The 916,586-nt window shown below is 55.6% G+C and carries 856 protein-coding genes, 8 tRNA genes, 1 other RNA gene, 9 pseudogenes and 6 riboswitches (2 of these 880 cut by a window edge); of the genes and pseudogenes, 377 read left to right on the forward strand and 497 right to left on the reverse strand.

Translation table 11 applies throughout. The features are described 5' to 3' along the window. Positions 1 to 652: the end of an MFS transporter gene (locus NIZ92_RS08710; protein WP_060185882.1), read on the forward strand. It extends 665 nt beyond the left edge of the window; the window shows 652 of its 1,317 coding nt (coding positions 666-1,317); its start codon lies off the left edge, out of view; it ends in the stop codon at positions 650 to 652. Between the two features lie 141 nt (positions 653 to 793). On the opposite strand, the gene NIZ92_RS08715 is transcribed toward NIZ92_RS08710, so the two are convergent. Further along, positions 794 to 1,063 (reverse strand): hypothetical protein, encoded by a 270-nt coding sequence (locus NIZ92_RS08715; RefSeq protein ID WP_035267915.1) that lies wholly within the window; start codon positions 1,061 to 1,063, stop codon positions 794 to 796. After that, the gene (locus tag NIZ92_RS08720; protein WP_254003109.1) at positions 1,060 to 1,863 is read right to left on the reverse strand and encodes a YggS family pyridoxal phosphate-dependent enzyme; all 804 of its coding nucleotides are present in this window, start codon (positions 1,861 to 1,863) and stop codon (positions 1,060 to 1,062) included. Before NIZ92_RS08720 ends, NIZ92_RS08715 begins: the two co-directional genes overlap by 4 nt. 77 nt (positions 1,864 to 1,940) lie before the next feature. Between NIZ92_RS08720 and NIZ92_RS08725 the strand changes: the two genes are divergently transcribed. After that, entirely contained in the window at positions 1,941 to 3,248 is a 1,308-nt protein-coding gene (locus NIZ92_RS08725; RefSeq protein ID WP_254003110.1) for an aminotransferase class I/II-fold pyridoxal phosphate-dependent enzyme, read from the forward strand. A 101-nt stretch (positions 3,249 to 3,349) separates the two neighbouring features. Here NIZ92_RS08725 and NIZ92_RS08730 read toward each other — a convergent pair whose 3' ends face one another. Further along, positions 3,350 to 4,219 carry an EamA family transporter gene (locus NIZ92_RS08730; protein WP_247965483.1) on the reverse strand — a complete coding sequence of 290 codons (870 nt, stop codon included), beginning with the start codon at positions 4,217 to 4,219 and terminating at the stop codon, positions 3,350 to 3,352. Between the two features lie 85 nt (positions 4,220 to 4,304). Between NIZ92_RS08730 and NIZ92_RS08735 the strand changes: the two genes are divergently transcribed. The 3 genes and pseudogenes from NIZ92_RS08735 to NIZ92_RS08745 form a co-directional block, all read left to right on the forward strand. Next, on the forward strand, positions 4,305 to 4,814 hold the full coding sequence (locus NIZ92_RS08735) for a MarR family winged helix-turn-helix transcriptional regulator (RefSeq protein ID WP_026482726.1): 510 nt from the start codon (positions 4,305 to 4,307) through the stop codon (positions 4,812 to 4,814). 39 nt (positions 4,815 to 4,853) lie between these two features. Then, positions 4,854 to 6,521, forward strand: a complete 1,668-nt coding sequence (locus NIZ92_RS08740) for a VRR-NUC domain-containing protein (protein WP_254003111.1) — start codon at positions 4,854 to 4,856, stop codon at positions 6,519 to 6,521. A gap of 797 nt (positions 6,522 to 7,318) precedes the next feature. Continuing rightward, positions 7,319 to 8,695 (forward strand): annotated as a pseudogene (locus tag NIZ92_RS08745) (ATP-dependent DNA helicase); the annotation flags it as partial. Here the strand turns inward: NIZ92_RS08745 and NIZ92_RS08750 are convergent. The 11 genes from NIZ92_RS08750 to NIZ92_RS08800 all read right to left on the reverse strand — a co-directional run bounded on the left by NIZ92_RS08750 (position 8,640) and on the right by NIZ92_RS08800 (position 24,386). Then, positions 8,640 to 10,001 (reverse strand): D-amino acid dehydrogenase, encoded by a 1,362-nt coding sequence (locus NIZ92_RS08750; protein ID WP_031232121.1) that lies wholly within the window; start codon positions 9,999 to 10,001, stop codon positions 8,640 to 8,642. The pseudogene NIZ92_RS08745 and the gene NIZ92_RS08750 overlap by 56 nt on opposite strands. 133 nt (positions 10,002 to 10,134) lie before the next feature. Then, a riboswitch (glycine riboswitch) is annotated at positions 10,135 to 10,222 on the reverse strand. A gap of 91 nt (positions 10,223 to 10,313) precedes the next feature. Next, positions 10,314 to 11,384, reverse strand: a complete 1,071-nt coding sequence (locus tag NIZ92_RS08755) for an ABC transporter ATP-binding protein (protein ID WP_083053668.1) — start codon at positions 11,382 to 11,384, stop codon at positions 10,314 to 10,316. Then, a complete protein-coding gene (locus NIZ92_RS08760; RefSeq protein WP_035267900.1) occupies positions 11,381 to 13,147 on the reverse strand; it encodes an iron ABC transporter permease in 1,767 nt (588 codons plus the stop codon). The genes NIZ92_RS08755 and NIZ92_RS08760 overlap by 4 nt, the downstream gene beginning before the upstream one ends. A gap of 71 nt (positions 13,148 to 13,218) precedes the next feature. Beyond that, positions 13,219 to 14,244: an ABC transporter substrate-binding protein gene (locus NIZ92_RS08765; RefSeq protein ID WP_226348896.1), complete on the reverse strand. Its 1,026-nt coding sequence runs from the start codon at positions 14,242 to 14,244 to the stop codon at positions 13,219 to 13,221. A gap of 153 nt (positions 14,245 to 14,397) precedes the next feature. Further along, positions 14,398 to 16,935 (reverse strand): extracellular solute-binding protein, encoded by a 2,538-nt coding sequence (locus NIZ92_RS08770; protein ID WP_035267898.1) that lies wholly within the window; start codon positions 16,933 to 16,935, stop codon positions 14,398 to 14,400. After that, positions 16,935 to 17,609, reverse strand: coding sequence for a response regulator transcription factor (locus NIZ92_RS08775; protein WP_035267896.1), 675 nt, complete (start codon positions 17,607 to 17,609; stop codon positions 16,935 to 16,937). The genes NIZ92_RS08770 and NIZ92_RS08775 overlap by 1 nt, the downstream gene beginning before the upstream one ends. A gap of 82 nt (positions 17,610 to 17,691) precedes the next feature. Further along, positions 17,692 to 19,470, reverse strand: a complete 1,779-nt coding sequence (gene nadB, locus NIZ92_RS08780) for an L-aspartate oxidase (RefSeq protein ID WP_254003112.1) — start codon at positions 19,468 to 19,470, stop codon at positions 17,692 to 17,694. Then, positions 19,470 to 20,609, reverse strand: coding sequence for a quinolinate synthase NadA (gene nadA / locus NIZ92_RS08785; RefSeq protein ID WP_254003113.1), 1,140 nt, complete (start codon positions 20,607 to 20,609; stop codon positions 19,470 to 19,472). Before nadA ends, nadB begins: the two co-directional genes overlap by 1 nt. Positions 20,610 to 20,813: 204 nt before the next feature. After that, positions 20,814 to 21,860 (reverse strand): NADP(H)-dependent aldo-keto reductase, encoded by a 1,047-nt coding sequence (locus NIZ92_RS08790; protein WP_254003114.1) that lies wholly within the window; start codon positions 21,858 to 21,860, stop codon positions 20,814 to 20,816. A gap of 82 nt (positions 21,861 to 21,942) precedes the next feature. Continuing rightward, entirely contained in the window at positions 21,943 to 23,601 is a 1,659-nt protein-coding gene (locus tag NIZ92_RS08795; protein WP_254003115.1) for an amidohydrolase, read from the reverse strand. A gap of 368 nt (positions 23,602 to 23,969) precedes the next feature. Then, positions 23,970 to 24,386 (reverse strand): YkgJ family cysteine cluster protein, encoded by a 417-nt coding sequence (locus NIZ92_RS08800; protein WP_035267876.1) that lies wholly within the window; start codon positions 24,384 to 24,386, stop codon positions 23,970 to 23,972. Between the two features lie 459 nt (positions 24,387 to 24,845). Between NIZ92_RS08800 and NIZ92_RS08805 the strand changes: the two genes are divergently transcribed. Continuing rightward, positions 24,846 to 24,922 (forward strand) — tRNA-Val (locus NIZ92_RS08805). A gap of 536 nt (positions 24,923 to 25,458) precedes the next feature. Here NIZ92_RS08805 and NIZ92_RS08810 read toward each other — a convergent pair. Beyond that, positions 25,459 to 26,079, reverse strand: coding sequence for a hemolysin III family protein (locus tag NIZ92_RS08810; protein WP_254003116.1), 621 nt, complete (start codon positions 26,077 to 26,079; stop codon positions 25,459 to 25,461). Between the two features lie 360 nt (positions 26,080 to 26,439). Between NIZ92_RS08810 and NIZ92_RS08815 the strand changes: the two genes are divergently transcribed. Next, positions 26,440 to 26,613, forward strand: coding sequence for a DUF1508 domain-containing protein (locus tag NIZ92_RS08815; protein WP_021446666.1), 174 nt, complete (start codon positions 26,440 to 26,442; stop codon positions 26,611 to 26,613). 145 nt (positions 26,614 to 26,758) lie between these two features. Here the strand turns inward: NIZ92_RS08815 and NIZ92_RS08820 are convergent, their stop codons facing one another. Continuing rightward, positions 26,759 to 27,163 (reverse strand): RidA family protein, encoded by a 405-nt coding sequence (locus NIZ92_RS08820; protein WP_254003117.1) that lies wholly within the window; start codon positions 27,161 to 27,163, stop codon positions 26,759 to 26,761. A gap of 333 nt (positions 27,164 to 27,496) precedes the next feature. Between NIZ92_RS08820 and NIZ92_RS08825 the strand changes: the two genes are divergently transcribed. The 7 genes from NIZ92_RS08825 to NIZ92_RS08855 all read left to right on the forward strand — a co-directional run bounded on the left by NIZ92_RS08825 (position 27,497) and on the right by NIZ92_RS08855 (position 32,434). Next, the gene (locus NIZ92_RS08825; protein WP_203144732.1) at positions 27,497 to 27,925 is read left to right on the forward strand and encodes a hypothetical protein; all 429 of its coding nucleotides are present in this window, start codon (positions 27,497 to 27,499) and stop codon (positions 27,923 to 27,925) included. Positions 27,926 to 28,101: 176 nt separating this feature from the next. Further along, positions 28,102 to 28,521 (forward strand): GFA family protein, encoded by a 420-nt coding sequence (locus NIZ92_RS08830; RefSeq protein ID WP_060185813.1) that lies wholly within the window; start codon positions 28,102 to 28,104, stop codon positions 28,519 to 28,521. A gap of 124 nt (positions 28,522 to 28,645) precedes the next feature. After that, complete coding sequence (locus NIZ92_RS08835; RefSeq protein ID WP_254003118.1) at positions 28,646 to 29,188, forward strand: lipocalin family protein; 543 nt, start codon at positions 28,646 to 28,648, stop codon at positions 29,186 to 29,188. Positions 29,189 to 29,358: 170 nt separating this feature from the next. Continuing rightward, positions 29,359 to 30,168: an ABC transporter substrate-binding protein gene (locus NIZ92_RS08840; protein ID WP_026482714.1), complete on the forward strand. Its 810-nt coding sequence runs from the start codon at positions 29,359 to 29,361 to the stop codon at positions 30,166 to 30,168. A gap of 102 nt (positions 30,169 to 30,270) precedes the next feature. Next, the gene (locus NIZ92_RS08845; protein WP_035268691.1) at positions 30,271 to 31,005 is read left to right on the forward strand and encodes an amino acid ABC transporter permease; all 735 of its coding nucleotides are present in this window, start codon (positions 30,271 to 30,273) and stop codon (positions 31,003 to 31,005) included. Next, complete coding sequence (locus NIZ92_RS08850; RefSeq protein ID WP_035267749.1) at positions 31,005 to 31,703, forward strand: amino acid ABC transporter permease; 699 nt, start codon at positions 31,005 to 31,007, stop codon at positions 31,701 to 31,703. Before NIZ92_RS08845 ends, NIZ92_RS08850 begins: the two co-directional genes overlap by 1 nt. Further along, entirely contained in the window at positions 31,700 to 32,434 is a 735-nt protein-coding gene (locus NIZ92_RS08855) for an amino acid ABC transporter ATP-binding protein (protein ID WP_254003119.1), read from the forward strand. Before NIZ92_RS08850 ends, NIZ92_RS08855 begins: the two co-directional genes overlap by 4 nt. A gap of 152 nt (positions 32,435 to 32,586) precedes the next feature. On the opposite strand, the gene NIZ92_RS08860 is transcribed toward NIZ92_RS08855, so the two are convergent. The 5 genes from NIZ92_RS08860 to NIZ92_RS08880 all read right to left on the reverse strand — a co-directional run bounded on the left by NIZ92_RS08860 (position 32,587) and on the right by NIZ92_RS08880 (position 35,953). After that, positions 32,587 to 32,859 carry a hypothetical protein gene (locus NIZ92_RS08860; protein ID WP_035267745.1) on the reverse strand — a complete coding sequence of 91 codons (273 nt, stop codon included), beginning with the start codon at positions 32,857 to 32,859 and terminating at the stop codon, positions 32,587 to 32,589. 103 nt (positions 32,860 to 32,962) lie between these two features. Then, complete coding sequence (locus NIZ92_RS08865; RefSeq protein ID WP_035267742.1) at positions 32,963 to 33,499, reverse strand: hypothetical protein; 537 nt, start codon at positions 33,497 to 33,499, stop codon at positions 32,963 to 32,965. A gap of 57 nt (positions 33,500 to 33,556) precedes the next feature. Next, complete coding sequence (locus NIZ92_RS08870) at positions 33,557 to 33,877, reverse strand: TM2 domain-containing protein (protein WP_254003120.1); 321 nt, start codon at positions 33,875 to 33,877, stop codon at positions 33,557 to 33,559. A gap of 8 nt (positions 33,878 to 33,885) precedes the next feature. Further along, a complete protein-coding gene (locus tag NIZ92_RS08875; protein ID WP_254003121.1) occupies positions 33,886 to 34,203 on the reverse strand; it encodes a hypothetical protein in 318 nt (105 codons plus the stop codon). A 46-nt stretch (positions 34,204 to 34,249) separates the two neighbouring features. After that, positions 34,250 to 35,953 (reverse strand): sigma-54-dependent Fis family transcriptional regulator, encoded by a 1,704-nt coding sequence (locus NIZ92_RS08880; RefSeq protein WP_035267740.1) that lies wholly within the window; start codon positions 35,951 to 35,953, stop codon positions 34,250 to 34,252. 351 nt (positions 35,954 to 36,304) lie between these two features. Between NIZ92_RS08880 and NIZ92_RS08885 the strand changes: the two genes are divergently transcribed. The 6 genes from NIZ92_RS08885 (at position 36,305) to NIZ92_RS08910 (ending at position 40,909) form a co-directional block, all read left to right on the forward strand. Beyond that, positions 36,305 to 36,577, forward strand: coding sequence for a phenol hydroxylase subunit (locus NIZ92_RS08885; protein ID WP_009454452.1), 273 nt, complete (start codon positions 36,305 to 36,307; stop codon positions 36,575 to 36,577). A 23-nt stretch (positions 36,578 to 36,600) separates the two neighbouring features. After that, positions 36,601 to 37,608, forward strand: coding sequence for an aromatic/alkene monooxygenase hydroxylase subunit beta (locus tag NIZ92_RS08890; RefSeq protein ID WP_009454450.1), 1,008 nt, complete (start codon positions 36,601 to 36,603; stop codon positions 37,606 to 37,608). Continuing rightward, entirely contained in the window at positions 37,608 to 37,880 is a 273-nt protein-coding gene (locus tag NIZ92_RS08895; RefSeq protein ID WP_003800437.1) for an MmoB/DmpM family protein, read from the forward strand. Before NIZ92_RS08890 ends, NIZ92_RS08895 begins: the two co-directional genes overlap by 1 nt. An 18-nt stretch (positions 37,881 to 37,898) precedes the next feature. Then, complete coding sequence (locus NIZ92_RS08900; protein WP_021446663.1) at positions 37,899 to 39,404, forward strand: aromatic/alkene/methane monooxygenase hydroxylase/oxygenase subunit alpha; 1,506 nt, start codon at positions 37,899 to 37,901, stop codon at positions 39,402 to 39,404. 65 nt (positions 39,405 to 39,469) lie between these two features. Continuing rightward, on the forward strand, positions 39,470 to 39,832 hold the full coding sequence (locus NIZ92_RS08905; RefSeq protein WP_035267737.1) for a phenol hydroxylase subunit P4: 363 nt from the start codon (positions 39,470 to 39,472) through the stop codon (positions 39,830 to 39,832). Between the two features lie 15 nt (positions 39,833 to 39,847). Then, positions 39,848 to 40,909 carry an NADH:ubiquinone reductase (Na(+)-transporting) subunit F gene (locus NIZ92_RS08910; protein ID WP_083053607.1) on the forward strand — a complete coding sequence of 354 codons (1,062 nt, stop codon included), beginning with the start codon at positions 39,848 to 39,850 and terminating at the stop codon, positions 40,907 to 40,909. 230 nt (positions 40,910 to 41,139) lie between these two features. Here the strand turns inward: NIZ92_RS08910 and NIZ92_RS08915 are convergent, their stop codons facing one another. After that, positions 41,140 to 42,078: a LysR family transcriptional regulator gene (locus NIZ92_RS08915; RefSeq protein WP_026482703.1), complete on the reverse strand. Its 939-nt coding sequence runs from the start codon at positions 42,076 to 42,078 to the stop codon at positions 41,140 to 41,142. Positions 42,079 to 42,531: 453 nt separating this feature from the next. Here NIZ92_RS08915 and NIZ92_RS08920 point away from each other — a divergent pair, with 453 nt between their 5' ends. From NIZ92_RS08920 to NIZ92_RS08950, 7 genes are all read left to right on the forward strand, one after another. Next, positions 42,532 to 43,884 (forward strand): Rieske 2Fe-2S domain-containing protein, encoded by a 1,353-nt coding sequence (locus NIZ92_RS08920; RefSeq protein ID WP_115633580.1) that lies wholly within the window; start codon positions 42,532 to 42,534, stop codon positions 43,882 to 43,884. A 3-nt stretch (positions 43,885 to 43,887) separates the two neighbouring features. Continuing rightward, complete coding sequence (gene benB, locus NIZ92_RS08925) at positions 43,888 to 44,376, forward strand: benzoate 1,2-dioxygenase small subunit (RefSeq protein WP_009454444.1); 489 nt, start codon at positions 43,888 to 43,890, stop codon at positions 44,374 to 44,376. 15 nt (positions 44,377 to 44,391) lie between these two features. Further along, positions 44,392 to 45,399: a benzoate 1,2-dioxygenase electron transfer component BenC gene (benC, locus tag NIZ92_RS08930; protein ID WP_115633581.1), complete on the forward strand. Its 1,008-nt coding sequence runs from the start codon at positions 44,392 to 44,394 to the stop codon at positions 45,397 to 45,399. A 64-nt stretch (positions 45,400 to 45,463) separates the two neighbouring features. Continuing rightward, positions 45,464 to 46,234, forward strand: coding sequence for a 1,6-dihydroxycyclohexa-2,4-diene-1-carboxylate dehydrogenase (locus NIZ92_RS08935; protein WP_035267721.1), 771 nt, complete (start codon positions 45,464 to 45,466; stop codon positions 46,232 to 46,234). Between the two features lie 70 nt (positions 46,235 to 46,304). After that, the gene (locus NIZ92_RS08940; protein ID WP_254003122.1) at positions 46,305 to 47,639 is read left to right on the forward strand and encodes an MFS transporter; all 1,335 of its coding nucleotides are present in this window, start codon (positions 46,305 to 46,307) and stop codon (positions 47,637 to 47,639) included. A gap of 114 nt (positions 47,640 to 47,753) precedes the next feature. Further along, a complete protein-coding gene (locus tag NIZ92_RS08945; RefSeq protein WP_031232112.1) occupies positions 47,754 to 48,374 on the forward strand; it encodes a LysE family translocator in 621 nt (206 codons plus the stop codon). Positions 48,375 to 49,215: 841 nt separating this feature from the next. Further along, entirely contained in the window at positions 49,216 to 50,253 is a 1,038-nt protein-coding gene (locus tag NIZ92_RS08950) for a LacI family DNA-binding transcriptional regulator (RefSeq protein ID WP_254003123.1), read from the forward strand. On the opposite strand, the gene NIZ92_RS08955 is transcribed toward NIZ92_RS08950, so the two are convergent. The 4 genes from NIZ92_RS08955 to NIZ92_RS08970 form a co-directional block, all read right to left on the reverse strand. Further along, entirely contained in the window at positions 50,250 to 50,954 is a 705-nt protein-coding gene (locus NIZ92_RS08955; protein ID WP_247965469.1) for a sulfite exporter TauE/SafE family protein, read from the reverse strand. The genes NIZ92_RS08950 and NIZ92_RS08955 overlap by 4 nt on opposite strands. Next, positions 50,951 to 52,369 carry an amidohydrolase family protein gene (locus NIZ92_RS08960; RefSeq protein ID WP_254003124.1) on the reverse strand — a complete coding sequence of 473 codons (1,419 nt, stop codon included), beginning with the start codon at positions 52,367 to 52,369 and terminating at the stop codon, positions 50,951 to 50,953. Before NIZ92_RS08960 ends, NIZ92_RS08955 begins: the two co-directional genes overlap by 4 nt. 11 nt (positions 52,370 to 52,380) lie before the next feature. Further along, entirely contained in the window at positions 52,381 to 53,718 is a 1,338-nt protein-coding gene (locus tag NIZ92_RS08965; RefSeq protein WP_254003125.1) for a uracil-xanthine permease family protein, read from the reverse strand. A gap of 478 nt (positions 53,719 to 54,196) precedes the next feature. After that, entirely contained in the window at positions 54,197 to 54,526 is a 330-nt protein-coding gene (locus NIZ92_RS08970) for a DHCW motif cupin fold protein (protein ID WP_026482692.1), read from the reverse strand. A gap of 196 nt (positions 54,527 to 54,722) precedes the next feature. Between NIZ92_RS08970 and NIZ92_RS08975 the strand changes: the two genes are divergently transcribed. The 7 genes from NIZ92_RS08975 to NIZ92_RS09005 all read left to right on the forward strand — a co-directional run bounded on the left by NIZ92_RS08975 (position 54,723) and on the right by NIZ92_RS09005 (position 59,557). Beyond that, the gene (locus NIZ92_RS08975; protein WP_254003126.1) at positions 54,723 to 55,517 is read left to right on the forward strand and encodes a hypothetical protein; all 795 of its coding nucleotides are present in this window, start codon (positions 54,723 to 54,725) and stop codon (positions 55,515 to 55,517) included. A 146-nt stretch (positions 55,518 to 55,663) separates the two neighbouring features. Beyond that, a complete protein-coding gene (locus tag NIZ92_RS08980; RefSeq protein ID WP_052159134.1) occupies positions 55,664 to 56,269 on the forward strand; it encodes a hypothetical protein in 606 nt (201 codons plus the stop codon). Positions 56,270 to 56,492: 223 nt separating this feature from the next. Further along, entirely contained in the window at positions 56,493 to 57,419 is a 927-nt protein-coding gene (locus tag NIZ92_RS08985; RefSeq protein WP_009454414.1) for an SPFH domain-containing protein, read from the forward strand. A 14-nt stretch (positions 57,420 to 57,433) separates the two neighbouring features. Further along, positions 57,434 to 57,886: an NfeD family protein gene (locus NIZ92_RS08990; protein ID WP_254003127.1), complete on the forward strand. Its 453-nt coding sequence runs from the start codon at positions 57,434 to 57,436 to the stop codon at positions 57,884 to 57,886. A 23-nt stretch (positions 57,887 to 57,909) separates the two neighbouring features. After that, positions 57,910 to 58,668 (forward strand): class I SAM-dependent methyltransferase, encoded by a 759-nt coding sequence (locus NIZ92_RS08995; protein ID WP_083053597.1) that lies wholly within the window; start codon positions 57,910 to 57,912, stop codon positions 58,666 to 58,668. Between the two features lie 103 nt (positions 58,669 to 58,771). After that, on the forward strand, positions 58,772 to 59,272 hold the full coding sequence (locus tag NIZ92_RS09000; protein ID WP_254003128.1) for a WG repeat-containing protein: 501 nt from the start codon (positions 58,772 to 58,774) through the stop codon (positions 59,270 to 59,272). Between the two features lie 45 nt (positions 59,273 to 59,317). After that, positions 59,318 to 59,557: a DUF333 domain-containing protein gene (locus NIZ92_RS09005; protein ID WP_026482686.1), complete on the forward strand. Its 240-nt coding sequence runs from the start codon at positions 59,318 to 59,320 to the stop codon at positions 59,555 to 59,557. A 39-nt stretch (positions 59,558 to 59,596) separates the two neighbouring features. On the opposite strand, the gene NIZ92_RS09010 is transcribed toward NIZ92_RS09005, so the two are convergent. Next, on the reverse strand, positions 59,597 to 59,890 hold the full coding sequence (locus NIZ92_RS09010; RefSeq protein WP_003800394.1) for a hypothetical protein: 294 nt from the start codon (positions 59,888 to 59,890) through the stop codon (positions 59,597 to 59,599). 259 nt (positions 59,891 to 60,149) lie between these two features. Here NIZ92_RS09010 and NIZ92_RS09015 point away from each other — a divergent pair, with 259 nt between their 5' ends. The 21 genes from NIZ92_RS09015 to NIZ92_RS09115 all read left to right on the forward strand — a co-directional run bounded on the left by NIZ92_RS09015 (position 60,150) and on the right by NIZ92_RS09115 (position 79,662). Next, positions 60,150 to 61,088 (forward strand): carbohydrate kinase family protein, encoded by a 939-nt coding sequence (locus NIZ92_RS09015; RefSeq protein ID WP_254003129.1) that lies wholly within the window; start codon positions 60,150 to 60,152, stop codon positions 61,086 to 61,088. Positions 61,089 to 61,130: 42 nt separating this feature from the next. Next, positions 61,131 to 61,301, forward strand: coding sequence for a hypothetical protein (locus tag NIZ92_RS09020; RefSeq protein ID WP_021446650.1), 171 nt, complete (start codon positions 61,131 to 61,133; stop codon positions 61,299 to 61,301). Positions 61,302 to 61,892: 591 nt separating this feature from the next. Continuing rightward, entirely contained in the window at positions 61,893 to 62,138 is a 246-nt protein-coding gene (locus NIZ92_RS09025) for a DUF333 domain-containing protein (RefSeq protein ID WP_026482683.1), read from the forward strand. A gap of 231 nt (positions 62,139 to 62,369) precedes the next feature. Continuing rightward, complete coding sequence (thrS, locus tag NIZ92_RS09030) at positions 62,370 to 64,292, forward strand: threonine--tRNA ligase (protein WP_009454405.1); 1,923 nt, start codon at positions 62,370 to 62,372, stop codon at positions 64,290 to 64,292. A 46-nt stretch (positions 64,293 to 64,338) separates the two neighbouring features. Next, a complete protein-coding gene (infC, locus tag NIZ92_RS09035) occupies positions 64,339 to 64,863 on the forward strand; it encodes a translation initiation factor IF-3 (protein WP_080584954.1) in 525 nt (174 codons plus the stop codon). Positions 64,864 to 64,991: 128 nt separating this feature from the next. Next, on the forward strand, positions 64,992 to 65,954 hold the full coding sequence (gene gshB, locus NIZ92_RS09040; RefSeq protein WP_060185793.1) for a glutathione synthase: 963 nt from the start codon (positions 64,992 to 64,994) through the stop codon (positions 65,952 to 65,954). Beyond that, positions 65,951 to 66,358 carry a PTS sugar transporter subunit IIA gene (locus NIZ92_RS09045; RefSeq protein WP_009454402.1) on the forward strand — a complete coding sequence of 136 codons (408 nt, stop codon included), beginning with the start codon at positions 65,951 to 65,953 and terminating at the stop codon, positions 66,356 to 66,358. The genes gshB and NIZ92_RS09045 overlap by 4 nt, the downstream gene beginning before the upstream one ends. Positions 66,359 to 66,393: 35 nt before the next feature. Beyond that, complete coding sequence (locus NIZ92_RS09050; RefSeq protein WP_003800381.1) at positions 66,394 to 66,663, forward strand: HPr family phosphocarrier protein; 270 nt, start codon at positions 66,394 to 66,396, stop codon at positions 66,661 to 66,663. A gap of 60 nt (positions 66,664 to 66,723) precedes the next feature. Further along, positions 66,724 to 68,436, forward strand: a complete 1,713-nt coding sequence (gene ptsP, locus NIZ92_RS09055) for a phosphoenolpyruvate--protein phosphotransferase (protein ID WP_170978612.1) — start codon at positions 66,724 to 66,726, stop codon at positions 68,434 to 68,436. A gap of 318 nt (positions 68,437 to 68,754) precedes the next feature. Next, on the forward strand, positions 68,755 to 69,240 hold the full coding sequence (locus NIZ92_RS09060; RefSeq protein ID WP_254003130.1) for a hypothetical protein: 486 nt from the start codon (positions 68,755 to 68,757) through the stop codon (positions 69,238 to 69,240). Between the two features lie 106 nt (positions 69,241 to 69,346). Then, positions 69,347 to 69,634 (forward strand): accessory factor UbiK family protein, encoded by a 288-nt coding sequence (locus NIZ92_RS09065; RefSeq protein WP_254003131.1) that lies wholly within the window; start codon positions 69,347 to 69,349, stop codon positions 69,632 to 69,634. An 87-nt stretch (positions 69,635 to 69,721) separates the two neighbouring features. Then, a complete protein-coding gene (locus NIZ92_RS09070; protein WP_266108686.1) occupies positions 69,722 to 70,876 on the forward strand; it encodes a CynX/NimT family MFS transporter in 1,155 nt (384 codons plus the stop codon). Positions 70,877 to 70,969: 93 nt separating this feature from the next. Then, positions 70,970 to 71,647 carry a pentapeptide repeat-containing protein gene (locus tag NIZ92_RS09075; protein ID WP_254003132.1) on the forward strand — a complete coding sequence of 226 codons (678 nt, stop codon included), beginning with the start codon at positions 70,970 to 70,972 and terminating at the stop codon, positions 71,645 to 71,647. Positions 71,648 to 71,754: 107 nt separating this feature from the next. Next, a complete protein-coding gene (locus NIZ92_RS09080; protein WP_254003133.1) occupies positions 71,755 to 73,278 on the forward strand; it encodes a YifB family Mg chelatase-like AAA ATPase in 1,524 nt (507 codons plus the stop codon). 538 nt (positions 73,279 to 73,816) lie between these two features. After that, entirely contained in the window at positions 73,817 to 74,014 is a 198-nt protein-coding gene (gene rpmI, locus NIZ92_RS09085; RefSeq protein ID WP_003800367.1) for a 50S ribosomal protein L35, read from the forward strand. Positions 74,015 to 74,030: 16 nt separating this feature from the next. After that, positions 74,031 to 74,390 carry a 50S ribosomal protein L20 gene (rplT, locus tag NIZ92_RS09090; RefSeq protein ID WP_009454390.1) on the forward strand — a complete coding sequence of 120 codons (360 nt, stop codon included), beginning with the start codon at positions 74,031 to 74,033 and terminating at the stop codon, positions 74,388 to 74,390. Positions 74,391 to 74,460: 70 nt separating this feature from the next. Continuing rightward, complete coding sequence (gene pheS / locus NIZ92_RS09095) at positions 74,461 to 75,483, forward strand: phenylalanine--tRNA ligase subunit alpha (RefSeq protein WP_009454388.1); 1,023 nt, start codon at positions 74,461 to 74,463, stop codon at positions 75,481 to 75,483. A 77-nt stretch (positions 75,484 to 75,560) separates the two neighbouring features. Then, positions 75,561 to 77,966, forward strand: coding sequence for a phenylalanine--tRNA ligase subunit beta (pheT, locus tag NIZ92_RS09100; RefSeq protein WP_254003134.1), 2,406 nt, complete (start codon positions 75,561 to 75,563; stop codon positions 77,964 to 77,966). A gap of 9 nt (positions 77,967 to 77,975) precedes the next feature. Beyond that, a complete protein-coding gene (locus NIZ92_RS09105; RefSeq protein ID WP_009454385.1) occupies positions 77,976 to 78,299 on the forward strand; it encodes an integration host factor subunit alpha in 324 nt (107 codons plus the stop codon). A gap of 77 nt (positions 78,300 to 78,376) precedes the next feature. Continuing rightward, the gene (locus NIZ92_RS09110; RefSeq protein ID WP_003800357.1) at positions 78,377 to 78,781 is read left to right on the forward strand and encodes a MerR family transcriptional regulator; all 405 of its coding nucleotides are present in this window, start codon (positions 78,377 to 78,379) and stop codon (positions 78,779 to 78,781) included. 68 nt (positions 78,782 to 78,849) lie between these two features. Beyond that, entirely contained in the window at positions 78,850 to 79,662 is an 813-nt protein-coding gene (locus tag NIZ92_RS09115; protein ID WP_137430476.1) for a ferritin-like domain-containing protein, read from the forward strand. On the opposite strand, the gene NIZ92_RS09120 is transcribed toward NIZ92_RS09115, so the two are convergent. After that, a complete protein-coding gene (locus NIZ92_RS09120; RefSeq protein WP_254003135.1) occupies positions 79,637 to 81,349 on the reverse strand; it encodes an anti-sigma factor in 1,713 nt (570 codons plus the stop codon). The two genes, NIZ92_RS09115 and NIZ92_RS09120, sit on opposite strands and share 26 nt — an antisense overlap. Positions 81,350 to 81,418: 69 nt before the next feature. Here NIZ92_RS09120 and NIZ92_RS09125 point away from each other — a divergent pair, with 69 nt between their 5' ends. The 9 genes from NIZ92_RS09125 (at position 81,419) to sufT (ending at position 89,985) form a co-directional block, all read left to right on the forward strand. Further along, on the forward strand, positions 81,419 to 81,661 hold the full coding sequence (locus tag NIZ92_RS09125) for a hypothetical protein (protein ID WP_035267655.1): 243 nt from the start codon (positions 81,419 to 81,421) through the stop codon (positions 81,659 to 81,661). A gap of 172 nt (positions 81,662 to 81,833) precedes the next feature. Next, the gene (locus NIZ92_RS09130) at positions 81,834 to 83,615 is read left to right on the forward strand and encodes an ABC transporter ATP-binding protein/permease (protein WP_052159216.1); all 1,782 of its coding nucleotides are present in this window, start codon (positions 81,834 to 81,836) and stop codon (positions 83,613 to 83,615) included. Positions 83,616 to 83,675: 60 nt separating this feature from the next. After that, positions 83,676 to 84,170: an SUF system Fe-S cluster assembly regulator gene (locus NIZ92_RS09135; protein ID WP_003800349.1), complete on the forward strand. Its 495-nt coding sequence runs from the start codon at positions 83,676 to 83,678 to the stop codon at positions 84,168 to 84,170. After that, positions 84,167 to 85,615, forward strand: a complete 1,449-nt coding sequence (sufB, locus tag NIZ92_RS09140) for a Fe-S cluster assembly protein SufB (protein WP_009454374.1) — start codon at positions 84,167 to 84,169, stop codon at positions 85,613 to 85,615. The genes NIZ92_RS09135 and sufB overlap by 4 nt, the downstream gene beginning before the upstream one ends. Positions 85,616 to 85,628: 13 nt before the next feature. Next, a complete protein-coding gene (gene sufC / locus NIZ92_RS09145; RefSeq protein WP_009454372.1) occupies positions 85,629 to 86,408 on the forward strand; it encodes a Fe-S cluster assembly ATPase SufC in 780 nt (259 codons plus the stop codon). Continuing rightward, on the forward strand, positions 86,405 to 87,712 hold the full coding sequence (gene sufD, locus NIZ92_RS09150; RefSeq protein WP_254003136.1) for a Fe-S cluster assembly protein SufD: 1,308 nt from the start codon (positions 86,405 to 86,407) through the stop codon (positions 87,710 to 87,712). Before sufC ends, sufD begins: the two co-directional genes overlap by 4 nt. Next, positions 87,709 to 88,956 (forward strand): cysteine desulfurase, encoded by a 1,248-nt coding sequence (locus NIZ92_RS09155; RefSeq protein ID WP_035267652.1) that lies wholly within the window; start codon positions 87,709 to 87,711, stop codon positions 88,954 to 88,956. The genes sufD and NIZ92_RS09155 overlap by 4 nt, the downstream gene beginning before the upstream one ends. Next, positions 88,957 to 89,409, forward strand: a complete 453-nt coding sequence (gene sufU / locus NIZ92_RS09160) for a Fe-S cluster assembly sulfur transfer protein SufU (protein WP_009454366.1) — start codon at positions 88,957 to 88,959, stop codon at positions 89,407 to 89,409. It begins immediately after the preceding gene. A 15-nt stretch (positions 89,410 to 89,424) separates the two neighbouring features. Then, the gene (gene sufT / locus NIZ92_RS09165) at positions 89,425 to 89,985 is read left to right on the forward strand and encodes a putative Fe-S cluster assembly protein SufT (protein ID WP_060185785.1); all 561 of its coding nucleotides are present in this window, start codon (positions 89,425 to 89,427) and stop codon (positions 89,983 to 89,985) included. A 663-nt stretch (positions 89,986 to 90,648) separates the two neighbouring features. Here sufT and NIZ92_RS09170 read toward each other — a convergent pair. Continuing rightward, entirely contained in the window at positions 90,649 to 91,140 is a 492-nt protein-coding gene (locus NIZ92_RS09170; protein WP_035267648.1) for a helix-turn-helix transcriptional regulator, read from the reverse strand. Between the two features lie 450 nt (positions 91,141 to 91,590). Here NIZ92_RS09170 and NIZ92_RS09175 point away from each other — a divergent pair, with 450 nt between their 5' ends. Next, entirely contained in the window at positions 91,591 to 92,322 is a 732-nt protein-coding gene (locus tag NIZ92_RS09175) for a winged helix-turn-helix domain-containing protein (protein WP_035267647.1), read from the forward strand. Positions 92,323 to 92,493: 171 nt separating this feature from the next. On the opposite strand, the gene NIZ92_RS09180 is transcribed toward NIZ92_RS09175, so the two are convergent. Then, positions 92,494 to 92,925: a helix-turn-helix domain-containing protein gene (locus tag NIZ92_RS09180; protein WP_080747924.1), complete on the reverse strand. Its 432-nt coding sequence runs from the start codon at positions 92,923 to 92,925 to the stop codon at positions 92,494 to 92,496. Between the two features lie 547 nt (positions 92,926 to 93,472). On the opposite strand from NIZ92_RS09180, the gene NIZ92_RS09185 reads away from it, so the two are divergent. The 26 genes and pseudogenes from NIZ92_RS09185 (at position 93,473) to NIZ92_RS09310 (ending at position 130,807) form a co-directional block, all read left to right on the forward strand. Continuing rightward, the gene (locus NIZ92_RS09185; RefSeq protein ID WP_170978542.1) at positions 93,473 to 94,741 is read left to right on the forward strand and encodes a TolC family protein; all 1,269 of its coding nucleotides are present in this window, start codon (positions 93,473 to 93,475) and stop codon (positions 94,739 to 94,741) included. 61 nt (positions 94,742 to 94,802) lie between these two features. Continuing rightward, positions 94,803 to 94,937: pseudogene (locus tag NIZ92_RS19685) on the forward strand (hypothetical protein); the annotation flags it as partial. A gap of 340 nt (positions 94,938 to 95,277) precedes the next feature. Beyond that, on the forward strand, positions 95,278 to 99,183 hold the full coding sequence (locus NIZ92_RS09195; RefSeq protein WP_254003137.1) for a hypothetical protein: 3,906 nt from the start codon (positions 95,278 to 95,280) through the stop codon (positions 99,181 to 99,183). Beyond that, entirely contained in the window at positions 99,135 to 100,877 is a 1,743-nt protein-coding gene (locus NIZ92_RS09200; RefSeq protein WP_254003138.1) for an Ig-like domain-containing protein, read from the forward strand. The genes NIZ92_RS09195 and NIZ92_RS09200 overlap by 49 nt, the downstream gene beginning before the upstream one ends. A 151-nt stretch (positions 100,878 to 101,028) precedes the next feature. Further along, entirely contained in the window at positions 101,029 to 103,218 is a 2,190-nt protein-coding gene (locus NIZ92_RS09205; protein WP_254003139.1) for a type I secretion system permease/ATPase, read from the forward strand. Next, entirely contained in the window at positions 103,208 to 104,467 is a 1,260-nt protein-coding gene (locus NIZ92_RS09210; protein WP_254003140.1) for an HlyD family type I secretion periplasmic adaptor subunit, read from the forward strand. Before NIZ92_RS09205 ends, NIZ92_RS09210 begins: the two co-directional genes overlap by 11 nt. Before the next feature lie 119 nt (positions 104,468 to 104,586). Further along, entirely contained in the window at positions 104,587 to 106,296 is a 1,710-nt protein-coding gene (locus tag NIZ92_RS09215; protein WP_254003141.1) for a Mur ligase, read from the forward strand. Between the two features lie 2 nt (positions 106,297 to 106,298). Then, on the forward strand, positions 106,299 to 107,186 hold the full coding sequence (locus NIZ92_RS09220; protein ID WP_254003142.1) for a S9 family peptidase: 888 nt from the start codon (positions 106,299 to 106,301) through the stop codon (positions 107,184 to 107,186). Continuing rightward, positions 107,183 to 109,006, forward strand: coding sequence for a hypothetical protein (locus NIZ92_RS09225; protein ID WP_254003143.1), 1,824 nt, complete (start codon positions 107,183 to 107,185; stop codon positions 109,004 to 109,006). The genes NIZ92_RS09220 and NIZ92_RS09225 overlap by 4 nt, the downstream gene beginning before the upstream one ends. After that, positions 109,003 to 112,074, forward strand: coding sequence for a CapA family protein (locus NIZ92_RS09230; protein WP_254003144.1), 3,072 nt, complete (start codon positions 109,003 to 109,005; stop codon positions 112,072 to 112,074). The genes NIZ92_RS09225 and NIZ92_RS09230 overlap by 4 nt, the downstream gene beginning before the upstream one ends. An 86-nt stretch (positions 112,075 to 112,160) precedes the next feature. Next, positions 112,161 to 114,203 carry a Mur ligase family protein gene (locus tag NIZ92_RS09235; protein ID WP_254003145.1) on the forward strand — a complete coding sequence of 681 codons (2,043 nt, stop codon included), beginning with the start codon at positions 112,161 to 112,163 and terminating at the stop codon, positions 114,201 to 114,203. A 4-nt stretch (positions 114,204 to 114,207) separates the two neighbouring features. Continuing rightward, positions 114,208 to 115,104, forward strand: coding sequence for a D-alanine--D-alanine ligase (locus tag NIZ92_RS09240; RefSeq protein WP_088452807.1), 897 nt, complete (start codon positions 114,208 to 114,210; stop codon positions 115,102 to 115,104). 123 nt (positions 115,105 to 115,227) lie between these two features. Continuing rightward, entirely contained in the window at positions 115,228 to 115,392 is a 165-nt protein-coding gene (locus NIZ92_RS09245; RefSeq protein WP_170978541.1) for a hypothetical protein, read from the forward strand. A 326-nt stretch (positions 115,393 to 115,718) separates the two neighbouring features. Continuing rightward, positions 115,719 to 116,564: a MurR/RpiR family transcriptional regulator gene (locus tag NIZ92_RS09250; RefSeq protein WP_254003146.1), complete on the forward strand. Its 846-nt coding sequence runs from the start codon at positions 115,719 to 115,721 to the stop codon at positions 116,562 to 116,564. Between the two features lie 21 nt (positions 116,565 to 116,585). Continuing rightward, complete coding sequence (locus tag NIZ92_RS09255) at positions 116,586 to 117,833, forward strand: diaminopropionate ammonia-lyase (RefSeq protein WP_254003147.1); 1,248 nt, start codon at positions 116,586 to 116,588, stop codon at positions 117,831 to 117,833. Then, positions 117,830 to 119,074: a Zn-dependent hydrolase gene (locus tag NIZ92_RS09260; RefSeq protein WP_254003148.1), complete on the forward strand. Its 1,245-nt coding sequence runs from the start codon at positions 117,830 to 117,832 to the stop codon at positions 119,072 to 119,074. The genes NIZ92_RS09255 and NIZ92_RS09260 overlap by 4 nt, the downstream gene beginning before the upstream one ends. 77 nt (positions 119,075 to 119,151) lie before the next feature. Next, a complete protein-coding gene (locus NIZ92_RS09265; RefSeq protein ID WP_254003149.1) occupies positions 119,152 to 120,750 on the forward strand; it encodes an ABC transporter substrate-binding protein in 1,599 nt (532 codons plus the stop codon). Then, positions 120,747 to 121,688, forward strand: coding sequence for an ABC transporter permease (locus tag NIZ92_RS09270; RefSeq protein ID WP_026482654.1), 942 nt, complete (start codon positions 120,747 to 120,749; stop codon positions 121,686 to 121,688). The genes NIZ92_RS09265 and NIZ92_RS09270 overlap by 4 nt, the downstream gene beginning before the upstream one ends. Positions 121,689 to 121,715: 27 nt before the next feature. After that, positions 121,716 to 122,555: an ABC transporter permease gene (locus NIZ92_RS09275; protein WP_009454332.1), complete on the forward strand. Its 840-nt coding sequence runs from the start codon at positions 121,716 to 121,718 to the stop codon at positions 122,553 to 122,555. 24 nt (positions 122,556 to 122,579) lie between these two features. Beyond that, positions 122,580 to 124,223, forward strand: coding sequence for an ABC transporter ATP-binding protein (locus NIZ92_RS09280; RefSeq protein ID WP_254003150.1), 1,644 nt, complete (start codon positions 122,580 to 122,582; stop codon positions 124,221 to 124,223). A gap of 150 nt (positions 124,224 to 124,373) precedes the next feature. After that, a complete protein-coding gene (locus NIZ92_RS09285) occupies positions 124,374 to 125,309 on the forward strand; it encodes an N-carbamoyl-D-amino-acid hydrolase (protein ID WP_009454329.1) in 936 nt (311 codons plus the stop codon). After that, the gene (locus tag NIZ92_RS09290) at positions 125,300 to 126,481 is read left to right on the forward strand and encodes a YgeY family selenium metabolism-linked hydrolase (RefSeq protein ID WP_254003151.1); all 1,182 of its coding nucleotides are present in this window, start codon (positions 125,300 to 125,302) and stop codon (positions 126,479 to 126,481) included. The genes NIZ92_RS09285 and NIZ92_RS09290 overlap by 10 nt, the downstream gene beginning before the upstream one ends. A gap of 19 nt (positions 126,482 to 126,500) precedes the next feature. Then, positions 126,501 to 128,033 carry a M81 family metallopeptidase gene (locus tag NIZ92_RS09295; RefSeq protein ID WP_254003152.1) on the forward strand — a complete coding sequence of 511 codons (1,533 nt, stop codon included), beginning with the start codon at positions 126,501 to 126,503 and terminating at the stop codon, positions 128,031 to 128,033. Between the two features lie 213 nt (positions 128,034 to 128,246). Then, positions 128,247 to 128,323: transfer RNA gene (locus NIZ92_RS09300), tRNA-Pro, on the forward strand. A gap of 220 nt (positions 128,324 to 128,543) precedes the next feature. Further along, positions 128,544 to 129,746, forward strand: a complete 1,203-nt coding sequence (locus tag NIZ92_RS09305) for a site-specific integrase (protein ID WP_254003153.1) — start codon at positions 128,544 to 128,546, stop codon at positions 129,744 to 129,746. Continuing rightward, entirely contained in the window at positions 129,743 to 130,807 is a 1,065-nt protein-coding gene (locus NIZ92_RS09310) for a YhcG family protein (RefSeq protein WP_254003154.1), read from the forward strand. The genes NIZ92_RS09305 and NIZ92_RS09310 overlap by 4 nt, the downstream gene beginning before the upstream one ends. Before the next feature lie 255 nt (positions 130,808 to 131,062). On the opposite strand, the gene NIZ92_RS09315 is transcribed toward NIZ92_RS09310, so the two are convergent. The 3 genes from NIZ92_RS09315 to NIZ92_RS09325 are packed head-to-tail and all read right to left on the reverse strand — an operon-like array spanning position 131,063 to position 134,248. Then, positions 131,063 to 132,133: a serine/threonine-protein kinase gene (locus NIZ92_RS09315; RefSeq protein WP_254003155.1), complete on the reverse strand. Its 1,071-nt coding sequence runs from the start codon at positions 132,131 to 132,133 to the stop codon at positions 131,063 to 131,065. Then, positions 132,130 to 133,125: a serine/threonine-protein kinase gene (locus NIZ92_RS09320; protein ID WP_254003156.1), complete on the reverse strand. Its 996-nt coding sequence runs from the start codon at positions 133,123 to 133,125 to the stop codon at positions 132,130 to 132,132. The genes NIZ92_RS09315 and NIZ92_RS09320 overlap by 4 nt, the downstream gene beginning before the upstream one ends. 34 nt (positions 133,126 to 133,159) lie before the next feature. Then, complete coding sequence (locus NIZ92_RS09325; RefSeq protein ID WP_254003157.1) at positions 133,160 to 134,248, reverse strand: PP2C family serine/threonine-protein phosphatase; 1,089 nt, start codon at positions 134,246 to 134,248, stop codon at positions 133,160 to 133,162. 536 nt (positions 134,249 to 134,784) lie between these two features. On the opposite strand from NIZ92_RS09325, the gene radC reads away from it, so the two are divergent. Continuing rightward, a complete protein-coding gene (gene radC, locus NIZ92_RS09330) occupies positions 134,785 to 135,294 on the forward strand; it encodes a DNA repair protein RadC (RefSeq protein ID WP_254003158.1) in 510 nt (169 codons plus the stop codon). Between the two features lie 64 nt (positions 135,295 to 135,358). Here the strand turns inward: radC and NIZ92_RS09335 are convergent, their stop codons facing one another. Further along, a complete protein-coding gene (locus NIZ92_RS09335) occupies positions 135,359 to 136,609 on the reverse strand; it encodes a hypothetical protein (RefSeq protein WP_254003159.1) in 1,251 nt (416 codons plus the stop codon). 123 nt (positions 136,610 to 136,732) lie between these two features. Continuing rightward, positions 136,733 to 137,853, reverse strand: a pseudogene (locus tag NIZ92_RS09340) (IS3 family transposase). 60 nt (positions 137,854 to 137,913) lie between these two features. Here NIZ92_RS09340 and NIZ92_RS09345 point away from each other — a divergent pair. From NIZ92_RS09345 to NIZ92_RS09355, 3 genes and pseudogenes are all read left to right on the forward strand, one after another. Next, positions 137,914 to 138,018: pseudogene (locus tag NIZ92_RS09345) on the forward strand (P-type conjugative transfer protein TrbG); the annotation flags it as partial. Positions 138,019 to 138,020: 2 nt separating this feature from the next. Next, positions 138,021 to 139,301: a TrbI/VirB10 family protein gene (locus NIZ92_RS09350; protein ID WP_254003160.1), complete on the forward strand. Its 1,281-nt coding sequence runs from the start codon at positions 138,021 to 138,023 to the stop codon at positions 139,299 to 139,301. Continuing rightward, a complete protein-coding gene (locus NIZ92_RS09355) occupies positions 139,298 to 139,543 on the forward strand; it encodes a DUF2274 domain-containing protein (RefSeq protein ID WP_254003161.1) in 246 nt (81 codons plus the stop codon). Before NIZ92_RS09350 ends, NIZ92_RS09355 begins: the two co-directional genes overlap by 4 nt. A gap of 345 nt (positions 139,544 to 139,888) precedes the next feature. On the opposite strand, the gene NIZ92_RS09360 is transcribed toward NIZ92_RS09355, so the two are convergent. From NIZ92_RS09360 to NIZ92_RS09375, 4 genes are all read right to left on the reverse strand, one after another. Further along, on the reverse strand, positions 139,889 to 140,611 hold the full coding sequence (locus NIZ92_RS09360; protein ID WP_009454248.1) for a zinc ribbon domain-containing protein: 723 nt from the start codon (positions 140,609 to 140,611) through the stop codon (positions 139,889 to 139,891). 36 nt (positions 140,612 to 140,647) lie between these two features. Then, entirely contained in the window at positions 140,648 to 140,845 is a 198-nt protein-coding gene (locus tag NIZ92_RS09365; RefSeq protein WP_009454246.1) for a hypothetical protein, read from the reverse strand. 296 nt (positions 140,846 to 141,141) lie between these two features. Continuing rightward, positions 141,142 to 141,699, reverse strand: a complete 558-nt coding sequence (locus NIZ92_RS09370; protein ID WP_031232077.1) for a hypothetical protein — start codon at positions 141,697 to 141,699, stop codon at positions 141,142 to 141,144. Between the two features lie 478 nt (positions 141,700 to 142,177). Next, complete coding sequence (locus NIZ92_RS09375; protein ID WP_254003162.1) at positions 142,178 to 143,488, reverse strand: ParB/Srx family N-terminal domain-containing protein; 1,311 nt, start codon at positions 143,486 to 143,488, stop codon at positions 142,178 to 142,180. Between the two features lie 241 nt (positions 143,489 to 143,729). Between NIZ92_RS09375 and NIZ92_RS09380 the strand changes: the two genes are divergently transcribed. Further along, a complete protein-coding gene (locus NIZ92_RS09380) occupies positions 143,730 to 144,014 on the forward strand; it encodes a hypothetical protein (protein ID WP_009454242.1) in 285 nt (94 codons plus the stop codon). 91 nt (positions 144,015 to 144,105) lie between these two features. Here NIZ92_RS09380 and NIZ92_RS09385 read toward each other — a convergent pair whose 3' ends face one another. From NIZ92_RS09385 to NIZ92_RS09400, 4 genes are all read right to left on the reverse strand, one after another. After that, a complete protein-coding gene (locus tag NIZ92_RS09385) occupies positions 144,106 to 144,582 on the reverse strand; it encodes a copper uptake system-associated protein (protein ID WP_254003163.1) in 477 nt (158 codons plus the stop codon). A 170-nt stretch (positions 144,583 to 144,752) separates the two neighbouring features. Beyond that, positions 144,753 to 146,864: a TonB-dependent receptor gene (locus NIZ92_RS09390; RefSeq protein WP_254003164.1), complete on the reverse strand. Its 2,112-nt coding sequence runs from the start codon at positions 146,862 to 146,864 to the stop codon at positions 144,753 to 144,755. 98 nt (positions 146,865 to 146,962) lie between these two features. Continuing rightward, entirely contained in the window at positions 146,963 to 147,391 is a 429-nt protein-coding gene (locus NIZ92_RS09395) for a DUF2946 family protein (protein ID WP_367881692.1), read from the reverse strand. A 64-nt stretch (positions 147,392 to 147,455) separates the two neighbouring features. Next, positions 147,456 to 148,451: an NAD(P)-dependent alcohol dehydrogenase gene (locus NIZ92_RS09400; protein ID WP_254003166.1), complete on the reverse strand. Its 996-nt coding sequence runs from the start codon at positions 148,449 to 148,451 to the stop codon at positions 147,456 to 147,458. 99 nt (positions 148,452 to 148,550) lie between these two features. On the opposite strand from NIZ92_RS09400, the gene NIZ92_RS09405 reads away from it, so the two are divergent. Beyond that, positions 148,551 to 149,468 carry an AraC family transcriptional regulator gene (locus tag NIZ92_RS09405; RefSeq protein WP_254003167.1) on the forward strand — a complete coding sequence of 306 codons (918 nt, stop codon included), beginning with the start codon at positions 148,551 to 148,553 and terminating at the stop codon, positions 149,466 to 149,468. Between the two features lie 69 nt (positions 149,469 to 149,537). On the opposite strand, the gene NIZ92_RS09410 is transcribed toward NIZ92_RS09405, so the two are convergent. From NIZ92_RS09410 to NIZ92_RS09420, 3 genes are all read right to left on the reverse strand, one after another. After that, the gene (locus tag NIZ92_RS09410) at positions 149,538 to 150,875 is read right to left on the reverse strand and encodes a D-serine ammonia-lyase (RefSeq protein WP_254003168.1); all 1,338 of its coding nucleotides are present in this window, start codon (positions 150,873 to 150,875) and stop codon (positions 149,538 to 149,540) included. Positions 150,876 to 151,216: 341 nt separating this feature from the next. Next, on the reverse strand, positions 151,217 to 152,131 hold the full coding sequence (locus NIZ92_RS09415; protein WP_035273223.1) for a c-type cytochrome: 915 nt from the start codon (positions 152,129 to 152,131) through the stop codon (positions 151,217 to 151,219). Beyond that, complete coding sequence (locus NIZ92_RS09420; protein ID WP_035273221.1) at positions 152,124 to 153,482, reverse strand: cytochrome c; 1,359 nt, start codon at positions 153,480 to 153,482, stop codon at positions 152,124 to 152,126. The genes NIZ92_RS09415 and NIZ92_RS09420 overlap by 8 nt, the downstream gene beginning before the upstream one ends. Before the next feature lie 446 nt (positions 153,483 to 153,928). On the opposite strand from NIZ92_RS09420, the gene NIZ92_RS09425 reads away from it, so the two are divergent. The 4 genes from NIZ92_RS09425 (at position 153,929) to NIZ92_RS09440 (ending at position 159,072) form a co-directional block, all read left to right on the forward strand. After that, on the forward strand, positions 153,929 to 156,004 hold the full coding sequence (locus NIZ92_RS09425; RefSeq protein WP_254003169.1) for a serine hydrolase: 2,076 nt from the start codon (positions 153,929 to 153,931) through the stop codon (positions 156,002 to 156,004). A gap of 224 nt (positions 156,005 to 156,228) precedes the next feature. After that, on the forward strand, positions 156,229 to 157,359 hold the full coding sequence (locus tag NIZ92_RS09430; protein WP_254003170.1) for an FAD-binding oxidoreductase: 1,131 nt from the start codon (positions 156,229 to 156,231) through the stop codon (positions 157,357 to 157,359). Between the two features lie 35 nt (positions 157,360 to 157,394). After that, entirely contained in the window at positions 157,395 to 158,468 is a 1,074-nt protein-coding gene (locus tag NIZ92_RS09435; protein WP_035273217.1) for a membrane protein, read from the forward strand. Beyond that, positions 158,458 to 159,072 (forward strand): helix-turn-helix domain-containing protein, encoded by a 615-nt coding sequence (locus NIZ92_RS09440; RefSeq protein WP_035273216.1) that lies wholly within the window; start codon positions 158,458 to 158,460, stop codon positions 159,070 to 159,072. Before NIZ92_RS09435 ends, NIZ92_RS09440 begins: the two co-directional genes overlap by 11 nt. Here the strand turns inward: NIZ92_RS09440 and NIZ92_RS09445 are convergent. The 5 genes from NIZ92_RS09445 to NIZ92_RS09465 all read right to left on the reverse strand — a co-directional run bounded on the left by NIZ92_RS09445 (position 159,069) and on the right by NIZ92_RS09465 (position 163,209). Continuing rightward, positions 159,069 to 160,010: an SUMF1/EgtB/PvdO family nonheme iron enzyme gene (locus NIZ92_RS09445; protein WP_254003171.1), complete on the reverse strand. Its 942-nt coding sequence runs from the start codon at positions 160,008 to 160,010 to the stop codon at positions 159,069 to 159,071. The genes NIZ92_RS09440 and NIZ92_RS09445 overlap by 4 nt on opposite strands. 154 nt (positions 160,011 to 160,164) lie before the next feature. Further along, on the reverse strand, positions 160,165 to 160,839 hold the full coding sequence (locus NIZ92_RS09450; RefSeq protein WP_035273213.1) for a hypothetical protein: 675 nt from the start codon (positions 160,837 to 160,839) through the stop codon (positions 160,165 to 160,167). A gap of 12 nt (positions 160,840 to 160,851) precedes the next feature. Further along, positions 160,852 to 161,052, reverse strand: coding sequence for a hypothetical protein (locus tag NIZ92_RS09455; RefSeq protein WP_223254031.1), 201 nt, complete (start codon positions 161,050 to 161,052; stop codon positions 160,852 to 160,854). A 132-nt stretch (positions 161,053 to 161,184) separates the two neighbouring features. Continuing rightward, the gene (locus NIZ92_RS09460) at positions 161,185 to 162,552 is read right to left on the reverse strand and encodes a TrkH family potassium uptake protein (protein ID WP_009454213.1); all 1,368 of its coding nucleotides are present in this window, start codon (positions 162,550 to 162,552) and stop codon (positions 161,185 to 161,187) included. Positions 162,553 to 162,555: 3 nt separating this feature from the next. Continuing rightward, positions 162,556 to 163,209 carry a TrkA family potassium uptake protein gene (locus NIZ92_RS09465; RefSeq protein ID WP_009454211.1) on the reverse strand — a complete coding sequence of 218 codons (654 nt, stop codon included), beginning with the start codon at positions 163,207 to 163,209 and terminating at the stop codon, positions 162,556 to 162,558. Between the two features lie 156 nt (positions 163,210 to 163,365). Here NIZ92_RS09465 and NIZ92_RS09470 point away from each other — a divergent pair, with 156 nt between their 5' ends. Then, on the forward strand, positions 163,366 to 164,466 hold the full coding sequence (locus tag NIZ92_RS09470) for an alkene reductase (protein ID WP_009454209.1): 1,101 nt from the start codon (positions 163,366 to 163,368) through the stop codon (positions 164,464 to 164,466). Between the two features lie 129 nt (positions 164,467 to 164,595). Here the strand turns inward: NIZ92_RS09470 and NIZ92_RS09475 are convergent, their stop codons facing one another. From NIZ92_RS09475 to imuA, 5 genes are all read right to left on the reverse strand, one after another. After that, complete coding sequence (locus NIZ92_RS09475) at positions 164,596 to 165,015, reverse strand: PaaI family thioesterase (RefSeq protein ID WP_009454207.1); 420 nt, start codon at positions 165,013 to 165,015, stop codon at positions 164,596 to 164,598. Beyond that, the gene (locus NIZ92_RS09480) at positions 165,012 to 165,473 is read right to left on the reverse strand and encodes a GatB/YqeY domain-containing protein (protein ID WP_009454206.1); all 462 of its coding nucleotides are present in this window, start codon (positions 165,471 to 165,473) and stop codon (positions 165,012 to 165,014) included. The genes NIZ92_RS09475 and NIZ92_RS09480 overlap by 4 nt, the downstream gene beginning before the upstream one ends. 65 nt (positions 165,474 to 165,538) lie before the next feature. Next, positions 165,539 to 168,736: an error-prone DNA polymerase gene (locus tag NIZ92_RS09485; protein ID WP_254003172.1), complete on the reverse strand. Its 3,198-nt coding sequence runs from the start codon at positions 168,734 to 168,736 to the stop codon at positions 165,539 to 165,541. Continuing rightward, positions 168,733 to 170,016 carry a DNA polymerase Y family protein gene (locus NIZ92_RS09490; RefSeq protein ID WP_254003173.1) on the reverse strand — a complete coding sequence of 428 codons (1,284 nt, stop codon included), beginning with the start codon at positions 170,014 to 170,016 and terminating at the stop codon, positions 168,733 to 168,735. The genes NIZ92_RS09485 and NIZ92_RS09490 overlap by 4 nt, the downstream gene beginning before the upstream one ends. After that, positions 169,973 to 170,710, reverse strand: coding sequence for a translesion DNA synthesis-associated protein ImuA (gene imuA / locus NIZ92_RS09495; RefSeq protein ID WP_254003174.1), 738 nt, complete (start codon positions 170,708 to 170,710; stop codon positions 169,973 to 169,975). Before imuA ends, NIZ92_RS09490 begins: the two co-directional genes overlap by 44 nt. 114 nt (positions 170,711 to 170,824) lie before the next feature. On the opposite strand from imuA, the gene NIZ92_RS09500 reads away from it, so the two are divergent. Then, positions 170,825 to 171,439: a tRNA-uridine aminocarboxypropyltransferase gene (locus tag NIZ92_RS09500; protein WP_247966833.1), complete on the forward strand. Its 615-nt coding sequence runs from the start codon at positions 170,825 to 170,827 to the stop codon at positions 171,437 to 171,439. On the opposite strand, the gene NIZ92_RS09505 is transcribed toward NIZ92_RS09500, so the two are convergent. The 6 genes from NIZ92_RS09505 to pbpG form a co-directional block, all read right to left on the reverse strand. Next, positions 171,426 to 171,845 carry a carboxypeptidase-like regulatory domain-containing protein gene (locus NIZ92_RS09505; RefSeq protein WP_009454198.1) on the reverse strand — a complete coding sequence of 140 codons (420 nt, stop codon included), beginning with the start codon at positions 171,843 to 171,845 and terminating at the stop codon, positions 171,426 to 171,428. The genes NIZ92_RS09500 and NIZ92_RS09505 overlap by 14 nt on opposite strands. Next, positions 171,842 to 172,735, reverse strand: coding sequence for an NRDE family protein (locus NIZ92_RS09510; RefSeq protein WP_254003175.1), 894 nt, complete (start codon positions 172,733 to 172,735; stop codon positions 171,842 to 171,844). Before NIZ92_RS09510 ends, NIZ92_RS09505 begins: the two co-directional genes overlap by 4 nt. Positions 172,736 to 172,854: 119 nt before the next feature. After that, positions 172,855 to 173,814 (reverse strand): succinylglutamate desuccinylase/aspartoacylase family protein, encoded by a 960-nt coding sequence (locus NIZ92_RS09515; RefSeq protein ID WP_254003176.1) that lies wholly within the window; start codon positions 173,812 to 173,814, stop codon positions 172,855 to 172,857. Positions 173,815 to 173,858: 44 nt separating this feature from the next. Next, a complete protein-coding gene (locus NIZ92_RS09520; RefSeq protein WP_021446611.1) occupies positions 173,859 to 174,848 on the reverse strand; it encodes a tripartite tricarboxylate transporter substrate binding protein in 990 nt (329 codons plus the stop codon). A gap of 158 nt (positions 174,849 to 175,006) precedes the next feature. Further along, the gene (locus NIZ92_RS09525) at positions 175,007 to 175,921 is read right to left on the reverse strand and encodes a LysR family transcriptional regulator (RefSeq protein WP_035273204.1); all 915 of its coding nucleotides are present in this window, start codon (positions 175,919 to 175,921) and stop codon (positions 175,007 to 175,009) included. A gap of 10 nt (positions 175,922 to 175,931) precedes the next feature. Beyond that, entirely contained in the window at positions 175,932 to 176,936 is a 1,005-nt protein-coding gene (pbpG, locus tag NIZ92_RS09530; RefSeq protein ID WP_088452837.1) for a D-alanyl-D-alanine endopeptidase, read from the reverse strand. 247 nt (positions 176,937 to 177,183) lie between these two features. On the opposite strand from pbpG, the gene NIZ92_RS09535 reads away from it, so the two are divergent. The 3 genes from NIZ92_RS09535 (at position 177,184) to NIZ92_RS09545 (ending at position 179,368) form a co-directional block, all read left to right on the forward strand. Next, positions 177,184 to 177,564, forward strand: coding sequence for a flagellar protein FlhE (locus NIZ92_RS09535; RefSeq protein ID WP_009454187.1), 381 nt, complete (start codon positions 177,184 to 177,186; stop codon positions 177,562 to 177,564). Positions 177,565 to 177,702: 138 nt separating this feature from the next. Further along, positions 177,703 to 178,518, forward strand: coding sequence for a motility protein A (locus NIZ92_RS09540; RefSeq protein ID WP_009454185.1), 816 nt, complete (start codon positions 177,703 to 177,705; stop codon positions 178,516 to 178,518). 4 nt (positions 178,519 to 178,522) lie between these two features. Next, on the forward strand, positions 178,523 to 179,368 hold the full coding sequence (locus NIZ92_RS09545; protein ID WP_115633629.1) for an OmpA family protein: 846 nt from the start codon (positions 178,523 to 178,525) through the stop codon (positions 179,366 to 179,368). A 76-nt stretch (positions 179,369 to 179,444) separates the two neighbouring features. Here the strand turns inward: NIZ92_RS09545 and NIZ92_RS09550 are convergent, their stop codons facing one another. Beyond that, positions 179,445 to 180,884 carry a sodium:solute symporter family protein gene (locus NIZ92_RS09550; protein ID WP_083053547.1) on the reverse strand — a complete coding sequence of 480 codons (1,440 nt, stop codon included), beginning with the start codon at positions 180,882 to 180,884 and terminating at the stop codon, positions 179,445 to 179,447. Between the two features lie 141 nt (positions 180,885 to 181,025). Continuing rightward, positions 181,026 to 181,133, reverse strand: a riboswitch (TPP riboswitch). 66 nt (positions 181,134 to 181,199) lie between these two features. Then, positions 181,200 to 181,297: riboswitch (TPP riboswitch) on the forward strand. A gap of 50 nt (positions 181,298 to 181,347) precedes the next feature. On the opposite strand from NIZ92_RS09550, the gene NIZ92_RS09555 reads away from it, so the two are divergent. The 5 genes from NIZ92_RS09555 (at position 181,348) to NIZ92_RS09575 (ending at position 185,310) form a co-directional block, all read left to right on the forward strand. Next, positions 181,348 to 182,130 carry a 3-oxoacyl-ACP reductase gene (locus NIZ92_RS09555; RefSeq protein WP_254003177.1) on the forward strand — a complete coding sequence of 261 codons (783 nt, stop codon included), beginning with the start codon at positions 181,348 to 181,350 and terminating at the stop codon, positions 182,128 to 182,130. Next, positions 182,127 to 183,419 (forward strand): LLM class flavin-dependent oxidoreductase, encoded by a 1,293-nt coding sequence (locus NIZ92_RS09560; RefSeq protein ID WP_035273191.1) that lies wholly within the window; start codon positions 182,127 to 182,129, stop codon positions 183,417 to 183,419. Before NIZ92_RS09555 ends, NIZ92_RS09560 begins: the two co-directional genes overlap by 4 nt. A gap of 152 nt (positions 183,420 to 183,571) precedes the next feature. Beyond that, positions 183,572 to 184,321, forward strand: a complete 750-nt coding sequence (locus tag NIZ92_RS09565) for an SDR family NAD(P)-dependent oxidoreductase (RefSeq protein ID WP_254003178.1) — start codon at positions 183,572 to 183,574, stop codon at positions 184,319 to 184,321. 57 nt (positions 184,322 to 184,378) lie between these two features. Continuing rightward, a riboswitch (FMN riboswitch) is annotated at positions 184,379 to 184,523 on the forward strand. Continuing rightward, on the forward strand, positions 184,508 to 184,675 hold the full coding sequence (locus NIZ92_RS09570) for a hypothetical protein (RefSeq protein WP_157664295.1): 168 nt from the start codon (positions 184,508 to 184,510) through the stop codon (positions 184,673 to 184,675). It overlaps the preceding riboswitch by 16 nt. Beyond that, the gene (locus NIZ92_RS09575) at positions 184,675 to 185,310 is read left to right on the forward strand and encodes a riboflavin synthase (RefSeq protein ID WP_035273187.1); all 636 of its coding nucleotides are present in this window, start codon (positions 184,675 to 184,677) and stop codon (positions 185,308 to 185,310) included. Before NIZ92_RS09570 ends, NIZ92_RS09575 begins: the two co-directional genes overlap by 1 nt. Before the next feature lie 206 nt (positions 185,311 to 185,516). Here the strand turns inward: NIZ92_RS09575 and NIZ92_RS09580 are convergent, their stop codons facing one another. The 7 genes from NIZ92_RS09580 to fmdA all read right to left on the reverse strand — a co-directional run bounded on the left by NIZ92_RS09580 (position 185,517) and on the right by fmdA (position 195,752). Beyond that, entirely contained in the window at positions 185,517 to 186,050 is a 534-nt protein-coding gene (locus NIZ92_RS09580) for an AAA family ATPase (protein WP_254003179.1), read from the reverse strand. Positions 186,051 to 186,547: 497 nt separating this feature from the next. Next, positions 186,548 to 189,673 (reverse strand): tetrathionate reductase subunit A, encoded by a 3,126-nt coding sequence (locus NIZ92_RS09585; RefSeq protein WP_254003180.1) that lies wholly within the window; start codon positions 189,671 to 189,673, stop codon positions 186,548 to 186,550. A gap of 37 nt (positions 189,674 to 189,710) precedes the next feature. Further along, a complete protein-coding gene (nrfD, locus tag NIZ92_RS09590) occupies positions 189,711 to 190,742 on the reverse strand; it encodes an NrfD/PsrC family molybdoenzyme membrane anchor subunit (RefSeq protein ID WP_060185042.1) in 1,032 nt (343 codons plus the stop codon). Between the two features lie 9 nt (positions 190,743 to 190,751). Continuing rightward, entirely contained in the window at positions 190,752 to 191,510 is a 759-nt protein-coding gene (gene dsrO / locus NIZ92_RS09595; RefSeq protein WP_035273177.1) for a sulfate reduction electron transfer complex DsrMKJOP subunit DsrO, read from the reverse strand. Between the two features lie 209 nt (positions 191,511 to 191,719). Next, positions 191,720 to 193,966: a TonB-dependent siderophore receptor gene (locus NIZ92_RS09600; protein ID WP_277614408.1), complete on the reverse strand. Its 2,247-nt coding sequence runs from the start codon at positions 193,964 to 193,966 to the stop codon at positions 191,720 to 191,722. A 241-nt stretch (positions 193,967 to 194,207) separates the two neighbouring features. Beyond that, complete coding sequence (locus NIZ92_RS09605; protein ID WP_009453884.1) at positions 194,208 to 194,495, reverse strand: FmdB family zinc ribbon protein; 288 nt, start codon at positions 194,493 to 194,495, stop codon at positions 194,208 to 194,210. 57 nt (positions 194,496 to 194,552) lie between these two features. Further along, complete coding sequence (fmdA, locus tag NIZ92_RS09610; RefSeq protein WP_021446607.1) at positions 194,553 to 195,752, reverse strand: formamidase; 1,200 nt, start codon at positions 195,750 to 195,752, stop codon at positions 194,553 to 194,555. 453 nt (positions 195,753 to 196,205) lie between these two features. Here fmdA and NIZ92_RS09615 point away from each other — a divergent pair, with 453 nt between their 5' ends. The 3 genes from NIZ92_RS09615 (at position 196,206) to NIZ92_RS09625 (ending at position 199,811) form a co-directional block, all read left to right on the forward strand. After that, positions 196,206 to 197,582, forward strand: coding sequence for an 8-oxoguanine deaminase (locus NIZ92_RS09615; protein WP_060185046.1), 1,377 nt, complete (start codon positions 196,206 to 196,208; stop codon positions 197,580 to 197,582). Positions 197,583 to 197,637: 55 nt separating this feature from the next. Continuing rightward, a complete protein-coding gene (locus NIZ92_RS09620; protein WP_254003182.1) occupies positions 197,638 to 199,170 on the forward strand; it encodes a nucleobase:cation symporter-2 family protein in 1,533 nt (510 codons plus the stop codon). A 191-nt stretch (positions 199,171 to 199,361) separates the two neighbouring features. Continuing rightward, a complete protein-coding gene (locus NIZ92_RS09625) occupies positions 199,362 to 199,811 on the forward strand; it encodes an Hsp20/alpha crystallin family protein (RefSeq protein WP_035273170.1) in 450 nt (149 codons plus the stop codon). A gap of 58 nt (positions 199,812 to 199,869) precedes the next feature. Here the strand turns inward: NIZ92_RS09625 and NIZ92_RS09630 are convergent, their stop codons facing one another. The 4 genes from NIZ92_RS09630 to NIZ92_RS09645 all read right to left on the reverse strand — a co-directional run bounded on the left by NIZ92_RS09630 (position 199,870) and on the right by NIZ92_RS09645 (position 204,857). Continuing rightward, on the reverse strand, positions 199,870 to 200,910 hold the full coding sequence (locus tag NIZ92_RS09630; RefSeq protein WP_254003183.1) for a methyltransferase: 1,041 nt from the start codon (positions 200,908 to 200,910) through the stop codon (positions 199,870 to 199,872). Positions 200,911 to 201,033: 123 nt separating this feature from the next. Continuing rightward, positions 201,034 to 202,359, reverse strand: coding sequence for a M20 family metallopeptidase (locus NIZ92_RS09635; RefSeq protein WP_035273168.1), 1,326 nt, complete (start codon positions 202,357 to 202,359; stop codon positions 201,034 to 201,036). A 330-nt stretch (positions 202,360 to 202,689) separates the two neighbouring features. After that, positions 202,690 to 204,006 carry a M20 family metallopeptidase gene (locus NIZ92_RS09640; RefSeq protein WP_254003184.1) on the reverse strand — a complete coding sequence of 439 codons (1,317 nt, stop codon included), beginning with the start codon at positions 204,004 to 204,006 and terminating at the stop codon, positions 202,690 to 202,692. A gap of 83 nt (positions 204,007 to 204,089) precedes the next feature. Beyond that, complete coding sequence (locus NIZ92_RS09645) at positions 204,090 to 204,857, reverse strand: helix-turn-helix transcriptional regulator (RefSeq protein WP_035273725.1); 768 nt, start codon at positions 204,855 to 204,857, stop codon at positions 204,090 to 204,092. A gap of 98 nt (positions 204,858 to 204,955) precedes the next feature. On the opposite strand from NIZ92_RS09645, the gene NIZ92_RS09650 reads away from it, so the two are divergent. From NIZ92_RS09650 to NIZ92_RS09675, 6 genes are all read left to right on the forward strand, one after another. Next, entirely contained in the window at positions 204,956 to 206,080 is a 1,125-nt protein-coding gene (locus NIZ92_RS09650) for an MFS transporter (RefSeq protein ID WP_254003185.1), read from the forward strand. Between the two features lie 170 nt (positions 206,081 to 206,250). Then, the gene (locus NIZ92_RS09655) at positions 206,251 to 207,489 is read left to right on the forward strand and encodes a nitrate/nitrite transporter (protein ID WP_254003186.1); all 1,239 of its coding nucleotides are present in this window, start codon (positions 206,251 to 206,253) and stop codon (positions 207,487 to 207,489) included. 4 nt (positions 207,490 to 207,493) lie between these two features. Then, a complete protein-coding gene (locus NIZ92_RS09660; protein ID WP_254003187.1) occupies positions 207,494 to 208,357 on the forward strand; it encodes an alpha/beta hydrolase in 864 nt (287 codons plus the stop codon). Then, positions 208,354 to 209,346 (forward strand): VOC family protein, encoded by a 993-nt coding sequence (locus NIZ92_RS09665; RefSeq protein ID WP_254003188.1) that lies wholly within the window; start codon positions 208,354 to 208,356, stop codon positions 209,344 to 209,346. Before NIZ92_RS09660 ends, NIZ92_RS09665 begins: the two co-directional genes overlap by 4 nt. A gap of 10 nt (positions 209,347 to 209,356) precedes the next feature. Next, positions 209,357 to 210,514 carry an NAD(P)/FAD-dependent oxidoreductase gene (locus tag NIZ92_RS09670; protein ID WP_254003189.1) on the forward strand — a complete coding sequence of 386 codons (1,158 nt, stop codon included), beginning with the start codon at positions 209,357 to 209,359 and terminating at the stop codon, positions 210,512 to 210,514. Positions 210,515 to 210,585: 71 nt separating this feature from the next. Then, positions 210,586 to 211,041, forward strand: a complete 456-nt coding sequence (locus tag NIZ92_RS09675; RefSeq protein ID WP_035273713.1) for a MarR family winged helix-turn-helix transcriptional regulator — start codon at positions 210,586 to 210,588, stop codon at positions 211,039 to 211,041. 8 nt (positions 211,042 to 211,049) lie between these two features. On the opposite strand, the gene nudC is transcribed toward NIZ92_RS09675, so the two are convergent. Beyond that, positions 211,050 to 211,811, reverse strand: coding sequence for an NAD(+) diphosphatase (nudC, locus tag NIZ92_RS09680; protein ID WP_254003190.1), 762 nt, complete (start codon positions 211,809 to 211,811; stop codon positions 211,050 to 211,052). 608 nt (positions 211,812 to 212,419) lie between these two features. Next, on the reverse strand, positions 212,420 to 213,352 hold the full coding sequence (locus tag NIZ92_RS09685; RefSeq protein ID WP_060185055.1) for a YicC/YloC family endoribonuclease: 933 nt from the start codon (positions 213,350 to 213,352) through the stop codon (positions 212,420 to 212,422). Between the two features lie 147 nt (positions 213,353 to 213,499). Between NIZ92_RS09685 and NIZ92_RS09690 the strand changes: the two genes are divergently transcribed. The 7 genes from NIZ92_RS09690 (at position 213,500) to NIZ92_RS09720 (ending at position 222,202) form a co-directional block, all read left to right on the forward strand. Continuing rightward, positions 213,500 to 214,618 (forward strand): DNA repair exonuclease, encoded by a 1,119-nt coding sequence (locus tag NIZ92_RS09690; protein ID WP_247966818.1) that lies wholly within the window; start codon positions 213,500 to 213,502, stop codon positions 214,616 to 214,618. Continuing rightward, on the forward strand, positions 214,608 to 217,229 hold the full coding sequence (locus tag NIZ92_RS09695) for an AAA family ATPase (protein ID WP_254003191.1): 2,622 nt from the start codon (positions 214,608 to 214,610) through the stop codon (positions 217,227 to 217,229). Before NIZ92_RS09690 ends, NIZ92_RS09695 begins: the two co-directional genes overlap by 11 nt. 29 nt (positions 217,230 to 217,258) lie before the next feature. After that, on the forward strand, positions 217,259 to 217,996 hold the full coding sequence (gene rph, locus NIZ92_RS09700; protein WP_026482596.1) for a ribonuclease PH: 738 nt from the start codon (positions 217,259 to 217,261) through the stop codon (positions 217,994 to 217,996). A 153-nt stretch (positions 217,997 to 218,149) separates the two neighbouring features. Next, on the forward strand, positions 218,150 to 218,761 hold the full coding sequence (gene rdgB / locus NIZ92_RS09705) for an RdgB/HAM1 family non-canonical purine NTP pyrophosphatase (RefSeq protein WP_254003192.1): 612 nt from the start codon (positions 218,150 to 218,152) through the stop codon (positions 218,759 to 218,761). Positions 218,762 to 218,765: 4 nt separating this feature from the next. Beyond that, on the forward strand, positions 218,766 to 219,980 hold the full coding sequence (gene hemW, locus NIZ92_RS09710) for a radical SAM family heme chaperone HemW (protein ID WP_170978537.1): 1,215 nt from the start codon (positions 218,766 to 218,768) through the stop codon (positions 219,978 to 219,980). Positions 219,981 to 220,207: 227 nt separating this feature from the next. Continuing rightward, on the forward strand, positions 220,208 to 221,620 hold the full coding sequence (gene glnA, locus NIZ92_RS09715; protein WP_021446603.1) for a type I glutamate--ammonia ligase: 1,413 nt from the start codon (positions 220,208 to 220,210) through the stop codon (positions 221,618 to 221,620). A gap of 123 nt (positions 221,621 to 221,743) precedes the next feature. Beyond that, positions 221,744 to 222,202 (forward strand): GNAT family N-acetyltransferase, encoded by a 459-nt coding sequence (locus tag NIZ92_RS09720; RefSeq protein ID WP_247966815.1) that lies wholly within the window; start codon positions 221,744 to 221,746, stop codon positions 222,200 to 222,202. A gap of 56 nt (positions 222,203 to 222,258) precedes the next feature. On the opposite strand, the gene NIZ92_RS09725 is transcribed toward NIZ92_RS09720, so the two are convergent. After that, positions 222,259 to 223,188: a LysR family transcriptional regulator gene (locus NIZ92_RS09725; RefSeq protein ID WP_254003193.1), complete on the reverse strand. Its 930-nt coding sequence runs from the start codon at positions 223,186 to 223,188 to the stop codon at positions 222,259 to 222,261. Positions 223,189 to 223,290: 102 nt separating this feature from the next. Here NIZ92_RS09725 and NIZ92_RS09730 point away from each other — a divergent pair, with 102 nt between their 5' ends. Next, complete coding sequence (locus NIZ92_RS09730; RefSeq protein ID WP_254003194.1) at positions 223,291 to 224,484, forward strand: MFS transporter; 1,194 nt, start codon at positions 223,291 to 223,293, stop codon at positions 224,482 to 224,484. A 126-nt stretch (positions 224,485 to 224,610) separates the two neighbouring features. Then, the gene (locus NIZ92_RS09735) at positions 224,611 to 225,372 is read left to right on the forward strand and encodes a MauE/DoxX family redox-associated membrane protein (protein WP_254003195.1); all 762 of its coding nucleotides are present in this window, start codon (positions 224,611 to 224,613) and stop codon (positions 225,370 to 225,372) included. Between the two features lie 95 nt (positions 225,373 to 225,467). Here the strand turns inward: NIZ92_RS09735 and NIZ92_RS09740 are convergent, their stop codons facing one another. The 3 genes from NIZ92_RS09740 to NIZ92_RS09750 all read right to left on the reverse strand — a co-directional run bounded on the left by NIZ92_RS09740 (position 225,468) and on the right by NIZ92_RS09750 (position 229,049). After that, positions 225,468 to 226,250: an ABC transporter ATP-binding protein gene (locus NIZ92_RS09740; protein WP_254003196.1), complete on the reverse strand. Its 783-nt coding sequence runs from the start codon at positions 226,248 to 226,250 to the stop codon at positions 225,468 to 225,470. Continuing rightward, positions 226,247 to 227,911, reverse strand: coding sequence for an iron ABC transporter permease (locus tag NIZ92_RS09745; RefSeq protein ID WP_009453931.1), 1,665 nt, complete (start codon positions 227,909 to 227,911; stop codon positions 226,247 to 226,249). Before NIZ92_RS09745 ends, NIZ92_RS09740 begins: the two co-directional genes overlap by 4 nt. Before the next feature lie 94 nt (positions 227,912 to 228,005). Beyond that, a complete protein-coding gene (locus tag NIZ92_RS09750) occupies positions 228,006 to 229,049 on the reverse strand; it encodes a Fe(3+) ABC transporter substrate-binding protein (protein ID WP_026482587.1) in 1,044 nt (347 codons plus the stop codon). A gap of 308 nt (positions 229,050 to 229,357) precedes the next feature. Here NIZ92_RS09750 and NIZ92_RS09755 point away from each other — a divergent pair, with 308 nt between their 5' ends. From NIZ92_RS09755 to NIZ92_RS09780, 6 genes are all read left to right on the forward strand, one after another. Then, positions 229,358 to 230,134 carry a ferredoxin--NADP reductase gene (locus NIZ92_RS09755; RefSeq protein WP_009453939.1) on the forward strand — a complete coding sequence of 259 codons (777 nt, stop codon included), beginning with the start codon at positions 229,358 to 229,360 and terminating at the stop codon, positions 230,132 to 230,134. Positions 230,135 to 230,207: 73 nt separating this feature from the next. Further along, positions 230,208 to 230,594, forward strand: coding sequence for a Rid family detoxifying hydrolase (locus NIZ92_RS09760; protein ID WP_026482586.1), 387 nt, complete (start codon positions 230,208 to 230,210; stop codon positions 230,592 to 230,594). Between the two features lie 12 nt (positions 230,595 to 230,606). Beyond that, positions 230,607 to 232,688: an ATP-dependent DNA helicase RecG gene (gene recG, locus NIZ92_RS09765; protein ID WP_060185065.1), complete on the forward strand. Its 2,082-nt coding sequence runs from the start codon at positions 230,607 to 230,609 to the stop codon at positions 232,686 to 232,688. Positions 232,689 to 232,725: 37 nt separating this feature from the next. Continuing rightward, positions 232,726 to 233,691 carry a LysR substrate-binding domain-containing protein gene (locus NIZ92_RS09770; protein ID WP_009453943.1) on the forward strand — a complete coding sequence of 322 codons (966 nt, stop codon included), beginning with the start codon at positions 232,726 to 232,728 and terminating at the stop codon, positions 233,689 to 233,691. A gap of 392 nt (positions 233,692 to 234,083) precedes the next feature. After that, positions 234,084 to 234,551 (forward strand): Dps family protein, encoded by a 468-nt coding sequence (locus tag NIZ92_RS09775; protein ID WP_026482584.1) that lies wholly within the window; start codon positions 234,084 to 234,086, stop codon positions 234,549 to 234,551. Between the two features lie 156 nt (positions 234,552 to 234,707). Continuing rightward, positions 234,708 to 235,832, forward strand: a complete 1,125-nt coding sequence (locus NIZ92_RS09780) for a branched-chain amino acid ABC transporter substrate-binding protein (protein ID WP_026482583.1) — start codon at positions 234,708 to 234,710, stop codon at positions 235,830 to 235,832. An 88-nt stretch (positions 235,833 to 235,920) separates the two neighbouring features. On the opposite strand, the gene NIZ92_RS09785 is transcribed toward NIZ92_RS09780, so the two are convergent. From NIZ92_RS09785 to ugpB, 4 genes are all read right to left on the reverse strand, one after another. Further along, positions 235,921 to 237,006, reverse strand: coding sequence for a sn-glycerol-3-phosphate import ATP-binding protein UgpC (locus tag NIZ92_RS09785; RefSeq protein ID WP_021446598.1), 1,086 nt, complete (start codon positions 237,004 to 237,006; stop codon positions 235,921 to 235,923). Positions 237,007 to 237,026: 20 nt separating this feature from the next. Beyond that, positions 237,027 to 237,869, reverse strand: coding sequence for a sn-glycerol-3-phosphate ABC transporter permease UgpE (gene ugpE, locus NIZ92_RS09790; protein WP_254003197.1), 843 nt, complete (start codon positions 237,867 to 237,869; stop codon positions 237,027 to 237,029). Between the two features lie 21 nt (positions 237,870 to 237,890). Beyond that, on the reverse strand, positions 237,891 to 238,775 hold the full coding sequence (gene ugpA, locus NIZ92_RS09795; protein WP_009453951.1) for a sn-glycerol-3-phosphate ABC transporter permease UgpA: 885 nt from the start codon (positions 238,773 to 238,775) through the stop codon (positions 237,891 to 237,893). Between the two features lie 181 nt (positions 238,776 to 238,956). After that, entirely contained in the window at positions 238,957 to 240,264 is a 1,308-nt protein-coding gene (gene ugpB / locus NIZ92_RS09800) for a sn-glycerol-3-phosphate ABC transporter substrate-binding protein UgpB (protein WP_009453953.1), read from the reverse strand. Positions 240,265 to 240,430: 166 nt separating this feature from the next. On the opposite strand from ugpB, the gene proC reads away from it, so the two are divergent. The 6 genes from proC to NIZ92_RS09830 all read left to right on the forward strand — a co-directional run bounded on the left by proC (position 240,431) and on the right by NIZ92_RS09830 (position 246,459). Beyond that, a complete protein-coding gene (gene proC / locus NIZ92_RS09805; protein ID WP_115633650.1) occupies positions 240,431 to 241,282 on the forward strand; it encodes a pyrroline-5-carboxylate reductase in 852 nt (283 codons plus the stop codon). Between the two features lie 335 nt (positions 241,283 to 241,617). After that, positions 241,618 to 242,739: a high-affinity branched-chain amino acid ABC transporter substrate-binding protein gene (locus NIZ92_RS09810; protein ID WP_285804233.1), complete on the forward strand. Its 1,122-nt coding sequence runs from the start codon at positions 241,618 to 241,620 to the stop codon at positions 242,737 to 242,739. Positions 242,740 to 242,843: 104 nt separating this feature from the next. Further along, positions 242,844 to 243,773: a high-affinity branched-chain amino acid ABC transporter permease LivH gene (gene livH / locus NIZ92_RS09815; protein ID WP_009453959.1), complete on the forward strand. Its 930-nt coding sequence runs from the start codon at positions 242,844 to 242,846 to the stop codon at positions 243,771 to 243,773. Next, a complete protein-coding gene (locus NIZ92_RS09820) occupies positions 243,773 to 244,996 on the forward strand; it encodes a high-affinity branched-chain amino acid ABC transporter permease LivM (RefSeq protein WP_021446595.1) in 1,224 nt (407 codons plus the stop codon). Before livH ends, NIZ92_RS09820 begins: the two co-directional genes overlap by 1 nt. Continuing rightward, a complete protein-coding gene (livG, locus tag NIZ92_RS09825; protein ID WP_254001833.1) occupies positions 244,993 to 245,757 on the forward strand; it encodes a high-affinity branched-chain amino acid ABC transporter ATP-binding protein LivG in 765 nt (254 codons plus the stop codon). The genes NIZ92_RS09820 and livG overlap by 4 nt, the downstream gene beginning before the upstream one ends. Further along, on the forward strand, positions 245,758 to 246,459 hold the full coding sequence (locus NIZ92_RS09830) for an ABC transporter ATP-binding protein (protein ID WP_009453966.1): 702 nt from the start codon (positions 245,758 to 245,760) through the stop codon (positions 246,457 to 246,459). Positions 246,460 to 246,704: 245 nt separating this feature from the next. Here NIZ92_RS09830 and NIZ92_RS09835 read toward each other — a convergent pair whose 3' ends face one another. Beyond that, entirely contained in the window at positions 246,705 to 247,319 is a 615-nt protein-coding gene (locus NIZ92_RS09835) for a glutathione S-transferase family protein (RefSeq protein ID WP_060185070.1), read from the reverse strand. A 60-nt stretch (positions 247,320 to 247,379) separates the two neighbouring features. Then, on the reverse strand, positions 247,380 to 249,290 hold the full coding sequence (locus NIZ92_RS09840; protein ID WP_254001834.1) for a S9 family peptidase: 1,911 nt from the start codon (positions 249,288 to 249,290) through the stop codon (positions 247,380 to 247,382). A 154-nt stretch (positions 249,291 to 249,444) separates the two neighbouring features. Between NIZ92_RS09840 and NIZ92_RS09845 the strand changes: the two genes are divergently transcribed. The 5 genes from NIZ92_RS09845 to NIZ92_RS09865 all read left to right on the forward strand — a co-directional run bounded on the left by NIZ92_RS09845 (position 249,445) and on the right by NIZ92_RS09865 (position 255,022). Next, positions 249,445 to 250,416: a D-2-hydroxyacid dehydrogenase gene (locus NIZ92_RS09845; protein ID WP_247966809.1), complete on the forward strand. Its 972-nt coding sequence runs from the start codon at positions 249,445 to 249,447 to the stop codon at positions 250,414 to 250,416. A gap of 3 nt (positions 250,417 to 250,419) precedes the next feature. Continuing rightward, positions 250,420 to 251,208 (forward strand): SDR family oxidoreductase, encoded by a 789-nt coding sequence (locus tag NIZ92_RS09850; RefSeq protein ID WP_063690253.1) that lies wholly within the window; start codon positions 250,420 to 250,422, stop codon positions 251,206 to 251,208. A 12-nt stretch (positions 251,209 to 251,220) separates the two neighbouring features. After that, on the forward strand, positions 251,221 to 252,264 hold the full coding sequence (locus NIZ92_RS09855) for a type I glyceraldehyde-3-phosphate dehydrogenase (protein WP_035271566.1): 1,044 nt from the start codon (positions 251,221 to 251,223) through the stop codon (positions 252,262 to 252,264). A 50-nt stretch (positions 252,265 to 252,314) separates the two neighbouring features. Beyond that, entirely contained in the window at positions 252,315 to 253,712 is a 1,398-nt protein-coding gene (gene fumC / locus NIZ92_RS09860) for a class II fumarate hydratase (protein ID WP_026482570.1), read from the forward strand. A gap of 128 nt (positions 253,713 to 253,840) precedes the next feature. Then, the gene (locus tag NIZ92_RS09865; protein WP_254001835.1) at positions 253,841 to 255,022 is read left to right on the forward strand and encodes a PQQ-dependent sugar dehydrogenase; all 1,182 of its coding nucleotides are present in this window, start codon (positions 253,841 to 253,843) and stop codon (positions 255,020 to 255,022) included. Between the two features lie 4 nt (positions 255,023 to 255,026). On the opposite strand, the gene NIZ92_RS09870 is transcribed toward NIZ92_RS09865, so the two are convergent. Both NIZ92_RS09870 and NIZ92_RS09875 read right to left on the reverse strand, forming a co-directional pair. Then, positions 255,027 to 255,815, reverse strand: a complete 789-nt coding sequence (locus tag NIZ92_RS09870; RefSeq protein WP_254001836.1) for a class I SAM-dependent methyltransferase — start codon at positions 255,813 to 255,815, stop codon at positions 255,027 to 255,029. Between the two features lie 175 nt (positions 255,816 to 255,990). After that, positions 255,991 to 256,416, reverse strand: coding sequence for a universal stress protein (locus NIZ92_RS09875; RefSeq protein ID WP_026482567.1), 426 nt, complete (start codon positions 256,414 to 256,416; stop codon positions 255,991 to 255,993). A gap of 250 nt (positions 256,417 to 256,666) precedes the next feature. Between NIZ92_RS09875 and NIZ92_RS09880 the strand changes: the two genes are divergently transcribed. Next, positions 256,667 to 257,005 carry a c-type cytochrome gene (locus tag NIZ92_RS09880; protein ID WP_254001837.1) on the forward strand — a complete coding sequence of 113 codons (339 nt, stop codon included), beginning with the start codon at positions 256,667 to 256,669 and terminating at the stop codon, positions 257,003 to 257,005. Between the two features lie 47 nt (positions 257,006 to 257,052). On the opposite strand, the gene NIZ92_RS09885 is transcribed toward NIZ92_RS09880, so the two are convergent. The 8 genes from NIZ92_RS09885 to NIZ92_RS09920 form a co-directional block, all read right to left on the reverse strand. Next, entirely contained in the window at positions 257,053 to 257,940 is an 888-nt protein-coding gene (locus NIZ92_RS09885) for a helix-turn-helix domain-containing protein (protein WP_254001838.1), read from the reverse strand. A gap of 147 nt (positions 257,941 to 258,087) precedes the next feature. Continuing rightward, positions 258,088 to 258,861: an aldolase gene (locus tag NIZ92_RS09890; protein WP_035271570.1), complete on the reverse strand. Its 774-nt coding sequence runs from the start codon at positions 258,859 to 258,861 to the stop codon at positions 258,088 to 258,090. Between the two features lie 74 nt (positions 258,862 to 258,935). Next, complete coding sequence (locus tag NIZ92_RS09895; RefSeq protein ID WP_035271572.1) at positions 258,936 to 259,337, reverse strand: RidA family protein; 402 nt, start codon at positions 259,335 to 259,337, stop codon at positions 258,936 to 258,938. Beyond that, positions 259,315 to 260,793, reverse strand: coding sequence for an aldehyde dehydrogenase family protein (locus tag NIZ92_RS09900; RefSeq protein WP_254001839.1), 1,479 nt, complete (start codon positions 260,791 to 260,793; stop codon positions 259,315 to 259,317). Before NIZ92_RS09900 ends, NIZ92_RS09895 begins: the two co-directional genes overlap by 23 nt. After that, positions 260,786 to 262,309 carry an FAD-dependent monooxygenase gene (locus tag NIZ92_RS09905; protein ID WP_254001840.1) on the reverse strand — a complete coding sequence of 508 codons (1,524 nt, stop codon included), beginning with the start codon at positions 262,307 to 262,309 and terminating at the stop codon, positions 260,786 to 260,788. Before NIZ92_RS09905 ends, NIZ92_RS09900 begins: the two co-directional genes overlap by 8 nt. Positions 262,310 to 262,466: 157 nt before the next feature. Then, positions 262,467 to 263,684, reverse strand: coding sequence for a cyanate transporter (locus NIZ92_RS09910; RefSeq protein ID WP_254001841.1), 1,218 nt, complete (start codon positions 263,682 to 263,684; stop codon positions 262,467 to 262,469). 54 nt (positions 263,685 to 263,738) lie between these two features. Next, positions 263,739 to 264,413 (reverse strand): ankyrin repeat domain-containing protein, encoded by a 675-nt coding sequence (locus NIZ92_RS09915; protein ID WP_081055306.1) that lies wholly within the window; start codon positions 264,411 to 264,413, stop codon positions 263,739 to 263,741. A gap of 103 nt (positions 264,414 to 264,516) precedes the next feature. Next, a complete protein-coding gene (locus NIZ92_RS09920) occupies positions 264,517 to 265,470 on the reverse strand; it encodes a LysR family transcriptional regulator (RefSeq protein WP_026482563.1) in 954 nt (317 codons plus the stop codon). A gap of 139 nt (positions 265,471 to 265,609) precedes the next feature. Here NIZ92_RS09920 and NIZ92_RS09925 point away from each other — a divergent pair, with 139 nt between their 5' ends. Further along, positions 265,610 to 265,927 (forward strand): DUF4148 domain-containing protein, encoded by a 318-nt coding sequence (locus tag NIZ92_RS09925; RefSeq protein WP_026482562.1) that lies wholly within the window; start codon positions 265,610 to 265,612, stop codon positions 265,925 to 265,927. A gap of 15 nt (positions 265,928 to 265,942) precedes the next feature. Here the strand turns inward: NIZ92_RS09925 and NIZ92_RS09930 are convergent, their stop codons facing one another. Then, on the reverse strand, positions 265,943 to 266,122 hold the full coding sequence (locus NIZ92_RS09930) for a hypothetical protein (protein ID WP_021446589.1): 180 nt from the start codon (positions 266,120 to 266,122) through the stop codon (positions 265,943 to 265,945). On the opposite strand from NIZ92_RS09930, the gene NIZ92_RS09935 reads away from it, so the two are divergent. Next, positions 266,067 to 268,529, forward strand: coding sequence for a heavy metal translocating P-type ATPase (locus NIZ92_RS09935; protein ID WP_254001842.1), 2,463 nt, complete (start codon positions 266,067 to 266,069; stop codon positions 268,527 to 268,529). The two genes, NIZ92_RS09930 and NIZ92_RS09935, sit on opposite strands and share 56 nt — an antisense overlap. A gap of 148 nt (positions 268,530 to 268,677) precedes the next feature. Here the strand turns inward: NIZ92_RS09935 and NIZ92_RS09940 are convergent, their stop codons facing one another. The 5 genes from NIZ92_RS09940 to NIZ92_RS09960 all read right to left on the reverse strand — a co-directional run bounded on the left by NIZ92_RS09940 (position 268,678) and on the right by NIZ92_RS09960 (position 273,414). Further along, entirely contained in the window at positions 268,678 to 269,118 is a 441-nt protein-coding gene (locus tag NIZ92_RS09940; RefSeq protein WP_254001843.1) for a YtoQ family protein, read from the reverse strand. A gap of 170 nt (positions 269,119 to 269,288) precedes the next feature. Then, positions 269,289 to 270,314 carry a cyclase family protein gene (locus NIZ92_RS09945; protein ID WP_254001844.1) on the reverse strand — a complete coding sequence of 342 codons (1,026 nt, stop codon included), beginning with the start codon at positions 270,312 to 270,314 and terminating at the stop codon, positions 269,289 to 269,291. Between the two features lie 45 nt (positions 270,315 to 270,359). Then, positions 270,360 to 271,031 carry a DsbA family protein gene (locus tag NIZ92_RS09950; protein ID WP_254001845.1) on the reverse strand — a complete coding sequence of 224 codons (672 nt, stop codon included), beginning with the start codon at positions 271,029 to 271,031 and terminating at the stop codon, positions 270,360 to 270,362. Positions 271,032 to 271,134: 103 nt separating this feature from the next. After that, positions 271,135 to 272,067, reverse strand: coding sequence for a LysR family transcriptional regulator (locus tag NIZ92_RS09955; protein WP_254001846.1), 933 nt, complete (start codon positions 272,065 to 272,067; stop codon positions 271,135 to 271,137). Positions 272,068 to 272,214: 147 nt separating this feature from the next. Next, positions 272,215 to 273,414, reverse strand: coding sequence for a tyrosine-type recombinase/integrase (locus NIZ92_RS09960; protein ID WP_247966798.1), 1,200 nt, complete (start codon positions 273,412 to 273,414; stop codon positions 272,215 to 272,217). A 189-nt stretch (positions 273,415 to 273,603) separates the two neighbouring features. Here NIZ92_RS09960 and NIZ92_RS09965 point away from each other — a divergent pair, with 189 nt between their 5' ends. The 4 genes from NIZ92_RS09965 (at position 273,604) to NIZ92_RS09980 (ending at position 278,673) form a co-directional block, all read left to right on the forward strand. Then, positions 273,604 to 274,671, forward strand: a complete 1,068-nt coding sequence (locus NIZ92_RS09965) for a DNA-binding protein (RefSeq protein WP_254001847.1) — start codon at positions 273,604 to 273,606, stop codon at positions 274,669 to 274,671. A gap of 582 nt (positions 274,672 to 275,253) precedes the next feature. Continuing rightward, positions 275,254 to 276,843, forward strand: coding sequence for a multicopper oxidase family protein (locus tag NIZ92_RS09970; RefSeq protein ID WP_254001848.1), 1,590 nt, complete (start codon positions 275,254 to 275,256; stop codon positions 276,841 to 276,843). A 150-nt stretch (positions 276,844 to 276,993) separates the two neighbouring features. After that, on the forward strand, positions 276,994 to 278,196 hold the full coding sequence (purT, locus tag NIZ92_RS09975; protein WP_060185305.1) for a formate-dependent phosphoribosylglycinamide formyltransferase: 1,203 nt from the start codon (positions 276,994 to 276,996) through the stop codon (positions 278,194 to 278,196). Between the two features lie 18 nt (positions 278,197 to 278,214). Further along, complete coding sequence (locus NIZ92_RS09980; protein WP_035271590.1) at positions 278,215 to 278,673, forward strand: hypothetical protein; 459 nt, start codon at positions 278,215 to 278,217, stop codon at positions 278,671 to 278,673. Between the two features lie 74 nt (positions 278,674 to 278,747). Here the strand turns inward: NIZ92_RS09980 and pap are convergent, their stop codons facing one another. Beyond that, positions 278,748 to 280,277 (reverse strand): polyphosphate:AMP phosphotransferase, encoded by a 1,530-nt coding sequence (gene pap / locus NIZ92_RS09985; protein WP_060185086.1) that lies wholly within the window; start codon positions 280,275 to 280,277, stop codon positions 278,748 to 278,750. Positions 280,278 to 280,464: 187 nt separating this feature from the next. Here pap and NIZ92_RS09990 point away from each other — a divergent pair, with 187 nt between their 5' ends. The 6 genes from NIZ92_RS09990 (at position 280,465) to NIZ92_RS10015 (ending at position 285,324) form a co-directional block, all read left to right on the forward strand. Next, on the forward strand, positions 280,465 to 280,728 hold the full coding sequence (locus NIZ92_RS09990; protein WP_254001849.1) for a TraU family protein: 264 nt from the start codon (positions 280,465 to 280,467) through the stop codon (positions 280,726 to 280,728). A gap of 19 nt (positions 280,729 to 280,747) precedes the next feature. After that, positions 280,748 to 282,139, forward strand: a complete 1,392-nt coding sequence (locus NIZ92_RS09995) for an integrating conjugative element protein (protein WP_003799934.1) — start codon at positions 280,748 to 280,750, stop codon at positions 282,137 to 282,139. Continuing rightward, the gene (locus NIZ92_RS10000) at positions 282,136 to 282,537 is read left to right on the forward strand and encodes a hypothetical protein (RefSeq protein ID WP_254001850.1); all 402 of its coding nucleotides are present in this window, start codon (positions 282,136 to 282,138) and stop codon (positions 282,535 to 282,537) included. The genes NIZ92_RS09995 and NIZ92_RS10000 overlap by 4 nt, the downstream gene beginning before the upstream one ends. A gap of 14 nt (positions 282,538 to 282,551) precedes the next feature. Beyond that, positions 282,552 to 284,180, forward strand: a complete 1,629-nt coding sequence (locus tag NIZ92_RS10005) for a conjugal transfer protein TraG N-terminal domain-containing protein (RefSeq protein WP_254001851.1) — start codon at positions 282,552 to 282,554, stop codon at positions 284,178 to 284,180. A 215-nt stretch (positions 284,181 to 284,395) separates the two neighbouring features. Beyond that, a complete protein-coding gene (locus NIZ92_RS10010; protein ID WP_254001852.1) occupies positions 284,396 to 284,698 on the forward strand; it encodes a hypothetical protein in 303 nt (100 codons plus the stop codon). Then, positions 284,695 to 285,324, forward strand: a complete 630-nt coding sequence (locus NIZ92_RS10015; protein ID WP_254001853.1) for a hypothetical protein — start codon at positions 284,695 to 284,697, stop codon at positions 285,322 to 285,324. The genes NIZ92_RS10010 and NIZ92_RS10015 overlap by 4 nt, the downstream gene beginning before the upstream one ends. A gap of 219 nt (positions 285,325 to 285,543) precedes the next feature. Here NIZ92_RS10015 and NIZ92_RS10020 read toward each other — a convergent pair whose 3' ends face one another. The 9 genes and pseudogenes from NIZ92_RS10020 to NIZ92_RS10060 all read right to left on the reverse strand — a co-directional run bounded on the left by NIZ92_RS10020 (position 285,544) and on the right by NIZ92_RS10060 (position 294,362). After that, complete coding sequence (locus NIZ92_RS10020) at positions 285,544 to 286,152, reverse strand: hypothetical protein (RefSeq protein WP_254001854.1); 609 nt, start codon at positions 286,150 to 286,152, stop codon at positions 285,544 to 285,546. A 291-nt stretch (positions 286,153 to 286,443) separates the two neighbouring features. Then, positions 286,444 to 289,068 (reverse strand): AAA family ATPase, encoded by a 2,625-nt coding sequence (locus NIZ92_RS10025; protein WP_254001855.1) that lies wholly within the window; start codon positions 289,066 to 289,068, stop codon positions 286,444 to 286,446. A 101-nt stretch (positions 289,069 to 289,169) separates the two neighbouring features. Then, positions 289,170 to 290,222 carry a DUF3800 domain-containing protein gene (locus NIZ92_RS10030; protein ID WP_254001856.1) on the reverse strand — a complete coding sequence of 351 codons (1,053 nt, stop codon included), beginning with the start codon at positions 290,220 to 290,222 and terminating at the stop codon, positions 289,170 to 289,172. A gap of 127 nt (positions 290,223 to 290,349) precedes the next feature. Next, positions 290,350 to 290,890: pseudogene (locus NIZ92_RS10035) on the reverse strand (tyrosine-type recombinase/integrase). Between the two features lie 295 nt (positions 290,891 to 291,185). Then, a complete protein-coding gene (locus NIZ92_RS10040) occupies positions 291,186 to 291,794 on the reverse strand; it encodes a hypothetical protein (RefSeq protein WP_254001857.1) in 609 nt (202 codons plus the stop codon). Continuing rightward, complete coding sequence (locus tag NIZ92_RS10045; RefSeq protein WP_254001858.1) at positions 291,791 to 292,561, reverse strand: GTPase domain-containing protein; 771 nt, start codon at positions 292,559 to 292,561, stop codon at positions 291,791 to 291,793. The genes NIZ92_RS10040 and NIZ92_RS10045 overlap by 4 nt, the downstream gene beginning before the upstream one ends. Positions 292,562 to 293,283: 722 nt before the next feature. Then, a complete protein-coding gene (locus tag NIZ92_RS10050) occupies positions 293,284 to 293,610 on the reverse strand; it encodes a type II toxin-antitoxin system PemK/MazF family toxin (protein ID WP_254001859.1) in 327 nt (108 codons plus the stop codon). Then, positions 293,607 to 293,759: an antitoxin MazE-like protein gene (locus NIZ92_RS10055; protein ID WP_234354429.1), complete on the reverse strand. Its 153-nt coding sequence runs from the start codon at positions 293,757 to 293,759 to the stop codon at positions 293,607 to 293,609. Before NIZ92_RS10055 ends, NIZ92_RS10050 begins: the two co-directional genes overlap by 4 nt. A gap of 231 nt (positions 293,760 to 293,990) precedes the next feature. Beyond that, complete coding sequence (locus tag NIZ92_RS10060; protein ID WP_254001860.1) at positions 293,991 to 294,362, reverse strand: hypothetical protein; 372 nt, start codon at positions 294,360 to 294,362, stop codon at positions 293,991 to 293,993. 152 nt (positions 294,363 to 294,514) lie between these two features. On the opposite strand from NIZ92_RS10060, the gene NIZ92_RS10065 reads away from it, so the two are divergent. The 7 genes from NIZ92_RS10065 to NIZ92_RS10095 all read left to right on the forward strand — a co-directional run bounded on the left by NIZ92_RS10065 (position 294,515) and on the right by NIZ92_RS10095 (position 300,303). Beyond that, positions 294,515 to 295,321, forward strand: a complete 807-nt coding sequence (locus tag NIZ92_RS10065; protein WP_254003214.1) for a SprT-like domain-containing protein — start codon at positions 294,515 to 294,517, stop codon at positions 295,319 to 295,321. A gap of 92 nt (positions 295,322 to 295,413) precedes the next feature. Beyond that, complete coding sequence (locus NIZ92_RS10070; protein WP_254001861.1) at positions 295,414 to 295,899, forward strand: PH domain-containing protein; 486 nt, start codon at positions 295,414 to 295,416, stop codon at positions 295,897 to 295,899. Continuing rightward, the gene (locus NIZ92_RS10075) at positions 295,863 to 296,606 is read left to right on the forward strand and encodes a DsbC family protein (RefSeq protein ID WP_254001862.1); all 744 of its coding nucleotides are present in this window, start codon (positions 295,863 to 295,865) and stop codon (positions 296,604 to 296,606) included. The genes NIZ92_RS10070 and NIZ92_RS10075 overlap by 37 nt, the downstream gene beginning before the upstream one ends. Positions 296,607 to 296,629: 23 nt before the next feature. After that, the gene (locus NIZ92_RS10080) at positions 296,630 to 297,229 is read left to right on the forward strand and encodes a hypothetical protein (RefSeq protein WP_254001863.1); all 600 of its coding nucleotides are present in this window, start codon (positions 296,630 to 296,632) and stop codon (positions 297,227 to 297,229) included. A 6-nt stretch (positions 297,230 to 297,235) separates the two neighbouring features. Continuing rightward, positions 297,236 to 298,144, forward strand: coding sequence for a hypothetical protein (locus NIZ92_RS10085; protein WP_254001864.1), 909 nt, complete (start codon positions 297,236 to 297,238; stop codon positions 298,142 to 298,144). 104 nt (positions 298,145 to 298,248) lie between these two features. After that, the gene (locus tag NIZ92_RS10090; protein WP_254001865.1) at positions 298,249 to 298,569 is read left to right on the forward strand and encodes an H-NS family nucleoid-associated regulatory protein; all 321 of its coding nucleotides are present in this window, start codon (positions 298,249 to 298,251) and stop codon (positions 298,567 to 298,569) included. Positions 298,570 to 299,190: 621 nt separating this feature from the next. Continuing rightward, on the forward strand, positions 299,191 to 300,303 hold the full coding sequence (locus NIZ92_RS10095; protein ID WP_254001866.1) for a DUF4268 domain-containing protein: 1,113 nt from the start codon (positions 299,191 to 299,193) through the stop codon (positions 300,301 to 300,303). A gap of 420 nt (positions 300,304 to 300,723) precedes the next feature. Here the strand turns inward: NIZ92_RS10095 and NIZ92_RS10100 are convergent, their stop codons facing one another. From NIZ92_RS10100 to NIZ92_RS10110, 3 genes are all read right to left on the reverse strand, one after another. Next, entirely contained in the window at positions 300,724 to 301,911 is a 1,188-nt protein-coding gene (locus NIZ92_RS10100; protein WP_254001867.1) for an SH3 domain-containing protein, read from the reverse strand. 98 nt (positions 301,912 to 302,009) lie between these two features. Next, a complete protein-coding gene (locus NIZ92_RS10105) occupies positions 302,010 to 302,252 on the reverse strand; it encodes a hypothetical protein (RefSeq protein ID WP_254001868.1) in 243 nt (80 codons plus the stop codon). Positions 302,253 to 302,304: 52 nt separating this feature from the next. Next, complete coding sequence (locus tag NIZ92_RS10110; RefSeq protein ID WP_254001869.1) at positions 302,305 to 302,652, reverse strand: hypothetical protein; 348 nt, start codon at positions 302,650 to 302,652, stop codon at positions 302,305 to 302,307. Positions 302,653 to 303,202: 550 nt separating this feature from the next. On the opposite strand from NIZ92_RS10110, the gene NIZ92_RS10115 reads away from it, so the two are divergent. Beyond that, positions 303,203 to 303,877 carry a hypothetical protein gene (locus NIZ92_RS10115; protein WP_254001870.1) on the forward strand — a complete coding sequence of 225 codons (675 nt, stop codon included), beginning with the start codon at positions 303,203 to 303,205 and terminating at the stop codon, positions 303,875 to 303,877. Positions 303,878 to 304,147: 270 nt separating this feature from the next. Here the strand turns inward: NIZ92_RS10115 and NIZ92_RS10120 are convergent, their stop codons facing one another. Together NIZ92_RS10120 and NIZ92_RS10125 are read right to left on the reverse strand one after the other, a co-directional pair. After that, the gene (locus NIZ92_RS10120) at positions 304,148 to 305,188 is read right to left on the reverse strand and encodes a hypothetical protein (protein ID WP_254001871.1); all 1,041 of its coding nucleotides are present in this window, start codon (positions 305,186 to 305,188) and stop codon (positions 304,148 to 304,150) included. A gap of 335 nt (positions 305,189 to 305,523) precedes the next feature. After that, positions 305,524 to 307,242, reverse strand: coding sequence for an AAA family ATPase (locus NIZ92_RS10125; RefSeq protein ID WP_254001872.1), 1,719 nt, complete (start codon positions 307,240 to 307,242; stop codon positions 305,524 to 305,526). 274 nt (positions 307,243 to 307,516) lie between these two features. Here NIZ92_RS10125 and NIZ92_RS10130 point away from each other — a divergent pair, with 274 nt between their 5' ends. Beyond that, positions 307,517 to 307,957, forward strand: a complete 441-nt coding sequence (locus NIZ92_RS10130; RefSeq protein WP_052159390.1) for an aegerolysin family protein — start codon at positions 307,517 to 307,519, stop codon at positions 307,955 to 307,957. Between the two features lie 11 nt (positions 307,958 to 307,968). Next, complete coding sequence (locus NIZ92_RS10135) at positions 307,969 to 310,080, forward strand: hypothetical protein (protein WP_137430341.1); 2,112 nt, start codon at positions 307,969 to 307,971, stop codon at positions 310,078 to 310,080. Between the two features lie 154 nt (positions 310,081 to 310,234). Here NIZ92_RS10135 and NIZ92_RS10140 read toward each other — a convergent pair whose 3' ends face one another. Together NIZ92_RS10140 and NIZ92_RS10145 are read right to left on the reverse strand one after the other, a co-directional pair. Next, positions 310,235 to 310,696 (reverse strand): GNAT family N-acetyltransferase, encoded by a 462-nt coding sequence (locus NIZ92_RS10140; RefSeq protein ID WP_251196550.1) that lies wholly within the window; start codon positions 310,694 to 310,696, stop codon positions 310,235 to 310,237. Between the two features lie 73 nt (positions 310,697 to 310,769). Then, positions 310,770 to 311,894, reverse strand: a complete 1,125-nt coding sequence (locus tag NIZ92_RS10145) for a tyrosine recombinase XerC (RefSeq protein ID WP_254001873.1) — start codon at positions 311,892 to 311,894, stop codon at positions 310,770 to 310,772. Between the two features lie 180 nt (positions 311,895 to 312,074). Here NIZ92_RS10145 and NIZ92_RS19630 point away from each other — a divergent pair, with 180 nt between their 5' ends. Next, positions 312,075 to 312,440: an SH3 domain-containing protein gene (locus tag NIZ92_RS19630; RefSeq protein ID WP_301555086.1), complete on the forward strand. Its 366-nt coding sequence runs from the start codon at positions 312,075 to 312,077 to the stop codon at positions 312,438 to 312,440. 158 nt (positions 312,441 to 312,598) lie between these two features. Here NIZ92_RS19630 and NIZ92_RS10160 read toward each other — a convergent pair whose 3' ends face one another. Further along, a complete protein-coding gene (locus NIZ92_RS10160) occupies positions 312,599 to 313,183 on the reverse strand; it encodes a hypothetical protein (RefSeq protein ID WP_254001874.1) in 585 nt (194 codons plus the stop codon). A 215-nt stretch (positions 313,184 to 313,398) separates the two neighbouring features. Between NIZ92_RS10160 and NIZ92_RS10165 the strand changes: the two genes are divergently transcribed. Genes NIZ92_RS10165 through NIZ92_RS10175 form a run of 3 tightly spaced genes read left to right on the forward strand, consistent with a single transcriptional unit; the run spans position 313,399 to position 315,154 of the window. Further along, positions 313,399 to 313,968, forward strand: coding sequence for a cytochrome b (locus NIZ92_RS10165; protein WP_035271685.1), 570 nt, complete (start codon positions 313,399 to 313,401; stop codon positions 313,966 to 313,968). Next, entirely contained in the window at positions 313,965 to 314,528 is a 564-nt protein-coding gene (locus NIZ92_RS10170) for a YceI family protein (RefSeq protein WP_035271687.1), read from the forward strand. The genes NIZ92_RS10165 and NIZ92_RS10170 overlap by 4 nt, the downstream gene beginning before the upstream one ends. Before the next feature lie 53 nt (positions 314,529 to 314,581). Next, a complete protein-coding gene (locus NIZ92_RS10175) occupies positions 314,582 to 315,154 on the forward strand; it encodes a YceI family protein (protein WP_009454094.1) in 573 nt (190 codons plus the stop codon). A 31-nt stretch (positions 315,155 to 315,185) separates the two neighbouring features. Here the strand turns inward: NIZ92_RS10175 and arsC are convergent, their stop codons facing one another. After that, positions 315,186 to 315,530 (reverse strand): arsenate reductase (glutaredoxin), encoded by a 345-nt coding sequence (gene arsC / locus NIZ92_RS10180; RefSeq protein WP_035271689.1) that lies wholly within the window; start codon positions 315,528 to 315,530, stop codon positions 315,186 to 315,188. A 122-nt stretch (positions 315,531 to 315,652) separates the two neighbouring features. Here arsC and NIZ92_RS10185 point away from each other — a divergent pair, with 122 nt between their 5' ends. The 3 genes from NIZ92_RS10185 to NIZ92_RS10200 all read left to right on the forward strand — a co-directional run bounded on the left by NIZ92_RS10185 (position 315,653) and on the right by NIZ92_RS10200 (position 318,161). After that, positions 315,653 to 316,351 carry a glutathione binding-like protein gene (locus NIZ92_RS10185; RefSeq protein ID WP_035271693.1) on the forward strand — a complete coding sequence of 233 codons (699 nt, stop codon included), beginning with the start codon at positions 315,653 to 315,655 and terminating at the stop codon, positions 316,349 to 316,351. A gap of 12 nt (positions 316,352 to 316,363) precedes the next feature. Further along, positions 316,364 to 317,155 (forward strand): RsiV family protein, encoded by a 792-nt coding sequence (locus NIZ92_RS10190; RefSeq protein ID WP_035271694.1) that lies wholly within the window; start codon positions 316,364 to 316,366, stop codon positions 317,153 to 317,155. Positions 317,156 to 317,321: 166 nt separating this feature from the next. Beyond that, a complete protein-coding gene (locus NIZ92_RS10200) occupies positions 317,322 to 318,161 on the forward strand; it encodes a DUF2789 family protein (RefSeq protein ID WP_080748047.1) in 840 nt (279 codons plus the stop codon). A 163-nt stretch (positions 318,162 to 318,324) separates the two neighbouring features. Here the strand turns inward: NIZ92_RS10200 and NIZ92_RS10205 are convergent, their stop codons facing one another. The 3 genes from NIZ92_RS10205 to holB form a co-directional block, all read right to left on the reverse strand. After that, a complete protein-coding gene (locus tag NIZ92_RS10205) occupies positions 318,325 to 319,221 on the reverse strand; it encodes an ankyrin repeat domain-containing protein (RefSeq protein ID WP_254001875.1) in 897 nt (298 codons plus the stop codon). 348 nt (positions 319,222 to 319,569) lie between these two features. Continuing rightward, positions 319,570 to 320,340, reverse strand: a complete 771-nt coding sequence (locus NIZ92_RS10210) for a TatD family hydrolase (protein ID WP_035271697.1) — start codon at positions 320,338 to 320,340, stop codon at positions 319,570 to 319,572. 17 nt (positions 320,341 to 320,357) lie between these two features. After that, entirely contained in the window at positions 320,358 to 321,407 is a 1,050-nt protein-coding gene (holB, locus tag NIZ92_RS10215; RefSeq protein WP_060185098.1) for a DNA polymerase III subunit delta', read from the reverse strand. Positions 321,408 to 321,543: 136 nt separating this feature from the next. Between holB and NIZ92_RS10220 the strand changes: the two genes are divergently transcribed. Beyond that, entirely contained in the window at positions 321,544 to 322,353 is an 810-nt protein-coding gene (locus tag NIZ92_RS10220) for a deoxynucleotide monophosphate kinase (protein ID WP_254001876.1), read from the forward strand. Positions 322,354 to 322,441: 88 nt separating this feature from the next. Here NIZ92_RS10220 and mltG read toward each other — a convergent pair whose 3' ends face one another. Beyond that, the gene (mltG, locus tag NIZ92_RS10225; protein ID WP_060185099.1) at positions 322,442 to 323,449 is read right to left on the reverse strand and encodes an endolytic transglycosylase MltG; all 1,008 of its coding nucleotides are present in this window, start codon (positions 323,447 to 323,449) and stop codon (positions 322,442 to 322,444) included. 269 nt (positions 323,450 to 323,718) lie between these two features. Here mltG and NIZ92_RS10230 point away from each other — a divergent pair, with 269 nt between their 5' ends. Then, positions 323,719 to 324,570 (forward strand): folate-binding protein YgfZ, encoded by an 852-nt coding sequence (locus tag NIZ92_RS10230; RefSeq protein WP_254001877.1) that lies wholly within the window; start codon positions 323,719 to 323,721, stop codon positions 324,568 to 324,570. On the opposite strand, the gene mmsB is transcribed toward NIZ92_RS10230, so the two are convergent. The 5 genes from mmsB to NIZ92_RS10255 all read right to left on the reverse strand — a co-directional run bounded on the left by mmsB (position 324,545) and on the right by NIZ92_RS10255 (position 328,702). Further along, positions 324,545 to 325,441, reverse strand: a complete 897-nt coding sequence (gene mmsB / locus NIZ92_RS10235) for a 3-hydroxyisobutyrate dehydrogenase (protein WP_026483274.1) — start codon at positions 325,439 to 325,441, stop codon at positions 324,545 to 324,547. The two genes, NIZ92_RS10230 and mmsB, sit on opposite strands and share 26 nt — an antisense overlap. A 58-nt stretch (positions 325,442 to 325,499) precedes the next feature. Further along, positions 325,500 to 326,627, reverse strand: coding sequence for an enoyl-CoA hydratase/isomerase family protein (locus NIZ92_RS10240; RefSeq protein ID WP_035271706.1), 1,128 nt, complete (start codon positions 326,625 to 326,627; stop codon positions 325,500 to 325,502). After that, positions 326,624 to 327,772, reverse strand: coding sequence for an acyl-CoA dehydrogenase family protein (locus NIZ92_RS10245; protein ID WP_254001878.1), 1,149 nt, complete (start codon positions 327,770 to 327,772; stop codon positions 326,624 to 326,626). The genes NIZ92_RS10240 and NIZ92_RS10245 overlap by 4 nt, the downstream gene beginning before the upstream one ends. A gap of 149 nt (positions 327,773 to 327,921) precedes the next feature. Beyond that, complete coding sequence (locus NIZ92_RS10250; protein ID WP_035271708.1) at positions 327,922 to 328,275, reverse strand: RnfH family protein; 354 nt, start codon at positions 328,273 to 328,275, stop codon at positions 327,922 to 327,924. Next, positions 328,268 to 328,702 (reverse strand): type II toxin-antitoxin system RatA family toxin, encoded by a 435-nt coding sequence (locus NIZ92_RS10255; RefSeq protein ID WP_009454121.1) that lies wholly within the window; start codon positions 328,700 to 328,702, stop codon positions 328,268 to 328,270. The genes NIZ92_RS10250 and NIZ92_RS10255 overlap by 8 nt, the downstream gene beginning before the upstream one ends. A 59-nt stretch (positions 328,703 to 328,761) precedes the next feature. Here NIZ92_RS10255 and smpB point away from each other — a divergent pair, with 59 nt between their 5' ends. After that, positions 328,762 to 329,226 carry an SsrA-binding protein SmpB gene (gene smpB, locus NIZ92_RS10260; RefSeq protein WP_003799781.1) on the forward strand — a complete coding sequence of 155 codons (465 nt, stop codon included), beginning with the start codon at positions 328,762 to 328,764 and terminating at the stop codon, positions 329,224 to 329,226. Between the two features lie 32 nt (positions 329,227 to 329,258). On the opposite strand, the gene NIZ92_RS10265 is transcribed toward smpB, so the two are convergent. Beyond that, positions 329,259 to 330,569 (reverse strand): NAD(P)/FAD-dependent oxidoreductase, encoded by a 1,311-nt coding sequence (locus NIZ92_RS10265; protein WP_009454122.1) that lies wholly within the window; start codon positions 330,567 to 330,569, stop codon positions 329,259 to 329,261. Between the two features lie 341 nt (positions 330,570 to 330,910). On the opposite strand from NIZ92_RS10265, the gene NIZ92_RS10270 reads away from it, so the two are divergent. Next, positions 330,911 to 331,552, forward strand: coding sequence for a TetR/AcrR family transcriptional regulator (locus NIZ92_RS10270; protein ID WP_226349376.1), 642 nt, complete (start codon positions 330,911 to 330,913; stop codon positions 331,550 to 331,552). A 490-nt stretch (positions 331,553 to 332,042) separates the two neighbouring features. Here NIZ92_RS10270 and ppsA read toward each other — a convergent pair whose 3' ends face one another. Further along, positions 332,043 to 334,409, reverse strand: coding sequence for a phosphoenolpyruvate synthase (gene ppsA / locus NIZ92_RS10275; protein ID WP_021446560.1), 2,367 nt, complete (start codon positions 334,407 to 334,409; stop codon positions 332,043 to 332,045). A gap of 169 nt (positions 334,410 to 334,578) precedes the next feature. Here ppsA and NIZ92_RS10280 point away from each other — a divergent pair, with 169 nt between their 5' ends. Next, positions 334,579 to 335,412, forward strand: coding sequence for a pyruvate, water dikinase regulatory protein (locus NIZ92_RS10280; protein ID WP_035271714.1), 834 nt, complete (start codon positions 334,579 to 334,581; stop codon positions 335,410 to 335,412). Between the two features lie 200 nt (positions 335,413 to 335,612). Here NIZ92_RS10280 and NIZ92_RS10285 read toward each other — a convergent pair whose 3' ends face one another. The 17 genes from NIZ92_RS10285 to rpsB all read right to left on the reverse strand — a co-directional run bounded on the left by NIZ92_RS10285 (position 335,613) and on the right by rpsB (position 352,749). Continuing rightward, entirely contained in the window at positions 335,613 to 337,061 is a 1,449-nt protein-coding gene (locus tag NIZ92_RS10285) for an amidase (RefSeq protein ID WP_254001879.1), read from the reverse strand. A gap of 258 nt (positions 337,062 to 337,319) precedes the next feature. Beyond that, a complete protein-coding gene (locus NIZ92_RS10290) occupies positions 337,320 to 338,102 on the reverse strand; it encodes an RNA methyltransferase (RefSeq protein ID WP_035271718.1) in 783 nt (260 codons plus the stop codon). A gap of 10 nt (positions 338,103 to 338,112) precedes the next feature. Beyond that, positions 338,113 to 338,718, reverse strand: coding sequence for a ribonuclease HII (gene rnhB / locus NIZ92_RS10295; RefSeq protein ID WP_060185107.1), 606 nt, complete (start codon positions 338,716 to 338,718; stop codon positions 338,113 to 338,115). Continuing rightward, on the reverse strand, positions 338,715 to 339,896 hold the full coding sequence (gene lpxB, locus NIZ92_RS10300) for a lipid-A-disaccharide synthase (RefSeq protein WP_226349383.1): 1,182 nt from the start codon (positions 339,894 to 339,896) through the stop codon (positions 338,715 to 338,717). The genes rnhB and lpxB overlap by 4 nt, the downstream gene beginning before the upstream one ends. Positions 339,897 to 339,973: 77 nt before the next feature. After that, complete coding sequence (lpxA, locus tag NIZ92_RS10305; protein ID WP_021446558.1) at positions 339,974 to 340,762, reverse strand: acyl-ACP--UDP-N-acetylglucosamine O-acyltransferase; 789 nt, start codon at positions 340,760 to 340,762, stop codon at positions 339,974 to 339,976. A 3-nt stretch (positions 340,763 to 340,765) separates the two neighbouring features. Then, a complete protein-coding gene (gene fabZ, locus NIZ92_RS10310) occupies positions 340,766 to 341,221 on the reverse strand; it encodes a 3-hydroxyacyl-ACP dehydratase FabZ (protein WP_003799758.1) in 456 nt (151 codons plus the stop codon). A 12-nt stretch (positions 341,222 to 341,233) separates the two neighbouring features. Continuing rightward, entirely contained in the window at positions 341,234 to 342,367 is a 1,134-nt protein-coding gene (lpxD, locus tag NIZ92_RS10315; protein WP_035271721.1) for a UDP-3-O-(3-hydroxymyristoyl)glucosamine N-acyltransferase, read from the reverse strand. A 6-nt stretch (positions 342,368 to 342,373) separates the two neighbouring features. Then, the gene (locus NIZ92_RS10320) at positions 342,374 to 342,928 is read right to left on the reverse strand and encodes an OmpH family outer membrane protein (protein WP_003799754.1); all 555 of its coding nucleotides are present in this window, start codon (positions 342,926 to 342,928) and stop codon (positions 342,374 to 342,376) included. A 61-nt stretch (positions 342,929 to 342,989) separates the two neighbouring features. Next, positions 342,990 to 345,332, reverse strand: coding sequence for an outer membrane protein assembly factor BamA (gene bamA / locus NIZ92_RS10325; protein WP_254001880.1), 2,343 nt, complete (start codon positions 345,330 to 345,332; stop codon positions 342,990 to 342,992). A gap of 52 nt (positions 345,333 to 345,384) precedes the next feature. Beyond that, on the reverse strand, positions 345,385 to 346,707 hold the full coding sequence (gene rseP / locus NIZ92_RS10330) for an RIP metalloprotease RseP (RefSeq protein ID WP_254001881.1): 1,323 nt from the start codon (positions 346,705 to 346,707) through the stop codon (positions 345,385 to 345,387). An 11-nt stretch (positions 346,708 to 346,718) separates the two neighbouring features. Further along, positions 346,719 to 347,921, reverse strand: a complete 1,203-nt coding sequence (locus NIZ92_RS10335; RefSeq protein ID WP_083053483.1) for a 1-deoxy-D-xylulose-5-phosphate reductoisomerase — start codon at positions 347,919 to 347,921, stop codon at positions 346,719 to 346,721. Between the two features lie 40 nt (positions 347,922 to 347,961). Beyond that, positions 347,962 to 348,816 (reverse strand): phosphatidate cytidylyltransferase, encoded by an 855-nt coding sequence (locus NIZ92_RS10340; RefSeq protein WP_254001882.1) that lies wholly within the window; start codon positions 348,814 to 348,816, stop codon positions 347,962 to 347,964. Positions 348,817 to 348,829: 13 nt separating this feature from the next. Then, a complete protein-coding gene (gene uppS / locus NIZ92_RS10345; RefSeq protein WP_035271876.1) occupies positions 348,830 to 349,594 on the reverse strand; it encodes a polyprenyl diphosphate synthase in 765 nt (254 codons plus the stop codon). A 25-nt stretch (positions 349,595 to 349,619) separates the two neighbouring features. Continuing rightward, on the reverse strand, positions 349,620 to 350,180 hold the full coding sequence (gene frr / locus NIZ92_RS10350; RefSeq protein WP_009457015.1) for a ribosome recycling factor: 561 nt from the start codon (positions 350,178 to 350,180) through the stop codon (positions 349,620 to 349,622). A gap of 19 nt (positions 350,181 to 350,199) precedes the next feature. Next, the gene (pyrH, locus tag NIZ92_RS10355; protein WP_003799741.1) at positions 350,200 to 350,916 is read right to left on the reverse strand and encodes a UMP kinase; all 717 of its coding nucleotides are present in this window, start codon (positions 350,914 to 350,916) and stop codon (positions 350,200 to 350,202) included. Positions 350,917 to 351,009: 93 nt separating this feature from the next. Then, a complete protein-coding gene (tsf, locus tag NIZ92_RS10360) occupies positions 351,010 to 351,888 on the reverse strand; it encodes a translation elongation factor Ts (RefSeq protein ID WP_009457016.1) in 879 nt (292 codons plus the stop codon). Positions 351,889 to 351,999: 111 nt separating this feature from the next. Further along, positions 352,000 to 352,749, reverse strand: coding sequence for a 30S ribosomal protein S2 (gene rpsB / locus NIZ92_RS10365; protein WP_021446553.1), 750 nt, complete (start codon positions 352,747 to 352,749; stop codon positions 352,000 to 352,002). 645 nt (positions 352,750 to 353,394) lie between these two features. On the opposite strand from rpsB, the gene map reads away from it, so the two are divergent. Genes map through NIZ92_RS10385 form a run of 4 tightly spaced genes read left to right on the forward strand, consistent with a single transcriptional unit; the run spans position 353,395 to position 357,999 of the window. Continuing rightward, on the forward strand, positions 353,395 to 354,198 hold the full coding sequence (gene map / locus NIZ92_RS10370) for a type I methionyl aminopeptidase (protein ID WP_009457018.1): 804 nt from the start codon (positions 353,395 to 353,397) through the stop codon (positions 354,196 to 354,198). A gap of 3 nt (positions 354,199 to 354,201) precedes the next feature. Further along, on the forward strand, positions 354,202 to 356,781 hold the full coding sequence (locus NIZ92_RS10375; protein ID WP_251196540.1) for a [protein-PII] uridylyltransferase: 2,580 nt from the start codon (positions 354,202 to 354,204) through the stop codon (positions 356,779 to 356,781). Next, the gene (locus NIZ92_RS10380) at positions 356,781 to 357,494 is read left to right on the forward strand and encodes a MarC family protein (protein WP_035271732.1); all 714 of its coding nucleotides are present in this window, start codon (positions 356,781 to 356,783) and stop codon (positions 357,492 to 357,494) included. The genes NIZ92_RS10375 and NIZ92_RS10380 overlap by 1 nt, the downstream gene beginning before the upstream one ends. Positions 357,495 to 357,498: 4 nt before the next feature. Then, complete coding sequence (locus NIZ92_RS10385) at positions 357,499 to 357,999, forward strand: disulfide bond formation protein B (protein WP_052159392.1); 501 nt, start codon at positions 357,499 to 357,501, stop codon at positions 357,997 to 357,999. A gap of 66 nt (positions 358,000 to 358,065) precedes the next feature. Here the strand turns inward: NIZ92_RS10385 and NIZ92_RS10390 are convergent, their stop codons facing one another. The 8 genes from NIZ92_RS10390 to aceE form a co-directional block, all read right to left on the reverse strand. After that, complete coding sequence (locus tag NIZ92_RS10390; RefSeq protein WP_060185114.1) at positions 358,066 to 359,283, reverse strand: serine hydrolase; 1,218 nt, start codon at positions 359,281 to 359,283, stop codon at positions 358,066 to 358,068. Positions 359,284 to 359,545: 262 nt separating this feature from the next. Beyond that, positions 359,546 to 361,030: an amidophosphoribosyltransferase gene (gene purF / locus NIZ92_RS10395; protein ID WP_009457026.1), complete on the reverse strand. Its 1,485-nt coding sequence runs from the start codon at positions 361,028 to 361,030 to the stop codon at positions 359,546 to 359,548. 23 nt (positions 361,031 to 361,053) lie between these two features. Beyond that, the gene (locus tag NIZ92_RS10400) at positions 361,054 to 361,542 is read right to left on the reverse strand and encodes a CvpA family protein (protein WP_009457028.1); all 489 of its coding nucleotides are present in this window, start codon (positions 361,540 to 361,542) and stop codon (positions 361,054 to 361,056) included. Continuing rightward, positions 361,539 to 362,384 carry an SPOR domain-containing protein gene (locus NIZ92_RS10405; protein ID WP_035271734.1) on the reverse strand — a complete coding sequence of 282 codons (846 nt, stop codon included), beginning with the start codon at positions 362,382 to 362,384 and terminating at the stop codon, positions 361,539 to 361,541. Before NIZ92_RS10405 ends, NIZ92_RS10400 begins: the two co-directional genes overlap by 4 nt. 38 nt (positions 362,385 to 362,422) lie before the next feature. After that, positions 362,423 to 363,814, reverse strand: coding sequence for a bifunctional tetrahydrofolate synthase/dihydrofolate synthase (gene folC, locus NIZ92_RS10410; RefSeq protein ID WP_254001883.1), 1,392 nt, complete (start codon positions 363,812 to 363,814; stop codon positions 362,423 to 362,425). Positions 363,815 to 363,906: 92 nt separating this feature from the next. After that, the gene (gene lpdA / locus NIZ92_RS10415) at positions 363,907 to 365,685 is read right to left on the reverse strand and encodes a dihydrolipoyl dehydrogenase (RefSeq protein WP_239054288.1); all 1,779 of its coding nucleotides are present in this window, start codon (positions 365,683 to 365,685) and stop codon (positions 363,907 to 363,909) included. 9 nt (positions 365,686 to 365,694) lie between these two features. Then, a complete protein-coding gene (aceF, locus tag NIZ92_RS10420) occupies positions 365,695 to 367,395 on the reverse strand; it encodes a dihydrolipoyllysine-residue acetyltransferase (protein WP_254001884.1) in 1,701 nt (566 codons plus the stop codon). 11 nt (positions 367,396 to 367,406) lie between these two features. Beyond that, positions 367,407 to 370,115: a pyruvate dehydrogenase (acetyl-transferring), homodimeric type gene (aceE, locus tag NIZ92_RS10425; RefSeq protein WP_035271739.1), complete on the reverse strand. Its 2,709-nt coding sequence runs from the start codon at positions 370,113 to 370,115 to the stop codon at positions 367,407 to 367,409. A gap of 267 nt (positions 370,116 to 370,382) precedes the next feature. Between aceE and NIZ92_RS10430 the strand changes: the two genes are divergently transcribed. The 5 genes from NIZ92_RS10430 to NIZ92_RS10450 are packed head-to-tail and all read left to right on the forward strand — an operon-like array spanning position 370,383 to position 376,339. Next, a complete protein-coding gene (locus tag NIZ92_RS10430) occupies positions 370,383 to 372,140 on the forward strand; it encodes a PAS domain-containing sensor histidine kinase (protein ID WP_035271741.1) in 1,758 nt (585 codons plus the stop codon). Then, a complete protein-coding gene (locus NIZ92_RS10435) occupies positions 372,137 to 372,760 on the forward strand; it encodes a response regulator transcription factor (RefSeq protein ID WP_009457051.1) in 624 nt (207 codons plus the stop codon). Before NIZ92_RS10430 ends, NIZ92_RS10435 begins: the two co-directional genes overlap by 4 nt. Beyond that, on the forward strand, positions 372,761 to 373,624 hold the full coding sequence (gene folD / locus NIZ92_RS10440) for a bifunctional methylenetetrahydrofolate dehydrogenase/methenyltetrahydrofolate cyclohydrolase FolD (protein ID WP_254001885.1): 864 nt from the start codon (positions 372,761 to 372,763) through the stop codon (positions 373,622 to 373,624). Between the two features lie 15 nt (positions 373,625 to 373,639). Beyond that, the gene (locus NIZ92_RS10445; RefSeq protein WP_254001886.1) at positions 373,640 to 375,712 is read left to right on the forward strand and encodes a M3 family metallopeptidase; all 2,073 of its coding nucleotides are present in this window, start codon (positions 373,640 to 373,642) and stop codon (positions 375,710 to 375,712) included. Between the two features lie 15 nt (positions 375,713 to 375,727). Next, positions 375,728 to 376,339 (forward strand): SCO family protein, encoded by a 612-nt coding sequence (locus NIZ92_RS10450; protein ID WP_083053476.1) that lies wholly within the window; start codon positions 375,728 to 375,730, stop codon positions 376,337 to 376,339. A gap of 129 nt (positions 376,340 to 376,468) precedes the next feature. Here NIZ92_RS10450 and fusA read toward each other — a convergent pair whose 3' ends face one another. Then, on the reverse strand, positions 376,469 to 378,586 hold the full coding sequence (fusA, locus tag NIZ92_RS10455) for an elongation factor G (RefSeq protein ID WP_254001887.1): 2,118 nt from the start codon (positions 378,584 to 378,586) through the stop codon (positions 376,469 to 376,471). Positions 378,587 to 378,790: 204 nt separating this feature from the next. Between fusA and NIZ92_RS10460 the strand changes: the two genes are divergently transcribed. After that, complete coding sequence (locus NIZ92_RS10460) at positions 378,791 to 379,144, forward strand: helix-turn-helix transcriptional regulator (protein ID WP_035271750.1); 354 nt, start codon at positions 378,791 to 378,793, stop codon at positions 379,142 to 379,144. A 133-nt stretch (positions 379,145 to 379,277) separates the two neighbouring features. Here the strand turns inward: NIZ92_RS10460 and NIZ92_RS10465 are convergent, their stop codons facing one another. Next, entirely contained in the window at positions 379,278 to 380,663 is a 1,386-nt protein-coding gene (locus NIZ92_RS10465) for a dihydrolipoyl dehydrogenase (protein WP_115633741.1), read from the reverse strand. 128 nt (positions 380,664 to 380,791) lie between these two features. Between NIZ92_RS10465 and NIZ92_RS10470 the strand changes: the two genes are divergently transcribed. Then, positions 380,792 to 381,208 (forward strand): MerR family transcriptional regulator, encoded by a 417-nt coding sequence (locus NIZ92_RS10470; RefSeq protein WP_254001888.1) that lies wholly within the window; start codon positions 380,792 to 380,794, stop codon positions 381,206 to 381,208. 138 nt (positions 381,209 to 381,346) lie between these two features. Here NIZ92_RS10470 and NIZ92_RS10475 read toward each other — a convergent pair whose 3' ends face one another. The 23 genes from NIZ92_RS10475 to NIZ92_RS10585 form a co-directional block, all read right to left on the reverse strand. Next, a complete protein-coding gene (locus NIZ92_RS10475; RefSeq protein WP_088450107.1) occupies positions 381,347 to 382,633 on the reverse strand; it encodes a TRAP transporter large permease in 1,287 nt (428 codons plus the stop codon). An 18-nt stretch (positions 382,634 to 382,651) separates the two neighbouring features. Continuing rightward, on the reverse strand, positions 382,652 to 383,182 hold the full coding sequence (locus NIZ92_RS10480) for a TRAP transporter small permease (RefSeq protein WP_045929918.1): 531 nt from the start codon (positions 383,180 to 383,182) through the stop codon (positions 382,652 to 382,654). A 54-nt stretch (positions 383,183 to 383,236) separates the two neighbouring features. Continuing rightward, on the reverse strand, positions 383,237 to 384,214 hold the full coding sequence (locus tag NIZ92_RS10485; protein ID WP_045929919.1) for a TRAP transporter substrate-binding protein: 978 nt from the start codon (positions 384,212 to 384,214) through the stop codon (positions 383,237 to 383,239). Between the two features lie 39 nt (positions 384,215 to 384,253). Next, on the reverse strand, positions 384,254 to 384,787 hold the full coding sequence (locus tag NIZ92_RS10490; RefSeq protein ID WP_254001889.1) for a type II 3-dehydroquinate dehydratase: 534 nt from the start codon (positions 384,785 to 384,787) through the stop codon (positions 384,254 to 384,256). Positions 384,788 to 384,813: 26 nt separating this feature from the next. After that, the gene (locus NIZ92_RS10495) at positions 384,814 to 385,569 is read right to left on the reverse strand and encodes an SDR family NAD(P)-dependent oxidoreductase (protein ID WP_042480846.1); all 756 of its coding nucleotides are present in this window, start codon (positions 385,567 to 385,569) and stop codon (positions 384,814 to 384,816) included. A 38-nt stretch (positions 385,570 to 385,607) separates the two neighbouring features. Then, positions 385,608 to 386,354 carry an SDR family NAD(P)-dependent oxidoreductase gene (locus NIZ92_RS10500; protein WP_125304422.1) on the reverse strand — a complete coding sequence of 249 codons (747 nt, stop codon included), beginning with the start codon at positions 386,352 to 386,354 and terminating at the stop codon, positions 385,608 to 385,610. Between the two features lie 8 nt (positions 386,355 to 386,362). Beyond that, positions 386,363 to 387,196, reverse strand: coding sequence for an alpha/beta fold hydrolase (locus NIZ92_RS10505; protein WP_254001890.1), 834 nt, complete (start codon positions 387,194 to 387,196; stop codon positions 386,363 to 386,365). Then, positions 387,193 to 388,419 (reverse strand): CaiB/BaiF CoA-transferase family protein, encoded by a 1,227-nt coding sequence (locus NIZ92_RS10510; RefSeq protein ID WP_254001891.1) that lies wholly within the window; start codon positions 388,417 to 388,419, stop codon positions 387,193 to 387,195. The genes NIZ92_RS10505 and NIZ92_RS10510 overlap by 4 nt, the downstream gene beginning before the upstream one ends. Then, positions 388,416 to 389,222: an IclR family transcriptional regulator gene (locus tag NIZ92_RS10515; protein WP_254001892.1), complete on the reverse strand. Its 807-nt coding sequence runs from the start codon at positions 389,220 to 389,222 to the stop codon at positions 388,416 to 388,418. The genes NIZ92_RS10510 and NIZ92_RS10515 overlap by 4 nt, the downstream gene beginning before the upstream one ends. Further along, positions 389,219 to 390,364 carry a thiolase family protein gene (locus NIZ92_RS10520; RefSeq protein ID WP_254001893.1) on the reverse strand — a complete coding sequence of 382 codons (1,146 nt, stop codon included), beginning with the start codon at positions 390,362 to 390,364 and terminating at the stop codon, positions 389,219 to 389,221. Before NIZ92_RS10520 ends, NIZ92_RS10515 begins: the two co-directional genes overlap by 4 nt. Before the next feature lies 1 nt (position 390,365). Continuing rightward, a complete protein-coding gene (locus tag NIZ92_RS10525) occupies positions 390,366 to 390,803 on the reverse strand; it encodes a Zn-ribbon domain-containing OB-fold protein (RefSeq protein WP_060185129.1) in 438 nt (145 codons plus the stop codon). Positions 390,804 to 390,821: 18 nt separating this feature from the next. Continuing rightward, positions 390,822 to 391,652 (reverse strand): alpha/beta fold hydrolase, encoded by an 831-nt coding sequence (locus NIZ92_RS10530; protein ID WP_088450113.1) that lies wholly within the window; start codon positions 391,650 to 391,652, stop codon positions 390,822 to 390,824. Between the two features lie 219 nt (positions 391,653 to 391,871). Beyond that, complete coding sequence (locus tag NIZ92_RS10535; RefSeq protein ID WP_042480868.1) at positions 391,872 to 392,441, reverse strand: nitroreductase; 570 nt, start codon at positions 392,439 to 392,441, stop codon at positions 391,872 to 391,874. 50 nt (positions 392,442 to 392,491) lie between these two features. After that, positions 392,492 to 393,229, reverse strand: a complete 738-nt coding sequence (gene pdxJ / locus NIZ92_RS10540; RefSeq protein WP_009457072.1) for a pyridoxine 5'-phosphate synthase — start codon at positions 393,227 to 393,229, stop codon at positions 392,492 to 392,494. A gap of 55 nt (positions 393,230 to 393,284) precedes the next feature. Next, on the reverse strand, positions 393,285 to 394,748 hold the full coding sequence (locus NIZ92_RS10545) for an efflux transporter outer membrane subunit (RefSeq protein WP_060185131.1): 1,464 nt from the start codon (positions 394,746 to 394,748) through the stop codon (positions 393,285 to 393,287). Continuing rightward, positions 394,748 to 397,942 carry an efflux RND transporter permease subunit gene (locus NIZ92_RS10550; protein ID WP_035271761.1) on the reverse strand — a complete coding sequence of 1,065 codons (3,195 nt, stop codon included), beginning with the start codon at positions 397,940 to 397,942 and terminating at the stop codon, positions 394,748 to 394,750. Before NIZ92_RS10550 ends, NIZ92_RS10545 begins: the two co-directional genes overlap by 1 nt. 5 nt (positions 397,943 to 397,947) lie before the next feature. Further along, positions 397,948 to 399,186, reverse strand: coding sequence for an efflux RND transporter periplasmic adaptor subunit (locus NIZ92_RS10555; protein WP_035271764.1), 1,239 nt, complete (start codon positions 399,184 to 399,186; stop codon positions 397,948 to 397,950). Between the two features lie 307 nt (positions 399,187 to 399,493). Then, on the reverse strand, positions 399,494 to 400,288 hold the full coding sequence (locus NIZ92_RS10560; RefSeq protein ID WP_009457077.1) for an ABC transporter ATP-binding protein: 795 nt from the start codon (positions 400,286 to 400,288) through the stop codon (positions 399,494 to 399,496). Then, positions 400,288 to 401,184, reverse strand: a complete 897-nt coding sequence (locus NIZ92_RS10565; protein ID WP_009457079.1) for an ABC transporter permease — start codon at positions 401,182 to 401,184, stop codon at positions 400,288 to 400,290. Before NIZ92_RS10565 ends, NIZ92_RS10560 begins: the two co-directional genes overlap by 1 nt. Positions 401,185 to 401,263: 79 nt before the next feature. Continuing rightward, positions 401,264 to 402,175 carry an ABC transporter substrate-binding protein gene (locus NIZ92_RS10570; protein ID WP_223254123.1) on the reverse strand — a complete coding sequence of 304 codons (912 nt, stop codon included), beginning with the start codon at positions 402,173 to 402,175 and terminating at the stop codon, positions 401,264 to 401,266. Positions 402,176 to 402,330: 155 nt separating this feature from the next. Then, positions 402,331 to 403,092 (reverse strand): spermidine synthase, encoded by a 762-nt coding sequence (locus tag NIZ92_RS10575; protein WP_035271766.1) that lies wholly within the window; start codon positions 403,090 to 403,092, stop codon positions 402,331 to 402,333. Positions 403,093 to 403,278: 186 nt separating this feature from the next. Further along, positions 403,279 to 404,451 carry a beta-ketothiolase BktB gene (bktB, locus tag NIZ92_RS10580; protein ID WP_254001894.1) on the reverse strand — a complete coding sequence of 391 codons (1,173 nt, stop codon included), beginning with the start codon at positions 404,449 to 404,451 and terminating at the stop codon, positions 403,279 to 403,281. 258 nt (positions 404,452 to 404,709) lie between these two features. After that, the gene (locus tag NIZ92_RS10585) at positions 404,710 to 405,891 is read right to left on the reverse strand and encodes an acetyl-CoA C-acyltransferase family protein (RefSeq protein ID WP_060185136.1); all 1,182 of its coding nucleotides are present in this window, start codon (positions 405,889 to 405,891) and stop codon (positions 404,710 to 404,712) included. 193 nt (positions 405,892 to 406,084) lie between these two features. Here NIZ92_RS10585 and NIZ92_RS10590 point away from each other — a divergent pair, with 193 nt between their 5' ends. Beyond that, on the forward strand, positions 406,085 to 406,546 hold the full coding sequence (locus tag NIZ92_RS10590) for a universal stress protein (RefSeq protein WP_009457090.1): 462 nt from the start codon (positions 406,085 to 406,087) through the stop codon (positions 406,544 to 406,546). Between the two features lie 61 nt (positions 406,547 to 406,607). Beyond that, positions 406,608 to 407,393: an isocitrate lyase/phosphoenolpyruvate mutase family protein gene (locus tag NIZ92_RS10595; protein ID WP_254001895.1), complete on the forward strand. Its 786-nt coding sequence runs from the start codon at positions 406,608 to 406,610 to the stop codon at positions 407,391 to 407,393. Between the two features lie 69 nt (positions 407,394 to 407,462). Here the strand turns inward: NIZ92_RS10595 and NIZ92_RS10600 are convergent, their stop codons facing one another. After that, complete coding sequence (locus tag NIZ92_RS10600) at positions 407,463 to 407,603, reverse strand: hypothetical protein (protein WP_021446543.1); 141 nt, start codon at positions 407,601 to 407,603, stop codon at positions 407,463 to 407,465. A gap of 286 nt (positions 407,604 to 407,889) precedes the next feature. On the opposite strand from NIZ92_RS10600, the gene NIZ92_RS10605 reads away from it, so the two are divergent. Continuing rightward, positions 407,890 to 408,783: a LysR family transcriptional regulator gene (locus tag NIZ92_RS10605; RefSeq protein ID WP_254001896.1), complete on the forward strand. Its 894-nt coding sequence runs from the start codon at positions 407,890 to 407,892 to the stop codon at positions 408,781 to 408,783. 190 nt (positions 408,784 to 408,973) lie between these two features. Here NIZ92_RS10605 and NIZ92_RS10610 read toward each other — a convergent pair whose 3' ends face one another. Continuing rightward, on the reverse strand, positions 408,974 to 411,241 hold the full coding sequence (locus NIZ92_RS10610; RefSeq protein ID WP_021446542.1) for an arginine/lysine/ornithine decarboxylase: 2,268 nt from the start codon (positions 411,239 to 411,241) through the stop codon (positions 408,974 to 408,976). A 165-nt stretch (positions 411,242 to 411,406) separates the two neighbouring features. Between NIZ92_RS10610 and NIZ92_RS10615 the strand changes: the two genes are divergently transcribed. The 6 genes from NIZ92_RS10615 (at position 411,407) to NIZ92_RS10640 (ending at position 416,394) form a co-directional block, all read left to right on the forward strand. After that, a tRNA-Cys gene (locus NIZ92_RS10615) sits at positions 411,407 to 411,480 on the forward strand. 564 nt (positions 411,481 to 412,044) lie between these two features. After that, a complete protein-coding gene (gene xth, locus NIZ92_RS10620) occupies positions 412,045 to 412,827 on the forward strand; it encodes an exodeoxyribonuclease III (protein ID WP_203145797.1) in 783 nt (260 codons plus the stop codon). Positions 412,828 to 412,842: 15 nt separating this feature from the next. Continuing rightward, positions 412,843 to 413,172, forward strand: coding sequence for a hypothetical protein (locus tag NIZ92_RS10625; RefSeq protein ID WP_009457104.1), 330 nt, complete (start codon positions 412,843 to 412,845; stop codon positions 413,170 to 413,172). 37 nt (positions 413,173 to 413,209) lie between these two features. Further along, positions 413,210 to 413,854: a guanylate kinase gene (gene gmk, locus NIZ92_RS10630; RefSeq protein ID WP_021446541.1), complete on the forward strand. Its 645-nt coding sequence runs from the start codon at positions 413,210 to 413,212 to the stop codon at positions 413,852 to 413,854. A 35-nt stretch (positions 413,855 to 413,889) separates the two neighbouring features. Continuing rightward, positions 413,890 to 414,093, forward strand: coding sequence for a DNA-directed RNA polymerase subunit omega (gene rpoZ / locus NIZ92_RS10635; RefSeq protein WP_003799665.1), 204 nt, complete (start codon positions 413,890 to 413,892; stop codon positions 414,091 to 414,093). Positions 414,094 to 414,114: 21 nt separating this feature from the next. Then, positions 414,115 to 416,394: a bifunctional (p)ppGpp synthetase/guanosine-3',5'-bis(diphosphate) 3'-pyrophosphohydrolase gene (locus NIZ92_RS10640; protein ID WP_009457108.1), complete on the forward strand. Its 2,280-nt coding sequence runs from the start codon at positions 414,115 to 414,117 to the stop codon at positions 416,392 to 416,394. A gap of 90 nt (positions 416,395 to 416,484) precedes the next feature. On the opposite strand, the gene NIZ92_RS10645 is transcribed toward NIZ92_RS10640, so the two are convergent. Beyond that, the gene (locus NIZ92_RS10645; RefSeq protein WP_254001897.1) at positions 416,485 to 417,438 is read right to left on the reverse strand and encodes a LysR substrate-binding domain-containing protein; all 954 of its coding nucleotides are present in this window, start codon (positions 417,436 to 417,438) and stop codon (positions 416,485 to 416,487) included. Positions 417,439 to 417,442: 4 nt separating this feature from the next. Further along, entirely contained in the window at positions 417,443 to 418,450 is a 1,008-nt protein-coding gene (locus tag NIZ92_RS10650) for a LysR family transcriptional regulator (protein ID WP_254001898.1), read from the reverse strand. A gap of 39 nt (positions 418,451 to 418,489) precedes the next feature. On the opposite strand from NIZ92_RS10650, the gene NIZ92_RS10655 reads away from it, so the two are divergent. The 3 genes from NIZ92_RS10655 to NIZ92_RS10665 are packed head-to-tail and all read left to right on the forward strand — an operon-like array spanning position 418,490 to position 420,776. Continuing rightward, positions 418,490 to 419,386: a fumarylacetoacetate hydrolase family protein gene (locus NIZ92_RS10655; RefSeq protein WP_254001899.1), complete on the forward strand. Its 897-nt coding sequence runs from the start codon at positions 418,490 to 418,492 to the stop codon at positions 419,384 to 419,386. Between the two features lie 29 nt (positions 419,387 to 419,415). Then, a complete protein-coding gene (locus NIZ92_RS10660; RefSeq protein ID WP_203145792.1) occupies positions 419,416 to 419,763 on the forward strand; it encodes a RidA family protein in 348 nt (115 codons plus the stop codon). A gap of 32 nt (positions 419,764 to 419,795) precedes the next feature. Beyond that, a complete protein-coding gene (locus NIZ92_RS10665) occupies positions 419,796 to 420,776 on the forward strand; it encodes a tripartite tricarboxylate transporter substrate-binding protein (RefSeq protein WP_060185140.1) in 981 nt (326 codons plus the stop codon). A 112-nt stretch (positions 420,777 to 420,888) separates the two neighbouring features. Here the strand turns inward: NIZ92_RS10665 and NIZ92_RS10670 are convergent, their stop codons facing one another. From NIZ92_RS10670 to NIZ92_RS10685, 4 genes are all read right to left on the reverse strand, one after another. Further along, positions 420,889 to 421,233: an AzlD domain-containing protein gene (locus tag NIZ92_RS10670; protein ID WP_009457110.1), complete on the reverse strand. Its 345-nt coding sequence runs from the start codon at positions 421,231 to 421,233 to the stop codon at positions 420,889 to 420,891. Positions 421,234 to 421,242: 9 nt separating this feature from the next. Beyond that, a complete protein-coding gene (locus NIZ92_RS10675) occupies positions 421,243 to 421,926 on the reverse strand; it encodes an AzlC family ABC transporter permease (RefSeq protein ID WP_009457111.1) in 684 nt (227 codons plus the stop codon). Between the two features lie 21 nt (positions 421,927 to 421,947). Continuing rightward, on the reverse strand, positions 421,948 to 422,820 hold the full coding sequence (locus NIZ92_RS10680) for a M23 family metallopeptidase (protein WP_254001900.1): 873 nt from the start codon (positions 422,818 to 422,820) through the stop codon (positions 421,948 to 421,950). Between the two features lie 70 nt (positions 422,821 to 422,890). Beyond that, the gene (locus NIZ92_RS10685) at positions 422,891 to 424,849 is read right to left on the reverse strand and encodes a SurA N-terminal domain-containing protein (protein WP_254001901.1); all 1,959 of its coding nucleotides are present in this window, start codon (positions 424,847 to 424,849) and stop codon (positions 422,891 to 422,893) included. Positions 424,850 to 425,019: 170 nt separating this feature from the next. Here NIZ92_RS10685 and ugpQ point away from each other — a divergent pair, with 170 nt between their 5' ends. Continuing rightward, positions 425,020 to 425,766, forward strand: a complete 747-nt coding sequence (ugpQ, locus tag NIZ92_RS10690) for a glycerophosphodiester phosphodiesterase (RefSeq protein ID WP_247966871.1) — start codon at positions 425,020 to 425,022, stop codon at positions 425,764 to 425,766. 25 nt (positions 425,767 to 425,791) lie between these two features. Continuing rightward, positions 425,792 to 426,646, forward strand: coding sequence for a 23S rRNA (adenine(2030)-N(6))-methyltransferase RlmJ (locus NIZ92_RS10695; RefSeq protein ID WP_254001902.1), 855 nt, complete (start codon positions 425,792 to 425,794; stop codon positions 426,644 to 426,646). Positions 426,647 to 426,661: 15 nt separating this feature from the next. On the opposite strand, the gene NIZ92_RS10700 is transcribed toward NIZ92_RS10695, so the two are convergent. After that, positions 426,662 to 427,396, reverse strand: a complete 735-nt coding sequence (locus NIZ92_RS10700; RefSeq protein WP_009457119.1) for a pseudouridine synthase — start codon at positions 427,394 to 427,396, stop codon at positions 426,662 to 426,664. Positions 427,397 to 427,432: 36 nt separating this feature from the next. Here NIZ92_RS10700 and NIZ92_RS10705 point away from each other — a divergent pair, with 36 nt between their 5' ends. Both NIZ92_RS10705 and NIZ92_RS10710 read left to right on the forward strand, forming a co-directional pair. Continuing rightward, positions 427,433 to 428,008, forward strand: coding sequence for a chorismate lyase (locus tag NIZ92_RS10705; RefSeq protein ID WP_060185146.1), 576 nt, complete (start codon positions 427,433 to 427,435; stop codon positions 428,006 to 428,008). 50 nt (positions 428,009 to 428,058) lie between these two features. Continuing rightward, positions 428,059 to 429,267: an MFS transporter gene (locus tag NIZ92_RS10710; protein ID WP_035271794.1), complete on the forward strand. Its 1,209-nt coding sequence runs from the start codon at positions 428,059 to 428,061 to the stop codon at positions 429,265 to 429,267. An 89-nt stretch (positions 429,268 to 429,356) separates the two neighbouring features. On the opposite strand, the gene NIZ92_RS10715 is transcribed toward NIZ92_RS10710, so the two are convergent. Genes NIZ92_RS10715 through NIZ92_RS10725 form a run of 3 tightly spaced genes read right to left on the reverse strand, consistent with a single transcriptional unit; the run spans position 429,357 to position 431,917 of the window. Further along, positions 429,357 to 430,199 (reverse strand): aldo/keto reductase, encoded by an 843-nt coding sequence (locus NIZ92_RS10715; RefSeq protein WP_254001903.1) that lies wholly within the window; start codon positions 430,197 to 430,199, stop codon positions 429,357 to 429,359. Between the two features lie 49 nt (positions 430,200 to 430,248). Continuing rightward, positions 430,249 to 430,587: a P-II family nitrogen regulator gene (locus NIZ92_RS10720; RefSeq protein WP_003799650.1), complete on the reverse strand. Its 339-nt coding sequence runs from the start codon at positions 430,585 to 430,587 to the stop codon at positions 430,249 to 430,251. Between the two features lie 19 nt (positions 430,588 to 430,606). Next, complete coding sequence (locus NIZ92_RS10725) at positions 430,607 to 431,917, reverse strand: mechanosensitive ion channel family protein (protein WP_060185150.1); 1,311 nt, start codon at positions 431,915 to 431,917, stop codon at positions 430,607 to 430,609. Between the two features lie 145 nt (positions 431,918 to 432,062). On the opposite strand from NIZ92_RS10725, the gene argH reads away from it, so the two are divergent. The 4 genes from argH (at position 432,063) to NIZ92_RS10745 (ending at position 436,825) form a co-directional block, all read left to right on the forward strand. Beyond that, a complete protein-coding gene (gene argH, locus NIZ92_RS10730; protein ID WP_083053454.1) occupies positions 432,063 to 433,484 on the forward strand; it encodes an argininosuccinate lyase in 1,422 nt (473 codons plus the stop codon). Between the two features lie 767 nt (positions 433,485 to 434,251). Further along, positions 434,252 to 435,250, forward strand: a complete 999-nt coding sequence (locus NIZ92_RS10735) for a MerR family transcriptional regulator (protein WP_035271801.1) — start codon at positions 434,252 to 434,254, stop codon at positions 435,248 to 435,250. 62 nt (positions 435,251 to 435,312) lie between these two features. Continuing rightward, positions 435,313 to 436,173: an SAM-dependent methyltransferase gene (locus NIZ92_RS10740; protein WP_035271803.1), complete on the forward strand. Its 861-nt coding sequence runs from the start codon at positions 435,313 to 435,315 to the stop codon at positions 436,171 to 436,173. A gap of 133 nt (positions 436,174 to 436,306) precedes the next feature. Next, positions 436,307 to 436,825: a GNAT family N-acetyltransferase gene (locus NIZ92_RS10745; protein ID WP_035271806.1), complete on the forward strand. Its 519-nt coding sequence runs from the start codon at positions 436,307 to 436,309 to the stop codon at positions 436,823 to 436,825. A 631-nt stretch (positions 436,826 to 437,456) separates the two neighbouring features. On the opposite strand, the gene NIZ92_RS10750 is transcribed toward NIZ92_RS10745, so the two are convergent. Together NIZ92_RS10750 and NIZ92_RS10755 are read right to left on the reverse strand one after the other, a co-directional pair. Next, a complete protein-coding gene (locus NIZ92_RS10750; RefSeq protein ID WP_254001904.1) occupies positions 437,457 to 439,907 on the reverse strand; it encodes a penicillin G acylase in 2,451 nt (816 codons plus the stop codon). Between the two features lie 155 nt (positions 439,908 to 440,062). Beyond that, positions 440,063 to 441,475 carry an FAD-binding oxidoreductase gene (locus tag NIZ92_RS10755; protein ID WP_254001905.1) on the reverse strand — a complete coding sequence of 471 codons (1,413 nt, stop codon included), beginning with the start codon at positions 441,473 to 441,475 and terminating at the stop codon, positions 440,063 to 440,065. A gap of 218 nt (positions 441,476 to 441,693) precedes the next feature. Here NIZ92_RS10755 and NIZ92_RS10760 point away from each other — a divergent pair, with 218 nt between their 5' ends. Then, a complete protein-coding gene (locus NIZ92_RS10760) occupies positions 441,694 to 442,362 on the forward strand; it encodes a TetR/AcrR family transcriptional regulator (protein WP_254001906.1) in 669 nt (222 codons plus the stop codon). Positions 442,363 to 442,683: 321 nt separating this feature from the next. Here NIZ92_RS10760 and rlmD read toward each other — a convergent pair whose 3' ends face one another. The 4 genes from rlmD to surE form a co-directional block, all read right to left on the reverse strand. Beyond that, complete coding sequence (gene rlmD / locus NIZ92_RS10765) at positions 442,684 to 443,994, reverse strand: 23S rRNA (uracil(1939)-C(5))-methyltransferase RlmD (RefSeq protein WP_254001907.1); 1,311 nt, start codon at positions 443,992 to 443,994, stop codon at positions 442,684 to 442,686. A gap of 297 nt (positions 443,995 to 444,291) precedes the next feature. Next, a complete protein-coding gene (locus NIZ92_RS10770; protein WP_009462088.1) occupies positions 444,292 to 445,116 on the reverse strand; it encodes a peptidoglycan DD-metalloendopeptidase family protein in 825 nt (274 codons plus the stop codon). A 23-nt stretch (positions 445,117 to 445,139) separates the two neighbouring features. Beyond that, positions 445,140 to 445,964, reverse strand: a complete 825-nt coding sequence (locus NIZ92_RS10775) for a protein-L-isoaspartate(D-aspartate) O-methyltransferase (RefSeq protein WP_009462090.1) — start codon at positions 445,962 to 445,964, stop codon at positions 445,140 to 445,142. After that, positions 445,961 to 446,701 carry a 5'/3'-nucleotidase SurE gene (surE, locus tag NIZ92_RS10780; protein WP_060185157.1) on the reverse strand — a complete coding sequence of 247 codons (741 nt, stop codon included), beginning with the start codon at positions 446,699 to 446,701 and terminating at the stop codon, positions 445,961 to 445,963. Before surE ends, NIZ92_RS10775 begins: the two co-directional genes overlap by 4 nt. A gap of 115 nt (positions 446,702 to 446,816) precedes the next feature. Here surE and plsY point away from each other — a divergent pair, with 115 nt between their 5' ends. Beyond that, entirely contained in the window at positions 446,817 to 447,458 is a 642-nt protein-coding gene (gene plsY / locus NIZ92_RS10785; RefSeq protein WP_026483344.1) for a glycerol-3-phosphate 1-O-acyltransferase PlsY, read from the forward strand. Positions 447,459 to 447,461: 3 nt separating this feature from the next. Here plsY and tsaD read toward each other — a convergent pair whose 3' ends face one another. Then, positions 447,462 to 448,520 carry a tRNA (adenosine(37)-N6)-threonylcarbamoyltransferase complex transferase subunit TsaD gene (tsaD, locus tag NIZ92_RS10790; protein WP_009462097.1) on the reverse strand — a complete coding sequence of 353 codons (1,059 nt, stop codon included), beginning with the start codon at positions 448,518 to 448,520 and terminating at the stop codon, positions 447,462 to 447,464. 188 nt (positions 448,521 to 448,708) lie between these two features. Between tsaD and NIZ92_RS10795 the strand changes: the two genes are divergently transcribed. Further along, positions 448,709 to 450,001 carry an NCS2 family permease gene (locus NIZ92_RS10795; protein ID WP_021446536.1) on the forward strand — a complete coding sequence of 431 codons (1,293 nt, stop codon included), beginning with the start codon at positions 448,709 to 448,711 and terminating at the stop codon, positions 449,999 to 450,001. Between the two features lie 120 nt (positions 450,002 to 450,121). Continuing rightward, complete coding sequence (gene trxA, locus NIZ92_RS10800) at positions 450,122 to 450,502, forward strand: thioredoxin (RefSeq protein ID WP_009462103.1); 381 nt, start codon at positions 450,122 to 450,124, stop codon at positions 450,500 to 450,502. A gap of 63 nt (positions 450,503 to 450,565) precedes the next feature. On the opposite strand, the gene NIZ92_RS10805 is transcribed toward trxA (NIZ92_RS10800), so the two are convergent. The 6 genes from NIZ92_RS10805 to tadA form a co-directional block, all read right to left on the reverse strand. Then, entirely contained in the window at positions 450,566 to 450,829 is a 264-nt protein-coding gene (locus tag NIZ92_RS10805; protein WP_009462104.1) for a DUF2024 family protein, read from the reverse strand. Between the two features lie 24 nt (positions 450,830 to 450,853). Next, positions 450,854 to 451,384: a peroxiredoxin gene (locus NIZ92_RS10810; RefSeq protein WP_252605075.1), complete on the reverse strand. Its 531-nt coding sequence runs from the start codon at positions 451,382 to 451,384 to the stop codon at positions 450,854 to 450,856. 208 nt (positions 451,385 to 451,592) lie between these two features. Continuing rightward, positions 451,593 to 452,189, reverse strand: a complete 597-nt coding sequence (locus NIZ92_RS10815; RefSeq protein ID WP_254001908.1) for a YigZ family protein — start codon at positions 452,187 to 452,189, stop codon at positions 451,593 to 451,595. Between the two features lie 8 nt (positions 452,190 to 452,197). Continuing rightward, positions 452,198 to 453,796: an ABC-F family ATPase gene (locus tag NIZ92_RS10820; protein ID WP_035271819.1), complete on the reverse strand. Its 1,599-nt coding sequence runs from the start codon at positions 453,794 to 453,796 to the stop codon at positions 452,198 to 452,200. A gap of 63 nt (positions 453,797 to 453,859) precedes the next feature. After that, positions 453,860 to 454,822, reverse strand: coding sequence for an LD-carboxypeptidase (locus NIZ92_RS10825; protein WP_060185160.1), 963 nt, complete (start codon positions 454,820 to 454,822; stop codon positions 453,860 to 453,862). Between the two features lie 39 nt (positions 454,823 to 454,861). Next, complete coding sequence (tadA, locus tag NIZ92_RS10830; RefSeq protein ID WP_051359103.1) at positions 454,862 to 455,410, reverse strand: tRNA adenosine(34) deaminase TadA; 549 nt, start codon at positions 455,408 to 455,410, stop codon at positions 454,862 to 454,864. 61 nt (positions 455,411 to 455,471) lie between these two features. Here tadA and NIZ92_RS10835 point away from each other — a divergent pair, with 61 nt between their 5' ends. Together NIZ92_RS10835 and NIZ92_RS10840 are read left to right on the forward strand one after the other, a co-directional pair. Then, a complete protein-coding gene (locus tag NIZ92_RS10835) occupies positions 455,472 to 456,416 on the forward strand; it encodes an ABC transporter ATP-binding protein (RefSeq protein WP_009462116.1) in 945 nt (314 codons plus the stop codon). Next, positions 456,413 to 457,174: an ABC transporter permease gene (locus NIZ92_RS10840; RefSeq protein WP_009462119.1), complete on the forward strand. Its 762-nt coding sequence runs from the start codon at positions 456,413 to 456,415 to the stop codon at positions 457,172 to 457,174. The genes NIZ92_RS10835 and NIZ92_RS10840 overlap by 4 nt, the downstream gene beginning before the upstream one ends. A 91-nt stretch (positions 457,175 to 457,265) precedes the next feature. On the opposite strand, the gene NIZ92_RS10845 is transcribed toward NIZ92_RS10840, so the two are convergent. The 3 genes from NIZ92_RS10845 to NIZ92_RS10855 form a co-directional block, all read right to left on the reverse strand. Beyond that, positions 457,266 to 457,763: a GNAT family N-acetyltransferase gene (locus NIZ92_RS10845; protein ID WP_254003215.1), complete on the reverse strand. Its 498-nt coding sequence runs from the start codon at positions 457,761 to 457,763 to the stop codon at positions 457,266 to 457,268. Positions 457,764 to 457,832: 69 nt separating this feature from the next. Next, complete coding sequence (locus NIZ92_RS10850) at positions 457,833 to 458,318, reverse strand: YajQ family cyclic di-GMP-binding protein (RefSeq protein ID WP_026483353.1); 486 nt, start codon at positions 458,316 to 458,318, stop codon at positions 457,833 to 457,835. A gap of 74 nt (positions 458,319 to 458,392) precedes the next feature. After that, positions 458,393 to 460,045 (reverse strand): acyl-CoA synthetase, encoded by a 1,653-nt coding sequence (locus NIZ92_RS10855; RefSeq protein WP_009462125.1) that lies wholly within the window; start codon positions 460,043 to 460,045, stop codon positions 458,393 to 458,395. Positions 460,046 to 460,244: 199 nt separating this feature from the next. Between NIZ92_RS10855 and crcB the strand changes: the two genes are divergently transcribed. Further along, on the forward strand, positions 460,245 to 460,631 hold the full coding sequence (crcB, locus tag NIZ92_RS10860; RefSeq protein ID WP_009462127.1) for a fluoride efflux transporter CrcB: 387 nt from the start codon (positions 460,245 to 460,247) through the stop codon (positions 460,629 to 460,631). Further along, a complete protein-coding gene (locus tag NIZ92_RS10865; protein WP_254001909.1) occupies positions 460,628 to 461,380 on the forward strand; it encodes a glutamine amidotransferase in 753 nt (250 codons plus the stop codon). The genes crcB and NIZ92_RS10865 overlap by 4 nt, the downstream gene beginning before the upstream one ends. Here NIZ92_RS10865 and NIZ92_RS10870 read toward each other — a convergent pair. Next, positions 461,329 to 462,156 carry a helix-turn-helix domain-containing protein gene (locus tag NIZ92_RS10870; protein ID WP_035271826.1) on the reverse strand — a complete coding sequence of 276 codons (828 nt, stop codon included), beginning with the start codon at positions 462,154 to 462,156 and terminating at the stop codon, positions 461,329 to 461,331. The two genes, NIZ92_RS10865 and NIZ92_RS10870, sit on opposite strands and share 52 nt — an antisense overlap. Positions 462,157 to 462,241: 85 nt before the next feature. Between NIZ92_RS10870 and NIZ92_RS10875 the strand changes: the two genes are divergently transcribed. Beyond that, positions 462,242 to 463,246, forward strand: coding sequence for a bile acid:sodium symporter family protein (locus tag NIZ92_RS10875; RefSeq protein WP_060185163.1), 1,005 nt, complete (start codon positions 462,242 to 462,244; stop codon positions 463,244 to 463,246). Positions 463,247 to 463,337: 91 nt separating this feature from the next. Here NIZ92_RS10875 and NIZ92_RS10880 read toward each other — a convergent pair whose 3' ends face one another. The 12 genes from NIZ92_RS10880 to NIZ92_RS10935 all read right to left on the reverse strand — a co-directional run bounded on the left by NIZ92_RS10880 (position 463,338) and on the right by NIZ92_RS10935 (position 476,486). Continuing rightward, positions 463,338 to 463,820: a hypothetical protein gene (locus NIZ92_RS10880; protein WP_022983149.1), complete on the reverse strand. Its 483-nt coding sequence runs from the start codon at positions 463,818 to 463,820 to the stop codon at positions 463,338 to 463,340. A gap of 224 nt (positions 463,821 to 464,044) precedes the next feature. Next, positions 464,045 to 464,860 (reverse strand): TlpA disulfide reductase family protein, encoded by an 816-nt coding sequence (locus NIZ92_RS10885; RefSeq protein ID WP_254001910.1) that lies wholly within the window; start codon positions 464,858 to 464,860, stop codon positions 464,045 to 464,047. Positions 464,861 to 464,957: 97 nt separating this feature from the next. After that, positions 464,958 to 465,620 (reverse strand): phosphoribosylanthranilate isomerase, encoded by a 663-nt coding sequence (locus NIZ92_RS10890; RefSeq protein WP_035272792.1) that lies wholly within the window; start codon positions 465,618 to 465,620, stop codon positions 464,958 to 464,960. 59 nt (positions 465,621 to 465,679) lie between these two features. Next, positions 465,680 to 467,353, reverse strand: a complete 1,674-nt coding sequence (locus NIZ92_RS10895; protein ID WP_083053440.1) for a TRAP transporter large permease subunit — start codon at positions 467,351 to 467,353, stop codon at positions 465,680 to 465,682. A 2-nt stretch (positions 467,354 to 467,355) separates the two neighbouring features. After that, positions 467,356 to 467,973, reverse strand: a complete 618-nt coding sequence (locus NIZ92_RS10900) for a TRAP transporter small permease subunit (RefSeq protein ID WP_035272797.1) — start codon at positions 467,971 to 467,973, stop codon at positions 467,356 to 467,358. Between the two features lie 185 nt (positions 467,974 to 468,158). Beyond that, on the reverse strand, positions 468,159 to 468,974 hold the full coding sequence (gene truA, locus NIZ92_RS10905) for a tRNA pseudouridine(38-40) synthase TruA (RefSeq protein ID WP_137430292.1): 816 nt from the start codon (positions 468,972 to 468,974) through the stop codon (positions 468,159 to 468,161). Positions 468,975 to 468,986: 12 nt separating this feature from the next. Beyond that, positions 468,987 to 470,393, reverse strand: a complete 1,407-nt coding sequence (locus NIZ92_RS10910) for a FimV family protein (protein WP_254001911.1) — start codon at positions 470,391 to 470,393, stop codon at positions 468,987 to 468,989. 2 nt (positions 470,394 to 470,395) lie between these two features. Further along, positions 470,396 to 471,520, reverse strand: coding sequence for an aspartate-semialdehyde dehydrogenase (asd, locus tag NIZ92_RS10915; protein ID WP_026483365.1), 1,125 nt, complete (start codon positions 471,518 to 471,520; stop codon positions 470,396 to 470,398). 45 nt (positions 471,521 to 471,565) lie between these two features. Next, positions 471,566 to 472,642, reverse strand: coding sequence for a 3-isopropylmalate dehydrogenase (gene leuB, locus NIZ92_RS10920; RefSeq protein ID WP_009462147.1), 1,077 nt, complete (start codon positions 472,640 to 472,642; stop codon positions 471,566 to 471,568). A gap of 120 nt (positions 472,643 to 472,762) precedes the next feature. Continuing rightward, positions 472,763 to 473,407, reverse strand: coding sequence for a 3-isopropylmalate dehydratase small subunit (gene leuD, locus NIZ92_RS10925; protein ID WP_009462149.1), 645 nt, complete (start codon positions 473,405 to 473,407; stop codon positions 472,763 to 472,765). A gap of 13 nt (positions 473,408 to 473,420) precedes the next feature. Next, the gene (leuC, locus tag NIZ92_RS10930) at positions 473,421 to 474,824 is read right to left on the reverse strand and encodes a 3-isopropylmalate dehydratase large subunit (RefSeq protein WP_009462151.1); all 1,404 of its coding nucleotides are present in this window, start codon (positions 474,822 to 474,824) and stop codon (positions 473,421 to 473,423) included. A 234-nt stretch (positions 474,825 to 475,058) separates the two neighbouring features. Beyond that, complete coding sequence (locus tag NIZ92_RS10935; RefSeq protein WP_254001912.1) at positions 475,059 to 476,486, reverse strand: PLP-dependent aminotransferase family protein; 1,428 nt, start codon at positions 476,484 to 476,486, stop codon at positions 475,059 to 475,061. Positions 476,487 to 476,664: 178 nt separating this feature from the next. Between NIZ92_RS10935 and NIZ92_RS10940 the strand changes: the two genes are divergently transcribed. Continuing rightward, positions 476,665 to 477,096, forward strand: coding sequence for a carboxymuconolactone decarboxylase family protein (locus NIZ92_RS10940; RefSeq protein ID WP_115633773.1), 432 nt, complete (start codon positions 476,665 to 476,667; stop codon positions 477,094 to 477,096). 76 nt (positions 477,097 to 477,172) lie between these two features. On the opposite strand, the gene NIZ92_RS10945 is transcribed toward NIZ92_RS10940, so the two are convergent. Continuing rightward, on the reverse strand, positions 477,173 to 477,817 hold the full coding sequence (locus tag NIZ92_RS10945) for a glutathione S-transferase family protein (protein ID WP_254001913.1): 645 nt from the start codon (positions 477,815 to 477,817) through the stop codon (positions 477,173 to 477,175). 103 nt (positions 477,818 to 477,920) lie between these two features. On the opposite strand from NIZ92_RS10945, the gene NIZ92_RS10950 reads away from it, so the two are divergent. Together NIZ92_RS10950 and NIZ92_RS10955 are read left to right on the forward strand one after the other, a co-directional pair. Beyond that, positions 477,921 to 479,033, forward strand: coding sequence for a pyruvate dehydrogenase (locus NIZ92_RS10950; protein WP_254001914.1), 1,113 nt, complete (start codon positions 477,921 to 477,923; stop codon positions 479,031 to 479,033). Between the two features lie 89 nt (positions 479,034 to 479,122). After that, positions 479,123 to 479,770, forward strand: coding sequence for an SGNH/GDSL hydrolase family protein (locus NIZ92_RS10955; RefSeq protein WP_254001915.1), 648 nt, complete (start codon positions 479,123 to 479,125; stop codon positions 479,768 to 479,770). 61 nt (positions 479,771 to 479,831) lie between these two features. On the opposite strand, the gene NIZ92_RS10960 is transcribed toward NIZ92_RS10955, so the two are convergent. Continuing rightward, the gene (locus tag NIZ92_RS10960) at positions 479,832 to 481,367 is read right to left on the reverse strand and encodes an MFS transporter (RefSeq protein WP_254001916.1); all 1,536 of its coding nucleotides are present in this window, start codon (positions 481,365 to 481,367) and stop codon (positions 479,832 to 479,834) included. A gap of 173 nt (positions 481,368 to 481,540) precedes the next feature. Here NIZ92_RS10960 and NIZ92_RS10965 point away from each other — a divergent pair, with 173 nt between their 5' ends. Further along, the gene (locus NIZ92_RS10965; protein WP_254001917.1) at positions 481,541 to 482,440 is read left to right on the forward strand and encodes a LysR family transcriptional regulator; all 900 of its coding nucleotides are present in this window, start codon (positions 481,541 to 481,543) and stop codon (positions 482,438 to 482,440) included. A 165-nt stretch (positions 482,441 to 482,605) separates the two neighbouring features. On the opposite strand, the gene NIZ92_RS10970 is transcribed toward NIZ92_RS10965, so the two are convergent. The 4 genes from NIZ92_RS10970 to NIZ92_RS10985 form a co-directional block, all read right to left on the reverse strand. Further along, positions 482,606 to 483,433, reverse strand: a complete 828-nt coding sequence (locus NIZ92_RS10970; RefSeq protein WP_115633778.1) for a M48 family metallopeptidase — start codon at positions 483,431 to 483,433, stop codon at positions 482,606 to 482,608. A 66-nt stretch (positions 483,434 to 483,499) separates the two neighbouring features. Then, positions 483,500 to 484,561 carry a chorismate synthase gene (gene aroC, locus NIZ92_RS10975; protein WP_035272817.1) on the reverse strand — a complete coding sequence of 354 codons (1,062 nt, stop codon included), beginning with the start codon at positions 484,559 to 484,561 and terminating at the stop codon, positions 483,500 to 483,502. A 93-nt stretch (positions 484,562 to 484,654) separates the two neighbouring features. Beyond that, on the reverse strand, positions 484,655 to 486,121 hold the full coding sequence (locus NIZ92_RS10980) for a YdiU family protein (protein ID WP_254001918.1): 1,467 nt from the start codon (positions 486,119 to 486,121) through the stop codon (positions 484,655 to 484,657). 10 nt (positions 486,122 to 486,131) lie between these two features. Continuing rightward, positions 486,132 to 486,542, reverse strand: a complete 411-nt coding sequence (locus NIZ92_RS10985; RefSeq protein WP_009462169.1) for a DUF2069 domain-containing protein — start codon at positions 486,540 to 486,542, stop codon at positions 486,132 to 486,134. Between the two features lie 80 nt (positions 486,543 to 486,622). On the opposite strand from NIZ92_RS10985, the gene NIZ92_RS10990 reads away from it, so the two are divergent. After that, positions 486,623 to 487,978 carry a YihY family inner membrane protein gene (locus NIZ92_RS10990; RefSeq protein ID WP_254001919.1) on the forward strand — a complete coding sequence of 452 codons (1,356 nt, stop codon included), beginning with the start codon at positions 486,623 to 486,625 and terminating at the stop codon, positions 487,976 to 487,978. Continuing rightward, complete coding sequence (locus NIZ92_RS10995; protein ID WP_009462173.1) at positions 487,962 to 488,423, forward strand: CBS domain-containing protein; 462 nt, start codon at positions 487,962 to 487,964, stop codon at positions 488,421 to 488,423. The genes NIZ92_RS10990 and NIZ92_RS10995 overlap by 17 nt, the downstream gene beginning before the upstream one ends. A 20-nt stretch (positions 488,424 to 488,443) precedes the next feature. Here NIZ92_RS10995 and dusA read toward each other — a convergent pair whose 3' ends face one another. Continuing rightward, positions 488,444 to 489,436 (reverse strand): tRNA dihydrouridine(20/20a) synthase DusA, encoded by a 993-nt coding sequence (gene dusA / locus NIZ92_RS11000; RefSeq protein WP_254001920.1) that lies wholly within the window; start codon positions 489,434 to 489,436, stop codon positions 488,444 to 488,446. 203 nt (positions 489,437 to 489,639) lie between these two features. Here dusA and NIZ92_RS11005 point away from each other — a divergent pair, with 203 nt between their 5' ends. Together NIZ92_RS11005 and NIZ92_RS11010 are read left to right on the forward strand one after the other, a co-directional pair. Continuing rightward, on the forward strand, positions 489,640 to 490,611 hold the full coding sequence (locus tag NIZ92_RS11005; protein WP_250755792.1) for a homoserine kinase: 972 nt from the start codon (positions 489,640 to 489,642) through the stop codon (positions 490,609 to 490,611). 14 nt (positions 490,612 to 490,625) lie between these two features. Continuing rightward, positions 490,626 to 491,402, forward strand: a complete 777-nt coding sequence (locus tag NIZ92_RS11010) for a BPSS1780 family membrane protein (RefSeq protein WP_254001921.1) — start codon at positions 490,626 to 490,628, stop codon at positions 491,400 to 491,402. On the opposite strand, the gene NIZ92_RS11015 is transcribed toward NIZ92_RS11010, so the two are convergent. The 29 genes from NIZ92_RS11015 to metE all read right to left on the reverse strand — a co-directional run bounded on the left by NIZ92_RS11015 (position 491,399) and on the right by metE (position 522,579). Further along, positions 491,399 to 491,797 (reverse strand): hypothetical protein, encoded by a 399-nt coding sequence (locus NIZ92_RS11015; protein WP_254001922.1) that lies wholly within the window; start codon positions 491,795 to 491,797, stop codon positions 491,399 to 491,401. The two genes, NIZ92_RS11010 and NIZ92_RS11015, sit on opposite strands and share 4 nt — an antisense overlap. 4 nt (positions 491,798 to 491,801) lie before the next feature. Continuing rightward, positions 491,802 to 492,662: a type II secretion system F family protein gene (locus NIZ92_RS11020; RefSeq protein WP_254001923.1), complete on the reverse strand. Its 861-nt coding sequence runs from the start codon at positions 492,660 to 492,662 to the stop codon at positions 491,802 to 491,804. A gap of 2 nt (positions 492,663 to 492,664) precedes the next feature. Then, positions 492,665 to 493,510 carry a type II secretion system F family protein gene (locus NIZ92_RS11025; RefSeq protein ID WP_254001924.1) on the reverse strand — a complete coding sequence of 282 codons (846 nt, stop codon included), beginning with the start codon at positions 493,508 to 493,510 and terminating at the stop codon, positions 492,665 to 492,667. Continuing rightward, complete coding sequence (locus NIZ92_RS11030; protein ID WP_254001925.1) at positions 493,507 to 495,159, reverse strand: ATPase, T2SS/T4P/T4SS family; 1,653 nt, start codon at positions 495,157 to 495,159, stop codon at positions 493,507 to 493,509. Before NIZ92_RS11030 ends, NIZ92_RS11025 begins: the two co-directional genes overlap by 4 nt. Beyond that, a complete protein-coding gene (locus NIZ92_RS11035) occupies positions 495,146 to 496,516 on the reverse strand; it encodes a type II and III secretion system protein family protein (RefSeq protein ID WP_254001926.1) in 1,371 nt (456 codons plus the stop codon). The genes NIZ92_RS11030 and NIZ92_RS11035 overlap by 14 nt, the downstream gene beginning before the upstream one ends. Continuing rightward, complete coding sequence (gene cpaB / locus NIZ92_RS11040) at positions 496,513 to 497,394, reverse strand: Flp pilus assembly protein CpaB (protein ID WP_254001927.1); 882 nt, start codon at positions 497,392 to 497,394, stop codon at positions 496,513 to 496,515. Before cpaB ends, NIZ92_RS11035 begins: the two co-directional genes overlap by 4 nt. Continuing rightward, positions 497,391 to 498,011 (reverse strand): hypothetical protein, encoded by a 621-nt coding sequence (locus NIZ92_RS11045; protein WP_254001928.1) that lies wholly within the window; start codon positions 498,009 to 498,011, stop codon positions 497,391 to 497,393. Before NIZ92_RS11045 ends, cpaB begins: the two co-directional genes overlap by 4 nt. Continuing rightward, on the reverse strand, positions 498,008 to 498,610 hold the full coding sequence (locus NIZ92_RS11050; protein WP_115633792.1) for a pilus assembly protein TadE: 603 nt from the start codon (positions 498,608 to 498,610) through the stop codon (positions 498,008 to 498,010). Before NIZ92_RS11050 ends, NIZ92_RS11045 begins: the two co-directional genes overlap by 4 nt. Then, positions 498,607 to 499,869, reverse strand: coding sequence for a hypothetical protein (locus tag NIZ92_RS11055; RefSeq protein WP_254001929.1), 1,263 nt, complete (start codon positions 499,867 to 499,869; stop codon positions 498,607 to 498,609). The genes NIZ92_RS11050 and NIZ92_RS11055 overlap by 4 nt, the downstream gene beginning before the upstream one ends. After that, complete coding sequence (locus NIZ92_RS11060; RefSeq protein ID WP_009462197.1) at positions 499,866 to 500,123, reverse strand: hypothetical protein; 258 nt, start codon at positions 500,121 to 500,123, stop codon at positions 499,866 to 499,868. The genes NIZ92_RS11055 and NIZ92_RS11060 overlap by 4 nt, the downstream gene beginning before the upstream one ends. A gap of 104 nt (positions 500,124 to 500,227) precedes the next feature. Further along, on the reverse strand, positions 500,228 to 502,591 hold the full coding sequence (locus tag NIZ92_RS11065) for a TonB-dependent siderophore receptor (RefSeq protein ID WP_254001930.1): 2,364 nt from the start codon (positions 502,589 to 502,591) through the stop codon (positions 500,228 to 500,230). A gap of 257 nt (positions 502,592 to 502,848) precedes the next feature. Beyond that, positions 502,849 to 503,838: a FecR family protein gene (locus NIZ92_RS11070; RefSeq protein WP_035272833.1), complete on the reverse strand. Its 990-nt coding sequence runs from the start codon at positions 503,836 to 503,838 to the stop codon at positions 502,849 to 502,851. A gap of 81 nt (positions 503,839 to 503,919) precedes the next feature. Further along, positions 503,920 to 504,423 (reverse strand): sigma-70 family RNA polymerase sigma factor, encoded by a 504-nt coding sequence (locus tag NIZ92_RS11075; protein WP_035272834.1) that lies wholly within the window; start codon positions 504,421 to 504,423, stop codon positions 503,920 to 503,922. A gap of 240 nt (positions 504,424 to 504,663) precedes the next feature. Next, positions 504,664 to 505,818: a YncE family protein gene (locus NIZ92_RS11080; RefSeq protein ID WP_254001931.1), complete on the reverse strand. Its 1,155-nt coding sequence runs from the start codon at positions 505,816 to 505,818 to the stop codon at positions 504,664 to 504,666. A 40-nt stretch (positions 505,819 to 505,858) separates the two neighbouring features. Continuing rightward, complete coding sequence (locus tag NIZ92_RS11085; RefSeq protein WP_254001932.1) at positions 505,859 to 508,231, reverse strand: TonB-dependent receptor; 2,373 nt, start codon at positions 508,229 to 508,231, stop codon at positions 505,859 to 505,861. Between the two features lie 289 nt (positions 508,232 to 508,520). After that, positions 508,521 to 509,489 carry a FecR domain-containing protein gene (locus tag NIZ92_RS11090; RefSeq protein WP_254001933.1) on the reverse strand — a complete coding sequence of 323 codons (969 nt, stop codon included), beginning with the start codon at positions 509,487 to 509,489 and terminating at the stop codon, positions 508,521 to 508,523. 7 nt (positions 509,490 to 509,496) lie between these two features. Continuing rightward, positions 509,497 to 510,000, reverse strand: coding sequence for a sigma-70 family RNA polymerase sigma factor (locus NIZ92_RS11095; RefSeq protein ID WP_226348329.1), 504 nt, complete (start codon positions 509,998 to 510,000; stop codon positions 509,497 to 509,499). Positions 510,001 to 510,234: 234 nt separating this feature from the next. Continuing rightward, positions 510,235 to 510,930, reverse strand: coding sequence for a fumarylacetoacetate hydrolase family protein (locus tag NIZ92_RS11100; RefSeq protein ID WP_009462199.1), 696 nt, complete (start codon positions 510,928 to 510,930; stop codon positions 510,235 to 510,237). After that, the gene (ppa, locus tag NIZ92_RS11105; protein WP_009462201.1) at positions 510,927 to 511,463 is read right to left on the reverse strand and encodes an inorganic diphosphatase; all 537 of its coding nucleotides are present in this window, start codon (positions 511,461 to 511,463) and stop codon (positions 510,927 to 510,929) included. The genes NIZ92_RS11100 and ppa overlap by 4 nt, the downstream gene beginning before the upstream one ends. A gap of 28 nt (positions 511,464 to 511,491) precedes the next feature. Further along, entirely contained in the window at positions 511,492 to 512,997 is a 1,506-nt protein-coding gene (locus NIZ92_RS11110; protein WP_035272839.1) for a heme biosynthesis HemY N-terminal domain-containing protein, read from the reverse strand. Positions 512,998 to 513,000: 3 nt separating this feature from the next. After that, the gene (locus NIZ92_RS11115; protein ID WP_035272840.1) at positions 513,001 to 514,359 is read right to left on the reverse strand and encodes a uroporphyrinogen-III C-methyltransferase; all 1,359 of its coding nucleotides are present in this window, start codon (positions 514,357 to 514,359) and stop codon (positions 513,001 to 513,003) included. 24 nt (positions 514,360 to 514,383) lie between these two features. Beyond that, positions 514,384 to 515,184 (reverse strand): uroporphyrinogen-III synthase, encoded by an 801-nt coding sequence (locus tag NIZ92_RS11120; RefSeq protein ID WP_009461792.1) that lies wholly within the window; start codon positions 515,182 to 515,184, stop codon positions 514,384 to 514,386. A 6-nt stretch (positions 515,185 to 515,190) separates the two neighbouring features. Next, complete coding sequence (gene hemC, locus NIZ92_RS11125) at positions 515,191 to 516,153, reverse strand: hydroxymethylbilane synthase (RefSeq protein WP_026483395.1); 963 nt, start codon at positions 516,151 to 516,153, stop codon at positions 515,191 to 515,193. Continuing rightward, complete coding sequence (locus NIZ92_RS19635) at positions 516,150 to 516,275, reverse strand: hypothetical protein (RefSeq protein WP_003799533.1); 126 nt, start codon at positions 516,273 to 516,275, stop codon at positions 516,150 to 516,152. The genes hemC and NIZ92_RS19635 overlap by 4 nt, the downstream gene beginning before the upstream one ends. 4 nt (positions 516,276 to 516,279) lie before the next feature. Next, positions 516,280 to 516,984 carry a TerC family protein gene (locus tag NIZ92_RS11130; RefSeq protein WP_035272842.1) on the reverse strand — a complete coding sequence of 235 codons (705 nt, stop codon included), beginning with the start codon at positions 516,982 to 516,984 and terminating at the stop codon, positions 516,280 to 516,282. Between the two features lie 301 nt (positions 516,985 to 517,285). Continuing rightward, positions 517,286 to 518,167, reverse strand: a complete 882-nt coding sequence (sucD, locus tag NIZ92_RS11135; protein WP_009461784.1) for a succinate--CoA ligase subunit alpha — start codon at positions 518,165 to 518,167, stop codon at positions 517,286 to 517,288. Between the two features lie 21 nt (positions 518,168 to 518,188). Next, complete coding sequence (sucC, locus tag NIZ92_RS11140; protein ID WP_009461782.1) at positions 518,189 to 519,349, reverse strand: ADP-forming succinate--CoA ligase subunit beta; 1,161 nt, start codon at positions 519,347 to 519,349, stop codon at positions 518,189 to 518,191. Positions 519,350 to 519,433: 84 nt separating this feature from the next. Next, positions 519,434 to 520,012, reverse strand: coding sequence for a DUF2889 domain-containing protein (locus NIZ92_RS11145; RefSeq protein ID WP_035272843.1), 579 nt, complete (start codon positions 520,010 to 520,012; stop codon positions 519,434 to 519,436). A gap of 272 nt (positions 520,013 to 520,284) precedes the next feature. After that, on the reverse strand, positions 520,285 to 522,579 hold the full coding sequence (metE, locus tag NIZ92_RS11150) for a 5-methyltetrahydropteroyltriglutamate--homocysteine S-methyltransferase (protein ID WP_254001934.1): 2,295 nt from the start codon (positions 522,577 to 522,579) through the stop codon (positions 520,285 to 520,287). A 117-nt stretch (positions 522,580 to 522,696) separates the two neighbouring features. On the opposite strand from metE, the gene NIZ92_RS11155 reads away from it, so the two are divergent. After that, positions 522,697 to 523,617 carry a LysR family transcriptional regulator gene (locus NIZ92_RS11155; RefSeq protein WP_254001935.1) on the forward strand — a complete coding sequence of 307 codons (921 nt, stop codon included), beginning with the start codon at positions 522,697 to 522,699 and terminating at the stop codon, positions 523,615 to 523,617. Between the two features lie 163 nt (positions 523,618 to 523,780). Here NIZ92_RS11155 and recX read toward each other — a convergent pair whose 3' ends face one another. Together recX and recA are read right to left on the reverse strand one after the other, a co-directional pair. Then, positions 523,781 to 524,416: a recombination regulator RecX gene (recX, locus tag NIZ92_RS11160; RefSeq protein WP_306459879.1), complete on the reverse strand. Its 636-nt coding sequence runs from the start codon at positions 524,414 to 524,416 to the stop codon at positions 523,781 to 523,783. Continuing rightward, positions 524,413 to 525,495 carry a recombinase RecA gene (gene recA, locus NIZ92_RS11165; protein WP_021446515.1) on the reverse strand — a complete coding sequence of 361 codons (1,083 nt, stop codon included), beginning with the start codon at positions 525,493 to 525,495 and terminating at the stop codon, positions 524,413 to 524,415. Before recA ends, recX begins: the two co-directional genes overlap by 4 nt. Before the next feature lie 206 nt (positions 525,496 to 525,701). On the opposite strand from recA, the gene NIZ92_RS11170 reads away from it, so the two are divergent. The 4 genes from NIZ92_RS11170 to NIZ92_RS11185 all read left to right on the forward strand — a co-directional run bounded on the left by NIZ92_RS11170 (position 525,702) and on the right by NIZ92_RS11185 (position 530,601). Then, complete coding sequence (locus NIZ92_RS11170; RefSeq protein ID WP_003799515.1) at positions 525,702 to 526,391, forward strand: response regulator transcription factor; 690 nt, start codon at positions 525,702 to 525,704, stop codon at positions 526,389 to 526,391. A gap of 10 nt (positions 526,392 to 526,401) precedes the next feature. Beyond that, positions 526,402 to 527,859: a sensor histidine kinase gene (locus NIZ92_RS11175; RefSeq protein ID WP_035272846.1), complete on the forward strand. Its 1,458-nt coding sequence runs from the start codon at positions 526,402 to 526,404 to the stop codon at positions 527,857 to 527,859. Between the two features lie 100 nt (positions 527,860 to 527,959). Then, a complete protein-coding gene (locus NIZ92_RS11180; RefSeq protein WP_230940555.1) occupies positions 527,960 to 529,537 on the forward strand; it encodes an MFS transporter in 1,578 nt (525 codons plus the stop codon). 167 nt (positions 529,538 to 529,704) lie between these two features. After that, positions 529,705 to 530,601, forward strand: a complete 897-nt coding sequence (locus tag NIZ92_RS11185) for a recombination-associated protein RdgC (protein WP_009461768.1) — start codon at positions 529,705 to 529,707, stop codon at positions 530,599 to 530,601. A 36-nt stretch (positions 530,602 to 530,637) separates the two neighbouring features. Here NIZ92_RS11185 and NIZ92_RS11190 read toward each other — a convergent pair whose 3' ends face one another. Beyond that, positions 530,638 to 531,690 carry an AraC family transcriptional regulator gene (locus tag NIZ92_RS11190; RefSeq protein ID WP_080748095.1) on the reverse strand — a complete coding sequence of 351 codons (1,053 nt, stop codon included), beginning with the start codon at positions 531,688 to 531,690 and terminating at the stop codon, positions 530,638 to 530,640. A gap of 114 nt (positions 531,691 to 531,804) precedes the next feature. On the opposite strand from NIZ92_RS11190, the gene NIZ92_RS11195 reads away from it, so the two are divergent. The 5 genes from NIZ92_RS11195 to NIZ92_RS11215 all read left to right on the forward strand — a co-directional run bounded on the left by NIZ92_RS11195 (position 531,805) and on the right by NIZ92_RS11215 (position 537,784). Then, positions 531,805 to 533,412: a long-chain-fatty-acid--CoA ligase gene (locus tag NIZ92_RS11195; protein WP_035272849.1), complete on the forward strand. Its 1,608-nt coding sequence runs from the start codon at positions 531,805 to 531,807 to the stop codon at positions 533,410 to 533,412. A gap of 43 nt (positions 533,413 to 533,455) precedes the next feature. Continuing rightward, positions 533,456 to 534,250 carry a crotonase/enoyl-CoA hydratase family protein gene (locus tag NIZ92_RS11200; protein ID WP_009461766.1) on the forward strand — a complete coding sequence of 265 codons (795 nt, stop codon included), beginning with the start codon at positions 533,456 to 533,458 and terminating at the stop codon, positions 534,248 to 534,250. Positions 534,251 to 534,301: 51 nt separating this feature from the next. Continuing rightward, positions 534,302 to 534,619, forward strand: a complete 318-nt coding sequence (locus NIZ92_RS11205; RefSeq protein WP_026483405.1) for a DUF485 domain-containing protein — start codon at positions 534,302 to 534,304, stop codon at positions 534,617 to 534,619. After that, entirely contained in the window at positions 534,616 to 536,184 is a 1,569-nt protein-coding gene (gene actP, locus NIZ92_RS11210) for a cation/acetate symporter ActP (protein ID WP_009461764.1), read from the forward strand. The genes NIZ92_RS11205 and actP overlap by 4 nt, the downstream gene beginning before the upstream one ends. A 79-nt stretch (positions 536,185 to 536,263) precedes the next feature. Further along, on the forward strand, positions 536,264 to 537,784 hold the full coding sequence (locus NIZ92_RS11215) for a CoA-acylating methylmalonate-semialdehyde dehydrogenase (RefSeq protein ID WP_254001936.1): 1,521 nt from the start codon (positions 536,264 to 536,266) through the stop codon (positions 537,782 to 537,784). Between the two features lie 182 nt (positions 537,785 to 537,966). Here the strand turns inward: NIZ92_RS11215 and NIZ92_RS11220 are convergent, their stop codons facing one another. The 5 genes from NIZ92_RS11220 to NIZ92_RS11240 form a co-directional block, all read right to left on the reverse strand. Continuing rightward, entirely contained in the window at positions 537,967 to 539,262 is a 1,296-nt protein-coding gene (locus NIZ92_RS11220; RefSeq protein WP_026483408.1) for an aspartate carbamoyltransferase, read from the reverse strand. Positions 539,263 to 539,423: 161 nt separating this feature from the next. Beyond that, positions 539,424 to 539,879 carry a hypothetical protein gene (locus NIZ92_RS11225; protein WP_181900162.1) on the reverse strand — a complete coding sequence of 152 codons (456 nt, stop codon included), beginning with the start codon at positions 539,877 to 539,879 and terminating at the stop codon, positions 539,424 to 539,426. Between the two features lie 113 nt (positions 539,880 to 539,992). Then, complete coding sequence (locus NIZ92_RS11230) at positions 539,993 to 540,580, reverse strand: hypothetical protein (RefSeq protein WP_009461761.1); 588 nt, start codon at positions 540,578 to 540,580, stop codon at positions 539,993 to 539,995. Between the two features lie 74 nt (positions 540,581 to 540,654). Further along, positions 540,655 to 542,817 (reverse strand): penicillin-binding protein 1C, encoded by a 2,163-nt coding sequence (gene pbpC, locus NIZ92_RS11235; protein WP_254001937.1) that lies wholly within the window; start codon positions 542,815 to 542,817, stop codon positions 540,655 to 540,657. After that, complete coding sequence (locus NIZ92_RS11240; RefSeq protein ID WP_254001938.1) at positions 542,801 to 548,710, reverse strand: alpha-2-macroglobulin; 5,910 nt, start codon at positions 548,708 to 548,710, stop codon at positions 542,801 to 542,803. Before NIZ92_RS11240 ends, pbpC begins: the two co-directional genes overlap by 17 nt. A 343-nt stretch (positions 548,711 to 549,053) precedes the next feature. Between NIZ92_RS11240 and NIZ92_RS11245 the strand changes: the two genes are divergently transcribed. Beyond that, positions 549,054 to 549,590 carry a hypothetical protein gene (locus tag NIZ92_RS11245; RefSeq protein ID WP_009461759.1) on the forward strand — a complete coding sequence of 179 codons (537 nt, stop codon included), beginning with the start codon at positions 549,054 to 549,056 and terminating at the stop codon, positions 549,588 to 549,590. Positions 549,591 to 549,604: 14 nt separating this feature from the next. Here NIZ92_RS11245 and NIZ92_RS11250 read toward each other — a convergent pair whose 3' ends face one another. Both NIZ92_RS11250 and hemN read right to left on the reverse strand, forming a co-directional pair. Then, entirely contained in the window at positions 549,605 to 550,753 is a 1,149-nt protein-coding gene (locus NIZ92_RS11250) for a nitronate monooxygenase family protein (RefSeq protein WP_021446508.1), read from the reverse strand. 122 nt (positions 550,754 to 550,875) lie between these two features. Then, complete coding sequence (hemN, locus tag NIZ92_RS11255) at positions 550,876 to 552,297, reverse strand: oxygen-independent coproporphyrinogen III oxidase (protein WP_021446507.1); 1,422 nt, start codon at positions 552,295 to 552,297, stop codon at positions 550,876 to 550,878. A 196-nt stretch (positions 552,298 to 552,493) separates the two neighbouring features. Here hemN and NIZ92_RS11260 point away from each other — a divergent pair, with 196 nt between their 5' ends. The 7 genes from NIZ92_RS11260 (at position 552,494) to NIZ92_RS11290 (ending at position 559,144) form a co-directional block, all read left to right on the forward strand. Beyond that, a complete protein-coding gene (locus NIZ92_RS11260; RefSeq protein ID WP_254001939.1) occupies positions 552,494 to 555,421 on the forward strand; it encodes a monovalent cation/H+ antiporter subunit A in 2,928 nt (975 codons plus the stop codon). After that, positions 555,421 to 555,762: a Na+/H+ antiporter subunit C gene (locus NIZ92_RS11265; RefSeq protein ID WP_035272858.1), complete on the forward strand. Its 342-nt coding sequence runs from the start codon at positions 555,421 to 555,423 to the stop codon at positions 555,760 to 555,762. The genes NIZ92_RS11260 and NIZ92_RS11265 overlap by 1 nt, the downstream gene beginning before the upstream one ends. 44 nt (positions 555,763 to 555,806) lie before the next feature. Continuing rightward, positions 555,807 to 557,387 carry a monovalent cation/H+ antiporter subunit D gene (locus tag NIZ92_RS11270; protein WP_235332520.1) on the forward strand — a complete coding sequence of 527 codons (1,581 nt, stop codon included), beginning with the start codon at positions 555,807 to 555,809 and terminating at the stop codon, positions 557,385 to 557,387. 5 nt (positions 557,388 to 557,392) lie between these two features. Further along, entirely contained in the window at positions 557,393 to 557,878 is a 486-nt protein-coding gene (locus NIZ92_RS11275; RefSeq protein ID WP_052159474.1) for a Na+/H+ antiporter subunit E, read from the forward strand. Further along, positions 557,875 to 558,156, forward strand: coding sequence for a K+/H+ antiporter subunit F (locus NIZ92_RS11280; RefSeq protein ID WP_009461751.1), 282 nt, complete (start codon positions 557,875 to 557,877; stop codon positions 558,154 to 558,156). The genes NIZ92_RS11275 and NIZ92_RS11280 overlap by 4 nt, the downstream gene beginning before the upstream one ends. Next, complete coding sequence (mnhG, locus tag NIZ92_RS11285; protein WP_254001940.1) at positions 558,153 to 558,569, forward strand: monovalent cation/H(+) antiporter subunit G; 417 nt, start codon at positions 558,153 to 558,155, stop codon at positions 558,567 to 558,569. Before NIZ92_RS11280 ends, mnhG begins: the two co-directional genes overlap by 4 nt. Positions 558,570 to 558,766: 197 nt before the next feature. Further along, on the forward strand, positions 558,767 to 559,144 hold the full coding sequence (locus tag NIZ92_RS11290; RefSeq protein WP_035272861.1) for a hypothetical protein: 378 nt from the start codon (positions 558,767 to 558,769) through the stop codon (positions 559,142 to 559,144). Between the two features lie 68 nt (positions 559,145 to 559,212). On the opposite strand, the gene NIZ92_RS11295 is transcribed toward NIZ92_RS11290, so the two are convergent. Together NIZ92_RS11295 and NIZ92_RS19640 are read right to left on the reverse strand one after the other, a co-directional pair. Then, complete coding sequence (locus NIZ92_RS11295) at positions 559,213 to 560,442, reverse strand: MFS transporter (protein WP_367881667.1); 1,230 nt, start codon at positions 560,440 to 560,442, stop codon at positions 559,213 to 559,215. Positions 560,443 to 560,451: 9 nt separating this feature from the next. Then, positions 560,452 to 560,577, reverse strand: a complete 126-nt coding sequence (locus NIZ92_RS19640; protein WP_301555087.1) for a hypothetical protein — start codon at positions 560,575 to 560,577, stop codon at positions 560,452 to 560,454. A gap of 224 nt (positions 560,578 to 560,801) precedes the next feature. Between NIZ92_RS19640 and NIZ92_RS11300 the strand changes: the two genes are divergently transcribed. From NIZ92_RS11300 to NIZ92_RS11315, 4 genes are all read left to right on the forward strand, one after another. Further along, positions 560,802 to 561,233: a cupin domain-containing protein gene (locus NIZ92_RS11300; protein WP_083053413.1), complete on the forward strand. Its 432-nt coding sequence runs from the start codon at positions 560,802 to 560,804 to the stop codon at positions 561,231 to 561,233. A gap of 52 nt (positions 561,234 to 561,285) precedes the next feature. Continuing rightward, positions 561,286 to 561,609: a ferredoxin family protein gene (locus tag NIZ92_RS11305; RefSeq protein ID WP_247966719.1), complete on the forward strand. Its 324-nt coding sequence runs from the start codon at positions 561,286 to 561,288 to the stop codon at positions 561,607 to 561,609. 157 nt (positions 561,610 to 561,766) lie between these two features. Next, positions 561,767 to 562,417 carry a helix-turn-helix domain-containing protein gene (locus NIZ92_RS11310; protein ID WP_247966718.1) on the forward strand — a complete coding sequence of 217 codons (651 nt, stop codon included), beginning with the start codon at positions 561,767 to 561,769 and terminating at the stop codon, positions 562,415 to 562,417. A 77-nt stretch (positions 562,418 to 562,494) separates the two neighbouring features. Beyond that, the gene (locus tag NIZ92_RS11315; RefSeq protein ID WP_083053411.1) at positions 562,495 to 563,130 is read left to right on the forward strand and encodes a DJ-1/PfpI family protein; all 636 of its coding nucleotides are present in this window, start codon (positions 562,495 to 562,497) and stop codon (positions 563,128 to 563,130) included. A gap of 49 nt (positions 563,131 to 563,179) precedes the next feature. On the opposite strand, the gene NIZ92_RS11320 is transcribed toward NIZ92_RS11315, so the two are convergent. From NIZ92_RS11320 to NIZ92_RS11385, 14 genes are all read right to left on the reverse strand, one after another. Continuing rightward, a complete protein-coding gene (locus NIZ92_RS11320; protein WP_254003216.1) occupies positions 563,180 to 565,015 on the reverse strand; it encodes a potassium transporter Kup in 1,836 nt (611 codons plus the stop codon). A 54-nt stretch (positions 565,016 to 565,069) separates the two neighbouring features. Continuing rightward, positions 565,070 to 566,209: a HAMP domain-containing sensor histidine kinase gene (locus tag NIZ92_RS11325; protein ID WP_035272863.1), complete on the reverse strand. Its 1,140-nt coding sequence runs from the start codon at positions 566,207 to 566,209 to the stop codon at positions 565,070 to 565,072. A 39-nt stretch (positions 566,210 to 566,248) separates the two neighbouring features. Then, positions 566,249 to 566,929, reverse strand: a complete 681-nt coding sequence (locus NIZ92_RS11330; RefSeq protein ID WP_009461744.1) for a response regulator transcription factor — start codon at positions 566,927 to 566,929, stop codon at positions 566,249 to 566,251. An 87-nt stretch (positions 566,930 to 567,016) separates the two neighbouring features. Further along, positions 567,017 to 567,517, reverse strand: coding sequence for a biopolymer transporter ExbD (locus NIZ92_RS11335; protein ID WP_035272865.1), 501 nt, complete (start codon positions 567,515 to 567,517; stop codon positions 567,017 to 567,019). Positions 567,518 to 567,519: 2 nt separating this feature from the next. After that, complete coding sequence (locus NIZ92_RS11340; RefSeq protein WP_009461741.1) at positions 567,520 to 568,377, reverse strand: MotA/TolQ/ExbB proton channel family protein; 858 nt, start codon at positions 568,375 to 568,377, stop codon at positions 567,520 to 567,522. Positions 568,378 to 568,386: 9 nt separating this feature from the next. Next, entirely contained in the window at positions 568,387 to 569,199 is an 813-nt protein-coding gene (locus tag NIZ92_RS11345) for an energy transducer TonB (protein WP_021446500.1), read from the reverse strand. Positions 569,200 to 569,411: 212 nt separating this feature from the next. Further along, positions 569,412 to 570,509, reverse strand: coding sequence for a sulfate/molybdate ABC transporter ATP-binding protein (locus NIZ92_RS11350; protein WP_026483423.1), 1,098 nt, complete (start codon positions 570,507 to 570,509; stop codon positions 569,412 to 569,414). Between the two features lie 18 nt (positions 570,510 to 570,527). Further along, entirely contained in the window at positions 570,528 to 571,415 is an 888-nt protein-coding gene (gene cysW, locus NIZ92_RS11355; protein WP_254001942.1) for a sulfate ABC transporter permease subunit CysW, read from the reverse strand. Next, complete coding sequence (gene cysT / locus NIZ92_RS11360; RefSeq protein WP_035274669.1) at positions 571,412 to 572,326, reverse strand: sulfate ABC transporter permease subunit CysT; 915 nt, start codon at positions 572,324 to 572,326, stop codon at positions 571,412 to 571,414. Before cysT ends, cysW begins: the two co-directional genes overlap by 4 nt. Before the next feature lie 25 nt (positions 572,327 to 572,351). Further along, positions 572,352 to 573,371, reverse strand: a complete 1,020-nt coding sequence (locus NIZ92_RS11365) for a sulfate ABC transporter substrate-binding protein (protein ID WP_060185199.1) — start codon at positions 573,369 to 573,371, stop codon at positions 572,352 to 572,354. A 151-nt stretch (positions 573,372 to 573,522) separates the two neighbouring features. Then, positions 573,523 to 574,110, reverse strand: coding sequence for a class I SAM-dependent methyltransferase (locus NIZ92_RS11370; RefSeq protein WP_254001943.1), 588 nt, complete (start codon positions 574,108 to 574,110; stop codon positions 573,523 to 573,525). 31 nt (positions 574,111 to 574,141) lie between these two features. Continuing rightward, positions 574,142 to 574,414, reverse strand: a complete 273-nt coding sequence (locus NIZ92_RS11375; protein WP_247966716.1) for a hypothetical protein — start codon at positions 574,412 to 574,414, stop codon at positions 574,142 to 574,144. Between the two features lie 214 nt (positions 574,415 to 574,628). Further along, the gene (locus NIZ92_RS11380) at positions 574,629 to 575,612 is read right to left on the reverse strand and encodes an MBL fold metallo-hydrolase (protein ID WP_254001944.1); all 984 of its coding nucleotides are present in this window, start codon (positions 575,610 to 575,612) and stop codon (positions 574,629 to 574,631) included. A gap of 237 nt (positions 575,613 to 575,849) precedes the next feature. Then, positions 575,850 to 576,059, reverse strand: coding sequence for a cold-shock protein (locus NIZ92_RS11385; protein WP_009461560.1), 210 nt, complete (start codon positions 576,057 to 576,059; stop codon positions 575,850 to 575,852). A gap of 992 nt (positions 576,060 to 577,051) precedes the next feature. Between NIZ92_RS11385 and NIZ92_RS11390 the strand changes: the two genes are divergently transcribed. From NIZ92_RS11390 to NIZ92_RS11410, 5 genes are all read left to right on the forward strand, one after another. After that, a complete protein-coding gene (locus NIZ92_RS11390) occupies positions 577,052 to 577,234 on the forward strand; it encodes a YodC family protein (RefSeq protein WP_254001945.1) in 183 nt (60 codons plus the stop codon). Positions 577,235 to 577,721: 487 nt separating this feature from the next. Beyond that, positions 577,722 to 578,054, forward strand: a complete 333-nt coding sequence (locus NIZ92_RS11395; RefSeq protein WP_254001946.1) for a hypothetical protein — start codon at positions 577,722 to 577,724, stop codon at positions 578,052 to 578,054. 11 nt (positions 578,055 to 578,065) lie between these two features. Beyond that, positions 578,066 to 578,737 carry an SOS response-associated peptidase gene (locus tag NIZ92_RS11400; RefSeq protein WP_254001947.1) on the forward strand — a complete coding sequence of 224 codons (672 nt, stop codon included), beginning with the start codon at positions 578,066 to 578,068 and terminating at the stop codon, positions 578,735 to 578,737. A gap of 49 nt (positions 578,738 to 578,786) precedes the next feature. Then, positions 578,787 to 579,242 carry a hypothetical protein gene (locus NIZ92_RS11405; RefSeq protein ID WP_254001948.1) on the forward strand — a complete coding sequence of 152 codons (456 nt, stop codon included), beginning with the start codon at positions 578,787 to 578,789 and terminating at the stop codon, positions 579,240 to 579,242. A gap of 198 nt (positions 579,243 to 579,440) precedes the next feature. Then, positions 579,441 to 579,920: a hypothetical protein gene (locus NIZ92_RS11410; protein ID WP_254001949.1), complete on the forward strand. Its 480-nt coding sequence runs from the start codon at positions 579,441 to 579,443 to the stop codon at positions 579,918 to 579,920. A 127-nt stretch (positions 579,921 to 580,047) separates the two neighbouring features. Here the strand turns inward: NIZ92_RS11410 and NIZ92_RS11415 are convergent, their stop codons facing one another. The 29 genes from NIZ92_RS11415 to NIZ92_RS19690 form a co-directional block, all read right to left on the reverse strand. Next, the gene (locus tag NIZ92_RS11415) at positions 580,048 to 580,296 is read right to left on the reverse strand and encodes a hypothetical protein (RefSeq protein ID WP_254001950.1); all 249 of its coding nucleotides are present in this window, start codon (positions 580,294 to 580,296) and stop codon (positions 580,048 to 580,050) included. Next, the gene (locus NIZ92_RS11420) at positions 580,293 to 580,868 is read right to left on the reverse strand and encodes a lysozyme (RefSeq protein ID WP_254001951.1); all 576 of its coding nucleotides are present in this window, start codon (positions 580,866 to 580,868) and stop codon (positions 580,293 to 580,295) included. The genes NIZ92_RS11415 and NIZ92_RS11420 overlap by 4 nt, the downstream gene beginning before the upstream one ends. Next, entirely contained in the window at positions 580,865 to 581,290 is a 426-nt protein-coding gene (locus NIZ92_RS11425; RefSeq protein ID WP_200914588.1) for a hypothetical protein, read from the reverse strand. The genes NIZ92_RS11420 and NIZ92_RS11425 overlap by 4 nt, the downstream gene beginning before the upstream one ends. Before the next feature lie 50 nt (positions 581,291 to 581,340). Then, positions 581,341 to 581,775 carry a hypothetical protein gene (locus NIZ92_RS11430; RefSeq protein ID WP_254001952.1) on the reverse strand — a complete coding sequence of 145 codons (435 nt, stop codon included), beginning with the start codon at positions 581,773 to 581,775 and terminating at the stop codon, positions 581,341 to 581,343. After that, the gene (locus tag NIZ92_RS11435) at positions 581,759 to 582,160 is read right to left on the reverse strand and encodes a hypothetical protein (protein WP_254001953.1); all 402 of its coding nucleotides are present in this window, start codon (positions 582,158 to 582,160) and stop codon (positions 581,759 to 581,761) included. The genes NIZ92_RS11430 and NIZ92_RS11435 overlap by 17 nt, the downstream gene beginning before the upstream one ends. After that, positions 582,157 to 583,674 carry a hypothetical protein gene (locus NIZ92_RS11440; protein WP_254001954.1) on the reverse strand — a complete coding sequence of 506 codons (1,518 nt, stop codon included), beginning with the start codon at positions 583,672 to 583,674 and terminating at the stop codon, positions 582,157 to 582,159. Before NIZ92_RS11440 ends, NIZ92_RS11435 begins: the two co-directional genes overlap by 4 nt. Next, complete coding sequence (locus tag NIZ92_RS11445) at positions 583,661 to 583,849, reverse strand: hypothetical protein (RefSeq protein ID WP_254001955.1); 189 nt, start codon at positions 583,847 to 583,849, stop codon at positions 583,661 to 583,663. Before NIZ92_RS11445 ends, NIZ92_RS11440 begins: the two co-directional genes overlap by 14 nt. Before the next feature lie 33 nt (positions 583,850 to 583,882). Then, positions 583,883 to 584,518 (reverse strand): hypothetical protein, encoded by a 636-nt coding sequence (locus NIZ92_RS11450; RefSeq protein WP_254001956.1) that lies wholly within the window; start codon positions 584,516 to 584,518, stop codon positions 583,883 to 583,885. Positions 584,519 to 584,860: 342 nt separating this feature from the next. Next, positions 584,861 to 589,750, reverse strand: a complete 4,890-nt coding sequence (locus NIZ92_RS11455; RefSeq protein WP_254001957.1) for a phage tail protein — start codon at positions 589,748 to 589,750, stop codon at positions 584,861 to 584,863. After that, entirely contained in the window at positions 589,750 to 590,409 is a 660-nt protein-coding gene (locus tag NIZ92_RS11460) for a tail assembly protein (protein ID WP_254001958.1), read from the reverse strand. Before NIZ92_RS11460 ends, NIZ92_RS11455 begins: the two co-directional genes overlap by 1 nt. Continuing rightward, positions 590,406 to 591,179 carry a C40 family peptidase gene (locus NIZ92_RS11465; protein WP_254001959.1) on the reverse strand — a complete coding sequence of 258 codons (774 nt, stop codon included), beginning with the start codon at positions 591,177 to 591,179 and terminating at the stop codon, positions 590,406 to 590,408. The genes NIZ92_RS11460 and NIZ92_RS11465 overlap by 4 nt, the downstream gene beginning before the upstream one ends. Beyond that, complete coding sequence (locus NIZ92_RS11470; protein ID WP_254001960.1) at positions 591,176 to 591,907, reverse strand: phage minor tail protein L; 732 nt, start codon at positions 591,905 to 591,907, stop codon at positions 591,176 to 591,178. The genes NIZ92_RS11465 and NIZ92_RS11470 overlap by 4 nt, the downstream gene beginning before the upstream one ends. A gap of 151 nt (positions 591,908 to 592,058) precedes the next feature. Next, positions 592,059 to 592,400 carry a phage tail protein gene (locus NIZ92_RS11475; RefSeq protein WP_254001961.1) on the reverse strand — a complete coding sequence of 114 codons (342 nt, stop codon included), beginning with the start codon at positions 592,398 to 592,400 and terminating at the stop codon, positions 592,059 to 592,061. Further along, positions 592,400 to 595,066: a phage tail tape measure protein gene (locus NIZ92_RS11480; RefSeq protein ID WP_254001962.1), complete on the reverse strand. Its 2,667-nt coding sequence runs from the start codon at positions 595,064 to 595,066 to the stop codon at positions 592,400 to 592,402. Before NIZ92_RS11480 ends, NIZ92_RS11475 begins: the two co-directional genes overlap by 1 nt. A gap of 63 nt (positions 595,067 to 595,129) precedes the next feature. Next, entirely contained in the window at positions 595,130 to 595,510 is a 381-nt protein-coding gene (locus tag NIZ92_RS11485) for an SHOCT domain-containing protein (RefSeq protein ID WP_254001963.1), read from the reverse strand. A gap of 37 nt (positions 595,511 to 595,547) precedes the next feature. Then, entirely contained in the window at positions 595,548 to 595,835 is a 288-nt protein-coding gene (locus NIZ92_RS11490; RefSeq protein WP_254003217.1) for a DUF1799 domain-containing protein, read from the reverse strand. A 20-nt stretch (positions 595,836 to 595,855) separates the two neighbouring features. Further along, positions 595,856 to 596,173, reverse strand: a complete 318-nt coding sequence (locus NIZ92_RS11495; protein WP_254001964.1) for a hypothetical protein — start codon at positions 596,171 to 596,173, stop codon at positions 595,856 to 595,858. Positions 596,174 to 596,181: 8 nt separating this feature from the next. After that, complete coding sequence (locus NIZ92_RS11500; RefSeq protein WP_254001965.1) at positions 596,182 to 596,838, reverse strand: phage tail protein; 657 nt, start codon at positions 596,836 to 596,838, stop codon at positions 596,182 to 596,184. A 45-nt stretch (positions 596,839 to 596,883) separates the two neighbouring features. Then, complete coding sequence (locus NIZ92_RS11505) at positions 596,884 to 597,249, reverse strand: DUF3168 domain-containing protein (RefSeq protein ID WP_254001966.1); 366 nt, start codon at positions 597,247 to 597,249, stop codon at positions 596,884 to 596,886. Then, a complete protein-coding gene (locus NIZ92_RS11510) occupies positions 597,246 to 597,785 on the reverse strand; it encodes an HK97 gp10 family phage protein (RefSeq protein WP_254001967.1) in 540 nt (179 codons plus the stop codon). Before NIZ92_RS11510 ends, NIZ92_RS11505 begins: the two co-directional genes overlap by 4 nt. Further along, entirely contained in the window at positions 597,778 to 598,137 is a 360-nt protein-coding gene (locus tag NIZ92_RS11515) for a phage head closure protein (protein WP_254001968.1), read from the reverse strand. Before NIZ92_RS11515 ends, NIZ92_RS11510 begins: the two co-directional genes overlap by 8 nt. A gap of 5 nt (positions 598,138 to 598,142) precedes the next feature. Beyond that, entirely contained in the window at positions 598,143 to 598,652 is a 510-nt protein-coding gene (locus NIZ92_RS11520) for a hypothetical protein (protein WP_254001969.1), read from the reverse strand. Continuing rightward, positions 598,636 to 598,809 (reverse strand): hypothetical protein, encoded by a 174-nt coding sequence (locus tag NIZ92_RS11525; protein WP_254001970.1) that lies wholly within the window; start codon positions 598,807 to 598,809, stop codon positions 598,636 to 598,638. Before NIZ92_RS11525 ends, NIZ92_RS11520 begins: the two co-directional genes overlap by 17 nt. Before the next feature lie 50 nt (positions 598,810 to 598,859). Continuing rightward, positions 598,860 to 600,164 carry a phage major capsid protein gene (locus tag NIZ92_RS11530; protein ID WP_254001971.1) on the reverse strand — a complete coding sequence of 435 codons (1,305 nt, stop codon included), beginning with the start codon at positions 600,162 to 600,164 and terminating at the stop codon, positions 598,860 to 598,862. A gap of 61 nt (positions 600,165 to 600,225) precedes the next feature. Then, the gene (locus NIZ92_RS11535; RefSeq protein WP_254001972.1) at positions 600,226 to 601,167 is read right to left on the reverse strand and encodes a S49 family peptidase; all 942 of its coding nucleotides are present in this window, start codon (positions 601,165 to 601,167) and stop codon (positions 600,226 to 600,228) included. Further along, a complete protein-coding gene (locus NIZ92_RS11540; RefSeq protein ID WP_254001973.1) occupies positions 601,164 to 602,399 on the reverse strand; it encodes a phage portal protein in 1,236 nt (411 codons plus the stop codon). Before NIZ92_RS11540 ends, NIZ92_RS11535 begins: the two co-directional genes overlap by 4 nt. 141 nt (positions 602,400 to 602,540) lie before the next feature. Beyond that, on the reverse strand, positions 602,541 to 604,262 hold the full coding sequence (locus NIZ92_RS11545; protein WP_254001974.1) for a terminase large subunit: 1,722 nt from the start codon (positions 604,260 to 604,262) through the stop codon (positions 602,541 to 602,543). 1 nt (position 604,263) lies between these two features. Further along, entirely contained in the window at positions 604,264 to 604,743 is a 480-nt protein-coding gene (locus tag NIZ92_RS11550; RefSeq protein WP_254001975.1) for a phage terminase small subunit P27 family, read from the reverse strand. 84 nt (positions 604,744 to 604,827) lie between these two features. Further along, positions 604,828 to 605,199: an HNH endonuclease gene (locus NIZ92_RS19690; RefSeq protein WP_367881668.1), complete on the reverse strand. Its 372-nt coding sequence runs from the start codon at positions 605,197 to 605,199 to the stop codon at positions 604,828 to 604,830. A 309-nt stretch (positions 605,200 to 605,508) separates the two neighbouring features. Between NIZ92_RS19690 and NIZ92_RS11560 the strand changes: the two genes are divergently transcribed. Continuing rightward, positions 605,509 to 605,829 carry a hypothetical protein gene (locus NIZ92_RS11560; protein WP_254001976.1) on the forward strand — a complete coding sequence of 107 codons (321 nt, stop codon included), beginning with the start codon at positions 605,509 to 605,511 and terminating at the stop codon, positions 605,827 to 605,829. Positions 605,830 to 605,905: 76 nt separating this feature from the next. On the opposite strand, the gene NIZ92_RS11565 is transcribed toward NIZ92_RS11560, so the two are convergent. From NIZ92_RS11565 to NIZ92_RS11595, 7 genes are all read right to left on the reverse strand, one after another. After that, positions 605,906 to 606,292 (reverse strand): hypothetical protein, encoded by a 387-nt coding sequence (locus NIZ92_RS11565; RefSeq protein WP_254001977.1) that lies wholly within the window; start codon positions 606,290 to 606,292, stop codon positions 605,906 to 605,908. Positions 606,293 to 607,025: 733 nt separating this feature from the next. After that, on the reverse strand, positions 607,026 to 607,406 hold the full coding sequence (locus NIZ92_RS11570; RefSeq protein ID WP_254001978.1) for a hypothetical protein: 381 nt from the start codon (positions 607,404 to 607,406) through the stop codon (positions 607,026 to 607,028). 169 nt (positions 607,407 to 607,575) lie between these two features. Beyond that, positions 607,576 to 608,250, reverse strand: coding sequence for an ATP-binding protein (locus NIZ92_RS11575; RefSeq protein WP_254001979.1), 675 nt, complete (start codon positions 608,248 to 608,250; stop codon positions 607,576 to 607,578). A gap of 37 nt (positions 608,251 to 608,287) precedes the next feature. Beyond that, positions 608,288 to 609,034: a helix-turn-helix domain-containing protein gene (locus tag NIZ92_RS11580; RefSeq protein ID WP_254001980.1), complete on the reverse strand. Its 747-nt coding sequence runs from the start codon at positions 609,032 to 609,034 to the stop codon at positions 608,288 to 608,290. Then, complete coding sequence (locus tag NIZ92_RS11585) at positions 609,031 to 609,552, reverse strand: hypothetical protein (RefSeq protein ID WP_254001981.1); 522 nt, start codon at positions 609,550 to 609,552, stop codon at positions 609,031 to 609,033. Before NIZ92_RS11585 ends, NIZ92_RS11580 begins: the two co-directional genes overlap by 4 nt. Then, positions 609,549 to 609,809: a hypothetical protein gene (locus tag NIZ92_RS11590; protein ID WP_254001982.1), complete on the reverse strand. Its 261-nt coding sequence runs from the start codon at positions 609,807 to 609,809 to the stop codon at positions 609,549 to 609,551. Before NIZ92_RS11590 ends, NIZ92_RS11585 begins: the two co-directional genes overlap by 4 nt. Continuing rightward, positions 609,806 to 610,327: a hypothetical protein gene (locus NIZ92_RS11595; protein ID WP_254001983.1), complete on the reverse strand. Its 522-nt coding sequence runs from the start codon at positions 610,325 to 610,327 to the stop codon at positions 609,806 to 609,808. The genes NIZ92_RS11590 and NIZ92_RS11595 overlap by 4 nt, the downstream gene beginning before the upstream one ends. A gap of 103 nt (positions 610,328 to 610,430) precedes the next feature. Between NIZ92_RS11595 and NIZ92_RS11600 the strand changes: the two genes are divergently transcribed. The 3 genes from NIZ92_RS11600 to NIZ92_RS11610 all read left to right on the forward strand — a co-directional run bounded on the left by NIZ92_RS11600 (position 610,431) and on the right by NIZ92_RS11610 (position 611,882). Next, positions 610,431 to 610,634, forward strand: a complete 204-nt coding sequence (locus NIZ92_RS11600; RefSeq protein WP_254001984.1) for a hypothetical protein — start codon at positions 610,431 to 610,433, stop codon at positions 610,632 to 610,634. A 67-nt stretch (positions 610,635 to 610,701) separates the two neighbouring features. After that, on the forward strand, positions 610,702 to 611,070 hold the full coding sequence (locus NIZ92_RS11605) for a DUF2513 domain-containing protein (protein ID WP_254001985.1): 369 nt from the start codon (positions 610,702 to 610,704) through the stop codon (positions 611,068 to 611,070). A 299-nt stretch (positions 611,071 to 611,369) separates the two neighbouring features. Next, positions 611,370 to 611,882 (forward strand): hypothetical protein, encoded by a 513-nt coding sequence (locus NIZ92_RS11610; RefSeq protein WP_254001986.1) that lies wholly within the window; start codon positions 611,370 to 611,372, stop codon positions 611,880 to 611,882. Between the two features lie 27 nt (positions 611,883 to 611,909). On the opposite strand, the gene NIZ92_RS19695 is transcribed toward NIZ92_RS11610, so the two are convergent. Next, positions 611,910 to 612,170 (reverse strand): transcriptional regulator, encoded by a 261-nt coding sequence (locus tag NIZ92_RS19695; protein WP_367881669.1) that lies wholly within the window; start codon positions 612,168 to 612,170, stop codon positions 611,910 to 611,912. Between the two features lie 48 nt (positions 612,171 to 612,218). Here NIZ92_RS19695 and NIZ92_RS11615 point away from each other — a divergent pair, with 48 nt between their 5' ends. The 3 genes from NIZ92_RS11615 to NIZ92_RS11625 all read left to right on the forward strand — a co-directional run bounded on the left by NIZ92_RS11615 (position 612,219) and on the right by NIZ92_RS11625 (position 614,453). Further along, the gene (locus NIZ92_RS11615; RefSeq protein ID WP_254001987.1) at positions 612,219 to 612,599 is read left to right on the forward strand and encodes a helix-turn-helix transcriptional regulator; all 381 of its coding nucleotides are present in this window, start codon (positions 612,219 to 612,221) and stop codon (positions 612,597 to 612,599) included. 160 nt (positions 612,600 to 612,759) lie between these two features. Then, positions 612,760 to 613,362 carry a hypothetical protein gene (locus NIZ92_RS11620; protein WP_236780125.1) on the forward strand — a complete coding sequence of 201 codons (603 nt, stop codon included), beginning with the start codon at positions 612,760 to 612,762 and terminating at the stop codon, positions 613,360 to 613,362. A 5-nt stretch (positions 613,363 to 613,367) separates the two neighbouring features. Then, positions 613,368 to 614,453, forward strand: a complete 1,086-nt coding sequence (locus tag NIZ92_RS11625; protein WP_254001988.1) for an ImmA/IrrE family metallo-endopeptidase — start codon at positions 613,368 to 613,370, stop codon at positions 614,451 to 614,453. Positions 614,454 to 614,969: 516 nt separating this feature from the next. Here NIZ92_RS11625 and NIZ92_RS11630 read toward each other — a convergent pair. Next, on the reverse strand, positions 614,970 to 615,617 hold the full coding sequence (locus NIZ92_RS11630; protein ID WP_254001989.1) for a hypothetical protein: 648 nt from the start codon (positions 615,615 to 615,617) through the stop codon (positions 614,970 to 614,972). A 956-nt stretch (positions 615,618 to 616,573) separates the two neighbouring features. Between NIZ92_RS11630 and NIZ92_RS11635 the strand changes: the two genes are divergently transcribed. Together NIZ92_RS11635 and NIZ92_RS11640 are read left to right on the forward strand one after the other, a co-directional pair. Continuing rightward, positions 616,574 to 616,801 (forward strand): hypothetical protein, encoded by a 228-nt coding sequence (locus NIZ92_RS11635; protein ID WP_254001990.1) that lies wholly within the window; start codon positions 616,574 to 616,576, stop codon positions 616,799 to 616,801. A 25-nt stretch (positions 616,802 to 616,826) separates the two neighbouring features. Further along, the gene (locus tag NIZ92_RS11640) at positions 616,827 to 617,156 is read left to right on the forward strand and encodes a hypothetical protein (protein ID WP_254001991.1); all 330 of its coding nucleotides are present in this window, start codon (positions 616,827 to 616,829) and stop codon (positions 617,154 to 617,156) included. 8 nt (positions 617,157 to 617,164) lie between these two features. Here the strand turns inward: NIZ92_RS11640 and NIZ92_RS11645 are convergent, their stop codons facing one another. Then, positions 617,165 to 618,064, reverse strand: coding sequence for an AbiJ-NTD4 domain-containing protein (locus NIZ92_RS11645; protein ID WP_254001992.1), 900 nt, complete (start codon positions 618,062 to 618,064; stop codon positions 617,165 to 617,167). A 117-nt stretch (positions 618,065 to 618,181) separates the two neighbouring features. Between NIZ92_RS11645 and NIZ92_RS11650 the strand changes: the two genes are divergently transcribed. Both NIZ92_RS11650 and NIZ92_RS11655 read left to right on the forward strand, forming a co-directional pair. Next, positions 618,182 to 618,409, forward strand: coding sequence for a hypothetical protein (locus NIZ92_RS11650; RefSeq protein WP_254001993.1), 228 nt, complete (start codon positions 618,182 to 618,184; stop codon positions 618,407 to 618,409). A 2-nt stretch (positions 618,410 to 618,411) separates the two neighbouring features. Continuing rightward, positions 618,412 to 618,744 (forward strand): annotated as a pseudogene (locus NIZ92_RS11655) (single-stranded DNA-binding protein); the annotation flags it as partial. A gap of 32 nt (positions 618,745 to 618,776) precedes the next feature. Here the strand turns inward: NIZ92_RS11655 and NIZ92_RS11660 are convergent. Further along, positions 618,777 to 619,451 (reverse strand): hypothetical protein, encoded by a 675-nt coding sequence (locus NIZ92_RS11660; RefSeq protein ID WP_254001994.1) that lies wholly within the window; start codon positions 619,449 to 619,451, stop codon positions 618,777 to 618,779. A gap of 64 nt (positions 619,452 to 619,515) precedes the next feature. On the opposite strand from NIZ92_RS11660, the gene NIZ92_RS11665 reads away from it, so the two are divergent. Beyond that, on the forward strand, positions 619,516 to 620,445 hold the full coding sequence (locus tag NIZ92_RS11665) for a recombination-associated protein RdgC (protein ID WP_254001995.1): 930 nt from the start codon (positions 619,516 to 619,518) through the stop codon (positions 620,443 to 620,445). A gap of 2 nt (positions 620,446 to 620,447) precedes the next feature. On the opposite strand, the gene NIZ92_RS11670 is transcribed toward NIZ92_RS11665, so the two are convergent. Next, the gene (locus tag NIZ92_RS11670) at positions 620,448 to 621,137 is read right to left on the reverse strand and encodes a hypothetical protein (protein WP_254001996.1); all 690 of its coding nucleotides are present in this window, start codon (positions 621,135 to 621,137) and stop codon (positions 620,448 to 620,450) included. A gap of 168 nt (positions 621,138 to 621,305) precedes the next feature. Between NIZ92_RS11670 and NIZ92_RS11675 the strand changes: the two genes are divergently transcribed. Beyond that, positions 621,306 to 622,028, forward strand: a complete 723-nt coding sequence (locus tag NIZ92_RS11675; protein ID WP_254001997.1) for a DUF2786 domain-containing protein — start codon at positions 621,306 to 621,308, stop codon at positions 622,026 to 622,028. A 335-nt stretch (positions 622,029 to 622,363) separates the two neighbouring features. Here the strand turns inward: NIZ92_RS11675 and NIZ92_RS11680 are convergent, their stop codons facing one another. Next, entirely contained in the window at positions 622,364 to 622,972 is a 609-nt protein-coding gene (locus NIZ92_RS11680) for a hypothetical protein (protein ID WP_254001998.1), read from the reverse strand. A gap of 158 nt (positions 622,973 to 623,130) precedes the next feature. Between NIZ92_RS11680 and NIZ92_RS11685 the strand changes: the two genes are divergently transcribed. The 7 genes from NIZ92_RS11685 to NIZ92_RS19700 all read left to right on the forward strand — a co-directional run bounded on the left by NIZ92_RS11685 (position 623,131) and on the right by NIZ92_RS19700 (position 626,446). Then, positions 623,131 to 623,289 (forward strand): hypothetical protein, encoded by a 159-nt coding sequence (locus NIZ92_RS11685; RefSeq protein WP_172401140.1) that lies wholly within the window; start codon positions 623,131 to 623,133, stop codon positions 623,287 to 623,289. Beyond that, entirely contained in the window at positions 623,286 to 624,374 is a 1,089-nt protein-coding gene (locus NIZ92_RS11690; RefSeq protein ID WP_254001999.1) for a hypothetical protein, read from the forward strand. Before NIZ92_RS11685 ends, NIZ92_RS11690 begins: the two co-directional genes overlap by 4 nt. Then, a complete protein-coding gene (locus NIZ92_RS11695; RefSeq protein WP_254002000.1) occupies positions 624,371 to 624,727 on the forward strand; it encodes a hypothetical protein in 357 nt (118 codons plus the stop codon). Before NIZ92_RS11690 ends, NIZ92_RS11695 begins: the two co-directional genes overlap by 4 nt. After that, complete coding sequence (locus NIZ92_RS11700; protein WP_254002001.1) at positions 624,724 to 625,011, forward strand: hypothetical protein; 288 nt, start codon at positions 624,724 to 624,726, stop codon at positions 625,009 to 625,011. Before NIZ92_RS11695 ends, NIZ92_RS11700 begins: the two co-directional genes overlap by 4 nt. Further along, complete coding sequence (locus NIZ92_RS11705) at positions 625,008 to 625,877, forward strand: hypothetical protein (protein WP_254002002.1); 870 nt, start codon at positions 625,008 to 625,010, stop codon at positions 625,875 to 625,877. Before NIZ92_RS11700 ends, NIZ92_RS11705 begins: the two co-directional genes overlap by 4 nt. Continuing rightward, complete coding sequence (locus tag NIZ92_RS11710; protein ID WP_254002003.1) at positions 625,874 to 626,104, forward strand: hypothetical protein; 231 nt, start codon at positions 625,874 to 625,876, stop codon at positions 626,102 to 626,104. Before NIZ92_RS11705 ends, NIZ92_RS11710 begins: the two co-directional genes overlap by 4 nt. An 87-nt stretch (positions 626,105 to 626,191) precedes the next feature. Then, a complete protein-coding gene (locus tag NIZ92_RS19700) occupies positions 626,192 to 626,446 on the forward strand; it encodes a helix-turn-helix domain-containing protein (RefSeq protein ID WP_367881670.1) in 255 nt (84 codons plus the stop codon). Here the strand turns inward: NIZ92_RS19700 and NIZ92_RS11715 are convergent. From NIZ92_RS11715 to NIZ92_RS11725, 3 genes are all read right to left on the reverse strand, one after another. Continuing rightward, the gene (locus tag NIZ92_RS11715) at positions 626,394 to 627,512 is read right to left on the reverse strand and encodes a site-specific integrase (RefSeq protein ID WP_254002004.1); all 1,119 of its coding nucleotides are present in this window, start codon (positions 627,510 to 627,512) and stop codon (positions 626,394 to 626,396) included. The two genes, NIZ92_RS19700 and NIZ92_RS11715, sit on opposite strands and share 53 nt — an antisense overlap. 179 nt (positions 627,513 to 627,691) lie before the next feature. Beyond that, a tRNA-Val gene (locus tag NIZ92_RS11720) sits at positions 627,692 to 627,767 on the reverse strand. A 91-nt stretch (positions 627,768 to 627,858) separates the two neighbouring features. Beyond that, entirely contained in the window at positions 627,859 to 628,131 is a 273-nt protein-coding gene (locus NIZ92_RS11725; RefSeq protein ID WP_003799450.1) for an HU family DNA-binding protein, read from the reverse strand. Between the two features lie 574 nt (positions 628,132 to 628,705). On the opposite strand from NIZ92_RS11725, the gene cobA reads away from it, so the two are divergent. From cobA to nirJ, 7 genes are read left to right on the forward strand one after another with little or no spacing between them, the layout of a single operon-like run. Continuing rightward, the gene (gene cobA / locus NIZ92_RS11730; protein WP_254002005.1) at positions 628,706 to 629,488 is read left to right on the forward strand and encodes a uroporphyrinogen-III C-methyltransferase; all 783 of its coding nucleotides are present in this window, start codon (positions 628,706 to 628,708) and stop codon (positions 629,486 to 629,488) included. A 50-nt stretch (positions 629,489 to 629,538) separates the two neighbouring features. After that, on the forward strand, positions 629,539 to 629,862 hold the full coding sequence (locus tag NIZ92_RS11735; RefSeq protein ID WP_035272739.1) for a c-type cytochrome: 324 nt from the start codon (positions 629,539 to 629,541) through the stop codon (positions 629,860 to 629,862). Further along, a complete protein-coding gene (locus tag NIZ92_RS11740; RefSeq protein WP_254002006.1) occupies positions 629,859 to 631,019 on the forward strand; it encodes a cytochrome D1 domain-containing protein in 1,161 nt (386 codons plus the stop codon). The genes NIZ92_RS11735 and NIZ92_RS11740 overlap by 4 nt, the downstream gene beginning before the upstream one ends. Beyond that, positions 631,000 to 631,995, forward strand: coding sequence for an Lrp/AsnC family transcriptional regulator (locus NIZ92_RS11745; protein WP_254002007.1), 996 nt, complete (start codon positions 631,000 to 631,002; stop codon positions 631,993 to 631,995). Before NIZ92_RS11740 ends, NIZ92_RS11745 begins: the two co-directional genes overlap by 20 nt. Then, positions 631,988 to 632,473, forward strand: a complete 486-nt coding sequence (locus NIZ92_RS11750; protein WP_137430252.1) for an Lrp/AsnC family transcriptional regulator — start codon at positions 631,988 to 631,990, stop codon at positions 632,471 to 632,473. Before NIZ92_RS11745 ends, NIZ92_RS11750 begins: the two co-directional genes overlap by 8 nt. A 1-nt stretch (position 632,474) precedes the next feature. Further along, on the forward strand, positions 632,475 to 632,972 hold the full coding sequence (locus NIZ92_RS11755) for an Lrp/AsnC family transcriptional regulator (protein WP_254002008.1): 498 nt from the start codon (positions 632,475 to 632,477) through the stop codon (positions 632,970 to 632,972). A gap of 2 nt (positions 632,973 to 632,974) precedes the next feature. Further along, complete coding sequence (nirJ, locus tag NIZ92_RS11760; protein WP_254002009.1) at positions 632,975 to 634,108, forward strand: heme d1 biosynthesis radical SAM protein NirJ; 1,134 nt, start codon at positions 632,975 to 632,977, stop codon at positions 634,106 to 634,108. Positions 634,109 to 634,400: 292 nt separating this feature from the next. Here nirJ and NIZ92_RS11765 read toward each other — a convergent pair whose 3' ends face one another. Genes NIZ92_RS11765 through NIZ92_RS11775 form a run of 3 tightly spaced genes read right to left on the reverse strand, consistent with a single transcriptional unit; the run spans position 634,401 to position 637,347 of the window. Continuing rightward, entirely contained in the window at positions 634,401 to 635,381 is a 981-nt protein-coding gene (locus tag NIZ92_RS11765; RefSeq protein WP_009461227.1) for a bifunctional precorrin-2 dehydrogenase/sirohydrochlorin ferrochelatase, read from the reverse strand. A gap of 48 nt (positions 635,382 to 635,429) precedes the next feature. Beyond that, on the reverse strand, positions 635,430 to 635,774 hold the full coding sequence (locus tag NIZ92_RS11770) for a cytochrome c (protein ID WP_026483439.1): 345 nt from the start codon (positions 635,772 to 635,774) through the stop codon (positions 635,430 to 635,432). 13 nt (positions 635,775 to 635,787) lie between these two features. After that, a complete protein-coding gene (locus NIZ92_RS11775; protein ID WP_235332508.1) occupies positions 635,788 to 637,347 on the reverse strand; it encodes a nitrite reductase in 1,560 nt (519 codons plus the stop codon). 319 nt (positions 637,348 to 637,666) lie between these two features. On the opposite strand from NIZ92_RS11775, the gene NIZ92_RS11780 reads away from it, so the two are divergent. Beyond that, positions 637,667 to 639,139, forward strand: a complete 1,473-nt coding sequence (locus NIZ92_RS11780; RefSeq protein WP_035272379.1) for a PLP-dependent aminotransferase family protein — start codon at positions 637,667 to 637,669, stop codon at positions 639,137 to 639,139. 13 nt (positions 639,140 to 639,152) lie between these two features. Here NIZ92_RS11780 and NIZ92_RS11785 read toward each other — a convergent pair whose 3' ends face one another. From NIZ92_RS11785 to rnr, 3 genes are all read right to left on the reverse strand, one after another. Further along, positions 639,153 to 640,388: a cystathionine gamma-synthase family protein gene (locus NIZ92_RS11785; RefSeq protein WP_115633817.1), complete on the reverse strand. Its 1,236-nt coding sequence runs from the start codon at positions 640,386 to 640,388 to the stop codon at positions 639,153 to 639,155. Between the two features lie 158 nt (positions 640,389 to 640,546). Next, a complete protein-coding gene (gene rlmB, locus NIZ92_RS11790; RefSeq protein ID WP_035272375.1) occupies positions 640,547 to 641,293 on the reverse strand; it encodes a 23S rRNA (guanosine(2251)-2'-O)-methyltransferase RlmB in 747 nt (248 codons plus the stop codon). A 69-nt stretch (positions 641,294 to 641,362) separates the two neighbouring features. After that, the gene (gene rnr / locus NIZ92_RS11795) at positions 641,363 to 643,840 is read right to left on the reverse strand and encodes a ribonuclease R (RefSeq protein ID WP_009458934.1); all 2,478 of its coding nucleotides are present in this window, start codon (positions 643,838 to 643,840) and stop codon (positions 641,363 to 641,365) included. Between the two features lie 108 nt (positions 643,841 to 643,948). On the opposite strand from rnr, the gene NIZ92_RS11800 reads away from it, so the two are divergent. After that, positions 643,949 to 644,033 (forward strand) — tRNA-Leu (locus NIZ92_RS11800). A 497-nt stretch (positions 644,034 to 644,530) separates the two neighbouring features. On the opposite strand, the gene NIZ92_RS11805 is transcribed toward NIZ92_RS11800, so the two are convergent. The 3 genes from NIZ92_RS11805 to NIZ92_RS11815 all read right to left on the reverse strand — a co-directional run bounded on the left by NIZ92_RS11805 (position 644,531) and on the right by NIZ92_RS11815 (position 647,758). Further along, on the reverse strand, positions 644,531 to 644,785 hold the full coding sequence (locus tag NIZ92_RS11805; protein WP_031231948.1) for a heavy-metal-associated domain-containing protein: 255 nt from the start codon (positions 644,783 to 644,785) through the stop codon (positions 644,531 to 644,533). Between the two features lie 241 nt (positions 644,786 to 645,026). Next, positions 645,027 to 646,304 carry an MFS transporter gene (locus tag NIZ92_RS11810; protein WP_060185213.1) on the reverse strand — a complete coding sequence of 426 codons (1,278 nt, stop codon included), beginning with the start codon at positions 646,302 to 646,304 and terminating at the stop codon, positions 645,027 to 645,029. A 71-nt stretch (positions 646,305 to 646,375) separates the two neighbouring features. Then, positions 646,376 to 647,758: a M20 family metallopeptidase gene (locus NIZ92_RS11815; protein WP_254002010.1), complete on the reverse strand. Its 1,383-nt coding sequence runs from the start codon at positions 647,756 to 647,758 to the stop codon at positions 646,376 to 646,378. A 141-nt stretch (positions 647,759 to 647,899) separates the two neighbouring features. On the opposite strand from NIZ92_RS11815, the gene NIZ92_RS11820 reads away from it, so the two are divergent. After that, positions 647,900 to 648,778, forward strand: a complete 879-nt coding sequence (locus NIZ92_RS11820; protein WP_060185215.1) for a LysR family transcriptional regulator — start codon at positions 647,900 to 647,902, stop codon at positions 648,776 to 648,778. 2 nt (positions 648,779 to 648,780) lie between these two features. Here NIZ92_RS11820 and NIZ92_RS11825 read toward each other — a convergent pair whose 3' ends face one another. After that, positions 648,781 to 649,821 carry a LacI family DNA-binding transcriptional regulator gene (locus NIZ92_RS11825; protein ID WP_060185216.1) on the reverse strand — a complete coding sequence of 347 codons (1,041 nt, stop codon included), beginning with the start codon at positions 649,819 to 649,821 and terminating at the stop codon, positions 648,781 to 648,783. A gap of 187 nt (positions 649,822 to 650,008) precedes the next feature. On the opposite strand from NIZ92_RS11825, the gene NIZ92_RS11830 reads away from it, so the two are divergent. The 7 genes from NIZ92_RS11830 to NIZ92_RS11860 all read left to right on the forward strand — a co-directional run bounded on the left by NIZ92_RS11830 (position 650,009) and on the right by NIZ92_RS11860 (position 656,259). Then, positions 650,009 to 650,692, forward strand: a complete 684-nt coding sequence (locus tag NIZ92_RS11830) for an amino acid ABC transporter permease (RefSeq protein ID WP_035272365.1) — start codon at positions 650,009 to 650,011, stop codon at positions 650,690 to 650,692. A gap of 3 nt (positions 650,693 to 650,695) precedes the next feature. Continuing rightward, positions 650,696 to 651,364 (forward strand): amino acid ABC transporter permease, encoded by a 669-nt coding sequence (locus NIZ92_RS11835; RefSeq protein WP_035272363.1) that lies wholly within the window; start codon positions 650,696 to 650,698, stop codon positions 651,362 to 651,364. Between the two features lie 23 nt (positions 651,365 to 651,387). After that, a complete protein-coding gene (locus NIZ92_RS11840) occupies positions 651,388 to 652,116 on the forward strand; it encodes an amino acid ABC transporter ATP-binding protein (RefSeq protein WP_035272361.1) in 729 nt (242 codons plus the stop codon). Between the two features lie 46 nt (positions 652,117 to 652,162). Then, on the forward strand, positions 652,163 to 652,963 hold the full coding sequence (locus tag NIZ92_RS11845) for a transporter substrate-binding domain-containing protein (RefSeq protein ID WP_137430244.1): 801 nt from the start codon (positions 652,163 to 652,165) through the stop codon (positions 652,961 to 652,963). A 124-nt stretch (positions 652,964 to 653,087) separates the two neighbouring features. After that, on the forward strand, positions 653,088 to 653,627 hold the full coding sequence (locus NIZ92_RS11850; RefSeq protein WP_060185219.1) for a VOC family protein: 540 nt from the start codon (positions 653,088 to 653,090) through the stop codon (positions 653,625 to 653,627). 12 nt (positions 653,628 to 653,639) lie between these two features. Continuing rightward, complete coding sequence (locus NIZ92_RS11855) at positions 653,640 to 654,914, forward strand: RuBisCO large subunit C-terminal-like domain-containing protein (protein WP_254002011.1); 1,275 nt, start codon at positions 653,640 to 653,642, stop codon at positions 654,912 to 654,914. A 13-nt stretch (positions 654,915 to 654,927) separates the two neighbouring features. Further along, complete coding sequence (locus tag NIZ92_RS11860) at positions 654,928 to 656,259, forward strand: four-carbon acid sugar kinase family protein (RefSeq protein ID WP_254002012.1); 1,332 nt, start codon at positions 654,928 to 654,930, stop codon at positions 656,257 to 656,259. 144 nt (positions 656,260 to 656,403) lie between these two features. On the opposite strand, the gene NIZ92_RS11865 is transcribed toward NIZ92_RS11860, so the two are convergent. After that, positions 656,404 to 656,488 (reverse strand) — tRNA-Leu (locus NIZ92_RS11865). Positions 656,489 to 656,641: 153 nt separating this feature from the next. Continuing rightward, positions 656,642 to 656,735: riboswitch (SAM-I-IV-variant riboswitch) on the forward strand. Positions 656,736 to 656,852: 117 nt separating this feature from the next. On the opposite strand from NIZ92_RS11865, the gene NIZ92_RS11870 reads away from it, so the two are divergent. Beyond that, complete coding sequence (locus tag NIZ92_RS11870) at positions 656,853 to 657,197, forward strand: hypothetical protein (protein ID WP_254002013.1); 345 nt, start codon at positions 656,853 to 656,855, stop codon at positions 657,195 to 657,197. Here the strand turns inward: NIZ92_RS11870 and NIZ92_RS11875 are convergent. After that, positions 657,194 to 657,994: a siderophore-interacting protein gene (locus tag NIZ92_RS11875; protein WP_254002014.1), complete on the reverse strand. Its 801-nt coding sequence runs from the start codon at positions 657,992 to 657,994 to the stop codon at positions 657,194 to 657,196. The genes NIZ92_RS11870 and NIZ92_RS11875 overlap by 4 nt on opposite strands. A gap of 2 nt (positions 657,995 to 657,996) precedes the next feature. After that, positions 657,997 to 658,569, reverse strand: a complete 573-nt coding sequence (locus NIZ92_RS11880; RefSeq protein WP_022983141.1) for a PadR family transcriptional regulator — start codon at positions 658,567 to 658,569, stop codon at positions 657,997 to 657,999. Between the two features lie 162 nt (positions 658,570 to 658,731). On the opposite strand from NIZ92_RS11880, the gene NIZ92_RS11885 reads away from it, so the two are divergent. Then, positions 658,732 to 658,816 (forward strand) — tRNA-Leu (locus NIZ92_RS11885). Between the two features lie 331 nt (positions 658,817 to 659,147). Here NIZ92_RS11885 and NIZ92_RS11890 read toward each other — a convergent pair. The 3 genes from NIZ92_RS11890 to NIZ92_RS11900 form a co-directional block, all read right to left on the reverse strand. After that, positions 659,148 to 660,221, reverse strand: coding sequence for an NAD(P)/FAD-dependent oxidoreductase (locus tag NIZ92_RS11890; protein ID WP_254002015.1), 1,074 nt, complete (start codon positions 660,219 to 660,221; stop codon positions 659,148 to 659,150). Positions 660,222 to 660,231: 10 nt separating this feature from the next. Beyond that, a complete protein-coding gene (goxA, locus tag NIZ92_RS11895) occupies positions 660,232 to 662,211 on the reverse strand; it encodes a CTQ-dependent glycine oxidase GoxA (RefSeq protein WP_083053393.1) in 1,980 nt (659 codons plus the stop codon). A 199-nt stretch (positions 662,212 to 662,410) separates the two neighbouring features. Then, on the reverse strand, positions 662,411 to 663,088 hold the full coding sequence (locus tag NIZ92_RS11900; protein ID WP_254003219.1) for an A24 family peptidase: 678 nt from the start codon (positions 663,086 to 663,088) through the stop codon (positions 662,411 to 662,413). Positions 663,089 to 663,315: 227 nt separating this feature from the next. Between NIZ92_RS11900 and NIZ92_RS11905 the strand changes: the two genes are divergently transcribed. After that, positions 663,316 to 665,349: a DUF4139 domain-containing protein gene (locus tag NIZ92_RS11905; protein WP_254002016.1), complete on the forward strand. Its 2,034-nt coding sequence runs from the start codon at positions 663,316 to 663,318 to the stop codon at positions 665,347 to 665,349. 8 nt (positions 665,350 to 665,357) lie between these two features. Here NIZ92_RS11905 and NIZ92_RS11910 read toward each other — a convergent pair whose 3' ends face one another. Then, the gene (locus NIZ92_RS11910; protein WP_083053390.1) at positions 665,358 to 666,233 is read right to left on the reverse strand and encodes a LysR substrate-binding domain-containing protein; all 876 of its coding nucleotides are present in this window, start codon (positions 666,231 to 666,233) and stop codon (positions 665,358 to 665,360) included. Between the two features lie 140 nt (positions 666,234 to 666,373). Between NIZ92_RS11910 and NIZ92_RS11915 the strand changes: the two genes are divergently transcribed. The 6 genes from NIZ92_RS11915 (at position 666,374) to NIZ92_RS11940 (ending at position 673,178) form a co-directional block, all read left to right on the forward strand. Then, positions 666,374 to 667,450 carry a putative 2-aminoethylphosphonate ABC transporter ATP-binding protein gene (locus NIZ92_RS11915; RefSeq protein ID WP_035272334.1) on the forward strand — a complete coding sequence of 359 codons (1,077 nt, stop codon included), beginning with the start codon at positions 666,374 to 666,376 and terminating at the stop codon, positions 667,448 to 667,450. Beyond that, a complete protein-coding gene (locus tag NIZ92_RS11920) occupies positions 667,437 to 669,245 on the forward strand; it encodes a putative 2-aminoethylphosphonate ABC transporter permease subunit (RefSeq protein WP_083053388.1) in 1,809 nt (602 codons plus the stop codon). The genes NIZ92_RS11915 and NIZ92_RS11920 overlap by 14 nt, the downstream gene beginning before the upstream one ends. Positions 669,246 to 669,291: 46 nt before the next feature. Further along, complete coding sequence (gene phnX / locus NIZ92_RS11925; protein WP_254002017.1) at positions 669,292 to 670,122, forward strand: phosphonoacetaldehyde hydrolase; 831 nt, start codon at positions 669,292 to 669,294, stop codon at positions 670,120 to 670,122. A 38-nt stretch (positions 670,123 to 670,160) separates the two neighbouring features. Beyond that, on the forward strand, positions 670,161 to 671,180 hold the full coding sequence (locus tag NIZ92_RS11930; protein ID WP_035272329.1) for a putative 2-aminoethylphosphonate ABC transporter substrate-binding protein: 1,020 nt from the start codon (positions 670,161 to 670,163) through the stop codon (positions 671,178 to 671,180). Then, the gene (locus tag NIZ92_RS11935; RefSeq protein ID WP_035272327.1) at positions 671,180 to 672,310 is read left to right on the forward strand and encodes a TIGR03364 family FAD-dependent oxidoreductase; all 1,131 of its coding nucleotides are present in this window, start codon (positions 671,180 to 671,182) and stop codon (positions 672,308 to 672,310) included. The genes NIZ92_RS11930 and NIZ92_RS11935 overlap by 1 nt, the downstream gene beginning before the upstream one ends. 325 nt (positions 672,311 to 672,635) lie before the next feature. Further along, complete coding sequence (locus NIZ92_RS11940; RefSeq protein ID WP_254002018.1) at positions 672,636 to 673,178, forward strand: GNAT family N-acetyltransferase; 543 nt, start codon at positions 672,636 to 672,638, stop codon at positions 673,176 to 673,178. Positions 673,179 to 673,339: 161 nt separating this feature from the next. Here NIZ92_RS11940 and NIZ92_RS11945 read toward each other — a convergent pair whose 3' ends face one another. Beyond that, entirely contained in the window at positions 673,340 to 673,582 is a 243-nt protein-coding gene (locus tag NIZ92_RS11945) for a hypothetical protein (protein WP_223254053.1), read from the reverse strand. Between the two features lie 146 nt (positions 673,583 to 673,728). Here NIZ92_RS11945 and NIZ92_RS11950 point away from each other — a divergent pair, with 146 nt between their 5' ends. The 4 genes from NIZ92_RS11950 (at position 673,729) to NIZ92_RS11965 (ending at position 676,237) form a co-directional block, all read left to right on the forward strand. Continuing rightward, complete coding sequence (locus tag NIZ92_RS11950; RefSeq protein ID WP_254002019.1) at positions 673,729 to 674,391, forward strand: dienelactone hydrolase family protein; 663 nt, start codon at positions 673,729 to 673,731, stop codon at positions 674,389 to 674,391. A 6-nt stretch (positions 674,392 to 674,397) separates the two neighbouring features. Beyond that, entirely contained in the window at positions 674,398 to 674,622 is a 225-nt protein-coding gene (locus tag NIZ92_RS11955) for a DUF3820 family protein (RefSeq protein ID WP_003799391.1), read from the forward strand. Between the two features lie 99 nt (positions 674,623 to 674,721). Then, entirely contained in the window at positions 674,722 to 675,429 is a 708-nt protein-coding gene (locus NIZ92_RS11960; RefSeq protein ID WP_009458889.1) for a glutathione binding-like protein, read from the forward strand. Positions 675,430 to 675,745: 316 nt separating this feature from the next. Continuing rightward, on the forward strand, positions 675,746 to 676,237 hold the full coding sequence (locus tag NIZ92_RS11965; RefSeq protein WP_254002020.1) for an OsmC family protein: 492 nt from the start codon (positions 675,746 to 675,748) through the stop codon (positions 676,235 to 676,237). A 6-nt stretch (positions 676,238 to 676,243) separates the two neighbouring features. Here NIZ92_RS11965 and NIZ92_RS11970 read toward each other — a convergent pair whose 3' ends face one another. Next, on the reverse strand, positions 676,244 to 677,110 hold the full coding sequence (locus NIZ92_RS11970) for a pirin family protein (protein WP_203145694.1): 867 nt from the start codon (positions 677,108 to 677,110) through the stop codon (positions 676,244 to 676,246). A 79-nt stretch (positions 677,111 to 677,189) separates the two neighbouring features. On the opposite strand from NIZ92_RS11970, the gene alkB reads away from it, so the two are divergent. Continuing rightward, the gene (alkB, locus tag NIZ92_RS11975) at positions 677,190 to 677,837 is read left to right on the forward strand and encodes a DNA oxidative demethylase AlkB (RefSeq protein WP_254002021.1); all 648 of its coding nucleotides are present in this window, start codon (positions 677,190 to 677,192) and stop codon (positions 677,835 to 677,837) included. A gap of 11 nt (positions 677,838 to 677,848) precedes the next feature. Here alkB and NIZ92_RS11980 read toward each other — a convergent pair whose 3' ends face one another. After that, complete coding sequence (locus tag NIZ92_RS11980; RefSeq protein ID WP_026483468.1) at positions 677,849 to 678,637, reverse strand: deaminated glutathione amidase; 789 nt, start codon at positions 678,635 to 678,637, stop codon at positions 677,849 to 677,851. A gap of 1,189 nt (positions 678,638 to 679,826) precedes the next feature. On the opposite strand from NIZ92_RS11980, the gene NIZ92_RS11985 reads away from it, so the two are divergent. Next, complete coding sequence (locus tag NIZ92_RS11985; RefSeq protein WP_009458878.1) at positions 679,827 to 680,999, forward strand: MFS transporter; 1,173 nt, start codon at positions 679,827 to 679,829, stop codon at positions 680,997 to 680,999. A 212-nt stretch (positions 681,000 to 681,211) separates the two neighbouring features. On the opposite strand, the gene NIZ92_RS11990 is transcribed toward NIZ92_RS11985, so the two are convergent. Then, positions 681,212 to 682,408, reverse strand: a complete 1,197-nt coding sequence (locus tag NIZ92_RS11990) for an MFS transporter (RefSeq protein ID WP_083053379.1) — start codon at positions 682,406 to 682,408, stop codon at positions 681,212 to 681,214. Between the two features lie 96 nt (positions 682,409 to 682,504). Between NIZ92_RS11990 and NIZ92_RS11995 the strand changes: the two genes are divergently transcribed. The 3 genes from NIZ92_RS11995 to NIZ92_RS12005 all read left to right on the forward strand — a co-directional run bounded on the left by NIZ92_RS11995 (position 682,505) and on the right by NIZ92_RS12005 (position 684,809). Continuing rightward, a complete protein-coding gene (locus NIZ92_RS11995) occupies positions 682,505 to 683,269 on the forward strand; it encodes a helix-turn-helix transcriptional regulator (protein WP_009458871.1) in 765 nt (254 codons plus the stop codon). A gap of 28 nt (positions 683,270 to 683,297) precedes the next feature. Then, positions 683,298 to 684,500, forward strand: coding sequence for a benzoate/H(+) symporter BenE family transporter (locus NIZ92_RS12000; RefSeq protein ID WP_083053378.1), 1,203 nt, complete (start codon positions 683,298 to 683,300; stop codon positions 684,498 to 684,500). Between the two features lie 120 nt (positions 684,501 to 684,620). Further along, complete coding sequence (locus NIZ92_RS12005; RefSeq protein ID WP_009458869.1) at positions 684,621 to 684,809, forward strand: DUF3008 family protein; 189 nt, start codon at positions 684,621 to 684,623, stop codon at positions 684,807 to 684,809. Here NIZ92_RS12005 and NIZ92_RS12010 read toward each other — a convergent pair whose 3' ends face one another. Together NIZ92_RS12010 and NIZ92_RS12015 are read right to left on the reverse strand one after the other, a co-directional pair. Then, positions 684,810 to 685,568: a LamB/YcsF family protein gene (locus NIZ92_RS12010; RefSeq protein WP_009458868.1), complete on the reverse strand. Its 759-nt coding sequence runs from the start codon at positions 685,566 to 685,568 to the stop codon at positions 684,810 to 684,812. Next, positions 685,565 to 686,506 (reverse strand): LysR family transcriptional regulator, encoded by a 942-nt coding sequence (locus NIZ92_RS12015; protein WP_035272299.1) that lies wholly within the window; start codon positions 686,504 to 686,506, stop codon positions 685,565 to 685,567. The genes NIZ92_RS12010 and NIZ92_RS12015 overlap by 4 nt, the downstream gene beginning before the upstream one ends. 143 nt (positions 686,507 to 686,649) lie before the next feature. Between NIZ92_RS12015 and xdhA the strand changes: the two genes are divergently transcribed. The 7 genes from xdhA (at position 686,650) to NIZ92_RS12050 (ending at position 696,321) form a co-directional block, all read left to right on the forward strand. Beyond that, positions 686,650 to 688,143, forward strand: coding sequence for a xanthine dehydrogenase small subunit (gene xdhA, locus NIZ92_RS12020; RefSeq protein ID WP_254002022.1), 1,494 nt, complete (start codon positions 686,650 to 686,652; stop codon positions 688,141 to 688,143). Continuing rightward, entirely contained in the window at positions 688,143 to 690,470 is a 2,328-nt protein-coding gene (xdhB, locus tag NIZ92_RS12025) for a xanthine dehydrogenase molybdopterin binding subunit (protein ID WP_254002023.1), read from the forward strand. Before xdhA ends, xdhB begins: the two co-directional genes overlap by 1 nt. Further along, positions 690,467 to 691,435: a xanthine dehydrogenase accessory protein XdhC gene (gene xdhC / locus NIZ92_RS12030; RefSeq protein WP_052159430.1), complete on the forward strand. Its 969-nt coding sequence runs from the start codon at positions 690,467 to 690,469 to the stop codon at positions 691,433 to 691,435. The genes xdhB and xdhC overlap by 4 nt, the downstream gene beginning before the upstream one ends. Positions 691,436 to 691,459: 24 nt before the next feature. Further along, on the forward strand, positions 691,460 to 692,785 hold the full coding sequence (guaD, locus tag NIZ92_RS12035; RefSeq protein ID WP_035272290.1) for a guanine deaminase: 1,326 nt from the start codon (positions 691,460 to 691,462) through the stop codon (positions 692,783 to 692,785). Positions 692,786 to 692,977: 192 nt separating this feature from the next. Continuing rightward, the gene (locus NIZ92_RS12040) at positions 692,978 to 694,279 is read left to right on the forward strand and encodes an isoprenylcysteine carboxylmethyltransferase family protein (protein WP_254002024.1); all 1,302 of its coding nucleotides are present in this window, start codon (positions 692,978 to 692,980) and stop codon (positions 694,277 to 694,279) included. Between the two features lie 59 nt (positions 694,280 to 694,338). Beyond that, on the forward strand, positions 694,339 to 695,013 hold the full coding sequence (locus NIZ92_RS12045) for a response regulator transcription factor (protein WP_026483479.1): 675 nt from the start codon (positions 694,339 to 694,341) through the stop codon (positions 695,011 to 695,013). A 3-nt stretch (positions 695,014 to 695,016) separates the two neighbouring features. Next, positions 695,017 to 696,321: a HAMP domain-containing sensor histidine kinase gene (locus tag NIZ92_RS12050; RefSeq protein WP_247966691.1), complete on the forward strand. Its 1,305-nt coding sequence runs from the start codon at positions 695,017 to 695,019 to the stop codon at positions 696,319 to 696,321. A 214-nt stretch (positions 696,322 to 696,535) separates the two neighbouring features. Here NIZ92_RS12050 and rpoD read toward each other — a convergent pair whose 3' ends face one another. The 19 genes from rpoD to ndk all read right to left on the reverse strand — a co-directional run bounded on the left by rpoD (position 696,536) and on the right by ndk (position 717,550). Beyond that, positions 696,536 to 698,758 (reverse strand): RNA polymerase sigma factor RpoD, encoded by a 2,223-nt coding sequence (rpoD, locus tag NIZ92_RS12055; RefSeq protein WP_021446482.1) that lies wholly within the window; start codon positions 698,756 to 698,758, stop codon positions 696,536 to 696,538. Between the two features lie 259 nt (positions 698,759 to 699,017). Then, positions 699,018 to 701,024 (reverse strand): DNA primase, encoded by a 2,007-nt coding sequence (gene dnaG / locus NIZ92_RS12060; protein ID WP_035272287.1) that lies wholly within the window; start codon positions 701,022 to 701,024, stop codon positions 699,018 to 699,020. Next, the gene (gene rpsU, locus NIZ92_RS12065) at positions 701,021 to 701,233 is read right to left on the reverse strand and encodes a 30S ribosomal protein S21 (protein ID WP_003799344.1); all 213 of its coding nucleotides are present in this window, start codon (positions 701,231 to 701,233) and stop codon (positions 701,021 to 701,023) included. The genes dnaG and rpsU overlap by 4 nt, the downstream gene beginning before the upstream one ends. A 122-nt stretch (positions 701,234 to 701,355) precedes the next feature. Beyond that, positions 701,356 to 701,901, reverse strand: coding sequence for a phosphoribosyltransferase (locus NIZ92_RS12070; RefSeq protein WP_021446480.1), 546 nt, complete (start codon positions 701,899 to 701,901; stop codon positions 701,356 to 701,358). A 154-nt stretch (positions 701,902 to 702,055) separates the two neighbouring features. Continuing rightward, positions 702,056 to 703,351, reverse strand: coding sequence for an adenylosuccinate synthase (locus tag NIZ92_RS12075; protein WP_009455867.1), 1,296 nt, complete (start codon positions 703,349 to 703,351; stop codon positions 702,056 to 702,058). Between the two features lie 74 nt (positions 703,352 to 703,425). Next, positions 703,426 to 704,583 (reverse strand): ATP phosphoribosyltransferase regulatory subunit, encoded by a 1,158-nt coding sequence (locus NIZ92_RS12080; RefSeq protein ID WP_009455869.1) that lies wholly within the window; start codon positions 704,581 to 704,583, stop codon positions 703,426 to 703,428. Between the two features lie 170 nt (positions 704,584 to 704,753). Further along, positions 704,754 to 705,641, reverse strand: a complete 888-nt coding sequence (gene hflC / locus NIZ92_RS12085; protein ID WP_021446479.1) for a protease modulator HflC — start codon at positions 705,639 to 705,641, stop codon at positions 704,754 to 704,756. A gap of 9 nt (positions 705,642 to 705,650) precedes the next feature. After that, positions 705,651 to 706,967, reverse strand: coding sequence for an FtsH protease activity modulator HflK (gene hflK / locus NIZ92_RS12090; protein ID WP_254002025.1), 1,317 nt, complete (start codon positions 706,965 to 706,967; stop codon positions 705,651 to 705,653). Next, positions 706,951 to 708,039 carry a GTPase HflX gene (gene hflX, locus NIZ92_RS12095; protein WP_009455872.1) on the reverse strand — a complete coding sequence of 363 codons (1,089 nt, stop codon included), beginning with the start codon at positions 708,037 to 708,039 and terminating at the stop codon, positions 706,951 to 706,953. The genes hflK and hflX overlap by 17 nt, the downstream gene beginning before the upstream one ends. 78 nt (positions 708,040 to 708,117) lie before the next feature. Next, positions 708,118 to 708,354, reverse strand: a complete 237-nt coding sequence (gene hfq / locus NIZ92_RS12100) for an RNA chaperone Hfq (RefSeq protein WP_003799329.1) — start codon at positions 708,352 to 708,354, stop codon at positions 708,118 to 708,120. A 116-nt stretch (positions 708,355 to 708,470) separates the two neighbouring features. After that, a complete protein-coding gene (gene hisC, locus NIZ92_RS12105) occupies positions 708,471 to 709,553 on the reverse strand; it encodes a histidinol-phosphate transaminase (RefSeq protein ID WP_035272281.1) in 1,083 nt (360 codons plus the stop codon). Continuing rightward, the gene (gene der / locus NIZ92_RS12110) at positions 709,553 to 710,911 is read right to left on the reverse strand and encodes a ribosome biogenesis GTPase Der (RefSeq protein ID WP_009455876.1); all 1,359 of its coding nucleotides are present in this window, start codon (positions 710,909 to 710,911) and stop codon (positions 709,553 to 709,555) included. Before der ends, hisC begins: the two co-directional genes overlap by 1 nt. Then, positions 710,908 to 712,047: an outer membrane protein assembly factor BamB gene (bamB, locus tag NIZ92_RS12115; protein ID WP_301555098.1), complete on the reverse strand. Its 1,140-nt coding sequence runs from the start codon at positions 712,045 to 712,047 to the stop codon at positions 710,908 to 710,910. The genes der and bamB overlap by 4 nt, the downstream gene beginning before the upstream one ends. Positions 712,048 to 712,089: 42 nt before the next feature. Then, positions 712,090 to 712,725, reverse strand: a complete 636-nt coding sequence (locus NIZ92_RS12120; protein WP_254002027.1) for a tetratricopeptide repeat protein — start codon at positions 712,723 to 712,725, stop codon at positions 712,090 to 712,092. A gap of 2 nt (positions 712,726 to 712,727) precedes the next feature. After that, a complete protein-coding gene (hisS, locus tag NIZ92_RS12125; RefSeq protein ID WP_254002028.1) occupies positions 712,728 to 714,011 on the reverse strand; it encodes a histidine--tRNA ligase in 1,284 nt (427 codons plus the stop codon). A 42-nt stretch (positions 714,012 to 714,053) separates the two neighbouring features. Continuing rightward, a complete protein-coding gene (ispG, locus tag NIZ92_RS12130; protein ID WP_035272271.1) occupies positions 714,054 to 715,340 on the reverse strand; it encodes a flavodoxin-dependent (E)-4-hydroxy-3-methylbut-2-enyl-diphosphate synthase in 1,287 nt (428 codons plus the stop codon). Beyond that, complete coding sequence (locus NIZ92_RS12135; protein ID WP_035272268.1) at positions 715,337 to 715,831, reverse strand: RodZ family helix-turn-helix domain-containing protein; 495 nt, start codon at positions 715,829 to 715,831, stop codon at positions 715,337 to 715,339. Before NIZ92_RS12135 ends, ispG begins: the two co-directional genes overlap by 4 nt. After that, positions 715,828 to 716,976, reverse strand: coding sequence for a 23S rRNA (adenine(2503)-C(2))-methyltransferase RlmN (gene rlmN, locus NIZ92_RS12140; RefSeq protein ID WP_009455884.1), 1,149 nt, complete (start codon positions 716,974 to 716,976; stop codon positions 715,828 to 715,830). The genes NIZ92_RS12135 and rlmN overlap by 4 nt, the downstream gene beginning before the upstream one ends. Before the next feature lie 148 nt (positions 716,977 to 717,124). Continuing rightward, on the reverse strand, positions 717,125 to 717,550 hold the full coding sequence (gene ndk / locus NIZ92_RS12145; RefSeq protein ID WP_009455885.1) for a nucleoside-diphosphate kinase: 426 nt from the start codon (positions 717,548 to 717,550) through the stop codon (positions 717,125 to 717,127). A 253-nt stretch (positions 717,551 to 717,803) separates the two neighbouring features. On the opposite strand from ndk, the gene NIZ92_RS12150 reads away from it, so the two are divergent. After that, a complete protein-coding gene (locus NIZ92_RS12150; RefSeq protein ID WP_254002029.1) occupies positions 717,804 to 720,656 on the forward strand; it encodes a valine--tRNA ligase in 2,853 nt (950 codons plus the stop codon). 227 nt (positions 720,657 to 720,883) lie between these two features. On the opposite strand, the gene NIZ92_RS12155 is transcribed toward NIZ92_RS12150, so the two are convergent. After that, on the reverse strand, positions 720,884 to 721,756 hold the full coding sequence (locus NIZ92_RS12155; protein WP_254002030.1) for a LysR family transcriptional regulator: 873 nt from the start codon (positions 721,754 to 721,756) through the stop codon (positions 720,884 to 720,886). A 76-nt stretch (positions 721,757 to 721,832) separates the two neighbouring features. Here NIZ92_RS12155 and NIZ92_RS12160 point away from each other — a divergent pair, with 76 nt between their 5' ends. Further along, positions 721,833 to 722,801 (forward strand): DMT family transporter, encoded by a 969-nt coding sequence (locus tag NIZ92_RS12160; protein ID WP_021446475.1) that lies wholly within the window; start codon positions 721,833 to 721,835, stop codon positions 722,799 to 722,801. A gap of 72 nt (positions 722,802 to 722,873) precedes the next feature. On the opposite strand, the gene trmD is transcribed toward NIZ92_RS12160, so the two are convergent. From trmD to NIZ92_RS12195, 7 genes are all read right to left on the reverse strand, one after another. Next, positions 722,874 to 723,632, reverse strand: coding sequence for a tRNA (guanosine(37)-N1)-methyltransferase TrmD (gene trmD, locus NIZ92_RS12165; RefSeq protein ID WP_254002031.1), 759 nt, complete (start codon positions 723,630 to 723,632; stop codon positions 722,874 to 722,876). 88 nt (positions 723,633 to 723,720) lie between these two features. Continuing rightward, positions 723,721 to 724,320: a ribosome maturation factor RimM gene (gene rimM, locus NIZ92_RS12170; RefSeq protein WP_254002032.1), complete on the reverse strand. Its 600-nt coding sequence runs from the start codon at positions 724,318 to 724,320 to the stop codon at positions 723,721 to 723,723. A 33-nt stretch (positions 724,321 to 724,353) separates the two neighbouring features. Continuing rightward, on the reverse strand, positions 724,354 to 724,614 hold the full coding sequence (rpsP, locus tag NIZ92_RS12175) for a 30S ribosomal protein S16 (RefSeq protein ID WP_009455906.1): 261 nt from the start codon (positions 724,612 to 724,614) through the stop codon (positions 724,354 to 724,356). Positions 724,615 to 724,750: 136 nt separating this feature from the next. Next, positions 724,751 to 725,005, reverse strand: coding sequence for a sulfurtransferase TusA family protein (locus NIZ92_RS12180; protein ID WP_009455909.1), 255 nt, complete (start codon positions 725,003 to 725,005; stop codon positions 724,751 to 724,753). After that, entirely contained in the window at positions 725,005 to 727,632 is a 2,628-nt protein-coding gene (gene alaS / locus NIZ92_RS12185; RefSeq protein WP_035272252.1) for an alanine--tRNA ligase, read from the reverse strand. Before alaS ends, NIZ92_RS12180 begins: the two co-directional genes overlap by 1 nt. A gap of 284 nt (positions 727,633 to 727,916) precedes the next feature. Next, positions 727,917 to 728,849: an allantoinase PuuE gene (puuE, locus tag NIZ92_RS12190; RefSeq protein ID WP_021446474.1), complete on the reverse strand. Its 933-nt coding sequence runs from the start codon at positions 728,847 to 728,849 to the stop codon at positions 727,917 to 727,919. 11 nt (positions 728,850 to 728,860) lie between these two features. Then, positions 728,861 to 729,538, reverse strand: coding sequence for a GntR family transcriptional regulator (locus NIZ92_RS12195; protein ID WP_254002033.1), 678 nt, complete (start codon positions 729,536 to 729,538; stop codon positions 728,861 to 728,863). A 283-nt stretch (positions 729,539 to 729,821) separates the two neighbouring features. Here NIZ92_RS12195 and uraH point away from each other — a divergent pair, with 283 nt between their 5' ends. Then, entirely contained in the window at positions 729,822 to 730,175 is a 354-nt protein-coding gene (uraH, locus tag NIZ92_RS12200; protein WP_009455919.1) for a hydroxyisourate hydrolase, read from the forward strand. Positions 730,176 to 730,233: 58 nt separating this feature from the next. Next, positions 730,234 to 731,466 (forward strand): urate hydroxylase PuuD, encoded by a 1,233-nt coding sequence (locus tag NIZ92_RS12205; RefSeq protein ID WP_009455921.1) that lies wholly within the window; start codon positions 730,234 to 730,236, stop codon positions 731,464 to 731,466. Positions 731,467 to 731,685: 219 nt separating this feature from the next. Here the strand turns inward: NIZ92_RS12205 and NIZ92_RS12210 are convergent, their stop codons facing one another. The 9 genes from NIZ92_RS12210 to NIZ92_RS12250 all read right to left on the reverse strand — a co-directional run bounded on the left by NIZ92_RS12210 (position 731,686) and on the right by NIZ92_RS12250 (position 743,324). Next, positions 731,686 to 732,213, reverse strand: coding sequence for a hypothetical protein (locus NIZ92_RS12210; protein ID WP_254002034.1), 528 nt, complete (start codon positions 732,211 to 732,213; stop codon positions 731,686 to 731,688). After that, positions 732,179 to 733,645: a hypothetical protein gene (locus NIZ92_RS12215; RefSeq protein WP_254002035.1), complete on the reverse strand. Its 1,467-nt coding sequence runs from the start codon at positions 733,643 to 733,645 to the stop codon at positions 732,179 to 732,181. The genes NIZ92_RS12210 and NIZ92_RS12215 overlap by 35 nt, the downstream gene beginning before the upstream one ends. After that, positions 733,642 to 734,235 carry a hypothetical protein gene (locus NIZ92_RS12220; protein ID WP_254002036.1) on the reverse strand — a complete coding sequence of 198 codons (594 nt, stop codon included), beginning with the start codon at positions 734,233 to 734,235 and terminating at the stop codon, positions 733,642 to 733,644. The genes NIZ92_RS12215 and NIZ92_RS12220 overlap by 4 nt, the downstream gene beginning before the upstream one ends. Then, a complete protein-coding gene (locus tag NIZ92_RS12225) occupies positions 734,232 to 735,221 on the reverse strand; it encodes a TcpQ domain-containing protein (RefSeq protein ID WP_009455925.1) in 990 nt (329 codons plus the stop codon). The genes NIZ92_RS12220 and NIZ92_RS12225 overlap by 4 nt, the downstream gene beginning before the upstream one ends. A gap of 103 nt (positions 735,222 to 735,324) precedes the next feature. After that, on the reverse strand, positions 735,325 to 736,614 hold the full coding sequence (locus NIZ92_RS12230) for an extracellular solute-binding protein (protein ID WP_230940551.1): 1,290 nt from the start codon (positions 736,612 to 736,614) through the stop codon (positions 735,325 to 735,327). Positions 736,615 to 736,645: 31 nt separating this feature from the next. After that, entirely contained in the window at positions 736,646 to 737,899 is a 1,254-nt protein-coding gene (locus NIZ92_RS12235; RefSeq protein ID WP_021446472.1) for a D-amino acid dehydrogenase, read from the reverse strand. 37 nt (positions 737,900 to 737,936) lie between these two features. Next, complete coding sequence (locus tag NIZ92_RS12240) at positions 737,937 to 738,971, reverse strand: CDP-6-deoxy-delta-3,4-glucoseen reductase (protein ID WP_009455928.1); 1,035 nt, start codon at positions 738,969 to 738,971, stop codon at positions 737,937 to 737,939. Positions 738,972 to 739,032: 61 nt separating this feature from the next. After that, positions 739,033 to 741,342 carry a DNA topoisomerase IV subunit A gene (gene parC, locus NIZ92_RS12245; RefSeq protein WP_137430220.1) on the reverse strand — a complete coding sequence of 770 codons (2,310 nt, stop codon included), beginning with the start codon at positions 741,340 to 741,342 and terminating at the stop codon, positions 739,033 to 739,035. Positions 741,343 to 741,362: 20 nt separating this feature from the next. After that, on the reverse strand, positions 741,363 to 743,324 hold the full coding sequence (locus NIZ92_RS12250) for a DNA topoisomerase IV subunit B (protein ID WP_035272235.1): 1,962 nt from the start codon (positions 743,322 to 743,324) through the stop codon (positions 741,363 to 741,365). Positions 743,325 to 743,557: 233 nt separating this feature from the next. Between NIZ92_RS12250 and trxA (NIZ92_RS12255) the strand changes: the two genes are divergently transcribed. The 6 genes and pseudogenes from trxA (NIZ92_RS12255) (at position 743,558) to NIZ92_RS12285 (ending at position 748,441) form a co-directional block, all read left to right on the forward strand. Continuing rightward, a complete protein-coding gene (gene trxA / locus NIZ92_RS12255) occupies positions 743,558 to 743,884 on the forward strand; it encodes a thioredoxin TrxA (protein ID WP_009455930.1) in 327 nt (108 codons plus the stop codon). Positions 743,885 to 743,953: 69 nt separating this feature from the next. Beyond that, positions 743,954 to 745,210: a transcription termination factor Rho gene (gene rho, locus NIZ92_RS12260; protein WP_009455931.1), complete on the forward strand. Its 1,257-nt coding sequence runs from the start codon at positions 743,954 to 743,956 to the stop codon at positions 745,208 to 745,210. A gap of 141 nt (positions 745,211 to 745,351) precedes the next feature. Beyond that, complete coding sequence (gene gdhA, locus NIZ92_RS12265; RefSeq protein ID WP_009455932.1) at positions 745,352 to 746,692, forward strand: NADP-specific glutamate dehydrogenase; 1,341 nt, start codon at positions 745,352 to 745,354, stop codon at positions 746,690 to 746,692. A 209-nt stretch (positions 746,693 to 746,901) separates the two neighbouring features. Then, a pseudogene (locus NIZ92_RS12270) lies at positions 746,902 to 747,526 on the forward strand (hypothetical protein). A gap of 329 nt (positions 747,527 to 747,855) precedes the next feature. Then, positions 747,856 to 748,175: pseudogene (locus tag NIZ92_RS12280) on the forward strand (DNA-binding protein). Between the two features lie 173 nt (positions 748,176 to 748,348). Continuing rightward, positions 748,349 to 748,441: a DUF2200 family protein gene (locus NIZ92_RS12285; RefSeq protein ID WP_254002037.1), complete on the forward strand. Its 93-nt coding sequence runs from the start codon at positions 748,349 to 748,351 to the stop codon at positions 748,439 to 748,441. Positions 748,442 to 748,554: 113 nt separating this feature from the next. Here the strand turns inward: NIZ92_RS12285 and NIZ92_RS12290 are convergent, their stop codons facing one another. The 3 genes from NIZ92_RS12290 to NIZ92_RS12300 are packed head-to-tail and all read right to left on the reverse strand — an operon-like array spanning position 748,555 to position 751,860. Next, a complete protein-coding gene (locus NIZ92_RS12290) occupies positions 748,555 to 750,363 on the reverse strand; it encodes a hypothetical protein (protein ID WP_254002038.1) in 1,809 nt (602 codons plus the stop codon). After that, a complete protein-coding gene (locus NIZ92_RS12295) occupies positions 750,360 to 750,836 on the reverse strand; it encodes an ABC-three component system middle component 2 (RefSeq protein ID WP_254002039.1) in 477 nt (158 codons plus the stop codon). Before NIZ92_RS12295 ends, NIZ92_RS12290 begins: the two co-directional genes overlap by 4 nt. Continuing rightward, positions 750,829 to 751,860 carry an ABC-three component system protein gene (locus tag NIZ92_RS12300; protein WP_254002040.1) on the reverse strand — a complete coding sequence of 344 codons (1,032 nt, stop codon included), beginning with the start codon at positions 751,858 to 751,860 and terminating at the stop codon, positions 750,829 to 750,831. The genes NIZ92_RS12295 and NIZ92_RS12300 overlap by 8 nt, the downstream gene beginning before the upstream one ends. Positions 751,861 to 752,150: 290 nt before the next feature. On the opposite strand from NIZ92_RS12300, the pseudogene NIZ92_RS12305 reads away from it, so the two are divergent. Then, positions 752,151 to 752,276, forward strand: a pseudogene (locus NIZ92_RS12305) (DUF2274 domain-containing protein); the annotation flags it as partial. 261 nt (positions 752,277 to 752,537) lie between these two features. Here NIZ92_RS12305 and NIZ92_RS12310 read toward each other — a convergent pair. The 7 genes from NIZ92_RS12310 to NIZ92_RS12340 form a co-directional block, all read right to left on the reverse strand. Then, complete coding sequence (locus NIZ92_RS12310; RefSeq protein ID WP_254002041.1) at positions 752,538 to 753,158, reverse strand: flavin reductase family protein; 621 nt, start codon at positions 753,156 to 753,158, stop codon at positions 752,538 to 752,540. Between the two features lie 7 nt (positions 753,159 to 753,165). Beyond that, positions 753,166 to 753,768: an aromatic-ring-hydroxylating dioxygenase subunit beta gene (locus tag NIZ92_RS12315; protein WP_254002042.1), complete on the reverse strand. Its 603-nt coding sequence runs from the start codon at positions 753,766 to 753,768 to the stop codon at positions 753,166 to 753,168. A gap of 5 nt (positions 753,769 to 753,773) precedes the next feature. Continuing rightward, positions 753,774 to 755,087 carry an aromatic ring-hydroxylating dioxygenase subunit alpha gene (locus NIZ92_RS12320; protein WP_254002043.1) on the reverse strand — a complete coding sequence of 438 codons (1,314 nt, stop codon included), beginning with the start codon at positions 755,085 to 755,087 and terminating at the stop codon, positions 753,774 to 753,776. Between the two features lie 32 nt (positions 755,088 to 755,119). Further along, positions 755,120 to 757,006, reverse strand: a complete 1,887-nt coding sequence (locus NIZ92_RS12325) for an ABC transporter ATP-binding protein (protein WP_060185259.1) — start codon at positions 757,004 to 757,006, stop codon at positions 755,120 to 755,122. After that, a complete protein-coding gene (locus tag NIZ92_RS12330; RefSeq protein ID WP_060185260.1) occupies positions 757,006 to 757,890 on the reverse strand; it encodes an ABC transporter permease in 885 nt (294 codons plus the stop codon). Before NIZ92_RS12330 ends, NIZ92_RS12325 begins: the two co-directional genes overlap by 1 nt. Next, positions 757,887 to 758,900, reverse strand: a complete 1,014-nt coding sequence (locus NIZ92_RS12335) for an ABC transporter permease (RefSeq protein ID WP_026483510.1) — start codon at positions 758,898 to 758,900, stop codon at positions 757,887 to 757,889. The genes NIZ92_RS12330 and NIZ92_RS12335 overlap by 4 nt, the downstream gene beginning before the upstream one ends. Positions 758,901 to 758,982: 82 nt before the next feature. Continuing rightward, positions 758,983 to 760,503 (reverse strand): ABC transporter substrate-binding protein, encoded by a 1,521-nt coding sequence (locus NIZ92_RS12340; RefSeq protein WP_254003220.1) that lies wholly within the window; start codon positions 760,501 to 760,503, stop codon positions 758,983 to 758,985. A 163-nt stretch (positions 760,504 to 760,666) separates the two neighbouring features. On the opposite strand from NIZ92_RS12340, the gene NIZ92_RS12345 reads away from it, so the two are divergent. Both NIZ92_RS12345 and NIZ92_RS12350 read left to right on the forward strand, forming a co-directional pair. Next, entirely contained in the window at positions 760,667 to 761,176 is a 510-nt protein-coding gene (locus NIZ92_RS12345; protein ID WP_254002044.1) for a 4-vinyl reductase, read from the forward strand. Continuing rightward, positions 761,169 to 761,849, forward strand: coding sequence for a GntR family transcriptional regulator (locus tag NIZ92_RS12350; protein ID WP_254002045.1), 681 nt, complete (start codon positions 761,169 to 761,171; stop codon positions 761,847 to 761,849). Before NIZ92_RS12345 ends, NIZ92_RS12350 begins: the two co-directional genes overlap by 8 nt. Positions 761,850 to 761,881: 32 nt before the next feature. On the opposite strand, the gene bla is transcribed toward NIZ92_RS12350, so the two are convergent. Continuing rightward, positions 761,882 to 762,757: a class A beta-lactamase gene (gene bla / locus NIZ92_RS12355; RefSeq protein ID WP_083053358.1), complete on the reverse strand. Its 876-nt coding sequence runs from the start codon at positions 762,755 to 762,757 to the stop codon at positions 761,882 to 761,884. A 96-nt stretch (positions 762,758 to 762,853) separates the two neighbouring features. Beyond that, positions 762,854 to 766,441 carry a YhdP family protein gene (locus NIZ92_RS12360; protein ID WP_254002046.1) on the reverse strand — a complete coding sequence of 1,196 codons (3,588 nt, stop codon included), beginning with the start codon at positions 766,439 to 766,441 and terminating at the stop codon, positions 762,854 to 762,856. A gap of 118 nt (positions 766,442 to 766,559) precedes the next feature. On the opposite strand from NIZ92_RS12360, the gene glnE reads away from it, so the two are divergent. Together glnE and NIZ92_RS12370 are read left to right on the forward strand one after the other, a co-directional pair. Further along, positions 766,560 to 769,316, forward strand: a complete 2,757-nt coding sequence (gene glnE / locus NIZ92_RS12365; protein ID WP_254002047.1) for a bifunctional [glutamate--ammonia ligase]-adenylyl-L-tyrosine phosphorylase/[glutamate--ammonia-ligase] adenylyltransferase — start codon at positions 766,560 to 766,562, stop codon at positions 769,314 to 769,316. A 102-nt stretch (positions 769,317 to 769,418) separates the two neighbouring features. Continuing rightward, entirely contained in the window at positions 769,419 to 770,117 is a 699-nt protein-coding gene (locus NIZ92_RS12370) for an epoxyqueuosine reductase QueH (protein ID WP_060185267.1), read from the forward strand. Between the two features lie 321 nt (positions 770,118 to 770,438). On the opposite strand, the gene clpB is transcribed toward NIZ92_RS12370, so the two are convergent. Further along, positions 770,439 to 773,030, reverse strand: a complete 2,592-nt coding sequence (gene clpB / locus NIZ92_RS12375) for an ATP-dependent chaperone ClpB (protein WP_009455937.1) — start codon at positions 773,028 to 773,030, stop codon at positions 770,439 to 770,441. 324 nt (positions 773,031 to 773,354) lie between these two features. Between clpB and NIZ92_RS12380 the strand changes: the two genes are divergently transcribed. Then, a complete protein-coding gene (locus tag NIZ92_RS12380) occupies positions 773,355 to 774,083 on the forward strand; it encodes a helix-turn-helix domain-containing protein (RefSeq protein WP_009455938.1) in 729 nt (242 codons plus the stop codon). A 162-nt stretch (positions 774,084 to 774,245) separates the two neighbouring features. On the opposite strand, the gene NIZ92_RS12385 is transcribed toward NIZ92_RS12380, so the two are convergent. The 10 genes from NIZ92_RS12385 to aceA form a co-directional block, all read right to left on the reverse strand. Continuing rightward, positions 774,246 to 774,500: a hypothetical protein gene (locus NIZ92_RS12385; protein WP_022983138.1), complete on the reverse strand. Its 255-nt coding sequence runs from the start codon at positions 774,498 to 774,500 to the stop codon at positions 774,246 to 774,248. Positions 774,501 to 774,566: 66 nt separating this feature from the next. Then, positions 774,567 to 774,770: a FixH family protein gene (locus tag NIZ92_RS12390; RefSeq protein ID WP_009455940.1), complete on the reverse strand. Its 204-nt coding sequence runs from the start codon at positions 774,768 to 774,770 to the stop codon at positions 774,567 to 774,569. Positions 774,771 to 774,788: 18 nt separating this feature from the next. Then, positions 774,789 to 776,288, reverse strand: a complete 1,500-nt coding sequence (ccoG, locus tag NIZ92_RS12395) for a cytochrome c oxidase accessory protein CcoG (RefSeq protein ID WP_026482942.1) — start codon at positions 776,286 to 776,288, stop codon at positions 774,789 to 774,791. A 37-nt stretch (positions 776,289 to 776,325) separates the two neighbouring features. Then, positions 776,326 to 777,243, reverse strand: coding sequence for a cytochrome-c oxidase, cbb3-type subunit III (gene ccoP, locus NIZ92_RS12400; protein ID WP_035272722.1), 918 nt, complete (start codon positions 777,241 to 777,243; stop codon positions 776,326 to 776,328). Next, on the reverse strand, positions 777,240 to 777,413 hold the full coding sequence (locus NIZ92_RS12405) for a CcoQ/FixQ family Cbb3-type cytochrome c oxidase assembly chaperone (RefSeq protein ID WP_035272721.1): 174 nt from the start codon (positions 777,411 to 777,413) through the stop codon (positions 777,240 to 777,242). The genes ccoP and NIZ92_RS12405 overlap by 4 nt, the downstream gene beginning before the upstream one ends. Continuing rightward, positions 777,414 to 778,073 carry a cytochrome-c oxidase, cbb3-type subunit II gene (gene ccoO / locus NIZ92_RS12410; RefSeq protein WP_035272720.1) on the reverse strand — a complete coding sequence of 220 codons (660 nt, stop codon included), beginning with the start codon at positions 778,071 to 778,073 and terminating at the stop codon, positions 777,414 to 777,416. Between the two features lie 10 nt (positions 778,074 to 778,083). Beyond that, complete coding sequence (gene ccoN, locus NIZ92_RS12415; RefSeq protein WP_021446465.1) at positions 778,084 to 779,571, reverse strand: cytochrome-c oxidase, cbb3-type subunit I; 1,488 nt, start codon at positions 779,569 to 779,571, stop codon at positions 778,084 to 778,086. A gap of 186 nt (positions 779,572 to 779,757) precedes the next feature. Then, the gene (gene ccoS / locus NIZ92_RS12420; protein ID WP_009455947.1) at positions 779,758 to 779,943 is read right to left on the reverse strand and encodes a cbb3-type cytochrome oxidase assembly protein CcoS; all 186 of its coding nucleotides are present in this window, start codon (positions 779,941 to 779,943) and stop codon (positions 779,758 to 779,760) included. Position 779,944: 1 nt separating this feature from the next. Further along, entirely contained in the window at positions 779,945 to 780,913 is a 969-nt protein-coding gene (locus tag NIZ92_RS12425; protein WP_254003221.1) for a hypothetical protein, read from the reverse strand. 584 nt (positions 780,914 to 781,497) lie between these two features. Continuing rightward, positions 781,498 to 782,805: an isocitrate lyase gene (gene aceA / locus NIZ92_RS12430; RefSeq protein ID WP_254002048.1), complete on the reverse strand. Its 1,308-nt coding sequence runs from the start codon at positions 782,803 to 782,805 to the stop codon at positions 781,498 to 781,500. A gap of 308 nt (positions 782,806 to 783,113) precedes the next feature. Between aceA and queF the strand changes: the two genes are divergently transcribed. Then, positions 783,114 to 783,941, forward strand: coding sequence for an NADPH-dependent 7-cyano-7-deazaguanine reductase QueF (queF, locus tag NIZ92_RS12435; protein ID WP_251196196.1), 828 nt, complete (start codon positions 783,114 to 783,116; stop codon positions 783,939 to 783,941). 179 nt (positions 783,942 to 784,120) lie between these two features. Here queF and NIZ92_RS12440 read toward each other — a convergent pair whose 3' ends face one another. The 15 genes from NIZ92_RS12440 to orn all read right to left on the reverse strand — a co-directional run bounded on the left by NIZ92_RS12440 (position 784,121) and on the right by orn (position 798,389). Then, positions 784,121 to 785,371, reverse strand: a complete 1,251-nt coding sequence (locus NIZ92_RS12440; protein WP_254002049.1) for an MFS transporter — start codon at positions 785,369 to 785,371, stop codon at positions 784,121 to 784,123. Between the two features lie 5 nt (positions 785,372 to 785,376). After that, positions 785,377 to 785,949 (reverse strand): CDP-diacylglycerol--glycerol-3-phosphate 3-phosphatidyltransferase, encoded by a 573-nt coding sequence (gene pgsA / locus NIZ92_RS12445; protein ID WP_026482947.1) that lies wholly within the window; start codon positions 785,947 to 785,949, stop codon positions 785,377 to 785,379. A 39-nt stretch (positions 785,950 to 785,988) separates the two neighbouring features. Continuing rightward, positions 785,989 to 787,812 (reverse strand): excinuclease ABC subunit UvrC, encoded by a 1,824-nt coding sequence (gene uvrC / locus NIZ92_RS12450; RefSeq protein WP_035272716.1) that lies wholly within the window; start codon positions 787,810 to 787,812, stop codon positions 785,989 to 785,991. After that, the gene (gene nagZ / locus NIZ92_RS12455; protein WP_009455966.1) at positions 787,775 to 788,830 is read right to left on the reverse strand and encodes a beta-N-acetylhexosaminidase; all 1,056 of its coding nucleotides are present in this window, start codon (positions 788,828 to 788,830) and stop codon (positions 787,775 to 787,777) included. The genes uvrC and nagZ overlap by 38 nt, the downstream gene beginning before the upstream one ends. Next, entirely contained in the window at positions 788,827 to 789,285 is a 459-nt protein-coding gene (gene acpS, locus NIZ92_RS12460) for a holo-ACP synthase (protein WP_060185274.1), read from the reverse strand. The genes nagZ and acpS overlap by 4 nt, the downstream gene beginning before the upstream one ends. 131 nt (positions 789,286 to 789,416) lie before the next feature. Further along, positions 789,417 to 790,730, reverse strand: a complete 1,314-nt coding sequence (gene paaK, locus NIZ92_RS12465) for a phenylacetate--CoA ligase PaaK (RefSeq protein WP_247966669.1) — start codon at positions 790,728 to 790,730, stop codon at positions 789,417 to 789,419. 74 nt (positions 790,731 to 790,804) lie between these two features. Then, positions 790,805 to 791,266 carry a hydroxyphenylacetyl-CoA thioesterase PaaI gene (gene paaI / locus NIZ92_RS12470; RefSeq protein ID WP_009455979.1) on the reverse strand — a complete coding sequence of 154 codons (462 nt, stop codon included), beginning with the start codon at positions 791,264 to 791,266 and terminating at the stop codon, positions 790,805 to 790,807. Continuing rightward, a complete protein-coding gene (gene paaG, locus NIZ92_RS12475; protein ID WP_009455980.1) occupies positions 791,266 to 792,057 on the reverse strand; it encodes a 2-(1,2-epoxy-1,2-dihydrophenyl)acetyl-CoA isomerase PaaG in 792 nt (263 codons plus the stop codon). Before paaG ends, paaI begins: the two co-directional genes overlap by 1 nt. A gap of 14 nt (positions 792,058 to 792,071) precedes the next feature. Continuing rightward, entirely contained in the window at positions 792,072 to 793,736 is a 1,665-nt protein-coding gene (gene paaN / locus NIZ92_RS12480; protein ID WP_022983271.1) for a phenylacetic acid degradation protein PaaN, read from the reverse strand. A gap of 83 nt (positions 793,737 to 793,819) precedes the next feature. Beyond that, a complete protein-coding gene (paaE, locus tag NIZ92_RS12485) occupies positions 793,820 to 794,902 on the reverse strand; it encodes a 1,2-phenylacetyl-CoA epoxidase subunit PaaE (protein WP_009455981.1) in 1,083 nt (360 codons plus the stop codon). 4 nt (positions 794,903 to 794,906) lie between these two features. Then, positions 794,907 to 795,407, reverse strand: a complete 501-nt coding sequence (gene paaD / locus NIZ92_RS12490) for a 1,2-phenylacetyl-CoA epoxidase subunit PaaD (protein WP_009455982.1) — start codon at positions 795,405 to 795,407, stop codon at positions 794,907 to 794,909. A gap of 5 nt (positions 795,408 to 795,412) precedes the next feature. Continuing rightward, positions 795,413 to 796,177, reverse strand: a complete 765-nt coding sequence (gene paaC, locus NIZ92_RS12495) for a 1,2-phenylacetyl-CoA epoxidase subunit PaaC (protein ID WP_254002050.1) — start codon at positions 796,175 to 796,177, stop codon at positions 795,413 to 795,415. Between the two features lie 8 nt (positions 796,178 to 796,185). Next, on the reverse strand, positions 796,186 to 796,470 hold the full coding sequence (paaB, locus tag NIZ92_RS12500; RefSeq protein ID WP_003799192.1) for a 1,2-phenylacetyl-CoA epoxidase subunit PaaB: 285 nt from the start codon (positions 796,468 to 796,470) through the stop codon (positions 796,186 to 796,188). Between the two features lie 94 nt (positions 796,471 to 796,564). Then, positions 796,565 to 797,557: a 1,2-phenylacetyl-CoA epoxidase subunit PaaA gene (paaA, locus tag NIZ92_RS12505; protein WP_009455984.1), complete on the reverse strand. Its 993-nt coding sequence runs from the start codon at positions 797,555 to 797,557 to the stop codon at positions 796,565 to 796,567. 286 nt (positions 797,558 to 797,843) lie between these two features. Further along, positions 797,844 to 798,389, reverse strand: coding sequence for an oligoribonuclease (orn, locus tag NIZ92_RS12510; protein WP_009455985.1), 546 nt, complete (start codon positions 798,387 to 798,389; stop codon positions 797,844 to 797,846). 43 nt (positions 798,390 to 798,432) lie between these two features. Here orn and NIZ92_RS12515 point away from each other — a divergent pair, with 43 nt between their 5' ends. Together NIZ92_RS12515 and rsgA are read left to right on the forward strand one after the other, a co-directional pair. Continuing rightward, on the forward strand, positions 798,433 to 799,680 hold the full coding sequence (locus tag NIZ92_RS12515) for a M48 family metallopeptidase (RefSeq protein WP_254002051.1): 1,248 nt from the start codon (positions 798,433 to 798,435) through the stop codon (positions 799,678 to 799,680). After that, positions 799,677 to 800,576, forward strand: coding sequence for a ribosome small subunit-dependent GTPase A (gene rsgA, locus NIZ92_RS12520; RefSeq protein ID WP_026482958.1), 900 nt, complete (start codon positions 799,677 to 799,679; stop codon positions 800,574 to 800,576). Before NIZ92_RS12515 ends, rsgA begins: the two co-directional genes overlap by 4 nt. A 78-nt stretch (positions 800,577 to 800,654) precedes the next feature. Here the strand turns inward: rsgA and NIZ92_RS12525 are convergent, their stop codons facing one another. Next, on the reverse strand, positions 800,655 to 801,326 hold the full coding sequence (locus tag NIZ92_RS12525) for a CoA pyrophosphatase (RefSeq protein WP_052159464.1): 672 nt from the start codon (positions 801,324 to 801,326) through the stop codon (positions 800,655 to 800,657). A 153-nt stretch (positions 801,327 to 801,479) separates the two neighbouring features. Beyond that, positions 801,480 to 801,854: a 50S ribosomal protein L19 gene (gene rplS / locus NIZ92_RS12530; protein WP_003799181.1), complete on the reverse strand. Its 375-nt coding sequence runs from the start codon at positions 801,852 to 801,854 to the stop codon at positions 801,480 to 801,482. 272 nt (positions 801,855 to 802,126) lie between these two features. On the opposite strand from rplS, the gene NIZ92_RS12535 reads away from it, so the two are divergent. Beyond that, on the forward strand, positions 802,127 to 802,402 hold the full coding sequence (locus NIZ92_RS12535) for a lipoate protein ligase C-terminal domain-containing protein (RefSeq protein WP_035272700.1): 276 nt from the start codon (positions 802,127 to 802,129) through the stop codon (positions 802,400 to 802,402). Beyond that, positions 802,399 to 803,169: a biotin/lipoate A/B protein ligase family protein gene (locus NIZ92_RS12540; RefSeq protein ID WP_035272697.1), complete on the forward strand. Its 771-nt coding sequence runs from the start codon at positions 802,399 to 802,401 to the stop codon at positions 803,167 to 803,169. The genes NIZ92_RS12535 and NIZ92_RS12540 overlap by 4 nt, the downstream gene beginning before the upstream one ends. 31 nt (positions 803,170 to 803,200) lie before the next feature. Here NIZ92_RS12540 and NIZ92_RS12545 read toward each other — a convergent pair whose 3' ends face one another. From NIZ92_RS12545 to NIZ92_RS12570, 6 genes are all read right to left on the reverse strand, one after another. Next, complete coding sequence (locus NIZ92_RS12545) at positions 803,201 to 803,395, reverse strand: hypothetical protein (RefSeq protein ID WP_026482961.1); 195 nt, start codon at positions 803,393 to 803,395, stop codon at positions 803,201 to 803,203. A 207-nt stretch (positions 803,396 to 803,602) separates the two neighbouring features. After that, a complete protein-coding gene (locus NIZ92_RS12550; protein ID WP_009455994.1) occupies positions 803,603 to 804,244 on the reverse strand; it encodes a peroxiredoxin in 642 nt (213 codons plus the stop codon). A gap of 186 nt (positions 804,245 to 804,430) precedes the next feature. Further along, complete coding sequence (locus NIZ92_RS12555) at positions 804,431 to 806,248, reverse strand: acyl-CoA dehydrogenase (protein WP_083053350.1); 1,818 nt, start codon at positions 806,246 to 806,248, stop codon at positions 804,431 to 804,433. Positions 806,249 to 806,356: 108 nt separating this feature from the next. After that, the gene (locus tag NIZ92_RS12560) at positions 806,357 to 807,286 is read right to left on the reverse strand and encodes an electron transfer flavoprotein subunit alpha/FixB family protein (protein WP_026482963.1); all 930 of its coding nucleotides are present in this window, start codon (positions 807,284 to 807,286) and stop codon (positions 806,357 to 806,359) included. Beyond that, positions 807,287 to 808,036, reverse strand: a complete 750-nt coding sequence (locus NIZ92_RS12565; protein WP_009456000.1) for an electron transfer flavoprotein subunit beta/FixA family protein — start codon at positions 808,034 to 808,036, stop codon at positions 807,287 to 807,289. A gap of 85 nt (positions 808,037 to 808,121) precedes the next feature. Beyond that, on the reverse strand, positions 808,122 to 809,045 hold the full coding sequence (locus NIZ92_RS12570; RefSeq protein WP_026482964.1) for a histone deacetylase family protein: 924 nt from the start codon (positions 809,043 to 809,045) through the stop codon (positions 808,122 to 808,124). 11 nt (positions 809,046 to 809,056) lie between these two features. Between NIZ92_RS12570 and mltB the strand changes: the two genes are divergently transcribed. After that, positions 809,057 to 810,250 (forward strand): lytic murein transglycosylase B, encoded by a 1,194-nt coding sequence (gene mltB / locus NIZ92_RS12575; RefSeq protein ID WP_254002052.1) that lies wholly within the window; start codon positions 809,057 to 809,059, stop codon positions 810,248 to 810,250. On the opposite strand, the gene cysM is transcribed toward mltB, so the two are convergent. The 14 genes from cysM to gyrA form a co-directional block, all read right to left on the reverse strand. Then, entirely contained in the window at positions 810,247 to 811,152 is a 906-nt protein-coding gene (gene cysM / locus NIZ92_RS12580; RefSeq protein ID WP_088450354.1) for a cysteine synthase CysM, read from the reverse strand. The genes mltB and cysM overlap by 4 nt on opposite strands. A gap of 99 nt (positions 811,153 to 811,251) precedes the next feature. After that, positions 811,252 to 811,638: a helix-hairpin-helix domain-containing protein gene (locus NIZ92_RS12585; RefSeq protein ID WP_115633863.1), complete on the reverse strand. Its 387-nt coding sequence runs from the start codon at positions 811,636 to 811,638 to the stop codon at positions 811,252 to 811,254. Positions 811,639 to 811,754: 116 nt separating this feature from the next. Next, positions 811,755 to 812,753 carry an ADP-glyceromanno-heptose 6-epimerase gene (gene rfaD / locus NIZ92_RS12590; protein ID WP_254002053.1) on the reverse strand — a complete coding sequence of 333 codons (999 nt, stop codon included), beginning with the start codon at positions 812,751 to 812,753 and terminating at the stop codon, positions 811,755 to 811,757. Further along, on the reverse strand, positions 812,750 to 813,679 hold the full coding sequence (gene rfaE1, locus NIZ92_RS12595) for a D-glycero-beta-D-manno-heptose-7-phosphate kinase (RefSeq protein ID WP_022983278.1): 930 nt from the start codon (positions 813,677 to 813,679) through the stop codon (positions 812,750 to 812,752). The genes rfaD and rfaE1 overlap by 4 nt, the downstream gene beginning before the upstream one ends. Continuing rightward, positions 813,676 to 814,923, reverse strand: a complete 1,248-nt coding sequence (gene lapB, locus NIZ92_RS12600; RefSeq protein ID WP_009456011.1) for a lipopolysaccharide assembly protein LapB — start codon at positions 814,921 to 814,923, stop codon at positions 813,676 to 813,678. Before lapB ends, rfaE1 begins: the two co-directional genes overlap by 4 nt. A 16-nt stretch (positions 814,924 to 814,939) precedes the next feature. Beyond that, positions 814,940 to 815,272, reverse strand: a complete 333-nt coding sequence (locus NIZ92_RS12605; RefSeq protein WP_009456012.1) for a lipopolysaccharide assembly protein LapA domain-containing protein — start codon at positions 815,270 to 815,272, stop codon at positions 814,940 to 814,942. A gap of 114 nt (positions 815,273 to 815,386) precedes the next feature. After that, positions 815,387 to 815,746, reverse strand: a complete 360-nt coding sequence (locus tag NIZ92_RS12610; RefSeq protein WP_026482971.1) for an integration host factor subunit beta — start codon at positions 815,744 to 815,746, stop codon at positions 815,387 to 815,389. A 5-nt stretch (positions 815,747 to 815,751) separates the two neighbouring features. Then, on the reverse strand, positions 815,752 to 817,470 hold the full coding sequence (gene rpsA, locus NIZ92_RS12615) for a 30S ribosomal protein S1 (RefSeq protein WP_022983279.1): 1,719 nt from the start codon (positions 817,468 to 817,470) through the stop codon (positions 815,752 to 815,754). Between the two features lie 84 nt (positions 817,471 to 817,554). Next, positions 817,555 to 818,232: a (d)CMP kinase gene (cmk, locus tag NIZ92_RS12620; protein WP_009463907.1), complete on the reverse strand. Its 678-nt coding sequence runs from the start codon at positions 818,230 to 818,232 to the stop codon at positions 817,555 to 817,557. After that, on the reverse strand, positions 818,229 to 819,551 hold the full coding sequence (gene aroA / locus NIZ92_RS12625) for a 3-phosphoshikimate 1-carboxyvinyltransferase (protein WP_226349389.1): 1,323 nt from the start codon (positions 819,549 to 819,551) through the stop codon (positions 818,229 to 818,231). The genes cmk and aroA overlap by 4 nt, the downstream gene beginning before the upstream one ends. Then, the gene (locus NIZ92_RS12630) at positions 819,548 to 820,432 is read right to left on the reverse strand and encodes a prephenate dehydrogenase/arogenate dehydrogenase family protein (protein ID WP_035272684.1); all 885 of its coding nucleotides are present in this window, start codon (positions 820,430 to 820,432) and stop codon (positions 819,548 to 819,550) included. Before NIZ92_RS12630 ends, aroA begins: the two co-directional genes overlap by 4 nt. A 371-nt stretch (positions 820,433 to 820,803) precedes the next feature. Beyond that, positions 820,804 to 821,895 (reverse strand): prephenate dehydratase, encoded by a 1,092-nt coding sequence (gene pheA / locus NIZ92_RS12635; RefSeq protein WP_009463912.1) that lies wholly within the window; start codon positions 821,893 to 821,895, stop codon positions 820,804 to 820,806. Next, on the reverse strand, positions 821,888 to 822,997 hold the full coding sequence (gene serC, locus NIZ92_RS12640; RefSeq protein WP_254002054.1) for a 3-phosphoserine/phosphohydroxythreonine transaminase: 1,110 nt from the start codon (positions 822,995 to 822,997) through the stop codon (positions 821,888 to 821,890). Before serC ends, pheA begins: the two co-directional genes overlap by 8 nt. Next, positions 822,997 to 825,681: a DNA gyrase subunit A gene (gene gyrA, locus NIZ92_RS12645; protein ID WP_035272681.1), complete on the reverse strand. Its 2,685-nt coding sequence runs from the start codon at positions 825,679 to 825,681 to the stop codon at positions 822,997 to 822,999. The genes serC and gyrA overlap by 1 nt, the downstream gene beginning before the upstream one ends. 440 nt (positions 825,682 to 826,121) lie before the next feature. Here gyrA and ompA point away from each other — a divergent pair, with 440 nt between their 5' ends. From ompA to gph, 3 genes are all read left to right on the forward strand, one after another. Beyond that, positions 826,122 to 826,718, forward strand: coding sequence for an outer membrane protein OmpA (gene ompA / locus NIZ92_RS12650; protein WP_009464175.1), 597 nt, complete (start codon positions 826,122 to 826,124; stop codon positions 826,716 to 826,718). An 83-nt stretch (positions 826,719 to 826,801) separates the two neighbouring features. After that, entirely contained in the window at positions 826,802 to 827,524 is a 723-nt protein-coding gene (ubiG, locus tag NIZ92_RS12655; protein WP_009464176.1) for a bifunctional 2-polyprenyl-6-hydroxyphenol methylase/3-demethylubiquinol 3-O-methyltransferase UbiG, read from the forward strand. 6 nt (positions 827,525 to 827,530) lie between these two features. Beyond that, positions 827,531 to 828,226 (forward strand): phosphoglycolate phosphatase, encoded by a 696-nt coding sequence (gph, locus tag NIZ92_RS12660; RefSeq protein WP_254002055.1) that lies wholly within the window; start codon positions 827,531 to 827,533, stop codon positions 828,224 to 828,226. A 6-nt stretch (positions 828,227 to 828,232) separates the two neighbouring features. Here gph and NIZ92_RS12665 read toward each other — a convergent pair whose 3' ends face one another. Continuing rightward, on the reverse strand, positions 828,233 to 829,099 hold the full coding sequence (locus tag NIZ92_RS12665) for a LysR family transcriptional regulator (protein ID WP_035272676.1): 867 nt from the start codon (positions 829,097 to 829,099) through the stop codon (positions 828,233 to 828,235). An 84-nt stretch (positions 829,100 to 829,183) separates the two neighbouring features. Between NIZ92_RS12665 and NIZ92_RS12670 the strand changes: the two genes are divergently transcribed. After that, the gene (locus tag NIZ92_RS12670; protein ID WP_254002056.1) at positions 829,184 to 830,719 is read left to right on the forward strand and encodes an MFS transporter; all 1,536 of its coding nucleotides are present in this window, start codon (positions 829,184 to 829,186) and stop codon (positions 830,717 to 830,719) included. Here NIZ92_RS12670 and fdxA read toward each other — a convergent pair. Both fdxA and NIZ92_RS12680 read right to left on the reverse strand, forming a co-directional pair. After that, positions 830,716 to 831,048: a ferredoxin FdxA gene (fdxA, locus tag NIZ92_RS12675; protein WP_009464181.1), complete on the reverse strand. Its 333-nt coding sequence runs from the start codon at positions 831,046 to 831,048 to the stop codon at positions 830,716 to 830,718. The genes NIZ92_RS12670 and fdxA overlap by 4 nt on opposite strands. Positions 831,049 to 831,186: 138 nt before the next feature. Beyond that, complete coding sequence (locus tag NIZ92_RS12680) at positions 831,187 to 832,260, reverse strand: linear amide C-N hydrolase (RefSeq protein WP_254002057.1); 1,074 nt, start codon at positions 832,258 to 832,260, stop codon at positions 831,187 to 831,189. Between the two features lie 235 nt (positions 832,261 to 832,495). Between NIZ92_RS12680 and NIZ92_RS12685 the strand changes: the two genes are divergently transcribed. After that, a complete protein-coding gene (locus tag NIZ92_RS12685) occupies positions 832,496 to 834,511 on the forward strand; it encodes a ligand-gated channel protein (RefSeq protein WP_203145666.1) in 2,016 nt (671 codons plus the stop codon). 73 nt (positions 834,512 to 834,584) lie between these two features. Here NIZ92_RS12685 and NIZ92_RS12690 read toward each other — a convergent pair whose 3' ends face one another. Further along, a complete protein-coding gene (locus NIZ92_RS12690; protein WP_026482981.1) occupies positions 834,585 to 834,914 on the reverse strand; it encodes a hypothetical protein in 330 nt (109 codons plus the stop codon). Between the two features lie 106 nt (positions 834,915 to 835,020). On the opposite strand from NIZ92_RS12690, the gene NIZ92_RS12695 reads away from it, so the two are divergent. Next, positions 835,021 to 835,824 (forward strand): hypothetical protein, encoded by an 804-nt coding sequence (locus NIZ92_RS12695; protein WP_203145665.1) that lies wholly within the window; start codon positions 835,021 to 835,023, stop codon positions 835,822 to 835,824. A 43-nt stretch (positions 835,825 to 835,867) separates the two neighbouring features. On the opposite strand, the gene NIZ92_RS12700 is transcribed toward NIZ92_RS12695, so the two are convergent. Beyond that, entirely contained in the window at positions 835,868 to 837,943 is a 2,076-nt protein-coding gene (locus NIZ92_RS12700; RefSeq protein WP_254002058.1) for a catalase, read from the reverse strand. Between the two features lie 248 nt (positions 837,944 to 838,191). Between NIZ92_RS12700 and NIZ92_RS12705 the strand changes: the two genes are divergently transcribed. Then, positions 838,192 to 839,316: a metallophosphoesterase gene (locus NIZ92_RS12705; protein WP_254002059.1), complete on the forward strand. Its 1,125-nt coding sequence runs from the start codon at positions 838,192 to 838,194 to the stop codon at positions 839,314 to 839,316. Between the two features lie 22 nt (positions 839,317 to 839,338). Here the strand turns inward: NIZ92_RS12705 and NIZ92_RS12710 are convergent, their stop codons facing one another. Next, the gene (locus tag NIZ92_RS12710) at positions 839,339 to 840,115 is read right to left on the reverse strand and encodes a DNA alkylation repair protein (protein ID WP_254002060.1); all 777 of its coding nucleotides are present in this window, start codon (positions 840,113 to 840,115) and stop codon (positions 839,339 to 839,341) included. Then, on the reverse strand, positions 840,112 to 840,600 hold the full coding sequence (locus tag NIZ92_RS12715; protein WP_022983289.1) for a MarR family winged helix-turn-helix transcriptional regulator: 489 nt from the start codon (positions 840,598 to 840,600) through the stop codon (positions 840,112 to 840,114). The genes NIZ92_RS12710 and NIZ92_RS12715 overlap by 4 nt, the downstream gene beginning before the upstream one ends. Positions 840,601 to 840,890: 290 nt before the next feature. Here NIZ92_RS12715 and NIZ92_RS12720 point away from each other — a divergent pair, with 290 nt between their 5' ends. After that, a complete protein-coding gene (locus NIZ92_RS12720; RefSeq protein WP_009456304.1) occupies positions 840,891 to 842,174 on the forward strand; it encodes a pyridoxal phosphate-dependent aminotransferase in 1,284 nt (427 codons plus the stop codon). 58 nt (positions 842,175 to 842,232) lie between these two features. On the opposite strand, the gene NIZ92_RS12725 is transcribed toward NIZ92_RS12720, so the two are convergent. Then, the gene (locus tag NIZ92_RS12725) at positions 842,233 to 843,135 is read right to left on the reverse strand and encodes a LysR family transcriptional regulator (protein WP_254002061.1); all 903 of its coding nucleotides are present in this window, start codon (positions 843,133 to 843,135) and stop codon (positions 842,233 to 842,235) included. 142 nt (positions 843,136 to 843,277) lie between these two features. On the opposite strand from NIZ92_RS12725, the gene NIZ92_RS12730 reads away from it, so the two are divergent. Further along, positions 843,278 to 843,679 (forward strand): RidA family protein, encoded by a 402-nt coding sequence (locus tag NIZ92_RS12730; protein ID WP_022983255.1) that lies wholly within the window; start codon positions 843,278 to 843,280, stop codon positions 843,677 to 843,679. Positions 843,680 to 843,719: 40 nt separating this feature from the next. Here NIZ92_RS12730 and NIZ92_RS12735 read toward each other — a convergent pair whose 3' ends face one another. Together NIZ92_RS12735 and NIZ92_RS12740 are read right to left on the reverse strand one after the other, a co-directional pair. Then, on the reverse strand, positions 843,720 to 844,307 hold the full coding sequence (locus NIZ92_RS12735) for a TetR/AcrR family transcriptional regulator (protein ID WP_022983256.1): 588 nt from the start codon (positions 844,305 to 844,307) through the stop codon (positions 843,720 to 843,722). After that, entirely contained in the window at positions 844,308 to 844,763 is a 456-nt protein-coding gene (locus tag NIZ92_RS12740; RefSeq protein WP_083053330.1) for a MaoC family dehydratase, read from the reverse strand. A gap of 729 nt (positions 844,764 to 845,492) precedes the next feature. Between NIZ92_RS12740 and NIZ92_RS12745 the strand changes: the two genes are divergently transcribed. Beyond that, a complete protein-coding gene (locus tag NIZ92_RS12745; RefSeq protein WP_254002062.1) occupies positions 845,493 to 847,235 on the forward strand; it encodes an ABC-F family ATP-binding cassette domain-containing protein in 1,743 nt (580 codons plus the stop codon). A 99-nt stretch (positions 847,236 to 847,334) separates the two neighbouring features. Here NIZ92_RS12745 and NIZ92_RS12750 read toward each other — a convergent pair whose 3' ends face one another. From NIZ92_RS12750 to NIZ92_RS12760, 3 genes are all read right to left on the reverse strand, one after another. Further along, on the reverse strand, positions 847,335 to 847,838 hold the full coding sequence (locus NIZ92_RS12750) for an N-acetyltransferase (protein ID WP_254002063.1): 504 nt from the start codon (positions 847,836 to 847,838) through the stop codon (positions 847,335 to 847,337). Between the two features lie 33 nt (positions 847,839 to 847,871). Beyond that, positions 847,872 to 848,363, reverse strand: coding sequence for a RidA family protein (locus NIZ92_RS12755; RefSeq protein WP_009456291.1), 492 nt, complete (start codon positions 848,361 to 848,363; stop codon positions 847,872 to 847,874). 203 nt (positions 848,364 to 848,566) lie between these two features. Continuing rightward, on the reverse strand, positions 848,567 to 849,184 hold the full coding sequence (locus tag NIZ92_RS12760; RefSeq protein ID WP_254002064.1) for a LysE/ArgO family amino acid transporter: 618 nt from the start codon (positions 849,182 to 849,184) through the stop codon (positions 848,567 to 848,569). Between the two features lie 110 nt (positions 849,185 to 849,294). Here NIZ92_RS12760 and NIZ92_RS12765 point away from each other — a divergent pair, with 110 nt between their 5' ends. Further along, a complete protein-coding gene (locus NIZ92_RS12765) occupies positions 849,295 to 850,194 on the forward strand; it encodes a LysR family transcriptional regulator ArgP (protein ID WP_254002065.1) in 900 nt (299 codons plus the stop codon). A 112-nt stretch (positions 850,195 to 850,306) separates the two neighbouring features. Here NIZ92_RS12765 and NIZ92_RS12770 read toward each other — a convergent pair whose 3' ends face one another. After that, positions 850,307 to 851,815: a PLP-dependent aminotransferase family protein gene (locus NIZ92_RS12770; RefSeq protein WP_254002066.1), complete on the reverse strand. Its 1,509-nt coding sequence runs from the start codon at positions 851,813 to 851,815 to the stop codon at positions 850,307 to 850,309. 105 nt (positions 851,816 to 851,920) lie between these two features. Here NIZ92_RS12770 and NIZ92_RS12775 point away from each other — a divergent pair, with 105 nt between their 5' ends. Together NIZ92_RS12775 and NIZ92_RS12780 are read left to right on the forward strand one after the other, a co-directional pair. Next, positions 851,921 to 852,574, forward strand: a complete 654-nt coding sequence (locus NIZ92_RS12775; RefSeq protein WP_254002067.1) for an FMN-binding negative transcriptional regulator — start codon at positions 851,921 to 851,923, stop codon at positions 852,572 to 852,574. A gap of 129 nt (positions 852,575 to 852,703) precedes the next feature. Further along, positions 852,704 to 853,165: an Rrf2 family transcriptional regulator gene (locus tag NIZ92_RS12780; protein WP_197314042.1), complete on the forward strand. Its 462-nt coding sequence runs from the start codon at positions 852,704 to 852,706 to the stop codon at positions 853,163 to 853,165. A 56-nt stretch (positions 853,166 to 853,221) separates the two neighbouring features. Here NIZ92_RS12780 and NIZ92_RS12785 read toward each other — a convergent pair whose 3' ends face one another. From NIZ92_RS12785 to ssrA, 4 genes are all read right to left on the reverse strand, one after another. Then, positions 853,222 to 853,917 carry a class I SAM-dependent methyltransferase gene (locus NIZ92_RS12785; protein ID WP_254002068.1) on the reverse strand — a complete coding sequence of 232 codons (696 nt, stop codon included), beginning with the start codon at positions 853,915 to 853,917 and terminating at the stop codon, positions 853,222 to 853,224. A 93-nt stretch (positions 853,918 to 854,010) separates the two neighbouring features. After that, positions 854,011 to 854,946 carry an NAD(P)/FAD-dependent oxidoreductase gene (locus tag NIZ92_RS12790; protein WP_254002069.1) on the reverse strand — a complete coding sequence of 312 codons (936 nt, stop codon included), beginning with the start codon at positions 854,944 to 854,946 and terminating at the stop codon, positions 854,011 to 854,013. A 155-nt stretch (positions 854,947 to 855,101) separates the two neighbouring features. Then, a complete protein-coding gene (locus NIZ92_RS12795; protein WP_254002070.1) occupies positions 855,102 to 855,725 on the reverse strand; it encodes a glutathione S-transferase family protein in 624 nt (207 codons plus the stop codon). A 116-nt stretch (positions 855,726 to 855,841) separates the two neighbouring features. Continuing rightward, positions 855,842 to 856,203, reverse strand: a transfer-messenger RNA (tmRNA) gene (gene ssrA / locus NIZ92_RS12800). A 144-nt stretch (positions 856,204 to 856,347) separates the two neighbouring features. On the opposite strand from ssrA, the gene sstT reads away from it, so the two are divergent. The 7 genes from sstT (at position 856,348) to NIZ92_RS12835 (ending at position 863,298) form a co-directional block, all read left to right on the forward strand. Next, positions 856,348 to 857,574, forward strand: a complete 1,227-nt coding sequence (gene sstT / locus NIZ92_RS12805; protein WP_060186886.1) for a serine/threonine transporter SstT — start codon at positions 856,348 to 856,350, stop codon at positions 857,572 to 857,574. Between the two features lie 158 nt (positions 857,575 to 857,732). Further along, complete coding sequence (locus NIZ92_RS12810) at positions 857,733 to 858,365, forward strand: LysE family translocator (protein ID WP_254002071.1); 633 nt, start codon at positions 857,733 to 857,735, stop codon at positions 858,363 to 858,365. Positions 858,366 to 858,699: 334 nt separating this feature from the next. Further along, complete coding sequence (locus tag NIZ92_RS12815; protein ID WP_009456284.1) at positions 858,700 to 859,203, forward strand: nucleoside 2-deoxyribosyltransferase; 504 nt, start codon at positions 858,700 to 858,702, stop codon at positions 859,201 to 859,203. Between the two features lie 194 nt (positions 859,204 to 859,397). Next, positions 859,398 to 860,246 (forward strand): MurR/RpiR family transcriptional regulator, encoded by an 849-nt coding sequence (locus NIZ92_RS12820; protein ID WP_254002072.1) that lies wholly within the window; start codon positions 859,398 to 859,400, stop codon positions 860,244 to 860,246. Positions 860,247 to 860,532: 286 nt separating this feature from the next. Next, complete coding sequence (locus NIZ92_RS12825) at positions 860,533 to 860,844, forward strand: DUF485 domain-containing protein (RefSeq protein WP_009456280.1); 312 nt, start codon at positions 860,533 to 860,535, stop codon at positions 860,842 to 860,844. Next, on the forward strand, positions 860,841 to 862,505 hold the full coding sequence (locus NIZ92_RS12830) for a cation acetate symporter (protein WP_088450403.1): 1,665 nt from the start codon (positions 860,841 to 860,843) through the stop codon (positions 862,503 to 862,505). The genes NIZ92_RS12825 and NIZ92_RS12830 overlap by 4 nt, the downstream gene beginning before the upstream one ends. Before the next feature lie 130 nt (positions 862,506 to 862,635). After that, positions 862,636 to 863,298 (forward strand): response regulator transcription factor, encoded by a 663-nt coding sequence (locus tag NIZ92_RS12835; RefSeq protein WP_026483003.1) that lies wholly within the window; start codon positions 862,636 to 862,638, stop codon positions 863,296 to 863,298. On the opposite strand, the gene NIZ92_RS12840 is transcribed toward NIZ92_RS12835, so the two are convergent. Then, positions 863,285 to 866,728: a PAS domain-containing hybrid sensor histidine kinase/response regulator gene (locus NIZ92_RS12840; protein WP_254002073.1), complete on the reverse strand. Its 3,444-nt coding sequence runs from the start codon at positions 866,726 to 866,728 to the stop codon at positions 863,285 to 863,287. The two genes, NIZ92_RS12835 and NIZ92_RS12840, sit on opposite strands and share 14 nt — an antisense overlap. A 461-nt stretch (positions 866,729 to 867,189) precedes the next feature. Here NIZ92_RS12840 and NIZ92_RS12845 point away from each other — a divergent pair, with 461 nt between their 5' ends. Further along, positions 867,190 to 868,899: a sulfate adenylyltransferase gene (locus NIZ92_RS12845; RefSeq protein WP_035272635.1), complete on the forward strand. Its 1,710-nt coding sequence runs from the start codon at positions 867,190 to 867,192 to the stop codon at positions 868,897 to 868,899. Positions 868,900 to 869,010: 111 nt separating this feature from the next. Here the strand turns inward: NIZ92_RS12845 and speE are convergent, their stop codons facing one another. Continuing rightward, the gene (gene speE / locus NIZ92_RS12850; protein ID WP_254002074.1) at positions 869,011 to 870,288 is read right to left on the reverse strand and encodes a polyamine aminopropyltransferase; all 1,278 of its coding nucleotides are present in this window, start codon (positions 870,286 to 870,288) and stop codon (positions 869,011 to 869,013) included. Between the two features lie 174 nt (positions 870,289 to 870,462). After that, the gene (locus NIZ92_RS12855; RefSeq protein ID WP_230940667.1) at positions 870,463 to 871,548 is read right to left on the reverse strand and encodes an ATP-binding protein; all 1,086 of its coding nucleotides are present in this window, start codon (positions 871,546 to 871,548) and stop codon (positions 870,463 to 870,465) included. An 852-nt stretch (positions 871,549 to 872,400) separates the two neighbouring features. Here NIZ92_RS12855 and NIZ92_RS12860 point away from each other — a divergent pair. After that, on the forward strand, positions 872,401 to 873,024 hold the full coding sequence (locus NIZ92_RS12860) for a helix-turn-helix domain-containing protein (protein ID WP_026483008.1): 624 nt from the start codon (positions 872,401 to 872,403) through the stop codon (positions 873,022 to 873,024). Between the two features lie 202 nt (positions 873,025 to 873,226). Further along, positions 873,227 to 874,933: a methyl-accepting chemotaxis protein gene (locus NIZ92_RS12865; RefSeq protein ID WP_035272633.1), complete on the forward strand. Its 1,707-nt coding sequence runs from the start codon at positions 873,227 to 873,229 to the stop codon at positions 874,931 to 874,933. A 5-nt stretch (positions 874,934 to 874,938) separates the two neighbouring features. Here the strand turns inward: NIZ92_RS12865 and NIZ92_RS12870 are convergent, their stop codons facing one another. Next, a complete protein-coding gene (locus tag NIZ92_RS12870; RefSeq protein WP_009456260.1) occupies positions 874,939 to 875,514 on the reverse strand; it encodes a TMEM165/GDT1 family protein in 576 nt (191 codons plus the stop codon). Position 875,515: 1 nt separating this feature from the next. Beyond that, positions 875,516 to 875,692: riboswitch (yybP-ykoY riboswitch) on the reverse strand. A 90-nt stretch (positions 875,693 to 875,782) separates the two neighbouring features. Here NIZ92_RS12870 and NIZ92_RS12875 point away from each other — a divergent pair. Next, positions 875,783 to 877,345, forward strand: a complete 1,563-nt coding sequence (locus NIZ92_RS12875) for a glycosyltransferase family 39 protein (RefSeq protein ID WP_254002075.1) — start codon at positions 875,783 to 875,785, stop codon at positions 877,343 to 877,345. Between the two features lie 5 nt (positions 877,346 to 877,350). On the opposite strand, the gene NIZ92_RS12880 is transcribed toward NIZ92_RS12875, so the two are convergent. Then, positions 877,351 to 878,259, reverse strand: a complete 909-nt coding sequence (locus tag NIZ92_RS12880; RefSeq protein WP_009456252.1) for a LysR substrate-binding domain-containing protein — start codon at positions 878,257 to 878,259, stop codon at positions 877,351 to 877,353. Positions 878,260 to 878,384: 125 nt separating this feature from the next. On the opposite strand from NIZ92_RS12880, the gene NIZ92_RS12885 reads away from it, so the two are divergent. Next, positions 878,385 to 879,011 (forward strand): FMN-dependent NADH-azoreductase, encoded by a 627-nt coding sequence (locus tag NIZ92_RS12885; RefSeq protein ID WP_026483011.1) that lies wholly within the window; start codon positions 878,385 to 878,387, stop codon positions 879,009 to 879,011. 295 nt (positions 879,012 to 879,306) lie between these two features. Here NIZ92_RS12885 and ribA read toward each other — a convergent pair whose 3' ends face one another. Continuing rightward, positions 879,307 to 879,978: a GTP cyclohydrolase II gene (gene ribA / locus NIZ92_RS12890; protein WP_009456248.1), complete on the reverse strand. Its 672-nt coding sequence runs from the start codon at positions 879,976 to 879,978 to the stop codon at positions 879,307 to 879,309. 310 nt (positions 879,979 to 880,288) lie between these two features. Here ribA and NIZ92_RS12895 point away from each other — a divergent pair, with 310 nt between their 5' ends. After that, positions 880,289 to 880,801, forward strand: a complete 513-nt coding sequence (locus NIZ92_RS12895; RefSeq protein WP_239054461.1) for a hypothetical protein — start codon at positions 880,289 to 880,291, stop codon at positions 880,799 to 880,801. A gap of 81 nt (positions 880,802 to 880,882) precedes the next feature. Next, positions 880,883 to 881,581 carry a cytochrome b/b6 domain-containing protein gene (locus NIZ92_RS12900; RefSeq protein WP_035272624.1) on the forward strand — a complete coding sequence of 233 codons (699 nt, stop codon included), beginning with the start codon at positions 880,883 to 880,885 and terminating at the stop codon, positions 881,579 to 881,581. 153 nt (positions 881,582 to 881,734) lie between these two features. On the opposite strand, the gene NIZ92_RS12905 is transcribed toward NIZ92_RS12900, so the two are convergent. Then, positions 881,735 to 883,381, reverse strand: coding sequence for an AarF/ABC1/UbiB kinase family protein (locus NIZ92_RS12905; protein WP_254002076.1), 1,647 nt, complete (start codon positions 883,379 to 883,381; stop codon positions 881,735 to 881,737). 265 nt (positions 883,382 to 883,646) lie between these two features. On the opposite strand from NIZ92_RS12905, the gene NIZ92_RS12910 reads away from it, so the two are divergent. Together NIZ92_RS12910 and NIZ92_RS12915 are read left to right on the forward strand one after the other, a co-directional pair. Beyond that, positions 883,647 to 884,498 (forward strand): neutral zinc metallopeptidase, encoded by an 852-nt coding sequence (locus NIZ92_RS12910; RefSeq protein WP_060186892.1) that lies wholly within the window; start codon positions 883,647 to 883,649, stop codon positions 884,496 to 884,498. Between the two features lie 75 nt (positions 884,499 to 884,573). Continuing rightward, positions 884,574 to 884,649: transfer RNA gene (locus NIZ92_RS12915), tRNA-Lys, on the forward strand. A 153-nt stretch (positions 884,650 to 884,802) separates the two neighbouring features. Here NIZ92_RS12915 and NIZ92_RS12920 read toward each other — a convergent pair. From NIZ92_RS12920 to NIZ92_RS12935, 4 genes are all read right to left on the reverse strand, one after another. Further along, complete coding sequence (locus tag NIZ92_RS12920; RefSeq protein WP_226349415.1) at positions 884,803 to 885,444, reverse strand: CatA-like O-acetyltransferase; 642 nt, start codon at positions 885,442 to 885,444, stop codon at positions 884,803 to 884,805. A gap of 89 nt (positions 885,445 to 885,533) precedes the next feature. Continuing rightward, a complete protein-coding gene (locus NIZ92_RS12925) occupies positions 885,534 to 886,838 on the reverse strand; it encodes an MFS transporter (RefSeq protein ID WP_254002077.1) in 1,305 nt (434 codons plus the stop codon). A 36-nt stretch (positions 886,839 to 886,874) separates the two neighbouring features. After that, positions 886,875 to 887,753: a TauD/TfdA family dioxygenase gene (locus NIZ92_RS12930; protein ID WP_254002078.1), complete on the reverse strand. Its 879-nt coding sequence runs from the start codon at positions 887,751 to 887,753 to the stop codon at positions 886,875 to 886,877. A gap of 88 nt (positions 887,754 to 887,841) precedes the next feature. Beyond that, entirely contained in the window at positions 887,842 to 888,318 is a 477-nt protein-coding gene (locus NIZ92_RS12935) for a MarR family winged helix-turn-helix transcriptional regulator (protein ID WP_009456231.1), read from the reverse strand. Positions 888,319 to 889,782: 1,464 nt separating this feature from the next. On the opposite strand from NIZ92_RS12935, the gene glnK reads away from it, so the two are divergent. Both glnK and NIZ92_RS12945 read left to right on the forward strand, forming a co-directional pair. After that, positions 889,783 to 890,121 carry a P-II family nitrogen regulator gene (gene glnK / locus NIZ92_RS12940; protein ID WP_009456229.1) on the forward strand — a complete coding sequence of 113 codons (339 nt, stop codon included), beginning with the start codon at positions 889,783 to 889,785 and terminating at the stop codon, positions 890,119 to 890,121. Positions 890,122 to 890,135: 14 nt separating this feature from the next. Beyond that, positions 890,136 to 891,377: an ammonium transporter gene (locus NIZ92_RS12945; protein WP_083053308.1), complete on the forward strand. Its 1,242-nt coding sequence runs from the start codon at positions 890,136 to 890,138 to the stop codon at positions 891,375 to 891,377. A gap of 119 nt (positions 891,378 to 891,496) precedes the next feature. Here NIZ92_RS12945 and NIZ92_RS12950 read toward each other — a convergent pair whose 3' ends face one another. Then, positions 891,497 to 891,949 carry a cytochrome c gene (locus NIZ92_RS12950; protein WP_083053307.1) on the reverse strand — a complete coding sequence of 151 codons (453 nt, stop codon included), beginning with the start codon at positions 891,947 to 891,949 and terminating at the stop codon, positions 891,497 to 891,499. A 98-nt stretch (positions 891,950 to 892,047) separates the two neighbouring features. Beyond that, complete coding sequence (gene purB / locus NIZ92_RS12955; RefSeq protein WP_254002079.1) at positions 892,048 to 893,424, reverse strand: adenylosuccinate lyase; 1,377 nt, start codon at positions 893,422 to 893,424, stop codon at positions 892,048 to 892,050. Between the two features lie 235 nt (positions 893,425 to 893,659). Between purB and NIZ92_RS12960 the strand changes: the two genes are divergently transcribed. Further along, positions 893,660 to 894,271 carry a glutathione S-transferase family protein gene (locus NIZ92_RS12960; protein ID WP_009456225.1) on the forward strand — a complete coding sequence of 204 codons (612 nt, stop codon included), beginning with the start codon at positions 893,660 to 893,662 and terminating at the stop codon, positions 894,269 to 894,271. A 59-nt stretch (positions 894,272 to 894,330) separates the two neighbouring features. On the opposite strand, the gene NIZ92_RS12965 is transcribed toward NIZ92_RS12960, so the two are convergent. Further along, positions 894,331 to 895,176 (reverse strand): AraC family transcriptional regulator, encoded by an 846-nt coding sequence (locus NIZ92_RS12965; RefSeq protein ID WP_009456223.1) that lies wholly within the window; start codon positions 895,174 to 895,176, stop codon positions 894,331 to 894,333. 83 nt (positions 895,177 to 895,259) lie between these two features. Between NIZ92_RS12965 and NIZ92_RS12970 the strand changes: the two genes are divergently transcribed. After that, the gene (locus tag NIZ92_RS12970; RefSeq protein ID WP_254002080.1) at positions 895,260 to 896,354 is read left to right on the forward strand and encodes an alpha/beta hydrolase; all 1,095 of its coding nucleotides are present in this window, start codon (positions 895,260 to 895,262) and stop codon (positions 896,352 to 896,354) included. On the opposite strand, the gene NIZ92_RS12975 is transcribed toward NIZ92_RS12970, so the two are convergent. From NIZ92_RS12975 to NIZ92_RS13000, 6 genes are all read right to left on the reverse strand, one after another. Next, positions 896,341 to 897,153: a sulfite exporter TauE/SafE family protein gene (locus NIZ92_RS12975; RefSeq protein WP_009456212.1), complete on the reverse strand. Its 813-nt coding sequence runs from the start codon at positions 897,151 to 897,153 to the stop codon at positions 896,341 to 896,343. The genes NIZ92_RS12970 and NIZ92_RS12975 overlap by 14 nt on opposite strands. Before the next feature lie 9 nt (positions 897,154 to 897,162). Beyond that, complete coding sequence (gene mnmA, locus NIZ92_RS12980; RefSeq protein WP_254002081.1) at positions 897,163 to 898,278, reverse strand: tRNA 2-thiouridine(34) synthase MnmA; 1,116 nt, start codon at positions 898,276 to 898,278, stop codon at positions 897,163 to 897,165. 201 nt (positions 898,279 to 898,479) lie between these two features. Continuing rightward, positions 898,480 to 899,901, reverse strand: a complete 1,422-nt coding sequence (locus NIZ92_RS12985) for an FAD-binding oxidoreductase (protein ID WP_022983265.1) — start codon at positions 899,899 to 899,901, stop codon at positions 898,480 to 898,482. 26 nt (positions 899,902 to 899,927) lie between these two features. Continuing rightward, entirely contained in the window at positions 899,928 to 901,022 is a 1,095-nt protein-coding gene (gene aroG, locus NIZ92_RS12990; RefSeq protein ID WP_269465265.1) for a 3-deoxy-7-phosphoheptulonate synthase AroG, read from the reverse strand. A 485-nt stretch (positions 901,023 to 901,507) separates the two neighbouring features. Next, positions 901,508 to 901,738, reverse strand: coding sequence for a YbdD/YjiX family protein (locus NIZ92_RS12995; protein WP_009456207.1), 231 nt, complete (start codon positions 901,736 to 901,738; stop codon positions 901,508 to 901,510). 1 nt (position 901,739) lies between these two features. Further along, complete coding sequence (locus NIZ92_RS13000) at positions 901,740 to 903,827, reverse strand: carbon starvation CstA family protein (protein WP_254002082.1); 2,088 nt, start codon at positions 903,825 to 903,827, stop codon at positions 901,740 to 901,742. 520 nt (positions 903,828 to 904,347) lie between these two features. Between NIZ92_RS13000 and ehuB the strand changes: the two genes are divergently transcribed. The 4 genes from ehuB to ehuA all read left to right on the forward strand — a co-directional run bounded on the left by ehuB (position 904,348) and on the right by ehuA (position 907,465). Further along, a complete protein-coding gene (gene ehuB / locus NIZ92_RS13005; protein WP_035272602.1) occupies positions 904,348 to 905,214 on the forward strand; it encodes an ectoine/hydroxyectoine ABC transporter substrate-binding protein EhuB in 867 nt (288 codons plus the stop codon). A 102-nt stretch (positions 905,215 to 905,316) separates the two neighbouring features. Then, positions 905,317 to 905,988, forward strand: a complete 672-nt coding sequence (gene ehuC / locus NIZ92_RS13010; RefSeq protein ID WP_009456199.1) for an ectoine/hydroxyectoine ABC transporter permease subunit EhuC — start codon at positions 905,317 to 905,319, stop codon at positions 905,986 to 905,988. 2 nt (positions 905,989 to 905,990) lie between these two features. Then, a complete protein-coding gene (gene ehuD, locus NIZ92_RS13015; protein WP_083053302.1) occupies positions 905,991 to 906,683 on the forward strand; it encodes an ectoine/hydroxyectoine ABC transporter permease subunit EhuD in 693 nt (230 codons plus the stop codon). After that, the gene (gene ehuA, locus NIZ92_RS13020; RefSeq protein ID WP_009456195.1) at positions 906,680 to 907,465 is read left to right on the forward strand and encodes an ectoine/hydroxyectoine ABC transporter ATP-binding protein EhuA; all 786 of its coding nucleotides are present in this window, start codon (positions 906,680 to 906,682) and stop codon (positions 907,463 to 907,465) included. The genes ehuD and ehuA overlap by 4 nt, the downstream gene beginning before the upstream one ends. A gap of 273 nt (positions 907,466 to 907,738) precedes the next feature. Here the strand turns inward: ehuA and NIZ92_RS13025 are convergent, their stop codons facing one another. The 10 genes in view from NIZ92_RS13025 to NIZ92_RS13070 are tightly spaced (at most 43 nt apart) and all read right to left on the reverse strand, a layout consistent with a single transcriptional unit that may run on beyond the window. Then, the gene (locus NIZ92_RS13025) at positions 907,739 to 909,379 is read right to left on the reverse strand and encodes a thiamine pyrophosphate-binding protein (RefSeq protein ID WP_254002083.1); all 1,641 of its coding nucleotides are present in this window, start codon (positions 909,377 to 909,379) and stop codon (positions 907,739 to 907,741) included. Positions 909,380 to 909,390: 11 nt separating this feature from the next. Beyond that, on the reverse strand, positions 909,391 to 910,857 hold the full coding sequence (locus NIZ92_RS13030; RefSeq protein ID WP_254002084.1) for an aldehyde dehydrogenase: 1,467 nt from the start codon (positions 910,855 to 910,857) through the stop codon (positions 909,391 to 909,393). 12 nt (positions 910,858 to 910,869) lie between these two features. After that, positions 910,870 to 911,661 carry an aspartate dehydrogenase gene (locus NIZ92_RS13035; RefSeq protein WP_035272597.1) on the reverse strand — a complete coding sequence of 264 codons (792 nt, stop codon included), beginning with the start codon at positions 911,659 to 911,661 and terminating at the stop codon, positions 910,870 to 910,872. A gap of 9 nt (positions 911,662 to 911,670) precedes the next feature. Further along, positions 911,671 to 912,465, reverse strand: coding sequence for an SDR family oxidoreductase (locus NIZ92_RS13040; RefSeq protein WP_035272596.1), 795 nt, complete (start codon positions 912,463 to 912,465; stop codon positions 911,671 to 911,673). After that, a complete protein-coding gene (locus NIZ92_RS13045; protein WP_254002085.1) occupies positions 912,462 to 913,289 on the reverse strand; it encodes an alpha/beta fold hydrolase in 828 nt (275 codons plus the stop codon). Before NIZ92_RS13045 ends, NIZ92_RS13040 begins: the two co-directional genes overlap by 4 nt. A 28-nt stretch (positions 913,290 to 913,317) precedes the next feature. Next, a complete protein-coding gene (locus NIZ92_RS13050; RefSeq protein ID WP_035272595.1) occupies positions 913,318 to 914,082 on the reverse strand; it encodes an ABC transporter permease in 765 nt (254 codons plus the stop codon). Beyond that, positions 914,083 to 914,868: an ABC transporter ATP-binding protein gene (locus NIZ92_RS13055; protein ID WP_042481933.1), complete on the reverse strand. Its 786-nt coding sequence runs from the start codon at positions 914,866 to 914,868 to the stop codon at positions 914,083 to 914,085. Next, positions 914,861 to 915,871 (reverse strand): ABC transporter substrate-binding protein, encoded by a 1,011-nt coding sequence (locus tag NIZ92_RS13060; protein ID WP_052159448.1) that lies wholly within the window; start codon positions 915,869 to 915,871, stop codon positions 914,861 to 914,863. Before NIZ92_RS13060 ends, NIZ92_RS13055 begins: the two co-directional genes overlap by 8 nt. A 23-nt stretch (positions 915,872 to 915,894) precedes the next feature. Next, entirely contained in the window at positions 915,895 to 916,497 is a 603-nt protein-coding gene (locus NIZ92_RS13065; protein WP_052159462.1) for a cupin domain-containing protein, read from the reverse strand. A gap of 43 nt (positions 916,498 to 916,540) precedes the next feature. Continuing rightward, positions 916,541 to 916,586 carry the 3' end of a porin gene (locus tag NIZ92_RS13070; protein ID WP_035272594.1) on the reverse strand. Its footprint extends 1,004 nt past the window's final position, so only the last 46 of its 1,050 coding nucleotides appear in the window; the start codon falls outside the window, past its right edge; its stop codon occupies positions 916,541 to 916,543.

Consider the following 916,586-nt stretch of genomic DNA (forward strand, 5'->3'; position numbering starts at 1 on the left):
TGATGAAAAATCTCGTCTGGCTGCTGACCTGGCTGCCGACGATGCCGAAGGCAAGGGTGTCAAGCACAGCTTTAAAGATGGTTTCTTCAACCTGAAGGTGTGGATGCTGGGCGGGATCGACTTCTCCATTCTATTGGGTACCTACTCCATCAGCTTCTGGATGCCGTCCTTTATTCGTGCGGCAGGTGTGCAGGATCCTTTCCAGATTGGCTTGATGACGGCGATTCCATCGCTGGCCGGTGTGGTGGGCATGCTGATGATTGGTGCCAGCTCGGACCGTTGCCGTGAACGCCGTTGGCACTTGATCGTGCCGCTGACTATCGGTGCGGTTGCGCTGGTTGCCAGTACCTTTGTGGCTCATCATGCCTGGTTGACCGTTCTGGCCTTCACCGTGGCTTCGGCTGTGATTATGGGTGCTGTGCCTGTGTTCTTCAGCTTGCCAGCGACGTTCCTGAAAGGCACTGCCGCAGCGACCGGTTTTGCTCTGGCATGTTCCTTGGCTAATATCGCCGGTCTGGTCAGCAACTCCCTGATTGGTTGGGTGACCGACCTGACAGGCTCGGGCAGCGCCGCTTTGTGGCTGTTTGCCGGTAGCTTGATGGTGAGCTGTTTGTTGGCATTCGCCTTGCCAGCCAAACAGGTGAACCGCTAAGTCTCCGTTCACTCCTGTTGTCTGAAACACAAAAAACATACCCGGCTATTCGCCGGGTATGTTTTTTTATGGTTGCGGCGTCTTGGGTACGCCGCTTTGCCGAATCAGGGTAGCAGGCTTGTGGCCGGGTACCGATCAGATTCAGGCAGTAACTTTGCTGCCTTGCTGTAACCAGGCTTGCAAATCAACGGTTTCGTACAGAACCTGTGCGCTTAGTACGCGCAAGCCATGCGGTCCGCTATCCAGGATGCGGTGTTCGCCTTTGGCTTGTTGCAGTTCCAGCTCGCTGTCAGGCAGCGTCATCAGGTGGCGAGCCACGGTAATCAGCTGCTCGGGCGGGCAGCAGGGGCTGGACTCAAAGTGTCCGATTTCTTTACCGTTTTGGCGGATGATCAGGCGTAGTGGATTCATGATGTTGTTGCCGTATCGGAGGCGGGCCAGTAAAAGTTATTGGGCGTGGCGCGTGCACCAAAAATGGCTTGTCCAACGCGCACAATCGTGGAGCCTTCGGAAATAGCGACTTCATAGTCACCCGACATACCCATGGACAGCTCACGGATGTTTTCCGCGTGGGCAATGTCATTGCGCAATTGATCGCGCAAATTGCGCAGCAGGGCAAAACAAGGCCGTACCCGTTCCGGGTCAGCGTCCATCAAGGCCAAGGTCATCAGGCCTTTGACTTTCAAAGCAGAAAACTGTGGTAATTCGCGCACAAAAGCATGGACTTCTTCCGGGGGTAAACCGAACTTGCTGTCCTCGTTGGAGGTGTTTACCTGCACGAAAACGTCCAGACTGCGGCCTTCAATTTGCAAGCGGCGGTCCAGGGCTTCTGCGGTCTTGAGCTTGTCCAGTGCATGAAATTCAGAAGCAAAGCGTGCAACGGACTTGGCTTTATTGCTTTGCAGGTGTCCAATAACAGCCCATTCCAAATCCGGTAGTTCTTCGCGCAGGGCTTCGTACTTGCCTTCGGCCTCTTGCACCTTGTTCTCGCCCAGCAGGCGACAACCGGCCTGGTAAGCCAGGCGGATGCGGTCAATTCCGAAGGTTTTGCTGACGGTGAGCAAACGTACATCGCCAGCGGCACGCCCGTAGCGCACGCAGGCGGCATCAATTCTTTGTTGTACCAGGGCAATGCGTTCCCGAAATGCCTCTACACTGGTGGAGGTGGGATAATGCTCGGTGTGAAGTAGATCAGGGGCGGATTCGGACATGGCGCACCAGTAAGGAAGAAAAAAAAGATAAACTCGACCCTGCGGGTCGCGCATAAACTATTATGTCATAGGTCAAAATGAATATCCAGGGAAGCAATGCGAAGGAACTTTTCGATGATATCCGACAGCAAGTGGCACTGGGGCGAATCGCTCCGGGCCAGATTTTGCCGCCGGTACGCGAACTGGCTCAAACACTGGGCTTGAACCGCAATACGGTTGCCCTGGCATACAAGCGCCTGGTCTCGGCCGGGGTGGCCGATGCACAAGGCCGTCGCGGTACACGGATTCGTGAGGCGATCCGGGAGCTGGCGCGGGAAGGGCATGGGGCCAGCTCGGCCTTGCAGGATCTGGCCAGTGGCAATCCGGCGCCGGGCCATTTGCCTGCACCTACCCAATTGATCGCTGGGGTGCGCGGTCAAACCCAGGCTTTGTACGGCGCCGACCCGTTGGTGCCCGAATTGCGCGCCGTATGTCAGCAGGTGTTCCATAAAGACACCCCCCCCGATACCGATTACCACGTCAGTTACGGCGCAGTCGACGCGATCGAGCGCTTGCTGCAAGCCTTTTTGCTGGCGGGCGATAAGGTCGGGATTGAGGATCCCGGCTACCTGAACAGCATCAACTCCGTGCATACGCTGGGCTACAAGCCAGTGGGTATTGCTGTTGATAGCGAAGGGATTGTGCCGGCCTCGCTGGAGGCGGCTTTGGAAGATGGTCTGCGCGCCTTGATTCTGACCCCGCGCGCGCACAACCCTACGGGATGTTCCTTAAGCCGTGCCCGTGCCAAGCAGATTGAGCAAATTCTGAAGCAGTATCCCGAATTGTTGCTGATGATTGACGACCACTTCTGGATGCTGGCCAGCAGCCCTTATCGAAATGTGATTCCTGCCGATCATTTGCGCTGGGCCTTGATCCGTTCGGTGTCCAAAGGCCTGGGCCCGGATTTGCGCGTGGCTCTGGTCGCGTCAGACCTGCAAACCAGCGAGCGCTTGTCGCAACGTCTGGCTTCGGGGGCTCAGTGGGTCAGCCATCTGTTGCAGCAAATGGTGGTTCATGGGCTGACCGATGCCGACATCAAGGCGCAGACTCGTGTTGCACAAGCCGCTTACGTACAGGCTCGCATCGATCTGATGCAAGCCCTGAAAAAGCAGGGCATTCCTTTTTGGGATAGCGAGGAAGGCTTCAATCTGTGGATTCCGCTGGATCGGGAAGCCGAGCCGGTACTGGCAGGCTTGGCCGCACGTGGCTGGCTGGTTCGATCCGGCCAAGTCTTTGGGGTGAGCAACCCCGCTCAAGGCTTGCGTGTCAGTTTTGCGAATCTGAATGCCAAAGATGCTCAACGCTTTGCAACCGATTTAGCTCAAGTTCTGCAAGAACGCTATTAGTCACTATCTTGCTGCTTCTAGCGGAGTAGCAAGATAGTGAACTCTCTTACGCGCCCATCCAGATAGTTAATAGGGGCGCTATTTTTATGGGCGCGAGATGCTTATTTGGCGGGACGATTGCTGATCCACTGCACCGCCAGCACACTGCCCATCACCAGAATAATGCCCAGCAGGCTGGAGCCTGTCATGGCCTGACCCAAAATCAGCCACCCCAGAATTACAGCGGTCAAAGGGCTAAGCAGACCCAGCGAAGACACGGCCACAGAGGGTAAAACGGCAATCCCGCGGAACCACAGGGTATAGGCCAGGAGTGCACCGACCAGACACAGGTAGAGATAGCCACCGATTTGCACGCCGCTCAAGGAACTGTCCAGCGGTGGGTCCAGCCACAAGGCCAGAGGGGCCAGCATCAGTCCACCCAGCATCAATTGCCAGGCCGTGAAGGCCAGAATGGGCATGCCACTACGCCAGCGATGCGACAGGTACGTGCCCAAGGCCATGCACAGGGCCCCGACAATGGCCGCGACCATGCCCAAGGTATCCCATTGGCTCTCTGGCGATAGCAGCAAAATACCCATGCCGATAATACCGATCACGCAGGCGACCAGGGCCATGGTCACCGGACGTTTGCCTTCCAAAGCCCAGGCCAGGCCAATCACCACCAAGGGTTGAGCCGCACCCACAACGGCAGCCAATCCACCCGGCAGGCGGTAGGCCGCAACGAATAGCAAGGCTTGAAATGCCCCGATGTTCAAGGCTGCCAGAATCAGGGTCTTGCCCCAGTCGCCTGGGGCGGGCATGCGTCGGCTCCACAAGAGCAGCATCACGCCAGCGGGAAAGCAGCGCAAAAAGGCCGCGATAAAAGGGCGGTCGGGGGGCAGAATTTCTGTGGTCACAATGTAAGTGGAACCCCAGATGGCGGGGCCTAGTGCGGTCAAGGCCGTCACCAGCCAAAGAGAAAGTCGGTTCATGATGAAAGTATCTTGATGTCGAGATAAATGCCAGTGTAGGGATGATTTATCTTAATATCAAGATAAATATCGAAATCGAGAAATCATGAGCGAAGAACACGACGCGGTAGACCTGATCATTAATCAATGGCGCGAGCAGCGGCCAGACTTGCAGAACCTGGACGCCATGGCCTTGCTGGGCCGCATGACACGCTGCTTTCAACTGGTCCAAAAACAAATGAGCGAGAACTTCAGGCGTCACGGCCTGCAGCTGGGCGAATTTGATGTGCTGGCCAGTCTGCGCCGCTCCGGCCCGCCGTATACCTTGGCGCCTACCGCCTTGTTTTCCACCTTGATGGTTAGCTCCGGCACCATGACGCATCGCTTGCAGGGCCTGGAAAAGCAGGGCTTGATCGAACGCATTGCTGACCCGGAAGACGCCCGCCGTATTCTGGTGCGTTTGAGCCCTGCGGGTCTGGCCTGTGTGGATGCGGTCGTGGTGGATCATTTGGCCAATGAAGAAAATTTGTTGGAAGGGCTGGATGCCACGCAGCGCCAGAATCTGAATACCTTGTTACGGGACTGGATGCGCTTGTTGGAGTCGCGCCCGGCTTGAAGGAGTGCTAAAGTAGCTGGATATATACACAGCCTGCTTATGATTCCGCCCGAGCTTCCTCCTTTTTATTATCTGCACAATTTCCACCAGGTTTTGCAGTGGGTACAGCACGCCAGTTCCGACCTGCTGGAGCCTGAACACGTCCAATGTGGCCATCGTTTTGGACATGCTTCCCAGCCTGCGCAAGCCTTGCTGGTACGCTTGCTGATGCGTAAAGGCCCGGTGTTCCGTATCGACAAGCTGCGTTATGCCGAGATCGAAAATCTGGAAGAGGCCGTGCAAGAGCTGGCGGCCTGCGAGCTGATAGAAACCGATCCTGAGCTTGATCTGGAAACATTGTTTGCTGTCCATACCGTTCCCGAGCTGCGCCGCTTGTTCAGTGAGCTGCCAGCCACCGGGCGCAAGTCAGACTATCTGGAATGGATTGGCCAGACGCAGGGTGAACAGGCCCGGCCTTTTACGCAGTGGTGCACAGATCCTGGCCTGCAAGCCCCGACGCTTCGTCTCTCACCACAAGTCATGCATTGGGCGCAGCGTTTGCAGCTGCTGTTTTTTGGCAATCATTATCAGGACTGGTCCGAGTTCGTGCTCAGCGATCTTGGCTTGTATAGATACGAAACTGTGATTCTGGATCAGTCTAGTCGGGCGTTTCGACATAATGAGGACGTGCGCCTGTATGAAGCCTTGTCCGAGCTGCGTGATGCGCAAGACGAGGCCGATCCAGATCTGTGGGCCCAACGTTTTGCCGCTGTTCAGGCTGTTGAGACCGACAGTGATTGGCTTCAACGACGCAAGGCGAAAACCCTGTTTCAGCTAGGCCAGCAAGCCGAGCGCCAACATTGGTGGCCGTTGGCCGAGCAAGCCTATGTGCAGACCAACTGGCCGGGCGCCCGTTACCGTCAATTGCGGGTGCTGGAGCGTCAGGACAAGCATCAAGGGGCCTGGCCCTTGTTTTGTCAGGCGTGGGAGCAGCCCGAAAATGAGAGTGAAACCCAGAAGCTGCTGCGTATGCTGCCCCGGCTGCGTCGAAAACTGGCGGTAGAAGCTCCGCCCAGCCCGCCATCCACTAAACCTACAAGCCGCACGCAACGTAGTGATCTGGTTTTGTTTGATGACGGCAATCGGGTCGAGTCCCAGGTGCTGGCCCACTGGGATAGTCCCTTGGCTCCGGTTTTTTACGTAGAAAACGCCTTGTTTCCGGCCTTATTGGGATTGTTGAGCTGGGATGCCATTTTCGCTCCCTTGCCCGGCGCATTTTTCCACCCTTATCAAGCCTGTCCGGCCGATTGGGGGAACCCGGACTTTGTGTCGCGCAGGCAAAACTTGTTTGATCAATCTTTAAGTGTGCTGGATGGCGCAGACTATAAAACCGTGATCAGGCAACGCTGGCAGCAAAAGCGCGGCGTGCAGTGCCCCTTGCTGATCTGGCCAGCCTTGAACGAATCCTTGATCGATCAGGCCTTGCATTGCATCCCCGCCCAGCATTTGCGGCTGGTGTTCAAGCGTATCTTGCAGGATTGGCGGGACAACCGTTCCGGTTTGCCGGATTTGGTACGCTTCATGCCCGCTCAGCAAAGCTATGAATTGATTGAGGTAAAAGGCCCCGGAGACCGCTTGCAAGACAACCAGCGGCGTTGGTTAAGTTATTTCGAGCAACATGCCATCCCTGCGCGTGTCTGCTATGTGACCCGGCCTGAATCGCCATGAAAGCCTGGACGGTAGGTGTACGAGCCTTATGCGAATTTACTGCACGTAGCGGGGATCTGGACCTGCGCTTTACGCCTGCGGCCACAGCACAGGAAGGTATCCTTGGCCACCAGCAGCTAAAGCTGCGTCGCCCCGAGCACTATGAAGCCGAAGTGCCCCTGTCGTACGAGATGGAAGGACTGCTGGTGCGTGGTCGAGCCGATGGGTTTGATCCTGTCAGCAACTGCCTGGAGGAACTGAAAACCTATCGTGGGGCCTTTGATGCTATCCCCGAGCACCATAGACGTCTGCATCAGGCACAAGCCAAGGTCTATGCCGCCATCTTGTGCCAGGAGCGTGATTTGCCGGGGATGACGGTTAGCGTGGTGTATTACCACGTGGACAAGCATAAAGAGACCAGCATCTCCGAGTATCTGGAGCGCGCAGCGCTGTGGGCCTTTTTCGAGGAGCAATGCCGCGCTTATGTAGAGTGGGGGCGGCAGGAGCAAAAACACAGGCTGGCGCGCGATCAAGCTTGTACAGCGTTGCAGTTTCCCTATGAACAATTTCGTGCCGGTCAGCGACAGCTAGCCGTGGCCGCGTTCCGGGCCCAACGTGACGCACAGTGCCTCTTAGCCCAAGCGCCCACCGGTATTGGCAAAACCTTGGCCGTCGTATTTCCAGGCCTGAAGGCCATGCCCGAGGCGGGTTTGGATAAGCTGTTTTATTTGACGGCCAAGAACTCCGGTCGGCAAATGGCGCTGGACGCCTTGCAGCGCTTAAGCCCGGAAGGCGAGGGTGCGTGGCGGGTGCTGGAAATGGTGGCCCGTGACAAGCAGTGCCCCCATCCGGATAAGGCCTGTCATGGTCAGTCCTGTCCTTTGGCCGAAGGTTTTTACGACCGTCTTCCGGCTGCCCGTCAGCAAGCTCTGGAGCAACCCATGTTGACTAGCCAGCGCTTGCAACAAGTGGCTAGCGAGCATCAGGTCTGCCCCTATTATTTGAGCCAGGAGATGCTGCGTTGGGCAGACGCTATTGTGGGCGACTACAACTACTTTTTCGACACGCATGCGGTGCTGTATAGCCAGACCCTGGCCCAGCAATGGCGCAGCGCGGTTCTGGTGGATGAGGCTCACAATCTGGTTGAACGTGCCCGTTCCATGTATTCCGCGTCTTTCTCGCAAGTGCAGTTGCGCATGGCGCGTAAAGCCTCGCCTTCGGCCTTGAAGCGTCATTTCGCCCCCTTGACTCGCTTGATGGAGGACTTGATACCCGAGGAAGGCGGCGACCAATGGGGGCTGGAAAAGATCCCGGAGGATCTGCTGGAGCAGTGCGACTATCTGGCGGCCCGTTTAGGGGCTTATGTGGCCGAGAATCCCATGCCGCAAGACAGCCCCTTGCTGCAGTTCTATTTCGAGCTGCTGTACTTTGTGGACCTGGCCGGCCAGTTCGGCTCGCATTCCTTATTCGATATTTTGGCGCAGCGCGATGGCGTGCTCCTGAACTTGCGCAATATCGTGCCTGCTCCGTTTCTGGCCGAACGCTATGGCGATGCGCACGGAGTAGTGTTGTTCTCTGGCACCATGAATCCTTCGCAGTTTTATCGTGATGTCTTGGGGCTGCCGCCCAGCACAGCAGAGTTGAACGTGGCGTCCCCTTATCGGGCCGAGCAGTTACGGGTACGCCAGTATGCCGGTCTGTCCACGCGCTATGCCGACCGGGCCCAGAGCCTGAGCGGCGTTTGCGATATTGTCGGGCAGGCGTATCAGGAGCAGCCGGGCAACTATCTCTTGTTTTTGAGCAGCTTTGATTATCTGCACCAGGTCAGTCAGGCCTTGCAGGAGCGCTGGCCGGATATGCCGCTTTGGCATCAGCAACCGGGCATGAGCGATCTGCAAAGAACGCAGTTTCTGGACCGCTTCACGCTGGATGGGAAGGGAGTGGGTTTAGCGGTGCTGGGTGGGGCGTTTTCAGAAGGGGTGGATTTACCCGGTAAACGCTTGATCGGTGCTTTTATTGCCACCTTGGGTTTGCCGCAGTTCAATCCGGCCAATGAGTCCGTCAAACAAGTCATGGCCCGGCTCTTTGGGGAGCGGCGGGCCTATGACTATACCTATCTGTATCCGGGACTACGCAAGATTACACAGGCCGCGGGTCGTGTGATTCGCGATGAACAGGATCAAGGCTTTGTGTATCTGCTGGACGAGCGCTATGGGCAGCGGCGGGTGCAGCAGTTGCTGCCGGACTGGTGGCAAATTGAGCAGGTGCGGACTGACGCTCGTTCTGGGCAATCACTTCGGTAATGATTTGTGCGGTGGCGGCCGACAGCGTCCAGCCCAGGTGACCGTGGCCGGTGTTGTAGTAGACGCCAGGGCGGCTGCCTGCTTTTACGCGCGGCATCATGTCCGGCATCATGGGGCGCAAACCTGCCCACGGTACAACACGGTCGGTCGCCGCGTCGTGGAAGTTGCGACGGGTCCAGTTGGTCAGCGGGGCGATACGGTCGGCGCGAATGTCCTTGTTGGCGCCGTTGTATTCCGCCGTACCGGCCACACGCAGGCGGTCCTTGCCCAGACGGCTGGTCACAATCTTGGCTTCTTCGTCCAGCAAACTGACCCAAGGGGCGGCATGTTGGGCTTCCGGCGTATCCAGGTACACCGAGATCGAATAGCCCTTGACCGGGTAGATGTTGATGTAGTCGCCCAGCATATGGGCCAAGTGACGGCTACCCACGCCAGCGCAAACCACCAAGGAATCCACAGACAGTGTATGGGTGTGGGCTTCAGCGCCTTCACCGGTACGCAGCTGGATGCGGTGTGGTGGGCCGCAATCAATACCCAGGACTTCTGTATCTTGCAGAAATTTCACGCCGCGCTTGGCGCAGGCATCGGCCAGACCGCGTGTGTATTTGTGAATATCCCCTGTGGCGTCCGAAGGCGTAAAGAAACCGCCGTAGTAGGTGCCTTGCAGAGCAGGTTCGATCTGGTGGATTTCTTCGTTGGTGACCGTGCGGCGTTCCAAGCCGCCTTTGTGCAGCAGCTGGCTGACTTTTTTGCCGGACTCAAAGCCGCCGGGGGTGTGGTAGATGTGCAGAATGCCGCGCTGTTCCAGGTCGAAATCAATGTTTTCGTCCTTGGCCCACTGGTACAGATTCTCGCGGGCGCTGATGGCCAGCTTGACGGTGTCCACGGTGTTGCGCTCGTAACCGGAAATCGCGCCCACAAATTGCGCCATCCAGCTGTATTTATGCCAGCTTGGTTTGGGGTTGAACAGCAGTGGGGCGTCTTTGCGCATCATCCACTTCAAGCCCTTGAGAATGGTGCTGCGGCTGTTCCAGACTTCGGCGTTGCACGCAGACAGCTGTCCGCCGTTGGCGAAGGAGGTTTCCATCGCGGGGTAGCGCAGGCGGTCGATAACGGTAACTTGATAGCCTTTCAGGCTGAGGGCGTAGGCGGTGGTGATTCCGGAAATACCGGCGCCAATGACGGCAATATGCGACATAACAGGCTCCTGACAGGTGAATTACCACCGAGTAGTGGCAATACCCCATCTGTCCTGTGACCTGAGAGTTTATCCAACCTGTGTGTCTGGCTGGGCTCCTTCGGTGGGCGTCAAACGCCGCTCTCCAGAGTGTCGGGCTGGTACGATCCTTTTGCCTGAGAGATTCCGGGGTGGTTGCTCCGTCGGCGCCTGACTGAACAGGTCTCTTTCATACCGCCTGTAGTGACGCGACTACAGTAGCTGTGCTTACAAGAGTTTGCAATCAGGGTAAACCGGGAGCCGCTGGGGGCAACTCCCGGTTTGGGCTGGGGATCAGGAGGGGTAAATCCACAGTTTGGAGGGTGGCAATTGCAGGTGATGCACACCACTGGGCAGGGGCTCGGGCCCGAAAGCACGCAAGGTGCCGGCAGACGGGTCGGCCATGCGGAAAACGTGCTCCCACTTGTCGCCCAGGTACATGCTGGTGGACAGTTGCAATTGCAGCGTATCGGGGCCGGGTTGGGCATTCAACTGCACTTGTTCGACACGAATCACGGCGGTGGCTTGCTGGCCAGCGTTCAGGGGAGCGGCGGCATGGCCCCACAGTTCCCAGCCGGGCCCACTTAGGCGGATTTGCTGGTCACGTTGTTCCGTCACCTTGCCTTGCAGACGGTTGTTCGAGCCCATGAACTCGGCGGTGTACAGCGTCTTGGGATTGCTGTAGACCTCTTGCGGGCTACCTTGCTGCTCGATTTCACCACCGTTCAGCAGCAAGATTCGGTCCGAAATCGCCATGGCTTCCGCCTGGTCATGGGTCACCATCAAAGCCGACAAGCCCATTTGCACAATCAGCTCGCGCAGGAAGACGCGGGCTTCTTCGCGCAGCTTGGCATCCAGGTTGGACAGCGGCTCGTCCAGCAAGATCACAGGCGGGTTATAGACCAGAGCACGCGCAATGGCGACACGTTGTTGTTGCCCGCCAGACAGCTGGCTGGGGTAGCGTTCGCCCAGACCTTTCAAGCCCAACTGATCCAGAATGGCGTCCACTTTCTGGCGGCTTTCCGCTTTGGGTGTCTTGCGCAGCGTCAAGGGGTAAGCGACGTTCTCCTGCACCGTCATGTGTGGCCACAAGGCGTAGGACTGGAACACCAGGCCCAGATTGCGGGCTTCGGCGGGCAGGTCGATACGGGCCTGCGAGTCGTACAGCACGTCATTATTGATGGCGATGCGGCCCTGGGATGGTTGTTCCAGCCCGGCAACGGCGCGCAGCAAGGTGGTTTTGCCGCTGCCCGAGGCACCCAGCAGGGAAACCACTTCGCCTTTGTTCAGGCTCATGGAGACCCCTTTCAAAACGGGGTTGCGGTCGTAGGCCAGGTGGATATTGTCTACAGTCAGCTCGGTCATCGTAGTTTCACTCCGAAGCGCAATGCGATGGTCAGGCCAATGACCACCAGAACGATATTAATAAAAGACAGGGCAGCCACAATGTCGATGGCACCGGTGGCCCACAGGGAAACCAGCATGGAGCCAATGGTTTCCGTACCAGGCGTCAGCAAGTACACGCCGGTGGAGTATTCCCGCTCGAAAATCAGGAACATCAGCAACCAGGAGCCAATCAGGCCGAATTTTGCCAAAGGCAGGGTGATCTGGCGTGTGACCTGACCGGGACGGGCGCCTGTACTGCGGGCCGCTTCTTCCAGTTCAGGACCTACTTGCAGCAGAGTAGAGGAGATCAGGCGCAAGCCATACGCCATCCAAACCACGCTATAGGCCAGCCACACACTGAAGATGGTGCTACGCAGGGCACGCATGGGGCCGACGACCGAGCCTCGCAGCCATTCAGCCATGGGCAATACCGACAGCCAGCCGTTTTCCAGAGACTGGTCCAGCCACATGGGCACGAACAGGAACATCCACAAGAAGGCCAGACCGGCCAGCAGACCGGGCACCGCACGTGGCACCAGCACGCTGTAGTCCAGGAAGCGAGTGATACCGTCTGGCTTGCGGTGCATAGCCAAACCGATAAAGGTGTAGCAGATCACTGCCAAGGCACCCCCAAACACACCAATTGCGATCGAGTTCAGAATGGCGCGCAGCAGGTTGGCTTGCCCAAAGACTTGTCTGAATGCATCCAGAGAAAGCACGTCCATCAGCGACACCCCAATGCCCCAGTTGGACACAAAGGCACGCAGCACCACGCCGACAACCGGCACGATCACGGTAAAGAACAGCCACAGTGCAACCAGGGTGGCGGCAGCCCAGCGCCAGCGGCCCAGTGGCAGCGAGCGAGCTTGGGAAGCCTTGCCCTTGACGGTTACAAAGCGGTTGGCGGTACGCATCAGACGGCGTTGCAGCATCACCAGAGGAATGGTCATGGCGATCAGAATTACGGCAACCGCGGCCATCAGGTGATAGGACGGGATGCCCAGCTTGTTGGTCAGCTTGTACAAGTAGGTGGCCAGGACCAGGTGGCCCTCGGGATCACCCAGCACCAGAACCAGACCAAACACTTCCAGGCCCAGGAAAAACAGCAGCACGCAGGCATAGAGAATGGCCGGGCGAACCATGGGCAGGCTGACCGAGCGCATTACTTGCCAAGGGCTGGCACCGGCACTACGGGCGGCTTCTTCCACGTCCGAACCCATGCTGCGCAGGGCGGAGGAAATGTACAGGTAGGCGTGTGGAACGTGGGTCAGACCGGCAATGATGACAATGCTGGTGAAGGAGTAAATGTTCCAGGGCACAAAACCGATCAGGTCCAGCGTCCAGGTGGAGAAAAATCCGACAGGCCCGGCGGCAACAATGTAGCCAAAGCCCAGCACCATGGGAGAGACAAAAATGGGGACCAGAATCAGCGGTTCAATCCAGGTACGACCGGGCAAATCGGTACGCACCATCAGGAAAGCAAGAATGCCACCTAAAGGAATCGAGATACCGGCCAGGCCAAAGGCCATGATGAAACCGCTACCCAGGGCTTTGTAAAAGTCCGGGTCGTCGAAAATAAAACGGAAGGCATCCAGCCCCAGAGACTTGTCAGCCGCGAAGAAAGGGGCGGATAGCAGGCTTTGGATGATGATCAGGCTAAGCGGCACATAAATGGCCAATGCCGTTATTAGAACAACGACATGGCGCGGCCAGGCCTGCCACCGAAGGCGTAAGGCTTGCATGATAAGGATTCCAGGCGGAAAAGAGGCGGGGTGGCGGCAGGGGCCGCCACCCGATTCAAAGACGAAGCGTCTTACTTATTGGCGGCAGCGCGCCATTGCTTGATGAAGTCCAGACGTTCCTTTTGTTTCAGGAAGTCCAGCAGGGACGAATCCACCGGGATGGGGGTCAGTTCCACACCCGCCAGTTTCTTGGTCAGGCCGTCCACGTCGTTATCGCCTTCCACGTCAGAGCGAATCGAAGCCAGTTCCGATTTGTTGGCCAGGATGTCCTGACCGTCTTTGGATAGCATGTAGTCCAAAAAGACACGGGCGGCATTGGGGTTTTGTGCCTTGTTGCTGATGAAGGCCACGCGCGACAGAACCAGGGTGTAGTCCGAGGGGTACACAATGCCGATGGCTTTATCCTTGGCGGCGCGGGTTTCCGCATACGAACCGAGCAAGTTGTAGCCAATCAGGTTTTCACCCGAGCTGACGCGCTCCATCATGGTGCCGGTGGACGATTGCAGAACCAGATTGGCCGAGCCTACGCCCTTGATGAAATCCCAGTAGCTGTCGCCTTTCTTGCTGTCCTGAGCGGCCAGCATATAGCCCACAGCGGATTTCTCGATATCGTAGGTGGTGACCTTGTTTCGGAAACGGTCCTTGTCGCTTTCGACCAGCTTGGCCAGTTCGGCGTGGGTCTTGGGCACTTCCTCGGGCTTGATCAAACGGTTGTTGTAGATGAACACCGTAGGCTCGTAGGTGGTGCCAAACGCCTTGTTTTCCCAAACGGCCCAGCTGGGCAGGGAGGGAATTTCAGGGGAGGCGTAGCTGGCAGCGTAGTCCGTGGCCAGGCGCATGGCCGAATCCATGGACGAACTCCAGACCACGTCACCACTATTGCTGCCCGAGGCTTGTTCGCTGATGTAGCGGTTGTACAGCTCGGTGCTGTTCATGTCGTGGTATTCGACTTTGATCTTGGGGTTGGCCGCTTCAAAGGCGGAAATCAGCGGAGCGGCTGCCTTGGTATCGGTCGTTGAGTAGACGATGACCTTGCCTTCTTTTTCGGCGGCTTGCGCTTGATCGCCTTGTGCCCAGGCCGCTTGACCGGCAAGCATGCTGGCACTGAGTGACAGGGCTAGCAGGCTAAGGCGGCTAGGGATGGTGAATGCTGACATTCGAGTCTCCTTGGTTTGGAGTCCCGTCATGATGCGGGACTTTTTTAGGATCAATGTCATTCCATTGTGTTGACACTAGCTGTCAGCATCCTGTCACTGCTGATAGGGAACATCCCCTAGTCCGGTGGGCGTGTCCGTGACCAGACGCCGCCAGTTTTGTAGGAAGCGCTGGCGTCGAGTGGGGTCCAGACCCACCAGCAAGGAAGGGTTCAGGATAAGTGGTTGAACGATTCCAATTGATTGATTTGAAACGGGTTTTGTAAACCAGCTGCCGGTTTCGATGGCATTGAGCGGGCCTAATCCAGCCGGACCCGCAATGGTTTGCTGTCCGCGGGGCGAGAGCAAATAATCGATAAAAGTGGCGGCCAAATCCGGTCGACGAGCCTGTTTGTGAATCAGGGCGCTGCGGGTAAACACCGAGACGTAATCGCTGGGAACGACGATGGCAATGTCCGAACCGGCTTTTTGACGGGCTCGGGCATAAGAGCCCAGCACGTTGTAGGCCACATCCAGCGTGCCATTGTCCAGATCGTCCAGAATGGCGCCGGTATTGGCATACAAGCGGGTGCCGACACGCCCCAGGGCATTGGCCATCCCCCAGAAGGTGGAGGAGGTGCGTTCGTCGTAGAGCGCAAACAGATAGCCCACGCCACTGATCTGGATGTCGTAGGTGCCGACGCGTCCCATCAAGCTGCCGCTATTGCGCTCCAGCAGTCGGAGCAGGGCCTCGCGGGAGGCGGGTAAATCGGGCGGTAAACGGGACGGGGCGTAGGCGATGACAGCCGGTTCCAGTGTGAAGCCGAACACCTCATTGCGCCAGCGTGCCCAGTTGGGCATGGCGTTGGTCAGGCTGGACGAGTAGGGGCGAGCGTAGCCATCGTTGGCTAGCTTCACCTGCAAGTCCGAGGCCGAGCTGATCAGCAAATCCGTGTCAGGCAGGCTGCCTTCAGTGGTATGCCGATACAGGGCCGTGGAGTCCATTTCGTGGTAGAGAATGCTGACCTGAGGCTGGATTTGCTGGAAGTCGTGGACCAGAACTTCAAACAGCTCCGTATCGGTAGGACCCGCGATCACCAACAAAGGCTGATCGTCTGTTTTTTGCTTGGGAGCAAGCGCCGGGTACTCATGACTGCGTATACCCATATCAGGCCGTGCGATTTTGTCCTGGGCATGAGTGGTATCGGGGTTTGCAAGCAGGCCCGTCAATGCCAAGGCCAGAATCGCCAGCGTCTGTGGCAGGGTGTTTGCAGGTTTGGGACCTTGGATCAGCGCCGGGATTTCGATGCGGACCGTCAGCCCTTGCGGCGAGTGATCACGCAAGAGCAGGGTTCCTTGATGCGCTTGCACTACTGTGCGCACGATCGACAGCCCCAAGCCCGAGCCTGGTCTACCTTGACTGCTGGGGCCGCGCTGAAAGCGCTCCAGCAAGCGGGTTTTGTCCTCGTCGCTGATGCCGGGGCCCAGGTCAGAAACATCAAATACCACCAAGCCACTGGGCCGGGTATAGATGCGTACCGAAATGTGCTCCTCGCTGTAGAGCATGGCGTTGTCGATCACGTTGCGCAGCATTTCTCGCAGTGAAACGTGGTCGCCCAAGACCTGGGCACGCCGCGCCGAAGGAGTAATGTGGACTTGCAGCCGATGAGCGCGATCCGGGTCTACACGCCCTTGGATTTCCTGAATCAGTGGGGGCACGTCCAAGGGGCGCATGGTGCTGCGATCCAGACGATGGCTGACTGTGGCATCCATCAGCAATTGGTTCAGCAAATGGGTAGCATGGGTGGTGTTGTTCAGAATCCGTTGCAGACGCGGGCGCACCGCTTCCGAGCCGGGCTGATCCATGGCTAGCTGGGTTTGCAGGTGTACGGCCGCCAAAGGCGTGCGAATCTGATGGGCCGCATCGGCGACCAAGTTGTTCAGGGTGCCTACCGCGGTTTGCAGACGCTGCATGAAGGCATTCAGAGTGTCGACCAGGCGGCGAATTTCCTTGGGTACTGGCGTATCTATGGGCTGCAGGTTGTCGTGAGAGCGCTCCCTAAGCGCGGTCTCCAATTCTGCCAAGGGGGCGAAGGCACGGCGTATTCCCAGACTGGTAATCATCAGTGCCAGCAAAATCAGGCCCGTTAGCGACAAGGTACTGCGGCCCAGCAGCTCGTCGGCCAGCGCCTGCCGGGTTCCCAAGGTCTCGGCCACGCGTATGGTGATCCAGCCCCGGCCTAGCGAGTGCTCGCCCGTCAGCAAGCGCCCGATCGTGGCGACCCGCACGGGCGTGTCGTGATAGCTGATCGTGTCATAACGGGGTTCAGAACTGTTGGCGGGTGGGAGGGTCTCTCCCAAGTCCGGGTAGCCGGAAATCAGCCCACTGGTGGAGCGCACACTGTAAAAAATGTGCTCCTGTTCGGGCAGCATGGCCATGGCCGAGTAGGGCAGTTCCAGGGAGAGCTCGCCTTCATCAATTTGAATGGCGTTGGCAATGGTCAGGGCGGCGGCTTTCAGAAGCCGGTCATAAGCGGAATCGGCAGCGCGCTGGGCGTATTGGCGTGACGCCAGACCCAGGGCCAGAAGGGCGGCGGCCAATAGGCACACCGCCAGCGCCAGCACTCGCTGCTGGATGGACAGGGCGCGGCGCATTAGCTGACATCGCCCAGGCTAGCCATGTAGCCGGTGCCACGCACCGTGTCGATGCGAATGGCAATATCGCTAAGCTTGCGCCGCAGACGGGAGACATGCAGCTCCACGGCATTGGGGCTGGAGTCTTCATCAAAGTTGAATAGCTGCATCATCAGCCGTTCTTTGGTGACGACTTGCCCGGCACGACTCAGGAGCAATTCCAGCAGGCAGAATTCGCGCTGACCAAACTCCACGGTTTGATCCCGGCTATTGATGCGCCGCGCTGCGATATCAATACTGACGTGTCCCAACTGCCAGATTTCTGCTTGCGTGGTAGCGGGGCGACGCATCAGGGCGCGCAACCGTGCTTCCAGTTCGCGCAGATCAAAGGGTTTGACCAGATAATCGTCCGCCCCCAGGTCCAGCATGGAAACACGGTCCTCGATTTCTGATCGAGCCGTCATTACCAGTACGGGCAAGCTGGGCGTTTGCCGACGTAGATGCCGCAAAATACTGAAGCCGTCCTGATCGGGCAGCATGATGTCCAAGAGCAGGACGTCCCAATTATCCATTTCAAGATAGCGCAGGGCCTGCTCGCCATTCATGACCCACTCCACGCTATGACCGCCCGCGCTGAGCCGGCTGGCGATGGCCTCTCCCAAATCCTCATTGTCCTCGACCATGAGTAATCGCATATTGCCTCCATCGGATGGGCTCCTGCATGTTGAGGTGCCTCTTGACTTGATTTTTTTATTCTATCCCATGGAGGGCAGGCACCTAATCGACCCTGAAATGCGCCCCCAGGCTGTGTGGACGAGCCAAGGCAGCCTGGGTCAGCAGCCAGGCTGTGTCCAGTTGCAGGCTTAGACTGGCTTGTTCTTGGGTGCAGGGGAGTTGGCGGATCTGTTCGCGCCAATCATCAAGGGTGCGCAGGGCGAAGGTCAGGCCCTGGCGATTGCGCAACAGGCCGACATGCTCTTGCATCAAGTTGCGCAAGGCGGGCAGGGAGGGGGGATTGTTTGTGGATGGGCTGCGGTTTTTACGGTTGCCGTTGCCATAGCTATTGTTTTCTCCATAGTGACAACCTTTGTTGCTGATTATTTTTTCCACTGTATTGGCTGCCACCGCAGTCATAAGGGGAGGTCTTGGGTTTGGGGTCGAGCGCGAACTAGCCTTCAAACTCAAACCCCAATTCGGGCCGACACTAGCCTGGGAACTGGAACTGGAACTGGAACTGGAACTGGAACTGGAACTGGAACTGGAACTGGAGTTTGGATTGGAGTTCTTGTATGAACATGAACGTGACATCGAACTTGTATTTGCAACATCTGTCTCAGGGACCAAAGCTGAACGCTGGATTCTCTTGCTTCCAGCAATCGCTTGGGCAGTAGCGCGCCCCATGACGACACACTCCAGCAAGGAGTTGCTGGCCAATCGATTTGCCCCATGCAAACCTGTGCAGGCTACTTCACCCACGGCGTACAAACCAGCTACCGTTGTGCGGCCTGACAAGTCTGTTTCAATCCCTCCGCAGCTGTAGTGCGCGGCAGGCGCTACCGGCACCCAATCCTGACGTAAATCCAGTCCTCGCCGCAAACCTTCTTCCAATGCTTTCGGGAAATGCTGCTGCAAAGTGTCCGCACCAAGATGGCGTACGTCCAGCCAGACATGGCTGCTACCTTCTTGCCGCATTTGTGCGGCAATAGCACGCGACACAATATCGCGTGGAGCCAGCTCCGCTCTGGCGTCGTAATCCGGCATGAAGCGGCGACCTTGCTTGTCCAGCAGATGTCCACCCTCACCACGCAAGGCTTCGGTTAGCAAGAAGGTGGGACCCTCCGCATGCAAGCAGGTCGGATGAAACTGCACAAACTCCAGATCGCGTATCGCCGCACCAGCGCGCCAGGCCAGGGCAATGCCTTCTCCCAAGGCGCTATCGGGATTGGTGCTGTGCGCGTACAGGCTACCTAGCCCACCAGTTGCCAACACGACATGATCCGCCAACATAGTTTCGTAGCGACGAGTGTGCTTGTCGTAGATATCCACGCCAGCCACCGCGCCTTGCTCATTGCGGCGCAGGTCTAATGCCAGGCAGTCTGTACGCTGCTGGATATGAGAGGCTTGAGTCAATTGGGGCAGGAGAGCCTGCATGATGGCGTAACCACTGGCATCGGCCGCGTGTACGATGCGTCGCTGGCTGTGCCCACCCTCGCGAGTCAGGTGCAATTGGCCATCTTCCGTTCTGTCCAGAGGAACCTGCTTTTTCAGTAGCCAATGCACCGCTTCTGGCGCGGCTTGCAAAATCCCGCGCACCGCTTCTTTATCCGAGTGCCGAGCACCCGCTTCCAGCGTGTCTTCAATGTGTTGTTCCAGACTGTCCTGGGCACTGAGTACGGCGGCCAGACCTCCCAAGGCCATCGGGCTGGCCCCACAGGGAGCGGGGGCGCTGCTGAGCAGAGTCACTTTCATAGTGGAGGGCAAGGATAGAGCCAGACTGGTGCCAGCCAGCCCCGCACCGATGATTAACACCTCCGTCTGTGTCGAGCCTGATTGCATCAAGCAGCTCCTACATGCTGGAACTGCTGACTGTGCTCGGCCAGGTCAGCACTAACGCGCAAATTGTTCTGCTGAGCGGCAGCAAAATCCATCATGCGTTGCAAAGAACGTCGGGCGCCTTCACGCAGGTCAGGATCTACTTGAATGCCAGGGCCTGGTTGACTTAATCGTTGATGCAGTGCTTCCAGACTGTTCAAGGCCATCCAGGGGCAAAAGGCGCAGCTTTTGCAGGTAGCACTTTCGCCCGCGGTAGGGGCGGCCAAAAAGGTTTTGCTCGGCGCTTGCTGGCGCATGGCATGCAAGATTCCTTGATCGGTAGCGACGATAAAGGTGTCGGCAGAACGATTGATGGCAGCGCGCAGTAGCTGCGTTGTCGAACCAACTACATCCGCCAGCGCAACAACAGAAGCGGGTGATTCGGGATGTACCAGCACCTGGGCATCGGGGTGCTCGCTCATCAAGGCTTTCAAACCATCGGCCTTGAATTCGTCATGGACCAGACAGGAGCCTTGCCAAAGCAGCATGTCTGCGCCGGTTTGTTTTTGGATATAAGAGCCCAAATGACGATCCGGTGCCCACAGAATTTTTTTCCCTTGGGCATGTAAATGCCGCACGATGTCCAGGGCGATGGAGGACGTCACAACCCAATCCGCCTGGGCTTTGACAGCCGCGCTGGTATTGGCATACACCACCACTTCCCGATCCGGATGCGCAGCACAGAATTGCTTGAAGTCCTCGGGGGCACAACCTAGATCCAGAGAACATGTCGCCTCGTCATGCACGGCCAGTACGCGCTTTTCAGGGCTCAGAATTTTGGCGGATTCAGCCATAAAGCCCACGCCGGCTACCAAGACCGTGCTGGCCTCATGTTCCTGCCCAAAGCGTGCCATTTCTAAAGAGTCGCCCACGCAGCCCCCGGTTTCCAAGGCCAGGTCTTGAATATCCGGGTCTGTGTAGTAGTGGGCCACCAGTACGGCGTCTTGCTCTTTCAACTGCTTGGCCAGAGCTTGTTTCAAAGCGGCCTTATCGCTTTGCAGATTGAGTTTGGAAGGAACTTCATGCCAGGTAATCTGACGGCTCAAGGCGTCCTTGGCGTCGGGCTGACAGACATCCACGGGGAAATGCTGAATCATGTTCATCCTTGATGCTCGTTTTGAGCATAAATAGAATAAAAAAATGGGGAATATGAATTTCTGATCGGAAAGAAGCGCGTCTCTATTGTTATGCTTTTTTTGAGCATAAATAAAAAAACAGCACACTGCAAGCACAAGAGCAGGGTAGGGAAAGAAAAAAGAGGGGTGCCCCGCCTTGGACGCCTGGGCCCAAGGCGGGGTGAAAGCCAGTTAAGGCGCTGGGTTCGGGGTGTGGTGGTGAATAGCGTTGATCTTGGCAACTAACTCATCACTTAATTGAACATCTGCACTGGCGATGTTCTCGCGCAGTTGTTCCAGCGTAGTCGCACCGATCAGGTTGCTGCTGGTAAAGGCTTGCTGGTTCACCCAGGCCAAGGCCAATTGGGTAGGCGTCAAACCGTATTCGAGAGCCAGTTCGTTGTAGGCCAACGCGGCCTCACGAGCGCGGGGAGCATCGTAGCGCGTGAAACGGTCGTACAGCGTCAACCGTCCTTTCTCGGGACGAGCTCCTTTGTCATATTTGCCCGTCAACACACCCATCGCCAAAGGTGAATAGGCCAGCAGACCCAGGCCTTCATAACGGCAGAATTCGGACAGCCCTTCTTCAAACACGCGGTTCAGCAGGTTGTAGGGGTTCTGGATCGTGGCAATCAAAGGCAGAGAGCGGGAGCGCGACAGTTCCAGAAAGCGCGAAACACCCCAAGGCGTTTCATTGGAAACACCTATGTGACGTATCTTGCCTTGACGCACAAAGTCATCCAGTACCGACAAGGTTTCCTCGATTGGGATAGTGTCTTCTTCTTTCCACGGGTAGCTGCGCTGCCCAAATGTCACCGTGCTGCGATCCGGCCAGTGCAGTTGATACAGGTCCAGATAGTCCGTTTGCAGTCGACGCAGGCTGTCATGCAGGGCTTGTTCCAGATTCTTGCGATCCAGGCTGGTACCGCCATTGCGGATATGACCAGGGCGTTTGGGGTCACGTTGAGGGCCAGCAATTTTGCTGGCCAGAACAATGTCCTTGCGGCGGCCGGTTTTAGTCAGCCAGGTGCCGATATATTGCTCGGTCAAACCTTGCGTAGCCGCCATAGGGGGAACAGGGTACATCTCGGCGGTATCCACCAGATTCACACCCAGTTCCAAAGCAAGGTCCAGTTGAGCGTGCGCATCGGCCTCGCTGTTCTGTTCCCCGTATGTCATGGTGCCCAAGCCAATCAGGCTGACATCCAGGTCCGTATTGCCCAGCTTGCGGTATTTCATTTGCTTCGACTCCCGAAAGCGCAGGGCCGGGCGGCCCTACAAACCGTGCATGGTAGCGTATTTAGCCAGCCTGCCGGGCAGCTTATTGTGCAGCTGTGTACACCAGACGACCTTGGAAAATAGTCATCAACACCTTGGTGTCGCTGATTTCGCTAGGCTTAATCTTGAATAAGTCCCGATCCAGCACAATCAGATCAGCAGATTTCCCTGTTTCCAAAGACCCTGTTTCTGTTTCGCGGCCCAAAGCCTTGGCACCGTTTTGCGTAAAAATCTGCAGTGCTTCGGTCAGATTCAAGGCTTGTTTAGCGCCCAGTTGCTCACCCTGCCGCTGCCCGAAGGGATTGGCGCGCGTCATCAGAGACTCAATCGCGGGCCAAGGGTTGTTGTCCTTCACACCAGAGGGCCAGTCCGAGCCGGCAATAATGGTGGCGTCATGATCCAACAACATACGGGTCTGGAACATGTTCCTGCTGCGCTCACCCACTACCGAGCTGATGGCGTCAGTCAAACCGGAGGGGTACCAGATATAGGGAGAAAAGTCGGCGGCTACATTCAGCGCCTTGAAGCGCGGTTTGTCCTGATCGTCTACAAACTCCGAGTGTGCAAGCTCGTGCATCAAACCTTGAGGACCATTGGCGTTGCGTGCTTTTTCAATAGCGTTCAACGCCACGCGAATAGCCCGATCACCCGCGGTATGCATCTTCAAACCATACCCGGCTGCATCCAGGTGAGAGACGACGCGATCCAGTTCATTTTCAGGAACGACCAAGGCCCCCAAGGACAAAGGATCATCCTGGTGAGTATCCGTGTAGGGTTCCAGCATGGCGGCTGTATGTGCCGCGGTAGGAACCCCGTCGGTATAGATCTTGACGTAGTTGGTCTTCAGATCAGGGAGGGCATACTGCTTGCTGATGCGGTCAATTTCAGCAAAATCAAAAACATGCTTGCTGTCCTTGCCAGAGATACGGATGGCGGTGGCGATATGGGCATTCAAACCCTCTTGTTTGGCCAGGTTGTAATACGAGCGCACAACAGCCTCGCTGGCATCGGCATCCTTTAAACCCGTAATCCCGAACTGGTTGGACTCCTGGATGGCATACCGCGCTGCTTTCAGATATTGATCATCCGTCCAATCCGGTACAAAAGAACGGATATAGCTATTGGCCTCGACTAAAACCCCGTTGGGTTCGCGGCTATCAAGCTCGTGCTTGACGGTCATGCCGCTAGGAGGCGTAAAGTTGGCATCAATCTGCAAGAGGCCCAACGCCTTGGAGTTGACCCAGGCGTTGTGACCCGTATCGTCGGTCAACACAATAGCCTTGTCGCCAGAGACGGCATCCAGCCATGCGCGCGGCGAAGCAATTTTGTGAGTCTTGAAGAAATCACTGTCCCATTGGCCTCCCTGAATCCACAGCGTTTCGCTACGCGCCACGCAGGCTTTCAAGGTGTTTGCCAATACATCCGGCGTTACCGTGAAAGGGAAGTTGCACTGGAACAGATGCTTCAAGCCACCCCATACAGGATGGGAGTGTGCTTCATTGATACCGGGCATAGCCATTTTCCCGCCAAGATCAATCAGCTGAGTCTTGTCTCCACGTCTAGATTGCAGTTGCTCTGTACTGCCCACGGCTTCAATTTTTCCATCACGTATCGCAATGGCTTCAACCCAAGCCTGTTCCGGGTTCTGTGTATAAATACGCCCATTCACGATTAGCAGGTCGGCGGCAGGTGAGGCCGCCAATGTTATTGGGCTGAGGGTACTGATCCCAGCCAGGCATGCCAATGAGGCAACTGCTAAACGTGAACGACTAAAACGCATATCTCTTTGCTCCAGTATTGTTATGACGATGTTTGAGGTGTTGGATAAAGCTTGCTTGTGTTTTTGAGAGTTCAAAAAAGCGATAGCCAACACCTCAAGGCTACAGCTCTGGAGCAGGGGTTTCTATAGGTAAAAACACAATGAGAGATCTACGAATATGCCCAAAGTTATTCAAGCAATAAAATATCTCTGAACGTGTGAAAGAAGCTTTATGTGTCAATTGGTAGCCAACAAAAAAGCCTTCACGCATCAGCAGTGAAGGCTTTCCAAGAGAGGCTCAGCTACGGGTGTCAGGCCGCCTCATCATGCTCGGGCAGGGCGGGTGGAGCAGGCAGTGGGCGGTTAGGCAGTAAAGGCAAACCGTGTTTGCTACGCAAACGCTGGCAATCCACATTTGGGCTGCCATCCAGTTCCCAGATTTGGTAGTCACGACAGGGGGTAGGGCGATCCGGATAAATAGCGCAATGAATCCCAGGCTGGCCCAAGGTGCCACGCAAGGCAATACAACGACCTTCACCTTGCTCGGTTCCTTTCATACAGGCGCGCAACGGTCCAACCTTGGTGGTCAACTCGACCGGTACCGTACCGCCAGTCTCGCCACTTAACTCACCACTATAGAAAGATACCCGAAAGTGCGAACAGCACACGCCGCAGCTTAGACAGGGGTTTTCATCAAAAATCTCGTCATTGGGCGGCGTATAAAGCACCGCTTCCAGCGTAGTTTCCTGAACGCCGGGTAAATCCAGTAGTTGAGTCGGGGTAGGCGGGAGAGAAGAGCAAGTCATGTGCGTAGGTGTCCCGTAGCAGCCGCAGATCTGTTTCGGACGAGATTGATGATCTGCAGGCGTAAAGCAATCATTTTATTTTTGCCCGAAGAACTTGAATAGAAAAATCGTGCGCCAGTAAGGTAGCTTGATGCTGGCTGGAGACAGATTGAGTGTATCTATATGTTTCATGGATCGGCCTTGCCAGGAAGGGCATAAATTTCTGGGAATTCGTTAGTTTTTTATTTAATTCTTATAAAACAATGGTTTACAAGATTTCCCTGTATTGGGGAGCTATTTTTCTAGCGAAGTCATATAAAAAAGATCATCTTTTTTATAGAAAAACGCAAAATAGTGTTGACAGCCTCATAGGGAAGATCTATTATTTCATTTCTTCACCGCAGGCGGTTAGCTCAGTTGGTTAGAGCGCTACGTTGACATCGTAGAGGTCGCTGGTTCGAATCCAGTACTGCCTACCAGAATACATGCACACAGCTCCAAGCTGTGCCAAGAGAAGCCCCAAAGATCAATGCTTTGGGGCTTTTTTGTTTTCTACGGCCATAGCCTGCCCTGTTAATGCTTATATTGAATCCAGCGCGCGTCTAAGCTCTCTCGGCTCAGGGCTGACCCCAACGGCCCGTAAATGGCGATTACAGATAAACCAGATTTCGTCCCTGTCGTTAGCCAAAATAAAGAAGGCGTCCGATGTCTCTGACGGGTTGAACATCCCCAGGGCACGGTAAGCGGTCTGCATATTAAATCCGCTTTGAAGCGGGGAGGGCTTGGGCCCATCCTTCAGCTCTTGAACACGAAGATATAGTCCCGTCTCTAGTGTGATCATGCAAGCCTCGCTTCTAGTTGCGTTGCTTTATTCTAGGAGCAGGAAAAGATCTTCGCCACAGGTCCCTACCTTTAGATGTAATCAGATTTCATCAGATATAACAGAGCTTATGTTAGTCGACAAAAAAGCCTCGGTAGAGGCTTTTTTGTGTGTTCGCGCCCGGGGTGCTTTGTCTTACATGACAACATACTGGGAGATGGCCAGAAAATGCGCTGCGCTGCCAGCCAGCACAAATAAATGCCAAATGCCGTGCCAATGCCGGAAGCGTTCGTCAAACACAAAGAACACGATCCCGGCGGTATAAATTGCTCCCCCTGCCGCCAGCCAGGAAAAGCCTTCCGAGCCCAGATTGTCTGCCAGCGGACCCAGTGCCAGCAACACAATCCACCCCATAACGGCATAGATCACCAGCGATAGTATGCGTGCCGGCGAACGTGGGCGGATATCTTGAAGAATGCCAATCAGTGCCAAACCCCAGACCACGCCGAACAGACTCCATCCCCAAGGGCCTCGCAGCGTTACCAGGCAGAAGGGCGTGTAGCTGCCAGCAATCAACAGGTAGATGGAAAAGTGATCCAGCTTGCGGAAGACGTTTTTGGCCCGTCCCTTGAAGCAGTGGTACAAGGTGGAAATCAGGTACAGCAGGATAAGTGTGGCGCCGTAAATGGCCGTGCTGGTGATGCGCCAGGGGTCCCCGGTAAGGCTCGCCATGACAATTAGCCAGGATACGCCGCCTACAGCCAGAACTGCACCGATCAGATGTGACCAGGCATTGAAACGTTCACCGTAATACATGATGCTTTTTTCTCTCCGAACATTCGGCACGCCGATTGCAAGACCGTCGACGTGGTCGGAAAAGCTTAGCGCATAAATCAAGCTCTCGTATTGATCTCTGTTAGGTCAATGCGGGGCATTCGTTCGCCGCTTTGGATGAGGAATGCCGGTCGAAGTGTCCACCACACAAAACCTGATGAGCTGCACTTGTTTCCTTTCTTGGCTTGATGGCATATCTCTTGCGTTGTCAGTAAAAGAGGTGTGGTTTGATGGCAATTCAGTCACTTGTTGGCCTGCCACGTAAACCCCAATACCTGCTGATCAACTCCAGTTTTAGGATACGGTTTGCGCGACGTGCGCTCATACCTAAAGAGGGTCATCATGAAATTTGTGCTTTACAAGGACAAAAGTGGTGAATGGCGGTGGCGATTCAAGGCCGCGAATGGGAATATTATTTGCGTTAGCTCCGAAGGCTACAGCAGTAAGCAGAGCGCACAACACAGTATTGAGTCTGTGAAAAAAGGGATGGCTGATGCTCCGGTTGTCGAGGAGTAAGCAGAGACTTTCTTTAAGTTTTTACGCGCAGCTTGTAGGCTTATGAAAAAAAGCTCTCCAGCGAAAAGGGAGCCTAAAGACCTCGTCAAGATCCGAGGTCTTTTTTTATGTCGACTCCGTACGGGAGGCGACTTAACAGCAGCGATCAATCCAGCATCGCTTCAGCCTCAATCTCGATCAGCCACTCAGGCTTGGCCAAGCCACTGATCAAGATCCAGGAAGAGGGTGGTGGATTGACGGGAAATCGCTTCAGCAGCGCAGCAGCTATGTCGTCCTGCTCTTGTGGTGAGCTTGCATCTTCCCGGATAAAAATCCGCAGCATGATTACCTGATCCATCTTGCCGCCAACCTCGGCCAGGACTAGTTCAATATTGTCCAAGGCGGCTTCTGTTTGCTCGCGCATTCCACCAGCTACGGTGTGTTCCTGAGCATCTACACCTACTTGGCCAGAGAGCATGACACGGCGGTTGCCTGTGACCACCAGGCCCTGGCTGAAACCGTATTGCAAGGAATTGAATACGGTGGAGGGATTAATAGCGCTTTTTGTCATCTTGATAAATACATGAAAAGTTGAGTGGGTGTATTTACACACCATGCTCCTACCTTGGGGCGTTACGTCGGAAAGCAAGAGCCTGTCTTTGAGGAGGCTTTTTGAGGGGGAGCGGAGCCCAGTCTCCAACGGCAATAGGTAGGAAAAATTCTTCAAAATTAATTAAGTTTTATTTAAAGTGTCCATCGTCTGGCTTTATGCTTTTTTGTCCGAAATAGGCTGACCCTGCCTGCTATACTCGCCGCTTATTTTTTTTGGTAATAAAGGAAGCGGGAAATGAAGAAGATCGTATTTATAGCTGCCCTGTCAGTGGGCTTGGCGGGATGTGAAACGATGAACTCCATGACTAAAGGCATTGATGATGCGTTTGCCAGTGTCAATGAAGCGATGGGGGCGGGCCCGATTGCTGACACTCCGGCACAGATTTGTTCAGAGATGCGTTCCAATCATGCGCGTGCTGTGAACAAGTACAGTGGGAAAACCGTTGAGGTGACTGGCAAATTGGTGGCCATGGAGCAAAATACACTGGCCGAGGCCATGAGTGGCATGAACTCAAAAGTATGGGGCAGTGCCAAGCAGTTTGACGTTCGAGTCAGTAGCGGGCCTATCGTCTTTTCTTCCTTGATCAACCGCCGCACTGAGCAACTGAATGTGTTCAATATGGGTGACACGGTGACAATTAAAGGCCGTATCAGGACGATTGGCAAAGGGAAGTCTTGCACCATTAGCCTTGAAGAAAACATGAGCATCAAGCAGCAGTAAATGTGTAAGGGTCCGTTATGGCGGACTGCACGAATAAGCCCGCTTTGTAGCGGGCAGTGTTGTTTCTGGGGCCCAGGTTTTGTTGCACCTGGCCTTGGGAAAGGCTCATATCGAATTTCCATTACGGGACGATTCAGCCGTTAGAATTGCTTATCCATCTACCTACAGAGGCTCGTATGGCAAACAATACATCCACGATTCACGGCAACTGTCTGTGCGGTGCCGTCTCGATCAGTTTTCAGCAGCAAAAGCCTTCAATCAGCGCTTGCCACTGCGGCATCTGCCGCAGTTGGTCAGGTGGCCCCTTCTTGTCGCTGGAGTCCCATGAAGCTCCAGTAATTGAAGGCGCGGAGCATGTGCGCTCCTATGCCTCTTCGGAGTGGGCGGAGCGCAGTTTTTGTGATGTATGCGGTACGCACTTGTTTTACAAGCTCAAGGCCGGTGGTTTCCATGCTGTTTCTGCTGGCTTGTTCAAGGATAGCGGGAGCTGGCCGTTCGAGCTGCAGGTCTTTATTGATGACAAGCCTGACAACTACGCATTCGCTAACAAAACGCGAGAGATGACAGGCGAAGAGGTGGTTAAGCTGTTTTCCTGATGCTATGACTGGCCAGATGCATAAGCAGGGCCAGGGCTGCGCTTGCTGCAAACTGGACCGGTCGATCTATCAAAGGACGATTCCAGACACTCGATCTTGGGTCACCTACAAGGAGAACTTCGTGATGAAAAGAATTCTTTTCCTGTCGCTGTCTGCGTTATTGGTCGCCTGCGCTTCTTCCAACGCCGATCTGGCGACCCAGGAAGATGTAGACCTGAGTAAGTACATGGGCACGTGGTACGAGCAGGCGCGTCTACCCAATAACTTTCAGCGTGAATGTGCCGGAGATGTGCAAGCTAATTACGTGATGGAAGCGGACAAGACGATTACTGTTACCAATCGTTGTCAGGGTACGGACGGTGAGGTGAAGCAAGCCATCGGGCAGGGGCGTTTGTCGACGAGTGTGGAGCCTGCTGATCCGGCGATACTGGAAGTGCGTTTTGCTCCGAAATGGCTGTCCTGGTTCCCTATGGTGTGGGGTGACTACTGGATCATGAAGCTGGAAGGGGATTACCAGTATTCTTTGGTCGGTACGCCGGATCGGAAATATCTCTGGGTCTTGTCCCGAGAAAAACAGGCTGATCCGCAGCTTGTCAGTGACTTGCTGGATTACGCGGCATCCCAGGGCTTTGCGGTCCAAAAGGTGATTTCCACCAAGCAGCAGTAGCGTGCATTCGATGATCGACGCTTCTGCGTCTGCATAAAACAGCATAGCCTTTTAGCGTTTTTAGTTATAAGCATGGGGAAATTTGATCGTTTTGAAGAGCTTGTGGCTGTGGTCGAATGGCACGACGGTATGTATCGGACGTGCCATTTTTTTATCGGAATGTTTTTACTATGAAGTCGTTTTTAAGCATTGCCGCGACCCTTACCCTGGCGTTGGTGGCTGGAGTGGCCCAGGCTGATCGTCTGGATGACATCAAGAAAACGGGTGTCTTGAAAGTAGCGTCTTTCGACAGCAATCCACCTTTTGGTTTTGTGGATCAGAAGTCCCGCCAGATCACCGGTCTGGATGTGGATTTTGCTCAGGCTCTGGCTGACAAGCTGGGCGTGAAGCTGGAAGTCTTGCCAACCAACCCGGCCAATCGTGTGCCGCTGTTGACGTCCAATAAAGTAGATCTGGTTTTGGCCAACTTCACCATCACGGAAGAGCGTGCCAAACAGGTAGATTTCAGCATTCCGTACTTTGCATCGGGCCAGCAGTTTCTGGCTAAAAAAGGCGTCTTGTCCTCGCCCGAGCAGTTGAACTCGCTGCGTATTGGTGTGGATAAAGGGACGGTCAATGAGATCGTTCTGCGTGAAAAATACCCCCAGGCCAAGCTGGTTGCCTATGACGATACCCCCTTTGCTTTTACCGCTTTGCGTAACGGCAATGTGCAGGCCATCACTCAGGATGGTCCCAAGCTGATTGGTTTGCTGGCCAATGTGCCGGACAAGGAAAACTATGAAATTCCGGCCTTCAGCATTTCCGAGGACTTGATCGGTATTGGTATCCCCAAAGGCGAGACAGCACTGAAATCCTTTGTGGATGAAACTTTGCTGGAGCTGGAAAGCCAGGGCAAGGCTCAAGCCATTTATGACGTCTGGTTTGGCCCTCAGTCCAAGACACCGCTGGAGCGCTTGTACCGCATCGGTCAGCAACAGTAAGTCATCACTTGCTTGCAGGCCAGCCTTGAGTGTTCAGGCTGGCCTTTTACTGTTTGTGTTTTTAACAGTGGGATCACTTGATCCTGCTTTTTGGTGTTTGCTATGCCGTCTTCTGATTTCTGGCTGGCACCCCACTATGTGGGTTGGTTGCTGCAAGGGTTCTGGGTCACGATCCAGCTCTCTTTAGTTGTCTCTTTCGCTGCAACTGTTTTGGGTTTTCTGGTGTGTATTGCCAGGCTCTCGCCGTTTGCCTGGCTGGCCTGGCCGGTACGTGCTTACCTGAGTCTGTTCCGTAATACGCCCTTGTTGGTGCAACTATTTTTCTGGTATTTCGGTGCCTCGGCATTGATGCCGCCGGAGCTGGTTCAATGGTTGAACACCCAGCATGTCTTGCAACTGGTCTTGTTCGATGTGCATTGGCCCAGTTTCGAGATGCTGGCCGCTTTTGTAGGTTTGACGATCTACACCACGGCTTTTGTTGCAGAAGAATTTCGTTCTGGTGTGCGGGCAGTTCGCAAAGGGCAGTGGGCCGCAGCAGCCTCCTTGGGCATGTCTTCCATGCAGGTCTGGCGCTATGTGGTGATGCCGCAGGCCTTGCGCAATACCTTTCCCTCGCTGATCGGGCAGTACATGAATGTCATCAAGAACACCTCGTTGACCATGGCCATTGGCTTGGCAGAGCTGTCTTATGCGTCTCGTCAGGTGGAGACTGAAACTTTCAAGACTTTCCAGTCCTTTGGGATTGCAACGCTGTTGTATGTCTTGCTGGTCATGCTGGTTGAAGTGGGTGGGCAGTGGTTACAACGCCACCGTCTGCAAGTGCGAGGTGGGCTGTAATGAACTTCGATGTAATCCATGACAACCTGCTGTACTTCCTGGTGGGGGCGTATCCGCATGGCCCTTTGGGCGGTGCTGCGTTAACGCTCTTGCTAAGCGTGCTCTCGGCAAGCTTGTCGGCCGTTCTGGGGCTGGTTTTTGGTATAGCCCTGGTCTTGACGCGTGGCGTGGCGCATACCGCTTTGCTGCTGTTTCTGGGCTTTTTCCGCGCCATCCCTGTGATCATGCTGATTTTCTGGGTGTATTTTCTGCTGCCCATTCTGTTCAAGGTGGATGTGCCGGGTCTGTTTACCGTGGTCTGCGCCTTGTCCTTGATTGGTGGCGCCTATCTGGCGCACTCGGTATTTGCGGGCATCAGCAGCTTGCCGGCGGGGCAATGGCAAGCGGGCAAGGCCCTGGGCCTGAAAACTGCCCAAATCATGAAGTCCATCATCCTGCCGCAAGCTTTGCCGGTGATGCTGCCTTCTTTTATTAATCAGTGGGTTGCCTTGATCAAGGATACGTCGCTGGCCTACGTTATTGGCGTGGCGGAACTGTCTTTTGTGGCCACCCAGGTCAGCAACCGGGTTATGGTGCACCCCACTGAAATCTTCTTGTTTGTCGGGCTGATGTACTACGTGATCTGCGCAACGCTGGAGTTGATTGCGAATCGTGTGGCTCGACGTTATGACAAACATCTGCGACTGGATGGCAAATGATCCGTATCGATAGTGTTTCCAAGTGGTATGGCACGTTTCAGGTGCTCAAGAACTGCACGGCCCAGGTGGACCGTCAGGAAGTCGTGGTGGTGTGCGGGCCTTCGGGCTCGGGCAAGTCCACCTTGTTGAAAACCGTCAATGGTCTGGAACCGTTTCAGCAGGGCTCGATTGTTGTGGATGGGATTTCTGTCGGTGATCCGGCAACGAATCTGCCCGACTTGCGCAGTCGGGTCGGGATGGTTTTTCAGAACTTCGAGCTGTTTCCGCATCTGAACGTCTTGGCCAATCTGACCTTGGCGCAGCGTAAAGTGCTGGGCAGGGAGCGGGACGAAGCGAATGATCGGGCTTTGCTGTACCTGGACAGGGTGGGCCTGAAAGCGCTGGCGGATCGTTATCCAGCCAGTTTGTCGGGCGGGCAGCAACAACGTGTCGCCATTGCGCGGGCCTTGTGCATGGATCCGGTCTGCATGTTGTTTGACGAGCCTACTTCGGCCCTGGATCCTGAAATGGTCAACGAGGTGCTGGACGTAATGGTTAGTTTGGCGGAAGAGGGGATGACCATGATGTGCGTGACCCATGAGATGGGCTTTGCTCGCAAGGTGGCGGATCGGATGGTTTTCATGGATCAGGGCCAGATTCTGGAAGACGTGCCCACGGATGTATTCTTTGGGGATCTGGACGGCAGGCCGCAGCGGGTGCAAACCTTTTTATCCAAAGAACTGCGTCTATAGCGTCTTTCCCGGTTGTCGCCGAGCTTGCTGGGGCGTGAGGGCAGCCTGAAAAATGCGTGAATCCGTATGTAATAAAAAAGCCCGCCTGTTGAAACATGGGCGGGCTTTTTATGGGCGATGCGCCAGCTTGAGGCGTGTCGCTATACGGGGTCCTACTGTGCCGCTGTGTCAAACGATTGCAGTAGCGATTCAGCGGCAAGAACGGCACAACGTGCTTGCTCGTGCTGCTCATGCAGGCTCAGGTAACGAGCTTCGGCCTCATCGCCGCGTGCCACGTCCCCTTGGTAAGACTGCTTCACATAGTTTGCGTACCAGATGGACTCGGTCAGGCTCAGTCCTACAAACACTTCATTGCTGTCCTGATCTTGCGACAGGGCATGGATACTCTCTAAATACGCCCGTTCACGGGGCTGAAATTCCAACATACGACTCCTTAGATAAGCCCCCATTGTAATGGGTGGGGGAAATCAGGCCAGCGCAAGGGGCAGGAGCCTGCAGTCAAGTCAGCTAAAGGGGCTGAAATGTCTGTCAGCGTATGTTTGCAATCCAGTCGTCCAAGTACCATCGACGATGCAAGGTAGCAAGGTCGTCCAGCTGGTTTTTCATGACCGCAAATATTCCCCCGGTCCAGGTGCCGAAAGCCGGCTTTCCTTGCAGATCCGTGACGTTCTCGGCAAAGGTACGGGTCAGGACGATGGGATTTTGCCAGGCGTATTCTTTGCCGATTTTCTTGAAGTATTTTCCCGATAGCGCAAATTTCTCTGTTCCTTGATAGGCCAGAATAACTTGTTCAAATGATTTTTCACGCAAGCTGTCTGCTGTCTGAAAAAGTACGCGCATGATATCGATTTGACTGGTCTCTGCCGAGAACGACCGTAGATCAAACACCAGGACATTTGGGTTGAGGGCGTACTGATAATGGGCTCTGACTTCAATTGTTTTGTTTCTATGGTCTTTATCAAGACTCTGGGAAACGGGCTGCCAGATGGAAAAATAATTCCAGGCGAATAAAGCACTCAGTGTGCAGGTGATAAGGAAAAATGCGATGAGTAGTGTGCGTTTCATTTGTGTATCACTGAGCCGTCCTTAAAAGAAACCTTTTCAGGACGGCTCGTATCATGTTTAGCCGGGCAAACCTGCATTGTTAGACAAGGAAGTGGCGAGCAAGGTGTTTTTGTTGCGTACCCAGCCCGGGATCAGGAAGGCGTCTACCAGAACCCATACCAGTGCAACCCCCAACATGATCAGCCCAACCCCCATCACGCTGAGCAGTGCGCCCAGAATGGTCAGCACCAAAATGGCAATGGCGCTACCCGTTTTATCCATGTAAAAGCGATGGCCACCTAGCGTGCCCAGGAAAAACCAGAGCAGGTAAGTCACGCCCAGGCTTTTTTTGTTGGCATCATAAAGCATGGCTTGAGCAGTTGAGTTATTTGTAGACATATCAGGCCTCACGGTAAAAGTAAAATTACTTGATTAATAAAAAATAAGGAGCCGTAAGGCTCCTTGATTTCTCTGCTTGCTATTCGCTTTGCCACGAATTTTTTGGATTTTTTATTTTTCCTGGAATCCGCATTATTTTTAAAAAAATCAGTTTTTCTGGTGTTGTTTTTAAAAATTGTCTTGGCGATTATAGCGACTTGGCCGTCTGTGTTGTCTTTGTGTGCTGGGTTGTGGTTTTTAAGCTTGTCGGTTTCTATAAGATTTTGATGATTTTGCCTTGCGAATAATTTTCTGCCCGGGTTTTCGGATTGATTAGGCGGACTCAATTAAAGGTTTCAACTGCTCGCCAAAGCGGGCTTATGGATGCCTTGTTCAGGCTGGCATCGTCACCTTTTTTAAGCGATACGCCAACGCCGGCCGTGTCAGCCCCAGTCGTCGTGCTGCTTCTGAAATATTCCCGTTCGTTTTCTTCAGCGTCAGCTGGATGATTTGTTCTTCCAGGTCGTCCAGGTTGAAGGGCGTTTCCAGCAGGTTCTCCAGATATTGCGTCTGGTTCGCGCTGAAACAGGACTCTTTCGCCATAAAGCCTTGCGTATTCAAACTGCTCAAATACTGCAAGGCACTTTTCTGCTGCGGGAACAGGTGGTGAGTTTCGATTTCGTGATTGTGCTCGGTCAGGATGACGCCACGTTCGATCATGTTTTCAAATTCGCGGATATTGCCTGGCCAGTCGTATTGCATCAGTAATTCACGGCTGCGGTCGCTGACTCCCAGCACGTGCTTTTTGTACATGCTGGAGTATTTGTTCAGAAAGTATTCGGTCAGCAGCGGAATGTCTTCTTTACGCTCGCGCAGCGGCGGAATGTGAATGGGAAAGACATTCAGGCGGTAGTACAGGTCGGCACGGAAGGTGCCTTTCTGTACGGCTTCGGCCAAATCCTCGTTAGTGGCCGCCACCACGCGCACGTCGATATGGCGAGTGTTCTCATCACCCACGCGTTCCAGTTCCTGTTCTTGCAATACACGCAGCAGGGCGGCTTGGGACCGTGGCGATAGCTCCACGATTTCATCCAGAAAGATGGTGCCGCTCTGGGCACGCTCAAAGCGTCCGGGGCGGGATTTATGTGCGCCGGTATAAGCGCCTTTCTCGACACCAAACAGCTCTGACTCAATCAGCTCCGGGGGAATGGATGCACAGTTCACTGCAACAAAGGGTTGATCAGCCCGGTCGCTGGCGGCGTGCAGGCCGCGTGCGAAAGCTTCTTTCCCTACGCCGGTTTCCCCCAGCAGCAGCACGGAGACTTTGCTTTGCGCCGCCTTTTCCAGCAGATGACAGGCGGCCTGGTAAGCGGCGGACTGACCAATGGAGTTGGGCAAGGTGAAGTTGGCGCTGGAGTGCTTGAACTCCTGTTCGCGCAACTTCACCAGCTCACATCGCAAGGCAAACAGTTCGTCCTGGACTGGATCGGGCAGCATGAAACGGTCAATCTCGGGGTCATCATCTTCCCATTCCTCGGCTGGCTTGCCCACGATCTTGCAGTGGCTATGGCCCATGGCGCCGCATTGGGTTTCTTTGTAAATGATGCTCTTGCCCATATAGAAGCTGGTGTAGCCGCTGGCATAGCCCAGCAAGCTCCAACAGACCGGCTCGCTGGACTGGCCATGTTCTTTCTGGTGATTGCTGACTTCATAGGAGTCAAACCAGTCAAATTCGCCGTAGTACTGGCCTGCGTCGCGGTCAAAGGTCAGGGCGGTGGGCACGACTTTGACCATGCCGCGGATGGTGTGCATTTGCGGGCCGGCCAAAAAGGTCTCTTTCAGTGACAGGTCCGGGCGCACTTTTTGTGAGACCTCGGCATCTTTCATGCCCGCGTGGTAGCCAAAGCGCATCAGAAAGTATTTGGCGCGCTCGCTGCCCAAAGAGGCAATCAGTTCCTTGCGTAGCTGGCCAAAACCGCTGGCGTGCAGCAAGAGCATGCGCTGCTCGCCAAACCATATTTTGCCTTCCCGCGCATCAAAACGAATGGCGTCGATCAGGTCCTGACTTAATGGCAGTGTGAGTTCAGTAGCCCCCATGGCTGTCTCCATCCTGTGATTTCTTATTGTGGTTTTGAGTGTTCTAAAACCAGTATGCCGCCTGTCTTTCTAGTGACTCAAGGAAAACATAATAGTGTCCAGAGGACGGATAAAACGGATTTTTCTAAGGTTTTACCCTAACTCAGCATTTGATGAAAACGGCGCTAAGCACTTGATCAAATGATCAATTTTCCTGCCGTCACCCCTTCGCAGGCCGCATTCCTTCTAGGCCGGGTTTCAGCTATCTCTTTAATCCTAAAGGGTTAAATCCTTCAAATTTAAAGTTGGCACGCGGTTTGCTATGAACAGGCTGTGGACACTCATGCAACAGCTTGATCAGGAGGAGAACAGATGTCAGACACGAGCTTGCCCACTTTGACAAAGTACGTACGCGTACGCAGTCCGGCCAACGCCCGTTTTGTGGAATTTGATTTTGCCATCGGCCAGCCGGACCTGTTTGTGGAACTGGTCATGCCCCCGGCGGCGTTTGAGCAGTTTTGTCTGCAAAACAATGTCCAGCCCATGAGCGATGAGCAAATGCGGGTCAATGACGAGAACGAAGAGAAATGGCGTTTTGGTTATGACACTTTGGTCGGCAACAGTCGTCAGGCTGAAGCCCAGTAGGTTTTATTCAGGAGAACAAGAGGATGACATTAGAAATTAAAACGGCCAGTTTGCAGCCCGTGCGGCAAACCTTTGCCAACGTGGCCCGCCGCTTTGGCGAAAAACCGGCCACGCGCTACCAGGAAGCCACATACGACGCCCAGGCGACGGCCAACTTCCATTACCGACCCCTGTGGATGCCGGACAAGACCCTGAACGACCCCACACACACCGCCATTCAAATGAAGGACTGGTATGTGTTCCGTGACCCTCGTCAGTTCTACTACGGTGCTTACGTGCAAAACCGTGCCCGCATGCAGGAATCGGCTGAAACCAATTACGGCTTTTTTGAAAAGCGGGAACTGGCTCAGTATCTGAGCGAGGACGTCAAAGCCAAGGTCACCCGCTTGCTGCTGCCTTTGCGTCACATCGAGCAAACCGCCAACCTGAATTTCATGTCCGGCTCGGCTTACGGGTATGGCACCACCATTACCCAAGCCTGTCTCTATGCCGGGATGGACTCGCTGGGTATGGCGCAATACGTCTCCCGTATTGGGCTGCTGATTGATGGCAATAGCGCCGATTCCCTGAGCCAGGCCAAAGAGGCCTGGATGCAGGATGCGGCCTGGCAAGGTCTGCGCGCCTTGTGCGAAAAAACGCTGGTCCAGAAAGACTGGTTTGAACTGCTGTTGGTGCAGTCCTTGCTGATCAATACCGTGGTGCATCAAGTGGTGTATCAGGGTCTGGTCGCGGATCTGGCCAAGGAAGGCGGCCGCGATCTGGATATGCTGCTGGAGTTCATGCTGGAGTGCCATAAAGACCTGTCCAACTGGAGCGATAGCGTCTTCAAGATCGCGGCGGCTGAAAGTGAGGAAAACAAGCAGCAACTGCAAAGCTGGCTGAATCAGTGGCTGCCACAAGTGCAAGCCGCCTTCATGCCGTACATCCAGGCTGCCTTTGCCGACCAGGCGGATCAGGTCTGGGAGCAAGCGCAGGAAACCATTGCCAAACGCGTCACGAAAGCAGGCTTGAGCCTGGGTGGAGAAGCCTGATGACATCCAAGGTTTATATCGGTCTGCAAGACAACGACATGTCGCGCTACATCGTCGAGGCCATCGAAGAAGACAACCCGGACGCCACGGTGATTTATCAGCCAGCCATGATTCGCATTGAGTGCGTGGGCCAGCTGACCGTCAAGCGCGAGACCGTGGAAGAAAAGTATGGGCAGCAGTGGGACATGCAGGAGCTGCATCTGAATCTGATCACCTTGGGTGGCAACGTGGATGAAGATGAAGACCGCTTGTTTTTGCACTGGAACAGCTAAATCAGATAAGGGGGCAACATGGCCACGAAAAAACTAAATATCAAAGACAAATATCGCTATCTGACTCGTGATCTGGACTGGGAATTCAGCTACCAGGATCGCAAGGACGCCTTCCCCTACGAGGAGTTTGAGGGCATCAAGATTACCGATTGGTCCAAATGGGAAGATCCGTTCCGTCTGACAATGGACGCGTACTGGAAATACCAGGCCGAAAAAGAAAAGAAGCTGTACGCCATTTTTGATGCCTTCGCGCAGAACAATGGCCAGATGAATATTTCCGACCCGCGTTACTTGAACGCGATCAAGGTGTTTCTGACCGCGGTGACCCCGCTGGAATACCAGGCTTACCAGGGCTACTCCCATGTGGGACGTCAATTCAGCGGCATCGGCGCACGTATTGCGTGTCAGATGCAGTCGATTGACGAGCTGCGTCACGTCCAGACGCAGGTCCACGCCATGAGCCATTACAACAAGTTTTTCAATGGCTTCCAGGACTGGAGCCATATGCACGACCGGGTCTGGTACCTGTCCGTGCCCAAGTCTTTCTTTGAAGATGCCCGCGCTGCCGGCCCCTTCGAGTTCCTGCTGGCGATCAGCTTCTCCTTCGAGTACGTGCTGACCAACCTGCTGTTCGTGCCCTTCATGTCGGGTGCAGCCTACAACGGCGACATGGCCACGGTGACTTTCGGTTTCAGCTCGCAGTCTGACGAAGCACGCCACATGACACTGGGCCTGGAAGTGATCAAGTTCCTGCTGGAGCAGCACGAAGACAACGTGCCTATCGTTCAGCAGTGGATCGACAAATGGTTCTGGCGCGGTACCCGTCTGCTGTCCGTGGTTGGCATGATGATGGACTACATGCTGCCCAACAAGGTCATGTCCTGGAAAGAAGCCTGGGAAGTCTATTTCGAGCAGGCCGGCGGTGCTCTGTTCAAGGATCTGGCCCGCTACGGCATTCGCATGCCCAAGTACAGCGAAGTGATCGAGAAAGAGAAAGAGCACATCTCGCACCAGGCCTGGTGGATCTTCTACAACTTCGGTCACGCTGCCGGTTTCCACACCTGGATCCCCAGCGACGAGGAACTGGATTGGTTGAGCGCCAAGTACCCCGATACTTTCGACAAGTACTACCGCCCACGCTGGGAAATGGCCAAGAAGATGGAAGCCGAAGGCAAGCGCTTTTACTCCAGCGGACTGCCGCAGCTGTGTCAGGTATGTCAGGTGCCCATGACCTTTACCGACATGGAAAAACCCGACGAAATCACCTACCGCCAAAGCCAGTACAAGGGCGAGCGCTATCACACCTGCTCGGACGGTTGCCGCGACATTTTCGAGCACGAGCCTGAAAAGTACATCCAGGCCTGGCTGCCAGTGAACCAGATCCTGCAAGGTGGCTGCGGTGGCCCCGAGCTGGAGAAGATCCTGAGCGACTACTACCAGTTGAACGTAGGTGTCGACAATATGGACTTCAAGGGTTCGGTGGACGAAGCGCGCTGGAACGAATGGAAAGGAGTGACGGCCTAGTCACGCGAGAAAAAGGGCAGTGCCTCGGTGGGCACTGCCACTACCTATAAAAATTGGAGATCAATATGGCAGTTACTGCAATTACCCCGGACTACCAAGGCTATGCGCGCGACCAGCAGTCGCACTATGGCGACAGCATGTTGCTGTATATCGGCTGGGACGAGCACCTTTTGTTCTGCTCGGCCAAGGCCTTTCTGGTTCAGCCCGACATGACCGTGTCCCAGATGATCCAGCAACTGTTGCCTGCCGGCTTTGCCCAGCATCCTGACTTTGAGCAGATCGAATGGAGCAAGGTGCAATGGAATTTAAATGGCGAGGCTGTTGAACTGAATCCTGACGACACCCTGGGTTCCAAGGGCTTTGATCACAAATCCTTGTTGCGTTTCAAGACCCCGGGCCTGAATGGCTACAAGGGTACGGGCGTATAAGAGGCGGAGGCAGCAATGACGTATCAGGTAACCGTAGAACCCACAGGTGATGTGGTAGAGGTGGAAGATGGACAAACCTTGTTGGACGCTGCGTTGCGACAAGGGGTTTGGTTGCCTTTTGCCTGTGGACATGGCACGTGTGGCACCTGCAAGGTGCAGGTGCTGGAAGGCTATGCAGACGCAGGCGATGCGTCCAGCTTTGCCTTGATGGATTCGGAGCGGGACGAAGGCAAGCTGCTGGCTTGCTGCTGTCTGCCCGAATCCGATATGGTCATCGAGGCTGACGTGGATGTGGACCCGGATTTCCAGGGCCTGCCTGTCGAGGATTATCAGGGCAAGGTCGTCCTGATTGAAGACTTGTCGCCCACGATCAAGCACATCCGTCTGGAGCTGGATCGTCCGATGGCGTTTCAGGCCGGGCAGTACATCAACCTGCATGTGCCGTCCATCGACAGCACCCGTGCTTTCTCCATTGCGAATCCGCCGTCCATGAGCGGCATTATTGATTTGCATGTACGTAAGGTAGAAGGGGGCGCAGGTACGACGTGGCTACACGAGGAACTGGAAGTGGGGCAGTCTTTGGACGTGTCCGGCCCTTACGGCCAATTCTTTGTGCGCAAGTCCGACCCGCAAGGCGCCATTTTCATCGCGGGTGGCTCGGGCCTGTCCAGCCCCGAATCCATGATTATGGACTTGCTGGAAGAGGGCGATACCCGTCCTATTTATCTGTTCCAGGGTGCGCGCAATAAAGCTGAGCTGTATCATGCGGATCATTTCTATCAACTAGCTGAAAAGCACGACAATTTCCACTACATTCCGGCCTTGAATGCGCCTTTGCCGGATGATGCCTGGGAAGGCTTTGTGGGCTTTGTGCATGAAGCCGTGGGGCAGTTCTTTGAGCAGCGTTGCTCGGGTAACAAGGCCTACTTGTGTGGCCCGCCCCCTATGATTGAAGCGGCGATTTCCACCCTGATGCAAAGCCGCCTCTTCGAGCGAGACATTCACATGGAACAATTCCTGACAGCCGCGGATGGCGCAACCGGCAAGGTACGTTCAGCGCTGTTCAAGCGTATCTAAGCGGTTTTAACTGACTGCCGAGCAGACCTTTTTTCAGTGAAAAGGTCTGCGGCTGGTGGTCGTGAACGCCGCATCTATCTGGCCTTGCAAGAAGCGTTAACGACGCTTTGCAGGGCCTTGTTGTATTAGTCGGTGACAGCTTTGCCGTCTGACCGTATCAGCGCAAGCAGGTGAGGCAGAAGGTTTCGCTGCAAGCCTGAGCAGGCCAGTTGCTCATAGGCTTGCAGCCATCAACAGGGTGGCGGCCCGTTACTTAAGGCGCTGTGTCCCGGAATCAGCCAGGGCGGTTTCTCCGCATACATTTCCTCAATAAAGGCATGCATCTGGGCGATGTACCAGGAGTTGTCGTTTTTCCTGTGGCTGAAAATAATGGGCGAAGTCACTTTCTCGTCGTCAATCAGCCGGTAGACCAGATCACTGCGTATTTGTGCGGCTGAAGGAATCAGGCACAAGCCCACGCCGCCCGCGACCAGTCCCATAGCCGTCTGCAACTCCAGTACTTCATGCACTTCGGTGGGAAAGATGGCGTTGTCATGCAGGATATTCAGCACATGATCGGCAAAGCTGGGGCGTGGGGACTTGGGATACACAATAAAGGCGTGATCGGCGATGACCTGCAAAGACACCGGCCCCCGATCCTTGGCCAAGTCAATTTTCGGCGGAATTGCCAGCACCAGGCGCTCTTCACGCAAGACAGTACGGCACACCGCGCTGTCATGAATACGCACACGTCCAAAGGCAATATCAATGCGTCCGGCGCGCAAGGCGGCGATCTGCTGGCTGCTGGTGAGCTCCAGAAAGTGAAAGCGGATATCCGGGTAGGCGTGGCGGAACTTCTGGATCAGGATGGGCAGGCCACCGTACAAGGTGGAAGCTACAAAGCCGATCGACAATTGCGGGCGCTGGTTCAGGCCGACTTCGGTGGTCGCCGCTTTCATGACCTCCACACGATTGAGCAATTGCAGGGATTGCTCGTAAAAAATGCGGCCCGCTTCGGTTAGCTGCAGGGGGCGGCTCTCCCGTGACAGCAGCAAAACATTGAGCTCTTGTTCCAGCAACTGAATCTGTCTGCTGAGTGCAGGTTGGGCAATGTGCAACTGCTCGGCAGCGCGAGTGAAATTGCGCGCTTTGGCGACCGCAACAAAGTAGCGGATTTGTTTCAAGTCCATATGCTTTGCCCGTGGTCCAGGTCCAGAAAATCCGGACCAATATATCACCTATCTCGACCATCCAAGCTTCAAGCATATACCCGACAAGCTCTAGGGTTAACGATAGGTTTTGTTTTTCATGTCCTACAAGCTGCTGATTTTATTGGAAAAAAAACAAACTATAGCATTTTGCTATGGAGCGGGACCGATATTGTATTGGAAGCCTGCTGGAGCAAAGACTGTAATGAACGTCATGCAGAACAGCCCCGAATTTCCTTGTGAAAGTGGGCTGGGCAATATCGGCCCGACGGTGTCCCTATCGGGTTTGATTCAGGCTCAAGGCTAAGCCAGCAATACGCTGCCACGAGTCAGTCCGGTCTCAATCCGGAGCGATTTTTCTTTTCTATCACGCGTACTTGCTATGCCTTCATGGGCATGGGCAGGGACGGCTGCAACTCTCATAAAGGCCACATTATGTCAGTCCTTATGGATAAAACCAAAGATATCAGGCACTTGCTTGATACCGCCCTGGAAGAAAACCAAGAAACAGGCGTGTATCGCTGCCGTCGTGACATCTTCACGAATCCGGATCTGTTCGAGCTGGAGATGAAGCATATTTTTGAAGGTAATTGGGTCTACCTGGCGCATGAAAGCCAGCTGCCCAATGTGAATGATTACTTCACTACCTATATTGGTCGTCAACCCGTGTTTTTGACGCGTGGTAAAGACGGTGGCTTGAATGCCTTTATCAATGCCTGTGCTCACCGCGGCGCCATGTTGTGCCGCCGCAAGCATGGCAATAAAGGCAGCTTTACCTGTCCTTTCCATGGCTGGACCTTCAATAACGCGGGCAAGCTGCTCAAGGTCAAGGACGAGAAAAACACCCAGTATCCCGAGCAGTTCAATACTGAAGGCTCGCACGACTTGAAGCGTGTCGCGCGCTTTGAGAACTATCGCGGCTTCCTGTTTGGCAGCCTGAACCCGGATGTGGTGTCTCTGGACGAGTATCTGGGTGAAACCAAGGTCATCATCGATCAGATCGTGGATCAAGCCCCTGAAGGTCTGGAAGTGCTGCGTGGCAATTCTTCCTATATCTACGATGGCAACTGGAAACTGCAGATGGAAAACGGCGCGGATGGCTACCACGTCAGCAGCGTGCACTGGAATTACTCCGCTACCATGGGTCGCCGAAAAGAGGGCGGCACGCAAGCGGTGGATGCGAACGGCTGGAGCAAGAGCCTGGGTGGCGTGTATGGCTTTGATTACGGTCATATCCTGCTGTGGACCAAAACCATGAATCCAACCGTGCGTCCGGTCTACGAGCATCGCGAGGAGCTGAAGCAGCGTTTGGGCGAGGACCGTGCCGAGTTCATCGTGAATCAGACTCGCAATCTGTGCCTGTACCCGAATGTGTATCTGATGGATCAGTTCTCTACCCAGATTCGGGTAACGCGTCCTATCAGTGTGGACAAGACTGAAGTCACGATCTACTGCTTTGGTCCCAAAGGGGAAAGCGCTGAACAGCGTGCCATCCGTATCCGTCAATACGAAGACTTTTTCAATGTGTCCGGCATGGGAACGGCAGACGATCTGGAGGAATTCCGTGCCTGTCAGGAAGGCTATGCGGGTATTGCGGCGCCCTGGAATGATTTGAGCCGAGGTGCGCCTTTGTGGGTGCACGGGCCGGACGAGAATGCCAAAGCCATGGGCATGAAGCCCTTGATCAGTGGCGGGCGTAGTGAAGATGAAGGCTTGTTTGTCTGCCAGCACGAGTACTGGGCCAAGACCATGAGCCAGGCGTTAAAAGCAGAAAACGGGGAGGCCTGAGCCATGAACGCAACGTATCACTCTATTTGCGCTTTCCTGTATCGCGAAGCCCGCTTGCTGGATGACCGTCAGTGGGATGAATGGCTGGAATGCTATAGCCCCAACGCCCAGTACTGGATGCCTTGCTGGGATGATGATGATCAGTTGACCGAAGATCCGCATAGTGAGATTTCCTTGATCTTCTATCCCAACCGTAACGGTCTGGAGGATCGGGTGTTCCGCATCAAGACCGAGCGCTCCGGTGCCTCCACACCCGAGCCACGTACCGCTCATATGCTCAGCAATATCGAGATTCTGGCCGAGCGCGATGGGCAGGTGGACGTCCGCTACAACTTTTTGACGCTTAACCATCGCTACCGGGTGACGGATCAGTTCTTCGGCACGATTTACCTGACCTTGTCGCCTCAGGAACAGGGCTGGTTGATCGAGCAAAAAAAGGTAGTGCTCAAAAACGACTACATCCGTCAAGTGATTGATGTGTATCACATTTAAAGCCGGGGGTTAGTCGTGAACAGCTATCGTATTGCGCTGAATTTTGAGGACGGTGTCACCCGTTTCGTGGATTGTGGGGAACACGAAAAAGTGCTGGATGCCGCTTATCGCCATCAGATCAATCTGCCTATGGATTGCTCGGACGGGGTGTGCGGCACCTGTAAATGTCAGGCTGAAAGTGGTCAGTATGAGCAGGGCGATGACTATATCGAGGATGCCCTGACGCAAGAGGAAGCGGACAAGGGTTTGGTTCTGACCTGCCAGATGATCCCCAAGTCTGACTGCGTGATTGCTGTGCCGATTTCATCGGGCGTGTGCAAGACGGCCGTGGCCAAGTGGCAGGGGCAAGTCTCGGAATGCCGTCAGTATGAGGATGCGGCGTACGAGCTGAAGATTGATGCGGCCGATGAAGCTTTGCCTTTTCTGCCTGGGCAGTACGTGAATATTACGGTGCCCGGCGGACAGGCGCATCGCTCCTATTCCTTCAGCTCTGCGCCGGGCGAGTCGCGCTTGAGCTTCTTGATCAAGCAGGTTCCGGGCGGTCTGATGAGCTCTTGGCTGGCGGCGCAGCCGCTCGGTCAGCAGGTGGAAATGACGGGGCCTTTGGGGAGCTTTTATCTGCGGCAGGTGACGCGCCCCTTGCTGTTCCTGGCCGGTGGTACAGGTCTGGCTCCGTTCTTGTCCATGCTGGAAGTCCTGGTCAAGCAAGGCTGTACGCAGCCTGTGCATCTGGTCTATGGCGTCACCCGTGATCAGGATCTGGTGATGTTGGCAGAGTTGGAGTCCTTTACTCAGCGTTTGCCCGGCTTTAGCTACACCACCTGCGTGGTGGACCCGCAATCCAGCCATGAGCGCAAAGGCTACGTGACCCAGCATCTGGATCCGGCGCATTGGCATGAAGGGCAGGTGGATGTGTACCTGTGCGGGCCGCCACCCATGGTGGATGCCGTCAGCCAGTTCATTGATGCGCAAGCCCATGCTCCCGCGAATTTCTATTACGAAAAATTCATTACCAGCCAATAAATGTATTCAGACAGCGCCCCTTTGCGGGGCGCCCTGTGTTGGATGACTCCTACAAGGAAAGATCATGACTGCGCCTGTGCGTTTTCATCAAAAAGTGGCCATTGTGACGGGCGCGGCCCAAGGCATTGGCCGTCGTGTTGCCGAGCGCTTGCAGGCTGAAGGAGCCTGGGTACTGGCCGTAGACCGATCCGAGCTGGTGCGGGAACTGGCCAGCGAGGCGGTCCTGACACTGGAAGTGGATCTGGAAACCGTTGAAGGTGCTCAGGCTGCGGCCCAGGCGGCGCTGGATAAATGGGGACGTATTGATATTTTGATCAATAACGTCGGGGGAACGATCTGGACGCGCCCTTACGAGCACTACACACCGGCACAGATCGAGGCCGAGATACGCCGTTCCCTGTTTCCAACCCTGTGGTCCTGTCATGCCGTTTTACCCAGCATGCAGGAGCAGGGTAGTGGTGCCATTGTGAACGTGTCCTCGATTGCCACTCGCAGCATTAACCGCGTGCCGTATGCAGCGGCTAAAGGGGGCGTCAATGCCTTGACCGCCTCATTGGCTTTTGAGAATGCCCAGCGCGGCATTCGGGTCAATGCTGTCTCGCCTGGCGGGACCGAGGCTCCGCCACGGCGTATTCCCCGCAATACCCAGAACCAGGACGATCCCCAGGAAGCGATCTGGTATCAGCAGATTGTGGATCAGACCGTGGCTAGTAGTTTGATGAAGCGTTACGGCAGCCTGGATGAACAGGCCGCCAGCATTTTGTTTTTGGCCTCCGACGAGGCTTCGTATATCACCGGCACTGTCTTGCCAGTAGGAGGCGGCGACCAGGGCTGATCAAACGATGCGCGCGGCTGGTAGAGCGAAGGGCATCAAGACAAAAAACTCCATTTGGGGGAGACAAATCATGAAAACATTAGACGTTAATGAAGTGATTGAGCAGGCGCGCTTCGGGCGCTTTCACTGGATGGTGATGAGCCTGTGCGCCTTGTTGTTGATATTCGATGGCTATGACTTGTTTATTTACGGTGTGGTTTTGCCGGTGCTGATGGACGAGTGGAATTTGACGCCGGTGCAAGCGGGGGCCTTGGGTAGCTACGCCTTGTTTGGCATGATGTTTGGCGCGTTTGTATTTGGGCCGCTGGCAGACAAGATTGGCCGTAAAAAGGGCGTGACGATCTGCTTTGCCTTGTTCAGTCTGGCGACCTTCCTGAATGGCTTTGCGAGCTCACCGACCGAGTTTGGTGTCTACCGCTTTCTGGCCGGCTTGGGCTGTGGCGGCTTGATGCCCAACGCTGTGGCTTTGATGAACGAGTATTCGCCCAAGCGCTCGCGTAGCACCTTGGTCGCCATCATGTTCAGCGGCTATTCATTGGGTGGCTTGTTGTCGGCAGCGATTGGCATCTACATGCTGCCTCGTTTTGGCTGGCAGTCCATGTTTTTCTGTGCAGCCATTCCGTTGTTGCTGCTGCCTTTTATTGTCTGGAAACTGCCGGAGTCACTGGCGTTTCTGATGCGCCAGGGGCAAGAGGAAAAAGCACGCCGCATTGTGCACACCTTGGCCCCTGAAATGGGTGCGTCCCAAGATACCGTCTTGACCTTGCATGAGCAGAAAAAGACGGGTGTGCCCATGCTGGATCTGGTCAAGGAAGGGCGCTTGCTTGGCACCTTGATGATTTGGGTGGCGTTTTTCTGCTGCCTCTTGATGGTCTATGCACTGGGTTCCTGGTTGCCAAAATTGATGGCCAACGCGGGCTATAGCCTGGGTTCCAGCTTGTCCTTCCTGGTGGCCTTGAACCTGGGCGGCATGTTTGGTGCGATTCTGGGTGGTTGGCTGGGGGATCGTTTCAGCTTGCCTAAAGTGGTGGCCTGGTTCTTTCTGGTGTCGGCGGTGTCCATTACCTTGCTAGGTTTCAAGAGCCCGACTCTGGTGCTGTACGTGTTGATCGTGATTGCCGGTGCCACCACCATTGGCACGCAGATCCTGCTGTACGCCAATACGGCGCAGTTCTATCCCTTGTCCATGCGTTCCTCGGGCTTGGGCTGGGCGTCGGGAGTGGGGCGGATCGGTGCGATTGCCGGGCCTTTCCTGGGCGGCACGCTAATGGCGGCCAAGTTGCCCTTGCAGATGAACTTCATGGCCTTTGCCGTGCCGGGTGTCGTGGCAATGCTGGCTTTCCTGATGTTTATGGTGTCCTTGCGTTCATCGCCCAAAGTGGCGCTGAATGCCGTGGCCGGTTGAGAGGGCTGAATTTTAAAGCTGACTGGAGTAAAGTTCATACACACTGTTTTCAATCGACGAATGCCAGCCTTTCAAATTGAATGGCTGGCATTATCTATGGAGCCTGCCGGAATCATGACCGCTAGTAGTCTTTTGCTGTTTCTGCCCGCCTGTTTTGCCCTGAATATGGCCTTCGGACCTAATAATCTGCTGTCCATGACGGTAGGGGCCAAGCAAGGGGTGTCGACTGCCATGGTAGCGGCCATGGGGCGTCTGGTCGCCTTTGCCATCATGATTGTGGTGGCGGCCTTGGGAATGGGAACCTTGTTGATGGTTTCGGAGACGGCCTTTACCGTGGTCAAGCTTGCGGGAGCGGCGTATCTGATCTGGCTGGGTATCAAGGTGCTGCGTGCTAGTAGCAAAACATCAGCAGAGCAAACCGAGGTGAGCAAAAAAGATATCTGGGGCCTGGTGCGCCAGGAGTTCTTTGTGGCTATCGGCAATCCTAAAGCCATTCTGATCTTCACCGCCTTCTTCCCGCAGTTTGTAGATATGAACAACTATTGGGTTAGCTTCATGACACAGGGTGTGATTTTCCTGCTGCTGGAAGTGATCGCGATTGCGGCGTATGCCTATGTAGGCACTCGTTTGTCCGGCGTGATGCAAAATGCGCGTGGTCTGCGTTGGGTGAACCGCATTAGCGGCAGCATGATGATAGGTTTTGGCGTGATCCTGGCCATGGCTCGACGCTCCTGATGTAAGCCCCGATCTGGGGGCGCAAGTCGGAAAATAAAAGGCTCTCCTTGCGAGAGCCTTTTTGATGTTTCTATTTGTACAGGGTAAACACTGAATATGCTATTTAGTGCTTGAAGTTTGTAAATTTTTTGTTAGGATAAAAATTCGTTCTAGGCTTTCTCGATTAAATAAACAGCAGGAGGTTTGGATATGAATGACACGCCCATGAACTGGCCCAGTGATTTTCCGAGCAAACACGATTCAATATAAAACCTCAAAAAAAACGGAGACCGTTAACTAGCCAGGCCGCCCTATGGGCGGCTTTTTCATTGGCGCCTTATTGTTATGATTTTTAGATCGATATGTCTTGAGATTGAGCTGCCCGTTTATTGATAAGATTCAAATTCTGAATTGCTCAGGATTGGAAAGTTTCACTGGGCTACCTGAAATTGGGTTTTATTGCATTTTAATGCATGGAGTGGCTTGGAAAAATACGGAGCGGAAAAAGAATGAATGACATCAAGGCCTTGTTTGCTTTGTGTTTTTCCCTGCTTCCTGCTGTTTGTTCCTGTATCGCCGTCACTTATCCTGGCGATCCCGAAGGAGCCACTGTCGTTTGCAATGGCAGTGCCTATGGCGAGACTCCACTGATAATTAACGGTCTGCTGGAGGGGGCGTCGAAATGTTAGTGTCCCCTTGAGTAGGTATTAACTTGTAATATGGCTCCTGAACGAGCTTGGCCAAACACTCTAGCTAAGATTCTTTGTTTTTAAATTTGGCTGATTCACTGCTTTGCTCTACGTAAACAAGCTCCCAGCGCTATGCTATTTTCCTCTCTCTCCCTTTTCTGATTGATCCAGCCTTGTCACGTTCCTCTGCTACCCCCTCTCGTCGTATCACCATCCGCGATGTCGCCAAGGCGGCAGGGGTGTCTTTGACTACGGTTTCACACGCTTTGAATGACAGAGGGGTGGTGGACCCGTTAACGCGTGCCAAGGTCAAACAGATCGCGGCTGATATGGGCTATAGGCCCAATGTACGAGCGCAGCGCTTGCGTTCGGGGGCGGCCAACAGCATTGCCCTGGTATCGTCCATGCCTTTTGCCGTGTCGGGTGGCGTTTCGCGTCTGGGCTTCATGATGGAAGTGGCGGGCATTGCGGCCGAGGCGGCCATGCGGCGCGGCCTGGCTCTGGTGTTCGTGCCGCCCTTGGAAAATGCCCAGGCCTTTCTGGAAGGTCTGGATATTGATGGGGCGATTCTGTTGGAGCCCATGACGGATGATCCCAATGTGCGCTTGTTGCAAGAGCGTGGCGTGGCCTTGGTGTCGATTGGGCGTCAAGGCGGTAGCGTAGACAGCATTCCCTTTATTGATCTGCAATCGACCGCAACCGCGCATTTGTTATTGAATCACTTGTGGGAGCAAGGACGGCGACGTATCGCCCTGGTGCAAAGCAGTGCCGCACGTGACTCTTACGCCAGCCATAAAAAAGCCTACGAGAATTTCGCTGCTGCGCACGCCATGCCAGTGCGCTATATGCAGGTAGAGGAAAGCTTGGGTGAAGCCGGTGGATTTGATGCCTGCGCCCGGCTTTTAACACAGTATCCTGATACGGATGCCTTATGTGTGCCTGTGGATGCCTTTGCAGTGGGCGCCTTGGCGGCTGTGCAGCAGGCCGGTTTGCGTGTCCCGCAGGATGTAATGATCGCCACCCGTTACGATGGCTTGCGTGCCCGTACCGCAGAACCGGCGTTGACAGCTGTGGATCTTCATCTGGAACAAGTGGCCACCCTGGCGGTAGAACTGCTGTTCGAACATCTATCGGGTGATAAGAGCCGCCTGTCGGCTTTGGGCCCAAAGCCGGAGCTTCGGGCCCGTGCCTCTACACAGCTGGACGATTAAGTCAGCATGACGGCCAGACCGGAGACGGTCGCAAACACCAGAACGCCAATGCGCAAACGGCGTTGATCCAGTTTGTGATGTACGAGGCTGCTCAAGCCCATCCCCAGCAGCAATGCGGGCAGGCACAACACGGCGTAGCTCAGGTGGGACCACTGTAGCGCGCCGGAGATACCCAGCACGGCCAGCGAAATCACTTCCCCCACCAGAAAGCACAAGGCGACTGTCGAGCGCAAGGTGGCGACAGGGGCGTGCTGGTACACCAGAGCCAAAGGCGGGCCACCAATGCCGGTGGCGGTTTCAGTGATGCCGGTGACCAGACCTGTGGCAATAAAGGCCTTCTTGCCGGGCGTGAAGCTTGGAGCCAGTACCGATGCCAGCACGGCCAGCAAGGTACTGATACCGACAAACTGGTTTAACCAGTAAGTCGACAGCACCAGCAAAATCCCCAAACCGGCAAAAGTCCCCGCAAAACGTCCGACGGTGATCCAGCCCGCGCCGCTGCGGTCGATCGCTCCGCGTTCACGCCAGGCAACATAGGCGTTCAGCGGCAGCATCAGGAACAGGAGCGCTCCTGGTATGGCCTCGGGATGAACCAAAGCCAGTACCGGGACTACGATCAGGGCAAAACCCATCCCGCTGGCACCCTGAATAAAGGCACCCGCCAGCACGGCGGCAAAAACAATCAGCAAACCAACAGTCATGCCAAGGCCTTTTCTTGCTTGGCGTGACGAGCCAGGTGCTCGGTGGATGGGGCATGCAGCTTGCGGATATCCGATTGCGCAACCGCATGGCGAGCCAGCTCACGCACTTCTTCCAGCAAGGGCAGGGGATCCCAATCCACAGGCTGGCCTTCCCACAGACGTAGCTTGCCTTGGACAACGACAGCCCGAATCTGATCGCGAGCAGCAATCCGAACCAGTTCCCAAGGCAGATCCCAGGAGGGTGTCATCTCGGGCACTTGCAGATCGACCACGAGGAAGTCGGCTTGGGCGCCCACCCGAATCTGCCCGGTTTGAGCTCCCAGGCCTATGACTTCGGCCCCCCCTCGGGTCGCCATATCCAGCCAGGTCCAACCCGCACCGCAAGAGGAGTCGCCCACCATCATGCCGAAGGCAAAGCGTTGCGCCGCCTCGCCATAATCCATCATGCGAAAGGCATCGCTGCGAGTGCCGTCCGTCCCCATGCCCAAACGTATGCCTTGAACGCGCATGGCTTCGGCAGGAGCGACGGCATTGCCTTTCCAGGCGCTGGCAACCGGGTTGTAGGAAACGGCAGCGTTCAAATCAGCCAGCAGCCGGATTTCGCTGGGGGTAACCAAGGTGGCATGGGCCAGCAAGGAGGCCGAACCCAGGGCACCAATATGAGCCAGGTGCTCGATTGGGCGGCGGCCATGGGCATTCAAGGAGCGCTCCACCGCGACCAAATGCTCGTTGGCATGGGTCTGGAATACACGGCCCGCTTCTTCGCTCATGGAATAGATACGATGCAACATCGCATCACTGGCGGCTTCGGGAATAGAGATAGCCAGTGAAGGGCTGATCAAAGCATGGTGCTCCCATTGCTGAAGGTGGGCCTGGGCGCGAGCCACAATAGGCTCGGCGTCCAATAGTACCGCGCTGTGCTTGTCGTTGCAGATCAGGCCCAGAACACAGCGTATACCTACGTCTGTGGTGGCTTGCACAATCGCGTCCAGATCTTCGGACGATCGCGTGCCAGCGTCGCAAACCGTCGTGAACCCGCCCCGCAAGGCTTCCAGTGCCGACAGCTTGCTGGAGGCATACAGATGGCGAGCGTTCAAGGTGCTTTCCAGCGGCACCCAGACCCGGCGGAAAATTTCCGAAGGTTCGCCATATACCAACGACTTTCCATATGATTGGGTGACGTGATGATGTGCATCGACAAAACCGGGCATCAGCAAATGGCCGGGCAAGCTCAGACGTGGCAGTCCAGGGTGACGAGCGGCTATCTCTTCTACCGTGCCAATATCGCTGAAGCGACCTTCTTCAATCAGGACAGCGTGTCCGCTGACAGGTCCTTGCGGCAGCAAGAGGTGTTCGGGTTCCAGAATGCGGGCCTGAGCCAGGTCGTGGGATTGGAATAAAGATGCGTGATTCATGGCACAGCTCATCAAGAATGTTGAAGGGGGGCGGTTTTGGGCGAGCGCTGGCCGACGTGAATGAATAGGTAGTTCAAAACAGCCGCCGTCAGAGCACCCATAGCAACGCCGTTGGACAAGAGCAATCGCACTTGGGAGGGAAGTTGGTCGTAAATGCCGGGAACGACGATGGGCAGCAAACCGACTGCCAGGGCCGTGGCAACCACATACATGGCGGCATGGCCGCGCAGGTCTACCTTGCGCAACATGTCTATGCCCATGGTGCCGACGATGGCAAAGACCACCAGCCCGGTTGCGCCAATGACAGAGGCAGGAATGACGCTGATCAGCGCGGAGAGCGGCGAGAACACGCCAAACAGAATCAGGAACAGTCCACCGACGGCCGTGACATAGCGGGAGCGCACTTGGGTCGCGCGAATGATGCCGATGTTTTCACCACTGGTAATGATCAGCGAGGTCCCGAAAATACCGCCCAGCAAAGAAGCCAGCCCGTCGCCACGGATCGTATTGGGCACTTGTGCCTGTTGTTCGGCCTCGTTTTCCTTGCCCAGGACCTCATTCAAGGCAATGGTCTGGCCAGTGGCTTCCACCATGGAAATCAAGGTGAACAGCAGCAGCGGCAAAGCGGCGATCAGATCAAAGTTGGGCGGGCCAAAGGGGAAAGGCGATGGCAGGGCCAGCAGTGGGCCACTGCCCACGCCGCTCAAGCTGATGTCGCCCATCAAGGCAGCGGACAAGGCACCCACAATCAAGCCCAGCAAGATAGCCAACTGGCGGCACATGCCTTTGAGCAAACGGGCAAACAGCACCGTAGATGCAATGGTGATCAGGGCCAGCAGCAAATTGTCGGTATTACCGAAATTGGCCGAGCCGGGTGTGCCGGCAATTAATTTGCCGGATATCTGCGCCAGGTTGATGGCAACCAGCAAGAGCATGATGCCGATGACCAGCGAAGGGAAGTAACGCAAAAAGCGTTTGAAGATGGGGACGATCAGAAAGTACAGCAGGGCGGACAGAATCACCGCCCCGGAGGCGGTGGGCAGATCGGTTTGTTGCGCGATCAGAATGAACAGGATGATGGGCGCACCACCGGGCAGCATCACAAAAGGTAGTTTGGCGCCTATACCGGCTGGGCCGAAGGATTGGATCAAGGTGCCTATGCCACAGACCAGAAAGGTGGCGCTCAATAGCTGAGTGGTCAGGGCAGCATCAAAGCCCAGGGCCTTGCTCATTAAGAACACGGCGGCGATAGGGGAGGCGGCCATGACCAGTACGTGTTGCAGCCCGAAGGCAATCATGCGCTGAGGGGAATACAGCTCATCCACTTGCGCAGTGGGGTTGTCTTTCATCAGTGTCTCCTGTGCTGCATTGTCAGGTGCTAAAGAGCCTGCTGCAGTCCTTTAGGTTTTTATCGAATTTATGGGTAAAACGATTTGGTTTTGATTTTATGCTCAACAAAAACGTTTTGGTAGTGTATTTATGCTTAGCTGAAAAGTCGATGCGCAAATCAAATAAGGATTATTTCTGCATGCTGAACTAGTCTGTTGGAGGCAGAGGCAGAGGCAGAGGCAGAGGCAGAGGCAGAGGCAGAGGCAGAGGCAGAGGCAGAGCCGGGCATTGGGCAGCTTGCCTGGCGATCTTATGCAGATGCAGGACGCGGCATGGCGAGGGCCACCGTTACGGGGAGTGAGGCGATCGCTGGTTTAAAAAGCGGGAGGGGCAAACTATGAGGCGTAGATGACAAAAATGAACGTCAGCACAGAGGGATTGTTTACCCTTTAGATAGCCAGTTCCGACCATCTAAAGGGTGTTTTTACGTAACAGGCTTTAATCCACGATGTAGAGTTTGGCGCCCGTCTGGGTGGAAGAACGGTGCGGCTCGGCATTGTCAGCCACATGGTAAGACTGTCCCGGTTCCAGGGTGAAGCGGCGGCCGTCTTCCAGTTCAGTATCCAGCCGGCCTTCCAGACACAGCAACATATGGCCCTTTACGCACCAGTGGTCGGCCAGATAGCCGGGGCTGTATTCCACCATGCGTACGCGAATGGGGCCAAATTGCTGGGTGCGCCACAGGGCCATGCCTGTTTCGCCTTTGTGTTCTGTAGGAGTAATGTCTGACCAGTTAACGGTGCAAAAGGGTAGGTTCTGAATATCCATGCTTGCGGCTCGTGAGGAGGAATGACGTTTATAGTAGGCCTCTTTGTGAGGCTTGGTTTGTTGCCTTACTGATTTCTCCTGATACAGGCAATTTCAATTTAGAAATTTGCTGACGTCACAAACGCAGAGAGATCAGGAATACTCGCGCTCAACAGGGGCTTGTCATGGCACTTGTACTGACAAAAAGGGGAAGCGCATGAGTCTGTCTCAATCAACATTATTCGCACGGCACCGTGGACGGTGGAGCGTGCTGGCCGCTGCCTTGTTGCTATCAGCTTGCAGCAGTGTGCCTCAACAATCAGCACAGCGTGAGGCGGTCTCAGCGGCAGCCCCACAAACGGCCTCGACTTTGGGTACGCAATGGGGAGAAGGGCGTGAGTCACGGGCCTATTCGGTCCAGGCTCAGCGCGTCGAGCCTCTGCGTGATGAGCTGCAATTAGCCTATTCCGATGAACGCAGTATTCGCCAGGCTTTGGGCCAAAATCTGGATGCCCAGCGCAGCATTTTGCTGGATCAAGGCAAGGTGGAATTGTCTGTGCATGATGGGCGCGACGCACCTTTGACAATTTTCAGCAGCATCGGGCAGAAAAACTATCAGCTGGCGGGTAAAGCAGGGGAACGTTACGTCCTGGTCTATACCAATCGCAGCGCTACGCCTTATGAAATCATCACCACGGTAGATGGTCTGGATGTCTTGTCGGGCAAGCCGGGCAGCCGCAGCTATAACGGCTATCTCTTGCAGGCCGGGGCCGTCTTGCGTATCGAGGGCTTTCGTAAAAGTGCTGATGAAGTGGCTGCTTTCCGCTTCTCGGGCAAGGACCGGGCTTACGCGGCGAACACTCTGGCGGGTGACAAACGCAATATCGGTGTGATCGGTACGGTGCTTTACGAAGTGCGCCCGGTGACTCCGGCTCAAGCTGCCGTGCCGTCGCCCAATCCTTTTCCTGCTGACAAAGGCAATGGGCAATACGCGCCTGCGCCGCGTTATTAAGACTTGACCGCTCTCTTTGGCAAAAGAGTAGATGGATTTTGACGAAGGGACGAAAGATATTCACTCAAATAACAGGGCTCTTAGCGGGAAATTACGCGCTTGGAGCCCTGCAATGACTCTGTTAAGGTGTGCCAGGATTAGCCACTTTGCAAGGACAGCGCGTGCCGCCAGAGTTGATCCATCCAGAGCATTTTGTCCACGTACGCATCATCATTGGCATGGTGCTGGGTATCAGCATTTCCAGACTGATCGTAGGCGTCTCTGAATTCATCCAACACCCCAAAGCCAAGCGTGTCTATCCCATTCACTTGGGGTGGGTGCTGTATCTGTTCCTGACGATTATCCATTTTTGGTGGTATGAGTTCAGTCTGGTGAAAGTGCAGGTCTGGTCCTTTCAGCTGTATTTTTTCCTGATTTTGTATACCTGTGTGTTTGCCATCATGGCGTCCTTGCTGTTTCCGTCCAATATGGAGGAATACCGCGGTTTCGAGGATTATTTCCAGACCCGGCGGCGCTCGCTTTACGGCTTTTTCGTGCTGATTCAGCTTATGGACCTGGTCGATACAGCCATTAAAGGAAAAGAGTATTTCTTGTCGCTGGGTATGGAATACCCCTTGCAGCAAGCCGTGTTCATTGTCATGGGCCTGATCGCTATGGTGGTGCCCAGCAAGCGCTATCAGGCGGCCTTGGTGGTGCTGACGATAGTCTATAAAGGGCTGTGGATTTTCCGTTTGTACGATATTTTGAATTGAGTCAGCCGCTCGTTTTTTCGGGTTCTATCTGTCCTTAAAGGCGCAACGGTTTTCTCCGGCTGCGCCCCTTTCGTCTAGCTTGTCCGCATTTCTCTTTAGCTCCTGCCCGGTCAAATGGGGCATGGATAGGCTATAGGGCGGTCAAACATCCGCTTTAGCAGATCTGTCATTAAGGCTGGGCTAGAATCGCTTTTTTTGTTGTGTTCTTGGAGATGGTGACGACATGAGTGGCTCCTTTACTTTTGTGGTGATGTTGGCGTTCTTGGCTGTGGTCGTGGTGATGGCTGGGGTCAAAGTTGTGCCTCAGGGCCAGCAATGGACGGTCGAGCGCTTTGGTCGCTACACCCGCACCCTGACGCCGGGCTTGTCCTTGCTGGTCCCTTTTATGGACCGCGTGGGCCGCAAGCTCAAAATGATGGAATCCGTGCTGGATGTTCCCTCGCAAAATGTGATTTCCCGCGACAACGTGGCCGTGACGGCTGACGGTGTCGTGTTTTATCGCATCGACAATGCTGCCCAGGCTGCCTATGAGATTGATCACCTGGAAATGGCGATTGTGAACCTGACCACCACCAACTTGCGTTCGGTCCTGGGTTCGATGGAACTGGATCACATGCTGTCCAATCGCGAAGTGATTAACGATCGCCTGCTGGCAGCGGTGGATGCAGCGACGACACCTTGGGGGGTGAAAGTTACCCGCGTGGAAATCCGTGATTTGAATATGGCTCCCGAGTTGCAGGAAGCCATGAACCTGCAGATGACGGCTGAGCGTCATCGTCGTGCTGCCGTGACCAAGGCCAGCGGCCAGAAAGAAGCCGAAGTGCTGCAAGCCGAAGGGGAGAAGCAAGCGGCTGTGTTGCGTGCGGAGGGTGAAAAGCAATCCGCTATCTTGCGTGCTGAAGCGCGTGAGCGTGAAGCCGAGGCTGAAGCCCGTGCAACCCGCGAAGTGTCCGAAGCCATCAAGAGCGGTGATGTACAAGCCCTGCAATACTTTGTGGGCCTGAAGTATGTGGAAGCCTTGCGTGATGTGGGCACGGGCCCCAATAGCAAGCTGGTGCTGATGCCTTTGGAGGCCAGCGGCATTACCGGTGCGGTGGCAGGTGTGACCGAGCTGCTCAAGACCACCGGCAGCAAGTTGGGACAAGGCTAAGCGGATAGCTGGAGGTGCTGATCTTGTCATTCATTTTTGATTCCTTTTGGTACTGGCTGGTGTCTGGCGTCGTGCTGATCGCTGCCGAGGTCGTCATCTCTGGCGTCTATCTGCTGTGGCTGGGTTTGGGGGCTTTGACGGTGGGCTTGTTTGCCGCCGCCTGGCCGGATGCTCCCTCCTGGTTGCAATGGCTGATTCTGGCCGTGGCCATGTTGGGGTGGGTGGTCGTTGGTGTACGTTGGCAACGACGCAGCCGGGCCAATCAGCCTGATATTGTGAATACCGGCTTGAGCGCCTATGTGGGGGCTCGCGCGCAGGTCAGCGAAAGCTTTGTGAACGGCCGTGGACGTATTCGGCTCAACGATAGTTATTACAGTGCCACAGCGGCCCAAAATCTGGAGCAGGGCGCTGCGGTTGTGGTCTTGGCGGTGGAAGGCGCCGAAATGCGTGTTCAGGCTGTTGAGTAAGACAAATAGCAGGATGTAGAACAATGATGAACAATCGCTACGGCAAGCTGGCTTCTTTGGTATATCACCTGGACAAGCCGGTAGGACGCTCTTTCGGGGATGTGGAGTACTACCTGGAGCGCTTGCAAGGCACAAGCGGACCCATTCTGGAACCCGCAGTAGGCACAGGGCGCATTCTGATTCCCTTGTTGCAGGCGGGGCTGGATATCAGCGGCTTCGATCTGTCGCAGGAAATGCTGGATTATTGCCACCGTGAATTGGAACTGCGTTCTTTGACGACACAGCTTCAACTGGCCGGTTTTACGGATTTCACAGCAGACCGCTCCTTGGAGGCGATTGTGGTGCCGGCTGGCTCTTTTCAGCTTCTGGATTCGTTTGAGCAAGGCATGGCCGCGCTAAGCCGTTTTCATGCCAGCCTGAAGTCAGGTGGGCGACTGTTGCTGGATCTGGACCCGGTGGCGGCGATTTTGAGTGTGCATCCAGGCATGCGGACTTGGTCGGCCGCTCCGCATGGGCTTATTACTCTCAATGCCACCGCCTTGGACAAGGACTATTGCGCTCAGGTAAGCCGTGAAATGCATCGCTACGAGTTGTGGGAGCATGGTGTCTTGCTGGAAACCCAGCTGGAACAGTTCTCGCTGCGTTGGTGGGGTGTTCAGGAACTGCGCATGGCGCTGGAGCAAGTGGGTTTTGGCGAGATTGTTATCTCCGGCGGGTATCAGTACGGCAAGACACCGCAGGACACGGACGGAATTATTTCGTTTGAAGCGCGCAAGCTGTAAGACTGGGACTGGGACTGGGACTGGGCTTGGTGCCAGTAATCGTATTAGTGTGGTGGCTAAGGTGGAAACTGTACGCGCTATGAGCAATGGCATGGGGTCGTACATGGATACTGGTGCGGCAACAGCAACAGCAACAGCAACAGCAACAGCAACAGCAACGGTAATTGCAGGGTTGCAAGCTGCTGGACTGGGATCCGGGCGTCGGGTTGTTTCAACCCTGTTCGCTTTGATGTTGGCGCTACTGCCTGTATTTGTCCCCGTCGCTCAAGGGCAAAGCCTGATACAGGATGAACAAGGCTGGGTTTATGTGAATGAAAGGGGCGAAGCAGTTCTGCGTCCCTTTATTTACGACAACGGCCCTGATTATTTTGAAGAGGGTCTGGCTCGTTTCGTCGCCAAAGGGAAAATGGGCTTTCACGATCAATCATTGAAAATCTGGATTCCGGCCCGTTACGATTTTGCCTTTCCTTTTGTGGATGGCAAAGCCAAGGTCGGCATGGATTGCAAGCTCATTCCACACGGTGAACATCATTCAGTTCACTGCCAGCACTGGGAAAATATTTCCAATCCTTTGACAGCACCAAAAAATCAACCTGAAAACTAGTCCGTGCACAGTACACTGCAGTACAGAGTTTATCCGGAGAACACGATGAAGAAATGGGGAATCCTGGGACTGGTCGGCGTCTTGTCTGCTTGCGCCAATCAAGCCTCGACACAGCCACCCGTAGGTATTGCCAATCCGGCCTCGGCTTATTGCGTGGAGAAGGGCGGGCGTTTGGATATCGTCAACACACCAACAGGGCAAGTGGGCATGTGCACCTTGCCGGATGGCACGGTGATCGAGGAGTGGGAGCTGATGCGCCGTGACCACCCTTCGGCAAAGTCCTGATGCCAGATCATAAAAGCCAGCTATTTGCTGGCTTTTATATTAGCGTTCGATACGGACCTCAAAGTAGGCTTCGGACTCGCCCAGATCACGAAAGCCATCACTCATGGCGCGCGTGGCGGCGGCAATCCATTTTTTGGCCAGGGCAATGTCTTCCCCGGACAATTCCGTCTCTGCCGTTTCTTCGGCCAGCTGCCACGCTCGATAGGCCTGGACCACGGCCTCCGGGCCTTGCATGACTTTTTCTAAGCTGCGGCGAAAACGCTCCTCAGCCTCGCGGCGGCCGCGTTCGGTGATATCGGAAGGAGCGTCGTGCAAAGTGATGGTATAGGACATGATGCTTCTTTTTTGCTGTATGGATGAACAGTAATTTAGCACGTCTTTTTATCTTGAGCCAGATTTTTGTGATGTCTGTTGCATCAACTATTAGTCGGCTTCTTCTGCGCCCCCAAACAGGCTGAAAAGATGTGTGCGCTTGTTCGACTTTGCACGGCTCGCCCAGCCCTGATTTTCCACCATAGACTATCTGCTTGCGCCCGTGGGTATACTGCTCCAAGCAGACTCATGCTCTCTTTTTTCATGGCCGAGGTTCAGGGTGCAGCTTGTAGCGATTCGCAGTATTACCGTTGATATTGTGGTCTCAGGCATGCCAGCCGAGCTGGCGCGTGGCGACAAGCAGGAAGTGGGCTCGATCGACTTGTATCCAGGTGGTGGGGCGCTTAATGCGACAGCCAGCTTCATGGAGCAAGACGAGTCGGTTCGGCTTCTGGGGGCGCTGGGTCGAGACGGCTTGGGTGAGCGTTTGCGTTCACATATCGAGCAGTTGGGAGTGGACGTCAGCAGTATGCAGATCTGTCCTGATCAGCCCACCGGTAAAGCCATCGTCCTGGTCGAGCCGTCCGGCAGTGCTTCGGTGCTGGCACGACGTGGGGCAAATGCCTGCCTGCGTGTCCAGGCTCAAGACTTGCAAGCAGACCTGATTTATGTGGCTCCCTTGGCCTTGCAGCCTATGGAAAGCGTGGCGCAGGCCTTGGCGGAAAGAAGGGAGACCTCGGCCTGCCTGGTGGTAAATCCCAGTGTGGCGTGTTTGCAGCATCAAGGCCAGGGATTCAAGCAGGTCTACGCACGCGCAGATGTGCTGGGTTTGAATGCGGTGGAGGCCCAAATGCTGGCAGGCGTTCAGGACGCCGATATTCAGCTGGAATTATCGCTTCAGGAAGCGTGCGAGCTGGCTGCGCGTCTGCAGCATCACCCTCAACAAGCCTTGTTGATCACCTTGGGTGTGCAGGGGGCGGTGTTGGCTTTTAATGGTCAGCAGTATGTGGAGCCTGCGTGCAAGGTGGCGGTGTGCTCAACGGTGGGGGCAGGGGATGCCTTTCTATCCAGCTTTGCCCTGGCCTGGAAACGGGGTTTGGAACCGACAGAAGCCTTGAAGCTGGCCAGCCAGGCAGCGGCGGCACGATTAGGACAGTGGGCGGCCAATACTTTTCCACCCATGTTCGGACAAGACGCAGCGCAAGCCCTGACTTTGTAAATACCAAAAGCACAGCAAAACAAATCACAAAGGGGAGAGGATATGGCAGCCACTATCATTATTATTGGCTTGTATCTGCTGGTGACAGTCCTGCTGGGCGTCACACTCTGTTATACCCGTCCCAAGACGTGGAAACGAGATACGGCTTTATTAATGATTACCCCCTTGGCTGTTCCTGTGGTTTACGCCATCTTTACAATGCTCAATGGATAAGGGGCAGGCACAAAACGTCTTTTCCTGGCCTTTTGTTGCATGTTATGCACTTTTGCGAAGATTTTTGCCGCAAAAGTAAGCTTGTGTAGCCTAATCCTAGTCTTTGTGTTGTCTCTGTGTCGGATCTTGACAATCGTTGACTTCATGTTCTGAAGGTGGCCCGCTACCATACTCTCAAGCTTGTTTTAGTTGGGACTTTGGGATGTACGCCATGATTAATGCCTCGAATCTGATCGATTATGTACCTATGGTATTAATGCTGGCTGGCTGCGGTATTTTGGGCTTTATTTTGTTGTCTTTTTGGCTGCATCGCTCTTGATCTACACCCAGCCTTGTCGTGCTTTGCAATAAAGCACCGATATTTACGCTTGATTTCAGCAGCTTCTTTTACCTGACGTGTTGCTTTTGCTGCACGCTTGCCTTCGCACACTTTTCATATCAAACAAGTGTAGTAAGCTACTTCCACGATCTGTTTCGCGACCAGCGCTTGATGGTTTTAACCCTGCGCTAACAGCAGACGCGGCCTGGACAGTCTTCATCTCGAATGATTTGTCAGGCATCAGCAAACATCAGGTCAAGGAGAAGGAAATCATGTTTTTCCGCTTAGTTTCTGCCTGTGCAGGTTCTTTGATGTTGTCGGCATGCGCCAGCTCCACCCAAACGGCCACCAAACCAGTCGGGCAGGCCAATCTGGCTTCCACTTTTTGTCAGCGCATGGGCGGGCAAACCATTGTTCATGAAAGTGGGCGTGGTGCCTACGGAACCTGCTTGATGAAAGATGGTTCGGAATCCGAAGAATGGGCCTTTTACCGTAGCTGGTATCCCCGGATGGACTGAATTCTTTGCCAAATGTGGTTTTTGTGGCGATACAACGCCGCGATAGCGGGCGAAGGTGATAAACTTATCCAATCAAATGTGTTATTTGGGAAGCAGAATCTTATGAACTCAACGCGAACTACCCGTCGGCAAATCTAGCCGTGGCCGCGTAGCGTTTCGTTTGCTTTCCAAGAACGTTCAATTCAAAAGCGCGGCTTTTTCAAGGCCGCGTTTTTTATTTCAGGAAGTGTTATGGTCCGAATCACACTGCCCGATGGCTCCCAGCGAGAGTTTCAGGGCCCGGTTTCCGTCAGCGAAGTGGCGAACTCGATTGGTACTGGCCTGGGCCGCGCCGCCCTGGCTGGCCGTGTCGGCACGCCCGGCACCGAGTCGCGTCTGGTGGACACCTCGTATGTGATCGACCAGGACAGCAATTTGGCCATCATCACCGCCAAAGACGCTGACGGTCTGGATTTGATTCGTCACTCCACCGCTCACTTGCTGGCTTACGCGGTCAAGAGCTTGTTTCCGGATGCCCAAGTTACCATCGGCCCGGTGATTGACAACGGCTTTTATTACGACTTTTCCTACAAGCGTGCCTTTACGCCCGAGGATCTGGAAGCCATTGAAAAGAAAATGGCGGAACTGGCCAAGAAAGACGAAGTGGTTACCCGCGAAGAGTGGTTGCGCGACGACGCCGTCGAGTTCTTCAAGAGCATTGGCGAGGACTACAAGGCAGAGATCATTGCCTCCATTCCGTCCAACGAGCCGATCAGCCTGTATCGCGAAGGCGATTTCATTGACTTGTGCCGTGGCCCTCATGTGCCATCTACTGGCAAGCTGAAAGTATTCAAGCTGATGAAAGTAGCCGGGGCTTACTGGCGTGGCGATAGCAATAACGAAATGCTGCAACGCATTTACGGGACTGCCTGGGCGACCAAGGAAGATCAACAAGCTTATCTGACCATGCTGGAAGAGGCCGAGCGCCGCGACCACCGTAAACTGGGCCGTGAACTGGATCTGTTCCACTTCCAGGAAGAGGCCCCTGGTCTGATTTTCTGGCACCCCAAAGGTTGGGTGATCTGGCAACAGGTCGAACAATACATTCGCCGTGTCTATCAGGACAATGGCTACCAGGAAGTGAAAGCACCGCAAATTCTGGATTTGTCGCTGTGGAAGAAAACTGGCCACTGGGACAACTACGCTGAAAACATGTTCACGACTGAGTCGGAGAATCGTGTTTACGGCTTGAAGCCCATGAACTGCCCCGGTCACGTGCAAATCTTCAATTCCGGTCTGCATTCTTACCGTGAACTGCCTATCCGCTACGGTGAGTTCGGTCAGTGCCATCGCAACGAACCCTCGGGTGCCTTGCACGGCATGATGCGCGTACGCGGTTTTACCCAAGACGACGGCCACATTTTCTGTACCGAAGACCAACTGCAAGACGAGTGCGCTGCCTTTACCGCTCAGTTGCAAGCCGTCTACGCGGACTTTGGCTTTACCGAAATTCTGTACAAAGTGGCTACTCGCCCGGAAAAGCGTATCGGTGACGATGCGGTCTGGGACAAGGCTGAACAAGCCCTGATCGAAAGCTTGCGCCGTACTGGCTGCGAGTTCGAGATCTCGGAAGGCGAGGGCGCTTTCTACGGTCCGAAGATTGAGTACACGCTGAAAGACGCCATTGGTCGTCATTGGCAGTGTGGCACCATCCAGGTGGACTTCTCCATGCCGGCCCGTTTGGGTGCCGAGTATGTGGATGCCCAGGATCAGCGCCGTGTGCCTGTCATGTTGCATCGTGCTATTTTGGGTTCCTTCGAGCGCTTTATCGGCATGCTGATTGAAAACCACGCCGGTGCCTTGCCTGCCTGGTTGGCTCCAGAGCATGTGGTGGTATGCTGCATTTCCGAAAGTTCAGCCGATTATGCTCAATCCGTGGCGCAAAACCTGAAGAAAATGGGATTCCGTGCCTCCTCTGATTTGCGTGGTGAAAAAATCACTCGTAAAATCCGTGAGCACAGTATGCAAAAAGTGCCCTATATTCTGGTCGTGGGTGAAAAAGAGCGTGAAAACGGCGCAGTCGCCGTGCGTGCGCGTGGTGGCGTGGACTTGGGCGTCATGCCAATAGCCGATTTTTCAGCACGATTGAAGCAAGAGATCGATAGCCGTCAGTAAAACAGGAACGCTATCGTTTTTATCGACATTTTTAGGAGTTTTCGACATCGCAACCGAGAAAAAACATCGCATCAATGGTGAAATTCGTATTCCAGAGGTGCGACTCATTGGAGTCGAGGGTGAGCAGCTAGGTATCGTCAAGGTGCCTGACGCCTTGGCAATGGCAGAACAGCATGATGTGGATCTGGTGGAAATCGCCCCTGCAGCTGTACCACCGGTGTGCCGTTTGATGGATTACGGCAAATTCCGCTATCAGGAACAGAAACGCCAACAAGAAGCCAAGGCCAAGCAAAAAATCATTCAGATTAAGGAAGTCAAATTCCGTCCCGGTACGGACGAAGGCGACTACCAGGTCAAGCTGCGTAATGTGAAGCGTTTTATTGATGATGGCGACAAGGTCAAAGTGACCTTGCGTTTCCGTGGTCGTGAAATGGCTCACCAGGAACTGGGTATGCGCGTACTGGAACGGATTCGCGACGAAGTCAGCGAAATCTGTCAGGTTGAAGCCATGCCCAAGCTGGAAGGCCGTCAAATGGTCATGGTCTTGGCGCCTCGCAAGAAAGCGTCCTGATACTCTTGCACAATACTGCCTGGATCCGCCCAGGAGCATTATGCGTCGCTCGACTCGCTCCCAAGTAGCGGGTCGGGCACAATCGCCTTTGCAGCCCGGCTGCAAAGGCGTTTTTCTCTAGGTGTCATATGCACGTTTTATTCATCATTGATCCCTTGCCCAGCCTGTCGGCTTACAAGGATTCCTCCGTTGCCATGATGCGTGCATTTCTGGCGCGTGGTCATCGCGTCAGCGTGACCTTGCAGTCTGATTTGTACATTTCCCAAAGTCGGGTTCGTACGCGCAGTCAGGCTGTCAGTATTGCTGCAGATGCCGATTTGCGTGCGCCTTCGTGGTGGACACATCCCGAGCCTGCCACCGAGCAGGAATTGAATGTCTTTGATGCAGTCATCATGCGCAAAGACCCACCTTTCGATATGGAATACTCCTATTCCACGCACTTGCTCAGCTTTGCGCAGGAGCAGGGGGCCAAGGTATTCAATTCAGGCGCGGCCATTCGCAATCACCCTGAAAAACTCGCTATTACCGAATTTCCGGAATTTACCCCACCCACCTTGGTCACCCGTGACATGGCCCGCTTGCGCGCCTTTCACCAGGAACACAAGGATGTGATCGTCAAGCCGCTCGATGGCATGGGCGGCATGGGTATTTTCCGTCTGCAAGATCCCGAACCCAACCTGGGTGCGATTCTGGAAACGCTGACAGCCAATGGTACGCAAACCATTATGGCGCAGCGCTACATCCCTGAAATCGTCAAGGGTGACAAGCGCATCCTGATCATTGACGGCGAACCTGTACCTTACGCCCTGGCTCGCATTCCCTTGGCGGGCGAGACACGCGGCAATCTGGCCGCAGGTGGCCGCGGGGTTGCCCAGCCATTGTCCGAACACGACTGGCACATTGCCCGTACGCTGGGCCCTGTGCTGGCCGCACGTGGCTTGCTGCTGATTGGTTTGGATGTGATTGGTGACTACGTCACGGAAATCAATGTGACCAGCCCAACCTGTTTCGTTGAAATTACTGAACAGACTGGCTTTGATGTTGCGCAGCGTTTTGCCGAGGCCGTCGAAAAAGCGACGGGACGCGCGTGATTCGCCTTGCCTTGATCATGCACGAGCCCCTGGCCAGTGCGTTTGCCAGCTGTGCCGAGCACGTCCTGGGCGAAAAGCCCGATCTGTTTGTCTTTGACATTCAGGCCGACGAATGCACGGATACGGCGGTAGACCGCTTGCTGGGGCAGCTGCAAACGCAAGCGCCGGACTCGCCCGCCACACTGATACTGTGTGACCTTTACGGTGCCACCCCCTTTAATGTGGCACGTCGAGTCCAGCAAGCTTTGCAAGATCAAGGGCAGGGCGCTTATTTGTTGACCGGCACCAATATGTGCATGGTGTTGAAAGCCTTGACCGAGCGACGTGACAATCCCGAGCAGTTCGCTCAGGATGTCATGGCAGGCGCATTGCGTGGCATTGTTCACGCCGACTGCCATTGCTAATTTGAATTTTCACTTTCATTTTTCCAGTTGCCCTTATGCCTAGCGTATCCATCACGATCAGTAATAAATTAGGTCTTCATGCACGGGCAGCAGCCAAGCTTACCCAGTTGGCCGGCCGTTATAGCAGTGAGATTTTTATCGCGCGTGGCTCTCAGCGCGTGAATGCAAAAAGTATTATGGGTGTCATGATGCTGGCCGCCGGAATGGGGGTCACTGTGGTTGTCGACGCCCAGGGTGACGATGCCGATCAGGCGCTCAATGATATTCAGGCGTTGTTTGACGCCAAGTTTGGTGAAAACGAATAAGGAAGAAATCTGGTCATGAATAGTGCTGCAGCTCGAACCCCGGCGTCTGATTTGTCCGCGATGTTTACCGCTCAAGGCCAAGCAGTCGGTAAGGGGTACGCCATTGCCAAGGCCGTGGTAATGAGCGCAGCAGCACTGGAAGTCCCTCATTACCGGATTGCCGCCGAAGACGTCGATTCTGAAAGCCAGCGCTTGTTAAGCGCCATGGCTAGCACTCGCGATGAACTTCGAGCCATGGTTGATCAGTTGCCTGTGGATGCGCCACGCGAGCTTGCTCCTATCTTGACGGTGCACAGTCTGCTCCTGGACGATCCCATGCTGACGCAGCAAACCTGCGCCATCATTGCCGAGCGTCACTACAACGCAGAATGGGCTCTGACCTCGCAAGGTCAGATGCTGGTTGAGCAGTTCTCCCAAATGGAAGACGAATACCTGCGCGAGCGTGGTGCTGATGTCCGCCAGGTCATCGAGCGCGTATTGCGCGTTCTGGCAGGCAAGCCTGCTTTGCTGCCTGGTTTTTCAGCCGCTCAGGAAGAGCCGCTGATTGTGGTAGCACGCGATATTTCCCCGGCAGATATGCTGCGCTTGCGCGGTGGTCATTTCGCCGGTTTTCTGACGGATTTGGGTGGGCCCACCTCGCATACAGCGATTGTGGCTCGCAGCTTGAGTGTTCCTGCTGTGGTGGGTTTGGGCAGCTTCCGCAGTCTGATACGCGATGGCGACTTTCTGATTGTGGACGGCTTCTCGGGTGCGGTAATTGTGAACCCGTCCGAGCAAGTGCTGGCCGAATACCGGGAGCGTCAGGAAGCCTATCGTCGCGAACGGGCCGAACTGGAAGAGTTGCTGGATGCGCCAGCGATGACGCTGGATGGGATTAACGTCCGCCTGGAAGCCAATATCGAGCTTCCCGAGGAGGCGGAGCTGGCTTTGAAAGCTGGCGCCGATGGCATTGGCTTGTTCCGCAGCGAGTTTTTGTTCATGGGACGCACGGATTTGCCTTCCGAGCAGGAACAGTACGAAGCGTACTCCCGGGTGGTAAAAGCCATGAAGGGCAAGGTCGTCACTATCCGTACACTGGATATTGGGGCCGATAAAACCCTGGATGGAGATGCTACGGTAGCGACTAACCCGGCCTTGGGCTTGCGTGCAATTCGCTACTGTCTGGACAAGCCCGAGATGTTTGCCACCCAGCTACGCGCCTTGTTGCGTGCCAGCTTGCATGGACAAATCCGTATTTTGATCCCCATGATTTCCTCCATGAACGAGGTGCATGCCAGTCGTCAGGCTATTGAGTCGGCAGCTCGGGAACTGGAAAAATCCGGTACCCCATTCGCACGCAACTATTTGTTGGGGGCCATGGTGGAAGTGCCCGCCATAGCCATCGCCATTGAGCCCTTTGTACAGGAACTGGATTTTCTGTCCATCGGCACCAATGACTTGATTCAATATGTTCTGGCTGTAGACCGGGGCGATGCCGAGGTTGCCAGCCTGTACGACCCCATGCACCCAGCTGTTTTGCGTTTGATTGCACACACGATCAACGCGGCTGATCGTGCTGGCAAACCGGTGGCGGTCTGTGGGGAAATGGCGGGGGATGCGTCGGTGACTCGCATGTTGCTGGGGCTGGGCCTGAAAGAATTCTCCATGCATCCGCAGCAACTGCTGGATGTGAAAAAAGAAGTGCGTCTATCGCATTCCAATGCCTTGCGCGTGAAAGTGGCTAGTGCCTTGAACCGTGCCGAGCGCATCGATCTGGCCACCTTAGCCGCCTAAGTAATTGAAAACAGGCCAATTTAGTTGGCAAATATGTAACAAAGCCCGGCTGTAGTCCTATGAGGGATTCCATTTGTAACAGCCTATCGGAACCTGGTCGCTCGCTAGGTGCTTGTTGTTAAAGGGTTTGTCATGAAGCTTGAGCTATATCGTCAGAATAATTGAAATCAGGATTTACACTAATAGATTGGTCTGCGTGCTCAGCACCGATAGAATGGCTTTTAGGGGAGTTGTAACAGACCCAAGGCCGAGCCGGAAGTCGCACCAGGCATCGGCCCATTCTATCTAGCGACCTTGGAATAGTAGGAAGGAAATCTTATGAAACTGACTCGTGCTCATTTTGCTGTCATGGCCGCTGCTGCTTCGATGACTCTTTTGGCTGCGTGTTCCAAAGAGGACGACAAAGCCGCTACGAGCGCGCCACCTGCTCCTGTCGCTGCTCCACAATCGACAGCACCTGCCACTACACCCGCACCCGAAGCTGACAAGTCCTTGGAGCAAAAAACGGAAGAACTGAAGCAGGACGCCGCTAAAGTTGCTGACGACGTCAAAAAAGAAGCAGAGGAACAGAAAGAAAACGCCAAGGAAAATACCAACTCCTTGAAGGAAGATGCCAAGGCTGCTGGCGATAAAGTCGCTGAAAAAGCTGGTGAAGCCAAGGATGCAGTAGCCGATGCTGCCAGCCGTACGGGCGATGCCATTAAAGACGGCGCTGCCAAGGCTGACAAAGCCATCCAGGACAAGCTGGGTAATGGTGTTGATTCCTCGCCATCTTCGGTTCCTTCTGAGCAATCCAAACCTTAAGGTTTGAATAATTCGGCTGATTGTCTGGCCAGATGCAAAAAGCGGGTGCCTTTGGCACCCGCTTTTTCTATACTGCTGGTAGTGTCAATATTTTCAGGAGAGGACCATGATTAATCGTAGCGAATGGCTGGAAGATCTGCAAAAAAACGTCTCGGAGCTGATCGCCAAAAGTCCGGCTGCCGATATTGAGCGCAATGTAAAAGCCTTTATGGGTCAGGCCTTCAACCGTATGGACCTGGTTACTCGTGAAGAGTTTGATACCTACAAGCTGATGCTGGAACGCGCACTGGCTCGTGTGGCGGCTCTGGAAACACGTTTGCAAGCTTTGGAAGGGCGGCAAACTCCTGTTCCTCAAGATTGTGACACCTCTGCTCAAGAGGGCAGCCAAGGCTGATCACTTCATTTGAATACGGTCACCAGGCCTGGGGGCAAACAATCGGCCAGCCCCTTTTTTATTGCTGTCTTTCTTGTCTTGACCGGGGTGTGCGCCGCACTGCATGTGTGGAAAGTACCCCCGGCTTTGCCTTTTATGCAGCGCGAACTGGGCATGGACCTGGTGCAGTCAGGTTTTCTGCTGGCCAGTGTGCAAATGGCCGGGATGTTGCTGGGGCTATGCATAGGCCTGATCTCCGAGAAAATTGGTCTGCGTCGCTGCATTTTGACGGGGCTGGGTATTTTGAGTCTGGCCTCGTTAATCGGCTCCTTGTTTGAACATAGCACGCTGGTGTTGCTGGGCCGCATGATAGAAGGCTGTGGCTTTCTGATGGTGGTGCTGCCCATTCCGGCCTTGATCAAACGCATTACCGATACGGCACGGTTGAGCCGAGTCATGGGTTTATGGGGCTGTTATATGCCCGCCGGGGCGGTCTTGATGCTGTGGGCTGGCGCTGCCTGGTTGGCAGTCGGCTCCTGGCGTACCTTGTGGGTGGTTCTGGGTATCTTGACGGCCATCTTCATGATTTTGACCTTCCTTCTGGTGCCACCGGATTCTCAGACTCAAACCAGGAGTGCGGCGCAGCATACCTCTGCTCACCGTTGGTCCAGTCTGCTACGCACGACTTTACGCTCCGGCCGGGTTTGGTTGCTGGCTTTGGCCTTTGGTGTGTACGCGGCACAATGGGCGGCAGTCGTGGGCTTCATGCCCACTATTTACAATCAGGCGCAGATAGCAGTCGGCACTGCCGGTTTGCTGACAGCCTTGATTGCTGCTGGGAATGTCGTAGGTAATCTGGGGGCAGGGCGCTGTTTGCATGCCGGTATCCCACCTCATAGGCTGCTGCAGGCAGGCTACTTGGGCATGATCGCATGTGCGGTCCTTGCGTTTGGGCTGACACAAAGCTTGGTGGTTCAATTTGTCGCTATCCTGCTGTTTTCGATTGTGGGCGGCTTGATTCCAGCTACCTTGTTCTTCCTGTCGGTTACGGCAGCACCTTCGCCGGAGACCACCTCGACCTCGGTGGGCTGGGTACAGCAATGTTCTTCACTGGGCCAGTTTGTGGGCCCCCCTGTTGTGGCGTCGGTTGTACATGCGTTGGGTGGATGGCAGTGGGCTTGGGTCGCGACGGTTAGTTTTGCCGTTTTGGGTTTGATCATTGCCTGGCGCTTGTCGCATTTGGGTCTGCCCAATGGCCGTTAGGCCTTGCTCAGATCAGTACCGGATTAGATGAAACAGATCATGAAAGAGCCAGCTCAATAAAGCTGGCTCAGCTTTTTTGGAAGGGAAAGTCGCATGCTCGTCAGTAATGTCCAGATCACAAGAGATGAGTTGGTTGATCTTTTGGCCGCCTCCCATGAGTCTTTGAGTTTCGAGAACTGCAGTTTTGATGATGAGGATCTGTCGGATCTGGAGCTGGATGGTTCGCAGTTTTCGGGCTGCAGCTTTTTGAATACCCGATTGATACGGGCACATTTGCAAGACACGATCTGGCTGCGTTGCAAGTTGGGTCAAGCAGATTTCAGCTTGGCAGATCTCAGTTCGGCGCGTTTTAGTGCTTGTGATCTGCACTTGAGCAAGTGGGTACGCACTCACATTGCTTCCTTGCAGATCGAGGATTCCAAGTTGAGCGGGGCAATCTTCAACGAAACCCGTGGTTTGGACCTGAGCCTGCGTGAGTGCAAGTTGGTCGGTGCCACCTTGCGCGCCATTAATTTCCGCAAGCAAAATCTGGTGCAACTGGATTTCTCCGATGCGGACTTGGGCGGCTGCAATTTTCAGGATGCCGTATTTGACGGCGGCAGCTTGAGGGGTGCCAGCTTGCGAGGGGTGAACTTCAAAGGGGCGGACCTGCGCAGTGTGGAGTTGGGCAGCATCACCTTGTACGACTTGAATAACTCTTTCCAAGGAGCTTGCCTGTCCGTGGAGCAGGCAGTTCAACTGGTCAGCTCCATGGGGGTGCAGGTTCAGTAAAACCCTGGGACCGTACAAGTACGCAGTGATGTTTTAAGGCAGGCATCTGGAGCTTATTTCTCCCGATGGGCAGACTGAATGTTTGCCTTGGAAAGGGAGAAGGGCATATGTCCTTGGCCGTGTTGAACAGTTGTGCCTTGTCGGGCCTGGATTTTATCGACGTGCGTGTCGAGGCGCACGTGGCTCCTGGATTGCCAGCCTTTCATATTGTTGGTTTGCCCGATGCTGGTATTCGTGAAAGCCGGGAGCGCATACGGGCTGCCTTGCAGGCCAGTGGTTTCGATTTCCCCGCTGCCCGATTGACAATCAATTTGGCTCCTGCCGATTTGCCCAAGGATTCGGGCCGTTTTGATTTACCCGTAGCTTTGGCGATTTTATTGGCCAGCGGCCAGCTAAGCCGCCCGGATGATAAGCAGCGCGAGCAAGCGATCACCGGTCTGGAGCGTTATGTCATGGCCGGGGAGTTGTCTTTGACAGGGGCCGTGGTTCCTGTGCAGAGTGCGCTAACGATTGCCTTGGGTATGGCGCGTCGGCATCCGGAGCTTTGTTTGCTTTTGCCTGCGCAGAGTGCAGAAATGGCGGCCCATGTTCCTGACTTGCAGGTCTACGGGGTTACCAGTTTGGCAGAGGCGGCGGGGTATCTGCGAGGGGACAAGGAGCTGGAACCCGCATTGGCCAGGTCGTGGCCAGAAGAGTGGAGTGATGGCCCACAACTTTGCTTGTCGGACGTGCTGGGGCAGCCTTTGGCTTGCCGTGCTTTGGAGGTGGCCGCTGCGGGTGGCCATAGCCTTTTGTTGAATGGCTCGCCGGGTGTGGGCAAGACCATGCTGGCTCAACGTCTGCCGGGTTTATTGCCAGATCTGGATCGATACGCTCAGCTGGAAGTAGCCGCCTTGTATTCTTTTGTGCAAGAACAAGACTTTTTTAGCAGGCGACCCCCCTTTCGTGCTCCACATCATAGTGTGTCTACTCCTGCCTTGATTGGCGGTGGTAGCCGCCCAAGACCGGGGGAGGTTTCGCTGGCTCATCATGGCGTACTGTTTCTGGATGAGTTGCCTGAGTTCAGTCGGCGTTCATTGGAGGCGTTGCGCGAACCGCTGGAACAGGGCTGCGTGCATATTTCTCGTGCCCAGAAGCAAGCGGTGTTTCCGGCGCAGTTTCAGTTTGTGGCTGCCATGAACCCATGCCCCTGTGGCTGGGCGGCGAGCCGTCATCGGGCGTGTCGGTGTTCTCCTGCTCAACGGGAGCTGTATCGGCAGCGCCTATCGGGGCCGATGCTGGACAGGATTGATCTTTTGGTGACCTTAATCGAGTCCGAACCGGAGCGTGATCAAGCAGCGCAGGCATCCAGTCAGGTCAGGCTGCGGGTACAGGAGGCGATTGAGAGGCAGTTGGCACGTCAGACGGTACGAAATGCTCGTCTGTCAGTGGCTGGTTTGAAAGAACATGGGTGCTTGTCTGCGGAGGCCTTGCAGCTACTGGCCAGTGCACGCAAGCGCTGGCATTGGTCAGAGCGAGTGCAGGGTAGGGTCTTGCGGGTAGCGCGGACAATTGCTGACCTGGCCGGAGTAGAGCAGATTGCCAGGCCTCATATCGCGGAAGCATTGCAGTTCCGGCCTGAATTGCCGTGAATCGAGGTAAGAAGAAGGCGGGTGTCGCTACTAGGTTTGGCAGGATTGGGCTGGCTGCAGGCTGAGGGCGACAGGCGCCATGACTTTCATGGTGGGCCTGTGTGTCGTTTGCCTAGACTGTCAGCCTACGTATGAAATTGCGCGCCTTCGCCTGATAGGGGGGGCGAGTATTTTGGTGTTATCGGCTACCAGCAAGATAGGGTGCCGATGTTTTCACCCATCCTATTGATAACTTGCTGCCTGATCTTGACATGGCTAGGCTCGAAGATTGACCAGATCATACGCGCTGGAGGGTATCCAAACGGGGCCACGGTTTCTTGTGTTCCTGATTGGCTGGCGAACAACGCCATAACTGCAAAAAATCCCTTTGATATCTGGACAATCCTTCAGGAATCACCCTATAATCAAGAGCTTTTCCCCTGTTTGGATCTGTTCTGGCAGCGGGCAAAGAAAAAAATAAGTGCCTGTTTTGGGTCATACAAGTGTCCGCCAGCTTCCTAGGCGACCACCCGCAGACACAAATTAGTCGAGTAATTTCATGCCTAAAATGAAAACCAAAAAAAGCGCCTCCAAGCGCTTTGTGGTTCGTGGTAGCGGTTCCATCAAGCGGGGCCAAGCGTTCAAACGTCACATTCTGACCAAGAAGACGACCAAGAACAAACGTCAGTTGCGCGGTGCCGTCGAGGTTCATAAAGCCGACGTCGCTTCCGTAAAAGCAATGATGCCTTTCGCTTGATTAGGGAGAATCGAACATGTCACGAGTAAAACGCGGTGTTAACGCACGCGCACGCCACAAGAAAGTAATTGCCCAGGCCAAAGGTTTTCGCGGCCGTCGCGGTAATGTATTCCGTATAGCCAAACAGGCTGTCATGAAGGCAGGTCAGTACGCCTACCGTGACCGCCGTAACAAGAAACGTGTATTCCGCTCGCTGTGGATTACCCGTATCAACGCAGCTTGCCGCGAACTGGATATGAGCTACAGCCAGTTTATCGCCGGCCTGAACAAAGCCTCCATCGCTTTGGACCGTAAGGTTCTGGCTGACTTGGCTGTTAAAGACAAGGCAGGTTTTGCTGCTGTTGTTGCACAGGCTAAGAACGCTCTGGCTGCTTAAGCGGTATCTGACTGTATAGTTCACAAACGGGGCCTTTGGGGCTCCGTTTGTTTTTGGAAAGTAACACGCCATGACTTCCTCCCACGACGATCTGATTGCCCAGGCTCGGGCCTTATTTGAGCAGTCTCAGGACGCCGCTTCGCTGGAAAACGCTAAAGCTCGATTTTTGGGCAAACAAGGTGCCATCACTGCCTTGATGAAAGGCCTTGCCCAGATGGAGCCGGAGCAGAAAAAAGCAGCCGGTGCCAGCATCAACGTGCTCAAGCGCGAAATTGAAGATCTGCTAAACGATCGTCGTGCTGCCCTGGCGGCAGAACAATTGAACCAGCGACTGGCTCAAGAACAAATTGATGTGACTTTGCCCGGCCGTGGTCGTGGCACCGGTGGTATTCACCCGGTGATCCAGACCTGGCAGCGTGTTGAAGCCATTTTCCGCTCTATCGGTTTCGATGTGGCTGACGGCCCTGAAATCGAAAATGACTGGACAAATTTTACCGCTCTGAACAATCCAGAGAATCATCCGGCTCGTTCGATGCAAGACACGTTCTATATCGATATGAACGACGAGCAGGGTTTGCCCTATTTGCTGCGCACGCACACCAGTCCCATGCAGGTGCGTTATGCACGCATGAACAAGGCCCCTATCAAGGTTATTGCTCCCGGCCGCACCTATCGTGTCGATAGTGATGCCACCCACTCGCCCATGTTCCACCAGGTGGAAGGGCTGTGGATTGCCGAGGATATTTCCTTTGCCGATCTGAAAGGCGTTTACACGAACTTTCTGCGCGCCTTCTTTGAAAGCGACGATCTGGTCGTGCGCTTTCGACCTTCTTTCTTCCCCTTTACCGAGCCATCCGCCGAGATTGACATGATGTTCTCCTCCGGCCCCAACAAGGGCCGTTGGCTGGAGATCTCCGGCTCCGGGCAGGTTCACCCGCAAGTGGTGCGCAATTTCGGTTTGGACCCAGAGCGTTACATCGGTTTCGCCTTTGGTTCCGGACTGGAGCGCCTGACTATGTTGCGCTATGGTGTTAACGATTTGCGCCAGTTCTTTGAAGGCGATCTGCGCTTTCTGAAGCAGTTCAATCGTTGATTCCTACTTCGCGCCGCTGGGCCTTTTAGGCCCGGTCGGTTCCGGTATACGCCGTTTTACGTCTCCATCTTTGCATCATGTTATTTTCCGAATCGTGGCTGCGCCGCTTTGTGAATCCCAAACTGGGAACTGAAGAACTGGGTCATCAACTGACGATGGCTGGCTTGGAGGTTGAAGAAATTCAAGCTGCTGCGCCTGCTTTTGAGCATGTTGTCGTTGGCTTCATCGCTGAAATTGCCCCCCATCCCGACGCTGACCGCCTGCGCGTTTGCCAGGTCGATGACGGCTCGGGCAAGCTGCTGCAGATTGTGTGCGGTGCGCCCAATGCGGCTCAAGGCATCAAGATCCCGGTCGCCCGTGTTGGCGCAGAGCTGCCCGGTGGCATGAAAATCGGCCCGGTCAAAATGCGTGGCGTGGAGTCCGCCGGCATGTTGTGCTCGGGTCGCGAGTTGGGTCTGTCGCAAGATCACGATGGTTTGCTGGTGCTGGATGCAGACGCGCCGGTAGGCCAAAGCCTGCGTGAACTGCTGGATCTGGACGACCAGATTATCGAATTGAAATTGACGCCTAACCGTGCGGACTGCCTGTCCGTGCTGGGCGTGGCGCGTGAAGTGGCCGCTCTGACGGGCGAACCACTGACACTGCCAGACTTCACACCTGTTCCTGTCACGATTGAAGATCGCGTTTCCGTTACCGTGAAAGACGCTGATCTGTGCGGCCGTTTTGCCGGCCGTGTGATTCGTGGCGTCAATGCGCGTGCAAAAACCCCGGACTGGATGAAAACTCGTCTGGAGCGTAGCGGCCAGCGTTCGATCTCCGCATTGGTGGACATCTCCAATTACGTCATGCTGGAACTGGGCCGTCCTACGCACGTGTTCGATTTGCAGCACGTACAGGCTGGTCTGGAAGTGCGTTGGGCACGTAAAGGCGAGACGCTGGAGCTGCTGAGCGGTTTGAATGTCGAGCTGGATACCGATGTGGGTGTGATTGCGGTTAACGATGTGCCGCAAAGCATGGCCGGTATCATGGGCGGCGAACAAAGTGCCGTCACACTGGATACGACGGATGTGTATCTGGAAGGCGCTTTCTGGTGGCCAGAAGCCATCATGGGCCGTGCCCGTCGCTACAAGTTTTCTTCCGACGCCAGCCACCGTTTCGAGCGTGGCGTGGACTTCGACTCCATTACCCAGCATCTGGAACGCACCACAGCGCTGATCCTGGAAATCTGCGGCGGCCAAGCGGGGCCTATGGATGACCAGGTTGTGGCCTTGCCCGAGCGCAAGCCCGTTGCCATGCGCCTGGATCGTTGCCGCCGTGTTCTGGGTATTCCTCTGGATCAAAAGCAGGTGGAGAGCATCTTCACCCTGCTGGGCCTGGACTTCTCGGTGGCTGACGAAGTCTTTACGGTCAATCCTCCCAGCTTCCGTTTCGATTTGACGATTGAAGAAGACCTGATCGAGGAAGTTGCCCGTATCTACGGTTTTGAAAATATTCCTGATCTGCCTCCGGTCGCTGCTGCACAAATGCGTGTGCCAGTCGAGTCCTTGCGTGGTCCGCACGCCTTGCGCGCTGTATTGGCCGCCCAGGACTACCAGGAAGTGATCAACTTCTCCTTTGTGCAAGAGTCCTGGGAAAAAGATATTAACGGACAGGCTGACCCTATCCGTTTGTTGAACCCCATTGCCAGCCAGTTGGCGGTGATGCGTACCAGCCTGATTCCGGGTCTGCTGGCCAATATTGAACGCAACGCCAACCGCCGTCAGTCGCGCGTGCGTGTGTTCGAGTTTGGCCGCGTCTTCATGCGCGATGCCTCTCAAGAAAATGGTCCGTTGACCGTGGCCGGTATCCATCAGCCCAACCGCATTGCGGCCGCAGCCTGGGGCCCTGTTGTGACCGAGCAGTGGGGACAGCCCGATCGTCTTGTCGACTTCTTTGACGTCAAGCGCGATCTGGAAACTTTGCTGGGCCAACGTGCTGCTCAAGTCCGTTTCGAGCCTGAAGCTCACCCGGCCTTGCACCCAGGCCGTAGCGCCAGTGTGAAACTGGATGGTAAAACCATAGGCTGGATCGGTGAAATCCATCCTCAGTGGTTGAGCGAATTTGGTTTGAATCAAGCGCCGGTCGTCTTTGAGGTGGACGTTGATGCCATCTCTCACGACGAAGTGGTACACGCTCAGGAAGTATCCAAGCAACCCGTTGTGCAACGAGATCTAGCGGTTTGGCTGGATAAGGACGTATCCTATCAAGCTGTGCTGGATACACTGAACCAGGTGCGCAGCACGGCAGCGCAAGCGGCTATCGTCAAAGATATTCAGTTGTTTGACGTCTGGCGCGACAAGAACGATGCATCGGAAAAGAGTCTGGCGATTCGATTCTGGCTGCAAGACAGCGCAAGCACGCTGGACGATGAACGCGTCGAGCAATGCCTGGAAGCATTGTTGGCGGCACTGGTGTCTGCGCATGGCGCACGGGCACGAGCATAAGGAGACACAATGAACGTAGAGCGTACTCTGACCAAGGCTGATCTGGCTGAACTCTTGTTTGAACGTGTTGGCTTGAATAAACGCGAAGCCAAAGATATTGTGGATACTTTCTTTGCAGAGATCCGCGATTCCCTGGCCGATGGTGTCGAGGTCAAGTTGTCCGGTTTCGGTAATTTCCAGGTTCGGGACAAACCCCCGCGTCCTGGTCGCAACCCCAAAACGGGTGAAGTCATCCCGATTTCGGCGCGACGCGTGGTGACATTCCACGCCAGTCAGAAGCTCAAAAGTGTAGTCGAAGGGGCGCCAGTGGCACCCGAGGATGACCAGGACTGAAGCCTGGTACGTTTGCGTACAGTTTTGCCTGACTGAACGTGTAAAATCACTCCTATTGTCGATGAGCATCAGTGGCCATGAGCACAAACGAAAAGACGGCGACCTTGCCACCTATCCCTGCCAAGCGGTATTTCACCATCGGTGAAGTCAGCGAGCTTTGCTTGGTCAAGCCCCACGTCCTGCGTTATTGGGAGCAGGAGTTTACGCAGTTAAAGCCCGTCAAGCGACGCGGTAACCGACGTTATTACCAGCACCATGAGGTGCTGCTGATACGCCGGATTCGCGGTTTGCTGTACGACGAAGGCTTTACGATCAGTGGTGCGCGCAATCGTCTGGGCGATGGTCCGGATATGCCTTTTGACCAGGAAGCCGCTGTGCGTCTGACCGGTCAGGAGATGCAGGCCTTGCGCACCAACTTGGGTCAGATCCAGGCAATGCTGGATCAAGCCTTGGCAATGACGGATCCTGGCTCGGCTCAGTAATCCGGGGTTGCTAAGCAGGAACGAAGGTCGGCCTTGGTGCCGGCCTTTTTTCATGGAAGGGATTAGCAGTGAACTTACGTAGTCAGGCTCTACAGGCCTTGTTAGTACAAGAGCCGGCTGCCAAGCTGGCAGCAGTACGAGCAATTGCCCATGGCTTGCCCGTAGGGGCAGATGAGCATTTGGAAGAGCCGCCCGGCGTACCGGGACGGCCCGAGGGTTTGCGTTTTGTGAGCCCTCAGCATGTGCCCAAGCGGTCCGTGCGTACGCCCCAGGGGCGAGCAGCCTTATTGCATTCCTTGGCTCATATTGAGTTCAATGCCATCAATCTGGCCTTGGATGTGTTGTGGCGTTATCCCGGTTTGCCCGACGCATTCTATGCAGGCTGGTTACAGGTGGCGGTGGAGGAGGCTTTGCACTTTGAGCTGCTGAGCGATCATCTTCAAACGCTGGGTGTCCGCTATGGGGATTTGCCTGTCCATGACGGCTTGTGGGAGATGGCAGAGCGAACACGCTTTGATCTGCTGGCGCGTATGGCTTTGGTGCCGCGTACTCTGGAAGCACGGGGGCTGGATGCCTGCCCCCTGGTGCATAAGAAGTTGCTGGATGCTGGTGATGAAAAAGCCGCCGCGATTATTGCCATCATCTTGCGCGATGAGGTCGGGCATGTAGCGTTGGGAAATTACTGGTATCGCAAAGTCTGCCAGGAACAAGGTTTGCCCGACTTTGATACGTATGGTGAGTTGGCTCTGCGCTATCGCGCACCGCGTTTGCGCGGCCCCTTTAATCGCGAAGCCCGCCTGGAGGCGGGCTTCACTGCCGAGGAAATCGACGAGCTGGAACGGCTGGATGCCGCTTTTAAGAGCGGGTTGCCGACGAGCTAGCTTCCGTGTTGGGCTTGGGCAGGTTATCCAGCTGCCCAAAGCTCACAATGCGACCAATGTACAGAACGGGGCCTTCCGGTGCACCACTATTGGAGCCGCCTTCGGTTTCCAGCGTCATCTCAAATATCTGCTCATCTTCCACGGTGCCGATCAAAGCCGCGGGTACGGTGATGGGGCGATTAGGATCAATCAAACCCAATGAACGAACTTGCGTGCCGCGTGGTGTGTGTGTCCACAGCTGTACTGACTGCGTTGCTTTGACTTCGGTACTGACCTTGGGCACCAGCAGGACATTGCCTTGTGGGTCTACCGTCGCAATCCAGGCCGGAGTAGAGGATTGGCCAGGGGCCTGCAGGATGGCTGCCTGACGTGGCTTCATCTCAATGACGTTGACAGGCGGTTCCGAGTTCATGTTCATGAGCAGGGCAATCACCAGGCCCAGAATCACGACCGCAGCCAAGCCGCCCCACAAAACAGGCATGGGCATGGCAAAGCCACGGGACTTGCGTTCGCCATCAACAGGTTCGGGTTTGCGTTTTTTCTCTACCGGGACTGACTCAGGCTCGCTTTTGGCGGGCTTTTTCTTGTCGGCGACCTTGGCTGGTGCTGTCGGCGCTGCTTCGGCTGTGACAGCAGCTGCTTTGGTAGCTGGGTCGGAGTCTGCACGCAGTAAAGTGGGGAAAGGCGGTGTGTGATCGTCAGCCTTGTCGTTCGAACTGTTGACGGACCAGCGAGGCTCAGTGCGAGTGGCAGCTTCCGTTTTAGTGTCTTGGTCTGCCGAAGTACTGGTCTTGATACTGGGTTCCTGGCGCTCCGCTTTGTTAACTGGAGCGCTTGTGCTGGCGTTGCCAGTGCTTGCCGATTTGGGGGCTTCAGCAGCCGGACTGCTTGTGTTCCCAGTCTGACGACGTGCAGCTGGCGGAGGCAAGCCCAGGGTATGGTGAATATGAGCCAGGCTGGTGGGGGCAGGCACTGTTGGGGTCAGGCAGTCCACCAGTTCCAGCCACGCTTGCTCCCAAGCCAATGCCAGACGCGCTGCCTGATCATTTTGCTGCATCAGGGTGTGGGCTTGGACCAGTTCATGCTGGCTGAGTAGCCCCAAGGTATATTCGCCAATCATCACTGCATGGCGTGGATCGTTGGCGTTGCCTTCATTGATCAGGGGACTGAGCTGTTGCAAGCCATGTTGGACCACAGCGCGCAATTGTGCGGGGGAGCGGTTTAGCTGAGGGCCCAACTGTTCGTAACTATTGCCGTGCAGATAGGCATGGATCATGGCGCGTTGGCTGGTGCCATCCAGCTTGCCCATGGCAGGGATGAAACGCTGGCCGGCTTGCGGCTTGATGGCAGGCAGGGCGTAGCTGCTATCGCCGCTTTGCGCGCGTTGACGCAGGCGAGCCAGTAGCCTGAACCGCAGAATGCTGTAAATCCAGGCGCGCCCTTCGCCTAAATCGGGGTCATAGCCGGCAGCGTTCTTCCATAACAAAACAAAGCTATCGCGCAGAACCTCTTCGGCATCAATGCGGCGGCCCAATACGGCCTGGCCCAAAGCCAGCATCAAGGGGGCTTCCTGGTCGTACAGCACATCCAGCGCCTGGCTGTCCTGTGCGGCTAACTGGTCCAGGGAAGAAGAATACGAAAAAGAAGAAGACGGCATGGATGGATTTTGCACGGTAAAGGGATTCATGAGCCAGATGTCTGGTATCGGGCGCTATTTTTACTGTGTCTGCGCCAGTTTCAGACAAGCAGGTATTGTATGCCTTTCGTTGAAGGCTTGAAGGTAACAAAGTGCTGGATTGCCAGCATTTTCTTTGCAGTGACAAGCCGTGAATTTCCCGATTTTCAGCACTGGATACTTGCTGGTCAGGTCCCTTATTCGTGTGACTGTGGTTTGCAGGTCAATAATCTGCCAAACAAGCACGCCGACGGCAGGGTCTTGGCAGGGATAAGCAGCTCAAAAGGCTATACTTATTCGTTATGTGCTGCCTGGCAGTTTTGATAATTTCCCAGGCATAGAACCTCATTTCTGTATTCGCATCAAGGACATGGCAGGGCCTGCCTGCCAGTGGAAAGCATAGTCTGCTTGTCCTGCCTTGATTCCAGCGTTGTGCTGCAACTTATTTTTAAGCTGTCCGCGGTTTTTCGGCTTTGTGCTGTTGAACACGGACCTATTGCGTGTGCCTCCTCGTCCTGAAGTGCTTGATGGTGTCTCCGGTGGTCTGAGCACCCTGAAATCCTTATTTCCTTACGTTTGGCGATTCAAGACTCGCGTGGTCTTGGCTTTGTCCTGTTTGCTGCTGGCAAAAGTCGCCACCGTGATGATGCCGATCTACCTGAAGCAGGTAATCGATGCGTTGAGCCTGCCCGCTACGGCTTTGATGCTGCCGGTAGCCGCCTTGTTGGGATATGGAGCCGTACGTCTGGCCTCCAGCGCTTTTGGTGAAATACGGGATGCCCTGTTTGCGCGAGTCACGCAAGGGTCGGTGCGGCTGATTGCGAACCACGTCTTTCGGCACCTGCTGGATCTGTCCTTGCGCTTTCATACCGAACGCCAGACAGGTGGCTTGAGCCGGGATATTGAACGGGGCACCAAAGGCGTTAGCTTTCTGCTGAATTTCCTGGTCTTCAATATTTTGCCAACCTTGCTGGAAATAGCTCTGGTCTGTGGCATCTTGCTCTGGCGATACGACTGGGCCTTCGCGGCGGTGACCTTGGGGACGATTGCGGCCTATATTGTGTTCACCTTGCTGGTGACTGAGCGGCGCATGCGTTATCGGCGAGCCATGAACGACTTAGACAGTCGTGCCAACTCTCGCGCGATTGATGCCTTGCTCAATTACGAGACAGTCAAATACTTCGGTAACGAGGATTACGAGATCAATCGCTACGATCAGAATATGGGCCAGTGGGTCCAGGCTGCCGTGCGTAATCAGGTATCGCTGAACCTGCTCAATATTGGTCAGGCCTCGATTATCAGTGTTGGGGTGACGGCCTTGCTGTTCATGTCGGCGCAAGGTGTGCTGGCCGGAACCATGACGGTGGGTGATGTTGTGCTGGTGTCTGCCTTCCTGACTCAGCTTTATGCGCCTTTGAACTTTCTGGGTTTTGTTTACCGCGAAATCAAGAATTCACTGGCTGATATGGAGCGCCTGTTCTCCTTGTTGCGTCGCAAGCAAGAGGTGAAAGATGCACCGGATGCCCAGGTCTTGTCCTGTGAGCAGGCGGGTGTGCGTTTCGAGAACGTCAGCTTTGCCTATGACAGCCGTCGCAAAGTCATTCAAAACCTGAGTTTCGAGATCCCCGCCGGCAAGACGGTAGCGGTGGTGGGTTCTTCGGGCGCAGGTAAATCCACCTTGTCGCGTCTTTTGTTTCGTTTCTACGATGTGACGGAAGGCCGCATCCTGTTCAATGAGCGCGAGCTGCGCGAATGGACGCAAGAGAGCTTGCGCCGTCATATCGGTATCGTTCCCCAGGATACGGTCCTGTTCAACGATACGATTTTGCACAATATTGCGTATGGCCGTCCTGAGGCCAGTAAAGAGCAGATCGTGGCAGCAGCACGGGCCGCCAGTATCCACGACTTCATCGAAAGTCTGCCCGATGGTTACGAGACCATCGTGGGTGAACGCGGCTTGAAGTTGTCCGGGGGCGAAAAGCAGCGCGTGGCTATTGCCCGTACCTTGCTGAAGAACCCGCCGGTGCTGATTCTGGACGAAGCTACCAGTGCGCTGGACACACGTACGGAACGGGCGATTCAGGCGGAGTTGAACGAGATTGCCCGCGACCGCACCACCTTGATCATTGCTCACCGTCTATCCACGATTACGGACGCGGATTTGATTCTGGTTCTGGAGCGCGGACAGATCGTGGAGCAGGGCACGCACAGCGAGCTTTTAGCCCTGGATGGCGCCTATGCCCGGATGTGGAATATCCAGCAAAGTCTGGAGGGATAATTTGACCATATAGTACCAAAGCGGTACTATATGGCTCTACGACCTGTTCAGAGAGAAGGAATGCTGCGAATCAGTAAAATCATTGATTACGGCACTTTGGTGCTGACACACATGGCTGGAGATCCAGACCGTGTGTTCAGTGCGTCTGACTTGGCCGCCATCCTGGGTTTGGGCCAACCGACTGTCAGCAAGGTGCTTAAACTGCTGGGCCAGCACGAGCTGGTCATCAGCAGCCGAGGCGCACGCGGAGGGTATGTGTTGGGCCGCCCCGCCAAACAGATAAGTGTAGCGCAGATTATTGATGCACTGGAAGATCAGCCCTTTGGCTTGACTGAATGTGTAGCTACTCCTGGAGCCTGTTCCGTGGAGTCAGATTGCCATATACGCAGTAATTGGCAGCGTATCAACGATATTGTCCGACGCACCTTGGAAGAGGTCAGTGTTGCAGACATGATACGCGTGCCCGTTAACGAATTTCCCCTGACACACAAGCCGGGTCCCGAATTGAAAAACAGAAACAAGGCGAACACCTCCAACGTGGAGTTAACCGAATGAGTACCGTCAACGAACATCTGGACACCTTCCTCGATCGTGATTACGAGGCAGGCTTTGTCACCGACATCGAGTCTGAAACCATACCGAAAGGTCTGAACGAAGACGTCATCCGTTTCCTGTCCGCGAAAAAACGCGAACCGGAGTTCATGCTGGAATGGCGCCTGGCTGCTTACCGCCAGTGGCTGACCATGAAGTATCCCAAGTGGTCGATTGTGGAATATCCACCTATCGACTTCCAGGACATCAGCTACTACTCCGCGCCCAAGAGCAAGGCCGACGGCCCCAAGAGCCTGGACGAGGTGGATCCTGAATTGCTGCGCACCTATGAAAAACTGGGTGTGCCTTTGCACGAGCGCGCGCGTCTGGCCGGTGTGGCGGTTGACGCCGTGTTTGACTCGGTCTCGGTGGCCACCACCTTCCGCAAAGAGCTGGAAGAAGTGGGCGTGATCTTCTGTTCCTTTTCCGAGGCCGTGCGTGAATATCCGGAACTGGTGAAAAAGTATCTGGGTACGGTTGTCCCTCCTAGCGACAACTTCTATGCCGCCCTGAACTCGGCCGTGTTCTCCGATGGCTCCTTTGTGTTCATCCCCAAAGGCGTACGCTGTCCGATGGAGCTGTCCACCTACTTCCGTATCAATGCCCGCGACACTGGTCAGTTCGAGCGCACCTTGATTATTGCGGAAGAGGGCGCTTCGGTCAGCTATCTGGAAGGCTGTACGGCGCCGATGCGCGATGAAAACCAGTTGCACGCAGCGGTCGTGGAACTGGTCGCCTTGGACGACGCCAAGATCAAGTACTCCACCGTGCAAAACTGGTACCCCGGCGATAAAGACGGCGTAGGCGGTATTTACAACTTCGTCACCAAGCGTGGCGAATGCCGTGGCGCACGTTCGCACATCTCCTGGACGCAGGTTGAAACTGGCTCGGCCATCACCTGGAAATACCCCAGCGTGGTGCTGCGCGGCGATGATTCCCAAGGCGAGTTCTACTCGGTCGCCCTGAGCAACCACCGCCAGCAAGCCGATACCGGCACCAAGATGATTCATATGGGTCGCAATACCCGCAGCACGATTATCTCCAAGGGGATTTCGGCGGGCCAAGGTATCAATACCTATCGCGGCCTGGTTCGTATTACCCCCAAGGCAGAAAACGCCCGCAATTACACCCAGTGTGATTCGCTGCTGATCGGCAAGCGCTGTGCTGCACACACCTTCCCAACCATGGAAGTGCAGAACCCCAGCGCCAGTGTGGAACATGAAGCAACCGCTTCGCGCATTGGCGAGGACCAGCTCTTTTACGCCATGCAGCGCGGCCTGACTGCCGAAGATGCCGTCTCCATGATCGTGAACGGCTTTTGTAAAGAAGTGATTAAAGAATTGCCCATGGAGTTTGCGGTCGAAGCACAGAATTTGCTCGGCGTCAGCTTGGAAGGCAGTGTAGGTTAAGGAGAATAATGAAATGCTGACGATTAAAGATTTGCGCGCTTCGGTTGAAGATAAACCTATCCTTAAAGGTCTGAACCTGGAAATCAAACCCGGTGAAGTCCACGCCATCATGGGCCCGAACGGCTCGGGCAAGAGCACCTTGTCCCAGGTTCTGGCCGGTCGTGAAGACTACACCGTGGAAGGCGGTTCGGTTGACTGGCTGGGTCAAGATCTGCTGGAAATGAAGATTGAAGACCGCGCCCGTTCCGGTCTGTTCCTGGCATTCCAGTACCCCATCGAAATTCCCGGTGTGTCCAACGCCTACTTCCTGCGTGCTTCCGTGAACGCCGTGCGCCGTCATCAGGGCTTGCCCGAGCTGGACGCCATGGACTTCCTCAAGCGTGTCAAAGAGGAAATGAAGACGGTTGGCATGCGCGAAGAGTTTCTGTACCGCTCCGTGAACGAAGGTTTTTCCGGCGGCGAAAAGAAACGCAACGAAGTTCTGCAAATGAGCCTGCTGGAACCCAAGCTGGCCATTCTGGACGAAACCGACTCCGGTCTGGATATTGACGCTTTGCGTGTGGTGGCTGACGGCGTGAATCGTCTGCGTTCCCCCGAGCGTTCCTTGCTGGTGATTACTCACTACCAACGTCTGCTGGACTACATCGTGCCTGACTTTGTGCACGTATTGGCCGGCGGCAAGATCATTCGTTCCGGTGGCCGTGAATTGGCTCTGGAACTGGAAGAGCGTGGCTACGGTTGGGTGCTGGAACAAGCAGCCGCCGAACAAAAAGCCAAGGGAGCTGCGGTATGAGTCTGCCGGATTGGGTCAACAGCTTTGCCGCTCAGGCTGCACAAGCACCTGGAGCCGGCCTGCCATGGCTAAGCGCCGTGCGTCAGCGCGCGCTGGATCGTTTCGCACAAGAAGGCTGGCCAACCACGCGTATTGAAGCCTGGCATCACACCTCCTTGGCTTTGCTGGAACAGCAAAGCTTTGCTCCTCAGAAATCGGCTTCGGCCGCGGAATTGGTGGCGTCAGTGCGCCAGCAAGAAGACGGCTATTTCCTGGTCTTTGTGGACGGTCACTACGATGCGGCTTTGTCGCACCTGAATGAGTTGCCAGCAGGCGTGCGTTTGGCCTCGCTCAGTACCTGTCTGGAGCAAGATGCAGACTGGCTGCAGCAGGCTTACGGGGACGAGTCCCTGGGTGCTTCGACGGCTGCCTTGAACCTGGCTTTGGCCCAGGATGGTGCTGCCTTGCATATTGCCGCTGGCAAGCATCTGGAACAGCCTGTTCATCTGGTTTTTGTACGCACTCAAGGTGGCAGTGCCAGCTTCACGCGCAACCTGATTTCTTTGGAATCCGGTGCCAGTGTAACGGTGGTTGAGCACTACGTGGGTCAGGAAGGAACGGATGCTTCCTTGAGCAGCGCCGTGACTCGCCTGAACGTGGCTCCTGATGCCAACCTGACACACATGAAGCTGCAGCAAGAAGCCTTGCAAGACTTCCACCTGGCCGCAATCGATGTGCAGCAAGGTCGTGGTTCGGTATTCAATTCGCACTCCCTGTCTTTCGGTGCTCGTATAGCCCGTAACGATATTGCTACTGTTTTCAACGGCGAGCGCTGCGAAACCTTGTTCAATGGTTTGTATTTTGTGGACGGCCGCCGTCACGTGGACCACAACACCATCATTGATCACGCTCAGCCTAACTGCCAAAGCCGTGAGTTCTACCGTGGCATTTTGGCCGATACCGCCCGCGGTGTGTTCAGTGGTCGCGTATTGGTAGGCAAGGGCGCGGATGGTACGGATTCGGTACAGCGTTCGGACAGCTTGCTCTTGTCCAAGATGGCACGTGCAGACTCCCGCCCTGAGTTGGAAATCTACGCCGACGACGTCAAGTGTGCACACGGTGCCACTGTAGGTCAGCTGGATGCAGATAGCCTGTTCTACCTGCGCTCGCGTGGCATGACCATGGAAGATGCACGCAATATGCTGATTTACGCATTTGCCGCTCAGTCTCTGGAGCGCATTGCGTCCGAGAGCCTTCGTAGCCGTGCCACAGTCGGTATTAATGCTTTGTTGCCTGGCGGTCTTGCCCTTGGAGATCTTGCATGAATGCGCCTATGCCCGTAACTGCTGCTGGTTTGCTGAATCACCGCGAGGATTTTCCTATCCTGGCTCGCCCCATCCGGGGCCAACGCCTGTCCTATCTGGACAATGGCGCGACGACGCAAAAGCCGCGCTCGGTCATCGAAGCCGAGGCGCGATTCTATGAGCAGTCCAATGCCAACATCCACCGTGGTGTGCATTGGCTGTCTCAGCATGCTACTGAGCTGTACGATCAGGCCAGAAGTACAGTGCGGGCATTTCTGAATGCCGCGCGCGACGAAGAAATTGTGTTTACGCGTGGCACCACAGAATCCATCAACCTGGTGGCCTATAGCTGGGGCATGGACAACCTGAAAGCAGGCGACGAGATTCTGCTGACCGGCCTGGAGCATCACTCCAATATCGTGCCTTGGCAATTGGTTGCCCAGCGTACCGGTGCCATTATTCGCGTGGTGCCTGTGCTGGATAATGGCGAGCTGGATCAGGAAGCTTTCAAGCAACTGCTCAACGAGAAAACCCGCCTGCTGGCGGTGGGCCATGTGTCCAATGCCTTGGGCACGATCAACCCCATCGCTGAAATGACCCGTCAGGCGCATGCCGTCGGTGCCAAGGTGCTGGTGGATGGAGCTCAGTCCGTTCCCCACGGTGTGGTGGACGTACAGGCTCTGGATGCTGATTTCTACACTTTCTCAGCACACAAGCTGTACGGCCCCACAGGTATGGGCGCCTTGTACGTGCGCTACGAGATTCTGGACAGCATGTCGCCCTGGATGGGCGGCGGTGACATGATCACCACCGTCAGTTTCGAGCAAAGTAATTACGCCCCTGTGCCACAGCGCTTTGAGGCGGGTACGCCCAATATCGCTGGTGCCATTACCATGGCTGCCGCTATCGATTATTTGATGGGTATAGGCATGCAGCGTATTGCTGACCATGAGGCGCTGTTGCTGGACTACGCCACCGAAGCCTTGCTGGCCATGCCTGGTATTCGAATTATTGGTACGGCGGCACATAAGGCAGGCATTGTGTCCTTCCTGGTCGACGGTATTCACCCGCACGATCTGGGCACCATTCTGGACATGGACGGCGTTGCTGTGCGTGCCGGTCACCACTGTGCCATGCCCTTGATGACGCGCTTTGGCATTCCAGGTACGGCTCGTGCCTCCTTTGCCTTGTACAACGATTACGCTGATATTGATGCTTTGCTGGGCAGCCTGCGCAAAGCTCAAAAACTATTTGGAGTTGGCTAAATGAGCCAAGATTTCAACGGGCTGCGCGAGCTCTACCAAGAGGTCATTTTTGACCATAACCGTAGCCCGCGTAACTTTGAAGTAATAGAAAACGCCAGTCATTTTGCCAATGGCCACAATCCGCTGTGTGGGGATCAACTGGCTGTGTACGCCGTGGTTGAAGACGGCATTGTGCAAAAAGTCAGCTTTGTGGGGCATGGCTGCGCTATTTCCAAGGCTTCGGCATCCTTGATGACCGAAGCCGTAAAAGGCCTGAGTCTGGCCGAGTTTGAGTCTCTATTTCAAGATATGCACGCCATGTTGACAGAGGCCCATCCCGATCGAGATCTGGGCAAGCTGGAAGTGTTATCTGGTGTGCGTGAATTCCCCGCACGGGTTAAATGTGCCACCCTGGCCTGGCATACCCTGCATAACGCCATCAATCAGGCCAAAGAAACCGCGCAAACCGAATAAAGGCGCAAACAAGCCATGAGCTACTTTGAACGACATGATGTGCTGGTCAGCCGGGATTGTCCGGCTGTCAGTATCCCTTACGGTGCTCCCGTTACGATCGAGGCGGGTTGTACAGCAACGATTACCCAGAAGCTGGGTGGCAGCTATACCGTGATGGTAGAGGGCAACCTGTACCGGATTGAAGGTGTCGATGCCGATGCGCTGGGTTTTGAGTCCCAGGACAAGCCCGAGGTTTTTGTACCCGAGCTGCCCCTGAGCGAAAAAACCATTGAAGACGCCGCCTGGATTGTGTTGGCTAGCGTTTATGATCCGGAGATTCCGGTCGATATCGTTAATCTGGGCTTGGTGTACGCTTGTCATGTGAGCCAGACTGGTCCAGAAGCGTTCTCCATCACCATGGAAATGACGCTGACGGCTCCTGGTTGCGGTATGGGCACCATGATTGCCGATGAGGCCCGCTACAAGCTGGAGACTATCCAGGGCGTAGAGAAGGCCGTAGTGGATCTGGTTTGGGATCCACCGTGGAGCCGGGAACGTATGAGTGAATCAGCCCGCTTGCAACTAGGGATGCTGTAATAGAAAAAGCCTGCAGAACATGCAGGCTTTTTTGTGCCTGAAGAGCGGGGCGCAGCTTGAAAGGCGGGCTCAGGGCAGACGGCAGTTTGTTTGTGATGTTGTTGGCTGCTGAATAGGCCCCCCGGTTAAGGGGGCCTATACGCTGCGGCTAAGTATGTTTGGAGAGAGGCCCTGGCAAGCTTAAAACGCTCAAAAAAATGGCTCGATATCTACCCGATAGCTATAAATAAAAATAATAGCGAAAGCGTTTAAGAGGCGGTTTCCGTTAAGCCTTGTTTGTTCTTTTTTTATGGGCCAAAACCTGCATTGAATAAGCTGTCTTATGTCTTTATCAAGCCAGAGATTACAACTTTTCCTAGGGTTTTGCCTATCTCCAGCCAGAGAGTTTTGTATGAATTTCGCTGAAGCTCTAATCTCCAAGCCTGATTTCTTGATTCATGCTTGAATGGTTCAAACTTATATGGCCAAGGGTTTAGGCAAAGCAGGGGAGAATAATGTTAGTTACAAATAGAACATAAAGATCTTTTTTGAGACAGTGCTGTTGCTGGTCGAGCAGATTAAACGCTCGCCAGCACAGGGAAGCTTAAGGCGTGATTAATGGAAACTGAACAGCCCTAGCTTCATCCAATTTATGATCAGGTGCCTTGTTTTGTACGCATAGGTTTACTGAGGGGCAAGACGCTCAATCAAACTGTCCAGGCTGGCGTCATCCATTTGACGACCTTGATGCAGATAGAACTCGTATACCAGGCGAATCGCCTGAGCCTCGGCACGAGAGCGCAGGCTGAGCTTTTGCTGCACAAATAACTGCCTGATCTTCAGGATGATTTCTTCCAACGAGTCCATGTCAGCCATGCTGGGCTTTGATTGAGCAAGAACCCGTTTATCAAGCTTTTCTTCCCCGCAGGCTAACCATTGAATAGGCAGCTTGGAGGCCTTGGCCAGCTTGATCAAAGCAAGACGAGAGGGCTCGGTTTTGCCTGATTGCCAGCCTTGCAGAATCAATAGGGACACACCCACTTTTTCAGCCAGTTTTTGTGGTCCGCCGGCCTGTTCGATCGCCAGCTTGATTCGCTCCGGGAAGTGTTGGAAACCTTCCTCCACGGCATTTTGACCGGCTTGGCTTAATCGCTTTACTGAGTGTTTGAAATACATTGCCACCTCCAGGGATTGCATGTTCTTGTCGTTATTGGTTATTTGGTCAAGATTGTGCTTGATGGTGCTATATACTTGTCTTATTATTCAATTTGAACAGAAAACCAAGTTAACTACACAAGAATTTGCATAAAAAATGTAAACGATGTGGTTTTCTTACTTTTGTTTTAAGAACTTGACTGTTTATGCAAGATTTTGTGTTTATGCTGGATGGACGGCATCACAGGAAGGATGCCCATCGGGCCCTGGAAGGACCCAGGAGCAGAAAGACAGAGTGGCCTTGCTAACAGATCGGCTGTAGGCGCACCAGGTCTTGGGTGAGTAAGAAACACAATAAAGACGATAGCGAGCGCCAGGCAAAGCCGCTTGAACGCGTGCAGGCCTACAAGGCAATGATAGCCACGGTTTTGGGGAGAGGGAGGCTTGGTACTGTTGAGAACAGAGAGAATCGTGCTGTTGTTCGATAACGGCGATCTGATACAAAAGCTGATCGATGATTTGGCCCTGTGGGGTATACCGGTGCAAGTGCTTCAAGCACACAGCGCGGTGTCATTTACGCAGGACGAACAGGCCGAGGCGGGCGAGCTGATCATGATGCACTCCCCGAATGAGGATCTGTTGAGTGATGTAGGTCGCTTGCGAGCTCAGTCTGCGGCAATGGGTTTGGTGGTTTTGCGTTTTGAAGGAACACTAACCCCCGAACATGGCAGCTTGCTATTGCTGGCTGGTGCCGATATTTGTTTTGACGAACGAACTCACAGTATGGAAGTGCTGGCTAGTATCCAAGCTCTGCGCAGACGGGAGCTGGCCTTGCGAGCTAAATATGCGGATGGAAAGGACAAAGCTTTCCCAGCTGCTCCTGCAGAAATCCGCCTGAATGGTGAAACTCGGGAGCCCTTGTTTGGCTGGGATTTGCTGGAGGACGGTTGGCGCTTGATGACGCCGCAGCGACATGCCATCACGCTGACAGGGGCGGAGCGACGAGTATTGCGTGTGTTGCTGGCCGAGAGTCCTGAACCCGTAGCCCGCGAAAAGCTGTTTAGTGACAAGGAAGGGGATCAACCACCTAGTCGCTACATAGATGTGGTAATTAGCCGTTTGAAACGTAAGGTCGCACAGCACGGCGAGCGTTTGCCGATTCGTTCTGTGTGGGGCGTGGGCTATGTGTTCTCAGCTCATTAGTCCACGCTTGGGTTTGTGATTCGTTAACTGGTCCTTATTGTTTTCAATAGGGCTGAGATTAATAACAGGTTGAGTTATCGCCAGGGAAAGGGGCTGCCTATGACTTTTGCATTTAAGCGAGGTCACATTGGATACAGCGCCCTTTCCTGATTTGACTATTGCGAGTGGCTTTTATCGAAACGAAGCCAGTTCAATCAGATTGTTCAAACTGGCTTCGTCCATTTGCTGCCCTTGGCGTAAGTAGAACTCATAGACCAGGCGGATGATACGTGCCTCGGCCTCCGGCTTCAGATTCACGCTTTGACCTTGGAATAATTGTTGAGTCTTGGCAATGATTTCTTCCAGGATATCCAGATCAACCAAGGTTGAAGAGGGTTCGGAAGGTGAGGGGTTACCTTCTCCCGAGGCCAGCCAACTGACAGACAGGTTGGTGGCTTGGGCCATTTTAACTAGGCTGGAACGGGATGGGTCGGAGTTCCCTGAGCGCCAGCTTCGCAGCACCGAAGTGGACATTCCCATTTTGTCCGCCAAGTTCTTGGCTCCGCCTGCACGGGCGATGGCTAGATTTATCCGGTCCGAGAAGTCTTTAAATTCATTTTCCATATGCGTGTGGTCTGGTCTGCCCAAAAGTTGTGGTGGTAAGGGGCCCCAACGGTTTTAATTTACAATCCTGCGTCTTTTTCTTCATGTTCTTGTCAATTATTTTCAATTGCGCCAAGTAATCGCTTGATAGCGACAAGATCTTGTCGTAATATTCTTCCTGAACAGAAAACTAACCGGAAATACGCTTTTTTACACAAAAACGCTAATTTCATGCGATAGCTTATTCTTTTGTCACAAAATCGATTCTCTCGATAAGAACGTGTTGTGCTGCGTCTGCTTCTTTGTGTGAGGCGTGTCGGAGGTAGCGCGCAATCCAGGTAAATGACAGTTTTGCATTGCTTGCTTTTTGGATAGGCAGGTGGCTTTTTTGCGCCCTGCGTTCGGTGATTCTACCTCTTGAGAGTGCGTTTGTGTTGAATGTGCGGCTTTTTGTCCCTCCGTTGAGGATACAAAAAGTCACTTGCTTGGGTGCCTTATGACTAGAACAAAAACAGTGGGGATCGTGTTGGCTATAGCTGTTCTTGCCACATCGAGCAAGGCACAAACGATGCTTGAACGGCTTCAGGAAAATTCAGTTCTGGAACAAGCCGATCATGACGCACCCTTGAGTATTCAGTACGTTGTCGACCGCGTCCTTGCGCGTCACCCCGGGCGGGAAAGTGCCATGGGTTACGAGGCAAGCGCACGCGAGATGATTGATGTTGCTAAGGCTCATTACTACCCGCAAGTTAGCGGAGGTGTTTCAAGTAGCTATGAAAAGTACCGTTCCGGTCGCTATGACGAAAAGGCCCTGCAAAGCCTGGACTTGAACGTACAACAGCTACTTTACGACTTTGGCAAAACCGCCAATTCAGTCAAAAAAGCCGAGTTCGGGGAACTGAAAGCCCAAGCCAGAACGGATTTGGTTGTCGAGCAATTGGTTCGCGAAGCGTCCAACGCGGTACTGGAAGCGGTGCGTTATCAGGGTTTTCTGGATCTGGCCCAAGCGCACGTCCAGGAAGTAGAGCAGCTAACCCGCTTGGTCGAGCAGCGCCACGAGAAAGGTGCCAGCAACCTGTCCGACGTTTTACAAGCGCGCTCCCGCCTGGATTCGGTCCAGGCGTTGGTATTGAACGTCGATGCAGAATATCGCAAATGGTTGCAGGAAATTGCACTACTTGCACAACTTCCTGACGTTAGCGCCGTGTCCTTGGCGCAGTTCCCTCTCGAGCTCAATCAAAGCTGCACGATCTCCCGCATTAACTGGGCGCGTGTTCCAGAAGTGGTGATGGTGGATATGGCTGCCGAAGAAGCGGTGGCTGATGTCGATCTGGCCAGTTCTGAAGAATGGCCAACCCTCTCTTTACAAGCCAATGCCTCCCGCGCTTTGAACGCGACCCCGCTCTATGGCAGTCGTGTCGAGACCGGCATACGCCTGAATTTCTCCATGCCCTTTTATCAAGGGGGAGGCTTGTCGGCGCGTAAACGCGCAGCCTCGGGCGCCTTGCGCGCTGCCAGCGCTGAAAAGTCTCAAGTCCGCCTGCAGGTGGAGCAGCGCCTGGCCGATCAAGTCAATCGTTATCAAGGGCTGGAGCGTCGCAAGGCGCTGCTGGCCAATCGTGTCGTGAACATTAGCGGCACGAAAGATTTGTACAGAAAACAGTATTTGGATTTAGGAACGCGTTCACTGGTCGACTTATTGAATGCCGAACAGGAATACCACCAGGCCCGTGTCGAGGTGTTGAACAGTGAGTTGGATTTGAAAGCTTCGCAGATTGAATGCGCTTACTCCCAGGGGTTGTTGAGCGCTGGATTCAATGTGCCTGCCTTGAATTAACCGTTGTGAAGAGGGGCCTTGTGGCCATTTTTATTATTAAAAGGTTGGGCTATTCATGAAAATGATCCTAGCAGAACGATCGGGAGCGGGAAAGCCAGTGCTGGAGACGCAATTAGCGGATCAAGTGCTGGCCACCCCACATCTCGTCAAATTGAACGCGAGTCCTGGCGATATTGTCAGTATTACCCGCCAAGGAAATAACCTTGTCCTGGTGATGGCCAATGGTCAACAGGTCACCTTGCAAGGTTTTTTTAACGAAAACCCAGACGGCGAACATAGCGAGCTGGTTCTGGAAGATTCAGCCTGCCAACTGTGGTGGCTCAACAGCAGCGGAGAGCTGGTAGAAATCTCCGCTCAGGATGCCGTATTTGCAAATACGGCTCCTGTTGTTTCCGAAACTGTGTGCGCTGCTGCCGCTGGCACTAGCACACCTCCACCGTGGGTCCTTGGCCTGCTGCTGGCTGGCTTGACAGGCGTTGCAATGGCATCCAGCCATTCCTCCGGTGGCTCCGGCGGCAAGGGACCAGTAGATCCTGATGATGGCGACGGTGATGCCGATGCTGACGCAGACGCCGATGCCGACGCTGATGCTGATGCAGACGCGGATGCAGATGCTGATGCGGATGCCGACGCTGATGCGGATGCCGACGCTGATGCCGACGCCGACGCCGATGCGGATGCTGATGCGGATGCCGACGCCGACGCTGATGCAGACGCGGATGCTGACGCTGACGCTGACGCCGATGCAGATGCAGATGCAGATGCAGATGCTGACGCCGATGCGGATGCTGACGCGGATGCCGATGCCGATGCCGACGCTGATGCCGACGCCGATGCCGATGCGGACGCTGACGCGGATGCTGACGCAGACGCAGACGCCGATGCTGACGCCGACGCGGATGCCGATGCCGATGCTGACGCTGACGCTGACGCGGATGCCGATGCAGACGCTGACGCGGATGCTGACGCTGACGCGGATGCTGATGCTGATGCCGATGCTGACGCTGATGCGGATGCCGATGCCGATGCCGATGCTGATGCCGACGCCGATGCTGACGCAGACGCTGACGCTGATGCCGACGCTGATGCTGATGCGGATGCAGATGCCGACGCTGATGCTGACGCCGATGCAGATGCCGATGCTGATGCTGATGCTGATGCCGATGCAGACGCAGACGCTGATGCAGACGCCGATGCGGATGCTGATGCAGACGCCGATGCAGATGCCGATGCAGATGCTGACGCCGATGCAGATGCCGATGCAGATGCTGACGCCGATGCGGATGCCGACGCTGACGCCGACGCTGACGCCGACGCTGACGCCGACGCAGACGCAGACGCTGATGCAGACGCCGATGCGGATGCTGACGCTGACGCCGATGCAGATGCCGATGCAGATGCGGATGCCGACGCTGATGCCGACGCCGACGCCGATGCGGATGCTGATGCGGATGCCGACGCCGACGCTGATGCAGACGCGGATGCTGACGCTGACGCCGATGCAGATGCAGATGCAGATGCTGACGCCGATGCGGATGCTGACGCGGATGCCGATGCCGATGCCGACGCCGACGCTGATGCCGACGCCGATGCGGATGCTGATGCCGACGCTGACGCGGACGCAGACGCCGATGCTGACGCCGACGCGGATGCCGATGCCGATGCCGATGCTGACGCTGACGCTGACGCGGATGCCGATGCAGACGCTGACGCGGATGCTGACGCTGATGCAGATGCAGATGCTGACGCTGACGCGGATGCTGATGCTGACGCCGACGCGGATGCCGATGCTGACGCTGATGCCGATGCAGACGCTGACGCGGATGCCGATGCTGACGCTGATGCGGATGCCGACGCTGACGCTGACGCCGATGCTGATGCCGACGCCGATGCTGATGCTGATGCCGACGCCGACGCCGACGCCGATGCGGATGCTGATGCCGACGCTGACGCGGATGCTGACGCAGACGCAGACGCAGACGCAGACGCAGACGCTGATGCCGATGCAGACGCCGATGCAGATGCCGATGCTGATGCAGATGCTGATGCTGACGCCGATGCAGACGCTGACGCTGACGCCGATGCAGATGCAGATGCCGATGCTGATGCCGATGCCGACGCAGACGCTGACGCTGACGCTGACGCTGACGCTGACGCCGATGCTGATGCCGATGCCGACGCAGACGCAGACGCCGATGCTGACGCAGACGCCGATGCTGACGCAGACGCTGACGCTGATGCCGACGCTGATGCTGATGCGGATGCAGATGCCGACGCTGATGCAGACGCCGATGCGGATGCTGACGCTGACGCCGATGCAGATGCCGATGCAGATGCTGACGCCGATGCGGATGCCGACGCTGACGCTGACGCAGACGCAGACGCTGACGCCGACGCCGATGCTGACGCTGATGCGGATGCTGATGCCGACGCTGATGCTGATGCAGACGCTGACGCCGACGCCGATGCCGATGCCGACGCTGATGCAGACGCGGATGCAGATGCGGATGCAGACGCTGATGCCGACGCAGATGCTGATGCTGATGCGGATGCCGATGCAGACGCGGATGCTGATGCCGACGCCGACGCTGACGCAGACGCAGACGCTGACGCCGACGCTGATGCAGATGCAGATGCTGATGCTGATGCCGACGCTGATGCCGACGCTGATGCTGATGCCGACGCTGATGCTGACGCCGATGCTGACGCCGACGCAGACGCTGACGCTGACGCTGACGCTGACGCTGACGCTGATGCGGATGCAGACGCCGATGCCGATGCTGACGCAGACGCTGATGCAGATGCGGATGCCGACGCAGACGCAGACGCTGATGCTGACGCTGATGCTGACGCTGATGCGGATGCGGATGCAGACGCTGACGCTGATGCCGACGCAGATGCTGATGCTGATGCAGACGCGGATGCCGACGCGGATGCTGACGCAGATGCCGATGCTGACGCAGACGCAGACGCTGATGCCGATGCAGACGCAGACGCTGATGCCGATGCCGATGCCGATGCCGATGCTGACGCGGATGCCGATGCTGACGCAGACGCAGATGCCGACGCAGATGCTGACGCTGATGCGGATGCCGACGCAGACGCTGATGCCGATGCAGACGCGGATGCTGATGCCGATGCTGACGCAGACGCTGATGCTGACGCTGATGCTGACGCTGACGCTGACGCTGACGCTGACGCTGACGCTGACGCTGACGCAGACGCAGATGCTGACGCAGACGCTGATGCCGACGCCGACGCCGACGCCGACGCTGATGCTGATGCGGATGCCGATGCTGACGCGGATGCTGATGCTGATGCGGATGCAGACGCTGATGCTGATGCTGATGCGGATGCCGATGCTGACGCAGACGCTGACGCAGACGCTGATGCCGACGCTGACGCCGACGCTGATGCTGACGCAGATGCCGACGCCGACGCAGATGCCGACGCCGATGCTGACGCTGATGCGGATGCGGATGCTGATGCTGATGCCGACGCAGATGCTGACGCAGACGCTGATGCGGATGCCGATGCAGACGCGGATGCTGATGCCGATGCTGACGCAGACGCAGACGCAGACGCTGATGCCGATGCTGACGCGGATGCTGATGCCGACGCTGATGCTGATGCTGACGCCGACGCCGATGCTGACGCCGACGCAGACGCTGATGCTGACGCTGATGCTGATGCTGATGCGGATGCAGACGCCGATGCCGATGCTGACGCAGACGCTGATGCAGATGCGGATGCCGACGCAGACGCAGACGCTGATGCTGACGCTGATGCGGATGCGGATGCAGACGCTGATGCTGATGCTGATGCAGACGCGGATGCCGACGCGGATGCTGACGCAGATGCCGATGCTGACGCAGACGCAGACGCAGACGCTGATGCCGATGCAGACGCAGACGCTGATGCTGATGCGGATGCAGATGCAGATGCAGATGCCGACGCTGATGCTGATGCCGATGCTGACGCAGACGCAGACGCAGATGCCGACGCAGATGCTGACGCAGACGCTGATGCCGACGCCGACGCCGACGCTGATGCTGATGCGGATGCCGATGCTGACGCGGATGCTGATGCGGATGCAGACGCTGACGCCGACGCTGATGCTGACGCAGATGCCGACGCCGACGCTGATGCGGATGCGGATGCGGATGCTGATGCCGACGCTGATGCTGATGCAGACGCTGACGCCGACGCCGATGCCGATGCCGACGCTGATGCAGACGCGGATGCAGATGCAGATGCAGATGCAGATGCAGATGCGGACGCCGATGCCGACGTCTCCGACGACTACTTCACGGCTAAGCTGGATATCGAACCTACCGAACTGGACACTAAGGTTCAGTCCGACAGCCGTCTGTCGATTATCGACATTGGTGGTTTGTGGGATGCCTTCTTTGATGGTGCTCCGCGCTTCAGCTTCACAGTAGGAGAGGGTGAGACTGCTACCAGCGAAATCAGCGTTTCTTCGGGTTCTGCGATTAGTGTGCTCGATAACGTCAAGGTTCAGCTGCGTGTCAAGGATGAGAACGGCGACTGGAAGGTGCTTGAGGAGTCGGGATCCGGAGGCTTGATCGACATCATTGGTATCTTCGGTGGCAAGGCCAAGTTCACCATCAATGACTTGCCTCCAGGCGAGTACCAGGTGATCGCGGCTGTGCGTGGCCTGAGCGTGTTGAGCACCACCAAGGTGGAAGGCTCGACAACGTTCTACGACCACACTGAGGCTGGCTCTTACACGTCCACTCCGGTAAGCGGCAATGTGCTCGATAACGACGCGGCTGGCGAAGGCGCCAAAGTGACCCATATCAATGGGGAGCAAGTAGGTGCCAACGGTACAACGACGTTTGAAGGTGAATACGGCACGCTGACTATTGGTGCAGATGGCGAGTTTACTTACACGCCAAACAACACCGACGGCTCCGGTATTGGCCAGGTGGAAACCTTCGAGTACACGATCAAGGCCGCTGACGGTTCCATTAGCACCGCCAAGATCCACGTCCGTATCGACAGTGATGGCCAAGGCCTGATCTGGCCCGAAGATCCGTCCCAGCCAGCTGAAGTTGACTTGGTTGCCAACAGCAACACGGGCGAAGCTGTTATCGACAGTGACTACCGTGTGACCCAAGGTGGACCTAGCCAGAAAGCTCCTAGCCAAGATATTGGCGGAATTTTTGCTGGAGCGGTTACCAAGACCACATCGGTCAGCTTTACGGTTGATCCAAACAGCAAGGCTAACGTCAAGATCACGGCCTCTTCACCTGACGAGCTTCTCGTTACCGATAGCTTGAAGGTGACGGTGACCGGTCCTGGTGGATATTCCAAGACGTACACCGGGTCGGGCGGTCTGCTCAGCAACCTGAGTGTTCAGGAAATGCTGCAAGGGCTTGAGGCTGGAAACTACACCGTTACGGCAACGTATCAGCGTAGTGGTACAGGCACGGGCGGCAAGCTGGAGTTGGGTTACGAGACTCAGTCGGTCACGCATCTGGATGAATATGTCATCAAGAACATTCACGGCGCGAGCGGTAATGTTCTGGCTGACGATCATCTGGCCTCGACCTACACCAAGTTCCTGATCAAGGATGCCAACGGCAACTTTGTGGAAGTCGCTAATGGAACGACGGTGGAAGGTCTGCATGGCACGCTGACGATCAACACCAACGGCAGCTACTCCTACCAGCCTAAACCTGGTCTGGAAGAGACTGGTAATGAGGATGTCTTCGAGTACCGTCTGGAGCATCCAAACGGCACTACGGCTGATGCCACCCTGACGGTGGGCGTTGAGCACGGTGACGGTCCTTATGTTCCTGAAGCGTCCGCCTTCAGCGCTGACTTTGACGAGGTGGGGGCAGATGAATCCGCCTTGTCCTTGGACAACGTTGAAGACCATACGCCAGAGACAACAGAAGAGCCTGCGGTTCTTGATGAGAGCATTGAGCTTCAGGGTACCGAGGAAACGGACGTTGATCTGGGCGCATTGGAGGATGAACAGGAGCAGTCTGGCCAAGCCGCTGGCGAGCCAACCTCGTTTGAAGGTATCAGCGAAGAAGAACTGCTGGTACCGGAAGTCGATGTTGACCCCGTCATTGACGAGCTGGATGAGCACAGCCTTGTAGGCTAATTCATCTCCGGGAGCACTGGGCTGCAAAGCCCAGTGCTTTTCTGTCTGCGCTGCCTTTGTAGCGATTGCCTATTTGCAGACCTCTTGTCACTGCCCTGTAGGCAGGTCAATGACAAGACGTTTGATCGTTGTATTTCACAAGGATGAATGCATGCCATTGCAGGAAGCCGTATCTGTTGACGCAGCCCTCGAGGCCAGGCCCCAGGATTTGTACAAACCCTGGATTGAAGCTGTTTTGTCCATTGCCAGACATTACCGCCTGGATGTCTCGCCCCAGAATCTGGAATTGACGGCCAACTGGTTGAAAGGAAAAGACATTGCTTACGTCCTGCGCCGTCTGGCAAAAGAAGCCGGCCTCTATGTAAAGCCGGTTACCTTAAGCGAGGGGGACTTGAATATCTGGCGCCTGCCTTTGCTGGTACAGCTGGAGAATGGCCAGGTCGGGGTGGTTGAACAGATCAATGAAGGCGGTTTGCTGGGTATCCGTTATAGCGGCGATGAAGGTTTGCTTAGCGAAGTGGCGGTTGTGGATCTGCTGAGCAATGTCCGGGCGGCGTTTGTGATGCGGCCCATTCATGCCGTGGCCGATGCCCGCGTGGATGATTACGTCAAACCTTTTGAAAAGCATTGGCTCAAGCAAATTGTCTTTAGTGAGTGGCGCCCGTATTCCCATTTGTTTGTGGCGTCTTTTCTGATCAATGTGTTGGGCTTGTCGGGGATTTTATTTACCCGGCAGGTCTATGACCGGGTGATTCCGGCCGAGTCCTATCCCACCTTGTATGTGCTGTTCAGCGGGGTGATGGTGGCCCTGGTCTTCGCTTTCATCTTCAGAATTGCCCGCAGCAAGGTTATTAACATGCTGGGCAAGCGAGCTGATTTACGAGTATCCGACCGGGTCTATGGCCGGGTGTTACGCATTCGCAATAGTGACAGGCCACAGTCCACGGGGAGTCTGATTGCCCAGGTTCGAGAGCTGGACAGCATCCGTGAAATGCTGACTTCTGCCACGATAACTTCCTTGGTGGATATTCCGTTCTTTGTGTTGTTCTGCGTCGTGTTCTGGTATCTGGCCGGCAGCCTGGTGTGGGTGCCTTTGATCGCCGTGGTCTTGATGGTTACGCCCAGCCTGCTGGCCCAGCCACGTTTGCGACAGTACGCCAGCCAGTCTGCTCGCGAGGCCAGCTTACGCAATGCCATTTTGGTGGAAGCGGTACAAGGCTACGAGGACATCAAAACCACGCAGTCGGAGCTGCGCTTTCAGAATCAGTGGAATAACTTCAACGCTGCCAGCGCGGATGTAGCCTTGAAGCTGCGTTCGTTAAACAGCTGGCTGAGCAGTTGGACCAGCACTGTGCAAGGTTCGGTGTTTGCTTTGATCGTGATGTTTGGCGCCTTCAAGGTCATTGACGGTGAACTCAGCACAGGCTCTGTCATTGCCGCTTCTATTTTGGGCACGCGTATGTTGGCTCCGATGGCCAAGTTGACAGCGGTTCTATCGCGCTGGCAGCAGACCAAAGTAGCCATTGGGGCGATCGACAAATTAATGGCCTTGCCTACTGATGATGACAGCGCAGAAGAAGGGCGCATTCATGTTGCCAATGTTCGTGGCAACTATGTGTTCAAGGATTGCCAGGTCAGCTACCGCTCCGACAATCCCACGCCGGCCTTGTCCATTAAAGATCTGCAGATTCATGCCGGTGAAAAAATCGGCATCTTGGGGCGCAACGGGGCGGGGAAATCGACCTTGCTGCAAGTGCTGTCGGGTTTGCTGATTCCGTCTGAAGGCACCGCGACGATCGAAGGTGTCAGTCTGGCGCACATTGATACGGCAGATTTGCGGCGCGATACGGGCCTGCTCAGTCAGAGCGCGTCTTTGTTCTATGGAACCATACGCGACAACATTACCTTGGGTGCACCGCTGGCCAGCGATCAGGACATTCTGAAAGCCTTGTCCATGACAGGCGCGATCGAGTTCATTCAACGTCTGCCCACCGGCCTGGATCATGTGTTGACCGAGGGTGGAAAAGGTTTGTCTGGTGGGCAGCGGCAGGCTTTGCTTTTGTCACGCCTGATTCTGGCCAATCCGGATGTGGTGTTGTTGGACGAACCTACTTCGGCCATGGATGACGCCAGCGAGCGGCACTTTATTCGCCATCTTCAGCACTGGGCACAAGACAAGACTCTGGTTATGGCCACGCACAAGCTGCGCATGCTGGAACTGGTAGACCGCATTCTGGTGGTCAGCAACGGCAAGATCGTGATGGATGACAAGAAACAAGTCGTGCTGGACAAGCTGGCTCAAGGCACAAAGAACAAGCGGGAGCCTGCCAATGACAACTAAGAACTCAAACAAGGCCAAGAGCTCGGATAAGTCGGATCAAAGTCTGGACGCGGTGTTGCTTTTTGATCCCAATCGGGACCAGCACCAATATCAGGACGATGTAAGCGAAGCGCAGATTGTGCGCTCCAACCGCATTATCTGGTTCTTTGGTTTGCTCCTGGTGGTGCTGATTGCCTGGGCTTACTTTGCGGAGTTGACAGAGGTTTCCTCGGGAACCGGCAAGATCATTCCCAACTCGCGTGAGCAGGTTATTCAGTCCCTGGAGGGCGGGATTATTTCCCATCTCTATGTGCGCGAGGGCGACATTGTGGAGCCGCAGCAAATTCTGGCTCAGCTGGATCTGACTAAAACAGAAGCGAACGTCGGTGAAAGCGCGGCCAAACATAGGGCGGCAGTAGCCAGCGTGGCACGACTGGAAGCCGAAGTGAACGGCACCAAGTTGAGCTTCCCGGAGTCCTTGAACGAGTTCCCCTCGTTGATTCAGGCCGAAACGCGTTTGTACAACACGCGTCAGGCTGGCTTGAATGAGTCCATATCAGGCCTGAGGCAGTCCTTGGGCATTGTCAGCGAAGAGTTGCGCTTGACCCAGTCGCTTGCTAAAGCCGGGGCTGCTAGCCATGTGGACGTACTCAAGCTGCAACGTCAGGTGTCGGAAATTCGTTTGAAGATTACCGAGCGCCAGGCCGAATACATGGTGAAAGCGCGCGAAGAGCTGGCGCGTGCCAAGGCCGAGGCGGACTCTTTGGAAGAGGTCATTCGTGGACGCTCGGACTCGCTGTCCCGCCTGACTTTGCGCTCGCCCGTGCGCGGTGTGGTGAAAGATATTGAAGTGACCACGCAAGGTGGGGTGATTCCACCCAATGGCCGCTTGATGGTGATTGTGCCTATGGAAGATCAGTTGCTGGTGGAAGCACGTATCTCGCCGCGCGACATTGCCTTTATCCGGCCAGGTCTGGAAGCCAAGGTCAAAGTCACAGCCTATGACTACTCCATTTATGGCGCCCTGAATGGCGAGGTGGTGACTGTTTCGCCCGACACGATTCAGGACGAAATCAAACCCGAAGTTTTTTATTACCGCGCCTTTATCCGTACTACTGACGATGCCTTGGTGAACGAGAAAAGCGGCATTCGTTACCCCATTGTGCCGGGGATGATCGCCACGGTAGATATCAAAACGGGGGAGAAAACGGTTTTTGATTATTTGATGAAGCCGATTACTCGGGCGCAAGAAGCCATGCGGGAGCGCTGATATGAAGGAAGCCTGGAATAGATGCGTGCCTTCAGCCCTTAGCTTGGCAGCAGAGTGCGGCTGGCATTTTCACCATTTCAGTGCTGCGATTTCTCGCTTATCACGGACGAGTTTTAACAATGATGAAATATGACATGGATGTGCAGGACAACGCGGTAGCGGGTGCGGATTTGATCGCTTTTGAAACTCGGCTGGCAAGTCTAAAAGCGGCCCTGACGGGTAAGTTCAGCCTATTGGATGCGCCCTTTCCGGCTGTCACCCTGGTTTTTGCGGTATCTGATGGTACCGCTAGAGCCGTTACGGCGCAGGGAAGCGGCGCGGATTTGGATGCTGCCTGGGATCTTGCGACAGCGGCGTTGAAAAAGATCATGGCTCGGCGCAAGCTGCGTGGACGCTTCCTGCGTGTTGATTGGGTCGAAAAAGCTGAAACATGGACTTGGGATCTGTTACGTAAGCGCTTGCGCGAGGTGAAGAGGAACTATTGCCGCAAGGGAATTGCGCTGGATCGTAGTTTTAGTCGGCTTTTCCTTGAGATGGAGATAAATGCTCAGGCCATGCTCTATGGCGGCAATCAGGTCAGTCATTGTGTTCTGAACGAAAATAACTTTCAGCTAGCCGCCCAGCAGAAATATGGTGTTGGCACCACCGTTGATTTCCAGGGAGATGGTGAAGTCTATATTCTGGAGACTGCGGGTCTGTTCTGCGGGGAAGATGGGATTGTCCATGAGCTCTATGGCAATGGTCGCAATGCAGGTCGTCGCAAGATCGAATCGCTTGATGATGAAACCCTGGCCGATATCATCAGGAATTCGTCAGATTTTCTGGCGCGTCAGGTCGATAAGGAGGGGCGCTTCGTCTATGGCTACCATCCTTGTTTTAACCGCCAAATCCCAGCCTACAACGCGTTGCGCCATGCCAGCACGACCTATTCGATGTTGGAGGCCTGGGAAAAGACGCGGCAGCCAGAGTTGCTAGCGGCGATTGAACGCGCTCTTGATTATCTGACCACCCAGTTCATCCGAGACTGCGACGACAAGGCTTTTGTGGTCGATACCGGCAATGAGATCAAGCTGGGAGCTAACGCCACCGCCATCCTGGCAATGACGAAATACAACGCCGTGCTTGGCTCGGACCGCTTTACTGCGTTGATGGAAAAGCTGGCTCTGGGAATCTTGCATATGCAGGCGCAGGACGGCTCGTTCACACATGTACTGACATGGCCCAGCCTTGAGGTGAAAGAGAAGTTTCGCATTGTTTATTACGAGGGAGAGGCTGCCTTTGCCCTGATGCGGCTTTACAGCTTGACGAAAGACGAGCGGTGGATCGGCGCGGTGGAGAGGGCATTTGGCCACTTCATTGAAAAGGACTACTGGAAACATCATGACCACTGGCTCAGCTATTGCACTAACGAGTTGACGCTCTACCGTCCCGAGTTACGCTACTTCCGTTTCGGGATCCAGAATTTCGAGGGCTATCTGGACTTTGTTCTACAAAGGATTACGACGTTTCCGACCTTGCTGGAACTGATGATGGCTGGGCGCAAGATGCTTGACCGTCTGAAGGCTATGCCCAATGGAGCAGATATTCTGGCCGGGCTGGATGAGGCGCGATTTGATCAGGCGTTGCACTTCCGTGCAGCTTATCTGCTGAACGGGCATTTCTGGCCGGAGTACGCGATGTTCTTCCGCAATCCAGACCAGATACTTGGTTCTTTTTTCATCCGCCACCATGCGTTCAGGGTGCGGATTGATGACGTGGAGCACTATCTTTCGGGGCTGGTGGCTTATGCGGGTTTGTTGGAGGCCAGGGCTTCAGGAGACGCAGTCTGATCATGAAACGCCTGATCATTTCTATTGCCCTGTTATTACTTTCAGCGGCCCACGCCTGGGCAGAGCAGGCTTTGTCCTGGGGCGGGCAGCCCTCAAAAGATCGTTGCGATTTATCTGCAGGCGGAGTCTGGACGGAATATGCGGGTGGTGTCGCGTGCCTGCGCTATTTCGTGGGGGGAGAGATCGACGGTGCTCCAGTGGTCATTGTTGTCTTGCGCGGTGATCGTGATACTTGGCTGAAGCGCGATCCGCAGGATATTCCCCAAAACACGACCAGCGCTCAGACAGCGTTGGCGCGCTCGCTCTCTGAGGATATGGGTTTTCCAGTTGTTGTGATCTCGCGCCCCGGGACATATGGTGCTAGCGGAGACCACCGTCGTCGGCGACAGGCCGAAGAATTTCTCGCGATTGACGGTGCGTTGGACAATATCCGGGCCGATCATCGGATAGGGCGCTTCGTGCTCTTGGGACATAGTGGGGGGGCAACGGCAGGTGCTGCGTTGCTGACGATGGGGCGCGACGATATTGCATGCGCAGTGCTGACTTCAGGGGCTTTCGGCCTGCTGGAACGTGCTGAAGTTTTGCGCGAGACTGCCGGCAAGCCGTCGCGCCCAGGCCTGGATACGACCGGATTGCGGGCTCCCTATGATCCGCTGGATCATCTGGACGGGGTAGTGGTAGATCCAACTCGTCGCATTGTCATATTGGGCAACTCACATGACCGGGTGACGCCTTTCTATCTGCAGAAACGTTTCTATCAGGGGCTACGGGCTGGGGGGCATCGGGTGGAGTTGCGCGAGGCAGATGCCAGCGCTCCCGCTTATCACAATCTGACGGGCAAAGCTGGGCCGCGTGCGGCAGAGGAGTGTGCACGAGAGGTCACTCCGTGATTGCGGCACTGACCCAAAGGGCGAAGAGCCAGGTGTTGGCGGTGTGGCCGCCTTCTGTTTTGCACTGGCTATTTCGAATTGGACGGGTTGTACAGGCCGAACTGGCCTGGCCTTTGCCGGTTTACATCTTACTTTTCATCCTGTCAAAAATTACCCTGCTGCTTGCGCTGCTTTTGCCATGGAATATTCTCGCTACGCTCAGCCTGGGCCAGAGTTCCTTGCGACTTGAAATGATCTTCGGTCAGCTCGCTTCGGGTGTCGTTGTGGCAATTCTCATGGCGCTGGTTTTGGTCTGCTTTGGTGTGCATCTGGCCGCCGAGGCGCTAGGGGCAGAGATGTGTGAACGGGCCTCCGCGACCATTCTTGATCGGCATAGCAAGCTTGGCTTGTCCGAATCACTGCGTAGCAACGCCGCCAGTGATTATCGTCGGATACTCAGGCTGTTTGCCATGCTCGCCTACAGCACCATCGCAGTGGTTCTGATCGGGATCGGCTATCCAACCTTACTCATTATTTTGGTTGGCTATGTCATTCTGGGAGCCTTGGTGGTGGCTATGTTGCCGCCAGCATCCCCGCAGGGAGTTTCGTCAGAACTGCGGGGCAGGGCTTGGTGGGGGACAGGTTTCATTTGTCTGGTTGGCTGGGTCATCCATGACGCTTGGCGCGGCACTATGCCATCTTTTTGGTCCGTGTTCTTTTCGCTGCTACTCGCCCGCCAAACATTAATTTTCTTGATGATGTCTGCGTCTACTCTTGGTGTCTTATGGCGCCGCCGAGAGCGTGTCGAGGCCCTATTTGTGGCGGACCGTCCTTTCATGACACAGAGCCGTCAGGAGGCCGGGCTTACCGAATTGTTGACAGAGGATCGTCGAGATGCCTGGCTGTCGCCTTTACTTGCAGAAATGAGCCCGGAGCGTCTGTCACTTGATTTGGCGGCAACGCAATGGACTGAGCAGGGCAGGGTCGCCTACCTTGTCGCGCGTCCTGAAAATTCCGGTGATGACCGTAGTCTGATGATCCGTCTTTTCCATCGCTCGGTGGTTGGGATGGGACACCATGAGGCTGAACTTCTGGCGCATGGTACCCAGAATTGGCCGGCTCCGACGTTAATTGGAAAGCGTGATGTCGCCGGTAATCTCGCACTGATATTTCGCTGTTGGGGGGAGTGCGAGTGGGCTCCTCCAATGATGAATCGCAACGACACGCTAGCTTTGCGTGGGCAAATTCTGGGATGTGAGGTCCCTGACGATCTTGCCATGCGCTATTTGAGATCCCGGTCGCGTCTTCCGGATAGGGCCACTGCGATTAACTGGCCGATGTTTTCGGGGATGGCGAGAACGGCCAGCGAGGTCGCTGATTGCACCAGGTTAGAGGCTGCTTGGCCGCAGTTGATGCAATGGTTGCGGCATCGGCCCTCGCAGATCGTACTGCCAAAGATGGCGGCGCGCCGTATGGCGCGTGGTTCTAACGGGGGACGGCTGATCTGCAACTGGACGCTCTGGCAATGGGAGCCTCTTGGATTTGACTGGCCATGGTGTGAGCGCCCGGAACAGGATTTGCGGCAATGTCTTGATGTGGCAGCGCAATTGCGTCCATCGTTAGCAGATTGCCTGGTCGAGGATGTTTTGCTGGTCGCAGTCGTGGCCAGCTTCACAGATCGCAGCGAGACGGGCGCTTTCAGTGCGATGCTCGATCTGCTCTTGCCGCTTGTAAATGCGGTTGAGCGCTGTGGACTGCTGTATGTTGATGCTCGCGAACATGCGGGCGATGCTTACGCGCATGGGCCAACTAGGCCTCTAGCGCAGGAGGAAGGTAAGTGAAAAAAGCGCGTATGAGTAATAACAACAAATCTGAACGGACCGTTACGATTGCCTGGGGGGGGGATGTGAATATCGGTCGGCGGTTTCATTATCGGTTTGGGGCCGCCAATGCTCGGAATGCTCTCTCCCGAATTAAACCGTTGGTAGAGGCTGATCTTGGCATTGTGAATCTTGAATGTGTTGTCGCCACCAGCGGCACGGAATGTGTCGATAAGGGAGAGAGGTCTTCCTATTATTTCCGTGCTCGCCCCGAGATGATCGACACACTGATCCGTGGTGGCGTCGATATCGTAGCGACAGCCAACAATCACAGTGGTGATTACGGCCCTGACGCATTGGTAGAGCAAGGTGAGTGGCTTGATGCTGCCGGTATTGGTCACGCAGGGTCGGGGCGCACACGGGAAGAAGCGTTTCGACCCGTTTTCCGTCGCGCAGGGGGGCTCGATATCGCCTTTTTCGCGCTGGATGCGACACAGAAAAGTTTTGCGGCGGGCGAGGATACGCCCGGCACCGCATGGCTCGACCCGAAGCGACCACAGGAGTGGGCGGAAATCATGGCTCCGCTGATTATCGAGGCCCGGAAAAGGGCCGACATTGTCCTGGTTGCGATGCATTGGGGCGCGAACAACCTCCATCAGCCCGACACCGCCGAGATTGCAGGTGGACATGCCCTGATTGACGCTGGCGCAGATGCGGTGCTTGGCGCGTCGGCGCATCTGTTGCAGGGCATCGAGATCTATAAGAATAGTCCGATCCTGCATGATGCCGGGGATTTACTCTTTGATGCGCTGACGCGACCCGACAAGGACAGTGGCATTTTTACGCTGGAAATGGACCATCGAGGCGTGACGGGAGTGCGCTTCTTGCCGCTCGAGGTAGGATTTTGCCGTACATTGCCGTTGGCGCCAGAGGCGGCGGCCGAGGCGCTGAGCAAGTTTTCAAAGAAATGCCTTGCGCTAGGCACAAAGTGTGAAAGCACACGAGAGGGAGAGGCTTATGTAATGCTTTCTCCTCCCAGGCGCGCGCGTCTCCCCGCTCGTCCGGCCCCTACATTGCCGACTGCAGGACCAATTTCGGCGCTTCGCAAAGCGCGCCCAGAATGGTTGGCCGACGAGGTGCCGGCGGATGCCCGTCTGGTAGAGCCGTTACGCATCGGACCGATGGAGCTTTTGGGCCTGCGCGTTTCACCTGAGCATCTGAATCGCATCGGGCTGATCTCTGTGGAATCCTGGTGGCGTGTCCCTGATGCCGTCGATTGCGACTGGCGCATCGACTTTCGTGCGGAGCCAGCCAAGCCCGGACCGGTCGGGGCCTGGGGGCTTGGGTGCTCGCATGATCCTTGTGATTGGATGTGGCCTGTCAGCCGTTGGGAGCCGGGCCAGATCTATCGTGATTTCTACACATTGCGGCCCTCAGCGGTTCGCAATTGGCTCGATGAGACGCTGACACTTTCGTTGGGGCTGGTTAGCCAACTTGGGAAAACTGAACGCATCCAATTGCCACACCAGGTGCGGTTCGAATTATCGCCCAAGGCAGGTTTTGCTGTGCTTCGTGCCTACCCTGCTCAATATGAAGTCCCCGCGCTTGAGACGATCAGCCCTACACCGGAAATTCTCTGGACGGCAGATCAAATTGAAGAAGTGACGGGGGGCACATGGCTGGTGCGCCCACCCGAAGGCTGGTTTGTGCGCTCGGTGACGCATAAGTCTCGTCAACTCGGGAACGAGGGTATAAAAGCGCCGACACTTCTTGCAGTTATTGATCAGCGCATGGCAATGCGGCATGAATTGTCGGATTTCACTGCTGGGAAATACTGGGATATCCGGGATCGCTTGCCGATGTTGCAACACAAGCTTGCCGGCGCGATGGTGGCACGTCCCGTCGAAGGACTGGAGCCGGATTTTCCTTTGCTACAGGTCTCGGATCCTCTCCATGCACTGATCCAGCTTGGAGCTGTCGCGCGAAACCGGATGAAGGGACATGTCGTCGCGATAACAGGCAGTGCGGGAAAGACTTCGCAAAGTCTGATGCTCTCAGCGGCGATGGGCAAGGATCGCAAGGTGATCTCTAACTCCGTGCTGAACTACAATTCGCGCGTCGGTATCCTTCATTTGCTGGCGAATACACCGGCCTCTACGGATGTGGTCGTGGTCGAAGCAGCCGTCACCGCCATCAATGCACCGAAATTCCAGAATATTCGTCTTGTGCGCCCTGATATCGGGATCGTGACCAATATCGCACCTTCGCATATAAGTGGACCGGGATTGGGGCTGGATACGGTTGCGCGGCGAAAGGCAAATATTGTCGAGGGTATCAATCCGGGCGGGACCTTGCTGCTTAACCGGGAAATAGAGTTCTACGATATTTTCCAGCAACGAGCAGCTCAGCGTGGCGTACATGTCATGACCTTTGGTCAGTCCGAAGATGCGGATCTGCGCCTCCACCACTACGATCAGACCAGTGGCCGCGTTGAGGCAGCTCTACCGGATGGCAGACAGTTGGCCTACCACCTTGCCGCGCCAGGCTTGCACATGGCGATGAACAGCCTTGCCGCAATCGGGGTGCGGTTATTACTGGGTGGTGATTTGGACATCTTCCTTGAGGGGCTGACAGCGTTTCAGCCTGCCGCGGGGCGTGGAGCGGTATCTCAGGTCGAATTCGAGGGGCGAAACCTCACGGTTGTTGACGAGTCCTACAACGCAAATCCGGTTTCGATGAAGGCTGCCATTTCAACATTCGGCAAAATGAAAGTCGAGGGCCGTCGCATCCTCATCCTTGGAGATATGGCCGAACTGGGGGCGGACGCCGCGCGTTACCACCGGGAACTGACACCACATATCCAGGGAATACAGGCTGATGCGATCTTTCTATGCGGAAGTTTGATGGCAGAGCTGCAGGATGAACTCAACGCCCATGGAAATACTCCTTTAAACACGCATTACAAGAGCGTTGCAGACCTGATTCCTGATCTTGCAGAAAAGCTGAAATCTGGCGATTCAATTTTGCTAAAGGCATCAAATTCAGTCGGGATGGATAAAGTTTTTAGACACCTTTCAAGTTTGAAGTAGTGGGCGTTTAGCCACTCTTTTGGCCCGTCATAGGACGGGAGATTGCATTAACCGCAAAGAGCCTGCAGAGATTAAGGATTTTAAAAATGCCGGGATATTATATTGAGCGCGTGTGGGATGGGGAGGCGCGGCGCTCTAAGAATGATCTATACCGCATCCAGCCAGGGGCGTTTGTTCAATTCATTCTGAAACTGGAAGCCACGATGTCCGGTCGTGGCCAGGAGGTTTATCGTGATAGCGGTCGCTTGAACCGGCTGAACCTATCGGATATTCCTTATGATGGCAGCCAGACGGTGTCAATGATCAGTGAACAGATTCCGGGAGGTAGCCGCAGAAGTGCAGCTGTGGTTCTTGCAAGTATCTTGCATGGCGGTAGCTCGCATGCTGTCAAGCATATCAATGCGTCTCTTGTGAAAATGGGGCTGGGTAATACCAATCTGCGCAATGTGCGAGGGTTGGACGATATTGATCAGTTCACCTGCCTGCGCGACATTGTGCAATATTTTTCGTTTCAGCTGAAAAATGGGTCTCAGGAGACACAAGACTATGTCCGATCCATGCTATGCGAAGACCTCAATCTCGGAGGATCTCACCGAGTTTGGCTGGCTTTGAAAGGTCAAGGGCGGCACGAATCACTAGTGGCTCATTATGGCTTCGAAAAAGAGAAGCACAAGGAGGTGTTTGCCCGTGTTCGATCTGGGCAAACCAGTGGCCTGGTTGATGTCAACCTTCTTGATATGCAAGGGTTTATCTCCACCAGTGGCGGCAATTTGATTGGTTTTGCCGCTGGCAGCGATTTCGGGGGCGTGACATACCACCCCGACCGTTTGCGCAGGAACTCGGTTGCTGTCATAGCCGAAGGTGTTGGCTATGGCCTTGATCGTTCCCAGAGATTGGAATTTCAAAGATCGGCCAGCCTTACCATTGGGATCGGAAGCGACCCTGTATCGCCTGCAATTCCTCATTTGCAGGTGAAAAATGTCACGCAGACTTTGCGGCGTGTTGCTCGGGTAGCCCGAGATAGGTTCTCGGGAAAAGTTTTCTGTGTAACTGGAAGCGCAGGAAAAAGCACCACGTCTTCACTGATTGCAAAGGTTCTCGAAGGTGTTCCTGACGCTGGAAGAACGCATATGACATTCAACAACGGGAATCTTCTATTGGGGACATTAGAAACCATGATGACCGTGCCAGCCGATGCGAAGAATATCGTTGCAGAAATAGCAGCAGGGCGAGTTAAAGAGTGCAGCGATATATGCCGACCCGATGTTGCCGTGGTCACCAACGTGTCAAATGCCCACCGGAAGGCCTATAAGTCTCTTGAGGACATTGCGCGGGAGAAGGCTGGCGTATTCTCTGGCTTGAAAACGGGGGGGGCTGCAGTGATTTGCCGAGACAGCGATTGCTATGAAATATTTCATGACGAGGCTAGAAAATTCACCTCGAAGATAATCAGCTATGGCACCCACCAGGATAGTGACTGGCGCATGCTTCATTACGATTCACAGAATGGTGCTCTGAGAATATCTGTGGCTGGTGCCGAAATTGACATTAAGTTTCCTGCCGTTGGAGAGCATATTGCCGTCAATGCGATCGGAGCAATGGCGGCGGTTTCCCATCTGTACCGTGACTGGAAGCTAGCAATTTCTGACCTGGCTGGCTGGTCTCTTCTTGATGGCCGAGGCAGGGCGCACGATATCACTCTGTCCGATAAACGGACTATTCGCATTATTGATGAGTCTTTCAATGCGGCGCCGGGGGCGGTCATCGCTGTTCTTAAAACGCTGAATGAGCGCCCAGCCGTAGGCAGACGGATTGTCGTGCTCGGTGACATGCTTGAACTGGGAGATGCCAGCACCGATTGTCATATGGAGGTGCTCTCATTTTTGAATCGTTCCAACATAGATATGGCGTATTTTGTTGGGGATGAGTACCGAAAAGCACTTCAGCTACAAGGCTTGGAAAAGCCTCACATCTGCCATGAAGAGGCAAATGGAGTCCTCTCGGATTTGCTTGCGTATGTACGTCAGGGAGACGAGGTGACTGTCAAGGGAGCGCATGCAACGGAAGTCCATTCGATTGTGCGTGAAATCCGCAATCTTTCAGTGCCCAATATTCACTTAGGAAGTTAAAAAAATGGATTCCGTCGTTGCAGTCTTGATGGGGGGCAATTCCTCCGAACGTTCAGTGAGTATCGCATCAGGTAAGGCATGTGCCGAGGGCCTTTCTGCAGCTGGTTATCGTGTGGCACAGTTGGAGGTCTATGACAACGTAGCCGAAAAGCTGCTGCAAGTACGCCCAAGCGTCGTGTTCAATTCACTGCATGGAACCGGTGGGGAAGATGGAATTGTTCAAGGGCTTCTGGAAAGCCTTGGCATTCCCTATACGCATTCAGGCGTAATGGCATCGGCGTTGGCAATGCACAAAGTTAACGCGAAGCATGTGGCTGCCGCTCACGGCATTCCTGTCGCGGACGCAATAGAGGTTACCGCGTCAGAGGCGGCAGCGGCGCATGTGATGCAGCCACCTTACGTTCTGAAGCCTGTTTCTGATGGGTCGTCTTGTGGTGTACAGATTATTCGCGCAGGTGATGCTCCGCCGGTTCTACAGAGCGAAACAGCGTCTTTGATGGTCGAGCGTTATGTCGCCGGTCGTGAATTGACGTGTGCGGTCATGGGCGGCGAGGCGCTTGGCATCACAGAGATTGTGGTGGAGGGTGGGGCTTGGTACGACTTTACTGCCAAATACGCGGTTGGAGGCTCAACACATATATGCCCAGCGGTGCTGCCGTTGGACGTTGAAGAAAAGATTCGGCGCTATTCGGAGACAGCACATCGTGCTATTGGCTGTCGCGGCGTGACGCGATCGGACTTTCGCTACGATCCTGTGACGGGCGAGCTTATCTGGCTCGAAATTAATACCCAGCCAGGCATGACGCCAACGTCATTGTTGCCGGAAATTGCGGCTCACCAAGGTATTTCTTTCCAGGATCTGGTTTCATGGATTGTCCAGGACGCCTCTCTTAATCGTTAGTTTATGGTTGCCTTTGCCATTAGGGCGATGCGTGATAAGCCAGCCACTGCTCGCCGGGTTGGCTTATGGTCAGCGGGGGCAGGGTGGCCGTCAGCAACATCGCCTGCCGTGATGCGACAGGCCTTGCAAGAGGCATCCGCGTATCGACGTGAGCTGTTGGCGCTTGATGTTGAGGATGCCATGCTGGCTTGCCAGATTTATGCGCTCTGGTCCCGAAGTGTGGCCAAGAATCTATCCATGGCCGATATTCTGATTACGCGTTGTTTGTCTTTGTTGCCAGCGCAATAGGCTCACTTGACGGGTTTTTTCTGGCTTCTGCAAGCGGCCTTGGTTCTGAAATTTGTCTTACTAAAGCCCATGATGAAATTTAAATTTCATTATGGGCTTTATGCTTTCATTGCCAGGAAACAGAAATTTATCCCAATAAGGGTTTATACCCTGTTTTTCTCTGTAGGCCTTATTTGAAGCTACTCTTGGTGGGCGTGAGGTCATGACCTTCTTTCTTTTTTTCTGCTCCCAAGGGTAAATACGGAGCCAAATCATTGCGTCCATAATTGAAATTAAAATTTTATTAAGTATTATGTGAAAAACAAATTTCAATTTTAGGTTGTGTCATGGTCATCAAAGATTCGATCCTGGATATTCTCGATGTCCTGCCCAGCGCGGAGCGGCGGTTGGCCGATGTGGTCCTGTCTCATATGGGGCAGCTGGCTACTTACTCCGCCCAGGAACTGGCCGAGAAAGCAGGTGTATCGGCGGCTACCGCGGTGCGCTTTTTCCGGCGTCTGGGTTTTAACGGCTTTAACGAATTCCGGGTCACGGCCCGCGAGCAAATGGGTGACGGCGCTCCCTTCAAACGTCTGCACTCCATGTCCAGCAGCGGTATTCAGGCCGATATGACGCCGTTTATCAATGCAGACGTACAGAACATTTCCACCACCTTCCAGAACATTACTGAACAGCATCTGGACAACTTCACCCAAGCCGCCCTGAAAGCACGACGCATCTGGGTGTTTGGTTTCCGCAATGGCCAGATCCTGGCGTGCTACGCCCACTCTTTACTGCAGCAGTTGCGCCCGGATGTGCATCTGGCGGTGGGCACGGTGGCCCATCTGACCGAGCAACTGGCCGATGTGGAGGCAGGGGATCTGGCCCTGGTGATGGATTTTCGTCGTCGCTCGGTGCTCCTGCCTTCCTTGGTGGAGCATCTGCGGGGCGAGTCGGTACAGATGGCTTTTTTGACGGATGGCCTGGAAAGCTCCTTGCAGCGTTCGCAAGACATCGCATTCACGGTGGCAACACGCGGGGAGTACTTGTTTGACTCGCATACCGGCACGCTCAGCCTGATCAATTACTTGGTCAGCCGGGTGGCTCTGCAGGCCGAGACGCAGGTGGCGCGCAAGTTGCAGAAGATTGAATCCATCCATCGCAGTTTTCAGGACTTGAAGTCCAATAATTAAACCCATAGAAGTGGAGCAGACATGAACAAACATGCCGTTCGGGAGCAAGGCGCGGTGCAACTGTATCTGAACCCTCGTTGCGTTCAGGACAGCCAGGAATATGACGCCTCCTTGCAATCGATTTTGTCGGTAGCCGCCTTCGAGCAGGCTCAGGCCAGCATTGTGCAGTGGCCCGGTTACGCGCCTACCCCTTTGCGTCATTTGCCCGGTCTGGCCGCGCAGATGAAGGTGGGTGGGGTGTATTACAAGGATGAGGCCGGTCGTTTTGGTTTGGGCAGCTTCAAGGCTTTGGGCGGTGCTTATGCCGTCAATCGTTTGCTGTTGCGTCAGTTGCAAGCTCATACCGGCAATGCCAGCCTGACGCTGGATGATCTGAAGAGTCCTGCCTACAAGGACTTTATTGCTGGTTTGACCGTGACCTGCGCGACCGATGGCAATCATGGCCGCTCGGTGGCTTGGGGGGCGAAGAATGCCGGTTGTCAGTGCGTGATCTATATCCATGAGCATGTCAGTACTGGTCGTGAGCAGGCCATTGCCTCTTACGGGGCAAAGGTAGTGCGCGTACCCGGCAATTACGATGATTCGGTGCGCCAGGCTGCTGAAGATGCCAAAGAGCATGGCTATTTTGTGGTGTCCGATACGTCCTACCCGGGCTATATGGATGTGCCCAAGGATGTGATGCAGGGCTACACCGTGATGGTGCAGGAAGCGCTGGATCAGATTGCTTCGGGCAAGCCGGTGACTCACGTCTTTATTCAGGGTGGTGTGGGTGGTTTGGCGGCGGCCGTATGCGCCCATATGTGGGAGCGTCTGGGTCCGCAGCGCCCTCGCTTGATTGTGGTGGAACCCAACAAGGCCGATTGCCTGTTCCAAAGTGCTGTGCAGGGTAAACCCGTTACGGTCACCGGCGATTTGAATACGGTGATGGCCGGTCTGGCTTGCGGCGAAATCTCCTTGCTGGCCTGGGAAATTCTGGATCCCGGCACCTATGCCTATATGACGCTGGAAGACGATGCCGCCTTGCAAACCATGCGCCGTCTGGCCCGTGCCGATAAAGGTGATGCGCCGATTGTGGCGGGTGAGTCTGCCGTGGCCGGTGTGGCGGCTTGCATGGCTGCGTGCGAGCACGCGGACTGGCGTCAAGCTTTGGGCATTGATGAAAACAGCCAAATTATGTTTTTTGCCAGCGAAGGCGATACCGATGCAGAGCTGTATCAGCGCATTGTCGGTATGAGCGCCAAAGAAGTGCTGGCTCAGGAGCCGGTATGAACAGCCCAGCCAGCACTTGTTTAGCCATTAATGGCGAACGCCTGCTGCAGCGTATTGCGCAGTTGGCGCAGATTGGTGCAATCGACGGGGGCGGCGTCTGCCGCCTGGCCTTGACGGATGAGGACAAGGCGGGCCGCGATCAGGTGGTCAGCTGGATGCGTGATCTGGGCATGAGTGTGGAGATTGATCAGATCGGCAACATTATCGGGACACGCGCTGGCCGTCTGGATGTGGCGCCGGTCATGACGGGTTCGCACATTGATACCGTGCGTACTGGCGGACGCTACGACGGCAATCTGGGTGTGCTGGCTGGACTGGAAGTGGTGGCCAGTTTGAATGATGCCAATGTGCAGCTGGATCGCCCCTTGCAAGTGGTGGCCTTTACCAATGAAGAGGGAGCGCGCTTTGCTCCGGACATGATGGGCAGCCTGGTGTTTCAAGGTGGCTTGTCCTTGCAGGAGGCACTGGACACCGTGGGCATTGATGGCACGACCGTGCGCGAGAACCTGGAGCGTATTGGCTACGCCGGTTCCATGCCTTGCGGCCAACCTGATGTGCATGCCTATATGGAACTGCATATTGAGCAAGGTCCGGTTCTGGAACACGAAAGTATTGATATTGGTGCCGTGACTGGCGTGCAAGGGATTTGCTGGCTGGAGTTCGAGGTGCAAGGTGTCTCCAACCATGCTGGCACCACGCCCATGCATTTGCGACATGACGCCGGTGTCGTGGCGCAACAAATTGGCAGTTTTGTACGCCAGTTGACTGAACGCTACGGCCCGCCGCAACTGGGCACGGTAGGGCGCTGCGAGCTGTTTCCGAATCTGGTCAATGTGATCCCCAGCAAAGCCGTGTTTACCGTGGATTTGCGCAATGTGGACAAGGCCAGCCTGGATCAGGCCGAGCAGGAAGTGCTGGATTTTGCCCGACAGGCGGCCGAGCGAGAGGGTGTGCAGATCAAGCATCGCCATTTGGCCCGCTTTGATCCGGTGCAGTTTGATGAACGCTTGATCAGCAAGGTCGAGCAACACGCCAAGGATCTGGGCTGCTCGGTCAAGCGCATGCCCAGCGGTGCCGGGCACGATGCGCAGATGCTGGCTCGCTCCTGCCCCACAGGCATGATTTTTGTACCGAGTGTACGTGGTTTGAGCCACAACCCGGCAGAGTTTACCCACGATAAAGACCTGATAGCGGGATGTTCGATTCTGCTATCGACCTTGGTGGAGCTGGCCCGTGAATAAGCAGTAAATCCCTGATGACGGGACCGCCGCCACAAGAGCAAAGGCGGACCGCTTTTAACTACCTGGAGAGACAAAACATGAGCAACCTGCTTAAGGACCGCTTGCGTCCTGCGAAATCGTTAGCCGCCGTCTGGGCTGCCCTTGCCATCACCGCTATTGCCCCCGTGGCTGTCAGTGCTCAAACCACGCTGACCGCCGTGATGGAAGCGCCCTTGCGCTCCCTGGACCCGGTCATTACCACCTCCTACATTGTGCGCAACTACGGCTATATGGTGTATGACACCTTGCTGGCGGAAGATGCGCAGGGGCAGGTCAAACCCCAGATGCTGGAAGGCTGGAAAGTGTCCGAGGACGGCCAGACTTACACCATGACTTTGCGTGAAAACCTGCGCTGGCATGATGGCTCGCCTGTAACAGCTGAAGATGCAGTCGAGTCCATCAAGCGCTGGATTCAGCTGGACAAGATGGGCCAGATCATGACGGAGTTCCTGACCAAGATGGAGGTCGTGGATGATCGCTCCTTTGTGATGCAGTTCTCTTTCTCGACCGATATTGCCCTGCGCGCCATGGGCAAGCCCAGCTCCTTGCCTTTGTTCGTCATGCCCAAGGAGGTGGCACGCACGCCGGTCAGCCAGGCAATTACTTCTACCGTGGGTTCGGGACCATTCCGCTTTGTGGAGAAGGAATACCGCCCAGGTGTGCAGGCCGTGTTCGAGAAAAACCCGGACTACGTGCCCCGCAATGAGCCTGCCAGCGGTTTGGCCGGTGGCAAGCAGGTCAAGGTAGATCGTGTGCGATGGGTCGCCATGCCCGATGCCATGACCGGGGTGAACGCGCTGCGCAGTGGCGAGATTGATGTGATCGATCAGGTTCAGCTGGACCTCTTGCCCTTGCTGCAAAACGAGTCGGACATTGTCCTGAATGCTTCCACGGCTCGGGGCGCGCAGACCGAGATGCGCTTTAACTTCCTGCAGCCGCCATTCAATAACAAGCAAGTGCGTCAGGCCGCCATGATGGCGCTGAACCAGAAGCCCTTGATGCAGGCGCAAGTGGGCAACCCGGAATACTTTGAAACGTGTGGTGCCGTGTTTGGATGCCACAGCGTTTTCCCGTCACAAGCCGGTTCTGAAGCCTACTTCAAGGGGGATGCTGCCGGTGCGAAAAAGCGGCTGGAGCAGGCCGGCTACAAGGGCGAGCCCGTGGTCTTGCTGCATCCCACCGACTTCCTGACTTCGCCCGTGGTGCCTGTGATTGCCCAGCAACTGCGCAATGCCGGGTTCACCGTCAATGTGGAAGCCATGGACTGGCAAACCGTGCAGACTCGCCGCACCTCCAAGCGTCCCGTGCAAGAGGGCGGCTGGAGCATCATCACCACCTATTCGGGTCTGGTGGACGTGAGTAATCCGTTGAGCTTCATGGCGGTGGCCTCCAACGGCGACAAGGCCTGGTTTGGCTGGCCGGATGTCCCTGCCATTGAAAAGACACGCATGGAATTTGCCCGCGCCAGTGGCGAGTCCGAGCTGGGTCGTTTGGCCACGGACTTGCAAAAACACATCATGGATGAAGGTGTGATCGTCCCTCTGGGTGAGTTCAAGATGGTCAGCGCCGTGCGCAAGAACCTGAATGGCTTTCTGCAAACGCCGGTTCCGGTCTTCTGGAATGTGGAGAAGCGATGATTGGGCTTATTTTCAAGCGCGTACTGGCCACCATCCCGGTATTGCTGATTGTGGCGCTGGTGATCTTTGTGGTCCTGCGCATGACACATGGCGATGCCGCTGTACTGGTGGCGGGTGATAACGCGACGGATGCACAGATCGCGGAAATCCGTCATCAGATGGGGCTGGACCAGCCAGTGCCGGTGCAGTTCGTGCAATGGCTGGGCAGCATGGTGCAAGGGGACTTTGGCACGTCCCTGATCTCCAGCCGCCCGGTCAAGGATCTGGTGCTGGATCGTCTGGGACCTACGGTTTCGCTGACCTTGTTGACCCTGGCCTACACCCTGGCCATTTCCATTCCGCTAGGGGTGTGCTCGGCCTGGTATCGAGGCAAGTCGCTGGATCGCTTTGTGATGGCAGGGTCGGTGGCGGGCTTTTCCGTGCCGGTATTCATCGTGGCTTACTTGTTGATCCTGCTGTTTTCGCTGGAGCTGCGCTGGTTGCCGGTACAGGGCTACAAGCCCTTGAGTGATGGCCTGTGGGAGCACCTGCGGCATTTGATTCTGCCGGCGGTGTCCCTGGGTACGGTGTACATCGCCCTGATTACCCGCATTGTGCGCACCAGTGTGATCGACACCTTGAACGAGGACTACATCCGCACCGCCCGTGCCAAAGGCTTGAACGAGCGTCGTGTCCTGACACGTCACGCCCTGGGCAATGCGGCGGTTCCCATCCTGACGATTATCGGCATCAGCATCACCATGCTGATCGGCGGGGTGGTGGTGACCGAATCGGTCTTCAACATTCCGGGGCTGGGACGCTTGGTGCTGGATGCGGTGCTGTCGCGCGACTTTACGGTGATTCAGAGCCTGATCGTGCTGTTTTCGCTGGTGTATGTAGGGGTGAATCTGCTGATTGATATCTCCTACATGCTGGTCGATCCCCGTATCGATTATTGAGCCCTCGCTTTTTACAGGTAGAACAATATGCAAAAGCTCAACAAATTGAAGAAAGTGGTCGCCAGCAATTCGGCCCGTGCTGCCTTGCTGTTCCTGATCCTGATGGCCGCCATGGCGATCTTTGCTCCGTTTCTGGGTACGCAAGATCCCACCCAACTGGACCCCAGTGTGCGTCTGCAACCGCCTTCCGAGCAGTTCTGGCTGGGGACGGATGCACTGGGTCGGGATCTGTATTCCCGCGTGGTGTATGGGGCGCAAGTGTCCTTCATGGTGGGGTTCGGTGTCCTGGCCATCAGCGTGTTCTTTGGCGTGATTCTGGGTTCGCTGGCGGGTTACTTCCGCCGTCTGGACGCCGTCATCATGCGAGTGATGGATGGTGTGATGGCCATCCCTGGCATCTTGCTGGCCATTGCGCTGGTGTCGGTGTCCGGTGCCAGCCTGACCACGGTACTGATCGCCATTGCCATCCCGGAGATCCCACGCATGACACGGTTGGTGCGGGGCGTGATTCTTAGCGTGCGTTCCGAGCCCTATGTGGAAGCGGCCATGACGGTAGGGACTTCGGCTTACGTGATCTTGTCGCGCCATATGTTCCCCAACACCTTTGCCCCTCTGATTGTGCAAGGCACTTATGTGTTTGCCTCGGCGGTGTTGTTGGAAGCGATCTTGAGTTTCCTGGGGGCGGGCATCCCTCCCGAGATGGCCTCCTGGGGCAACATCATCGCCGAAGGTCGCCTGTATTTTCAGCTGATTCCCGGCATCGTGCTGTACCCCGGCATTGTGCTGTCCATCACCATTCTCAGTATCAACGTCCTGGGCGACGCCTTGCGCGATGCTCTGGATCCCAAGCTGGTCACACGGCTGTAAGTGACGAGGGCAGGAGACATAACAATGAATACCTCTACGACCAAGCCCCACTGTGTTTTGTCGGTGAAGGACTTGTGCATCGAAACTAAAGCGACTAATCCCCGCCAGTTGGTGAACAAGCTCAGCTTTGATGTGTATGCAGGCGAGACCCTCTGCATTGTGGGCGAGTCCGGCTCGGGCAAATCCTTGAGTTCCTTTGCCATCATGGGCTTGTTGCCGCCCGATACCTTGCGTGTCAGCCAAGGCAGTATCGAGCTGATGGGCGAGAACCTGCTGACCATGAACAAGGAGCATTTGCTGTCCTTGCGGGCTTCGGCCATGTCCATGGTGTTTCAGGAGCCCATGACCGCGCTGAATCCGGTGCAGCGGGTGGGCGAGCAGATCGACGAAGTGATCCGTATCCACGAGAAGAGCAGTTCCCGGCAGGAGCGTCGCCAGCGTGTGATCAATATGCTGGAGCGCGTGCGTTTGCCGGAGCCGGAAAAACTCTTCATGGCCTATCCGCATGAGCTGTCCGGCGGTCAGCGCCAGCGCATCATGATTGCCATGGCCTTGATCTTGCAGCCACGTTTGTTGATTGCGGATGAGCCTACCACGGCGTTGGACGTGACCACGCAAAAGCAGATTCTAAGCCTGATCAAGGAACTGCAAAGCGAATGCGGCACCTCGGTCATTTTTGTGACGCACGACTTTGGAGTGGTGGCGGATATTGCCGACCGGATTCTGGTGATGAAGCGTGGCGATAGTGTGGAGATGGGCACGTGTCAGCAGATTCTGTCCAATCCCAAAGAAGCCTATACCCGCTCCCTGATTGCGTCCGTTCCCAATGTGCATCCGCCTGCAAAAGAGGAAGTGCAAAACGAGGTCGTGCTGAGCGCCCGTGGTTTGGGCAAGGTCTATGGCTCGGATTGCTGGTTCTCCAAAGGTCGCAGGATGCATGCGCTTAGCGATATCAATCTGGATATCCGCCGAGATGAAGTGCTGGGCGTCGTGGGGGAGTCCGGCTCGGGCAAGTCCACCTTGGCGCGCTGCATTATTGGCCTGGTTGAGGCCAGTTCCGGGCAGATTACTCTGAACGGTGAAACTTTACCCGCCGCCTGCAAGGATCGCAGCCTGGCGCAGCGGCGCAAAGTGCAAATCGTGTTTCAGGACCCGTATCGCTCTTTGAACCCTCGCGTGACGATTGGCCAGTCTTTGACCGAGGGCATGCACAACATCGGCGTTGATCCCAAAGTTGCCATTGAACGCGTGACCGAGGTCTTGTCCATTGTGGGGCTGGACGCGGATGTGCTGGAGCGCTATCCGCATCAATTTTCGGGTGGTCAGCGGCAACGGCTTTGTCTGGCCCGCGCCATTGTGATGGAGCCGGATGTCCTGATTGCGGACGAATCTGTGTCCGCGCTGGATGTGCTGGTGCAAGAGCAAGTGCTCAAGTTGCTGGTCGATATCAAGCGCAAAACTGGTGTGGCCATCCTGTTTATTACGCACGACTTAAGGGTGGCGGCCCAGATTTCTGATCGCATTGTGGTGATGCAAAAAGGCCGGATTGTGGAGGCCGGGGACCCAGGCCGTGTCATTAGCCAGCCTAGTCAGGCTTACACCCGTGAACTGGTGGAATCCGCACCCGGTGTGCATTGGGATTTTCAGAATTTTTGTGCTTATGCCTGATTGATGCGCGTGTCAGCGCAGCTGGGGGCTGAGCCTTGTGCGCAGCCCGGCGCGCAGTCTGTTTTCGATTTCTGGCCCTTGATTGAGAGGGGCCGGGCGTTCCGAATCCCGCCCAGGGCGGATCTTAATTGTTGATGGAGTTCATATTTCATGTCCAGGTTTGTCAATGTAGCTGCGGCCCAACTGGGTCCTATCGCGCGCAACGAAACCAAGAAGCAGGTGGTTGACCGCTTGCTGGCCCATTTGCATCAGGCCAAGAAAATGGATGTTGATGTGGTGGTGTTTCCCGAGCTGGCACTGACCACGTTTTTCCCGCGCTGGTTCAGCGAGGATATTTCCGATTTTGATTGTTTTTACGAAACCCAGATGCCGGGGCCGGACACCCAGCCCTTGTTTGATGCCGCTGCCAAATTGCAGATAGGTTTCTACCTGGGCTATGCCGAGCTGGTCATTGAAAACGGCGTAAAGCGTCGCTTTAACGTATCCATTCTGGTCGATAAAACCGGCACGATTGTGGGCAAGTATCGCAAGGTGCATTTGCCCGGTCACGGCCAGGACGAGCCCTGGCGTGCTTTCCAGCATCTGGAGAAATACTACTTTGAACCCGGCCACGAGTTCGGCGTGTGGTCGGCCTTTGGGGGCGTGATGGGCATGGCCTTGTGCAATGACCGCCGCTGGTCAGAAACCTACCGCGTCATGGGTTTGAAGGGCGTGGAAATGGTCATGCTGGGCTACAACACGCCGGTTCATAATCCGCCCGCACCCGAGCACGATGACTTGTCCATGTTCCATAACCATCTGGTCATGCAGGCCGGGGCCTATCAGAACGGCACCTGGGTGGTAGGGGTGGCCAAGGCGGGGAGTGAGGAGGGTATCGAGATGATTGGTGGCAGCGCGATTATTGCGCCGTCTGGGGAGATTGTCGCGGCTTGCTCGACCAAGGGTGACGAGCTGGCCATTGCCCGCTGCGATCTGGATCTGTGCCATTCCTACAAAAGCACGACCTTCAACTTTGAGCGTCATCGTCGACCAGAGGCTTATGGTTTGATCAGCTCGCAACGTGGAGCGGTAGTGCCATGGGCGTGAGCGAACACAAGCAAATGGATCTGGCCTGGGACGCCGTTAGCCTGACACAGGCCTTTGTGCGCATTCCCAGCCTGTCCGGGCAGGAACAGGCCATGGCGGACTTTGTGCAGCAAGTCATGCGGGACTTGGGCTTTGATCAAATCAGTGTTGATGAAAAAGGTTCGGTGCTGGGCTTTGTGGGCCCGGCCCAGGCCCCGCTGGCGCTGTTATTCGATGCTCATATGGATGTGGTCCCTATTGCTGGAACCTGGACGGTGGAGCCTTTTGGAGCGCAGATCAAGGATGGCCGCATGTATGGGCGCGGCACCAGTGACATGAAGGCAGGCTTGGCCGCTGCTCTGTGTGGCGCGGCGGCAGCGGCTCGTAGCGGCGCCTTGAAACAGCGTATTGCCGTGTCTGCCAGCGTGATGGAGGAAGTGATCGAAGGCTATGCCTTGTCTCATGCTCTGGAACAATGCACGCCCGGTGCCGTGGTGATTTGTGAGCCTTCGCGTTTGCGCATCATGGTTGGGCAGAAAGGGCGGCAGGAGATCTTGCTGCGCCTGCAAGGCCGTCCTGCTCATGCAGCCTTGCCGCACCTGGGAGTTAATCCGATTCAGGCCGCAGCCAGGGCGATTTCGGCCCTACAGACGCTGGAATTGCCGCAGGATGCGCAGGTGGGGCAGGCTTTGCTGGTGCCAACCGACATTATTTCTGACCCGCATCCTTCCATTTCGCTAATTCCTTCTTCCGTTACCGTGCGTTTTGATCGCCGCACCCTGGTGGGGGAAAGCAGTGAGTCGGTACTCAAGCAAATGGAGCAATGCTTGCAAGCGGCAGGCGTGGAGGGCTTTTCGCTGGAACTAGTGGACAGTCAGGTACAAACCTATACAGGCCAGCAGGCCAGCCCGGAGCGGGACTTGCCCGCCTGGCGATTGGATGAGTCGGCTCCTTTGGCGCAAGCCATGGTGCAAGCGGTCCAGCAAGCTGGGCGTGTGGTGGAAATGGATACCTGGTGGTTTTGCACCAATGGCTCCGAGTCCGCCGGGCGACGTGGCATTCCCACCATCGGTTTGGGGCCGGGCGAGGAAGCACAGGCGCATACGGCGGATGAGTCGGTAGCTATCGATGATGTTCTGGGGGCCAAGGACATTTACGAACAGCTTTGCCTTCAACTGGCGGGACAAGCGTAAGAGCAATCGGAGACAAGTGATGCGTATTGCAGTAGCGGGTTTTCAGCACGAGACCAATACCTTTGGCCCGGCCATGGCAACGATGGCGGACTTTGAGCATGGGGGCGGCTGGCCGGGGATGTGCCGGGCAGAGGCGATTGAACCTGCCTTGCGTGGTGCCAACATCCCCGCAGCCGGGTTTATGGCCGCCGCCGCACAAGCCGGGGTCGAGTGCGTCCCGCTACTGTGGGCCGCCGCCAGTCCTTCCGCGCCCGTCGAGGCAATGACTTACGAGGCAATCGTGGCGGAGATTCTGTACCGCCTGGAGCAAGTTCTGCCCGTGGATGCAGTGTATCTGGATTTACATGGCGCCATGGTAGCTGAGCATCGCGATGATGGGGAAGGGCATTTGCTGGTTCTGGTGCGCGAGATGGTGGGACCGGATGTGCCGGTGGTCGCCAGTCTGGACTTGCACGCCAATGTCAGCGACACCATGCTGGCGCAGGCCGATATGCTGGTGGCTTACAAAACCTACCCGCATGTGGATATGGGGCAAACGGGCGAGCGTACTTTTCAGGCGCTGATGCGTTGTCTGCAAAGCGGTCGTCGCCCTGAATTGGCCTGGCATCGACTGCCCTTCCTGATCCCAGCGATCTGGCAAAGCACCGAGATGGAACCGGCTGCCAGCCTGTACCGTCACTTGTCATCGCTGGAAGAAATAGAAGGCGAGGGGAGCGTGTCCTTCGCCATGGGCTTTCCTGCTGCAGATGTGCCAGAGTGCGGAGCGGTTTTGTGGGCCTATGCGCAGACGCAGGAAGAAGCCGATAGCCGTTTGGCAGGCTTTCTGGATGAGGTGCTTGATAAAGCCCAAGGCTTCCAAGGCAAGCTGTACGAACCGGACGAAGCTGTGCAATGGGCGCTGAGTCACCCTGGAAAAGGCCCGGTGATTATTGCCGATGCACACGATAACCCCGGCGGCGGTGCTAGCTCCGATACCTGTGGGCTCTTGCGTGCCTTGCTGAAAGCCAAGGTATCCGATGCGGCTTTAGGCTTGATCGTGGATCCGGAAAGCGCTGCTCTGGTCCACCAGGCAGGCGTCGGTAAAACCATCGAGCTGTCCTTAGGTGGAAAATCCGGCGTTCCCGGTGATATGCCTTTGCATGCACGCTTCTATATCGAGTCTGTATCCAATGGTCAGTTCCGTGCCACCGGCCCGTACTACGCCGGCTGTGCCATGAACCTGGGGCCCAGCGCCTGTTTGCGTATAGAGGGCGTGCGTATCGTCCTGGCTTCTTATAAGTCGCAAATGGCGGATCAAAGCATGTTCCGTTTTGTGGGTATCGAGCCGGAGCAGATGAAGGTACTGGTCCTGAAAAGCGCTGTGCACTTCAGGGCGGACTTTGGCAGTATCAGTGACCGTATCATTGTCGGCGCCGCCCCGGGAGGCGTTTCCATGCGCACCACAGACTTGCCATGGGAACGCTTGCCGGCAGAGCGCCTGCTGTATCCCGGTGGCCCCAGCCTGTCTCAATGGCGGATCATGCAATCAGAAGGGCGGGCCTGTTCACAATAGCTTTGCATTTTTTACCTAAGTAGGTATACTCCTGCCTTCACGGTTTTGATGCGGATTAGCTCGGTAAAATGAGCTTTGAAAATCAGACCGCCTGTTCAGACAAGTGTGGATTTCAATCGACACCGGGATTAACTATCAATAATCTCGAATCGAAAGAAAAAACCTAAAAAACACTTGCAAGAAAGGAAGAACAAGGTTATAGTTTAATTCTTTCGGGGCGTAGCGCAGCCTGGTAGCGCACTTGCATGGGGTGCAAGGGGTCGAAGGTTCAAATCCTTCCGTTCCGACCAAATTTAAAAAGGCCTACAGCATTTTTGCTGTAGGCCTTTTTTTTATTTCACCATGACTCCAGCACCGAACTTCGCTGGACTACGCTACAGCCAGATACAGCAGGTTTATCAATAACTTAGGCGAGCTCATCATATGCCGGTGCTTTCTGAAACTTGACCCGGCTTCCACCCGCTTGGCTCCCAACAGGCTCCTGGAAATCGGGTCTTCCGAGGAGTCATCATGGCGAAAATCAAACTCACCAAGTCCGCAGTCGATGCGGCACAAGCCCAAGCGCAGTCAGTCGAACTGCGCGATACCCTGGTTCCTGGCTTCCTGTGCAAGATCACCCCGGCAGGCCGCAAGGTGTTCATGCTCCAGTACCGCACAAACGCCGGAGAGCGGCGCAAACCTGCCTTGGGCCTATACGGAGAACTGACCGTCGAACAGGCTCGGTCGCTGGCGCAGGAGTGGCTGGCGCAAGTGCGCCGGGGTGGAGATCCTGCCGCAGAGAAGGCTGCAGCGCGTCAGGCACCCACAGTCAAGGAACTGTGCATCAAGTTCATGGAGGACTACTCCAGCCAGCGCAACAAGCCGAGCACGCAAGAAGGCTACCAGAGCGTCATTGATCGCAACATCATCCCAATGCTTGGTCGCATGAAGGTGCAGGATCTGAAGCGGCCTGACGTGGCTTCAATGATGAAGAAGATGGCGCACAAGCCCGCCGATGCGAACCGCACGTTCAGCGTGATGCGCAAGATGTTCAACTTGGCCGAGGTATGGGGCTATCGCCCTGACGGCACCAACCCATGCCGCCATGTGCCCATGTACCCGAACGGCAAGGCGACTCACCTCATCAGCGATGAGGAAATGGGCAAGTTGTTTCGCTACCTTGACCAGTTGGAGGCGGAAGGGCTGGAGCATGTAGTGATCCCGCTGGCCATCCGCCTGCAATTCGAGTTTGCTGCTCGCCTTTCTGAGATCGTCTCACTCCAATGGGATTGGATTGATCTGGAAAACCGACGGGTGGTGTGGCCTGACAGCAAGACAGGCGGTATGTCCAAGCCCATGAGCGAAGAAGCCTATCGGCTTCTTTCGACGGCGGCTCGCAATGCTACGACGCCCCATGTATTACCGTCTCCGCGTCACCCTGATCGGCATTTGACCGACGGGGAGTATTACAACGGTTGGAGCCGCACTCTCAAAGCCGCTGGCGTGACGCATGTGGGTACGCACGGCATCCGTCACCGCTCGGCGACGGACATTGCCAATTCTGGCATCCCGGTGAAGGTCGGTATGGCTCTGACGGCGCACAAGACCGTGGCGATGTTCATGCGCTACGTCCACACCGAAGACAAGCCCGTGCGGGAGGCCGCCGAGTTGGTGGCGAACCGGCGCAAGGCGATCACCGGCGCTAAGCAATCCCCTGCGGAGGTGACGGCATGAGCAGGCGCAAGGTGTCCACCCATTCACCAGCAGCGCCGAAGGCACTGTTGGGTGACATTCGGGCACTGATTGAGGCTGCGCGCCAGCGCGCTGCCTCGGCGGTCAATGCTGAACTGACCTTGCTGTTCTGGAGGATCGGCCAGCGTATCCATACGGAGGTGCTGGCCGGGCAGCGGGCCGAGTACGGCGAGGAAATCATGCCATCCCTGGCCGAGCAGCTTGTCCGCGACTACGGGCGCAGCTTCGCGGATAAGAACCTGCGCCGGATGGTGCAGTTCGCGGCCACTTACCTCGAAGAGCCAATTGTCGTGACGCTGTCACGACAATTGAGCTGGTCGCATTTCGTGGCATTGCTGCCGCTGAAAGATCCGCTCCAGCGGGACTATTACGCGCAGATGGCGAGCACCGAGCGCTGGAGCGTGCGGACGCTACGCGAGCGCATCGACTCGATGTTGTACGAGCGCACGGCGCTGTCCCAAAAACCGGAAGAAACCATCGCGCAGGAGTTGGCGACCCTGCGCGATGCAAAGCGCATGACCCCGGCGCTGGTCATGCGCGATCCCTACATCCTCGACTTCCTGGGGCTGCGGGATAGCTGGCAGGAAAGCGACCTGGAGGCAGCCATCATCCGCGAAATGGAAGCCTTCTTGCTGGAGCTGGGCGCGGGCTTTTGCTTCGTCGCCCGTCAGAAACGCATCCAGATCGACGACGAGGATTTCCACCTTGACCTGCTGTTCTACAACCGCAAGCTGCGGCGGCTGGTGGCGGTGGAGTTGAAGATCGGCGAGTTCAAGGCCGCGCACAAGGGGCAGATGGAGCTTTACTTGCGCTGGCTAGACAAGCACGAGCGGGAGCCAGAGGAGGCCTCGCCGTTGGGGATCATTCTTTGCACTGGCAAGAAGCGCGAGCAGATCGAATTGCTGGAACTGGACAAGTCCGGAATCCACGTCGCCGAATACCTGACAGCCTTGCCGCCGAGGGGCGTTCTAGTGGAGCGGCTACAACAGGCAACTCAACGGGCGCAGTTGCAGCTAGAACAGCGAGAAACGCGCAACGATTAGCCTTGTCTCAAACAGACTAGCTTCCCAATGTGCCGCTCAAGCTATCTGCGGTATCTGGCCTCCAATCACCTAAAACGATCCTAGTGGGAGTCCTGATCCTTCGCTGACCGATCATCAACTGATGCAGCAGATCAAGGGAACGCTCACTTGCGCACTGGGCTGCTCAAGACGGGGCAATCTATCGCTTGCCGAGCGTTACTTGACATGAATCTAAAAAAATGGGGACGTTGGAGTCCCCACTTAATTACTAAAAAATTATTCGATCACAATGATCGGATGACCTCGGTCACGCGGCGATCCCGGGAAATTCGAATAGCACACTCTCTTTCCAGGCGTGGCTGATGACTTTGACCCATAAACGCTTTCTCGACTAAAAAAGGTCGTTACACCGTCATCCCCGTCTATGAATCCGCTATATCCATTTTGAATCAGGTTGGTCACACTTCCAACTTTTCTGTCAACGCCGATAAAGCAAAGATTAGAAATCTTCGCAACAACATCATCAGCGGTAGGGCGATCTGCAACATTGTACTGAAGGCAGTCTTCCACGAGGGATTGTAACTGCTGCGCAAGAATCTTATATTGCGGGTTTGACGTCATGAAGTCCGGCCACGGTTCTCTATTTCTATTTTGAACATTGACAGCCGCCTGGAGATAGACGCCGAAAGGAACTTTTCCGGTCAATATCTGGAACATCATAGCGCCGAGCGACCAAATGTCGACTGAGGCGCCTGGGTGTTCACCCGGCTGCCTGAACATCATCTCTGGTGCCATATAAGGAAGAGCTCCGCGAATTGTTCCAGATGTCGATCTGGTTATATCGCCTTCCCGCGCAGCTTCGTCAAAGACTTCTTCTGTTAGTGTAGCGATGCCGAAATCAGTTATTTTCAGCTCATGCAAATTAATGCCATGTTCAACAATGATATTGCTTGGCTTCAAGTCACGATGAACAACTCCAGCATGATGTGAAGCGGCAACGCCTTTGGAAACGTGCAGAAATATACGAGCAGCGAGGTGCGGGTCGATAGCTCCAAAGGTCTTAAGCTTATTTTCAAGATTGTCACCATCAACGAACTCTTCAATAAGAAAAAGCCGACCATTCTCCTCAATGTAGTCTAGGGTTTTAGCGACGTTATGATGATTAACTCTAGCGGAAATTTTCGCACTGCTTTTGAATCTCTTATCGGGCTGTCCGGGTTGAGGTGTTTTTAGTGCAACGTTAGATTCCAATAATATGTCCTGCGCCAAATAGACGTCTTGCATACCGCCTCGACCGATATGGCGCTCTATGCGATAGCGCCCGGAGACAATATCTTGCGCATTCATGGCATTACCTCCGGGTTTGAAACATCAAAAGTCACGAACTTTCTGCCACTGCCGTTGCCGAAGGTTAGAACGCAACAGCCTGGCACTATCGCCCCTACAGTGACGGATGTGTTATTTATATAAACGGCACCAGTGACCTGAGTGACAGTGAAGGCTAAGCCGTCATATTCAATCGTGAGACTTCCCACGGTTGCATTCAGAGATATTCTTCTATTCTTGTGGTCTAGTGTGTTTGCTGCGCCGTTTAAAACAACCGTGGCACGATGCCTGTCCCTCAGAAGATGCTTCTCCAACAAATTCTTGATGGCTTGCATGGATGGCCTATCCTGCCTGCTTGTCGCAAGACATTGGAACAGGGCATTTGTAATTTCAGCGGGCATCCCAGCGAACGGAGTAGAAAAATCTGCTAGTGTTGGCTGGCTTGGAGGCCTATGACGCAAACTGAGGGGAGGCTCGTTGGTCAGCAAGGCCAGACATGTCACACCAAACGCATAGACATCAATGGAAGAGTCAAACGCGATTGTTTGGTCACCCCATAGTTCCGGCGCCATAAATATAGGAGTTCCTATTATGCTCCTAGTCTCTGCATCGGCATTAGTTCTAGACAAACCGAAATCAAGAATCTTAACGACACCCTCGCCATCTATTTTTATGTTTCCGGGTTTAATATCTCGATGGATGATTCTGTGCGAATGAATGTCAGCAAGTCCGCATGAAATCTGCCATATCAGGTTTAGATAATCCGCATTGGCAGAAAGAGATCCAACTTGGAGTGTCTCTCCATCAATAAACTCAAGGACAATAGCGGGCTGTTGCGTGACTACTCCTTGAATATTTACGATGTCATAAAGTTGAACGACGTGTTTCGACCTAACTTTTGACAATGCCTTTTGCTCATCGAGCAATCTACGAACTTCGACGCCAGCCTGCAGATGCTTTAGCACAACTTGACGTTGTAGATGTAGATCTTCGCAAAAAATTACCTCCCCCATTCCGCCCCTGTCGGAGTTATCGAGAGTTTTATATCTATTTGCTATCAACACCGACGTCTCCCTGTTCGGCAGAACTGCCAATTTCTATATCCAGTTGAACTTCTTCTGGGTAATTCTCGTTTTTCTTTTTTCGAGATTTGCGAACGGGTGGCTTTGACTTCTTCGTCGCCCCCTCATTCGTCGGCGGCTTACTGGGTATCAGTTGGGATGAAAAATTATTTTTTGCTTCATTCGTCTCGTTTGGAACTTGAGCGTTTTTTGCATTAAAGGCCTGGTCTTCCTCTCGCAGCCAAAGCGTGGTTAGATCTCCAGCTGCATCCCATAAACGGATTCCGCTTCCTTCATATCGTGCAAGCGATGGAGGCATTCCGGCAATGTCAAATATGGCCGATGTTGAGTTGTCATTCCCCCCGCACCACATCGCGACAGAATTCAGACGCTCGGAGGCATCATTAAGGCTTGATGAATTTTCTAGAATCCTGCTGAGGGTTTTTTCTTCTATGCCGTGTATGCCATCAGTGGTAATGGCGCAAAAACCTTCCTGACAAAAAAAATCAGTTATCTTAGGCTGCATCGAATCGCCCATTCCAACAAATTGGAGTAGTTCTCGACCGCTTCCACCAACAGCTTCGACGAGAGAGTCGTCCGTTGTGTGCCGCTCAACCTTTTTCCCAGCCCCGAAAGTGTAGACACGCGTATCGCCAAGATGAACAATTATCTTGGTGCCTTGAGAATCAAGCAAAACGGCAGTCAGCGTAGAGCCGCCATCGCCTCGATATGTGTCGAACACCTGTTTGTTTGACGCTTTTACAGCTTCATAGGCCCGTTCCTTGATACCTAAATTACGGTGCTGTATCAAAGAGTAGAAGAAGCTCGATATTGCCAATGAAGAGCATTTCCCTCCATCGCGCATGCCTCCCATGCCATCAGCAACTGCTATCGCAAACAGGGGATTTATCGACTTCTTTCCAGTATAGAGAGCGGCCACTCGATCCTGATTCTCCTTTCGAACCAGTCCTATATCACTGGATAGCACAAAAGGAATCTCAAGGGATTGACTGGACGTGCGGTCTGCAAGACGCCTAGAAATCCAAGCTTGTATGTTTTCTTGGAATGGGTGCATTGTGTTTTCGTAACTCCTATATTGAAAGCAATCTATTTGCGTCTTCTTTCGGACTTACGTCACTTTGATTTTGAAATGCTGTGCGATAGTTACATTCTAGCTGAGGCACTTCAAAGCGTCACGCTCATAGTGGCTCACGTCGCCGACGCTTCCGACCGTCTCGGGCGGGGCCGCTTGCAGGCTGAGCAGCACGAGTAGGCCAAGCAGCAATTCGTGCGTTCCGGCGTGCCGCCGTCGGGTTCGCGGGCTGCGCCCCGCGCCTCGTGCCGAATCGCGGCCATTCGGCTTTGACCCCTGACGTCTTCGGCCCTGAAGGGCCTGCGCGCTTCGCTTGGCATGAAAACCTACTGTGCGCTGTGGGTGGGAGTGGGCGGTCTTGCTGTTCCCTTCACCGTATCACGGCGTTCTCGCCGTCAATGGCTGCACGCGCCATGCGCGCTTGCGGCCCATTGGCCGTCTGCGACCCCTGACTGCTTGCGCTGCGCCGTGCTGGCCACGGTTCCGGGCAATTCCGCCCGTGCAACCGGAGCACGATCATGTCGCAACTTTCTCTTTCTTCCTTCGATTCCGTTCTGATGGTTCGTAGCGCGCGTGGGCGCTACCAGCCAGCTTCTGCCGATCAGATCCTCGAAGCCGCACGCCTGGTCATCGACCAGAACATGCCGCGCGGCGAATCCTTTACATCACCGATGGCGGTAAAGGAGTATCTGAGCACCAAGCTGGCGTGCCTGGAGCATGAAGTCTTCGCAGTGTTGTTCCTCGATACGCAACATAGGCTGATCGAGTACAGCGAGCTTTTCCGGGGCACCATCGACAGTGCATCGGTGTACCCGCGTGAAGTTCTCAAGGAGGCACTGCGGCCCAATGCAGCGGCAGTCATCATTTCTCATAACCACCCGAGCGGGAATCCCGAGCCTAGCGCAGCCGATAAGTTGCTGACGAAGCGACTTCGGGAGGCGCTGGCGATGGTGGACGTGCGCGTGCTGGATCACATCGTTGTGGGTGGCACGAAAACGACGTCGTTTGCGGAATACGGCCTTATTTGATCCTAGGGGCTTCGGCCCCTTCTCTCAAAACAAACCGAGCATGGGGCGGTAGTCTTCTTGAACTCTAGGCCGACGCCTCTGCAAAATACTCTTGAATCAAGTCTCTATTATTAAAATAAGCGTCGAGAACCTGAATCAAGAATATATTTCCGTTGACTCTGGAATTGAATGGGATCATTGATCCATCGACTTTGAATGTCTTTACCTTTCTATGCCCCTTTACTCCTGCATTGCCCATTCTTTCCTCATACTGTTCAATGGTGTAAATAATGAACTCATGATCCAGGTGGGTTATAAAGAACTCATCACCTCTTGAAGTGTATTCAAGGTGAATAACCTGCGTGACGACATTGTCATCAGCCAACTCAAAATCCTCCAGGAATTCTTCAAATGTCAAGCTCTGCTTTATTTGGTCATGCTGAATCCACAGATTGTTGTTGTAATTATCTGTAGAGTAGAATTTGGATAGTTCGGGTAGGGATGAAATATTCAATTTCATTGGAGATCCAAACTCCTTCTCCTCCATCGAAGGAACATAATCGGAAACGTAATCCACCCTGAATGCAATTTCAGCAATCATTCTTTGTTCAATCAGGGATTCAATGCTCGCTAGCAAGCCTCTTGGTACTTTGATCCAGAAATACTTATCTAGCCGGCTGTCCTGTATCGTTTGGCTGTCCTTGTCATTGAATATTTGAATATTGTCACTGAGGCTAATGAGTTTGTATTTTGAAAACTGGAGATCCTCCTTCTCTATGTCAATTCCCACCTTTTCATATTCAGACCTGACGACATCAGAATATTTCATGCTCAGCATGTCGCCCCTGCCTTTTTCGGACTGGTGTTTTCGATACAAAATGGAGCCAATCGAGTAATTGACATAGTTATTTCTTATATATTTAGTGCCGTCTGCATTGTGGATTATTTTGTAAGCGTTATTGAACACCTCTAACGATCCTGCGTACTTATCTAGGTGGCTGCCTAGAGAATCAATAAGCTGCTGAAATGTCTTTATAGAAAGCTTGCTATCAACAAGATCAAGTTGCGGAGTGTAAAACCTCAATGCATCCGGATGACCTCTCGTTGCATCTAGTTTTTCCATTATTGCTTGCTTTTCATTGATGCATTCATTGGTGTAAGCCTGCATCACGTCGGACTGAAATTTTTCGTCTGTGGATGAGGCATCAATGAGGGGAAATAGTCTTTTGACAACAGTCGGATTTTCCCCAAGAAATGCATCGCAGAATCTCCCGAAGCTCGACCGCTCATCTTCTTCGAGATGAATGCCGTCTATTTCTTCAAATATATTTTTCATTTTTCCTCCAAAATAGTTATGCATTGAATAGTAACCATTGAAGCCACTGGCGTCTCCGCTTCGCAGACCGCGCTGCTCCAGGTTCGCTATTCGCTCATCCCGGACGGTGACCTGCCCCCAGACTTAGTACGGCACCGACATAGAGTCCAGGGTTAAAAACCGTTGTTGCCGATGCGCCTGAGCAAACTGCTCTGGCGTTAAGTATCCCAGCGCGCTATGCGGGCGTTCGGTGTTGTACTCGACACGCCAGTCTTCGATCAAGGATTTGGCTTGGCGCAGCGACATGAACCAATGCTCATTCAAGCATTCATCGCGGAATTTTCCGTTGAAGCTCTCGATGTATGCATTCTCCACGGGCTTGCCTGGTCTGATGAACGACAGCTCCACGCCGACCTGATAGGCCCAAGCGTCCAAGGCCCTGCCGGCAAACTCCGGGCCGTTGTCCACGGTGATGGATTTGGGCAGCCCACGCAGTTCCGAGAGCCGTTGCAGCACCTGTGCCACTCGCAATCCTGGCAGTGATGTATCGACCTCGATGGCAAGACACTCGCGCGTGTAGTCATCGACGATGTTCAAGCATCGGAACCTGCGGCCATAGGCCAGTCCGTCGGACACGAAGTCCATCGACCAGCTCTGATCCGGCGCCGTCGCAACGGGACGAACTACTCGTTCTGCGGGCGCGATGCGCTTTCGGCGACGCTTACGAACGCTCAGGTCGGCTTGGCTGTAAAGCCGCCAGATCCGCTTGTGATTCGTCTGCCAGCCTTCACGGCGCAGCAGAATATGGATGCGCCGATAGCCGTAGCGTCGCTTGAGCGCTGCCATCTCCTTCATGCGCTCGATCAATGCCACATCGCCCGTACGCTTACTTTTATAAGCGAATAGCGACCGGGAGATGCCTACCAGCCCGCAGGCCCGGGTGATACCCATGCCGCGCTCGGTCATCAACGTCCTGACCGCTTCGCGTTTGGCCTGCGGGCTTGCTACTTTCGGCTCAAAAGGTCCTGAAGCGCAGCCTTGTCCAGCATCGATTCAGCCAACAGCTTCTTGAGCTTGTTGTTCTCTTGCTCCAGCTCCTTCAGTCGCTGGGCGTCCGAGACGGTCATACCGCCGAACTTCGCCTTCCAGTTGTAGTAAGTGGCCTCCGAGATCCCGTGCTTGCGACACAGTTCGGCCACCTTAGCCCCTGCCTAGGCCTCCTTCAGCACCCCGATGATCTGTTCTTCCGTAAATCGTTTCTTCATTGCCGTTCCTTTGTGAACGGACTCTACATCGATTTCGTACTAACCACGGGGAGCAGGTCAGATCGGCTGTTCGGCTCGGCCGAATTGCGTCTGGGCGCCGACAAGGGCGACGTGGTGCGCATCGAGCGCACCGATGGCGTTGTCGGCAGAGTCGGGAGGAACTGAGCATGCGCCAGGACGACACTCCAGACCTTGCCGCCCCATCAGCGACGGGCAAGATCGCTCCCGAAGCGGTGGCGCTGCGCGCCCAGCCACGCCCGGTCACGCGATTGAACCGGCGCACGCTGGCCATCCTCGTCGGCGGCCTGTCGGTCGCCGTACTCGGCGCGCTGATCTGGTCGCTGCAACCGCAGCACCGCACGGCAAGTGAATCCGCCGAGCTGTACAACGTGGATCGCGTCTCGCGCTCCGAAGGCCTCGACCAGCTTCCCACCGACTATTCCAAGCTGCCAGCGCTGCCGCCCGACGTGCCGGAGCTGGGGCCACCTCTGCCGGGTGATCTGGGGCCAGCCATCGTCAATTCGCAGCAGCCAGTTGCCGCCGCCTATGCCGCGCCCGGCTACGACCCCAACGATGCGTTACGCAAGGAAGAAGAAGCAGCGGCAGCTTCATCGGTGTTCTTCCGCACTGGTTCTCCGCAGGCCGCGCCAGTGGCGCAGTCGCAGGTCGCTGCCGCCCAGGGCTTCGCTGCCAATGCCGCTTTCGATCCGCTGGCCGCTGGCCCGGCTTCGACGGCGGCCCAGCCTGCGGATCCGACTGCCGTGCAGAACCGGCAAGACCAGAAAGAGGCGTTCCTGAAAGCCTGTTCTACGGAAACCCGCAATTCCGGCAATCTGGCGCTTCCCGCGTCGCCGTATCAGGTGATGGCCGGAACGGTGATCGCCGGTGCGCTGGTGACAGGCATCAAGTCCGACCTGCCGGGCGATGTGATCGCCACGGTGACGGAGCCGATCTACGACACGGCCACCGGCAAGTTCCTGCTGATCCCGCAGGGTTCGCGCATCCTGGGCAAGTACAACAGCCAGGTCAGCTACGGCCAGAGCCGCGTGCAGGTGGTGTGGAACCGTATCATCCTGCCCGACACGTCATCGCTCACGCTCGACAACCTAGTCGGCACAGATCCGGCAGGCTATGCCGGGCTGGAAGACGAGGTCGATTGGCATTGGGGCCGCATCTTTGCCGGTGCGGCGCTGACCGCGCTGCTGGGCGTGGGGGCCGAACTGGCCGCGCCCGAGAACCGCCAGGACGGCAACCGCATCGTCATCGCCGGGCGCGACAGCGCGCAGGACAGCATCAATCAGGTCGGCCAGGAGATCACCCGGCGCAACATGAACATCCAGCCCACGCTGACCAGCCGCCCTGGCTTGCCGGTGCGCATCATCGTCAATCGCGATCTGGTGCTGCGGCCCTATCAGCCGCTGTTCTTCAACAAGGGGACTTCACGATGAGCACGACCAGGAGACTGCGGCTGGGGCCGCTGCCCAAGACCGAGAACATCAAACTGACCTTAGCTTGCCCGGCCGGCCTGAAAGCCGACCTCGACCGCTACGCCGCGCTGCACGCGCAGGCGTATGGCGAGGCTGTCGATGCCACGACGCTGATCCCGCATATGCTGGAGGCGTTCATGGCGGGGGATCGGGGATTCAGGAAGGGTGGTGCGGGCAAGGTCGCGCCACCAAAACCAAGCTGATGATCCGCAGTAACCAAGCAGCCCCCTCTCGAACGCGCAGCCGAACGCTGCGCGCTCTTCGTTCTGGGGTGCCGCGAACGATTGGACTATGATGGCTGAACAAGCCCGCCGTCCCTTGGCAATCGTCACCGCCACAGCGCGACCCGGCTTGCTTTCTCAAGGCTCCTATGTGGCTCCCAGCCCACAACGCCGCCTCCACGGCAAGCGTCACGAAACAGAGCTAACCTATTGCCCCGTATATGGTTTCAAGCCCCGCGTGATTTGCACGAAAGGCTTGACACCGGACATTTTTTATTGCTGTAGTGGTTTTATGGGATGTACCCGCCAATGGCGGGTAAAGCAGGATCAGGCTTTCAAAGGAATAACGCTCCAGGAGGCGTATTCTCCAAAATTCGCCCGGCAATGCGGGCAGGTTTCGCTGAGCAAAGGGATTATTTGGTCGCAATTTGGACATGTGCCTTTCGGACCGAGGTCAGCAAGCCGCTTGTTTTCCCGACGCGCTTGTTCTGCTTCCAGAGCCGGGTCTGGCCAATTTGGCGAAGAGAGCAGTCTTGCCTTGAAGGTTTCTGCTTCTGCGTCGGAAATTGTGCCACTGATCAGTTGATCCTCGATCACTCTTGCTCTTTCATGGCGCCATTGGGTGTTCAGAAAGCGCAGGCGGACAAAGATACCGCCTAGAAAGATGCGTAGCGCTGCGGGTTCCATCAGGCTGTAGTGCAGATGGAGTTCACCAAAATTCGTGGTCAAAACTATAAATGTTTGTGTCGTTTTCTTGCTGGTTAAGGCATTCAAGACACCTGCTATTGCCATCCCGGTCAGTGCCCCATCGACATCGAATCCACCTCCAATAAAACCTCCGCCGCTTACGACTGTGCCGGGACCATTGACAGAGAGATCGGCCACTTCGATTAGAGAGAAGGGGATGGTTCTGGTAGCCGAGTTGCAGCTTACCGTGTCACCTTCAAAAACGAGATTGACACTATCGCCGGGTAGAAACGGAAATCCGGGAGCGCCCAGGACGGTGCATTCATGAAGAATGATGGGGGAGTTTTGAGCTTGATTGGTCATCTGCGTACGGCCGCTTATCTATTTGGAGTGACTGTTTTAAAACTGGAACTTTTGGGGAGCACCGGATTCGCTTATTTCCATTTCGATGCAGCTCTCTAAAATGGAATAACTGCCGCCGGTCGTGCGTGCCACGCGGTCGCAATAAGTGCTTGTCTTGCTAGGGACAGACTCCCAAATTCTTTTCAAGTTGTTGTAGGCAGTCTGCTCCATTTTGATGCATTCGTTTGTGATCATTGCCGAACCTCCTGAAACAGCGGAGACGCTTTCACAGTAGGAGTTTGGGTCGTATCGGGGTAGCTCAGCAGCATACGCGGCTGACGACATACAAAAAGCAGTGGCTCCGATCAAGGCTGTTCTCATCTTCATAATCTCTCCAATGATGATTGGCTTGTAAAGGTCAGGAGCCAGGTGGCTCCTGGCTTCTTTAATGGTGTCTGTGCTGCAGGAAGCTTTCCAGGGTGTACCTTGTGCAAGGATTGAGGCCAACCCTGTCAGACAGATGATTAGGAGGCTGTGTGCCTGTGTTTGGCCTACTTGGATTCTTCCGCCAGAAGCGTTTTGAAATCCGCGTGGGTAACCAGTGCGCGGATCGCATCCTGAATGGCACCCAAGCCTGCCTGTGCCGTTTGATTGCATGCCGTTTCACCATAAAAACTGGAGGTGTATTTATGGGTGTTGTTGACGGCAATTGACTTTCCATTTGAAGAGCTAAGTTCCATACCCACTGTCCATGTTCCGCCCATGGAGTCAAAATCCAGGGTAGTCAGCCTGCCTGTAAGTTCAAGGGTGGATTCTTTTTCATAAATATTTGCGATGATCAATTCGCTAATTAGCGCTTTGCGAACATAGTCGGCATAGCTTTCTCCATCAGGTGTTTTGATGGGCCCGACTGCACGACACATGATTTCCCCAGGCTGACTGTCTTTATTTGTGGGACTGTCGTTACGGAAGTCCCCAACACTGGCCTTTACATCGCCAACAGCCCGTAGAGCGACTACTGTATCGGTAGAGATGCTGTATCGTGGAACAGCATAAGTAGAACAACCAACCAATACGGTCGAAAGAGCTAAAACTGCGATTGTTTTCATAACGCTATCTCACCTTCCTCTATCAAACTAAAATTTTGTTACTTGATTTCTAAAAAATAAGGAGCCGAATTGCTCCTTTTCTTCTTTTGCTTAATTTTTCTTGTGTAAAGTCCTCAAAGCTTGAACTGCGTTCGTCGTCATTGCTTGTTCGTTCGATTTATATTCTCAAGATTGATAGGGGCATGAGATTTCAGGATGTTTTTCTTGATTTTTTCCGCAGTAAATCGTTGCGCCTTATGAATTTCTTGATGTTATTTCATAGAGCAATTTGTTGTTCCCTTAATCAATAGCCTGTCGATCATAGCTATTTTTTTCTTGAATGGCGATGGAGGCATTCTTGTTGATTTGATGAGTATTGGTGAAAGGGATTGCTCGCTTGTCTCAAGAGTGGGGAAAGTCCAAGTTGTTGCGGTGCGTCTAGCTATTTAAAAAGCCCGCATTGCGGGCTTTTTATTTGATCAGGTCCTGACTAGCTGTATTACCACCCCCAGCAAGTCCCCGCCGCAGGCTTGCCGCAATTGCGGTAGTTCACTGCAAACCACAGCTTTCCTGCACCCCGTGGGCTACCGTCAGATTTGACGTCGTTGCGTGGCAGTTCTTCCAGGGTGTCGCGCGCTGTTTTTGTGTCGGATTCACTGGCAGCGTCCGGTTCCAGGACGATACGGCCTAAAGCTGCTGCATCACGGTCTTCAAAGACTAGATCCGTGTCTTTCAGAGCCGTCATTTTCAGGGCGGCATCGCGCACGGCAGCCGCGTAGCTGTCGTTTGAACCACCGGGTTTCAAGGTCTTGTTCAAGGTGCTCACCGCCAGAATCTGGGCCGGTGTGGCGGGTGGGGCCATCTGGTATTCGTGCAGCTTGGGCAGTTGGCCCTCGGAAGCTTGGCGGCGCAGCCAGTCGCCCCACAGAAACTCTGCGTATTCAGGCAGCTTGCCGTTTTTATAGGCAAGGTCGCGGGTGAAATACACCAGGGAGCGATAGCGATCTTCCTGCATGCCACCGGCTTCTTTTTCGCTGGCCAGCCCAACGCGGGTGGGCAGTTGATCGACAGTAATAGCCTGGTTTTCACCATCACGCAGCCAGACCAGTTTCTCTTTGCTCATGCGCTCCCAGAAGGCGGAGGCTTCGCGGATGTTGCTGTAGTTGGCGCTGACTTTTACCCAGACGGGCAGTTTGGGGCCGCCGTCCGGGATTTCGCGCAGGGAGGAGAAGGTGTGGTGGCCATCGGTCAGATAGAGATTGCCGTCCCAGCCTACGACCACGGTTTTCAGGTTTTCTGTTTGCGAGCCCAGAGGGTCTTTGCACAGATAGGTGGTGGGCTGGTCCAGGCGGGCAGCTTGAGCCTCAGCGATGGTCAGAAATTTTTGAGCACGTTCGGTTCCGCCCATATCCTCGCAGTAGTCGTCAAACTTCTTGCCGATGGTGCGATTCAGGTAGTCCAGTTGCTGTTTGGGGTCCTTAGCCCAAGTGGGCCGATCCAGATCGCCTTGCCAGCGTCCCAGCTTGTAGTAAACCTGATCGTAGCCAATGGCCGCTTGGGTGGGATGCAGTTCTTCGATGCGGACCTTGATGACATCGCCTGCCTTGCTGTCCAGATAGGCGGTGTTGCGAGGTGGTTCCGGGTCTTCAGTGACGGGTGGCGTCACGACGGGGGCTTCGGGGGAGTGGCTGCCGCCTGTGCTGGAGCCGCTGTCGCAGGCTGCCAAGGCCAAGGGCAACAGGGCGATACCCAGGGCACGCAGAAGCTGTTGTCGGGCGGGGACAAGAGAGTGCAAAGAAGCGAGGTTCATGGTCCGTTGGGGATTTTGTTGGAAGATCCTAGATCATGAGGGATGGGTATTGCCGGAACATTGCATTCAGAAACATTCATCGCTTGTGCGGGATAGCTGCCCGCTTGTCACGGCCGGGGCGAAATTGTGACCAGCTTGCTCAGTCCTCTCCCATGCGGACTGAATCCCGTAAACTGTCCACGCTTGAATTAAATCGCTAAATCACTTCCTGGCTGTGGGAGCTGGTTTTAAAAGGTCATTAATGTCGCTCTACAAAAAAGCCTGGCTGTTCACCTTGTTCAATATCTTGCTCCTGGTCGCCTTGTATTTTGGGCTGCCTGTGTTCGACCGTGTGTTGGGGACCTTCGGGTTTTTAGTCTTTGGCTTTTATATTCTGGGCCAGGGCTTGGTAGCCATGACCGTTTTTACTTGCCCAAAGTGCGGTTTGTCGCCGTTCATGGGTAGCCAGAGCTTGTTCACCAGTTATTCGCCCTTTCCGCGCAAGAAGTGTGGCCAGTGCGGGCATGACCACACTCAGACTGAGTAGGGCAAGTTGCGATCCGGCGGCCCGGCGGCCCGGCCCGGTGCACTGATTCCTTGTTGACTCAGTCCTTGCGCAGCGGGTTCTCCTTCCTGGATTAGTCGGGTTGATGGTTGTGATCCACCACCATATTGTCTCCAAAGGTGGAGAATTTGGCGGTCACTTCGGCGGGCAGTTTGGCTTCTGCTGCGCTAGTGTTCTTGACCAGGCGTTCTGCCGCTTCAGCGCTCATGCCTGCCATGGTTAGAGTCTCGACATCGTTCAAGCCATCGCCACCACACATATGAACATTCCATTCCCCATGACGACTCTTTAATAGCGCACGACCACCACGTGTCAGTTGCGTCCAACCCGCCAGGGCGTAGTCACCCTCGATTACGATAGGCTCCACCACAAGAGGGGCTTCGGGGCTGTCCCAAATCGCCTTCATGGCTTGGGAGATGCGATCGGCCTCTGATGGTGCAGCGTGAGCCATGCCCGTGAACATAGCGAACAAGATGAATAAAGCCATGGCGAAGAAAAGCCCATGGAGTGCCACTTTGAAGGTCTGGTGATGTTGTGAAGCGGTTTTCATAAGGACTCCTTGTTTCTCAAGCTAATAAAAGACAGGGTGGGGCTGTCGCCCCGAGCTGAGTGCCTAGCTGACTTGTGGGCAGCCAAGAGGCAGTGATCCGGTATGTAAAGCGCGATAGCCGCGATTTGACGGGCATGACGAACCTCTTAACAAGATGAAAAAAAGCGGGATCAATACTGGATCTGCACACCAGCAAAGACAGATCGCCCTGTGCCCGGCTCGAACAAGGGCGAAGAGGTTGTGGCGTAGTCCGTAATGCTGGCGCTGGCGATGTATCGACGATCTGTCAGATTGCGGCCATCTATATAGAAGGAGTAGGGGCCGCGTTCCCATCCGGCTCGCAAGCCAAGCAAGGCATAGGAGCTGGTCTTGGTGGTATTGGCGTTATCCACGTAGTAAGCCTGGGGCACCCATTCCACATTGGGGCCAATGTGAAAGCCCGACGGGTGTTTGTAGATAATCTCTGCCCGCAGATAATGCTTGGGTACGCCGGGCATTTGATTGTTGTTCCAGTCCCGATCATTGTCGAATTTGAAGTTGCTGTAGGTGTAGGCGCCTTTGATGTCCAGGCTGTCACTTTGCAGACCTTGCACCAACAAGCCACGAGCGGCCGTCCACTGCACACCCAGTTCTATGCCTTGATGGGTTGTGCGATCTGCGTTGACGGTTTTGTCGCAAATGTTCCAAGGCGCGCTGATGCATTGCAACTCGTTTTTGACGCGGGCATGGTACAGGGAGACGTCCCAGGCCACGTTTCCGTTTTCCCCCCGGGTGCCTATTTCGAAGGTGGTGGCACGTTGAGCTTGCAGACGATCCAGATCATTGCGGGTCGAGAACGTCATGTCGTCAAAAGTTGGCGGCTCGGCGCTGCGGGAAATATTGCCGTAGATTTGCCACTGCGGACCTGCATCCCATAACAGGCCTAATTTGGGATTGAAAAAGTTGTAGCTCTTGTCCCCGGATCGGGTGGCGGGCAGGCCGCCGTTATACAAGTCCTGACGCTTACGTTGGGCGTGCATGTACTGCAGGCCGGTAATCAGGGATAAGTCCGAACCAAGACTCCAGGCGTTTTCGGCATAGGCGGTCAGGTTGTTGGCCCTGTCTTTGCTGGCAGACAGCTTCTCCCGCCGTTTGCCTCCTACGTTTACAGAGTTTTGAGCATCAATCTTGCCTGCCGACCATTTCAAGCCTAGCGTGAAGCGGTTGTCTCTGCCTGCAAGCGGGCTGGTGTTGACCAGCCTGCCGTAAGCGCCGTAGCTGCTCGTGTCTCTATCAACAAACTGATAAATAGGGTGCCGTAGTGAGCTTTGCTCGAACCAGCCACCCAGTTCGTATTGAGTCTCCCCCATGACCAGCACTGTGCGGTTGGCAATGCGGCCTCCGTCCAGGTTGAGCTGCCAGTCGTGCTCTTTATTGGCTTTGGCAGCTTGCCGTGGATTATTCAGAGCCTGATCGCGGCTGACCGAGCCGGGAATATCCTGGTGAATTTGATAGCCGCTCAAGTAAAAACGGGTTTCTGACCAGTCTGAAAGCCGCCAAGCCAGGTTTGCGCTGGCCCGCGAGGAATGGCCAGCACTCTGCTCTCTGTAGCCATCTTGAGTTTGCCAGGAGCCGGAAATCACGCCATCCAGCTTCTCGCCCGCAAAACCGCTGCCAAGTTGCACGCGCCGCCAGCCAAAGCTACCGGTATCCAGACGCCCTTGAAAGGCGTCGGCATCATGGCCGGTGGGGGTGACGAAGTTGATGGCCCCACCTAAAGTAGCAGCTCCGTACTGCAAGGCATTGGCGCCTTTATAGACCTCGGTATAGCGGTAGGCTGTAGGGTCGATGCGATGAAAATTGCTGCTGCCGTCCGGGTCATTTAATGGAATGCCATCCTGGTACAAGCTGATGCCGCGCAGATGGTAATACCGCGACAGACCCGAGCCACGTATGGACAGACGTGCATCATCTCCCCATTTGGGCTGTGCAAACACCCCGGGTGTGTAGTCCAGCATGTCTTTGACGGTGGCGGCCTTAGTGTCACGCCAGGCGCTCTCGGGCACCAGCGCCACCCCGCCCGCGACTTGCTCAATGGTTTTTTGAGCGCTTTGCAGGTCTGGAACGGTCAGACTTTTACCACGCTCTGGAGTGACGATGACGGGAGCCAGTGTTGGCGTCTGTGCATGAGCAAGGCTGGTCCAGGAGCTGGAAAACAGCAAGGTCAGAGCCAGGACGCTGCTTCGTGTGCGTGGTGATGTTTGTGCCGAGTGAAGAGAGGGCGAAAAAGGGGCGGTCTGCACGGCGCACGCCTGTGCAGAAACACAAAAAATGGACATAAAAAAACCTTGGATGACTTCGCTGAAAAGCGACTGCACATACAGCAGTCGACGACGAGAGATCAAACAAGGTTGGCAGGGGGAGCGCGTGACCCTAGCGGTGGCCCCAAGGCAGGCAAGGGCGGCAAGCTCTGATTACGGTGTACTAGCAACAAAGGCTGGTGAACCACCGGGGCATCCAGGCTTGCCATATCAGCGCTGGGCAGGGCTACTTGAGACAGGACCAGTGCGTAAGGGCACTTCTGCATATCCGCGTGTTCATTGGATTGCGGCGGATCGGCCTGTCCTGTCAGGCTCATCCAGATCGTGCTGGGCGTTCCTCCGGGGGCGCAAAGCGTGACGGAAAAGAAGCCATTCTGTTCACCCGAGCTATCGGGCATGTAGCCTGCCGGGACCAGCGAACGGCTTAGAAATGACAGGATCGCCAGGCAAAAAAGAACTTGCCAGGCTATGCCATTCTTAGCGAGAGAGCTGTGCCGGTGGATAGACATGGCGGGATTGTATTACAACTGCTTCTCAATTAGCTTTGATTTATCTTATGCCCGGACTCCGTCATTAGTGATGGATCACGATTTTTCCAAAGCGATCGCGCTGTTGCAGATAGCGGTAGGCTTCATGCGCGTTGTTGAAATCGAAGACCCGGTCGATCACCGGATGGATCCGGTGCTGGCTAATGACTCGATTCATGGCTTCCAGATCACTGCGACTACCTACACCAATGGCTTTGTAGTTGGCCTGACTAAAGACCAGATCCATGACATCCAGCGATTGCACGGATTTTCCCAAGGAGCCGATCAAGGACACTTGCCCACCTACAGCAATCGTTTTGATGGATTGTGCAATTGTCACCGGGCCACCGACATCGACAATACGATTTGCGCCTTCGCCATGTGTGTAGTCTCGTACAAGCTCGGACCATTCTGGCGTGTCTTTGTAGTTGAAAACCTTGTCAGCCCCTAACTGCAGCAGCTTGTCGAACTTATTGTCTGAAGAAGTGCTGGAGATGACGTAGGCTCCCATTGCCTTGGCCAATTGAATGGCAAAAATGGACACGCCACCTGCTCCTTGTGTCAGCACTGTATCGCCTGCATTAATACCGGCCAGTGCGGACCAGGCCGTCAAGGCTGCGCAAGGCAGGGTTGCTGCCTCTTCAAAACTCAGATGGGCGGGCATAGGCGACAAGGCCTCTGCCGACACGACTTTGTATTGAGTCAGCCAGCCGTCATGCTCAACACCATATTGTTCCCGGCCTGCGTAGGCTGGGCCACCGAACCAGTTCGGGAAAAAACTGTTGATGACACGGTCGCCCAACTTGAAGCGCTGCACGCCGGGGCCAAGGGCATCAATGATTCCTGCTGCATCTGACAGTGGTACAGCTCCTGGCGTAGTGGGATAGCGCAATGTACCTTTCATGACCAACAGGTCTCTGAAGTTCAAGGACGAAGCCATGACTTGAACCCGCACTTGTCCGGGACCTGGTTCGGGAAGCGGTTCCTGACCTCGTGTCAGGTAGTCCAAACTGCCATATTGTGTAAAACGGTAGGTGTCCATGCATGCTCCTGTTGATACTTGCATGGAGCATGCTAGGCCTGAGGCTTCAGACGATCTATAGTTAAAAATCCGATTTTCCTGTCTTATCGTCTGATAGTCATGAACCCCTTTGATGAAATTCTGGATGGCATGCGTTTGCAGCATGCTTTGTATGCGTGCTTCCAACTGCGTGCGCCTTGGGGCGTCAGCTTTGACACCGGCGAGTATGCGCGGCTGTTGATTGTCAGCAAAGGAGCCTGTTATTTGAAGGGGGAGCAGCGGGCCGATCCCGTGCTGCTGGAAGCGGACACCTGCATGCTTGTTCAACCAGGGGTGCAATTCTCGCTGTGTGACGGCAAGGAAAATCCGCTGGTTTCCTGTGAGACTTTGGCTCGGTATCCGCATGCTGAGCCGATCATCCATGGGGGCGATGGGGCTGTGACTGAAATCGTGACGGCCCGCTTTGCTTTCAACAAGTTGGCTGCCGAACCCCTGTTCAGTGCGCTTGGCCCCTTGGTACACACTCGCTTGAGGGCGGAAGATGCTGCCGCCATAAAAAGCATCCTGCATGTGCTGCAAACCGAAGCGCAAAGCCGGGATTATGGAACTCAGCTGATTAACGCCCGTCTGGTTGATGTGATGTTCATTCAGGTGCTGCGGGCTTTATCGCACTGTGCCTCCTTGGGGGCAGGGCTGTTGGCGGGTATTCGAGACCCCAGGATGGCCCCGGTCTTGCAAGCTGTGCATCAGCAGATTGCGCATCCGTGGTCGGTGGAGGAAATGGGCGCATTGATCGGGCTGTCCCGGTCCACCTTTTCTGCTTTGTTCAAGGCGGCTGTCGGGCAAGCCCCCTTGGCGTATTTGACGGCTTGGCGTATCTATAAAGCCAAGCTTTTGTTGGCAGCCGGTTCGCAGACGATAGGGCAAATTGCCGCGCAGGTGGGGTATGACAATGAGTCCAGCCTGAGCCGTGCTTTTAGCCGTTTGGAAGGAGTCTCGCCCGGTGTGTGGCGGCAGAGGCAAAGAGCCGGAGTTTGATGTCCGGCCCTACGTCAGAAGATTGAACAGGCGCAGCCTTGCCTAAGAGCCTGTTCCGTCTGTTTCCGCTTACAGGCTGCGTCCCTTATCCAGATAGGTTTGAAACTCCGCCTCCGGCACCATGCTGCCGCCCGTTCCCCAAACCAGGTGGGTAGCGTTCTCCAGCTGAACATGCGTAAAACTCATACGCTGCAGATATTCAGGCGAGTTCAATACCCGCGCCATGCCGGGCACGCCAGCCAGGGCGGAGGGTTCCAGTTTGACCTTGTCCTGTTCGTAGGCAATGACCATCAAACGGTATAACTCTTCGTCCGTGACGGTGTAATAGCCGTCGATCAGACGTTGCATGGCTTTGCCCACGAAGCCCGAAGGGCGTCCTACGGCCAAGCCATCAGCGGCGGTGACGTTATCAATTCCGAAGTCTTGTACGCTGATCTCATCATGCAAACCGGTATAGACGCCCAGTAGCATGCAAGGCGAGTGGGTCGGTTCCGCAAAGAGACAATGCACGGCATCGCCAAAAATCAGTTTCAGGCCAAAGGCTACGCCACCAGGGCCACCACCAACGCCGCAGGGCAGGTAGACAAACAAGGGGTGGTCCACGTCCACAATAATGCCCGCTTGCTGAAACTGTGCTGCCAGTCGTTCGGCAGCCACGGCATAGCCCAGAAAAAGATCCGGGGAGTTTTCATCATCCACAAAGTAGCAGCGCGGGTCCTGGGAGGCTTGTTCGCGGCCTTGCTCCACCGCCACGCTGTAATCGGATTGGTGCTCGACCACATTGACGCCGTTGGCTCGCAGCTTGTCTTTTTTCCATTGGCGGGCATCGGCAGACATATGGACGCTGACTTTAAAGCCCAGCTTGGCACTCATGATGCCGATTGATAGTCCCAGGTTGCCGGTGGAGCCGACGGCGATGGAGTATTGGCTGAAGAAAGTACGGGCCTGTTCGCTATCCAGCTGGCTGTAGTCGTCCGTCAGCGTGATCAGGCCTGCTTCCAGTGCCAGATCCTCTGCATGTTTCAGGACTTCATGAATGCCGCCACGGGCTTTGATGGAACCGGAAATGGGAAGTTCGCTATCAGCCTTCAGCCACAAGGCCCCTGCCTGCTCCAGCACGTTTTCTTGAATCAGTGTTTGGCGTAGCTGATGCAAGGGCTTGAGAGGGGATTCGATAATGCCGTTGCTGGTTGCGGTATCCGTAAAGACGGCCTTCAGATACGGCGCAAAGCGTTGCAGACGCGCGCTGGCAGCCTGCACATCCTTGGCGTCCAGTCCCACATCTGCCAGGGCTTGGGCGGTGGGGGCGATGGCTGGATTGAACCAGGTGCTTTCTTTCAGGGCGATCAGATCGCGGATAAGGGGATGGCTGTCTTGCCAGGCCGCCAGGGTTTTTCCATGGATCATGCGTTCACCTGATGAGTAACTGGGTTTCATGGGTAAAGAGAGGAAAGATGCTACACGATTGTGCTTAATGATAGGGATGGCAAGGAGCTCGAATGGAACAGGGAGGAGCAGGAGAGGGCAAGGCGGAAAGTGATGACTATCGCAGTCTGCTTGTCAGGCTTGGAAGTACAGACAAAATGGTGGAAGCAGTCTGCAATTGAGTGCCGGTGCTCCGCGAAACAGGAAAACACTGCCCTCATCAAGAGGGCAGTGTTAATGGCTTTAAGGGTGTCTGTCTTGGGGTTCAGATCTTCTGGATTAAAGCGTCAGGCACGCTTTAATCCAATCAGGAAGCGCGGATGTTAATACCGTGCATCCTTGGGTTTTTTACCATTCGGCCAGTCGTTCACTTTGCCCGCAAAGTCAGGCCGTGGCATATGCGTAAAGTACTCGGCAATGTCCACAGCATCCTGATCATTCAGCACACCCCCTTGGCCCCAGGCTCCGTGCGACGCCACGCTCATGGGCATGTTGTACTTGATGAATACCGCGGCCTTGAAAGTACGTGCCATACCCGCGCCTATATTGAAGGATTCATCCCCCCATAATGGCGGAAATACGATATTGCCGCGTTCATCCTTCAGGCCTTGACCTTCAAAGCCGTGGCAGCTGGCACATTGGACCGCATAAAGTGCTTTACCACGCTCGGGATTGGGGATCAGATCATGATCCAGTGGGCCGTCAATAGGCACCTGGACTTTTTGACCGGCTTGAACCCCTTGCGCCAACCACTTCATATACGCCAGCATGCCTTGCATTTCCGGCGAGTCTACAGCTATGGCCTTGCCATTCATGGAGCGCATGAAACAGCCATTGATGCGGCCGGCCAAGTCCACCATCTTGCCCGAGCGGGGCATGACCTTCGGGTAGCTGACAAAGCTGTTGATGTAATGCGCACCGCGCGGAGCTTTGCCTTGGTCAATATGACAACTATTGCAGTTCATGGCGGCGCCCACATTGTCGGGCAGCAGACGACGTGTTTCGTTCAAGAGGCGTTTGCCGTACAAAATGGCGTCGGCGTTTGGTTCTTTCTCGATCAGCAGGTCCGAAGGAATGGTGTATTGACCCACCACCTCTTTGCTTTCCACATTAATAATGGGATACGTGGCTGGGGTCGGGCCCGTCAGGGCGGGGCTGGAGGCAAAGGCATACCAGCTTGCCACTGCGACACCGGCAATGGCCACCGCCAGAACGGACAGGGTTTTGGCTTTACTCATGGCTGGCTCCTTGAGGCAGGATATTGGGCGATTTATTGGCTACAAACTGGCGGATGTGGGCAACGTCGGCCGCCTGCACGGTGGGGGCCTGGTTGGTCCAGCTGGTACGAATGTAGTTAACAAGATCGGCGATTTCCTGGTCGCCCAAATGGCGGAAGGCAGGCATGGTGAAGGTCATTGTGTCGACCTTGTTTTCAGGCATACGTCCACCTTCCAGGGTCACTTGAATGACTGATTGCGGGTTGTTGGCAAAAACAGCCGAGTTGCCAGCCAGCGCCGGGAAGACGCGCGGCACGCCCTTGCCATCAGCCCGGTGACAGGTCACACAGTGGGCGGCATATAACCAGGCGCCGGGCGAGGTGTACTGACCATCCAGCTGTGTTTGCGTAGTGGTATCCGCTTGGTGCGGGATCTCGGGGTTGCGACCTTTGACGGGTGGCAGGGATTTCAGATACTGCGCCATGGCCTTCTGGTCCCGAGGTGTCATGTACTGAGTGCTGTGTTCGACCACATCCGTCATGGCGCCAAAGGCCGCTACTTTATCGGTACGGCCGGTGGCAAAGAAATCCAGCAGCTCGTCTTCAGACCAGCTGGCCAGGCCACGACCTTCGCCGCGCAGGCTCTTGGCGCGCCAGCCATCAATGACGGCACCGGACAGATAGTCGTCACCGTCTTTCAGGCTCAAGGCCAGTTCTTGATATGCCACGCCGCGCGGTGTGTGACAGGCACCGCAGTGGCCGGGGCCCTGCACCAGATAAGCCCCCCGGTTTTTCAGATCATCCAGGCCTTCATCAGCCACAAATGTCTGATCAGTGGGAGCAAACAACCATTGCCAGAAAGCAATGGTCCAGCGCATCTGGAAGAGCTTGGGCAAAGTGGGCTCGGCGTTTTGCTGTTTGACCGCCGGAACGCCCTTCATGAAATAGGCGTACAAGGCATTCATGTCCTCGTCGCTCATGACCGAGTAGGAGGGGTAGGGCATGGCGGGGTAGAGTGCAGCGCCGTCCTTGCGTACTCCGTGCTGGACGGCCGTCTTGAACTCGTCCAGGGTGTAATTGCCTATGCCGGTGTCCTTGTCGGGTGTGATGTTGGTGGAGTAGATCGCTCCCAGCGGGGTTTGCATGGCCAGGCCGCCTGCATACTTTTGACCGCCAGGAACGGTATGACAGGCCACGCAGTCGCCGGTGCGGGAGACGTAGGCTCCCTGCTTGATCAGGGCGTCATCATCCAGCTTGATGGTGCTTGCCGAGGGGGAGACGATGCTGCGTTGCGATAAAATAAGCTGAGATCCACCATAAGCGGCCCCCAACCCCACTAGTGCAAGGATCAAGGTCTTAGATAAGACATTCATAGACATTACCCATAATTATTAAATAAATGCGTCAAATAACTTCGAGTCACACTCAGTACGGATGGTATAGAGAGCCCAGGAGGCAAGAAACCGTTGTTCGGAGCAGAATTGATCTAACTCAATGGTTATGTATATAGGCTTATAGCGGGTTGCGATTGCAAACTTAAAGCGCCACTTATATGGCGGCTAAATAGCAGGACTCGTTGCCCGCCTCCCTGTAAAAGCTTCTTGAGTTTGCTTGTTAGTATCAAAAAGATACATAAAGAATTATTTGGGTATATTTAATCCATCGAGACATCAACAAAGCCCGGCATGCTGCGCTCTAGCCTGTCTGCGTTGGATGCTGATTTCATGTGTCGTGCAAGCAATGGGCAGCTTGTGGTGCTCTGGCTGATTTTGAAAGGCTGCCATCACCCACGATTTTGTTTTACTTACACGGAATTCTCATGCTGAAGATACGGCTGAAAAAAGTGAGCCAGACTTTGCTTCTAGCTGCTCTTTGTGCCACAGCAGTGCCCGCCACGGCTGATACGCCACAGGCTGTCAGTCTCTTGCAAAGCAGCCGCGCCATTGCAGAGTTAAGTCGCTATACCCAGGAAATCGCCCGCAAAGTCGCGCTGCGCCCAAACTTCACCAGTCTGCAATATGCCTTGATCGAAAATGACACGATTGTGCTGACCGGTCATGCGGGTAAAAACGATACGCCTCTGAATCATGAGACGGTGTATGCCATTGGCTCGGTCAGCAAGCTGTTTGCGGTAGTCAGTGTCATGAAGCTGGCGCAGGAGGGCCGGCTGGATCTGGATACGCCTGTTTATCAGTACATGCCGGACTTTCGCATGGCTGATCCACGTTACCAGCAGATTACGGCCCGGATGCTGTTGAATCATTCGGCGGGCTTGCGTGGCGACGACATCATCAATGACTCCTTGTTCATGGGGGACAACAATCGCAAAGGCTATGAGCAGTTCTTAGACACCTTGGCTGTGCAAGGATTGAATGCAGATCCGGGAGCGTTCTCCGTGTACTGCAATAGCTGCTTTACCTTAACGGAAAAGCTGGTTGAGTACGTAAGCGGGCAGAGTTTCACGGACTATATCCAGACTTCTTTCAATACGCCTTTGGGCATGACGCATACCAGCACCCCGATGAATGGGCCGGGGGAGAATTATGCGCGTTTGAAATGGCCTGGCCGAGACAATGGTTTGCCCTGGATTCACTACAACGTGATTGCTTCGGGCGGAGTGAACTCCACCGCCGAAGATATGGCCAGGTTTGCCCGTTTGTTCATGCAGGACGGTCCCGGTATTTTGTCTATGCAATCCCGTGAGGCCATGCAAACGCCTGAATATTTACGCGGTTTGTGGCCAGAGGATGTGGACGATAACGGCAATTACGGCTTGGGCTGGGACAGTGTGAAGCTGTATCCCTTTAACGATCTGGGCATTCAGGGCTTGGCCAAAGGCGGTGACATTACCGCACATCATGCGATTTTGGTGGTGTTGCCCAAGCTGAATATGGCGGCTGTGGTGCTTAGCGCAGGGGGGAATAGCGGCAAGAATCAGCTGATTGCGAAGAAAATGCTGCTCAAGGCCTTGGAACTGAAAGGCTTTGATGTGTCAGTGTTGGCAAACAAGTCTTTTTCTGTTGAGGCGGACGCGCCCATGCCTGCTGAGTTGCTGCGCTATGCCGGGGTATACGGCGATAGCGGTGCTTTGATGCAGGTGAACATCCAGGCTGATGGCGCCTTGAGCATTGAGACCGGGAACGGCGTCACCGAGCAGTATCAATACGCCGGTCAATTGGGCTTTGTGAATGCCGAGCGTTCTATTCGTATCCAGTTTGTGGATGCTCCCAATGGCCGTATTTATCTATGGGATCGGCGTTACGAGACGGACAAGGGCTTGGGCCAGGAAGCCCAATCTGCTTACCGGGCGCAGAAATTGTCGCCCAATGTGCTGGATGCAGCGATTCAACAAGTCTGGGAACAGCGTAACGGCCTGCGCTATTTCCCGGTGAAGTATTTGTACAACTCCGAGTATTACTTTGTGGACGGGATGCCCGGTGCCAAGCTGGCGTTGAGCAGGGAGCTGGATGGCTATGTGGGGGCCTTGCGTATTCGTGATGCGCAAACTGCGGCCAGCGAGGTGCAAATTCCGGGACAGGCCGGTCGAGAAACCTCACACGCCAGTTTTGAGCTGCATGGTGACAAGGAATATCTCCTGCTCAATAACGACTTGATGCTGAGCGAGCAGGCTATTCGTGCTTTAACTAGTTCAGATCGTCGAGTTCTCTTAGACCCGCAAGGTTTTGCGCAATGGTTCAGGCTGGACGAGCCAACCGCTCAGAAGACCTTGACTGTGAACGTGCCGGCTCGTAGCGCCTATGCCGTGTATGACGAAGAGGGCGGCTGCATTCATTACAGCTTGCTCGATGGCACAGGTCCGGTGAGCCTGCCCACGAAAGGTCACATAGTGTTTGCCGGTTCTCCTACTGCCGTATTTGAGTTGAATATTCAGTAAAACCCGATTCCCAAGAGCGTCCTGCAGAGCACGGGCGGACGCTTTTTTGCCTTCTGACTCGTTTGGGTCAGAAGGTTTTTTTTGATCTTTTTTCGGGGGGCTCGGATCTGGCGCCACACAAGGCTTGCAAGCAAGCCCGAAGTGTCCGCCTAGTAAAAACCCTCTTGGATGTTTTTCTTGGAAAGACCTACTATTAGCCCTCAATTATCGGATATGAGAATTTTATGGTGTACGACTACGTAATTGTTGGAGCCGGGATGGCAGGCGTGTCTTTGGCCTACCGTTTGCCTGAAAGTGCCCAAGTGCTGGTTCTGGAAAGAGAGTCCCATGCTGCGTATCACTCCACGGGACGCTCGGCTGCGATGTTTGTTGAAACCTATGGTACGGAAACGATTCGTGCCTTGACTGTTGCGGGCAATGATTTTTTCAGCCATCCACCCGCGGGCTTTAGCGATCAGCCAATTTTGCTGCCGCGCGGTGTGCTGTATGTGGGGACCGCCGATCAGCAGGATTTGCTGGACAGCCAGTATCAGGATTGGCATGAACAAGGTCTGGATGTTAGCCGCTTGAGTGCCGAAGAAGCCTTGGCCATGGTGCCCTGTCTGGACCCTGCGCAATTGGCCGGTGCCTTGTATGACGGTCAGGGTCAGGACATGGATGTACATGCCTTGCACCAAGGGTTTCTGAAAGGCGCACAAGCCAAGGGTGTGAAACTGCGTCTGGATACGGAAGTGGTGTCGGCCAAGTGGGATGGCGAATGTTGGGAGGTTCAGCTCAACGCCGAGCCTGCGAGTTTGCGCACTCGTGTGCTGGTCAATGCGGCGGGGGCCTGGGCTGATACCTTGGCAGAACGCTGTGGCGTGCAGGCCTTGGGCATTCAACCCAAACGCCGTTCCGCTTTCCTGTTTTCGCCGCCCGAAGGTGTGGATCATCGTGACTGGCCCGCCGTCATTGATATTGGCGAAGAGTTTTACTTCAAGCCCGATGCCGGTATGTTGCTGGGTTCACCGGCCAATGCCGATGACGTGGAGGCCCATGATGTCGTGGCTGAAGAGCTGGATGTGGCCACCGGCATTTACCGTATTGAAGAGCGCACTCAGCTCCGTATCCGTCGTCCCAGCCACACTTGGGCGGGGCTGCGCAGTTTTGCTCCTGATGGTGAGCTGGTGATTGGTCAGGATGCAAACTGCCCCGGCTTTTTCTGGCTGGCCGGTCAAGGTGGCTATGGGATTCAAACCGCCGCAGGCGCGTCCTTGCTGGCGGCCAGTTTGTTGCAAAAGCAGGATCTGCCGGATTCTTTGAAGGCCTTGAATATTGATCCGGCTGTGGTATCACCCGCTCGTTTCAGAACATAAAAACAGCAGCACTTTGATCTCCCGGAGGAGAAAGCATGTCGAATATAAAAAATATCCTGGGCATTGCGATGGCCTTTGTCGGTGTGGTGGTGGGGGCCGGCTTTGCATCAGGACAAGAGATATTGCAGTTTTTCAGCAGCTTTGGGTATTGGGGGCTGCTGGGAGGGGTGGTCAGTGGTCTGTGCTTCACGATACTGGGCATGGCGGTGGGGGAGCTTAGCCAGGTTTCGGTATCGCATTCCTTCAAAGAGGGCTTGTATCTGATTTGTGGGCCGCGTCTGGGTGTGGTGGTCGACATCATGATTACCTTCTTCATGTATGCGATTGCCGTGGTGATGTTTGCTGGTGGCGGCTCGCTGATGGAGCAGCAATGGGGCGTGCCGGCGCAATACGGCAGTATCGCCGTCATGCTGATTACCGTGCTGATTGTGTTCTTGCGCGTGGATCGGGTGATGGCCTTTATTGGCAGCGTCACGCCCATCCTGGTTCTGATGATGATTTTCCTGTGTATTTACAGCTGGAATACGCGGGATTTGCCATTAGAAGAACTGGATGTGATTGCGCAGACTAAACCACAAGGTGCGGGGCATTGGCTGGTTGGCTCTTTGCTGTACGTGTCCTACAACATGGTGGTGGGGGCGCCGTTCCTGATGATTGCCGGTGCGCAAGCGACTTCTCGGCGCAACGCCTTGCTCGGTGGACTGGTAGGTGGCTTGTTGCTGGGCTTTTTGATTGTGCTGATCAGCGCCGGTGTGTTTGGCCGTATCGATACGATTGGCTCGGCGGCCTTGCCCATGCTGATGCTGGCTACTGAACAGTCCAAACTGCTGGGAACCATTATGTCCGTGGTGATTTTCGCCATGATTCTGACAACCTCGGTGGGTGTGCTGTATTCCTTCTCGGCCCGGATTTTTACGCCCAATACCCGTAAATTCAATATCGGTACGGCTATTGCTGGGGTGCTGGGACTGGTGGGCGCCAAGATTGGTTTCATCAATCTGGTGGGTACGGTATACCCGTTTTTCGGTTACCTGGGCTTTGTTTTGATGGCCTGGATTCTGATTGCCTGGTTCCGTTTGCGCCGCTTACAATCCAGGAATGCTACGTAATGAACTGCTCAGCAAGGAACAGGTAGGAACCCGCCTGCGCCAAGCCCGACATAATCAAAAACAGACACTCAAGCAGTTGTCTGAAAAAACCGGCTTGGCGCTATCTACCATTTCCAAAGCAGAGTTGGGGCAGGTCACTTTAAGCTATGAAAAGTTTGTGGTCCTGGCCCGTGCCCTGAATATTGAAGTCGGTTCTTTGTTTGCCGTTCCCGATCAGGAAACTGCGCAGCCATTGCCCACCACCGAAGTGGGCATTTCCAGCCATAAATCTACGGCCACCCCTGGCTATGCCACCCGCAACTATGAATACGGCCTGTTGTTTGGCGAGCTCAGCGGCAAGCACATGAATCCGATTCTGGCCGTGATTGATTCACGCGATGCCAGCGAGTTTGACGACTATATCCGTCACGCTGGGCAGGAGTTTGTGATCGTGCTGTCCGGCTCTATTGCCATTCAGTTTGAAACTGGCGAAACCCTGTTTCTGGAAGCCCACGAGTCAGCGTATTTTGACAGTGGTATCGGACATATCTATTTATCCACCAGCGAAGACGACGCCAAGGTTGTGGCTGTCTGTACCAGCGGCTTGCCGCCGGGGATTGTTTAAGGTTCGTCGCTTGGTTTGCGCTTGTCCGTCACATCATCAAAAATCGGTGGCAGGATGGTGTTTTGCGTGGCCGATATGGGTGGCGTGCCGTTGGTTTTCAAGGGGGCCACACAACGCGCGGTGGCGTGCTGGAAATACACAGTGCCTACTGGGCGGCCTTTCAGACGAGCCAGTTCGGGCTTGGCGTCAATAGCCGCTTCCGACAAGGGAAAGACAATGCCGCGTGTGGGGATGGTGTGGCGTGAGCTGGCTCCCTCATTGCTGCCGCCTTTGAAAATCCGTACGTGGGCTGGATCCCGGGTCGGGTCTGAGATCACCCATTCATGCAGGCCATTGGCCATATCCTGAATGCCCAGCGGATTGGGTGGGAAGGCGCCCGTCTTGTTTTTGTCTGCTTCATTGCCTTGCTCAGGCAAGTTGCGGCCTGCCTGCCACTGGCCGTTGTCGGTTGCCCAGGGAAAGGGCTGGCCACGGCTGCGGGCCGCGTACTCCCATTCAGCCTCTGTAGGCAGGCGCATGTCCAGGCCGTTGTTTTTTCCTAACCAGGCACAAAAGGCTTCGGCTTCGTCGTAGGGCATATTGGCGACCTGTTCGCCATCGCCTTTTACCGGCTGCCAGCGCGCAGGGCGCTTGGTTTGCTTCAAGAAGCGATCGTACAAGGCGTTAGTTGCCTCTTTTTTCATGATGGAAAAGGCGTTGACCTCTACCGGGTAGGGCTCCAGAGCCCCCTGATCCGGCTGTGCCACCCATTGCACGGACAACTCACCGTCGGAGTTACGCATGGGAACCTGAAAATTGCCGGCCATAAAAGAGCCGCCTTCTACCTGGATCAGTTCAGGACCGGGTTCGGGGCGCGTGGGTAGTGATCTCAGCACCAGCAGGAGCAGGACGCTGGCAACGATGAGGGTGGCGCTGATCCGAAAGGGGGTATGACGCAATCTTGTTTCCTTGCTCTCACCGCATGTGAGGTGAGAGCTTTGTCGATTAATTTCGCTTATATGGCCCCGTATTATTCCATGCCTGTTTATAAGACGGGTCTGTCTGAGCGCAGAGTTTAATGATTTATTGGTATGGAGGGGGCGTCTATTATGTTTATTCGGCGTTTTTAGACGGTTTTTCAGGGACAACCGTCAAAGGAATGCGGATAGCCTGGCCTTCCTGGATCATAAAGTGCCAGCGAGTGGCATCAAACAAGGCTGGGCTGATCTCAAAGACTGCGACATCCGAAACGCTCACCAAGGGGTTGATTTTGTCAGGGCCAACCGTGTCCAGATCATGAGCGTAGCGATAGTCCTGTGTCGCTCGCTGATTGGGCGCTACTTTCTGGCCTGAAGGGTCAACCAGAAACAGGCGTGGCCGATGGATCTGCGGATTCAGTGGACGAGGGCTGGTGTTGGTGTAGCGGTAGTGCAAGACGATAAACAGATTGTCCTGACGCGCCGGAGTTGCCAGTTCCCCGGAGTCCAGCTGAGTCTGACGCTGCCATTCATCCAGATAAGTATGCAGGCGCACACCCTGATAGTCGGGCGTGAACAAGGTCGTCCCGTAGTTCAGAACGGGAGCCGCAGGCGGGATAGGCGCAATGCCGGGAAGGGAGCCAGGCTGCTTTTGTGTAGACAGAACCCGATCATTTTGACTGTAGGCAGTGGCAGAACACAAGGCTAAAGCGGCGCACAGCCAAAAACGGGGCAGGGTGACAGTCATGGATGTGGACAGGGCCGCTTCAAGAGGTGTAGGCAGGGGAATGGGGGCCTTAATCGCAGGCAAAAAATAAACGGCTCATGAGCCGTTTTTCTTAACTACTTTTTTTAGATCGTCCAGCTCTTTGCGCAGGGCGACAACTTCGTCACTGAGCAAACCAATAACGGCCATTTGACTTTGATACATTTCGACCAGCGGGTGGTAGCTAATCCCACGGCTGGTCAGTTCCCGACAAAGCGCGCTAAGCCCGGTGCCAGCGCGCTTGGTTAAAGTAGCCATCTTCCTGTGATCCATAAGCCTGCATCCTGATCAGTAGTTGTTCGATGTTTACATCCATTAACCATACCAAAATTCGGTGACAATAGTCGTTTTTCTTAAAACTTCTTGTATATCTGTGGTTTAGCGACAGGTCTAGCCCACTTGGAAGTTGCCTTCCGGGTAACGAATACGGCTGCGTTTGCGTGTGGCCAGCGAGTAAATCAAGGTTAGAGGCCCGAGTCGGCCTGCAAACATCAGCACCATGATCAGGATCTGGCTAGGCGTGGACAGCTTGTGGGTAATGCCGTGACTCATGCCGGTGGTACTCAAGGCCGACGCGGCTTCAAACAGCAGGCTGGTAATGGGCATGTCCTCAAACAAGGTCAGCAGCAAGACACTGATGAAGTACAGTGCGCCGGTAATCAGGAAAAGGGCCAGGGCTTTCTGTACGGTTTCCGGCGCCACGCTGCGTTCCATCAAGACCACTTCTTCGCGTTGACGGATGTAGGAGCGTACCGCCGCCAGCAAGACAATCAAGGTGCCGATTTTGATACCGCTGGCCGTACTGAGCGAGCCGCCACCAATCAGCATCAGCACAATCAGGGTCAACTGAGTGCTGTCGCGCAGGCTGGCAATGTCCATGGTGGTAAAGCCCGCGGTTCGGGTGGCCGCATTCTGCATCCAGGCAGCCAGTGCCTGATCGCCCAGGCCCAGCATGCCCAACGTGTTTGGATTCGTGAATTCCAGCGCCCAGAGACTGAAAAAACCAATCAGGTTCAGGATGAGTGTTCCGATCAGGATCAGCTTTGTGTACGGCAAAAGTGTTTGCCAGCGTTTTTTCTGGCCTACGTCGGCCAGTACGGTAAAGCCAATCCCGCCCAAAATAATCAGGCCGGATAAGGTCATTACTGACACGAAATCCCCGGAAATGGGGATCAAGGAGTCATGAAATAGCGAAAAGCCCGCATTATTGAAAGCCGTGACCGCATGGAACAGTGCGCGATAAAGGGCTGTGGTCCACGGTAAATCAATGGTCCAGCGCAGAAACAGAATGGCGGCGGCGATCAGCTCAATCAGGGCAGCAATCTTGAACACTTGAAAGGCTGTACTGCGGATGCGGGACACGCTGGTTTGATTAAAAGCTTCCAGTGCCAGTGCCTGCTGGCTGACACTGATGCGTTTGTGCATGGTGATGGCGGCAATCACGGCAAAGGTCACAAAGCCCATACCGCCAATTTGCACGAGCAGCGCCAGCACAATTTGCCCAAAGTGCGTCAAGTCTGTTGCCGGATCAATGACCGCCAGGCCCGTGACAGTGACGGCCGAGGTAGCCATGAACAGCGCCTGAAAAATCCCCAGCCGGGGCGTAGCCGCTTGTGGCAGGCTCAGCAAAATTGCGCCCAGAATAATCAGGGCCATAAAACCCAGCGCCAGCACCAGTGGCGGGCTGGCGCTCAGGGTGCGGGTATGAGGATTGACCTCAAGACGGCGAGTCAGACTATTGGGCAGCCAGTTGCGCATACATCAGACCAATTTGGGGGCGGCGGTACGAAGTGCTTGCAACTGTCCGAGCAGGATCAGCAGATCCTTGGCATGCAGGGCAAAATCAGCATCGGGCTGGATGGTGGTTTGGCCACGACGTTTGACCAGCAGGACCTGCACGTCGGCCATTTGCTCGCGCAATATGTCCTTGATGGTCTGGCCGTTCATATTGTCGCTGGCGGTGACTTCCACAACATAATCGCCGTTACCCAGAGAAATGTAATCGTTGACCATGGGGTAGCTGAGCATTTGGGCGACTCGTATGCCCATTTCTTCTTCGGGGTGAATAATCCGGTTCACACCAATCTTGGCCAGAATCAAATGCTGGGTATGGGAAATGGCTTTGGCCCAGATTGTCGGAACACCAAAGCTTTTCAGGTGAACCACGCACACCAGGCAGGATTCAATATCAGCCCCAATCGCAACCAGAACTACGTCATAATTGTCCAGCCCCAGCTCTTCCAGAGCCTGGCGGTCAGTGACATCGGCAATGACGGCACGGTTTAATTGGTCCGCATATTTGTTGACCAGTTTCGGATTGGTATCCACTCCCAGTACGGAGTGGCCCATTTTCATGAGTTCCAGGGCGCAGGCCGAACCGAAGCGGCCTAATCCTATGACGGCGAACTGTGCCATAGCTTATTTGATCCGTTTGATGCTTGAAACAATTTCAAGCCAAATTAAGCGTTGATGGTATAAAGACATATCTGGTAAAAACCCTTATCGGGTATTCCCTTGGGCGCGTGTCGTTCAAGCCCTGGCGGAAACATCAATAGTGGACAGTGTAAAACAATGGTTAGTTTGTTTGATCCAATCAAACTGGGTGATATTGAACTCATGAACCGCATCATCATGGCGCCCATGACACGCGCACGCGCCTCGGAGGGCCGTATGCCCAATGATTTGATGCGTATGTACTATTGCCAGCGGGCCAGCGCGGGGCTGATTGTAGCCGAAGCCACTTCGGTATCGCCGCAAGGTGTGGGCTATGCCCACACGCCGGGCATCTGGAGTAGTGCACAGGTAGATGCGTGGCGCACGATTACCGAAGCCGTCCATGCCAAGGGTGGCCGTATTGTCTTGCAGTTGTGGCATGTGGGGCGTGTGTCTGATCCGGAATTTCTGAATGGCCAAATGCCGGTTGCGCCCAGCGCAATTGCCTGTGAGGGCATGGTCAGCCATTTAAGCCCGGAACGTCCTTTTGTGGTGCCGCGTGCCCTGCGCAGTGAAGAAATTGCCGATATTGTGGACGACTTTGCCGTTGCCGCTCAAAACGCGCTGAGCGCCGGCTTTGATGGGGTGGAGATACACGGTGCCAATGGCTACCTGATCGACCAGTTCCTGCATGATGGCTCCAATACCCGCACGGATGCTTACGGTGGCTCGATTGAAAACCGGGCTCGTTTCCTGTTGGAGATTGTGGACGCCTGTGTCGCCATTTGGGGCGCTGGCCGAGTCGGTGTGCATTTGTCCCCACGTGGTGGCTTGCATGGCATGAAGGATTCCGATCCGGCCCGTTTGTTCTCGTACGTGGCTTGCGAACTGGATCGCCGTGATATTGCCTTTTTGTTCCTGCGTGAAAGCCCGGCTTCGGACAGCTTGTTGCCCATGATCAAATGCCAGTTTGGTGGTGCGATTATCGCTAATGAACATTTCGATTTGCCGACAGCACAGACCACTTTATCCAAAGGCATGGCAGACGCCGTGTCGTTCGGTAAGGCTTTTTTGTCCAATCCGGACTTGCCCTTGCGTTTGCAGTTGCGTGCGCCCTTGAATGGCTGGGATCGGGATTCGTTTTACACCCAGGGGCCTAAAGGCTATACGGATTATCCATTTTTGAAATCCAACCCGGAATGGGATCAGCCTGTGGGTGAGGATTTACAGGCGCATTAAGCTTGCCTGTGATTAAGTAGGTGGAAATAAAAAAGCCCGTTTGATACGGGCTTTTTTAATGGGCTTTATTGTAGATCGGTAGCAGTTTGGGGCAGCGTGCCACTTTCCAAGGTGTATTGCACTTGGTGTTCAGCTACCGCGCACCACTCGAAAAGTGGCTGCCGCTTTAACCAGCAAGCGTTCCTTCTCGTCATACCCGCCACCTTCGCAGTAAGCGGTATCGCCTTCCAGATACAGGCATTGGGCCTTGAACCAGACATCGCCACGCGCAGGCAGTAAAAACTGCGAGTTCATGTCTATGGTGGCCATCCCTGAGCCAGGACGTTGTGCCCGTGCGGCGGCGCTAAGGGTGAAATCCAGAATCGCCATCAAGGTGCCCCCGTGCACATCGGCACGGGAGTTGGCATTACAGGCTTGCCAGGGCAGAAAAGTAATCACTTCCTGCTCGGTGCTGCTCACGGTTTGCAGGCCCAGGTGCTGCATCAGGGGGATATGTGTGCCGAAAAAGTCCTGTTTGGGCTGCGCCAGTTCGGCCTGCAAATGCTTCATGGGTTCAGCTTTTGCTTCACTTGAGCGGAAACCTGGGACATATCGGCACGGCCAGCCAGTTTGGCTTTCACCAGCCCCATGACTTTGCCCATCAATGCGGGGCCTTGAGCGCCGTCAGCCTGAGCCTGGGTAATCGCATCGGCAATGGTCGCATCAATTTCGGCGCTATCGGCTTGCTGTGGCAGGTATTCCTGCAGAATCAGCAATTCGGATTTTTCTTTCTCGGCGCTTTCGGTACGGCCAGCAGATTCAAAAGCCTGGATGGATTCGCGGCGTTGCTTGACTTGTTTTTCAATGATGCTGCTTACTTCAGCATCGCCCAGCTCGGTACGTTCGTCCACTTCGCGTTGTTTGATCGCGGCTTGCAGAAAACGCAAGGTCTCCAGGCGTCCGCTATCGCGAGCGCGCATCGCCGTTTTGATATCTTCAGCTAAACGGGTTTTGAGTGTTTGACTCATGGTGGTTCCTGGTTGAACGGGCAAAGCCCTAGTTTAACGCAGGGCGGGGGTAGGGAAAAATCCGATTATTGAAAATCCCGGCTGCGTGCGACCAGATCACCAATCAGGTGATTCATGGATACCAGACGGCGGGCAATCAAATGACATACGCTGCCATCACGTTGCCAGACACCATAGACACCCAGCAGGCGAGATTGAAGCAAGGCCTGAGATTGCGCCTGCGCCAACTCTTCACGCACGATGACATTGACACTGCCGGTTTCATCTTCCAGCGTTACAAATACGGTGCCTTTGGCGGTGCCGGGGCGTTGGCGGGTGGTCACCAGCCCGCAGGCCCGTGCCAGCCGCCTATCCGGGCAGGCTTGGTTGAGTTGTCCTGCGGTGGAGAATCGCAAGGGGGACAACTGTGTGCGTAGCAAGGACAGGGGGTGACGATTCAGGCTCAAGCCCACGGCCTGATAATCACTTAACACTTCCAGCCCCACACTGGCTCGTGGCAAATCCGGGGTGTGCTCCGGCGTTTCAGCATGGCTCAGCAATCCTGCCTGACTGGGGCGCCGGGCATCCCAAACACTGTGGCGGCGTTGGCTATAAGCACTGCGTAAAGCATGGGCCTGGGCCAGCGCTTGCTGATCGTGGGCTGACAGGGCCAGTCCCTGGCGCAAACAGGCCAGATTCAGCGTACGGTCCGGGTGGCTTTGCCGGTAACTCACGATGGCTTGGGCACCTTGCTCGCTCAAACCTTTGACCATGTGCAGGCCCAGACGTACCTGAGGCGGGCCGCCAAGCTCGGAACACACGTGGCTGTCATACAGGCTGTATTGCACATCCACAGGCAAGACCTGAACGCCGTGACGGCGTGCATCCTGGACCAATTGGCTGGGGCCGTAAAAACCCATGGGTTGAGAGTTCAGCAAGGCCGCCAGAAAGTGCTCCGGGTAACGCGCTTTCAGATAGGCGCTGAACCAGGCCAGTTTGGCGAAGCTGGCCGAGTGACTTTCCGGAAAACCATATTCTCCAAAACCGCTGATCTGATCGAACAGGCGCTGGGCAAATTCGGGGGCATAACCTTTGGCAGCCATGCCATCGAGCAGCTCTTGCTCAAAAGGCCCCAAGCCGCCACGACGACGCCAGGCCGCCATGGCCCGTCGCAAGGCGTCCGCTTTGTCAGCCGAAAAACCCGCCGCCTCCATGGCCAGTTCCATGGCCTGCTCCTGAAAAATAGGCACGCCCAGGGTGCGTTCCAGAACATGGCGGATTTCGGGAGCGGGGTAGTCAACTTTGCTGTGGTCGCGACGGCGTTCCAGATAAGGATGCACCATGCCCCCTTGAATGGGGCCGGGGCGCACAATGGCCACTTGCACCACCAAGTCGTAAAAGCATTTGGGACGCAGCCGTGGCAACATGCTCATCTGGGCGCGGGACTCGATCTGGAACACGCCTATGGTGTCAGCGCGCCGTATCATCCGAAAGGTTTTGGCGCTTTGCAAAGGGATGTCCTGCAAGCGGAATGGTTTGCCTTTTTGCTGACTGATACTGTCCAGGCAGCGACGCAAGGCGCTCAACATACCTAAGGCCAGAATATCGACTTTCAGCAAACCCAGCACATCCAGATCATCCTTGTCCCATTGCACAACGCTGCGCCCTGGCATGGCGGCGTTTTGAATCGGCACCAGCCTGTGCAAGGGTGTTTGTGAAATTACAAAACCGCCAGGGTGCTGGGACAGGTGACGAGGAAAGCCCATCAGCTGGCGGGTCAAGGACAACCATTGATGCGCTTGCTCAGGCGGGCATTCGGGAAAGCGTGCCAGGACTTCATCCTGAATGTGGCTGTCTTTAAGCCAGGCACGGTCGCATTGAATCAAGGCCTCGATCAAGGCGGAAGGAATGCTTAGCGCCTTGCCGGTGTCCCGCAAGGCGCTGCGGCGTCTATAGGTGGTGATCACCGCTGTTAAGGCTGCTCGTTGCCGGCCATATTTGCGGTAAATGTATTGAATAACCTCTTCGCGACGCTGATGCTCGAAGTCCACATCAATATCGGGCGGTTCAGCCCGTGCGCGGCTGATGAAGCGCGCAAACAAGGTATGGCTGCTGGCAGGATCAACTTCAGTAATGCCCAGGCAGTAGCACACGGCCGAGTTGGCGGCAGAGCCTCGGCCCTGGCACAAAATCCCCTGACTGCGCGCGTAACTGACGATGTCATGCAAAGTCAGAAAGTAGGACTCGTATTGAAGGTCTGCAATCAGGCTGAGTTCCTCTTCCAGGCGCGTGCGCAAGCTGTCGCTAATCCCTTTGGGGTAGCGCTTTTGCGCGCCACGCTCGGTTTCCTGTCGCAGATACTCAATGCCACTGAGACCGGGCGGGACAATCTCGACCGGGTACTCGTACTTGATTTCACTTAAACAAAACTGGCATAGCTCCTGGATGTGATCGGTGGTCTCACGCAGTTCGGCCGGGTAAAGATTGGCCAGTTGGAAACGACTGCGTAAGTGATGTTCTGCATTGCTGGCCAGGGACCAGCCGCATTCTTGCACAGGTGTTTTCAGGCGTATGGCTGCCAAAGTATCGTGCAAAGGCTGGCGAGAGCGCACGTGCATATGGACGCCGCCCAACGCGGCACAGCGCAATCTACATGCCTGCGCTGCCAGCCTGACGGCGCGCAAATGCTGCATGTCCTGATCGCGCCTATGCAGACTGATGCCTAAAAACAGTCGGCCTGCAAACAGGTCCAGCAAATGCTGTGTTTGAAGACGGATGTGCTCGCTATCCAAGCCATAGGCCGGCTTGTAGATGACAAGACAGTCTGGCAGAACCTGTTGTTGGGAACCTTGGCGGGCTTGTTGCAAAAAAGACCAGTCAATCGAGGCTTCCTGCTTCAAGTCCAGTGATTGGTGCAGGTGCGAGATGAATTGACAGAGATTGCCGTAGCCTTCCTTGTTGCGCGGCAGAATCAGCAGCTCATGGGTCTGAGTGTCGTTGCAGGTTCTTGTCTCAGCCTTGGCGACTTGTGGGCGCTGATTGTCCCAACCCCCCGTAAAGCGGAACCGACTTCCAACCAACAAGCGGATTTCCGGATGCAACTTGGCCTGCGCATAAGCGCGCACCACACCGGCCATGGAGGCGTAATCGCATAAGGCCAGCGCCTTGTAGCCCAATTCGGCAGCGCGGCTGATCAGCTCCTCGGGGTGGGACGCGCCATTCAAGAAACTGTAATTGGACAGGCAGTCCAGCTCGGAATACAGCAGGTCTATATGGGGTTTCATCCAAAGACTCCGTGCAGATACCAGGCATGCTCCTGGCTCAAGTCCCGATAAACCCAATACAAACGTCCCTGCGGACACAGGGCAATAAAGTAGTCCCGCTGCTGATGCCCGGTGCCGCTCCACCAGCCTGTCTGTACCCGCTCCGGGCCTTGAACCAGGCGCAAGCGCTGCTGATCCAGAAGCGGAGATTGCTGATCGTGTTGTAAGGGCTGAGCCGGGTCCAGCAGCCAGCATGGACGTTGCAAAGCCGGACGGTCCGCATCGGGGGGCTGGCTGCGGGACAAGGGGAGCCATTGATTCGCTTGTTCAGGCAAATAGCTGGCTTGGGCGGCAGGTGTCAAAATCTGTTCAGCCCCCAGCCTGGCCTGCAAGCGCTCCAACAGTTGTTGATCCTGCTCTTGCCAATGACGCGCATCGGGAAACAGGCTGCTGGCATGAGTTTGGCGCGGGTGTAGTTGCTGTGCCTGCAGCACCATGCTCTGTACGGCCGCCTGTAATTGCAGTTGCTGGAACTGTTCTTGCCATACGGGCAAAAAGTCCTGGCTACGCCAGCAGGACCGGGCCATTTGCAACTCCAGGCGGGTGGTCGTGGGGTAGTCCTTGTATCTTTCCGTGCGTAGTACCAGTTCCAGACGTCCACAAGCCAACTGGTACTGATTCAACCAGGCCTCCAGCTTGATCAATAGGCGATTTACGGCCCGCAAGACGGTGGGTTTGTTATTGGATGGCGTATCCATCTCCAGCTTGTCTGTAAATTGCGGGGCGGCATGCACCCATTCCAGCGCCCAGCGTTGTGTGCCGTAGGCTTGGTCCAACTGCAACAGCAGAGCACGCAGCCCGCGCTGGGATAGACCATCGCGGGGGAGTTGGTGCAACTGGCCCAGGGTATGGCAGCCCAGACTATGCAACCATTGCAGCTGGTCGGCAGGCGGAGCCAATAAGTGGATGGGAAGCGGGTTCAGACAGGCCTGCAAACGTCGTGCACAACGGCGCTGCTTGCGTCCGGATAAAGCCAGCAAGCAGGCCGCACGGGCAGTGGGTGCCAGGGCCAGGCAGGGCTCGGGAATAAGGGCTTGCAAGTCAGCCCGGACCTGTTGGTACAGACGACGCAAACCACCAAACAGCCGGATGCTGGCACTGATATTCAGTACCCATAAATCGGCTTGCACCTGTGCCAGCTGGGGGCTGTAGCGCAGCAGAACGGCTTGAATACCGTTCTGCTGTTTTGGGCTGGCCTCAGGCGTAAGCAGGCTCTGGGGCAGTCGCAGGCACAGGTACATGAGACGGAATGGCCGCTGGCGGCATCAGGGTGTGGTGAGGGGCCAAAGCAATGCTGTCCTTGCACGGCGGCCCCCGTCGTTTGCGGATATGAACATCCAGCCAGGGCTGCCCCTGCTGGTCTTGGCGAGTCTGAAGTTCAAGACGCAAAAGGGCGGGGCTGTTGGTCTGACTGTGCGCCGGACGTAAACAAAAAAACAGGCTGTCGCTATGGCTGGCTAATAGCTGTAGTTGACGCAAGGCCGCTAAAGGCACATGAGCAGGCAGCCAGCTCAGCACAGCCGCACAGTGGCCGTGACGCAAGGCCTGGGCACTGGCCCACAAGGTATCGTTCAGGTGCTGGCTGCGTATCCAGAGCATGCGGGCGGGCAAGGCGTTTTCTGATGAGCTGTTTTGCTCGTTCGTAACAGGAGTACCACGCCACAGTTGTTGCATGGGTTGATAGGGCGGGGCGACTAAAACACGCAAGCGCTCTGCCTGCAGCGTATTCAAGACTGGCAACAACAAGGACAAGGCACTGCTGTCTTGCTGTGCATGCAGTTCGATCAGACTGCCCACAGGCCAGCCGCCTCCTGGCAGTTCGTCATCCAGGGCGGCAAACCCGCTGGGCAGGCAAGTGCCTGCGGCATGCGCATAATGCTTGCCTGTCCAAAGGGAAGGGTGAAGATCTAAAAGGGAACGAAGTGCGCTTGCCATAGGTATGCTCCTGATTGCTGTATAAATATACAGTAAATCTGTTCGCCAGCAAACCAGGCATCTGTTTCAAAGCAGAACTTTTATATACTGTGGCCTTCTGTTTGGCGCTCTCGCATGAATTCTTCCCCTTCTACCCGACCAGGCCGCTGTGCACAGTGTCAGCGGCCCTTGGCTCGTTGCTTGTGTCCCTTGATCCCTTCGATAGAAGCGGCGTGTCCTGTGCTGATTTTGCAGCACCATTCCGAAGCCCGGCATGCGCTTAATACTGCGCGCTTGGCGTATTTGGGTTTGAAGGGGACAGAGCTCTGGGTGGGAGAGCAGTTTGCTGGGCTGGAGGCCCGGCTGGCACAGGCGCATCGTCCGGTTTTGCTGTTTCCGGGACCAGAAGCCAAGGTGGCGGGCTCAACAGGCCCAGAGGAGAAGCCGGATCTGATCGTGGTGCCAGATGGCACCTGGCGCAAGGCACGCCTGATCTTGCACAGCAATCCGGTTTTGCAAGCCCTGCCGTATTGGGTATTGCCTGAAGGACAGGCGTCGCGCTACAGACTGCGTAAAGCGCCCGACCCGCAGGCTGTGTCGACCTTGGAAGCAATTGTCCGGCTGATGCAGATTATGGAGCCGGAGCGGGATTTCAGCCCTTTGCTCCGGCCCTTCGAGCAGTTGATTGAAGAGCAAATCCAGGCCATGGGCCTGGATACGTATCAGCGTAACTATCCTACTTCCAGGTGAAGTTCAGTTCGCGGGGCTGGCCTTCAACAATAGTGGCCTGACGCTCCTGGGTCTGGCCCTGGTAAGTGGCAAATACCTTGTAATTGCCGGGGCCAAGACGGATCAGGCAGTAGGGGCCGTCGATCAGGCTGTTCAGCACGGTTTGGTCGTTGCTGTTACGGATAACCAGCTGCACATCGGAGATATAGCCGACGCGCTCACCCTGGTTGGCTGAAAAGTTCACGGACAAGGGAAAGGTGTTGCGCACCATGCGAAACAGCTGGGCTTCATCACTACCTATGCCGCCGCTGATGTATTCGGTTGAACCGTAATACTGGCTGGGGGGCAGTTCCTGGGCGTGCACAATGGGGCTGCTCAATAAGGCCAGCGACATGGCAATGCCGATCAATGAAAGACGAGGACTCATGAGGTTTCCTTGCTTGAAGTAAGGTGGCTAAGCGGGCCCTCAGGGGCCCTGTTGCTGTTATGAGAGGGGTGGGGCTGGCTGTCAGGATGAAAGCTGGGCCATAACAAAGGCCAGTCATGCTGACGGGTCGGTTCTGCCTGCGGATTGAAACTGCGTTTACGCAGCATTCCATGTCCGCGCTGATTCATAGTGATGACGGTGGTGCAGCGAGTGCCGTAATTGGGGCTGACAATAAACGGGCTGCTTAACAAGCGTTCGTGCTCAAGACTTAAGCCGGTTTGGGGCAAGTCGGCATCGGCTGCGACTTCCTGATTGCGTAAACCCTGAAACAAGCTTTCTACCGCTGGTGGCGAGCCATCAAAATGCTGTGCCTGCAGGGTTTCTTTCAGGAACAGGCTTTTGGGCCAAGGTGTATTAAGCCAGGCATTGCTCAGAACATGTACGCCTGGTTCCAGCATGTGCGGGCTGCCACTGGGATGACGGTTGCTGTAATAGCCCATGCGTAAAGGCTGTTGCTTGTCCGGCCATTCCAGCACAAAAAGATTGAAGCCTGCGTAATCGGCTCCTTCCTGGGCGAGTTGTTCCAGATAGTCGGCGGGACTGCGCTCGTCTCTTAGAAACTGGGGGATCAGCTCGCCGCGTGAGCGTTGCTTGCTGTGTTTGTTGCTGGGGGCTTCGCGGTAATTGGTCAGCAAGGCCAGCCGTCCACGGCTTTGTGTCAGGCCCAGCCAGGTGCCCCCGGCTTGCAGGTCCCGACCCGCCAAAATATCGGGCTCGTCCCGCCAAGGTTGAGCCGCTTGGCTGGGGCGAGCATGATATTCGTCGCGATTGGCGGCAATAATCAGCGGCCAATCTGCATTAACTCCGACGGCGATATAAGCGATGCACATGTGCCGATTGTAGGATGGCTATGCAGGCTTTGGTAGCCAAAGTACCGCCAAGTTCCGCTTTTTTTCTCGGGATTGAGAATGGCGCTTCAGGCTGGGTGTTCAGGTCTTGAACACCAGGTTTAAAGCGTCCAGGAAAGGGCGTCGTAGTTTTGGGCCAGACGCACGACGGTGACACCCGGACGTAGCTGGCGCAGCGAAGGCATGACCAAGGTGCAGTTATCGTAGGGCGTCAGCAAAGCTTGACCATCAGCTTGGCCGATCGCCGTGCCTGCATCGGCCAAGGTTTCCAGGCCTTGCCAGTTCTGATCAAAACTGACTTGCATGGAAGGGGCGACAATCGCATGGGTGACTTGCAGAACGCGTTGCGTATCGGGAGACGCTCGACGCCAGTCCGAGGGCAAATCCTCTTTTTCTACAATCTCGGAGGCGAGCAGAAAGCGGGCAATCAGGTCCAGTGCGATTGCCGGTGTATCAGGATCGCCATGAAAGCCGCATTCCAATAGTAAGGAGCGCGCTTCATGGGCTTCAGGGTCCGAGAATCGACCGTAATCGCGCATGCGTACGCCGTCCTTATGGCCGCTATCCACAATCACATGCTCGGGAGCGCCCAGAGTACGGGCCAGCTCGATATTGCGTGCCAAGGTGCCAGTCAATAACAAGGGGGCGCTGGGTTCATGCATGGAGTGCAGGTCCAGCAACCAGTCGGCTTGTTCCAGCCAAGGCAAAATCGCTCGTGCACGGCGCTGCTCTTGTGTCTGTGTTTGAGCCAGCTTCTGATCGCTCCAGACGCGGTTCATATCTTCGTCCACGTAGCGGCTGGCATCGTGCCGCTCAGGATTAAAGCGATCAAAGGCGTCCAGATTGCAAAAGGCCAGAATCAGCTTGCCACGACGGGGCTTCAGGCCACTGGCCAACACGGCTTTCAAGGCCCAGGCCCCACAAAGTTCGTTGCCATGAATCAGGGCGCTGATCATTACGGTACGGCCCGCTTCGCCCGAGTCCAGGCACCAGATTCCAGGGACACCGGTATTGCCCTGACGCTGTTCTTGAATGTCAGGCAAGGAAAGAGAAAATTGCATGGAAAGACTCCAGCGCCCCAGCAGCTAGCCGGGGCCCATGTGTTTTATTCGGCTTGCAGCTTGGCCAGTTCGACCAGACGAGCATATTTGTCGACCTCTTTGGCCTGGAACTCTGCCGCGTTCATGCCGGGGGCGTAAAGCGTGGCTCCATTGGATTGCATTTTCTCTTGCAAGTTGGCCGATTGCAGGCTGCTGTCCAGAGCCTGACGCAAGGTGCTGGTGACGGATTCAGGCAAATCCTTGGGGCCATACAAACCAAACCAGACGTTGATGTCGACCTTTTCAAAGCCGGGCGTATCGGCCAGGGGCGGGATCTCCGGGGCAGCAGGAGAGGCATGGGTTTCGGTAATGCCCAAAGGCACGATGGCGCCTGCGCGAGCTTGTGACAGGCCCGAGGACAGCACAAGGTAAGCTGTATCCAGTTGACCGCTCATCAAATCCGAAACCAGGGGTGGGACGCCACGGTAGGGCACGTGCATGGCGGTGGTGCCGGTCGAGGCGTTCACCATTTCACCGGCCAGGTGCAAGGTAGTACCTACGCCGGAGGAACCAAAGCTGAAGGCTTCCGGTTTGGCTGCCCGCAGCTTTTGCGCATAGTCTGCCGCGGAGCGAATACCGGACTCTTTGGAGGCTGCCAGCAACAAGGGCTGGGAGGCAATCATGCCAATAGGCGTGAAGTCTTTTTGCCCGTCGTAGCGCACGGCTTTGTTGATCATGCCGGCGATGATCATCTCGTTGGTAGAACCCAGCAGCAGGGTATAGCCGTCGGCAGCCGCACGTTGCACGCGTTGAGCACCAATGGTGCCACCGGCACCGCCTGCGTTTTCCACGACGACGCTTTGGCCCAAACGGCTGCTGAGTTCTTCGGCCAGCAGGCGGGCAGTCAGATCCACGCTGCCTCCGGCGGGATAACCCACGACCAGAGTCAGGCTGCGTGAGGGGTAGGTGTCGGCGTGGCTGATTGAGGCTTGCAAGAGGCTACAGGCGCCCAGAATGCCAAGAACCAAGCTGCGCTTGGGAAAAGAAAAAGACATGATGTGCTCCCCGTTCGATGGATAGGTTTCCAAGCAGCGGCCAGTGTGCGCGCTGCGGGCCTGTTTATCCTTAGTTATGAAAGGGTATTGTGTCTGCTGTGGCTACTTGCGATGTGCTGTTGCGGCACATAGGCGTGCTTTTTCGGTTGCTTGTGTGTTTATCGCCCCTGCTGGGTGAAGGCCCAGACGGACTCTGCCAGATCCGAGAGCGGGGCTCGGGAGCGATACAGACGAACTTCAAAGGCAATCTCGTCGCCTTTGCCGCCCAATTGCACCAGCGTGCCGCGACGACATTCATTGGCAATCATGGACAGGGGTAACCAGGCTACGCCCATGCCTTTCAATACCGAGCCCATTGCCGTATCCAGAGAATCGCAACGCACCGTGCTGACCAGGGGATAGGGAAAGTGGTGCAGTTTGTCGCCCAGAATGCGGGCCATGGCCAAGCCGCCTGAATATGAAATCAAAGGAATGCTGCGTCCGCTATCGGCATTGAGTTCATATAAAGGTGTACCGTTCTTGCGGCGCTGACAGGTAGGCACCAATTTGTCAGTGGCGATGGTCATATACGTCACTTGCTCGGCCAGCAGTTCAATTGACAAGGCCGGGTGTTCATAACAGCACAGAAAGTCGGTTTTGCCTTGGGCCAACAGCTTGGCCATATCGGCCATCATGCCGGTGCTGATGTCGATAGGCACATGGGCCGACAAAGGGGCGTGGCTGCCTTTTTGCAGACGGCTGACCCAGTCCGTGACCAGGGTGCGTGCCAGGCTACGGCCGGTAGCAATGCGCAAGCTGCCTTGTCCGGCTTGATCCGAGGCCTGCAATTGCCGACGAACGCGGTTCAGTTGTTCCAGCACTTGATTGGCTGTGTTGTAAAACACCTGTCCTTCCGGCGTTAGCGTGATGGGCAGGCTGCTGCGCTCCACCAAGGGTGTGCCTACCCATGTTTCCAAGGCCCGAATGCGACGTCCAAATGCGGGATGTGTGACGTGGCGTTGTTCTGCTGCCCGAACAAAACTTCCCGCACGAGCCAGGGTTACAAAGTCTTCAAGCAGTTTGAGCTGGGGCACGAAGGGCGTCTTACAGCATGGCCAGGCCGTTGGATTTTTCAACCAGATCGCGGATACGTACCGCGTCACCGATACGCGAGTAACGTCCCGAGGAGTTCAGCAGCACAATAGCCACTTCACGATCTTCGATCTTGGTCAGCATTACCAGGCATTCGCCCGCTTCGTTGATGAAGCCGGTTTTGGAGACCTGAATATCCCAATTGGCGTTTTTCACCAAACGATTGGTATTGTTGAACACCAGTTGGCGACCACGTACAGGCTGCACGGAGTACTGATCATTCGTGGTGTATTGCTGGATACGGGCATGCTGGCTGGTGGCCGTCAGCAACTTGACCAAATCACGCGGGCTGGACACGTTGTCGCTGGACAAGCCGGTAGGCTCTACAAAACGAGTATTGCGCATACCCAAGGCACGTGCCTTGTCATTCATGGCGCGCACAAAAGCAGACAAGCCACCGGGATAGCTGCGCCCCAATGCGTGGGCAGCCCGGTTTTCAGACGACATCAGCGCCAGGTGCATCATGTCGGCACGGCTCAGTTTGGAGCCAACGCTAAGACGCGAGCTGGAATATTTGACGCGGTCCACATCTTCGTCGATGATCTCCAGCATTTCATCCATGGGCAGGCCGGATTCAGCCACGACCAGGGCTGTCATCAGCTTGGAGATGGAGGCAATGGGACGAACGGCGTCGCTGTTTTTCTGGTACAGCACAGTAGACGATTCCAGATCCTGCACAAAGGCAATTTCCGAACGCAGGGCCGCGTGCTGGATCAGGGCGTCGTGTTTAAGGGCATTAAGCGCACGGCGGCTATCGTTTTCGCTATAGCTGATAGGCTGCAGGTTTTTCTCGAAAACTAGATGCGGCACGTTGTAGCTGATGGCGGCTGTGGCTTCATCCAGTGTGGATGGCTCGGCCAGCGCCAGTGTCTGCGCAAAGGACGAAATCGAAAAAGGCGCTAGAAATAAAACACATAGCGCACGTCGAATGAATTTATTTGTTCTGGTCTGAGGCATTTTTCAGTTCCCGGTAGGCGAGAAACAGAAGGGCGGAGAGAATTTATGCGCTTATGCTACCAGAAAAAATCCTCTTTATATTAGTATCTTACGGCTCAAAGTTAAAAAAAAATTAAGATGTCTGCGCGGTATCATTAAGAAACTTATTTTTATCTGTATAAAAACACAGCTTATGTTTTTTCTGAAAGTCCAAAATAATAAAAAAACTGTTTTTATCAACAGTTTTTTAAATCGATTCCTGCTTTCTATGGTCCTGGTTTCATTACCGCTGGCCAGTCATGCTGCCTCCTTGGCCTGGGACGGGGAACAGCTTAGCAATGCCATCACCACCAGCTCGCCCAGCACCCAGCAAAGCTTCCTGCCTGCAGAGGCGGTGCGAGCACAGGCTTCAAGCATAGGCAAGGTGGAAGTCAGTTATCACCACAATGGGCGCGCCATTCTGAAAAGCCGTTTGTGCTTGCAAGGCGGCTCCTGTGTGGACATGAATGGTTCGGTATTAAGTACCAGGGCCTTTGCCGGTCAGGATGCGCGTCTTGGCTTTGTGCTGGTGCATGAGGTGTGGAGCTGGGCGGGTAGCACAGAGCCTGTGCGTGTGCAGGCCTCGATACGGGTGAATTACCAGCGCTAGCCTGAAATAAGGCGGTTTCCCAATAAACGATTTAATTGCTCTTGTACTTGATCCACCTCAAAGTCCAGACCTAAAGAAACCTGCCGTACTGCCGATATGTAGTCCTGATGCCCATCGGGCCATAACCAGGACTTGTGCATGAACCCCTCTACTCTGATCGGCATCGTAGCCAGCGTGCTGCTGTTTGCCGTGATCTTGTTTTTTACGGCAGAAAACCCCGCCTTGTTTGTGGACCTGCCCAGTTTGGCCGTGGTGCTGGTAGGTACCTTGGCAGCGACGTTCATCAGTTATCCCTTAAGCGAAGTTGTCCGTATTTTTGGTCTGATCGGCACCGTGCTGCGCAATGAACGCCTGTACACCCAGCAGGATATGGACGAGCTGATCAATATCTCCCGCCTGTGGATGATGGGGGATATTCGCGCGGTGGAAGAGGCGCTGGAAAAAGTGGCCAACCCTTTTCTGAAAACCGGCGTTCAGCTGGTGATTGATCGGGCACCCCAGGAAGATATTGAAGACCTTTTGCAATGGCGTATCAGCCGTTTGCGTGCTCGTGAACATGCAGAAGCGCAATTGTTCCGTTTGATGGCCAGCTTTGCACCCGCCTTCGGTATGGTCGGCACGCTGATTGGCTTGGTCAACCTGATGTTTTTGCTGGGCGATGGTGACATTACGTCTATTGGTCAGCAAATGGCTCTGGCCTTGATGACGACGTTCTACGGCGTGCTGTTGTCCAATCTGGTCTTCAAGCCCGTGGCGGTGAAGCTGGAGCGTCGTACCGAACAGCGTGTGGTTCTGATGAACATGATCATGCAAGGTGTGTCCATGATGAGCCAGCGCCGTGGCCCGGCCTTGATGCGTGAGACGCTGAACTCCTTCATGGCTCAGTATCAGGACGAGATCAATGACCGGGGCGGCCGCGACGATGATGCGGACCCGGCTCCGGAACGGGGCTGATCCCATGGGAAACATGGAGCAGGACCTGACTTTGGGTGAACTTGCTGACCGCCAGAAAGCCTTGCAAAAGGAACTGGAGCAAGCTCGCGGCGCCAAAATCGAACAACAACTGGCCAGCAATCTGGGCAGTCGTCGTCGTAGCCGCCCCTGGAATGATCCAGGGCTGGCGGTGCCCGAGGAAGAAGAAGCCTGGTTGACCACGTATCTGGACATGATGACCTTGTTGCTGGTCTTGATGATTGTGATGCTGTCCTTTGCGGGTAAGCGGGCACAAACGGCGGCGCAGGGACAAGGGCAGGGAGGGGCTACGGTCGTGGCCCAAGCAGGCAAGGACGGAGCCGGTTTGCTGCCTGCTGGGGCAGGCCTTTTCCCGGACTCTGGTCAGGGTGAAGGACAAGGCAAAGGCAATCACGGCCTGGATCTGGACGGCTTGGGTGACAATATTGATGTGGTCATGAACGACCAATCCGTGAGCTTTCGCATCAATAGCGAAATTCTGTTTAACTCGGGCGGTGCGGATCTGGGGCTGGAAGGTTTGACGGTATTACGCCAACTGGCTGCCGTACTGCAGAAATCCACCCATCCCATTGTGATTGAAGGTCATACGGACTCGGTGCCGATTCGTAGTTATCGCTACCCATCCAACTGGGAACTATCAGGTGCGCGTGCCGGTAGTGTGGTGCGTTATATGGAAGCCAACGGAATTGGCAGCCAGCGACTGAGCGCTGTCGGTTATGCCGATACCCGGCCTTTGGGGGATAACGGCACCTCGCAAGGTCGTGCGACGAATCGACGGGTTGAAATTATTGTGCAGACTCCCCAAGCACAGCCTGAAAGCCCGGTCCCATAAGCCTTTAAAACAAAACCCCGGTTTGCAACATACAAACCGGGGTTTTTGTTTTGAGCCGAAACTCAACGCGTCTGACTTAGTCCAGTACGCGCGTGGAGGAAGCCAGAGAGCCTAGATCGAACTTGGGCAGGTGACGACGCAAGGGCATGACCAGAACACTGATCACTACCGGCACAATCGCGGCCAGCAGGAAGGACTCCAGCAAGTAATCCATAGGGCCATTGGGGCGCGGAAATACGGCCAGACCGGCGACCAGACCACCGATGGTGCTGATGGTGGCCGTAAAGCCATCGTAGCGGCGGCTGTACAGGCCAAAGAAAACCGGGAAGGCCGCTGCCGAGCACAGCAAGTCCGCCAGCAGGAACAAGTACAGTACGCTAAAGCCTTGCGAGGAGGCGTACAGCACAGGGATGGAGCAAATCCAGATCAGGGAACGCGCCAGACTCATCATTTGAGCGGTGTTGCGATGCGGCATGATGCGGCTCAAGTCCACGGCAATCAGGCTGGAGACAGCGCTGATTGCGGTATCGGCACTGCTCATGACCAGGGACAGGCCTAACGGAATCAGCAGCACCAGGAACCAGACAGGTACGTGCGGCAAAATTACATTGAACAAGGCCACGGAGCTGTCACCGGGCGAGCCCAGACCGACAAAGGCCAGGCCAAACAGGCCCATCAGAAAAATGAAAGGTGCTACAAACAAGCCGCCCAACAAAAAGCCGCGACGCATGGACTTGGTGTCTTTGGCGGCATAGATACGTTGCCAGTTACCTTGGTGAAACAGGCCGGTCAGCAAGATGGCGACAAAGAACGTCAGGCCAGCCTTCACGCCTACGGGATCGCTAAGCTCGATCAGGCGTGGGGCTTCCAGTTTCACGCTGTCAAACAACTGTACCGGGCCGCCCACCGCCTGCCAGCCGAACATCACGATCAGGAACAGCATGGGCAGAATCACAAACATCTGCACCTTGTCGGTGAAGATGGAAGCACGCAAACCGCCGTAAGAGGTGTAGATCAGCGTGGCCAGCAACACAATGCTGGCCGTGACCCATAAAGGAATCGGGGCAATCAAGGTAATCATCTTGGACATGGCGGTGATTTCTGCCGTCATGGAGATGAACATGTAAAACAGCATGATGATCAGGGTCAGCGCATACATGGGACGACCGTAGCGGGCGATGACAAACTCGCTCAGGCTATGACCGCGAGGCAGCAATTCGCGCATGCGCTTGCCGAGTGGAATCATGGCTAGACGGGGCGACATGGAGCCAATGGCATAACCGATGACAGCGCTTAAACCGCCCCAGCTGGCTGCCTGTGCGGGCGAAAACAGAATCCAGGCACCCAGCGAGGAGGCCAATAAAGTCAGAATGGTAGCGACCGAGCTTTGGCTGTTGCGAGCCACCACAAAGTCTTCCAGGGAACTGTTGTAGTGGCGGGCGTACAGCACCCCAGCCAAGGCAAAAGCAGCGGAAAAAACGATGAGCCACAGGAGGGTGGCACTTTGGTCCAGCATGAGATCTCCCCAAAAGCCTGTTTGAACAGGCACAAACCGGCCAGTCTGGCAGGGTGCCAGAGCAGGGCGCAGAAAAATGGAGGGATTGAAATGGGGCGTGTGAGCTTGTGAATGCGCCGCTCAGACAAGAGCGGGCAGGCTGCCAGGCCGCGTTTCCTTTCCCTTCGCCGGCATGATCCGGATCAGGTTCTAAGGGTTACCGCTTGAATGCGGAGTCTCAGCCCGTTAAGGACTCCCCCAGGAACAGGCTAGAAGAGTAGGAGAGCTTCTTTCAAATGTCAATAATACGGTTGAGTCCGATTTATGCTATGGTCTGCCTGCGGCACGGGGTGTCCTTCTTGGGAAGGGCTGAGATAAAACCCGTCGAACCTGATCCAGCTCATACTGGCGAAGGGATGTCCGAATCCATGGCCCTGCGTCTCAAGCAGGTCGACATCCTCGCCGAAATCTTGCAAGGAATGTCATGTCTGTGGAACACGTCTCGGAACTCTCTCAACAACTTGTTCTGGTCACCGGCGGCGCACGCGGCCTGGGGGCTTGCCTGGTACGCGCCTTTGCAGGCCAGGGCGCAAAAGTTGTGATCAATTACCTGAAAAGTGAAGCAGCCGCTCAGTCGCTGGCGGACGAATTTCCGCAGCAATGTCTGGCCGTGCAGGCGGACGTGACGGATGCGGCTTCGGTACAAGCCTTGTTTGCCAAGGCGCAGGCGCACTTTGGCCAGCCCATCACTACCGTCGTCAATAACGCCTTGCCCGAGTTCTCCTTCAATGGCGATGCCCGTCCCCATGCCGATACCTTGACGTGGACGCAGCTGAACCAGCAGCTGGAAGGCATTGTGGGCGGTGCCTTGAATACAACGCAGGCTGCGTTGGCGGGCATGAAGCAGGCCGGTTTTGGCCGCATTATCAATATCGGCACGAACCTGTTTCAGAACCCCGTGGTGCCTTACCACGATTACACCGCGGCCAAGGCGGCCTTGTTGTCCATGACACGCACCTTGTCGCACGATCTGGGGCCCGATCAGATTACCGTGAACATGATTTCCGGTGGTTTGCTGCGCACAACTGACGCGTCCTCGGCCACGCCCGAAGCGGTGTTTGACTTGATTGCGGCCAGCACACCCTTGCGCCGCGTGACCACGCCCGAGGAATTTGCCGATGCGGCCTTGTTCTTCGCCGGTCCGTGGGCGCGTGCCGTAACAGGACAGAATCTGGTTGTTGACGGTGGACTGGTGAAAAACGGATGAGACAGCTGCATTTCAATTTGTTCATTATGGGCTGCGGGCACCACAAAGCAGCCTGGCGCCATCCCGATTCTCAGGTCGAACGTTTAGGCGATGTCCGGTTTTACGAAGAGCTGACCCAGATTGCCGAGCGCGGCAAGCTGGACGCTATTTTCTTTGCCGATGGTCAGTCCAGCGATAACGTGTCCGATGGTCCGCGCTGGTTTCTGGAACCCTTGACCATGATGGCTGCGCTGGCGCGAGCCACCGAACGTATCGGTTTAATCAGTACCGTTTCCAGTACCTTCTACACGCCGTTTGTGGCGGCACGCATGTTGTGCTCTTTGGATCATGTATCCAATGGGCGGATGGGCTGGAACGTGGTGACATCCATGTTTGACTCGGAAGCGCGTAACCACGGCTACGAAGCCATGCCCGATCATGCCTGGCGCTATGCGCGGGCTGAAGAGTTTGTCGATACCGCATTGCAACTGTTCGACTCCTGGAGCGACAGTGCTTTGGTCATGGACAGAAAGGGCGATTACGCCAAAGTGGATCAGGTTCGCCAGATCCTGCATAAGGGCGATCACTTCCTGGTGGATGGGCCCTTGACCTTGCCACGTTCGCCGCAAGGCCAGCCGGTGCTGTTTCAGGCAGGTGCTTCTGAGCAAGGCCGTGATTTGGCCGCGCGCAAAGCGGAGGCTATTTACGCTGTGGCTTATGATTTGCCCTCGGCCCAATCCTATTACCGCGATATCAAACGACGCGTGCGTGAAGCGGGCCGTGGCGTGGATGTGCCCGTGATGCCGGGTTTGGTGACCTATGTGGGCTCCACCATGGAAGAGGCGCGCCGCAAGCAGCAAGAGCTGGACGAATTGCTACCCGCCGAGACATCCTTGCGTCAGCTGGGCATGTTTGTCGGCCAGGACTGCATGAATTGGGAGCTGGATGCGCCAGTGCCACCACTGCCGCCACTGGAAAGCTTCAAAGGCCCCAAAGGGCGCTATGCCACCATGCTGCGCATTGTGGAAATGGAAAAACCGACAGTGCGCCAGTTGCTGGGCCGAATCGCTGCTGGCGGCGGTCACTGCACCATGGTCGGTACGCCGGAGTCCATTGCGGATCAGATTGAGCAATGGTGGCGCAACGAAGGCGCGGATGGTTTTAACCTGATGCCGCCTTCCTTGCCCAATGGCATTCGTGACTTTGTTGAGCAGGTGATTCCGGTTCTGCAAAAACGCGGGCTGTTCCGTCAGGAATACGAGCATGCAACCCTGCGCGGCCACCTGGGCCTGGAGCGGCCTGCCGCCTGATGCCAGGGCAAGAAAAAAGCGGGCATTTCCATAGACGGATTTGTCCGCTTTTTCCCTAGGGTGAAGAGGCTACGAAGTTCCTGAAGTTTGCTATCCTTAATGCTTTAATTGTCGCCTGCTTAACGAGCAGCGAGCTGTATAGGGATCGCACTATGAAAACCGCCGTTGTCACCGGGGCCTCCTCAGGGTTTGGGGCTGCGCTTGCCCGTAAATTGGTATCTGAAGGACACACCGTGCTGGGTCTGGCGCGTCGCCAGGACAAGCTCGATGCCCTGGCCGCCGAGCTGGGCGAGCGTTTTGTACCGGTCAGCGTGGATTTGACCGATCGTGCGCGAGCAGAAGCGGTGCTGGTTGATCTGACAGCTCGTTTTCCCAATATTGATGTGCTGATCAATAATGCCGGTCTGGCACTGGGCGTGGACAAGGCGCAAGACGCCAAGATGGATCAGTGGGACACCATGGTGGCCACCAATATCAGCGCGCTGCTGCACATTACGCACGCTTTGCTGCCGGGTATGGTCAAGCGCAATCAAGGCCACATCATTAATCTGGGGTCGACTGCGGGCGAATACGCTTATGCAGGCGGCAATGTGTATGGTGCTACCAAGGCTTTTGTGCATCAACTGGGCCTGAACCTGCGCGCCGACCTGTCAGGTACCGCAGTTCGTGTTTCTACCGTGGCTCCTGGCCTGTGTTCCGGTACGGACTTCTCGACTGTGCGTCTGGGCGATAAAGACAAAGCCGCAGCGCTGTACCAGAACGTGGATGCGCTCACGCCTGACGATATCGCCAATACCATTGCCTGGATCATGAATGCGCCTGCCCATATGAACGTCAACTACATCGAGTTGATGCCAGTGGCGCAAAGCTTTGCAGGTTTGAGCGTGCATCGCAAGGCTTAAACGTGGCGACCGGCGCGGGTCTGGCTTGATTAGACTTGGGCTCCGGTCTTACACTGCAAACGTCTTCAGGGCGGGGTGAAATTCCCCACCGGCGGTAAGGGAGCTACTCCCCAGCCCGCGAGCGCTTTCCGCCAGGGAAAGGTCAGCAGATCAGGTGAGAAACCTGGGCCGACGGTCAGAGTCCGGATGAAAGAAGATGAAGCATCGCTGCCTTGTGATCAAGGCAGCGACGTGTTTTATTGTTGCCCGGAGGACGCATTGTTTAATCAAGGATGCGTTCAAATGAAAAACCTGAAAATCTCCCCTGCATTAGCCGTTGGTCTTTTGCATGAATTCTGCGAAGGAGCGTGCTGATGTATACCGGAATTGTTAAAGCAGTTCGTCCTCTTACTGCGGTCAAGGCCGAGCTGGGCCGTACCGAGTTTGAAATCGACTTCACTGACGAGCTGCTGGTGGATCTGCAACTGGGTGCCAGTGTCAGCGTGGAAGGCACATGCCTGAGCGTGACCAGCATTTCTGGCCCTAAAGTCACCTTTGATGCGATTCCCGTCACGCTGGAGCGCACAAATCTGGGCACACTCAAAACGGGTGATCTGGTCAATATCGAACGATCGGCCAAGTTGAACGAGGAAATTGGCGGCCATGTGATGGCTGGCCATATCGCAACGACGGCTGAAGTGCTGGAACTGAGCATTACCGAGGCCGGTAATCGCCTACGTTTTCAGATGCCGGAAGATTGGGCGAAATACGTGTTTCCGCGTGGTTTTCTGGGCGTGAATGGCTGCAGCTTGACTGTGGCGGATGTGGAAGACGGTGTTGTGACCATCAACCTGATTCCCGAAACCTTGCGCCAGACGACGTTCTCCCGCTACAAGACGGGCGATAAGCTCAATATCGAAGTGGATCAGCAGACGGTTGTGTTGGTCGATGTGCTGGAGCGTACGGTTGCAGGCACGTTGACACGTGTGATGCCTGGTTTGAAAGGCTGATTGACGCCTAAATGAAGTAAAAAGAGCTGTCAGTTTTAAGACTGGCGGCTCTTTTTTATGCGGGGCTTTTACTGTCTCTGTTGCGGTACTGGATGTTTTGGGGCTTGTGGACAAAGCCTGGAGTGAAACGCAGCCCGAAAGCGGAGTACAGAGCCGTGTGAGCATGACCCCTCTAGTGATCGGCACTTTGCATAACAAAGCAGTACTCACACTTGAGTTAGCGTCTTCAAGACAAAATCAGCACGCTTTTCTACGCTTGTTTTGGGCAGCAGGCTCACTTGGTATCCCAGTAGGGGATAAACACGCTTCAAGCGCTCATACTCACGCAAAGCAGCGTTCATATCGTGACGACGTTCTGGATCAGCCTCGTATATTTCAGGCCAGGGCGGCGTTAAAAATACCTGTGAATGATAAGGGCTGGTCTTGTTGAGTTCATCCAGCAGTGGCGTTCCCTTTAATTCCTGCAAAGCCGCGGCCGCATCAATCAAGCCTCGATCAAAAAACACCCAGCCACCATCTTTCGGAGCGCTGCAATAGTCATCTTGCGCGGTCTTTATCGCTTCATTCAGGAAGGCCTCCATATCCAGCCAGGGAAGGGCAGAGCCACCGCTGGCCAGTTGTTCCTGCACGATACGTCGCCCAGGTTCCTGGATAACCGTATAGCCACGATTTTGCAGCTCGGATAACAAAGTAGATTTGCCGCCACCAGAGCAGCCGGAGAGAAGGACAAAAGGGTTCATAAGAGTAGGTCAGTAGAAGGTGAAGACTTGTACAGGCGTGTTCAAGCCCCGAAACTGAAGCCGGATGTAGGGATGTAGGGTGGGGAAGTCTGGAGCAGATACCCGCGAAGATTGTGCAAGTTTAGCGTATTTCTGCATTTCCATACTCCCACACTCAGCCAGCTAGTGACCAGCCCGACTTGAAAATAATAAAATGCAATTAACGGAAAGGAGTTTTTCTCATTGAAAAAATGGTCTTCAACAAGAAGAGGGCGAATTTACTTACCATCGGCTTGCTTATTGATGCGACATCAGAGGGAAGCACAGCGATAGAGAGCATTCCTGTTCTCATACTCTTGTTCCCACGCATTCACACCAAGGACTTGCTTCAAAACCAAATCGGAGCTTTGAACAAACAAGCCTCCATACATCCATAAGCAAGCAAAGAAAAACGCCGATCATCCAAAGGACAATCGGCGTTCTTATCTTTCAAAAACCTCTTGAAAGAGGGGGCGCTTTTAAGCCGACAGCTTTTCTACCTTGGCTGGCAGGCCTTGGCGCACGGCAGCGCCAGAAACCCAGTCAATCCAAACGTTGTCCTGGCCATTGCCACGGGTTGGATCAGCAAAACCCAATTCGTTCAGGTTCACACCTGCAGCCAGATCGTTCAGGTGAGGCATGGCCTCACCATCAATCTGGTGCGAACGCGCACCCAGTTCGGTATGCCCAAAACCGTGTTCGATTGCAATGGCCCCGCGCATAATACCGCCACGCACCAAAGCAACACCTTCAACCGCACCACCTGGTGTGCTGACACGAATACGATCGCCGTTACGGATGCCCATGTTCTTTGCATCATCCAGATTCAAGGAAATCGGATTGTGCGGGTGGACCTGGCGCAGGCGGGACATCCCGATGGACATGGAGCTCATCAAATTGGATTTGTAGGAGCTCATCAGCAATGGCCACTCTTGTTCCGAGAAATGCTCGCGCATTGGGCTGCCGTCAGCCAAACGAGTGGGGTACCAAGTAGGGCAACCACTAAGACGTTCACCCGTCATGGTGTGACGCATCTTGGCCAGGTCTTCATTCCAGATCTGCAAAGCATTGCTATAGCGATTTTTCAGCTGATTTCCTTTCCAGGCGTTTTCGATTCGGTCGAATCGGCCACCGCGTGTCAACAACATCGCCACTTTGCGCTGCTCTTCAGGATGCAAACGCGCTTGAAGATCAGGGAAGAGACGATCCACACCGGTGATGCGCATATCGTCGTCGGATGCGTCGCCAACCGGGCGGCCAGCACCAAAGGCAATATTGGCCATGCCCCGCAGATAGAAATCCTCGGCGCGCAGCAAGTCGTGGGCATTGCCTGCCTTGTCTTTCAGAACACCTTTACCAAAACCAGGCAATTCCAGACGCAAGGCTACTGCAAAGAGGAAACTTTCCAGATTGATAGGCTGACCGTCAGCCGTGCGATCCACTCGTGGCTCTACCACAGGCCAGCGCAAGGTCGAGGACTTGGCGATCACGTCAGCCCAAGGTGCCGAAACACCCCAGCTTTCGTAAGTCACCGTGTCTGGCACGATGTAATCTGCGTAGGCATTGGTTTCGTTGATAAAGGGATTAACCGAAATCGACAAGGGCAGAACCGCAGGGTCTTTCAGTTTGTGCAGCAAGGCATTTTTAAAGCCAGCAATCGCATAGACCGGGTTGCTCATGTGGTTGATCCACACTTTGCTGGTGTATGGATAGCCATTCAGGCCTGATGCAATCATTTCACTGCTCAAGGCACCTACAGCGGGGTACCAAGGAGCAGGAGCGGGGTACAACGCTTCCCCATTCGCTTGGCGGCGCTTGAATTCGCTGGATTTTTCGTAAGCGAAGCGATGTCGCGACAAAGACACGCCTTTGGCCGTCACTTTTCCGGGGAATTGAGCAAAGTTGTAGCGTGGGCCGGGGCCAAAAGGACCAAATGGGCCCGCATCCAGCACCAAACCGCCTTTCAGGTTCAGGTTACCCACCAAGGTATTCAACATGGCAATCGCGTAAGCCGTGTAGAAACCGGAACCGTTCATGGTGCCGCCGTGTGCGTCAGCCACGGCTTGGCGACCGTAGCTGGTAAATTCACGGGCCAGTTCGATCAGGGTTTCTTCGTCCATGCCGCAGCCTTTGGCGTATTCGGCAATGGATTTTTCCTGACTGCGCTCACGCAGCATGTTCAGCGCAGTACAGACGCGTACATCCTTGCCTTCCAGCTCAACGGTACGGTCGACAAATAGCGTCGCGCGATCCAGATCGGTATGGGCGCGCAGTTCGCCTTGTTCGTCCTGAACAATAAAGGGCGATTCAGTGCCTTCAGCTACTTCCCAACCCAGGTCTGTACCGCGCAAATAGCGGCCAAAACCTGGATGCTCAGGATCCGCAATCAACAAATGGCTGGCGTTCGTCCAGGAAGCGGTATTTTCGTCCTGCTCCGCAGGCGCATGGGGCAGGGACAAGTGTTCTGCATCAAAACGCTCTTGTTCCAGAATCCAGCGCAACATGCCCATGACCAGGGACAAGTCAGTGCCGGGCAGAACAGGCTGCCAGCGGTTGCCACTACCCGAGGCCAGGCTGGACGACGTTGGCAAGATCGGGGAAACAACCACGTACTTGAAGGTGTTTTCAGGACGCGAACGGGCTTCTGCCAGCTCACGGCCTTGACGCTGGAAGGGATTACCGGATTGAGCCGGTGCTGCACCAATAAACAGGCCAAAACGGGCGTTTTTCCAGTCGGGTTTGCCATGAGGCATACCTTTGATGTCACCCATGGCAGCGCCTGTACCAACACGGAAGCTTTGACCACAGTAAGAACCGTGGTTGCTGACGTTGATCGTGCCAAAAGCCTGCTCGGCAAAGCGTTTGACCAGTGGCGTACGGCCTTCGTTCGCGGCATCCGTGAACAACAACTGGTTGGCCAATGGACCGAACTCGGGGTTTTGCGGGTCAATCAGGGTTTCGTGATCCCAAATCGCACGCAAACCATCGACATGACCTTCTTTGAACAGATCGCCGCCTTCGCAGACCTCTTCAATCAATTGTTCAAAACTGATGCGCTCCCATTGGCCTGACCCACGGGGGCCGACGCGTTTCAACGGCGACAGAACCCGGTAAGGGCTGCTGTGCTGTTCCAGCATGGAAGCGCCGCGGGCACAGGCGCTGGCACGGCCTTCCAAGCCATTCTCACCACCCAGCATGGCGTAAACCTCGCGTACGGGCTGCTCCATGGGAGCAGACTGCGTGGTTGCCAAAGGATGATAAGGATTACCGGCGATACGCAGAATCTTGTTGTTCTCCGTATCAATACGTACGCGCACACCACACTGCGTCCAGCAGCCCAGGCAACTGGACGGGCTCACAATCTGGCCGGGCTGCGTATCCAGCAGACCCGTGATCGGATCAATACGGAATTCAGCCTGCAAGGAGTTGCCACGGGTTGCGTGTGCGGTTGGCACACCGGCTGTACCTTGGCCCAGACCTTGGACCGCCTTGACTACCGTGTCGCTATAACCAGCCGCAAAGGCAGCCAGACCACCCACAGCAGCACCGCCGCGGGTCAATACCTGTCGACGCGACAGGTTAGGGGTTTCTTTTTTCTTGCTCATGACGATAAGTACCTGAAAGCTAGTGAGTCTGTAGGGCCTAGGCCGTCAAAGACGAACGGCGGGCCGGGAACAGAGAGAGCAGGGTGGTGCTGGCGGCGAGCAAGGCAATACACAAGCCCAGCACACCCAGCATCCCCAGCAGACCATCGCTGCCTAAGGGCATGGTGTAGAGGTACAAACCGGCACCGTATTTAGGCACTCCTTGTACCGCCATGAAAATAATCCAGCGAAACACCCAGGCAGAGCCGAGCATAAAAGCCGCACAGAACAAGCTATAAAGATTGCCTTGCAGGGTGCCGATTGGACGGCTGAGCATATACAGCAACAGCAAGCCAAACGCGGAAGAACCCAGGAAGCCCAAACGCCATACGGGGTAACTCTGGAACAGTTCCCAGGCCGAACCGAAAGAATGGCTGTAACCCATCAGACCGGAGCCGACCCAGAACAGGGCCACGACGATCAAGGTCAGAACCACCCCCAAAGACCAGCGGCGTACGTATTCCAGCGGCAGATTGGCCACGCCACCGGGCAAGAGGCGAGCCACCAGCAGGATGGCACCCAGGCTGGCCAGAGCAGCCGTCAAGGCAAAGTTGATAGGCAGGAATGCGGTATTCCACAAGGGACGTGAACGCAGCACCATCACTTCAAAACCGCTGTAAACCAGAATCGACAAGGCCGAAACCAGCAGAGCCAGGCTCAACCAGCGCCACAGGACACGTTTGTTCAACCACCAGGCCAGCACGTTGGCCATGGATAGCCCCACGAACAGGGGCAGCAGCACAGCACCCAGCGACATCCACGACCAGGGAGTGAAATGGGCGTAGAAATGCCAGAAGCGGCCGGGTTGGTGCAAGTCAGCCAGCAAGGACACGGGAGCGGCAATGCTGCTGCACAGCAGCACAATCATCAGAGCGGGCTCCAGACGACGCAAGGCGCTATCGCTGGACCATGCGCAACGCCACACCCATACGGTGCTGGTGGCGGCCATACCGACCAGGAAAAAATATTGGACCGCCCAAGGTAACCAGGCAACTTCATAGGCGGGGGTCAGAATTTCGATAATAGACATAGCGGCCCCTTAGAACTGATTGGTCAGACGCACACTGGCCTGACCATCCACACCATCGACGAACTCGTCCGGCAAACCGATGTAGAACACATGCGGGTTGGTATTCATGCCGGGTTTGAGTACGCGGATTTCCTCTTTGTGCTCTTTGAGCAACTGGGAAATCGTGCTGGTTTCATCGTTCATATCGCCAATGACGCGCGCGCCACCGACGCAGCTTTCCACACAGGCGGGCAACAAGCCCACTTCCAGGCGGTGCTCGCAAAAGGTGCACTTGTCGGCGGTTTGTGTTTCATGGTTAATGAAACGGGCATCGTAAGGACAGGCTTGAACACAGTAGGCACAGCCGACACATCGTTCGTTGTCGACCAGCACCACCCCGTCTTCGCGCTGGAACGTCGCCTGCACAGGACAGACCGGCACACAGGGCGGGTTGTCGCAGTGGTTACAGAGGCGTGGCAGGCTCAGCATGGCCGCCTGCTGCTGTTCATCGAGCACCTCGTATTGCAGAACCGTGGTACGGAACTGCCCGATAGGGGGTGCATTTTCAATAGAACAGCTGACCGTACAGGCTTGGCAACCGATACATTTTCTTAGATCAACCACCATGCCGTAGCGGGCCCCATCTTTCCCACCGCTACGTCGTGGAGGCTGGCTGTTCATGGCAGCTTGAACAGGCTGAATAGGAATAATCGTGGCCCCGGCACTAAGGCCCAGCAATTCCTTAAGAAAACGTCGCTTGCCCTTTTTGGGCTCGGCGCTTGGAATCATGTGTTTTCCTTTTCTATGCTTGGGTTGAACCCATTTACATTATTTGTAGTTATAAGCATATGAAGAATACAAAGTTCCGGTCTTGATGAAGGTCAAAAAGAACATTTAAAGGTTGAAATGTTGACGCTCGGCTGTATTTTTCAGGCACAAAAAAAAGCCCCTCCAGGAAAGGGAGGGGCGCTATATACCTGAGTTGTGGATAAAACCGCTTAGAACGTTCCGCTTAAGCCCAGGAAGAAAGTGCGGCCGGGTTGGTTAAACGTCCGAGCTCCGGCGCCGTAAATATAGTTGGCGTTAGTCAGGTTCACACCGATCGCATTGCCGCGACGGAACAGGCGTTTGTCAAAGAGGTTGTCAACTCCTGCATTGATGCGGAAATGCTTGTTGATCTTGTACTGCGTGCTCAAGCCAAACAAGGCGTAAGGGGAGACCTTGTCGGTAGCAGAACCTGTCAGAGGCTGACCGTAGAAATCATATTTAGGCGGTTTTTGCTCGCCATAGAAGGTTGCTTTGGCGCGTAAAGACCAATCGGCGTTCACGTTCCAGTCCAGCGTTGTGTTGATGGTGTACTTGGGAATGGTCGAGAGCGCTTCACCTGTGGTCTTGTTTTTGGACTCGATCATGTAGGTAAAGTTGGTGGACCACAGCCAGTTCTCGGCTAATGGCAATGTCAGGTTACCTTCCAGACCGGATACCACGGCTTTGGGAATGTTTTCCCATTGCAGGACCAATTGATCCCTGTTCATATCCCAGAAACTGGACTGTGCAAAACGCCCCGCTTCCACTTTGTTGCGGTAATCGTTGTGGAAGTAAGTCAGGCTAGCTCCCAAGCCATCATCACCCACATACTCAACACCAAGCTCTTTATTAAGACTGGTTTCTGCTTTCAGGTTCGAATTACCCTGGAGAAAACACCCAGCCTCTACAACATTAGGCGCACCTGTATTTCCCCAACACCCATTGCCTGCGCTATACAAAGTGTAGCCATCGTTACTTTGATACAAGTTGGGTGCCTTGTAAGCTCGTGCGATACCTGCTTTGAATAGCCAGTTATCGGTCACGGCATGTGACAAGTTCAAGGAAGGGCTCCAATTACTACCATGTATATCGTGGTAGTCAAACCGCAGCCCTGGGGTCACAGTTGTCTTGTCTGTGGCATAAATATTGTCCTCGACAAAAACCGAATAAATATTCGCACGTGCCTTGGGTTTATAACTTCTAGGGCTGCTCGGAACCTTTTCTGGGTTGCGTGCGGCCAAATCAGAAGATTTATCGTTCAATTCCTGCCCGACCCACTCCAGACCAAATGTGGCGTACTGCTCGATACTTCCTGTTTTGAACTGATGGCTCAATTCGGTATGCGCCGTCATCGTGGTCAGGTCAATAGTCCCAAAACCACCATCTTTCACGCGCAGAGGATCATTGAAAGCGCCTTCAGTGCCACCAGCCAGACCTTCCAAAATACGGTAGTTACGCGTCTTTTCGTATTGGAAATAACTCAGTGTATTCGTCTTATCGTTCCAGTCCCCACGATGCGTCAGCGAATAGCTCTGGCGGTACATCTTGTTGGTCTCATCGCCCAACTGGCGTTTGACCTCGTCATTGGTATTCGTGTTTTGAGTATCACCCGTATAAATATTGCCTTGGCGGCTATAGGAAGCCTCCAGATCCACCGTTTGGCGGCTATCAGGACGCCAGGACAGCAAGCCATTGATGTCCTTGTTACGTACGCCTTCACGTCCAGCAGGCAAGCTGTTCGCATTGGCACCACCACGCTCGGTCTGGTGTCCTTTATTGATCTCCGGATCGTCCGAATCCGTCTTGTTCAGGTTTCCGTACAAACGGAAGGACAAAGATTCGCTGATCGGGCCGCTCAAGCCAAAGCTCATGCGTCGCGTGGCGCCTTCATCGCTATGTTCGGGCAAGTTGCCATACAAGGAGTAGGTGCCCTGGAATTTGTCTGTCGTAGGCTTGGTGATGATGTTGACCACACCGCCCGCAGCCCCGTTGCCGTAGCGAGCGGCCGCCGGGCCGCGCAGCACTTCCACGCGTTCGATCTGCTCGGCAGGTACCCAGTTGGTATCCCCACGCGAATCACGTTCGCCACGCCAGCCGAAACGCACAGCAGAACGTGAACTGACGGGTTTGCCGTCAATCAGAATCATGGTGTTTTCCGGGCCCATACCGCGAATATCGATCTGGCGATTATTACCGCGCTGGCCGCTGGCCGAGTTACCCGTCAGGTTCACGCCCGGCATGGTGCGCAGAACTTCGGAGATATCGTTGGCGGGAGGGGACTTCTGGATGTCTTCGGCGGTAATGATGGAAGAGCCCAAGGTCTGCTTGAGCTCCTGCTCGGCCTTGACCACGATGCGGTCCAGCTCCTCGACCTCTTGCGCTTGCGTCTGATAGGGAAAGGCCAACAATAAAGCCACTGCCAGACTGCTTAAAGGCATAAAAGATACGCCGCTAGGCACCTGGCGCTTAGCGGCGAGAGACGAGGACACCGACATAATGAACACCCAGTAATAATGAGATTGATTCTTGATTATAAACAGAATGTTTCATGTTACCGAGCGTGAATCTCGTAAAACCAACACATCCGTCTGGGCAAATTCAGCCAGAACTACGTCCGCCGACGTTAAAGCTGCGGCCTGTCAAGGCTGACAGCTTGCGCTGCAAAGGGGCTGATTGTATTTAGGCGCAAACGCTGCAGCCAGGGCCCATACAGGTATGGATGACAGAATTCCGGGTGCTGGAACGAGTGCCGGGCCCGGTCACATTATTGCCCGCCAAAGCTTGTTGAGGCGTCAGACCGCGCGTAGGACTGGCTTTGCTGAACAGGCGTCGTGGTGCGCTCAGTTGCAGCAAGAGGCTGCCTTTTTCACAAGCAGGGCAGGTCTGGGGATCGTTGCGGGTGGCAATGCTGCGCAAATGGCTGCTGCGTTGCAGGCAATGATTACAAAGATAGTCGTACAAAGGCATGGCAAATCCGAGTAAAGCAAGCCCTGACTCCGAGACGAAGCCAGGGCCAGAGACTGATCAGGTCAAGTTACAGCGTGTGCCTGGACGGCCAAAACGGGCCGCGTCATTCAAGGCACCTTTGGGCAGGATATCGGTATCAAAAATACCGGTAGGCAATGCCAGAGAAGCGGAGCTGTTAGGCAGATCCACCACACCGCCGTAACGGCCTTCAACCGGCGCCGCTGTCAGCAGCATGTAGGCCTGCGCACGCGACAGGTCAGTGGTGCGGCTGATGTAATCAATCGCCGCCAAACAGGCCTGACGGTATGCAACCGTAGAATCCAGGTAATAGTTGACGCCTTCTTCCACGCTGATGCCCGTGAAGTGCATCCACTGATCGTACTTGGGATCGTGGCGGCCTGGAACATAGATAGGCGCGGTCAGATTGTATTTGGCCATGCCACCTTTGATCAGATCAAAGCCAAGGTGGGCTGCGCCGTCCATTTCAATGGCACCACAGAAAGAGATTTCGCCATCGCCCTGGGAGAAGTGCAAGTCGCCCATGGACAGGCCAGCACCCTTCACATAGACGGGGAAGTAAATCCGCGAGCCAATGGTCAGGTTCTTGATGTCCAGGTTGCCGCCATGCTCACGTGGAGGCACGGTACGGGCAGCTTCAGCCGCCATGCGGTCAAACTCGGCCCCTTTAACGCCGCGCAATACAGCGGTTTTGGCATCGGGCGGGTTGGCGTGGCCCTTGGGCACCAGCAGGGCTTCACGGCGGTTCCACTCGCGCAGCAGTTCGTGCGAGGGCAGGGTGCCAATCAGCCCGGGGTGCATCATGGCCGCAATGCGTACGCCAGGGATGTGACGCGAGGTAGCGTAAACACCATGCAGGTCCCAGATGGCCTTGTCGGCTTCGGGAAAATGCTCGGCCAAAAAGCCACCGCCATTTTCCTTGGCAAAAATGCCGGAGAAACCGACAGGAGTAATGGCGCGAATGTCCAGCAGATCCACCACCAGAATATCGCCTGGCTCAGCACCCTCTACGTGGATGGGGCCCGTCAGTGGGTGAGCGCGGGTCAGGTCAACGTCGCGTACGTCGTTGGCGCTGTCCGTGTTCTTGATCTGGGCGTCCAGAAAGTCCATGCACTCCAGAATCATTTCCTCGCCAGGCTTCACGCTGGTCAGGTCTGGAATATCAGGGTGCCATCGGTTGTGCCCGATTTCAGCTTGCTCGGCCAGGGGTGCGCCGGGTTTGATTTTTATATGCTGCATGTGTTCTCCGAATAATGTGTGCGAGGTCAGCACAACGGCGCTTTTAATGCGCTTGGCGACACAATTAACACGACTGAACAGGCACGGTCAAAATGTGTGGATATGCGGGTTTATATGTTTTTTTATGCCAATAAATAAATTCCTAAGTGAGTCAATGATTTAGGCTTTAAGTGATTAAAGGACAATAGTCCCAGGTTTTTGTCCAGAGGATAAATCCTGATTTTGAGCAAATTTTTTATGTCCCGGAATACCGTAAAAAAACGGGCTGCTCTCTATACGACAAACCTTATAGAAGGCATAAGAGTTCCTGAATGGCCTAGCAGGACTCAAGGCTTGGAGCGAAAAAGGGTACAGCTAAGCCCAGGCTCCAAATAACCCTTATCACAGCAGGTATATAGGTCGGCTAGTCGAACTGACAACAATAAAAAGCAATAAAACGCAGGAGACACAATAATGACTAGCCGTTCCCCGATCCTGTGGATTCGCAATCCACTGGCCTGTTCAGATGCACAAGCTGCCGGTGGCGTACTGGTGCAAGATAGCCGCATTATCGAAAAAGTGGCCGCCGGTCAGCAGCCCAAGCAGGCTTACGACCAAAGCTGGGATGCCTCCCGGCACGTTTTGCTGCCCGGTTTGGTGAATACGCATCATCACTTTTACCAAACCCTGACACGGGCCTATACCCCAGCGCTGAACAAACCCTTGTTCCCCTGGCTGACCACCTTGTATGACGTGTGGGCCGGGCTGGACGACGAGCAAATGCAGGTGGCCAGCGAGCTGGCCATGGTGGAACTGTTGCAGTCGGGCTGTACGACGGTGGCCGATCACCACTATGTGTTTTCGGGCGCCTTGCAACATGCCATTGATTGCCAGGCTGAAACCGCTCAACGCCTGGGTGTACGCGCCGCATTGACCCGTGGTTCCATGAGTGTGGGTCGGGATCAGGGAGGCTTGCCCCCGCAAAACGTCGTACAGGACGAGCAAACCATTCTGGACGACAGCTTGCGCCTGATTCGTCAATATCACCAACGCGAGGATGGGGCGATGATCACGCTGGCCCTGGCTCCGTGTTCGCCTTTCTCTGTCAGCCGCGAGTTGATGAGCGAAAGCGCCAAGCTGGCTGAACGCGAGGACGTACGCCTGCATACGCATCTGGCTGAAACAGACGACGAAACTGCCTACTGCGAGCGCCTCTTTGGTATGCGTCCACTGGACTATCTGGATCAGCAGGGCTGGTTAAGCAATCGCACCTGGCTGGCACACGGCATTCACTTCAACGACGAAGAAATCCAGCGTCTGGGCCGGGCAGGCACAGGTATTGCCCATTGTCCCTCGTCCAATATGGTCTTGGGCAGCGGCCTGTGCCGCACCATCGAGCTGGAAGCCGCTGGTGCACCCGTGGGGCTGGCCGTAGATGGCTCGGCCTCCAATGATCACTCCAATCTGGCTCAAGAGATGCGACAGGCACTCTTGCTGGGCCGGCTGCGCTACGAGCCGGGCCAGGTTACCCATCAAGCCGTTATCCGTTGGGCGACTCAAGGCTCGGCCCGTTGTTTGGGTCGCGAGGATATTGGTGGCCTGAACGTCGGGCAGCAGGCCGATCTGGCCTTGTTCACCCTGGATGAATTGCGCTTTTCCGGCGCTGAGAACCCCTTGGCGGCCTTGCTGCTCTGCGGCGCAGACCGGGCCGACCGCGTGATGGTCGCCGGCCAGTGGCGTGTGATTGACGGCCAACCCTGCGGCATTGATTTGCAAGACCTGATGCAACGCCATCAAGCCGCTGCGCGTCGTTTGCGCGACAAGGTGCTGGATACCGTAGCGACAGCTTGAGTTCGGTAGTGACAGGGCCTCTAGAGCCCTGCCTATTTATTTTCGGAGACAAACAATGACAACACCTACAAGGGCGACGGGTGCAGCGACTGCGCAGCGCCCCGAAGACGAGAATCTGGGCCTGGGCGCGAATCTTGCCTACGGTTTTCAACACGTATTGACCATGTATGGCGGCATTATTGCCGTACCCCTGATCATTGGCGAGGCCGCTGGCCTGCCTGCCAATGAAACCGGCTTGCTGATTACCGCCTGCTTGTTCATGGGCGGCCTGGCGACCTTGCTGCAAACGCTGGGCGTGCCGTTTTTTGGCTGCCGTCTGCCGCTGGTTCAAGGGGTATCATTTTCTGGCGTAGCCACCATGATCGCCATTTTGGGTACGGGCGGCGGTTTGCCAGCGGTATTCGGCGCAGTCATTGTCGCGTCCCTGCTTGGGCTGCTGATTACGCCGGTCTTTTCACGGGTGATCCGGTTCTTCCCGCCTTTAGTCACGGGCTGCGTGATTACGACTATTGGTCTGACCTTGATGCCAGTGGCCGCATTCTGGGCCATGGGCGGTAATCCTTCCGCACCGGACTTTGGCAGCGTAGGTAATATTTCCCTGGCCGCCATGACCTTGCTGATCGTGCTCTTGCTCAGCAAGCTGGGCAGCGCCACGACCTCCCGCCTGTCTATCTTGCTGGCTATTATTATCGGCACCGTCATTGCCGTCGCCATGGGCCATGCAGATTTCTCTGCCGTCAGCGAAGGCGAGGTCTTTGCCTTGCCCAGCCTGTTCCACTTTGGCATGCCCACTTTCCAGACTGCCGCGATTATCTCCATGTTCATTGTGATCATCGTGACGCTGGTGGAAACTTCGGCCGACATTCTGGCCGTGGGCGACATTATCGAAACCAAAGTGGATGCTCGTCGTCTGGGTGATGGCCTGCGTGCCGATATGCTCTCCAGCCTGATCGCCCCTGTATTTGGCTCTTTCACACAAAGTGCCTTTGCCCAGAACGTCGGTCTGGTGGCGGTCACCGGCGTGAAAAGCCGTTACGTCGTAGCCTTTGGTGGCCTGATTCTGATCGCACTGGGCTTGCTGCCCATCATGGGCCGTCTGGTTGCCGCTGTCCCACCCGCGGTACTGGGTGGCGCGGGTATGGTCCTGTTTGGCACCGTCGCGGCCAGCGGTATCCGTACGCTGGCCAAGGTGAACTACGAAAACAATATGAACCTGATCATCGTCGCCACCGCTATCGGCGCCGGCATGATTCCTATCGTGGCTCCCAAGTTCTACGAGCACTTCCCAACCTGGTTTGCGACGATTTTCCACTCCGGCATCAGCTCGGCAGCCCTGGTGGCGATTGTGCTGAACCTGCTGTTCAACCATTTCACCCTGGGCAATCCGGATCAGCCCTCTGTGTTTGCTGCGGGTGGAGGCCGCTATCTGCGGGTCTCGGACGTGGCCAATCTGAACGAAGGAGACTATGTTGAAAACGGCAAGGTCATGGACAAGGACGGCAAGGAGATCCCGATTATTGCTGATGAGCACCCCGCACCGGAACAGTCCCCTGTGCTGCACACGAAACCGAGTTTAAGCAGTACCTGAACAAGTAGAAACACTGCTAAAAGAACATAAGATCGTACCTTTGGCCGCCTTGTCTCTTTAGGGAGCAAGGCGGTTTTTTTTAGCTAAGCACTTGAAATATCGGGAACTAGCCTCATCTCCTCTTACGTAGGCGACCGAGCCCACGCCTTCCATTGCAGCAGGGCTCAGCAAAGGAAAAATGGAGATCAAGCATGGCAAATAATTTGACACGTTTTAATCCCTTTGGTGATCTGGCGGGCCTGGACACGTGGCGAGATATTGAAGACATCTTCCGACGCGTTCCTGTTGTCGGCTCCCTGGCCGGAAATACACCGCCCGCCATTCGTCTGGATGTCAGCGAGAGCGAAGAGGCCTATCAAGTCAGCGCGGAGGTGCCAGGTATCAACAAGGAAGACGTGCATGTCAGCGTTGAAGGCAATGTGGTTTCTATCCGCGTGGAAAGCCGTCGGACTCAGGAAGAAAAGGACGGCGATACGGTCTTGCGCAGTGAACGCTATTACGGGGTGCAGACACGTCGTTTCAGCCTGGCTCAGGACATTGATGAAGCCCAGGCGAGCGCAAAATGTGAAAACGGCGTTCTGGAGTTGATTCTGCCCAAGAAAAAGAGTGGGGCAGGGGCCAAGAAGCTGGAAATCCGCTAAAAAGCATGCTCGAAGAAAACCGCGCCTTGTAGGCGCGGTTTTCTTTCAGGCGCGGGAACTATTTGTGTCCCACTTCCAGAATGGAACACAAGCCCGCTGTGGGGATACGGCGTATCAAGCGCAAACCAGCCTGCTCAAATAAAGCTTCAAATTCCGCCAGGGTTCGTTCACGGCTGTCTTCCAGCACACACATGGTGATCAGATCCAGCAATTTACCGCCATCTGGCTGATTATTCGGCTCGATGACGCTTTCCAGAATCAGAATGCGACCATTTTCAGACATACCGCGTTTGCAGTTACGCAAGATGGTGATGCCTTGCTCATCGCTCCAGTCATGAATGATCATCTGCAGAAGATAAATATCGCCGGCTGGGCAGCTCTCAAAGAAATCGCCGCTGACCAGTTTCCAGCGTTCAGGCTGATTCAAGTTTGGAAGCACCGAATTATCCAGTACCTGGGCCTGATCGAACAAAATCCCATAGGCGCTGGGGTTCTGTTGCAGAATCAATAGCAGTAAACCACCAATACCACCGCCCACATCCACCACCGTAGCGCCTTCTGGAACATCGATCTGTTCGATCAGCAGATGATTAGAGGCCATGGACAGCCCGGCGACACCTTGATGGAAAACATCATGAATGGCCTTGTCCTCCCAGTGTTCAAAAAAACCATGTCCAAAGCGCTCGCGGAAAATGGGGGTGCCGGCCGCCGCCTTGGCCAGATCTCCGGCGCAGTGCAAAAATGCGGCGTCCGTCAGCATCAGGGCCGCATCTTTCAGCCGGGTAGGGGAGTCAGACAGCATTTGCTTACCCAGTTCGTCCAACTGATAGGTATCTATCGGCTGTTCCCTAAAGACTCGATTGGCACACAAGACACGCAAGATACGCTGTAAATGAATGCCTTGGGTATGGGTCAAGCGAGCCAGCTCGTCAATCGTCTTGGACCCGTTTCTCAGATGATCGGCCAGCCCTAACTGGGCAGCAGCCCGTACCGAGGTTGAAATGGAATACGCCATGATCAGATTGAGCAACTCAACCCCACTGTCTTGCCCCTGGTTTAAATCTTGGCTGCGTTCGGAAGTATCAGAAAATTTTGTCATCTCCATCCCTTTAAAAAAAGACCGATCACCATGAAAGCGAATCGGCCTTTGAGGAAACGAAATTAATTCATCAGAACAAGTCACTAATATGCATTTGTTCTGAGTCAGGAAATGAAAAAGAAATTAAGGGTTATTGTTCTGGATCATATAAGTCAAAGAGCTTGCCAATAATGCACGGGTTCCAATTCTCAATGAATTCTCATCAATCAGGAATTCGGGTGAATGATTTGCCGCTCCAGGTTTATCGGCATACGGCGTAGCGTTAAGACGCCAAAAAACCAGAGGGATGTCTTTGGCAAAAACACCTACATCCTCAGACGCCATAGCTGGAGATGTTTCGCGTACTCCGGCACCGTCAGCGGCTAGCTCGAAGGCAGGTAACAGCATCGCCGTCGTAGCAGGATCACTGATGGTAATGGGATACCCGCTGTTGATCTTCACTGTCGCGCTGACATCGTGGTTGGCCGCAATGTTCTCGGCATAGCGCTTGACCAGATCCTTGGCGATAAGCTGGTTGCTGGGCGAGTAGGAGCGGATAGTACCTTCAAGAACCGCGGTATCTGGCAAGACATTGCCTTTAAAGCCGCTTTGCAGCTTGCCTACAGAAACAACGGTTGTACCGGTACCCGGATTGGTACGCTGCGCAATGATGTTATTTAAAGAAACCACAATTTCGGCTGCAGCCGTCAAAGGCGAGGTGGCTCTCCAAGGAGCGGAACCATGTCCCCCTTCACCTTGCAAAGAGATATTGAAACCATCGCCGCTAGCCAGCATGACTCCTTCGCGGTAGCCAATCTCCTTGGAGGGAAAACCGGCGCCGATATGCTGGGCCATGATCACATCCACCTTGGGCGACTCCATGACACCTGCATCCATCATGACGCGCGCACCTGTGGGCCCTCCAGGTGTCGGATTGCCTTCCTCGGCGGGTTGAAAGATCAGGACAATCGTGCCGGGTAAATCGGCACGTATGTCGGACAACACCTGGGCAGCCCCCAATAGCATGGCCATGTGAGTATCGTGACCGCAGGCATGAGAAATGGGAACATCCTGGCCTTGCCATGACCCTCTGGCAGTGGACTTGAAGGGTAGATCGTTGATTTCTTCGACTGGCAAGGCATCCATATCCGCCCGCAAGGCGACGACCGGACCGGGCTGTCCACCCGTCAATACGGCCTTGATGCCTGCTGTTTGACCCACTCCGGTCTGAATGACATAGCCAGGCATGGTGTCCAGTGCTGCCTTGATGTAGGCGGCCGTGTTGTGTTCCTGAAAGGACAACTCGGGATTCTGGTGAAGATGGCGGCGCCAGCTGATGATCTGCGGCTCCAGCAAATCTGCTTTCTGCAAAGCCTGATCAATCAGAGTGGGGGTAGTGGGCTGAGCGATGGCAAGACCTGAAACGAAACAACTGACAGCAAGCAAACCTAAGCGAAATGGATGCGTCATAAGGCTTCTTCCTTTCATGGTTAAAGGTTTGCCGATAATAGCACCTCTATAAAAAATTTAATTTCAAGAAAAAATAAAACAGGAAAATAAATAAATTTTATTTTTAATGATTAACCGCCTAATTTAAAATAAGAATCCCGAAAAATGGATTTATTCCAGAAAGGAATTCATTAACAATCAAAAAAAAATGGAATCGTGTTCAGATTTCAAGAATGAGTTCGATGTGCTCCAGCAAGAAAAAACCGGCCACTGCAACAGTGAGCCGGTTTTTTTGGGCAACGTATCGGAGCAGGATGGGCAAGGCATGCCCATCTCAAGCCCCAAAAGCCATCAAGGTTTCTTGTTGTCGATCATGTAGGTCAGCGAGCTGGCCACCAAGGCACGCGTACCGATACGCAGTGCTTTCTCGTCAATCATGAACTCGGGTGAATGGTTGGGAGCGCCAGGCTTGTCCGCATAAGGCGAGGCATTCAAGCGCCAGAACACCAGCGGAATGTTCTTGGAGAAGGCCCCAAAGTCTTCCGAACCCATGCCTGGCGGCACTTCCTTGGCACCTACACCATCAGTAGCCTGATTCAGGGCAGGGCTGACAAGCTGAGTCACCGCAGGATCGCTGATCAGAACTTCATAGCCTGTATCGATTTTCACCGTGGATTTCAAACCATGGCTATTGGCAATGTTCTGCGCATAAAGCTTGATCAAATCATGGGCCGTGGCCTGGTTCATCTTGGACAAGGAGCGGACCGTGCCGGAAATATGAGCACTTTCAGGCAGCACATTAGGGCGATTGCCGCTTTGCAAGGACCCCACAGTGACGACAGTCGTCCCATCCAGAGGGTTGGTGCGCTGAGCGATGATATTATTCAAGGCTGTTACGGTTTCCGCCGCGGCGACTACGGGGGAACTAGCACTCCAGGGAGAAGAGCCATGACCGCCTTTGCCGTCCAGCGTAATGGTAAACACATCACCACTGGCCATAATGCTGCCCTGACGATAGCCAATGCTACCTGCCGGGAAGGCCGGACCAATATGTTGACCCATGATCACATCCACCTTGGGCTTGTCCAGCACTCCTTCTTTCATCATGGCGTTGGCGCCGCTAAGCGGCGTACCAGGGCCTTGCTCCTCGGCAGGCTGGAACAACAGGACCACTGTGCCCGGCAACTGGTCACGCATATCGGAAAAGACTTTTGCCGCTCCCAGCAACATGGCGACATGGGTGTCATGGCCGCAAGCATGGGATACAGGCACCTCTTTGCCTTGCCATTGCCCCTTGGCGGTGGACTTGAAAGGCAGATCATTCCGTTCCAGCACAGGCAGGGCATCCATATCTGCCCGCAAGGCGACAACCGGGCCCGGCTTGCCGCCTTTCAAAACGGCCTTGATCCCGGTTTGAGCAATGCCGGTTTGAATTTCATAACCGGGCATGGTCTCCAGAGCGGCCTTGATATAGGCCGCTGTATTGTGTTCCTGATAGGACAACTCCGGATTCTGGTGAATATGGCGGCGCCATTCGATGACTTGCTGTTCAAGGGCATCCGCTTTGCTCAAGGCTTGATCTACAAGACTCGAACTAGCTTGAGCCATGGCGGTGCCAGCCATTAAACAACTGGCCGCAAGCAGACTCAGGCGAAATGAAAATGTCATTGTGCTCCTCTCTCTTTTTGTAGTCGTAGAGGGCCGATCATAGTGCCTAAACAATCAGTATCCAAAGTAGTGTTTATCCTGCCTTATGTAACCGGCTGTCTGGCGTAGTGGCCTGGCGTCTCTCCCATCTGATCCTTGAAGAAAGCTATAAAAGCACTGTCGCTGGCAAACCCAAGATCAAACGCAATCTTGGTCACGGCATCACCCGTAGACAACTGCTCAATGGATTTGAGCAGCCGCCATTGCTGTCGCCACTGCTGATAACTCATGCCAGTGTCACGCTTGAACAAGCGGCTGATCGTCTTTTCTCCTGCCCCCAGATATTCCGCCAGCACATGCAAGGCGGGCGGCAAAGTATCGATAGGTATGCGCTTTAAGCGCGTATCTTGCGGCAAGGGCAAAAACAGGGCTTGATCCGGCGCACGGTGCAGCTCATTCAATAGAAGTTGCATCATATGCAGGCCGGGAGGCCGGTCCCAATCCTCATCCAGATCCGCCTTGGCTATGCGGTCCAGCACGGCTGTCAACAGATCATTCGCTGCCAGAATCTGCACCTGTTCGGGCAGGCCCGGGTAATGCTCCGGGTCCAGATAGACAGAGCGGTACTCCACCTGTTCGCTCATGCGGGCCTGATGTGGAAGCAAGGCTGGAATCCAGATCAAACGCCCCGGTGGCAGCAAGCACAGTTGCTGATCCAGCGTTACGCTGATGCAGCCACTACGGGTGTACAAAATCTGCCCCCAAGGATGTTGGTGCAGACCGGAGTCGTGTTGTGCCAGTTGCGCCGCAATACCCAGGGCATGACGTCCCGTCAGATCCGGAAAAGGATCATTAGCATCTAAAAAAGGCATGATTGTCCGATTTCATGGGTTTTTTATCAGAATACTTGTAATAGAAAAATCCAGCCAGACTTACGCTGATTCTTTTTTCCCAATTCAGTGTGATTAGCATGTCTCGTTTTCTATTCTTGATGATCGCCTTGATCATGTTTCCGCAGGTGGTGGAAACCGCCTATAGCCCGGCTTTACCCCTGATCGCCGACAGTTACTCCGTGTCGGCCAGCCGCGCCGGGCAGACCTTATCGGTCTACTTCATAGCCTTTGCCGCAGGCGTGCTGTTCTGGGGCTGGCTATGCGACAAGGCCGGGCGTCGGCCCGCTGTTCTGGCCGGTTTGACGGTTTATGGCCTGGGCTGCCTGCTGGCTGTGTTCAGCCCCAGCTTCGGTGTTTTGCTGGCTGCCCGCATGATCAGTGCATTTGGAGCGGCGGTCGGCTCGATCGGTGTACAAACCATGTTGCGCGATCGTTACCAGGCAGAAGATCTGGCCAGGATCTTTGGCACCATAGGTGCCGCTCTGGCATTAAGCCCCTTGTTAGGTTTGGCAATGGGCGTCGCTCTGACAACAAGCGCAAGCCTCATGCCCGTCTTTCTGGGACTGTTCGCGTTGGCCTTGATCTTGTTTGCCGCTTGCCTGTTTCAGCTTCCTGAAACCCGCCCGCTTCAACACAGCCAGGCCAGCATGGTGAATGTGCTGTTCCGCTTGCTGCGTGACCCGGCAATTTGGCAGTCCGCCATGCTGGTGGCTCTGTTCAACGTCACGATTTTTTCCTTTTACCAATGGGCACCTTTCCTGCTGGAAGGCCTGGGCTCCGATAACCGTCCCATGATGGTGGCCGGCCTTTTACTGGCTGCCGGAACCTTTATGGGCGCTTTTCTGAATCGCCGTTGGCTGGCGGCAGGACACCGTGCCCGGCATTTGGTGTGGCGGGGGATTTTGATTTTGGCCGTGGCGGCTACCGGCCTGGAGTTGGCGGGAACACATCTGATTTTCCTGCTGCCGGCCATGTTGCTGGCATTGGCCTACGCCATCGCCATCCCCAATCTTTTGTCGGCTGCCTTGCAGGACTATCGCTCGGTGGCAGGGAAGGCAGGTGCTGTCTTTGGCCTGATGTACAGCCTGTTGCTAGGCATCGGTTTGGCCTTGTCGGCCTGGTGGGGAAGTCTGGCTGACGTGACTGTTGTTTGTGCTGTGCTGGCCGCTATTTGTCTGGCCTTGCCCCTGAAAAAGGCTTGAGAAAAACCCTGATACGCCATTCGTAAGCCGCCTCATCATAGGGTATATACCAATACATATGTATTGACATAGATTAAGCCAAATCACCATAATCCTTCATGTTTAAAGCAATTGAAGAGTGTGCCTGACAAACACTCAGCTTGAACATTTATCCAAAAGGAGAGGATGACATGGTGGAACAGGGGGTTATGGGCAATCCGCTCGACAAGGCCAAGCCACGCGGCACAGTGGCCTTGCTCATGCTGTTGATGGCCGTGATGGGCGAAATGTGCCTGGCGGCCGACTTTTACGGCTTTGCAGCTGTTATCAAAATTGTCTCGGCAGACCTGTCACTGAGCCCCGCGCAAGCCGGGCTGGTGCAGGGTGCTTTCGGTGTCTCGTTTGCACTGGGCATGTTGTTCTGGGCACCACGTGGTCGCTCCATGAGCTCGGCCCGTTTGTACCTGATTGGCTTGGGTGGCAGCGGCTTGCTGATGCTGCTGCAGACTCAGGCACAGGATTTCACGCAGCTATTTTTACTGCGTCTGGTTGTGGGCTTTTTTGACTCTGCAGTCTGGGTCGGGTCCATGAAAATCGTCATGCAATGGTTTGCTCCACGCCGCCAGGGTCTGGTACTGGGCATTATTCTGGCCGCCTATTCGCTGGCCATTACCCTGGACTTTGCCTTGGGTTTGCCTTACGCCATGGCTCATGGCTGGCGTGCTTTCTTCCTGGTCCTGGGCGGGCTGACCTTAAGTGCCTGTTTAATCACGCAGCTGGTGGTACGCGCCGGTCCTTATCAAGATCCACACGACAAGATCAAAACCGATGCCGGTGTGTTGCGCTCCATCGCCGCACGCCCCTGGATATGGGTAGGCATTCTGGCCATTTTTGGGGCTTTGTTCTCGGTTGCGGCAACCGCGACCTGGCTGATTCCAGCGCTGATTGATGTGCAGAAAATGGCCCCCGAACAGGCTCCCTTGTTCGGCACCATCATGGGCTTGTCCCAAGTCTTCTTCCTGATTCTGGGCGGTTATGTCAGCGATCGCTTCACCCGTGTTGGGGTAATGCGTGTGGGCATGTGGTTGACCATTCTGGCAGCCAGCGCCTGTGTTCTGGTTGCCTGGCAGGCATTGCCCTACAACGGCCTGCTGATCGTGGCCATTCTTTGCGGCGTAGGGGTCTTTCATGGTGGCGCCATTTTCAGCTACGTGGGGGAGCGCTATGGCGTGAACCTGGGCCCTAGCGCTGCTGGCTATGCCGAAATGGGCGGTGTGTTCGCCACCTTTGTCGCGCCGTCCCTGCTGGGCCTCTTGCTGAGCCTGACTGGTTCCTACATCTGGGCCTTTGGCAGCTTCCTGGCGGTGGAAGTGCTGGTTTTCATCGGTTTCCTCCTATTGAATCGCTTGCCTTCGGCGCAGGCGGAATAAAGCAATGAACAAACTTGTTTTCGATCCGGCAGACCTGGAGCAATACCGGCTCCAGGCCTCGGTGGCTGATTTTGACGCTGAGATGGCCACCTACAAGCAGGCCAGTGAACGAGCTCGTGTAGCCCTGAAAGCCTGTTTCAGCACCCACGCCTATGGCGATGACCCGACAGAAAAACTGGATATCTATGCCGCCAGCCAGGCTGGCGCCCCGGTTTACCTGTTCATTCATGGGGGCTACTGGCGCATGTTGTCCAAGGATGACTCGGCCATGATGGCGCAAAGCCTGCATGCCGCCGGTGCCACGGTGATTTGCCTGGACTATGGCTTGGCTCCGGCTTACCGCCTGCCGCAGATCGTGGCGCAATGCGAACGCGCCTTGCAGTGGGTCCACGCGCACGCGACGCAATTTAATGGCGACCCGCAGCGTATTCATATTAGTGGCAGCTCGGCAGGGGGCCATTTAAGCGGCATGTTGCTGGCGGCCGATACCCGACGTGAACAACGTCTGATCCACAGCGCCAGCATTATCAGCGGCGTCATGGATTTGCATCCCCTCTTGCAGACCGCCGTGAATGACTGGCTGCAGCTGAACGAAGAACAAGCCCAACGCTATAGCCCGGCCTTGCACCCACCAGCAAGGGGAACGCCCGTGCTGGTGGCCTGGGGGGCACTGGAACCTGCCGTCATGCAAGAACAAAGCCGTCACTACGCCCGCCAATGCGAGCTGGCGGGCTGCATGGTGCAGAGCATGGCCGTGCCAAACCGTAATCATTTCAACGTCTTGATGGATCTGGAGCAGAGCGACAGCGCATTGACGCTAGCCGTGTTGCAGACCATGAATCGTCATACCCAGGAGGAGAAACTATGACACAAGCAACTTCCCACTCCATCCAAACCGCGTGCTTTGAGCCCCGCCGTCTGGGCCACGTCAACCTGTGGGTTGACGAACTGCAACGCGGTGAAGATTTTTACAGCCAGGTCTGCGGCCTGAAAGTGGAATTTACCGAACCGGATCTGGTGGCGACCTTTTTGGGCACCGGCCACACGCCCCATGATCTGGGCATGATGGAAACGACTAAAGGCGTGAACCGGTATGGCCGTGACGGTCTGCTGCAACTGCCCGGCACAATTGGCTTGAAGCCCGGTCTGAATCACCTGGCCTGGGAGCTGGAAAATGAAGCTGAACTGGTTGCAGGCTGGAAGCGCGCAAAAGAGCAAGGGCGCGACATTGACATGACAGTGGACCATCAGGTTGCCCATAGCGTCTATATGTTTGACCCTGATGGCAACTACAACGAGTTCTACTGCGACACCATTAAAGACTGGCGCAGCGTACTGGGTGGCCCTATGGAATTACTGACCAGCCGCTGGGACCCCGAAGGCCAGGAGCCTTTTACCGAAGGCCGTTACGACTCCGACCCAGTTCTGGAAACAGTCGCCGACGCCCCGGTACAACCACGTCGAGTCACCCATGCCGTGCTGCGTACCGCTCAGTTGGATGCCATGCGCCGCTTCTATACCGAGGTCGGTGGTCTGGAAGTGGTTTATGAAAACGAGCAGGTTGTCTACTTGCGTGCCGGTCTGGCCAATTATGATTACAGCCTGATCCTGGTACGTGATGAAGAAGCCTCCTTCTCGCATGGCAGTTTCGAGCTGGCCGGCGTCCAGGATCTGGAACACACACTGGAGCGCCTGAAAGCCCAGAACATCACACCCGTTCACAACGTGAACCTGCCCTGGAAGCGCGCTTTCTTCTTGCGTGACCCGGATGGTCTGCTCAGCGAGTGGTACGTAACTCTGGCTGGCGAACGTGTTCTGGATAGCAATCACTCTTTGCCTTTGTGGGCGCAAGTTTAAGGAAACCAGCATGTCCGATAAAAAACTAAGTGCCTTGATCGCAGGCGGTGGCCTGGGTGGTTTGGCAACCGCCGCCGCTTTGGCTCAACGCGGCTGGGATGTCACTGTGCTGGAGCGCCAGTCTGAATTGCGCGCCAATGGCTCCGGTATTTATATCTGGGAAAACGGCCTGCGCGTTCTCAAAGCCTTGGGAGCGTACGAACAAGCGATTGAAGGCGCTTTCTACGGTAGTCACTTTGAGCAGCGCGATCTGAATAACGAGGTCATTGATTGCGGCCCCACACCGCCCGATCGCCGTCTGATTACCGTGATGCGCTCGCAACTGCTGAAATCCCTGGAGCAAGCGGGCAAGCGCGCCGGCGTGAAGGTACGCACGAATGTGGAAGTCATCGCCGCCAGCGCACGCGGGGAAGTTCAACTGGCCTCGGGCGAGCGTTTACGTGCCGATCTGGTCGTGGGTGCTGATGGCATCTGGTCCCGTATCCGCCAATCTCTCGGTCTGGAACTGGTGCACGAGCAAACCCGCGAAGGGGCCTTGCGTACCATGATCACCCGTAAGCCAGGCGACACCTCAGAGCAAGACGCTCAAAAATACATCGAGAACTGGAACGGTCTGCATCGCTTGCTGATTACGCCCGTCAGCGAAACCCAAACCTATCTGGCCTTAACGTGCCCGTACGACGATGTGCGTGCCAGCAATGTCCAGATCGACAAGGAATACTGGTCTGCCTTGTTCCCACACTGGGCACACTTGATTGAACGCGCAGATGGCCCGGTCAGTTGGGGTCGTTACAGTGTGACGCGCTGCAAAACCTGGTCCAGTGGCCGTACCGCGATTTTGGGCGACGCCGCCCACGCTCAACCGCCGAACCTGGGGCAGGGTGGGGGCATGGCCATGCAAAATGGCCTGGCTTTGGCCACGTTCCTGGAAATGGTGCAGGATGCCCGCGATATCCCCGAAGCCCTGGAAGCCTGGGAAAACAACGAGCGCGAGATTGTAGAGCACTGCCAGAAGTGGTCCTGTCTATATGGTGAGATCAGCGCCTTGCCCGATGCCGTGCGTACTCAGGTCGTGCGTTCTGCCATGGCCAATCCCTGGAGCTACGCGCAGATTTTCCGCGCTGCCAGTCACACGCCTACGGGAACCGTCCAGGCAGAGCTCTGCTAGTATACTGACGGTCCGCTTGTCGCTCCGATTTCATGGAGCGACAAGCGCAGGATTGACTCTCCCAAGGCATTATGAGCAAAACTCCCGTCTCCATCCCTGACAGCAGCGTAGAAACCAATCTGGCCTTCCAGATGGCCAACATTATCTACAAGTTGGACCAAACGCTAAGATCGACCACCCTGCGTGAACACAATATGACCTATGTGCACTTTCGGGTCTTGCAGTACCTGTGGGATAAGGACGGGCGCAGCATCGGGGAAATTGCCAAGGCCATCGTGGTACATCAGCCGGTCTTGAGCCGGGTGATTGACCAAATGGAAGAACGCGAATTGGTGCAGCGCCGCACGGACGAAAACGACAGCCGCTATATGCGTGTGTACCTGAGCGAAACGGGCCGTGAGCGCTATGCGCAAGTCTGGCCCGCCGCCAAAAAAATGATTGATGATGCTCTGTCGGTGCTCAATCCGAATGAGCGCGAGGATTTGGGCCGTATGCTGCGCAATGTCGCCGCCCATCTGGCGACCTGAGTCGCGCTTTAAGTCTTGGCCTGGCCCGGTAAATTGGCCCGAATCAAACGGCCCGCAATGGAGTCGGTATGGGGCAGATCGGGCAGGGCGTCACCCGGGCCAAACCAGCGCGCGTCATTGATTTCGTCAGCTTGAATGCGCAAATCACCCCCGGCGTACTCGGCGGTATAAGCCACCATTAAAGAATGTGGGAAAGGCCAGGACTGACTGCCGAAATACTGAATATTGTCCACGCGCAGCCCCACTTCCTCCATAACCTCACGGTGAATGGCTTCTTCCAGGTTTTCACCGGCTTCCACAAACCCGGCCAGAGCCGTGTAGCGCGCCGTCGCGTAAGTGGAGTGACTGGCCAACAAAATACGGTCCTTGTCGCGGATCAGCACCATCATGGCCGGGGAGATTCGGGGATAGGCCGAGAAACCACAAGAGGTGCAGCGAAAGCACAGTTCATGCTTCACACGCTCCATGGTCGAACCGCACACACCACAGTAACGATGGCTGCGCGCCCATTCCGAGACTTGAAAAGCCCGATTCACCATACTGGCTTGATCTCCCAACTGCGACAGCACGCCGCGCAAGTGACGGAAGGTAAAGCCATCCGGAGCCGGGGTCTCGGCCGCTACGTGGCAGGCAAAATCCTGACAATCGTCACCTGGAAAAAGAGCATGCCATTGCGCCGGCGCTAAATCCAGTGCGGGTTTGGCAGGAATCAAGGCTTGTCCTTCCTGGCTGCTGACCAATATTTCATTTCCACGAAAAATGAAATTCATGTGTTTTTTGTCCTTTAATAAGCCGCCTAAGAGCAGCACAGCGCTGGCTATTGTACGGGAAGGACGGAGGCAGAAAAAAGCGGAGAAAAACCCAAGGGGCCGAGCAGGGCATTCAGACAGCGGCCAGAAAAAACTGCCGTTTTAAAACCAGAAACACAACTGTCAAAAAGGTGACGTGTTACCTGGCCTTGTCGAGAAAATCCCAGGACAAAACTGGCAAGCCACCTAATTAGCAGACAGACAATTAAGCATGAATTTATTTAAAACCGGTGATTCGTTTTTAAACTTTTAAAACCGGATTAATTATTTATAAAAACCATTTCTTATTTTTGTTTTATTTTTTTATTTTAAAAATCGCTATTTTATTTTTATATATTAAGGCGGCTTATAAAGCGTCTGTATTTATTCCTGGCTTCACTAGACCACTTTCAGAAAAAATAGCCCTAGGGAGTTTGAGGATGATCAGAAAAGTCCACAAAAAAACCGCCTGGCCTGAGCAAGACGGTTTTCTTGAAAAAACCCCATAAAACCTGAGGTTTCACGCGGTTTAAGCAGGCAGCACCTGCTGAAAAAAATACTGGCCGGCAGAAAATAAGGGACTGGCTGGTTTACTCGATGTTTTGGGTCTGTTCGCGCAACTGCTCAATACACAGCTTCAAGTCGATAGAAGCGCGCGTCATGTCCATGCTGCCTGCCTTGGAACCCAAGGTATTGGCCTCACGGTTCATCTCCTGGAACAGGAAGTCCAAACGCTTGCCAGTGCTGCCTTGGCGCGTGCTTTTCTTGTTGGACGACACGCTGGTATCACCGTTAAGAATCAGCTCCAGCTCGGTCAAATGCGAACGCAAGCGGGCGATTTCCTCAGCCACATCAATGCGCAGGGAGAAAACAGCCGCTTCCTGCGCGACGCGGGCAGACAGTTCTTCGCCCGAAATCAGGGCGAAACCGTCCGGACTGGCTTGCAACAAGGCGTCATGCAAGCGAGTAGCAATCTTGTTCTTCTGCTCCGTCAGGATCGAGGGCAGGTGCTGCTCGACCTCGTCCACAATGACGCTCATGTCCTGGCGAATATCCAGCATGGCTTGTGCCAGCCGCTGGCCTTCACGCTCTCGGGTCGCCTGAAAATCCTGCAAGGCCGCCTCGAAAGCCTGGCTGATCATGGGCAGCCAGATTTCGGGATCCATGCCCGAATTATTGCCGCTTTGATTGCTCAGCAAGGTATGCAACTCGGGTGCAGGGAGATCGGGAATGGCCACGCGTGCCACTTGCAGCATCTGTGCTGTGCGTTCCACCGCCTCCATATCCAGGCTGCGTTGCTGATCCGTGCCGCTACGGGCAAAGTTGACCCGCAATTCCAGCTTGCCACGCTGTACACCCTGGGCGGCCAGCTCGCGCAGCAGATTCTCCGCAAAACGCAGTTCCTCGGGCAAACGCAGATTCAGGTCCAGAAAGCGGTTGTTGACGCTGCGCATCTCGATATTGATGGTGCCTGCTTCGGACTCGGCCTTGGCGCTGCCAAACGCGGTCATGCTACGGATCATGGGTGGGTCACTTTAAGAATGGAATAAAGCCGCCAATTGTACTCTCAGGTCCCGGCTTTGGCCGCGCCTCTTGCCGCGACAAAGCTCTATACTTTAGGCATTCAAGGCCTGTAAGGGCCGATTTTTTTACCAAATCTAAGGGCAGTCATGCTACGAATCCTGCATACAGCCGATTGGCAAATAGGTCGCCAGTACTCGCGTTTCGAGCTGGAGGACGCGGCCGCCCTGGCTGAGGCACGTTTCAAGGCCATTGAGAAGCTGGCAACGCTGGCTACCGAACATCGTGCCGATCTGCTTGTGGTAGCGGGCGATGTCTTTGATTCGCAAACCCTGAGCGATCGCAATCTGCGCCGCAGTTTCAATGCCATGGCGGGTTTCACCGGCCCCTGGCTGCTCCTGCCCGGCAACCATGACGCGGCCTTGAGCGAAAGTGTCTGGACACGCGCGCGCCGCTTGAACTGCATTCCAGATTATGTGCATGTACTTGATACGCCAGAGCTTTTTCTGCTGGACGAGCTCAAGCTTGCGGTCCTGCCAGCGCCGTTGACACAACGCCAGACTTATCAGGACTTGAGCGACTGGTTCGATCAGGCCGAAAGTCCGGCGGGTTACTGGCGTCTGGGCTTGGCGCATGGCAGCGTCAGTGGGGTGCTGGAGCACTTGGACAGCCATAACCTGATTGATCAAAACCGCGTACAACGCGCCAAACTGGACTATCTGGCACTGGGGGACTGGCACGGCACCGTCAAAATTAACGAGCGCTGCTACTACAGCGGCACGCCCGAGCCGGACCGCTTTCGGGATAACGGCTCTGGCCAGGCTCTGCTGGTGGAAATCAGCGAACCGGGCGCAACACCTGTGGTTCAAGCCTTGCCGGTTGCCCAACACCCTTGGCGCAGTATCCAGCACCATTTGAATGACGACACGGATCTGGACCTGCTGGAGCGAGAACTGAACGCCTTAGCGGATCAGAGCGTGGTGGAACTGGAGCTATCAGGTCAGTTAAGCCTGAGCGGTTTTGAGCGTCTGGAAAGTATTTTGGGGCAGTCCCAAGCCCGTTGCCGCGCCTGGGACTGCCAGCGCGAGGCCTTGCGTCTGGCACCTTCTGAAGAGGATCTGGACGCCTTGCAAGCCGATGGTTATCTGCAAGCTGCCCTGAAACAACTGCAGGAGCTGCGTCACGGCAGCCAGCAGCAAGCCGCTGAAGATGCCTTGCTGATTCTGGCCGGTTTGCTGCGCGATAAGGAAGGTGGTCATGCACATTAAGTCCCTGCGCGTCGAGCAGTTCAAGCGCTTTCGCCAGCCCGTCTCACTGGACCAGCTGGAGCCGGGCCTGAACATCATCAGCGCCCCGAACGAGGCCGGTAAAAGCACCTTGGCCGAAGCCCTGCGCACGGTGTTTTTCGAACGTTATGGCACAGGTAGTCTGGCAAAAATCCTGCCTTGGGGCGATTCCTCGGCCGCACCGGAAATCGAGCTGGATTTCAGCCTGAACGGCCAGGACATGCGACTGAGCAAGCGTTTCCTGAAGCGCAAACGCTGCGATTTATACATTGGCAATCAGCATCTGGACAATGACGAGGCCGAACAATACCTGGCCCAGCAAATGGGCTTTGAGTATGCCGCTAAAGGCAGCAGCCAGGCCCGTAACTGGGGCGTGCCGGGCCTTTTGTGGATTGAACAAGGGCAGGGCCAGGACTTGCGCAGCTCGGTCGAGCACGCCAGCGGCACCTTGCAGCAGGCTTTGGGTAGCGAAATCGCCGATTTGACTAGTGCAGACGGGGATTATCTGATCGAACAGGCCCAGCAACAGCTGGACCAATATGTGACCCAGGCTCAAGGACAGCCACGCGGCGTCTGGCTGGCAGCGCAGAAAGAAGCCAAGGAGCTGGAAGAGCAGTTACAGAGCCAGCAAGCCGCCTTGCAGCAGTACCAGCAATGGGTGGACGAACTGGCGCAGGCCCGTAGGCAAATTGCCCATGCCGAGGCTAAGCGCCCGTGGGAGCAGCTACGTGAGCAAGCCAAACAAGTGCAGGTTCAGTTACTTCAAGCCCGCCAATTGCAGGAACGGGCCAAGGAACTGCAACAGGCGCTGAACATGTTGGCCGAGCGAGAAAAGCTCTACCAACAAGCTGGGGAACGCGACCTGGAGTGGGCTCGCCAACGCAGCCAGCGCGCCGAGCAGGTCAAATCCTTGAGTGCCAAGCTGGAGCAAGAGCAGGGCACGCTCAACAGCTTGAACCAGCGTCTGGAGCAGGCGCGCAGCCATAAAGACGCCAGCCTGCAGGAGCAGGAACGCGCCCGTACCTGGCAGCAATGGTTTCAAGATCAAGCCAGCTTTGAAGGCACGCAGCAGCAATTGCAGCAGGTGCAAGGGCAACTGGAAGAACTGGGCAAGTTGGAAACCCAACTGGCGCAATGCGGGGCCGCCTTGGTGCAACTGAAAATCAGCGACGAGGCCCTGGACCAATTACGCCAGCAGCACCAGCTTATCCAGCGTTTGCAACACCAACTTGAGACGATTTCCACCGAATTGCAGATCGAACTGCAAGACGGCGCCAGCCTGTTGCTGGATGGGGCATCCATTCAGGGCCAGCACCGCGCCCACCTTAGCGCCAGCACCCTGATTGAGCTTCCCGGAATGGGCCAGTTGCGCATCATTCCCGGCGGCCGCGATCTGGGCAAGGTGCAGCAGCAATTGGCGCAAACCCAGCAGGAATACGCACAGGCGCTTGGCCAACTGGGCGGAAAAAGCCTGGAAGAGCTGGAACGCCGCCGCGAGCAATATCGGGAACAAGAGCAGCAGGACCGGCTGTTACGCAGCTCCATGAAAGCGCTGGCCCCGCAAGGCAAAGCACACTTGCAAGGTCTGGTTCAGGCGGCTCAACAACGCATCGCCCCGCAACGCCCGCAAGGCGAGGCCATCGAGGCCTCGGAACTGGGCCGTATCGCCCAAGCCGCCTCCATGGCCGAGCAGCAGTACCGCGCACTGGAAAGCGACTGGCATGATGCCCGCGAAGCCCTTGCCCGCACCCAGGCTCGTCTGGAGCAGGCCCAGGCTGAAGCCAATAGCCTGGAACAACAATGGGCTGACCCGCAACGCCAGCAAGCGCAGCAGGAGCGCGAGCAGCAATGGGGACAACTGCGCTTGCAACGCGAGCAGCAACTGGCCGATCAGAAGGCGTTGGAAGCCGAGCTGGCCGCCTTGCCCGTCTCGGTTCTGGAGCAGGACCTGCAACGTCTGGAGCGCAGCGCTCAACAACAGGAGCAAAGCTATAACGAGGCCCGACTGGCCGCGCAGTTGGTGCAAACCAAGCTGGAAACCCACGGAGCGCAAGGCCTGGAAGAGCAGATCGACCAGACCTCGCTACGTCTGCACGACTGCCAGCGCCGTTGCGCCACCTACGAGCGCCGTGTCGCGGCCTTGCGCCTGTTGCTGTCTGTACTAAGAGAGCAGCGCAACGCCTTGACCCAGCAATTGCACGAGCCTTTGCAAAAGCACATCAACCACTATCTGCGTCTGCTTTTGGGCAAGGCACGGGTGGAGCTGGACGAATACCTGGCCCCACGCTGGCTGCAACGCGATAGCGGACAAGGGCTGGCCGACGACATTGACGGCTTGAGCTTTGGCGCACGCGAGCAAATCGGCCTGATCGCCCGTCTTGCCTATGCAGATTTGCTGCAACAGGCAGGCCGTCCCACCTTGCTGATTCTGGATGACGTGCTGGTCCACAGCGACAACGATCGCCTGGGGGCCATGAAGCGCATTATTCACGACGCCGCCCAACGCCATCAGATCCTGCTTTTCACCTGCCAGGCTGATAAGTGGATGGACATGGGTGTTGCGCTACGGCCCGTCCCGCAAGGCGTACAATAGGCGTTTTGAATTTTGTCCGGAGCCTAGCCTTGTCTGAAAACGCTACGATTGCACGTCCCTCGGGTCGATCTGCTGCACAATGCCGTCCTATCGAACTGGTGACCGGTTTTACCCGTCACGCCGAAGGCTCGGTACTGATCCGTCTGGGTGAAACCCATGTTCTGTGCAATGCCAGCGTGCTCGACAAAGTCCCGCCCTTTCTGAAAGGCAAGGAGCAAGGCTGGGTAACGGCGGAATACGGCATGCTGCCTCGCTCCACGCACACGCGCTCGGACCGTGAAGCGGCCCGTGGCAAGCAAAATGGCCGTACCCAGGAAATCCAGCGTCTGATCGGCCGCAGCCTGCGCGCTGTCTTTGATCTGAAAGCCCTGGGCGAGCGCACCATTCACATTGACTGTGATGTTCTGCAAGCCGACGGCGGCACCCGCTGCGCCAGCATCACTGGGGCCTGGGTCGCAGCCAGCCTGGCCGTACGCAGCCTGCAAGAGCAGGGCAAGCTGCAAGCCTCGCCCATTCTGGATCAACTGGCGGCCGTCTCGGTCGGCGTGTTCGAATCCAACCCCGTCCTGGACCTGGACTACCTGGAAGACTCCGCCTGCGGCGTGGACATGAATATCGTCATGACAGGCAGCGGTAATCTGGTGGAAGTGCAGGGCACCGCCGAAGGCCAGACCTTTGCACGCCCCACCTTGAACCGCTTGCTGGATCTGGCCGAGCAGGGCATTGCCGAGCTGATGCAAGCCCAGAAACAAGCCTTGCAGGGCTGATCGCGATGAAACGGGTCTGTCCTGCTCCCTGCGCGACACCGCCAGGCAGCGGGGCAAACCGCTATTGGGACGCCGTCCCATGCAGCACACACTGCCTGGCACGGCGCCTTGCCATTTTTACTGAACAGGGCGCTTTGCCGCCTGCTGCGACTTATGAACACTGAATCCAAGCGTGTCGTCCTGGCCTCCAACAATGCCGGCAAACTCAAGGAGTTTTCCGCCATCCTGGCTCAGGCCGGTATCAGCATGGTTCCTCAAGGCCAATTGAACATTCCCGAGGCCGAGGAACCCTTTGCCACTTTTATCGAGAATGCGCTGGCCAAGGCCCGTCATGCCAGCCAATTAAGCGGCTTGTCCGCCTTGGCCGATGACTCCGGCCTCTGTGTGCGCGCCCTGGACGAAGCCCCCGGCGTATATTCCGCCCGTTTTGCCGCTCGCGAACTGGGCGGTGAAAAGTCCGATGCAGCCAATAACGCCTTGCTGGTCCAGCGTCTGCAAGGACAAAGCGACCGTCGCGCCTGTTATGTGGCTGTTCTGGTGTATGTGCGCCATGCCCAGGACCCACGGCCCATCGTGATTGAAGGCGTCTGGGAAGGGGAGATTCAGGATCAACCCGCTGGCGAGCACGGCTTTGGCTATGATCCTCACTTTTATCTGCCAGAGCTCAAGCAAACTGCGGCGCAGCTCTCTCCTGAAGTGAAGAACAAATACAGCCACCGGGCGCAAGCCATGCAAGCCTTGTTGGCCCGTCTGGCCGCCGAGTAACACCATGACTGTTTTCTCTCCCGAGGTACGCATCCGGCCTGGCTCCGGCCCGGCCACCTTGCTGCCCAGCCTGCCGCCCTTGTCCGTCTACGTGCACGTGCCCTGGTGCGTGCGCAAATGTCCATACTGTGACTTCAACTCACACGAAGCACCAACGGAACTGCCCGAAAACGAGTATCTGGACGCCTTGCAGGCCGATCTGGAGCAAACCCTGCCGCTGGTCTGGGGCAGGCAGGTAATTTCCGTATTTATCGGTGGTGGCACGCCCAGTCTGCTGTCAGCCCAGGCGCTGGACCGCATGCTGGCCTTGCTGCGCTCCCACCTGAACTTGCTGCCCGACGCAGAAATTACGCTGGAAGCCAATCCCGGTGCCTCGGAAGCCTCGCGCTTCATGGATTTTGCACACAGTGGCGTGAACCGGATTTCTTTGGGCATTCAGAGCTTTAACGATGAGGCCCTGAAAGCGCTGGGCCGCATTCATGACAGCCAGCAAGCGCAACAGGCTATTGAAGCCGCCATGAAAGCCGTGGACCGCGTGAACCTGGACGTCATGTACGCCTTGCCGGGCCAGACCCCAGCGCAATCCGAGCAGGACATTTTGCAGGCCATGTCTTATGAGACCGAGCACTTGTCGCTCTACCATTTGACCTTGGAACCCAATACCGTTTTCGCGAAATACCCGCCGGTCTTGCCCAATGACGACGACAGCGCCGCCATGCAGGACCGCCTGATCGAGCTGACCGCCAGCCGCGGCTGGAACCAGTACGAGATCTCGGCCTACAGCAAGCGCGGTGGCCATAGCCGCCACAATCTGAATTACTGGGAATTTGGCGACTATATCGGCATAGGCCCGGGAGCCCACGGCAAGCTGTCCTTTCACGACCGCATTATCCGTACTGCTACCACCCGCAGCCCGGCGCAATGGATGCAGAACGCCATCAAGCGCGACGGCAGCCACTATGCGCACAATGCCCGTGTCACACCCAAAGACTTGCCCTTTGAGTTCATGCTGAACGTGTTGCGCCTGAAAGAGGGCGTACCCGCCCAGTACTTCCAGGAACGCACGGGTGTGCCCCTTGCGAACATCCTGCCCGTGATCAAGCGCAATATCGAGAAAGGTTTGCTGGCTTCCGATCCGGTTCGTATTCGAACCACCGATTTAGGCTGGCGATTCTTAAATGATTTACAGGAAGCATTCCTTCCTGATGAAGGTTCCTGACATTTAATTGTTTATTTAAGACATTTTTTATTGTGCATCTGCACAATTGCTCTACAATTAATTTCTGGTAAGTCCTATGCCATAACTACTTTATCGGTATTGCGCTGTTTGGATCAGATTCAGCGGCAATCCCGATAAACGTAATTAAGACCTGCCTTAGTGGGTTACACAATGATCCGCGCCACTCCTCCTCACTTTTTGTTAACGTCATTGACGCTGGAGTAACCATGTCCTCCCCCGAAGATGTTCTGAAGATCATCGCCGAACGCGAAATCACGTTTGTCGATTTCCGCTTTACCGATACCCTGGGCCGTGAGCACCACTTGACCACCCCCGCACACGCGGTGGACGAGGATCGCTTTGAGTCTGGTGTCGCCTTTGACGGCTCTTCCTTGCCTGGCTGGAAAGGAATCGAAGCCTCGGACATGTTGCTCATCCCGGACGCCAAAACCGCCCGTATGGACCCGTTCCGTGAAGAGCCCACCCTGATTCTGACCTGCGATGTGGTCGAGCCTTCCGATCTGAAAGGTTACGACCGCGACCCACGTTCGCTGGCCAAGCGTGCTGAAGCCTACCTGCGCTCCAGCGGTTTGGGCGATACCGCGTACTTTGGTCCCGAGCCGGAATTCTTCGTGTTCGACGGTATTACTTGGAACGACGACATGTCGGGCAGCTTCGTGAAGATTCGCTCTGAAGAAGCTCCCTGGTCGCGTGGTCTGGAACTCAATGGCAATAACCTGGGTCACCGTCCTGGCGTCAAAGGCGGCTACGTTCCTGTTTCGCCTACAGACTCCTTTGCCGATCTGCGCGCTGAAATGTGTTTGCTGCTGGAACAGCAGGGCGTTCCTGTTGAAATCCACCACCACGAAGTGGCCGCTCCCGGCCAGCTGGAAATCGGTACACGCTTCTCGACTCTGGTCGAGCGTGCGGACTGGAACCAGATCATGAAGTACACCATCCATAACGTGGCTCACGTTTATGGCAAAACGGCGACATTCATGCCCAAGCCCGTGGTCGGCGACAACGGTTCCGGCATGCACGTGCACCAGTCCATCTGGAAAGACGGCCAGAACCTGTTTGCCGGTAACGAGTACGCCGGTCTGTCCGAGTTCGCGCTGTTCTACATTGGCGGCATCATCAAGCACGCCCGTGCCCTGAACGCCATCACCAACCCCACGACCAACTCCTACAAGCGTCTGGTTCCGCACTTTGAAGCCCCAGTGAAACTGGCGTACTCCGCCCGTAACCGCTCGGCCTCGATCCGCATTCCTTACGTCAGCAACCCCAAGGCGCGTCGTGTGGAAGCCCGCTTCCCCGATCCAATGGCCAACCCATACCTGGCCTTCTCGGCCCTGATGATGGCCGGTCTGGACGGTGTGCAGAACAAGATTCACCCCGGCGATGCAGCCGACAAGAACTTGTACGATCTGCCCCCCGAAGAAGATGCAAAAATCCCAACCGTTTGCGTGTCGCTGGAACAGGCGATCGAGTCCCTGGACAAAGATCGCGAATTCCTGACCCGTGGCGGTGTGTTCAGCAATGAAATGCTGGACGCCTTCATCGAGCTGAAACAAGCCGAAATCACCCGTCTGCGTATGGTTCCGCACCCGGTCGAATTCGACATGTACTACAGCCTGTAAGATCGAAGGCACTGGTTTTGGCCAGTACGATCAAAAAGAGCGGCTTTCGGGCCGCTCTTTTTATTCTGCCCTTGGACGATTACCATACGCAGTCACCCAAACTTTATCGTCATGGAAGTAAAGATGGACCTGGTTTTTCAATGGAAACGGTTGGACGATCTGTCCACGCGGGAAATGTACTCAATCATCCAGGCTCGCGAGGCGGTGTTTGTGGTGGAGCAGGAGTGTGCCTACCAGGACGTGGACGGCCTGGACCTGGATTCCTGGCATTTGTCCGTGCTCAAGGACGGCGAGCTGGCTGCTTATGCTCGCGTTGTCGAACCGGGCCTGAAATATGATGAGCCTTCCATTGGCCGTGTCCTGACCTTGGCCAAGTTCCGTAGCCTGAAAATCGGCTACGCGCTAGTGGCTGAAGCGATCCGCTTTACGGAAGCTCACTATCCTGGCGCAGGCATACGCATTGGCGCACAGGCGCATTTGCAGAAGTTCTACGGCTCTTTAGGTTTTGAACCTGTGGGCGAGATCTACGACGAGGACGGCATTCCTCATATTGATATGGTCAAAGCAGCCGTCATTGCTTGATATAGCGTCGGTTGCTGCAACGACGACCCAAGCTCAAACCCTACAAGGCCCCCAAGTTAATGGGTGTTTAATCCAGGCAAGGTGCTGATATCAGCTTGGGCCTTCAGATACTCGATCAAGGCACGTGCCGAGTTCGACAAGTGTCGTCTGTGCGTATACGCCAGTACCAGACGCAAAGGGGCAGGCGGCAAGGGCAGGGGAACGGCAATCAGACGCCCTTGGGCGATCTCTTTCTCACATCCCTGCCGCACCAGAATCGCAAAACCCAGCCCTTTGACGGCGCCAGCTCCCGCCAGCAAACCGCTATTCACACGAAAGCGGCTGGGGACGTTCAAAATTTGAAAGCGACCATTGGGCAAGACAAACTGCCAGGCTTGGCCATCCAAAGCTGTATCGGTCGTAATGCAGGGCAACTGTTCCAACTCTTCCAGGCTGCTGGGCATACCGTATTGCTCGATCAAGGCAGGTGCCGCCACGACCTGGCAATCAAAAGAACACAATTCCTGCACCACCAGGCTGCTGTCTGGCAAAGCACCCCGACACATCAATAAGGCCAGGTCAAAATCCTGCGCCAGCACACCAGGACCTTCCAGGTTGGTTTGACAATGCAGTTCCAGATCCGGATGCTGGGCCGCAAAATCTGCCAGGACACCCGCCAATAGAAACGGCCCCACCTCGGATGGAATACAAATCCGCAAGCGTCCCGACAAACGGGTGCGTTGATCCAGCAAATCCTGTTCAGCCTGCTTTAAGGCTCCCCACCAGGGCTGAACGGTATCAAACAAGCCCTGGCCCACACTGGTCAAACGCAGCTGCCGGGAACTGCGCTCCAGCAAGCGCTGACCAATCTGCCGCTCCAGTTGCGCCACATAACGGCTGACATTGGAGGTCGGCAAATCCAGCACCTGAGCTGCAGCCGTAAAACTGCCACTTTCAGCTACCTGGATAAAAACCCGCAAGGCATTCAAATTCAGCTGGGGAGTCATGGAATTATCCCGGTTTTGATAATTTAATATTCGAATTATAGAGACTACATATCAAAACAGCGAAGAATTAGGCTAGAGGTCTCTTTCTTTATGCGTATCATCATGTCTGATTCTGAAGTGTTTCGTCCCCGGCTGCGTGCCCGTGCCGTGTCTTTTATCCAGTTTGTTCATGCTCTGGAATTCATGGCCTTGACGCCTTTGTTTGTCTGGATGGCAGTGGACTTTGATGTTCCTGCCACCTACGCCGGCTATGCCGCTTCCGCCTATATGGGCGGTGCCGCTTTATCGGGCGTCCTGGCTGCACGCTGGATGCACCGCGCGGCGCTAAAGCCTTTACTGCTCCTGGCACTGATTCTCTTGGCCGTATTAACCGCTTTGGGGGCCATCAGCTCCGAATTCGGGCTATTTATCTTGCTGCGTCTGGGAGCTGGTTTGCTAGGTGGTTTTTTGATGAGCGCCGCAACGACTTTACTGCTGCATGGCATGAATGCCGAGCAGCGTACCGACGCGATTGCCATTGTGGTCAGCGCCTTTGCCTTGGTCAGTATCGCCGGAATGCCCGTCACCTTGTTCATCGCCGTAGAACTGGGCTGGCGTATCGCCTTGATGACTCTGGCCGTGCTCTGCCTGCTTGCCGTCGCAATTGCTCATCGCTATCTGCCTTCCAACCCTTTCGTTGCAGCGCAACCCTCACCACTGGCTCTAGGTAAAGAGGCCTGGCGCTGGCTAAGCCTGCCGGCTATTGCGCAGGCAGGCTCACTATTACTGATCCCGGTCCTGATCCCCGTTTTGGCGCTACGCTACGACACTCAAGCACAGCAAATGCCTGTGATCTTCATGTTGGGCGGTGTCGCCGCCTTGATCGCCTCCCGCCTATCCGCTACGGGCATCAAAAAATGGGGCGAGACCCGTATCTCTGATCTGGGTACGTTGATCTTGCTCTTGTCCTTGATCATGCTAGCCCTGGGGTGGGGAACAGCTCACGTATTCATGATTCTGTTCATGACGGGCAGCTACACCCGTCTAGTCTGCGCCAGCGCCCGCAGTACCAGCTACCCCACTCAAGCTCAGCGGGGCCGCTTCATGGCTTTGCAAACCACAGGCAACCACATCGGCAGCTTTATTGCTCTGGCTATTCCCTCCCTACTGCTCCGCACTCTGGATGTATCCGTGCCAGACCTTCATGTCTTGCTGCTCCTGACAGCGTTTGTTGCCCTTGTTCTGCCCATTTTCATGCGATGTGCTGCCACCCAGCCCCTGAGACCTTACGATCAGGCAAAAACAATCGATCACTAACACTACTAAATCACTACACCTGCTTACTCACACTTCCTGACACCTGGTTTAGGGTGTCAGATAAACGCTTGCATGAGCGTCAGGGGAGGGCTTCCGACAAACAGCATCACGTCAAAGGAGTCGCATATGGCTACACATAGCGCCAAACACGCTGAGCTTTACCGCATGGTGACGGCAGAACATATCTGCCCCTTCGGGCTTAAAGCACGCGCACTGCTCAAACGTAAAGGCTACGAGCTGGACGATCACTGGCTCAGGAATCGCGAAGAGATTGACGCTTTCAAGGCCAAGCATCAAGTCAGCACAACCCCCCAGACCTTTATCAATGGAAAACGGATAGGGGGCTATGACGAACTGGTCGAGTATTTCGGTGGGAAGGTCAAGGACAAGGATGCCGTCAGCTACACGCCCGTGATCGCCTTGTTTGTGATGGCTGGCTTGATGGCGTTAGCTGTTTCCTGGGCGGCATTCGGACAGATTGTCCTGCTCCAGGCGCTGGAATGGTTTATTGCCATTGCCATGTGTTTACTGGCCGTGCAGAAGCTCAAAGATGTAGACGGCTTTGCCACCATGTTCCTGAACTACGACTTGCTGGCCCAACGATGGGTGCGCTACGCCTATCTGTACCCCTTTGGAGAAGCAGTGGCCGGCGTGTTGATGCTGGCCGGTGCCCTGATGTGGCTGTCTGTGCCCATCGCCTTATTTATTGGCAGCATCGGTGCCTGGTCAGTGTTCAAGGCGGTCTATATCGACAAGCGCGAACTGAAATGCGCCTGCGTAGGTGGCGACAGCAAGGTGCCCTTGGGCTTTGTCTCTCTGACTGAAAACCTGATGATGGTAGCGATGGCGGTCTGGATGCTGATCAAGCCATCCATCATCAGCGCTTAGAGGACACTCAGTTCACCGTCCACCCGGAAGAAAGCGAGAGCTACCAGTCCAATATGGCAGCATGGGGCACACTAGAGCTGCCGTACTTGCAACTACTACGCAGGCTCGCCACGCAAAAAGGCCTGGGCCCGTTGCGCCATGATGGCTTCGCGGCGGATGAAGTCCGCCACAAAGTCATTCACAGGACGATGGTGCAGGCTGTAAGGCGTATCCCACTGGATGATCTTGCCAGCCTGCATCACACCAATACGATCGGCAATCGCAAAGGCTTCAGCCTGATTGTGCGTAACCAGAATCGCGGTAATGCCCGCGCTTTTCAGAATGTCGCGCACCTCAAACGCCAAGCGTTCGCGGGTATCCACATCCAGATTGGAAAATGGTTCATCCAGCAACAGCAGAGAGGGTTTGGGAGCCAAGGCGCGTGCCAAAGCCACGCGCTGCTGCTGGCCACCCGACAATTCATGCGGATAGCGCTGCGCCAAACGGGCCAGATCGACCAGTTCCAGCATTTCCAGTACTCGGGCCTGCCGCTGGGCTTTCTCCCATTTGCGCAAACCAAAGGCCACGTTCTTTTCGACCGTCAGGTGAGGGAAGAGGGCGTAATCCTGGAACATCATGCCCACATGGCGATCTTCCGGCGGCACTTGCTGAGACACAGCCGACAAGACACGGCCATTCAACAGAATATGTCCGGCACGCAAAGGCTCGAAACCGGCAATGGCCCGCAAGACCGTGGTCTTGCCACAGCCCGAGGCCCCCAGCAGACAGCCAATTTCCCCTTGGGGCAAATGCAGGCTGAGCTGGTCAACAACCGGCCGAAAACCTTCAGACGTTTCGTAGGACAGGGTAATCGCCTGCAAATCCAGAAAATCGTTCATGATGCGCGTGGGCCAGAGGCCATCAATTGAGTACGTGCCAATAAAATAACGGGGATCAAACCGGCCAGCACAATGGCCAAGGCGGCAACCGCGCCTTCCTCATAAGTCCCACGAGCCGCTTCCGCATACAGCCAGGTTGCCAAGGTCTCGAAATTCATCGGACGCAGCAACAAGGTCGCAGGCAGCTCCTTCATGGCATCAACAAAAATCAGCAAAGCAGCCGCGCCCATGGCGGGGCGCAGCAAGGGCAAGTGCACACGTTTCAGCGTGCCCGCCGGGGTTTCACCCAATAAACGGGAAGCCTGCTCCAGCGATGCCGGGATTCGAGCCAGCCCGGCTTCAATACCGCCAACCGAGATCGCCAGAAAGCGCAGGGTATAGGCCAACACCAAAGCCAGCGTTGAACCCATCAACAGCAAACCCGTCGCCGAAACACCAAACCAGGACATGACTTGATTGTAAAAAGAGTCAAACATGACGAGGGGCGTCAACAGCCCAATCGCCAGTACGGTTCCCGGAATGGCGTATCCCAGACTGCTGACACCTGCCAGAAAACGGGCCAGACGCGGTTTGCGTCCCGAACGTACTGCCCGAGCAGCCCAGGCGACGACCAAGCCACAAGATAGGGTCGCGATAGTGGCCAGCGCTGCGATATACAAGGTGTTCCAGGCGCTGCTCAGCAATTGCGCCGACACACCGCCCGCCAAGCTCACATGTTTGATGGTCTCATTCAACAAATACAGGGATGGGGCCACAAAGCCCACCAGCACGGGCGCTACACCCAAAGCAATGGCGATACAGGCAGCGGAGCCTTTCAACCGGGTAGGTCGAATGGGTTCGGAACGCTGATTACTGGAATAGGCTTGGCGGCGGCGACCATAACGCTCGATGCTGATCAACGCCGCCACCAGACAGAGCATGGAAACAGCAATTTGCGCGGCACCCGCCAAATCCGAGCGCGTTACCCAGGTGGTGTAAATAGACACCGTCAGGGTCTGCACGCCCAGAAACTCGGAAGCACCAATATCGTTCAGGGTTTCCAGCAAAGCCAGGCTGACACCCACTGCAATCGCAGGGCGGGCCATAGGCAACACGACCCGGAAAAATACGCTGCGGCCCGATTCACCCATAATGCGGGCAGCCTCCAGCAAGCTGGCCGATTGTGTCGCAAACATGGCGCGCGTGCTCAGGTATACATAGGGGTAGAGCACCGAACCCAGCAGAAAAATGGCGCCACCCAAGGAGCGCAGATCTGGCAAACGGAATTCACGCGGGCTGCTATAGCCCAAGACGTAGCGAATGGCAGACTGAATCGGGCCAATCGGATGCAGCAAATCCAGATATGCAAAGGCCACGATATAGGTCGGCACTGCCAGCGGCAGCAACAAAGCCCATTGCAAGACCCGTCGCCCGGGAAACTCGTAGGCGGTAATCAGCCAGGCCGACCCCACTCCCAGACAGCTCACCACCACGCCGACTCCCAGGAGCAGCAGCAAGGTATTGCTCATGGCTTGAGGCAGAACGAACTGGAACAAATGCGACCAGTGCTCAGTCGAGCCGCCTAAGGCGTGGGTCAGCAGGGTAATCACAGGCGCTGCCACGATCAGGGCAATCACAGCGGCAGCCAGGGACCAAAAGGGCAGACGACGAAAAAAGGGCATTATGAAAGGCTAGGTATTACAGGCGCTTAAATGCGCGACGACCGCCGCTCTGATTTCTCAAAGCTGGCGGTCGTAGAAAAAGAGTAGGGCGATTTTAGTTGTCGAAGCCAACTTTATCTACCAACTCGCTGGCTTGTTTGCGATGTTTGGCGATTTCAGTCAATGGCAAAGGATCAATCGTCATGGGGCCGAAGCTGGCAACCACGGGGTCCAGCTCAACACCGGCGCGCACGGGGTATTCGTAGTTGGCCTTGGCGTACAGGCTCTGGGCTTTCTCGGAAACCAGGTACTCCAGCAGTTTGACAGCGTTGTCCTTATTAGGAGCGTGCTTGGCCACAGCGGCACCGGAAATATTCACGTGTGTGCCACCGCCCTTGGTATCAGCAAAGGTTGGACGCACCACATTGATGGCTTCGCCCCATTTGTAGGCATCGCTACCAGGCTCGGAGTTTTTCATGCGACCCACGTAGTAGGCGTTGGCAATACCTACATCACAAATGCCGCCCAGAATGTCGCGCGCTACGTCACGGTCACCACCGGCAGCCTTGCGGCCCAGGTTGTCTTTCACGCCACGCAGCCACTGTTCCGTCGCTTCTGCACCGTTATGCGCAATCATGGCGGCGACCAAGGCTGTGTTGTAGGGGTGCTGGCCGGAGCGAATACACACCTTGCCTTTCCATTTTGGATCGGCGAAATCTTCGTAGTGAATGCTCTTCACATCCACGTCTTTAGCCACATAGGCCACGCGATCGCGCAAGGACAGGGAGTACCACTGTTTGTCGGCACCGCGCAGATTGGCGGGAATGGCGCCGTCCAGAGTGGCGGACTCAACGGGCTGAGTAATTCCGGCTTCCACCAGATCCAGCAGATTACCGATGTCCACCGTCATCAGAATGTCGGCAGGGGACTTGTCGCCTTCGGTTTTCACGCGCTCGATCAGGCCATCTTTCACAAACACGGTATTGACCTTTACGCCTGTATCTTTGCTGAAGGTTTCCAGCAGAGGAGTAATCAGGCCAGGTTCGCGAGTGGTGTAGAGGTTGACTTCGCCAGAGGCAAAAGCCGCCATCGACATAGTACCCATAGCGGACAGAAGCAAAGCTTGGGTCAGGGCACGGCTACGAAGAGTAAAGCGCATTATCAACACTCCAAAACAGGCGTAAATAGCGTAAAAACCGGCTGTAAGCCAGAAAATGTGAATGATTATCAAACGTATGCAGAAACTAGGCAAGAGCTATTTGAATGTGGGCCCGTTTCCAGGCTGGAAATCGCCATACTGTCTGTGCCAAAGCAGGAGAATGGCGGCTCATGGAACTTAATGGTAAGTCCTGATTGCGATCAAATCGTATTGCTGAATGAGCATGGATTTACCTGGGGAACTCGGTACAATGGACAAATATTTGCTTACTGATCCGGGCAATGTTGCCCCTCTATACGACAACTAACATGGCAGCTTTCAATACCGAACAAGTGCTCAGCGTCCACCATTGGAACGACACCCTGTTCTCATTTACCACCACCCGCGACGCCGCCCTGCGTTTTCATAATGGGCACTTTGTAATGATCGGTCTGGAAGTCGATGGCAAGCCGCTGATGCGCGCTTACAGTATCGCCAGCGCCAACTACGAAGAAAATCTGGAGTTTCTCAGCATCAAGGTACAGGACGGTCCATTGACCTCGCGCCTGCAACACCTGAAAGAAGGCGACACCATTCTGGTCAGCCGCAAACCCGTTGGTACGCTGGTAATTGACGACCTGCGCGCAGGCCGCAATCTGTTCCTGTTTGGCACTGGCACCGGTCTGGCTCCGTTCATGAGCATTATCAAGGACCCCGACACCTACGAGCGTTTTGAAAAGGTGGTACTGGTTCACGGCGTGCGTTTTGTCAGCGAACTGGCGTACTCGGATTTCATCCAGAATGAATTGCCGCAGAACGAATACTTTGGTGAAGTGGTACGCGAAAAACTGCTGTATTACCCCACTGTCACCCGCGAAGAGTTCCGCAATACCGGCCGCATTACCGACCTGATCGAGACCGGCAAGCTGTGCGAAGACTTGGGCATTCCTCAACTGGATCCCGCTCAGGATCGCGCCATGTTGTGCGGCAGCCCCGCCATGCTGACCGATATCAGCGCCATGCTCGATAAACGCGGTTTTGAAGTGTCGCCCGGTGTAGGTCAACCCGGTGACTACGTGATTGAACGCGCCTTCGTGGAAAAATAATCACGCCAAGATCTGTTAATTTTAGCTATAGGCGCTTAAACTCTGATAGTACAACACTCATCAGAGGTTTCTTATGACTAAGCAAGTTGTCTTCACCGATGCCGCTCCGGCTGCCGTAGGCCCATACTCTCAGGCCATTATTGCTTCGGGCGGCAAGACAGTATTTCTGTCTGGCCAAATCGGTCTGGAGCCTGCCACAGGCGAACTGGTATCTGAAAATTTTGAAGGTCAGGTACGTCAGGCATTTGCCAACCTGGAAGCTGTGGTCAAAGAAGCTGGCGCCAACCTGAGCGACATCGTCAAACTGACTTTGTTTTTGACAGATCTGTCCCGTTTTGCCAGCGCCAACGCCATCATGGCCGAACTGATTCCCCAGCCTTTCCCCGCACGCTCCACCATCGGTGTGGCCAGCTTGCCCAAAGGCGCTCAGTTCGAGGTCGAGGCTATCCTCAATTTCTAAAGACGTATTGCCATGACCGCAGGTCGGCCTGCGCCTCAGGCCAAACGGGCTGCGCCACGCAAGGCGCTCAGTCTGGACCAGAAGTTTGAAAAGCTCGGCCTACGAGAGCCTGCCGACTTCGTGGTCCATCTTCCTTTGCGCTACGAGGACGAGACTCAGGTCGAGCCCATCGCCCATCTCTACCCTGGCAAGATGGCGCAAATTGAAGGTCGTATTCTAAGTACGGATGTTCAGGCTCGTCCCCGTGCGCAGCTCCATGCCCGTATTGCCGACGAAAGTGGCGAGCTGGCCTTGCGCTGGCTGCACTTTTATCCCAGCCAGCTCAAGCAGCTGCAAGGGGATTTGCCCCTGCGAGTACGCGGCGAAGTGCGCCAGGGCTTTCATGGCCTGGAAATGGTGCACCCCAAAGTCACCAAAGCCGGCCAACCCCTGGCCCGCGCCTTGACCCCTGTTTACCCCACGACAGATGGCTTGAGCCAGGTACAGCTGCGCAAAGCCATTGCCGATGCGCTCAACAATGCGGACCTGCGCGACACCCTGCCTGAAGAAGTTCGTAGCGAGTATGGCCTGATGCCGTTTAACGAGGCTATCCGGCTTTTGCATTACCCACCGCCCGAACTCAGCTACGACGATTTGTTCGAACACGGCCATCCGGCCTGGAGCCGCATCAAGTTTGATGAGTTGCTGGCGCAGCAATTGTCCCTGGCGCAGGCTCGTGCTGCGCGTCAGGCTCAACGTGCCAAGCCTATGCGTGAAGGCAATAGTGACCTGGCTAAAGCCTTGCTGGCTTCGTTGCCCTTCAAGTTAACGGCCGCTCAGAAACGCTGCGTCAAGGAAATCAGCGCGGACATGAAGCGTTCGTATCCCATGCACCGGCTGTTGCAGGGAGATGTAGGCAGCGGCAAAACCATTGTGTCGGCCATTGCCGCCGTGCAAGCCATTGCCAGCGGTTTTCAAGTAGCCTTGATGGCACCGACTGAAATTCTGGCCGAGCAGCACTATCTGAAAATGCGTGCCTGGCTGGAGCCTTTGGGCGTCGAGCTGGCCTGGTTAAGCGGCAGCTTGGGCGTCAAAGCCAAACGTCTGGCTTATGAAGCCATCAGCTCCGGACAAGCCAGACTGGCCATCGGCACCCAGGCCCTGATTCAGGACAATGTGCAGTTCCAGCAATTGGGCTTGGTGATTCTGGATGAACAACACCGCTTTGGTGTTGGCCAGCGTCTGGAACTGAACCGCAAAGGGGATGCGCAGGACAAGAAAGGGCAAGCCTACTTGCCGCATCAACTCAATATGAGTGCCACGCCCATCCCACGTACCTTGGCCATGGCTTTTTTTGCCGATCTGGATGTTTCCGCGATTGACGAGTTGCCCCCAGGTCGCAGTCCCATCATTACAAAGCTGGCCGCCGATAATCGCCGTGATGAAATCATGGCGCGCGTCCGGGCTGAAGTTGCCCAAGGTAGACAAGCCTATTGGGTCTGCCCCTTGGTCGAGGAAAGTGAAGCCCTGCAATTGCAAACCGCCGTCGATACCCATGCGGCTCTGGAACAAGCCTTGGCCCCCTTGCGGGTAGGCCTGATTCATGGCCGCTTGTCCTCCACGGAAAAAGCGGACGTCATGGAAGCGTTCCGTAGCGGCAATCTGGACGTGCTGGTGGCGACCACTGTCATTGAAGTCGGGGTGGACGTGCCCAACGCCTCTTTAATGATTATTGAACACGCCGAGCGCTTCGGCCTGGCTCAACTGCACCAACTACGCGGCCGGGTAGGGCGGGGACAGATTCAATCCGTTTGCGTCTTGCTGTACCAGGCACCGTTGTCGGCCATTGCCCGCCTGCGTTTGCGCGCCATGTATGAAACCACCGATGGCTTTGAAATTGCCCGCCGCGACCTGGAACAACGCGGCCCGGGCGAGTTCATGGGCATGCGCCAATCCGGGCAGGCAGGCTTGCGTTTTGCCAGCCTGGAGTCCGATGAAGATTTGATCGAGCAGGCCCAAACATTGGCCAGCACCTTTCGCCGTGATTATCCAGACCACGCTCACCACCATTTACAGCGCTGGATGAAGGGCCGGGAAGAATTACTCCGTAGTTAACCCAAGGTCTTAATGCTGTTTTGCACAAGGAATTGTCATGACATTGACCGAGCTGAAATACATCGTTGCCGTAGCACGCGAGCGTCATTTTGGACGTGCTGCCGAAGCCTGCTTTGTGAGTCAACCGACGCTGTCGGTGGCCATCAAGAAGTTGGAAGACGAATTAGGCGTGGTCATCTTCGAGCGTGGCGGGCCCGAGGTGGCTATTACCCCCATTGGGCTGCGCATCGTCACCCAAGCACAGAAAGTGCTGGAAGAGGGCGCCAACCTGCGCGAGATTGCCCGCCAGGGCCACGATCCTTTGGCTGGCCCTTTGCGCGTTGGCATTATTTACACCGTGGCACCGTACCTGCTGCCCAAGCTCGTTCCCAAGCAGATTGAGCTGACCCCGCAAATGCCACTTTTATTGCAAGAAAACTTTACCGTGCGTCTGCTGGAATTGCTGCGCCAAGGTGAGATTGATTGCGCCATTGTGGCCCTGCCTTTGCCTGAAACAGGCTTGGTTATCCGCGAGCTGTACGACGAGCCTTTTGTGGTGGCCATGCCCCATGAACACGCCTGGGCCAAGCGCAAGGAAATTGATCCCGAACAGCTGAAAGATCAGACCATGCTGCTGCTGGGTGCCGGCCATTGTTTCCGCGACCAGGTGCTGGATGTTTGCCCGGAGCTATCGCGCTTTTCAGCGTCCAGTGAAGGCATACAGCGCACCTTTGAAGGCTCTTCGCTGGAAACCATCCGTCATATGGTGGCCACTGGCATCGGTCTGACTGTCCTGCCAGCCAGCTCTTTGACAGCCCCCGGCCAGGCCAACGAACTGCTGGCCTATGTCCCCTTCAAAAAACCCATTCCAGATCGTCGCATTGCCTTGGTCTGGCGCAAAAGTTTTCCACGTACGTCGGCCATTGACGCCTTGACCCGTGGGATCATGGAAAGTGGCTTGGCTGGGGTCAACTACTTAAAAGTCGAATACAACAGCAATTTCCCGTATCCTGAACTAGCGTAAATCGCACACCTACTGCGTGTTATTCTGCTTCAGTACCTATTTAGCCCTCTGTTCAACAGGAGTCCACTATGGCAAAAGCCGTGAAAGCAGTCAGTAAAACCGCCAAGGTCAGCAAGGCCGAAGAAGCCCCGAACACTGATACCAAGGTCGCAGTTGCAGCCGATGTAAAGGCTGAACCAAAACCGGCAGCCGCCAAGGCCCCCGCCAAAAAAGTGACCGCTAAAAAGGCCGTCGCCAAAAAGCCTGCCACCGCAGCCAAAGCTCCCGCCAAGGCGGCTGCTAAACCTGCGGCCAAGCCAGCTGCCAAACCAGCCGCTGCTCGCAAGCCTGCCGCGGCCAAGCCGGTTGCCGCCGCCAAACCCGCTGCTCCTGCCAGCGCCGCCAGCAGCGCTCTGAAAATTGATATCGGTATTTCGACGGCAGACCGTGCTGCTGTAGTTAAAGAGTTGTCCAAGGTACTGGCCGACTCCTACACCGTGTACCTGATGACGCACAACTTCCACTGGAACGTCACCGGCCCCATGTTCAAGACTCTGCATGAGCTGTTCATGACGCAGTACACCGAACTGTGGCAAGCCCTGGATGACATCGCCGAGCGTATCCGCGCCCTGGGTCACTACGCCCCTGGTACCTATGCCGAATTCCAGAAGCTGTCCTCCATCACCCAGCCCGCTTCCGTGCCGGATGCCACCACTATGATCGAACTGCTGGTCAAAGGTAACGAAGCGCTGGCTCGTACTGCACGCACCGCTTTTGACCGTGCCGACTCGGCCGACGACCAGCCTACCGCTGACTTGTTGACCCAGCGTCTGGACGTGCACGAGAAAAATGCATGGATGCTGCGTAGCCTGCTGCAGTAATTTCCATCTTATCGCCCTCAAATAGCGATAAAAAAAGGCCACCAAACGGTGGCCTTTCCTATTCCCCCTATAGAAAACCCTGAATTCAGGCGTCAGGCAGGCATAAAGCCCTGTTATCGGTGTATGCTTTCCTGCATATTCACGGAGGTGTTTTCTATGAAAATTCGTTTCACTCCTGTTGCAGCGGCCATGAGCCTGGCAACGGGTCTGCTCTTGTCCGGTGCTGCTCACGCTGACAACATCCGTATTGCACTGGCCGGTCCTTTCACAGGCTCGGTTACCCAATACGGTGACATGGTCAAACAAGGCGTCGATACGGCCATCGAACAGATCAATGCTGCCGGTGGCGTTCTGGGCAAACAGCTCGAACTGGTCACTGTTGACGATGCCTGCGAACCCAAGCAAGGTCCCGTCGCAGCCAACCGTATCGTGAATGACAAGATCCACTATGTTGTCGGTCACGTTTGTTCGGGCGCTACCATCGCGGCCACCGATATCTACAACAACGAAGGCGTGTTGATGGTGACTCCATCGGCAACAGCACCTGCTGTTACCGACGGCAAAGGCTACGAAATGATCCTGCGCACCATTGGTCGCGACGATCAGCAAGGTCCAGCCGCTGCCAAGTTCATCCTGGAACAGATCAAGCCCACTAAAGTTGCCGTCCTGCACGACAAACAGTCCTACGGCCAAGGTATTGCCGCTTCGGTTCGTTCCGAACTGCAAAAAGCCGGTACCGAAGTTGCCCTGTTTGAAGGCATTAACGCGGGGGACAGCGATTACTCCGCCGTCATCACCAAGCTGAAATCCACCGGCGTGGACTTCGTGTACTTTGGTGGCTACCACCCTGAAATGGGCCTGCTGCTGCGTCAAGCCGCTGAGCAAGGCGTGAAAGTCCACTTCATGGGACCGGAAGGCGTGGGTAACCCCGACATTAACGCCATTGCCGGCAAAGCCGTTGAAGGCATGCTGCTGACCTTGCCTGCGGACTTCTCGCAAGATCCGGACAACCAGGCCATCGTCCAGGCTTTCAAGGACAAGAAGCGCGATCCTAGCGGTGCGTTCCAGCTGTCCGCTTACGCCGCAACTATTGCGATTGCCGAAGGCATCAAGGGCGCTGGCGAGGACGATCCAGTCAAAGTGGCCGACTACCTGCACGCCAACAGCGTGAAAACGCCTATCGGTCAAATCAGCTGGAACAAGCAGGGCGACCTGAACGACTTCAAATTTGACGTCTTCAGCTGGCACGCTGACGGTTCCAAGACCGTCTACGGCAAGTAATCCCTGATTCTTGCTCGTAAAAAAACCGGCCTTCGGGCCGGTTTTTTATTATGTATCGCCTTGGAGCACCTTGCTTCAGGCTGGCTGCTCAGGCCTCGATACGCAAACCCGTATCGCGGTCGAACCAATGCAAAGGGTGGGGTGGCATGTAGCCAATCTGGATGGCCTCGCCAATTTGAATTGGATATTCGCGGGTCTGCTCAATCGGGCAGCGCACGATGATGCGATAGTCGCCACAACCCAGATGCAGCAACTGCTCGGAACCCAGAATTTCCACCATTTCCACCTGCGTAGTCACACCGGGCACATGCAGCTGGATGTGTTCTGGTCGTATGCCCAGGAACACCTTGCGGCCACGCACCGCAGCGGGCACCATTTCCGGGCCAAACTGCACAGGCTGACCATTGTCTTGCGTGATCTGACCTTGTGCATCCACCTCTACTGGCAACAAGTTCATGGGCGGTGAGCCAATGAAAGTGGCCACAAAAACGGAAGCAGGCTTTTCGAATACCTCGGCGGGTGTCCCGATTTGCTCAGGCATGCCCTGATTCATCACAATCATGCGCTCGGCCAAGGTCATGGCTTCAATTTGATCGTGAGTCACATACAGGCTGGTGGTTTTCAGGCGACGATGCAGTTTCTGAATTTCCAGACGCATCTGCACTCGCAGCTTGGCATCCAGATTGGACAGGGGCTCGTCAAACAGAAACACCTTGGGTTCACGCACAATCGCACGGCCCATCGCAACACGCTGACGCTGGCCCCCCGACAGTTGCCCTGGACGACGTTCCAGCAGGGCACCCAATTCCAAGATCGCAGCGGCGGCATTGACCCTTTGCTTGATTTCATCCTTGGAAAACTTACGGATTTTCAAGCCATACGCCATATTGTCAAAGACTGACATATGGGGGTAGAGCGCGTAGTTCTGGAACACCATGGCAATGTCACGTTCAGCCGGTTCCAGATCATTGACGACCTTGCCGTCGATCAGCACCTGACCTGCCGTGACAGATTCCAGCCCCGCCACCATACGCATCAAGGTCGATTTACCGCATCCAGAGGGGCCCACAATCACCACGAACTCGCCATCCTTCACGTCCACATCAATGCCGTGAATAACGACCGTCCCGTTCGGGTAGGTTTTCTTGACGCCTTCAAATCGTAAGCTAGCCATTCAATAAAGCCTGTAGAGAATTACTTTTCAGAGTCGATGAGACCTTTGACGAACCACTTTTGCATCAGCATCACCACCAGGGCAGGCGGGATCATGGCCAAAAGGGCCGTGGCCATCACCACGTTCCACTCGGTCACGCTGTCACCACCGGAAATCATGCGCCGGATACCAACCACGATCGGGTACATATCCTCTTTGGTGGTAATGATCAGCGGCCACAAATACTGGTTCCAGCCGTAGATAAACTGAATCACAAACAAAGCGGCAATGCTGGTCTTGGACAAGGGCAGCAGAACATCTTTAAAAAACCGCATCGGGCCGGCACCATCAATACGGGCGGCCTCGATCAATTCATCGGGCACCGTCAGAAAGAACTGACGAAACAGGAAGGTCGCGGTTGCTGAAGCGATCAAGGGCAGGATCAGGCCCCCATAGCTGTCCAGCAACTGCAGGTCCGCCACGACCTTGTACGTGGGCATAATGCGCACTTCCACCGGCAGCATCAGGGTGACGAAAATCATCCAGAAAAACAGCATGCGCAACGGGAAGCGGAAATACACCACGGCAAAGGCCGAGAGCATGGAAATAATGATCTTGCCAACCGCGATGCCCAGCGCCATCACCATGCTGACCAGCAACATGCGTCCCACTGGTGGGGAGTTTGTGGCCGTACCCTGCAAAGCGGTGATGTAGTTCTCTACCATGTGCGAGCCCGGCCAGAGCGACATGGGCGCACGGGCCACTTCCGCACTGGTCTGAGTGGAAGCTACAAAGGTGATGTACAAGGGCAGAGCAATCACGATCACACCCAGGATCAGGGTCAGATGCGTGAAAAAATCAAGAATAGGGCGTCGTTCAACCATGACTATGTTCCTTGCTGCGCATCAGCTGTACGTCACTTTGCGATCAATATAGCGGAACTGAATCACCGTCAGCGCCACAACCACCGCCATCAGCACCACAGACTGGGCTGCCGAAGAACCAATATCCAGGCCACGGAAACCCGTGTTGTAGACCCGGTAAACCAGAATCGAGGTGGCTTCACCCGGCCCGCCCTGACTGACCACGTCAATAATGGCGAAGGTGTCAAAGAAGGCATAAATAATGTTCACGACCAGCAGGAAGAAAGTCGTCGGGGCCAGCAAAGGAAACACAATGCCCCAGAAACGGCGCATGGGACCGGCACCATCCATGGCGGCCGCTTCAATCAGGGAGCGCGGGATGGCTTGCAGGCCAGCCAGGAAAAACAGAAAGTTGTAGGAGATCTGCTTCCAGACCGAAGCAATTACCACCAGCAACATGGCGTCATTGCCATTCAAGCGTGGATTCCACTGAATGCCATGCTCCAGCAGGAACACGGCCACAATCCCTACAGAGGGGGAGAACAGGAACAACCACAACACCCCGGCCACCGCCGTTGCCACGGCATAAGGCCAGATCAGCAAGCTGCGATACAGCAGCGCGCCTCGTATCACTCTATTCGCCATCACGGCCAGCACCAAAGCCACGACCAGTCCCAACACCGACACGGCAAGCGAAAATACCGCCGTCGTTTTGAACGAGGCCATATATTCTGCACTATTGAACAGCTCGGCAAAGTTATCCAAGCCTACAAACTGCGAAGACAGGCCAAAGGGGTCTTCCAAATGAAAAGCCTGCCACAGCGCTTGACCGGCAGGCAGAAAAAAGAAGATCAGAGTAATGGCTAGCTGCGGAGCAAGTAGCAAATAGGGCAGTGTCTTATGACGAAAGACGACACGTTTTTCCATAGATTTGCGCGCAATGGGAAGGGAGCGCCACCATCAGGGTGACAGACTTCAAGTGAAACGAAAAGCGTATGAGTGGCTTGGACGATAGGGTGACAGCTTACTGGCTTGAAGCCAAGACAGGACACCGTCCGCACACACTCATACGCTGGATTGTAAACCACCCGCCCAAGGCGGGTCCGGCTTACTTCACGCTCTTTTCAAAGCGCTCCAACAGTTCATTGCCACGGCTTTGCATGGCTTTCAAACCTTCTTCAGGGGTGACTTTGCCGGCAAAAATCTGCTCCATCACACCGTCTTCGATGTCACGAATCTGTGGCAAGGAACCCAGACGAATGCCACGCGAGTTCTCGGTAGTGCTGGCGTCCAGCTGTTTGACGGCAACATCTGCGCCCACGTTCTTGGCGTAGAAATCGGAGTCCTTGGTCTTTTCAAAGCCCGCTTTGGTCACAGGCACATAACCGGTGTCCTGGTGCCAGGCGGCGGCTTGCTCAGGGCTGGAGATGAAGTGGAAGAATTCAGTCACGCCCTTGTAGACATCATCGGACTTCTTGGCAAAAACCCACAGGGAAGCGCCACCAATAATGGAGTTCTGAGGCGCGCCTTGTACATCGCTGTAGTAGGGCAGGCTGCTGGTGCCAAATTCAAATTCGCCGGTCTTGATGATGTTGGCGCGGTTACCGCTGGAGCCGGTAAACATGCCGCACTTGCCGCTGGTAAACAGGGCGTTGGCCGTATCACCACGACCGCCGTAGGAGAAAGAACCATCCTTGGACATATTTGCCAGGAAAGTCATGTGCTTCAGGAACAGTGGGTTATCCAGCTGCAGGCGAGCGCTGGGGCCGCCAAAGCCGTTGTTCTCGCTGGCAAAGGGGATGTTGTGCCAGGCAGCAAAGTTCTCCAGCAGAATCCAGGAGGGCCAGGAAGAGGTGTAGCCACACTCTTGACCGGACTCACGCAGTTTCTTGGCGGCTTCGTGCAGCTCCTGCCAGGTCTTGGGCGGCTTCTCGGCATCCAGGCCAGCTTTCTTGAAGGCGTCCTTGTTGTAGTACAGCACCGGGGTGGAGCTGTTAAAAGGCATGGAAATCAGCTTGCCTTCGTTGGAGGAGTAGTAGCCGGCAACCGCACCCAGAAAGTCATCCGGGTTGATAGGTTTGCCCGCTTTTTCCGACATTTCCTGAACTGGCTGAATGGCGCCCTTGGCAGCCATCATGGTGGCAGTCCCCACCTCGAATACTTGCAAAATATCGGGGGCATTACCGGCACGGAAAGCGGCGACACCGGCGTTCATGGACTCGCCATAGTTGCCTTTATACGAGGCTTTAACCTGGTAGTCCGACTGAGATGCGTTAAAGTCTTTGACTAATGCATTAACCCGTTCGCCCAAGGCTCCTTCCATTGAATGCCAGAACTGAATTTCTGTGGCCGCTTGCGCAGTGCCGATAGAAGCAATCAGACCGGCTAGAGACAGAGCAAATAGTTTTGTTCGCATCAGGCTTTCTCCTGTATAAAAGGTGCCGCTAAGGTGTAGCAGGTTTTAAAACTCAAGCTTATGACTTGTTTATGACGCTCTCGTGAATGTATCCATGACAGCGTTATATAAGCAATGACTAATTACCCTCAAACGCTAAGAAAACGTGTCAGAGGACAGATTTTTAATGGGAGCGATGATGAATCCACACGATACCTCTTTTAAGCTGGCGTTTATCGGCGCGGGCAATATGGCCAGTGCCTTGGCGGCTGGTTTAATTGGGAAACGCTGCGGCGGCTCGGACGTTTTGGCGATTGATATTTACCCGCCCGCCCTGGAGTCGTGGGCCCAGCAGGGAGTACAAACCGCGTATGAACCCGGCCCGGCCTTGTCCAAGCAGCGTATTTGGGTTTTTGCCGTCAAGCCCCAGGTCATGAAAGAAACCGTACTGGCCTGCAAACCCTATCTGCAAGAGGACACCCTGGTGATCAGCGTGGCCGCTGGCATTCCGGCAACCGCTCTGGCCCAATGGCTGGGCGAACCCGGCCAGCCGTACCAGCGTGTAATCCGCTGTATGCCCAATACCCCGGCCTTTATTGGTTGTGGCATTACCGGCCTGATGGCCCTGGAACAAGTGGATGAAAGCGATAAAGCCATTGCGCAGCAATTGTTGAAATCCGTGGGGGAAGTGGTCTGGGTTGAAAATGATGCGGCCATTGATGCCGTCACGGCGGTTTCAGGCAGTGGTCCAGCTTACGTGTTTTTGTTCATCGAAGCTTTGATCAAAGCCGGTATCGAGCAAGGTTTGTCTCCCGAGCAGGCCCGCCAGCTGTCCCTGGCAACGCTGCACGGTGCGACCCAGTTGGCCACCTTGTCGCCGGAAGAACCCTCGGTCTTGCGCGAGCGCGTCACCTCCAAAGGGGGGACTACGGCAGCCGCCCTGAATATCTTTAACGAAGGCGGCTTTACACCCCTGGTCCAAAAAGCAGTCAATGCTGCCAAAGTGCGTGCCGGAGAGCTGGCCCAAGAGTTTTCCTGATCCCCGGATTACTCCCTATAGCATCGTCAAAAATTGATATAGCGCAATAAAAAAGCAGTAAAACAAAGAGCAGGGGAGTTCTCAAGGGAGCTCCTCTTTTCTTTTATAAACAAGGCTTTTAGTATGCGAGCGGGTTTTGGAAACACCCTGTTAACAATGCCTCTTTATTTTCAAAATAAATAAGCAGGGCGGCTAGGGCTTATACGAAGTGACAAGTTTTAGGCGGCTCCCCCAAAATGGGTTCCCCTGGAGCATAACAATGCCTATCCAGACCCCAGAATAAGCACTTTCTAAAAAGCAATGCCGGGAACCCCCGGCCTCGGGAGACAGCTGCTATGACCTTTACTCGACGCTTTACCCCCGCTCTGACCGCCTTGGCCACCGTACTGGCCATGGGCACCGCCTATGCGGCGGACACCATCAAAATTGGTATCCCTCAACCCATGACTGGTCCCTCCACCCAATATGGTGACCAAATCCAGGCCGGTGCATTGACCGCAATTGACGCGATTAACGCAGCAGGGGGTGTCAAAGGCAAAAAGCTGGAAGCCGTCCTGATTGACGATGCGTGCGAACCCAAACAGGCTGTGCCTGCAGCCAACCGTGTGGTCAACTCCGGCGCGAAATTCGCCGTAGCCCACGCGTGCTCGGGAACTACGGTGCCTGCCGTGAACATTTACGAGCAGGAAGGCATCGTGGCGATTACTCCCGGTGCGACCTCGCCTCTGGTCACCGACACTATCAAGCCCCATTACTTTTTCCGCACCATCGGTCGTGACGACCAGCAAGGCCCCTTTGCGGCCGACTACATTGCTGACGTCCTCAAGCCCAAGAGCATTGCCGTCCTGCACGACAAGCAGACTTACGGCTCCGGGGTTGCCACGCAAGTGCGCGATGCGCTCAAGAAAAAGAACATGAATATTGTCATGTACGAGGGCATTAACGTCGGTGACAGTGATTACTCGGCCGTAATCACCAAGCTCAAGGGCGTGAACCCCGATCTGATTTATTTCGGTGGTTACCATGCCGAGCTGGGCCTGCTGCTGCGTCAGGCGCGTGAACAAGGCATGACCAACACCTTCATGGGTCCGGAAGGCGTTGCCAACCGCGACCTGGTCGCCATTGCCGGTCCGGCAGTGGAAGGTTTGCTGGTGACCTTGCCAACCGACTTCACCAAGATGCCGGCCAACAAGGATGTGATGGAAAACTTCAGTAAATACAAGCGCAATCCTAACGGGGCCTTTACCTTCCCGGCCTACGCGGCCGTGCAAATTATTGCCGATACAATCAATGCGGTAGGCGAAGATTCGGCCAAGGGAGCCGACTACATGCACGCTAATGCGTTCAATACCGCCATTGGCAAGGTAGAATACGACGCCAAGGGTGATTTGAAGCATTTCGAATTTGCCGTTTTCAAGTGGGATAAAGAAGGTAACTTTGATCTAGTTGAGAAATAAGACTGGATTATGTGCCCCCGCTCTTTACGAAGAACGGGGGCATTGCTTTTGGATGCCCACAAAGCCTCAGAACAAAACGACGGACTCAACGGAAAAAAACAAGCATGTCTGATTTACTCCCTCAGATCGTGCAGCAGCTGTTCAATGGATTATCCTTGGGCGCTATTTATGCACTGATCGCCATCGGCTACACAATGGTCTATGGCATTATCGGAATGATTAACTTTGCCCACGGCGAGATCTACATGATCGGTGCCTATGTCGGGCTGGTAACCCTGACTGCGATTGGCGTAGGCTCGGGTCTGCCCATCTGGCTGATCATTCTTATCATGTTGCTGGTTGCCATCCTGGTAACCGCGGTTTACGGCTATGCGATTGAAAAAGTTGCCTATGCGCCGCTGCGTGGCAGCCCTCGGCTGGTCCCGCTGATCTCGGCCATTGGTATGTCCATTTTCTTGCAGAACTGGGTTGCCCTGGGCCAGGGCGCACGCGATATGGCAGTGCCCACCTTGCTGTCCGGCTCCTTTCAGTTCAGCCTGGGCGCAGACGGCTTTACCGTCACAGCGCCTTACTCTCGCGTCATGATTATCGTCGTGACCGTGGTGCTGATGATCATGCTCAGCCTCTACATCAAGTACTCGCGTCTGGGTCGCGCCTCGCGTGCATGTTCACAAGACTTGCGCATGGCCAACCTGCTGGGTATCGACACCAATAAAATCATCTCCTTTACCTTTGTCATCGGCGCCATGCTGGCTGCCGTGGGCGGCGTGCTGATTGCCACCGCCATTGGCAAGCTGAACCCCTTCATCGGCTTTATTGCCGGTATCAAGGCCTTTACGGCAGCCGTGCTGGGCGGTATTGGCAGCATCCCGGGCGCCATGCTGGGCGGTGTCCTGCTGGGTCTGGCAGAAACCTTTGCCGCTGCCTTTATTTCGTCGCAGTACAAGGACATCGTGGCCTTTTTACTGTTGGTCTTTATCCTGCTGTTCCGCCCAACGGGCCTGCTGGGTAAACCCGAGGTGGAGAAAGTCTGATGATGAACCGCTTTAGCAATGCATTTATCGCCGCTGTCTTGGCAGGCATTATTGTGGCTCCCGTCTTTGGCCTGCAAATTGTGCGCGCCGGGATGAACACCCATCTGGAAAGCGATTGGCAGATCATTCTGATCGGTATGGCACTGGTCTTTGTGGTCCAGCTGATCCGTCCTAACGTCAATCGCACCAAGATACGTGAAAGCCGCTGGACGCTGCCCAAACTGAGCATGCAGCACAAGAAGATCCTGCTGTACATCGTGATCGCTTGTGCCGTGGTCTGGCCCTTTTTTGGTGGGCGTGCCCAGGTGGATATTGCCACCCTGGTGCTGATCTACATCATGCTGGGCCTGGGGCTGAATATCGTGGTGGGCTTTGCCGGCCTGCTGGACCTGGGTTTTGTGGGCTTTTACGCCGTGGGTGCCTACACTTACGCCTTGCTCTATCACTACGCAGGCTGGGGCTTCTGGGAAGCACTGCCATTAGCGGGTGGTATGGCGGCCCTGTTCGGCTTTCTGCTGGGTTTCCCCGTGCTGCGCTTGCGTGGCGACTATCTGGCTATCGTCACCCTGGGTTTTGGTGAAATCATTCGCCTCTTGCTCATCAATATGTATGACCTGACCGGCGGCCCGGATGGCATCTCCGGTATCCCCAAGCCAACCGTATTCGGTTTCCCCATGGCACGCCGTGCACCGGAAGGGCAGACCACCTTCCACGACCTGATGGGCTGGACCTTCAGCAACCAGGACGTGGTGGTGTATCTGTACTTGATGGCCCTGGCTTTGGCCCTGATCACCTTGCTGGTCTCCAGCCGTGTGGTGCGCATGCCTATTGGCCGTGCCTGGGAAGCCCTGCGCGAGGACGAGATTGCTTGCCGCTCGCTGGGCCTGAACCCCACTTCCATCAAACTGTCCGCCTTTACCATGGGCGCCATGTTTGCCGGTTTTGGTGGTGCTTTCTTTGCCGCCCGTCAGGGTCTGGTCAACCCGGAGTCCTTCACCTTTATTGAATCCGCCTTGATCCTGGCCATCGTGGTGCTGGGTGGTATGGGTTCACAAATCGGCGTCATTCTGGCTGCTATTGTGCTGACAGTGGTCCCTGAATTGGCCCGAGAGTTCGCGGAGTATCGGATGTTGATTTTTGGTCTGGTCATGGTGGCCATGATGGTTTGGCGTCCACAGGGCCTGCTGCCTGTGCAACGTCCTCATGTGGAGTTGCGTACATGAGCCCATTACTCCGAGTATCCGATCTGTCGATGCGTTTTGGTGGCTTGCTGGCGGTGGATTCCGTCAGTTTCGATGTGGCTAAAGACGAAGTGTTTGCCATCATCGGCCCCAACGGCGCCGGGAAAACGACGGTATTTAACTGCATAGGCGGCTTTTACAAGCCCACTTCCGGTTCTGTCACCCTGGAAGACCAACCCATCCACGGCCTGTCCAGCCACAAAGTGGCACAAAAAGGCCTGGTACGTACCTTCCAGAACGTGCGTCTGTTCAAGAAGCTGACGGTGCTGGAGAACCTGCTGGTTGCCCAGCACAGCCAGCTCAAGGCCGGCTTTTTGTCCGGTCTGCTGAACCTGTCACGCTACAAGCAATCCGAAAAGGAAGCTAAAGAGCGTGCGGTGACATGGCTGGACTTCATGGGCCTGACCGATATGGCCAACCGTGAAGCGGGCAACCTGGCCTACGGCCACCAGCGCCGCCTGGAAATTGCACGTTGCATGATCACCCAGCCGCGCTTGCTGATGCTGGACGAACCTGCGGCGGGCCTGAATCCCCAAGAAAAACGCGATCTGCAAGCCCTGATCGACCAACTGCGCCGCGAATTTGGCGTGGCCGTCCTGCTGATCGAGCACGATATGAGCCTGGTTATGGGCGTATCAGACCGGATCCTGGTTATGGAATATGGCAAACCCATTGCCACCGGCCTGCCTGAAGAAGTGCGCAATGATCCGCGCGTCATCAAAGCCTATCTGGGGGAAGAATAAGTGCTGAAGCTGGACTCCGTATCTACCCATTACGGCGCTATTCAGGCGCTGGATCAAGTTAGCGTGGACGTGAATCAGGGCGAGATCGTCACCCTGATTGGCGCGAACGGCGCTGGCAAAACCACCTTGCTCATGACCGTTTGCGGCTCGCCCCGAGCCAGCTCGGGCAGCATCAGCTTCATGGGCGAGGACATCACCCACGCCGATACGCACCGCATCATGCGCAAAGGCATCGCCATCTCTCCTGAAGGCCGTCGCGTCTTTCCAGACCTGACCGTGTCGGAAAACCTGAAGATGGGCGGTTTCTTTCTGAACCGCAGCGAGATCGACGAAGGAGAGGAGCACGTCTACAAACTGTTCCCCCGCCTGAAAGAACGCGCTGCGCAACGAGCAGGAACCATGTCAGGTGGTGAGCAGCAAATGCTGGCCATCGGTCGCGCACTGATGAGCAAACCGTCCTTGCTGCTGCTGGACGAACCTACCTTGGGCCTGGCCCCGCTGATCATCGCCCAGATCTTTGACATCATCCGTACCATTCGCGATGAAGGCGTGACGGTGTTTCTGGTAGAGCAGAACGCCAACAAGGCCCTGCAAGTCGCAGACCGTGGCTATGTGCTGGAAACCGGCAAGGTAGTGATGCAGGATACCGGCGCCAATCTGCTGGCGAATCCGGATATTCGGAAGGCGTATTTGGGGGCTTAGACAGCCAGCGAATGCAGCCTCAAAGCGGTAGAGCGTCATCGATTTAAAGCACGCTTTAATTTACGTGCTTGAAAAAAACCTGAATCGCAGCTTTTGCTGGATTCAGGTTTTTTTATTCGGGTGACAAGTCAGAACAAGGCCATTCGCACCAGAACTAAAAGCTATCGATATGCTTGCCGTACGCTTCAGGGGAGCAGAACACGACAGCATCCCCTGAAAACTTATATCGCTAGTTGCGAAACGACTTAATCCTTCAACAAGCCTTCGCCGCGCAGTGCCGCCTTCACACCTTCGTTCTGCTCCATGCGAGCAAAGAAGGCGTTCAGGTTCTTCATGCCCGACAGGTCCAGCTTCATCAGAGCAGCCCAGCGCAGTACCACGTACAGGTAAGCATCAGCCACGGACAAGGAGCCCGACAAGGTTTCTTTGCCTTCCAGGTGCTTGTCGATCACGCCCAGTTGCTTGGTCAGCAAGGCAGCGGTCTTGGCCTTGACTTCGGCCTGGGTCGCTTCCTGATCCGCGTAGCGATGCGTACCGAACACCACGCCCACGTTACGGTGGATTTCGGCGTTCAGGAAGGCCAGCCAACGGCGGGCTTCAAAGCGTTGTTCGATGGTGCTGCCAATCAAATTGGCTTGCGGGTTCTTCTCGTTCAGGTATTCCAGAATGGCGATGCTTTGTGTCAGAACCAGATCACCATCGACCAGAACAGGCACAGCGCCGTTCGGGTTCAGTTTCAGAAATTCTTCTTGCTGCAGCTCGTCGCGGCTGACGCGCTGGGATTCAAACGGCTTGCCTATCCACTCCAATGCAATGCGGGTCACCAAAGGACAAGCACCAGTCATGTAATACAGTTTCATAAGTTCTCTTTCCAAAAGTGCGATAAACAAATGGCGCGAGCATGTCGCGCCACTCCAAAATCATCGAGGCTGCAGGTGGCGAGCCAGGAAGCGCTCCATACGCTCGTAAAACTCGAACTTGTTCTCGTCGTTATGGAAGCCGTGGCCTTCGTTATCCTTGACCATGTACTCCACATCCACACCACGCGCTTTCAAAGCGGCAACCATCTGATCACTTTCTGCCTTGTTCACCCGTGGGTCGTGTGCGCCCTGGGCGATAAATAAGGGAGTGCGGATCTTGTCGGCATGTAAAACGGGGGAGTTGGCTTCCAGCAGCTCTTTATCCTTTTCCGGATCACCTACCATAGCGTGCATTTTCACCAGCAAAGGCTTCCAGTACGGCGGGATGGTATTCATGAAGGTCAGCAAGTTGGACACGCCCACATAGTCCACTGCTGCGGCGTACAAGTCCGGGGTTTTCACGATACCGGCCAAGGTCGCGTATCCACCGTAACTGGCACCGTAAATGGCAATGCGCTTGGGGTCAGCAATCTTTTGATCGATCAGCCACTGAACGCCATCGGTAATGTCGTCCTGCATGCTCAGGCCCCATTGCTTGAAACCCGCTTCCCAGAACTTGCGTCCATAACCGGTCGAACTACGGAAGTTGATTTGCAAGACGGCGTAGCCACGGTTGGCCAGGAACTGCACCTCGGGGTTAAAGCCCCAGTAATCACGCGCCCACGGGCCGCCGTGCGGGTTGATGACCACAGGCAGATTACGGCTGGGGACACCCAAAGGCAGGCTCAGGTAGCCGTGAATCTTCATGCCGTCACGTGCCGTAAATTCGATAGGGTGCATGACCGCCATATCGCTTTCAGGCAAGGCACTGTTGATTACAGCCAGTTTGTGCAAGCTATTGCTGTCCACATCGTAAAGGTAGCGTGAACCTGGATTGCGATCGCTGTAGCTGGCCACAATCATTTTCTTTTCATCGCGTGTGATGGACTGAATGCTGATCTCGTAGCCCGGCAATTGGCGGGCGATGGCAGCGTGGATTTTCTCGCTGTGCTCGTCAAAGAAATGCTGACCGGGTTTGTCGGTGTAATAATCCACCGAAGTCAACACCTGACGCAGGCGAGAATAGCCAGCTCCCATCAGATCGTGATCGGGTAATTCGTAGATTTTTTCTTCTTCATCCGGCTTGGCAGGGTTAATCAAGACCAAGGCCAAGGTGTCGCGACCACGGTTGCTCAAGGCGTAGAAGCGCTGATTGTCGGCATGAAAAAAGAGGGGGCTGACTTCCGTGCGGAAGTCCGTTTGCAAAATGCTGCGGAACGGCTCGGAATCGCTGTCGCGATAACGCAGTTCGGAATCCACGCCCGAGATCGAAATCGCCATGCGCACCCGACCTTGGTGGTCTGTGCTCCAGCCCAGTACATCACCGGGGTTCTCGGCCGCCAATGTGCTTTCACCGGTCAGGACATTGACCTTGTAGACGTCGAATACTTCCGGATTACGGCCGTTGTGCGACACCAGAATATGCTCCGGGTCGTCCGGCAAATCGTCCTGCACCCCGGCACGTACCCCTTCCAGCGGCGTCAGGTCCGTGACTTTGCCAGTCAGCACGTTCACCGCCAGAACGTGATAGTTCTCATCGCCATTGACGTCCTTGGCATAAATAACGGTTTCATCGCCTTTCCAGAAGTACTCGGCAATATCGCGCTGATGTTCGGCAGTGACGCGGCGAGCCTCGCCCACAGGCTCACTGCCTTTTAACTCTTGCACAAAGATATTCTGACGGGCGGGGTAGCCGTCGATCTTGACGGGCTCCATAAAGCCGATCATGCGCCCCTGATCCGAAATCCGGAAACCGCTACGCTTGGGATTCTGAAAGAAGTCCCGAATGTCGTACAGTGGGGGAGTGGTGCTCGCGACGTTATCCGGTATCAGGGCGTGGGCGCCCAAAGAGAGCAAGAGGGACAAGAGCATAAGCAATAACCTATAAAACAGGGTTATGAGGGTGAGACCAGGGACAAGCCTGTATCAATCCCATTACTATATCGGATGATGGTCCCAAGCAAAGGCAAGAACCCTCTGAAAATAGGGCCAGAATGCCAGGGGCAGCTCAAGGACAAGGACAGGCATGACTTCTTTGACTCGTATCGTTTTTCTGGATAGGGAAACACTGTCAGACAGCGTAGAGCTGCCGCAGGTTCCCTTTAAGCATGAACTGCAAGTTTACGGACGTACCGCTCCCGATCAAGTGGCAGAACGTATTGCCGATGCCGACATTGTCATCAGCAATAAAGTGGCACTCCGCCGCGAGCATTTGCAGGCCGCGCCCAACTTGAAAATGATCGCATTGGCCGCCACGGGTAGCGACAATATTGATCTGGATGCCGCCCGTGAACGCGGCATTGTGGTCAGCAATATCCGCGACTACGCCGTGCGCAGTGTTCCGGAGCACGTTTTTGCGCTGATCTTTGCCTTGCGCCGCAATATCTGCGCCTACCGCCAGTCCGTCAAGGAAGGCCGCTGGCAAGAAGCCCAGCAGTTCTGTTATTTCGACTATCCCATCCGTGATCTGGCAGGCTCCACCTTAGGGCTGATTGGCTCTGGCTCTCTGGGGCAGGCCGTCGCCACCATGGGGCGAGCCCTGGGCATGAAAGTCATCTTTGCTCAACGCCGTGGCCAGACCATCGTCAGCAATGCGGATGACCGCTTGCCCTTTGAGCAAGTGCTGGAGCAAGCCGACGTCCTCTCCCTGCATTGCCCCCTGACTGCTGAAACACAAAACATGCTGGGCATGGCCGAGTTCGAGCGTATGGCCGCACGCCGCCCCTTGCTGATCAATACCGCCCGTGGCGGGCTGATCGACAATCAGGCACTGGAGCACGCCTTGCGGCAGGGCTGGCTGGGTGGTGCAGGCATTGATGTTTGCACGCCCGAGCCGCCACCCGCTGACCATATCCTGATGCGCTTGTTAGACTTACCCAATTACATTTTGACGCCGCATATAGGCTGGGCCAGTCAGGAGGCCATGCAGGCCCTGGCAAACCAGTTGATCGAAAACATTGTTGCTTTCCACCGCGGCCAAGCACGCCATACGCTGTAAATAATGACTGATTTAAGCTCCTACCAAGCCAATTTCTCCCTCGCTGGTCGCTGTGCGCTGGTGACCGGCTCGTCCGCCGGTCTGGGCCTGGAAATCGCCCGTGCCTACGCCGCCCATGGCGCCCATGTGATTTTGCATGGTCGTAAGGCCAGCAAACTTCTGCCTCTTGCCAACGAGCTTGCAGCTGGCGGTGCCCAGGTGGATACCTGGGAACATGATCTGGCCGACCTGGACTCCTTGCCAGACTCCTATCAAGCCCTGTGCCAACGCGTCGGCACTCCCGATATTCTGGTGAACAATGTGGGCGTGCGACTACGCAGCCGCTTGCAGGATGCCGATTGGGACGATGTGGAGCATTTGCTGAATGTAGACCTGCTGGCTACGCTGAAACTGTCCAAGTACGCGGCCCAAGCCATGCTCGAGGCTCAGACCCGGCACGGCCGTATTGTGACCTTGACCTCCATTGCAGGCCCGCTGGCTCGCCCAGGCGACGCTATTTACCCGGTTGCCAAGCAGGGTCTGGCCGGCATGGTACGAGCACTGGCCGTAGAATTTGGCGGGCAGGGCATTACCAGCAATGGCATCGCCCCCGGTACCTTTGCCACGGAAACCAATGCCGCCCTGGCTCAAGACCCCGTCAAAGGTCCTTTAGTGGTTGGCCGCAACCCTTTGGGACGCTGGGCCAAGCCGGACGAAATCCGCGCTGCCGCTGTGTTTCTGGCCTCTCCGGCTGCTTCCTATGTCAATGGCCATATCGTGGTTGTAGACGGCGGATTCTCCATTACTTTCTGATTGTTCCTGACCATGCCGCTACCTCGTCCCATCCGCATCGCGATCAATGGCTATGGCCGCATAGGCCGTTGCCTGCTGCGCGCCATTTACGAATCCCCACGACGCCAGGAATTTGATGTCGTGGTCATTAACGAGCCCGCCACCATAGCCACCATGGCGTATCTGACGCGCTTCGATTCGACCCACGGCGTATTTCCGGCCCAGGTAGAGCACAACGAGCACGAGCTGATTGTGGGGGATAAGGCCATCCGGGTGCTGCATGAAATCGACCCGAAATCCATAGACTGGGCGGCGCTGGATCTGGACATGCTGATCGAATGCAGTGGTGCCTTTGGCAGTCGAGCCCAGCTGCAGCAATTTTTGGACGCCGGTTGCCCGCGTGTGCTGGTATCCAATCCCGGCAATAGTGCCCAGGACGTGGATTTCACCGCTGTGCTGGGTATTAACCATGAACAGTTGCAAGGCGACGAACGGATTGTCTCCAACGCCTCCTGCACCACCAATGCCATCATTCCGGTTCTGGCTGAACTGGATAAGACCTTCGGCATACGCCACGCCTTTTTAAGCACGCTGCACTCGGTCATGAACGATCAACCCATGATCGACGGCTACCATAGCAGCGATCTGGCCCGCACCCGTTCCGCCTTACAATCCATGATTCCAGTCTCTACCGGGCTGGCAACTGGCGTAGAGCGGCTGTTACCGCAGCTAAAAGGCAAAGTTCAGGCCAAATCCATACGCGTCCCTATCTTGAACGTGTCGGCCATTGATCTGATGGTCAACCTGGAACGAGACACCAGCCGGGATGAAATCAACCAGTTGTTCCAGAAAGCGGCGCAGCAATGGCCTGGTATTCTGGACTACTCCGATCAGGCCCATGCCTCGATCGACTTCAATCACAATCCACACTCTGCAGTCGTGGACGGCTCGCAAACCCGAACCAATGGGGATGGGCTGGTCAATATGCTGGTCTGGTTTGACAACGAATGGGGGTTTTCCAACCGCATGCTTGACATTGCCTGTGTGTGGGCTGCGCGCTTCTTGCGCCAGCCGTGAACACCCCATCTTCAAACTGAACTGTCTTCCGAATTCTTACAGGAGCCATGATGAGTACGACACGTATTGAACAGGATTCCATGGGAACCATTGAGGTTCCCGCCGACCACTATTGGGGCGCGCAGACACAGCGCTCGATCCAGAACTTCCCAATTGGCCGTGACCGCTTCCAGTGGGGCCGCAGCATGATCGAGTCGCTGGGCATCCTGAAAAAATCCACAGCCTTGGCCAACCAGGAACTGGGCGAATTGCCCGACGAGCTGGCCCAGCTGATTGTCAAAGCGGCTGATGAAGTAATTGCGGGCCAGTGGGATACCGAGTTCCCCTTGGTTGTGTTCCAGACCGGTTCTGGTACACAAAGCAATATGAACGTGAACGAGGTGATCTCCAACCGCGCCATTGAACTGGCTGGTGGCGAGAAGGGCAGCAAAAAGCCCGTCCACCCGAATGACCACGTGAACCGCGGCCAATCCTCCAACGATACCTTTCCCACCGCCATGTACATTGCCGTGGGTCTGGAATGTCAGCGCCGCCTGCGCAAAGACGTAGGCCAGTTGCGCGACACTCTGGCCGCCAAAGCCAAACAATTCAACAGCATTGTGAAAACCGGCCGTACCCACTTGCAAGATGCCACCCCCATCACGCTGGGCCAGGAAATTGGTGCCTGGGTGGCGCAGATTGATTTCGGCCTGCAAACCGTGGACAAGGCTCTGGACGGTATCTACCAACTGGCGATTGGTGGCACCGCCGTGGGTACGGGTCTGAACGCCCACCCTCAGTTTGGCGAACGCACAGCAGCCCATATTGCCAAGATCACAGGCTTGCCATTTCAGGCGGCTGAAAACAAGTTCTTCGCACTGTCGGCTCACGACGCACTGGTGAACCTGTCTGCTTCCTTGCGCACCTTGGCCGGTGCCTTGATGAAGATGGCCAACGACGTGCGTTGGCTGGCCAGCGGCCCCCGCTGCGGGATTGGCGAGCTGCAAATTCCCGAGAACGAGCCCGGCTCCTCCATCATGCCCGGCAAGGTCAACCCCACTCAGTGCGAAGCGCTGACCATGGTGGCCGTGCAGGTGTACGGTAACGACGCGGCGGTGGGCTTTGCCGGCAGCCAGGGCAATTTCCAGTTGAACGTCTACAAACCTGTGATGGTGCACAATGTGCTGGAAAGCATTGCCCTGATCAGCGACGCATGCCTGGCTTTTGACGAGCATTGCGCTCAAGGTCTGGAGCCTGTCATGGAAAAGATCCAGCACAATCTGGACCAGAACCTGATGCTGGTCACCGCCCTGAACCGTCACATCGGCTACGACAAGGCCGCCTACATCGCCAAGACAGCCCACAAGGAAGGCCTGACCCTGCGTGAGTCCGCCCTGAAATCCGGCTATCTGACTAACGAGCAGTACGATCAGTGGATTGTGCCACTGGATATGACCCACCCAGGCTAAATTCAGCCTCGCTTGTGCTTGAGCGTATTCGCCCCTTCAATGGGGCGAATACGTAAACAGCGTAGCCATTTGTCCCTATGAAAGAGTAGGGGAGTGTCCCATCCCACCTATCTGCCTTTCACTGCCTTATGCGTATAAAGAAAACCTTCAGTTTGTCCTCTGCATTTGCAGCCACCGTGCTGGGCCTGGCCGTAGCCACGGCCTCAGTATCGGCCCAGGCACAATCTGAACCTGTTCCTGCCATCAGCGGACCGGCTATCTCGGTCGAGCCCCTGGTCAGTGGGCTGGAACACCCTTGGGCCATGGCATTTTTGCCCAATAATGCCGGCATTCTGATTACCGAACGCCCAGGCCGCCTGCGTGTTTGGACTCAAGAAAGCGGTTTGTCCGAACCGATTGCCGGTGTGCCTAAAGTCCATGCGCAATCCCAGGGTGGTTTGCTGGATGTGGCTCTGGCCCCGGATTTTTTCCGTAGCCGCCGTATTTATCTGGCTTATGCCGAGCGCCGCGACAAACAGAACTCGGCCACCACCGTCGGTTATGGCGTGCTGTCGTCGGACTTGAAACGCATCGACGCCTTCCGCCCGATTTTCCGTCAGGAGCCTGCCTTGTCCACGGGGCAGCACTATGGTGTGCGCATGGCCTTTGATCCCGGTGGACGAGACCTGTATATCGCCCTGGGCGAGAACAATCAGCCGGCCACGGCTCAGCAACTGGATCACCTGCAAGGTAAAGTCGTGCGTATCCGCCCGGATGGCATTGTGCCGCGCGACAATCCTTTCCGCAGTCAACGTGGTGCCAGAGCGGAAATCTGGAGCTATGGCCACCGCAACCCGCAAGGCATGGCCTGGAACCCTTGGACAAACGAGTTGTGGGTGGCTGAACATGGCCCGCAAGGCGGCGATGAACTGAACCGGATTCAAGCCGGCGCCAACTATGGCTGGCCCTTGCGTACCGAAGGGCAAGGCTATGACGGCAAACCCATTCCCACCGCCAGCCCCACACCGCTTGAGGGGCTGACCGAGCCTTTCCACTACTGGTCAGTCTCGCCCGCCATCAGCGGCATGGCTTTCTATAACAACGAACGCGTCCCGGACTGGCAGCACAGCCTGTTTGTAGGTGCCTTGAAAGAACAAGCCTTGATTCGTCTGGAATTTGACGAAGAGGACGGCCACATCGTCGGTGAAGAGCGCTTGCTGCAAGACTTGAAGCAGCGTATCCGAGATGTGCGTGTCGGGCCGGATGGCGATGTTTATGTGCTGACCGACGAAAGCAACGGCCAGCTACTGCGCATTCAGCCCAAGTCCTGAAGCTTTAAACAGGTTTGCGACTGCGCGTCGCAATAAAACTGGGCAGGTATTTCTCGATCTCAAAGCGTGGGGCGGGGTGCATTTCTTCGATGTAATCGACCAGATACAAACCCGCTTCCAGCTGCCCGCCAATCTGCTGCGCCAAGGAGTGCCCAAAAATCAAAGGCTCCATGCGTGCCCGCTTAGCTTGCCGTGCTTCGGCGTCCAGGCTGCTCAAATCCGAGTAAGGCACCGTGAATTTGGGGCGAATCAAACCTTGCTGGGCGTAACTAGGATCTCGATCCGCAATAAACACAGCCGGATTAAAGAAGCTGGACAGCAAATGCCCACCCGGACGCAGAACACGAGCGCATTCTTTCCAGACCAGGCTGATATCAGGCACATACTGGTTAGAGACCGGGTGCAAGATCAGATCAAAACTCTCGGTCCCAAAGCGCGACAAATCGCACATATCACCTTGTTCGATCTGCAAGGACAAGCCATCACGCTCGGCCACCATACGGTCTTTATCCAGCTGTCCGGCCGACAGATCAAATACCGTTACCGAGGCCCCGGCAGCGGCCAGAATGGGGGCTTGCTGCCCACCCGCACTGGCCAGGCACAGAACGGATTTGCCTTGAACATCACCTAACCAATCCGCAGGAACAGGCGAGGGCAGCAAATGCACTTGCCATTGCCCGCGACGGGCTTGTTCAACCTGCTCGCTGCTGACAGGCAAGGACCAGGGGCTTTCTGTTTGCGCTTGTTTGTCCCAGGCGCGGGCATTGTGATCGAGTAAAGAGGGATCTGACATAAGTAGTTCTTTTATAGTCACTATCACTGTATTGAAACACAGCCCTATCTTGCCCGGCGGCGAACTGGCGATTTTTTTATACCCTCAAGCTCTAAAGAGAACGCCAATCCTCGGTTTAAGACTATAAAAAAGGCCGTCTCAAGGACGGCCTGTACAGACTGAACAGTCAGCTCAATTACTTGATCAAGGTTACTGGCACATTCACCAGGCTCAGCACCTTGGTCGTGACCGAACCCAGAACCAGGCCGGGCAGGGCGCTCAGGCCGCGCGTACCCATCACAATGTGATCGATCTGGTTCTTCTCTACATAGTCTTTGATCGTTTGGGCGGCATTACCGGCAATAATGCTTTCCTTGATTTTCAGGGGAGAGCCGGCGAGCACGGAACGAGCAGGCAGGAGCGCATTGCTGCCTTCGTCCTGGTAGTAAGCCTGCAGCACATCTTCCGAGAAAAAGCGTTTGACGTTACCCGACACGATCGGAGTAGGAACAGCCAGCACGTGCAAAGTGGCTTCTGGTTTGCCCGTTAGGATGTCCACGGCGGTTTTCAAAGCACGAGTGGAAGCATCAGACCCATCGACAGGAACGAGAACATTAAGCATGAAGACCTCTTGTAGTGTGTGAACTGTTTAAGTATGAAGCAATAACTTCTACTAGGACATTACAGAATAAGCGCGCAGACCAGCTTGATCAGTATCAAGCCCCACCGCTATTTGCTAAAGGCTGTTCTATCATAACCGTATGATCTCGGTGTGGATGCCACATCACCCCGTTTATGTGCGGAAAAAAACAAGCGCCACATCCCTTCTTCCCACCATTCCTTGTGCCCGTTTTTCTTAGGAGATATCCCTCATGAGCTTGAAGCAGCTACTGGTCTGTACGACCTTGTTCAGTGCCGGTTTCAGCGCCCAGGCAGCCGAAGCCGGCTTTGACTCGGTCAAGGATGTGCTGACCAGAAATGCTTGTTTGTCCTGTCATACCGTAGACAGAAAAGTGGTCGGTCCCGCCTATAAGGACATAGCCAACATGCGCAAGGACGATCCAGCCAACGCTGAAGTCATTGCCCAGCATATCCGTCAAGGCAGCAAGGGCGTCTATGGACCGCTGCCCATGCCTGCGAATGCAGCCATTTCTGATGCCGACATCAAGGCGGTGGTGGATTGGATCATGGCGGGTGCGCCAAAACAGTAAGCAGTGTGTTTACACAATGGGAAACGGTCATCCAGGGATGGCCGTTTTTATTGGCTGTTCATCTGTGCCATCGGGACATGGATTTTAGAAAAAACATCTTCAACACGCCCATCCATATGAATGCACGGCTGCTCGTTCGACTCGACAGGCAAGGTTTGGGTCTGAGCAAAAAAGCGGGCAGGGGTGGTACCCACCGTACGACGAAACATGGTGATAAAGGCACTCAAGCTTTCATAGCCCAAATCTTGAGCGGTTGCGGTCACCGATGTTCCGTTCGCCAGTTTCTGCAGGGCAATGGAACTATCCCATTGTTGCAGCCAGCGCCCAAAAGACATGCCTGTTTCGCGTAAAAATAGCCGTCCCAAGGTACGCGTACTGACTCCAATCAATGCCCCCCATTGCTCCATGCTCAACTTCAGGCCGGGGTTTTGTGCCAAATGATCGATCAGCCTTTTCAAACGACGGTCCCCAGGCATGGGTAAATGCAGGGATTTTTGAGGACTCAGGGCCAATTCATCCATCAGCACCGCGATCAAACGAGCATGGCGCAGCTCGCTCCCCGGCAGGTGCTCGCCAGACTGTACCAGTCTCAGAATCAACTCCCGCAACAAGGGACGGGTGAACAGAATCCCACATGCCTCCAGATGGGCAGGGGGCTGAGCCTCAATGTACAGATTCGCGATACTGGCTTGCTGGGTAGCTCGAGCAAAATGCATCACATCAGCCGGTATCCAGATCGCGCACTGAGGGGGCACCGCCCACACCCCTTGTTCGGTCTGTACAGACATGAATCCTTTCAGAACGTACAGTAGCTGGTGTTTGCGATGCTTGTGAGGCTCAGTGTCTCCCACAAAGGCCAGCTCTACCTGTAACCCCGTCACAGGTAAAGCGACCTGATCCAGATAGGCCTGGACAGTAACAATGGCATCTTTCATTCAAGGGTCGCAGGCGTGCTTGAAACAGCTGAAGCTACGCCCTTAAAAAAGCCGAAAAAAATACCGTAACACAGCGCTGGGCTGCAAAATTGCGGCTAACAGCCAGTTTCTATCGCATTCCGGCCAAAATAAAGTCGAATCTTGTGCCTACAAGAGCACGCCGCCGTCTGCCCGTAGCACGCGCCGCGCAAAATTTGCAAAGCTCAGCGCCAATACCTTGGGTTTAAGCAAGAAATCCCGAGACTCTCGTGCCAGCTCTGGCTTAATGTGCCTGATGGTACCCATGGCCCTGGCGTTCAATTGCATTTGTGCCGCGTGCTCCATCCACACCGCTAACAGGCACGCTTCCTCAATACTGCGTCCAGCCGTCAACAAACCATGATGGGCCAGCAAAATGGCATGTCGGTTGCCCATTGCTTGCGAAATGATCTGCCCCTCTTCATCCCCAATGGGCAAGCCAGGCCAATCCGGAAGAAACGCACAGTTTTCGAAAAGAGGAGTGGCGTCCATATGAGCCACGGCCAATGGCTCTCCCGTCATGGATAAAGCAGCACATGCCGGCGGATGTGTATGGACAATCGCTTGAACATCAGGGCGATTGGCATAAATCCAGGCATGAAAACGTACCCCAGGATTGGGCATGGCGCTCCGTCCCCGAGGCTGTAGCTGTTGATCGACCTGCACCAAGGAACTGGCACAAGCTTCGTCAAAGCCAATCCCAAAACCCAGCGTCAACATATCCGTGCTATCCGGTGACAAGCGAGCCGTAATTTGCCCCGCCAAACCGCGCCAATGCCCCTCATCAAAAAGAATGCGACACGCCAGGGCCAACTTCTCCCGCTGAGTCCATGAGCCGGTATTCAACTCTCCCATTTCCTGGTTCACCTGGGCGGCAATCTGATTTTTCTCTTGAATTTTCATAGTCCATATCTTGTTGTACAGGCCAAAATAGCAGGACGGCTACCCGTGACAGGCAGCCGGTCAAACCATGCACCTTAAATCGTTGCCACCACCTGAACTTCCACCAAAAACCCCTCGGCAAACAGCGACTGCACGCCCACAAGCGTACTGGTTGGCGGGATGGAGCCTGCCGGCCTTGCCTGAGTCAAGGCTTGAACCAGCTGCGCTGTATGTTCAGTGCAATCACCAACGATATAGATCGTCTCGCTGATCACCTCGGAACGGCAGGTACCTGCAGCCTGGAGCACGATATCGATATTGCTGTAGGCACGCTCGAACTGGGCAAAGAGATCACCGGCTACCAAATGGCCATTTTCATCCCAGGATAGCTGTCCCGAGGTATAGACCAAACCAGCCTTATTCAGAACAATGCCGTGAGACACCACCCCAGGCAGCTTGGGCAAATTGTCAGGGTTAATTGCTTGTTTGTTCTGCATTCATATGCTCCTTTTGCGGGTCTTGGGCTGCTATGCCCAGGCCCGGATTGATATTGATAACCTTGGCCTGGGTAAACTCCAGCAGCCCCTCCGCGCCCAATTCAATGCCAAAGCCTGACTGCTTACTGCCGCACTGAGGGATATGCGGCCCCAAGTCAATGTGCTGATTGATCCAAACCGTACCCGCTTGCAACTGATCGGCCACTCCTCTGGCTCGCTCCAGATCGGACGCCCATACCGAGGCACCCAGGCCAAAAGGGCTGCGATTAGCCATGGCAATCGCTTGCTCCACGTTGCTGTAGCGAATAACAGGCAAGACCGGGCCAAACTGCTCCTCATCCACCAGACGAGTACCGTCTTCAATGTCCAGCACCAGAGTAGGGGGCAGAAAATAACCGGCCCCCTCCGGCACCGTACCCGCACTTAGAACCCGCCCATGCTGTCGGGCGTCCTCCAGGAGGGACTTCACCTTCTGAAACTGCTGCTGGTTCTGCAAGGGTCCCAGCGTTGTCTGTGAATCCAGACCATCTCCCAGTACCAGGCGCTGACAATGACTCCATAGCTCATGACTCAAGGCCTCGTAGAGCGAATCAGGAACATAGAGACGTTTCAAGGCGATGCAGGCCTGCCCACTGTTAAAGAAAGCGGCTCGCACAATACCGGGGGCGATCTGCTTGGGGTCAGCATCATCAAGCACAATCCCGGGGTCATTGCCTCCTAGTTCCAAGGTCAAGCGTTTCAAGGATTTGGCTGCATTAGCCATGACCTTGTAACCAGTTGCGGTAGAGCCGGTAAAAGAAATCTTGGCGACCTGAGGGTGGCTGCTCAGCGCATCACCCAGATCGTTATGATCCGTGACGATGTTCACAACCCCCGCAGGCAAGGCATCGACAATAAGCTCACCCAGTTTCAAGGTGGTCAGCGGCGTGGTCGCCGCCGGTTTGATAACCACCGTATTACCGGCCAACAAGGCGTGAGGCACTTTGAAGGCCAACAGCATCAAGGGGAAATTCCAGGGCGTAATCACGGCCACTACGCCCAAAGGCTGGCGTTGCAGATAAGCGTGTCTGTTCGTGCTCTCTTCCAAGGTCTGCGTCTCTATGCGGCACTGAGCGACATACCGAAAAAACGCGGCAGTGCCTTGCACTTCAGCCTGAGCATCCCGCACGGGTTTGCCTTGTTCCTGGGTCAGGAGATGCGCCAATTCCAGGCAGTGTTCCTCAATAAGATCGGCAATCCTCAAAATCAGGGCGCGCCGTGTCTGCATGGTGCTCCGGGACCAAGCAGGAAAACTGCGGCTGGCCGCGTTAATTGCCTGTTCCATTTGCCGGAGCGAGGCTCGTGGACTATGAGCAAAAGGCTGCCCCGTACTGGGGTTGATGACAGCCATGGTTTGTTCGCCATCCACCAAGGCACCGTCAATCAACATTCTGAACGTGGATGTTTGACTATTCATCGGCCAGCCTCTCGGTGGTTTCCAGCGCATGAGACGCAGTCTGAAAAGGCGTTAAAGCGTGTCGCATTGCCAAACGCAGGCGAGTGGCGTCTTGCTCATTGCTGGCCCAGGCGATATAGCCATCAGGCCGAATCAGCACAGCAGTCACGTGCTCCCAACCCTCACTGCGAACGGCCAGCGAGCTCCGATACAACACAGCCTTCAGGCCCTCCGGGCATTCCAGCTCATCGTTGTCATGCCCACTCACCTCCAGCATCACGTAGTGCCCCTGTTCCAGGAGGCCAAAAAGACTTTGTCCGCCAACCAGATCCTGATCCGCTGCACGCCGCCCCACCAAGGCATGGTCACCCGGCACGGTTGATGGATACAGCACACTCAGGCCAGACAGCCTCTCGGCCAATGTTTTCTCCAAAGCAGGGGACTGCTTGATGAGCTTGTTCAAAAAGGAACGTAATTCCATACCCTCAACAGAGAAACAGCTCATCAAGGCAGTCTGTGCCTGGGTGTGCTCCAGCAAATCCTGGCCAACGGGGTAACGCTCCTGATGGTAGCTATCAAGCAAAGAGTGCGGCATCCAGCCATTGATCACGGCAGCCAGCTTCCAGCCCAGATTCATGGCATCCTGAATCCCGATATTCAGCCCCACACCCCCGGCTGGCATATGCTGGTGGGCGGCGTCACCCGCCAAGAAAACCCGATTTTTACGGTAGCTCTCGGCCTGGCGGCTGGTATTGCTATAGCGAGACAGCCAGGACGGACTGTGCAATCCAAAATCGGTTCCAAAGACGGCCCGGACTTTTTCGCGTAGCTCTTCCAAAGGCAAATCACCCGGCCATGAACGATTCACGTCGTCCGGCGACAGCCCGACCAAACGATGCTGGCCGTCCGGCAACTTCGCCACCATGGCCGTCCCATTCAGCCCCCACTCACCAATCATGACGCCCTCGGGCGGGTCGGTCAGCATGGCGTCTCCCAGCCAGCCCAAGACCGTGGCATCTGTTCCAGGAAACGCAATCCCGGCCTGTTGACGCACTGTGCTGCGCGTCCCATCGCAGCCCACCAGCCATTGCGCTGTAGCGACATACTGCTCTAGCTGGCTGTTTTCAATCCAAACCGAGACCCCCTCCGGGTTCTGTTCAAAGCGGCATACTTTCTCGGACCGGCGGATATCCGCGCCCAAGGAGCGCGCACGCTCCTGCAAGATAGCGGTAATGCGCGCCTGGGGAATAGCCAGCGTATAGTCAAAGCGAGTGTCCAACTGCTTGAAGTCCAGACGATGCTCAAAGACGGCAAAATGTCCGCTAGGAATACGCACCGCCTGCGCCAGCATCTCGTGGTGTGCGCCACGCATGGCAAAGACTTCAATGGTTCGCGGATGAATCGTCAGAGCCCGAGATTGAGGACTGATAGTGGCCGTTTGTTCAATCAGCAAGGTCTGCACACCCGCAAGCTGTAACTCGCAGGCCAACCAGCAGCCAACCGGGCCGGCGCCCGAAATAATGACTTGATGTTCCACTGATGTCTCCTCGTTTTTTATGTAATCGTGGAGACATCATTGTTGAGGAAAGGCTGTCCGTCGGGATGCGCATAACGGACGAGTTCTAGCCTGAAACGGCCAAAAAAAACCTGGCTTGTCACAAAGCCAGGCTATTTCTACCGATACGAGCTGCTACTCAGGATGCCTCATTTCGCTTCATCTTTTGGGCGTACCGCACAGGCTGAAAGCTCCAGGCCATGATGGCCACCAATACCGCCATTGCCGCATGCAACATCCAGCCTGCCTGAAAGCCATTACTCATTTCACGCAACTGTACGCTGATCATGGGAAAGAGGGCGGCAATCGGAAAGCCACCGCCTTGCATCAAGGCACTCAAGGTCCCGGCACGGGCTGCATCTGGAAAGTGGTCCAGAGCCACCAACAGCAGCAAGGAAAAGCAGCCGCCCAAGCCGATGCCGATAATAATCGCCCACAGATAGGGGGCCATATCGGGAATATAGGCAAAGGCCAGGAAGCCCACGAACTGACACGCCAGCGCCAGCCATACCCACATGCGGCGATCTTTATTCTTGGCCGCCAAGGTAGGCAAGCCAAAGGCGGCAATGGCTTGTGCCACCGACAGGACCGCCACCAGGCTACCGCTGGCTTCAGCCGTCCAGCCCCGGTCTTGATAGAACGTCGCCAGCCAGGTCACCAAAGAGGCATAGCCGCCATTGATCAGGCCAAAACACACAATCAAGGTCCAGGTGCGAGGACGAGCCAGCAAGGACAAGGACGGAGGCGACAAATTCGCGCCCGGAGCTTCACGCGGCACCACTTTCCAGGCAATCCACAAGGCCACGCTGATCGGCAAGGCCCAGAAAGCCAGCGCGATACGCCAGCTGTCCGTCAAGGAGCTGACCCACGGCGTAATCTGCGCACCCAAAGCACCCCCACCCATCAAGGTCGCGGAGTAAACCCCGGTGACCTGAGCGATATGGCGCGGAAACTGTTCCTTGATCAAACCGGGCATCCCCGCTTGCAGCAAGGACACGCCCAAACCACAGATCAGCGCTGTTGCAATCAGGCTGGCCCCATTAGGCACAAACCAGCGCAGCACACAGCCCAGACACAGCAAGAGCAAGGATGTAATCAAGACATGGCGCAGTGCCAGGACGCGCCGCAAGGAGGGCATGCAGAAAGCGCCCAGTCCCATCACCATCATGGGCAGCAAAGTCAGCCAGGCCAGGCTGCTCAAGGGCATGTTCAACCCTTGGGCCACCTGTCGTGCCAAGGTGCCGCTGGAGGTCAGAAAAGGACGCAGGTTCAAGCCGACCAGAATGACGAAAGCCAGCCACAAAGCTGGGCTGGCTTGAGCACCCGTCGACGACGGGGCAGTCTGAGTAGAAGACATAAAATCGTTATTGTTGTGATTAGAAGAAAAATGCAGCCGCCGAGTCGGCGACGTTTAAGGATTCGCGCCAGCCTGTTCCAGAATCTCGGCCATCTCAGTCTGGCTACGCTGGCGAGCCAGGCTCAAGGGACGCACTCCCTGACGATCCGGCAGATTCACATCCGCTCCGGCCTTGATCAGCAAACGCAGCACTTCCTGGTGGTCCGGCCCGCCATCAGAGAGCACAATCGCCTCATGCAAGGCAGTCCAGCCCAAGTAATTCACATGGTTAGGGTCGACCCCCGCCGCCAGTAAAAGGCGCACAACATCGACATAACCGTGCTCAGCCGCTGGAATCAGCGCCGTACCACCATAGCGGTTCACGCTACGCAGATCGGCTCCGTTCTCCAGAGTCATGCGCAGGATTTCCAGACGACCTTGTGCACCCGCGACCAAGTAAGGGCTGTCGTGAATGGAGTCGGCCTGATTGACATCCGCACCGGCACGTATCAACTGCCGGGCAATATCAATATGGTTTAACCAGGTTGCACGTAACAAGGGGCTTTGCCCTTGATCGTCGCTGACACTGACGCTGGCGCGAGCCCGCTTTTCTGAAAGAATCTCGCGCACTTTGGCGCTATCGCCTTGCTCTACCGCTTCCAGCAATACTGTTTGTGACCACACACTGCCACTCCCCAAGGCCAAACTCATCACCATTCCAGCCAGCAAGCTTTGCAGTACTACTTTCATGCGCTTCCCCCCGTCATGGCATTGGCCCCACAGGACCAAACGTTTATAAATAGCATAGATAGGCCTTGGGCAACACCGATTCATAAGCATACTGCTTATTTTCTTACGGATAAGCTTGACCGGCTGCGGCCACATCCAATTCGGGCTGAGACATCAATCTATCCAGCTCGCTACGCAGATAATTAAGGAACACGCGGGTCTTTTGCGGCATCAGACGCGAGGGGAGCAAAGCCAGAATAGGGAAAGGCGCAAACTCCCAATCCGGCAAGACACGCTCTAGGTGCGCGCAATCCGGATCCAATTTTCGCTCCAGCAAGGAAGAGGCGGTAATACCCAGGTCATGCACGGCCAGTTTGCGCATCATGATGGCGTTATTGACGGTAATGGAACCTTCCACAATCGCGTCATAGCGCTCCTGATTCGGCCCACGCAAGGACCAGACTCGATCCGAGCTGGCGGGGCGGGCACAGATACAAGTATGGCCTGCCAGTTCAGAAGGATGCTTGGGTCGCCCTTTGCGGTCCAGATAGTTGCGGGTGGCATACAGCCCCAGACGAATCTGTCCTAACATGGTGGCCACCGCGCTGGAGTCAGGCTGAGCACCCACACGGATGACGCAATCGTAGTTGTCGGCCTGCAAATCAATAGGCCGTATGGTCAGGTCAAACTCCAGCTCAATATCCGGGTACTGTTGATTAAAGCCCCGGATAATGGCGGGCATCAGCACAATGCTGAAACTGGCAGGCATGGAAACCCGTAAACGTCCTTTGGGGGTCTGAGCCACATCCAGCAATTGTTCATGAGCCAGACGAGCCTGTTCGACGACAGCCAGGCAGCGCTCGAAATACACTTGTCCCGCGTCGGTCACATCTACATTGCGCGTACTGCGTTTGAGCAGGGCCACACCCACTTCTTTTTCCAATTCGCGGATACGGCGTGACACGGTGGAAACCGGCATTCCCAGGGCTTGGGCAGCACGGCTAAAGTGGCGGGCACGAGCCACTTCCACGAAGATCGCGATGTCGTTGAGCAGGGGACCGGCGATAATGGTACTCATTTGAATTGTTCCATGAATGGAAATACGTTTGCAATATTAAGGGTTTTTACTAGGTTTAGAAAGGCTCATACTCCATCTAACGATTCGCTAAACACAACAGCGAACCACCGAAAAACACACCGTAGATTTGGAGTAAATAATGAAAAACATCGCACGCGCAACTATCGCCAGCCTGATTCTTGGTGCCACCGCTTTGAGCGGCACTGCAATGGCAGCTACCAACAATGTCGCTACCGGCGAAAACCTGAACTACCCAGCAATTGAATCGACCGACGCTCCTTTGAGCCGTCAGCAAGTCGTTCAAGAACTGGCTGCTGCTCAAGAGCAAGGCTACATTAGCACGGGTTCCATGGGCGACTACCCACGTATCGATACCCGCTCCGAGCTGAGCCGTGATCAGGTTGCCGCAGAAGCCAAAGACTGGAATAACAACAACGGCACCTTTGTTGCTTACTAAGCTGCTGATTGATCCCTAATTAGTCGTAGTTCCCCCTTGAAACGCCTCTTCGGAGGCGTTTTTTTTATCAGCTGTTGACCTTCCCATCGGGTCAAGCCCTAAAGTGGCTTCATTGACGATCCATTGAAGGGTGATTTCGATGACAAGCAGCGCTTCAAACAAGGGCTCACGCCTGACTTTAGATGTGGAAGGCATGACATGTGCTTCCTGCGTCAGTCGGGTTGAAAAGATTATTGGCAAAGTCCCCGGTGTGCAATCGGCCCAGGTAAATCTGGCCACCAACAAGGCTACCGTGGAATTTGAGGGTGCCGCCCCGGTCGACGCCATTATGCAGGCAGTGGAAAAGGGTGGTTACAAAATTTCCCAACAAGACATTGTGCTGGACGTGCAGGACATGACCTGCGCCTCCTGCGTGGGCCGCGTTGAAAAGGCCTTGCTGAAGGTACCGGGCGTACAAAAAGCCTCGGTCAATCTGGCAACCGCCAAAGCGCATGTGCAAGTGGCGCAGGGAGTGAAAGCTCCTGAGCTGATTCAGGCGGTAAGCAAAGCCGGCTATCCTGCCAGCCTTGCCGAAACGGCTGTTACGAATGACCAGTTCGAGCGTGCAGAACAAACCTACGAAACGCTGCGCAAGCGTTTCTGGCTGGCGACGGTGCTGGCCTTGCCCGTTTTCATTCTGGAAATGGGCGGCCATATGGTGCCTGCTTTCCATCATTGGGTAGCCAGCACCATAGGTACACAAAACAGCTGGCTGATCCAGTTCGTGCTGACCACGCTGGTTTTGCTGTTCCCAGGCCGCGAGTTCTACACCAAAGGGATTCCTGTTCTCTTGCGTGGTGGCCCGGACATGAACTCGCTGGTCGCTGTGGGCACCCTGGCGGCCTACAGCTTCTCGCTGGTGGCTACCTTTGCGCCACAGTGGCTGCCTTCCGAATCCGTCTACGTGTACTTTGAAGCTGCCGCTGTCATCGTCGCCCTGATTTTGCTGGGCCGTGTCATGGAAGCGCGCGCCAAAGGTCGTACGTCTGAAGCCATTCAACGCCTGCTCAGCCTGCAGCCGCCTACCGCTCGTGTACGCCGCGACGGTCAGGAAATTGAGTTGCCCCTGGCAGATCTGCATACGGGCGATGTCGTGCTGGTTCGTCCCGGCGAGCGTATCCCCGTTGATGGCGATGTTCTTGCCGGTCAGAGCTATGTGGATGAGTCCATGGTGACAGGCGAATCCATTGCCGTGTCCAAATCTCAGGGCGATAAAGTCATTGGTGGCACAGTAAACCAAAAAGGTTCGCTGGAATTTGAGGCTACCGCCGTGGGGCAGGACACCGTACTGGCCAATATTGTGTCCATGGTTGAGCAGGCCCAAGGCTCCAAGCTGCCTATTCAAGCCGTGGTCGACAAAATCACGCTGTGGTTTGTGCCCGCCGTCATGACACTGGCCGTCTTGACCGCCATTGTCTGGCTGATTTTTGGCCCATCGCCCGCATTGAGCTTTGCACTGGTCAATGCCGTCGCTGTGCTGATTATTGCTTGCCCATGTGCCATGGGTCTGGCCACGCCAACCTCCATCATGGTGGGGACGGGCCGAGCCGCACAGGCTGGCGTGCTGTTCCGTAAAGGGGACTCTCTGCAAGCACTGCGCGATGTAAAAGTCGTGGCCGTGGATAAAACAGGCACCCTGACCAAGGGCGCACCCGAACTGACCGATTTTGTCTGCGCACCCGGTGAGAACCAGGATCAGGCTTTGGCAGCGATTGCCGCTCTGGAAAACTACTCCGAGCATCCGATTGCCCAAGCCATTGTCAGCGCCGCCAAGGAAAAGCAAATCACCTTGCCCAAGGCTGAGCAGTTTGAGTCCCTGACAGGCCTGGGTGTCACCGCCCAAATCGGAACTGACCAATGGCATGTGGGTGCAGATCGCCTGATGACGCAATTAGGGGCGGACCTGTCAGCCTTTACCGAGCAAGCCCAGACGCTGGCGCAGGACGGCAAAACTCCCATGTACGCCGCCCGCAACAAGCAGGTCATTGCCTTGCTGGCCGTGGCTGACCCCATCAAGGAAACCACGCCGCGCGCCATCGAGCAGTTGCATGCCCGTGGCATCAAGGTCGTCATGATTACCGGCGATAACCGCCACACAGCCAATGCCATTGCCCGCCGTCTCAATATTGATGAAGTGGTGGCGGAAGTCATGCCTGAAGGCAAGGTGCAAGCGGTTCAGGCCTTGCGCGATACCCATCAGCATCTGGCCTATGTCGGCGATGGCATCAACGATGCACCCGCTCTGGCTGTAGCAGACGTGGGGATTGCGATTGGCACCGGAACGGACATTGCCATTGAAGCGGCTGATGTAGTCTTGATGTCGGGCGATATGCAAGGCGTGGTCACCGCGATAGCCTTGTCCCACGCCACCATGCGCAATATCCGTCAAAACCTGTTCTGGGCCTTTGCCTATAACGTGGCACTGATTCCGGTAGCAGCAGGCGTGCTCTATCCCTTTAACGGCACTTTGCTCTCGCCCATGTTTGCCGCTGGCGCCATGGCCTTGTCCAGTGTCTTTGTGGTCAGCAATGCCTTGCGTTTGCGGCGGGTGAAACTGAACTAAGGTACCCGCACAACACGTTTCACTACAGCGCAGTAGAACCCGGTGTAAACCAAGGGGTTCTTTCAAGCAGAGAAAAAAATGCCGCCCAACTGGGGCGGCATTTTTTAGCAAAGCGATATTGCCAAACTCATGATCCAGACTTCACCGATCAGGCTTTCAGCGTATAGCGCAAAATCTCCACGATTTGCTCGGGGCTAGTTGCCCAGGCCTGCGCACTGGCATCTACTTCTTTCAAGGGGTGGATAATGTCTTCGGCGTGCAACGTCACGTACGGTTTGCCCAGGGCGGCACAGAAACCGGCATCAAAGGCAGCATTCCACTGTTTGTACTTGTCTCCAAAACGCACCACGACCAGATCCGCCTGTTCAATCAGGGTTCTGGTACGGATGGTATTGATTTTGGAGGATTTGTGATCACGCCAGAAACCTTCGCTGGCCGGTCCCAGGTGATCGCCAGCGGCATCGCTGGCATCGTGATCGGTAACAGGGCTGGTAAAGGTAATATCCAATCCAGCGGCCTTTGCACCTTGAGCAATCTGCTCGCGCCAATCCGTGTGAATTTCGCCGGACAGATAAACGGTGTAAGTCATTACATACTCCATAAAGAAAAGCCGGACGCCTCTTTAACAGGCGCCCGGCGCATTCAAACCCACCCAACAGTAGCATATTGAGCGGCACCTAACAGCAGGCAAACGCGATAGCCCTTATTCGCAAACGCATCAGGGGCTAAAGAAACGGGTTTCTTTATGAAGCCTGTGGATCAGCGAATCGGGATGGCAACCGGACGCAGCGGAGCCGCATCACCGCCCCGGATCTTGAGCGGACCACCAATAAAGGCAAACTCATAGACCTTGTCCTTGGACAATTCATCCAGAGCAATCAACTCAATGATCGGTGCGCCTTGTTGGGCCAACAGATAGGTATGCAAGGGGACGTAATCATCAGGCACCTCGGAAGGGAAGGTTTCAAAGCTCAAATTGTCCGCACCCACAATCATCGCACCGCCTTCCTCCACCAGATAACGAGCAGCATCCAGACCCATGCCGGGCGGCGCGTTCATGTAGGCTTTAGGATCATTAAAGAGCTTCATGCGGCCCGTGCGGATCAGGACAATATCGCCTTCTTTCAGCACCGTTTTCTGACGGGCCAGTGCATCCTTCAAGTCCTGGCGTGTGATGCGGTATTGATCGGGCAGCATGTCTACGCCTTTGGCGGCGGCCACATCAATCAAGACGCCACGGGCGATCAAGGGCGGGAATTTCTCGATGCCAGTACGGTTCCAGCCACGGTCACCCAGATGCTCATCAGCCTTGAAACCATTCCAGATCTTTCCATGAATCCCGAAGTGATTCAGGGCATCAATATGGGTGCCTGTATGGCTGTACATGGAAAAAGCCGTGCCTGTGTAGCTACGAACCGCGTTCATCTCATCGCCAACTCCCATCGGGTCATCCACTGCGGTACCACGGGGGGTATGGGTCATCCAGAACTGATAGTGCGGGTCTCCCGCGTCCTGCCAGCTGGGCATGCCCAGGTAGTAGTCGGTTGCCAGGTCATACACTTTGCTGCCATCCAGACGGGACAAGATGGCAGCCCGGGAAGCAGCAGTGATCAGGTTCAAGCGACCAATTTCATCGTCCGGCCCCCAGGGGCTGATGCCCACTTCCTGAGCACTAAGGGGCAAAGGGTTGCTCGCTGGGTGAGTGGAATGAGCCAGAGAGACGCTCATGCTGCTTGCACCAACCAGCAGTAAACCGAGAAGACGGTGAGAAAAACGAATCGACATGGATGTCCTTTTATGAAGCGTAGATAAGAAAGAAAGGGGCAGCGCTTACAGCAAAGCGCGCAAACGGCTTTTGAGCATTTCGGCGGATTGGGTCTGCAAACGAGCCAACACTTGGCCGGTCTCGCGTGAGGAGACTAATAAAGTGGGGATGGACTGGATCCCTAGCCGTACCGCTTCGGCGCGATCGGTTTGAACTCGCTGCTGCGCGATATCGCTATCCATAGCATTCAGAAAGGCCTCACCATCAAAGCCTTGCGCAATGGCGACCTCCAGTAGCGTGTCCATATCGCCGATATTGCGACTTTCTGCCAGATGCGCGCGCTGCACGGCATCGAAGAAATTCCAATGGGCATCGTCGCCAGAAAGTAGCTGCGCCGCCTGACACGCCCGAGCGGACAACATTCCATGGGGATAGTCGAAGTTCTGTGCTCGCATGCCCTCGATATTGATGGACTGCGTATCGTCGTGTTGGGCGCAGGCGGCCCAGTGGCCCAGGATTTCACGTTTGGCGCGCTCCATGGAGCCGAAGGCTTGCAGCATCTGCTCGCGGCTGTCTTGCAGAACAAAGGTATGGTGGCGGACCTGGATGCCCAGTTCGGCGGCAACTTGCCGCAAGCGTGGCGACATGACATAACACCATCCGCAGACGGCGTCATGGAAGAAATCAATAATCAGGGGGGAGACAAGCAGCTGGGTCGGGTGTGTTTGATCGTGCATTGTGATGTCCTTGTAAGATGGTCATCACAATAGCGTTCCCCGGAGCGGAGAATAAGCACGTGGCGGTGCAGACAGTTTTTACTCCGAGTTCATAAAGGTCTGTTTACAGGGCGTTGGACATGGCATGAGGCAATTGGGCAGCCAGATAATCCACGAAGGCTTTGACCTTGGGTTGCAGGTGTCGGTTGGTTGGATACACGGCGTAGATATGGCGTGGCTCATTCACCAATTCGGGCAAAACGCGTTGCAACTGCCCGCAAGCAATTGCTGGATCTGCCAGAAAGGAAGGCAGGGCGCCAATACCCAAACCGGCAATCAGAAAGTCGCGCAGCATCAGGCTGTTATTCACTTGACTATGCTCGCCTGAAAACAGCAAAGCCGTACCACTGGGGGTGTGCTGTTGAGGATTGCTGTCGAAATCACTATCAAAAGTAAGGCCCTGGGTATGTGCCAGGCTATAGCTGATCATTTTGTGATTGCGCAGATCCTGCAAGGTCTGAGGCAGGCCATGCTGCTTCAAATAGGTGGGGGCGGCGCATAATTTTTGCTCGATGGTGGCGAGGCGACGAGCAATCAGGGTGGAATCATCCAGGCTGCTACGCAAACGCACCGAGACATCAAAACCATGAGCCACGGCATCCACGATCCGGTCTTCCATCACCAGCTCCAACTTCAGTTCCGGATACTTGTGTAGAAAATCCGTCATCAATGGCGATAGGACGCTAAGTGCAAACGACAAGGGGGCATTCACGCGCAAGGTCCCCGTCACGCGCTGGGACTGCTGTTTGACCGAGCGCTCCAAAGCGTCCAGCTCATCCAGTATCCGACAGCATTCGGCATAGTAGCTGCGGCCAGTCTCCGTCAGACTCATGCTGCGCGTAGTGCGCTGGATCAGCACCGTATCCAGATGCGCTTCCAAGGTACGCAGTTGCTTGCTCAAACCCGCTGCGGATATCCCCAGATCCTCCGCGGCTTTGGCAAGTCCGCCCAGCTCCACAATGCGCCGGAAGGTGCGCATGACATTAAAAGTGTCCATAAGGGATAGGTACTCCAACAATCAGCTATAGCAAGGCTTGGGCGGGGAGCATGCCCGAAAACAGGAACGCAGCCCCCACAGGAATCGTATCCTACCGCATTGCCGCGGGCTGTCTGCATCTGATTTTCTTGTCTCGAAGCGAATCCCTTATTTCCAACCCAGGCTATGGGATTGCTCCAGAGCCTGGTGACGCTGATCATCATCCGCATGCAGATAGATATTGGTCGTAGCGATAGACTCATGGCCCAAAGTGTCCCGGATGATACGTAGATCCACCCCTTGATCAGCCAGGTGAGAACCCGCCGAGTGACGCAGCCAGTGAGCCGAGGCCTGCTCCAGAATACAGGCCTGAGACTCCTGATCGGGATGCAGACTCCGTAAACGATCCGCACTACCTTGAAAAACCTGTTTGACCAGAACATGCGCCATGGCCCGCGTCAAATGCTTGTCGCTGGCACCGGCGGACATTAATAAAGGATAGGGCTCCAAAGCCTGGGGCGGTCCTTCCAGCCCATGCGCTTGTCGGTAGCGCATCAATTCGCCGTACAGCTCTTGCGTTAAAGGCACACGACGCCATTTGTCGCCCTTGCCGTGGATATGCAGCCACCACTGAGCCGTCGTTCCCGCATCAACACGTTCCTGAACATCGGCCATACGCGCCTGAACCAGTTCGGAAATGCGCAGGGCGCCGCCATAAAGAATGGAAAAGAGCCAACGTACGCGGGCTTTATAGCGCAACTCGCTCTGCGTATCTTCAGGAAGGGCCTGGATGTAATCCTGTACCCAACGCCATTGCAACCGGGTCAAGTACCGTTGCTGGGGGGCGGTGGTTTTCTTTTGACGTCGGCCCTGATGAGACAAGGCCAAAGGATTGCCCGCCAAATACCCCGCCTGTACCAGCCAGCTAAATAAAGAGTTCAGAATCAATAACGCCTGATTCCGGCTGCTTTCAGACAAGGGCCCCGCAAATGGCCGCCATGCCGCATGGTGACGGGCAGGGCGGGAGCGCCCTTGAACCACCCAGCGATGAGCGGGTTGAGGGTCCGCCAGAAACAAACGATAGGCCAGGATGTCTTCCAGGCTAAGCGAGGACAAGTCCTTGCGACGCTCCAATACCGCCCATAACAAGAGGCGCTCCGCCTCCTTGCGGTAGTTCGCATAGGTGCGTGGACTATCTATATAGCGCGCCAACCAGGCCCGCAATGCCTCTATATCTGTTTGCGCCTCAATCTGTGCACGTCCGCCGATAGACCGGTTGGCACCTTGCCGCCCGTCAAAACGAGCCAGCAATTGAGCAATATCGTCCGATCCCAGGTCGGTTGAGGGCGAAGTGTTGGCTATTTCCATGAATAAGCAGAAAAACGAAGGCGATAAGAGAGCAGGGAAGGACTTTCAAACCCGTGCCTGTGCCAATCAGCCTGTTTAGGGTCAGATATTTGACATTATAGAGATAATGTCAAATTATAGAATCCAATTTGTTGATAATTTTATATATTACGTTGTATTATTAATTAAATTATCAACAAAGGTGAAAAAATGGAGCAAAACCAGCCAAACGAGGGGCAAATCCTGGCTGATGTTGCCCAATTACGTGATCGCTTCAGCCATACGCAGACTTTGTACAAAGAAGTGGCCGCACTCCTGTTTTTCCGCTATGGCGTCACACCTACGGCCAACAAGCTGTACCAATTGGTGCGCAAAGGCAGCATGAGCGCTCCGGCTCAGGCACTACAGACGTTCTGGGAAGATTTGCGGGATAAAAGTCGAGTTCGGCTGGATGTGGCCGACATGCCTGAAGAGCTACAAGCCCTGACGGGGGAGCTGCTGGGTCGTATCTGGCAAGAAGCGATGGGACACTCGAAGCAGCAGATGCTGCATTACCAGACTCAGGCTGATGAACACGTCGCACAGGCTCAAGCCCAAACCCTGGAGGCCCAACAGGCACTGGAAGTAGAGCAGGGCGCCTTGAAAAATGCCCAAGCCCATATAGAAAGGCTGAAAGAAGAACTACAGGCAGCCAGTCAGGTACAAGCAGTTCTGAAACAAGACTTGCTGCACGCCAAACAACGTCAAAACGAGCTGGAAACCGAAAAACAATTGGTTCAACAAGAACTGCGCCGCCAAGGTGAGCAATTCACCCAGGACTTGGAGCGGCTGCAAAAGGCTATTGAGCTGACCGAAGAACGCGCCCAGGCCAACGAGCGCCGTGCTTTATTGGAAATCGACAAGGAACGCTCCATTCAAACGCGACTGCGTCAGCAAATAGAAGAGGCCGAGCAAGCAAACAAGGCCCAGCGTCAAGCTCACGAACAGGAGCTGAACAAACAGCAGGATCAAATGCAGAAACTGCGCCAGGAGTTGGGGCAAGAGCAGGGCGAGCGCCGCGCGATGCAAGCGGCTATGGATATCAGCCATAACTTGGCCAAAGAGATGCAGGGGCAATTGCAAATGTTGCGTACTCGCGCTGCTTTGCTGGAGCGGGAGAATGAAGAGGCGCGCAAAACAGCCCAACGACTCAGCCAGGAACTGGAACAAGCCCAAAGCCAGCCTGTACGCCCCCTACGGTTGAAGCGACGCCTGATCAAGAACGATCCTGAACAATAAAATCTATTTAGCAGCCTATGCCAGCCATCCGTAAGGTTGATTTGCTGCACTTTCAATCGCCTGGATAGACCACTGCGTGTAACGGTCTGTTTTAGCGTAAACGATGCACAGAAGGCTTATGCTAAGCTTTTGCCCATGCTGCGCGCACCCATTTCATCTCGCAAAACAATAGGCTGGCTTTTATTAGTCGGCCTGCTTGTTTTTTTTGCCAGCATGAGTGTGAGTAGCAGCTTTGCCGCACACGCCACGATTCAAAATACGGATCGCAGCACTGTTCAAGCGCAACATGCCTCGTCGGGGCAATCTCACCATAGCGCTCCCAACCATTGCAGCACTCCAATGAAAAGTGGTTGCTGCGCTTGTCTGGCGACGCAGGCTCCACCACCTGAAGCGGTGGCATTACAGCCCGTTTTCCCTCCCGTCCCCCTGCATCAAAACTACGTCTCCCGGCTGATTGGCCCCGCCCAGCCACCTCCGCGCTCGTCCTGATCATCTCGTTTTAATTGCCGCCCAAGCGCTAAAAGCCTGTGCTGATCCAGCCTGGGTGGTACGTGTGTATTGATGATTGATAGGGATAAACCCATGAAACGACGCGATTTTTTTAAACTGACTTTGGGTGCCAGCCTCTTGAGTAGCCTGCCTATGCGAAGCTGGGGGCAGGGCATGATGGGGCACCACGGCTCCATGTCTGAAGGTATGCCCGGTCACGGCATGAGCACCCGCCCAGGCCTGATGCCCATAGAAAAAATGCCGGCTGGCCAGGCTCTGCAAGCTCTACCTGTACTTAAAAACAGTAGTCAGAAAAAAGGGCTTTTCCAGGCCAAAATTACTGCTGCTGCCCATCAACGCGTTCTGGCAGATGGAAAAAACACCGAACTCTGGCTTTACAACGGCCAAGCTCCCGGCCCGCTGATCGAACTATATGAGGGCGACCAAGTAGAAATCGAGTTTGAAAACCAGCTGGATCAGGCCACTACCATCCACTGGCACGGTTTGCCGGTTCCCTCTGATCAGGACGGCAACCCACAAGACGCGGTGATGCCAGGACAAAGCCGCTACTACCGCTTTACCTTGCCCGAAGGCTGCGCCGGTACGTACTGGTATCACCCACACCCTCATGGCAAAAGCGGTGAGCAAGTCGCCCACGGATTGGGCGGGACAATTATTGTCCGCTCTCCCAAAGACCCATTGAAAGACTATACGGAGCAACACTGGGCCATTAGCGATCTGCGGTTGGACATTAATGGCCATATTCCGGCCAACACAGGTCCTGACTGGATGAACGGCAGGGAAGGGCAGTTCGTGCTGCTGAATGGTCAACGCCAACCCCTTATCCAGGCCAGCACAGCAGAACGCATCCGTGTCTGGAACTCGTGTTCTGCCCGTTATTTGAAGCTGCACATCCCCGGTGCCCGTCTGGTTCAAGTCGGTACAGATGGCGGACTGACAGAACAAGCCTTGGCAGCGGCCGAGTCGATTTTGTTGGCCCCGGCCGAACGGGTGGAGTTCTTTATCCAGGCGGATAAAGATCTGGATAGCAGCTTGCAAGCACTGTATTACGATCGGCAAAAAATGATGGTGCAGGAAAGTCCTGAAACCCTGACGCTGGCAACACTGAAAATCCGCCATCAGGAAATCGAACTGCCCAAGCAATTACGCACAATCCCTGCCATTCCAGCAGCCGCCAGTACCGCAAAAGTCGTATTCAGCGAAGTCATGCCCATGAACCATGACATGCAGTCTGGGCACGGCTCTGGTATGACAAACTCATCCGGGATGAACCACCAGGGTATGGCAGGCATGGACAACGATATGATGCCCGGCATGGCTGCCATGCGTTCCATGTTCCGTATCAACAATCAGGTCTACGACATGGACCGCATCGACCTGCGTTGCCCAACAGGGCAGTGGCAGTACTGGGATGTGATTAACGATTCCCATATGGACCATCCTTTCCATCTGCACGGCACACAGTTTCAGGTATTGGCGCGCCAAACCGGGATGCAGTCCGTACCGGAGGCGTTCCGGGCCTGGCGCGACACGGTCAATCTGCGGCCCAATGAGACGGTCCGGCTAGCATTCCGCCAGGAATTGCCCGGCCTGCGCATGTTCCACTGCCACATTCTGGAGCACGAGGACCTGGGCATGATGGCGCAGCTAATGGTGGAGTAGCCTGACCGCTGATGTAGAGCCTTGAAAACATCCGCCCTGCAAGCCTGTGTGCCAGCAGGGCGGACAAAGCAGTCCTGCCTGAAAAAAACCCGGCGTCGCCTGCATTACAATACCGCTTTTGAATTTCTCATTTTCAGCGGAGCACGCGCCATGAGCCTGTTGGGCACCCCTTTATCGTCGTCGTCGGACAAAATCATGCTCTTGGGCTCGGGAGAGCTGGGCAAAGAAGTACTGATTGCGCTGCAACGCCTGGGGGTAGAAACCATAGCGGTGGACCGCTACGAGAACGCACCTGGTCAGCAGGTCGCCCATCACTCGCGCACCATCACCATGAGTGATGCCGAACAATTGCGCGCCCTGATCGAAGAAGAAAAGCCCACCCTGGTTGTGCCCGAGATTGAAGCCATTGCCACCGGCGTGCTGGAAGAGCTGGAAGCCCAAGGCAAGGTACGCGTCATTCCGACGGCCCGTGCCGCTCGCCTGACCATGGACCGCGAAGGCATCCGCCGCCTGGCCGCTGAAACCCTGGGTGTTCCCACCAGCCCCTACCAGTTCTGCGAATCGCTGGAAGAGCTGCAAGCCGCTATCGACGACAAGATTGGCTACCCTTGCGTCGTCAAACCCTTGATGAGCAGCTCGGGCAAGGGTCAAAGCAAGATCAGCGGCCCGGACGATGTTGCCAAAGCCTGGGACTACGCCATGGCAGGTGGCCGCGTCAGCCAATGCCGCGTCATTGTTGAAGGCTTTATCGACTTCGACTACGAAATCACCTTATTGACTGTCCGTGCCGTAGGCGCAGACGGCCAGATCGAAACCCAGTTCTGCGATCCCATCGGCCACAAGCAGGTAGATGGCGACTACGTAGAAAGCTGGCAGCCCCAGCCCATGAGTCCCGCAGCTCTGCAAAGCGCACGCGATATTGCCCAAGCCGTTACCCAGAACCTGGGCGGCCAGGGCTTGTTTGGCGTTGAGCTGTTCGTGAAGGGCGATCAGGTCTGGTTCAGTGAAGTCAGCCCCCGTCCACACGACACCGGCATGGTCACCATGGCCACCCAATGGCAGTCAGAATTTGAACTGCATGCACGCGCCATTCTGGGCCTGCCTGTGAATACCGCCTTGCGTATGCCCGGCGCCAGCGCCGTGATCTACGGCGGTGTAGATGCAAAAGACGTGAATTTCCTGAATGTGGCTGAAGCCTTGCGCATCCCGCAAACCGATATCCGTCTGTTCGGCAAACCCGAGAGCTTTGAAAAGCGTCGCATGGGTGTCGCATTGGCCGCAGACGCTGATCTGGAAACGGCCCGTGCAAACGCCCGCCAGGCCGCGGCCACCGTAAAAGTCCAAGCCCGCTAAAACAAGGAGTTTTCCACCATGCCCATCATCGTCGTCCTGCTGTTCCTGGGGATTATTGCGGCGCTTGTGTATGGTGGAATGCAGCTCTTTAGCCTGGTCAGTGCCAGTGCCGGAGTTATTGCCGCGATCTTGAGCCTGCTGATCGCAGCGGCCATTCTGGTGGCCCCCTTCATCGTATGGCGACGCCGTTATCTGGCCATTCACGGCAAAAAGCAGCAAGGCCAGCGTATTCTGGAACTGGCTTTACCCGACGGTTCAATACGCCTAGATGCCCTGCAAAAACGCGGTCAGATTCAAACGGGGCAGGGAACACGAGCGTTTATTTTTGCGGATATAGACTCGGTCGAGCTGCAGGGCAGGGGATTGACGCTGACTTTGCGTAACCCAACGCAAAGTTGGGAAATCCAGCCTGCCCATACCGCAGAAGCCAAACGTTGGCGCAAAATCCTTAGCCTGGCAGCACGGCAGGATTTATAAGGCTCATCGTCAAAGCAAATCGGCAATACGCCTAACCGAAGTAAAGCCTTGTCGGTAACAAAGCACGTGTAGCCTTATACCTGCTCACTGACCTGATCAGACAAGGCCGGCTCATTCAGGCTGATCATGTGCTCATCCAAAGACTCCAGCGTCTCGACGACCGTACGCAGAACCTGAATACGGGCGGCTTTTTTGTCCTTGCTGGGCACAATATGCCAAGGTGCCATGTGAGTATCGGTCTGGGCGAACATTTCCTCTGCAGCACGTTGATACGCCGTCCATTTCTCCCGGTTACGCCAATCGTCTTCCGTAATCTTGTAATTCTTAAAGGGCGTTTCCTCGCGGGCCTTGAATCGTTTGAGCTGCTCGTCCTTATCAATATCCAGCCAGAACTTGATCACAGCCGTACCGTTGGCCAGCAACTGTGCCTCAAATTCGTTGATTTCCTCGTAAGAACGATGCCAGGCGGCACGGGAAATCAATTTTTCCACCCGCTCCACCAGCACACGGCCATACCAGGATCGATCAAAAATCGAGATTTCCCCCAGACGCGGCAGTTTGCGCCAGAAACGCCATAGATAAGGGCGTGCCAGCTCCACAGCATTAGGGGCAGAAATAGGGTGGATATCGTAAGTGCGCACGTCCAGGGCTTCGGTCAAACGGCGGATAGTGCCGCCTTTACCCGCTGCATCCCGCCCCTCAAACACCAGTACCAAAGAGTGCTTGCGGAAAGCTTTGCTACGTACCGCGCAGGATAAACGGCCCTGCCAATGCAAAAGCTCGGCGTCGTAATCCTGCACAGATTCTTCAGGAGGAGGGGACTGAAGCGAAGCAGTCGGGACGTTCAAGCGAAACGGGAAGGCATGGGGCTCTTTCACCTGACGCGGGACAATAGGCTTGTCCATGGCCTGCAACACCACCTTGGCCAAAGACACATCACGCAGGTTCTTATCTGCGCTAGGGATAACAACCCAAGGGGCGTAATTCCGATGGGTCAGATTGATAGTTTGCGTCGCTGCATTGCGCAAACGATTGAATTGCTTATGAACTTTCAGGTCAGCCTTGCTGACACGCCAGGCAGTACTAGGATCAGACATCAAGGTAGCGCATCGATCCAGTTGAGCCTGCGCAGAAAGATGGAACCACAGCTTCAGAACCTGCACACCTTGATACGCCAACTGCGCTTCAAAACGATTGATCAGATGGGTATACAAAGCAATCTTGGCCGGATCCGGTTCTTTACGGCCCAGCTCTTTCATTAAAGGCGCATACCAGGACCCAAACACCAAACCCGTCTGACCACGAGCGGGCAAACTATTCCAATAACGCCACATCAAAGGGCGCATGGCTTCTTCTTCACTTAACTTGCCAAACGCCAGAGTGTGCACATGGCGCGGATCCAGCCACGTGTTCAAGGTATTGATAGCAGAGCCTTTACCCACACCGTCCATACCTGCCACCACGATCAGCAGGGTTTGATCTGCCTTATCCAGACGTTCGTACTGCTTGGATAGCAAGGCTTCACGCAGGATTTCAATCTGCGCCTTGGCCAAGTCATCACTCAAGCTGGGATCGCGTTCGGCAAACTGTAGTACATGGCCCATGGTGCTTTGCTCCGATTTACATAGCTGCTCACTATAACCATGCAAGGGAAGACTTAACTACCTTCAGAGCAAAAATAATCCGGAAGAAGAGAGAGGAGTGAAAAGCGGTAAAAACAGGTGCTTAAGGGAATGGGGCTAAAGTCTATCGATTACTGACTTTACATAATATATATTATGCGATTTATATTTGAAGTCGGCACAGCCCCACATTTACAAGCGTCTCCAACCCGATAGTGGCTACAAGTACTTCCCCACCTCCAAGCCCACTACCTGGCAGATGATTTACCCGAGCGCTCAGCGCTCGTGCATGACCTTTGGTGCAGATGACTCAATGAGCCTGGCCAGCTTTGGCGATTACAAAACCGATGGTGCCGATGGCTATATGTGGAATATGTGGAACCACTATGACTGCTGCCGCATCCGTGGTGAGTTTTTATACAGCATCCCTTAAGCGAAGGACGAGAAGATCTATGCAACAACCACAACGCCCGTTCACACTGCGCTTGAAACCAGCCGCCATGATGCTGGCTCTTGCGTTGACCTCCATGAGCGTGATGCCCGACGCCTACGCGCAACCCGTACGCGGCTCTTCGCTGTATTACCGAATGGGAGGCGGCTCGCCTGGCGGCTCCGCAAATTATCGTGGCCAGGTCGCTCACAACTTAGGTTTTGGAGGAAACGCTCGACTGAACTATTCATGTGGCAAGTTTGATATAGGCCTATCTTGGGCCAACATTATGAACAACCTCAACAACCTGGGCCAGACGGTGACTGGGGCGATTCAATCTGGTATCGCTGCCCTCCCCTTGTACGTCTTGCAACGCGCACAGCCAGGTCTGTATCAGATTTTTCAGAACTATTCGCAAAAGGTGGATCTCCTGCTTGGGGCCAGCCTTAAATCCTGCGAAGAGATGGAGGCTATGGTCAAAGCGGGGCAGAACCCCTATGAGGATTGGATCAAAATGGCCAAAGGTGAAGGCTGGAAGATCAAGGCCTCCGCGCAAGGTGATATTTACCAGGCAAAAATCGACATTGAGAAGAATGAAGAGGCCAATAAAGCCGGGGTGCCATGGGTCTTTGGCCAAAATGCCGGGGGTGTAGGAGGCCGACCTATTGAGCCGGTGCGAGATCTCTCTGTGGCAGGCTATAACGCTACCCTCAACAAACCAATCACCGCATCAGAGACCACGGACTACAGTAACTCACCTGCCGAGAAAAACTCTCGCCTGGTTCGTGCGTTTAAATCACCGGCAGAACTTGCCCAATGGACAACCGAAGTCCTTGGGGATCAGAAGGTCTATACCTGCGGGCAACATCACTGCCCTGCCCCAACCACGGTCGTGACCTCCAGCGGCCTGGGGCCCAAATATGAAGCCGAAGTCGATTTCGTCCAGCCTAAGCTTGAGGCAATGGCCAACCCATCGAATTCGGCCACTTATGCCGATCTCGCAGAAATCTCAGCTCCTGGCTTTGCCGTGTCTCCTCAGTTGCTTGACTCCTTACGAGCAATGCCGCCTGACACCCGCAGCATCGCTGTGAACCGCATTGCTCAGGAAATGGCGATGCACCGGGTGATCAATAAAGCACTGGTGGCGCGTAGCGTGTTGATGACAGGTCTGACCTTACCGGAGGTTACGGCCGCAGGAGATGCCATCCAAAACACCCAGGCTTCGGTCGATCGCTTAAGTGGCTACATTGACGACTTGATGTATGAGGCTCGGATCCGCAAGGATCTGACGTCCCAGACGGCATTGTCGATCATCAACACCCAGTCCGCCATTGACACACAATCACTGAACGTACCGGGTGGCAACCCTGTTGATCCTGCCCCAGCAGTGGGTGGACGGGTGCCTGGACTATGACACAAGTCTCTCTCACCAAAAAACGCAGCTGGCTGTGGCGAGCACTGATATGGCTCGCTATCGGTTTGGCCGGATTTCTCCTGCTCATTGGGCTGCTCGGCGCACTAGCGCAGTCGTTTATCGGACAGGAACATAAACTTCTGAGCCTTCTTGAGGGGACATCGTCAGTACGAGATATTGGAGCAATCGCGCAATGTCTGGCAGCACTACTCATTATTTGGCGCTGGCCAGCCGTCGTGCGCTGGCTCCAAGCCAGACATATTGTTCAAGGATTCGAATATGACGCCGTGCTGGCCAGCCGCCGCAAGGTGGCGGCATTTGCCACGCTGTACTTAGTTTTGATTCCGATTGGCCTTGACCGCATCTGGCGCTGGATGACAGCGCTCATTGCGGCCTAGCTGGGGAATACGCCATGCAACTAGACAGTTATCTTGAGCTCTTCACCACTTTCTACGGATGGGCGTTTGCCAATATTTTTGGCGAGATCGTGACCGGCACCGGCTTGGTCGTCATCCCCTTTCTAGTGGTAATCCTCAATGCCTGGCGCGAAGCTGGCCAGCGGGGAATGCAAGACATCGGCGTTATGGGTGTCATCAAAAGCGTACAGACGCAGCTCATCGTCATGCTGTTTGTGATGTCTGTTTGCTTTTTCACATCGCCCATCACAAGCCTAGCGTATGCGCGCTTGTCGTACATGCCCCCTCCTTCGATTGACAACCCGAACCCTGTAGAGGCAACGCCTGGAGCCAGTGGCAGCACCTACGATACGGCACTACGCGATGCTATTGATGGAAGCATGAGCCAGGCCAGCGGGCTGAGTAACGTGCCCCTATGGTGGTATTCCATCATGTCCATCAGCTCTGGGATCAACAATGCCTTTCGCAATGGCATGAATAATTCTGGATCTGATATGCGGGTTCTGGAGGATATGGCCAAGAATGCCACAATCGAAGACCCCGCCTTGCTCGGTGATGTGCAACGCTTCTATAGCGAATGCTTTATCCCGGCACGCAGTCAGTATTTGCGCAGCGATCGCAGCAGAATCAGCGCATCAGGTGCCTCGATCTTGGCAGAATCCAATACCGACTATGGGCCTACCGATGTGGATTGGATGGGCAGCCAGTTTTTCAGAACTGAGCCTGGGTATTACGCCTCCATGCGCAGTCGTGCACCAGTAACTGGTTTTGCGATCGATTACTCCCGCGATACGGAGTACTACGACCCATCGAGCGACGTGGATCCACAAGTCACCGGTGCCGTAAACCCAGAGTTTGGACGCCCAACCTGCAAGCAATGGTGGGAGGATCAGCTAAGAGAAAAGCTGATCGATGGCAGCCCAGGTGTTCGAGCGTTCGCATCCAGAGCGGCGAACGTTCTCACCTTTACGTCGTTCGACAAACAAAAGGATGAAGTGGCTCGTTTGGCGTCAACCGCCGCCAATCCAGTCTTTGTTGATTTCGACCAGGTAATGGGCTCCCCTTATGACGCGGCCACAATCGCAGGTCGAACAATAACGGGGGCTGGCAGCACAATCGGTGTTGGTGGGGCAGCTTTCATGGCCAGCATGGCATGGATGCTATTAGTGACCTCGTTACCCATGATTCAAGCATTGGTCCTCATGGGTATCTACGCTTTTCTACCCTTGGCCACCTTGGTCAGCGGTTTCAGTCTCCGGGTATTGTTCTTAGGTGCCATGGCCATTCTTACTATCAAGATGTGGGCGTCGATGTGGTACATCGCCACTTGGATCGATGGCCACCTAATCAACGCTATGTACCCCGGTGCCCTGGGAAATATATTTGTTCAAGAAGCCATGATGATAGGCAAAGGGGCCATTCCAGCGGGCTACAAACGAATGGTACTGAACACGATTTTATTGTCGTTGTATGTCGGTTTACCAATTATTTGGTCAGCAATGATGGCTTGGGCTGGATTTAAAGTTGCGGGTGGTATCGATAGAGTGATGAGTGACGGTGGTAACGTTGCAGCCGCCTCGGGACGAGTCCCGGTATTAGGAAAAATGTTTGGTGGAAAGAAGTAACATGAATAAGAGGAAGCAGACACAACGTACTTATCGTTATAGGAAGCCGATACGATTTCTAGAGTTACACTGTATTCTTATCAGCTCCTACTTGACCATGCTAAATTTTCGGTAATACATAAGCTAAAAAATTTTGGAAAAAGCACACTACATGACAACGAAAACCTAAATATTTATACTTTAGCTTGATCTAAAAAGCAGCAACTAATCAAGCCATGTGGGTATTAAAAAAAATTGCTTTCGGCAACAAGCAGCCTTTCAATCATCGCTCTTGGTGTTACTATCAGCAATCATTAATCTCAATGATTTCTACTTATCCGCCGTGTCTGCTTCCACCGGAAGATTATGCACAAGTATTCGTTCACGCTGGAAATTATGCCCGAGGTTATCTAACAAAACTTGAGCTTTTAATTCATTTGGATGTGGGAAAAATCCTCTACAAAGCAATTGACAACCAGAAAGTGGCTATAAAAGTAACATGGCCGGACGACTTACCTAATCCATTATCTCCCGTATGAATAGTGTCGCATTCTTCTTAAGAAATAAGCTCTCAGAGAATAAATTCAGCGAAGCCGTGATGGCTGCTCTAAACATGCCTGAGGTGGACAGTGCGTTGCTCTGCAGCGGCTTTTTCCAAGAAGATTTGTCATATAGCATCAGTGCCGCCAAGTTCTCAGGCATCTCTCGCTGCTGCCATAACCTCGATCTAACGACAGTTGGTTACTACAAAGGTAGCAAGGTCAGCTATTCAGACTTTACCAAAGGAATAGCCTCGCACTGCTGTTCCAAGTGTATTAATCATACGCCACTCCGTCTCCCTGGGGATAAGTGGCATGCCAAAGTATTCATTGGAAAGTCGCAGGGTGAGCCTATTGTAGCTGCCATAGGGAGCAGCAATCTGACTCGACGTGCATTCGACACCCTTAAGAACTTTAATTATGAGTGTGACGTGCTGTTCTGGGACGAAAATCACTGTGGCATCTCGTCGCGCGTTTCTGCTCTTCTTGGAGAAGCATCAGATGAATCGCTATCGATAGTGGTAGCAAAGGTGGACCAGGCACACCCGGTGAATCGAGTCCCCGTTTCAGATAAGCTAAAACAACTTGAGCGGGAAATTCTTGCCAAGGCTGTTGCTGTGGCGTGAGTGCTAAAAATTCATTCAGTCCGATGACGCTTGAAGGCGCGGCTTAGGCTTAATTCAGGCATTAGTGAGATCTACTCTGGGTCGATTGCAGCCGGTCAAGGCTGACCACTTTCGCCCCGAAGCAGACAGTCAAGCTACTAACGAAAAAAAGTAAACCACGCGCAGTATTCGAGGCTGTTTGAGAACCGGGTAGGTGATGCTTGCAATTAAAAAAATAATCTAACTGAGAAAATTTTGTTTTTCATAATCATCTAATAATTCAAAATTTATGAAATCAAATCCTGGTTTCAACACCAGCTCATCTTCCAGCTTGTCGCCTCTAAACAAAACTTCGGAATCATTTATTTCTATAGAAAACACAGGCCTACTCGATGTGTCTATTGATGATGCCGAGCAGTAATTCTTCAATCCTGATGGGCTAGTAGACCATGAATTTCCTAAATCACCAGATGTCTCTCCGACTCGGCCAACCCGGTATAGCTTCAATAAATTATTTTTTGATTCGTAGACCTTATCGAATTTATGTAAATCAAAGCGAAAACAATCATATCCTCCAGATATGCAACCAGATGTATACAGGCGAATTAGAATTTCACTCTGTTTTGGCGTTTTTAAAAGAGCAACAATGTCATTTTTGTGGCAATTCATAAAATAAAGTAAAACCTCCAAATTATCACCGTTTTCATTTGTATAAAATTCATTTTCAAAGTCATTTTGTGATTTAATACTCTTCTCTAAATAATTAATTTCGACAGGTGATAAGTATGAGTACAAGTGATCAACGTCGATTGCAATCGTGTCAAAAAGATACTTTAAGAATGCGTTCATTTAGATTTTTTTAGGATTGGTTGAATCTATCTATTTGGTATAACTAGACTTAGAAGGCGCAATATGTGCATGTCTAGCTCGAAGAATACTCTATTATTTTTGAACTGGAAGGCACATCGCTTTAGTAATTTTTAGATAAGTTAAAAAATTCTGATCTCAGCCATGGCGAGTAATGTAGGTCAATGTTCGACCCAAAGCGGACATCGATTGGGCATCGGTCATGGGTCTAGGATGCTGGGCGAGGTCGATATTTCTCAATCAACCTTATCTCGGACGACCTAAGGCGGTTGCTCAGCGGTTCTGCAACGCTTCTAGTGCTGCATCTAATGCAGTGACGGATTCCACTATTGTGCGCACAGTGGCACGGTCAAACTCATGGTCACGCTGGGCGTCGTGTACGCCGCTGTTGAGGTATCCCCACTCGATACTCGCGCCGCTGACATTGAGCAGAGTGGCGAGCGCGGCGACCGCCTGCGGCGCACCGGCGTGCTGCGCCGCGATGCGATCGACCGCCGATCGCAACTTGCTGCACTTGTTGTTCAACTCCCAGGGCGAGCGGGGTCCGCCCAGCTTGATGTCGATCCGACCGTCCGCCCGCCGGCCCAGCCATGTCCAAAGGCGATCCGTCAGACTCTCCAGCGCCGGCCGAGCCTGGCGCAGTGCCTCGCGCTTCTCGTCGGCCGCCAATGCCTGCTGGGCCAGCAGAACGTAGTTCTTCGTGGGCGGTTCGCTGTCGACGCGCAGTTCGTGCTCCCCCTGATGCGGGAGGAACTTGTAGCGCTTGATGGCCGCGGCGCGCCGCACGCCCAACTCCTGCTGGATGCGGTGCAGGAATTCCTCCGCGTGCGAGGTGAGGATGACCTGCTTGCCGTCGAGCAAGCCGTCCTCGAAGAAGGTGCGCCAGATGCCGTCGCGGTGGTCGTCGTCGATCGCGTTGACGACGTCGTCGAAGATGACCACGGGGCAGCCCTGTGCGATATTCTTGGCGAGCAGAATCGCCAGGCCCAGGCATTTGATATGCCCTTCACTGAAGATGATCAACGCGTCGTAGCGCACGCCCGGTTCGCCAGCGAATTCCACCTCGATCTTGCCGTTCTCCGCCACCGGCAACCACAGCGCGTGAAGCAGATCGCCGGGCGGGTCGGCGCGGTTGAATGCGTTGTACAGATGGCGGACCTGCTCTCCCAACCCCTGCAGCAGCACGCCCGGCAAAGCGGCCAGGTAGGCCTGGATCTCGGGCAGGAAACCGTCGTAGGCTGCCTTGACCCGCTGATGGTGCGCCACTACCGGTACTTCGGCCGCAACGGCCTGGATCAGGTCGCGGTTTGCTTCGTCGAACTGGACCACGGTCTGGTGTGCGGCGGCCAGGTCCTGATCGGCCGCCGTGCGCATGGTCCGCAGTCGTTCAATCTCCAGCTGATGCAGCTGCAGGCGGTCCCGTTCCTGGGCCAACGCGTCGCGCTGGGCGTGCACGTCACGCGCCTGCGCGTCGAAGCCTTCGATGGTCGCGGCGATCCGCAGCAGGGCTTGCCAGGCGCGCTGTTCGTCATCCACCCAGGCGTCAAGCCAGTTGCCTGCGGGCGTGGGAGGCAGCAGCGGCAGGCCAGCGGCCTGCGAGTCGGCAGGACAGGCGGCCGCAGCTGCAGTCGCCACGCGGCGCATCTCGTCCCACAGCGCTCGGACCGCCTCGCTCAACTGCGTCCGAAGCCCGGCCTCCTGTTGCTGCAGGGCGGCCAGCTGCGCGAGCTGCTCCAGGCCCGTTCGCGCCCTGGCGAACGGATCCTGAGCCACGGCGGCCAGTCCCGTGCCGCATGCGGGACACGCGGTCGCCCCGTCGACCAGGGTGAGCACGGCCTCGTAGAGCTTTGCGTACGACACCTCGCCGGCGCGGGCCGCGAGTTGTGCGGAAGACGCCTGCCACAGTCCTTGGAGGCGGTAGGCCTCTGCTAGCAACGCCTGCAGACGGGCCTGTGTCACTGCATGGATGGCAGGTGGATTGGCGTCCAATTGTGCCTGGACGTACGGCAGCCGTCCCTGTTGCTGCGGTGTACCGAGCAACCAGTCGACGCAGGCCTGGTAGGTCGCGCCAGGCGACATGCGCTGCGCCAAGGCTTGTTCGAGGCCCTCGATCGCTACGATCTTTTGCGGATAGGCGGCGATCGTCTGCTCGGAATTCGCCAGTTGCAGGCGACGCTGTGCTAGTTGCGCCGCCTGCACGCCGGCAAGCATCAGGTCCTGATCGAGCGAGGGGTTGAAGCCGCGCACGAACTCACTGAACTGGTCCACGCCGAATAGGGTGGCGATGAGCTGGCGCTGATCGCCCGGGGTCCGCGCGGCGATGCGGGCGAAGTCGTCGAGACGGTTCTTCTCGATGAAGCAGAAGCGGTACTCGCCTTCGTCGGGTTGGACGGCCTGCGCTTCTTCCGCCGCACTGGATGACAGGACCGGCGCGACGTGGCGACGCAGGCGAGCGTTGTTGCAGTAAATTCGCTGGTCGACCCGCTTGACCTGCGCTTCGCTGATCGAACCGAGCATCGCCATTTCCAGGGCTTCGCAGAAGCTGCTCTTGCCGGTGCCGTTGGCGCCGTAGACCAGGGTGATGTCATGGCTGAGGTCGAACGTCTCCTGGCGCATGAATCCCCGGAACGGCCCGACTTCGAGCTGATGCAGTCTGCCGAGCGTAGGCCCGTTCTCGGGGCCGCGGGCCTCCCCGTCGTAGGCGACAGGCATCTGCGCTAGATGCGCGATGGCCAGCGGCGTCAGGCGCGTCGATCGCCCGCGGCGCGCAGCACCGACCTCGGCCAGTGGCTGCAGGTGATCGAGCACCAGGTGCGCGAGCCGGCGCACGTCGTCGTGCACGTGTTGCTGCGCCAAGTGCGCCAAGAAGCGGTGGTACTCCGAGACGATGCTTGCCATGCGGCCCTCCCTACACAGAAAGACGCTCTGGATGGCGTCCTTGGCGGTACTGATCGGCCACCCACGCCCCAGCGGCGGGTGGATCGTGCTTCCCTTCGCGGTTATGGCGTATGGAAGTTCTCTGCAAAATAGTCTATGACCTTGGCCGCCTGCGTCCCTTGGCGGAAGCGCCTCTGCTCGTCGAAATCGATCGAGGGCAGCATGTGGATCAGTTGGTGGTCGGCATACAGCGCCATCACCTCCCGGGCGTCCAGCGCGCCGGTACGCTGTCCCGTGAGCGTGTTCGCCGCCTCGATGGCCGCGCCGATCATCACGTCCGCCAGTTGCACGGCGGGACTGTTCCGAGAATCAACCTGCGTTACCAACTGGAGCTTGAGCGGGAAGGTGATGCTGGCGATCTCCGACTGGCGGAACGTGACCATGTCGTCGTGACGGATGTAACGCTGCAGCAAGTCATGGTAGTTGAGCAGGTTCTTCGACTGGTCGTGCTCGACCCGATACGGACCGTCGGCCATGGTCTCCATCCGGCTGACCAGGGACTGCAGCACCACCAGGGCGGCATCCGTGCTGACGCCTGGCGTGGCGATCGCTCGCAGGCACTCGGGGGCGGCGAACTGCGCCAAGGGCCCCAGCGCTTCCGGTAGTTCCTGCCAGCGCGAGGCGCGCGCAGCCTGAACCAGGTCGACGAGCGCCGCCGGGCTCTTCTCCTTCACCGCGCGCTGTAAACTCGCCAGCAGGCGGTCGAGAGCGCCTCGCCCGAGCAGCGTTGGCCCCACCGTGTACAGCAGGGAGGCCAGCGCGTAGTTCTGCCCGTCCTCGTAGAAGTCCATCCCGCGCTCGTAGTAGAACGGCTCGACGGCGTAATCCAGGAACATCAGCAACAACAGGTAGCGCTTGTCGCAGACGTAGGTCACGCACTTGTGGTGGCCCAGCAAGTCGCGTTGCAGCGCCATCAGGCGGGGGCGGTTGGGCGGCCGTCGCGCTAGGGCCCGGTACTTGAGCTCGTCCGCCTGCAGCGTCGGAAAGTGCTCGCGGATCAGGCGCCTGGCCTCGGCGTCGTCAATGGCGATCGCCGTCGCGCCTTGAAACCTCTGCTCCGAGTTCAGCAGGTCAAAGCCTGTGTAGCCGCTTTCGTCGATTCGGAAACACTCCAAGTTCCAGCCCCCTAAAGCAAGGCGGATTCAGATGATGATACGGTCAGTATAGACTTCGGACATGGTGCAAAGGCCGCTATTGGCCGGCCGGCGAACGCTCGCCGGCCAGGATGCATTAAACCTCTGTTTATTCAGCCATCTCAAGAGCATCGTCGACCTCGATGCCGAGATAGCGAACTGTGCTTTCCAGCTCGTATGCCCGAGTAGCATCTGTACTGCGCGAAGATTCTTCGTCCGACGGTAGATCAACGAGGCTTTTGTACGGCGCATAGTGTGCGTGCCATATGCGGGGTATCGTCGAGTCCAATCGATGCGACCCAGCGATGCACAATCCGGGCGTACTGCCGTGTCGACAGATGCGGCGACGTATGCAACCGGCTCGGAAACAGAAAATCCGCCGCCTTTAGCCCTCGCGTCTCGATCCATGCTTCAACGCTCTCACGGGTTTGCCCCGTGATCTCGAATTGCACCGGACGCTGGGTCTTCTGTTGCATAACGGTTGCTCTCGTGGCTACGTGGCTTCCGTGACGGATGTCCTGCACCTGCAATCGCGTGAGATCACACGCTTGAAGCTTGCTATCGATTGCGAGATTGAACATTGCGAGTTCGCGGACGTTCGACGCCATCAGCAGTCTCGTTCAGATTGCGCAAATTTCTCCTAGCTTTATAGGTAGCTTCTACCCGGTGAGTTTGTCTTTGTTCCATGGCACACCATGGCCAACGGTGACATTCGTGGATTCTATGACAATCTCCTTTCGCGTAAAGGGAGATTCAATGTGCTCCTACGGAGGGTCGCTATGCGACCCTAAGCTGTCTGGGATGTATCTCGTCCAAAAGAAGCAACAAAATCTAACGAATAGATTAAGCTACTCAGCGAAGCGGCGTCAGCTCGAATGAATTGTTAGTCATTAACTGCTTATTAGAGTGTCGATAACCAACTAAATCATAATTCTCTAAGATGAATCAGATCACAATTATTAATATGGCTAGTAAGATAACAATAGTAAAAATCCCTACCAAAAATTTATATTCTTTTTTTTTACCTGGCACCCACTGAGGGCTCTGAGCCAACGAATCAGCACGCTCACTTGCAAAGCTTCGGATTTTTGGATATTTATCTACTGCTAAAATCATGTCTTTTATATTCGAATACGAATCAGACTGAAGTGACCTCCTCATATCCAAAATCCGATTCTCTATGATCATTTTTTTATCTATTGAGTCTGGTAAACTTCGTGGCGCTTCCGGCGGGAATATCAACGACTCGTCCTTATCCAGCAACTGAAGAATCGTTAAAACAACAGTCCTGCCGGATTTGTCATTCCCTCCTCGAATTGAAAAAGAAAGAACACTTCGCCTAGAATTAAGCCGTACGTATTGTGCATATACAAAATCTTGCTGGGCATTAGCCCGCAGCAATGATTCTGGGATCCCCAGCACAAAGCAACTTGGGAACTCTCTTAGTGGAATATCCTTACACGTACTTACAGGCACGGGCAATGACATACCGTCACCCCACACATTTATCTCGCCAGATTGATAAAAGTCGGGAAGAAGCAAAAAACACTTCATTCTGGTTGCTCCTGGCCGTAGATTCGTATCAGAACTCCATCGAACAGATAGTTAAATAAATCTTTTTCCACCATGCACATTGGTGAGACGCCACTCAGCGCCGAGGAATTTCGGTCAAGAATTGATTTTGTTCTATTCTCCATATCTGCTATTTTTTTAGCTAGTTCATTTTCAATGAACTCTCTCCGATTATCAACAAACGATGGGATTTCCAATACTCTGTCGATTTTGTTTAATAACAGATGTATCTTGCACCCCTCCTTGAACTTGCTGAGATTAGCTCCAAGCCATTTAAGGTCATCTCCAATGCGTGAGTGATATGTATCATGCAGATCTGGGGTATTTAACCGTTCCATATCCACCAGATAGAAAATAAAATCCGCATCACTGCAAGCTTGAGACCAATACCGGATTCGCTCATCAACCTCCCCGCCCACATTTATTGATCGCTTGCATCTAAACTCAATAGTTTCAAGGCCTTGAATACTGCGCTTTACCGTAAACGAATCTACTTTTTCCGCCCCTCTAGTTTGGATATGTTCTTTAGGAGGGTCTTTTTCTAGTAGGCAATCGTAAAAACTATTCTTGCCGGAGGCAGTAGCACCTATAACTGCAATCGTTTTTCCATTCCACCATTTCATAAAATCCTTGAAGGCCTCAGGCGCCTGCTTTGCCTGATCCACTCCCCATGTCCCAACTTTGACCATCAAATCAAATGCCGGTTTTGCTATAGCGATTAGTATCCCTACAATTAATTTCTCTTTCATTATTGATATATCCCTGCCTTCCACCAACAACGCACATTAACGCGCGACGGAGATTATTAATATAAATTATGTATTGTGCCTAAGATTTTGAACTGATAAATTCAATATAGCTCTTGCCAGCCCGCCCCCTCGCAGTCATTACAGAAAACCCTCTGGCTTCCACCACAGGCAGGGCATGGCCCTCCATATTCCATTGGACAATCTGCTTCTCCGCTGCCGTTACAGTTACCACACTCTTCCATATCATTATCGGAAGTATCAATTTTATCGTCTAAATTATCGCATTTCATAAACTATCTCAATAGAGCGTTAAGCTAACTGAAATGGACGACGTAGTGCAGGCCAATATTAGTAGCTTAAGAACGGGGGAGTATAAACATATTAATTGAGTATGAATCGCTTTTGTGCGTTTAGGCAAACCTATAGTTTCCGAGTATCGGGCTGTCCGCTTCTGGCCGAAAACAGTCGTTGAGGAACAACTCAGTCACTCATGGTCCCCCCCAGTAAAGCTCCCAGTTGGGATGCCCACGATCCAAAGGATCGGGGACCTCTGGAGCGGCCATACTGGTCAAATTTTTTTGATTGCTTGAATTTATTAGCCATAGAACAAAATCAAACACGAGCGTTAGCCCGATCCACATCACCCTTGCAAGAAAAATACTTCCATGTCGAGCTAGTTTCAGAGCATATTTCATCTGCCTCCACCCTCCCCAAACTCTGCATTATTTAGCGATTCCCAAGAAAACAGCAAGGCACCGTTCAATTTCCACCAGTGTATCAGCACCAACATACCCAAAGGCTTGGCCAATCTTATCTCGCTTAACGGTCAATGCCTTGTCAATCATAATTTGCGATGGTTTTTGGAGACCATTTTCTGAGTCTGGCTGAATGCTAATGCGCAATAAGGGCGCATTCACAATAGTGCTGGTCACTGGAAGTACAGTGACCGAGGAATGAGCAGCAAATAAATCCGCCTGGATCACTAAGGCAGGCCGAGGCTTTCCAAAATCCCCTTGCATTGCAACAGTAACTAGATCCCCACGCCTCATTCTGTCCAACCATCCAGGTCAGCCAGAGCCTCATCCATAAAATGCTCTGTATCCACGTCAGCCTTATCTGCCTTGGCTACCCGCAGCGCCTGACGACGGCATTCCGCTGCAAAATCAGGCCGACGGGTATCAGGCACCCAAAGCTGCACTGGGCGCAATCCTGCTTGCCGGAGCGAGTCCCGGTGCTTTTGAACTCTTGCATTTACATTTGCCATCTTGACCTCCATAACTATGCACTTATAGTACGGTTATCACCCGTTACATGCAACATCCAGTTCAGCAATTGTTGGATAATGCCAAGACAAGGCTCCTTGAGTTCGTGATCGATAGCCCAGGGTCCCTGCGCTCAAGCCGAAACAGCCGTCAATTACATCCCCCCATCAACGGAGCTTGCTTCGTGCCTGGTGGTTCCGCTCTTGCATCACCCGCATAACTTCCTCATGGGTGTACAACCTGGTATTGGGATCACTGACTTCACCCAGAGCTTCTTCAACCTCGCGAGCCATCCGCTCGTATTCCTCCGGCCATAGCACCTGCTCCATACGCAGCGACGCCTGCCCCAGCAAGTGCAGCAGGCCGAACAGCCGCATGTCGTTGGTCGCGACGATATGCTCCCGAATCAGTTCGTGTATTGCTATGCTAGCTTGGTGCGCCTCAGGCGTGGCCGTCCCTTCGTAGTCGGTCGGGAATTCCGTTTCCTCAGCGATCCGTGCCCAAATGCTGGCCAAGGCCTCAATGTTAGATGTATTCATTTCATTCCATATAGGCTTTAAAAAACTGCAATTTCAGAAGCACGAAATCTCACGCAGTGACTAGTTTAACTGTCTCCAAGCTCAAATTCGGCCAATGCTTTGACGGTAAATGTAGTGTATTGTGCAATACAAATTCATACTTCAAGACCACCATGAACAAGAGAACGGTACCGACCCATCAAACATATACCGAGCTGCAACAAGCCTACGACCACTTCAATAACGCCCTGTTCGGCGGAAGGTTGCCTAACTGTCTGATTACGTTGCAACGCGAGAAACGCTCAATGGGCTATTTCTCAAGCCAGCGATTTGTGGATGCTCAAGGCACCTATACAGACGAAATAGCGATGAACCCGGCCTACTTTGCCGTCGTGCCCTTGATCGAAACTATGCAGACTTTGGTACATGAAATGTGCCATCTCTGGCAATTCCATTTCGGCAAGCCTGGGCGTGGCAGGTATCACAATGAAGAGTGGGCCTCGAAGATGGAAGCGATTGGACTGATGCCCTCTTCGACTGGCCAACCTGGTGGCGCTCGCACTGGCCAACTCATGGTTGATTATGCGATTGAGGATGGCAAATTTGTGAAAGCGTGCGCCGATCTGCTCACCCAGTCATTCTGTCTGACCTGGTACGATCGCTTCTCACATGCCGACGCACCTCGTAGCGCCGCTGAGCGCTTGGACATCTCAGTAGGAGGTGGAGTTCCTCCATACATCGCACTTCCAGCACTCACTCAAGCTTTGGCATCCAGTGCCACCTCCACAAGCACCGCCGCCCAGGGCGACGAGAGTATGCCAGTAAAACCCACCGGCAATTCAAACCGATGGAAGTACGTCTGCCCATGCGGCACAAGCGTCTGGGGTAAACCAAAGTTGAAGATTATCTGCGGATCCTGTGAAAGCCCATTCACATCGCCGGACGCAGCTCGACTAAGCACCAAGAGCGAATCGTCCTAGAATTGATTTAAAGGCTTGTCAAGTCGAAACCCTTGGTTATGTGCCCAAGGGTTTGAACAGACACACACTTCATGCGGCCCTACAGTGGCCACATGGACCCATTCGACACTCCTACTCCACTATCACAGGCAGCTGCCAGCCACATTGCGCCTCCTGCTTCCACGCGAGAGACAGAACTTATCTGGGTAGGCACAGAAGGCCAGCTCATCAATGCGGGCTGGTTCATAGTCGCTATCCTGTTCTGCTGGACAGTCATTCCTGTCCTGTGGGCGATCTACCGATACCTTAAGGTTGCCAATCATCGCTATGAACTGACGAACCAACGCCTACTGGAGTACAGCGGGATCCTCGTCAAACGTGTCGAAACCCTGGAGTTATACCGGGTAAAAGACATCGCCGTTTCCGGCACCCTCTTTCAAGCCCTGTTCGGCCGTGGCCGTGTCGTTTTGCAAACCACTGACGCCTCGACGCCGACCGTGCACATCAGCGCGATCGCTAGCCCTCAGCACGTCTCCCAACTTATTCGTGACGCTGTCGAACAATGCTTACCTCAACCTATTCCCATTCTTCTTTGCTGATTCGCCTGGCAGCCAGTGCAAGCCTTAGCCTGGGACTGGCCACAGCGTCCTGGGCTCAAGGCGTACCGTCTGACGTGCAAGCAGCTATTGAGGAACACACTCAAGGTTCTGTCCCCATCGATAGCATCTCAACCACGCCTATTGCCGGCATCTACCAGGTCACCAGTGGCAACGAGATTTTCTACAGCGACTCGACCGGGCGGTACGCATTTGTCGGCGGCGCCCTCATGGACATGAAAGACCGCCGCGATGTGACCGCACCAGCCCTTGAAAAGCTCAACACAATCCCATGGGAATCACTACCGCTGAGTCAAGCCATTGTGCAAGTCCATGGCAACGGACAACGCAAGATGGCCGTGTTTGAGGATCCGCTCTGCCCCATCTGCCGAGTGTTCACAGAATTCGTCGATCAACTGGAAAACGTAACGGTCTATCGATTTGTCTTTCCCGTTATTGACCCGCAATCAGCCCCCATCGCCCGCAAAGCCTGGTGTTCACCAGACCGAAACACCGCTTGGAACATGGTCATGAATGGTCGAAATATTGATGGCCGTGAGGACTGTGACATTTCTGGTCTGGTGGAGATTTTAAAGTTTGGAGAAGCAAACAATATTGCTAACACACCTACAGTTATATTGGGCAACGGAAAGCGGTTAGTTGGCGCAACACCTCCAGAGCAATTTATTGCAGAATTAGATGCTTCTTAAACATCACGCTAAGGGAATAGGAAATGAAAATAAGCACAGCGTCAGTCCTAGCAATTGCAATCACGTTGGCCAGTACAAATGCAACACTGGCCCAAACAAGCATAAACCATAAGGATGACACAAAAAACCATCTGCAATGGCGACCTATGGCTATAGTTTCATTTAATTACGGCAGAATAAATGTTCCTGATGTATCGCGTGCAGATATGAACCTAGCCAGAACCGTCTGGAATAAAGAAATCAACTCTGCACCCCTGGACGATGACGGAACAAGACTGCCTTCTTTCATTTTAGTTAGCTCAGTTACGAATCAAGGTGTGCAGTACACATTTTCAATCTTTAGTTCAGCCGGGACACCAGGATGCACAGAGCCTGGTAATGGCAGTGGGATTGAAGACATGTACGAGACATGCCCATTGCGAGTGACAGAATTTCAAGGTTCTCAGTCGCGCACTCAAGAGTTTCAGAACTATTGTCATCTCTATCCCTTCCCGCCTGACCACCCTGGTGATGTCAATCAAACAGAATTTGCATTTGACGAAAAAAATATGACGGCACATTTCCGAATTATCCAGCACGGAAAACACGTACCGGCATGCGATAGAAAATTAGTATTACGGTAGAAAAACATGTTAAGGAACTTTAATCGCTTTAAAAAGCTAGTGTGGTCTTTCCTTGGACTTACTTTCTCAGTCGTCGCTATTGCTGCAACCCTTGTCACTGCTGAACAAGTTGCCCAAGCGATAAAAAATTCTCCACACGCCAGTCCGTGGCTAAAAGCTAATGCAGATGCCGTTGGGCGCTTGACTATGTTCGAATCAGGTGGCGGACAACTAGATGTTTACAATGGCTCATGCTGCTCAGGCATTTTGCAAATGAATAAAACCAACATTCAAAAATATGCCAAGGTGTCTCCCGAGGAGTTCAGGACATGGGGGTTACAGGAGCAAGTAGACGCCTGGTCAAAACTGACCACCAAAGCCATGCAAGCACAAGCACCTAAGACACTTGCGGGGCTGGGAACGTTCGATGGCCGAGAGGTCGATGATGATATGGTTCTAGCGTGCGTGCAACTCGGGATCGGAAACTGCCAGAAAATGATCAACTCAGGCAGTTGTAACGGCTTTGCGGATATCAATGGGACGACCATCTGCAAAATGGCTGACCGAATACGGAATGGCCCGCCTACGGGCAATAACGGCGATCCAGTAGACGATATCATTCGACCAAACCCTGATCAAGGTGGCACCTACCGACCCCCCGTCGATCCGTGTATCCGTGAAGGTGAAGGCTGCCTGCCTTTAACCGAAAGCCTGGAGCAAGGATTTGCTTCTGGATCCGGCGTCAGCATGGGTAACTTGCGACTCATCATTTTTGCGACATCCACTGCGTTTGTTATCCTTATCTTGATGTCGTTTATTACGGCGTTTTTTCGTAACTACTCAACGGGCTCAATCGAGAAGGTCGAACTAGTAAGTGGCGTACAGAAAACCATCATGATCGGAATGTCATTCATTGTTGTGATGTCGTTGTTCTAACTCAAGCAGATAAAGATTAGCCAAGCCGTGTATATTTGGCCAATCTCTTCGTTAGAAAATCCACCTCTCAGTTTAGTCAGTTGAGAGAAAACCATGAGGAATGCATGAGAAAAGAATTGAACTCCATCTCCGAAATAAAAAAAGAAATTGCTCGACTGCAACGTGATGCCGATAAACTCAAACAAAAGACGAGATCTAAATTAGTCAGCGATATTCTTCGATCCATGAAGGAAAACGACCTGAGCCCTGAAGATATTGCTCAGGCGTTTCACAAAAGCCCCTTAAAAACAAAAGCAGTATCGAAAATCAGGTATCGGCACCCAGATGGCCATACGTGGACTGGTAGAGGACGCACGCCGACATGGATCAAGCAGATTGAAGCGGAAGGCCGCTCCCGTGAAGACTATGCAGTTAGCAATGATTGAACTCAGGTTTTGATGGCTGGCAACATGCTCAACTCGGACCCACAAATAGCAGATACCTAAGCTCTGGATGGATGCACTGCCTCAACGTTGTCCCGTTTGGAAACGGCCGTACTGGACTTCTACCTCGATCAAGGCCAAAAGTACGGTGTATCCGTGACTATAATCAATCGAGCCCGAGCCGAGCCGATAGAGCTGGCAGCGGCTCGCGTACCAGCAGATGCAGACAATACCCGGAGGCAAGCTGACGGCTAGTTGGTAGTGACTATTATTGGTCAGGCTACTGACCGCTTAACAAAGTCGGTCTCCCCATTGTCCGGCGGATGCTTAGTCAACTACCCAGGACGTCCCACATCCTACAAACTTGTAGGGTAGCCAGTAGTCGATGTCGGATACCTAACACTGCGCATCAGTAGCGTGACCGGGGCCATTTGAAAGCTCTCTCAAGTCAGGTTATGCTCAGCAGATCAGACTGGGCAGACCATGCCAGATCACCCGCTCAACAAAAGCCAGATAAGGATAATGGAAATTTTTCCGGCGCGAGTAAGGCGCCATACGGTCGGCCTAGCCAACAGAACTACGCTTAATCCAAAGAGACTATAATCGTCGAAGGAGGAAAAAAGCGTGTTTAAAATAGACAAAGCAGCTAACAGAATTAGGCCCTTAAAAGAAAAGCAATTAGGCGAACTTGGCTTTACTGAGCGTAAGCATTTGCAGGAGTGGTTAGCAGCAGAGCCGAGCGCCTTAGGGGAGGACTTGCTAATCATTCAAAAGGAGTTTGACGGCTTCGACGAGACTAACGAGAGACTTGACCTTCTTGCGCTAGACAAGCAGCAAAGGCTCGTGATCATCGAAAATAAGCTCAACTCCGGTCGCGATGTAGTATGGCAAGCCTTGAAGTACGCCTCATACTGCTCTAGCCTCAAAAGAAACCAAATTATCGAAATTTTTCAGCGTTATCTCGACCGGCATGGCGGGGGCAACGCAAACGAAAAATTGATGGATTTTTTCGATGGTATTGAAGTTGACGAGCTCAAGCTCAATGCAGGCAATACACAGCGCGTTTTTATGGTCGCTACCCGCTTTCGTAAAGAGGTTACCTCAACCGCAATGTGGTTGTTGGGCCACGGTGTACCAGTGAAGTGTTTCAAGGTTGGCGCCTACGAGATGGGTACTGATCTGTTGTTTCGCATTGACCAAGTTATCCCAATGCCTGAGGCAGCAGAATACATAATTGGTTTAGCTGAAAAAGAAGCAGCCGACCAAGCTAGTGACAAGGCTATGGGGGAAGCCCAACAACTTCGATTACAATTTTGGACACTAGCTCTAAAAGCTATTAAAGAATCACCTTGCCGGATTTTTGATAACGTTACCCCCAGCCCTCGAGGTACTGCCGGCACAGGTTCTGGCATTGCTGGTGTCTGGTATGAAATGCAATTCCGTTTTGAGGAGATACGGGTACGACTGTATATCGACAAACGTGAATCAAGTACAGTAAATAAAAAGATCTTCGATGAGCTTTATTCTCACAAAGCATCCATAGAAACCACATTTGGTGCGAGTCTTGTCTGGAATCGCATGGATGAGGCAAATGCTAGCGCCATCGTCTACAGTCAATCCTTCGCTGGACGCGACCAAACCCAATGGCCCACTATGATTGAATGGCTCGTTTCCCACATGCAAAGGTTTGAGCTCGCGTTCAAAACACCGCTTAGCATAGTCAAACAGCAGCTCTAGTTTTGGTGCATGGCCAACATATCTAGTTCTAATTGGTAGGAAATTCCCGGCCAGGTCAGTGTAGAGGGTTGCTGCTTAATAGGTTACTCCCATGAGATATTTGACTGCTCTTAGACTAATAACAGCCGTTCATTTGAGCCGGCTTTGTGAGCCCATAGTTAAAGACCTGCAGTAAGCTACATCTGGTGAGGTAACGTTCGCCGAAGAACTCTGCCTGCCGCGTCAGTCATCCAACCGCTGTGTTTTGCGAGCGTTCGCTTCACTTTACCGGCTAGGCACAGTGCGGCGTTCACAAAGCTCTCCAATCTCTTGACACGACCCATTCGCGCTAAGGGCTGATGAGCGGCTACCAAGATGCTTGAACAAAGCGACGTCCAACTTGTGGCCACCATACACATAAAGCTGGGCCACATTTAACATCTACTGACCACGGGCCTTCGCGTAGTTAGTAGGCACACGTTCGAGATATTTTTTCAAGATCCAACCAGTGCGGTACTCCTCGCGCAGCCAGTGGTAATACTCGACCTCTACCCACTTGCCGCCTTTATCGATGGCTCGCACCACCTCATTGGGCATGAGCTTGCCCTGTACAGAGGATCCGTGTTCAGGTTTTGATCGCACAGTGGCAATACGTTCGCGCACGACAAACCGCTCCTCGGGAGTCTGTGCAGCTTGTACCAAAGCCTTTTCAATAAGTGCCGTGAGCTTCTGAATCTGCTGCGTTTGCTCCTGCAAGGTAATTGTCGTCTCTGTTTGGAACGCCTCCGTTTTGGACTTATCTTCCTGACTCGAAATTTCTTGATAGAGGAAAAACAAAATGGTCAGTAGCAAGCTCACTAACGCGATGGCATCCGCTTGCTTGCGACTGAGTAGCCCCTTTTCAGGTTGCTCAGCATACTCGTGCATAGAGCCATCTGGCTCGATGCCTAGCAACGCAAGTTGCTCTTGAATGCCCTCGGGTCCCAGTGCCTTAGCCAAGGCAGCTGCCGAGCCCCAATCGATGGTGGGCAATGTCACCTTACCAAGCTGATCTTGCAGCTCCTTGAACGAGCCCACAATACCCAGCACTTCATTGGGCACCGTCCACTGCTTGTTGATGTGCTCGAAATCCTTGAGATAACTCTGGATACTGCGGCCTACATCCAAACCTTCAAGAAACTTCTTAGTCCGCGCTCGTGAGTCCTCAACTTGCAAAGCCAGCATCTTGGCAACCGATCCAATGCCCAATGCCTGCTCTGTCATCGCCTTCATTTGGCTTTGTAGGGAACTGCAGTCTGCGAGCTCTTTGATGAGATACTGGGTGCTGATGTCCCCCAAAACACTCGTGCGAATTTCAGCCATCAGGTCAAACATCTTGCGCATCTGCTCCCCCCGCAAGCGCTCAGACTCCTGCCAAGTTTTGTATGCAGACCCAATGGCAGAGCTGGAACCGAAGAGATCTTCGTACTGCTTGGCAATCGATCGGGCCGGCGACAACAAGGCTTTGAGTTCCTCGGCCATTTTGGGATAGGCCGAGTTTCCCAGCAGCTCTCGCACCTGTTTGCCGATCAGATCAGTTTCGATCAAAGCTTTGCGCCACGATGAGCGTTCCTCTTCGATGCGAGCCATCTCTCGTACCAGGGTGCTCCCCATCGTTGTTTCATAGATTCTTGTTAGGTCCAAGCTTATTCCCCAGCGCTGCCTTGTTCGTGTTGCTACGATGGAGTTTACTTCAAACACTTAGCTGCGAACTCCGCAAAAGCCCTTTCACTGTCGATCAGATCCATAAGGTCCATTGCAACTTCGCCTGAAAACTCATTGCTGATCCCCTCCAAGAGTACGCCTAGCATTTTTCTGATTTTAAGCACCCAGGGATCGCAACCAATGGTGGCCGAGTAATTTTTTTCCGCCTGATCACGCTCTACGAGTGCCGGAAAGACCGTGGAGAACTTCCCTTCTTTGCCTTGCATCCGCTATTAATACTATTTAAGTGAAATGCCCCAACAGATCTAAAAGAACAAATCATCCGGTGATCGCTTTTATAGCTGCAGCAGAATTACTGCACAGCCTTGAAACCAAGATTTCGACAATCCAAGGCTTGCCATTATAGGTTCCTGCTAGCAACAAATAATGAGCATTTCGCTTGTCCACTCGAAATGTTGCCTTTTTGTAGTGAGCGATTTTGTTCAATGCATCACGGAGACCAAGAGTAGTCGATCGAGTGCGATCTATCTTCTTCAAAGACAACATTTTCTGCTGCTCAGTAATAGAAACTCTATTTATAATCAAGGCAGTGGCGGCATTCATCGGGGCGGCCGCGAGATGCCCGGCGTCCTGCTCACCACGCAGTATTTCGAATAGCTTAGTCATTAAGTCCCAAGCCTGCTGGGAGACTAACTCTATCTTTACGTCGTCACCTGCCGCGACCGCCCTCTTGAATCGCGTCGAGCAGTGCCGTATGGCAGGAACTAAGCCTTTTGCTCGATGCCATCTGGGAATTGGTTGGAAATAGAGAGTAACCATTGACTGGAGGCTGTATGTACAGGCTGAAGGTAGGGGCTTCAAACTTTAACACTGTAGTTACAGTTTTGCATGATCTCTGGGGAGGGCTCATCCACGCCAACGGATAGCGAGGCCGGCCGCCCCTCTCGTCGAGAACACGCCTTTCGTGGACGGCATGCGGAGAATTGCTTTTTTGTCATTGATCGAGCGACTGTTCAGGGGCGAACGTCGACATACACAATAAGCTCAAAACTAATCAGTCCGACTAACCACATCCGCACTCTTGCAACTAAGCCCTCTTCTGAGGACTTTTTGCTTATCATAACTACTCCTTGCGATAGTTAGGTTATTAGTGATGCGCAACCTAAAATGCAGTTAAATTTAAAAGCATATTCAATAAGCAATCAAGGAGCCAATAATGCACCCCGTAGTTACCAAGGACTTCCCTGAAAATCTCGCTGGTGGAGTGATGATCTGCGGTATAAATTTTGGCTACTCCTCCAAAGATGAATCCTTAGAGAAGGCTGGAATACTACAAGAAATAGACGCCCCTTCATTTTTCTCTGACTTATCAGTCAACAATACACGGTTCCGAAATACTGTATGCAAGTGGTTGATAAGCTGGGGGCTTCCCTTATCTCATGCACCTGAGCGTGAAACAGCATTCGACCGATCTTTTTTCCAAACCAACTGGATTAACTCTCAAACACGCAGTGTTCAGAGTAACAATAAAATCACTATCAACACGATGGTCAAAGAGTCTGGTGGCATCCTCAGCCTGATTGAGTCCAGAAAGCCCTTAGTAATAATATTTATTGGCGCTCAAATGATTCAGGCTCTTAACGATATTGATATTCGTCAACGTGTCGTTTCGGTCTTAGGTGAACGACCTGGTAATGGGGAGATTTATCAAGCAAGCCTAGAAAATTACAAAGGCACACGTTTTAAACTAATAACTCAAAATTTTCCTAAGACCCTAGTACTGAGCCTCCCTCACCCTCAATCTATTGGTATAACCGATGAATATATGGCGGCTCTTAAACCTGCTCCGCAGCACCTCGAAAAAATCATAAATATTAATCAAAAAGTATAAATAATAAAACTCAATACTCGAAAACCCGCCTCTATAGGCGGCTTTTTTTCGGGTTATCTATACTAGATAGACCTTATAATATCTGCCATCGGCCACAAGCAGTCGATGAATGTAAAAAAGCAGTCACTCACATGAAGATGATATACGGCCGCACAAGGCTAACCGCACGAAGTTTAAACTGCTAACCGCCGTTTTCAAATTCAGACACTCTCAGCCAAAAAGACTGCGAAACCCATGCTTTGGCTTAGGTGAACTTAACCGAAATTTTCTTCACAAGGGCCGAGACTTTGAATCACGCGCTTTCTCTTTCGCCAAATCAAAAGCAACCTTCATAATAAGCTCGTTATCCCCTGAAGAAATTGCCTCAATCATTTTCTCATTGAAACTTGAACTATCCTGATTCCAGTTTGCAGGAATTGGCCTGCCAGATTTATCTATTTCAATTGCCGCCTCCACGGCATAAAAAAGAGAAAATTTTTTTCTACCGCGCGAGCTAAGAACTCCACCAATGGCAAAGTGATGATAAAAATTAATATCTTTCGTTGCCAATTCCAGAATTAACTCTCGATTAACAAAAAAACTAAGGTGACTTGCAAGAGACAAGATGTTAGGCAACGCTCTTTCATTGTTAGCGGTAAGTCCAATTCGCTTAATTTTATTCACCTTTTCCGGACAGGGGAACTGGCTAAGCCATTCTGAAACTCTCGATTCCAACGTATGGGTGTAGATGAGAACTTGCCGCTCTCCTTTCTCCGTTACAGGCGCGTCTTCAAGCGCATCTGCAAGATCGTCTTTGTTGTAAAGATTTCTTGTCCAGAATGAACTATCCGTAGGTTCAAAAAGAACACGAAATAAAGATTTTCGAAATGACTTTTGAGATGCGTAGCGGCACTCCGTATCCTCAATATAATGAAGCTCAGATTGGCCTTCAATAATTTCCCGGTAGCCAACCTGACGTTGTAATAGGTTAACTTTATCTTTCTTATTTTCAATTCGAACCGTTAACAATCCGGAAGCCGACTCTGATTGTTTAAGTTTAGTCTCAATTTTAAAGGCTGGCTCTGGAATCCGTCTGAGTCGAAAACTATATGTCGCACGCCTATTTTCTTTTTTCTTCTCAATATAATTAAGACTGGACTGTAAAATTGATAGTGTCGCAAGAATAAAAACGGCAATTGCTGCCGGATCAAGAAACAGTTGCTCCAAACTCTCAAATTTTTCGCTACTGACCCAGATGCTATATAGGGCACCTCCGGCTGTAGCAACAGCCACAAGGACGGGGACAAATAGGTGTGATAAAAAAGTGTGCATTCTAGAAATGGCCAGTTTATATTAATTAATCTCACAACTCATCCTGATTTTCGCATCACGAGACTGCTGGATAAGGCTCATAAACAAAATCGTTAATATATCATCGCCTGTATCTCGAATAAGACTCGGTGCGACGTATGCCTATGTTTGTGAAATTGCATAAATCACAGCATATATCTTTAAGTGAGGGCTTTGGGTCGAAAGCAGTCAATGGCTGATCATCTATAGCGTGTAATTATTTTTAACTATGTCGACTTTCGACCCGTTACGGCCATGCGACAAGAATTGATTTATTTGGCGCTTGCCTCAGACACTCGGATACTGGGAGTGATCCTCTAGCCCACTCGCTCAGGCTCGCCAATGCTCTTCAACAGAGCGTTGTATTGCGCCTTGTCGGCAGTGTAAATCTTATCCAAGACATAGTTAGCCACCTTGGCGATCTCAGGAATCTCCACGGGCTTAAAACCTCTATCTGGGACTGCCTCCAGGTGGGAAAACTCGTTATTAAGCCGATTAACCAGTGCAACTGCTGCATCTTCCTCTTCCCCAAAGAATTTCTTAATCCGTTCAAAGGCGTCGTTTTTATCATCATGATAGGGGTACTTGAAGAACAGAAAGGCTTCGAGAAATTTCCGCAGGTTGTTGCCAAAGCCGAAAAATGGTTCATGGCTATCTGCTGCGGCAGCTTGATCTTTGCATTTGTAGATTTGATGAAAGAGGTAGTGAAACTCAGTTATGTAGTCTTTGAGATAAGACGGCATGAGCAAGATGTTGCTTGAAGCGCCGTTGCGCTCGATCATGAAATGCTCGTGGTCATCGACACTTTTCATCCTGCCTTCACCAGCAGGGATTTTCTTCTTCGGAATGGACAGGCGCTTGAGGTACTTCAGGAAGTCCAGATTATGAGTGGAGATAAAAAGCTGCTTGTAGCGATAGGCGTTTGAGCCGTCAGCATTCTTGATCGGCTTGGCAATCAAGCTCTCAATCAGGCTGAACATGAAGAATATGTGGTTTCCGTCTAGGCTAGAAATTGGATCATCAATGTAGATGATCAGTTCTTTGCCTTTGCTCTCAGGTTCCTCTAGCTTGGCAATGAAATAGCAGAAGGCGATCAGGCTGCACTCGCCTTCGCTGAGGTTGTACGCGGCTTTGCCGTTTCGCGTGATTTCAAACTTGACAGTGGCGTTGTCTGCGCCGTCGCGGGCCTCAAGCTTGATACCATCATGGCCGAAGAAGTTGTTGAGCAGAGAGTTGACTCGCTCGCCCCCCTTCCGCTCATCCTTTTGCTTGGCTCGAAAATTATGGACTTCTGCTTCCGCGTCACGGATCTCTTTTTCCGCGTCCGTATGGGCCGTGCCTGCCGTGTCAGCGCCGGTCTTGAGGTTAGCTATGTGAGCAATCTCCTTGCCATAGGTGATCGCATCAGTAAACGCGAACACGTCAGTCAAGCGAAGCGCATCTCTGGCAGCAGTCTTGTCTTTTTCTAGGGTCCTTGTCTTGCCGTTGCTCGTGACGATCAGCGCATTAATGTCCTGAACATGCTTTTCGATCTCTTTGGCGTCATGCGAAGGGGGCTTCAGAAGCACGAGCTGGAACAGATTGTTTTTTCGAGCCTCAAGGGACTTCTTCAGGAATTCCAAGTCCTTTTTGTAGACACCAAGCGCTTCCGACAGTGCCTTGCTGCTCGCTTCAAACGCAGTACGCTCGTCCGCATAAAACTGAGCACCTGTGAAGGAAATGAGCCCAGCAATGGACTTTATCTCGTCCATAACCGATGCTATAGCAGCATCCAAGGCAGTTTCTAAGTCGCCCGACTCTTTGCTGAAGTGCTCGTCCGGCACTTGCCAAATGTCGTGCGGCAAGTCTTGTTGGCAGAAAGCACAGGTATCCCATTTGTCCCGGTGGTGTCCGATACGTTGTTTGACCCAAAGCTGCAAAGCAATATGTCTTCTCACCAAACGGGGGCTACGAGCTCGCATTTGACCGTGCCAGTCAATTTCAGCAACCCAGCCCCATCGCACGATGTGCTCTTCATCTACGTCATTCGATTCCACCGAGTCGGCCCTACGTTGGCCCCCTATGGCCAAAGGGGTAGAAAACAGTTTTCGCACTAATCAAGAAATAATCAGGTAATTCATTCATATATAAATGCCCTAATTACAATATTAATTTAAATTAGCTTGCGAATAATAAAGGAGATTAAAAAAACAAATTTTTTTTATTTAAATTAAATTGTATTAAAACAATTCAACTGCTATTCTCTGCTTGCACATAAGTGCAAAACAATGTAGTTAGGCGCAACTTAATTAACAAGCTGAGGACTTAACCATGACTGCTAAAGATATTGCAACTGAAGAAAGCAAGGTTCGGGCTTATGCACAATGGATAGAAATTACCATATTCGTTGTTAACTCAAACTTCAAAGTAGAAGGGGCTTATCTGAAGTGGGGAAAGTTCCATGTACCAGGAGATAAAGACAAGGAAATAACTCCCAGCCAAATTAATGGCACCATTATCAAAGACGAAGACTCATACACTATTGCCTCCTGCGGACGCGAGAACGCCTCGTCAGGAACTGAAGGAGGTTTCTCCCTGTACGACGGTGATAAATTAGTTTTCGAATATTACTGGGATTGCCCCTGGAGTGGTTCCAACAGTGATGAACTCACCGTAAAGGATAAAGAAAACTACACAGTGAGTAAAAAAGGTGGCGGTAGCCCAAGTGGCGCAACAGGCAATATCTTCATTACTGTCGTAAAAAAATCCTAAGGAAGAAAATCATGGGCATAGAAGCTAAATCCATCAACCCATTACTGGGAATCACAGTTGGATCTACTGTTCTTGGGAATGATTTCAAACCTTCAGTTCTGATAAACCCAATTACCAGAATGATTACCCAAAAAGAAATTGAAATGGGTATGAGTGGTAAAAGCCAATATGTCTATACTGACTCCTTGAACGAGGGAACCATTGGCTTTTCAGGAGCCTATGGCCCCTCGGGGATCGCCAAGTTTACGTCAGCAGTTGCTGTATCCGTCAGCAATGCGACTGCTTCGGAGTACAAGTCTATTAAAGTTTCCTACAACATTTCCATGATCTCGGGAATCGAATATATAGACTTCGACAACCTGACAGTGGAAGATGTATTAAATTCATTAAGCGCCGGACCTAAAAATCTTTCGTTAAAGGTTTTAGAGAAATTTATTGCTGCCCGTGACTGCACTGGATCGTCTACAGAAAAAGACGAGCTCATGAAAGAATGGGTCAAATCTCTGCAGAACTTCATTTCATCCTACGGGGATGGCCTGGTCGTTGGAGCTATCTGGGGTGGGATGGGCTCTGTTTCTACGGAGATGACGAGCAAAAAATCAGAAGACAGCTGGAAGTATGGAGAAACGGCTGAATTCAGCTATTCAGGGATAGGAAGTTCCGTATCCATAGCGCAAACCTATAATGGCTCTCAAAAAGATCAAAGCTCTGAAGTTGAGGTATCTTGCAAGGCTCTCGCCAGTGGGGGTTGCGTTGAAAGCCAGGTAAATTCCTGGTTTGATGTTGTTGCCAACAAATCCTTTGCCGAGATTTCAGGAATTAGCCTGCTGGATAAAGCGCCTATGCAAAGTTCAGTAAGCCCTCCTCCAAAAATCCCTGATTTTCTCAAACCGGAAAAAAATGAAGAAGTCACGGAAAAGCTGGATACCATTAAGAAACTGGGCGATTCTGAAGAATTCTCGCTCGCGTCCGGATATGAAGAAGCCAAAAAAACGAACCCGAATTTAACGTTTGAAGAATTCAAATCAACTGTTCGGGACAAGAACAATATTGATGGCTTAAACGACCTGGCCTCCAAAGTACAGGAAAACTCATTGGACGTGTTAGCAGAAGGAAGCGTCTCCAGAAGGAAGAAGAACATCTCGCTTCAAGGGGTCAGAGCAAGCAGTTTGGATTCAAGCTCAGACTACGCCGTTCTAGGCGCCTGGATAGCAAACTGGTCAGATATTTTCCCATGGATGTCGATGGGATACATGAACGAAATCAACGATGCTGAAGTGGCCGAGTACATCCTGAAAATTCGTTGCATGATGCAAGATTTGTCCACCTTGAACACTATTTACAATACCTTTAACGCTTGCAATATCAAGCTGGATTTCTGCCATCTTAATTCAGCGTCTCAAGTAGCCGATTCGTTCAAAATTGCACAGGGTGTATTGAGCGACAATGTAGAGAGTGACGATGCGGTGGAAATCGCATTCAACTCCTTAAGCGATGAAGCCAAGAAGATTTATACCGCCTGGAACGAAATTGGTTTCTTGCGTAACGCGGAGCTTGGTCTGGGCCTGCTCATTGGGGACCAGTCAGTAAGCAGCGAAATTATCGACGTTAAGCCGATACCGTATCCCGAGGTGACCTACAAGGCTGCTTATTGCAGCTATGGGAGCAACAATCCGACTGCGTTTAGCTCGTTCATAAAAATGCTCCCATTCATTGATACGAATGGTGATATTTATGCCTTCGGGCCGTCCCTGATGCTATTGCGAAAAGCCTTGCCTGAAAAAATGATTTTCACTAAAGGCGGCGAAATGGCAATGAAGCTAACGGCTGATAAAGACAAAGGGATTCTGACTAACGACAGTGTCAGGTTGATACCTATTCCATACTCTGCCGCCAAGGGAGTTCAATGGCGGGGTCAAGGCCAGGGCCGGAGTCTTGCGTCAAGCCAATCTCTACAAGATCAATTTGCCGCCTTGGAAAAAGAATTGGGCAATCTCAACATTTGCACCTTAAGCAGCGATTCCTGGTCTAAGGATTGGACTTATACCGTTCCCTACACCCTGAGAAAAATAAGCACTACCTATATCGGAACCGTTGAGAAAATCAACAGTATATTTGGATAACTTGGCCTGAAACTCAGGCAATTCCCTTAACAGTCTCCCCCATGAAAGGCTCTTCAGGCATCAATCATGTCTGGGGAGCTTTTCCATTAATGCGGTGCTTATAGTTCTTGTTCTATGACCGCTCTTGGCCCAGATCCATCCTGAAGAAAGAATCCTACAGCGTCATCTTGAAACCCTTGTGGCTGGCCTTGAAACCCAGTTGCTCATAAAACCGATGTGCATCGATACGAGCCATATCCGAGGTAAGCTGCACAAGGTGGCAATTGCGTGCACGGCATTGTTCGATGGCCCACTGAATCATCAAACGCCCCAAACCCGTACCACGGGCTGCGCTAGCAATACGTACAGACTCAATCTCCCCACGCCACGCGCCCTGGTGCGACAGGCCTGGCATATACGTGATCTGCAAAGTGCCCACAACCGTGCCATCCAGCTCTACAACGGCCAGATACTGATTGGGGTCCGCTTCAATCGCCTCAAAAGCGTCCAGATAGGACTGAGCCAAAGGCAGGCTGGTGTTTTCCCGTTTCTGGCCCAAAATATCGTCGGCCAACATGGCTACGATGGCCTCCAGATCCGCTGCCACAGCGCGACGAAAAACAGGTGTCGACGTCACTTCAAACTCCTCAATAAAGCGAAATGGATCTGAAATTATGCCTCCCGGAGCTGACGAAACCGTGACTAGCCCTTCATTCCGATTGCGTATTCTCGGTAATTGCGGGATCGGCCGGAGTCTTTTGCGCTTCCAGCCATGCTAGCCAGGACGCCTGCAGGCGCCAGGCACTGGCTGCACCGGGGGCATAACCCATAATTTCTTCGATCTCAGGCAAGGAAAAACCTCGTTCGATCAAACCCGCCCCAAAGGTATTGCGCAGACGCTGAGGCGTCATCACCAGATTCATCTGCTTGATGCCCCATTTGCTGACAATGCGAGCCAGCGTGGCCGGATTCATTTGTGCCTGGGGTCGGGCAGCGCTGACTTGACGAGAGCCGGGGAAAACGCGGCTGTCCTTGGCCCAAGCTGAAGCGTCCTCTGCACCACTGAAAATCAGCCAGCTACGCAATATGGCTTCGCACCAGATGGGGGCTACGACCTCGCGCTTGGTCGCTCCAGCCAATTTCAGCAGGGTAGTTCCATCGCGCCATTGCGTGGTGTGCTCCTCATCTGCTTCGTCCGACTCCACCGGGTCGGCCCTGCGTTGGGCCACTCCGATAGCTGAAGGGTGCAACTGCCCCAACTCCACCGGCCGCAAGCCTGTGCCCAGCATCACAGCCACAATCGTCATATCTCGATATTCACGCCAACGGGCGGCAATGGTCATATCACTGGCCAACTCCAGGACACGCCATCGATTTTGCAATGCCTTGATGGTGGCAGAGCATTGATCTACAGAAAGAAATTGGGTGGCCTGGTTGTCAGGGGCCTGGCGCCAGCTTTCCTTGAAGGGGTCGTTGATGGCGGGGGCCAGTGCAGGATTTTCGGAGCGTCCATCCTGGCGACATAGTTCTTCATAAGCACGGGCGATTACTTGTTGATAGCGTTCACGCTGCGGGCGGCGCACTTCGTCCAGATTGCTCAAAAAGTTCCGTATATCCACAGGCTTGATCTGGGTGTACTGCTTTTTATGATCCTGAAGTGCCTGCAAGAAGCGCCGCCACAAGGTGCGATACACCCGCTGCGTGCTGGGTGCCATGGGTGGGCGTTGATGCTGCAACCAGGTATCAAACAAGGCCTCCGCCGAAATGTCGGCGGCCTGCGAGCCTAAAATAGGCAGATCAAACTGCCCTTCTTCTCTTGTAGACCGTTTTTTCATTTCGCACCCGTTTTTTCCGTTAATTGCATTTTATTGGGGAATCAGTCTGTATGGCAAGGGCTGACGCAGCGCTAAGGGGAAGCGAATAAAGGAGAAACTGGAAGGTTCTTGGAAAGCATGTTCGTCTCATGCTAATGCGTACAATGCTACAGCCTGACAACCTTTGCGAGCTACGCCACGATGAAGTACCTGGTCACCACCCCACCTCGCTCTGAGTATCCAAATCCCTTAGTCCTGAAAAAAGGCGACTTTCTTGTAGTTGGGGAACGGTATCAAGGCCCGGAAGACTGGGATAACTGGATTTACTGCTCTACTCAGGAACACCCTGGAGGATGGGTGCCCGAACAAATTATCGAGCGCCTGCCCGATGCTGGGACCGGTCGCGCCCTGCAAGACTACAGCGCGCTGGAAATGAATGTGGATGAAGGCGATCGGGTTCAAGGAGAGAAAATCCTGAATGGCTGGTGCTGGTGCCAGCGCCCCCAGGATGGCGCCCTGGGCTGGGTGCCTGTCAGCCACCTCTCTCCCCTGCTTGCTGAAACCTGATTGCTGGCAGCGAGACTGGCAGCAACAGCAGCACCCCAGGGCAACGCTTTGCATCAATACAAGTGACAACGGCCGCATCGTTACGGCTACTTGCCAAGCACAGTTCGCTGCTTGCATCCCAAGCTCTCAATCATGCAAAGCTGCACTATTGAACCGGGCTATCTGTACAGATTCTGATGAACCCAGCCCTTATTGGTCAGAATCATTCGTGCCTGCCCCTCGACTTCCTGGGCCGTCAACGCGCGCAGATCCTCGTAGGTATCCTGAACCGCGCTATCTTTGATCCAGCCCGCCGCATCGGCCAGATGATAGACATAACTCACCTGACTGACGGTAAACCCGCCTGCGCTGGCCGGTTCGGTAAAGTAGTTGATACGGTCCAGAACCAGGCGGCCCGTACAAAATGCATCATGCTCGCCCTGCGACTGTTCGGAGCTGGAACGACGCAAATAGGTGTCTGCATTGGCATCCAGCTCGTAGCGCGGTGCCTCTTCCTTTCCTACCTGACGCAACAAACCTACCTTGGCCAAGGCAGCCAGACGAGCTCGATCTTCCACAATCAAGGGGGAATCGTGCTCGGCCTGATAGGGATACACACGTCCAGGCACTCCTACACACAAGCCGTCTCGCGTATCCAGATAGCTCTGGATTGCCGTGTTGAAATTTTCCTCATTGGCCTTTTTCGAGTCCTGGCATCCTGCCAACAAACCGGCTACCACGACGACCAACGCTGTTTTCCACATAGAGACTTCCTTGCTTGCGAGCTGAAAAAAGGAGTTTAGCCCGCCCCCACCCCACCCTGAAAGCCTTGTCACACGCTGCAAGAAAATAGTCATCTTGCAAGAGATGCACGACCAATACCCCCCAATATTGCATTACTGCATTGCAAAATCTGGTCTTTTACGATGCTTACAAACAGGTTAAAGTTTCTTGGCTTCGTAAATGAAAGGCATTATCAATGAGCATCACCCCTGTTCCAGTGAATCGCCAACGCTACACCCGAGTCGCACGCATCTTGCATTGGCTGATGGCACTGGCCCTGACCGCCCTGGTGACCGTGGGCTACACCATGAAAACCTTGCCCCTGTCCCCTTTGAAACTGCAAGTCTATTCCTGGCACAAATGGGCCGGTATTTCCTTGCTGGTACTGGTGATCCTGCGCCTGCTCTGGCGTTTGTTCAACCGCCCCCCTGCTCTGCCCCCTGGTATGTCTGTTTTCAGCCGGGCTCTGGCCCACTGTGGTCATGCAGCGTTGTACCTGTTGATGATTGGTATTCCCCTGACAGGCTGGCTGATGAGTTCTGCCAAAGGCTTTCAGACGGTGTGGTTTGGCGTGATCCCCCTGCCCGATCTGGTTTCCAAAGATAAACCTTTGGGCGAGCTGCTGGTCCAAGTCCACATCTTTTTGAATTACGCCCTGATTGCCATGGTCAGCCTGCATGTTCTGGCGGCCTTGAAGCATCAGTTCATAGACCGTGACGGCTTGCTTGGCCGCATCACCTTTACTTTAGGCAAAGCCAAATCATGAAAAAATCTGTCTTCGTGTCCCTGCTGATCGGCTCTCTGGGCCTGAGCACCAGTCTGGCCGTCAATGCCAAGAACTACCAGGCTCTGGACACCCAAAATAGCGAAATCGGCTTTCAGTATTCCCAGATGGGTGTGAAGCTGGATGGTCAGTTCCGTAAGTTTGAAGGCGAACTGAACTTCAACCCCGACGCCCTGGATCAGTCCAAGGTGGTCTTGAAGGTCGCCCTGGATAGCGTTGATACCGGCTCAGAAGAAGCCGATGATGAATTGCAAGACGTGCGCTGGTTCGATATTGACGCGCATCCCCAGGCCGTTTTCAGCTCCAAGAGTTTCCGCGCTGTCAGCGACCAGCAATATGAAGTGCAAGGCACGCTGCAGATCAAAGGCCGTGAGCAACCCGTCACTGTCATGGCGACCATGGCTCCCGAAGGCGACAAAGCCACTTTTAGTGGTGCCTTTGAAATCAAGCGTGGCGATTTTTCTATCGGTGAAGGCTCCTGGTCCAGCTACGACATCGTGGCCAACGAGATCACCGTCAACTTCAAGATTGATGCCAAGTAAGCAGACGCATCAGCGCCCCCTCCCTCTCCCTGCATAACAAGGATTACACCCTCATGATCAAGCCAGTGATTGCCCTGTCCGCCAGTTTTCTGTTTGCTTTTGCCGCTCAGGCAGCGCCGGTGACCTATCAGGTTGAACCCAGCCACACCTTCGTGCACTTCAGCTACAAGCACTTGGGCCTGAGCACGCAAAGCCAGCGCTTTGACAAGGCACAAGGCACCGTTACCCTGGACCAGGAAGCCAAAACCGGCAGCATCGACATGAAAGTCGACACCCGTTCGGTCAGCACCGGCTTTCCCCTGTTCAACGAACACATCCAGGGCAAGGATCACTTCGACACCGAGCAGTTCCCCGAAGCAACTTTTGTGTCCAAGGACATTCAGTTCGACGGTGACAAGCCTGTGTCCGCCAAGGGCGATCTGACCATCAAGGGCATTACTAAGCCCGTGACCATGACCATTGAGTCCTTCCTGACCATGCCCAAGCACCCCATGATGAACAAACCCGCCCTGGGCGCGGACGGCAAGATCGAGATCAAGCGTAGCGAGTTTGGCATGGCCGCCAACGTGCCTTACGTCGGTGATGAAGTCACTATCCGTATTGCGCTGGAAGCCATTGCCCAGTAATAGCGAAGCACTCGCTACTCAGGAAGTCTGTTTAAAGGATTTCCTGAACCACTTCCAGGGGACGCGCCAGACGCGTCCCTTTTTCTGTCACCACGATAGGACGGTTCAACAAAACAGGATTAGCTTCAATCGCTGCCAGCAAGTCCTCGTCGCTCAGATCGGGATTGCCCAGGTTCAGCTCGCTGTAAACAGCCTCTTTGCTGCGCATGGCCTCGCGTACCGTCAAGCCCGTTGCCGCAATCAGAGTTTTGAGTTCGCTGCGCGACAAGGGTGTTTTCAGGTACTCGATGATCTCGGGTTCCAGACCTTTTTCACGCATCATGGCCAGGGCATTACGCGAAGTGCTGCAGCGCGGATTATGATAGATTTTGCTCATGACAGTCTTTGACTTCCTATAAACCGTATTCAGGCGAACAATAGTAGCCCAGCGCCGCCGGATACGTCATCTGGGTAGCTTGCTGCAGACAGGCCAGCGTCTTCACTTAGCCAGGAGAACACATGATCGACCTGTATTACTGGACCACTCCCAACGGACATAAAGTCACGATGTTTCTGGAAGAGTCCGGTCTGCCTTACACCATCCACCCCATCAATATTGGCCAAGGCGATCAATTCAAACCTGAATTCCTGCGTATCGCCCCCAATAATCGCATTCCCGCCATTGTGGACCAGGCTCCGCAAGACGGTGGCGAACCTATCTCCCTGTTCGAGTCCGGCGCCATTCTGCAATATCTGGCAGAGAAAACCGGCCAGTTCCTGTCGACCGATTTGCGAGTGCGTACCGAAACCTTGCAGTGGCTGTACTGGCAAATGGGTGGCCTGGGCCCCATGGCAGGCCAGAACCACCACTTCAATGTCTATGCACCCGTCAAAATCGAGTACGCCATCGACCGCTATGTGCGTGAGACTGGCCGTCTCTACGGCGTGCTGAACAAACATCTGGAGCAGCGCGACTTTATTGCTGGGGACTACTCCATTGCCGATATGGCCAGCTACCCCTGGATTGTCTCCCACCAGCGCCAAAGCCAGAACCTGGACGACTTCCCGCATCTGAAGCGTTGGTTTGAGCGTATTAGTGCGCGTCCCGCAACTGAGCGTGCCTATGCCTTGGTCGAACAGATCAACCCCGGCTCGCCCGTCCATGACGACAAGGCCCGTCAAATCCTCTTTGGCCAAGATTCCAAAACCATCCGATAGGACTACGATCCCATGACCTTACAGCGCCCCTATCAGCTGCTGCTTATTGGCCTGACAGCCATGGCTCTGTCTGCGTGTTCCAGCACGCCCAGCAATATCTCCCTGATTCCAACGCAAACCCAGGATCAGACTGAAAAAGATGGCGTTTTTACCCAGCCCTTGGACTATAAGCATGTCAAGCCAGGCTGTACCGGTGAATGCCCGCGCCTGGAAGTGAAATCTCTGATTTTCCCCGGCAACGCCGAGCTGACCAAGCTGGTCGATGAAAGCCTGGCTCATATGACGGTTATCTCTGAGCGCCATCCTGGTTATCGCGGTTTGAAGGAATTCGAGAACTACTACTGGGCTACCGCCAATAATCGTGACGAAGTGCATTTATCCGCCCGTACGCGCTACCGGAACCGAGATCTGACGGTCGTAGAGCTAAGCTCGGGCATCTACATGACAGGTGCGGCTCACGGCATTACAGCAACCCAGTTCATCAACTGGGACAATCGCCTGAAGACCGCTTTGCCTCTGGACCGCATTATTGCCCCCGGCAAGATCAAGCCTTTCCAGGAACTGGTACGCCAGGCGCACAACAACTGGGTTTCCAGCCTGAGTGAGGCACGTGAAGACCGAGCTGGTTGGGACAGAATGTGGCCCTTCCAGCCCGCCCAGAACATTGCTCTGACCGATCAGGGCTTGCTGGTGAAGTACAACCCGTACGAGGTCGCCCCGTATTCCTTCGGTCAGCCAGAGCTACTGCTGCCCTACTCGGAACTGCGTGGCATTCTGCGTCCTGACTACCTGCCCGCCAATTAAGCGTTTGGGTCACCGTAAATAGACAGGCAGCCTATATCAGGCTGCCTGTTAATAAAAACAGTATTTTTTGTACGCTACTCAAAGCCCGGAACCTTTAGCCATACATACTGGCGCCGCGCCCGCCCTTAGCGTCCGATCATCCCCTCTTCCAAGCTCCCCTACCACCATGTCTGATAACTTGTTCCGCTTTCACGACCTGTTTGCTCAACTGGGTCTGCCCAACACCCCCGAGGCGATTGCCAGCTTTCTGGAAAAACACCGCCCTTTGCCTAATGACGTGCTGCTGGCTGACGCTCCCTTCTGGAACGAGTCTCAAGCCGAGTTCATTCGGGAAAAACGACTCCAGGATTCCCCGGAATGGATCCAGATCATTGACCAGTTAAGCGAGGCCCTGCGTCAAACGACTGGCGTGGTGAATCTGTCCGGCCCTTGCCGCGTTCTGGCTTTATCAGGCAGCCTGCGCCAAAGCTCCTTCAACACCGCTTTGGCACACGCCGCTCAAGCCCTGGCTCCCCAAGGCATGGAGATTGAAGTCGCCACCCTACACGGCATCCCCCTGTATGACGGCGATCTCGAAAGCAAGGACGGCATTCCAGAAGCCGTACTGGCCTTGAAAGAAAAGATCCTGAACGCCGATGCTCTCTTGCTGGTTACCCCGGAATACAACAATGGCGTACCCGGTGTGTTCAAGAACGGGATCGACTGGCTGTCCCGCACAGACATGAAAGCCATCTTCTCGGGCCGTATCACCGGGCTGATTGGCGCTTCCATGGGGGGCTTTGGCACGATCTCCTCCCAGGCAGCCTGGTTACCTACGCTGAAAATGCTGGGTGTGTCCCTGTACAGCGGCGGCTCGTTGCTGGTGTCTCGTGCGCAGAATTCCTTTGATGCGGAAGGCAAACTGCAAGATGAGAATATCCAGAAAATGCTCAGCAACTACCTGCAAGGTTTCCAGACCTTTGTGCATGCCTCCCATATGGCCAAGGCGCAAGAAAAGGGCAATTAAGCGGCAATAGATAAAAAGGGTTTTGGTTTCCTGCCTGTAGAAATACTGAGTCACCACAGCTGCGAACGCAGTGCAGGACGTCAGTATCACTACAACCATTCCCGATTATTGCCGTAACAAAAAAGGAGCCCTCAAGGCTCCTTTTTACATCCTGCCCCCAGACTTAAGGCTGTACAGGCTTGTCGAAACGATCCAGGTCAAAATAGCGACTGGTACTGCTGGACGAAGCAGGTTTCGAACTGGAGCTGTCTGCTGCAGGAGCTGGCTCGGGCTCTACCGTCACCGTTTGCACCCGATTCAGATCAGGCTGCTCTACCCGCTCTGGCACACCATAAGTCTGTACCGCTCCACCGGAGTAAGTCCCCGCTGCGGCTGGTGCAGCGGCCGCTTTACGAGCTACAGCTTGATCCAGATAACTGGCCAATTGTTCATGATTGGCTGAACGCGCCCAGTCTGCCGGACTCAAACCTTGGGCATTTTGCATACTCGGATCCGCTCCGGCAGCCAATAGCACATCCACCACCGCCCGTTTGCCCGACAAAGCCGCCATCATCAAGGGGCTGGTTCCGTCTGGTGCAGGTGCATTCACAATCGCTTTCTGAGACAGCAGATAGCGCACCGTCTCTTCATGTCCTTTGGAAGCGGCATAGTGCAAAGGTGACCAGCCCACCCGATTCACCTGCCCCCCTCGTGCTTGCAGATCACGCAAACGAGCGGTCTCCCCCATCAGGGCCAGATACATCATGGGAGTTTCGCGGGCCTCGTTCTCGATGTTTACATTGGTTTGACGGTTAGCCAGCAAAGTGTCCACCACTTTCCAGGACTTGTTGCGGATCGCCAGCATCAAGGAAGGATTGCCCTTGGAATCGACTGCGTTGGGGTTCGCCCCCTTGATGAACTCCTGCTCGATGATGTTGGGTCGGTCATTTTCCAGCGCCAAATACCAATTTCGGCTTTCAAGCTCCGGTTCCTGCGCCGACACAGGGGCTGACAGCAGAAAGGCCAAAGGAAGCACCACAGAAAGGATGGTTTTATTGGGTATTTTTCTTTTAAAATTCATGCTGTTAAATCCTTTTCATAAAGTGCTTTATCAGGTTATGAAAGTACAGATAGATGCCGCTTCAGGCGTTGCTTCTCTCTATCCAGGCGAGAAGCATTTAACTACAAACAGGTTTAAGAATGATCAATAAGCCATTGATTACTAACAAAAATTTAGATTTTTTAGTGAATCCGAACTAAGCCCGAAAGGCAGAGAAAATAAAAAAATTTTAATTTTTACTATAAAAATCAATCAGTTAAACTATTTTCTTAAAGTTTTAAATCAACTTTAAGCCACCTCCGCTCAAGATCCTGTACCTTGGCTCAAGCAGTCACAAAAGCCTCATCAAAACCTCTAAACCAGATTAACTTAAAGCTGTACCTTACTGAATAATTTGAAGAAATTCTCTGCGCTAGCCTCTTCAACTTCCTTTACCGATATCCCACGAAGCTCCGCAATCTTCTCAGCCACATGAATGACCAGAGAAGGATTATTGGTTTTGCCTCGATACGGCACAGGAGCCAAAAACGGCGAGTCCGTTTCGATCAGCAGACGATCCAGCGGCACGCGTTGCGCCACATCCTGCAGCTGGGTAGCGTTCTTGAAGGTCACAATCCCGGAGAAGGAAATATAGAAATTCAGATCCAAGGCCGCTTGTGCCACTTCCCAGGTTTCAGTGAAACAGTGCATCACGCCCCCGGCAATCTGCGCCTGCTCTTCACGCATGATGGCAATGGTGTCTTCACTGGCCGAGCGGGTATGGATGATCAAGGGCAGGCCCGACTCGCGACTGGCACGGATGTGGGTGCGGAAACGCTCACGCTGCCAATCCAGGGGCTCTTGCAAGCGGTAATAGTCCAGACCCGTTTCGCCAATAGCCACCACTTTGGGATCTTGAGCATGTTTGATCAGCTCCTGGACGGTAGGCTCGGTGACTTTCTCATAATCCGGATGCACGCCAACCGAGGCAAACAAATGGCCGTGGGGACGCACCAGCTCCATCAAACCGGGCCAGTCGTCCATATCCACGCTGACCACCAGCGCACAGCCCACCTGGTTCTGGCGCATCTTGTCCAGGATGTCGTCCAGATTTTCAGCAAGTTCAGGGAAATTAAGATGGCAATGCGAATCAACAAACATGATTAGACGGTACTTTTTTAAACACGACGACATGCCTGGTGCAAACGGTCCAGGGCATGATGAATAAACAATTTAGCATTGAGCGGATGATTCCCCAGCCGCTTTTGCTGCACCAGCCACTTCAGAGCTTCCGTCACCGCTGTGGTGTTGGATTGGGCTGCCAAGGCATCAATGCGCTTTTGCAGGGAAGGATAGTAACGCGCCGGTTGGGCAAAACCACCCAGCTGAATATCGACAAACAAGCGTTGCCAATGGTCAATCCACTCTTGAGCAGGCAGTTTTTCCAGCGTATCGGCCAAGGACAAATCCGCCTCACGGCCTGCTTTCAATACCCCATCCATCCAGACGCTTAACCAATCGGGGCACGGCGCATTCATATCCTGGCTGGCGCTTAACGCTTTTAGTGGGGCACCACCCCAGGCAGCCAACCAGTCCGAGGCTTGATCCACCCCTTGTTGCTCCAGCCATTGCACCGATTGCTGAGCATCCGGTGCGGGCAAAGGCAAACGGCGGCAACGCGATACCAGTGTAGGCAACAGCCGATCTGGCGCATCGGCTACCAGCAGAAAAACCGTGCGGTCCGCAGGTTCTTCCAGCACCTTCAGCAAGGCATTGGCCGATACCAGATTCAGAGCCTGAGCCGGATAGAGCACCGCCACTCGCCACCCGCCTCTATGAGTGGCCGTATTGAACCAGTGCTGCAACTGCCGTAATTGCTCCACCCGGATTTCCCGGGAAGGATTTTTGCGGGCAGCCGACTCTTTGGCCAAGTCCCCTTCCTGGGTGTCTGGCCCCTGCTCTTCCAGCGCAACCGCATCCGGGCGCAGCAGGCGCAAGTCCGGGTGATTTCCCCCCCGCACCCACTGACAGGCCTGACAGTGGCCACAAGCCAGACCCTGCACCGGCTGGTCGCACAATAAACTGGCGGCGGCCGCGCGGGCGAATTGCGTCTTGCCGATGCCCGGCAGACCGTGGATCAGCCAGGCATGGGCAAAACGCTCCTGATTGCCCAGCCAATTTTTGGCGGTCGCGATTTGCCAAGGTAGAAAAGTCAAACTATCAGACACCGTATTGCCTCAAGGTTGCACATCAAAAGGCCTGATTCACGCAGGAAAGACCAGGCAATCGCCCCCGCTTGAACAGCTCAGCGCACATTGTAATATGAACCGGTAAAATGCCTGCTCCACTACCAAGGATGATGAAGTGAGCTTATTGATCGGGCTGGCCGCCAAAGCGCGTTCAGGCAAAGATACCGTCGCCAATCTACTACTGGCACAAAACCCTTTATTGGCCGCCTATGCCTTGGCCGACCCCGTGAAAATGGGCTGTGAAGTGCTGTTTGGTCTAAGTCCGGCCCAAGCCTGGACAGACGACAGCCTGAAAGAAGTGCCTATTGCCCTGTGGCAGCGCTCCCCCAGACAGTGTTTCCAGCTACTGGGAACGGACTGGATGCGCCAGCGCGATCCCGATCATTGGCTACGCCGCGCCCAACATGTGCTGGAGTTTGGACCGGGCTCCCCCCTTGCCAGGAGCATTCAGGACTACTCGGTCTGGGCGCTGGCTCTAGCCGCGATTTACGGCATGGTGCCTGAGCACCTGGATGATGAGCGGGCGGATCATGTGGATACCTTTTGGGGTTTGAGTCCGCGTCAGGCGGCCGAACATCTACGCAATCAGGTTCTGGCCGAATACCCGGATTACGAGCAGCGTCGCCAAACCTTGCCCCTGTTCCTGCCCAGCCACCAGCTTCCTGATATGAGTCAGGCCCGTTGTCTGCTGATTAAAGACATTCGTTACGAAAACGAGGCCAATTTCATCCGTGAACATGGTGGAGAGATCTGGCATATCGAACGCCCTGGCAATCCAGTGATCAGCCAGCACTCTTCCGAATGGGGTGTAGAACGCGCCCCCCAGGACTATCTGATTCGCAATGACGCAGGCTTGGAAGAACTGGCCAGCAAGGTCCATGATTTGTGGACGGGCTTCACGCAACGGCACGGCTTGAAGCTTTGACTCCCTGGCCTTGGATAGCGCTCAGCCATACAAGTGTCACCAAACCGCCCCCAAAAAACATTCAGGCCCCTGATAGGGCCTGAATGGTTTAGCGTTTCAGAATATATTTGGCGACGGCTCGGTTATGTGCAGCCAGATTCGTCGAGAACTCGCTGGTTCCATCGCCACGCGATACAAAATAATAGAAATTATGCTTTTCGGGATGCAAAGTCGCCATCAAGGAAGCCTTGCCAGGACTGGCTATCGGCGTGGGAGGCAATCCATTGCGCGTGTACGTGTTCCAGGGGGTATCCGTCGTCAAATCGCGCTTGCGAATACGGCCGTCATAGGCTGAACCCATGCCGTAAATAACAGTCGGGTCTGTCTGCAATGGCATGCCTACGCGCAAACGGTTCATGAACACCCCGGCTACACGCGCTCGATCCTGACTGTGGCCTGTCTCACGCTCCACGATAGAGGCCATGATCAAGGCCTCGTATGGCGTCTTCAAGGGCAAATCCGCGTCCCGGTCCGCCCATAGCTGTTCCAGCAGTTCCTGCTGAGCCTGAAACCCGCGCCGCAGGATATCCACATCTGCCGTACCCGGTACAAAAACGTAGGTATCGGGATAGAACAGACCTTCAGGATGTACAGCATCCAAGCCAAAACGCTGCAGCAAGTCTGCATCGCTGATATCACTCAAGGTTTGGCGAACCTGGGGATTGCTCGCCAACGTCTCGCGAATGCGTTGATAGGTCCAGCCTTCAGGAATGGTTAGGCGGGTTTGCAGCATATTGCCGCTGGACATGCGCTCCATCACCATCCATGGCGTATCACCACGCACGGCCTCGTAAGCCCCCGCTTGCAAGGAGGTATCCAGGCCAGAGAGACGCGCCATCCAGACAAAAGCATCTTCCTGGATATCGATCCCGGCCTGCTGCATGCTGCGTGCAATCGCACGGGGGCCAGAGCCTGCAGGCACCACATAGTCGATGCGTTCAGCACTCATCGTCACGGGCTGCTTCTTGGCCCAATACCAGGCGCCACCCGCTATCACACAGGCGACGACCACCAGAAGGCCCAACAGGGCAGAGAAGATCTTGACAGTTTTTTTCATGCGAGCGCTATTGTAATCAGAATAAGGCGGCATATTCCTGAATATGTGTCACAGTCAAACACAGAAACCGGGACAGGCCCGCGCTACCGGATTGCGCTATCCAGCTCATGCCCTGATCCCAGCGGGGATATGCCCCTGAAACCGGCCTCACACACGGTATCATTGATGTTTAAATTTATTTTTTTCGCTCAGCCATGACCGGAATGCCAGCCCCCTCCTCTTTCGCCCTGCCTGATTTGTGCGTCCTCCAGTTTCAGGGAGCCGATGCCGTGTCCTTTCTCCATGCTCAAGTCAGCAATGATTTGGAGCATCTGGCAGCCGACCGCGCCTGCATCGCGGCCTATTGCACCGCCAAAGGTCGCAGCTTGGCGACCATGGTCTTGTGGCGCGAACAGGACGAGACCGTCTATGCCCTGGTGCGCCGTGACCTGAGCGAGGCCCTGATCAAGCGCCTGCGCATGTTCGTGCTGCGCAGCAAAGTGACGATCAGTCTGGCCGAGTTGCAGGTTTACGGTGTGGCGGATCAATCCGCTGCCCAAGCGGTCTGGAATTTGCAGCGCGATGGTGACGACACCTTCATCCAAGCCCCCGGCGAGCTGGACGGCTTGAATCGCTACTGGCGGATTTCTCCCCAGCAGGATACGAACGCTCCGGCTTCTGAGGGTCGTTGGGAAACGGCGGATATTTTGGCGGGCTTGCCCTGGATCAGCGCCGACACGCAGGATCTGTTCATTCCCCAGACTCTGAACCTGGACCTGATCGACGGCATCAACTTCAAGAAAGGCTGCTATCCCGGCCAGGAAGTGGTGGCACGCAGCCACTATCGAGGCACGATCAAGCGCCGCATGATGGCCGCCCGCAGCGCCATTCTGGACACGGCACCACAGGTGCAAGAAGCCGCCGATGTGTTCCTGGTCTCTCAAGGTGCAGAGCCGGTTGCGGCTGCGCGCATTATCAACCGCGCCTGGCAAGCCGAGCAGCAGCGTCTGTATGTCTTGATGGAAGTGGTACTGGCGGACCTGGAACAAGGCCAGTTTCAACTGGAGCAAGGACAGGCGCTGGAATTGCAGCCCCTGCCCTATGCTCTGCCAGAGCTTAGCTCTTCTGACGGTACAAATTAAGAATGCTGGAGAAATCCAGCCCGGCATTCTGACCCTGTGCGGCATGCAAGGCGAACAGGTTACGGGCCAGTTCGCCTAACGGTGTCGCACTGTTTTGGCTCACGGCCGCATCGGCCGCCAAACCCAGATCTTTCAGCATCAAACCTGTTGCAAACCCACCCTGATAATCACGCGAAGCCGGCACATCCGGCATCACGCCAGGCCAGGGGTTGTACAGCTCGGTCGCCCAGTTACGGCCGGAGCTGCGCGCCATGATGGACGATAGCACTGCCGGGTCCAGACCGTGAGCAACGCCCAGAGCCAGGGCCTCGGCGGTACCCGCCATCAAAATCCCCAAGAGCATATTGTTGCAAATCTTGGCAACCTGGCCCGCACCGGCTTTACCTGCATGAAAAATGTTCTTGCCCATGGCTTCCAGGTAAGGACGCGCCTTTTCCAGCGCTGGATCCTCGCCCCCGACCATAAAGGTCAAGGTACCGGCCATTGCGCCGCCAGTACCACCGGAAACAGGCGCATCCAGCATCAACAGACCCAGCTTGGCCGCCTTGGCCGCCAGATCCTGGCTGGTTTGAGCATCAATCGTGCTGCAATCGACCAGCACTGTGCCGGGGGCCACGGCCTGCAACAAGCCGTTCTCGCCCTCGTAAACCTGACGAACGTGGCGGCCAGCAGGCAGCATGGTAAAGACCATCTGCGCGTCTTTGGCGATCTGCACCGCCGACTCGCCCACTTGCGCCCCCGCTGCCTGCAGCTCCTTCATGGCTTCTGCATTCAGGTCAAAGACCTTCAGGCTATGGCCGGCTTTGAGCAGATTCAGCGCCATGGGTTTGCCCATATGGCCCAGCCCGATAAATGCAATTGTGTTACTCATTTTGTCTCCTCGTCATTATGAAAACGGCGCCGTCAGGCGCCGCAGCGGTCTGCCTGGATCACAGGTCAGCCAAGGGATGAGTCGTTTCTGCAGGCCAGGCGGGAACAAAAAAACGTTCCACCCAGCGGGCATCAGCCTGTTCCAGCGAGGCCGGATTCCAGCGTGGCTGTTTGTCTTTATCAATCAGCAGTGCGCGTATGCCTTCCTGGAAGTCCCCCTGTACGCCACATTGCAGCGACACAATGTATTCCAGGCGGAAGACATCAGCCAAAGACAGGTGGTGTACACGCTCCAGCAGTTCAAAGGACAAACGAGCCGAACCTGGAGCACCTTTGGCGAAGGTCTGTGCGGCACGGGACAGCCAGGGGTCGGCACTGTCCTGCCACTGCTGCAGAGCCTGTGTAATGCGTTCAAACTCGCGACTGGCGCAGACATCACGCAGCATGGCGTAGTTTTGCTCCAGCGGGCCGGTATCGGGGCGAGCGCCCTCTGCCAGACCACGCAGGACCTGATGCACGCTGCTATCACGAGCGTCACGTTCATCAGACCAGTTCGTGGCTTGCAAGGCCTTGAGCAAGGCATCGAAATGCACCCGTGGCAAGTAGGCATCGGCCAAGCCCAGGAACAAGCAATCCGAGGCGTTGATTTGCGCGCCGCTCAGCGCCAGGAAATGGCCGATACCCGCAGGCAGATGTGACAGCATCCAGGTGCCACCCACATCGGGGAACAGGCCAATGGAGATCTCGGGCATGGCAAAACGCGTGGTATCGGTCACCACACGATGGCTGGCGCCGTTGAACAAGCCCACGCCCCCACCCATTACAATCCCGTCACCCCAGCACAGGATAGGTTTTGGGAAGGTGTGGATCAGATAATCCAGGCGGTATTCCACATCGAAGAATTCGCGGGCGTACTCGTTATCCCAGGCCGAACCACCCTGGTTCTTTTGCATGGAGGCATACAGCGAATGCAGATCGCCCCCGGCACACAGGGCCTTTTCGCCGGCACCATGCAACACGATCATGGCAATACTGGAATCCTGCGCCCATTCCTGAAACTGCTTGAACAGCAGCTGGCACATCTCCAAATTAAGCCCATTCAGGGCTTGCGGGCGGTTCAGCGTAGCAACACCAATCGCCTTTCCGTTCTGGCCGGGCAGGCGATCAAACAAAACAGAATCCGTCATCGAATATCAGCTCCAAGATCTATGATTTGTCGTGCAATGATGACACGCATGATCTCGTTTGTGCCTTCCAGAATCTGGTGCACCCGAGTATCGCGCACCAGTCGCTCAACAGGATAATCCTTCAGGTAACCATAACCGCCAAAGAGCTGTTGTGCATCCACGCAGGCCTGAAAACCCAGATCCGTGGCCATACGCTTTGCCATGGCGCAGTAGGTGCTGGCCTGACTGCTACCGGCGTCCAGGTGCGAAGCGGCCAGGCGCACCATTTGGCGGGCGGCAACCACGCTGGTCAGAATGTCGGACAACTTGAATTGCAGAGCCTGGAACTGGTCCAGATGCTTGCCGAACTGGCGGCGCTCCTGCATATATTGACGGGCAGCATCATAAGCACCCTGGGCGGCTCCTACCGAGCAGCAGGCAATATTGATGCGCCCACCGTCCAGGCCCTTCATGGCCAGTTTGAAGCCCTCGCCCTCCTGGCCCAGCATGGCCGAGGCAGGAACGCGTACGCGCTCAAAGGTAATGCCCCGTGTGGACTGGCTATTCCAGCCCATCTTCAACTCTTTACGGCCGTAAGTGATACCGGCGGCATCGGCAGGTACGGCAAAAGCGGAAATCCCCTTTGCGCCATCCCCTCCGGTACGAGCCATAACCACCAACAAGTCCGTGTCCCCGGCACCGGAAATAAAGGCTTTGCTGCCGCTGATCAGGTAGTCGTCGCCATCACGCTCGGCACGTGTCCGCAGCGAGGCGGCATCCGAGCCTGCGCCCGGTTCGGTCAAACAGTAAGAGCCTAGTTTCTGGCCACTGCTCAGCAGCTCGCCCCATTGGGATTTGACTTCGTCCGTACCCCAGGTGCCGAGCATCCAGGTAACCATATTGTGGATAGTCAGAAATGCGGTGGTCGAGGGATCAACTGCCGCCATTTCTTCGAACACCAGGCTGGACTCCAGACGCCCCAGGCCCAGGCCGCCGATGGATTCCGGGGCATACAAGCCGCAAAAACCCAACTCACCGGCTTTACGGAACGCCTCGATCGGGAAAATCTGTTCCTCATCCCAACGTGCCGCATGCGGTGCCAGTTCCCCTTGTGCAAACTCGCGAGCCGCTTGCGCAAAAGCGTTCTGATCGTCTGTCAGTATCATGTCTGTCTCCTTATTTTTACCCACCATAATGCGTGCCGCCCCCTTTAGTTGTCGTGCTGATGACAATCAGCCGTTTCATAGAGGGCAGTGCAAGGCGGGAGGCGACAGTCTAGCTTAAAGTAGCGGCCTGATGATCAGGCACAGGCGAACTAGGCGCGGGCGGGTTTGCGCCGGGGTCTCGCGGCAGCGCGGGCAGCCAGCTTGTGTGCATAACGGCGACGGCGGGAATCCATGGGGTCAAAGACCAGCTCGCGATAGACTTCTACCCGGTCCTGATCCTGCAAGAGTTGGTCCAGCTGGCAGCGTTGGCCGTAGACACCGACGTGCAGCCCGTCCAGTCCCTGTTCGTCGTCCAGCGGCGGCAAGCCGCATTCACGCAGGCCTTCGGCAATGCCAGCTTTTAACAGGGCATCACGTACACGACTGCCCGCAGGCAAACGCAGGGCGGCTTTCCAGACCTGCGCCTGAGTAGCCACAATCACGCTGACGGATAATTCAGTCACCGTAGACCTCTTGGGCACGGCGGGTGAAGGAGTCGATAAAGCTGTTGGCAACGCGGTTAAAGATGGGACCGACCACCATTTCCAGCGCGCGACTGGAGAACTCGTACTCCATGGTGAAGACGATCTTGCAACCGTCTTCGCCCAAAGGAGTAAACTGCCAATCCCCCGTCAAGGCCGAGAAGGGCCCTTTGACCAGGCGCAAGACAATCCGATTGGGATAATCGTGTTCGTTACGTGTGGTGAAGGTTTGACGAATACCCGCAATGCTGATGGTAACCGAGGCTTCCATCCCCTTTTCGTCGCGCTGGTTGACACTGGCGCCACCACACCACGGCATGAATTCAGGGTATTTTTCCACCTCTGCAACCAGGTCAAACATCTGTTCGCAGCTATAAGGAAGGAGGACGGAGCGTTTTACTGTATGCATCAGGTCTGGTTAATAGATAGAATGTTCTGATTTTACAATCTATGGTTGGCAATTAATTCATGAGTATTGTTGATAATCGCAAGGCTACCCACGAATATTTTATCGAAGAGCGCTTTGAGGCCGGTCTGGTCTTGGAGGGCTGGGAGGTCAAGGCGATCCGAGCTGGGCATGTTCAGCTCAAAGAAAGCTATGTCATCGTACGCGAGGGCGAGCTGTTTATTTTAGGGATGCACGTCAGCGCTTTGCCGACAGCGTCCACTCATATCCGGCCCGATGCCACTCGTACACGTAAACTGCTGCTCAAAGCCGAAGAAATCAGCAAGCTGATCGGCAAGGTTGAACAACGTGGTTACGCCCTGGTTCCCCTGAACCTCCACTACAAGAAAGGTCGTATCAAGCTGGACTTCGGTCTGGGACGCGGTAAAAAACTGCACGATAAACGTGATGTTTCCCGCGACAAAGACTGGAAGCGCGAACAAGAACGCTTGATGAAACACGACACCCGCCGTAAGACGAATGAATAAAACGGGCTAAAAAGCCCGTTTTGTTCCAAATCTCAATGTAATTTAACACGAGGGGCGGCCCGTTTGCTGAGCAAGCGGCCCAAAGCCAAGGTTGCCGTTCGCGCAACCCCTAAAATCGCCATGTGGTGCATCAGGTGCAGGCTCATGTACATGATGCGAGCCAGCAAACCTTCCACAAACCAGCTCTTGCCGGACAAGACCCCCATCAGGCTCCCAACCCCACGGCTGTGGCCCACGGAAACCAGCGAGCCGTAATCCTTATAGACAAAGGGTGCTTCATCCACAGGCTTGCCCTGGATGCGAGCGGCCAGACGTTTGCGCAAGTAACTGGCTTGCTGGTGCGCGACCTGGGCACGTGCAGGCAGGAACTGACCTTCCTTGTCCCAGGGCACTTGTGCGCAGTCGCCCAAAGCCCAGATATAGGGATCGGGTGTGGACAGACAGGAATCCAGCACCAGCTGATTGATGCGGTTGACGGGCAAACCCAACTGCCCCAAAAAGGCAGGGGCTTCAATCCCCGCCGCCCAAACGCACAAATCGTTGGGATATTGACCACCGTTCGCATCCTCGATGTGGTCCGCCGCCAGACGGCTGACCCGCACCGAGGTCCGTACCGCTACGCCACGCTGCTCCAGCAGACTTTGAGCGGTAGCGGACAGCTTGGGCGGCAGAGCAGACAGAATGCGATCGGCGCCTTCCAGCAAGGTAATGCGCACTTCGCGGTCCGAACTGCTGCCCGGAATGCTGTAAATGCTTAAATCAGCACGGGCTTCCAGCAACTCGGCAGCCAGTTCCACCCCCGTTGCCCCGCCCCCGACAATATTGATGTACAGCGGTGCCCCCGGTTCACGCTGCGCGCGGCGTGTCACACTGATCAGCTCATTGAGCAATTTCAAACGGAAACGCTCTGCCTGATGGGTCGAGTCCAAGGCCAGTGCGTGTTCATGGGTGCCAGGCGTATTGAAAAAATTGGATTTGCTACCCACGGCCATCACCAGGGTGCCATAGGACAGGCTGCGTTCCGGAAAGACTTCTTCATGATCGGGCCCCAGGACAGGAGCCAGCGTAATGCTGCGCTGCTCGCGATCTATACCGGTCATTTCACCTTGAATAAAAGTGAAACCACAGTCTCGTGCCAGCATGAAATATGACAGCCCTTCGCGGTGAATATCCAAGGTGCCGGCGGCAACCTCATGCAAGGACGGTTTCCAGATATGGTCACTGTCTTTGTCGACCAGAAAGATATGCTGACGCCCGAACTGACGTCCTAACTTGGCAGCCAGCTCCAGGCCACCTGCCCCGCCCCCCACGATCACCACTTGATACGACTGCGTAGTAGACATCCAGAACTCCTTGGGACTTGTCTTGAGCAAAGAGAGTATCAGAACCGCCGCCTTATACTTTAAATCAAAACAGATAAGGACTATAGCGATCTGTAGACGCCGCCAGGCGCGCCCAGAAGCGCCGGCCTGTGCTACCACCCGAATATGTGGCTCTTTTGCGCTTTAATAGGCCTTAGATCAAAGACCGGCGCAAACAAATAGGTCCAGCAGCAGTGCATGTCGTAAAATCAAGGGGTTTGGTCTTGCTTCCCCTTAACGATCGAAATAGAGCAGCAGCACAGCAGCTATTGATACGGTATGATGCTGACTTTGTCCTATTCACTTATTTTTTGCCTGCCATTATGCACGACGATGTTCCCCGAAAATCCCAACGCGCGACTCGAAAAGGGCGCGAACGCCGCGACAAAATCCTGGAAGTGGCTTCCGAGGTTTTTCGCGAGAATGGTTTTGAGGCCACATCCATGTCCCAAATCGCTGCATTGGCAGGCGGCTCCAAGGGCACACTCTACAATTACTTCCCTTCCAAAGAAGACCTCTTGCTGGCTGTCCTGCTGACAGGCGCCCAGGAATTTACCGAACAGGTCTTGACCAAGCTGGACTGCGAAGGCGATATTCGCGAAGAACTGAAGCGCTTTTTGCTGCCCATGCTGCGCAATCTTTACTCCAAGCAAACCGCCCAACTGTTACGTATCGTCGTCTCTGTAGGTGGCCACAGTGATATCGGCAAGCGCTTCATGGAGATGCTGGATGATCAGATCTGGGACGGCGTAAAGTGCTTTTTTGCCCGCCACATCGAACGCGGGACCTTGCGCAAGCTGGACCCGGCATTGATGGTGGAACACTTCCGCTGCCTGAGCGAAGGCGAAATTATTCTCCTGCTAATGGGTGCCATGGAACCCTGGAGCGAAGAACACATTCAAAGCGAAACCGAACATATTCTGGATATGTTCTTGCACGTTTATCAAAACGACACAGCAAACTAAGGCTGTATCAATCGGCGGCAAGCGCTGATTGCCATCTCCCTACGGTTCCCGGCTTTTATGCTCTACAGCTGACAGCGAACCCTTCAAGACAATCTGAATCCATGCCGCCCGATCCAGGGCGGTGACGACGATTCCCTTTTCCCCATGACTACCTTTCACCAGCGCCCTGCCCCTGATCGGTGCCGATCGTCAGGATTGAACCTCTGCTTCTCCCTGCCCTACACCACGAGCACTCGGCGATACTTGTACAAGCTCGCACACCGACTCCAGCCTGCCAATACGGCAACATAGACGCACTATCAGGCTAAAAGAACCACAAAACGAAATCGCCTGAGCACGGACAAGAGCAAGAACAGAAGCGCAGGCAAAAGATGCGCCCGAAAACGACAACACCCCGACATGGAAGCTCCATGTCGGGGTGTTGAGTCTTGACTGGCTTGACCAGCGTACTGCCAGAGACGTTTCCCTGGCAGTGGCTTAAGTCTTAGTCTTAGGCCTTGGCCAGACGCTGCCAGGTGTCCACAACCGTGTCAGGGTTCAGCGACAGCGAAATAATGCCTTCTTCGCTCAGCCACTTGGCCAGATCGGGGTGGTCGCTGGGGCCTTGGCCACAAATACCGACGTATTTGTTTTGTGCCAGACATGCCTTGATGGCACGGCTCAACATGAACTTCACGGCTTCGTCGCGCTCGTCGAAGTCAGCAGCCAACAGTTCCATACCGGAGTCACGATCCAGACCCAGGGTCAACTGAGTCATGTCGTTGGAACCGATGGAGAAGCCGTCAAAGTACTGCAGGAACTTCTCGGCCAAAATAGCGTTGGAAGGCACTTCGCACATCATGATCAGGCGCAGGCCGTTTTCGCCACGAGCCAGACCGTGGGAAGCCAGCAGCTCAACCACACGCTCTGCCTGACCCAGGGTACGCACGAATGGCACCATGATTTCGACGTTGGTCAGACCCATTTCGTCGCGCACTTTCTTCAGGGCTTCGCATTCCATCTTGAAGCATTCTGCGAAGTCTTCGGACAGGTAGCGAGCCACACCGCGGAAGCCCAGCATTGGGTTCTCTTCCTCGGGCTCGTAACGCGAACCACCCACCAGTTTGCGGTATTCGTTGGACTTGAAGTCCGACAAACGCACAATGACGGGCTTGGGATAGAAGGAAGCGGCCAGAGTCGCAATACCTTCAGCCAGTTTTTCCACGAAGAAAGCACGTGGGCTGGCGTAGCCACGAGCCGCCGATTCCACCGCCTTTTTCAGGTCGCTATCCACATTGGGGTAGTCCAGAACGGCTTTGGGGTGAATCGCGATGTTGTTGTTGATGATGAATTCCAGACGGGCCAGACCCACACCATCGTTCGGGATTTGCGAGAAGTCGAAAGCCAGTTGTGGGTTACCCACGTTCATCATGACTTTCAGGCCGATTTCGGGCATTTGGCCCCAGCTGACTTCCTCGATCTCGGTTTCCAGCAGACCGTCGTAAATACGGCCTTCGTCGCCTTCAGCACACGATACCGTCACTTCCTGGCCTTCTTTCAGCACGTCTGTGGCGTTGTTGCAACCGACCACGGCAGGGATGCCCAGTTCGCGAGCAATAATCGCCGCGTGGCAGGTACGGCCGCCACGGTTGGTGACAATAGCCGAAGCCAGCTTCATGATGGGTTCCCAGTTAGGGTCCGTCATGTCGGTCACCAGCACGTCGCCGGGTTTGACCAGATCCATCTCGGAGGCATCCGCCACAATACGGACTTTGCCCGAACCGATCTTCTGGCCAATGGCGCGGCCTGTAACCAACACGTCGCCGGTGGCTTTCAGGCGGTAACGCTCTTGCACATCGTTGCTGCCTTGCTGGGACTTAACCGTCTCAGGACGGGCTTGCAGAATGTAGATCTTGCCGTCGATACCATCACGACCCCACTCAATGTCCATGGGACGCTGGTAGTGTTTTTCAATAATGGTGGCGTAGCGAGCCAGTTCGATCACTTCTTCGTCGCTCAGGGAGTAACGATTGCGCTCGGACACAGGCACGTCCACGGTACGTACAGCGTGATCGGTGGTACGACCTTCGTCAAATTCCATCTTGATCAGCTTGGAGCCGATACGGCGGCTGATGATGGGGTAGTGACCGGAAGCCAGCGTTGGCTTGTAAACGTAGAACTCGTCCGGATTGACCGAACCTTGCACCACGGTTTCGCCCAGGCCGTAGGAGGAGGTCAGAAAAACCACGTCCTTGAAGCCCGATTCGGTGTCCAGGGTGAACATCACGCCGGCGCTGCCCTTGTCGGAGCGCACCATACGCTGGATACCAGCGGACAGAGCCACTTCAGCGTGGGCGTAGCCCTTGTGCACGCGGTAGGAAATTGCGCGGTCGTTGTACAGGGAAGCAAACACGTGGTGAATCTTGCTCAGCACCTCGTCAATGCCCACCACGTTCAGGTAGGTTTCTTGCTGACCGGCAAAGGAAGCGTCAGGCAAGTCTTCGGCGGTTGCGGAAGAACGCACGGCAAAGGAACCTTTGCCATCGGCGTCCAGCTCAGCAAACGCGTCACGTACGGCTTGTTCAAACTCGGCTGGGAACGGAGTGTCGATGATCCACTGACGGATTTCGGCACCGGCAGCAGCCAGTTCACGCACGTCGTCGGCGTCCAGCGCGTCCAGACGCTGCTGAATGCGCTTGTCCAGATCCTTGTTTTTCAGGAAAACGCGGAATGCTTCGGCTGTTGTGGCAAAACCACCTGGCACGCGCACACCGGCATCAGCCAACTGGCTGATCATTTCACCCAGCGAAGCGTTTTTACCGCCCACTGTGTCGACGTCCGTCATGCGGAGCTTGTCGAAACCAATTACGTAAGACATAAGTCACCTTGAATAGAAAAAAAAGCGTGTTTGCTTAAGGCAGTGATCCCAGCAGCGCTGTCTGTGTGATCTGTCCTAAGCAAACCTGCCTTTCCATCCCCCGATTCGAGCGGTAAATGGTAATCTTGCAAATTGTACCGTTTCCCGAGCATTGTGCACGACTTATTCCATGTCATCTTCTCCTATTGAGCGTACCGTCTTTGTCGTTTCCGACAGCACGGGCATTACCGCCGAAACTTTCAGCAACTCCGTCCTGTCGCAATTCGCTCAATTCGAATTTCAGGCCATCCGGATCCCCTTCATCGATACCATCGAGAAAGCCCAGTCTGTCGCTGATCGCATCAACCAATGCGCGCAGGAACAGGGCCAGCAGCCTCTGGTCTTCAGCACCCTGGTTGACCCCAAGATGGCGCACATCATTGGCGCAGCCAATTGCACCTTCCTGGACTTGTTTGGTGCCTTTGTACGACACATTGAACGCGCCCTGGGGGTGAAATCCAGCCGTTCCGTGGGCCGTTCGCACTCCGGTGGCATGTCCAAGCGCTACAACAGCCGCATCGAGGCCATCAACTTCAGCCTGGCGCACGACGATGGTCAGTACGTGAATGGTCTGGAACAAGCCGACGTGATTCTGGTGGGTGTGTCCCGCTGCGGAAAAACGCCTACCAGCTTGTACTTGGCAATGCAGTATGCCGTCAAGGCCGCCAACTACCCCATCATTCCCGAAGACTTCCAGCGCGGTACCCTGCCCGCCACGCTGGCTCCTTACCGGAAAAAGATTTTTGGCCTGTCCATTCATCCAGACCGCCTGTCCGAAGTGCGTAATGAACGCCGTCCGGGTAGCAAATACGCCACCATCGAACAGTGCCGCATGGAAGTGGCCGAGGCCGAGCGCCTGATGCGTATGGAAGGCATCCCTTGGCTGTCCACCACCACCAAATCCATCGAGGAAATCTCCACCAAGATTCTGGATGATGTCGGTTTGGACCGCCGCTCCTACTAAGGATTGAACCCCTGGTCCAAGCGCCCCCCCTTCGGGCGTATTCGGACAGCCTCAACATCAAGGCCTGAACCCGGTGTGATACCTGGCGCAGGCCTTTTTGTTTGCCGCGGGTACGGTATCAGGTCTGCTGCGCATCCGCTTGCGCCTCTACGGGTGTCGGTTTGCCTATACCGGTTTGCATCCACTATTGTTGCCCCCTCTTAGTCCAGCTTGCCCACCCAAACCTGCGGGTGCTGATCGGCCCAAGGCAAGGCTTGCTCCAATTGCCCAGCCAGCCCGAACAAAAGGCATTCCTGGCCATAGCCGGCTGTAAACATCATCCCTATGGGTAAAGAGGTGGCCACATCCTGCCCAGCAGGCACGGACATGGAGGGCGAACCGCTGATATTGGCCAAAGCAGCAAAAGGCGCTTGCCGGAAGACGTGGGCAATCCAGCCCAGGCCATCCACCTGATCCTGTACCTTGTTGTACTCACCCACCTTCATGGGCAGCGTAGGTACGGTGGGTGTCATCAGCACATCGTACTTCTGGAAATACGCCCCTAAATTCCGTGAGACTGTATTCCGCACGGCAATTGCCCCCAGAATATCAATCCCGCTAATCTTGTTGCCGTAGGCGTAGGCCGCCAGCGTGGCCTGTTCCAGATACTCCTCGTTCACCGGGCGCCCTGTCGCCGCGGCAATGCTGTCTATCCATGCAGCCGTATTCACGTTCCAGAACTGAGCATTGGCGTGCACAAAAGCCTCCCAACTGACGCCGGAGTCAAACACCAGGGGCTCCACCTGATGGCCCAAGGACTCCAACACCGAGGCCATATCAATCGCCTTGGCCGCTATGGCAGATTGTGTTTTATCGCCGCTGGGCGGGTCCATCATCAAGCCGATACGCAAGGAACCCGGATTCTTCTTGACGGCCGATAAAAAGCTCTGCGGGGGCGCTGCGGTGTAATAGGGCTCGCCGATACCGGGACGACTAATCGCATCCAGCAAGGCCGCACTGTCTCGCACACTGCGGCTGACACCCAGGTGGGCCAGCAGACCACTCCACACTTCATCTTGCTGAGGACCGCTGGAGACGCGCCCCCGAGTGGGCTTCAAACCAAACAGGCCGTTCACTGCTGCAGGAACACGAATAGAACCGCCGCCGTCGGTTGCATGCGCCACCGGCACCATCCCTGCCGCCACTGCAGCGGCCGACCCGCCTGTAGAGCCGCCAGCATTAAAAGCCGGGTTCCAAGGGTTCAGCGTAGGGCCTACGCAGCGCGCCTCCGTCGTGGTACTGATAGCGAACTCCGAGGTGGTCGTTCGCCCCAGCGTAACCAGTCCCGCCTCCTTGTAGAGGCTCATCAAGGTGCTGTCTGCATCCATCACCATATCTTGCGCCAGCTTGCTGCCCAACTCGTAGCGCTTGCCCTTCATGGTGATCGCTAAATCTTTAATCAAAAACGGGACGCCGTAGAGTACGGAGTCCCGGTCGGCATGGGGATCAACTTCTCCGTCCCAGCTCTCTACAACCGCATTGATTTTACTGTTCAGGGTGTCGACGGCTTTTTTGCCCACTTGGCTTAATTCTTGAACACTGATTTGTTTCTTGGCGACCAGCTCAGCCAGAGCCAGGGCATCATAGGTCGCGTATTCGCTAAGTTTCATTGTTGACCTCATCTGAAAAAGATTAGGAATCCAGCCGGATACAACGATGCAGCGATAAAGGGAGGGAAAGACGACTCTGCACGAGCCGCTAGCAGACAAGCGCCTACTGCGCCAGGCACTCCGTACTAGCGTACCGATAAGCAGGCGCCTTACTAGATGATTTACTTGATTTTACAAATAGAGACAAGTGCTAGATCAAGACAAAATTAGCGCATACAGGCTAACTCTGCGTGATGCTGTGCAATAAAGCCGCTGGAACTAGCGGCTATGCTGACGACGTTGCTCGTACAGGCACAGTGCGGTGGCAATGGCCACGTTCAAGGACTCAACACCGGGCGCCTGGGGAATGAACAAGCGTTGATTCGCCTTGGCCAGCAAGGCCGGGCTGACACCTTGGCCCTCATTACCAAAAACCCAAATCCCTTGGTCTGGCAGGCTGGACTCGTACAGGTCCTGGGTATTCGGGCCCAGAGAGGTCACCAGCACCGGCAAGGCCGCTTGTTCAAGCAATGCTGCTCCATCGACCTGCTCATGGATTTGAATGGAGAAATGAGCGCCCTGCGCACTACGCAGCACTTTCTGCGACCAGACGCTGGCACAGCCCGGTGTCAGATACACCGCTTCCAGGCCCACCGCCACGGCGGTGCGCAGCACCGTGCCTACATTGCCCGGATCTTGAACCTGATCCAGCAAGATGGCGCGTTTCGTGGGAGCCGTCCAGGTCTGTCCACGAGGCACGCGGACAATAAAGCCTATGCCCTGCCCCTGGCCGACCTGGGAGACTGCATTCATCAAAGTGGCATTGAAGGTGACGCTGCTATGGCCTGGCAAGAAACGCGCCAGCTCCAGCAACTCGTCGGAGTGGCGGTCCATCTCGAAAACAGCCAATTCTGGCAAGCCACGGCGCTCCAGCCACATTTGGCACAGATGAATGCCTTCCAACCAAATCAGTTGATCGCCCCCGTCCAGCTCGCGTTTATCGTGAGCCAAGCGCTGTACTCGTTTGAACAGCGCATTATCTTTGGATTCAATCAGCCTCATTGTCTTGAACTTACCTAACTAAAGATGCGCGTACCGGCGCGAAACTTCGACGATGCTCGGGACAAGGCCCGTGCTGGGACAAACGATCCAAATGCAAGGCCGTCCCGTAGCCTTTATGCTGGTCGAAACCGTATTCGGGATAGTCTCGGTGCAATTCCAGGCAGACCGCATCCCGCGCTGTTTTGGCCAAAATCGATGCGGCCGCAATGGCGGCATGGCTGGCGTCACCCTTGATGATGGCTTCTGCGGGGCAACACAGGCCGCCTGGAATGCGATTGCCATCCACCAAGGCTTGTTCGGGTTTGATGCTCAGGCCATTACAGGCTCGTTGCATCGCCAACATGGCCGCGTGCAAGATATTGATGTCATCAATTTCTGCCACACTAGCGCTGGCAATTTCCCAGGCTAAGGCTCTTTCCTTGATCAACACAGCCAGGGCTTCACGGCGCTTGGCGGTCAGCTTCTTGGAGTCATTCAGGCCTTCAATGGGATTGTTCGGGTCCAGAATCACAGCAGCGGCAAAAACGGGACCGGCCAAGGGACCACGCCCTGCTTCGTCCAGCCCCGCCACCAAACCTGCCGAGACATCACTGACTAATAAATCCAGCTGCTTCATGCACGCGCCATATTCAAAATGACCTCGGCCGCCAAGGCGGGGGTATCCCGACGCAAGGTTAAATGCATCTCGGTAAAGACCTGCTCGATATGAGCCACATACTCCTGATCGCTCAAGGCTTTCCAGCACTCCTGCGCCAGCTTCTGAGGTTCGGCATCTTCTTGCAGCAGCTCGGGCACGACAAAATCGCGAGCCAGCACATTAGGCAAGCCCACCCAAGGCACATACGGCCTGTCCTGGCCGGACTTCCAACGTATGATGCGCTCCATCATGGGGCTGAGCACATACGAAATAACCATAGGACGCTTGTACAAGGCCGTTTCCAGGCTGGCGGTACCGCTGGCCACCAGCACCGCGTCACTGGCCTCCATCACCGTCCAGGCGGGTGGACGGACCACTCCTTCCGAATCCGGCTGACGAATACCCGATGTGTTGGCATCAATAATGTGCAAGTTACGGATAGGATGCTGAACCAGAGCCTCTTCAAATTCCTGACGGCGCTTGGGATTGACCATGGGCACCAGAATCATCAGATCCGGATCCTGGTCCTGCAAGATCTGTACGGCCTGCAAGAAGCGCGGCGACAGCATCTTGACCTCGGAGGAGCGGCTGCCAGGCAACACGCCCAGAATACGACCCGTCTCGGGCAAACCCAGGCGACGACGAGCGTCGGCCTTATCCGGCTGCAAAGGGATATTCGCTGCCAAGGGATGGCCCACATAGGTCACCGGAATGCCTTCCTTTTCATAGATCTCCGTCTCGAAAGGAAACAGCACCAGCATATGGGAAACCGCTTCGCGGATTTTGTGGATACGCTCGTAGCGCCAGGCCCAGATCGAGGGCCCCACAAAGTGCACCGTAGGCACACCAGCCTGACGCAAACGATGCTCCAGGCGCAGATTGAAGTCCGGGGCGTCAATGCCCACAAACACATCGGGACGTTGCCGCAACCATTGATTGCGCATACCCAAATAGGTGGAGACCAGACCCGGAATACGTTTGAGCGCCTCGACGTAACCAAATACCGTCAGGGCGTCCATGGGATAGTATTGGTGGAATTGCTGGGCGGCCATCTCGGGGCCACCTATGCCCTCTACCTGCACGCCAGGATTGCCCTGGCGCAGCCCTTGAATGATGCGAGCCGCCAGCAAATCGCCAGACGGCTCCCCGGCCACCATTCCTATACGCAGATCCCGCTTGGCCCCTGTTTGCCCCGACCCGTCTGAACGTGCCGCTAATGGGCTGGAGGCGCTGCTCATGGTCGGCAAATACCCCGGCTGGAGTCATTCAAGAAGTCGATCATGACCTGAACCGCGGCACGGCAGTCAGGCTGCGTTTCCTGCAAGGCTTGCATTTGCTCTACCGCCTGCTCCACCGTCAGCTTGCGACGATACAGCAGCTTGTAACTTTCCTTCACCGCCGAAATCGCTTCAGCCGAAAAGTTGCGACGGCCCAAGCCTTCACTATTGACACCGACAGGACGGAAAGGATCGCCTGCACCGATGACATAAGGAGGAATATCCTGACGCACCGAACTGGTACCACCAATCATGCTGTGCGCACCGATACGACCGAACTGGTGCACGGCAGTCAAACCGCCCAGAATGGCCCAATCGCCAATATGTACGTGGCCGCCCAACTGGACGCTATTGGCAATAATGGTGTGATTGCCAATCTGGCAATCGTGAGCAATGTGGGTGTAAGCCATGATCCAGTTGTCATTGCCAACACGGGTCACGCCCACATCCTGCACCGTGCCGGTGTTGATGGTGACGTATTCACGAACCATATTGCCATCGCCGATTTCCAGGCGAGTCGGTTCTCCAGCGTACTTCTTGTCCTGCGGCATGCCCCCGATGGAGCAGAAACGGTAGAAATGGTTGTTGCGACCAATCGTGGTCACGCCATCTATCACGCAGTGAGGGCCCACTTTGGTGCCCGCCCCTATCGTGACATTGGGCCCGATAATGCTGTAAGGCCCGACCTCGACATCATCTGCAAGCTGAGCGCCTGCTTCGATGATGGCCGTTTCATGAATACGCATAAACTATTCTTCCAATTGACGGATAGCACACATAATTTTGGCTTCGGCAACCACTTGGCCATCGACCAGGGCGCGGCCTGTGTACTTGCACAAAGCGCGGCTGATGCGGTCAGCCGTCACTTCCAGACGCAACTGATCGCCTGGCATCACGGGCTTGCGGAAACGCGCGCCATCCACACCGACCAGGTAATAGGCCAGTTTGTTGTCCACTTTGGCGTACGGATCCTCGGGATCGGTAAAAGAGAACAGTGCGGCTGCCTGAGCCATGGCTTCAATGATCAAGACCCCAGGCATCACCGGCATATGCGGAAAGTGACCTGTAAAAAAGGGTTCATTCATCGACACGTTTTTAATGGCGACGATGCTCTTGCCGGGCACCAGTTCCAAGACGCGATCGACCAGCAGCATCGGGTAACGATGAGGGAGGCGATCCATAATTTGTCGAATGTCGAGTTCCATGTCCTGTCCTGCTTATTTTTGTTTATTGATATGTTCAGATGATTCATTTGCCCCATCCGCCTGCTGACGTTCCAAAGAACGCAGGCGACGGCGCAAACCGCTCAATTGTCCCAATACGGCAGCATTTTTCTGCCAGTCCTGGTGTCCTGCAAAGGGATAAACCCCGGTATAACGTCCGGGCTGGCTGATGTTGGAGGTAACAGCCGTACCGCCAGAGACGTGCACGTCATCCCCCAGAACCAGGTGTCCCGAGAGCATGGCTGCCCCGGCAATCGTACAACGTGCCCCAATCTGGGTAGAGCCGGCCACCCCCACACACGCCGCCATGGCGGTATGTTCACCGACCTGCACGTTATGACCGATCATGATCTGGTTATCCAGCTTGACGCCGTTGGCCAGCACCGTGTCGTCCAGTGCGCCACGGTCCACCGTGGTATTGGCACCGATTTCAACGTCGTCACCAATACGTACATGACCGATCTGCGCGATCTTGGCCCACGCCCCCTTCCCTTTCACGGGATCCGGTGCGAAGCCAAAACCATCCGCGCCCAGCACCACACCCGAATGCAGAATGGCGCGTGCACCAATATGCACCTGATGGTAAAGAGTGACGCGTGCGTGCAGCAAGCAGTCCTGACCCAAGGTGGAGCCTGCGCCAATTACGCAATGCGCGCCCAAACGGGTGCCCCGTCCGATCTTGACACCGGCCTCGATCACACAGAATGGCCCGACCGACACACCTTCGCCCAACTCAGCGCTGGCATCAATCACCGCACTGGGATGAATGCCCTGGGGCAAATCCGCCATGCGTACCTGATCAAAACGTTGTGCCAGCAGCGCGTACATCAGATAAGGTTGCGAGCACAACACCGGGATAAAAGACGGTGCAAAGCCCAGACTTTCATAGACTTGTGGTGTCAGAATCACCACCGCAGCAGAGGTCTGCTCCAGCAGATCCTGCATCTTGGGATTGGACAGAAAGCTGATTTCCTCCGGGCCCGCAGAAAGCAAAGAGCCTAGGCCCCGAATCCGGGGCATAGGCTCTTTAATGCCTTCTGGCAGCTTGCAATCCAGTCCGGTCTTGTTGATGGCGTCTATGAGTTCAGACAGCTGTACAGCCTGATCAACGTTCAGCAATACCGGCATAGTGCATCAACCGCCCAGTGCTTTCAGAACTTCCTCGGTGATGTCCACACGTGGGCTAACCGTAACGGCGTCCTGAATGATCAGGTCGTAGCCTTGGGAGTCAGCAATACGCTTGATGGCGGCATCAGCCTGCTCAACAATGGCCGAGAACTCTTCGTTGCGGCGACGGTTGAAGTCTTCCTGGAATTCGCGACGCTTGCGCTGCAAGTCGGAATCCAGATCAGCCAGCTGACGCTGACGCTTCACACGGTCGGACTCGGACAGCACAGGAGCGTCCTTGTCGAACTTCTGAGCTTGCGAACGCAGGTTGTTGGCCATGCGCTCCAGTTCTTCGTCGCGACGCTTGAATTCTGCTTCGATTTTGGTCTGGGCAGCTTTGGCGGGCTTGGAATCACGCAAGATACGCTCTGTGCTGACAAAACCGATTTTGGTCTGTGCCTGAACAACAGGTGCAGCGGTCATGGCGCCGACACCCAGCGCGGCAGCCAGAACGAGCGCTTTATTGCCACGCGACAAGCTGCGGGCGATGTTTGTAAGTTTTAATGCGATGTTTGACTTCATGAAAAATCTACCTTGCTAATTAGGCTGCAGAATAGTGCAATTGTGCCACTAAACACGAACATCAGAAAGCGGTACCAATCTGGAACTGGAAGGCTTGTTTGTCGTCACCTTCCTTGGCGCGCAAGGCGCGACCGTAGGACAACTGCAGAGGACCGAGTGGGGATTCCCACGACAAGCCCAGACCAGCAGCGTACTTCCAACCGCATGGGTCTTCCGACAGACGATCAGGGCGACCCATTGGGCAACCACCGCTGGTGTTGTCCACTTTGCCGGCATCGGCAAAGACGAACCAACGCAACGTGCGGTCACGTGAGGCACCGGGGAATGGCAGGTACAGCTGGGCGTTGGCGATCATTCGACGCGAACCACCCAGGTAGTCACCCGTCAAGGTATCGCGACCACCCAAGGATGCGCCTTCATAGCCACGTACCGAACCGATACCACCGGCATAGACGTTCTTGATGACCGGGAAGCTCTTGCCACCGATGCTGCGACCATAATCAATGGCACCATTCAGAGCCAGCGTGTAGGCACGGCCCAAGGGAATGTAATGCTGGTGGCTGGCGCGCAGCATGTAGTAGCGCAGGTCCATCGTCCCCATATCCGCCGACAGGCTGGTCAAGCTGCCCTTGTTGGGAGCAATTGCGCTGTCACGGGTGTCCTTAGACCAACCCAGGTTGAAAATAAAGGTATTTGTGCCTTCACCGTACTCATTCACGTAATCCTGGTAGGCACGTGGCGTGTACTGGGGGCTGAGGCGAGAGAGCTTGTTGTGCTCGAAGTTCACGCCCATGAACACACGGTCGTACTCGGAGATTGGCACACCGAAGTTCAAGCCGGCACCGATAGCGGTGTTCTGGTAATCACCCCAACCATCATTGGACTGGTAAGGCGTGGTACGACGGTAGTAAATCGAGGTGGTTTTGCTGATGCCGTCGCCAGTCCAGAAAGGATTGGTGTGGCTGATCACCGCCGCACGATTCACTTTACTGGTATTGACCTGCAAGGACAGACTATTTCCGCTACCGAAGATGTTGTCCTGGCTGATACCTGCCGACAACATCAACTTGTCAGTGGAGCCGTAACCAATACCCAGGTTAACCAAGCCGGTAGGCTTTTCTTTCACGTCCACGTTTACGTCGACCTGGTCAGGCGAACCGGGCACAGGCTTGGTGTTCACGTCCACTTCATTGAAGTAGCCCAGACGGTCAATACGGTCACGGGAGAACTTGATGGCGTCCGAGTCATACCAGGCCGCTTCTTGCTGACGCATTTCACGACGTACCACTTCATCACGGGTACGGACGTTTCCGCCCACCTCGATACGACGCACATACACGCGACGACCGGGATCGACGTAGAAGGTCAAGTCAGCTGTGTGATTTTCGCGATCCAGAACCGGATTCGGGTTGGCATTAGCAAACGCATAACCCAGGCCACCCAGGTATTCGGTAATCGATTTCACAGTGGCGCTGGTCTTGTCCGAGGAGAAGACCTCGCCTTCTTTCTGCTGCACCAGAGGCTGGATCTTGTCCTCCAGACCCAGCAGATCACCCGCCAACTTCACACTGCTGAGCTTGTAGGGCTGGCCTTCGTGGATGGTCAAGGTGATGAAAATATCTTTGCGATCCGGGGAAATCGAAACCTGAGGTGCTTCGGCCGAGTACTCCAGAAAGCCGCGGTTCAGGTAGTAGGAGCGGATGCGCTCCATATCGCCTTCCAGCTTCTCGCGGGAGTACTTATCGGTGCCGGTGTACCAGGTCATCATGCCCGAGGTCGTCAGTTCCATCTGATCGAGCAAATCACCTTGCGAGACGGCTTCCGTACCGACGATGCGGATTTCCTTGATCTTGGCCAGACCGCCTTCAAAGATGTCAAAGCTGACACCGACGCGGTTACGTGGCAAGGGCGTGATGATGGGCGTGATTTCCACACCGTACTTGCCCTTGGACAAGTATTGTTGTTTCAGCTCGAATTCGGCGCGTTCCAGCATGGAGCGGTCAAAAACCCGGCCTTCTCCAAAGCCTACCTGAGCCAGGGAGTTGGTAATATTCTTCGCATCGAACTCGCGCATGCCGTTAAAGGACACGGAGGCAATGGTCGGGCGCTCTTTGACGTTGACGATCAGCACGTTGGTGCTGGTGTCAATTTGCACGTCGCTGAAAAAGCCCGTGGCGTACAAACGCTGAATCGCGTCTGCGGCCTGCTCTTCCGAGAAGGACTCACCGACCTTGACAGGCAAGGACGAGAACACGGCGCCGGGGTCGACCCGCTGGATGCCGTTGACTTGAATATCGCGCACGACAAACGGTGCAAATGCATTCGCCAAGGCGGGAGCAAGCAGACTTGCCACCAATACGGGCAGAACACGCAACGCAAAAGTAGGTTTCCGGCTAAACGACATCCTGGACAATCCTTGGTCGGTCAAATGGTTGGAAATTGTATGCCACCCGCCCTCAACTGAAAAGGCGGGTGATGTCATTAAAAAAAGCAATACTCATCAGCAGGGCCAACAAGGCCAGGCCCAGGCGCTGACCGACAAGCATCATACGCTCCGAAGCGGGCTTGCCGCGCACAGCTTCGATGGCATAGTACAGTAGATGCCCCCCGTCCAACATAGGTACGGGTAACAAATTCAATAAACCGATGCTAATACTGATCAGGGCCAGGAAATTCAGGTAGGCGATCAAGCCAATACGTGCTGTCTGGCCCGCATAATCCGCAATAGTAACCGGCCCGCTGACATTACGTACAGAGACTTCCCCCGTAATCATGCGCCCGATCATCTTCAAAGAGAACCAGAAGGTCTGCCCGGTACGGGTAAATCCGCGTTCCACGCTCTCGATCGGCCCATAACGCACCAGTGTCATGGGCATATCCATAGCCACTTTTGCACCGATACGCCCCTGCGCATTGGCATCACCTTCAGGAGTGAGGAGCAGGCGTTGAATTTCGCCGTCCCGCAGCACGTCAAGCTCCAGTGTCTTGCCTGCGGATTGTTGCACCTTTTGAACGAAAGCCGTGATCCCGGGCTCGATCAAATCATCCAGCCGGACAATAAGGTCATCCTCCCGCAGGCCTGCCTGTTCGGCTGCCGTATCTTTAAACACCTCTTGGACGATGGATCGCGCCGGACGCAGTACCAATCCTGCCTGGGCCATCAAGTCCTGCCCGTCTGGCAAAATCTCGCCCGCCGGTAATCTCAAGTAACGATTTTGTTCCTGTCCAAGCGGGTCCTTGACGCCCACTTCCAGCTCGCCGCCCGAGGACAAGGCGTCCATAAAGGCCCAACGCGCCTGCAACCAGGAGTCCACCGGCTTGCCATCGACAGAGATCAGGCGATCTCCAGCCTCGAAACCAGCTTGTGCGGCGGGTGTCCCTTCTGGAACGGGGCCAATTTGCGCAATAGGTTCTTGAGTACCCAGCAAGCCCACAAAGGCATAGATCACCACGGCCAGAATCAGGTTGGCCATCGGGCCGGCCAGCACAATCGCGGCGCGTTGTCGCAGGGGTTTGTGGTTGAAAGATTCGTCGATCTGGGCCTGCGTGGCATGAGCAGGCGGATCATTTTGCATGGCGACGTAGCCGCCCAAGGGCAAGGCCGAGACGGCCCATTCGGTACCATTCTTGTCAAAACGGCGGTACAGCACCTTGCCAAAACCAATCGAAAACCGCTCTACCCGCACCCCGCAACGACGGGCCACCCAGTAGTGGCCCAGCTCGTGAAAGGTCACCAGCACGCCCAACGCTACCAAGAAAGCCAGCACGGTAAAGAGCATGTTAAGTCCTGTTAAATACGCGCAGAGCTTCGGCAGTAATCCAGCGCCAGCGAACGGGTTTCGCTATCGAGCTCCAAGACCCCGTCCAGAGCATCCAAGGCCTGGCTGGCACGGCCATTGAGCTTGTCCAGGCAATGCTCGATCACAGCCGGAATCTGAGTATAGCCAATCTGCCGTTCCAGGAAGCGGTCTACGGCGATTTCATTGGCGGCGTTCAAGGTCACGCAGGCGGCCTGACTGCTGCGCAAGGCATCATAGGCCAGTCGCAGACAGGGGAAACGCAGAAAATCAGGCTGCTCAAAATCCAGACGTCCCATTGTGGCCAGATCCAGCAAGCCTACGCCGCTATACAAACGCTCCGGAAAGCCCAGACCGTAGGCAATCGCCGTACGCATGTCAGGCTGACCCAATTGCGCCATGACGGAACCGTCTATGTACTCGACCATGGAGTGAATCACGCTTTGCGGATGCACCACCACATCAATCTGGTCAACAGGCACTGAAAACAGCCAATGCGCCTCGATGACTTCCAGACCTTTATTCAGCATGGTGGCCGAGTCCACCGAAATTTTGCGGCCCATGCTCCAGTTAGGATGCGCGCAGGCCTGCTCGGGTGTCACTCCCTCCAGCTCGGACAGATTGCGCGAGCGGAAAGGTCCGCCGGAAGCGGTTACCAAAAGACGGCGCAGAGCCGCAACTGGCTGACCAGGTTCCGGCGGCAGCTCACCCGCCAGGCACTGATAGATGGCGCTGTGCTCAGAGTCAATGGGCATCAACTGCGCCCCGCCCTCTTGCACGGCTTGCATGAAGATACGACCCGCAGCAACCAGCGCTTCTTTATTCGCCAGCAGCACACGCTTGCCGGCACGTGCAGCGGCCAGGGCCGAGGGCAAACCTGCGGCGCCGATAATCGCGGCCATGACGGTAGTGACTTGCGGATCGGCAGCCGTGTCGGCCAGCGCCTGAGCACCTACCCGAATCTCCGGCAAGGCACCGCCCTGCCACGCGGCCAGAAAGCGGCTACGCGCGGCTTCATCCGGCACGAGGACAACACGGGCTGCGCTGTCACGAGCTTGCTCGGCCAACAGCTCCATACGAGTGTGGCCGCTCACGGCATAAACCGCCATCCGATCGGGATGACGAGCAATCACATCCAGTGTGCTGATACCAATAGAGCCAGTGGCTCCTAACACACAAACATGCTGGAAACTCATGAGTTCTTCCTTGACGCAAACACTTTGAATCCACGCAGGACTAAAAGAGCCACGCCCCACTTAGCAGCAAGGCCACGGGAGCAACCGGCAGCAAGGCGTCGATACGGTCGTACACCCCACCATGACCGGGCAATAATTGACTGGAATCTTTAACAGCGGCACGACGCTTGAGCAGGGACTCGAACAAGTCACCCACGATAGACAGAGCCGCCAGAGCAAGGCCCAAAGCAGCCGTGGCGACCCAGCCCCAGCGCTGCTGCACATCGGCGCCGAAACTGCCGGCCCAATTTGCGCTGATCAACATCCATGCAGAAGCGGCAACCATACCACCGAGCGCTCCAGCCCAGGTCTTGCCCGGACTGACACGCGGGGCCAGTTTGGCTTTACCGAAGGCACGTCCAGCGAAGTAAGCAGCGATGTCTGCCACCCAGATCAGGACCAGCAAGGAGAGCACGTAAACAATGCCCTGTGTATGCAGAAACAGATACAGGCTGGCCCAGGCGACCAAAGGAGCGAGCACGCCCATCACGCTAAGCAAGACGCCTTGTGCACGCTGTGTGGCCTGACCTTGCAGTACCAGCCCGGTAGCGCCTACGACCCACAAGGCCGCCATCAGGGGCACCAGACCACGGTAGACCAAATCAGCCGCCTGCCCTTGCGGGCCGGTGTGATACCAGTGCACGCTTAGCCACAGCATCAAGGCACCGTTGAGCAAGGCCAGGGGCCAGGCCCAACGCTGCTGCTCCTGGGACAGGCTCAGGCGCTCCCATTCCCAGCAAGCCAGCGTACTCATCAGGACAAAAATAGCCAGCAATGGCCAGCGCACAGGGGCAAGCATGGCCGCGCCCAGAATGACCAGCAGGATCAGGGCGGTAATGACTCGTTGTTTCAACATAGATAAGGCTCCGTCAAGGCGCGGGGCTACCCTGCACCTGGGCACTGGTGCGCCCAAAGCGCCGCTCGCGCCCACGATACCACTCGAAGGCCTGCTCCAGCTGCGCCCGGTCAAAATCCGGCCAGTACGCGTCTGTAAAGTACAGTTCGGTATAGGCCATCTGCCAGATCAAAAAATTGGAAATGCGGCGCTCTCCGCCCGTGCGGATGAACAGATCCGGTTCGGGGGCGTAAGACATCGCCAAATAGGGACTGAACATGGCCTCATCCAGTTGTTCGGGATGATCGACCAAATGGGGATTGGCAGCCAAGGCCTTTCGGGTCGCCTGCAAAATATCCCAACGACCACCGTAATTGGCGGCAATCGTCAAATGCAAGGTGTCGTTATCACGCGTTTGTTCTTCTGCGTCGGCAATCAGCCCGCGCAATTCTTCGCTAAATGCGGATAGCTCACCAATAATATGAAGTCGGACGCCGTTTTTTTTCAGTGTTGCCACTTCTTTTTGCAGCATCTTGACGAACAGCCCCATCAACAGGGACACCTCTTCAGGAGGGCGTCGCCAGTTCTCGGAGCTGAACGCAAACAGGGTCAAATAACGCACGCCGAGCTCGCCACAGGCCTCGACAATACGCCGGACGGTTTGCACACCACGCAAGTGCCCTGCCGTGCGTGGCAAAAGACGACGGGTTGCCCATCGTCCATTGCCGTCCATGACAATCGCCAGGTGGCCAGGAACCTGACCGTGTTCCGGAATAGTTTGGGTAGAACTGAAAGAAATCACCTAGCCACCTGTGCAAAAGCCGTTAGACCGTCATGATCTCGGCTTCTTTCTGGGCGATCAGCTTGTCGACTTCAGCCACATACTTGTCGGTCAGCTTCTGGATTTCGTCCTGGGCGCGACGCTCGTCGTCCTCGGAGATTTCCTTGTCCTTGACTTGCTTTTTGAGCGTGTCATTGGCGTCACGACGCAGGTTGCGAATGGCGACCTTGGCATCTTCGCCTTCGCCACGCACCACTTTGGCCAGATCGCGACGGCGCTCTTCGGTCAGCGCAGGCATGGGCACACGAATGCTCTCGCCCATCGAGATGGGGTTCAGACCCAGCTCGTTATCACGAATGGCTTTTTCAATCGGGCCAGCCATATGCTTTTCCCACACTTGCACGTTCAGCGTGCGAGCATCCACCACCGTGATGTTGCCCACCTGGCTGACCGGCACCATGGAGCCGTAGTACTCAACCTGAATGTGATCGAGCAAGCCTGCAGTAGCACGGCCAGTGCGAATTTTGGCCAGGCCTGTCTTGAGAGACTCGAGGGACTTACCCATCCGGCTGTCGGTCGATGCTTTAATCTCGGAAAGACTCATGGACTAAATTCCTATAACTTTAAACGTGAACCAGGGTGCCTTCATCTTCACCAGAGACCGCGCGCGTCAAGGCGCCGGGCTTGTTGATGGAGAACACTTTGATCGGCAGTTTCTGATCGCGACACAAGGCAAAGGCGGTCGCGTCCATCACTTCCAGACGGCGTACGATAGCCTCATCAAAGCTGATACGCGAGTAACGCGTCGCACCTGGATCTTTATTGGGATCGGCACTGTAGATGCCGTCGACTTTGGTCGCTTTCAGTACGATTTCCGCACCCACTTCGGCGCCGCGCAAGGCTGCTGCCGTATCGGTAGTAAAGAACGGGTTGCCCGTACCGGCTGCAAAAATAACAACTTTGTTTTCTTCCAGGTAACGCAGTGCCTTGGGACGAATGTAAGGCTCTACGACCTGCTCAATATTCAGGGCAGATTGCACACGGGCATCCAGGCCACGGTGCTTCAAGGCATCTTGCAAGGCCAGCGCATTCATGACGGTAGCCATCATGCCCATGTAGTCGGCTGTCGCACGATCCATGCCCTGGGCACCTGGAGCGATGCCGCGAAAGATATTGCCCCCGCCAATCACGATAGCCAGCTGTACCCCCAACTGGGCAACCTGGGCGATCTCCTCCGTCATGCGAATGATTGTGCTGCGATTAATACCGAACGAGTCCTCGCCCATCAGCGCTTCGCCGGAGAGCTTCAACAGAACACGTTTGTAATGAGGGGTAGTCATGGGTGGGATTCCAAGTGACGAAGACAGAAGAGAGTGTAAAGCAGCAGGGCAGGCACCGCCACTACGGTGCCTGCCCTGAAAAAACAAGCTAGATTAGGCTTGGCCGGCAGCAGCAGCTACCTCAGCGGCGAAATCTTCAACACGCTTCTCAATGCCTTCACCCACAACGTACAGGGTAAAGCCAGCGATCGATGCTTTTTTCTCGTCCAGCATTTGCTGCACGCTTTGCTTGTCGTTCTTGACGAAAGGCTGGCTCAGCAGAGTCACTTCTTTCAGGAACTTGGCAACAGCGCCGTCAACCATTTTGGTGACGATGTCAGCAGGTTTGCCGGATTCAGCGGCTTTCTGAGCAGCCACGGAGCGCTCGGCTTCGATCTCGGCAGCGTCAACACCCGAAGCGTCCATTGCTTTAGGACGAGTCGCGGCGATGTGCATGGCCAGGTCTTTACCCACTTCTTCGTCGCCACCGGCGAAATCAACCAATACGCCGATCTTGCCACCGTGAACGTAGCTGGCCAGTTGGCCGGCTGTTTCGTAGCGCTGGAAGCGACGGATCGAGATATTTTCACCAATTTTGCCAACCAGAGCAGCGCGCACGGTCTCGACATTGCTGTCGGCCAGTGGCAGTTCAGCCAAAGCGGCCAGATCTGCCGGGTTGTTCTTGGCGACCAGTTGGGCGACGTCGTTGATAAAGCCGATGAAGTCATCGTTCTTGGCAACAAAGTCGGTTTCGCAGTTAACTTCAACTACGGAGCCGGTCTTGGCATCGTCAGCGATGTAAACAGAAACCAGGCCTTCAGCGGTAACGCGGGTAGCTGCTTTGCTAGCCTTGCTGCCCAGCTTCACGCGCAAGATTTCTTCAGCACGTGCCATATCGCCGTCGGCTTCGGTCAGTGCTTTTTTGCATTCCATCATGGGCGCGTCGGTTTTCTCGCGCAATTCTTTAACCATCGATGCGGTGATTTGAGCCACGGTTTTCTCCAATTCTGTAGAACATGCCCCGGCAAGCCGGGGCGATACGAAGGGTCACTGTAGCTGTCTGCCATGACAACTGATGGTGTCTGGCAGACAGCGGTGAGCCTGTTACTCCTGGGTGTCAGCCTGAACTTCGACGAACTCTTCGTCAGCGGCGATTTCTTCAACCAGACCATTCAGGTTCTGTTCGCGGCCAGCCAGCACGGCGTCAGCCATGCCACGGGCGTACAGAGCGATAGCCTTGGCCGAGTCATCGTTACCAGGGATCACGTAATCCAGACCTTCTGGCGAGTGGTTGGTATCAACCACGGCCACCACGGGGATACCCAGAGTGCGGGCTTCAGCCACGGCAATCTTGTGGTAGCCAACGTCGATCACGAACAGGGCGTCAGGCAGGTTGTTCATGTCCTTGATACCGCCGATGGCCTTGTTCAGCTTTTCCAGTTCGCGTTCGAACATCAAGGCTTCTTTCTTGCTCATGGTTTCCAGACGGCCTTCAGCCATCTGAGCTTCCATTTCCTTCAGACGCTTGATGGAAGTCTTGACCGTTTTGAAGTTGGTCATCATGCCACCCAACCAGCGGCTGTCGACGTAAGGCATGCCGCAACGTTCGGCCTCAGCAGCCACCAGTTCGCGAGCAGCGCGCTTGGTGCCTACAAACAGCACGTTGCCACCACGGGCAGCCAGTTGACGCACGAATTTGGTTGCTTCTTCGTACTGAACAACCGTTTTTTCCAGGTTGATGATGTGGATGTTGTTACGCTGACCGAAGATGAACGGAGCCATCTTGGGGTTCCAGTAACGGGTTTGGTGGCCAAAGTGCACACCAGCTTCCAGCATTTCACGCATTAAAGACATAAAGTTCTCCAAGGGTTTGGTCTTGTAACTGCCCGGTATCCGGTAAGGGCCGCAGCCTGTGCTGCATTCCAGACACCCCGAGACGGACAGTCACGCGATTTACAACTTAAAACATAAAAACGTTGCCCAACATGAGCGAACGCCTGCACTGCAACGGACTCACGCCTGCAGGCAGACAAGATATCTGCCATCCGGGCCCGAGCCTGAAACTTTTCTGGCTACCGCCTGCATACAGGGTACTGTTCGCAGGTGTATCCTAGAGGATTGCCTGGTCAGCCTCTGTCGAACAAGAACCGGGCTGCTGCCCATGTTGCTTTTGCAACGCTTGTGATCGTGCTGGCCCTGTATTCGTTGTGAATTTTGCGTGTTTTTGCTGGCTCGCAGCGCCCTGAGGCGTTTTTTTCAATCTTGGAGCAGACTGTCCTGACCCCTTGCTTGACTCATCAGTTCTGAAGATTCAGAAAGCCTGAGAAAAGCCGGTCAACCCAGGAGAACCTAGATTTAATGCGGTAAACAGCGTCTTGCGCTGCCTGACACCGCCTTGCTTGGAAGCCGCCAGATCACCCCAAACGGGACTGTGCGTAACTGCAAAATTCACAAAAGCCTATAATTCTACTATTTTTCAATAGACCTGTTCAAGTTGCTATGAGTATTCTCGTCACAGACCCCACTGATCTCGAAAAAATGCGCGCTGCTTGCCAGACCGCGGCATCCATCCTTGATTACCTGACTCCCTTTGTCAAAGCAGGTGTCACGACCGGCGAACTGGATCGCCTGTGCATGGAGCGCATCAATGAACTGGGGGTCAAATCTGCCACCGTAGGCTACGCGCCTCCTGGCTACCCACCCTTTCCAGGCTCTATTTGTACCTCCGTCAACCACGTTATCTGTCACGGCATCCCCGGCGATAAAGTGTTGAAAAATGGCGACATTCTGAATATGGACGTCACCATTATTCAAGACGGCTGGTTTGGCGACACCAGCCGTATGTACTACGTGGGCGAGCCCAGCATCCTGGCCCGCCGCCTGACTGAAACCACCTACGAATGCATGTGGCTGGGTATTGATCAAGTCAAACCTGGCGCCACCCTGGGTGATGTCGGCCACGCCATTCAGCAACACGCTGAAAAACAAGGTTTTTCCGTTGTGCGCGAATACTGCGGCCATGGTGTGGGCCAGAAGTTTCACCAAGACCCGCAAGTGCTGCATTACGGCAAACCCGGCACCGGCGTAAAACTGGAACCTGGCATGATTTTCACCATCGAGCCCATGATCAACGCCGGTCGTCGCGAACTGCGCACGCTGGCTGACCAATGGACCGTGGTGACCCGCGACCACAGCCTGTCGGCCCAATGGGAGCACGCGGTGCTGGTAACCGATACCGGCTACGAAGTGCTGACCGTCTCGCCCGGCATGCCTGCCCCTCCAGCCATCATCAACAAGGCCTGAACCATGTCTTTCCTGGCCCAGCTTCGCGACAGAATTGCTTGCCGCCGGGCTAGGGCCTACGAGCGCTTCAGGCAAGACCTGCATTGCGATCGCCTGCTCAAAAGCCTGTGCCAGATTTGCGACCAAGGTCTGCGTGAGCTTCTGGTCCGTTACCCCCTGCCCCGCCAAGCCAGCCTGGCGGCCTTGGGGGGGTATGGTCGCGGGGAGCTGTATCCGCATTCGGATGTGGACTTGCTGATCCTGTTGCAACGCGAGCCCAATGCAGAGGATATAGACCGGATTCAGGCACTGGTCGCCGCCTTGTGGGATATAGGTCTGGCTCCCAGCCATAATGTGGCCACGCCCGCCCAATGCCTGGAACAAGCCAGCCAGGACATCACCACCGAAACCGCCTTGCTGGAAAGCCGCTGGCTGGCGGGTTCCCGATTGCTGCTACGCCATGCCCAACAGCAACTGCAAAGCCAGATGGACCCGCAGGCCTTCTTCCTGGCCAAACAGGCCGAACAGCAGCAGCGTCATGCGCATCTGCAAGACACCCCCTACTCCCTGGAACCCAATTGCAAAGAGTCTCCTGGCGCCTTGCGCGACCTGCAGGTGCTGCTCTGGATGGCACGGGCAGCCGGTTTGGGTCGCAGTTGGGTGGATGTCGCGCAATCCGAACTACTGACGGAATCCGAGCTGAAAGCTCTGCAACGCGTGGAAGAAGCTTTCAAGCGTCTGCGCATTGAGCTTCATCTACTGACCGGCCGCGCCGAAGACAGACTGCTGTTTGACCTGCAACCACGTCTGGCTGACATTTACGGTTTTCAACCCACGGCCACCCGACGCGCCAGTGAACTGCTGATGCAGCGTTACTACTGGGCCGCCAAGATTGTCAGCCAGCTCAATCTGATCCTGATGCGCAGCATCGAGGAGCACCTGTTCCCGCAAACCGATCAGGAACCGCTGATTCTGGACAGCCACTTCCAGATTCATCATGGACAGCTGGAACTGCGTCAGCCTGATGGCTTCGAGCAAGACCCCTCTTTGATTTTTGTGGCCATGCTGCATTTGCAGCAACAGCCCAATCTGCGTGGTCTGAAAGCCGATACCTTGCGAGCCCTCTGGCACGCCCGCCGCCTGATCGATGCCAAGTTCCGGGCCGAGCCCCGGAATCGACGTCTGTTTCTGGAAATCCTGCAGCAGAACAAAGGCATCGTGCATACCTTGCGGCTGATGAATCTGCTGAATCTGCTGCCGCGCTATCTGCCAGTCTTTCGACGCGTCGTCGGACAAATGCAGCACGACCTGTTCCACGCTTACACCGTGGACGAGCACACGCTAAAGGTCATACGCAACCTACGCCGCTTCACCATGGCCGAGCACAGCGAAGAGCTGTCCATGGCTAATCAGCTGATGAGCGGTTTTGATCGCCACTGGCTGCTGTATATCGCCGCCCTCTTTCACGACATTGCCAAAGGACGCGGCGGCAATCACTCCGAGCTGGGTGCGCAGGACGCCTTGGCATTTTGCCAGGATCACGGCTTGATGCCGGTGGACGCAGAGCTGGTGGTGTTTTTGGTGCGCGAGCACCTGACCATGTCGCAAGTGGCTCAGAAACGCGATTTGAGCGACCCGAATGTCATTTTCCAGTTCCTGCAAACCGTAGGTACGGAACGCCGCCTGACTGCCCTGTACCTGCTGACTGTCGCCGACATTCGGGCCACCAGCCCAACGGTATGGAACTCCTGGAAAGGCAAGCTGCTGGAAGACCTGTACAAGCTGTCACTGGCAGCTTTAGGACGGCAGGCCAAGGATGGCGTGTCCGTACTGGATCAACGCAAGCGTGACGCCGCTGGCGAAATTCGTCTGGCTGGTCTACTGGATGAAGCCCGCGAGGACTTCTGGCAATGGCTGGACAAGCCCTATTTCCTGCGCCACGACGCTAGCGAAATCGCCTGGCATACCATCCAGCTCTACCACCAGTCCCACAGCCTGACACCCATCGTACGCATACGCCCTGCCGGCCAAACCGACGCCCTGCAGGTGCTGGTCTACACCCAGGACGCCAGCGGCCTGTTCTTACGTATCTGCCGCTACTTTGACAGCCAGGCCGTCAGCATTCAGGACGCTCGCATTTACACGACTCGCCACGGCTGGGCGCTGGACAGTTTCATCGTCATGCTGCCCGCCTACGACCACGCCCTGCGGCGCGACCCTTTGCTGATCGAAACCGAGTTATGCCAGGCACTCCAGCAAGACCTGCTGCCTAGCGAGCCCCCGCACGACCACTACCGCGACATCCGCTCCCGCCGGGCTCGAGTCTTTCCCATTCAGCCCACCGTGGATCTGCGTCAGGAAGAGCAAGGGCAGGACTGGATTTTGACGCTAAGTGCCACAGACCGGCGCGGTTTGTTGTACAGTCTCGCCCAAGTATTCGAGCACCACGACGTGCGACTGCGCTCGGCCAAAGTCATGACCCTGGGCGATCGCGTGGAAGACGTCTTCATCCTGAGCGGTGCCGCACTGGAACAGAACCGTAATCAATTGCGCCTGGAGCGCGATGTACGTTTAGCCCTCTCTCAACAAGCCACCCCGTCTTAATGGAACTCTCCTCCGTATTTGCTGATGTCAGCCGCAGCTTCCTGTTTGCATTGGCGACACTCTTGCCCATGCTGAACCCGCCTGCGGCCGCTCCCATCTTTCTGACCCTCACCGAAGGCGCCAGCGTGCCTGATCGCGCTCGCCTGGCCAAGAAAGTTGCCATCAATATTTTCATCATGCTGGCCATTGCCATGGTCGCGGGCAATATCGTGCTGAATTTCTTTGGCATTTCCCTGCCCATCATCCGAATTGGCGGGGGCCTGCTGGTGATTGCCACAGCCTGGCGCCTGATCAACGCCTCGGACTTTGACGCTGCCCATGCGCAGAACATGGCCGAGTCCTACTCCTGGGAACAGATCCGCTCCAAAGCCTTCTACCCCCTGACCTTTCCCATGCTCTGCGGCCCCGGCTCCTTGTCTGCGGCACTGACGGTAGGGGCAACCTTGCATGACAACTCGGTCACCGGCACCATGAGCAAGCTGGCTGGCGCGCTGCCTGCTATTGCTGCGGCCAGTTTTATCGTGTTTCTGGCCTTACGTTTTGCATCGCAATTCCTGTACAAACTGGGTAAAAATGGCACGGCTGTCGTGATGCGCCTGTCCGCCTTTATTCTCTTATGCCTGGGCGTGCAGATTACCTGGGCCGGTTTCCATGAACTTTTCCTGGGTTTGCTGCACGAAGCATCTACCTTTCATTCTTTAAGTTCCTCTTGATACCATGGCCGCATCCTCCCGCCAGTCCGCTGCACCCTACTATCTGATCGCCCTGCTCGCCTTTTCCGGCGTAGGCATTGCACTGCTTTCCCAGCATGTATTCAGCATCCCGCCTTGCGCCTGGTGCGTCCTGCAACGCCTGATTTTCATTGTGTTGGGCGTGTTCAGCCTGGTTGCTGGTGTGTTGCGCCAACTGGGGCATCAGCGCAGTTCTACCATTGCCAGCTTGCTGGGTCTGGCTACCTCAGTAGGTGGCATTCTGGCTGCCTGGTATCAGGTATCGGTCGCGCAGCACCTATTCAGCTGCGACCAGACCTTTGCCGATCGCTTCATTACCCAGTCCGGCCTGGAAAGCGGCTTGCCTTGGCTATTTGGTATTTATGCCTCCTGCATGGATGCACGCCAACCTTTGCTGGGGATTGAATACGCTTACTGGAGCTTGGCGCTATTTGTGATCCTGGGCCTGGGTTTGTTGCTGACGCTGTTCAAGCGACGAGGGGCCTAAGCGCCTGGGCAGCCACTACAGCCATGAAGCCCTGCCTTCCAGCAGGGCTTTTTTGTTCCACCCTGCTTAATCAGGCATCAAACCCAAATCGGTATAAACAGCGTCACGCACCTGATCCGGAAATGCACCAAACAGGCCCTCTGGAGCGGTATTGGTCATGCTGACAATGATGAGGTCCTGCTGTCGATCAAACATCCACTTCTGCCCGAATGCACCGACCCACTGCAAGCTCCCAGCAGACATCGGCATGGTCCGCTCAGGCAGCTGTCGTGAAATGGCGGCCCCGTAGGTATAGCCCCAATTTGGCCACATGCATTTGGCAGAATATGGCACATGATCGGTAAACAGCGCTTCGCAATACGGCTTGGAAAGCAAACTCCCATTTCGCAAAGCCAGAAGTATGCGCATCAAATCTGCCCCGGACCCAAGCATGGATGCCCCCGCATAGATCGGCCTGGAGCGCTGTGACAGGCTCTGCTCATCAAACCGCAGCACGCCGATACCCAGATCCAACGCACCATCCACCCGCGTCAAGCAAGCCTCATGATTTCGATACGGCACGGCCATCTGAAAATCATCGCGCTTGTAAAAGGAACAATGTCTCAAGCCCAAGGGACGACTAATGCTGTCCTCCAGTAACTCCGACAAGCCCCGTCCCGAAGCAATTTGCAAAGCCTGCCCCACTACATCCACTCCCAAGGAGTAACGCCAGCCTGTACCCGGTGCAAAACGTAGTGGTACGGAGCAAATACGTCGAAAATTCTCTTGCCAGCTCAGTTCTGGATCATCCAGCCCATCACTGACCTGAGCCTGAGCGTAAGCACTCTCCTCACCATCAATAAAACGATAACTAAGCCCCGATGTGTGAGTCAGCAATTGATGAATGGAAATAGGCGGGCAAATAGAATTAAAACTGGGGCCGAAATGGGGAAGATAGCGCGTGATTCTATCTTTCAAAGAAAGCAGCCCCCGCTCAATCAAACGCAAGGCCAGCCAGGAACTGATTGTCTTGCTCAAGGACCCCAAACTGAAGACCGTATCTTCATGCATGGCTTGGGCCCGCTCCTTATTCGCCCAGCCACCACTAAAACGAAATATCAGTTCACCTTGGTAAGCGACCAGCACCACGGCACCCATCACCCGGTTTTGCTCCAGGGCCTGCTCCAGCAAATGATGCAAGGCAGGAAAGTCGATACCAGATTGAATACTGACAGGAATCTGCTCTGTGGGATCAGGATCAGTTAATACCTGATCAGATTCCATATCTTTGCTTGGGTTTTTCATCTTTGATTCCAGATAGAATGCGCACCAAGGCGCATGATTTATCGAAAGAAACAAAGAAAAATATAAGCTGATTATTAAATAATATGAAATTAATCCGTAGATTATAAAATCATCAAAAATTAAAAAACAATAGGTTTAATTTATATAAGAGACTGATAATTAAAGCCTGAAAATAAAATATCCAAAACCACCCCGCAATCATAAATTCAAAAAAAACCCGCTATAAAAGCGGGTTTTTCCAATCGAGCATAAGATCAAGCTATCAGTCCGTTACGTCAGGCACTTCACGACCATTCTTGCGGCCTTCCGCCAACAGATTCAGATAAGCCTCGTCCACATCCCCCGTAACGTACTCGCCGCTAAAGCAGGAGGACTCAAAGCCGGCAAAGCGTGGGTTCAAGTCACGCAGGGATTGTTCCAGATCGTGCAGGTCCTGATAAACCAGACCGTCCACACCAATTTCCTTGGCAACCTGATCCACATCACGACCTGTGGCGATCAGCTCGGAAACCGTAGGCATGTCGATGCCGTACACGTTCGGAAAGCGGACCGGTGGTGCTGCCGAAGCAAAGAACACCTTGTTCGCACCCGCGGCACGGGCCATATCCACAATCTGGCGGCTCGTTGTACCACGCACGATAGAGTCATCCACCAGCAGCACGTTCTTGCCACGGAACTCCATGGGAATAGCACTCAGTTTCTGACGCACCGACTTCTTGCGCACTTCCTGACCGGGCATGATAAAGGTGCGGCCCACGTAGCGGTTCTTGATGAAGCCTTCGCGGTAGTTCAGGTTCAAGTGTGCTGCCAACTGCATGGCCGATGGACGGGCCGAGTCAGGGATAGGCATGACCACATCGATATCGGCCAGACGCAGGTTCTTGGCGACGTTCTCGGCCAAGTACTCACCCATTAGCAAACGGGCGTCGTAAACCGACACACCATCAACAGTGGAATCGGGGCGGGCGAAGTACACGTACTCAAAGACACAGGGATTCAGGCGCGGGTTCTCGGCGCACTGGCGGCTGCTGAGATTACCGTCCAGATCCACAATGATGGCCTCGCCGGGCTCAACGTCGCGGACCAGCTCGAAGCCGCAACCGGTCAAGGCAACGGACTCGGAAGCAATCATCCATTCTTCACCCTTGGGCGTCACATTACGACCCAGGCACAAAGGACGAATCCCGTTCGGATCACGGAAAGCCACCAGACCGAAATTGGCGATTTGCGAGACTACCGCATAAGCCCCACGTGCACGGCGGTGCACAGCAGCGACGGCTTCAAACACTTCGTCCTGAGTCAACTCAGGACCCGTGGCAGCGCGTTGCAGCTCGTGGGCATACACATTCAGCAGAACCTCGGAATCCGAGTTGGTGTTGATGTGGCGACGATCAATGGTGAACAGTTCTTCACGCAGCTCACGCCAATTGGTCAGATTGCCGTTGTGCACAAAGCTCAGACCAAAGGGGGCGTTGACGTAAAACGGCTGCGCCTCCTCCACGCTCTGGCTGGAGCCTGCCGTGGGGTAACGCACGTGGCCAATACCGCTATTGCCCGGCAAGGAGCGCATGTTACGGGTACGGAATACGTCCCGCACCAGGCCAAATGCCTTGTGCATGCTGAAGAACTGGTCGTGCCAGGTCGCCAGCCCCGCAGCATCCTGCCCGCGATGCTGCAGCAAGAGCAAACTGTCATAGATCAACTGATTTACAGGGCTGCGCGCAACAACCCCTACAACTCCACACATGATTGGTTCCCGTTAGTGTGTTCTCAATAAGGCAGCCATTCTGCCAGAGACGGCGGCAGCATGGCCTTAATCGACTGCACCGCGCGGATCGCAGGCTCGGCCAGCTTGGCCTGCTCCCACCACGGTTCCTTAGGTAAATCGGTATGCCCGGCCAGGATGACCAGAATCAGCACCAGCAGCACCCCGCGAGCCAGCCCGAACAGGCCGCCCAAGCCATGATCGGCGGGCGTCAAACCCGTTTGCTCGATCAAGCTGGCCAACAGCATGTTCAACAGGCCCACCAGTAGCAAGACCATAAAAAAAACGGCTCCGTAGGCCAAAGCCGTACGTAATAAGCCGTTTTCTACCCAGACTTGTATCCAGCCTGATGTGCGTGGCCCCCACCAGATTGCGGCCATGAAGGCCAGCAAATAGGCGCTGAGCGAAAGAACTTCCTTGATCAATCCGCGTATCAGGCCCAGAAGGCCTGACACACCCACAATTCCAAGGACGATATAGTCGAAGCTGCTCACTTAGCCGAGATAAAACTGTTCTCGTAACCGAGCGAGCGCAAGCGGGCCTGGGCTGCCTGAGCCGCCTCACGGGTGGGGAATGGCCCCACGCGCAAACGATAGGTTGGCTTGCCACCACTTTGTGCCGTCTCTACATAGGCATTGGTCACACCGGCCGATACCAGCTGATCACGACGCGACTGGGCATCGTTCTGGTTGGAATAGGCGACAATCTGCAAAATGAAGTTGCCTTGTTGCGTAGCCGGTTTAGCGGCAGCAGCAGGGGCTGGTTTACTCGGGACACGGCCTTCCAGCAGGGCCAGCGCGTAGGAGCCGTCATCGGTACGGCCATTTTGTGCAGGCGCTGGGCTTGGCTTGGGTTTTTCGACTGGCTTGGGCTTCTCAACCGGCTTGGGCGTCTCTGGACGTGTGGTCACAGGCGGCGGCGCAGCGGGAGTGCTAGGTGTCGTGACAGGAGCAGGATCGGTTTCCAGACCGGGATTGACCACGGCCAGACCACCGTCGGTACTGGTGGAAGGATCAGTGACCAGCGGCTCGTCAGGTTGTTCGATGACAGGAGCAGGCGTGCCTTCTTGCACCACCAGCTCGCCGGGACGAGTCTGCACTGTGCCCTGCCCCGTTGTCTGACCGATGGGACCCAGGGCCAAAGACTGCTCGGGCTCAGGTGGGGTCTTGTCGGCGGTCAGCATGGGCACCAGCACGACGACGGCCAGAACCAGAGCCAGCGCACCGATCAGACGGCGGCGAGCCCGTCCACGCAGTTCCGATAATTGTGAATCGCTGGAAGCACTGCCGCGGCGACCCGACGATGAGGAAGTATCGTTACGTGAAAATAAACCCATGAGCCCTAGACCTATGAAATAAGCAGTCTTACTGATATTCAGGAAGATGAACGGTCGTTTGCGGCTTCAAGTATTGGTCCTACTGTCGCAAACGAGCCAAACACGACAATTCTATCATTGTCACTGGCCTCTTTTAACGCCGCCTCGTAAGCGAGCTGAGGACTGTTGTAACTGGATACGACCGCTGACGCTTTACTGACCGAAGCGCGGGCAACCGGCCGAACACCTGGGCGATGCGAGCCGGATTCAGCCTCGGGTGCCAACACATCATCAGGCGTCTGACCACTGGCCAGAACCGCGCGTACATGATTGGCCAATTCTTCACCCGACATGCTGCGTGGACCTTCCAGACTGGCACACATCCAGTGGTCGATACGGGTAGCCATGCGGGCGATCACGCCGTCCACATCCTTGTCCTTGTACATACCCACGACGGCAATCGTCTTGGGGTAAGGCGGCATATTGTTCAGGTTCTGCGCCAGGGCAGCCGCCGCATGGGGGTTGTGGGCCACGTCAAAAATCACACAAGGCTGGCCAGGTTGAATCTGGAAGCGGCCCGGCATGTGAGCGCGCAATAAACCGGCACGTACAGCTTGCGCAGGCACAGCCAAACGTGGGTGCAGCGACTCCAGCGCAGCTAATGCCGCAGAAGCATTCAGCAGCTGATTCGCTCCACGCAAGGCCGGGTAAGCCAGGGCAGCGCGGCGCTGATTGCGGCCACCGTAAGCCCATTGCTGACGGTCGCCGGAATAGTTGAAATCTTTGCCAAACAGCCACAATTGGGCACCAATTTCCTGGGCGTAATCCAGCATGGTCTGTGGCGGCACGGGATCGGCACAGATCGCAGGACGATCGGCACGGAAAATATGGGCTTTCTCCCAGGCCACCTGTTCACGGGTATTGCCCAGGTACTCAGCATGGTCGATATCAATGCTGGTAATGATGGAACAGTCCGCATCAATGATGTTGACGGCATCGAGGCGACCACCCAGGCCCACTTCCAGCACCGCGACATCAACACGCTGCTCCTGGAACAGCAACAAGGCAGCCAGCGTGGAAAACTCAAAATAAGTCAGCGTCAGATCGCCACGAGCTTCGTTGATACGGGCAAATTGCGCCGTGATCTGCGCATCTTCGGCCATCTCGCCATTCAAGCGAATGCGTTCGTTATAGCGCACCAGATGCGGAGAGGCGTACACGCCTACCTTGTACGCGGCGGCCAGCAAAATCGCTTCCAGCATGGCGCAGGTCGAGCCTTTGCCGTTGGTGCCCCCCACCGTAATGACGACAGAATCCAGTTTGATGTTCAGACGTTGGGCAACCTCGCGAATCCGGCCCAGGCCCAGATCAATGGCCGAAGGATGCAAAGTTTCCAGATAGGACAGCCAGTCACTCAGCGAGGAGTCGGCTTTCAGAACAGGATGAGTCATGGACAACACCAATTACAAAATAAAAACGGCAGGCGCTGATGATAGCACCTGCCGTGATCCAATACGCCTTAACTATCAGGCGAATACTGGTATTACTTGCGACGCGTTGGAGGCAAGTCCGTGCACGTCCCTTCTGCGACGGCAGCAGCCTTGCTGACCGACTCGCACAAGGTGGGGTGCGGGTGGATGGATTTAGCCAGATCGACCGGGTCCACACCCATTTCGATAGCCAGAACCAGCTCACCAATCAGCTCGCCCGCATTGGTACCGACGATACCGCCACCCACGATACGGTGGGTTTCAGCATCGAACAGAACCTTGGTAAAGCCTTCATCACGGTTGTTCGCAATCGCGCGACCAGATGCAGCCCAGGGGAACACGCCCTTCTCGACCTTGATACCGTCTTTCTTGGCCTGATCTTCTGTCAGACCCACCCAGGCGATTTCCGGATCGGTGTAAGCCACCGAAGGAATCACGCGAGCGTCAAAGAAGGATTTTTCACCGGCGATGACTTCAGCAGCCACGTGCGCTTCGTGCTCGGCCTTATGTGCCAGCATGGGCTGACCCACGATGTCGCCAATCGCATAGATGTGCGGCACGTTGGTACGCTGCTGCTTGTCAACCGCAATGAAACCACGGTCGCTGACTTGCACACCGGCTTTCTCGGCACCGATCTTCTTGCCATTGGGCGAACGGCCCACGGCTTGCAGAACCAGGTCGTAACGCTGCGGCTCGGCCGGAGCATTCTTGCCTTCGAAAGTCACCCAGATGCCATCTTCGCGCGCTTCGGCGGCCACAGTGCTGGTTTCCAGCATCATGTGATCAAAGCGGTGCTTGTTCATCTTCTCCCACACCTTGACCACGTCGCGATCTGCGCCCGGCATCAGGCCGGTCTGCATTTCCACCACGTCCAGGCGGGCACCCAGAGCCGAGTACACCGTACCCATTTCCAGACCGATGATGCCACCACCCACGATCAGCATGCGCTTGGGCACAGACTTCAGTTCCAGCGCGCCGGTGGAGTCCACCACGCGTGGATCGTCAGGCAGGAACGGCAGTTTTACCGACTGGCTACCGGCCGCAATAATGGCCGAGCCGAACTTGATCACTTTCTTGGTGCCGTCGTTGGCGGTCACTTCGATGTGGTTGGGGTCCAGGAACTGGCCGTTACCGACCACAACCTGCACCTTGCGGCCCTTGGCCATACCGGCCAGGCCACCGGTCAGCTTGCCGATCACCTTGTTCTTGTAATCGCGCAGCGCGTCGATATCGATTTGCGCTTCACCGAACTTGATGCCGTGTGTTGCCAGGGACTTGGCTTCCTCGTAGACCGCTACGGTGTGCAGCAAGGCCTTGGAAGGAATACAACCCACGTTCAAACACACGCCACCCAAGGTGCTGTAGCGCTCGACCAGAGCCACTTTCAGGCCCAGGTCAGCCGCACGGAAGGCCGCGTTGTAACCGCCTGGGCCCGCGCCCAGAACGACCACATCCACGGAATCATCCGCGCCGCCCTGATGGCTGGCCGCCTGCGGAGCAGGTGCCGCAGCCGGAGCGGCAGCGGCCGGAGCCGCCGCTGCTTTAGGCGCTTCTTCTTGTTTAGCGGGTGCTGCAGCGGGAGCGGCTTGGCTCTCCGACGCTTCAATCTTGGCAATGGCCGAACCCTGGGAGACTTTGTCACCCACTTTGACCAGCAACTCCTTGATCACCCCTGCCTGAGCGGCCGGGATTTCCATGGAGGCCTTGTCGGACTCCACGGTGATCAGGCTTTGCTCGACCTCGACCGTATCGCCAACTTGCACCAGCACTTCGATGACATCTACTTCACCGGAGTCGCCGATATCCGGGACCGTCAGATCAATCAGACTCATGACAACTCCTTACAGTGCGATGCGACGGAAGTCGGCCAGCATCGTTGCCAGGAAGGCATTGAAACGGGCGGCGGCGGCACCATCGATAACGCGGTGGTCGTAGGACAGGGACAGAGGCAGCATCAGGCGTGGCTCGAATTCCTTGCCATTCCAGACTGGCTGCATGGAGGAACGCGACAGACCCAGAATGGCCACTTCTGGCGCATTGATAATGGGTGTGAAGTCCGTACCGCCAATACCGCCCAGCGAGGAAATGGTGAAGCAACCGCCTTGCATCTGAGCGGCACTCAGCTTGCCATCACGGGCAGCGGCAGCCAGTTCGCCCGTTTCGCGAGCGATGTCCAGAATGCCTTTCTTGTCGGCATCACGGATAACCGGCACAACCAGACCGTTAGGCGTGTCAGCTGCAAAACCAATGTGGTAGTACTGCTTGAGCACCAGATTGTCGCCGTCCAGCGAAGCGTTGAACTCGGGGAATTTCTTCAGGGCAGCCACGGCAGCCTTGATGACGAAAGCCAGCATGGTGACGCGAGCGCCGGACTTCTTGTATTCCTCGTTCAGCTCTTTACGCAGGGCTTCCAGAGAGGTGATGTCAGCCACATCGTTATTGGTGACATGAGGAATCATGACCCAGTTGCGATGCAGGTTGGCACCCGAAATCTTCTTGATGCGCGACAGAGCCTGAGTTTCGACTGGGCCAAACTTGGCAAAATCGACCTTGGGCCAGGCCAACACATCCAGACCACCCACTTGGGCAGCGGTACCGGCAGCAATAACCGGAGCAGCGCCGCCCGCCATGACCTGCTTCACAAAGCCACGCACGTCGTCAGCCGTAATACGGCCTTTATCGCCCGAGCCATGAACCTTGGTCAGATCCACACCCAGCTCGCGAGCGAACTTGCGTACGCTAGGCGAGGCATGCGGCAGATTGCGCAAGGAGCCTTCGGTTTCCGCAAAAGCGGCAGTGGGCGAAACACGCTCTGGAGCCGGCGCACCAGCACCGACCACCACCGAGGAGCTGGCAGCAGGAGCGGCCGCTGCTGCGGGAGCAGGTTCGGCTTTAGGGGCGGGAGCGGTCTCGGCCTTGGCGGGTGCAGGGGCTGCAGCAGCTCCTTGCACTGTCAGTTCCAGAATGTCGCTACCCTGGCTGACCTTGTCACCCAGTTTCACTTTGATGGCCGTCACCACACCGGCGTGGGAGGACGGCACTTCCATGGAAGCCTTGTCCGACTCCACGGTGATCAGGCTTTGATCCACTTCAATGGTGTCACCCACTTGCACCATGATTTCGATAACGTCCACATCGCGGGCGTCGCCAATGTCAGGCACTTGAACGGTAACTTGCTGTTCACCACCGGCCGGGGCTGCCGCGGCAGCGACAGGAGCCGCTGCGGGCGCAGCTTCAGCTTTAGGAGCGGGAGCTGCTTCGGCCTTGGCAGGCTCAGCGGCAGGCGCGGCCTGCGCGCCTTCGGCGGCTTCCAGCTCCAGAACCAGACTGCCTTCCTTAACCTTGTCGCCCAGCTTGACCTTGATCGACTTGACCACGCCAGCATCGGACGAGGGGATTTCCATGGAGGCCTTATCGGACTCCACAGTAATCAGACTTTGCTCGACCTCAATGGTCTCGCCTTCCTTGACCAGGATTTCGATCACTTCGACAGCGTCGTCAGCACCGATATCCGGGATTTTGACTTGAATGATATTGCTCATGGTTCAGTCCCTTATGCGTGCTGCGGGTTGGCCTTGGAAGGATTGATGCCGTATTTGGCAATCGCCTCGGACGCTTTGCTGAACGGAATCTTGCCGTCTTCAGCCAGCGCGCGCAGAGCAGCCAGCACCACGAAGTGACGATCAACCTCAAAGTGCTCGCGCAGCTTGAAGCGGTAGTCGGAGCGGCCAAAACCATCGGTGCCCAGCACTTTGAAGGTGCGATCCTTAGGAACGAACGGACGAATCTGGTCGCCAAAGGCCTTGACGTAGTCGGTGGAGACCACGATAGGACCGTCCGTTTTAGCCAGTTGAGTCGTCACGTAAGGCACGGGCAGATCCTTGCCTTCAGGATTCAACAGCGCAGCGCGTTCGCAATCCAGACCATCACGACGCAGTTCGGTAAAGCTGGTCACGCTCCAAACGTCGGAGCCAATGCCCCAGTCTTTTTCCAGCAATTCTTGTGCTGCGATCACTTCGCGCAAAATCGTGCCCGAACCCATCAACTGAACGCGCAGCTTGCTGTCCTTGGCCACGGATTTGAACTTGTACATACCGCGCAGGATGCCGTCTTCGTCGCCTTCGACCAGACCGGGCTGAGCGTAGTTCTCGTTCATCAGGGTGACGTAGTAGTACACGTCTTCCTGGTCCTGAACCATGCGCTTCAAACCATGCTGCATGATGACAGCCACTTCATGAGCGAAGGTGGGGTCGTAGGATACGCAGTTAGGAATCAGCGAGGACTGAATATGGCTGTGGCCATCTTCGTGCTGCAAACCTTCACCGTTCAAGGTGGTGCGACCGGCAGTGCCGCCCAGCACGAAACCGCGTGCCTTCATGTCACCCGCTGCCCAGGCCAGATCGCCAAAGCGCTGGAAGCCGAACATGGAGTAGTAAATGAAGAACGGAATCATGATGCGGTTGCTGTTGGAGTACGACGTGGCCGCCGCAATCCAGGAGCTGAAAGCACCCTGTTCGTTAATACCTTCCTGCAACAACTGACCATTGGCCGTTTCGCGGTAGTACATGACCTGGTCTTTATCGACCGGGGTGTACTTCTGGCCTTCCGGTGCGTAAATACCGATCTGACGGAACAGACCTTCCATACCAAAGGTACGGGATTCGTCAGCCAGGATAGGTACGGCACGAGGACCGACTTGTTTGTCACGCAGCAAGGTGTTGAAAAAGCGCACAAACGCTTGCGTCGTGGAAATCTCACGGCCTTCGGCAGTGGCTTCCAGCATGGGCTTGAATGCGTCCAGAGTCGGCACGGTCAGCTGTTCATCGGCCTTGGTGCGACGCTTGGGCAAGTAGCCGCCCAATGCCTGACGGCGGGCGTGCAGGTATTGCATTTCCGGAGAGTCATCAGCTGGCTTGAAGTAAGGCAGCTCTTCCAGTTTGTCATCAGGAACCGGGATGTTGAAACGGTCGCGGAATTCGCGCACGGCGTCCAGATCCAGGCTCTTTTGTTGGTGCGATGGGTTCTTGGCCTGGCCCACGTGGCCCATGCCGTAGCCCTTGATGGTCTTGGCCAGAATAACGGTAGGCTGACCTTCGTGCTTGGTGGCAGCGTCAAACGCAGCGTACACCTTGTGAGGATCGTGACCGCCACGGTTCAGACGCCAGATGTCCTCGTCGCTCATGCGGCTGACCATTTCCAGCAGCTTGGGGTGCTTGCCAAAGAAGTGCTCGCGAACGTAGGCACCGTCGTTGGCCTTGTAGGCCTGGTATTCGCCGTCCACGGTTTCTTCCATGACCTTACGCAGGATGCCTTCCTTGTCACGGGCCAGCAATGGATCCCAGTAACCGCCCCAGATCAGTTTCAGCACGTTCCAGCCTGCACCACGGAAGGTACCTTCCAGTTCCTGGATGATTTTGCCGTTACCGCGCACAGGACCGTCCAGACGCTGCAAGTTACAGTTCACGATGAAAATCAGGTTGTCCAGTTTTTCACGTGCAGCCAGACCGATGGCGCCCAGGGATTCGGGTTCGTCCATCTCGCCGTCGCCCAGGAACACCCAGACTTTACGACCGCTGGTATCCGCAATGCCACGGGCATGCAGGTACTTCAGGAAACGGGCCTGGTAGATCGCCATCAATGGGCCCAGGCCCATGGACACGGTGGGGAACTGCCAGAATTCGGGCATCAACTTGGGATGCGGGTAGGATGGCAAGCCTTTGCCATCGACTTCCTGACGGAAGTTGTTCAGCTGATCTTCGGAAATACGGCCTTCCATAAAGGCGCGGGCGTAAATACCAGGCGAGGAGTGACCTTGGAAAAACACCATGTCGCCGCCGCGATCTTCCGTCTCGGCGTGCCAGAAATGGTTTTGACCACAACCGATCATGGTGGCCAGCGAAGCAAACGAGGCAATGTGACCGCCCAGACCACCACCATCAGGAGGGGTTTCGCGGTTGGCGCGCACCACCATGGCCATGGCGTTCCAGCGAATGTAGGAACGGATGCGCTCTTCGAGCACCAGGTTGCCAGGGTGGGCAGGTTCCAGACCCGGAGGAATCGTGTTCTCGTAAGCCGTGTTGGGCGAGAACGGGATGTGAGCACCGGAGCGACGGGCCAGATCGATCAGCTTTTCGATCAGATCATGAGCACGGGCCGGGCCTTCACGGTCCACCACCGCTTCCAGGGCGTCAAGCCACTCTTTTGTTTCTAGGGCTTGGTCTTGACTGACCTGAGCCGAACTATTGTCTTGGGTTGAGGACATATAGTGTCTCCATATATGTGGTAGTAGTCCGGTCTTGCTCGACGCTGAGCCGCCCATCTAATAAGAAGTAAAGCGATCCTGACCGAAGCGGGTTTTGCGGACTGTGAGCGTTCAAGGCGGGGTACGCCTGCACCAAACCATTCTAGGAAAGAACACAGAAACGCTCAAGCAAAATTTCATTTTATGGTATGTGTTTTCATAATACGAAATATCACTAAAAAAAATAGCCCTACATTACAATCCAGCCATACTTCTTTTCTTGCTGTTATGGCTACTCATCCCAAAAAGTCTCTGATCCCTTCAACCTTCTATGATCAGGCCAAGCAGAATCGGCGTGGATTCTATTGGCTGACACCGGTTGTCGTGCTGTTTCTCTACCTCTGTGTCATGGGGGTATTCCTGTGGCTGCAGCGTTTGCAAAACGATAGCGTCATGTTTGTGACCATCGATCAGGAAACGCGCCAGCAACGCCTGATGATGGTGATTTTGGCCCTGTCCCTGGTGATTGTGGTCAGCTTGCTGGCCCTGTGGCGCTATACCCGCTTCCGCACCCATGCCGAGGCAGCACAAACCGCCGAGACGGGTTTCCGGCGTGCCATGGAAAACTCCATGTCCACGGGGATGCGCGTTTTTGACATGCAGGGCCGCATCGCTTATGTGAATCCGGCTTTTTGCAGAATGATTGGCTGGAACGAGGCCGATCTGGTCGGTCGCACCGCCCCTTTCCCTTACTGGTTACCCGGTCGTCATCAACAGCACCAGGAAACCCTGGATCTTTTGCTGTCCGGCCGCACGCCCAGCAGTGGTCTGGAAGTGGAGGCTCAGCGCCGCGATGGCTCGCGCTTTACGGCCCGTATGTATGTCTCGCCCTTGCGTGCCCCCAATGGAGAGCAGATCGGCTGGATGACTTCCATGACGGACATTACCGAACCCAAGCGTATTCGCGAAGCCCTGACCGCCGCGCATGAACGCTTCATGACGGTGCTGGAAGGTCTGGATGATGCCATTTCCGTGGTGGCCGATACATCGGACGGTCTGGAACTGCTGTTTGCCAACCGCACCTATCGTCGCTTCTTTGGCGCCCAATCCAATGGTCACGCTGAATTGCTGGGTGGCCGCCTGGGTCGCTTTACGGATGAAACCGTAGAGATCTACTCCGAATCGGCGGCTCGCTGGTTCGAAGTTCATCACCGTATGCTGGCCTGGACAGACGGCCGCCGTGTCCGTCTGCAAGTGGCGCGCGATATTACCGACCGCCGCAAGCACGAAGAAGCCTCGCGCATTCAGCAGGAAAAGGTGCAGTTGACCAGCCGCCTGACCACCATGGGCGAAATGGCTTCCTCGCTAGCGCACGAATTGAACCAGCCGCTGACGGCCATCAATAACTACAGCATGGGCGCAGTTGCCATGCTGAAATCTGGTCGCTACCAGCCTGAAACCCTGCTGGCTGCGCTGGAAAAAGCGGCCCAGCAAGCCGAGCGCGCGGGCAAGATCATCAGCCGTATTCGTGAATTCGTGAAACGTAGCGAACCGCGCCGCGTCCGCGTCAAGGTCATGCGTATTGTGGAAAATGCCGTCGGCTTTGCCGAAATCGACGCCCGCAAGCGCCAGATCGAGATTGAATTGAGCATTCCGGACCCCGTTCCTGACGTCATTGCCGACCCCATTCTCATAGAACAGGTATTATTGAATCTGCTCAAAAATGGGATCGAAGCCATGGAACACAGCGAGCATCATGTGCTTCAATTGGTGATTACCCAACAAGAATCGCTTTTGGAGATGGCCGTCATCGATCGCGGTCATGGCTTGAAAGACCCCGAGCGCCTCTTTGAACCGTTTTACAGTACCAAGTCCGAAGGCCTTGGGATGGGCCTGAATATCTGCCGCACAATTATTGAATCGCATCACGGCCGCCTGTGGGCTGTCGGCAATCCAGAGGGTGGAACGATTTTCCGTTTCAGTCTACCTTGTGCGGCACCGGATGTAACGGACACCCTTGATAACAAACTGGAGATACCCGAATGACCAGCCCGCAAATGCCATGCACCATTTACGTAGTCGATGACGACGAAGCCGTACGGGACTCCTTGCGCTGGCTCCTGGAAGCCAACGGCTATCGGGTCCGCTGCTTTGCATCGGGCGAAGAGTTTCTGGGCGCCTACGACCCGGCCCAGGTGGCCGTCCTGATTGTGGACGTGCGCATGCCCGGCATGAGCGGCCTGGAGCTGCAAGAAGCCCTGATCGCTCGCAAATCGACTATCCCGATTGTGTTCATTACCGGCCACGGTGACGTGCCCATGGCCGTGAGCACCATGAAGAAAGGCGCTATCGACTTTCTGGAAAAACCCTTTAACGAAGCCGATCTGCGCACTATTGTCAGCCGCATGATCGAACAGGCTACGGCTCGTGCCTCGCAAGCGCAGGCGCAAAAAGATCAACAAGAAGTCCTGGGCCGCCTGACAGCGCGCGAACAGCAAGTGCTGGAACGCATTGTTGCCGGTCGCCTGAACAAGCAGATTGCCGGGGACTTGAACATCAGCATTAAAACTGTCGAAGCGCATCGCGCCAATATCATGGAAAAACTGGAAGTCACTACGGTTGCCGACCTCATGAAAATCGCCCTCACCAAGTCCGAGGATGCGTAAATGAGTGCTCGCATTATTGATGGAAAAAAGCTGTCCACCACCATCAAGGCGGACGTTGCAGAACGCGTTGCCAAGCTGAAACAAACCCACGGCATTCAAGCCGGTTTGACCGTGGTGCTGGTCGGTGAAGATCCGGCCTCCCAGGTTTATGTACGCAACAAGGGCCTGGCATGCGAAGCCGCCGGCCTGAAGTCCGAAATCATCCGCCTGCCGGCTGACACCACCGAAACCAAGCTGCTGGCCCTGATCACCCGCTTGAATCAGGACAACTCGGTGCACGGCATTCTGGTTCAGTTGCCCCTGCCCGCCCATCTGGACGAGCACAAGGTGATTGAAACCATTGCACCGCACAAGGACGTGGATGGTTTCCACGTCAGCAATGCCGGCATGCTCATGACGGGCAAGCCGCTATTTGCACCTTGCACGCCCTACGGCGTCATGAAAATGCTGGAATCCGAAAGCGTGGCACTGCGCGGTGCAGAAGCCGTAGTCGTGGGCGCCAGCAATATCGTGGGCAAACCCATGGCCATGCTCTTGCTGGCTGCGGGCGCTACCGTCACCCTCTGTAACTCCAAAACGCGCGATCTGGCCGCCCAGACACGCCGTGCCGATGTGCTGGTCGCTGCCGTAGGCCGCCCTGGCATCATTACCGGCGATATGGTCAAGCCCGGTGCCGTCGTGATCGACGTGGGTATCAACCGCGGTGCAGACGGCAAGCTGTGCGGCGACGTGGACTTTGCCAGTGCCAGCGAAGTGGCCTCGGCCATTACGCCCGTACCCGGCGGTGTCGGCCCCATGACCATTGCCATGCTGCTGGTCAACACCTTGGAAGCGGCCGAACGTTCGGCCAACATCAGTCTTTAATTTAATCAACGGTTTATGACGACAAATCCCTTACTGGTTCCTATCGACAGCCTTATTGACTATCCCGCCATCCAGCCCGAGCACATCGAGCAGGCGGTGGACCAACTGCTGGCCTTGGCCCGCCAAGCCGTAGACACAGTCTCCAACGACGATAGCGAACCCAGTTGGGACAACATCGTCGAGCCCATCACCGACGCCACCGAAACCTTGTATCGCGCCTGGTCGGTGGCCGGTCACCTGAACTCGGTCATCAATACGCCCGAACTGCGCACGGTGTACAACCAATGCCTGCCGCGCATGAGCGAGTTCTCGACCTGGGTGGGCTTGAACCGTCCTTTGTTCCTGCGTTATCAGGCGCTGGCCGACAGCCCGGCCTTTGCCACCCTGACGCCCCAGCGCCAACGCATCATTACCCTGGCCCTGCGCGATTTCCGCCTGAGCGGCGTGCAACTGGAAGGTCAGGCGCGTGAAGACTACGCCCGTATTTCCGAAGAGTTGGCGCAAACCTCGCAGCAGTTCTCCGAGCATGTACTGGATGCGATTGATCAGTGGCATTACCTGGTCACCGACCAGGCCGAACTGGACGGCATCCCGGACGACGTGTTGGCCGCCGCCCAACGCGCTGCTCAGGAAAACGATCAGCAAGGCTGGCGTCTGACATTGAAAATGCCTTGCTACCTGCCTGTCATGCAATACGCACGCAACCAGACCTTGCGTGAGTTGATGTACCGGGCCTACACCACCATTGCCTCCGATCAGGGCGATGCCCAGTTTGATAATTCCCAGGCGATTGAAACGCTGCTGGATCTGCGTGCCCAGGAAGCCAGCCTGCTCGGTTTTGCCAGCTACGCCCATATGCGTCTGGAAACCCGCATGGCCGACACCCCGGAACAGGTGATGAGCTTCTTGCGCGATCTGGCCGCCAAGGCTCGCCCTTACGCCCGCCAGGACCTGGACGAGCTGCAAGCCTTTGCCAAAAAGGAGCTGGGCCTGGAGACCCTGCAAGCCTGGGATGTGCCGTTCAGCGCTGAACGCCTGCGTGAACAGCGCTACGCCTACTCGGAAGACGAGGTCAAACAGTACTTCACGGAACCCGCCGTTCTGAACGGCCTGTTCAAAGTCATCCAGCGCCTGTTTGATGTGACACTGCGTGCTGCCGACGTGCCCGTCTGGCACCCTGCCGTACGCCCCTTTGAAGTCATGGCTTCCGACGGCAAAGTTCTGGGTTATCTGTACATGGACCTGCACGCCCGCCAAGGCAAGCAAGGCGGTGCCTGGGTCGATAGCGAACGCAGCCGTCGCCGCCTGGGTGAACAGCTGTGCCTGCCTATTGCCTACCTGGTATGCAACTTTGCCGAACCCCAGCCCGGTCGCCCCGCCCTGCTCACGCATGACGATGTGATCACCCTGTTCCACGAGTCCGGCCACGCCCTGCACACTCTGCTCTCGCGTGTGGATGATCCAGCCGCCTCGGCCTTCTCCGCCGTGGAATGGGACGCCATCGAATTGCCTTCGCAGTTCATGGAAAATTTCTGCTGGGAATGGCCTGTGGTGCAAATGCTGACGGCCCACGTGGAAACCGGCGAGCACCTGCCCCGTGCGCTCTACAACAAGCTGAACCTGGCCCGCAACTTCCAAAGCGGCATGCAAATGGTGCGCCAGCTGGAGTTTTCCCTGTTTGACATGCTGATCCACTCGCGTGACAGCGGCCTGAGCATTGATGCCGTCATGGAAATTCTGGATCAGGTTCGCCAAGAAGTCGCCGTGCTGTTCCCGCCTGAGTGGCACCGTTTCCCGCATCAGTTCTCGCACTTGTTTGCGGGTGGCTACGGCGCAGGTTACTACAGCTACAAATGGGCTGAAGTCCTGTCCGCCGACGCTTACTCGGCCTTTGAGGAAAAAGCCTATACCCACTCGGATGGGGCACGTGATACCCTCGACAGCAATACGGGTCATCGCTTCTGGCGCGAGATTCTGTCCGTAGGGGGCGAACGCCCGGCTGCCGACTCCTTCCGTGCATTCCGTGGCCGCGATCCTTCCATTACCGCCCTGCTCCGTCACAGCGGGCTCACTCCAGAGCCTGCTTAAACTCAGAGGACGTCCATGACACCCAGCCCAGTAAAGTCCATTCTTGTCTTATTTAAACAGTTTGGCCTGACACTGGCGCTGGGCTTGTTCCTGCTGGGCAACGCTGCCGCTGCCAATCTGCATCCCGTACGTGGCTTCCTGCCCGATCTGCGCTTTTCCCTTCAAGCCGCTGGCCCCAAAACCGTCACCCAGGATGACTTCAAAGATAAAGTCGTCATGATGTTTTTTGGCTATGCCAGTTGTCCGGATATTTGCCCTACCACCTTGGCCCAGCTGGGCCTGGTCATGGAAGAGCTGGGGAACGATGCCGAGCAGGTGCGCATCATCTTTGTCAGTGTGGACCCCCACCGCGATACGCCCGACTCCCTGGCCCGTTATGTGGCCGCTTTTGATGGCAAGCACACCACCGGCCTGACAGGCTCTGAAAAGCAGATTGCCGATCTGGCCCGTCGTTACCGAGTGGCCTTCCAGATTGAAAAACCCGATCCCAAAGCACCCGAAAACTACGAGGTCTCGCACAGCCGTGGCGTGTATATCTTCGATCAGCAAGGCAGAGCGCGATATCTGGCACCGGACACCGAGTCAGTGCAGGTTCTGGCGGATGGGGTACGCAGTCTGCTGAACTAAGCGGGCTTGGACCTGAATCAAACCTCAGATCAGACTGGCCAACAGCGCCCTCAACACAACAACAGGCAAAGCATCGGGGCGGGTGTTCCCGTGCCTGGTTAGACACAGGAACACCCGCCCCCTTTGGTATCAGCCTCCGTGTCGTGTGCTCTGACGTTCAGCCACCAGATCCTGCACCATGGACTTGGGCACTTCCGCGTAGCGTTTGAACTCCATGCTGTACGTTGCACGGCCCTGGGACATGGAACGCAGCGTAGTGGCATAGCCAAACATCTCGGACAAAGGCACTTCCGCCTTGATCAGCTTGCCCGCTCCCACCATGTCATCCATACCCTGCACCATGCCACGACGGCTGGACAGATCCCCCATCACATTGCCAGCATAGTCCTCAGGCGTTTCCACTTCCACCGCCATCATGGGCTCCAGGATCACGGGTGACGCCTGTTTGGCCGCTTCCTTGAAACCAAAGATCGCCGCCATCTTGAAGGCTTGCTCGGACGAGTCCACGTCGTGGTAAGAACCGAAGGTCAGTGTCACTTTCACATCCACCACGGGATAGCCCGCCAGCACACCACTGTTCAGGGCCTCCAGCACGCCTTTTTCCACCGCCGGAATGTATTCACGCGGAACCACCCCGCCCTTGATGGCGTCGACAAACTCAAAGCCCTTGCCCGCCTCTTGCGGCTCCAGAGTGAAGACCACATGGCCGTACTGTCCTTTACCGCCAGATTGACGCACAAACTTGCCTTCGACATCGCGCACGGTCTTGCTGATGGTTTCGCGGTAGGCCACTTGTGGTTTGCCCACATTCGCTTCCACGCCGAACTCGCGCTTCATGCGATCCACAATGATCTCCAGATGCAGCTCGCCCATACCGCCAATAATCGTCTGGCCCGACTCCTCGTCCGTGCTGACACGGAAGGACGGATCTTCAGAAGCCAGGCGCGAGAGCGCAATCCCCATCTTTTCCTGATCGGATTTGGTCTTGGGCTCCACAGCCTGACGAATCACCGGCTCGGGAAACTCCATGCGCTCCAGGGTGATAATGGCCGAAGGATCACACAAGGTTTCCCCTGTGCTGACCTCTTTCAGGCCAACGCAGGCGGCAATATCACCGGCGTGCAGTTCATCGACTTCATGCCTGTCATTGGCATGCATCTGCACAATCCGGCCAATACGCTCTTTCTTGCCACGGCCGGGAATATAGACGCTATCGCCCTTGGCCAGCACACCGGAATACACACGCACAAAGGTTAACTGGCCGACATACGGGTCCGTCATCAGCTTGAAGGCCAATGCCGAGAACTTCTCATTGTCGTCAGATTGGCGAGTGACGATTTCGCCAGCCTCGTCCACGCCTTGCACTGCAGGCACATCTACGGGAGAAGGCAGCAGTTCCACCACCGCATCCAGCATGCGTTGCACACCCTTGTTCTTGAAGGCCGAGCCACACAGCATGGGCTGAATCTCCCCAGCAATAGTGCGCAAGCGCAGGCCCAACGTAATCTGGGCCACGCTCAGATCACCCGTTTCCAGGTACTGATTCATCAGCTCTTCATTGGCTTCGGCCGCCGCTTCCAGCATACGCTCGCGCCATTGCCTGGCCGCAGCGAGCAAATCCGCAGGGATGTCCTCAAAACTGAACTTCATGCCCTGAGAGGCCTCGTCCCACACAATCGCTTTCATCAAACGCAGGTCGATCACGCCCTTGAAGCCATCTTCAGCCCCCATAGGAATCACCACAGGCACGGGATTGGCCTTGAGGCGGTCCATCATCATCTGACGTACGCGAAAGAAATCCGCCCCGACGCGGTCCATCTTGTTGACGAAGGCCAGGCGCGGAACCTTGTACTTGTTGGCCTGACGCCAAACCGTTTCAGATTGCGGCTGTACCCCACCGACCGCGTCATACACCATGACCGCGCCGTCCAGCACGCGCATGGAGCGTTCAACCTCGATGGTGAAATCCACGTGGCCGGGGGTGTCGATGATATTGATGCGGTGCTCGGGCAGCGAGCCATCCATGCCTCGCCAAAAGCAGGTGGTGGCCGCCGAGGTAATGGTGATGCCACGCTCCTGCTCCTGGCTCATCCAGTCCATCGTGGCCGCCCCGTCATGCACTTCCCCCAGCTTGTGACTGACGCCGGTGTAGAAAAGAATGCGCTCGGTCGTGGTGGTTTTGCCAGCGTCAATATGCGCCGAGATACCGATGTTCCGATAGCGAGTGATGGGTGTATGGCGAGCCATGATGATTGTCCTTGGAGTCGTCCTGCCTTGCGGTGCAAGGCACCTGGGCTCCTGTTGTTTCAGTGGTTGATAACAATCAGATAGTACGCCTACAATCGTACTATTAACAAGATTTTTTCCACGCGTCGTGCATCCACACCACAGCGCGAAAACGGTACGTGGACACAGGTACAATCACCGCGACGAATAATGACAGGACTCGATATGCTTCCCAATCATCCCGAGCGCGCACAGATTCGCTTGGAAAATGTACTGACTGCCCTGGGCAATCCCTTGCGTCTGGCCGTTGTGCGTGCTTTGGCCTCCGAAGGCGAACGCGCCTGTGGCTCGCTACTGCAAGGCCAAACCAAATCCACCATGACGCATCACTGGCGCGTCCTGCGTGATAGCGGCGTAATCTGGCAACGACCTTCTGGACGAGAAAACCTGCTGTCGCTGCGCAAGGACGATCTGGAGGACCGCTTTCCCGGCCTGCTGCATTCCTTGCTGGGCGCATTGGAAAATGACCCGGTAACCGAGGCGACCACCGCGCAGCATCTACAAAACGCCGCCAAATAATAAAAGCACCCTGAAAATCAAACTGCCCGCCAAAGGTCGGATCAATGTCCAACTTTTGGCGGGCAGCTCACATAAAGGGTCAGGACTCTCGGGGCCAGAGCCCGAAAACGGGATCAAACCCGTGCAGGCTGACTTATTTGCCTCGCAAAGCAGATTGCGCACCGCGCAAGGCCGTACGCAAGCCCTCTTCCAATACGGGATGGTAGAACGGCATGGCCAGCATCTGATCCAGCGTCAGTCCCATCTGCAAGGACCAGGCCAGCAAGTGAGCAATATGTTCAGCTTGAGGCCCCACCATCTCGGCCCCCAGAAACTTGCCCGCCTTGTCCGCATAAACGTGCAACAAGCCACGGTTGACCAGCATCACGCGGGCACGGCCCTGATTGCCGAAGTTCACACTCCCTGTCACCGCGCCTTCTGGCAGGGATTTAAAGGGCGTGCCAACCACGGCCACCTGTGGATCCGTGAACATCACTGCCATGCGCGCACGACGCGCCATGGGCTCGTCCTGGCCATTGCTGACGGCCTGCAAAGCGGCCAGACGACCATCATCCGCTGCCTCGTGCAAGATAGGCGCACGCTGGTTCACATCACCGGCCAGATAAATAGAAGTGCCTTTCAGCTGCAGGCTGGCAGGGTCATACACTACTCGTCCTTTGCTATCCCACTGTGCAGGGGTATTGTCCAGCCCCAAATTATCCAACTGTGGTCTGCGGCCTGCGGCGCCGAGAACGTAGTCGTAATCCTCGACCAGTTCCTTGCCATCCACCTGCAAGCGCACGCGCGCCTTGCCATTGACGACTTCGCTGCCCAACACGGTTACGTCAGCGCGAATGTTCAGTTCCTGATTGAAAATCGCCCGTCCGGCTTCACGCACTTCGGGATCCGAAAGCCCAGCCAGGCTCTGGCTGCGGTTGATAATGGACACCTTCACGCCCACACGCGCCAGCGCCTGACCCAACTCCAGGCCAATCACGCCCGTACCGACAACCAGCACGCTTTCCGGCAAATCCGTCCAGTCAAAAACATCCTCGTTATTGATCAGCAAAGCCCCCAGCGGCTCCAGCTCCTTGGGGCGCACGGGTGTAGAGCCAGTGGCGATAATCACGTGCCCTGCGGTGATACGGGTATGGTCATCCACTTCCAGCACATGCTCGGACACAAAGCGGGCATGACCACGCACTTTGTCTTCGGCATCAAAGCCTTCCACATCGTCCACCACAAATTGCACAAAGCGATCCCGCTCGCGACGCACGCGATCCATGACCTCTTTGCCTTCAATGCGGATATTGCCGTCTACGTGAACACCGAAAGGAGCGGTATGGCGGGCATGATGGGCAGCGTCCGCTGCTGCGATCAGCAACTTGGATGGCATGCAGCCAACACGTGCGCACATGGTGCCATAGGGGCCTGATTCAATCATCAGCGTTCGTTTACCGGCACGTTTAGCCGTACGATACGCTGTCATGCCTGCTGTCCCCGCTCCAATCACGGCAACATCACACTGAATTTCTTTCATAACCGCTCCTTGAGTCCATACTAAGGCAATCAGGGGCCTGATGACCTGCCCGACCACCCGTTCTACAATGTGCAGAATTGACTCTTTCAATCATAACGCAGTCCCCTTGCACTGCCCGAGGAAAGCCCATGCTGATTAGTGAAGCGGCCCGCGTAACCGGCCTGACACCCAAAATGATCCGGCACTATGAAGATCTGGGACTCGTGAATAGTGACCGTGCCCCCAATGGCTACCGCGTCTACCAGGATCAGGACCTGGATACCTTGCACTTTATTGTTCGCGCCAAGGACCTGGGTTTCAATCTGGCGGACATTCAGCAGTTGACCAGCCTGTGGCGCGACCAGCAGCGTCCCAGCAGCGAGGTCAAGCAACTGGCTCAGGCACATATCAAGGATCTGGAAAGCCGCGCGGCCCTGCTGCTGGACATGGCCGCCAAGCTGCGTGTGCTGGCTGAACAATGCCAGGGGGACCAGCATCCTGATTGCCCCATCCTGGATGGTTTGGAAGGCGGCCATTGCTCCGGGTCGGTAAAAACCACAGCCTGAGCGCGGGCTCCTCCAGACACGTGCCCCGCTCGTCGGCATACTCCCCCGAATCTCTTAAACAAAGCGGTAAAAAAAATGCCTCTCAAACCTTCCAGAAGGCTTGAGAGGCAGCGGCATCGTGCCAAATCTCCAAATAGGCTAAGAACCAGCCACCACATTAGGCAGCCACACCGACACTTGCGGGAACAGGGTCAAGATAATGAGTACCAGCAAGGCCGTGAACAGGAAGGGAGCAATCCCCACCACACCCCGCTCCAACGAGATACGAGCCAGCAAGGACGAAATATTCAGGCACAAACCGGCTGGTGGTGTAATCAGACCAATACACAGGTTCACGACGGCAACCACGGTAAAGTGAGTCGGATCAATCCCCAGCTTCATCGCAATGGGATAGAGCACAGGAATCAACATCACCAGGGCGGCGTTGGTTTCCAGGAACATACCCACGATCAGCAACAGCACATTGACGAACAGCAGGAACACAAGCGGGTTGCTGATGTTTTCCAAAACAAAAGCTGAAATGGCTTCGGGAATACTGACATACGCCAACAGCCAGCTAAAGACACGCGCTGCTGCAACGATGATCATGATCACAGCGGTGGTATGAGCGGCGCCAACCAGGCTATCTACAAAGATTTTCCAGGTGATCTGACGGTACACCAGCGTCCCGACGACCAAGGCATAAATCACCGCCATGATGGCCGCTTCGGTAATGTTGAAAATACCGCTGCGAATGCCGCCCAGAATAAAGACTGGCAGCAACAAGGCAAAGGCCGAGTTCTTAAAGGTAATCCAGATTTCCCGGCCTGAGGCTTTGCCTTGCGTTGGGAAATTATTACGCTTGCTGATCCACCAGCTCATCACCAGCATGGACAGCATATACAGAATGCCTGGTACCACACCGGCCAAGAACAAGGTCGTGATGGACTGGCCTGTCAGTACGGCCACCACAATAAATGGGATGGAAGGCGGGATGATGGGAGCCACCACGTTCGCGGCTGCAATGACGCCGCCCGCAAAACCGGGTGGATAGCCAGAGCGGATCATGGCAGGAATCATGATACGGCCCAGAGCACTGGTATCTGCCACGGCCGAGCCGGAGATCCCGGCAAACATGCCCGAGGCCAGCACGCCGCTCATGGCCAGGCCACCTTTGAAACGGCCCAACAAGGCATTGGCAAAATCCAGCAGTCGACTGGTCAGGCCACCGGAGGTCATCAGGCTACCGGCCAGAACAAAGAACGGAATGGCCAGCAAGGAAAAACTGTCCAGTCCGCTGAACAATTGCTGAGGAACCGCCATCAAGCTGATATCACCCAGTGCCACCAAAGCAGCCAGAACGCCCGCCGTGATGGCAAAGCCGATCGGCATGCCAATCAGCATGAGAATGAGCGTCAGAAGGGTAATTAAGGTTACGGTGATCATAAAAAGTGTTTTCCGTACTTAGGGGTGCTCGTCGATGCTGCCAGATGTCCAATCAGGCTGACTGCCCAAGCGGATTAACAGCAAAATCACCACGCACAAGCCCATTCCCAGCCACAGGGACGCATAGACCCAGGACATGGGGATATCCATCGCTGCCGAGAGCTGAACCGCGTTGATTTGCGCAAACTCCCAACCGTAGTAGGTGATGCTGAGCAAGGTCGCCAGCATCAGCAGGTCGCGAATAATCAAGACGCGTCGTTTGAGCTTGCTTGAGATGTGGTCCAGAAAGATCGTGACTGTCACGTGACCACTGCGGCGCAATACCGCTGCACTGCCCAGCAAGGAAATCCAGACCATCAAGAAGCGAGCAACTTCCTCACTCCAGGAGGACATATCTTTCAGGACGTAGCGAGAGAAGATCTGCCATGCAATAACCGCACACATCACAAACATCATGCTGCCGATAATCCAATCCAGCGCCTTTTCAATAACAGACGCGCTTTTATCGGCCCAATTTTCTGTTTTGGTCGGTACGTTGTTAGTTGTCATAACTTTTACCTGTGGGGTCGGGACATGAGGGTGACGCATGTCCCGATCTTTTCATTATTGAACGGCGCGGATTTTATCCAGCCAAACCTGCAGCTCGGGGAACTCTGCATCCATGGCTTTAATCTTGGTCGCAAAGGCTTCGCGGTCGACCGCGTTAAATGCCATGCCTTTTCCGATCAGAAACTGCTTCATGTTTTCTTCTTCCACGATCATGCGATCCGTGGCTTCCTTCATGACACGCTCGCCCTCTTCCTGCAGAATCTGACGTGTTTCCTCAGGCAATTTCTTGAAGTAGGCGTCCGAGTAGATCAAGGTCATGGCGCCGATGGTGTGCTGGGTTTCAGCCACGTTCTTTTGAACCTCGAACAGATTGACGTTCTTGATCACTTCCAGGGGGTTTTCCTGACCATCAATCATGCCGTGCTGCAGGGAAGTGAACAGCTCAGCCATGCCCATCGGCACCGGGCTGGCACCCAGCGTGGTCCAGGTGCTGCGATACATGCGCAGTGGTGGGACACGCATTTTCAGGCCATGCAAATCGTCCGGGTTTTGAATCACCCGGTTCGAGGTCAGGTAGCGAGCGCCACGATAGGCCGCCCCCACCAGCTTGAACCCGCTTTCCTTGGCGATCTGGTCATACAGTTCCTGGCCGACTGGGCCGGTATAAACCGCACGGTAGTGATCCATATCGCGAATCAGGTAGGGGTAAGCTTCGACACCAGCCGATTTTGCATAGCGGTCCAGTGCTCCTACACTTTGCAGCACAATGTGGTTGGTACCCATGCGCAAACCTTCGATGGACTGGGGCCAGTCACCGGTCAAGCCATTGGCGTCGATATTGATCTTGATTTTCCCGCCCGAACGCTCTTCAACAGCAGCCTTGAAGCGCTCTGCTGTTTGCCCCCAGTGGTCCTGGGCAGCATAAATATGCGCAAACTTCAGCGTAACGGGTTTAATTTCTGCCTGAGCGGCAACACTGCTGAACAAGCCAACAGCGGCAAAAACGGTAGCGAGTAGAGAAAACTTTTTCATGTCTTCCTCCGTATTAATCGTTATATGAAAAGAGGTGGACTACTGACCTGAAGGACGGCCCAAGAAGCTCTGATCATCCAGAGCCAGGGTCATGGCGGTCAGGGCAGCCAGATAGCTGTAATGACGCATGCCCATGCAAATGCCAGTAGCGGTATGGGTGAAGCTGGACTGAATGCTGCCACCGCCCAAACCACGGGCCGCGCCTGCACTTGCAGCAATATTCGAGAAGTGAACTTCCATCACGGGCAACTCAGTGTCTTCCAGGGCATGACGCACACCTTCCCCAATCGTGGTCAGGCCAGCGGGATTGATCAGGTAGCCATCTACCCGATGAGCGGACTCGTGGATGTATTCCAAAATATCGCCCATGTGGTTGGATGAAAAACTTTCTACCTCTACACCCAACTGCTCACCAAAGTTGCGCACACACTCCTTGAGCGCGTCCAGGGACTGAATGTTTCCATAGACTTTTTTGCTGCGCTTACCCAGGCTCGACATGTTCGGGCCATCAATCACAGCGATAAGGTGTTTGCGGTTGGAAGAACGGGTGATGGTGAAGTTATGTGCACTCATGTTTGGAAGCCTCTTGCCAAGTGGAATTAGTTAAAACGCAGACCAGCATCCACATTCAGTGTCTGACCAGTGATGTATTTGCTTTCATCGGAAGCCAGGAACATGGTGGCGCCGATCATGTCGCTGACATCCCCTTTGCGCTTCAGGGTTTGGGCAGCGATGATGGCGTCCCATTGCTCTGGACGAATGGTGTCGCGTGGCACTTCGGTCACAATGCCGTGCGGGCTGATGGCATTGACGTTGATGCAGTATTCACCCAGCTCGGTAGCCAGGGCGCGGGTCAAAGCGACAACCGCCCCTTTGGAGGCCACGTAGTGCGCGTAATTCGCACGGCCCGTAACCACAACGCTGGAGGAAATATTGATGATCTTGCCGCTTTGCTGTTGCTTCATGAAGGGCGATACCGCCTTGATGCAGTTAAAGACACCACGGGCATTAACGCCCATCACAAAGTCCCACTCGTCTGCGTCGATTTCTTCAAATGGCTTCATTTTCAGAGTCGAGAAAACGGCCGCATTGTTAATCAGCACGTCTACTGTGCCGAAGGCTTTGACTGCCTGCGCAACCATCTCGGCCGTACTCTTGTCATCGGACACATCAACTTTGACGGCCAGGGCCTGACCATTTTCTGCCTGAATTTCTGCTGCAACAGCCTGTGCTTTTTCGATGTTCAAATCAGCAACCACCACCGCAGCACCTGCCTTGGCAAATTCTTGCGCGTAGGCACGACCAATCCCTTGGCCCGCTCCGGTGATAATCACGGTTTTATTTTCAAATCTCACGATAGTTCCTTCTTTGATTGGTATGGGTATGAATGTGTTCAGGCAGGCATACGCAAGGTAGCCATACCACCATCAATATTGATGATGGTGCCGGTGTAGGACAGCGCACCCGGATGGGCAACGTGGGCAACCAGGCGAGCCACCTCCTCGGGCTGTACCATTTGCCCGGTGGGTTGGCGACGGTGAAACTCATTGCGCTTGGCCACCGGATCGCTAGTGCGATTGGCCAGCTCGGTCATGAAGGGGGTGTCTACGGTGGCGGGGGCAATGCCCACTACGCGAATCTGCTCGGCAATCAAATCGGCGGACATGGCCAGCGTCATGGACTGGATCGCCCCTTTGCTGGCTGAATACAGCGCACGCTCGGGCAAACCATTGATCGCGGTGCAGGAAGACATATTGACGATCACAGCATTTTTCGACTGACGCAAATACGGCAAACACGCACGCGTACTACGCATATAGCCCAGCACGTTGATGTTAAAAATCCGCAGCCAGTCTTCGTCACTGCCATCTTCTATCGTGCCCACAAAGCTCACACCGGCGTTGTTGACCAAGACATCAATACGACCCTGTTCCTGGGCAAACCCGGCCAGCGCTCGATTCAAGGACTCCTGATCGGTCACATCGGCAATCAAAGCCGTAACCCCTTCCGGGATGCCCTCAGGCTGACGGTCAATGCCGCCAACAATGGCGCCCAGTTCCAGCAGGTGCTGGCATACAGCCTGGCCTATGCCTGCTGCGGCACCTGTGACAACAACAATTCGGCCTGTAAAGTCTGACATAAGCGTTCCTAGCGAAAATGTGTGGTGCCAGATGCCTTGAAATGCGCCAATAACAAGGCCATCAAGGTATCGGGCGGGGTCAGCGGCAACATGTGCCCTCCCCCATCAAGAATGTGCAAGGCTGTCTGTGTCCTGCCCGCCTTGTGCAAGGCATCCAGGATGATCTGCATGGCACTGGCGGGCGTAGACAGATCCTGACTGCCCGTCAGCAGCAAAGTGGCCGGCAAGTGCGCCGCCAGCTCACCGTACCCGGAAAACTGGGCAAGACTTTGCCAACTGCTCAGCAATGTCTGCACCGGAACCAGGCTGAGCTGTTGCTCTGCGTACTGCATGGCCTGGGCTAGCTCAGGGCTGGTCTCCAGGCCACCAAACCAGCGCTGCATGGTGGTCTCTACAATGGTTTGACGACTTTCATGCTGCATGGCCTGGGCCCGCTCACCAAAGACCGCCAAGCCCATTGGCGGGCTGGCGACAATGCTCAGGCTTTGCACCTTTTTAGAGGGACGATCGTCCAGCCTGGCCGCTGCCAACGCCGCAATCACCCCACCAATCGAATGCCCCAGCAAATGAACCTTGTCAAAAAGGCAGGATTCCACCACCTTGACGGCATCGTCCACCAAGGTATCCAGGTCAAACTGCGATAACGCAGCGGCCGAGCCATGGCCTCGCAGGTCGTAACTCAGACACGGATAATCGGCAGCCAAGTGGCTGAACAGTGCGTTAAAGGAACGCGCATCAACCCCGATGGAGTGCAAGGCAATGACACATTCATCGCCGCTCGTGCCCTTCTGCGCAACGAGCAAGGACCCAGGGTAGGGAAGCCTGGCCAATGGGGTCGTCATGCTTGGCTACACGTGCTGTTCAACAAAACGCCTTTACTTTGTAAAGACGACACGGCCTCAGCAGACAGGCTTAACCACTCACCCAACACGCGTGCATCATCCTCGCCCTTCCTGGGAGGGAAACGAGATGGAGTGGCTTCGGCGCCCACAAATTTGATGGGGTTTCCAACGACCTCAATACTGTGATCTTCATTTTGAAGGGCCAGAATCATGCTGCGTTCTGAATCGCGTGCATGTGCCAATGCCTCTGGCACGGACTGGATCAGCGCAACCGGGACACTGTGTTCTTCCAATAGTGGAATCCAATAAGCAGCCGCCTGTGTCGCGAAAGCGCTTTCAAGCTGCTCCCACAAGGCATGTTTGTTTTTCAGGCGACTGGCACCAGTCTGGAAGCGTTCATCATCAAGGAGCGACTCCAGGCCCAGTACACGACACAAGCCTTGCCACATTCTCTCGGTATTGGCCGTCACCACCAACTCGCGGCCATCACCTCCCCGGAAAGAGCGGTAGGTAGGAATAGAGTCATGCTTGGCCCCCTGGGGAGCGGGCGTCACTCCCGCAATCAAGGCATAGGCACTTTGATAAGACAGCATGGCCAACTGGCAATCCAGCATCGCCACATCCACAATCCGGCCTTTACCGGTACGTTCCCTGTCGGCCAGGGCGGCATTGATGGCGATAGTCGCGTACAAGCCAGCGACCGTATCACCGGCTGGAATGCCCAAACGTACGGCTGGTCTGCCTTCTTCGCCGGTCAGGCTCATGACGCCTGACAAGGCTTGCACAATCATGTCGTAAGCAGGTTTGTCACGGTCCGGGCCGGTTTGCCCAAAACCACTAATGGACGCCCAGACCAGACCGGGGTGTTCTTCACACAAGGCTTGTGGGTCCAGGCCCAGACGGGCCGCCACGCCCGGGCGGTAATTTTCCACAACCACATCCGCTTTCAGGATCAGTTGTCGAACCAGGTCCAGCCCTTCAGCGGTTTTCAGATTTACCGCCAAACTGCTTTTATTGCGATTAATACTCAGATAGTAAGCACTATCCTCACCCACGAAATGGGGGGGAATACTGCGACTGGAGTCACCTTCCGGTGCCTCGATCTTGACCACTTCAGCCCCCAGATCCCCCAGCACTTGTGTGCAGAAGGGGCCGGACAAAAAGGTAGTGAGGTCGATGACCTTATAGCCTGCCAGGGGCTGCGCGGTAGCGGTATGACTCATAATTTGGTTTTTCTATGTCGGTATCCGAACATCTCGGACAGTTTTTCGGCATGATGAATAACGGCAGCGGTAATGGCACTCAAACCTGCGCTGGGCACACGGGTGGTGGGCATAGTCAAACAAATACAGCCCACAATGCCGTGGTTATCAAAAACAGGTGCAGCAACCCCACGTGCATCAGGCAACTTCTCGCTCATGCTGTGGGCATAGCCGTTCTGGCGCACTTCGCTCAGCTCTGCCAGGAGCGACTCCAAAGCAGGCAAAGGTGCATCTTGCGCCGGAGAGGTCTCGGCCTTGGCATGCACACGCTCTATCGTGTCCTGATCCAGATACGCCAAAATAGCCTTGCCGGAAGCCCCCCAAACCAGGGACATGGGCTTGTGCAAATCAATCTGATATTGCAGCTTGTGCTCGCCTCGTGCGATGGCGGCAAAACTCATGGCCGACTCGCTGACGGCATACGTGCCAAACAGGACCGTCTCGTTGAACTCGGAAGCAATCTCGTCCAGCGATTTTTGTGCCAATGCAGGCTTGGATTCAGCGCTCATCACTTGCGCCGCTACTCGATAAAATTCAGGCCCAATGCTGTACAAACCACTTCCACCACTGACCACCGCAACAAAATCATCTTTACGCAGCAGATTCAGCAAGCGGTGAGCTGTTGAAGGGGCCAGGCCCATTTGCTCGGACACTTGCTTGACGGTTACCGGGCCGTTGGACTCTGCCAAGACAGCCAATAACTGAAGCGCACGGCTTACGGTTCCGGTTGAACTAGTAGAGGTGGACGTGTTTTGTGTGGTCATATCTGGGCTTCAAAAATATGGATTGCACAAGCACCATGATCAAGGCCCGCAATACCGCCACCCGTGACGTGAGTCATGGCGTAGCGAGCATCAGGAACCTGACGTTCTCCGGCTTGGTGTGTCAGTTGCCAGTACATTTCCACGGCTTGGGCCACACCGCTTGCTCCCACTGGGTGACCCTTGGCCAGCAAACCGCCACTGGGGTTCACCACCACATCACCGCCGTAGGTACTACGGCCATCCAGCAGAAACTGAGCAGACTGCCCGACCTCACACAAACCTAGTGCTTCGTAATAAATAAGTTCGGCGATTGTAAACGCGTCATGCAGCTCAACCGCATCCAGATCCTTGGCTGTAATCCCCGCCATCTTGTAGGCGTCGCGGGCGGATTCCGCCGAAATCTCGGGACGAGTCATGTCGCGAAAACCGCTGGTCGCCTGACCGGAATGCAGCACCGACGCAGCGACCCGCATGGCAGGTTTCTGCAAGCGTTTCAGGGCACGCTCGGACACCATGATCAAGGCTGCCGCGCCGTCACCCGTAGGGCAACATTGCAGCAAGGTCAGCGGGTCACAAATAGGACGAGATGCCAGCACCTGTTCCACCGTCAGCGGATCACGATACTGTGCATAGGGATTATGTTTACTGTGTGTGCGAGCCTTGATGGAGACTTGCGCCAGAACTTCTGGCCCCAGATTGCGTTCATGCAGGTAACGACGAGCACGCATGCCATACACTGCAGGCATCACCAAGCCCTGCTGGACCTCGGGATCCTCCTGCACCAAAGGCAAGGTGCCTCCGCCAAACTGCGTCAGCTTGTCCACACCGATCACCAGCACGATATCGTGTCGACCAGCCTGGATATCTTTCCACGCCAAGTGAATGGCCGTGGCCCCACCCGAGCAGGCGTTATCGCAATTGACGACAGGCACTGTACCAATACCGATTTCCTTGACCAGACGCTGTCCCGTCAACATGCCACCAAAGGCGTGGCCGCAAACAACAGCATCAATATCCTGAGCCTGTACACCGGCACTGGCCATCGCGTTAAGGATTGCGGGCAAGGCCAAACCGGTATAGCTGGATTCTTTATGACGAGCCATGGGAATCATGGCCGCACCGACTACATATGCTTCACTCACCTTACTTCTCCGCCGACATAGGAGTTACAAACCAGTCATTGCCATCGGTGGCAGTACTGACAGGCATATCGCAATACAAGGCGCTCAGGTCTTCACAACGTACGTGTGCCAAAACACGAACTCCGTTAGGAAAATCTACATATCCCAAGGTGTAAGGCGTGGGACGCGACGCGGAAACATAAATGGTGGAAAAACTGTAGAGCTTTCCAAATGGGCCAAAAAACATGTCTTGCATGTCTCGAGCACCCGTTTCCATACACACTTCACGGACAGGAAAAGCCTTGCTGCCGCTGGAACGGCTCTGGCTGCCACGCAACAAGACCGCTCCATCTTCAATAACAAACTGGCTAGCCTGGTCTGACGCAATATCTCGTATCGGCTGTGCATTTGCACCGAAAGCCATCGCCGTCGGCAGCTCAGTAGATTCAGTAACTGGCATGAATTAATCCTTGCAGCATTAATTAACTTGATTCCAAAAATTCTCAATTTGCAGTGCGAAGGCTTCGGGCACTTCAACCGGCGCCGTGTGACCGGACTGCTCAAATACCGTATGTGTGCTGTGTGGAAGCAAGCTGTGCATATGCTCCATATCAGCGGGCTTTTTAGCTCTGTCCAAAGCACCGCTGATCAACAAATGAGGGGTGGTATTGCCTGCCAAAAGAGACTGATAGTCAGGACGGGCAAACACGCCATTGACTGAGTGGGCAATGCTGGGAGGCAAATGTGTGAAGTAGTCGCGCCACTGCTCCTGCTGAGCCTGAGCAGCAAGGTCTGTGCTTGCCAGAAAGGCGTCTCCAAACATGGTTTGCAGCAAGGCCGAGACATAGGGTGCGCCGCCATCCCGACGCAGTTGCGCTTCCAGTTGGTCAAAGCGCTCTTTCTGCTGTTCTGCCATCGAGGTGCAGCAAGACAGGACAGCAGAACGGACCAACTGAGGTGCGCGCTGCATCAGCTCCTGAGCCACGTAACCTCCCATCGAGCTACCCACTACATGCAAGGAAGAAATCCGCAGTGCTTGGGCCAGGAACGCGTAGTCCTGTGCCAACTGATGCATGGTGGCGGGCTTCTGGCCTGCGGTGCTCAAGCCCTGATTACGATGATCCGGGCAAATAATGTGCCATTCGTTTTGCAACGCCTGAATCACGGGCAGGAACATGCCTCCATTGAAAAACAGGGAGTGCAGCATGAGCACGGATGGACGAGATGCGCTGGGCTGCCCAATTTCTGCGTAATGCAGTTCGGCCCCATCGGGAAGCATCAAGTGCTGTGTGCTGACTTGTTTCATCATTTTCCTGTTTATATTCCGTTTAACGGAATGTCATTCTAATGTATGGAATAATAATAAAAGCGTGGTTAGGTTCATGCCTATCAGTACAAACCCTAGGGCACAAAAAAAGCCCGAATCCAGAAAGGATTCAGGCTATTTAAAACGTTCCAAAGCAATCACCACTCCGGGTGATGCCATGGAAACAGCGCTATTTTAGAACCGGTTCATCATCAGCCAGACTCAAGCAGCTTGCCACTCCGTCACAAACTTTTGTGGCTCGGGACGCTGGGCAGGACCCAGATTGTGAATAGGCGTGCCCACCGACACAAAGCCCAGGAACTGGTAATCCAGGGAATCGAAGCCCAGGGCTTCAGGAACTTCTTCACCATAGGTGCCCAGGCCAGTGCTCCAGAAAGCACCAAAGCCCAACTGGTGAGCAGCATGCAGCATATTGCTGACGGCTGCGCCCGTTGCCAGGACACGCTCCAGTTCAGGGATTTTTTCTTCACCATGATCGATGTGGCTGGCTACAGCAATCAGCATGGGCACTTTGGCCAGCCAGGCGCGGACGCTGGCAGCTTTCTGCTCGGTCAAGGGATTACCGGCGCGCTCATTGGCGGCAATGGCCAGTTCGCCCAGAGCCTGCACGTTTTCACCGCGGATCAGGCAAAAGCGCCAAGGCTGCAAACGACCATGGTCAGGAGCGACCATGGCAGCGCGCAAAATCAGGTCCAGCTCTTGCTCGTTCGGCCCGGGGCCTTGCACCAGCTTGATGGAGCGGCGGGACAATAGGGAATCAATGGTACTCATAGTGCTTCCAGAATCAGTTAAGAGTGCCCTGCCCAGATGGCAGGGCTCAGTCAGGCTTGAGCAGGAGCGCCCGCTTGCACCAGCAGGGCTTTCATGTCGCGCACGGCTTTTTCCCAACCGTCAAAGACAGCCTGGGCAACAATGGCGTGACCAATATTAAGCTCCGTCAGCCCCGGCAAGGCGGCAATCGCTTGTACGTTGCCGTAGTGCAGGCCATGACCCGCATTCACACGCAGACCTTGCGACACACCTTGAGCAATACCGGCACGGATACGTTCCAGTTCGCTGGCGGCCTGCTCGGGCGTTTGAGCATCCGCATAGGTGCCGGTGTGCAGTTCGATCACGGTGGCACCCACGTCGCTGGCGGCTCGGATTTGCGCCGGGTCGGCATCAATGAACAGCGAAACGCGAATACCGGCAGCCTGCAATTGCTGCACAGCAGCCTTGACCTGGTCCAGATGACCGACCACATCCAGACCACCTTCGGTCGTCAGTTCAGCACGGTGTTCGGGAACCAGGCAGACATCGTCCGGTTTGATACGGCAGGCAATGTCCAGCATTTCGGTGGTGATGGCGCATTCCAGATTCATCCGGGTACGCAGTACGGGGCGCAGGGCCTCGACGTCGGCATCCTGAATATGACGCCGGTCTTCACGCAGATGTAAGGTGATCAGGTCCGCTCCGGCTTCTTCTGCTCGCAAAGCGGCCTGAATTGGATCAGGGTATGTGGTCAGACGCTGCTGGCGCAGCGTCGCCACATGATCGATATTGACGCCCAGTTCTAACATTCCCCAAGGACCTCCGTAGTTTCAGGGATGAATGACCAGACGTATTATCGCCTGTTTACTCCGGTGCTGTCCCAGTGGCCTGGGTCTTTGTTTCAGGCTTGACGGTTTCAGCTGTCCAGCCGCCACCCAAAGCCTTGTACAACTCGACCCGGTTCATCAGGGATGCCAAGCCAGTCTGAATATAGGCTTGACGCGTACCGTACAGGCTGACTTCCGCCGTTTGCACCTGCAGGAAGCTGTCTATACCCACTTCGTAACGCAGCTTGGCCAGACGCAAGCTTTCGCTGGCAGCCTGATCAACCTCTTGCAAGGCGTCGATCTGCTGACCGTAGGTGGCTTCGCCCGCCAGAGCATCAGCCACTTCGCGGAAGGCTTCCTGAATGGTTTTTTCATACTGGCTGATCGCAATGTCACGACGAGCCTCGGCCAGATCCAGATTGGCCCAGGTACTGCCCGAGAGCAGCGGCATGGTAATTTGCGGCTGGAACTGCCAGTAACGGTTACCCGAACTGAACAGACCACCCAGCTCGGGGCTCATGAAGCCCAGCAGACCGGTCAGGCTCAGACGCGGGAAAAAAGCAGCGCGTGCTGCACCGATGCTGTAGTTGGAACCACGCAAGACGTGCTCGGCGGCCAGGATGTCAGGACGACGCTCCAGCAACTCGGCCGACAACCCTACAGGCAAGCTAGGCATCAGCTGAGCACGGGTAAAGGGCAAGCCTGCTGGCAAGTCAGCCGGTATTTCACCGCCCAACAAAACCTGCAAGGCATTGAGTGCACGCTGACGATCACGCTCGACAGCCTGCATATCGGAACGCACGGTGTTGTATTGCACCTTGGCCTGGTTCAGGTCCAGCGCCGACACCGTACCGGCATCGTAAGAAGACTGCACCAGGCGCAATGTCTCTTGACGGCTGCGCAAGGTATTGCTCATCAAAGCATGCAGTTCTTCGGCCGTACGCACCTTGAAGTAGGCTTCGGCGGTGCCCGCCACCAGGGCGATATGGGCGGTACGTTGAGCCTGCTCGGTGGCAAAGTACTGTTCTTGAGCAGCACGGGCCAGATCACGCACTCGACCAAAGAAGTCCAGCTCGAAAGCAGTGATACCGACACCGGCCTGGAACGTACGGGTTACGGGGGCCGAATTTGGGCCACCTGGACGCAGTTCAGCCGGTGTGTGGGTGGCCTGCTCGGCCGCCTGCACACCAATGCTGGGCAACTGGTCACTGCGTGCCACGCCGTATTGCGCGCGAGCTTCCTCGATGCGCTGGGTGGCAATACGCAGATCGCGGTTATTCTCCAGAGCCTGCTCGATCAGGGCATGCAGACGCGGATCCGTAAAGAATTCACGCCAGCCCAGATCAGCAGCCTGTGCCGCATCCGCCTGGCCCTGCTGGGCCAGAGGGAATTGTGCAGGCACAGGGGAATCAGGACGCTCGTACTTCGGTGCCAAGGAGCAAGCCGACAAGGCAAACGCCACGGCCAGCACCAAGGGGCTACGTAAAAACATGCTAGACATCAGTGCTGTCCTCCTTGCGAACCGGCCGGCTGTGCAGCTTGTTTGGCCTGTTCTTCCTCGTGCAATCGGGCGGCTTCGCCAAACAGACGAGGTTTGGTTTTAAAGAGCTTAAGGATCACGACAAAGAAGGTCGGCACCAAAAGAACCGAGAGAGGTGTGGCCGCGATCATGCCCCCTAGCACACCCAAACCCACGGCATTTTGACCTGCCGCCCCAGCACCTGTAGACACAGCTAGAGGAGCCACACCCAACACAAAGGCGAACGAAGTCATCAAAATCGGCCGGAAACGTAAGCGGGCGGCCTCCAACGTTGCGTCAACCAAGGTTGCACCACGTGCGTAAGCATCTTTGGCAAACTCAACGATCAGAATTGCGTTCTTTGCTGATAGACCGATCACCGTCACGATACTGACCTGGAAATACACGTCATTAGGCATTCCCAAACCAGAGACCAGCAGCACTGAGCCCAACATGCCCAACGGCACAGCCAGCATCACTGATAGCGGGATAGCCCAGCTTTCATACAAGGCGGCCAGGATCATGAACACAACCAGTACAGCCAAGCTCAGCAAGATACCTGACTGACCAGCAGCCTGACGCTCTTGATAAGACAAGCCAGTCCAGTCCACCCCTAATCCATTGGGCAATTGCTTCATCAGATTTTCCATTTCCTCCATGGCTTGACCCGAGGTATAGCCAGGAGCAGGACCACCACTGATGCGGACGGATTCGTAACTGTTATAGCGCACAATCTGTACCGGCCCCTGCTCTGTCGTCTGAGTGACAAAAGCCGAAAGCGGGACCATCTTGCCTTCGCTGTTGCGAGCATTGAGCTTGAGCACATCATCAATAGTCATGCGATATGGCGCATCGGCTTGCACCCAAACACTCTGTACACGACCTTGGTTAGTGAATTTGCCCACAAAGGACGAACCTAAAGAGCCAGCAATCAAGGCAGATGCCTCATTGAAGTTGACACCCAAAGCAGCCGCTTTTTCACGATCAATTTCCAGACGGATCTGCTTGCCAGGTCCTAAGCCAGTGATACGCACGCTTTGCGGGTCAAACACAGGACTTTGCTTGGCCAAACTCAATAGTTGGTCGGCGGCTGCCATCAAAGCGTCGTGCCCCATGCCAGAACGGTCCTCCAACCGCATATCAATACCCGAGGAGTTACCCAGAGCAGAGATAGCGGGCGGCACGATCGCAATCACCATGGAATCAGGCAGACCGAACAGCAATTGGCCCATGGCCTTGCCTGAAATGGCTTGAGCCGAGTTTTCCTTGCCTTTACGTTCGTTGAAGTCTTTCAAGGGCACAAAGGCAATAGCCGAGTTCAAACCACTACCGTTAAAGCTGAAGCCCTGAACGGCAATGATATTTTCAACCTGAGGCTGCTCCTTGAAGTAGTTCTCTACCGCGGAGATGGTTTCAATTGTACGGTTGGCCGTCGAACCGGCTGGCAGCTCGATGTTAGCAATCACGTAGCCCTGATCTTCTTCGGGCAAAAACGCGGTCGGCATGCGCATGTACAGGAAGCCCAACACCAGCACCATGATCAGGTAGATGAACATCATCCGGCCACCACGACGCAGAGTCTTACCGATAAAGCTCTCGTAGCCGTTGGTGGTACTGGTAAAAACACGATTAAACCAGCCAAAGAAACCGCGCTTGGTTTCGTGATGACCCTTTGGAATCGGTTTAAGCAAGGTTGCGCACAAGGCAGGAGTAAATGTCAATGCCAAAAGCCCGGAAAAGCCAATTGACACCGCCATGGCAACCGAGAACTGCCGGTAGATCACACCCACCGAGCCAGACATAAATGCCAAGGGCAGGAAAACCGCCGACAACACCAAGGTAATACCGACAATAGCGCCACTAATCTGCGGCATAGCTTTCTTGGTGGCTTCCTTAGGAGAGATCCCCTCCTCGACCATGATACGTTCGACGTTCTCCACCACCACGATCGCGTCGTCCACCAAAATACCAATGGCTAACACCATCGCAAACATGGTGAGCACGTTCACAGACATGCCTAACACCTGCATTACCGCGAACGCACCCAAAATCGCCACTGGCACTACCAATGCGGGAATTACCGTATAGCGTACGTTCTGCAGAAACACGTACATCACGATAAATACCAGCACCATGGCTTCCAGCAAGGTGTACACCACCTGTGTAATGGACTTATCCACGTAGGGCGAAGTGTCGTAAGGAATATCGTAACGTACGTTTTGGGGGAAAAACTCCGACAGTTTTTCCATTTCGACCTTAATAGCCGCTGCGGTATCCAAGGCGTTAGCCTCAGGCAATAAGGAAATAGCAAAAGCGGCCGTAGGCTTACTATTCAGACGAGCGCCAAACTGATAGTTATCTGCCCCCACTTCCACACGCGCGACATCTTTAATGCGCACGGTCGAACCATCAGGCTGCGAGCGCAGAATGATATTTTCAAACTCTTCGACCGTTTGCAGTTGACCATTCACCGTAATAGGCGCAGCTACTCGTTGACTGTCCGGATTAGGAGGGCCGCCCAAAATACCAGCCGACACCAGCATGTTCTGCTGACGAATCGCCGTAGTAACGTCTGAGGGGCTCATCTGGAAGCCCACTAACTTGGCAGGATCCAACCAAACGCGCATTGCCCGACCCGAAGCAAATAGCTGGAATCGAGCCACGCCAGGAACACGAGAAATCGTGTTCTTGATATTGCGCTCGATGTAATCAGCTAAAGCAGTCTGGTCCATGCTGCCGTCTGTCGACGACAGGGTAGCCACCAGCAGAAAACCGGTACTGGACTGTTCGACATGCAGACCTTGCTCCATAACTGCCGTCGGCAAGGACGCGGTAATGTTGCTGACCCGGTTCTGGACGTCCACCTGAGCCATGTCAGGATTGGTGCCAGGACGGAAAGTAGCGGTGATTTCGGTCGAGCCGTAGGAGTCACTGACGGACTCGTAATACAGCAGGCCTTTGGCACCGTTCAACTGATCTTCGATCACACTGGCTACCGTGCTGGCGACGTCTTCCGCCGTTGCGCCTGGATAGGTCGCCCGAATGGTGACCGAAGGGGGTGCCACATCGGGATACTGCGCTACTGGCAAATTGGGCAAAGCCAATAAGCCAAATAGCGTGATCGCCAAGGCAACGACCCATGCAAAAATGGGCCTTTCAATAAAAAACTGAGGCATGTCGCTTACTCGCTAGACTTGGCTTCGTTTGGCTCAGCAGCGGCGGCCGGTTCCTGTGCGGGGGCCGCGTCAGGAGCAGGTGCTGCATCGGGTTTGTTGCCCTTCCAAGGAATCGCCTGGACGGGGGCACCGGGGCGGATTTTCTGGAAGCCTTCGACAATGATCTGGTCGCCGGCTTGCAAGCCTTTGTTCACCACGTACTGACCATCGTTCTCAGCCCCCAGTACAACCGGTACAGACTGAGCCTTGTCTTCGCGAACTATGTAAAGATTAGAGGCACCATCCGCGGTGTACTGAACAGCTTGCGCGGGCACCAGCAAGGCATCCGGAATCACACCTTGTTCCAGACGAACGCGTACGTACATACCGGGCAAGAGAATTTCATCAGGGTTCGGGAACACGGCACGCAAGGTTACTTGCGAAGTGGAAGGATCCACGCTGACACCGCTAAACAGCAAAACGCCATCTTGATCATAAAGGGAGCCATCTTCCAGCACGGCCTTGGCTTTGGCCTGGCCTTCACCAGCCGACTTCAACGTACCAGCAGCCATGGCACGACGCAGTTGCGTCAGCTCAGCGGTGGAACGCGTCACATCAATATAGACACGGTCCAGTTGCTGCACGGTGGCCATATGGGTGGCGTTGGCGGCAGAAACCAGAGCACCTTCGGTAACCAGGGACTTGCCGATACGGCCCGACACGGGCGACACAATCTTGGTGTAGCCCAGATCAATATTGGCGCTGTCCAGGGTCGCCTGTGCAGCGGCAATGGCGGCATCGGCCTGCATGGCGCGGGCCTTGGCGTTGTCGTAATCCTGGCGGGAAACCGCATTTTCCTTGATCAGACGCTCGTAACGCTGCGCCAATTGCTTGGCACTTTGTGCGTCAGCCTGGGCGTTTTTCAGCTGGGCTGCAGCCTGATTACGAACTGCACGGTACGGAGCCGGGTCAATGGTAAACAAGAGCTGGTCTTGTTTGACATCAGCGCCCTGCTCAAAGTTGATCTCTTCCACAATCCCGGAAACACGGGCGCGGATTTGTGCATCTTTAATTGCTTCGACTCGTCCAGGCAGCTCGGAGAACAACTCGGTAGAAGTCGGTTGGACGGTAATCACACTGACCGGGACCTTCATCCCGCCGGCCGGAGCTTGAGGCTCTTTGTTGCCGCAAGCGGCGAGCAGAACCAAGGAAGAGAAGGCAGCAATACGAAAAGTCTGCCGACCCAACAAGCTTTGAAATGACATGAAGAACTCCTGAGCTAAGCGTTGCATGGGAGTTTAACGCTTAAACTGACTGGATTGTATGGTTTGGACAAGCAGCAAGTATATGTCGAAAAAGCGCAAATCAAACAGGAAAATTTGCGATGAGACTCATTTCGATCCTGCCATTATTTGGCGACTACGATTAGCCAGCTACCCCCTTGCACCCGCTCCGCTGTCTGCCTATGCCAAAAGAACACGTATTATCATATACCTAGGGTTTTTTGAATATAAAAAAACCGCGTTTAACCCCTAGAGTTCACGCGGTTTTCCAAATCCGGGATAGTGCTTTCTAACCTAGCAATAAACTATCGTCGGCTAAAGTCTCGCCCCGAACCCGCTCGAACATCTCCAGCAGATCTCGCACATCCAGGCCTTGACGCTGTTCACCACTGACATCCAGCACCACCTTGCCCTGGTGCAACATGACCGTGCGATCACCCACATCCAGAGCCTGACGCATACTGTGCGTGACCATCATGGTGGTCAGGCCACCTTCACGCACAATACGATTGGTCAGTTGCAAAACAAAGTCAGCCGTACGCGGGTCCAGCGCAGCCGTATGCTCGTCCAGCAGCAAGATCTTGGAAGGACGCAAGGCCGCCATCAACAGGCTGACGGCCTGACGTTGGCCACCGGACAACAAACCGATGCGGTCTGTCAGACGGTTTTCCAGACCCAGACCCAAGGTTTCCAGACGCTCTGCAAATTCAGCGCGCATGGAGTGACGCACGGCACGGCTCAGCCCACGGCGGCTGCCACGGCAGGTGGCCAGCGCCATATTTTCTTCAATGGTCAGATCTTCACAGGTCCCGGCCATCGGATCCTGAAACACACGTGCGACCCAATTGGCTCGCTCCCAGACCGGGCGGCGAGTCACGTCTACCTTGTCGATCATGATTTGGCCATCATCAACAGACTGGTCGCCCGAGATCGCATTCAGAAAAGTAGACTTGCCCGCACCGTTGGAACCGATCACGGTCACGAACTGCCCTTCCGGAATGGTCAGGGACAAACCGCGCAAGGCACGGGTTTCAATGGGCGTACCTGGATTAAATGTCAGGGACAGATCTTTTGCTTCTAACATTACTGGGCCCCCTTCTGTTTACGAGCACGCTTTTTCTTGAGCAATGGAATCACCAGTGCCACGGTAACCAGCAAAGCGGTGACCAGGTTCAAGTCCTGCGCTTTCAGGCCGATCACATCGGCATTCAGAGCCAAAGCAATAAAGAAGCGGTACAGAATCGCACCCAGCACCACGGCCAAGGTGGCGTAGAACAGTTTGCGTGCGGGCAAGATGCTTTCACCCACAATCACGGCAGCCAGACCAATCACGATGGTCCCGATGCCCATGGAGATATCCGCCCCACCCTGCGATTGTGCAAACAAGGCACCGGCCAAGGCGACCAGGGCATTGGAAATGGCCATGCCCAGCAAAAGCATATTGCCAGTTGCCACGCCTTGAGCACGGGCCATACGGGCATTGGCGCCGGTAGCGCGCATGGCCAGGCCAGTTTGCGTACCGAAAAACCAATCCAGCGCCAGTTTGGCAATGATTACCAACCCAATCAGCATCAAGGGACGAGCAATATAGTCAGCGATGGATTCGGGCTGCAGAATCGTGAAGACCGTCGGCTCCATGATCAGGGGCACATTGGGACGGCCCATGATGCGCAGGTTGATGGAATACAAGGCGATCATCATCAGGATACTGGCCAGCAGATCCATGATTTTCAGGCGTACGTTCAACCAGCCGGTAATGGTGCCGGCAATGGCGCCTGCAAAGGTGGCCACTACAGTCGCCAGGAAAGGATCATTGCCCTGGCTGATCAGGATGGCGGCAACCGCCCCACCCAAAGGAAAACTACCATCGACCGTCAGGTCAGGAAATCGCAGGATGCGAAAAGAAATCAGAACACCCAGAGCAACCAGTCCGAAAATCAGACCAATCTCCAGGGCCCCCCACATTGAATAAATAGACATATTGTTGGACGTCTAGGATACAAAAGAAACAGGCGGGCAGCTTGTGGCAACCCACCTGCAAGAAGCAGTCAAATCAGGCTTATTCGACGATTTTTGTTGCGGACTTCACGAAGTCCTCGTTAAGCGAAACGCCTTGGCGCTTGGCAGCGCCCGGATTGACATACAGTTCCAGATTGCTGCTGGTTTCAGAAGCCATATCACCGGGTTTTTCACCCTTCAGAATACGGATGACCTGTTGACCGGTCTGCAGACCCAGGTTGTAGTAGTTCACGCCCAGAGCTGCGATAGCACCACGGGCCACACTGTCGGTGTCCGAAGCGATCAAAGGCACTTTGGCGTCCACGCCTACTTTTACCAGGGACTCGTAGGCCGACACCACGTTATTGTCGGTATTGGTGTAGATCACATCGACCTTGCCCACCAGGCTACGAGCAGCCGCCCCCACGTCCACGGTACGAGGCGCGGTGGCTTCCACCAGCGTCATGCCGTGCTTGGGCAGCAATTCTTTCATTTCTTTAACGACCACGGCGGAGTTGGCTTCGCCAGGGTTGTAAACCATACCCACGCGCTTGGCATCAGGCACGACTTTCTTGATCAGATCCACCTGGGCTTCCAGTGCCAGCGCATCGGACACGCCTGTCACGTTGGTGCCCGACGGTGCCATGCTGGGCACCAGGTGTGCCACCACAGGATCGGTCACGGCCGAGTACACCACAGGGATAGTCTTGGTTGCCGACACCACGGCCTGCGCCGAAGGAGTGGAAATGGCCACAATCACGTCAGCCTTGTCACCGACGAATTTACGAGCGATCTGAGCGGCAATCGCCGGATTGCCCTGGGCGGTCTGAAACTGCCATTTGAAGCCGGAGGCTTCGTTATAACCAGCATCGGTCAGCGCTTTGTGTACTCCATCCTTAATGGCGTCCAGAGCCGGATGTTCCACAATCGACGATACCGATACAGATTGCGCATGAACTGCAGCGCCCGACATCAATCCTACACAAGCCAAAGCGGCCGCCACCTGATGCACCGATCTGATCAGTTTCATCCAATACTCCTTAGATGCAAAAAAACGAAAATTTTAGGTGTTTAGTCTAACGCGAACGACAGGACTTTGACCCTTCAGGTAATCCCTGCCCCGCTCCCCTACTGGTCCTGCATCTGGCGACGGAACGAGAGCAGTTCCCTGGCCCAACGTGTAGCCGGCAAACCATAATCGGCCTGCACTTGTTCGGCCCGACTCAGCAGCTCTCCGGCTGTCATCTCCAGCGTGCTGCCTTTGAAGGCCAGAACCACCTGATTGCCCTCGTCCATTTCAGGCAAGAGCAATACTTTGCCATTAAAGGCTTCACGAATGTTGTCAATATTATGTTTGAAGCTGGGATGGGCACCAAAAAGATTCACCGTCATGATGCCTTCATCATCCAGAACCGCGCGGCAATCCTGATAGAACTCCAGACTGTCACGTACTGGGCCTTCGGCATGCGCGTCGTACAAGTCCACCATCAAGGCGCGATACTGACTGTGCTGATCGCTATCCTGTACCCAGACACCGGCGTCAGCCTGATCAATCAGAGACCGTGGGCTGCGCGGCAGCCGGAAGAAAGCATTGCACATGCCAATCACCGACGGATTCCACTCCACCGTCTGTACCTGACTGCTGGTCTGCTTCAGGCAGAAACGCAGCAGGGAGCCCGCCCCCAGCCCCAGAATAGCCAGTTTGTGCTCGGGTTTGGGGTCTTCCATAAATAGCAGCCAGGCCATCATTTGTTGTGTGTAGGCCAAGACCAATTCAGCGGGCTTGCGAATACGCATTGCACCTTGAATCCACTCCGTTCCAAAGTGCAGATAACGGATCCCTTCGCTTTCCGACAACGTAGGACTATCGTCCCCCTGCTCACCAGCCATGAAACTCTTCCTTGCAAAGCAGTCAGGCGGCCCGGCTCACACGGGAGCAACGTGGCCCCCCACATAATCCTGAACCTGGATATGGCCTGACGACAGAGAAAACAGCGCCGGAAGGCGGCATTGCGCCACTTCCGGCGTTTTTTAGCAAGGCGCCATCATAACAGCGATCACTTGATGGGGAACGGCTCACTGACGTTCGATAATCATGGCTACTCCCTCGCTACCGCCATGACACATGGTGACCAGAGCATACCGCCCCTGGATGCGCTGCAACTCATGCAAGGCCTTGACTACCAGTGCCGCTCCTGTCGCCCCCAAAGGATGCCCCATGCTAATGCTGCCGCCATTTGGATTGACTCGCTCCGGATCAAAATCCAATTCTTTGGCAACGGCGCACACCTGTGCTGCAAACGCCTCATTGGACTCGATCACATCAATATCGGCTACCGTCAGTCCCGCCCGCTTGAGCGCCAAGCGAGTCGATGGCACCGGCCCCATTCCCGCAAATTGAGGGTCCACGCCCGCATGCGCCCATGAGCGCAGCTTGCCCAGGGGCTTCAAGCCTTGACGGCGTGCCTGCCCCTCTTCCATCATCAGCACCACCGCCGCCGCATCCGCCAGACCCAAGATATTACCGGCCGTCACCGTCCCCCCGTCGCTCTGGAAAATAGGCTTCAAGGCGGCAAGCTGCTCCAGACTGCCATCATGCCGAACATGCTCATCCTGCTCGAAGATGCTCCCATCGTGGGCCGCCAGCGGGACGATCTGCTCCTTAAAGTACCCATTTTCAATGGCACGAGCCGCTCTACGGTGCGACTCCAGGGCCAACTGATCTTGCTCACAGCGGGACACACCGTATTTTCTGGCGACATTCTCCCCCGTCACCCCCACATGCTCCCGAGTCAAAGGACTGATGAAAATCTCCGACAAGACATCTACCAAGGCCACACTGCCCATGCGACTCCCCCAGCGCTGGCTTGGCGCCAGATAAGGCATTCGACTGGTACTTTCAACACCGCCGGCCAAGGCCACCCGAGCCTCACCCAATACAATTGCTTGCGCTACCGAAATAATGGCCTGCAAACCGGATGCACATAAGCGGTTCACATTCATGGCAACCGCCTCATGAGCCACTCCTGCTTTCATGGAGGCTGCACGCGCCACATAGACATCCTGGGGCTCGGTCAGCACCACCTGCCCCATCACTACCTGCTCCACCTCCGAGGCAGATACTCCACTTCTGCCCAACACTTCCTGCATGACCGCCGCCCCCATCTCAATGGGGGGCACATTCCGTAACGAACCACCAAAATTACCAAAAGCGGTTCGACAAGCCTGAACCAGAACGACTTCTTGCATATGAATCTCCTTTTATTCCGTTTTATTCCGATGAGAAAAAACAAGGGCTTCATGCTCAGTCACCCAAGCCATGCATTACTTTTAAAACAATTCAATGCAATTGGCTGGATACGAGGGTCCACTACAAAAACAAATAATCAAGTCGGCGTTTTTATAAGATTTACTTGTATATGCCGAAAAAAAGCCGGAAAGTGACTCGTAGCACTTCCGGCTTTCCTGCGCTTTAAACGAAGCTTAAAGAGAAATAATCAGCAAGGTTCAAGGACGCTCGAAAATCGCCGCAATCCCCTGCCCACCACCAATACACATGGTGACCAGCGCGTAACGACCTTGGACACGCTGCAGTTCATGCAAGGCCTTGACTGTAATAGCGGCGCCGGTCGCGCCAATAGGGTGGCCCAGGCTGATACCACTACCATTGGGGTTCACCCGTGCCGGATCCAGACCCAGTTCACGCACGACTGCGCACGCTTGGGCGGCAAAAGCTTCGTTGGACTCGATCACATCCAGATCCGACACGCTCAAACCGGCGCGCTCCAGTGCCAGACGGCTGGCTGGCACAGGCCCAATACCCATAATGCTGGGATCCACCCCGGCATGCCCCCAGGACACCAGCTTGGCCAAAGGCTTCAGCCCACGCTGGCGAGCTTCTTCCGCGCACATCAGCAAGACAGCGGCTGCACCGTCATTCAGGCCCGAGGCATTACCTGCCGTAACACTGCCGCCTTCAGGCATGAACACAGGCTTCAGGCCGGTAAAGTTTTCCATCGTGGCGTCCAGACGTACGTGCTCGTCCTGATCAAACACGATCTCGCCCTTACGGCTTTTCTGGATAATGGGCACGATCTGCTCTTTAAAATAGCCCTGCTCGATCGCGCGACGGGCACGCTGGTGCGATTCCAATGCCAGCTCGTCCTGATCGGCTCGGGTCACGCCGTATTGGCGGGCCACATTTTCGGCCGTAATGCCCATATGAACGCGATCAAAAGGATCCGTCAGTGCGCCAGTCATCATATCCATCATGACCGAGTCCCCCATGCGAGCGCCCCAGCGATGAGCACTGGACATATAGGGCGCACGGCTCATGCTTTCTGCTCCGCCTGCCAAAGCCACCTTGGCATCACCGACCAGAATGCCCTGCGCGGCCGACACAATGGCTTGCAGACCAGAACCGCACAAACGGTTGACGTTCATGGCCGGTGTTCCGTGGCCCACGCCCGCCTGCACCGAAGCCACACGCGACAAGTACATATCGCGCGGCTCGGTTTGAATAACCTGCCCCATCACTACATGCTGAACGTCTGCCGCCGATACGCCACTTCTGTCCAGTACCGCGCGCAATACCGTGGCTCCCATTTCGATTGGCGACACATTCTTCAGTCCACCACCAAAATCACCAATCGCGGTACGGCATGCCTGGACTACAACCACTTCTTTCATATGAATCTCCCTCAATCCCATTGGGATATGATGACCAGCATAAAAAAGCCAAGCTGACAAAAACGTCCACTCGAATATACACGGCTGCCATGGAAAACCATAAAGCAGACACAAAGACCGTAATTCGCAGTATGGTTTGATACCTTACCCACAAGACACGTTCTTGATAACCCTTTTTATAGGATTCCCCCTCATGTACGAGCGTATCCTGGTATGTACCGACGGCTCAGAACTGTCCGCCCACGCTGTCACCCATGCCCTGAATCTGGCCAAGACCAGCGGCGCCAAATTGCTGGCCCTGCGCGTCATTCCGCGCTATCGCCAAAGCTACCTGGAGGGCGGCCCCATTATCGACCAGAAGCTCGATAGCCGTATCGAGGCCTCCTGGGTAGAGCACGCCCAATCCGAGCTGGCCGCCGTCAAGCAGGCCGGTAAAGACATTGGTGTCTCGGTCAAGGGCCTGGTGGTGAAGTCCGAACTGGTGGCCGATGCCATTATTTCTACCGCTGAAAAGCAGAAAGCTGACCTGATCGTCATGTCCTCGCATGGCCGCAAGGGCTACAAGCGCCTGCTCTTGGGCAGCGAAACCCAGCACGTTCTGACCTACTCGGAAATCCCCGTTCTGGTGATCCGCAAGAAAGCCAAGAAAAAATAAAACGCGGCCAGGCATCAAAACGCAAACTCCGGTTTGCGTTTTTTATTCTCAGGAGTCCCGCATGAACGTCCGCACACAGGAAAAACGACGCCGTTTTCGAGCCTTGCATGAAAGTGGCTTACTGATTTTGCCCAACCCCTGGGACATAGGCGGAGCCAAGCGTCTGGAACGACTGGGCGCAAAGGCGATTGCCAGCAGCAGCGCTGCGTTTGCCTGGTCAAAGGGATTGGAAGACTTTGAGGTGGGCCGGGATGCCCTGTTGGCGCATTTGCGAGAACTGGCGGCCAGCACGAATCTGCCACTGAACGCCGACTTTGAAAATGGCTTTGCCGATGAGCCGGAACAGGTCGCCGAAAACGTCCGCCTGGCCATTGAAACCGGCATTGCAGGCTTATCCATTGAAGATCGCCATGGCGACGAACTGTATGACCTTGAGTTGGCTGTGGCCCGCATACGGGCTGCCAAGCAAGCGATTCTCAACAGTGGCGAGGACGTTCTGTTAATAGGACGCAGCGAAGGCCTGCTGATTGACGCGCTGGATCTGGGACAAACCATAACCCGGCTAAAAGCCTTTGCCCAGGCAGGCGCCGATGTGGTCTACGCCCCCGGATTACGCGATCTGGACGATATTGCCCAGGTTGTCCAGGCACTGGCACCTACGCCCGTCAATGTGCTGCTAATTCATCCGGGACTGAACGTGCCCGATTTGGCCGCCATCGGTGTACGCCGTGTCAGCACAGGGTCACAACTGGCTCTGGCCACCTGGAACCGCTTTGAAGAGGCCAGCCTGCAACTGCTGGAGCAAGGGCATCTGCCGGCCACCCAAGCCCATCGCCGCTGGTCCTGATACAAGACAGGCAGGCATAAAAAAAGCGCAAGCTGCAAGGCTTGCGCTTTTTAACCCTTCAGTCAGAACTTAGCTGTCCTGAGCCTGGTCGCTGGACGCGTCCACTTTGGCTTCCTGATCGGTTTCTACGACTGCTTTCTTGGGAGCCACCCAATTCAGGGGCTCAACCTCAAAGGCCTGTTTACGACGTACTGGTTTCGATTTGCTCACGAATAACTCCTGCTCAATATCGACAGGGGGCGCTGCCCTTAGCACCCCGATTTCTTTATTATATCAATGATTAGACCACAAATCAATTTTGGTCATAATATGGGCGCATTATGGATGCAAATTAGGCGACGTTAGAACAAAATAAAGGCAATTCAAAACAAGACTTTTTCATAGACAATTCAAGCCAAAATAACTGCCCTGAATATCTTACGGCTCGCCTAGACCCCAGGCACCCTTGAAAACTCATTTTTCACCCATTTGAGTACAACAATAAAGAGACAATGGCATGCACGATTCCCGCCCCACCGATCATCTAGATCGCTCCTTGCGCTGTTTTTTACGCATTGCACAATTAGGCTCGGTCAGCAAAGCGGCTGATGATTTGGGACAAAGCCAATCCAGCCTGAGCAAACAATTAAGCTCGCTGGAACAAAGCCTGGGCCAAACCCTGTTTACCCGTACCGGGCGCGGAGTCAGCCTGAATGATGCGGGCGAGCTGCTGCGCCAAGCAATCGAACCGGCCTATAGCCGTATTGACAGCGCCATCCATGCCGTGCGTCAGGAGCACGGCGTCAATTCAGGTACTGTGCGGCTGGCCACCGTCCATACTCTGAGCTACTACTTCATGTCCGATGTCGCTGCCGCATTCATGAGTGCCCACCCTGGCGTGAATCTGTCCTTATTGGGACGCAGCTCGCCCGAGGTAGTGGCTTTGGTGGAAAGCGGCAAAGCCGATGTGGGTTTTGTATATGACTCGGCGGTGGACTGTGGCGGCTTGATCTCGCACACCCTGTTTGACGACCAAATGTGCCGCATCTCTGCCAAGCTGGAGCCTCTTCCGAGTGCAGATTTAAGCCACCAGGCCTTACGCCTGATCGGTTTTCCGCCCCGTTACGCCCTGCGCCGCATGATTCACAGCAGCGGCCTGCACCCCGAATTTGTGGCGGAGGTCGAAACCATAGATGCCATGTTGCGACTGGTAGCGTCAGGATTGGGGGACTGTATCTTGCCGAGCCGCATTCCTGACAATCTGCTGCACGAGCACAATCTGCATAAATACCCGATTGAGCAACCTGCCCTGCAACGCCGGGTTGTGGCGATCTTGCGGGCAGACCGTGATCCCCAAGCACTGACTTCACAGCTGCTGGAATGTGCTTTGCGCACAGCGCAAAGTCTGTAACAAGCCTCTGCAACACGAACCTGTCGCAAGGATTCGTGGCAGATAGTCAGCCCATAAAAAACGGGCCTGATGACAGACACTTCAAGTCTGGAATTCCTCCAGAACCCTGAACATCCCTCATCAGGCCCGCTTGCTTCACTGCTCTACCCAAAGGCCGATGCCCTGCCCCGGCCCTGGATAGCAAACTGCTTTACTGTGCCACGCAGTCCACGTAGTAACGCTTCTGACCGGAGGCATCCACCTCTTCCACAAAACCGTGGATATCCGTACCAAAGCCCGGACACTGGCGATGCAGTTCACGCGAGAACTTCAGGAAATCCACAATCGTCTTGTTAAAGGCTTCACCAGGAATCAGGAGCGGGATACCGGGGGGATAAGGTGTGATCAAATTGGTAGTCACGCGACCTTCCAGCTGATCAATCTCGACCCGTTCCGTACGACGCTGCGCAATGCAGGCAAAAGCATCAGCCGGACGCATGACAGGCACCACATCCGACAGGTACATATCGGTCATCAAACGGGCAATGTCGTGCTTGGCGTACAACTGGTGCACATGCTGGCACAAATCGCGCAAGCCCATTTCCTCGTAACAAGGATACTGGCGCGCAAACTGCGGCAGAACACGCCAGACAGGCAAGTTGCGGTCGTAATCGTCCTTGAACTGCTGCAGCGCTGTGACCAGGGAGTTCCAGCGGCCTTTGGTAATGCCGATGGTGAACATGATGAAGAAGCTGTACAGGCCAATCTTCTCCACAATCACGCCACGTTGCGCCAGAAACTTGGTCACGATAGAAGCCGGAATGCCGGTTTCACCAAATGTGCCTGTCAGATCCAGGCCGGGGGTAACAATCGTGGCCTTGATCGGATCCAGCATATTGAAGCCATCAGCCAGCGGGCCGAAACCGTGCCACTCGCTATGCTCCGCATCGTCCGTAATGATCCAGTCCTCAGGCTTGCCCACACCGTCTTCTGCCAGTGTTGGCGGGCCCCAGACCTTGAACCACCAATCGTCTTCGTCAAACTGCGATTCGACCTTGCGCATGGCACGGCGGAAATCCAGAGCTTCAATAATGCTTTCCTCAACCAGCACACGACCACCGGGTGGCTCCATCATGGCAGCGGCCACGTCGCAAGACGCAATAATCGCGTACTGCGGGCTGGTGCTGGTGTGCATCAGATAGGCTTCATTGAACAAATGACGATCCAGGCTACGAGTGACCGAGTCCTGTGCCAGCACGTGGCTGGCCTGGCTCAAACCGGCTAGCAGCTTGTGCGTGGACTGGGTGGAGAACACCATGGTTTCTTGCGGACGCGGACGGTTCTTGCCCATGGCGTGAAACTGACCATAGAAGGGATGGAAAGCCGCGTGCGGAATCCAGGCTTCATCAAAATGCAGCACTTCCACGTAACCATCCACGGCATTCTTGATCACCTGGGTGTCGTAAATAATGCCGTCGTAGGTGGACTGGGTCAGCGTCAGCACACGGGGTTTGACCGTATCGGCATCCAGATGCGAGAGCAAGGGGTGCTTGCGGATCTTCTCGCGAATGGTCTCGATATCAAATTCGCTGCGCGCAATCGGGCCAATAATCCCGAAGTGGTTACGCGTAGGACGCAGAAACACGGGGATAGCCCCCGTCATCACAATGCTGTGCAGGATGGATTTGTGGCAGTTACGGTCCACGACCACCACATCGCCCGGAGCCACGGCATGGTGCCAGACAATCTTGTTGCTGGTGCTGGTGCCGTTGGTCACGAAAAAGCAGTGATCAGCGTTGAAAATACGCGCGGCATTGCGTTCGCTGGCACCAATGGCCCCGTTGTGATCCAGCAGTTGGCCCAGTTCTTCAACGGCATTGCAGACGTCGGCACGCAGCATGTTCTCGCCAAAAAACTGGTGAAAAATCTGCCCGACCGGGCTTTTCAGAAAGGCTACGCCGCCGGAATGACCGGGGCAATGCCATGAATACGAGCCATCCTCGGCGTAATCGAGCAAGGCTTTCAGAAATGGAGGCTTGACGCCTTCCACATAACTGCGCGCTTCACGCACGATATGACGCGCCACGAACTCGGGCGTATCCTCGAACATGTGAATGACGCCTTGCAGCTCGCGCAAGATATCGTTTGGCATATGACGAGCCGTTTTAGTCTCGCCATACACATAAATAGGCACATCGGTATTGCGACGACGCACAGCCCGAATAAAGGCACGCAGATTCACCAGCGCCGGGGCGCTGTCTCCATCTTGCGTGAACTCCTCATCATCGATGGACAAAATAAACGCGCTGGCACGACTTTGCTGCTGGGCAAATTGACTCAGATCGCCATAACTGGTGGTTCCCAACACCTCGAAGCCTTCGGCCTCGATCGCATCTGCTAATACACGAATGCTCAGACCAGACGCATTTTCAGAACGAAAATCCTCATCGATGATCACAATGGGGAATTGATATTGCATGCCATGTCCTTAATACAAGGGAGTGCCGCAGGGGCGGCAAAAAAAGGGAGGGACGTCAGTCGCTTTTGCGCAGCAGATCGTACCGTGTTTCACGTCCCGTCATGTGACACTTGCTTTTCCCTACGTCCTTGGGCATAATTCTACATGTCCCAGGACAAAACAAAAGGCGTGGTGACAGATTGGCTATGTGACGGACTGCAAATCCGTTCAGGTTGGTTCGATTCCAGCACACGCCTCCATCTTGCTTGCATTCAAGACAGACAAAACTGGCCTTCTTTCCGGTTTTGATCACACAGAAAAAGTCGCCATTATGGCGATTTTTTTATTCCCTTTTCCTGCATATCAAATCCTTGTACTACGCGCTGCGGCCAAGCCCTTCCATCGGTTTTGGCCCACCGTTCCAACTTGGCCTGCAATTTAACACAAGCAGGCGCGTGATCTGCGCAAAAAACCCTCTTTTTCGTGCCCTAAAAACATCAATCTGCCCCAAGCGTGCTTTGGGTCTTGCCGCCTGACTTTATGGCTGTTACATGCAGATAGTTTGAGGACAAATTTATTGTCTGAAAATGTCTGTTTTTCACTACGACCTAGAACAAAGCCCAGGCTCATCGGCCATTTTCATCCTGTCGGTGGCGCTGGCTTTAAAACCAGTCCCTGGCTAGCGCTGATATGATGGCGGCATTCGCGCACGCTAAGCGCCATCCTGCCCGTTTCCAACACGCTGATGGCCGCCTCTGCACTACCTTTATCGACAAAGCCCTGTACAAGCGGCTTTCTCTGATTTACCGAGATTGTCTGACACCATGAAACTCACCACCTGGAACGTGAACTCCCTGAACGTCCGTCTTCCCCAAGTTCTGGACTGGCTCAAGGCCAACCCCGTAGACGTGCTGTGTCTGCAAGAGCTCAAACTGCCCGACGAGCGTTTTCCCTTGGAGGCTTTTCAGGAAATGGGTTATCACGCTCACTGGGCGGGTCAGAAAACCTACAACGGCGTGGCCCTGATTTCGCGTGAGCCTGGCACGGATGTGCAACGCAATCTACCCAACTACGAAGACCCCCAGCAGCGTTTGCTGGCCGCCACGTACCCCTCGCCTGACGGCCCGGTGCGTGTGATCTGTGCCTACTGCCCCAACGGGCAATCGCTGGAAAGCGAAAAGTACACCTACAAGCTGGAATGGTTTGCCGCCTTGCACGACTGGCTGGAAAAAGAATTGCAGCAGTATCCCCGTCTAGCCATTCTGGGCGACTATAATATTGCCCCAGCCGACCAGGACGTTTACGACCCGGTCAAATGGGGAGTCGATGTTCTGGTATCCCCGCCCGAGCGCGCCGCGTTCGAGCGTTTGCTGGCACTGGGCCTGCACGATGCCTACCGTCTGTTTGAGCAAAGCGGCAGCCCCTTTACCTGGTGGGACTATCGTCGTTTTGCCTTCCGCCGCGATGCCGGGCTGCGTATTGACCACGCCCTGCTGTCCGACGCGCTCAAGGCCCGTTGCACGGCCTGCGATATTGACCGCGAGCCGCGCGCCAATGAGCAGCCCTCGGATCACGCTCCCGTTACCGCTACCTTGTCTTTTAGCTGACACACTCTTTTCATTATGCAAATTCAAAGCCAAATCATCGAGCAGACTGACTCGGCCTATGTGCTTGAGATCACCTTGGAAGAGGAGCACAAGGTCTGGGCCTATCTGGCCATCAGCGAGCCAGATCTGGATGCGGTCGCCCATATTGTCCCGCCCGAGCAATTCGAAGCCGGCGGCGATGTGCACGTGATGGCCATTGCCCAGCCCGAAGATGCCCCGCAGGAAGTGGAAGACGTTTTGTTCTCCATGAACCCCAATGACACGGTGGTCTTTCTGTGCGCGGACCAAGCCAGCATCCTGGCCGTTTTGAATGAGTTTGGGCAAACCGACCCAAGCAGCAATTAATTCTTTTATAAAAATCTACTTCTAGAGTCTGCTCTCCATGTCCACGAGCTATCCTGGCACCGTCTTTATGGTTGTCGCCCCCAGCGGGGCGGGTAAATCCAGTCTGGTCAACGCCCTTCTGGCCAACGATTCCAACATCATGCTGTCCATCTCGGCCACTACACGTGCCCCCCGTCCCGGCGAGAGCGACGGCCAGCACTACTTCTTTGTGGACAAAGCGCGTTTTGAAAACATGGTCGCAGAAAACGCCATGCTGGAATGGGCCAAGGTGCATGACAACTACTACGGCACGCCCCGCGAACCCATTCAGAAAGCCCTGAATGCAGGCCGCGATGTGTTGCTGGAAATTGACTGGCAAGGCGCCCGCCTGGCGCGTGAACATTTCCCCGAAGCCGTCGGCATTTTCATTCTGCCGCCCTCCTTGCCCACCTTGCAGGCCCGTTTGCGCAAACGTGGACAAGATAGCGAAGAGATCATCGCCCGCCGCCTCGAGGCTGCCGAGCACGAAATCGCCCATGTTCATGACTGTCAATATGCTATTATCAATGAGGATTTTGATACGGCATTACAGCAGCTATTGAGTATTGTGCAGGCCAGTCGTTTGCGCACTGCCACTCAGTCAGTACGGCATCGCCAACTCTTTCAACAATTAGGCGCAGATGCCCTGCTGAATCAGGGCTGATCTCCTTCTTATTACTTTTTGATAACAGGTCTACTATGGCTCGCATCACTATCGAGGACTGCCTGGAGCAAGTCCCCAATCGCTTTAAGCTCACCTTGGCAGCCGCCTACCGTGCGCGCGAACTGGCTCAAGGCCACGAACCACGCCTGGAAAGCAAGAACAAGCCTACGGTTACCGCCCTGCGAGAAATCGCCTCCGGCGCGACCGGTCTGGAAATGCTGCGCAAAGTTCCTACCTGATAGGCACAGGCGGAGCACGGTATGGCATTTTCTGGTTTACGGGGCGCATCGTCTGGGCTGTTGGCCGTCCTTAAAAAAGGTTCACGGCTAGGTCGTCGCAAGCCTAAAGACAAGAACACCCCGGCACTGGCACAAGCTGCCCAGGAAAGTGCCAGTCCTCCTATTGCCTCACTGGCTCCGCTACACAAGATCATCTCGCAGTACCTGGACCCGAAAGATGTGGAACGGGTACGGGAGGCCTATCGTTTCTCCGATCAGGCCCATCTGGGGCAGTTTCGCGCCAGTGGCGAACCCTATATCTCGCACCCCATTGCCGTCACGGAAATCTGTGCGGGCTGGAAGCTGGATACCGATGCCTTGATGTCGGCCCTGCTGCATGACGTGATCGAAGATCAGGACGTCACCAAGCAGGAACTGGCTGAAAAGTTCGGGACCGATGTGGCCGAGATTGTGGACGGCCTGTCCAAGCTGGAACGCCTGGAGTTTGCTACCAAGACACAGCAACAGGCCGACAGCTTCCGCAAGATGCTGCTGGCCATGTCGCGTGACGTGCGCGTGATTCTGATCAAGCTGGCCGACCGCTTGCACAATATGCGCACCCTGGATGCGGTCAAGCCGGAAAAACGCCGCCGCGTCGCCCAGGAAACGCTGGATATTTACGCTCCGATCGCGCATCGCCTGGGCCTGAACGCCCTGTTCCGCGAGCTGCAGGATCGCTGCTTCAAGGCGATCTACCCCAATCGCTACAAGGTGCTGCACAAGGCCTTGCTGGCAGCGCGTGGCAATCGCCGTGAAGTGCTGGGCAAGATCACCGAAGCCGTCAAGATCGCCCTGCCTGCTGCCGGAATTGATGCCGAAATTTCCGGCCGTGAGAAGTCGCTCTACAGTATTTTCTGCAAGATGGTCGAGCAGAAGAAGTCCTTTTCGGACGTGCTGGATATTTACGGCTTTCGCGTCATCGTGCATACCCTGCCCGAGTGCTATTTGTCCTTGGGTACGCTGCACCAACTGTATCGCCCCGTACCGGGCAAATTCAAGGACTACATTGCCATCCCCAAAGTGAATGGCTACCAGTCCCTGCACACTACCTTGATTGGCCCCTACGGCACCCCTGTCGAGTTCCAGTTCCGCACCCGCGAAATGGACCACGTGGCAGAAGAAGGCGTGGCCTCTCATTGGCTGTACAAAGAAGACGACGTCACCCTGAACGATCTGCAAAAGCGCACACACCGCTGGCTGCAATCCTTGCTGGATATCCAAAGTCAGACAGGCGACTCCACAGAATTCCTGGAACACGTCAAAGTTGACCTGTTCCCCGATGCCGTTTACGTCCATACGCCCAAAGGCAAGATTATTTCCCTGCCTCGTGGTGCGACTCCGGTGGACTTTGCCTACAGCATCCATACCGATATCGGCAATCACGCTGTTGCTTCCAAAATCAATGGCGAGTTTGCCCCACTGCGCACCGAGCTGAAAAGCGGTGACTCGGTAGAGATCATTACCTCCCCCGCCGCTCGCCCAAGCGCTCAGTGGCTGAACTACGTCCGTTCGGGCCGCGCCCGTTCGGAAATCCGCCATTACCTGCGCACGGTTAAATACGAAGAATCCGTGGCTTTTGGCCGCCGTCTGCTGGATCAAGCCTTTGACCAGCTAAGCCTGCCACATGCCACCGACGACGATCCCAACTGGGACAAACTGGCCAAGGGTTCGGGCGCCGCATCCCGTGAAGAAATTCTGGCCGATATTGGCTTGGGCAAACGTTTGGCCGCCGTCGTGGCGCGCCGCTTTGCTCCAGAAAACCCCTTGCTGGAAACCACTGCGGCCGAGTTTGACGAAATTAACGCCAACACTTCTGCACCGATTCTGATTCACGGTAACGAAGGTCAGGCTGTACAGCTGGCACCGTGCTGTGGCCCCCTGCCTGGTGACGCCATTATTGGCGGCATCCGTCTGGGTCACGGTTTGGTTGTTCATATGGCTGAGTGTGCGGTGGCACAACGCGCCCAGGCCAAAGAGCCTGAGCGTTGGGTTCCTGTCATGTGGGACAGCAATACCGCCCGCCACCTGTCCACCCGTCTGGATGTCACTGCGATCAACGAGCGTGGTGTTCTTGGCCGTCTGGCTGCTGAAATTACCGATGCTGACTCCAACATCCTGCATATTTCCATGCCGGACGAATCGGCTGCGACCTCCGTGTTGCACCTGACCGTTCAGGTTGATAGCCGTACCCACCTGGCACGCGTGATTCGCGCCATCCGTCACGTACCGCAAGTTCAGAAGATTGTGCGTGTGAAGGGCTAAACCCGCTTGCAAACCAGCTTTCAGCCGTACAAAAAACGCCTGCTCAATAGCAGGCGTTTTTTATGGTTCAAATACGATCAAAGCCCGCTACTAGGCCAGGGTCTCGCGCACATGTTGTTCCAAGGCCCGAATAAAAATATCCACTGGCTCATGCGCATAGTCGTCCTGCGGCAAGAATAGAGAGACGGACGGCAATGCAATTCCGTCGAAAGGCAAAGGGACTACTCGCACGACGCCCTGTTCGCTGAATTGTCGGGCTGAAATAGAACCCAGCAAAACCAATGCCTGGTTCTCGCGTAGCACCGCCAGGTTCGCCAAGGTCAAGGTCGACTCCAGCAGACAGCGAGGCTCCTGAAAGCCCTGACGGGCCAACCAGAAAGCCAAAGTACGACGCAAAGGAGCACCTTGAGGGGGCAGGACCCATTCATAGCTCAGGACATCTTCCCAATCCACCGTTGATTTGGAAAAAATAGGGTGCTGCGGCTCGGCCACCATCACAATAGATTCGTTATACAAATGCAGAGTGTCAAAGTCTTCCAGGTCCTGGCTATCCAGCACCCGACCCAAGACACAATCCAGGCGCCCGTCCCGCAAACGCTCCAATAAACTGGCGCTGCTACCCTCCTCGATACGCAAAACCACATCCTGAGCAGCCGCCCGCATGGCGGCCAAAGCTCCCGGAATCACCGCCCCGCAGGCTGGCGACACCCCCACACGAACCCGTCCCTTTGCACCTTGCTGGGCGACCTGAACCTCTTCGCCCAAACCATCAACTAGCCCCAGAAAGCGCTGAGCACGCAGCACCAAGGCCGCACCGGCTGCAGTGGGTAGTACCCCACGATTACTGCGTTCATACAAAGTGGCACCGACCAAGGACTCGGCCTCCAGCAAAAGTTTGCTGGCCGCCGGCTGGCTCATGCCCATCATTTCTGCCGCATGCTTCAGGCTGCCATGCTCACCCAATGCTGCCAGCAACTCCAGATGTCGCAAACGAATACGACGCGACAAGGGAGGAAGTTGGGGGGAAATACCTGTATCCACCATATCTTTACTCTCCGTAAGCAGCTTCTCTGCTCCCCAGAAACTGAGCAAATTGAACCAAGGTTTGGTGCAGCGCCGGGTCACCCCGAACATGAGGGCCCGGGAGCAAGAATGCAGGGGCATCAATGCCTGAGTCACCCGCTAGTTCAATCGGCCTCACCACTCCAGCCTGCTGCATAAAAGACGCCTGAGCCGCTGGCAAGCAGGCCACGGCATCTGATTGGGCCACTACTGTACTCAGACCGTGCCCGGCGGGGATCTTCCAAATGCGCGCAGGCGCTTCCATGCCGACCTTGGCCGTCCAGTCCTGGAACGCCCGGTGCCAAGAAACCGCTAACGTTGGCAAAATCCAATCCAAAGCCTGTACATCCTTGGGACTCAAAGACTTACCCGCCTTCAACAAGGGATGATGCGTTCTTAAAACAGGCACCACGCGACTGCTGATCCGTAACTGTCCAGTCCATTCATCATTCATAGGCTCGTCCAGCAAAACAGCATCGAGGTCCGCCTGAAGCAAAAGCGGCAACACCTGTTCAAACTCCAGATCCAGCAAACGCAGCTTCAAGGATTGGGACTGACGCCAGCGCACAAAGGCATTGCCAAGCGCCATGCCGTGTAAATCCGATATATAGCCAATCTTGAGAACAGGGGCTTGTTTCTCGTGATGCCCAGCACCCCGATCAAGTACATCCAGCAAATGCCCCACACGTCGTAAAACCAATTTGCCTAGTGCTGTTGGCTCGATGCCTTGCCGACTGCGTGTAAACAAAGTCGCAGCCATCTGCGCCTCGATCTCGGCCAAGGCCTTACTGACTGCAGATTGGGTCAAGGACAAATCGCGCGCAGCACTATGGATACTGGAATTCCGCCCTAAGGCGGCCAAAACCAAGAGCTGACGCGGTTCAAGCCGCTTCATCAGACAGGGAAAAACACAAAGAAAAATTCGTTTCTGGTATTCATCATAGTTATAACAAGACGTGAATTTTTCATTAACTGGGAATGGATGGCCGAGCATACCATGAACTTCATGTTCAACAGTTACCCGGATTTATCTATGTTTTCCCTTAAAACCCTGCTGATCGACCAAGCCCCTGTGGCCTGTTTATCGATAGACGGAAAGGACTACTCCATTACCGCCTTGTGCCAGCGTGTGAACTCCCCTGCCTTGCCTGACAGCGTGCTTGATCTGCTGACACAGTGGGAGACGAATCTGCCCAAACTAAAGAACTTGGCTGAGCAAGCGACAGCTCATACGGACCTGATTCTGAGCGAAGCAAACGCCACCCTGCCGCCCGTGCTGTATCCCGGCAAGATTCTATGTGCCGGTGCCAACTACTACGACCATCTGCAAGAAATGGGTGTGCCCGCAGAGAAAAAAGACCAGCGCCTGTTCTTCTTTTTCAAGCCCGCACGCCAGGCTGCCATTGGCGACGGCCAGTGCGCCGCCATCCCCAAGAACTGCCAAAAATACGATTGGGAAATTGAACTGGCCATGGTGATCGGCAAAACCGCCAAGGACCTGACACTGGAAAATGCGATGGAGCACGTGGCGGGCTACACCATTGCCATTGACCTCTCGGCCCGGGACTTTGCCCGCGCCCCCGAGCAGTTCTACAAATTTGACTGGGTCGCCGCCAAAGCCAATGACGCCAGTTGCCCCATCGGCCCTGCCCTGATACCCGCCTGCTTTGTCAGCGACCCGCAAGATCTGGATCTGAAGCTGGAACTGAACGGCCAGATCAAACAGGAGGCCAACACCTCCGGCATGATTTTTGACCTGCGCGAGCAACTGGTGCGCCTGACAGAAATCATGACGCTGGAACCTGGCGACATCGTCCTGACAGGAACCCCAGCGGGTGTCGGTGCAGCACGAGGCGAGTTCCTGGCCCCCGGCGACCAACTGCACGCTCACATCAGCGGTCTGGGCACCCTGAACACCACGATTGCCTAATCCTTTCTTTTAATCATCAGGAGATCAACATGAGCATTGAACGCTTTCACCAAAACAAGAACATGAGCAAGTACGTCATTCACGACAAAATTGTGTATATGTCGGGGCAAGTCGCCATGGACCCATCCGGCTCGTTTGAAGAACAGCTGCAGCAGATTCTGAGTCAGATTGACGAGCAATTTCAGGAAATCGGCATAGACCGCAGTCACATTCTGCGTGCCATGATCTGGATCGACGACTACAAGAAATGGCCCTTATTGAACGAGATCTGGAATGCCTGGATTCCCGCGGAGAAAAAACCAGCCCGTTCCTGCGTTGAATCCAAACTCGCCTTTCCACAATACCAAGTCGAAGTTGAAATAACCGCCGCACTCTGATTTCAAGGCAGAGCGCGACATCGGGAGACATTATGAAAAAAATCAAAATAAATGTGGGCGCAGCAATCATTACTTCCTTTCTCTGCGCTGGGGGCGTGGGGACGGCTCAGGCTGACTCGGCGGCAAGCGCCAGGATTCTGGTTGGCTTTCCAGCTGGGGGAAATGTGGATCTGGTCGCAAGACTGATTGCCCCTGATCTGTCCAAAGCATTGGGACGGCCGGTGATCGTGGACAATCGACCGGGAGCCTCCGGGCGACTGGCAATCAATTTGGCCACCACCTCGGCACCTGATGGCTCAACCTTTATTTTGACTCCCGGAGTGGCGCTCACCCTCTATCCGCATACCTTCACCGAGCTACGCTACGAGCCCTTCAAGGATCTGGCTCCTGTCAGCAATGCGGTGAACTGGAACCTGGGGCTGGCTGTGCCCAGCAGTTCGGGCATCAAGAACTTTGCGGACTATGTGCAAAGCATCAAAGCCGACCCGAATCAAACCTTTTTTGCCAGTTCCTCTACCGGCAGCGGTCAGCATCTGGCCGGACTGTACTTGGGACAGACTCTGGGCGTAGCACTGGAACATGTAGGCTACAAAGGAGCCAGCGAAGCCATCGTGGCTCTGGTTGGCGCACAAGTCCCGGCAGCGGTACTGAATATTGGAGAGCTGATCCAGCAATCTGAAGCAGGCAAGATCAAGGTACTGGCGCTATTTGACAGCAAGCGGGACCCCTTGTTGCCGGACACCCCTTCCATTGCCGAGCTGGGTTATCCGCAATTGGAGATCAATGGCTGGCTGGCCTTCTATGCGCCTGCAGGCACCCAGCCTGAGCTTGTACAAGCAGCACAAGCGTCCATTGCCACGACCTTGAACAATGCCGCGGTAAAAGAAAAGTTGCGTTTGGCGGGCATGCAAAGTGCCAGCAGCACCCCCGAGGAGCTGGACGCCAAAGGCAAGAAAGAGTTCGAGCATTGGCAGACAGTCATCCAAAGCCTGCCAAACTTCAGCAAGTTTTAAACAGGAATCAAACCGCCCTTGAAAAGGCCCAGGCAGGCAGCGGCAAGCTCAGCAATCCACTTCCGACCTGCCTTCAGCCTGCAACCTGCTTCAAGGGCAAAATAAGGCCTAGCTAAACGCCAACGTAAGCCACGCACAGGCCGTAGGCCAGCACGCCAGTCAGTGTTGAACCCGCAATGCCACCTGGCCAGCGCCGGCCCAGCAGCACCCCTGCCAGACCTGCCAGCAAAGGCGGCAAGTCCAGGGACATATGTTCAGGGCGCAGCAAGGAGATCAGGGACACAACCAGCAAGGACACCACACCTGCCGGGCCAATGGCCCCAAACAGGCGTGGCCAGATCGAAACGCGGCTGGGGTCCACCTTGCCTTGTCGTCCACCCAGACGCAAGGGCAAGTAACGAATCAAAAATGTGCCCAGACCCGCCAGCACAATCATGAGCAGAAAACTCCAATCCATCTCCACTCCTTAAGCGCGGCGCAGGGCCATCAAACCACCGGCCAGCATGCCGACAATAATCGCCAGATATGATGGCAAGAAAGCCATGGCCAGAACAGCCCCTACAGCGGCAGCCACCAACACCGGCAAAGGTGCAGATCGGCGGATTTCCAGCAACAGGGCAAAGAACAAGGCGGGCAAGACAAAACCCAGCGTCTTTTCCAGCACGGGAGATTGACCCAGCAAATCGCTGGCGAAAAAGGCCCCCACGGCGGTGCCCAGCACCCAGGACAGGTAAGAGCCCAGTTGCAAGCCGCAGTACCAGGACTCCTGCTCCTGGGCCGGTTGGCGGGCTACTCCGGCTGCAGAAGCGGCAAAGACCTCATCGGTCAGGCCAGGAGCCATGAACAGACTGGAGACAGTTCTTGGGCCGGTAAAAAAGCCCATCAAGGTTGGGCCATAGAACACATGGCGCAGGTTCATGAGCAGCACAATACCCAAAATGCTGGGATAGGCGGCGCCTGCCACCAGCAGACTGATCAAAATGAACTGACTGGCCCCCGCGTACACGATCAGGGACACCATCACTGCCAGCCAGGGTGACAAGCCCGCGTGCACAGCGGTCAAACCAAAGGAAATCGCGACGGGGACATAGCCCAGGGCGATAGAGGCGCTGTCTCGCAAGCCCCGTCGATATGCCGAACCGATAATCATGAAAAACCTTGCAGGGCCTGCCTAGGCCTGGAATGCACCAATAAAGATGGCGGGGTCCACCCGTGCGTTATTCAGACTGACATTCCAGTGCAAATGAGGGCCAGTCGCACGGCCCGTTGCGCCGGAACGCGCCACCACATCGCCCCTGCTGACACGATCACCCACGCGCACATCAAAAGCCGACAAGTGACAGAACATGGTGATCAGGCCCTGACCATGATCCACAAATACGGTTTTACCGTTAAAGAAGTAATCCGCCACGATGGTGACAATCCCGTCAGCAGGCACTTTGACCGCCGTGCCGGTAGGTGCGGCGAAATCCAGACCCGAATGCGGGTTACGCTCTTCACCATTGAAAAAACGGCGCAAACCAAACGGACTGGTCAGGCGACCCGGTACCGGCTTTTCAAAGACCACATTGCTGGGGCCTTCTGTGCGGAAGCTGGCATATGCCTGCATCTGCTCCTCGTATTCGCGCTCAAAACGGGCTTGCTGTTGCGGGTCCGGATTCACATGCGACTTGTTTTTCAGGGTGATGCGCTGCTCGCGGTAACGCTTGCTGCCAACCTGAAACGCCACGCCCGACTGTCCTTGCACGGATATGCTGTGCTGGCCTGCTTGGGTTTTCAAGTCCAGTCCGACTATCGCTTTCCAACGCTGATCAGCATCCTGAATCACCAGCACACGGTTGCCATTGAAGTGCACCACCGGCGCTGAGCCACCCGCTCCCAGGTCCAGCACTGCCACCCCGCCTGGCACAGGGCGATGCAAGGTGCGCTCGATAAAGGTGCCCTGCCTAGGCGCAGCATAGGCCAAGTACGGTGCCGTCAGGCCCCAAACAGTTGCGGCGCCTAAAAGGCGCCGCCGTACCAGGGAAATATCAGTGTGATTCATCAGAATGCTCTTTGAAAAACACCCCTGGAGCCTGCTGGCTCCAGGGTTATAGGCTCTGATTCAAGCCGCTTTATTCATTTTCACCTGTGGAGGTCAACTCTTTTTCTGCTTCTGGCAGAATCTGAACCTTCTCTTCCACACGCATGGCGTGCAGAACGGCTTGAGTCTCCGTGCGGGCCATGGCTTGGGTCAACTGTGCTGTCAGCATGTCCAGCCCAGGGTTGCCGGACTTGCCGGGCTCATGGCTCAGAATCTGCACCACGGTGTAGCCCTGGGGCTGGCGATCACCCACATAGGCAGGCAGCTTGTCCACGGGGTTGGCCAGAACCTTGTTCAGCAAGGCTTCGTCCATCTCGGGGAATTCCGCACGGCTCACGGCAAACTGGGCCGAGAAGTTCTCAGGTTCGGTACCCGCTTGCAACTGCTTCAGGTAGTCCTCACCGGCCTGAACCGCCAAGGCAGCCGCTTTTTCACGGCGCAGGTTTTCCTCAGCGATAGTGCGTACTTTATCCAGTGCAGGCACATGAGCCTCGGTAACGTCGGTTACGCGCAGGGCAATCAAGGTGTCAGGCGACACTTCTACAACGCCTGCATTCTTGCGCGAAGCCAGAGTTTCGGCATTGAACAAGGCTTGGCGAACACGGCTGTCATCCAGCACGGCTGCATCAGGGCTCTTGGCGGCAGCCAGATCACCTTCAACTTGCGAAGCAGGAATCAAACCTTGGCGGCTGATGCCTTCAGCCTGCTTCAGAGTCAGGCCCAAGGCATTGGCGGCGGCTTCCAGATTGTCTTCGTTGTCGTAAACCAGATTAGTCAGCTTGCTGGCCATATCGGCAAAGCGCTCGGAAGCCAGTTGCTTGCGCACTTCGTCCTGCACCTTGCTGCGAGCTTGCTCAAAGGACTCGCCTTGTTCGGGCTGAACTTCGTTACTCTTGAAAATGTGGAAACCGTTGGGGCCTTCAATCACGCCCGACACATCACCTTTTTTCAAGGCAAATACAGCGCTTTCCAGCACGGACGGCCAGGAGCCTTTGCTGATCCAGCCCAGTTCGCCACCTTCACGGGCGCTACCCTCGTCCTGGGAGTTGGCACGGGCCAGGTCGGCAAAGCCTTCTTTATTGGCCTGGGCTTTTTCAGCCAGTTCGCGAGCCTTGGTCTGGGCCGCTTCACGTTCGGTATCGGAGGCACCGGCAGGCAATGTCACCAGAATGTGACTGATGTTCACACGGCCAGCTTGCACGTAACGAGCCTTGTTTTGCTCGTAGTATTGCTTGAGCTGATCGTCGGTAGGTGTCGCCAGATCTTTGGAGGCCGCTGCTTCATTCAGCAGCAGGTATTCCACTTTGACTTGCTGGGGCAGTTCCAGCGATTGCTTGTTGGCGTCATACCAGGCTTGCAGATCAGCATCGCTGATCTGAACCTTGGATTCGAAATCACGGGTCAGGAAGCTGCGTGTGCGTACACCACGCTCTTCGGTCAGGGCGATTTCCAGCTTGTTCATCACGCTGGGCAGCATGGAGGAGCTGGCAGCCACGGGACCGAGCACGCGTTGCAGGGCCATCTGGCCGCGCTGGCTTTGCTCGAAATCACGGGTATTGATGCCAGCCGAAGCCAGAACCTGGCTGTAAAGGGCGGGTGAGAAAGAACCGTTTTCCTGAAATTCCGGCATAGTGGCAATATAGTCGCGCAGCGCAATGTCGGAGACGTTAAAGCGAGCGGCAGTAGCCACTTCAATTTGTACACGCTGATCAATCAAGGATTCCAGCAATGCACGACGGCTTTCCAGGCTGTCAGCCTGGGCCAGATCAAAACCGGAAGGATTGTTGCGCTGCATATCGTCCAGCTGCATGCGGCGCGCACGATCAAATTCCTGGGACGTAATGGCGCTATCGCCAACTTTGACAATATCGCTATCGCCCGAAACGTAGCTGGAGTAGCCGCTGACACCGATCAGTACAAAAGACGGCAGAATCAGCACTAACAGGACCAGCTGCATGACACGTTGGTTCTTACGGATAATCTCGAACATTAATCATCACCTACTTTCGCTTGCAGCAGGGCGCTGCGGGTGGCGCATCAGGCCGGTAAGCCGGCTCGGCCTGAAAATATACCGTATATGAAAACCGTACAGTGTACAGCCCCGGTTAAAATAGTACATTGGCTTTTTATCACGCCTCTTGCGAGTCCGCCATGTCTTCAATGAATCATCACTGGCCCTACCCCGCTTTGATCGCCCACCGTGGCGCCGGCAAGATTGCCCCGGAGAACACCCTGGCCGCCATTCGGGTCGGTGCCCAGAACGGTTTTCGCATGATGGAGTACGACGTCAAACTGAGCCGTGATGCGGTTCCCGTGCTGCTGCACGATGACGAGCTGGACCGTACTTCCAATGGTCAGGGTATTGCTTCCAGGCTAACCTTGGCCGAGCTCTCTGCCCTGGACTTCGGTGCCTGGCATTCCTCGGCCTACGCCGGGGAGCCCATGCCCACATTAAGTTCGATAGCCGCCTTCACCCTGGCCAATCAGGTTCACAGCAATATTGAAATCAAGCCGACTACCGGGGACGAAGCCGAAACGGGCCGACTGGTCGCCCTGGCCGCCCAAGCCTTGTGGGCGCAGGCCAGCTTGCCGCCGCTGCTGTCGTCCTTTTCTGAAGAGGCTCTGGAAGCAGCCCAACAAGCCGCCCCCACCCTGCCCCGTGCCCTGCTGATTGAAGAAGAGGTTCCGGCCGACTGGCCCGATCGTCTGGAGCGTCTGGGCTGCATGGGTCTGAATTTGAATGACCGCTTTGTCACTCAGGCTTTGGTTCAGGCAATTCGACAAAAAGGCTACACCGTGGCTGTCTGGACCGTGAACGATGCCGAGCGGGTGCGCGAACTGCTGGATTGGGGGTGCAATGGCATTTTCACTGATAAAGTCACCACCATTCGCCCCGACACTCTTTAATTAAACCGCAACACCAGGATTTCTCTTGTTCAGTTACCGTCACGCCTTTCATGCTGGCAATCATGCAGACGTGCTCAAGCACGCCACCTTGCTGCATATCTTTAATTACTACGCTCAAAAAGACAGCGCTTTCAGCATCATCGATACCCACTGTGGTGCCGGTATCTATGATCTGGAGCACGACTGGGCGCAAACCAAGGGCGAGTTCTACGACGGCCTGGACCGGGTCTTGCAGCAGGACGACTACCCGGAGCTGGTGGAACACTATATTGATGCCATTGCCGACCTGAACCCGGACGGTACCGCGCGCTACTATCCCGGTTCGCCCTGGCTGGCGCTGGAGCGCTTGCGCATACAGGACAGCTTTCACGGCTTTGAACTGCACCCATCTGAATTCGAAGTCTTGAGCGACAACGTGGCGCAACTATTCCCCCAGGGAAACCGTCGGGTGCGCCTGTATCCGGAAAATGGGTTTGAACAGTTGGGACGCCTGCTACCGCCGCCCTCGCGACGTGCCATCGTGGTAATGGACCCCTCTTACGAGGCCAAGTCCGACTACCAGCAGGTCTTGAACAGTGTCAAAAACGCGCTCAAGCGTTTTGCTCAAGCCTGTATTGTCGTGTGGTATCCCATTGTGCAGCGGCCCGAAGTACAGGCCTTGCAACGCAAGCTGGAGCAACTGGATACGCCGTGGCTGCATGTCAGCCTGTCGGTTCGTGCTCCGGCCAAAAATGGTTTGGGTTTGCATGGCAGTGGCCTGTTCATCAGCAATCCTCCCTGGACGCTGCTCAAAGCTCTGGAACAAAGCATGCCGTGGTTAACAAAAACGCTGGCCCAGGATGACAAGGCCAGCTTTCAACTTCATCACTCGGGGCTGTAAGCCGCCCCTTTGCCTTTAGGCCAGGCTCTCGGATTCTTTCATGTAGCGCCACTGGCCCATAGGCAGGTCGCCCAGCACCAGATCGCCAATACGCACGCGCTTCAGACCCACAACCTTCAGACCGACCAGTTCACACATGCGGCGAATCTGGCGTTTCTTGCCTTCGCGCAAGATGAAACGCAGCTGGTCATCGTTCTGCCAGGACACCTGGGCGGGCAGCAAGGGCTTGCCATCCAGGCTCAAACCAAAGTTCAGCAGTTCCAGGCCACGCTCGCTCAGCTTGCCGGTTACACGCACCAGATATTCCTTGTCGATGACCGAGTCTTCACCAATAATCTGCCGCGCAATACGACCATCCTGAGTCAGAATCAGCAATCCGGTGGAGTCGATATCCAGACGACCAGCCGGCGCCAGACCGCGCAAATGCGCCGGATCAAAGCGCTGGCTGCCGCGACCACCCTTGTACTGCGTGGAAGCGCCGATCAGGGAAACCGCATTGCGATAACCAGCTTCGGCTTGCCCCGACACATAGCCCACGGGCTTGTGCAGCAAGATAGTGGCACGTTGGGTCTGACGCTGACGCGCTTGTTTTTCCAGTGTGATTTTCTGATTGGGGTAGGCTTTGCTCCCCAGTTCAGAGACGATTTGACCGTCCACACGAACCCAGCCGCGCTCGATGAAAGCATCCGCCTCACGGCGTGAACACATGCCGCGCTGGGCCATTAATTTTGAGATACGTTCTTTTTCCATGAGCGCTATTTTATGGCTTTGGCGATAATACAGGACATGAAATTTCCCTCCAGCACAAAAAAACCCTGGCATGAGCACGTTCACCCCTCTGCCACCCCCGCTCAAAAGTACTGGCTACACCGTCCCGGCGCCCTGACTGGCGGTCTGCGCCGCTTGGGCAAGGTCGATCTGGAAGTGGTCAGCGAATACGCTTGCCGCTTGAACCCGCAAGAAGCCGCTTTGATTCAAAAGCCGCCAGGCACGCTGGCCTGGATACGCGAGGTATCCATGGCGGTGGACGGAATCCGCTGCGTGATTGCCCGCAGTTTCACCCCCCTGCCCGCCTCACACAGCGTCTGGCAAGGCATACGGCGGCTGCGCAGCCGTCCGCTGGCCGACATGCTTTATAACGATGCCCAGATACAACGTTCCGCCTTTTTAAGCTGCCGTTTGAATCGCGGCATGAGCTTTTTTCGCACGATTGAGCGCGCCCTGAATCCCTGTGGCGAGCCGGTTCCGCAGGCTCAGCAGATTCTGTCGCGCTGCTCCGTCTTCTGGCGGCACGGTCAACCCCTCCTGGTGGCCGAATCCTTTATGCCAGCCTTCTGGGCACGCGGTGCTACACTGGTTTAGCTCAAATTCAGCATTAACTAATAAAACAAAGTTATATACAGAACCTGACCATGTCCACGCAAGCCGATCCAAGCCGACGCAACGCCTTTATTCTTTCCGGGATGCAAGCATTAGGCGGGGCAAACCCGGCCTTGGTGGTCGCACTCAGCAGTCTGGTGGGCCAAAAAATGGCCAGCAGCCCGGATCTGGCAACCTTGCCGGTAGGCATTTTCAACCTGGGTCTGGCTGTGGGCATTTTGCCAGCGGCCTACCTGATGCGCCGCTTGGGACGCCAGGGTGGCTATATCATCGGTGCCTTGCTGGGCATAGGGGCGGGCCTGCTGGCCGCCGCCGGGATCTACAGCCTGTCCTTTGTCATGTTCTGTGTGGGCACTCTGCTAGCCGGGCTGTATGCCTCTTACGTGCAAAGCTATCGTTTTGCCGCGGCCGATGACGCCAGTGATGCCTTCCGTCCCAAAGCCATTTCCTGGGTCATGGCCGGAGGGCTGCTGGGCGCGATTATCGCCACGCAGACGATTATCCATACACAGGATATCTGGCCGGAGCACCCTTTTGCTGCCGCCTTCCTAGCACAAGCTGCCCTGGCAGCCTTGGTCCTGCCCTTCGCCTTTGGCCTGCGCCTGGCACCGGGCACACGGAATCAGCAAGAGAAAATCCCCTACACCGGACGCCCCTTACGCGAGATTGCCTCCAATAGCTACTTCATCATTGCGCTCCTGGCCGGAGTCGCTTCCTATGTGCTGATGAACTTTCTGATGACGGCTTCGCCCTTGGCCATGGTCATGCACGGCCATAGCCTGAAAGAGTCCACCTTGGGGATTCAGTGGCATATTCTGGCCATGTTCGGCCCCAGCTTCTTTACCGGCAATCTGATCAAGCGCTTTGGCAAGATCCCCGTCACCTTTGCGGGCGTGCTCTTGCTGGGACTGGCCAGCATTGTGGCGCTGCTGGGCATGACGGTGCCGCATTTCTGGGTCAGCCTGATTTTGCTGGGTCTAGGCTGGAACTTCGGGTTTATTGGTGCCACCAATATGGTGGTGGACTGCTACCGCCCGGAAGAGCGGGGCCGTGTGCAGGCTTTGAATGACTTCATCATCTTTACCTGTGTGGCCTTGTCTTCCTTCACCTCGGGCCGCGTGCTGGCCGTGTATGGCTGGTATGGGGTCAATACCTGGACGCTGCCGATCTCGGCCGTAGTCATGCTGGCTTTGGCTTGGTTGTACTTCAAGAATAAGCGTCAGCCCTACTTCGCCAGTTAAACAAAGCGACAGCCGCAAAGCAACGGCCCATGAAAAACGGCCCCCAAGCCTTGGATTTCATCCAGGCTTGGGGGCCGTTCCTCTTGCGTTCAAATCATCGGTAAATAAGCAGGCTTGGGGCCGCGTGGAAACTGAGCGTCCAATGCCTGAATATGCTCGGGCTGCAGCACCAGATCCCCGGCAGCGGCATTTTGCTGGGCATGAACCGCGCGCGAGGCCTTGGGAATCACAAACACATTGGGGTCACGCAGCAAAAAAGCCAAAGCCACTTGCCGCGCAGTAGCCTGATAATGGCTGGCAATCTCGGCCAACAAGGCCCCGCCTTCTGAATTCGGCTCGGGAAAATCATCGTGACCGAAGGGACTGTAAGCCACCACGCTGACTTGATGCTCCTGACACCAGGGCATGACCGCGTGTTCAATCGCGCGCTCGTTCAGGTGATACAAGACCTGATTGCAGGCAATTTCACCCGGCCCCACGATGTCGTACAGCTCTTCCAGATCCGGCACATCAAAATTGCTGACGCCCCATTGCTTGATCTTGCCTTGCTGAACTAGCCTGTCAAAGGCTGCGCAGGTTTCTTCCAAAGGAACCTGACCGGGCCAGTGCAATAAATACAGATCCAGGTAGTCCGTACCCAGACGCTTCAGGCTGGCCTCGCAAGCGCGGATTACACCCTGACGGCTCGCATTGAAGGGCAAGACCTTGGACACCAGAAACGCCTCGTGCCGACGACCTTGCAGGGCCTGACCGATCAAGGTTTCTGCTTGCCCGTCACCATACATCTCGGCGGTGTCGATATGGTTCATGCCAGCGTCCAGCCCGGCCTGAAACGCGGCCACGCTCTGCGCCCAATCGGCCTGCTCCACATACCAACTGCCTTGACCTACACGCGAAACACGTGGTGCCGACCCTAGTTTTTCATATCGCATCAGCTTGTCCTTTCATCCCTACTGTCCAAACCAGCCCAACTGCGCCACCTTACAAGGCGTCGCGACCGCTTTCCGAAGTACGGATACGGATAGCCTGCTCAACCGGCGTCACGAAAATCTTGCCGTCGCCAATCTTGCCCGTATGGGCGGCTTTGATAATGGCTTCGATGATCGCGTCACAGCGATCAGCCGCCACCACGATGTCAACACGAATCTTGGGCAAAAAATCCACCACATACTCGGCACCGCGATACAGCTCGGTGTGGCCCTTTTGACGACCAAAGCCTTTCACTTCAGTCACGGTCAAGCCGTTAACATCCAGCTCTGCCAGGGCTTCGCGAACTTCATCCAGCTTGAAGGGTTTGATGATGGCCGTAATTTGTTTCATGGTTACTCGCACGTCAAATTTAAAGAGGATCTTTGGCAGCGCCCGGCAAGGACGGACGATGACTTTCTGCTGCCAGACTCAAGCCCAGGCTTAAGTCGCGACCGGTAGGCGACTGGAACAGACGCAAGCCAAGCTCAGGCAGCACAGCCAGAATGTGGTCAAAAATATCGCCCTGGATGCGCTCGTGGTCCACCCAGGCGGTTTTATTGGTAAAGCAATACACCTCGATAGGAATACCGTCCGCCGTGGGCTCCATCATGCGCACCATCTGAATCATGTCCTGATGAATTTCAGGGTGACGCTTGATATAAGCCATGCAGTAAGCGCGGAAGGTGCCCAGGTTGGTCAGGCGACGGTAATTGACCGCATCCAGACCGGCACGGCTCAGCTCCTGGTTGGAGCGCTCCAGATCTTCTTTTTTCTCGTTCAGGTAATCGCGCAACAAGGCAAAGCGCGACAGGCTATCGACTTCAGTCGGCGTCAAAAAACGAACGCTGGAGGCATCAACGCTCAACGTGCGCTTGATACGGCGGCCGCCTGACTCAAACATCTGACGCCAGTTGCGATAGCTCTCGGAGAACAGCTTGTAAGTGGGAATGGTGGTGACGGTCTTGTCCCAGTTCTGGACCTTGACCGTGTGCAGCGCCATATCAATGACAAAACCATCCGCCCCGGCCTGCTTCATTTCGATCCAGTCACCGATGCGCAACATATCGTTGGTGCTCATCTGCGTGCTGGCCACCAGCGACAGCAAAGTGTCTTTAAAGACCAGCAAGAGCACCGCCGACAAGGCACCCAGACCGGAGAGCAGCAGAACGGGGGATTGATCCAGAATGATGGAGATCATGACAATAATGCCAATCGCCCACACCGCTATCTTGGCCACTTCCACATAGCCCTTGATGGACTTGGTGCGCCCTTTGCTGGAATTGGCGTAGACCTCTTGCCAGGCCCCCAACAGGCTGACAATCGCCATGATGAGAAAGACCAGAAAGCCCAGCAAGGCCACCCGCTCTATGATTTCCAGCAAAGTCTTGGCCAGAGGCAGCAAGGTCAGATTGGAGCTGACCACCAGCAAGGGCACGGCATAGCCCACGTTGCGCACAAAGCGCTTCTTGACCAGGGCACGCGCCCAATCGTCCTTGCCCGCCACTTTCAGCAAGCGCCGCACCAGGCGTGAGAGTACGGAACTGGTCAACCAGCTGACAATCCAGACCAGCACCGTCAGCATGGCCAAACCGGCCAAAATCTGTACCCAGCGATCCTGCGGTAAATACGCTTCGATCCATTGCCATCCCAACAAATCGGCAAAGGTGCGTTCTTGCTCCATGTATTCTTCCTTGTCCAGCCAGCCCCAAAAAGGGCCCGCATGGTTTCCTAGAGTCTGAAAACTATCTAATATACTGCACAGCGTCTGTTTCCTGCGGGACTGGATGACCTGCGTCAGCCCGTCCGATCCACTATAATTGCCCTCTATGTCATCAAACACCCCCTCCTCTTCCCAAGACCAGTTCGCCAATAAGGCCATGGCCTGGTCGGCTCGTTTTTCCGAGCCCGTCTCTGACCTCGTCAAACGCTACACAGCGTCGGTAGACTTTGACAAGCGCATGGCCCGCTTTGATATTCAGGGTTCCCTTGCCCACGCCAGCATGCTGGCTGCCGTCGGTGTGATCACCGAGCAGGACAAGGCCGACATCGAGCGCGGCATGAGCCAGATTCTGGACGAAATTGCCCAAGGCCAGTTCCAGTGGTTGCTGGATCTGGAAGACGTGCACCTGAACATTGAAAAACGTCTGGTCGAGCTGATTGGCGATGCGGGCAAGCGCCTGCACACCGGCCGTTCGCGCAATGACCAGGTCGCCACCGATATCCGCCTGTGGCTGCGCAACGAAATCGACATTGCCCTGGACCTGCTGGCCCAGATGCAGCGCAAGCTGGCTGAATTGGCCCTGGCTCAGGCAGACACTATTTTGCCCGGTTTCACCCACCTGCAAGTGGCACAGCCCGTTACTTTTGGCCACCATTTGCTGGCCTACGCCGAAATGTTCCAGCGCGACGCCGAGCGTCTGCAAGACTGCCGCAAACGCGTGAACCGCCTGCCATTGGGCGCGGCCGCTCTGGCCGGCACCAGCTACCCGATCGACCGTGAAATGGTTGCCAAGCTGCTGGATTTTGACGATGTGTGCCGCAACTCGCTGGACGCTGTGTCGGATCGCGACTTCGCCATCGAATTCTGCGCCGCTGCCGCCCTGATCATGACCCACATCTCCCGCTTCTCCGAGGAGCTGGTGCTGTGGATGAGCCCACGCGTTGGCTTTATTGATCTGGCTGACCGCTTTTGCACCGGCAGCTCCATCATGCCGCAAAAGAAAAACCCTGACGTTCCCGAACTGGCCCGTGGCAAGACCGGTCGCGTCAATGGTCACCTGATCGCCCTGCTGACTTTGATGAAAGGCCAACCACTGGCCTACAACAAGGACAACCAGGAAGACAAGGAAGGTCTGTTCGATTCGGCTGATACCATTCGCGACACCCTGACCATTTTTGTAGACCTGATCTCCGGTATCAAGGTCAAGCCAGAAGCCATGCGGGCCGCAGCGCTGCAAGGCTTTGCGACCGCTACCGATCTGGCCGACTACCTGGTCAAGAAAGGCCTGCCTTTCCGTGATGCCCACGAAACCGTGGCCTTGGCCGTGCGCGAGTGCGAACAACTGGGTTGTGATCTGGCGGACCTAAGCCTGGAGCAGCTGCAAAAATTCGACAGCCGTATCGAGTCGGATATTTTTGGCGTGCTGACGCTGGAAGGCTCGGTCGCTTCGCGCAAACACATCGGTGGCACCGCCCCCGAACGTGTCCGTATCGAAGCACAGCGTATTCTGGATCGTATTCCAGGCTGATAAGCAGCGACTGCTGAAAGCAGAAAAAGCCGCTCCTGTTCTAGGAGCGGCTTTTTTTTAGGCATTGACTCAGATTTGATCTGACGTGTTTTGTCAGTTGCGTTAGGGTTAGGACTGGAACTGCTGCTTTCGGCCATGACCCGACATTCGCTCCACGGGCACAATGGAGCCAACAGCGGTCCTTCGTCAATCTGAATAGGCTTCACTAATGGTTCATCTCGAACGGTCTGTGGCAACGTTGCGCATCATGGGTGACGAACTAGTGCCTGAGGAAATTTCGAGGCTACTCAGTGCAATGCCGACGTCAGCTCATGTGAAAGGGCCGCAGATTCCTTAGAGCCCATCGGGCCGCATTGGCACGAAGAACTCTGGCATGTGGCGTCTAAGGGCGAAGGAGACCGAGCCAGAAGACTTGGATGGTCAGGTCTCGGAGTTGCTTGGTCAAGTCACGTCGGACCTAGCGGTTTAGGGTGACATCGTGACTCGGTTTCGTGTTGACCTGTTCTGCGGATGGTTCATGGACAATAATAGCAAGGGCGTGGAGCTTTCACCCGAGAGCATGCTTACACCAGCGCAGCGCGGCATCAAGTTGTCGTTTGGCACCTACGGGCCGGAAGCTTCGGATGGCCTTGAGCGTGTGTCGCAGACTTAGGTTAACCCGCCATGCCGGCAATTGAAAGAACGCTAAGCCCGCTTTAGGGCGGTTACCCCCTACAGGCTCGACCTTTACCAGACAATCGTGGTAAATCTGATAAACCGTGTAAACCGTGGACGCCATTCATCTCACCATAGGAGCAGTCGCCAAGCGTGCGGGTATCACTGTACGTACTCTGCATCATTACGACCATATCGGATTGGTATGCCCCAGTGCTCGAAGCGAGTCGGGGTATCGCCTCTACAGTGCCAACGACATCGAGCGATTGCATGCCGTTCAGTCCCTCAAACAACTAGGACTCAGCCTCGAAGCGATTGCGGCAACATTGACTGGAGGTGAAGTCACACCTCAAGTGTTACTGCGTCGCCAGGTAGAAGATGCTACGCGCAAGCTGGTGGAAATCCAGGAGCTCAAAGAAAAGCTGCTGTTTCTGGAGCACGCTGTCTCTCGCCAAAACGCATCGGCCGGTGATTTGCTCGACGGCATTCGCCTCCTTGAGACTCATCAGTTGTACCTTCCCTCAGAGGACGTACGGCGGCTGCTTGCGCGCTGGCGTCGCGCCAAGGCCCGATGGCAGCCAGTTGCCGGAAAATTGCTTGCATGCCGAAGCGGCGATGTTCCGGTCGATGCAGCGCAAACGCAGTTGCTCGCACAACGGTGGATGAACATCGCAATGTCTGTTTTCGGAGGACGGCTGGGCGCCATCCTTGATTGGGCGCGAATGCATCGGGAAGCGCCTGAGACGGCGCGGCACGCTGGACTTGAGCCAGAGCTCATGCAATACCTTGAACAAGCCATCGAGTTGCGCCTGGAAGCATTGCGCCGTCATCTCTCGCCAGACGAACTTAACAGACTGGATGGCTCTACAGGGCCTGAGTGGGAGACATTTGCGGCTCAAGGAGAGAGGCTGCTCGCCAATAGAGTCTCTCCAAAGACAAAGGCTGCGCGCGAGTTGGTGGCGCGATATCGCGAACTCTCGCTTAGAACCGTAGCGCAGGATATGTCGCTTGCGGTCAAGCTGAAGCAGGCCTATACCTCGGAGCCCATATTGGCGCTCGGTCACTTTGTTGGTCCACAGCTGAGGGCATACCTCGAAGCTGCTGCCTCTTGACCCTGACGTTACGTCAGGCCTGAAAGTACTCCTTTCGTTGAACTAACAACAGGAGTATTCCAATGAAATTCACTGGCTGTCCAAGCCCCTCGGCCATGCGTGTCGCCACTTCACGAGCAGCGCACCAGATTCTCGAAGGCGACCTGGTATTCAAGGACCCCTTCGCCATAGCGTCTTTGGGAAGCGCCAATGCTGCATCACTGATGCGCGAACCAATGGTGCAAAACGATGTCCCGTCACGCTCCATGCGGGCGGGCATCGTAGCCCGCTCACGATTCGCGGAAGACCATTTGCTGAAAGCCATTGCCAACGGGACTGTGCAATACGGCGTAGTCGGGGCAGGTCTGGATACATGGGCACTGCGCAGTGCGTCCACGCTTCCTGCCGTCACCACGTTTGAACTGGACCAGCCTTCAATGCAGAAATGGAAGACAGACCTTTATACAGACAACGGATGGGCTCAGCCCGCAAGCCTGCGCTATGTAGCCACCGATTTGCGGGAGATGACCAGTGTTGATGGTCTTCTCGCAGGTGGAGCAGACCTTGCCAAGCCTGTCAGCCTGTCTGTGCTGGGGGTGCTCGTCTACCTTTGCAACGATGTGGTTGAGCGCGAGATTGCTGCGTTACAGCAACTTGCTCCAGGCTCCACCGTTACGCTGGACTACCGCCTGGATGAGGCCCAACTGCATCCTGTGGAGCGAGTCATGATGCAGTTCACGGCCAGCATGATGGCTGCGGGAGGCGAGCCGTGGCAATCATCTTGCACGCCGGAGCGCATGCGTGAACTGCTGTCATTTGCGGGCTTTGAAGTCGATGAAGACTTGGGGCCGGCAGAACTCAACGCCCGCTATTTCGCGGGCCGCAGAGATGGCTTGCAGATTGCAGGCGGCGGCTTCCGTTATCTGAGTGCGGTCAAGCGATAGACTGACCAAGAGCATCTGTACAGTTTGCGTGCAGATGCTACCCCACAATCGTTGTGGAGGACTGCACCTCACTAAAGTGCCTGGTTCACTGGCGCGGGTGCAGCCTTCCAATTGACCGGTCATTTCCGCCCACATGTTCATTCGTGTTGCCACCCTTGAGGACGCGGCATATTTGCCGCGAATCGAAAAGTCCGCCAGCGAGCTCTATCGAGCTATCCCCCATTTGGATTGGCTGGCAGCTGGCCAGGTCATCGCGCGGGCTGAACATGAGCGGCTCATTCTCAAGAGAAGCGTTTGGGTCGCTGAGACATCGCAGGACAACCTGGTCGGATTTTTGAATGCCGAAGTTTTGAATCATGAGCTTCACATTTGGGAGCTTTCTGTTCATGGCGATTGGCAACGACAAGGTGTTGGCACGGGACTGCTTCGCAGCGCTTACCAATATGCGGTGGAGACCGGCTTGGCTGCGCTGACGCTGACGACTTTTAAAGATGTTCCGTGGTGTGCGCCGGCGTATGCAAAATTCGGGTTCAAACCCGTGATGAACCCCGTCCTGCATCTTCGAGATGCGCTGAATGCCGAGGCTGCTCACGGCCTCCCAGTCGAGCGGCGAGTGGCAATGCGTTTGCCCATAACGAGGCCAGAACAATAACTTGGACGTAGGCAGTCTTCATGCCGGAGGCGGCTTAGTTCACCATGAGTGCCCACAGTGGTACAGACTTAAAGCATTAACGTGACAGCGGCTGTGGAGGTTCCTGCAACTCCCACACCGGTGCCGCTGTTTGGCGAACTGTGGGAGCGGCTGCTGTTGTCGGTGATGGTGCTGGGCTTTGCAGCGCTCGGCCTGTACATGCGCCGCTAGTGATGGCGTGACGATTGCAATGCAGCGAAAGCTGCGCCTATAGCTGGCGGTAATTGATGGCCGCTGGCTTTTTAGAGCACTAGGGAGTCATGTCCTTGGTGCTTTTTTGTGGGCGCCGGGTACGGGCTGAATGACCGCTTTGGTGCAAGACGAACTTCCGGTTTGGGTCGTTTTCTGCCCGATAGATCTGCCAGCTTCTGTTAGATCAACCAGAGTCAATAGATTTATACCGCTTCGACCTACTTCCAATCCTGCCTGCCCGGACTGGCAACTTAGACTTCGTACTCAGCTTCGCTGCTGATACTGGCAAGCTACCTTTGCGAATTCCCTCTGAGGGGTGCATCTCCAGGCCTGCTAACCCCCCCCAGCAGCGATCGAAGAAACGGCACCGCCCCAAAAAGTGCAGGTGCCGCACTCAACGTTAAGGCTGCGGCTGAATCAAAAGCATCGTGCTGCTTTGCGCATTACGACGAATGTCCGTATGCGTCACATCCATCGTCTTGCACTCGAAGTTCTCGTACAACTTCAGCTGATCCTCATAATGCGGGCTGCGGACACCATTACGGTCGGTGAAACCGCTTTGGCCGGGCGGCATGGCATCGCAGAACTCCACGCCCTTGGCATCAAACACCACACGGTTGTTCTCCGTGCCACGGTTCTGATAGCCGGTAAAGGCAAAGGTATTGCCCGACGTCGTCTGCGGAGTGCCCGTGAAGTTCTTGTCACTGAAGCGATGCACCGAGGTCGGCATGGTCCAGCGCTCCATCTGAGCACCCTGCTCCTGGCTCAAGCGGGCCTGCGCATTTTGCAAAGCCGTGTGCATGGTTTCCTGAGAAGAGCGCTCACCAAAGACATTCACACGCTTGGGATCAGGATGGGCTTCCAGGGCCAAGGCACGCAACAGTACCTTGGTGCCCATGCTCAAGTTGATCGAACCAGGGTTGGGGCCTTGCTGCGTGGCAAAACCGGTCTGGCTATACATGGCGCGATGCGATTCAGGCACCACCGGCATCAGGACTTGCTTGTACATCTCTTCCAGCCAGGTTTTGAACAGCACCCGTGCCGGTCCGGCATTTTGCCCAGCTTGATCGTGTTCCATGCCATCCCAGGCCAGCAAAGTCGTCAACGCCGCCTGACCAGCGTCATTGGCAGGTAGACTTTGCGCCAGCTTTTCCAGATGCGGACGGAAGTAGCGCCAGTTCACATCGCTATACGACGCCTTCTTGTTGAACTCCCAGATCTCCTGCACGCTGAACACATCTTTCTGCTGATACTGGCTGGTCAACTCGTTCATACGGTCGCCATAGGTCCAGTAATAGGTATCCGTATTGGTCTTATTCGGCGCAGGCTTGTTGTTCCAATTGACCAGATAGCCTTGCGGCGGATTGTAGGCTTTGGGAATCGCGTCAAAACTCTTGATGCCCTGCCACTCCATGCTGCCGTCCCCTTTGGCTGGCACGCGGATGTCCTGATTGGCAGGACGCTGGGGCAAGAAAGCAGGAGAGACATAGCCGATATTGCCGTGCTTGTCGGCGTAGTACCAGTTAATGGAAATCGCCATCTTGCTGGCCTGATCCAGAAACTCCGTCCAGTTGCGCGCCTTGGCTACATTCAGCCAAGCCAGCAAGGACTGCACCTCATAACCATCCCAGCTGCGTTTCTTGCTGTAAGCCGTGCCCTGTTCGTAATCAAACTGCATCACGGGGCCGTGTACGGTGCGCCAGATCGTCATTTCACGATCAGCCTGACCGCGTACCTGGATACGCTCCTTGCGCTGCTCCATCGTGCGCCAGGCATTGTTGAACCAGTACTGATCGGCACGCGCCGGGTTCAGTTTCTCCTGATACATATCCACCACGTCCTGGGGACCAGCAGTCGCCCCCCAGGCAATCTCGCTGTTGGTACCGAACAGAACAATCGGATAAGCAAAAGGCGTATTGCCCACCACATCAAAGCCCGCGCCGTGCAGACCGATACCGTAGGTGTAGGCCGGGTTGTACCAGCCAAACTGCGGGCCGTTGATCAGGACGGTAGACCCATCCTGAACACGCTCGGGGCGGGTGCTCCACAGATTGCTGGCTTTAGGTGCAAAGTCCGGGCCACGGCCACCCCAATGCTTGTCCTGACGCTCCAGCTCGGCAGCCAGAACTTGTGAAGAAACATGAGCCAGATTCTGCGTCCCTGCTTGCGCCTGTGGTTTGGACTCGGCAGCGGGCGCCGGAACGGTGGTGGGAGCTGTTGTGTCATTAACCCACAGCAGTTCATCAAACAAGGCACGGCCACGTTCCGGGCCGTGCTGTTTTTCCAGAGACTGGCGCATGGCCAGCGCGGTGACTTCCAGATTCGTGTCGGAGAAGCGATTGGCCATGGAGCCCACCCAGATCATGACCACATCAAAGTCGGTCAGCGGTTCGGGCTGGAAATCAAAGTCTATGTATTCTTTAGGCAGCAGTTCAGGACGACGGCGCACCTGCTCCAGATAGGCGTTATAGCCATCGGCATAGCCACGGAAAATATCGCGCTCATCTTTAGACAAAGCTGCAATCTGCCGCTGAATAGAGGCAGGGGTGAAGTTCTGTCGCACTTGCATGTCGTACTTGACGTAGACATCCTGCTCGCCAGGGCCCAGAACGGCGGCTGTTGTGCCTACAAAGGAGCGGCGCGCCATATCCATCTGGAACAGACGGTCTTGGGCGACCGCATAACCATAGCCGTAATACAAGCCATAGTGGCTGTCAGCAAAGACGTGCGGCACACCATAGCTGTCACGCATCACCTCTACCGACTGCACCTGCGCATGGGCCGGTGCCCCCGCCAAACCCAAGATCAAACCAGCGGCCGCAACCCCTGTACGAACAAGCCCTTTCTGCATATCTGTCCCTTGTTTTTTATGATACTGAAAATTCTTATGAACCTAAAATATTGATGCCAATACAAATAGGAAATCACAATGTAAAACAATCAGGATCGAAAACAAGTAAGGGCTTGCCCTAGTCAGCGCTGCTAAGCAAGGGCTTGAAAACGTATTTAGAAAGACACCAGACGACCGGGATTCACCGCACTCATCATGCCAATGGCGGCCTTGACCACTGGGATCGCCAGGCCGGATAACTGATGGCCCAGGGGAATGCTGCGATGGGTAATATCCGTCAGCATGGCAAAGTCCTCGTTGCGACCCATGACGTCGTCACTAATGGCTTTACCAATACGCACGGTTTGCGCCACGCCGTGACCACTCCAGCCATGCACCATGTACACAGGTACCGCATCCTCGGTCTTGCGCGAGTCAGTTGCCCCGTTCAGGGTGAAGTCACTGATCCCGCTCCAGGAGAAGTCCAGTTGCACCTGCTCCAGCTGCGGGAAAACCGTCTGGATACGATCCAGCAGGTAGTCATTGATACGTTCGGGGGACCAACTGGTGCCCGTACCCTGCCCGCCAAACAACAGGCGGTTTTGACGCACGGCGCGGTAATAGTCGATCTGGAATTGCGTGTCATACACCGCACGGTCTGTAGGCAGCAACTCGCTGACTGGACACTCCAAAGGTTCAGTCACACCTACGTAGGTATAGAACGGAACAGTGGTATTGGATTGCGTCGGCAAAAACTGCGAAGTCGTGTCATGCACGGCCAGCACCAAGGCCTGACGGGCCAGAATCGTGCCACCGGGGGTGATAGCCAAAGCGCCCTTTTCCGTCTGCTCGATTTCCTCGACCGGGCTGCCTTCGTAAACTCGACCGCCGTGCTGAACCAGGCCGTAAACCAGTCCGCGCAGTAGCGCCAGGGGATGCAACTGACCACCCAGAGTATCCACCACAGCACCATGATACAAGGGCGAGCGGATTTCCTGCTCCAGCTCGTAGCTACCCACAACTTCCACGCTGGTATCGCCCAGATAGCGTCGGGCATCCGCCCCCTCTACCAATGCGCCCATATGGCCTGCGTGAATGGCAGCCGTTAAATGACCACGACGACGATCAAAATCCAGCTCGTAATCCTGAGCAATCTGATCGAGCAGATCCATAGCCTCATGGGACGCGAAGCGCCATAAGCGGCGAGCTTCATCCAAAGGCAGATGCGCAATCATGTCTGCGGCTTCCCAACGGGCCAGGCCGGGAGTCAACTGACCACCGTTTCGGCCTGAAGCGGCAGAGCCAATACTGTCTTTTTCTACCAGCACCACGTCCAGGCCAGAGCGGGCCAGGTGCAAGGCGGTAGAGGCACCCAGCAAGCCACCACCCACTACCAGCACATCACATTGCGTGTCGGCTTGCAGAGGATCAAAGCGGGTCCAGGGGGCTAGCGATGCTTCGTAATACGTCGCGGGCGCGACGGCTTCGTTCAGATGGCCTTGTCGCCAATTCCACAATCGGGGATTACTGACCAACAAGCTCTCTGCGCTGGAAACATCGTTTAAAAGAGTCGGTTTAGAAATAAGCATAAATGTCCTGTGTCTGTTACGGCCTTTTGGCCGCCTGGATCACAGAGCGGAATGCTCCGGTGACGCCCCGTCAACGCGGCGTTCCGTTCTGTCTCGTTATCAACACCCCGTTGTAAAAACGGGGTGGAACGATCTTCTTCTACGCTGTAGAATTAATTTATTCTACTCTGTAGAGTTAAACTTGGCAAATCTGCCCTTTCCCTATCAAAGGAACTCTATTGGCCCAAGCACCCGCCACGCGCACACGCAAACTGAATAAGGACGAGCTGGTCATCGCCGCCGTCACCTTGATGGAGGAAGCCGGAGACAGCGGCTTTTCTTTACGCAAGCTGGGAGAGCGAGTCGGTTGCGATCCAATGGCCGTGCTCTATCACTTCAAGTCCAAGGACGGCTTGCTACGTGCGATGGCAGATTATTTGACAGGCCGTATTCAGGCCGTGGATACAGGTCTGTCGTGGACAGAGCGGTTGTATGAATTGGCCCGACAGTACCGTGAGCTGGCCTTGGGCCACCCACAGACTTTTCAGCAAATGCAGCGTTTTCTGAATACCGGCAAGGCCGACTATATGGTTCTTGAGCAGGTATACAGGGCCTTGCGCGATGGCGGTTTGAGCGATGCCGAAATCCCCGCCGCCTGTGTGGGCTGGTATGCCGCTTTATATGGATTGATTCAGGGCGAGTTGGGTGGACTTATCCGCCCAGTGACTGAAGAAGAGCTAAACGAACTGGAACAATGGCCCGCCGAGGATGTGCCTATGCTGCGCCAGATTCTGCCGCGCTTTGTGCATCTGCAATCCGAGCAGGTATTCAAGATGATGATGGAGCTGATACACGATGGCTTGATTGCCCATGCTGGTAAAGCGGCGACACCTGCCACCAAGCAGTAAAACCAGCAACGGATCGAATCAAACACACAAAACCGATCAGCCAGCCTAGCCTTCAAACGTGGTGATAAAAAATATATAGCTGCCGGCCACCTTGGCAAGGACACGGGCTGGCTCATGCCCACATCTCGAGAAAAGCACCTGAACGCGACTGATCTTTCCGCCAGCCTTCAAAACGCGATACCACCCAACTGGTCGGGATTGAAGGCAACAGCACCTTGGGCGAACGAGCTGACAAAGCCCCCAAGAAAAAACAAAATGCCCCGCAAACTGGAACTCTGTCCAATTTGCAGGGCGTTTTAGTTCAAGCCTGCTTAGGTGTACTTAGCGTGTAAAGACGGCAATTGATTCCACGTGTGCCGTATGCGGGAACATATTCACCACACCGGCCGATTCTAGCGTATAACCACCCTGGTGAACCAATACACCGGCGTCACGAGCCAGAGTACCTGGGCTACAGGACACATAAACCAGACGCTCGGGGCGTTCATGCTTTTCCAGTTGCGCCAAAGCAGTGGCGACCGCAAAAGCACCATCACGCGGCGGGTCAATCAACATGCGATCAAAATGGCCCAGGTCACGCAGCCATTGCACATCCACTTCAAACAGGTTCAGCGTTGTGAATTTTGCCTTGTCCTGCAAGTTGTGGGCCAAGGCTGCTTCACCGGCACGTTCAGTCAAGGTGCTGCTGCCTTCAATGCCAACCACCTCGGCGGCACGGCGTGCCAGGGGCAGGCTGAAGTTACCCAGACCACAGAACAAGTCCGCCACACGATGCTCGGGCTTGACGTCCAGCAGGGTCAAGGCACGCGAGATCAGGCTGCGGTTAATGTCGTGGTTTACCTGCGTAAAGTCCGTGGGGCGATACGGCATACGCAAATCAAATTCGGGCAGTGCGTAGGCCAGCTTGTCCGCATCTTCGCGCAGCAAAGGATGGGCCGTTTCCGGGCCCTTGGGCTGCAGCCACCAGCTGATGTCGTGCTCCTGACCGAAGCTCTGCAAACGCTGGATATCTTCGCTAGTCAGCGGCTCCATGTGACGCAGGGTCAAGGTGGTAATCTTGTCGCCCATGGCCAGCTCGATCTGAGGCAAACGATCCGGACGGGACAGACCAGCCAAACAGGAACGCAAGGGCTCCAGCAAGGCAGAAACTTTGGCGGGCAGGACACGACATTCCGTCATGTCCACCACGTAGCGACCATTCTTTTCACGAAAGCCGACCAGCACCCCACCCTTTTTAGGCACGTAGCGCATGGAGAAACGGGCGCGGTAACGGTACCCCCAATAAGGGCCGTGCAAGGGTGCCAGCACGCGACCTGGCTTTACCTTGCCAATATGACCCAGGGAATCTTCCAGCACGCGCTGCTTGACCGCAACCTGGGCCGAGGGCTCCAGATGCTGCATGGCACAGCCACCACAGACACCAAAGTTGGGACAGGGAGGTTCAGCACGCTGCGACGAGGCTTTCAACAAAGCCGTCATGCGGGCTTTATCGTAGGAGTCCTTGGAGCGCACCGTCTCGGCCAGCACTTCCTCGCCGGGCAAGGCACCTTCCACAAACACCACTTTGCCCTCTTTGTGGGCGACGCCGCGTCCTTCCAGATCCAGCGATTCAATTAACAATACGTCAGACATTCGATAAAAACCTAAATAAGCGTCCTGCCAAGCAGAATGGCGCAGTTGCATTGCTGCAAACGATGGCGAATCGCTGATTTTACAATGAGCATTCGGCACAACGGGTAAAAACAAGCAGAACGCGGCACTAGCGGTTCCGCAACGCTACTAAATTCTGAATGCCCCGCCCGTCCGACAGGCATAGCCTTCAAGTTGGAAGAGCGATCTGCACTCAAAAAGTCATTCAGTTGAGCACCCTCGAACAGGGCGCACAAAAAAAGCGGCCAGAAGCCGCTTTTTTCAGTCCAGATACCGAGCTTATCGCGTAGGCAGGTATGAGATCGGGTTGACCGGCGTACCGGAGCGACGAATCTCGAAGTGCAGTCGTGGCGAGGTGGTGTCAGACTGACCCAGATCGGCAATACGCTGCCCCTTCTTCACCTGCTGACCCGTTTTAACGTGCAAGACACTGTTATGTGCGTAAGCAGTGATAAAGCCATTGCTGTGACCGACCAGCACCATGGAGCCTAAACCGCGCACACCGTTACCGGCGTACATGATCTTGCCATCTGCTGCGGCAACCACGGGGTCGCCCACCTTGCCTTCGATATCAATACCCTTGGTCGAGGCATTGAAACCCTGGATGATCTTGCCACTGGCAGGCCAGCCCCAGGCGATCAGAGCCGCGTCGCTGGCGCGAGGCGCAGACACGGGCGTTTCAGTCTTGACCGGGGTGGCCGGGCTGACTGGCGAGGTCTGTGTGCTACCGCTACCGGCTGGGCGAGTCGTCACTGCCGCCATCGAGGTATTGCCGTCCAGACGCAAGGTTTGACCCACGCGCAACATGGAAGGATCCGTAATCTGGTTCAACTGGATCAGCGAATTCACGTCCATGCCGTGCGCTTGTGCAATCTTGTAGAGCGTATCGCCGGGGCGTACCACATAGGTACCCGAGGCACTGCTGACGCTGCCTGCCGCCGAAGAGGAACTCAGGTCAGTGACTGGAGCGCGCTCATTACGGCTTGCACAACCAGCCAGCAGGGTACTGGTGACCACAGCCGCCACCAGGCACTGACGGGGCGTCAAGAACCACTGTGTACCGGTGGAAGCAGCGGTTAACGGTAACCTGACTGCATGCTGCATATAAATCTCCTGAGAATATCTGACTAAATCTGGGTTCCGGCTCGCATCGGCACGAAGCGAACCGCATCAAGTTCTTCACGACGCCAAGTAGCCTGTCCGGTGCGTTCCACCAAAACCAGGCGCTGTTGTGTCGTACCTTCAGGGGCGATCAGTCTCCCCCCCAATGTTAATTGTTCCAATAAGGTTCTGGGAATGACCGGACCGGCTGCCGCCACAACAATAGCATCATATGGTGCCGCGGCAGGGTAACCTTGCATTCCGTCACCAAACATTATTCGAGCCCGTTGCGACAGCCCTAATTGGCGCATGTGATCGCGAGCCATATCGCACAAGCCTTTGATACGTTCTACCGCATACACTTCTTTGACCAATTGTGCCAAAACAGCAGCCTGATAACCACATCCGGCCCCCACTTCCAGCACCTTGGTCGGTATTTTCTGGTCACACACCAGGCTGATCATATGGGCTACAACCCAAGGCTGGGAGATGGTCTGCGCAAAGCCGATAGGCAAGGCATCATCTTCATAGGCCCGACTGGCCAAACCCTGATCAACAAATTGATGGCGCGGTACTGCCTGCATGGCCGCCAGCACTCGTTCGTCGGTAATTCCTTGACGGCGCAAGCGCTCGATCATCATGCCACGCGAGCGTTCCGAGTTCAAACCCAGGTTGACACTTGTTGACACTTGCGGTGACAAAATGGCCGAGGGTGTCGGTTGTAACTGGCCCCGTTGCACAATACGGGTATTGCTGTTGCTGGCAGACAGGCCACTGCCCAGGCTGGACTTGCCAAACCGGTTTCGAGTGCCGTCTGCAAAAGGATAGCGCTTGCCTGGTTTACTTGTCATCGCATCCAGTCCCGCAATCCGGCCAGTTGCTCGTGGTGAGTCAGGTCCGCGCGCAAGGGCGTAATGGATACTGCACCTTGTTCGACGGCACCGAAATCTGTGCCCTGCTCGCTATCGGACACACCACCGACACGGCCAATCCAGTACACGGGTTCGCCATAAGGCGTCTGGCTTTTTACGACCGGCTCCGAAGGATGACGCTTGCCCAGGCGGGTGACTTGCGTGCCCTTCAAGGTTTCGTAGGGCAAACACGGAATATTCACGTTCAGCAAGGTATTGGCCGCCAACGGCTTCTTCTGACAGCGCTGTACCAGATCTCGTGCCACGCGCGCTGCGCTGTCCAGGTTCTTCCAGCCGCGTTCGATCAGGGAAAACGCAATCGCGGGAATACCAAACAAGTGGCCTTCCATCGCGGCCGCTACCGTGCCCGAATACAAGGTGTCGTCGCCCATATTGGCGCCGTTATTAATGCCGGACACAATCAGATCGGGACGGAAATCCAGCAAGCCTGTCAGGGCCACGTGCACACAATCGGACGGTGTACCATTAACAAAATAAAAACCATTGCTGGCCTGGCGCAGCGACAGGGGACGATTCAAGGTCAGGGAATTGCTGGCACCGCTGCAATTGGTCTCGGGTGCAATGACAGTCAGCTCACCCAGTCCTTGCAAGGCTTCATACAAAGCCTCGATACCGGCTGCTGTATAGCCATCATCGTTGGAGACCAGAATACGCATGCTTTACTTTTCCGTTAAAAATCTAACAGGGGCAGCAAATTGTACCCGCTGCCTTTGGTATTTTGCTGCAAGGCCGGTAGAATCCGCGCAACAATAATTGTGGAGCTCAATCCTCATGAACGCCGTTTCTTTTGCTGTGGCCGCCCCGCTTGTCGCCCTCTTGTCCTATTTGCTGGGATCCTTGCCGTTTGCCGTAATCGTCAGCAAGATCATGGGCTTGCAAGACCCTCGCACCTTTGGTTCGAAAAATCCGGGAGCCACTAATGTACTACGTAGCGGCAATAAAAAAGCAGCTGTCCTGACCTTGTTGGGCGATGCCTTCAAAGGCTGGCTGGCTGTCTTTCTGACCCAACAGGCCATCAGCAACTGGGGCTGGGCACCGACTTTACTGGGTGTCAGCGCCTTTTTTGCCTTTTTGGGTCACTTGTACCCGGTCTTTCTGGGCTTTAAAGGCGGTAAAGGCGTGGCAACCGCGCTGGGTGTCATCCTGGCCCTGCTGCCCTGGCTGGCTCTGGCTACCGCGGCCACCTGGCTGATTATCGCTTATGTCAGCCGTTACTCCTCGCTGGCAGCCATCATCAGTGCCGTGTTTGCCCCCTTGTTTTACCTGCTCGGTGCCAAGGTGGTCTGGCCCATGAATGCCTCTATTGCCACGGCCCTGGTCCTGATCAGTGCCTTCTTGCTCTGGCGTCACCAGGAAAACATTCGTCGTCTGATGACGGGCAAAGAAAGCAAGATCGGTTCCAAGAAAAAATAAGCACTAACGCTCTTGCTGGGAGACAGGCTGGTTCACACAAGCCAGATCCCAGCGAGGCCGGATGGCAAAGCCATGCTGGCTATCATCCAAAGTCACCAAACCATGCTTGACCCGCATGGCCGCCGCAAAAGCAATCATGGCACCGTTATCGGTACAGAATTCCAGCGGCGGAAAGAACACCTCGCCCTTCAAACGCGCCACGGCTTTCTGTAAATAAGCCCGCAAGTGGCGGTTGGCGCCCACACCACCGGCAACCACCAGACGTTTCAAGCCCGTTTGCTTCAAGGCCTTGATCGCCTTGGCGGCCAGCACGTCCACAATGGCGGCCTCGGTCGCAGCAGCCAGATCAGCGCGTTGCTGTTCGGTAATCCCGCCCTCTTCCGCTTCCAGCTTGCGCAAGCGCGTCAGCACGGCAGTTTTCAAACCACTAAAGCTGAAATCCAGATCCTTGCTGTGCATCATGGGACGCGGCAGCTCGTAGACGCTGGGGTCACCCTGTTCAGCCAGACGCGACAAGGCCGGGCCGCCGGGATAACCCAGGCCCATCAGCTTGGCGCTTTTATCAAAGGCTTCGCCTGCCGCATCGTCCAGCGTTTCACCCAGCAATTCATACTGACCCACACCATCTACACGCATCAGCTGAGTGTGGCCACCCGAGACCAGCAAGGCCACAAAGGGAAAGTCGGGACGCGGCTCGGCCAATAAGGGCGAGAGCAAATGACCTTCCAGGTGATGGATAGCGATCGTCGGTTTTTTCAGCGACCAGGCAATCGACTGCGCCACACTGGCTCCCACCAGCAAGGCACCGGCCAGACCGGGGCCGGCGGTATAGGCAATGGCATCGACCTGATCGAGCTGCATATGGCAAGAAGCCAACACCTGCCGTGTCAAAGGCAGGACGCGACGGATATGATCGCGAGAGGCCAGTTCAGGCACCACCCCACCATATTCACGGTGCATGGCGATCTGGCTGTGCAAGGCATGGGCCAGCAGGCCCTGTTCCGTGCTGACCAGCGCCACGCCAGTTTCATCGCAGGAACTTTCAAATCCAAGAATATTCATGGCGCTTATTTTAGCCTGCTGTATTGGGGAAAATAGGAATTTATCCCCTCAAGACAATCAGCGGATAGTGTCTGGGTTGTGCCGATACATCGCGACAAAGGGGGGCGACGCAGTGGCACACTCGTGGTTAAAATCCCGCATCGATAATTTCACGCTCCGATCGCCTAATAATCACAAGGAGGCTGCCCATGTTTGAACGTCTCTTCAAACTCACTGAGCATGGCACCAACGTCCGTACCGAGGTCCTGGCAGGTATCACTACCTTCCTGACCATGTCCTACATTATTTTTGTGAATCCAGACATCCTGTCGTCCACAGGGATGGATCGCAATGCCATTTTTGTAGCCACCTGCCTGGCTGCTGCTCTGGGCACGTTCATCATGGCCTTTGTGGCCAACTGGCCTATCGGCATGGCACCGGGCATGGGCCTGAACGCCTTTTTTGCCTTCACCGTGGTCGCCACCCTGGGCTATACCTGGCAACAGGCACTGGGCGCGGTCTTTATTTCCGGCGTGATCTTCCTGATTCTAACGGTGACTGGCATCCGGTCCTGGCTGATTCGGGGCATTCCCAAATCCCTGCAAAGCGCCATTGCCGCCGGTATCGGCATGTTCCTGGGCCTGATCGCCCTGATGAACTCGGGTATTGTGGTGGCCCACCCTGCCACCAAGATTGGTCTGGGTGACCTGACCCAGCCCGCAGCCCTGTACGCAATTCTGGGCTTCTTTATTATTGCCGCCCTGGACGCACTGAAGGTGCGCGGTGCAATCCTGATCGGCATTCTGGCCGTGACCATTCTGTCCATGCTGACCGGTCACAGCGAATTTGGTGGTGTCGTCTCCACCCCACCCTCGCTGATGCCCACCTTCATGCAGCTGGACATCATGGGTGCCCTGCACACCGGCTTTGTGCACGTGATTCTGGTGCTGGTGCTGGTTGAGGTGTTTGACGCTACGGGCACCATGATCGGGGTTGCCAAGCGTGCCCGCCTGATTGAAGAAGGCAAGCCCAATCGCCTGGGCCGCGCCCTGCTGGCTGACAGTACCGCCATTGTGGCCGGTTCCATGCTGGGTACCAGCAGCACCACCGCCTACGTGGAAAGCGCCTCGGGTGTGCAAGCCGGTGGCCGTACCGGTCTGACAGCGCTGACCATTGGTGTCCTGTTCCTGCTAGCCCTGTTTTTCTCGCCACTGGCCGCGACCGTTCCCGGTTACGCCACCGCCCCCGCCTTGCTGTATGTGGCGTGCTTGATGATGCGCGAAATCACTGAAGTGAAATGGGACGACATGACCGAGGCCGTGCCTGCTGCCCTGGCTGCCTTCACCATGCCCTTCACCTACTCGATTGCCAACGGTCTGGCCTTTGGTTTTATCAGCTACGTGATCCTGAAGCTGACAACCGGCCGCTGGCGCAGTATCCACCTGGCCACACTGATTGTCGCCATCTTGTTTGTGATCAAGTACGCAATCGCTACGGAATGAAAAACCCTTTAGCAAACTCGTTTGGCGCTTTAGGGCTGCCTGGAAAACGAGTACACTGATTGCATGTTTAACGAAGCGGCTGAACACCATCAGCCGCTTTTTTATTGCGGAGGCTCCCCCATGAGCATCGTCGAACTGAACGAAGAAACATTCCAGGCTGCAGTAGAAGACGGCAAACCCCTGATCATCGACTTCTGGGCTCCTTGGTGCGGTCCATGTCGCCAATTCGCCCCTGTCTTTGACGCAGCAGCGGCCAAGCACCCCGGCGTGACCTTTGGCAAGGTGAACACGGAAGAAGAGCAGGAACTGGCCGCTGGCCTGCGTATTCGCTCCATTCCTACCCTGATGGTCTTCCGTGAGAACGTCTTGCTGTTCTCGCAAGCCGGTGCCCTCTCCGCTGCCCAGCTGGACGATCTGATCGAACAGGTCCAGGCTGTGGACATGGAAAAAGTCCATGCTGAAATTGCTGCCCAGCAAAACCAGCAGCCTGACCAGGCCTGATTTGCCCGGCCCCAGAAAAAACGCCAGACGATTTGTCTGGCGTTTTTTTTGCATGAATGCGATTTAGTCGCAGTTTTCCAGCTCGATAATCGCGAAGCCACTGCGTTTGATTTCATTTTCGACCGGCGCAGAAGCCATTTCCGTATGGCAGAAGCGGCACTCGCGCGAGGTGAAGTTTTCAACATTCACCCCTTTGGCCGCCAGATAACGCTGACCATAACTCAAGACCTTGTCCATATCCTTGGCATCGTCACTGACCAAGATATCAAAGTGCATACGACGCCCGTCAGGACGCACAACGTAGGTATCAAACACCGCAATCTTCATGACAAACCCTTTTCAGCAAAAAACCTAGTAGGTACAGGTCGGCCCGCAAGAGGAAGAATCCTGCTTGTCCGCGAGCTCCTCTTTTTTGTCTGCTTGCGCCGGGCGGCGAGCAATCAGCTGGCCGACAAACGCACCCAGACGCAGATCGTCCAGATGGCCCAATTCCTTCAAGGCCAGATTGCCATCACGGTCAAAAATAATGGTAGATGGTGTCCCGCCCAAGCCCCACTCCTTCATGGTGCGCGGCAAGGGACCGCTGTCTGAAGGCTGATCAATGGCGATGGGGAAATTCAAGCGGTACTCATGGGCAAACGCCTGCAAAGCTGCAGGGCCCATCACGTCGTGATGCTCGAACACGCTATGCAGGCCTATGATGCGCAGATCATCGCGCGAGAACAGCGTATCCAGTTTCTTGGCTTGCGGCAGGCTGTTGATGACACAACCAGGGCAAAGCATCTGAAAGGCCGTGACCACCACCACGCGGCCACGCAAGGACGCCAAGCTTAATGGAGCGGTCGTATTGAGCCACTGGCTGGCATGGATCTCGTAGGACATGGCTTACACTCACAATGCTGACTAAACCCGATCATACCCGCAGGCTGGATACAGACTTAGAAGGAATCAGAGGTATTTAGTATGGCCACTGCCTGGACGGTGCAGAGGGATAATCGTCTGAAAAAGATACCTTTTCGTCCAGAAAACTCCATCAAGGAAGATGGCGACCAGAGGTCCATTGCAGACCTTGGGCAGAACCGACGGTGACTTAGGCTTGCTCCAGGGGTTCACATTCCCCCTGGCCACGCGTCATATTGATAAAGGACTGTTGAAAATCTGCTTTATGCTCGAGCGGCAGATTCAACAGCCACCACACGCCTTCAGCATCGAATTGCTCGTCCTGAACCTGAACGCCAAAGCTGTCGAAACGGGATTGAACCAAAGCCAGATCGGCAAAGGAGCAACGGCAGCGCAAAGCCGCCATGGGAATCAACTCCTGCTTGTCAGCAAGACGCAAACATTGAGCGGCCACGCCGCCATAGGCACGCACCAGACCGCCCGTACCCAGCTTGACGCCCCCAAACCAACGTATCACCAGTACCGCAACACGGTCGCAATCCTGGCCTTCTATGGCTTGCAAAATGGGACGCCCGGCCGTGCCGCCGGGTTCGCCATCATCGTTAAAGCGGTATTCCGACCCGATCTTGTAGGCCCAGCAATTATGCGTGGCATCGGGCACACCCTTGGCCTGGAAAAAAGCCAAAGCCTGGCTGGCACTGTCTACAGGCGCAGCCAGTGCCAGAAAGCGGCTTTTTTTGATGTCCTGCTCGAAGCTGGTGGGCTCACGCAGGGTAAAGACCGCCACCCCTAGCCTCAGTCCTGCTCGCGGCTGGCCAGGTAATCTTCGTAGCCACCGCGGTAATCCACCAGACGGCCTTCTGGCATCACTTCGATAATGCGGGTTGCCACGCCGGAGACGAACTCGCGGTCATGGGACACGAAGATCAGAGTGCCTTCAAACTTTTCCATGGCCATCTGCAAGGACTCGATCGATTCCATATCCAGGTGGTTGGTCGGTTCGTCCAGGAGCATGACGTTGTGACGACCCAGCATCAGACGCGAGAAAGTCATGCGGTTTTTCTCGCCACCCGACAGCACTTTCACGGGCTTGATGATGTCATCGGCCGAGAACAACATGCGGCCCAGCACCGAGCGCAAAGACTGATCGTCGTCGCCGGCCTGACGGAACTGGCTGATCCAGTCAAACACATTGTCTTCGGTATCGAACTCGTCCGAGACGTCCTGAGCCATATAGCCGATATCAGCGTTCTCGGACCAGACCACCGAGCCGCTGTCAGGAGTCAGATCACCGGCCAGCAAACGCAGCAAAGTCGTCTTACCCACACCGTTCGCACCCACAATCGCGATTTTCTCGCCCGCTTCAATCATGGCCGAGAAGTTCTTGATGATGGGATGATCGTAGGACTTGCTCAAGCCCTCGACCGTCACGGCCAGGCGGTGCAGAACTTTTTTCTGTTCAAAACGAATAAACGGGTTCTGACGCGAAGAAGGCTTCACTTCGATGGTCTCTGCCTTCAGGCGACCAATCTGTTTCAGTCGCGAGGTAGCCTGGCGGGACTTGGACTTGTTGGCGGCAAAACGGCGCACAAAGTCCTGCAGCTCGCCAATACGCTCTTTGGCCTTGGAGTTGGCCGCCAGCACACGTTCGCGCGACTGCACCGACGCCAGCATGTAGTCGTCGTAGTTGCCGGGGTAGACACGCAGCTCGCCGTAATCCAGGTCAGCCATGTGAGTGCAGACCTGATTCAGGAAGTGACGATCGTGACTGATGATGATCATGGTGCTCTGGTAGCTGTTGAGCACATCTTCCAGCCAACGGATGGTGTTGATATCCAGGTTGTTGGTCGGCTCGTCCAGCAGCAGGACATCCGGGTTGGAGAACAGGGCCTGTGCCAGCAGCACACGCAGTTTCCAGCCCGGAGCCACTTCGCTCATGGGCAACTGATGCTGTTCGACCGGAATTTCCAGACCCATCAGCAATTCACCGGCACGGCTCTCGGCGGTATAACCGTCGTACTCGGCAAAACGGGCCTCCAGTTCGGCGGCCTTCATATAGTCTTCTTCGGTGGCCTCTGGATTGTCGTAGATGGCATCACGCTCTTGCATGGTGCTCCACATTTCTGTGTGGCCCATCAGCACCACGTCCAGCACACGTTTGTCTTCGTAGGCAAACTGGTCCTGACGCAGCTTGCCCAGGCGCACGCCCGGATCCAGCGATACATTACCCCCGCTTGGCTCCAGGTCGCCGCCAATGATTTTCATGAAGGTAGACTTGCCCGACCCGTTGGCACCAATCAGGCCATAGCGGTTGCCTCCGCCCAGTTTGACACTGACGTTTTCAAATAAAGGCTTGGCACCAAACTGGATCGTTAAATTAGCGGTGGAGATCACGTAAACGTACTTTGAAAAAGGTTGAGTTCAACCCAGTAGTGTATCAAGCAGGCACGAAATCCGTTAGTGTTCGTGCTCATCCAGAACCAGATAAGCCATGCCGTCCTCGGTAGCCAGGCCCACTTCCTTGCCAATAGGCAGGCTGACCTTGACGTCCACATGTCCATAAGGCAGGCCCGTTACGACCGGGACTTTGACGGTTTCACGCAACCAGCGCACCACCGAATCCATATCAAAGCCGTTATCCGAAGCGCCTGTCTTGTAAGCCGTAAAACGGCCCAAGACCACCGCCATCTGACGATTGAGCACGCCGGCATGCCAGAGCTGCGTCAACATGCGTTCGACTCGGTACGGTGCTTCACCCACGTCTTCCAGGAACAAGATACCGCCGTTGATATTGGGGAAGTACGGCGTGCCCAGCAAGGAGCAAACCAGGGCCAGATTGCCGCCCCACAGAACACCGTGACCATCGACGGCATCCGAACCCTCGGACTCAAAGCTGAACAGCTCCAGCTCGCCACGCATCAATTCGCCAAACAGTTCGGTCGTCAATTCATCGGTTTCATCGCCACCAAAGTCCGCAATGGCGGTGGGGCCGGTGTAGCTGATGGCGCCAGTTTGCGCCAGCAAGGCCAGATTGAAGGCCGTGAAATCCGACATGCCAACAAAACGCTTGCCACTGTCGGCTACCGCGCGCCAGTCGATCTGGCCCAGAATGCGGCTTAAACCGTAGCCACCGCGTGTCGCCATCACAATGGGCTGAGGCTGTTGCAAGGAACGCTGTACCGCAGCCAGACGCTGAGCGTCCGTGCCAGCAAAGCGTTCATCCACCGCCAGGGCATCCGCGTCTATGTCCACGGCAAAGCCCAGTTGGTTCAGGCGCTGGCTTGCCAGCTCCAGGCGTTTGGGTTCAAGGATCTGGCCAGAGGGCGAAAACAGGTAAATGCCCGAACTGTCCTGCTGCCCACAATGGCACTGGCCATGTTCGTGGTGATGGTGATGATGGTCGTGCTCGGGGCTGCTCATGATTAACCTTGAAAATAAAGTGCTGACATTTTAGCGAGACTACTGGGCGCCATCCAGCGGCGATTGGACTGTTTGAGCCTGCTTTTGCAACTTCTTTTGTTCGCGTCGTTCGCGGAAAAAATCCCGCAAGGCCTGGGCCGCCTCTTCGGACATCAAACCACCCGAGACACGGGTGTGGTGATTCAGAGTGGGATGCAAATGCAAGGACTCCACACTGCCACACACTCCGGTCTTCGGATCGGCTGCGGCCCACACCACCCGCGACAGACGCGCATGCAACAAGGCCCCCAAGCACATCATGCAAGGCTCAAGAGTCACAAACAGACTGGCTCCGGGCAAACGGTAATTGCCAACTTTACGCGTCGCGGCGCGCAAGGCCACGATCTCGGCATGCTGGGTGGGATCGTGATCACAAACCGTGCGATTGGAGCCCACAGACAGCAGCCTGCCGTCCGCATCCAATAGTACGGCACCTACGGGCACCTCGCCGATGCTGGCCGCCAGTTGAGCCTGCTCCAAGGCTAAAGCCATAGCCTGAGCATCACTCAAAACGTCACTCTCTGTTGGCGGTGGTAAGCTAGTTGGCATCGTCAAATCCATTGCGTTATTCAAACCCTGTCGGCACAGCAAAAGGGTCATTTTACTGTCTATGCAGAACACTCCTGATTCTCACGCTATTTTGCGTGTTCGAGGCCTGAGCAAACAATACGCAAACGGGCATCAAGCCCTGCACGCTTTGGACCTGGATATTTGGCGGGGCGAGATTTTTGCCCTGCTCGGCTCCAACGGCGCAGGCAAAACCACCTTGATCAGTATTATCTGCGGGCTGGTCAATCGCAGCAGCGGCACCGTTCTGGTAGATGGCGCAGACAATGTCGCCGACTACAAGCGCGCCCGCCAGAAAATTGGCCTGGTGCCGCAAGAGCTAAGCGCCGATTCCTTCGAGACAGTCTGGAATACTGTCAGCTTCAGCCGTGGCCTGTTTGGCAAAGCACCCAATCCGGCCCTGATCGAGCAGATTCTGAAGGACTTGTCGCTATGGGACAAGAAAGACAGCCCCTTGATTACGCTCTCGGGCGGCATGAAACGCCGCGTCCTGATCGCCAAGGCGCTTTCCCATGAACCGGAAATCCTGTTTCTGGATGAACCCACCGCCGGTGTGGACGTGGCCTTGCGCCAAGGCATGTGGGCCTTGGTGAAACGGCTGCGCAGCCAGGGGGTCACCATTATTCTAACCACCCACTACATCGAAGAAGCCCAGGAGATGGCCGACCGCATCGGCTTCATCAATAAAGGTTCACTGCAGCTGGTGGAAACCAAAGACAATCTGATGCGCCGCCTGGGCGGTAAAACCCTGAGCCTGAATCTGGCCGAGCCGATCAGCGCCCTGCCCGCTGCGCTGGAAACGCTGGGACTGCAAAGCACTGCCGACGGCATGAGTCTGCTCTACCCCTTGACCAACCGCGAACAAGGTCATGACCTGAGCAATTTGCTGGCGGCAGTTGGGCAAGCGGGGCTGACCATTACCGACATCCATACCCGCGAGCGCAGTCTGGAAGATATTTACGTTGAGTTTGTAGGGGCACAGTCATGAACTGGTACGCCATCCTGGCCATTTATCGCTACGAAATGTCACGCACCCGACGCACCCTGCTGCAAAGCATCGTAGCCCCCGTGATTTCCACCGCCTTGTATTTTGTGGTGTTTGGCGCTGCCATTGGCCATCGCATCAATGAGATCGGCGGCGTGCCCTATGGCGCGTTTATCGTGCCTGGGCTGACCATGTTGTCGGTGTTGACCCATAGCGTCTCCAACGCCGCCTTCGGAATTTACTTTCCGCGCTTTACGCGCAATATCTACGAGATTCTGTCTGCCCCCATTTCACACTTCGAGGTGACCTTGGCCTTTGTGGGCGCAGCAGCCACCAAGTCACTGTTTCTGGCGGCCATCATCCTGATCACGGCGCGGCTATTTGTGCCTTACGAAATTGCCCACCCTATCTGGATGCTGTGCTTTCTGGCCTTAACCGCCCTGACCTTCAGTCTATTGGGTTTCATTATCGGTATCTGGGCCGACAACTTTGAAAAGCTGCAATTCGTGCCCATGCTGATTCTGACGCCACTGACCTTTTTGGGCGGCACCTTCTATTCCATCGACATGCTGCCCGAGTTCTGGCAAAAACTGACCTTGCTGAACCCGGTGCTGTACCTGATCAGCGGCTTTCGCTGGAGTTTCTTTGATCTGGCCGATGTGAATGTGTGGCTGAGCCTGGGCATGACACTGCTGTTTTTAAGTGTGTTTCTTGCCGTGGCGGGGTGGATTTTCAAAACGGGTTATCGATTGCGCCCGTAAATAAAAAAGGCCGGGAATATTTCCCGGCCTTTTTTTGAGAACTCGAACAGGACACGCAGCCGCTAGATACTGAACGTCTCCTCAGAACAGTTCAATCGGGATGCACAGCGCAATCCATAAAACTGGCTTGCTCTCCATACTGACGCAGCTTTGCTTCCAGCACGGGTGCAGGCACTCCTTCAATCGGCTTGTAGCCCAGACGCTGCCAATAGCCCACGGCCGGTCCCAAAGACACCAGACTGCAACGACGCAAGCCACGCTGCCAGGCATAGCGGCGACCGGCTTGCAACAAAGCTCCGGCCACCCCACGGCCCTGCGCGCGACGCATCACGGCGCAGTCGTGAATAAACCATTGGTCTGCGGGCGAAGGCAGGCTCTTCAACGCATCGCCCAGGGACGGCGGCAAAAGGCCCGCCCAAGGGTAGGACACCAAATAACCCTGCAGTTGATTATCGGTATCACGTGCCACCCAGCAGCTATCCGGAGCCAGATCCAGACGGTTCTGATAGAAGCTGCGGTCTTCCAGAATATCCGCGTCGTACACATCCGCCTGGACTTCCAGCACCTGACCTAGATCGTGCACACGCATTAATTCAATTCGTACATTCATAGCTGATACACGGCGGCCTCACGTCACCACCGTGCCGTTTCACTCGGTTTAGTCGCGGAAATTATCGTACTGCAAAGGCAATTCCACATCGGTCTGTTTCAACAGAGCGATGGCAGCCTGCAAGTCGTCCCGTTTCTTGCCGGTTACACGCAGTTTTTCACCTTGAATCTGCGTCTCCACTTTCAGCTTGGCGTTCTTGATGGCGGCGATCAGTTTCTTGGATGTAGGCTGGTCCAGACCCTGACGCACTTTCACTTTCTGACGCGCGCCGGCCACGTTTTCCAAAACCTTCTCGGTGTCCAGGCAGCGCACATCAATACCGCGGGCAGCAATACGGCCACGCAGAATCTGCATCATTTGCTCGAGCTGAAACACGCTGGGAGCCGATTGCAAAATGGTGTTCTCGTCTTCGAGTTCAAATTTGGCATCCGTACCTTTGAAGTCAAAACGGGTAGCCAGTTCGCGGCTGGCTTGTTCCACTGCATTACGCAGTTCGTGGGTGTTGACCTCGGATACAACGTCAAAAGATGGCATTCCTAACCGTCCTGTTCCTTAAGTGCAGACAGGCCGCATGAAGCGACCTGTGTGCTTTTTAGAAAACGCTGGTCTTAGTCCGAAGCGGCTTGCTTGGCCTGCTGACGCAGCGCGAATTTCTGTATTTTACCTGTTGCCGTTTTGGGCAACTCCATAAAACTGAAATGTCGCGGTATTTTAAAGCCAGCCAAGTACTGACGGCAATGCGCGCGCAGTTCTTCCACCGTCACTTCCGCACCGGGGCGCAGCTCCACATAAACGTGAGGCGCTTCACCCCAACGCTCGTCCGGCTGGGCTACAACGGCCGCCGCCTGCACGGCTGGATGGCGATACATGACGTCTTCAATCTCAATGGAAGAAATGTTCTCGCCCCCGGAAATGATGATGTCCTTGCTGCGATCCTTGATACGTACGTAGCCGTCCGGCTCGCACACGGCCAGGTCGCCGGTATGGAACCAGCCACCGCCCAGGGATTCCTGGGTGGCCTGCGCGTTCTTCAAATATCCCTTCATGGTGATATTGCCGCGGAACATGATCTCGCCCATAGTCTCGCCATCGGCAGGAACGGGCTCCATGGTTTGCGGATTCAAAACCTGTACGCCCCCTTGCAGGTGATAACGCACACCTTGACGGGCATTGCGCTGCGCACGTTCCTGGATATCCAGTTCACTCCAGGGTGCATGCTGCGCACAGACCGAGGCGGGGCCATAAGTTTCGGTCAGGCCGTAAACGTGGGTCAGCGCAAAGCCCATGCGCTCCATCCCTTCAATCATGGTGGCCGGAGGTGCAGCGCCTGCCACCATGGCCGACACACCCTTGGGCAGGCGGGACTTCAGCGCTTCGTCGGAGTTGACCAGCAGGGAGTGCACAATCGGTGCACCACAGTAGTGGGTGACGCCGTAATCGACCATATTGTCGACCATGGCCTGGGCTTCCACCTTGCGCAAACAGACGTTCACACCAGCACGGGCTGCAATCACCCAGGGGAAAGTCCAACCATTGCAATGGAACATGGGCAGGGTCCACAGATAGACCGCATGCTTGGGCATGTCCCATTCCAAGACGTTGGACAAGGCCCCCAGATACGCGCCACGGTGATGGTAGACCACGCCTTTGGGCTTGCCGGTGGTACCGCTGGTGTAGTTCAGGGCAATCGCATCCCACTCGTTGGCGGGCAATTGCCAGTCGTAATCCGGGTCGCCTCCGTCCACGAACTCTTCGTAAGTTTGCGAGCCGATACGTTCTGCGCCAGTGTCAAAATAATTGTCCACGACGTCGATGACCAGAATGGGCTCTTTGCTTTCGCGCAGGCTCAAGGCTTCTTTCATGACGGCGGCAAATTCGCTGTCCACCAGCACCGCACGCGCTTCGCCGTGATCCAGCATATAAGCGATAGTGCTGGCATCCAGACGGGTATTCAAGGTATTCAGTACGGCACCACACATGGGCACGCCAAAGTGTGCCTGAACCATGGGCGGAGTATTGGGCAACATCACGGCCACGGTATCGCCTTTGCCAACCCCAGCCTTGGACAGCGCACTGCCCAGCTGACGAGTACGGGCATACAGCTGAGACCAGCTCATCTTGATGCCGTTTTGGGCGGGCCCGTAAACCAGAGCCGGGTAGTCAGGGTAGACAAAAGCACTGCGCTCGATGAAATCCAGCGGCGACAAAACACGATAATTGGCGTCTGTCTGGGGCAAATCCTGATCGTAAATACTCACCACAAAGTCTCCAAAAAAGGGCGGGCTAACCGAAATTCACGGCGGTCCGTCTGATAATTGCGCTCTTACATTAGCTGGCTACGCGCCTTTGGGCAAGGTCGCCTTTTCAGTCATAGAGGCGCATAATGACACGCTATCCTAGGTATATATCGCGACCGGCTGACTGCTCGCTGACAGTTTGCCCCCTACCTGAAGGCCCTTCATGCCCGTAGCCATGCTGTATATTGCCGCCGGTGGTGCCCTGGGCGCATTGGCGCGTTGGTTCTTGAGTCAGGCTTTGAATGCCCTGTTCCCCACCCTGCCCCCCGGTACTTTGCTGGCTAACTTGATTGGCGGCTATTTGATGGGTATCGCAATGGCCTATTTCAGCGGCTTGGGCCTGGGTCACGAAGGCTGGCGCATGTTCGTCATGACGGGCTTTCTGGGTGGCCTGACCACTTTTTCCACCTTTTCCGCCGAGATCATGACCTTGATGATGCAGCAGCGTTATCTGTGGGCCATGGGCGGAATTGCCATCCACGTTGCCGGTTCCCTGCTCATGCTGGGTCTGGGCATGGCCACGTGGAGCCTGTTTCGGGGGCAAGCATGATAGACGTCCATTTTCTTCAGGCCGGCTCCCCTCCTCCTGATGTCGAGCAACGTTTTGGCAACCAGAATGCCTGGTTCAAACGCGCTTTGCAGCCCCTGGATGTCAATGTCCACACCTGGCGAGTCCATCAGGATGATGCCCTGCCTGCGCCGGACTGCCCCGACCCGGTGGTGATCAGCGGTTCCTGGAGCATGGTCACCGACAAGCTGGACTGGAGCGAAAACCTGGCCGCCTGGATTCGGGAACGCTATCAGACACACATGCCTTTGCTGGGTATTTGCTATGGCCATCAGTTAATGGCCCACGCCTTGGGCGGGTGCGTGGATTACCACCCCAAAGGGGCCGAGGTCGGCTACCTGCCCATTCACTTGTCCGAGCAGGCCCACGAGCATGAACTGCTGGCCAATCTGCCCATGCAATTTCCTGCCCTGCTGACGCACCAACAAAGCGTATTGAGCTTGCCCGAGCATGTGGAAATACTGGGCAGCTCTGCGCATGATCCGCATCAAATACTGCGTTATGGCCCCGCGCAGTGGTCGATTCAGTTTCACCCTGAATTTTCTGCCGGCCTGCTACGTTACTGCGTGCTGCGCAAGGCCGAATCCTGGCGAGCCCAAGGCATAGATCCCCAAACACTGGCAGACCCTATTCAGGACACGCCCGACGCCCATCGTCTGCTGTGCAATTTTGTACAGGCTTACTCGTCCAGCGGCCCTAATGGCCGACGGAAAAACTCGCCGGGCGTTTGACCCATCAAATCCCGAAAAGCTGCCACAAAGGCCGACATGCTTTCATAGCCACAAGCTAACGCGACATCAGTAACACGCTCTTGCCGCTCCAGCAAAGGCAAGGCACTCATGACACGCAGTCGCTGACGCCAGACCCGAAACGTCAGCCCGGTCTGCTGACGAAACAGACGGCTCAGGGTTTTTTCTGACAAACCCTGTTGCTCTGCCAAATCCTGCAAACTCCAATCGCCCGAAGGTTGGGCCTGCAATTGCTCGCAGACCTGCAAAAGACGCGGGTCCGAAGGCCAAGGCAGAATCAGGCCACTTTCAGGCGCAGCCAGCAAGCGATCCAGCAGGACCTGCACCAGACGCCCCTGCGCCCCCTCACGCTCGTACAGCACAGGCAAAAGGCTGAACTCGCGTATCAGCTCGCGCAGCAAGCGGTCTACCACGACCACTCGACACACCGTAGGGGCCTCTGGCAAGGCGCTGACATCAATATAAAGACTACGAATCTGCGCATCAGGCGAGCTACGCACCCCATGTTCCACACCCGCAGGCACCCACACCGCCTGCTGAGGCGGCGCCATGAAACGCCCGCTGGCAGTACGCACTTCGATCACCCCCGTCAGCGCATAGGAAAACTGCACCCAGGGATGCCGATGTGGGCGTGCAATGGCCTGATTGGGCAAGGTACGCTCCTGACCATATAAAGGCCTGGGTAGATAGCGCAACTGCTGCAAACTCTCCGGAATTCGCTCCGCAGGCATCAGAATGTCCGTTTGTCGATAATCCATATCCGTTTAGCGATAAACCCCCAAAAAGGTCTACGGTAAAGTGAGGCCTTTCATAACGCAAGCCTTTCAAGCCTCTAACAAACCCATGTTCTCTCAACTGCGACTGCTTTTTGACAACTTCACCCTGATCCTGATCGGCGTAGTGGCACTGGCAAGTTTCTTTCCCGCCTACGGCCAAGGTGCGGTGTTCTTTGACGTGATCACTGGTCTGGCGATTGCCCTGCTGTTTTTCATGCACGGGGCCAAGCTATCCCGCGAAGCCATCATTGCTGGGGCCACCCACTGGCGTTTGCACCTGCTGGTCTTTGGCTGCACCTTTGTCATGTTCCCCCTGCTGGGCCTGCTGTCCAAGCCCATTTTGCTGCCACTGCTGGGCATGCCCTTGTTTGTGGGCATTCTGTACATGTGCGCCCTGCCCGGCACCGTGCAATCGGCCATTGCCTTTACCTCGATTGCTCGCGGTAACGTGCCTGCCGCGATTTGCAGCGCCTCGGCCTCCAGCCTGATCGGTATTGTGCTCACCCCCGTCTTGTTGAAACTGCTGCTTGATGCAGACGGTGGTTCGGCCACTTCGACCCTGGACGCCATCAAGAAGATCAGTCTGCAATTGTTGTTGCCTTTTGTGGTCGGCCACTTGATGCGCCCCCTGATTGGCAAATGGATGGATCGCAACCGTAAATGGCTGCGCAGCGTGGACCAGTCCTCCATCTTGCTGGTGGTCTACACCGCTTTCAGCGCCTCGGTGATTGGTGGCCTGTGGCAAGCCGTACCGCCCAAGTCCCTGGCTATCCTGGCCGTAGTCTGCCTGGTCTTGCTGGCCATCATCCTGTTCCTGACCACCTGGCTGGCCCGCAAGCTGGGCTTCAATAAAGAAGACGAAATCACGATTGTCTTCGGTGGCTCCAAGAAAAGTCTGGCCACGGGCGTACCTATGGCCCAAGTGCTGTTTACTGGCGCCGCCATTGGCCCAGCCCTGCTGCCCATCATGATCTTCCACCAGATCCAGTTGATGGCTTGTGCATTCATTGCGAATAAGTATGCGCAACGGCCTGAGACTCCTGAGGAAGCGATCAGCTTGCAAAAGGCCTGATAGCACTCCATCGTCAGCAGCCCCCGACGCGTGGGGCTTGCTTTGGAGACAGCGGCACAAAAAGAAACCGGCTTGATGCCGGTTTCTTTATTTATAGATTCGAAATGTAGACAAAGATATCGGTGCCGTCGTACTTGAAGGAGCCATCGGGATTCTTTTGAGTGAGCACCTTGCGCAAGTCGACCGGATGTAGCCAACCTGCTCCCAGCAAACCGCCATTGATCGCCCGAATTTCGGTCCCTCCAACCGCGACGGCAGCATGGAAGAACTCCATGCCCTTGACTCGACAAAAGCCAATGGCCTTGCCGCCAGGCAAGGAATTCCGACCATCCCACATTCTGCCTTCAGCAAACTTGAATACCGGCAGCCAGTTCTGCGCCGAAATGGAAGTCAGCTGATCAAAACTGATTTTCGCATTATATAAATAACGCATATAAGCAGCGGCGTCATAACACACCCCTTTCATATAAGCCGTAATATCATCTGGCCCATGGATCAGGTGATTATCTGCATAGATAATTCTATCGGACGCCGAAAGCTTCGCCGTCTTCGTTCCTTTCTCTGTCAAATTCATGGCTAAACCCTTGTAAACAGATAAAAAACAAGGGCCTATAGTAGCAGTCGGATTCTGTTAAAAACCTGGAACCAGGCTTGATTATCGATTGAATTAACTAATCGAAAATAAGGCGACAGCCTAATTAGTATCTTTATATTATTTGAATAAAACTTGTTTATTAAAATAAATAAACCAGTTAAAAAACAAAAATAAAAACCGGAATCAATATCAGCAAAATATTTCTATTTCAGCTTATTGATCTTGTCGTTCAAAGTTGCAGCAGACAACTCCCCGGCTCGGACATCCACCAAACGTCCCTGCTCGTCCAAAAACAGGGTCGTAGGCAAGCCACGGCTGCGCACGGCCTGGCCCAGCTGCATTTGCGGGTCGCGCCACATATTATCCAGCTCCAGATTCTCGTCCATCAGGTACTTCTGGATCTCGGCCAGTTCCTCGCCCTGGTTCGCAAACACGATATTCACGTCGGACCGGGTGGATTGCACTTGCTTGAAGGCAGGCATTTCGCGGCGGCACGGAGGACACCAGCTGGCCCACAAGTTAACGACCGTGACCTTGCCTTTATACAAATCCAGATTTTCCGGAGCACTGACATCAAGCTGCATAGGGATCAAGTCTATCTCGGGCAATGGCATGGCGGTTTCCACTCCCCCTCGCCCTGTCGCGACCATGATTAGCGAAAATGCCGCCACACCAACGGCCAACCCTCCCGATACAGCAGGCAAAACGGCCTTGTCACGCAGCACGCGCCACAGCACATAGAACCAGCCTGCCGTCACGGCTGCCGGGATCATCAGACCGCCGTCGCGCAAATCCAGCCAGCTCAAGGGTTCGCTTTGATAAAACGGCCATTGCTGGATCAGAAAACCCAAACGACCGACCAGCACACCCAGAATCATCGCGCGCCACAGCACCGATTCGGCTCGGGTCTGCTTGCGTCTATCCAGCCAGGCGGCCAGAAACAGCCCCAGCAATGCCGCGACCATAAAAGCAAATAGAGACGTGGCAAAGGTAAAGGGACCGAGCTGTATGCTTTGCATAAACATAAATCCTGACAAGACCAAATAAAAATCGACCCGCCATAAGCGGGTCGGGGCAATAAGTACAGACAGCGTCGCTGCTAAAAGATTCCCTCAATCAGGAGGCGCTACTCAAAATCTGCATGAATTGGCCCATTTTCGTTTTGCATTTGATGCCGGGTTCCAGCTCGACTCCACTGCTGACATCAATCGCATAGGGACGATGCAAGGCGACTCGTTCGGCCACATTGTCGATACGCATGCCTCCGGCAAGAACCAGCGGCGGCAGTCCGTCCTGGCCGTCCAGACGCGCCTGCAGCCCCTGAATCAGCTCCGGATCAAAAGCCGTACCGGTGCCGCCATAGGCATCGTGATAACCATCCATCAGCCAGGCTCGGGCATCCTGATACTTCAAGCACTGTTCCAGCAGGCCATCCACCGTATCCAGACCAGGCGCACCGACTCGGAAAGCCTTGATATACGGATGCGCGTAGCGACGGCATTCTTCCGGGCTTTCTTCACCGTGAAATTGCAGCAAGTCCGGTTGCACCTGTTCCAGAATTTCCCGAACAAAGCTCTCGGACGCATTCACAAACAGGCTGACTGCCTGCACAAACGCCGGCACACGGGCGCGCAGGGCAACAGCCTGCTCCGTACTCAGCATACGGGCACTTTTCGGGTAAAAGACAAACCCCACCGCATCCGCGCCCAACTGCACGGCAGCATCAATATCCTGCGCTCGGGTAAAGCCACAAATCTTGACTCGGGTACGGCTGAACATCACACATCCTTGAATAAAAAACGGGGGCCAGATGCCCCCGTGTGAATCATGAAATAAGCTTATTGGAAACTGCTGGCCGCGTCATCCGTTCCAAATCCGTAGCTGTCAGAACCGTAAGTCGATTCCGTACCAAACTGGATTTGCGAATCCTCCAGCAGAACTTCGCCGTGCTTATAGTGCGTAACCAGTCCGGGGAAGACCAGTACCGTTGCCACCATCAACAACTGAATGATAATAAACGGTACCGAGCCCCAGTAAATATCCGTTGTGGCCACACGCTTGATGCGCTCGCCCGTGACCTTGTCGGTGTAGTCCTCTTTGGGGGCGACGGAACGCAGGAAGAACAGCGCAAAACCAAAGGGCGGGTGCATGAAGGAGGTCTGCATATTGACCGCCAGCAAGACACCGAACCAGATCAGGTCAATGCCCATCTTGTCGGCAATCGGCCCGAGCAGCGGCACAATAATAAAGGCCAGCTCAAAAAAGTCCAGGAAGAAAGCCAGCAGGAAGGTCAGGATACTGACGATAATCAGGAAGCCCCACTCACCGCCAGGCATGTCGATCAAGAGGTGTTCCACCCACAAATCGCCATTGATGCCACGGAAGCTCAGGCTAAAGACGGTAGAGCCCACCAGAATGAAGACCACGAAGCAGGACAGACGAGTCGTCGATTCCATGGCCTGACGCAGCAGCTTCCAGGACAGACGGCCACGAGATACCGCCATGATGATGGCGCCGACCGCCCCCATCGCCCCACCTTCGGTCGGGGTAGCCACCCCAATAAAGATCGTACCCAGCACCAGGAAGATCAGGAACAGCGGGGGCACCATCACAAAGACCACACGCTCGGCGATCTTGGACAGCATTTTCAGCTTGAGCAGCTTGTTGATCAGCGCGATCACCCAGGCCGTAATACCCCACAACAGCAGCACCACAACCACGTGCTCGTCCATCGGGATATTAGGGTGCGTGGCAAAGTAGTGCTGCGAACCGAAGTACGCCACCGCGGTTGCAACCAGCGTCAGCACAATCAGGGATGTCAGGCCGCGGCTACCATTATCTTCAACATAGATACGCGCTTCGGGCGGCAAGGCCGGGGCCGATTTGGGCTTGATGTAGGACATCACCACGATGTAGAGGATATAGACTGCCGTCAGCAGCAAACCGGGGAGCATGGCGCCACGGTACATATCACCAATAGAGCGGCCCAGTTGGTCAGCCAGAATGATCAGTACGATGGAGGGCGGAATGATCTGCGACAAGGTCCCGGAGGCGGCAATCACCCCCGTTGCCAGCCTGCGGTCATATCCGTAACGCAGCATGATGGGCAAGGAGATCAGGCCCATGGAAATCACGGAAGCCGACACCACACCCGTTGTGGCGGCCAGCATGGCCCCCACCAGCACCACGGCAATTGCCAGACCACCACGCAGGGGGCCAAACAACTGGCCAATGGTCTCCAGCAAGTCCTCCGCCATTCCTGATCGCTCAAGAATAAGCCCCATCAGAGTAAAGAACGGAACGGCCAGCAAGGTATCGTTTTCAACAATGCCAAAGACCCGTTGCGGCAAGGCCTGGAACAAGGCCGGCTGCATCATGCCCAGCTCGATGGCGACCAGACCGTACAGGACACCAATCGCAGACAGCGTGAAGGTAACCGGGAAGCCCAACAGCAAAAACACGATCAAGTTGATGAACATGATCGGGGCCAGATTATCAGTCAAGAATTCCATTGTTACTGGCCCTTGGAAACAGAGATTGTTGCTTCATTTGCCTGGGCAATCTCGCGGATTTCCTGGGCAAGTTCTTCTTCGGCACTCAGCCCCCCATTTCTTAACAAGGGGTTGGGACAAGCACCACGCAAAAAGCCTATGCATTTGATCAAATGCGATACACCGGCCAGGGCTAACAAAAAGAAGCCAACGGGAATCAATAGCTTGACCGGCCAACGTATCATCCCCCCGGTATTGGAGGAGAGTTCGTTCAGCACATAGGATTGCTGGAAAAAGGGAATCGAGAGCCAGAAAATAAGCAGTGTGGCGGGCAAAAGGAAAAAGATCACGCCGATAACATCGATCCAGACCTGAACCCGGGGCGGGAATCGTTCCGCCAAAGCATCCACCCGAACATGCTCGTTCACAAAGAAGGTATAACCAGCGGCCAGCAAGAAAATTGCACCAAACAAATACCACTGCAATTCAAGCCAGTAGTTCGAACTGACGCCGAACACTTTACGCACGATGGCGTTAATCGCACTGACCAACACCACGATCAGGGTCAGCCAAGTCACGGACTTACCAACGACCGTATTCAGACGGTCGATCAAACTAGACAATCGTAAGAAGAATTTCATGGCCTTGCTCAGGATATGGTCGCCTTCAGGATTCGCTTGTGGCTAATGCTCGAAGGTGGTCGGCCTTATACAGATAAGAATGTAAGAGAAGAAAATGGCTTCACATTTTATACGATTGAAGCATGTGAAGCCGGTTCGAATACCGGGGATAAACCCTTTAGAAACGGACTAAATCATGATTTTTTTCAGGCCGTTTCACCAAAACGCAATCCACTTAACTCATAGAGCAAATCGTAGGGATTGCTGGCGGGAATATCGAACTGCTTGGGGTAATCCACCCCGGCCAGATACAGGCCACTGGCATCGAAAGTCGGGGCTGACAAGCGGCGATCGCGCTGTGCCAATAAATGCAGCACCCAATCAGGCGGCTGACGGCCTTGGCCGATATAAATCAGCATGCCCATCAGATTGCGGATCATGTGATGTAAAAAGGCATTGGCGCTGAAACGGAACAAAAAAAAGTCGCCTTGCTGTTCAATCCGGATCTGCGACATGGTGCGCACCGGACTGGCCGCCTGGCATTGCGAGGAACGAAACGCGCTGAAATCATGTTCGCCCACCAGGTGCTGGGCGGCCTCTTGCATCAGAGCCAGGTCCAAAGGACGAAACACCCAGGCCACTCGACCATGCAACAAGGGGGAACGCACCCGGTGCTGGCGCAGCAGATAAACGTAATGACGGCCTTGGGCCGAGAAGCGGGCATGAAAATCATCCGGCACTTCGCGTGCCCATTGCACGGATACAGAGTCCGGCAGCAAGGCATTCAAACCGCGTACCCACGACTCCAGGCTGCGCTCGGCAGCCGTGTCCAGATGAACGACTTGATTGAGGGCATGAACGCCAGTGTCGGTGCGACCGGCGCAGATCGTAGAAACAGGCTGGGCCGTAAAACGGCCCAGTGCCTGCTCCAGAACATCTTGAACGGTGTTGCCACCGGCCTGACTTTGCCAACCCAACCAGGATGTCCCTTCATAGCAGACACCCAGTGCGATACGTCTCATGGTGGCTTTACCTTACTGACGTACAGGAGGCTCGTCCGAAGGCGGCTGGTCCAGATCCAGATTGATTTTTTCCAGCTTTTCCCGAACCATCGCTTCGCTGACAGGCGCAGGGGAATCATCGCCATGGCGATTTTCAGTATTGGCACGACGCAAAACCCAGGTCACCAGGACCACAATCAACGCCAGTACCACGGCCATCACGGCCAACATATGTTCTTGAATCCAGGACACGGTCTTTTTTGCCTTGTTAACTGCACCGGCCATCTTGCCCTGTTCGGGCTCGGATGGCACGGAAATCGCTCCTGCCACGGCGGCAGAAGAAGCGGCGCCTGAGGCGCCAGAAGAAGTATTACCAGTAGCAGCATCGCTGCCAGAGTCACCCAGACCCAGCTCCTGCGCTGAATCCAGGATCAGATCTTTAGCGGCCTCGCCTTGGGACTGCAAGGCACGGCCCAGGGTGGAGACATTCTCTTCCAGCTGCGAGACACGATCGCCGGTCTCGCGCAGCTCCTGCTGCAATTGCTGTTTGGCGTCACGGGCCTCTGCCCCTGCCGACAATAGCAAACGATCCTGGCCTTGCGCCTGAGCACCTGGCTCGCCGGAGCCTGTTTGTGCTACACCTTGAGATGCATCCACCTGATCCTGTCCTGCTTGCGCAGCGGAGCGCAAGGCCTGAGCCTGATCAACATAGAAGCGGCGAGCTTGGGCATCGTCAATGGACAACATGGCCGCCGCATCAGGAATCTGTAGCGTTTGGCCCGCCTTCAGGCGATGCATATTCTGGTCGATGAAGGCATTCGGGTTCTGCTTTTGAACCGCCATCATCCACTGATAAGAGCTGACACCATCCACCGCATGGCGGCGCGCCAGGGCATGCAAGGTATCACCCGATTTCACGCGTACCGCGCTTTGGGTCTGCACACTGGATGCAGAGCTCGAAGCAGAAGCCTGCACGGATACCGGTGCCCGATACGCTGCCTGTGGCTGAGCCACTGCCTTCACGGCCACCGGGGCCGGAGCCAGGACGCTGACCTGATGCAGGAACTGCCCGCTATCACTTTGAATCTGCAAGAGCACATCGGCCACCGAGCCCGAGAACATCTGCTCGGAGGACAACCGAATGCGTCGTACTTGCCCCTGCCCATCCCGCTCGATCACGGCCTTCAAGGAGTCCAAGTCAACCGGAGGGGTCAAGCCCGCCTGTTGCCAGGCGGACAAGGGGGCGGGTGTCACCTTCAAGGACAAGCTTTCTTCAGGGCTGATCTGTCGAATGCCCACATCCAGCTTGAAAACCTGATTAGGAGCCGACACAAAACGACTATGACCGATTTCCAGGGCGGAAACCGGCGCAGCCGCCAGCATCCCGGCCAATAGCAGGGCCGAACCCAGCGTACGTACAGGATGCAGGCGGCCAGCCATGATTAGAGCTCGCCCAAAGCGATGCGCAACATGCGGCGCAACGGTTCAGCCGCACCCCACAGCAACTGGTCGCCAACCGTGAAGGCGCTCAGGTACTCGGGGCCCATGTTCAGCTTGCGCAGACGGCCCACAGGGATATCCAGCGTGCCGGTGACGGCAACTGGAGTCAGCGCTTCGACCGTGGCTTGACGCTCGTTAGGCACAACCTTGGCCCACTTGGAACCTTCAGCCAGGATGTCGGTGATCTCGTCCAGCGGAACATCGCGGGTCAGCTTGATGGTCAGTGCCTGGCTGTGGCAGCGCATGGCACCGATACGCACGCACAGACCGTCGATAGGAATGTGCTTGTCCTGTGCACCACGGCCCAGGATTTTGTTGGTTTCCACACCGCCTTTCCACTCTTCACGCGTCATGCCATTGCCCAGATCGGAGTCGATCCAGGGGATCAGGCTACCGCCCAGGGGTACGCCAAAGTTTTTCTGAGGCAGATTGGGGTCGCGTTGTGTCTGCAAGACACCGCGGTCAATATCCAGAATAGCCGATGCGGGATCGTCCAGCAGGCTGGAGACGGACTGGTTGATCAGACCGAACTGAGTCAGCAGTTCGCGCATATGCTGTGCGCCACCACCGGAAGCAGCCTGGTAAGTCATGCTGGTCATCCACTCAACCAGATTCTGGTTGAACAGACCGCCCAGACCCATCAGCATGCAGCTAACCGTACAGTTGCCACCGATGAACTGCTTGCCACCTTTGGCCAGTGCAGCATCGATAACAGGACGGTTGATCGGGTCCAGCACGATCACGGAGTTTTCATCCATGCGCAGCGTGCTGGCCGCGTCAATCCACAAACCATTCCAGCCAGCAGCACGCAGCTTGGGGTAGATCTGGCTTGTGTAATCTCCACCCTGGGCCGTCACAATAATTGGCAACTTTTTCAAGGCGTCAATATCGTGGGCGTCCTGCAATGGGCCAGCACCGTCAGCCCACGAAGGAGCTGCGCCGCCAGCATTGCTAGTCGAGAAAAACACCGGCTGAAAAAGGGAAAAATCGCCTTCGTCGCGCATGCGCTGCATGAGCACGGAGCCCACCATCCCACGCCAGCCGACCAAACCTACCGCTTGAGTCATGGTAATACCACCTGGATATATAAAAAAATAAAACGATAAAAGATACTATCGCAAAGCCTTGAGCACTGCATCCCCCATCGCACTGGTGCTCAGCAATTGGCAACCGTCTTCGTAGATGTCACCGGTGCGCAGACCTTGTTCGAGCACGCTGGCAACCGCCGCTTCGATACGCTTGGCCTGGTCTTCTGCATTGAGCGAGTAGCGCAGCAACATGGCAGCGGACAAAATGGTGGCCAAAGGATTGGCCTTGTCCTGACCGGCGATATCGGGTGCCGAGCCGTGGCTGGGTTCGTACAAACCTTGCTGGGATGCGTTCAGAGATGCCGAAGGCAACATGCCAATGGAGCCTGTCAACATGGCCGCTTCATCCGATAGGATATCGCCAAACAGGTTGCCTGTGACGATCACGTCGAATTCTTTTGGTGCGCGCACCAACTGCATGGCGGCGTTGTCCACATACATGTGGCTCAATTCCACGTCCGGATATTCGCGGGCCACATCAATCATGATGTCGCGCCAGAACTGGGATGTTTCCAGCACATTGGACTTGTCCACGCTGCACAAGCGCTTTTGACGTTTCTGTGCGGCCTGGAAACCCACGTGAGCGATACGGCGCACTTCGCTTTCAGCATAGTGCATGGTGTCAAAGCCCTGACGCTCACCCGCGAAGTTACCCTCTTCCACCGTACGAACGCCACGAGGCTGACCGAAGTAAATATCACCTGTCAATTCGCGCACGATCAGGATATCCAGACCGGACACAACTTCTGGTTTCAAGGTAGAAGCGTTAGCCAGTTGCGGGTACAGGATGGCGGGACGCAGGTTGGCGAACAGGCCCATGGCACGACGCAAACCCAAAATGGCTTGCTCGGGACGCAGGTGACGCTCCAGCGAGTCGTATTTCCAGTCACCCACGGCGCCGAACAGCACAGCGTCGGAGTTTTGAGCCAGGCTCAGCGTTTCAGGTGGCAGGGGGTGGCCGTGCAAATCGTAAGCGGCGCCGCCCACGGGAGCCACGGTCATTTCCAGATCCATGCCCAGAGCACCCAGTACGCGCTGCGCCTGTTCGGTAATCTCGGGACCGATGCCATCACCGGGCAATACTGCAATTTTATGAGTCATGATGAGTAGGACGTAAAAATTAGGGAATAAGTTTGAAGAACTCCGGCCTGATGGCCGGAGCATCTTGGCTGCCCCAGAAAGGCAGCAACAGCGAAGCTTCTACAAAACCTGCGCCCAGGCTCAAGGCTGGCCAACCAGCCAGGGGTGACGGGCCAGACGCTCGGCTTCGTACTGACGGATCATGTCCGCTTTCTGCAAGGTCAGGCCAATTTCATCCAGACCATTCAAGAGGCTGTGCTTGCGCGACGCATCGATAGTGAACGGCAATTCACGGCCTTCAGGCGTGATCACGCGCTGTTCGGCCAGATCAATACGCAGCTTGTAGCCGGGGAAAGCTTTGACTTCATCGAACAGGCGGGCAATATCCAGCTCGTTCAGGACGATGGGCAGCAAGCCGTTCTTGAAGCTGTTGTTGAAGAAAATATCGGCAAAAGACGGCGCGATAATGGCGCGAAAACCATATTGCATCAAGGCCCAGGGAGCGTGCTCACGGCTGGAGCCACAACCAAAGTTCTTGCGCGCCAGCAGTACGGAAGCGCCCTGGTAGCGGTCCTGGTTCAGCACAAAGTCCGGGTTCAGCGGGCGGCGGGAATTGTCCATGCCGGGCTCGCCGTGATCCAGATAACGCAACTCATCAAACAAGTTGGGGCCAAAGCCGGTGCGCTTGATGGATTTGAGGAACTGCTTGGGGATGATCAAGTCCGTATCCACGTTCTCCCGATCCAAGGGAGCGACCAGACCTTCATGAGTAGTAAATGCTTGCATGGTGTGGATTTCCTCAGTTGAACGAACGCACGTCGACAAAATGGCCGGCAATGGCGGCAGCCGCTGCCATGGCTGGGCTGACCAGGTGGGTACGACCACCCTGCCCCTGACGTCCTTCAAAGTTACGGTTGGAGGTCGAAGCGCAACGCTCGCCCGGTTCCAGCCGGTCAGCGTTCATGGCCAGACACATGGAGCAACCAGGCTCACGCCATTCAAAACCGGCGTTCAGGAAAATCTTGTCCAGACCTTCTTGCTCGGCCTGACGTTTCACCAGACCGGAGCCGGGAACAATCATGGCCTGCTTGACGTTGGAAGCGACTTTGCGACCCTTGGCCACGCTGGCAGCCGCACGCAAGTCCTCGATACGGGCATTGGTACAGGAGCCAATGAACACGCGGTCGATACGGATGTCGGTCAAGGGCATATTGGGCGTCAGGCCCATGTACTCCAATGCACGCTCCATGCCATTGCGGGTGACTTCGTCTTTTTCTTTCTCTGGATCGGGTACGCGGCTGTCAATAGGCAACACCATTTCAGGCGAGGTACCCCAAGTCAACTGAGGGGTGATCTGACTGGCATCGATGCGAATCACGCGATCAAACTCGGCACCTTCGTCAGTGTGCAAGGTGTTCCAGTAAGCCACAGCCTGATCCCACAACACGCCTTTGGGCGAGTAAGGACGGCCACGCAGATACTGAATGGTTTGCTCGTCCACAGCCACCATGCCTGAACGTGCACCGGCTTCAATCGCCATATTGCACACGGTCATGCGGCCTTCCATAGACAAGGCGCGAATTGCCGAGCCGCCGAACTCAATGGCGTAGCCGGTACCACCAGCAGTACCGATCTGACCGATCACGTACAGGATCAGGTCCTTGGCAGTACAGCCAAAAGGCAGCTTGCCGTCCACCTGGATCAGCATGCTTTTGCTTTTCTTCATCAGCAAGGTCTGAGTGGCCAGCGTGTGCTCGACCTCCGAGGTACCAATACCAAAGGCCAAAGCGCCCACGGCACCGTGCGTGCTGGTGTGGGAGTCACCACAAACCACGGTCATGCCAGGCAAGGTCGCGCCCTGCTCAGGGCCGACAATGTGCACAATGCCCTGACGCACGTCGTTCATGCGGAATTCGGTAATGCCGAATTCTTCGCAGTTGGCGTCCAGGGTATCGACCTGCAGGCGCGAGATCGGGTCTTCAATACCGTTCTGACGGGAGGTGGTGGGGACGTTGTGGTCCGCCACAGCCAGGTTGGCACTGATGCGCCAAGGCTTGCGGCCGGCCAGAGTCAAGCCTTCAAAGGCCTGGGGGCTGGTCACTTCATGCAGCAAGTGGCGATCAATGTAGATCAAACAGGTGCCATCCGTGTCCTGATGCACGACGTGTTCGTCGAACAACTTATCGTATAAGGTTTTTGCCATTGCGCTCTCGCGATTCAGTTGAAATTACAGTCCGCACAAAGCGGGCTGCACATTAATTTTTTCTTATTATGACAGGCGCAGTAACTGGGACAAGACCAGTTTCCATACTAGTATTGGGACTACCACCCTAAATAGAAACATGCCCCTGAAAAAGGTCTCCCGGAGCCTTGTCAAAGAAGGCTCCGGGAGACCAACGTCGTCAGCCTTGGCGACTGCTGCAGGCCGGACTCTTGTTCAAGAAGGTTCAGCAATGGCCAAGCTCAAACGTTCTACCCATTCATCGGCCATGCCCTGATCGCTGATATTGGCAAAGCCCATCAACAGCCCCTTATGCACAGCAGGCGATATTTGCCAATCGCTCAAGGCCTGAACGGCCAGGCCATGTTCCTGGGCAGCCTTGGCCAAAGGCCGGTCATCTTCTGCCCTCCTCAAATTGGCAAGCACATGAATCCCCCCTGCCTGGCTTTGCACCTGCAAGCGCTCCCCCAGTATCTGTTGCAGAGCCTGCACCAAATAAGCCCGACGTTGTGCATACAAAGCCCGCATCTTGCGCAAGTGCCGCGCAAAGTAGCCCTGCTCCATGAAGTCCGCCACGGCAGCCTGCGTCAGGATGGAACCCGGCCCGCCTGAATAGTGAGCCGCCTGCTGGAAACGCTCCACCTGGGACAAGGGTGCGACCAAGTACGCCAGCCGCAAACCGGGATTCAGAACCTTGCTGAAGGTGCCGGTATAGATCACCCTGTCGTCCCTATCCAGACTTTTCAGGGCAGGCAAAGGACGTCCGTGATAGCGAAACTCGCTGTCGTAATCGTCCTCCACAATCCAGGCCTGCTGCTGTCTGGCCCACTCCAGCAATTGCAAACGCCTGGGCAGGGACATGGCCATGCCCATAGGGCTTTGATGAGTGGGGGTCACGATGGCAAAGCGTGCCTGTGGGCAATGCTGCTGTCCGGCTATAAGGTTCAGGCCGTCTTCATCCAGCGGCACCGCATGCACGTGCATGCCGGCCTGCTTCAAGAACTGGCGGGCAAAAATATAGCCAGGATTTTCGTACCAGCCCGCGTCACCCGGATTTAGAACGCTACGACACACGAGCTCCAGCGCCCCCCAATACCCGGCCGTCACAAAGATCTGCTCCGGCAGACAAGCTATGCCGCGCGATACGCCCAAATAAGCCGCAATAGCCCGCCGCAACGGCGCATAGCCCACCGGATCGGGGTAACGCATTGCCACGCCCCCCAAAGAGCGCTGATTCTGGTTGGCCAGTCGTGCCCAGGTCTTGCGCGGAAAGGCATCCAAAGCCGGCAGGCCCAGCTGAAATGGCAAAGGGGGTGAGTCTTCTGCTGGTACATATGGCGAGGCACGCAGGGATGAGGCAGGGACACTGGCATATCTTTTCGCAGCCAAACTGGCCAACTGCGGTGACACCACCGTTCCTGCCGGCCCTCGTGCCAGAAAGTAGCCTTCACCCAGCAAGATTTGATAGGCCTGCTCCACCGTACCCTTGGCCACATTCAGCTCACTGGCCAGACTGCGTATGGATGGCACCCGGTCGCCGGGGCGCAATTGGCCTGCAGCAATCGCATCCCGAAAGCGCTCGTACAACTGCTGATAAACAGGAATGCCTGGTTCCCGGCTGGGTTTCCAGTGGCGTAGATCCATACCCATGTCCTAGTCAATTATTGTTTTCTTGTCACTGATGACCAGGACATTACTCATGGATAATCAACAAGTAAAGCGGATAGCCCGGCTTGATACTCAGACTGACGCAAACAGTGAATCCCGCCGCACAGAGCTACGGCCTGCTCCGCCCCCTGCCTTACTTTCGATTGGATACGCCATGAGTGCACTTCGCCTTCCCTACGACACCCTGTCTCCCAAAGCCTATCAAGGCCTGTTGCAAACGAAGCTGGCTTTGGACAAAAGCAGCCTGGGCAAAGAATTGATTGAGCTGGTTAATTTGCGCATTTCGCAAATCAACGGCTGCTCCTTTTGCCTGGAGATGCACGCTGCCTCCTTGCGCAGCTCGGGCGTGCTCAATGCCAAGATAGACAGTCTGGCAGGCTGGCGTGTCAGCGCGCACTTTGACGAACGCGAACGTGCGGCTCTGGAATGGGCAGAATCCGTGGTGGATGTTGCTCACACTCATGCACCCGACGAGCACTTCGAGCCCTTGAAAGCCCATTTCAACGATACGGAAATTTCGGATCTGAGTTTTGCGATTGCCTTGATGAGCGCATTCAATCGCTTGGCCATCAGCATGCGCAAGTGAACGCGAGGGATGATTCTGCAGCACAAGCAGTAGAAGTCCCACGCAACAAGCCAGGCGTCAGGCGGAATCAGACCATTCAGCGGCAAGACGGAGCGGTCGGTTTATTGGCCAGCAACCCCGCCTGCACCGCAGGCCTTGCAGCAATCACCTCCAGCCACCGTTGCACATGCGTATACGGGGTGATATCCAGGCTCAGCTCGCCCCAGGTTCTTAGCCAGGTAAATGCGGCAATATCGGCAATGCTGTAATTTTCCGAAGCGATAAAAGCGGATTCACTCAGTCTGCTGTCCACAACCTGGTAAAGCCGAAGCGACTGTGTTCGGTATCGCTGTATCGCTTCGGCATTTCCTGTTTTCGAGCCATGCAAAAACCACCACAGTTGCCCCAGCATCGGACCAATGCTGCCAATCTGAAAATGCAACCATTGCTGCACAGCGACGTTTTCAGCTTCCGTCGCGGGCAATAGGCATCCCGTCCTGGATGACAAATAAGAAAGAATCGCGCCAGACTCGAAAACAGTCAGGCCGCTTTTCCGATCAACGATGGCGGGAATCTTGCCGTTTGGATTGATCTTGAGGAAATCCGTTTGATGCTGATCTCCCCTATCAAGATCAAGGTCAAACTGCTCATAAACCAGTCCAGCTTCCTTGAGAAAAATGCTGACCTTCTGCCCATTGGGTGTGTCCGCCGTATAGAACACGAGATCGCTGGCTTGTGTCATGACTATCCTTGCTGGTGAATATAGTTGCAATTACAATAGTTGCAAATGCAATCGTAAATCATGACACCCAGTCATGCAAGAAACCCATCAGCAGAGGTAAACCATGAATTTGGAGCGTCTTCGTCCGCCCACCGCTACGCCGCAAACCCGGATGGCGGCGGCGGCGTGCCTTGAAAAACTGGCAACGCAAGACATGGAGCGAGCCTGTCTTACTGCCTCTCCTTACCGTGCGCTTCAAGTCATCGCCCAGGACTTGGCACAAGACGATAAAACCCATAGCAAAATGTGGATCGTGCGGGCTTCTCCAGGTCAGGCATCCGTGCCAGCCTCGGATAAGACTGACATGGACGCAGGCAATATCAGCGCATGGCCGCTCTGGTTTCGAGATGGGCCTGAACACGTCGAGATCCCATTGCTCTATCTGCTGCGTTCCGAATCCGTCGCCGGACTGCGCGCTGCGATATACGAAGCCGCCGAGCGCGGCATTGTGTGCAACGACGCTGAGATCACCACCTCGCGGTGGCCCAAAAGCGTACAGCCCGCCGTTCCGCTTTGGCTGGCCAACAGCTTGAACGGCATCCCCTACGACCCTGCTTCTGGGCAGGAAGCGCTCGCTATTTTGCGTTCCGCCCTGCAAGCCATGTACGTAGACGACGAGCCCGGTTTTTTCTATATGACACTGCACGATGACACTGGAAAGGTGCCAATCTCACGGCAAGCCGATGTACAGGAGGCGTACAAAGGCATGTACCAACTTCTTGCTGCGCCCGACTCGGCGATCCGTTTACTGGGAGCCGGTCAGGCATTGGGAAACGTGGTCGAGGCGGCCAGACTCCTGCGCGAGGTCTGGAATATCAGCAGCGAGGTCTGGAGTTGCCCCAGCTATACCCGTCTGACACGAGAAGCTCAGGAGGTGGAACGCTGGAACATGCTCCATCCGCTCTCCAAGAAAAAAACAGCGCATCTTCAGAACTGCCTTGGATCGACGCCATCGCCCGTGTTAGCCGTCACCGGATATGGGCAATACATTGCCGAGCAGATCGGCGGCTTTGTTTCTGCCCGCTTTGTCGCCCTGGGGGCCGACTCTCTCCCAGAAGCAAGTAGATTTCCCAGCGCGCCATGGATTGTGGCCGCCGCGCTCAAGGCGCTTGGTGATGAAGGCCTCTTGCCCATGCGACAGGCAACAGAGGCATTGAAGCGATATGCACTGGTCTGACACCTGGCAAAGCAATCAAGCGGCCTGGTCATCAATAAACTCGATCCTGCTACGGTATAAAGTATCTAGAAAAACGCTATGGAGCAGTCATGAAACACATTCTTGTCTACTCTGATTCCTTGTCATGGGGAATTATTCCTGCAAGCAGAAAGCGCCTGCTTTTCGAGCAACGCTGGCCAGGTGTCATGGAGATTGCGCTGTGCGCTGCAGACCAGAAAGTCCGGGTTATTGAAGACTGCTTGAATGGACGACGAACCGTATGGGACGACCCTTTCAAGCCTGGACGCAATGGATTAACAGGCTTGGCACAGCGGATTGAAATCCACTCCCCTCTTGATCTGGTCATCCTGATGCTGGGGACGAATGACTTTCAGTCCATGCACGAACACAATGCATGGCATTCATCACAAGGCATCCTGGCGCTGGTATCCGCCATCCGCTGCGCCGCGATTGAGCCGGGCATGCCCATACCCCCGATACTGGTCGTGGCGCCACCTGCCATTCAAACCCCGAAAGGACCTATCGCACCGAAGTTCCAGGGCGGCGAACACAAATGTGTCGGGTTGGCGCTCGCCTATCGTCAGGTGTGCGAGGAAGTGAACTGCCATTTCTTTGATGCCGGCAGTGTCATTAGCTCCAGCAAGGTCGATGGCGTTCACCTTGATCTTGAACAGCATTTGGTTCTTGGGAAAGCGGTGGCCGAAATCTCGACACCGCTGATTGCCAGCTTGGTGTAAAGAAGGTTGACGTGGGGCGATGCAAGCCGAAAGAGCGCTAAGGAAATGAAGACGATCCAGATCAGTCATGCCGCCTTACCCTGCCCAAGAGCACCAGCACCAGAATCGCCGTCACTGCCGCAGCACCAGCCAGAACAAACAGCTGGAAGCGGAAAGCACTTTCGTACACTTGCAATAGCGGTGAAGGCCCCACTGTCGGCAAAAGCACCCTAGCGTTCTGTAAATCGCTCATAGCTAATCGATTCGCGGCTCCCAGCAAGTCTGCCCCCCTTATCTGGCCCAACGTGCCATCCGCTACTAATGTCGCCAAGCCCGAAAGAATGCGAGCAGACAAGATGGCCCCCACAACGGCAATGGCTATCCCGTCGCCAGCCAGACGTACCGCATTGAAGATGCCCGTCGCCATTCCCGCTCGCTCCTTGGGAACAACGCTCACGGCCAAGCCATCCATCAATCCCCAAGGAAAGCCGATTCCGATGCCAATCACCAGCATCGCCAGCAAACGCTCGCTGGGCGCATCGTCGGACAGCACCAATCCGAGCCAGGCCAGTCCGACAGCCGCAATGGCCAGACCAATGCCAGACAGCACGCCGACATTGACCCAGCGCGCAAGAATACCGGCAATAAAGGGCACAACTAATAGCGGTGCAGATAGCGCAATCATCATCTGCCCCGCTGCCAGCGCGCTATATCCTTCCACTCCAATGAATCGGGCTGGAAGCATGACCAACAGCACGATATAGGCATAGGCTGGCGCCAGCGCCAACACTTGCACACCCAGAAACCGTGCATTAGCGAACAAAGACAGGTCCAGCATGGGTTTGGCATGACGTCTTTCGATGATGACGAAGATGACCAGCAGCACCACGGCACTTGCCAGGCAAGCAAGTACCGAGGCATGGCCCCAGCCTCGCTCGGGGGCAAGGGTAATGCCGTAAGTAAGCACCGCCAATCCTGCAGTAAAGCTGATGGCCCCGAGCCAATCCAGCCCCACAGCATCGGGGTCGCGTGTCTCGCGGGCAAAGGGGGTAATGAGCGCTGAAGCCAGCAAAGCAAGTAGCGCGGGTAGATAAAACACCCACTGCCACCCCAGTGTGTCGATCAGTAGTCCGGCAAGGAATGGACCGAATGCCGCCCCGGCACCAAAAGTCGTGCCGATCAGACTGAACACACGGGTACGTGCATGCCCGTCAAACTCTTGCGTTAGCGCCGCCATCGCCCCCGCAAAGGCACCTGCCGCGCCCAGCCCCTGAATGAGCCGCAGAAGATCAATCCAGAACACGGAGGGCATGGAGGGGATGAGAGCCGTAATCAAGGCAAACAACAACATGCCCGACAGCCAGATCCGCTTGCGCCCGTAGGTGTCGGCCAGGCTGCCCGCCGCCAGTGTGGCACTGCCATAACTGAGGATGTAGGCGTTGATAATCCAGGTCAGCTCGACCGCGCTGCCACCAAGAGTTTGGTTGATAGAAGGCACGACAACAGCCGGACCAGCGATGCTCAAGGGAATGACGGCGGCCGTCAGACACCCGGTCACGATCAAGGGGGATTTACGAATGGGCGCGTCGGACATGGACGCGGTGGTGGTGGTGTTCATCGGGTATCCCTTAAAAATCGCGAGGCCATACGTGACACTCTCGCGACTGTGCTTGATAGCCATGTCGTGACGGCCTTTTTTGAATAATTGATGATACGTAGGAATTATTTGTGGAAAAATAGCTCACAACTCACGATAGACATGACAGAAAGGTCATCAATGGGAAGGGGAAAATGGATAGTCACGGGGGCATGACAATATTTGTGCAAGTGGCCGATCTGCGCAGTTTCGCCGCAGCGGGGCGGCAATTAGGCATTTCCGCATCGGCCGTCAGTAAGGGGATCGCGCGGCTGGAGCAGAAACTGGGGGTGCGTCTATTCCAGCGCAGTACCCGTAGTGTCAGCCTCACCGTAGAAGGCACGCTGTTTCTCGACCGCTGCCGGCGCATCCTCTCCGAAATCGCCGCAGCCGAAAATGAGCTAGCCAGCACGACTGCCGCTCCCCAAGGCCGACTTCGGGTAAGCCTGCCGCTGGTCAGTGGATTGATGTGGCCCGTGTTATCGGCCTTTGCCAGCCACTACCCCCACATCGAGCTCGACCTGGATTTCAGCGACCGCCTGGTGGATGTTGTGGATGAAGGTTTCGATGCGGTCGTGCGCACCGGGGAGTTGAGCGACTCCCGGCTGATGAGCAAGCGCCTGGGCACAAGCCGCTTCGTGTGCGTGGGTGCACCCGGCTATTTCGAGCGGCACAACATGCCTGAACGGCCCGAGGATCTCGGCCAGCATGCTTGCCTGTTGCACCGCATCCCCAACACCGGCTTGCTGGAGAAATGGCGCTTGCGCCGGGGCGAGGAGAACGCTGATAGGCACCCTGCAGCAGGCATGACGAGCAATCACCTCGAAACCCTGCGGCATATGGCCATTCAGGGCCACGGGATCGCGTATCTGCCTGACTTCGCCGTCAAGCAAGCCCTTGAACGCGGCGAACTGCTCACAGTACTGGACGAATGGACGGGCTCCTCCAGTACTTTCTGGATATTGTGGCCGTCCAATCGGCAACTACTGCCCAGGGTACGGGTATTCGTCGACTTCATGGCGGCGCACCTGTTCCCTTCCGGAGAGCCCAAGTAACTGAAAGGGCCGGTTGCCGGTACTCTGGTGATTCACAAGCGCCTAAACCAGGTCGTCCCAGTTTCGGCCAGCGTAGTTCGGTATTGCCACCGTGATGAAACGAAGAACGCCCTCCACATTGAGGGCGTTCTTCGTTTCAAATTTAGTACCTCTAACGCCGGCCTTTCAAGGCTTGGCCGCCTGCTGATACAAAGGCATGACGCGTTCCGAGATCGCCTGCAAATCCGCAATACGGGTTGAGGACGCCGGGTGAGTAGACAGGAACTCCGGCTGACTTCTGCCCTGCTCCAGGGCCCCCATCTTCTGCCACAAGGTGACCGCAGCACGCGGGTCGTAGCCTGCACGCGCAGCCAGCTCAACACCAATCAGATCGGCCTCGGACTCATGGGTACGGCTATTGGGCAACTCAAACATCACTTCGCTGAGCGTACCGCCCAAATCGTTCACAGCCTGTACCCCAGTCAGAGCGGATAGCACCGTCAAACCGAAAGACGTCGCCATTTTCTGGGAAACCTGCTCACGCGAATGCTCTCGCAAGGCGTGGGCAATCTCATGCCCAATGACAGCAGCCAGTTCCGCATCAGTTGGCTGAATCCGTTTGATCAAGCCGCTGTAAACCGCCATCTTGCCGCCCGGCATGCACCAGGCATTAACTTCGTCCTCATTGATGAGGTGGACTTCCCAATTCCAGGAGCGGGCGTCCGCACGGAAAACACCGACTTGATCGATCAGGCGTTGGGCAATGGACTTGACCCGACGAGTCTGGGCCGCATCGGTATCCAGCGCCTTTTGCTGCCGAGCCTGGGACAAGACCTGAGCATAATTCTGGGCCGCCGCCTGATTGAGCTCGGCCTCGGACACCAGATTGGAGATGAATTGTTTGCGCTCGACACCTACCGTCCCGCTTTCCGTCGTCTGCACCGTGGCACAGCCCGTCACGGCCAGTATCAAACCCGCCGCCAAAAGGCGTTTTCCTTTCGCAATACCTTTCATGCTCAGCTCCAAAAAACAAACCTGACAAGAAAATGAAGTGCTAGGGTCCTGCGCAAACCCTCAGTTTCAGACGCCGCACTGCGAACGATGACGCAGACAATGATCCATCAACACAATGGCCAGCAAGGCTTCGGCAATCGGCGTGGCACGAATACCCACACAAGGATCGTGACGGCCCAGTGTCTGCACTTCAACCGCTTCACCGGCTCGATTCACGGAAGGACGCATGGTACGGATGCTGGCAGTAGGCTTGATCGCCAGGGAAACCGTCACGGCCTGCCCGGAGGAAATACCACCCAATACGCCACCGGCCTGGTTGGTCTTGAAACCATCGGGGTACAGCGCATCACCGTGCTCCGAGCCTTTTTGCGTAATGCAATCAAAGCCAGCGCCAATGGACACGCCTTTTACCGCGTTCAATCCCATCATGGCATGGGCGATATCAGCATCCAGACGGTCATATATCGGTTCACCCCAACCAGCAGGCACGCCTTCGGCCACGACTTCAATGCGTGCGCCAATCGATTCGCCTTCTTTACGCAGCTCGTCCATATAGGCTTCCAGCTGCGGCACCACGTCCAGGTCTGGCGCGTAAAAGGGATTCTGCTCGACCACATCCCAGCTTTTGAAAGGAATAGAGATAGGACCCAGTTGGCTCATATAGCCGCGAATCTTCACGCCGAAGTGCTCGGCCAGCCATTTCTTGGCAATTGCACCGGCCGCCACGGTAGGCGCAGTCAGGCGAGCTGAAGAGCGACCACCACCACGCGGGTCGCGGTTCTCGAACTTCTTCCAGTAGGTGTAATCCGCATGACCGGGACGGAAGGTATCCAGCAGATTACCGTAATCCTTGCTGCGCGCATCGGAGTTGCGAATCAGCAGGCTAATGGGGGTGCCAGTTGTACGACCTTCGTAAATACCGGACAAAATTTCCACCTGATCCGGCTCGCGGCGCTGAGTCACGTGGCGCGAGGTGCCAGGACGGCGGCGATCCAGTTCAAACTGAATATCCTGTTCAGACAGCTCCAGGCCCGGAGGGCAGCCGTCGATCACTGCGCCGATCGCTGGACCATGAGATTCGCCGTAATTCGTGACGCGGAAGCTTTTACCTAGAGTATTGCCGGACATAGAGAAAGTGAACGCAAAGAAATGAGGAAAAATGAAAGACAGGCACGATTATGGCATTGTTCCCGAATCCGGACATGCACCGCGCCCGGTCTTTCAGGAAGAGCAACTGACGGCCAGCTCCGCACTGCCTTCTGGCGGCGGCATGGCATAGGCCTCAAAACCGGCCCGCTCGGTGTATGGGTCGCGCAGCAGCTTCAGCAAGGTGTCAATTTCGCTGGCGTCATCCTTGGCAGCAGCCTGGATGGCCTGCTCAGCCAAATGGTTACGCAGCACATACAAAGGATTGACACGATTCATGGACTCGCGCTGCTCTGGCGTGTCGGAACCGTCCAGCGTCAGGCGCTGGCTATAGGCCTGCCACCAGGCCTGGGCCTGATCTTCGGAACCCTCAAACAGGCTCAAGAAAGCCTCGGGCGCCCTGCTGGCCTGGGCCAGAGCACGGAAGGACAGGGTGAAATCCGCCCCGCTGTTGTGCAGCAAGCGCCACCAGTCATCGACCAGTTGCGCATCATCCGCCTGCCAGGTGCGCAGGCCGAACTTGGCCTGCAAATTGGCGTGATAGCGCTTCAGAAAACTGGCTTCAAAGGTTTGTAAACGCTCTTTCACCGCATCCACATCTGGATCCAGCACCATCAAGGCACTGGCCAGGCGATACAAGTTCCAATGCACAATCGCTGGCTGCGCATTCCAAGCATAACGGCCTTGATTATCGCTGTGATTGCAGACGTGATTCACGCGGAATCGGTCCATGAAGCCGTACGGACCGTAGTCAATGGTCAGGCCCAGAATGGACATATTGTCAGTATTCATGACGCCGTGGCAAAAGCCGACAGTCTGCCAGTCGGCCACCATTTCTGCGCTGCGATGCGTCACTTCCTGCAAGAAGCGGCAGACGCGCTCCTGCTCCGAGTCGCCTTCGAGCAGCAGTTCCGGATAGAACTCGCGCAGCACATAGTCCAACAATTCACGCACACGGCTTGCGTCGTTGGCCCAATGTTCAAACGAGCCAAAACGCACAAAACTGGGGGCAACACGTGTCACAATCGCGCCCGTTTCCACGGTTTCCCGGTACACAGGCGTATCCGAAGTGACCAGGGCCAGGGCCCGGCTGGTCGCAATGCCCAAACCGGCCATGGCCTCACTGGCCAGATATTCGCGCACACTGGAACGCAGCACAGCACGGCCATCGCCCATACGGGAATACGGGGTTTTGCCAGCGCCCTTCAACTGCAATTCCTGCGGGCCCGTGGGGGTATCGATTTGCCCCAGCAAATGCGCACGGCCATCGCCCAACTGTCCTGCCCAGACACCAAACTGGTGACCGCTATAGACAGCCGAGACCGTCAGGCCACCCGGCAAGGGGGCTTGGCCGCTGACTACATCCAGAAATTCCTGCTCCCCCAGACGGGAGACATCCAGGCCCAGTTGCGCCGCCAATTCCTTATTGACGTGCAGCAGGCGGGAATTGGCCAGGGGTTGCGGCGGAACCGCCGTATGGAAAGCCGAGGGCAAATCCGCAAAATGGTGACTGATGGCCAGGCCATCGAACAAGCTGGACATACAGACCCCCTTAGGCCGATTTGGCGGCTTTGGCAGCCTCGGCTTTTTCGGCCTTGCTGCGCTGCTTGGCTGCTTTCTTGGCAGGCCAGAGATAAAAAATGGCGCAGAAATAATAAATCAGGGACAGAACAATCTCTGCAATCGCCCAGGGCATGACTTCAGCCACCGGGTCCGACCAGGCACGCATGACCCCTTCTGCGAAGTACAGCAGAATCATCATGGACGTCCATTGCAGGGTATATAAATTGCCCTTGAGCACGCTGCGCAGCGGCAGCACCAAAGGAATCACTTTCAGCACCAGCCAGGAGCCGCCGGGTTTCAGGGGCGCAAAATGAAGCTCCCAAGCCAGGCACAAAGCAATCAAGGCGACCAAAGCCAGGGCCGCCACTCGATGAAGTATGGGGTTTAAAGGTTCATGCATGCTGTTATTATCACCTGAACCCTGTCGAAAAGCAGCGTCCGCCGCATCAAACCGCTATGAAAAACGACGAGAACTTCCCTATGCCCTCTGAGCAAGCTGAACAAACAGACTTGAACCCAGATAACACCGATCCTGTATCCCGGCAGGAGCCCTCGCCCGCCCCCACTGCCAAACATCACTTTTTAAGTGTGGCGCGCTTTGCCATCAAGCGGGTGGCCGAAAAAGATCTGATGAAGGTAGCCTCCAGCCTGACCTATACCACGATCCTGGCCATTGTCCCCATGCTGACGGTGGTACTGGCGCTGTTCACGGCCTTTCCACTGTTTCAGGAATTTGAAAGTGCCCTGGAAGGGTTTTTGACCCGTAACCTGATGCCCGAAGTGGTGTCAGAAAACATCATGTTGTATCTGAACCAGTTTGCCTCCAAGGCGTCAGGCCTGACGGCGGTAGGCAGCTTGTTCCTGATTGTCACGTCCATCATGCTGATCATGACCATTGACGAGACCTTCAACAATATTTTCCAGGTACACGTGCAACGCCCACTGGGACAACGCCTGCTGGTGTACTGGGCCATTATTTCGCTGGGCCCGATTCTGACCGGCGCCAGCCTGTGGGCCACGACCATTCTGGCCAGGGAGTCCTTGGGTTATATCGGCGACTTGTCCGGCATAGTGACCTTTGCCCTGTCTTACGTCCCCTTCCTGTTTACGGCCCTGGGGCTGACGGCACTGTTCATGTACGTGCCCAACCGCCGCGTATGGTGGCGCGACGCCCTGATTGGCGGGGTGGTTACCGCTGCCTTGCTGGAGCTGATGAAGGCCGGTTTCGCCTTTTACCTGACCCGCTTTCCCACCTACACGATTATCTACGGCGCCTTTGCCATCCTGCCGATCTTCCTGCTGTGGATCTACATTTCCTGGCTGATCGTCCTGCTGGGCGCTTCCATGGTGGCCATTTTGCCCGATTGGCGTGGCCGCAACTGGGTCAAGACCAATGTGCCCGGCATCGCCTTTACCGATGCCGTGAACCTGCTCTACCAGCTGTGGCTGAACCGTCAGAGCCAGCAGGGACTTAGCGTACGTGAACTCAGCCACAAGCTGGAACGCGACCCGGACGAGCTCTACAGCATTTTATGCAAGCTCAAGTCCATGGGACTGATTGCTGACACCCAGCAAGACAATGACGAACAGTGGGTACTGAGTTGCGATCTGCGTCAGGTCAGCCTGAAACAACTTACCAAGGCATTTCTGCTGGACCGCGCCCATACCCACGAGGGTCCGCTAGAATATGTATTCAATTATCTTTCTCAGTTTTTCGATCAGCGACTATCCAATCTGGAAGAACTGTTTGAGTCGCCGCAAGGCATTCTGACAGGACAACCAGCCATACTAAACGCCGATCCCGGTCAGGAGACCCAGTATGCTAAAAGTCAGTGAAATCCTGCGTGTCAAGGGAGACACGCTTTATACAGGCACCCCCGAAATGACCGTTGAAAAAGCGGTACAGAGCATGAGCGAGCTGGATATTGGTTCGCTGGTGATCATGGAGCATGGTCAGTTGGTGGGTATGTTGACCTTTCGCGAGATCATTCGCCACTGGCACGCTCAGGGCGACAAGGCCCAGGGCTTTACGGTGCGCAGCATCATGGATGACGCCCCTGTCAGCGTCACCCCCAACACCAGCGCCGACGAGGTACAGCGCCTGATGCTGAACAACCACGCACGCTATATGCCCGTGATGGACGGTCCCGTGCTGATGGGAGTTATTTCCTTCTTTGATATGGCCCGCGCCATTGTTCACGCCCAGCAGTTCGAGAACAATATGCTCAAAGCCTACATCCGCGACTGGCCTACCGATTCCGAGCAAGCCAGCGCATCCTGATCCCCTGGATCTGGCCGCCTTTACTGACGGCGTTGCAATTCTTCCCAGGCCTGCGCAAGCAGGCCTGGATCGTTCTTGGCCAAGCAATGGTGATCTGACAAGGTACGACGCCACTGACGTGCGCCCTTCTTGCCGTGCGGCCAGCCCAACATGCTCTTGATCACAATGCGTAACGGCACACCCGCCTGAACATGGTGCCGGGCATAAGCAATCATCTGCTCCACCACAGCGTCCTCGTCCATCAAGGGATGCTCGGGCCAGAGGCGACGATGAATCTCGCTTAATACCGCTGGCGTATGCCAGGCTGCCCGGCCCAACATCACACCATCGAACTGTTCTTCCAGCGCTAGCGCCTGATCCGGCTCCTGAATGCCGCCATTCAAGATGAACAGTGCTTCAGGAAAGTCCTTTTTCAACTGCATGGCCATGTCATAGCGCAAAGGCGGAATCTCCCGATTGTCCTTGGGCGACAAGCCTTTCAAGACCGCATTGCGGGCATGAACCGTAAAGACTCGACACCCGGACTCGAACAAAATCCCCACAAAGTCCCGCACAAAGTCGTAGGACTCGTTGTAATCCAGCCCCAGCCTGTGCTTGACCGTCACGGGCACAGAGACCGCGTCCTGCATGGCTTTGACGCAGTCTGCCACCAATTGCGGCTCGTTCATCAAACAGGCACCGAAAGCGCCTTTTTGAACCCGCTCCGAGGGGCAGCCACAGTTCAGATTAATTTCGTCGTAGCCCCACTTTTCCCCTGCCAGAGCGCTTGTCACCAAGGCGTCCCGGTCGCTGCCACCCAGTTGCAAGGCCACCGGATGCTCTGCCTGATCAAAATCCAGATGACGTGCCTGATCGCCGTGCGTCAGTGCACCCGTGGTGATCATTTCTGTAAACAGCAAAGCGCGCGGCGCCAGCAGACGATGAAAAAAGCGGCTGTGGCGGTCAGTCACGTCAATCATGGGCGCCACACTCAAACGCCACATCTGGCTGTCCGGCATCACAAAATTAGTCATAAACAGGGAGCAAATAGCCTGATCGCAGGCTTGGTGAAAAAGGGTAAACACCCATTTTAATGGTTTCAGCCGACCACAGGATGAAGATAAAGCGCGGTAAATCGCCGCAAGGCTCCAAAAAGCGGGCGCACTGGTCTAAAATCGGCCGTTTGACATACTTGCGCGCCTGATAGTGCGCCAACAACCGGACCCTCACTGAAAGCATGGCTGTTTTTACTTCTGTCAGCGAACTTGACGCCCGCGAACTGCTGGAACAATACACAATTGGCGAATTTGTTTCCTTACGTGGTATTACCGCCGGCATTGAAAACACCAATTACTTTCTGAGCACCACCCAGGGCGAGTACGTTCTGACCTTGTTTGAAGTCCTGACGCTGGAACAACTGCCTTTCTATATCGAGCTGATGCACCACCTGGCCGCCAAAGGTGTCCCAGTGCCCGAGCCCATGACTCGCCGCGATGGCAAACGCATCTGTGTCATGCACGGCAAGCCTTGCTCGATTGTGACGCGCCTGCGTGGTGGTTACGAGCCCGAGCCCACGGTTGAACATTGCCGCCAGATCGCCCGTACACAAGCTCAGGCCCACCTGGCTGCGCAGGACTTCCCTCTGGAACAACCCAATCTGCGCGGCCTGAGCTGGTGGCAAGCCACCGTGCCCCAGGTTCTGCCCTTTCTGGACGAGAGCCAGTCCGAGCTTATCCAGACCGTCTTGCAAGAGCAAAGCCGTTTTGCCGACAGCGACACCTATCGCTCCTTGCCACAAGGCCCGGCTCACTGCGACCTGTTCCGCGATAACGTGCTGTTTGCCGGCACCTCGGAAGCGCCCCAGATGGGCGGCATTATCGACTTTTACTTTGCCGGTTGCGACACCTGGCTGTTTGATGTGGCCGTTGCCGTAAACGACTGGTGTATCGACCGCCTGAGCGGTGCCCTGAATCTGGAAAAAGCCCAGGCCTGGCTGGAGTCCTACGCCCAAGTGCGGCCCTTTACCGAAGCCGAGCACAGCGCCTGGCCTATACTGATTCAGGCCGCCGCGCTGCGCTTCTGGATCTCGCGCCTGTACGACTTTTATCTGCCCCGCCCCGCTCAAACCCTCAAGCCGCATGACCCGCGGCACTTTGAGCGTGTGCTGCGCCAGCGTCGCGACCATGCTGTACCGGCGCTCCCTCGATAAACACGGATACTGATATGCAAGCTGCCAAGCTCCCCTTTCTTTACGGGTGGTACTGGATTCAGGAAGGATTGCGCTTGTTCAAGCTGCAACCAGCTGCTCTGTTCTTCTGGAGCTTGATCACCTCCATCCTGATCAATCTGAGCAATATTTTCCCTATCGTCGGCCAGATGGTACTGATCGGACTGGTCCCGACCATGACCTTTATCATTCAGAATGCCTGTCGCCGCATTCATGAAGGCGAGGTCATTCGCCTGGGCATGTGGACCGAGCCCTTGAAGCCCGCCCCGGTACGCAACCGCCTGATCAAACTGGGCATCATTTACTTGTTGGCCTGCCTGGTCGTCGGCTTTGTGGCGACTTTCCCTTTTGTGAATGAGCTGTCCCAGTTGATGGACAACAGCAATGCCACTCCACAGGAAGTCATGGCGGCCTTTCGCAAGCCCATCATTTTGTTCTTTGTGCTGTATCTGGGCCTGTCCGCCCTGTTCTGGCACGCTCCCGCCCTGGTAGGCTGGCATGCCATCCCGGTCAAGCAAGCCCTGTTCTTTTCCATGGTGGCTTGCTGGCGCAACAAGGCCGCCTTCCTGCTGTACGGCCTATGCTGGGCGGCTGCCTTCTTCGCCATCCAGACTCTGGGCGAATTGCTGCTGGGAGCGGGTTTAAGTCCAGGCACGGCCACCATGGTGCTGACACCTATCAATCTGGCGATGGCTGCCATCCTGTACGCCAGCTTCTACCCGGCTTACCGCAGCGTGTTTGGTGATCCGATGCGCGACGCCGCACAAGGCTAAGCCTGGTCCAGCCATACCCCGCCCCCTGTTTGACGTATTTCCTGCAGGGCGGCGGCCCAGGGCGAAAACTGCTCCGGCCCCGACAGAGAAGTGACCGGCGCCTCCAGTACCGATCTGGCTTTTCTGTGCCAACGTATCGCTCCCGCAGGTACAGCCGGACAAAACCTCAAGGGCTGATCATCCTCATCCAGAAAGCAGATATCCAGAGCCTGCCGCATTCCCCATAGGTGCACCGCCCTACAAGGCCGCAGCCACACCGCAACTGCGAAACTCTTGTTCTGTGGCAATGCCTTCCAGCCACGCCAACGGGCCCAGAAAGTATCGGCGTCGAACAGATACAAGGGCTGCTGTGGCACCTGTTGCAGCGGCTGTTTGATCAGTACTGAGATAGACATCGCCCTAGCCTCCCCCTGCCAGCCAAGGGCCTAGCAGGCTCATCGCAATCACCAGAAACGTGCAGGGGAAAATGCACACGACCAAAGGGGCCAGCAAATAAACAGGCAGCTTGAGGGCTCTTTGCTCGGCTTCCAAGTGCAAATGACTACGCAATTTTTCTGCTTGAGCGCGTAGCAACAAAGCCAAGGACAAACCCGTGTCCTGTGCCAGTTCCAAAGACAAAGCCAATTCTTCCAGCTCTGCCTGCCTGAAACTCAAAGCGACATTGCGCATGGCTTGCGGCAAACGTCGTCCCGCCCGAACCTCGCCCTGTACCTTGTTCAAGCTGATCAGCAGACAGCCTTGCGGTAGGGCCTGCGTTGCACGCGCCCAGGCTTGCTGCAAGCCCAGTCCGGACTCGACAGCCAGCACCAGCAGATCCAGAAAAAATGGCAAGTCCCGGCGGCAACGGAAATGATGCTGACGCTGCAGTTTTCTTCCTCGTGAGATAGCTTGCAGTACGCTCAGGAAGAAGCCAGTCACAGCCAGCCCTGCAAGCTCCATCAATGAGGTTCCCTGAGTTAACAAGAAAGCACTGACAAGACTCGTGAGCAATCCAGTCAAGGCCACACGTTTGCTTAAAAACCCCCGTACTTCCTTGGCATACGAACCCCACAATCGCTCGGGCCACTCATGCATAAAAGGCAAGGACAGGCAGAGATTCAGAGCTCTGGAAAACGGGGCTTCCCAAGCCTGCCAGGCCGCCTGCCCCAAACTGCTACCTCCTTGCAGCAAAAGCAGATAACGACCGCGCCAAGCCCACAGGAATGCCATCAGGAACAAGGCTGCACTCAAGGCAGAGAGCATCCAGATCAGTGTGAGCATGATCACCCCTCCCCTCGCAGGATCACTTGCATCCACCACAGCCCCATCAGCAGCATGGCCACTAGCGCCCCCGCCACCCAAACACCCAATGTGTTGAACCAGGCCTGCTCAAATGCCGTGGCATCCAGAAGGTACAAAGCGCCCGCCACAAAACCCGGCAAGCAGAACATGATTCGCGCCTGCAAACGCGCCTGCGCGGTCAAGGCAACAATCTTGTCCTCGATGGTCAGTCGCGCCCGAATGGTTTGCGCCAGTATCTTCAAGCGTTCCCCTAGCCCCGCCCCCGTGCTCTGGCCCATCTGCAAGGCACTGAACAACATGGCCAGTTCTGACACCGGCACTCGATCCAGAAGGTCTTGATACGAGTCCTTGGCACTCACCCCCAAGCGCTGCTGACGCAATAGCAAACGCAGCTCTTGCCCCAAGGGCGCAGGCAAAGATTGAGACAGCTGCTGCAAAGCCGCTTGCAAGGCCAAACCTGCTTGCAGGCTCAAGGCCAAAGACAGAACAAAGTCAGGCAACTGTCGTCGTAAGCTTACCAAGCGCCGCTGTCCCATCCAGCGCAGAACCAATAAAGGCGTGACTGCAGCCAGCAGAGCTACCATCGCTGCCAGCCAGAACGACTGCATCAGCCACCAGGCCGTCAAAAAGATCAGGGGCAATAAAGCCCAGGCCCCAAAAGCCAAATACTGACTGCGCACAAATACAAAATGAGATTGCAAACTCTGCTCGGACTGCCTGAGCAGTTGCTGCCTATAACGCTTGGCAAGACGCTGTCCTGAACGTAGCAATACATAGGCCAACGCCGTGGTACCCAAGACAATCAGCAAAATACTGAGAAATCTCATGATTGCCTCTCTGCAGACGAAACATGCTCGGAACGCAAGCCACTGGCGGCAAAACCGAACTCCGGGCGATAGCTGTACAAGGTTTGCAGTTGAATACGCTGCGCCTCGATGCCGGTCACCTCCACAATCTCGTGCACCAAACGCTTCCCATCAGGCAAGCGGCTCAATTGCACGATAATGTGCAAAGCCCGCGCGATATGCTCTCGCACAACCAGCAAAGGCAAATCCAGGCCTGCCATCAACACCATCCCTTCCAGGCGGGACAAGGCGTCGCGAGGCGTATTCGCATGCAAGGTCCCCATCGAGCCTTCGTGGCCAGTGTTCATGGCCGACAACATATCGAAAGCTTCTGCGCCCCGGCACTCCCCCACCACAATCCGGTCTGGCCTCATTCGCAAGGCTTGTCGTAACAGGCTCCGTATATCCACTTGCCCCTGACCTTCTGCATTCGCGGGTCGGGACTCCAAAGCCACCCAATTACTGTGCTGCAACTGCAGCTCGGCAGCATCTTCCAGGGTCACGATTCGTTCACCTGAATCAATGCAGGTGCTGAGCACATTCAGCAAAGTCGTTTTGCCTGTCCCGGTTCCACCCGAAACCAGAATATTGCAGCGTCGCTGCACCGCCTGTTGCAGGAATGCGGCCATCTCCGGCGACAAACTGCCTGTCTGCAACAGATCCTCCAGCCCCAAGCGTCGTTTGGGAAACTTGCGTATGGTCACGCAGGTTCCCTTGACCGCAATGGGCGACAGTACCGCATGAAAACGCGAACCATCGGCCAAGCGCCCATCCACTGCGGGCGAGCTGATATCCAGCCGTCTACCCAAGGGAGCCAGGATGCGGTCAATAATCGCCCGCAAGGCCGACTCGCTGCTGAACACCAGGGGATGGGCCTGAAGCCGCCCCGCCTGCTCAACAAATACCCGATCATAATGATTGACCATAATTTCCGAGACCGAGGCATCAGCCAGTAAAGGCTCCAGAGGCCCCAAACCCACCGCTTCGGCACAAACACTGGCTTGCAGTCTGGCTTGCTCATGCTTGGGGACAGCACATTGGGCCTGGATCAAACGACCCAAGCAATCAAAGGCTTCCTGCTCCAACTGTTTGTCTGTGACGCGGGAGAGGTCTCGACGCTCCAATTCCAACGCACTCAACAAGGCTTGATACAGGCGTTGCTGTTCCTGTCTGAACAGATCACTATCGGATACCGGAAGATCAGCTTGCCCAGGAGGGAAAAAACCTTGCTCACCTTGTGGTGTCTGACGCGGTTCTCCCATCGTAAAGGACTGCGGTATTGAGGTTTCCGGTGGGTTTCCCAAGTCCGAAACGGCCATATCAACTCTGGGCTGAACCTTCTGCCCAAAACCGGCAATCCGCAACTTGAACCCTCCCAGCACCAGTACATCGCCCAAGCGCAAAGGCCCATCGTCATAAACCCGTTTGCCGTTAAGCTGTACGCCCGTCAAAGAGCCGTGATCCTGGATGTACACCGCCCCCGCCCGCTTCAGAAAACTGGCATGCTGGCGCGCGATACGCCAGGACGGCAGAACCACATCACAGGCCGGGTCACGCCCTATCAAGGCTGGCAAACTGACCGTGCAGGGGCGCGTCGTCCCCAGCTCCGACTCAAGCTCAAGGTTCAACACGAAATACCTCACTATCAGGTTCTACCCATTGCGACCAGGTGCCTCGCCCTGCTCCCTTGGGGATGGCACGCACAGGTGTATTCAAGCGCGGAGCATCAGGAAAGCTTTGATCCAACCACTGGGTAGCATTCGCCTGCCGAGCCAGCAAATCAGGATGTTCCGCAGCCACCAAAGTCGGGGTCACAAATACCGCCAACTCCGTTTCCTGTCGGGCAAAGCGTTCGGAACGAAACAAGGCGCCCAGCACTGGCAAACTGGCCAATCCCGGTAGACGATCCACATGCCGAGATTCTTCACGCGAGATAAACCCTGCCAGCACCAGCGTTTGTCCTGAACGGACATTGAACTCGGTCGAAGCTCGTCGGGTTTTCAAAGACGGCCCGGCGGGTTGGGACAGGCTGGCATCAACGGAGCTAACCTCCACCTCGATCTGCGAACGCACCAGCCCGCCACGCTCGACTCGCGGCACAATGCGCAGCGACACACCGTAAGGCTTGAAGCTGGTCTTGCTGTTTCCCTTGTCGTCCGTGGTGGTGTAAGGCAGCTCGCCCCCGGCCAGAAACTCGGCTTGAGAACCACTGCGTGCCAATAGCTGCGGTTGCGCCAGTACAACCGCATGTCCTTCCTGTGCCATGGCCTGAACGCGAGCAGACATCAAGGCGCCAACACCAAAGAACGCTGCCCCCTGCTTGGCAGGAAAAGCCAAAGGCAAAACAGCTTCACCTGGCCTGTCCAAAAACTGATGAGTAGCCGCATCCCAGGCACCGCCCATACTCAAACCACCCTGAGAGCTCCCATCCCAACGCACTCCCAGCTCTCGCAGACTGTTGCGCGGCACCTCCACTACCTGCACATCCAGCAAGACCATCGGTTCCCAACCGTCCTGCTGCGTGAAATCCAGCAATTGAGGATGCTCCTGACTTAATGCCTGAATGCGATGCTTGTCCTGATCACTTAAACTTTCTCCCTCCAGCACCAGCTTGCCACCCAGTTCGCTGATGCGTAACTCGGGAATGCGTTCCAGCAAACTTCGTAGCTCCGCCAAGGTTTGCCTCTGATTTTCTGGCGACACCTCAATTTGGTAGGACTGGCTTTGCCCGGAATGGGACCAGACTTGTACCACCGTGCTGCCCGTCTTGCGTGCAAACAGAATCAACTCGCCCGATTCCGTGGTGACAGCGTGAACAATATCACCGTCGCCGACCGCCACCCGCTCCACCTGCGTGTCAGGCAGAACCATCAACTCACCGACTTGTAGCCGCAAGCCCTGGGCCTGGCTTTGCAAACTTGCACTACACAGGGCACCAGACAGCAAACTCACAGCGGCACGCTTACACCAATAGCGATTTTTGCTCATGGTTGCTGCCCCACAGAAAAGCCGTCCGGCATATCCAACCAACCCAGACGCTCCACTTCTGTCTGGCCAAGCTGCCCTGCCGGTCTGTTGCCGTACAAAACTTGTACAGGCTGTTTGGGCCTTGCACCCGGCCCCAGACCCAGAATGTCAGCCAGCTCACCCCGCACAGCAGCCTGATGGGGTGTATGGTCATCCGGATTGCGCAGCAAAGCACTGATGCGTCCATGTTGCCTGGCTGCCAGCAACTTCAAAGCATCGTCCGGGCCTACATCCAGCGTCAAGGTGTTGTAGACGTCCTGATCCAATCTGGCCGTGGTCGAGCCTTTACCCGACCGTTGTCCGGTCGCCAGAACCAGAACAGACTGCAGCAAGGGGGCCGTTACCCGCCGCTGCCGATCGTCAAAACTGACATAGATATCGATCAGATCTCCTGGCCGGATCAACCCCGACACCGAACTGATCGCATCCACCGGCACAGTCAGGGCACGCCTGCCAGAGAGCAATTGCTGTGAAAATGGACTGCTGACTTCCTGCACATGCGCCTTGCTGATCAAATCCCCTGCCCGCAAAGGCTGGCTGAGCACTTGCCCCAGCAGACTCTCAAACTGCGCCACATCCCAACTGTCGCTAGGCACCAGTTCAGCAGGAAAGGCGCGGGCGGCCAAATGCTCCGCCTGCAACACCGTCCCCGCTGTCAGACTGGAGGCGGCTACCACCCTATCCAATTGCACACGATGCGCCGCTTGCCGCAGAGCCTCTTCCTGCCGGTCCAAGTAACGACTGCTGGTCCCGGCTGCCATCAAACCAGCCACCAAGGCCAGCAGGCCAAACCCTGCGCTGGGATGACGGCATAGCCAAAAGAATTTCGCCCGAATCATAAGGCCCCCTTTCCACAGGCACGGCAGATCAAGAGCAAGTAGCGCTGCTGCTCATGCTCCAACTCCATGACATCCAGCTCGGCCGGGCCTTTGCGCCAATAACGCTCGCCCGCCTCGGCTCCCCAGTCCTTGCGACGCAAATCGGCTTGCCATCCAGGCTCGGCCTTCAACAGCCAACTTTGCACTTGCCCTGGCTGTTCGTGTTGCCACAGGACGGCACCAGCAACGGGTGGCGCTGCCCAAACCGATGAGGGGGAAACAGGCTGACTGTGTTCGGAAACACTTAACAAACCCGACAGGGTCGAGGCCTGTATATCCTCCAACCACAAAACGCAATTCCTGCCATCTTTGGCACGCAGAAATACCCATTGCCCTTCCAATCTGATTGCGCCGTAATGAGCTCCACAGAATGGCTCCAAACGAGAAGCCAAGGTCTGCGCATCCAGGTCTGTGCTCAGTCCCCAGCTATACACAGGTCCAACATCAGTCTGTGCCATTTGCCCTTGATCCCACTGAACTTGGGAATCCTGCAAAGGTAGGAGCAAAGGCTGCGTTTTGGCCGGCACAGGGCTGAACATCAAGAAAAACAGCAAGAGCAAGGCAAGCAGCTGTCTCATGGTCGCTCCTTGGGGCCATGATCCGGCACGTAATCCTGCCACCGGCTCAGCCAATCCAAATCGGCTCGTGTCCGCCCCCAGGCCGCGTCCATAGGCCCTGCCTGCCGTATCGTTTCTCTGGCAGCGGGCCGGCTTGAGGCCATGGCCTCACCCCAAGCAGTCGTACTGTTTTCCAAACGCTGACGTGTTTGTTGTGTACTGTTAGCCTGCCCCGCAGCCGCCCACAGCCGGGATTGGCGCTGCAACTGTGTTTTGATGGACAGAGTTGCCAGCCAACGCGGCCACGGAATGGAAACACGCGACTGTGCCGTCCAGAATCCACTGCGCAAGCTCAAAAGCTCCCATTGCAAGGGCTGGGTTGTCGCTATCGGCGACTCCGAAAAACGGGTCGGTACTGCTTCTTGAACGGGGCTGCTCGCTGCTGGAACTGGCTTGCCATGGGCATCGTGCGTGAACAGGCTCAAGTGTGTACTCTGCTGCATTTGCTGCAAGCGATACTGCTGCTGCATCAGCCAACGTCCCGCCATCACCATCAGGCCCAACACCACACCCAGCAAACAGGCCTCGACCAGTGCGATCCCTTTTTGTCGCGTGTTCATAATTGGCGGCCTCCTGCATCCATCAGCCGTGCCTGCCAAAAGGGCAAAAACAGGCTGGGCTTGGCATCCACACCGGAATCTGCCCTATCCGGTGGCAGGGAGAAAAATGATTGCGCCGCCGCCCGTGTATGAACGGTTTGTCCCAAATGGCCTTGGGCCTGTAATGTCAGCACCAGATCGGGGCCTGCGCTCTTTTCAGAATCAGCCAAGGCATACCCGTCTACCCATGACCTTTGACTCCAGGGTCTGGCATCTCGCCGCGCCCAGGATTGCGCCACTGTATTGCCTTGAGCCGATAGCAAAGAGCTATTGCCCTGCTCCAGCGCCCACTTCCAGAAGCTCTGCCCTGAAAAGTCGTCTGGCGCATCAATTCCGGACGCATGAGTTGGCGTTTGCAAGGCCCACGCCATGGCATATTCACGGAAATAACAGCCTATCCAACGGTTGGAGCGAACCATATGCATGGACTGCGTATCGTTGGAATGCCAGCGGCCCGAACGGTCAAACTCGGTACGACCAGCACGACGCAAACGATGCTGCCACAAAGGGCAACGCCGATCGACACCGGGATAAGAGCGAGCCTCGTAATCCCGTGGAGCCAGAAACCCGTATAAAGACACCAGATGCGCCAAGCCCGACTGCCACTGGGCTTGTCCGGACTGTAGCAACAGAAACTGCGGCCAGCCGTCCTGCTCAAACTGCCAGCGAATGGCTTGAGCCGGCCAATCCGGCAAACTGCCATCCAAGGTCGCCTGAATAATGGTTTGTCGCCGTTGCGGTAACCCCTCTACCAATTGCTCTTGGGCCTGCGCCAGCACGTCATGAATCAAACGCTGATGAGCCTGGAAAGCCTGTTCTAAGGCCTGCTGGTTGTCTCCAGCAGAGCGCGCCTGGGTATACGCCAGTCCATGTGCAGGACCAAACATCATGGAGACCAAGTGCACAGGCGGATTCGCCCTACGCGCTTGCCCGGACTGGGTTTGCGCTGCCCTGTCCCATGTTGCCAAGGTCAATAAATGACCCAAAGCCAGTTGATGCCCCAACTGCGCCCGATTGATATAAGCCAGCAAGTTCAAGGTACGTGCCTGCTCGGTGGCCGCACCATAGGCAGCCGCATCCAGCACCAGGGACAAACGCCCTTGCTGCTCGGCAATCTGGTTCACATGAAAGTAGCCGCCCCAGGCGACAGACAGAAGTGCCAGCGCGATCAGGCCCCAGGCCAATGCCGCCCCCTCTTGTGGTCGGTTGGGCGGCCTCATTGCGCATTGCCTGTAAAGGATTTCAGGCTCTTGGCACTGCCTTGAGCCGCAGCAGCAGAAGCGGCAGATTGCGCTTGCTGAGTCTGCTCGGAGCCATCCTCCCCCGCCAGTTCCTTGGCCATGGCCGCGGTCTGATTGCGAATCACCTGACCAAAGGACTGGTACACCGCAATGGCCGCCACCGCGACCAAAGCCACAATAATTAAATACTCGACCATGCCCTGGCCGCGCTGCCGCCTGATGAACTGTCTCATTGGAATCTCCCAAAAGTCAGTTCACAGTCTGCCCCTTGGCAGCGGGCCAGAATATTCGCAAAAGCCGAGCTGGATGGGCTTGTCCGGCTGCCGGCTCTGTTGCCTTACATTCGATATTGCACGGTCAGATAAACAGTGCGTGGGGTGCCATAGTAATTATGGTCATAACTGATCGACTGGAAATAATGGCGGTCAAACAAGTTATTGATATTGACGGCAGCACTGAGCTGATCGCTAAACTGATAGGCGACGCGGGCATCCGCAACGGCATAGCCACCTTGCTTGCGTCCGTAGTAGCCGAAGCTGGACGAAGCACTTTGCAGATTCAATCCCGCGCCCATGCTCCATTTATGCCATTGCCCTGGCAAACGGTAATTGGCCCAGACTCGTGCCATATGACGTGGCACACCCGTATTGGCGGAAATATCGTAACCCACAGACGGGACATCATTGCCCCGGTTACGCGTCTGGGTGTAGGTATACGAGGCAGCCACCTGCAAGCCACGCAAGATTTCACCGTTGATTTCCGCCTCAAAACCCTGACTACGAACCTGCGCAGAGGGCCGGTAGCACGTACCGCCGCAATTCAAGTTGGCCACGCTCTCAGGCACCGTACCATCCTCGAAAGCCACGCCCTTTTGATCAGTGCGGAAAACCGCCAACAAGGTATTGACGCGTCCATCCATCAACTCGCCTTTCAAGCCCAACTCGTAATTACGACCTGTGACAGGACTCAGAAAAGCACCGGAGCGGTCGCGCTGGCTTTGTGGCCGAAAAATATCGGCGTAACTGGCATAGACGGACCATTGATTATCCAGATCCACCACCAACCCCATAAAGGGGGTGAACTTGCTGTTTTCCTTGGCATTGGTTTCGGATTTCCCCCAAACACCGTCAGACAGGTAGGTCTGCTCATACCAGGAGAGACGGCCACCTACTAACACGGAAAAGGGCTCGGCGAGCTGATAGCGTGCCGTGGCATACACGCCTTTCTTGTCCGAACGATAGCCGTCATCCATACGATTGGCAGCAATAATATCTTCACTGGCCAATTCGGGAGCGGTGACACGCTGCTGGTACGACGCATTCAGGTTCTCTACATTTCGCATCCAGCCCCACAAGTCATGGCTGCGCAAACGAGAAAAATTAGCGCCCAGGGTGACATCCAGCTGCCGGTCAAACAAACGAGTACGTCCGTTCAAATAGGCATCGCCACCCCATTGGCGCGACACCATATCAAAGGCGTAGGCGTCTCCCCGAAAGGTATTAGGAGGGCCCAAACGCCCTGTCCGGAGCAGATACTTCACATCGTTGGACTCACGCACACGCACTAAGCTGGCCTTGAATTTCCAGTCCTCGTTAAAGCGATGCGCAAAATCTGCAAACCAGGTGTCCTGAGTCTTGGACGTATGGTTCCAGGGTGCGCTCAAGTTCGTATGCCGCGGGTAGTCTGGCATAGAGCCATCACCATAATTGGGCAAAGCCGACCAATCGATGACACCATAGGGTTTCTCGCGGCTATAACCCAAACCTACTGTGGTGGCCGGCCCCAGATCAAAGTCGAGAGCCCCGTAAAACGTGCGATCCACCGAACCCTCATAATCGCGGAAGGAGTCTTGCTTGTCATAATTCAACACCACCCGTCCGCGGACAGTGGCCGAGTCGTTCAGTGCGCCGGACAAATCCGCCTGAGCACCGTAGCGGTCCCACGATCCAGTTGTGCCAGTAAATACAAACTGTCGCTCGTTGGTGGGACGTTTACGCACCATATTCACCGACCCTGAAGGATCCCCCGCGCCTTCAAATAGACCTTGCGGACCACGCATGATTTCAACGCGATCATAAATCGAAGTATCTGAATTAAAGGCAGAGCCACGCGCATACAACTGGCGCTCCAAAGGCACACCGTCAAACTGATAGCTCTGGATAAAGAAGCCACGCGAATAGAACTGACCACCGGGATCATTGGCCACCATAGTGACACCCGGCGCCTTGTTCAAGGCATCCCGAATATCGGTCACACCCTGATCATCCAGCTGCTGACGGGTGATGACCGAGACGGCCTGGGGAATCTCCCGCAAGGACTGCTCACCCTTGCTGATACTGACTCTGGGGGTGACATAGGATCCACTCCCTTCCGTCGCCAGGCTCGTATTGGCCATAACCGTGATCGGAGCCAATTGCGTAGTGTCATCACGGCTTGCTAGGGTTAAAGAAACCGTTCGCCCTTTCCAGCTGGCTTGCACGCCCGTCCCCCTCAACAAGCTTTGCATAGCCTGCTGCGGCGTCATGCGCCCCCTGACTGGCGCTGCCTGAAAGCCACTGACGGTATCGGGCAAATAATAGATTTGAATGTCTGCCTGCTGCCCCAACTCAAGTAAAGCCCGGTTCAGGGATTGAGCCGGAATAGAGATTGACAGCGCAGGCGCGTCCTGCGCAATCGCCTGCCCCAAGGGACTGAACGACAAGGCCAGTGCCAATACGCTGAGCCCTACACCCTGCACCGGGCGTAAGGCAAAAAGAGGCCATCGTTTATTTGTGTTCTGTGGATACACCGTAGTACTCGTTATAAGGAAAGCGACGCACAAAGCGACAAGCCCTTTGGCCAAAGGCAATCAGGGACGCAAAACTGTCCCTTCCCTCATAAGAGTCAATCAGGAGCAAACTCCGTAACGATTCTCGTTCCTAAATTGCAAGCAATTGTATCTTTCAAGAAATATGTGGTCTAACGAGCCGCAATACCCAACCGGCCATCGGGTCCTTGGACAATCACCACGGGTGCCAATGAGGGCAGGACGCCCAGAAAAGCCTGGGGATCATTCACATCGAAAACACCGGTCACTCGCAGCCCGCGCAAGGATGGGCTATGCAGCACAATGCCTGGCTCCTTGTAGCGATTGAGCTCGGCTACGATGTGCTCCAGTGGCTCAGCATCGAAAATGGCTCGACCCTGACGCCAGGCCAAAGCCTGCACCATATTTCGTGACTGCACGGAGGCCTGTTGACCGCTGCCCAGACGCACACCCTGCTCCCCTACGAGGTTGTAATTGGTGCTGTTCCACCAGGGTCCGCTCTCTACACGTACCGAACCGGAATCAACCGCCACATCAACCGTGTCCGTCTCGCGTCGCACATTAAAACGAGTGCCCGTCACCCGTATCACGGCCTGGCCGGCATCGACATTAAAAGGCCGATCTGGCTCGGAGCGCACCTGGAAAAAAGCCTCCCCTTTTTCCAACACGACGCGGCGCTCGGACTGATAAAAGGACACGTGCACCACGCTATCGGTATTCAGACTGATCAGCGATCCGTCCGGCAAGGTCTGCTCAAGCCGTTCGCCCTTGCGGCTGACATAGCGCTGGGTATATTGCTCACTTTCCAGCCAACGCTGCGGCCCCAGAACAGCGACACCCGCTATCGCCGCACAGGCACTTCCCAACCCTGCGATAAACGCTCTACGTCCCCATTGCGGTGCCCGAGGGCGAGTGTTTTGTGCCAAGCGTGCCTTGAAAGCGGCATCCGGTGTTGCCTGCGCAATCGACCACATGGCTTCCATGTCCTGATAAGCCTGCGCATGACGCGGGTCCTGTTCACGCCATTGCTTGAGCAGCGTCTGATCCCCCTCCTGCATCAGGCCACCTCGCACGCGCGCAAACCAGAACGCGGCAGCGTCGTGTGGATCATCAGGAATGGGAAGTGAATGGGATAAGCTCATAGTCGCTACGATAGCTCGCCGGTTAATCCCTGTACCAATGCGGGTGAAGACAGAAAAGTGCTCATGGCGTGCATCGTTATATTAAGAGGAAAACTGCTGCAACTTAAGCTGCAAATGACGCATGCTGCGGGTCAGGTACTTTTCTACCGAACTGACAGACAAACCCAGATGACTGGCGATTTCAGGCACGGTCCAGCCTTCCAGCCTGTGGCAGGAAAAAACCTGCTGACAGACGGGTGGCAGCTCATCCAGGGCCGCCAGCAAGGCTTCCGACAACTGCCCGCAATAGGCTGCCTCCTCGGCGCCCGACACCACGGGATGATCCTGTTCGCTCAGATCCTGCAAGGGAATCGTTAAAGCAGGCTGCTCCCGCTTTTGTCGCTGTATCAGACTGTTGGCCGCACTGCGATGCAAATAGGCTCTGGGATTGCTGATTCGGGCTACGTCTTGCTCCAGCATTCCGGCAATAGCATCGTGGGCCACATCTTCCCCATCACAGCTGTTTGATGAACGTCGCGTCCACGTCTTAACCAGCTCGTGGTAATGCACGAGCCAAGTTTTACGTGAGGACGAAAAACGCGACATAGAACGGCATGGGGTAAATAGATCAAGGGGACATAATAATAACAACGATTCTCATTATTGTTATTGTGTTTTGATCCGAACAGGAAAAAGCCTTGAAACAAAAGGATCATCTCCTGAGATCTTTGTCTCCTTTATCAGGCAAACGAACAAAAAAAACCGCCAACTGATCTGCCCCCAAAGCTTGGATGGTTGTCCAATATTTGGGGTGCAGTTCAAATGGCGGGCGTTCTTGAAACAAGCTTAACGAGGCGCTAACCGGGCCACGCCTTCCCTTGCTGTTCTGCTCTCTTCCTTGATGGACACGTAGACATTTCCCGAAGCTGCATCCAGGGTCAGACTATTAGGGTGCGGCGCCAAAGGCACCGTCGCCAAAAGCGTGTAGTCCTCTGCATCCAGCACGCTGACCGTGCCGCTATCCCGGTTGGAAACATAAACACGGTCCCGGCCTTCATCAAGCATCGGTGCAATGGGAGCCTTGCCCGTCGGTACGCTGGCCAACAGGGCACCGTTTCTGGCATCAATCGCCACCATCCTATGTCCGGTTCCGCGCTTTTCATACTCCGTCAGCCCGGCTTTCTCCTTGCGCAAGGTATCCATACGCTCCGAACCCAGATCACTTGCCAGCAGACGATGGCGTTTGTGGTCATAGGCCAGATTCAGCAGTTGATCGGCCTTGACCTCCCATTGGGTTTTGATGGTCAAGGTCTTTGTATCAATGCCAAATACCTGTCCCTGCAAGTTGGACACATAGAGCCTGTTGCCCTCTTTATCCAGAGCAATACCCGCTGCGCCTGCTCCCAGGCCAGAGACAACCCGATCCAGTTTCAGATTGGCCGTATCGACGACATACAGCACACTGCCTTGGGCACTCAGACCCGGAGCATAGAGGCGTTGCCGCTTCTGATCCACGACCAGCTCGCGCAGCAGATGCGGATAGATCGCTTTATCACCGTCATAACGAATGGGCTCGGCCAATTGCACGACGCCAAGAACGCGATTTTGCGCCGTATCGACGACCGTCACCGAGGCCGTCAGTGCGTTACCCACGTACAGACGGTTGGCGGCATCATCCAGTGCAACTCCGAACCCACCCCGCTCCAGCGGAATTTCTACGGTCACCGACAAATCAGCTGGATTCAGACGCAAGATTCTGGAAGGTTCACTGACAGGATCCGCGCCCCCGGCTGATGCCACAAAAACCGCCTGCTGACGCGCCGAATAAGCGAGTTCATACAAGCGCGGCGCAATCATTTTGCGCGTCACCTGTATCGTTTCCTGCGCTTTTTGCTCCTGGGTCGCGGGACTTACCGCTGCCCGCTTGTCCGCACCCAATTGTGCGCAAGCAGCCGTCACGCTGACGCAGGCCAGCAATCCATATCGCTGCCATTTATTCATAGTCCACCTCGTGCTTGGTAATAAGTGAAATTCGTCTGGATTAGAAATCCATGCTGGCGGACAACATGAATGTTCGAGGAGCGCCCTGCCAGAGCTTGCCGCTACCGCCAGCCGACCAATAGGCTTTGTTGGCGATATTCAGTACATCGGCACGCAAAGTCAGTGCATGACCGCTGATGGAAGTTTGATAACGCAAGCCGGCATCAAAGATAGTTCTACCCGCCGCACGCATCGAGTTATCGCTGCTGTAATACTGTCCCTGGATCGCCTGCATATTTCCTGTCGCCGTCAGACCTGTCACACCAGGCACATCCCACTCCACACCCAACTTGCCTTGCCACTTGGGTCTGGCCATGACGAAACGCCCTTGATTGACACCACCGGCTGTCTTGCTCAACTCGGCATCCAGATAGGCAATGCCCCCCATCAGACGCAAGCCCTCTACGGGCTCTCCAAAGAAGTTCAGTTCCAGGCCACGATTACGCTGCTCACCATCGAAGGAGAAGATATTGCTTGTGGGGTCGATATAGCTGTTGGGCAGGCGGATTTGATAGGCACTCAATGTCGCGGCAAAATCACCCAGATCCAGCTTCACACCCACTTCATGTTGTCTGGTTTTATGCGGTGCGAAAATTTCACCGGCGTTATTGGTGCCCACTGGAGCAATCGCCCCCTCGCGCAAGCCTTCGATGTAGTTGCCATAGACGGAAACCTCATCGCTGAGCTTGACCAGCAAGGCCGCCGATGGAGAGGTGGCCGACTCCTTGTAGCGCGCCGTACTGACACCACTGACAGGGTGGAAGGACTCGCTCAGGACGTTCTGATGCCGGATTCCCAGTGTCAACATGATGCTATCGTCCGCAAAGGACAGGGTGTCAGCGATGCCTACGCTGCTCAGGCGAGACAAGGCGGTTTTGGGCACGTCCGATTTGCCGATGACAGTTGCGGGAGCTGGCCCCCAAGTAGGAGCATAGATATTCGTGTACCAGTCCGTGGGCAATAGTCCGACAACCGTTTTGGAACGCACTTCTTGCTCATAGTATGAAGCGCTCAGGGCCAGTTCATGCCGCACGCTGCCCGTGCTCAGGCGGGCCATGATGCCCACATCACCTGCCTTGCGGTCCAGCACTTGGCGCTGCTGTCCAAAATTGTTTCGATAGCGGCCCTGCGGATCGGTGACCGCAAACACCACCCCGAGCAAGCCGTCATAATCCGTGCTGCCTTGGCCGTAGTTACCGTAAACCGTCACGTCCTTGCTCAGATCAGCTTCGCCACGCAGCACAAACGCGGTGTCCTCGGCACGGGAATATGTCCAGTCTGGTGCCAAAGCCTGCCCTGGCTTGGGTACATCGGGCGTATCCAATCCGCGACCCACCGTAATGCCACGCGTGACACCTTTCACATTGTCTTTACTAACGTAAAAGTCAGCCGCCAGCCGTACGGTATCCGTACGCCAATCCAGCCCCAATGCAGCCAGAGTTGCCCGTTTCGACTGCTTATCGGTAGCCGTACTTCCGTCCTGATACAAGCCGTTGAAACGAATACCAAACTGCTGCTTGTCACCAAAGCGGCGCCCTACATCGACATGGCTACCATATTGGCCATCGGAGACGAACATGCCGGTCAAACGCGCCAACGGCGTTTCAGTCGCACGTTTGGGGACCAGGTTCACACTCCCGCCCACTGAACCGCCGGGCGGCATGCCATTGAGCATGGCAGACGGGCCTTTCAGTACCTCAACCCGTTCCACTAACTCCAAAGGGACACGGTTATAAGGCAGCAAGCCGTACAAGCCACCAAAGGCAATATCGCCCGAACCCACGTCAAAACCGCGAATCACAAAAGCTTCGCGCACAGTGCCACGCATGCCCAGGTCGTACACCGCAGCGTCAGTAGAGCCAATTACCCGCGCCAAATCCTGCGCCTGCCGTACCGCTTCTTCCGTATAGCTGATGGTGCTGAACGGCGTCTCCATGAAATCCTTGTAGCCCAACAACCCTACCCGACTGCCCGTGGCCACCTTGCCGCCTGCATACACCGGCGTCAAATCCCCACGATACAAACCGGTGACAATCACAGGACTGAGCTGCGTGACGCCACCCGCCTGGATATCGACAGAGGACGACATGGTCGTTTCAGGCAAGGGACGCAGCACATAGCGGCCGCCGCTTGTAGCGACCGCTTCATAAGTCGTGTCGGCAAGCAAACGAGCGAAGCCGTCCTGAACACTGTACTGCCCTTGCAGGGGGCGGCTTTGCAAGCCCGCCAATTGCTGCGGCTCAAACACCAGCTGTACACCAGAAAGCGCGGCAAACTCGGCCAGAGCGTCACTGAGCTTGCCCGCCGGCAGAGCGTAAGTTCGTTTGGCGCTGGTATCCATTACGTCAGCAGCCAGGGCGGGAGAGCTGGCCATCAAGGAGGTTGCCGTCAACGCGCAAAGCGTGGAACTGAGAAACAGAGCGAGAACATCTGCTCTAAGCCGGAACACAGTGCGATGGGGGTGTGAAGTCTGCGCGTCAGCCGTTTTGCGGGCCAGTCTGGACAGACATGCGTGAGAAGCCATGCTAGGAACCTTTCGTCAATGGAGGTGAAAACCTGCGACGTCATGCGTCATAAGAGGTACACCGGACGAGACGAAAAAAGTGCTCACTTTATGGGAGAATTTTTTCAAACCTTGAGCAAACGCGCGGAGTTGCGGCTCTTTAAAGCTGCGGAACCAGCTCCACCCAATATGATGAGTAAGTCACGATGCGCAATGGCAAAGACTCCGCCAGGCTGGCCAAGGCGGCATCAGTATCCTTCAAGGACAAGGCCCCCGATACGCGCAACTGCGATAAGGTCGGATCACAACGCAGCACACCCGAGCGATACCGCCCCAGCTCGGCCAGAACATCCTCCAGCCGCATGTCTTTGGCCAACAGGATGCCCTGCTCCCAAAACACATCCGCGTCTTGCAGTGGACGAGGCGTGCTGACGCCCCTGATGTCAAAGTCTGCCTGCTCACCCGCTTGTACGCGACGAGACGGCCCCGCCAAAGGCCGAACCTCGACGGCATGCTCCAGCACCGCCACGCGGAACGTATCACCATCCAGCTGGCGCACACTGAAACGTGTCCCCAAGGCACGCACCAGTCCGGCGGAGGTATCGACCAGAAAAGGTCTGGGAACGGCAAAAGAGTCCGGCTGGGTCGTAATCAGAATCTCGCCAGCCAGCAAATGGAGTCGGCGCTCGGTCTGGCTTTGTGCAATATTCACGGCGCTGCGCGTATTGAGCACCAGCTGGGAACCATCAGGCAGAACCAGAGGTTTACGCTCCCCCGTTCCTGTGGCCACATCAGCGGTCCAGCGACGCCAGGGAGCCTGACTGACGGCCAGCATCCCCAAGGGCGCAGCAAACAGCAACATCCCCAGCATGCGCAAGGTGTGACGACGTTTGTGGCGACGATCCAGCTTCTCCACCGCCTCTTTGCCTATCTCCGCTGGCAACTGATCGAAAACGTGGAATACAGCCTGTGTTCGCGTCCAGGCATCTTCATGAGCCGGGCTTTTTCTGCGCCATTGTTCGAAAGCCTGACGCTCGCTGTCTGAAGGCGTGTCGTACTGGAAGGTCATGGCCCAGTTGGCCGCCTCTTTCAGCAGATCGTGCTGGATGGTGCCCGTGGATGAAGACATGCTAGCCCTATGCAACCGCCGCGCAGGCAACCAGCGCTTTCTGGATGTAGCGACGCACCGTAATCAAGGGCATCTTCATATGCTCGGCAATCTGAGCCAGCGTCATGCCATGCAGTTGCGCCAGCAAAAACACCTCCCGAGTGCGCGGCGTCAAGCTGGCCAACATGGCGTCTATCCGCATCAAGGCCTCGATGATGATCAGTCGGGTTTCCGGGGATGGCATATGCACAGCGGGAAGATGGGCAATGGCTTGCAGATAAGCCTCTTCCACCGACTTTCTGCGCCAGTGATCGACCAGCAAGCCTTTCGCGACATGCGTCAGCAAGGCACGCGGTTCACTGCCAAGACCTGGGGAAAATGTGCGTGCTGTCAGAATGCGCACAAAGGTGTCCTGCGCAATATCAGCGGCATCATTGCTATTGCCCAGCTTACGGCGCAGCCAGCCCTGCAGCCAGCCATGATGAAGGCAATAGAGCGTTTCAACCGTCATCACGGATAGCTTGTCAGACATGGGTGTATTCATTGAAAGCCTGGAGTCAGGCAGGGAGACAAATAAGAATAAGTCTCAATTATCAATAAATTACTTCTGACAGGCAAGATATACCGTCATCTACACACGCCTGACCGTCAGACGGCAGACATGCAAATGACGACGCACCCCCGCCTTGCATCAGAAGACCCAATGAATAAACCCGTCTGGAGACTGCTCTCCAGACGGGTTCATGACCAGCTATTCAGACCTGGATCAGACCAGACGCACCTCTATGCTACCCAGACCATCGATCGCCCCGTGCATCACATCGCCACGTTCCACCGAGCCGACACCGGCTGGGGTTCCCGTGAAAATGATGTCACCTGGGAACAACTCGAACAGGCCCGACAGGTAAGCGATGGATTCAGCCACATTCCAGATCAGCTGATTCAAATCGCCAGTCTGGCGACGCTCGCCGTTGACGTCCAGGGTGATAGCACCTTGGGACAGCTCGCCAATACGGCTGCGTGGGACCAGAGGGCCGGTCGGCGCGGAGTGGTCAAAGGCTTTGCCCACTTCCCAGGGACGACCAGCTTTTTTAGCTTGCGTCTGCAAATCCCGGCGGGTCATGTCCAGACCCACCGCGTATCCCCACACACATTCAGCAGCCTGCTCCACAGTCAGATCACGCCCGCCCTTGGACAAAGCCACGACGAGTTCGATCTCGTGATGCAGATCCTGGGTGCGAGAGGGATAAGGCATGTCGCAGACCTGGCCGGGCAGCACGTTCAAGATGGAGTCCGCCGGTTTGCAGAAGAAAAAAGGATCTTCGCGACCGGTAAAGCCCATTTCCTGTGCGTGCTCGACGTAATTGCGGCCGACGCAATAAATGCGGCGTACAGGAAAAACCTGCTCACTGCCCTGTACGTTCAGGGCCGCAACGGCGGGTGCGGGGATGACGGTACTCATTTTGCCTGGCCGTCAGCAAAGCGCTTGGCACCGTCTACCAACTCTTTCTTGGCAGCTTCGATACCGTCCCAGCCCTTGACCTTGACCCATTTACCTTTTTCGATGTCTTTGTAGTGCTCGAAAAAGTGCTTGATGCGCTCCAGCTCTTCAGGTTGCAGATCTTCAGGCGACTTCACGTTGCGGTACAGGGGGTACAGCTTGTCGGTAGGCACGGCCAGCAGTTTGGCATCGCCACCGCCTTCGTCGTCCATATGCAGCACGCCGATAGGACGGCAAGGAATCACGGCACCGATCTGGATTGGGAAAGGAGCAATCACCAGCACGTCAACCGGGTCGCCATCGTCCGAAATGGTTTGCGGAACGTAGCCGTAGTTGCAGGGGTAGTGCATGGCGGTCAGCATGAAACGGTCCACAAAAACCACGCCGTTCTCGTCAACTTCGTATTTGACGGGGTCCGAGTTCATGGGGATTTCGATGACTACGTTGATCTCGTCGGGCAGTTTTTTGCCAGCAGGTACTTGGGCGAGGCTCATTCGTGCAAACCTTTAAAAATAAAAGAAATTAATCGTTGGAGCGTCGAGGACGATCCGAAGTTTGAGAGAGATCGACCCCAGGGATGGGAGCCGTATCAAAGTAATCATCCAGATCCGAAGAGGAGCTCAAGCTGTCTTGCGAAGGCGTGGCAGCAGGAGGCACTGGCTCGGCCACCACAGGCAATGGACGGCCCTGATCCGGCAGGTCCTCGGCCACGACGCTGGCGGCATAGGTGTAATGCGGCAGATCGTCGTCATCCTGCGATGGCAGGCTGTCTGCATCGGTATGGCTAGGGTCATGACGAGTATCGGCTGCTGGCAAAGCCGTGCTGACCGCCAGAATCGGTAAGGTGCCGGCCATGGAGGCGGCCTTGCGCCAGTAAGAGACGGCTTCGTCGTGGCGACCTAGGCTGTCGTACAGATTACCCAACAAAGCATGATTGCGCAGATCGCCCTGGATTTTCAGGCTACGCAACAGGTAATGCTCACCCTGCCCCCACAATTGGCTGGTCAAGCACAGATGGCCCAAGGTGGACAGCAAGACCGGATTGTTGGGCTGACTGCGCAGCCACTCTTCGGCCTTGGCCAAGCGGCGGCCCACATATTCAGGTGGGCACTGGGCGTAGGCTTCCAGCAAGCGGCTGTCGAAACTGGCTGCAATCGCAGGCTCCAGGATACGACCGGCTTCTTCATAATTGCCTTCATGTTCTTGAATCAGGGCAGCTTCCAGCGCGACGCCGGGCAGGATCTTTTCTTCGGACTTCAGATCCGACCATAAGGCCTTGAACTGTTCAGCACCACCCACACGCAAACGAGCAGCAGCGGCAAATTCGATGTGGTTCAGTGCCTCTTGACGTTCGATGCCACTGCGGCGCACCAGCAAACGAGTCAACTCGTAAACACGCTCGGCATTACCTTGCTGGCGATAGGCGCGCAACAACAAACGAGTGGCGTGCAAGTGGCGCGAACTGGCATCCTGCAAATCCTGCAGCAGCTCGATGGCTTCTTCGGTACGATTCTGATCCAGGTACAGCTCGGCCGAAGCCACGGCACTGGCCTCTTTCAAACGGGCATCATCGCCAGCGGCAGCACGAGCGGCGGCCAAGGCTTCGTCACGTTGAGCAATCTGACCTTGGTAATGCGCAGCACGCGCTGCTGCCAAGCCTGCCACGACTTTGCTGGACTGCGAGCGGGTTTTGCTCATCAGCTTCATCAAGTCTTTTTCAGCTTGCTCGTAACGACCTTCCAGAATGCTGATCCAGCCAGTTTCCAGCAAAGCCTGGTCACGGCGTTGAGCGCGACGACCACGCCACAGGCGGAAACGCTCCGGACCATCGCTGAACCAGGCCAACAGGCGCAGCAGTACGTACAGCACGATGAACAGCCCCAGCGTGCACAGGACCACGTAAGTCAGCGAGGCACGTGCCAGATAATGCGGCGTGACCAAATAGACATTACCGGCGTGTTCACGCAAGACCAGAGCCAGCGCGACCGCAGCGATAAATAAGATGAGAGTCCAAAACCAAGTACGCATACCTTACCCCTGCGCCTGAGCCGGCTGTTCCGTCTCGGATTGAGCGGGAGTCGCAGACTCAGTCTGTTCGGCAGCAGGAGCAGCGGGCTCCTCCTGGCTGGCAGGTTCTGTGGATTGAGGAGGGTCGGACAAAATAGGGTCCGTATCGCCCTGCTCGGTCGTGGTGTCGTCGGCATTGTCCTGACTACGGCCGGCCTGAGCCTGACGCAGGCTCTCAATGGCCGCCAAGGTGTTATTCACGGTAGGCAAACGAGCACCGATGCGGGTGTCCTGCAATTGGCGGGTCAGACGCAAGGCCTGCTGAACCTGACCGGATTGCGTATCAAAGCGTTTTTCCAGCGCCGTCGCGACTGCGTTCAGCTCGGTCTGCCAGACGGCGGACTGATTCATCATCATGGCCAGTTGGGCGGCCATAATGCGCAGACGCAGGTTCTCTCGCAGACGGGCAGCCTGATCCGGCGACATCAGCAAGGCGGCGGCATCGTCGACACGACGGATGGAGACAAACTGCCCCAGATCGTGGCTGACCGAGCGCCAGGCGCTGCTACCCCACTGTTCCACCGTATTCCAGCTGCGCTCCCACCAAGGGGCATCAGCGGCCAGTTCCGTAGGTTCCTGAACGTCGGACTGCAAGTCCAGCGCTTCAGTATTCGCACCACCGGCAACGTCATCCGGCACCAGCAAAGGCGCTTCCGAGACGTAGCGCGACAAGGTATCCAGCTGACGCGACAAGGAGGCCACATCCACCGTGGCAGCGGCGCGCAGGCGTTCCAGATCGCCATTCAGTGTTTGTTGCAAGGACGCCAGACCGACGCGATTGGCACGAGCCAATTGCGCCTGAGCAGCTTCCAGAGAAACGATGGCATTGGCCACATTGCCACCCAGCATCAGCTGTTGCTGCGCAATCGTGGCCAGGTGATCAATATCATTCAGCAAAACCAGTTCCGACCCGCTGTCTGTCATGGTCTGGAAGGCTTGGCTCAGATCATGAAACTGTTCGGTGGAATCGTTAAAGGATTTTTCCAACTGGGCAAGCTTGTCGGATTGACGCTGCGCCAAGGCCAGGGCCTGCTGCGCGGTTTGGCGCGCCTGCTCTGTGGTGTTGATATTGGTCGCCAGCTGGGCTTGCAGCTCGGCCTTATGCTTTTCCAGCAATGAATTCTGGTACCAAAGACCGGCAGCGGCCAGCACCACCACAACAGCCGTCAAAGCATAAGCCGGACCCGCGCCACTTTTACGCTTTTGCGGCGCTGTGGTGCTGTCTTTGGGTTCGGAATACGGACGAGGAGCCGCTGTATTGGCTGGGCTGGAAATGGGAGTCTCCGGTTCGCTTGCGGATGCGTTCTCTGTTTTATCGTTCATGGCAAGATTGTAATCCGTGTGAGGCTAATCGCGCGAGAGCACCGCCATCAAGGCAGCGACAATGTCATCATCGTCTGGCGTACACCTTTTTACCATTGGTGGCGCTGCGATTCCAGCCTGCAACAATAAGGACTGTAAATGTTCTTCAATACGCGGATGTATGACCACATAGGCACATTGCGCCCAAACATCCAGTAAACCCAGGCTTTGTACATTGGCGAAAACCGCATCGGCGCTTTGAGAACTGCTGAGCAACACGGCCAGACGGCCCGCCTGCAAACTGTCACGAATTTGACGGCCCTGCTCTGTACTCCACTGGGCGGGGCTACGCTGGTAAATCGCCAGGCGCTGGACCTGAATACCGTGATTTTCCAGTTGCTGTCCCAACCATTCACGACCGCTATGACCACGCACAATCAGAACCCGCTCAAATTGTGCCAGTCGGGGCTCCAGCACCGCCCACAGAGCCTCTGAGTCCTGCAAGGAATCCGTATTTTCAGGGTGAAGTACGGCATCTGGGGAAACGCCCGGCTGGGCGCGCAAACAGGCGGCGGTAGCAAAACCAACAGCAGCCAGCAATACCTTGTCAGGCCAGCGTTGGCCGCGCGCTTGCAAAGCCGCAAAGTAAAAATTGACCGCACTGCTGCTTACAAAGAGCACCAGGTCAAAATCCTTGGGATCTTGCCATTGTTCTTCGGACAGGTTTTGCGCTTCCAGGCTCAAGGCGGGCATAAGCAAGGAAGAAAAACCCTGCGCGGCCAAGGCAGCCGACAGGGTTTCGTTCCGTCCCGCGGGGCGGGTCAGTAATACACAGGGCAGGTTCATGCCGCTTTACTCGCCTTCTGCGGGCTGTTCCGTAAGCAAGCGATCCAGAATGGCTTGAGCACCTTGCTGCTTCAGATCTTCCGCCAGCGACAGACCCAAGGCTTCCGCATCTTTGGCCGCACCCGTGATCTGAGCGCGGTACACCGTGGAGCCATCAGGTTCGGCAACCAGACCGCTCAGGCTCAGCTCCTCGCCATTCAGGGTGGCATAAGCCGCCAATGGCACCTGACAGGAACCACCCAAGGCACGCGATACGGCACGCTCGGCCAAGGCACATACGTGGCTGGTGGAATGCGCCAAAGGCGCCAACCATTGAGCCACATCGGTACGAGTTTTCAGGATCTCGATACCCAAGGCCCCCTGCCCGGCGGCAGGCAAGCTGTCTTCGATCGAGATGTAATCGCGAATACGCTCGGCCAATTCCAGACGACGCAAACCAGCCGAAGCCAGAATAATGGCGTCGTAATCGCCACGATCCAGCTTGGACAAACGGGTCTGGACATTGCCACGCAGGGGACGGATGTCCAGATGCGGGTAGCGCTCTCGAATCTGGGACTCGCGGCGCAAACTGGAAGTGCCTACGATGGCACCAGCAGGTAAAGCCGCAAGATTGGGATAAGTATTGGAAACAAAAGCATCGCGTGGGTCGTCCCGCTCCATGATGATGGGCAGGTCAAAGGACTCGGGCAACACCACCGGCACGTCTTTCAGGGAATGCACCGCCAGATGGGCGCGGCCATCCAGCAAGGCGGTTTCCAGCTCTTTGACAAACAGGCCCTTGCCACCCACTTTGGACAGCGTACGATCCAGAATCTGGTCACCACGGGTTGTCATTTCCAGCAAGGATACCTTGCACTGCGGGTATAGCTGCTGCAAAAGGTCGCGAACATGCTTGGCTTGCCACAAGGCCAGTTGACTGGCACGAGTGGCAATAACCAATTCCTGAGGAGTAGAAGCCACAGCGGTCATGCAGCAAAATAGCGCACGATGGCGGCAGCAACAATACCGATAATGGCCAGGATCCCTAAGCCTTGCAGCAGGGACAAACCGCTTTCCTGACCTTTGGCGTCGGAGGATTTAAAAATTGCCATAGAACTAAGCTTCCTTGGTAGAACCTTTACGGTGCGCCAGCCATTTGCCCAGCGCCACCACTAATAAGGCACAAACAATCTCGACCCCGAGTTTAACAGGCTGGGGCTGCACGCCAAATTGATTTTCCACAATCTTGTCCGTGACCAGCATGCCGCCTGCAATCCAGCCCAGCAAGGCACCGCCCAGGGTGACGACAATAGGGAAACGGTCGATCAGTTTCAAAACCAGGGTGCTGCCCCAGACAATAATGGGGACACTTAGCAATAAACCAAAGATCACGTAGCCCAGTTGATGATCCAGGTGCGCGTTTTGTGCTGCACCGGCAATGGCAATCACGTTATCCAGGCTCATCACGAAATCCGCGATGATGATGGTTTTGACGGCAGCCCAGATGGTTCCGCCCCCTTGAATATTGCCGTGTGCGTCGTCGTCCGGCATCAGCAGCTTGATACCGATCCACATGAGCAAAAGACCACCCACCACTTTCAAAAATGGCAGATCCAATAAGGTCAGAGCAAAGAAAATCAGGACCACACGCAGGATAATTGCGCCTGCGGTCCCCCACAAAATGCCTTGCATGCGCTGCTGCTTGGGCAAGTTGCGACAGGCAAGTGCGATCACGACGGCATTGTCGCCACCGAGCAAAATATCAATCAGTACAATTTGAAACAGTGAACCCCAATGCAGGGTTTGGAGGAATTCAATCATTTCGTTCCCGTATAGCTAAACGTGAGTTCTCTTCCCAGCCGCGGGACAAACGTTCTTTTTCTGTCGCCAGGCTGTCCCAAGACAACAACGCCCCTTAAAGCAGCAAACTAATCCTAGCCTGTGCAACATCGGGGCTTCTTTTTCTTACTTGATTCGTTTGAGCATGATCAGGCTGGCCAGATTCGGGAAGGAATGCGCCGGGTTGTGGTGTTTTTCTTGACGAAACCGGCTGGCCAATTTTGCCCGGCTGCACAGGGCAGCCAGACAAAGAGCCCGCCAAAGCGGGCCCTGGTACTACTATTTACAGCACTTCTTTGAGCAGCTTGCCCATTTCGGATGGGTTGCGAGTGGTACGAATACCGCAAGCTTCCATCACTTCCAGCTTGGCGTCGGCCGTGTCGGCACCACCGGAGATCAGGGCACCGGCGTGACCCATGCGTTTTCCGGGAGGCGCTGTCACACCAGCGATAAAGCCAACAACGGGCTTGGTCATATTGTCTTTAGCCCACAAAGCCGCGTTGACTTCGTCTGGACCGCCGATCTCGCCAATCATGATAACGGCATCGGTATCAGGATCGTCGTTGAACATCTTGAGCACGTCGATGTGCTTCAGACCGTTGATTGGGTCGCCACCGATACCCACAGCCGAGGATTGACCCAGGCCCAGTTCAGTTACTTGAGCAACGGCTTCGTATGTCAGCGTGCCGGAGCGGCTGACCACACCGATGCGGCCCTTGCGGTGAATGTGGCCGGGCATGATACCGATCTTCAGCTCGTCAGGAGTGATCAGACCGGGGCAGTTCGGGCCCAACAGCAAGGTTTTGCGGTTTTCAGCGCGCATGCGGTTGCGAACTTCCAGCATGTCGCGAACAGGGATGCCTTCGGTAATGCAGATAACCAGATCCAGGTCAGCTTCAACAGCTTCCCAGATGGCAGCCGCAGCGCCTGCGGGTGGAACGTAGATAACCGACACAGTTGCGCCAGTTTCAGCCTTGGCGTCGGACACGGAGGCGTAAATGGGTACACCTTCGAAATCCTCACCAGCACGCTTGGGGTTCACGCCAGCCACAAAGGCTTCCATGCCGTTACCGTATTCACGGCACATGCGGGTGTGGAACTGGCCGGTCTTGCCGGTGATCCCTTGCGTGATGACTTTGGTGTCTTTATTGATCAGAATCGACATTTGCTAATCCTCAACCTTTTCTTACTTGGCGGCAGCGACAACAGCAGTCGCCGCTTCGGCCATGGTGTCAGCACTGATGATGGGCAGACCGGAATCGGCCAGCATTTTCTTGCCCAGCTCTTCGTTGGTACCCTTCATGCGTACCACCAGAGGCACGTTCAGGTTGACGGCCTTGCACGCAGCGATCACGCCTTCAGCGATCACGTCGCAGCGCATGATGCCGCCGAAGATGTTAACCAGAATGGCTTTGACGCCCTTGTTGGCCAACATGATCTTGAAGGCTTCAGTAACTTTTTCGGCCGTAGCGCCACCGCCCACGTCCAGGAAGTTGGCAGGCTCGCCGCCAAACAGCTTGATGGTGTCCATGGTCGCCATGGCCAGACCGGCACCGTTCACCAGGCAGCCGATGTTGCCGTCCAGCTGGATGTAGGCCAGGTCGTACTTGCTGGCTTCAACTTCAGCAGGATCTTCTTCAGCCAGGTCACGGAAAGCCACGATATCGGGGTGACGGAACAAAGCGTTGCCGTCGAAGTTGAACTTGGCGTCCAGAGCGATGATGTCGCCCGAGCCGGTCAGGATCAGAGGGTTGATCTCGGCCAGTTCAGCGTCGGTTTCGGTGTAGCACTTGTACAGCTTCTGGAATTCAGCAACGGCTTTTTCGATAGAAGCGTCAGGAACGCCGATACCGCGAGCCAGCTTGGTGGCTTGCTCGTTGGTCAGGCCAACAGCAGGGTCCACGAATTCTTTCAGAATGGCGTCGGGGTCGCGCTCGGCCACTTCTTCAATTTCCATGCCGCCTTCGCTGGAAGCCATCACGGCCACGCGCTGGGTAGCACGGTCGGTAACGATACCGACGTAGTATTCCTTCTTGATGTCCGCGCCTTCCTCGATCAGCAGGCGACCCACTTTCTGGCCTTCAGGGCCAGTTTGGTGAGTGATCAGCTGCATGCCCAGGATTTCCGAGGCCAGTTGACGCACTTCGTCCATCGAGCGAGCCAGCTTGACGCCACCGCCCTTGCCACGGCCACCGGCGTGAATCTGGGCTTTGACAACCCACACAGAGCCACCCAGCTCCTGCGCAGCTGCAACCGCTTCATCGACGGAGAAGGCAGGAATTCCGCGTGGCACGGCAACGCCAAACTGCTTAAGCAGTGCTTTGCCCTGATATTCGTGAATTTTCATGTGATACCTGTCAGTCTAAAAACACAATAAAAAAAGAAGGCAGGAACTCCAGGCCTGAGCCCGAGACCTGACTAAAACAAAAAACTAATCCACCCCGTCTGTGACTTTAGGTCGATACCAGACGGGATAAAACTCCTCAACCACGGGACCGCTCAAACGCAAGGCATGGCAGCCATCCAGATGGAAAGGCTGCTTGTCGGTGCGATAAATCTCTGATTCCCCGCTGCTGCGACGTCGCCCGGCCATGGTTTGTACGGCGGCGGTTGGCAACACTTGTGCCAGCTCGCTCATGTGCGTACAGCCAGCCGAACGCCCAAAGCGCTCTTTGACACCCTGACGAAACTGCTTGAGCAAATTCAGGCCCACCAACTTCTGGTAGGCGTCCGCAATGGACGAACAGTTGTCCTGGTAAGGGGCTGCATCGTAGACCGCCACGGCATCCACAATGGCAAAGCTGCTATCGATAGTGATACGCAGATGCATCAGGTGGACAGGATCACCTGCCTTATGGGTTTGGCCGTTGCGTATGGGAAAGTCATAGGACTTCACATCCAGCAGCGAGGCCTCCAGGTCCCAGAGGCCATCTTCCCGTGCAAACGACTCTACCGTGATGGTACGCGTATGCAATGGTTCACGGGCGACGGACGGCGGGGGCAAAGGCATTGATATGAACGGGGCGGCAAGATTGAAACTGATCAAGTATAACGCACCTCGTATGTTCCGTATCAGCCACTTACATAATCTGTAAGCGCATCCCAAGCGGGCCAAACACAGGATCTACGCGGTGTCGATCCTACGGTATACCAAATTTGCATGAAAAAAACGACCACCTGACGGGCGGTCGTTTTCATCCAGCCTGGGAAATCGGGAGGCAGGACGAAAAGCGCCCTGCCCTGTCAATCTATTCAAGCGGCTTATTTTAAGCCTGCACCAAATCAGGCTGCCGCCCGCAATGCTTTGGCCGCATCCACCATAGCCAGCAAGGCAGCCTCAGTTTCAGACCAAGCCCGCGTCTTCAAACCGCAGTCGGGATTCACCCACAAACGGTCGGCGGGCAAGCGCTTGGCCGCCTCCCCCATCAAGCGCACCATCCAATCCTTATCAGGCACATTGGGCGAGTGAATGTCGTAAACGCCAGGGCCAATATGGTTGGGATACTCAAAATTCTCGAAGGCATCCAGCAAGAGCATATTGGAACGCGAGGTTTCAATCGTGATCACATCCGCGTCCATATCGGCAATGGACTGCATGATGTCGTTGAACTCCGAGTAGCACATATGCGTGTGAATCTGGGTTTCATCGGACACCGCGCTGGTGGACAGGCGAAAGCAATCCACCGCCCAATCCAGGTAGGCCTGCCAATCACCCTGACGGAGCGGCAAGCCTTCACGAAAAGCGGGTTCATCCAGCTGGATGACACGAATGCCGGCCTGTTCCAGATCAGAAACTTCATCCCGCAAGGCCAAAGCCAGCTGGCGGCAAGTATCGGCACGGGGCTGGTCGTCACGAACAAAAGACCACTGCAACATCGTCACTGGCCCCGTCAACATGCCTTTGACGGGCCGATCAGTCAGTGATTGGGCGTAGGAGGACCAGGCCACACTCATTGGCGTGATGCGCAGCACATCCCCAAAGATAATAGGCGGCTTTACGCAACGCGACCCGTAGCTTTGTACCCAACCGTTTTGCGTAAAGGCGAAACCACCCAGCAGTTCACCAAAGTATTCCACCATATCGTTGCGCTCGGCCTCACCATGCACCAGCACGTCCAGACCGATCCGCTCCTGAAAACGAATAACTTGCTCGATTTCTGCCTGCATGGCTTTTTCATAAGCCGTATCACTCAGGGCTCCCCCACGCCAGTCGCGGCGAGCAGTACGAATTTCCGTGGTCTGAGGAAACGAACCAATCGTGGTGGTGGGATAGGCGGGTAACTTCAGCTTGTTGCGCTGGGCCTGGATACGCTGCGCGAAGGGCGTACGTTGACGCTTGAGCTGGTCAATCTTGGCCATCTGGGCTTGTACGGCAGGATTATGCGTGCGCTTGGACTCACGGCGCGTTTGCAAAGCAGCTTGCTGAGCTTGAACCGCTTGCTGACCCGCTTCGTCCAAAGTGCCATCCAGCAATCCTTGCAACAGTTTCAGCTCATCCAGTTTTTGCACCGCAAAGGACAGCCAGCTCTTCAATTCAGCGTCCAGGCCGGTTTCACTTTGCACGTCCACAGGGACATGCAGCAGCGAGCAGGATGGCGCAATCCACAGGCGCTCGCCCAAAGCCGCTTTCAAGGGCTTCAAGGCTTGAACCGTTTTTTGCAGATCGGTGCGCCAAATATCCCGACCCGAAATCACACCGGCAGACAGCACCTGGTCTTGCCCCAATACCGCTTGTACGGCCTGCAAAGCAGCCGGAGCACGCACCGCATCCACATGCACACCCGCCACGGGCAAATCCTTCAATACCGCGACGTTCTCATGCAGATCATCAAAATAAGTCGCCAGCAGCAGCTTCAAGCCGGATTGATTCAGACCTTGATAGACGCGACGGAAGGCGTCTTGCCACGCTTGAGGCAAATCCAGAACCAGAACAGGTTCGTCAATCTGTACCCATTCCACACCCTGAACTTTGAAACGGGCCAGCACTTGTTCATACACAGGCAGCAACGTATCCAGCAAGGCCAGCTTGCCCGCGTCTGCCAAGCCCTCATAGGCATCGCCCTTGCCCAGCCACAACCAGGTCAAGGGTCCGGGAATCACGGGCTTGACCTTGTGCCCCAGAGCCTTGGCCTCTTCAATCTGCTCAAACAAGAATTCACGGGCAATCCGGAAGCTTTGACCTGGTGTGAATTCGGGCACGATGTAGTGGTAGTTTGTATCGAACCACTTGGTCATTTCACAAGCAGCGGCAGGGGTGCCGCTGGGCGCACGGCCACGCGCCATGCGAAACAAGGTATCCAATGACACGGGTGCATTTTCAGCCTGGCCGAAACGGGCGGGAACCGCTCCCAGCAAGGTGCTCCACTCCAGAATCTGGTCATACCAGGCAAAATCGCCCACAGGCACCGTATCCAGCCCAGCCTTGCCTTGCAAACCCCAATGCTGGGCGCGCAAGGCTTTGCCTGTTTCCAAAAGCTCTTGCTGGCTTACCTGACCGGCCCAATAGGCTTCCAAAGAGCGCTTCAATTCGCGCTGCGCGCCCATGCGAGGAAAACCCAGATTATGAATAATAGTCATAGTAAGCCCATAAATTAGAAATAAAAGGCCCGTATCAGGCGCTTGAAATCTATTGTGCCTGTATACTTATTTGAAAAAAAATCAAATACACCATGCTAATCATGAGTTTTCCTCAACATGCTTGAAATCCGCCATCTCGAAACCCTGAGCGCCATCCGCGACAGCGGCAGCTTGCAAGAAGCCGCCGAGCGCCTGCATGTTACGCAGTCCGCCCTCTCGCACCAGCTCCGCGACCTGGAAGTGCGACTTCAAGTGCAATTGCTGAACCGCCGCACCCGCCCTGCCCGCCTGACCGCCGCCGCTCTGCGTATCCTGACGCTGGCCGATGACATCCTGCCGCGTGTACGCGCCACCGAGCGCGATTTGCAAAGACTGGCCGCCGGACGCACGGGACGCCTGCATGTGGCCATTGATTGCCACTCCTGCTTTCAATGGCTGATGCCAGCACTGGACGCATTCAGGCAGCAATGGCCTGACGTCACGCTGGACTTGAGCGCGGCTTTTTCCTTTGCGCCCTTGCCCGCCTTGATGCGCGGGGATCTGGATGTGGTGATCACCTCGGACCCGCAGGACAATCCGGCTGTCCATTACGAACCCCTGTTCCGCTACGAGCTGGTGCTGGCTGTCTCCAACCAGCACCCCTTGTCGCAGTACCGCTATGTAGAACCTTTCCAATTGACCGATCAGGTTCTGATTACCTACCCGGTAGAACGCAATCGTCTGGATATTTTTACGCAGTTCCTGACGCCAGCCGATGTGGAGCCCGCTGCGATTCGGCAGGCCGAGCTAACGCCCATGATCGTGCAACTGGTTGCCAGCCAGCGTGGTGTGACGGCGTTGCCAAACTGGGCCTTGACGGAGTTCTTGAACCCGGCCTCGATTCGCACTTGCCGTTTGGGAGAGCACGGTATCTGGCGCACGCTATACGCCACGGTACGTAGTGAGGATTTACAAGCGGACTATGTGCAGGCCTTTTTGGCACAGGCACGAGAGACCTGCTTCAAAAGCCTGCAAGGAATCGTGGCGGCGCAGTCTTGAGCCATTTAGCAATGGCATGGCAAAACTCTGTTGCAAGCACTATATAGATAGAGGAAAAGTACAGGCGGGCGGGCTCATGCCAACTTGAACGAGACCGCGTTTTTTGATGGCGGCGGCAGACAAGCAAGAAACACAGCAAAACGAAGCATTGCAGATGGCTTATTCAAGCCGGATCGTCTTCCCAATCACCCAGAATCTGCTGCAAGATACGGCCCGAGAAGCCTCGGCTGGCCATGAAGCGATATTGCTTGGCGTAACTGCGGGGATCATCGGGCGGCGCACTGAATTTCTTGCTCCACACGTGCTTGGCCCGTTCCAGCTCGGTCGCCATCAATTCTTCTTTGATGATTTCGGTCTGTTCCACATCCACGCCATGCTGACGCAGTTCTTGCAGAATGACTCGGGTGCCCACACGCGAGGCACGGCGATTGACGACACTATGTGCGAAGCGCTCGTTGGACAGCCATTTCTGTTCGACCAGCGCGTCGAGCAAGGCTTCCACTTCTTCAGCACTTTCTGCATGGGGCGCCAGACGGCGGCCCAGCTCCAGGCGCGAGTATTCGCGTCGGGATAAAAAATTCAACGCTCTGGCTTTAAGAGACAGCCCCGGCCGTTTGGACGGGGCTTTCTTTTCCGCAGCGGGAGCATCATCACCCGAGCTTTCTTCTACGTTTCTGCCCGCCCGAGTGGGCCGGGCAGAAAGCGCAGCAACGCGCTCCCTTTGAGCTTGTTTACGTTCCCGGATTTCCTCCGGGTCTGTCTCAAAGGGTTCGTCATCGAACTCTGGGGGAAAAATCAGACTTCTCCCTCGGCCGGATCAACCACAGGAGCAGCGGCTGGACGGCTGACAGCAGCGCTCATCAGGGCAACGCCCAGCTTTTCACGCACTTTGTTTTCGATTTCGCGGGCCAACTCGGGGCGCTCTTTCAGGAATTCGCGCACATTGTCCTTACCCTGACCAATGCGGTTGCCGTCGTAGCTATACCAGGCACCTGCCTTGTCGACCACGCCAGTTTGTACGCCCAGATCGATAATCTCGCCTTCGCGGGAAATACCGCTGCCATACATGATGTCGAATTCGGTTTGCTTGAAAGGAGGCGCAACCTTGTTCTTGACCACTTTAACGCGGGTCTCGTTACCCACCATTTCGTCGCCACGCTTGATGGAACCGATACGGCGAATATCCAGACGCACGGAGGAGTAAAACTTCAGCGCGTTACCACCCGTGGTGGTTTCAGGGTTGCCGAACATGACGCCAATCTTCATACGGATCTGGTTAATGAAGATGACCATGCAGTTAGCGCGTTTGATGGTGGCCGTCAATTTACGCAGGGCCTGGCTCATCAGACGGGCCTGCAGACCGGGCAAGGAATCGCCCATATCGCCTTCGATTTCAGCCTTGGGAGTCAAGGCGGCCACCGAGTCGATAACGATCAGGTCTACCGAACCCGAACGCACCAGGGCTTCGGTAATTTCCAGAGCCTGCTCGCCGGTATCAGGCTGGGAGATCAACAGATCGCCCAGGTTCACGCCCAGTTTTTGAGCATATTGCACGTCCAGCGCGTGTTCGGCGTCAATAAAGGCACATGTGCCTTTGAGCTTTTGCATCTCTGCAATCACTTGCAGGGTCAGCGTGGTTTTACCCGAAGATTCCGGGCCGTAAATTTCAATAACGCGACCACGTGGCAGACCACCGACGCCCAAAGCAATGTCCAGACCCAAGGAACCCGTGGAGACCACCTGGATGTCATGCTCGACGTTGTCGTCGCCATAACGCATGATCGAGCCCTTGCCGAACTGCTTTTCGATTTGCGACAGAGCGGCGGCCAGCGCTTTGGAACGTTCCGAGGCCACTGCTTTGCTGTTTTTATCGTCCATGAAAAATCCTTGACTGTGGAATGGCGCCCCAACGGACGGGCACGGCAATTAAAAATCAAACCTAATTATTGCATCAAATTATACTGTATATATACACAGATATTCAAATAAATTAACTAGCCGCCATCGTTATCCCCTACTGACCAGCCTTACAGCCTTGTGCAACAATGCCGAACAGCCATTCAATCATCTGTTTGTGTAGGGTCATGCGCATACTCATAGCTGAAGACGACAGTATTCTCGCGGATGGACTTTCTCGCTCCTTACGCTACGAAGGCTATGCGGTTGACGTCGTGCACGATGGCGATAGCGCCGACTCGGCCTTGCAGCTGCAAAGCTTTGACCTTCTGATCCTGGATCTGGACCTGCCCAAAAAGCCCGGCCTGTCGGTGCTGCAGTCAATCCGCCAACGCCAGGACACCCTTCCCGTTCTGATTCTGACTGCCAGCGATACGGTCGAGCAGCGTGTGCGCGGTCTGGACCTGGGCGCGGACGACTATATGTCCAAACCCTTTGCCCTGACCGAACTGGAAGCCCGTGTACGCGCCCTGACGCGTCGCAGTACCGGCACCAGCAGCGCCTTGCTGCATCACAAGCGCTTGAGCTTCGACCTGAAAGGTCGCATGGCTTATATAGACAATCAGCCCCTGGAGCTGTCGGCGCGTGAAACCAGCTTGCTGGAGATTTTCCTGTCGCGCAGCGGTCGCATGATCAGCAAGAACCAGTTTGTGGATCTGCTCTGTGAGTGGGGTGAGGAAGTCACCCCTAACGCCATCGAGGTCTATATCCACCGCCTGCGCAAAAAACTGGAGCCTAGCGGCGTACGCATCCTGACCGTGCGTGGTCTGGGATACTGTCTGGAACCGGAAAAACTGCGAGAAGACGCTCCAGCCTAAAGGATCGTCCATGCAGCACGCTACGCCCCCATCCCACAACACGGCTGCGCCTGCCAAAAGCAAGCGTGTCGCACCGCGCCCGCTCATCCACAAGATCATGATCTGGATTTTCGGGCCTTTGTTTCTGCTGTGGACGGTAGGCATTGTCATTACCTACTTCATCGCCCAGCACATTGCGAACTCCCCCTACGACCGCACCTTGCGCGATCACCTGGACTTGTTGCGGGTGGAAATCAGCCATCAGGATCTGAGCCAGCCCATCCATTTATCGCACGGGGCACAGACAATTTTGCGTCAGGAAAGCCCGACCCCTACGCTATGGCAAATCCGCGATGCCAATGGCGAGCCACTGGCTGGCAACGCGAATTTGCCGGTTCCCGACAGTTGGGGATATGACACCGACCTGCTGCGCTACCGGGACGTTATTCTGGATGATCAAAGCCTGCGGCTGGCCTATGTCTGGGGGGGCAAGGACAAAAACGACACGCCCTTTCTGGCGGTTGCTGCCGAAACCAATGAACATAGAGCGGTGCTACACAGAGAAATTCTGATCGGGATGCTGACACCGCAATTCATTCTGGTACCGTTGGCGGCCATGCTGGCGGGCCTGGGGCTGACACATGGCCTGGAGCCGCTGAACCTGCTGCAAGCGCGCTTGCGTGCTCGTGCGCCCGGTGATTTATCGCCGGTAGATCAAGAGCAGGCACCTGCCGAAATTGTGCCGCTGATTGATGCCATGAATGGACTCCTGGCCCAGCAGGCACAATTTTCAGCCACTCAAAGGCAGTTTGTGGCCAATGCGGCCCACCAGTTGAAAACGCCGCTGGCGGGGATACGCACCCAAGCCGAACTGGCCCTGCGCGAGCGCGACCCCAGGCAGACCGAAGCCAGCTTGCAACAACTGGTACGCGGCACCGACCGGGCCACGCGCCTGGTCACCCAAATGTTGGCCTTGGCCCGTGCCGAAAGCAGCGATGCCCTGTACGCCCCTACCAAGCAAACCCTGGACCTGAATACCCTGACTGAATTGCATGTAGGCCAGCGTGTGCCCGATGCCTTGAAACTGGGGCTGGATCTGGGGCTGGAAAACACGGCCAAAGCCATCCTCTTGCAAGCGGATCCGGTCCTGCTCGATGAGCTGATCAACAATTTGCTGGATAACGCCCTGATTTACACCCCTGCTGGCGGCTGGATCACCATGCGTACCGGCCAGACGCAAGGCAAGGGCTGGTTGGAAATCGAGGACAACGGCCCCGGCATTCCCACGGAACATAAAGCACGAATTTTTGATCGTTTTTATCGCATCATGGGCAACCAGGCAGACGGTAGTGGCCTGGGGCTGGCCATTGTGCGGGAGATTGCCGACATTCACGGCGCCTCCATCGACTTCATGCCACTGACTGGGGGCCAGGAAAGCGGCCTGCGCTTGCGCGTCAGTTTCCCACTGTCTTTGCCTTGGAGAGCCTGAGCACATGCCCCAGACAATCACCAGTGCAACCTTCCCGAAAGCCAAGAACAAGCTGGACACCCAAGGCCGCAAAGTTATTTTTGCCTCCGCCCTGGGCACCATGTTCGAGTGGTACGACTTCTACTTGTACGGCTCCATGGCCGCCATTCTGGCGCAACACTTCTTTTCCGCCGTTAACCCGACAGCCGGCTTTATCTTTGCCTTGTTGGCCTTTGCCGCCGGTTTTGCCGTACGCCCCTTTGGTGCCTTGCTCTTTGGTCGTATTGGCGACCGCGTGGGCCGCAAGTACACCTTCCTGATCACCATCCTGCTGATGGGCCTGTCCACCTTTTTGGTCGGCGTACTACCCAGCTACGAAGCCATCGGGATTGCCGCCCCCATCATGCTGATCGTCCTGCGTCTGCTGCAAGGCCTGGCCATGGGTGGCGAATACGGCGGTGCCGCCACCTATGTGGCTGAGTACGCGCCCCAGCACCGTCGCGGTTTTTACACTAGCTGGATTCAGACCACGGCATCCGTAGGTTTGCTGCTGTCCCTGCTGGTCATCATGGGCATACGCAGTCTGGTCGGGGAAGAAGCATTTGTGGTTTGGGGCTGGCGCATTCCCTTTCTGATTTCCGTGCTGCTGCTGGCAATTTCCGTCTGGATACGGATGAACCTGAAAGAGTCACCTGCCTTCCAGCACATCAAGGAAGAAGGCACGCTGTCGACCTCGCCCATTACCGAATCCTTCGGGCGCTGGGCGAATCTGCGCATCGCCTTGCTGGCGCTGTTCGGCCTGACGGCCGGCCAAGGCGTGGTGTGGTACACGGGACAGTTTTACGCCTTGTTCTTCATTACCCAAATGCTGGGTTTGCATGCCACCCTGGCGCAAACCTTGATGGTAATTTCACTGCTACTGGCCACCCCGCTATTTATCTTTTTTGGCTGGCTATCGGATCAAATCGGGCGCAAGCCCATCATCCTGACGGGCTGTTTGCTGGCCGCCCTGACCTACTACCCGGTCTTCCAGGGCCTGGCCTATTTTGCCAACCCTGCTTTGGTCCAGGCGCAGCGCAACGCGCCCGTCACTGTCATTACCGACCCGGCCAGTTGTTCCTTCCAGTTCAATCCGGTGGGCAGCCACACCTTCACCAGCTCTTGCGATATCGTGAAGTCCTACATGGCCAGCCACGCGGTCAGCTACAACAACGTCAAGGGTTCGCCCGGTCAGGTGGCCCAGGTACGCATTGGCGATCATGTGATCGATGGTTTTGAAGGCGGACATCTGAGCCGCGCCGATTTTGCCCGTCACTCGCAAGAGCTGCGCAATGAGCTGACTCAGACCATGCGCCAGTACGGCTACCCGGACGGCGCAGACCCGGAGCAGATCAATAAAGTGATGCTGGTGGTCCTGCTGACCTATCTGGTGGGGCTGGTAACCGCGGTCTACGGCCCCATTGCGGCCATGCTGGTGGAGATGTTCCCGATCCGCATCCGCTACACCTCCATGAGCCTGCCCTATCACATTGGCAATGGCTGGTTCGGGGGCTTTTTGCCCACCCTGTCCTTTGCCATGATTGCCGTCACTGGCAATATTTACGATGGTTTGTGGTACCCGATTCTGATCTGTCTGGTGACGGTTGCGATTGGTGCGCCCTTTGTGCGGGAAACCCGCCATAACGACATCAATCGTTAGCCAGTCCAGGCAAAAAACGCGTTGCACCGGCCATTTCCCGCGCTCTGTCAAGCAAATGCAAGGGTCCGTAAATGGCGGGGCGACACAGGAAGATCTGCGCGTACAATCGAACATTGCCTCGGGCTTTACGCCCGCCCTTTTTCTTCTGTTTATTTATCTTCGTATCCATGTGGTTTAAGAATCTACGCATCTATCGCCTCTCCCCCGACTGGGTATGTTCCGCCGAAGAGCTGGAAGAAGCTCTTTCCAAACACAGCTTCACCCCTGGTTCCAGCCAGGAGCCGCTAAGCCTGGGCTGGGTCAGCCCACGCGAGAACAGTGCTCTGGTGCACGAAGTTAACGGTCAGTACCTGATCGCTCTGCGCGCCGAAAAAAAGCTGCTGCCCACCACAGTGATCAACCAAGTCGCTCGTGAAAAGGCTCGTGATATCGAAGAGCAGCAAGGCTACAAACCTGGCCGCAAGCAAATGAAGGAAATCAAGGAACAAGTCATTGTGGACTTGATGCCTCGTGCCTTCGCCGTCTCCCGCGACACCCGCGTCTGGCTGGATACCCGCAACCACTGGCTGGCTATTGATGCCGCGGCTACCGCCAAGAGCGACGAAGTTCTGGGCCTGCTGGCCAAGAGCGTGGAACCTTTCCCCGTGCAGCCTCTGTATACCGAGCAATCACCCGGTGCCGCCATGACCTCCTGGCTGGTGGACGAAGAGCAACTGGCCAACTTTACTGTGGACCAGGACACGGAACTGCGCTCCACCGGCGATAGCGGTGCTGCCGTACGCTACGTGAAGCAAAGCGCCGACATTGACGAAGTGCGCAAGCACGTTGAAGCCGGCAAGCAATGCACCCGCCTGGCCATGACCTGGGCAGATCGCATCAGCTTTGTGCTGACCGATGCGCTGGACGTCAAACGCGTGGCCCCGCTGGACATCCTGACTGAAAAACAAGATGTGACGGCCGTCAACGATGACGAAATCTTTGACGCTGACATGACCTTGATGACCTCCGAGCTGGCCAAGATGATCAGCGATCTGGTCGAAGTCCTGGGCGGCGAACGCAAGTAAGCCCGGACCACGCAGCCTGCTTGGCTGAACCGCCCTTCAGGCCAGTTCCTGCTGGGCGGCGCGATACACACCGGGCGTCATGCCCGTCCAATGGCGGAAAGCCCGGTGAAATGTCGCTGGCGAACTGAACTTCAATGCGTAAGCAATTTCAGCCAGCGACATATCTTTGCGCAGCAATTTGAAAATCGCCAAATCTCGGCGCAGCTCATCCTTGATCCCCTGAAACGACAGGCCTTCTTCTTGCAGCCTGCGTATCAGCGTGCGCGCCGACATATGCAATTTTCCGGATACATCCTGCAAGGTGTAGCCCAGGTCGGTATGCAAGATTTCCCGCACTTTCAGGCGCAAGGCATGCTCGTGATAGGAGGTAAAAATCCAGTCACGCGGCGCACGCTCCAGAAAGGCTCTGGCCTCAACCTGAGTGCGTTGTGGCCGTACCTGCCCCAACTCCACGCCAAACAAGATATGCGAGCACGGCGCATCAAAACTGACTGAAGCGGGAAACAGCACCGAATAGTCCGCCGCAAAAGCCGGTCTGGGAAATGCAAAGGCCACTTGCTGCACCGGCACCTCGCGCCCCATCAGCCAGGACACAATTCCGTGCGTCAGCTTCAGCATCAGTGCATGGCCGAAACGATGCACATAGGCGGTGGGATAACGCGGCACCAACTCAATGCCCAACTCTTTATCCGTGCGTATCAGATTCAGGCTGAAATCATCCAGCAGCAGATTCCAGAACTGGGTGAAACGGTACAAGGCCACATTGATGGATGGCGCATCCCGCACGGTGCGCACAATGTATTTCAAGGCCCCGGCCCGTATCGGCCGAGTCCAGAAACCCATCATCTCATCGCCCGTTTTCCTGGCGCTTTCCTGATACAGGCGCACCAGTTGATCCCGCGTCAAACGAGCGCCGGGCCGATCAATAAAGTCTTTCACGATGCCCGACTGCTTCAGGCAGTGATCCAGCACCTCTTCGGAGTAGCTGGTGCGCAGGCTGTGAAACCAGTCCTGAACCAGATCCAGCGCCACGGTGGCGGTATGGGCTGCATCAACGGGCACCGGGAGCGTGCCGGGCAAAGCATTCATTTCCTATGACCTCTCAAAGATTGTCACTTTTTGCATATTCGACGTCAGTATTCGCTATTGGGTAAGGTGCTAAACCATCCTATGCTGACACACATAATACAAGGAGACATCACCATGTTAGGCACTGGAAATATGATGCATATGCCCTTGCTCATCAGTTCAATTCTCACCCACGCCGTAGAGAATAACCCTGAGCAGGAGATTGTTACCGCTTTGGATAATGGCGAGCTTCATCGCTACAGCTATCTTGAATTTGCCCACCGGGTTCAGGATCTGGCCTTGGGACTGCGCCGCGAAGGCCTGCAGCCCGGCGAGCGCGTGGCAACTTTGGCATGGAACACCTACCGCCATCTGGAAATTTACTACGCCACCTCGGGCATCGGTCTGATCTGTCACACCGTGAACCCGCGTCTGACGCGCGAGCAAATTGCCTTCATCATCAATGATGCTCAAGACACGGTGATGTTCTACGACGAACATTTTGAAGAAATGGTCAGCTATCTGCGCGGCCAATGCCCCACCGTCAAGCAGTGGGTACGCATGGGCAGCCAGGCTCAGGGCCCCTTGGCCGATGAATACGAAAGCTGGCTGGGCAATGACAGCACGGGCTTTGAGTGGCCTGTGTTTGATGAAAATACCGCCAGCGGCCTGTGCTACACCTCCGGCACCACGGGCGATCCCAAAGGTGCCCTGTACACCCATCGCTCCACCCTCTTGCATGCCTACGCCTCGGCCCACCCGAACGCACTGTGCATTGCCAGCGCTGACGCCGTCATGCCTTTGGTCCCCATGTTTCACGTCAATGCCTGGGGCCTGCCTTACTCCGGCCTGATGTCCGGAGCCAAAATTGTTCTGCCCGGTGCAAATTTGCAAGGAGAGCGCATTTACTCCCTATGCGAACGCGCTGGCGTCACCTTGTCCGCCGGTGTACCCACCATCTGGAAAACCGTGCTGGACTATGCCAAAGCCAATGGCAAGCAGTTCACCACCCTGAGCCGCATCCTGATCGGCGGTTCCGCTTGCCCACCCAATATGATTGCCGCCTGGGCGGGCTACGGCATTACCGTGCGCCACGCCTGGGGCATGACTGAAACCTCGCCGCTGGGCACTGTTTGCCAATTGCTGCCCAAACACAGCGATCTGCCCGAAGCCCAGAAGCAGCACGTGCTGGCCTCGCAAGGCCGTGCCCTGTTCGGCGCACGCCTGAAAACTGTTGACGACGAAGGCAACACCTTGCCACGCGACGGCAAGAGCAGCGGCCACCTGCTGATCCAGGGCAACTGGATCATGGACCGCTATTACGGCAAACCCGATCTGGCCAGTGAAAACGGCTGGTTCCGCACAGGCGACGTGGGCTCCATCGACGCCGATGGCTACGTCTACATTACTGACCGCAGCAAGGATGTGATCAAGTCCGGTGGCGAATGGATCTCCTCGATCGAGATCGAGAACATCGCCATGGAAGAGCCTTTGGTTGAGCTGGCTGCCTGCATCGCCCAGGCCGACGACAAATGGGGAGAACGCCCCGTGCTGTTCGTAGTGCCACGCGAAGGCGCTGAGCTGGATGAGGCCCACATGCTGGAGCGCTATCAGGATCGCGTCACCCGCTGGTCCGTACCCGACAAAGTAATTTTCATCGACCAGATGCCGATGACGGCAACTGGAAAGATTCAAAAAATGGCACTGCGCAAAATGCTGGCGGATCAAGCCGACCCCAGCTGATTTGCACCACTGCCCTCGCATTTACGTAACACAAGGAGTTTTTATGGCCGCCCCTTTCCTGCTCACCACCGAGTTGGACAACATCGGAATTGTCACGCTGAACAAGGCGCACAAGCGCAACGCCCTGGATGAAGATGCCATTGCTGAAATTGATGCGTACTTCTCCAATATTCCCGAGCACATCCGGGTCATTCTGATGAAGGCAGAAGGCGACCATTTCTGCGCGGGCCTGGATCTGAAAGAACACCATGACAAGGAACGCGGCGCCGTGGATTTTCTGCGCGTCTGCCAAAGCTGGCACCGTGCTTTTGACAAGATCGAACACGGCGGCATCCCCGTCATTGCCTGCCTGCAAGGCGCGGTCGTGGGTGGGGGCCTGGAACTGGCTAGCGCAGCGCACATTCGCGTGGCCGACAGCAGCACCTTCTTTGCCCTGCCTGAAGGCACACGCGGCATCTTCACCGGCGGTGGCGCAACCGTTCGGACCGCAAAAATCATTTCTCCCAACCGCATGATCGAACTGATGCTGACAGGCCGCGTGCTCGATGCCGTGGAAGGAGAGCGACTGGGGCTGGCGCACTACGTGTGCAACAACGAAGCCAACCCCAAAACAGCCTATGAGCTGAGCCTGGAACTGGCCCAGCGCATTGCAGGCAATGCCATCTTGTCGAACTACGCCATTGTCAGCTCGATCAGCCGCATTGCCGATATGTCTGCCACCGATGGCCTCTTTGCCGAGGGCTTGATGGCAGCAGTAGTTCAAACCGGGCGGGACGTGCAGGAACGCTTGGGGGAGTTTGTTAATAAGAAAGCTCATAAAGTGAAGCCGACCAAATAATATCGGCCAGGCGGACATGGGCAGTAATCACAACAATACGGAGACAAAACCATGCTGTCGCATCAAGAGTTAAGCCGGCAACTAGCCGGGCTACAGGAATATGAGCAACTCAAGTCGCAGCGTCGGCGTCTGGCATTTGCCTGCGCCGGCATCTGCCTGGGGCTGACCGGCCTGTTTATCGTGACGGCCATTTTTTGGCCCGGCGTTCTAACCCATGACCTGGGCAGTGGAGGAGCTGTCAACAGTGGCATGGTGTACGGGGTAGGACTGATTTTTGTGTCCTGGTTATTAACAGGCGTGTACATCCACGTCGCCAACACGCGCTTTGATCCGCTTTGCGAACGTGTACTGGCAAAGGTGCGCCCATGAATACACAAGCGATTCTGATTTTTGCCGCCTTTGTGGTCGTGACCCTGGGCATCACCTACTGGGCCTCGTCGCGCACTCGTTCCAGCTCGGACTTTTACACCGCCGGGGGCGGTATTACCGGTACGCAAAATGGTCTGGCCATTGTGGGTGACTACATGTCCGCCGCGACCTTGCTGGGTATTTCGTCCCTGGCCTTTACCAACGGCTTTGACTCGCTGTTGTATGCGGTCTGCGCCTTCATGGGCTGGCCGGTCATCATGTTTCTGATTGCCGAGCGCCTGCGCAATCTGGGCCGCTACACCCTGAGCGACATCGTCTCGTACCGCCTGGATGAACGCAGCACTCGCATCTTTACCGCGATCAGCTCGCTGACCGTGGTGCTGTTCTACCTGATCGTGCAAATGGTCGGCGCAGGACAACTGGTGCAACTGCTGTTTGGCATCGACTACACCTATGCCGTGGTGGCCGTGGGCTTGCTCATGATGGTGTACGTCGTGGTGGGTGGCATGGTGGCAACCACCTGGGTACAAATCATCAAGGCTATCTTGATGATGGGTAATGGCTTCTTGATGGCTGGCCTGGCCCTGTACTACTTCAACTTCGACTTTTCCGCCCTGGTCAGTGCGGCGGCCGAACATCACCAGGCTGGCGCGGCCATGAAGGGTCCCTGGAAGCTGATGGCTGATCCATTCTCGGGCCTGTCTCTGGCAGTGTCACTGGTGTTTGGTATTGCCGGTCTGCCTCACATCATGATGCGTTTCTTCACGGTGCCTGATGCACGCGCTGCCCGTAAATCGGTCTTCGTGGCAACGGGTTTGATGGGCGTCTTCTTTGTGGTGATCTGCTTTCTGGGTCTGGCTGCCATGGCCATCCTGCCCAACTACCCCGAGTTCTATGTGGACGGCAAGGTAGGCGGCATGGTGCTGGGCGGCTCGAACATGCCCATCATGCACCTGGCAACGGCTTTGGGTGGCAACCTGCTGTTTGGTTTGCTGGCCGCCGTATCCTTTGCCACGATTCTGGCCGTGGTCAGTGGTTTGACCCTGGCCGGTGCCTCGGCAGTTGCACATGATCTGTACGCCAAAGTCATCCGCCGCGACGATGTCACACCCTCGCAAGCCATGCGCGTCAACCGTCTGGCTTCGATCGGCATTGGCATTGTCGCCATTTTCCTGGGCCTGCTGTTCCGTGACCAGAACGTGGCGTTCCTGGTTGCCCTGGCCTTCAGTATTGCCGCCTCGGCCAACTTCCCGGTCTTGCTGATGTCCATGTACTGGCGCGGCATGACCACTCGTGGTGCCATTTATGGCGGTTTGAGCGGCCTGCTTGTGGCCCTGGGCCTGGTGATTCTGTCGCCAGCCGTCTGGGTCCGCATTCTGGGCTTTTCCGAAGCCGTATTCCCTTACGACTTCCCCACCCTGATTTCCATGCCTTTGGCATTCTTCATGATTTACTTTGTATCGAAACTGGACAGCAGCCGCCGCGCCAGCGAAGACCGGGATGGCTTTGACGCCCAACAGGTCCGCGCTGAAACTGCAGTCGGTATTGCCGCTGTCTCTCACTAGATACTTGGTACTCTGGCGGTAGCCCAGCCCGACCGGGTTACCGCCCCTTGTTTTAATTCATCCCAGCAGGAGCATCACCATGACAGAGTTAAACACCCCCGAAATTGCTCACTACATCGGAGGTGGCCAGCAGGCTGGCGCCGGTACACGTACTCAACCGGTGTACAACCCGGCCACCGGCCAGGTCAGCGCCAAAGTCAAACTGGGTAGCCAGCAAGATATTGACGCCGCTGTGGCCAGCGCCCAGGCCGCTTTTCCCGCCTGGGCCGACACCCCACCGCTACGCCGCGCCCGTGTGCTGTTCAACTTTTTGTCCTTGCTCAACGAGAACAAGGAAAAGCTGGCAGCCATGATTACGGCCGAGCATGGCAAGGTTCTGTCCGATGCAATGGGCGAAGTCACCCGCGGTATTGAAATTGTGGAATTTGCTTGCGGCATTCCTCAACTGCTCAAAGGCGATTTCACCGAACAGGTCAGCACCAATATCGACAACTGGACCATGCGCCAGCCCTTGGGTGTGGTGGCCGGTATCACCCCGTTCAACTTTCCTGTCATGGTGCCCATGTGGATGTTCCCCGTTGCCATCGCGGCGGGTAACACCTTTGTGCTCAAGCCCAGCCCTATCGACCCCAGCCCCAGCCTGTTCATTGCCGAACTGCTGAAAAAAGCCGGTCTGCCCGATGGCGTGTTCAACGTGGTGCAAGGTGATAAAGACGCGGTTGAGGCGCTGGTCAATCACCAGGACGTGCAAGCCGTCTCCTTCGTGGGCTCCACCCCGATTGCCAACCGCATTTATGAAATGGGCGCCATCGGCGGCAAACGCGTGCAAGCCCTGGGCGGTGCCAAGAACCATCTGGTCGTCATGCCGGATGCCGACATCGACCTGACCGTGGACGCCCTGATCGGTGCCGCCTACGGCTCGGCTGGCGAGCGTTGCATGGCCATCTCGGTAGCCGTGCTGGTGGGTGACTCTGCTGATCGCATCCTGCCCAAGCTGGAAGAACGTACTCGCAGCCTGAAGATTCTGAATGGCACCAATGCCGCCGCCGAAATGGGCCCCATCGTGACACAGCAAGCGCGCGAGCGCATCAGCAGCTGCATCGACAAAGGTGTACAGGAAGGCGCCAAACTGTTGGTCGACGGTCGCGAATTTGACGGCGCCAAAGCCGGTGAAGGTTGCGAGAACGGCTTCTGGATGGGCGGCACCCTGTTCGATCACGTCACCCCTGACATGAGTGTGTATCAGGAAGAAATTTTTGGCCCTGTGCTGTGCTGCGTACGCGTACCGGATCTGGCCAGTGCCATTGAACTGATCAACAAGCACCAGTTCGGCAACGGCGTAGCGTGCTTTACCAGCGACGGTAACGTGGCCCGTGAATTTGGCCGCCGCATCCACGTGGGTATGGTTGGCATCAACGTGCCAATTCCAGTGCCAATGGCCTGGCACGGTTTTGGTGGCTGGAAGAAGAGCCTGTTTGGCGATATGCACGCTTACGGTGAAGAAGGCGTTCGCTTTTACACCCGCCAGAAATCCATCATGCAGCGCTGGCCTGAAAGCATCTCCAAGGGTGCGGAATTTGCCATGCCTACGTCCAAGTAAAAGTAGATTTGCCGGGCTGAATCGTCACTTTCAAAAAACGGCTCAGCTTGGTATATCGTTATAAGTCTGCTCACCCAGCAGGCTTATAAAACACGTTTCAAGAACAAAAAAACCGGGGCTCTAATTCAGAGCCCCGGTTTTTTTTAATGTTTGCGTGTACTTAGCGCTGACACCTGCTCAACTTAGTACATGCCGTGGAAAACCGCATCATCAGGACCGATGTGCGAAGGAGGATTCCAGGTCACATCGCGCATGGAATGCTGCACCAGCGTTTCCACACCCAGCAGCACAGCAAAAATCGCCATACGCACGGGAATACCATTATCAGCCTGACGGAAGATGGCCAGTCGAGGGTCGTGGTTCAGATCCACGCTCAAATCGTGGGCACCTTCACGGCTATCGCGTGGCAGTGGGTGCATCACGATCACATCGGGGCCGCAGCAGCGGTCGATAATGGCTTTATTGACCTGGAAGTCGGCCGTGAAGCTGCCGTCCTGCCCTTCTTCGAAGCGCTCTTTCTGCACGCGTGTAGCGTAAATTACATCCACACCAGGCAAGCCCTTTTCCAGGGACGTCGTCTGCTCGATGACGTGCTTACCTTGCTTAGCCACCTGCTCCACAATGTGCTCGGGCATTTCCAGGCCGGGGGGCGAGATCAGGGTGAATTTCAGGCCACGGTACATGCCCAGCAACTTGATCAGGGAGTGCACAGTACGGCCATACTTCAAGTCACCCACCAGAGCGATATGTGCACCATCCAGCAATTTGCCCAGACGGGAAAATTCAGTGCTGATGGTGTACAAATCCAGCAGCGCCTGGCTGGGGTGTTCACCCGCACCATCACCACCGTTCACCACAGGAATGTTGGTGGCACGCGCAAATTCCGCGACCGAACCTTGCTCAGGGTGACGAATCACCATGGCATCCACATAGCCGCTCATGACGCGGCTGGTGTCGTAAATGGATTCGCCTTTGGCCATGGAAGAAAAGGTAAAGCCAGTGGTATCGCACACGGAACCACCCAGGCGGCAGAAGGCCGAGCCGAAACTGACGCGAGTACGGGTAGAGGCTTCGAAAAACAGGTTACCCAGCACCGCCCCTTCCAGCACGCGCGACACTTTTTGACGGCGGGCGATGGGCTGCATGATATCGGCCAGACTGCACAGTTCTTCCACAGTTTCGCGGGTGAACTGGTCTACGGACAAGAGCTGATGCTTGCCGCCGGTAGCGATACGGTCACGCAAAGGACCGGACTGTGCGCTTTGCGCATACTTGCTCAGCAAGGCTTCGTTTTCCACGATTTCCGTGACAAAACGCTGCACCACTTCGGGCATGGCCCGCGACTCCAAAGAGCCTTCAGGCAGCAGCCAGGTATCCAGTGCACGACGCTTCACCCCAATACGTGCCGCAAAAACGTCACGAGTCAGGTTCAGGCGACGCATTGCATCACGCAAAAAAACTTGTTGGGAGACGGCCATATCAGCTCTCGCTTATGAAATATACGCAATGCGCACATTTTAAGACTGCGGCTGATAAAAAAGCGAGCAAGAATTGAGACTATTGCAGAAAATACAACGACACTCTACGCAGCAGGCTGGAATCGCTGCTGTCTGAACGTAGCGTTCAAGTAGAAGGCAAGCTAAGGATGTTGCCGATAAGGCGTCGTGTAGGGCTGGGCTTCGTCATTATTGGGAACGACAAAACCGTCATAGTCTTGCTGGCCGGAGGTAAGCCACTCGCTATGCTGGTAGGCAAAATCGGCCAGGCCCAAAGTACCCCATACGCCAATTACAAAAAGAGCTAGACTCAAGGCCAGAAAGAAGGCCGAACAGAAACCGGGTATCCAGGCCCAGCGTCGCCCTACTTTAGAGCTGTGCCACGCCAAGGTCCAGTGACTCCAGCACAAGGCCAGAAACGCCGAAACCAGCCCCATCAGAAAAACGAACAAGGGCAGACGCAAAAAAGCGGGGACGAAAACGGATCCAATTGCTCCGGTGCCCATCAACATGACGAACAGCAGCGCGGCCCCATGCAGGCCGACCAGAACCCGAAAAGAAAGAATATAAAAAGCGAGACTGCCTGGCGGGGTCACCATACCGACTTTCCTGTTAGTAACAAGAGCGGCGGGTTCGCACCCACCGCGTTTTTCAAAAAGCCGGGCATGGGTGAACCCAGGACCAGGACAGCATTCAGACGAGCAAGCAGCGCTTACTTCTTACCGTTGGTCTGGGTAGCCTGTGGACCGGCAATCGCGCGGGCAGCAGCCAAAGCGTTAGCTTCCGTACCAACCATGAAAATCAGACGGCCATCTTTAACGGGCGAACCGTAAGCAGGGGCAGCCAGCATGGTGTCACCCACGACCAAAGCCAGACGCTTTTTGGGGAACTGAGTGGTAACTTGCAGCAGACGCTGAGCAGCCTCTGGAGTCAGATCCAAAGCCAGCAAACCTTCTTTGCTGTCGTTGGTGCCGGCTTGCACGCCAACCAGATCCTCACGCACCACCACGGCACGCGGATTCACAAACAAGACACCATTAGGTTGCACGTCGACACGTGCCCAACCCGCTTGTTCCTGAGTATCAGCCAGGAAGATCTGTACAGGCGCAGCTTGCTGCTCGGCACCAGCTTGAGCCTGAGGCTGCTGAGCACCCGTCGCAGGCGTGGAGGGAGTGGTTTGCGTTGCGGCGCTGGAGGTGCCAGCTTTGTCGCTCGGCTTTTCTTGAACGGTTTGACAAGCGGCCAATGCGACCAGGCCAACAGGAGCCAAAATTCGAGCGAGTGTGCGTAAAGTCATCATAGTGAAGTTCCCCCCTCTCTTTACGAAGAATCAATAAGGATAGCAGTGTATCAGTCATGTAAAAGCGCAAGCGGTTAATCTTTGTTAAAGCTTGTCATTTGCGCACCCCTAATTTGTACGCTGACTTGATCCATTAGGCGACCTTGTTCGGTTTTCAATTCAATGCGCAGCGTTCCGGGTACCAATGGAATTCGCAGCTGCGCCCCTTTCCCTGCTTCTACTCCCTGCACCCACCATACCAAGGGCTCGGTAATCTGCCCTTGGGCCAACAACCGCAATTGCTGGTTTTGCGGTGGAATATCCGGGTCCAACGCAAAAATGGTGCCATTGACCGGCTCGCGGATACGGGCCGGGCCGGCATAGGCCAGATTCACATCACTTAATTCCACACGATCGGTCTGCGTGCCCTCAACAAAAAACTCTTCCCGGCCAGGCTCCATCGCGGGTACAAACTCAATCTGCCGCACCTGCACCTGGGCAGGCATGGCCGTTTGACGACCGGGGCGACGCTGGTTCAAGAGCGAAATCACCTCGTGCCAGATCGGGGCAGCCCCGCTGACACCTGATACATCTTGCATACTTTGACCAGCACTATTTCCCACCCAAACGCCAACGGTATAGTGCTCCGTCCAACCCAGGGCCCAGTTGTCACGCATGTCTTTACTGGTCCCGGTTTTAACCGCACTCCAAAATGGCGTACTCAAGGCACTGTCCAAACCAAAAGTCAGCACCCGGGCCTGACGATCCGACAACATATCGCCCACAATCCAGCTGGCACCCTCATCCATCACAGAATGAAAGGGAGCGGCTTGCTGATCCATACGTGTTTGCACGGCTTGCGTCTGGCCCAAATTGGCCAGTGCACGGTAAGCATTGGTCAGTTCCAGCAAGGTGACATCGGCGCTGCCCAAAGCCAGGCTATACCCATAGAAATCGCCATCCTGGCGCAGATTCAGGCCCAGTGCACGCAGGCGATCCACCAAGTTGGCAGGCCCCAGCATGGTCAGCACACGCACAGCAGGAATGTTCAGGGAAGAAGCCAGAGCATTGCGCGCACTGACCCAGCCCACAAACTGCTTGTCGTAGTTTTGCGGGATATACAGACCATTGCCGGTGGACAGATTCAGCGGTGAATCCTCCAGCAAGGATGCGGCGGTCAACAGGCGCTTTTCAATCGCCATCTCATACAAAAAGGGCTTGAGCGTGGAACCGGCTTGCCGCAAGGAACGGGCATGGTCTACCTCGGCCGCCTCGGACAGATCGCCACTGGAACCCACATAGGCCAGGACCTGTCCGCTATGGTTATCCAGCACCACCACCGCAGAATCCTGAACACGTGCGGTGCGCAGATCCAGCAAGTGGCGCCGCATACTGGCTTGCACTTGAGTTTGCAGGCGCGTATCCAAGGTCGTACGAATACTGTCACCGGCCTTGATTTCAGGATTCTGATCCAGAACCCAACGGGCAAAATGAGGGGCCAGTTGGGCTTGCCCCAAAGGGGCCTGTCCGGCCCGGCGCAAAGCCACCGGCACCAGATTACTTAATTCTCGACATAGTTCGACGCGTCCCATCTCTTGCAGGGTCGTACACGCCCGGCGCTCGACCATCAAGGCCGAGGCATTGGGGCCGCGCAGCAAAACTGCGGCAATGGCAGATTCGCGTGCATCCAGCGCAGCGGCCTGCTTTTGAAACAAGGTACGCGCCATCGCGTCCACCCCGACCAGCTCACCCCGAAAAGCCACCTGATTCAGATACGCTTCCAGAATTTCCGGCTTGGTCCAGGTGTCTTCCAGCGACTGGGCGGCCACCACCTGATCCAGCTTTTGCCAGACTGAGCGCCCACCTCGACCACCGATCAGATCCTGATCCATCAGGCCGGCCAGCTGCATGGTAATCGTAGAAGCACCGCGACTGCGTCCGGCAAACAGGCCATCCCACGCGGCAGAGCCCACTGATAACCAGTCCACCCCACCGTGAGATTCAAAACGGCGGTCTTCAGACACCAGGACCGCCATTTGCAAGGCCGGAGAAATTTGCTCCAGCGCGACCCAATCGCCGCGCCGTTGACGAAAGTCCAGACGGACTCGCTGGACAAGCTGGCCCTGACGATCCAGGACCTGCACATCGGACGATCGGTAAGCTTGCCGAACTTCCTTGTAGCTGGGCATGGCCTGCCCGGGACTGGCCCACAGGGCCAGTCCCAACACCAGCAGTCCTGCTTTAATTGGCTGGTGCATCCACAACTTCCAGAACTTGCTCGTTAGGCCAGACAGCAAACACGTCAGGCTCGTACAGGGCTTCAGCACGGCTGGCTGGCAGCACGAACTGACCCACTGTATTCAGACGTACCGTATAGCTGACTTCGGTCGTGCCTTCTTCAAAGCGCTCGTAGTAAGCACGGTAGCCATCAAAGCGGCGTTCGACAAAGCTGGGCCAATGACCGGACTGTTCTTCACCGGCCGTTGCCATGGCAGAGTCGCGACCCAGGCCGCTGCCCAGGATAGTGGCACCGGCAGGAATCGGATCCGACACCACCACCCAGCTTGCCTGACCTTGAGCCTTGACCTTGATCTTCACGCGCATGATGTCGCCACGACTCCATACACCGGGTTTGGCCTGCTCCACGGCTTCGATGTGACGCTCCATGCTCAAACCAGCCGCAATAGGCTTGGTCACGGGCACCGCAGCCAGGGAGCGAACTTCGATCCAGGCCTTGCCCTCACCCATTTGCTCAACGCTCAGGTTATCGGCCTGATCGCCGCGCCACGGCACATCAATCTTGGAAGAGCGCACACCCTGACCGTCAGGCTTGAGCATGTCCCAATCCACCACCTGGGCACTTTCCGAGCCCAGAATCACCATGGACTGACCGCTAGGGTTCTGTTCGTGATGACGGCTGAACTGTTCAATAGCCAAACTACCCAAGAGGTTTTCAGTGGTCATGCGCCATGCACCACGTTGCTGCTCCGCCAACAGACCTTGGGCCAGACGAGGCATGTCCTCGGTCCAGTCCGACATTTCATTGGCCAGCAGCATCAGGCGAGCCTGGTTGGTCACGCGGCTGGTCATGGCCCATGGGCTACCGTTAAGCGCGTCCTCACCAAAGACCAGACGGGTACCACGGCTGACCAGACGTGCCTGAATCAGATTCATGGCTTCTTTACGTGTCTGCTCGGCTTTCTTGATGCCCGGCAAACGCTGAGTCAGATCCACCCAGGCCAGCAGGATTTCAGTAGGCCAGCTTTGCAGGTTCAGTTCCACCGAATCCAGCATGTTGACGCGAGCACGGCCGTACTTGGCCAGCACGGCCGTCGCACGAATCACTTCGAGATCCCGCTCTTGGCGAGAGACCGTTTGCATGCTCGGGATACGACCATTCACCACGTTTTCCAGCGCTTGCAGCATCTCGTTGCGGAAGCCGTCCGGGATGGGGTAGTTCAGGCCCATGGATTCCGCAATGTAGCTGATATCCAGGATGTAGCTGGTCAACACGCGGCTACCCCACCCATAGCTACTGGGGAAGTAACGCAACAAACCATTCTCGTCCATATAAGACGGCATGCGCTGCATCAGGCCAGCCCACGCCTCTTCGGAACGCAGGCCCATGTAACGTGAGGCTTGCTGTTCAAAGCAACTGTAAGGATAGCGTTCAAACCAGGCACGCACTCCTTCCATACCGCCACCCAAGGAGGAACGGAACAACATTTGCAGACCACCTTGAACCACGCCTTGTTCGTTCTTCAAGGCACCGGCCGGTGCCTGCACCGACATGTTCAATGGCTCATCCATACCCACGGCAACCAGTGTTCCCTGCTGAACCGTAACCGGGGTCGCGGTAAAGACTTCCTGCTTGATTGCAAGGCTGTCTTTGGCAGCCTTGCCCGTGGCGCCGGACTGCTGAACTTCCTGTGCATCCACCGTCCACTCCATCTGGTGCGAATCGGCCGAACCACTGGACAGTGGAACCGACATGGGCCAGGAAACCACTTTAGCCGAGCCCGAAGCCAGCTCAACGGTTTGCTCTGGCAAGGCCGCCGAGGGCAAGCCTTTACCACGGTACTGCGCCTGCACCTTCACGGTCATGGCACGTGGGCTGCTGTTACGCAGCGTCACTTGGGCCTGGTAATCATCACCCTCACGAGCAATGGCTGGCAAACCGGAAATGATTTGCAGGTCTTGCGTTGTGACGATCTGAGCCGAACCACTACCAAAGCGGTCGCCCGCCAGATCGGCGACGGCCACAATCCGGTATTGGGTCAGGGAGTCTTTCAGCGGCACGGTCACCGTTGCGCGACCTTGTGCGTCCAGCTCCACATTGCCTTTCCACAGCAGCAAAGTATCCAGCAATTCGCGAGTGGGGCTCTTGCCACCGCCACCACCCGCTGCGACAGCCTTGCGACCATAGTGACGACGACCCACGATTTCAGATTGCGCCGTGGCGGTCTGCACGTTGTAGCCGCGCAAGGCACGCATGGCGTTGAGCAGGTTCCAGCTATTGTTCGGGCTCAGTTCCAGCAAGGCCTGATCCACAGCCGCCAAGGCCACGGACGCACCGGCTGCCGGTGTGCCATCGGACTTGAGGACCTGAATATCAACCTTGGCCTGCTCACGAATCGCGTACTGGCTGCGATCCGTCGTTACCTTCACATCCAGCGCATCTTGCTGGCTGCTGACTTCAATGCTGGCCAGACCAAAACGATAGCTAGGCTTGGACAAGTCCACGGTAGTTGTCGGGGCAACAAATTCACCACCGCCTTCCGAGTAGGCTTTGTACCAAGTCAGAGGCTGACTCCAGCCCCAGCTAAAGAAAGAGTACCAAGGCACTTCACGCAGACGGCCACGCAGAACCAGCACGGACACGTAAACGTTCGGCCCCCATTCGGGCTTGATCTCCACGCTGACGTTAGGGCTGTCGCCTTCCAGCTGAACCACTTGAGCCTGCAAGACACCTTCACGCTCCACCGACACCAGGGCCGTGGCCTCGCGGAACGGCATGCGCACCTGGAACTCGGCTGTCTCGCCAGGAGCCCAAACTTTCTTCGCAGGAATCACGTCGATACGGTCATCGTTCTGACCACCGAACCACAGGTAACCGGAGCCACTGACCCAGACGGTGCTGGCAGCAACGGACTCGCGGCCTTCGCCATCACGTGCAATGGCACTCAGCTCGACCTGACCGCCCTTCTCCAGTTTCACATCACACTGCACCAGACCCTGATCGTCGCTGCGACCTTCGCAGATCGTGCCCAGGTCTTCGCGCTGCTCCTGATTGTCGTAGCTGTAGAAGCCACCCACCATACGCTTGCGGATCGAGAAACGCTGCACATTGGCCGCCTCAATACGCACAGGCACGTTTTTCAGTGGCTTGCCGTCCGGGCTCACCGCGATAGCCGAGAGCTTGGTGGACGAACCGGCTGCCAACCAGCTACCTGCACGCAGACCCACCACCACATCGGCCGGCCATACGGATACAGTTTGGGTCAAGGTTTGAATTTCACCGTTCGGATCGGCAAAAGTGGCTTCTACCAGAAATTCGGAAGGACGATCCACCGCAGGCAACTCATCCAGCGTGGCACGCAAACCACCCTGTGCATCCAGCTGAAAGCGCTTCTTGTTCAGGAAAACACGGGAGTCCGAGACATCAGACTGTTCAACTTTCTCGGGAGGGACAAAGCTGAAATCGTCATAGGCGCTGAAGGACGTTCCTGCCGAGCGGACAACCGCCGACAACTGAACCGGCAAGTAATCAGCCGGGCCACCAGACAGGTACTGCAGCTGCAGGTCGGCCTGCAGTTCTTTGGGTTTGACCAGATAAGGACGATCCAGACCGTCACCCAGCTTGATACTGCCGCCCAACACAGGCAACTTGAACTGCTCTACGCGGAACTCGCCGAAGTTGAAGTACTGATCCTCGCCTTCGGTTCGCAAGCGATACACACCCAGCTCGGCGTCCTTGGGGATTTTCCAGTCGGTCAGAGCAAATACGCTGCCTGCCGCTGTCTTTTGCCACTTCAAGGGCAGCTCAATTCGCTTGCCGCTGCCATCGTGCTCGACAATCATGGTGTCGGGATAGCGAGCTGGAGCCTTGAAACCGTCACGCACGCGTTCGCGTACATAGTGTTTCATATGGGCCACTTCACCCGCACGGAACAGATTGCGATCCATCACAGTGTGAGCAATGGCCTCATCGCGACCGCCCCAGTTGTAAGGCACATTGAAGCGCCAAGGCTCGATACCCGAATTCCACTCGCTCAAGGCAAAGCTGAAATCATCTTTACCACGAGCCATGGGGTTGTTCTTGTCAATACGGGCCGTCACAAACAAACCGGACAAGCTGGTTTCCTGGCAGTAATCCGGGCTGGACACCGCCTGCGGGTGATGGAACATCCCATTCTCGTCTGTTTCACCTTGCAGCAGCTCTTCACCACGGCAGTTCATCACGCGAATTTTCGCGCCGGGCACGACTTTGGCATCATCCAGTGTCGTGACCCAGACCAGCAAATCGTCACCACCTTTCTTGATATGCACACCCAGGTTGGTCACCAGCACAGAGCTACGCACGTACATGGTACCGGCCGCCTCCAGCAAGGAAGCTCCCAGACGTGGAGAAGCGACTTCCAGCACATGGAAACCAGGCTCTTTCAGCGGCACGCCAATCATCTCAAAAGGACGCTCGCCTTTTTGATCCATGCCGGGCAAGTCCAGCTTCTTCAGATCCTTGCCTTGCAACAGGGGCTGGGCACGCAGATCCAGGTAGCCGTTCTCATTCAAAGGAGCGGTGACATGGAAGTCACTACCCATCATGGTCTTCAGATAGTCGGGGGTGACCGACCAGGAATAGTTCAGCTGGCGCAGACGGGAGAACCAGGTCAGAACTTCCTTGTCGTCCTTCACGGCAAGAGCCCCCACCTGACCGGCGGACACCAGCATTTGCTGAGTTGTCAGATTGGCTTCGACATTACGCAGGCTCAAGCCAATGGCTGGCGGATCGGAATCGTCCGATCCGTCACGATCCGCATGGCCGAAACGCTCCACAATCCCGAAAGGCTCCACCGCAAACTTCACCAGCGGCGGATAGGTCGTGGTGCTCATGCCGTTGCTCAGTACTTGCGGGTTCTTCAGGCGGCGACCTGCGTCGTCCGTCAGGCTGTCCGGAATCTTGACCGTCAGCTTGGCGTTTTCAGGGAAAGGACCCTCGAAACGCACGTACTGGCCAGGCCCACGATCCTGCCATGCCTCGTCGCTATCAGACTTGGGTTCCCAAACCTGCTTGCCGGCTTCCAAACGAATCTGGCTCAAGTACTCGTAAGCGACGGGCGCAGAGAACTGAACACCGAAGCTGCCAACCGGCGTGCAAGGCGCTTCTGCGCGCTCACGCATGCAAGTGAGCGAGGCGGTAAACTCGGGGCGCACGTTGTAATCGTAGGTATAGCGGTCCGTATTAGGGACGCCCTTGCGATTCTCAATCTGGGTCATGATGCCCGGCTCCAGCACCACCGACACGCTGGCATCCGCTGGCAGGGGACGTGCACACTGGACGGCCTGGTATCGGTCGTCTACCTCGTCCACATAGAACTCGGCGCGAACCATGGCGTCGCGCTCGGCACCCTCAATGGCTTTCAAGCCAATACGCTCGCCAATACCCTCTACCCGGCAATAGCCGTTCTTGACTAAAGAGGCGCTATTAACCGGCGCATTGAAGCTGAATAGAAAGACCTGGTCTTCATCAATAATGTTGTAATACGGGCGGTTGCTTTCCAGAATGGCGCCGCCTGAATTAAAACGATATTGAGCCGGTCCGCTAATCGCTTCATTATTGATGCTGCGAAAACTTTTGGACACGACGGCCGTACAACTCAAGCCTGGTCCTGGACGCTCGTCGAATTCATAAATCCAGCGGCGCGAATCAAGCCAACGGCCCTGACCGACTACCGAAGGATCATCACACTGCACCTGAACGGGTGCAGGCAATTGCGAATCCCCAAAATGAACTGCGGGTGTGGCAAAGGTGACTTTGACATCCCGCAAATCCGATGTCGCCCCTTGGGGCGAGAAACTGCTTATCGTAATGGCTTGGGCGCTACTGACACCCAGCAAGAACATCAAACCCAGCAAAGACTGGCGATGCATCGTTCTTCCCCTATGGAATGTGCTATTTTCGGCGCCAGTTTAATAGAAATCAGACCCTCTGAGCGTGTCTGAATAGCCCCGAAAGCGCATAAAGAATGCCACCAAGTGCAACAGAAAAAGACACCGGGCTTTAATTGTTCACGACACCCGTTTGTAGAAGCATTCATGGTATTTGAAAGAAAAAATTTCAAATGCGACCAATACCCTGCTTTTTTCCCCAAACTGGCGGCATCCACTACGATAAGAAACATAATTGCCCAGGCAGTCACTGGAAAAGCACGGTACTCGCCCCATATGCGTTAAGGCTTGCACGATCAATCCGCTTAGATTTCAGGACAGACACATGAGCACGATGACACTGCAGGAACTGGATAAAACCCGCGAGGAATGTCGCAAACTAATCAGTCGGCGCGCTCTGCTGTCAGCAGCGGCAGCCGTGGTGCCCATCCCTGGTGTGGATGTGGGTACGGATGTGGCGATTCTGATGAAAGTCATCCCCATCATCAATGCGCGCTTCGGCTTGACGGCCAACGATGTGGACGCCCTGAGCCCGGAGCTGAAAAAGCTGGTGGTCGTGGGGGGAACCAGTATGGGCCTGGGCATGGTGGGACGCGTGCTGACTACAGATCGCGTGGTCAATATTCTGGTGCGTCTGGGAGCGAAGAAACTGGCCGGGAAATACGGCGCCAAATATGTGCCTTTGATAGGCAGCGCCATTTCCGCTTCCATCAGCTTTGTAGTGCTGCGCAAAGTCGGCAACCAGCATATTGAAGAATGCTATGAAATTGCCCGTCGCCTGGCACTGGAGACACAAAGGAAGGAAGCCGTCCACACCATTGATGGCGGTGAGGAAGGCTTGATCCGCGAAATCAAGGGCTAAGCCCTTGATCCCGTTTAGGCCGCAGGAACCACGCCCGGCGTTTTGCTGCGGCCATTCAACATATAGTCCATCAGCTCGCGCACCGATTTCATGGCTTTGCCAAAAGGCAAGGCTTCCGAACTACGGAAGAACAGACCGCGCTGTACATCACCTTTCAGGGCATAGGCCAGCTGACGGTCAATGCAAAACTGACCATGGCGTTGCACGCCATCGCGCAAGCCGCAATGCGCCAGGCAGTCAAAACCTTCCGTGCAAGCACGCTCGCGTGCCACCGATTGCAGCTTTTGCTCTTTATGCAGGTAAGCATCCAGCCAGGGCGTACGCACGGCACGGGCAGGCAGTCCGGCCACGCTCATAAAGGTCACGATGTCCTTGGGCTCGGCATCCAGCAACACGCGCTTGAAGTTCTCATGCGCATCACCTTCTTCAGTGACGGCAAAGGCAGTGCCCATTTGCACACCATCTGCACCCCAATCCATTAATTGACGCAGTTGTTCAGGACGGTGAATCCCGCCTGCAGCGATCAAGGGAATACGCTCGGCCTCCAGGCCCAACTCGCGAAACAAGGCACGGCAGCCTTCCAGAACGCGCTGGAAAGCATATTCAGGTTTGTTCAAGGATTGGTCGTCGGCGGCCCCCAGGTGGCCTGCGGCAAAACGGGGATTTTCCAGAACGACTGCATCCGGCAAACGCTTGCGGCGCAGCCATTTCTTCACCAGTAAAGTGACGCCGCGCACATCCGACAAGATTGGAATCAAGGCAACTTTGGGATGATCCTGAACCAGCTCAGGCAAATCCAGCGGCAGGCCAGCGCCCACCACCACGGCATCTGCCCCGCTTTCGCAAGATTGACGCACATACTCGGGATACTGCGAGACAGCCTTCATGATATTGACGGCGATGCCACCGTTGCCACCCGAGCGCTCTCGCGCACGATTGATCTCGCGGTCCAGGGCCTGCAAATTGGCTGCATCGACCACGCCTTTTTCGACATCACCCTGGGTGCTGTCCATCAGGTCTTCGTGATGACGCCGTAAATCCACGCTGGAGATCGTCCCCAGCCCGCCCAATGCGGCCACAGTACCGGCCAGCCGGGACGCCGAAATACCGACTCCCATGCCGCCTTGAACAATAGGCAAAAGCAGTTTTCCCTTCAGGGACATGAGACGTAAATCCGTCTTTAGCACGATGTTGATACCTTAGGTTGATGCAAGAACCTGCCGGCCACGTCGGGACCAGAAACAGGGCAATAGAATCGTGGCCGTCTGCAAGGACGGCCACTGTGTTAAATCAGGCGGGAATAGCGGGCACCGCTTTCCTGGCTCAAGTACTTGTCGAACACCATGCTGTAGGCGCGCACAAATAAACGGCCTTTGGGCAGAACCTGGATGGATTGGGCATCGACTGTCAGCAAGCCAGCGTCGGCATAGCTGTTGAGCTCTTGCAGCTCGGCAGAGAAGTAGCTGGCAAAATCAATGCCGTAACGCGCTTCCAGACGCAAGATAGGCACTGGCATGCTGCACATCAAATGCATGATGACTTCCGCCCGCAGGCGATCATCCTGCTGCATCACAATACCCCGCTCGATAGGCAAACGCCCCCGGTCTATATCGGCGTAGTAATTGCGCAGGCTGCGGGCATTTTGCACATGCATGGTGCCCACCTGACCAATGGACGACACGCCAAAAGAGACCAGATCACAGGCTGCGCGGGTGGTGTAGCCCTGGAAGTTGCGGTGCAGGCTGCCGTCCAGACGGGCCAGATTCAGCTCGTCGGTCGGCAAGGCAAAGTGGTCCAGACCGATATAGACATAGCCTGCATCCAGCAGACGCTGCGAAGACATCAAGAACAGTTGCAGACGCTGATCGGCATCGGGCAGCTCTTCTTCATTGATTAAACGCTGAGCCTTGAAGCGTGTTGGCAAGTGCGCGTAGTTATACAGAGCGATGCGATCTGGTCGCAGTTGCACCAAGGAGTCAATGGTGATGGCAAAGCTTTCCAGGGTCTGCAAAGGCAGACCGTAGATCAGGTCCGTGTTGATGGACTGGAAACCGGCAGCCCGGCTTTCTTCAATGGCGCGTTTGACCATTTCGAAGGGCTGAATACGGTTGATTGCTTTTTGCACATTGGGGTCAAAATCCTGCACCCCGAAGCTGGTACGGTTAAAACCCAGAGCCGCCAAGTTCTGGAGCGTGCCTTCCGCCAAGGTACGCGGGTCGATCTCGATGCCCAGTTCGGCATCGTCCGTGAACGCGAACTGCTCCTTGAGCTTGGCCATCAAGCGGGCCAACTGTTCATTGTCCAGGAAAGTGGGCGAGCCGCCGCCCAAATGCAGTTGTTCGGTGCGCCGGTCTTCACCCATATATTGGGTGACCATATCAATTTCGCGCAGCAGGTAATCCAGGTACTGCTCGCTCTTGCTACGATCCTGAGTGATGATCTTGTTGCAGGCACAGAAGTAGCAAAGCGACTGACAAAACGGAATATGCAGGTAAACCGACAGAGGCGGATTACTGCTGCTCAAGGCGCGCCGCGATAATTCGTGAATATAAGGCTGAGCAGGAAAGTCCTGAAAAAAACGATCTGCAGTGGGATAGGAGGTATAGCGAGGCCCGGAACGATCAAAACGCCGGATCAGGGCTTCAGAGATTTCGATATCCGGCGCGGTGGGAGCGCTGGCATCCGATGCTTCCAGTGTTTGCGGCATAAAGGGTCCTCCTGCACGAGACCTGTTTCTTCTAGTCAAGCATTCATTGTGAGAGAAAACCTCAAGCATGCGCTTGACCTGCATCAAGGCCGCAATAACTAAAAAAACGCTTTTTTTATCGCTGTTGGGCTGAATTTAGCTTCATATATCGTATTATTAAGCGCTAGCCGCCTAAATTACCGCCTGTTGGAGTCAGATGTATTTGCTCGTGATCCTAGCTCTGCCGTTTATCGGTAGCTTGCTATCTTCCCTGATGCCCGCGAACTCTCGCAAACTCCAGGCATCTCTTGCAGGCGCTGTCGCCGTTACGTGCGCCTTACTCACTCTCTACGCCTATCCGGACATTGCTCGCGGAGAGGTGCTGGAGTCGTCACGCTCCTGGATACCCGCCCATGGCTTGACCTTCAAGCTGCGCATGGACGGCTATGCCTGGCTTTTCAGTATCATCATTACCGCCATGGGGGCCTTGATCGCCCTTTATGCGCACTATTACCTGTCCGCTCAGGATCCGGTCCGACGTTTTTTCTCCTTTCTGCAAGCCTTTATGGGCTCGATGCTGGGGGTGGTGCTGTCGGGCAATCTGATCCAGCTGGTCGTGTTCTGGGAGCTGACCAGTCTGTCCTCCTTCATGCTGATTGCCTACTGGTATCACCGCATGGATGCGCGACGGGGTGCGCGTATGTCGCTGATCATTACGGGAACCGGCGGTTTCTGCTTGCTGGCGGGCGTGCTCATGCTGGGCCAGGCTGCCGGCAGTTACGACCTGAGTGTGGTACTGGAGTCGGGCGAGCAGATTCGCAATCACCCCTGGTATACCGGGATGCTGATCCTGATTGCCTTGGGTGCACTCACTAAAAGCGCGCAGTTTCCCTTCCATATCTGGCTGCCTCACGCCATGGCTGCCCCCACACCTGTGTCCGCCTATTTGCACTCGGCCACCATGGTCAAGGCCGGGGTATTCCTGCTGGCGCGCCTGTGGCCTGCCCTGTCGGGCACCACGGAATGGGCTGTCATTATTGGCGGCGCTGGCCTGTGTTCCCTGACGCTGGGGGCTTATGTGGCCATGTTCCAGCGCGACATGAAAGGCGTACTGGCCTATTCCACCATCAGCCACCTGGGTCTGATTACCTTGCTGTTGGGCCTGAACAGCCCACTGGCTCTGGTCGCGGCGCTGTTTCACATGATGAATCACGCGACGTTCAAGGCCTCCCTGTTCATGGCTGCCGGTATCGTGGACCACGAGACCGGTACCCGTAACCTGAACCGGCTTTCCGGTTTGCGCCACGCCATGCCCTTGACTGCCACCTTGGCTACCGTTGCGGCGGCTGCCATGGCCGGTGTGCCCCTATTGAATGGCTTCATCTCCAAAGAAATGTTCTTTGCCGAGACCATTCTGGCCAGCAATGGCAACACCTGGGAATATGCTCTGCCCGTGGTGGCCGTAATTGCGGGCTCCTTCAGCGTGGCCTACTCCTTGCGCTTTATTGCACAGGTGTTTTTTGGCCCTGTCGCCAAGGACTTGCCCCGCGAGCCACACGAGCCGCCTCGCCGCATGTTGATCCCCAGCGCGATTCTGGTACTGACCTGTCTATTAGTCGGCATTATTCCCAGCCTGACTTTTGGCCCCTTCTTGCATACTGCGGCTAGCGCCATTCTGGGTACAGAAATGCCCCAGTACGACCTGGCCGTCTGGCATGGTTTCAACCTGCCCCTGATCATGAGTCTGGTCGCCACGGGCATGGGTGTGATCTTCGTTCTGATCATCAACCGCTTCTACAGGAACCGCCAAGGCCGTACGCCTTTGCTGACCCGTGCTGATGGCCGACGCTTCTTTGAGCTGGCCATGGAGTATCTGGAAGTGGCAGCCAACTGGGCCGTGGGCAAGCTTTACTCGCCACGCCTGCAGCGTCAGACCTTGCTGATTATTGTGGCCACAATCTGTGTTGCTGCCCTGCCTCTGGTTCGCGGCAACTGGTTCAAGTCCACTATTTCCACCCCCATCGACCCCTTCTTTGCCCTGATGTGGGCCGTCGGAATTGCCTGCGCGATTGGTGCGGCTCGTCAAGCCAAGTTCCACCGCCCGGCCTCCCTGCTGCTATCTGGTGGCGCTGGACTGGTTACCAGCCTGACCTTTGCCTGGCTTTCCGCCCCTGACCTGGCGCTGACCCAGTTGGCGGTGGAAGTGGTCACCGTTGTGCTGATTTTGCTGGGCCTGCGCTGGTTGCCGCAACGCGTCAGTGATATGCCTGGCGGCCAGGACAATAGTGGTCGCGCCCTTTTCCGCCGTAGCCGCGACTTGATTATTGCCATTCTGGCCGGTTGCGGTATTGCCGCTCTGGCCTACGCCATGATGACACGCCCTCACCCCAGCGGCATCTCGCCCTTCTTTGTCGAGAAGGCCCTGCCCCTGGGCGGTGGCGCGAACGTGGTGAACGTGATTCTGGTGGACTTCCGCGGCTTCGATACCTTTGGTGAAATCGTGGTGTTGGGCATTGTGGCCCTGACGGTCTTTGCGCTGCTGCGACGCTTCCGTCCACCCATCGAAGCCATCGCCCAGCCTCTGGCCCGTCGCCAGAACGTCAAGGACAGCCGCGAAGCCGTCTTTGTGGAACCGGACCCCAAGACACCGTTGCCAGAAGGCATTATGCAGATTCCAGCTGTCTTGCTGCGGCTGTTGCTGCCTATCTCCACGCTGATCGCCCTGTACTTCTTGCTGCGTGGGCACAACCTGCCCGGTGGCGGTTTTGTGGGCGGCCTGATCATGGCAACCGGCATTATCCTGCAATACATGGTTAGCGGCGTGGTGTGGATGGAGTCCCGCCCATTGATTCAGCCGCAAACCTGGATTGGCCTGGGTCTGCTGACAGCCGGTATAGCCGCCATGCTGGTCTGGGCCTTCAACAAGCCCTTCCTATCCGCCCAAAGTTGGGATCTGCATCTGCCCCTGGTGGGCGAAGTGCATACTTCCAGCGCGCTGATCTTTGACATTGGCGTATTCATGCTGGTGATTGGTTCCACCATCCTGATTCTGGTCGCGCTGGCCCACCAATCCCTACGTTTTTATCGCAAACTGCCGTCGCTGCAATCCGCCTCGAACGCTGCATCCGGGATGGAGAATAAATAATGGAAATCGTGCTTTCAATTGCGATTGGTGTGCTGGCGGGCTCGGGCGTCTGGCTCCTGCTGCGCCCGCGTACCTTTCAGGTCATCATGGGACTGGCCCTGGTCTCCTATGCCGTGAACCTGTTCATCTTTAGTATGGGGCGACTCAAAATCAGTGCTGCACCCGTGATCAATAGCAGCGAGCTGGGCGCCAGCTACGCCGATCCTTTGCCACAAGCACTGGTACTGACCGCAATTGTGATTGGTTTTGCCACTACCGCCTTGTTTCTGGTCGTCATTCTGGCCAACCGCGGCCTGAGCGGCACCGACCACGTTGATGGCCGCGAGGAAGACGATCTGTGAGTCTACTCAACCAACACTTGCCCGTATTGCCCGTTGCCATCCCCATGATGGCCGCGGCCCTGATGGTGATGCTGCGCGACAAGCGCCGTCACTACAAGCTGCTGATCGCTTTCAGCTCCTTATTGGCTCAACTGTTCTGCGCGGTCTACCTGCTGTTGCTGGCCGATGGCACACTGGATCCGATCTGGCCGCAGTCCGTCGGTGTGTACCTGCTCGGTGACTGGCCCGCTCCCTTCGGGATTGTGCTGGTCGTGGACCGGCTGGCCGCCTTCTTGCTGGTGCTGACCAATGTGCTGGCCTTTTGCTGCTGGTTCTATTCGCTAGCACGCTGGGATCGCGTGGGGGTGCATTTCCACTCCTTGTTCCAGCTGCTCTTGATGGGCCTGAACGGCGCGTTCCTGACCGGCGACCTGTTCAACCTGTTTGTGTTCTTTGAGGTTCTGTTGGCAGCATCCTATGGTCTGATGCTGCACGGTTCGGGCGCGGCCCGCGTCAGTGCCGGCCTGCATTACATTGCCGTCAACCTGATCTCCTCCTTCTTGCTGCTGATTGCCATCGCCTTGGTCTACGGTGTCACCGGCACCCTGAACATGGCTGATCTGGCTCTGCGTGCTGGCTCCATGCCGGATTCGGATCGTCTGGTATTTGAATCGGCCATGGCCATTCTGGGGATTGCCTTTCTGATCAAGGCCGCCGCCTGGCCCTTGAACTTGTGGCTACCCAATGCCTATGGCAATGCCAGTGCACCGGTCGCTGCCATGTTTGCGATCATGACCAAAGTGGGTATTTACGCACTGCTGCGTATCGGCTCCTTGCTACTGCCTACGGGGGCACCTGCCGCCTTTGGCGTGGCCTGGATGTTCCCCGCCGGGATCGCCACGCTGGCCTTCGGCGCTATTGGTGTCATGGCCGCACAGCAACCCGAACGACTGGCCAGTTATTGCATCATCGTGTCCTCCGGCACCTTGCTGGCTGCCTTAGGCATGCCCGGCGTCATCCTGACCGGCCCTGCCCTGTACTACATGCTCAGCAGCGTTCTGGCCTTGGGTGCTTTCTTCCTGCTGCTGGAACTGGTTAGCCGTACCAAACCTTTTGGTGCCGACCTGCTGGCCGTCAGTCAGGAGGTCTTTGATCTGGACGACCCGGAGTCCGAAGACAATAGCGATGACGTGGTAGGTGTGGCTATCCCTGGCGTGATGGTGTTCCTGGGCATGTCCTTTATTGCCTGCGCCTTGCTGATTGTGGGCCTGCCACCGCTGTCCGGTTTTGTGGCCAAACTGTCCTTGCTGACAGCCGCGCTGAAAGCCTCGGGCCAATCGCCAGAACCTCTAAACGCCTGGATTCTGACCGCTGCCGTGCTGATTTCCGGCGTAGCCGGTTTGATCGCCATGGTACGTGTGGGCATTCGTCTGTTCTGGAGCAATAGTTCCCTGACGATTCCCCGCCTGAAGCTGATCGAAGCTGCTCCCATTGCCAGCATTATTGTGGCTTGCGGGATCTTGAGCTGGTATGCCGGCCCGATCACCACCTACCTGGAACAAACAGCCCAGCAACTGGACGAACCCCGTATTTATATAGGGTCCGTCCTGCGGCAGAACCCGCTACGTTCTGTTCAAGCGGAGTGATTCTGATGCGACGCTATACCAAACATCTTTTCCTGCCCTTGCTGCTGCTTGGCCTGTGGCTGCTGCTGAACGACTCGCTCTCGGCCGGTTACGTGGTGCTGGGCCTGTTCCTGGCTATCGCCCTGAGCTTGGCAGCCATTCCATTTCGTCCGGTTAAGGCCAGCATCCGCCACCCCTTTCTGGCCTTGAAACTGATTTGCCAAGTGGCCTGGGACATTGTGCTGTCCAATATTGCCGTTGGCCATCTGGTTCTGAAAGGCAGCAAAGCACCTCGTCCGGGCTTTCTGGCCATCCCGTTGCAACTGACTGACCCACATGGTCTGGCAGCCTTGGCGTGCATCATTACCTACACCCCAGGTACTGTCTGGTCCGGCTTCGATTACGAGACCCGTGTCCTGACTTTGCACATTCTGGATCTGCAAGACGAACAGGTCTGGTTAGACACTATTCAGAAGCGCTACCAAGGACCGCTACTGGAGATTTTCCAATGATAGACATTGTTTACTGGGCCTGTCAGTTTGCCCTGGGCTGCTTTGTCCTGGGCATGGGCTGCGCCGTCATCCGCCTGCTTAAAGGCCCCTCTGCCGCCGACCGCGTGCTGGCGCTGGACACCATGTACATCAACGGTATGCTGGCCTTGCTGGCCCTGGGCATCCGTTTTGACTCTACCCTGTACTTTGATATCGCCTTGCTGATTGCCCTGTTTGGTTTTGTAGGCTCGGCAGCCATGGCGAAATTCCTGCTGCGTGCCGAGGTGATCGAGCCATGAATACGCCTTTACTACCTTGGTGGCTGGCTGTCCCGGTTGCCCTTTTGCTGGTCCTTAGCGGCATCGTGGCCCTGGTCGGTTCGGCTGGCTTGCTGCGCTTCAAACACTTTTATTCACGCATCCATGCCCCCACCATGGGGAACACGCTGGGTACGTTTTTCATGGTGCTGGCCGTCGCCATCAGCGCCAGCCACTTGATGAGCCGTCCCATTCTGCATCCGCTCATCCTGAGTGTGCTCTTGATCATTACCTCGCCGGTCACCGCCATCTTTCTGATGCGCGCTGCCATCAAACGCGAGCATCGCCAACGTCTGGCCGAATATGGCCCGGACGAGCCAGGCTATCTGGACATGCCACATAAAGCGCCTCTGCCCAAAGATTTGGCTCAACCACCAACCAGCGACAAGACCTAAGTCAAGCAGTGAGGGTTTAGACAAGTTTTATTACCCTCACTTGCAACTGCTCCACTTATACTAGTAAGTGTTTACTGCGTATCGGGAATTGCCCCATACGCAGTCGCTTTTGGGGCTTTGCGGCCTGCTACTCATACCTGCTCGTAACAGTGCTCGCCAAGCCGGTGATTCCCTTAGCAAGTAAAGGAGTGAGATCGATGAGTCTACTTACACGCCCATCCCGAATTCTGAGTGCCGGCCTGCTCAGCCTGGGTTTGCTGTCCTCTGCTGCCTGGGCTCAAACCCCGTCCCAAGACTACCGACACGACATCCAGCGCTGTGAGCAATTCAAAGGAGACCAGCGCACCACTTGCCGTCGCGAAGCCGGTGCCGCGCTGCAAGCCGAGCGCCATCACAAACTGGACAAACGCGATCACAATCTGGATGCCAACCGGCAAGCGCGCTGCCATCGCTTACCCGCTGACCGCCAGCAAGACTGCCTGAAATCCATGACCGGCCAGGACACAACGGTACGCGGTAGCGTGGAAGGCGGCGGTATCCTTCGCGAAACCACGACTGTGGTGCCTGCTCAGTAAGGCAAATCGCTATCCTTACAAAAAAACAGCGCCTTTATCAGGCGCTGTTTTTTTGACCTTGCTCCCTACTACTGCGTCTGGGTCAAATCATCCCTGTATGTTTCAGGGCTACGCCATGTTGCCCACAAAGTGATCACAGCCAACACCAGCACCATCACGGCCACGCCCCAATAGTGCCCTTGGCTAGCTAATAGCCATGTCGCCAACATAGGTGCCAGACCACCGCCCACCCCGGCAGCTACCTGGCAGCCTAAAGATGCACCGCTATAACGTACTTTGGTACCGAACAACTCCGGCAAATAAGCAGCCTGAGGGCCGTACATCGGACCATGGCCAAAAACCATGCATGCCGCAATCGCTCCGATGATCAGTGTTGGGTCACGCGTTTCCAGACAGAGAAACAAAGGATAGACCGCAAGTAACACGAAGCAAGACCCGAAATAGTACAAAGCCTTACGCCCCACCTTGTCAGACAGGTAGCCAAAAAGGGGAATAAAGCCGATTTCCAGCACGGCCCCAAGAAGCACCCCATCCAGAATCAAGCCCTTGGGTAGATTCAAGGCGTTAGTCCCGTAGACAATCACAAAGACCGTCAGGATATACACCCAGGCAACTTCACATACTTTCAGTCCAATGCTGAGGCAAAGATTCAGGCGATGCTTGGTCAGAATTTGCCAGAGAGGCGCCTTGTCTGTTTTTACCTCCGAACCGGCTTTTTCGCCCTCCTCCTGACTGACCTGAAAGACAGGGGACTCAACCACCTGCAAACGGATATAAAAACCCAAGGCAACCAGCACCACACTCAGCAGGAACGGCACTCGCCATCCCCAACTCAGAAACTCGGCTTCCGGCAAACGACTTAGCCAGGCCAGAATGCCAGTCGATGCCAGCATACCCAGCGGGAAACCCACCTGTACCAGACTACCGTAAAACCCCCGTCGATCTCGGGGAGCGTGCTCAATGACCATTAGCGCTGCCCCTCCCCACTCCCCACCAATACCGAAGCCCTGAATAATACGCAGCAAAATCAAGGCAATAGGAGCCCAGATCCCAATCTGTTCATAGGTAGGTAGCAAGCCAATCGCAAATGTGCCTCCCCCCATTAAGAACATGGTCAACATCAGCATGGATTTACGACCAACTCGATCACCAAAATGCCCAAACACCACGCCACCCAAAGGGCGGGCAATAAAACCGACTGCGAACGAACCCAGCGCGGCCAAGGTCCCCATCAGCGGGTCCAAGCCAGGAAAAAAGATCTTGTTAAATACCAATGCAGCCGCCGTGCCATACAACAAAAAGTCGTATCACTCTACCGTCGTGCCAATCACGCTGGCCATCACGACACGCCGCATGGATCTTTCCTCCTCCAGCGCTTGCCGCTCCTGAGTGGCAGAGTCCCCCAGACTTTCCGCCTTAACTGAAATGCTCATTCTTGTCTCCTGATTATCAGGCCCGACTATCGATCCGGGCCTCCTATGGATGTGCCCGCAGATACCACATACGGTGGGCAAATACTGACAGGAAACTTTTTAAGCTTAAATTAGGGTTTATAAGTAAACTTATTCTTATTTTTATACTAAAAGTTGACTAATAAGAAACTTTTTACTAGATTACGACTACCGACCCACATGGGCGGCCCAACCAAGGAGACATCATGAATACAGAAACCAACGTCACGGAACAAGCTGAAAGCAATCACTATGCCCAACGTCTCAAAGGGAAGCTGGAACCTACCCAAGGCGGCTCCGTCTATGTAGATCCCGAATCCATGGAATGGCAACCTTCACAATTCGAAAAAATCTCGATGAAAGTTCTTTATCGTAACGATGCCGAAGGTGAGATGACAGTGCTTCTCAAGTGGGAGCCTGGTGCTGTCTTGCCTTTTCACCGCCACCCGGAAATTGAACAAAGCTACGTCTTGCAAGGCTCGTTCTACGACCACGACGGTATTTGTCGAGCTGGTCAATATGTCTGGCGTCATCCCGGCTCTTTACACGAAACACGCTCTGACGAGGGGTGCATTTTGCTGGCGGTCTATCGCAAACCGAATGTGTTCTTTGGCACAGCGGGTTTCCAAGCCGCCTAAGCGGCCTGTCGCTACGCGAGGCGCAAGACGCCTCGCACTGCAAGGAGCAACCATGACCTGCGTCGTCACCGACCCCTGCATCAACTGCCAATACGGCGAGTGCCTGGAGGTATGTCCTGCCGATGCCTTCCATCGCGGCCCGAACTTCATGGTCATCAATCCGCAAAGCTGCATCAATTGCACGCTGTGCATTCTGGCCTGTCCGGTGGAGGCTATTCGCTCAGACTATGAGTTAAGCCCCGAGTCTCGGCACTACATCCCACTTAATGCCGAACTGGCACAAAGCTGGCCAATCGCTTTCAGTGGACCACCCGCCCATCCAGACGCGCACTTTTGGTCAACGCAAACCAACAAGCTCGCCTTGCTGCAACGCTGAGAAAGCCACTGCGCACCTTCGCACTCATACGGTATGATTCAAGCTAGGTTGCTCGCGTTACACCCGCTGGCTACCAAACTGTTTTCATTGCCCGCAGATACGGCCTCACCCAGTGGGGCCGTATCTTCCTTCATACCGTTCAGACGTGGAATCAGGCGTGACCGAGGAACTTAGCTCTCTTAGCCCTAATAGCGACAAGCCCGAACAAGAAGAGGCAGCCGTCTGTAAACGGCTGCGTGAACTGCGGCGTGAACATCGCCTGACCCTGGATACCTTGGCCGAACGCTCCGGCTTTACCAAGGGGTATTTATCCAAAATCGAAAATGGCAACAAAGCCCCGCCCATCGGAACCTTAGCTCGCATTGCACGAGCCATGGGAGTGGACTTAAGCGCCTTCTTTGTCGATCCGGACCAAGACAATCAAACCATGCCGCTAAGCCAGGACTCACCTGTGTCTGTTGTACACAGTTGGGAGCGTAAACCAGTCAGCCGAGGGGGGAGCGAGTACGGCTACGACTATGTCAGCCTTGCACATAAAAAAGCTAACCGCAACATGGATCCGTTCATGTTCACCTTTCCCCAACACACTGATCCGCAAGTGTTTTTTGAACATGCCGGCGAAGAATTCGTCTACCTGTTGACTGGTATGGTCGAATTCGAATTCAAAATACATGGGCAATTAGCCAAAGTCAGGCTTGAAGCGGGCGATAGCATGTACTTTGAGTCCAACACGCCCCACCGAGGCCGAGCGCTGGATGGCGATGCCCAAGCATTGGTCGTGATTATCGAACCACCGAGCGACGAATAAAAAACCAGACCAGACGCTCAAGTTGCCAAAAAGGAAACTTTTGAATATTATTAGGAAACTTTTGCGGAGGTTTCCTTATGCATATTGGCATCATCTTGTACGAAGACGTAGAGCCTATTGAGGTTGGTATTTTAGGCACCTTGTCGATGGCAAAACGTCTGGCTCCAGAGCTGCAGTACCACACCCTTTCCGAAACCGGCGGAACGATACGATTACGCAACGGTTTGCATCTGGAGACGGAATACAGCTTTGCACAAGCACCGGCCGCCGATATCACCATCATCACCGGCGGTCCAGGATGGCGAACACAAGCCAATAACCCCGTACTATTAAATTTTCTACGTCAACGCCATGCTCGTGGGGATGTCATGGTTAGCGTCTGCACAGGGGCACTGCTGCTGGCCAGCGCTCGACTACTGGATGGCCGTACTGCGACCAGCAAAGCTGCCTATGCAGCGCCAGAGACCTCTCCTCTGAGCACATTGTCCGAAATGACCGTGGACTGCTCTGTACGCGAGGCCCTGCTGGTTGACGAAGGAGACATCATCACTGGCGGTGGGGTCAGCCTATGCGTAGACCTGACGCTCTACTTGCTGGAGCGGTTCCTGGGACCAGAACTGGCTGAGCGTACGGCCTACATCATGGAATACAGTGCCGCCCGAGCCGCCAATCAAGCACGTTTACCCAGCCTAATAAAACCTCTCCACGCCTAAGACCAAACCTCACAGCCTGTTGCCCTTTACTGAACAACAGGCGCTGCAGCTACAGCTCCACCTGTATCCCCATCTCCACCACGCGATTAGGCGGGATCTTGAAAAAGCGCGTGCTACGGCTGGCATTACGCGCCATGAATGCAAACAAGCGACGACGCCAGCCCAAGTACCAGGGCTGACGGGATTGAATCATCACCGTCTGACGCGACAGGAAGTAGGATGTCTGCATAGGCTCCAGATTCAGCTCCGGGTGCTCCAGCGCGATCTGCTCCAGCAATTGCGGCACATTGGGCTCTTGCTTGAAGCCCCAGGAAGCCACCGCCTGCCAGCTGCCTCGGCTTAAACGTTGCAGGCTATAGCGCTCCCCAAAAGGAACGTAAGGCACACCGGCACTGGTTACGGTCAAGAACAGGACCTGTTCATGCAGGACTTTATTGTGTTTCAGGTTATGCAATAAGGCCGGAGGGACCGAGTCGGGAATGGTGCTCATGAACACCGCCGTCCCTGGTACACGGGTGGGAGCGTACTCCTCCAGGCTCAGCAAAAACTCTTTTAGCGGCTGCTTGTTTTCCAGCAGACGTTCGTGCAAAGCGGCTCGTCCCTGACGCCAGGTCAGCATCAAGCCCAGCAGCACACCCCCCACCAGCAAAGGCAGCCAACCGCCTTCCAGAATCTTGAGCGCATTGGCCGAGAACAACAATATGTCCAGAATCAGGAAAACACCCAGGAGCCCCAGCCAGGCCCAGCGCTTGATTCCGCTAGCGCGGCGCGGCAGCAATACCAGAGCCAGCAAACTGGTCATCAGCATAGTACCCGTAACTGCAAAGCCATAAGCATGGGCCAGGCGATCCGAGGAGCCAAAGCTCAGGACCAGAATCATCACCGCCACGCATAGCAGCAAGTTCACACGCGGCAAGTAAATCTGCCCTTCTTCTTTGGCTGAAGTATGTTGAATCACCATACGCGGCCAGAAGCCAAGCTGCACCGCCTGGCGAGTTACAGAAAACGCCCCGGATATCACGGACTGGGAGGCAATCACCGTTGCAACCGTTGCCAACATCACCATGGGCACCAAGGCCCAGTTGGGAGCCAGGAAGAAGAACGGATTACGAATGGCGGCCGGATCGGAAATCAACAATGCCCCTTGGCCGAAATAACACAGGACCAGGCAGGGCATGACAATCATGAACCAGGCTTTGCGAATTAAAGGACGGCCAAAATGGCCCATATCGGCGTACAAGGCCTCGGCCCCCGTCAAGGCCAGGACCAAGGCCCCCAAAAGCAAAAAGGTTTGCCAGGGAGCCTCAGCAATAAAAGCCACGGCCCACCGTGGGTCCAGGGCCATCAAAACTTGGGGATGCTCAATAACACGCCATAGACCCAAGCCACCCAGCACCAGAAACCAGGTCAACATAATGGGGCCGAACAACTTACCCATGGTGCCCGTGCCATGGGACTGGATCAGAAACAAGGCCAGCAAGACGCCCAGGGCCAAAGGTACAACCCAAGGGTCCAGCACGTGAGACACCATCCCTATGCCTTCCAACGCCGACATCACGGAGATGGCCGGGGTAATGATGCTGTCCCCATAAAACAAGGCAGCACCAATCAGCCCCAGCACCACAATAATCTGCCGACGTGGTCCCTGAATGCCGCGTGCCGCCAATTCCATCAGGGCCAGCGTGCCACCCTCGCCTTTATTGTCCAGACGCAACACCACTGTGACGTACTTGATGGAGACCACCAGAGTCAGCAGCCAGAACAGCAAGGACAGCACACCATAGACCTGTTCAGCACCAGGCTGTCCGTAGGCGCTCAAGGCCACTTTCATGGTGTAGAGCGGGCTGGTTCCAATATCGCCATACACCACGCCTAAAGCGCCCATTAGCAAGGCGGCCTGAGCCGCTTTTTTGGGGTTTTCTGTTGCTGTGTTCAAGGCTTAGTTTCCAATCAAAGTGTCGTGCCGGGTCAGACGCGCACCAATACGCGGACCGGGAAAAACAATGGTGATGCGAGTGCCTGGAAAATCAGGACGGCTCATCAAGCTCCACCAGGCGCCATGCGCACGGGCAATTTCCTGCACAATGGCCAAACCCAAGCCGGAGCCTCCTGCTTGTGTGCCGGGGGAGCGATAAAACGCTTCAAATACCCGCTGCTGCTCGCTGGATTCAATGCCCGGCCCGTGATCTTCCACCGATAAGGAGGGTGGATTACTGGCCACCCGCAAGACGATGCGATCTGTTCCTTGCCCGTAGCGCAAGGCGTTATCCATCAGATTGGACAATAACTCCCGTAGGAGCACGGGGGCAGCATCAATCCAGACCGGCTTTTCAGGTGCCAGCAAATGGATTTCCACACCATGCTGACGCGCCTGCAAGAACCAGTCACCGCCCTCCTCGCGCGCCCATTCACACAAGTCCAGACGCACAAAGCTGTCTTTAATATTGGTGTCCGCATCAGTACGTGCCAGCACCAACAACTGCTGGCCCAGACGAATCATGCGGTCCGAGACACTTTTGATGCGCTCGGCCCGTTGGCGGATATCTTCTGGCAAAGGCCTTGCCAGCATCAGCTCGGACTCCAACTGCAAGCCCGTCAAGGGTGTGCGCAACTGATGCGCAGCGTGACCAATAAAACGCTTTTGCGCCTGCAGCGTATCACGCTGACGTTCCAGCAATTCGTTAAAGTGCTCCACCAGCGGCACTATTTCAGCAGGCAAGGCGCTGGCATCCAAGCGCTCGAAGTCGTCATCGGAGCGGTTGCGGATTTGTTGTGACAAATCATCAATGGACGCCAGCTGCGAGCGAATCCCCGACAGCAGCACCCAAGCAATCAGACTGACCAGCAAGACCTGACTGAGCGCCATGGTCCAGAAAATATCGCGCAGCAGCCAGTCTTCCAGGCTCATGCGGCGCGTCAGTATCCAGGTAACGCTCAAGTCGAGCACCACCAGAATGGAAATCGGGGGAAACAGACGGCCCATCAGTTTGCGGGCCAAAGAACCGGGAGCAAGAAAGCGCTCCAGCCAGCCTCGCAACAAGGAGGTTTTTACCGCTGGAGAAAGATGCTGATCGGGCATGGTTGACCTAAGGTTTCAGGCAGCGGGCACGGGCTGCCGTTATGCTCCGGCCACGCTCTCCACATCGAGCAAATAGCCAAAGCCGCGCACAGTCTGTATGACAGCCCCGGTGCCTTCCAGGCGCTTGCGCAAACGATACACGTAGACTTCGACCGCATTGTCGCTGAAATCGGCATCCCAGGCAGACAAGGAGTTGATAATTTGCTGCTTGGTGACCACACGGCCCGCGCGCATCATCAGCATTTCCAGTACGGACAGCTCGCGCACCGACAAGGTCACACGTTGACCGGCACAGCGCAGCTCGCGGCCAATGGTATCAAAGCTCAAGGGGCCCACATCAATAATGGGCTGTACCTGACCACTGCGGCGGCGGCCAAAAACACGCACGCGGGCGGCCAGCTCGGACAGGTCAAAAGGTTTGATCAGGTAGTCGTCAGCACCGGCATCCAGGCCGCCGACGCGATCATCCACACCATCACGCGCAGTCAGAATCAGAACGGGAATGGCGTTGCCCTGCTGGCGCAATTGGCGCAGCACATCCAGGCCACTGATGCCGGGCAAGTTCAAGTCCAGGAGCAGAAGATCGTAGACCTGGGCGGCCAACTCCTTCAAGGCACTTTCGCCTTCCTGGAGCCAGTCAACAGCGTAGCCCTGATCGTTGAGAAATTCCTGCAGTGCGGCGCCCAGTATGGCGTCGTCTTCGATAACTAGTACACGCATTCGGGGGATTTTATTACGAAACTGGCCCCTCGCGTTGCAGATGCAAAGCGAGGGGCCAGAAAAAACAACACGAAGAAGAACCTGGAATTACAGAGCAGGTTTAGGCTCGACGGCCTTCTGGTCGGCGACGGCGCCTTCCTTGGCTTCGCCCTCGTCACCCGCTGCCTTGGTCGTCGGACCTGGGCGGGTGATGAAACCCAGACGGGTCAGGCCGGAAGCCTTGGAGCGGCTCATGACCTGGGCCAGGGTTTCGTAGCGAGTATCGGTATCGGCACGGATACGCAATTCAGGCTGAGGCTGATCCTTGGAATAAGGGGCCAGCGTGGCGGTCAGATCTTCCAGCGCCACCGGCTGCTCGTTCACGAAGATCTGCCCTTCTGCGTCAATCGCCAGATCAATCGTCTTGGGATCTTGCTGGACTGGTTCAGACGTCGCCTGGGGCAGCTGAATCTTGATGGAGTGCGACAGCAGCGGAGCAGTGATCAGAAAGATCACCAGCAACACCAGCATGACGTCGATCAGCGGCACCATATTGATTTCGGACAGCGCGGAGCCCGAATTGCGATTATCAAAGCTGCCAAAAGCCATGATTAGTGCTCCCGCTTGGCAGCCGCTGCCGAGCTCGATGCTGCACCACCGCCCGAGCTAGGGACACGACGCAGAACAGGTTGGTTATCTTGCACAGGCTGGCCTGTGGTCAGGAAAGTAAACAGGTCGTGAGCAAACGCGTCCAGCTGGGACAGGTAAACGCGGTTGGTGCGCACAAACGCGTTGTAAGCCAACACGGCAGGAATAGCCACGGCCAGACCCAGACCGGTCATCACCAGGGCTTCACCCACAGGACCGGCGATCTTGTTCAGGGTTACGCCATCGGACAGACCGATATTGATCAGGGCGTGGTACACACCCCAAACCGTACCGAACAGACCCACAAACGGAGCGGTAGAACCCACCGAAGCCAGCAGCGTCAGGCCATTTTCCAGCTTGGCCGTTTCTTCGTCCATGACTTTACGCATGATGCGCGAGACAAAGGCATCGGTAGAGCCTTTCTCTTCCAGACGCATGGCGCCGTATTTCACATGGTGTTTTTGAGCGTGGATAGCGTGGCTGGCCAAGTGACTGAACGGATCGCGGGCACCGTGGGTGGCGATCTCGTTTTCAACCTGCTCCAGAGAACTGGCGGACCAGAATTCACGCATGAAACCTTGCGAGCGACGCTTCAGGCGGAAGGACAGCACACCCTTGACGATGATCAGGTACCAACTGGCAACCGACATCAAGGCCAGAATGACGAACAAGGTCTTGCCGACCACATCACTTTGCTGGATAAAGTGCAGCACCCCGGTCGCTTCCTCAGCGGCAGCAACACTGGCGGCAGCCTGATCTGCAACAGGCCCTGCAACTTGTGCCAGGCTTACCCATACGCTTTGAAATAGTTCCTGCATCATTGATATATCCTAGTAAACAAAGTCGAAAGGAATATCGGCCATGGCACGATAGGCCACACCATTTTCCGTATACGGTTTGAAACGCGCTGTGCGTACTGCTTTCAGTGCCGACTCATCCAGACGTTCATAGCCTGAGGAGCTTTGCACTTTGGCTTCCAGCACGGTTCCTTGGGTTGAAATCACTACACGAACCACCACGCGGCCCTGCTCACGACGGCGCTCGGAAGCCCGGGGGTACACCGGCACAGGACGACGTCCCAAATAATCCACACGACCAATCAGCTTGGGCCGATCACCATCCGTAGAACGGGCGGCAGTTTGGGAGGACGTATTGTCCGTAGCTGGACCTGCTTGAGCGGCAGGAGCGGCTGGTTGAGCAGGCTGCGGTGTTTCTGCCGGTGGAACCTCGGGCTTGGGCTGTGGCTTGGGCTTAGGTTTCGGCTTGGGTTTTGGTTTGGGCTTGGGCGGCTCGGGAATCGGAGGTTTTTCCACGATAGGCTCTGGCTCGGGTTCCGGCTCAACAACCGGTTCTGGCTCGGGCTCGGGGTCCGGTTCCACCTCGGGTTCGGGCTCAGGTTCCGGCTCGGCCACCACCTCTTCAGGAGGGGCACTGACCTGCTCTTGCTGAACCGGGGACTCCGACACTTCCACCAAAGTCACCCCAACAACATCCATGGGGGCGGGTTCACCCACAATCTTGGGGGTTTCCGTCCACAAGATGGTAGCCACGACACCCACGTGCAATCCCAGTGCCAATGCCAAACCAGTTGCCTTCAAGGCCAGCATCGAGCGATTATTCTTTTGAGAAGCAATTCCGGTCATAATCCGTTCTACACATTCTGCAACCCGCATGGACCATGACGGGACCGGACAGGATGCCCAGTGAAGTATCGCATCTTAACAGAAACAGGAATGATTCTCAATACTAAATTCCTGTAATATTTCCTGCTCCAATCCGCCCTGCAAAAAACCTCCAGATACTAACGCAGACAGGCTGACCTAGGGTCAGCCTGTTGCGAATAATTTGCAAAAAATCAGGACAATCGCGCTTCGGTTTGAGACTCGATAGGGAAAGCGCTGAACTTGCGTGGCAAGGCCAAAGCCCGCTCACCCGGCCGCAAGCCCAGCTGCGACCAACGCTGATGATCGAACTCGGCTTCCCAAGCACGCTCGCCCTCGTTCAAGGCCAGTTCAACCCGTACTGTCGCCCCCAAGGGAATAATGCGCTGCACGGCCACGACGATGCCCTGGCCATCCAATTGGCGCTGTAAATCCAGGTCATGCGGGCGCACATAGCCTACTGCTTGCCCCTGACCCGCATCCTGAGCATTCAAGGCCTGATTGGACTCGAATTGTCCCAACTGAGGATCAGCCACAAAGCGTCCGTGCTGGAACTGACCCGGCAAGCGATTCGCCGCCCCCAGGAACTCATACACAAAAGGACTGGCAGGGTGGTTATAGACATCCTGCGGGGCGCCTTCCTGCTCAACCCGGCCTTTATTGAGCACCACAATACGATCAGCCACTTCAATGGCCTCTTCCTGGTCGTGCGTCACAAACAAGGTACTGATATGGAGGTCATCATGCAGACGACGCAGCCAGGAACGCAGTTCCTTGCGCACCTTGGCATCCAAGGCACCAAAAGGCTCGTCCAGCAACAAGACACCCGGTTCCACCGCCAAGGCACGTGCCAGAGCAATACGCTGCCGCTGGCCACCCGACAAGGCCGCCGGGTAGCGATCGGCCAACCAATCCAGCTGCACCAGCTCCAACAGCTCGTGCACACGCTGACGAATCTGGGCTTCGGGCAAGCGCTGCTTGCGTGGCTTGATGCGCAGACCAAAGGCGACGTTTTCAAACACCGTCATGTGGCGGAACAAGGCATAGTGCTGGAACACAAAACCCACCTGGCGATCACGCGTGCCCACAGCAGCCACATCCTTGCCGTTGATCAGCACCTGACCCGCATCCGCATGTTCCAGGCCAGCCACGATACGCAGCAAGGTCGTCTTGCCGCAGCCCGACGGCCCCAGCAAAGCCACCAGCTCGCCCGCTGGGAAATCCAATGTCACATCACCCAGTGCCGTAAACGCACCAAACTGTTTAGATAGATGACGAACTTCGATACTCATAATGAACTCCGAATGCGATCATCCACGATGACCGTCTTGAACCATTTTGCGCTCGGCCCACAATTTAAGCGCCAACGTCAGTAAAGCCAAGACCGCCAGCACCGAAGCCGCCGCAAAAGCGCCCACCGTGTGATAGTCGTTGTACTCAATCTCTACATGCAAGGGCAGCGTGTTGGTCTGGCCCCGTATATGGCCCGAGAGCACCGACACCGCCCCAAACTCGCCCATGGCACGGGCATTGCACAGAATCACGCCATACAGCAGGCCCCACTTGATCTTGGGCAGAGTCACCCGCCAGAACATCTGCCTGCCATTGGCCCCCAGCACTCGCGCAGCCTGCTCTTCCTCGCTGCCCTGCATTTGCATCAGCGGAATCAGCTCACGCGCCACAAAGGGGAAAGTGACAAACAAAGTCGCCAAAACCAAACCGGGCAAGGCAAATACGATACGAATGTTATTAGCGTCCAGCCAATCCCAAAATGGGCCTTGGCGACCAAAAATCAGTAAAAACATCAAACCGGCAATGACAGGTGATACCGAGAACGGCAGGTCGATCAGCGTCGTCAGAATGCTTTTGCCACGGAACTCAAAACGCGCAATCGCCCAGGAGGCGGCCAGACCAAACGCGATATTCAAAGGCACGGCAATCACGGCAACCAGAACTGTCAGGCTGGCGGCATGCAAGGTATCGCTCTCGCTCAAGGCGGACAGATACGGCATGATGCCCCGGCTAAAAGCCGTCATGAAGACCAGGATCAAAGGCAGGAGCAAGAACAGCACAAAGAACAGCAAGGCAATGCCAATCAATAAGGCTTTGACGGCCGGACCTTCTTCCTGCGCCGCCCGCAAGCGCGCCGTATGTACCGGCACCGCCTGCACAGAGGAGTCCATCGTCAGGCTGCTCATCGTGCGCCCTCCAAAGTCAAAGGCGCTGCCACCTTGGCTGCCTTGCCACTAGCCTGGCCCGAATGACGCGACTGCAAGTACCACTGCAAGCGATTGATCGCCAGCAAGATAATGAAGGACAGCACCATCATCAAAACGGCCAGCGCCGAGGCTCCGGCATAGTCAAACTGCTCCAGCTTGATCACGATCAGCAAGGGTGTAATTTCCGAAACCATAGGGACATTACCGGCAATGAAAATCACGGAACCGTACTCACCCACCGCACGGGCAAAAGCCAGCGCTACGCCCGTCAAGCAGGCGGGCAAGATAGCGGGCAGAATCACCTTGGTGACCGTCTGGAAGCGATCGGCCCCCAGGCAAGCACTGACCTCCTCCTGCTCCTGTTCCAGCTCTTCCAGAACCGGCTGCACGGTACGCACAACAAAGGGCAGTCCAATAAAAACCAGGGCGATCAGCACACCCCAAGGGGTAAAGGCAATCTGCCCAACATAAGGTTCAGCCCAGGAACCGATCCAGCCCGTGGGCGCATAAATCGCCGCCAAGGAAATTCCGGCCACCGACGTTGGCAAGGCAAAGGGCAGATCAATCAAGGCATCCACAATTCGACGACCCGGAAAGCGGTAACGCACCAGGACCCAGGCCAGAATCAAGCCAAATACACCATTGATCAACGCCGCCAAAGCGGCCATCCCAAAGGTCAGTTTCAAGGAAGCCAAGACGCGCGCAGCACTGATGGTTTCCCAAAAGGCCGACCAACCCATGGAGGTGGTCTTGAGCAAAACAGCAGACAAGGGGATCAGAACAATCAGGCTCAAATAGCTGATGGACAAACCCATGGTCAAGCCAAAGCCTGGCAAAGCCCGCTGCTTGCGAGCAGCGGGCAGAAATCCCCAAAGACGAGCCTGTGACATCGAACGGTCCTCGGTGATAGTGGTGTTACTTGCTCAAGTAGATGCTGTCGAACACGCCACCATCCGCAAAGTGCTTGGCCTGAACCTGAGTCCAACCGCCCAGCTCATCGTCAACCTTGTACAGTTTCAACGCCGGGAACTGATCGCGGTACTTGGCGGCCACCGACTCCAGGCGAGGACGGTAAAAATGACGGGCGGCAATTTCCTGACCTTCCGGGCTATACAGATATTCCAGATAGGCCTGAGCCACTTTTTCCGTGCCATGCTTGGCGGCATTGGCATCTACCAGCGCCACGGGCGGCTCGGCCAGAATGCTGCTGGAAGGCACCACAATATCGAAGCGATCGGGCCCCAGATCCTTGACGGACAAGAGCGCCTCGTTCTCCCAAGCAATCAATACATCGCCAATGCCCCGCTCCACAAAGGTTGTGGTCGATCCACGCGCACCGGAATCCAGCACGCTGACGTTGCGATACAGCTTGGCCACAAAGTCACGGGCCTGCGCTTCATCCCCATTGCCTTGCTTCAAGGCGTACAACCAGGCCGCCAGATAGTTCCAACGTGCCCCCGCCGACGTTTTAGGATTGGGCGTAACCACCTTTACATCAGAGCGAATCAAGTCGTTCCAGTCGTGAATCCCCTTGGGATTACCCTTGCGCACCAGCAAGACAATCGTGGAGGTGTAAGGCGTACTGTTGTCCGGCAGGCGAGCCTGCCAGCCTTTGTCCAGCAAACCGGACTGAGCGATCTGATCAATATCGGATGAAATACCCAGCGTCACCACATCAGCGGGCACGCCATCAATCACGGTACGGGCCTGCTTGCTGGAACCACCGTGGGAACTACGGATGACTACACTGTCACCCGTTTGCTCTTTGTAATGCGCCTGGAAAGCCTTGTTGAATTCAGCGTACAGTTCACGCGTTGGGTCATACGAAACATTCAGAATGCTGACCTCGGCTGCAACAGCCGTTGCCGCCGCCAGCACCAACGCCAGCAAAGCCCCTGCCCGAACGCCCTTCCACTTCTGTTGAATCCGCTTCATTTCCCATCCCCTAGAAACCATTTCCAAGCAATGAGAACGAGTCTAGCAAGGGTGTTACACCCGGCTAAATACCGATTCTTTGGTTAGATATAGCGGGGAGATGGAGGGGACCGAAACGGCTGCCAGATCCAGAATGCTCAGAGTACGGGAATCAGCTTGGCAACTGCCCTTTTTCCAACACCAGCTCCCACATCGCTTTTTGCTTTATATATTTGTGCGATGTCATGTGCTGGACAGAAATCCGGCGCCATTCGGCCCCAAATAACTGCTCTACGCTGGCCTGATCAAAGAAACGCTTGCAATTGCCTTGGTCGCGATAGAAGTTGGCTTCAATCAGCTCGCCCTGCCCGGCACCGAAATTCACATCCTCAGTGGAGTTCAGACGACATAAAAACAAAGCACCAGGCCGCAAGCTATTCCAGATTCTGCGCACAATGACCTGGGTTTCATCCCATGGAAAATAATGCAGGGACAAGCTGGCCAGGACCAGCTCAAGATTATTCGCCGCCTCCGGCCAGGGACCTCGCGTATCCCTGCACTCAATCAAAGCCTCGGGAGCGCGCTGCTGCGCGATTGCCACACATTCGGGTGAGAGGTCAAAAGCCATCACCTTCAATCCTGCCTGGGTCAAGGTCAACGTATCGTCACCAAAACCACAGCCTATCTCTAGTACCGGCGAAGAAATTTCACGTTGAGCGATCAAGGGTAACCAGCGATCAAGCCAAGGGTCCGAATACATAAACACGTTTCTCGTACAACAAGGGGAAAAATCAGGTCGCTGGGACGTCAAGTTCACGGACCAGTAAAGTCAGGACAATCGCCGCCAACAGGCACTCGCCTACATTGAACCAAAGGTGCCAGGGCTTGGACTTGTCACTATTGCCCAATGCGTAACGTATCCCTCTGTAATTGATCCAACCCAGGCACACGACCAGCACAGGCCACAAGATCCATAGCGGCGGGAAAAACAAAAGAAACATAAAGGCCAGCCATGCCAGAATCAAGGTGGCAAGAGGAGACAGGCAAGAGAGTAGTTTGCTCATGAAGACCCGAGGACCGCATATCGACAAGGTGTAGTGTTACCTGAATAGCCACTACGCTCAAGACGGGGCCGCTGTTGCTATTATCGCTGCCTTGCCTGTGCTTTGCCTTTGCCTGGCAGCAGTTCAAACGGGAGAGGCATGACAAATTGCAGGAATAAGCCTGTGTCGCCACTCCCCGTATTTCAGCTTCTCACGCGGAACGCTCGAATCAAGATCATCGGCGTGGCACCTGCATCAGTTCCTTGCCCTCCTCGTCATAGACAAGGACCGCCTTATCTTCAACCGTAAAGTCCATCAAGTCACGACCAGCCACAACCGGACCTTGATAGGTAGTACGTGTACGCTCCAGCAAGACTTGCTCGGGAATATTGGCACCACCCTCAGGCGAATAAAACACGATGTGCGTATAGACTCCCAGCCTTGGCTTGCTCTCTGAAAAGACCTGCCCAACCTGCTCCGGCGTCGCAAAATGCTTGAGCGTTTCATTCAAGATGGGACGGACTTTCAAAAAGGCTGGATCAATCAAGGCCACGGAATGCACAAACACATCTGCATTGGCGGCAGCAGCAAGCAAGCGCTTGTCATACATCGCATCCCCGGAGATCGCTACCTTCTTGTCGTCGTACTCCACAATAAAGCCGAAAGCGGGAATTAGTTCACCACCGTGATCAACCTCCACCGCCGTCACGGTCACCCCATTCTTGCTGTAGACCACCCCGCCCTTTTCAAACTCCTGGGTCACAAAGGTCACACCCTCCACCGGCAGACCCTGATCCTCCACACGGATACGAATATCCTCGTCATAGGCTTTGGGCAGGTAATCCGTCATGGTCTTGCTTCCCTTGGGGCCATAGATCTGCAAAGGCAATGTCCGGCCTGGCCAGGGTCGGCCAAACCAGCCCGTCAGCCATAAGTCCGGCAAACCTACGGTGTGATCCGAATGCAAGTGCGTGAAGAAATGCGCAGTTATGGAATTGGGCGCAACGCCTTTCTGAAACAGCCGCGTCGCCACCCCGCGACCCGTATCAAACAATAGGGTTTCTTCGCCCGCCTGCACCAACGTTGCCGGACCTGCTCGATCTGCATAGGGCGCAGGCGTACCCGTCCCCAATAGAGTCACCTTCATACTGCCAGCCTGACTTACCGACGCGGCCCCCAGCAAAAGACCGACGCACAGCGTCTTTATCAGCATTCTCATTTCCCCTCCTTATTATTGAAGCCTAAACCACTTAGGCAATCATATGTTATTACATGCAATTTCCTATGCAGCTAGGTATTTCCCTAGGGCACCTTCGTAGAACACATGCGAGCAGTGGACAGAAGCACAATATGTCCACCTGGAGGGGATACATAAAAGAAAAAGCCGAACCCAATATTTCAAAGGGTTCGGCTTTATCGACCGACGCTACACTTGCCTATACAGGCAAGCAGGGGGTCAAACGATTTGGATCTGGGTAGCGCAAGGGCCTTTTTGACCAACGCCAGCAACGAAGGAAACGCGTTGGTTCTCCTCCAGAGATTTAAACCCAGAACCCTGAATTTCACTGTGGTGCGCGAAGAGGTCTTTACCGCCACTCTCCGGCATGATGAAGCCGAAGCCTTTTTCGTTATTGAACCACTTCACAATACCAATTTCTGTTTTCAATGTATGTCCTAATTAATCAGGGGAAAAATGTCCCTGGACACACTATGGACGCTATCCGCATATATAGATAGCACCGTTACAAACTAAGCTGCTGCTCAATGACATTCATGCAGCAACCGCCTCTGCACCTTAAGGTCAACACGCCAAGTTCCACGCTGGTTCGCCTGCCTTACCTGATGGACGCTTGCAGCGCCTCATGAGCAGGGATTACGTGGCTACGCCGTTCCGACAAGCGGCTTACCAATGCTTACATGGTTTCAGTATGCTTATATCGCAGCACAAAGGCCCGAACCTGATAGAGCAGCGTTAGTATGGATTGACCTGAAACACAAACCAAACAGGCACAAAAAAAGCACTTAGTTTTACCTAAGTGCTTGATTCGACTAGCAAAAGAAATGGTGGGTGCTGAGGGGTTCGAACCCCCGACCTACGCCTTGTAAGGGATTAGATAGTATTTATATATCAACCACTTACACATACCATCAACCTTTACACCATCCATATCATACTGACCTGCAGATTGTGGCTATGGAACGACGCCAAATAATTAAATAGATTGTCGGACTGAGTGGCGCTATACGCAGCAATCCTATGTTAACTCAATCAGCTCTCCCAGCTTGCTCCGTTGCAGCGCTGCCAAGTGCCATCCGTCGAAACCTTGTACGGAATCCCCTTTTCTTCCAGCAACTTCAGTAGGCTCTCTGCATGATGTGGTGCGATGTTTTGGTAAATCATCACCCCTGGCGACTTTGCGCTGGGGATACAAGCCTCGTTGGTGCTCGCTACAAGGGACACATACGTAGGGGTCAAATGGCCAGCGTTAATCTCAAAATGCATACCAGTCTCCATTATTATCTTTGTGATCCAAGGTCTTAGAAAAAGCCGATCTAGCTCACATCGGCACAAGGGATTATATTTCGATCGAAATAATCTTCTGGATAATTTAACAGCCCATTGGCATACTGTGGCCTCTATTTACCTATGGAGGATTCATGAGTACGTTCCAGGTTGGCGATGTGGTTCAACTGAAAAGCGGTGGCCCTGAAATGACAGTTATCGACAAGAGGCCCGATGGCAGCAAGGTAGAGTGCATGTGGTTCGTGCCCAACGATGAAGCCAGGACTCAGTCAATCCCCGCAGTCGCTCTTATGACGGTAGAGCTAGCGAATCCCTAAGTAGACCGCCCTCTGGGCGGTTTTCTGCATTTAGCGTTTGAGATAAGTCAGCAGGCAAACAAACAGTATTTATGGTCGTTTTTAATTTTATTTGACCTATGACAATGAATATATTATGCCTTCGACTTATAACCTTATGACATTAACCTTCATCTTATTGGTAGAGCGCTATGACAGAAAAGATTGTCCCCGGAAGTATTGTCATTTTGAGAAGCGGGAGCCCAAAACTGACAGTTGAAATTATAAATTCAGATAATAAAGCTGGTGTTTCCTGGTTTGCAGACGGCGAGTACCAGTTCGTCACACTCCCCATCTCAGCCTTACGGTTGGCGCAGCAGCCCGACTAAAAAACAACCGCCTTAGGGCGGTTTTTTGTGAGCGTTCCACCATCAGACTGTAGCTAGTCAGGCCTCCTCTCGCTGCATGGCCTGTAACACCTGTCAAGCGGTTAAGTGCTAAATTACTGTTTTTTTATACAGCAATTTATATGCTTACCTACCGCGAACTGAAAGCCATCCAAGAAGGCAATCGGCGCAATCAGGACGTGATGAACCTGTTGCGCGAGGTGAAACGCCTGCGCGAGTTGGCTGTACTTACCTATTCCATCCTGGGAACCATGCCTTTAAATGGGCTGGGTGAGAACATGCACCGACTGAACCCACTCTTTGAGGCACTCAAAATGGAGAACTCAGTCCAGGGGTATATGCGTGCCTCAGAACATCGAGACCGGCTCAACTTCCCTCACCGCAGCCAAGGGCGAGATGGGGACATGGCATACTACCTCAAGCGCTACAAGCAAGATCCAGCAACCAAACCTTGATGGAGAAATGCATGTGTGGACGAATCAGACAAGCCCGCGAACCAGTTGACTATATTGAGTCTATGAACTGGAACCCACACGACCTGGGAAAGCTAGCAGATGGGCTAAAGTACAACGTACCACCAGGCACACGCCCTCTGATCATGCACCAGCTCGGTGATGGCAGCGATCAGATAGATAGGCTGTTCTGGGGCTACAAACCAGAATGGTATAAACGCTCGCCCGTGATCAATGCCCGGCTGGACACAATCTTGAAAAAATCACCGATGTGGCGAAGCCTACTCGGCAAACGTGTGCTTGTGCCGGCAGACGGCTGGTTTGAGTGGACGGGCGAAACTGGCGATAAACAGCCTTGGTTTATTCATGCTAAGGACAGTGAGCCGATCTATATGGCCGCAATTACGGCTTGGCAGCCTGGCAAGGAAGATGACGTTGAACACGGCTTTGCCATCGTGACAGATGCCAGTGCGGGCGGCATGGTGGATATTCACGACCGCAGGCCAGTAGTCCTGGCACCCGAAGCCGCAAGAGAGTGGACTTCGCCAGACACAAGCGTCGAGTCAGCACTAGAACTGTTGAGCACTGCGCGGCCAGAATCTGCATTCCAGTGGCACCCAGTTACGCGGCAGATGAGCAATGTGAAATACCAAGCCCCAAACACAGACCACCCAAGCAGCTATTGACAGTACCACTTAAACGGTACATAATACAGCCATGTTATCGGAGAACGGCATGGAACTCTTTCACACAAGCCCCATCGAAATCAACGAAATCACCACTCTTGGTCGATTCGGTGAATTCCTATTCTTCTCCGAAAGTGAATATGTAATGACTGCAGGCGAGCACATTACCTACCGCATTGACCTGGACGACAGTCAGATTATTGAGGCTGGCCAACTTTTCTATCACGAAAATGCTGCCGAATTGAATGCCTTAGTTGCTGAGTTGGCAGGCCACCTCGGTATCGATGAGGATGATGCAGAGGCGCTGATTGAAGAATCCAAGTCTGTATTCGATCTGGACATTATGGAGCCCGAGGATGCTGCAGACCTGAGCTGGGACGTACAGTTGTTCACCGCTCGCGCCGCCAAAATCTTGGGCTTTCGTGGCGTTCAAGTTGAAGATGAGCAGGGTGCTGCCTACATGATCGACATGCTAGGCCAAGAAAACGACTTGGTGCGGGTATGACGAACGAGCAATTTGACGCACTGGCTGAGCTAATGAGACTGCGGCAATCGCCCAGCCGCGAAGCATTGCGGCTGGTGCTAGTCGAAGGCTCGACCCATGCTCACGCCGCTGAAAAAGCAGGAATTCCCAGACCAAACGTCACCCGACAAGCAAGCAGCGCAAAGCGGGCAATCGCACTAATTCATCGGTTCTGCGGCGATGGTTCTTAACGACTCAATCGCCCCCATTTTTTGTTTGTGGTGTAGCAAAGAAATCCCAAGAAGCAGGCGCGGCCACGGTCACCCGCCGAAAACATGCTCGGAGAAATGCCGTAAGTTACGTGCAGCCGCCAGGGAAAAAGAGCGCTATCAAAAAGTTAAGCATACTGCGCATTGGCAAAGCGTAAGAGAAGACTACGTGCGGCGGATAAAGCAGCGCCTCGCATCTGATCCCGAGTACGCAGCAATTTTCCGGGCCTACTCTAATGAACGAGTAAGAGAATGGCGTGCCAAGGTGAACGCAGACCCAGAAAAACGAGCGGCTATTCTTTCGGCGCAGCGTGTGGAGCGTGCTCAATGGAGGCAGAGACTTCTAAACACTGAAATGGCCTGGGAGGCTTATAAATTCAAGGCTCGCCGCTGGTATCATGCGTTAAGCGATGATGAGAAGGCCAAAATTTATGGCACAAGGTCACGGTAAAAGCTTTTTGCAAAGCCGCCCCCAAGTCTCCGCCTCCGTTTCCACATAGCGCAACACTCTGATCGGCGTGGCGTCAATCTCAGTATCAGAGCGCCACTGGAATGGACGTTGGGCGGCGGCGCAGTAGCTACCGCCCAGCTGTGTCGCGCATCCGCTTACGAGCGCGGTCACGCAAAGCATCATCATCCAGGCGCTCAATCGTTTCAGCTGCATCTCTTGATACCTCCACGGCGGACAGATCCGCCTCATGTTGTTTCTGTTCAGCCTCACGGCGCCCTTCCTGCCGCCCTGCTCGCTTGGCCGAGAGCCAACCGGCCACAAGGGCCAGCAAACCCAACACGTAGGGCCAGGCCTGGCCAATAATGAGTTCGATCATTGGATAACCGCCCCTATCTTGATTGCCTCCGCCCCGGATGCGCCCAAGAAACGAGCACGATCTGCAGCGCGACGCCGGCGCAGACCCAACAGCACCTTGCCTCCTGACTTGTTCCAGCGCGGAAACTGCTCAGCAGCGCCGGCCGCATCTCCTGCATTGAACAGGCGTACAAGCGTCGAACCTTGAAACGCCGAGACTCCGATGTTGTATGCAAGGTCCACCATGGCATCGAGCTGGGCCTGGGTCGCCGGGCGAGTCAGAGCGGCTAGGACACCTGGCACGAACTCACGCGTCAGCCGGCGCTGCAGCCGCTCGTCGGCCTCGGCCTGGGTGATGCGTAAGCCTTTCACTACGTCCGGCCCCGTATCACCCCAGCCGATAGTCCATACCTTGCCGTCGGCGTCCCAATATGCCTCTAACCGGCAGCTCTCGAAGTACTGCAGTATGGCCAGGCCGTCAGAAGACATACCGCTTGGCGCAGCCTTCTGCGACTCCTGCGTGGCCTGCTCTGCTTTCTGTGGGCGAAAAAAAAGGGCCAGAAGGCCCGTGATAAATTCGATCAGCTTGTTCACTTACTTCCCCTTGCCAGATCTTGAATTTCGCCAATTACCTCGGCGATATCGGCTTTACGCCGCTTGTCGAAAAAGTTAAAAGCCCAACGCACCACTGCCCAGCCTGGCAGCCCACACGCGAACGCCAAGCCAAGCATGGCCACCAAACCCACCGGGTTATTTGCCCAGTGATGCAGCTCATACTGCTGAATCACTGCGGCACCGCCCGAGATCGAGGCCACCACCGTGCTGATCACGCCCACGATCCATTCAGACTGCGTGCGCGGCCGCAAAATACACATCACCACCAGCGTAGCCAAGCCCGCACCGATGGCTCCCATCCCTGCTATCCCTCCCATCGCCTTCCAGACGGCCAGACCAGCCGCCGATGTCCCCGTGCTTGTCGGTTCCAAGTCCTTCCCCTTGTGTAATACGGTCGGCATGGCTGTCTCCCGTGAAGCGCTGCAAAAGCAGCAGACGTAAAAAAAGCCGCTTAGGCGGCTGGATATTCCCAAATAATCTGATCGACACTCGGCTTGTCTGTTGCTAACCGGACCTGCTCAGCCAAGGCCGCATTGTGCTGCATCAGTGCGAGAATCTTGGCCTTTGCTTCGCGGCCCACCTGCTGTATCTGGGTGGCTGAGTGTGGCCGCATAGTCCAAACACCATGGATGTCAGCACACCAAAATGGCGTTGACCAACCGGCGTCTTCGCTCGGCAACAGGGAGTCAGCCACACTGCCAGCCAGGTTTAATTGGTCCGTCTCCTTGCTTGGGTATAAATGGGGCTCTCCCAGGGCGCTTGACTCGAACCCCGCTGTAATTGCGGATCTGCAGTCAGCAGACAGTGAGGCAATCTTGGCGTCCTTATGCTCTTGCAGCTGTGACGCTGCAGTACGCAGCTTGCCGGCATCAATCCTGATGTTCATCTTCTGGCTCCACAGTAGAGGTTTCAATGGATTCAAGCTCTGGCTCCGGGACAGGCGGTGGAGGTGGCGGCGTCTGTGCGGGCAGAGCCACAACACCATCATGGGTGATGATCACTGGATCTGGGAAACACGCCGCCGGGTCCGTCTGCTGTGCGTCAATATGGAACAGCAGACCATCAATTTCCAGACCTTCTGCTGTGCATTTGATCTCTGCGCCAAGCAACAATGGGTGATCGATCGCGCCCGCTGGCAAATGGTCCCCAGGCCCCATAAATGACAGCTCAAGGGGCTCACCATTCAAGACCAACACCGAACCTTGGCGCTCAAGACGTAGCACTTCCAGATCCCCGCTCCGAACTTGCGGGCTCAAAATAATTTTCATCATGCTTTCCACCTTCCAATAGCAACCGCATAAGCGATCAATCCAACTTTCCACTCAATACTAGCCGCCAACTTCCATTGGCATACGGATGCTGTCTTTGTCTCGCCTGCCATACCCCAAATCGGGTGTACGCTAGTCTGAGCCTCAACGTGGAGTACATAATTGTCCGCATTTATGAACGCCATAGGAAGAGTCCAAGCGTTGCTGGCACTTACGTATAAACTTCCCGATGTGCCACTCACAAAGTTGGCAGCCATTTTGGGCGACCAGCAGATAAGAGTTCCATCTGCATACTTGGCCCACTTACCGTTAGAGTTAAAACCCGACTCAATAACCGAACCGTCAGCGATAGTGCCAACAATATTCTTGTCATGGACAAGTTTGCAGGCATCCCGGAACGTCTTTTGACCAGATACCGCCCCATTCATATAGAAGTTATCGGTGTAGGGGTCTGTGGAGATTCGCAAGCCGGACCCCGTAATTGTGGAGTTGTAGGCTAGGTCTAAGAAAAAGGCACCGCCGCCCCACGTTGGTTTTGCCCCCGGACGGTAGTACCATCCCGTAGGTTGGGACTCCCAAGAACCGGGGGCCGCTGTCGTGCCACCAAGGCCGAACTGCCCAACCCGCATCATTTCTCGCCAAGCGTTATACCCACCGGAACGTCGGCCACGCACAACCAAGTCTCCGTTAAAAGAAACGAAAACCTGCCCGCCGCCAGTTCCGCTTTGCCGGTGGAAAACCACCCCTTGCTTTAATACGGAATCTGGCAAGCTATCAGCCCAACCAGGTGGGGCATAGTAAAGGCCAGCCCCAACATTGGCTGTGTCTAAATTAGCCCCAGGGAATGCGTCGGCAGAACCTACCGAGGAACTGGCGCCGGATAGGCCTATACCATACTGCCCTACCGTCATCAGCTCTTTCCAACCCTTGGCCTCACCGTTATTAAGATGCTGATACCACAATTTATCCGCGGTCGGTGAGCCATAAAGGTAAGTTCCATAAGCACCTGACCACCCAAACTTGATATACCCGTCGCCCGAATTGTTAACTGGTTTCCCTGCTGTTGCGCCAGTACCCGATCGGTAAAAGCCGTTAGCGGAGTTATTGAGAACTACTACATCTGCAGCAACACCAGCATTGGCCCCCAGCCCCCAGTCACCAATACGAGCCACTCTGCCCACTGTGGCATCGGTCGTTTCTGTAGTGACGGTACCCTTTGCTGCAGTTCCGATCTCAGACAAAACAGGAAGCAACTCAGCGGCGCGGTCAGCCAGCTCTTTCACATAGCCCTGCATCGGAGCCAGAGCATACTTCTGGCCTGTGGCTGTGGCGCCGATATAAGGTTTGGTCAGCGTCAGGGAAGTATCAGATGCAACATTCAGCACCTCATACAAGCGCCCGTCTGGCGCGACAAAAGCCTCACCCTGCCTGGCACCTGCCAACCACTGCGTTCCGGTTCCTGTGACTGTTGCACTATTGAGAGTGACTTTCACAGTACCCGCGTCATACCACGCCATGGCCTACCTCCTGCGGAGCTTGTGGTTCAGCAGCCTGGGCAGACCCCTCTGGCTGACTGACACCAGCCGCCAAAATATCAACCAGACTCCGAATCATGCCGCTTGCCAGCTCCGGCGTGATTCGATTACCCATATTGTTCTCAAAAACCTGCGCAATGGATTGATGAATACTCATTGAACACCCATAAAAAAAGCCGCCCAAAGGCGGCTAAGCTCCTGTTACATCGATGACCATGCAGTCATACCTAAGATACTGATCAACAGGCTGAATAGTGCCGGTATCGCTTTCATGGATACCAGGGTCATTCCACTGTTGGACAGAAAAGGAAATGCTCCCCTGATTCCAAGAGGGCCGTATTGCTAGATTTCGCCAACGATATGACCACCATTCCTCCCAGGTTGGCGGCCCGGCACCATGCTTCTGTATATCAAACGCATAGCCCGATGAAGTAGCGCCGATATAGATAATTGCATACGCCCTACCAGGCGGAACGAGTACTGTTTGTGAGCTGGCATTGTCTTCGGTGATACGTTTGAAATCGACAACCTTCATTGGTGGATAATCACTGGATGCAATTAAAGTGCCGTCCGGCCTCCAGAACTGAAACCCTCTGTTAGTTAAGACTGGTTTACCGGAGACCGACTCGTAAACATAGACCGTTGCGCTCCCATCTGGGTGCACACGATATGCGTCTAATCGGTTGTAATTCGCTAGCGAGAGAGCAGGATCTCTTGAAGCAAGCGGATCATCTGCGCTGTATTTTCCAGTAAGCCCAAGGGTCGACCAGTTCGTATCAAACAAAATTTCGCCTGTTGGTCTCCAAAACTGAAAGCCGTAGCCCATACCCTTACCTAACAAAAATGAACATCGAATTAAGGTCAATATTGTCTAGCGGTGGATGTACCCCCCCTACCTGAGTTGTTAAGGGAACACTCCACGACAGCGTGTTTCCAGAAACGTGGTAGAAATCTCTCATAAACTGGATTCCTCCTTTACTCGAATAGCTGCCACGCCACCCGGTCCCATAGGAAATCACGACCACCTCCCCTTGTCCGGCTAACCCCGCTATTGTCAGTGAACCCACCCTAGGCTGATTGTTCGCAATATGAACTAGCCTGAACAGGTTGTCGGAGCTAGAGAACACCACCTTGCCATCAGGCAAGCAGAAGTCATACCCGTACATGACTACCACTCCCCGATACGGAAACTGACGTTGCCATTGGCATACCAGCCACCGATAAAATTGGGACGTATTTCGGTGCGGCCCTGAGCAGAACTGCCATTCAATTGAAATGTCCCTCCCTTATCTAAACGCCAGCCTGAAGCATTGGGAACGAAGTTGACTGACTGAATATCATTCATGATTTTGGCGAATCCAATGGTTGCATCTCCAATGAGCGCCGTATTCAGAATGCTGGCCCCGCCCTGCACCGAGAACACAGTCACTGGGCTGCCGTTCGTTGCGTGCATGACAGCAAAACGATCAGCAAGCACTGCGAATGTCGATTGCATCACCCCCGACTCGTTCGTCAGATCAAGCCCCACTCCCGAAACATACTGCACACCGTTCTGATTAGCCTGCAGCTTCACTCCCCAGGCCGCTGCGATTTTTCCATCAAGTTCCACAAGCGAACGCATCACTTGTTCAACAGCAGCAGAACCTTCACCAATACCGGCCTCCAGCGTACTGATCGATTCAGCCAAGGCACGGGTTTCATCAGCCTGCACACGCTTGAACTCGGACAGTGTGGCGTGGGTCTGCCACTGATTCAGTACACGCTCCAGTTCAGCGTCCTCATTGGGCCTTTGGCGCTTAAGATCGGCAGCCAGAATCATCTGATTACTGGCCATCGCCTCCTGCTTGCCTTCCACATCTGTCACGCGCGACTTTGTCTCGTTTAATGCACCGGCAGTAGCAGCCAAACCCGTAGCAGGATCACGAACCTCATTCTGCAGTACCGTCAGACTCTCACCTTGAGAAGTGATCGCATCGCCCTGCTGAGTCACCTTCGTTGAAAGTCCCCCAACCGCGCTGGCGTTGGCCTGAGTTTGTGCCTGCAGATCCTTTAGGCTCGGTTGCCATTCCATTGCAGGGACTACCGTCCCCTTGTAGAGCGTGGCCCAGTGAATTGTAGCCTCCCCTGCGTGAGTGCCAGGGTTTGGGCCGTAGTAAAACCGTAGCTCCTTAGGGGCCCCCAGATTAGTATTCTTGGTGAACTTCAAAACTTGGGTGCGCTTGACCACATTCTTGTCGAGCTCACCCACTTTGTTGCTGCCACCTGCCGCCCAAACAGCAATATGCGCAGTCGTGTCACCGGCCGCTGGCTTATGCGTGTAATTAACGACGAGGGTGTAGTTCTGCCCAGACTCAAAGCTATCCACCAAGTAGTACCGACCAAACAAATAAATGCCTGGCTCGCGTACCAGCTCTACGTTTGAATCCAGAAGCAGATTGCCTGCAGGGGACGTCAATCCGCCTAGCTCAGCCCCTAGCTGCGTAATGCTCTGACTCTGACTCGAAATACTACCCTCGGCCTGCTCAACACGCGTCGTCAACGCGTTCACTGCTGTCGCATCAGCCTTCTTATTTGCCGTTACCTGTGCCGCATCAGCCGCCTCTTTTGCTGCTACGGCCGCTGCTGCTGCATCAGTAGCAGCCTTATCGGTCACAACGACCCACGCCGTGCCATTCCAGCGTTTAGGCGTATTGGCGTTATTTTTGGTGTCAATCCACAGGTTTTGCGGCAAGCGTTTGGCTGCAGTCGGAGCTGTAGCGCTAAAGATCACCTCCCCTTTCGCACCGGCCGCATCAGCGGCTGCAGCGGCTGCCTGCTGTGCCGCCACAGCCTTAGCATCGGCAGTGCTCACGTTTGAACTCAGTTGCGTAATACTCGACGCTTGGGACTCAATCTTTCCCTCTGCTGCCTGTACCCGTGTACTAAGTTGACCGACTGCCGTCGCAAGCCCGCTTTGGGCATCTTCCAGACCTTCTACCTTGCTGGAAAGCGCCGTCGTGGAGTCCGATAAAGATCGTAGGCCATCTTCTAGTTGTTCAACTTGCGTACGCATGGTCTGGACAACAGAGCCTAACGCAACAAGCCCAGTCGTAGGATCATCAATCTTGCCCGCAACAGTATTGATCTGCTCAGCGTTGACTTGAATCCGACCCTCAGCCTGCTCCACACGGCTAATAGTCTCCTGAGACTGGATAGCCAAGGCCGCCAAACCATCCGTGATTGACGCGTAATCACCGATCAGCTCCCAGTACGCCGCATCAGATACCGGCTTACCTGCTGGAACTGCCTTCTTTGCACGGTACATTTTGCCATCGGCAAAAACTACGGTGCCTTTGGCATAAACAGCGGAAGGGCTCCATTCGTTCGCATTGAGCAGCTCCGCAACCTGGTCATTCACTTCATCAACACGTTGATTCAGCTCGCCCAGCTCAAGCGTCAAGTCCCCGACAGCATCCTTGATATTCGGGATCTCGCGGATATTGCCCATCAGCAAGTCCCCCATCCCGCCAGCGACAATCTCCTCGGTAACCAGACCGTTGTATTCACTGGCCTCCTGACTGGGAACGCCCCGCACGCCAGAGGCTGACTCAGCCGGATACCAGGGGCCTTGGGTTCCATTCTTATCGATCAGACGAGCCCAGAAAAAGTGCTGTGTCGTGACCGCCAGCCCTACCTGCTCAAATGAGTCTGTAGGGTACGCAAAGCCGCCTGCAGCGCGAGACTCATTAAAATCCGGCGTCGCGCTATAACGAATCTCGGTGCGTTCGATAATATTTGGTCCAGTGGGGAATCCCCACTGCACACGAATACCCCACGGGATTGAGGCCGTGGTCAAGTGCGTGACCGGCAGCGGAGCCGATACCTGCCCTGTTAGCGCTGTCACCTCAGAGTACGCCCACAAAGACGGTACATCCAGGCCATTGATTGCGCGAACACGCACGCTGTACTCGCCAGTATAAAAATCCGGGATCTCTACAAGGCGTTCACCAGTGCGCGGCACCTGCACCCAGCCGCTATTGTCACGCCGCCACTGAACGTCATACAGCAAGGCATTTTCGACTGAATCCCAGGTGATCTCCGCCAGATGACGGCTTTGCCCTTGCCGAACGACATAGTGCTCTCGGATCTGCACATTGCTCGGGGCCATTTGTGTGCGTGGTGGAACCACGCTCACGGGCAACGGCTCCAGCCGTACACCGTAGTCGATTGCATCAAACTTGCCAGGATGATGTTCGACTGCTGACACATCGAACGTAATGCCGTCTCGCTCTTTAATAGAAACCACTCGGGCATATTGCAAAGACAAGTCATCAGCCTCAACCGCCCAAGCAGCCTGAGCGACGGGCGCAGCACTAAAAGCAGGAGTGACCGTCACTACCCGACCACTCACACGAGACACTGGGCGGGACTGAGAGCGGCCCGAAGGTAGATTGACCGTAAACTGATCCCCAATCTTGACCGGATGCTCAGCGTCTAGCGTAATCTGACTGCTTGTTGCCGACCGAAGCAGACCACCCAAACGGCGGCCTGCCCGATTTCGATCAGCAATTTTGATAACACTGCCAGGCTGTGGGATAACCCCATCAAGCCCGACCGAAAAAGATACTCCGCCCTGCTCCATCCGCGAGGTATACAAGTGGTACAGCCCCACTCGCTGCGCTTGACCACGCGATGTACAACCGAACGCCACCAACTCAGTCTTGCGGATGCCATATTTACGCACACCGTCATAGTCGGTGACGACCTCCACCTTGGCACGATAAAAATCGGTAGGGTCATTCCATGACACCAGCGCCACCGTTTTAAGCGTGCTAAGGTCGGCACCGATATAGTTAAAGCGTCCATTCACTACCCGTGCATTTGGATAGGTATAGATAGGGTCACCGGGCATGTCGGCAACTGCAACCGCTTGCCCGTTTGCCCAATAGGTCATGCCTCGGAACACGCTGGCCAAATCATTGATCACGCGCAGAGCGTCAGCACTCGACTGCAAATACGTATTGCAGACGAAACGTGGCTCAGTGCCGCCCTGGCCATCTGACACCATCTGGTCGCAGTACGCACCAATCTGATAAAGCGCATACCGATCAATCATTGACGCATCAATCCGGTCACCTAGACCGTACAGGCGGTTTGTCAGCATGTCATAGAACACCCAAGCTGGGTTGTTCGACCAGGCACGCTTGAAGGTTCCATCCCACACGCCGCTATAGGTACGCGACTGGGGATCATAGTTCGACGGCACCCGTATAACCTGGCCCCGCCAATGATAGGCGCGGGTCGGAATGGCCTGAAACTGCTCAGCGTCCACACGGATGCCAACCAATGCCGTCATTGGGTAGCGGAATTTGCCATCAATCACTTCCGCATAGGCTTGAATCAACATTCGATCCTGCACAGCGCTATTGCTGGAGTCGGGCGTCATGCGACGCACCCGCACTGTCCAGCCTTGCGCCCCAACCGGCAGGTCAATTCGATGGGTACGCGTGTAGCCGTTGATCGTCTTTCCATCGACAGCCGATGTCAGCACATTCACAAAGGAGCCACTACCGACAGCCAAGTCAATCGCGTACTCCACCCGTGCGCCTACGCGATCTCCTGCATTCTTGCCAGATTCAACTGCCGTCAAGAGCTGTGGCCAATGCAGGCTTACTCTTAGCGCCGACAGATCAGGGTTCGTAATCAACTGCGTCCACGGCGTTTTGATTGTCACCTCAGAACCAACGGAGACAACATTGGCCGCTGCAGGAAAGCCAGAAATATGCTCTTGGTCCTGCGTGCCGACTCGATAGTCCACTTGGACATTTCGGAAGTTCAAGCTCCCATCGGCATTCTGGATCGGTGTGCCATCCAGGTAGATATCACGTAAAGGCTGATCAGCATGCACCGGCCCCGACATCTCCCCATTCCCAACAGCATCAAGAATCGCAGCAAAAGAGGTGTTATGCAGGCTATCAGGCTGCTCAACAGGGGTGCGAGAGCTACCGCCGCCTTTCCCCCCACCACCAGAACCTAGAATCCGTAGACCGCCCCGTTTGGGCTCAATCGCGACTGTCATTACTGCTGGTCCTCAGAATACATATCACCTGAGATTGTGGCCGCGCCAACAATCATTTCACCGTACAACACCCCGAGAGGGTTGCCCTGGGCCGTTGTGTTTACCGGACCATTAAAGTTGTAGCTGGCTCCGTTATCGGGCGAATCCACGCTTGTCAGGCCCTGGGGTTGCTTCGTCAGCATTTGAGACACCCCTCCCAAAACCATCGAGACTCCCATTCCAAACACCATGCCGCCGAGCAAACTACCCGCTTTGAGTGCTCCGGCTGCAATCGTCACGCCACCAGTCAAGAACGCAGCACCGATCAACGCTGCGCCCAGCACTACCTGAAACAAACCTCCCCGCCCAGAACCCAAAACTACAGGTGCTATACGAATTGCATCGGCCCCGACTGGAGCGCCCAGCATATCCTCGCCAACATTCTCCTTGCCGATCCAGCAGGTATAAGCCACGCCTTTATCCGTACTGGCATGCAATGCCTGCTCAAAGCCAGGAATCATCAGGCACAACGCACGGACCGCGCCCGCAATGTCATTGCAAACAAAACGGTGAATCCGACCAAATCGCTTCCCTAGGGAACCAGACAGACGGATTGTGCGCAGCCGCTCTGCCTCTTCAGACGAAAAAAAACCGGCCTGGGCCGGTAGTGCTGCTGTCATTTCTGATACCTCACAATCATTCGCGTTATGTCCCGCCAGTGCCCGCTATACAACACACGCTCTGATAAGCGTGGCATCGCGTGATGCAACAAAGCTCCTGGCACAGGATGCAATTCAGGCTGCGTCTTTAACGCCTCATTGCCTAAATAGACCCCACCGTGGTTCGTGCGGTCGCTGCGGTACTGCATCAAGATCACATCCCCGTACTCCGGTTCTCCATTGATCTGTTGAAAGCCTGCCTGCTCAAAATTATCCAGGTACAGTTCGCCACACTCAGGCTTGCTCCACCAATCATCAGGACGCTCAAAGTCCGGCAACTCAATGCCCAGTTCAAAGGCGTAAAAATCGCGGATAAGGCCATAGCAATCCAAACTACCATGATGAAAGGACCGCCCTACCAATGGAGCTTGGTAGCCAGACGGCTCAAATGAATGCCACTCACGGACAACAGGACCAGGCTCACCCGCATCTTGACCAACGGCTACGATGTGCCAGGGCAGACCAGTCTCCTCACAAGAGACCAGATCCGCCTCAGAAGGCCGCGCATCACGGTCGATGTGCGAGTGCACCACGGCAAGAATCTGCCCAGAGGCTTCGGCACGGTCATAGTCTTCAAACGGTAGATGAAAATCACGCCCATCCTCTGCGATGTTGCGACATGGCACATACTGCTGCCGATCACCTACCGCGATGACTAGCCCACAGGCCTCCCTGGGGTAATCGGTCAGCGCGTGACGCTCAATGGCTCGTTTGATAGCAGCACGCATCATCGCACCCGATCTGCTGAGGGGAACCCACCGAAAGGCAACGGCTGCCATTCGCCATGTCGTTTTTTACAATCTCGCTGCAGACCACCACACTCGTCTTTCGTCGGGTCCGTAACAGGGTTACCGTCCTTATCGAACATTGCTGCCCCCGTGTAGCCACACCATGCGCCGCGATACCCTCCCTCTGGTGCCGCCTTTGTCAGCCATCCGCACACATTCGCAATCACTTGGCGACTTGGCAGTTGAGCGCCGTCAAGTGTTAGGGGAGAGCTAAGTACAAACTCGACGGCCTCTGGCGATTCGCCGCTTTTCTGAGAGATAATCCAGCGCTCATTCGGCAAATGCTCTGTGGGGCTGGCCGTGGGGTTTCCATCCGGAAAATTCGCCTCGTCCAGATACCGGGCGAATGTACGTCGACGAATCAGCGTTGCTCCCTTCAGATCCCCCAATGCCAGACACAGCGCCGATACGACACCTGTGATTGGCTCGCCATCAGACGTTTCCCCGATATTGCCCACTACCAATGTGGGCTGAGGTTGCTGGCCGTCACCAGTACGCTCAAAATCTCGCGCCTCGATTGCCCACGGCTGATACTGATTGCCTTGCCAAGTAACCACTCCGTCATTGTGGTTGTGATAACGCTCTACATCCCCGCCGATGGCTCGGCAATCGAGCTCGTACAACGTGACGAGATTACCGGGAACCAGCTTTTGAACGTCTTCAAGAATCATTGTTCACCCATTAAAAAACCGGCCTAAGCCGGTATCAGTCCGCCCCTACTCAATGAGCAGCGAGTTCGCCTTGGATAAAAAATATCGTCCCAGCCACCTTTCTCATTTCCACCAAACATGCGACCTCCAATAAACAGTGCCAGAATGCAACTTAAGGCTCGAAACGCTCCTCGAAAGTCGCAGATAACGTGTATGACTTGCCGCCCATCGCCCTGATTCTTATGTCCCGCGCAATAAATAGACCGGCATCGGGTTCAATGGGTGGTGTCCATAGAAAGGGCCTGAAACCTTGGTGCCGCCTAAGGAAGTCCCGAATGGGCTGTATTTCCCATTCGTAGCCCCAAAACTGCAATGGCCATGCACGAGTTTCATTGTTCAGCCCATCGCCCACCTCTTGCGTGTAACCGTCCCCAAACTGAGCGGATAAAACCCTAAAGGTGCTAGTGCCCTCGGGGTCCGCAAGGGGCTGCCATATGAAAACCTCATGTGCCATCAACGACGCACGCCTCCCCCGGTCTGGTCCCAGGCAAGTCCGCCTGGACGATAGGACTGAACCTGTAGCTTCCGATACTCAGCCCTAGCAATTTCCTGCATTGTCTTAGCAAACACCTCCAAGCCTGGCGTCGCCTCACTTGTATCCACTCCCCCAGCCTCATTGTGAATATTGATAACGACTTTCGGCTCTTGTCCTGCCGACATGGACGCTGCTGGCAAGCGAGGCATTTCCGCCCTTACCCCAAGCGATCCATCGGCACTTCGCTTGAGAGGCATAATTGCCTCTGGCCCCGCCTCAGCAAACACACCTGCACCCTTAGCAAATGCAAAGAACTGGGGCGAGTCATAAATGCCGCCTGAAAATTTAGATAAGCTCGGACTGTCATAGACATTGCCCTTAGCATTGAATGTCCAATCAAGCCCTGGCGTTACACCTGCAGGCGCAGAGCCACCACCAAACAAACCGCCCAATGCTCCACTTACGGCGCCAGCCAACGGACCAGTGATATGCTGCCGGACATTAATTCTGATTAGATCAGCAATGATGCCATCCACTACATCAGAGACCTCAGTACCAATCCCTCTAAATGAATTAACCGCCGCGTCTTCCAGTGAGGTAAAAGTGCTCACCCCAAGGCTGTTCATCATCTTAAAGGCATTAGCGGCATCATCGGAGTAGTTGGCCAAGCCCTGTTTAGCACCCAGTACCCAGCTCGACTGCAGCTTATCCACCTCAGCGTAATAGCTTTGCTCCATTGCCAACCGGCGCTGCAATTCAGCCTGGATCTTGTCCGACTCCTCACGGTAGCGTTCTTGACCGATAAGGCCCAGATCAGCACCACGCGATAGTTGGCGCTGATAGCGTTCAAACTCTCGATAGATGGACCGCTGAGCCTCGACGCGCTCCATCGCCCTATCACCCAAACCATATGAATCCAGCACTCGCTGATACTGTTCATTCTGGTTATCACGCGCCGTTGTCATCTGCTCAACGACTTGCGCGGACCGCTCCTGCAGCTTGAGCACTTCCTTTCGAGCAAGCGCCTCTTGCTCGACCGCGACGTTTACCTGGTGCTGGGCACGCAAAGCATCCTCAGCAGCAAGAATCGATTTTTCATCTGCAGTCAGTATCTTCTTAGACTTGATATCAGCGATTTGCTGCTCAAAGGTCGCCAACCGCTTTTGCTGATCGGTCAGCTTCGCAGATCCCTCAACCTGAGCCCTCAGGGAGGCTTCCTGGCCACGCAGCGTCATTAAAAGACGAGTGGCCGCGTCATTTGTCACTGGTTTCGTGCGGCCTTTGGGTTCCTTGAACTTGTCTTTAATCCACTTCTCGCCTTTAGCAATGTTCTCTGGCGTTAACAGATCGCTTTCAGGGTTCGCTGCACGGATCTTATCCAGCTCGCGGTGGTATTCTTCGACAGCCTTACGCGCCTTCTCAGCCTTGGGCGCTGAGGCATCCAAAAGCTTATTGACCCGATCAATCGCCGCAATGGCCTCCTTCTGCTCCCTCGCGTTCTCGCCTTTTGCGTAGGCCATAAAGTCTTCACCAGCAACCTGGGCCCTGACCTGGGCCTCTTTTGCAAGGGTTTCTTGAATTCCTCTAATCGATGAAACAGCGCTTCTTCTTTGGTCGCCGGTCAGAAAAACATTTTTAATGCTCTCCTCTGTAGAGTCAGCAGCAAGCCCAAGAGAAATCAAAGTTTGTTTGTATCGTTCGATACTAGCCTCTGTCGCGCGAAGAATATCACTATTGGTAGTCTGTCTACCAATACCTTTCATGATGTCCCATGAGTTCTGAGCAGCCATTGCCACGGCATTCCAGGCACGCTCAACAAACCCCAGCGTCCCCTCCACCTCACTCAAACGCTCATTCACTGACTTAGCGTATGCCTCTTGCGCCAACTGAGCGGCTGCCTGTCTATCGCCTTGCTGCTCCAGCGCCCGGATTTGTTCATAAACCGCCGCAGTCAAATAGTTGTACTGTTCATTGAGCTTTACTGATGCCTTGGTAGGCTCATCTGCCAGCCGCACAAACTCATCAATTACATCAGACATTTGACGGCCAAGCAGATCACTCGACCGGATTGCCACCTTCCCCACAAGCCCAATCTGCTCACTGGCAATTTTCCCAGTTTTCGCAACTTCCGTCAGGGCTTGAACCGCACGCCCCCGTGTTACGCTAGCCATGCTGTCCATCTGATAAGCCATCTCAGACAGCTGGCTTGCAGACAACCCAATGGCTCCATTAGTCATTGTGAGGTGAGTCTGGAACTCACTGAGTTCGCGGCTTCCTTCGTACCATGCCGCACCAATTGCAGTAACCAGCGATGCTGTAATCGTCGCTGGGTTAAGGGCCATCAAACGCAGAAATGCGGATGAGTTTGCATCAATCCGCTTCGTGATTTCATCAAGCAATGGCCCAGATACGCGCATTTGTGCGTTGTACCTGAGCATCTCTGCCTCATTCTTACCGACAGTCTCGGCCTGCCGAAGCAGCGAATCAATCCTGCGACGTTCAACGACAGACAATTGACCGTACTGTACCCGCGCCGCCTGCGACATCTTTTCGATGCTTGTCTTGGCTTGAGTCGTTGCTGCTTCAACGCCCGAAGCATCACCCACGATATCAATCCGTGCGGTAGCAATTGTTTGACCTTCCATTTCGAGCGCCCATAAAAAAGCCCCGCTGGTTAGCAGGGCAATGCCGCAGAAGGCATAACTCCATTAAGGAGCTACACCATACTTTTCCTTAAATTCTTTTGACATCATGTCGCAAGTATCCGCTATCAGCTTACGAGGTCCCAGCGGCAACCTGCTTGTTTTGTAATCTGACCAGCATAAATCAATAGCAGCCCTAGCCTTTGCCTGCTCTTTACCCTCTGGAGTATTAGAGGCGTAAAACCCAATCGCAAAAAAAATTGCTACCCCCCCTAAAAAAACAAATAAAACAACTTTTCCCCAGCTCGTCTTAGAGGGCTGATCAACACCTACTCGGGTGTCGCTGCCTGACAGCACCTTCGCCTTGGCCATCTCAAACTCCGCGTCCGTCAAGGCCCCTCGGTCCTTTAAGTCTGCCAGCTTGGATATTTCGTCTGCTACATTCATCCCATCCTCCCTAAAGATGACGGAATGATACCAGTGGCTATTCCTTGTAGATCTCTGCCAGCACTTCCGCTTCTATCGTGCGAATGCCATCCATAATGTCCTCCCGGCCTTCCCCCTCAATGCCTGAGCGGTCAAGATCTGCGAACAAAATAGCGTAATTCAAACCGCTTGGTCCCCCTGGCCCCTGCAGCCATTGAGTTTGGTATCGCATATAGAGTTCAACGGCTGGCCAAGACTCCGGCCAGACCTCGACGATTGGTTCCTTGTAGTGGCTCGGCTTGAGGCCGGTACCACGCAGAGCAGCGGCGGTCGGGCGCCGCCACATCAACGCCCGAACCGCCGCCTTCAGTTTCCCTGCAGTTCAACCTGCCGGACGCGGTGAAACCCTTGGATGATCGCATTCGCAATGCCTGGGCGCTCATCTTCCATTTCCAATACGCCCTCGATCGACAGCGAGAAGTCTGTTTCCCACTCCTTCACCACATAAACGACAAGTGAGGGGAGGAACGGCTCTTTTGAGTCCCGTAGCTCCGCAATCCGAGCCTCAAAGTCGCTGGGCTTGCGATTGTGGAACGTCAACGACAACGTGTTTTCTTCACCGCCCCCGGTCAACTCCAGTTTGGCCGGAATTGTCTTGGGCGCATTACCTTTCCTGATAGCCATGATCTTCCTTACGCTGCGGGAATCAAGGTGCCTTCACTGCTCATCAGATAGAAGGTCACCGCGTTCTTGATGGGATTGCCCGACTGCATATTCAGGCCTGGATTGAAGTGCACGTAGCCAAATTCATAGACGATATCGCCATCAGGCAACTGGATACGGATCACAGTCGGCTTGCGCTTGCGAGAGATCGCCTTTGCTGCCTCGAACCAAGGCATGCTGGCGTCATAGTCCAGCTGCAGCGCATATTGACGAGCCGACTGACCGATAGGCACCTGGAACTCCTGACCCATCGGGTCTTCCAGCCATTTGCCAGTATAGGTTTGCGGCTCACCGCCAGAACTGGACAGCTCACCCTGCTGGGAGAAATCGATAAATGTGCTGGCCACTGCCACACTGCCCTTGCCACCGCCAGGCCGGAACAGATCGTTGTCAGTCGTATCGATACCGATCAGCGGCGTCTTGCCGGTAGCAGTCAGGCCAGCGACGGCGGCACGATTGTTGATAGCGGCCCAGCTGGATGCCACCACCACAACCGCATCTTTCGCCAGTGTGCCCTCATGCGTAATTTCAGCAGGGCTGCCATTACTGATAGCGGTAAACGGGATGGGCTCGGCCAATGCAGTGGCAAAACCCACCACCGAACCATCAGGGAATTTCAGTGCCATTGCGGGCTCCTTATATGAAAAAACCGCCCGAAGGCGGCTGAAAAATCATCGTTCTTTAATCCAGATACCAAAGTCCTGGCGAGTGCCATAAAGCTTTAGCTTCTCGTCGTAAAGCGCAACACGTTGCCCCAAAGTTTTAGCTGTTGCAAATGCTGTGCCGTGCTCAATAATCTGCTCCCTAACCTGTAGCGCCAGGGCACTTACCTGCAATCTGGTTTTCGCCCAGCAATGCACTTGAACACGATAGTTCTCACAGTCGGGTAGGCGGCGCTCAAGAAACTCCTGGGACTCACCACCCACTGTTTGATACACAATCAGCGGAAAATCAGCTCCTGGTGGCGTGATGTCTGGATAGCAACGCTTGCTCACTAACGATTCAAGCAGAGCAAACAAAGCAGCATCAATGGTCACTTGAATTGCTCCAACAGTTCAGGATTTGCCAAAAGCTCCGTAGCCCGCTCTTTCCCACGCTCCATTCCCGCAGATATTGCCAAGGGCTTCACCGCATCATAGGCAGGTCGTAAGAATGGTTTGGCAGCGACCCACACAGGCTCCTCAAGAGGCTGTTTCATTGGCAAACCACCTGGATGGATCTCGTTGTAACGCCAGTGACCGAATTCCAATAGATGACCGTGTGGGGCCTTGGATGAGTTCCAGGCCACCGAGTACACGAAATGGCCCTGCTCCGGCTTTGAGCGATTATCCGAAAACGCAAGATAAATAGCCTCTTGAAGCAGGCCTGGCTTTGGCGGCTTCTTTACGTTCGCCCCCCCTTTTAAGGCGGTAGACCCATCAAAGACCGGCGCCCGAGCTTTTGCCTCATCTCGGAATACCGTACCCGCAGCCACCGCCATTGAGCGGGGCAGATGCGCCTTTGCGGCTGCCCCGAGCGCATCCAGCGACTTGAGCGCAGACTCCATATCGAACTCAATAGCAGACTCAACCATCGTTGCCCCCCATCTCGCAAACCAGATCAGTCCACTCCCGACCAGCCAGGTCATGGCGTACATGCTTGATGTCGAACACCTGCCCGTCATACAGCACGCGCATGGCACTCGTTATTGCTGGCCGGTAACGTACACGGAAGGAGTAGACATTGAGAGAGGTGGCCACAGTGCCCTCACCCGCCATCTGCTTGCCTACCCCCATGCCCGTCTGGCCTTTAATCCAGGCCCAAGGCTTCGCCACTTCGCCCCATCCATCAATGGGCTGGCCACCTGCATCCTGTCCTAGACCGAGCTTCTGAATTACGATGCGACGGTTCAGTTTTCCAGCGGGTAACCCCTCGTTATCAGTCATAGTGCTTAAAACCCACTTGGGACAGTAAAAGACGAGAGCAGGAAATCCAGACTCCGGATCTTCAGGTCTTTGGATGACAAATCACGGTCTTTGTACAAAAAACCCAATACCATCAACAGCCAGGACCTCAGTTGATCAGGACATGTATCACGGTCAAATCCAGCATCAAACCTCACATCAAGAGGTGTTCCCGTCGACACAGAACTTACTACTATGATTGCGCGTTTCGCCACCGTCTTAAACTGGAAATCCACCGGCACACCGTCGGACAACACAGACTCAACTCTGTTTACGTTCCCCTTTGAAAGCGATTGCCCCGAGAAAATTGTCTCTGTGTAAATGCCCTTGCGTAAAATGGAGCCGGTGATTTCTTCGGCTATACCGCGGGCTCCAGGAATCAACACATTTTTTAAGAGTGCGTTTTCTTCCTCGATATCGCCATCAGCCTTGACTTGCGCAATCGCTTCTTCAAGGCTGATCAGTTCATCACCTATCGGCTCAATTAGCCGGGGCATTGCCACCCGGCTTGTTAGCCGCGCTCTTGCCTTTCTCTGGCGTATGCTTTTCCGCAATACTGCGCTTTACCAACAGCTCAGCCTTAGCGGCATCAAACCCCGCCACATCACCCACGGTATAGGCACCGCAGTTTTTCAAGAATTTCACCTGAACCATGACAACTCCAAAAAAGAAGGGTGCACCAAGCACCCTCAGTTAAAGCAGGATTAAGCGCCCCATTGAACATCTGTCAGAACTGCAACAGATTCGACGTGACGTGGGCCAAAGTCATGCTTGGCAATCACACGCACCAATGTTTGGTCGCGCTGGAAAGCCGACACCGTTTTGCCTTCGCCATCGATATAGGTCGCCTCTTTGGAGAAGTCGATAACCAGTTGGCTATCCTCGCCAATGAAACAATCACCAAAGTCAGCCAGGTAGACCTCGGAACCATTGGAGTCAGCACCCACGGCCAGATTTGTCGGGATTTGAGTCGTCGAGCCCACGGGGTAACCCATCAAGAAGCCCTGATCCAATTCTGGATAAACCTTATTACCGTTGCCGTCACGCAATGCCTGCAGGAAACGTTTTGTACGTGGTGCCATCACCCAGCCGACTGCCGTCATGTTGGCATCAGACGACTCCAAAACCAGCACCAGCTTATTGAGCTCCAGCGACACCTCTGCAATGGTTGGCTTGGGTTGTGCAGCCGCATACACATTCTGGGTAGGTGCCCAGTAACGCAGGCCTTTAGGAGTATCTCCCGAGCCATTGTCCCGGATAAAAGCCTTGTCTTCACGCGTGCCCATGGCCGAGGTAAGGTCGCCCACCACGATTTGGTCCACATTTGGATTGGCGCTTGATGTCGCAAGTAAATCATTAGAGATGGGAACCAAGCCGGTCAGCTTCTTAGCCGAAAGCTTCAAGTCATCGAACTCTTGCTGACTGGTTGGAATATCGGAATCGGACCCGATATAGCCAACCACAGCACCGCCCTTTAAGCGCGGGATGGTGAGATTGCCATTATTCAACGGCATACCACGCGCGCCCAGCTTTCGTACCACAGATTTAGGGCGGAGCAGCTCAATCACTTCGGTAGAGAGATTCTCAGGCACCAGGACACCGCCAGCGCCAGGGGTCAGGGTGTTCAATGATGCGGCAACAATGTCACCATAACCGCGATCCATTGCAATTTGGGCTGCCACTTGGTTGTTACCCTGCGCAGCCGCCAAGGCCAAAACCATGCGAGCCATACCGGCCCCCTTGGCTTCAGGCTCACGCGGCACGGCGGGAATGGCCCCCACCGTACGAACATGGCTCTGAACTGGGACTGCAGCTTGCGCTGCCATGCTTTCAGCCTGCTCGGCCCGCTCAATTTTGGCTGTCAACTCCTTGAACTGGGTCGACAGATCAGAAAATTGAGCGTGTTGCTCAGCCGTCAAGCTACCGTTTTCCACTTCAGCGGCAGCCAGGGCTTGGACTTGCTCATTAATTTTTGCGCGTTCAGCACGAAGTTCATGCACTTTAGGCATTGTTTTCCCCATAAAAAAAGCCACCCGTAGGTGGCGAGACATCATTTAGTCGCGAACGCGCCTAAATAGTATTTTGAATTTCCATAGCCGCCGCACGGGAGGCCACACTGACACTCTTTTTAGATGCAGCACGCAACTGTGCGACCTCTGCTGCGATTCGGTTTACTGCCACCTGCGGTGACTCAACTGAATCCGCAAAGCCCAAGTCAACAGCTTTTTGCCCAAAGAACACACCGGCCTCAGTTTCCTTTACTGATGCAACCGACAAGCCACGGTTCCGAGCAACAATGCTGGTGAAGGTCTCATAATGGTCATTGACCAAATCTGTTAACCACTGCTCTGCCCCCTCAGTCAACGGCGCATGGCTGGCCAAGTCGTCCTTACGTGCACCAGCAAAAACCGAAGTGATCTTAATGCCTTGCTGTTCATGACGCTTGCTCAGATCCACATGACGAGCAATGACACCCACAGAACCCACGCCAGAGCTGCGCGAAACAATAATTCTTGAGGCAGCCGATGCAATAGCAAATCCTGCCGAATACGCACCAAAGTTGGAGATTGCAGTGATTGGCTTTATTGCACGCGCAGCATATATATCGTCAACCAACTCAAAACAACCCAACGTCGAGCCTCCAGGGCTATCTATATCCAGAACAATATGTTCGACGCTTGGGTCATTCAGCGCTGCATTCAACATCCCGCGTATTTCTTCATAACTCGTCATGGAGTAACACGGATCAAGATGCGTGTTACGTGATACCAGCACCCCATGAACAGGTAATACATACACACCAGTATCTTGAGCGGACTGCAAGCGTCTCTCAGAAGGCGAGGCCATCTGGGGGTCTGCGGCCTCGGACTGCATCTGTGTAACGCCGTGAATATTGACAATATTCAGGTTCATCGCCTGATTTGCCCAATGCACACCCAGATCCAGCACATCCTCTCGAATGAGTTGTGGCGTGTTGAATATCAAGCTGATTAAGCGGTGATGATTTTTCATTGAAGCACCTTATGTATTTCGCTCAAAGCTTGAGCCTCGTCTGTTTTTGTGGGAAGCCCAGTGGTGGCATCGACCATATTCAACGGCTGCAAGTACACATTGCCACCTGCAATGGGCGGCAGGTTTTCCAGCTTGCGAATGTCGTTCACGGACAACCACCCCCACTGCCTGGCAATGGCATAGGCTTTATATCGCGCTTCTTGGTTACCTCGGAGAAGTCCGCCAATGTTGAACTCGATATATAGCTCATCCATTTCATCCAATCGGAGAAAATCACGCTGCATGGCGCTTTCGTGGCGCCTGATCCATGGCAACAGCGCATAAATAACAAACTGGATTTGGAGATTTTCAACGTTGTTGTAGGTCGCCCCCTCCATCACAGCCAGCATAGGCAATGGAATTTTCCAGATCCGCGCCATGTCTGCGCCCGTCAACACCAAGGCCTTTATCAATTCGGCATCGACGTTGCTCATCGAAAGGGGCTTAAACGTCATTCCCTCTTGAAGAAACGCGACCTTTCCTTTGTTGGAAGATCCACCAAATCGATCCTGCCAAGATGTAGTTAAGTCATCAATTACCTTCTGGTCCTTAATGACCGATCCGGCAGGGCGTTCCAGCACGCCTGAGAGCGCCGTTCCATTAACAAACGACTTAGCTGCATACTCTGACAGTGCCAGGGAATAGCCAATAGAATTGGCATGAAGAGCTATTGGCGATGCTCCGACATAATTGTCAAATGACAGCCAGCGAACATGATGAAAGTGTCGCTGCGCCAGCCTCTCATCGCTCCCCGATATTTGATAGTAGGGGCACAGGTCTGCTCCTTTCCAAACGGTGATGCTATCGGGGTCCATCGGGTAAAGCCCAGTAATCTCCCCATCCCCATTTCGCTCGATATAGCTATATGAGTTACCCCGCAGACCAGCAGACATCTGGCTAAACTCTCGATACTCAAACGAGGTTTGCCAAGGGTTCGGTCTGTATTTCAGAATTTTGTACAACGGGTGGTCAGTGGCGGCCTCTCTACCGCCATCAGGTAGCCGACGGTATAACTCAACGGGTAGCTGCGCAACACTCTCGGCAAGCAATGACACACAGTTCTGCAGCACAGGAATTGCCATTGAACTCTTGGCATTTACGTCTTGGCCAGCGGCAGAACGAACCCCGCCCAACAAACCAGAAAGCCAGCCAGAGCCGCCCTGCCCGCTATCGGTGGCTCTTCTAAACAGCATTTCGGTCCAGTCCTATTCCAAAAGCAATCAGTAGAACGCCACCCACCACGGCAGCTCCCGCTGGCGATATCTGAGCAATGCCACTGACTAACGAAATGAAACCAGCAAGCATGCACCCTAATGCTATTTTTTCCTGACGATTCAAATCCCTACTCCTTGCTCATAAATGCTGGCTTCTTCTTTAGCAATCGGCAGCATAGTGCGACCAATCGCCATAATTAGCGCGGTGGCTCCATCGATTTTGTTATCTGCCTGCTGCTTTGTCGGTCGCACAATATCGTCGCTGCCAGGCAAATGCCGCCCCACTACGTTAGAAACACACCAACTCAGTATCGGATGGCCATCGTGATGAAAACGTCCAGCCAAAATAGCTGCTTCCAACTCCTTCATTGGATCTGACATGTTTGTGAAGTTCTGGACAATAGTGATGGGGCTTAACCCCTCATCGTCTAATTGATGGGACAAATTGGCCGCTCCGTGCGGGTCAATAGGGGAAGCGACAACAGGGGTGAGCCTATTCACCTCTAATGCCTCAGCGAGAATATCGCGATAATCAATTTCCGCCCCCTGTGTCTGAATTAAGTGACCAGAAGCCACCCAGCTCTGGTAGCGGTCAGCCATACGGCGGTTTTCAGTCCCTTCGACGGTATCCTCTGGAACCCAAAAAGTAGGGGCTACACAGTAGTAATGAACCCTCCCGTCAATCACTTCATGAAACAGCTTAACCATGGCTGTCAGGTCAATTTTTGAGGCCAGGTCCAACCCCAACACACAATCCCAACCGGAAAAACGTTCTAACGTCAGGCTCCGGTCGATGCACGGGTCTGCACCAAACTTAGCCATGTTGTAGAAACCACTTTTGGCGGCTGTCCACACATTCAAATGCTTATTTTTGAATGTGGCCGCAAAACGCGCTCTGCGTATAGCCTGCTGCTGCTGAGAAACTAAGTAGTCCTCTCGAACCGATACCCCCATGTTTGGATTAGCTTTCGCCAATACGTTGGGGTCTGTCCAGTCATCCTCAGGATCTATGGTCCAAATCCAGCCAAACAGCTCATCATTCGGAACGATGCCCTCAAGCATCTCAATCACTTCTTGGCGCTTGTCATAGCACGGCCCAGAAATATTGGCCCCCGCTGTCGTAATAATGAACATCAGGGCCTGGTCCCGCGCTCCCATCCCTGTCTGCATGGTGACGTACAAATCGTCAGCGATGTGTTCATGATATTCATCTACGACAGCACAGGACGGTGACGCCCCATCCCCAGGATTACCAATCACCGGCTCAAACCTACTGCCATCTTCAGGCCGGTTCATGTTCCCTGCATTCACTTCAATACCCAAAAGCCGTTTGAGCTCTGGGGTTCGCTCGACCATCAAGCGAGCAGGTCTAAATACTTCCCATGCCTGCTTCTCTGTCGTTGCACCGCTATATACCTCAGCGCCAAACTCACCATCAGCGCAGAACATACCCAGGCCAACACCAGCACCAATTACGCTTTTCCCGTTCTTACGTGGAACCTCCCAATAAGACTCACGGAAGCGCCGTAAGCCATTTTTCTTGCGTACCCAACCAAACGTGCAAGCAATGCCAAAAAGCTGCCAAGGCTCTAGGGCGATTCTCTTTTTCTCCTTAGCCCATTTACCTTTCGTGTGCGGCAAATACTCGATAAGTTTGATTTTTTTCTCGGCTTGTGCCGGGTCAAACTTATACGGATATTCACGTTTTTTACTTTCCCCAAGGTCATCTAGGTGACGCTGGCAGGCTTGCTTGATATACCGGCAGCATGGAATCTTGCCGCGCACAGCATCACGGGCGAACTGCGTAGCTGCAGCTACCCGTGGAAACTTCGCTTTTGACATGTCACATGTTTAAGATGCCGGCCAGTTCAGCAGCGGGGTCGTCTCCCTTGGGGCCCAACAGTCTCTGTCGACTGGATGGGTCGAGGCCAAGCAAAGATCCGAAGGTTGCCATTTGCCTTGTAGCCTCGTTAATGATTGTCGCTGCCGGGTTTTTTACTACCCCGCCCTGCACCCCTAATACAGTGATCCCGTTCTTGGCGATCTCCTCTTCCGCTAATCGGAACCTTCCATAGGCCGCACAGTAAAACTCAAGATTTTGAAGATCTGTGCCTTGCAAAACCTGTTGTGCGCAAAGTAATGGGGCCAAATGCTCCCATAGCTCCCTTCCCGCTCCAACGAGCCAACTCGGGGAGTCAACATTGACAATGCCACCAAATTCAGGAGCCTCCTTATTGAGGGCGCGTTTACCTGGGTTGCCTGTAGCTACCTTGCGCTCTGTCGGTTTTGGCCTCCGACCTGATCGCCCCGGAACGCCTGCCATAAGCCCCTCTCACTAAATTTCATTTTTCGCGGGTATAAAAATTTCACTAGACGGGCGGTCATACGTCTGGAAGGCATTTTGTTTCTATACCCCCCCTACCCTACGCTGACTCGATTCCTTGAGCGTTTTCGCTTTATGGCAGTCCCCGCAAATGGTTTGTAAGTTCTCAAGGTCATCAGTACCACCCTCTGATTTAGGGGTGATGTGATCCACCTCGTTGCCATAAGTAACCTGCCCTTTAGCTGCACACATTCTGCATTGATGATAGTCACGTTGAAGCACCGCCTTGCGTTTGCGCCGCCAGGCTGCTCCGTAACCGCGCTGCGAGGAGCTGCCCCGCTCCGGCGCATTCCATCCGGAGGCCAAGGCTATATGTTCATCGCAGTATCCCCCAGCATTCCTATGCGGCTGTCTACATGTCTTCACCCTGCACGGTGTCTGCGTTCTTTTAACCATTAATATCTACCCTCTAATCTTTCTTAAGCAGAGATAGCACAAGGTTCGAATCCCCCTTACGAGCCCTACTTTCTCAGGCCCCCCGATTCATTTAAGAACCAATTTCAGTCACGAATTCCATATCGTTTTATTTGCTACTCAAAAATTGAAGAAAGCGTGCAATTCAGTGCATCATCCATCTGAGGCGGAAAGGGTCACAGCTATCATGCGAATCCGCGAGCTACACCATGAGATTTAAAAGCAACCATACCCTCCTCCTTCAAATCGGCTGTTAACATCTAAAGCCCTATACCGAAACAGGAGGCTGCAATGGCAAAGACTTTTAGCGTGGCATACGCCGATACTCCGGAAGGATTCCAAAAACGCGTCTATGCCGAATTGGAAGCACAATCTATTGCGATAGGTGCCGCCTTGGCTCTAGCCGCAAAATCTAGCGAACAAGGCGATGACAGGGCACTCAATATTTTGCAGGTCCTAATAGCTGAGCTTGACAAGAATGAGGGAGTCTTCTCTCACGACCAACGCGATAAACTCCACGCCCAAACACATCTCAGTAATATATTTACTGAAGCAAGAAAGATCCTTGCCACTAAGTTCCCTTCATCCACTAAAAACCGACCTACTGAATAATCAGCCTATATAAAAAAAGCCCCACCGTTTCCGGAGGGGCCTAAATAATAAATTCTATGAGTTTAAATACTTGCTACTAGTCGTCAATGTCCTCAACCTCTTCGGGGGGGAAACATTCATCAAAGAGCTCAGCAATTGTAGCCTCGGGGGAATCGGATCGACGGTAAGCCATCACACGATTTGACCCTAAACGAACCCAAGAGCCTGCTTTAGCAATCAGAAACACCCCAAACTCAGCATCAGTAAGATCGAACAGCAGCCAATTCAGTTCGAGCAACTCTTCTTTGAGCGAGCCAAGGAACTTAGGCGACAGATTGCCATACCCCGATATTCTCCGCACGGAAGCCTTAGAGACTCGGAAGCGTGATACCTCCTTCCCCTTCTCTTCGCTATACAGATGCGCATTAGTTAGCAAAAGCTTAGCCGTGGATTCAGCAGTAAGTTTTACTTTGGTCGTCGACATATAGACTCCTTAGTCTGTTTGGTGACTTGATTAGTTGGGCCTCACTTCGCGCGCTAGCAAAAACATTTAAGCGCTCATGCGGACATGAGACAAAACAAATATACACCAAAAACCAAAATAAGCCACCACTTTTAACTACTAGATGGAAATAACAAACAAACCTCGGCACCACAGCATCGACCTAAACTCGCAATTCACAAGCTGCCCGAGCGCTGACATTCTTTTAGGTCACGCTGTTCACAGCCAATCGATAAGACACATAAAAAAGCCCCGCCGCTTCCGGAGGAGCTTAAATCTTTGGGCTGAGCAGTATCCAGCCTACGGAAAACAGTCTATATCTGTGCGCACGCTCCTGCAATGTGTGCGCACAATTTAGGCTCGTATCCCGTTCGATAACGCCCGCCCATCGCATGCGATAAGACGCGATGAGCATGCTCTAGCGTGGTGTAGTAGATACGCACCGAGGTCGACAGTCGGTCAGCCTTTGTCTTGACTGGGCCTGGCGCAATGTAATGGGCCGTTAGGATTGCGCGATAATCTGGGTGCAGTAGCTCGACTTCATCAGCAACGCGACGCAGGTCATCGTCCACCAAGGCCACCTCCACCTCTACCCCACGACTGCCATCTACTCGCATCTGCTGGAAGGCGCTGCGCGATGGATAGCCTAGACCCGTACGGTTCTCACCACGCTTCCAACACCCCCACTCGCCCAACAATATTTCAATCTGCGATTTCATACTTCCCCCACGTCAATCTTCAGATACCCGCGCTTGGCTGGGTCAAGTCCATCATCAATAATCAGCGGTCGAAACCGTTTGTCATCCACTCCCAAGGCTTTGGCAATACCGTCGATCTGCGGCTTGATGCAGGCCAGCAGGTTGTCCAGATCTCTACCCCTGCGGTCTGGCGACATGAACGTCACTTTCACTGGGATGCGGCCACCGCCCACGAAAAGCCGCCGCCCGAGCTCAATCGATGCCGCCACACGCCCATCGCGTCTTGCCTGCTCCTTGGCTGACTGACTAGCGCCCCAGTGCCGACCGTTCTTGCGGTTGGGCATCAGCCGCATATCGGGCCAAGGCAACACCAGCGCCAATCCTGTTACTTCAACCATTCCCTATCTCCTACTGCTTGCTGAGCCATCCAAATCACAGTTGGTGACCGCCCTGCTGGGTTTGCGAGAATCCTCTTTGCCCATGCTCTGTGATCTCGCTCCGGGTTCACCACTGCCTGTCCATCCAACTTTTGCATTGCCTTCTCTGCCGCTTCCCGCTTCTGCGGACTCATCCACGCCCCCGATAGCTCTCCCAGGCAAACGTCACAGCCCGACCGTCTCCCTCCCGTAATCGGTCAAAGACCCGCTGGCCCAGGCAGTCCTCTATGCCAGCCATGTCCAGATTGCTGATCACAATGGTGGGTCGCATGTTCTCGTACCGGCCATTCAAAATCTCGAACAGGTACAGACGCTCTGTGTCGCTGCTGAACTGCACGCCGACCTCGTCCAGGATCAACAGGTCAGGCTCAACCAGTCGAGCGATGGCTTGCGATTCGGTCAGTTCACGGCGCCCGTAGGTTTCCTTAATGCTGCGTACCGCCCCCATGACTGAAGCAAACAGTGCCGAATATCCCTGCTGCATCACCTCGTGAGCGATCCCCACAGCTAGGTGTGTCTTACCCGCCCCCACGTTGCCAATGAGAATCAGACTACGGCCCGTCTTAACCGCCTGGCTGAAGCTGTCCGCGTACTGCTGGGCAACCTGCAGCGCTTTGGCCGCTTCCGGGCAAGTGGGCTGATAGTTGCTCAGGCGTCGGTCGGCAAAGCGTGGGGGAATAGCGGCACGGGACAGGACTGAATGCGAAATCGTCTTGGCCCGATCTGCTGCCACACCTGCCTGAATGCGTCGGATCTCTTCCTCGATCATGACCTTCGGGTCTTTGCCAGCCGCAAGAGCGTTCATCGTGGAGTTCTCCAGCTCAGACAACATCCCGTCAAGGTTAGAAACGACCATCATCGCCAATGCCCTCCCCGTAGTTTTTGCCATCGAAGTTCGTGTGCTTGTTGCCAGCGGCACCTTGACCGCCATGTCGATCCTTCACCGGGTACAGTGCCGTCCACCTGCCCGACAGCACGCTCTGCTCGATCACCTCCACCGGGTTGTTTCCCTGGACCTTGAGTTTCGCAAGCGTCTTGATCGACAGCTCTGCCGCTCTCTGCGTCAACGGCGCCTTGATCTCCCGTCGGTGCTCCACCCAATCCGCCCAGGCATCTGCTGGCAACCAGTCGGGCAGTTCGACGTCGATATCGTCCGTCTGCTTAGATTTCTTTCCCGCAACTGTATTTGATGGTTCCTTACGGTTCCTTGATGGTTCATTGACGGTTCTGGGTGCAGCTACTGCGGGGGTGGGTGCAAATGCTGCGGGGGTTGTGTCGTTATTTGCGGGGGTTTCGTCTTTATTTGCACCCCGCAATTGCTGCGGGGGTGCAAATGCTGCGGGGGTTACGGTGTACACAGTCGAGCGACCATTGCGCTGCTGAGCATGTAGCGCGCCTTGCTCAATCAACCACTTGATCGAGTTTTGAACAGAACGCTCTGACAAGCAGGTACGCATGGCGATGCTCTCCACTGAAGGCCAGCACACGCCTTGATCGTTGGCATTGTCTGCCAGGGATACCAGTACGGCCTTCTGAGCAGGAGTCATCCCCTGCAATGGCCAGCATTGGGACATGATGAGTGTGCTCATGTCAGTTGCCTCCTCAAATACGCCCCCACAAACGTCTCTACGTCGCGGTCGGCTTCCTCGGGCCATTGGCCCAGGCGTTTCAATTCATCGCGTGTCTGGTGCAGCCAAGTAATCTGCAGGCCCACTGCGGTGGCCTTGTCGTAGATCCCGCCCTGGTCCAGCATGCTGTGACATCCCCGCCCCCAGGCGTTATCGGTGCACAGGGGGAACATTAAGGCATCAGATACTTTCAGGCCCAACCCTTTACCGAACTCCACGCCGTTCATGTGGGCAGCTTGGGACCGGTGCCAGCGACCACAATTGGCGCATGGCAGTGCTGCTACGTTGCGGCGGTGCTGCTCGGAGCGGTAAACAGCTACGGGCTTGGGCCGATGCTGCAGGGCTGTTCCGACTATCTGGGCAATACGCTGCCCAAGGCTCGGACCCTTCTTTTCCTTTGGCTTGGCTTTGAACGCGCTGCGCTTAAGTGCCTGGCGGCGCTGCAGTTGTGTACGCTGGGGCCATTCTGTTTTCTTCATCGCAACTGATCCTTCAAAGAGGTGGGCAGCGTGAAGAACAGGCCCATGCCATCCAGTGTGCGCACGAAGTGCTGTGGGTTCACTTTGGCCAGGCTGTCGGTGCCTAACTCTGCATACAACTTTTCTTTAATCTGCCGCTGGCGCTCATGCGGCTCTTGATCGAAAGCGACTTTCAGAACCTTGCATACCTGGGGGCTGTTAAACCAGCCCAGCTTGTACAGGTCGGTGTAGTACTGGCCGTAGGGTGCTTTTGTCATGCCGATGCCTCCTTACGGTGCCAGCGGGTCACGTTGCGGATGATGCGGAAACACAGCACGATCAAATCGCGGGCCTTGGCCACCACCATCTCGCGCTCTTCAAAGGTCACTTTGCCGTCCGCTGTAGTGCCTGTGATTGCGCTACACATTTGGCCCAGTTCAGCAGCAGCCTTAAGCGCCTTTTCATTTAGGGCGCCAGCCTCGTTGGTGAATCCGCCTTCAGGCTCAGGGGGCATTTCAACCACGCTCAAACCGCCCTGTTGGGCAGCAGCAATCAACCAGTCACGGGCGCTTTCACGGCAGTCGGCCAGCTCTTCCAGCCATTCGGTGAGCAAGAAGGCCATGTCCAAGTCCAGCTGCTCACCACCGGTCAGTTTCCGGCGCAGAGACTCGGGATGGATGGAGACGGCACGACGGTCAGAGAGAAACACGGCAGCCGCGCCAACGCCGCCTGGGGCCTGGCGGACAGCACTGTAGAGCGCGTCTCGCCAGTTCAGAGAGGAAAAACGTCTTGTCATTGGGCTGAACTCCTGTGTATTTCAGCGTTTCGCCCTCCCCTCACAATCGCTACAGTAAAAGTGTGAAAAGTACGTAGTGATTAATCGGGAGTGGGAACTGCAAATGGAAAAATTAGGTACTGGGTCTGAAAATGCGGGGATGGATAAAACTGAACTCCCCCGCTTTGAAATCATTGATAGGGCTACTGAACTGGCCTATCAGGCCTTCAACTGCCCTACCGATGAGCACATCACCGGCATCTATGACCGGCTTGTCTGGAATGAACGGCATGGCCTGGGTGAACTGGGGGCCGTTACTGTTCATTGAGGTGGTCAATCCCGATCAGCTATGCTTAGAGATGCAAGTAACTAAACTTTTCTGAAAGGAATTGACCGTGAAGCGAGATATGGACTTGGTTCGTAAAATCACACTTGCTGCCGAGCAGTTGCCACCCCTAAAGTGGCTCGAAGGCGTGGAGGGTATTGACCCTGCTGTTTTTGCTGAACACGCCAGATGGATGAAACAAGCTGGTCTCGTAGAGGCGACCATTACCGACTACCTTGAAGGCACCACAAACGCAGCGATAAAACGCCTTACTTGGGATGGCTGTAACTTTGCTGACGAAATCCGTAGCGATACGTTGTGGAAAAAGGCAAAGGAAACCGTTCTAAAACCATCCGCATCATTTACCTTCTCGATTCTCAGGGAGTGGCTTAAAACCGAGATCACTCAAGGCTTGCCGACCCTCAGGGGCAGCGCTTAAGGCGTCATAAAGATCACAAGCTGCAGCTCGCAGAATGCGATCCTCAGCACTGAGCCCCTCAGCTCCAACTGCAAAATCCAAAGCACTGTGGATGTGGCGGTGGCTCAGTGAAGACCCGCTACGCCTCATCCAGGAATCAGCAAGTCCTGCGATGCGTTGCGGGAAACTAGACATGTGCGCCCCCTTTCGTAATGCAGTCAGGGGGACCGATGGGGATGCGGTCGTCGGGTTTTGGATCAGGGGTGTTGGGCATATGGGGTTCCTCAAAAATCTGTTCTTAATTCGACAAAGGAAAAGGCATGGACGTAATGGGTTTAATCTCGAGCGTGACGCAAGGGGTCACCGCATACAGAACGGCGGTAGAGACGCTCGATGAAGCAAAGATCACGGCGGCTACCCATGAACTGACGGTTCAACTGATACATCTCGGAGCTGAGGTACTCTCCATGCAAAAGGATCGCCTTCAAGCCACCGAGAGCGAGCGAGCGCTTCTGACTCGCGTGCACTACCTTGAAGAGCAAGTTCGCGAACTTGAAAAACTTCGTGCTGAGCGTGATCGCTATGAGCTGGTCGAGCCCTATCCTGGGATCTATGTATTTCGTGTGAAGGAAGCGAGCAGGGACGGAGAACCCGAGCATTACCTTTGTCAGGGATGCTTGGATAACCGTGCGGTGAAATCGATACTCCAGTTCCAAGGCGACAAGAAGCGTCTTGCAAACTGTCCTTCGTGCAAAACTCAATACCGTTTTCAAAACGACCCTCCCCGTAAGCCAAGGCCTTTGCTCCAACCGGTAGGGGTTATGCGCCGGTGATCCCCTCCCGCTGCTCGCTTTTCTGGATCACACATTTGCGCGCTCCGCATAGTTTGGGATTCCTGAACCTCGCACCACCGCCCAGTTCACTGATGGACATAGTCGTTCGCAGGAAACGCCAGTGAGAGACTCAATAAGAGGCGCATGCTTTGCAGGCACTTCGCGACCTGGGTTTTTCCACTGATTCATGGCGCCACGCGTCACTCCAATTGCACGGGCCAAGGCCGCCTCCGACCCAAATTTCTGGGCCGCTACCTGAAGAGGATGGATAGGTTCTGTGGTTTTCATGATCGAAGTATAGGATTTCTATACTTTTTAGTCAATATTAAATAGACCATGCATGTACAGATTTTCTCTACACTCGGCCACATGAAGCTAAATGAATGGATCAAAGCCGCAAGGCAGTACAAAGAGCTGACTCAAGATCAGCTTGCGGAGCAGCTCGGCCTTACGAAAGCAAATATCTCAGCTTGGGAAGTCGGACGGCATGAACCGTCTTTTGGAAACTTAATCAAGATCGTCCAAATAACAGGGTTCGAGATGCCACTGCCTGGGCTTGATGCGCCGATAATCACGGAGTCCGCATGGCCATTCAGAAAAGTGAGTAAAGACAAGGTTGAGGGCCTCGCCCCCCATGATCAAGCCGGTCTTGAGGCAGTCATCCTCCTGTCCGCCGCCCAGCTCGGCCTGGACGTAAAGAAAGACGAGAGCAAGTGAATGATAGGAAACGTGACCCAGCCCAGGGAGGCTGTACGTAAGAAGGACTGAGTAGGAAGAGACAAGGAGCCGTTTGGCTCCTTTTTATTCATCACACAGGTTGACAGATTAGGAAATTTGCAAGAAAATCTGGTTGACAAAACATCGGAAATGCAAACTCATGACTCTTCCTTTACCTCAGTCCTTCTATGCATGCCTGTCGGACGACCGCCTGCAAATTATCGCTGATCATCTACTAAAGGTGCGGCATCAAACAATGATGCAACTAACCACTGAACTGGACGATAACTGGGTGAGGGAAACGGCATGCTTTGGGCGCTCTCGTAACCTATTGATATCTCTAGCGACCGATCGTGCCTATCCGTGGTTAGGCCTGATTAATTCAAACATGGATGTCACCCCTACAATCGATGGGGTGCCATTCCGCTTTTTTAGAGATGATGTCGAAGATCCCAGTAAAGCAGGTTTTTTTCGCCGTAACGCCCAAGATAACTTGTTCGCAGAAGATCCGGCTCATCCTGTAATGTGGCGGTTTATCATCGATAGAGCCATGTCACAGGACCAAGAAGATCGTGTGGTCTTTGCCGGGTATAACGTTTTCCAAGAAAAAGTTAGTGAATGGAGCCTTTCCTCTGGTAATAGCATAATTTATGCTGTTGGAAATGAAGTGCCACCAGCAACTCCTATTAATCCAGCAACTGTGGATATTTGGGACGATATTGAGCTCAACGATGCGCAGCAAAAAGCTAGCAATGACAAATAGATTATATGCAAATTATTTTCAACGGAGCCGAGCTGCGTTTAGCCAGACTATTTAAGGGCAGTTCTCTCGAAGAGGTAGCAAATTGCGTAGGAAAAACTCGGCAGTACCTACATAAACTGGAAACTGGACAGGCAACACCCACAGCAGAGTTAACACTTAAGCTTGCAGAGGCTCTGGATGTAAACCCTTCTTTTTTCGAGCAATTATCTTTACCTACAGTTGAAGAAGGACAATTTCATTTTAGAAAATTATTGACAACTAAAGTTGCAGCTAAGCAGGCGACACTAGCCCGAGGCGAGCTCACTTTGCGTTTAGTTTTATTTTTAGAGAAAGAGCTTAAACTCCCAACCATTCGCATCCCAGAGGTTGAATCGTGTGAAACTGTGGATGATATCGAACGAGCAGCAGAGCTTTGTCGCGCAGAATGGGGCCTCGGTAACGGCCCCATCGAGCACATGAGCCGCCTTGCAGAGAATGTTGGGGCGATAGTTACTTCATTTCCAGGGCTTTCTAAAGAAGTTGATGCAATGTCCGTCTCAACGCGACGCCCTATAATTGTCAGAAATGACGTTAAGGAAAGTGCTTGCCGACAACGATTTGATATCGCACACGAGCTAGGTCACTTTGTTATGCACGAAGGTCTTATAACTGGTGATCGTACTACTGAATCACAAGCCAATAGATTTGCTGGTGCGTTACTTGTACCTCGAACAATGATGGTGAAGTTATTCCCACGTGGACGTGGATCACGCCTTGACTGGACAGCTTTAAGTAATTTCAAAATGCAATGGAAGATCAGCAAAGCAGCATCGCTTTACCGAGCTCGTCAACTAGATCTGATCAGTGAAGCTCAATACAAAACTGGAGCAATCACTTTACGTCGAACAGGCGAAGCTCTTCGAGAATTTGAGGATGTACATATACCATTGGAACAGCCAGAATTGCTTGAAAGGTCTTTTTCAGTGTTGGCAGTAAAAAAATCTATATTTCATGAAGATATCGCCGATCAACTTCAAGTATCGAGCGAATTCCTAACAGATTTAGTTGGGTTCACAGGGCCTAAAAGACCTCATTTACGTTTGGTCTCCTAAATCCCCCCAATTTCAAACCCTTTAGAAGCCCCTCCCGGGGCTTTCTTGTTTGCTCCACACTAGGCCCTGACGCCCGCAGGTCCGAGGAAGCGTTACAAAGCACTTCTATGCTTTAGTGGGCGAAAAGCCCATACTGGTACAATGGGACTGATCTCATTCAAAGATAGCAATCTCGCTATCTCACTACCCTTCAAATTCCACGCCAAATCATTGCTTAGGAAAATCTCCATTTCCCGGCTGCAGCGGTAATTTGAAGTCATACAGAAGGTATTACTATCTACGAAAAACTTAACCAGGCTAGTCGCAGCCCACTCCACACTTCTCCGTTGCGCGAGCCCGCTCGCCGTACAGTCGAAAGCCATCAAACCTATACAAAACAAGTGGTGTCGACCCGGCAAAAACTTATCCGACAGCTAAAAGACCGGTTCCCCGGCCTCCCGTTCTGATACGTCAGCTCACGTCACGAGCTCATCACCAGAAAGCCCCTCCCGGGGCTTTTTTGTTGGGCTCGATATCCTACTTGAAGGTGCTGATCACTTTATAGGTTATGGCTGTATTGTCAGCGTCAATCACCTCAATCTCCGCCCCTTTGTAGCCTATGCGGCGCGATGTAGTTAAATCATATTCAACGTCATTGTTGAAAGCTGGCCTGGCAGCATTCCCAGAAAACTCTCTATATCCAACATTGATTTTATTGCCAACCCGTCCACTATAAATCAAGGTCTGCTGGAAGCTAGAGTCCTGCACTGACGTAACGCTTTTTATCTCAAAGTCAGCGTCATAGCAATTTCTGTAGGCCAGATTCGACACGACACAAATTTGTGTTGGATGTTCGTCTTTGACTGAAATCGATTGAAATGCGTCTGCCAGTGGGTTTCTAGCTACGCCCACCGAGCTAAAAAACTGCTCACCCTCCAGTGCACCTAACTTAGGATAAACACCAGGATGTATGTTGTACGCAAACCCATTCACAGGCTGCCTAAGATGTAGCGCCTGTTGTTCAACCAAGACCCCTTTAGTTAGAAGATGATCGCCAATTTGGGCCTTCGTGATCACACCAACTGCCGGGCTATCTACAACCTCCGTTTTTGGAACAGCAGGGTTATATTTGACAGCACAGCCAGTAAGCATTGCCAATGCTCCAGCAATTGCAATAATCTTCACGCCCCTCTCCCAAGTAACGAATAAAGACGAAATCGTACCAGATTAGGCTGGCGCAGGGCTTACACGGGCCAGCCAAGGCGCCAAGGCCAAGCCCAACAGTTAGCCGCATTACCTTGACCTAAAATACTGGATAGATATACAGTATAAACATCCCCCCTGCCCCGCCATATTGATGCGCTCCACGTAGCTCCCACGAATCAGAGCGCGTATCTAAAACGCCCACTAGTATGAGAAGAGCATTGCGATATGACGAGTAATACCGACAAGCCGCCAGCATCACAGCGCAAAGCAAATGCGCTGCAGTTCGCTGAGTACGACGCTGGAATGGAGTCACTCCTTCAAAGCATTTCACTGTTACGCGCCTGGGCCGCTGCCCCAGGCCTGTTCGACCACATCAGCCAAGCAGATCGACAGAACATATTTCTAACGACACTTGAACTGGCCGAATTAGCGCACGCACGCCTCACCTCCCTCCGATAAAACTTAACGAGTAGCCCTTCCTACATGGTCGGTCTACTTTTTCTATCCATTTGGTATAGATTTAGTTGACTTTCAAGTAAAGAGTTTCTATACTTCGCTCCAACGCTTCACCAAAACCGCAGAACATCTTTAGGCAAAGCCACGGTAAGTAACGGTCCAGAGAGCGCCAGTAGCAAAGGCTGCGCCCGCCATAGCGGAGACTCTTTAACAACCCACCTGCCGATGTTGCTCACCCCGCCTATGTGGGAGTGTTCGTCCGGCATCAATAGCACCCACAAGCATGGTTGTGGCTCTGCGCGGTATCCCTGCCGTCTCCAGTCCGTCAAAGCACGGTCCACGGAAAAAGAGGGTGAGGCGTAGACAGCCAAGACAAGAAATGGTCACGCTGGTTGGAATCCCAGCACCCATGGCCCCTTTGATGGGGCCGCATCTGAAACCGTCCTACTGAGGGCGGTTTTTCATGCGAGGAGATTTGTATGTCGAGCATCACGGTATCTACGACCGTCGATATTGATGTGGATGTCGAGCTTAGCGACATCGATACAAGTGATTTGATTTCAGAGCTGGAGAGTCGAGGCGTAGAGGGCGTCGATCATGCCCCCGCTCTACAAGCAATGTTCCAGGCGCTGTCGCTGGGCCAGGAGGACGAGGCCCTGAAGCTGCTGCGCTCTTATCTGTGTGATTGCCTTGGGCGTGTGATGTAACGCCGCCCCACTATAGGAGATCGGCATGTCCGCTTTCTGTGTATTTGGTATAACGGAATCACTGGCCAGGGAACTGGCGGCTCGCAAAGCCCCCCCCAAGAAAGAGCTGGAGAACATGACCGCAGAGGATCTACGGCAGTGGTACGCAGATCGTGCGGCAAAAATTTTTGAATCAGCTAAGCACCGCCAGGTATCCCCTGAGTTTGATGCGCCCCAGTTCTGCCATGACTGGATTGCAGTAGCCCGCAGGACGGTTAGTCATGATGGACTGCGTGTAATGGTGCGCGGACCGAAACCAGATGGACGGCCAAATAAGCGCACCGGCAATATTCCTATGACATGGCTGCCTTACTAACTATGACGTTAAAAAGGCACCTCGTCATTTTCCACTGGAGCGAGGCTTGCTAAGAGCACTATTTGGGCCGCACACACCGCCATTACATACTCTGAAATCTCAGGGCTGACCTCACCTCCAGTGGCCGCACCATGAGCTACACCGTTTGCGCTACCTCTCAACGCATAGATAGCTGAGAGAGTGTTTATTACGGTAGGCAACAGTTTTTTGGTGCAGCGTTCGCTCTTAAACCAGCTAATTAACTCACTTAATGTTCTTGCGCGAGACTCTGGAAACAACCTAATTCCCGCTGCCTCTAAAGAACAAACAGCTTCCTTGATCGTATTCTCATAATCAGCCCCCTTAGAAGTGCGGAAAAAATCCAATGCTTTGTGAAAATGTTTCCTAGCTTCTATTAATCTACTATCATTTAGAACGGTTTGAGATTTAGAAATCAAACTCTCAGTATTTTTCATCCCAAACCTAACCACTGAGCCGTCCACAAAATCATATGCCAAGCTTTCTTCTCGGAGAATTCTTCTCAGTTCTTTTTCTAAAAAACTCCGTGGAACTGCACGATCTTCACTAACCAGTTCACCAAAAGACGTATAGTCAGAGAGGCAAGCTATCTTGGAATAAAGGCGTTCGCAAAAATCATATAGCTTATCCCAAGAAATATAGTCGATAGAAGAAAAAACGGAATCTCTAAACCCAGCTATATCATTGGATGTTTTTATACAATAATCTCTGGGCGCCTCACCGAGCATTCTATCTAGTTCTTTAGCAAGGGCTCCCCAATCCGCCACGTAATTCAAATCCACCATTTCGGCTAATAAATGTTTTAGCGAATTCCTTGCGCTCATTGGAAAATCATCAGCGACAGACTTACGATCCCCGGCATTGCGAACTGAAAACGGCAATATCTCCATCCCAACCCCATTCAAACGGTCATAATTCAGATCGCAATATCAGTCATTACCACATAACCGTCAAGCCCCACCTTCAAACGAAGCGTGGGGCTTTTTCTTTTCTCAACAGGAGGCGCTATGACCGCGCTCGCTTATTTGATGTTGCTTGCTGGCCTGGTTACTGCCGCGCTACTGATCGACAAGCTGTGGGTGCGAGTCTTGCATCCCAGGCTGGCCCAGCGCTTTAACTGGGCACCACTCCCCACTGATAGCGAAATCCCTACCGGCTGGTGTCTTGGCTCTGCTGGTGCGGTCACGGTAGCAGCTGGCCTGCTTAACTACATCGCCCCCGCAGCGGGCTACTAAATATGGCTTCAGTCAATAAAGCAATTCTCGTCGGCAACCTCGGGCGAGATCCCGAGATCCGGTACACAGCAGAAGGCTCAGCAGTCTGCAACTTCTCTATTGCCACCACGTCCAGTTGGAAGGACCGCACCTCTGGCGAAAAGCGGGAGGAAACAGAGTGGCATCGAATCGTTCTGTATAACCGTCTTGCCGAAATCGCGGGTGAGTATCTGCACAAAGGCCGTCCGGTTTACGTAGAAGGTCGTCTGCGCACCCGTAAATGGACAGGCCAGGACGGCCAGGAGCGGTTCGCCACTGAGGTCATTGCCGAACAGATGCAAATGCTAGGCGAAAAGGTCACAACATTAAGTCTTTGAAAACAAGGCCTTCACGTACGCGGTTTGCATTTATCGAAAGCAGAGACCGCCTCCAGACAGTCCGATGCCACTTCTTTGATCATTTTCACTAGGCGAGCCATACTTCTATGCAAGACGTCTGCGTGACGCTTCCGCTCATTTAAATCCTGCCAGTCCCCCGCCACATAGGTATTTCGGATTCTATCCACAGTTCTGGCCAACAGGTCGAGCTCAGCTTCTGCAGTGGCAAGTTTTGCTGACATATATGAAGAGATGGGTATCAAACGTCGAGCATCGGGGAAAGAGGGAGCCAAAACAGCAGCATGTACCGTGATCGTAGTCACTAGATAGCCACCTGAAACGTCCTCCCTTAGGAGGGTTTCACAAATTATCCCTAACCCCCTCTCCAGATCGCCCGCTATAGCACCTAATCTTAAGTGTGAAGCAGCAGCAACCTGAATGGCGTCACCATAGAGCTCTTCTCTCCTCTGCTTGAACTGCCACCCGGCAATGCCCACAGCGCCAACTGCAGAACCAATCGTACCGATCGCCGTGAGTAAAGCAAGGATAAAGCTCGAATCTGTTGGATACAGAGTTGCCCCCCATCCGATTGGTACTCCGATTAAAAGTCCAGCCACGATACCGACCCCGACGCCCCAAGCGCGCTGCACAGATACGCTGTAGTCCTCTTTCAACTTAATCCTCATACCCCTCTCACTTCATGCCTGTATGTACGGCGTGAGCATAGCCCATCCTGAAAGGAATTCACCCATGTGGTTTAAAAACCTGCGTATCTACCGCTTGGATACGGCTTTTGCCTTGTCCGCTCAACAACTGGCCGCCCTGCTGGCCAAGCACCAATTTGCCCCTGGCGGCAGCCAAGAGCCACTCAGCCTGGGCTGGGTGCCGCCGCGTGACGGTGGTGAGCTGGTCCATGAAGTGAATGGGCAGTATCTGATCTGCCTACGCGCTGAAAAGAAGCTACTGCCGAGCGCTGTGGTCAATCAAGCGGCCCGCGAGAAAGCCCGAGAAATCGAAGAGCAGCAGGGCTACAAGCCAGGCCGCAAGCAGATGAAGGAGATTAAAGAGCAGATCATCATCGACTTGATGCCCCGCTCTCACGCAGTGCAGCGCGACACTATGGTGTGGATCGACACACGAAACCACTGGTTTGTGATTGATACCGCACTCGTGGCTAAGAGTGATGAGGTGCTGGGCTTGTTCGCCAAGAGCGTAGACCCCTTCCCAGTCCTGCCCCTGTATACCGAGCAGTCACCTGCTGGCGCTATGACGGCCTGGTTGGTGGATGAAGAACAACTGGCCAACTTCACCGTGGACCAGGACACCGAGCTGCGCTCCACAGGCGACAGCGGTGCGGCCGTGCGCTACGTGAAGCAAAGCGCCGACATTGACGAAGTGCGCAAGCACGTTGAAGCCGGCAAGCAATGCACTCGTTTGGCCATGACCTGGGCGGATCGCATCAGCTTTGTGCTGACCGACGCGCTGGACGTCAAACGCGTGGCCCCGCTGGACATCCTGACGGAGAAACAGGACGTGACCGCCGTCAACGATGACGAAATCTTTGATGCCGACATGACCTTGATGACCTCCGAGCTGGCCAAGATGATCAGCGATCTGGTCGAGGCGCTAGGAAATCTCCGAAAAACAGAATTACATTGCCACTGCAAAAAGAGCATTTAGAGTCAATCAAGCTCTCGATGGAGTATTTCTACTTGATTTTTAATGCACTCAACCGAGAAATTCACTTTATTTCTAAGAGCATCATATGAGTGCTTAACCCAGCTATCCCTGTCCTCCCTGAAATCAAAAAACTCCGGGTACTCCTCAGAAGCATATTTACTAACATCTTCCCACTTTTCACTAGCTTCTATCAGTTCTTCATAGAGCGGGTTGCTAGGTTTCCATACGCCTGCATCCAAAGCATCGGCCGCCGATACAAAATGCTTTGACAGCCTTTGCAATTCCAGTAAAGCAGACACTGCTTCTGGGGATGGAAGTTCGAGGACAGGGACAGCATCTAGTGCCCGTAAGTAACCATCTAACGATGAAGGCGCGTATACCTGAGATAAAGATATATGTCTTTTTTCGTATGGCTGCGACGCAGCCACGTTAATGGCCTCTACTCTTTCAACAAACGCGGAAATTATTACAAGCGTCGCGCGTCTAAATTGTTCTTTCTTCAGCCGAGCACTGGCTCTCACGCCCTCTCTACCTGCATAAACAGCTCCCGCAATCGCGGCAATTGAGCCAACTGCTTGCACCCAGGCAGCGACATGCCCCGCTTCTCCTATTGGATACAAGAACAGAGATGCAACCACAGCTGAAATGAAAGCGCTAAGTACAAGCACTTTAAAAAATAAGCGCCAATGCAATTGATTTCCCTTGCTTGCATGAACCAAAAAAATTTATAGCCGAACCCGCAAGGATCATAGTCGATCCTCATAAATAACGCCTCGCGGATGAGGATTTACGACTACAGCAACACCCCATAACCCCGCTTGATTTACTCAACCGGGGTTTTCTTTTTCTAGGATCAACCCATGACCGAGAACCCGCACCCATCCGACGTAGACAAAGAACGTCATAACGCACGAATCAGAAAACTACTCGCACTCTCCGGCTCCTCCAATGAGCATGAGGCGGCAATCGCAAGACATCGCGCCGAAGTTCTGATGGAGAAATACGCCGTTTCTCAGGCAATGCTCGGCCAGGCCGAGTATGGGTCTGGAGACTTTGAGACAGACACAAAGGATCGCGCCGCGTGGAAGCACAAGCTGTTTGGTGTACTCGGATTCATTTTTGGTTGCGCAACTGCGTTCTACACCAACCGCAATCAGAAACTCACATATACCTTTTATGGGAAAAAGCCGAACGTCGAGATTGCCCTATACATCTGCGAAATCGTCCACCGGTCCTTAAAGAACAGCTGGAAGATCCACCTGAATGATTTGCGATGCCAAGGCGTAAGGCCAACCGCCAAAGCAAAGGCAGATTTTTACTATCACTTTGCCATCGGCGTCAGTCGCAAAGTCTCCGAAGTATTTCAGAGCATGACCGCGCAAGAGCAGGCAAGCCTTGATGAGGAGCTCACTGAATCCGTAAAGCAGACAGACCATATCCCAAAAGCTCGATCAAGGGCCGTGCGCGGGAACAGACGCGACGCAGCGGCTTCTTTTGCGGGCTATCAAGCAGGCCAATCCCAGAACATCCACATCGGAGTCGGACAGCACAAGAGCGGGCAGATAGGAGTCAGCCATGTCTAACCCATGGCACTACCCTCCACTGGCCCATGCCCTGGTCAAAGCCAACTACTCCGATCAGCAGATCTCCCCTCGGGAGAAAGTCGCATGACACAAAGCGCCTACAGCAACAAAGCAACAAACCCCTGCCCCGCCTGGGAAAAACATAAAGGCGGGGCAATATTTTTCCGCTGAAAGTAGTAGACAGCGTTCATTTACTACAAATGTTGGGTGGGCACTAGATATCCTGCTATTACTCAACCGGGATAATTGCACTCGGCACAGAAGTCCCATTAATTGGTATGGTTTTTAGTGAAGGCAGATGAAGAATCAGAAAATAAAAACCACTGGCGGCTATGCTAACTCTCTTGTTTTACAAAGGCCAAAATATCTATAGACAAATCCTCAGAGAAACTACGCAGGGTGGTATCAACGTATAACATCAGCCCTTGATAATTTGATTTACATTGTCGCTCTATAAATTGGGCTATATCTTTAACAGCACTCTCATAGAAAAGAAGAGAGAGGGTATCTCCATGCTGAAGTCGTACCGGGAGGTCCGCACTTTGATGTAAATAACCTACTGGTTGAAGCTTCTTACTCGAGTTTTTTGAGCGTATAGAAACAGATGTGATAGTAGAAGAAATACGTCCATCTGAAATAATATCTACTGAAATAACTGGGCCTTCGACTCCCGAGACAAATGCCATCCTTTGGCGTATCACCAAGCTCTGTACGTTCTCACGTCTTTGGCGATCCGCTAACCAGAGCGAAGTAATTACAGCGCCAACAGTACCAAATGCCGTCATCACCTCCCACCATTTAGCACCAAAGATAAGCGGCCAATTAAATATGTAGTTTGTAGCTCCACCCGCAACAGCGGCACATCCGATGAATACAGCAATATAAAACCAAGGCTCAGCCTTCCAGTCTGACCACATCTCATTCCACCACTTTTTTCTCTGCATACCCCCTCCATCCCATAGACGCACCAAGTGTAACGCTTGGTGCGTTTCTTTTTGCGACTAGACATAGGGCAATGAATTGACGGAGCAAAAACTCTATTCGGCCATCCCAGCGGCAAACGCGCCGATACCCACTGGATCACCTTCATGAAAGGACAGTCATGAACACCCACCCACACAACCAGGCGCGCTCTACCCCGCAAGAAGCGTTCAACCTGCAACGCGCAGCACAGGTATACGGAACACGCGCATTCATCCCCGTTACCTCAAAAGCCGCCCCCAATCCTAATTACCGTGAACTCATGGAGAAGAAGCGATGAGCAATGAAACTATCGCCTGGAAGATTTGCTACACCGATAAAGGGCAGTACCGCACAGCCCTGTCCGAGCACAACAGCGTCGGCGACTATCGCGCAATTGATCCAATGGCATCCAGCATTGCGCTGTGTGCCGCCCCTGTGAGCGCGGAGCCGGTGGCGTTTGTCGAGTCTATCGACCCGGTAGCGTTACAGGCGACTATCCGATGGCCTTGGGTCCAGAATGGGGTGCTGCCCCAATGGCTTAACGTAGGGGTAAGTTTGTATGCCTCCCCCGTTGCCGCCCAGGCGCACTCAGAAATTGAAATCACTGACGGCATGGCTCTGGTGTTTCACAACGCAATTGCCGATGGCTCGATTGGCCAGCAAGAGGTTGATGAAATCAAGACAGGCTTGCGAGCCGTGTTTGCCAACATTGATGATTCCCGCCCCCTGGCAGACACCAGTCTCACACAGCAGACGCTTGACGATGTGAAAGCAGGTATTCCAGCAAGGGATGCGGAGATTGAAGCGCTGCGTAAGGAACTTGAAACCCTGCAGCGCGCCCAGGCGCAGCCGACATTCGATGATCTGCAGGCACTGGCGATTAAGCATGGTGCATGGGTGCCAGGATACGGGCCTTTTGCCGCTGAACTACTCGCAACCTACGGCCTTGCCCCAGAAAAGCAGCCGCATTGGGTTACAGGCTGGCTGAATGCAATGAATGCAGTGAATGCCAAAGCAGCGCAGCAGCCTGTAAGCGGTGCTGATGGGTTTCCAGAGGTTATGCAGCCCATTGAAACTATCGAGTATTGGGCAGACGCATATTCAAACCCAGAAGGCGACGAACACTTCATGGGCCACGGCATGGTGGTTACTCTGCTACGAGAGTATGCCGCGCTGCGCGCCGCACTAGCGCAGCAGGACGCCGACAAGGTGGATGCGGATCGATATCGAGCATGGCGCGATGCGGCAGTAGCGAACAGCACCCAGTTCGTCATAGCAATGCGGAAAGCTCTACCGCCCGAAGCCTGGACAGGCACCCCGCGCTGGCCCACTACTACTGAATGGGATGCAGCCATCGACGCAGCCCGTAAGGAACAAGCATGACTGACTTCAAATATCACCCTACACCTGAATACCGCTTCTTCCTTCATGACCCAGAAGGCGATGGCATGCGGTATTACCGCACAGCCGAAGAGCGCAACGCTGACGCCGAAGACGCAATCCAAGGGTATCTGGACGACTGCTGGGCCGAAGAAGTTGTGAATGTGGTGGCCGGAGAAATCACGCACCACACCGTGCCGAAAAATGTCGAACTACGGCCAAAGCGTGAGGATTTTGAGAGCGACGAAGAACACGAACAGGCAGTGTCCGAGGGCGGGTTCAGTAGCCATGATGGCGACTACTCGTGCAACTATGAGCTCGCACCGATTACGGACCCCGGAGAGCCAACGCCATGATGGATGACCTCACTCACCGCCTGCGCTGCAAGTATCCGATGGGGCCTATACAGGCGAATGGTGAGCCGGAATTTGGGTGGCGGGACTTCAGTGGGCCCGCAGAGGGCGTGGTCCTGCCTACCGCAATCATGCTCGAAGCTGCTGGCCGAATCGACCAGCAACAAAGAACCCTGGCCAACATCGAGGCCTTCGTCGCCTGCGATGCGTCCGCTATCTCGTATCTGAGCCTCGGTGAATACCGGACAGCCCTGCTCAAAATGCTACGTGAAGGAGCAAACTCATGACCACATTCAAACGCATGATCGGTGACAAAACGATCAAGCGGGCAGATGCAATGAAGATCCGCCTGGAAGATATTCACGAAGAGCCAGGATTCAATTTGCGGGATGAAACAGCAGTCGATGCTGATGGAGTCTCGTTTGAGGAAAGTATCCGAGCCCTGGCCGAATTTATCGGGGCTGGCGGCACTTACCCAGCACTGGAAGTACGCCCGCGTGAAGAAGGCGGGGTGTGGGTAGTTGACGGATATAGGCGGCGACGCGCCCTGACCCTGCTCGACTCAGAAGGCAAGCTGCCTAGAACGCCAGCGCGTGATGGTGGGCAGCCAGAGGCATGGATCAGTATCGTGCCGTTCGAGGGAAGCGATGCTGAGCGTACTCTCCGTATCCTGACCAGCGTAGAAAACCGACGACTGGGAGCCTTGGAGGTAGCACGCGGCTATCGACGGTTAGCAAATTTTGGCTGGACCACCACCCAGATTGCTCAGGGTGTCCACAAGTCCCGCACCCACGTTGAGCAAATGCTGATGCTTGCAAACTCCAATACGGACGTACAACGAGCAATAACCTCTGGCCAAGTGTCGGCGTCAGCTGCAGTCGGCCTGGTGCGTCAGCACGGTGAACAAGCTGGGCAGGCTATAGAGGAAGCGGCTGAGCGGGCGCAGGCTGAAGGCAAAACGAAAGTCACCCCACGCATGCTGGCCGACCGCCCCCGCTTAACTGTGAAAGCGATCGCGCCCCCACTGCAGAAGTTTTTACGGTCGGCAGTCGAATACGAACGAACAGAACAAGGCGGCACCGATTATGTCCTGGTGCCAGCTCAGGCCCTGCTCGACCTGCAGGCCATTATGAATACGGAGAAAGAAGAGTGAAAGTTACTTGCGAAAAGCACAGTGAAGCCCAGGTGCACCGTAGCCGGACTGGATGCATCGCTTGCGAAGTCGATGAGCTACAGCGCCAGATCACCGGCGCTCAAATGCTCAGCACGCGCATGTGGAATTGGATGAATAACCCGGAAAACACCAGGGTCCGCACCACGGATCTGGAAACAGAGCAGTTCCGTCAGCGGTTCCTGCAGGAGTTCCGACAGGCCCGCTGATGAATGATCGAATTTTGGAAGTCCTGGCCAGAACGGCCAAAGATTGGAATCTACCCGCCCCCGTGGCGGGTTTTTAATGGAAGAAACATGCAAACCAACAATCACACCACTGATCTACGGGGAGCAGCCGATATTCTGAAGGTGCACCCTAAGACCATGCTTGAAATCATCCAATCTGGCGCCGTGCCAGCTGCGAAAGTCGGACGCGCTTATGTCATGCTGACACGCGACGTCCTCAACTATTTGGATCAGCTCTTGATCAGGCAGACCGCCGACCGGATGCGTGGGATCACCAAAGTGAATCAGCCAGGTCGGACCCGCGCAGGTTCGCGTACCTCATGAGCATGCGCTGGCTCTTGTGGCCAGTGATCCGCATGATCGCCGTCTCGGACAAGCGGGTTCTCTCAAAAAGGCGGCTGGTAGCCTCATGGCGAAAGTCGTGGAAGTTCAAGTCCTCGATATCAGCCGCCGCAAAGACTCTCTTGAAAAGCTTTGAGAGGAAGTCACTTATTTTTGAAAGACTCGCTGCATCATGCCGCCCACCCCACCAAGGGAATAACCGATCATGATCCCATCCCTGCTCCGATCGGAACTCTAAATATCGCTCCAATGCTGACATCGCAACCGAAGACAAAGGCACCTGACGCTTATCGCCATTTTTTGTTTTCTCTAAAAACACCGTGCGCTGGCTCAGATCTACCTGCGCGAGCGTCAAGGTGTACATCTCCCTCAATCGCATCGCTGTCTCCACCGCCAGGATAAAAATGCACTCCAAAGCTGGCGCATACGGTAGATCAGTTCTTGCTCGCGGCAGTCGGCCCTCTTGAATTACTGCCAGTATCTTTTCATACTCGCCACGCTCAAGCCGACGGTCCCGCTCTGTATCAACACGTCCACCACCAGACAGCGCAGCATCCATCTTCGTGTACTGCGCGTATCCATCCGGTAACGAGCGCAGTGGATGATCAGGGAACTGGACGTAGCCCTTTCTCATTCCCCAATCGGTACAACGCGCCAACGCCCCCACACGGGCACGGATAGTGGCTGGCGCAAGCTGCTCCACCCTTTTCATTTCTGAAATCCAATTATCTACCCAGCCGGCAGTGATCCTGGCCAACGGCCAATCGCCATGCATGCGCACAATCACGCGGAGCGATGCGGCGTCCTTTGAGGATGGGTGGGCTTCACGCTGGTACTCTCTGTCCAGCGCAGCAATGGTCAGAATGCGCCCTTCTGGCTGATGCTCTGAAGGAATGATGCCCCGATCCAACAGAGCCTCTAGCCGTTGGGCATACTCATCGCCCTCTTGCTCAGAGGCGAATGTCATATATATCGGTTTTTCCAGCAACCCGGCTTTTTTGAATACGTATTCCCAGGTACCGTTTGTGCGAATCCGCTTACCAGCCATTACATTTCTCCAGCACGCCATTCAGGCATAAACAGGCATCAATGTAGGGCGTAGTAGAGTTGGTAGCAAGCCAATCTTGGTTGGTTGAGGCTACCTTAGACTACCCAAAAAGTTGGTTAGATAGGCACAAAAAAAGCACTTAGTTTTACCTAAGTGCTTGATTCGACTAGCAAAAGAAATGGTGGGTGCTGAGGGGTTCGAACCCCCGACCTACGCCTTGTAAGGGCGCCGCTCTACCAGCTGAGCTAAGCACCCATTTCTGTGATGCCGTTCTTCTTATGAAGAAAAAGAATTATAGGACCAAAGAATTCTTTTTGCAAGTCTTTTGCGTAAATTAATTTAAAAATTAATTCACAGCGTCTTTCAGAGCCTTACCGGGACGGAACTTGGGCACGTTTGCGCCTTCGATCTCGATAGTTTCACCGGTACGTGGGTTACGACCCGAACGGGCAGCGCGTTCCGACACAGCGAAGGTGCCAAAACCAACCAGAGTAACCGTATCTTTTTCTTTCAGCGTGGTGGTCACGGCATCGATAAACGCATCCAGTGCACGACCAGCGTCAGCTTTGGACAGATCGGCTTTGGTGGAAATGAATTCGATAAGCTCGGTTTTATTCATTGAGAAAATACCCCTGAAAATTATTTTACGGGCCCCCAGCGGGAACCAGTTTGTGGCGGTCAGACTTAATAGTGACAAACGACAGAGCAAGCAAGCACTACCGTCTGTCATCGCTACCGGGCGCACAAGTGCCCCGGTTGGCTACCGCGTATTAAGCCTTCGTTTAATACCCGTGTCAAGCAAAAAAACCCCTGTAACCCGCATCATTGCTCACTGTTGATACAAGTTGCAGGACTTTCCCTATTTTGCATCGAGAAACTTAACAGGCTGCCTCAAATATGTTATTTGGGCTTTGAAACCCCAAAAAATTAGCTGGCTGATACTGCGTTTTTGAACATTTCTTCAAGCACTTGCGCACGTCCATCAGCGACTCTGCGGGCCGTCGCTCGCATAAATTTCCTTATATGCCTCGCACTTAGCCCCACCCTACCTTCTTGTCTGAGAGCCAGAAGCTTCCTTTCTGCACCCCTCTCCTGAACACCAACCATGCCCATATCGAAGCGGCCTGCCCTCCTACAATTTTCTGCATTGTTTGACTGTCTTTCGGTACTTGCTACCGTCAAGGAGCGCAGCGATGCACGGCAAGGTTTATTTGGTTGGGGCGGGACCTGGCGACCCTGAACTTCTCACACTACGGGCTTTATACCTGCTGCAACATGCAGATGCGGTGGTCTATGACCGCCTGGTCAGCCGCGCCATCATGAGCTGTATCAACCCGGAGGCCACCTTGCATGACGTCGGTAAAGTGGCCGCCTGCAAGCCCAGCATGCAGGACAATATCAACGACACGCTCTTGTCGCTGAGCCGAACCCATCAACACGTTGTCCGCTTGAAAGGCGGTGATCCCTTTATTTTTGGCCGTGGAGGCGAAGAGCAGCTGTATCTGCAACAACATGGAGTCCAGGTTGAAGTCGTGCCCGGGATTACAGCGGCTACAGGCTGTGCAGCTTCTCTAGGCATTCCCTTGACCCATCGCGGGCTGGCCAGCAGTGTGCGCTTTATCACCGGGCACCTGCGCGACAACCAAGGACTGGAATTGAACTGGGCCTCCTTGTCTGATCCCACCTGTACGCTGGTGTTCTACATGGCCATGGCCAATTGCAGCCATATTGCCCAGGCCTTGATTCAACATGGGCGCAGCCCGCATACGCCTATCGCCTTGGCACAAGATGCCACGCTTAAAAGCCAGCGCTGGGGCTTAGGTACTTTGCAAACACTTCCACAGCTTGCGCAAACCTTCAGTCCCCCAGCCTTGTTGATTATCGGCCAGGTGGTGCAGTTGCATCCGGATTACCCGCAACCCGCCTCAAACACGCAAAATGCCCTCGCCTGCGAACCCTCCTGGGCCGTGATGTGAAAGGTTTGCACTTCCCTTTCAAGCCCAGTGGCAGGCAGTTTCTGGCCAACATGTGGCTAGCTGTGCTGCTCTCCCTTCTCTGGCCACAACAAGCCGCTGCTGATGAAACCGCTTTGACACCGGAGCGGCAAGCCTCTTTACGAACGCTGCTTCATCAAGAATGCGGCTCATGTCATGGCTTGCTCCTGAAAGGAGGCCTGGGGCCTGCTTTAACGGCTAACGCCTTGCAAGACCAAAGCGCACAGCAGATCGCCCTGACGATCATGCAGGGTCGTCCCGGAACAGCCATGCCTGCCTGGAACCGCTTCTTGCAGCCAGCGGAAAGTCTCTGGCTGGCTCATTTTCTTCTCCATGAATCGGATGCAGCACCATGAAAGCACTGATGACTTTAGGCCTGCTTGTCGCTTTAAGCGGCTGTGCCAACCCACTACGCGGCACGAATGACCTGGGGCTGGTTGTAGAGCGTGCGACAGGCAGTGTGGCTGTCGTTGAAACCAGTCATCGTAGCCGCTTGGCGCGAATTGAAGGTTTGGGTGATCTGTCCCACGCCCATATCACCTACTCACGTGACGGGCGTTATGGCTATGTCTTTGGGCGGGACGGTGGCCTGAGCAAAGTGGACCTGCTTCAACAAGTTCTAGTCCATCGCATCATTCAGTCCGGCAATGCCATAGGTGGCGCCATCTCCCAGGATGGCAAGCTGATTGTGGTGCAAAACTACGAACCGGGTGGCATCAAGGTTTTTAATGCGGACACCCTGGCCCTGATCAGTGAAGTTCCGTCTTACTACGCCCCCAACAAACGCGCCAAAGTGGTTGGCCTGGCTGACTTACCCAATCAGCAATTCGCCTACTCCTTGTTCGAGGCAGGTGAAATCTGGCTGACCGATTTATCCGACCCCTCACGCCCCACAACACGGCGTTTTGCAGCGGGTCGTCAGCCCTACGATGCCATGGTCACCCCGGATGGGAGGTACTACATTGCCGGACTGTTTGGCGAGGATGCCCTGGCCATGCTGGATTTGTGGAATCCTGAAAATGGAGTCCAAAAAATCTTGCAAGGCTATGGCCGGGGAGAGACCGCCCTGCCCGTCTACAAAATGCCGCATCTACGGGGCTGGTCCTTGGCTGGCCAGGACTTGTTTTTACCGGCCATTGGACGCCATGAGGTTCTGGTCGCCAGCACCGTGAACTGGCAAGAGAAAACTCGCATTCCGGTTCATGGACAACCCGTTTTTGTCATGGCTCAGCCCGATGGCCGTCAGGTCTGGGTGAACTTCGCTTTTCCAGACAACGACAAGGTACAGGTAATTGATGTCGCCACCCTGGAAGTGGTTCAAACCTTGGACGTAGGCAAAGCCGTTCTCCACATGGAATTCACCCCTAGGGGTGAAGCTGTCTGGATTTCAGCGCGAGACGACAACAAGGTCAATGTGTACGACACCCACAATTTCAAGCGTCTGGACAGCCTGGATATTCAGCACCCGAGTGGAGTGTTTTTTACGCATCGGAGTGGTCGCATTGGTTTCTGATCTTTCCCCTTCTGCCTTTCAACTATTGAACGCCTGGCAACATGGCTTCCCCTTGGAACCCCGACCGTTCCGCACGCTGGGACTGCTTTTGGGGCTTAGCGAACAAGCCGTGATGGACTACCTGCAACGCTGGCAAGACCAAGGCATCATCAGCCGTATCGGGCCAGTACTGAACCCTGCCTGTATGAGCAGCACTTTGGTGGGCATGCATGTGCCCGCCAATGACTTGAACACGGTTGCGGACTGGATCAGTGCCCTGCCCGCCGTGAACCACAACTACGAGCGCGAACACGCCATCAATCTCTGGTTTGTGCTGACCTGTGCGAATGAACAAGAGCGCCAGGCGGCCTTGGAGCACATCGCTGAACATACTGGCTTGTTGCCCTTGTCCTTGCCCATGATCCGGGCCTATCACATTGACCTGGGGTTTAGCCTTGTCCCACATACCAAGAGCACCAGCCCCTTGTCGCCCAGCAAGGGGCTGCCCGCATTAGGCAGTACTGAACGCAAACTGCTGGAGTGTTCTTTGCAAGGTTTGAAGATTCAAGCCGACCCCTTCAAGCCTTGGGCAGAGCAAGTACAGATCAGCGAGAAACAAGTGCTGCAACAGCTACGCGGCTTTCTGGAACAAGGCATATTCCGGCGATTTGGCGTGGTCCTGCGCCATCGAAAACTGGGCTACCAAGCCAATGCCATGTGTGTCTGGACGGTAGACAAGCATCGCATTGATGCCCTAGGAGAGGAGCTGGCCAGGCAAGACGGCATCACGCTGTGCTATCAGCGGCAGCCCTGCCCGCCACATTGGAATCACAATCTGTTTTGCATGATTCATGGCAAAAACCGTCAGGACGTACTGACACACCATGCGGAGTTGAATAATCGTTTCGACTTGGGTCAGCTCCCGCAGGAAGTGTTGTTCTCCACTCGCTGCTTCAAACAACGAGGCGCACTGCTTAGCCCGGCTCATCATGACTGATCATCACACCCCACCATTGCATGCGCCGGTTGAACTGGACAACACCGATCGCCACATTCTGAATCGCTTGCAAGATGGTTTCCCCATCTGCTCCCGCCCCTTTGCACAGTTGGCACCTGATTTTGCCTTGAGCGAGTCTGCCTTGATTGCTCGTGTCCAGCACTTGCGCCAATCCGGGATATTGACCCGCTTTGGGCCCCTCTTCCAGATCGAGGCTTTAGGCGGTGCTTACTGCCTGGTCGCTATGGCCGTACCGGAAAAACGCTGGGACAGTACCGTCATAGCCGTCAACCGCCATCCTGAAGTCGCTCACAACTACCGGCGCGCCCATGCCTTGAATATGTGGTTTGTACTGGCTACGGCGACACCGCAAGACATCGAATCCTGCCTGAAGACAATCGAAGCTGAAACCGGCCTACCCGTCTTTGCTTTTCCCAAAGAGCAGGAATACGCCCTAAGCCTGAAACTGGAGCTTTGATATGGTGCATTTGAATCCCGCCTATACCGCACTGATCCATGCCTCGCAGCGGGGTTTGGCGATAGAGCCACAGCCCTACCTAAAACTGGCGCAAGAGTTGGGCGTATCCGAAGCTTATGTCATGAAGCAGTTTCAAACCATGCTGGACCAAGGCTTGATACGGCGCATTGCAGCCATCCCCAATCACTATGCTCTGGGCTACGTAGCCAATGGCATGTGCGTCTGGAATATCACGGACGACAAGCTGGACCTAGTCGGTACATGGCTAGGCTCGCAAGCCGGAGTCAGCCACTGCTATCGTCGTCCGCGTCGTCTACCCCAGTGGCCATACAACCTGTTCGCCATGCTGCATGGCAAGGACCATGGCACGGTACGTGCCCAGGCACAGAGCATCAGCCTGCAAATATCGCAGCGCTTTCCTGGCGTTCTGCACGATCACGATATTTTGTTTTCCACCGCCATTCTTAAAAAGACCGGCCTGCGTCTACGGAGGCCTTGAGCATGTTTCGGATATCCCGTTTTGTTGCTGCCCTGCACTCTCCTGTTGCGCCGACACGCGTCAGCAAGGCCCCTGTGGTGATCTGGAATCTGATACGTCGTTGCAATCTGCATTGCAGCCACTGCTACTCTGCCTCTACCAACAAGGACTTCCCTGGCGAGCTGAGCTACGAACAAGTCTGCACTGTCATGGATGACCTGCATCAATTCGGTGTACGCGCCCTGATCCTGTCCGGCGGCGAACCTTTGCTACGCCCAGATATTTACGACTTGGGCCGACATGCGAAAACACTGGGCATGTACGTAGGACTATCGTCCAACGGCACCTTGATAACTGAGCAAAATATTGATCAGATTGCCGACTGCGGCTTTGACTACGTAGGCATCTCCCTGGACGGTTTGCAGGCCCGCCATGACCGAATTCGTGGAGAGGACGGAGCCTACGCAGCCTCCTTGCACGGCTTGAGACTATGCCGTGAAAAACAGTTGAAAGTAGGCCTGCGCTTTACCCTGACTCAAGAAAATGCAGTTGATCTAAATGGCCTGCTGGCTGTGATGGAGCAGGAACAAATCGACCGCTTTTATCTCTCTCATTTGAACTATGCAGGTCGGGGTTTGGGCAACCGCGCCCTGGCCAGTCACCACGCCGTCACCCGGCAGGCTATGGAGCAGCTTTTCACAACCTGCATGACCTATCAAAAAGCCGGCAAACCCAAAGAGTTCACCTCGGGCAACAACGATGCTGACGGTGTTTTCTTTCTGCACTGGGTGCGACGGCATTACCCCGAGCAAGCTCCCAAAATTCTGACTATGTTACGCCAATGGGGAGGCAATTCCTCCGGCCAAGGAATTGCGAACATCGATAACCGTGGCAATGTTCATCCCGACACCATGTGGTGGCATTACAGCCTTGGAAACGTGTTGCAACGGCCTTTCTCGGAGATTTGGTCCAACCATCAAGATCCCTTGCTGACAGGCCTGCGGCAACGACCCAGGCCTGTGCAGGGGCGCTGTGCTGGCTGTGCCTACCTGGATATCTGCAATGGCAATACGCGCACTCGGGCAGAAAAAAGCACAGGCAACGTGTGGGCAGAAGATCCGGGATGCTATCTCAACGATCAGGAAATCACTGTCTGAAGACTTTCCAAACGATTAGCTAGAGCTTTTTTACTCAGCCACAGTTCTGGAACTACGGCTCCCCCCCTGCCGTCTAAAGCCTCAACACAACACTCAGCGCCCCAATAGAATCAGGTGAACTGCAGTGGGGAAACACGTACAGAATCAAGACACCACAGGCGGTGAGCACCAGGCTAAACAGACCTGAATCGAAAGGCCAAAAAAAGTGAGGCAAGCGATCTTGCCTCACTCAACAACAACACTTCACTTAGTTCTTCATCACACAGTTCACCTAAGCAAGCTGATAGCGCACCTAGGCCAGCTCACAGATCAAGCCTTGCTGCTGCAACAGCTCAACCAAAGGCTGTACATCCCACGATGACTTCCAGGCAATCACGATGCGCTCGCCTGGCACCCAGGACTGGCACAGGGGTGCCCAGAAATCACGATTCAACAAGGTGTCTTGCAAGACCACCCCCGCCTGATCCAAGGCCATCAAACGGGCATCACGACGTGCCTTCTCCAAAATCGCAGGCAAAATCAGTGGCAGGTACAAGACCCAATCTGCCTGGTTCAATTTGCGCAAGGCGCGCAACGTCAGCAAGTCCACTGCCTCCAAGTCGGCGATAGGCAAAATGGTGACCTGAATATGCTGCTGAGGGGTTTCTGTCCTCAAGGCAGCATCAAAGGCTGCCAGCGCTTCCGTAGCCTTGCCTTGCGCCAGGAGATCAGGGATAGGACTATCTAGTACGTAATCAAAGAAATGACGACGGGTATGTACCTCGGGGAAAGCCTGTTTGATATCGGCTCGGCGGCGAGCCAGCAAACCGGCCAAGTCCCCTACTGACTCAGGCAGCTCGCTTTCTATCCACTCCCGAACACGCCGCGCCAGTACAGGAGCTGAACCTGCAGAGGAGACCGCAATCATCAAGGGCGAACGGTCGACCATAGCAGGGACTTGTACGGTAGACAGATGCCCATCGTCGACCACATTACAGGGCAGACGCAAGGCGTCGGCTGCCTGAGCCACGATGCGATTTATCTCGCGCCGTCCAGTTGCTGCAACAACCAGCCAGGCCTCGTGGATATGCTCGGCAACAAAGGAGGTAAACAAGCTGCTTAAAGCACCCGCCTGAGCACTGGCCCTCAACCAGGAGGTTTGCTCCGGTGCGACGACGGTGACTCGCGCGCCTGCACGCAGCAAGAGCCGAACTTTACGCTCCGCAACCGTCCCGCCACCTACGACGACAACCGCCTTACCGGTCAGATTGAAGAACAAGGGAAACACATTCATTGCACGACATCCTTAAGGCGCCAGCAGACACTGGCGCCCGGTTCACACTTACTTCAGGCTGGAAAAGTAGGCAGCCAGTTCATTCACCATTTCCGGGCTGAGAGGCTCGGCCATGGGGCTCATGATGGGATCGTTGCGCTCTCGCGATTTGAACTGCTGTAGCTGCTTGACCAGATACTCCACCTTCTGCCCTGCCAGGTTGGGATACATACCTTCCGTGCTGACACCTTCCAGCCCATGGCAGGACGCGCACAAAGGCAGCATGGACGATGCCTGGGCCGATAGTTGCGACTGCCCATGCGAGCCTTGTAAACCCACTGGTTTGTCCGCTGCCAAAGCGACACTGGAACCCAAGAGGCCCACAAGAGCCATACCCATAAAAAGCTTTTTCATGACGTTCCTTTGCTTAGAATTTTTGGGTTTCAGGCTGACCAATGGTGAGCCAACGGGTACGGGCACGCGAGAAAATGCCCGATGGGCTTTCCATCTTGTGTTCAGCTACCAGCTCCAGACTGCGGCTGTCGTAAATCTTCAAACGATCGCCCCAGTAACCCGAACTGACGTAGAGGTAATCGCCCGTGCGGTTGTAGTTGGGGAAGAAGGCATGACCACCCACGTCCAAAGTCTTCACCACGGACAAGGTGTTTTTATCGATCAGCTGAATCCAGGAAGCGCGCTTGTCCTTGTCGATAATGTCCACCGCCACATACGGGGCATTAGGATGGGCGGCGGGGGATTCGGTGGCTCCGGCAACGGGAATCTGCTTCACCACAGAGAAGTCTTTGACATCCCAGGCAGTAACCACGGAGCCTAACTTGCAGGTGCCCATATTGGTGCCGAAGGCCAGCATGCGGCCGTTCACTTCCGTGACAGCACCCGAGCCTGCGTGGGGCTGACAGCCAGCCGGAATGTCACGTACCACCTTGTCGTCCTTCAGGTCGATGGCCACGTACTTGTTGTCGTCGTAAGAAGCCACCATGGAATAGCGACCATCCGGCGTCAGGAAGGTGTCGTGCAACATGCGGCCGACCTTGGCCAGTTTGGTGACCGGCATATCCGGCTTGTCTGGATCAATAATCCAGATCTGCCCGGCTTGGCGCAGTGTCAATGCAAACTTGTTATTGATACGACTACCAATAATCGGACCACCGGCGGATTTGATGAAATTGCCGTCCGGGTCCTCGCCCTCCAGAGCGATATATTTCACTGGTTCCAGGGTGTCGGCCTTCAGGATAACCATGCTGTTGGGTACGAAGGAACTCAGTGCCAGCCACTTGCCATCTTTGGATAAGGCAATACCCGTACCAGTCAGCCCCACCTTGGCCTGACGAACAATCTGCAAGGTGTACAAGTCGATTTTGTAGACGTGCCCATCATCACTTTTCAGGTATCCCCAGCGCTCGTGGCTGGGGCTGAATTCCATGATGTGTGGCGCGCCAACCGTGGCAATTTCACCCACCTTCTGGTTGTTCTTGCCATTGATGAAAACAGCACGAGCCTGATTGGAACCATCGCCCCGCCCATAACGCCCGCGGGCCATAATGACCATCAAGTCGTAGACGGAATCGATCTCGTAATTGGGTTTGCCGGGCAAGGTGGATTCGTCTACCAGCACTTTCACGCTGGCACGTATCTGATCCATATCCCAAGTGCGTTCCACCACGGGCTCGTTCTTGATCATCTTGGCCAACGCGCGAATGTCCTCGTCGGGCAAGCGTCCGACAAAAGGTGGCATCAAGGTATCCGGAATCCCGGTCATGATGGTGCCGCGCAAGGCAATCTCACTTTGAACCAGGCGATCACTGTGCAGGCCCGGAGCGATATACCCTCCCCGGTCGGCTGCGTGACACACCGCACAGTTTTGCTGAAACAAGTTGTCTACCCGAACTTGCTCTTCCGTCGGGGCCGCCAAAGCCGCGCTGACGGTGGTAGACAGGAAGGCCAGGGTCATCATTTTTCTATACATTCCATTACCTCCAACAATTGCCTTGCTAAAGGGCAAGACCAAACAAACTATAACGATTGTTATTTTTTACTGAGAAGGTATGGATACGGATTAAATAATGGGGATGGTTTTTTTATATCGTAATTACGAGATATTAAATACTCTTACCTAGATAAAAACATCCATGACAAGGGGCCAGTTGGCAGATCAAGAAGCCGGATAAATTTATCACGAACGAATATTCATTTTGACCTAACTCAAGTTAAAACTAGAGGCTGCTGCCTATAGTGGCCCGGCCTGGCTCGCCCTTGATGGTTTTGATTATTTTTCCGGTCCCGCCATGTTTTCTTTACCGATTACGCTTTCCCATACTCATAGCCCACCGTATAAACGACAAATTGCACGTCAAATCGAAACCCTGATCTGTTCGGGACGTTTGCAAGAAGGCAATCGCCTGCCTTCAATCAACCGAATGGCGTCTCTGCTGCAGGTTTCCAAAAATACGATCATGGGTGCCTATGACTTGCTGATCGACTCCAATCTGATTCATAGCGAACCTAGCCGGGGATTCTTTGTGGCTACACCTACCCGCAATGGTCGCAGTCGCCTGGCACCGGATTTTGTGCTGGAGACGGCCCACTGTTCACGCAGCCCGCGTACCAGCACGGCACAGGCCAGCGGTGTGCATGTGCCTGCTGCCAGCGTGCCCGTTCGTTTTGATTTCAAGATTGGACGCCCCTCGGTCCATGCTTTTCCGCTGCGACAGTTCATTTATTTGTCCAACCAGTTGCTGCGTTACGCAGGCTCTGCCATGGCAGACTATCCACCGCCTGAAGGCCTATGGGGCTTGCGGCTGCAAATTGCGGATTATCTGGCGGCCAGCAAGGGCATATTGGCTGACCCGGAGCACATCATCATCACTGCAGGAACACAGGAGTCCTTAAGTCTGATCGCAGCTCATTTCCTGGACGAAAAAAGCTGTGCGGTGCATGAGTCGCCCGGCTACAACGGCTTCAGACATTTGCTGGCGCGGCACCGCGCACAAAGTATTCCCGTGCCTGTGGACCAGCACGGCTTGCGTACAGACACACTGCCCGACAAGGCTGTTCAGTTGGCTTTCGTCACGCCCTCCCATCAGTACCCTTTGGGGCACACCTTGACGGTAAGTCGCAGACAGGAGCTACTGGCTTGGGCCAGTACCAGTGGCGCTTTGATTATTGAGGACGATTATGACGGGGACTTCTGTTATGGCCCGGCCTTACCCGCGCCACTCAAGGCCATGAGCCCCGGGCAGGTGATTTATCTGGGTTCGTTTTCCAAAACCTTGGGCCCTGGTTTGCGCTTGGGCTATATGGTCTGTCCTCCCCACCTGAGCCAGGATTTTATTGCACGCAAGGCCTTGCTCAACAACGGGTCACCTTGGCTAACACAAGCCGTGTTGGCACGTTTTTTTGATGAGTATGACTATCCACGGCACCTGCAATACTTGCGCCGCCGTTATCTGGAGCAACGCAATACGCTGCTGCAGGGACTGAAAAAAGTGTGGGGGAATACGGGCGTAGTCAGCGGACACAATGCTGGCATGCATCTGGCTTTTTGCCTGCCACAACAAAGCCCAAATGCCCACCACGTTGCCGCTGCGGCACTGCGCCATGGCATACGGCTCTACCCTTTGGCACAGGCCGCCAGCCAGGAAACAGACAGCACGAATCCACGCCATCTGCTGTTTGGCTATGCGAATCTGGAATGCAGGGAATTGCAGCAAGCAATGCAGCATCTAGCCCTGATACAGCCCAGGCTGAACCATGGCTAGATGTGCGAAGAGCTTAGGACTGGGCCAGCGCCTGATCAAAGTCCGAGGTCAGATCGATAATCTCTTCAATACCTACGGAGATACGCAACTGATTGTCGGCAATGCCCATCAGAGCGCGCTGCTCAGCGCCCATCTCGTAGTAGATGGTGTGGGCCACGGGCAGCACCAGACTGCGGTTGTCGCCCAAGTGCGTAGCCAGTACAAAGACTTTCAGGCGATTCAGGAAGTCAAAGATTTCAATGCCCTCTTCCAGCACTACGCTCATCAGGCCACCGAAGCGATTGCCGAACAATTGAGCCGTACGCTCGTGCTGCGGGTGATCTTCCAGGCCGGGATACTGCACGTGCTTGACCTTGGGATGCGCCTTCAAATGGCGCGCCAAGGCCAGGGCGTTGGAACAGATACGCTCCATACGCAAAGGCAAGGTTTCCGAACCGACAGCCAGGCGGTGAGCCACGTCAGACGACAAGGTGCCGCCCATATCGCGCAAGCCCTTTTTCCGAATCTGTACCAAACCCCAATTCTGCGTATTGCCCGTGCGGTAGACCTCGGCAATATTGGGGTAGGTCGTCCAGTCAAACAGGCCGGTATCCGTCACCATGCCACCCAAGGCATTACCGTGACCACCAATGTGTTTGGACAGGGAATTGACCACCAGAGAGGCCTTGAACTCACGGCCGGGCGACAGGTAAGGCGAGGACAAGGTGGCATCGACCACATACAACAGCCCCTCGTCCTGACACCATTGCCCCACCCCTTGCAGATCAGCTACCTGTGTACCGGGATTGGCAATGGTCTCAACAAAGACCATGCGGGTATTGGGCTGCCGTGCGGCTTGCACTTGGGCCAGATCGGTTGCATCCACCAGCGTGGTTTGTACACCCAGGTCGCGCAAAGTCCCCAGCAAGCTATTGGTATTACCGAACAGGAATTTGCTGGCAATCAGATGATCGCCCTGGCGCAGCAAGGTAAACAAGGTTGCTGTCAGCGCCGCCATACCTGTGGCAAAACTGACACTGCCTATGCCTTTTTCCATGCGTGTAATCTTGGCTTCCAACGCGGCCGTGGTGGGCGTGCCTTGACGGGAATAGGTAAAGCCGGACTTGCCCTGAAAGACCGCAGCCAGCTCACGCGCATCCTGAAAACCGAACTCGGTCGATGGGTGCAATGGCTGATGGATAGCGCCATGCTGCGTGCCCAAGCGACGGTCAGAGTGCAAGGTAGAGGTAATAAAGCCGTTTTCTTCCATGATCGTTTCCAAGCCCATAATGCGTGTACACACCGTCAGCGCCGATTGGGTTTTGCCCGGCTGACGGCCAATTACCTATTATCTGGTGAAGCGGCGGATGAAACCCGCCGTTTTTTATACAAATAAGTAATTAAGCAAGTAACAAGACTTAAAAGAAATTAAGACTGGCTACGTTGACGCAAAGTTTCGTACAAGCAAACCGCACTGGCGACGCTAACGTTCAGGCTTTCTACTGCGCCCATCATGGGGATGGAAACCAGCTCGTCGCAGGTTTCACGAGTCAGACGGCGCATGCCCTCGCCCTCGGCACCCATTACCCAGGCCATGGGACGGCGAGCATCGACCTGGTGGAAGGTATGCGTGGCCTGGTCGCTGGTGCCAACCAACCAGACATCACGCTCGCGCAGCATACGCATGGTACGGGCCAGGTTCGTTACCGTAATGTAAGGCGTAGACTCTGCACCGCCGCAAGCCACGCGTGATACGGTGGCATTCAGACCCACAGCGCGGTCACGAGGCGCAATTACGGCGTGGGCACCTGCCGCATTGGCGCTACGCAAGCAGGCCCCCAGATTGTGGGGGTCTGTCACTCCATCCAGAATCAACAGAAAAGGAACCTGACCGGCCTCTTCCAGATCGTCCAGCAATTCATTGACATCGACAGCCAGTTCTTGCTCCAGAGCCAATGCCACCACGCCCTGATGGCGCGTGCCTTTGGCCAGACCATCCAGACGTTCGACCGGCACAGCCATGACTTTCAAGCCAGCCTGTTCTACCTGTTCGATAAAAGCCAGCATCCGTTTATCGCGCCGGGTCTGATCCACATAGACCTCGCGCACCGAAGCGGCGCTAAAACGAACTCGGGCAATAACGGCATGGAAACCGGCCAAAACCTGCTGAGGCATAACAATCCTTGGGGGAAATAAGAGCAAATAAAGAAAGCCGGGCAAAAAGCCCGGCTTGGCATTGTACGCCTATCGACGGCGTCCTCTAGGGCTACGCGTGGATTTCGCAGACTTGGCTGCCTTCTCCGCACTGCGCTTTTCATCCCGCTCAGCCTGCTTTTGCGAAGCACGTCGTTGGGATGCCGTGGTGCCCTTCAAGGCCAGCGGTTTGGTTGGAGCCGCTTTCTTGATGGGACGCTCGGATGGATCAACCCCTTCAGCCGCCGCCTTCACCGCCTTGTAGCCCACGCCTTTAACCAGACGGAACTCAATACGGCGCGCTTCCAGATCAACACGAGCAACCTGGACTTGCACCGCGTCGGTCAGGCGATAACGCAGACCGGTGCGCTCACCACGCAGCTCGTTCGAAGTTTCGTTGTACTGGAAGTAATCCGCACCCAGCTCGGAGACATGGACCAGACCTTCCACATACAAGGTATCCAGCGTCACAAACAGACCGAAGCTGGTCACGCCGCTGATCTTGCCGGAGTATTCCTCGCCCACGTGCTCTTTAACAAACCAGCACTTGAGCCAGGCTTCCACATCTTTGGAAGCCTCATCAGCACGACGCTCGCGCGCTGACAACAAGGCGCCCAATTTTTCCCAACGTGCAAAGTCGCGCTTGCTGGCTGGCAAGGCGGCATCGCCCGGATCTTCGTCGATAGCCGGAATGTAGCGCTCGCCCTTCAAAATACCCTTGATGACACGGTGCACCAGCAAATCCGGGTAACGTCTAATCGGCGAGGTGAAGTGCGCGTATTGCGAATAGGCCAGACCGAAGTGCCCCGTTTTTTCCGGGCTATAAATAGCCTGCTGCATGGACCGCAAACACATGGTCTGAATGACGGCAAAGTCAGAACGGCCACGAGCCGCAGCCACGACTTTGGCGTAATCCGCAGAAGTAGGCTCATCGCCTCCTTCCAGCGTCAAACCTAAACTGCGCAAATACTCACGCAAGGCTTCCAGCTTGGGCGGCGTTGGGCCTTCGTGCACGCGGTATAAACCGTTGCGACGGCTGCGGGCAATAAAGTCGGCAGCACAGGTATTGGCTGCCAACATGCACTCTTCAATCAGCTTGTGCGCGTCGTTACGGACCAAGGGCTCAATACGTTCGATACGACCCAAGGGGTTGCACACAATCTTGGTTTCAACCGTATCGAAATCAATCGCACCACGGGCGGTACGGCGCTCGGCCAGCAAGCGGTACAGAGAGTACAGGTTCTGCACAGGCTCCAGCACATGCTGAATCTGGGTGGCCGCCGGGCCAGTGGGCTGCTGCAAGGCGCTCCAGATATCGGAATACGTGGTGCGTGCATGTGAATGAATGACCGCTTCATAAAACTGGTAGGCCGACACAGTGCCGGATTTGGCACCATCGGCCAACACGACCATATCGCACACCATAACCAGACGGTCTACCGACGGGTTCAGAGAACAAATCCCGTTGGACAGGCTTTCTGGCAGCATGGGGATCACGCGGCGCGGGAAATACACACTGGTGCCACGCTCCAGAGCGTCTTCATCCAGGGCATCGCCAGAGCGCACGTAATGGCTGACGTCGGCAATCGCAACCAGCAAACGCCATGCCCAGCGCGAGCGCTTGCCCGTGCCGATATCAACGCGTTCGCAGTACACCGCGTCATCAAAGTCTCGTGCGTCTTCACCGTCAATCGTGATGAAAGGCACATCGCGCAAATCAACGCGGCCTTTGTATTCCGATGGTTTGACCTTGGCGGGAATGCGCGCAGCCTGCTTGAGCGCCTTCTCGGAAAAATCGACCGGCACTTCAAACTTGCGCACGGCAATCTCGATTTCCATGCCGGGATCGTCAATTTCCCCCAGCACTTCAATCACACGCCCCAAAGGCTGACGATGGCGCTCGGGCTGCTGAGTAATCTCTACCGTCACAACCTGACCGGGCTCGGCCTCGCCCTGGTCTCCGTTGGGAATCAGGATGTCGTGCTTGATACGTTGATCTTCGGGCACCACGATGAACGTGCCACGCTCCCGCAGGAAACGACCCACCAGCTTGCTGGTGTGGCGCGCAGTAACTTCGACAATCGAGGCATCTGGCTTGCCGCGGTATTCACCGACGATACGCACCATAACGTGGTCGCCGTGCAACACTTTGGCCATTTCTCGAGGCGACAAGAACAGATCGGGCTGCCCATCGTCGCGCTGCAAGAAACCAAAGCCGTCGCGATGGCCCAACACTTTGCCGGCGATAAAACCAGTTTGGTTGTTTTTGCGAATTTTGCCTTCGGGGGAAATCAGCAGCTGACCATCGCGCTCCATTGCGCGCACACGCCGCTCGAAACCCACCGTAATTTCTTTGCCCAGGCCCAGCTTTTTCGCCAGAGCCTGCATGGTCAGGCCGTCTGCATCTTCGCGCAGCCCCGCCAGGATCACTTCCCGCGTCGGGGTATCCGGGTCGAAGTCAGGCGGCAACTCATAACGGCCCGTTGATTGAATACGGTCCTCAGTACTGTCTTGATGTTTTTTATTCAAAAGGACACTTCCATTATTAATAAAGTATGCCTATAATCCTTTTTCTTTGCTGCTCACGCAGCAAAGTCGTTAAAGGCTTTTGGCACAGCCATAAGCATACAACGATATGCCCAGGTGGCGGAATTGGTAGACGCGCATGGTTCAGGTCCATGTGCCTTCGGGTGTGGAGGTTCGAGTCCTCTTCTGGGCACCAAATTCCAAAAAAGCCGATCATCGCAAGATGGTCGGCTTTTTGCTTTCCAGCCCAGAAAGTCAGGTGCTTGAGCACCTGACGTGGGGGCGAGAAAGGTCGGGCATGCAAGCCCAACCGGGGTCGCGCCCGTGTGACCGAGTCCTCTTCTGGGCACCAAAATTCCGAAAGGCCGATCATTTCTCAATGGTCGGCCTTTTTTATTTTGTTGCTCCATAAATTTATTATCCTTCAGCATCAATCCGATTACGTCTGACTGTGGCAGAAAACGAGCAGCAATACGACCCCCTTCTTTTTTAAACACAGCCATTTCCACATAAAGAATCACTACCGCATGATCGGCTGCTTTCTTTACAAGCCTGTGAATACCCCTTGAAGCAAGCACCTGGGCAGCCAAGGCAACACACTCAAAGCAAAACACCGCCTGCCCTGCTTTGTACAACCATAAAAAAACCGACTGTGTTTCTACAGTCGGTTTTCAGTCTCAGGATGCAGTAGGTTTAACCGCCGCAGCCACCGCAACATGCACCATCTTCACCATGCGCAGGTTTGGCGATTTGATAGCCGGCCCGCTCGACCGCAGCATGCAGATCTTCCAGCGAGACCTGGGTTTCATCAAAACGAACCGACGCCTTTGCGTTTTCGAACGAGGCATCTGCCGCCTGTACGCCTTCAATAGCCGCCAAGGCAATAGCCACTTTATCGGCGCATTCAGGGTGTCGCAAACCCGCCAGTTTCAGCATTCCAACTTGCATTTTTTATCCCTTTAACATGAGGTGAGGCAGTTGATGAAATCGCCACCGCCCATAAAGATATATATTAAATACATCTTATAGATACGGCAAGGTGCCAGGACAAGAACGATGCGCCAGCCTGGAGGCAGACACAAAAAAACCGGCTTGCCCGCTGACCACAGGCAAACCGGTCTGAAAACGGTTTTCTGAACAGGCTCCTTTGCTTGTTAGCAGTGCCTGCCCTCCCTTGAACGACCCTGACTTACCTCATACCCAGCTTGCGACTAGCTGCCAGCAAGGCCACGATACTCAACGCCGCGGCCAGAATCAGGTAGTAACTGGGCGCCACCGGAGAGCCGGTCAGTGAAATCAGACCCGTGGCAATCACAGGTGCAAAACCACCAAAGACAGTGACGCCGATGTTGTAGCTCAAGGACATGCCTGTAACACGGGTACGCACCGGAAAAACATCAGCCATCAATCCGGCCAAGGGGGCGAAGTACACGGCTTTGAGCAAAGCCATCAAACCTACAACCAGAATCAGCGCCGTTTGGGTCGCCTCGCGGTTCAACCACATGAAGGACGGGAAGATCGCAATCGCATACAGCACGGCAGCGGTGAGCATGATCTTGATCCGACCAACTTTACCCGCGACATAACCTACCAACGGCGTAGCAATAGTCAGAATCAAGCCTGCGGTAAGGGTTGCCAAAAATCCGGCCGATTGCGGAACACGCAGGGTAGTCGCTGCATACGATGGCATATAAGTAATCAGGTAGTTGGAGGCGGTAGACAAAATCAAGGTGCCCAAAGCAATCAACAGCAAAACCTTTTGTGAACTCAGCACCTCTCGCACTGGCTGACCGCCAGGTTCACTTTCTTTGAAATCCGGGGACTCATCCACCGTTTTGCGGATCCAGTATCCTACCGGCCCCAGCAACAAGCCGAAGAAAAAGGGAACACGCCACCCCCAATCCAGCATCTGCTGTTCGCTTAAGGTAGAAGTCAACACATAACCGAACAAAGAAGCCAGCACGACACCAAAGCCCTGACTGGCAAACTGCAGACTGGCCACAAATGCGCGAGAGCGTTCTGGAGCATGCTCCATCATGAATGCAGTAGAACTGCCAAATTCGCCCCCCGCCGAAAAGCCCTGAATAAAACGCGCAATCAAAATACCGATAGGCGCAATAAGCCCGAGCGTTTCATAACCAGGCATGACCGCAATCATGAACGTGCCCAATAACATCAAGAGGATGGACAGGGACAAGGCTTTCTTGCGTCCGTGTCTGTCCGCATAGGAGCCAATAACCGCGGCTCCAATGGGCCGAATCAGAAATGAAATCCCGAATGTGGCAAAAGCCAGAACCAAAGAGACAGTAGGGTCTGAGCTCGGAAAAAAAACACGACCAATGGTCAGTGCAAAGTAGGCATATACAGCAAGATCAAACCACTCCAAGGTATTCCCCACCACGGACGCGGCGACCGGCTTCCAAAACGAACGCGGTAAAGGCCCCACCGCTTTTTTGGTCTGCTCCATCTTTTATCTCCTCCTGCCCCCGGTGTTTCCGAAGGCAATGCGCCGTTACTTCTGAACGGCGTCTGTTTTTTTTAAGTGTTCTTGTTCAATTCGCCCAGTTCCCAGAAAACGCTGGTCATGATGTCCAGTCCCTCTTGGATAATGGGAGTCAGCATGTGCTCATTGGGAGCGTGCTGAGAGCAGCCGGGGTAGGAGTGTGGCACCCAGATCGTGGGCAGACCCAGTACATCGGCAAAAATATCGTTGGGTACAGTTCCTGCCAAATTCGGGATCACGGCAATTTTCTGATCCGTCACTTTGCTGATCGCATCCTTGATCAAGGCGATCCACTTATTACCCAGATCCAGCCTGGTGGCAGGCATGATCTGGCCCATATGAATACGCACCTGCTCGAAGCCATGCGCATCAAGGTGCTGGCGCAAAGTGCTTTCCAAGTCCTCTATCTGCGTTCCCAGCACAAAACGCAAATTGCAAAAAGCCTGAGCACGAGGCGGGATAGCATTGATTGGTTTTTGCGGATTCCCAGCATCCAGTGCCAGCACTTCCAAGGTGTTCCAGCCGAACAGACGTTCGCCGTAGCTAAGGCCCGGTTCGCCCCAATGCTCATTTAAGGCCAGCCCCAAGGTATGCTGACCAATCTCCAAATCTGCAATGGCAGCCAGCACGTCCTCCGGTATGGGGCCTGGCGTCAGTTCGCGACACAGCAGTTGTCCTTGAGGCCCCACCAGACAGGCCAGAGCATTGGCCAGCACCACCGCGGGGTTTTCCATCACCCCGCCCCAATTGCCCGAGTGCAGCCCCCCTTCACGCGAAATCACCTCCAGCGAGAACAGCACAGTGCCACGCGAGCCCAAGAACAAGGTCGGCTGATTGGCGTTCAAGCGCGGGCCGTCCGAGGCCAGAAACAGATCAGCCGACAAGCTCTGTGCATGTTGCTCGCAAAACTCGCGCAAACCGATCGAGCCTCGCTCTTCACCCGTCTCAAAGATGGCTTTGAGGTTGAAACCCAAACGCCCATCGCGAGCTTGAATGACCTGTTCCAGCGCGGCCAGATTAATGCTGTGTTGGCCTTTATTGTCCGCCGTCCCCCGGCCGTACCAACGCTCCCCTTCGATCTTCAATTCCCAAGGCGCCAGGCCTTCACGCCATTGATGGTCATGTCCGGGCACCACGTCGCCATGCCCATAGGTCAGAATCGTGGGTAGTTCATCGGATTCATGTCGGTGAGCCAGAAGGATGGGGCCTGCCCCTTTGGGATTGGCCAGGATACGGACCTCAAACCCCAGTTTCACCAAGGAAGGGCCCAGCTCCTGATCCAGGTAGAGCTGCAATTGATCCGCTTTCTCCGCAGTCTGGCTGTCACTTTGAATCGCCACACGACGGCGCAAGTCCTGCTCGAAACCGCCCTCCTCAAAATAGGCGCGCCCCCTGGACAAGGCTTTACTTTTTCCCATTTTTGTCTCGTTGTCTTATTGGTAGGAAAGAGGACTATAGAATCCGTCTTACCTTCTGTATATTTCTATCTTTAGAATAGAATGAGCTAATTTTTAGAACTCAAAACACAAAGCCCAGACCCGAGACAAACAAGCAAAGCCATGGATTACAAATACTTTCTGGCCGTGATGAAAACAGGCTCATTGGCGGCAGCCAGCGCAAGGCTGCATATTGCCCCTAGTGCAATCAGCCGCCAAATCAGCTTGCTGGAGGAGTCCATTGGGGTGGCGCTGTTTGAGCGCAGGCGACGAGGAATGGTACTGACTGCAGCAGGTCAGGCCCTGGCCGAACACGCCTTGCGCGTGCGGCTGGAAGAAGAAGCCATCGTGCAAAGTCTGCGTCAAAACGACTATGCCCAGGCCCATTTAATTCGGGTGGCAGCCACCGAGGGGTTAGCCCGCTACTTTTTACCCATGGTCATGGCAGAGTTTTCCAACCGAACGCCATTGGCACGGTTTGTATTGAAAGTGAGCTCGCCCAATGATTGTGTGGATATGGTTCGAAACGGAGAGGTTGATATAGGGGCTATTTTCAGCACCGCCCCGGTACCCGATGTGGAAGTGAACTACTCCTGCCGCTCACCCATTTTTGCCGTCATGCAAGCACAACACCCTTTAGCCACGGCAAGCAAGCTGTCCTTGAACGAACTACAACCCTATCCCATCGTGATGCCCGGCGAGGAGCTTACCCAAAAGCAACTCTTTAACCACGTTTGCCAGATGGAAAAGCTGGTCTTTAACGAAGTCTTTACCTGCAATTACTCGGGAGTGCTACACGAGTTCGTCAGACGCACCAATGCCATCGCCTTGGGCGCATCGATCAGCCATCGCAGCAGCCTGGACCATGGATTGAAAATTGTTCCTGTGCGGGACTCCCGACTGGATCGAGACTTGCAGATTTTAAGCATGGCCAAGCGGGTCTTGCCACAAAGCGTCAGTGACTTTTTAAAGGCCTTGATTCAGGATCTGAAGGCCGCTTGAAATCAAGGCAAATTCTCCCTGAACACCACAATGCTGTTCATGGGCTTGAGCTTCAAGCCCGACTCTCCCCCCTCCGCCATGTGCCGGGCTGCCGTCAACATGCGCACACAGTTCAGGATCGACTGCTGCGGGTCCTGCATGATGATGGCATCCAAGGTGCCATCGATCAGCAAGGCACGCACATCAGAGGTCAGCCCATGGCCGACAAAGATAATTTTCTTGTCTCGTCGTGCCTCTTTCAACGCCCGCGCCACTCCTTCAGGGGCGCCGCCAATATTGTAGATACCCAGCAAATCCGCATGCTGCTCAAGCAACAGCCGCGTCTGCCGGTAATTGCTTTCTGCATCGTCATGCCCTTCGCGCAAGCCAATCACCCGATCTGCCCAGCCTTTTTCCTGCATTAGCTGCAAGAAACCGGACTCACGATCACAGTGGGCGCGGTAGCACAGACTGCCTGCAATCAAGGCGAAGCTGCCCGACTGCCCGCCCCCAAGACGGCTAAGTAGATAGGCTGCCAGACGGCCGGTTGCCACATTGTCCAAGCCTACGTAGCCAAAGCGCGTCGAGGCCGACAAATCGGAAATCAAAGTCACTACCGGAATACCATCGTGAACCAAGGTATCGACCGCTTCGCGCACCACCGGATGCTCCAGCGCCATAAATACCACGCCATCGGTGCGGCCGCGCAAGCCCAGCAGCGCCTGGGCCAGGGACTCGTGATCAAAGCCGTTAAAGACTTCGGTATGGCAATCCACATTGAAAGGCTGCAACTGCGTCTGTGAGTAGTCGATGGCATCCCCAAACATATGGATCACGCGATTGCTGCCGGCAGGCAATAAAAACGTGATGCGCATGGGCTTGAGGCAACGGTCTGCGCTGAACTCGGCATCGCTGATGTAGTTCAGTTTGCGGGCCGCTTTAAGCACATGCTGGACCGTGCCGGGACGCACGCCGGGACGCCGGTTCAAGACCCGGTCCACCGTCGCGGTAGAGACGCCCGCCAAACGGGCAATATCGCTGATTTTAGGGATTTTATTAGTCAATCAAAAACCATCATTGGATTGGCTGGACAGGCTTTAAGTGGCTTCTATACCATACAAAAAGGCTAGTGCAACAGCACAGCAAAAAACATCATAAAAACATGTAAACCATAGGGAGACAAGGCCTGCACCATTCGGGAGTCAGCACGCTCTGATTCTGTTTGATGACGTAGGTTCCACCCGTCCAGCCATGACTTATACCTTTGACTTTTCCAGCGTGCTGCTTCAGTGGCCGCAACTGCTGCAAGGGGCCTGGATGACAATCAAATTGTCCGTTCCGGCTACCGTGCTCGGTTTTATCGCCGGCACTTTTCTGGCCATTGGTCGTCGCAGTTCATCCCGCCTGATTGCCCGCCTTTGCGGTTTCTACGTGGAGATCATTCGCAATACGCCGCTGCTGGTACAGATCTTCCTGGTCTTTTTCGGTTTGGCCACCCTGGGCTGGAAAGTCAGTGCCTTTGGCGCAGCTCTGGCCGCTTTGGTCATCAATGTGGCGGCATATACCTGCGAGATCATGCGCGCCGGCATGGACTCCATTCACAAAGGACAGCTGGAAGCCGCCGAATGCCTGGGTCTGACTCGTGCCCAAACCTATTGGCATGTCATTTTGCTGCCTGCGCTGGAGCGTGTGTACCCGTCCTTGTGCAGCCAGTATGTGTTGCTGATGCTGGCATCCTCGGTGACCTCGCAGATTTCAGTGGAGGAGCTGACGGCCATGGCCAACCATATTCAGGCCGAGACCTTCCGCCCTTTCGAGGCCTACATTCTGGTTGCCGTCCTGTACCTGGCCCTGTCCTTGCTGATGCGACTGGTCCTGTGGCTAAGCGGACAGCTGGTTTTTTCTCGTCAGCGTGCGCTGCGCGGCCGGAGTTAAGCCATGTTCACAAGCGGATTCAATGCCAATCACCTGAACTTCCTGTTGGAAGGCGCTTTGTGGACGGTCGTACTGTCGCTGATTTCCTTTATTGGAGGTGGGTTAGGCGGTGCCCTGGTAGCCCTGGCCCGTATCAGCGCATGGCGCCCCCTGCGCTATCTGGCCATTGCTTACATTCAGATCATTCAAGGCACTCCCTTGCTGGTGATTCTGTTCCTGTCTTATTTCGGGCTCAGCATCATGGGACTGACCCTGCCGCCACTGGTAGCAGCCGGGCTGTCCATGACGATTTACGTCAGTGCCTACCTGGGTGAAATCTGGCGCGGGAGCATCCAGTCCGTGGCCCGAACCCAATGGGAAGCCGCTGAATGTCTGGCCCTATCCCGCTGGCAACGACTGTATCTGGTGATTCTGCCCCAGGCTGTGCGCATTGCCACGCCGCCCACCGTCGGTTTCATGGTGCAAATTATCAAGAACACTTCGCTGGCATCCATTGTGGGCTTTGTGGAGTTGGTACGAGCCGGCCAATTGATCAATAACTCGATCTTCCAGCCCTTCCTGATCTACGTGCTGATTGCAGCCCTGTATTTCGCCCTGTGCTATCCCTTGTCGGCCTGGAGCCGCCGCCTGGAGATGCGCCTGCATTTTGCTCATCGCCCGGTGCAGAAATAAGTTCGGATCGCCAAGGAGTTTTTATGTCTATCGTTGTTGAACTCAAAGACGTCTACAAAAGTTTTGGCAGCAATGCCGTCCTGAATGGCGTGTCCTTTGCCATTCCCAAAGGTCAGGTAACCGCCATTATCGGACGCAGCGGGTCAGGCAAAAGTACCGCCCTGCGCTGCATAGACCGGCTGGAGATCATTGATCGCGGCCAGATCGAAGTGTGCGGCCATCAAGTCCACGACCCGGATGTCTGCCTGCGCTCGCTACGGACCGATGTTGGCATCGTCTTCCAGAGCTACAACCTGTTCCCGCATTTAACAGTAGAACGCAACATCATGCTGGCTCCGCAAGTCGTTCGTGGCCGCAGCCGTGAAGAGGCTCGCGCCATTTGCCGACGCACCCTGGAGCAAGTGGGGCTGTCCGACAAGGCCCAGGCCTATCCGGAACAGTTATCAGGTGGTCAGCAACAGCGCGTTGCCATCGCCCGCTCCCTAGCCATGGAACCCAAAGTCATGCTGTTTGACGAGGTGACCTCTGCGCTGGACCCGCAACTGACCGGCGAAGTTTTGCGTGTCATTGAAAGCCTGGCGGCCGATGGCATGACCATGGTCCTGGTCACCCACGAAATGGAGTTTGCTGCCCGCGTAGCCGATGTGGTGATTTTCATGCACCAGGGGCGCGTCTGGGAAACCGGCCCCGGCGACATGCTGCGCAATCCCCAAACCCCGGAGCTGCAAGCCTTTCTGGCTCACGGTCTGTAAAGATTCTTCCCTAGCACCATAACAATATCCTGACGGAGACTGCACCATGACACTCTCGACCCTCCTGCGTGCCACCATCCTGGCCCTGGGCCTGACTGGCTTGTCCGCCGCTGCCAGCGCCAATGCGCTGGACGACATCAAGGCCGCCAAAAAGATCCGCGTCGGTATCGACCTGGGCGCACCCTTTTATGGCTATATCGACGACAAAATGCAGGCTGTAGGCTCGGATGTGGAAGCCGCCCGCTTGCTGGCCCAGGATCTGGGCGTAGAACTGGAAATCGTGCAGACCACCAACTCCGCCCGCATTCCCAATCTGCTGTCCAACAAGGCCGATTTGATTATCTCTTCACTGTCGATTACGCCTGAACGTGCCAAGGCCGTGGACTTTTCCATTCCCTACGGTGCTATTCAAGCAGCCGTTGGCGCTCCCAAAGATGTGGACATCAAGGGCATGGAAGATCTGGTAGGCAAGCGTGTCGCCGTAACCCGTGGCGGCCCTCAGGACAAGCTCATCAGTGAGCGGGCACCACAAGCCAATCTGGTGCGCTTTGATGATGAGGCTGCCTCGATTACCGCCGCTGCCAGCGGTCAGACCGACATTGTGGCGATCACGCCACCCATTATCAAAGCCATTGCCGACCGCAATCCCTCGCGCCCCTTCGAGGTCAAGTTCGTGATCGAGTCCTACAAGCTGGGCATTGCCATGCGCCAGAACGAGCCTGAACTGAAAGGCTGGGTGGACGAATGGATCAAGACCAATCTGCAGAACGGTAAGCTCAATGAAATCCACCTGAAGTATGCCGGTGTGCCTATCCCCGACGAAATCGTCCAGGGCGCTGGCCAATAATTCTTAGCCGGGCCACAAGCCCGGCCTCTCTCCCTATTGATAACCCTCCGACGGCAGCGCTCCAAGTCTGCCGCGGGACTGGCTGCGCCTTCGCTCAGCTGATTTACCCCTTCAGGAATTATGTATGAGTACCTTATTTGGTGAAATCCGCCAGCTTGGCTATGTGGTGCGGGATATCGAAGCCGCCATGGACTACTGGAGTCGCCAACTGGGTGTAGGCCCCTGGTACTACAACCCCAAAGTCGGCATCAAGAATTACCAGTACCGAGGCGAATCCTACGAGCCGCATAACTCGGTCGCCCTGGCCAATTCCGGTTTTGTGCAAGTGGAACTGATTCAATGCCGCAACGATGTTCCTTCGATGTACCGGGACTTTCTGCAAGCCGGCCAGCTGGGTTTGCAACACGTCGCCTACTGGACAGAAAACTACGATGCGGACCTGCAACGCGCGCTGGACCATGGCTTGAACGTTGTCATGAGCGGCGAGGTTGGCGAGCGCGGCCGTTTTTGCTATTTCGATACCGAGTTTCATCCCGGTGCCGTCATTGAGCTATCCGAGGTGGCGGGCCCCAAAGGCAAGATGTTCTCCATGATCCGTGCCGCCTCCGAGAACTGGGACGGCCAGGACCCCGTACGTCCCTTCCCTGATCTGAGCACGCTATAGGTCGTAGACAGCATGAGCACTGACACTTTTCTGGCCCGTTACCTGATCGAAACTCCCCTGCCGCCCGAGCAGGTTGCCGAGGTAAGCGCTGGCGAACAGTCCTGCGGCACATTTACCCGTGTTGCAGGGGAAACCGAAGAGCTGCGCAAGCGTGCACGAGCGACAGTCGAACGCGTGCAACGGCTGGAGAGCGTCGCGCAGCCCAGCTTATCCAATGCCTTGCTGGAACGAAGGGGCATCTCTGGCCCCTATCAGCGAGCCTTGGTCGATATACGGTTTCCTATCGCCAACATCGGCGCCAATCTACCCACACTGGCTGCATGCGTTACAGGCAACCTGTTTGATCTGGGCGAGGTAACGGGCCTGCGGTTGGAAGCGCTGGAGTTGCCTGCTTCCTATCGCCGCCAGTTCGAGATGCCTGCTGTTGGTATCGACGGCACCCGCTCCCGTACCGGCGTTGTCCGCAACGCCATGGTTGGCACCATCATCAAACCCAGCGTGGGCTTGCGTACTGACGACGTGGTACAGCTGGTGCGAACCTTGTGCAATGCCGGAGTAGATTTCATCAAGGATGATGAGGTCTGCGCTGACCCGACCCACTCGCCTTTGCATGAGCGCATTCCCGCTGTCATGGAAGTGATCCGCGCTCATGAAGAGCGCAGCGGCAAGCATGTAATGTTTGCTTTCAACATTACCGACGAAACCGATGCCATGAAACGCCACGCCGATCTGGTCGAGCGCGAAGGCGGCAGTTGCGTCATGGTCAGCCAGAACTGGGTAGGCTATTCCGCGCTGCAAACTCTGCGCCGTCATACCGGCCTGGCCTTGCATGCACATCGCAATGGCTACGGAGCCTTGTCGCGTCACCCTTTGCTGGGAATTTCTGTCAGTGCCTATCAAACCCTGTGGCGTCTGGCCGGAGCAGACCATATTCACGTACACGGACTGCAGGGGAAATTTGCACAAGCCGATCAGGAAGTGCGTGAAGCCATTGGGCATTGTCTGCATCGTCTGGACGACCAGCACGATGATCGCGTCCTTCCCGTGGTGTCTTCCGGACAATGGGCGGGAACTGTGGAAGCAACTTGGCAGGCGGCAAACAGTACTGATGTGCTGTTCATGGCAGGTGGCGGCATTCTGGCTCACCCGGCCGGAGCGCATGCAGGAGTGCTGAGTCTGCAACAGGCCTGGCAAGCAGCAGATCAGGCAATCAGCGTGCAAGAACAGGCCAGAACCTGCAATGAGCTGGCCCAGGCGCTGGAGTTTTTTGGCCCGAAAATGGCCTGACCGGAAATACCTCATGACTGTATTACGCCCCGAATATGTCTGGTATGGCGACGACTTCACCGGAGCCAGCGATACCTTGGCGACCTTAAGCCAGAGCGGAGTACGTGCCATCCTGCTCTTGCAAGCCCCCAGCCCCCATCACCTGAAAAGGCTGCAAGGACTGGAAGCCATAGGGCTGGCGGGGGCGACCCGCTCGCTGGATTGCGAGCAAGTCCGCAACAGCTTGAAGGGCGTCACCCCTTTTCTGGCCTCCATGCAGCCCAAGCTATTGCATTACAAGATTTGCTCAACCTTCGATAGCAGTCCTGAAATCGGCAATATTGCGATTGCTTTGGAGTGCCTGCGCCCGCTGGCTCAGGTCGCTGTCAGCCCTGTACTGGGGGGACAAATCAATCTGGGACGCTACTGCGTTTTTGCCACCCTGTTCGCGCAGGCTGGACAAGACGGACAGGTCTACCGGATTGATCGACACCCTACGATGGGATCACACCCTGTCACACCCATGCACGAAGCAGATTTACTGCTTCATCTGCAAGCACAGGGGTTAAAAAACGTGTTCTCTCTGCCGTGGACCGAATATCAGAAGACGGACTACGAAGCGAACAAGCAAAGCAAACAATGGCAAGAGCAAGCTGCAGAACACGGGCATCAGCATCCTCTGCTGGACATTGCTTGTGAGGCCGATATTGCACAGGCTGGTGCGCTACTTAAAGTGCTCAGCCAAAACGGAACCGTGTTAACTGCCGGCTCCAGCAGCGTGGCACAAGCTTATTTAAGCCAACGGCCTGATACTTTCGCCCAACCCGTTACGGGACTACACGCCAGTACACAGCCGGTGCTGATTCTGGTGGGAAGTCAGTCGCCCATCACTGCACAGCAGGTCGCCCGTTGCCAGCAAGCAGACATCTTTGAGCTTGACCCGTACGAACTGCATCACAGCCCAAGCTATGTCACCAAGCTGCACGCAATGGTCATTAACAATGTGCGCAAAGGACGTCATACCTTGCTGCAAACAAAGCCTGCAAACCAGGGCCCAAGCCGCCCCACCCTGCCTACACAACTCGTGGCAGAAGACAGCGCGCAGTTTTTACGTCATCTGGTCAAACAGTTGCGATTAGAGCACCGTTTGTCACGCCTCTGTATCGCGGGCGGCGACACGTCCAGCTTGAGCACCCAGGCATTGGGTATTTGGGGCCTGAGCTATCTGGACTTAGTCAGCCCAGGCGTAGCCGCCTGCATCTGCCATGGGGACGATGAGATTGATGGGCTGGAGCTGGTGCTTAAAGGTGGGCAAATGGGGCCAGCGGATTTCTTCGATCGGGTGATTGAAGGCACATCGTACTGAGACGGATCGCAATAGCGTATACAGCCCCCGTCAGATCGGTATACCCGACCTTTCTCATCCTCAAAAAGGCGGCTCCCCCAGTTTTTTGGACACACAAAACAAAAAGCCGACCATCTTGCGATGATCGGCTTTTTGAGGAATTTGTGGTGCCCAGGAGAGGACTCGAACCTCCACACCCGAAGGCACATGGACCTGAACCATGCGCGTCTACCAATTCCGCCACCTGGGCTCTGACTGCTGGATTTGTTTTTCAACTCGTCTCTGCAAGACAGAAGAGAACTATAACATGATTTTGAAAGAGTGCAAACTATTTCTGCTTTTTTTCATGCCTGACAGAAATAAGGGCAGCCCTTGCACTTCATAAGAATCGCTTTTATGCTTATTGCTATATCAAGAGTTGGGGCAACCCATGCCAACCTGTGTACCCGCACAAGGTGGATTCAAGATATGGCCATCTGGCAATCAATGGGATCATCAAGACACGAACCCGCTGCCAGCGGGTTTTTTTATGCTTGGTCGTTTCCAGGCAAAGGGTCCTTTAATCCAACTTGCTCACCCGGAAGTCCCTTCCAAGAGCTAAACAGGAGTGTTTCATGTCTGCACCGTTTTGCTACCACCTGACTTTAGAGCAGCACCACTACCGCATTGTCCTGCACCCCGGTTGTTCCCGGCTGGCCGTCGTGTGCGAAGTACATGCTGACAAGGTCGGAGATTACGAGCCGCGCTGGCTGGGTTCCAGTTGTCGCGGTGGCTACTGGGCCCGCTTCCAGCACGATATTGACAGCACCTTGTTGCTGAACATGGATACCATTGCCCGCCTGATTGACGAACACCGTCTGGCTCATCCCAATACGGTGCTGGATACAGATTTACAGCCCGTGTTGAACGTGGGCGGACGCTTGCGCGCCCAGCCCTACCCTCAGCAAAAAGCCGCTTAGTCCAGACGTGGGGCATCCTCGCCCTGATCGCCTTGACGCCAGTAGCTGCTGGCCCGAATCGCGCCTTTATCCAGGCCGCGTTCTTGCACCCAGTACTCACGCAAGCTTTGAGCGATGGAATATTCTGCGGCGACCCACACATAGCCGGTGCCGCTCAACTCGGGTGCGGCACGCAATGCGTCCAGAATGCCATTCAAACCGGCCAGCGAAGGAATCCAGTTCACCGTGACATGGTCCGGTGCCTCCATCGCACCGACTGTCAGCAGATTACGTGCCAATACGTAAACCTGCACCTTCACATTGGAAGGCAGTTCTTTCACTCGTCGCGCCATGGCAGGCACAGCGGTTTCGTCGCCAATCAGAACTTGCCAATCCAGGTCCTTGCTGACCAGGAAGGAGCCACGCGGGCCGGCCACACCCAGCTTGTCGCCCTCTTTAGCTTGCATGGCCCATTGGCATGCAGGGCCTTCACCGTGGACCACAAAATCAATATCCATCTCCTTTTCCTGCTCGCGGAACTCGCGAGGAGTGTAGTCGCGGATGGGTGGCTTTTCCTGACCGGCGGCAAAGACCATGCCACGCTCGCCCATTTGAGGCAGTCGCAATTCTTTAGTGACAGGGTCCGGGAAAATCAGTTTGACGTGGTCATCAAAGCCAGGGGTATAAAAACCTTCCAGATCCGAGCCTTCCAGGGTGATGCGCACCATATCAGGCCCCAGTTCGCGCCGCTTTTTTACGGTCAGCAAACGCAACTTCAAGGTATGAGCAACTTTCTGCGTTAATTGTTCAGACTGCATTCTTAAGACTCCTTGGGCAAGTTCCGTATGTCAGCGATGGCTTTTTCCAAAATGGCCACCACCTCTGCCTGTCGTTCCAGACTGGCTGTCGATTGTTCAAACATGGCCTGCTTCAGGCTGTGGCGTACCTGGACAAACTCCGGCAACCAACCTGTTTGCTCCTGCGCGGCCTTCAAATCCTCGTCGCTATTGTGTTCGGCCAGCATCTGCCGTATCCACACCAGCTTGCGCCCGCGATAGGTCAGGGACTGCATCAGGTAATCGCACTTTTCTTTTTGCTCTTCCAGATACGTGTGCCCTTCCTTGGTCAGGCTGTACATCTTGCGACGGCCTTCTTCTTCAATCAGCACCCAGCCTTGCGTGGCGCAATACGCCAGGGCGGGATAGACCGCACCAGCGCTGGGAACATAGCTGTTCTGGCTAAGCTGCGCGAAACGGCGTATCAACTGATACCCGTGAGTACTGCCCTCTTTGAGCAGGGCCATCAGCATGAGCTGCATGGCCCGAGCAGAGTATTTTCGGCCTTGGCCCATATCCAGCAGCATCCGCTCGACATCCATCGTGTTGAATTTCATGTCCATACTCTTATGCTATATCACATGACACACTATAATGATAATGAGAATGCCAATCAACTAGAAATTGAAATTAAATTTATTGAGTGAAAAATGCTTGCTTTCCCAAGGAAACTCACTCTATAATCGAATGCTTGAGACGGGCAGCAGCCTTTATCAAAAGCCCAGGTGGCGGAATTGGTAGACGCGCATGGTTCAGGTCCATGTGCCTTCGGGTGTGGAGGTTCGAGTCCTCTCCTGGGCACCACAAATTCCTCAAAAAGCCGATCATCTTGCGATGATCGGCTTTTTGTTTTTTCCGTCTGAAAGCAAGCAGCTTGAACCCCTGTTTGAAGACGAGGAAGTCAGATACGTAGATCCAATCAGTGTTGATATGACCGGGGCTCTCTTCCAGCGGTACGACCTTCCGAAAAATCAAACTCCTTTTGGACTGAAGGCAGACGTATTCAAAACACCTCCCTGACTTACCGAAGAACAATCAGCCATAAAAAAAGCCGAAACAGCATGAGCACTGTTTCGGCTTTTTTGATTCTGGCGGTCTTACAGCAAGCTATTTCGTTGTCCCGCCCTCTTTACCATCACTCCAAGGCGCGATGACGACGCTGCCAGAAAGGCTGCGCCGCGTAGCGTTGCTCCATGCCATACAAAGCATGCTGCGAATTCAGGTGACGCACCAAACCCAACAAATAGTCCTTTTCGTAAGCACGCGCCGGCTCGGGATTGCCTTTTGTCAGAGCTACAGCAGCCTGTGCCGATTGTGATCCGCTCCACAGGGCCGTTGCCAGGCCATTGGCGGCCAGGGGGTCCATGGCCGCGCCTGCATCACCAGCACGCAAGATGCGGCCTTCCACGAAGTAAGACACGGTGCAGCTAGCGGCAGCGCTGACTTTAGGAGTGTGAGCAGCCATCTGACTATCCAAGCCCAGGCTTTCCATACGCACTCGTGCCGCATCGGCACAGCCCAGCAAACCGGCCCAGACCGAACCATCTCGACTCAAACCATCGGGCAAAAGATCCGAGTCCGAAAACAAGGCCACCATCAGGCGATGACCCGGCATGGGGGACAAGTACCACCACCCCAACTCGACGGCTTCTACCAGGGAAGCAGCCAAGGGTTCTGCCCCTTCAGGCAGGTCAAAGACGTGCCAGGCAGCGACCAGTCTATCCAGACGATGACGCTGGGCGGCCGCTCCGGCGGACAAGGCTGCACGACCAGTACAGTCGATCAAGGCAGCAGCTTCCAGGCTGCTACCGTCTGCCAGCCTGGCAACCACACCTTCAGGCTGGTGCTCCAGGCCCAGAACTCGTGTCTGGCGAATACTGACCTTCGCTTCTTTTTGCACGCGCTCAAACAACGCCTGCTCCAGACGGGCCTTGTCCAGCAGGTAGCCCTGCCCGTCTTCATCCTGCACGGTGCGCAGTCCTGCGGTACCCCATACCGAAAAACGCCCTTGTGAACGCAAGGCTACCGTCTCATCCAGACAGCCTGCCCAGCCCAGGCTGGTCAAGACCACGGCCCCGCGTTCGGACAAGGTCTCACCAAACGAGGGCTGGGGCTCCTGAGGAGCCACCAGCGTTACTTCCTGACCTTGCATACTCAGGCGACGCGCCGCCGCTAAGCCCGCCACACCGGCGCCAACAACAATAATCATGCCTTCATCCTCAGGTTCCCGTCTGCTTTGTCAGCGGGACAATGTCCATGGAACCGCGTTGTACTTCCACATACAGCTCGGGCGGAACTCCCGCCAGCCCGACTGGCCCCGGACGTTTTACCACGACTCCCATACGAGTCCAAAGCTCGATCATGCGACGCAGGCCATCGGTGTAACCCGCTTCCACGTGCAAGCCGATCCCCGAAGCACCCCGCGCCCAAGGTACACGGCTGTGATAGAAACGCAGACGCTCTTCCAGGCTCAAATTCGGGTCCATCAATTGCGTGTAAAAAGCTTCAGGCAAGACATCGACCGGCAAGAGAGCCGGCCACCAGATAGGCGTGGGAAAACTGTCTGCCGTTTGCACCGCTTGGCAGCTGAAAGCATCCCCTTGCCATGGCACACCCATCCAGCGCGTCAGATCGCCCGGTGCTTGTGGACCGATAGGTGCCCCCTTCTCATCCGTGTCAGTAATATTCGGATTGCCCGCAAATACATTGACCGGGTTGAGCTGATAGCCCATGTCCTGCACCAGGTTCTTGCGTGGCGACAAGGCCAGACGGAAGGGCAAGCGGGTTTGATCCTTGCCCTGGAACAGTTCAGGGTGACGAATAGGCCAGGTAATTTCCACACCGGGGTGGAAAGCCCCGCCCGAGCAGGCGTCCAGGGCGGCCCTGGTCAAGGCTTCAGGTTGCAGCTCCAGCGGAATTTTATCCAGAGAAGTGTAGGCATCCATCTTCGCATCGTGGAAATCGTTGTCGAACTTGCCTTGTGCCCACAAACTCAGAATGTTGTATTGCGTTTTGGTCAGCGTCAGCCAGGAATGTGGGCTGTCGGGATAGTTCACCCCGTCACCCAGCATCAAGGGCAAGGCATGGGCGCGGGTATCGTCACCGCCGGGGCGTCGGAAAGCTTCCAGCACACGCTGTCGTTGCGCACGAGCCTGCTCGCCCGGTTCGGCCAAGGCTGCCAGGGTGTCCGGGTCCGACAAGTCCCCCACTTTCTGCCAGGCAGTGCCCAGGAAGGTGGCGCTGGCGACCCATTGCATCTGACCACTGCGACGCAAGATAGGCAGCACATCGCGCCGGAAAGAAACCTTATCGCCGGGTTCGGATAGTTGGCCCAGGGAAATCATGGCTTCACGCGCCGCGTCGTAGAGCGTGACAATGGGCTCCATTTGCGGGGCGAACTTGGGGCCGCAAGATACGACCCAAGCCGGTTCGCACTCCAGGGTTTTGCCGTCGATCTGCACCGTGGCTTTCACCCAGCCGTCGCACCAGTCGTCATGCCAGCCGTCGTTATTGGTAAAGTCCCGCACTGGATTCTGTTCAATTGCCGTACGCGATACGCCATCGGCTGGAAACACCAGCAGGCGCCCTGCTTCGTCTGTGCGCAAATGCCCCAAAGGCACATCCAGGCTTTGCCAGAAACGGCCCTGCATGCGGTAAGCGGTATCCGCACCATCGGTATTTGTCGACTTGCCTTCAATGGAAACCGGGCCAGGATCAATCACCAGCATGTCGCGGCGCTTGTCGCCAACAATAAAGGGATTGCGTTGAGCGCCGGGCACTCCGGGGGCGGCATCCCCCCGGTCCATGGCGTTGACAAAACCGTACCAGGCCGCTTTGGTATTGGCGACGTGCACCGTCCACTTGGGGTTGAAGCTGGCGTCCAGCTCACGCACGACCCGACCCTGATCGTCATAGCCATATAAACGAAAGCGCTGTGCCTGCTTCTTGATGCGACCTTGCGCATCCTTGAAGCCGCCCTTTGGCTCATCCATCAGACCAGGCACTTCAGGGGCGTGAAACCATTCACTGGCATTGCCGACCCGTGCAAAGCCGATAGCCGGAAAAATGGCCACCCGGGCAATCTTGGCTCCTTTGGGCGCCAGCTCCTGAGCCTGCAAAGGCGAGATTGCAGATTTAAACCAGACAGGTGAGCTCAGGCTGGCTGCAGCGGCGCTGAACAAGAAATCGCGACGTTTCATAATGGTCCCCTTCGATCGTCGCTATAGAGTCGACGTATCGGTGCGCGTAAACGTGATGGCAAGAAACAGAATCAAGAAGGGCCGGAGGCGTCTGGACAGACTGTTCCTGAACCGGCAGTTCTGCTTCCCGCCACTATGACAGCAGAGGAAAAGTCGCAGTAATTTTTTTTAATAATTGTTGAAAATCTGAGACATATTTTTACAGAATGCGCGGCAAGGAAAACAGCATGACCCAGCCTCCCAGGACCAGATACGGACCAAAGTGAATGGCCTGCCCGGCTTGCAAACGCCCACCAAGGCGCAAGACCAGAGCCGCCAGCAAGCCCAATACCGATGCCGCCAGAAGAATTCCCGGCAAGGCGGTGGCCCCCAGCCACGCTCCCAACGCGGCCAGTAATTTGAAGTCGCCATAGCCCATGCCTGCACGCCCGGTCAGCAACAAGAACACATGGTTTAACAGCCACAGCAAGCTGTAGCCCAATGCCGCGCCAATCACCGCCAAGGGCAAGCTGCTAAAGGTGTGATCCAGATTGACCAGCAAGCCCAGCCACAGCAAGGGCAAAGTGAGACGATCAGGTAGATAGCCGGTTTCCGCGTCAATCCAGGCCAAGAGAGCAGTACCGGCGATAAACACACAGGCCGCCACTGCTGCAGGCGTCAACTGCCAGCGCCAACCGGCCCACAACATCAGGACCAGGGCCAGACTCTGGCATACCCATCCCCATTGACGATGAGCACGCGGCGAACGCCCGTCCAACTCAGGCTCCAGCTCTACAGGCAGGCTCCAGGACAGGTGTCGGGCTGGCCAGAAAAAACAGACCGCCAAGATCAGGGCAATTCCCATCCCCGCCCAGGCATTGCCCCACGACGTCCACATCATATTGATCCTTCACCAGATTGATAAACGCGCGCTGGCACAAGCCACGCTGCCCAAATCCTAGCAGAGCCTTGCATGCTTTTGATGACGTAAGTATTTTTTGCTCCAGGTAGAGAAAGCCGGACGGTGGCATTTTTTTGTTACCCGAATGACAGACAGAGCCCCACAAGGCTAGGCATAATGCGCTTCAACCCTTTGTTTCGCTTACGGATGAATAAGGAAGCGCTATGAACCACTTTGTGCCCCACGCTGCGCGTACGCCTCGCCTGCGCTTTTTGACCGGCGCCTTGCTCCTGGTCTGGATGGGCTCGGCAGCCAGCACCGCCTGGGCCCAGCAGATCGAGTCCATTACCTTATCCAGTGCCGGTATGGCCGAGATCGAGCGACAAATCCCCGTCTCTGACACCGGTACCGCTCAGTTGCGTGTGCCCCTGACCCAGGTCGATGACATTCTGAAAACCCTGATGGCCGTCGATGGCAAGAACCGCATCGACTCCCTGACCTTGTCGGGTCTGGCCCCACTGAAAGAAAGCTTTGACAGCCTGCCCTTCTCGGCCAAAGACCTGCGCTCGCCCGCCACCCTGGCACAAGCGTTGCGCGGCCAGCAAGTCAGCGCCAGCTCGCAAGGCCGCCTGGTACGGGGTGCCGTCCTGGGGGTGCAAGCTACTGCGGCCACCAAGGAACATCCCGCCCAAGCCATCTTGAGCGTGCTGACAGAACAGGGCCAGATCCAGACCCTGGAATTGGGCCCGGACACCAGCCTGGAAGTACTGGACAAGACCTTGCAGCAGCAATTGCAGCAGGCCACCGAAGTGCTGGCCGGTCAAAGCAATCAGCAGTCGCGTGATATTCAACTGGTCTTGAACAAGACCGACGCCAAGACAGCCCGCCTGTCCTACCTGATTCCTGCACCGGTATGGAAAAGCTCCTATCGCCTGATGATGCAGGACGGCAAAGCCCGCCTGCAGGCCTGGGCCATTTTTGAGAACACCAGCGGTGAGGACTGGAAAGATGTGAAGGTCACGCTAAGCTCGGGCTCGCCTGTGATGCTGCGCCAGCGTCTGCTGGAACGTTACTGGAATGAGCGCCCTGAACTGCCGGTGGCGGTAGGCAGCTCCATCGCGCCGCAAGCTGACACCCAGGCTACTGTCAGCGCAAATCACGCCCGTAAAGCAGCAGGTGAGGCCATGCGTGCTCGCATGGCTCCAGCCGCACCCGCTCCCATCATGATGGAAAGCGCCGCCTATGCGGCCGATGGCAACATGGCCAAACAGTGGGCTTCGGGCGGCGCTGGCGCCAGCACCCAGGCACAGGAAGGTCAGACTCAAGTGCGCTTTAGCCTGCCACAAACGCTAAGCGTACCCACCGGCCAGACGGTTTCGGTGCCCTTTATCGACACATCGCTGCAGGCCGAGTCCCTCTCGGTTTACCGCAGCGGCCAAGCTGGCGACTATCCCACAGCCGCCATTTGGGTGAAGAACGAACAGGCCAATAGCCTGCCGCCCGGCATTATTACCGTCTTTAATGAACAGGACGGTCACGTGGGTGATGCAGAGCTGGCCGGTCTGCCTGCTGGCGAGCAGCGTTTGATCTACTTTGCCCAAGACAGCAAAGTTCAAATCCGCGAAGAGCAAACGGATGAATACCGCCTGAGCAAAACCCGTGTGACTGATGGCGTTGCCCGTTCGGAATGGACGCGTTTGCAGAACTTCCGCTACGAGATCAAGGCTCCGGCCGATGAAGATCGCACGGTGCTGATCCAGTTGCCTCGTCAGGATGGCTGGACCTTCAAGTCCGACGCCCATGATAGCGACACCGCCCAGGAGCACCGCCTGAAAGTGAAAGTTGCCAAGGGCAAGACGGTCACCGTCACGGCCCAGCTGAGCCTGCAAGACCATATGGAATTGCGCCTGGAAGAAATCGACGAAAACATGCTGCTGCAGTGGCGTGGAAACGGCCAGGACAGCGCGCAACAAGCCAGGATGGACAAGCTGATCGAGCTGCGTCGTCAGCTGAGTCAGGCCCAGCAAGCGCAAAATCAGGCCGTTGAGACCCTGAACGAAACCGTCGCTGAACAGGAACGCATCCGCGCCAACCTGGCTGCCGTCAGTGCACAAAGCACCTTGGGTCAGCGTTTCAGCGAGCAACTGGCCCAGCAGGAAGACCAGATTACCAGCCAGCGCAAAGCCGTTCAGGAACAGCGCGACGCTGTACAGAAGGCCCGTCAGGCTTTTGAGAAAGGTCTGGCCGAACTGGCTTGATCCTGGCCTTATGCAGGTGCAGGCAGCTCGGCCTGCACCTGCTCCAGAAACGCGCGTATGGCATGGCCCTGCGCGCGTTCTTTCAAGCAATACACAAACTCGCTCAAATGAGCCGAGACATCACTGAGTGGCACACTGATAATGTCCGGATGCGCAGGCACTTCACGCAAGGGCAGCAAACTGGCCCCCATGCCGCACACCACTCCCCACCCTATCGCCTCCCGGCTCCCTATCTCCAGCAGCTGCGTCGGCTCCTGCCCCGCCTGCCGGAACACTTGATAGCATAGTTCCCGTGTCATGGACCCGGGCTCACGCATCAGAATGGGATGGCGACACAGGTCCACAATACGCACACGCTGCCGGTTAGCCAAAGGATGATCCACTCGCAGCACGGCCACCAAGGGATCAGAAGCCAGCAGCAGACGCACCAGACGCGGATCATCAACCAGCGCCGAGGACGCAATCACATCCAGTTGATAGTCATGCAAGGCACTCAAGACCCGTTGCGAATTATCAATGCTCAAACGCATCTTCACGCCGGGATAAGCCTGATGGAAATTCCGTAATACAGCCATGATGTAATACGGCCCGGTCGCGCCCACTCGCAACATGCCACTTTTCAGATCGCGCAGATCACGCAAACTGAAATCGATCTGGGCAGCTTGCTGCATCAGTTGCTCGACTTGGGGCAAGAGGCGTTCCCCTTGCTGGCTTAAGTACACCCCCTTGCCTTGCCTATAGAACAGCTCCACGCCATAGCGGGTTTCCAGCTGTCGCAGATGCGAGGTCACGGTGGGCTGGCTGATCCCCAATTGCTGGGCAGCCTTGGTAATGGAGCCACAATGAGCCGTGGCGTGAAAGGACTTCAGTTCCAGAGCCAGCATGCTGCCGCTCTCCTCGGGGAAGAATCAAAGCCCAAATTATCCGATGCTCGTATTACAGAAATTAGTTGTACTGTCATAGTGCCGCCATATCCGACTCCCATACTGACGTTCATGACATTCATGACAAGTCGGAACCCAGGATGAGCGCCAAGCCCGCATTTTTAACCATACAAGGACTGCACAAGCAGTTCGGCTCCTTTACCGCCCTGGACCAGGTCAGCCTGGATATACAAGCCGGTGAACTGGTGTGTTTGCTGGGCCCCTCGGGCTGTGGCAAAACCACCTTGCTGCGATGCATTGCCGGGCTGCAACAAGCCGATCAAGGCATCATCGTGATGGCGGGCCGTGACATTACTCACCTGCCCCCTCAACAGCGTGATTACGGCATCCTGTTTCAGTCCTACGCCCTGTTCCCCAACCTGACCGTGGCCCAGAATATTGCCTACGGCCTGTCGCCCCGCAAGAACCTGGCCACCCAAGTGCGTCAACGCGTCTCCGAGATGCTGGATCTGGTCGGCCTGTCCGGTTCGGAAAACAAGTACCCGGCACAACTGTCGGGCGGTCAGCAGCAGCGTGTGGCCCTGGCTCGTGCACTGGCCCCCTCACCCTCCTTGCTCTTGCTGGACGAACCCATGTCGGCGCTGGATGCCCAGGTGCGCGAGCGGCTGCGTATCGAGCTGCGTGCGCTGCAAAAGCAACTGTCCATCACCACCTTGATGGTGACGCACGATCAGGAAGAAGCCATGGTCATGGCGGACCGTATCGCCGTGATGGAAAAAGGCCGACTGGTGCAATTTGATCGCCCCCAGGCTTTGTACCGAGCCCCCTCTGATCCCTTTGTGGCGGGCTTTATCGGTGAAGCCAACTGGCTGCCCTTTACGCCCTTGCACGATTGCTCGGTGCTGGTCGAGCGCGTTCGTCTGGACTTGGGTCAGGAAGCGCCTACTGCAGCAGGACGTCTTTTCATCCGCCCTGAAAACATTCGGGTACTGGATAACAGCAGCCCGGCCACCACGACCAATACCTTTTTGGCCGACATCGTGGACGGCGTGTTTTTGGGCCGTCACTACAAGCTGATTCTGCGCCCCGAAGGCATGGACGGGCTCACTGTCCAGGCCATCGTCAACCCCGAACAAGGGGATCGCTTGCTTGACCCCTTGGCCGCACGTCGCTGCCGCATTCAGCTTCCCAGCGAGGCGCTGCATGCCCACCATTGATTCCACACCACAGCCTGGCGCGGCGTCCCTGCGCTCCACCAGCCTGTATGGCCTGCCCGTTGCTGAAACTAGCGTGAAGAACCATCCCCTGACCCGTCCCGTTTTGCCTGTCTGGATAGGCTCGGCGGCACGACGCGCCTTATTGATTGCCCTGTTTGCCCTGCTGGTCCTGTTCCTGGCCCTGCCCATGCTGTTCATCTTGCTGCGCGCCATTCAGGACGGCGACGGGCAACTGGTGGGTTTGGGTCAGTTCTGGTCGGTGATCAGCGCCCCGGGCTTCATGCCCATGGTGGGCCGCAGCATTCTGGTGGGCGTGACCACCTTGCTGATCGTGATCCCCGTTGCCTACGCGTTCGCCTTTGCCCTGCAACGCTGCTGCATACGCGGTGCCGGACTATTTCGTGCGCTGGGCCTTTTGCCCTTGCTGGCCCCATCGCTGATGCCAGGCCTATCCCTGATCTACCTGTTTGGCAACCAAGGTTTGCTGCGTCACTGGTTGGGCGGTGAAACGATTTATGGTTTCTGGGGCATTGTGCTGGGGGAAGCCTTCTACACCTTCCCCCACGCCCTGATGATTCTCAGTACCGGTCTGGCCCTGGCCGATGCTCGTCTGTATGACGCTGCCCGCGCCATGGGTGCCAACTCCTGGCGTCGCTTCCTGACGGTAACCCTGCCCGCCAGCCGCTATGCCGTTTTTTCCGCCGCATGCCTGGTCTTTACTCTGACCGTCACCGACTTTGGTGTGCCCAAAGTGGTGGGCGGTTCCTACAACGTGCTGGCCATGGAAGCCTATAAAGCCGTGGTCGGTCAGTTGCAGTTTTCCAAAGGCGCGGCCATTGGCGTGCTGTTGCTGATTCCCGCTGTGCTGACCTTCTTTCTGGACCGTCATCTGCGTGCTCGTGCCAGCGGTCAGGCTCAAGGCTCGCTCAGTGCCTACTCGCCTCTGCCACACCGTCAGCGCGACCGTTACTTCACTCTCGTTCTGGTACTGGTATCCCTGGCCATTCTGAGCATTGTGGGCATGGCGGTCTGGGCGTCCCTGATCAAGTTCTGGCCTTACAACCTGAGCCTGTCCCTGAAGTCCTACGACTTCAACAATATGGACGGTGGCGGCTGGCTGGCCTGGCGCAACAGCCTGACCATGGCCTTGTTTACCGCCATTCTGGGTTCGGCCCTGATCTTTCTGGGCGCCTGGGTGCTGGAGAAACTGCCTGCCCGTGGTCAGTCCGAAAAAGGCTTGTACGGCGTGCTGCAAATGCTGGCGCTGGCCCCCATGGCCATTCCCGGTCTGGTGCTGGGTCTGGGCTACATCTTCTTTTTCAACCACCCCAACAATCCCTTGTCCGGTCTGTACGGCTCCATGAGCTTGCTGGTCCTGTGTACGGTAATTCACCTGTACACCAGTGCCCATCTGAACTTTGTGACGGCCCTGAAAGCCATTCCTGGCGAGCTGGAAGCCGCTGCCGCCTCCCTGAAGGCTCCGCGTCTGTCCACCTTGATGGGTGTCACCGTGCCGCTGTGCCTGCCTGCCTTGCTGTCGGTGGCGCGCTACCTGTTCGTCTCGGCCATGACCACCGTGTCTGCCGTCGTGTTTCTGTACAGCCCGCAAACCGTGCTGGCCTCGGTAGCGGTCATGAATATGGACGACGCCGGCTTTATCGGCCCGGCCGCCGCCATGTGCACGGTCATCATGCTCAGCTCCGGCTTTGTCTGCGTCCTGGTTCATGTTCTGAGCCGCGCTTCCTTGCGCCGCAGCCAGGCCTGGCGCTCCCCTTCTTCTCTTTCCTCAACCTGACAGGACCGCAATGTCATCCCCAGCTTGCGCGAATACATCGCTTGATATGCCAAATCACCAGACTCCACGCCTTGAAGCCCTGATTTTTGACTGGGCCGGCACACTGGTGGATTTTGGATCCTTTGCTCCCACCCAGATTCTGGTTGAAGCCTTCAAGTGCTTTGATCTGAATCTGAACCTGGACCAGGCCCGCAGCGCGATGGGCATCGGTAAATGGGATCACATCAAGGCCATGCTGGAGTTGCCTGAAGTGCACGCCCAGTTTGTGGCCCTGCATGAGCGCGAACCCGATGACAGCGATGTAGACCGTATCTACAACACCTTCCTGCCCATGCAGAACGAACGCGTGGGCGAGTTCTCCGCCGCCATTCCCGGTGCCCGCGAAACCTTGTCCTGGGCGCGCCGCCAAGGCCTGAAAATCGGCTCCTGCTCCGGCTACCCGCGTCTGGTTCTGGACAACCTGCTGCAACACGCTCACCGCCAACAAATACTGGTGGACTACCACGTCGCCTTTGACGAAGTCCCGCAAGCACGCCCCTGGCCTGCCATGGCCCTGGAAAACGTCATTCGTCTGGAAATCAAGAATGTCGGTGCCTGCGTGAAGATTGACGACACCCCGGTCGGCATTGAAGAAGGCCGCAATGCCGGTATGTGGACGGTAGGTTTGCTGCTGTCAGGCAATGCCGCCGGACTGACCGAACTGGAATTTCTGGCTCTGGACGAAGAAAGCCGCCAAACCCTGCGTGATCGCGCCGCAGCCACCTTCGCCGACGCCCAACCGCATTACCTGATCGACACCGTTGCCCAACTGCCTGCCGTGGTTGAACAAATCACCGAGCGGATGGCCCAGGGCGAATGCCCTGGCGACTCTCTCTAACCCCACCCCCCCTTTTGCTGTCACAAGGACACTTCTCCATGAAAACCATTGTTCTGAGCTCCTTGGCTGCCGCTTTGATGGGCGCCGCTTCCCTGGCTCAAGCCGCTACGACCCTGACCGTCTACACCGCGCTGGAAGCCGATCAGCTCAAGGCTTACCAGGCTGCTTTCGAGAAAAAGAACCCCGATATCAAAATCCAGTGGGTGCGTGACTCCACTGGCATCATTACCGCCAAACTGCTGGCTGAAAAGAACAACCCCAAGGCTGACGCTGTCTGGGGTCTGGCCGGCTCCTCGCTGGGCTTGATGGCCAGCCAGAACATGCTGCAGCCTTACGCCCCGCAGGGTCTGGACAAGATCGACGCCAAAATGCGCGATCAAAACAACCCACCCAGCTGGGTTGGCATGGACGGTTTTGCCGCCGCCCTGTGCGTGAACACCGTTGAGCTGGAAAAGAACAAGCTGCCCATGCCCACATCCTGGGAAGATCTGACCAAGCCCGAGTACGCTGGCAAGATCGTCATGCCAAATCCCGCTTCTTCGGGCACCGGCTTTCTGGACGTAAGCGCCTGGCTGCAACTGTTTGGTGAAGAAAAAGGCTGGACCTTCATGGACGGTCTGCACAAGAACATCGGTGCCTACACCCACTCCGGCTCCAAGCCTTGCAATATGGCTGCCGCTGGCGAATACACGATTGGCGTGTCCTTTGACTACCGTGGCGCTCGCCTGAAAGAAGAAGGCGCTCCGCTGGAACTGGTGTTCCCCAAAGAAGGCCTGGGCTGGGAAATTGAAGCCGCTGCCATCATGAAAGGCACCAAGAACCTGGAAGCCGCGCAGAAACTGGCTGACTTCTCCGCCAGCGAAGAAGCCAACCACTTGTACAAGACCAACTTTGCCGTGCTGGCCATCCCTTCTATCGCCACGGCCAACCCGCACCTGCCAGCAGACCTGAACCAGCGTCTGATTGACAACAACTTCGTCTGGGCCGCTGAAAACCGCGAGCGCATCATCGAAGAGTGGACCAAACGTTACGACGGTAAATCGGAAGCCAAGAAGTAATGAGCACACAACACTACGATGTCATCGTGGTGGGGGGCGGCATCCTGGGCATGGCACATGCCTGGGCGGCTGCCCGCCGCAAGCTTAGCGTGGCTGTGCTCGAGCGCAGCCACCAGGCCCAAGGCGCCACCATACGTAATTTTGGTCAGGTACTGGTGACCGGTCAGGCGCCGGGCATCATGATGGAACTGGCACGCCAAAGCCGTGGCCTGTGGCTGGATCTGGCGGCACAAGCGGGCTTTCATGTGCGCAGCAATGGCTCGCTGGTCCTGGCACGCAATCACCTGGAACTGGAACTGCTGGAAGACTTTGCCCAAGGCCGCGCCAAGGACGAAGGCGTGGCCTGCCAGATGCTCAGCGGCAAGGAACTGGCGACACTATTTGAAGGCCGTCTGGGGCATCACCACGGCGCGCTGCAAGGTCTGGATGATTTGCAGATCTACTCGCGCGACGCCCTGCCCGCCATTACCAGCAGCCTGCAAACCATGGGCGTGGATGTGTATACCCAAGCGCATGTGCACTATGCTCAAGAGGGGCAGGTACACAGCAGCGTGGGCAACTTCACCGCCAACAGCATTTTTGTGTGCCCCGGTCACGACTACAGCAGCCTGCATCGCGAACTGCTCGATACCGTCAAGCCGTCGGTGACACGTCTGCAAATGCTGAAAGTGCGTGCACAGGACGCAGGCTGGGCATTGGACCGACCTTTGCTGACAGGTTTGTCCTGCCTGCACTATGGTGCCTTTAGCGATCTGCCTTTGGCAGACACACTGCGCGAGCAAGTACAGCAACGTCATGGCGTCCTGCTGGATCAAGGCATTCATTTACTGATTAGCCCCACCCCGGACGGAGATCTGATTATTGGTGACTCGCACGACTACGGCCAGCAAGCCAGCCCCTTCAACCAGGAAGAAACAGACCAGTACTTGCTGGCTCTGGCAGAAACCGTGCTGGGTTGCCCGGTGCAGGTGCTGCAACGCTGGCAAGGGGTATACGGCGCAAAGGGCCCGGCTCCATTTTCTGTCTTGCAGGCCGATGGCAGTACGCAAGTGACGGTTATGCACACGGGCTTGGGGATGACCACGGGTCTGGCCATTGGTGAACGCAATATCGCCGCTCGCTACGATTGATTGCTGGACATGGGTGCGTAGGCAAGCAGATCAGCCTTGACCTAGGCAGCAAGAGTGCAAAAAACGCGCAGCCCAGGCTGCGCGTTTTTCTTTTCCTGAGGCGTAGGTCTGGATGCCAGAATCCAGGGCCTCAAACCAGGGGGAATCACGACATTTTCTTAATGGGAATTTCCCATGAGAAACCCAATAGAGTGGAATAAAATACGCCACACGATAGGCCAGAGCGAGCGCTCTTGAGCTGTAGCCATCCATACACCCGGACCGCCAAGTACCTCGTCGCGATTGGCGACGAAGCCCTGGTCTTCCCCCTGACAGGAAAGGATCAATGAAAAACAGCGAAAGCGGCTTGCGTTTTATAGACTGCAATGAAGAGCAGCATGCAGCCGCTATTTTGGCGATTCTGAACGACGCCATCGTGAACTCCACCGCGCTATACGACTATGTGCCACGCCCGCCCGAAGCCATGGTGAGCTGGTTTGCCACCAAACGCGCCAACGGCTTTCCCGTGGTCGGCGTCATTGACGATGCAGGAACGTTGATGGGCTTTGCCAGTTGGGGCACCTTCCGCGCCTTTCCCGCCTACAAATACACCATGGAACACAGTGTCTATGTGCACCCGGAGCACCGCGGCAAAGGGCTGGGCAAGATTCTGATGCAAGAGCTGATCACGCGTGCCCGTCTGGCCAATGTGCATACCCTGGTAGGCTGTATTGATGCCAGCAATGCGGGCAGTATCCATCTGCATCAAAGCCTGGGCTTCACCCATGCGGGCACCTTCAAGGAAGTGGGGTTCAAATTTGGCCGCTGGCTGGATGTCGCCTTCTACTTGCTGACGCTGGATACGCCTGCCGAGCCAGTCGACGGCTGAAGCCCCCCTCCACGCTACGCCTTCGGCTTGCGCTCCACCTCGCGGCTTGTATGCCGCTCGGATTCGCTAGGGGCTCCGAGCCTTGGGGCGGCCCGGCGACAAAAAAAACCATCGCAGGCAGCACGCCGCGATGGTTTTTCATCAAACCGTTTGCTCCTGACTCAGGCGCTGGCTTTCGGCTTTTCGTAGCACACGGCAAAGGCAATCAGGCCCAGCACGATGCTGAAAATGCCCACACCGACTGCCACCCCAGCCACCAGACCCAAACCTACTGCAATAAACACGCCGGGAAAGGCGTAGTTTCGCAACCAGGAAGGTTTCTTGGGAACAAGAAATAGCCCTAAAAACAAGAACCAGGGCATCACAATCGTCCAGAACAGACTGTCCATTAGCACGTCACGCATCATTATTCCATTGAAGTAGGAGGGGCTTGGGCGAGAGCTAGACACCCCCGCCGTTCTGGGTGGATTGTAAACGTCCTGAGGCTGGCCTCCCAGTATGGGCGACTGTTATAAGAGAGAATTATTGTTTTACAGCTAAAGGACACGCCATGAGTACGCTTAGCTTGACCAGCGCAGACCAGCACCGTTTCGAAGCCTATGTCGCAGGCGATGAACAGGCCGAACGCGGCTTGATCGTGTTGCAGGAAATTTTTGGTGTCAATCAACACATACGCAACACCTGCGAACGCTTTGCCGAGCAAGGCTACCGTGTCCTGTCTCCCGCCCTGTTCGACCGGCAAGAGAAAAATGTAGAGCTGGGCTATACCGCCGAGGACGTGCAAGCAGGTCTGGCACTGCGCAACGGCATTGCGCTTGATAAGACCCTGCTGGATATTCAGGCCTGCGTGAACGCCTTGGGTTCGCGCAAGATTGGTATTGTCGGCTATTGCTGGGGTGGCTCCTTGAGTTGGCTGGCCGCCTGCCGCTTGCAAGGCCTGAAAGCCGCCAGTTGCTGGTATGGTTCGCAAATTGCCCAGAACGCCCAGGAACAGCCCAGGATTCCAGTTCAAATGCATTTTGGTGCCCAGGATCACTCCATCCCTGCCAGCGCCATTCAGACCATTAAAGACGCGCAAAAGGATGTGACCATTTACGTGTACGAACCTGCCGGGCATGGTTTTGGCTGCGATCATCGCCCCGATTTTCACGAAGCGTCCTACAAACTGGCTCAGGAACGTACACTAGCTTTCTTTGCCGACCATCTACGTTAAGCCCCCATGCTTGAATCCAGCGACGACCTGCTTGCCCTGTTAAATACCACCATGCCTTACGGCAAATACAAAGGTCGCTTGCTGGCCGACCTGCCGGGACATTATCTGAACTGGTTTGCCCGTGAAGGCTTTCCTTCCGGGCGGCTAGGGCAGCTACTGGCCCTGATGCACGAGCTGGATCACAATGGCCTGAAATCCTTGCTGGACCCCTTGCGCCCGCGCAGCCGCTAAGAGGAACAAATACCTTACTGGGGAGCGGGCTGCGACGGTATGTCACCGTACAGCTTGCTACTATCAAGACTTCCTCTACACCCCATTGTGAAGGACGTCATGACAATCGATCTCTCCGCATTCCCCATCACCGGCAAATGGCCGGCTCAGCACCCCGAACGCCTGCAACTGTATTCCTTGCCCACTCCAAATGGGGTCAAGGTATCCATCATGCTGGAAGAAATTGGCCTGCCTTACGAGCCACATCTGGTCAGCTTTGAGCGCAACGATCAGCTCAGCCCGGAATTTATTTCGCTCAGCAGCAACAACAAGATCCCGGCAATTCTGGACCCCAATGGCCCCGGCAATAAACCGCTGGCCTTGTTCGAGTCCGGTGCCATCCTGATCTACCTGGCAGAAAAAACCGGCCAGTTGCTCTCTGCAGACCCGGCCCAACGCTATGAAACCCTGCAATGGCTGATGTTCCAGATGGGTGGCGTAGGCCCCATGTTTGGTCAGTTGGGTTTCTTCCACAAATTTGCTGGCAAGGACTTTGAAGACAAGCGCCCCCGCGACCGCTATGTCAACGAATCCAAGCGCCTGCTGGGCGTGATCGACAAGCATCTGGACGGCAAGGACTGGATGGTGGGTAACAGCTACTCCATCGCTGATATTGCCCTGTTCCCCTGGATTGCCAACCTGATCGGTTTTTACGGCGCAGGCGAGCTGGTGGAGTACGAGCAGTTCAAGAATGTGGCCCGTGTTCTGGCCCAGTTTCAGGCCCGCCCGGCAGTACAACGCGGCTTGAACATTCCTGCCCGTGATTGATGGATAAGCAGCGCCAATCAATGCTTATAAGCCAATTTGCAATAGCCCTGCTATCAAACTGGTCTTTTTTGTTTCGCTTGACGCCAGTCCGTACAATTGGCCTCCTAAACAAGCTGCGCAAGCGGTGCTATTCCGTTTGCCCGGCTTGCTCGTCAATCAAAAAACCAGTCTGCTCATAGAGCGGATACAGGCAAATCCACCAGCCTGATGAGCAAGCCTTCAAAGCCCTGGATTCTTTCCAGGGCTTTTTTTTGTATGTACGATTGCCCCCCGCTGCTACTCTTTTTGCTCCTTGCCACTTTGCCTGAGCAGAGCCATGAAAACGCACCACTATGAACTGTTGATCAATTGGACCGGCAACGCCGGGAGCGGCACCCGCACCCTTCGCTCCTACTCACGTAACCACGACGTGATGGCAGTTGGCCTGGAGACCATTGCTGCCTCCTCAGACTCTGCCTTTCGAGGCGACCCAGCCCGCTGGAACCCAGAGCAGCTTTTCCTGGCATCGATTGCTCAGTGTCATATGCTTTGGTACCTGGGAATAGCGGCGGAAGCCGGCATTGTGGTCACGGCCTATGAAGACCACCCTACCGGCATCATGATTGAAGAGGCTAACGGGGCTGGGCAATTCGAGAGTGTTACCTTGCGCCCCTTCGTCACGATCACACCGGACAGTGACCCTGCCTTGTCCAAATCGCTTCACGATCGCGTAGGTGAATACTGCTTTATTGCCCGCTCCATCAACACTCCAATTCACCATGAGGTCACGGTCCACGTACAAGGTCAAACACCTCCACCATCGACGTAAAAAGCATTACACCGCAGGTAAAGGGATGAACTGCTCATCGTCCAGTGGGGGCAGGCTGATGCGACCATTGAGCCAATCGTCCTTGGCCTGCTCGATACGGTCCTTGCGGGAGGACACAAAGTTCCACCAGATATGGCGTGGTCCCAGGGGCTCGCCGCCCAGCAGCATCAAATGGCTGTTTTGCTCGGCCAGGATGCGAGGGCTGTCGCCTTTGGCAAAGACCAGCATCTGACCGGCGCAATAGCGTTGAGCGCCTACCTCCAGCGCGCCCGTACAGACATAAATGGCGCGCTCTTCATGGCCGGTTGGCAAGGGGACAGGCTGGCCCGCTTGTACGCGTAGTTCCATATAGAACAAGGGTGAGGCCACACTGGCAGGGCTGCACAGACCCAGCGCCGATCCGGCTATCAGGCGACCTTCCAGGCCCGTGTCCTGAATCAAAGGCAGTTGTTCGGCCTCGTAATGCACAAAATCGGGGTTTTGCTCTTCTTTATGTTCCGGCAAAGCCACCCAGGCCTGAATGCCATCCATACGGCCACCTTGGGTACGCATGGGCTCAAAGCGCTCGGAATGGCTGATGCCTGAACCAGCGGTCATCCAGTTCAAGGCGCCGGGCGTAATCTCTTGTTCCACGCCCAGGCTGTCACGGTGTGTCATGGCACCTTCAAATAAATAGGTGACGGTAGACAGGCCAATATGCGGGTGTGGCAGCACATCGTTTTCTGTCCCTACAGGTGCCGTCAGCTCTTGTGGCCCCATACGATCAAAGAAGATAAAAGGCCCCACCATACGCCGTTGGCGAAAGGGCAGAACGCGCCCCACTTCAAATGCACCAATGCTGTGTTGACGTTGTGGAATCAGCAGCTCGACCATAGACACCTCTACTGGGAAGTCGCAAAAATACAATCCCGATTACTATACTCTGGTCACTGCTTTATTCGCCCTATCGCGCATGTCCACGCTCTCCCTGTTTGATCCCGTTCCCGGCAACGTCCTGACCCTGGATACCGGCCTGATCGCCCTTCCGGGGCTGGCCCTGCCCTATGCCGCCAGCTTGGCACAGGCGGTTCAAGAACTGGTGCACAGCGCTCCTTGGCGGCATATGCAGGTTCCCTCAGGGCATCGTATGTCGGCCGCACAAAGCAGTTGTGGCGACCTGGGATGGATATCGGACGAACACGGCTACCGTTACAGCCCCACGGACCCGCAAAGCGGTTTGGCCTGGCCCGCCATGCCTGCCATATTCAAGGAACTATTAACGCACATTGCCCAGGAGTCGGGCCAGGGCCCTTTTCAACCCGATACCTGTCTGATCAATTACTACGACGAGCAGGCGCATATGTCCTTGCATCAGGATAGAAACGAGCGCAACTTGCAGCACCCGATTGTCTCGGTCTCCCTGGGACGTGAGGCCTTGTTTTTATGGGGCGGCGCAAAACGCAGCGACCCGGTGCATACCCTGCGACTGCGCGATGGTGATGTGCTGGTCTGGTGGGGGCCATCCAGATTGAATTTCCATGGGGTACGCAGACTGGAGGGCCCGGCCCATCCGGTATGGGGCACAGGCCGGGTCAATCTGACATTCAGAAAAGCAGGCTGAACCCCGCTAGTTCAGCCCAGTTCGGGCGGAGCAAAGCGACGGTTTTCCAGTACGGGCAAAATGCGACGGGCATAAGCCAAACGCTCCCGATCCAGATCAACCAAAAGCAATGTGGGAGTTTCTGCCGCCTGGGCCACGATCACACCCAAGGGATCCACCACCAGACTTTGGCCAATATTGCGTTCACCACACTCGCCGACGGCCACCATATAGGCCGTATTTTCCAAAGCGCGAGCCGTCGTCAGCACACGCCAGTGGTGTTCCTTCAAGGGACCTTTCAGCCAGGCCGACGGCGCCAGCAAGACTTGCGCCCCGTCCACGCACAAGCGTCGGGCCAGCTCAGGAAAGCGCAGGTCGTAGCAAGTCATCAAACCTACTTTGAAACCGGCCACATCAATCAAGGCGGGGATTTCTGTACCTGGCTGTACATAGCGTGATTCTTGTACCGAGAAGGCATCGTACAAATGAAGCTTGTTGTAATGCGCCAGAACCTGGCCATCGCGCAGCACCACCAAGGTGTTCCAAACCTTGCCTTCTCCGGCCGGGGTATGAATGCAGAACACCACAGTTAAATCAGTATCACGGGTGGCAGCGCTCAGTCGGCTGACAAACTCCCCATCCAGGGCTTGTGCGGATTTCAGGACCACTTCAGGGTCGGCCACATTTCTGGCCAGCACACCTTCAGGCAAAACCAGTAGCTGCGCGCCGGAGCGCAAGGCTTGTTCGATCAAACCCAGGCAAGCGCTCAGGTTTTCCTGCGAATCTTTGGATACGGCCATCTGGCCCAATGCAACTTTCATGACCACCTCCTTTGCGGTGCTGCCTAAGTGATTCTAACGCAGCCGCCCGCCCAGACCAGCCAGCGAACAAGGGAGAAAAACTGAACACCAGATGGTCAAATGTCAAACCATCCCCGTCGTTCAGCCCCAACAGATCAGCGTCATATTTCTCCACTTCCCATCATGTAAAAATTCGGACACAAACTGCAATTAAAAATAAATTTTTATCAGGTCAATACCCTGAATGCGTTTAACCACACTAAACATTCGAGTCATATCAAAGAACATTTTTACTCAGCTAGCAGGTCAATTAAGCGATCAGGCTCTGAAACAAAGTGCCGCGCGCATAGCGACAAACCCAAACAACAACACGATCAATTTGAACGCTCTATTTCGTCCGTACAGTTCAATTCCATTTATCTTCATAAGCGTGAAACTCAATTGAGCTCAGTTCTCAAGATCGGCTTTAATCAGCAGATATATGATAATGAGATATAAATAACCCTTATATTTGCAATACCATAAACATTATGCAAATCGGCAAAATTGATTCTTTTATTAAGCCGGACAAAATCTCATAGACGGCACAAAAAAACGTTCTTAACCCTAACAAGCATCTCTGCACCCATCCAGAATTTTCGAGGGCAAATCTCCAACCCAAATATGACCGGACATAATTAGAATCGATAAAACGCGATTAAATAAAAATGAATCAAATCCGGATAAAATCGAGCTAAAAATAATGGGCCAAGTGCAAACCAGCACTGGCCCATTCATGAATTATCCTTGCGACGCCACTTCGTCCGACATGCCCGCCTGTCAAGCTGACAAGCCGCTTTGGCATTGGACTTTCAATGCACTAATGATTGAAATTCAAAATAATCAGAATAAAAAAAACCCCCGATTTCTTGCAAAATCAGGGGAAAGCTACCACAGGAAAATGATTGGATACAAAACACCCAATACCGTGATTCTATATAAAAAACTAAAAAAAATCTGCATACGTTGTTTAGGGCTGACGCTATAGCTTGATAAATTAATTTGTGCTAGGACGTAATAAGAATTAAAAACTTAAAAAGATCTTCAATTCCCTACAGTTACATGACCCTATTCCGTCCTTAGAAATCTTGAGCCTTGCCCCATGACTGCGCGACAATAAGGCCTCTTACGGGTTGGACACACTACCCTTCTTGATTCTCAGGCGTTTATCTTGTCTTCTTCGCACTCTTCCTTATCCCCCCGCCAGGTTTTACTGGCCATTCTGGCCTTGGCTGTGGGTGGTTTTTCCATCGGCACCGGCGAATTTGTCATCATGGGTTTGCTACCCGATGTGGCCCAGGATCTGGGTATCGATATTCCCACCGCGGGCCACTTGATCAGCGCTTACGCTTTAGGCGTGGTGATCGGCGCTCCGGTACTGGCCGTACTGGGCGCACGCTGGCCCTGGCGCCGTCTGTTAATAGCCTTGATGGGCGCTTATGCCGTGGGCAATTTCCTGACCGTGATCGCCCCCAGCTATGAAACCGTGTTGATCACCCGCTTTCTGGCCGGCTTTCCGCATGGCACCTACTTTGGTGTTGCCGCCCTGGTAGCCGCTCGCCTGGTGCCGCCGCATCGCCGCGCACAGGCCGTGGCCTACGTCATGCTGGGTCTGACAGTCGCTACCTTATTGGGTGTGCCCATTGCCACCACCTTGGGACAATGGCTGAGCTGGCAGGCGGCCTTTACCTTCGTCAGCCTGATCGCCTTGCTGACCATGGGGCTAGTACTGCGCTTTGTGCCTTTCATTCCCGCCAACACGCTGGCCAGCCCTTTGCGCGAACTGGGCGCCCTGAAGCGCAAGCAAGTCTGGTTGACGCTGGGCATAGGCGCAATTGGTTTTGGTGGCATGTTCTCGGTGTTCAGCTACGTAAAATCCACCTTGATGGAACTGGCGGGCCTGTCGGTCAGCGCCATCCCTGTCGTGCTGGCCTTGTTTGGCGTTGGCATGGTGCTGGGCAATTTACTGGGCGCCCGCTATGCGGACCGCTACCTGGATCGCAGCATTCGCCTGGTTCTGATCTGGGCTACCGGCGTGCTCTTGCTGTTCATGATCACGGCCCACCATCCAATCCTTGGCCCCTTGAACATCATGCTGATTGGCACCCTGGTGGCCTTGGGCCCCGCTTTGCAGATTCGCCTGATGGACGTGGCAGGTGATGCCCAAACACTGGCGGCTGCGCTGAATCACTCGGCTTTCAATATGGCCAATGCGCTAGGTGCATGGTTGGGTGGTTTGACGATTGCCGCTGGCTGGGGCTGGACTTCGACCGCCTGGGTAGGTGCCTTGCTGGCCTTGGGTGGCCTGGCCTTGCACACCATTTCGCTGCGCATTAAAGAATAGTCAGACCTCAGAGCGGGTGACTCGGAGCAGGCAATTTTGTCGTAGGCGACAGAAGCTGAACATAGGAATAGCCTTTGCAAAACTGAACTCTGCCAGTAACCCAAAAAACAAAACGGCCTGTAATTGGATGCCCCTAAGGGTATTTCAATTACAGGCCACTTTTGTTTGGCCCTCTCTCGGAGGTCCGACTACCTGGCTTTCAGCAATTCAGCTCAGGCTTTGCTTGCAGCTGCGGGGCGAGCCGCCAACCAACCGGCGTAGCCCATTCCAAAGCTGACCAGAATGCACAAGCCCAAGGCCCAGCCCCAGCTATTGAACAGGTCATGCAAACCGCCCATGGCGGGAGGCCCAAACGCGGCCAGCAAATAGCCCATGCACTGCGCCATACCCGACAGGGACGCCGCCTGCGAAGTAGACGTAGAACGTACCCCAATCAAGGCCAAGGCAATCAGGAATACGCTGCCACTACCAAAGCCAAACAGCACCGCCCACAGCAAGGACCAGGACGGCAAGACCAGAAAGCCCACAAAGGTCAGGGTCTGCAACAAGGCACCCGCCAAGGCCACCCCACGCTGGTCGTGCACACGGCTCAACACGGGCATCAGCAGCAAGGCCGGTACGGCGGTAGCCAACTGCATCAAACCATGAATCTGGCCCGCATGATCCGGCTCAAAGCCATAGTTCACCAGCATCACAGGCAACCAGCTGGCAATCATGTAGTAAGCCACCGAGTTCAAACCCATGTACAAGGTGATATGCCAAGCCAGGGGCAAACGCCACACCGAAGAACTGGTTGCCGCGCCAGCGGGCGTATTCTGTGCCGCACGTCGATCCGCGCCCAACTGGGTAGCCCAGACAACTACGCTAGCCAATGCCATCACACCCACCACCATCAGGGACGACCAGCGCCAGCTTTGGCCTGTCCACTCCGCCATAGGGACCGCCATCGCGGAGTTGAACGCCGCGACCAGACCCATGAACAAAACGTACAGCGACGTCACAAAACTGATGCGCATGGGGAAATGGCGTTTCACCAGAGAAGGCAACAGCACATTACCCAAGGCAATCCCGATAGCCAGCAAACCGATACCGGCAAACAGCTCTATCGTGCCGCCCAGGATACGTACCACCACACCTACCGCAATCAGTACGGAAGCAATAAACAAGGAACGGGACAAGCCCACCACCCGCGCCATGGAGGCGGCCAGCAGGGAGATCACCGCAAAAATGAACAAGGGCATGGCGGTCAGCAGACCGGCCTGCGTGGACGACAGGGAGAGGTCTGCCTGGATCAGCTCCAGCAAGGGGGCGATACCCGTGATCGGGGCTCGCAGATTGCCGGCAATCAGCAAGACGCCAATCAACACCAGTAAGGGGTGGGAGAGCCAGGAGAGTCGAGAGAGGGACATGAAATGTAGCCAGTAGGTGAAAACCCTACTCTATCCTGTTTCGATACCGACGCAAACAGGATATTATGACAACTTATACCTCAAATCAGACAAAGCATGAGTTTTAGCTCCAATCCGCAAGGCGGGCCTATTTTCAGCATCAAGATGGCGATGGGCAGCAATACTGAAAATCCATTGCATACCCATCCCAATGGACAGCTGATCATGACGCAATATGGCTCCGTCACCCTGCAAACCGACCAGGGCTACTGGATGGTGCCGCCGCTGTGCGCCGTCTGGGTGCCGGTGGGTATCCGTCACCGTGCCCGCGCCGACGATCAGGCCCTGATTCATTTCCTGTACATACAGCCCGGTCTGGATGAACTGCCCGATCACTGCAGCACCCTGGACCTGAGCCCCATGGTGCGCGAGATGATCATTCATTTAAGTGATCTGAATCCCCATTACGAGCCGGGCAGCCAGACACACCGCCTGGCACTGGTGCTGCTGGAAACCTTGAATCAAATGCCCACCCGTCAGCTGCATGTGCCGGTGCCCGAGGACAAAGTTTTGCAGACGATTGCGCAACATATGCTGCAACAGCCCGACTCGCGCCCTACGATGGCCGACTGGGCAAAAGAACTGGCCATGAGTGAGCGCACCCTGGCCCGACATATGCTAAAACACACAGGGATGAGCTTCGGGCGCTGGCGGCAACAATTCATGATTATGCTGGCCCTGCAAAAACTGGGTTCGGGAATGTCCGTAAAGAGCACGGCCAGGGAATTGGGTTACACCTCTATCAGTGCCTTTATTACCGTTTTCAAATCTATTTTGGGCGAAACCCCCAGCCGTTACTTGAGCCAAACCCATTCTTCTTAAGTCCCTACTACCCTCACCACACGCATCCATGTCTTCCACACACCTGTCCCGCCCCGGATATCTGCAGCGCTTATTGAGTTGGTTCCAGATTTCTCACATGTCGGCGGGGCTGATTGCCGTGCTGGTGGGCTACACAAGTTCTGCTGCCATTGTTTTTCAGGCCGCTCAAGCGGCCGGTGCCAACACCGCCGAGCTGGGCTCCTGGATGTGGTCTTTGGGTATTGGTCTGGGCCTGCTGTCGGCAGGTCTGTCGCTGCGCTACAAGATTCCAATTCTGACTGCCTGGTCCACACCTGGCGCAGCGCTGCTGGCCACGGGTCTGGTGGGCCTGCCCATGTCCCAGGCCGTGGGCATTTTCCTGTTTTCGTCCCTGCTGACCACCATTTGCGGTCTTAGCGGCAGCTTTCAGAAGTTGATGCAGTACATGCCGCGCAGCATTGCCGGCGCCATGCTGGGCGGCATCTTGCTGCGCTTTGGCCTGGATCTGTTTGGTGCCATGCAAACCCAATGGCTGCTGTGCCTGAGCATGTTCATTGTGTTTCTGGTGGTGCGCCAATGGTCGCCCCGCTACGCCGTGCCGCTGGCCCTGGTGGCCGGTGTCACGATTGCTGCCATGCAAGGTTTGCTGAAAATGGAAATTCTGAGCTGGACACCCGCCAAGCCGGTGCTGGTCTGGCCCGAGTTTTCCTGGACGGCGCTCATTGGTGTGGGCATTCCCTTTTTCATCGTCACCATGAGCTCGCAGAACATTCCGGGCGTGGCTGTATTGAAGGCGCATAACTACGATGCGCCCAACTCCACCGTCATTAGCTGGACCGGGATTGTGGGCCTGATCTTTGGCCCCTTCGGTGGCTACGCCTACAATCTGGCCGCCATTAGCGCCGCCCTGTGCATGACTCCCGAAGTGGATGCGGACCCGCGTCAGCGTTATCGCGCCAGTGTCTGGGCCGGGATTTTCTATTTTGCCGCCGGTATCTTTGGTGCCACCGTGGTCAGCCTGTTTGCCGCCTTCCCAACCGAACTGATTGCGGCCATTGCCGGTCTGGCCCTGCTGGGCACCATAGGCAATAGCATCCACATGGCGCTGGAAGCCCCAGACACCCGTGACGCCGCCCTGGTCACCTTTCTGACCACCGCGTCAGGCATGAGTCTGCTCAATATCGGCAGTGCCTTCTGGGGTCTGGTTTTTGGTATGGCTATGTACTTGATTCAGAAACGAAAAGTGTCCTGATCCGGCCATCCCCCCGGCGTCTGTTCAAGACGGCAAACAAGCCTCACATTTGCTTGCTTTGCCGTCTTTTTCATTTGGCACACTAAAGGCATGACCACTTTTCTTTAACGGAGGTGCTTCATGCCTGCTTTATCTCAAGCCCAACAAAAAGCTGCCGGTGCAGCCTTGTCCGCCAAACGCGGGGAAACTCCGGTAGCCAGTCTGAAAGGGGCATCGCTGGAAATGTACAACACCATGAGTACCAAGGAGCTGGAAGAACTGGCCAGCACCGATACCGCGCGCCGCAACCTGCCTGAACACAAGGAGTAATCAGACAGCCTGAACGCGCACGCCGCTTTGCTCGAAGGCTTGATGCAAACGCTGCGCAAATTCGGCCGCCCCCGCCTGATCCCCATGCAGGCACAAGGTATCAGCAGACAAAGGCACCGTTTTACCCGACAGACTGGTAACGGTGCCTTGCTCTATCATCTGCATCACTTGCTGCACGGACTGATCGGCATTGGTAATCATGGCGCCAGCTTGCTGACGAGGGGTCAGGCTGCCATCGTCCTGATAGCTGCGATCGGCAAACACCTCTTGAGCCACCGTCAAACCCGCATCACGACCGGCCTGCACTTGCACACTGCCTGCCAGCGCATACAGAATCAGGCTGCGATCAATATCGGCTACAGCTTGGGCAATGGCTTTTGCCAAGGCCCCATCACGGGCGGCCATATTGTAAAGAGCACCATGTGCCTTGACGTGATGCAAAGCAGCACCCTGGGTGCGGGCAACGGCAGCCAGGGCTCCCACCTGCACCACCACCATGTCATACACCTGCTCGGGGGTAACCGCCATCACCCGGCGACCAAAACCGGCCAGATCCGGCAGGCCGGGATGTGCGCCCAGCTTCACGCCATGCTTTAGGGCCAGGGCCACCGTCTGACGCATGGTGCCCGGATCTCCGGCATGAAAGCCACAGGCGATATTTACCGACGTCACCCACGGAATCACCTGCTCGTCATGGCCCATGACCCAGGGGCCAAAGCTCTCGCCCATGTCGCAATTCAAATCAATACTCAAGCTCATGGAGTTCCCTCTGATAATCCATCCAATCTGCCTGCGGCCTGGGCAATGCAACGCCTGAACCACAGCAGTTCTGCCGCATTATGCGTGCGCGGGTGCCACAGCTGATAAAAGCGCATCAGTGGAAAATGAACCGGACAAGGCAAAACCGTAATCGGCAGAATGCGGGCATAGTACTCGGCAAACTGGCGGTTCGTGGTGAACACCATGTCCGTGCGACTCAAAATCCCCGGAACCAGGCCGAAATACGGCACGACCATCTGTACGTGACGGCTGATGCCCTGCTCGGCCAGGCAACCGTCAATAAAGCCGCGCTTGTCCGTCACGTGGGCCGAAGGGGCCAGATGCGGCATGTCCAGATAGTGCTGCAAGGACAGACCACGCTGCGCCAAGGGATGATGGCGGCCCAGCATACAGACCACCTCGTCATCAAACAGACGCGCCAGGTGCAGCTTTTCAGGGGGCTCGAGCCAGTTGCCGATCACCACGTCCAGCTCGCCCTCTTCCAGGGCCTGCACGTAATCCAGATCCGGGTTGATGGTATGGACCACCAGCCGGGCCTGCGGCGCCTGACGACGCACCCGCTCCGCAATATCCGGGATAAAAGCGCCGTCCAGATAATCCGGCGCGCCCAGATTGAAAACGCGGGTAGACTGACTGGGATCCATAGGCTCTGCCGTGGCAGAAATTCGCTCGATAGCTTGCAGAGCTTCCGTGGCATGTGCCAGCAAAAAGGGGCCGCGCTCGGTAGGCACCATTCCCTTTTTACCGCGCAACAAAATCGGATCGCCCGTGATTTCGCGCAAGCGCCGCAAGGCATTGCTAACGGCTGGCTGGGACATGCCCAAGCGGATAGCCGTACGCGAGACGCTATGCTCTTTGAGCAGCGACTGCAATACCCGCAGCAAATGTAGGTCTAGTTGTTCTCGTAATTTTGGCATGGTTTAAATAATACAAGCGCTGGCCCGCCTCGTTGATCGGTGTAGACACTCATACGCCTATATAGTGAACATCATTCCAAGCAAATGTTCGCATCCTAAGCAAATGCTATCTTCGATCCGTAAAAAACCAGTCGAGTGAGATCATGGAGACAAGACCAATTCGTTTTATTTATCGCGGCGAAGTACAGGAAGTGGCTCAGGCCCCAACCACGCGAACCGTTTTACAGTATATCCGTGAGGATCTGCACTGCACCGGCACCAAAGAAGGCTGTGCCGAGGGTGACTGCGGCGCCTGCACGGTCATGATTGGCGAACTGGACCAGAACAATCAACTGCAATTGCGTGCCGTAAACGCCTGTATCCAGCTGCTGCCTACGCTGGACGGCAAGGTGCTCTACACCATTGAGGATCTGCGCCAGGACGATGGCACCCTGCACCCCGTGCAACAGGCCATGGTGGACTGGCACGGTGCCCAGTGCGGCTTTTGTACGCCCGGCTTCATCATGTCGCTGTGGGGCCTGTACATGACGCACTCGCCCGAAGACGGCCCGGTTTCCCGGGAACAGATCGACGATGTGCTCTCGGGCAATCTGTGCCGCTGTACCGGCTACCGCCCCATTATTGATGCGGCCAAGGCCATGCACAGCTATCCGGCTGTCAGCATGGATCGCCAATCCATTGAAGACAAGCTGCGTGCCATTCGTCAGGACGGCATGCTGGCCTATGAGTACCAGGGCCAGGCCTTCCATGCCCCCCGCACGCTGGACCAGTTGGCCCAGCTGCGCGAGCAATATCCGCAAGCCCGCATTCTGGCTGGCAGCACCGATATCGGCCTATGGGTGACCAAGCAATTCCGCGATTTACCGCATCTGATCTATATCGGTCAGGTGGCCGAGTTGCGCGAACTGAAAACCACCGAGGACGATCTGTATATCGGTGCAGGCGTGCTGTTGAACGACGCTTTTGACGCCCTGATCAAAGACCACCCCGAACTGACAGAACTGCGCCAACGCTTTGCCTCCTTCCCTATCCGCAACGCCGGTACCCTGGGCGGCAACGTGGCCAACGGCTCGCCCATTGGCGACTCCATGCCCGCTCTGATTGCCATGCGTACCCGTGTGGTGCTGCGCAAAGGCGCAGTCGAGCGCGTGCTGCCTTTGGAAGATCTGTATCTGGCCTACCAGAAAACCGCCATGGAACCGGGCGAGTTCGTGCAAGGCCTGCTGGTCCCACGCAACAAGGGACAATGGCAATTCCGTACCTACAAGCTGTCCAAGCGTTTCGACCAGGACATTTCTGCCGTGTGCGCCGCCTTTGCGGTGGAACTGGATGGCAAGATCGTCAAACAGGCTCGCATCGCCTTTGGCGGTATGGCTGCCACCCCTAAACGCGCCAGCCACGCCGAGCAAGTGCTGCAAGGTCAGGAATGGAACGAGGAAAACGTACAAGCTGCCATGCAGGCGCTGCAACAGGACTACCAGGCCCTGAGCGATATGCGTGCTAGCAGCGAATACCGCAATCAAAGTGCGGCCAATTTGCTGTACCGCTTCTTCCTGGAAACCCACCCTGAACACGCTTTGAGTCCCGCCCAGCTGAATGTCTTTCACCGAGCTCAAGCCAGCCTGGAGACTTTGTGATGAAAATTGACAATATCGACCACCTGAACACCGCCACGGCTCAACGAGTCGGCGTGTCCTTTCTGCACGAGTCGGCAGACCTGCACGTGAGCGGCACGGCCACATATACCGATGATTTGCCTGAATTGCAGGGCACGGCCCATATTGCGCTGGGCCTGTCGGAAAAAGCCCATGCCCGTTTGCTGGACGTGGATCTGGAAGCTGTGCGTCAAGCGCCCGGTGTCATTGCCGTCCTGACGGTTGCCGACATTCCCGCCGCAAATAATTGTGGCCCTATTCTGCATGACGACCCCATTCTGGCCGATGGCGTGGTGCATTACTTTGGCCAGCCCATTTTTGCGGTTATTGCGAAATCCCACGACCAGGCACGCCGTGCAGCGCGTCTGGGCAAGATCACCTATGAAGAGCTGCCTGCCATCTTGACTCCGCAAGAAGCCAAGGCCGCGAATGCCGGTGTTCTGCCCCTGATGAGCCTGAAACAAGGCGACGCCAAAAAAGCACTGGAATCGGCTCCACACCGCCTGCAAGGCACCTTCCAGTGCAATGGTCAGGAACAGTTTTATCTGGAAGGCCAGATTTCCTACGCCGTGCCCAAGGAATACGGCGCCGTGCATATCTGGTGCTCCACCCAGCACCCTTCGGAGATGCAGCAGCTGGTTGCTCACTGTCTGGGCGTTGGTGCACACAAGGTACACGTAGAATGCCGTCGCATGGGCGGTGGTTTCGGTGGCAAGGAATCTCAATCGGCCCTGTACGCCTGCGTGGCCAGTGTGGCCGCCGTCAAGCTGCAACGCCCGATCAAACTGCGCCTGGACCGCGACGACGACTTCATGATTACCGGCAAGCGTCATGGTTTCTACTATGAATACGATATTGGCTACGACGACGAAGGCCGCCTGCTGGGTGCCCGTCTGGACATGACGGCCAACTCGGGGTTTTCCGCCGACTTGTCCGGCCCCGTGGCAACCCGCGCCATCTGTCATTTTGACAATGCCTACTACCTGTCTGATGTAGACATGAGCGCCTTGTGTGGTCGCACCAATACCCAATCCAACACGGCCTTTCGAGGCTTTGGTGGCCCGCAAGGGGCCTTGGTCATGGAAGTGGCGCTGGACACGATTGCTCGCCGTCTGGGCAAAGATCCGCTGGATGTGCGCCGCATCAACTTCTACGGCAAAGAAGACCGTAATGTGACGCCTTACGACCAGACCGTGGTCGATAACGTCATTCACGAGCTGGTGGCCGAGCTGGAGGAAACCAGCGAATACCGTCAGCGCCGTGAACACATCCGTGAATTCAATGCCAGCAGCCCGGTACTGAAAAAGGGTCTGGCACTGACCCCGGTGAAATTCGGTATTTCCTTTAACGTACCCGCCTTCAACCAGGCTGGTGCTCTGGTCCACGTCTACCGTGACGGCACGGTTTTGGTGAACCACGGTGGCACGGAAATGGGCCAGGGCCTGAACACCAAGGTGGCCCAGGTGGTAGCCCATGAACTGGGCCTGAATCTGGAGCACATCCGGGTCACGGCCACCGATACCACCAAAGTAGCCAACACCTCGGCCACGGCGGCATCCACAGGTACGGACTTGAACGGTAAAGCCGCCCAGGATGCGGCCTACCAGATTCGCCAGCGTCTGACGACGGTAGCGGCCCAGTTGTTCTCGGTGGAAGAGTCCAGCGTGAAATTCGAGCGCGGTCAGGTCGAGATCGGTGACCAGACCATGCCCTTCTTCCAACTGGTGGAACACGCCTACCAGGCCCGTGTCCAGTTATGGTCCGATGGTTTTTACGCCACCCCTGGCCTGCACTGGGACTCCAAAGTCATGAAGGGGAATCCCTTCTATTACTTCTCCTACGGGGCTGCCGTCGCTGAAGTGCTGATCGACACGCTGACCGGGGAATCTCGTCTTCTGCGTGCTGACGTGCTGCACGATGTGGGCAAATCCATCAATCCGGCCCTGGATATTGGCCAGGTTGAAGGCGCCTTTATTCAAGGCATGGGTTGGCTGACAACAGAAGAACTGGTGTGGAACGCTCAAGGCAAGCTCACCACGCATGCACCGTCGACCTACAAGATCCCGGCCATCAGCGACTGCCCCATGGACTTCCGCGTCAATCTGTTCGATGGCCGCAACGCCATGGATTCGATTCACCGCTCCAAAGCCGTGGGCGAACCCCCTTTGCTGTTGCCATTCTGCGTCTTTAACGCGATTCGTGATGCCGTTGCCAGTGTAGGCAACTACCAGATCGAACCCGTGCTGAACGCACCTGCGACTGCGGAAGCCGTCATGCGGGCTGTTGCGGCTATTCGCAAAGCGAAATGAGTAGCTGGCCATCTCTTGCCCTCGCCCGTGTAAAAGCGGGCGAGCGGCTGGTTTTGTGCTCGGTGGCGCTGGCCAAAGGCTCCACCCCGCGCACCACGGGCACGGCCATGCTGTTCAGCCAAACTGAGCAGTGGTTAACCATTGGTGGCGGGCACCTGGAATGGGTAGCGGCAGAACAGGCCCGTGTCATGCTCAGCCAATCCTCCGGTCCCGGCTGGAGCATGAGCCGCCTGCCACTGGGTCCCAGCCTGGGTCAATGTTGCGGCGGGGTCGTGACCTTGCTGTACGAGACCTTGGGTACCGAGGATCTGAGCTGGCTGGAAGAGCTCGATAGCGCCGTGCGGGCCGGTCAGGCGACCAGCCGCCGTTCACAATTGCTGTCGGATGGCAGCAAGCAGGTTGATATCCACAGCCCTTCAATTGTGGACGAATCCCGGCTGGACTACGACGGCTCGCAAGGCGTCTGGATGGAGGACCTGCCGCCCCCGCCCCTGACCATTCTGCTATTTGGGGCCGGTCATGTGGGCGAGGCACTGGTGCAGATTCTGGGCACCCTGCCATGCCGGGTTCTGTGGATTGACGAACGCCCTGAACTGTTTCCCGCTCAGGTACCCAGCAATGTCAGCCTGGAAATTACCGACATCCCCGATGCGCTGATCGAACAAGCCCCGACCAATAGCTATTTTCTGGTGATGACGCATAATCACGGCCTCGATCTGGCGTTGTGCCAAAAGATCTTGCGCCGGCCCGACACAGCCTATGTGGGCCTGATCGGCTCCATGACCAAACGTCGTCAATTCGAGCGCCGCTTGCAGCAACGCGGCATGCCCGAATCCCGTATTCAGGAACTGGTCTGCCCCATTGGCGTGCCAGGTATCAAGGGCAAGGCCCCCTCGATTATTGCCGTGGCTGTCGCCGCTGAATTGCTGGCCCACGCCTATGAAATGGGGCAACTCAGTCGCTGATGCGACCTCGACTTCAAGGACACTATGACTACCTCTTTACACTCCGCCTGCGCCTACCGTGCCCAACTGCTGTACTTTGTCGCGGACCCTGCCACATTGGAAGATCCTTCCGAAGCCGTGCGCTATCACAGTGACGGCCTGCTGCTGGTCAACGAACAAGGCCAGATTCAGGCCTGTGGCGACTGGGCCGAACTGTCGCAGAGCCTGCCTGCCGATACAAAGACCATGGATTTGAGCGGGAAAATCATCATGCCAGGCATGATCGACACCCACCTGCACTTCCCGCAAACCGACATTATTGCCTCCCCCTCCAGCGGCCTGTTGCCCTGGCTGGAAACCTATACCTTCCCAACTGAAGGCCGTTTTGGAGATAGCGAACACGCCCGCGAAGTGGCTGGCGTGTTTCTGGACGAACTGCTGCGCAACGGCACCACCACCGCCCTGGTCTACGGCAGTGTGCACCGTCAATCCGTGGATGCCTTCTTTGAGGAAAGCCACGAACGCAATCTGCGCATGATTGCGGGCAAGGTGATGATGGACCGCAACTGCCCGGACTATCTGCAAGATACTGCCGAGTCAGGCGCACGCGATTCGGAAGACCTCATCAAGCGCTGGCACGGCAAGGGCCGCCAACTGTACGCTCTGACACCCCGTTTTGCGCCCACCTCCACCCCGGAGCAATTAGCCGCCTGTGGTGAACTGGCCCGCGCCTATCCCGATGTGTTTCTGCAAACCCACGTGGCAGAAAACAAGGACGAAATCAAATGGGTAAGCGAGCTGTTCCCCAAGAACCGCAGCTATCTGGACGTGTACGACAGCTTTGGTCTGCTACGCCCCCGCGCCATCTACGGCCACAGTATCTGGCTGGACGAACAGGACCGCGCTCGCATGCACGATACCGGCAGTATCGCCGCCCACTGCCCCACCTCCAACCTGTTCCTGGCCTCTGGCTTGTTCGATTTCCAGTCCATTCGCCAAAGCAAGGTGCTGCACACCCTGGCCACCGATGTGGGCGGCGGGACGTCGTTCTCCATGCTGCGCACCATGAACGAGGCCCACAAAGTGGCCCGTCTGAACAACTACCATCTGACCGCCGCATCCATGTTCTACATGGCCACCGAAGGAGCCGCGCGGGCACTGGACATGCAGGGTCAAATCGGCACGTTGGCTCCTGGTGCCGAGGCGGACTTTATTGTGATGGACCCCAAGGCCACCCCCTTGATGGCCCGCCGCAGCACCATGCTGAACTCGCTGGAAGAGCAATTGTTCATGCTGGCCCTGCTGGGTGACGATCGCTGCATTCAAGCCAGCTACAGCGCAGGCCGCTGCGTCCATCAGCGCGATCACTAAACACAACTGAAGCCGGTTCCTGGCGGGCAACTCCAATCATTACAACCGCCGCCAGGGACTCTTTTCCGTCTACCCAAAAAATATCTGCACGCGTTTTTTCGATTTAACGCGGATTTTACGGTGCCAACGATACATTGATCCCGTCAGTAGGAAGCCAGCCCCGGCTCCCCCTCTTCTTGGCGAGATTTGATTATGTCCGGCACATCAACCCTGGTGCAACGCAACTCCCTGTTCTACCTGCTGACGCAGGTTGTGGGAGTGACCTTTTTGTTTCTCTGGCTGGCCAGCCTGACCCAGGACTGGTCTCCGCTCAATCCCTTGTTGGCATCCAGCCAGCAACCTGGCCATATGGCCCATGAAATGAAAGAGGCTCAAGGTCTGCTGACTGGCCTGATTGCCGCCGCGGGTTTGTTCCTGGCTGCCTGGAAACTGCGCCAGCTGCGCGGACAAGAGGCCTTGCCAGGCAAACGCATCCTGTTGCTGGGCACCAGCCTGTTCCTGGCCGTGCCTTTGCTGATGCTGCTTCTGCAATACTCCGCCGCCTCCCAAAGCCTGGAATCGCTGTATCACCAGATACCCGAGATCAAACCCTTGCTGGAAGTGGGTGCCATCGTCGCCGTGGGCGCTGGCTTGCTACACCTGTACTTTGCCGGTTGGGCCTTGAACCAGGCCCGCCTGCGCTGGGGGGGCCTGCTGGCCGGTTTGATCTGCGCCTTTTTGTTGGGCTTGCTGGAAGCGGATCAAGAGCGTATCAATCTGACTCAAGTGTTTGCCTCACTGGCGCTTGTCTGGCTGCTGGGCAGCATCGCCTTCTACCCCTTGATCGTGAATCCCAAACGCTGGTCAGCCTCCCATAGCGAACGCGCCACGGTTGCAGAGGCCTGGGAACATCTGGCCAGCATTCAGGTACAACGTCGCCGCAGCCTGGGGGTGTTTGGTGGCCTGATGGTCGTGATTCTGCCTTTCTTCGCCTCCACCTGGGCGGTCGACTCGCTGGTCTTTCAATTCACCCGCATGGCCGGTCTGGGGCTGGTCCTGATTGCCGTCCTGGGCCGCTGCTGGTGCATGTTGTACCTGGGCGGTCATAAAGGCTCCAGCCTGATCAGCCAAGGCCCCTACTCCATCAGCCGCAACCCGCTGTATCTGTTTTCCCTGTGCGCCGTCACCGGCATGGGTGCACTGTCCGGCAGCCTGCTGCTTGGCCCCATACTCGCCTTGTTTGTCTACGCCGTCTTCAACAATGTGATCGACGAAGAACAGGTTCTGCTGCACAAAGTCTTTGGTCAGGATTATCAGGACTACTGCCAGCGCGTGCCCCGCCTGATCCCACGCCTGAGCCTCTGGAACAGCCCGAACGAACTGCAAGTGTCCCTGACAGGATTGGCCCGCACCTTGCGCGATGCCTTGCCCTACTTCCTGATCTGGCCCGTCTTTGCCCTGGCACAGTGGTTGCAAATCAATGGCTGGGTACCCGTACTTCTGCGTCTACCCTGATCGTCCCCAAGTGCAGTAAGCTGCACAAGAACTGTCCCAACCCTGTGGAACAAGCTGTCATGCGTGTCCTGATTGTTGAAAACGATACGACCATTGCCGAAAATCTTTATACCTATCTGGAACTGAAAGGCTTTGCTGTGGATGCCGCCTACGACGGCAATGGTGCACTGACACTGCTGCAAGAACAGGATTTTGATGCATTGGTACTGGATCTGGGCTTGCCCGGTCTGGATGGTTTTGGTGTACTCCAGGCCCTGCGCCAGTCCAGTCAAACCCCCATCCCGACCTTGGTACTGACAGCCCGCAGCCAGCTGGAAAGCAAGCTCACGGCCTTTGACCTAGGGGCGGACGACTATCTGATCAAACCTTTTGCCCTGGCTGAAGTCGAAGCCCGGCTACGCGCTCTGATGCGTCGTGGCCCACCACAAGTGCAGCACGGCTCACTGCATTGGGGCCGTCTGGAATACAACCTGGATACGGCGCTGGTCAGCGTCAGCGGTCAGGAACTGCACCTGAGCTTCAAAGCCCGCCAGTTACTGGAAGCCCTGTTACGCGACCCGCAAGCCATTCTGACACGCCGCTCCCTGGAAAAAACCCTGTGGCCCCAAGGCGCTCCGTCGCCAGAAGCCTTGCGCAGTCAAATCCATATCTTGCGCCGCGCCTTGTCCGAGGCTGGCGCAGGCACCATTGAAACCTTGCCCGGCATGGGCTGGCGTTTGCAACAGGAGAGCTAAGGGATGGCCAAAGCCCCGCGCCGCAGCCGCTTCATGAGCACCCTTACCCAGCGTGTATCCTGGGCCCTGACCCTGATTGCCGCCTTGCTGGTCATCATTATGGGGGGACTGGCCTATGTCGCCTTTGCGCGCATGGAAGACGAGATGGTCAACGCCATGCTGGTCTCCTACGCTCGCAACCCCACTCTTTTACCCGACAGCGCCTACGACCGCAGTGAAGCCCTGGGCGCAGAGCTGGACAGCTATTGGTTTTTGCCGGGCCAAACTCTGGACAACTTGCCCGAATTTGCCCGTGTTCCCGAACCGGGCATTTACGAATTTCATCTGGGTAGCGACACCTGGCACGTACTGCGCCAGGACAAAGAGCAAGGCCAACTGTATCTGGTGTATCGCGCCACCCCTCACGAAGACCGAGTGCGCGAGTTTGGCCTGATTCTGCTCCTGATCGGTTCGGCCACGATATTGCTGGTGTTTTTACTCGGGCGTCGAGTAGCCCGCCACGCTGTGGCTCCCATGCTGACCCTGTCCCGCCATCTGGAAAACTGGGCACCCGGCCGCTCCGGCCTACCCGAACATCAGGATGATGAAGCTGGCCGGCTGATCCGAGCCTTTAATCGCATGCAGGAGCAAGTTGAGGAACTACTGACGCATGAACGCGAGTTCGCCGCCAATCTGGGCCACGAGCTGCGTACAGGGCTGACCGCCATACGCAGCGATTGCGAGCTTTTGCTGCTGCAACTGCCCGAAGGCCCGCAACAACAGCGCCTGCAACGCATGATGGTCCACGCCGATGCCGTCACCGCCAGCCTGGATGCCGCAGAAAGCCTGGCTTACACCGCAGAGCGCCATGTGCGCGAAGTCGAGGTCCACGAGCTGGCTCAACAGACCTGGCAGGCCGTCGCCCTGCTGGATGCGGATAGCCAGCAAGTACGTTGGAGCAATTTGGTGCCTGACCACTTGCTCTACACCTTGGACCCCTATGCCCTGTCCATGTTGCTGCGCATCCTGATGCGCAATGCCATCGACCACGCCGCCCCCTGCAAGCTGCAACTGAGCTGGATTGCCCCCTCAGTCCTGGCTTTGCAAGACGACGGCCCCGGCATTGCCAAACAAGATCAAATCCTGATCTTTGAGCGCCACTTCAGCCAGGGGAGACAACTGACGACAGGACTGCGTGAAGAAGGCCACAGAGGCATAGGCCTGGCACTGGCACGCCAACTAGCGCTGGCGCAAGGCTGGAGTTTAAGTGTACAAAGCGGGCCGAATGGCAAAGGCTGTGTATTCAAGCTGGATCTGGATCCGTCCTGATATCCTGAAACGGCAAACTTATCTGCACGAACGGTATCGCCAAGAGCACCAAAAACTCATTGCGACAGGCAAGACCAAAGACCTAGTAAGCTTTTCTCAACTGCAGCGCCTAACCCTTGAAAAGAGATTTTAAAAGGCTGGGCAATGAGCACAAAAAAACCCGGTCTTATTCAGACCGGGTTTTTTATCTTGCTCAAGCAGACTTGCTAAAGACTTACTGGCTTTCCAGGAAGCTCTTCAGTTTGTCGGCACGGCTAGGATGACGCAGCTTGCGCAAAGCTTTAGCTTCTATTTGACGAATACGCTCACGCGTAACGTCAAACTGCTTACCCACTTCTTCCAGAGTCTGGTCAGTGCTCATCTCGATACCAAAACGCATGCGCAGCACTTTGGCTTCGCGTGGCGTCAAGGAATCCAGGACATCTTTCACCACATCGCGCATGGAGCCATGCAAAGCGGAATCCGATGGCGAAACGGTGTTGTTGTCCTCGATGAAATCGCCCAGGTGGGAATCGTCATCGTCACCGATAGGCGTTTCCATGGAGATAGGCTCTTTGGCGATCTTCAGGATCTTGCGAACCTTGTCTTCGGGCATGTCCATCTTCTGGGCCAGGGTTGCGGGATCGGGCTCAACGCCGGTTTCCTGCAGGATCTGACGATTGATACGGTTCATCTTGTTGATCGTCTCGATCATGTGAACCGGAATACGAATCGTGCGGGCCTGGTCAGCGATCGAACGCGTAATGGCCTGACGAATCCACCACGTAGCGTACGTAGAGAATTTGTAGCCACGACGGTATTCGAACTTGTCCACCGCCTTCATCAGACCGATATTGCCTTCCTGAATCAGGTCCAGGAACTGCAAGCCACGATTGGTGTACTTCTTGGCGATGGAGATCACCAGACGCAAGTTGGCCTCGGTCATTTCGCGCTTGGCTTTACGTGCCTTGGCTTCGCCCGTGGTCATGCGTTTGTTGACTTCTTTCAAGTCCTTCAAAGGCAGCACAACGCTGGTTTGCAGGTCGATCAGCTTTTGCTGAACTTCCTGAATGGCAGGGATGTGGCGCTCCAGAATCGAGCTGTAAGGATGGCCTGCAGCCACCTCCTGCACCACCCAATCCAGATTGGTTTCGTTGCCGGGGAAAGCCTTGATGAAGTGTGCACGTGGCATATCAGCACGATCCACACAGATGTTCAGGATTTCGCGCTCGTGCTGACGCACGATGGCAACCTGCTCACGCATGGTATCGGCCAGCTTTTCCACCATCTTGGCGGTAAAGCGAATGCCCATGAATTCATTCAGGATGGTTTCCTGGGCTTGCACATAGCCTGCGCTCTTGTAACCTTCGGACTCGAAGGACACGCGCATCTTGTCAAACCATTCGCCAATAATGTCGAATTTCTTGAGCGACTTGTTGCGCAGGTATTCAATCTGCTTGCTGCTCATGCCGCCGGCTGGACCTTCGTCCTCGTCGTCAGCGGTGACACCGGAACCGGCGTATTCTTCGCCATCATCGTCCACCAGACCGTCAACCACTTCGTCAATCTGCATGACGCCTTCGCGTACACGCTGAACGTAGGCCAGGATCTCGTTAACCGTGGTTGGGCACGCGGCGATAGCCATCACCATGTGCTTCAAGCCATCTTCGATACGCTTGGCGATTTCAATTTCGCCTTCGCGGGTCAGCAGTTCCACCGAACCCATTTCGCGCATGTACATACGCACAGGGTCAGTCGTGCGACCGAAGTCGGAATCCACGGTCGTCAAAGCGGCTTCAGCTTCGTCCTCGACGTCATCGTCGCTGGATGCCATGGGCGCGTTATCGCTCATGAGCAAGGTGTCAGCGTCGGGAGCCTGGTCGTAAACCGAAATACCCATGTCACTGAAGGTGCCGATAATGCCATCAATGGCTTCGACATCCACCAGATCATCAGGCAGGTGATCGTTGATTTCACTGTAGGTCAGGTAACCGCGGTCCTTACCCAGCTTGATCAGGGCTTTGAGACGATTGCGGCGGGCTTCCTGTTCTTCAGGGCTCAGTTGGCCACGGACACCGAATACATCTTTTTCGGCTTTGGCGCGCTTGGCACCACGCTTGGCCACCGGCTTGAGATCAGGAATGACCTCTTCTTCGCCCATTTCGTCGTCATCGACAAAGTCGATACCGTCGTTATTGGCATTCTTTGCAGGACGTCCACGGCGACCGCCGGTAGCGGCTTTAGCCGCTGTTTTCTTGGCAGCCGCTTTTTTGGCTACCGTTTTTTTAGCAGCCGCCTTTTTAGCTGCCTTTTTGGCAGGCGCTGCGCCTGGCTCTCCACTTTCGTGAAGCTCATCGAGCTCTACCGAGCTTGATGCCCCTGATTTTGCTGTCGCGGCCAAGGTTTTCTTAGCAGACCGAGAGACCGTCGTCGAGGTTTTACCAGTCGTTTGAGTCATATTTTCTTCCATAGACGCCATTTACCCCTGTGGCACTAAATATGTAGCCACCGAGTCGTACAGGCAAGAGCCTGATAATGAGCGTGTTCACAACCGGCTTGCTCCTGGGCGTGTTGCGCGAGCGAACCCTAAGTCATTTAATCCCTGGCTCATGGGCTCAAGGCATAAGGTGGTTCACAATCCGCTAACCCGCCGCATTTGCTCGCGTACCAGTTTTAACCCCCTGGCCGGCCACAAACACAACACATAACCCAATATTTTACTTCACTTGCCGAGTATAAGCAGCATTCAACAAAGCAATACGGCGTGTCAATTCTTGATAACGCTGACGCTGTTCGGGCTCTTGCAAGCCCGTGGCCACCAATGCCGACTGCTCTGCCTTGATCGCATCCAGTTCGATGCGATGCAGCGCATCACGCCATTCACCCTGCGGATCGGGCAATTCTTCTTCGCCCAAGAGCTCCGTGGCCAGCGCTTCGAGCACGGGGGCCAGGTCGGACTCGGGATCCACGGCCTCCAGCAACGCACCTGCATGACGCGCCGAGCTGATATTGCTTAAGGCAATCAGCTCTTGCACTAAACGTAAGTGGGGACTTTGCGCCAAAATTTCAAGTTGTTGATCGCCCAACCCTCCCACCAGGGTTGGATGCCCAATGAGCAAGCGCAGCAATCGCTTGGCCATCGGAGTCACGGCGCGGCTGCCACCCAGGACAGCGCGCTCTTGCCGTTGACGATTATTCTTGCCACCCTTGCCGCGACCTGATGCTGGCCGCTCCTGATATTGCTCCTGAGGCTGCCAATCGGGCTCGTCCTGCCAGCCATCCATAGGCAGGCTGTCAGCAAAGGAACCGTCAAAACCGTCTTCAAACGGCTCCATGCCATCTGAAGATGGTGCTGGCTGTGCCGGAACCGGTGGTCTGGCTACCAGACCATCCTGAGCCGGCGGCGTATCCACGGCAGGCCGGCGAACCGGCTCTACGGTACTCAGGCGCTGCGCCAGCTCGTCTGGCGTCAGCAGCACCATGCGGGCAAATTCGTGCTGAATCTGCACCTTCAAGGTACTGTCAGCCAGTTCCAGCAACAAAGGCAAAGCCTCGTGCACGCAAGCCGCGCGGCCTTCGGCCTCGTCCATGCGATGGCGGGCTGCCAGCTCGTCCAGGAAGAAGCGCGACAAAGCTGCTGCTTCCTGGGCCTGCTCGCGAAACGCGGCAGCGCCGTGCTCACGAACAAAAGAATCGGGGTCGTGGTTATCCGCCAGGAACATGAAGCGGATGGACACATCGTCACGTACCAGCGGCAAGCAGGTATTCAAGGCACGCCAGGCGGCCTTGCGCCCTGCCCCGTCACCATCAAAGCAAAACACCAGCCTGTCGCTGGCGCGCATCAATTTGGTGATGTGGTATTCGGTTGTCGCGGTGCCCAAGGTCGCTACGGCATTGTGCAAGCCATGTTGCGACAGCGCCACCACGTCCATATAACCTTCAACAATCAGGACAAAGCCTTCTTTGCGTATGCCCTGACGTCCTTCCCACAAGCCGTACAGCTCGTGTCCTTTGGAAAACAGCGTGGTTTCCGGCGAATTCAGGTACTTGGGTTCACCTTTTTCGATCAGACGGCCACCAAAGCCAATGATATGGCCCTTGGTACTGCGGATCGGAAACATGATACGTGAACGGAAACGGTCGTAGCGACGACCATCTTCGGACTCGATCACCAAGCCGGACTCAACCAGTTGCTTGTCTTCGTACTGCGGAAATACAGCCGATAAGCCGCGTCGCTCCGTACCTGTCCAGCCCAACCCGAAACGGGCAGCCGTCTCCCCATCCAGACCACGACGTTTTAGATAGTCGATAGCAATGGGTGACTGTTTTAGCTGACGTAGGTAATGCCCCTGTGCCGTTTCAAGAATATGATGCTGACGCGACAACTCGTCTTTACGACGCGCATCGGCAGCACGTTGGCGTGGGGTGCGATCTGCTTCGGGCACAGTCATTCCGACGGAACCAGCTAAGCTGCGTACCGCCTCGGGGAATGAAGCCCCTGTGTGTTCCATCAGGAACGAGATAGCCGATCCGTGAGCGCCACAACCGAAGCAATGGTAAAACTGCTTGGTGGGACTGACTGTAAATGAAGGGGATTTTTCGTTGTGAAAAGGGCACAGGCCAAGCAAGTTGGCCCCGCCTTTACGCAACTGCACGTACCGCCCGACGACATCTACGACATCGACACGGGCGAGCAGTTCCTGAACAAAAGATTCAGGGATCAATACAAGCGTGGAGGCAGTTGCTGGCTGCGGATGCGTTTGTAGTGACGCTTCACGGCGGCAGCGTGCTTGCGCTTGCGCTCAGCCGTTGGCTTTTCGTAGAATTCGCGCGAACGCAGCTCGGTCAACAGACCGGTTTTTTCAATAGTGCGTTTGAAGCGGCGCAGAGCAACTTCAAAGGGTTCGTTTTCTTTCAGGCGAACAATGGACATGTAATCCCTGACCTTTGTAAAAAGAGTTAGCGTAACAGATAGCCCAATATGGTAGCACGATTGCTGGCATACACCAAGCAAGGCGCAATTAGGCTATCCACCAATTATCTGAATGCCAGCGATCAAGCCTGGCCGGTACCCTTACGGATCCAGGCGTCCAGCTGATGAGGGCGAATGCTATCGTAGTCCTCAAAAGGCTGATGAATCCAGGGATTTGTGGGCAACTTGGACACGTAGTAGTCTGGGTCGACCTGGGCGTGGCCTTTCCACCACAAAACGGCGGTTTTCAGCTCGGTGATCGCGGGAAACTGTGCACGCAGGTGATCACGTACACGCATAAAAGTCTTGCCCGTATCGACCATATCATCGACCAGCAGCACATTGCCATCCAGGGTGCCACGGGTAATGGTGATGTATTGCGCAATATCCAGATCACCCTGTTCGGTACCGGCGGCTTCGCGATAGCTGCTGGTGGCCAAAATACCCAGGGGTACATCATAGATGCGCGAAATAACGTCTCCCACTCTCATGCCGCCTCGGGCCAGGCAAACAATTTTGTCGAATTTCCAGCCTGATTCGTGAATGCTCAGGGCCAATTGTTCAATCAGGCGATTGTATTGTTCCCAGGAAACCCATTCATCAGTATCGCTATTTGGGGGCAGACTCATATGTATTCCAGATATAAATGCACTAGCTGCGCTTTGGTACCTGCAAAACAAGAGTCTGGTAGGCCAACGCAGCGTCCAGAACGACAAAGCGGCCCTTCAGGCCGCTCTGTACGCACCGTACAACGGTGCAAGGCATTATACCGCGATAAATCGCTTATTTGGTAAACGGATCGCGCAATACGATGGTTTCGTTGCGATCTGGCCCTGTGGAAACCATGTCGATAGGTACATCGCACAGTTCAGCAATACGTTCCAGGTAACGACGAGCGTTGATAGGCAACTTGTCGTAGTCGGTCACGCCCACGGTGGACTCGGTCCAGCCGGGCATTTCTTCCAGAACGGGCTCGGCTTCGGCAACCGCGTGTGCGCCGTAGGGCAGGACGTCCAGGAACTCGCCCTTGTAGCGGTAACCCACACCAATCTTGATTTGCTCAACGCCGTCCAGCACGTCCAGCTTGGTAATGCACAGACCGGAAATACCGTTAATCATGACCGAACGCTTCATGGCCGCCGCATCAAACCAGCCGCAACGACGTGGACGACCGGTAACGGAACCGAATTCCTTGCCAACCGTAGCCAGACGCATGCCGGTGTCATCCAGCAACTCGGTCGGGAATGGCCCCGAACCCACGCGAGTGGTGTAGGACTTGGCGATACCGAGCACGTAGCTCAATTCCTGAGGACCCACACCCGAACCTGCGGAAGCGGCACCGGACAAGCAGTTGCTGCTGGTCACGAAGGGGTATGTACCGTGGTCAATATCCAACAATGCACCCTGGGCACCTTCAAACAGGAGTTTCTGCCCTGCTTTCTTGGCCTGATACAGGTTGTTGGACACATCAGCGACCATAGGAGCCAGCTGTTCAGCGTGCTTCATGGCCAGGTCGCGAACCTGTTCGGCAGAAACAGCTTCAGCGCCCAGGTACTGAGTCAGCACGAAGTTGTGGTAATCCAGCGCTTCGGACAGTTTTTCGTCAAAGATTTCGGGATCGTACAGGTCCTGAACACGCAGGGCACGGCGTGCCACCTTGTCTTCGTAAGCAGGGCCGATACCGCGACCGGTCGTACCGATCTTGCCGTCGCCTTTACGCTTTTCACGAGCCTGGTCCACGGCGATGTGGTAAGGCAAAATCAGCGGGCAAGCGGGCGAGATCTGCAGGCGCGAACGCACGTCCAGACCGGCAGCTTCCAGCTCGGCGATTTCAGTCAAGAGGGCCTCAGGCGACAGCACCACGCCATTGCCAATGTAGCAAGTGACGTGCTCGTGCATGATGCCCGACGGAATCAAGCGCAGAATGGTCTTCTTGCCATTAATCCACAATGTATGGCCAGCGTTATGCCCACCCTGGAAACGAACCACGCCATGCGCGGACTCGGCCAGCCAGTCGACGATCTTGCCTTTGCCTTCGTCACCCCACTGGGTGCCAATCACCACAAGGTTTTTGCTCATGTCTAGTATCAGAATAAAGGAGGCCGGCACGGTGCCGGACCAATAACAATCACCAACGCTACAAGCCGCCTGGCTTACAGCGCCCTAACTTGCCACTGACCGTCCAACGAGACCAGCTCGCGATCGATCACGAATTCATCCAGATTCAGCTCCTGACCGGGCAGCATCTGAATCACAATTTCACCGTTTTGACGCAGCTGCTTGACCGCTGCCGTCAGGGCCGCATCACTCCCCCAGGGAGCACGTACTGCACGGGCTGCCTGAGCCGGTGCCAAGCCAGCCGAGAGCTTGCGCAAATCCAGGCTGAAGCCGGTTGCAGGACGAGCACGACCATACATGCGGCCAATACCGTCAAAGCGTCCGCCCTTGACCAAGGCATCGTGCCAGCCTTCGGCGTACACCGAAAAGATCAGGCCCGAATGGTAGGCATAACCGCTGCCGATGTCGGCCAGGTCCACCGTAATTTCGTGGCCAGGCAAGGCATCAATGAAGCTGCGCAGGCTACCCAGAGCTTCGCGCACTTCCGGTTCGTCCGGCAGAACACTGCGGGCACGCTCCAGTACGCTGCCATCGCCATACAGCGAGGTCAAAGCCAGCAGATAGCGGGTGGTTTCAGGCAGACAGCCCGACTCACGACCCAGGGCGCGCAGGCCCGACACATCTTTGGCGTTCAGAAGCTCACACACTTCTGCCACGCGGGTTTTCAAAATAGGATCGCGCTCGATCAGAAAGCGCCCCAGATCGGGGTAGTTCAAGTCCAGGCGAGGATGATGCACCCCTGCCCGGCCCACGCTTTCCAGCGCCAGTTGCACCACTTCCAGATCGGACTCAATACCAGCATGACCGAAAATTTCCGCGCCAATCTGCAGCAATTCACGATCCGACAACAAACCAGCCGGACGGGCATGCAAGACCGAACCACAGTAGCAAAGCCGAGTGACGCCTTCGCGGTTAAGCAAGTGAGCGTCGATACGTGCCACCTGGGGGGTCATGTCGGCGCGTACGCCCATGGTACGACCCGAGATTTGATCGACGACTTTGCTGGTACGCAGATTCAGATCTGTGCCAGAAACCGCTTGCAGGGATTCCAGATACTCCACCAAAGGTGGAGCTACCAGTTCGAACCCGTAAGTACGATACAAGTCTAGCAAATCGCGGCGCAGTTCTTCGATGCGGCGCGCCTCTGCAGGCAAGATATCAGCCAGGCTCTCTGGCAACAACCAATTGGACATACTCGTGCCTCGGACTACTTATAAACGAAAGTTTCAGCCAAACAAAAAGCGACTTGGGGCCTGTAAGCCGCCCAAGTCGCATGCGAAGTGGTGTTAGTAACTTACACGCTAGTATAAACGATCAGGGCCGCGGGTGGAACACCCAGCGGCCCTAAGTTCTCTAGCGGGGATCAGTTCGCAGGTGCTGCGGGTGATCCTTGCTTGCCCCAATACTTGAAGAAATCAGAGTCAGGGCTGATGACCAGTGTGTCGGTCTGTTTGCTGAAAGCACTGCGGTAGGCTTCCAGACTGCGGTAGAAACGATAGAACTCGGGGTTCTTGCCATAACTATCGGAGTAAATGGCAGCGGCTTCACCATCACCCTGACCACGGATGGCCTGAGCTTGGGCATACGCGTCGGCCAGCAACTCTTCACGCTGACGTTCGGCTTCGGCACGGATACGCTCACTTTCAGCAGCACCGGTTGCACGCAAACGGTTGGCTTCTTGTGTACGTTCAGCTTCCATACGACGGTACACCGATTCCGAAATCTCGGGAGCGAAGTCAATACGACGCAAACGCACGTCAATCACTTCCACACCCAAAGGACGGGCACGGGCCTCAACGGCCGTCAGCACTTCACGCATGATGGCATCACGCTCGGTGGAAACCACTTCTTTCACCGTGCGCACGTTCACCGAAGCGTTCAGGGCGTCACGAATCTGGGCTTGCAAACGCTCGACAGCACCACGATCCGTTGCGCCAAAGGTCACGTAAAACAGGCGTGGATCGGAAATGCGCCATTTGACGTACGAGTCGATTAGCAGGTTTTTCTTTTCAGCCGTCTGAATACGCTCAGGATCCTTGGTTTCAATCGTCTGCAGACGTTTGTCCAGGAACACCACGTTTTCAAATGGCGGTGGCAGCTTGAAGTACAGGCCAGGGGTCGTGATGGTACCGCGCACTTCACCCAGCGCAAAAACCAGAGCCGCATCGCGCTCACGCACGATGAAAACGGAAGACAGCAGCAGACCGACAATTACCGCCAGGGCCACCAGAGCAGGAAATAAACGTTGCATCAAGCTCTCCTAGCGTGCGTATGGGGAATAAGGACTGACCAAAGAGCCCAGCGAGGTATCCAGACCGGCTGGATTGGCTGGCGCAGGCGCTTTGGGTGCCGCAGCCGGAGCTGGACGGCTGATCTGTCCTTGCGAAGCGGCCGAGGCGACAGGAGCGGATGGCTCCATATCGGTACGGCTGCCCACCTGACGCAGGATCTTGTCCAAAGGCAGATAGATCATGTTGTTATCGCTACGGGTATCAACCAGTACCTTGCTGGTGCTCTCCAGGATTTCCTGAATCGTGGACAGGTACAGACGATCCCGCGTTACACCGGGAGCCTTCACGTACTCGGCCTCGACGCTGCCGAAACGTGCAGTGTCACCCTTGGCATCACCGATCACACGAGCCTTGTAACCCTCAGACTCCTGCATCATGCGAGCCACTTGACCAGCGGCTTCGGGCAACACCTTGTTGGCGTAGGCCTGACCTTCGTTGATCTGACGCTCGCGGTCCTGACCGGCCTTGACGGCATCGTCAAAGGCGGCCTGAACCTGCTCGGGCGGCTGCACGTTCTGGATAGCTACGGTGCTGATCTGAATGCCGGTACGGTAGCGGTCCAAAATGGACTGGGCCAACTGCTGCACGTCCGATGCAATCTGGGTACGGCCGGAGTACAGCACGGAGTCCATGGGCTGCTTGCCCACGACTTCACGCATGGCGGTTTCAGCCGCCTGACGTACCGACTCGTCCGGATTATTGGTGTTGAACAGGTAGTCCGGTGCGCCTGTAGGCAGCAAACGGTACTGAACCACATACTGCATGTCGACGATGTTCTCGTCGGTTGTCAGCATCAGGGATTCAGGTAGAACTTTATTGCGTGCACTGCCGCGGTAGCCCACTTCAAAGGTACGCAACTGCGAAATATTCACAGTCTGGTGATCTTCGATGGGAGCGGGCCAACGCCACTGCAAACCGGGATTCAGAGTTTTCGTGTACTCGCCAAAACGGGTAACCACGGCAACCTGACCTTCCTGCACGATGGTAAAGCCACTGGCCATCCACAGACCGACCGCGACCACACCGCCGATGATCAGCAGCTTGGGCGAGCCTTTGGGGATGGATGGGCCATTACCGCTACCCGGAGGCATGCCACCGGGAGGGGAGCGACGTCCCTTTTTGCCGAATAAAGACCCCAAGCGACTGTTGAAGTCACGCCATACCTCGTCGAGGTCAGGCGGGCCATCTTGTTTCTCGGGGCGGCGAGGTGGCTCGGAACCGTTTTTGCCACTGTCTCGTCCCCAACCGGGATCATTGAGATTGAATATTTTATTGTTCAGACGCATTGTTTTCCGCGAAATGACCTGATTCGACGATTGCTGTACGCAAGCCATCCAATCCGATGCGCTCTAAAGCGCTAACAAAGACTCGGGCAATAGTACCATGTTCATCCCGCTCTACCCGTGGCTCATAGCCGGCTTGGTCAATTTTGTTATAGACCAGAATGCGAGGTATTTCATGGGCCCCGATGTCCTCCAGAACCTTATGAACTTCAGCGATTTGTTCATCGCGTTGAGGGTTGGCCGCATCGACCACATGCAGCAATACGTCTGCATGGACGGTCTCTTCCAAAGTGGCCCGGAAAGCGGCAATCAAGGTCGGTGGCAATTCACGAATGAAGCCCACCGTATCCGAAATTACGACCTGCCCTGCTCCTTCAATCCAGATACGACGCGTGGTGGTATCCAAGGTAGCAAATAACTGGTCAGCTGCGTAGGCGTCCGCTCGGGTCAAGGCGTTAAATAGCGTGGATTTTCCCGTGTTGGTGTAGCCCACCAGAGACACCGACAAGGTGCCGCTACGAGAACGAGCACGGCGTTGGGTGCTGCGCTGGCGTTGCACCTTGGCCAGACGCTCACGCAAGGTACGGACTTTGTCGCCAATCATCCGGCGGTCCATTTCCAGCTGCGATTCACCTGGACCGCGCATACCGATACCGCCCTTTTGGCGCTCCAAGTGCGTCCACATCCGGGTCAATCGGGAAGTCAGGTGTTGCAGCTGGGCCAGTTCCACCTGCAATTTACCTTCGTGACTTTGCGCACGCAGGGCAAAAATATCCAGAATCAGGGCAACCCGGTCAACCACACGCAGCTCCAGCTTGCGCTCCAGATTACGCTGCTGGGCCGGGCTCAAGGCATGATCAAACAGCACGACTTCGGCGCCAGTTGCCTTGGCCAGGGCGACGGCCTCTTCCAGCTTGCCCGTACCGATGTAGTAGGCAGAATCTGGACGGGACCGACGCACGACCATCAGTTCCATAATCTGGGCGCCCGCCCCTTCAGCCAGCATGACGAATTCTTCAGCATGGGCCTTGTAGTCCAGCTCGCCCATATCCACACTAATTACCAGTGCCTTCAACGCTTGCTCCAGAAACAAAGACCCGCCCGCGGGCACCGCGAGACGGGTCTTTCAGAGTACAAAGAACTGGGTGAGGATTTATTCAGCCTGCTCATCCGCAGCCAAAGTAACGGGGCGTGCAGGAACGACGGTAGAGATCGCGTGCTTATACACCATTTGAGTGACTGTATTGCGCAGCAGTACGACATACTGATCGAAGGACTCGATCTGACCTTGCAGCTTGATGCCGTTGACCAGGTAGATCGACACAGGGATATGCTCCTTGCGCAGCGCGTTCAAAAACGGGTCTTGTAGAATTTGCCCTTTATTGCTCATTGGTGAGGCTCCGGTTATGTTGTTTTTCCAGAAATGGAAGCGAATCCCACTACTTTACCGGGTTTTCCCTGAATTCGCACGTTCCAAACTGGAGATTTTTATCTAATAGGTGTATATCAGGCGCCTTGCCCTAAAATCTGCCGCAAACTGTTGCACAGTCGGGCACATTGCTCGGGCGATCCTACCGTAATACGTAAATACTGCTCAATGCGTGGCTGACGGAAATGGCGAACCAAAATCCCCTGTTCACGCAAGGCCTGCTGAATACCAGCTGCCGAATGCTTAGGGTGAGTTGCCATCAAAAAGTTCGCTTTCGAGGGCAAAATCTCGAAACCCAGCTGCTCCAGATCAGCGCGCAACTGCTCGCGTGCATCAATCACAGCCTGGCATTGGCGGGCAAAATACTCCGTATCCTTCAAGGAAGCCACGGCCCCCACCTGGGCGATCGTGTCCATGGGGTAGGAGTTGAAACTGTCTTTCACACGCTCCAGGGCCTGGATGATATCGGCGCTGGCCAGGGCATAACCCACACGCAGGCCTGCCAGGGCACGCGACTTGGACATGGTTTGGATGACAACCAGGTTGTCATACTTTTCCAGCAGGCTGACCGAGGACGTGCCGCCGAAATCCACGTAAGCCTCGTCCACAACAACCGTGGTGTCCGGGTTGGCAGCCAGAATGGTTTCGATATCTTCCAAAGACAGCGGAATACCGGTAGGCGCATTGGGGTTGGCAAAAATGATGCCGGCAGGTGGCAGACTGCGCTTGCGCACATAGTCCTGCACATTCAACGTGAAGTCCTCGCGCAGCGGCACGATATCAGCAGGCACACCGAAGTACGAACAGTAAGTGGTGTAGAAGCTGTACGTGATATCAGGCAGCAGGACCGGGCGCACGCCACGCAGGAACAAGGCGCTGAACACATGGGCCAGCACTTCGTCCGAGCCATTGCCCAAAAAGACATTATTGGCTTTCACGCCGTGGTTGTGCGCCACAGCGTCACGCAGCTCCTGCGCGCTGTAGGAAGGGTAAAGACGCAAATCATCGGTCGCCGCCTGGCGGATCGCTTCCAGCGCTTTAGGCGACGGACCGAAAGGATGTTCGTTTGTGTTCAGCTTCAAGAGGTTATCCAGCTTGACCTGCTCACCCGGTACATAGGGTGAAAGCCCCGCTACATGATCACTCCACAAACGGCTCATTACGCGTCCTTCAGATAAGGGTTTTTAGATGATTTGAATTCGATGCGCAAAGGCGTGCCTTCCAGCTTGAAGGCCTCGCGAAAACGCGTCTCCAGATAACGGCGGTAACTGTCCGAAATGGCATCCAGGGCGTTGCCGTGAATCACCACGATCGGCGGGTTCATGCCACCTTGGTGAGCATACCGCAACTTGGGACGGAAAATGCCCTTGCGCGGTGGCTGTTGCTGTTCCACCGCTTCTTGCATGACGCGAGTGAGCTTGGGCGTGGACAGCTTGGAGAAGGCAGCCGCATGAGCGGCATTGACCGACTTGAGCAAGGGATTGATCCCCTGCCCTTTCAGCGCCGACAAGGTGTGCATCTTGGCAAAGTTCAGGAAGCGCAATTTGCGATCGAACTCGCGCTTGATCCACTCGCGCTGGTACTCGTCCAGGCCATCCCACTTGTTGATGCCCACCACCAGTGCACGACCGGTTTCCACCACGAAGCCCGCAATGCTGGCGTCCTGGTCGGAAATTTCGGTGTGAGCGTCAATCATCAACAAGACCACGTTACACGCTTCAATCGCCTGCAAGGTCTTGATAACGGAGAACTTTTCAACCGCTTCAAATACCTTGCCGCGCTTGCGCAAACCGGCCGTGTCGATCAGGGTGTATTCCACCCCGTTGCGCTCGAACTCGATCTCAATGGCATCACGCGTCGTACCGGGCTGGTCAAACGCAATCACGCGATCTTCACCCACCAGGGTATTGATCAAGGTGGATTTACCCACATTGGGGCGGCCCACAATCGCCAGCTTGATACGGTGCTGAAATTCATCGTCATCCTGGCCATCCTCTTCAGGCTCAGGATTGGGCACTTGCTCCAGTGCCAGGTTGATCAGCTCTTCCACGCCATCGCCGTGGGAAGCGGAGATCAGGTAAGGCTGACCCAGGCCCAGTTCGTGGAATTCCACGCCACCGGCCTCGTAACGCATGCCTTCGGCCTTGTTGACGGCCAGCAGCACTTTCTGACCCAGCTTGCGCAGCAACTGCGCAATTTCCAGATCCAGTGCATTGACGCCCTCACGGGCATCGACCAGAAAGACGACCACGTCAGCTTCGGCGATCGCCTGCTGGGTCTGACGAGCCATCTCCAGCAACATGCCAGTTTTGGCCACAGGCTCGAAACCACCCGTATCGACCACGATATAGGGGCGGCTGCCAACCCGACCTTCGCCGTAATGACGATCGCGGGTCAGACCAGGGAAGTTCGCCACCAGAGCCGCGCGCGAGCGCGTCAGGCGGTTGAACAAAGTGGACTTGCCGACGTTGGCCCGACCGACCAAAGCCACTACGGGCTTAAAAGAAACGCTTTTCAATTGATTCCAACCAAGACCAAATTACCATTGCCGGTCTGAACCAGGACCCCACGCGGGGTTCCGATCAAAGGCGACACAATGGCACCACCGCCGACACTGACCCGACCCAACAAGGTGCCGTCCAGTCGCGATAGAAAGTGAACATAGCCTTCCATGTCACCGGCGGCGAGCGCCTGGGGCATGACGGCCAAAGGAGCCAGACCACGGTTACGCAAAGCATTCTGCGTCCAGATGGTTTGCCCGTCTGTCATGGCAAACGCTTCAATCTGGTCGCGGCTATTGGCGGCATACAACATATGGTTGTCCGCTGCGATACCGGTACCGGCCGAAAATTCCCTATCCCACACCAGTCGTCCACCTTGGGAGACGTCAAAGCAGGCAACACGACCTTGGTAGGTTGCACCGCACAGCAGGGGATCGACGACCTGGGGAGCACCCACGACGTCATTAATGCGCTCCAGGTCCGTCGCGCCACGGGAGACAGAAATACTGCCTTCCCACACCAGATGACCTTGAGCCGCGTCAATGGCCATCAAACGGCCGTTGGGCATTCCTGCCAGCAACAAACCATCAATAATGCGCATTTGCATGCTGGTTTTCAGCGACAAGGCGGGGCCAGGACGCTGCAGACTCCAGCGCAGATCGCCTGTGCTGGCATCAAATGCCTGCAAGCGGTAGTCGCTGGTACGCACCACAACCACACTGGCACCCACAGCAGGCGGCACATTCACAGCGCTGCTGCTACGACTGCGCCACAACTCCTTGCCCGAGTCGTCAAACGCAATGACGTTGCCGTCCACCGAAGCGACCGCAGTCACCACACCGTCCGAACCGGCACCGGCGGTCAACTTCTTGCCGGCATTGGCCGACCACTGCACGCGACCCGTATCCAGATCCACCTTGCTGACCTGACCCGAGACCGTCGCGGCGTAGACCGAGGAGCCACTGACTTGCGGTGCAAAGCCGGAGTCTGCGCCGCTACCAATCGAGGTACTCCAACTGATCTTGGCGGCCACACCAGGGGTGTATTCCGTCAGAGGCGTAGGCTCGAAACGAGGATCCTTACTGGAGAACATGGAGCAACCGGCCAAAGCGGTCAGGCTCAGGGCCAGAGCGCTCAAGCGCAGGACACGCATGGCAGAGGATGGGGATTTGCGAATAGTAGGAAGAGACATGAATTAAGCTCCTGCCAGGGCATCAAGTTTGATCTGTACCAACTGCGAAATAGGGTCTTGCTTGAGCAACTCCACGGCCTGCGTCCAGGCTTCGCGTGCTGCATCGTTCTGCCCTTGGGCGGCCAGAATATCGCCTTTGCGATCCGCAAACAGACCGGCAAAGCTGGCAGGAGGATTTGTCAGCTGAGCCAGGGCATCATCGTAATTCTTCTGTTCCAGCAAGATACCAGCCAGACGCAAACGCGCCAGCGGAGTCAGCGCCGGGTCGTGATTGGTTTTAACCATCCACTCCAGTTGCTCACGAGCAGGTGTCAGATTGCCACGTTGCTGCAAAGCCTGGGCAGCCAGCAAAACACCACGGGAGGTGTAGCCGGACTTGGGGAAATCGTTACGCAAGGTCATGCTGGCAGCCAGCACGCGGGCATCGGCCTCTTCGCCGGTCTGGGCAGCCGCACTTTCCAGCGCCTCAAAGTAACCCATGGCCTGACCGGCCTGATGCCCCTGATACCACTGCCAACCGCGCCAGCCGGCTACTGCTGCCAAGGCAGCAAAAGCCAGCACGATGCACAAGGTGCCCCAGCGGTCCCACCATGCTCGCATGGCATCTAGTTTTTCCTGTTCTTCAAGATCGTAGGCCATGCTCAAATCCTTGCTGACAAAACACTGGCGAGTTCAGAAAATTCAACAGACTGTTGCTGCTCGGCGCCATCCGCAGCACGCAACCATTTCACACTGGCCTGTTCTTTTTGGAGTTCGTCGTCACCCAAAATAACGGCGGCCTGCGCACCACTGGCATCAGCCCGTTTGAACTGGGACTTGAAGCCGCTGGAGCCTGCATGGACTATCACCTGCAAACCGGCATCACGCAATTGCTCGGCCAACAGCGAGGCCTTGCGCTGGGCTGCCTCACCCTGGTGAACCATATACACCTGACATTCGGGAATGACTGGCTGCTCGCCATCTTGCGAGCACAGGTCCAGCAAGCGCTCCACACCAATAGCAAAACCCACGGCGGGCGAAGGCTTGCCACCCATCAATTCGATCAGGCCGTCGTAACGGCCACCGCCGCACACCGTCCCTTGAGCACCCAGGCGATCCGTTACCCACTCGAACACGGTCAGATTGTAATAATCCAGACCACGCACCAAGCGCGGGTTCAATGTGTAGGCAATACCGGCATCATCCAGACGATCGCAGACGCCCTGGAAGTGAGCACGAGACTCTTCACCCAGGAAGTTGAACAAACGTGGGGCCGCATTGGCCATTTCCTGCATGGCCGGATTTTTGGTATCCAGCACGCGCAAGGGGTTGGTATACATGCGACGCTGGGCTTCTTCGTCCAGCACATCCTTGTGCGCTTCCAGGTGCTCGATCAAGGCCGCACGGTGGGCGGCACGCTCTTCAGCCTGACCCAGGGAGTTCAGTTCCAGACGGATGTCCGTCAGACCCAGCTTCTTCCACAAACGGGCCAGCATGACGATCAGCTCGGCATCAACGTCTGGCCCTGGCAGACCCAACGCTTCCACGTCGATCTGATGGAACTGACGGTAGCGGCCACGCTGCGGGCGCTCGTGACGGAACACCGGTCCCATCGCATAAACGCGATGAGGGCGATCGTACAAGAGATTATGTTCGATAGTGGCGCGCACCATGCCCGCCGTAAATTCGGGACGCATGGTGAGCTTGTCGCCGTTGAGCGAATCGGTAAAGGAATACATTTCCTTTTCGACAATATCGGTGACTTCGCCAATACCACGAGCAAACAGCTGGGTATGTTCCAGCACGGGGGTACGCATATTGCGATAGCCATAGCTGGCCAACCATTCCCGCACCAGGGCCTCCAGGGCTTCCCACTGTGCGCTTTCACCCGGTAAGGTGTCTTTCATGCCCGTCAGGGCGCGGAGCTTTTGAAACTGCTGCGTCATAATTCTAATGGTTTGCTCGCCATAGACTGACAAGCGTGTTGATCAAACCGTTGATGTTTTGCCGTAGCGGCGCTCAACGTAATTCTGGACAATGGTCTGAAATTCCTGAGCGATAGTATCACCCTTCAGGGTCACCACCCGCTCGCCATCCACATAGACGGGTGCCGAAGGAACTTCCCCGGTTCCCGGCAAGCTGATGCCAATATCGGCGTGGCGGCTTTCCCCCGGACCATTGACCACACAGCCCATCACCGCGACGTTCATGGTTTCCACGCCGGGATACAAATCCTTCCAGACGGGCATCTGGTCACGCAAATAGCTTTGAATATCGTTGGCCAGCTCCTGGAACACCGTACTGCTGGTGCGACCACAACCCGGACACGCCACCACCATAGGGGTGAAAGCACGCAAACCCATGGTCTGCAAGATTTCCTGAGCCACCACCACTTCACGAGCACGATCGCCACCGGGTTCAGGAGTCAGGGAAATACGAATGGTGTCACCAATGCCTTGCTGCAACAAGACAGCCAAGGCGGCGGTGGAAGCCACAATCCCCTTGCTGCCCATCCCCGCTTCGGTCAGACCCAGATGCAAGGCGTAGTCACAACGAGCCGACAAATCCTGGTAGACCGTGATCAGGTCCTGCACATGGCTGACCTTGCAGGACAGAACAATACGGTTGCCCGACAGCCCCAGTTCCTCGGCACGCTGGGCGTTGCTGATGGCAGAGATAACCAGAGCATCGCGCATCACCGCCTGAGCCGTCCAGGGATGAGCACGCTCGTTATTCTCATCCATCATGCGGGCCATCAGCTCGTGATCCAGGCTGCCCCAGTTCACGCCAATTCGCACAGCCTTGTCGTAACGGCAGGCGATTTCGATCATCTTGGCGAAGTTATCGTCCCGGCGCTTGCCACCGCCCATATTGCCCGGATTGATCCGGTACTTGGACAGGGCCTGAGCACACTCGGGGTAATCTGCCAGCAATTTATGGCCGTTGTAATGGAAGTCCCCCACCAAGGGGACATTTACGCCCATGCGGTCCAGCTGCTCGCGAATGGCAGGCACTTCACGGGCCGCTTCGGGGGTATTGACCGTAATACGCACCATTTCAGAACCGGCACGCGCCAGTTCCTTGACCTGGATAGCCGTTGCAATGGCATCGACCGTATCCGTATTGGTCATGGACTGCACCACGACCGGCGCCGAGCCCCCCAGTTTCACAACATGATCACCCCAGCGCACATCAACCGTACGCGTCACCCGCTTGGGTTGGGCGCCCACCGGCAGAGGTTGGCAAGCAGAGGGAGTTTCGGGACCCTGCGTCATTTCTTCAAGTCCTTGAGCCAATCGAACACCAGCCACTCTTCGGGAACCCAGCCCCGATCAATGGCGTAAAAACCAGCGACCAACAGCAAAACAATAATGATAAGAATCCAGATCCAGCCAAACCCGCCGCGCGAGTCCGAATACAGGCTCAAGTCCGCACTGGACAAGCCCGCACCCGAATGATTGCGCGGCACGGGCTTGGGCGCAGCGGTATCGCTGACCTGAGCTTCCAGCATGACCAGCACAGCCGATACGTCGGCCTCCAGAAAGCGCGCGTAATTGCGCACCATGCCCCGCAACGGCTGCCCACCGGGCAACTGGTCCCACTCCTGGGCCTCCAGGGCCTCTAGCTGGCGAACCGAAAACTTCAGGCGAGTGGAGGCTTCGTTCAGCGTACAGGATCGCGCCAGACGCAGTTCACGCAATGTCGGGCCTACACCTGAGTCCGTTTCCGGAGCCGATTGGTTGGAGGGGACCAGAGTCTCGCTCATGCACGTTCCTGTTTGATTTGAATGACAGCACGATCAGGCAAACGTTGTTCGATACGGGTGCGATCACGAATATCGCCCGCCAACTGTCCACAAGCGGCAGCAATATCATCGCCGCGCGTCTTGCGCACTGTGGTTACCACCCCACCATCCATCAGCCGTTGGGCAAACTGTTTGACCCGTGCAGCTGAAGAGCGTTTCAGACCGGACTGCGGAAAAGGATTGAAAGGAATCAAATTAAATTTACAGCGCACAATGCGTGCGATATCCAACAGTTCCTGCGCATGCTGGTCGGTATCGTTGATGCCGTCCAGCATGATGTATTCAAACGTGATGAAGTCACGCGGCGCGTGCTCCAGATAGCGATTACAGGCATCCAGAAGCTCGGCCAGCGGGTACTTCTTGTTCAGGGGCACCAGGCGATCACGCAACGCATCATTGGGCGCGTGCAGCGATACGGCCAATGCGACCGGGCAATCTTTGGCCAGACGATCCATCATGGGCACCACCCCGGAGGTGGAGACCGTCACGCGGCGGCGCGACAGACCGTAGGCATTGTCATCGAGCATCAGGCGCAAGGCACCGAGCACCTGATCGTAATTGAGCAAGGGTTCGCCCATGCCCATCATGACCACATTGCTGATAACACGTGTGCTGGTCTGCTCGGCATCGCCAATACGGGCGGTTTCCGGCGCATTCAGCAAAGCACGGCGAGCAAACCACAACTGACCAATGATTTCAGAGGTCGTCAGGTTGCGGTTGAAGCCTTGATAGCCCGTGGAACAGAATGGACAGGCCACCGTGCAGCCAGCCTGGCTGGAAATACACAGGGTGCCCCGGTCGTCCTCGGGAATGAAAACCGCTTCGACGGCGTTATTGCTGCCTACATCAAACAGCCATTTACGAGTGCCGTCGGTAGAAATATGTTCGTGCGACATGCTGGGCGCGGTGACAACGCAATTAGCGGTCAGCTGCTCGCGGAACTCGCGCGCCAGATCCGTCATCTGCCCAAAATCGTCTTGTTGACGCTGGTGTATCCAGCGCTGCAATTGGCGCGCGCGGAAAGGCTTGCCACCCCATTGGGCGACCAGTTCAACAAGTTGCTCCGGGCCCAGGCCCAGAAGGTTAGTAGGTTCGAGCGATGACATAAAAAAATAATACCTTCACGCGGTCTGGCTATTACTTTCTTGCAGGAGGGCAAAAAAGCCTCTTTTTGCGGATTTGCCCGGCACACCCATTCCGGTGTGCCGGGCAAGTCTTGCTCAGAGTGCCGCCAGTACTGCGCGGTTTAACGAATTAACGGCTGTAAACGTTGCACTCTGGGAAGAAGAAAGCGATTTCGACAGCAGCGGTTTCAGGAGCGTCGGAACCGTGAACAGCGTTAGCGTCGATGCTTTCAGCGAAGTCAGCACGGATGGTGCCGGCGTCAGCTTTCTTGGGGTCGGTAGCGCCCATCAGTTCGCGGTTCTTGGCAATGGCGCCTTCGCCTTCCAGAACTTGTACGAACACAGGACCGGAAACCATGAAGTCGACCAGATCCTTGAAGAAAGGACGCTCGGCGTGCACGCCGTAGAAGCGCTCGGCTTCGCCACGGGACAGGTGAACCAGGCGACCAGCGATCACTTTCAGGCCAGCGCCTTCAAAGCGGGAAATAATCTGACCGATCACGTTTTTAGCAACAGCGTCGGGCTTGATAATGGACAGAGTGCGTTCAATAGCCATGTGAAAATCCAAATAAGAACAATATAGTGTAGTCTTTGCTGCGTAAAGCAAAATGCAGATCCGACGGTTCGCGCTAAATTTTTTAATGAAAACAAGCACTTTCATCAGATTTACGGCAACCCGGCATTTTACCACGCCAAAGACGCACGGCCACATCTTAAAATAGTGCATCTTAAATTCGTTTTTTACCCAGGATTAGTCCCGCCCTATCTGGCACTGAACGTGCAATAAGGGGCAGGCAGACCGCATCACCATGACCAACTCATCCGCTACGACCTCCGACGAGCAATTATCCAAGAGCTTTGAACCCCAGGAAATCGAAACGCGCTGGTACGCGCGCTGGGAGCAAGCCGACCTTTTCAAGGGTGGCCAACATGTCCAGCCCTTGGGTGATCATCAGTCCGAACCCTTTGTGATCCAGTCCCCACCACCAAACGTCACCGGGACTTTGCACATGGGCCACGCCTTTAACCAGACCATCATGGATGGCCTGACGCGCTACCACCGCATGAAAGGCGACGATACGGTCTACATTCCCGGTACCGACCACGCCGGGATTGCGACCCAGATCATCGTGGAACGCCAGCTTGATGCCCAGAACATCAGCCGCCACGACCTGGGCCGCGAGAAATTCCTGGAAAAAGTCTGGGAGTGGAAAGAGAAGTCGGGCAATACCATTACCGGCCAGTTCCGCCGCCTGGGCGCGTCCTGTGACTGGAGCCGCGAATACTTCACCATGGACGACAATCTGTCCCGTGGCGTGCTGGAAACCTTTGTCCGTCTGTACGAGCAAGGCCTGATTTACCGCGGCAAGCGCCTGGTGAACTGGGACCCCGTGCTGGGCACCGCCGTATCTGATCTGGAAGTGGTCAGCGAGGAAGAAGACGGCTACCTGTGGGAAATCAGCTACCCGCTGACTACCCCCCAAGGCGGCCTGACCCACCTGACGGTGGCCACCACCCGCCCCGAAACCATGCTGGGCGACGTCGCCCTGATGGTGCACCCTGAAGACGAGCGCTATATCGGCCTGATCGGTCAAACCGTTACCCTGCCCCTGGTTGGCCGTTCCATCCCGATCATTGCAGACGACTACGTAGACCCGGCCTTTGGTACCGGCGTGGTGAAGGTTACGCCCGCCCACGACTTCAATGACTACGCTGTTGGCCAGCGCCACGGCCTGGAAATGATCAGCATCCTGACTCTGGATGCCCACATTGCCGACACCGCCCCCGAAGCCTACCAAGGCCTGGAGCGCTTTGCTGCACGCAAGCAAATCGTGGCCGACCTGGAAGCCCAGGGCCTGCTCAAGGCCGTCAAGCCACACAAGCTGATGGTGCCACGTGGCGACCGCACCAATACGGTTATCGAACCCATGCTGACCGACCAGTGGTTTGTCGCCATGAGCAAGCCTGCACCTGAAGATTCCCTGCACCCCGGCAAGAGCATCACCCAGGTTGCCCTGGATGTGGTGGCCGATGGCCGTGTGCGCTTCTACCCCGACAACTGGTCCAACACCTACAACCAGTGGCTGAACAATATTCAGGACTGGTGTATTTCCCGTCAGCTGTGGTGGGGTCACCAAATTCCCGCTTGGTACGCCGAAGACGGCAGCCTGTTTGTCGCCCGCTCCGAAGAAGACGCTCTGGAACAAGCCCGTGCCGCTGGCGTGACCGGCCCACTGCGCCGCGACGAGGACGTACTGGACACCTGGTTCTCCTCTGCCCTGGTGCCCTTCACCGATCTGGGCTGGCCTGAAGAAACCCCGGATCTGGCTCGTTACCTGCCCTCTAGCGTGCTGGTAACTGGCTTCGACATTATTTTCTTCTGGGTGGCCCGCATGGTCATGATGAGCATGCACCTGACCGGCCGCGTTCCGTTCAACACCGTCTATGTTCACGGACTGGTGTGCGATATGGAAGGCAAGAAGATGAGCAAATCCAAGGGCAACACGATTGACCCGGTGGATTTGATCGACGGCATCGACCTGGAAAGCCTGATACACAAGCGCACCTTTGGCTTGATGAATCCCAAGCAGGCTCAAAGCATTAGCAAGCGCACCAAGAAGGACTATCCCGATGGCATCCCCGCCTTCGGTACGGACGCGCTGCGCTTTACCATGGCCGCTTACGCCACCCTGGGTCGCAACATCAACTTCGACATGAAGCGCTGTGAAGGCTATCGCAACTTCTGCAACAAGCTGTGGAACGCCACCCGCTTTGTGCTGATGAACACCGAAGGCCATGAACTGCACACCGACGCTGCTGCCGAACTGAGCTTTGCAGACCGCTGGATCATCAGCCTGCTGCAAGGCCTGGAACAGGACGCCGAGCGCGGCTTTGCCGACTACCGTTTCGACAACGTCGCCAACGCCATCTACCACTTTGTCTGGGACGAGTACTGCGACTGGTACCTGGAACTGGCCAAGACCCAGATCCAGAACGGCACGCCCGAGCAGCAACTGGGCACCCGCCGCACCCTGATCCGTGTCCTGGAAGTGGTGTTGCGCGTGGCACACCCCATCATCCCGTTCATTACGGAAGAGCTGTGGCAAAAAGTCTCGGTGGTAGCTGGCAAACGTGCTGCCAATGAAACCACCAGTATTTCGGTCCAGCCCTACCCTATCGCCAATCCGGCCGCCATTGATGAACAGGCCATGGCACAGGTTGCAGAACTGAAAGCCCAAGTGGACGCGATTCGCGCCTTGCGCGGCGAGATGAACCTCTCGCCCGCTCAGCGCGTGCCACTGGTTGCCCAAGGTGACGCTGCAATCCTGAGCGCCAACAGCCCCTATCTGGCCAGCTTGTGCAAACTGGAAAGCGTAGACATCGTGGATCAACTGCCCACCGACGCCGGCGCCCCAGTACAAGTGGTCGACACCACTCAGCTGATGCTGCACGTAGAGATTGACGTGGAAGCGGAGCGTATCCGCCTGTCCAAGGAAATCGAACGTCTGCAAGGCGAGATCAACAAGGCCGAAGCCAAACTGGGCAACGCCAGCTTTGTAGAACGTGCACCTGCCGCCGTGGTTGAACAGGAGCGCCTGCGCGTGGCTCAATTCGGTGAGACACTGGCCAAGGTGAAACAGCAGTTTGATCGTCTGGGCTAATCGCCTGAATCAGGTCTTGGTGACGAGAAAAGGCCCTGCACGAGTGCAGGGCCTTTTTGCATCTATGGTCCTTCAATCCAGCGGCACTATTCCGATTACCCGTAACACACCCTCCCTGCTCATACGAAACAGAAGAACACAGGAGCATCACACCAGCGCAGACCGGTCGCGCACAGAAGCCATCCCGCACTGACGCAACAAGAAAAAGCGAAGCCATCCTGAGCGCATCACCTCTTGTGATGTATTTTCCGGGCTATCCGCAAAAACGCCTGAGCAGCTGGAGAAAGCCGCTCGAAATTCAGAGCCGCCAGAGCAATTTCACGAGGCCTACACGGCTCCAGGCTGCGATAAATCACCCCTTCTGGCGGCTCCGGCAAGGCCAGCCTGCCCGCAATGGTCACAGCCACTCCTTGCGCGACAAAGCCCAACATGGAGGACAACTGCTCGAAACGGAACAAGGTCCTGGGGACCGCCCCTGCTGCCGCCAGAAACCGATCTATATGCGGGCCAGAGCCTGCCGCAGTCCGAATAAACGGCAAGTCATGGAAGTCACTGGCAGAAACACGGGCGCAAACGGCCAAATGATGCTCTGCCGGCAGCACGGCCACCAGCTCATCCTGGGCCAAGGGCAAGCAGTCAAAGCGATCATCCGGCAAGATCACAAAGCCCAGCTCCACACGCCGCTCCAACAGCCATTGCGCCACTTCACTATCAACACCCTCATCAATCTGCACCTCCACTTCGGGATGCGTCTGCCTGTAGCAAGCCAATAAATGCGGCAGCAAATGCAAGGACGAGGAAGCCCCAAAAGAAGCAATACGCAAGGTGCCACGGGCAATTCCCTGCTCGTAGCAGGCCTCCTGATGCAAGGCCTCTTTCTGCTGCAGGATATCGTTGGCACGTTGCAGCAACTTAGCCCCCACTTCAGTCAGCTCTACTGAGGTCGGGCCACGAGAAAACAGGCAGACACCCAAATCGGCCTCCAGCTGCTTGAGCGCATGACTGACCGCACTTTGCGTAATCCCCAAGGCACTGGCTGCTCGAGAAAAGCTGCCTATCCTGGCCAGCACGGAAAAGATTTCTAGTTGAGTGAAGGTCATGAGCGTTTACTCATTCGACTATGAGGCAATAAAAGTAAATAGTACCCCTGCTGAAATCTTCTCCATAGTGGCTTTAATGAAATCTCCCAACTACTCCGTACACCTAAGTCTGATTGGCATGGCCGCTCTGTGGGGAGCTTCCTGGCCCTGGGGCCGAGTCGTAGCGCAAGCCATGCCGCCTTTGGCGGCAGCCAGTCTGCGCTTCCTGATTGCCAGTGTCGCACTGCTGCTTTGGATGAGCTGGAGCGGCCGACTGAAAGCCCTATGCACACTTGACTCCCGAGAATGGCTAGGTCTGCTTAACGCCTCGGCTTTTGGGGTATTTGGCTATTCAATTTTCTTTCTTCTGGCCCTGAAACTGGTGCCAGCAGGCAAGGCCAGCATGGTCGTTGCTCTGAACCCGGTCCTGATCCTGATACTGGCCTCTTTGTTGTTTCGCGAGCCAGTCAACAAAAAGATGAGCCTGGGAGTAATCCTGGCCGTATCAGGGGCTCTCTATGCCCTGAGTGCCGGCTCTATCAGCAGCCTCATGCCAGGCCAGAGCGGAATAGGCGAATGGCTATTACTGGGCTGTGCTCTGTGCTGGGTCAGCTACACCTTGATTGGCCGCACCGTACTGACCACCGTAGATTCTCTGACCGCTACCAGCATGACCACATTGATTGGCGCAGTACTTCTGTCCATCAGCAGCTTGGGGGTGGAGGGTCTTTCGGCCTGGGGCAGCCTGATCCATGCGCCAAGCCAAGCCTGGTACAGCGTGTTGGCCTTGGGCCTGGGTTCAACGGCTCTGGCCTTCGCCTGGTATATGCACGGCGTGAAAAGCCTGGGTGCCACATCCGCAGGCGCCTATCTGGCCCTGGTACCGCTGTTTGGCGTTTTACTGTCCAGCCTGTGGCTTAAGGAGACCCTGAACCCATCCTTGATCGGCGGAGGTTTACTGGCGATTAGCGGGATGGCCCTGATGAGCTGGGGACGGCAGACACTGAATACCAAGGACAACACCCCTGCGGAAAATTCGCAACTGCAGCTTGGCCAGTACGACTAACAAAGTCACCCAGATACAAAACGGCCCGCATAAAAACGGGCCGTTAAGGCTTGGCGAACGCTTTAAACAAAGCTATTCGCTCAAGGAAGCCAAAGATGCCAAAAAGCGCTCGTCTGCCTTGCTAAGTTCGCCACGCTGACGGGCCTGCTCAATCAACTCGGGCCGCCGCAAGGCTGTCAAACGCAGGGATTGCTCACGCCGCCATGCCTGGATACGACCATGATGACCAGACATCAAGACTTCGGGCACCGCCTGATCGCGGTATAGCTCGGGACGCGTGTAATGCGGGCTATCCAGCAAGCCGCTATTGTCGGCATGGAAAGAGTCCTGACGAGCCGAGTCAGCGTCATTCAACACGCCGGGCAAAAGCCGAATCACGCTATCAATAATCGCCAACGAGGCAATTTCGCCGCCAGACAGCACAAAGTCCCCCAAAGACAGTTCCTGGGTGACGCGCGCATCAATAAAGCGTTGATCGATACCTTCATAGCGACCGCAAACCAGAACCGCACCGGGACCTTGAGCCAGTTCCTGAGCCACAGCCTGCTCAAAGCGTCGCCCTGTGGGGCTTAGCAAAATCACTTCCGGGCTATCGCCACGATCAGCCAAAGCCTGATCCAGGGCATCATTCAAGGGGTCAGCCAGCATGACCATGCCTGGGCCACCGCCGTAAGGACGATCGTCTACGGTACGGTGCACGTCAGTGGTGTAGTCGCGCGGGTTCCAGGTCCGCATCTGCCAGATGCCCTGCTTGTGCGCACGGCCGGTGACACCAGCCTCGCTGACCACATCAAACATGTCCGGAAACAGGGTCAGGGCATCAAATCGCATGAGGACTCGGCAAGAGAAAAAAGCGGATACGCTTTACAAGGCTCGACCAGTCAGGCCAGAGCCATGCAGGTGCGCAGGATTGAAACGATCAAATCGCCCAGTGGCTGTGCAGCTCGCGGGCGGACATATCCACCGTATGCACAATGGCTTGCACAAAGGGAACCAGCTCTTCAAGCGACCTGCCCTGTTCGTCCTTTACAGGTGTAAAAACACCTTCGGCATCCCAGGAGCCGCGGTGCACGACCAAAATGGCATGCGCGCCGTTATCCAGCACTTCCACCACTTCGCCCAGGCTTTCAGCCTGGCCGTCCTGCTCGCCAAAGAAGCGGCAGCCGATCAGATCGACCCAATAAAATTCGTCTTCGTCCGCTTTGGGGAAAGCGGCACGGGATACCCAAACGGTGTGCCCCTTGAGAGCTTGAGCCAGCTCTCGATTATCCAGACCCTCAAACTGCGCCACGATGGTTGCACCATGCTGCTTTGCGGTTTGTATCTGTCTGGGTGACACAGACGCAAAAACGCCCGCCTGAGATTCAGGCCGGGGCGTTTTTAACCACCATGTCTTTGCATTCAGCAGCGCCTTGGTTTGCATGGAATGCGGCTGGATCTTGACCCAACCACGCACACCATAAGCGGAAACAATACGACCGAGCTCAACAAGGTCAGCAGGAATCGCAGATTGCTTCACACTAAACGCTACTAAAAAAACAGGTGAATCAACTTAGGCAGCCGAAGCAACCTTAGCCGAGTATTCTTTCAACAGGCGAGCCACAGCAGGCGAAACCTGAGCACCGTTGTCGGTGAAGTGCTTAACGCGGTCCATTTGCAGACGCAGGTTTTCATGACCTTCGCCAGCAACGGGGTTGTAGAAACCCAGACGTTCGATGAAGCGACCATCACGGCGTTGGCTCGCCTCGGCGGCTACTACGTTGTAAAAAGGACGCTTTTTGGAGCCACCACGGGCCAAGCGAATTACCACCATTGATAATCCCTTTATTGTGTAAGGTAAACAAAAAATTCTAGCACTATTCTGGCAAGCATGCCAAAAGTAACACGCTAAGATAGCAGATTCAGTGCTAGATACGCAACAGACAAAGCAGTATTCTACCGCCGTCGGCTCAACGACGGCGTAAAAAATGCAGAGTTTTTTCGGCTTGCTGGTCTTGAGCCAACAGTTCGTTGCCAGTTTGGCGACAAAAAGCCTGAAAATCTTGAATGGCGTGCTGATCGGTCGTGATGACCTGCAACACTTGCCCGGATTCCAGCTGTGCCAAGGCTTTCTTGGCACGCAAGATGGGCAAGGGGCATTTCAGCCCACTTGCATCAACCTGCAGATCGCTGTTGGGCAATGCGCCGGTCTCGGACATCGTCATTACGCACCCAATTTACTTTGAACCCAGGCCTGCACCGAAGCATTAGCCTGCGGCAGAACGCTGGCATCGGTACCGCCGCCCATGGCCATGTCAGGACGACCACCGCCCTTCCCGCCCATTTGCGAGGCCACAAAGCCCACCAGATCACCCGCCTTGACCTTGGAGGTCAGGTCAGGCGTCACGCCAGCCACCAGGCTGACTTTGCCGTCTGCCACGATAGACAGCAGGATCACGGCAGACTGCAGCTTGTTCTTCAACTGATCCGCCATTTCGCGCAAGGCTTTGGCTTCCACGCCTTGCAACGTGGCAACCAGCAAGCGGCTGCTGTCATTCAACGGGACAGCCTGAGCCAGCAGATCCTGGCCTGCCGAAGCAGCCAGCTTGGATTGCATTTGTTCGCGCTCGCGCTCCAGATCCTTGATCTGACCTTGCAAGGCGCTGATACGGGCAACCAGACCCTCTGGCTGCGTACGCAGACTGGCAGAAGCGTCGTTCAACAAGCGTTCCTGCGCTTGTACCCAATGCAGGCTGTTGGTGCCGGTGATGGCCTCGACACGGCGCACGCCAGCGGCTACACCGCCTTCCGAGACAATCTTGAACAGGCCAATATCGCCCGTACGTTGAACGTGAGTACCGCCGCACAGCTCGCGCGAGAAGCCGATATCCAGTACGCGCACCTCATCGCCGTACTTTTCGCCAAACAAAGCCATGGCACCACCGCTAACAGCGTCATCAAAGGACATCAGTTGGGCTTGCACGGCCTGGTTAGCCAGAACCTGCTCATTCACAATGGCTTCGACCTGAGCGATTTGCTCGGCCGTCATGGCGGCATCGTGAGCAAAGTCAAAACGGGTCTTTTCGGCGTCCACCAGGGAACCACGTTGCTGCACGTGACCGCCCAGCACCTGGCGCAAGGCCTTGTGCATCAAGTGCGTGGCCGAGTGATTACGGATCACGCGCTCACGACGCTCGGTATCCACCTGGGCTTGAACGGTCTGGCCCACTGTCAGCGTGCCTGCGTTCAGCACCCCTTGGTGGCCGAAAACCTGATTGGAAATCTTTTGAGTATCTTGCACTTCAAAGGACAGGCCCTTGGCATCGCTCAAGATACCGGCATCCCCCACCTGACCACCGGATTCGGCGTAGAAAGGGGTGGCATCCAGAACCACCACCGCTTGCTGGCCTTGGGCCACGGACTGCACCGAGGTGCCATCCACATACAAGGCGGTAACCGTGCCGCTGCCTTCCAGGGTGGTGTAACCATCAAAGCGGGTTTGCACGCCGGAGTAGCTCAGGCCTTCGGCTGTTTTGAACTTGCCCGAAGCGCGTGCCATCTGACGCTGGTTCTCCATGGCAACTTCAAAACCGTCCAGATCGACCTCAATGCCACGTTCGCGGCAGATGTCGGCAGTCAAGTCCACAGGGAAACCGTAGGTGTCATACAAGGTAAACAGCGTCTGGCCGTCCAGCTTGGCATTCTCTGGCAGGTTGGCCAAAGCCCCTTCCAGAATGCGCATGCCGTTTTCCAGGGTTTCGCTGAAACGCTCTTCTTCCTGGCGCAGCACTTGTTCGATACGCTCGCGCTGGCTAATCAGCTCGGGGTAGGCCTCGCCCATGGTCAGACCCAGGTCCTGTACCAAACGGTAGAAGAACAAGCCCTTCTGACCCAGTTTGTGACCGTGACGCAAGGCACGGCGAATAATACGGCGTAGCACATAACCACGGCCTTCATTGCTGGGGATGACCCCGTCAATAATCAGAAAACTGCAAGCACGGATGTGGTCAGCAATCACCTTGAGCGAGTTATTGCTCAAGTCGCTAGTCTTGGTTTCGCGTGCGGCGGCCTGAATCAGAGACTGGAACAGGTCGATTTCGTAGTTGGAATGCACGTGCTGCAGCACAGCCGAAATACGCTCCAGGCCCATGCCAGTGTCCACACAAGGCTTGGGCAGCGGCGTCATGGTGCCGTCGGCGGAACGCTCGAACTGCATGAACACCAGATTCCATACTTCGATGTAGCGGTCGCCGTCTTCTTCAGGCGATCCGGGAGGGCCACCCCAAACGTCAGCGCCGTGATCGTAGAAGATTTCCGAACAAGGACCACAGGGGCCGGTATCGGCCATCTGCCAGAAGTTGTCCGAGTTGTAGCGTACGCCGCCCTTATCGCCGATGCGGATGATGCGCTCTTTGGGCACACCAATTTCCGAAGCCCAGATATCGTAGGCCTCATCGTCTTCTTGATAGACGGTGACCCAGAGTTTCTCTGCAGGCAGCTTGTAAACCGTCGTCAGCAGCTCCCAGGCATAGCGAATGGCGTCTTGCTTGAAGTAGTCGCCAAAGCTGAAGTTGCCCAGCATTTCAAAAAAGGTGTGGTGGCGGGCGGTGTAGCCCACGTTTTCCAGGTCATTATGCTTGCCACCGGCACGAACACAGCGCTGAGAGCTGGTTGCACGGTTGTAGGGTCGGGTTTCCTTGCCCGTGAACACATCTTTGAACTGCACCATCCCTGCGTTAGTGAACAGCAAGGTCGGGTCATTGCCTGGTACCAGCGAAGCCGAGGAGACGATGTGATGTCCCTTGGATTCAAAAAAAGAAAGAAACTTCTGACGAATTTCTGAGGTTTTCATTACATGCAACGCGATGGAAAATTTAACTGCCTATTATAAGACGATCAGCCTTGCAGCCCATGCGCGCGCTGCGCTGGCACAACACCTGCCGCCCCGGCAAAGCAGTGAGAAGCCAGGACGCCACACTCCCTGTACGAGCGGCTGCGTAAGCGTCAAATAGTACTGTTTTCAGCGGGCAGAAACAACAATTCCGACCCTGGCGAGTCGGAATGTGAAGGCACCCTGCTCATATTCAGGATGTCGTCTTGATGGGCCAGGAGGCATGAACCCTGGCCCTGCCTCGATCAGGCCTTGGGCTGATAGGGATGATGCTCGGCCCAATGACGAGCAATATCCACACGACGGCAAACCCAGACACGCTCGTGCGATTGCACGTAATCCAGGAAGCGCTGCAAGGCACGGAAGCGGCCAGGACGGCCAATCAGACGGCAATGCAAACCGATGGACAACATCTTGGGGGCTTCTTCACCTTCTTCGTAGAGCACGTCAAACGCGTCTTTCAGGTAGGAGAAGAAATGATCGCCGGTGTTGAAACCCTGAGGAGCCGCAAAGCGCATGTCATTGCTGTCCAGGGTGTAAGGCACGATCAATTGCGGCTTGACCGTATTGTCGCTGAGTTGAACCTCGGTCCAGAACGGCAGATCATCACCGTAGTAATCGGAGCTGTACAGGAACTGGCCTTCTTCTGCCACCAGACGCAAGGTGTTGGGGCTGTCGCGGCCGGTGTACCAGCCTTCGGGATGGTGGCCCAGCAAGTCCGTCAGCACTTTCACGCACTGGCGCATATGCTCGCGCTCCACCTCTTCGGACACGTTCTGGTAGTGAATCCAGCGGTAGCCATGGCAAGCAATTTCGTGACCCAGGCGCACGAATTCCTGTGCCAGCTCGGGGTGACGCTCCAACGCCATACCCACACCGAAAATGGTCATGGGCAAGCCGCGTTTCTCAAACTCTTTCAGAATCCGCCAGACACCGGCACGCGAGCCGTATTCGTAAATGGATTCCATGGACAGGTGACGGTCCGGGTAAGCCGCCGCACCAATGATTTCGGACAGAAACTGTTCAGAGCCCGGATCACCGTGCAGAACGCAGTTCTCGCCGCCTTCTTCATAGTTCAAGACAAACTGCACCGCAATGCGCGCCCGATCAGGCCATTGTGCATGAGGCACGTTTTTACCGTAACCAACCAGGTCACGAGGGTACTTACTCAAGGACATACCGTCTCCGTTTAGCGTTTTACGCTGAGGGCCAGCCAAGGATCAGCAGCACTGCCATCACCCGCTTCGCTCATGCGATGTTCACAATCACTTAAGTGATGATGCATAGCCAGATGCGCGCCGTCGGCGTCGCCCTGACTAAGCTTGTCCAAAATCTCTTTGTGCTCGTAAAACGAGCAAGCCTGTTCGCCCGGTGTGTCGTGATAGGCAATGATGAGCGTGGTGCGGGCGCACAAGGTGTGCATCAACTCGGTCAACTCATCGTTGCCAGCGCAGCGCGCCAGCATCACGTGAAACGCGTTTGACAGGCGCAACCAGCTGATGCGGTCGCCGTGTTCAAAAGCGTGCTGTTCACGCTCCACCATTTCATACAGGCCAACCAAACGCTCCGGCAGATCCGGGTAGCTGATCAGTTTTTTCAGAATCAGCGCTTCCAGGTCTCGTCGCAGTTCAAACACATCCCGTGTCTGCTTGGCCGTCGGCTTCCAGATAAAAGCGCCACGATTGGGCTCGATAACCACAATCTTGTCGTGTTCGAGGGCAGCCAGCGCCGCACGAACGGTCGCCCGCGAGCACTCGAAAATCGTGCACAGCGTGGCTTCCGTCAGTTTGGTTCCAGGCAAAAGACGACGGTCAACGACCGCATCAAAGATCTGGCTATAAACACGCCCGACCTCAGTATCTGCCATGCCTCCCTCTAGCAGCGAGGAGGCGCTGGGCGCTTGGGATTCACTGCTCATCCCCTCTTGCCGCCGTATCTGAAGCATAGAATTTCTCGTTATTGACTATTGACAATTATTCGGTACCCCGACAAAATCGTCAACATAAATTGTCGACAATCTGATTCCTCAAACAGAGCGACAGTTTCGGGGCCTCAACCCAGCGCACTGATCCTTGCACCGTTGGCCCCCGGCCGGTTCTCAAAACTGGGCTCGCTGGACCTTTTTTGATCACCATAAACCGGAGACATTTATGGGAAAGCTATCAACCCATGTCCTTGACACGACTCAAGGGCGCCCAGCCAGCGGCGTGCGCGTCGATCTTTATTCCATCGAAAACGATCAACGCACTCTGATCAAAACCACTCACACCAACAGCGACGGTCGCTGTGATGAGCCCCTGCTGCAAGGCGAGGCCATGCACACGGGCGTTTTTGAACTGGTGTTCCATGCAGGTGACTACTTTGCCGCCAGCGGTGTGGCTCTGCCCGAGCCACGCTTTGTGGATCAGGTCGGCATTCGCTTTGGTATCGCTGATGCCAATGCCAATTACCACGTACCTCTGGTCGTGACCCCCTGGTCCTGGTCTACCTATCGCGGCAGCTGATCGCGTATCCAAGTCGACTTTTCGCTTCTATACGAAACCACTCTGATACGAGATCTTTATGTACGCTTACCTACTTGAGTACGGCAACCTGCTGTTGCGCTGGTTGCACGTGATTGCGGCTGTCGCCTGGATCGGCGAGTCCATCTACTTTGTGATGCTGGACAACGGCCTGAAACCGCCTAAAGGCGAAGAAAGCAAGAAACGCGGTGTGTTTGGCGAGATGTGGGCTGTTCACGGCGGCGGCTTCTATCACAACCAGAAATACCTGACCAACCCGGCTGAACTGCCTGATGACCTGCACTGGTCTTTCTGGAAGTCCTACACCACCTGGTTGTCCGGCTTCTTCCTGTTCGCCCTGCTCTACCTGACCAAGCCCGAGTTCTATCTGGTCAACCCCAACAGTCCCTGGGAATGGGCGGCTCAAATGACAGGCACTCAGGCCAACGTCATGGCCATTGCCTTCCTGGTACTGGGCTGGGTGGTCTATAACGGCCTGTGCCGCCTGATCAGCCCCAACATGAACCGCGACGGCCTGCTAAGCGTGGCGGTGGCGATCATGATGGTGGTCGTGGCTTACCTGAGCGCCCACATCTTCTCGGGTCGTGCTGCGTTCTTGCTGACGGGTGCTGTCATGGCCACCAGCATGTCGGCCAACGTGTTCTTCTGGATCATTCCCGGCCAGCGCCGCATGGTCAAGGCACTGAAAGCCGGTCAGGCGCCCAACCCTCTGGATGGCAAGCGCGGCAAACAGCGTTCGGTACACAATACCTACTTCACGCTGCCTGTCCTGCTGCTGATGCTGAGCAACCACTACTCGTTCACGTATAACAACCCCAATGCGTGGATCATCATGGTGCTGTTCATCTTTGCCGGTGCCCTGATCCGTCAATACTTCGTGCTGATGCACGCTGGCATCAAAAAGCCTGCCTACCCGGCTGCCGGTGTTGTGCTGCTGCTGATCGTGGGTTACCTGGCGGCTCCTGCCAGCTTGAAGGGTGAAGTTGCCAGTGCACCTGAAGCTGCCAACGGTGCGGAAACAATCAGTGTTGCCCGTGTCCAGGAAATCATGGACGCACGATGTGTTCAGTGTCACGCGGTCAAGCCCAATGCCGACTTCGGCTTTACGGCTGCCCCTGCCGGCATGTTGCTCGATACCATCGACAACACAGTACTGCACGCCGAACAGGTCAAGACCGTGGTGCACTCCAAGTACATGCCCTTGGGCAATATGACGCAAATGACCGACGAAGAGCGTGCCGCCATTGCCGCTTGGAGCGGTACCCGCGACTAATGCAGAACAAGGCTCAAGCCTGACGAGCGACAAGCTCCGTAGTAACTTCCAACCCCGATATGATGAAAATCATGTCGGGGTTTTTTCTTGCTTCGGGTCTATGAAGCCGCCTGTCTGGTCTGCTGCTGCACGAACCCACGGCCTTGCTGATTCAAGAACAGTCAGGCGTGAAACCTGCAAAGCAGTAAGCCTGGGCTTCTGCGAATCGCAGAAGTCCTGTCACACTCGGCCCTGCCCGGAAGGCAAACATAGTTTGATGGATTGCAGTTCAGGTTGCGGTTGCGGTTGCGGTTGCGGTTGCGGTTGCGGTTGCGGTTGCGGTTGCGGTTGCGGTTGCGGTTGCGGTTGCGCAGCTTGAGCCTGGATTTGCCCTATTTCAAGCTCAATACAGCGACTACTCAAAGACAAGAGGCGCATGGACCGATCGCGCTCACGCCCTATCGGCCAAAGCTGTCCTTGCTGAAACAAGAGCAGACGCTGCTCATGCTGCACTTCAGCTAGCAACTGGGTGTCTTTTCCATAGATCGCTTTCAGCTTCAATGCAGGGGTGGGCTTACTGGATTTGATCTTGGCCACATCAGGCTGACTTGCCCTCTCTTGCTCCTGTGGTGTCCTCAAGCAGGACGACATGTTCTGCCGCGCCTGTTCGGCTTCCAGCAACAGCATCTCCCTTACTATCGTCGCCATGGTTTCCATCGCCCAAGCCGGTGCACTAAACATCAGCGTCAGACCAAACAGAATGCTCAAAAGGGGTCTGCATATAATCGGCCAGATCTTGATCAGCCAGATCCCGCTGCGCAGATTCATAAACATAGCCTTCCAGCTCCACGATAAAAGCGCTGCCCAGCAGCGAGGGGTAAGACCGCGAATTCAATGACAAGCTCATACGCTCCCAGTGCAGTTCAGGAAGCTGGGCCGCCAGTAAATACACCGAACGCAGGGGCGATTGACTGAGCCAGGAGCGGCGCCACACGCCTGCCCTTGTTTGCTCATTTTCGGCGGAGGATTCAACCCACTGAGCAGGGCTCAATGACAAGCGCATAAACGCAGGCTGCACGGCCGCCAGCTTGGCATGCAAACCTGGAGATGCCGCAGTTGGCATTCGCGTCTGATCTTTCGTTTCCAAGAACTGAGGAATCCATGTCTGATACCCGCGCCGGATACTCAAAGCCCCCTGCCCCAAGCCGGTGAACTCCAGCACATTCGGCTCACGAATCTGGCTATTCATGGCCGCACTAAAACTTTGCACACCCTCAAACCCGTAATGTGCCCTGCACTCCCACAAGCCGGCCTGACGGCGACAATCCACCTGCTGCAATTGCCAGTCTGCCCCCTGAGCAGGAAGCTCCTCAATCAAGCCCAACACAGATTGAATACTCGTCAAACCATGCTCTTCCTGTGATGGACTTTGCTCCCAATCAGACGCCATGGCAGCCAAGCGAGCCCGAAGATCAAGGGAGAACACGCTTCCAAGCGTAGCCAACACCAGCAAAGAAAGAACCGCCAGACGAAGCGGGATCTTTTCACACCCACCACCACGCCTGACAGGCTGGCGCAGCATACGGCCCTGCGGTCTTCTGCCCTGTTCCAGACAGACCCATAAATCAGCAGGTTGCCGCAGTTCACGTATAGAGGGATAACGCGCCTGCATGGCCCGCCGCAAGGTCTGCACTTGTCCAATCTGAGCCAGGAGGCAATCGCTACCTTCCATCACCTGACCATGTTCAAGCACCAGAAACCACAAACGGCCAGGAGCCACCGTCCATAGAAGAAAAACTGCGTCCTGAGGGTGGTGGGCAGCCATACAGGCAGCCGCAGAATAAGCCTGAACTCGCGTTAGTCTGGCTCTTGAAGGCCCATTCTGGGCCAAGCGCAAGACAGATTGGGTCCTCCGGCTGTTCAGCCAACAACTTGGAACCCAAGCCACTGCCTGCCCTGCTGTTCGTCCTGCTGTTTGCCCTGCTACATCCTCATCAGTCTTTTCCTGTACTTGTTGTAGTTCTTCTATTTGTCTTTCCGTTTGCTTACGTGCCTGTTCTCTCAGCCCCCCTTTCACTCCCATCAAGCAAGTCCAATACGATCTCTTCATCCGACGATTTTGAGTCCGCCGCATACCGTCCCCGGCATCCACCCACTGCAACCCAAACCAGTACTCCCGCACAGGCAAGACAGAACTCATTTCACACCTCGACCAATTAAGCCCCCTGTCCCTGACCCATCTACTTGTCGCAATCCAGACGGCTGCCCCAAAGCCAGAGAACTCTCATCGCGATACAGTTCAATACGGCCTGCCTGATAACGCCACTTCAGGCCATATACCGCTGCAATCTGATCCAACAAGGCTGACAAACGTAGTTGTTCAAAAATCAGACCTCCCTGCCGAGTCGATTCCGGCCCCTCCTGCCCAACGGGTCGTGACGGGAAGTGCGTTAAAGGCAAACGAGCCTGCGGGCTAATGAAAACGCTCAGATCAGACAATAAAGACAAACGACGCGCCAGCTCATCCAGATCGGGCAAAGGCGCTTCCAAAGAAAAACTGAAGGTTTGTCTGGAGCGCAATGCCGCTGGCAAGGCAGCCTGTTTTCGTAAAGGCACGGCCGCCCCCAGCAACCAGGGCTTGTCGACAGACTGTGCATGTGCCACGGCGGATGGACTGTTGCCATCCAACACCACGGCATCATCCAGCCATGCCTGATCAACATGCTGCCCTGCTGTTTGCAAGCTGCAAGCCACTATCAGCGGCAAAAGCAAGAGACAGAGATAATTCATGACTGTCCCTCGGGCGAAGCGCTGGGATCACAGGCTTGCGGCCAAGCCAGAATCCTGAGCACCTGATTTGAGTAAAAACAGGCCTGCAAAGGATGAGCATTCAGTTGGGCAGCCGCCAACAACTGAGCCACAGCAGTCTCAAAGTCCCCCTCAAAGCGAGCCGCCGCCTTGATAGGGAAATCGACCTCCAAAGTCCAATGCTCAGGTGCAAAAACCCATTGCGCTTGCTTAGCCCATCGGACTAATGCCTGCCTCAAGGTTCTATCCTTGATTCGCAGTTCAAAAACAGGCTCTGCAATGGACTGTGCATCCACACCAGGAGCTGAGACTGGCAGCAACTCTGAACGGGCTTGAAAGGCTTGTGTCTGCAACACATTCCCAGGGGCAGGCTCGCCCTCCTTCACTTGAGCCGCCATCCAATCTGGCGCGGGCTTTCCAGAAAACAGACTACTTTGCTCGGAAGAGCGGATATCAGAACGACTTAGGGGGAAATGGCTTGGCGAAGAATCACTACGCTGGGAGAGACTGGCTCGGGCTTGCTGCTGATCCTTCTGTTGGCTACGGTCCTGTGGCAAGGCATCCGATGCCTCTACGCCAAGTGTTGCAGCACCCTCAGCATGGGCACTCTTGCGCCCTAAACTAGCCTGCGCCTGTGCTCGTCCGGCCCGAAATATCAACTCCGTCCACAGGCCTTCAATCACTTGAAACTGCCCCAAGGGCTTCAAAGACAGCAGCGTTTCCTGTCCATTCCTGCGCCCCAACACCGCTGGCAACATCTGCTCCGGTGCAAAATGCAGCCAGATACGCCTGCCGTTATCAAACACCTGCATAGGGCCGACTTGAGGGTCGCCAGACAAGCGCCAATCGAAGTTAAAGACGCGTGTTCCCGGATCAGCCAACAGGCCATCAGGCCCCTGACTGGTCTGACAGGCAGACAACCCCAGGCCACACATCAGCAAGACGCAGAAACGGACAAGAAAACGCATTGCGAGCACCCAAAGAAAAAACCCCATGTCCCGTCAAGGGCATGGGGTTTATCTTCAAGGATGCTTGCTCAAGCCGCTAGATCGGCTTGTACGCACAGATAAATCAGCGTCCTTTCTGAGCCACCAGTCGGTTGGCTTCCGTGGCGGCGGTACGCAAGGCCGTCATGGCAGGTTGCTGACCGTCCAGCGCGCTTTCCAGGCTCTGGTTGAACACGGCGCGAATCTGGCGGTAGTTACGGAAGTTGCCCTTGGCTGTACCCGATGTACCGCTGCTGTAGGCGCCCACCAGGTGCATCCAGTCGCCCTTGTCCTTGTAGTAGTCGCTACCCGTCGCGTTAAAGGCTTCACGGCTTACAGGCAAAAAGCCTGTTTTCTGATACCAGCGAGCGGCATTCTCTGGCTGGGCCAACCAGCTGATGAAGCGGGCCGAGGCCTGGTTCTGTTCAGCGTTATGGCCTTTCACCGCCCACAGCGCCGAGCCGGTCACAAAAGGCTTGCCGGGGGTTTGGGTGACTTCAGGGTAGTAAGGCAGACCAGTCACAGCGTACTTCAGGCCGCGCGTGTCGCTGTACTCACCGATATGGCCGGAGTTGGAGAACATGACTGCACATTCACCCTTGGCAAAACGCTGAGGCGACTCGGGCAAGGTGCCGGGTTTGACCATCAGCTCGGACTTCACCCAACTGATCATCATGGACAGGTGACGGATATACATCACGTCAAAATCAAAGCCCACTTTACCTTTAACCTTGGGGCCGGGTGCCAGACCGTAAATCTGGTTATTGACCGCTGCCAGGTTTTCCAGGTTGATGGAGACAGACTGGTCGGAGGTCAAAGGACAACGGCGCGAGCCTTTATTGGCCAGATCAACCAGTTGAGCTTGCAAGTCCAGCCAGACGCGGCTGGGCACGGGAGGCTCGATCTTGGCTTTATCAAACGCTTCCAGGTTGTAGTACATGACCGGAATTTCGGCCATGTAGGGGAAGCCTTGCAATTGGCCACGGCCATTGCGCACAAAGGAATTCGAGGCCAGGAACCAGGACACATTGTCCATTTTTTCCCGAGCCAGCAAGGTGTGCATGGGCATGATGTAGGAGCGGTCGGCGACCTCGTCCAGGCCGGACATCTCGCCTAACTGCACCAGATTGGGCAAATCCTTGCCCGCTTGCATGACCTGCTCCAAAGAGGCTTCTGTGTCATGCGCCTTGACCGACACCTTGACGTCGCTCTGGCTACGATTGAAATCCCGAACCAAGCGTTCGAACTCGTCCTGATTGTGCGAGTTCAAAGCGGTCCAGACCTGAATATCAACGGCTGCCAGGGCGGTCGACCCGAACAGCAAAGCGGCTGAGCCACCCGCTGCCATCGCCAAAGCCATAACACCACGTTTCAACAGTAATCCGCGTAGATTTTTCATACATCCTTCAAGATAAAAAAGGAAATTCAGGTTCGGGTTTGTGCCCCATGACCAGGTCCGCCAAGGCTCGGCCAGAGCCTATGCCCATGGTCCACCCCAAGGTGCCATGCCCGGTATTCAGGTACAGGTTGGGAATGGAGGATCGGCCTATCAGTGGGACATTTGATGCTGTGGCAGGACGCAGTCCTGACCAGAAATGAACATTATCAAAATCCAATGCGCTTGGGAACAGATCAGCCACATGCGTTAACAAAGCCTGACAGCGGGCGGGGTTCAAGCTACGCGTATAGCCCGACAATTCGGCCGTTCCAGCAACCCGCAGGCTATCGCCCAGGCGGGAAAAAACCAGTTTGTGATCTTTATCTGTCAGGCTGACAGTAGGCGCGCCCTCGGGGACCAGCACCGGGAAGGTGGCCGAATAGCCTTTGGCCGGATAAACGGGGCAGGAAATTCCCAGCGGCTGCAGGACGGTAGGGCTGAAACTACCCATGGCCACCACGAAGGCGTCTGCCTGTATGGAGTCGTACGCACCATCCGCGCCTATAACCTCGACCCCCACCACTCGGCCCTTGGCCGTCAGCAAACGGGTGATTTGGGTAGAAAAGCGAAATTCCACTCCGGCTCGCCTGGCCATCGCCGCCAAACCGCAGGTGAATTGATTGGCATCGCCCGACTCATCATCTTTGGTGTAGTCGCCACCCACGATCTGGCCGCGCGCCGATGCCAGGGCGGGTTCCAGCTGCACCAGTTCGTCCACGCTCATGATGCGGCGGTCCACCCCCATATCTCGCATGACGTCGGCCATTTGCTGGGAGTCGTCCAGGCTTTGGGCATCCCGGTAAAACGTAATGATGCCTTTTTCCTGATGGCGATAATCAAAATCCAGACTGGGACGCAATTGCTTGAGCGTACTGCGGCTGTATTCCGCCATGGCCACCAGAGCGCGCACATTGGGCGCAACCCGCCCCGGCAGGCACTCTCGCAAGAAAGACAGGCACCAGCGCCACTGGCGCAGGTCCAGACGCGGACGGAACAACAAGGGAGCATCGTCCTGCAACAACCATTTCAGCAGTTTGAGCGGCATTTTCGGGTTGGCCCAGGGCTCGGCATACGAGACCGAGATTTGCCCGCCATTGGCACGCGAGGTTTCCTGCGCGGGACCGGTTCCCCGATCCACGACCACCACCTCACAACCTTGCTGGCTGAGCCACCAGGCAGTTGATACCCCGATAATGCCGCTGCCCAGAACTGCTACTTTCATGTGTACTGTCCGCTTGTTGAGCTATTGATCAAGACACTTACTTTACGTCTGCCAGTGACGTAAAGGCATCTGCAAAATAATTGTCCGGATTCAGTTGAGCCTGCTCCACAAAGTCCTTGCGAGCTGCTTCAACCATACCCGGCGCGCCACAGGCGTACACCTGCCAGGCCGACAAATCCGGCAAATCAGCCAGTACCGCCTGATGCACAAAGCCCGTACGACCTGTCCAGCCATCTTCAGGCTGAGCGTCGGAAATCACCGGAATGAAACGCAAGTTAGGCAGTTCGCTGGCCCATTTCTCGGCCAGTTCGGACTGGTACAGATCCTTGGGTCGACGCCCGCCCCAATACAAAGCCACTTCGCGCTGGCTGCCGGTTTGAATCAGACGCTCGATCAAGGCCTTGATCGGAGCAAAACCCGTACCGCTGGCCAGGAACACCATAGGAGCCGCGCTGTCTTCACGCAGGAAGAAAGAACCCAAAGGCGCTTCCACACGCAGAATTTCGCGCTCTTTCATGGCGGTGGCACCGGCACCGAACACGTGATCGGTAAACACGCCGCCGGGCATGTGACGAATATGCAATTCCACCTGATTGTCTTCCCGTGGCGGTGTGGCCATGGAGTAGCTGCGACGGCTGCCGTCCTTCAGGATGAACTCCAGATACTGACCTGGGTAGTAACGGAATGGCTCGGACGATGGCATTTGCAGACGCACCACCATCACATCATCACGCACTTTTTCCAGGCCCACCACGCGCGACGGCATCTTGCGAATCTGGATGTCGGTCGCCATACGAATTTCGTGGGACTCAATCAGCATGTCGCTGCTGGGCTTGGCCTGACAGAACAGGGTGTAACCTGCAGCGCGGTCCTCTTCGCTCAGCAATTGCTCGGGCGCACGGCCTGCATCGTATTCGCCTTCAATGACCTTGCCACGGCAAGACGAACAGGTGCCATTGCGGCAGCTGTAGGGCAAGACAATACCGGCATTGAGCGCGCCATCCAGCACAGACTGTCCGGGCTGTACGTCAAAACTGTGCCCGCTGGGCTGAACCGTGACTTTGAAACTCATATCCAACACTCAAAAAAGAAATCTATCAGGCGGAGGGCCAGCCTCCGGCGGCTATACAAATTCAGGACTCTTCAGGCCGATGCAGCACAGGGTCGTTCAATTTAAGCGACAGGGCCTTGCCCTTGCCTGCCCGCTTGCCCAGATAATTGGCCAGCATGTCCAGATCCATCACGATGGTGGACGGACGCTTGCGGTTCACTCCGCTGACGGCCAGACCCGCCTCACCAAAGGCAACCCATTGACTGAGCGTATCGCCCTCGTTCAGTTTGATCAGCACCGTGCCACGCCCCCCTTTGGACAGCACTTTCAGCTCCTTGATGTCCACCACCAGGAAACGTCCCTGCTCGCTGAGCAGACCCACGTACTGATCATCCGGGCGCAAGGCCAAGGGCTTGAGCAGCTTTTTGCCATCCTCGACGGTGACAAACTGCTTGCCCGCTTTCTGCCGTGTATTCATGTCGCCCTGAGAAGCCACAAAACCGTAACCGTCGCAGGCAGCCAGCAAGTAGTTCTGGTCCAAAGGCGCCCCCAGAATATGCTCAATGGGCGCACTGGGGCTGACTTCAATCATGGAGGTAATGGGCTGACCATCGCCACGCGCTGAAGGCAAACTGGAGACCGGAACAGTATAGACCCGGCCATCGGTGCCGATGGCGACCAGGTCCGTGGTACTGCGACACTCCAGCGCATCGCGCAAGCCATCGCCAGTCTTGAAGCTGAATTGCGAGGCGTCATGGCCATGGCCCTGGCGTGAACGCAGCCAGCCTTTGCGCGACACAATCACGGTAACCGGCTCGTCAACCACCTTGGTTTCCAGCACAGCGCGCTCGGCCGCTTCAATCAGGGTACGACGGTCATCACCATAGGTTTTAACGTCTGCTTCAATCTCACGAATCATCAGACGCTTCAAGGCTTTGGGATCATCCAGCAGCTTTTGCAAAGACTCCTGCTCGTCCAGACGCTCTTTCAGCTCTTTCTCGATCTTGAAGCCTTCCAGACGCGCCAACTGACGCAAGCGCATTTCCAGAATATCGTCGGCCTGACGCTCGCTCAGATCAAAGCGCTCCATCAGGGCGGCACGCGGCTCGTCGGATTCACGAATAGTTTGGATGACTTCATCCACATTCAGGTACACCACCATGCGCCCTTGCAGCACATGAATACGGTCGGTGACCTTATCCAGACGGTAGCGAGTACGACGCTCCATCGTGTGACGGCGGAATTCCAGCCAGTTCAGCAACACCTGGCGCAAGGAACGCTGACCGGGACGGCCATCCGTATCAATACATACCAAGTTGATGGAGACGTTGCGCTCCAGGCTGGTCTGCGCCAGCAAGGTGGTCACGAACTCGTCCCGATCAATCGCGCGGGATTTGGGTTCAAAGACCAGGCGCACCGCAGCCTGCTTGCCCGACTCGTCACGCACGGCGTCAAGCATGTTCAGCATCAAGGCTTTGGTTTGCTGTTGCTCGGTGCTCAGCGATTTCTTGCCAGCCTTGACCTTGGGGTTGGTGCGCTCTTCAATCTCTTCCAGAATCTGCTGGGAGGAGCTGCCGGGCGGCAATTCTGTGACGACCAATTGCCATTGACCACGGGCCATTTCCTCGAATACCCAACGGGCACGAGCCTTGATGGAACCACGGCCTTGGGCGTACACCGCCGCAATATCGTCTGCGGCGGAAATAATCTGACCACCACCCGCAAAGTCCGGGCCGGGGACGATCTCGTGTATGTCCTGATCGCTCAAATTCGGATTGCGCAGCAAGCTGACGCAGGCTTGGGCGACTTCACGCAGGTTGTGCGAAGGAATCTCGGTCGCCATCCCGACGGCAATCCCCGATGCGCCGTTAAGCAGCATGATGGGCAAGCGTGCAGGCAGGGCCACTGGCTCTTTCTGGCTACCGTCGTAGTTGGGGATGAAGTCCACCGTGCCTTCGTCCAGCTCGTCCAGCAGCAGACGCGAGAATGGTGTCAAACGTGCTTCCGTGTAACGCATGGCGGCGGCATTGTCGCCGTCGCGCGAGCCAAAGTTACCCTGCCCGTCTACCAGCGGATAACGCAGCACAAAATCCTGCGCCATACGCACCATGGCATCATAGGCGGCCTGGTCACCGTGCGGGTGATATTTACCCAGCACATCCCCCACCACACGGGCCGATTTCACAGGCTTGGCCGTCGGACCCAGACCCATGGCATCCATCGCGTACAAAATGCGGCGCTGCACCGGTTTCTGGCCATCGGTCAGGTCGGGCAAGGCACGGCCACGTACCACTGAAACCGCGTAATCCAGATAAGCCTGTTCCGCGTAAGTCGCCAGCGTGATGCTATCGTCCGATCCCGCCGGTTCAAAATCCAATTGATTGCTATCCATAAATAACTCTTAAGTCGGGCTCAGACGTCCAGATCGGCCAAATTGCCTTTTTCTTCCAACCAGGCTCGGCGGGCCGAGGCCTCACCCTTGCCCATCAGCATGGTGAACATGGCTTGTGTATCGCTCAGGCCATCCTCGCCCCAATGCACAGGCAGCAAGCGGCGGGTGTCCGGATTCATGGTGGTATCCCACAACTGCTCCGCACTCATTTCACCCAGACCTTTAAAGCGGCTGATGCTCCAGGACTCGTTACGTATACCTTCGTTGCGCAGCTTTTCCAGTGTCGCGTCCAGCTCGCCCTGATCCAGACAGTAGATCTTGCGGGCTGGGCGTTTGCCGGCGGCAGGCACGTCTACGCGGAACAAGGGGGGACGCGCCACATACACGTGGCCCGCCTCGATCAGTTTGGGGAAGTGACGGAAGAACAGCGTCAACAACAGCACCTGAATGTGCGAGCCGTCCACGTCCGCATCAGACAGGATACAGATACGGCCATAACGCAAACCGGACAGATCCGGCTCGGACTGGGCGTCGTGCGGGTCCACGCCGATCGCCACGGAAATATCGTGAATTTCCTGGTTAGCGAACAAGCGGTCCTTATCGACCTCCCAAGCGTTCAGAACCTTGCCGCGCAGGGGCAAGATAGCCTGAAATTCCTTGTCACGGCCCATCTTGGCCGAACCGCCAGCCGAGTCACCCTCGACCAGAAACAGTTCCGAACTTTCCAGATCGTGCGACTCGCAATCCGTCAGCTTGCCGGGCAACACGGCCACGCCCGAGCTCTTGCGTTTCTCCACCTTCTGCGCCGAACGGGTACGGGCCTGAGCCTGACGCACCGCCACTTCAGCCAATTTGCGACCCTGATCCACATTGGCATGCAGATGCAGTTCCAGCGCATTGCGCACATAGCCACTGACCAGACGCACGGCGTCACGGCTATTGAGCTTTTCCTTGATCTGCCCTTGAAACTGCGGGTCCAGCACTTTGGCCGAGAGCACAAAGCTGGCACGGGCAAAGACGTCCTCGGCCTGCAGCTTGACGCCTTTGGGAATCAGGCTATGCAGTTCGGCAAAACTGCGCACGGCTTGATACAAGCCATCGCGCAAGCCCGATTCGTGTGTTCCCCCCGCTGGGGTTGGGATCAGATTGACATAGGACTCACGCACAATATTGGAGTCCAGCGCCCAGGCCACCACCCAATGCGCACCTTCGCCGGCGGAGAAATTATCGTCATCTTGCGGGGCGTACTGGCGGCCTTCAAACAGGGGAACCAGCAGCTCCACCCCTTCCATTTCCTCCTGCAGGTAGCCGCGCAAACCGTCCTCGTAGCGCCACTGCTGGCGCTGACCGGTTTTTTGCTGCACCAGTTCCACCGTCACGCCTTCCAGCAGGACGGCCTTGCTATGCAGGATATGAGTCAGTTGGGCCAGGGGAATCTGGGCGGAGTCAAAATATTTAGCATCGGGCCAGACCCGCACACGGGTACCCGTCTTGCGCTTGGCCACCGTGCCCGTTTGGGTCAGGGGCTGCTCCAGCTCGCCGTCGGCAAACACAATCTCGTTGGCCTGGCCATCGCGCCAGACCAGCACTTCCAGACGGCGCGACAAGGCGTTGGTCACCGACACACCCACCCCGTGCAAACCACCAGAAAAGGCGTAGGCACCGCCATTGAGCTTGTCGAACTTGCCCCCGGCGTGCAGTCGCGTGAACACCAGTTCAACCACCGGCGCATTTTCTTCAGGGTGCAAGCCAACAGGAATACCGCGCCCGTCATCCTCAACCTGTATGCCGCCGTCCTCCAGCAAGGTGACAGTCAGTGTGCGGGCAAAACCAGCCAGGGCTTCGTCGGCCGCGTTATCGATGACCTCCTGCACAATATGCAGGGGATTATCCGTGCGGGTATACATGGCCGGGCGCTGACGGACCGGTTCCAGCCCTTTGAGCACCCGTATAGAAGATTCGTCGTAACGTGTAGTAGACAACTTGATTCCCGGTAGATCGTACAGAAAAACGCTATTTTACGAGTGGTTAGGCGCCAGTGGGGAAACGCTTTATTGGCGCGCGTTGCGCAGCGAATGCACATTATCAACCAGACGCAATGGTATCCTGTCAAAAATTGGCAACAAGACCGTCGCAATTGGCCGTAGAATACATTGTGCTCAGGTCACGCCACACGTATAGTTTTTCGTTATTCTCACTTTTTTTGTATCTAGCCATGAGCGACTCCATTAAACACATCACGGACGCCTCCTTTGAGTCTGACGTCCTTAACGCCGACCTCCCCGTTCTGGTCGATTACTGGGCTGCCTGGTGCGGTCCTTGTAAAATGATTGCCCCTTTGCTTGATGAGGCAGCCGAACTGTACCAAGGTCGTGTTATCATCGCTAAGCTCAACGTCGATGAAAATCCCGACACCCCAGCTCAATATGGTGTTCGCGGTATTCCAACGCTCATGCTGTTTAAAGACGGCAAAGTGGCCGAAACTAAAGTCGGTGCACTTTCCAAGTCCCAACTTAGCGCGTTTCTCGACAGCTCCCTGTAATCTCTGATTAACCGCACGCAGGCCCTTCGCTGGCCTGCGGTCTGCTGCTGAAAGCCCTTCCCCACTCCCATGCACCTGAACGAATTAAAAGCTCTGCACGTCTCGCAGCTGCTAGAAATGGCTGCCACTCTGGAAATCGACAACGCGAACCGCTTGCGCAAGCAAGAGCTGATGTTCGCCATCATGAAAAAGCACGCCAAAAAGGGCGAGCAGATTTTCGGCGACGGGGTGCTTGAAGTCCTGCCTGATGGTTTTGGCTTTCTGCGTTCGCCAGAAACCTCTTACCTGGCCAGCACAGACGATATCTACATCTCCCCTTCGCAGATACGTCGTTTCAATCTGCACACGGGTGACTCCATTGAAGGTGAAGTGCGCACCCCTAAAGACGGCGAGCGCTACTTTGCCCTGGTAAAAGTTGACAAGGTTAACGGCATGCAGCCTGAGGCCATCAAACATCGCATCATGTTTGAGAACCTGACGCCGCTGCACCCGGACCAGCCCATGCGCCTGGAGCGCGACATCAAAAGCGAAGAGAACATCACAGGCCGTATCCTGGATATCTTCTCGCCTATCGGTAAAGGCCAGCGCGCCCTGATCGTGGCCAGCCCCAAATCCGGTAAAACCGTGATGATGCAGCACATGGCTCACGCCATCACGACCAATTACCCCGAGGCCATCATGATCGTCCTGCTGGTGGACGAGCGCCCCGAGGAAGTAACCGAGATGCAGCGCACGGTGCGCGGCGAAGTGGTGGCCTCCACCTTTGACGAACCCGCCACACGTCACGTGCAAGTGGCCGAGATGGTCATTGAAAAGGCCAAACGCCTGGTTGAATTGAAAAAAGACGTGGTGATCCTGCTGGATTCCATTACCCGTCTGGCTCGCGCCTACAACACTGTGGTCCCTGCTTCGGGCAAGGTTTTGACCGGTGGTGTGGACGCCAACGCCCTGCAGCGCCCCAAACGCTTTTTTGGCGCTGCCCGTAATCTGGAAGAAGGTGGCTCCTTGACCATCATCGGTACTGCCCTGATCGAAACCGGCAGCCGCATGGACGAAGTCATCTATGAAGAATTTAAAGGTACCGGCAACTCCGAAATCCATCTGGAGCGCCGTCTGGCCGAGAAACGTATTTACCCAGCCATCAACCTGAACAAATCAGGCACACGTCGTGAAGAGTTGCTGATCAAGCCCGACCTTCTACAAAAGGTCTGGGTTCTGCGCAAGTTCATCCATGGGATGGATGAAATTGAAGCCATGGAGTTTATCCTGGACAAAATCCGGGCCACAAAGACCAACTCCGAATTCTTCGACATGATGAAGAAGTAAATCGAACATCCTGCGCAAGCCTCTCTATACGAGAGGCTTGCTTGCGATGGGCGTATGATCGGGTGCATTCCCGTGCATCCATTCTTTCAATCTGCTGAGTTCGACTCGAGTTCTCAGTATTGCAAACAGAGTTCGCTTGCAATGAAATCTATCTCTCTAGAACAGTTCCTAGCCAGAGTGCAGTCCCGCGACCCCAACCAGCCTGAATTCATGCAGGCCGTTCGGGAAGTCATGACCAGCTTGTGGCCCTTCATCGAGAAAAACCCCCAGTACGCCGATCATGGTCTGCTCGAGCGTCTGGTCGAACCCGAACGTGCTATCCAGTTTCGTATTTCCTGGGTAGATGATCGCGGCCAGGTTCAGGTCAATCGCGGCTTCCGTATTCAGCACAGCAATGCCATCGGTCCTTTCAAGGGCGGGATGCGCTTTCACCCCTCGGTGAATCTGTCCATTTTGAAGTTTCTGGCGTTTGAACAGACCTTCAAGAATGCCTTAACCACTCTGCCCATGGGCGGCGGCAAAGGCGGCTCGGACTTTGATCCCAAAGGCAAGTCGGATGGCGAAGTGATGCGCTTTTGCCAGGCCCTGATCGTTGAGCTGTACCGTCACCTGGGCCCAGATACCGACGTTCCTGCTGGTGATATCGGCGTGGGCGCGCGTGAAGTGGGCTTTATGGCCGGCATGATGAAAAAACTCTCCAACAGCGCAGCCAGTGTGTTCACCGGCAAGGATTTGTGCTTTGGCGGCAGTTTGATTCGTCCTGAGGCCACCGGTTATGGCACCGTATATTTCGTACAGGAAATGTTGGCACGTAAAGGGCTGTCCTTGGACGGCATGACAGTGTCCGTTTCCGGCTCGGGCAATGTGGCTCAGTACGCCATTGAAAAATGCCTGGATCTGGGTGCCAAAGTCGTTACCGTTTCCGACTCGCAAGGTTGCGTGGTGGACATGGATGGCTTTACGCGTGAAAAACTGGCTTCCCTGATGCACGTTAAAAATGTACAGCGTGGCAGTCTGGTCGATTACGCCCAGCAACATCACCTGCTGTACGAACAAGGCAAACGTCCTTGGCATATCCCTGTGGATGTCGCCCTGCCTTGCGCCACCCAGAACGAACTGGACGGCAAGGATGCAGAAATCCTGATCAAGAACGGTGTACGTTGCGTTGCCGAAGGTGCCAATATGCCCAGCACGCTGGATGCAGTCGATGCCTTTATCCACGCCAAGATCCTGTATGCCCCAGGCAAAGCCAGCAATGCGGGCGGTGTTGCCGTATCCGGTCTGGAAATGAGCCAAAACGCCCAGCGCTTGAGCTGGACACGCGAACAAGTTGACGCAAAGCTGCACTCCATCATGCGTGACATCCACGAAAATTGTGTGAACTATGGTCAAGAAAGCAACTTCATCAACTACGTTAACGGCGCCAATATTGCCGGCTTTGTCAAAGTCGCCAATGCCATGCGTCATCAAGGCGTTTATTAAGTTTTGCGCCTTGCTCAGTAGTCAAAAAAACCGCCCACAAGGCGGTTTTTTTGTTTCACGATGACTCCACTGGACTACATTGAAGCCCATTACAGTAGGTTTATCAATAGCTTACGTGACTCCATCATATGACGGTGCTTTCTGAAACCTGATCTCTCATCCCCTCCCGCCACTCCTATGTGGCTCCTGGAACCGGGGCGTTCCGAGGAATCTTCGTTGCAAAGATCAAGCTGACCAAAATCGCCGTAGGAGCCGCTCATCCCCAAGCCAAAGACGTCGAACTGCGGGATACCGTGGTGCCCGACTTCCTGTGCAAAAAGTTCATGACCGACTACTCCAACAAGCGTAACAAGCCTAGCTCGGCGCGGATATCAGGCAGTCATCAACCGCTACATCATCCCGCTGGCAATCCGCCTACAATTTGCATTCACGGACCGCCGCTCCGAAATCTGCACGCTCGAATAGCACTGGATCGACCTAGCCAACCAGCGGGTGATCTCGCCCGACTGCAAGACTGGTGGCATGTCCAAGCCCATGGACGCGGAAGCCCATCGGTTGCTCTCCACAGCGCCGCGCCGTGAAGGTTGACTCTACTTCCTGCAGTCGCCCAACGCCCCGACCAAGCACATGACCTTTGGCGAGCACTACGGTGGCTGGTGCCGCGTGCTCAAGGCCACGGGCGCGCCCATCAAGATCGGCATGAAGCTAACGCAACACAAGACTGTCACGCAGTTCATGCACTACGTCCACACTAGGGACAAGCTGGTGTGCGACGCAGCCGAGCTGGTCGCTAGCCGGCGCAGGGCCATCACCGGGGCACGACAGGCAGTATAGGCGCAGGCGTGAAGGCGAGGCCAAATAAACCAGACCGTGTCTGGCAAATCCTTCTCTCGCAAATGGTCGCGGCACCGTAACAGCTATTCGGGCGGGCAAAAGGATCTCTACACCGACTGGCTGCAGCGCTTGCGCTACATGCAGGCCAAGGTGGCAATCATCCGGCGTACAAGAACTACGCATCGACGTGGTGCCGGACTACAGAGTGCACTACCGTCAGGCGGGCCATCGGCTAGTAACACTGCTGCGCGGCGGTGACAAGCGCACGTGGGATGCGGACATCCACCGTATGGCGGGCTATTGGCAGGACTGGCAACGGAGACTGGATGATAAGAAGCAGATCTCATGACGAAGCGATGGCCAAGCTGTACCGCAGCGATTCGGCCTTGGCGCTGGAGGTCATCAACGGCATCTTGGCCAATGGTGACCAAGCCGAACTGCTGACCGTGCTGCGCCAGATGGCGCAGGCGTTCCGCGGCGTGCAGGCCCTGGCCGAACAGGCACACCTGAACCCGACACAGCTTTACCGTACGCTCTCTCCCATGGGCAACCCGGCCTTGAACAGCATGATAGCCATTCTCAAAGCCATAGGAATGCGGCTGGCGGACAACCACTGGCTTCAACGCCGGTGTACGTGCAGGCGGTTTGAGGCTGGAGCTACCATGGCTGGACATCGTATTTTCACCTCGGCGCTTTCCTCGGTGTACCCACTCTACGTTCAGAAGGCGGAGCGCAGCGACTTTCAAACCTTCTTTGCCCAGGTGCCCGCTATCCATCCGAATGTGGCATTCCTCAAGGATGCGGCGTACGCGCGTGGAGGACGTGCACGATTCGTTGATGCAGAAGATCTGCTATCTGGACAATCTGATCGACGAATTAGCCAAGGGCAAGGCCATGGAGAAGATCCTGCGCTGATGTTTTACGTTGAGCCATCTCCGCCCCGATGCATCCAGCCTCTGACTTCCAGCCGGGTTTTCTGTACTTATCTATCTAAAACGGGTGCGTGCATCGGTCGATTGGAGGCTTGTTTAAGCAGGAAAAAAACCGGATCGCCCATTTGTGTTGCCAGCCCCGACAAATTCCGTGAAGTTCAGCTTCCTCAAAGTCTCAGAACTCGGCTCCTCATTCTCCAAAATAATGATTTGTCCGGGTTCGGGGCGATTAGCAAGCCAAGCATAAAAGCGATCCTTGACACTCTCATCAAGGAGCTCTTCGCCGTCGCTATCGGCACCATGCTTCGGGTCTTTATAAGTAACGACCGGGGAGTCTATGACGATCAAACCAAGGTGTGGATGCCCCTTACCAACCGCCCGCTCCATCAAGGCCACCATATATGCTGTCAGGAAAATTCCTCGCTTGCCCTTACCATAAGATATGCGCTGGCGATGATTGATTTTAATATCGGATACACCATCATCAAAATGAACGGCTTCTACGCCTGGCACACCCCAATCATCTAAAAGTGCTTTGACCCTTGTACATAGCGCTGTCGAACTCTCCGACATATCCCTATCAACGATCTGCTTTTTCCTCTTACTTTTTTCCTTCATTTCGGCTAGTCGCATCTTGAGACTATCAACCCTCGACAGGCTGCTAACCGCCACAGTAAGCTCCGCTTTTCTCTGGGAAAGAGATGCCAGTCCATTCTTAGTGCCAATGTTTTTTGGTGCTAGAAGGGTATTTTGTTTTTTATCATTCTCATGCGCTTCTTTCTCATTGCTTCGCATGGCTTCTGCAGCCTCCTTGATATCACCGAGAACATCTTGCAAGGCTTCCTTTAAGCCTTCCCTTAAACCTGAAATTTTCTCGTTTTCAGCAAAGGCAGCAAAACGAAGCATAGGTGCTTGTTCATTCTGCTCTTGATGACGTAACTGATGCTGAATGTCTGTACGGCACAATGGGCATGGACGAGTCTCAAAACTCGTAGCAACTGAGGCAGCCGAAGCTACAGCCTGCAATCGCTGTTGATCACTAACATACTTTTTGTCGAGCAGCCGAAACCGATTTTCTGCCTCCTTGAGTGCGGAGAACTCACGGAACAATCGCCGCCCCTCTTTGTCAATTTCCAAGCGAGCCTGTTTAAGCTCAGCGAGCTCCGATGCATGATTTTTCATGTAAAGGTTGATGTCCTCGATCTCGTCCGTTACCTTAGCTAGCCATTCTTGTGCATTTTGCAACGTTAGCCCGTCAGGCACATCCGCGAGCAAGCTGGTGACCTGTTCATTGATGGCCTCAACATGACCCTTCGCAACGTTTCGATCATTTGTAGACGGAGGAAGAAGCATTTCGGAATCATCAGAACCTCGAAGGATTACGGCCAATGCTGATTTATTCCGGGTTTTTAGATTGGTATCTTTACCCTCAAATGGAACGTTATCTAGTGTCTCTATTTCATCAAAAATGCTGACGCGCCGAAGATCCCCAGCAGTCAAGTTTCCAAGCTGTCCGGCCTTAGCCAGTATCTTCATATCAGTGGCATCACACCAGATTGGCAATAACTCACTGATTCCTTGATCAAGCGCTACAACTCGATTCTGCGGTGGATATACATGAAAGCCCTCAAAGACCATCTCCGTTCCATCAAACAGATCGCGGAACAACGTAAATTGGCGCCCATCTGCTAGTGCCAGTTGAAGTGCTGCACGCGTGTACCCCTCTGAGTAACCTACGTCCTTTGGCTTATCGCCGCCACCAAGACAGTATCTAAAGCACTCGACAATATACGATTTCCCAGTGTCGGTTGGTCCAAAAACAAGGTGGGATTGCCCATTTAATTTTAGAGTTGCTGGCTTTTTATCAGGACCCGTCACCAATAATTCATGAAGGCTAATTGTCACGTTGTTGCTCCTGGTGGTTCCGGTGAAACGAACTCAGCACCCCACAAGGCACCACGTGCTCCAAATATCCTTTCGATATCTTTTTCATCTTTATCACCCAGGGTAGAAGCCACCCACTGGCAGCGCCTGTACAGCTCCCGTGAATACTCCCCACCAATTAAACCAACTAAAGCAGGGCCGTTCTCGCCGAGCTGAAAACTAATACCGCTACGCGCAGCTTCTACATCTACGAAAGAGCGCTGCGCCATCAAATACAGCCCTTCCTCAATCACCTCTCTTCGGCTGGTATACTCTCCGCCTCGCAGCGGAACGGGCGTATGCAGGCTTTCTGGACCGTTCAAGTCGGCAGAATAGATTGCGGCATAATCAAAATAAACCAAGCGCTGCAAATCTACCTTTCGAGGATAAAGTGCCATTAAAAGATAGACCATCCTGACACCAAGTTCAAAAGGAGTATTGAATACTTCACTCATTTTCATCCACCCATTTGGCTCGCCCTTGGTTCGCAAGGTGATGACAGGTGCCCCCAAGATCTCCTGCTTGCAACCGCGCATGCAACGGGTTAGCTGTCACCTGCAATCCATTTGCCGTAGCCAATACTTTGGTCAATTTGGTAAGCCCATCTGGATGTGGATAGTTGAGGTCACTTCCAACACCCACCTCAACCTGACTCACCAGTTCATCGAATGCGCCCGGAAGTTTGTCTCGACTAAAACGATACAATCCCTCAGCACTATAAAAAAGCATTCGCTGAGACTTGAAGTGCTTCTTGTACTTATTCGGTATCTCCGATGGCAGAGAACATAAAACTTGACCTGCCTCTTCGTATACCTCCAAGAGCGCCTTAACGTACTGATGCTCTTCCGCTCCAGGGGTTTCAGGCATCACTGGATTGGGCTGCCGGGCTGGCAGCACTCCAAAAACCTCCCAATGCTTATCTGATCGAGCATGAATTTCCAATAGATCGGCTGTGGTCTTAACCTTGATAATGTCAAATTGAAAACCATTTATAAAAGCCTCTAATTCTGGAGTCAGGGTTTGCTTGAATGTTCCAAAATTTCCAGATTTCTGTTTCCATTCCAAAAGAATCCAGGCTTTAAACTTATCGGGATTCAATGTGTAGTCATGCAACGCAGGGCCGACCCTAAGCGCACATATGTAATAATTTTTGGGGCAGGTATATTCACCTGAGAAGACGCACCATAGGAATTTTGCGAGTTCGGGGGCGAAACCACTTGGCGACAGAGTCACCGCATAGTGCTTCCCCTGATATAAATCCCAAGTAGATTCAATCGGCAGTTCCTGCGAATAGCCGCAAACATCCCTGCCTTTATCGCCTGCCCCTCCGAGGCGAACCACTTGAAGGTATATACCTTCTACTTTAAGTTGCCGCGCGCAGCGCTCAATGAATGCCTCCCACTGTTCATCATTCAGTAGAAGTAGGCGTTGTTCGGGCGTCGGTTGCTCGGGGCCAGGATGATAAATAGAAGAATTCATTTTTCCTATTAAAAGCTAGGCTTGTGCGGTGAGACAAAGATGCGGATGAAGTTCCTTGCAAAGCAAGCGTGAGCCCCCCCCTAAGACGTCCCTTTCGTAGCAACAAATCTTTACGATAGTTGGATAGTAAGCCAAAAAACAGCCCGATGGACTCGAAGAAAGCTTTCCTGTGAATTGACCCGTGCTTTAATAGCGTCGCACCTAGAGGACGGTCAAGAGGCATCTGCAATTTCTAAGCACCCTAGCCTTTCGCCATGGACCTCTTGAACGACGGAACCTCATGCCTTGTGCAGACATTTGGCGAAGCAGTCGATGCAGAGAGGTTGGTTCCGCACATGCTGAAGGCGTGCATGGCGGGGGATCGGGGATTCAGGAAAGGCACTGCAACCAGGAGGGTGTCATCGAAGCCGACATGATGGCTTCGTAATCCAACGGCACACTGGGCTATGATGAAGCGACAGACCCGCCGTTCCTCGGCAATCCAGCACGACACAATGCAATGCGGCTTCCTCTCCCGACGCTCTTATGGGACTCCTAGCCGGCGAAGCCGTGGTTCTACAAAGCGGTTCCAAAAAGAGCTAACCTACTGTCCCATATATGGTTTCGAGCCCTGCGTGATTTACGCAAAAGACTTAACTCCGGCACTTTTTTGTTGGTTCACTCTGCGAAACGTAGACTCAAGGCAGAAGAATATCCCCACGCTGTGCATAATACGGCCCAGCCCACCGAGCCAAAGGCCGATACACCTCCAGATCTACTTTCCCCTTCTCGTCCATCAAAGACGAATCAACCTGAAAAGCCAGCACTTCCAGAATATGCAGCTGGTTAACACCACGTCCCAAATCCACTACCTGATCCAGCTTGCACTCCATCTGCACGGCGGCCCCATCCAGGCGGGGCACGCGCACATGCTGGCTGGGCACCAGACTCCTGCCCAACTCCTTTACCTCGCTCTGGCCGGGTGGCAAGGCAGCAGCACTGGTGTGAACCGCCGCCAGATCAGACTGACGACATAGCTGCACCACACATTCCTTATTGACCTGCAAATTGCGGGCCGTATCCTTCAGGCTGCCATCCTCATTGCGGTTGATATTGATCGCCAGCATGGGCGGGCTGTGCGCCACGTAATTAAAGGAGCTGAACGGCGCCAGATTCACACTGCCCGACTCCTCCATAGTACATACCCAGGCAATAGGACGCGGCACGATCAGGGATGTCAGCAGGCGGTAAGCCATGCTGTCGTCCATGCCTTCACAAGACAGGCTGCGATAGCGGGGTGATGTGTCAGTCGTCTGCATAGGCGGCCTAAATGAAGAGCTGAATGGTGGGTAAATAACCATCCACACTCAACAAGTCCACCCGCTTCTCCACGATCTCCCAAGCCTGATCGACGGCGCGCAAACGGTAGGAGGCAGTAGCGGGCAGAACCTCGGTTTTTTGCTTCTGATACTCCGAATAAATCAGATTGGTACGCACGGTATAGCAGCCGTCCTCGTCAGGATGTTCGGACTGAACGCGTGGATGTTGAATCACACGCAGACCACGTACACCGGGTTGCAAGGAAAAGGCACGGTGATGCGACAGGCGATCAATACGCAAACGCATCAACATACGATTTTCCAAGGCAATGCACATGCGCCCTTCGGGGCTTTCCTGGCCGGATTCACCGGGAATCCAGTACAGGCCATCCTGCGCGAATAGCTCGTACCATTCATCAAAGCGCCCCTCGTCCAGCAAGGCGTTCTCTTGCCATACAAAGTTCTGCAGGCTTTGTTGCATGCTCGTCGTTTGGTCCAGACGCTGGCCTTGTTCCTGGCTTTGCTGCAGATTCAATGGTTGCTGCTGTTGCTGCCCCTCTTGCAATGCATGCTGTACTTGGCCACTGCGCTGGCCCTGCTCTTGCGCCATCCCCATCACTCCTGCTCCTGCTGCTTCATGCCTTGCTTCCAGGCACGGTATTGGTTGCGTATGACCCATTCATTATTCGCATCGTCAAAGCTGCCCTTGCCCTGCTCACCTTCCTGCGCATCGTATTGACGCAGCAGATTCACCCACGGATTGCCTTGGGCTTTCAGGCTGGCTTGCTGGCTCTCGAACAAGTGCACATCGTCATGGGCGACAACACTCATGGGGGAGTAAACCAGACGGCTATAAGTCAGGCCGCGATCCAGCATTTCACGCGGTGCCCCTTTGGGCTGAAACACCCACACTTCCAGCAAGGTTCGGTCTACCGCTAAAGGTCGCAATACACGAATAATCTGCGGCGAACCCTTGGCTGCCATGCTGGGGTAAAACACCACATTTTGTGGATTGAAACCCAGCACCCGAGCCGCTTTTTCCTCGCCCCAGGCTTCGTTCATCATGGCTTCGTAGCCTGGAATCCCGGAGTAGTCGGTATGAATGCTGAACTTGGTGCCCAGAATGCTGTGCCCGTTCGGGTAGGTTTCCACGCCCATACGTGAATAGAAGTCGTAGCCCGAACCGAAGGGCAGCAATTGCTCCAGTGCGGTAGGGTCTTCTTCCTTGAACACTTCGCCCACCTTGGCAGCCGAGCTGGATGCGGACTCGTGTGTGGAAATGGGATGGACGGTGTCGTTGATGTTCTCCATGTACATCTTCCAGTTGCAGTTGATGACGGTACGAATCGAACCGCCTGCCACCTGCAACTCCCCTTCCGGAGAGCGATCCGCCATATTGTCCAAAGCCTGCAGCACATCCCCGAAATACTCTTGCATGCTGAAGCCTTCCTTGCTGAGGCGGGCAAACACAAAGCCCCGATAGCTTTCTACCGCCCCCGGTGTGGACAGGCCGCCCGCAGCCGGACATTGCGAAAACTCCGTGTTTTCATAGGCATTTTTCAGCGGCACCGCCAGCAGCGAGCCATCCAGCTTGTAGGTCCAGGCGTGGTACGGACAACGCAGCATCTTGCCCACATTGCCGCTGGGTTCGCTGACCAGTCTGGCCCCTTTGTGAGCGCAACGGTTCATCACTACACGCACCGAGCCATCGCTATGGCGCAGCATGATGACGGGGCTTTGTGCCAAGGTCACCGATACATAATCGCCCGTTTTGGGCACCTGACTTTCATGGCCCACATAGAGCCAGGCACGGCTGAACAGCCGTTCCATTTCCAGTTGAAAGACATCCTCGTCCAGATAGGCATCCCGATGGACCTGATGGTCCTGGGTCAGGCCCGACAAGGCGGCCTCGTTATTGGCATAACTCATAGTGCTTCCTGTAAATACGAGTAAAACGGGATTCAGACCGCCATAGCGGGTACTAAGGCGGGTGCAGCCTCACTCACGGTTTGGGATGGACAGTCCAAAGGCGCAGGCCAGATCTGGCTGGAATCATCCGGCGGCACACTGCCCAGCAAAAGACGGGTATAGGGATGCTGCGGGTCGGCAAACACCTCGGCGGTATTTCCTTGCTCCACGACTTCACCGTTTTTCATCACCAGCACTCGTGTGCACAAATAGCGAATCACGGACAAGTCGTGCGAGATGAACACCACCGCAACACCCAATTCCTTATTCAGTCGCAGCAAGAGATTCAAAATCAGCGCCTGCACCGACACATCCAGACCGGACACAATCTCGTCCGCCACCAGCAGACGCGGCTGCACACATAAGGCGCGGGCAATGTTCACGCGTTGCTTTTGCCCGCCGGACAGCTCCGAGGGAAAACGCAAACCGGCATCCTGTGCAATGCCCACCTGCGCCATCAATTCATCGGCTTTCTGACGACGCTGCTCGGGCGTCATACCCGGCTGCAACTCCAGCACCTGCGTCACCAGCTGCTGCACGCTACGACGTGGGTTCAAGGCCGAGTCAGGGTCCTGAAACACCATCTGAATCGTTTGAGACAAGGACTCGCCTTGCCCTTTGGCAAACTGCTCGCGGGACTGACCTTGCACCAGCACTTGCCCACCACTAGGTTGCAACAAGCCCACCATCAAACGGGCGACAGTGCTTTTGCCACTACCGCTTTCCCCCACCACGCCAACCATCTCGCCGGGACGCACGCTCAAGGACAGGGGCCGCAAGGCATACATCAGGCTGCGGCGGCCGTTGCGTGTGACTCGGTAGCTGCGCTCCACATTCTGGAACTCCACCAGCGGCGCGGACTCGTCAGACGGCCCTTGCGGCAAGACATGCAGCTGGGTTTGAGCGGCCGTATCGCGCGTCATACAGGGACCGGCACAACTTACCCAATGACCGGGTTTCACCGCTTCCAACTCTGGCGCGCGCTGTTCACAGACCGCATTACGCGTAGGACAACGACGGGCAAAACGACAGCCCGGCAGATCCCGCATGTCTTTCAAGCCCGGCATGATGTCGGCCAGCGACGGCAAGGCATACAAAGGGCCATTCAGTGCTGGCGTCGCATTCTTCAAGGCCCAGGAGTAAGGATGCAAAGGTGTATCCAAGACATCTGCAGCGGGACCTTGTTCAACCACATCCCCGGCATACAGCACGGCCACCTCGTCACAGACATGGGCAGCCATACGCAGATCGTGAGTGATCAGAATCACGGCGGTTTGATGCCGCTGCTGTACATCGCGCAGAATCCGGATGATTTGCGCTTGGGTAATCACGTCCAGCGCTGTGGTGGGTTCGTCGGCCACAATCAATTCCGGATCACCGGAAAAAGCCATGGCAATCAAAATGCGCTGACACTGCCCACCCGATAGCTCATGGGCATAGCGCCCCAACATGGACGGCGGATCGGGCAGCCCCACCTCATGCAGACGCTCCAGGCAATATTGCTCGCGCGATGCGCGGGGAATGCCCAGTCGAGCCAAATGCTCGAACATCTGCTGGCGTATGGTCAGCACTGGATTTAGCGAGGACAAAGGCTCCTGCGGCACAAAAGCCACTTTGCGACCCAACAGGCGGCGCATTTGCGCACCCGTCACCACCGAACCCTGAAAGCAGACCTGCCCCGAGGACAGACGCAGATTACTGGGCAACATGCCCGAGATTACCCGCCCTATCATGCTCTTGCCCGCGCCAGACTCCCCGACCAGCCCCAAGGTACGACCTGCCTGCACTGCAAACGAGACCTTGCGCAGCAGCTCGACCGATTGCCCTTGTACCGGCACCGAGACACTGACTTGCTTGAATTCAATAACCGGCACGCTCATCAGTGCGCTCCTCGTTGCTTGAGCCGAGGATCCAGCGTGGTACGCAAACCATCACTCAGCAAATTGAAACCCAGCACTGCAAACACAATGCCAATTACCGGCGCCATCAGGCCCCAGCCCGCCTGGTAAATCTGGTCACGGCCATCGGCCAGCATCACGCCCCAGGCCACCACATCCGACGGAACAGAAAGGCCCACGAAACTGAGGATTGCTTCAACCACAATGGCCACGCCCATTTGCAGGCTGAACAAGGTGACGATCAGTGGCGCCACGCTAGGCAATACTTCACGCAACATGATGCGCAGATGAGAAAAGCCCAACAAATGCGCGGCATACACATAATCACGCTGACGCGCCACCAGCACTTCCGCCCGAACCACGCGATAAAAACGAGTCCAGTCCACCAGCACCACAGCCAGAATCACGTTGAACAGGCCCGTGCCCAAGCCCACCATCAACATCATGGAAAACACCACGGGCGGGAATGCCATCCACAACACCACCAGGGAGCTGACTCCTCGGTCGAACCAGCCACCGATATAGCCCGCCAGAATCGCCAGCACTGTGCCCAGCACCATCGTGCCTGCCGCGGCGGTTACCGCCACCTGAAAGGCCACACGACTGCCATAAATCAGGCGCGACAAAATACATCGGCCCAGGCCATCGGTTCCCAAGGGATACTGCGCCAGACCGCCGTCCTGCCAGGCGGGTGGCAAGAGCGTGGCCAGCAAGTCCTGTGCATTAGGATCATTGGGCGCCAGCAAAGGGGCAAACAAGGCCACCAGAGCAAAGATCAAGACCAGAGTGCCGCCAAGCAGCACTTTGGGATGGGCCAGCACAGGCCGCAGCCGCGCTTGCCAGAAAGAATGTGGATGCACGCTCATGCGGACCTCAGACGTGGATTCATAACGCTGTACAAGCCATCGACACAGAAGTTGACGGCCAACACCATCAAACAGAACACCAGGGCCACGCCCTGAATCAGGGGAAGGTCGTGGTTCTTGATGGCTTGCACCATCAGATTGCCGATACCGGGGAAGGAGAAAATGACTTCGATCAGCAAGGTGCCGCCAAACAAAAAGCCAAATTGCACACCGATCAAGGTCAAGGTAGGCAAAGCGGCATTCTTGAGCATGTGCACCAAGAGCACTCGCCACTCAGGCACACCGCGCAGACGGGCGACGTTCACGTATTGGCTGGTCGCCGTTTCGATCAGGCTGGAACGCAGGACGCGAATCACGATGGGGCTGAATGCCAGCGCCAAGGCCAGAGCAGGCAGAAGCAGATGCGAGAAGGCATCCCACCAGGCTTGCCATTGGCCACGTACCAGCAGATCAAACAGCAAAAAGCCCGTGCCGCCATCCACAGCGGGTGTGCCTTCCATCCGTCCCATAAAGGGCAAGACCGGAAACAGCACACCGAACACCACGATCAAAATAATGCCCCACAAAAAGGACGGCACTGACAGAAGCAGCACCAGCACAAAGTCGGCCACAAATTCGATCTTTTTCTTGTCCAGCAGGTACAGAACAATGCCGCCGGGAATGGAGATCAACAAAGCCATCAACAAGCTGATACAGGCCAGCTCCAGCGTGGGCGGCAAAGCCTGGGCCAGCAGACCGGTCACCGGCTGATGAAAGAAGATGGAGTTGCCCAGATTGCCGCGAAACACACCACTCAACCAAACCTGGTACTGATGCAAGGCCGAACCATCCATGCCCAGCTCAACACGCAGTGCCTGTGCATCGGCTTCCGTGGCCGAAGGAGGCAGCATCATGCCCAGAGAGTCAGCGGGAATGACGCGCAGCATGAAGAACACGATCATGGACAGCAGGAACGCCGTCACCAGCACGAAGACGAGCTTGCGCGCCATCAGGAAGCAAACGTTTTTCATGAAGAGAACCGCAGGAAAAAATATGCCGGGTCAAACCCGGTAGATCACCCCGCAGCGCGAGGCTGCGGGGCGCATGAAAGGCTTACTGCCAGGAATATTCCTGCGGCAGGATGTAGCCCGTCTGATAGGTGTTGAGCTTCAAGCCCTTTTTATAGGCAATGGTGGAGATGGACTGCAGCACCGGCAGGCTCCAGGCCTGTTCCGCCGCTTCACGATTCAGCGCCTGATAGCCGGCCACTCGCTTGTCCTCATCCATCTGCCGGTTCAGCTCATCCAGCGTGCCGGCCAGACGCTCTTCTTTCCAGGTGGAAAAACGCAGGCGTGGATCCAGAATACGGCCTGTAAAAATCTCCGGATCGCCAGTTGCATTGGCCCAGCTGTACAGCATCACGCCCGTCAACTTGGACGAATGGCTCAGCTCCAGATACTTGGCCACAGTAATTTCTTCAACCGTGGTCTGCACACCAATCTGGCTCCACATCTGCGCCACCGCACGGGCCACGTCATAGTCCGAAGGGAAGGTGTTATTGGTGGAGTACAAGGTAATGGTCAGCGGTTTTTCCGTGCTGTAACCCGCTTTGGCCAGTTCCTCTACCGCTGCTTTCTTGTCGAAGGGAATATTCAGATCCGGTACATCACCAGGCGAGCCTTTGGTAGCCAGAACCGACAAGGGCTGGGCGACATTTTTGTAGAAGGCACGGGACAAGCCTGCTTTGTCGATCGCCATATTCATGGCGCGACGCACATGCACATCCTTGAAGCTCTCTACATAGCTGGGCATTTGCAGAATGTAGATCTCGCTATAGGGATAGACCTTGGCTTCCAGCTTGGGATTCTTTTCCAGGCGGGTAATTTCGCGCACCGGAATCTGTACCGAGACATCGGCCCGACCGGACTCAACCGCAGCAACACGCGCCGAGGAATCCGGCACGATTTCAAACACGACCTGCTTCAGGTCTGGCGCACCTTGCCAGTAGTCCTCAAAGGCTTCCAGGGTGATGCGGGAACCACGCTGATAATCGCTCAGCTTGTAGGGGCCTGCGCCAATTGGACGCTTCAGGAACTCCTCTTCCCCCACCTTCTCGAAATAGGCTTTGGGCAGGATATAGGCCGACAAGAAGGCCAGGCCTTTGGGGGCCGTTGGCGTGGGCGAGCTGAAATGGATAATGGCTTCCAGCGGGCCGGTGACTTCCACCGACTTCAGGGTGGGCAGCATACCGTTCAGGGCCAGGGTTTTCTTGTTGATCGCACGATCAAAGGTGAACTTCAAGTCTTCAGCCGTCATGTCGCTGCCGTCATGGAATTTCACCTTGTCGCGCAGCTTCACCTTCAGGGCCTGGCCTTGCTCGTCCGCCCATTCCCAGGACTCGATCAGACGCGGTGCCACCTTCAAATCGTCACCCACAAACAGGGGTGAATCAAACACGGCCTTGTAAATCGACTGGCCCGCCGGAAAGGTAACCGAGGTCGGATCCCAGGACGGGATATCGACCGGGAAAGCAATTTTCAACTCGCTCCCGGCTGCCTGGCTGACCGTCCCCCAGCCCATCATCAAGGCTGCCCCCAAGGCCAGCCCCATTACGCTTTTTCGCAACGCTTTCACCATTTGTCCCCTTTTGTTATGCACTTCATTCCAGCGTTAGTCCGCCTTTCGAAAAAGTATATAGTTTATTCTTAAATTAAATAGATAATGGTTTTCCCTATAATTTATTTGTTTTAATATCAACCTATTATCTAAAAACAAAACAATATACTTTTACTTTAAAATGACAGAATTCAGAGACAGATTAAGCTGGGATACCGCACAGGGGCAGATTTTGGACGCCGATAGACGCTACCTGATGATGCGTGCCGACGTGTTGATGGGGCTGTTTCGCCGGCTGGATGAACCTGCCCGAACGCAGGCGCTGGATGCCCTGGGACAGGCCGTGATGGAGCAAGGCGGCTTGTCAGCCAAGGCGTACTGGGAGGCCATCGAACACAAGCCACAGGCTTTGCTGGACAGCATTGCCGACATCTCGGCACAACTGGGCTGGGGGAACTGGGACATTCAAACAGAGGCCACGGGAGCCTTGCAGGTCCGCGTGAAAAACAGTCCCTTTGCATGGGGGTTTGGCCCCCATGATCGGCCCCTGTGCCGCCCTATCGTTGGTATGCTTACAGCCGTCGGCCAACTGATCTACGATCAGCACGTCCAGGTGCAGGAAACACACTGCTGCGCACAGGGATTTCATGCCGACTGCCTGTTCACCGTCTTGCCCAAAACCAATGAATAAAAACCAGCCTGCCGCCCCCAAACTGAACATACGCCAGCAGGTCTACAAACACCTGCGCAGCCGCATGCGCAGTGGCGACATCAGCTATGACGACCGTCTGGTCGACCATGAAATTGCTGCTGAACTGCAAGTCTCACGCATGCCTGTGCGCGAAGCCTTGCTGCAACTGACCAACGAAGGATTGCTGGAGGGCACCTCGCGCGGCTTCATGCTGCGGCGCTTTACTCCGGCCGATATTGCGCAGATTTTTGAAATACGCATGTTGCTGGAACCGGAAGCAGCCGCCGCCGCCTGCTTGCAGGCCAATCTGGAAGGGTTGGCCTTGATGAACAAGGCTGCCAATGCCTCAGAAAAAGCCCATGCCGCCGCCGACCCCATGCAGTACATGATTGCCAACGATGCGTTTCGGGAAAGCTGGATTTCGCTATGCCCCAACCCGCACTTGAGCACCATGATTTTTCGTCTGAGTGACCACGTGGAAGCGGTGCGTCTGGCTACCTTGCGCGACACGCGCTATCGGGAGCTTTCCATGCAGGCCACCCGAGGCATCCTGCAATCTTTTCTGGACAAGGACCCAGACCAGGCACGCGAGCATGTACGCACGAATCTGCGCCATGCGTCCATGAGCTATTACGCGACACTGGATGAAATGCTGGAGCGTCAGACCGGCTAGGGCTCCTGCCGCTGCCGGTGTCTGCCCGGTGATCAGGGCTGTGCTTTCTGATCCACAGCCGTTGCAATGGCCTTGCCAATCGTGGCGATGGCCGCATTGCGCTCTTCCATGGAAGCCTTGGTTTCCGTGATGTAGACGGCAGCCACCAGCGGCGCACGTCCAGGGGGCCACATCACCGCCACGACACCGCGTGTGCCGTAAGCCGCTGCCCCGGTTCGGTCTGCCACCGTCCAGCTTTCCGGTACGCCAGCCCGCAGCAAAGGCCCACCCACTTCGTTATGGCGCAGCCAGTCAATCAAGCGATCACGATCTGGGGCTTTAAGCGCATCGCCCAAAACCAGATTCTGCAAGGTATGCACCATGGCTTGCGGGGTTGTTGTATCCCGTGGATCACCAGGCGTAGCTTCATTCAAGCTGGGCTCGTTGCGATCCAGACGCGTCACCGTGTCACCCACGCTGCGTAGAAAGGACGTGATCGCTTCGGGCCCGCCCAGCATCTCCAGAACCCCATTGGCCGCAGTATTGTCGCTGTTGCGCATCGTGATCGCACACAATTGCGACGCTGGCACATGCTGTCCTATCAGATTTTCTGTCGTCGGGGCGTAAGATTGAATGGCCTCTTCCTTGACCAGCCAGGCGGTCTTCATGGCACCCGGCCCTCGGGCCAACAACGCCGCGCAGATCAAGGCCTTGCTGGTACTGGCCATAGGGAAGCGTTCATCGGCACGGTATTGCCACAACTGCCCATCTGTCGTATCCAGTACAGCCAGTCCGACACGGGCCTGCAAGGATTGTTCGACCGCTTGTGCGGCCTGAGCCACAGGATGCGTTTGCGCTCCAAGCGCATGGAACGGCAGGCTCGCCACGAGCAAGGTCGCTGCCAGTTGTTTCAGTCTCTGTGCGCTCATCGGCCCATCCTTTGCATAAGGGTTAAAACACGGAAAAGCCTGGCTGCGAACCTGACAAAAACCCACTCAAAACCGCTTTGAGTGAAGCGCTTGCCATCAAGGCTCGATCCGAGGCTGTTTCTCTTGTTTCGCGCTACCAACCGCAGGGACCTCCAACTCTTTGAGCTGGGGATCATCCATCTTGCCTGTTACCGCATACGTGACAGACAGGTGACTGCTCATCGGAATCTGCATCAGCCACTGTGTCAGCAAGGCCCCAACTCCCACCATCGGGTTGACAGTAAAGTACGCTGCAATCGCCGCACCGCTCATATCCAGATTCGGGTCTACCACCGCAATCAAATCCAGCGTCTCATCCCGGATATCAATCCAGCCTTTCAGGCTGATCGCCCCTGCCGGCCCCTTGATCTGATAATTATCCAGCTCCAGCTTGCCCTGCGACAGATTCATGCGCCCGGTCAGGCTATCGAACGCAAAGCCTTGTTTCACCGCCCCAAACAAATCCAGATCCAGACGGCTCAAGCGCGAGATGGACTGCAAGCTAAGCAGCTCCAGCAATTTGGCCGAGCGCGACTTCAGGCTGATAAAGCGCCCTTTGCGCAAATCCACATTGAATTGGCCACGGATGTTGCGCTTGTCAAAAGACCAGGGGAAGTCGCTCCAGAACAAGGCCGCCTGTACCGTGCCGTCACCATCCTTGATGGACTCGGTCAGCAAGCCACTGACATCCACAAACTGTCCCAAATTGCTTACCTGGCTGTTTGCCACCAACTCCAGGCCACGCTGCGGCCCACTCAATGCCAAAGAGCCGTAACCATTCAGCTGCATACCCTGGGCATTCAGAGAAATGTTTTCCAACGTCCACTTTTGTCCCTTTCCAGCGGGCTTGCCCTTGGCTTCCAGCTTGCCAAAGCGAACACCCTGAATCTGCAAATCATCCACCTTGAACGAGATCGCGGGCAAACGCAGGTCGTCATTCATGGGCAAGTCGGCGTCGGGCCAAGCCCAATCAGGCCTGCCACTGTCAATGTACAGATGGGAGAAGTTGGCATTGAACATGCCGGTGTAGCGGCCACCTTGATGCTGCGCCTGCAAACGCCCTTCGGCCTGCTTGGCCTTCATGCTTAGAAACAGTCTGCCAGCGGCATCTTCCGTGCTTTCCATTTCCAGCTGATCCAGCAGTTGCCCTCTGAAAAACGCCTGATCCGCTTTCAGACGCACCCGCTCCAGCAAAGGCAGCAAGGGGCGGGCCGAAGGAGGTAAGGGACTGCCATCCAGATTCTGGCCAAACTCCCCCACCACCCTTTCCCAGGCATCCAGGTCCATACGGTCATAGCGACTATGTAATTCAAAACCGCGTTGGGGCCAATTCACCAATCCCGGTGTTCCCATGCTGCCACTTTGAAAGTAGCTGCCATCACGGGAACCTTGAGCATGCAGCAGGTTCAGCAAAAAGCTCTGTCTGTCCTCCAGGCTGATTTGCAAACGGTCCATCTTGGCGGCGGAATCGCTACTCCAATCCGCCTTCAGTTTGGCCGCACGCTCGGCAGGCTTGTGGAAAGGTTCAGGCAAATTCAGTGCCAAACCTGTCAGGTTCGACTCGGCCCCAAAAGAAAAAGCGCCCTTGGCGTCCAGCTTCATCAACACGCTATAAGGTGTCTGACCCTGCAAACGCTGCAAGCCCTTCAATTCCAGGTATTGCTCCAGGCCTTTGGCTGTCAGCACACCACTCAGGCGTAAACCGGGTTTGCCGGGCTCCAGCACACCACTGATCTGGGTATCACCGCCCAGCATCTTGCCCGTCAAGGTTTGGGCACTGACGCCTTTTTCACTAAAGGCCAGCTCGCCTTTCAACGCTGTAAACGAAGGGGCTTCAGGCATGTACTGAAACTCGCCATTGTTCATCTGGATTTGGCCCTGTACCTGGGCATCATCAGCATTATCCAAAGGAATCTGCAACTTGACCGGTACGATCCAATCCCCTTTGACACGGCTGTCGGCCAGCAAGCCATCCAGCAAGGCATTCAAGGGGGATTGATGCACCAGGGCCAGATAACTGGTCGCCGGTGCCTGGGACAGACCTTCCAGCTTCAGAAAGCTGTTTTGCTCCAAGGAGGTAATGTGGGTCTGAATATCGCGCAGCACGATATCCTGCTGCTTGGCAATCGGCATGCGCGCCTGCTGAGCCACAATATCCAGATTGTCGTTATGCATGCGTATGCTGCCCTGCACGTCTTCCAGACGCGGCCAGGCCAACCGCTTGGGACGGGCGGGCTGATAATCCACAATTCCCTGATCCAAAGCCCCCGCCACTTCAAAGCTGCCATCCTCCGGACTCAAGCCATACGGGAAGGTATCCAGGCCGCCTTGCAGACGGATTGTCCCGTCTCGTACCGCCCCCTGCACCAATCCAGCTTGCATCCATTCACGCGCCAGAGGATTGACCGTCAATGGCAGGTAATTCACCAAAGCCGCCAGATTCAGGTGTTTGAACTGCCCCTGCCAGTCAGCCACACCGGCCTCGAACGTGGCATCCTCGCGCCAGCTACCTGTCAACTGTGCATCCAGATCAGGATTACGCAAAGCCAGATTCATTTTGCTGACGCTCAGTCTGGCCTGCTCATCCCGGTGGACGGTGCCTTGAGCATTGAGCTGATCCACAGCCAAATACTGAGCAAACAAATCCGGCACACGCAGACCAAAACTGTTCATCGACAAGGCCCACTGCACATCGCCACTTTGCTTGCCTTGGGCCAGCGCCTGCATATCATTCAGCCCCCCCGCCAGTTCCAGATTGGCTTGCTGCAGTTGCAGGCGATCATCGCTATCGGTGAGCACCGCCACATCACGCAACTGGGCGGCCATCTGCATCTGTACGGTCTGGGCCGCTTTAGGCTGAGTGGCTTGAGCGCGCACATCGACCCAGCCCTTGTCCAGGGCCACAGGCACATCCAGCCACGGGCGCAGCGCAGGAGCATCCACCCCTTTAGCCTGAACCGTCAGTTCCCAGGGCAGGTCCATCACATCCACATTCTCGGGCAGACGACGCTTGCCCTGCACACGCAAGGCCAAAGCCAGGGACTCGCCCAAATTGGCGGGCAAGGCGGTAGCCAGACTGACCTCGTGCCAGCCCTGCCTGTAGCCGATCTGCAATTCAATCGAAGGCAGACTCAAGACAGGCGCGCCACGCAGATCATCCTGCCATTGCAAGGACGTACCTTGAATGCGAATGCCGCGCTGCTCCAGCAACCAGCGAACCGGTCCTTGCCAGGCTTCGGGTTCGGACGGGGCACTCTCATCATTCAGATCCAGCACCTGACCCATCACCAGAATCTGACCCTGGGGGTCGCGCCGCACCGGGATCGTCAAACCTTGCACATCCAGCTGGCGCAATTGCAGCGAGCCGCTGAACAAGGACTTCCAGCTGATATCGGCTTGCAGTTTGGGCAGCTGCAACATGGGCTCCTGCCCAGGTTCTGCCAGCGACAGGTTTGTCACGGAAAGATGGGGATTCCAGCCCTGCCAGTCGCCTTTTAATTCTTGGATCTGGACTTGCAGGCCGGTTTGCTCACTGATTTTCCGCACCAGATAGGGACGCAGATTATCCAGTTGCGGCACGAGCAAGTAACGTAGCCCGACAAGGCCTAGCATCAGCGCAAAATAGAGCACTAGCGCCAGTCGCACAAGCCCTCGAACTACCATGCAATCAATTCCCGAGTATAGTTAGATGCGGTCATTTCCGGCCTAGTCAGACAAGTCATTTCACTTGTCGTTCCCCCTTATCCGAAAAGCCTCTTATCGTATGAGCCAGTCCATTATATTGAAGCCCGTGATGCAATGGTCCGGCCCCTTGCGTCGAAAAGTAAACGCTCAGCCGCAATTTGGAGCGTGGCTGGAAGAGCAAGCCCAACACCCTGTCACCCCCGCATTGATTACGCAATGGTATAGGACTTTGCTGCCCGAGCCCGATAATGATCGTCTGGCACAAGTGCGCCAGGCCTTGCGCCAACTGCGCGAACGGGTCTTTCTGGTGCTGATGATCCGCGATATCAATGGCTTGGCGCCACTGGAAGAAGTCATGCAGGCCATGAGCAGCCTGGCTGATCTGGCCGTGGCGCAAGCCTATGAGACCGTGGCCCGGCAACTGGCTGACGTACACGGTATTCCTAGAAACTCGGAAACCGGCCTGCCCCAAGAGATGATTATTTTGGGTATGGGCAAGCTGGGCGGGGGGGAATTAAACGTTTCCTCGGACATTGACCTGATCATGCTCTACGACGAGGACGGCGAAACCGAGGGTCGCCGCCCCCTGAGCTATCACGAGTTTTACGGCAAAGTGACCCAGCGCATGATGCCCGTGCTGTCTGATACTGACGCCTTCGGCCAGGTGTTTCGCACCGACTTGCGCCTGCGCCCGGACGGTGATTCGGGGCCACTGGCCTGGAGCATGCAGGCCCTGGAAAACTATCTGGTCAATCAAGGCCGGGAATGGGAACGCTATGCCTGGATCAAGGCGCGCCCCATCAAGGCCCAGGCCTTTGAAGGCAGCCGCAGCGCGGGTGATGTGCATCACTTCGAAGCGCTGCGTACTCCTTTTGTGTACCGCAAATATTTTGACTTTGATGCCCTGTCCGCCCTGCGCGGCCTGCGCGAGCGCATCCGTCAGGACTGGACACGCCGCGCCCTGAACCGCAATGGCGTGGAGACCTGGCACAACATCAAGCTGGGGGATGGCGGGATTCGAGAAATTGAGTTTGTGGTTCAGCTCAATCAACTGATACGCGGTGGACGGCAACCTTCCCTGCAAACCACCAGCCTGCACAAGGCTCTGCGCGGTCAATGCGCGGCCGGTCTGCTGGACCAGGAGGTCTGCGACAAGCTGCTGGCCGCCTATACTTTCTTGCGACGTGTCGAACACCGCTTGCAGTACCGCGAAGACGAACAAACCCATTTGCTGCCCCAGGACGAGGAACTGCGCACTGAGCTGGCCGCCACCTTGGGCCTGAGCCTGCCCGACTTCGATGAACAGTTAGGCCAGCACAGAAAGTTTGTGTCGCATACCTTCCGCAATGCCTTCCGTCTAGCGGGTATGGGGGAAGAAGCCAGTACCGAGCCTCCTGTAGCGGCAGCCCCCACCCTCGAAGTCAACAGCGCCGAGCAAGATCAGGCTTTGCAGGAACGCATCGAACAATTACGTCAGGCCCTTTTGAACAGCCATCGCCTGCGCAGCCTGCCCAATGCCAGCCTGGATCGCGTACAACGCTTGATCCCCTTGGCTGAGGACTACGCCTACCGCTCCGAAAACCCGGAAATGACAGCGACACGGCTCTTCAACCTGATCGAGCTGATCGCCCAACGCAGTGCTTATCTGGCTTTGCTGGCTGAATACCCCGATACGTTGGCCCGCGTCGCCCGTATTGTCTCGGCCAGCCCTTGGGCCGCCCAGTATCTGGCTCAATACCCGCTCCTGCTGGACAGCCTGATCGAATGGCATTCGCTAATGGAAATTCCGGACTTTGCAGCCCTGTCCGAGCAAATGTGCCGCGACCTGGACGCCTGCCGTCTGCCCGATGGCCAGGCCGATGTCGAACAGCAAATGAACATGATGCGCGACTGGCAACACCAGATCACCTTCCAGTTGCTGGCTCAGGATCTGGAGGGCGTGCTGACGGTAGAGGCACTGGCCGACCAGCTCTCGGCCCTGGCCGATATGATGCTGGCCGAGACGCTGGAGCGTACCTGGCCTCTGACGCGCCCCCGCAGCCTGGGCCCTGAACACGACACCCCGCCCCGCTTTGCCGTCATCGCCTACGGCAAGCTGGGCGGCAAGGAAATTGGCTACGCCTCGGACCTGGATCTGGTGTTTCTCTATGACGACCCCAGCCAGGATAATGTGGAGCGCTACATCAAGCTGGCCCGCCGCATGACCAGTTGGTTGTCCGCCATGACCTCCTCCGGCCGTCTCTACGATATTGACCTGCGATTGCGCCCGGATGGCGATGCCGGTTTGCTGGCCGTCAGTGTGGATGCCTTCGAGCAGTATCAAACCCGTAGCGCCTGGTCCTGGGAGCATCAAGCCATTACCCGTGCCCGTTTTGTGACCGGGGATGCCCAGATCAAGGAACGCTTCGATGAAATCCGCCGCTCCATCTTGTTGATGGAACGCGACCGTCGCAAACTGCGCGCAGACATTCTGGACATGCGTGACAAGATCAGTGCCGGGCACCCCAACCGCAGCGAGCTGTTTGATTTGAAGCACGACCGTGGCGGCATGGTGGATGTGGAGTTCATCACCCAGTATCTGGTGCTGTGCCATAGCCGCGAGCATCCCAAACTGCTGGAAAACCTGGGCAATATCGCCTTGCTGGGCATTGCCGCGCAAGCGGGCCTGATTGCGGTTGACCATGCTCAGGAGGTGGCCGATGCCTACCGCGCCCTGCGCCGTCGTCAGCACGCTTTACGTCTGGAAGGGGCGGAAAAAGCCCGTGTGCCGCAGACCGAACTGACTCAGGAACGACAGGCCGTGACGCGACTATGGGACGAGGTCCTGGGGTACTAAGGCAACAGATTGATTTCACTAAACTTTGCCAAGAATCTACAATAGTCGCATTGATTTATTGTGCGACCGACTCGGGACGCCCTTTTTCTCGGATTCAGATTCATGTCCACTCAGCTCAATCGTCCAGTTTTAACCATGCCGGAAAAGCGCGAGAAATTGCTGCTGCACTCCTGCTGCGCCCCCTGTTCGGGCGAGGTGATGGAGGCCTTGCACGCCTCGGGGATTGAATACACCGTTTTCTTCTACAACCCCAATATCCATCCGGTGCGCGAATATGAACTGCGCAAGCAGGAAAACATCCGCTTTGCCGAACAGCACGGTATCGAATTTATTGATGCCGACTACGACGTGGATAACTGGTTTGAACGCGTACGCGGTCTGGAACACGCCCCCGAGCGCGGCGAGCGTTGTACGGTCTGCTTTGACATGCGCTTTGAGCGCACAGCCCTCTACGCCCATGAAAATGGCTACGACATCATCTCCAGCGTGCTGGGTATCTCGCGCTGGAAAGACATGAACCAGATCAACGACTGCGGCGAGCGCGCCGCAGCCCGTTATCCGGAGATGAAATACTGGACCTACAACTGGCGCAAAGGTGGCGGCTCGCAACGCATGCTGGAGATCAGCAAGCGCGAGAACTTTTATCAGCAGGAATATTGTGGCTGCGTGTACTCGCTGCGCGACACCAACCGCCACCGCCGCTCGCAAGGCCGCCCTCGTGTCGAGATCGGTGTGAAGTTCTACGGCAAGGATGAACTGGAACTGACTCCGCCCCCAGCACCGGCGCACGAGAACGCCTAAGCGAGGCCTGAACGGTCGTCCTTACGGTCTCAGTACACGTGACTAAGACGGTCTCTGCTTGACAGCTATGCCTTATACGAACACTGCATGGCTGAGCCACACCAAGATTCTGGATAGCTTCGTCTTTGCTAAAACCCAAGTGGGTGTCACAGTTCAGAGGTAAAGCAGCCCAAGCTTGAAACAATCCGTCGAGCCAAAGAAAAAGCGCCTTGGTTGCCCAAGGCGCTTTTTTTACTGCCGTTTCAACTAAGGCTTACTGCATGCGCTGGTCCGCTCTACTGCTCAACGCTCACCAGCACAGCAGTAATCAGAGCCTGCTCATTACTGGATACTGCGGGTGAACGTAAACTCGCCGTCCTTCCAGTCCACAGGCACCACATCCTTAGGACCAAAGCGGCCTTCCAAAATCAAGCGTGCCACCGGGTTCTCAATGTGCTGCTGAATGGCACGTTTCAACGGACGTGCGCCAAACACAGGGTCAAACCCGGCCTTGGCCAACTGAGCCAAAGCAGCCTCGCTGACTTCCAGATGCATGTCACGTTGAGCCAGACGCTGATCCAGACGTTCAAGCTGGATACGAGCAATGGACTCGATGTGTTCTGCTTCCAGACCGTGGAATACCACCACTTCGTCGATACGATTCAGGAACTCGGGGCGGAAATGCTGCTTCACTTCTTCCCACACCACTTCCTTGATCACATCGTAAGGCTCGCCCGACAAACGCTGAATATGCTGCGAACCCAGGTTGGAGGTCATGATGATCACCGTATTGCGGAAATCCACCGTACGGCCCTGACCATCGGTCAAACGACCATCGTCCAGCACCTGCAAGAGCACGTTAAAGACGTCGGGGTGTGCTTTCTCGACCTCATCCAGCAAAATCACCGAATAAGGTTTGCGGCGCACGGCCTCGGTCAGGTAACCGCCCTCTTCATAGCCCACGTAGCCGGGAGGCGCCCCGATCAAACGAGCCACCGAGTGTTTCTCCATGAATTCGCTCATGTCGATACGAATCATGTGATCCTCGGAATCAAAGAGGAAGTTGGCCAATGCCTTGGTCAGTTCGGTCTTACCCACACCGGTTGGCCCCAGGAACAAGAAGGAACCATAAGGGCGGGACGGATCAGACAGACCGGCGCGCGAGCGACGGATGGCATCCGACACCAAACGTACGGCTTCACCTTGGCCGACCACACGCTTGTGCAAGTAGTCTTCCATCTGCAAGAGCTTTTCACGCTCGCCCTGCATCATCTTGGACACAGGAATACCGGTTGCACGCGAAACCACTTCTGCGATTTCCTCGGCACCAACCTGCGTACGCAACAAGCGAGGCTTGTCCTGATCTGCCTTGTCCATATTGGCTTCAGCCGCTTTCAGGCGCTCTTCCAGTTCGGGCAGCTTGCCGTATTGAAGCTCGGCCAACTTGTCGAACTGGCCCTTGCGTTGCAGCTCGGCCATTTCGGCACGAACCTTCTCGATTTCCTCTTTAACAACTTGCGAACCCTGGACCGCCGCTTTTTCGGCTTTCCAGATCTCTTCGTAGTCGTTGTACTCACGCTGCAGCTTCTCCATCTCGTCATTGATGGCCTGCAAACGGCGCTGAGAGGCTTCGTCCGTGTCCTTGATGACCGCTTCACGCTCGATCTTCAGCTGAATGATGCGGCGATCCAGCTTGTCCATGACCTCGGGCTTGGAGTCGATCTCCATACGGATACGGGCCGCGGCCTCGTCGATCAGGTCAATGGCCTTATCGGGCAGGAAACGGTCCGTAATGTAGCGCTGCGACAGCTCGGCCGCAGCCACAATGGCCGGGTCAGTAATCGCCACACCGTGGTGCAGCTCGTAGCGCTCCTGCAAACCGCGCAGAATCGCAATGGTGGACTCCATGTCCGGTTCGTTAACCAGCACTTTCTGGAAACGACGCTCCAGAGCCGCGTCTTTCTCGATGTACTGGCGGTACTCGTTCAGCGTAGTCGCACCGATACAGTGCAGCTCGCCGCGCGACAAGGCGGGTTTGAGCATATTGCCGGCATCCATGGCACCTTCGGCCTTACCGGCGCCCACCATGGTGTGCAACTCGTCAATAAAGACAATGGTTTTGCCATCGTCCTTGGACAGCTCTTTCAAGACGGCTTTCAGACGCTCTTCAAATTCGCCACGGTACTTGGCACCCGCCAGCAAGGCAGCCAGGTCCAGCACCAGAACACGCTTGCCCTTCAGGGTTTCGGGCACTTCGTTGTTCACGATACGCTGCGCCAAGCCTTCCACAATCGCGGTCTTACCCACACCAGGCTCACCAATCAACACGGGGTTGTTCTTGGTGCGACGCTGCAGAATCTGGATAGTGCGACGAATTTCGTCGTCACGGCCAATCACCGGGTCCAGCTTGCCCAGACGAGCACGCTCGGTCAGGTCAGTGGTGTACTTGTCCAGCGCCTCACGGTTGCTATCACCTTCGGCATCATTCACATTGGCACCACCGCGTACGGCCTCGATGGCCGCTTCCAAGGCACGGCGCTGCAAGCCGGCATCGCGCAAGGCACGACCGGTTTCGCCTTTGTCGTCAGCCAGGGCCAGCAGGAACAACTCGCTGGCGATATAGGTATCACCGCGCTGGGCGGCTTCCTTGTCGGTTTTCGCCAAAGCGGCTTGCAGAGCCGAGCTGAGCTGCTGCTGACCTTCCGCCCCTTGTACCTTGGGCAGATTGGAGATCAGGCGGTTAAGCTCATTTTCCAGACGGGGAATGGCGACGCCCGCACGAGCCAGCAAGCTGCCAGTGCCGGAATCGGCATCGGCCAGCAAGGCGACCAGTACGTGGGCGGGTTCCAGATAGGGGTTGTCTTCGCGAACAGCCAGGCTCTGCGCATCGGCTAGAGCCTGTTGAAACTTCGTTGTCAATTTATCGATTCGCATAGAATTTTCACTTGAGAAAATATGCGATAAGCTAAAGCAAACAGTTACTAAATACTGCTCGCCCAGATCTCGCAACAAATAACAGGATGAATTGAAGATAAGGACAAAAACCAAGTATTCAAGTGTTTGGATCGCTTTTAAACAACAACCTGGCAAGAGCAGTCTGACCGCGCTGTACCCGGCATGGGCAGCCGCTTCCCGCATGGCGCGGCCCTTAAGAACTAAACATATTAAGGATTAGCGGGAATACCAACCAATAAAAAGCTACAATTACACTTGATTTGACTCAAAGATTTAGCGTTTCGCCATCTGACATTATTCCTTATGCAAAAACGTATCTCGGTTACCGCTGACTCCATACGCTGCTCCAGCTGTATGCTCAATGAGGTATGTCTACCTCTTGGGATGCCTAAGCATGAAATGGAGCGGTTGGACGAATTAGTCAAGGAGCGCATCCGCATCCCCAAGGGCGGCGTGCTGTTTCGACTGGCCGACTCAGTCGAGGGAATCTATGGTCTGCGCTCTGGTTCTATCAAGATGCAGCTGGAAGATTCCACCGGCCACATCCAGATTACGGGCTTTTTATTACCAGGAGAAATCCTTGGCATGGATAGCCTGGTTGAAAACCGCCATGTCTCCCATGCCATCGCCCTGGAAGACAGCGAAGTCTGTGTGATCCGCCTTGATGATCTGGACCGCCTGTCGGCCCAACTGCCTATCTTGCAACAACAATTCCGTCGCTTGATGAGCAAGGAAATCAACCGCGCCCATCAACTGATGATGACCTTGGCCGGACTGCGTTCCGAGCAGCGCCTGGCCGCCTTCTTGCTGAACCTGTCCCAGCGCCTGTCGCTGCTTGGCTACTCCCCTTACGAATTCATTCTGCGCATGAGCCGCGAAGAAATCGGCAACTTCCTGGGCCTGACACTGGAAACGGTCAGCCGCCTGTTCTCGCGTTTTGCGCGCGAAGGTCTGCTGAAAATCTCCCAGCGTGAAGTCCACTTGCTGGATCTGGCCGCCCTGCGCACGCTGGCAGGCACGGAGTGCGATTAAAGCCACTGGCTGGCTACTTGCTTTAACCTGGTATTGCCTAGGGCTTACGCAAGGCTCTGAACGTCTCTAGGGCCTGCTGCATCACTCCCCAGCACCAAGCGCGCACAAAAAAAAGCACATGCAGTTTGCATGTGCTTTTTTGTCTTTTGGCGCTTGTCGAAATCAGTCCAGACTATCTGCCGGTTCAGCCAGTACCGCTGGCGAACCAGAGGACATATACAGGCTAAGCGTACAAGCCACCGCAGCGGCCACCCAGAACAGAAAAAACGCCACCGTATAAAAGGTCAGTCGATCTACTTGCATATGTCCAAGCACAACGATGTCCAACGGGTCTACCAAAGCAAACACGATTGCACTCAGTACCCCAGCGACCAGGAATGAAGGCCACAGTATCCACATCAACGATCGGATGGTCATTCGTACCCCCTTCTTGAACGGAAACATACTTCTCTCAACCCTAGCGTAACGGTGTATCAACTACTTTTAGCGCTGCTCGCGGGCAGGCTCGCCTTTGGTGACGACCAGACCTTGCTTGACGCCGCCGTCCGTCACTCCCTGATTACTGAAGTTCTGGAACGCCAGCACAATGGTAATGACGCAGCCCACGATAGCCAGAGCCGGGCCGGCCATCAACAACCAGGGCCACGGTTCACGCCACCAGGGTCCACTGTCCTTTGATTCGTCCATTTTTTGCTCTTTATAAAGTTACTGAGGAATATAAAAACTACTGCGTTCATTCACGTAGGTTTTGCGGCCCCCTTCATGCTCGCCGACTGCCTGAATGGAAATATCATACAGGCCTGGCTTGGCACTACTAATTGGGACTTGCACCACGACAGGCAATAATCTATTGCCAGCAGGGGCCACATGAATGTGATCCTGGCCGTTCTCGGTCAAGTGAATGCGTGCGCCTTCCAGACCTGTTACGGACAACTGCAACTCCATCGCCTCTTCCGAGGTATTGATGACTTGCAGACGGAACACGTTTTCGATCATGCCGCCAGGCACTTCACGGCCCAGAGCACCACGGTCACGAATCACGTCCACACGCATCGGGGTACGGGTTGCCAAGGTGTAGACGAAGGCACCGCAAATGACGGCCAGAATCAGGATATAAGACAGCACGCGCGGGCGCAGCATGCGACGCCGCACCTGCGATTGCGTCATGCGCTCTTTAATGGCGCGCTCCGAGGTATAGCGGATCAGGCCCTTCTCATAGCCCATCTTGTCCATGACCTGGTCACAGACGTCCACACAGGCGCCACAGCCAATACACATGTATTGCAGGCCATCACGAATATCAATACCGGTCGGACAGACCTGAACACAGAGGCTGCAGTCCACACAGTCACCCATACCGGCTTCTTTGTGGTCAATCTTGCGAGATCGACCACCGCGGGTTTCACCACGCACAAAATCGTAGGTCACCACAAAGGTATCGCTGTCCACCATGGCACTTTGGAAGCGTGCGTAGGGGCACATGTACTTACAGACGGCTTCACGCATGAAACCTGCGTTACCCCAGGTGGCAAAGGCGTAGAACAAGAGCCAGAACCACTGCCAAGGGCCCAGAGACAGGGCGATCAGCTCGCCACCCAGTTCACGGATAGGAGCGAAGTAGCCGATAAAGGTAAAGCCGGTCCACAAAGCAATCACGATCCACAGGAAGTGCTTGGTTGCTTTGAGACGTAGTTTGCGGGCGTTCCAGGCTTGCTCATCCAAGCGGATACGCGCCAGACGGTCCCCTTCCACCTTGCGCTCGACCCACATGAAGATCTCGGTGTAGACCGTCTGCGGACAGGCATAGCCACAGAACAAACGTCCGGCCATGGCGGTGAAAAGGAATAAGGAGAAGGCAGATATCAGGAGCAGCACCGTCAGGTAAATAACGTCCTGGGGCCACAAAATCATGCCAAAGATGTAGAACTTGCGTTCCAGCAGGTCAAACAGCACGGCCTGACGGCCATGCCATTCCAACCAGGGCAGACCATAGAAAATGATCTGCGTGAAATACACCATCCAGATCCGCCAGCGGGCGAATACGCCCTTGACGGATCGTGGATAGATTTTGCTGCGTACATCGACCAGCGCCTTCTCGACTTGCGGAGAGGTTCCACCCGCTCCCTTGGTGTTACGTGGAGGTTGCCACTTGGGCACAGTTCCCTGCGCGTTATCAGCGCTGGGTTGGGAAGAATCACTACTCATTGCAAGTCCTGAAGGCGTCAGATCAATTTAAAACACATTAGTTAGCCTGGGCAGGCTCGGCATTGTTCGACAAGCCCCAGACCCAACCCGCCAGCAAACGAATCTGCTCAGGAGTCAAAGTGGCTTTCTGAGCCGGCATCTGGTTGGTACGACCCTGCAAGACGGTCTGAACGATGGTGGCTTCGGAGCTGCCATACAACCAGTAATCGTCCGTCAGATCAGGAGCGCCCAACAAGGTGTTGCCCTTGGCATCCGCACCGTGACAGGCAAAACATGCGCTGTCATAGACACGCTTACCAGCCACCAGACGCAGAGGATCTGCAGCCAGGCCGGACAAGGAGCGCACATACTGGGCCACGTCGGAGGCTTGAGCGGGGGTGAATTGCGCTTGTGGCGGCATCATCCCGGTACGACCTTCGGTAATGGTGTGCAGAATCTGCTCGGGCTCGCCACCCCACAACCAGGCTTTATTGGCCAGGTTAGGGAAGCTGGGAGCACCTTGTGCATCGGAACCGTGACATTGGGCGCAGTTATTCAGGAACAGGCGCTGACCAATTTCGCGGGCCTCCTGATCGCGAGCGATCTCTTCGATAGGCATTTCGCGGTAACGGGCGTACACAGGCTCCAGGCGAGCATTGATCTCGGCCTGTTGCTGCTTGACCTGCTGGCCGGAGCTAAAGCCCAGCGTGCCCTTGAAACTGCCCAGGCCGGGGTACAGCACCAGGTAACCCAAGGCAAACACACACAAACCGATGTACATCACGGTCCACCAGCGAGGCACCGGCGTGTTCAGCTCGGTCAGGTCACCATCCCAGACGTGACCGGTTTCTTCCACATCGACCGTCTTGCCCAGAAATGCACGCTGAGTAAATAACAGCCACAAACAAAATATGATGCCTAACAAGGCGATGCCGGAAATCCAGAGGCTCCAGCCATTGTTAAAAAAGTCACTCATTCGGAACCCCCAGGGTTTTTATCGTTGATTCCCTCGTCGGGCAAGGCGAAAGGCAGAAGCGCTGCTTCTTCGTTGGCCTGGCGGCGTCCCCGAGAGAACGCCCACCAGCAAATGCCAAGGAAGGTAGCCATCGCCAAAGCAGTCACAACAGCGTTGATGATGGCTAGCATTTAGTGGCTCCCCTGCTCCACAGCCTTGGCGGCTGCGTCGCGACTGGCTACGCCCAGGCCCTGCAAGTAAGCAACCACTGCATCTTCTTCGGTCTTGCCTACCAGCTCCTGAGGAGCAGCATCAATTTGTTCCTGCGTGTACGGCACGCCCAGGGTACGCAGCACCTTCATGCGATCCTGCACGTTTTCACCTTCCACCGAGTTCTTCTGCAGCCATGGGTAGGCGGGCATATTGGACTCTTTGACCACGTTACGTGGGTTACGCAAGTGAATGCGGTGCCATTCGTCGCTGTAACGCTGACCTACGCGGGCCAGGTCAGGACCGGTACGCTTGGAGCCCCACAGGAAGGGGTGGTCGTACACGGACTCACCGGCCAGCGAGTAAGGACCGTAGCGCTGCACTTCGGACTGCAGCATACGGATCTGCTGGGAGTGACAGCCCACACATCCTTCACGGATGTAGATGTCACGACCAATCAGTCGCAAAGGTTCGTATGGCTGGATGCCTTCGGTAGGCTGCGTGGTCGAGTGTTGGAAGAACAAAGGTACGATCTGTACCAGGCCAGCGAAGGAAATCACCAAGATACTCAGGATGATCAGCAGCCCGGTATTTTTCTCGATCGTGGCGTGCGAAAAGCGCTTATTAGTGTCATTAGCCATGATTTACTCCTTAGGCCAGCACAGGGGTTGGACCCACCAGGGCTGGATCGCGGGCGTCTGGGTTCTTGAGGGGCACAACAGGGTTGATGCCTTTCTCGCCTGCACGGATGGTCAGGAACACGTTCCAGGACATCAGCAAGATACCGGCCACAAAGAAGGCGCCGCCCAAAGCACGGATTGCGTAGAAGGGGTAAGTAGCTTTCACGACTTCCACAAAGCTGTACGTCAAGGTGCCATCAACACCGGTAGCACGCCACATCAGACCTTGCATCACACCGGCAATCCACATCGCAGCGATATACAGCACCACGCCCAGGGTAGCCAGCCAGAAGTGCAGGTCGATCAGACGAGGACGAGCCATTTCAGTACGGCCGTACAGACGTGGGATCAGGTAGTACAGGGAACCGAAGGTAATCATGGCAACCCAGCCCAGCGCACCGGAGTGCACGTGACCGATGGTCCAGTCGGTGTAATGCGACAGCGCGTTCACCGTACGGATAGCCATCATGGAGCCTTCAAAGGTGGACATACCGTAGAAGGACAGAGCCACAACCATGAACTTCAGGATCGCGTCAGTACGCAGCTTGTGCCAGGCACCCGACAAGGTCATGATGCCGTTGATCATGCCGCCCCAGGAGGGAGCCAGCAGAATCAGGGAGAAAGTCATGCCCAAGGACTGAGTCCAGTCTGGCAAGGAGGTGTACAGCAAGTGGTGAGGACCTGCCCACATGTACGTAAAGCCCAGAGCCCAGAAGTGAACGATGGACAAACGGTAGGAGTAGATGGGGCGGTTGGCCTGTTTGGGGATGAAGTAGTACATCATGCCCAGGAAGGACGTGGTCAGGAAAAAGCCCACGGCGTTATGGCCGTACCACCACTGCACCATGGCGTCCTGCACACCGGCGTAGGCCGAGTAGGACTTCATGAAGCTGACTGGCAGTTCCAGGTTATTGAAAATGTGCAGTACAGCGATGGTAACGATGTAGGAGCCAAAGAACCAGTTGGCCACATAAATGTGACGCACACGGCGCTTGACGATCGTGCCAAAGAACACAATGGCGTAAGCCACCCAGACCAGCGTGATCAGGATGTCAATCGGCCATTCCAGTTCGGCGTACTCTTTGGAGCTGGTGTAACCCATAGGCAGGGTAATGACCGCGGCCACCAGCACGGCTTGCCAGCCCCAGAAGGTAAAGGCTGCCAGCTTGTCGCAGAACAAACGGGCCTGACAGGTACGCTGCACGACATAGTAGGATGTCGCGAACAAGCCGGTGCCACCAAAGGCAAAAATCACAGCGTTCGTATGCAGTGGACGCAGACGTCCAAAACTAAGCCACGGTGTGTCGAAATTGAGTTCTGGCCAAATCAACTGCAAGGCAATAAAAAGGCCTATTGCCATGCCGATGACGCCCCAAAATACGGTCATGATGGCGAACTGCCTCACAATCCCGTAATTGAAGACTTCGGCGTTATTTCCGACTGCATCGGAAGTGCCCATTTGCTTCCCCTAAACAAACATTGTTAATACAAGCGACAACAAGCTACATCATCCAGCAAGTCGGTAATCTGCTACTTGATGCTTATCAAAAAACTTCGGAAAGCACGCGCTCGCGCGTGTTTCCGCCCCGCAGACTGTGTGTCGCCGACCATTTGCAGGGCTAAAAAACAAAAAAATTGGAAGGTATCAGGAATCGGGTGGACGCTCTGCTCCCGACAAACCCGCTGTGGAGTCGTCGTCCAGCAAGATGGAATCAGCCGCATTGCCCGTATCTTCAAACTGGCCAGCAAAAATGGCCCACCAGAAAGAGACACCGATAACAATGACCAGAAAAATGGAGATGGGGATCAGGACCAGCAAAGAGCCAAACATATCAGCCCTGCCTTGCTGCTGGACCGGTCCACTGAGCCGGCACCTCGCGGGTGCGGCTGCGATAGATGCGCCAGGAGTTGGCCGCCACGGCCAAAGAGGACACCAGCATGCTGACGGCGGCCAGCCAGGGAGCCACAATGCCCAAGGCCGCCAAAGGAGTCATCAGCAAATGCCAGACAATCGAACCGTACAGGTTTTGACGGGCGATGCGGCCAGTTTGCTGGGTCAGTTGTACAACTTCAAAGTCATTCCTGGCAGGTCGGGCCAGCAAGCCGGCATGCGCCGAAGCCACGGCGGAGGGAACCGACATGGACATGGCACAGGGACAGCTCATGACCAGCATGGCAACCACCACGGGAACGACATGCGAAGGGTCCATCCAGTACCAGACCAGACCAAAGGCGGCGGCCAATACCAGCTGAATGCTGACGAACCAGAATGCCAGAGTATTGGCATGACCTGTCACGGACTGGCGAAAGCGTTCGATCAGGCCATGGGATGCGGACTGCGTCACCGACTGGCGCGCGCAAAGCTCCAGATAACGGGCAGTCAGCAAAAAGGCCACGAACATCGTGACCGAGTCGTAGTACACCTCGCCCTGCTGGATCCAGGTGTTGTACACACTAGGCAGGAAGGCACCCACAATACCCAAGGCCACCGGCACATCCATGCCTACACGACCTTCGGACAAGCTTTTGACAGCCCCTTTCAGGATGGGCCAGGCACAGTACAGCACGACAGGCATGGTCAAGCACAGGCCCGCCCAATTCATGAGCACAATGACTTGCGAGAGAGATTCAATGTCTTCAGCGCGAGTGCTGAAAGAGCGCATATAGCCGGGGAAAGCAAACATCATCACCTGCATGGCAGCCAGCCAGGACAGGCCCAAACGGGCTAATGTGTGTCGCCGACGTGACCGCTGCTCATCGGTGAGGGGCTTTGGAAGAGAAAAAATCGAATATGCGCGCATGGAAGGACTATAAGCCACTGATATTTCTTCATTCTTGATTTAAATCAATACGACTTTGCTTCGATCCTATATCGTTGTCCTTATGCATCTTGTTCAGGCCGTTACCCCCCCAACGCGGCGCTAACTGTTCAATGCTTTCAAGGCTGCTTATTGGCAGCCTTTTTTTTATTCCATCCGCAACACAGGACAAGGATTTCGCACTGCTTGTGCGTCCCTTGCGCGGCCAAAGTCTACCACGCCTTTTCCCTATGAGAATGCCTTGATTATCAAGACTTTTCATGACGAAATAATGTAGCGCTGTGAATGCAAATCAATCCACGCAAACGTGCACCTTGAATTGAAGAACAGGCAGGTCTGACCACCCGCTTTGCAAGCCTTTTCGGGCTTGTTTCCGCTCCCTCTTTCCATACCTTCAAAGTCTGTTCAAAACAGCTGCCACCAAATATCAAGCCTTCAAATTTGATATTTGAAATATGTAGTTTTTAAGCAAAAAAGTGTGCCAATAAAAAAGCAGCCCACCGACTGGAGCGTACGGTGGGCTGCCTGCAACCAGAGAAGGGGCTATCTACCCTTCCCTGTCCTGCTTATGCCTCGGAGGGCGCGAACTGCTCGGCTTCGGTGGAGCCAGCCAGTGCGGTCGTCGAGGACTTACCGGCTTCAACTGTCTGAGTGACAGCATCAAAGTAGCCTGTACCCACTTCGCGCTGGTGTTTCACAGCGGTAAAGCCCAGGGGTGCAGCGGCGAACTCTTTTTCCTGCAGTTGAACGAAGGCGCTCATCTGGTTGCGGGCGTAGCCGTGGGCCAGCTCGAACATGCCGTAGTTCAGTGCGTGGAAACCAGCCAAGGTGATGAACTGGAACTTGTAGCCCATGGCACCCAGCTCGCGCTGGAACTTGGCAATCGTGGCGTCGTCCAGGTTCTTCTTCCAGTTGAACGATGGCGAGCAGTTGTAGGACAGCAGCTTGCCAGGGAACTGACGGTGGATGGCTTCCGCGAAGCGGCGGGCGTACTCCAGATCCGGTGTGGAGGTTTCGCACCAGACCAGATCGGCATAAGGAGCGTAGGCCAGACCACGGGCAATGGCTTGATCCAGACCGGCACGGGTGCGGTAGAAACCTTCCACCGTACGCTCATCCAGAATGAAGGGGCGATCGTACTCGTCCACATCGCTGGTGATCAGGTCCGCTGCATCCGCATCCGTGCGGGCAACCAGAATGGTGGGGACGTCCAGAACGTCAGCAGCCAGACGAGCAGCCACCAGTTTGGAGATGGCCTCACGAGTTGGCACCAGCACTTTGCCACCCAAGTGACCACACTTCTTGGCCGAAGCCAGTTGGTCCTCGAAGTGAACGCCAGCAGCGCCAGCCACAATCATGGCCTTCATCAGTTCAAATGCGTTCAGCACACCACCGAAACCGGCTTCTGCGTCGGCCACGATAGGAGCGAAGTAATCCACGTAGCCTTCGTCACCCGGGCTCACCCCTTCCATCCACTGGATCTGATCACAGCGGGCCAGGGAGTTGTTGATGCGACGCACCACGGATGGCACCGAATTGACGGGGTACAGCGACTGGTCAGGGTACATTTCGCCAGCGCTGTTAGCGTCGCCAGCCACTTGCCAACCCGACAGGTAAATCGCTTTCAAACCGGCCTTGACCTGTTGCATGGCCTGGTTACCCGTCAGGGCGCCCAGTGCGTTCACAAAGGGTTCCTGATTGATGGACTGCCACAGACGCTCAGCACCACGGCGAGCCAGAGTGTGCTCCTCAACCAAAGAACCACGCAAACGAATCACTTCCTCAGCGGTGTAACCACGCTTGATACCTTGCCAGCGTGGGTCTTCTGCCCAGCGTTTTTGCAAATTGCGGATCTCAGTTTCTCGAGCATTCATGGTGAACTCCTAAGATGGATTTAACAGTGAACAAGATGACTACAGTCTACCCAAATGCTGCACCGCATCCATGTTTTCTATCTTATATAAGAGTAAATATTTTTCTTTTAAAAATCATATAGATATATAATTAATTTCGAGATATGAAATGACTTACCTGTTTGTGAAATAAAAAACTGTGCGGCGCGCAAGCCGTTTTTTGCATACTGAGACAAGGATTTCACAATGTGGGATAATCGCCTTTATACCGCCCGGTGAGCGCCTGCTCGCTGCACCGGTTTCCCGTTTTATTTCTGCAGCACCCGTCAATGAGCAACAACTCCCCTCTTAAAGACTCGCCTCTTGGGCACGATGTGGTTTATCCCACACAGTACGACCCCAGTGTCCTGTTTGGTATTGAGCGCTCCCTGAACCGCCAGGCGCTTCAGCTTCCCGAGCAATGGCATGGCGCCGATATCTGGAACGGTTACGAGATCTCCTGGCTCAATCCCAAAGGCAAGCCTGTCGTCGCACTGGCGCGCTTTGTTATTCCCTGGAATAGCCCACGCATCATCGAGTCCAAATCCTTCAAGCTTTATCTGAACTCGTTCAATGATGAAGTGGTGGAAGATATGGCCAGCCTTGTTCAGCGCATGGAGCAAGACTTGAGCGTGGTTGCCGGTGCCGCTGTCAATGTGACGCTGATTCCGCTCAAGGCCTTGAACGGCCAGCCTATCCGTCAGCTCGAAGGCCATTGCATTGATGAGCTGGACATCAGCATTCAGGACTACACGCCACAAAGCGGCTTGCTGCAATGCTTGCCAGACGCCCCCATCGTGACCGAGTCTCTGGTCTCTGATTTGCTCAAGTCCAATTGCCCCGTTACCGGCCAGCCCGACTGGGGCAGTGTGCAAGTACGCTATACCGGCCCGCAGATTGATCCGGCTTCCTTGTTGCGCTATATCGTCTCACTGCGTCGGCATACCGAGTTCCACGAACATTGTGTAGAACGCCTCTACAGCGATATCCAGCAAAGCTGCAAGCCCGAGCGTCTGCTGGTGTATGCGCGCTACACCCGCCGTGGTGGCCTGGATATCAACCCCTGGCGCAGCAGCCATGCTGATAGTGTGGAAGAACCACGTCTGGCGCGTCAGTAGTCTCTATATAGCTATATAGAAAAGCGTGAACCGGAAAAGCCAATATGCTTTTCTGAGTTCACGGCTACAAGCTTCCCCCCTGCTTTAAGGCAGGGCAAGAAAAAACCCCAAAAACCTATCAGGTTTTTGGGGTTTTCTTTTATGGCCTTCCGAAGCGGCCTTGCATAGCAACGGGCAGATCAGGATTTGGTCGCGCGACTTACTGTAGAGGCCACATACACAGCCAAACCGGCCGCGGTCCAATACCCGATGGCGGCACCATACCAGGGAGCCTGGGTCAAACCCACGTCCAGCAGCAAACCAAAGCCCACTGGTGCCAGGGAAGAACCTACGTCCATGCCCGAGTACACCAGGCCATACACTGCGCCGGTAGACCCTTTGGGGGTAACACGGCGTATCAGCATGTCCCGCGATGGCGAAGCAATGCCCGAGCAGAAACCAGCCGCCCCCACCACAAACAAGGCCAGCGAAGGCATGACCCAACCTGCCCCCAGTACTAGCAACAAAGCGCCCGATACGCACAGGGACACAAACACAATCAATTCAGAACGTGGTGTCGTGGAAGCAATAAAACCACCCACAAACATGCCCGCTGCCGAAGCCAGCATGAAGCCGGACAAGGCCGTACCCGCCGTTACCTTATCAATGCCATAGGTGTTATGCAGCATAGGGATGGTGTAATTCTGCACCACGGCCATCGCTGCTGTAGCAAAGGCAAAGAACAGGAAGGCACCCCACAGGGAAGGACGCGACAGCAAGGTAGATAGCGTCGTCCAAACCGATTCCTTGCTCTGTGGACGTGCAGGCGCTGTTCCCGAGGCTGTACGTCCCGCCAAGGCATCCCGGTTCATCAGAACCAGCACCAGAATGGCCGCAATCAGGGCTGCCGCCGACAGTACAGCAACGCGCCAGTTGAAATAGATGGTCAGCGTGGTAATAAAGACCGGCGTCAAGGCCCAGCCCAGATTCCCCGTCAAACCATGTGCGCTAAAAGCGTGGCCCAAACGAGCCGGGCTGACACGATGATTCAGGATGGAGTAATCCACCGGGTGGAACACGGCATTGCCCACGCCACCGATCAAGGCAGCTGCCAACAGCATTCCATAGCCATTGGCCGTCCCGATCAGCAAGGCCGCCACCACAAAACAGGACAGACCCACTTTCAGGACCGGCAAGGCTCCGATACGGTCAACCAGAAAACCGGAAGAGGCCTGCCCAAAACAGGACACCAGATAAAAGGTGGTCACCAGACCACCCAAGGTCAGGAAGTCGTAACCGAACTCTTGGCCAAAGGAAATATACAGTGTGGGCAGAATCAGCTGAAAGAAGTGCGAACTGGCGTGTGCGATACCGATAACGCCAATAACCCGCCAGTCCTGTGAACCGTCAGGCCCCGCCCCATCCAGCGTCGTTGTTGATGAATTAGCCATTTATCTTAGAGCTGCTTTTTCTTGATTTCCGGCCAGGCCTTCTGCAAGTAATAGCACATGGACCAGACCGTCAGGACCGCGGCCACAATAATCAGGGCTTGCCCAATAATCCGTGTCGGCAGGCCCATGACAGGCGACCAGTACAACAAACAAGGAATGGCAACCATTTGCGCGGCGGTTTTGAATTTACCCAAGCGATGAACTGCCACACTACCACTGGCACCAATCTTGGCCATCCATTCCCGCAATGCCGAAATGGTGATTTCACGGCCAATAATAATCAGGGCGATAAAGGCATCCACACGGCCCAGATCCAGCAAGACCAGCAAAGCGGCACTGACCATGAGTTTGTCCGCAACCGGGTCCAGGAAGGCCCCGAATGAGGACGTCTGGTTCCAGCGGCGAGCCAGCCAGCCGTCAAACCAATCCGTTGCGGCGGCCACGATAAACACCGAAGCGGCCCACAGATCGCGTGTTTCCATGCTCAGCCAATCCGCTGGCAGATAAAACAGGGCGACGATCAAGGGGATCAGAACGATGCGAAGCCACGTCAGGGCTATGGGCAGATTAAAAGGCATAGCTTGGATACCAACCTAATTTAAAACAAAGGCTCTCGCCTATCGTAAAGCATGATAAATGCGTTCGGCCAGTTCAGTGGATATTCCATCAACCGCACTAAGCTCATCAATACTTGCGTCCGCAACGCCACTAAAACCACCAAAGCGAGCCAGCAGACGCTGACGCCGTTTGGCGCCAATCCCGTCAATATCTTCCAGGCGTGACACATTGCGCGTTTTGGCACGTTGGGCACGCATGCCCGTAATGGCAAAACGGTGCGCTTCGTCACGCACCTGAGCGACCAGCATCAGTGCCGCCGACTCCACGCCCAAAGCCACAGGCGGGCGATCATCGGCAAATACCAGGGTTTCCAGACCTACTTTACGCTTTTCACCCTTGGCAACGCCGACCAGGACGTGAATATCCAGGCCCAGTTCCACAAAAACCTGGCGGGCAATTTCCACCTGCCCCTTGCCACCGTCGATCAACACAATGTCGGGCAAAGGTGCCAAACCTTCGGCAACCCGCGAGAAACGTCGGTTCAGCACTTGGCGCATGGCCGCATAATCATCGCCGGGCGTGATGCCTGCAATGTTGTAGCGGCGATAAAGCGAGTTCTGCATCTCGTGGTGTTTATAAACCACACACGAGGCTTGGGTGGCCTCCCCTGCGGTATGGCTAATATCGAAACATTCGATGTGCAGGGTATCAAGCTGGGCCTCATCCAGGTCCAGTTGCAGGGCTTCGGCCAGGGCTCGGGTACGGTCAGCGCGAGCGGTGGATTCGCTCAGCACACGGGCCAAGGCCAGGCCGGCATTCTTGGTGGCCTGCTCCAGCCAGATCTTGCGTACCCCTTGGGGGCGCACCACCACACGCGCCTTCACACCGGTTTGCTCAGCCAGCAATGGCATCAGGTCTGCATCGGGCAAAGCGTGCGAACAGACCAGAACCGGCGGCATGCGGCGCTCCAGATAGTGCTGGGCGATAAACGCGGCCAGCACATCACTAGGGGTGTCATCGTTGATTTGGGTGGGGAAGAAAGCACGGTCACCCAAGTGACGACCGCCACGCACCATGGCCAGGTTCACACAGAACTTACCACCGGCGTTCAGCACCACAATAATGTCTACGTCTTCCTTGCCCACCTGCTCCATGCTTTGCTGCTGCAGTACGGCGGACAGGGCTTTCATCTGGTCGCGCAAAATCGCTGCCTGCTCGAAATCCAGCGAGTCCGAAGCCTGCATCATGCGCTCTTGCAGCTCGCCCAGAATTTCAGAGGTATTCCCGTCCAGAAAGCTGATGGCGCGCTGCACATCCAGCTGATACTGCTCGGGCGCGATCAAGTTCACACAGGGGGCCGAACAGCGCCCGATCTGATGCAGCAAACAGGGACGGCTGCGGTTGGCGTAAACGCTGTCTTCACAGGTCCGCAAACGAAACACCCGTTGCAGGATCTGAATGGTTTCACGCACCGCCCAGGAGTTGGGATAAGGGCCGAAAAAATGCCCTTTCCCGCTGGTACTGCCCCGGTAATAGGCAATACGAGGCGCCTGATGGGCGCTGATCATCAGGTAGGGGTAGGACTTGTCGTCCCGGAAAAGAATGTTGTAGCGCGGCCGCAGGCGCTTGATAAGGTTATTTTCCAGCAGCAAGGCCTCGGCCTCGCTGCGGGTAACGGTTACCTCGATGCGCGCGACGCGCGCCACCATATGGGCAATACGGGGGCTGCTCAGCGTTTTCTGGAAGTACGAGCTGACACGGCGCTTGAGATCACGCGCCTTGCCCACATACAGTACCTCGCCCTGTTCGTCGATATGCCGGTACACGCCCGGCAGATTCGGCAAATCAGACAGAAAGGATTTTAGATTGAAGTCCGCGGGCATATTGATAGTGTTCATCCGCTTGCAAAGCGTCCCAATCCAAGGCTGGCGTCGTCGGCATCAGACGACGGATGCGGTTTTGTGATTCCTCGGAAATCGTGAAATCCAGGCGCGAGAGCAGATCGTCGGCCAGATCGGGACGATTGCATACCAGCACCATGTCGCAACCGGCACCCAGGGCAGCCTGAGCACGTGCCAGGATATCGCCCACGACAGTGGCGCCTTCCATGGTCAGGTCGTCGGAAAAAATCACGCCGTCATAAGCCAGGGCCTTGCGCAGCACACGCTGAATCCAGTATGACGAAAAGCCGGCTGGCAGCGGGTCCACTTTGGAATAAATCACGTGTGCCGGCATCACCGAAGGTAGCTGCAAGGTGCCCAGCCAGCCATAAGGAGCGGCATCCTCGTCCAGAATCTCTTCCAGCGTACGGTCGTCAACGGGAATCTCGTGATGCGAATCTGCCTCTACGCCGCCATGACCAGGAAAGTGCTTGCCGCAGGCAGCCATACCGGCCTTGTTCAAACCACGTATCAAGCCGGCCGCCAACATGGAGACGGCACGGGGATTACGGTGGAAAGAGCGATCACCAATCACCTTGCTGACACCCCAGTCCAGATCCAGTACCGGCGTAAAGCTCATATCCACGCCGCAAGCGCGCAGCTCGGCCGCCAGCACATAGCCCGTATCAGCGGCAACAGCAGCGGCCTTGACCGCATCGCGCGTCCACAGTTGCCCCAACTGGCTCATGGCGGGCAGCGTGGTAAAGCCATCCTCGCGGAAACGCTGTACCCGCCCCCCCTCGTGGTCCACGGCGATCAGCAAAGGCTCATCCCGCGCTTCGTGAATGGACTGGCACAGGGCGGTCAGCTGAGCACGATTTTCAAAGTTGCGGCTGAACAGGATCACGCCACCGACCAGAGGGTGACGCAGGCGCTCACGCTCCTGATCCGTCAGGACCATGCCCTGCACGTCCACCATGACCGGGCCCGGAGGCAGCACTGCTTGCGAGGAAGAACTCATTTAGTATCAGACTCAGCTAAGGATAAGGAAGGAATGGCAGGCGCTTTGGCTTCCAGCACCACAAAGGCCATGGCCATATCGGATTCATCTGTCAGGGAAATATGAACGGCCCCGAAGCGGGCGTCAAACCAGTCTTGCAAATCAGCAGACAGGCGCACTACCGGGCGGCCACCAGGCGCATTCAAGGTTTGCATGCGCGACCAGGCCATAGGCATGCGCATGCCCAGCCCCACCGCTTTGGAAAAGGCTTCCTTGGCTGCGAAACGGGTGGCCAGATAGCGCAGGCCGCGCACCGGGTCGCGTGCCTGACGGCGGGCATAGACCTCTCGCTCCTGCTCGCCCAGAATGCGCTTTACAAAGCGATCACCATGACGAGCCAAGGCGCGCTCGATCCGCTCGATACGGATCAGGTCGGTGCCGATGCCGGCAATCAAACCGGACGGTATTGGGGGCATGATGTCATCAGAAAAAATACTGCAAAAGCGGCCTGGGCCGCCTACCAGCTTGCAATGATACCGTGAGAGCGCGGAATACAAAAACGGCCCTGCCAGAGCAGAGCCGTTTTTTTGACGTCAACACGCCAGACTTAGAACGCGCGCTTGTCGATCACACGTTTGGCTTTGCCCGTCACAGTACGCTCGACCATGCCGGAGGACTGCACACGAATTCGTGCGCTGACACCGATAAAGGTCTTGATGGAGTGGCTCAGACGACGGGCCATTTGCTCACGCTCGGCGTCGTTCAGGTGATTGAACTCGGGACGCACTTCAACCAGAATTTCCAGTTCGTCCATATTGCCGTTACGGCTCAATACCAACTGATACTGGGCGGCCAGCTCGGGCATCTTCAGAACCAGTTCTTCGACCTGGGTCGGGAACAGGTTCACGCCACGCACAATGACCATATCGTCGCTGCGGCCCGTAATCTTGCCAATACGGCGCATGCTGCGCGAAGTGGGCGGCAACAGTTGTGTCAGGTCGCGAGTGCGGTAGCGAATGACGGGCATGGCTTCCTTGCTCAGCGAGGTAAAGACCAGTTCACCACTTTCACCCTCAGCCACAGGCTCGCCGGTTTCAGGGTTGATGATTTCGGGGTAGAAATGGTCTTCCCATACCACTGGGCCGTCCTTGCTTTCCACACACTCCATGGCCACGCCCGGGCCCATCACTTCGGACAGACCGTAGATGTCCACGGCGTCGATGCCAGCGCGCTGCTCAATATCCAGACGCATCTGGCCGGTCCAGGGCTCGGCACCAAAAATACCGATACGCAAGGAGGTATCGCGGGGGTCCATGCCCTGGCGCTCGATCTCTTCGACGATATTGCAGAAGTACGAAGGGGTAACCAGAATCACGTCAGGACGGAAATCCTGAATCAACTGAACTTGTTTTTCAGTCTGGCCACCGGACATGGGAACCACGGTACAACCCAGGCGCTCGGCACCGTAGTGCGCACCCAGACCGCCAGTGAACAGGCCGTAGCCGTAAGCCACGTGGGCAATGTCACCCGGACGGGCACCGGCCGCCCACATGGAACGGGCAAACAAGTCTGCCCAGGTGGAAATGTCCTTGGCGGTATAGCCAACCACGGTAGGCTTGCCCGTGGTGCCGCTGGACGCGTGAACGCGTGCTACCTGTTCGCGGGGAACCGCAAACATCTTGAAGGGGTAGTTGTCACGCAGGTCCTGCTTGGTCGTGAAGGGGAACTTGGAAATATCCGACAATTGCTTCAAATCGTCGGGGTGCACGCCCGCTTCGTCAAATTTCTGCCGATAGTGCGGCACATTCTCGTAAGCATGCTTTAGCGTCCATTTCAGACGCTCCAGCTGCAAGTTGCGGATTTCGTCAACACTTGCATGCTCAATGGCATCGCGGCCAACCTGTTCTTTAATTGCTGTCATGGTGTACTCCTGCCCTGCCGCTGGTGTGGTACTTCCGCCCCCCCCGGGTCTACAGGGTATGTATCGTCAAAAAATTATTTTTTTTCAATCCCGCCCAGTACCGTGCCATTCAGCCGGTACGAGCGCCCACGGAACAAGGCAACGCGCTTGTTGTTCTGGTTGACCACCTCGATGTCATACACCCCGGTGCGACCGGCCAGGGAGGCCTCGACCGCACGAGCGGTCAGGACGTCCCCTTCAAAGGCAGGAGCCAGGTAATCGATAGTGCAGCCGGACGCAACAGTCGGTGCATTGCGAGAATTGCAGGCAAACGCAAAGGTGCTGTCAGCCAACGCAAAAATGAAACCACCGTGACAGGTCTTGTGCCCGTTGAGCATGTCGGCGCGCACCGTCATGCTCATGTCGGCCTTGCCCGGTGCCACGCTATCCAGGCTCAGGCCCAAAGCCTGAGATGCCTGGTCATTGCCATACATATGGTCACTGACCTGCTCGGCCAGTGCTTGTGGGTCTTCAACAGCCATTGCGTTGCTTTGCATTACTTTCCTTTAAATTGGGGGGCACGCTTGCCCAGGAATGCATTAACACCCTCGCGGTAATCCTCGGATGCACCCAGTTCACGCATCAAGTCGCGCTCCAGATCCAACTGTTGATCAAGCGAATGGGCATCACTGGCATAAATCGCTTTCTTGGCGTAAGCCAGACCTTTGGTCGGTGCCTGCGCAAAATGGGCGGCCAGTTCGTTCAGGCGAGCCTGGAAAGCGTCATCGTCCACGCATTCCCAGATCAGGCCCCACTGCGCTGCCTGCTCGGCCGAGAGCTTGTCACCCAGCAAAGACAGGCCCATCGCGCGTGCCGTGCCCACCAGACGAGGCAGGAAGAAGGTACCGCCAGTGTCAGGCAGCAAGCCCAGGCGGCAGAATGGCTGGATGAAGCTGGCCGAACGAGTGGCGATCACGATGTCGCCGGCCAGAGCCAGGTTCGCGCCAGCACCGGCGGCCACACCATTGACACCCACCACCACAGGGGCCGCCAGCGCACGCAGACGGCGCACCAGCGGTGCGTAGAATTTTTCAATGGTGGCACCCAGATCCACGGGGGCATCGCCCGCGCTCATCTGACGCTCGGACAGGTCCTGGCCGGCGCAAAAGCCACGGCCATTACCAGTCAGAATCAGTACGCGCAGATCCGCGCACTGTTCTACTTTATCCAGAGCCTGAGCCAGCTCGCCGTGCATATCGGCCGTGAAGCTGTTGAGCTTGTCGGGACGATTCAAGGTAATGCGTGCTACGCCATTTTCCAGCTGAAATTGAATACTTTGGTCAGTCACCTGGCCACCCTCCTTTAGAAATGCCAGCGAGTCTGAACGACACGGAAGCGGTTAGCAACATAGGCCGAATCCGACAGGGATGCGTTGGCAGCCGGGTTGGCGCCAGTGCCGTGGAAGTCGCTATAGGCTGCGGTCTGGTTGATGAACACAGCGCCGGTCAGGTTCAGGGACAGGGATACGCCGGAACGCTCGGCCATGCGCTGAATCTTGGCGGTCACGGCATCATCGGTGCTGTAAGCCGACAAGGTCAGTGCGCCGTGCTCGATCACGTTGCGACCTGCCACTTCAATGCTTTGCTCGGTCGAATCGGTTTGCACCACAAAAACGATGGGGCCGAACCATTCTTGTTGAATCTCGGGCTGATCCACACGGGCCTGCAAGACCAACGGTGTACGTACGCGGGCACCGGGGAATGCGGGGTGTTCCAGCGTCTGGCTATCAGCCAGGATAGGCATGCCCAATTGGCGAGCCTGATCAATACGCTGTGCGCAGGCTTCGTTTTGCACGGCACCCGTAATTTCAACGGCACGGGCCGGATCGGACACCAGCTTTTGCACTGCCTGGGCCAGACCTTGAGCCACTTCGTCAAAGCTCATCACGCCATCGGCAGTACGGATACCGTCACGAGGCACGTAAATGTTTTGAGGGGCGGTACACATCTGGCCGGAGTACAGCGCAAAGGAGAACGCCAGGTTGCGGGCAACCGCTTTGAAATCCTCAACCGAATCAATAATCACCTGATTCACACCAGCTTTTTCGGTGTAGACCAAAGCGTGGCGGGCATTTTCTTCCAACCAGTTACCGTTCTGGCTGCTGCCGGTAAAGTCGATCAGCTTGACGGCCTTGTTCAGTGCCAGTTGCTGGGCGGTGTCTTCCGATGGCTCGTGAGCGGCCAGCAAGACCACATTAGGATTGAAACCGGCTTCGGCCAGCACTTCGCGGGCGACAGCAACGGTAATGGCCAAAGGCAGAATCGCGCCAGGGTGCGGCTTCACAATCACGGTATTGCCGGTTGCCAAGGAAGCAAACAGGCCTGGGTAACCGTTCCAGGTTGGGAAGGTGGAGCAACCAATCACCAGACCAATGCCACGGGGCACGACTTTGAACTGTTTCTTCATCTGGATGGGATCGTGCTTGCCCTGGGGCTTGATCCAGTCAACCAGACCGGGGATACGGGACATTTCCTGCCAAGCGTAGGCCACGGCTTCCAGCGCACGTTCCTGAGCGTGAGGGCCACCGGCCTGGAAGGCCATCATGAAGCCCTGACCCGTGGTGTGCTGCACAGCATGAGCGATCTCGAAGCTGCGCTGATTCAAGCGATGCAGGATTTCCAGGCAAATGCCAACCCAGGCTTGCGGGCCAGCATCGCGCCAGCTGTCCAGCGCCAGTTGCGACTGAGCCAGCAATTGGTCCACCGGCACTTTGGGGTAGCTAATGCCCAGATCAAAACCAAAAGGCGATTGCTCGTTGCCGACTTCACCTTGTGCGCCTTCCAGCGTCAAGGGAAAGGCTTTGCCACGGTAGGCTTCAAAAGCAGCCTGACCATCCTGAGCCGCGGTTTCACCGTAGGCGCGCGGGCTGGGATTTTCAGGATAAGCGCTCCAGAAGTTGCGCTCCAGAATACTGCTCAAAGCCTGATCCAGCGTTGCCTGATGCGTCTTGAAAAAATCTGCTGCCATACAATGTGCTCCTGAAACTAGTAGGACGCCAAGCTGGGAAGCTGGCGTCCAGATTCTTGAAAAACCGCTATGTTGCTGCGGTCTTAGGTTTCCTGATCGAAGTCAATCACCACCCGGTCGGTAACCGGAAAGCTTTGGCAACTGAGCACGAAACCGCGGGCTACTTCGTAATCTTCCAATGCAAAGTTGGCGTCCATGTCCACTTCGCCCTCTACCACTTTGCAACGGCAGGTAGAACAAACCCCACCTTTACAGGAGTAAGGCAACTCCAGCCCTTGCTCCAGTGCCGCGTCCAGAATGCTGCTGTTGCTTTTGCTGATAGTCAGGTTGCGGGTAATGCCGTCCTGAATCACGGTCAGCTCGCACTCTTCCTTGCCCGGAGCCTTGCGCGACTCTTCGCCCGTACGCAGTGCACGTGGGCCTTTGGGAGCGCCGAACAGCTCGAACTTGATCTGGGATTTTTCCAGGCCGTTTTCCTGCAAGGCCGCAACCACCTGCTCGCTCATGTCCTGGGGGCCACACACAAAGGCCACGTCCACACTGGCCGGGTCAAACCATTGCTGCATCAGCTGACGCACTTTTTCGCCATCCAGACGGCCGTTGAACAGGTCGATATCCTGTGTTTCCCGGCTCATGATATACACGATGGAGAAACGTTCCATATAGGTGTTTTTCAGGTCCTCGATCTCTTCGCGGAACATGATGGCCGAGGAAGCACGGTTACCGAAAAACAGCGTGAAAGTGGACTTGGGCTCGGTATCCAGCGCGGTTTTTACCAGCGACAGAATCGGTGTAATGCCACTACCGACCGCAAAGGCGGCGTAACGGTGAGCCTGGCTGGGATCAAAGTCCACGGTGAAGTTGCCATCAGGCGGCATCACTTCCAGGGTGGCGCCCGCTTCCAGATGACTATTGGCCCAGGTGGAGAAAGCGCCATCATTCACACGCTTGATCGCCACGCGCAGCAAACGATCGTGCGGAGCCGCACAGATCGAGTAGGAGCGGCGCAATTCCTGGCCATCCAGGTGAGTGCGCAAGGTCAGGTACTGACCGGGACGAAACTGAAACACATCCTGCAAATCCTCGGGCACGGTAAAGGCCACCACCACGGCGTCGCGGGTGCTGCGGGAGACCGAGGCCACAGGAAGAGAATAAAACTGACTCATAGGACTAATGCGCCTTAAAGTAATCGAATGGTTCACCGCAGCTGATGCAGCGATACAGCGCTTTACAGGGTGTGGAGCCAAACTGGCTGATCACCCGTGTATGCGTGGAGCCGCATTGAGGACAGGCCACCACGGGCGCCTCGGGCTGACGCAGCAAACCAGAAATATCAACCGCACTTTGGGCCGGAGGAGCGATACCGTAATCGCGCAAGGCCAGCTTGCCCTGCTCGCTCATCCAATCGGTCGTCCAGGCCGGTGACAACTTGGTATCCACCCGAACCTGCTCGATACCGGCCTGTTGCAAGGCCTGTTCAATCGAGTGGCTCATCTCGTACATCGCCGGACAACCGGAGTAGGTCGGTGTGATGGTGACCACACACACGTCCTGCTCCCAACTCACGTCACGCACAATGCCCAGGTCCAGCAGGGAGATCACGGGGATCTCCGGGTCTGGAACCGTGGCCAGCACTTGCATGACCTGCTCGGTGCTCCAGGTCTGTGTCATGGCGATCACCAAGTGGCGTCAGGATACATACGTGGCAGGTGCTGCATTTCTGCCAACAGAAACCCTAACGCTTCCGTGTGACGGCCTTGCGGACCACCACGGTAGGCCTTGTGCTGAGCATCCTGCTCGGCCGGGCAACGCAAGGTGGCGCGCTCCAGCGCATTCTGGATGTACTCCAGGCAAGGCTGCCACAGGCTGGCCATCAAAGGCACAGCCTGACGCTGAGCCAGTTCCTCGGTGACGTCGTCATCCAGGAACAGCTCACCCAGGTAGAACCAGGCATCATCAATGGCTTTTTGCATGCGCTTGTGGCTTTCCGGGGTGCCATCACCCAGGCGCACGATCAAGTCGGTCGAGCGGCGCAGGTGATACAGCACTTCTTTATGCGCCTTCTGGGCAATCTCGCGAATCTGCTCGTCGCTGGATTCGATCAACTGCTCCAGCAGGAAGCAATGCCAGGCATCAAACAGGAACTGACGTGCCAGCGTGTCGCCGTAGTGACCATTCTCACGCTCCACCAACAAGTAGTTGGTGTACTCGTGGACGTCTCGGTGATAGGCCAGACGATCTTCATCCCGGCCCTGACCTTCGGTCTCACCTGCCAGTGTCAGCCACATACGGGCCTGACCCAGCAAGTCCAGTGCCGTATTGGCACAGGCCAGTTCTTCTTCCAGAGCCGGGCCGTGGCCAGTCCACTCACCCAGGCGCTGAGCCAGCACCAGGGTGGAATCGCCCATGCGCAGGGCGTAGGAAAACAAAGCTTTGTCCATACCAGTTCCTACATATTGATGCCGTCAGGCATGGGGAAAAACGTAGGGTGACGGTAGACCTTGGTGTTGGATGGCTCGAACAGCGGGCCTTTGTCACCAGGGCTGGAAGCAGCGATATCGGCTGCACGTACGACCCAGATGCTCACGCCTTCGTTACGGCGGGTGTACACATCACGGGCATTGTTGATGGCCATTTCGGCGTCCGGAGCATGCAGGCTGCCTACGTGCTTGTGGGCCAAGCCATGCTGGCTGCGAATGAAAACTTCCCACAGGGGCCAATCGTTCTTGCTCATAACTGAAAATTCCTTGCTGTGCAGCGGCGCTGTCAAAGCGCCTGCTGCGAATCGGATCGAATCAGAAACCGTGCTGGTTTCCTAGCCTTCTTGATCAGGCCACCTTGCGGACGGCTTCCTGCTTTTGGGCATGTGCATCCAGTGCATCACGGAACCAGGCGCCGTTCTCGTGGGCCTGGACTCGGGCTTCGAGTCGCTCACGATTACAGGGACCATTGCCCTTGATCACCGCCCAGAATTCTTCCCAGTCGATCTCGCCAAAGTCATAGTGACCGCGCTCTTCGTTCCAGCGCAGATCAGGGTCAGGAATGGTCAGACCCAGGTACTCGGCCTGAGGCACGGTCTGGTCCACCATCTTCTGGCGCAGTTCGTCGTTGGAGAACAGCTTGATCTTCCACTGCATGGACTGGGCGCTGTTGGTGGAGTCCGCATCCGAAGGACCGAACATCATCAGGGCAGGCCACCACCAGCGGTTGATGGAATCCTGAACCATGGCCTTTTGCTCCGGCGTACCGTGCAGGCACATCTGAATCAGCAAGTCGTAACCCTGGCGCTGGTGGAAGGACTCTTCCTTGCACACGCGCACCATGGCACGGGCATAAGGACCGTAGGAGCAGCGGCACAGCGGAATCTGGTTGATGATGGCCGAGCCATCGACCAGCCAGCCGATCATGCCGATATCGGCCCAGTTCAATGTTGGGTAGTTAAAAATACTGGAGTACTTGGCTTTGCCCGACAGCAGATCGTCGACCAGCTTGTCACGGCTTACGCCCAGCGTTTCGGCCGCGCTGTACAGGTACAGACCGTGACCGGCCTCGTCCTGCACCTTGGCCATCAAGATGGCTTTGCGCTTGAGCGAAGGGGCGCGGGTAATCCAGTTACCTTCGGGCAGCATCCCGACAACCTCGGAGTGTGCGTGCTGAGAAATCTGGCGAACCAAGGTTTTGCGATAGGCTTCGGGCATCCAGTCCCTGGCTTCGATGCGGACACCCTCATCGATGCGCTCTTGGAACCGACGCTCTTCGTCGGACATCTGCTCGATATCCTGGACCTGCTTGACGCCTGTCTCTACAAGTTGTGCATACATGACCATCCCCGGTAAGAGTGCAGAAAGCGCCCAAACAAATTTGTTTCGACGCAAACCATATACACTTCATTATTTAATACGAAAAATGTGATGTCAATCGTAAAACCGTATCATATGGCCCTGAAGCAGATACTTTAAGGGTAAATACTTAGACGTAAAAAAACCGAGGTGCGACAAATCGCTATCCTCGGTTTTGATCCTGCCAATGTGTCCCCGCCTACAGCTGCGGCACGCTCACGAACCGTGCTGGGACCCGCATACCTTCCGCCCTGCCTGCCCTTCCCGTTTACAGACGGATGAAGTGCTCGCGGTAGTGTTTCAGCTCGTCAATGGACTCGTAAATATCGGCCAAGGCCTCGTGGCGGCTTTGCTTGACGAAACTTTTAACCACTTCAGGCTTCCAACGCAAAGCCAGTTCTTTCAGAGTGCTGACATCCAGATTGCGATAGTGGAAGAAAGCCTCCAGACGAGGCATGTAGCGGTACATGAAACGACGGTCCTGGCTGATGGTGTTGCCACACAGGGGCGACTTGCCAGCCGGTACGTGCTCTTTCAGGAATTCCAGCAACTGATCTTCGGCTTGCGCTTCGGTCAGGGTAGAGGCTTTGACCTTGTCGATCAGGCCGCTACGGCCATGCGTACCCTTGTTCCAGGCGTCCATGCCATCGAGCAATGCATTGCTTTGGTGAACCACCAGAACCGGGCCTTCCGCCACCAGAGTCAAGTCTGCTTCTGTTACCACGACCGCAACTTCGATGATGCGCTCTTTATCCGGATCCAGTCCTGTCATCTCCATATCGAGCCAGACCAGACGCTGTGTATGAACCGCCATATAATCATTCCTCAAAACGCCCATTTTACATATAGCCGCCTACATGCTGACTTTGTTGTTCATTATCTTTCTGCTTGCAGACATTTTGCTGCGCTTTTATTTAGGCCTGCGGCAGATCCGGCACGTTTATCGTCATCAGAACGAGGTGCCGGCCGAGTTTTCCGAACGCATTGGCCTGCATAGCCATCAACGTGCGGCACGCTACACCATCGCACGCACCCGGCTGGGTTTAAGCGAGCGTCTGGTAGAGGCCCTGGTCTTGCTGGGCTTTACGCTGCTGGGCGGTCTGCAATGGCTGGATGTCACGCTGGGCAACTGGATCAGTCATGAACTGCTGCGTCAGCTAACCCTGATTGGCACGGTCCTGGCGATTATGGGTGTCGTGGGCCTGCCTTTTGCCTGGTATCGCAAGTTTGTACTGGAAGCGCGCTTTGGTTTTAACCGCATGAAGCCTGCCCTGTTCTTTGCCGATACCGCCAAAACTCTGATCATCGTCCTGATTCTGGGTACACCCTTGTGTGCCGCCCTGCTCAGTCTGATGGATTGGGCAGGCCCTTCATGGCCCTGGTACGGCTGGGGTCTGTGGCTGGTTTTCAATCTGCTGGTGCTGTGGCTGTACCCGCGCGTTATCGCCCCCATTTTCAATACCTTCAAACCACTGGAAGATGCCAGCCTGCGTGAACGCATCAATGCCCTGGCGCAGCGTTGCGGCTTTCAAACCAATGGCTTGTATGTGATGGATGGCTCGCGCCGCTCCGCCCATGGCAATGCGTACTTCACCGGCCTGGGTCGCCAAAAGCGCATCGTGTTTTTTGATACCTTGCTGAACAAGCTCCAGCCCGAAGAAGTGGAAGCCGTGCTGGCGCATGAACTGGGCCACTTCAAGCATCGCCATATCCAACGCCGTCTGCTGATCAGCGTATTCACATCCCTGATCTTTTTTCTGCTGGCCGGCTGGGCCTGGGGCAAGGTGGGCTTTTATACCGGGCTGGGCGTGATTCCCCAGTTAGGTCGCCCCAACGACGCCCTGGCCCTGATCCTGTTCTTTATGGTGGTGCCTACCTTCACCTTCTGGATGGGCCCCTTGAGCGCCCTGCTCTCGCGCCGGGACGAATATCAGGCCGACAGCTTTGCCGCCCAGCACAGCCAGGCCCAGGACTTGATCAGCGCATTGCTCAAGCTCTATAACGACAATGCCGCAACCTTGACGCCCGACCCTATGCACTCTGCCTTTTACGATAGCCACCCCAACGCGATTGATCGCATTCGACACCTGAAAAGCCTGGCATGACATCTAAATACCTTAGCGGTCTGGTGACCGCCGCCCATGGTCGTCACTACTTTGTCGAACTGCCTGATGGCGAAACGATCAAGTGCTTCCCTCGTGGAAAAAAAGCCGGGATTGCGGTTGGCGATCAAGTCGATGTGTTGATGCAGGCCAAAGGGGAAGGCTCTATTGAGGCGGTGCAGGAACGGCGCAATCTGCTGTATCGCTCTGACGACTTCCGCACCAAGCAGTTTGCCGCCAATATTGATCAGCTTCTGATTGTGGTGGCGCCAGAACCCGTTTACTCCGAAGACTTACTGGGGCGCGCCCTGGTCGCGGCCTGGAGTGTGGATATTGAGCCGGTGATTATTCTGAACAAGGCCGATCTGAGCACCCACCTGGAGCGCGCACGCGCCAAGCTGGCCCCTATCGCCGCCCTGGGCGTCCCTATTCTGGAAATGGTGGCGCTGGAGCCAGAACAGACACGGGAAGCGCTGGCCCCCTGGCTGGCGAACAAACGTACCTTGCTGCTGGGGCAAAGCGGCATGGGTAAATCCACCCTGCTCAATGCCCTGGTCCCCGATGCCGGCGCGCTGACCCAGGAATACTCGCAAGCCTTGGGGGCGGGCCGACACACAACCACCAGCACCCGCCTGTATCACCTGCCCAATAGCGGCGACCTGATCGACAGCCCCGGCTTTCAAGCCTTTGGCCTGTCGCATATGACACAGGAAGATATTGCGCACGGCTTCCCCGATTTCCGAAAAGCGGTGGAGTCCTGCCGCTTTTATAACTGCACCCACAGGCATGAACCGGGCTGTGGCGTGCTGGCGGCCATCGAAGCAGGCAGCATTCACCCTGAACGGCACGCGCTATACCAGCGTTTGCTGGCCGAGCACGAAAACAAGCCACGCTATTAAGGGAACAAGGGGCAAAGCAAAACGCCCCTTTTTTGTGAAGGTGGGATACGCTGCAAAGCGCCCGCCCGTCAGGCCTGATTACAGGCCTTTGGCGTGAGTATCCCCACCGGCAGACAACTGCACCCAGGCAGCCGACAAGTGGTGGTAAAGATTACGGATCAAGACCGCCGTGGCACCCCAGATAAAGTACGGCCCCCAAGGGATGGAGAAGTAGTAACGCCCTGCCCCGTCCGGCAAATCGGCATGATGCAATTGATGACGCTGCGGGTCCAGCAGGACCGACAAGGGCACTTCAAAGACCTCGGCCACTTCAGAGCTATCGGGCAACACCTGAAAACCCTCTTGCAGCTCGCCAATAATGGGGCGCATCGCAAACTGGGTACTGGTCACAAAAATAGGATGCTGCCCCAGATAACGCACAAAGCGCGGCTCGATGCCGATCTCTTCCTGGGTTTCACGCAAGGCGGCTTCGACCGGCCCCAGATCCGAGGCTTCAATACGTCCACCGGGAAAACTGATCTGCCCCGCATGATTGTGCAGGTGCATGGCCCGACGCGTAAAAATGACGGTAGGCCCTTCGGGGCGCTGCATCACGCCAATACAGACGGCGGAGCGCACATTCATGGAACCGGGCAAAAACTCTGGATAAAAGGAGCTGCGAAACAAAGGCTCGACCTGCCACTGTATGGGCTGGGCAAAAGCGCTACGCAGAAAATCCAGTTGCTGGGCCTGAGCAGGCAATTCAGGCAAAGAATCTAATGCAACCAGAGGCTGGCTGCGAGGGTCGAATCCAGGAACGATAACGGGCCTGATACGAGGCTTATCCATAAGAACTGGTATGTGATCCCACATAAAAACAAAGGCACCCGCCTGGGTGCCTTTGCATCGCTGTTCGCTTGGGAATTAGTTACCCGAACGACGAACGAGTTTTTCTTTGATGCGAGCGGCTTTACCCGAGCGATCGCGCAGATAGTACAGTTTAGCACGACGCACAGCGCCACGACGCTTGACTTCGATGCTGGCGATCTGAGGGGAATACAGCTGGAATGTACGCTCAACAGCTTCGCCCGAAGAAATCTTGCGAACGATGAAAGAAGAGTTCAGACCACGATTGCGACGGCCGATAACCACGCCTTCGTAAGCCTGGACACGCTTACGCGTACCTTCAACCACGTTTACGTTCACAACAACAGTGTCACCAGGACCGAACTCGGGAGGCAGCTTGCCACCGGTCAGGCGCTGGATTTCTTCTTGCTCAAGAATAGCGATCAAATCCACGATTGACTCCAAAACCATCGTATCAGCCGCACACATTATAAAAATCGCGCTGACAGAGGATGAAAAAATGATTAGCCCATGATTCTATCAGCAAAAAGCCTGAATTACCAAGCTTTTTGACTGATCGCAGCGTCGTTTCCCGGCGTTTAACTACGCTAAAATACGACACTTTGGGCACGGTGCCCCCGTATTAAACGCAGCAAAGGCGGAAATTTACTCGCTTCGCCCTCCCCTTGGCAAAAAGGGGCCGACCTTATCAAAGGACACAGTCTATGCATGCTGAATACAAAGTCCCTGGCGGCAAGCTGGTCGTGATCGATCTGGATGTCAAAGACCATATGATCGAACAAGCACGATTGAGCGGCGACTTTTTTCTGGAACCCCCCGAAGCACTGAGCCTGATCAACCAGGCCCTGCAGGGTCTGTCCGTCAACAGCAGTGCCGAAGAAATTGCGGCTCACGTTAGCCGCGCCCTGCCCAAGGACATTGAAATGTTCGGTCTGGACCCGCAAGCCATTGGCGTGGTCGTGCGGAGGGCCTTGGCATGATGAGCTGGAACGAGTTGCCTTGGGAACTGGTCCATATGGAGCCGCAACCCGCTGCCCTGCATATGGCCCTGGATGAAATCATCACCCAGGAAGTCAGTGAAGGCACCCGCGCCCCCACCCTGCGCATCTGGGAGTGGCAGGAAGCGGCGGTGGTGATTGGGCGTTTCCAGTCCTTGCGCAATGAAATTGAAGCCGAGGCAGCTGCCCGTCACGGTATACGCGTCGTGCGCCGTATCAGTGGCGGTGGTGCCATGTTCATCGAGCCAGGCAACACCATAACGTATTCGCTCAGCGTACCCAAGCAGTTTGTAGCCGGCATGACGTTTCAGGAGTCCTACGAGTTTCTGGATTCCTGGGTGATCGAAGCCCTGCGCGAAATTGGTATTGATGCCTGGTACCAACCGCTGAACGACATTACCAGCGCCGGTGGAAAAATTGGCGGTGCCGCACAAGCACGCCGTGGCAATGCTGTCTTGCACCATGTGACCATGGCCTACGACATTGATGCTGACAAGATGCTGGAAGTCTTGCGCATTGGCAAAGAAAAGCTCTCGGATAAAGGCACCACCAGCGCCAAGAAACGCGTGGACCCTATCCGCAGTCAAACCGGCATGAGCCGCGAGGCTGTGATTGAAGCCATGCTGGACGTGTTCCGCAAAAAGACGGCACTTCAACCCCGCACACTGGAAACACCCACACTGGAGCAGGCCGAAAAACTGGCACGTGACCGTTTCCTGTCAAACGACTGGACACAACTGGTGCCCTGATCGCCCCTTGGAACAGCACAAGGGCGTGGCCTTAAAACCCGCCCATGCTGCCCAACCACAACAAGCCAGGAATACTGGCACCCCACACGGCAACCAAACACACATCCATGACCTTGGCCTTGAAAGACAGAGGCTTGGTAAATGGACTGGACGAGGCCGCGGAACGGACAGGGCCACGGAAACGTGGAGTGGCTTGAGGACGGTAATGACGGCTTGGACTGGACATGGCTAACTCCGTTTACTGTTTTCTTATACAGTACTGTACTTAAAACCAGCATCGAGCGCAATTAGTACCTGCGCTGATGTTGCGCCTTGTCCACTGATGCGCTGAGCCCAAGCGAGAGCCGTCTACCTGGAAAGGCTGTACCCACAAAAAAGCCCTCGTGCCATAAGCAGGAGGGCTTTTTGTCTGAGCCTAAAGGCCAAGTGGCGATTACTTGTTAGGCTGAGGCGTCACACGCAGGTAAGGACGGATTTCGGTGTAGCCTTTGGGGAATTTCTGCTTCAGAACTTCCGGATCTTTCAGGCTGGGAACGATGATCACGTCGTCGCCGTCTTCCCAGTTCACTGGCGTGGCCACGCTGTGGCTGTCGGTCAGTTGCAGGGAATCGATCACGCGCAGGATTTCGTTGAAGTTGCGGCCCGTGCTGGCTGGGTAAGTGATGATCAGACGCACTTTCTTGGCCGGGTCGATGATGAACACCGAACGCACTGTCACGGTGGTGCTGGCGTTGGGGTGGATCATATCGTACAGATCCGACACCTTGCGGTCAGCATCAGCCAGGATGGGGAAGTTAACGGTGGTTTTTTGAGTTTCGTTGATGTCATCAATCCACTTGCCGTGGGAATCAACGTCGTCAACGGAAACGGCAATCACTTTCACGCCGCGCTTGGCGAACTCATCCGCCAGCTTGGCGGTGTAACCCAGTTCGGTGGTGCACACAGGCGTAAAGTCGGCTGGGTGGGAGAACAGAACGCCCCAGCTATTACCCAAGAACTCGTGAAACTTGATGGTGCCAGCGGAGGATTTTTGTTCAAAATCAGGGGCCAGGTCACCCAGACGAAGTGTAGCCATTACGTTCCTCTTTTCGAAATGCAGCCGCGATCAGGAGATCACCGACTTAAATAATCAGGACTAGTCAGATGATTTTGTCAGCATAAAGAGTACGTTTCAAATAATTAAACGTTATATAAATATACCCAAAAAAGGCCCGGCAGCCAAAGAAGCTGCGCGGGCCTTTATGCCTTGGGGCTGATCGAGTTACAGCAGCTCAGTCGACAGGTAAGGAGTCAACTCCACACCATCCGCTACGGACTGTGCCAAGGCACCGGCACGTGGCAGCAAGTGGCTGGCAAAGAACACGCTGGTCGAGAGCTTGCGGCGCAGGAATGGATCCTGACTGCCTTCGCTCAATGCTTTCTCTGCAGCCAAAGCGGCACGGGCCATTTGCCAGCCAGTCAGCACATAGCCGGACAGCATCAAGAATGGCACGCTGCCAAGGAACACGGCAGGCAGGTCTTTCTGAGCGTTCATCAAGGTGAACATGGCAGCGCGTTCCACGCTCTTCACACCGGCTTCCAGACGATCGGCGATCAAGGTCAAGGCCGCTTTGTGATCACCGCCTTGAGCCGCACGTTCACGCAGCTTGGCAACAGTTGCGCCTAACTCGGGAGCCAGACCCTGGATCACAGCGCCGGCATCACGCAGAACCTTGCGACCGATGAAGTCATTGGCCTGAATCGCGGTTGTCCCTTCGTAAATAGGCAGAATGCGCGAGTCACGGTAATGCTGGGCCGCACCAGTTTCCTCGATAAAGCCCATACCACCGTGCACCTGCACGCCCAGGGAAGTCACTTCCAGGGACATTTCAGTGCTGAAACCCTTGACCACAGGCACCAGGAACTCGTACAGAGCCTGGTAGCGCTTGCGGGCATTTTCGTCGGCACTGTGACGCGCCTTGTCGTTCACACCGGCAGCAAAGTAAGCCAAGGCACGGGAGCCTTCTGTCAGGGCACGCATTTGCACCAACATGCGCTGCACGTCGGGGTGATGGGCAATCGACACGGCCTTGCCGCCAGTCAGAGGCGCACCCTGCACACGCTCGTTGGCGTATTCAAGAGCCTGCTGGAATGCACGTTCGGCCACGGCGATACCTTGCACGCCCACCGCGTAACGGGCCGCGTTCATCATGATGAACATGTACTTCAGGCCTTCGTTTTCCTTGCCGACCAGGTAGCCGACGGCACCCTCGCCCACATCACCCTTGCCCGAGCCGTACAGCAGCACAGCGGTTGGGCTACCGTGGATGCCCAGTTTGTGCTCCAGCGAAGCACACCAGACATCGTTACGCGCGCCCACGGAACCATCGTCGTTCACCATGAACTTGGGCACGATGAACAGCGAGATCCCTTTCACACCGGCAGGTGCATCAGGCGTACGGGCCAGCACCAGATGGACGATGTTCTCGGCCATATCGTGCTCACCGTAGGTGATGAAAATCTTTTGACCGCTGATGCGGTAGCTGCCGTCATCCTGAGGAACAGCACGGCTGGCAACCTGGGCCAGATCCGAACCGGCCTGAGGCTCGGTCAAGTTCATGGTGCCGGTCCAGCGGCCTTCCAGCAAAGGAGGCAGGAAACGTTGTTTCTGTTCTTCCGAGCCAACCATGGACACGGCTTCGATTACGCCGTCGGTCAGCAAAGGACACAGGGAAAAAGCCAGGTTGGCAGCATTGATGTTTTCACATGCCACGGCGCCGATCAGCTTGGGCAAGCCTTGGCCACCCAGTTCGGCTTCGTGCTGCAAACCCTGCCAGCCAGCTTTTGCAAATTCTTCAAAGGCTTTCTTGAAGCCGGGTGTGGTGGTGACCACACCATCATTCCACTTGGCGCCATTCTGATCACCGGCGCGGTTCAAAGGTGCTACTTCCTGCTCAACGAAGCGGGCGTTCTCATCAATAATGGCATCGATCAACTCGGCCGAGAAATCCTCAAAGCCAGGCAATTCCAGCACACCAGGTAGATCAGCCAGCTCTGTAAGTGCAAAGCGGATGTCTTGGGTGGGTACACGATACGTCATGAACACTCCTACACAGAAACAAAAAGGACCGAAGCCACAATCAGGCCCCTAGGATATACGCACTGAAAAAAAGCCTGCTGGAGAAGTCCCCAGCAGGCCGATGGGCGCTTAGAGCGCTTTTTCTAACTCAGGCACAGCTTCAAACAGATCCGCGACCAAACCGTAGTCGGCCACGCCAAAAATAGGCGCTTCGGGATCTTTGTTGATCGCCACGATAACCTTGGAGTCTTTCATGCCAGCCAAGTGCTGGATGGCACCGGAAATACCCACGGCCACGTACAGCTGAGGAGCCACGATCTTGCCTGTCTGACCCACCTGCCAGTCGTTCGGAGCATAGCCGGCGTCCACTGCAGCGCGCGAAGCACCCAGTGCGGCACCCAGCTTGTCAGCCAGACCGTCCAGCAATTTGAAGTTTTCGGCGCTGCCCATACCGCGACCACCGGACACGACCACACCGGCACCCGCCAGCTCAGGACGGTCGCTCTTGGCCACTTCACGGCTGACGAACGTAGAACGGCCCGAATCAGCCACGGCGCTCAGCTCTTCAACAGCGGCGCTACCACCTTCAGCGGCCACAGCGTCAAAGGCGGTGGTACGCACGGTGATCACTTTAACGGCATCGCTGGACTGAACGGTCGCCACAGCATTACCGGCATAAATAGGACGGGTGAAGGTATCCGCCGACTCCACGGACAAAATGTCCGACACTTGGGCAACATCCAGCTTGGCCGCAACGCGAGGGGCAATGTTCTTGCCCGAAGCGGTTGCCGGGAACAGGATGTGGCTGTAATTGGAGGCGATGGCCAGCACTTGGGCAGCCACGTTCTCGGCCAGTCCTTCAGCCAATGCAGGACCATCGGCCAACAGGACTTTGCTGACACCCTGAGCCTTGGCAGCCGCCTGGGCCACGCCAGCAGCCTGGTTACCTGCGACCAGAACATGCACATCACCGCCGATCTTCTGAGCGGCAGCCAGGGCGTTGAGTGTTGCAGCCTTCAGCTGCTGATTGTCGTGCTCGGCAATAACAAGGATAGCCATTTAAATCACCTTCGCTTCGTTCTTCAGTTTCTCGACCAGTGTGGCAACATCGGGCACCATAATGCCGGCAGCACGAGCTGGAGGCTCAGTCACTTTCAGAGTTTTGATACGAGGAGCCACATCAATGCCCAGCTCTTCGGGAGTCAGGGTTTCCAAAGGCTTTTTCTTGGCCTTCATGATGTTGGGCAGTGTCACGTAACGAGGCTCGTTCAGGCGCAGGTCGGTGGTGATCACAGCGGGCAGGCTCAGTTTCAGTGTTTCCAGACCGCCGTCCACTTCACGAGTGACCGACACGCTGTCGCCCGAAACTTCAACTTTGCTGGCAAAAGTGGCTTGTGGCCAGTCCAGCAAGGCAGCCAGCATTTGACCAGTCTGGTTAGCGTCGTCGTCGATCGCCTGTTTGCCCAGGATCACGAGCTGAGGCTGCTCTTTGTCCACCACGGCCTTGATCAGCTTGGCCACGGCCAAGGGCTGCAATTCAGCGTCGGTTTGCACCAGGGTGGCCCGATCCGCACCAATGGCCAAGGCCGTGCGCAGCGTTTCCTGGCTTTGTGCAACGCCGCAAGAAAGAGCGATCACTTCAGTGGCTGCACCGCTTTCTTTGAGGCGAGTGGCCTCTTCGACAGCGATTTCGTCAAAGGGGTTCATGGACATTTTCACATTGGCAATGTCCACCCCGGTTTGGTCAGATTTCACGCGCACCTTGACGTTATAGTCAACTACGCGTTTCACGGGTACTAACACCTTCATGTAATGTTCTCCAGTGCAGTCTTAAATAAAAATTATTCTGTTGAAATAAGGCTTTAGAAGAATTCCAAAGCCCGAAGCCACTCGCCTAAAGCCCGGCGAAGGCCTTGATGTGAGCCACCACGCTGCGCCCCAGGGACGAGGGATCGTACCCCCCTTCCAGCATACTGACCAGACGTTGTCCGGCACTAGGCGCACTGGCCTGGACCACCATAGCGGTCAATTCCGCATAATCGGCCTCAACCAAGCTGAGCTGTCCCATTTCATCTTCACGGTGGGCATCAAAGCCGGCCGAGAAAAAGACAATTTCAGGGGCAAACGCCTCTATGCGGGGCAAACAAACCTGTTTGAACAGATCGATAATCTGAGCAGACTTGGTGTAGGCCTCAACCGGTATATTTACCATGTTTTGCGCCGCCGGGTCCTGAAAGGAATCAGGAAAAAACGGAGACTGAAAGAAACTGCACATCAGAACCCGCTCGTCGCCGGCAAAAATCTGCTCGGTTCCATTGCCGTGGTGCACATCAAAATCCACGATCAGCACACGCTTGAGGCCATATTTTTCCATCGCATAGGCCACGGCCACAGCGATATTGTTAAAAAAACAAAACCCCATCGCCCGCGCCCGCTCGGCATGATGACCGGGAGGTCGTACCGCACAAAATGCGCCCGTCGCCCCTTCGTTCATGACGCCATCGACCGCATCCAGGCCCGCTCCGGCTGCGGCATAGGCTGCTTCCAGAGTGTGCGGATTCATCAAGGTGTCCGGATCGATATTGAAATACCCCTGCTGCGGCAATTGCTCTTTGAGCTTTTGCACATAAGCGGCATCGTGTACCCGCAAGATATCCTCATCCGTCGCCAGCCTTGCCTGTCGCTGAGCCAGATAGGATGCCAGACCGCTTGATAGCAGTTGATCGTTTATGGCATCCAGTCGCTGCGGACTTTCCGGATGCCATCGGCCCATCTCATGCAAATGGCATGATGGATGGATAAAATATAGTGTCTCCATGAGGATGGATTATGTTCAGACCCACTCGAATTTTGCAAGCAGTACTGATCGCGCTGAGCACTGCCGGCTGCGCCACAACCACTTCCCAAGCTCCGACCACGGACACCAAACCCAGCAGCGGCGCGGCTTTCCAGACCTCGGCAAAAAAAACCGGCACCGTCGAAATCAAGGCTTTGGCCGAACCCGCGTCCATTCAGGCCGGTGAATCTCGCTCTGGTCGGACACAATTTTTTAAATTAAACGGTGAATTAAACGATGACATTGCGAGCTACGCCCAAGAAGTGGCGACAGTACGCAAGATCCCGCTGGATGTCGTCACCGATATGTTGCAGCAAGCTCAATATAACGAGACCGCCGCCAAATTAATGCGCCCCACCAAAGGGCGCATCAAGCGCAGTTGGGTAACGTATAAAAAACGCAATGTAGACCCGGCCCGCATTCAAGGTGGCGTCCAGTTCTGGCAAAAACATCGCCTGGCCTTGGACCAGATTTCCAAAGACTATGGTGTACCGCCCTCTATTATTGTGGCCATCCTCGGCGTGGAAACCGTCTACGGCAAAATCATGGGCGACTTCAAAGTGCTGGATGCCTTGTTTACGCTGGGCTTTGCCTATCCGGATGACAGCCGTCCCGAGCGTGGCCAGTTGTTCCGTGATCAATTAGCGGACCTGATCGAATTGCATTATCAAAGCGAGCTGGACGCACGTATTGTTCAAGGCTCGTTCGCAGGCGCTATGGGTATGTCCCAGTTCATGCCCGGCAGCTTGATACGCTATGCCGTCGATGGCGATGGAGATGGCCGTATTGATCTGCGCAATAACCCAGCCGATGCCATGGCGTCGATTGCCAACTTCTTGCGTGCACACGGCTGGGAACCCGGCCTGCCGGTTTTCGCTCCGGTCGAATTGAGCAACGCAAGTAAAGCGATGGTGGACGGTGGCATTTATCCCAAACTTAGTTGGGCACAATTGAATAATGCCGGTGCGACGGTGAAAGGTCAGAGCCAGAACGCAGGCCCCTGGCAGCAGGCTCAATTAGGTGTAGTGAACCTGGTGGACGAGCCACGCAATACCACCGAGTATCGCCTAGGCACGCCCAACTTCTTTGCCATTACCCATTACAACCGCAGTTACTTTTATGCCAGCTCGGTCGCCGATCTGGCTTCCGAACTGGCCAAACAAATGGGCTACGGCAACCCTAATTAATTAAAGATGCCGGTAGACAGGTAACGGTCGCCACGGTCACACACAATGAAAACGATCGTGGCGTTTTCTACGCGCTGAGCAACGCGCATGGCTGCCACCAAGGCACCGCCGGACGAAATACCGGCACAGATCCCCTCTTCAGCGGCCATACGGCGCGTCATGATCTCGGCCTCTTGCTGGCCAATTTCCTCGAACCTATCCACTTTGGAGGGATCGTAAATTTTGGGCAGATACTCTTCTGGCCATTTACGAATGCCGGCAATTTGCGCCCCTGGTGCAGGCTGAGCCCCCACCACCACTATGCCGCTGTTCTGGCTGCGCAAATAATTACCCACACCCATGATGGTGCCCGTCGTGCCCATGGCGCTGACAAAGTGAGTGACCTGACCATCGGTTTGCTGCCAGATTTCCGGGCCGGTGCTATGCACGTGCGCCGCTGGATTATCCTTGTTGGCAAACTGATCCAGCACCTTGCCCTGCCCTTCAGCCTGCATCTTCAACGCCAGATCACGGGCATATTCCATACCGCCTTGATCCGCAGGCGTCAGAATCAACTTCGCGCCATAGGCTGTCATGGAAGCACGACGCTCCAGCGACAGGTTATCGGGCATGATCAAAATCATTTTGTAGCCACGCACGGCCGCAATCATGGCCAGGGCAATACCAGTATTGCCACTGGTGGCCTCGATCAAGGTGTCTCCCGGCTTGATATCACCGCGGCGCTCGGCCTCTTGAATCATGGAACTGGCAGCACGGTCTTTCACCGAACCGGCAGGGTTATTGCCTTCCAGCTTGGCCAACACGACATTACCGCGTGCCTGCCCAAACTCGCCTGGAATACGCTGCAAGCGAACCAAGGGGGTTTGGCCAACGGTATCTTCAATGGTGGGATAGTTTTTCATCGATCAATCTCTTACCTTGAGCAAGAAGGCAGCCAGCTCGCACTGACTGCCCATGCAGACTAAACAAACTACTAGCTTAAAGCGAGTCTACGCCCAGGGCTACGGCTTTCTTCTTATATCCGCATCGACCGTATTGGAAACCGCCTTGCTGGCGGCTTTGGCAGGTTCCACTTTCAGGCCCGACTGCTCCATCGTAACGATCTTTTTCGCGCCTATCCCTTTGACCCGGTCCGCCAAATCCTGCAAAGAGTCGAAAGGGCCACCCCGCTGGCGCTCCTCCAGAATCAACTCGGCCGTGCGGGGGCCTATACCTTTAATTTGCTGCAATTGTTGAGCATCAGCCGTATTCAAATCCACCGCGGCAGCCAAGTTCCAGGGCCCCAATAAGCATAGGGCAAGCAGAAAGCGAAGAACGGACGCACGCCAACCTTGCATTGAGTGCAACCAGCGATGGGAAACGGGGGACAAGATCAGGGAGGTAGACATGATAAAGGCTCCTTGGAAAGAAGCCTTTATGGTGCTGCCTGGGTGAATGCAAAAGCGGGCCGGAGACCGCATTTAGCCATGCGTGGCAGCCCGCATGGACTTTAAAGCCCTACTGCTTAGCGCAGAGCCCCCGACTGCAGCAGACGGCGTACGTACTCAGCGACACCCGTCTGTACATCGTGGAAAGGCTTGTCGTAACCAGCCGCACGCAGCTGTGTCAGGTCTGCCTGGGTGTGGCTTTGATAACGGCCTTTCAGATCATCGGGAAACGGGATGTATTGCAGAAACTGCTGCGTCACCAACTCTTCCAATGTCAGAGTAGGCAAGCCATCATGCTCACGCAAGGTGTTGACGACGGTCTGGGCTACATCATTGAACGGCTGGGCACGTCCCGAACCGCAGTTGAACACGCCCGACTGCTTGTCCTGACCCAGGAAATGCAGATTCACCGACACGACATCATCAATAAAGACGAAGTCACGTTGCTGACCGCCATCCACATAGCCATCCCAGCCACCAAACAAGAGTACATGACCGTCGCGACGGTATTGCAGCATATTGTGATAAGCCACCGAGGCCATACGACCTTTGTGCTGCTCTTGTGGACCATAGACATTGAAGTAACGCAGGCCGACCACTGGCGCACGCAGACTATCCAGATGACGACGCAGCACTTGGTCGAACAGAAACTTGGAATAGCCGTAGACGTTCAACGGCCCTTCGTTGCTGAGGTCCTCGGCATACAAGGGACCCGCACCGTAAACAGCGGCGGACGAAGCATACAAGAGAGGAATACGCTTGGCCTGGCAGTACTCGAAGATTTCCAGCGTCACGCGGTAGTTGTTGTCCATCATGAACTGACCATTGCGCTCGGTCGTATCCGAACATGCGCCCTGGTGCAGTACAGCTTCAATATTGGAGAACTCGTCGCGCGCCAACCGGGCACGGAAATCGTCCTTGTCCATATAGTCGGCAATTTGGCCATGCACCAGATTGACGAACTTGTCGCCATCGCTCAGGTCGTCCACCACCAGAATGTCAGTCACACCCTGCTGGTTCAGGCCTTTCACCAAATTGCTGCCAATAAAGCCAGCGCCACCGGTCACTACGATCATGCCAATTCCTTTGCCGTCACAATGGACGTACCCAATTTTCCGACCACGATACCACCCGCGCGGTTCGCCCAGCGCATGGCCTGCAACCAGTCCAGACCCGCCGCTCGCATCACCGCCAGCGTTGCCAATACCGTGTCCCCGGCACCCGAGACATCGAACACCTCTTGTGCCTGCGCATCCACATGCTCACGCCCCTGCTCGGTGAACAAGGTCATCCCTTGTTCGGAACGGGTAATCAGCAAGCATTCCAAATTCAGCTTGCGACGCAAATCTTGAGCGCGTCGCATCAAATCATCTTCATCTTTCCAGGCGCCCACAGCTTCCTGCATTTCCGAACGATTCGGCGTCAGGATAGTGGCACCTTGATAGCGCTCGTAGGTTTTGCCTTTGGGATCGACCAGAACAGGAATGTTCTTCGATCGTGCCAACGCAATCAAACTTTCTACCTGGGCCAAAGCGCCTTTCGCATAGTCCGACAAGACCAGCACCTGATGCTGATCCAGCAAGTCGCTCATGTTTTGCTGCAACTGATCCAAAGCGCTGCTGGCCGGGCTTTCTTCAAAATCCACGCGCAGCAATTGTTGCTGACGCCCCAGCACGCGCAGCTTCAGCGATGTGGGCATGACCGGATCTTGCACCCAATGCGCCTGAACATGGTCCGCTTCAGCCAGTTCACGCACGGTCTTGCCCGCTTCGTCCTGCCCAATCACGCCCAGCAGGCTGGCCTGGGCACCCAAAGCGGCAATATTGCGTGCCACGTTGGCGGCACCACCCAGACGGTCCTCTACCCGCCCCATCTTGACCACAGGAACGGGTGCTTCGGGGGAGATACGATCCACATCGCCAAACCAGTAACGGTCCAGCATGACGTCACCCACGACCAGCACACGGCTGGCAGCAACAGCCTCACCAGGGAAGGTCATCATTTCAGCTCCTCAAGGCGGCGAGGTGCATAGGTTTCCCAGGAGTTGCAGCCGGGACATTGCCAATAGAAATGGCGAGCCTCAAAACCGCAAGAACTGCAGGAATAACGATCCAGACGCTGGGTGTGACGATGTATCAAGGAACGCAGCAGGCTTAAATCCGCACCTGCAATAATCTGATCGACACCGACAGCCTCCGCGCCTTCGGTACTTTCCTTGCCCTGCCCTTGATCCTGGAGTTCAACTTCCAGCATCTTGTCCAGACCCAATAAAGAAGGATGGGCACGCAAGGCATCACGGGCAAACGCCCAAGCCTGCAAATGGCCTTCCTGTTCGCGCAGAACACGGAACAGCACATTGAAAATATCCAGGCTGGGATGCTGCTGATAATGACTGCGCAACATGGCAACGCCCTCTTCGCCCCGACCCAGCTTGCGGTAACTGTCCAGCAGCTCGGTCGCGTACAGGCCCACATATTCAGGCGCACTGCTCAAAATGGAAACCAGGTAAGCCCGCTCCTGCTCGCTCTGGCCTTGCATACGCGCCACACGAGCACGCAAACCGGCAACCCGCGCCTGAGAAGCATACATGCCTTGGCCCGTGCCCAGCTTGCGAATGGCATTATCCGCCTCGTCCAAAGCTTTGGCGGCACGTTCAAAATCAGGCTGCTTGCCTTGCAACGCCCCTTCAGCCTGCTCACACTGGTAATGCACCAGTTGCGGCACAGGCTCATCGACCAAGGCACGCAAACGGCGCACCGCTTCAATGGCACGCGGCCAATCGTGCTCGGACTCATAAATACGGATCAAGGCGCGCATGGCCGGAATAGCAAAGCGCGTTTCACGCACCGCTTCAAAAGCGGCCTCGGCCCGGTCCAGCATGCCAGCTTTCAGGAAATCCTGGGCAATCTGAAACTGGGCATTTTCACGATCTGCAACCGGCAAATCAGCGCGCGACAGCAGACTTTGATGCACTCGGATGGCGCGCTCCATTTCACCACGACGGCGAAACAGGCTACCCAGTGCAAAGTGCAGCTCGGTGGTTTCGGGGTCCAGCTTGGCCACTTCCACAAAGGCGTCAATGGCACGATCCGGCTCTTCATTGAGCAGGAAGTTCAAACCCTTGAAATAGGAATCCGGCAAAGTGCGAGTTTCGGACATCATCTGCCGAAAATCCACCCGCGCGGCGACCCAGCCCAAGGCAAATAGAATTGGTACAAAAACCAACCACCAGGTTTCAAAATCCACTGTTTACTCCAAGGACTTACAAAGGCGCCAGCGGGGCGACGGTCTCGGGCGCCACAGCAGCCGTATTCACGGGCGATTGCTGCGCTTGCTCCAGTCTGTCTTGCAGACGGTCCATTTCGCGGCGCAGGCGGTTGACCTCGCGACGGCGGCGCATCACCGCGCCCACCATCAAAAGCAGCCCCAACACCAAACCTAAAATAAACGCGGCCAGCATTACGACGATCAGCGGAACGTCTTGAATAATATGCTCGGCGAAAAAGCTGACTTGCACCGGTTCCGTGTTTTTCAGTGCGAACAGCAGCACGATCACAAAAACGAGCAGACGCAGTACCCAGACTAGATAGCGCATTTTTAGGGCTCCAACAGTGTTTTTATAATGTCTGATTGTACGTGCAAGCGGAATTTAGCGCACACGCAAAACAGGCCCTGAAAAGGGCCTGTGTAATCAGTATGCAAGTAGGTCTTAACCGTGACGGACTCTCGCATTGAGCTGCTCGAAGGCAGACGACTGGTCGTCTGCTTCGATTTGCTCTTGCTCGAGAAAGACAGAATCGACTCGCTCGCGCAATTCCTTGCCGGCCTTGAAGTGCGGCACCTGTTTACCAGGCACCATCACTTTTTCACCCGATTTGGGATTGCGCCCTACCCGCGGCGAGCGGGTAGAGAGCGAAAAGCTGCCAAACCCTCGGATTTCGATCCGTTGACCGCTGGCCAGGGCCTGGGTCATAGAATCCAAAACCGTTTTCACGGCGAAATCCATATCGCGCAGAGCCAGCTGCGGATAGCGGCTGGCCAACAACGCGATCAGCTCAGACTTTGTCACGCTGATTAACCGTCGTCACGTTGCTGCTGGTCCAGCTTGGCACGCAGCAGAGCACCCAGATTGGTCGTACCGGACGAAGCGCTGGCTTCGGTCAGGCGGGCCATGGATTGAGCGGTTTCGGCGGTATCACGAGCCTTGATGGACAACTGAATCGAACGGGTCTTGCGATCCACGCTCAAGATCATGGTTTCGATTTCCTGACCTTCTTTCAGAGCCGTCGTGGCATCTTCAACACGGCCCGAGGAAATCTCGGAGGCGCGCAGGTAGCCTTCAACGTCCAGCGACAGAGTTACAACAGCACCCTTGGCTTCCACGGACTTGACGACGCCGCTAACCACAGCACCCTTGTCGTAGGTTGCTACGAAGTTGTTGAACGGATCGCCTTCCAGCTGTTTGATACCCAGGGAAATGCGCTCTTTGTCGGTGTCGATGCCCAGAACCACGGCGTCAACTTCGTCGCCCTTCTTGAAGTTGCGAACGGCTTCTTCGCCAGTCTCGGACCAGGACAGGTCGGACAGGTGAACCAGACCGTCGATGCCGCCAGGCAGACCAACAAACACGCCGAAGTCGGTGATGGACTTGATGCCACCGCGAACCTTGTCGCCGCGCTTGAAGTTGATGGCGAAATCTTCCCATGGGTTGGCACGGCACTGCTTCATGCCCAAGGAGATACGACGACGATCTTCGTCGATTTCCAGAACCATGACTTCGACTTCTTCACCCAAGGTCACAACCTTGCGTGGGTCAACGTTCTTGTTGGTCCAATCCATTTCGGATACGTGAACCAGACCTTCGATACCGTCTTCCACTTCAACAAATGCACCGTAGTCGGTCAGGTTGGTAACCTTGCCGAACAGACGGGTGTTTTGTGGGTAGCGACGTGCCAGACCGATCCATGGATCTTCGCCCAGCTGCTTGACGCCCAGGGAGACGCGGCTCTTTTCCTGATCGAACTTGAGGACCTTGGCTTCGATTTCCTGACCCACCTGCAGAACTTCGGATGGGTGACGAACACGGCGCCATGCCATATCGGTGATGTGCAGCAGACCGTCGATGCCGCCCAGATCCACGAACGCACCGTAATCGGTGATGTTCTTGACGATACCTTTGACGATAGCGCCTTCGGACAGGGTTTCCAGCAGTTTCTGACGCTCTTCGCCCATGGAGGCTTCCAGCACAGCGCGACGCGACAACACGACGTTGTTACGCTTGCGATCGAGCTTGATGACCTTGAATTCCAGGGTCTTGCCTTCGTATGGCGTGGTGTCCTTGACAGGACGCAGATCAACCAGCGAACCGGGCAAGAAGGCGCGGATGCCGTTGGTCATGACGGTCAGACCGCCCTTGACCTTACCAGTGATGGTACCGTTGACCAGTTCGCCGGACTCAAGCGCTTGCTCGAGGGACAACCAGGCCGACAGACGCTTGGCGCGGTCGCGGGACAGAATGGTGTCACCGTAGCCGTTTTCGAAGGCGTCGATTGCCACGGAAACAAAGTCACCAGCTTGAACTTCCAGTTCGCCCTGATCGTTCAGGAACTCTTCCAGAGGGATCAGTGCTTCGGACTTCAGGCCAGCATTGACCAGAACGTAGTTGTGGTCAATACGCAGAACCTCGGCGGAGATGACTTCGCCGCTTTTCAGGTCTTGGTTTTTAATGCTTTCTGCAAACAAATCGGCAAAGCTTTCGCCGCCCGTTGCGTCTGTGTGAAGGTTAGTGGACATTAAATCAATCCGTTAGCCAAAATGGCCATAAAAAACACACCAGGCAGAACCCGGTGGAGTGAACAAAGCCCGATCAGCACGGGATTAGGCTGTCGGGACCGCAATGCCCGACCAAAGGTCGAGCACCTTATTTACAACTTCCTGGATGCTGAGCTGGGAAGAATCCACAATGTGGGCACCCGGCGCAGGCACAAGCGGAGCATGAGTTCGAGAACGATCACGTTCGTCGCGCGCACGCAAGTCCGCCAAAAGACTCGTAAGATTAGCAGAAATACCCTTTTCGCTCAACTGTTTACAGCGTCTTTGGGCTCGCACCTCCGCATCTGCCAGCAAAAATATCTTTAAAGGTGCGTCCGGGAAGACAACTGTGCCCATATCGCGCCCATCGCCCACCAAACCGGGGGCAACGCGAAAATCCCGCTGCCGTTGCAAAAGTGCCTCACGCACCAGAGGCAAGGCCGCCACCTGAGAGGCCAGATTTCCTACCTCTTCCTGACGAATAGCGTCGCTGACGTCATCGCCATCCATGTAGATATGGGGGTAATCAAAATGCACGTTCAGGCTCTGGGCCGCATGCTGGACCTGGGCCTCGTCCTGGACATCCACGCCGCGACGCAGGCAGGACAAGGCGGTCAGGCGATACAAGGCACCGCTGTCCAGCGTATGCCAGCCCAGCCGCTGCGCGACCAGGGAAGCAATCGTCCCTTTACCGGAAGCGGTAGGGCCATCAATGGTTATGACGGGAATGCTCTGCTCTGTCATGCCTGCACCAATTGTTCAAAAACAGAAAAATACTCGGGGAACGTCTTGCTGACACAGCCGGGATCCAGAATGGTGACCGGCACCGGGCCAAAGCTGGCCAGTGAAAAACACATGGCAATGCGGTGGTCATCATACGTTTCGATGCTGGCCGAACGCCATTGATCGGCGGCAATAGGATGCACAGTCAGCCAGTCCGGCCCGGATTCTACTGTTGCCCCCAGCTTGCGCAATTCGGCCTGCATGGCATCAATACGGTCTGTCTCCTTCACGCGCCAGCTGGCGATATTGCGCAAGGTGCAAGGACCATCAGCAAACATGGCCATGGCAGCTGCCGTCATGGCGGCGTCAGGAATATGGTTGAAATCCAGATCAAAGGCCTTGAGCTTGTCGCCCTTGGCTACGCACTGACCAGAAACGATCAGTTCATTGGCATGACGCTCGATATGAGCACCCATGGCTTGGGCCACATCCGCAAACTGAATATCGCCTTGCAGACTTTCTGTACCCACGCCCTGAATACGTAGCGGGCCACCGCCAATAGCTCCCAAAGCAATGAAATACGAAGCAGACGAAGCATCGCCCTCCACTACGTACAAGCCGGGGCTGACATAAGCTGCATCGGCGGGGACAGTAAAGCTGCTCCAGCCGTCGCGCTCCACCTGCACACCGAAACGCGCCATCATGGCCAGCGTGATTTCAATATAAGGCTGAGAGATCAACTCCCCTTCCACCTCGATACGCAAAGGCTGGCCCGTACGAGCAGTCAACAAGGGAGCGGCCATTAACAAGGCTGTCAGGAACTGGCTGGATACCGAGCCTTTCACCGACACACGACGCTGATCAGCCTGTACCAACTCACCAATCGCCAAGGGAGGATAGCCCTCTGCCCCCAGATATTGCACCTCAGCTCCCAGGCTGCGCAGCGCATCCACCAGATCCCCAATGGGGCGCTCGTGCATGCGGGCAATACCGCTAAGGTTGAAGCGACCACCCATCAAGCCCAAAGCAGCGGTCAAGGAGCGGAAAGCCGTACCGGCATTACCCAAAAACAGATCCGCATCGCGATGCGCAAAAGGAGCCCCACCGTCGATCACTACCGTGCCCTGCCCCAGGTCCTGCACAGCCACGCCCATTTGCTGCAGAGCGGCCATCATGACGCGGGTATCGTCCGAATGCAGCAAGCCTTCCAGGCGTGTTTGCCCTTGAGCCAAGGCGGCCAACAACAGGGCTCGATTGGAAATGCTCTTGGACCCTGGCAATTGCAGTTGTCCGCTAGCGCGGCTGACGGGGTTCAAAACAAGACTGTCGCTTTGGCTCATTGCAAACCACTCCTACTTGCCCAAAAACGGCGCGCCAAGGCAGCACGCTCTAAAAATTCGTATAAAGCCTGACCATCCTGGTCCTGCAAAGCCTGTTCGGCCTGATCCAGGGCCTGACGTACTTCCTGCAATTGACCCAAGACAGCCTCGCGGTTGCTCAGGAAAATATCGCGCCACACTTCGGCTGATCCGGCTGCAATGCGGGTGAAGTCCCGAAAGCCAGTTCCTGCCAAGGCAAAGCGCTGATCCGAGTTGGCACTGGAGGCCACCTGCCACATAAAAACCGAGGATAAAAAGTGCGGCACATGACTGACCGATGCCAGCACTTCGTCATGCGTGGCCGGGTCCATCAACATGACACGCGCCCCGCAAGCCTCCCACACGGCAATCAAACGCTCGCGTGCGCTGGCACTGTTTTCTTCCAGGGGGGTCAAGATGACGTTGCGACCGTCATACAGATCAGCACGCGCCGCTTCGGGACCTACGGTTTCCGCACCGGCAATGGGGTGGCCGGGAACAAACTGGCTGATACGATCACCCAGCGCATCACGCGCCACACTGACCACATCAACCTTGGTGCTACCTGCGTCGCTGATCAAGGTGTCGTCACGCAGATGGGGACGCAAGGTTTTCAATACCGAGGCCATGGCCCCGATAGGCGTAGCCAACACAATCAGGTCCGCTTGCTGCGCGGCTTGCTCAAGCGTGGCGACATCGTCAATCAGGCCCAGTTCTTGGGCACGTCGCAAGCTTTTCAGCTGCCGACCTACGCCCAGCACTTTTCCTACCGCCCCGGAGCGCTTGAGCGCCAGAGCCAAAGAGCCGCCAATCAAACCGACTCCAACGATCGCCAGCACCGGAACCAAGGGCGGCGGCGCCATAGTTTCTGATGACGCTATCATGATTAATTCCGTTCCCTCTCAGGCCGTCCATGCTGCGCGTATTGCGTGAAATAGCACGAGCAAAACCGGGATATTGATGCAGACTTTGCCAGACTGCTGCCCAAACCCCATCAAAGGATTCAAGCAACACGCAAAGCCTCTATTTTGTCTAGCCAGCTCTTGATGACACAGCGCACCAAGCAACTGCGCAAGACAGACCGAAACAAGCAGATCCTGTGCGAGCCACTCGTCCTGACAAGGCATGTCCTGACCAGGCACGTCCTGACCAGGCACGTCCTGAACAGGCATGTCCCACACAGACAATAAGGCCTTGAGGGGGAAGCCCCCCAGGCCTTTCTTGTTGCTGATGCTTAAAAGTCGTTTACGGGGTAAGAACCCAGAATCTTGAAAAAGGCGACTTGTTTCTTCAGCTCTGCCAAAGCGGCGGCCATGGCTGGCTCGTCACGATGACCGATCAGGTCTACGTAGAAATAATATTCCCACTGCCCTGTCCGCGCAGGACGCGACTCCAGGCGCGTCATGGACACACCATGCACTGCCAAAGGAGACAGCATGTCATAGACAGCGCCAGCCCGGTTGGGCACCGCCAGAATGATGCTGGTCTTGTCATTGCCGCTAGGCAGGGACTCGATATTGCCAATGGCCAGGAAACGGGTGCGGTTGTGCGGATCGTCCTGAATACCGGCCTCGACCACACCCAGATTCCAGGCGGTAACAGCTGTATTGCCCGCAATCGCTGCAACCGTAGGATCGGACGACGCAATGCGTGCTGCTTCAGCGTTGCTGGAGGCGGCCTCACGCAAAAGCTGTGGGTAATGCTTTTGCAGCCAGTTCTGGCACTGCGCCAAAGCCTGAGGATGGGCCATCACACGGGTTACGCCTTCCATCGTGCCAGTTTGGGTCAGCAGATTGTGATGCACACGAATCGAGCGCTCGCCCAAGACACGCAAGGGCGAGTTCAGCAGCAAATCCAGCGTGCGGTTCACAGCACCTTCGGTCGAGTTCTCGACGGGCACCATGCCTACTTCAGCCTGACCCACTTCGACGCTGCGGAAAACCTCGTCGAAGGAGTCACATTGCAGGCCATCCAAAGCATGGCCGAAATGCTCGTAGGCGGCTTGCTCGGAAAAAGAGCCCTGTGGGCCCAGATAAGCCACGCGCAATACGCTTTCCAGACCGCGACAGGCAGAAATAATCTGCCCCCACACCGCTTCGACTGCTGCCGGTGTGAACGGGCCATCATTTTCAGACTGCAAGCGACGCACAATACGTGCCTCGCGTTCGGGCTTGAGGATGACTTCCTCTGTATTGAAGTCCTGCTTGATCTTGCCTACTTCCAAAGCCGCACGAGCACGCTCGTTGAGCAACTCCAGGATCTGGCGATCCAGCTCATCAATACGATTGCGCCAAGGGAGCAGGCGCTCAGTTAAGGTATTAGCCATTCCGTCGTTCAAATTCAGTCATGAAATCGATAAGTGCCTGCACACCCTCCAGCGGCATGGCGTTATAGATTGAAGCGCGCATACCGCCCACGCTCTTGTGTCCTTTCAGGGAAGTCAGGCCTGCAGCCGTAGCCTGTTCCAGAAACAGGGAATCCAGGGACTGATCACGCAAGAGGAACGGGACGTTCATACGCGAGCGATACGCCGGATGCACGGTGTTGTTATAGAACTCGGACGCATCCAGAAAGCCGTACAAGGCCTCGGACTTGGCCGCATTGCGTGCCTGCATGGCAGCCACACCACCCTGGCGCTCCAGCCACTTGAACATCAGCCCGGCCATGTAGATCGAGTATGTAGGCGGCGTGTTGAACATGGACTGCTGCTTTTCAATGTTGGCGTAGTTGAACGCCGACGGGCACAGATCCATGGCATGGCCCAGCAAGTCCTTGCGTATCATCATCAAGGCAATACCGGACATGCCGGCATTTTTCTGGGCACCCGCGTAAGCAACCGACACGCGCGAGAAATCGATCGGGCAGGACAGAATGTTGGACGACACGTCAGCAACGACGGGGACATCCAGCTTGGGAATATCATTGAACTCCACGCCACCAATGGTTTCATTGGTGCAAACGTGCAAGTAAGCCGCATCCGAGCGCACATCCCATTGGGAAGGCTCGGGGAACCAGGTCCAGGGCGCCCATTCTTTGCCCTGATCGTGCCATGCCTGACCACTGGTACCGGCAACGTGAATATCACCGTAACGCTGAGCCTCTTCGCAGGACTTGACCGACCAGCTGCCCGAAAGCACGTAGTCGGCCTTGCCACTGCCATTGCGCTGAATCAGGTTCAAGGGCAAAAGGCCATTCTGGCCTTGTGCCCCCCCCTGAACAAACAGCACCGCGAAATCATCGGGCACGGACAACAAGCTGCGCAAATCGGCTTCTGCCTCGTCACGCACACCCATATAGTCCTTGCTACGGTGGCTCATTTCCATGATGGACATGCCGGTGCCATGCCAATCTGTCATTTCAGCAGCGGCTTGCTCCAGCACTTCCAACGGCAGCATTGACGGGCCTGCCGAAAAATTCCATACACGCATTACTCGTTTTCCTCGCCGGAAGGGTCCGCCTGGTCTTGGGCGGAATCAAGTTGATTATCCTGCTCCTGACCTTCTGGCGCCTGACCCTCTTCGGCCAGCTCGGCGTCGACCTCGTCATCGGTCTCTACCACGCGGTACACACCAGACAGCTCGCTGTCATCGTCCACGCTGATCAAGGTCACACCTTGAGTCGCACGACCCATTTCGCGGATTTCAGCCACGCGAGTGCGTACCAGCACACCGGCGTTGGTGATCAGCATGATCTCGTCGGTTTCACGAACCAGCACCGCACCCACGACCTTGCCGTTACGGGCCGAGGTCTGGATGGCAATCATGCCCTTGGTGCCACGACCGTGACGCGTGTATTCGCCAATCGGGGTACGCTTGCCGAAACCGTTCTCGGTGGCGGTCAGCACGGATTGGGTTTCGTCTTCGGCCACCAGCAGGGCGATCACAGACTGGCCTTCTTCCAGCGTCATGCCGCGCACACCACGGGCTGCACGGCCCATTGGGCGCACATCACCCTCGTCAAAGCGCACAGCCTTGCCGGCATCCGAAAACAACATGACGTCGTGCACACCGTCGGTCAGCTGAGCGCCGATCAGGTAGTCGCCCTCGTCCAGGCCCACAGCAATAATGCCGGCCTTGCGGGGGTTGGAGAAGTCGGACAGCGGGGTCTTCTTGACCGTACCGCGCGAGGTCGCCATGAACACGAACTGATCTTCGCTGAATTCCTTGACGGACAGCACCACGTTGATCTTCTCGCCATCTTCCAGAGGGAACATATTGACGATAGGACGGCCACGCGAGTTGCGTGAACCTTGAGGCACTTCCCAGACCTTGAGCCAGTACACACGGCCACGGTTGGAGAAGCACAGCAGGTAATCGTGGGTATTGGCGATGAACAACTTGTCGATCCAGTCGTCCTCTTTCATGGCGGTGGCTTGTTTGCCACGGCCACCACGACGCTGGGCCCGGTATTCGGACAGCGGCTGGCTCTTGATGTAGCCGGTATGCGAGAGCGTCACCACCATATCCATAGGGGTGATCAGGTCTTCGGTATCCAGCTCGGTGGCGTTGTGCTCGATTTGCGAGCGACGAACGTCCTTGCCAGTCGCCGAGAACTCGTCGCGCACGGCGATCAGTTCGTCACCAATAATGGCAGACACACGAGCCGGGTTAGACAGGATATCCAGCAAGTCAGCAATCTTGTCCATGACCTCGCGGTACTCCTGAACAATCTTGTCCTGCTCCAGGCCAGTCAGGCGTTGCAAGCGCATGTTCAGGATTTCCTGAGCCTGCACTTCGCTCAGACGGTACAGACCATCTGTGTTCATGCCAAATTCGGCACCCAGATCATCAGGACGGTAAGCCTGACGGCCACCCACAATGGCGCTGGTGTCAGCACGGGCCAGCATCTCGCGCACCAGACCGGAATCCCAGGACCGAGCCATCAGCTCGACACGGGCAACCGGTGGCGTTGGAGCCGCTTTGATGATTTCGATGAACTCATCAATATTGGCCAGGGCCACAGCCAGACCTTCCAGCACATGACCGCGCTCGCGCGCTTTGCGCAACTGGAATACGGTACGGCGAGTAACAACTTCGCGGCGGTGGCTCAGGAAGTAATCCACCAGCTGTTTCAGGTTGAGCAGACGGGGCTGGCCATCGACCAATGCCACCATGTTCATCCCGAAGGTTTCTTGCAACTGCGTATTCTTGTAGAGGTTGTTCAGCACAACTTCCGGCACTTCGCCGCGCTTCAGTTCAATGACCAAACGCATACCGTCCTTGTCGGACTCGTCGCGGATATCGGAGATACCCTCGATGCGTTTTTCGTTGACCAGCTCGGCAATGCGTTCCTGCAGCGACTTCTTGTTAACCTGGTAAGGAATGGCGTCGACCACGATGGCCTGACGGTTGCCCTTTTCCATGTCTTCAAAGTGTGTACTGGCACGCATGATGACGCGGCCACGGCCCGTGCGATAGCCTTCGCGCACACCGGACATGCCATAGATAATGGCACCGGTCGGGAAGTCGGGGGCCGGGATGTATTCGATCAGCTCATCAACCGTGCACTCGGGGTGGCTCAGGCAGTACAGACAGCCGTTGACCACTTCAGCCAGGTTATGCGGCGGAATATTGGTAGCCATACCCACGGCAATACCCGAGCTGCCGTTGACCAGCAGGTTGGGCAGACGCGAAGGCAACAGGGCCGGTTCTTTTTCGCTGCCATCATAGTTAGGCACGAAATCCACGGTTTCCTGGTCGATATCGGCCAGCAGTTCGTGGGCGATCTTGGCCAGACGGATTTCGGTGTAACGCATGGCCGCGGCGTTATCCCCGTCGATGGAACCAAAGTTACCTTGTCCGTCGACCAGGGTGTAGCGCATGGAAAAGTCCTGCGCCAGACGCACGATAGTGTCATAGACGGCAGAGTCACCATGAGGGTGGTACTTACCGATCACATCACCGACGATACGAGCCGACTTCTTATAGGCACGATTCCAGTCGTTATTGAGTTCATGCATGGCGAACAGAACACGGCGATGCACGGGCTTCAAACCATCTCGCACGTCGGGAAGAGCACGGCCCACAATCACGCTCATGGCGTAATCGAGGTAGCTGCGGCGCATCTCCTCTTCAAGCGAAACGGGAAGCGTCTCCTTGGCAAAGGAATCCATAGGTCAATTCTTTATAGATATGGGTTAAGCAGTAAGCCAGCCGTAAACGGACAAGAGGAAATTCTAGCACTTTCACATAGAGGGACGCAGCGTAGCTAGGCGAGAAGGCGGGCGATATGTGATTGAAACGGTCGATTCGTCAAAAATCCATCGTCCACTAATCGTATCGATGATGGATTGAAGAAGCGGCCCCACCCTTTCCCTGTTGCCTAAAACCAACAATAAAAGGAAAGAACAAGGCTAATTCCACGCATCTTCACGAATCGTTCCCCGTCCCCCTCACGCATGTGGCCGAAATGTCTTAAGATTCGACCTAACACGCATGAAACCCAGCGCAAGCAAGTCTTTGTTCCGTTCAAAGGATTGCTATACTGGTTCCGTTAATCAGCGGCAGGGGTTCGCTGCGGTCACTTAACAGCATCAGCTCAACGAGGAGAAATATGAACAAACCCTCCAAAATCGCACTTGTACTCGCCATTGCCGCCGCATCGGCCACTAGTGCAGTTTCCGCACAAGAGTCCGGCGAAGTTAACAACTGGCGCAATCCGTTCGGCGACGTTTGGAAAAACGGCACCAACGAACTGTGCTGGCGCAACAACTTCTGGACACCTGCTACAGGTATTCCAGGTTGTGACGGTGTGCCCGTTGCCCAAGCCCCCGAAGCTCCTGTCGTCGCTCCTACTGTCACCAAAGTGACTCTGAACGCTGACACGTTCTTCGACTTCGACAAATCCACCATCAAGCCAGAAGGCCGCCAGGTTCTGGATCAAGTGGCTGACACCGTTCAGTCCATCGATCTGGAAACTCTGATCGCTACCGGTCACACTGACTCGATCGGCGCTGAAGCTTACAACCAGAAGCTGTCCGAGCGTCGCGCCAATGCTGTTAAAGCATACTTGGTCAACAAGGGCGTACCTGCAGACCGTATCTACACCGAAGGCAAGGGCGAAGCTCAGCCAGTGGCGTCCAACAAGACCCGCGAAGGCCGTGCTCAAAACCGTCGCGTAGAAATCGAAATCGTGGGCAACCGCAAGTAATTCTTGCTGCATCACGTATTTCTGTAGCTAAGGCTACAATTAAGGCTCCGCTTTTGCGGGGCCTTAATTTTTTTGGATGAGCCATGACCGCTTCCACCGTCACTAACGTCAATGTCGATCCCGCAGAGATCGATAAATTCAGTGCACTGGCATCCCGCTGGTGGGACCCTGACAGCGAGTTCAAACCGCTGCACGCCATCAACCCTTTGCGTCTGGACTGGATTCTGTCCTACACCGGCTCCCTGGCGGGCAAGCAGGTATTAGACGTCGGTTGTGGTGGCGGAATCTTGTCGGAAAGCCTGGCTCAGTCCGGCGCCGACGTCACCGGCATTGACCTGGCCGAGCGCTCCTTGAAGATTGCCCGTTTGCACAGTCTGGAATCGGGCGTACCCGTCAAATACGAGATGATCAGCGCCGAAGACATGGCTGATCAGCACCCTGGTCGTTTTGACGTTGTCACCTGCATGGAAATGCTGGAACATGTCCCCGATCCGGGCTCCATCATTGCGGCCTGCGCCAAACTGGTCAAACCCGGTGGCTGGGTCTTTTTCTCGACCCTGAACCGCAATCCCAAATCTTTCTTGTTTGCCATTGTGGGCGCCGAGTACCTCTTGCGCCTGATTCCCAAAGGCACGCACAGCTATGAGGGCTTCATCAAACCCAGCGAGCTGATTTCCTCGGCCCGCCGCAGTGGTCTGGATGCCCTGGCATTGAAAGGTCTGGAATACAACCCGATTACCGAGCACTATCGCCTGTCTGGCGACACCTCCGTCAACTACCTGCTGGCCAGCCGCCGCCAAAGCTAAGCCCTCATGAATAAACTGGTTCTATTCGATTTTGACGGCACCTTGGCCGACTCTGCTCCGGATCTGGCTGCTACGGCCAATCGCATGCGCAATGAACATGGCCTGCCTGATTTGCCCTACGAAGCGCTGCGGCCCTATGCCTCGCACGGTGCACGCGGACTGCTCAAGGTAGCGCTGGATATCAATACCGATCACCCCAACTACGCACAATTGCGAGCGCAATTCCTGCAGGACTACAACGATCACATGACGGAGCTGACCTATCTGTTTGAGGGCGTAGCCCCCATGCTGAAACAGTTAGAGCAGGCCGACTACACCTGGGGCATCGTCACCAACAAGCTGGAATACCTGGCCCTGCCCCTGATCCGTCATTTAGGACTGGAAGCGGGTTGCGCAGTCACCGTCGGTGGCGATACCACCCAGCACACCAAGCCTCATCCCGCCCCCTTGCTGTATGCCGCCGAGAAAACGGGCTTTGATCCCAAAGACTGCCTGTACGTAGGTGATGATCTGCGCGACATCCAGGCAGGTCAGGCGGCGGGCATGGCTACCATGATTGCCGCCTACGGCTACTGCGCGCAGGACGACAGCCTGAGCACTTGGCAAGCCGATATGACCGTGCATCACGCCTCTGATATCTGGGAAGGCGTACAACGCTGGGCCAACGGTCAGCTATCCCGACCTTCCCCGCTGGCCTGCTAAACAGGCCTAAGGCAGCAGCTCCGACAGGCGCTGCTGCATCCACACTGCCGCAGGGGGCAAAGTTTGCCCCTGTCGCCACAGCATCCGCACTGGCAAGGGTGGCAAAACCATCTCCCGGCAATGCAACTGCGCCAACTTGTTGCGCAAGTTTTCATACTCCGCAATGTTCAGCGGCAAAATCGCCCAGCCCAGACTATCGGCCACCATATCGGCAATGACATAAAAGCTGTCTGAGCGCCACACACTGGGGCTGACAACCGTCTGCTCTGTCCCTTCGATATGAATCAGCAATTGTCGATGTGCCGTCAGCTCTTTACGGCTGACCTGATGCTGACTGGCAAGCTGGTGCGTACGCGCCACACAAATTGCTTGGGGCACAGCGCCAATATAACTTTGCGCAAATGACGTGGCATCAGCTCCGCGATCAAACTGAAAAGCCATATCCGAGCGGCCTTCCTGCACATAGTCCATCACCTCGGAAGCGGTTCCGTTCCAGACCGTCAACTCCAGCGCAGGCCAGCGTTCAGCCAGCTCTTTGAGCAGCAGCCGCAAGGGCTCTTGAGGCAAGGCTTCATCCAGAGCAATTTCCAGTCTAGTCGGTTGTCCTTGCGAGAAATCCAGTGCCCGACGATTCAATACGTCTACCTGACGCAACAGAGCCTTGGCTTCCAGCAGCATGATTTCGCCCGGCACTGTCAGGCTTAACGTTCGTCGTGAACGATCAAACAGCTCCAGATTCAGATCCGCTTCCAGCAAGGAAATCGAGGTGCTGACGGCTGACTGCACCTTGCCCAACTCTTTCGCGGCCTGAGTCATGGAGCCAGTTTCTGCCACAGCGACAAAATGTCGAATACGTTCTAGTGTCCAATCCATTTATCTATTTTATAGATGCTAATCAACTTTGACTGTTGATAATATTGATAGATCATACTTGCTTTCCTACCCCTCTGGTCTTTTATGCTGCACAGCTCGATTACCCATCAAGCCCACACTGCTCCCCTCTCCCCAAGCCGTCGCTGGTTGATCCTGGCAATTGTGTCGGCAGCTCTTCTACTGATTGTGGTGGACATGACGGTGCTCTACACCGCCCTGCCACGCCTGACCCATGATCTGCAGGCCTCGGCCTCGGACAAGCTGTGGATCATCAACAGCTACGCTCTGGTCGTCTCCGGACTGCTGCTGGGCATGGGCACCCTGGGTGACCGCCTGGGTCACAAGCGCCTGTTCCTGTCGGGTCTGGCCATGTTTGGTCTGGCTTCAGTCGCAGCCGCCTACTCTCCGAACCCAACAGCCTTGATCGCCGCACGCGCCTTTCTAGGTGTGGCAGCGGCCATGATGATGCCCGCCACTTTATCGCTGATACGTATCACCTTTCATGATGAGCGCGAACGTGCGGTGGCCTTCGGTGTCTGGTCTTCTATCGCCTCCGGTGGTGCCGCCTTTGGTCCGGTTCTGGGCGGATTCCTGCTGGAACATTTCTGGTGGGGGTCAGTCTTTCTGATCAACGTGCCCATCGTGCTGATCGCGCTGCCTATGGGCTGGATTCTGGTGCCCCGCTCCACGCCAGATGCATCGCGCCCCTGGGATATCAAAGGCTCCTTGCTGATCATGGTGGGCCTGGTAGCCAGCACCCTGGCTATCAAGGAAATGGGCAAGCTGCATACGGATTGGGGTTTGACCGCTGCCGCCCTGCTGATCGGCATCTTGTTTCTGAGCTGGTTTGTCCGTCAACAAAACCGCAGCCCTTTCCCTTTGCTGGACTTTGCCCTGTTCAAGGACGCCACGCTAAGCACCGCCGTACTCTCTGCCTTGACGGCCTCAGCGGCCTTGATCGGCATGGAACTGGTTTTCAGCCAACGCCTGCAATTGGTACTGGGTTTCTCACCATTGGAAGCGGGCCTGGCCATTATTCCTTTGCCACTGGCAGCCTTTATAGCCGGTCCCTTGGCCGGGCGCCTGCTGGTCGTCATCGGCAGCAAGCGACTGCTGATTGGCGCCCTGAGCCTGGCGGGAGCAGGCATGGCCGCTTATCTGCTGTGGCATAACAGTGCAAAGCCTCTACAAGTGATCAGCCTGGTCATGCTGGGCCTGGGTATCGGTGCGGCCATGACGGCGGCTTCCAGCACTATCATGCAAAGCGTGCCACCTTCACGCGCTGGCATGGTGGCCTCGGTCGAGGAAATGTCTTATGAACTGGGTGGTGCGCTGGGCGTGACCATTATGGGTAGCCTGCTGTCCTTCGTATATAGCGCCAGCCTGATCTTGCCACAGGAATTAAGTGACCGCGCCCTGGCCTACGACAGCCTGGATCAAGCCTTGTTGATGGCAGAAACCATGCCACAGAATCTGGCTCTGACCTTAAGTGAACTGGCCCGCGACTCTTTTGATAAAGGCTATGTCGCTGTACTGGCCAGTTGTACGGCTTTGCTGGTGATTGCGGCCTTGGCGGTCTGGTACTTCCAACGCAACAACAGCCATCAGAAAGCCCATTAATCTTTCTTCAACAGCGCCAGCTTGTCGGTCTGAGTCGCCCAGTACTCATGATCCGGCAAGGGCGCTTTTTGTTGACTGATACGCTTCCAGGCCGGGTCCTCGCTCAAGGTCCGGTTCAGTTCCACATAGACCTGCTGCTCGGGCGTCACATCCTGATCACTGACAATCGCCCCCACCGGACACTCGGCCACGCAGATGGAGCAATCAATGCACTCGTCAGGATGAATGACCAGGAAATTCGGGCCTTCAAAAAAACAATCCATGGGGCACACCGTCACACAATCGGTGTACTTGCACTGGATACAGGCTTCCGTCACTACATAGGTCATGAAACAGCTACTTCAACAAATAAAGACGGGGCATAGCATAACAGCTGAGCATGAACATCATGTGATCGCTGTCGGCTATGCCCCGGGTATTCAGCCTGGGCTCAAGCTACCCTGAAGCGGCCTGAACCACCAGGCAACTTAGATGGCAGGTGCTTTCGCAGGCAAGAACTGGAAGGGCTTGGCAGGTTTGAAGTGCTCCAGCGCTTCACCCATATACACCGTGCTTTGCTCGGGACCCAGATCCAGCTTCATGACCTTGCCGGTCTCGGCCGAGAAATCGACCTTTCTCATATCGACCCAGAACGCGCCGGGCGACAGTACCGAGTCAAAGTAATACAGGCTGCGCTGGTGATCGAACACTGTACGCCAGCGAGTCGAAGAGTTGTTGGGCTGGTCAGGTACGGTCATGCCGTAAGGTGTGGAGGCATTGCGCATCACGCTCAGTACGCTGGCTACGGCCTTGTCATCGCTAAGGTTGCGAGGCACGGCATCGATATAGAAAGAAGCACGGGCAAAACGATCAGCGGCACGGCTGGTGCCCGGCAACATGTTCATGCCTCCCACAGATTGCCAATAATCCCGGATTGCCAGTTGCTGATCGAAAGTCGGTGAGTTCGTCAGCACCTGATACTTGCGGCTATGGTGAATATGCTGCTTGCCGTCGATGTACTCAATAATGGCGCTGTCACCAGACGAGTCCGACATGGACAGGTGCAAGGTTGCCAAACGCTCTTCGTTGGGGACTTTGTCGCTGATGACCACGAAGGGATTCTTTTCCAAGGCAGCCACCGCTTCAGCCACCGTGGCGAAGTTATCCAGAACATACTGCCCCCACAAGGACATACTCAAGGTTTTGTCGCCCTTTTGAGGTGTGGGGTATTGCGACTCCACCAACCATAGCAAGTTGACGTTCAGTCCCTTTTCATTTGCACCGTCCGTGGAGGCCAGGTCGTAACCCGACGCAATCACGCTGCCGTATTTCGAGGTCCACTCAATGGACGAGGGACCAGCTTCGCCAGTACGTTTTTCACCGCGAGGAAAAATCCAGAGGTTGGTGCCGACATCCAGCTTCCAGTCCATGGAGCGACCGGTAATCACCTGTCCGTTATCACCCAGAAAAACAGCTCGGGTACACGCCTGAGAGGCCGCAGGCACCAAAACCAGCCCAACTGCACATGCCAGCAAAGTACGACGACATTTTTTTAGCAACATCTTTCTCTCCAGAGACGGCTAGCCGCCCAATCAATGAAACAAAAAAACCGACTGCTTTCACAGCCGATACATTGGACACGGGTGTAACAAAAACAGGATTAGGGCAGCGCGTCAAGCCAAGTGGCAAGTTGTGGCAGAAGACCTACAGATACATGAAAAAGAGCTCTCTTGATTTGAGAAACACAGCGTTTAAATAATAATAACTGTTCTCATTATTGTTCCTTACCTGATTTTCATGTCCCCCTTGTTTCCTCTTTCCCCTGCTGCCCGCGCCGTAATCCTCCTGACCGGCTCCCTTGCCCCCCTCTCCTGTGCCTTGGCTCAACAAAGCGTTAACCAGCTCGACAATATCGTGGTTACGGCTTCTGGCTTTGAGCAAGCGGTTCAAGATGCCCCTGCGTCCATCAGCGTAGTGCCACGTGCCGAACTGGAAAAGAAGGCCTATCGCGATGTGACTGACGCACTGCGCGATGTGCCCGGCGTTGTCATCACCGGGGGAGCCAGCGGCAGCGATATCAGTATCCGTGGCATGGCATCGGCCTACACCCTGATTCTGGTTGACGGCAAACGACAAAACTCGCGTGAGACACGTCCCAATAGCGACGGTGCCGGTATCGAGCAAGGCTGGTTGCCACCCATGCAGGCAATCGAACGTATTGAAGTCATCCGCGGCCCCATGTCGTCCTTGTATGGCTCGGAAGCCATGGGTGGTGTGATCAATATCATTACCCGCAAAGTCCACCAGGAATGGACCGGCTCGCTGCGTACAGAAGGCACCGTCCAGGAGGACTCCAAGTCCGGCAATATTTATCAAGGCAATTTCTACCTGGCAGGCCCCATCAAGCAAGACATGTTGGGCCTGCAAATTTATGGTCAGGAATCCCGTCGCAACGAAGACGAAATTCTTAACGGTTTCAACAAGCAGAACACCTCCTCGGGTACCGTCAAGCTGACCTTGACCCCTTCGGCCAACCACGACTTTACTGCCGAGTTCTCCCGTACCTTGCAAGAGCGTACGTCTACGCCCGGCAAAAGCATGGCAGCTGAGACCTGCGGCAAGAACGGCAAATGCACGCCCAACGAGATCTCTACCAGCAAGTACTCTCGCAATGTGTTCTCCGTAGGCCATAACGGTCGCTGGGGACAAGCTGTCTCCAACACCTACGTGCAACGTGAAGAGATTGATAACCCCGGCCGCAGCATGTTCCTGAAAAATACCGAGTTCAATACGCAATGGAGCCTGCCTTTGGGCAACCATATGCTGACCTCGGGATTTCAATATCTACACGAGCAACTGCGTGACACGAACAATCAATACAAACCTGATGTCAGCCGCCTGAGCCGCGAGCAATGGTCCGTCTTTGCTGAAGATGAATGGAGCATGACCGACAACTTTGCTTTGACCGGCGGCGTGCGCATGACTCACGATGAGAACTACGGCAATCACTGGACCCCACGCCTGTACGGTGTATGGCATGCGACCGAGCAGTTGACCCTGAAAGGCGGAGTGTCCTCCGGCTTCAAGGCCCCTTCCCTGCGCTCAGCCGTGGCGGACTGGGGGCAGATCACGGGTGGTGGCGGTGGCGTACCTGCCGTGATTGTTGGTAACCCGAACCTGAAGCCTGAAAAGAGCCTGAGCCAGGAACTGGGCGTTGTTTGGGATAACCAGAACGGTATGGTCAACAGCCTGACCTTCTTTAATACCAACTTCAAAGACAAGATCTCTGAGACACGCCGTTGCACAGATCCGGATGGCCTGCCTAACTGCCACGTTTTCCCAGGCGATCAAGGCTACAAATTCATCAGTGACCGTGTCAACGTAGACAAGGCCATCATGCGCGGTGTGGAAGCATCCACAACCTGGTCGATTACCGATGATCTGCGTCTGGCCGCCAACTATACCTACACTTACTCCAAGCAAAAGAGCGGAGACTTCTCCGGTCAGCCTTTGAACAAGATGCCCAAACATATGTTTAATGCCACGCTGGACTGGGATGCCAACGAGCGGCTGGGCTTGTGGACACGTGTGAACTACCGCGGCAAGACTTCGGACTATCTGAGTCGTACCAGCATGGCGCAAGGGACACCATCCTTCACCTTCCTGGATGCCGGCTTGAACTACAAGTTCAACAAAACTACTACGGTTGGCTTTGGTGTCTACAACATCTTTGACAAGCGCGTCACGGATGAAACCTTTGATGCTGTGTATGATGGCCGCCGCTACTGGGCTCAGCTCACTGTCGGTTTCTAAAAACACCGCTTCATGCTAAATCAAAAAACGGCCCTACATGGGCCGTTTTTACACATCAGTTCAACTCGGCCATTCAAAACTCCAGGCAATCAAAAAACTCCGGCAATCCTGCATAGCTATCCATAAGCTGGTCAATGACATAAGCACTGTCACGGGTTTCCAGAGCCAGCAGGTTTTCCCGGTAATCTTCTTCAGCCAAGCCAACGGCTATGCGGCCCGGTTCGACACGGGCACCGGCCAGCAGCTCGGACAGCTTGGGGTCCTGCATCGCCTCCAGGGCAGCGCGCAAGGCCAGTTCTTCGTCCGTGAAACCAACTTGTCCGGTGCGATCAGCGTGTAACGCCGCTTGCACTAAGGGCAACAAATTATCAATATCTTGCTTGCTAAGGTAAAACACATGCATGACACGTTCTCCACGGGTTGGTGATCGGCTAGTCCAGCATACCGAAAGACACAAGACTGGCGCTAGTGCGCCGTCATTTACAGAATTAAAAAGGGGGTCCATGACAATGATGCGTAAACTCACTCATTCCCGCTGGCTATTATTGGGAGTCTTGCCACTGGCCAGTCTGGCTCATGCCCAAGTGAGTGCTCAACGTCCAGACGCCATGTCCGACAGCACGACTTCGCCACACTATGCCGTGCAGATTACACCCTATGCCTGGATTACCGGCTTGTCGGGTGAGTCCTCCCCCTTCAAACGCGCGCCCTCCCTAGATATAGAAAAGTCCTTTTCAGATGTCCTGCACGATCTGCGTGCCGCGGCCTTTCTGAACGCCTGGGTGCGTCGCGACCGCTATGTGTTCAACAGTGACCTGCTCTACGTGAACACACGCGAAAGTGAAGTGGTAGGTGGTTTGCCTTTGGTCGGTGCTGCAGAAGGGACCGTGGACACACGTCTGTTCATGGCCACGTTGCAAGGTGGTTACCGCATCTACGACACTGAACAAGCCAGCCTGGACGCACTGGCCGGTTTTTCTTTTTGGGATATACGCACCCGTGCCCATCTGAGTACGGCTGGTCGAACCCGACATCATCAGGAGAGCTTCAATTGGGTAGACCCCATGATAGGACTGCGGGCGTTCTATCGTTTCACCCCGGAGTTTTCCACTCAAGCCCAGATCCACTTGGGCGGCTTTGGCGTGGGCTCGCGCCTGAGCTATCAAGCTACCTTGACCTTGAACTACGACCTGTCAGAGAACTTCTCCATCGCTGCCGGATACAAGATGCTGGATGTGGACTATCGTCGCTCCGGCCATGTCTTTGACACTCGCATGTCGGGCCCCGTGCTGGGGCTGAGCTGGCGCTACTGACGGCACGTGAAAGGGGGCGGCACCGCCCCCTTTTCACAAGACATCAGGCCATACCATCTACCTGATGGCGTCGCTCCCAGAACCGTGAAGACACTTTTTCAAGCAGATCATCACCGGTTTTGATGACGAACACCCCCTTGTCCACTGAAACGCCTGCCCGGTCCAGCAAGGGTTGGCCTGCGCCGTTATGACCAATTGCTTTCAAGTGTCCATAGGCGTCGGCTACAAAATCCACTGCCGCCTTGTTAGTGCACAGTTTTGAAGCTTCTTCCTGGGTAAGCAGCAAGGCCACCGCATCAAACAGAACCGAAGGCGCACCCGCAATCTTTTCGTCGGCAGCCAATTGTGTGCCGTCTGACAGCGTCACTCCCCCTACTTGCGGAGCGATAAGCTTGACGGCCACCCCGGCCTCCTGAGCCCCTGTCAGCAGCATTTCCAGCAAGCCCTTGTCAGCTCCGTCCGTTACCAGAATACCCAGCATCCGACCGGCAATCGGCGACTTCTGGGCCAGTATGGACAAGGCTTTGGAAGGTGCCATGTCGATCGGCTTGCGGGCGGGCTTGGCAGGAGGCGGCAAATCCAGCCCCAATCCCTGAGCCGCTCGTTTGGCCAGATCCTCATCAATGACACGCATGTGCGAGAGCACACGCACACGAACATGATTGAGCTGGACCTTGGACAGTTCAAATACCAGCCCGGCAATCAGATGTTCCTGCTCAACTTCAGTCTGAGAGCGATAAAACAATCGGGCCTGGCTGTAATGGTCCGAGAACGACTCAGCCCGTATACGCAGTTTTGCGCCATCGTCTACGGTACTGGGGAAGGTGCGAAAGCCATGGGGCTGCGCGCGCGGTCCGCCCGATTCACCTGCCTCCTCCAGGCTATTGGGCTCGTAGGTCGCACGGCCCTTGGGAACCTGCGTCTGCATCATGCCGTCGCGCTGCATATTACTGAATGGACAGCGGGGTGCATTGATAGGAATCTGATGAAAGTTGACCGTTCCCAGTCGAGACTTTTGCGTATCCAGGTAGGAGAACAAGCGGCCTTGCAGCAAGGGATCATCCGTAAAGTCGATTCCCGGAATGATGTTGGACGGCAAGAAAGCAACTTGCTCGGTCTCTGCAAAGAAGTTGTCGGGATAACGATCCAGAACCATACGACCCACAATTTTGACAGGCAGACTTTCCTCGGGAATGAGTTTGGTCGCATCCAGCACATCGTAGTCCTGCTTGTCAGCCCACTCCTGATCGAAAACCTGCACACCCAGTTCCCACTCCGGGAAGGCTTCGTTTTGAATCGCCTCGTACAAATCGCGTCGTAGATAATCCGAGTCCGCCCCGGAAATCTTGACCGCCTCATCCCACAGGGTGGACTGCAATCCCTGCTTGGGCTTCCAATGAAACTTCACAAAGTGCGACTTGCCCTTGGCATTCACAAAACGGAATGTGTGCACACCAAAGCCCTGCATCATGCGAAAGGACCGTGGCAAGGCTCGATCAGACATCAGCCACATCACGGTATGCAAAGACTCGGGCATCAGGGAGACAAAATCCCAGAATGTGTCATGGGCTGACGCTGCCTGGGGAAAGCCCCGGTCCGCCTCGGGTTTGACGGCATGGATCAGATCCGGGAACTTGATGGCGTCCTGGATAAAAAAAACGGGCATATTGTTGCCCACCAGATCCCAGTTGCCTTGCTCGGTATAGAACTTGACCGCGAAACCACGCACGTCGCGTGGTGTGTCTTTGGAGCCTTTAGAGCCGGCTACCGTTGAGAAACGACAGAACACCGGCACCCGATGTCCTTCCTTTTGAAATACACAGGCCTGGGTCAACTCCGGGATTGCTTGCGTGCATTCAAAATAACCATGTGCTCCTGTGCCGCGAGCATGAACAATGCGCTCCGGTATACGTTCATGGTCGAAATGGAATATTTTCTCGCGCAGGACAAAATCTTCCAACAAGGTCGGGCCACGCGCCCCGAAACGCAAGGAATTCTGATTGTCCGATATCGGTACGCCATGATTGGTCGTCAACTCAGCATGGCCAAACTGATGTAACTCCCCACCTTGCCCCACGGCATCCTGATTGGTTTTGGCTGCGGATTTTTTCGTCACCATATGTCCTCCAATCAAATCAAACGAAAACCCCGTTCCACTGGGGTGCCCTTGGGAAAAAGCCTAGAAGTTTTAATGACTTGATGTGCGAAGCAATCTCTCAAAACGTAATCAAGCATGTCCACCTTTTTTCGTGACAGAGCCGTAACTGTCTGGTGAGCTCTGACATCATGCCCACTTCCTCGCTCTATACTGGGCACGCTTTATCACCCGCTCAAGCACGAGCCCCCGTTTCTTTTTGGAATGATTTTGTGTTTCAAGTCGCTGCTCTCGTTTTCGCCCTGTATGTCGCCTGGCGACTGATCAAACCGCTGAAGATCAAACCCTGGATCAAATGGCTGCTCAGCATCTTGGCCGTCGCCGCCACCCTCCACCACTACACCGTAGCGCTGTTCTGGGGCTCACGGGCCTCACCGGAAATTCCCTCACAAGTCATCATGGTCCTGGGCTGGGCTTTCGGGGCCGTCCTGCTGGCCGCCTGCTTTACCTTGATCACCGATTTGGCAGGTTTGCTGATGCGCGTTCTGTACAAGCCAGCCGGGCTGCTTCTGTTGCGCTCCTCTACCTTGCGGGGCATGCTGGGCATCGCAGCGGTCAGCCTGTCCGCACTGGGTGTCTGGCAGGCAGTGCAAGTCCCCGAGCTCAAGTCCATCGAAGTAAAGGTCAAGGGCCTGTCCCCCAAGCTGGATGGTTTCAAGCTGGTGCAACTGACTGATCTGCACGCCAGTCGTCTGCTGCAAGGCCCCTGGATACAAGCCATTGTTGATAAAACACAGGCTTTGAAACCGGACCTGATCGTCATTACTGGTGATCTGGTCGATGGCACGGTGAAAGCGCGCCGCGATGATGTCGCCCCCTTGCAAGCCCTGTCTGCCCCGCAAGGGGTGTGGGTAATTGCAGGCAACCACGAGTACTACACCCAGTACCAACCCTGGATCGAGCACTTCAACAGCCTTGGGCTACGTATGCTTCTGAACGAGCACAGCATTATTGAACAAGACGATGCTGCTTTTGCTTTGGCTGGCATTACCGACAAGTCGGCAGCCGTGCATGGGCAACCCATGCCCGATGTGGCTGCAGCAGTCGCCGGGATCCCTGCTGGCATGCCCATCATCATGTTGGCCCACCGCCCTGACACCGCCAAGGAAAGCGCTGCGGCCGGGGCGGCCTTGCAGTTGTCGGGCCATACCCATGGCGGCCATATTGTGGGCATGCACAAGATCGTGCAGATGGCCAATGATGGCTATGTGGGTGGACTGTATCAAGTGGGGGATATGCAGCTGTACGTCAGCTACGGTGCCGGACTGTGGGCGGGCTTCCCGATGCGACTGGGGCGCGCCTCAGAAATCACCTTGATTACCTTGCGCGCCTCCTGATTCCAGGACTGGAACCGGAGCATCAAGACACGCTGCGCAGCGCCCGTCGACACAGGCGCTGCACAGCAGCATTATCCGGCGCTTGCATCTGCCATTGAGCACATAGATCACGCACCCACTGCGGCTGATCCTTGGCCGCATCATTCAAGAAATTGGCTACCGAGTCCTGCACATACACACTGCCATCCCGATACAAGAGCTCAAGAATCGGCAACATGCGTTCCGGTTCTTTTTTCAGGATGGCAATATGTGCGCACCACACTCCCCGAGGGCGCAAAGCCTCACACGCAAAACGACGCAGATATTCCGAGTCTGAGCGCGCCCACTGCTGCAAGCTCTGAATCGACGCATCCAGCTCGGCCACCAAATGAGGACGTACCGCCATCCAGGACCATTCACGCACACCAAAATGCGCATCATCAGCCAAAGGGCGCAGTGCCTCCAGGCGCTGAGGCACACTTAAGGATGCACGGGCTCCCACCATAAAGCAGGCCCAGCCCCGCACCACATCAGCCGGGTGATCCAAACAGCGCATCCAGGCCATCTCGCCATACCTGTCCAGCAAATATTCCCCAATGGCTTTCATGCGCTTGAGAATGCCCAATTGGGCCAGGGTGTCGATGTGCTCTGCGCCCTGCTCATCCAATTCCGGAAATACGGTCGCCACCAGCACGCGCTGATCGATGGCCAAGGACTCGGTCAGAGTAAGACCCTGGATTTCCCCCTTGGACAGAGCCAGCAAAATATCAGCCGGTATATCCGCAACCTTGGCATAACCCTTGCGGTTCTCGATACTCATGACGCGTCTTCTCCGCCAGCGGCTTTGTTCAACAAGGCGCTAAGCTGGGTGCACTCCGCCTCGGACAAATGCCGGAACAATTCGCCTATCCACTGGGCGTGAGTTCCTACCAGCGTCCTGGCCAACTCCGCCCCCTGAGGGCTGAGTTTCACCATGACAGAACGCCGATCGGTCTGGGCCGCAAAGCGCTGCACCAAGCCCGCTTTCAGCAGCCCATCCACCAGAGTTGTGACAGTCGCCCGCGTCACGCCTGCCCGTTCAGCCAGGATGTGGGAAGGCATGCCGTCGGGTGCTTCCTCCAGCAGGAACAAAAGTACAAAACGGGCTTCACTCAAGCCATGGGGCGCCAACAAGGCGGCGCAGTCCCGATCAATACGGGCAGACAAGGATAGGAGCTGAAAACACAGGGACATGCCCTGAACGTTGACGCCCTTTTGCTGCTCTGCGTGCGAGAGCAAGGCCCTATATTTCGCTTCCAGTTTCATAGTTCGACATCAAATGATTTGATGTCAAATCTTAATATCAGAGCGCTTCAAAAACAAGAAAAATAAAGGAGGGCTGATTTCACATCATGCCAATCCAATCCATAAAGCGGAATATGTCCAGGTAGTAAGGAGCCTATCGACAAAAGAGTGTCGCCAAAATTCGACAATGCCACATTTTAAGCTTGATGCTTACAAGACAGGCCCACGCATGCGGTAAGGTATAAGGCTGGTCAGGCATCAGCCCTGCCACCGTTCATTAGCAGCACACATGGAATCCGATTACCAGCATCATGAATAGCATCAAGAAATCGAGCAAATTGGCGAATGTTTTGTACGATATTCGCGGCCCCATCATGGACCGGGCCAAACAAATGGAAGACGAGGGCCAGCAACTGATCAAGCTCAATATCGGCAACTTGGCGGTATTCGGTTTTGACGCCCCGGAAGAAATCCAGCTCGACATGATCCGCAACCTGCCCAACTCTTCGGGCTACTCGGATAGCAAAGGTATTTTTGCCGCGCGCAAAGCCGTCATGCACTACACCCAGGAACAAGGGATCAAGGGCGTGACGCTGGAAGATATTTACCTGGGCAATGGCGCCTCTGAGCTGATTGCCATGGCCACCAACGCCCTGCTGGACGACGGTGACGAACTGCTCCTGCCCATGCCCGACTATCCGCTGTGGACGGCTGTAACCAGCCTGTCCGGCGGTACACCCGTGCACTACTTGTGTGACGAATCCAAAGGCTGGATTCCGGACCTGGACGATATCCGCTCCAAGATCACCCCACGCACCAAGGGCCTGGTTGTCATCAACCCAAACAACCCCACCGGCGTGCTCTACCCCGACTCGGTGCTGCAAGCTCTGGTCGATATTGCTCGCGAATTCAATCTGGTGCTGCTGGCCGACGAGGTCTACGACAAGGTCCTGTTCGACGACATGAAGCACACCGCCATGGCCAGCCTGTCCAACGACGTACTGACCCTGACCTTCAACTCCCTGTCCAAGAGCTACCGCGCATGTGGTTACCGCGCAGGCTGGCTGGTGATTTCGGGCGACAAGAAAGCCGGTGCCGACTACATCGAAGGCCTGAGCATGCTGGCCAATATGAAGCTGTGCGCGAACGTGCCCGGCCAATGGGCCATTCAGACCGCCTTGGGCGGCTATCAAAGCATTAACGACCTGGTATGCGAAGGTGGACGCCTGCGCCGTCAGCGCGATCTGGCTTACGAGTTGATCACCGCCATTCCAGGGGTTAGCTGCGTCATGCCCCACGCTGCCCTGTACATGTTCCCGCGTCTGGATCCCGAGGTTTATCCCATCAAGGACGACCGCCAATTCTTCCTGCAACTGCTGGAAGCCACCCGCGTGATGCTGGTGCAAGGCACGGGCTTTAACTGGCCTCATCCGGATCACTTCCGCATGGTGTTCCTGCCCCACGAGCCGGACCTGCGCGAGGCCATCAACCGCATCGCCAAGTTCCTGAAAGACTACCGTATCAAGCACGGTACAGAACGGCCTGAGTTTGCCCAGGCGACCATTCCAGTCGTAGACAGCGCCGAAGCTGAATAAAAATCGGACTCAATGAAAAAAGCCAAGGATTCATTCTCCTTGGCTTTTTTTCTGGCACTCAAGATACTTGAGTCAATTGCTCCGCAACCCAATCAATAAAAACACGCAGCCGAACATTCGTATGTTTGCTGCGATGAAAAGCCACATACAAGGGCATAGGGTCCATCGTCCAATCCGGGAATAACGCGATCAGGCGCCCTGCTTGCACCGCTTCCTTGGCCAAATACGCCGGCAGGCAAACTAGCCCCAAACCCGCTTCACCCGCTGCCAGATAGGCGTTGCCATCATTCACGGCCAAGCCATAACGGCCTGGCAAAGAAACCCGTTCTTTATCGCGACGCAAGGCATAAGGAAACGGTTTGTTCTGATGCTCCCACAGGTACCCCACCATTCGATGTGCAGACCCGTCCAGCTCTTCAGGATGCACAACGGTACCAAACCGCTCCAGATACGAGGGTGCTGCATAGATGGACAGATGCAGCGCCCCCACCCGCTTGGCGATCAAGGACTGGTCCTGAATCTGACCACCTCGAACCACACAGTCCATGCTTTCATCGAGCAGATCTACCGTCTTGTCGCCTACGCCCATATCCAGCTGAATATCCGGGTAGCGTGCGTAGAACGACGGCAAGGCAGGCACCAGCACACGGCTGGCTAAAGGGCTGGGCACATCTACCCGCAAGCGGCCACTGAGCGAAGCCAAGGCTTGGGTCAGATCCCGCTCACTGTCTTCCAGATCGGCCAGCAATTGCACCACACGCTCAAAATAAAGTGCCCCAGCGCTGGTCACACTGACCTTGCGCGTCGTGCGATGCAGCAAGCTCACCTGCAAGCGTGCCTCCAATTGCTGCACCAGATGCGTGGCCCGGGTTCGGCTCAGATGCAAAGCTTGGGCCGCCTTGGTAAAGCTGCCCGTTTCCACCACCTTGGCAAAGGTACGCATCGCTTCGAAACGGTCCACTTATTGTCCCCAATCGGTTGCAGTGATTGTTTGGATTATAGAAATAGTGTTGTCTGCCATCCAGCGTTTATCTGTCCACGCACAAGACCTACAGTGCATAGCTCAATGAACTTCACCTGCCCAGCAGGCACTGGAAAGCATGATGACTACCTTACGCCAAGCCGTCTTCCCCACCGAACGCCAAGCCTTGTATGAGCGTGGTCACTACTCACCGGCGATTCGTTCCAATGGCTTTTTGTTTATTTCTGGCCAGGTCGGCAGCCGCGAAGACGGCTCACCCGAGCCGGACCTGGAACAGCAAATACGCCTGGCCTTTGAGAACCTCAATACCGTGCTGGCCGCAGCAGGTTGCAGCTTTGCTCATGTGCTGGATGTGACGCTGTTTTTGGTGAACCCGGAAGCCAATCTGGAAACCCTGTGGAAGGTTCTGCCGGACTACTGGGGGGATGCGCCTTACCCGGCACTGACAGGCGTAGGGGTGCCTTGGCTGTCGGGTTTTCAGTTTGAAATCAAGGTAGTGGCGCAACTGCCCGAACAAGCCTGATACGCAAGCTCTTGTCGCCTTTATCGATAGGCTGATCGTGCTAATCGGACTCACTGCCAGGCAATGCAGCTAATACCGCAGCCTGCATACTTTGCGTAAACGCGGTATCGCCCATGGCCCGACTGATCATCCCTGTCCCCAACATGGCGGCAAACAAGAGCATGACTTGCTCTTCGGTCTGCTCGGCACACGCTTGCAGGGCAACGCCACGAAACTGCTCAAACAAGCTCTCTACGCCTTCACTGTAAATTGCCGTGGTCTGCGCATCCGCAGGCAGGCCGCTGGCCAGGGAAGAAAAGGCCAGGATCGGGCAGCTTTGGGTTTGAGGACGGTGCTTGAAATATCGCCGCATCAAGGCTTGAAACCCCTGCACGGCGTCCTGTTCATAGCGCTGGTTGATACGCTCCCAGGATTCGGAAGACTGGGTAAAAGCAAATCGGGAGGCCTCGTCAATCAAAGCCTCCTTGGAGACAAACTGCTTGTAGAAAGCGCCTGCCGTCAAGCCCGCCTCTTTCATGATGTCCCCGATCGAGACCCCTTCCACTCCATGTTTGCGAAACAGTCGGCAAGCCGTCTCCAGCACACGCTCGCGGTTGCGTTCGGCCTGCTCACGCGAGACACGCCCCATTCAAACCTCCGGACGACGAAAGGCAATCAGCTTGGCAATCAGGCGCTGGCACACCTCATTGTTCTGATTCAGGGTGTGAGACTCCACCACCACCATGCCTCTGTCCGCTTTGGAGCGGGAGGGCTGAATGTCGATGATTTTACTGAGCACATGCAAGACATCGCCAGGGCGCGTAGGCCGTGGCCAATCGATTTGCCCGCCTGCACCAATAATCCCCTGACTGAATACCAGGCTATCCACCAAAAGCTTCATGGTAATGGCGGCGGTATGCCATCCACTGGCGGCCAGCCCCTGAAAGAACGTGCCCTTAGCCGCCTCTGCATCCAGATGGAAAGGTTGTGGATCAAACTGGCGGGCAAAGCTGATAATTTGCGCTTCATCCAGAGCATGTTCTGCGCTGCGAAACTCCATTCCCAGGGCCAGATCCTCAAGATAGACAGGTGCTGTAAGGCTCATCCGAATACTCTCCAGAAAGTGTGTGAGTGCGCGTCGCTGCCGGCGTAAATAGATTATGGATGGCAGCTATCCTTGCACAGCTTTCCTGGGAAAGCAAGGATAGATTATGGCCATACTCTATTTTTAAAATGGTAATAATTCTGCTTTTTTTACTGCGGAACAACCCATCCAGAAGCTTGCAAGCAGGTGCCTGAACACCGAAAAACAGTCTAAAAACCAGTTCCTTGCGGCCAGATGAAGGCACAGTAGCCAGTGACACACCCGTCAGGCACACCCCTGCTACTACAGGGACAATGCATCTTGAATGCTACACACCCCTCCAAAAACCAACGCCTGAGTTTTCTATCGTTCTGCTTCCTGATTACAATCACACTCTTGCGGTTTTGTCGGGACGAACGGTGTTTCATACCCGTATTTCTTTCCCAGGCACAACCAGTCCTTACCCTGCCCTGAGGCCACAAGCTTGTTGATTCAACAAGTCTTTTGCACCCGCTTCAAGCATGGCTAACCCATTGATTAAGAGGAGATCCTACACCTATGTGCACATTCATTTATGCACTCTTCTTTGGTATAGAGAACGGCTCAAGTTTTCGATTTCGCAGCGCGATAATCTAGACTTGAGCGAAGCATTAACTTACTGAAGGACTTCACTCAGGCCTCAAGAATTATCGTCAGCTTCTATTGACGAGGATGCGCTGCACCCGCGCACCCAAAAAACTTGAGCATGTCATGAGTACTTTACTGTCAGTCCACTCACTCTCTTACGAAACCCTTTCCGGTCCTTTATTCAAAGAAATTGCCTTCACTATCAAGGCCGGAGATCGAGTTGGACTTATAGGCCACAACGGTTGTGGCAAAAGCACCTTAATCAGCCTGCTTTGCGGCGAACTGACGCCCAGGCAAGGCAGTATTTCACTAGCAAACCACTGCATTCTGGCGCGTGTTGAGCAATACCTGCCAGCGGATCTGCACGCCTTGAGTTTGCTGAACGCCGTACTGGCTGCCCTGCCCGCAGAGCAGCACGATACGGATGCCTGGCGCGCAGAAAGCTTGCTTGGCGAGATGGGCTTTCAGGAACAGGACTGGCATACCCAGGTCAGTGCCTTAAGTGGTGGGCAATACACTCGCCTGCTGCTGGCACGGGCCTTGATTACCCAGCCTGATCTGCTCTTGCTGGACGAACCCAGCAACCATCTGGACTTGCCTTCCCTGCTTTGGCTGGAAGGCTTTCTAAGCAGTTGGCGCGGCACATTTGTGCTGGTCTCTCACGACCAGCGCTTGCTGGATCGCGTGTGCAACAGCACCATTATTTTGCGCGATCGTACGCTGTCTTTTTTCTCTCTACCCTGCTCGGCTGCGCGTGAAGCGTTGCGCAATCGAGATGAGGCGGATTTGCGTCGTTATCAAGGCGAGCAAAAGGAAATTGATCGCATCGAACAAAGCGCAAAACGCTTGGCTATCTGGGGACAGGTCTACGACAACGAGACCTTTTCCCGCAAAGCCCAAAGCATGGAAAAGCGCCTGTCCAAACTGCGTGAAAACCAGACCGATCTGACGGATGGCACACCCTGGACCTTGCAGCTGCATGGCCTGGACATGAAGGCAGATCGCCTACTGGATATTGCAGATATGGTCGTCAGCCCGGCACAGAACCTGCCTGCTCTCTTTCAAGCCCATGGGCTGCAAGTGCGCAGCGGGGATCGCATCGGATTGGTCGGTCGCAATGGTTGCGGTAAATCCTCTTTATTGCGTCAGCTATGGCGATACAGGCAGGACGAGGCGGACATGGACGGGCTGAAGTTTCACCCGCAATGCCGCATTGGTTATTACGACCAGGACCAACAGCAACTGGATGGTTCCAAGACCTTGCTGCATGCCTTGCAGGACTTTTCGCCCTTGCCGGACGATGTCAAGAAAATGGCGCTGATCAGCGCCGGTTTTCCTTATCTGCGGCATGCACAGAAGGTGGATAGCTTGAGTGGTGGCGAGCGGGCTCGGCTGATGTTTATTGCCCTGTCGCTGGCCAACTATCATCTGCTCTTTCTGGACGAGCCAACCAACCACCTGGATCTGGAAGGCAAGGAAGAACTGGCAGAGGAACTGTGCAAATTCAAAGGCGGTTTTATCCTGGTCACCCATGACCGGGAGCTGCTGGAGAAAAGCTGCAATCGCTTCTGGCTGGTGGACGAGGGTTCCTTGACGGAAATGCAGGACTTGACGCAGTTGTATGCCGCTCTGGTCCAGACAGATCAGCCAGAGGAATCCTCACCCATCCTCAGTCCGGGCACCGGGAGCACAACAAGGGCTCAATCAGCCCCCTCCAGCGACGACACATTGCTGGAACAACTGATTGAGCTGGAAAGCAAACTGGAGGCTGATCTGGCACGCAAGCTCAAGCATCAAAAGCCTGGCTTGCAAGAGGTCTGGCAAGCGGAAATCCACAAGCTGCGCCAAGCCTTGAACCTGGAGTAATCCAGACCTTATGCCTTGTCTGCTCAACAGATCCGGCAAGGCATAAAAACAGCCCCTTGTTGTCAGATTCAACAAGGGGCTGTCTGTATCAGCTGGGCTTCAGTCTGCTAAATCCAGCACCAAGGTCTGCGACATCAAGGACGAACCCTCACGCAAAGGCTCGGGCTCTCCGCTGGGCACAAAGCCATAACTCTCATATAGCCGGACGGCTGCTTCATTCGTCAGGGTCACGCCTAAGCGAACACAGGCTGCTTGCCTGCTTTTTGCCCATTGCACTGCGGTATCCAGCAGAGCAAAACCCGCTCGCAAACCTCGCGCCGACGGCGCCACCCACATCTGATAAATATCGGCCAGAACGGGCTCTGAGGCAGACAACTTGCACCAGACCAGGCCGCAAGCCTGCCCCTCTTTTTCAGCGAACAAGACGCGGTCCGTCTCGGACGCACAAGCAGCTTGAATCCGCTCCTGCCAGAAATGCTCTGGATGTGTGGACTCCACGGCATAGGTACTCCCAAATGCATCGGGAGAATCACGCAAGGCGCCAAGACGCAATGCTTGATACAGGCGCCATTCCTGCGCCTGAACCGGACGAATAGAGATCACAACACATCCTTTTCAAGAAAAATCTGGCGGCGATCAAGGCCGTACAGCCGTCACCTCCAGCTCGACCAACCAGCCTGGGTTCACCAGAGCCTGGACCGCCATGGCTGATCGCACAGGCAGATTTGGCTGCTCCTTGGTTCCAAAGTACTTGGAATAGCCTGCCATGAAGCCGTCAAAATCCAACTTGCCGCCCTCCGGAGCGACCAGGAAGGCCTGCATCTTGATAATGTCCCCTACCGACATGCCCATCCCTTCCAACTGAGCCTTGATCTGCTCCATGATGGACTCGGTTTGCTGCTGCATATTGCCGTAGGCTGCCGTGCTGGCTGCATCAGCCGACTTGTCGCGCACAGCGGGAACGGTACCACTCAAGTACACCGTGGTTTTACCGGCTGGCACTTCCACTGCCGTCAGAATCGGGAAATCCGAATTGGGAATAGGATGGCGCTTCACATCCTGCGCCAACGCCGGCGCAGCCAGACTACTGATCAGAGCAGCAGAGGCAAGCATCTTCACGACATTCATAGTTTTCTCCTGATTGAAGGTGTAAAAACCAAGACTTCATTAGGTACAAGCTCTTCCCTAAAGCCTATTTAATTTCAGAAAGCCGCTCTAAAGTTCAGACAGTTATCTTTTGATTCAAAAAAACTGACTTTCTGTAGCCTGTGCAGCGGGCCGTTATCCAGGCAGCAATCGCATCCACAGAAAATCTCTAAGGAGTCCAAGGCTTAATGCAAAGGCCTCAACAGCAATAAAGCACACAAAGCCAGCATGAAAACAGCAATGCTGCCATCCAGTACACGCCAGGCCAACGGCTGACGAAACACAGGTTGCAGCAACCGCGCCCCATAGCCCAAGGCCAGAAACCAGCTGGCACTGGCCGCACAGGCCCCCACAGCAAATGCCCACTGCAAGTTACCGGGATAAGGCGTGGACAGACTGCCCAACAGCACCATCGTATCCAGATAGACGTGGGGGTTCAAAAAGGTGAACGCCAGACAGGTCAACAAGATACGACGACGATTACGCTCGCTCCCCTGCCCGGCCATCAGGCTTCCTTTACCCGTCCAGGCCCGCTGCGCGGCCAGCAGCCCATACCAGGCCAGAAAAGCCGCGCCACCAAAGCGCAGAACTTGCAGCAAACCAGGCCATTCCTGTACCAACGTACCAATGCCAGCCACGCCCCCCAGAATCAGGACAATGTCGGCCAGCGCGCAGATTGCCACCACCAGCCCCACATGACTACGCTCCAAGCCCTGTCGCAACACAAAGGCATTTTGAGTGCCGATAGCCATGATCAGGCCCGCCCCCGTCAGAAAGCCAGTTGCAACAACAGAGAAGAACATGCCAGCCATCCACAGAATTGAAAAACTGCGTTATGGTGCTGTCATTTACGGTTTAAGAAAAGCTAATTATTCTTCACTTAATTAAGAATAATTAATCAAACAAGCCAATTATGGATCTGCTGCACCCACAACTACGAGCATTTACGGCCGTCCTGGAAGAAGGCAGTTTTGAAGCAGCCGGGCGCAAGCTGTACATCACCACCTCAGCCATCTCGCAGCGTATCAAAGCGCTGGAGGACAGACTGGGGCAAGTGCTGGTCCTGCGCCAGCCGCCTTGTCGTCCAACACCGGCGGGAGAGTTGCTGCTGCGTCGTGTACGGCCCATGCAGGTTCTGGAAGCTGAGGCCGTCGCAGACTTCCTGCCAGAGCAAAATGGCCCACGACGGCCTATCGCCATTGCGGTCAATAGTGACTCGCTGGACACCTGGTTTCTGGAAGCCTTGTCCCGGCTAAGTCAGGAATATGGCTACCTGTTTGATGTGCGCGTGGATGACCAGGACCACACACTGGAATTGATACGCAATGGCTCCGTGCTGGGCGCGGTCACTGCCGAACCTGCCCCCCTTCAAGGCTGCGAGGTGCAGGCCTTGGGCATCATGCGCTATCAGGCCATTGCTTCTCCCGAGTTTGTGGCCCGCCATTTTGGATTGGGAATAGACGCAGCATCCCTGGCTCAAGCCCCCATGATCGTCTTTAACCGCAAGGACGAATTACAGTGGCGCTTTATACGCCAAATCACGAATGAATCCGTAGCCCCTCCCATCCACTACCTGCCCACCTCCACCGGCTTTGTGAAAGCAGCGGCTTTGGGCCTGGGGTGGTGTCTGGCACCCGACTCCATGGTCAGCGATGCCTTGGCCGCCGGAGAGCTGGCTTTAGTCGCCCCCGGCCTTTGGCTGGATGTGCCTTTGTATTGGCAACATGCGGCTATCCGCTCCGACACCTTGCGCAATATGGGTAGGGCCCTTCAAGAAGCGACCCGCACCTCATTGCTGCCAGCGCCTTCTTGAACAGCTCTTTGAGGTCCGTACGGGAAAACAATGGGTGAAGTTTTCCACTTCAGGAAGATGGTAGAAGTCTGATTCATGCCGGCTCTTGCCACAGATTTGTCGAGAACAGCACTCAGGACTTTCGTTTGGTTCTGGAAGGTCGGGCAAGCTCAGAAATAATGCGCGCCAGCTTCTGCGCCGCTTCCTTCATCTGCTCGGGACTGAATGCGCTCAGACCCAGAATCAGTCCCGAAGGCCCCTGCCCAGCGTGATACATGGGTGAGACGGGACGCACTGCCACGCCCTCCTTCATGGCCCGCTGCGCCACCGCCACATCATCAACCGGCGAGGCCAGCCACAAGACGGAATGCATGCCTTGATCGCTTGGCTGCAAGCTGGCCAAGTCACTGGACAAAACCTCGCGCACAATCTCAAAAAGATGGCTACGACATTGGGTGTAGATCCCGCGCATACGCCGAATATGGCGCTCCAGATGCCCCTCTGAAATAAAGCTGGCCAAGACATGCTGGTCTGCACTGGGCGGGTGCCGATCCAGCAGAACGCGCGCTCCGCAAAAAGCCTGGACCAACTGCGGCGGCACAATCGCATAACCCAGACGCAGCGAGGGAAACAACACCTTGCTGAAGGTTCCCAGATAGACCACTCGCTCCGGGTCCAGGCCCTGCAAGGAAGGAAAGGGATGACCACTGTAGCGGAACTCGCTGTCGTAATCATCTTCGACAATCCAGGCGGACCTATCGCGTGCCCAGGCCAACAAGGCATTGCGCCGCGCCATGCTCATGGGCATGCCCAAAGGATATTGATGCGAGGGAGTGACAAAGGCAAGCCGCGCATCTGCTTGCAAACGTATGCCCGCAGCCACATCCAGCCCCTCTTCATCCACAGGTACACGAACCATACGTTCCGGCGAACCTATCGTATTCAAGATCGCGGTAATACCGGGATAGGTGGGGTTCTCTACCCAGGCAAAATCCTGCCTGCCCATCAACACCAAACAAGCCAGAAACAAGCCCTGCTGTGTACCCGTCGTCACAATGACCTGCTCCGCCTCGCAGCGCACCGAGCGTGACCGGCGCACGTACTCTGCAATAGCCTCTCGTAATGGCAAGGCGCCTTGAGGGTCCCCATAACCACCCGGCGCGCCCTGACCATGGGCCCGCAAGCGATTCCCCAAGCGTCGCCAGATGGGGCCTGGCGCGGCGGCACCCAAGGGGATCGACACGGCAAACGGGGCAGAGGGCAAAGGCTGAAATTGAGCCGCAACCCTATTGAATGGCTGGGCGGCAAGTGGTGCAGGCTGGGCAGGCAGCGATGCCGTCCTGCGCTTCTTCGGCCTTGTTTCGGGATTGGCCAGCGAGTGAGCGATGTAAGTGCCTACGCCCGGCGAGGACTCCAGAAAACCTTCGGCAATCAGTTGCTCGAAAGCCTCTACGACCGTGCCGCGGGCGACACCCAGGGACGCTGCCAAGGCTCGTGTGGAGGGCAAGGATTCACCCGGCTTGAGCGCACCGTTTTTTACTGCTTCGCGCAACTTCTGCGCCAACTGACGGCCCAGGCCCCCTGCACTTCGGTCCAGTTCGCCAAGAGAAGGAATCTTTGGATTATGAGCAGTACGAGACATGAATTGTGGTCCATAAAAATAGCGCCAAACTGGTACAGATCAATGATCCAGAATAGACCAATAATAGACACATCGTCCCTGAACCCCAAGCCAAGAAAGACAACGATGTATATCCCCGCTCACTTCAATGAATCCCGGCCTGAACCACTGCACGAGCTGATCGCCCAGCATCCCCTGGGCATTCTGATCGCCCATGGCAAAAGCGGATTAAGCGCGAATCACCTGCCCTTCATGCTGCATCCCCAGGAAGGTGCACAAGGAGTACTGCACTGCCACGTCGCCAGAAACAATCCCGTCTGGCAAGACCTGGAAGACGGTGACGAAGTGATGGTGATATTCCGTGCAGGAGACGCCTACATCTCCCCACAGTGGTTCCCAAGCAAACTGGAAACACACAAGCAAGTTCCATCCTGGAACTACATCGTGGCCCATGCTTATGGGCGGGTAACAATACGCGATGATGAACGGTATGTTCGTGGTGCCGTGGCGCGTTTGACCCGCATCCACGAAGCCAGCCAGCCCGTGCCCTGGAAGATGACGGATGGTCCCAAGGACTATATCGACGCCATGCTGAAAGCCATTGTCGGAATTGAAATTGAGATCACTCGGCTGATCGGCAAAACCAAGCTGAGCCAGAATAAGGAGGCTCGGGATGTGGAGGCCGCATCAGCAGCATTAATCAGCCAGGGAGATCATTTCATTGGCAGTGCGATGCAGGCGGTGGCAGTAGACAAACGGGCACAAGAGGCCAAGAAATAAGCAAGGTGACGGCCAACTGCAAAGTACAAACCACCCCGATCTGACTATCCGATTCGTGCTACTTATAATGTGACATCGTGCACCGGGACACCCTCCCCCCCTTCCCCGGTGCATTACAAGGTCAAGAATATGAGAAGTGATAGTCGGCTCTCCCGCATGCTGCATGTTTTGCTGCACATGGCCAGGCACGATCAGCCATTTACCTCCGAGCAAATCGCCACCATGCTCAGCACCAATCCCGTGGTCGTCCGACGCACCATGGCGGGCTTACGCAAGGCGGGTTACGTGCGCTCCGAAAAAGGCCACGGGGGCGGCTGGACACTAAGCTGTGATCTGCAAGAAGTCACGCTGCTGGACATACACAAAGCGGTTGGGGGACCGCGTATCTTCTTTATCGGCCACGAGAACGAGAACCCAAGCTGCGGTGTCGCCAAAGTAGTTAACGCCGCCTTGGGCGATGTGCTCAAGGAAGCGGAAACCCTGGTCATGCAAAGGCTGGAAGCCATCCCCCTGGCAGAACTATTGGCCGAGTTTGAGCAGCTCTATAAGGCAGAAATGGCAGAGCTGGACAGGAAAATGGCGGAGCAATAATCCGCAGGCTCTGCTTGGTTCAGGGCAGAATCAATACAAGAGCAAAGGTTGAGCAATTAGGCCTGATCATCCGCATAGGCTACCCAACCCCGGAACGAGAGCCCAGCATAGAACAAGGCTGGTGACGAGAACCCGGCCTCCCGCAACAAACCCTCTTCCTCCTGCGGGCTTAACAGCGTCAAATGCCGGGCCATATTTGATGCAGAACTTATCGCTTCCGCCGTAGTTTCCGCCCCTGTAGCAAAGGCGATGGATCGGGCTAGCCAGTCCTCAGTTGCCCCCTCCTCTGACCGACAATGATGAGCCACGATAAGCGCCGCCCCCGGCTTCAAGCGTGCGCGCAAGGACTTCAACAGCGACAAGCGCTCTGCTTTTGACAAGAAATGCAGAGTCAGCAGACAAGTAGCACCATCAAACAGCTCCAGCGGTGCATCGTCCACATAGCCTGGTATCAAATCCACTTGCGACCCCAAAGGCCCTAGCACCTGGGCCGCCAGATCCAGCATGGCTTGCGAAGGATCGACTCCCACGAAAGACCAATCGGGGCGGGCTTGCACAAAGGACTTCAACTCCAGCCCACCACCTGCTGCCAGGACCAGAATCCTGGCATTGCTCGTTACCCGTTCGGAAAGCAGGATCAAGGCCATGCGATGAAGATCATGGAAGCCAGGAATGCGCTGTGGTGTTGTATCGGCATACCGGGCGACCAAGGCAGGATCGCTAAAGGGCTGGACGGAAGTGGGGGTTTTCATTGAAATCCTGAGCGGGTGGTAAGCAATGGCATGGGTGCACCCTATGCCATTACTCGGTCTGCGTGGAGTTTGGCGCTGGACATTGCTCTGGCCTCATGCAGCCTTTTCCGAGCTGGCTCCAGCCTGCTCCGCCAAGCCATAAATCAAGGAATGATGTGCCCCACCCGCCGCCATTACCCCCGCAGCGGCTGCGAGGGTGGCATTAGCCATGGGACTGGCAGCATCACCCGCCGCAAACACACCCGGCACGGACGTGTGCTGCATGGGGTCCACAGCAATAAAAGACCCCGTAGGGCCGGCTGTCAGCTTGCAACCCAGCTGTATGGCCAGGTCACTGGCCAGCTCTGTTTTGGGCGCTACAAACAGGCCGGAAATAGCCACGATTCTGCCATCCTGCAAACGCACTGCCTCCAGCCCAGGCTTGCTTCCCAACAGCTCTGCAATCGGTGTCTTTTCGATCTGCACGCCACGCGCTATCAGTTGGACTTCCTGCTCTGCACTCGGTGTAAATACAGCTTGAGTAAACAACGTGGTCGGCCCCCAATCTGGCACCAACATGGCTTGATGCATAGCCAGCTCGCTGCTGGCCAACACACCCAAAGGCTGCTGGTTCAACTCAAAGCCATGGCAATAAGGACAATGCAGCACGCTGCTGCCCCAACGCTCCTGCATACCGGGAATATCAGGCAAGCTGTCCTTGACGCCAGTGGCCAGAATCAGGCGACTCGCACGGACTGTCTGGGCGTCCTCGGTCAATAGCTGAAACCCACCCTCAATGGCATGAACCTCCATAGCACACCCGGCTCGCTGCTTGACCGTCTCGTACTTCGCAAGCTGAAGTTTTGTCGTCGCCATGATGGCCGCCGGAGCCTGCCCGTCTTGCCCCAGAAAACCATGAGAGGCCTGGGCAAAGCGATTCCGGGGCTGTCCCGCGTCCAATAAAAGTACGCGCCGCCGCGCCCGACCCAATTGAATCGCCGCAGCCTGACCTGCAAAACTGCCACCGACGATGATGATGTCGAAGTCCATAAATTCACCTTCTCTTTAACGTATCTTTTCATGTTACGTATTAGAGAAAAACAGGTCAACTCATGAAACTATGTTTGTTACGATTTTGATTCGGGAATAGGAAGAAAGGCGTTACGCCATGCCGAACACAGCGCAACGCATATAAAGAATGCCGTTCAGGCAGCGGCCTCGGCTACCGCTTTGCGCACGGCTTCACGCGCCCCTACCCGCTCCAGATAAGCACTTAGTTTGGGAAATTGGCTCATATCGACTGCATCCCCCTCCAGCCAACCACCTACTGTATACAGATAAGCATCAGCTACGCTGAACTGATCGCCCAACACCCAGGGACCCACAATCAAGGACTCCAGATAAGCCGCACAGACCGTCATGTTCTGCGGCACCTTGGCGCGCATGGCTTCTTCCGCCGCTGGATCATCTGCCCAACGAGAACCACGGCGCTTATGTGCATGGGCCACATGCACCGTGGACGCCAGATAGCTATGCAGCTCCTGCATACGGGCGAATCCAAAAGGATCATTCACAGGCGCCAGCTTGGCATCCGGAAAGCTCTGCGCCACAAAAGCCAGCAAAGCCGGAGTTTCCGTCAAAGCCCCCTGCTCTGTCACCAGTGCCGGCACACGCCCCTTGGGATTGACGCGCAGAAACTCCGGACTTTGCTGTTGACTCGCACCAAAATCCAGCTTGACCACATCAAAGTCAGCCCCTGCTTCATGCAGTGCAATATGAGTGGCAAGCGCGCAGGTCCCTGGCGCGGAATAGAACACCCAACGAGACATGTCGATCTCCTTTTGTCCATAAAACGAAAGGATCATTATGACGCTGAAGCCTTGTTGGGCAAGCAAAAAACAAAAAACCCAACAGCCGTTAAGCTGTTGGGTTTCTTGGGATATCTTGGTGGAGTCGGGGGGAATTGAACCCCCGTCCGCAAGCCGTCCACAGACAGTTCTACATGTGTAGTCAATTAATTTTAAGTTTTAACCTTGGACTGTGCCAATTGACAGGCCTTTCCTTGGCGATCCACTAAGTTTTAGAACCGGACTTCGTGGCGCAGGCCGATTCGATTCTTTGTAAATAACACTGCTGTAGGTTGCCCTACCTAACCCAAAGACAAATTAGTGCAGTGGCCCAGCCTTAAGCGGCTAGAGCGAAACGCTCGTCGTTGGCGTTTGTAGTTTTCCAGTGGATTTACGAGCGTACTGGTGCTCGACACGCCCTGATCTGCTTCTTGACCCACGTCGAAGCCATGTCGACCCCATGTGGATTAGCAACCATACCACATCGGCTACAAAATGTATAGCGCCTGGTGCTAGAATAACCCTCTTCCGCGCTCTGGCTGAGTCCTCGCCAGAGCGTTTTTCACGTACTTCACGCCTACCCATTTGTTTGGAGTCGCTTTTCATGGCCCATCCCGCCAATCAAGCCAGAGGCCCATTAGGCTTTATCCTGCACGGCAGTCTTGTTACTCAAATTGTGATCGGTTTGGTCGCCGGTATTTTGCTGGGACGCTTTGCTCCCGATGCCGCGCACTCGATCGCCCTGCTGGGCCAATTATTTGTCTCTGCCTTGAAGTCGGTTGCGCCGATTCTGGTGTTTGTTCTGGTGATGTCTTCCATTGCCAACCAAAAAGCCCAGTCCTCCACCCGCATGGGTCCTATTTTGCTCTTGTACGTGCTGGGCACCTTCCTGGCTGCACTGATTGCCGTAATCGCCAGCTTCGCCTTCCCCGTCAAGCTCAAGCTGGATCTGGCCGATGCCACCTTGAACCCTCCTGGCAATATCGTTGAGGTATTGCTGGATCTGCTGACCAGCATTGTGGTGAACCCGGTTGATGCCTTGCTCAACGCCAACTACATGGGCATTTTGGCCTGGGCTATTGCTCTGGGCCTGGCACTGAAACACGGCTCGCAAGGTTCTCGCGACCTGCTGACCGATATGGCCAATGCCGTGTCGTCCTTGGTGCGACTGGTCATTCGCTTTGCACCGCTGGGTATTTTTGGTCTGGTAGCCGTCACTATTGCCGAGTCCGGCTTTGATGCGCTGCGCCAATACGGTTTGCTGCTGCTCGTGCTGGTAGGCTGCATGTTGGTGGTGGCTCTGGTCATCAACCCCTTGATCGTGTTTGCCAAGCTTCGTCGCAACCCCTACCCGCTGGTATTCACCTGCCTGCGTGAAAGCGGCATCACAGCCTTTTTCACCCGCAGTTCTGCCGCCAACATCCCTGTGAACATGGCTTTGTGCGAACGCCTGGGCCTGCATAAAGACACCTACTCGGTTTCAATTCCACTGGGTGCCACCATCAATATGGCCGGTGCTGCCGTCACGATTACCGTCCTGACGCTGGCTGCGGTGCACACACTGGAAATCCCGGCTGACCTGCCTACCGCCCTGCTGCTGAGCCTGGTGGCTACCATTGCGGCTTGCGGTGCGTCTGGCGTGGCCGGTGGCTCTTTGCTGCTGATTCCACTAGCATGCAATATGTTCGGTATTTCCAACGATGTCGCCATGCAAGTCGTTGGTGTAGGTTTCGTGATTGGGGTGGTGCAAGACTCGGTAGAAACGGCCTTGAACTCCTCGACCGACGTGCTGTTTACCGCTGCGGCAACACTCGAACCAGGCCGTGCCTGATTTGATATCTTGACGCACAAGGGGCCAGCCATTCAGGCTGGCCTTTTTTGTAGGCCGATCAGGCAACGCCTGATTGCCTCAGCCCAAGTACCCGCCGCCATGCTTGAGTGCGCAGGCACTCAATGCTTCTGCAATCAGACTCTTACCAAGGAATCTTCGTGGATTTAGCCAGCCTTTCTCTGTATATCGTTGCAGTATCGGCCGTCACTATCATGCCGGGTCCCACCATGCTGCTTGCCTTGAACAATGGTGCACATGGCGGCAAACGGATCGCAGCATGCGGTATTGCGGGTGCGGCGCTCTCGGACCTGATTCTGATTGCTGCTGTCGGCGGTGGACTGGGCGCGCTGCTGCTTGCCTCCGAGCAGCTTTTCACAGTGGTGAAGTGGATAGGTGCGGCGTATCTGCTCTATCTGGCCTATGGTCTCTGGCACGCTCCGGTCAGCTCTATCCAGACAGACACTCCCACGGAAAAAGTTCAGACGGGTCGCGCGGCTTTTCTGCGATCTTTGCTGGTTGCCCTGTCCAACCCTAAAGCGCTGCTGTTCTTCTCTGCATTTTTGCCGCAATTCATTCGTCCGGAAGAAGCAGTTGCCGTTCAGTACATCACACTGGCCTTGGTCACAGCCCTGATTGATATGGCTTTAATGACTGTCTACGCCGTGGGTGGCCATCACGCCATGCGGCTGCTTTCCGGCAAGGCTATGCGTTGGTTGAACCGGGCTTGTGCTGGCATGCTGGCAGGTCTGGGTATTGCGTTAAGTCTGTATCGACGCGGTAATGCCAACTGAAGATCGCAACCTCCAAGGAAAACAAGGGACCTGAATCGGTCCCTTTTTCTTATGTGCTGCAAGCCAGTCTTGCCTACCACAAGACTGCACCTCACCATCCGTGACGCTAGAGCAACAGGCCAAACGACAAACCGCAAACCCGTGCCAGGTCCTTACACCCAGCGCCATGTTCAGGCTGATGGGATCGTATATCATCATTCAGATGGCCACCACGAATAGCCTGCTACGGGTTCAGAACAGTCATGTCCTCACAAATTCCGGTTTGCCCCAGCGGCCAGCAGCCCAGCCTGAACCGGCACGATTTCCCTTCACCCCGAATCAACAAGGAGCCAAGATGAAGCGTATCTATTTAGCGGGTCCTGATGTGTTTTTCAGCGATGCCACCGAGCGTGCCAAGCTGCACAAGCAATTGGTACGAGACTTTGGCTTCAAGCCCTTGCATCCCGTTGATCAGGAAGAGATCGAGGCCTCGGCTATCTACCACCATAATATTCGTCTGCTGGACCAAGCCGATGCGGTTCTGGCCAACATCACGCCCTTTCGAGGCGCAGAGATTGATACCGGCACCGCTTTTGAAATCGGTTACGCCGTAGCCCAGGGCCTGCCTGTTTTTACCTACCGCTCTACCGCCGATACCGTTCTGGACACCGTACGCGAGCACTACAGCCCAGTTGTGCTGGACCCGGCCAGCCAGATCTGGCGTGATCGCAATGGTGCGCTGATCGAAGACTTTGGCCTGCCCTCGAACTTGATGGTGGCGATCAGCACGGAGTTTGTACACGGTTCCTTTACAGATGCCCTGATCGCCGCACAGGATTATTTCAAAGCTATTGGCTAATTCATTTTCGGAAAAAATACTGCTGATTAATCAATCACAAGCCGTCAAACAGAGTCAAAATTAAACGGTTTTCAGGGAAATTAAACGCATCTTGTACTCAGGTATGATGTGGACTTGAAATTCCCTGCCCGTACACAGGAACCACAATTGGTTCCCCGCAGAACCCGCTTTTCCTGAATCAAAAAAACAGGGCTATGCCCAGCACCATGCCAGACACCAGCAACATCTCTTTTCTTGATCGTGTACGCGCCATTCTTAGTGATCTCCCCGCCTCCGAGCGACGTCTGGCCCAATTCACACTGGATTTCTCGGGTGATTTATCCAGCTACAACGCCTCGGAACTCGCCAGTCTGGCCCAAGTTTCCAATGCCACTGTCACACGTCTGATCCGTCGTCTGGAATACGCCAACTACGAAGCGGCACGCAAGCAGATTCGCACGGAAAGAACGGATGACTCCTTCACCTCGGTCCACCAGCCGCTATCTCCGGGCGAGGCCGCCTTGCACTCACACTTGCAGGAAAGCTATAGCAAGCTGGGCAATACCTATCGGCATCTGTCCCATTCTGTTCTGCAGGAAGCCAGTCAGGCCATCAGCCGTGCGCGGCAGGTTTGGCTGGTGGGTTTGCAGGCAAACTACTTTCTGGCCGGGCATTTTTACTGGCATTTGTCCAAACTCATACCGGGCGTACGACTTATCCCCGGAGCGGGGCAAACCGTCTCCGACTACCTGGCCGACATTCAGCACCAGGATGTCGTGATTGTTTTTGATTTGCATCCACGCCCCAGCCACATGCCTGAGCTGATCGGACGCCTGGAAACACGCTGTGCGGACATCGTGCTGATCACCGACCAGGATTACAAAGAGCGGCCCAAAACCCGCTGGTCCCTGCCCTGCCAGCCTGGGCCTGAAGCGCTGCCTGATAATTCGGTGGCCGTTGCCAGCCTGTCTCATCTGCTGCTGTCCGAAATACTGAAAGTACGTGGCGCTGATCGCCGTGATGAATCAGAACAAGAACTGGCCACCGCTGACGCGCTGTTTTGAACTAACAAAAAACTCCCTTCTCAAGCTCTGCAAGCTACTCAGAGCAGAAGAGACCAGCTCTTGTGCCTGTGCGTCTCCTGCATCATTTGCCCCGCCCAGCTAAACCAAGGCTCCAAAATCAGAGCCTTCTCCTCCCTCATCTACGACCAAAGTCGCCTGTTGGGAAAAGTTGATTCGTTCTATACATGCTGTACACAGAGCGCCCTCAAGCGCCAACTCTCTGTACACGCCGTGTTTAGAGAGCCTCGATGCCAAGAATCATCAAACCCCATAAGGAGACATAAGAATGAGCTCAGCCAATACTGTCGTGACGGCAGTAACTCAGCACCCTGCCTATCAAGAACTGCTTAGAAGACGCAACCGCATGAGCCTGATTTTTTTCGGCTTGACCGTGATTGTGTACGCCGGTTTTATCTTGACCCTGGCCTTTGACCCCGAACTTTTCAGCCGTTCTGTCGGTTCCATGACCATGACCATTGGCGTACTTAGCGCCGCCATTGTGCTCATTAGTGCCGTCGTCCTGGTGTCCACCTTCGTCTACATTTCCAACAAGGTGTATGACCCCTTGCTGGCTCAAATCATGAAGGACGTGACATGAAGAAACTACTTCTGAGCCTGGGCCTGTTTGGCATGGCCAGTGGCAATGCCATGGCAGCCTCTTCCGGCCAGGCCAATACCTCCGCCATTGTGATGTTCCTGATCTTTATTGCCGGGACCATGGTCATTACTTGGTGGGCGGCCCGCCGTACACGCACCACGTCCGACTTTTACACCGCTGGTGGCGGTTTGACCGGCTTTCAAAACGGCCTGGCAATTGCCGGGGACTATCTGTCCGCCGCTTCTTTCCTGGGGATTGCGGGCATGGTGTACGTCAGCGGTTTCGACGGCATGATTTACGCCATCGGCTTCATGTTCGGCTGGCCGGTTGTGATGTTCCTGATTGCAGAGCGCCTGCGCAATCTGGGCCGCTACAACTTTGCCGACGTCACCTCGTTTCGCCTGTCGCAAAACCCCATGCGGATTCTGGCGGCCAGTGCCTCCCTATTGATCATCGCCCTGTACCTGATCGCGCAAATGGTCGGCGCAGGCAAACTGATCGTGCTGCTGTTTGGTCTGGACTACAACGTGGCCGTCGTCATCGTAGGTTCACTGATGATGATTTACGTCACCTTTGGCGGCATGACAGCCACCACCTGGGTGCAAATCATCAAGGCCGTACTGATGCTGTTCGGTGCCACACTGATGACGATTCTGGTTCTGGCTGCGTTCTACTGGGATGTCGATGCCATGCTGGCCGCTGCCGTGGAAACACACCCTACCGGACACGCCATTCTTGAACCCGGCGCAGCTGTCAGCAGCAACCCGCTGAACGTGCTGTCCCTGGGTATTGCCCTGGCCTTCGGTACCGCAGGTCTGCCGCATATCCTGATGCGTTTCTTTACCGTGGCCGATGCCAAGGAAGCCCGCAAATCCGTGATCTACGCCAGCAGCTTTATTGGTTACTTCTACCTGCTGACCTTCATCATCGGTTTCGGTGCGATTGCCTTGCTGGTCAAGCATCCCGAGTACTTCCAGACGGGTCCGGACGGCTCCTTCAACATGCTGACCAACCTGATTGGCGGCACCAATATGGTGGCGGTGCACCTGGCCAATGCAGTAGGCGGCAACCTGTTGCTGGGCTTCCTGGCAGCAGTTACCTTCGCCACGATTGTGGCCGTGGTTGCAGGCTTGGCCTTGGCCGGTGCCGCCGCCATTTCGCATGACCTGTACGCCAACGTCATTGCCAAAGGCCGCGCCACCGAAAAAGACCAGATGCGCATTTCGCGTATCTCCACAGTGGTGTTGGGTGTGCTGGCGATTTTGCTGGGCATTATCTTTGAAAACCAGAACGTCGCCTTCATGGTGGGCCTTGCCTTTGCCATTGCAGCCAGTGCCAACTTCCCGGTCCTGGTGCTGTCGATTGCCTGGCGTGGCTGCACCACGCGTGGTGCCACCATTGGCGGTTTTCTGGGCCTGGTCACCGCCACGGTGTGGGTGGTCCTGAGCAGCACGGTGTGGGTGGATGTATTCGGTTTTGCCGAGCCCATCACCCCCTTCCCTAACCCTGGCATCCTGTCCATTCCGTTGGCTTTCTTCTCGATCTGGCTGTTCTCGACCCTGGATAACAGCGCCCGCGCTACCCAGGAACGCGAAGCCTTCGAGGCTCTGACTGTACGCAGTCAAACCGGCATTGGTGCTGCCAGCGCCAGCGCTCACTAAACCTTTTTAACGCTGACTTAATCAGCACGCAGGGACAAAAAACAGGGCATTTCGGTGCCCTGTTTTTACTGATGTGCAGCTCATCCTGGCAGGCACCATTACAGATACTTGAACATGGCATAATCCCCACATGAATGAACTGCTCATTGCTGACGATCACCCACTATTTCGTGAGGCGTTACGAGGCGTCGTCGCCAGCCTGTTTCCCGGCACGGCCATCTACGAAGCGGATCGTATCTCCAATTTGTATCCCCTGGTCGACGACCATCCTGACGCCGATCTGCTCTTGCTGGATCTGGATATTCCAGGGGCAATCGGTTTCAGCGCTCTAGTCCATTTACGCGCGACCTACCCCTGCCTGCCCATCATTCTGGTCACCGCCCATGAAGAGGCACGCTTCATGCGCCGCGCCATGGATCACGGAGCCATGGGCTTCATCCCCAAATCCATTGATGCACAGACGCTGGGCGTAGCCCTGCAGGTGGTTCTGGATGGTGGCACCTGGTTGCCGGAAATCGGCTCTTCCTCTCCGGGCATCAGCCTGGACGAACGGGAGGTCGCGGCGAAATTGCGCGAGCTGACACCGCAACAATTTCGCGTTCTGCAAATGCTCAGCACCGGGCAACTGAACAAGCAAATTGCCTACGAACTGAATGTCTCGGAAGCCACCATCAAGGCGCACATGACGGCCATCCTGCGCAAGCTGGGTGCTTCCAATCGTACTCAGGCCGTCTTGATGGCCAGTCATCTTGGCCTGAACCAGGACGAATCCCAGGACGCTAATACGTTTTAATTTGCGCGGTCAGAAAAGCTCGCAGCGAAGCGGGCTTTACCGGCTTGGTCAGCACCAGATAGCCATATTGTCGAGCCGCCGCTTTCAGCTCGTCGCTACCATCCGCCGTCAACAAAGCGCCTTGCGCATGAGGCAGATGCAAACGCAATAGTTGCAGTGCCTGCAAGCCGTCCAGCCTATCATGCAAGTGATAATCCACCAGCAAGACATCGGGACTCAAGGCAATTTTCTCCAAAGCGCTATCTACCGTATTGGCGGTGATAATTTGTGCTCCCCAACGCCCCAACAGCACTTCCATACCCGCAATAATATCCAGATCGTTATCCAGACACAGCACACGCAAGCCTGTTAAAGGCAAGCCATCGGCTGGCTTGCTGGACTCGTTATTTTGCTGACTGCTGGCCTGCGTAGCGTCACTCAAAGGAACGCGAATGGAGAACATGCTGCCACGCCCCACTTCGGATCGCACATCCAGCGTGTGCCCCAACAAGACCGCAATACGTTGGCAAATGGACAGGCCCAAGCCCAGGCCACGGCCATCCCAATCGAAGGCTTGTTCATAGCGATGAAACTCCGCATAAATTTGCTGAATATGATGTGGCGGGATACCCTGGCCTGAGTCCCAGACCTGAAACTCCAGCTCCTCGCCCCGGGCACGCACGCCAAACACCACTCGTCCTTCCTGGGTGTAGCGCAAGGCATTGGCCAGGAAATTCTGCAGCACGCGCCGCAACAGACGATGGTCGCTATACACCTGCAAAGGTCGAGCATGAATCCGCAACTGGATACCACGTCTTGCAGCCATAGGAGCGTATTGGTCTGCCAAATGCTGCAGCAGATGCTGCACATTGATCACGCCCAGATCCGGCTTCAAGGCTCCGGCATCCAGACGGGAAATATCCAGCAGGCCTTCCAGCAATTCCTCCGCCGTACGCAAAGAGGTATCGACTCGTTCGGCCAGATTGGGCATCTCCGCCAGGTCATGCGTATCGCGCAAGGCCGACGCAAACAGACGTGCCGCGTTAATCGGTTGCAACACATCGTGGCTGACGGCCGTCAGGAATCGGGTACGAGACTCCTGGGCTTTTTCCGCCTCCTGCGTACGCACCGCGACACGCTGCTCCAGGCTGTCGTTCATCTCTCGCAGCTCGCGCTCCACGCGCTTGTAGTGCGTGATATCGCTATAGCTGGTGACATAACCGCCGCCCGGCAAAGGCCGCCCCCGCAGCTCGATCACCTGCTTGTCATTCAACATACGCTGAGTCACATAGGAAGAGCCTTCGCGCATGAACTGAATACGACGTTCTATGGCTTGTTCCACCCCTATGCTTTCCACGCCATCGACCTTGCCCCGCTCGGCATTAAAGCGAATCAGATCCGCCACGGACCTCCCCACGTACAACATGCTGGGCGGGTAATCGAATAACTGCTGATAGCGCTGGTTCCAGGCGACCAGCCGCATGTCCGCATCCACCACACTGACACCCTGATCAATGTTCTCCAGGGTGGCCAGCAAAATATCCCGATTGAAACGCAGTTCCTGCCCCGCCTCATCCAGCACGGCCATGATGGCAGCCACCTCCATGCCCGAACCACGCAAGGCGCTGGTCAGCACCAGGCGCGCGGACGCGGCCCCCACCGCAGCTGCCAGCAATAGCTCCGTGAAATGCACCCAGGAACTATCCGCCCGCAAACCAGGCTCCAGCGATTGCTTGGCCTGTCTGGCCTGCGTTTCAAAAGCCCGCTTCGCCATTTTTTTACCAACGATACGCTCTGCCAAAAGCAGCAAATCCTGGACCGACAAATCCCCATAAGAATGACGGGCCGCCAAGGTCTGCCGCTCCGCATAAGGATTAAGAAACGGTTCGGCCCGCAAGCGCTCTCCCAAGCCCGGACGCCGGCGCCAGGACACCCACAAAAAGGCGCTGATATTGCACAGCAGGGACCAGAAAGTGCCATGTGTCAGCGGGTCCCAGCCCTCTACGCCAAAAAGTTGATAAGGGCGCAGCCAGGACAGGCCAAATGGCCCGTGATACAACCAATCATCCGCCAGCCAGCCCACCTCGGTCAGCGTCGGCAAGAGCAAGGTATAGACCCAGATGGCAAAGCCCAATAGCAGTCCGGCCTCTACGCCCTGTCGACTGGCACCGCGCCAATACAAACCACCAATCAAGCCCGGCCCAAACTGCGCAACCGCCACAAAGGCCATCAGCCCATACGCGGCCAGGGTCGTATCGCTGCCGCTGAGCATGTAATAGCCGTAAGCCACACCCGCCAGCGCCATGATGGCGACACGGCGTATCCATAGCACTGTGGAAGCCACCGTACTTTGCTGATACTGTGCCCAGCCACGACGCAGCAACAAAGGCATCACCAAGTCATTACTGACCATGGTTGAGAGCGCCACGCTGGTCACAATGACCATGCCAGTTGCGGCCGAAAAACCGCCTATGTAAACCATCAAGGCCAAGCCAACCTGGTTTTGCGACAGGGGCAAGGCCAGCACAAAACTATCCGGCGCCACGCCCTCGCCCCCGACGCCAAACAGGCTGACACCTGCCGCAGCAATAGGCAAGACCATGACGCTGACCACCAGCAGATACGCCCCAAACAACCAGCGCGCCCGCCGTATATCCACCACGTCACCACATTCCACAATGGCCACATGGAACTGACGGGGCAAACAAATAATCGCGGCAAAGGCCAGCAAGGTTTGACCGACAAAACCCACCGGCGGACTGTTCTCGAACAGTGTGCTGACGGCCCCCACCATATTCAGTTCAGTCTTGCCAAACCAGCGAAAGGCGAACAGGCCAACCGCCACCAAGGCCACCAGTTTCACCACGGACTCAAAGGCCACGGCCAGCATCAAACCCGGTCTATGCTCGGTCGCGTCCACCTGGCGTGTTCCAAATAGAATGGAAAACAAGGCCATCAAAATCGCGACATACAAGGCCGGATCGCCAAACAGCCCGGCGTGAAACTCCGTCCCGGCCAGCACACTCAAACTCAAGGCCACCGCCTTGTATTGCAGGGCCAGATACGGCACGGCCGCCACCACGGCAATCCCCGCCACCATGGCCGCCAAGCGCTGCGAGCGCCCATAACGACTGGCCATGAAGTCCGCAATGGAAACCGTGTTCTGGGATTGAGCCACCAGCGCCAGACGTTCAATAATCCGCCAGCCAAACAGCAGCATCAGCATGGGGCCAAGATAAATAGGCAGAAAACCAATGCCATAGCGCACGGCCGACCCGACCGCGCCGTAAAACGTCCACGACGAACAGTACACAGCCAGGGCCAGGCTGTAGACCGTAGGTCGCAACCAGGGGCGCTGGGTATACAAAGGATTCCTGTCCCCGAACCAGGCAATGGCGAACAAAATTGCGGCGTAAATCAACGAGGCCAACACCACCCAAGCTGGCGTCATCTGCACTGTCTCCTACTTTGGTATAACGCGATGATTTTTCTCGCGATTGTGAGTAATACTAAGACAGTTCCAGCAGGATCTGAGCTCGGAAAACTAGGGCTTATCACCTATACCCAATTTGATTTTCAGGACAGATCTCCTGGGGCAGGCAGCACCCGCAGCATCATGAGCCACGGTGAGGATCACCTCACGCACCGATAAACCCGGAACGATGCCTGCATTCCTGTCCTCATGTCGCATTTAACAAGCGCAGCACAACGATGCGCAGGCGGTATTCAAGCCAGCGCTGCATCACCTGTTTGGACGAAGAGCTTTCGTCTGGCATCACAAGAAGAAATAGAGCGTTTGAAACCGGGGAGTCACTGCTCCAGTCCAGAACTCATCTATCACTCGCAAACGAAAAACGCCCCGACAAAAAAACTATCTTTCATCGTCATGCGGGGCAAATTAAAGGAGGCAATATGAACCACTCAACATTGAACTTTGATCGCTATCCACAGCAACCGCACGGTGGAACACTGGTCAACCAGGTTGTCCCGGAGGATCGCGTCAAGGACGAGATCGAACGTGCGCGCACCCTGCCCAGCATCCGCGTGGATCTGGAAGCCGTCATCACCATCGAGATGATTGCTACGGGCGTGCTCTCCCCCAACAAAGGCTTCATGAACGAGGCCGACTACAACTCCGTGCTCAAAGAGGGTCGTTTGAGTAATGGTGTGGTGTGGCCTGTGCCGCTGAGCTTCGCCCCGATTGGCGATCGCAACCGCGACATTATTAAAGGACTTTCGGTCGGCTCTGAAGTGGCGCTGACCAATAGCGACAACGAGCCGGTAGCCATCCTGAGCATCGAGGACATCTTCTCCTACGACAAGGAGCAGCGCGCTCAGCAACTGTTTGGCACCACGGACAGAAATCACCCCGGTGTGGACTCCATTTACCGCCGCATGGGCGATGTGTCCCTGGGTGGCACCTTGCACCTGCTGCAGCGTGTGGACTGGGGCCCGTTCGAGAAGCTGCGCCGCGAACCCAAAGACACCTGGCGCCTGTTCTACGAAGAAAAGAAATTCAATTCCGTGGCAGGCTTTATCACCGGTGCGAATCCGCTGCACCGTGGCCACGAGTACATTCACCGCAATGCGCTGGAAGGGATTGATGGCCTGTTCCTGCAGCCACTGGTAGAGATGGCCAAGCGTGAATACGTGCGCCACGAGTTCCGCATGATGGCCTACCGAAACGTACTGGATACCTACTACCCCAAGGACCGTGCCATCCTCTCGCCGCTGCGGGTCACCTATATTTTTGCGGGTCCGCGCGAAACCATTTTGCATGCCCTGATCATGAAGAACTATGGGTGCACCCACGCCTTGATTGGTCGGGATCACGCCGGGATTGGCAGCTACTACGACAAGTACGCCAGCCACAGTATTTTCGATCAGTTCAGCCCCAAGGAAATGGGCATTGATGTGCGCCTGTTCCACGAAGTGTTTTACTGCACGCGTTGTGCCTGCCATGCCACTTCCGAGACCTGCCCGCACGATGATCGCTTCAGGCTGACCATCTCCGGCACCGGCATTCGCGAGATGCTGCGTCACGGCATCATGCCGCCCAAGGAAATTTGCCGCCCTGAATCCATTCTGCCGGCCATGCAAGGTGTACAGCCCAAAGGACTGTGCGAGGAAGGCGAAGCAATCCAGCCCGTCAGCAAAGTTATCCAGAGCATGTTCCCCTACTACACCCAGTACACCCGTCTGGGCGGGGCCAAGCGTAGTGAACCGCTGGATCCATCTCAGCTGACGGTGCGCGATCTGGAAATCGCCAGCCACGACGTGCGGCACCATGCGGGAGATATCTACAACGGGGTGTACACCGAGTACAGCGCCGTGGTGGATCACAACCGCAGCATGCAAGCCGCCTGGATTGAGGATGCACGTGCTGCTCTACGCTTCCAGCAGGAACGTCTGATCAGCGATCTGGAAGAAAAGCAGCAGCAAGCACCGGAAGAAGCCTCGGACGAGTTCATGTATCAGGACAAGCAGGAAGTCGTGCGCGAGCTGCATTCGGCCCGCAGCTTGCTGGATGATATTCCGACCGTGATTTCTGCCAAGCAGTTGACCAAAAGGACCTGGAACGTCCTGCCTTACCAGCGCTATCGTGGGGCGGATAAGGAATAAGGCTCTATCCAGCTTCCCCCTGAACAGAAAAAGCCCCTGACCTTGACAAGATCAGGGGCTTTTTCATCACGAAATCTGCCCGAAGGCAGACTCAAACTGTCCAGAACCTGCTCAACAGACCTCTTCCAGATTGACCTCATTCACAGGCATCAGGCGGCGGTAGAAAGTAGGCAGAGCAAACAAGGCACCATGAATGTCAGCGTTGTAGAACTGCAGGGAATCCTGGTTCTCGTTGCTCATACGCTGCTCCAGTCGTTCCTGGATTTGATCGGCGGAGAAAGCACGCGGGTTCAGTTCGTCGGAGGCAATTGCCAGCCCCCAGTAAGAGCCGTACAGCGGGATATGCAGACCGTAGCCATGCACTTGTGCAAACACACTGGCCAGGGATTCGCTCAGGTTCTTGACCTGCTGACTTTCGTGGAAAGGCGAACCCAGGTGCAATACCAAAGCACCACCACTTGCCAGCGCACGTTTGCAGGACTCAAAAAAGGCAGTCGTGTACAAGGGACCGGCCGGAGTTTCGGGGTCGGTCAGGTCCAGATAGATCAAGTCAAAGCGTTCCTGTGTATGGGCCAGGAACTTCGCGCCGTCTTCGATCTGAATTTGTACACGCGGGTTATCAAACGCCCCCTTGTGAATGGACTGCAAGTGCTCGCGGGCCACCTCGATCACCTCCCCATCCAGCTCAACCAGAGAGACTCGCTCCAGGCTGGGGTACTTCAGCAGTTCTTCCAGGGCTCCACCATCCCCACCGCCCACAATCAGGGCACGGCGTGGATTCGGGTGAGCCATAGCGGCCGGGTGAATCAGACCTTCGTGGTAGAAGAACTCTTCGGCCTCGGAAGTCATCATGCAACCGTCCAGGCGCAAGGTCTTACCCAAGGATTCGGAACGCAGCAACTCCAGACGCTGAAAAGCAGTCTGGCGCTCCAGCAAGCGCTCGGTGAAGCGAAAGCCGTACAGTGCATCCTGATTCAGGTTTTCCGTCAGCAGTTCACCAGCATGGGCCGGGCCATCAGCCTCGCCACGCCACAAGCGATTACGCTGGGCCTGACCGGGCTTGAAAGCCTGCTCAATACCGTCAATCAGGCGGGTCGCCTTGCCGGAATTGTCCTGCATGAAATTGCAGACATAGACGTCCAGCGTCACGCCACCACGCTCTGGCCAGGTATGGATGGCCAAGTGAGACTCGGCCAATAACAGTACCCCGGTAACACCACCAGGCTGCCCTTCAAATTCGGGAAATGCCTGCCACTCTTCACCAACAATCGTCAGCCCTGCATCAATAGTCTGCTGACGGCAAAAATCAGCCAGTTTCTGGGCATCGATCAGCAGCTCCGGGCTGCATGCACATTGGTAAAGGTCTGCGGTCAAGTGCAAGCCTTGCATAATCGTGTGCTCCTTTAACAGATTTTGCGCTCCCTACCAACGAGACGACCGCAACGTAAAAACTTCAAAGCGAGGTGCACCTGGAATGGCGATCACCTCGCTTCATCGAAAAGAGCGCAAATTGTACCTTATATCAAACTTAAATATATGAAAATAACCCTATTTTAGGGAAGATTAAGGTATATACGACGCGGAAGGCAGCAGAACCAATTCCATGACCAAATGCGCCCCTGGACCCGGACGGTCCTTGAAATAGACTCTGCCCCCGTGGTGGTGAACAATCGAGCGCAAAATGGACAAGCCCAGACCGCTTCCTTGCACCTGTTGGCCAGGCAGGCGATAGAACTTGTCAAAGACCTTCTCTTTATAGAGCGGATCAATTCCCGGCCCTTGATCCAGGACCTCTATCCGAGCCCAACCGGTTTCGCCCGGCTGCAAGCGCAGGGTCACCATGGTGTCTGGCGCGGAGTACTTCAGGGCATTTTCCAGCGCATTGCGCAGAGCTACCAATAAAGGAACGATATCCACCTTGGCCCACAAGCCATACTCGGGTACATCCAGGTAAATGCGGTGGCGCTGTTCATGAAAGGGGCGCAGACTCAGGCGTAGCACGGCACGCAAATCGGACTCGCGCCATTCCTGCATGCTCGTCCCCTCGTACTCCATGCGATTCAAGCGCGTCAAATCATCCAGCAGCACATCAACGCCACGAACCTTTTCATGTAATTGAGAGTAGATCTTGCTGGCCCAGGCTGACGGGGTTGTCTCCAGTTGCAGCAATTGGATATAGCCGCTGATGGCGGCCAGCGGGGAGCGTATTTCATGGGCAGCCATGGCAAAACAGTCGGCACGATCGCGCTCCTGTTGCATTTTTGTGCTGACATCGCGAATCATCAACAAAGTTGCGCTGTCTGAATCGGAGGCCGCATAGGCATGAAACTCCAGGGCACGGGCCTGTTCCCCTTCCCCATCCCGGTGCATGTAGTAAAAAGGATTTTTTTCGCGGTTAATAACCTGACTAATCCCAGGGAGCAAATACGCTAAATCTGCCCGTATTCCTTTTTCCAGATTCTGGAAAAAATCGATTAAATCATCGTTATCATTGGCCAATTCCGGCGTATCCAGCAAACGCCGCATGGCCCGATTACAACCCTCAATTCGCCCACAGGAATCGAACATGACAATGGCATCGGGCAAGGCATCCAGCATTTGCTCAAAGCGATGTGCTTTTTCATAAGCCTGTCCCGGCCATTTAGGCACGCTCGCTCGGTCAAACAAACGTTGCCCGATCAAAAAACTGGTAAATAGTGTGAGCAACAAGCCAATCCCCTATTTTCGTCCCAAAACAAGCACCAGGCCTGCCTCAGTGTGGTTTCAATCTCCATGCGACAAAAAGCCAGTCCAGCGGATAAACCAAGCATTTTTCTAGATGGGATTACTGATCTGCCAATGCCTTTGCATCAGCCTGGGTGAAAAAACGGTTAATCGCCTAATAAATAAATTTCATAATAATCAGGCGGAACAATAAGAAAGGGATTAGTACTTTTTAAAAGTTTTACTCCAAAACCACCGCCCATACTGCTTAACGGCAGAAACAGCCGTATCATAAGGCGCATAAATTTTCTTTGAGGAAACAAGGGAACTTGTACAAAATGGATTCCTATTTATTTCATAAAGACTGACCAGGATCAAGACTAACGATAAAAACAAGTGCTAGGGTGCTAACACCCTTTTTCTTGGCCCGACAAGCCGAGCACCGCCCGGACCCGCCCGTAACATCAACACTTATAAGTGTGTTCAGCTCCCCACACTGGGCCCGTCCGGTAACACGACAGCGCAAGGGATACGCGTAAAATCAGCAAGGCGAGTCCAGGTTCACAGGCCCGCCCGATTGAAGTGAGTCCCTGATGAAGCATGAACATCTGAAAATCGGAGATATTAGAAGCATGTGTGTCCAATACTCTGCCTATCACTTGGCGTGAACAGGCCACTTCCCATTGCCATTAGTAGTATTTCTGTACTTACTAATACCGTCTCTACACTCTGCACTGCTACATCGGGGCCCATAGCCTTTCTTTCCCCGGTCTGGCCTGCTTTCATTTTGTTGACTCCATGAACGACGCCGTTTACTCCACTCGGCAGGCTGCTGATTTACTAGGTGTGTCTGTACGCACCGTACAACTTTGGGTAGAAGCCGGGACCCTGAAAGCCTGGAAAACCCAAGGCGGGCACCGACGCATCGACCGCGATTCCGTACAAGCCATCTTGCAAGAGCGCCGTGGGCAAACCAGCCCCCCGACGCCTGATGCTCCGATCACTCCCAGCCTACCTGTTTGCAGCGGTGAACCCTGCCTGCGCGTACTGGTCGTTGAAGACGACCTGGATTTGCTGGCGATTTACCGCATGGCCATGGAACATCTGCCCTTCCCGGTCGAATTGCGCTGCGAACAAGATGGCCTGAAAGGTCTGATTGCTGCCGGCAATTTCTACCCCGATGTGCTGATCGTGGACCTGAACCTGCCCAAACTGGATGGTTTTGCCATGCTCAAGGCGCTGGCCGATGCCCCTGAAACCGAACATACCCAGATTTATGTGATTTCTGCATTGAGCGCCGCCGATATTCACGCGCGTGGCGGTCTGCCCGGCAAAGCAACAGCCCTGGCCAAACCCATTCCCATTGCCCTGCTCCTGCAGCTGCTCAGCGAAGCCTTCCACGCCCAATACCTGCCCTCCTGAGCACGTCCTCTTCCCTTTATCAGCCAGGATCAATTTTTTCAATTTCGATCTTTTTGTGACAAAAATTTTCATTTGATTATCATTTTTTTATTTTTAGACATAAAAAACGAATCAAATGATACTATTCACGAAAATTCACAACAAGAAATTGATCCGTTTATCTCGAGTCTTTTGCTGATACAAAAATACAAAGGGAAAGGCTATGCGCAAGAACCTACCAATTACCGGCATCGAAACCGAGCTGCTGGACGAGCAATATCTCATTTCCAAAACTGACCTGGCCGGCCGCATCATTTATGCGAACCCGGCCTTTGTCGAGGTGAGCGGGTTTAGTCGGGAAGAATTGATTGGCGAGCCGCACAATATCGTGCGTCACCCCGATATGCCATCCGAAGTTTTTGCAGATTTGTGGCATACCTTAAAACAGGGCCGTTCGTGGGTGGGGGTGGTAAAGAATCGCCGTAAAGACGGCGGTTTTTATTGGGTTCTGGCCCATGCCAGTCCCATTATTGAACAAGGGGAATTAACCGGCTTTGCGTCGGTTCGTGTGCGCGCAAAACCTCAGGATATTCAAGCAGCTGAACAGTTTTATCAGGAATTGCGCGAAGGTCGAAATCGTTCCCGAACGATACGCGCTGGCCAAATTACGGCTCGCAGCTGGCGTCGCCCTTTTGCCGGCCTTCGTTTCCTGGCTGGTCCCAGTTTGTTGGCCGCCTTTTTACGAAAAGGCCTGTTGAATCTGGGTATTACCGGCGGGATTATTGCCATGATCCTGAATACGGAAATGCCACAGCAAAGCATGATCCTCCTGGCCAGTTCTCTGGGGGTAGGAACATTGATGATTTTGGGCTATCAGGCCGTGCTGATGCGACGGGTTTTGGGATCGTTTAAAACGGCCACGCACATCGCCCAACAAATTGCCGCAGGCAACCTGACAGTCAACACACGCGGGCCCGCTGTGAAGAAGCTGGAAACGCTGGGCCAGAATCTGGATCTGATGCGTAAGAGCCTGATGAGCATTAGTACCGACGTGGACCATAGCTGCAGCAACAATCAAATGGTGTCACGCAAGCTCTCGGATAACAGCGCCCTGCTGGAAGCACGCACTCAAGAGCAAGCGGCCTCCATGCAGCAGACCACTGCCAGTATGAGCTCCTTTGGGCAAGCCGTTCTACAGACCGCGGAAAACGCCAAGGCCAGCCACGAACTGGCTAGCCGCAGTGCGGAGATCGCGGGTCGCGGGAACGAAGCGGTTCAGAAAGTCAGCTCATCCATGCAGCAGATTCTGGAAAGCTCGCAGCATATTGGCAATATCGTGTCGATGATCAATAACATCGCCTTTCAGACCAATATCCTGTCGATCAACGCCTCAATTGAATCGGCCCGCGCCGGAGAGGCCGGTAAAGGCTTTGCGGTGGTTGCCTCTGCCGTGCGTTCGCTGGCTCAGCAAGCGGCTCAAGCGGCCGATGAAATCAAGCAACTGGTCACCGAAACCCAAACCCTCAGTGCTGAAGGTGCCACCCACGCCGCCCATGCGGGGCAGACCATGCAGGAAATCCTGACATCCGTGTCTGAGGTTGCGGGTTTGATGGGTGAGATTTCTGCTGCCACCAGCGAGCAAAGCATCGGTTTGGGCCAGTTGACCCAGGCCTTGAAACAGGTGGACCAAATCACCAGCGACAACGCCGCTCTGGTCCATGACTTGAGTGAAACAGCGCAGGAACTGAACCAGAATGGGGCCGAACTGCAAGAGGCTATCAGCGTCCTGAATCACGGAGAAAGTGCGCATACTCACCCCCCCACTCGCTCTGCTGCCCCCTTGATCCTGGCCCCGGTTGTGAAAATGGACGCCGCTCGTCGCAAACCAGCCCACCCAGGCCGACTACGACAATTGGCATCCAGTACCTGAGTTCGCTAAAAGCCCAGGCTTTCAGCCCCTCCCAACAAGGCCAGCACGCCCAGCACGGCAAAGATACAGGCAGCAATCCGGTGTACCAACTGAGTCGGCAAACGGCGGGCAATGCGCTCGCCAAACAAAACGGCAGGTGCGTTGGCCAACATCATGCCCAAGGTCGTGCCCAGCACCACCAAACCGAACTCTTGATATTTAGCAGCCAAAGCGACCGTCGCAATCTGTGTCTTGTCGCCCATCTCGGCCAGGAAGAATGTCACCAGCGTGGTGCCAAAAACACCAAAACGCGTACGGGTGGCTTCGGCATCATCGATCTTGTCAGGAATCAGAATCCAGATGGCCATGGCCAGAAAGGAAATACCCAGCACCCAACGCAGCACTTCCGGATCCAGCAAAGCGGGAACCCAAGCACCAATGGCGCCAGCCAGACCGTGATTAACTAAGGTTGCTATGAAAATAGCGAGAATGATGGGCCAAGGGCGTTTGTAGCGGGCTGCAAGAATAAAAGCCAACAATTGGGTTTTGTCCCCAATTTCTGCCAAGGCAACCACACCCGTGGAGATAAACAACGCTTCCATAACAACTCCTGGCCGGATAAGAGACAAATGACCACAAACCCTCCCGGCCAAACGCGAAGGTCCATGGTCAAAAGTCTTGCCAGGCTAAGTTGCTATCAGCGCCATGACCCTGTGTAGGTCAAGTATGTTGACGCTGATCTTCGGTAAACCGAAGCGGCTACTCCCTAATGACGAAGCGCATCGTAGCCCAGATTAAGACGCCTGTCCAATCGGGGCTTTTCAACGCACAAGAAGTACACTTGCTTATTTTCACGCTTTCACCAGACGCATGACTGCCCAAAACCCAGCATCGGCTCAGCCCAACACCTACCAGCGCTATGTGCTGCTGTATCTGTTATTCATGATTTTGCTGTGGACCGTTTTGATGGCGATTAGCCATAAAGCCCCCGATCTGGACGGCATGGAAGAACTGGTCTGGTCGGCCAGTTTCGAGCTGGGCTATTTGAAGCATCCGCCCTTCCCAGCGTGGGTGATGGCCGCCTTGACCAGCGTAGTCGGACGCCCGGCATGGCTGACCTTTGCCGCGGGCATGACAGCTTCGGTGCTGGGGCTATGGTTTATCTGGAAACTGGCCTGCGAATTCCTGAATCCCGAACGCGCTTTCATGGTCTTGCTGATCAGTTCTGTCAGTATTTACTTTTCCTTGCGCGGCACCATTTTTAATCACAACACGGCACAACTGTGGTCCGTAACCGCCGCGACCTGGTTTTTCTATCGCGCCAGCCGCGACCAGAAACCGGCAGACTGGTTATGGCTGGGCGCCGTCGCTGCGCTGTCTACGGTCACCAAATACAGTGCCGTGATTCTGTTCACCGCCTTCTTTTTGTATTTCCTGCGCAGCGGTATGTGGCGTCAGCGGCAGACCTGGATAGGGCTGGGCTTGGCCCTGTTTGCCTATGTGCTGGTCTTGTCGCCCCATCTGTACTGGCTGATGAAGCACGACTTCGCCCCCTTCCGCTATATGGACGGCTCGCTGGAAACACATACCCGCTGGGAGGCCTACAAGGAACTGCTGGCGTTTAGCCTGGACCAGTTGGGGCGACTAAGCCCCATGGTTGTGGCCATGATTGCGCTGGGTATCTGGAATCGTCGCGACAGAAAAAAGCTGGCCCCATCCGACGCGGCCTTGCAAAACAAGCAGCGCTATGCCGATGATATTTCCCGCAGCGACAAGCAATTCCTGCTGTGGGTGGGCCTGACTCCGATCGTCAGCACCGTCTTGATTTCAGCCATGATGGGCACCCGTCTGGTCGCTTCCTGGGCCACCACCTTCTTTGTTTTGTATGGCTTTTTTGCTCTTTGGGTCATGCACGGCAAGGACAAGATCCAGCTGCGGCGCGTGGCTATTATTGTGATCGTGTTGCAGATATTGCTGGCATCGGGCTACGCCTTGGCTCGTGGCCCATTGGCCTGGCATAAAGGTAGGGACTCTCGCTCCACCTTCCCCGGCCCGGAAGTGTCTGCCCAAATGCAAGCCATCTGGAACGAACACATGCCCGGCATCCCACTTAAAGTCGTAGTAGCCGATACCTGGCTAGGCGGCAATATTGCCGTTCATGCCGGCCAGGATGTGATGGTCTTTATTGATGCTGACCCGGCTGCTTCACCTTGGCTGACACTCCCGCAGGATATGGAATGCGGCGCTCTGATTGTGTACAGCATTCAGACCCGTGGGAAACCTCCCGCATCCTTGCTCCAGCTGTACGAGCAAGCCCCTATCAAGGGGCAGGCCGAGCAGCGCTGGTCTTCCGAGCGCAGTCCCATGATTGATCTGAACTGGGCCATTCTGCCCGCACAAAGCAGCTGCCCCTTTGCAGCCACCGCCCGCTGAATCACTTAAATTTTGGGGTGATGCACCGGCAGTTGCTCACCCAGATAATCCAGAAAATGTCGTACCGCCGGGGCCATGCCTCGGCGGGAAGCAAACACAGCGTGAATAATCCCCGGCAAGGGTGCCCACTGTGGCAATACCTGCACCAGGCGTCCGGCTTTCAAGGCCTCGCAACACATATAGTCGGGCAAGATACCCACACCTATGCCCTGCTCCACCCCTTCACGCAACGTCAGCAAATCCGAGGCCATATAGCGCGGCCTGTGCGTTACCGTCAGGCTGGCGCCCTCGGGACCATACAGCTCCCATTCGTTTTGACCTTGTCGGGCCGACATGGCCACCGTGGGCAATTTCACCAAATCAGCCGGGCCGCGCACCGGATCAAAACGCGCCAGCAGTTCAGGCTGAGCAACCAGAATTGCCCCTGTTTCACCCAGGCGCTTGACGATATAGCTCGCACTATCACTTAAGGTGCTGCGCACTCGCAAAGCCACATCAATCCCGTCCGCCACCGGATCAACCACCCGGTTGCTGACTTCCACCTCCAGCTCAACCTGAGGGTAGCGAATCAGAAACTGTGCAAACACGGTCGACAAGACCGTATGGGCCAAGGTGACCGGGCAACTGATACGCAAGAGACCACGCGGTTCTTGCTGCACTTGAGCCACCGCAGAATACGCAGCTTCGGCCTCGTCACGCATGGCCTGGCAATGGCGCAGGAACACCTCTCCAGCAGGGGTCAGAGACAGGCTGCGCGTGGTGCGTTGCAGCAGGCGCACACCGACTTCAGCCTCAAGACGGCTAAGACGTCGCGATACTCGCGATGGCGGCATGCCCAAGTGTCGGGCAGCAGCACTAAAGCCGCCACGCTGTACCACTTCGGTAAACAGCACCATGTCATTTAAGTCATACATACAGGGAAGTTTTCCAGGATTACAGACAAAAGTAGAATAATCTTTCTCAGAAAAACCGGCTTATCAAAGGTATGGGCATCAAACATAATGACACCATTCCTTCATCGCTTTGGACACCAAACATCATGAAACTGCTACACGTAGACTCCAGTATCACCGGCGCCAACTCCGTTTCCCGCGAACTTTCGCAATTTGTGGTTGATCAGCTGCGCCAGCAAAATGAGCAAGTCCAAGTGGAGCATGTAGATCTGGCCCTGAACCCGCCACCTCACTTTTCGGCTGACTCCCTGGGCATGCGTCTGGGTCTGGACCCAGCCACCCTGAGCGAGCGCCAGCGTGCCGAGAACGCCATCACCGAACAATACCTGAGCCAGTTCCTGGCTTCCGATGTGGTGGTGATTGGCGCCCCCTTCTACAACTTCACCATTCCTAGCCAACTGAAAGCCTGGATGGACCGTCTGGCTCAAGCTGGCCGCACTTTCCGCTACACCAGCAATGGCCCGGAAGGTCTGGCTGGCGACAAAACGGTTTACCTGGTTCTGAGCCGTGGTGGCATCTACTCCGAATCGGAGCAAGGCCAGGCCATGGAACATCAGGAAAGCTACCTGCGTGTGATGTTCGGCTTCATGGGTGTAACGGACCTGCGTATTGTGTACGCCGAAGGCCTGGGCAAAACCCCAGAGCTGCGTGATCAGATTGTAGAGAACGCCAAGGCCAGTGTCAGCGCCTTGCTGGAAAAGAGCCCTGCCTAAGACCGGGAAGGCCTGGTTCGACCAGGCCTTGGCTGTTTAGTTCTGCACAAGCAGCCACCCGCCCCTTCAGCGCTCAAGCCTGAGCAAACAAAGATAAAGCCGGATCCCAATCCCTGTGTGGACATCGGATCCGGCTTTCTCTTTTGCATTGCCTGCCAGCAGGCAGCACATCCTGATCGCGCTGAATCTCCACCAGAGAAAAACACAAAGGGCCAATTGATGGCCCTTTGTGTTGATACCGCGATAAGCAGGAACGAAATCGGAGCAGAATCAATTTCTGCCCGCGCGCCCTTTTTTATTCGTCTGTTTCCAGCCAGTGGCCCAAGCGCAGACGCTTGGTGTTCAGGTAAGCCTCGTTAAAGGGATTACCTTCAATTTGATGCGGCACACGCTCCACCACATCAATGCCAATTTCCTGCAGGGTTTTTACCTTGCGCGGGTTATTGGTCATCAGACGCAGCTTCTGGATACCGACGTGCTCGAGCATATCCTTGCAAATATCATAGCGACGCATATCCGCAGGAAACCCCAGCTTCTCGTTGGCTTCCACCGTATCCGCCCCCTGATCTTGCAGGTTGTAGGCACGGATCTTGTTCACCAGACCAATACCCCGCCCTTCCTGGCGCAAATACATCAAGGCACCACGGCCTGCCGTAGCAATACGTTCCAGCGCCAATTGCAGCTGAGGGCCGCAATCGCAGCGCAGGCTGAACAAGGCATCGCCCGTCAGACACTCGGAGTGGACACGGGCCAGGACAGGCTCGCCGTCGGCCACATCCCCCAGGGTCAACAAGACGTGTTCTTTTTGATTGCTGCGCTCTACAAATACATGGATTTGGAATACGGCCCAGGGGGTAGGCAAACGGCTGGAGCTGACGTAGTCCAATAAAGCGCCGGGTTTGGCCTGCTGGGCAGCCAGCGGGGAGTCCGATTCTGATGCCAGTGCGGCATCCGGGATGGATTGCATAATGAGTCTCTGCTGCAACGAAGAAATGCGGCTTGGCCCCATCCGGGGCAACCTAGCAATGATAGCCCAATTCACTCCATTTCTTTAAGCCTGAGGCAAGATGCTTTTCAGGACTAATTTCGCCAGTCCCCCTATGACACAGACATGAAACATTCACCTTATGTGCCTATCCTTATAGCGAAAAGTTCTGCGATCCGGTATTCTACGCAACAAGAAAATACATAAAATGTTATGAAACTTACAAATACAGATGATCTATGGCGCTTTGTGTTTTTCACTGAGCCTTGATCATCCTCTTACTTGATTGATCATGCCCGCCACTAAGGTCTTTATTCGTTATGTTGTGATTGGGCTCGGCTTGGCCCTGCAACCGTTTGTCGCCCATAGTGCGGCAAGCCAGACCTGGCCCCAGCCTCCTTCTCAATTAAGTCTGGACAGCCCCTACGGCACCTTGCAAGTGAGCCAAAGCGATTATGTCTATGAGGCACAACTGCAACTGGACTCGCAAATCATCGCGCCCGAACTCAAGGGCTTGATCAATATTCCCTACGCCTTCAGACAATCCAACAACCAGACAGCGTTGATTTCGGTGGACAACGGCCTGGGGGGTTGCTCGATTTATTATCACTGGGTCACAGTGTCATCCAAGGGCTATACCGTCTCGCCAGCGTTTGGGTCTTGCAGCGCACAAATTCGAGTACGCCACCAGGGCCAAACCCTGATCATGGAAACCCCCAGCCTGGATAATCCCACCCTGATCGACGAGTACCGTTACGACGGTCGCAAGATCAGTTTGCGCAAGCGCAAACACCGCACTCAATAAGAGAAGGAACCCACGGCGGAAAACGGACTCCAAGACAACACTGACTATAATCAGATGTCTTAGTCTCTCCGGATTTTCCCTATGCACGCCTCCTCGACTCGCCCTTTACTCATCTGGGATCTACCCACCCGCCTGTTCCACTGGCTGCTCGTGATCAGCATCGTGGGCTGTTTTGTGACGATCAAGGTTGGCGGTTTGTGGATGGACTGGCACGTACGCTTTGGCTTGCTGGCCCTGGGGCTGCTGGCATTTCGTCTGGTCTGGGGCCTGATTGGTGGTTACTACTCCCGCTTTAGCCACTTCCTGCCCAACCCTGTGCGCAGCCTGCGCTACTTGCGTGACAAGCCCGCGGTTTACCCCGGCCACAACCCCATCGGTGCCTGGTCCGTCTGGATCATGTTGATTGTGTTCGGTTTTCAGGCCGTCTCGGGCCTGTTTGCCAATGACGACATCTTCACGACTGGCCCTTTGGCCTATCTGAGCAGCGACTGGTCCAAAACCCTGACCGGCCTGCACAAAGCCAATGAATGGATCATGCTGGCCATTATTGCCTTGCATATCCTGGCTATTTTCCTGTATCGCGTGTTGCGTGGTCAGAAATTAACCAGCGTCATGGTCAGGGGCAGCATGCCGGTTCCCGCCGATGCCAGCCTGCCTGCCAGCAAAGACAGCTGGAAAACCCGTTTTCTCGCTCTGATCATTGTGGCGCTGATTGCCTGGGGTGTGTACTGGATGACAGGTCTGGCACCCGTAGGCGGTGGCATGGACGACTTTATGTAAGCCCGACTTATCCCCAGAAGCTGTGAATAAACCTGGGGATAATGCGGGGACTGTTTGGGCTGAGCCGCATTTTTACTAGCCGTCTTTTAAACTGGACGGTGACTAGCCGCTTGAGCACTTCCTGCGCAGAAAGCGACGGCCTCAAGATACTTCTTAGCGCCGTCGCCAAAATCCCCACAAAACCAGAACCAGGCCCAGCACAGCGGCTAATAAGCCCGCCCAGCTGAAAATAGTCAGGCCCAGCCATGCGGGACCGCGCGTGACCAGCACCGGACCCAAAATCAATACAAAAGCCGCCGTCACAATCGCAATGGCCAGACGGGTGGCCGCCTTTTCCAGCGACGAGGCCAGACGCGGCATCCCCTCGATTTGAATACGCGCGGAGATCTTTCCTTGCCGCACCCTATGCATCAACAGACGCAGCAATTGGGGCGCATCCATGGCCAACTGCCGGGACTCCAGCAAACTGCGTTGCAGGTCCGCATAAACACGACGTGGCGAGTACTGCTTGCGCATCAAGCCCATAATCACGGGCTGCGCGACTTCGACCACATCAAACTGCGGGTCCAGACGCTTCAGCACACCGTCCGCCGTGATAAAAGCCTTGAACAGCAAGGCCAGATCCGGCGGCAGAATTAAATGGTTCTCGCGCGCCAGAGCCATGAAGTCCAGCAAGGCAGCCGAGATGGACAACAGTCCACTGCTTTGTCGGGCCACATAACGCTGGGCACTTTCTTCCAGACGGCTCCAATCAAAGTCCTCTGCCCCGGACCAGTCCAGCAAGGTCGTTGCCACCCCATCTGCCTGTCCATCCACAATCGCCCGTAGCAACACCAGCAATTGCTGGCGGCGACGTTCCGTCAAATGGCCCACCAAGCCGAAATCAATAAAGGCAACCTTATTGCCCGGCAAGGCCATCATATTGCCGGGGTGCGGATCAGCATGAAACAGCCCGTCCTCCAGCACCATATGCAGGAACGCCAAGGCACCTCGGCGGGCCAATAATGGACGATCCGCCTCAATAGCTTGCAACTGTGCCTCTTGAATGGGCGAGACCCCGGGGACAAACTCCTGCACCATGACCGTCGCGCTGGTCCACTCCATATAGACACGCGGAACCACGATGTCCTTGAAGGGCTGCATGTTCTCGCGCACCGCCAAGGTATTGGCCGCTTCGCGGGTGAAGTCCAGCTCATCGGCAATGGCTTCAGCCAGGGCACGCACGATATCGTAAGGGCGATACTCGGGCAGCAGGCCTTGTTGCTGGACCAGTCGGGCAATCTGTTTCAACAAACGCAAGTCAGCCTGAATCAGTGGCTCCAGACCAGGGCGCTGCACCTTCACCACGACTTCGGTGCCATCCCGCAAACAGGCGCGATACACCTGTGCCATGGAGGCCGAGGCCAGCACCTGGGTGTCAAAGCGCGCAAAGGCTTGCTCAACCGTTTGACCCAAAGCCTGTTCCAGCTCGGGTCTGATCGTTTCCCAAGGCACCGGCGCGGCATGACCTTGCAGCTTCTCCAGCTCCTGCGTCCACTCCAACGACAGCAAATCATTACGTGTAGCCAGAATCTGACCCAGCTTGATAAAGGTCGGACCCAGCTCTTCCAGCGCACGTCGCAAACGTTCAGGTGCCGAGCGCTCGGGCACTTCGGCCGCCACCGGGGTCTTGTTACCGGGCAGGAGGTCCGACAAGCCCAGGCGATGCATCACATCCCCAATCCCGTATCGAGCTATGACCGCTCCAATGGCACGGACTCGTGCATGGTCGCGCAAGGCCAACAAGGTTCCTCCCAACATACTCGCTCTCCAGTAGGGTACGCTCTGAGAAAAGTAGCATACCGCAGTGTCCCGGTGACTTACTTATCCACTTATCCACACTTTCAGTGGGCAAGCTCGGGGATAGCCTTTGGACAAGTCACATTAAGCCAAGCAATTCAATGACTTGTCATGGTGGGGTAATTAACGTCCCCTACCCGTTTTCCGATGATAAGAATCGAAAATGCCCCTGCTCTATCCACGGAAATCAGAGTACATTGACGTTTTCCAATTCAAGGAGAGCGTGATGCGTCTGGATAAGTCTCGCTCCAGCCGTAATGTCGAGGACCGCCGTGCCAATGGGCCACGATTGAGCGGCGGCAAGATCGGCTTGGGGACAATCGTGCTGGCCCTGGTGGCCATGTACTTTGGGGTGGATCCCAGTGTGGTGCTGAACCTGGCCGACGGCCCTACCAGCGCCCCTCAGTCTCAACCCGTTGCAGCCTCGGATGCACAGGGCCAAACCATTGCCAAGATCCTGGGCGAAACCGAGGATGTCTGGCGTGATGTTTTTGCCAAGCAAACCAATGGCAGCTACCGCGATCCCGTGCTGGTGCTGTACCGGGGCGCTACCCCGACCGCCTGCGGGGCAGGTCAATCTGCCATGGGGCCGTTTTACTGCCCTGCCGATCAAAAGCTTTATATAGACTTGGGCTTTTTCACCGAGATGGAGCAAAAGATGGGCGTCAAGGGCGACTTTGCCCCTGCCTATGTGATTGCGCATGAAGTGGGCCACCACGTTCAGAACCAGTTAGGCATGATGCGTCGTGTCGATGAGGCCCGTCGCAGCGGCTCCGCCTCCCAGGCTCGTCAAGCCTCCGTACGCCTGGAGCTTCAGGCTGATTGCTATGCCGGTATTTGGGCAAACCACGCTGACGCGCAACGCCAGATTCTGGAACCAGGCGATATTCGCTCGGCCCTGGATGCCGCTCAAGCCGTAGGCGATGACACCTTGCAAAAGCAATCGCAAGGCTATGTGGTCCCCGATTCCTTTACCCACGGCAGCTCGCAACAACGCATGGCCTGGTTCATGGAAGGCTATAAAACCGGACAGCTGAAAATGTGCGACACCTTCACCCGTCCTGACCCGGTCTCCTGATAAACGTAAAATTATGTAACCACGTCTTGCGCTAGATAATTTCCGTTCTATAATCTTTTTCTTCGCAGGAAACGGGGGTCGTTAGCTCAGTTGGTAGAGCACTGGACTCTTAATCCATTGGTCGACAGTTCGAGTCTGTCACGACCCACCAAATGTCCTGCTGCTTACGGTACACCATGCCGTAACACCGTAAATCAGCCCGCTACTGTAGCGGGCTTTTTTGCGTCTGAACACTATCCCTGCGAAGCTCAAGGGCCCTGCCAATTTTTGAGTGGCAGGGCTTGGGTGACAATACTGCACACGATCAATAGTCGTGGCACCCCTTCTGTAATTCGGTCATGAAGCGGCCCGCATGAAACCCGTCACACACAGCATGATGCAACTGAATGGCCACGGGAATATAAACCTTGCCGTCCCGTTCAAAGTATTTGCCTAGCGTGACAATAGGGGTGAACAAATTATGCAGGCTCGCGAACTGCATACTGAAGCTGGTGAAGGAAACCCACGGCAAGGCGGAAATATAGAATACGTTTTCAGGCGTATCGGATCGTGGAAAGTAACGAGTGTCCTCGCCGTACTTTTCCAGATCCCGCTCATACTCGGCCAGAAAGTCCTCTTTCTTCTCGTGGTACTCACTCCAAATAGATGAAAAACTTTCTTGCTGCACGTGCGGGATGGTGTAGCTGGGGTTGAGTCGATCGTAGACAATCAGCTCATCGTCCTTCATGGCCATACGAAACTCGGGATAGCGATTAAGGACAGCAGCTACCTCATGGATCATTGCTGGGTAAAACTTGCAGCGCCTGGCCTTCACCCAGTTCAGAAACCCGGTAATTTCAATTTCAACCGTAATACTGAACGCATTTTGAGCATACGTTTTAAAGACTTCAAAATGCTCACGCCGCCCCCAACTCTCAAGATCGAACTTCTGGTAGCTTGCCATCATCTTTTCCTGAATCTCCATACTGTCCATCCAGGCAAGTGTATAGAAAAACACGGTAAGCAGTGCCACTCTGTGTTCTTCAAAACCTTGCCTTAAACAGAGGCCGGACCGCTCACAGGACCTCCTGCCTTTGCCTGAATCTGCGACAGCGTGCGGGAAGGATCCACCAAGATGAAACCCAACACGGCTCCCATTAGTAAAAGCACGGCCGTCAAGGCAAAGCCCTGGTGAAAACCGGCAAGACCGGGCTCGGCCTGAATCAGCCTTCCCATCACAATGGGCGCAACCAGGCCCGCTGTTGTGGACAATGAATTGGTGATGGCCAGTGTGGAACCCCGCTTTTCAATCGGGCTGATTTGCGCTGAGATTGCCGAACAGAGCACAAAACCGACCTGGGGAAAACTCAAGCCCAAGGCGATCAGCACAATCCCCGCAGTCGGACCCAGCTTCAAGTAAGCGACCGCCAGCAGGCACAAGGCCCCTGCCAACAAGAAACCGACCGTGACCAGACTGCGTGCCACTCGGGACGAATACCCTTGGCGCAAGAAGCGGTTGGACAGGTAAGAGCCGCCCGACACAATCGGGATTGCCACAAAAATACACAGGGAAAATAGCCATCCAGCCGTGTCCGACGAGAAGTTCAGACCGCGTTGCAAATAAGCGGGCAACCAGGTAAAGACCAGTGCAGCACACCAGTACGCTACCCAGTACATCAGCAGGTTGCCGATGAAACTACGATTCAAAATCACATCACGGTACGAACAGCGAGACTGCGGCTTGCTCTTGCCAACGGCGGGCGCCGGATTCGCACTGATGGGACCATCCTTGCCCAGCAAGGCCCATACCACCAGCCACATCAGCCCCGCTGCCGCTGTCACCCAAAACACCGAGCGCCAGCCGTGGCTGATGGTCAAATACCCCACCAAGGGGCCGGCCAACAGCATGCCCACCTGCCCACCCTGCATCACAATGGCCGTAGGCCAAGTACGCTCCTGATCCGGGAACCACTTGTAGCACGCGTGCAAGGCCAGGGGGTAGGCAGGGCCTTCCCCCACGCCCAGCAAAATGCGACAAGCCATCAAGGCAACAATCGTGCTGGCTCCCATAGCGATCGGAACCTGGGCTACAGACCAGATAATGACCAGCCCCACCAGCAGCAAACGTGAGGACACCGTATTGGACACAAAGCCCACCACAATGCCCGAGATCGCAAACAGGAAGAAAAAGCTGCCTGCAATGGTGCCAAACTGCTGTGGCCCGATGGCCAGCTCCTCCATCAACGGCACGGCGACCAGACCAAATATCGCCTTATCGGCAAAGTTGATCACCATGAACAAAAACAACAAGAACACCACGACGTAGCGCTGTCCTGGGAAATACTTTTTCTGGTTTTCCATGTCTCCCCCCAACTTGTCAAAAGTGCAGCGATACGATCAATAAGGACGGTCACCAATAATGGTGGCTCGGGCCATTTTGCGGGGCAAAGGAAAATAGTCCTGAACGGCATAATGCTGAGTGGCCCGGTTGTCCCAAAACGCAATGGTGTGAGGCTGCCATTTCAAGCGCACCTGATACTCCGGGTGACGGGCCTGATCCACCAAATACTGCAGCAGGAAATGAGCGCCGCTTTGCAGCTCGGGCATGCCACGGAAAAAGCCGGTTTCGATGTAATTGGCCAGATGGGTAGTCCAGCTGCTGACATACAAAATCCGCTGGCCAGTTTCTGGATGAGTGCGCACCACAGGGTGAGTCTGCGCTGGAAAACGATCTCGCAACGCAGCTCTGTCTTCCTCGGGGATACGGTCTATGAAACCGGGCAATAAATCGTGCACGGCTTCCAGCTCGTGCAAAGTATCTTTGATGTGAGGCGGCAAGTTCTCATAGGCCAGTGCCATATTGCACCAGATCGTATCGCCCCCGGCGGGTGGACATTCAATGCAACGCAGAATGGAACCCATGGAAGGTTCGGCCCGCCAGCTGACATCGCTATGGTAGATATTCTCACGCCCCGGCTGCGTGTTATTGCCCCCCAGCAGCACCAGCTCGGGATAGTCCGGATCGTGTGGAAAAACCGGATGCACTTCCAGCTCACCAAAGCAACGGGCAAATGCAACATGCTGTGCCGCATTCAAAGGCTGGTCGCGAAACACCAGCAATTGATGCTTCAACAACAAGGCGCGCAGCTCCTGTACCTGCATATCCTCCAGGGCCTGAGTCAAATCGACACCCGCTACCTCGACACCGATAGCGGGCGACATTATTGTGGTTTCCAAGCGGCTGGCTGCGATTGGGCTGTCTACGACCTGCGTCATGATCCTCTCCTGAATATTGTTTCGTTTCAAACGAAACAATATTAGCGTGAGAAATATCCAGCACAACTCGGTGATTACCCTTGAGACTTCAAATATGTGCGTCGCCGCTGAAATCGCTGCCAAAGCGCTGGACCATACGGTTCTCCAGGCGCGTCATCATCTCTTTAAAGGAGCTGAGCTCTTCCTGGCTAAGCACGGACGTCAGCTCCTGCTCCAGACCCAGAGCGATGGGCACAATGCGATCGTGCACTTGCTGACCCTGCTCGGTCAGACACAGCAGATTGCTGCGCATATCGTTTTCATTATCGCGACGAGCAATTAACTGAGCGGCTGTCAGGCGAGAAACGGCACGGCTGACCTTGGCCTTGTCCATGCTGGTGCGCTCGGTCAAACTGCCCGAGGTCAGGGTGCCATAGCGTCCCAGGGTCGCAATGATGCGCCACTCTGGAATGGACAAACCAAATTGCTGTGCATGCTGACGCGCAAAGGTCACCGCAATATGCGAGGCCAGTATCGTGACTTGATAAGGGAGAAAATTCTCCAGGTCCAGGGTGGTTTTTTCCAACTCGCTTCCCAAGGCGCTAGTCCGCTTTCTGTAAGGAGTTTGATCATAGCATCGCCAGGCAATGGCTTCGCCGATTGGCTACCCAGCTTCTTTTCGATGCAACAAGAAAAAACAAGAGCGGCCTGCCCTGCAGTCATAGTTGTTTACTTTAGCTGCGCCCTAAATCCGATACGCTGGAAGATCACTTCAGTCAGGAGATGTTCATGCCAATTGCCATTGATCCCACCAAAGCGCCCGACACCACTCCTCCCGGCAAAACGCCCAACCCCGAGCCGGACCCTAAAAAGATTCCTGGCAATGAGCCGCCATCCAAAAAATAGTCAAAGGCCAGAGCTTTTGACGCTGGTATTTGCAGGAATTTGAACACTTGCTCGCCATACGCAGGTCGCATGTCATTACATTGAGATGCGGCCTGAAACGGCTGTCACATTTTCTGCAGTACAGTGAATCGTGGTGATATTTATTACAAACCATCACCCTACGCTAATTGGCAAGCCAGTTTGCAAACGCTATTACATCAACCACAAAATTATTTGAGGAGCATTGTATGGCCCAGCTAGACCGAGGCACCATGTGCATCATGTGCCAAACCCTTCCACTATCGCAACCCAACGCTCAACGACATCCTTACCTCAAACCCATCAGACGAGTCGATGACACTGACGAACCAAGCACCGAAAGTCTGTATCACTGCACTGTTTGTCACACCCATTGGCTATACCAACGCGACAAATGGGACGCCTGCCTGGGATTCAAATTATGGCAAGGAGGCCTGCAGGCATTTAACCGGCGGCATGTACCGCTTACCTTCCCCACTCAGAGCACAGACAGCAAAAAAACCAGAAAGCACAAAGGTCCTGAGCTGCTCTCTTGATCCTTGCTAGTCGCAGAACTAGCTCTATCGATACACGGGCAGCGCTGACACGCGGGCTGCCCTGTCGATCCTCCTGGCGCCCTGCCATTCAGACACGGCAATTCCAGCACGAACAGGTCTGTTTTGCCTACTCTGCAGCCGGTCATTTTTCTGAACCGAATGTTGCAAAGTTAAGACTATTAAAAAAAAATGCGCACTTGTTGCGCCGCAACATATATTATTTTTCCATAGTCGTTGTTCCTGCGGTGGTGAGATGAGCGGAGACAGGCGTCACAGAGCGCTGCTGTTATCTCGCTGCCCACCGACTAGGCAAGACCGGGGTCACGTGCCTAGCTAGCTTACTCGCCTTGCCGGAATTGTGTTGCTCTTCAACCTACAACACAGGTCCGCTTGCCTACCACTTGCGTTCGCGCTGTCGCACACCCTGCTGACAGCCGGAGAGTCGCTCAAACCGGCGTTGCCCGGTTGCACTCAAGCCATCCACCAGGATTACCCATCCCGGTCGGCCCCCTCTCAACCGTCTCCTACCCCTCTCGGTGTTCCTTTGCATCCGCAAGGCCAGCTTGCCTGTGTTTACTTCAGGAACACCTATGAAATTGATTACCGCCATCGTCAAACCCTTCAAGGTTGACGAGATACGCGAGGCCCTTTCCGATCTGGGCATACAGGGGATGACGCTTACCGAGGTCAAGGGATTTGGTCGCCAGAAAGGCCACACCGAGCTTTACCGCGGTGCGGAATATGCAGTCGACTTCCTGCCCAAGATCCGCATTGAACTGGCTATTCCCGACGAGCAGCTGCAAAGCGTTCTGGAAGCCATTCAAAGCAGTGCCCGCACCGGACGTATTGGTGACGGCAAGATCTTTGTCCAGCCGCTGGACCATGTCATCCGCATCCGCACCGGCGAATGCGATGAACAAGCCCTGTAATCGGAGACTCCATCATGAACAACGCTGATCTATCGTGGATGCTGGTCTCCACGCTTCTGGTACTGATGATGGCCGCGCCGGGCCTGGCCCTGTTTTACTCAGGGATGGTGCGTCAAAAAAATGCCTTGTCCATGTTGTCCCAGACCTTGCTGGTGTTCAGTCTGGGGGTGGTGCTGTGGTTTATCTATGGCTACTCACTGGCCTTTACCGCTGGCAATCCCTTGATTGGCAGTTTCGACAAGGTCTTGTTCAACGGCATGTTCACCGCTGCTGACCAACAGTTCTCCATGTCGGGCACCTTGCCTGAACTGCTGTTTGCGTCTTTTCAGGCCACCTTTGCCGGTCTGACTTGCGCTCTGGTTGTCGGTAGTCTGGCAGAACGTACCCGCCTGTCCGCCATCCTGGTCTTTACCGTGATCTGGTTCACTTTGGCCTATCTGCCCATTTGCCATATGGTCTGGTTTGCCGATGAACAGAACGGCGGCTTGCTCAACTCCCGTGGCGCGCTGGACTTTGCCGGTGGCACGGTGGTGCATATCAACGCCGGTATTGCCGGTCTGGTCGGTGCCTGGATGATTGGCCCCAGACTGAACTACCGTCGTGAAGCCATGCCACCTCATAACCTGCCCCTGACCTTTATTGGTGCTGCTCTGCTGTGGGTAGGCTGGTTCGGTTTCAACGCAGGCTCGGCTTTGTCGGCCAATGAAAATGCCACGCTGGCATTCTTCAACACCATGCTGGCAGCCGCCATCGGCGTTGTGGCCTGGACTTTGGGTGAATGGATCAGCAAAGGTCATCCTTCCTTGCTGGGTGCCTGCTCAGGTGCGATCGCAGGTTTGGTCGGCATTACCCCGGCAGCCGGTTTTGTGGCTCCTTCCGGCGCACTGGCCATTGGCCTGATTACCTCCCTGGCTTGCTTGTGGGGTGTGAATGTTCTGAAGCGCTGGTTACGCGCCGACGATACGCTGGACGTTTTTGGCATTCACGGTTTGGGCGGGATTGTGGGCGCTTTGCTCACAGGTCTGTTCAACGCACCTGTTCTGGGTGGTCCTGGTACTGCCGCTGGTAACAGTATCTGGATGCAGTTGTGGATTCAGCTCGAAGGCGTGCTGGTTACGCTGGTCTGGTCCGGTGTGGCTGCCTGGATTGCCTTCACCATTGCCAAGCTAGTCTGCGGCGGTTTACGTGTCGATGCTGACCACGAGCGCGAAGGTCTGGATATCCGTACCCACGGTGAAACGGGTTATCAACACTGAGATCCCATCATGATTCTTGCCAATCTTGCCTGCAGGCAAACTGCTCCCTTCAAACACAGGCACAGGCCTAAAAGAAAAAGCCCTCTTTCGAGGGCTTTTTTTATAAGCAAACCTGTTGCTTATTTTTCTTTACGGTAAGCGTCGTGACAAGTCTTACAGGACTTGCCCACATTACCGAAAGCCACGCGGAAGGCATCAAAATCGCCCGAATCGGAAGCCACTTTCAGCTTATCGATTGCAGCGGTGAAATCATCGGTAGCTTGCTTGAAACCCTGAGCATCGCTCCAGGCCTCAGCTTTGGTCTCGCCGCCTTCGGTACCAGCGCCAAATGCGCCCCAAGGCAAAGCCGCCAAAACCGTCAGCACTTCTACGTTTTTAGCGATTGCAGCCGCATCATACGGTGCTTCTTTTTTGGCCACGGGAGCCATACGACCAAAGTGCGAGCCAATCAGCGACATGCTGGCTTGACGGTAGTTCACGGCCTGTTCTGGCTTGGCAAACTGGGCGGTAGCAGGCGTGACAAACGCAGCGCACAAGGCGGCAGCGGCAGTCAGAAACGCGAATTTTTTCATGTGAACTCCTGTGTGATGAAACATAAAACACTTCATAAAGCACTGGCTCAAGAAACCCGGCCGGCTGTGCCCTTGTGCAAGAACACAGCCGTTTGGATTTAGATCGCCTGGGCCAACTTTACTGCCACACCCAGATAGCTGCGTGGAGTTAGCTCAAGCAAATAGGTTTTAGCGTCGGCGGGCAGTTCCAGACCGCCAATAAACTCGCGCAACGCTTCCTGAGTAATACCACGACCACGTGTCAGGGCTTTGAGTTGCTCGTAAGGCTGGGGCAAACCGTAGCGGCGCATCACCGTTTGAACCGGCTCGGCCAGGATTTCCCAGCATGCGTCGATGTCCGCATCGACAGCCGCGGCGTTCAGTTCCAGTTTGCCCAGACCACGCAGGCAGGCGTCGTAAGCCACCACGCTGTAACCCAGAGCCACGCCCAGGTTACGCAGCACGGTCGAGTCGGTCAGGTCACGCTGCCAACGGGAGATAGGCAGCTTTTCGGACAGGTGGCGCAGCATGGCGTTAGCCAGGCCCAGGTTGCCTTCCGAGTTTTCAAAGTCAATCGGGTTGACCTTGTGCGGCATGGTGGACGAACCGATCTCGCCTTCTTTGAGGCGCTGTTTGAAGTAACCCAGGGAGATGTAGCCCCAGACGTCACGGTTGAAGTCCAGCAAGATGGTGTTGGCGCGGGCGATGGCGTCAAACAGAGCGGCCATCCAGTCGTGGGGTTCGATCTGAATGGTGTAGACGTTCTGCGTCAGACCCAGACCAGCCAGCACTTTCTGGCTGAATGCAGGCCAGTCGATTTCGGGGTAAGCCGAGAAGTGAGCGTTGTAGTTGCCGGTGGCACCATTCATTTTGGCCAGGGGCTGGACCGCAGCAATGGCCGCAATGGCGTTTTGCAGGCGAGCCGCCACGTTGGCAAATTCCTTGCCCATGGTGCTGGGGCTGGCTGGCTGACCGTGGGTGCGCGAGAGCAAAGGCTGCTCGGCGTGCAAGCGGGCCTGAGCCTTGATGGCATCACACACTTCTTGCAGTTGCGGCAGGATCACCTGCTCACGGGCACGCGTCAGCATCAGCGCATGCGAGGTGTTGTTGATGTCTTCAGAGGTGCAGGAAAAATGGATGAATTCAGTCGCAGCGGACAGCTCGGCGTGGTCGGCCACTTTTTCTTTCAACCAGTATTCCACGGCTTTCACGTCGTGGTTCGTAGTGCGCTCGATGGCTTTGATGCGGGCGGCATCGTCTTCCGAGAAGTTCTGCACCAGGCTCTTGAGTACCTCGCGGGCTTCGGCGGAGAAAGTAGGCAGTTCGGGCAGACCCGCGTCGGACAGGCCGATCAACCAGGCCACTTCGACCTCTACGCGATGCCACATAAATGCGGCTTCGGACAACAGGCCACGCAAGGGGGCGGTACGGCTGCCATAACGCCCGTCCAATGGCGACAAGGCATTCAGAGTGCTCAGGGTATCGGCTATGTGCATCGTTCTACAGAAAAGAAGGGGGAATAAAGTCAGCCCGCATTCTAACATTGCAGGCTGGCACCCGTATGCCACGCGTTCAGCATGGGGTCAGAATGCGACGGCTGTTCGAGGCTTTGACGAATAAACCACAGTTTTCCAACATTGTTTCCAGCGACAGGTTCAGGCCCGGCCTGCGGGACGTTCGCCCATAGGTTCCTGCTATACTTTTTGAGCCTGCAACTTTTGATAGCTTTTTATGAAACTTCTAGCTTCCCTCACCAGCCCATACGCGCGCAAAGTGCGTGTTGTCATGGCGGAAAAAAAGCTCGACTACGAGCTGATTCTGGAGGATGTGTGGGCCGATGACAGCGATATTCTGAAGCACAATCCACTGGGCAAAGTCCCCTGTCTGATTATGGATGATCAGGCAAATCTGTTTGACTCCCGCGTGATCGTCGAGTATCTGGATACCCTCTCGCCCGTCGGCCGCCTGATTCCCCAAGCCGGACGTGATCGCGCTGCAGTCAAATGCTGGGAAGCCATTGCCGATGGCTTGCTTGATGCCTGCGTTGCCATCGTGGTGGAAAAACGCCGTCCCCAAGAGCTGCGTCTACCCGCCTGGATTGACCGCCAAAACAGCAAGATTACCGCCGCCCTGCAATCCATGAACAACACCTTGGGTGACCAATCCTTTTGCATGGGCACCAGCTTTAGCCTGGCCGACATTGCCGTAGGCTGCGCACTGGGTTATCTGGATCTGCGCTTTCCTGAACTGGACTGGCGCTCGCAGTACGGCAATCTGCAACGCCTGGATGAAAAACTCCAAGCGCGCCCCTCGTTTGCCAGCACCTTACCGCCTACGCAGTGAGCGTTGCGCCAGCAAGCCAGGGCCCATTCTTTTGAATGGGTTTTTTTATGTCTGCTGGTTCAGGCCTCGCCCAGCAATCGGTACATCCAGAAGGCCTCATCAGACTTCATGCGCTGGGCGAACTGGGCAGGCGAAAAGCCCGAAACCCGTTTGACCTCTCTGCCAAAATGAGACTGGTCGCTATACCCGGCTTGCAACGCCACATCAGACCAGACCGGATTTTCCTGCTGCTGCACCAAGGCAAAAGCACGTTCGGCACGCACATACAGCTGCAGCTCACGCTGGCTCTGCCCGGCCCAACGCTTGAATTGCCTTTGCATCTGACGCAAGCCCGTTCCCGTGCGTGTTGCTGCCATCCGCATCCCCAATGCCGTCAACCAATGATGCAAGGTGGCAGCACCTTCTGTCGCCAGACAGCCATGAGCACAACGATGAATTGCCGCCTCCAGTTGTTCGAATAAAGGGCCTTCTTCTGTGCCAGCTTGCCCAAGTGTCTGACAGCTGGCAGCGGGCAAGACCTGCTCCATGGGCAGTACCTGATCCAGAAAGTCGCTGGCCTCGATACCAAACACACGTTTCAAGGCATCCGGATACAGTCCAATCGAAATCGCATGGACAGGCCCCGGAGACCAGCTAATGGAAGGTGTGCGCGAAGGCCCGGCAAACAGCATGCCGGGCAGGGGCTCTGACAGTACCGGACTCCCTCCATCCACGGGCGTCTGCACCATGTGCAGCTGGCCATGGAAAACCCAGGACAACACCACCAGGGGCGAAGCCGGATAACAGTTCAGACGTTGCTGCGGCAGCAGATCCAGAGCACGGGTATCACGCTCCACGCCCAGATGGATAATGGACGCCGTTTTTCGGCTGGGGTGATGCAAACGGGCACAAGGCAAAGCAGACATGGGAGGTCGTTTCCGTTCTATCCGGCCCAGGCAAGCCGGGCCACACTGAAAGTCCTTTTATCCTACTTCAGCCCCGCCCTTTTATGCCCAAAACTATCTTGCAAGGTTCCTGGTCTCATCGTTGCCGAAGCGCCCTCACCCTCTGGTCCACCACCATAGACGTACTGGCTCGACGTATCATCGCCAAGCCGCTAGTGCCCGGCTGGTCTGTGCCTTTTGAAATCGCCACCCTGTTCTATCGCAAGCAGTTCAACCACGCCTTCCGCTTGCCAACCATAGCTGAAGGCCGCGCCTATTTCGACAGCCTGTACACGATTGCCGAACCGGACTTGCCCGTCCAGATGCAGGCCAGCACGTCCCCAGAACCGCGGGGAGACTGGTTCATTCCAGATCGCCCGAACAGCAGCAAAACCATCTTGTACTTTCATGGCGGCGGCTATGCTTTCTACCCAATCGTGTCACGCCACTTCATTCGTCTGCTGGCCTACAAGCTGCAAATACCCATCTTCGCCGTGGACTACCGCCTGACCCCGGAGCACCCTCACCCGGCCCAACAGGAAGATGCGCTAGACGCCTACCGCTATCTGCTTGGACGTGGAATCCCCGCCCAGGATATTGTCCTGGCAGGCGACTCGGCAGGCGGACACCTGGTGCTGATGAGCTTGGTCGGCCTGCGTCAAGCGGGACTGCCCCAACCTTCTCTGGCCTTGGCACTAAGCCCCTGGACGGATATAGGACGACGCGGCGCCAGCCAGTTTGGTCATGATCGCTACGATATGGTGCAGGGCTATCAAACGCTGCAATACGGTCAATGGCTAAAGGGCAACGGCCCCTGGAGTGATGATCGGCTCTCACCCATTGCACAGGATCTGCGCTATCTGGCCCCCATCTACATTCAGGCAGGCGGCAAGGAAATTCTGGTCGACATGATCCGGGATTTTGCCCGAGAGGCGCACAAGCAGGGGGCCAATATACGGCTGGATGTCTGGCCGGATATGACGCACGAATTTCATGCTTACGGCAGCACACTACCGCAAAGCGAGCAGGCAATGACTGCGCTACAGACAGCAATTCACTGGACAGCTGGGGGAGTTTTTGAGCCGGCAGAAGAAACCGAACTGAATGGGCTGGACTGTGCGTATGGCAAAGTCCAGCCAGAAAACATCAAGCCTGTGTGATGGCCTGCGTAATCATGTAGATCGCCAGCACAGTCAACATGCCAGCAAAGATGCGCTTGAGCGTCACCTGATCGATCTTGTGGGCCAGACTGGCCCCCAGGGGGGCGGTACAAATACTGGTGGCCGAAACAATCAACAAGGCCGGCCAGTAGATAAAACCAATCATGCCGGGGTGGCTGCCAAAGGTGGCCTGCCCGGACCAGATATAACCCACGCTATTGGCCAGAGCAATGAAAAAGCCCAAGGCGGCCGAGGTAGCGACGGCCTGCCGCACAGGCACATTGCCGCGCAGCATGAAGGGGACGGACAAGAAGGCCCCACCCGCCCCCAGCAGACCGGACACGAAACCGATCAAGGCTCCCATGGCAGCAATCCAGAATGGGGCAGGCAAAGAGCGGCCTTGCACCGGGGCCGACTTACGTGCCATTTTGGAGGCCGAATACAGGACGAACACACCGAACACAATCGCCAGCGCCGTGCTGTTGATCATGGCAAAAATCGCGCCGCCCGACAGCAGCCCGCCCAGGATCAGGCCGGGCACCATGACCTTGACCACATCCCAGCGAATGGCACCATGTTTATGGTGCGCCCTCACACTGGACAAGGAGGTGAACAGAATCGTAGCCATGGCCGTGGCAATGGAAGCATGCACGGCCAGCTCTTGCGGCACACCAAACAGCGGTAGCAGAAAGGTCAGGAACGGCACCAGAATCATGCCTCCGCCAATCCCCAGCAGCCCGGCGGCCAAACCAATACCGGCACCCAGCACCAGCAAACTGATGACAAGAATGGGATCCATGCCCGCCTCTTATTGAATAATGCCGCCGCCCAGGCAGCGGTCACCGTCGTACAAGACCACGGATTGGCCCGGCGTTACGGCCCATTGGGGCTGATCAAAATGAAGAGACAGGCTGTCGCCTTCGGCAGCCAGGATCGTGCAGGCAGCATCGGCCTGGCGATAACGGGTCTTGGCATGAGTCGGGCCCAGCGCTGGCGGATGGCCCGCTACCCAACTGGTCTGCTCGGCCTTCAATTCAGACTGCAACAGCCAGGGGTGATCGTGCCCTTGCACCACATACAGCGTGTTCGTGGCCAGATCCTTGCGGGCGGCATACCAGGCGTCGGCGGTACCGTCTTCGCGCTGCTTGCCCTTGACACCACCAATGCCCAAACCCTTGCGCTGACCATAGGTGTGGAAAGCCAGACCCACGTGCTGACCCAATACCTGCCCTTCCGGTGTTTTGATAGGACCGGGTTGAGTGGGCAGATAGCGATTCAGGAACTCGCGGAAAGGACGCTCACCAATAAAGCAAATGCCAGTCGAGTCTTTTTTAGCCGCGTTGGGCAGCTTCAGTTCCTCGGCAATACGGCGCACTTCCTGCTTGTTGATCTCGCCCAAGGGGAACAAGGTGCGCGACAGCTGCGCCTGGTTCAGGCGATGCAGAAAATAGCTTTGGTCTTTGGACGCATCCAGACCTTTCAACAGCTGATAGTCTGTACCGCCCCCAGCCATGGGCACGCCACGCACACGGGCGTAATGGCCGGTGGCAATCCAGTCGGCGCCCAAGGTCATGGCGTGATCCAGAAAGGCCTTGAACTTGATTTCCGCATTGCACAGAACATCGGGATTCGGGGTGCGACCTGCCGAATATTCCCGCAAGAACTCCGCAAACACGCGGTCCTTATATTCCGCAGCGAAGTTGACCGCCTCGATCTCGACCCCGACCAGATCAGCCACGCTGGCCGCGTCCAGCCAATCCTGGCGCGAAGAGCAAAATTCGGAGTCATCGTCGTCTTCCCAGTTCTTCATGAACAGGCCCACGACTTCATAGCCTTGCTCTTTAAGCAGCCAGGCCGAGACAGAGGAGTCCACGCCGCCGGACATTCCGATAACGACGCGACCTTTTTTGGTGGAAATAGTCATTGCAGTGATGATGAGAGGTGCCGCATTGGCTGGGCTTTGCGCCCAGTGCGCACCTGACTAACTAAAAAAGGCATTGTACGCCTGCCCTGACACATGTACAGGCAGACACCGCCCGTACCTGGGGTTTCTGGAAAACTGTGCTGCCCAAGACACAAAAGCCCAGACGACATGGTCTGGGCTTTCAAGGCGACTACCGCAGAATCAGTCCAGAGGACGCGGGGGCAACATCTTGCCGGGATTCATGATGTTGTGAGGATCCAGCGCCTGCTTGATGCTGCTCATCACATCCAGTGCATCCTGACCGTGCTCGGCCAGCATGAACTCCATCTTGTGCAAGCCCACACCGTGTTCGCCGGTGCAGGTGCCCTGCATGGCAATGGCACGCTCTACCAGACGATGGTTCAAGCGCTCGGACTCGTCCCACTCTTCCTGACTATCGGCGTCCAGCAGCATCAGGACGTGGAAGTTGCCATCGCCCACGTGACCCACGATGGTGTACGGGAACGGAGCCTGATCCATATCGGCCGCGGTTTGCGCCACACACTCTGCCAAAGCGGAGATAGGCACACAAACGTCCGTGGTGCTGGAGCGGCAGCCAGGGCGCAGTTGCAAACCGGCAAAGTAGGCATTGTGTCGAGCCGTCCACAAGCGGGAACGATCCTCGGCCTTATCGGCCCACTCAAAGTCCATGCCGCCGTTATCACGAGTGATTTCCTGGACAACCTGAGCCTGCTCCTGCACACCGCTGGGGCTGCCGTGGAATTCAAACAGCAGCAAGGGCGACTCTTTCAGCGTCAGCTTGCTGTAGGCATTGGTGGCACGTACAGCGGCCGTATCCATGAACTCGACACGCGCAATCGGGATACCCATTTGAATGACCTCGATCACGCTTTGCACGGCAGAGCGCAGATCGGGGAAATTACAGATAGCCGCCGAAATGGCTTCGGGCTGCGGGTACAGACGCACCGTCACTTCGGTAATGATGCCCAGCGTGCCTTCGCTACCGATGAACAAGCGGGTCAGGTCGTAACCGGCGGAGGATTTCTTGGCACGGTTAGCCGTATCAATAATGCGGCCATCTGCCGTCACAACCTTCAAAGTCAGGACGTTTTCGCGCATGGTGCCGTAACGCACGGCATTGGTACCCGACGCACGCGTTGCGGCCATCCCGCCCAGGCTGGCATCCGCACCGGGGTCGATGGGGAAAAACAAGCCCGTATCACGGATGTGCTCGTTCAAGGCCATGCGTGTCACGCCAGCTTGCACGGTGGCGGTGAAGTCCTCGGCGTTGATTGCGACAATTTCGTCCATGCCGGACAAGTCCAGGCTGACGCCACCTTGAATCGCCAGAAAATGCCCTTCCAGCGAGGAACCAGCCCCGTAAGGAATCAGGGGCACATGGTGTTCATGACAATGACGTGCCACCCAGGCCACTTCTTCTGTGCTGCGAGCAAAAACAACCACATCAGGCAGCATGGGTGGATACGGCGATTCATCCCGTCCATGGTGTTCACGCACAGCGTGAGAAAGCGAGCAACGCTCTTGGAACTGAGCCTGCAAGGCTTCTACAAAACCTTCAGGTAAAGGGCGCCGCGCTAGGTCGGCATGACCGGGAGCATTCATGAGCATTCCAAAAAGGCAAAACCCTATTATGAGTGGCTAAGTGCCCCCTCTTCAAGAGCGACTCGTGCCTGACGACGCTGACGCACCGCTTCAGCCAGTTTTTCCAGAACCACCACCGTGTCATCCCAATCGATGCAACCGTCGGTAATGCTTTGGCCGTAGGTCAAAGGCTTGCCTTCCACCACGTCCTGACGGCCGCCTACCAGATGGCTTTCGATCATCACGCCGCAGATACGCATATCGCCGCCCGAGATCTGACCAGCAACATCGGCCAGCACTTCGGGCTGACGGCGGTAGTCTTTATTACTGTTGGCGTGGCTGGCATCGACCATCACACGCGGCACCATGCCGGCCTTGATCATGGCCTGGCTGGTTGCCTCAACGTTTTCAGCGTCGTAGTTCGGCGTCTTGCCACCGCGCAAAATCACGTGGCAATCGTTATTGCCCACGGTGGACACAATGGCGGAGTGACCGCCCTTGGTGACCGACAGGAAATGGTGAGGCTGGGAAGCGGCCTTGATCGCGTCCAGAGCAATACGGATATTGCCATCCGTGCCATTCTTGAAGCCGACGGGGCAGGACAATCCGGAGGACAGTTCACGGTGAACCTGGCTCTCTGTCGTGCGAGCACCAATGGCACCCCAGGAAACCAGATCAGCAATGTACTGGGGAGTAATCATGTCCAGGAACTCGCAGCCAGCGGGCAAATCCAGCTGGTTGACGGCCAGCAGCAATTCACGCGCCGTACGCAAACCCTGATTGATGTTGAAGCTGCCATCCATGAAGGGGTCGTTGATCAGCCCTTTCCAGCCCACGGTGGTACGTGGCTTTTCGAAGTACACGCGCATCACAATTTCCAGCTCGGGGGCAAAGCGCTTGCGCTCGACCGTCAGGCGACGCGCGTAGTCCATGGCGGCTTCGGTATCGTGGATGGAACAAGGTCCCACCACGACCACCAAACGATCATCGCGTTCGTGAAGGATCTTGTGAATGCTGCGGCGGGCCTTGTGAACCGTCGTCGATACAGCAGAGGTACACGGGAACTCGCGCATCACATGGGATGGGGGAGACAGCTCCTTAATTTCACGAATCCGTAAATCATCAGTATTGTGCGACACGATTGAACTCCAGTTGGTTTGCCAGGTCCGGGGGCAAACGAAAAAAAAGCCGCCCGGTCTATGCTGGCGGCTTATTTCAGGATTTAGGTCTTACTTGTGTTTGGTGCAACCCGTCCTTTCCTCCACCAGCGGCATCGGAAAAGCATAAAAATAAAAGAAGAAAACGGGGGTTGCGAAAGTCATGGGAAAAATCCTAACACAGTTCCTGACGCGCCGCCAACAAAACCAGCAAGATTCATCCACAAAAACGCAGAACAACAAAATATTTATACCAACAGGACCCTAAAAAACACCATCAAACGAAATCATTGTTTCGTTTTGAGTTTTTTATTGGCCCTTTTGTTTCGTGTTATCGCGAAAAACCACGATAAATCGTTTAGATGCCTTGTTTGTCTTATTTTTACATCTACATACAAACCTGATGGCACACTGCCAGGCACAAATGCAAAAGGGCCAGAACACTGGGTTCTGGCCCTTAGCCGCCTAATTTAGCAGCAGGCTATACGCCCTTTGCCACCATACCGGGCTTGCTGTCTCTCCCGGAAAAACTCAGCGTACTCCATCGGTTTCTGATCCGGGTGGTTCACCCGCATATGATTCAGATAGGTTTCGTAATCAGGCACGCCCACCATCAGACGCAAGGTTGTGGCCAGATAACGCCCGGTGCCCCGCCCTGCCTGGGCACTGCGCGAAATGGCTCCTGTCAATAATCCTTTCATATCAAGCTCCTGCTGCCGCTTGAGCCGGCAATGGCTCGTACGGAGTCTCGGCAGAATGCGGCTCCGTGCTGCGACGTGCTTTCAGCACGCAACGGATGCCAAAGAACACCATGCTCAAGACCACAAAGATGAACAGACCGCACAAGGTGGAGTTCACGTAATCGTTGAAAATCACCTGTTGCATCTGCTCCAGAGATTTGGCCGGCGCCATGACAGTTTGTTCCGCCAGACCTTTTTGATAAACCTTGGCGTGGGCCAAAAAGCCAATCTTGGGGTCGGGGTGGAACATTTTCTGAAAGCCTGCCACCAGCGTGCAAATCAGCAGCCAGATAGTGGGAACCACGGTCACCCATGCGTAGCGGTCTTTCTTCATCTTGAAGAGCACCACCGTACCCAATACCAATGCCACCGCTGCCAGCATCTGGTTGGCAATACCGAACAAAGGCCACAAGGTGTTGATACCACCCAGTGGATCGACCACACCCTGATACAGGAAGTAGCCCCACGCCGCCACGCACAAGGATGTGGCAATCAGGTTGGCGACCAGCGACTCCGTACGCCGCAAGCCCGGCACAAAAGTACCCATCAAGTCTTGCAGCATGAAGCGGCCTGCACGAGTACCGGCATCTACCGCCGTCAGAATGAACAGGGCCTCAAACAGAATGGCGAAGTGATACCAGAAGCTCATCATCGCCGGCCCGCCGATGACGTTATGCAAGATGAAGGCCATGCCCACCGCCAGGGTAGGAGCACCACCGGCACGGGAAATAATGCTGTTTTCACCCACGTCGCTGGCCATTTGGGTCAGATCAGCGGGAGTAATCAGGAAGCCCCAGCTGGACACCACTTGCGCGGCCTGCTCAGGCGTGGTGCCAATCAAGGCGGCTGGGCTGTTCATGGCGTAGTAAATGCCCGGCTCGATCACGCAAGCCGCAACCAGGGCCATGATGGCTACGAAGGACTCCATCAACATACCGCCATAGCCGATATAGCGCGCCTGGGTTTCGTTTTCGATCATCTTGGGCGTGGTGCCCGAGGAAATCAAAGCGTGGAAACCGGACACGGCACCGCAAGCAATGGTAATGAACAAGAAGGGGAACAAGCTGCCGGACCAGACCGGGCCTGTGCCGTCAATAAACTTGGTAGTCGCTGGCATTTTCAGCTCGGGCGCCACAATCACAATCCCGATGGCCAGACCCACAATCGTGCCAATTTTCAGGAAGGTGGACAGATAGTCACGCGGAGCCAGCAGCAGCCACACGGGCAGCACAGCAGCAATAAAGCCGTAAATAATCAGCGCCCAGGTCAGCTCCTCGCCATTCAGGGTGAAGAAGGGCCCCCAGGTCGGGTGGGCCGCCACGTTCTGACCATAGACAATCGCAGCCAACAGGAAGATCAGCCCGATCACCGAGACCTCGCCAATACGACCCGGCCTCAGGAAGCGCAGATAAATCCCCATGAAGATAGCCAGCGGAATCGTCGCTGCCACCGTGAAGGTGCCCCATGGCGAATTGATCAGGGCCTTGACCACAATCAGCGCCAGCACAGCCAGAATGATGACCATGATCATGAAAGCGCCAAACAAGGCGATCACACCGGGCACCGTGCCCAGTTCGGACTTGATCAGATCCCCCAGCGAGCGCCCGTCGCGGCGCATGGAGATGAACAGAACCGTGAAGTCCTGCACCGCCCCCGCAAACACCACACCGGCCAGAATCCAGAGCATGCCGGGCAGATAACCCATTTGCGCAGCCAGCACTGGCCCGACCAAAGGGCCAGCCCCTGCAATGGCGGCAAAATGGTGCCCAAAAAGCACGTGTTTATTAGTCGGTACGTAGTCCAGACCATCGTTATGACGCCAGGCTGGCGTCATGCGGGTCGCGTCCAGCTCAAAAACCTTGCGAGCAATGAAACGGCTGTAATAACGATAGGCAATTAAATAGACGCAGACTGCGGCGACTACGATCCATAGAGCATTGATGCTCTCCCCCCGGCTTAGTGCCACCGTTCCCAGGGCAAAGGCCCCCAGCACCGCAACCAGCCCCCAAATCAGATGCTGTTTTATAAAACCGCCCTCTTCTCTGCTCATAGAGCCTCCACGATTTTGCATTAAGTAAGCCTGTCACCAACTTTTTCTTCTGGCCGCGCTTCTGATCTGAAGAAGTCGCCAGCTGCCTGCACAAGAGACGCAATACCGAGTGTGGCAGGCGTTCTTGCGGGGTCAGCACAGTCGTTTGGTACCGTGCATTTCCCGAACCGGCAGGGTTTGAAAGAGCGCCAAAGCGCACTTTCCAAAAGGGTGTCGGCGCGCCCGAAGACGCGCCGAACTCATTCGTGAATCAATCTGGGGTAGGCATAAGCCAGGCGCTTTTGAGAGGACAAGCGCTCTTTAATCCTTGGGAGCATAGTGAAAACACGTACTCAAGACACCACGCATTTTCCCTAAGACCTGCCACTTTCCTTATATAGAAAGGCTAAGCAGACCCTTTGCTCGATAGTTTCTATACATTTAATTTGAGTACGAATGATTTTATAAGCTATGATTTCTCTGCAAATCTTTCGTAAAACAAATCATTTATAACGAAATGGTATAGGCGAGAAAAGGACTCATGATGAAACTACAATCCAAGCCCCTCTGCGCGTTGGCCTTTGCCCTGCTGGGCACCCTGGCTGCCGCCTCCAGCGCCCAGGCAGTCACGCTGGAACAAGTCAAAGAGCGCGGCGTGATTCGCGTCGCCGTTGCTAATGAAATTCCGTACGGATACATGGACATGTCCGGCAAAGCCCAAGGCGCTGGCCCCGAAGTGGCCCAGGCCATCATGGAGCGTCTGGGTGTCAAAGAAATCAAATGGGAAACCGCCAACTTCGGTTCCCTGATCCCCGGCCTGCAAGCCAAACGCTTTGATATGGTGGCCGCCGAAATGGCCATCCTGCCGCAACGTTGCAATACCGTGCTGTTCTCCGAGCCCAACAGCTCCTACGGTGAAGGCCTGCTGGTCGCCAAGGGCAACCCCAAGAACATTCACTCGTACGAAGACTTCGCCAAGACTGATCACAAGATCGCCATCATGGCCGGTGCCGATCAACTGGAAATGATGCAGGCCCTGGGCGTGCCCGATAACCGCATGATCACTATTTCCAACAACGCGGATGCGATCTCCACCGTGGCAACCGGCCGTGCCGATGCCTATGCCGCAACTGGCCAGACTGCCAGTGATCTGGCCTCCAAAGGGGGCGGCAAAGTCGAGCTGGCCGCCGAGTTCAAGGACCCCATCATTGATGGCAACCCGGTTCGTAGCTGGGGCGGCTTTGCCTTTGCCAAGGAATCCGAAGACCTGCGCGACGCCGTGAACAAGGAACTGGCCGAATTCAAGAAAACCGATGAATGGAAAGCCATCCTGAGCAAACACGGCTTTACCGAAGAAGACGCCAAGCACTCGTTTGAGAAATCCACGGAACAGCTGTGTAAAGCCTGATCCTTCACCTGCGGGTAAGGCGGCCGCACGGGCCTGCGCGGCCCCTTGCAAGGGCCGACAGCGCACTGAAGGTGTACCGCCTGCCCTTGTCTGGAACCTGATATGGATTGGTTAAGTTACAGCTCGGCTCTGATGGACGGAGCCTGGGTCACCATACAGCTCACCCTGTATTCAACCGTGGTGGGAGCCATCGCCTCCTTTGCCCTGGGCATAGGCAGGCTGTCCCACTCGGTCGCCTTGCGCTCGCTGTCCGTCACGATTATTGAAGTTTTTCGCGGCACCTCTTTATTGGTACAGCTGTTCTGGCTGTACTTTGCCCTGCCCATTCTGGGCGAGTCCATGGGTCTGGACTGGCGTCTGGACCCGGTCGTGGCCGGCACCCTGGCCCTGGGCCTGAACATTGGCGCTTACGGTGCCGAAGTGGTGCGCGGTGCCATCCAGGCCGTGCCACACTCCCAACTGGAAGCGGCCAAGGCCCTGGACTTTACAGAGCGCCAAACCCTGTGGCGCATCAGCCTGCCCCAGGCCATCCCAGAGATGATGCCCAGCTTCGGGAATCTGGCCGTGCAAAATCTGAAAGACACCGCCCTGGTCTCCCTGATCAGTCTGGGCGACTTGAGCTTCAGAGCTGAACAAATACGCAACTTCACCCAGGACAGCACCACTATCTATACCCTGCTCTTGCTGATGTACTTCGGCATGGCACTGGTGCTGACCGTCCTGATGAAATTGCTGGAACGCGCAACCGGCCGCTGGCGTGCGCAAAGGAGCTGAACATGCTGTTTGGTATTGAATGGGACACCAGCAGCAACGGGGCATTTGCGCTGTCTATCCTGCCTATTTTGCTTAAAGGCTTATGGGTCACCATCCAGGCCGCCGTACTGGGCTTTGGTGTTGCGGCTGTCTTGGGACTGATTCTGGCAGGCCTGAAAAGTGTGCGTCTGCGCCTGATTTCCTGGCCCGCCTATGTGCTGACCGAATTCCTGCGCGACACGCCTTTGCTGGTGCAATTATTTTTCCTGTACTACGTGCTACCGGACTACGGGATTGTGCTGCCCGCCTTTCTGACCGGCGCACTGGCGCTGGGGGTGCAGTACAGCGCCTATCTGTCCGAGGTCTACCGAGCCGGTCTGGAGTCCGTTACCCATGGCCAGACTGAAGCAGCCCGCGCCCTGGACATTTCCCCGCTGCGTACCTTTATGGTCATCACTCTGCCCCAGGCCATCCCGCGCATCATTCCGGCCATGGGTAATTATCTGGTGTCCATCATGAAAGACGTGCCTGTACTCTCTGTTGTATCGGTACTGGAAGTTCTGAATGTGGCCAAGATTATCGGTGACCGTACCTTTAACTACATCATTCCCCTGTCCATGGTGGGCGGCCTGTATCTGCTGCTGACCCTCCTGGCATCCGCTGGGGTACGAGCGCTGGACCAGCGTTTGCCCAAGCAAGGAATCCCCCTGCGATGACTGACTCTACGAACCCCATCATTCAATTTGACAATGTCACCAAGAAATTTGGTGATGTCACCGTGCTGGACGCCTTGAACTTCCAGGTCGAACCAGGTGAAAAAGTCACCATCATCGGCCCTTCCGGTTCCGGTAAATCCACCGTGCTGCGCATTCTGATGACGCTGGAGACCATAGACGAAGGTGTCATCACGGTAGCGGGCAAACCCCTCTGGCACGAGCGGGTCGATGACAAGCTGGTGCCCGCCAGCCAGAACCACTTACGCGAGATGCGCAAGGAAATGGGCATGGTGTTCCAGCAGTTCAACCTGTTCCCGCATATGACGGTGATGCGCAATGTGACTGAAGCGCCCACCCATGTGCTGGGCCTGTCCAAAGAACAGGCGCGCGAACGGGCCACCAAATATCTGGATCTGGTGGGCCTGATCGACCATGCCGACAAATTCCCCAGCCAGCTCTCTGGCGGACAGCAACAGCGCGTGGGCATCGCCCGGGCCCTGGCGATGGAACCCAATATTCTGCTGTTTGATGAACCCACCTCGGCCCTGGACCCGGAGCTGGTGGGCGAAGTGCTGGGCGTGATTCAAAAGCTGAGTCAGGAACAGGATCTGACAATTCTGCTGGTGACCCACGAAATGCAATTTGCCAAGGAAGTCTCAGACCGCGTCTGCTTCTTTGATAAAGGCGTGATCGTGGAATCCGGCCCACCCGAACAAGTGTTCTGCCATCCGCAGGAAGCGCGGACGCAGGCGTTCTTGAGCAACTTTATTCAGGCGGCCTAATTCTTTTTGTTCACAGGGCGGATCAGAGGGAGCGTATAGACCAGCGACACGTCTGTTCGCTGCCTCCATAACCCCAAAAACGTGGCAACAAGAAAGAGTGGCTGATAAAAAACCATCCAGATTTAGCAGACAACACCAAGCTGAACAGGATGATACAGAGGCGAGGTCTGCAACCGCCGGAAGCGGATTTCCACAAGCTGCGGTTTCACACAATCCAGCCGGGGTGGCGCTACCTTACGCAGCATACCACCCTGCTCTGCCACATGAAATGAATCAGTACAGCTTTTTCTGAGGTGGGCCTGAAAAACGTAGTGGTCCGATGCTAGCCATATCCACTTCGACCACCGAGGGGCCTTGATGCTCAATGGCCTGCTTCACCACTGTTTTGAATTCGTCCAACGACGACACCAGATACGCCTGACACCCCATCGCCCGACCCACATCACGATAGCTAGGTGTGTGCAGCTGGTTGTAATATTGCCGATCGTCAAAGTAACGCTTCTGTATGCCACGCATCACGCCATAGCCACCGTCATTCATCACCAGCAAGACCAGGTTGCTTTGCTCTTGTACCATCGTGGCCATTTCACCAATACCCAGCATCAAGCCGCCGTCACCCACCAAGGCCACCACCTTCTTGTCCAGGTTTGCCTTGGCCGTACCGATCGCGTGTGCCAGCCCCAAGCCGATCGCCCCTGCCAAGGAGTGGATGTTTTGCAAGGGGGCTTGTACAGGGAACAGCCGACTGCCCCAGGTACTTCCGGACATGGTGATATCGCGCACCAGGATCGCATCTTCAGGCATGGCAGCACGCAGGGCAAAGCATAGCTCGGCATACGGCCCCAACTGTTCAGTCAATTGGAGTATGGCGGCTTCACGGGCCTGGGTAATCGCGGCATCATAATCCGCATCGACAAAGCAGCAGCCCTGCAGATCTTGCACCAAGGCTGTCAGGGCTTCGTTGGCCTCTGCGCAGACGAACTGGCTGATGGCGTAGTTTCGCTGTTGTGCAGCCGGGTTCGCATCAATTTGCAGGGTGTTGGCAGGAAACTGGATGGAATAGGTTTTGGTTTCATTGCTGCGCAAACGCGAACCGACCACCAAGACCAAATCCGCGTCGGCCAACAGCGTTTCCACTTCAGCCGTATTGTGAAATGCACCCAAACTGCGAGGGTGACTATCTGCCAGGACGCCACGTGCATGTGTAGACGACACCACCGGGATCCCCATATCCGCCAACTGACGGACGGCTTTACCCGCTTTCAGGGTTCCCCCCCCTATCCAGAGCATGGGACGTTTTGCGGCTTTAACGGCTGCGGCCAGTCGGGCTCTGTCGCGCTCTTGCAAAGCAGGCAATTGCAAGGGGGCGGCCGGTTCCAGCGAGATGGGCCAGGCAATGTGTGCAGCCTGCACATCAATAGGAATTTCGACACTTACCGGCCCCATGGGAACGGTGGTCGCAACGCGTATGGCCTCTTGAATCATGCCCACCGCGTTCTCCGGGCTGGTGATGCGATACGCGGCTTTACTGGACGCGCGCAAGAAACCCAACTGATCTTTGGCTTCATGAATGAAACTGGCATCTCTGTCCAGATACTCACGTTCAACTTGGCCCGTCAAATGCAGTACAGGGCTGGCAGCATTGCAGGCTTCGATGAGCGAGCCCACGGCATTGCCAGCCCCTGCCCCCGTACTGGTCAAGGCCACGCCCAAACCAGTGAAACGTGATTCTGCGTCGGCCATGGTGACGCTACCCGCCTCGCCCCTGGCGCATACAAACTGCACCTGCTTGCGGCGGCCCAGCGCATCGGCAATGGGCAAATTGTGAATGGAAATCACGCCATACACATTGCGTACCTGGTGGCTCTCCAACACACGGGCAATGGCCTCACCCACGGAAATGGTTTCTGTCATGTTTGTGTCTCTCATCCTTCACACCACGGATCAGGCTGTGTACTCAGCCCCATATAAATGCTTTTTTGCTGCATGTACGACAAAATACTCAGCCTGCCTTTCTCCCTGCCCACGCCGCTTTCTTTAAAACCGCCAAAGGGTGTGGAGATAGAGAATTTCTTGTAGGTATTAATCCAGACCGTGCCTACATCCAGTGCTCGGGCCAGTTGCCAGGCCTTGCGGTAGTTTTCAGTCCAAAGGCCGGCGGCCAAGCCGTAGACACTGTCATTGGCTTGCTGCAACAAGTCGTGCTCGTCCTCAAACGGCAATACCACCAGCACGGGGCCAAAGATCTCTTCCTGGCACACGCTGGCCCGGTTACCCAGCCCGGTAATAATGGTGGGGGCGTAGTAATTGCCCTGCGCCATATCACCCTCGGTCAGACGGTGCCCACCAACTACAATCTGCCCGCCCTCCTGTTCGGCGCGCCGCACGTAGGCGTCAACCGAACTCAAGTGTTTCTCGTCTATCAGTGGGCCAACTTGAGTCGCGGCGTGCTCGGGATGCCCCACACGCAGCGCTTGTGTTTTAGCGACCAAACGCTGCATAAAGGCCTCATACACGTTTGCGTGTACAAACAAGCGCGCACCGGCGATGCAAGCCTGCCCTGAGGAACTGAAAATGCCGTAGATCACCCCATTTACGGCCAGATCCAGATCGGCATCCTCCAACACCACCGTCGGCGACTTGCCTCCCAGCTCCAGGGAGGTACCAATCAAGCGCTCTGCTGCAATATGAGCCAGCTGACGTCCTGTGCTCGTCCCGCCTGTGAAGGAAATTTTCTTCACCAGTGGATGCTGCACAATGGCATTGCCCACGACTGAACCTTTACCCGGTAACACGCTTAGCAAGCCGGGAGGCAGCCCCGCTTGCTCAAACAGGCGCGCCAGTTCCAAGGCGATCAAGGATGTCGCTTCGGCTGGTTTCAAGATCACGGCATTACCCGCTGCCAAAGCGGGTGCCAGTTTTTGCACTTCAGAGGCAATGGGCGAGTTCCAGGGTGTGATGGCGGCCACCACCCCCAAGGGCTCATGCACACTCATGGTCAACCACTCTCTGGACCGGGCATTGGTCAGCTCTGTATCCAGGGTTTCCAGACACGCGGCGGTATAACGGGCCGTGGCGGCAGCACTCATCACCAAACCACGCGTTTCTGCCAGCGGCTTGCCGTTGTCTCTTGTTTGCAAAGCGGCCAGCTCGGCCACATTCTGCTCGATCAGATCGGCCACTTTATAGAGCACCCGAGCCCGCTCCACGGGCAAGCTATTGCGCCAGGAGGGCTCTTGCCAGGCCCGGTGCGCGGCTTGAACGGCCTCTTGCACATCTTCCAGGCTGGCGGTAGAAAACTCGGCATTCACGCTACCGTCTGCTGGAAAAATGCTGCGCGCAACTGCCCCCCGGCCTTGCCGCCAATGGCCGGCCAAAAATAATGCTTTCATGTTTTTCTCCGCCTAGATGACCAGGGCGTCACCCAGTTGATAGCAAGCGCGCACCACACTCAGTGCTGCCAAGGTGGACGTCTTAGGATTGCTGGCTAAAGCGACGCCCTGCATTTCTATTTGCATCTCACCAAACGTTCCTTCGACACGGATACGATGCTGGTTTCGTGTCATGGCAGGATCAGCAATCAGCTCAACCTGAGTTGCGTCCATGCCCACCCCTGCCAGGGCGATGGTCGCTGCCACGTTTGCATTGGCCGGAAACTTCTGTGCCGCCTCACGAGCCGAGCCTCGGAAAAATACGGTCGCTTCGGTTAGCGCATCCAAATCGACCAGTTGCTCGGCATAGCTGCCTTTCCAACTGGCTGGTTTTTTACGCCCTTGATACACCACACTATCCAAACCCATTGTGCGTGCAGCGGCAATACCATCAACCCCCGCAATAGCGCCAGGCAAAATCTGTAGCTGTGCGCCCTGTGCAACCGCAAATTCACGTATCCCCTGCTCAAACACACTGTCGGCAAACGCCCCCACCGAAATCACGGCCAAAGGCAATTGGCGCTGCAATACCGCTTTGGCATGGGCTTTCAAACCAGCTTGCCCGGCCATCTCCAACACCAGATCTGGCGTTCCCACCATGTCATCCACATGGCTGATCACTTGCACAGCAGGCCCCAGCTCTTGCTGCATGGCGGCCACACCCGCTTCAGTGACAATCACCCATGCCAGTTCAATGGATTCAGGCAACAGGGCATGCACCGTTTTTGCCATGGCCCCATAGCCAATAAATGCTACTTTTTTCATCGTTCTGCCCTAAATTTCCTGACTAAACCCGCCAGACACGTCAATGACTGATCCCGTTGTATAGGAAGACAACGGCGACGCTAAAAACACCAAAGCCCGAGCCGCTTCCACAGGCTTGCCCAGACGTCCCATCGGTATGCCACGCTTGCGGGCAATGCCCGCGAGCCAATCCTCCCAGCTTTGATCAGGATCTGATCTATCCAGGTAGCGACGTTGCCACTGCCCGGACTCCACCATGCCAATCAAAATGGAGTTCACTCGAATGCCTGCAGCCACAAACTCTTTGGATAAACCTTTGCTCAAATTCAACAAACCCGCTCTGGCGGCTGAAGTTGCCATCATGTGCGGCTCAGGTTTGTAAGCCAGCAAGGAGTTCACATTGGCGATGGACGCAATGCTTGACTGGCGCAGATACGGCAAGGCGGCCCGCACGGGATTTAACACACTGAAGTACTTCAGCTGCACTTCCCGTATCCACTCTTCATCCGAGGTGTCTTCAAAGCTGGCAACTTTTCCCTGGCCCGCATTGTTGATCAGCATGTCCACACCGCCGAAACGCTGCGCTACCTGCTCAATAAATTGTTTGACGGCATCCGCATTCAACACGTCGCAACACTGTATATACAGACGATCCGACTCAAAACAGGCCGCCATTGCTTCCCAGGAATCCTGCAGGCGCCCGGAATCCCGTCCGCACCAGGCAACGTATGCGCCTTGCTCAAGCAATAGCCGTACGGTTTCCAGACCTATGCCTGAGGAGCCTCCCGTCACGACGGCCACTTTGCCGCTAACTTGAAAACTCATATGCTGCTCTCCTTCTTGTCCTGCTCGGCATGGCCAAAGACCAGGCGATCAAATAGCGCAGGTTGATCCACGTACAGCAAATGGCCAGCTTGCGGCACTGCCTGTAATTTCAGCCGTGGGTAACTGTGCTGTAAGGCCTGCATCCCGGCAGGTGGAGTAATGCCATCCTCTGTGCCGTACAAAACCTCTATGTCACCTTGAATACTCGGCAGGTAATCATCAATACTGTCGTACGCCAAGAGATAGGAAGACGCTTGGAATCCCTCCAGACGCAGTCGTTTCATTGCCTGCGTCACCATCTGCATGTTTTCGGGTGTCACTTGCCCCAACAGAAACGGCCCACGCTCTTGCGCCATGGCTTCCGGGCCCAGCGCTTCGAGCAGTCGTGGACGTTTCTCGTATACCTGCCGTTGCTGCTCTGCCGAGGTTTTGCCATAGCCCTGTGCCACACTGGCCAACACCAAACGTGACACATCCTCCGGATACAGCGAGGCATAGGCAGTGGCCATCAATGCGCCCAAGGAATGCCCCACCAGCGTGAAGGCGGGCAAACCCACCTCCTGCACCAAGGTTCTCAGTGCCTGAGCGTAATCAGCAGCGCTGGGAGTGGCCGAGGCCAAAGCGACACTGTCGCCATAGCCCGGCGCATCCCAGGCTATCAGCCGGTTTTTCCCCGCTTGGCTTGCAAACTGCTTGGCCCACAAACCCGCAGCCGAACTGATGCCGTGCAGCAAGACGTACACATCGCCTTGCTGCTCCCCGTTATCCCAATAAGACAGGCCAGAAGCCGTCTTACGCATCGCACTCTGTGTGCTCAGTGGCATGTTTTGCCTCCTACTTTCGTGCGATGGCTTATTTCTTGGCCGCTTTTGCCGACTCATGCCAAGGGATCACAACTTTACGCAGTGAACCAACGGTGAAATACAGCACGAAACCAATCATCGCCAAAAGGATTACAACGGCAAACAAGGTATCCACTTCCAGATCCTGCAGCTTGATGGTGGCCAAGTAGCCCAGACCACGCGAACCAGCCACAAACTCAGACACCACGGCACCAATAATGGCCAGCACAATTGCCATCTCCATACCCGTCAGGATGTAAGGCAAGGAGGCAGGGATCACCAGCAGTTTGAAGCGCTGCCAGGTGCTTGCCTTGCCCACCTGAAACACTTCAATCAAACCCGTATCGACAGACTTGGCCCCCAGATAACTATTGGAGAAAACCGGAAAGAAAGCCAATAGCGCCGAGATGATGATCTTGGATTCGATTCCAAAACCAAACCACAAAATGAACAGGGGAATCAGCGCCACTTTAGGCGTCAGCTGCAAGGCGATCACAAAGGGTTTGAAGATCGTGTCCAAGATGGCGATCCGTCCCAGCAACTGCCCCAGCAAGGTTCCCACAATTACCGCGATACAAAAGCCTCCCAGGCACTCGGCCAAGGTGGTGTAGATGTGATAGTAGGTATCATCACGCTGCATCAGCCTCACCAGGGCGTGCACCACATCTTCCGGTGGGGGCAAGACCAGGGGGGACACGTCAAAACCACTGACATAGGCTTTCCAGAGCAGGAAAAACACCAGCACGGAAATGATTTGAATAAGTAGACGATTCACTTACAACTCCAGATGCTGACGCAGTTCATCACATAGACGGGCAAACTCGGGATCACCCAAAAAGTTTGTGCGCGGACGCTCCAACGTAATAGGAATTTCGGCGACCACACGTCCCGGGCGCGCCGACATCACAATGACCCGATCCGCCAAGTGCACCGCTTCACTGATAGAGTGCGTAATCAGGAAAGCACCAAATTTCTGATCCATCCAGATACGCTCTGCATCAGCGATAATTTTTTCCCGGGTCAAGGCATCCAATGCCCCAAACGGTTCATCCAGCAGCAATAAATCGGGCTGGGAAAACAGGGCGCGCGCAAAAGACGCCCGTTGGCGCATCCCACCGGACAGCTCAGCCGGGCTCTTGGTTTCAAAGCCTTTCAACCCCACCATGTCGCATAGCAACAGCGCCCGCTGTTCATCTTCAGCGCTGTAACTGCCCGCTTGCATCAACTTGGGCAGCAGGATATTTTTCTGGATATTCATCCACGGCAAAAGTCGGTGCTCTTGAAATGCCACACCGATATCGGGCGTTTTCTTGTCGGCCGTAGCGGGCCAGTTCACCTGACCGGAGGTGGGCTGTTCCAAACCACATAACAAGCGCAGCAAGGTGGACTTGCCGCAGCCTGATGGACCAATTACTGCCACAAACTCACCGGCCATGATGTGCTGATTAATGTCTTGCAAAGCAATGGTCGTACCGGTAGAGGTCTTGAAATGCTTGGAGACACGGTCAAAACGAACGATGGGCGGTGCGTCAGTGGACGGTTTTTTTGCTAGCTCAGACAACGGTAGACTCCCAGATGGCATTGGTATAGAGCTGTCTGGAGGTTTCCTTCATCAGACCGGCACCCTGCAACAAGCGAGTCGCTTCATCCCACTGCTCGGGCACATTACGCAAGACATTTTCTTTACCGTGCGCCAACCACAACTCACGGTTGCCTTTCAGGTCGCCCAGCGCAATATCTTCTTTTTCAATACCTGGCACATCGAAACGACGCGCAATCGTGCGAATGACTTCCAGCAGTTGCGCATCGTCCATATCCGCCATCGCCAAGATCGCCGAGCGGGTGCCTTGCAAAAATGCGACGTGCTGCTCGCGGTTGGATTCCAGATCCTCTTCACTGGCCACATAGACTTGACCAGGCACACCGTCGTCTACAGGCAGCGCCACCAAAGGCAGTTCGGCAGCACGCAGGCGCGATACCGTGCTGGCATTGCCAAAAAATGCGGCAATACGGCCCGCCTCCACCATCGCGAACGACGCCGGACCGTCAGCAACACGCTCACGACGCACCGACTTGGGGTCCACGCCTGCTTTGGCCAGCATCAAGTTCAAGGTGGCCTCCATAGAACCACCGAATGACGCCACGCCAACCACTTTCCCTGCCAGTTCCTTCACGTCCCGAACTGGGTGGCTCTGGGAAGAAATCACCACAAAAGGTGAAATCTGTGACACCGTGCCAAAGGCCAGAACATCGGAGTTGTCTTGGGCGCGCGCAGACAGATAATTGGCGCCACCGGTGCGGCCAGCTTCTACCTGCTTGGCGGCAACCAGCTGTATGGCCTGACCGGCCCCCCTGCCCACTTCTACTTTGACGTTCACATCCAGTTTGTCGAAACCACCCGACGCGCTGGCATACAAGACGGGCGCGAAGGCCAGGGACAGCGTGAAAGGGGTCAGGTACGTGTAGGTCCCCCTTGCCTTGGCAAAGGCCACGCTGGCGCTCAGGGGCAAACTCATTGCCCCCAAGGCGCCGGCGCTATAAACCAGAAATTTCCTGCGGTTCATATGGAATCGCTCCTTGATAGGATTTAGGTGGGCTGCTTGTTTTGCGCAGCGGCCTTTGCCTGCATACGCAGCTTCTTGGCGGCAGTCAGCGGATGGTCTTCGGGATAGTCAGGCAAATCAGGCCGGTTCGCCCCCAGCATCACGCACATCAAGGACTCTTCTTGACCCTCATTGCGCAAACCGCGGTACACACCCGGTGGCACCGAAATAACGTCACGTTCATTCAAGACAACTTCGCAACGCTCTCCCTTGTATTCCAGGAACAGACGGATACTGTCGCCGCGCAAAATGAAAAAAGCTTCCTCAACGTCGTGGTGCACATGCAAGGGGCCTTCACAACCAGCAGGCAAGATCATGGTGGAAAACGTGAAATGCTCTGCCGGAATGACGTTGTCGTCATGGGTTACGCCCGCTGCTCCTGTGCCGATGTAGCGAGTTTGCGCTCGACGGTACGTCGGGTTCACCTCTGCTTGCCAACCTAGTGCATTCCAATCGTACTGACGGCTTTTGCGGCGAGCGATGCGTGATTCAATCCACTCTTGCAAACTCTTGTCCTGTGGACGCTTCCAGCTCGCAAACAGAGGAGATTCCTGATCGGGAACCGGCACAATTTGTTCTGTTGTCATATCACTCATGGCTTTCCTTTCTACTCCCAAAACATCAAAACAATCAAAATGAATGCTGCAGCCCAACACCGAGCTGGTGTTTGCGCTGT

Source organism: Alcaligenes sp. 1735tsa3 (assembly GCF_024134565.1).
GTDB classification, from domain to species: domain Bacteria; phylum Pseudomonadota; class Gammaproteobacteria; order Burkholderiales; family Burkholderiaceae_B; genus Alcaligenes; species Alcaligenes phenolicus.

Excerpts from the sequence above, each read along its gene's own strand:
- proC (WP_115633650.1), top strand. The coding sequence starts at position 240,431 with ATGGGAGCGATGATGAATCCACACGATACCTCTTTTAAGCTGGCGTTT.
- paaA (WP_009455984.1), bottom strand. The coding sequence starts at position 797,557 with ATGTATGCACAACTTGTAGAGACAGGCGTCAAGCAGGTCCAGGATATC.
- NIZ92_RS09010 (WP_003800394.1), bottom strand. The coding sequence starts at position 59,890 with ATGTCCTATACCATCACTTTGCACGACGCTCCTTCCGATATCACCGAA.
- NIZ92_RS10255 (WP_009454121.1), bottom strand. The coding sequence starts at position 328,702 with ATGCATACAGTAAAACGCTCCGTCCTCCTTCCTTATAGCTGCGAACAG.
- truA (WP_137430292.1), bottom strand. The coding sequence starts at position 468,974 with ATGAGACGTATCGCACTGGGTGTCTGCTATGAAGGGACATCCTGGTTG.
- NIZ92_RS11075 (WP_035272834.1), bottom strand. The coding sequence starts at position 504,423 with ATGTCGCGTTTTTCGTCCTCACGTAAAACTTGGCTCGTGCATTACCAC.
- NIZ92_RS11650 (WP_254001993.1), top strand. The coding sequence starts at position 618,182 with ATGACCGCGCTCGCTTATTTGATGTTGCTTGCTGGCCTGGTTACTGCC.
- NIZ92_RS11300 (WP_083053413.1), top strand. The coding sequence starts at position 560,802 with ATGAATACAGAAACCAACGTCACGGAACAAGCTGAAAGCAATCACTAT.
- NIZ92_RS09325 (WP_254003157.1), bottom strand. The coding sequence starts at position 134,248 with ATGCACCCATTCCAAGAAAACATACAAGCTTGGATTTCTAGGCGTCTT.
- NIZ92_RS10010 (WP_254001852.1), top strand. The coding sequence starts at position 284,396 with ATGTGGGTATTAAAAAAAATTGCTTTCGGCAACAAGCAGCCTTTCAAT.
- NIZ92_RS12685 (WP_203145666.1), top strand. The coding sequence starts at position 832,496 with ATGTCCCCCTTGTTTCCTCTTTCCCCTGCTGCCCGCGCCGTAATCCTC.
- NIZ92_RS09195 (WP_254003137.1), top strand. The coding sequence starts at position 95,278 with ATGATGGCGACGGTGATGCCGATGCTGACGCAGACGCCGATGCCGACG.
- NIZ92_RS09520 (WP_021446611.1), bottom strand. The coding sequence starts at position 174,848 with ATGTCTTTTTCTTTTCCCAAGCGCAGCTTGGTTCTTGGCATTCTGGGC.
- NIZ92_RS10175 (WP_009454094.1), top strand. The coding sequence starts at position 314,582 with ATGATCAAGCCAGTGATTGCCCTGTCCGCCAGTTTTCTGTTTGCTTTT.
- NIZ92_RS10390 (WP_060185114.1), bottom strand. The coding sequence starts at position 359,283 with ATGAAAAACCCAAGCAAAGATATGGAATCTGATCAGGTATTAACTGAT.
- NIZ92_RS10720 (WP_003799650.1), bottom strand. The coding sequence starts at position 430,587 with ATGAAACAAATTACGGCCATCATCAAACCCTTCAAGCTGGATGAAGTT.
- NIZ92_RS10590 (WP_009457090.1), top strand. The coding sequence starts at position 406,085 with ATGTACGAGCGTATCCTGGTATGTACCGACGGCTCAGAACTGTCCGCC.
- NIZ92_RS09870 (WP_254001836.1), bottom strand. The coding sequence starts at position 255,815 with ATGTCAGATCCCTCTTTACTCGATCACAATGCCCGCGCCTGGGACAAA.
- NIZ92_RS08915 (WP_026482703.1), bottom strand. The coding sequence starts at position 42,078 with ATGGACTTGAAACAAATCCGCTACTTTGTTGCGGTCGCCAAAGCGCGC.
- NIZ92_RS09690 (WP_247966818.1), top strand. The coding sequence starts at position 213,500 with ATGCTACGAATCCTGCATACAGCCGATTGGCAAATAGGTCGCCAGTAC.
- rfaD (WP_254002053.1), bottom strand. The coding sequence starts at position 812,753 with ATGATCGTAGTGACCGGTGGCGCTGGCTTTATTGGCAGCAATTTGGTG.
- NIZ92_RS09365 (WP_009454246.1), bottom strand. The coding sequence starts at position 140,845 with ATGATCACAAACGAATGCATCAAAATGGAGCAGACTGCCTACAACAAC.
- NIZ92_RS12845 (WP_035272635.1), top strand. The coding sequence starts at position 867,190 with ATGAACCACTCAACATTGAACTTTGATCGCTATCCACAGCAACCGCAC.
- NIZ92_RS11690 (WP_254001999.1), top strand. The coding sequence starts at position 623,286 with ATGAGCAATGAAACTATCGCCTGGAAGATTTGCTACACCGATAAAGGG.
- NIZ92_RS13045 (WP_254002085.1), bottom strand. The coding sequence starts at position 913,289 with ATGCCACTGAGCACACAGAGTGCGATGCGTAAGACGGCTTCTGGCCTG.
- NIZ92_RS11580 (WP_254001980.1), bottom strand. The coding sequence starts at position 609,034 with ATGAGCACACTCATCATGTCCCAATGCTGGCCATTGCAGGGGATGACT.
- NIZ92_RS11435 (WP_254001953.1), bottom strand. The coding sequence starts at position 582,160 with ATGATGAAAATTATTTTGAGCCCGCAAGTTCGGAGCGGGGATCTGGAA.
- NIZ92_RS09290 (WP_254003151.1), top strand. The coding sequence starts at position 125,300 with ATGGGCGTGAGCGAACACAAGCAAATGGATCTGGCCTGGGACGCCGTT.
- NIZ92_RS08760 (WP_035267900.1), bottom strand. The coding sequence starts at position 13,147 with ATGCAAGCCTTACGCCTTCGGTGGCAGGCCTGGCCGCGCCATGTCGTT.
- NIZ92_RS10595 (WP_254001895.1), top strand. The coding sequence starts at position 406,608 with ATGAACGTCCGCACACAGGAAAAACGACGCCGTTTTCGAGCCTTGCAT.
- NIZ92_RS12560 (WP_026482963.1), bottom strand. The coding sequence starts at position 807,286 with ATGGCTATCCTTGTTATTGCCGAGCACGACAATCAGCAGCTGAAGGCT.
- NIZ92_RS09370 (WP_031232077.1), bottom strand. The coding sequence starts at position 141,699 with ATGAAAACAATCGCAGTTTTAGCTCTTTCGACCGTATTGGTTGGTTGT.
- tadA (WP_051359103.1), bottom strand. The coding sequence starts at position 455,410 with ATGCCAACTAGCTTACCACCGCCAACAGAGAGTGACGTTTTGAGTGAT.
- NIZ92_RS11380 (WP_254001944.1), bottom strand. The coding sequence starts at position 575,612 with ATGAGAATGCTGATAAAGACGCTGTGCGTCGGTCTTTTGCTGGGGGCC.
- NIZ92_RS09435 (WP_035273217.1), top strand. The coding sequence starts at position 157,395 with ATGTCGAATATAAAAAATATCCTGGGCATTGCGATGGCCTTTGTCGGT.
- livH (WP_009453959.1), top strand. The coding sequence starts at position 242,844 with ATGTCTGATTTACTCCCTCAGATCGTGCAGCAGCTGTTCAATGGATTA.
- NIZ92_RS08885 (WP_009454452.1), top strand. The coding sequence starts at position 36,305 with ATGTCAGACACGAGCTTGCCCACTTTGACAAAGTACGTACGCGTACGC.
- NIZ92_RS09625 (WP_035273170.1), top strand. The coding sequence starts at position 199,362 with ATGGCAAATAATTTGACACGTTTTAATCCCTTTGGTGATCTGGCGGGC.
- NIZ92_RS09215 (WP_254003141.1), top strand. The coding sequence starts at position 104,587 with ATGATGAAATATGACATGGATGTGCAGGACAACGCGGTAGCGGGTGCG.
- NIZ92_RS10655 (WP_254001899.1), top strand. The coding sequence starts at position 418,490 with ATGTTTTCCCTTAAAACCCTGCTGATCGACCAAGCCCCTGTGGCCTGT.
- NIZ92_RS12350 (WP_254002045.1), top strand. The coding sequence starts at position 761,169 with ATGAATAAAAACCAGCCTGCCGCCCCCAAACTGAACATACGCCAGCAG.
- NIZ92_RS12330 (WP_060185260.1), bottom strand. The coding sequence starts at position 757,890 with ATGAGCGTGCATCCACATTCTTTCTGGCAAGCGCGGCTGCGGCCTGTG.
- acpS (WP_060185274.1), bottom strand. The coding sequence starts at position 789,285 with ATGCCCCCAATACCGTCCGGTTTGATTGCCGGCATCGGCACCGACCTG.
- NIZ92_RS08715 (WP_035267915.1), bottom strand. The coding sequence starts at position 1,063 with ATGAATCCACTACGCCTGATCATCCGCCAAAACGGTAAAGAAATCGGA.
- NIZ92_RS11550 (WP_254001975.1), bottom strand. The coding sequence starts at position 604,743 with ATGGCAGGCGTTCCGGGGCGATCAGGTCGGAGGCCAAAACCGACAGAG.
- pheS (WP_009454388.1), top strand. The coding sequence starts at position 74,461 with ATGACTTCCTCCCACGACGATCTGATTGCCCAGGCTCGGGCCTTATTT.
- NIZ92_RS12080 (WP_009455869.1), bottom strand. The coding sequence starts at position 704,583 with ATGTCCAATTGGTTGTTGCCAGAGAGCCTGGCTGATATCTTGCCTGCA.
- NIZ92_RS10980 (WP_254001918.1), bottom strand. The coding sequence starts at position 486,121 with ATGTCCAGCTTGTTCGATGGCCTGGCCATCAGTCACCATTTTGCGGAT.
- NIZ92_RS09840 (WP_254001834.1), bottom strand. The coding sequence starts at position 249,290 with ATGCTCTTGTCCCTCTTGCTCTCTTTGGGCGCCCACGCCCTGATACCG.
- NIZ92_RS10675 (WP_009457111.1), bottom strand. The coding sequence starts at position 421,926 with ATGATTATCGGTTCGGCATATCGACGGGGCTTGCGAGACAGCGCCTCT.
- NIZ92_RS11945 (WP_223254053.1), bottom strand. The coding sequence starts at position 673,582 with ATGCGTGACGTGCTAATGGACAGTCTGTTCTGGACGATTGTGATGCCC.
- NIZ92_RS11170 (WP_003799515.1), top strand. The coding sequence starts at position 525,702 with ATGCGCATACTCATAGCTGAAGACGACAGTATTCTCGCGGATGGACTT.
- NIZ92_RS12335 (WP_026483510.1), bottom strand. The coding sequence starts at position 758,900 with ATGAAAAACGTTTGCTTCCTGATGGCGCGCAAGCTCGTCTTCGTGCTG.
- benB (WP_009454444.1), top strand. The coding sequence starts at position 43,888 with ATGAACGCAACGTATCACTCTATTTGCGCTTTCCTGTATCGCGAAGCC.
- rseP (WP_254001881.1), bottom strand. The coding sequence starts at position 346,707 with ATGCTCTTTACCGTGCTGGCTTTCTTGGTAGCGTTGGGCGTGCTGGTG.
- cpaB (WP_254001927.1), bottom strand. The coding sequence starts at position 497,394 with ATGATTCGGGCGAAATTCTTTTGGCTATGCCGTCATCCCAGCGCAGGG.
- NIZ92_RS09780 (WP_026482583.1), top strand. The coding sequence starts at position 234,708 with ATGAAAATTCGTTTCACTCCTGTTGCAGCGGCCATGAGCCTGGCAACG.
- NIZ92_RS12830 (WP_088450403.1), top strand. The coding sequence starts at position 860,841 with ATGAAGAAACTACTTCTGAGCCTGGGCCTGTTTGGCATGGCCAGTGGC.
- NIZ92_RS12380 (WP_009455938.1), top strand. The coding sequence starts at position 773,355 with ATGCAAAAACGTATCTCGGTTACCGCTGACTCCATACGCTGCTCCAGC.
- NIZ92_RS10895 (WP_083053440.1), bottom strand. The coding sequence starts at position 467,353 with ATGGAATTCTTGACTGATAATCTGGCCCCGATCATGTTCATCAACTTG.
- serC (WP_254002054.1), bottom strand. The coding sequence starts at position 822,997 with ATGCGTGTATGGAATTTTTCGGCAGGCCCGTCAATGCTGCCGTTGGAA.
- NIZ92_RS12000 (WP_083053378.1), top strand. The coding sequence starts at position 683,298 with ATGTCTTCCACACACCTGTCCCGCCCCGGATATCTGCAGCGCTTATTG.
- NIZ92_RS11535 (WP_254001972.1), bottom strand. The coding sequence starts at position 601,167 with ATGAAAAATCATCACCGCTTAATCAGCTTGATATTCAACACGCCACAA.
- orn (WP_009455985.1), bottom strand. The coding sequence starts at position 798,389 with ATGGCGGTTCATACACAGCGTCTGGTCTGGCTCGATATGGAGATGACA.
- NIZ92_RS10165 (WP_035271685.1), top strand. The coding sequence starts at position 313,399 with ATGAGCATCACCCCTGTTCCAGTGAATCGCCAACGCTACACCCGAGTC.
- NIZ92_RS08750 (WP_031232121.1), bottom strand. The coding sequence starts at position 10,001 with ATGTCGCATATTGCCGTCATTGGCGCCGGTATTTCCGGAATCACCACC.
- NIZ92_RS12930 (WP_254002078.1), bottom strand. The coding sequence starts at position 887,753 with ATGACGCAGGTCGTAGACAGCCCAATCGCAGCCAGCCGCTTGGAAACC.
- glnA (WP_021446603.1), top strand. The coding sequence starts at position 220,208 with ATGTCCTCCCCCGAAGATGTTCTGAAGATCATCGCCGAACGCGAAATC.
- NIZ92_RS11910 (WP_083053390.1), bottom strand. The coding sequence starts at position 666,233 with ATGCTGGCTCTGGAACTGAAGTCCTTTCACGCCACGGCTCATTGTGGC.
- NIZ92_RS10105 (WP_254001868.1), bottom strand. The coding sequence starts at position 302,252 with ATGCAAGGCAAAGAAGGGAAGTTCTCCACGGTCTTTCCGGCACTCGTA.
- NIZ92_RS11340 (WP_009461741.1), bottom strand. The coding sequence starts at position 568,377 with ATGATGCAGGAACTATTTCAAAGCGTATGGGTAAGCCTGGCACAAGTT.
- NIZ92_RS09970 (WP_254001848.1), top strand. The coding sequence starts at position 275,254 with ATGAAACGACGCGATTTTTTTAAACTGACTTTGGGTGCCAGCCTCTTG.
- NIZ92_RS09820 (WP_021446595.1), top strand. The coding sequence starts at position 243,773 with ATGATGAACCGCTTTAGCAATGCATTTATCGCCGCTGTCTTGGCAGGC.
- NIZ92_RS11570 (WP_254001978.1), bottom strand. The coding sequence starts at position 607,406 with ATGGTTGAAGTAACAGGATTGGCGCTGGTGTTGCCTTGGCCCGATATG.
- NIZ92_RS09750 (WP_026482587.1), bottom strand. The coding sequence starts at position 229,049 with ATGCGCTTTACTCTTCGTAGCCGTGCCCTGACCCAAGCTTTGCTTCTG.
- NIZ92_RS11390 (WP_254001945.1), top strand. The coding sequence starts at position 577,052 with ATGAGTACGTTCCAGGTTGGCGATGTGGTTCAACTGAAAAGCGGTGGC.
- NIZ92_RS09005 (WP_026482686.1), top strand. The coding sequence starts at position 59,318 with ATGAAGAAATGGGGAATCCTGGGACTGGTCGGCGTCTTGTCTGCTTGC.
- NIZ92_RS11680 (WP_254001998.1), bottom strand. The coding sequence starts at position 622,972 with ATGCAGAGAAAAAAGTGGTGGAATGAGATGTGGTCAGACTGGAAGGCT.
- uvrC (WP_035272716.1), bottom strand. The coding sequence starts at position 787,812 with ATGCCCGCGGACTTCAATCTAAAATCCTTTCTGTCTGATTTGCCGAAT.
- NIZ92_RS11665 (WP_254001995.1), top strand. The coding sequence starts at position 619,516 with ATGTGGTTTAAAAACCTGCGTATCTACCGCTTGGATACGGCTTTTGCC.
- NIZ92_RS11480 (WP_254001962.1), bottom strand. The coding sequence starts at position 595,066 with ATGGAAGGTCAAACAATTGCTACCGCACGGATTGATATCGTGGGTGAT.
- rpsA (WP_022983279.1), bottom strand. The coding sequence starts at position 817,470 with ATGTCCACTAACCTTCACACAGACGCAACGGGCGGCGAAAGCTTTGCC.
- ndk (WP_009455885.1), bottom strand. The coding sequence starts at position 717,550 with ATGGCTATTGAACGCACTCTGTCCATTATCAAGCCCGACGCTGTTGCT.
- NIZ92_RS08790 (WP_254003114.1), bottom strand. The coding sequence starts at position 21,860 with ATGAAATACCGCAAGCTGGGCAATACGGACCTGGATGTCAGCCTGATT.
- alkB (WP_254002021.1), top strand. The coding sequence starts at position 677,190 with ATGTCCACGCTCTCCCTGTTTGATCCCGTTCCCGGCAACGTCCTGACC.
- NIZ92_RS10680 (WP_254001900.1), bottom strand. The coding sequence starts at position 422,820 with ATGAATCACACTGATATTTCCCTGGTACGGCGGCGCCTTTTAGGCGCC.
- NIZ92_RS09660 (WP_254003187.1), top strand. The coding sequence starts at position 207,494 with ATGAACAAACTTGTTTTCGATCCGGCAGACCTGGAGCAATACCGGCTC.
- hemN (WP_021446507.1), bottom strand. The coding sequence starts at position 552,297 with ATGCCGCAAACACTGGAAGCATCGGATGCCAGCGCTCCCACCGCGCCG.
- NIZ92_RS09570 (WP_157664295.1), top strand. The coding sequence starts at position 184,508 with ATGAAAGAAGATGAAGCATCGCTGCCTTGTGATCAAGGCAGCGACGTG.
- NIZ92_RS09720 (WP_247966815.1), top strand. The coding sequence starts at position 221,744 with ATGGACCTGGTTTTTCAATGGAAACGGTTGGACGATCTGTCCACGCGG.
- NIZ92_RS12205 (WP_009455921.1), top strand. The coding sequence starts at position 730,234 with ATGTACGCTTACCTACTTGAGTACGGCAACCTGCTGTTGCGCTGGTTG.
- NIZ92_RS10280 (WP_035271714.1), top strand. The coding sequence starts at position 334,579 with ATGTCATCTTCTCCTATTGAGCGTACCGTCTTTGTCGTTTCCGACAGC.
- NIZ92_RS10995 (WP_009462173.1), top strand. The coding sequence starts at position 487,962 with ATGCTAAAAGTCAGTGAAATCCTGCGTGTCAAGGGAGACACGCTTTAT.
- NIZ92_RS10610 (WP_021446542.1), bottom strand. The coding sequence starts at position 411,241 with ATGCAATATCAATTCCCCATTGTGATCATCGATGAGGATTTTCGTTCT.
- NIZ92_RS11595 (WP_254001983.1), bottom strand. The coding sequence starts at position 610,327 with ATGACAAGACGTTTTTCCTCTCTGAACTGGCGAGACGCGCTCTACAGT.
- xdhC (WP_052159430.1), top strand. The coding sequence starts at position 690,467 with ATGAGTAGCTGGCCATCTCTTGCCCTCGCCCGTGTAAAAGCGGGCGAG.
- NIZ92_RS12765 (WP_254002065.1), top strand. The coding sequence starts at position 849,295 with ATGGATCTGCTGCACCCACAACTACGAGCATTTACGGCCGTCCTGGAA.
- NIZ92_RS11970 (WP_203145694.1), bottom strand. The coding sequence starts at position 677,110 with ATGGTCGAGCTGCTGATTCCACAACGTCAACACAGCATTGGTGCATTT.
- NIZ92_RS09050 (WP_003800381.1), top strand. The coding sequence starts at position 66,394 with ATGCCTAGCGTATCCATCACGATCAGTAATAAATTAGGTCTTCATGCA.
- NIZ92_RS11375 (WP_247966716.1), bottom strand. The coding sequence starts at position 574,414 with ATGAGCAAACTACTCTCTTGCCTGTCTCCTCTTGCCACCTTGATTCTG.
- NIZ92_RS11935 (WP_035272327.1), top strand. The coding sequence starts at position 671,180 with ATGAGCACACAACACTACGATGTCATCGTGGTGGGGGGCGGCATCCTG.
- NIZ92_RS09665 (WP_254003188.1), top strand. The coding sequence starts at position 208,354 with ATGACACAAGCAACTTCCCACTCCATCCAAACCGCGTGCTTTGAGCCC.
- NIZ92_RS09740 (WP_254003196.1), bottom strand. The coding sequence starts at position 226,250 with ATGAACGATTTTCTGGATTTGCAGGCGATTACCCTGTCCTACGAAACG.
- NIZ92_RS11275 (WP_052159474.1), top strand. The coding sequence starts at position 557,393 with ATGCGACGCTATACCAAACATCTTTTCCTGCCCTTGCTGCTGCTTGGC.
- NIZ92_RS12740 (WP_083053330.1), bottom strand. The coding sequence starts at position 844,763 with ATGAGCCTTACAGCACCTGTCTATCTTGAGGATCTGGCCCTGGGAATG.
- NIZ92_RS10965 (WP_254001917.1), top strand. The coding sequence starts at position 481,541 with ATGGATAGTCACGGGGGCATGACAATATTTGTGCAAGTGGCCGATCTG.
- NIZ92_RS11755 (WP_254002008.1), top strand. The coding sequence starts at position 632,475 with ATGGTGCATTTGAATCCCGCCTATACCGCACTGATCCATGCCTCGCAG.
- NIZ92_RS09560 (WP_035273191.1), top strand. The coding sequence starts at position 182,127 with ATGAGACAGCTGCATTTCAATTTGTTCATTATGGGCTGCGGGCACCAC.
- NIZ92_RS09685 (WP_060185055.1), bottom strand. The coding sequence starts at position 213,352 with ATGATCCGTAGCATGACCGCGTTTGGCAGCGCCAAGGCCGAGTCCGAA.
- NIZ92_RS10685 (WP_254001901.1), bottom strand. The coding sequence starts at position 424,849 with ATGTTCGAGATTATCCGTAAGAACCAACGTGTCATGCAGCTGGTCCTG.
- NIZ92_RS12860 (WP_026483008.1), top strand. The coding sequence starts at position 872,401 with ATGAACGACGCCGTTTACTCCACTCGGCAGGCTGCTGATTTACTAGGT.
- NIZ92_RS10080 (WP_254001863.1), top strand. The coding sequence starts at position 296,630 with ATGAAAATAAGCACAGCGTCAGTCCTAGCAATTGCAATCACGTTGGCC.
- NIZ92_RS12710 (WP_254002060.1), bottom strand. The coding sequence starts at position 840,115 with ATGAGTATCGAGAACCGCAAGGGTTATGCCAAGGTTGCGGATATACCG.
- cysW (WP_254001942.1), bottom strand. The coding sequence starts at position 571,415 with ATGAGCAGCCTGACGATGGACTCCTCTGTGCAGGCGGTGCCGGTACAT.
- NIZ92_RS12815 (WP_009456284.1), top strand. The coding sequence starts at position 858,700 with ATGAAGCGTATCTATTTAGCGGGTCCTGATGTGTTTTTCAGCGATGCC.
- NIZ92_RS09490 (WP_254003173.1), bottom strand. The coding sequence starts at position 170,016 with ATGTACCTGTGCCTGCGACTGCCCCAGAGCCTGCTTACGCCTGAGGCC.
- NIZ92_RS08940 (WP_254003122.1), top strand. The coding sequence starts at position 46,305 with ATGAAAACATTAGACGTTAATGAAGTGATTGAGCAGGCGCGCTTCGGG.
- NIZ92_RS11395 (WP_254001946.1), top strand. The coding sequence starts at position 577,722 with ATGCTTACCTACCGCGAACTGAAAGCCATCCAAGAAGGCAATCGGCGC.
- NIZ92_RS09235 (WP_254003145.1), top strand. The coding sequence starts at position 112,161 with ATGCCGGGATATTATATTGAGCGCGTGTGGGATGGGGAGGCGCGGCGC.
- NIZ92_RS09425 (WP_254003169.1), top strand. The coding sequence starts at position 153,929 with ATGCTGAAGATACGGCTGAAAAAAGTGAGCCAGACTTTGCTTCTAGCT.
- sufD (WP_254003136.1), top strand. The coding sequence starts at position 86,405 with ATGAGTCTGCCGGATTGGGTCAACAGCTTTGCCGCTCAGGCTGCACAA.
- nadB (WP_254003112.1), bottom strand. The coding sequence starts at position 19,470 with ATGCAATCAGGCTCGACACAGACGGAGGTGTTAATCATCGGTGCGGGG.
- parC (WP_137430220.1), bottom strand. The coding sequence starts at position 741,342 with ATGGATAGCAATCAATTGGATTTTGAACCGGCGGGATCGGACGATAGC.
- fdxA (WP_009464181.1), bottom strand. The coding sequence starts at position 831,048 with ATGACCTATGTAGTGACGGAAGCCTGTATCCAGTGCAAGTACACCGAT.
- purB (WP_254002079.1), bottom strand. The coding sequence starts at position 893,424 with ATGCACATAGCCGATACCCTGAGCACTCTGAATGCCTTGTCGCCATTG.
- NIZ92_RS08840 (WP_026482714.1), top strand. The coding sequence starts at position 29,359 with ATGAAGTCGTTTTTAAGCATTGCCGCGACCCTTACCCTGGCGTTGGTG.
- NIZ92_RS11585 (WP_254001981.1), bottom strand. The coding sequence starts at position 609,552 with ATGAAGAAAACAGAATGGCCCCAGCGTACACAACTGCAGCGCCGCCAG.
- NIZ92_RS12605 (WP_009456012.1), bottom strand. The coding sequence starts at position 815,272 with ATGCGCTATCTAGTCTGGGTACTGCGTCTGCTCGTTTTTGTGATCGTG.
- NIZ92_RS11765 (WP_009461227.1), bottom strand. The coding sequence starts at position 635,381 with ATGAATGTGTTTCCCTTGTTCTTCAATCTGACCGGTAAGGCGGTTGTC.
- ispG (WP_035272271.1), bottom strand. The coding sequence starts at position 715,340 with ATGACGCAGGGTCCCGAAACTCCCTCTGCTTGCCAACCTCTGCCGGTG.
- NIZ92_RS10755 (WP_254001905.1), bottom strand. The coding sequence starts at position 441,475 with ATGCTTATTTCTAAACCGACTCTTTTAAACGATGTTTCCAGCGCAGAG.
- NIZ92_RS09655 (WP_254003186.1), top strand. The coding sequence starts at position 206,251 with ATGGTGGAACAGGGGGTTATGGGCAATCCGCTCGACAAGGCCAAGCCA.
- nudC (WP_254003190.1), bottom strand. The coding sequence starts at position 211,811 with ATGAATTTCATTTTTCGTGGAAATGAAATATTGGTCAGCAGCCAGGAA.
- NIZ92_RS11905 (WP_254002016.1), top strand. The coding sequence starts at position 663,316 with ATGAACCACTTTGTGCCCCACGCTGCGCGTACGCCTCGCCTGCGCTTT.
- NIZ92_RS10380 (WP_035271732.1), top strand. The coding sequence starts at position 356,781 with ATGGAACTCTCCTCCGTATTTGCTGATGTCAGCCGCAGCTTCCTGTTT.
- hemC (WP_026483395.1), bottom strand. The coding sequence starts at position 516,153 with ATGACCGCTGTGGCTTCTACTCCTCAGGAATTGGTTATTGCCACTCGT.
- bamB (WP_301555098.1), bottom strand. The coding sequence starts at position 712,047 with ATGCGTGTCCTGCGCTTGAGCGCTCTGGCCCTGAGCCTGACCGCTTTG.
- NIZ92_RS10435 (WP_009457051.1), top strand. The coding sequence starts at position 372,137 with ATGACCAGCCCGCAAATGCCATGCACCATTTACGTAGTCGATGACGAC.
- ugpQ (WP_247966871.1), top strand. The coding sequence starts at position 425,020 with ATGAATCATCACTGGCCCTACCCCGCTTTGATCGCCCACCGTGGCGCC.
- NIZ92_RS13060 (WP_052159448.1), bottom strand. The coding sequence starts at position 915,871 with ATGAACCGCAGGAAATTTCTGGTTTATAGCGCCGGCGCCTTGGGGGCA.
- NIZ92_RS11530 (WP_254001971.1), bottom strand. The coding sequence starts at position 600,164 with ATGCCTAAAGTGCATGAACTTCGTGCTGAACGCGCAAAAATTAATGAG.
- NIZ92_RS09385 (WP_254003163.1), bottom strand. The coding sequence starts at position 144,582 with ATGAAAACCGCTTCACAACATCACCAGACCTTCAAAGTGGCACTCCAT.
- NIZ92_RS09125 (WP_035267655.1), top strand. The coding sequence starts at position 81,419 with ATGCCTTTCGTTGAAGGCTTGAAGGTAACAAAGTGCTGGATTGCCAGC.
- NIZ92_RS11400 (WP_254001947.1), top strand. The coding sequence starts at position 578,066 with ATGTGTGGACGAATCAGACAAGCCCGCGAACCAGTTGACTATATTGAG.
- smpB (WP_003799781.1), top strand. The coding sequence starts at position 328,762 with ATGAGTATTGTTGATAATCGCAAGGCTACCCACGAATATTTTATCGAA.
- NIZ92_RS09540 (WP_009454185.1), top strand. The coding sequence starts at position 177,703 with ATGAACCCCTCTACTCTGATCGGCATCGTAGCCAGCGTGCTGCTGTTT.
- gdhA (WP_009455932.1), top strand. The coding sequence starts at position 745,352 with ATGAAATCTATCTCTCTAGAACAGTTCCTAGCCAGAGTGCAGTCCCGC.
- NIZ92_RS12320 (WP_254002043.1), bottom strand. The coding sequence starts at position 755,087 with ATGAGTTATGCCAATAACGAGGCCGCCTTGTCGGGCCTGACCCAGGAC.
- NIZ92_RS11155 (WP_254001935.1), top strand. The coding sequence starts at position 522,697 with ATGCTTGAAATCCGCCATCTCGAAACCCTGAGCGCCATCCGCGACAGC.
- NIZ92_RS12005 (WP_009458869.1), top strand. The coding sequence starts at position 684,621 with ATGCCTGCTTTATCTCAAGCCCAACAAAAAGCTGCCGGTGCAGCCTTG.
- NIZ92_RS11715 (WP_254002004.1), bottom strand. The coding sequence starts at position 627,512 with ATGGCTGGTAAGCGGATTCGCACAAACGGTACCTGGGAATACGTATTC.
- fabZ (WP_003799758.1), bottom strand. The coding sequence starts at position 341,221 with ATGGAACTCGACATTCGACAAATTATGGATCGCCTCCCTCATCGTTAC.
- ugpB (WP_009453953.1), bottom strand. The coding sequence starts at position 240,264 with ATGCGAACAAAACTATTTGCTCTGTCTCTAGCCGGTCTGATTGCTTCT.
- NIZ92_RS13065 (WP_052159462.1), bottom strand. The coding sequence starts at position 916,497 with ATGACAACAGAACAAATTGTGCCGGTTCCCGATCAGGAATCTCCTCTG.
- NIZ92_RS12945 (WP_083053308.1), top strand. The coding sequence starts at position 890,136 with ATGAACAACGCTGATCTATCGTGGATGCTGGTCTCCACGCTTCTGGTA.
- puuE (WP_021446474.1), bottom strand. The coding sequence starts at position 728,849 with ATGTCCTTGAGTAAGTACCCTCGTGACCTGGTTGGTTACGGTAAAAAC.
- NIZ92_RS08810 (WP_254003116.1), bottom strand. The coding sequence starts at position 26,079 with ATGTATTACGGTGAACGTTTCAATGCCTGGTCACATCTGATCGGTGCA.
- NIZ92_RS11980 (WP_026483468.1), bottom strand. The coding sequence starts at position 678,637 with ATGAAAGTTGCATTGGGCCAGATGGCCGTATCCAAAGATTCGCAGGAA.
- crcB (WP_009462127.1), top strand. The coding sequence starts at position 460,245 with ATGCCCGTAGCCATGCTGTATATTGCCGCCGGTGGTGCCCTGGGCGCA.
- NIZ92_RS09735 (WP_254003195.1), top strand. The coding sequence starts at position 224,611 with ATGGCTACACATAGCGCCAAACACGCTGAGCTTTACCGCATGGTGACG.
- NIZ92_RS12965 (WP_009456223.1), bottom strand. The coding sequence starts at position 895,176 with ATGTCTGCTTTGCCTTGTGCCCGTTTGCATCACCCCAGCCGAAAAACG.
- NIZ92_RS11455 (WP_254001957.1), bottom strand. The coding sequence starts at position 589,750 with ATGACAGTCGCGATTGAGCCCAAACGGGGCGGTCTACGGATTCTAGGT.
- NIZ92_RS11685 (WP_172401140.1), top strand. The coding sequence starts at position 623,131 with ATGAACACCCACCCACACAACCAGGCGCGCTCTACCCCGCAAGAAGCG.
- NIZ92_RS11085 (WP_254001932.1), bottom strand. The coding sequence starts at position 508,231 with ATGGCCAGCTCTCCCGCCCTGGCTGCTGACGTAATGGATACCAGCGCC.
- NIZ92_RS11955 (WP_003799391.1), top strand. The coding sequence starts at position 674,398 with ATGCTTGAATCCAGCGACGACCTGCTTGCCCTGTTAAATACCACCATG.
- paaI (WP_009455979.1), bottom strand. The coding sequence starts at position 791,266 with ATGCAAAGCAACGCAATGGCTGTTGAAGACCCACAAGCACTGGCCGAG.
- NIZ92_RS09645 (WP_035273725.1), bottom strand. The coding sequence starts at position 204,857 with ATGCCTTTTTTAGATGCTAATGATCCTTTTCCGGATCTGACGGGACGT.
- NIZ92_RS09280 (WP_254003150.1), top strand. The coding sequence starts at position 122,580 with ATGAATACCTCTACGACCAAGCCCCACTGTGTTTTGTCGGTGAAGGAC.
- NIZ92_RS08945 (WP_031232112.1), top strand. The coding sequence starts at position 47,754 with ATGACCGCTAGTAGTCTTTTGCTGTTTCTGCCCGCCTGTTTTGCCCTG.
- NIZ92_RS11485 (WP_254001963.1), bottom strand. The coding sequence starts at position 595,510 with ATGAATGTAGCAGACGAAATATCCAAGCTGGCAGACTTAAAGGACCGA.
- NIZ92_RS09375 (WP_254003162.1), bottom strand. The coding sequence starts at position 143,488 with ATGAACCTCGCTTCTTTGCACTCTCTTGTCCCCGCCCGACAACAGCTT.
- NIZ92_RS11560 (WP_254001976.1), top strand. The coding sequence starts at position 605,509 with ATGGCAAAGACTTTTAGCGTGGCATACGCCGATACTCCGGAAGGATTC.
- aceA (WP_254002048.1), bottom strand. The coding sequence starts at position 782,805 with ATGAATGCTCGAGAAACTGAGATCCGCAATTTGCAAAAACGCTGGGCA.
- rfaE1 (WP_022983278.1), bottom strand. The coding sequence starts at position 813,679 with ATGATGACCTTCCCTGGTGAGGCTGTTGCTGCCAGCCGTGTGCTGGTC.
- NIZ92_RS11405 (WP_254001948.1), top strand. The coding sequence starts at position 578,787 with ATGGAACTCTTTCACACAAGCCCCATCGAAATCAACGAAATCACCACT.
- fusA (WP_254001887.1), bottom strand. The coding sequence starts at position 378,586 with ATGGCTCGCCATACACCCATCACTCGCTATCGGAACATCGGTATCTCG.
- NIZ92_RS10535 (WP_042480868.1), bottom strand. The coding sequence starts at position 392,441 with ATGAGTACCATTGATTCCCTATTGTCCCGCCGCTCCATCAAGCTGGTG.
- NIZ92_RS09060 (WP_254003130.1), top strand. The coding sequence starts at position 68,755 with ATGAAACTGACTCGTGCTCATTTTGCTGTCATGGCCGCTGCTGCTTCG.
- NIZ92_RS09135 (WP_003800349.1), top strand. The coding sequence starts at position 83,676 with ATGCTGCGAATCAGTAAAATCATTGATTACGGCACTTTGGTGCTGACA.
- NIZ92_RS09730 (WP_254003194.1), top strand. The coding sequence starts at position 223,291 with ATGTCTGATTCTGAAGTGTTTCGTCCCCGGCTGCGTGCCCGTGCCGTG.
- NIZ92_RS11860 (WP_254002012.1), top strand. The coding sequence starts at position 654,928 with ATGACTGTATTACGCCCCGAATATGTCTGGTATGGCGACGACTTCACC.
- NIZ92_RS12770 (WP_254002066.1), bottom strand. The coding sequence starts at position 851,815 with ATGTCTCGTACTGCTCATAATCCAAAGATTCCTTCTCTTGGCGAACTG.
- NIZ92_RS12735 (WP_022983256.1), bottom strand. The coding sequence starts at position 844,307 with ATGGGGCGTGTCTCGCGTGAGCAGGCCGAACGCAACCGCGAGCGTGTG.
- NIZ92_RS10560 (WP_009457077.1), bottom strand. The coding sequence starts at position 400,288 with ATGTTAGAAGCAAAAGATCTGTCCCTGACATTTAATCCAGGTACGCCC.
- mnhG (WP_254001940.1), top strand. The coding sequence starts at position 558,153 with ATGAATACGCCTTTACTACCTTGGTGGCTGGCTGTCCCGGTTGCCCTT.
- NIZ92_RS10585 (WP_060185136.1), bottom strand. The coding sequence starts at position 405,891 with ATGAAAGAAGTGGTTGTAGTCCAGGCATGCCGTACCGCGATTGGTGAT.
- NIZ92_RS08880 (WP_035267740.1), bottom strand. The coding sequence starts at position 35,953 with ATGGGGGCTACTGAACTCACACTGCCATTAAGTCAGGACCTGATCGAC.
- NIZ92_RS10485 (WP_045929919.1), bottom strand. The coding sequence starts at position 384,214 with ATGAAAAAGTTTTCTCTACTCGCTACCGTTTTTGCCGCTGTTGGCTTG.
- rpsB (WP_021446553.1), bottom strand. The coding sequence starts at position 352,749 with ATGTCTTTAATGCGTGAAATGCTGGAAGCTGGTGTGCACTTTGGCCAC.
- sufU (WP_009454366.1), top strand. The coding sequence starts at position 88,957 with ATGAGCCAAGATTTCAACGGGCTGCGCGAGCTCTACCAAGAGGTCATT.
- NIZ92_RS09785 (WP_021446598.1), bottom strand. The coding sequence starts at position 237,006 with ATGGCTAGCTTACGATTTGAAGGCGTCAAGAAAACCTACCCGAACGGG.
- NIZ92_RS09420 (WP_035273221.1), bottom strand. The coding sequence starts at position 153,482 with ATGAATGTCTTATCTAAGACCTTGATCCTTGCACTAGTGGGGTTGGGG.
- NIZ92_RS11020 (WP_254001923.1), bottom strand. The coding sequence starts at position 492,662 with ATGCTCACACTGATCTGGATGCTCTCTGCCTTGAGTGCAGCCTTGTTC.
- thrS (WP_009454405.1), top strand. The coding sequence starts at position 62,370 with ATGGTCCGAATCACACTGCCCGATGGCTCCCAGCGAGAGTTTCAGGGC.
- NIZ92_RS11320 (WP_254003216.1), bottom strand. The coding sequence starts at position 565,015 with ATGGGCGCTTTAGGCGTGGTGTATGGCGATATTGGAACCAGCCCGCTC.
- NIZ92_RS10725 (WP_060185150.1), bottom strand. The coding sequence starts at position 431,917 with ATGGAGCAAGAACGCACCTTTGCCGATTTGTTGGGATGGCAATGGATC.
- rpmI (WP_003800367.1), top strand. The coding sequence starts at position 73,817 with ATGCCTAAAATGAAAACCAAAAAAAGCGCCTCCAAGCGCTTTGTGGTT.
- pbpG (WP_088452837.1), bottom strand. The coding sequence starts at position 176,936 with ATGCCTCAGACCAGAACAAATAAATTCATTCGACGTGCGCTATGTGTT.
- NIZ92_RS09885 (WP_254001838.1), bottom strand. The coding sequence starts at position 257,940 with ATGAAAGATGCCATTGTTACTGTCCAGGCCTATCTGGATCAGGTCGCT.
- NIZ92_RS08865 (WP_035267742.1), bottom strand. The coding sequence starts at position 33,499 with ATGAAACGCACACTACTCATCGCATTTTTCCTTATCACCTGCACACTG.
- NIZ92_RS09210 (WP_254003140.1), top strand. The coding sequence starts at position 103,208 with ATGACAACTAAGAACTCAAACAAGGCCAAGAGCTCGGATAAGTCGGAT.
- NIZ92_RS10745 (WP_035271806.1), top strand. The coding sequence starts at position 436,307 with ATGTTCATTCGTGTTGCCACCCTTGAGGACGCGGCATATTTGCCGCGA.
- gyrA (WP_035272681.1), bottom strand. The coding sequence starts at position 825,681 with ATGGATTCCTTTGCCAAGGAGACGCTTCCCGTTTCGCTTGAAGAGGAG.
- NIZ92_RS11735 (WP_035272739.1), top strand. The coding sequence starts at position 629,539 with ATGTGGCTAGCTGTGCTGCTCTCCCTTCTCTGGCCACAACAAGCCGCT.
- NIZ92_RS08900 (WP_021446663.1), top strand. The coding sequence starts at position 37,899 with ATGGCCACGAAAAAACTAAATATCAAAGACAAATATCGCTATCTGACT.
- NIZ92_RS10470 (WP_254001888.1), top strand. The coding sequence starts at position 380,792 with ATGCTGATTAGTGAAGCGGCCCGCGTAACCGGCCTGACACCCAAAATG.
- NIZ92_RS11540 (WP_254001973.1), bottom strand. The coding sequence starts at position 602,399 with ATGCTGTTTAGAAGAGCCACCGATAGCGGGCAGGGCGGCTCTGGCTGG.
- NIZ92_RS09760 (WP_026482586.1), top strand. The coding sequence starts at position 230,208 with ATGACTAAGCAAGTTGTCTTCACCGATGCCGCTCCGGCTGCCGTAGGC.
- NIZ92_RS10885 (WP_254001910.1), bottom strand. The coding sequence starts at position 464,860 with ATGCAAAGCATACAGCTCGGTCCCTTTACCTTTGCCACGTCTCTATTT.
- NIZ92_RS08720 (WP_254003109.1), bottom strand. The coding sequence starts at position 1,863 with ATGTCCGAATCCGCCCCTGATCTACTTCACACCGAGCATTATCCCACC.
- NIZ92_RS09400 (WP_254003166.1), bottom strand. The coding sequence starts at position 148,451 with ATGGACACCTACCGTTTTACACAATATGGCAGTTTGGACTACCTGACA.
- uraH (WP_009455919.1), top strand. The coding sequence starts at position 729,822 with ATGGGAAAGCTATCAACCCATGTCCTTGACACGACTCAAGGGCGCCCA.
- NIZ92_RS11675 (WP_254001997.1), top strand. The coding sequence starts at position 621,306 with ATGACCGAGAACCCGCACCCATCCGACGTAGACAAAGAACGTCATAAC.
- NIZ92_RS12555 (WP_083053350.1), bottom strand. The coding sequence starts at position 806,248 with ATGACGTATCGTGTACCCACCCAAGACATCCGCTTTGCACTTACAGAG.
- rdgB (WP_254003192.1), top strand. The coding sequence starts at position 218,150 with ATGAACACTGAATCCAAGCGTGTCGTCCTGGCCTCCAACAATGCCGGC.
- NIZ92_RS10285 (WP_254001879.1), bottom strand. The coding sequence starts at position 337,061 with ATGAAACTTAGCGAATACGCGACCTATGATGCCCTGGCTCTGGCTGAG.
- NIZ92_RS12515 (WP_254002051.1), top strand. The coding sequence starts at position 798,433 with ATGCTGACTTTGTTGTTCATTATCTTTCTGCTTGCAGACATTTTGCTG.
- NIZ92_RS11575 (WP_254001979.1), bottom strand. The coding sequence starts at position 608,250 with ATGAACGCTCTTGCGGCTGGCAAAGACCCGAAGGTCATGATCGAGGAA.
- NIZ92_RS11500 (WP_254001965.1), bottom strand. The coding sequence starts at position 596,838 with ATGGCACTGAAATTCCCTGATGGTTCGGTGGTGGGTTTTGCCACTGCA.
- purF (WP_009457026.1), bottom strand. The coding sequence starts at position 361,030 with ATGTGTGGAGTTGTAGGGGTTGTTGCGCGCAGCCCTGTAAATCAGTTG.
- NIZ92_RS08895 (WP_003800437.1), top strand. The coding sequence starts at position 37,608 with ATGACATCCAAGGTTTATATCGGTCTGCAAGACAACGACATGTCGCGC.
- NIZ92_RS10340 (WP_254001882.1), bottom strand. The coding sequence starts at position 348,816 with ATGTTGAAACAACGAGTCATTACCGCCCTGATCCTGCTGGTCATTCTG.
- aceE (WP_035271739.1), bottom strand. The coding sequence starts at position 370,115 with ATGTCCTCAACCCAAGACAATAGTTCGGCTCAGGTCAGTCAAGACCAA.
- rlmD (WP_254001907.1), bottom strand. The coding sequence starts at position 443,994 with ATGTCTGACGTATTGTTAATTGAATCGCTGGATCTGGAAGGACGCGGC.
- NIZ92_RS19635 (WP_003799533.1), bottom strand. The coding sequence starts at position 516,275 with ATGGCAATTTTTAAATCCTCCGACGCCAAAGGTCAGGAAAGCGGTTTG.
- NIZ92_RS10240 (WP_035271706.1), bottom strand. The coding sequence starts at position 326,627 with ATGACGGATTCTGTTTTGTTTGATCGCCTGCCCGGCCAGAACGGAAAG.
- NIZ92_RS12535 (WP_035272700.1), top strand. The coding sequence starts at position 802,127 with ATGCATGCTGAATACAAAGTCCCTGGCGGCAAGCTGGTCGTGATCGAT.
- NIZ92_RS12300 (WP_254002040.1), bottom strand. The coding sequence starts at position 751,860 with ATGAATTCTTCTATTTATCATCCTGGCCCCGAGCAACCGACGCCCGAA.
- NIZ92_RS12160 (WP_021446475.1), top strand. The coding sequence starts at position 721,833 with ATGAAATCTCCCAACTACTCCGTACACCTAAGTCTGATTGGCATGGCC.
- NIZ92_RS12565 (WP_009456000.1), bottom strand. The coding sequence starts at position 808,036 with ATGAAGGTGTTAGTACCCGTGAAACGCGTAGTTGACTATAACGTCAAG.
- nirJ (WP_254002009.1), top strand. The coding sequence starts at position 632,975 with ATGTTTCGGATATCCCGTTTTGTTGCTGCCCTGCACTCTCCTGTTGCG.
- sufB (WP_009454374.1), top strand. The coding sequence starts at position 84,167 with ATGAGTACCGTCAACGAACATCTGGACACCTTCCTCGATCGTGATTAC.
- NIZ92_RS11545 (WP_254001974.1), bottom strand. The coding sequence starts at position 604,262 with ATGTCAAAAGCGAAGTTTCCACGGGTAGCTGCAGCTACGCAGTTCGCC.
- NIZ92_RS10890 (WP_035272792.1), bottom strand. The coding sequence starts at position 465,620 with ATGTTCAGCCGTACCCGAGTCAAGATTTGTGGCTTTACCCGAGCGCAG.
- NIZ92_RS10515 (WP_254001892.1), bottom strand. The coding sequence starts at position 389,222 with ATGACCACACAAAACACGTCCACCTCTACTAGTTCAACCGGAACCGTA.
- NIZ92_RS09670 (WP_254003189.1), top strand. The coding sequence starts at position 209,357 with ATGTCCGATAAAAAACTAAGTGCCTTGATCGCAGGCGGTGGCCTGGGT.
- mmsB (WP_026483274.1), bottom strand. The coding sequence starts at position 325,441 with ATGAGTAACACAATTGCATTTATCGGGCTGGGCCATATGGGCAAACCC.
- NIZ92_RS11060 (WP_009462197.1), bottom strand. The coding sequence starts at position 500,123 with ATGAGACAGTTCATCAGGCGGCAGCGCGGCCAGGGCATGGTCGAGTAT.
- nagZ (WP_009455966.1), bottom strand. The coding sequence starts at position 788,830 with ATGAGTTCTTCCTCGCAAGCAGTGCTGCCTCCGGGCCCGGTCATGGTG.
- speE (WP_254002074.1), bottom strand. The coding sequence starts at position 870,288 with ATGCAAGGCTTGCACTTGACCGCAGACCTTTACCAATGTGCATGCAGC.
- asd (WP_026483365.1), bottom strand. The coding sequence starts at position 471,520 with ATGACTCAAGCGGTAGGTTTGGTCGGCTGGCGTGGGATGGTGGGCTCC.
- NIZ92_RS11415 (WP_254001950.1), bottom strand. The coding sequence starts at position 580,296 with ATGATCGAACTCATTATTGGCCAGGCCTGGCCCTACGTGTTGGGTTTG.
- NIZ92_RS10645 (WP_254001897.1), bottom strand. The coding sequence starts at position 417,438 with ATGGTGGATACAGGTATTTCCCCCCAACTTCCTCCCTTGTCGCGTCGT.
- NIZ92_RS11490 (WP_254003217.1), bottom strand. The coding sequence starts at position 595,835 with ATGTGGCGGCGCCCGACCGCCGCTGCTCTGCGTGGTACCGGCCTCAAG.
- NIZ92_RS12040 (WP_254002024.1), top strand. The coding sequence starts at position 692,978 with ATGTCCGGCACATCAACCCTGGTGCAACGCAACTCCCTGTTCTACCTG.
- NIZ92_RS10525 (WP_060185129.1), bottom strand. The coding sequence starts at position 390,803 with ATGCCAGTTACTGAATCTACTGAGCTGCCGACGGCGATGGCTTTCGGT.
- NIZ92_RS10875 (WP_060185163.1), top strand. The coding sequence starts at position 462,242 with ATGTTCTCTCAACTGCGACTGCTTTTTGACAACTTCACCCTGATCCTG.
- phnX (WP_254002017.1), top strand. The coding sequence starts at position 669,292 with ATGCCAAATCACCAGACTCCACGCCTTGAAGCCCTGATTTTTGACTGG.
- NIZ92_RS09745 (WP_009453931.1), bottom strand. The coding sequence starts at position 227,911 with ATGCCCTTTTTTCGTCGTCTGCCCTTTTGGTCCCTGGCTGCCGCTGTG.
- NIZ92_RS08890 (WP_009454450.1), top strand. The coding sequence starts at position 36,601 with ATGACATTAGAAATTAAAACGGCCAGTTTGCAGCCCGTGCGGCAAACC.
- NIZ92_RS10945 (WP_254001913.1), bottom strand. The coding sequence starts at position 477,817 with ATGACACAAGCCAGCGATCTCGTGTTCTATACGGCGGACACACCCAAT.
- NIZ92_RS11615 (WP_254001987.1), top strand. The coding sequence starts at position 612,219 with ATGCATGTACAGATTTTCTCTACACTCGGCCACATGAAGCTAAATGAA.
- NIZ92_RS09960 (WP_247966798.1), bottom strand. The coding sequence starts at position 273,414 with ATGGAAATAGCCAACACTTCGCCCTCAACCGACCTGGGATCGGACGAT.
- NIZ92_RS12905 (WP_254002076.1), bottom strand. The coding sequence starts at position 883,381 with ATGTTGGGAGGAACCTTGTTGGCCTTGCGCGACCATGCACGAGTCCGT.
- cmk (WP_009463907.1), bottom strand. The coding sequence starts at position 818,232 with ATGACAGAGCAGAGCATTCCCGTCATAACCATTGATGGCCCTACCGCT.
- NIZ92_RS09615 (WP_060185046.1), top strand. The coding sequence starts at position 196,206 with ATGACTAGCCGTTCCCCGATCCTGTGGATTCGCAATCCACTGGCCTGT.
- NIZ92_RS12760 (WP_254002064.1), bottom strand. The coding sequence starts at position 849,184 with ATGTTCTTCTCTGTTGTTGCAACTGGCTTTCTGACGGGGGCGGGCCTG.
- NIZ92_RS11835 (WP_035272363.1), top strand. The coding sequence starts at position 650,696 with ATGTTCACAAGCGGATTCAATGCCAATCACCTGAACTTCCTGTTGGAA.
- NIZ92_RS10160 (WP_254001874.1), bottom strand. The coding sequence starts at position 313,183 with ATGTGGAAAACAGCGTTGGTCGTCGTGGTAGCCGGTTTGTTGGCAGGA.
- cysM (WP_088450354.1), bottom strand. The coding sequence starts at position 811,152 with ATGAAAAACTATCCCACCATTGAAGATACCGTTGGCCAAACCCCCTTG.
- NIZ92_RS10805 (WP_009462104.1), bottom strand. The coding sequence starts at position 450,829 with ATGAAGATTGCGGTGTTTGATACCTACGTTGTGCGTCCTGACGGGCGT.
- NIZ92_RS10985 (WP_009462169.1), bottom strand. The coding sequence starts at position 486,542 with ATGCATGAACCTTTAAACCCCATACTTCATCGAGTGGCGGCCCTGGCT.
- NIZ92_RS11815 (WP_254002010.1), bottom strand. The coding sequence starts at position 647,758 with ATGGGAAAAAGTAAAGCCTTGTCCAGGGGGCGCGCCTATTTTGAGGAG.
- NIZ92_RS11725 (WP_003799450.1), bottom strand. The coding sequence starts at position 628,131 with ATGAATAAAACCGAGCTTATCGAATTCATTTCCACCAAAGCCGATCTG.
- NIZ92_RS09440 (WP_035273216.1), top strand. The coding sequence starts at position 158,458 with ATGCTACGTAATGAACTGCTCAGCAAGGAACAGGTAGGAACCCGCCTG.
- NIZ92_RS12295 (WP_254002039.1), bottom strand. The coding sequence starts at position 750,836 with ATGAGTGAAGTATTCAATACTCCTTTTGAACTTGGTGTCAGGATGGTC.
- NIZ92_RS08740 (WP_254003111.1), top strand. The coding sequence starts at position 4,854 with ATGATTCCGCCCGAGCTTCCTCCTTTTTATTATCTGCACAATTTCCAC.
- NIZ92_RS11010 (WP_254001921.1), top strand. The coding sequence starts at position 490,626 with ATGCAAGCTGCCAAGCTCCCCTTTCTTTACGGGTGGTACTGGATTCAG.
- ccoN (WP_021446465.1), bottom strand. The coding sequence starts at position 779,571 with ATGGGCACTTCCGATGCAGTCGGAAATAACGCCGAAGTCTTCAATTAC.
- NIZ92_RS11115 (WP_035272840.1), bottom strand. The coding sequence starts at position 514,359 with ATGAACGATAAAACAGAGAACGCATCCGCAAGCGAACCGGAGACTCCC.
- rho (WP_009455931.1), top strand. The coding sequence starts at position 743,954 with ATGCACCTGAACGAATTAAAAGCTCTGCACGTCTCGCAGCTGCTAGAA.
- trxA (WP_009455930.1), top strand. The coding sequence starts at position 743,558 with ATGAGCGACTCCATTAAACACATCACGGACGCCTCCTTTGAGTCTGAC.
- NIZ92_RS09650 (WP_254003185.1), top strand. The coding sequence starts at position 204,956 with ATGTCTCGTTTTCTATTCTTGATGATCGCCTTGATCATGTTTCCGCAG.
- NIZ92_RS09000 (WP_254003128.1), top strand. The coding sequence starts at position 58,772 with ATGGATACTGGTGCGGCAACAGCAACAGCAACAGCAACAGCAACAGCA.
- map (WP_009457018.1), top strand. The coding sequence starts at position 353,395 with ATGAGTATTCTCGTCACAGACCCCACTGATCTCGAAAAAATGCGCGCT.
- NIZ92_RS12995 (WP_009456207.1), bottom strand. The coding sequence starts at position 901,738 with ATGAAAGGATTATTGACAGGAGCCATTTCGCGCAGTGCCCAGGCAGGG.
- NIZ92_RS09305 (WP_254003153.1), top strand. The coding sequence starts at position 128,544 with ATGGCGAAAATCAAACTCACCAAGTCCGCAGTCGATGCGGCACAAGCC.
- NIZ92_RS12070 (WP_021446480.1), bottom strand. The coding sequence starts at position 701,901 with ATGAGTCTGCCCCCAAATAGCGATACTGATGAATGGGTTTCCTGGGAA.
- NIZ92_RS08770 (WP_035267898.1), bottom strand. The coding sequence starts at position 16,935 with ATGCGCCGCGCCCTGTCCATCCAGCAGCGAGTGCTGGCGCTGGCGGTG.
- NIZ92_RS10840 (WP_009462119.1), top strand. The coding sequence starts at position 456,413 with ATGAACTGGTACGCCATCCTGGCCATTTATCGCTACGAAATGTCACGC.
- NIZ92_RS09635 (WP_035273168.1), bottom strand. The coding sequence starts at position 202,359 with ATGACGCATCCATTTCGCTTAGGTTTGCTTGCTGTCAGTTGTTTCGTT.
- metE (WP_254001934.1), bottom strand. The coding sequence starts at position 522,579 with ATGACTATTATTCATAATCTGGGTTTTCCTCGCATGGGCGCGCAGCGC.
- NIZ92_RS09250 (WP_254003146.1), top strand. The coding sequence starts at position 115,719 with ATGGTCATCAAAGATTCGATCCTGGATATTCTCGATGTCCTGCCCAGC.
- NIZ92_RS09310 (WP_254003154.1), top strand. The coding sequence starts at position 129,743 with ATGAGCAGGCGCAAGGTGTCCACCCATTCACCAGCAGCGCCGAAGGCA.
- NIZ92_RS12680 (WP_254002057.1), bottom strand. The coding sequence starts at position 832,260 with ATGTTGCTAAAAAAATGTCGTCGTACTTTGCTGGCATGTGCAGTTGGG.
- NIZ92_RS10465 (WP_115633741.1), bottom strand. The coding sequence starts at position 380,663 with ATGAAAGAAATTCAGTGTGATGTTGCCGTGATTGGAGCGGGGACAGCA.
- NIZ92_RS12315 (WP_254002042.1), bottom strand. The coding sequence starts at position 753,768 with ATGGCGCAAGAGCAGGGCCAGCGCAGTGGCCAAGTACAGCATGCATTG.
- NIZ92_RS10100 (WP_254001867.1), bottom strand. The coding sequence starts at position 301,911 with ATGGCTCGCATCGAAGAGGAACGCTCATCGTGGCGCAAAGCTTTGATC.
- NIZ92_RS12180 (WP_009455909.1), bottom strand. The coding sequence starts at position 725,005 with ATGACGATGTCCGAGACCGGCGCATTGCCCAACAGCGATCTGCAGGTT.
- NIZ92_RS09360 (WP_009454248.1), bottom strand. The coding sequence starts at position 140,611 with ATGACCAATCAAGCTCAAAACTCCCCCATCATTCTTCATGAATGCACC.
- sucC (WP_009461782.1), bottom strand. The coding sequence starts at position 519,349 with ATGAAAATTCACGAATATCAGGGCAAAGCACTGCTTAAGCAGTTTGGC.
- alaS (WP_035272252.1), bottom strand. The coding sequence starts at position 727,632 with ATGAAAACCTCAGAAATTCGTCAGAAGTTTCTTTCTTTTTTTGAATCC.
- NIZ92_RS10245 (WP_254001878.1), bottom strand. The coding sequence starts at position 327,772 with ATGATACTGACAGACGATCAGAACGCTTTTGCGCAAGCGGCTCGCGAG.
- rpsP (WP_009455906.1), bottom strand. The coding sequence starts at position 724,614 with ATGGTGGTAATTCGCTTGGCCCGTGGTGGCTCCAAAAAGCGTCCTTTT.
- NIZ92_RS09335 (WP_254003159.1), bottom strand. The coding sequence starts at position 136,609 with ATGAAAAATATATTTGAAGAAATAGACGGCATTCATCTCGAAGAAGAT.
- NIZ92_RS08815 (WP_021446666.1), top strand. The coding sequence starts at position 26,440 with ATGAAATTTGTGCTTTACAAGGACAAAAGTGGTGAATGGCGGTGGCGA.
- frr (WP_009457015.1), bottom strand. The coding sequence starts at position 350,180 with ATGAGTCTTTCCGAGATTAAAGCATCGACCGACAGCCGGATGGGTAAG.
- NIZ92_RS19640 (WP_301555087.1), bottom strand. The coding sequence starts at position 560,577 with ATGAGCATTTCAGTTAAGGCGGAAAGTCTGGGGGACTCTGCCACTCAG.
- NIZ92_RS11875 (WP_254002014.1), bottom strand. The coding sequence starts at position 657,994 with ATGCAGTCTGAACAATTAACGCAGAAAGTTGCTCATACCTTGAAGTTG.
- NIZ92_RS09295 (WP_254003152.1), top strand. The coding sequence starts at position 126,501 with ATGCGTATTGCAGTAGCGGGTTTTCAGCACGAGACCAATACCTTTGGC.
- NIZ92_RS12155 (WP_254002030.1), bottom strand. The coding sequence starts at position 721,756 with ATGACCTTCACTCAACTAGAAATCTTTTCCGTGCTGGCCAGGATAGGC.
- NIZ92_RS12840 (WP_254002073.1), bottom strand. The coding sequence starts at position 866,728 with ATGACGCCAGCTTGGGTGGTGTTGGCCTCGTTGATTTACGCCGCAATT.
- NIZ92_RS09865 (WP_254001835.1), top strand. The coding sequence starts at position 253,841 with ATGCGTATAAAGAAAACCTTCAGTTTGTCCTCTGCATTTGCAGCCACC.
- NIZ92_RS11190 (WP_080748095.1), bottom strand. The coding sequence starts at position 531,690 with ATGAATGCTTTGCCCGGCACGCTCCCGGTGCCCGTTGATGCAGCCCAT.
- NIZ92_RS10480 (WP_045929918.1), bottom strand. The coding sequence starts at position 383,182 with ATGACAACTAACAACGTACCGACCAAAACAGAAAATTGGGCCGATAAA.
- NIZ92_RS09935 (WP_254001842.1), top strand. The coding sequence starts at position 266,067 with ATGACAAGCAGCGCTTCAAACAAGGGCTCACGCCTGACTTTAGATGTG.
- xdhB (WP_254002023.1), top strand. The coding sequence starts at position 688,143 with ATGAAAATTGACAATATCGACCACCTGAACACCGCCACGGCTCAACGA.
- NIZ92_RS11740 (WP_254002006.1), top strand. The coding sequence starts at position 629,859 with ATGAAAGCACTGATGACTTTAGGCCTGCTTGTCGCTTTAAGCGGCTGT.
- NIZ92_RS12150 (WP_254002029.1), top strand. The coding sequence starts at position 717,804 with ATGACCAACTCATCCGCTACGACCTCCGACGAGCAATTATCCAAGAGC.
- NIZ92_RS09675 (WP_035273713.1), top strand. The coding sequence starts at position 210,586 with ATGAGCAAAACTCCCGTCTCCATCCCTGACAGCAGCGTAGAAACCAAT.
- NIZ92_RS13040 (WP_035272596.1), bottom strand. The coding sequence starts at position 912,465 with ATGAGTTTTCAAGTTAGCGGCAAAGTGGCCGTCGTGACGGGAGGCTCC.
- NIZ92_RS12775 (WP_254002067.1), top strand. The coding sequence starts at position 851,921 with ATGTATATCCCCGCTCACTTCAATGAATCCCGGCCTGAACCACTGCAC.
- NIZ92_RS11880 (WP_022983141.1), bottom strand. The coding sequence starts at position 658,569 with ATGAAATTCAACACGATGGATGTCGAGCGGATGCTGCTGGATATGGGC.
- NIZ92_RS09510 (WP_254003175.1), bottom strand. The coding sequence starts at position 172,735 with ATGTGCATCGCTTATATCGCCGTCGGAGTTAATGCAGATTGGCCGCTG.
- lpxD (WP_035271721.1), bottom strand. The coding sequence starts at position 342,367 with ATGCCGGTATTGCTGAACGTTGATCAGGCTGTACAGCTGTCTGAACTC.
- NIZ92_RS10000 (WP_254001850.1), top strand. The coding sequence starts at position 282,136 with ATGACACAAGTCTCTCTCACCAAAAAACGCAGCTGGCTGTGGCGAGCA.
- NIZ92_RS12370 (WP_060185267.1), top strand. The coding sequence starts at position 769,419 with ATGTCCACTCAGCTCAATCGTCCAGTTTTAACCATGCCGGAAAAGCGC.
- NIZ92_RS11785 (WP_115633817.1), bottom strand. The coding sequence starts at position 640,388 with ATGGAAGAAAACGGCTTTATTACCTCTACCTTGCACTCTGACCGTCGC.
- hisC (WP_035272281.1), bottom strand. The coding sequence starts at position 709,553 with ATGAGCCGTTTGTGGAGTGATCATGTAGCGGGGCTTTCACCCTATGTA.
- dusA (WP_254001920.1), bottom strand. The coding sequence starts at position 489,436 with ATGACTAATTTTGTGATGCCGGACAGCCAGATGTGGCGTTTGAGTGTG.
- NIZ92_RS12920 (WP_226349415.1), bottom strand. The coding sequence starts at position 885,444 with ATGATGGCAAGCTACCAGAAGTTCGATCTTGAGAGTTGGGGGCGGCGT.
- ribA (WP_009456248.1), bottom strand. The coding sequence starts at position 879,978 with ATGCAATCCATCCCGGATGCCGCACTGGCATCAGAATCGGACTCCCCG.
- NIZ92_RS10115 (WP_254001870.1), top strand. The coding sequence starts at position 303,203 with ATGCACCCCGTAGTTACCAAGGACTTCCCTGAAAATCTCGCTGGTGGA.
- NIZ92_RS09185 (WP_170978542.1), top strand. The coding sequence starts at position 93,473 with ATGCTTGAACGGCTTCAGGAAAATTCAGTTCTGGAACAAGCCGATCAT.
- NIZ92_RS08965 (WP_254003125.1), bottom strand. The coding sequence starts at position 53,718 with ATGAAAGACAACCCCACTGCGCAAGTGGATGAGCTGTATTCCCCTCAG.
- cysT (WP_035274669.1), bottom strand. The coding sequence starts at position 572,326 with ATGTCACAGGCTCGTCTTTGGGGATTTCTGCCCGCTGCTCGCAAGCAG.
- rlmN (WP_009455884.1), bottom strand. The coding sequence starts at position 716,976 with ATGTCATCGCTCGAACCTACTAACCTTCTGGGCCTGGGCCCGGAGCAA.
- NIZ92_RS12075 (WP_009455867.1), bottom strand. The coding sequence starts at position 703,351 with ATGAGCAAAAACCTTGTGGTGATTGGCACCCAGTGGGGTGACGAAGGC.
- NIZ92_RS11520 (WP_254001969.1), bottom strand. The coding sequence starts at position 598,652 with ATGCCCCGGCTAATTGAGCCGATAGGTGATGAACTGATCAGCCTTGAA.
- NIZ92_RS09850 (WP_063690253.1), top strand. The coding sequence starts at position 250,420 with ATGACTGATTTAAGCTCCTACCAAGCCAATTTCTCCCTCGCTGGTCGC.
- gshB (WP_060185793.1), top strand. The coding sequence starts at position 64,992 with ATGCACGTTTTATTCATCATTGATCCCTTGCCCAGCCTGTCGGCTTAC.
- NIZ92_RS08755 (WP_083053668.1), bottom strand. The coding sequence starts at position 11,384 with ATGACCGAGCTGACTGTAGACAATATCCACCTGGCCTACGACCGCAAC.
- mltG (WP_060185099.1), bottom strand. The coding sequence starts at position 323,449 with ATGAAAAAAACTGTCAAGATCTTCTCTGCCCTGTTGGGCCTTCTGGTG.
- NIZ92_RS12050 (WP_247966691.1), top strand. The coding sequence starts at position 695,017 with ATGGCCAAAGCCCCGCGCCGCAGCCGCTTCATGAGCACCCTTACCCAG.
- guaD (WP_035272290.1), top strand. The coding sequence starts at position 691,460 with ATGACTACCTCTTTACACTCCGCCTGCGCCTACCGTGCCCAACTGCTG.
- NIZ92_RS10040 (WP_254001857.1), bottom strand. The coding sequence starts at position 291,794 with ATGAAGTGTTTTTTGCTTCTTCCCGACTTTTATCAATCTGGCGAGATA.
- NIZ92_RS12795 (WP_254002070.1), bottom strand. The coding sequence starts at position 855,725 with ATGTCTCGTTGGGTGTTCTATTCCGCGCCAGGGACCTGCGCGCTTGCC.
- NIZ92_RS11050 (WP_115633792.1), bottom strand. The coding sequence starts at position 498,610 with ATGAACACGCGACAAAAAGGGATCGCACTGGTCGAGGCCTGTTTGCTG.
- NIZ92_RS10825 (WP_060185160.1), bottom strand. The coding sequence starts at position 454,822 with ATGAGCAGCCCCGAGCACGACCATCATCACCATCACCACGAACATGGC.
- NIZ92_RS10015 (WP_254001853.1), top strand. The coding sequence starts at position 284,695 with ATGAATAGTGTCGCATTCTTCTTAAGAAATAAGCTCTCAGAGAATAAA.
- NIZ92_RS10445 (WP_254001886.1), top strand. The coding sequence starts at position 373,640 with ATGACGACAAATCCCTTACTGGTTCCTATCGACAGCCTTATTGACTAT.
- NIZ92_RS09890 (WP_035271570.1), bottom strand. The coding sequence starts at position 258,861 with ATGAAAATTCAAGAGAAAAATCAGATTGCCGCCCAGGTGAACCAGGAA.
- NIZ92_RS12925 (WP_254002077.1), bottom strand. The coding sequence starts at position 886,838 with ATGGAAAACCAGAAAAAGTATTTCCCAGGACAGCGCTACGTCGTGGTG.
- NIZ92_RS12715 (WP_022983289.1), bottom strand. The coding sequence starts at position 840,600 with ATGAAACTGGAAGCGAAATATAGGGCCTTGCTCTCGCACGCAGAGCAG.
- NIZ92_RS09875 (WP_026482567.1), bottom strand. The coding sequence starts at position 256,416 with ATGCTTAATGTTCTCGTTCCTGTCGATGGGTCTGATGCTTCCACTCGT.
- NIZ92_RS12550 (WP_009455994.1), bottom strand. The coding sequence starts at position 804,244 with ATGGCTACACTTCGTCTGGGTGACCTGGCCCCTGATTTTGAACAAAAA.
- NIZ92_RS10335 (WP_083053483.1), bottom strand. The coding sequence starts at position 347,921 with ATGAGTTTCCAGCATGTTTGTGTGTTAGGAGCCACTGGCTCTATTGGT.
- NIZ92_RS10510 (WP_254001891.1), bottom strand. The coding sequence starts at position 388,419 with ATGAGTCATACCGCTACCGCGCAGCCCCTGGCAGGCTATAAGGTCATC.
- NIZ92_RS12630 (WP_035272684.1), bottom strand. The coding sequence starts at position 820,432 with ATGGCGCCGCCGCCCTTGGTTCCGGTGCTGGCGATCGTTGGAGTCGGT.
- NIZ92_RS10205 (WP_254001875.1), bottom strand. The coding sequence starts at position 319,221 with ATGAATTTTAAAAGAAAAATACCCAATAAAACCATCCTTTCTGTGGTG.
- NIZ92_RS10430 (WP_035271741.1), top strand. The coding sequence starts at position 370,383 with ATGGCTACTCATCCCAAAAAGTCTCTGATCCCTTCAACCTTCTATGAT.
- NIZ92_RS11045 (WP_254001928.1), bottom strand. The coding sequence starts at position 498,011 with ATGAGACAGCTGCTTGCCTTGCTCTTGCTGTTTTTCTTGATGTTCAGC.
- NIZ92_RS12895 (WP_239054461.1), top strand. The coding sequence starts at position 880,289 with ATGCCCGCCACTAAGGTCTTTATTCGTTATGTTGTGATTGGGCTCGGC.
- NIZ92_RS11205 (WP_026483405.1), top strand. The coding sequence starts at position 534,302 with ATGCTGTCGCATCAAGAGTTAAGCCGGCAACTAGCCGGGCTACAGGAA.
- NIZ92_RS11450 (WP_254001956.1), bottom strand. The coding sequence starts at position 584,518 with ATGGGCTACGGCTTTCAGTTTTGGAGACCAACAGGCGAAATTTTGTTT.
- NIZ92_RS09545 (WP_115633629.1), top strand. The coding sequence starts at position 178,523 with ATGGGAAACATGGAGCAGGACCTGACTTTGGGTGAACTTGCTGACCGC.
- recA (WP_021446515.1), bottom strand. The coding sequence starts at position 525,495 with ATGGACGATAAAAACAGCAAAGCAGTGGCCTCGGAACGTTCCAAAGCG.
- NIZ92_RS11660 (WP_254001994.1), bottom strand. The coding sequence starts at position 619,451 with ATGAGGATTAAGTTGAAAGAGGACTACAGCGTATCTGTGCAGCGCGCT.
- NIZ92_RS08820 (WP_254003117.1), bottom strand. The coding sequence starts at position 27,163 with ATGACAAAAAGCGCTATTAATCCCTCCACCGTATTCAATTCCTTGCAA.
- NIZ92_RS10005 (WP_254001851.1), top strand. The coding sequence starts at position 282,552 with ATGCAACTAGACAGTTATCTTGAGCTCTTCACCACTTTCTACGGATGG.
- NIZ92_RS09920 (WP_026482563.1), bottom strand. The coding sequence starts at position 265,470 with ATGAGTACCATTATCGCCGGTCCCCTGCTCAACGACATCGCGATCTTC.
- bktB (WP_254001894.1), bottom strand. The coding sequence starts at position 404,451 with ATGCAAGAAGTCGTTCTGGTTCAGGCTTGTCGAACCGCTTTTGGTAAT.
- NIZ92_RS12720 (WP_009456304.1), top strand. The coding sequence starts at position 840,891 with ATGAATAGCATCAAGAAATCGAGCAAATTGGCGAATGTTTTGTACGAT.
- NIZ92_RS12700 (WP_254002058.1), bottom strand. The coding sequence starts at position 837,943 with ATGGTGACGAAAAAATCCGCAGCCAAAACCAATCAGGATGCCGTGGGG.
- NIZ92_RS09260 (WP_254003148.1), top strand. The coding sequence starts at position 117,830 with ATGAACAGCCCAGCCAGCACTTGTTTAGCCATTAATGGCGAACGCCTG.
- NIZ92_RS11215 (WP_254001936.1), top strand. The coding sequence starts at position 536,264 with ATGACAGAGTTAAACACCCCCGAAATTGCTCACTACATCGGAGGTGGC.
- NIZ92_RS10530 (WP_088450113.1), bottom strand. The coding sequence starts at position 391,652 with ATGATGAAACAAGTCAGCACACAGCACTTGATGCTTCCCGATGGGGCC.
- NIZ92_RS11640 (WP_254001991.1), top strand. The coding sequence starts at position 616,827 with ATGTCCGCTTTCTGTGTATTTGGTATAACGGAATCACTGGCCAGGGAA.
- NIZ92_RS11280 (WP_009461751.1), top strand. The coding sequence starts at position 557,875 with ATGATAGACATTGTTTACTGGGCCTGTCAGTTTGCCCTGGGCTGCTTT.
- NIZ92_RS12545 (WP_026482961.1), bottom strand. The coding sequence starts at position 803,395 with ATGTCCAGTCCAAGCCGTCATTACCGTCCTCAAGCCACTCCACGTTTC.
- NIZ92_RS10475 (WP_088450107.1), bottom strand. The coding sequence starts at position 382,633 with ATGATCACCGTAACCTTAATTACCCTTCTGACGCTCATTCTCATGCTG.
- NIZ92_RS10705 (WP_060185146.1), top strand. The coding sequence starts at position 427,433 with ATGAAATTTCCCTCCAGCACAAAAAAACCCTGGCATGAGCACGTTCAC.
- NIZ92_RS12540 (WP_035272697.1), top strand. The coding sequence starts at position 802,399 with ATGATGAGCTGGAACGAGTTGCCTTGGGAACTGGTCCATATGGAGCCG.
- NIZ92_RS09285 (WP_009454329.1), top strand. The coding sequence starts at position 124,374 with ATGTCCAGGTTTGTCAATGTAGCTGCGGCCCAACTGGGTCCTATCGCG.
- NIZ92_RS12425 (WP_254003221.1), bottom strand. The coding sequence starts at position 780,913 with ATGCGCGCATATTCGATTTTTTCTCTTCCAAAGCCCCTCACCGATGAG.
- NIZ92_RS10880 (WP_022983149.1), bottom strand. The coding sequence starts at position 463,820 with ATGAATTTGACAGAGAAAGGAACGAAGACGGCGAAGCTTTCGGCGTCC.
- aceF (WP_254001884.1), bottom strand. The coding sequence starts at position 367,395 with ATGAGCAATATCATTCAAGTCAAAATCCCGGATATCGGTGCTGACGAC.
- NIZ92_RS11770 (WP_026483439.1), bottom strand. The coding sequence starts at position 635,774 with ATGAAAAAGCTTTTTATGGGTATGGCTCTTGTGGGCCTCTTGGGTTCC.
- NIZ92_RS08725 (WP_254003110.1), top strand. The coding sequence starts at position 1,941 with ATGAATATCCAGGGAAGCAATGCGAAGGAACTTTTCGATGATATCCGA.
- NIZ92_RS10570 (WP_223254123.1), bottom strand. The coding sequence starts at position 402,175 with ATGTCGGGCGCTGCAGTTCATGCGCAATCTGTATCGGTATCGTCGATT.
- NIZ92_RS11370 (WP_254001943.1), bottom strand. The coding sequence starts at position 574,110 with ATGTATTCGGACCCTTGGCTTGATCGCTGGTTACCCTTGATCGCTCAA.
- xdhA (WP_254002022.1), top strand. The coding sequence starts at position 686,650 with ATGGAGACAAGACCAATTCGTTTTATTTATCGCGGCGAAGTACAGGAA.
- NIZ92_RS09600 (WP_277614408.1), bottom strand. The coding sequence starts at position 193,966 with ATGCCTTTAAGCAGTCTGGCAGTGGCTTTATTGTTGGCCTTTCCCTAT.
- NIZ92_RS08960 (WP_254003124.1), bottom strand. The coding sequence starts at position 52,369 with ATGAATCACGCATCTTTATTCCAATCCCACGACCTGGCTCAGGCCCGC.
- NIZ92_RS09395 (WP_367881692.1), bottom strand. The coding sequence starts at position 147,391 with ATGTCTATCCACCGGCACAGCTCTCTCGCTAAGAATGGCATAGCCTGG.
- NIZ92_RS12570 (WP_026482964.1), bottom strand. The coding sequence starts at position 809,045 with ATGGAGACACTATATTTTATCCATCCATCATGCCATTTGCATGAGATG.
- NIZ92_RS12235 (WP_021446472.1), bottom strand. The coding sequence starts at position 737,899 with ATGAAAGTAGCAGTTCTGGGCAGCGGCATTATCGGGGTATCAACTGCC.
- NIZ92_RS11345 (WP_021446500.1), bottom strand. The coding sequence starts at position 569,199 with ATGACCGGAATTGCTTCTCAAAAGAATAATCGCTCGATGCTGGCCTTG.
- NIZ92_RS10550 (WP_035271761.1), bottom strand. The coding sequence starts at position 397,942 with ATGCCTCAGTTTTTTATTGAAAGGCCCATTTTTGCATGGGTCGTTGCC.
- NIZ92_RS10810 (WP_252605075.1), bottom strand. The coding sequence starts at position 451,384 with ATGTCCTACGAGATCCATGCCAGCCAGTGGCTCAATACGACCGCTCCA.
- NIZ92_RS11180 (WP_230940555.1), top strand. The coding sequence starts at position 527,960 with ATGTTCGAGTGGTACGACTTCTACTTGTACGGCTCCATGGCCGCCATT.
- NIZ92_RS19700 (WP_367881670.1), top strand. The coding sequence starts at position 626,192 with ATGCAAACCAACAATCACACCACTGATCTACGGGGAGCAGCCGATATT.
- gmk (WP_021446541.1), top strand. The coding sequence starts at position 413,210 with ATGTCCACGAGCTATCCTGGCACCGTCTTTATGGTTGTCGCCCCCAGC.
- NIZ92_RS09640 (WP_254003184.1), bottom strand. The coding sequence starts at position 204,006 with ATGACATTTTCATTTCGCCTGAGTCTGCTTGCGGCCAGTTGTTTAATG.
- NIZ92_RS08975 (WP_254003126.1), top strand. The coding sequence starts at position 54,723 with ATGAGTCTGTCTCAATCAACATTATTCGCACGGCACCGTGGACGGTGG.
- ppa (WP_009462201.1), bottom strand. The coding sequence starts at position 511,463 with ATGAGCCTCGCCCAAGTACCTGCTGGCAAAAAACTGCCCGACGAGATC.
- NIZ92_RS11495 (WP_254001964.1), bottom strand. The coding sequence starts at position 596,173 with ATGGCTATCAGGAAAGGTAATGCGCCCAAGACAATTCCGGCCAAACTG.
- NIZ92_RS10835 (WP_009462116.1), top strand. The coding sequence starts at position 455,472 with ATGCAGAACACTCCTGATTCTCACGCTATTTTGCGTGTTCGAGGCCTG.
- NIZ92_RS10190 (WP_035271694.1), top strand. The coding sequence starts at position 316,364 with ATGACCTTACAGCGCCCCTATCAGCTGCTGCTTATTGGCCTGACAGCC.
- paaK (WP_247966669.1), bottom strand. The coding sequence starts at position 790,730 with ATGACAGCAATTAAAGAACAGGTTGGCCGCGATGCCATTGAGCATGCA.
- NIZ92_RS10845 (WP_254003215.1), bottom strand. The coding sequence starts at position 457,763 with ATGCGTGTGCACGATCTAGGTCAGGTGCTGGAAGTCCAGGCGGATGTG.
- NIZ92_RS10500 (WP_125304422.1), bottom strand. The coding sequence starts at position 386,354 with ATGTCAGACTTTACAGGCCGAATTGTTGTTGTCACAGGTGCCGCAGCA.
- NIZ92_RS11445 (WP_254001955.1), bottom strand. The coding sequence starts at position 583,849 with ATGAGTATTCATCAATCCATTGCGCAGGTTTTTGAGAACAATATGGGT.
- NIZ92_RS09065 (WP_254003131.1), top strand. The coding sequence starts at position 69,347 with ATGATTAATCGTAGCGAATGGCTGGAAGATCTGCAAAAAAACGTCTCG.
- NIZ92_RS12225 (WP_009455925.1), bottom strand. The coding sequence starts at position 735,221 with ATGCGTTTTCTTGTCCGTTTCTGCGTCTTGCTGATGTGTGGCCTGGGG.
- NIZ92_RS11005 (WP_250755792.1), top strand. The coding sequence starts at position 489,640 with ATGGCTGTTTTTACTTCTGTCAGCGAACTTGACGCCCGCGAACTGCTG.
- NIZ92_RS09485 (WP_254003172.1), bottom strand. The coding sequence starts at position 168,736 with ATGAAACCCCATATAGACCTGCTGTATTCCGAGCTGGACTGCCTGTCC.
- NIZ92_RS10200 (WP_080748047.1), top strand. The coding sequence starts at position 317,322 with ATGTCTGATAACTTGTTCCGCTTTCACGACCTGTTTGCTCAACTGGGT.
- NIZ92_RS10110 (WP_254001869.1), bottom strand. The coding sequence starts at position 302,652 with ATGACTAAGCTATTCGAAATACTGCGTGGTGAGCAGGACGCCGGGCAT.
- NIZ92_RS11330 (WP_009461744.1), bottom strand. The coding sequence starts at position 566,929 with ATGCGTGTACTAGTTATCGAAGACGACGCCATACTGGGCGCCGCACTG.
- NIZ92_RS11185 (WP_009461768.1), top strand. The coding sequence starts at position 529,705 with ATGTGGTTTAAGAATCTACGCATCTATCGCCTCTCCCCCGACTGGGTA.
- NIZ92_RS09915 (WP_081055306.1), bottom strand. The coding sequence starts at position 264,413 with ATGAAAGTAGTACTGCAAAGCTTGCTGGCTGGAATGGTGATGAGTTTG.
- NIZ92_RS09180 (WP_080747924.1), bottom strand. The coding sequence starts at position 92,925 with ATGGAAAATGAATTTAAAGACTTCTCGGACCGGATAAATCTAGCCATC.
- ehuB (WP_035272602.1), top strand. The coding sequence starts at position 904,348 with ATGATGAAACTACAATCCAAGCCCCTCTGCGCGTTGGCCTTTGCCCTG.
- NIZ92_RS09220 (WP_254003142.1), top strand. The coding sequence starts at position 106,299 with ATGAAACGCCTGATCATTTCTATTGCCCTGTTATTACTTTCAGCGGCC.
- pheT (WP_254003134.1), top strand. The coding sequence starts at position 75,561 with ATGTTATTTTCCGAATCGTGGCTGCGCCGCTTTGTGAATCCCAAACTG.
- NIZ92_RS10545 (WP_060185131.1), bottom strand. The coding sequence starts at position 394,748 with ATGTCTAGCATGTTTTTACGTAGCCCCTTGGTGCTGGCCGTGGCGTTT.
- NIZ92_RS10660 (WP_203145792.1), top strand. The coding sequence starts at position 419,416 with ATGAGCATTGAACGCTTTCACCAAAACAAGAACATGAGCAAGTACGTC.
- NIZ92_RS12310 (WP_254002041.1), bottom strand. The coding sequence starts at position 753,158 with ATGCAGACGACTGACACATCACCCCGCTATCGCAGCCTGTCTTGTGAA.
- NIZ92_RS11565 (WP_254001977.1), bottom strand. The coding sequence starts at position 606,292 with ATGTCGACGACCAAAGTAAAACTTACTGCTGAATCCACGGCTAAGCTT.
- NIZ92_RS12820 (WP_254002072.1), top strand. The coding sequence starts at position 859,398 with ATGCCCAGCACCATGCCAGACACCAGCAACATCTCTTTTCTTGATCGT.
- NIZ92_RS12985 (WP_022983265.1), bottom strand. The coding sequence starts at position 899,901 with ATGAATGCTCCCGGTCATGCCGACCTAGCGCGGCGCCCTTTACCTGAA.
- NIZ92_RS09080 (WP_254003133.1), top strand. The coding sequence starts at position 71,755 with ATGTCCTTGGCCGTGTTGAACAGTTGTGCCTTGTCGGGCCTGGATTTT.
- NIZ92_RS11635 (WP_254001990.1), top strand. The coding sequence starts at position 616,574 with ATGTCGAGCATCACGGTATCTACGACCGTCGATATTGATGTGGATGTC.
- goxA (WP_083053393.1), bottom strand. The coding sequence starts at position 662,211 with ATGAAACGTCGCGATTTCTTGTTCAGCGCCGCTGCAGCCAGCCTGAGC.
- rplT (WP_009454390.1), top strand. The coding sequence starts at position 74,031 with ATGTCACGAGTAAAACGCGGTGTTAACGCACGCGCACGCCACAAGAAA.
- NIZ92_RS12975 (WP_009456212.1), bottom strand. The coding sequence starts at position 897,153 with ATGGATCCCATTCTTGTCATCAGTTTGCTGGTGCTGGGTGCCGGTATT.
- NIZ92_RS09835 (WP_060185070.1), bottom strand. The coding sequence starts at position 247,319 with ATGAAACTGTATTACATGACTGGTGCTTGTCCTTTGGTGACCCGCATT.
- NIZ92_RS08860 (WP_035267745.1), bottom strand. The coding sequence starts at position 32,859 with ATGTTGGAATTTCAGCCCCGTGAACGGGCGTATTTAGAGAGTATCCAT.
- NIZ92_RS12220 (WP_254002036.1), bottom strand. The coding sequence starts at position 734,235 with ATGAATTATCTCTGTCTCTTGCTTTTGCCGCTGATAGTGGCTTGCAGC.
- NIZ92_RS12045 (WP_026483479.1), top strand. The coding sequence starts at position 694,339 with ATGCGTGTCCTGATTGTTGAAAACGATACGACCATTGCCGAAAATCTT.
- NIZ92_RS12870 (WP_009456260.1), bottom strand. The coding sequence starts at position 875,514 with ATGGAAGCGTTGTTTATCTCCACGGGTGTGGTTGCCTTGGCAGAAATT.
- NIZ92_RS11600 (WP_254001984.1), top strand. The coding sequence starts at position 610,431 with ATGGAAAAATTAGGTACTGGGTCTGAAAATGCGGGGATGGATAAAACT.
- lpxB (WP_226349383.1), bottom strand. The coding sequence starts at position 339,896 with ATGGTGGCCGGGGAGCCGTCTGGCGATTTGCTGGCGGCTCGCATCATT.
- NIZ92_RS08995 (WP_083053597.1), top strand. The coding sequence starts at position 57,910 with ATGATGAACAATCGCTACGGCAAGCTGGCTTCTTTGGTATATCACCTG.
- NIZ92_RS11900 (WP_254003219.1), bottom strand. The coding sequence starts at position 663,088 with ATGTGGACGTCGTGGGGCAATGCCTGGGCGGGGATGGGAATTGCCCTG.
- NIZ92_RS09155 (WP_035267652.1), top strand. The coding sequence starts at position 87,709 with ATGAATGCGCCTATGCCCGTAACTGCTGCTGGTTTGCTGAATCACCGC.
- sufC (WP_009454372.1), top strand. The coding sequence starts at position 85,629 with ATGCTGACGATTAAAGATTTGCGCGCTTCGGTTGAAGATAAACCTATC.
- NIZ92_RS09810 (WP_285804233.1), top strand. The coding sequence starts at position 241,618 with ATGACCTTTACTCGACGCTTTACCCCCGCTCTGACCGCCTTGGCCACC.
- NIZ92_RS09110 (WP_003800357.1), top strand. The coding sequence starts at position 78,377 with ATGAGCACAAACGAAAAGACGGCGACCTTGCCACCTATCCCTGCCAAG.
- NIZ92_RS11960 (WP_009458889.1), top strand. The coding sequence starts at position 674,722 with ATGACAATCGATCTCTCCGCATTCCCCATCACCGGCAAATGGCCGGCT.
- ptsP (WP_170978612.1), top strand. The coding sequence starts at position 66,724 with ATGTTTACCGCTCAAGGCCAAGCAGTCGGTAAGGGGTACGCCATTGCC.
- NIZ92_RS11270 (WP_235332520.1), top strand. The coding sequence starts at position 555,807 with ATGATGGCCGCGGCCCTGATGGTGATGCTGCGCGACAAGCGCCGTCAC.
- NIZ92_RS09405 (WP_254003167.1), top strand. The coding sequence starts at position 148,551 with ATGAACCCCTTTGATGAAATTCTGGATGGCATGCGTTTGCAGCATGCT.
- NIZ92_RS08920 (WP_115633580.1), top strand. The coding sequence starts at position 42,532 with ATGTCAGTCCTTATGGATAAAACCAAAGATATCAGGCACTTGCTTGAT.
- NIZ92_RS11870 (WP_254002013.1), top strand. The coding sequence starts at position 656,853 with ATGTCTGCACCGTTTTGCTACCACCTGACTTTAGAGCAGCACCACTAC.
- NIZ92_RS10625 (WP_009457104.1), top strand. The coding sequence starts at position 412,843 with ATGCAAATTCAAAGCCAAATCATCGAGCAGACTGACTCGGCCTATGTG.
- NIZ92_RS09550 (WP_083053547.1), bottom strand. The coding sequence starts at position 180,884 with ATGCTGGACCAAAGTGCCACCCTCCTGTGGCTCATCGTTTTTTCCGCT.
- NIZ92_RS12585 (WP_115633863.1), bottom strand. The coding sequence starts at position 811,638 with ATGTCTACCTCCCTGATCTTGTCCCCCGTTTCCCATCGCTGGTTGCAC.
- NIZ92_RS10555 (WP_035271764.1), bottom strand. The coding sequence starts at position 399,186 with ATGTCATTTCAAAGCTTGTTGGGTCGGCAGACTTTTCGTATTGCTGCC.
- NIZ92_RS11080 (WP_254001931.1), bottom strand. The coding sequence starts at position 505,818 with ATGAATAAATGGCAGCGATATGGATTGCTGGCCTGCGTCAGCGTGACG.
- hflK (WP_254002025.1), bottom strand. The coding sequence starts at position 706,967 with ATGCGTCTGAACAATAAAATATTCAATCTCAATGATCCCGGTTGGGGA.
- NIZ92_RS11175 (WP_035272846.1), top strand. The coding sequence starts at position 526,402 with ATGCAGCACGCTACGCCCCCATCCCACAACACGGCTGCGCCTGCCAAA.
- NIZ92_RS09415 (WP_035273223.1), bottom strand. The coding sequence starts at position 152,131 with ATGAGTAAAGCCAAAACCCTGTCCGTTCTGGCGGTGGCCATTGCCGGT.
- NIZ92_RS11700 (WP_254002001.1), top strand. The coding sequence starts at position 624,724 with ATGATGGATGACCTCACTCACCGCCTGCGCTGCAAGTATCCGATGGGG.
- hemW (WP_170978537.1), top strand. The coding sequence starts at position 218,766 with ATGACTGTTTTCTCTCCCGAGGTACGCATCCGGCCTGGCTCCGGCCCG.
- NIZ92_RS11470 (WP_254001960.1), bottom strand. The coding sequence starts at position 591,907 with ATGATTCTTGAAGACGTTCAAAAGCTGGTTCCCGGTAATCTCGTCACG.
- NIZ92_RS12790 (WP_254002069.1), bottom strand. The coding sequence starts at position 854,946 with ATGGACTTCGACATCATCATCGTCGGTGGCAGTTTTGCAGGTCAGGCT.
- NIZ92_RS12670 (WP_254002056.1), top strand. The coding sequence starts at position 829,184 with ATGCTGCACAGCTCGATTACCCATCAAGCCCACACTGCTCCCCTCTCC.
- NIZ92_RS09770 (WP_009453943.1), top strand. The coding sequence starts at position 232,726 with ATGACATTGACCGAGCTGAAATACATCGTTGCCGTAGCACGCGAGCGT.
- NIZ92_RS10050 (WP_254001859.1), bottom strand. The coding sequence starts at position 293,610 with ATGAGGCGTGGGGATCTAGTTACTGTTGCAATGCAAGGGGATTTTGGA.
- paaB (WP_003799192.1), bottom strand. The coding sequence starts at position 796,470 with ATGAGCAAGAACGATTGGCCCCTGTGGGAAGTTTTCATTCGCAGCCAG.
- NIZ92_RS10640 (WP_009457108.1), top strand. The coding sequence starts at position 414,115 with ATGGCATTTTCTGGTTTACGGGGCGCATCGTCTGGGCTGTTGGCCGTC.
- NIZ92_RS13000 (WP_254002082.1), bottom strand. The coding sequence starts at position 903,827 with ATGAGCAGAGAAGAGGGCGGTTTTATAAAACAGCATCTGATTTGGGGG.
- NIZ92_RS10025 (WP_254001855.1), bottom strand. The coding sequence starts at position 289,068 with ATGGCAAGCATCGTCTCGGAGTACCACCGCTTCTTGGCGCACTTGGCG.
- NIZ92_RS10935 (WP_254001912.1), bottom strand. The coding sequence starts at position 476,486 with ATGGATCTACGCCACTGGAAACCCAGCCGGGAACCAGGCATTCCTGTT.
- NIZ92_RS11110 (WP_035272839.1), bottom strand. The coding sequence starts at position 512,997 with ATGCGTACTTGGTTTTGGACTCTCATCTTATTTATCGCTGCGGTCGCG.
- ccoS (WP_009455947.1), bottom strand. The coding sequence starts at position 779,943 with ATGTTTGGCTCTTTGCTGGTCCTGATCCCCATCTCCATTTTTCTGGTC.
- NIZ92_RS10795 (WP_021446536.1), top strand. The coding sequence starts at position 448,709 with ATGTTTGAACGTCTCTTCAAACTCACTGAGCATGGCACCAACGTCCGT.
- NIZ92_RS11055 (WP_254001929.1), bottom strand. The coding sequence starts at position 499,869 with ATGAGGCCGCCCAACCGACCACAAGAGGGGGCGGCATTGGCCTGGGGC.
- NIZ92_RS09500 (WP_247966833.1), top strand. The coding sequence starts at position 170,825 with ATGAATTCTTCCCCTTCTACCCGACCAGGCCGCTGTGCACAGTGTCAG.
- NIZ92_RS13025 (WP_254002083.1), bottom strand. The coding sequence starts at position 909,379 with ATGACAGAAACCATTTCCGTGGGTGAGGCCATTGCCCGTGTGTTGGAG.
- NIZ92_RS12875 (WP_254002075.1), top strand. The coding sequence starts at position 875,783 with ATGACTGCCCAAAACCCAGCATCGGCTCAGCCCAACACCTACCAGCGC.
- NIZ92_RS10910 (WP_254001911.1), bottom strand. The coding sequence starts at position 470,393 with ATGGCTGGCCGCCTGCATCCTGTACGTACGCTGGGTTCGGCCCTGCTA.
- NIZ92_RS10460 (WP_035271750.1), top strand. The coding sequence starts at position 378,791 with ATGCTTCCCAATCATCCCGAGCGCGCACAGATTCGCTTGGAAAATGTA.
- NIZ92_RS10120 (WP_254001871.1), bottom strand. The coding sequence starts at position 305,188 with ATGCACACTTTTTTATCACACCTATTTGTCCCCGTCCTTGTGGCTGTT.
- NIZ92_RS11830 (WP_035272365.1), top strand. The coding sequence starts at position 650,009 with ATGACTTATACCTTTGACTTTTCCAGCGTGCTGCTTCAGTGGCCGCAA.
- glnK (WP_009456229.1), top strand. The coding sequence starts at position 889,783 with ATGAAATTGATTACCGCCATCGTCAAACCCTTCAAGGTTGACGAGATA.
- NIZ92_RS09980 (WP_035271590.1), top strand. The coding sequence starts at position 278,215 with ATGCCCATCATCGTCGTCCTGCTGTTCCTGGGGATTATTGCGGCGCTT.
- NIZ92_RS11510 (WP_254001967.1), bottom strand. The coding sequence starts at position 597,785 with ATGGTTGAGTCTGCTATTGAGTTCGATATGGAGTCTGCGCTCAAGTCG.
- NIZ92_RS08850 (WP_035267749.1), top strand. The coding sequence starts at position 31,005 with ATGAACTTCGATGTAATCCATGACAACCTGCTGTACTTCCTGGTGGGG.
- NIZ92_RS11120 (WP_009461792.1), bottom strand. The coding sequence starts at position 515,184 with ATGAACCTGCCCTGTGTATTACTGACCCGCCCCGCGGGACGGAACGAA.
- NIZ92_RS10940 (WP_115633773.1), top strand. The coding sequence starts at position 476,665 with ATGAGTGCACTTCGCCTTCCCTACGACACCCTGTCTCCCAAAGCCTAT.
- NIZ92_RS09605 (WP_009453884.1), bottom strand. The coding sequence starts at position 194,495 with ATGCCTTTGTACGACTATCTTTGTAATCATTGCCTGCAACGCAGCAGC.
- NIZ92_RS11590 (WP_254001982.1), bottom strand. The coding sequence starts at position 609,809 with ATGACAAAAGCACCCTACGGCCAGTACTACACCGACCTGTACAAGCTG.
- NIZ92_RS12120 (WP_254002027.1), bottom strand. The coding sequence starts at position 712,725 with ATGGCCTACGATCTTGAAGAACAGGAAAAACTAGATGCCATGCGAGCA.
- NIZ92_RS10210 (WP_035271697.1), bottom strand. The coding sequence starts at position 320,340 with ATGTTTGTTGATTCGCATTGCCATCTTAATTTCCCTGAACTTGCTGAA.
- pdxJ (WP_009457072.1), bottom strand. The coding sequence starts at position 393,229 with ATGTTAGAACTGGGCGTCAATATCGATCATGTGGCGACGCTGCGCCAG.
- NIZ92_RS10085 (WP_254001864.1), top strand. The coding sequence starts at position 297,236 with ATGTTAAGGAACTTTAATCGCTTTAAAAAGCTAGTGTGGTCTTTCCTT.
- ugpE (WP_254003197.1), bottom strand. The coding sequence starts at position 237,869 with ATGGTTGAACGACGCCCTATTCTTGATTTTTTCACGCATCTGACCCTG.
- NIZ92_RS13030 (WP_254002084.1), bottom strand. The coding sequence starts at position 910,857 with ATGAAAGCATTATTTTTGGCCGGCCATTGGCGGCAAGGCCGGGGGGCA.
- NIZ92_RS09255 (WP_254003147.1), top strand. The coding sequence starts at position 116,586 with ATGAACAAACATGCCGTTCGGGAGCAAGGCGCGGTGCAACTGTATCTG.
- NIZ92_RS11775 (WP_235332508.1), bottom strand. The coding sequence starts at position 637,347 with ATGTATAGAAAAATGATGACCCTGGCCTTCCTGTCTACCACCGTCAGC.
- NIZ92_RS08730 (WP_247965483.1), bottom strand. The coding sequence starts at position 4,219 with ATGAACCGACTTTCTCTTTGGCTGGTGACGGCCTTGACCGCACTAGGC.
- NIZ92_RS11290 (WP_035272861.1), top strand. The coding sequence starts at position 558,767 with ATGAGTCTACTTACACGCCCATCCCGAATTCTGAGTGCCGGCCTGCTC.
- NIZ92_RS12240 (WP_009455928.1), bottom strand. The coding sequence starts at position 738,971 with ATGAGTTTCAAAGTCACGGTTCAGCCCAGCGGGCACAGTTTTGACGTA.
- NIZ92_RS10775 (WP_009462090.1), bottom strand. The coding sequence starts at position 445,964 with ATGACAAGTAAACCAGGCAAGCGCTATCCTTTTGCAGACGGCACTCGA.
- rlmB (WP_035272375.1), bottom strand. The coding sequence starts at position 641,293 with ATGCCTCAGCAGGTTTTGGCCGGTTTCCATGCCGTTATTGCCCGAGTT.
- NIZ92_RS12785 (WP_254002068.1), bottom strand. The coding sequence starts at position 853,917 with ATGAAAACCCCCACTTCCGTCCAGCCCTTTAGCGATCCTGCCTTGGTC.
- pap (WP_060185086.1), bottom strand. The coding sequence starts at position 280,277 with ATGGGCCATGTACTACAGTTTGCCGAACGCGATCCCAGCTTGAGTGAT.
- NIZ92_RS10990 (WP_254001919.1), top strand. The coding sequence starts at position 486,623 with ATGCCCTCTGAGCAAGCTGAACAAACAGACTTGAACCCAGATAACACC.
- NIZ92_RS11350 (WP_026483423.1), bottom strand. The coding sequence starts at position 570,509 with ATGAGTATCGAAGTTCGTCATCTATCTAAACAGTTTGGTGCGTTTACG.
- NIZ92_RS11705 (WP_254002002.1), top strand. The coding sequence starts at position 625,008 with ATGACCACATTCAAACGCATGATCGGTGACAAAACGATCAAGCGGGCA.
- NIZ92_RS19630 (WP_301555086.1), top strand. The coding sequence starts at position 312,075 with ATGAAGTACCTGGTCACCACCCCACCTCGCTCTGAGTATCCAAATCCC.
- NIZ92_RS11890 (WP_254002015.1), bottom strand. The coding sequence starts at position 660,221 with ATGATTATTGTTGTTGGCGCCGGTGTGGCGGGCTTAGCGGCGGCGCGT.
- paaD (WP_009455982.1), bottom strand. The coding sequence starts at position 795,407 with ATGACACAGACCTGGAGCACCGAGCAGGTCATGCAAGTGCTGGCCACG.
- NIZ92_RS11750 (WP_137430252.1), top strand. The coding sequence starts at position 631,988 with ATGACTGATCATCACACCCCACCATTGCATGCGCCGGTTGAACTGGAC.
- NIZ92_RS11025 (WP_254001924.1), bottom strand. The coding sequence starts at position 493,510 with ATGAGATTTCTCAGTATTTTGCTGATTGTCTTGGGTACCACGGCGTTG.
- leuD (WP_009462149.1), bottom strand. The coding sequence starts at position 473,407 with ATGCAAGCATTTACTACTCATGAAGGTCTGGTCGCTCCCTTGGATCGG.
- NIZ92_RS09695 (WP_254003191.1), top strand. The coding sequence starts at position 214,608 with ATGCACATTAAGTCCCTGCGCGTCGAGCAGTTCAAGCGCTTTCGCCAG.
- argH (WP_083053454.1), top strand. The coding sequence starts at position 432,063 with ATGTCATCAAACACCCCCTCCTCTTCCCAAGACCAGTTCGCCAATAAG.
- NIZ92_RS11250 (WP_021446508.1), bottom strand. The coding sequence starts at position 550,753 with ATGTCCCTGAAGGGAAAACTGCTTTTGCCTATTGTTCAAGGCGGCATG.
- NIZ92_RS10750 (WP_254001904.1), bottom strand. The coding sequence starts at position 439,907 with ATGCAGAAAGGGCTTGTTCGTACAGGGGTTGCGGCCGCTGGTTTGATC.
- nadA (WP_254003113.1), bottom strand. The coding sequence starts at position 20,609 with ATGAACATGATTCAGCATTTCCCCGTGGATGTCTGTCAGCCCGACGCC.
- queF (WP_251196196.1), top strand. The coding sequence starts at position 783,114 with ATGAGCAACAACTCCCCTCTTAAAGACTCGCCTCTTGGGCACGATGTG.
- NIZ92_RS11620 (WP_236780125.1), top strand. The coding sequence starts at position 612,760 with ATGACTCTTCCTTTACCTCAGTCCTTCTATGCATGCCTGTCGGACGAC.
- NIZ92_RS10265 (WP_009454122.1), bottom strand. The coding sequence starts at position 330,569 with ATGTCTACTACGCAGTCGTATCAAGTGGTGATCGTGGGGGGCGGGGCA.
- NIZ92_RS11070 (WP_035272833.1), bottom strand. The coding sequence starts at position 503,838 with ATGAGCTTATCCCATTCACTTCCCATTCCTGATGATCCACACGACGCT.
- trmD (WP_254002031.1), bottom strand. The coding sequence starts at position 723,632 with ATGCGATTTGATGCCCTGACCCTGTTTCCGGACATGTTTGATGTGGTC.
- NIZ92_RS12345 (WP_254002044.1), top strand. The coding sequence starts at position 760,667 with ATGACAGAATTCAGAGACAGATTAAGCTGGGATACCGCACAGGGGCAG.
- sstT (WP_060186886.1), top strand. The coding sequence starts at position 856,348 with ATGGCCCATCCCGCCAATCAAGCCAGAGGCCCATTAGGCTTTATCCTG.
- NIZ92_RS12385 (WP_022983138.1), bottom strand. The coding sequence starts at position 774,500 with ATGACCATCCGATCGTTGATGTGGATACTGTGGCCTTCATTCCTGGTC.
- rpsU (WP_003799344.1), bottom strand. The coding sequence starts at position 701,233 with ATGTCCATTGTTCGCCTGAAAGAAAACGAACCCTTTGAAGTTGCTCTG.
- NIZ92_RS09350 (WP_254003160.1), top strand. The coding sequence starts at position 138,021 with ATGCGCCAGGACGACACTCCAGACCTTGCCGCCCCATCAGCGACGGGC.
- NIZ92_RS11940 (WP_254002018.1), top strand. The coding sequence starts at position 672,636 with ATGAAAAACAGCGAAAGCGGCTTGCGTTTTATAGACTGCAATGAAGAG.
- NIZ92_RS09845 (WP_247966809.1), top strand. The coding sequence starts at position 249,445 with ATGACTTCTTTGACTCGTATCGTTTTTCTGGATAGGGAAACACTGTCA.
- plsY (WP_026483344.1), top strand. The coding sequence starts at position 446,817 with ATGAACGCCGTTTCTTTTGCTGTGGCCGCCCCGCTTGTCGCCCTCTTG.
- NIZ92_RS09965 (WP_254001847.1), top strand. The coding sequence starts at position 273,604 with ATGGAGCAAAACCAGCCAAACGAGGGGCAAATCCTGGCTGATGTTGCC.
- NIZ92_RS12745 (WP_254002062.1), top strand. The coding sequence starts at position 845,493 with ATGAGTACTTTACTGTCAGTCCACTCACTCTCTTACGAAACCCTTTCC.
- NIZ92_RS09995 (WP_003799934.1), top strand. The coding sequence starts at position 280,748 with ATGCAACAACCACAACGCCCGTTCACACTGCGCTTGAAACCAGCCGCC.
- fumC (WP_026482570.1), top strand. The coding sequence starts at position 252,315 with ATGAGTACGACACGTATTGAACAGGATTCCATGGGAACCATTGAGGTT.
- NIZ92_RS11245 (WP_009461759.1), top strand. The coding sequence starts at position 549,054 with ATGAGCACGATGACACTGCAGGAACTGGATAAAACCCGCGAGGAATGT.
- NIZ92_RS09020 (WP_021446650.1), top strand. The coding sequence starts at position 61,131 with ATGGCAGCCACTATCATTATTATTGGCTTGTATCTGCTGGTGACAGTC.
- NIZ92_RS09880 (WP_254001837.1), top strand. The coding sequence starts at position 256,667 with ATGAGCTTGAAGCAGCTACTGGTCTGTACGACCTTGTTCAGTGCCGGT.
- NIZ92_RS10450 (WP_083053476.1), top strand. The coding sequence starts at position 375,728 with ATGACACCCAGCCCAGTAAAGTCCATTCTTGTCTTATTTAAACAGTTT.
- NIZ92_RS12960 (WP_009456225.1), top strand. The coding sequence starts at position 893,660 with ATGAAACTTCTAGCTTCCCTCACCAGCCCATACGCGCGCAAAGTGCGT.
- NIZ92_RS11305 (WP_247966719.1), top strand. The coding sequence starts at position 561,286 with ATGACCTGCGTCGTCACCGACCCCTGCATCAACTGCCAATACGGCGAG.
- NIZ92_RS09855 (WP_035271566.1), top strand. The coding sequence starts at position 251,221 with ATGCCGCTACCTCGTCCCATCCGCATCGCGATCAATGGCTATGGCCGC.
- NIZ92_RS09555 (WP_254003177.1), top strand. The coding sequence starts at position 181,348 with ATGTCTGTGGAACACGTCTCGGAACTCTCTCAACAACTTGTTCTGGTC.
- NIZ92_RS11475 (WP_254001961.1), bottom strand. The coding sequence starts at position 592,400 with ATGGCACATGAGGTTTTCATATGGCAGCCCCTTGCGGACCCCGAGGGC.
- NIZ92_RS11195 (WP_035272849.1), top strand. The coding sequence starts at position 531,805 with ATGTTAGGCACTGGAAATATGATGCATATGCCCTTGCTCATCAGTTCA.
- NIZ92_RS12910 (WP_060186892.1), top strand. The coding sequence starts at position 883,647 with ATGCGTCTGGATAAGTCTCGCTCCAGCCGTAATGTCGAGGACCGCCGT.
- fmdA (WP_021446607.1), bottom strand. The coding sequence starts at position 195,752 with ATGCAGCATATAAAAATCAAACCCGGCGCACCCCTGGCCGAGCAAGCT.
- NIZ92_RS12835 (WP_026483003.1), top strand. The coding sequence starts at position 862,636 with ATGAATGAACTGCTCATTGCTGACGATCACCCACTATTTCGTGAGGCG.
- NIZ92_RS09630 (WP_254003183.1), bottom strand. The coding sequence starts at position 200,910 with ATGACAAAATTTTCTGATACTTCCGAACGCAGCCAAGATTTAAACCAG.
- NIZ92_RS09945 (WP_254001844.1), bottom strand. The coding sequence starts at position 270,314 with ATGTCGATTCGTTTTTCTCACCGTCTTCTCGGTTTACTGCTGGTTGGT.
- ompA (WP_009464175.1), top strand. The coding sequence starts at position 826,122 with ATGAACAAACCCTCCAAAATCGCACTTGTACTCGCCATTGCCGCCGCA.
- sucD (WP_009461784.1), bottom strand. The coding sequence starts at position 518,167 with ATGTCGATTCTGATCAATAAAGACACCAAAGTCATCACGCAAGGGATC.
- NIZ92_RS09900 (WP_254001839.1), bottom strand. The coding sequence starts at position 260,793 with ATGAATAGTCAAACATCCACGTTCAGAATGTTGATTGACGGTGCCTTG.
- NIZ92_RS12730 (WP_022983255.1), top strand. The coding sequence starts at position 843,278 with ATGACTACCTTACGCCAAGCCGTCTTCCCCACCGAACGCCAAGCCTTG.
- ugpA (WP_009453951.1), bottom strand. The coding sequence starts at position 238,775 with ATGGAAAAACGTGTCGTCTTTCGTCATAAGACACTGCCCTATTTGCTA.
- NIZ92_RS09240 (WP_088452807.1), top strand. The coding sequence starts at position 114,208 with ATGGATTCCGTCGTTGCAGTCTTGATGGGGGGCAATTCCTCCGAACGT.
- NIZ92_RS12010 (WP_009458868.1), bottom strand. The coding sequence starts at position 685,568 with ATGAGCTTGAGTATTGATTTGAATTGCGACATGGGCGAGAGCTTTGGC.
- NIZ92_RS11625 (WP_254001988.1), top strand. The coding sequence starts at position 613,368 with ATGCAAATTATTTTCAACGGAGCCGAGCTGCGTTTAGCCAGACTATTT.
- NIZ92_RS09930 (WP_021446589.1), bottom strand. The coding sequence starts at position 266,122 with ATGCCTTCCACATCTAAAGTCAGGCGTGAGCCCTTGTTTGAAGCGCTG.
- NIZ92_RS09430 (WP_254003170.1), top strand. The coding sequence starts at position 156,229 with ATGGTGTACGACTACGTAATTGTTGGAGCCGGGATGGCAGGCGTGTCT.
- NIZ92_RS12970 (WP_254002080.1), top strand. The coding sequence starts at position 895,260 with ATGCCCAAAACTATCTTGCAAGGTTCCTGGTCTCATCGTTGCCGAAGC.
- NIZ92_RS10020 (WP_254001854.1), bottom strand. The coding sequence starts at position 286,152 with ATGAACGCATTCTTAAAGTATCTTTTTGACACGATTGCAATCGACGTT.
- NIZ92_RS11100 (WP_009462199.1), bottom strand. The coding sequence starts at position 510,930 with ATGAGTACCGTCATCCCCGCACCCGCCGTTGCGGCCCTGAACGTACAG.
- NIZ92_RS10490 (WP_254001889.1), bottom strand. The coding sequence starts at position 384,787 with ATGAGTGCACATAACTTCACCATCACCCGTTCTTCCAACCGCAAACAC.
- NIZ92_RS11365 (WP_060185199.1), bottom strand. The coding sequence starts at position 573,371 with ATGAAGCGGATTCAACAGAAGTGGAAGGGCGTTCGGGCAGGGGCTTTG.
- NIZ92_RS10715 (WP_254001903.1), bottom strand. The coding sequence starts at position 430,199 with ATGCGATATGAAAAACTAGGGTCGGCACCACGTGTTTCGCGTGTAGGT.
- NIZ92_RS10385 (WP_052159392.1), top strand. The coding sequence starts at position 357,499 with ATGGCCGCATCCTCCCGCCAGTCCGCTGCACCCTACTATCTGATCGCC.
- lpxA (WP_021446558.1), bottom strand. The coding sequence starts at position 340,762 with ATGCGTATTCATGAAACGGCCATCATCGAAGCAGGCGCTCAGCTTGCA.
- NIZ92_RS10850 (WP_026483353.1), bottom strand. The coding sequence starts at position 458,318 with ATGCCATCTTTTGACGTTGTATCCGAGGTCAACACCCACGAACTGCGT.
- NIZ92_RS10700 (WP_009457119.1), bottom strand. The coding sequence starts at position 427,396 with ATGGAAAAAGAACGTATCTCAAAATTAATGGCCCAGCGCGGCATGTGT.
- NIZ92_RS09320 (WP_254003156.1), bottom strand. The coding sequence starts at position 133,125 with ATGGGGGAGGTAATTTTTTGCGAAGATCTACATCTACAACGTCAAGTT.
- NIZ92_RS10740 (WP_035271803.1), top strand. The coding sequence starts at position 435,313 with ATGAAATTCACTGGCTGTCCAAGCCCCTCGGCCATGCGTGTCGCCACT.
- NIZ92_RS10060 (WP_254001860.1), bottom strand. The coding sequence starts at position 294,362 with ATGAATACATCTAACATTGAGGCCTTGGCCAGCATTTGGGCACGGATC.
- leuC (WP_009462151.1), bottom strand. The coding sequence starts at position 474,824 with ATGGCAAAAACCTTATACGATAAGTTGTTCGACGAACACGTCGTGCAT.
- mnmA (WP_254002081.1), bottom strand. The coding sequence starts at position 898,278 with ATGACTATTTCCACCAAAAAAGGTCGCGTCGTTATCGGAATGTCCGGC.
- NIZ92_RS10770 (WP_009462088.1), bottom strand. The coding sequence starts at position 445,116 with ATGCAGCATGCAGTCAGGTTACCGTTAACCGCTGCTTCCACCGGTACA.
- NIZ92_RS09410 (WP_254003168.1), bottom strand. The coding sequence starts at position 150,875 with ATGATCCATGGAAAAACCCTGGCGGCCTGGCAAGACAGCCATCCCCTT.
- NIZ92_RS08830 (WP_060185813.1), top strand. The coding sequence starts at position 28,102 with ATGGCAAACAATACATCCACGATTCACGGCAACTGTCTGTGCGGTGCC.
- NIZ92_RS09580 (WP_254003179.1), bottom strand. The coding sequence starts at position 186,050 with ATGAACCCTTTTGTCCTTCTCTCCGGCTGCTCTGGTGGCGGCAAATCT.
- NIZ92_RS10870 (WP_035271826.1), bottom strand. The coding sequence starts at position 462,156 with ATGGATTATCGACAAACGGACATTCTGATGCCTGCGGAGCGAATTCCG.
- NIZ92_RS08775 (WP_035267896.1), bottom strand. The coding sequence starts at position 17,609 with ATGCGATTACTCATGGTCGAGGACAATGAGGATTTGGGAGAGGCCATC.
- NIZ92_RS10170 (WP_035271687.1), top strand. The coding sequence starts at position 313,965 with ATGAAAAAATCTGTCTTCGTGTCCCTGCTGATCGGCTCTCTGGGCCTG.
- bla (WP_083053358.1), bottom strand. The coding sequence starts at position 762,757 with ATGAGCGCACAGAGACTGAAACAACTGGCAGCGACCTTGCTCGTGGCG.
- clpB (WP_009455937.1), bottom strand. The coding sequence starts at position 773,030 with ATGCGAATCGATAAATTGACAACGAAGTTTCAACAGGCTCTAGCCGAT.
- NIZ92_RS11430 (WP_254001952.1), bottom strand. The coding sequence starts at position 581,775 with ATGAACATCAGGATTGATGCCGGCAAGCTGCGTACTGCAGCGTCACAG.
- NIZ92_RS09480 (WP_009454206.1), bottom strand. The coding sequence starts at position 165,473 with ATGAGTCAAACACTCAAAACCCGTTTAGCTGAAGATATCAAAACGGCG.
- NIZ92_RS11240 (WP_254001938.1), bottom strand. The coding sequence starts at position 548,710 with ATGCATCGCCAGTCTTTGCTGGGTTTGATGTTCTTGCTGGGTGTCAGT.
- NIZ92_RS12135 (WP_035272268.1), bottom strand. The coding sequence starts at position 715,831 with ATGAGCGAGACTCTGGTCCCCTCCAACCAATCGGCTCCGGAAACGGAC.
- NIZ92_RS11315 (WP_083053411.1), top strand. The coding sequence starts at position 562,495 with ATGCATATTGGCATCATCTTGTACGAAGACGTAGAGCCTATTGAGGTT.
- NIZ92_RS11855 (WP_254002011.1), top strand. The coding sequence starts at position 653,640 with ATGAGCACTGACACTTTTCTGGCCCGTTACCTGATCGAAACTCCCCTG.
- NIZ92_RS10900 (WP_035272797.1), bottom strand. The coding sequence starts at position 467,973 with ATGAAATTCTTCTTACGATTGTCTAGTTTGATCGACCGTCTGAATACG.
- rnhB (WP_060185107.1), bottom strand. The coding sequence starts at position 338,718 with ATGAAGCAGCTGGATTTATTAGTCAGTGATGTCTCGGCAGGTTTGGTG.
- NIZ92_RS11645 (WP_254001992.1), bottom strand. The coding sequence starts at position 618,064 with ATGGAGATATTGCCGTTTTCAGTTCGCAATGCCGGGGATCGTAAGTCT.
- NIZ92_RS09955 (WP_254001846.1), bottom strand. The coding sequence starts at position 272,067 with ATGGACACTTTTAATGTCATGCGCACCTTCCGGCGCATTGTGGAGCTG.
- bamA (WP_254001880.1), bottom strand. The coding sequence starts at position 345,332 with ATGTCGTTTAGCCGGAAACCTACTTTTGCGTTGCGTGTTCTGCCCGTA.
- NIZ92_RS10290 (WP_035271718.1), bottom strand. The coding sequence starts at position 338,102 with ATGAGGCTGATTGAATCCAAAGATAATGCGCTGTTCAAACGAGTACAG.
- NIZ92_RS12755 (WP_009456291.1), bottom strand. The coding sequence starts at position 848,363 with ATGAATGTCGTGAAGATGCTTGCCTCTGCTGCTCTGATCAGTAGTCTG.
- NIZ92_RS10375 (WP_251196540.1), top strand. The coding sequence starts at position 354,202 with ATGTCTTTCCTGGCCCAGCTTCGCGACAGAATTGCTTGCCGCCGGGCT.
- dsrO (WP_035273177.1), bottom strand. The coding sequence starts at position 191,510 with ATGATTCCAAGCGCCGAGCCCAAAAAGGGCAAGCGACGTTTTCTTAAG.
- lpdA (WP_239054288.1), bottom strand. The coding sequence starts at position 365,685 with ATGAGTCTGATTGATCTGACGGTCCCGGATATCGGCGACTCCGGTGAA.
- NIZ92_RS09470 (WP_009454209.1), top strand. The coding sequence starts at position 163,366 with ATGGTTAGTTTGTTTGATCCAATCAAACTGGGTGATATTGAACTCATG.
- NIZ92_RS10955 (WP_254001915.1), top strand. The coding sequence starts at position 479,123 with ATGAAACACATTCTTGTCTACTCTGATTCCTTGTCATGGGGAATTATT.
- NIZ92_RS19695 (WP_367881669.1), bottom strand. The coding sequence starts at position 612,170 with ATGAAAACCACAGAACCTATCCATCCTCTTCAGGTAGCGGCCCAGAAA.
- radC (WP_254003158.1), top strand. The coding sequence starts at position 134,785 with ATGTCGCAACTTTCTCTTTCTTCCTTCGATTCCGTTCTGATGGTTCGT.
- paaE (WP_009455981.1), bottom strand. The coding sequence starts at position 794,902 with ATGAGTCAGTTTTATTCTCTTCCTGTGGCCTCGGTCTCCCGCAGCACC.
- tsaD (WP_009462097.1), bottom strand. The coding sequence starts at position 448,520 with ATGAATATTCTTGGATTTGAAAGTTCCTGCGATGAAACTGGCGTGGCG.
- NIZ92_RS11515 (WP_254001968.1), bottom strand. The coding sequence starts at position 598,137 with ATGACTGATAACGAGGGGTTACCCGCTGGAAAACTGAACCGTCGCATC.
- NIZ92_RS09270 (WP_026482654.1), top strand. The coding sequence starts at position 120,747 with ATGATTGGGCTTATTTTCAAGCGCGTACTGGCCACCATCCCGGTATTG.
- NIZ92_RS08935 (WP_035267721.1), top strand. The coding sequence starts at position 45,464 with ATGACTGCGCCTGTGCGTTTTCATCAAAAAGTGGCCATTGTGACGGGC.
- NIZ92_RS08910 (WP_083053607.1), top strand. The coding sequence starts at position 39,848 with ATGACGTATCAGGTAACCGTAGAACCCACAGGTGATGTGGTAGAGGTG.
- NIZ92_RS09910 (WP_254001841.1), bottom strand. The coding sequence starts at position 263,684 with ATGTCTTCTACTCAGACTGCCCCGTCGTCGACGGGTGCTCAAGCCAGC.
- NIZ92_RS09315 (WP_254003155.1), bottom strand. The coding sequence starts at position 132,133 with ATGAATGCGCAAGATATTGTCTCCGGGCGCTATCGCATAGAGCGCCAT.
- hfq (WP_003799329.1), bottom strand. The coding sequence starts at position 708,354 with ATGAGCAATAAAGGGCAAATTCTACAAGACCCGTTTTTGAACGCGCTG.
- pyrH (WP_003799741.1), bottom strand. The coding sequence starts at position 350,916 with ATGACTACCCCTCATTACAAACGTGTTCTGTTGAAGCTCTCCGGCGAA.
- NIZ92_RS12695 (WP_203145665.1), top strand. The coding sequence starts at position 835,021 with ATGATGCGTAAACTCACTCATTCCCGCTGGCTATTATTGGGAGTCTTG.
- ppsA (WP_021446560.1), bottom strand. The coding sequence starts at position 334,409 with ATGTCTTACGTAATTGGTTTCGACAAGCTCCGCATGACGGACGTCGAC.
- NIZ92_RS12390 (WP_009455940.1), bottom strand. The coding sequence starts at position 774,770 with ATGGACGAATCAAAGGACAGTGGACCCTGGTGGCGTGAACCGTGGCCC.
- NIZ92_RS09105 (WP_009454385.1), top strand. The coding sequence starts at position 77,976 with ATGAACGTAGAGCGTACTCTGACCAAGGCTGATCTGGCTGAACTCTTG.
- NIZ92_RS10950 (WP_254001914.1), top strand. The coding sequence starts at position 477,921 with ATGAATTTGGAGCGTCTTCGTCCGCCCACCGCTACGCCGCAAACCCGG.
- rsgA (WP_026482958.1), top strand. The coding sequence starts at position 799,677 with ATGACATCTAAATACCTTAGCGGTCTGGTGACCGCCGCCCATGGTCGT.
- NIZ92_RS09940 (WP_254001843.1), bottom strand. The coding sequence starts at position 269,118 with ATGACTTACACCGTTTATCTGTCCGGCGAAATTCACACGGATTGGCGC.
- NIZ92_RS11610 (WP_254001986.1), top strand. The coding sequence starts at position 611,370 with ATGGACGTAATGGGTTTAATCTCGAGCGTGACGCAAGGGGTCACCGCA.
- NIZ92_RS11525 (WP_254001970.1), bottom strand. The coding sequence starts at position 598,809 with ATGGTTCAGGTGAAATTCTTGAAAAACTGCGGTGCCTATACCGTGGGT.
- NIZ92_RS11200 (WP_009461766.1), top strand. The coding sequence starts at position 533,456 with ATGGCCGCCCCTTTCCTGCTCACCACCGAGTTGGACAACATCGGAATT.
- NIZ92_RS10710 (WP_035271794.1), top strand. The coding sequence starts at position 428,059 with ATGTCCACGCAAGCCGATCCAAGCCGACGCAACGCCTTTATTCTTTCC.
- NIZ92_RS13035 (WP_035272597.1), bottom strand. The coding sequence starts at position 911,661 with ATGAAAAAAGTAGCATTTATTGGCTATGGGGCCATGGCAAAAACGGTG.
- NIZ92_RS08835 (WP_254003118.1), top strand. The coding sequence starts at position 28,646 with ATGAAAAGAATTCTTTTCCTGTCGCTGTCTGCGTTATTGGTCGCCTGC.
- NIZ92_RS10505 (WP_254001890.1), bottom strand. The coding sequence starts at position 387,196 with ATGACGACCCCATTGGCCAGGCTTCCCTACCCTGGGTCCTTGCTCGTT.
- pgsA (WP_026482947.1), bottom strand. The coding sequence starts at position 785,949 with ATGCCTTTTAATCTGCCCATAGCCCTGACGTGGCTTCGCATCGTTCTG.
- NIZ92_RS11845 (WP_137430244.1), top strand. The coding sequence starts at position 652,163 with ATGACACTCTCGACCCTCCTGCGTGCCACCATCCTGGCCCTGGGCCTG.
- NIZ92_RS12950 (WP_083053307.1), bottom strand. The coding sequence starts at position 891,949 with ATGAAAAAATTCGCGTTTCTGACTGCCGCTGCCGCCTTGTGCGCTGCG.
- NIZ92_RS10145 (WP_254001873.1), bottom strand. The coding sequence starts at position 311,894 with ATGAAAAAACGGTCTACAAGAGAAGAAGGGCAGTTTGATCTGCCTATT.
- NIZ92_RS11990 (WP_083053379.1), bottom strand. The coding sequence starts at position 682,408 with ATGTCCCTCTCTCGACTCTCCTGGCTCTCCCACCCCTTACTGGTGTTG.
- NIZ92_RS12440 (WP_254002049.1), bottom strand. The coding sequence starts at position 785,371 with ATGGCTAATTCATCAACAACGACGCTGGATGGGGCGGGGCCTGACGGT.
- NIZ92_RS11035 (WP_254001926.1), bottom strand. The coding sequence starts at position 496,516 with ATGAGCAAAAATCGCTATTGGTGTAAGCGTGCCGCTGTGAGTTTGCTG.
- rpoZ (WP_003799665.1), top strand. The coding sequence starts at position 413,890 with ATGGCTCGCATCACTATCGAGGACTGCCTGGAGCAAGTCCCCAATCGC.
- livG (WP_254001833.1), top strand. The coding sequence starts at position 244,993 with ATGAGCCCATTACTCCGAGTATCCGATCTGTCGATGCGTTTTGGTGGC.
- NIZ92_RS11805 (WP_031231948.1), bottom strand. The coding sequence starts at position 644,785 with ATGCAAGTTGGAATGCTGAAACTGGCGGGTTTGCGACACCCTGAATGC.
- pbpC (WP_254001937.1), bottom strand. The coding sequence starts at position 542,817 with ATGCACCAGCCAATTAAAGCAGGACTGCTGGTGTTGGGACTGGCCCTG.
- leuB (WP_009462147.1), bottom strand. The coding sequence starts at position 472,642 with ATGACTCATAAAATTGCAGTATTGCCCGGTGATGGCATCGGTCCCGAG.
- ccoO (WP_035272720.1), bottom strand. The coding sequence starts at position 778,073 with ATGGCTAATGACACTAATAAGCGCTTTTCGCACGCCACGATCGAGAAA.
- NIZ92_RS08970 (WP_026482692.1), bottom strand. The coding sequence starts at position 54,526 with ATGGATATTCAGAACCTACCCTTTTGCACCGTTAACTGGTCAGACATT.
- aroA (WP_226349389.1), bottom strand. The coding sequence starts at position 819,551 with ATGAGCCAAAGCGACAGTCTTGTTTTGAACCCCGTCAGCCGCGCTAGC.
- glnE (WP_254002047.1), top strand. The coding sequence starts at position 766,560 with ATGAGCCAGTCCATTATATTGAAGCCCGTGATGCAATGGTCCGGCCCC.
- folC (WP_254001883.1), bottom strand. The coding sequence starts at position 363,814 with ATGACTCATCCTGTTCTGAAAGCCGACTCCTCGCTGAGTGACTGGCTG.
- NIZ92_RS12780 (WP_197314042.1), top strand. The coding sequence starts at position 852,704 with ATGAGAAGTGATAGTCGGCTCTCCCGCATGCTGCATGTTTTGCTGCAC.
- hisS (WP_254002028.1), bottom strand. The coding sequence starts at position 714,011 with ATGACGCAGCAGTTTCAAAAGCTCCGCGCCCTGACGGGCATGAAAGAC.
- NIZ92_RS11260 (WP_254001939.1), top strand. The coding sequence starts at position 552,494 with ATGTATTTGCTCGTGATCCTAGCTCTGCCGTTTATCGGTAGCTTGCTA.
- NIZ92_RS10650 (WP_254001898.1), bottom strand. The coding sequence starts at position 418,450 with ATGCTCGGCCATCCATTCCCAGTTAATGAAAAATTCACGTCTTGTTAT.
- NIZ92_RS10185 (WP_035271693.1), top strand. The coding sequence starts at position 315,653 with ATGATCGACCTGTATTACTGGACCACTCCCAACGGACATAAAGTCACG.
- NIZ92_RS11095 (WP_226348329.1), bottom strand. The coding sequence starts at position 510,000 with ATGTCTGACAAGCTATCCGTGATGACGGTTGAAACGCTCTATTGCCTT.
- NIZ92_RS08905 (WP_035267737.1), top strand. The coding sequence starts at position 39,470 with ATGGCAGTTACTGCAATTACCCCGGACTACCAAGGCTATGCGCGCGAC.
- NIZ92_RS12880 (WP_009456252.1), bottom strand. The coding sequence starts at position 878,259 with ATGTATGACTTAAATGACATGGTGCTGTTTACCGAAGTGGTACAGCGT.
- ehuC (WP_009456199.1), top strand. The coding sequence starts at position 905,317 with ATGGATTGGTTAAGTTACAGCTCGGCTCTGATGGACGGAGCCTGGGTC.
- NIZ92_RS08735 (WP_026482726.1), top strand. The coding sequence starts at position 4,305 with ATGAGCGAAGAACACGACGCGGTAGACCTGATCATTAATCAATGGCGC.
- NIZ92_RS19690 (WP_367881668.1), bottom strand. The coding sequence starts at position 605,199 with ATGGTTAAAAGAACGCAGACACCGTGCAGGGTGAAGACATGTAGACAG.
- NIZ92_RS09455 (WP_223254031.1), bottom strand. The coding sequence starts at position 161,052 with ATGGCTACTTTAACCAAGCGCGCTGGCACCGGGCTTAGCGCGCTTTGT.
- NIZ92_RS09170 (WP_035267648.1), bottom strand. The coding sequence starts at position 91,140 with ATGTATTTCAAACACTCAGTAAAGCGATTAAGCCAAGCCGGTCAAAAT.
- NIZ92_RS10130 (WP_052159390.1), top strand. The coding sequence starts at position 307,517 with ATGACTGCTAAAGATATTGCAACTGAAGAAAGCAAGGTTCGGGCTTAT.
- surE (WP_060185157.1), bottom strand. The coding sequence starts at position 446,701 with ATGCGTATTCTGGTCTCCAACGATGATGGCTATACAGCAGCCGGTATC.
- NIZ92_RS09925 (WP_026482562.1), top strand. The coding sequence starts at position 265,610 with ATGAAAAACATCGCACGCGCAACTATCGCCAGCCTGATTCTTGGTGCC.
- xth (WP_203145797.1), top strand. The coding sequence starts at position 412,045 with ATGAAACTCACCACCTGGAACGTGAACTCCCTGAACGTCCGTCTTCCC.
- NIZ92_RS10320 (WP_003799754.1), bottom strand. The coding sequence starts at position 342,928 with ATGAAGTCAAACATCGCATTAAAACTTACAAACATCGCCCGCAGCTTG.
- ehuD (WP_083053302.1), top strand. The coding sequence starts at position 905,991 with ATGCTGTTTGGTATTGAATGGGACACCAGCAGCAACGGGGCATTTGCG.
- NIZ92_RS09565 (WP_254003178.1), top strand. The coding sequence starts at position 183,572 with ATGAAAACCGCCGTTGTCACCGGGGCCTCCTCAGGGTTTGGGGCTGCG.
- NIZ92_RS10065 (WP_254003214.1), top strand. The coding sequence starts at position 294,515 with ATGAACAAGAGAACGGTACCGACCCATCAAACATATACCGAGCTGCAA.
- NIZ92_RS10135 (WP_137430341.1), top strand. The coding sequence starts at position 307,969 with ATGGGCATAGAAGCTAAATCCATCAACCCATTACTGGGAATCACAGTT.
- paaN (WP_022983271.1), bottom strand. The coding sequence starts at position 793,736 with ATGGCAGCAGATTTTTTCAAGACGCATCAGGCAACGCTGGATCAGGCT.
- NIZ92_RS09265 (WP_254003149.1), top strand. The coding sequence starts at position 119,152 with ATGAGCAACCTGCTTAAGGACCGCTTGCGTCCTGCGAAATCGTTAGCC.
- NIZ92_RS09620 (WP_254003182.1), top strand. The coding sequence starts at position 197,638 with ATGACAACACCTACAAGGGCGACGGGTGCAGCGACTGCGCAGCGCCCC.
- NIZ92_RS08765 (WP_226348896.1), bottom strand. The coding sequence starts at position 14,244 with ATGCTTGCCGGTCAAGCGGCCTGGGCACAAGGCGATCAAGCGCAAGCC.
- NIZ92_RS12900 (WP_035272624.1), top strand. The coding sequence starts at position 880,883 with ATGCACGCCTCCTCGACTCGCCCTTTACTCATCTGGGATCTACCCACC.
- NIZ92_RS09515 (WP_254003176.1), bottom strand. The coding sequence starts at position 173,814 with ATGCAATTTTCTCTTTCCTTGCCTGACATTCAAGAACAGCGTCAGGGC.
- NIZ92_RS10405 (WP_035271734.1), bottom strand. The coding sequence starts at position 362,384 with ATGGGTTTATTTTCACGTAACGATACTTCCTCATCGTCGGGTCGCCGC.
- NIZ92_RS09950 (WP_254001845.1), bottom strand. The coding sequence starts at position 271,031 with ATGCACGATCAAACACACCCGACCCAGCTGCTTGTCTCCCCCCTGATT.
- ubiG (WP_009464176.1), top strand. The coding sequence starts at position 826,802 with ATGACCGCTTCCACCGTCACTAACGTCAATGTCGATCCCGCAGAGATC.
- NIZ92_RS08955 (WP_247965469.1), bottom strand. The coding sequence starts at position 50,954 with ATGACTGTTGGTTTGCTGATTGTTTTTGCCGCCGTGCTGGCGGGTGCC.
- NIZ92_RS10075 (WP_254001862.1), top strand. The coding sequence starts at position 295,863 with ATGCTTACCTCAACCTATTCCCATTCTTCTTTGCTGATTCGCCTGGCA.
- trxA (WP_009462103.1), top strand. The coding sequence starts at position 450,122 with ATGAGCATCGTCGAACTGAACGAAGAAACATTCCAGGCTGCAGTAGAA.
- hflC (WP_021446479.1), bottom strand. The coding sequence starts at position 705,641 with ATGCAACGTTTATTTCCTGCTCTGGTGGCCCTGGCGGTAATTGTCGGT.
- NIZ92_RS08855 (WP_254003119.1), top strand. The coding sequence starts at position 31,700 with ATGATCCGTATCGATAGTGTTTCCAAGTGGTATGGCACGTTTCAGGTG.
- NIZ92_RS11015 (WP_254001922.1), bottom strand. The coding sequence starts at position 491,797 with ATGTCTATCTCAGTACTGATCAAACAGCCGCTGCAACAGGTGCCACAG.
- NIZ92_RS09755 (WP_009453939.1), top strand. The coding sequence starts at position 229,358 with ATGGCAGCTTTCAATACCGAACAAGTGCTCAGCGTCCACCATTGGAAC.
- rpoD (WP_021446482.1), bottom strand. The coding sequence starts at position 698,758 with ATGACTCAAACGACTGGTAAAACCTCGACGACGGTCTCTCGGTCTGCT.
- NIZ92_RS11265 (WP_035272858.1), top strand. The coding sequence starts at position 555,421 with ATGGAAATCGTGCTTTCAATTGCGATTGGTGTGCTGGCGGGCTCGGGC.
- NIZ92_RS11325 (WP_035272863.1), bottom strand. The coding sequence starts at position 566,209 with ATGCCCGATCAGCATCTTTCTCCAGCGGTAAAAACCTCCTTGTTGCGA.
- ehuA (WP_009456195.1), top strand. The coding sequence starts at position 906,680 with ATGACTGACTCTACGAACCCCATCATTCAATTTGACAATGTCACCAAG.
- NIZ92_RS12405 (WP_035272721.1), bottom strand. The coding sequence starts at position 777,413 with ATGCTAGCCATCATCAACGCTGTTGTGACTGCTTTGGCGATGGCTACC.
- NIZ92_RS10960 (WP_254001916.1), bottom strand. The coding sequence starts at position 481,367 with ATGAACACCACCACCACCGCGTCCATGTCCGACGCGCCCATTCGTAAA.
- sufT (WP_060185785.1), top strand. The coding sequence starts at position 89,425 with ATGAGCTACTTTGAACGACATGATGTGCTGGTCAGCCGGGATTGTCCG.
- NIZ92_RS11425 (WP_200914588.1), bottom strand. The coding sequence starts at position 581,290 with ATGCCGACCGTATTACACAAGGGGAAGGACTTGGAACCGACAAGCACG.
- NIZ92_RS11915 (WP_035272334.1), top strand. The coding sequence starts at position 666,374 with ATGAGCGCCAAGCCCGCATTTTTAACCATACAAGGACTGCACAAGCAG.
- ccoG (WP_026482942.1), bottom strand. The coding sequence starts at position 776,288 with ATGAGTAGTGATTCTTCCCAACCCAGCGCTGATAACGCGCAGGGAACT.
- NIZ92_RS08870 (WP_254003120.1), bottom strand. The coding sequence starts at position 33,877 with ATGTCTACAAATAACTCAACTGCTCAAGCCATGCTTTATGATGCCAAC.
- NIZ92_RS12015 (WP_035272299.1), bottom strand. The coding sequence starts at position 686,506 with ATGCCAAAATTACGAGAACAACTAGACCTACATTTGCTGCGGGTATTG.
- NIZ92_RS12885 (WP_026483011.1), top strand. The coding sequence starts at position 878,385 with ATGAAACTGCTACACGTAGACTCCAGTATCACCGGCGCCAACTCCGTT.
- NIZ92_RS11145 (WP_035272843.1), bottom strand. The coding sequence starts at position 520,012 with ATGCCTTTGCCCCCGCCGTCCGTCGCCCGTGAACCATTGCATACGCGT.
- NIZ92_RS11440 (WP_254001954.1), bottom strand. The coding sequence starts at position 583,674 with ATGGCGTGGTATGACGCGGGTACTGTGAAAGTCACTCTCAATAGTGCA.
- NIZ92_RS11460 (WP_254001958.1), bottom strand. The coding sequence starts at position 590,409 with ATGACAGCAGCACTACCGGCCCAGGCCGGTTTTTTTTCGTCTGAAGAG.
- NIZ92_RS10575 (WP_035271766.1), bottom strand. The coding sequence starts at position 403,092 with ATGGCTGGTGAGCAGGGGGACGATAGTCCTACGTTGTCGGAAAGCGAA.
- NIZ92_RS09585 (WP_254003180.1), bottom strand. The coding sequence starts at position 189,673 with ATGAGCAAGAAAAAAGAAACCCCTAACCTGTCGCGTCGACAGGTATTG.
- NIZ92_RS11780 (WP_035272379.1), top strand. The coding sequence starts at position 637,667 with ATGTTTTCTTTACCGATTACGCTTTCCCATACTCATAGCCCACCGTAT.
- NIZ92_RS09475 (WP_009454207.1), bottom strand. The coding sequence starts at position 165,015 with ATGAAGCATTTGCAGGCCGAACTGGCGCAGCCCAAACAGGACTTTTTC.
- NIZ92_RS12665 (WP_035272676.1), bottom strand. The coding sequence starts at position 829,099 with ATGGATTGGACACTAGAACGTATTCGACATTTTGTCGCTGTGGCAGAA.
- NIZ92_RS11850 (WP_060185219.1), top strand. The coding sequence starts at position 653,088 with ATGAGTACCTTATTTGGTGAAATCCGCCAGCTTGGCTATGTGGTGCGG.
- NIZ92_RS12865 (WP_035272633.1), top strand. The coding sequence starts at position 873,227 with ATGCGCAAGAACCTACCAATTACCGGCATCGAAACCGAGCTGCTGGAC.
- folD (WP_254001885.1), top strand. The coding sequence starts at position 372,761 with ATGAGTGCTCGCATTATTGATGGAAAAAAGCTGTCCACCACCATCAAG.
- aroC (WP_035272817.1), bottom strand. The coding sequence starts at position 484,561 with ATGTCCGGCAATACTCTAGGTAAAAGCTTCCGCGTCACGAATTACGGC.
- purT (WP_060185305.1), top strand. The coding sequence starts at position 276,994 with ATGAGCCTGTTGGGCACCCCTTTATCGTCGTCGTCGGACAAAATCATG.
- NIZ92_RS11130 (WP_035272842.1), bottom strand. The coding sequence starts at position 516,984 with ATGATTGAATTCCTCCAAACCCTGCATTGGGGTTCACTGTTTCAAATT.
- pheA (WP_009463912.1), bottom strand. The coding sequence starts at position 821,895 with ATGGCTAATACCTTAACTGAGCGCCTGCTCCCTTGGCGCAATCGTATT.
- NIZ92_RS10970 (WP_115633778.1), bottom strand. The coding sequence starts at position 483,433 with ATGAAAGGTATTGCGAAAGGAAAACGCCTTTTGGCGGCGGGTTTGATA.
- NIZ92_RS11220 (WP_026483408.1), bottom strand. The coding sequence starts at position 539,262 with ATGGCCGTCTCCCAACAAGTTTTTTTGCGTGATGCAATGCGTCGCCTG.
- NIZ92_RS09380 (WP_009454242.1), top strand. The coding sequence starts at position 143,730 with ATGTCGCTCTACAAAAAAGCCTGGCTGTTCACCTTGTTCAATATCTTG.
- NIZ92_RS08845 (WP_035268691.1), top strand. The coding sequence starts at position 30,271 with ATGCCGTCTTCTGATTTCTGGCTGGCACCCCACTATGTGGGTTGGTTG.
- NIZ92_RS10670 (WP_009457110.1), bottom strand. The coding sequence starts at position 421,233 with ATGGATTGGAGTTTTCTGCTCATGATTGTGCTGGCGGGTCTGGGCACA.
- NIZ92_RS10070 (WP_254001861.1), top strand. The coding sequence starts at position 295,414 with ATGGACCCATTCGACACTCCTACTCCACTATCACAGGCAGCTGCCAGC.
- NIZ92_RS11995 (WP_009458871.1), top strand. The coding sequence starts at position 682,505 with ATGAGTTTTAGCTCCAATCCGCAAGGCGGGCCTATTTTCAGCATCAAG.
- nrfD (WP_060185042.1), bottom strand. The coding sequence starts at position 190,742 with ATGTCTATTATCGAAATTCTGACCCCCGCCTATGAAGTTGCCTGGTTA.
- NIZ92_RS10665 (WP_060185140.1), top strand. The coding sequence starts at position 419,796 with ATGAAAAAAATCAAAATAAATGTGGGCGCAGCAATCATTACTTCCTTT.
- NIZ92_RS08985 (WP_009454414.1), top strand. The coding sequence starts at position 56,493 with ATGAGTGGCTCCTTTACTTTTGTGGTGATGTTGGCGTTCTTGGCTGTG.
- NIZ92_RS10045 (WP_254001858.1), bottom strand. The coding sequence starts at position 292,561 with ATGAAAGAGAAATTAATTGTAGGGATACTAATCGCTATAGCAAAACCG.
- NIZ92_RS08825 (WP_203144732.1), top strand. The coding sequence starts at position 27,497 with ATGAACTCCATGACTAAAGGCATTGATGATGCGTTTGCCAGTGTCAAT.
- actP (WP_009461764.1), top strand. The coding sequence starts at position 534,616 with ATGAATACACAAGCGATTCTGATTTTTGCCGCCTTTGTGGTCGTGACC.
- NIZ92_RS12325 (WP_060185259.1), bottom strand. The coding sequence starts at position 757,006 with ATGAGCGTGCCGGTTATTGAATTCAAGCAAGTCAGTGTCTCGGTGCCG.
- NIZ92_RS10090 (WP_254001865.1), top strand. The coding sequence starts at position 298,249 with ATGAGAAAAGAATTGAACTCCATCTCCGAAATAAAAAAAGAAATTGCT.
- NIZ92_RS11840 (WP_035272361.1), top strand. The coding sequence starts at position 651,388 with ATGTCTATCGTTGTTGAACTCAAAGACGTCTACAAAAGTTTTGGCAGC.
- NIZ92_RS09535 (WP_009454187.1), top strand. The coding sequence starts at position 177,184 with ATGGTCCTGGTTTCATTACCGCTGGCCAGTCATGCTGCCTCCTTGGCC.
- NIZ92_RS11465 (WP_254001959.1), bottom strand. The coding sequence starts at position 591,179 with ATGATGCGTGCTGCTATCAAACGAGCCATTGAGCGTCACGCGCTGACC.
- NIZ92_RS11810 (WP_060185213.1), bottom strand. The coding sequence starts at position 646,304 with ATGGAGCAGACCAAAAAAGCGGTGGGGCCTTTACCGCGTTCGTTTTGG.
- NIZ92_RS11225 (WP_181900162.1), bottom strand. The coding sequence starts at position 539,879 with ATGGTGACCCCGCCAGGCAGTCTCGCTTTTTATATTCTTTCTTTTCGG.
- NIZ92_RS11090 (WP_254001933.1), bottom strand. The coding sequence starts at position 509,489 with ATGTCTTCATCCACGGGCACCATCCAGCACGATCTGCTGAAAGAGGCG.
- NIZ92_RS11335 (WP_035272865.1), bottom strand. The coding sequence starts at position 567,517 with ATGGCTTTTGGCAGCTTTGATAATCGCAATTCGGGCTCCGCGCTGTCC.
- paaC (WP_254002050.1), bottom strand. The coding sequence starts at position 796,177 with ATGGACAAAGCTTTGTTTTCCTACGCCCTGCGCATGGGCGATTCCACC.
- NIZ92_RS12195 (WP_254002033.1), bottom strand. The coding sequence starts at position 729,538 with ATGGCAGATACTGAGGTCGGGCGTGTTTATAGCCAGATCTTTGATGCG.
- NIZ92_RS10605 (WP_254001896.1), top strand. The coding sequence starts at position 407,890 with ATGCACGATTCCCGCCCCACCGATCATCTAGATCGCTCCTTGCGCTGT.
- NIZ92_RS12215 (WP_254002035.1), bottom strand. The coding sequence starts at position 733,645 with ATGAGTTCTGTCTTGCCTGTGCGGGAGTACTGGTTTGGGTTGCAGTGG.
- cobA (WP_254002005.1), top strand. The coding sequence starts at position 628,706 with ATGCACGGCAAGGTTTATTTGGTTGGGGCGGGACCTGGCGACCCTGAA.
- NIZ92_RS11950 (WP_254002019.1), top strand. The coding sequence starts at position 673,729 with ATGAGTACGCTTAGCTTGACCAGCGCAGACCAGCACCGTTTCGAAGCC.
- NIZ92_RS10565 (WP_009457079.1), bottom strand. The coding sequence starts at position 401,184 with ATGTCTATTTATTCAATGTGGGGGGCCCTGGAGATTGGTCTGATTTTC.
- NIZ92_RS11965 (WP_254002020.1), top strand. The coding sequence starts at position 675,746 with ATGAAAACGCACCACTATGAACTGTTGATCAATTGGACCGGCAACGCC.
- NIZ92_RS11410 (WP_254001949.1), top strand. The coding sequence starts at position 579,441 with ATGGTTCTTAACGACTCAATCGCCCCCATTTTTTGTTTGTGGTGTAGC.
- NIZ92_RS11230 (WP_009461761.1), bottom strand. The coding sequence starts at position 540,580 with ATGATGACTTTACGCACACTCGCTCGAATTTTGGCTCCTGTTGGCCTG.
- NIZ92_RS11820 (WP_060185215.1), top strand. The coding sequence starts at position 647,900 with ATGGATTACAAATACTTTCTGGCCGTGATGAAAACAGGCTCATTGGCG.
- mltB (WP_254002052.1), top strand. The coding sequence starts at position 809,057 with ATGTTCAGACCCACTCGAATTTTGCAAGCAGTACTGATCGCGCTGAGC.
- gph (WP_254002055.1), top strand. The coding sequence starts at position 827,531 with ATGAATAAACTGGTTCTATTCGATTTTGACGGCACCTTGGCCGACTCT.
- NIZ92_RS09460 (WP_009454213.1), bottom strand. The coding sequence starts at position 162,552 with ATGCGCAACTGGCTGCCCAATAGTCTGACTCGCCGTCTTGAGGTCAAT.
- NIZ92_RS09025 (WP_026482683.1), top strand. The coding sequence starts at position 61,893 with ATGTTTTTCCGCTTAGTTTCTGCCTGTGCAGGTTCTTTGATGTTGTCG.
- NIZ92_RS09205 (WP_254003139.1), top strand. The coding sequence starts at position 101,029 with ATGCCATTGCAGGAAGCCGTATCTGTTGACGCAGCCCTCGAGGCCAGG.
- NIZ92_RS12825 (WP_009456280.1), top strand. The coding sequence starts at position 860,533 with ATGAGCTCAGCCAATACTGTCGTGACGGCAGTAACTCAGCACCCTGCC.
- NIZ92_RS11920 (WP_083053388.1), top strand. The coding sequence starts at position 667,437 with ATGCCCACCATTGATTCCACACCACAGCCTGGCGCGGCGTCCCTGCGC.
- NIZ92_RS09725 (WP_254003193.1), bottom strand. The coding sequence starts at position 223,188 with ATGACTCCCCAGCTGAATTTGAATGCCTTGCGGGTTTTTATCCAGGTA.
- NIZ92_RS12690 (WP_026482981.1), bottom strand. The coding sequence starts at position 834,914 with ATGCATGTGTTTTACCTTAGCAAGCAAGATATTGATAATTTGTTGCCC.
- NIZ92_RS11695 (WP_254002000.1), top strand. The coding sequence starts at position 624,371 with ATGACTGACTTCAAATATCACCCTACACCTGAATACCGCTTCTTCCTT.
- NIZ92_RS11930 (WP_035272329.1), top strand. The coding sequence starts at position 670,161 with ATGAAAACCATTGTTCTGAGCTCCTTGGCTGCCGCTTTGATGGGCGCC.
- NIZ92_RS10270 (WP_226349376.1), top strand. The coding sequence starts at position 330,911 with ATGCACGACGATGTTCCCCGAAAATCCCAACGCGCGACTCGAAAAGGG.
- NIZ92_RS09275 (WP_009454332.1), top strand. The coding sequence starts at position 121,716 with ATGCAAAAGCTCAACAAATTGAAGAAAGTGGTCGCCAGCAATTCGGCC.
- NIZ92_RS09575 (WP_035273187.1), top strand. The coding sequence starts at position 184,675 with ATGTATACCGGAATTGTTAAAGCAGTTCGTCCTCTTACTGCGGTCAAG.
- NIZ92_RS09895 (WP_035271572.1), bottom strand. The coding sequence starts at position 259,337 with ATGCAGAACAAACAAGCAATTAACCCTGACAATTTGCCCAAGCTGCCT.
- recG (WP_060185065.1), top strand. The coding sequence starts at position 230,607 with ATGACCGCAGGTCGGCCTGCGCCTCAGGCCAAACGGGCTGCGCCACGC.
- imuA (WP_254003174.1), bottom strand. The coding sequence starts at position 170,710 with ATGGCAAGCGCACTTCGTTCCCTTTTAGATCTTCACCCTTCCCTTTGG.
- NIZ92_RS09505 (WP_009454198.1), bottom strand. The coding sequence starts at position 171,845 with ATGAGTCCTCGTCTTTCATTGATCGGCATTGCCATGTCGCTGGCCTTA.
- NIZ92_RS09075 (WP_254003132.1), top strand. The coding sequence starts at position 70,970 with ATGCTCGTCAGTAATGTCCAGATCACAAGAGATGAGTTGGTTGATCTT.
- NIZ92_RS09355 (WP_254003161.1), top strand. The coding sequence starts at position 139,298 with ATGAGCACGACCAGGAGACTGCGGCTGGGGCCGCTGCCCAAGACCGAG.
- arsC (WP_035271689.1), bottom strand. The coding sequence starts at position 315,530 with ATGAGCAAAATCTATCATAATCCGCGCTGCAGCACTTCGCGTAATGCC.
- NIZ92_RS09120 (WP_254003135.1), bottom strand. The coding sequence starts at position 81,349 with ATGAATCCCTTTACCGTGCAAAATCCATCCATGCCGTCTTCTTCTTTT.
- ccoP (WP_035272722.1), bottom strand. The coding sequence starts at position 777,243 with ATGAGTGACTTTTTTAACAATGGCTGGAGCCTCTGGATTTCCGGCATC.
- NIZ92_RS10865 (WP_254001909.1), top strand. The coding sequence starts at position 460,628 with ATGATAGACGTCCATTTTCTTCAGGCCGGCTCCCCTCCTCCTGATGTC.
- NIZ92_RS09465 (WP_009454211.1), bottom strand. The coding sequence starts at position 163,209 with ATGGCACAGTTCGCCGTCATAGGATTAGGCCGCTTCGGTTCGGCCTGC.